Source organism: Kaistia sp. UC242_56 (assembly GCF_044452255.1).
GTDB lineage: Bacteria > Pseudomonadota > Alphaproteobacteria > Rhizobiales > Kaistiaceae > Kaistia > Kaistia defluvii_A.
Genome location: NZ_JBIOAN010000002.1, coordinates 2,444,362 through 3,346,296, shown reverse-complemented (window position 1 = coordinate 3,346,296; position 901,935 = coordinate 2,444,362). Strand labels below are relative to the sequence as shown.

At 64.9% G+C, this 901,935-nt stretch carries 823 protein-coding genes, 10 tRNA genes, 18 pseudogenes, 2 riboswitches and 1 other annotated feature (1 of these 854 only partly in view); of the genes and pseudogenes, 499 read left to right on the top strand and 352 right to left on the bottom strand.

Annotated elements, in window-relative coordinates; translation table 11 throughout:
* Positions 1-55: the 5' end (the start) of a fumarylacetoacetate hydrolase family protein gene (locus tag ACHMWQ_RS18465; RefSeq protein ID WP_396308571.1), read on the bottom strand. It extends 638 nt beyond the left edge of the window; 55 of the gene's 693 nt are visible here — the first part of the coding sequence; the start codon lies at positions 53-55; the stop codon falls past the left edge of the window.
* Between the two features lie 174 nt (positions 56-229).
* Here ACHMWQ_RS18465 and purU point away from each other — a divergent pair, with 174 nt between their 5' ends.
* A complete protein-coding gene (purU, locus tag ACHMWQ_RS18460; RefSeq protein WP_396308570.1) occupies positions 230-1,090 on the top strand; it encodes a formyltetrahydrofolate deformylase in 861 nt (286 codons plus the stop codon).
* Entirely contained in the window at positions 1,062-1,994 is a 933-nt protein-coding gene (folD, locus tag ACHMWQ_RS18455; protein WP_396308569.1) for a bifunctional methylenetetrahydrofolate dehydrogenase/methenyltetrahydrofolate cyclohydrolase FolD, read from the top strand. Before purU ends, folD begins: the two co-directional genes overlap by 29 nt.
* 171 nt (positions 1,995-2,165) lie before the next feature.
* Here folD and ACHMWQ_RS18450 read toward each other — a convergent pair whose 3' ends face one another.
* On the bottom strand, positions 2,166-3,065 hold the full coding sequence (locus ACHMWQ_RS18450) for a DMT family transporter (protein ID WP_354550072.1): 900 nt from the start codon (positions 3,063-3,065) through the stop codon (positions 2,166-2,168).
* Between the two features lie 323 nt (positions 3,066-3,388).
* Between ACHMWQ_RS18450 and ACHMWQ_RS18445 the strand changes: the two genes are divergently transcribed.
* The 7 genes from ACHMWQ_RS18445 (at position 3,389) to ACHMWQ_RS18415 (ending at position 14,400) form a co-directional block, all read left to right on the top strand.
* Positions 3,389-4,345: a UDP-glucuronic acid decarboxylase family protein gene (locus ACHMWQ_RS18445; protein ID WP_266334785.1), complete on the top strand. Its 957-nt coding sequence runs from the start codon at positions 3,389-3,391 to the stop codon at positions 4,343-4,345.
* Entirely contained in the window at positions 4,342-4,761 is a 420-nt protein-coding gene (locus ACHMWQ_RS18440) for an HIT domain-containing protein (RefSeq protein WP_396308568.1), read from the top strand. Before ACHMWQ_RS18445 ends, ACHMWQ_RS18440 begins: the two co-directional genes overlap by 4 nt.
* 334 nt (positions 4,762-5,095) lie before the next feature.
* Positions 5,096-5,980, top strand: a complete 885-nt coding sequence (bcsN, locus tag ACHMWQ_RS18435; protein ID WP_396308567.1) for a cellulose biosynthesis protein BcsN — start codon at positions 5,096-5,098, stop codon at positions 5,978-5,980.
* A 182-nt stretch (positions 5,981-6,162) separates the two neighbouring features.
* Positions 6,163-8,367 carry a UDP-forming cellulose synthase catalytic subunit gene (gene bcsA / locus ACHMWQ_RS18430; RefSeq protein WP_396308566.1) on the top strand — a complete coding sequence of 735 codons (2,205 nt, stop codon included), beginning with the start codon at positions 6,163-6,165 and terminating at the stop codon, positions 8,365-8,367.
* Positions 8,364-11,069 carry a cellulose biosynthesis cyclic di-GMP-binding regulatory protein BcsB gene (locus ACHMWQ_RS18425; protein WP_396308565.1) on the top strand — a complete coding sequence of 902 codons (2,706 nt, stop codon included), beginning with the start codon at positions 8,364-8,366 and terminating at the stop codon, positions 11,067-11,069. The genes bcsA and ACHMWQ_RS18425 overlap by 4 nt, the downstream gene beginning before the upstream one ends.
* Before the next feature lie 59 nt (positions 11,070-11,128).
* Positions 11,129-12,142, top strand: a complete 1,014-nt coding sequence (locus ACHMWQ_RS18420; protein WP_396309480.1) for a glycosyl hydrolase family 8 — start codon at positions 11,129-11,131, stop codon at positions 12,140-12,142.
* Positions 12,133-14,400 carry a tetratricopeptide repeat protein gene (locus tag ACHMWQ_RS18415; RefSeq protein WP_396308564.1) on the top strand — a complete coding sequence of 756 codons (2,268 nt, stop codon included), beginning with the start codon at positions 12,133-12,135 and terminating at the stop codon, positions 14,398-14,400. Before ACHMWQ_RS18420 ends, ACHMWQ_RS18415 begins: the two co-directional genes overlap by 10 nt.
* Before the next feature lie 39 nt (positions 14,401-14,439).
* Here ACHMWQ_RS18415 and ACHMWQ_RS18410 read toward each other — a convergent pair whose 3' ends face one another.
* Complete coding sequence (locus ACHMWQ_RS18410) at positions 14,440-14,739, bottom strand: hypothetical protein (protein ID WP_354550056.1); 300 nt, start codon at positions 14,737-14,739, stop codon at positions 14,440-14,442.
* Positions 14,740-14,885: 146 nt separating this feature from the next.
* Between ACHMWQ_RS18410 and ACHMWQ_RS18405 the strand changes: the two genes are divergently transcribed.
* Both ACHMWQ_RS18405 and ACHMWQ_RS18400 read left to right on the top strand, forming a co-directional pair.
* Positions 14,886-15,542, top strand: a complete 657-nt coding sequence (locus ACHMWQ_RS18405; protein WP_396308563.1) for an alpha/beta family hydrolase — start codon at positions 14,886-14,888, stop codon at positions 15,540-15,542.
* Positions 15,543-15,625: 83 nt separating this feature from the next.
* Positions 15,626-16,606, top strand: a complete 981-nt coding sequence (locus tag ACHMWQ_RS18400) for an SDR family oxidoreductase (RefSeq protein WP_396308562.1) — start codon at positions 15,626-15,628, stop codon at positions 16,604-16,606.
* A gap of 79 nt (positions 16,607-16,685) precedes the next feature.
* Here the strand turns inward: ACHMWQ_RS18400 and ACHMWQ_RS18395 are convergent.
* Together ACHMWQ_RS18395 and ACHMWQ_RS18390 are read right to left on the bottom strand one after the other, a co-directional pair.
* A tRNA-Thr gene (locus ACHMWQ_RS18395) sits at positions 16,686-16,760 on the bottom strand.
* 160 nt (positions 16,761-16,920) lie between these two features.
* Positions 16,921-17,763, bottom strand: coding sequence for a TrmH family RNA methyltransferase (locus ACHMWQ_RS18390; RefSeq protein WP_396308561.1), 843 nt, complete (start codon positions 17,761-17,763; stop codon positions 16,921-16,923).
* Positions 17,764-17,963: 200 nt separating this feature from the next.
* On the opposite strand from ACHMWQ_RS18390, the gene ACHMWQ_RS18385 reads away from it, so the two are divergent.
* The 46 genes and pseudogenes from ACHMWQ_RS18385 to rplQ all read left to right on the top strand — a co-directional run bounded on the left by ACHMWQ_RS18385 (position 17,964) and on the right by rplQ (position 53,912).
* Positions 17,964-18,048: transfer RNA gene (locus tag ACHMWQ_RS18385), tRNA-Tyr, on the top strand.
* 20 nt (positions 18,049-18,068) lie between these two features.
* Positions 18,069-18,142: transfer RNA gene (locus tag ACHMWQ_RS18380), tRNA-Gly, on the top strand.
* Between the two features lie 109 nt (positions 18,143-18,251).
* Positions 18,252-19,442 (top strand): elongation factor Tu, encoded by a 1,191-nt coding sequence (gene tuf, locus ACHMWQ_RS18375; protein ID WP_354550048.1) that lies wholly within the window; start codon positions 18,252-18,254, stop codon positions 19,440-19,442.
* A gap of 84 nt (positions 19,443-19,526) precedes the next feature.
* Positions 19,527-19,602: transfer RNA gene (locus ACHMWQ_RS18370), tRNA-Trp, on the top strand.
* Positions 19,603-19,699: 97 nt separating this feature from the next.
* Positions 19,700-19,900, top strand: coding sequence for a preprotein translocase subunit SecE (secE, locus tag ACHMWQ_RS18365; protein ID WP_266334978.1), 201 nt, complete (start codon positions 19,700-19,702; stop codon positions 19,898-19,900).
* Between the two features lie 15 nt (positions 19,901-19,915).
* Positions 19,916-20,446, top strand: a complete 531-nt coding sequence (gene nusG, locus ACHMWQ_RS18360; protein ID WP_266334976.1) for a transcription termination/antitermination protein NusG — start codon at positions 19,916-19,918, stop codon at positions 20,444-20,446.
* Between the two features lie 141 nt (positions 20,447-20,587).
* The gene (gene rplK, locus ACHMWQ_RS18355) at positions 20,588-21,019 is read left to right on the top strand and encodes a 50S ribosomal protein L11 (protein WP_396308560.1); all 432 of its coding nucleotides are present in this window, start codon (positions 20,588-20,590) and stop codon (positions 21,017-21,019) included.
* Between the two features lie 2 nt (positions 21,020-21,021).
* Positions 21,022-21,720 carry a 50S ribosomal protein L1 gene (gene rplA, locus ACHMWQ_RS18350; RefSeq protein ID WP_354550044.1) on the top strand — a complete coding sequence of 233 codons (699 nt, stop codon included), beginning with the start codon at positions 21,022-21,024 and terminating at the stop codon, positions 21,718-21,720.
* 300 nt (positions 21,721-22,020) lie between these two features.
* The gene (rplJ, locus tag ACHMWQ_RS18345) at positions 22,021-22,539 is read left to right on the top strand and encodes a 50S ribosomal protein L10 (RefSeq protein ID WP_396309479.1); all 519 of its coding nucleotides are present in this window, start codon (positions 22,021-22,023) and stop codon (positions 22,537-22,539) included.
* Between the two features lie 45 nt (positions 22,540-22,584).
* Entirely contained in the window at positions 22,585-22,956 is a 372-nt protein-coding gene (gene rplL, locus ACHMWQ_RS18340) for a 50S ribosomal protein L7/L12 (protein ID WP_354550042.1), read from the top strand.
* A 141-nt stretch (positions 22,957-23,097) separates the two neighbouring features.
* Positions 23,098-27,234 (top strand): DNA-directed RNA polymerase subunit beta, encoded by a 4,137-nt coding sequence (rpoB, locus tag ACHMWQ_RS18335; RefSeq protein ID WP_354550040.1) that lies wholly within the window; start codon positions 23,098-23,100, stop codon positions 27,232-27,234.
* A gap of 95 nt (positions 27,235-27,329) precedes the next feature.
* Positions 27,330-31,566: pseudogene (rpoC, locus tag ACHMWQ_RS18330) on the top strand (DNA-directed RNA polymerase subunit beta').
* A gap of 202 nt (positions 31,567-31,768) precedes the next feature.
* Positions 31,769-33,037: an alpha/beta hydrolase gene (locus ACHMWQ_RS18325; RefSeq protein WP_396309478.1), complete on the top strand. Its 1,269-nt coding sequence runs from the start codon at positions 31,769-31,771 to the stop codon at positions 33,035-33,037.
* Positions 33,038-33,154: 117 nt separating this feature from the next.
* Complete coding sequence (locus tag ACHMWQ_RS18320) at positions 33,155-34,489, top strand: esterase-like activity of phytase family protein (protein WP_396308559.1); 1,335 nt, start codon at positions 33,155-33,157, stop codon at positions 34,487-34,489.
* A 158-nt stretch (positions 34,490-34,647) separates the two neighbouring features.
* The gene (locus ACHMWQ_RS18315; protein ID WP_396308558.1) at positions 34,648-35,082 is read left to right on the top strand and encodes a cupin domain-containing protein; all 435 of its coding nucleotides are present in this window, start codon (positions 34,648-34,650) and stop codon (positions 35,080-35,082) included.
* A gap of 444 nt (positions 35,083-35,526) precedes the next feature.
* Complete coding sequence (gene rpsL, locus ACHMWQ_RS18310; RefSeq protein ID WP_018184664.1) at positions 35,527-35,898, top strand: 30S ribosomal protein S12; 372 nt, start codon at positions 35,527-35,529, stop codon at positions 35,896-35,898.
* Between the two features lie 15 nt (positions 35,899-35,913).
* Complete coding sequence (gene rpsG / locus ACHMWQ_RS18305; RefSeq protein WP_018184665.1) at positions 35,914-36,384, top strand: 30S ribosomal protein S7; 471 nt, start codon at positions 35,914-35,916, stop codon at positions 36,382-36,384.
* Between the two features lie 23 nt (positions 36,385-36,407).
* On the top strand, positions 36,408-38,483 hold the full coding sequence (fusA, locus tag ACHMWQ_RS18300) for an elongation factor G (RefSeq protein WP_354550032.1): 2,076 nt from the start codon (positions 36,408-36,410) through the stop codon (positions 38,481-38,483).
* A gap of 51 nt (positions 38,484-38,534) precedes the next feature.
* Positions 38,535-39,725, top strand: coding sequence for an elongation factor Tu (tuf, locus tag ACHMWQ_RS18295; protein WP_354550030.1), 1,191 nt, complete (start codon positions 38,535-38,537; stop codon positions 39,723-39,725).
* A 61-nt stretch (positions 39,726-39,786) separates the two neighbouring features.
* The gene (gene rpsJ / locus ACHMWQ_RS18290) at positions 39,787-40,095 is read left to right on the top strand and encodes a 30S ribosomal protein S10 (RefSeq protein WP_018184903.1); all 309 of its coding nucleotides are present in this window, start codon (positions 39,787-39,789) and stop codon (positions 40,093-40,095) included.
* 16 nt (positions 40,096-40,111) lie between these two features.
* Positions 40,112-40,831, top strand: coding sequence for a 50S ribosomal protein L3 (gene rplC / locus ACHMWQ_RS18285; protein ID WP_266335009.1), 720 nt, complete (start codon positions 40,112-40,114; stop codon positions 40,829-40,831).
* Positions 40,831-41,451, top strand: a complete 621-nt coding sequence (gene rplD, locus ACHMWQ_RS18280) for a 50S ribosomal protein L4 (protein ID WP_396309477.1) — start codon at positions 40,831-40,833, stop codon at positions 41,449-41,451. The genes rplC and rplD overlap by 1 nt, the downstream gene beginning before the upstream one ends.
* Complete coding sequence (locus ACHMWQ_RS18275) at positions 41,448-41,741, top strand: 50S ribosomal protein L23 (RefSeq protein ID WP_018184906.1); 294 nt, start codon at positions 41,448-41,450, stop codon at positions 41,739-41,741. The genes rplD and ACHMWQ_RS18275 overlap by 4 nt, the downstream gene beginning before the upstream one ends.
* A 23-nt stretch (positions 41,742-41,764) precedes the next feature.
* Positions 41,765-42,601 (top strand): 50S ribosomal protein L2, encoded by an 837-nt coding sequence (gene rplB, locus ACHMWQ_RS18270; RefSeq protein WP_266335012.1) that lies wholly within the window; start codon positions 41,765-41,767, stop codon positions 42,599-42,601.
* Between the two features lie 14 nt (positions 42,602-42,615).
* Complete coding sequence (rpsS, locus tag ACHMWQ_RS18265; protein WP_018184908.1) at positions 42,616-42,894, top strand: 30S ribosomal protein S19; 279 nt, start codon at positions 42,616-42,618, stop codon at positions 42,892-42,894.
* 1 nt (position 42,895) lies between these two features.
* Entirely contained in the window at positions 42,896-43,276 is a 381-nt protein-coding gene (gene rplV, locus ACHMWQ_RS18260; protein WP_266335014.1) for a 50S ribosomal protein L22, read from the top strand.
* Entirely contained in the window at positions 43,276-43,986 is a 711-nt protein-coding gene (rpsC, locus tag ACHMWQ_RS18255) for a 30S ribosomal protein S3 (protein ID WP_354550026.1), read from the top strand. The genes rplV and rpsC overlap by 1 nt, the downstream gene beginning before the upstream one ends.
* 31 nt (positions 43,987-44,017) lie before the next feature.
* The gene (rplP, locus tag ACHMWQ_RS18250) at positions 44,018-44,431 is read left to right on the top strand and encodes a 50S ribosomal protein L16 (RefSeq protein WP_018184911.1); all 414 of its coding nucleotides are present in this window, start codon (positions 44,018-44,020) and stop codon (positions 44,429-44,431) included.
* Positions 44,432-44,456: 25 nt separating this feature from the next.
* The gene (gene rpmC, locus ACHMWQ_RS18245) at positions 44,457-44,657 is read left to right on the top strand and encodes a 50S ribosomal protein L29 (RefSeq protein WP_266335019.1); all 201 of its coding nucleotides are present in this window, start codon (positions 44,457-44,459) and stop codon (positions 44,655-44,657) included.
* Between the two features lie 10 nt (positions 44,658-44,667).
* Positions 44,668-44,913, top strand: coding sequence for a 30S ribosomal protein S17 (gene rpsQ / locus ACHMWQ_RS18240; protein WP_266335021.1), 246 nt, complete (start codon positions 44,668-44,670; stop codon positions 44,911-44,913).
* Positions 44,914-44,983: 70 nt separating this feature from the next.
* Positions 44,984-45,352, top strand: coding sequence for a 50S ribosomal protein L14 (gene rplN, locus ACHMWQ_RS18235; RefSeq protein WP_018184914.1), 369 nt, complete (start codon positions 44,984-44,986; stop codon positions 45,350-45,352).
* Positions 45,352-45,669 (top strand): 50S ribosomal protein L24, encoded by a 318-nt coding sequence (gene rplX, locus ACHMWQ_RS18230; protein ID WP_266335023.1) that lies wholly within the window; start codon positions 45,352-45,354, stop codon positions 45,667-45,669. The genes rplN and rplX overlap by 1 nt, the downstream gene beginning before the upstream one ends.
* Complete coding sequence (gene rplE, locus ACHMWQ_RS18225) at positions 45,662-46,219, top strand: 50S ribosomal protein L5 (protein WP_266335025.1); 558 nt, start codon at positions 45,662-45,664, stop codon at positions 46,217-46,219. The genes rplX and rplE overlap by 8 nt, the downstream gene beginning before the upstream one ends.
* A 30-nt stretch (positions 46,220-46,249) precedes the next feature.
* Positions 46,250-46,555: a 30S ribosomal protein S14 gene (gene rpsN, locus ACHMWQ_RS18220; protein WP_266335027.1), complete on the top strand. Its 306-nt coding sequence runs from the start codon at positions 46,250-46,252 to the stop codon at positions 46,553-46,555.
* A 13-nt stretch (positions 46,556-46,568) separates the two neighbouring features.
* Positions 46,569-46,967 (top strand): 30S ribosomal protein S8, encoded by a 399-nt coding sequence (gene rpsH, locus ACHMWQ_RS18215; RefSeq protein ID WP_266335029.1) that lies wholly within the window; start codon positions 46,569-46,571, stop codon positions 46,965-46,967.
* A gap of 40 nt (positions 46,968-47,007) precedes the next feature.
* Positions 47,008-47,541: a 50S ribosomal protein L6 gene (gene rplF / locus ACHMWQ_RS18210; RefSeq protein ID WP_354550022.1), complete on the top strand. Its 534-nt coding sequence runs from the start codon at positions 47,008-47,010 to the stop codon at positions 47,539-47,541.
* A 12-nt stretch (positions 47,542-47,553) separates the two neighbouring features.
* Positions 47,554-47,910, top strand: coding sequence for a 50S ribosomal protein L18 (rplR, locus tag ACHMWQ_RS18205; protein ID WP_266335033.1), 357 nt, complete (start codon positions 47,554-47,556; stop codon positions 47,908-47,910).
* A 47-nt stretch (positions 47,911-47,957) separates the two neighbouring features.
* Positions 47,958-48,503, top strand: a complete 546-nt coding sequence (rpsE, locus tag ACHMWQ_RS18200) for a 30S ribosomal protein S5 (RefSeq protein ID WP_266335035.1) — start codon at positions 47,958-47,960, stop codon at positions 48,501-48,503.
* Between the two features lie 29 nt (positions 48,504-48,532).
* Complete coding sequence (gene rpmD / locus ACHMWQ_RS18195) at positions 48,533-48,739, top strand: 50S ribosomal protein L30 (protein ID WP_266335037.1); 207 nt, start codon at positions 48,533-48,535, stop codon at positions 48,737-48,739.
* Positions 48,740-48,758: 19 nt separating this feature from the next.
* A complete protein-coding gene (rplO, locus tag ACHMWQ_RS18190) occupies positions 48,759-49,244 on the top strand; it encodes a 50S ribosomal protein L15 (protein WP_354550018.1) in 486 nt (161 codons plus the stop codon).
* 110 nt (positions 49,245-49,354) lie between these two features.
* A complete protein-coding gene (secY, locus tag ACHMWQ_RS18185; RefSeq protein ID WP_354550016.1) occupies positions 49,355-50,689 on the top strand; it encodes a preprotein translocase subunit SecY in 1,335 nt (444 codons plus the stop codon).
* The gene (locus tag ACHMWQ_RS18180) at positions 50,686-51,291 is read left to right on the top strand and encodes an adenylate kinase (protein WP_354550014.1); all 606 of its coding nucleotides are present in this window, start codon (positions 50,686-50,688) and stop codon (positions 51,289-51,291) included. Before secY ends, ACHMWQ_RS18180 begins: the two co-directional genes overlap by 4 nt.
* Positions 51,292-51,451: 160 nt before the next feature.
* Positions 51,452-51,820, top strand: coding sequence for a 30S ribosomal protein S13 (rpsM, locus tag ACHMWQ_RS18175; RefSeq protein ID WP_026304634.1), 369 nt, complete (start codon positions 51,452-51,454; stop codon positions 51,818-51,820).
* Positions 51,821-51,898: 78 nt separating this feature from the next.
* Positions 51,899-52,288 carry a 30S ribosomal protein S11 gene (gene rpsK / locus ACHMWQ_RS18170; protein ID WP_266335047.1) on the top strand — a complete coding sequence of 130 codons (390 nt, stop codon included), beginning with the start codon at positions 51,899-51,901 and terminating at the stop codon, positions 52,286-52,288.
* A 126-nt stretch (positions 52,289-52,414) separates the two neighbouring features.
* The gene (locus ACHMWQ_RS18165) at positions 52,415-53,431 is read left to right on the top strand and encodes a DNA-directed RNA polymerase subunit alpha (RefSeq protein WP_266335049.1); all 1,017 of its coding nucleotides are present in this window, start codon (positions 52,415-52,417) and stop codon (positions 53,429-53,431) included.
* A gap of 49 nt (positions 53,432-53,480) precedes the next feature.
* Positions 53,481-53,912, top strand: a complete 432-nt coding sequence (gene rplQ, locus ACHMWQ_RS18160; protein WP_266335051.1) for a 50S ribosomal protein L17 — start codon at positions 53,481-53,483, stop codon at positions 53,910-53,912.
* A gap of 518 nt (positions 53,913-54,430) precedes the next feature.
* Here rplQ and ACHMWQ_RS18155 read toward each other — a convergent pair.
* A complete protein-coding gene (locus tag ACHMWQ_RS18155) occupies positions 54,431-55,405 on the bottom strand; it encodes a hypothetical protein (RefSeq protein WP_396308557.1) in 975 nt (324 codons plus the stop codon).
* A 257-nt stretch (positions 55,406-55,662) separates the two neighbouring features.
* On the opposite strand from ACHMWQ_RS18155, the gene ACHMWQ_RS18150 reads away from it, so the two are divergent.
* From ACHMWQ_RS18150 to ACHMWQ_RS18140, 3 genes are all read left to right on the top strand, one after another.
* Positions 55,663-57,069 (top strand): DegQ family serine endoprotease, encoded by a 1,407-nt coding sequence (locus ACHMWQ_RS18150; protein ID WP_396308556.1) that lies wholly within the window; start codon positions 55,663-55,665, stop codon positions 57,067-57,069.
* A gap of 19 nt (positions 57,070-57,088) precedes the next feature.
* Positions 57,089-58,399, top strand: a complete 1,311-nt coding sequence (locus tag ACHMWQ_RS18145) for a replication-associated recombination protein A (RefSeq protein ID WP_354550008.1) — start codon at positions 57,089-57,091, stop codon at positions 58,397-58,399.
* A gap of 87 nt (positions 58,400-58,486) precedes the next feature.
* Positions 58,487-59,116: a glutathione S-transferase family protein gene (locus tag ACHMWQ_RS18140; protein ID WP_396308555.1), complete on the top strand. Its 630-nt coding sequence runs from the start codon at positions 58,487-58,489 to the stop codon at positions 59,114-59,116.
* A 23-nt stretch (positions 59,117-59,139) separates the two neighbouring features.
* Here ACHMWQ_RS18140 and ACHMWQ_RS18135 read toward each other — a convergent pair whose 3' ends face one another.
* Both ACHMWQ_RS18135 and ACHMWQ_RS18130 read right to left on the bottom strand, forming a co-directional pair.
* Complete coding sequence (locus ACHMWQ_RS18135; protein WP_396308554.1) at positions 59,140-59,709, bottom strand: nucleoside 2-deoxyribosyltransferase; 570 nt, start codon at positions 59,707-59,709, stop codon at positions 59,140-59,142.
* Positions 59,710-59,785: 76 nt separating this feature from the next.
* Positions 59,786-61,279 carry a DHA2 family efflux MFS transporter permease subunit gene (locus ACHMWQ_RS18130; protein ID WP_396308553.1) on the bottom strand — a complete coding sequence of 498 codons (1,494 nt, stop codon included), beginning with the start codon at positions 61,277-61,279 and terminating at the stop codon, positions 59,786-59,788.
* A 200-nt stretch (positions 61,280-61,479) separates the two neighbouring features.
* On the opposite strand from ACHMWQ_RS18130, the gene ACHMWQ_RS18125 reads away from it, so the two are divergent.
* From ACHMWQ_RS18125 to ACHMWQ_RS18085, 9 genes are all read left to right on the top strand, one after another.
* A complete protein-coding gene (locus ACHMWQ_RS18125) occupies positions 61,480-62,592 on the top strand; it encodes an S-(hydroxymethyl)glutathione dehydrogenase/class III alcohol dehydrogenase (protein WP_396308552.1) in 1,113 nt (370 codons plus the stop codon).
* Between the two features lie 67 nt (positions 62,593-62,659).
* Positions 62,660-63,778, top strand: coding sequence for an AAA family ATPase (locus ACHMWQ_RS18120; protein WP_396308551.1), 1,119 nt, complete (start codon positions 62,660-62,662; stop codon positions 63,776-63,778).
* A gap of 3 nt (positions 63,779-63,781) precedes the next feature.
* The gene (locus ACHMWQ_RS18115) at positions 63,782-64,807 is read left to right on the top strand and encodes a 2-hydroxyacid dehydrogenase (RefSeq protein ID WP_396308550.1); all 1,026 of its coding nucleotides are present in this window, start codon (positions 63,782-63,784) and stop codon (positions 64,805-64,807) included.
* A gap of 58 nt (positions 64,808-64,865) precedes the next feature.
* Positions 64,866-65,933 (top strand): fatty acid desaturase, encoded by a 1,068-nt coding sequence (locus ACHMWQ_RS18110; protein ID WP_354549996.1) that lies wholly within the window; start codon positions 64,866-64,868, stop codon positions 65,931-65,933.
* Between the two features lie 74 nt (positions 65,934-66,007).
* Positions 66,008-66,148, top strand: a complete 141-nt coding sequence (locus ACHMWQ_RS18105) for a hypothetical protein (protein ID WP_354549994.1) — start codon at positions 66,008-66,010, stop codon at positions 66,146-66,148.
* Positions 66,149-66,374: 226 nt separating this feature from the next.
* Positions 66,375-66,449, top strand: a riboswitch (Fluoride riboswitch).
* Positions 66,450-66,545: 96 nt separating this feature from the next.
* Positions 66,546-66,932 carry a fluoride efflux transporter CrcB gene (crcB, locus tag ACHMWQ_RS18100; RefSeq protein ID WP_396308549.1) on the top strand — a complete coding sequence of 129 codons (387 nt, stop codon included), beginning with the start codon at positions 66,546-66,548 and terminating at the stop codon, positions 66,930-66,932.
* 32 nt (positions 66,933-66,964) lie between these two features.
* Positions 66,965-67,969: an RluA family pseudouridine synthase gene (locus tag ACHMWQ_RS18095; RefSeq protein ID WP_354549990.1), complete on the top strand. Its 1,005-nt coding sequence runs from the start codon at positions 66,965-66,967 to the stop codon at positions 67,967-67,969.
* Between the two features lie 74 nt (positions 67,970-68,043).
* Positions 68,044-68,775: an ATP12 family chaperone protein gene (locus tag ACHMWQ_RS18090; protein ID WP_396308548.1), complete on the top strand. Its 732-nt coding sequence runs from the start codon at positions 68,044-68,046 to the stop codon at positions 68,773-68,775.
* Positions 68,776-68,784: 9 nt separating this feature from the next.
* Positions 68,785-70,317: an acyl-CoA carboxylase subunit beta gene (locus ACHMWQ_RS18085; RefSeq protein ID WP_396308547.1), complete on the top strand. Its 1,533-nt coding sequence runs from the start codon at positions 68,785-68,787 to the stop codon at positions 70,315-70,317.
* A gap of 27 nt (positions 70,318-70,344) precedes the next feature.
* Here the strand turns inward: ACHMWQ_RS18085 and folK are convergent, their stop codons facing one another.
* The 3 genes from folK to folP are packed head-to-tail and all read right to left on the bottom strand — an operon-like array spanning position 70,345 to position 72,027.
* The gene (folK, locus tag ACHMWQ_RS18080; protein ID WP_396308546.1) at positions 70,345-70,827 is read right to left on the bottom strand and encodes a 2-amino-4-hydroxy-6-hydroxymethyldihydropteridine diphosphokinase; all 483 of its coding nucleotides are present in this window, start codon (positions 70,825-70,827) and stop codon (positions 70,345-70,347) included.
* Entirely contained in the window at positions 70,820-71,191 is a 372-nt protein-coding gene (gene folB, locus ACHMWQ_RS18075) for a dihydroneopterin aldolase (RefSeq protein WP_396308545.1), read from the bottom strand. The genes folK and folB overlap by 8 nt, the downstream gene beginning before the upstream one ends.
* Positions 71,188-72,027: a dihydropteroate synthase gene (gene folP, locus ACHMWQ_RS18070; RefSeq protein WP_396308544.1), complete on the bottom strand. Its 840-nt coding sequence runs from the start codon at positions 72,025-72,027 to the stop codon at positions 71,188-71,190. Before folP ends, folB begins: the two co-directional genes overlap by 4 nt.
* Positions 72,028-72,286: 259 nt before the next feature.
* Here folP and ACHMWQ_RS18065 point away from each other — a divergent pair, with 259 nt between their 5' ends.
* Complete coding sequence (locus ACHMWQ_RS18065; protein WP_396308543.1) at positions 72,287-74,302, top strand: acetyl-CoA carboxylase biotin carboxylase subunit; 2,016 nt, start codon at positions 72,287-72,289, stop codon at positions 74,300-74,302.
* A 13-nt stretch (positions 74,303-74,315) separates the two neighbouring features.
* Here the strand turns inward: ACHMWQ_RS18065 and ACHMWQ_RS18060 are convergent, their stop codons facing one another.
* A complete protein-coding gene (locus tag ACHMWQ_RS18060) occupies positions 74,316-75,458 on the bottom strand; it encodes a ceramide glucosyltransferase (protein ID WP_396308542.1) in 1,143 nt (380 codons plus the stop codon).
* A 259-nt stretch (positions 75,459-75,717) separates the two neighbouring features.
* Between ACHMWQ_RS18060 and ACHMWQ_RS18055 the strand changes: the two genes are divergently transcribed.
* Both ACHMWQ_RS18055 and ACHMWQ_RS18050 read left to right on the top strand, forming a co-directional pair.
* Complete coding sequence (locus tag ACHMWQ_RS18055) at positions 75,718-76,380, top strand: HAD hydrolase-like protein (protein WP_396308541.1); 663 nt, start codon at positions 75,718-75,720, stop codon at positions 76,378-76,380.
* Positions 76,381-76,391: 11 nt separating this feature from the next.
* Entirely contained in the window at positions 76,392-76,673 is a 282-nt protein-coding gene (locus ACHMWQ_RS18050; RefSeq protein ID WP_396308540.1) for an acylphosphatase, read from the top strand.
* A 31-nt stretch (positions 76,674-76,704) separates the two neighbouring features.
* Here ACHMWQ_RS18050 and lipB read toward each other — a convergent pair whose 3' ends face one another.
* Positions 76,705-77,403: a lipoyl(octanoyl) transferase LipB gene (gene lipB, locus ACHMWQ_RS18045; protein ID WP_396308539.1), complete on the bottom strand. Its 699-nt coding sequence runs from the start codon at positions 77,401-77,403 to the stop codon at positions 76,705-76,707.
* Between the two features lie 224 nt (positions 77,404-77,627).
* On the opposite strand from lipB, the gene ACHMWQ_RS18040 reads away from it, so the two are divergent.
* Both ACHMWQ_RS18040 and mgtE read left to right on the top strand, forming a co-directional pair.
* A tRNA-Leu gene (locus ACHMWQ_RS18040) sits at positions 77,628-77,712 on the top strand.
* A gap of 286 nt (positions 77,713-77,998) precedes the next feature.
* Positions 77,999-79,417, top strand: a complete 1,419-nt coding sequence (gene mgtE / locus ACHMWQ_RS18035) for a magnesium transporter (RefSeq protein WP_396308538.1) — start codon at positions 77,999-78,001, stop codon at positions 79,415-79,417.
* On the opposite strand, the gene ACHMWQ_RS18030 is transcribed toward mgtE, so the two are convergent.
* Complete coding sequence (locus ACHMWQ_RS18030; protein ID WP_396308537.1) at positions 79,376-80,341, bottom strand: alpha/beta hydrolase; 966 nt, start codon at positions 80,339-80,341, stop codon at positions 79,376-79,378. The genes mgtE and ACHMWQ_RS18030 overlap by 42 nt on opposite strands.
* Positions 80,342-80,596: 255 nt before the next feature.
* Between ACHMWQ_RS18030 and ACHMWQ_RS18025 the strand changes: the two genes are divergently transcribed.
* The 5 genes from ACHMWQ_RS18025 (at position 80,597) to ACHMWQ_RS18005 (ending at position 85,662) form a co-directional block, all read left to right on the top strand.
* Positions 80,597-81,559, top strand: coding sequence for a Gfo/Idh/MocA family oxidoreductase (locus ACHMWQ_RS18025; RefSeq protein ID WP_396308536.1), 963 nt, complete (start codon positions 80,597-80,599; stop codon positions 81,557-81,559).
* On the top strand, positions 81,559-82,713 hold the full coding sequence (locus ACHMWQ_RS18020) for a DegT/DnrJ/EryC1/StrS family aminotransferase (protein WP_396308535.1): 1,155 nt from the start codon (positions 81,559-81,561) through the stop codon (positions 82,711-82,713). The genes ACHMWQ_RS18025 and ACHMWQ_RS18020 overlap by 1 nt, the downstream gene beginning before the upstream one ends.
* A gap of 103 nt (positions 82,714-82,816) precedes the next feature.
* On the top strand, positions 82,817-83,968 hold the full coding sequence (locus ACHMWQ_RS18015) for a GGDEF domain-containing protein (protein ID WP_396308534.1): 1,152 nt from the start codon (positions 82,817-82,819) through the stop codon (positions 83,966-83,968).
* A gap of 61 nt (positions 83,969-84,029) precedes the next feature.
* Positions 84,030-84,848, top strand: coding sequence for an aldo/keto reductase (locus ACHMWQ_RS18010; RefSeq protein ID WP_396308533.1), 819 nt, complete (start codon positions 84,030-84,032; stop codon positions 84,846-84,848).
* 22 nt (positions 84,849-84,870) lie between these two features.
* Complete coding sequence (locus ACHMWQ_RS18005) at positions 84,871-85,662, top strand: YdcF family protein (protein WP_396308532.1); 792 nt, start codon at positions 84,871-84,873, stop codon at positions 85,660-85,662.
* On the opposite strand, the gene ACHMWQ_RS18000 is transcribed toward ACHMWQ_RS18005, so the two are convergent.
* The 3 genes from ACHMWQ_RS18000 to ACHMWQ_RS17990 form a co-directional block, all read right to left on the bottom strand.
* A complete protein-coding gene (locus tag ACHMWQ_RS18000; RefSeq protein ID WP_396308531.1) occupies positions 85,659-85,955 on the bottom strand; it encodes a DUF3253 domain-containing protein in 297 nt (98 codons plus the stop codon). The genes ACHMWQ_RS18005 and ACHMWQ_RS18000 overlap by 4 nt on opposite strands.
* Positions 85,952-86,653, bottom strand: a complete 702-nt coding sequence (locus tag ACHMWQ_RS17995; RefSeq protein ID WP_396308530.1) for a DUF599 domain-containing protein — start codon at positions 86,651-86,653, stop codon at positions 85,952-85,954. Before ACHMWQ_RS17995 ends, ACHMWQ_RS18000 begins: the two co-directional genes overlap by 4 nt.
* A 76-nt stretch (positions 86,654-86,729) precedes the next feature.
* A complete protein-coding gene (locus ACHMWQ_RS17990; protein WP_396308529.1) occupies positions 86,730-86,921 on the bottom strand; it encodes a hypothetical protein in 192 nt (63 codons plus the stop codon).
* A gap of 231 nt (positions 86,922-87,152) precedes the next feature.
* On the opposite strand from ACHMWQ_RS17990, the gene ACHMWQ_RS17985 reads away from it, so the two are divergent.
* Positions 87,153-87,590, top strand: coding sequence for a DUF1489 family protein (locus ACHMWQ_RS17985; protein ID WP_396308528.1), 438 nt, complete (start codon positions 87,153-87,155; stop codon positions 87,588-87,590).
* A gap of 3 nt (positions 87,591-87,593) precedes the next feature.
* On the opposite strand, the gene panC is transcribed toward ACHMWQ_RS17985, so the two are convergent.
* Entirely contained in the window at positions 87,594-88,442 is an 849-nt protein-coding gene (gene panC, locus ACHMWQ_RS17980) for a pantoate--beta-alanine ligase (protein WP_396308527.1), read from the bottom strand.
* A 191-nt stretch (positions 88,443-88,633) separates the two neighbouring features.
* Here panC and ACHMWQ_RS17975 point away from each other — a divergent pair, with 191 nt between their 5' ends.
* Positions 88,634-89,266, top strand: a complete 633-nt coding sequence (locus tag ACHMWQ_RS17975) for a DnaJ domain-containing protein (protein ID WP_354549946.1) — start codon at positions 88,634-88,636, stop codon at positions 89,264-89,266.
* 54 nt (positions 89,267-89,320) lie between these two features.
* On the opposite strand, the gene ACHMWQ_RS17970 is transcribed toward ACHMWQ_RS17975, so the two are convergent.
* Positions 89,321-90,901, bottom strand: a complete 1,581-nt coding sequence (locus ACHMWQ_RS17970) for a serine hydrolase (protein ID WP_396308526.1) — start codon at positions 90,899-90,901, stop codon at positions 89,321-89,323.
* A gap of 459 nt (positions 90,902-91,360) precedes the next feature.
* Here ACHMWQ_RS17970 and ACHMWQ_RS17965 point away from each other — a divergent pair, with 459 nt between their 5' ends.
* Positions 91,361-91,672, top strand: a complete 312-nt coding sequence (locus ACHMWQ_RS17965; protein ID WP_396308525.1) for a phasin family protein — start codon at positions 91,361-91,363, stop codon at positions 91,670-91,672.
* 92 nt (positions 91,673-91,764) lie between these two features.
* Here the strand turns inward: ACHMWQ_RS17965 and ACHMWQ_RS17960 are convergent, their stop codons facing one another.
* Positions 91,765-92,004, bottom strand: a complete 240-nt coding sequence (locus ACHMWQ_RS17960; protein WP_354549942.1) for a hypothetical protein — start codon at positions 92,002-92,004, stop codon at positions 91,765-91,767.
* A gap of 239 nt (positions 92,005-92,243) precedes the next feature.
* Here ACHMWQ_RS17960 and clpS point away from each other — a divergent pair, with 239 nt between their 5' ends.
* Both clpS and clpA read left to right on the top strand, forming a co-directional pair.
* A complete protein-coding gene (gene clpS / locus ACHMWQ_RS17955; RefSeq protein ID WP_266332829.1) occupies positions 92,244-92,573 on the top strand; it encodes an ATP-dependent Clp protease adapter ClpS in 330 nt (109 codons plus the stop codon).
* A 9-nt stretch (positions 92,574-92,582) separates the two neighbouring features.
* The gene (clpA, locus tag ACHMWQ_RS17950; protein ID WP_396308524.1) at positions 92,583-95,021 is read left to right on the top strand and encodes an ATP-dependent Clp protease ATP-binding subunit ClpA; all 2,439 of its coding nucleotides are present in this window, start codon (positions 92,583-92,585) and stop codon (positions 95,019-95,021) included.
* A gap of 55 nt (positions 95,022-95,076) precedes the next feature.
* Here the strand turns inward: clpA and ACHMWQ_RS17945 are convergent, their stop codons facing one another.
* From ACHMWQ_RS17945 to ACHMWQ_RS17915, 7 genes are all read right to left on the bottom strand, one after another.
* Positions 95,077-95,979 carry a sigma-70 family RNA polymerase sigma factor gene (locus ACHMWQ_RS17945; RefSeq protein ID WP_396308523.1) on the bottom strand — a complete coding sequence of 301 codons (903 nt, stop codon included), beginning with the start codon at positions 95,977-95,979 and terminating at the stop codon, positions 95,077-95,079.
* A 64-nt stretch (positions 95,980-96,043) separates the two neighbouring features.
* On the bottom strand, positions 96,044-96,514 hold the full coding sequence (locus ACHMWQ_RS17940) for a carboxymuconolactone decarboxylase family protein (RefSeq protein WP_396308522.1): 471 nt from the start codon (positions 96,512-96,514) through the stop codon (positions 96,044-96,046).
* A gap of 68 nt (positions 96,515-96,582) precedes the next feature.
* Positions 96,583-97,011 carry an HIT family protein gene (locus ACHMWQ_RS17935; protein WP_396308521.1) on the bottom strand — a complete coding sequence of 143 codons (429 nt, stop codon included), beginning with the start codon at positions 97,009-97,011 and terminating at the stop codon, positions 96,583-96,585.
* A gap of 31 nt (positions 97,012-97,042) precedes the next feature.
* On the bottom strand, positions 97,043-98,725 hold the full coding sequence (locus ACHMWQ_RS17930) for a sulfatase-like hydrolase/transferase (RefSeq protein ID WP_396308520.1): 1,683 nt from the start codon (positions 98,723-98,725) through the stop codon (positions 97,043-97,045).
* Positions 98,726-98,730: 5 nt separating this feature from the next.
* A complete protein-coding gene (locus ACHMWQ_RS17925) occupies positions 98,731-100,005 on the bottom strand; it encodes a GNAT family N-acetyltransferase (protein WP_396308519.1) in 1,275 nt (424 codons plus the stop codon).
* Positions 100,006-100,155: 150 nt separating this feature from the next.
* Positions 100,156-100,926: a glycerophosphodiester phosphodiesterase family protein gene (locus tag ACHMWQ_RS17920; RefSeq protein ID WP_396308518.1), complete on the bottom strand. Its 771-nt coding sequence runs from the start codon at positions 100,924-100,926 to the stop codon at positions 100,156-100,158.
* A 5-nt stretch (positions 100,927-100,931) separates the two neighbouring features.
* The gene (locus ACHMWQ_RS17915) at positions 100,932-101,396 is read right to left on the bottom strand and encodes a RidA family protein (RefSeq protein WP_354549927.1); all 465 of its coding nucleotides are present in this window, start codon (positions 101,394-101,396) and stop codon (positions 100,932-100,934) included.
* Positions 101,397-101,581: 185 nt separating this feature from the next.
* Here ACHMWQ_RS17915 and ACHMWQ_RS17910 point away from each other — a divergent pair, with 185 nt between their 5' ends.
* The gene (locus ACHMWQ_RS17910; RefSeq protein ID WP_396308517.1) at positions 101,582-102,460 is read left to right on the top strand and encodes a cell envelope integrity EipB family protein; all 879 of its coding nucleotides are present in this window, start codon (positions 101,582-101,584) and stop codon (positions 102,458-102,460) included.
* Positions 102,461-102,483: 23 nt separating this feature from the next.
* On the opposite strand, the gene gph is transcribed toward ACHMWQ_RS17910, so the two are convergent.
* Positions 102,484-103,155, bottom strand: a complete 672-nt coding sequence (gph, locus tag ACHMWQ_RS17905; RefSeq protein ID WP_396308516.1) for a phosphoglycolate phosphatase — start codon at positions 103,153-103,155, stop codon at positions 102,484-102,486.
* A gap of 158 nt (positions 103,156-103,313) precedes the next feature.
* Here gph and rpiA point away from each other — a divergent pair, with 158 nt between their 5' ends.
* The 4 genes from rpiA to ACHMWQ_RS17885 all read left to right on the top strand — a co-directional run bounded on the left by rpiA (position 103,314) and on the right by ACHMWQ_RS17885 (position 107,043).
* A complete protein-coding gene (rpiA, locus tag ACHMWQ_RS17900) occupies positions 103,314-104,009 on the top strand; it encodes a ribose-5-phosphate isomerase RpiA (RefSeq protein ID WP_396309476.1) in 696 nt (231 codons plus the stop codon).
* Positions 104,010-104,037: 28 nt separating this feature from the next.
* Entirely contained in the window at positions 104,038-104,544 is a 507-nt protein-coding gene (locus tag ACHMWQ_RS17895; protein ID WP_354549921.1) for a DUF2059 domain-containing protein, read from the top strand.
* A gap of 116 nt (positions 104,545-104,660) precedes the next feature.
* Positions 104,661-106,040, top strand: a complete 1,380-nt coding sequence (gene gor, locus ACHMWQ_RS17890) for a glutathione-disulfide reductase (RefSeq protein WP_396308515.1) — start codon at positions 104,661-104,663, stop codon at positions 106,038-106,040.
* Positions 106,041-106,155: 115 nt separating this feature from the next.
* Complete coding sequence (locus ACHMWQ_RS17885; RefSeq protein WP_396308514.1) at positions 106,156-107,043, top strand: DNA-3-methyladenine glycosylase 2; 888 nt, start codon at positions 106,156-106,158, stop codon at positions 107,041-107,043.
* Here ACHMWQ_RS17885 and ACHMWQ_RS17880 read toward each other — a convergent pair.
* Positions 107,040-107,402 (bottom strand): nuclear transport factor 2 family protein, encoded by a 363-nt coding sequence (locus ACHMWQ_RS17880; protein ID WP_396308513.1) that lies wholly within the window; start codon positions 107,400-107,402, stop codon positions 107,040-107,042. The genes ACHMWQ_RS17885 and ACHMWQ_RS17880 overlap by 4 nt on opposite strands.
* 116 nt (positions 107,403-107,518) lie before the next feature.
* Between ACHMWQ_RS17880 and ACHMWQ_RS17875 the strand changes: the two genes are divergently transcribed.
* The 3 genes from ACHMWQ_RS17875 to ACHMWQ_RS17865 all read left to right on the top strand — a co-directional run bounded on the left by ACHMWQ_RS17875 (position 107,519) and on the right by ACHMWQ_RS17865 (position 110,681).
* A complete protein-coding gene (locus tag ACHMWQ_RS17875; RefSeq protein ID WP_396308512.1) occupies positions 107,519-108,316 on the top strand; it encodes a helix-turn-helix domain-containing protein in 798 nt (265 codons plus the stop codon).
* Between the two features lie 24 nt (positions 108,317-108,340).
* Entirely contained in the window at positions 108,341-109,156 is an 816-nt protein-coding gene (locus ACHMWQ_RS17870; RefSeq protein ID WP_396308511.1) for an LssY C-terminal domain-containing protein, read from the top strand.
* A 139-nt stretch (positions 109,157-109,295) separates the two neighbouring features.
* Positions 109,296-110,681, top strand: coding sequence for a class II 3-deoxy-7-phosphoheptulonate synthase (locus ACHMWQ_RS17865; RefSeq protein ID WP_396308510.1), 1,386 nt, complete (start codon positions 109,296-109,298; stop codon positions 110,679-110,681).
* 59 nt (positions 110,682-110,740) lie between these two features.
* On the opposite strand, the gene ACHMWQ_RS17860 is transcribed toward ACHMWQ_RS17865, so the two are convergent.
* Both ACHMWQ_RS17860 and ACHMWQ_RS17855 read right to left on the bottom strand, forming a co-directional pair.
* Positions 110,741-111,226: a DUF992 domain-containing protein gene (locus ACHMWQ_RS17860; protein ID WP_396308509.1), complete on the bottom strand. Its 486-nt coding sequence runs from the start codon at positions 111,224-111,226 to the stop codon at positions 110,741-110,743.
* A gap of 124 nt (positions 111,227-111,350) precedes the next feature.
* Positions 111,351-112,625, bottom strand: coding sequence for an MFS transporter (locus tag ACHMWQ_RS17855; protein ID WP_396308508.1), 1,275 nt, complete (start codon positions 112,623-112,625; stop codon positions 111,351-111,353).
* A gap of 79 nt (positions 112,626-112,704) precedes the next feature.
* On the opposite strand from ACHMWQ_RS17855, the gene ACHMWQ_RS17850 reads away from it, so the two are divergent.
* The 3 genes from ACHMWQ_RS17850 to ACHMWQ_RS17840 all read left to right on the top strand — a co-directional run bounded on the left by ACHMWQ_RS17850 (position 112,705) and on the right by ACHMWQ_RS17840 (position 115,995).
* The gene (locus ACHMWQ_RS17850; protein ID WP_396308507.1) at positions 112,705-113,322 is read left to right on the top strand and encodes a TetR/AcrR family transcriptional regulator; all 618 of its coding nucleotides are present in this window, start codon (positions 112,705-112,707) and stop codon (positions 113,320-113,322) included.
* A gap of 111 nt (positions 113,323-113,433) precedes the next feature.
* Complete coding sequence (locus ACHMWQ_RS17845; protein ID WP_396308506.1) at positions 113,434-114,228, top strand: DODA-type extradiol aromatic ring-opening family dioxygenase; 795 nt, start codon at positions 113,434-113,436, stop codon at positions 114,226-114,228.
* 99 nt (positions 114,229-114,327) lie between these two features.
* Positions 114,328-115,995: an NAD+ synthase gene (locus ACHMWQ_RS17840; protein ID WP_396308505.1), complete on the top strand. Its 1,668-nt coding sequence runs from the start codon at positions 114,328-114,330 to the stop codon at positions 115,993-115,995.
* A gap of 118 nt (positions 115,996-116,113) precedes the next feature.
* Here ACHMWQ_RS17840 and ACHMWQ_RS17835 read toward each other — a convergent pair whose 3' ends face one another.
* Positions 116,114-116,926 carry a L,D-transpeptidase gene (locus ACHMWQ_RS17835; protein ID WP_354549899.1) on the bottom strand — a complete coding sequence of 271 codons (813 nt, stop codon included), beginning with the start codon at positions 116,924-116,926 and terminating at the stop codon, positions 116,114-116,116.
* 410 nt (positions 116,927-117,336) lie between these two features.
* On the opposite strand from ACHMWQ_RS17835, the gene ACHMWQ_RS17830 reads away from it, so the two are divergent.
* The 3 genes from ACHMWQ_RS17830 to gltX all read left to right on the top strand — a co-directional run bounded on the left by ACHMWQ_RS17830 (position 117,337) and on the right by gltX (position 121,379).
* Positions 117,337-118,431: an ATP-dependent RecD-like DNA helicase gene (locus ACHMWQ_RS17830; RefSeq protein ID WP_396308504.1), complete on the top strand. Its 1,095-nt coding sequence runs from the start codon at positions 117,337-117,339 to the stop codon at positions 118,429-118,431.
* A gap of 118 nt (positions 118,432-118,549) precedes the next feature.
* Entirely contained in the window at positions 118,550-120,001 is a 1,452-nt protein-coding gene (locus ACHMWQ_RS17825; protein ID WP_396308503.1) for a glycosyltransferase family 4 protein, read from the top strand.
* A 10-nt stretch (positions 120,002-120,011) separates the two neighbouring features.
* Positions 120,012-121,379: a glutamate--tRNA ligase gene (gene gltX, locus ACHMWQ_RS17820; protein ID WP_396308502.1), complete on the top strand. Its 1,368-nt coding sequence runs from the start codon at positions 120,012-120,014 to the stop codon at positions 121,377-121,379.
* A gap of 56 nt (positions 121,380-121,435) precedes the next feature.
* On the opposite strand, the gene ACHMWQ_RS17815 is transcribed toward gltX, so the two are convergent.
* On the bottom strand, positions 121,436-122,674 hold the full coding sequence (locus ACHMWQ_RS17815; RefSeq protein WP_396308501.1) for an AGE family epimerase/isomerase: 1,239 nt from the start codon (positions 122,672-122,674) through the stop codon (positions 121,436-121,438).
* A gap of 196 nt (positions 122,675-122,870) precedes the next feature.
* The gene (locus tag ACHMWQ_RS17810; RefSeq protein WP_396308500.1) at positions 122,871-123,995 is read right to left on the bottom strand and encodes a DUF2865 domain-containing protein; all 1,125 of its coding nucleotides are present in this window, start codon (positions 123,993-123,995) and stop codon (positions 122,871-122,873) included.
* Positions 123,996-124,254: 259 nt separating this feature from the next.
* On the opposite strand from ACHMWQ_RS17810, the gene ACHMWQ_RS17805 reads away from it, so the two are divergent.
* The 11 genes from ACHMWQ_RS17805 to ACHMWQ_RS17755 all read left to right on the top strand — a co-directional run bounded on the left by ACHMWQ_RS17805 (position 124,255) and on the right by ACHMWQ_RS17755 (position 134,205).
* Positions 124,255-125,691 carry an MATE family efflux transporter gene (locus ACHMWQ_RS17805; protein WP_396308499.1) on the top strand — a complete coding sequence of 479 codons (1,437 nt, stop codon included), beginning with the start codon at positions 124,255-124,257 and terminating at the stop codon, positions 125,689-125,691.
* Between the two features lie 80 nt (positions 125,692-125,771).
* Entirely contained in the window at positions 125,772-126,287 is a 516-nt protein-coding gene (locus ACHMWQ_RS17800) for a CreA family protein (RefSeq protein WP_396308498.1), read from the top strand.
* A 109-nt stretch (positions 126,288-126,396) separates the two neighbouring features.
* Complete coding sequence (gene gatB / locus ACHMWQ_RS17795; protein ID WP_354549889.1) at positions 126,397-127,878, top strand: Asp-tRNA(Asn)/Glu-tRNA(Gln) amidotransferase subunit GatB; 1,482 nt, start codon at positions 126,397-126,399, stop codon at positions 127,876-127,878.
* A 79-nt stretch (positions 127,879-127,957) separates the two neighbouring features.
* Positions 127,958-128,164 carry a hypothetical protein gene (locus ACHMWQ_RS17790; protein WP_396308497.1) on the top strand — a complete coding sequence of 69 codons (207 nt, stop codon included), beginning with the start codon at positions 127,958-127,960 and terminating at the stop codon, positions 128,162-128,164.
* Positions 128,165-128,391: 227 nt separating this feature from the next.
* Complete coding sequence (locus ACHMWQ_RS17785; RefSeq protein ID WP_396308496.1) at positions 128,392-129,102, top strand: glutathione S-transferase N-terminal domain-containing protein; 711 nt, start codon at positions 128,392-128,394, stop codon at positions 129,100-129,102.
* Between the two features lie 287 nt (positions 129,103-129,389).
* Complete coding sequence (locus ACHMWQ_RS17780; protein ID WP_266332778.1) at positions 129,390-130,169, top strand: FadR/GntR family transcriptional regulator; 780 nt, start codon at positions 129,390-129,392, stop codon at positions 130,167-130,169.
* Positions 130,170-130,244: 75 nt separating this feature from the next.
* On the top strand, positions 130,245-131,249 hold the full coding sequence (gene araD1, locus ACHMWQ_RS17775) for an AraD1 family protein (protein WP_396308495.1): 1,005 nt from the start codon (positions 130,245-130,247) through the stop codon (positions 131,247-131,249).
* Between the two features lie 118 nt (positions 131,250-131,367).
* Entirely contained in the window at positions 131,368-132,804 is a 1,437-nt protein-coding gene (locus tag ACHMWQ_RS17770) for an aldehyde dehydrogenase family protein (protein ID WP_396308494.1), read from the top strand.
* A gap of 179 nt (positions 132,805-132,983) precedes the next feature.
* Positions 132,984-133,298, top strand: coding sequence for an ArsR/SmtB family transcription factor (locus ACHMWQ_RS17765; protein WP_396308493.1), 315 nt, complete (start codon positions 132,984-132,986; stop codon positions 133,296-133,298).
* Positions 133,299-133,300: 2 nt separating this feature from the next.
* A complete protein-coding gene (locus tag ACHMWQ_RS17760; protein ID WP_396308492.1) occupies positions 133,301-133,765 on the top strand; it encodes an SRPBCC family protein in 465 nt (154 codons plus the stop codon).
* 23 nt (positions 133,766-133,788) lie between these two features.
* Positions 133,789-134,205: a GFA family protein gene (locus ACHMWQ_RS17755; RefSeq protein ID WP_396308491.1), complete on the top strand. Its 417-nt coding sequence runs from the start codon at positions 133,789-133,791 to the stop codon at positions 134,203-134,205.
* A 281-nt stretch (positions 134,206-134,486) separates the two neighbouring features.
* On the opposite strand, the gene ACHMWQ_RS17750 is transcribed toward ACHMWQ_RS17755, so the two are convergent.
* From ACHMWQ_RS17750 to ACHMWQ_RS17730, 5 genes and pseudogenes are all read right to left on the bottom strand, one after another.
* Positions 134,487-135,557 (bottom strand): ABC transporter ATP-binding protein, encoded by a 1,071-nt coding sequence (locus tag ACHMWQ_RS17750; RefSeq protein WP_396308490.1) that lies wholly within the window; start codon positions 135,555-135,557, stop codon positions 134,487-134,489.
* Between the two features lie 22 nt (positions 135,558-135,579).
* A complete protein-coding gene (locus tag ACHMWQ_RS17745) occupies positions 135,580-136,371 on the bottom strand; it encodes an ABC transporter permease (protein WP_396309475.1) in 792 nt (263 codons plus the stop codon).
* Positions 136,366-137,247, bottom strand: a pseudogene (locus ACHMWQ_RS17740) (ABC transporter permease); the annotation flags it as partial. The pseudogene ACHMWQ_RS17740 and the gene ACHMWQ_RS17745, both read right to left, overlap by 6 nt.
* Positions 137,248-137,441: 194 nt before the next feature.
* Positions 137,442-138,467 carry an ABC transporter substrate-binding protein gene (locus ACHMWQ_RS17735; RefSeq protein WP_396309474.1) on the bottom strand — a complete coding sequence of 342 codons (1,026 nt, stop codon included), beginning with the start codon at positions 138,465-138,467 and terminating at the stop codon, positions 137,442-137,444.
* A gap of 393 nt (positions 138,468-138,860) precedes the next feature.
* The gene (locus ACHMWQ_RS17730; RefSeq protein WP_396308489.1) at positions 138,861-139,466 is read right to left on the bottom strand and encodes a methyltransferase family protein; all 606 of its coding nucleotides are present in this window, start codon (positions 139,464-139,466) and stop codon (positions 138,861-138,863) included.
* A 446-nt stretch (positions 139,467-139,912) separates the two neighbouring features.
* On the opposite strand from ACHMWQ_RS17730, the gene ACHMWQ_RS17725 reads away from it, so the two are divergent.
* From ACHMWQ_RS17725 to ACHMWQ_RS17660, 14 genes and pseudogenes are all read left to right on the top strand, one after another.
* Positions 139,913-139,986, top strand: a tRNA-Gln gene (locus tag ACHMWQ_RS17725).
* Between the two features lie 570 nt (positions 139,987-140,556).
* Complete coding sequence (locus ACHMWQ_RS17720) at positions 140,557-141,087, top strand: transcriptional activator RfaH (protein WP_396308488.1); 531 nt, start codon at positions 140,557-140,559, stop codon at positions 141,085-141,087.
* Between the two features lie 299 nt (positions 141,088-141,386).
* A complete protein-coding gene (locus tag ACHMWQ_RS17715; protein WP_396308487.1) occupies positions 141,387-141,512 on the top strand; it encodes a hypothetical protein in 126 nt (41 codons plus the stop codon).
* On the top strand, positions 141,509-143,269 hold the full coding sequence (locus tag ACHMWQ_RS17710) for an ABC transporter ATP-binding protein (protein WP_396308486.1): 1,761 nt from the start codon (positions 141,509-141,511) through the stop codon (positions 143,267-143,269). The genes ACHMWQ_RS17715 and ACHMWQ_RS17710 overlap by 4 nt, the downstream gene beginning before the upstream one ends.
* Positions 143,270-143,280: 11 nt before the next feature.
* Complete coding sequence (locus tag ACHMWQ_RS17705) at positions 143,281-144,348, top strand: glycosyltransferase family 2 protein (protein ID WP_396308485.1); 1,068 nt, start codon at positions 143,281-143,283, stop codon at positions 144,346-144,348.
* Positions 144,349-144,372: 24 nt separating this feature from the next.
* Positions 144,373-145,548: a glycosyltransferase gene (locus ACHMWQ_RS17700; RefSeq protein WP_396308484.1), complete on the top strand. Its 1,176-nt coding sequence runs from the start codon at positions 144,373-144,375 to the stop codon at positions 145,546-145,548.
* A gap of 231 nt (positions 145,549-145,779) precedes the next feature.
* Positions 145,780-146,979: a hypothetical protein gene (locus ACHMWQ_RS17695; RefSeq protein WP_396308483.1), complete on the top strand. Its 1,200-nt coding sequence runs from the start codon at positions 145,780-145,782 to the stop codon at positions 146,977-146,979.
* Positions 146,980-147,513: 534 nt separating this feature from the next.
* Positions 147,514-148,140 (top strand): glycosyltransferase, encoded by a 627-nt coding sequence (locus tag ACHMWQ_RS17690; protein WP_396308482.1) that lies wholly within the window; start codon positions 147,514-147,516, stop codon positions 148,138-148,140.
* Positions 148,141-148,244: 104 nt separating this feature from the next.
* Positions 148,245-149,336, top strand: a complete 1,092-nt coding sequence (locus ACHMWQ_RS17685) for a glycosyltransferase (protein ID WP_396308481.1) — start codon at positions 148,245-148,247, stop codon at positions 149,334-149,336.
* 21 nt (positions 149,337-149,357) lie between these two features.
* The gene (locus ACHMWQ_RS17680) at positions 149,358-150,392 is read left to right on the top strand and encodes a polysaccharide biosynthesis protein (protein ID WP_396308480.1); all 1,035 of its coding nucleotides are present in this window, start codon (positions 149,358-149,360) and stop codon (positions 150,390-150,392) included.
* A 3-nt stretch (positions 150,393-150,395) separates the two neighbouring features.
* Complete coding sequence (locus tag ACHMWQ_RS17675) at positions 150,396-151,499, top strand: NAD-dependent epimerase/dehydratase family protein (protein WP_396308479.1); 1,104 nt, start codon at positions 150,396-150,398, stop codon at positions 151,497-151,499.
* 7 nt (positions 151,500-151,506) lie between these two features.
* Positions 151,507-152,637, top strand: a complete 1,131-nt coding sequence (gene wecB, locus ACHMWQ_RS17670) for a non-hydrolyzing UDP-N-acetylglucosamine 2-epimerase (protein WP_396308478.1) — start codon at positions 151,507-151,509, stop codon at positions 152,635-152,637.
* Between the two features lie 77 nt (positions 152,638-152,714).
* Positions 152,715-153,227, top strand: a pseudogene (locus ACHMWQ_RS17665) (glycosyltransferase); the annotation flags it as partial.
* Positions 153,222-153,875 (top strand): glycosyltransferase family 4 protein, encoded by a 654-nt coding sequence (locus ACHMWQ_RS17660; RefSeq protein ID WP_396309473.1) that lies wholly within the window; start codon positions 153,222-153,224, stop codon positions 153,873-153,875. The pseudogene ACHMWQ_RS17665 and the gene ACHMWQ_RS17660, both read left to right, overlap by 6 nt.
* 5 nt (positions 153,876-153,880) lie before the next feature.
* Here the strand turns inward: ACHMWQ_RS17660 and ACHMWQ_RS17655 are convergent, their stop codons facing one another.
* Positions 153,881-154,777 (bottom strand): NAD-dependent epimerase/dehydratase family protein, encoded by an 897-nt coding sequence (locus ACHMWQ_RS17655; RefSeq protein ID WP_396308477.1) that lies wholly within the window; start codon positions 154,775-154,777, stop codon positions 153,881-153,883.
* A complete protein-coding gene (locus ACHMWQ_RS17650; protein ID WP_396308476.1) occupies positions 154,770-155,363 on the bottom strand; it encodes a sugar transferase in 594 nt (197 codons plus the stop codon). The genes ACHMWQ_RS17655 and ACHMWQ_RS17650 overlap by 8 nt, the downstream gene beginning before the upstream one ends.
* Before the next feature lie 198 nt (positions 155,364-155,561).
* On the opposite strand from ACHMWQ_RS17650, the gene ACHMWQ_RS17645 reads away from it, so the two are divergent.
* The 12 genes from ACHMWQ_RS17645 to ACHMWQ_RS17590 all read left to right on the top strand — a co-directional run bounded on the left by ACHMWQ_RS17645 (position 155,562) and on the right by ACHMWQ_RS17590 (position 169,568).
* The gene (locus tag ACHMWQ_RS17645) at positions 155,562-157,532 is read left to right on the top strand and encodes a polysaccharide biosynthesis protein (RefSeq protein ID WP_396308475.1); all 1,971 of its coding nucleotides are present in this window, start codon (positions 155,562-155,564) and stop codon (positions 157,530-157,532) included.
* A 744-nt stretch (positions 157,533-158,276) separates the two neighbouring features.
* The gene (locus ACHMWQ_RS17640; RefSeq protein ID WP_396308474.1) at positions 158,277-159,104 is read left to right on the top strand and encodes a tyrosine-protein phosphatase; all 828 of its coding nucleotides are present in this window, start codon (positions 158,277-158,279) and stop codon (positions 159,102-159,104) included.
* Positions 159,094-159,861, top strand: coding sequence for a polysaccharide biosynthesis/export family protein (locus ACHMWQ_RS17635; protein WP_396308473.1), 768 nt, complete (start codon positions 159,094-159,096; stop codon positions 159,859-159,861). The genes ACHMWQ_RS17640 and ACHMWQ_RS17635 overlap by 11 nt, the downstream gene beginning before the upstream one ends.
* Before the next feature lie 38 nt (positions 159,862-159,899).
* Positions 159,900-162,272, top strand: a complete 2,373-nt coding sequence (locus ACHMWQ_RS17630; RefSeq protein ID WP_396308472.1) for a GumC family protein — start codon at positions 159,900-159,902, stop codon at positions 162,270-162,272.
* A complete protein-coding gene (locus ACHMWQ_RS17625) occupies positions 162,160-163,419 on the top strand; it encodes a tetratricopeptide repeat protein (RefSeq protein ID WP_396308471.1) in 1,260 nt (419 codons plus the stop codon). Before ACHMWQ_RS17630 ends, ACHMWQ_RS17625 begins: the two co-directional genes overlap by 113 nt.
* Entirely contained in the window at positions 163,400-164,707 is a 1,308-nt protein-coding gene (locus tag ACHMWQ_RS17620; RefSeq protein WP_396308470.1) for an O-antigen ligase family protein, read from the top strand. The genes ACHMWQ_RS17625 and ACHMWQ_RS17620 overlap by 20 nt, the downstream gene beginning before the upstream one ends.
* Before the next feature lie 203 nt (positions 164,708-164,910).
* Positions 164,911-165,525 carry a helix-turn-helix domain-containing protein gene (locus ACHMWQ_RS17615; RefSeq protein WP_396308469.1) on the top strand — a complete coding sequence of 205 codons (615 nt, stop codon included), beginning with the start codon at positions 164,911-164,913 and terminating at the stop codon, positions 165,523-165,525.
* A 32-nt stretch (positions 165,526-165,557) separates the two neighbouring features.
* Positions 165,558-166,331 carry an ABC transporter ATP-binding protein gene (locus tag ACHMWQ_RS17610; protein ID WP_396308468.1) on the top strand — a complete coding sequence of 258 codons (774 nt, stop codon included), beginning with the start codon at positions 165,558-165,560 and terminating at the stop codon, positions 166,329-166,331.
* 96 nt (positions 166,332-166,427) lie between these two features.
* Positions 166,428-167,192 carry a transporter substrate-binding domain-containing protein gene (locus tag ACHMWQ_RS17605; protein ID WP_396308467.1) on the top strand — a complete coding sequence of 255 codons (765 nt, stop codon included), beginning with the start codon at positions 166,428-166,430 and terminating at the stop codon, positions 167,190-167,192.
* 9 nt (positions 167,193-167,201) lie between these two features.
* Entirely contained in the window at positions 167,202-167,891 is a 690-nt protein-coding gene (locus ACHMWQ_RS17600; RefSeq protein ID WP_354549874.1) for an ABC transporter permease subunit, read from the top strand.
* Complete coding sequence (locus tag ACHMWQ_RS17595) at positions 167,888-168,577, top strand: ABC transporter permease (protein WP_266331225.1); 690 nt, start codon at positions 167,888-167,890, stop codon at positions 168,575-168,577. Before ACHMWQ_RS17600 ends, ACHMWQ_RS17595 begins: the two co-directional genes overlap by 4 nt.
* Before the next feature lie 31 nt (positions 168,578-168,608).
* Complete coding sequence (locus tag ACHMWQ_RS17590; protein WP_396308466.1) at positions 168,609-169,568, top strand: arginase family protein; 960 nt, start codon at positions 168,609-168,611, stop codon at positions 169,566-169,568.
* Positions 169,569-169,633: 65 nt separating this feature from the next.
* On the opposite strand, the gene ACHMWQ_RS17585 is transcribed toward ACHMWQ_RS17590, so the two are convergent.
* Positions 169,634-170,059 (bottom strand): Lrp/AsnC family transcriptional regulator, encoded by a 426-nt coding sequence (locus tag ACHMWQ_RS17585; RefSeq protein WP_201402995.1) that lies wholly within the window; start codon positions 170,057-170,059, stop codon positions 169,634-169,636.
* Between the two features lie 135 nt (positions 170,060-170,194).
* On the opposite strand from ACHMWQ_RS17585, the gene ctlX reads away from it, so the two are divergent.
* The 3 genes from ctlX to ACHMWQ_RS17570 all read left to right on the top strand — a co-directional run bounded on the left by ctlX (position 170,195) and on the right by ACHMWQ_RS17570 (position 172,772).
* The gene (gene ctlX, locus ACHMWQ_RS17580; protein WP_396308465.1) at positions 170,195-171,145 is read left to right on the top strand and encodes a citrulline utilization hydrolase CtlX; all 951 of its coding nucleotides are present in this window, start codon (positions 170,195-170,197) and stop codon (positions 171,143-171,145) included.
* A 25-nt stretch (positions 171,146-171,170) separates the two neighbouring features.
* Positions 171,171-172,211, top strand: a complete 1,041-nt coding sequence (locus ACHMWQ_RS17575) for an ornithine cyclodeaminase (RefSeq protein ID WP_396308464.1) — start codon at positions 171,171-171,173, stop codon at positions 172,209-172,211.
* Positions 172,212-172,337: 126 nt separating this feature from the next.
* A complete protein-coding gene (locus ACHMWQ_RS17570) occupies positions 172,338-172,772 on the top strand; it encodes a hypothetical protein (protein WP_396308463.1) in 435 nt (144 codons plus the stop codon).
* Between the two features lie 94 nt (positions 172,773-172,866).
* Here the strand turns inward: ACHMWQ_RS17570 and ACHMWQ_RS17565 are convergent, their stop codons facing one another.
* The 3 genes from ACHMWQ_RS17565 to ACHMWQ_RS17555 all read right to left on the bottom strand — a co-directional run bounded on the left by ACHMWQ_RS17565 (position 172,867) and on the right by ACHMWQ_RS17555 (position 176,396).
* Positions 172,867-174,237: an aspartate aminotransferase family protein gene (locus tag ACHMWQ_RS17565; protein WP_396308462.1), complete on the bottom strand. Its 1,371-nt coding sequence runs from the start codon at positions 174,235-174,237 to the stop codon at positions 172,867-172,869.
* A 44-nt stretch (positions 174,238-174,281) separates the two neighbouring features.
* Complete coding sequence (locus ACHMWQ_RS17560; RefSeq protein ID WP_396309472.1) at positions 174,282-175,778, bottom strand: NAD-dependent succinate-semialdehyde dehydrogenase; 1,497 nt, start codon at positions 175,776-175,778, stop codon at positions 174,282-174,284.
* 132 nt (positions 175,779-175,910) lie between these two features.
* On the bottom strand, positions 175,911-176,396 hold the full coding sequence (locus ACHMWQ_RS17555; RefSeq protein WP_396308461.1) for an Lrp/AsnC family transcriptional regulator: 486 nt from the start codon (positions 176,394-176,396) through the stop codon (positions 175,911-175,913).
* A gap of 86 nt (positions 176,397-176,482) precedes the next feature.
* Between ACHMWQ_RS17555 and ACHMWQ_RS17550 the strand changes: the two genes are divergently transcribed.
* The 11 genes and pseudogenes from ACHMWQ_RS17550 (at position 176,483) to ACHMWQ_RS17500 (ending at position 187,178) form a co-directional block, all read left to right on the top strand.
* On the top strand, positions 176,483-177,868 hold the full coding sequence (locus ACHMWQ_RS17550) for a PLP-dependent aminotransferase family protein (protein ID WP_396308460.1): 1,386 nt from the start codon (positions 176,483-176,485) through the stop codon (positions 177,866-177,868).
* A gap of 120 nt (positions 177,869-177,988) precedes the next feature.
* Entirely contained in the window at positions 177,989-178,774 is a 786-nt protein-coding gene (gene ehuA / locus ACHMWQ_RS17545; RefSeq protein ID WP_396308459.1) for an ectoine/hydroxyectoine ABC transporter ATP-binding protein EhuA, read from the top strand.
* A gap of 68 nt (positions 178,775-178,842) precedes the next feature.
* Positions 178,843-179,700: an ectoine/hydroxyectoine ABC transporter substrate-binding protein EhuB gene (gene ehuB, locus ACHMWQ_RS17540; protein ID WP_396308458.1), complete on the top strand. Its 858-nt coding sequence runs from the start codon at positions 178,843-178,845 to the stop codon at positions 179,698-179,700.
* 118 nt (positions 179,701-179,818) lie between these two features.
* A complete protein-coding gene (ehuC, locus tag ACHMWQ_RS17535) occupies positions 179,819-180,478 on the top strand; it encodes an ectoine/hydroxyectoine ABC transporter permease subunit EhuC (protein ID WP_354549856.1) in 660 nt (219 codons plus the stop codon).
* 34 nt (positions 180,479-180,512) lie between these two features.
* The gene (gene ehuD, locus ACHMWQ_RS17530) at positions 180,513-181,172 is read left to right on the top strand and encodes an ectoine/hydroxyectoine ABC transporter permease subunit EhuD (RefSeq protein ID WP_396308457.1); all 660 of its coding nucleotides are present in this window, start codon (positions 180,513-180,515) and stop codon (positions 181,170-181,172) included.
* Positions 181,169-181,960, top strand: a complete 792-nt coding sequence (gene eutA, locus ACHMWQ_RS17525; RefSeq protein WP_396308456.1) for an ectoine utilization protein EutA — start codon at positions 181,169-181,171, stop codon at positions 181,958-181,960. The genes ehuD and eutA overlap by 4 nt, the downstream gene beginning before the upstream one ends.
* Positions 181,957-182,967 (top strand): hydroxyectoine utilization dehydratase EutB, encoded by a 1,011-nt coding sequence (gene eutB, locus ACHMWQ_RS17520; RefSeq protein WP_396308455.1) that lies wholly within the window; start codon positions 181,957-181,959, stop codon positions 182,965-182,967. The genes eutA and eutB overlap by 4 nt, the downstream gene beginning before the upstream one ends.
* Before the next feature lie 5 nt (positions 182,968-182,972).
* Entirely contained in the window at positions 182,973-183,965 is a 993-nt protein-coding gene (eutC, locus tag ACHMWQ_RS17515) for an ectoine utilization protein EutC (protein ID WP_396309471.1), read from the top strand.
* Positions 183,966-184,011: 46 nt separating this feature from the next.
* Positions 184,012-185,189, top strand: a pseudogene (gene doeA, locus ACHMWQ_RS17510) (ectoine hydrolase DoeA).
* A gap of 2 nt (positions 185,190-185,191) precedes the next feature.
* Positions 185,192-186,193, top strand: a complete 1,002-nt coding sequence (gene doeB, locus ACHMWQ_RS17505; RefSeq protein ID WP_396308454.1) for a N(2)-acetyl-L-2,4-diaminobutanoate deacetylase DoeB — start codon at positions 185,192-185,194, stop codon at positions 186,191-186,193.
* A gap of 100 nt (positions 186,194-186,293) precedes the next feature.
* Positions 186,294-187,178 (top strand): DMT family transporter, encoded by an 885-nt coding sequence (locus ACHMWQ_RS17500; RefSeq protein ID WP_396309470.1) that lies wholly within the window; start codon positions 186,294-186,296, stop codon positions 187,176-187,178.
* Between the two features lie 24 nt (positions 187,179-187,202).
* Here the strand turns inward: ACHMWQ_RS17500 and ACHMWQ_RS17495 are convergent, their stop codons facing one another.
* From ACHMWQ_RS17495 to ACHMWQ_RS17485, 3 genes are all read right to left on the bottom strand, one after another.
* Positions 187,203-188,216, bottom strand: coding sequence for an HAD family hydrolase (locus tag ACHMWQ_RS17495; protein WP_396308453.1), 1,014 nt, complete (start codon positions 188,214-188,216; stop codon positions 187,203-187,205).
* Positions 188,213-189,223, bottom strand: a complete 1,011-nt coding sequence (locus ACHMWQ_RS17490) for a formylglycine-generating enzyme family protein (protein WP_396308452.1) — start codon at positions 189,221-189,223, stop codon at positions 188,213-188,215. Before ACHMWQ_RS17490 ends, ACHMWQ_RS17495 begins: the two co-directional genes overlap by 4 nt.
* A gap of 445 nt (positions 189,224-189,668) precedes the next feature.
* The gene (locus tag ACHMWQ_RS17485; RefSeq protein ID WP_396308451.1) at positions 189,669-190,385 is read right to left on the bottom strand and encodes a LuxR C-terminal-related transcriptional regulator; all 717 of its coding nucleotides are present in this window, start codon (positions 190,383-190,385) and stop codon (positions 189,669-189,671) included.
* 591 nt (positions 190,386-190,976) lie between these two features.
* Here ACHMWQ_RS17485 and ACHMWQ_RS17480 point away from each other — a divergent pair.
* Both ACHMWQ_RS17480 and ACHMWQ_RS17475 read left to right on the top strand, forming a co-directional pair.
* The gene (locus ACHMWQ_RS17480; RefSeq protein ID WP_396308450.1) at positions 190,977-192,095 is read left to right on the top strand and encodes a linear amide C-N hydrolase; all 1,119 of its coding nucleotides are present in this window, start codon (positions 190,977-190,979) and stop codon (positions 192,093-192,095) included.
* A gap of 228 nt (positions 192,096-192,323) precedes the next feature.
* Positions 192,324-192,846: pseudogene (locus ACHMWQ_RS17475) on the top strand (L-2-amino-thiazoline-4-carboxylic acid hydrolase).
* 18 nt (positions 192,847-192,864) lie between these two features.
* Here ACHMWQ_RS17475 and ACHMWQ_RS17470 read toward each other — a convergent pair.
* The 3 genes from ACHMWQ_RS17470 to ACHMWQ_RS17460 form a co-directional block, all read right to left on the bottom strand.
* On the bottom strand, positions 192,865-193,851 hold the full coding sequence (locus tag ACHMWQ_RS17470) for an MDR family oxidoreductase (protein ID WP_396308449.1): 987 nt from the start codon (positions 193,849-193,851) through the stop codon (positions 192,865-192,867).
* Between the two features lie 97 nt (positions 193,852-193,948).
* A complete protein-coding gene (locus ACHMWQ_RS17465; RefSeq protein WP_396308448.1) occupies positions 193,949-194,428 on the bottom strand; it encodes a VOC family protein in 480 nt (159 codons plus the stop codon).
* Between the two features lie 130 nt (positions 194,429-194,558).
* Positions 194,559-195,737, bottom strand: a complete 1,179-nt coding sequence (locus ACHMWQ_RS17460) for a transglycosylase SLT domain-containing protein (protein ID WP_396308447.1) — start codon at positions 195,735-195,737, stop codon at positions 194,559-194,561.
* A gap of 347 nt (positions 195,738-196,084) precedes the next feature.
* Here ACHMWQ_RS17460 and ACHMWQ_RS17455 point away from each other — a divergent pair, with 347 nt between their 5' ends.
* Together ACHMWQ_RS17455 and ACHMWQ_RS17450 are read left to right on the top strand one after the other, a co-directional pair.
* Positions 196,085-197,518: a Ppx/GppA phosphatase family protein gene (locus ACHMWQ_RS17455; RefSeq protein WP_396308446.1), complete on the top strand. Its 1,434-nt coding sequence runs from the start codon at positions 196,085-196,087 to the stop codon at positions 197,516-197,518.
* Positions 197,515-198,279 carry an RlmE family RNA methyltransferase gene (locus tag ACHMWQ_RS17450; RefSeq protein WP_354549826.1) on the top strand — a complete coding sequence of 255 codons (765 nt, stop codon included), beginning with the start codon at positions 197,515-197,517 and terminating at the stop codon, positions 198,277-198,279. The genes ACHMWQ_RS17455 and ACHMWQ_RS17450 overlap by 4 nt, the downstream gene beginning before the upstream one ends.
* A 67-nt stretch (positions 198,280-198,346) precedes the next feature.
* Here the strand turns inward: ACHMWQ_RS17450 and ACHMWQ_RS17445 are convergent, their stop codons facing one another.
* From ACHMWQ_RS17445 to ACHMWQ_RS17435, 3 genes are all read right to left on the bottom strand, one after another.
* Positions 198,347-199,798, bottom strand: a complete 1,452-nt coding sequence (locus tag ACHMWQ_RS17445) for an MFS transporter (RefSeq protein WP_396308445.1) — start codon at positions 199,796-199,798, stop codon at positions 198,347-198,349.
* A gap of 31 nt (positions 199,799-199,829) precedes the next feature.
* The gene (locus ACHMWQ_RS17440) at positions 199,830-201,035 is read right to left on the bottom strand and encodes an ATP-grasp fold amidoligase family protein (RefSeq protein ID WP_396308444.1); all 1,206 of its coding nucleotides are present in this window, start codon (positions 201,033-201,035) and stop codon (positions 199,830-199,832) included.
* Between the two features lie 151 nt (positions 201,036-201,186).
* Positions 201,187-202,215, bottom strand: coding sequence for an ATP-grasp fold amidoligase family protein (locus ACHMWQ_RS17435; RefSeq protein ID WP_396308443.1), 1,029 nt, complete (start codon positions 202,213-202,215; stop codon positions 201,187-201,189).
* Positions 202,216-202,441: 226 nt separating this feature from the next.
* On the opposite strand from ACHMWQ_RS17435, the gene guaB reads away from it, so the two are divergent.
* The 5 genes from guaB (at position 202,442) to guaA (ending at position 208,030) form a co-directional block, all read left to right on the top strand.
* Positions 202,442-203,932, top strand: coding sequence for an IMP dehydrogenase (guaB, locus tag ACHMWQ_RS17430; RefSeq protein WP_354549820.1), 1,491 nt, complete (start codon positions 202,442-202,444; stop codon positions 203,930-203,932).
* Between the two features lie 121 nt (positions 203,933-204,053).
* Entirely contained in the window at positions 204,054-204,461 is a 408-nt protein-coding gene (locus tag ACHMWQ_RS17425) for an MAPEG family protein (protein WP_396308442.1), read from the top strand.
* A gap of 12 nt (positions 204,462-204,473) precedes the next feature.
* Entirely contained in the window at positions 204,474-205,787 is a 1,314-nt protein-coding gene (locus ACHMWQ_RS17420) for an RsmB/NOP family class I SAM-dependent RNA methyltransferase (protein ID WP_396308441.1), read from the top strand.
* A 111-nt stretch (positions 205,788-205,898) separates the two neighbouring features.
* Positions 205,899-206,330, top strand: a complete 432-nt coding sequence (locus ACHMWQ_RS17415; RefSeq protein ID WP_396308440.1) for a hypothetical protein — start codon at positions 205,899-205,901, stop codon at positions 206,328-206,330.
* 137 nt (positions 206,331-206,467) lie between these two features.
* Positions 206,468-208,030 (top strand): glutamine-hydrolyzing GMP synthase, encoded by a 1,563-nt coding sequence (gene guaA / locus ACHMWQ_RS17410; RefSeq protein WP_396308439.1) that lies wholly within the window; start codon positions 206,468-206,470, stop codon positions 208,028-208,030.
* Positions 208,031-208,127: 97 nt separating this feature from the next.
* Here the strand turns inward: guaA and ACHMWQ_RS17405 are convergent, their stop codons facing one another.
* Positions 208,128-209,156 carry a sigma-70 family RNA polymerase sigma factor gene (locus ACHMWQ_RS17405; protein WP_396308438.1) on the bottom strand — a complete coding sequence of 343 codons (1,029 nt, stop codon included), beginning with the start codon at positions 209,154-209,156 and terminating at the stop codon, positions 208,128-208,130.
* Positions 209,157-209,228: 72 nt separating this feature from the next.
* Here ACHMWQ_RS17405 and ACHMWQ_RS17400 point away from each other — a divergent pair, with 72 nt between their 5' ends.
* Positions 209,229-209,684, top strand: a complete 456-nt coding sequence (locus ACHMWQ_RS17400) for a carboxymuconolactone decarboxylase family protein (RefSeq protein ID WP_396308437.1) — start codon at positions 209,229-209,231, stop codon at positions 209,682-209,684.
* Between the two features lie 6 nt (positions 209,685-209,690).
* Here the strand turns inward: ACHMWQ_RS17400 and ACHMWQ_RS17395 are convergent, their stop codons facing one another.
* On the bottom strand, positions 209,691-209,870 hold the full coding sequence (locus ACHMWQ_RS17395; RefSeq protein WP_396308436.1) for a hypothetical protein: 180 nt from the start codon (positions 209,868-209,870) through the stop codon (positions 209,691-209,693).
* Between the two features lie 199 nt (positions 209,871-210,069).
* Here ACHMWQ_RS17395 and ACHMWQ_RS17390 point away from each other — a divergent pair, with 199 nt between their 5' ends.
* The 5 genes from ACHMWQ_RS17390 to xylB all read left to right on the top strand — a co-directional run bounded on the left by ACHMWQ_RS17390 (position 210,070) and on the right by xylB (position 216,145).
* Positions 210,070-212,529: a thiamine pyrophosphate-dependent enzyme gene (locus tag ACHMWQ_RS17390; RefSeq protein WP_396308435.1), complete on the top strand. Its 2,460-nt coding sequence runs from the start codon at positions 210,070-210,072 to the stop codon at positions 212,527-212,529.
* Positions 212,530-212,556: 27 nt separating this feature from the next.
* A complete protein-coding gene (locus tag ACHMWQ_RS17385) occupies positions 212,557-212,796 on the top strand; it encodes a biotin/lipoyl-containing protein (RefSeq protein ID WP_396308434.1) in 240 nt (79 codons plus the stop codon).
* Between the two features lie 20 nt (positions 212,797-212,816).
* Entirely contained in the window at positions 212,817-213,596 is a 780-nt protein-coding gene (locus tag ACHMWQ_RS17380; protein WP_396308433.1) for an alpha/beta fold hydrolase, read from the top strand.
* Between the two features lie 83 nt (positions 213,597-213,679).
* On the top strand, positions 213,680-214,651 hold the full coding sequence (locus ACHMWQ_RS17375; protein ID WP_396308432.1) for a sugar-binding transcriptional regulator: 972 nt from the start codon (positions 213,680-213,682) through the stop codon (positions 214,649-214,651).
* A 24-nt stretch (positions 214,652-214,675) separates the two neighbouring features.
* Positions 214,676-216,145, top strand: coding sequence for a xylulokinase (gene xylB, locus ACHMWQ_RS17370; RefSeq protein ID WP_396308431.1), 1,470 nt, complete (start codon positions 214,676-214,678; stop codon positions 216,143-216,145).
* A 12-nt stretch (positions 216,146-216,157) separates the two neighbouring features.
* On the opposite strand, the gene ACHMWQ_RS17365 is transcribed toward xylB, so the two are convergent.
* From ACHMWQ_RS17365 to ACHMWQ_RS17320, 10 genes are all read right to left on the bottom strand, one after another.
* Positions 216,158-217,102: a sugar-binding transcriptional regulator gene (locus ACHMWQ_RS17365; protein ID WP_396308430.1), complete on the bottom strand. Its 945-nt coding sequence runs from the start codon at positions 217,100-217,102 to the stop codon at positions 216,158-216,160.
* 141 nt (positions 217,103-217,243) lie between these two features.
* Complete coding sequence (locus ACHMWQ_RS17360) at positions 217,244-218,062, bottom strand: carbohydrate ABC transporter permease (protein ID WP_396308429.1); 819 nt, start codon at positions 218,060-218,062, stop codon at positions 217,244-217,246.
* Positions 218,055-218,795, bottom strand: a complete 741-nt coding sequence (locus tag ACHMWQ_RS17355) for a carbohydrate ABC transporter permease (RefSeq protein ID WP_396308428.1) — start codon at positions 218,793-218,795, stop codon at positions 218,055-218,057. The genes ACHMWQ_RS17360 and ACHMWQ_RS17355 overlap by 8 nt, the downstream gene beginning before the upstream one ends.
* A 196-nt stretch (positions 218,796-218,991) precedes the next feature.
* On the bottom strand, positions 218,992-220,215 hold the full coding sequence (locus ACHMWQ_RS17350) for an ABC transporter substrate-binding protein (RefSeq protein ID WP_396308427.1): 1,224 nt from the start codon (positions 220,213-220,215) through the stop codon (positions 218,992-218,994).
* Between the two features lie 264 nt (positions 220,216-220,479).
* Positions 220,480-221,928, bottom strand: a complete 1,449-nt coding sequence (locus ACHMWQ_RS17345; RefSeq protein WP_396308426.1) for a xylulokinase — start codon at positions 221,926-221,928, stop codon at positions 220,480-220,482.
* 29 nt (positions 221,929-221,957) lie between these two features.
* On the bottom strand, positions 221,958-223,961 hold the full coding sequence (tkt, locus tag ACHMWQ_RS17340; protein WP_396308425.1) for a transketolase: 2,004 nt from the start codon (positions 223,959-223,961) through the stop codon (positions 221,958-221,960).
* 236 nt (positions 223,962-224,197) lie between these two features.
* Positions 224,198-225,244, bottom strand: a complete 1,047-nt coding sequence (locus ACHMWQ_RS17335) for an ABC transporter permease (protein WP_396308424.1) — start codon at positions 225,242-225,244, stop codon at positions 224,198-224,200.
* A gap of 11 nt (positions 225,245-225,255) precedes the next feature.
* Positions 225,256-226,767 (bottom strand): sugar ABC transporter ATP-binding protein, encoded by a 1,512-nt coding sequence (locus ACHMWQ_RS17330; RefSeq protein WP_396308423.1) that lies wholly within the window; start codon positions 226,765-226,767, stop codon positions 225,256-225,258.
* Positions 226,768-226,845: 78 nt separating this feature from the next.
* Positions 226,846-228,006 carry a sugar ABC transporter substrate-binding protein gene (locus ACHMWQ_RS17325; protein ID WP_396308422.1) on the bottom strand — a complete coding sequence of 387 codons (1,161 nt, stop codon included), beginning with the start codon at positions 228,004-228,006 and terminating at the stop codon, positions 226,846-226,848.
* A gap of 355 nt (positions 228,007-228,361) precedes the next feature.
* Positions 228,362-229,063, bottom strand: a complete 702-nt coding sequence (locus ACHMWQ_RS17320; RefSeq protein WP_354549780.1) for a GntR family transcriptional regulator — start codon at positions 229,061-229,063, stop codon at positions 228,362-228,364.
* A 421-nt stretch (positions 229,064-229,484) separates the two neighbouring features.
* Between ACHMWQ_RS17320 and ACHMWQ_RS17315 the strand changes: the two genes are divergently transcribed.
* The 7 genes and pseudogenes from ACHMWQ_RS17315 (at position 229,485) to ACHMWQ_RS17285 (ending at position 236,633) form a co-directional block, all read left to right on the top strand.
* On the top strand, positions 229,485-230,255 hold the full coding sequence (locus ACHMWQ_RS17315; RefSeq protein ID WP_354549778.1) for an SDR family oxidoreductase: 771 nt from the start codon (positions 229,485-229,487) through the stop codon (positions 230,253-230,255).
* Between the two features lie 105 nt (positions 230,256-230,360).
* A pseudogene (locus tag ACHMWQ_RS17310) lies at positions 230,361-231,306 on the top strand (substrate-binding domain-containing protein).
* A gap of 67 nt (positions 231,307-231,373) precedes the next feature.
* On the top strand, positions 231,374-232,879 hold the full coding sequence (locus ACHMWQ_RS17305) for a sugar ABC transporter ATP-binding protein (protein ID WP_396308421.1): 1,506 nt from the start codon (positions 231,374-231,376) through the stop codon (positions 232,877-232,879).
* Positions 232,876-233,865 carry an ABC transporter permease gene (locus ACHMWQ_RS17300; RefSeq protein ID WP_396308420.1) on the top strand — a complete coding sequence of 330 codons (990 nt, stop codon included), beginning with the start codon at positions 232,876-232,878 and terminating at the stop codon, positions 233,863-233,865. The genes ACHMWQ_RS17305 and ACHMWQ_RS17300 overlap by 4 nt, the downstream gene beginning before the upstream one ends.
* A 28-nt stretch (positions 233,866-233,893) precedes the next feature.
* On the top strand, positions 233,894-234,664 hold the full coding sequence (locus tag ACHMWQ_RS17295) for an SDR family NAD(P)-dependent oxidoreductase (protein ID WP_396308419.1): 771 nt from the start codon (positions 233,894-233,896) through the stop codon (positions 234,662-234,664).
* Positions 234,665-234,697: 33 nt separating this feature from the next.
* Entirely contained in the window at positions 234,698-235,789 is a 1,092-nt protein-coding gene (locus ACHMWQ_RS17290) for a glycerol dehydrogenase (RefSeq protein WP_396308418.1), read from the top strand.
* A 73-nt stretch (positions 235,790-235,862) separates the two neighbouring features.
* Complete coding sequence (locus ACHMWQ_RS17285; protein ID WP_396308417.1) at positions 235,863-236,633, top strand: L-iditol 2-dehydrogenase; 771 nt, start codon at positions 235,863-235,865, stop codon at positions 236,631-236,633.
* Positions 236,634-236,729: 96 nt separating this feature from the next.
* On the opposite strand, the gene ACHMWQ_RS17280 is transcribed toward ACHMWQ_RS17285, so the two are convergent.
* The 4 genes from ACHMWQ_RS17280 to ACHMWQ_RS17265 all read right to left on the bottom strand — a co-directional run bounded on the left by ACHMWQ_RS17280 (position 236,730) and on the right by ACHMWQ_RS17265 (position 240,246).
* Positions 236,730-236,864 carry a hypothetical protein gene (locus ACHMWQ_RS17280; protein ID WP_396308416.1) on the bottom strand — a complete coding sequence of 45 codons (135 nt, stop codon included), beginning with the start codon at positions 236,862-236,864 and terminating at the stop codon, positions 236,730-236,732.
* 107 nt (positions 236,865-236,971) lie between these two features.
* On the bottom strand, positions 236,972-237,766 hold the full coding sequence (locus ACHMWQ_RS17275; protein WP_396308415.1) for an SDR family NAD(P)-dependent oxidoreductase: 795 nt from the start codon (positions 237,764-237,766) through the stop codon (positions 236,972-236,974).
* Between the two features lie 38 nt (positions 237,767-237,804).
* The gene (locus ACHMWQ_RS17270; RefSeq protein WP_396308414.1) at positions 237,805-239,373 is read right to left on the bottom strand and encodes a GMC family oxidoreductase; all 1,569 of its coding nucleotides are present in this window, start codon (positions 239,371-239,373) and stop codon (positions 237,805-237,807) included.
* A gap of 180 nt (positions 239,374-239,553) precedes the next feature.
* On the bottom strand, positions 239,554-240,246 hold the full coding sequence (locus ACHMWQ_RS17265; RefSeq protein WP_396308413.1) for a GntR family transcriptional regulator: 693 nt from the start codon (positions 240,244-240,246) through the stop codon (positions 239,554-239,556).
* 247 nt (positions 240,247-240,493) lie between these two features.
* Here ACHMWQ_RS17265 and ACHMWQ_RS17260 point away from each other — a divergent pair, with 247 nt between their 5' ends.
* The 6 genes from ACHMWQ_RS17260 (at position 240,494) to ACHMWQ_RS17235 (ending at position 246,395) form a co-directional block, all read left to right on the top strand.
* A complete protein-coding gene (locus tag ACHMWQ_RS17260; RefSeq protein WP_396308412.1) occupies positions 240,494-241,489 on the top strand; it encodes an iron-containing alcohol dehydrogenase in 996 nt (331 codons plus the stop codon).
* Positions 241,455-241,724: an iron-containing alcohol dehydrogenase gene (locus ACHMWQ_RS17255; RefSeq protein WP_396308411.1), complete on the top strand. Its 270-nt coding sequence runs from the start codon at positions 241,455-241,457 to the stop codon at positions 241,722-241,724. Before ACHMWQ_RS17260 ends, ACHMWQ_RS17255 begins: the two co-directional genes overlap by 35 nt.
* A gap of 72 nt (positions 241,725-241,796) precedes the next feature.
* Positions 241,797-242,825 carry a sugar ABC transporter substrate-binding protein gene (locus tag ACHMWQ_RS17250; protein WP_396308410.1) on the top strand — a complete coding sequence of 343 codons (1,029 nt, stop codon included), beginning with the start codon at positions 241,797-241,799 and terminating at the stop codon, positions 242,823-242,825.
* A 74-nt stretch (positions 242,826-242,899) separates the two neighbouring features.
* Positions 242,900-244,393, top strand: a complete 1,494-nt coding sequence (locus ACHMWQ_RS17245; protein WP_396308409.1) for a sugar ABC transporter ATP-binding protein — start codon at positions 242,900-242,902, stop codon at positions 244,391-244,393.
* Positions 244,390-245,403, top strand: coding sequence for an ABC transporter permease (locus tag ACHMWQ_RS17240; protein ID WP_396308408.1), 1,014 nt, complete (start codon positions 244,390-244,392; stop codon positions 245,401-245,403). The genes ACHMWQ_RS17245 and ACHMWQ_RS17240 overlap by 4 nt, the downstream gene beginning before the upstream one ends.
* Positions 245,400-246,395, top strand: coding sequence for an ABC transporter permease (locus ACHMWQ_RS17235; RefSeq protein ID WP_396308407.1), 996 nt, complete (start codon positions 245,400-245,402; stop codon positions 246,393-246,395). Before ACHMWQ_RS17240 ends, ACHMWQ_RS17235 begins: the two co-directional genes overlap by 4 nt.
* Positions 246,396-246,642: 247 nt before the next feature.
* Here ACHMWQ_RS17235 and ACHMWQ_RS17230 read toward each other — a convergent pair whose 3' ends face one another.
* Positions 246,643-247,506, bottom strand: coding sequence for an AraC family transcriptional regulator (locus tag ACHMWQ_RS17230; RefSeq protein WP_396308406.1), 864 nt, complete (start codon positions 247,504-247,506; stop codon positions 246,643-246,645).
* 193 nt (positions 247,507-247,699) lie between these two features.
* On the opposite strand from ACHMWQ_RS17230, the gene ACHMWQ_RS17225 reads away from it, so the two are divergent.
* The 5 genes from ACHMWQ_RS17225 (at position 247,700) to ACHMWQ_RS17205 (ending at position 253,644) form a co-directional block, all read left to right on the top strand.
* On the top strand, positions 247,700-248,926 hold the full coding sequence (locus ACHMWQ_RS17225) for an FAD-dependent oxidoreductase (RefSeq protein WP_396308405.1): 1,227 nt from the start codon (positions 247,700-247,702) through the stop codon (positions 248,924-248,926).
* Positions 248,923-249,387 (top strand): flavodoxin domain-containing protein, encoded by a 465-nt coding sequence (locus tag ACHMWQ_RS17220; protein ID WP_396308404.1) that lies wholly within the window; start codon positions 248,923-248,925, stop codon positions 249,385-249,387. The genes ACHMWQ_RS17225 and ACHMWQ_RS17220 overlap by 4 nt, the downstream gene beginning before the upstream one ends.
* Before the next feature lie 138 nt (positions 249,388-249,525).
* A complete protein-coding gene (locus ACHMWQ_RS17215; protein WP_396308403.1) occupies positions 249,526-250,521 on the top strand; it encodes a pyridoxamine 5'-phosphate oxidase family protein in 996 nt (331 codons plus the stop codon).
* A gap of 232 nt (positions 250,522-250,753) precedes the next feature.
* A complete protein-coding gene (locus ACHMWQ_RS17210; RefSeq protein ID WP_396308402.1) occupies positions 250,754-251,752 on the top strand; it encodes a GlxA family transcriptional regulator in 999 nt (332 codons plus the stop codon).
* A 149-nt stretch (positions 251,753-251,901) separates the two neighbouring features.
* A complete protein-coding gene (locus tag ACHMWQ_RS17205; RefSeq protein ID WP_396308401.1) occupies positions 251,902-253,644 on the top strand; it encodes a putative bifunctional diguanylate cyclase/phosphodiesterase in 1,743 nt (580 codons plus the stop codon).
* On the opposite strand, the gene ACHMWQ_RS17200 is transcribed toward ACHMWQ_RS17205, so the two are convergent.
* The gene (locus tag ACHMWQ_RS17200) at positions 253,641-254,234 is read right to left on the bottom strand and encodes a TetR/AcrR family transcriptional regulator (protein ID WP_396308400.1); all 594 of its coding nucleotides are present in this window, start codon (positions 254,232-254,234) and stop codon (positions 253,641-253,643) included. The two genes, ACHMWQ_RS17205 and ACHMWQ_RS17200, sit on opposite strands and share 4 nt — an antisense overlap.
* 298 nt (positions 254,235-254,532) lie before the next feature.
* Here ACHMWQ_RS17200 and ACHMWQ_RS17195 point away from each other — a divergent pair, with 298 nt between their 5' ends.
* From ACHMWQ_RS17195 to ACHMWQ_RS17160, 8 genes are all read left to right on the top strand, one after another.
* On the top strand, positions 254,533-255,384 hold the full coding sequence (locus tag ACHMWQ_RS17195; RefSeq protein WP_396308399.1) for a uracil-DNA glycosylase: 852 nt from the start codon (positions 254,533-254,535) through the stop codon (positions 255,382-255,384).
* Between the two features lies 1 nt (position 255,385).
* On the top strand, positions 255,386-257,017 hold the full coding sequence (locus ACHMWQ_RS17190; protein ID WP_396308398.1) for a GMC family oxidoreductase: 1,632 nt from the start codon (positions 255,386-255,388) through the stop codon (positions 257,015-257,017).
* Complete coding sequence (locus tag ACHMWQ_RS17185) at positions 257,014-257,334, top strand: NIPSNAP family protein (RefSeq protein ID WP_266332747.1); 321 nt, start codon at positions 257,014-257,016, stop codon at positions 257,332-257,334. The genes ACHMWQ_RS17190 and ACHMWQ_RS17185 overlap by 4 nt, the downstream gene beginning before the upstream one ends.
* Before the next feature lie 147 nt (positions 257,335-257,481).
* Entirely contained in the window at positions 257,482-258,507 is a 1,026-nt protein-coding gene (locus ACHMWQ_RS17180; protein WP_396309469.1) for a BMP family ABC transporter substrate-binding protein, read from the top strand.
* Between the two features lie 21 nt (positions 258,508-258,528).
* A complete protein-coding gene (locus tag ACHMWQ_RS17175) occupies positions 258,529-260,091 on the top strand; it encodes an ABC transporter ATP-binding protein (RefSeq protein ID WP_396308397.1) in 1,563 nt (520 codons plus the stop codon).
* Positions 260,088-261,134 (top strand): ABC transporter permease, encoded by a 1,047-nt coding sequence (locus tag ACHMWQ_RS17170; RefSeq protein WP_396308396.1) that lies wholly within the window; start codon positions 260,088-260,090, stop codon positions 261,132-261,134. The genes ACHMWQ_RS17175 and ACHMWQ_RS17170 overlap by 4 nt, the downstream gene beginning before the upstream one ends.
* Positions 261,119-262,012, top strand: coding sequence for an ABC transporter permease (locus tag ACHMWQ_RS17165; protein ID WP_396308395.1), 894 nt, complete (start codon positions 261,119-261,121; stop codon positions 262,010-262,012). Before ACHMWQ_RS17170 ends, ACHMWQ_RS17165 begins: the two co-directional genes overlap by 16 nt.
* Before the next feature lie 38 nt (positions 262,013-262,050).
* On the top strand, positions 262,051-263,571 hold the full coding sequence (locus ACHMWQ_RS17160; RefSeq protein ID WP_396308394.1) for an amidohydrolase family protein: 1,521 nt from the start codon (positions 262,051-262,053) through the stop codon (positions 263,569-263,571).
* A 52-nt stretch (positions 263,572-263,623) separates the two neighbouring features.
* Here the strand turns inward: ACHMWQ_RS17160 and ACHMWQ_RS17155 are convergent, their stop codons facing one another.
* Positions 263,624-264,457 (bottom strand): aldo/keto reductase, encoded by an 834-nt coding sequence (locus ACHMWQ_RS17155; protein ID WP_396308393.1) that lies wholly within the window; start codon positions 264,455-264,457, stop codon positions 263,624-263,626.
* A 193-nt stretch (positions 264,458-264,650) separates the two neighbouring features.
* Complete coding sequence (locus ACHMWQ_RS17150) at positions 264,651-265,601, bottom strand: LysR family transcriptional regulator (protein ID WP_354549730.1); 951 nt, start codon at positions 265,599-265,601, stop codon at positions 264,651-264,653.
* A 93-nt stretch (positions 265,602-265,694) separates the two neighbouring features.
* On the opposite strand from ACHMWQ_RS17150, the gene ACHMWQ_RS17145 reads away from it, so the two are divergent.
* The 24 genes from ACHMWQ_RS17145 (at position 265,695) to pcaF (ending at position 288,625) form a co-directional block, all read left to right on the top strand.
* The gene (locus ACHMWQ_RS17145; protein WP_396308392.1) at positions 265,695-266,603 is read left to right on the top strand and encodes a dioxygenase; all 909 of its coding nucleotides are present in this window, start codon (positions 265,695-265,697) and stop codon (positions 266,601-266,603) included.
* 4 nt (positions 266,604-266,607) lie between these two features.
* Positions 266,608-267,567 (top strand): VOC family protein, encoded by a 960-nt coding sequence (locus ACHMWQ_RS17140; protein WP_396308391.1) that lies wholly within the window; start codon positions 266,608-266,610, stop codon positions 267,565-267,567.
* Positions 267,564-268,223 (top strand): alpha/beta hydrolase, encoded by a 660-nt coding sequence (locus ACHMWQ_RS17135; RefSeq protein ID WP_396308390.1) that lies wholly within the window; start codon positions 267,564-267,566, stop codon positions 268,221-268,223. Before ACHMWQ_RS17140 ends, ACHMWQ_RS17135 begins: the two co-directional genes overlap by 4 nt.
* The gene (locus ACHMWQ_RS17130; RefSeq protein ID WP_396308389.1) at positions 268,220-269,284 is read left to right on the top strand and encodes a maleylacetate reductase; all 1,065 of its coding nucleotides are present in this window, start codon (positions 268,220-268,222) and stop codon (positions 269,282-269,284) included. The genes ACHMWQ_RS17135 and ACHMWQ_RS17130 overlap by 4 nt, the downstream gene beginning before the upstream one ends.
* 26 nt (positions 269,285-269,310) lie before the next feature.
* Positions 269,311-270,585, top strand: coding sequence for an ABC transporter substrate-binding protein (locus tag ACHMWQ_RS17125; RefSeq protein ID WP_396308388.1), 1,275 nt, complete (start codon positions 269,311-269,313; stop codon positions 270,583-270,585).
* A gap of 73 nt (positions 270,586-270,658) precedes the next feature.
* Positions 270,659-271,375, top strand: coding sequence for an ABC transporter ATP-binding protein (locus ACHMWQ_RS17120; RefSeq protein ID WP_354549719.1), 717 nt, complete (start codon positions 270,659-270,661; stop codon positions 271,373-271,375).
* Positions 271,372-272,079: an ABC transporter ATP-binding protein gene (locus tag ACHMWQ_RS17115; RefSeq protein WP_396309468.1), complete on the top strand. Its 708-nt coding sequence runs from the start codon at positions 271,372-271,374 to the stop codon at positions 272,077-272,079. The genes ACHMWQ_RS17120 and ACHMWQ_RS17115 overlap by 4 nt, the downstream gene beginning before the upstream one ends.
* Positions 272,076-272,939: a branched-chain amino acid ABC transporter permease gene (locus tag ACHMWQ_RS17110; protein ID WP_396308387.1), complete on the top strand. Its 864-nt coding sequence runs from the start codon at positions 272,076-272,078 to the stop codon at positions 272,937-272,939. The genes ACHMWQ_RS17115 and ACHMWQ_RS17110 overlap by 4 nt, the downstream gene beginning before the upstream one ends.
* Before the next feature lie 8 nt (positions 272,940-272,947).
* Entirely contained in the window at positions 272,948-273,997 is a 1,050-nt protein-coding gene (locus ACHMWQ_RS17105) for a branched-chain amino acid ABC transporter permease (RefSeq protein ID WP_396308386.1), read from the top strand.
* Entirely contained in the window at positions 273,997-275,751 is a 1,755-nt protein-coding gene (locus tag ACHMWQ_RS17100) for an FAD-dependent oxidoreductase (protein WP_396308385.1), read from the top strand. The genes ACHMWQ_RS17105 and ACHMWQ_RS17100 overlap by 1 nt, the downstream gene beginning before the upstream one ends.
* A gap of 8 nt (positions 275,752-275,759) precedes the next feature.
* Positions 275,760-276,647, top strand: coding sequence for an intradiol ring-cleavage dioxygenase (locus tag ACHMWQ_RS17095; RefSeq protein WP_396308384.1), 888 nt, complete (start codon positions 275,760-275,762; stop codon positions 276,645-276,647).
* An 80-nt stretch (positions 276,648-276,727) separates the two neighbouring features.
* Entirely contained in the window at positions 276,728-277,528 is an 801-nt protein-coding gene (locus ACHMWQ_RS17090) for an SDR family NAD(P)-dependent oxidoreductase (protein ID WP_396308383.1), read from the top strand.
* 223 nt (positions 277,529-277,751) lie between these two features.
* Positions 277,752-278,909: an ABC transporter substrate-binding protein gene (locus ACHMWQ_RS17085; protein ID WP_396308382.1), complete on the top strand. Its 1,158-nt coding sequence runs from the start codon at positions 277,752-277,754 to the stop codon at positions 278,907-278,909.
* 25 nt (positions 278,910-278,934) lie between these two features.
* Positions 278,935-279,663 (top strand): ABC transporter ATP-binding protein, encoded by a 729-nt coding sequence (locus ACHMWQ_RS17080; RefSeq protein ID WP_354551603.1) that lies wholly within the window; start codon positions 278,935-278,937, stop codon positions 279,661-279,663.
* A complete protein-coding gene (locus ACHMWQ_RS17075; RefSeq protein ID WP_396308381.1) occupies positions 279,660-280,388 on the top strand; it encodes an ABC transporter ATP-binding protein in 729 nt (242 codons plus the stop codon). Before ACHMWQ_RS17080 ends, ACHMWQ_RS17075 begins: the two co-directional genes overlap by 4 nt.
* Positions 280,375-281,238 (top strand): branched-chain amino acid ABC transporter permease, encoded by an 864-nt coding sequence (locus ACHMWQ_RS17070; protein WP_354549702.1) that lies wholly within the window; start codon positions 280,375-280,377, stop codon positions 281,236-281,238. The genes ACHMWQ_RS17075 and ACHMWQ_RS17070 overlap by 14 nt, the downstream gene beginning before the upstream one ends.
* A complete protein-coding gene (locus ACHMWQ_RS17065; protein ID WP_354549700.1) occupies positions 281,235-282,263 on the top strand; it encodes a branched-chain amino acid ABC transporter permease in 1,029 nt (342 codons plus the stop codon). Before ACHMWQ_RS17070 ends, ACHMWQ_RS17065 begins: the two co-directional genes overlap by 4 nt.
* A gap of 9 nt (positions 282,264-282,272) precedes the next feature.
* Positions 282,273-283,289 (top strand): zinc-binding dehydrogenase, encoded by a 1,017-nt coding sequence (locus ACHMWQ_RS17060; RefSeq protein WP_396308380.1) that lies wholly within the window; start codon positions 282,273-282,275, stop codon positions 283,287-283,289.
* Positions 283,290-283,302: 13 nt separating this feature from the next.
* Positions 283,303-284,091: an alpha/beta fold hydrolase gene (locus ACHMWQ_RS17055; RefSeq protein ID WP_396308379.1), complete on the top strand. Its 789-nt coding sequence runs from the start codon at positions 283,303-283,305 to the stop codon at positions 284,089-284,091.
* 27 nt (positions 284,092-284,118) lie between these two features.
* Positions 284,119-285,339 carry an acyl-CoA dehydrogenase gene (locus ACHMWQ_RS17050; protein WP_396308378.1) on the top strand — a complete coding sequence of 407 codons (1,221 nt, stop codon included), beginning with the start codon at positions 284,119-284,121 and terminating at the stop codon, positions 285,337-285,339.
* 63 nt (positions 285,340-285,402) lie between these two features.
* A complete protein-coding gene (locus ACHMWQ_RS17045) occupies positions 285,403-285,951 on the top strand; it encodes a flavin reductase family protein (RefSeq protein WP_396308377.1) in 549 nt (182 codons plus the stop codon).
* 65 nt (positions 285,952-286,016) lie between these two features.
* A complete protein-coding gene (locus ACHMWQ_RS17040; protein ID WP_396308376.1) occupies positions 286,017-286,748 on the top strand; it encodes a 3-oxoacid CoA-transferase subunit A in 732 nt (243 codons plus the stop codon).
* Position 286,749: 1 nt separating this feature from the next.
* Positions 286,750-287,421: a 3-oxoacid CoA-transferase subunit B gene (locus tag ACHMWQ_RS17035; RefSeq protein WP_396308375.1), complete on the top strand. Its 672-nt coding sequence runs from the start codon at positions 286,750-286,752 to the stop codon at positions 287,419-287,421.
* A 1-nt stretch (position 287,422) separates the two neighbouring features.
* The gene (pcaF, locus tag ACHMWQ_RS17030) at positions 287,423-288,625 is read left to right on the top strand and encodes a 3-oxoadipyl-CoA thiolase (protein WP_396308374.1); all 1,203 of its coding nucleotides are present in this window, start codon (positions 287,423-287,425) and stop codon (positions 288,623-288,625) included.
* 45 nt (positions 288,626-288,670) lie between these two features.
* Here pcaF and ACHMWQ_RS17025 read toward each other — a convergent pair whose 3' ends face one another.
* The 10 genes from ACHMWQ_RS17025 to ACHMWQ_RS16980 form a co-directional block, all read right to left on the bottom strand.
* On the bottom strand, positions 288,671-290,290 hold the full coding sequence (locus ACHMWQ_RS17025) for a GMC family oxidoreductase (RefSeq protein ID WP_396308373.1): 1,620 nt from the start codon (positions 290,288-290,290) through the stop codon (positions 288,671-288,673).
* Positions 290,287-291,801 (bottom strand): FGGY-family carbohydrate kinase, encoded by a 1,515-nt coding sequence (locus tag ACHMWQ_RS17020; protein ID WP_396308372.1) that lies wholly within the window; start codon positions 291,799-291,801, stop codon positions 290,287-290,289. Before ACHMWQ_RS17020 ends, ACHMWQ_RS17025 begins: the two co-directional genes overlap by 4 nt.
* A 26-nt stretch (positions 291,802-291,827) precedes the next feature.
* A complete protein-coding gene (locus ACHMWQ_RS17015; protein WP_396309467.1) occupies positions 291,828-292,646 on the bottom strand; it encodes a class I fructose-bisphosphate aldolase in 819 nt (272 codons plus the stop codon).
* A 14-nt stretch (positions 292,647-292,660) separates the two neighbouring features.
* Positions 292,661-294,379 carry a glycerol-3-phosphate dehydrogenase/oxidase gene (locus ACHMWQ_RS17010; RefSeq protein WP_396308371.1) on the bottom strand — a complete coding sequence of 573 codons (1,719 nt, stop codon included), beginning with the start codon at positions 294,377-294,379 and terminating at the stop codon, positions 292,661-292,663.
* Positions 294,380-294,397: 18 nt separating this feature from the next.
* Positions 294,398-295,393 (bottom strand): aldo/keto reductase, encoded by a 996-nt coding sequence (locus ACHMWQ_RS17005; RefSeq protein ID WP_396308370.1) that lies wholly within the window; start codon positions 295,391-295,393, stop codon positions 294,398-294,400.
* The gene (locus ACHMWQ_RS17000; RefSeq protein ID WP_354549674.1) at positions 295,390-296,370 is read right to left on the bottom strand and encodes a sugar-binding transcriptional regulator; all 981 of its coding nucleotides are present in this window, start codon (positions 296,368-296,370) and stop codon (positions 295,390-295,392) included. The genes ACHMWQ_RS17005 and ACHMWQ_RS17000 overlap by 4 nt, the downstream gene beginning before the upstream one ends.
* A gap of 25 nt (positions 296,371-296,395) precedes the next feature.
* On the bottom strand, positions 296,396-297,379 hold the full coding sequence (locus tag ACHMWQ_RS16995) for an ABC transporter permease (RefSeq protein ID WP_396308369.1): 984 nt from the start codon (positions 297,377-297,379) through the stop codon (positions 296,396-296,398).
* A 13-nt stretch (positions 297,380-297,392) separates the two neighbouring features.
* Entirely contained in the window at positions 297,393-298,919 is a 1,527-nt protein-coding gene (locus ACHMWQ_RS16990) for a sugar ABC transporter ATP-binding protein (protein ID WP_396308368.1), read from the bottom strand.
* Between the two features lie 95 nt (positions 298,920-299,014).
* Positions 299,015-300,046, bottom strand: a complete 1,032-nt coding sequence (locus ACHMWQ_RS16985; protein WP_354549668.1) for a substrate-binding domain-containing protein — start codon at positions 300,044-300,046, stop codon at positions 299,015-299,017.
* A 399-nt stretch (positions 300,047-300,445) separates the two neighbouring features.
* On the bottom strand, positions 300,446-301,480 hold the full coding sequence (locus ACHMWQ_RS16980; protein ID WP_396308367.1) for a helix-turn-helix domain-containing protein: 1,035 nt from the start codon (positions 301,478-301,480) through the stop codon (positions 300,446-300,448).
* Positions 301,481-301,638: 158 nt separating this feature from the next.
* Between ACHMWQ_RS16980 and ACHMWQ_RS16975 the strand changes: the two genes are divergently transcribed.
* From ACHMWQ_RS16975 to ACHMWQ_RS16940, 8 genes are all read left to right on the top strand, one after another.
* Entirely contained in the window at positions 301,639-302,517 is an 879-nt protein-coding gene (locus ACHMWQ_RS16975; RefSeq protein ID WP_396308366.1) for a sugar phosphate isomerase/epimerase family protein, read from the top strand.
* Positions 302,514-304,025, top strand: a complete 1,512-nt coding sequence (locus ACHMWQ_RS16970) for a sugar ABC transporter ATP-binding protein (protein ID WP_396308365.1) — start codon at positions 302,514-302,516, stop codon at positions 304,023-304,025. The genes ACHMWQ_RS16975 and ACHMWQ_RS16970 overlap by 4 nt, the downstream gene beginning before the upstream one ends.
* Positions 304,022-305,008 carry an ABC transporter permease gene (locus tag ACHMWQ_RS16965; RefSeq protein WP_396308364.1) on the top strand — a complete coding sequence of 329 codons (987 nt, stop codon included), beginning with the start codon at positions 304,022-304,024 and terminating at the stop codon, positions 305,006-305,008. The genes ACHMWQ_RS16970 and ACHMWQ_RS16965 overlap by 4 nt, the downstream gene beginning before the upstream one ends.
* A complete protein-coding gene (locus ACHMWQ_RS16960; RefSeq protein WP_396308363.1) occupies positions 305,005-305,988 on the top strand; it encodes an ABC transporter permease in 984 nt (327 codons plus the stop codon). Before ACHMWQ_RS16965 ends, ACHMWQ_RS16960 begins: the two co-directional genes overlap by 4 nt.
* A 56-nt stretch (positions 305,989-306,044) precedes the next feature.
* Positions 306,045-307,172 (top strand): substrate-binding domain-containing protein, encoded by a 1,128-nt coding sequence (locus tag ACHMWQ_RS16955; RefSeq protein ID WP_396308362.1) that lies wholly within the window; start codon positions 306,045-306,047, stop codon positions 307,170-307,172.
* 148 nt (positions 307,173-307,320) lie between these two features.
* Positions 307,321-307,818, top strand: a complete 498-nt coding sequence (gene soxR / locus ACHMWQ_RS16950) for a redox-sensitive transcriptional activator SoxR (protein ID WP_396308361.1) — start codon at positions 307,321-307,323, stop codon at positions 307,816-307,818.
* A gap of 54 nt (positions 307,819-307,872) precedes the next feature.
* Complete coding sequence (locus ACHMWQ_RS16945) at positions 307,873-309,354, top strand: MFS transporter (protein ID WP_396308360.1); 1,482 nt, start codon at positions 307,873-307,875, stop codon at positions 309,352-309,354.
* A gap of 137 nt (positions 309,355-309,491) precedes the next feature.
* On the top strand, positions 309,492-311,120 hold the full coding sequence (locus ACHMWQ_RS16940) for an ABC-F family ATP-binding cassette domain-containing protein (protein WP_396308359.1): 1,629 nt from the start codon (positions 309,492-309,494) through the stop codon (positions 311,118-311,120).
* Between the two features lie 21 nt (positions 311,121-311,141).
* On the opposite strand, the gene ACHMWQ_RS16935 is transcribed toward ACHMWQ_RS16940, so the two are convergent.
* The 4 genes and pseudogenes from ACHMWQ_RS16935 to ACHMWQ_RS16920 all read right to left on the bottom strand — a co-directional run bounded on the left by ACHMWQ_RS16935 (position 311,142) and on the right by ACHMWQ_RS16920 (position 317,501).
* Positions 311,142-312,596 carry an NAD(P)-binding domain-containing protein gene (locus ACHMWQ_RS16935; protein ID WP_396308358.1) on the bottom strand — a complete coding sequence of 485 codons (1,455 nt, stop codon included), beginning with the start codon at positions 312,594-312,596 and terminating at the stop codon, positions 311,142-311,144.
* A 109-nt stretch (positions 312,597-312,705) separates the two neighbouring features.
* A complete protein-coding gene (locus ACHMWQ_RS16930; protein WP_396308357.1) occupies positions 312,706-314,682 on the bottom strand; it encodes a MacB family efflux pump subunit in 1,977 nt (658 codons plus the stop codon).
* Between the two features lie 4 nt (positions 314,683-314,686).
* Positions 314,687-315,911 (bottom strand): annotated as a pseudogene (locus ACHMWQ_RS16925) (efflux RND transporter periplasmic adaptor subunit).
* A 111-nt stretch (positions 315,912-316,022) separates the two neighbouring features.
* Positions 316,023-317,501, bottom strand: coding sequence for an efflux transporter outer membrane subunit (locus ACHMWQ_RS16920; RefSeq protein ID WP_396309466.1), 1,479 nt, complete (start codon positions 317,499-317,501; stop codon positions 316,023-316,025).
* A gap of 262 nt (positions 317,502-317,763) precedes the next feature.
* On the opposite strand from ACHMWQ_RS16920, the gene ACHMWQ_RS16915 reads away from it, so the two are divergent.
* Positions 317,764-318,114 carry an ArsC family reductase gene (locus ACHMWQ_RS16915; protein ID WP_396309465.1) on the top strand — a complete coding sequence of 117 codons (351 nt, stop codon included), beginning with the start codon at positions 317,764-317,766 and terminating at the stop codon, positions 318,112-318,114.
* Positions 318,115-318,176: 62 nt separating this feature from the next.
* Positions 318,177-318,394, top strand: a riboswitch (cobalamin riboswitch).
* A gap of 105 nt (positions 318,395-318,499) precedes the next feature.
* Positions 318,500-320,854 (top strand): 5-methyltetrahydropteroyltriglutamate--homocysteine S-methyltransferase, encoded by a 2,355-nt coding sequence (gene metE / locus ACHMWQ_RS16910; RefSeq protein WP_396308356.1) that lies wholly within the window; start codon positions 318,500-318,502, stop codon positions 320,852-320,854.
* Between the two features lie 94 nt (positions 320,855-320,948).
* Here the strand turns inward: metE and ACHMWQ_RS16905 are convergent, their stop codons facing one another.
* Positions 320,949-322,754, bottom strand: a complete 1,806-nt coding sequence (locus tag ACHMWQ_RS16905; RefSeq protein ID WP_396308355.1) for a heavy metal translocating P-type ATPase — start codon at positions 322,752-322,754, stop codon at positions 320,949-320,951.
* Here ACHMWQ_RS16905 and ACHMWQ_RS16900 point away from each other — a divergent pair.
* A complete protein-coding gene (locus ACHMWQ_RS16900; RefSeq protein ID WP_396308354.1) occupies positions 322,754-322,909 on the top strand; it encodes a hypothetical protein in 156 nt (51 codons plus the stop codon). The genes ACHMWQ_RS16905 and ACHMWQ_RS16900 overlap by 1 nt on opposite strands.
* Positions 322,910-322,917: 8 nt before the next feature.
* Here the strand turns inward: ACHMWQ_RS16900 and ACHMWQ_RS16895 are convergent, their stop codons facing one another.
* The gene (locus ACHMWQ_RS16895; RefSeq protein ID WP_396308353.1) at positions 322,918-323,283 is read right to left on the bottom strand and encodes a DUF488 domain-containing protein; all 366 of its coding nucleotides are present in this window, start codon (positions 323,281-323,283) and stop codon (positions 322,918-322,920) included.
* A gap of 57 nt (positions 323,284-323,340) precedes the next feature.
* Positions 323,341-324,219: an EamA family transporter gene (locus ACHMWQ_RS16890; protein WP_396308352.1), complete on the bottom strand. Its 879-nt coding sequence runs from the start codon at positions 324,217-324,219 to the stop codon at positions 323,341-323,343.
* Between the two features lie 85 nt (positions 324,220-324,304).
* Here ACHMWQ_RS16890 and ACHMWQ_RS16885 point away from each other — a divergent pair, with 85 nt between their 5' ends.
* Positions 324,305-324,802, top strand: a complete 498-nt coding sequence (locus tag ACHMWQ_RS16885) for a MarR family winged helix-turn-helix transcriptional regulator (protein WP_396308351.1) — start codon at positions 324,305-324,307, stop codon at positions 324,800-324,802.
* On the opposite strand, the gene ACHMWQ_RS16880 is transcribed toward ACHMWQ_RS16885, so the two are convergent.
* The 3 genes from ACHMWQ_RS16880 to ACHMWQ_RS16870 all read right to left on the bottom strand — a co-directional run bounded on the left by ACHMWQ_RS16880 (position 324,794) and on the right by ACHMWQ_RS16870 (position 327,817).
* Complete coding sequence (locus ACHMWQ_RS16880) at positions 324,794-325,369, bottom strand: methylated-DNA--[protein]-cysteine S-methyltransferase (RefSeq protein WP_396308350.1); 576 nt, start codon at positions 325,367-325,369, stop codon at positions 324,794-324,796. The two genes, ACHMWQ_RS16885 and ACHMWQ_RS16880, sit on opposite strands and share 9 nt — an antisense overlap.
* Positions 325,366-326,481 (bottom strand): bifunctional DNA-binding transcriptional regulator/O6-methylguanine-DNA methyltransferase Ada, encoded by a 1,116-nt coding sequence (gene ada, locus ACHMWQ_RS16875; RefSeq protein WP_396308349.1) that lies wholly within the window; start codon positions 326,479-326,481, stop codon positions 325,366-325,368. Before ada ends, ACHMWQ_RS16880 begins: the two co-directional genes overlap by 4 nt.
* Before the next feature lie 580 nt (positions 326,482-327,061).
* On the bottom strand, positions 327,062-327,817 hold the full coding sequence (locus ACHMWQ_RS16870; protein ID WP_396308348.1) for an SDR family NAD(P)-dependent oxidoreductase: 756 nt from the start codon (positions 327,815-327,817) through the stop codon (positions 327,062-327,064).
* A gap of 114 nt (positions 327,818-327,931) precedes the next feature.
* On the opposite strand from ACHMWQ_RS16870, the gene ACHMWQ_RS16865 reads away from it, so the two are divergent.
* The gene (locus tag ACHMWQ_RS16865) at positions 327,932-328,852 is read left to right on the top strand and encodes a LysR substrate-binding domain-containing protein (RefSeq protein ID WP_396308347.1); all 921 of its coding nucleotides are present in this window, start codon (positions 327,932-327,934) and stop codon (positions 328,850-328,852) included.
* Between the two features lie 390 nt (positions 328,853-329,242).
* Complete coding sequence (locus ACHMWQ_RS16860) at positions 329,243-329,713, top strand: histidine kinase (RefSeq protein ID WP_396308346.1); 471 nt, start codon at positions 329,243-329,245, stop codon at positions 329,711-329,713.
* A gap of 74 nt (positions 329,714-329,787) precedes the next feature.
* Here the strand turns inward: ACHMWQ_RS16860 and ACHMWQ_RS16855 are convergent, their stop codons facing one another.
* From ACHMWQ_RS16855 to ACHMWQ_RS16845, 3 genes are all read right to left on the bottom strand, one after another.
* Positions 329,788-330,339, bottom strand: coding sequence for a hypothetical protein (locus tag ACHMWQ_RS16855; protein WP_396308345.1), 552 nt, complete (start codon positions 330,337-330,339; stop codon positions 329,788-329,790).
* A 381-nt stretch (positions 330,340-330,720) separates the two neighbouring features.
* Positions 330,721-331,572 (bottom strand): polyphosphate kinase 2, encoded by an 852-nt coding sequence (gene ppk2, locus ACHMWQ_RS16850; protein WP_396308344.1) that lies wholly within the window; start codon positions 331,570-331,572, stop codon positions 330,721-330,723.
* Between the two features lie 33 nt (positions 331,573-331,605).
* Positions 331,606-333,300 carry a SulP family inorganic anion transporter gene (locus tag ACHMWQ_RS16845; RefSeq protein WP_396308343.1) on the bottom strand — a complete coding sequence of 565 codons (1,695 nt, stop codon included), beginning with the start codon at positions 333,298-333,300 and terminating at the stop codon, positions 331,606-331,608.
* Positions 333,301-333,570: 270 nt separating this feature from the next.
* Here ACHMWQ_RS16845 and ACHMWQ_RS16840 point away from each other — a divergent pair, with 270 nt between their 5' ends.
* The 3 genes from ACHMWQ_RS16840 (at position 333,571) to ACHMWQ_RS16830 (ending at position 334,791) form a co-directional block, all read left to right on the top strand.
* Positions 333,571-333,897: a hypothetical protein gene (locus ACHMWQ_RS16840; protein WP_396308342.1), complete on the top strand. Its 327-nt coding sequence runs from the start codon at positions 333,571-333,573 to the stop codon at positions 333,895-333,897.
* Between the two features lie 10 nt (positions 333,898-333,907).
* Positions 333,908-334,423 (top strand): hypothetical protein, encoded by a 516-nt coding sequence (locus tag ACHMWQ_RS16835; protein ID WP_396308341.1) that lies wholly within the window; start codon positions 333,908-333,910, stop codon positions 334,421-334,423.
* 113 nt (positions 334,424-334,536) lie between these two features.
* Positions 334,537-334,791: a hypothetical protein gene (locus ACHMWQ_RS16830; protein WP_396308340.1), complete on the top strand. Its 255-nt coding sequence runs from the start codon at positions 334,537-334,539 to the stop codon at positions 334,789-334,791.
* An 89-nt stretch (positions 334,792-334,880) separates the two neighbouring features.
* On the opposite strand, the gene ACHMWQ_RS16825 is transcribed toward ACHMWQ_RS16830, so the two are convergent.
* From ACHMWQ_RS16825 to ACHMWQ_RS16800, 6 genes are all read right to left on the bottom strand, one after another.
* Complete coding sequence (locus tag ACHMWQ_RS16825) at positions 334,881-336,569, bottom strand: hypothetical protein (protein WP_396308339.1); 1,689 nt, start codon at positions 336,567-336,569, stop codon at positions 334,881-334,883.
* Positions 336,508-337,293 carry a DUF4062 domain-containing protein gene (locus tag ACHMWQ_RS16820; RefSeq protein WP_396308338.1) on the bottom strand — a complete coding sequence of 262 codons (786 nt, stop codon included), beginning with the start codon at positions 337,291-337,293 and terminating at the stop codon, positions 336,508-336,510. The genes ACHMWQ_RS16825 and ACHMWQ_RS16820 overlap by 62 nt, the downstream gene beginning before the upstream one ends.
* Before the next feature lie 298 nt (positions 337,294-337,591).
* Positions 337,592-339,247, bottom strand: coding sequence for a phosphoglucomutase (alpha-D-glucose-1,6-bisphosphate-dependent) (pgm, locus tag ACHMWQ_RS16815; protein WP_396308337.1), 1,656 nt, complete (start codon positions 339,245-339,247; stop codon positions 337,592-337,594).
* Positions 339,248-339,363: 116 nt separating this feature from the next.
* Positions 339,364-339,795 (bottom strand): DUF1801 domain-containing protein, encoded by a 432-nt coding sequence (locus ACHMWQ_RS16810; RefSeq protein ID WP_396308336.1) that lies wholly within the window; start codon positions 339,793-339,795, stop codon positions 339,364-339,366.
* A 14-nt stretch (positions 339,796-339,809) separates the two neighbouring features.
* Positions 339,810-340,286 (bottom strand): DUF1801 domain-containing protein, encoded by a 477-nt coding sequence (locus ACHMWQ_RS16805; RefSeq protein ID WP_396308335.1) that lies wholly within the window; start codon positions 340,284-340,286, stop codon positions 339,810-339,812.
* 86 nt (positions 340,287-340,372) lie between these two features.
* Positions 340,373-341,650: a DNA polymerase IV gene (locus tag ACHMWQ_RS16800; protein ID WP_396308334.1), complete on the bottom strand. Its 1,278-nt coding sequence runs from the start codon at positions 341,648-341,650 to the stop codon at positions 340,373-340,375.
* A gap of 233 nt (positions 341,651-341,883) precedes the next feature.
* On the opposite strand from ACHMWQ_RS16800, the gene gatC reads away from it, so the two are divergent.
* The 3 genes from gatC (at position 341,884) to ACHMWQ_RS16785 (ending at position 344,055) form a co-directional block, all read left to right on the top strand.
* Entirely contained in the window at positions 341,884-342,171 is a 288-nt protein-coding gene (gene gatC / locus ACHMWQ_RS16795) for an Asp-tRNA(Asn)/Glu-tRNA(Gln) amidotransferase subunit GatC (RefSeq protein ID WP_354549606.1), read from the top strand.
* A gap of 95 nt (positions 342,172-342,266) precedes the next feature.
* Positions 342,267-343,748 carry an Asp-tRNA(Asn)/Glu-tRNA(Gln) amidotransferase subunit GatA gene (gene gatA, locus ACHMWQ_RS16790; RefSeq protein ID WP_396308333.1) on the top strand — a complete coding sequence of 494 codons (1,482 nt, stop codon included), beginning with the start codon at positions 342,267-342,269 and terminating at the stop codon, positions 343,746-343,748.
* Position 343,749: 1 nt separating this feature from the next.
* Positions 343,750-344,055 carry a chorismate mutase gene (locus tag ACHMWQ_RS16785; protein WP_396308332.1) on the top strand — a complete coding sequence of 102 codons (306 nt, stop codon included), beginning with the start codon at positions 343,750-343,752 and terminating at the stop codon, positions 344,053-344,055.
* Between the two features lie 38 nt (positions 344,056-344,093).
* On the opposite strand, the gene ACHMWQ_RS16780 is transcribed toward ACHMWQ_RS16785, so the two are convergent.
* Positions 344,094-344,351, bottom strand: coding sequence for a YjhX family toxin (locus ACHMWQ_RS16780; protein WP_396308331.1), 258 nt, complete (start codon positions 344,349-344,351; stop codon positions 344,094-344,096).
* A 252-nt stretch (positions 344,352-344,603) separates the two neighbouring features.
* Between ACHMWQ_RS16780 and ACHMWQ_RS16775 the strand changes: the two genes are divergently transcribed.
* On the top strand, positions 344,604-344,912 hold the full coding sequence (locus ACHMWQ_RS16775) for a hypothetical protein (RefSeq protein WP_396308330.1): 309 nt from the start codon (positions 344,604-344,606) through the stop codon (positions 344,910-344,912).
* 73 nt (positions 344,913-344,985) lie between these two features.
* Here the strand turns inward: ACHMWQ_RS16775 and ACHMWQ_RS16770 are convergent, their stop codons facing one another.
* Positions 344,986-345,801, bottom strand: a complete 816-nt coding sequence (locus ACHMWQ_RS16770) for a porin (protein ID WP_396308329.1) — start codon at positions 345,799-345,801, stop codon at positions 344,986-344,988.
* Positions 345,713-346,216: a porin gene (locus ACHMWQ_RS16765; RefSeq protein ID WP_396308328.1), complete on the bottom strand. Its 504-nt coding sequence runs from the start codon at positions 346,214-346,216 to the stop codon at positions 345,713-345,715. The genes ACHMWQ_RS16770 and ACHMWQ_RS16765 overlap by 89 nt, the downstream gene beginning before the upstream one ends.
* Positions 346,217-346,961: 745 nt before the next feature.
* On the opposite strand from ACHMWQ_RS16765, the gene ACHMWQ_RS16760 reads away from it, so the two are divergent.
* Positions 346,962-348,035, top strand: coding sequence for a hypothetical protein (locus ACHMWQ_RS16760; protein WP_396308327.1), 1,074 nt, complete (start codon positions 346,962-346,964; stop codon positions 348,033-348,035).
* A 79-nt stretch (positions 348,036-348,114) separates the two neighbouring features.
* On the opposite strand, the gene ACHMWQ_RS16755 is transcribed toward ACHMWQ_RS16760, so the two are convergent.
* The 4 genes from ACHMWQ_RS16755 to ACHMWQ_RS16740 all read right to left on the bottom strand — a co-directional run bounded on the left by ACHMWQ_RS16755 (position 348,115) and on the right by ACHMWQ_RS16740 (position 352,611).
* Entirely contained in the window at positions 348,115-349,137 is a 1,023-nt protein-coding gene (locus ACHMWQ_RS16755; protein WP_396308326.1) for an ABC transporter permease, read from the bottom strand.
* Complete coding sequence (locus ACHMWQ_RS16750; RefSeq protein WP_396308325.1) at positions 349,134-350,648, bottom strand: sugar ABC transporter ATP-binding protein; 1,515 nt, start codon at positions 350,646-350,648, stop codon at positions 349,134-349,136. The genes ACHMWQ_RS16755 and ACHMWQ_RS16750 overlap by 4 nt, the downstream gene beginning before the upstream one ends.
* Positions 350,649-350,789: 141 nt before the next feature.
* A complete protein-coding gene (locus tag ACHMWQ_RS16745; protein ID WP_354549589.1) occupies positions 350,790-351,806 on the bottom strand; it encodes a sugar ABC transporter substrate-binding protein in 1,017 nt (338 codons plus the stop codon).
* Positions 351,807-351,930: 124 nt separating this feature from the next.
* Entirely contained in the window at positions 351,931-352,611 is a 681-nt protein-coding gene (locus ACHMWQ_RS16740) for a GntR family transcriptional regulator (RefSeq protein WP_354549588.1), read from the bottom strand.
* 120 nt (positions 352,612-352,731) lie between these two features.
* Here ACHMWQ_RS16740 and ACHMWQ_RS16735 point away from each other — a divergent pair, with 120 nt between their 5' ends.
* The 4 genes from ACHMWQ_RS16735 to ACHMWQ_RS16720 are packed head-to-tail and all read left to right on the top strand — an operon-like array spanning position 352,732 to position 355,962.
* A complete protein-coding gene (locus ACHMWQ_RS16735) occupies positions 352,732-353,082 on the top strand; it encodes a UxaA family hydrolase (RefSeq protein WP_396308324.1) in 351 nt (116 codons plus the stop codon).
* On the top strand, positions 353,079-354,332 hold the full coding sequence (locus ACHMWQ_RS16730) for a UxaA family hydrolase (RefSeq protein WP_396308323.1): 1,254 nt from the start codon (positions 353,079-353,081) through the stop codon (positions 354,330-354,332). The genes ACHMWQ_RS16735 and ACHMWQ_RS16730 overlap by 4 nt, the downstream gene beginning before the upstream one ends.
* A gap of 30 nt (positions 354,333-354,362) precedes the next feature.
* Complete coding sequence (locus tag ACHMWQ_RS16725; RefSeq protein WP_396308322.1) at positions 354,363-355,010, top strand: RraA family protein; 648 nt, start codon at positions 354,363-354,365, stop codon at positions 355,008-355,010.
* Complete coding sequence (locus tag ACHMWQ_RS16720; RefSeq protein WP_396308321.1) at positions 354,997-355,962, top strand: alpha/beta hydrolase; 966 nt, start codon at positions 354,997-354,999, stop codon at positions 355,960-355,962. Before ACHMWQ_RS16725 ends, ACHMWQ_RS16720 begins: the two co-directional genes overlap by 14 nt.
* Before the next feature lie 63 nt (positions 355,963-356,025).
* On the opposite strand, the gene ACHMWQ_RS16715 is transcribed toward ACHMWQ_RS16720, so the two are convergent.
* The 10 genes from ACHMWQ_RS16715 to ACHMWQ_RS16670 form a co-directional block, all read right to left on the bottom strand.
* The gene (locus ACHMWQ_RS16715; RefSeq protein WP_396308320.1) at positions 356,026-356,658 is read right to left on the bottom strand and encodes a GNAT family N-acetyltransferase; all 633 of its coding nucleotides are present in this window, start codon (positions 356,656-356,658) and stop codon (positions 356,026-356,028) included.
* Between the two features lie 64 nt (positions 356,659-356,722).
* A complete protein-coding gene (locus tag ACHMWQ_RS16710; RefSeq protein ID WP_354549576.1) occupies positions 356,723-357,466 on the bottom strand; it encodes an SDR family oxidoreductase in 744 nt (247 codons plus the stop codon).
* An 81-nt stretch (positions 357,467-357,547) separates the two neighbouring features.
* Complete coding sequence (locus ACHMWQ_RS16705; RefSeq protein ID WP_396308319.1) at positions 357,548-358,513, bottom strand: diguanylate cyclase; 966 nt, start codon at positions 358,511-358,513, stop codon at positions 357,548-357,550.
* Positions 358,510-361,359, bottom strand: coding sequence for a response regulator (locus ACHMWQ_RS16700; RefSeq protein WP_396308318.1), 2,850 nt, complete (start codon positions 361,357-361,359; stop codon positions 358,510-358,512). Before ACHMWQ_RS16700 ends, ACHMWQ_RS16705 begins: the two co-directional genes overlap by 4 nt.
* A 35-nt stretch (positions 361,360-361,394) precedes the next feature.
* Positions 361,395-361,595, bottom strand: coding sequence for a hypothetical protein (locus tag ACHMWQ_RS16695; RefSeq protein WP_396308317.1), 201 nt, complete (start codon positions 361,593-361,595; stop codon positions 361,395-361,397).
* Between the two features lie 389 nt (positions 361,596-361,984).
* Complete coding sequence (locus ACHMWQ_RS16690; RefSeq protein ID WP_396308316.1) at positions 361,985-362,314, bottom strand: L-rhamnose mutarotase; 330 nt, start codon at positions 362,312-362,314, stop codon at positions 361,985-361,987.
* 164 nt (positions 362,315-362,478) lie between these two features.
* Positions 362,479-363,312 (bottom strand): carbohydrate ABC transporter permease, encoded by an 834-nt coding sequence (locus tag ACHMWQ_RS16685; RefSeq protein ID WP_354549566.1) that lies wholly within the window; start codon positions 363,310-363,312, stop codon positions 362,479-362,481.
* Between the two features lie 10 nt (positions 363,313-363,322).
* On the bottom strand, positions 363,323-364,246 hold the full coding sequence (locus tag ACHMWQ_RS16680) for a sugar ABC transporter permease (RefSeq protein ID WP_354549564.1): 924 nt from the start codon (positions 364,244-364,246) through the stop codon (positions 363,323-363,325).
* 217 nt (positions 364,247-364,463) lie between these two features.
* Positions 364,464-365,741 carry an ABC transporter substrate-binding protein gene (locus ACHMWQ_RS16675; RefSeq protein ID WP_396308315.1) on the bottom strand — a complete coding sequence of 426 codons (1,278 nt, stop codon included), beginning with the start codon at positions 365,739-365,741 and terminating at the stop codon, positions 364,464-364,466.
* Positions 365,742-365,805: 64 nt separating this feature from the next.
* Entirely contained in the window at positions 365,806-366,948 is a 1,143-nt protein-coding gene (locus tag ACHMWQ_RS16670; protein ID WP_396308314.1) for a mandelate racemase/muconate lactonizing enzyme family protein, read from the bottom strand.
* Between the two features lie 136 nt (positions 366,949-367,084).
* On the opposite strand from ACHMWQ_RS16670, the gene ACHMWQ_RS16665 reads away from it, so the two are divergent.
* The gene (locus tag ACHMWQ_RS16665; RefSeq protein WP_354549559.1) at positions 367,085-367,720 is read left to right on the top strand and encodes a GntR family transcriptional regulator; all 636 of its coding nucleotides are present in this window, start codon (positions 367,085-367,087) and stop codon (positions 367,718-367,720) included.
* Positions 367,721-367,975: 255 nt separating this feature from the next.
* Here ACHMWQ_RS16665 and ACHMWQ_RS16660 read toward each other — a convergent pair whose 3' ends face one another.
* The 4 genes from ACHMWQ_RS16660 to mtnB all read right to left on the bottom strand — a co-directional run bounded on the left by ACHMWQ_RS16660 (position 367,976) and on the right by mtnB (position 371,514).
* On the bottom strand, positions 367,976-368,752 hold the full coding sequence (locus ACHMWQ_RS16660; RefSeq protein ID WP_396308313.1) for a glutamine amidotransferase: 777 nt from the start codon (positions 368,750-368,752) through the stop codon (positions 367,976-367,978).
* 23 nt (positions 368,753-368,775) lie between these two features.
* A complete protein-coding gene (locus tag ACHMWQ_RS16655) occupies positions 368,776-369,813 on the bottom strand; it encodes a LacI family DNA-binding transcriptional regulator (protein WP_396308312.1) in 1,038 nt (345 codons plus the stop codon).
* Between the two features lie 496 nt (positions 369,814-370,309).
* Positions 370,310-370,867, bottom strand: coding sequence for a cupin (locus ACHMWQ_RS16650; protein ID WP_354549553.1), 558 nt, complete (start codon positions 370,865-370,867; stop codon positions 370,310-370,312).
* Entirely contained in the window at positions 370,864-371,514 is a 651-nt protein-coding gene (gene mtnB, locus ACHMWQ_RS16645; RefSeq protein ID WP_396308311.1) for a methylthioribulose 1-phosphate dehydratase, read from the bottom strand. Before mtnB ends, ACHMWQ_RS16650 begins: the two co-directional genes overlap by 4 nt.
* Before the next feature lie 268 nt (positions 371,515-371,782).
* Here mtnB and ACHMWQ_RS16640 point away from each other — a divergent pair, with 268 nt between their 5' ends.
* From ACHMWQ_RS16640 to mtnK, 3 genes are all read left to right on the top strand, one after another.
* Positions 371,783-372,832: a substrate-binding domain-containing protein gene (locus ACHMWQ_RS16640; protein WP_354549550.1), complete on the top strand. Its 1,050-nt coding sequence runs from the start codon at positions 371,783-371,785 to the stop codon at positions 372,830-372,832.
* Positions 372,833-372,850: 18 nt separating this feature from the next.
* Positions 372,851-373,693 carry a hypothetical protein gene (locus tag ACHMWQ_RS16635; protein WP_266332634.1) on the top strand — a complete coding sequence of 281 codons (843 nt, stop codon included), beginning with the start codon at positions 372,851-372,853 and terminating at the stop codon, positions 373,691-373,693.
* A 91-nt stretch (positions 373,694-373,784) separates the two neighbouring features.
* Positions 373,785-375,047, top strand: a complete 1,263-nt coding sequence (gene mtnK / locus ACHMWQ_RS16630) for an S-methyl-5-thioribose kinase (protein WP_396308310.1) — start codon at positions 373,785-373,787, stop codon at positions 375,045-375,047.
* Positions 375,048-375,068: 21 nt separating this feature from the next.
* On the opposite strand, the gene ACHMWQ_RS16625 is transcribed toward mtnK, so the two are convergent.
* The 13 genes from ACHMWQ_RS16625 to add all read right to left on the bottom strand — a co-directional run bounded on the left by ACHMWQ_RS16625 (position 375,069) and on the right by add (position 391,483).
* The gene (locus tag ACHMWQ_RS16625) at positions 375,069-376,019 is read right to left on the bottom strand and encodes a glycosyltransferase family 8 protein (protein ID WP_396308309.1); all 951 of its coding nucleotides are present in this window, start codon (positions 376,017-376,019) and stop codon (positions 375,069-375,071) included.
* A gap of 185 nt (positions 376,020-376,204) precedes the next feature.
* On the bottom strand, positions 376,205-377,221 hold the full coding sequence (locus tag ACHMWQ_RS16620) for an ABC transporter permease (protein WP_354549542.1): 1,017 nt from the start codon (positions 377,219-377,221) through the stop codon (positions 376,205-376,207).
* Positions 377,218-378,765: a sugar ABC transporter ATP-binding protein gene (locus ACHMWQ_RS16615; RefSeq protein WP_396308308.1), complete on the bottom strand. Its 1,548-nt coding sequence runs from the start codon at positions 378,763-378,765 to the stop codon at positions 377,218-377,220. Before ACHMWQ_RS16615 ends, ACHMWQ_RS16620 begins: the two co-directional genes overlap by 4 nt.
* 165 nt (positions 378,766-378,930) lie before the next feature.
* Positions 378,931-380,184, bottom strand: a complete 1,254-nt coding sequence (locus ACHMWQ_RS16610; protein WP_396308307.1) for an LVIVD repeat-containing protein — start codon at positions 380,182-380,184, stop codon at positions 378,931-378,933.
* 297 nt (positions 380,185-380,481) lie between these two features.
* Positions 380,482-381,522 carry a substrate-binding domain-containing protein gene (locus tag ACHMWQ_RS16605; RefSeq protein ID WP_354549537.1) on the bottom strand — a complete coding sequence of 347 codons (1,041 nt, stop codon included), beginning with the start codon at positions 381,520-381,522 and terminating at the stop codon, positions 380,482-380,484.
* Between the two features lie 292 nt (positions 381,523-381,814).
* Positions 381,815-383,185 carry a guanine deaminase gene (gene guaD / locus ACHMWQ_RS16600; protein ID WP_396308306.1) on the bottom strand — a complete coding sequence of 457 codons (1,371 nt, stop codon included), beginning with the start codon at positions 383,183-383,185 and terminating at the stop codon, positions 381,815-381,817.
* A gap of 29 nt (positions 383,186-383,214) precedes the next feature.
* Complete coding sequence (locus ACHMWQ_RS16595; RefSeq protein WP_396308305.1) at positions 383,215-384,543, bottom strand: amidohydrolase family protein; 1,329 nt, start codon at positions 384,541-384,543, stop codon at positions 383,215-383,217.
* An 88-nt stretch (positions 384,544-384,631) separates the two neighbouring features.
* Complete coding sequence (locus ACHMWQ_RS16590; protein ID WP_396308304.1) at positions 384,632-385,501, bottom strand: aromatic ring-hydroxylating dioxygenase subunit alpha; 870 nt, start codon at positions 385,499-385,501, stop codon at positions 384,632-384,634.
* Between the two features lie 81 nt (positions 385,502-385,582).
* Complete coding sequence (locus ACHMWQ_RS16585) at positions 385,583-386,518, bottom strand: ABC transporter permease (protein ID WP_354549529.1); 936 nt, start codon at positions 386,516-386,518, stop codon at positions 385,583-385,585.
* A gap of 9 nt (positions 386,519-386,527) precedes the next feature.
* Complete coding sequence (locus tag ACHMWQ_RS16580) at positions 386,528-387,610, bottom strand: ABC transporter permease (RefSeq protein WP_396308303.1); 1,083 nt, start codon at positions 387,608-387,610, stop codon at positions 386,528-386,530.
* Between the two features lies 1 nt (position 387,611).
* The gene (locus ACHMWQ_RS16575; protein ID WP_396308302.1) at positions 387,612-389,189 is read right to left on the bottom strand and encodes an ABC transporter ATP-binding protein; all 1,578 of its coding nucleotides are present in this window, start codon (positions 389,187-389,189) and stop codon (positions 387,612-387,614) included.
* A gap of 75 nt (positions 389,190-389,264) precedes the next feature.
* Complete coding sequence (locus tag ACHMWQ_RS16570) at positions 389,265-390,389, bottom strand: BMP family ABC transporter substrate-binding protein (RefSeq protein ID WP_396308301.1); 1,125 nt, start codon at positions 390,387-390,389, stop codon at positions 389,265-389,267.
* A 29-nt stretch (positions 390,390-390,418) separates the two neighbouring features.
* Positions 390,419-391,483 carry an adenosine deaminase gene (gene add / locus ACHMWQ_RS16565; RefSeq protein WP_396308300.1) on the bottom strand — a complete coding sequence of 355 codons (1,065 nt, stop codon included), beginning with the start codon at positions 391,481-391,483 and terminating at the stop codon, positions 390,419-390,421.
* Positions 391,484-391,761: 278 nt separating this feature from the next.
* On the opposite strand from add, the gene ACHMWQ_RS16560 reads away from it, so the two are divergent.
* The 5 genes from ACHMWQ_RS16560 to ACHMWQ_RS16540 all read left to right on the top strand — a co-directional run bounded on the left by ACHMWQ_RS16560 (position 391,762) and on the right by ACHMWQ_RS16540 (position 396,225).
* Entirely contained in the window at positions 391,762-392,724 is a 963-nt protein-coding gene (locus ACHMWQ_RS16560; protein ID WP_396308299.1) for a helix-turn-helix domain-containing protein, read from the top strand.
* On the top strand, positions 392,721-392,987 hold the full coding sequence (locus ACHMWQ_RS16555; protein ID WP_396308298.1) for a hypothetical protein: 267 nt from the start codon (positions 392,721-392,723) through the stop codon (positions 392,985-392,987). Before ACHMWQ_RS16560 ends, ACHMWQ_RS16555 begins: the two co-directional genes overlap by 4 nt.
* Before the next feature lie 38 nt (positions 392,988-393,025).
* Positions 393,026-393,712 (top strand): Rieske 2Fe-2S domain-containing protein, encoded by a 687-nt coding sequence (locus ACHMWQ_RS16550; RefSeq protein WP_396308297.1) that lies wholly within the window; start codon positions 393,026-393,028, stop codon positions 393,710-393,712.
* Positions 393,709-394,338 carry a glutathione S-transferase family protein gene (locus ACHMWQ_RS16545; protein ID WP_396308296.1) on the top strand — a complete coding sequence of 210 codons (630 nt, stop codon included), beginning with the start codon at positions 393,709-393,711 and terminating at the stop codon, positions 394,336-394,338. The genes ACHMWQ_RS16550 and ACHMWQ_RS16545 overlap by 4 nt, the downstream gene beginning before the upstream one ends.
* A gap of 84 nt (positions 394,339-394,422) precedes the next feature.
* Complete coding sequence (locus tag ACHMWQ_RS16540) at positions 394,423-396,225, top strand: adenine deaminase (protein ID WP_396308295.1); 1,803 nt, start codon at positions 394,423-394,425, stop codon at positions 396,223-396,225.
* A gap of 1,091 nt (positions 396,226-397,316) precedes the next feature.
* Here the strand turns inward: ACHMWQ_RS16540 and ACHMWQ_RS16535 are convergent.
* The 3 genes from ACHMWQ_RS16535 to ACHMWQ_RS16525 all read right to left on the bottom strand — a co-directional run bounded on the left by ACHMWQ_RS16535 (position 397,317) and on the right by ACHMWQ_RS16525 (position 401,479).
* On the bottom strand, positions 397,317-398,951 hold the full coding sequence (locus tag ACHMWQ_RS16535) for an FGGY-family carbohydrate kinase (protein WP_396308294.1): 1,635 nt from the start codon (positions 398,949-398,951) through the stop codon (positions 397,317-397,319).
* A gap of 21 nt (positions 398,952-398,972) precedes the next feature.
* Positions 398,973-400,070, bottom strand: a complete 1,098-nt coding sequence (locus tag ACHMWQ_RS16530; RefSeq protein ID WP_266332612.1) for an alcohol dehydrogenase catalytic domain-containing protein — start codon at positions 400,068-400,070, stop codon at positions 398,973-398,975.
* A 371-nt stretch (positions 400,071-400,441) separates the two neighbouring features.
* Complete coding sequence (locus tag ACHMWQ_RS16525; protein WP_396308293.1) at positions 400,442-401,479, bottom strand: LacI family DNA-binding transcriptional regulator; 1,038 nt, start codon at positions 401,477-401,479, stop codon at positions 400,442-400,444.
* A 411-nt stretch (positions 401,480-401,890) separates the two neighbouring features.
* Between ACHMWQ_RS16525 and ACHMWQ_RS16520 the strand changes: the two genes are divergently transcribed.
* From ACHMWQ_RS16520 to ACHMWQ_RS16445, 16 genes are all read left to right on the top strand, one after another.
* Positions 401,891-403,519: an extracellular solute-binding protein gene (locus ACHMWQ_RS16520; RefSeq protein WP_396308292.1), complete on the top strand. Its 1,629-nt coding sequence runs from the start codon at positions 401,891-401,893 to the stop codon at positions 403,517-403,519.
* Between the two features lie 317 nt (positions 403,520-403,836).
* Positions 403,837-404,697, top strand: coding sequence for a carbohydrate ABC transporter permease (locus tag ACHMWQ_RS16515; protein WP_354549502.1), 861 nt, complete (start codon positions 403,837-403,839; stop codon positions 404,695-404,697).
* Complete coding sequence (locus ACHMWQ_RS16510; protein WP_266332606.1) at positions 404,694-405,653, top strand: carbohydrate ABC transporter permease; 960 nt, start codon at positions 404,694-404,696, stop codon at positions 405,651-405,653. Before ACHMWQ_RS16515 ends, ACHMWQ_RS16510 begins: the two co-directional genes overlap by 4 nt.
* Positions 405,650-406,741 carry an ABC transporter ATP-binding protein gene (locus tag ACHMWQ_RS16505; RefSeq protein ID WP_396308291.1) on the top strand — a complete coding sequence of 364 codons (1,092 nt, stop codon included), beginning with the start codon at positions 405,650-405,652 and terminating at the stop codon, positions 406,739-406,741. The genes ACHMWQ_RS16510 and ACHMWQ_RS16505 overlap by 4 nt, the downstream gene beginning before the upstream one ends.
* Positions 406,742-406,743: 2 nt before the next feature.
* The gene (locus ACHMWQ_RS16500) at positions 406,744-407,817 is read left to right on the top strand and encodes an ABC transporter ATP-binding protein (RefSeq protein ID WP_396308290.1); all 1,074 of its coding nucleotides are present in this window, start codon (positions 406,744-406,746) and stop codon (positions 407,815-407,817) included.
* A 16-nt stretch (positions 407,818-407,833) separates the two neighbouring features.
* Positions 407,834-408,922: a Gfo/Idh/MocA family protein gene (locus ACHMWQ_RS16495; RefSeq protein ID WP_396308289.1), complete on the top strand. Its 1,089-nt coding sequence runs from the start codon at positions 407,834-407,836 to the stop codon at positions 408,920-408,922.
* 20 nt (positions 408,923-408,942) lie between these two features.
* Positions 408,943-409,857 carry a sugar phosphate isomerase/epimerase family protein gene (locus tag ACHMWQ_RS16490; protein WP_396308288.1) on the top strand — a complete coding sequence of 305 codons (915 nt, stop codon included), beginning with the start codon at positions 408,943-408,945 and terminating at the stop codon, positions 409,855-409,857.
* A gap of 164 nt (positions 409,858-410,021) precedes the next feature.
* Positions 410,022-411,200, top strand: a complete 1,179-nt coding sequence (locus tag ACHMWQ_RS16485) for an aldose 1-epimerase family protein (RefSeq protein WP_396308287.1) — start codon at positions 410,022-410,024, stop codon at positions 411,198-411,200.
* Between the two features lie 5 nt (positions 411,201-411,205).
* Positions 411,206-411,958 (top strand): SDR family NAD(P)-dependent oxidoreductase, encoded by a 753-nt coding sequence (locus ACHMWQ_RS16480; protein WP_396308286.1) that lies wholly within the window; start codon positions 411,206-411,208, stop codon positions 411,956-411,958.
* Positions 411,959-412,097: 139 nt separating this feature from the next.
* Positions 412,098-413,291, top strand: a complete 1,194-nt coding sequence (locus ACHMWQ_RS16475) for a CaiB/BaiF CoA transferase family protein (RefSeq protein ID WP_396308285.1) — start codon at positions 412,098-412,100, stop codon at positions 413,289-413,291.
* On the top strand, positions 413,288-414,058 hold the full coding sequence (locus tag ACHMWQ_RS16470) for an enoyl-CoA hydratase/isomerase family protein (RefSeq protein ID WP_354549487.1): 771 nt from the start codon (positions 413,288-413,290) through the stop codon (positions 414,056-414,058). Before ACHMWQ_RS16475 ends, ACHMWQ_RS16470 begins: the two co-directional genes overlap by 4 nt.
* A gap of 3 nt (positions 414,059-414,061) precedes the next feature.
* Positions 414,062-415,015 carry an ABC transporter permease gene (locus tag ACHMWQ_RS16465; RefSeq protein WP_396308284.1) on the top strand — a complete coding sequence of 318 codons (954 nt, stop codon included), beginning with the start codon at positions 414,062-414,064 and terminating at the stop codon, positions 415,013-415,015.
* Positions 415,016-415,064: 49 nt separating this feature from the next.
* The gene (locus tag ACHMWQ_RS16460) at positions 415,065-416,066 is read left to right on the top strand and encodes a substrate-binding domain-containing protein (RefSeq protein WP_354549483.1); all 1,002 of its coding nucleotides are present in this window, start codon (positions 415,065-415,067) and stop codon (positions 416,064-416,066) included.
* 76 nt (positions 416,067-416,142) lie between these two features.
* Complete coding sequence (locus ACHMWQ_RS16455) at positions 416,143-417,633, top strand: sugar ABC transporter ATP-binding protein (RefSeq protein ID WP_396308283.1); 1,491 nt, start codon at positions 416,143-416,145, stop codon at positions 417,631-417,633.
* A 170-nt stretch (positions 417,634-417,803) separates the two neighbouring features.
* Complete coding sequence (locus tag ACHMWQ_RS16450) at positions 417,804-418,739, top strand: diguanylate cyclase (protein ID WP_396308282.1); 936 nt, start codon at positions 417,804-417,806, stop codon at positions 418,737-418,739.
* An 87-nt stretch (positions 418,740-418,826) separates the two neighbouring features.
* Positions 418,827-419,495 carry an HAD family hydrolase gene (locus ACHMWQ_RS16445; RefSeq protein WP_396308281.1) on the top strand — a complete coding sequence of 223 codons (669 nt, stop codon included), beginning with the start codon at positions 418,827-418,829 and terminating at the stop codon, positions 419,493-419,495.
* A 6-nt stretch (positions 419,496-419,501) separates the two neighbouring features.
* Here the strand turns inward: ACHMWQ_RS16445 and ACHMWQ_RS16440 are convergent, their stop codons facing one another.
* On the bottom strand, positions 419,502-420,536 hold the full coding sequence (locus ACHMWQ_RS16440) for a LacI family DNA-binding transcriptional regulator (RefSeq protein ID WP_354549475.1): 1,035 nt from the start codon (positions 420,534-420,536) through the stop codon (positions 419,502-419,504).
* A 360-nt stretch (positions 420,537-420,896) separates the two neighbouring features.
* Between ACHMWQ_RS16440 and ACHMWQ_RS16435 the strand changes: the two genes are divergently transcribed.
* The 4 genes from ACHMWQ_RS16435 (at position 420,897) to ACHMWQ_RS16420 (ending at position 425,021) form a co-directional block, all read left to right on the top strand.
* Complete coding sequence (locus ACHMWQ_RS16435) at positions 420,897-421,628, top strand: SDR family oxidoreductase (protein ID WP_396308280.1); 732 nt, start codon at positions 420,897-420,899, stop codon at positions 421,626-421,628.
* Between the two features lie 536 nt (positions 421,629-422,164).
* A complete protein-coding gene (locus tag ACHMWQ_RS16430) occupies positions 422,165-423,148 on the top strand; it encodes an ABC transporter substrate-binding protein (RefSeq protein WP_266332590.1) in 984 nt (327 codons plus the stop codon).
* Positions 423,149-423,219: 71 nt separating this feature from the next.
* Positions 423,220-424,254 (top strand): ribose ABC transporter, encoded by a 1,035-nt coding sequence (locus tag ACHMWQ_RS16425; RefSeq protein ID WP_354549471.1) that lies wholly within the window; start codon positions 423,220-423,222, stop codon positions 424,252-424,254.
* A gap of 2 nt (positions 424,255-424,256) precedes the next feature.
* Entirely contained in the window at positions 424,257-425,021 is a 765-nt protein-coding gene (locus ACHMWQ_RS16420; protein WP_354549469.1) for an ATP-binding cassette domain-containing protein, read from the top strand.
* Between the two features lie 72 nt (positions 425,022-425,093).
* Here the strand turns inward: ACHMWQ_RS16420 and ACHMWQ_RS16415 are convergent, their stop codons facing one another.
* The gene (locus tag ACHMWQ_RS16415) at positions 425,094-425,993 is read right to left on the bottom strand and encodes a sugar-binding transcriptional regulator (protein ID WP_396308279.1); all 900 of its coding nucleotides are present in this window, start codon (positions 425,991-425,993) and stop codon (positions 425,094-425,096) included.
* Between the two features lie 293 nt (positions 425,994-426,286).
* Between ACHMWQ_RS16415 and ACHMWQ_RS16410 the strand changes: the two genes are divergently transcribed.
* From ACHMWQ_RS16410 to ACHMWQ_RS16400, 3 genes are read left to right on the top strand one after another with little or no spacing between them, the layout of a single operon-like run.
* Positions 426,287-427,201: a tagatose-bisphosphate aldolase gene (locus ACHMWQ_RS16410; RefSeq protein WP_396308278.1), complete on the top strand. Its 915-nt coding sequence runs from the start codon at positions 426,287-426,289 to the stop codon at positions 427,199-427,201.
* A 28-nt stretch (positions 427,202-427,229) separates the two neighbouring features.
* Positions 427,230-428,168, top strand: coding sequence for an ROK family protein (locus ACHMWQ_RS16405; RefSeq protein ID WP_396308277.1), 939 nt, complete (start codon positions 427,230-427,232; stop codon positions 428,166-428,168).
* Between the two features lie 4 nt (positions 428,169-428,172).
* On the top strand, positions 428,173-428,709 hold the full coding sequence (locus ACHMWQ_RS16400; RefSeq protein WP_396308276.1) for an AAA family ATPase: 537 nt from the start codon (positions 428,173-428,175) through the stop codon (positions 428,707-428,709).
* A 4-nt stretch (positions 428,710-428,713) separates the two neighbouring features.
* On the opposite strand, the gene ACHMWQ_RS16395 is transcribed toward ACHMWQ_RS16400, so the two are convergent.
* The 7 genes from ACHMWQ_RS16395 to ACHMWQ_RS16365 form a co-directional block, all read right to left on the bottom strand.
* Positions 428,714-431,941 (bottom strand): GH36-type glycosyl hydrolase domain-containing protein, encoded by a 3,228-nt coding sequence (locus ACHMWQ_RS16395; protein WP_396308275.1) that lies wholly within the window; start codon positions 431,939-431,941, stop codon positions 428,714-428,716.
* Between the two features lie 191 nt (positions 431,942-432,132).
* Positions 432,133-433,014, bottom strand: a complete 882-nt coding sequence (locus ACHMWQ_RS16390; protein ID WP_396308274.1) for an SMP-30/gluconolactonase/LRE family protein — start codon at positions 433,012-433,014, stop codon at positions 432,133-432,135.
* A gap of 9 nt (positions 433,015-433,023) precedes the next feature.
* Positions 433,024-434,004: an ABC transporter permease gene (locus tag ACHMWQ_RS16385; protein WP_396308273.1), complete on the bottom strand. Its 981-nt coding sequence runs from the start codon at positions 434,002-434,004 to the stop codon at positions 433,024-433,026.
* Positions 434,001-435,044 (bottom strand): ABC transporter permease, encoded by a 1,044-nt coding sequence (locus ACHMWQ_RS16380; RefSeq protein ID WP_396308272.1) that lies wholly within the window; start codon positions 435,042-435,044, stop codon positions 434,001-434,003. Before ACHMWQ_RS16380 ends, ACHMWQ_RS16385 begins: the two co-directional genes overlap by 4 nt.
* Positions 435,041-436,546: a sugar ABC transporter ATP-binding protein gene (locus ACHMWQ_RS16375; RefSeq protein WP_396308271.1), complete on the bottom strand. Its 1,506-nt coding sequence runs from the start codon at positions 436,544-436,546 to the stop codon at positions 435,041-435,043. The genes ACHMWQ_RS16380 and ACHMWQ_RS16375 overlap by 4 nt, the downstream gene beginning before the upstream one ends.
* A gap of 194 nt (positions 436,547-436,740) precedes the next feature.
* Positions 436,741-437,805 carry a sugar ABC transporter substrate-binding protein gene (locus tag ACHMWQ_RS16370; protein WP_396308270.1) on the bottom strand — a complete coding sequence of 355 codons (1,065 nt, stop codon included), beginning with the start codon at positions 437,803-437,805 and terminating at the stop codon, positions 436,741-436,743.
* A gap of 196 nt (positions 437,806-438,001) precedes the next feature.
* Positions 438,002-438,817: a GntR family transcriptional regulator gene (locus ACHMWQ_RS16365; protein ID WP_396308269.1), complete on the bottom strand. Its 816-nt coding sequence runs from the start codon at positions 438,815-438,817 to the stop codon at positions 438,002-438,004.
* 188 nt (positions 438,818-439,005) lie between these two features.
* Between ACHMWQ_RS16365 and ACHMWQ_RS16360 the strand changes: the two genes are divergently transcribed.
* On the top strand, positions 439,006-439,785 hold the full coding sequence (locus ACHMWQ_RS16360) for an SDR family NAD(P)-dependent oxidoreductase (RefSeq protein ID WP_396308268.1): 780 nt from the start codon (positions 439,006-439,008) through the stop codon (positions 439,783-439,785).
* An 81-nt stretch (positions 439,786-439,866) separates the two neighbouring features.
* Here the strand turns inward: ACHMWQ_RS16360 and ACHMWQ_RS16355 are convergent, their stop codons facing one another.
* Both ACHMWQ_RS16355 and ACHMWQ_RS16350 read right to left on the bottom strand, forming a co-directional pair.
* Positions 439,867-440,562, bottom strand: a complete 696-nt coding sequence (locus ACHMWQ_RS16355; protein ID WP_396308267.1) for an E3 binding domain-containing protein — start codon at positions 440,560-440,562, stop codon at positions 439,867-439,869.
* Between the two features lie 10 nt (positions 440,563-440,572).
* Entirely contained in the window at positions 440,573-443,017 is a 2,445-nt protein-coding gene (locus ACHMWQ_RS16350) for a thiamine pyrophosphate-dependent enzyme (RefSeq protein ID WP_396308266.1), read from the bottom strand.
* Positions 443,018-443,229: 212 nt separating this feature from the next.
* Between ACHMWQ_RS16350 and ACHMWQ_RS16345 the strand changes: the two genes are divergently transcribed.
* Both ACHMWQ_RS16345 and ACHMWQ_RS16340 read left to right on the top strand, forming a co-directional pair.
* The gene (locus ACHMWQ_RS16345; RefSeq protein ID WP_396308265.1) at positions 443,230-443,799 is read left to right on the top strand and encodes an SDR family NAD(P)-dependent oxidoreductase; all 570 of its coding nucleotides are present in this window, start codon (positions 443,230-443,232) and stop codon (positions 443,797-443,799) included.
* Between the two features lie 434 nt (positions 443,800-444,233).
* A complete protein-coding gene (locus ACHMWQ_RS16340) occupies positions 444,234-445,103 on the top strand; it encodes an aldose 1-epimerase (protein ID WP_396308264.1) in 870 nt (289 codons plus the stop codon).
* A gap of 22 nt (positions 445,104-445,125) precedes the next feature.
* On the opposite strand, the gene ACHMWQ_RS16335 is transcribed toward ACHMWQ_RS16340, so the two are convergent.
* The 6 genes and pseudogenes from ACHMWQ_RS16335 to pgi all read right to left on the bottom strand — a co-directional run bounded on the left by ACHMWQ_RS16335 (position 445,126) and on the right by pgi (position 453,764).
* Positions 445,126-446,070, bottom strand: a complete 945-nt coding sequence (locus tag ACHMWQ_RS16335; RefSeq protein WP_396308263.1) for a 5'-nucleotidase — start codon at positions 446,068-446,070, stop codon at positions 445,126-445,128.
* 461 nt (positions 446,071-446,531) lie between these two features.
* A complete protein-coding gene (locus ACHMWQ_RS16330; RefSeq protein ID WP_396308262.1) occupies positions 446,532-447,308 on the bottom strand; it encodes an SDR family NAD(P)-dependent oxidoreductase in 777 nt (258 codons plus the stop codon).
* The gene (locus ACHMWQ_RS16325; RefSeq protein ID WP_396308261.1) at positions 447,308-448,885 is read right to left on the bottom strand and encodes a sugar ABC transporter ATP-binding protein; all 1,578 of its coding nucleotides are present in this window, start codon (positions 448,883-448,885) and stop codon (positions 447,308-447,310) included. Before ACHMWQ_RS16325 ends, ACHMWQ_RS16330 begins: the two co-directional genes overlap by 1 nt.
* 245 nt (positions 448,886-449,130) lie before the next feature.
* Positions 449,131-449,956: pseudogene (locus ACHMWQ_RS16320) on the bottom strand (sugar ABC transporter substrate-binding protein).
* A 236-nt stretch (positions 449,957-450,192) separates the two neighbouring features.
* On the bottom strand, positions 450,193-451,257 hold the full coding sequence (locus ACHMWQ_RS16315) for an ABC transporter permease (RefSeq protein ID WP_396308260.1): 1,065 nt from the start codon (positions 451,255-451,257) through the stop codon (positions 450,193-450,195).
* Positions 451,258-452,111: 854 nt separating this feature from the next.
* Entirely contained in the window at positions 452,112-453,764 is a 1,653-nt protein-coding gene (gene pgi, locus ACHMWQ_RS16310) for a glucose-6-phosphate isomerase (RefSeq protein ID WP_396308259.1), read from the bottom strand.
* A 213-nt stretch (positions 453,765-453,977) separates the two neighbouring features.
* On the opposite strand from pgi, the gene ACHMWQ_RS16305 reads away from it, so the two are divergent.
* Positions 453,978-455,261 (top strand): ROK family protein, encoded by a 1,284-nt coding sequence (locus ACHMWQ_RS16305; protein WP_354549432.1) that lies wholly within the window; start codon positions 453,978-453,980, stop codon positions 455,259-455,261.
* A 4-nt stretch (positions 455,262-455,265) separates the two neighbouring features.
* Here the strand turns inward: ACHMWQ_RS16305 and ACHMWQ_RS16300 are convergent, their stop codons facing one another.
* Positions 455,266-456,429, bottom strand: coding sequence for a pyridoxal phosphate-dependent aminotransferase (locus ACHMWQ_RS16300; RefSeq protein WP_396308258.1), 1,164 nt, complete (start codon positions 456,427-456,429; stop codon positions 455,266-455,268).
* 147 nt (positions 456,430-456,576) lie between these two features.
* On the opposite strand from ACHMWQ_RS16300, the gene ACHMWQ_RS16295 reads away from it, so the two are divergent.
* From ACHMWQ_RS16295 to aat, 6 genes are all read left to right on the top strand, one after another.
* The gene (locus tag ACHMWQ_RS16295; protein ID WP_396308257.1) at positions 456,577-457,965 is read left to right on the top strand and encodes a M48 family metalloprotease; all 1,389 of its coding nucleotides are present in this window, start codon (positions 456,577-456,579) and stop codon (positions 457,963-457,965) included.
* 62 nt (positions 457,966-458,027) lie between these two features.
* A complete protein-coding gene (locus ACHMWQ_RS16290) occupies positions 458,028-458,786 on the top strand; it encodes a DsbA family protein (protein WP_354549428.1) in 759 nt (252 codons plus the stop codon).
* Between the two features lie 137 nt (positions 458,787-458,923).
* Positions 458,924-459,361: a type II 3-dehydroquinate dehydratase gene (gene aroQ, locus ACHMWQ_RS16285; protein ID WP_354549427.1), complete on the top strand. Its 438-nt coding sequence runs from the start codon at positions 458,924-458,926 to the stop codon at positions 459,359-459,361.
* A gap of 36 nt (positions 459,362-459,397) precedes the next feature.
* Positions 459,398-459,859 carry an acetyl-CoA carboxylase biotin carboxyl carrier protein gene (gene accB, locus ACHMWQ_RS16280; protein ID WP_354549425.1) on the top strand — a complete coding sequence of 154 codons (462 nt, stop codon included), beginning with the start codon at positions 459,398-459,400 and terminating at the stop codon, positions 459,857-459,859.
* A gap of 14 nt (positions 459,860-459,873) precedes the next feature.
* Positions 459,874-461,217 (top strand): acetyl-CoA carboxylase biotin carboxylase subunit, encoded by a 1,344-nt coding sequence (accC, locus tag ACHMWQ_RS16275; protein ID WP_354551598.1) that lies wholly within the window; start codon positions 459,874-459,876, stop codon positions 461,215-461,217.
* Positions 461,218-461,373: 156 nt separating this feature from the next.
* Positions 461,374-462,051 carry a leucyl/phenylalanyl-tRNA--protein transferase gene (aat, locus tag ACHMWQ_RS16270; protein ID WP_396308256.1) on the top strand — a complete coding sequence of 226 codons (678 nt, stop codon included), beginning with the start codon at positions 461,374-461,376 and terminating at the stop codon, positions 462,049-462,051.
* Here aat and ACHMWQ_RS16265 read toward each other — a convergent pair.
* Positions 461,988-462,410 (bottom strand): DUF2155 domain-containing protein, encoded by a 423-nt coding sequence (locus tag ACHMWQ_RS16265; RefSeq protein WP_354549423.1) that lies wholly within the window; start codon positions 462,408-462,410, stop codon positions 461,988-461,990. The genes aat and ACHMWQ_RS16265 overlap by 64 nt on opposite strands.
* A 265-nt stretch (positions 462,411-462,675) precedes the next feature.
* Here ACHMWQ_RS16265 and ACHMWQ_RS16260 point away from each other — a divergent pair, with 265 nt between their 5' ends.
* Positions 462,676-463,617: a DMT family transporter gene (locus tag ACHMWQ_RS16260; protein ID WP_396308255.1), complete on the top strand. Its 942-nt coding sequence runs from the start codon at positions 462,676-462,678 to the stop codon at positions 463,615-463,617.
* A 19-nt stretch (positions 463,618-463,636) separates the two neighbouring features.
* Entirely contained in the window at positions 463,637-464,434 is a 798-nt protein-coding gene (thiD, locus tag ACHMWQ_RS16255) for a bifunctional hydroxymethylpyrimidine kinase/phosphomethylpyrimidine kinase (RefSeq protein WP_396308254.1), read from the top strand.
* Positions 464,435-464,444: 10 nt separating this feature from the next.
* On the opposite strand, the gene ACHMWQ_RS16250 is transcribed toward thiD, so the two are convergent.
* Together ACHMWQ_RS16250 and ACHMWQ_RS16245 are read right to left on the bottom strand one after the other, a co-directional pair.
* A complete protein-coding gene (locus ACHMWQ_RS16250) occupies positions 464,445-465,698 on the bottom strand; it encodes a mechanosensitive ion channel family protein (RefSeq protein WP_396309464.1) in 1,254 nt (417 codons plus the stop codon).
* Positions 465,699-466,073: 375 nt separating this feature from the next.
* On the bottom strand, positions 466,074-466,922 hold the full coding sequence (locus ACHMWQ_RS16245) for a fumarylacetoacetate hydrolase family protein (RefSeq protein ID WP_354549419.1): 849 nt from the start codon (positions 466,920-466,922) through the stop codon (positions 466,074-466,076).
* A 199-nt stretch (positions 466,923-467,121) separates the two neighbouring features.
* On the opposite strand from ACHMWQ_RS16245, the gene ACHMWQ_RS16240 reads away from it, so the two are divergent.
* From ACHMWQ_RS16240 to ACHMWQ_RS16220, 5 genes are all read left to right on the top strand, one after another.
* Positions 467,122-467,715: a LysE family translocator gene (locus tag ACHMWQ_RS16240; RefSeq protein ID WP_354549417.1), complete on the top strand. Its 594-nt coding sequence runs from the start codon at positions 467,122-467,124 to the stop codon at positions 467,713-467,715.
* Positions 467,716-467,791: 76 nt separating this feature from the next.
* The gene (locus tag ACHMWQ_RS16235; protein WP_396308253.1) at positions 467,792-468,601 is read left to right on the top strand and encodes a UDP-2,3-diacylglucosamine diphosphatase; all 810 of its coding nucleotides are present in this window, start codon (positions 467,792-467,794) and stop codon (positions 468,599-468,601) included.
* Positions 468,598-469,629, top strand: coding sequence for a glycosyltransferase family 4 protein (locus ACHMWQ_RS16230; RefSeq protein ID WP_396308252.1), 1,032 nt, complete (start codon positions 468,598-468,600; stop codon positions 469,627-469,629). Before ACHMWQ_RS16235 ends, ACHMWQ_RS16230 begins: the two co-directional genes overlap by 4 nt.
* 35 nt (positions 469,630-469,664) lie before the next feature.
* The gene (locus ACHMWQ_RS16225) at positions 469,665-470,636 is read left to right on the top strand and encodes a threonine/serine dehydratase (protein ID WP_396308251.1); all 972 of its coding nucleotides are present in this window, start codon (positions 469,665-469,667) and stop codon (positions 470,634-470,636) included.
* Positions 470,637-470,747: 111 nt separating this feature from the next.
* On the top strand, positions 470,748-471,935 hold the full coding sequence (locus ACHMWQ_RS16220; protein WP_396308250.1) for an MFS transporter: 1,188 nt from the start codon (positions 470,748-470,750) through the stop codon (positions 471,933-471,935).
* On the opposite strand, the gene dgcA is transcribed toward ACHMWQ_RS16220, so the two are convergent.
* Positions 471,904-472,887: an N-acetyl-D-Glu racemase DgcA gene (dgcA, locus tag ACHMWQ_RS16215; RefSeq protein WP_396308249.1), complete on the bottom strand. Its 984-nt coding sequence runs from the start codon at positions 472,885-472,887 to the stop codon at positions 471,904-471,906. The genes ACHMWQ_RS16220 and dgcA overlap by 32 nt on opposite strands.
* Positions 472,884-473,897: an N-acetyltransferase DgcN gene (gene dgcN, locus ACHMWQ_RS16210; protein WP_396308248.1), complete on the bottom strand. Its 1,014-nt coding sequence runs from the start codon at positions 473,895-473,897 to the stop codon at positions 472,884-472,886. The genes dgcA and dgcN overlap by 4 nt, the downstream gene beginning before the upstream one ends.
* A gap of 147 nt (positions 473,898-474,044) precedes the next feature.
* Here dgcN and ACHMWQ_RS16205 point away from each other — a divergent pair, with 147 nt between their 5' ends.
* From ACHMWQ_RS16205 to ACHMWQ_RS16190, 4 genes are read left to right on the top strand one after another with little or no spacing between them, the layout of a single operon-like run.
* Positions 474,045-475,181: an MlaE family lipid ABC transporter permease subunit gene (locus ACHMWQ_RS16205; protein ID WP_354549408.1), complete on the top strand. Its 1,137-nt coding sequence runs from the start codon at positions 474,045-474,047 to the stop codon at positions 475,179-475,181.
* A gap of 2 nt (positions 475,182-475,183) precedes the next feature.
* On the top strand, positions 475,184-475,978 hold the full coding sequence (locus ACHMWQ_RS16200; RefSeq protein ID WP_354549406.1) for an ABC transporter ATP-binding protein: 795 nt from the start codon (positions 475,184-475,186) through the stop codon (positions 475,976-475,978).
* A complete protein-coding gene (locus tag ACHMWQ_RS16195) occupies positions 475,978-477,348 on the top strand; it encodes an MlaD family protein (protein WP_396308247.1) in 1,371 nt (456 codons plus the stop codon). Before ACHMWQ_RS16200 ends, ACHMWQ_RS16195 begins: the two co-directional genes overlap by 1 nt.
* A gap of 59 nt (positions 477,349-477,407) precedes the next feature.
* Positions 477,408-477,980: an ABC-type transport auxiliary lipoprotein family protein gene (locus tag ACHMWQ_RS16190; RefSeq protein ID WP_396308246.1), complete on the top strand. Its 573-nt coding sequence runs from the start codon at positions 477,408-477,410 to the stop codon at positions 477,978-477,980.
* A gap of 367 nt (positions 477,981-478,347) precedes the next feature.
* Here ACHMWQ_RS16190 and ACHMWQ_RS16185 read toward each other — a convergent pair whose 3' ends face one another.
* The 3 genes from ACHMWQ_RS16185 to parE form a co-directional block, all read right to left on the bottom strand.
* Positions 478,348-479,949, bottom strand: coding sequence for a DEAD/DEAH box helicase (locus ACHMWQ_RS16185; RefSeq protein WP_396308245.1), 1,602 nt, complete (start codon positions 479,947-479,949; stop codon positions 478,348-478,350).
* 147 nt (positions 479,950-480,096) lie between these two features.
* A complete protein-coding gene (locus ACHMWQ_RS16180; protein WP_396308244.1) occupies positions 480,097-480,540 on the bottom strand; it encodes a hypothetical protein in 444 nt (147 codons plus the stop codon).
* Positions 480,541-480,635: 95 nt separating this feature from the next.
* The gene (gene parE, locus ACHMWQ_RS16175; RefSeq protein ID WP_354549400.1) at positions 480,636-482,687 is read right to left on the bottom strand and encodes a DNA topoisomerase IV subunit B; all 2,052 of its coding nucleotides are present in this window, start codon (positions 482,685-482,687) and stop codon (positions 480,636-480,638) included.
* A 551-nt stretch (positions 482,688-483,238) separates the two neighbouring features.
* Here parE and ACHMWQ_RS16170 point away from each other — a divergent pair.
* Both ACHMWQ_RS16170 and ACHMWQ_RS16165 read left to right on the top strand, forming a co-directional pair.
* A complete protein-coding gene (locus ACHMWQ_RS16170; RefSeq protein WP_354549399.1) occupies positions 483,239-484,063 on the top strand; it encodes a tetratricopeptide repeat protein in 825 nt (274 codons plus the stop codon).
* A gap of 280 nt (positions 484,064-484,343) precedes the next feature.
* A complete protein-coding gene (locus ACHMWQ_RS16165; RefSeq protein WP_396308243.1) occupies positions 484,344-487,460 on the top strand; it encodes an OmpA family protein in 3,117 nt (1,038 codons plus the stop codon).
* A 93-nt stretch (positions 487,461-487,553) separates the two neighbouring features.
* On the opposite strand, the gene ACHMWQ_RS16160 is transcribed toward ACHMWQ_RS16165, so the two are convergent.
* Positions 487,554-489,686, bottom strand: coding sequence for a transglycosylase SLT domain-containing protein (locus ACHMWQ_RS16160; protein ID WP_396308242.1), 2,133 nt, complete (start codon positions 489,684-489,686; stop codon positions 487,554-487,556).
* 329 nt (positions 489,687-490,015) lie between these two features.
* Between ACHMWQ_RS16160 and dapA the strand changes: the two genes are divergently transcribed.
* Together dapA and smpB are read left to right on the top strand one after the other, a co-directional pair.
* Positions 490,016-490,891, top strand: coding sequence for a 4-hydroxy-tetrahydrodipicolinate synthase (dapA, locus tag ACHMWQ_RS16155; protein WP_396308241.1), 876 nt, complete (start codon positions 490,016-490,018; stop codon positions 490,889-490,891).
* Between the two features lie 11 nt (positions 490,892-490,902).
* Complete coding sequence (smpB, locus tag ACHMWQ_RS16150; protein ID WP_354549391.1) at positions 490,903-491,379, top strand: SsrA-binding protein SmpB; 477 nt, start codon at positions 490,903-490,905, stop codon at positions 491,377-491,379.
* A gap of 189 nt (positions 491,380-491,568) precedes the next feature.
* Here smpB and ACHMWQ_RS16145 read toward each other — a convergent pair whose 3' ends face one another.
* The 3 genes from ACHMWQ_RS16145 to ACHMWQ_RS16135 form a co-directional block, all read right to left on the bottom strand.
* On the bottom strand, positions 491,569-492,819 hold the full coding sequence (locus ACHMWQ_RS16145; RefSeq protein WP_396308240.1) for a porin: 1,251 nt from the start codon (positions 492,817-492,819) through the stop codon (positions 491,569-491,571).
* A gap of 575 nt (positions 492,820-493,394) precedes the next feature.
* Positions 493,395-494,045, bottom strand: a complete 651-nt coding sequence (locus ACHMWQ_RS16140) for a uracil-DNA glycosylase (protein WP_396308239.1) — start codon at positions 494,043-494,045, stop codon at positions 493,395-493,397.
* Positions 494,046-494,092: 47 nt separating this feature from the next.
* Positions 494,093-494,695 carry an NYN domain-containing protein gene (locus ACHMWQ_RS16135; protein ID WP_354549387.1) on the bottom strand — a complete coding sequence of 201 codons (603 nt, stop codon included), beginning with the start codon at positions 494,693-494,695 and terminating at the stop codon, positions 494,093-494,095.
* A gap of 256 nt (positions 494,696-494,951) precedes the next feature.
* Between ACHMWQ_RS16135 and rpoZ the strand changes: the two genes are divergently transcribed.
* From rpoZ to era, 9 genes are all read left to right on the top strand, one after another.
* Positions 494,952-495,326: a DNA-directed RNA polymerase subunit omega gene (gene rpoZ, locus ACHMWQ_RS16130; protein WP_266332523.1), complete on the top strand. Its 375-nt coding sequence runs from the start codon at positions 494,952-494,954 to the stop codon at positions 495,324-495,326.
* 122 nt (positions 495,327-495,448) lie between these two features.
* Positions 495,449-497,656: a bifunctional (p)ppGpp synthetase/guanosine-3',5'-bis(diphosphate) 3'-pyrophosphohydrolase gene (locus tag ACHMWQ_RS16125; RefSeq protein WP_354549385.1), complete on the top strand. Its 2,208-nt coding sequence runs from the start codon at positions 495,449-495,451 to the stop codon at positions 497,654-497,656.
* A gap of 40 nt (positions 497,657-497,696) precedes the next feature.
* Positions 497,697-498,275, top strand: a complete 579-nt coding sequence (pyrE, locus tag ACHMWQ_RS16120) for an orotate phosphoribosyltransferase (RefSeq protein WP_396308238.1) — start codon at positions 497,697-497,699, stop codon at positions 498,273-498,275.
* Between the two features lie 16 nt (positions 498,276-498,291).
* Positions 498,292-498,858: a DUF2062 domain-containing protein gene (locus tag ACHMWQ_RS16115; protein ID WP_354549383.1), complete on the top strand. Its 567-nt coding sequence runs from the start codon at positions 498,292-498,294 to the stop codon at positions 498,856-498,858.
* Positions 498,859-498,887: 29 nt separating this feature from the next.
* Positions 498,888-499,652, top strand: a complete 765-nt coding sequence (locus ACHMWQ_RS16110; protein ID WP_396308237.1) for a pyridoxine 5'-phosphate synthase — start codon at positions 498,888-498,890, stop codon at positions 499,650-499,652.
* Positions 499,649-500,053: a holo-ACP synthase gene (gene acpS / locus ACHMWQ_RS16105; RefSeq protein ID WP_396308236.1), complete on the top strand. Its 405-nt coding sequence runs from the start codon at positions 499,649-499,651 to the stop codon at positions 500,051-500,053. The genes ACHMWQ_RS16110 and acpS overlap by 4 nt, the downstream gene beginning before the upstream one ends.
* Before the next feature lie 158 nt (positions 500,054-500,211).
* Positions 500,212-500,967: a signal peptidase I gene (lepB, locus tag ACHMWQ_RS16100; protein ID WP_396308235.1), complete on the top strand. Its 756-nt coding sequence runs from the start codon at positions 500,212-500,214 to the stop codon at positions 500,965-500,967.
* Between the two features lie 20 nt (positions 500,968-500,987).
* Positions 500,988-501,686, top strand: a complete 699-nt coding sequence (gene rnc / locus ACHMWQ_RS16095; protein ID WP_354549378.1) for a ribonuclease III — start codon at positions 500,988-500,990, stop codon at positions 501,684-501,686.
* Positions 501,676-502,599, top strand: coding sequence for a GTPase Era (gene era / locus ACHMWQ_RS16090; RefSeq protein WP_354549376.1), 924 nt, complete (start codon positions 501,676-501,678; stop codon positions 502,597-502,599). Before rnc ends, era begins: the two co-directional genes overlap by 11 nt.
* A gap of 58 nt (positions 502,600-502,657) precedes the next feature.
* Here era and ACHMWQ_RS16085 read toward each other — a convergent pair whose 3' ends face one another.
* The 6 genes and pseudogenes from ACHMWQ_RS16085 to xth all read right to left on the bottom strand — a co-directional run bounded on the left by ACHMWQ_RS16085 (position 502,658) and on the right by xth (position 506,031).
* A complete protein-coding gene (locus tag ACHMWQ_RS16085; protein ID WP_354549375.1) occupies positions 502,658-503,371 on the bottom strand; it encodes a YafY family protein in 714 nt (237 codons plus the stop codon).
* Positions 503,372-503,376: 5 nt separating this feature from the next.
* Entirely contained in the window at positions 503,377-503,679 is a 303-nt protein-coding gene (locus ACHMWQ_RS16080; RefSeq protein WP_396308234.1) for a hypothetical protein, read from the bottom strand.
* A gap of 88 nt (positions 503,680-503,767) precedes the next feature.
* A pseudogene (locus ACHMWQ_RS16075) lies at positions 503,768-504,535 on the bottom strand (DUF2332 domain-containing protein); the annotation flags it as partial.
* On the bottom strand, positions 504,522-504,809 hold the full coding sequence (locus tag ACHMWQ_RS16070; protein ID WP_396308233.1) for a DUF2332 family protein: 288 nt from the start codon (positions 504,807-504,809) through the stop codon (positions 504,522-504,524). The gene ACHMWQ_RS16070 and the pseudogene ACHMWQ_RS16075, both read right to left, overlap by 14 nt.
* A gap of 20 nt (positions 504,810-504,829) precedes the next feature.
* Entirely contained in the window at positions 504,830-505,240 is a 411-nt protein-coding gene (locus ACHMWQ_RS16065) for a GFA family protein (RefSeq protein WP_396308232.1), read from the bottom strand.
* An 8-nt stretch (positions 505,241-505,248) separates the two neighbouring features.
* Positions 505,249-506,031 (bottom strand): exodeoxyribonuclease III, encoded by a 783-nt coding sequence (gene xth, locus ACHMWQ_RS16060; protein ID WP_396308231.1) that lies wholly within the window; start codon positions 506,029-506,031, stop codon positions 505,249-505,251.
* 135 nt (positions 506,032-506,166) lie between these two features.
* Between xth and ACHMWQ_RS16055 the strand changes: the two genes are divergently transcribed.
* The 4 genes from ACHMWQ_RS16055 (at position 506,167) to ACHMWQ_RS16040 (ending at position 508,929) form a co-directional block, all read left to right on the top strand.
* A complete protein-coding gene (locus tag ACHMWQ_RS16055; RefSeq protein WP_354549370.1) occupies positions 506,167-506,592 on the top strand; it encodes an OsmC family protein in 426 nt (141 codons plus the stop codon).
* Between the two features lie 90 nt (positions 506,593-506,682).
* On the top strand, positions 506,683-508,170 hold the full coding sequence (locus ACHMWQ_RS16050) for an AMP nucleosidase (protein WP_354549368.1): 1,488 nt from the start codon (positions 506,683-506,685) through the stop codon (positions 508,168-508,170).
* Positions 508,171-508,243: 73 nt separating this feature from the next.
* Positions 508,244-508,501 carry a type II toxin-antitoxin system Phd/YefM family antitoxin gene (locus ACHMWQ_RS16045; RefSeq protein WP_396308230.1) on the top strand — a complete coding sequence of 86 codons (258 nt, stop codon included), beginning with the start codon at positions 508,244-508,246 and terminating at the stop codon, positions 508,499-508,501.
* Positions 508,498-508,929, top strand: a complete 432-nt coding sequence (locus tag ACHMWQ_RS16040) for a type II toxin-antitoxin system VapC family toxin (protein WP_396308229.1) — start codon at positions 508,498-508,500, stop codon at positions 508,927-508,929. Before ACHMWQ_RS16045 ends, ACHMWQ_RS16040 begins: the two co-directional genes overlap by 4 nt.
* On the opposite strand, the gene erpA is transcribed toward ACHMWQ_RS16040, so the two are convergent.
* The gene (gene erpA, locus ACHMWQ_RS16035; protein ID WP_266332505.1) at positions 508,926-509,264 is read right to left on the bottom strand and encodes an iron-sulfur cluster insertion protein ErpA; all 339 of its coding nucleotides are present in this window, start codon (positions 509,262-509,264) and stop codon (positions 508,926-508,928) included. The two genes, ACHMWQ_RS16040 and erpA, sit on opposite strands and share 4 nt — an antisense overlap.
* 110 nt (positions 509,265-509,374) lie before the next feature.
* On the opposite strand from erpA, the gene ACHMWQ_RS16030 reads away from it, so the two are divergent.
* The 15 genes and pseudogenes from ACHMWQ_RS16030 (at position 509,375) to ACHMWQ_RS15960 (ending at position 526,041) form a co-directional block, all read left to right on the top strand.
* Positions 509,375-510,592, top strand: coding sequence for a deoxyguanosinetriphosphate triphosphohydrolase (locus ACHMWQ_RS16030; protein WP_396308228.1), 1,218 nt, complete (start codon positions 509,375-509,377; stop codon positions 510,590-510,592).
* A 46-nt stretch (positions 510,593-510,638) separates the two neighbouring features.
* Positions 510,639-512,393 carry an arginine--tRNA ligase gene (argS, locus tag ACHMWQ_RS16025; RefSeq protein WP_396308227.1) on the top strand — a complete coding sequence of 585 codons (1,755 nt, stop codon included), beginning with the start codon at positions 510,639-510,641 and terminating at the stop codon, positions 512,391-512,393.
* A 170-nt stretch (positions 512,394-512,563) separates the two neighbouring features.
* Positions 512,564-514,198, top strand: coding sequence for an SPOR domain-containing protein (locus ACHMWQ_RS16020; RefSeq protein WP_396308226.1), 1,635 nt, complete (start codon positions 512,564-512,566; stop codon positions 514,196-514,198).
* Positions 514,199-514,263: 65 nt separating this feature from the next.
* A pseudogene (gene nagZ / locus ACHMWQ_RS16015) lies at positions 514,264-515,299 on the top strand (beta-N-acetylhexosaminidase).
* A 15-nt stretch (positions 515,300-515,314) separates the two neighbouring features.
* Complete coding sequence (locus ACHMWQ_RS16010) at positions 515,315-516,145, top strand: segregation and condensation protein A (RefSeq protein WP_396308225.1); 831 nt, start codon at positions 515,315-515,317, stop codon at positions 516,143-516,145.
* Complete coding sequence (gene scpB, locus ACHMWQ_RS16005; protein ID WP_396308224.1) at positions 516,138-516,812, top strand: SMC-Scp complex subunit ScpB; 675 nt, start codon at positions 516,138-516,140, stop codon at positions 516,810-516,812. Before ACHMWQ_RS16010 ends, scpB begins: the two co-directional genes overlap by 8 nt.
* Before the next feature lie 104 nt (positions 516,813-516,916).
* The gene (locus ACHMWQ_RS16000) at positions 516,917-517,891 is read left to right on the top strand and encodes a TAXI family TRAP transporter solute-binding subunit (RefSeq protein WP_396308223.1); all 975 of its coding nucleotides are present in this window, start codon (positions 516,917-516,919) and stop codon (positions 517,889-517,891) included.
* Between the two features lie 74 nt (positions 517,892-517,965).
* On the top strand, positions 517,966-519,081 hold the full coding sequence (locus ACHMWQ_RS15995) for an ABC transporter ATP-binding protein (RefSeq protein WP_396308222.1): 1,116 nt from the start codon (positions 517,966-517,968) through the stop codon (positions 519,079-519,081).
* Positions 519,082-519,179: 98 nt separating this feature from the next.
* Positions 519,180-519,410: a twin-arginine translocase TatA/TatE family subunit gene (locus tag ACHMWQ_RS15990; protein ID WP_396308221.1), complete on the top strand. Its 231-nt coding sequence runs from the start codon at positions 519,180-519,182 to the stop codon at positions 519,408-519,410.
* A gap of 82 nt (positions 519,411-519,492) precedes the next feature.
* Positions 519,493-520,158 (top strand): Sec-independent protein translocase protein TatB, encoded by a 666-nt coding sequence (gene tatB / locus ACHMWQ_RS15985; RefSeq protein ID WP_396308220.1) that lies wholly within the window; start codon positions 519,493-519,495, stop codon positions 520,156-520,158.
* Positions 520,155-520,967, top strand: a complete 813-nt coding sequence (tatC, locus tag ACHMWQ_RS15980; protein WP_396308219.1) for a twin-arginine translocase subunit TatC — start codon at positions 520,155-520,157, stop codon at positions 520,965-520,967. The genes tatB and tatC overlap by 4 nt, the downstream gene beginning before the upstream one ends.
* A gap of 220 nt (positions 520,968-521,187) precedes the next feature.
* A pseudogene (gene serS, locus ACHMWQ_RS15975) lies at positions 521,188-522,498 on the top strand (serine--tRNA ligase); the annotation flags it as partial.
* A gap of 74 nt (positions 522,499-522,572) precedes the next feature.
* Positions 522,573-523,331 (top strand): 5'/3'-nucleotidase SurE, encoded by a 759-nt coding sequence (surE, locus tag ACHMWQ_RS15970; RefSeq protein WP_396308218.1) that lies wholly within the window; start codon positions 522,573-522,575, stop codon positions 523,329-523,331.
* Between the two features lie 154 nt (positions 523,332-523,485).
* A complete protein-coding gene (locus tag ACHMWQ_RS15965; RefSeq protein ID WP_396308217.1) occupies positions 523,486-524,178 on the top strand; it encodes a protein-L-isoaspartate(D-aspartate) O-methyltransferase in 693 nt (230 codons plus the stop codon).
* 498 nt (positions 524,179-524,676) lie between these two features.
* Positions 524,677-526,041: a peptidoglycan DD-metalloendopeptidase family protein gene (locus tag ACHMWQ_RS15960; protein ID WP_396308216.1), complete on the top strand. Its 1,365-nt coding sequence runs from the start codon at positions 524,677-524,679 to the stop codon at positions 526,039-526,041.
* 67 nt (positions 526,042-526,108) lie between these two features.
* Here ACHMWQ_RS15960 and ACHMWQ_RS15955 read toward each other — a convergent pair whose 3' ends face one another.
* Positions 526,109-526,993: an ATP-binding protein gene (locus ACHMWQ_RS15955; RefSeq protein WP_396308215.1), complete on the bottom strand. Its 885-nt coding sequence runs from the start codon at positions 526,991-526,993 to the stop codon at positions 526,109-526,111.
* A gap of 325 nt (positions 526,994-527,318) precedes the next feature.
* On the opposite strand from ACHMWQ_RS15955, the gene yajC reads away from it, so the two are divergent.
* The 5 genes from yajC to ACHMWQ_RS15930 all read left to right on the top strand — a co-directional run bounded on the left by yajC (position 527,319) and on the right by ACHMWQ_RS15930 (position 531,546).
* The gene (yajC, locus tag ACHMWQ_RS15950) at positions 527,319-527,657 is read left to right on the top strand and encodes a preprotein translocase subunit YajC (protein ID WP_266342154.1); all 339 of its coding nucleotides are present in this window, start codon (positions 527,319-527,321) and stop codon (positions 527,655-527,657) included.
* Positions 527,658-527,722: 65 nt separating this feature from the next.
* Complete coding sequence (secD, locus tag ACHMWQ_RS15945; RefSeq protein WP_396308214.1) at positions 527,723-529,324, top strand: protein translocase subunit SecD; 1,602 nt, start codon at positions 527,723-527,725, stop codon at positions 529,322-529,324.
* Positions 529,325-529,346: 22 nt separating this feature from the next.
* Positions 529,347-530,285 carry a protein translocase subunit SecF gene (gene secF / locus ACHMWQ_RS15940; protein WP_354549341.1) on the top strand — a complete coding sequence of 313 codons (939 nt, stop codon included), beginning with the start codon at positions 529,347-529,349 and terminating at the stop codon, positions 530,283-530,285.
* 6 nt (positions 530,286-530,291) lie between these two features.
* The gene (locus ACHMWQ_RS15935) at positions 530,292-530,690 is read left to right on the top strand and encodes an Mth938-like domain-containing protein (RefSeq protein WP_396308213.1); all 399 of its coding nucleotides are present in this window, start codon (positions 530,292-530,294) and stop codon (positions 530,688-530,690) included.
* Between the two features lie 13 nt (positions 530,691-530,703).
* On the top strand, positions 530,704-531,546 hold the full coding sequence (locus tag ACHMWQ_RS15930) for a phytoene/squalene synthase family protein (protein ID WP_396308212.1): 843 nt from the start codon (positions 530,704-530,706) through the stop codon (positions 531,544-531,546).
* Positions 531,547-531,805: 259 nt separating this feature from the next.
* Here ACHMWQ_RS15930 and ACHMWQ_RS15925 read toward each other — a convergent pair whose 3' ends face one another.
* The 3 genes and pseudogenes from ACHMWQ_RS15925 to ACHMWQ_RS15915 all read right to left on the bottom strand — a co-directional run bounded on the left by ACHMWQ_RS15925 (position 531,806) and on the right by ACHMWQ_RS15915 (position 535,488).
* Complete coding sequence (locus tag ACHMWQ_RS15925) at positions 531,806-533,560, bottom strand: B12-binding domain-containing radical SAM protein (protein ID WP_396308211.1); 1,755 nt, start codon at positions 533,558-533,560, stop codon at positions 531,806-531,808.
* 167 nt (positions 533,561-533,727) lie between these two features.
* Positions 533,728-535,138: pseudogene (gene trmFO, locus ACHMWQ_RS15920) on the bottom strand (methylenetetrahydrofolate--tRNA-(uracil(54)-C(5))-methyltransferase (FADH(2)-oxidizing) TrmFO).
* A 197-nt stretch (positions 535,139-535,335) separates the two neighbouring features.
* A complete protein-coding gene (locus ACHMWQ_RS15915) occupies positions 535,336-535,488 on the bottom strand; it encodes a DUF1127 domain-containing protein (RefSeq protein ID WP_266332480.1) in 153 nt (50 codons plus the stop codon).
* Between the two features lie 268 nt (positions 535,489-535,756).
* On the opposite strand from ACHMWQ_RS15915, the gene ACHMWQ_RS15910 reads away from it, so the two are divergent.
* Positions 535,757-536,344, top strand: coding sequence for a hypothetical protein (locus tag ACHMWQ_RS15910; protein ID WP_396308210.1), 588 nt, complete (start codon positions 535,757-535,759; stop codon positions 536,342-536,344).
* 180 nt (positions 536,345-536,524) lie between these two features.
* Here ACHMWQ_RS15910 and ACHMWQ_RS15905 read toward each other — a convergent pair whose 3' ends face one another.
* Positions 536,525-537,271 (bottom strand): DUF2189 domain-containing protein, encoded by a 747-nt coding sequence (locus tag ACHMWQ_RS15905; protein ID WP_396309463.1) that lies wholly within the window; start codon positions 537,269-537,271, stop codon positions 536,525-536,527.
* Positions 537,272-537,605: 334 nt separating this feature from the next.
* Between ACHMWQ_RS15905 and ACHMWQ_RS15900 the strand changes: the two genes are divergently transcribed.
* The gene (locus ACHMWQ_RS15900) at positions 537,606-538,010 is read left to right on the top strand and encodes a VOC family protein (RefSeq protein WP_396308209.1); all 405 of its coding nucleotides are present in this window, start codon (positions 537,606-537,608) and stop codon (positions 538,008-538,010) included.
* Positions 538,011-538,018: 8 nt separating this feature from the next.
* Here ACHMWQ_RS15900 and ACHMWQ_RS15895 read toward each other — a convergent pair whose 3' ends face one another.
* Positions 538,019-538,792 carry a VOC family protein gene (locus ACHMWQ_RS15895; RefSeq protein ID WP_396309462.1) on the bottom strand — a complete coding sequence of 258 codons (774 nt, stop codon included), beginning with the start codon at positions 538,790-538,792 and terminating at the stop codon, positions 538,019-538,021.
* A 181-nt stretch (positions 538,793-538,973) separates the two neighbouring features.
* Positions 538,974-539,029: a sequence feature (sul1 is cis-regulatory element that is thought to sense ions involved in sulfur or methionine metabolism; They are found in Alphaproteobacteria), on the top strand.
* 73 nt (positions 539,030-539,102) lie between these two features.
* Between ACHMWQ_RS15895 and ACHMWQ_RS15890 the strand changes: the two genes are divergently transcribed.
* The gene (locus ACHMWQ_RS15890) at positions 539,103-540,584 is read left to right on the top strand and encodes a SulP family inorganic anion transporter (protein WP_396308208.1); all 1,482 of its coding nucleotides are present in this window, start codon (positions 539,103-539,105) and stop codon (positions 540,582-540,584) included.
* Between the two features lie 135 nt (positions 540,585-540,719).
* Positions 540,720-541,055: a hypothetical protein gene (locus ACHMWQ_RS15885; protein ID WP_354549332.1), complete on the top strand. Its 336-nt coding sequence runs from the start codon at positions 540,720-540,722 to the stop codon at positions 541,053-541,055.
* A gap of 30 nt (positions 541,056-541,085) precedes the next feature.
* On the opposite strand, the gene ACHMWQ_RS15880 is transcribed toward ACHMWQ_RS15885, so the two are convergent.
* The 3 genes from ACHMWQ_RS15880 to ACHMWQ_RS15870 all read right to left on the bottom strand — a co-directional run bounded on the left by ACHMWQ_RS15880 (position 541,086) and on the right by ACHMWQ_RS15870 (position 543,726).
* Positions 541,086-542,204, bottom strand: a complete 1,119-nt coding sequence (locus ACHMWQ_RS15880) for a winged helix DNA-binding domain-containing protein (RefSeq protein ID WP_396308207.1) — start codon at positions 542,202-542,204, stop codon at positions 541,086-541,088.
* A gap of 41 nt (positions 542,205-542,245) precedes the next feature.
* Positions 542,246-542,872, bottom strand: a complete 627-nt coding sequence (locus ACHMWQ_RS15875) for a LysE family translocator (RefSeq protein WP_396308206.1) — start codon at positions 542,870-542,872, stop codon at positions 542,246-542,248.
* 71 nt (positions 542,873-542,943) lie between these two features.
* Positions 542,944-543,726 carry a TIGR00730 family Rossman fold protein gene (locus tag ACHMWQ_RS15870; RefSeq protein ID WP_396308205.1) on the bottom strand — a complete coding sequence of 261 codons (783 nt, stop codon included), beginning with the start codon at positions 543,724-543,726 and terminating at the stop codon, positions 542,944-542,946.
* Between the two features lie 149 nt (positions 543,727-543,875).
* On the opposite strand from ACHMWQ_RS15870, the gene ACHMWQ_RS15865 reads away from it, so the two are divergent.
* From ACHMWQ_RS15865 to ACHMWQ_RS15840, 6 genes are all read left to right on the top strand, one after another.
* A complete protein-coding gene (locus ACHMWQ_RS15865) occupies positions 543,876-544,691 on the top strand; it encodes an aminoglycoside phosphotransferase family protein (RefSeq protein ID WP_396309461.1) in 816 nt (271 codons plus the stop codon).
* Between the two features lie 287 nt (positions 544,692-544,978).
* Positions 544,979-545,938: a substrate-binding domain-containing protein gene (locus tag ACHMWQ_RS15860; RefSeq protein ID WP_354549325.1), complete on the top strand. Its 960-nt coding sequence runs from the start codon at positions 544,979-544,981 to the stop codon at positions 545,936-545,938.
* A 411-nt stretch (positions 545,939-546,349) separates the two neighbouring features.
* On the top strand, positions 546,350-547,888 hold the full coding sequence (locus ACHMWQ_RS15855; RefSeq protein ID WP_396308204.1) for a sugar ABC transporter ATP-binding protein: 1,539 nt from the start codon (positions 546,350-546,352) through the stop codon (positions 547,886-547,888).
* A gap of 19 nt (positions 547,889-547,907) precedes the next feature.
* On the top strand, positions 547,908-548,927 hold the full coding sequence (locus ACHMWQ_RS15850; protein WP_396308203.1) for an ABC transporter permease: 1,020 nt from the start codon (positions 547,908-547,910) through the stop codon (positions 548,925-548,927).
* A 244-nt stretch (positions 548,928-549,171) separates the two neighbouring features.
* The gene (locus tag ACHMWQ_RS15845; protein ID WP_396308202.1) at positions 549,172-549,999 is read left to right on the top strand and encodes a DUF2092 domain-containing protein; all 828 of its coding nucleotides are present in this window, start codon (positions 549,172-549,174) and stop codon (positions 549,997-549,999) included.
* Positions 549,996-550,322, top strand: coding sequence for a hypothetical protein (locus ACHMWQ_RS15840; protein ID WP_396308201.1), 327 nt, complete (start codon positions 549,996-549,998; stop codon positions 550,320-550,322). Before ACHMWQ_RS15845 ends, ACHMWQ_RS15840 begins: the two co-directional genes overlap by 4 nt.
* A gap of 67 nt (positions 550,323-550,389) precedes the next feature.
* Here the strand turns inward: ACHMWQ_RS15840 and uvrA are convergent, their stop codons facing one another.
* Positions 550,390-553,317, bottom strand: a complete 2,928-nt coding sequence (gene uvrA, locus ACHMWQ_RS15835) for an excinuclease ABC subunit UvrA (RefSeq protein WP_396308200.1) — start codon at positions 553,315-553,317, stop codon at positions 550,390-550,392.
* Between the two features lie 286 nt (positions 553,318-553,603).
* On the opposite strand from uvrA, the gene ssb reads away from it, so the two are divergent.
* Positions 553,604-554,107, top strand: a complete 504-nt coding sequence (gene ssb, locus ACHMWQ_RS15830; RefSeq protein ID WP_354549319.1) for a single-stranded DNA-binding protein — start codon at positions 553,604-553,606, stop codon at positions 554,105-554,107.
* A gap of 244 nt (positions 554,108-554,351) precedes the next feature.
* Here the strand turns inward: ssb and ACHMWQ_RS15825 are convergent, their stop codons facing one another.
* Positions 554,352-555,479, bottom strand: a complete 1,128-nt coding sequence (locus tag ACHMWQ_RS15825; RefSeq protein ID WP_396308199.1) for an iron-containing alcohol dehydrogenase — start codon at positions 555,477-555,479, stop codon at positions 554,352-554,354.
* A 136-nt stretch (positions 555,480-555,615) separates the two neighbouring features.
* Between ACHMWQ_RS15825 and ACHMWQ_RS15820 the strand changes: the two genes are divergently transcribed.
* The 3 genes from ACHMWQ_RS15820 to ACHMWQ_RS15810 are packed head-to-tail and all read left to right on the top strand — an operon-like array spanning position 555,616 to position 557,755.
* The gene (locus ACHMWQ_RS15820; protein ID WP_396308198.1) at positions 555,616-556,179 is read left to right on the top strand and encodes a mismatch-specific DNA-glycosylase; all 564 of its coding nucleotides are present in this window, start codon (positions 555,616-555,618) and stop codon (positions 556,177-556,179) included.
* Between the two features lie 15 nt (positions 556,180-556,194).
* Positions 556,195-556,947: an MOSC domain-containing protein gene (locus ACHMWQ_RS15815; RefSeq protein WP_396308197.1), complete on the top strand. Its 753-nt coding sequence runs from the start codon at positions 556,195-556,197 to the stop codon at positions 556,945-556,947.
* A 25-nt stretch (positions 556,948-556,972) separates the two neighbouring features.
* Complete coding sequence (locus tag ACHMWQ_RS15810) at positions 556,973-557,755, top strand: glycosyltransferase family 25 protein (protein WP_396308196.1); 783 nt, start codon at positions 556,973-556,975, stop codon at positions 557,753-557,755.
* A gap of 4 nt (positions 557,756-557,759) precedes the next feature.
* Here ACHMWQ_RS15810 and ACHMWQ_RS15805 read toward each other — a convergent pair whose 3' ends face one another.
* From ACHMWQ_RS15805 to ACHMWQ_RS15795, 3 genes are all read right to left on the bottom strand, one after another.
* A complete protein-coding gene (locus ACHMWQ_RS15805) occupies positions 557,760-558,080 on the bottom strand; it encodes a hypothetical protein (RefSeq protein WP_354549314.1) in 321 nt (106 codons plus the stop codon).
* A 104-nt stretch (positions 558,081-558,184) separates the two neighbouring features.
* A complete protein-coding gene (locus ACHMWQ_RS15800) occupies positions 558,185-559,120 on the bottom strand; it encodes a CHAD domain-containing protein (protein WP_396308195.1) in 936 nt (311 codons plus the stop codon).
* A gap of 82 nt (positions 559,121-559,202) precedes the next feature.
* On the bottom strand, positions 559,203-559,859 hold the full coding sequence (locus tag ACHMWQ_RS15795; RefSeq protein ID WP_396308194.1) for a MarC family protein: 657 nt from the start codon (positions 559,857-559,859) through the stop codon (positions 559,203-559,205).
* Positions 559,860-560,269: 410 nt separating this feature from the next.
* On the opposite strand from ACHMWQ_RS15795, the gene gyrA reads away from it, so the two are divergent.
* A complete protein-coding gene (gene gyrA / locus ACHMWQ_RS15790; RefSeq protein WP_396309460.1) occupies positions 560,270-562,999 on the top strand; it encodes a DNA gyrase subunit A in 2,730 nt (909 codons plus the stop codon).
* Positions 563,000-563,103: 104 nt separating this feature from the next.
* On the opposite strand, the gene ACHMWQ_RS15785 is transcribed toward gyrA, so the two are convergent.
* Positions 563,104-563,331 (bottom strand): hypothetical protein, encoded by a 228-nt coding sequence (locus ACHMWQ_RS15785; protein ID WP_396308193.1) that lies wholly within the window; start codon positions 563,329-563,331, stop codon positions 563,104-563,106.
* A 206-nt stretch (positions 563,332-563,537) separates the two neighbouring features.
* On the opposite strand from ACHMWQ_RS15785, the gene coaD reads away from it, so the two are divergent.
* From coaD to tgt, 5 genes and pseudogenes are all read left to right on the top strand, one after another.
* Positions 563,538-564,029, top strand: a complete 492-nt coding sequence (gene coaD, locus ACHMWQ_RS15780) for a pantetheine-phosphate adenylyltransferase (protein WP_396309459.1) — start codon at positions 563,538-563,540, stop codon at positions 564,027-564,029.
* A 73-nt stretch (positions 564,030-564,102) separates the two neighbouring features.
* Positions 564,103-564,622, top strand: a pseudogene (locus ACHMWQ_RS15775) (peptidylprolyl isomerase).
* Positions 564,623-564,674: 52 nt separating this feature from the next.
* Positions 564,675-565,148, top strand: a complete 474-nt coding sequence (locus tag ACHMWQ_RS15770) for a peptidylprolyl isomerase (RefSeq protein ID WP_354549309.1) — start codon at positions 564,675-564,677, stop codon at positions 565,146-565,148.
* Between the two features lie 115 nt (positions 565,149-565,263).
* Positions 565,264-566,352 (top strand): tRNA preQ1(34) S-adenosylmethionine ribosyltransferase-isomerase QueA, encoded by a 1,089-nt coding sequence (queA, locus tag ACHMWQ_RS15765; RefSeq protein ID WP_396308192.1) that lies wholly within the window; start codon positions 565,264-565,266, stop codon positions 566,350-566,352.
* A 148-nt stretch (positions 566,353-566,500) separates the two neighbouring features.
* Positions 566,501-567,631, top strand: a complete 1,131-nt coding sequence (gene tgt / locus ACHMWQ_RS15760; RefSeq protein WP_396308191.1) for a tRNA guanosine(34) transglycosylase Tgt — start codon at positions 566,501-566,503, stop codon at positions 567,629-567,631.
* 18 nt (positions 567,632-567,649) lie between these two features.
* Here tgt and cobD read toward each other — a convergent pair whose 3' ends face one another.
* Complete coding sequence (gene cobD, locus ACHMWQ_RS15755) at positions 567,650-568,660, bottom strand: threonine-phosphate decarboxylase CobD (protein ID WP_396308190.1); 1,011 nt, start codon at positions 568,658-568,660, stop codon at positions 567,650-567,652.
* A 127-nt stretch (positions 568,661-568,787) separates the two neighbouring features.
* On the opposite strand from cobD, the gene ACHMWQ_RS15750 reads away from it, so the two are divergent.
* A complete protein-coding gene (locus tag ACHMWQ_RS15750) occupies positions 568,788-569,843 on the top strand; it encodes an alpha/beta hydrolase (protein WP_396308189.1) in 1,056 nt (351 codons plus the stop codon).
* 63 nt (positions 569,844-569,906) lie between these two features.
* Here ACHMWQ_RS15750 and ACHMWQ_RS15745 read toward each other — a convergent pair.
* Together ACHMWQ_RS15745 and ACHMWQ_RS15740 are read right to left on the bottom strand one after the other, a co-directional pair.
* Positions 569,907-569,980, bottom strand: a tRNA-Cys gene (locus ACHMWQ_RS15745).
* 276 nt (positions 569,981-570,256) lie between these two features.
* Entirely contained in the window at positions 570,257-571,123 is an 867-nt protein-coding gene (locus tag ACHMWQ_RS15740) for a hypothetical protein (protein WP_396308188.1), read from the bottom strand.
* Between the two features lie 247 nt (positions 571,124-571,370).
* Between ACHMWQ_RS15740 and ACHMWQ_RS15735 the strand changes: the two are divergent.
* The 4 genes and pseudogenes from ACHMWQ_RS15735 (at position 571,371) to ACHMWQ_RS15720 (ending at position 577,331) form a co-directional block, all read left to right on the top strand.
* A pseudogene (locus tag ACHMWQ_RS15735) lies at positions 571,371-572,043 on the top strand (protein-L-isoaspartate O-methyltransferase).
* A 246-nt stretch (positions 572,044-572,289) separates the two neighbouring features.
* Positions 572,290-573,633: a TolC family outer membrane protein gene (locus ACHMWQ_RS15730; protein WP_396308187.1), complete on the top strand. Its 1,344-nt coding sequence runs from the start codon at positions 572,290-572,292 to the stop codon at positions 573,631-573,633.
* Positions 573,634-573,759: 126 nt separating this feature from the next.
* Positions 573,760-574,398: a DUF2497 domain-containing protein gene (locus tag ACHMWQ_RS15725; RefSeq protein WP_396308186.1), complete on the top strand. Its 639-nt coding sequence runs from the start codon at positions 573,760-573,762 to the stop codon at positions 574,396-574,398.
* 182 nt (positions 574,399-574,580) lie between these two features.
* Positions 574,581-577,331 carry a valine--tRNA ligase gene (locus ACHMWQ_RS15720; protein ID WP_396308185.1) on the top strand — a complete coding sequence of 917 codons (2,751 nt, stop codon included), beginning with the start codon at positions 574,581-574,583 and terminating at the stop codon, positions 577,329-577,331.
* 615 nt (positions 577,332-577,946) lie between these two features.
* On the opposite strand, the gene ACHMWQ_RS15715 is transcribed toward ACHMWQ_RS15720, so the two are convergent.
* Positions 577,947-579,827, bottom strand: a complete 1,881-nt coding sequence (locus ACHMWQ_RS15715; RefSeq protein WP_396308184.1) for a DEAD/DEAH box helicase — start codon at positions 579,825-579,827, stop codon at positions 577,947-577,949.
* 355 nt (positions 579,828-580,182) lie between these two features.
* On the opposite strand from ACHMWQ_RS15715, the gene ACHMWQ_RS15710 reads away from it, so the two are divergent.
* From ACHMWQ_RS15710 to ACHMWQ_RS15660, 11 genes are all read left to right on the top strand, one after another.
* Positions 580,183-580,503 (top strand): septum formation initiator family protein, encoded by a 321-nt coding sequence (locus ACHMWQ_RS15710; protein ID WP_354549295.1) that lies wholly within the window; start codon positions 580,183-580,185, stop codon positions 580,501-580,503.
* A gap of 179 nt (positions 580,504-580,682) precedes the next feature.
* The gene (pdhA, locus tag ACHMWQ_RS15705; protein WP_396308183.1) at positions 580,683-581,741 is read left to right on the top strand and encodes a pyruvate dehydrogenase (acetyl-transferring) E1 component subunit alpha; all 1,059 of its coding nucleotides are present in this window, start codon (positions 580,683-580,685) and stop codon (positions 581,739-581,741) included.
* A gap of 15 nt (positions 581,742-581,756) precedes the next feature.
* Positions 581,757-583,160 (top strand): pyruvate dehydrogenase complex E1 component subunit beta, encoded by a 1,404-nt coding sequence (locus tag ACHMWQ_RS15700; protein WP_396308182.1) that lies wholly within the window; start codon positions 581,757-581,759, stop codon positions 583,158-583,160.
* A 4-nt stretch (positions 583,161-583,164) separates the two neighbouring features.
* On the top strand, positions 583,165-583,461 hold the full coding sequence (locus ACHMWQ_RS15695) for a DUF5076 domain-containing protein (protein WP_354549290.1): 297 nt from the start codon (positions 583,165-583,167) through the stop codon (positions 583,459-583,461).
* Positions 583,462-583,468: 7 nt separating this feature from the next.
* Positions 583,469-584,845: a pyruvate dehydrogenase complex dihydrolipoamide acetyltransferase gene (locus tag ACHMWQ_RS15690; RefSeq protein ID WP_396308181.1), complete on the top strand. Its 1,377-nt coding sequence runs from the start codon at positions 583,469-583,471 to the stop codon at positions 584,843-584,845.
* Positions 584,846-584,920: 75 nt separating this feature from the next.
* On the top strand, positions 584,921-586,360 hold the full coding sequence (gene lpdA / locus ACHMWQ_RS15685) for a dihydrolipoyl dehydrogenase (protein ID WP_396308180.1): 1,440 nt from the start codon (positions 584,921-584,923) through the stop codon (positions 586,358-586,360).
* 13 nt (positions 586,361-586,373) lie between these two features.
* Positions 586,374-586,628 (top strand): GlsB/YeaQ/YmgE family stress response membrane protein, encoded by a 255-nt coding sequence (locus tag ACHMWQ_RS15680; protein WP_266332436.1) that lies wholly within the window; start codon positions 586,374-586,376, stop codon positions 586,626-586,628.
* Between the two features lie 49 nt (positions 586,629-586,677).
* Complete coding sequence (locus ACHMWQ_RS15675) at positions 586,678-586,956, top strand: GlsB/YeaQ/YmgE family stress response membrane protein (protein ID WP_396308179.1); 279 nt, start codon at positions 586,678-586,680, stop codon at positions 586,954-586,956.
* A gap of 17 nt (positions 586,957-586,973) precedes the next feature.
* On the top strand, positions 586,974-587,936 hold the full coding sequence (gene lipA, locus ACHMWQ_RS15670) for a lipoyl synthase (protein ID WP_396308178.1): 963 nt from the start codon (positions 586,974-586,976) through the stop codon (positions 587,934-587,936).
* Positions 587,937-587,943: 7 nt separating this feature from the next.
* Complete coding sequence (locus ACHMWQ_RS15665; RefSeq protein ID WP_396308177.1) at positions 587,944-588,411, top strand: type II toxin-antitoxin system RatA family toxin; 468 nt, start codon at positions 587,944-587,946, stop codon at positions 588,409-588,411.
* 122 nt (positions 588,412-588,533) lie between these two features.
* A complete protein-coding gene (locus tag ACHMWQ_RS15660; RefSeq protein WP_396308176.1) occupies positions 588,534-590,723 on the top strand; it encodes a SulP family inorganic anion transporter in 2,190 nt (729 codons plus the stop codon).
* Here the strand turns inward: ACHMWQ_RS15660 and ACHMWQ_RS15655 are convergent.
* Positions 590,720-591,229 (bottom strand): CinA family protein, encoded by a 510-nt coding sequence (locus tag ACHMWQ_RS15655; protein WP_396308175.1) that lies wholly within the window; start codon positions 591,227-591,229, stop codon positions 590,720-590,722. The two genes, ACHMWQ_RS15660 and ACHMWQ_RS15655, sit on opposite strands and share 4 nt — an antisense overlap.
* Positions 591,226-592,437: a bifunctional 2-C-methyl-D-erythritol 4-phosphate cytidylyltransferase/2-C-methyl-D-erythritol 2,4-cyclodiphosphate synthase gene (locus tag ACHMWQ_RS15650; protein WP_396308174.1), complete on the bottom strand. Its 1,212-nt coding sequence runs from the start codon at positions 592,435-592,437 to the stop codon at positions 591,226-591,228. The genes ACHMWQ_RS15655 and ACHMWQ_RS15650 overlap by 4 nt, the downstream gene beginning before the upstream one ends.
* Positions 592,438-592,572: 135 nt before the next feature.
* Between ACHMWQ_RS15650 and dusB the strand changes: the two genes are divergently transcribed.
* The 8 genes from dusB to hflX all read left to right on the top strand — a co-directional run bounded on the left by dusB (position 592,573) and on the right by hflX (position 602,807).
* Positions 592,573-593,625 carry a tRNA dihydrouridine synthase DusB gene (gene dusB / locus ACHMWQ_RS15645; RefSeq protein ID WP_396309458.1) on the top strand — a complete coding sequence of 351 codons (1,053 nt, stop codon included), beginning with the start codon at positions 592,573-592,575 and terminating at the stop codon, positions 593,623-593,625.
* A gap of 8 nt (positions 593,626-593,633) precedes the next feature.
* Positions 593,634-594,758, top strand: coding sequence for a nitrogen regulation protein NR(II) (locus ACHMWQ_RS15640; protein WP_354551579.1), 1,125 nt, complete (start codon positions 593,634-593,636; stop codon positions 594,756-594,758).
* A gap of 1 nt (position 594,759) precedes the next feature.
* On the top strand, positions 594,760-596,202 hold the full coding sequence (gene ntrC / locus ACHMWQ_RS15635) for a nitrogen regulation protein NR(I) (RefSeq protein WP_266332426.1): 1,443 nt from the start codon (positions 594,760-594,762) through the stop codon (positions 596,200-596,202).
* Positions 596,203-596,337: 135 nt separating this feature from the next.
* Complete coding sequence (locus ACHMWQ_RS15630; protein WP_396308173.1) at positions 596,338-598,611, top strand: ATP-binding protein; 2,274 nt, start codon at positions 596,338-596,340, stop codon at positions 598,609-598,611.
* A gap of 14 nt (positions 598,612-598,625) precedes the next feature.
* The gene (locus ACHMWQ_RS15625; RefSeq protein WP_354549273.1) at positions 598,626-599,990 is read left to right on the top strand and encodes a sigma-54 dependent transcriptional regulator; all 1,365 of its coding nucleotides are present in this window, start codon (positions 598,626-598,628) and stop codon (positions 599,988-599,990) included.
* 81 nt (positions 599,991-600,071) lie between these two features.
* Positions 600,072-600,950: a D-amino-acid transaminase gene (locus tag ACHMWQ_RS15620; protein ID WP_396308172.1), complete on the top strand. Its 879-nt coding sequence runs from the start codon at positions 600,072-600,074 to the stop codon at positions 600,948-600,950.
* A gap of 147 nt (positions 600,951-601,097) precedes the next feature.
* Positions 601,098-601,352, top strand: coding sequence for an RNA chaperone Hfq (gene hfq, locus ACHMWQ_RS15615; RefSeq protein WP_018181607.1), 255 nt, complete (start codon positions 601,098-601,100; stop codon positions 601,350-601,352).
* Positions 601,353-602,807, top strand: coding sequence for a GTPase HflX (gene hflX / locus ACHMWQ_RS15610; RefSeq protein WP_396308171.1), 1,455 nt, complete (start codon positions 601,353-601,355; stop codon positions 602,805-602,807).
* A 42-nt stretch (positions 602,808-602,849) separates the two neighbouring features.
* On the opposite strand, the gene mazG is transcribed toward hflX, so the two are convergent.
* A complete protein-coding gene (mazG, locus tag ACHMWQ_RS15605) occupies positions 602,850-603,677 on the bottom strand; it encodes a nucleoside triphosphate pyrophosphohydrolase (RefSeq protein ID WP_396308170.1) in 828 nt (275 codons plus the stop codon).
* 296 nt (positions 603,678-603,973) lie between these two features.
* Between mazG and ACHMWQ_RS15600 the strand changes: the two genes are divergently transcribed.
* From ACHMWQ_RS15600 to ACHMWQ_RS15560, 9 genes are all read left to right on the top strand, one after another.
* Positions 603,974-604,183, top strand: a complete 210-nt coding sequence (locus ACHMWQ_RS15600; protein ID WP_018181610.1) for a cold-shock protein — start codon at positions 603,974-603,976, stop codon at positions 604,181-604,183.
* 115 nt (positions 604,184-604,298) lie between these two features.
* A complete protein-coding gene (locus ACHMWQ_RS15595) occupies positions 604,299-604,520 on the top strand; it encodes a hypothetical protein (protein WP_354549267.1) in 222 nt (73 codons plus the stop codon).
* Between the two features lie 151 nt (positions 604,521-604,671).
* The gene (locus ACHMWQ_RS15590) at positions 604,672-604,917 is read left to right on the top strand and encodes a hypothetical protein (RefSeq protein WP_354549265.1); all 246 of its coding nucleotides are present in this window, start codon (positions 604,672-604,674) and stop codon (positions 604,915-604,917) included.
* 70 nt (positions 604,918-604,987) lie between these two features.
* A complete protein-coding gene (locus ACHMWQ_RS15585; RefSeq protein WP_396308169.1) occupies positions 604,988-605,530 on the top strand; it encodes a thermonuclease family protein in 543 nt (180 codons plus the stop codon).
* Positions 605,531-605,702: 172 nt separating this feature from the next.
* Complete coding sequence (locus ACHMWQ_RS15580; protein ID WP_396308168.1) at positions 605,703-606,530, top strand: response regulator transcription factor; 828 nt, start codon at positions 605,703-605,705, stop codon at positions 606,528-606,530.
* 24 nt (positions 606,531-606,554) lie between these two features.
* Entirely contained in the window at positions 606,555-608,816 is a 2,262-nt protein-coding gene (locus ACHMWQ_RS15575) for a GumC family protein (protein WP_396308167.1), read from the top strand.
* Complete coding sequence (locus tag ACHMWQ_RS15570; RefSeq protein ID WP_396308166.1) at positions 608,817-610,046, top strand: polysaccharide biosynthesis/export family protein; 1,230 nt, start codon at positions 608,817-608,819, stop codon at positions 610,044-610,046. It begins immediately after the preceding gene.
* 32 nt (positions 610,047-610,078) lie between these two features.
* Positions 610,079-611,326: a glycosyltransferase gene (locus ACHMWQ_RS15565; protein ID WP_396308165.1), complete on the top strand. Its 1,248-nt coding sequence runs from the start codon at positions 610,079-610,081 to the stop codon at positions 611,324-611,326.
* Positions 611,323-612,618, top strand: coding sequence for a glycosyltransferase family 4 protein (locus ACHMWQ_RS15560; protein WP_396308164.1), 1,296 nt, complete (start codon positions 611,323-611,325; stop codon positions 612,616-612,618). Before ACHMWQ_RS15565 ends, ACHMWQ_RS15560 begins: the two co-directional genes overlap by 4 nt.
* Before the next feature lie 2 nt (positions 612,619-612,620).
* Here the strand turns inward: ACHMWQ_RS15560 and ACHMWQ_RS15555 are convergent, their stop codons facing one another.
* From ACHMWQ_RS15555 to ACHMWQ_RS15525, 7 genes are all read right to left on the bottom strand, one after another.
* Positions 612,621-613,859 (bottom strand): glycosyltransferase family 4 protein, encoded by a 1,239-nt coding sequence (locus ACHMWQ_RS15555; protein ID WP_396308163.1) that lies wholly within the window; start codon positions 613,857-613,859, stop codon positions 612,621-612,623.
* Complete coding sequence (locus ACHMWQ_RS15550) at positions 613,856-615,109, bottom strand: hypothetical protein (protein WP_396308162.1); 1,254 nt, start codon at positions 615,107-615,109, stop codon at positions 613,856-613,858. The genes ACHMWQ_RS15555 and ACHMWQ_RS15550 overlap by 4 nt, the downstream gene beginning before the upstream one ends.
* A 49-nt stretch (positions 615,110-615,158) precedes the next feature.
* Positions 615,159-616,076, bottom strand: coding sequence for a glycosyltransferase family 2 protein (locus ACHMWQ_RS15545; protein ID WP_396308161.1), 918 nt, complete (start codon positions 616,074-616,076; stop codon positions 615,159-615,161).
* Complete coding sequence (locus ACHMWQ_RS15540) at positions 616,073-617,272, bottom strand: glycosyltransferase family 4 protein (RefSeq protein ID WP_396308160.1); 1,200 nt, start codon at positions 617,270-617,272, stop codon at positions 616,073-616,075. The genes ACHMWQ_RS15545 and ACHMWQ_RS15540 overlap by 4 nt, the downstream gene beginning before the upstream one ends.
* Positions 617,273-617,432: 160 nt before the next feature.
* Positions 617,433-618,086 (bottom strand): PIG-L deacetylase family protein, encoded by a 654-nt coding sequence (locus ACHMWQ_RS15535; protein WP_396308159.1) that lies wholly within the window; start codon positions 618,084-618,086, stop codon positions 617,433-617,435.
* A complete protein-coding gene (locus ACHMWQ_RS15530) occupies positions 618,083-618,895 on the bottom strand; it encodes a sugar phosphate nucleotidyltransferase (protein ID WP_396308158.1) in 813 nt (270 codons plus the stop codon). Before ACHMWQ_RS15530 ends, ACHMWQ_RS15535 begins: the two co-directional genes overlap by 4 nt.
* Positions 618,895-620,181 (bottom strand): methyltransferase domain-containing protein, encoded by a 1,287-nt coding sequence (locus ACHMWQ_RS15525; RefSeq protein WP_396308157.1) that lies wholly within the window; start codon positions 620,179-620,181, stop codon positions 618,895-618,897. The genes ACHMWQ_RS15530 and ACHMWQ_RS15525 overlap by 1 nt, the downstream gene beginning before the upstream one ends.
* 321 nt (positions 620,182-620,502) lie before the next feature.
* On the opposite strand from ACHMWQ_RS15525, the gene ACHMWQ_RS15520 reads away from it, so the two are divergent.
* Positions 620,503-621,501 carry a glycosyltransferase family 2 protein gene (locus ACHMWQ_RS15520; protein WP_396308156.1) on the top strand — a complete coding sequence of 333 codons (999 nt, stop codon included), beginning with the start codon at positions 620,503-620,505 and terminating at the stop codon, positions 621,499-621,501.
* 17 nt (positions 621,502-621,518) lie between these two features.
* Positions 621,519-622,046 carry a dTDP-4-dehydrorhamnose 3,5-epimerase gene (gene rfbC / locus ACHMWQ_RS15515; RefSeq protein ID WP_396308155.1) on the top strand — a complete coding sequence of 176 codons (528 nt, stop codon included), beginning with the start codon at positions 621,519-621,521 and terminating at the stop codon, positions 622,044-622,046.
* A gap of 12 nt (positions 622,047-622,058) precedes the next feature.
* Here rfbC and ACHMWQ_RS15510 read toward each other — a convergent pair whose 3' ends face one another.
* A complete protein-coding gene (locus ACHMWQ_RS15510; RefSeq protein ID WP_396308154.1) occupies positions 622,059-623,387 on the bottom strand; it encodes a DUF4910 domain-containing protein in 1,329 nt (442 codons plus the stop codon).
* Positions 623,384-624,448, bottom strand: coding sequence for an NAD-dependent epimerase/dehydratase family protein (locus ACHMWQ_RS15505; RefSeq protein ID WP_396308153.1), 1,065 nt, complete (start codon positions 624,446-624,448; stop codon positions 623,384-623,386). Before ACHMWQ_RS15505 ends, ACHMWQ_RS15510 begins: the two co-directional genes overlap by 4 nt.
* Before the next feature lie 275 nt (positions 624,449-624,723).
* Between ACHMWQ_RS15505 and ACHMWQ_RS15500 the strand changes: the two genes are divergently transcribed.
* Complete coding sequence (locus ACHMWQ_RS15500; protein ID WP_396308152.1) at positions 624,724-626,181, top strand: lipopolysaccharide biosynthesis protein; 1,458 nt, start codon at positions 624,724-624,726, stop codon at positions 626,179-626,181.
* Positions 626,182-626,381: 200 nt separating this feature from the next.
* Here the strand turns inward: ACHMWQ_RS15500 and ACHMWQ_RS15495 are convergent, their stop codons facing one another.
* Positions 626,382-627,362 (bottom strand): GDP-L-fucose synthase family protein, encoded by a 981-nt coding sequence (locus ACHMWQ_RS15495; RefSeq protein ID WP_396308151.1) that lies wholly within the window; start codon positions 627,360-627,362, stop codon positions 626,382-626,384.
* A complete protein-coding gene (gene gmd, locus ACHMWQ_RS15490) occupies positions 627,337-628,410 on the bottom strand; it encodes a GDP-mannose 4,6-dehydratase (RefSeq protein ID WP_396308150.1) in 1,074 nt (357 codons plus the stop codon). The genes ACHMWQ_RS15495 and gmd overlap by 26 nt, the downstream gene beginning before the upstream one ends.
* Before the next feature lie 252 nt (positions 628,411-628,662).
* Here gmd and ACHMWQ_RS15485 point away from each other — a divergent pair, with 252 nt between their 5' ends.
* Entirely contained in the window at positions 628,663-629,952 is a 1,290-nt protein-coding gene (locus tag ACHMWQ_RS15485; protein ID WP_396308149.1) for a glycosyltransferase family 4 protein, read from the top strand.
* Here the strand turns inward: ACHMWQ_RS15485 and ACHMWQ_RS15480 are convergent.
* Positions 629,916-631,025, bottom strand: a complete 1,110-nt coding sequence (locus ACHMWQ_RS15480) for an MraY family glycosyltransferase (RefSeq protein ID WP_396308148.1) — start codon at positions 631,023-631,025, stop codon at positions 629,916-629,918. The two genes, ACHMWQ_RS15485 and ACHMWQ_RS15480, sit on opposite strands and share 37 nt — an antisense overlap.
* 302 nt (positions 631,026-631,327) lie before the next feature.
* On the opposite strand from ACHMWQ_RS15480, the gene ACHMWQ_RS15475 reads away from it, so the two are divergent.
* Entirely contained in the window at positions 631,328-631,534 is a 207-nt protein-coding gene (locus tag ACHMWQ_RS15475) for a 4-oxalocrotonate tautomerase family protein (RefSeq protein ID WP_354549229.1), read from the top strand.
* Between the two features lie 83 nt (positions 631,535-631,617).
* On the opposite strand, the gene ACHMWQ_RS15470 is transcribed toward ACHMWQ_RS15475, so the two are convergent.
* Entirely contained in the window at positions 631,618-631,815 is a 198-nt protein-coding gene (locus ACHMWQ_RS15470; protein WP_396308147.1) for a hypothetical protein, read from the bottom strand.
* A 394-nt stretch (positions 631,816-632,209) separates the two neighbouring features.
* On the opposite strand from ACHMWQ_RS15470, the gene ACHMWQ_RS15465 reads away from it, so the two are divergent.
* The 4 genes from ACHMWQ_RS15465 (at position 632,210) to ACHMWQ_RS15450 (ending at position 638,223) form a co-directional block, all read left to right on the top strand.
* Positions 632,210-633,151, top strand: a complete 942-nt coding sequence (locus ACHMWQ_RS15465) for a glycosyltransferase family 2 protein (protein WP_396308146.1) — start codon at positions 632,210-632,212, stop codon at positions 633,149-633,151.
* Positions 633,148-634,311 carry a glycosyltransferase family 4 protein gene (locus tag ACHMWQ_RS15460; RefSeq protein WP_396308145.1) on the top strand — a complete coding sequence of 388 codons (1,164 nt, stop codon included), beginning with the start codon at positions 633,148-633,150 and terminating at the stop codon, positions 634,309-634,311. Before ACHMWQ_RS15465 ends, ACHMWQ_RS15460 begins: the two co-directional genes overlap by 4 nt.
* Positions 634,308-635,879, top strand: a complete 1,572-nt coding sequence (locus ACHMWQ_RS15455; protein ID WP_396308144.1) for a glycosyltransferase — start codon at positions 634,308-634,310, stop codon at positions 635,877-635,879. The genes ACHMWQ_RS15460 and ACHMWQ_RS15455 overlap by 4 nt, the downstream gene beginning before the upstream one ends.
* A 208-nt stretch (positions 635,880-636,087) precedes the next feature.
* Entirely contained in the window at positions 636,088-638,223 is a 2,136-nt protein-coding gene (locus ACHMWQ_RS15450; protein WP_396308143.1) for a histidine kinase dimerization/phosphoacceptor domain -containing protein, read from the top strand.
* 121 nt (positions 638,224-638,344) lie between these two features.
* Here ACHMWQ_RS15450 and ACHMWQ_RS15445 read toward each other — a convergent pair whose 3' ends face one another.
* Together ACHMWQ_RS15445 and ACHMWQ_RS15440 are read right to left on the bottom strand one after the other, a co-directional pair.
* Positions 638,345-638,668 carry a hypothetical protein gene (locus ACHMWQ_RS15445; protein WP_354549218.1) on the bottom strand — a complete coding sequence of 108 codons (324 nt, stop codon included), beginning with the start codon at positions 638,666-638,668 and terminating at the stop codon, positions 638,345-638,347.
* 372 nt (positions 638,669-639,040) lie between these two features.
* Entirely contained in the window at positions 639,041-639,304 is a 264-nt protein-coding gene (locus tag ACHMWQ_RS15440) for a BrnA antitoxin family protein (protein WP_396308142.1), read from the bottom strand.
* Between the two features lie 146 nt (positions 639,305-639,450).
* Here ACHMWQ_RS15440 and ACHMWQ_RS15435 point away from each other — a divergent pair, with 146 nt between their 5' ends.
* On the top strand, positions 639,451-640,743 hold the full coding sequence (locus ACHMWQ_RS15435) for an NRAMP family divalent metal transporter (protein ID WP_396308141.1): 1,293 nt from the start codon (positions 639,451-639,453) through the stop codon (positions 640,741-640,743).
* Positions 640,744-640,854: 111 nt separating this feature from the next.
* Here ACHMWQ_RS15435 and arr read toward each other — a convergent pair whose 3' ends face one another.
* Entirely contained in the window at positions 640,855-641,271 is a 417-nt protein-coding gene (arr, locus tag ACHMWQ_RS15430; RefSeq protein ID WP_396308140.1) for an NAD(+)--rifampin ADP-ribosyltransferase, read from the bottom strand.
* Positions 641,272-641,658: 387 nt separating this feature from the next.
* Between arr and ACHMWQ_RS15425 the strand changes: the two genes are divergently transcribed.
* From ACHMWQ_RS15425 to ACHMWQ_RS15400, 6 genes are all read left to right on the top strand, one after another.
* Positions 641,659-642,936 carry a tyrosine-type recombinase/integrase gene (locus tag ACHMWQ_RS15425; protein WP_396308139.1) on the top strand — a complete coding sequence of 426 codons (1,278 nt, stop codon included), beginning with the start codon at positions 641,659-641,661 and terminating at the stop codon, positions 642,934-642,936.
* Positions 642,937-643,246: 310 nt separating this feature from the next.
* Positions 643,247-643,495, top strand: a complete 249-nt coding sequence (locus ACHMWQ_RS15420) for a hypothetical protein (RefSeq protein ID WP_396308138.1) — start codon at positions 643,247-643,249, stop codon at positions 643,493-643,495.
* Positions 643,488-643,979, top strand: coding sequence for a hypothetical protein (locus ACHMWQ_RS15415; protein ID WP_396308137.1), 492 nt, complete (start codon positions 643,488-643,490; stop codon positions 643,977-643,979). The genes ACHMWQ_RS15420 and ACHMWQ_RS15415 overlap by 8 nt, the downstream gene beginning before the upstream one ends.
* A gap of 114 nt (positions 643,980-644,093) precedes the next feature.
* Positions 644,094-644,333, top strand: coding sequence for a DUF3302 domain-containing protein (locus tag ACHMWQ_RS15410; RefSeq protein ID WP_396308136.1), 240 nt, complete (start codon positions 644,094-644,096; stop codon positions 644,331-644,333).
* Complete coding sequence (locus ACHMWQ_RS15405; RefSeq protein ID WP_396308135.1) at positions 644,330-645,265, top strand: HlyD family secretion protein; 936 nt, start codon at positions 644,330-644,332, stop codon at positions 645,263-645,265. The genes ACHMWQ_RS15410 and ACHMWQ_RS15405 overlap by 4 nt, the downstream gene beginning before the upstream one ends.
* A gap of 144 nt (positions 645,266-645,409) precedes the next feature.
* Positions 645,410-646,819, top strand: a complete 1,410-nt coding sequence (locus ACHMWQ_RS15400) for a DUF1254 domain-containing protein (RefSeq protein ID WP_396308134.1) — start codon at positions 645,410-645,412, stop codon at positions 646,817-646,819.
* Positions 646,820-646,881: 62 nt separating this feature from the next.
* Here the strand turns inward: ACHMWQ_RS15400 and ACHMWQ_RS15395 are convergent, their stop codons facing one another.
* Positions 646,882-648,003 (bottom strand): hypothetical protein, encoded by a 1,122-nt coding sequence (locus ACHMWQ_RS15395; RefSeq protein ID WP_396308133.1) that lies wholly within the window; start codon positions 648,001-648,003, stop codon positions 646,882-646,884.
* Positions 648,004-648,059: 56 nt separating this feature from the next.
* Between ACHMWQ_RS15395 and ACHMWQ_RS15390 the strand changes: the two genes are divergently transcribed.
* The gene (locus tag ACHMWQ_RS15390; protein ID WP_396308132.1) at positions 648,060-648,215 is read left to right on the top strand and encodes a response regulator transcription factor; all 156 of its coding nucleotides are present in this window, start codon (positions 648,060-648,062) and stop codon (positions 648,213-648,215) included.
* A gap of 58 nt (positions 648,216-648,273) precedes the next feature.
* Here the strand turns inward: ACHMWQ_RS15390 and ACHMWQ_RS15385 are convergent, their stop codons facing one another.
* The 10 genes from ACHMWQ_RS15385 to ACHMWQ_RS15340 form a co-directional block, all read right to left on the bottom strand.
* On the bottom strand, positions 648,274-649,380 hold the full coding sequence (locus ACHMWQ_RS15385; protein WP_396308131.1) for an amino acid ABC transporter permease: 1,107 nt from the start codon (positions 649,378-649,380) through the stop codon (positions 648,274-648,276).
* Positions 649,377-650,534 (bottom strand): amino acid ABC transporter permease, encoded by a 1,158-nt coding sequence (locus ACHMWQ_RS15380; protein ID WP_396309457.1) that lies wholly within the window; start codon positions 650,532-650,534, stop codon positions 649,377-649,379. Before ACHMWQ_RS15380 ends, ACHMWQ_RS15385 begins: the two co-directional genes overlap by 4 nt.
* A 22-nt stretch (positions 650,535-650,556) precedes the next feature.
* On the bottom strand, positions 650,557-651,528 hold the full coding sequence (locus tag ACHMWQ_RS15375) for an amino acid ABC transporter substrate-binding protein (protein ID WP_396309456.1): 972 nt from the start codon (positions 651,526-651,528) through the stop codon (positions 650,557-650,559).
* A 239-nt stretch (positions 651,529-651,767) separates the two neighbouring features.
* Positions 651,768-652,133 (bottom strand): hypothetical protein, encoded by a 366-nt coding sequence (locus ACHMWQ_RS15370; protein WP_396308130.1) that lies wholly within the window; start codon positions 652,131-652,133, stop codon positions 651,768-651,770.
* Positions 652,130-652,924, bottom strand: a complete 795-nt coding sequence (locus tag ACHMWQ_RS15365; protein ID WP_396308129.1) for an ABC transporter ATP-binding protein — start codon at positions 652,922-652,924, stop codon at positions 652,130-652,132. The genes ACHMWQ_RS15370 and ACHMWQ_RS15365 overlap by 4 nt, the downstream gene beginning before the upstream one ends.
* Positions 652,918-653,916: an ABC transporter permease gene (locus ACHMWQ_RS15360; protein ID WP_396308128.1), complete on the bottom strand. Its 999-nt coding sequence runs from the start codon at positions 653,914-653,916 to the stop codon at positions 652,918-652,920. Before ACHMWQ_RS15360 ends, ACHMWQ_RS15365 begins: the two co-directional genes overlap by 7 nt.
* Positions 653,917-653,923: 7 nt before the next feature.
* The gene (locus ACHMWQ_RS15355; protein ID WP_396308127.1) at positions 653,924-654,958 is read right to left on the bottom strand and encodes an ABC transporter substrate-binding protein; all 1,035 of its coding nucleotides are present in this window, start codon (positions 654,956-654,958) and stop codon (positions 653,924-653,926) included.
* 26 nt (positions 654,959-654,984) lie between these two features.
* Positions 654,985-656,295: an O-acetylhomoserine aminocarboxypropyltransferase/cysteine synthase family protein gene (locus ACHMWQ_RS15350; protein WP_396308126.1), complete on the bottom strand. Its 1,311-nt coding sequence runs from the start codon at positions 656,293-656,295 to the stop codon at positions 654,985-654,987.
* 37 nt (positions 656,296-656,332) lie between these two features.
* A complete protein-coding gene (locus ACHMWQ_RS15345) occupies positions 656,333-657,376 on the bottom strand; it encodes an isopenicillin N synthase family dioxygenase (RefSeq protein WP_396308125.1) in 1,044 nt (347 codons plus the stop codon).
* A gap of 502 nt (positions 657,377-657,878) precedes the next feature.
* Positions 657,879-658,733 carry a sulfurtransferase gene (locus ACHMWQ_RS15340; RefSeq protein WP_396308124.1) on the bottom strand — a complete coding sequence of 285 codons (855 nt, stop codon included), beginning with the start codon at positions 658,731-658,733 and terminating at the stop codon, positions 657,879-657,881.
* A gap of 453 nt (positions 658,734-659,186) precedes the next feature.
* Between ACHMWQ_RS15340 and ACHMWQ_RS15335 the strand changes: the two genes are divergently transcribed.
* The 8 genes from ACHMWQ_RS15335 to ACHMWQ_RS15300 all read left to right on the top strand — a co-directional run bounded on the left by ACHMWQ_RS15335 (position 659,187) and on the right by ACHMWQ_RS15300 (position 668,895).
* A complete protein-coding gene (locus tag ACHMWQ_RS15335; protein ID WP_396308123.1) occupies positions 659,187-660,161 on the top strand; it encodes a substrate-binding domain-containing protein in 975 nt (324 codons plus the stop codon).
* Entirely contained in the window at positions 660,158-661,732 is a 1,575-nt protein-coding gene (locus ACHMWQ_RS15330; RefSeq protein ID WP_396308122.1) for a sugar ABC transporter ATP-binding protein, read from the top strand. Before ACHMWQ_RS15335 ends, ACHMWQ_RS15330 begins: the two co-directional genes overlap by 4 nt.
* Positions 661,733-661,753: 21 nt before the next feature.
* Positions 661,754-662,770 (top strand): ABC transporter permease, encoded by a 1,017-nt coding sequence (locus ACHMWQ_RS15325; protein ID WP_396308121.1) that lies wholly within the window; start codon positions 661,754-661,756, stop codon positions 662,768-662,770.
* Positions 662,771-662,875: 105 nt separating this feature from the next.
* Positions 662,876-664,741 (top strand): hypothetical protein, encoded by a 1,866-nt coding sequence (locus ACHMWQ_RS15320; protein ID WP_396308120.1) that lies wholly within the window; start codon positions 662,876-662,878, stop codon positions 664,739-664,741.
* Entirely contained in the window at positions 664,738-665,784 is a 1,047-nt protein-coding gene (locus tag ACHMWQ_RS15315; protein WP_396308119.1) for a Gfo/Idh/MocA family protein, read from the top strand. The genes ACHMWQ_RS15320 and ACHMWQ_RS15315 overlap by 4 nt, the downstream gene beginning before the upstream one ends.
* Positions 665,781-666,833, top strand: a complete 1,053-nt coding sequence (locus ACHMWQ_RS15310; RefSeq protein ID WP_396308118.1) for an aldo/keto reductase — start codon at positions 665,781-665,783, stop codon at positions 666,831-666,833. The genes ACHMWQ_RS15315 and ACHMWQ_RS15310 overlap by 4 nt, the downstream gene beginning before the upstream one ends.
* A gap of 74 nt (positions 666,834-666,907) precedes the next feature.
* Complete coding sequence (locus ACHMWQ_RS15305) at positions 666,908-667,699, top strand: SDR family NAD(P)-dependent oxidoreductase (protein WP_396308117.1); 792 nt, start codon at positions 666,908-666,910, stop codon at positions 667,697-667,699.
* A 563-nt stretch (positions 667,700-668,262) separates the two neighbouring features.
* Entirely contained in the window at positions 668,263-668,895 is a 633-nt protein-coding gene (locus ACHMWQ_RS15300) for a tyrosine-type recombinase/integrase (RefSeq protein ID WP_396308116.1), read from the top strand.
* 271 nt (positions 668,896-669,166) lie between these two features.
* On the opposite strand, the gene ACHMWQ_RS15295 is transcribed toward ACHMWQ_RS15300, so the two are convergent.
* Positions 669,167-670,135 carry a helix-turn-helix domain-containing protein gene (locus ACHMWQ_RS15295; RefSeq protein ID WP_396308115.1) on the bottom strand — a complete coding sequence of 323 codons (969 nt, stop codon included), beginning with the start codon at positions 670,133-670,135 and terminating at the stop codon, positions 669,167-669,169.
* 161 nt (positions 670,136-670,296) lie between these two features.
* On the opposite strand from ACHMWQ_RS15295, the gene ACHMWQ_RS15290 reads away from it, so the two are divergent.
* The 5 genes from ACHMWQ_RS15290 to ACHMWQ_RS15270 are packed head-to-tail and all read left to right on the top strand — an operon-like array spanning position 670,297 to position 674,771.
* The gene (locus tag ACHMWQ_RS15290; protein WP_396308114.1) at positions 670,297-671,283 is read left to right on the top strand and encodes an HAD family hydrolase; all 987 of its coding nucleotides are present in this window, start codon (positions 670,297-670,299) and stop codon (positions 671,281-671,283) included.
* Between the two features lie 17 nt (positions 671,284-671,300).
* Entirely contained in the window at positions 671,301-672,626 is a 1,326-nt protein-coding gene (locus ACHMWQ_RS15285) for a DUF1254 domain-containing protein (protein ID WP_396308113.1), read from the top strand.
* Complete coding sequence (locus ACHMWQ_RS15280) at positions 672,598-672,711, top strand: hypothetical protein (protein ID WP_396308112.1); 114 nt, start codon at positions 672,598-672,600, stop codon at positions 672,709-672,711. Before ACHMWQ_RS15285 ends, ACHMWQ_RS15280 begins: the two co-directional genes overlap by 29 nt.
* Before the next feature lie 15 nt (positions 672,712-672,726).
* Entirely contained in the window at positions 672,727-673,224 is a 498-nt protein-coding gene (locus ACHMWQ_RS15275; RefSeq protein ID WP_396308111.1) for a hypothetical protein, read from the top strand.
* A 26-nt stretch (positions 673,225-673,250) separates the two neighbouring features.
* Positions 673,251-674,771 carry a DUF1254 domain-containing protein gene (locus ACHMWQ_RS15270; protein WP_396308110.1) on the top strand — a complete coding sequence of 507 codons (1,521 nt, stop codon included), beginning with the start codon at positions 673,251-673,253 and terminating at the stop codon, positions 674,769-674,771.
* An 817-nt stretch (positions 674,772-675,588) separates the two neighbouring features.
* On the opposite strand, the gene argE is transcribed toward ACHMWQ_RS15270, so the two are convergent.
* The 3 genes from argE to ACHMWQ_RS15255 all read right to left on the bottom strand — a co-directional run bounded on the left by argE (position 675,589) and on the right by ACHMWQ_RS15255 (position 678,175).
* Positions 675,589-676,737 carry an acetylornithine deacetylase gene (argE, locus tag ACHMWQ_RS15265; RefSeq protein ID WP_396308109.1) on the bottom strand — a complete coding sequence of 383 codons (1,149 nt, stop codon included), beginning with the start codon at positions 676,735-676,737 and terminating at the stop codon, positions 675,589-675,591.
* 1 nt (position 676,738) lies between these two features.
* Entirely contained in the window at positions 676,739-677,659 is a 921-nt protein-coding gene (locus ACHMWQ_RS15260) for a hypothetical protein (protein WP_396308108.1), read from the bottom strand.
* A 216-nt stretch (positions 677,660-677,875) separates the two neighbouring features.
* On the bottom strand, positions 677,876-678,175 hold the full coding sequence (locus tag ACHMWQ_RS15255; RefSeq protein WP_396308107.1) for a hypothetical protein: 300 nt from the start codon (positions 678,173-678,175) through the stop codon (positions 677,876-677,878).
* A gap of 486 nt (positions 678,176-678,661) precedes the next feature.
* Here ACHMWQ_RS15255 and ACHMWQ_RS15250 point away from each other — a divergent pair, with 486 nt between their 5' ends.
* Genes ACHMWQ_RS15250 through ACHMWQ_RS15240 form a run of 3 tightly spaced genes read left to right on the top strand, consistent with a single transcriptional unit; the run spans position 678,662 to position 680,540 of the window.
* Positions 678,662-679,201 carry a DUF805 domain-containing protein gene (locus ACHMWQ_RS15250; RefSeq protein WP_396308106.1) on the top strand — a complete coding sequence of 180 codons (540 nt, stop codon included), beginning with the start codon at positions 678,662-678,664 and terminating at the stop codon, positions 679,199-679,201.
* 2 nt (positions 679,202-679,203) lie between these two features.
* Positions 679,204-679,725, top strand: coding sequence for a superinfection immunity protein (locus tag ACHMWQ_RS15245; protein WP_396308105.1), 522 nt, complete (start codon positions 679,204-679,206; stop codon positions 679,723-679,725).
* A 56-nt stretch (positions 679,726-679,781) separates the two neighbouring features.
* Positions 679,782-680,540: an SOS response-associated peptidase gene (locus tag ACHMWQ_RS15240; RefSeq protein ID WP_396309455.1), complete on the top strand. Its 759-nt coding sequence runs from the start codon at positions 679,782-679,784 to the stop codon at positions 680,538-680,540.
* Between the two features lie 180 nt (positions 680,541-680,720).
* Here the strand turns inward: ACHMWQ_RS15240 and ACHMWQ_RS15235 are convergent.
* Together ACHMWQ_RS15235 and ACHMWQ_RS15230 are read right to left on the bottom strand one after the other, a co-directional pair.
* A pseudogene (locus ACHMWQ_RS15235) lies at positions 680,721-681,107 on the bottom strand (thermonuclease family protein); the annotation flags it as partial.
* A 671-nt stretch (positions 681,108-681,778) separates the two neighbouring features.
* Positions 681,779-681,868: transfer RNA gene (locus tag ACHMWQ_RS15230), tRNA-Ser, on the bottom strand.
* A gap of 314 nt (positions 681,869-682,182) precedes the next feature.
* Here ACHMWQ_RS15230 and ACHMWQ_RS15225 point away from each other — a divergent pair.
* The 5 genes from ACHMWQ_RS15225 to metG all read left to right on the top strand — a co-directional run bounded on the left by ACHMWQ_RS15225 (position 682,183) and on the right by metG (position 688,192).
* Positions 682,183-683,547 (top strand): septal ring lytic transglycosylase RlpA family protein, encoded by a 1,365-nt coding sequence (locus ACHMWQ_RS15225; protein WP_396308104.1) that lies wholly within the window; start codon positions 682,183-682,185, stop codon positions 683,545-683,547.
* Between the two features lie 97 nt (positions 683,548-683,644).
* A complete protein-coding gene (locus ACHMWQ_RS15220; protein WP_396308103.1) occupies positions 683,645-684,835 on the top strand; it encodes a D-alanyl-D-alanine carboxypeptidase family protein in 1,191 nt (396 codons plus the stop codon).
* On the top strand, positions 684,832-685,485 hold the full coding sequence (gene tmk / locus ACHMWQ_RS15215) for a dTMP kinase (protein WP_396308102.1): 654 nt from the start codon (positions 684,832-684,834) through the stop codon (positions 685,483-685,485). Before ACHMWQ_RS15220 ends, tmk begins: the two co-directional genes overlap by 4 nt.
* Before the next feature lie 3 nt (positions 685,486-685,488).
* Positions 685,489-686,559 (top strand): DNA polymerase III subunit delta', encoded by a 1,071-nt coding sequence (locus ACHMWQ_RS15210; RefSeq protein ID WP_396308101.1) that lies wholly within the window; start codon positions 685,489-685,491, stop codon positions 686,557-686,559.
* A 37-nt stretch (positions 686,560-686,596) separates the two neighbouring features.
* Positions 686,597-688,192: a methionine--tRNA ligase gene (gene metG / locus ACHMWQ_RS15205; RefSeq protein ID WP_396309454.1), complete on the top strand. Its 1,596-nt coding sequence runs from the start codon at positions 686,597-686,599 to the stop codon at positions 688,190-688,192.
* A gap of 247 nt (positions 688,193-688,439) precedes the next feature.
* Here metG and ACHMWQ_RS15200 read toward each other — a convergent pair whose 3' ends face one another.
* Positions 688,440-689,483, bottom strand: a complete 1,044-nt coding sequence (locus tag ACHMWQ_RS15200) for a glycosyl transferase family 90 (protein WP_396308100.1) — start codon at positions 689,481-689,483, stop codon at positions 688,440-688,442.
* A gap of 171 nt (positions 689,484-689,654) precedes the next feature.
* On the opposite strand from ACHMWQ_RS15200, the gene ACHMWQ_RS15195 reads away from it, so the two are divergent.
* The 3 genes from ACHMWQ_RS15195 to ACHMWQ_RS15185 all read left to right on the top strand — a co-directional run bounded on the left by ACHMWQ_RS15195 (position 689,655) and on the right by ACHMWQ_RS15185 (position 692,363).
* Entirely contained in the window at positions 689,655-690,467 is an 813-nt protein-coding gene (locus ACHMWQ_RS15195; RefSeq protein WP_396308099.1) for a TatD family hydrolase, read from the top strand.
* A complete protein-coding gene (locus tag ACHMWQ_RS15190; protein WP_396308098.1) occupies positions 690,460-691,299 on the top strand; it encodes an MBL fold metallo-hydrolase in 840 nt (279 codons plus the stop codon). The genes ACHMWQ_RS15195 and ACHMWQ_RS15190 overlap by 8 nt, the downstream gene beginning before the upstream one ends.
* 131 nt (positions 691,300-691,430) lie before the next feature.
* Complete coding sequence (locus ACHMWQ_RS15185; protein WP_396308097.1) at positions 691,431-692,363, top strand: YbhN family protein; 933 nt, start codon at positions 691,431-691,433, stop codon at positions 692,361-692,363.
* 118 nt (positions 692,364-692,481) lie between these two features.
* Here ACHMWQ_RS15185 and ACHMWQ_RS15180 read toward each other — a convergent pair whose 3' ends face one another.
* Positions 692,482-694,305 carry a glycoside hydrolase family 2 protein gene (locus ACHMWQ_RS15180; RefSeq protein ID WP_396308096.1) on the bottom strand — a complete coding sequence of 608 codons (1,824 nt, stop codon included), beginning with the start codon at positions 694,303-694,305 and terminating at the stop codon, positions 692,482-692,484.
* Between the two features lie 316 nt (positions 694,306-694,621).
* On the opposite strand from ACHMWQ_RS15180, the gene ACHMWQ_RS15175 reads away from it, so the two are divergent.
* The gene (locus ACHMWQ_RS15175) at positions 694,622-695,332 is read left to right on the top strand and encodes a hypothetical protein (protein ID WP_396308095.1); all 711 of its coding nucleotides are present in this window, start codon (positions 694,622-694,624) and stop codon (positions 695,330-695,332) included.
* A 281-nt stretch (positions 695,333-695,613) separates the two neighbouring features.
* Here ACHMWQ_RS15175 and ACHMWQ_RS15170 read toward each other — a convergent pair whose 3' ends face one another.
* Positions 695,614-696,156 (bottom strand): chloramphenicol phosphotransferase CPT family protein, encoded by a 543-nt coding sequence (locus ACHMWQ_RS15170; RefSeq protein WP_396308094.1) that lies wholly within the window; start codon positions 696,154-696,156, stop codon positions 695,614-695,616.
* A 292-nt stretch (positions 696,157-696,448) separates the two neighbouring features.
* On the opposite strand from ACHMWQ_RS15170, the gene ACHMWQ_RS15165 reads away from it, so the two are divergent.
* The gene (locus ACHMWQ_RS15165) at positions 696,449-697,165 is read left to right on the top strand and encodes a DUF1868 domain-containing protein (protein ID WP_396308093.1); all 717 of its coding nucleotides are present in this window, start codon (positions 696,449-696,451) and stop codon (positions 697,163-697,165) included.
* A 71-nt stretch (positions 697,166-697,236) separates the two neighbouring features.
* Here the strand turns inward: ACHMWQ_RS15165 and ACHMWQ_RS15160 are convergent, their stop codons facing one another.
* Entirely contained in the window at positions 697,237-698,298 is a 1,062-nt protein-coding gene (locus ACHMWQ_RS15160) for an alkene reductase (RefSeq protein WP_396308092.1), read from the bottom strand.
* A 114-nt stretch (positions 698,299-698,412) separates the two neighbouring features.
* Positions 698,413-698,850, bottom strand: coding sequence for a group III truncated hemoglobin (locus ACHMWQ_RS15155; RefSeq protein ID WP_354549181.1), 438 nt, complete (start codon positions 698,848-698,850; stop codon positions 698,413-698,415).
* A gap of 238 nt (positions 698,851-699,088) precedes the next feature.
* Between ACHMWQ_RS15155 and rimO the strand changes: the two genes are divergently transcribed.
* Both rimO and ACHMWQ_RS15145 read left to right on the top strand, forming a co-directional pair.
* A complete protein-coding gene (rimO, locus tag ACHMWQ_RS15150; protein WP_396308091.1) occupies positions 699,089-700,402 on the top strand; it encodes a 30S ribosomal protein S12 methylthiotransferase RimO in 1,314 nt (437 codons plus the stop codon).
* Positions 700,403-700,514: 112 nt separating this feature from the next.
* Positions 700,515-701,711, top strand: coding sequence for an acyltransferase family protein (locus tag ACHMWQ_RS15145; RefSeq protein WP_396308090.1), 1,197 nt, complete (start codon positions 700,515-700,517; stop codon positions 701,709-701,711).
* A gap of 52 nt (positions 701,712-701,763) precedes the next feature.
* Here ACHMWQ_RS15145 and ACHMWQ_RS15140 read toward each other — a convergent pair whose 3' ends face one another.
* Positions 701,764-702,582, bottom strand: coding sequence for a hypothetical protein (locus ACHMWQ_RS15140; protein ID WP_396308089.1), 819 nt, complete (start codon positions 702,580-702,582; stop codon positions 701,764-701,766).
* Positions 702,569-703,111: an RNA polymerase sigma factor gene (locus tag ACHMWQ_RS15135; protein ID WP_396308088.1), complete on the bottom strand. Its 543-nt coding sequence runs from the start codon at positions 703,109-703,111 to the stop codon at positions 702,569-702,571. The genes ACHMWQ_RS15140 and ACHMWQ_RS15135 overlap by 14 nt, the downstream gene beginning before the upstream one ends.
* A 93-nt stretch (positions 703,112-703,204) precedes the next feature.
* Between ACHMWQ_RS15135 and ACHMWQ_RS15130 the strand changes: the two genes are divergently transcribed.
* The 3 genes from ACHMWQ_RS15130 (at position 703,205) to ACHMWQ_RS15120 (ending at position 706,073) form a co-directional block, all read left to right on the top strand.
* Positions 703,205-703,834 carry a tetratricopeptide repeat protein gene (locus ACHMWQ_RS15130; RefSeq protein WP_396308087.1) on the top strand — a complete coding sequence of 210 codons (630 nt, stop codon included), beginning with the start codon at positions 703,205-703,207 and terminating at the stop codon, positions 703,832-703,834.
* 578 nt (positions 703,835-704,412) lie between these two features.
* Positions 704,413-705,540: a type III polyketide synthase gene (locus ACHMWQ_RS15125; RefSeq protein ID WP_396308086.1), complete on the top strand. Its 1,128-nt coding sequence runs from the start codon at positions 704,413-704,415 to the stop codon at positions 705,538-705,540.
* A complete protein-coding gene (locus ACHMWQ_RS15120; protein ID WP_396308085.1) occupies positions 705,537-706,073 on the top strand; it encodes an isoprenylcysteine carboxyl methyltransferase family protein in 537 nt (178 codons plus the stop codon). Before ACHMWQ_RS15125 ends, ACHMWQ_RS15120 begins: the two co-directional genes overlap by 4 nt.
* A 261-nt stretch (positions 706,074-706,334) precedes the next feature.
* Here the strand turns inward: ACHMWQ_RS15120 and ACHMWQ_RS15115 are convergent, their stop codons facing one another.
* From ACHMWQ_RS15115 to uraH, 12 genes are all read right to left on the bottom strand, one after another.
* The gene (locus ACHMWQ_RS15115) at positions 706,335-707,552 is read right to left on the bottom strand and encodes an ArgE/DapE family deacylase (RefSeq protein ID WP_396308084.1); all 1,218 of its coding nucleotides are present in this window, start codon (positions 707,550-707,552) and stop codon (positions 706,335-706,337) included.
* On the bottom strand, positions 707,549-708,823 hold the full coding sequence (locus tag ACHMWQ_RS15110) for an allantoate amidohydrolase (RefSeq protein ID WP_396308083.1): 1,275 nt from the start codon (positions 708,821-708,823) through the stop codon (positions 707,549-707,551). Before ACHMWQ_RS15110 ends, ACHMWQ_RS15115 begins: the two co-directional genes overlap by 4 nt.
* Complete coding sequence (gene uraD, locus ACHMWQ_RS15105) at positions 708,820-709,341, bottom strand: 2-oxo-4-hydroxy-4-carboxy-5-ureidoimidazoline decarboxylase (RefSeq protein ID WP_396308082.1); 522 nt, start codon at positions 709,339-709,341, stop codon at positions 708,820-708,822. Before uraD ends, ACHMWQ_RS15110 begins: the two co-directional genes overlap by 4 nt.
* A 34-nt stretch (positions 709,342-709,375) precedes the next feature.
* Entirely contained in the window at positions 709,376-710,557 is a 1,182-nt protein-coding gene (locus tag ACHMWQ_RS15100; RefSeq protein WP_396308081.1) for a urate hydroxylase PuuD, read from the bottom strand.
* A gap of 181 nt (positions 710,558-710,738) precedes the next feature.
* Positions 710,739-711,809 (bottom strand): BMP family ABC transporter substrate-binding protein, encoded by a 1,071-nt coding sequence (locus ACHMWQ_RS15095; RefSeq protein WP_396308080.1) that lies wholly within the window; start codon positions 711,807-711,809, stop codon positions 710,739-710,741.
* A 91-nt stretch (positions 711,810-711,900) separates the two neighbouring features.
* The gene (locus ACHMWQ_RS15090; protein ID WP_396309453.1) at positions 711,901-712,812 is read right to left on the bottom strand and encodes an ABC transporter permease; all 912 of its coding nucleotides are present in this window, start codon (positions 712,810-712,812) and stop codon (positions 711,901-711,903) included.
* An 8-nt stretch (positions 712,813-712,820) separates the two neighbouring features.
* Positions 712,821-713,975 (bottom strand): ABC transporter permease, encoded by a 1,155-nt coding sequence (locus tag ACHMWQ_RS15085; protein ID WP_354549159.1) that lies wholly within the window; start codon positions 713,973-713,975, stop codon positions 712,821-712,823.
* A complete protein-coding gene (locus ACHMWQ_RS15080) occupies positions 713,965-715,473 on the bottom strand; it encodes an ABC transporter ATP-binding protein (RefSeq protein ID WP_396309452.1) in 1,509 nt (502 codons plus the stop codon). Before ACHMWQ_RS15080 ends, ACHMWQ_RS15085 begins: the two co-directional genes overlap by 11 nt.
* A gap of 94 nt (positions 715,474-715,567) precedes the next feature.
* Positions 715,568-716,578 carry a xanthine dehydrogenase accessory protein XdhC gene (gene xdhC, locus ACHMWQ_RS15075; RefSeq protein ID WP_396308079.1) on the bottom strand — a complete coding sequence of 337 codons (1,011 nt, stop codon included), beginning with the start codon at positions 716,576-716,578 and terminating at the stop codon, positions 715,568-715,570.
* Between the two features lie 17 nt (positions 716,579-716,595).
* On the bottom strand, positions 716,596-718,917 hold the full coding sequence (gene xdhB, locus ACHMWQ_RS15070; RefSeq protein ID WP_396308078.1) for a xanthine dehydrogenase molybdopterin binding subunit: 2,322 nt from the start codon (positions 718,915-718,917) through the stop codon (positions 716,596-716,598).
* The gene (xdhA, locus tag ACHMWQ_RS15065) at positions 718,904-720,388 is read right to left on the bottom strand and encodes a xanthine dehydrogenase small subunit (RefSeq protein WP_396308077.1); all 1,485 of its coding nucleotides are present in this window, start codon (positions 720,386-720,388) and stop codon (positions 718,904-718,906) included. Before xdhA ends, xdhB begins: the two co-directional genes overlap by 14 nt.
* 5 nt (positions 720,389-720,393) lie before the next feature.
* The gene (uraH, locus tag ACHMWQ_RS15060; RefSeq protein ID WP_396308076.1) at positions 720,394-720,747 is read right to left on the bottom strand and encodes a hydroxyisourate hydrolase; all 354 of its coding nucleotides are present in this window, start codon (positions 720,745-720,747) and stop codon (positions 720,394-720,396) included.
* Positions 720,748-720,993: 246 nt separating this feature from the next.
* On the opposite strand from uraH, the gene ACHMWQ_RS15055 reads away from it, so the two are divergent.
* Positions 720,994-721,950, top strand: coding sequence for a LysR family transcriptional regulator (locus ACHMWQ_RS15055; RefSeq protein ID WP_396308075.1), 957 nt, complete (start codon positions 720,994-720,996; stop codon positions 721,948-721,950).
* A gap of 498 nt (positions 721,951-722,448) precedes the next feature.
* Here the strand turns inward: ACHMWQ_RS15055 and ACHMWQ_RS15050 are convergent, their stop codons facing one another.
* The 4 genes from ACHMWQ_RS15050 to ACHMWQ_RS15035 form a co-directional block, all read right to left on the bottom strand.
* Positions 722,449-723,441, bottom strand: coding sequence for a quinone oxidoreductase family protein (locus ACHMWQ_RS15050; RefSeq protein ID WP_396308074.1), 993 nt, complete (start codon positions 723,439-723,441; stop codon positions 722,449-722,451).
* Positions 723,442-723,547: 106 nt separating this feature from the next.
* Positions 723,548-724,753 carry an MFS transporter gene (locus tag ACHMWQ_RS15045; protein ID WP_396308073.1) on the bottom strand — a complete coding sequence of 402 codons (1,206 nt, stop codon included), beginning with the start codon at positions 724,751-724,753 and terminating at the stop codon, positions 723,548-723,550.
* Positions 724,754-724,927: 174 nt separating this feature from the next.
* On the bottom strand, positions 724,928-725,650 hold the full coding sequence (locus tag ACHMWQ_RS15040; protein WP_396308072.1) for a TerC family protein: 723 nt from the start codon (positions 725,648-725,650) through the stop codon (positions 724,928-724,930).
* 17 nt (positions 725,651-725,667) lie between these two features.
* Positions 725,668-726,369 (bottom strand): phosphatidylcholine/phosphatidylserine synthase, encoded by a 702-nt coding sequence (locus tag ACHMWQ_RS15035; protein ID WP_354549144.1) that lies wholly within the window; start codon positions 726,367-726,369, stop codon positions 725,668-725,670.
* Positions 726,370-726,557: 188 nt separating this feature from the next.
* On the opposite strand from ACHMWQ_RS15035, the gene ACHMWQ_RS15030 reads away from it, so the two are divergent.
* The 4 genes from ACHMWQ_RS15030 (at position 726,558) to hspQ (ending at position 729,061) form a co-directional block, all read left to right on the top strand.
* Positions 726,558-726,995, top strand: coding sequence for a YeeE/YedE family protein (locus tag ACHMWQ_RS15030; RefSeq protein ID WP_396308071.1), 438 nt, complete (start codon positions 726,558-726,560; stop codon positions 726,993-726,995).
* The gene (locus ACHMWQ_RS15025; protein ID WP_396308070.1) at positions 726,992-727,468 is read left to right on the top strand and encodes a DUF6691 family protein; all 477 of its coding nucleotides are present in this window, start codon (positions 726,992-726,994) and stop codon (positions 727,466-727,468) included. The genes ACHMWQ_RS15030 and ACHMWQ_RS15025 overlap by 4 nt, the downstream gene beginning before the upstream one ends.
* Positions 727,465-728,625, top strand: a complete 1,161-nt coding sequence (locus tag ACHMWQ_RS15020; protein WP_396308069.1) for a UbiH/UbiF family hydroxylase — start codon at positions 727,465-727,467, stop codon at positions 728,623-728,625. Before ACHMWQ_RS15025 ends, ACHMWQ_RS15020 begins: the two co-directional genes overlap by 4 nt.
* A gap of 100 nt (positions 728,626-728,725) precedes the next feature.
* Positions 728,726-729,061: a heat shock protein HspQ gene (gene hspQ, locus ACHMWQ_RS15015; RefSeq protein ID WP_354549137.1), complete on the top strand. Its 336-nt coding sequence runs from the start codon at positions 728,726-728,728 to the stop codon at positions 729,059-729,061.
* 411 nt (positions 729,062-729,472) lie between these two features.
* Here hspQ and ACHMWQ_RS15010 read toward each other — a convergent pair whose 3' ends face one another.
* The 7 genes from ACHMWQ_RS15010 to ACHMWQ_RS14980 are packed head-to-tail and all read right to left on the bottom strand — an operon-like array spanning position 729,473 to position 735,522.
* Positions 729,473-730,297: a DeoR/GlpR family DNA-binding transcription regulator gene (locus ACHMWQ_RS15010; RefSeq protein ID WP_396308068.1), complete on the bottom strand. Its 825-nt coding sequence runs from the start codon at positions 730,295-730,297 to the stop codon at positions 729,473-729,475.
* Positions 730,294-731,244 carry an ROK family protein gene (locus ACHMWQ_RS15005; RefSeq protein WP_396308067.1) on the bottom strand — a complete coding sequence of 317 codons (951 nt, stop codon included), beginning with the start codon at positions 731,242-731,244 and terminating at the stop codon, positions 730,294-730,296. Before ACHMWQ_RS15005 ends, ACHMWQ_RS15010 begins: the two co-directional genes overlap by 4 nt.
* Entirely contained in the window at positions 731,241-731,972 is a 732-nt protein-coding gene (locus tag ACHMWQ_RS15000) for a ribulose-phosphate 3-epimerase (RefSeq protein WP_396308066.1), read from the bottom strand. Before ACHMWQ_RS15000 ends, ACHMWQ_RS15005 begins: the two co-directional genes overlap by 4 nt.
* Positions 731,969-732,796, bottom strand: a complete 828-nt coding sequence (locus tag ACHMWQ_RS14995) for an alpha/beta fold hydrolase (RefSeq protein ID WP_396308065.1) — start codon at positions 732,794-732,796, stop codon at positions 731,969-731,971. The genes ACHMWQ_RS15000 and ACHMWQ_RS14995 overlap by 4 nt, the downstream gene beginning before the upstream one ends.
* A complete protein-coding gene (locus tag ACHMWQ_RS14990) occupies positions 732,793-733,617 on the bottom strand; it encodes a sugar phosphate isomerase/epimerase family protein (protein ID WP_396308064.1) in 825 nt (274 codons plus the stop codon). Before ACHMWQ_RS14990 ends, ACHMWQ_RS14995 begins: the two co-directional genes overlap by 4 nt.
* Complete coding sequence (locus ACHMWQ_RS14985; RefSeq protein WP_396308063.1) at positions 733,617-734,693, bottom strand: Gfo/Idh/MocA family protein; 1,077 nt, start codon at positions 734,691-734,693, stop codon at positions 733,617-733,619. Before ACHMWQ_RS14985 ends, ACHMWQ_RS14990 begins: the two co-directional genes overlap by 1 nt.
* 19 nt (positions 734,694-734,712) lie before the next feature.
* Positions 734,713-735,522, bottom strand: a complete 810-nt coding sequence (locus tag ACHMWQ_RS14980; protein ID WP_396308062.1) for a sugar phosphate isomerase/epimerase family protein — start codon at positions 735,520-735,522, stop codon at positions 734,713-734,715.
* 181 nt (positions 735,523-735,703) lie between these two features.
* On the opposite strand from ACHMWQ_RS14980, the gene ACHMWQ_RS14975 reads away from it, so the two are divergent.
* From ACHMWQ_RS14975 to ACHMWQ_RS14935, 9 genes are all read left to right on the top strand, one after another.
* Positions 735,704-736,840: a Gfo/Idh/MocA family protein gene (locus ACHMWQ_RS14975; protein WP_396308061.1), complete on the top strand. Its 1,137-nt coding sequence runs from the start codon at positions 735,704-735,706 to the stop codon at positions 736,838-736,840.
* Between the two features lie 118 nt (positions 736,841-736,958).
* Positions 736,959-737,306 (top strand): hypothetical protein, encoded by a 348-nt coding sequence (locus tag ACHMWQ_RS14970; RefSeq protein ID WP_396308060.1) that lies wholly within the window; start codon positions 736,959-736,961, stop codon positions 737,304-737,306.
* 117 nt (positions 737,307-737,423) lie between these two features.
* Positions 737,424-738,446: an acyltransferase family protein gene (locus tag ACHMWQ_RS14965; protein WP_396308059.1), complete on the top strand. Its 1,023-nt coding sequence runs from the start codon at positions 737,424-737,426 to the stop codon at positions 738,444-738,446.
* 1 nt (position 738,447) lies between these two features.
* The gene (locus tag ACHMWQ_RS14960) at positions 738,448-739,908 is read left to right on the top strand and encodes a cryptochrome/photolyase family protein (RefSeq protein WP_396308058.1); all 1,461 of its coding nucleotides are present in this window, start codon (positions 738,448-738,450) and stop codon (positions 739,906-739,908) included.
* A gap of 117 nt (positions 739,909-740,025) precedes the next feature.
* A complete protein-coding gene (locus ACHMWQ_RS14955; protein WP_396308057.1) occupies positions 740,026-741,066 on the top strand; it encodes a cysteine synthase A in 1,041 nt (346 codons plus the stop codon).
* The gene (locus ACHMWQ_RS14950) at positions 741,066-741,782 is read left to right on the top strand and encodes an alanyl-tRNA editing protein (protein WP_396308056.1); all 717 of its coding nucleotides are present in this window, start codon (positions 741,066-741,068) and stop codon (positions 741,780-741,782) included. Before ACHMWQ_RS14955 ends, ACHMWQ_RS14950 begins: the two co-directional genes overlap by 1 nt.
* 34 nt (positions 741,783-741,816) lie before the next feature.
* Entirely contained in the window at positions 741,817-742,677 is an 861-nt protein-coding gene (sseA, locus tag ACHMWQ_RS14945; RefSeq protein ID WP_396308055.1) for a 3-mercaptopyruvate sulfurtransferase, read from the top strand.
* Positions 742,678-742,691: 14 nt separating this feature from the next.
* Positions 742,692-743,234, top strand: coding sequence for an MOSC domain-containing protein (locus tag ACHMWQ_RS14940; RefSeq protein WP_396308054.1), 543 nt, complete (start codon positions 742,692-742,694; stop codon positions 743,232-743,234).
* Positions 743,235-743,468: 234 nt separating this feature from the next.
* The gene (locus ACHMWQ_RS14935; protein ID WP_396308053.1) at positions 743,469-744,743 is read left to right on the top strand and encodes an OmpA family protein; all 1,275 of its coding nucleotides are present in this window, start codon (positions 743,469-743,471) and stop codon (positions 744,741-744,743) included.
* A 67-nt stretch (positions 744,744-744,810) separates the two neighbouring features.
* Here ACHMWQ_RS14935 and ACHMWQ_RS14930 read toward each other — a convergent pair whose 3' ends face one another.
* The 4 genes and pseudogenes from ACHMWQ_RS14930 to ACHMWQ_RS14915 form a co-directional block, all read right to left on the bottom strand.
* On the bottom strand, positions 744,811-745,611 hold the full coding sequence (locus ACHMWQ_RS14930; RefSeq protein WP_323181628.1) for an amino acid ABC transporter ATP-binding protein: 801 nt from the start codon (positions 745,609-745,611) through the stop codon (positions 744,811-744,813).
* Between the two features lie 19 nt (positions 745,612-745,630).
* Positions 745,631-746,966 (bottom strand): annotated as a pseudogene (locus ACHMWQ_RS14925) (amino acid ABC transporter permease).
* 10 nt (positions 746,967-746,976) lie between these two features.
* Positions 746,977-748,152 (bottom strand): amino acid ABC transporter permease, encoded by a 1,176-nt coding sequence (locus ACHMWQ_RS14920; RefSeq protein WP_396308052.1) that lies wholly within the window; start codon positions 748,150-748,152, stop codon positions 746,977-746,979.
* A 161-nt stretch (positions 748,153-748,313) separates the two neighbouring features.
* The gene (locus tag ACHMWQ_RS14915) at positions 748,314-749,336 is read right to left on the bottom strand and encodes an amino acid ABC transporter substrate-binding protein (RefSeq protein WP_354549104.1); all 1,023 of its coding nucleotides are present in this window, start codon (positions 749,334-749,336) and stop codon (positions 748,314-748,316) included.
* A 329-nt stretch (positions 749,337-749,665) separates the two neighbouring features.
* Between ACHMWQ_RS14915 and metC the strand changes: the two genes are divergently transcribed.
* Positions 749,666-750,844, top strand: a complete 1,179-nt coding sequence (gene metC / locus ACHMWQ_RS14910) for a cystathionine beta-lyase (RefSeq protein ID WP_396308051.1) — start codon at positions 749,666-749,668, stop codon at positions 750,842-750,844.
* Here the strand turns inward: metC and ACHMWQ_RS14905 are convergent.
* From ACHMWQ_RS14905 to ACHMWQ_RS14890, 4 genes are read right to left on the bottom strand one after another with little or no spacing between them, the layout of a single operon-like run.
* Entirely contained in the window at positions 750,837-751,178 is a 342-nt protein-coding gene (locus ACHMWQ_RS14905) for a lipid-A-disaccharide synthase N-terminal domain-containing protein (RefSeq protein WP_354549101.1), read from the bottom strand. The two genes, metC and ACHMWQ_RS14905, sit on opposite strands and share 8 nt — an antisense overlap.
* Entirely contained in the window at positions 751,168-751,965 is a 798-nt protein-coding gene (locus ACHMWQ_RS14900; RefSeq protein WP_396308050.1) for a glycosyltransferase family 2 protein, read from the bottom strand. The genes ACHMWQ_RS14905 and ACHMWQ_RS14900 overlap by 11 nt, the downstream gene beginning before the upstream one ends.
* Positions 751,922-752,875, bottom strand: a complete 954-nt coding sequence (locus ACHMWQ_RS14895; RefSeq protein ID WP_396308049.1) for a phosphatase PAP2 family protein — start codon at positions 752,873-752,875, stop codon at positions 751,922-751,924. The genes ACHMWQ_RS14900 and ACHMWQ_RS14895 overlap by 44 nt, the downstream gene beginning before the upstream one ends.
* Complete coding sequence (locus ACHMWQ_RS14890; RefSeq protein WP_396308048.1) at positions 752,872-754,512, bottom strand: ArnT family glycosyltransferase; 1,641 nt, start codon at positions 754,510-754,512, stop codon at positions 752,872-752,874. Before ACHMWQ_RS14890 ends, ACHMWQ_RS14895 begins: the two co-directional genes overlap by 4 nt.
* A gap of 246 nt (positions 754,513-754,758) precedes the next feature.
* Here ACHMWQ_RS14890 and ACHMWQ_RS14885 point away from each other — a divergent pair, with 246 nt between their 5' ends.
* The 7 genes from ACHMWQ_RS14885 to ACHMWQ_RS14855 are packed head-to-tail and all read left to right on the top strand — an operon-like array spanning position 754,759 to position 763,164.
* Positions 754,759-757,482, top strand: coding sequence for a DUF2339 domain-containing protein (locus ACHMWQ_RS14885; RefSeq protein WP_396308047.1), 2,724 nt, complete (start codon positions 754,759-754,761; stop codon positions 757,480-757,482).
* Between the two features lie 58 nt (positions 757,483-757,540).
* On the top strand, positions 757,541-757,867 hold the full coding sequence (locus tag ACHMWQ_RS14880; protein ID WP_396308046.1) for a hypothetical protein: 327 nt from the start codon (positions 757,541-757,543) through the stop codon (positions 757,865-757,867).
* 50 nt (positions 757,868-757,917) lie between these two features.
* Positions 757,918-758,976 (top strand): lipopolysaccharide heptosyltransferase II, encoded by a 1,059-nt coding sequence (waaF, locus tag ACHMWQ_RS14875; RefSeq protein ID WP_396308045.1) that lies wholly within the window; start codon positions 757,918-757,920, stop codon positions 758,974-758,976.
* A gap of 56 nt (positions 758,977-759,032) precedes the next feature.
* Complete coding sequence (rfaD, locus tag ACHMWQ_RS14870; protein WP_396308044.1) at positions 759,033-760,043, top strand: ADP-glyceromanno-heptose 6-epimerase; 1,011 nt, start codon at positions 759,033-759,035, stop codon at positions 760,041-760,043.
* A complete protein-coding gene (locus ACHMWQ_RS14865) occupies positions 760,040-760,576 on the top strand; it encodes a D-glycero-alpha-D-manno-heptose-1,7-bisphosphate 7-phosphatase (protein ID WP_396308043.1) in 537 nt (178 codons plus the stop codon). The genes rfaD and ACHMWQ_RS14865 overlap by 4 nt, the downstream gene beginning before the upstream one ends.
* Before the next feature lie 9 nt (positions 760,577-760,585).
* Positions 760,586-762,025, top strand: a complete 1,440-nt coding sequence (gene rfaE1 / locus ACHMWQ_RS14860) for a D-glycero-beta-D-manno-heptose-7-phosphate kinase (protein WP_396308042.1) — start codon at positions 760,586-760,588, stop codon at positions 762,023-762,025.
* On the top strand, positions 762,022-763,164 hold the full coding sequence (locus ACHMWQ_RS14855) for an AGE family epimerase/isomerase (protein ID WP_396308041.1): 1,143 nt from the start codon (positions 762,022-762,024) through the stop codon (positions 763,162-763,164). Before rfaE1 ends, ACHMWQ_RS14855 begins: the two co-directional genes overlap by 4 nt.
* Here ACHMWQ_RS14855 and waaC read toward each other — a convergent pair.
* Positions 763,147-764,190 (bottom strand): lipopolysaccharide heptosyltransferase I, encoded by a 1,044-nt coding sequence (waaC, locus tag ACHMWQ_RS14850; protein WP_396308040.1) that lies wholly within the window; start codon positions 764,188-764,190, stop codon positions 763,147-763,149. The two genes, ACHMWQ_RS14855 and waaC, sit on opposite strands and share 18 nt — an antisense overlap.
* Positions 764,191-764,323: 133 nt before the next feature.
* Here waaC and ACHMWQ_RS14845 point away from each other — a divergent pair, with 133 nt between their 5' ends.
* Positions 764,324-765,415 carry a M24 family metallopeptidase gene (locus tag ACHMWQ_RS14845; RefSeq protein WP_396308039.1) on the top strand — a complete coding sequence of 364 codons (1,092 nt, stop codon included), beginning with the start codon at positions 764,324-764,326 and terminating at the stop codon, positions 765,413-765,415.
* A gap of 84 nt (positions 765,416-765,499) precedes the next feature.
* On the opposite strand, the gene ACHMWQ_RS14840 is transcribed toward ACHMWQ_RS14845, so the two are convergent.
* Positions 765,500-766,591, bottom strand: coding sequence for a COX15/CtaA family protein (locus ACHMWQ_RS14840; protein WP_396308038.1), 1,092 nt, complete (start codon positions 766,589-766,591; stop codon positions 765,500-765,502).
* A 215-nt stretch (positions 766,592-766,806) separates the two neighbouring features.
* Between ACHMWQ_RS14840 and ACHMWQ_RS14835 the strand changes: the two genes are divergently transcribed.
* Entirely contained in the window at positions 766,807-767,022 is a 216-nt protein-coding gene (locus ACHMWQ_RS14835) for a DUF2842 domain-containing protein (RefSeq protein WP_396308037.1), read from the top strand.
* Here the strand turns inward: ACHMWQ_RS14835 and ACHMWQ_RS14830 are convergent.
* Entirely contained in the window at positions 767,003-768,070 is a 1,068-nt protein-coding gene (locus tag ACHMWQ_RS14830) for a polysaccharide deacetylase family protein (protein ID WP_396308036.1), read from the bottom strand. The genes ACHMWQ_RS14835 and ACHMWQ_RS14830 overlap by 20 nt on opposite strands.
* A gap of 115 nt (positions 768,071-768,185) precedes the next feature.
* Here ACHMWQ_RS14830 and ACHMWQ_RS14825 point away from each other — a divergent pair, with 115 nt between their 5' ends.
* Positions 768,186-769,397 (top strand): GNAT family N-acetyltransferase, encoded by a 1,212-nt coding sequence (locus ACHMWQ_RS14825; protein WP_396308035.1) that lies wholly within the window; start codon positions 768,186-768,188, stop codon positions 769,395-769,397.
* On the opposite strand, the gene ACHMWQ_RS14820 is transcribed toward ACHMWQ_RS14825, so the two are convergent.
* Positions 769,398-771,491, bottom strand: a complete 2,094-nt coding sequence (locus tag ACHMWQ_RS14820) for a GumC family protein (protein WP_396308034.1) — start codon at positions 771,489-771,491, stop codon at positions 769,398-769,400. It lies immediately after the preceding gene.
* A 232-nt stretch (positions 771,492-771,723) separates the two neighbouring features.
* Here ACHMWQ_RS14820 and ACHMWQ_RS14815 point away from each other — a divergent pair, with 232 nt between their 5' ends.
* Positions 771,724-772,287, top strand: a complete 564-nt coding sequence (locus tag ACHMWQ_RS14815; protein WP_266333251.1) for a polysaccharide biosynthesis/export family protein — start codon at positions 771,724-771,726, stop codon at positions 772,285-772,287.
* A gap of 5 nt (positions 772,288-772,292) precedes the next feature.
* The gene (locus ACHMWQ_RS14810) at positions 772,293-773,495 is read left to right on the top strand and encodes a glycosyltransferase family 4 protein (protein WP_396308033.1); all 1,203 of its coding nucleotides are present in this window, start codon (positions 772,293-772,295) and stop codon (positions 773,493-773,495) included.
* Positions 773,496-773,558: 63 nt separating this feature from the next.
* On the opposite strand, the gene ACHMWQ_RS14805 is transcribed toward ACHMWQ_RS14810, so the two are convergent.
* Both ACHMWQ_RS14805 and ACHMWQ_RS14800 read right to left on the bottom strand, forming a co-directional pair.
* On the bottom strand, positions 773,559-773,909 hold the full coding sequence (locus tag ACHMWQ_RS14805) for a VOC family protein (protein WP_396308032.1): 351 nt from the start codon (positions 773,907-773,909) through the stop codon (positions 773,559-773,561).
* A gap of 75 nt (positions 773,910-773,984) precedes the next feature.
* The gene (locus ACHMWQ_RS14800) at positions 773,985-774,770 is read right to left on the bottom strand and encodes a DUF6597 domain-containing transcriptional factor (RefSeq protein WP_396308031.1); all 786 of its coding nucleotides are present in this window, start codon (positions 774,768-774,770) and stop codon (positions 773,985-773,987) included.
* A gap of 158 nt (positions 774,771-774,928) precedes the next feature.
* Between ACHMWQ_RS14800 and ACHMWQ_RS14795 the strand changes: the two genes are divergently transcribed.
* Both ACHMWQ_RS14795 and ACHMWQ_RS14790 read left to right on the top strand, forming a co-directional pair.
* The gene (locus ACHMWQ_RS14795) at positions 774,929-776,428 is read left to right on the top strand and encodes an undecaprenyl-phosphate glucose phosphotransferase (RefSeq protein ID WP_396308030.1); all 1,500 of its coding nucleotides are present in this window, start codon (positions 774,929-774,931) and stop codon (positions 776,426-776,428) included.
* Positions 776,428-777,699 carry an O-antigen ligase family protein gene (locus ACHMWQ_RS14790; RefSeq protein WP_396308029.1) on the top strand — a complete coding sequence of 424 codons (1,272 nt, stop codon included), beginning with the start codon at positions 776,428-776,430 and terminating at the stop codon, positions 777,697-777,699. The genes ACHMWQ_RS14795 and ACHMWQ_RS14790 overlap by 1 nt, the downstream gene beginning before the upstream one ends.
* Before the next feature lie 7 nt (positions 777,700-777,706).
* Here the strand turns inward: ACHMWQ_RS14790 and ACHMWQ_RS14785 are convergent, their stop codons facing one another.
* The 8 genes from ACHMWQ_RS14785 to ACHMWQ_RS14750 form a co-directional block, all read right to left on the bottom strand.
* Positions 777,707-778,516, bottom strand: coding sequence for a class I SAM-dependent methyltransferase (locus ACHMWQ_RS14785; protein WP_396308028.1), 810 nt, complete (start codon positions 778,514-778,516; stop codon positions 777,707-777,709).
* Positions 778,517-778,592: 76 nt separating this feature from the next.
* Positions 778,593-779,636 carry a Gfo/Idh/MocA family protein gene (locus ACHMWQ_RS14780; RefSeq protein ID WP_396308027.1) on the bottom strand — a complete coding sequence of 348 codons (1,044 nt, stop codon included), beginning with the start codon at positions 779,634-779,636 and terminating at the stop codon, positions 778,593-778,595.
* A gap of 5 nt (positions 779,637-779,641) precedes the next feature.
* Complete coding sequence (locus ACHMWQ_RS14775; RefSeq protein ID WP_396308026.1) at positions 779,642-780,649, bottom strand: Gfo/Idh/MocA family protein; 1,008 nt, start codon at positions 780,647-780,649, stop codon at positions 779,642-779,644.
* An 11-nt stretch (positions 780,650-780,660) separates the two neighbouring features.
* Positions 780,661-781,440 carry an SDR family oxidoreductase gene (locus ACHMWQ_RS14770; RefSeq protein ID WP_396308025.1) on the bottom strand — a complete coding sequence of 260 codons (780 nt, stop codon included), beginning with the start codon at positions 781,438-781,440 and terminating at the stop codon, positions 780,661-780,663.
* Between the two features lie 40 nt (positions 781,441-781,480).
* On the bottom strand, positions 781,481-781,813 hold the full coding sequence (locus ACHMWQ_RS14765) for a hypothetical protein (RefSeq protein ID WP_354549063.1): 333 nt from the start codon (positions 781,811-781,813) through the stop codon (positions 781,481-781,483).
* Positions 781,814-781,869: 56 nt separating this feature from the next.
* Positions 781,870-782,997, bottom strand: coding sequence for an ABC transporter substrate-binding protein (locus tag ACHMWQ_RS14760; RefSeq protein WP_396308024.1), 1,128 nt, complete (start codon positions 782,995-782,997; stop codon positions 781,870-781,872).
* A 36-nt stretch (positions 782,998-783,033) separates the two neighbouring features.
* On the bottom strand, positions 783,034-783,885 hold the full coding sequence (locus tag ACHMWQ_RS14755) for an ABC transporter permease (protein WP_396308023.1): 852 nt from the start codon (positions 783,883-783,885) through the stop codon (positions 783,034-783,036).
* Positions 783,886-783,916: 31 nt separating this feature from the next.
* A complete protein-coding gene (locus ACHMWQ_RS14750; RefSeq protein WP_354549060.1) occupies positions 783,917-784,720 on the bottom strand; it encodes an ABC transporter ATP-binding protein in 804 nt (267 codons plus the stop codon).
* A 406-nt stretch (positions 784,721-785,126) separates the two neighbouring features.
* Between ACHMWQ_RS14750 and ACHMWQ_RS14745 the strand changes: the two genes are divergently transcribed.
* Positions 785,127-786,062: a MurR/RpiR family transcriptional regulator gene (locus ACHMWQ_RS14745; RefSeq protein ID WP_396308022.1), complete on the top strand. Its 936-nt coding sequence runs from the start codon at positions 785,127-785,129 to the stop codon at positions 786,060-786,062.
* An 11-nt stretch (positions 786,063-786,073) separates the two neighbouring features.
* Here the strand turns inward: ACHMWQ_RS14745 and ACHMWQ_RS14740 are convergent, their stop codons facing one another.
* Positions 786,074-786,580: an NUDIX hydrolase gene (locus ACHMWQ_RS14740; protein ID WP_396308021.1), complete on the bottom strand. Its 507-nt coding sequence runs from the start codon at positions 786,578-786,580 to the stop codon at positions 786,074-786,076.
* Between the two features lie 795 nt (positions 786,581-787,375).
* Between ACHMWQ_RS14740 and ACHMWQ_RS14735 the strand changes: the two genes are divergently transcribed.
* A complete protein-coding gene (locus tag ACHMWQ_RS14735; protein ID WP_396308020.1) occupies positions 787,376-788,074 on the top strand; it encodes an outer membrane protein in 699 nt (232 codons plus the stop codon).
* Positions 788,075-788,601: 527 nt separating this feature from the next.
* Here ACHMWQ_RS14735 and ACHMWQ_RS14730 read toward each other — a convergent pair.
* The 7 genes and pseudogenes from ACHMWQ_RS14730 to ACHMWQ_RS14700 form a co-directional block, all read right to left on the bottom strand.
* Positions 788,602-788,678 (bottom strand) — tRNA-Pro (locus tag ACHMWQ_RS14730).
* Between the two features lie 913 nt (positions 788,679-789,591).
* A pseudogene (locus tag ACHMWQ_RS14725) lies at positions 789,592-789,835 on the bottom strand (MerR family transcriptional regulator); the annotation flags it as partial.
* 41 nt (positions 789,836-789,876) lie between these two features.
* Positions 789,877-790,206, bottom strand: coding sequence for an integration host factor subunit alpha (locus tag ACHMWQ_RS14720; RefSeq protein WP_266342306.1), 330 nt, complete (start codon positions 790,204-790,206; stop codon positions 789,877-789,879).
* Positions 790,207-790,329: 123 nt separating this feature from the next.
* A complete protein-coding gene (locus tag ACHMWQ_RS14715; RefSeq protein WP_354549055.1) occupies positions 790,330-791,307 on the bottom strand; it encodes a beta-ketoacyl-ACP synthase III in 978 nt (325 codons plus the stop codon).
* Positions 791,304-792,374, bottom strand: coding sequence for a phosphate acyltransferase PlsX (gene plsX, locus ACHMWQ_RS14710; protein ID WP_354549054.1), 1,071 nt, complete (start codon positions 792,372-792,374; stop codon positions 791,304-791,306). Before plsX ends, ACHMWQ_RS14715 begins: the two co-directional genes overlap by 4 nt.
* A gap of 127 nt (positions 792,375-792,501) precedes the next feature.
* On the bottom strand, positions 792,502-793,038 hold the full coding sequence (locus ACHMWQ_RS14705) for a YceD family protein (RefSeq protein ID WP_396308019.1): 537 nt from the start codon (positions 793,036-793,038) through the stop codon (positions 792,502-792,504).
* Entirely contained in the window at positions 793,038-793,589 is a 552-nt protein-coding gene (locus tag ACHMWQ_RS14700) for a ubiquinol-cytochrome C chaperone family protein (RefSeq protein ID WP_396308018.1), read from the bottom strand. The genes ACHMWQ_RS14705 and ACHMWQ_RS14700 overlap by 1 nt, the downstream gene beginning before the upstream one ends.
* A gap of 169 nt (positions 793,590-793,758) precedes the next feature.
* Here ACHMWQ_RS14700 and ACHMWQ_RS14695 point away from each other — a divergent pair, with 169 nt between their 5' ends.
* Positions 793,759-794,274, top strand: coding sequence for an outer membrane protein assembly factor BamE (locus ACHMWQ_RS14695; RefSeq protein WP_354549050.1), 516 nt, complete (start codon positions 793,759-793,761; stop codon positions 794,272-794,274).
* A gap of 84 nt (positions 794,275-794,358) precedes the next feature.
* Here ACHMWQ_RS14695 and ACHMWQ_RS14690 read toward each other — a convergent pair whose 3' ends face one another.
* The 13 genes from ACHMWQ_RS14690 to ACHMWQ_RS14630 all read right to left on the bottom strand — a co-directional run bounded on the left by ACHMWQ_RS14690 (position 794,359) and on the right by ACHMWQ_RS14630 (position 807,689).
* Positions 794,359-796,506, bottom strand: a complete 2,148-nt coding sequence (locus ACHMWQ_RS14690; protein ID WP_354549048.1) for a sodium-translocating pyrophosphatase — start codon at positions 796,504-796,506, stop codon at positions 794,359-794,361.
* Between the two features lie 135 nt (positions 796,507-796,641).
* On the bottom strand, positions 796,642-797,874 hold the full coding sequence (locus tag ACHMWQ_RS14685; RefSeq protein ID WP_396308017.1) for an MFS transporter: 1,233 nt from the start codon (positions 797,872-797,874) through the stop codon (positions 796,642-796,644).
* Positions 797,875-797,951: 77 nt separating this feature from the next.
* Complete coding sequence (gene thiL, locus ACHMWQ_RS14680; RefSeq protein WP_396308016.1) at positions 797,952-798,911, bottom strand: thiamine-phosphate kinase; 960 nt, start codon at positions 798,909-798,911, stop codon at positions 797,952-797,954.
* A 38-nt stretch (positions 798,912-798,949) separates the two neighbouring features.
* Positions 798,950-799,471 (bottom strand): transcription antitermination factor NusB, encoded by a 522-nt coding sequence (nusB, locus tag ACHMWQ_RS14675; protein ID WP_396308015.1) that lies wholly within the window; start codon positions 799,469-799,471, stop codon positions 798,950-798,952.
* A 2-nt stretch (positions 799,472-799,473) separates the two neighbouring features.
* Positions 799,474-799,926 (bottom strand): 6,7-dimethyl-8-ribityllumazine synthase, encoded by a 453-nt coding sequence (gene ribH, locus ACHMWQ_RS14670; RefSeq protein WP_354549043.1) that lies wholly within the window; start codon positions 799,924-799,926, stop codon positions 799,474-799,476.
* A gap of 179 nt (positions 799,927-800,105) precedes the next feature.
* Entirely contained in the window at positions 800,106-800,717 is a 612-nt protein-coding gene (locus ACHMWQ_RS14665; protein WP_396308014.1) for a riboflavin synthase, read from the bottom strand.
* Positions 800,718-800,719: 2 nt separating this feature from the next.
* Positions 800,720-801,859 carry a bifunctional diaminohydroxyphosphoribosylaminopyrimidine deaminase/5-amino-6-(5-phosphoribosylamino)uracil reductase RibD gene (gene ribD, locus ACHMWQ_RS14660; RefSeq protein ID WP_396308013.1) on the bottom strand — a complete coding sequence of 380 codons (1,140 nt, stop codon included), beginning with the start codon at positions 801,857-801,859 and terminating at the stop codon, positions 800,720-800,722.
* Between the two features lie 43 nt (positions 801,860-801,902).
* Positions 801,903-802,382, bottom strand: coding sequence for a transcriptional regulator NrdR (gene nrdR / locus ACHMWQ_RS14655; protein WP_266333276.1), 480 nt, complete (start codon positions 802,380-802,382; stop codon positions 801,903-801,905).
* Between the two features lie 12 nt (positions 802,383-802,394).
* Positions 802,395-803,702 carry a serine hydroxymethyltransferase gene (glyA, locus tag ACHMWQ_RS14650; protein ID WP_354549039.1) on the bottom strand — a complete coding sequence of 436 codons (1,308 nt, stop codon included), beginning with the start codon at positions 803,700-803,702 and terminating at the stop codon, positions 802,395-802,397.
* 179 nt (positions 803,703-803,881) lie between these two features.
* Positions 803,882-805,174 (bottom strand): L,D-transpeptidase family protein, encoded by a 1,293-nt coding sequence (locus ACHMWQ_RS14645; RefSeq protein ID WP_354549038.1) that lies wholly within the window; start codon positions 805,172-805,174, stop codon positions 803,882-803,884.
* A 352-nt stretch (positions 805,175-805,526) separates the two neighbouring features.
* Complete coding sequence (gene ldtR, locus ACHMWQ_RS14640) at positions 805,527-806,039, bottom strand: transcriptional regulator LdtR (RefSeq protein ID WP_354549037.1); 513 nt, start codon at positions 806,037-806,039, stop codon at positions 805,527-805,529.
* 190 nt (positions 806,040-806,229) lie between these two features.
* Entirely contained in the window at positions 806,230-806,652 is a 423-nt protein-coding gene (locus tag ACHMWQ_RS14635; protein WP_266333281.1) for a DUF6163 family protein, read from the bottom strand.
* A complete protein-coding gene (locus ACHMWQ_RS14630; protein ID WP_396308012.1) occupies positions 806,649-807,689 on the bottom strand; it encodes an enoyl-CoA hydratase/isomerase family protein in 1,041 nt (346 codons plus the stop codon). Before ACHMWQ_RS14630 ends, ACHMWQ_RS14635 begins: the two co-directional genes overlap by 4 nt.
* Positions 807,690-807,987: 298 nt before the next feature.
* Between ACHMWQ_RS14630 and ACHMWQ_RS14625 the strand changes: the two are divergent.
* From ACHMWQ_RS14625 to ACHMWQ_RS14595, 7 genes and pseudogenes are all read left to right on the top strand, one after another.
* Positions 807,988-808,527: pseudogene (locus ACHMWQ_RS14625) on the top strand (CNNM domain-containing protein); the annotation flags it as partial.
* Positions 808,528-808,660: 133 nt separating this feature from the next.
* Positions 808,661-809,281 carry a hemolysin family protein gene (locus ACHMWQ_RS14620; protein ID WP_396308011.1) on the top strand — a complete coding sequence of 207 codons (621 nt, stop codon included), beginning with the start codon at positions 808,661-808,663 and terminating at the stop codon, positions 809,279-809,281.
* 96 nt (positions 809,282-809,377) lie between these two features.
* Positions 809,378-810,397, top strand: coding sequence for a porphobilinogen synthase (gene hemB / locus ACHMWQ_RS14615; RefSeq protein ID WP_396308010.1), 1,020 nt, complete (start codon positions 809,378-809,380; stop codon positions 810,395-810,397).
* Between the two features lie 43 nt (positions 810,398-810,440).
* Complete coding sequence (locus ACHMWQ_RS14610; RefSeq protein ID WP_396308009.1) at positions 810,441-811,787, top strand: branched-chain amino acid ABC transporter permease; 1,347 nt, start codon at positions 810,441-810,443, stop codon at positions 811,785-811,787.
* A 16-nt stretch (positions 811,788-811,803) separates the two neighbouring features.
* Positions 811,804-813,051: a threonine ammonia-lyase gene (locus ACHMWQ_RS14605; RefSeq protein ID WP_396308008.1), complete on the top strand. Its 1,248-nt coding sequence runs from the start codon at positions 811,804-811,806 to the stop codon at positions 813,049-813,051.
* Between the two features lie 86 nt (positions 813,052-813,137).
* Positions 813,138-813,638, top strand: a complete 501-nt coding sequence (locus tag ACHMWQ_RS14600) for an RDD family protein (RefSeq protein ID WP_396308007.1) — start codon at positions 813,138-813,140, stop codon at positions 813,636-813,638.
* A gap of 86 nt (positions 813,639-813,724) precedes the next feature.
* Positions 813,725-814,483, top strand: coding sequence for an arginyltransferase (locus ACHMWQ_RS14595; RefSeq protein ID WP_354549028.1), 759 nt, complete (start codon positions 813,725-813,727; stop codon positions 814,481-814,483).
* A gap of 338 nt (positions 814,484-814,821) precedes the next feature.
* Here ACHMWQ_RS14595 and parC read toward each other — a convergent pair whose 3' ends face one another.
* Both parC and puuE read right to left on the bottom strand, forming a co-directional pair.
* Positions 814,822-817,080: a DNA topoisomerase IV subunit A gene (gene parC, locus ACHMWQ_RS14590; RefSeq protein ID WP_396308006.1), complete on the bottom strand. Its 2,259-nt coding sequence runs from the start codon at positions 817,078-817,080 to the stop codon at positions 814,822-814,824.
* Positions 817,081-817,141: 61 nt separating this feature from the next.
* Positions 817,142-818,053: an allantoinase PuuE gene (puuE, locus tag ACHMWQ_RS14585; protein ID WP_396308005.1), complete on the bottom strand. Its 912-nt coding sequence runs from the start codon at positions 818,051-818,053 to the stop codon at positions 817,142-817,144.
* A gap of 180 nt (positions 818,054-818,233) precedes the next feature.
* Between puuE and ACHMWQ_RS14580 the strand changes: the two genes are divergently transcribed.
* Entirely contained in the window at positions 818,234-818,425 is a 192-nt protein-coding gene (locus ACHMWQ_RS14580) for a hypothetical protein (protein WP_354549024.1), read from the top strand.
* Positions 818,426-818,692: 267 nt separating this feature from the next.
* Here the strand turns inward: ACHMWQ_RS14580 and pssA are convergent, their stop codons facing one another.
* The 4 genes from pssA to ACHMWQ_RS14560 all read right to left on the bottom strand — a co-directional run bounded on the left by pssA (position 818,693) and on the right by ACHMWQ_RS14560 (position 824,064).
* Positions 818,693-819,517: a CDP-diacylglycerol--serine O-phosphatidyltransferase gene (pssA, locus tag ACHMWQ_RS14575; protein ID WP_396308004.1), complete on the bottom strand. Its 825-nt coding sequence runs from the start codon at positions 819,515-819,517 to the stop codon at positions 818,693-818,695.
* A gap of 1 nt (position 819,518) precedes the next feature.
* Complete coding sequence (locus ACHMWQ_RS14570) at positions 819,519-820,226, bottom strand: phosphatidylserine decarboxylase (RefSeq protein ID WP_396308003.1); 708 nt, start codon at positions 820,224-820,226, stop codon at positions 819,519-819,521.
* A 344-nt stretch (positions 820,227-820,570) separates the two neighbouring features.
* Positions 820,571-822,508, bottom strand: a complete 1,938-nt coding sequence (locus tag ACHMWQ_RS14565) for an ABCB family ABC transporter ATP-binding protein/permease (RefSeq protein WP_396308002.1) — start codon at positions 822,506-822,508, stop codon at positions 820,571-820,573.
* A gap of 134 nt (positions 822,509-822,642) precedes the next feature.
* Positions 822,643-824,064 carry a LysM peptidoglycan-binding domain-containing protein gene (locus tag ACHMWQ_RS14560; RefSeq protein WP_396308001.1) on the bottom strand — a complete coding sequence of 474 codons (1,422 nt, stop codon included), beginning with the start codon at positions 824,062-824,064 and terminating at the stop codon, positions 822,643-822,645.
* A 393-nt stretch (positions 824,065-824,457) separates the two neighbouring features.
* On the opposite strand from ACHMWQ_RS14560, the gene ACHMWQ_RS14555 reads away from it, so the two are divergent.
* The gene (locus ACHMWQ_RS14555) at positions 824,458-825,060 is read left to right on the top strand and encodes a TIGR00730 family Rossman fold protein (RefSeq protein ID WP_396308000.1); all 603 of its coding nucleotides are present in this window, start codon (positions 824,458-824,460) and stop codon (positions 825,058-825,060) included.
* A 166-nt stretch (positions 825,061-825,226) separates the two neighbouring features.
* Here the strand turns inward: ACHMWQ_RS14555 and cimA are convergent, their stop codons facing one another.
* From cimA to cysS, 3 genes are all read right to left on the bottom strand, one after another.
* Positions 825,227-826,831, bottom strand: coding sequence for a citramalate synthase (gene cimA / locus ACHMWQ_RS14550; RefSeq protein WP_396307999.1), 1,605 nt, complete (start codon positions 826,829-826,831; stop codon positions 825,227-825,229).
* Positions 826,828-827,040: a hypothetical protein gene (locus ACHMWQ_RS14545; protein WP_354549014.1), complete on the bottom strand. Its 213-nt coding sequence runs from the start codon at positions 827,038-827,040 to the stop codon at positions 826,828-826,830. Before ACHMWQ_RS14545 ends, cimA begins: the two co-directional genes overlap by 4 nt.
* Positions 827,041-827,314: 274 nt before the next feature.
* Positions 827,315-828,826 (bottom strand): cysteine--tRNA ligase, encoded by a 1,512-nt coding sequence (cysS, locus tag ACHMWQ_RS14540; protein ID WP_396307998.1) that lies wholly within the window; start codon positions 828,824-828,826, stop codon positions 827,315-827,317.
* A 462-nt stretch (positions 828,827-829,288) separates the two neighbouring features.
* On the opposite strand from cysS, the gene ACHMWQ_RS14535 reads away from it, so the two are divergent.
* The 3 genes from ACHMWQ_RS14535 to ACHMWQ_RS14525 all read left to right on the top strand — a co-directional run bounded on the left by ACHMWQ_RS14535 (position 829,289) and on the right by ACHMWQ_RS14525 (position 832,562).
* On the top strand, positions 829,289-829,474 hold the full coding sequence (locus tag ACHMWQ_RS14535) for a hypothetical protein (protein ID WP_354549011.1): 186 nt from the start codon (positions 829,289-829,291) through the stop codon (positions 829,472-829,474).
* 92 nt (positions 829,475-829,566) lie between these two features.
* A complete protein-coding gene (locus tag ACHMWQ_RS14530) occupies positions 829,567-831,852 on the top strand; it encodes an NADP-dependent malic enzyme (RefSeq protein WP_354549010.1) in 2,286 nt (761 codons plus the stop codon).
* A gap of 128 nt (positions 831,853-831,980) precedes the next feature.
* Positions 831,981-832,562, top strand: coding sequence for a hypothetical protein (locus ACHMWQ_RS14525; RefSeq protein WP_396307997.1), 582 nt, complete (start codon positions 831,981-831,983; stop codon positions 832,560-832,562).
* A 205-nt stretch (positions 832,563-832,767) separates the two neighbouring features.
* On the opposite strand, the gene ACHMWQ_RS14520 is transcribed toward ACHMWQ_RS14525, so the two are convergent.
* Positions 832,768-832,974, bottom strand: coding sequence for a cold-shock protein (locus ACHMWQ_RS14520; protein ID WP_018184614.1), 207 nt, complete (start codon positions 832,972-832,974; stop codon positions 832,768-832,770).
* Positions 832,975-832,991: 17 nt separating this feature from the next.
* Entirely contained in the window at positions 832,992-833,174 is a 183-nt protein-coding gene (locus tag ACHMWQ_RS14515; RefSeq protein ID WP_354549007.1) for a hypothetical protein, read from the bottom strand.
* Between the two features lie 260 nt (positions 833,175-833,434).
* Between ACHMWQ_RS14515 and ACHMWQ_RS14510 the strand changes: the two genes are divergently transcribed.
* Positions 833,435-833,599, top strand: coding sequence for a hypothetical protein (locus ACHMWQ_RS14510; RefSeq protein WP_354549005.1), 165 nt, complete (start codon positions 833,435-833,437; stop codon positions 833,597-833,599).
* Between the two features lie 327 nt (positions 833,600-833,926).
* On the opposite strand, the gene ACHMWQ_RS14505 is transcribed toward ACHMWQ_RS14510, so the two are convergent.
* Positions 833,927-834,658 carry an outer membrane protein gene (locus tag ACHMWQ_RS14505; RefSeq protein ID WP_396307996.1) on the bottom strand — a complete coding sequence of 244 codons (732 nt, stop codon included), beginning with the start codon at positions 834,656-834,658 and terminating at the stop codon, positions 833,927-833,929.
* A gap of 521 nt (positions 834,659-835,179) precedes the next feature.
* Positions 835,180-835,254, bottom strand: a tRNA-Val gene (locus ACHMWQ_RS14500).
* Between the two features lie 158 nt (positions 835,255-835,412).
* Here ACHMWQ_RS14500 and ACHMWQ_RS14495 point away from each other — a divergent pair.
* The 5 genes from ACHMWQ_RS14495 to ACHMWQ_RS14475 all read left to right on the top strand — a co-directional run bounded on the left by ACHMWQ_RS14495 (position 835,413) and on the right by ACHMWQ_RS14475 (position 842,629).
* Positions 835,413-836,840: a DHA2 family efflux MFS transporter permease subunit gene (locus ACHMWQ_RS14495; protein ID WP_396307995.1), complete on the top strand. Its 1,428-nt coding sequence runs from the start codon at positions 835,413-835,415 to the stop codon at positions 836,838-836,840.
* Between the two features lie 211 nt (positions 836,841-837,051).
* Entirely contained in the window at positions 837,052-837,840 is a 789-nt protein-coding gene (locus ACHMWQ_RS14490) for a ThuA domain-containing protein (protein ID WP_396307994.1), read from the top strand.
* Between the two features lie 161 nt (positions 837,841-838,001).
* Positions 838,002-839,045, top strand: a complete 1,044-nt coding sequence (locus ACHMWQ_RS14485; protein ID WP_354549000.1) for a Gfo/Idh/MocA family oxidoreductase — start codon at positions 838,002-838,004, stop codon at positions 839,043-839,045.
* 387 nt (positions 839,046-839,432) lie between these two features.
* On the top strand, positions 839,433-840,329 hold the full coding sequence (locus ACHMWQ_RS14480) for a DUF1214 domain-containing protein (protein WP_396307993.1): 897 nt from the start codon (positions 839,433-839,435) through the stop codon (positions 840,327-840,329).
* Positions 840,330-840,808: 479 nt separating this feature from the next.
* Positions 840,809-842,629, top strand: coding sequence for an ABC transporter ATP-binding protein (locus ACHMWQ_RS14475; protein WP_396307992.1), 1,821 nt, complete (start codon positions 840,809-840,811; stop codon positions 842,627-842,629).
* Positions 842,630-842,675: 46 nt separating this feature from the next.
* On the opposite strand, the gene ACHMWQ_RS14470 is transcribed toward ACHMWQ_RS14475, so the two are convergent.
* The 4 genes from ACHMWQ_RS14470 to ACHMWQ_RS14455 form a co-directional block, all read right to left on the bottom strand.
* On the bottom strand, positions 842,676-843,104 hold the full coding sequence (locus ACHMWQ_RS14470; protein WP_396307991.1) for a YbaN family protein: 429 nt from the start codon (positions 843,102-843,104) through the stop codon (positions 842,676-842,678).
* Between the two features lie 158 nt (positions 843,105-843,262).
* Entirely contained in the window at positions 843,263-844,156 is an 894-nt protein-coding gene (locus ACHMWQ_RS14465; RefSeq protein WP_396307990.1) for a ribokinase, read from the bottom strand.
* Positions 844,153-845,028, bottom strand: a complete 876-nt coding sequence (locus ACHMWQ_RS14460) for a MurR/RpiR family transcriptional regulator (RefSeq protein WP_396307989.1) — start codon at positions 845,026-845,028, stop codon at positions 844,153-844,155. Before ACHMWQ_RS14460 ends, ACHMWQ_RS14465 begins: the two co-directional genes overlap by 4 nt.
* Positions 845,029-845,063: 35 nt before the next feature.
* Positions 845,064-846,044 carry a TIM barrel protein gene (locus tag ACHMWQ_RS14455; RefSeq protein WP_396309451.1) on the bottom strand — a complete coding sequence of 327 codons (981 nt, stop codon included), beginning with the start codon at positions 846,042-846,044 and terminating at the stop codon, positions 845,064-845,066.
* A 221-nt stretch (positions 846,045-846,265) separates the two neighbouring features.
* Between ACHMWQ_RS14455 and yghX the strand changes: the two genes are divergently transcribed.
* Entirely contained in the window at positions 846,266-847,153 is an 888-nt protein-coding gene (gene yghX / locus ACHMWQ_RS14450) for a YghX family hydrolase (RefSeq protein ID WP_396307988.1), read from the top strand.
* Between the two features lie 117 nt (positions 847,154-847,270).
* Here the strand turns inward: yghX and ACHMWQ_RS14445 are convergent, their stop codons facing one another.
* From ACHMWQ_RS14445 to ACHMWQ_RS14435, 3 genes are all read right to left on the bottom strand, one after another.
* Positions 847,271-849,724 (bottom strand): arylsulfatase, encoded by a 2,454-nt coding sequence (locus ACHMWQ_RS14445; RefSeq protein WP_396307987.1) that lies wholly within the window; start codon positions 849,722-849,724, stop codon positions 847,271-847,273.
* Positions 849,725-850,381: 657 nt separating this feature from the next.
* Positions 850,382-851,278 (bottom strand): NAD-dependent epimerase/dehydratase family protein, encoded by an 897-nt coding sequence (locus ACHMWQ_RS14440; RefSeq protein ID WP_396307986.1) that lies wholly within the window; start codon positions 851,276-851,278, stop codon positions 850,382-850,384.
* A 28-nt stretch (positions 851,279-851,306) separates the two neighbouring features.
* On the bottom strand, positions 851,307-851,876 hold the full coding sequence (locus tag ACHMWQ_RS14435; protein WP_396307985.1) for a TetR family transcriptional regulator: 570 nt from the start codon (positions 851,874-851,876) through the stop codon (positions 851,307-851,309).
* Between the two features lie 312 nt (positions 851,877-852,188).
* Here ACHMWQ_RS14435 and ACHMWQ_RS14430 point away from each other — a divergent pair, with 312 nt between their 5' ends.
* The 3 genes from ACHMWQ_RS14430 to ACHMWQ_RS14420 all read left to right on the top strand — a co-directional run bounded on the left by ACHMWQ_RS14430 (position 852,189) and on the right by ACHMWQ_RS14420 (position 856,287).
* Complete coding sequence (locus ACHMWQ_RS14430) at positions 852,189-852,662, top strand: VOC family protein (RefSeq protein ID WP_396309450.1); 474 nt, start codon at positions 852,189-852,191, stop codon at positions 852,660-852,662.
* A gap of 413 nt (positions 852,663-853,075) precedes the next feature.
* Positions 853,076-854,602, top strand: coding sequence for an AAA family ATPase (locus tag ACHMWQ_RS14425; protein WP_396307984.1), 1,527 nt, complete (start codon positions 853,076-853,078; stop codon positions 854,600-854,602).
* 482 nt (positions 854,603-855,084) lie between these two features.
* Positions 855,085-856,287 carry a TCR/Tet family MFS transporter gene (locus tag ACHMWQ_RS14420; RefSeq protein ID WP_396307983.1) on the top strand — a complete coding sequence of 401 codons (1,203 nt, stop codon included), beginning with the start codon at positions 855,085-855,087 and terminating at the stop codon, positions 856,285-856,287.
* Positions 856,288-856,299: 12 nt separating this feature from the next.
* Here ACHMWQ_RS14420 and rsgA read toward each other — a convergent pair whose 3' ends face one another.
* Both rsgA and ACHMWQ_RS14410 read right to left on the bottom strand, forming a co-directional pair.
* Positions 856,300-857,268 carry a ribosome small subunit-dependent GTPase A gene (gene rsgA, locus ACHMWQ_RS14415; RefSeq protein WP_396309449.1) on the bottom strand — a complete coding sequence of 323 codons (969 nt, stop codon included), beginning with the start codon at positions 857,266-857,268 and terminating at the stop codon, positions 856,300-856,302.
* Between the two features lie 217 nt (positions 857,269-857,485).
* On the bottom strand, positions 857,486-858,175 hold the full coding sequence (locus ACHMWQ_RS14410) for a GntR family transcriptional regulator (protein WP_396307982.1): 690 nt from the start codon (positions 858,173-858,175) through the stop codon (positions 857,486-857,488).
* A gap of 80 nt (positions 858,176-858,255) precedes the next feature.
* On the opposite strand from ACHMWQ_RS14410, the gene ACHMWQ_RS14405 reads away from it, so the two are divergent.
* The 5 genes from ACHMWQ_RS14405 (at position 858,256) to ACHMWQ_RS14385 (ending at position 862,472) form a co-directional block, all read left to right on the top strand.
* Positions 858,256-859,494 (top strand): benzoate/H(+) symporter BenE family transporter, encoded by a 1,239-nt coding sequence (locus tag ACHMWQ_RS14405; protein WP_396307981.1) that lies wholly within the window; start codon positions 858,256-858,258, stop codon positions 859,492-859,494.
* Positions 859,482-860,105, top strand: coding sequence for a molybdenum cofactor guanylyltransferase MobA (mobA, locus tag ACHMWQ_RS14400; RefSeq protein ID WP_396307980.1), 624 nt, complete (start codon positions 859,482-859,484; stop codon positions 860,103-860,105). Before ACHMWQ_RS14405 ends, mobA begins: the two co-directional genes overlap by 13 nt.
* Before the next feature lie 137 nt (positions 860,106-860,242).
* The gene (locus tag ACHMWQ_RS14395; protein ID WP_396307979.1) at positions 860,243-861,007 is read left to right on the top strand and encodes an ABC transporter substrate-binding protein; all 765 of its coding nucleotides are present in this window, start codon (positions 860,243-860,245) and stop codon (positions 861,005-861,007) included.
* Positions 861,008-861,078: 71 nt separating this feature from the next.
* Positions 861,079-861,789, top strand: a complete 711-nt coding sequence (locus tag ACHMWQ_RS14390; protein WP_396307978.1) for an ABC transporter permease — start codon at positions 861,079-861,081, stop codon at positions 861,787-861,789.
* Complete coding sequence (locus ACHMWQ_RS14385) at positions 861,786-862,472, top strand: ABC transporter permease (protein ID WP_396307977.1); 687 nt, start codon at positions 861,786-861,788, stop codon at positions 862,470-862,472. The genes ACHMWQ_RS14390 and ACHMWQ_RS14385 overlap by 4 nt, the downstream gene beginning before the upstream one ends.
* Positions 862,473-862,525: 53 nt before the next feature.
* Here ACHMWQ_RS14385 and ACHMWQ_RS14380 read toward each other — a convergent pair whose 3' ends face one another.
* Together ACHMWQ_RS14380 and ACHMWQ_RS14375 are read right to left on the bottom strand one after the other, a co-directional pair.
* Complete coding sequence (locus tag ACHMWQ_RS14380; protein ID WP_029073853.1) at positions 862,526-863,014, bottom strand: Lrp/AsnC family transcriptional regulator; 489 nt, start codon at positions 863,012-863,014, stop codon at positions 862,526-862,528.
* A gap of 129 nt (positions 863,015-863,143) precedes the next feature.
* Positions 863,144-863,791 (bottom strand): uracil-DNA glycosylase family protein, encoded by a 648-nt coding sequence (locus ACHMWQ_RS14375; RefSeq protein WP_396307976.1) that lies wholly within the window; start codon positions 863,789-863,791, stop codon positions 863,144-863,146.
* A gap of 78 nt (positions 863,792-863,869) precedes the next feature.
* On the opposite strand from ACHMWQ_RS14375, the gene ACHMWQ_RS14370 reads away from it, so the two are divergent.
* Positions 863,870-865,402, top strand: coding sequence for a sensor histidine kinase (locus ACHMWQ_RS14370; protein WP_396307975.1), 1,533 nt, complete (start codon positions 863,870-863,872; stop codon positions 865,400-865,402).
* Between the two features lies 1 nt (position 865,403).
* Here the strand turns inward: ACHMWQ_RS14370 and cobT are convergent, their stop codons facing one another.
* On the bottom strand, positions 865,404-866,432 hold the full coding sequence (cobT, locus tag ACHMWQ_RS14365; RefSeq protein WP_396307974.1) for a nicotinate-nucleotide--dimethylbenzimidazole phosphoribosyltransferase: 1,029 nt from the start codon (positions 866,430-866,432) through the stop codon (positions 865,404-865,406).
* A gap of 140 nt (positions 866,433-866,572) precedes the next feature.
* Here cobT and cobS point away from each other — a divergent pair, with 140 nt between their 5' ends.
* The 3 genes from cobS to ACHMWQ_RS14350 all read left to right on the top strand — a co-directional run bounded on the left by cobS (position 866,573) and on the right by ACHMWQ_RS14350 (position 868,013).
* A complete protein-coding gene (gene cobS / locus ACHMWQ_RS14360) occupies positions 866,573-867,376 on the top strand; it encodes an adenosylcobinamide-GDP ribazoletransferase (protein ID WP_396307973.1) in 804 nt (267 codons plus the stop codon).
* Positions 867,373-867,549, top strand: coding sequence for a DUF1289 domain-containing protein (locus ACHMWQ_RS14355; protein WP_396307972.1), 177 nt, complete (start codon positions 867,373-867,375; stop codon positions 867,547-867,549). Before cobS ends, ACHMWQ_RS14355 begins: the two co-directional genes overlap by 4 nt.
* Positions 867,550-867,737: 188 nt before the next feature.
* Complete coding sequence (locus ACHMWQ_RS14350) at positions 867,738-868,013, top strand: hypothetical protein (protein ID WP_354548968.1); 276 nt, start codon at positions 867,738-867,740, stop codon at positions 868,011-868,013.
* A 95-nt stretch (positions 868,014-868,108) separates the two neighbouring features.
* Here ACHMWQ_RS14350 and ACHMWQ_RS14345 read toward each other — a convergent pair whose 3' ends face one another.
* The 13 genes from ACHMWQ_RS14345 to ACHMWQ_RS14285 all read right to left on the bottom strand — a co-directional run bounded on the left by ACHMWQ_RS14345 (position 868,109) and on the right by ACHMWQ_RS14285 (position 885,680).
* Positions 868,109-869,104, bottom strand: a complete 996-nt coding sequence (locus tag ACHMWQ_RS14345; protein ID WP_396307971.1) for a bile acid:sodium symporter family protein — start codon at positions 869,102-869,104, stop codon at positions 868,109-868,111.
* Positions 869,105-869,214: 110 nt separating this feature from the next.
* A complete protein-coding gene (dusA, locus tag ACHMWQ_RS14340; protein ID WP_396307970.1) occupies positions 869,215-870,264 on the bottom strand; it encodes a tRNA dihydrouridine(20/20a) synthase DusA in 1,050 nt (349 codons plus the stop codon).
* Between the two features lie 97 nt (positions 870,265-870,361).
* Entirely contained in the window at positions 870,362-871,384 is a 1,023-nt protein-coding gene (galE, locus tag ACHMWQ_RS14335; protein ID WP_396307969.1) for a UDP-glucose 4-epimerase GalE, read from the bottom strand.
* A gap of 86 nt (positions 871,385-871,470) precedes the next feature.
* A complete protein-coding gene (locus ACHMWQ_RS14330; RefSeq protein WP_396307968.1) occupies positions 871,471-872,661 on the bottom strand; it encodes a polysaccharide pyruvyl transferase family protein in 1,191 nt (396 codons plus the stop codon).
* 61 nt (positions 872,662-872,722) lie between these two features.
* Positions 872,723-874,036 carry a glycosyltransferase family 4 protein gene (locus tag ACHMWQ_RS14325; protein ID WP_396307967.1) on the bottom strand — a complete coding sequence of 438 codons (1,314 nt, stop codon included), beginning with the start codon at positions 874,034-874,036 and terminating at the stop codon, positions 872,723-872,725.
* The gene (locus ACHMWQ_RS14320) at positions 874,033-876,306 is read right to left on the bottom strand and encodes a hypothetical protein (protein ID WP_396307966.1); all 2,274 of its coding nucleotides are present in this window, start codon (positions 876,304-876,306) and stop codon (positions 874,033-874,035) included. Before ACHMWQ_RS14320 ends, ACHMWQ_RS14325 begins: the two co-directional genes overlap by 4 nt.
* A gap of 22 nt (positions 876,307-876,328) precedes the next feature.
* Complete coding sequence (locus tag ACHMWQ_RS14315; RefSeq protein ID WP_354548959.1) at positions 876,329-877,060, bottom strand: hypothetical protein; 732 nt, start codon at positions 877,058-877,060, stop codon at positions 876,329-876,331.
* Positions 877,061-877,071: 11 nt separating this feature from the next.
* Positions 877,072-878,331, bottom strand: a complete 1,260-nt coding sequence (locus ACHMWQ_RS14310; RefSeq protein ID WP_396307965.1) for a glycosyltransferase family 4 protein — start codon at positions 878,329-878,331, stop codon at positions 877,072-877,074.
* Between the two features lie 2 nt (positions 878,332-878,333).
* A complete protein-coding gene (locus tag ACHMWQ_RS14305; protein ID WP_396307964.1) occupies positions 878,334-879,164 on the bottom strand; it encodes a class I SAM-dependent methyltransferase in 831 nt (276 codons plus the stop codon).
* On the bottom strand, positions 879,161-881,404 hold the full coding sequence (locus tag ACHMWQ_RS14300; RefSeq protein ID WP_396307963.1) for a glycosyltransferase: 2,244 nt from the start codon (positions 881,402-881,404) through the stop codon (positions 879,161-879,163). The genes ACHMWQ_RS14305 and ACHMWQ_RS14300 overlap by 4 nt, the downstream gene beginning before the upstream one ends.
* Positions 881,405-881,496: 92 nt before the next feature.
* Positions 881,497-882,210, bottom strand: coding sequence for a calcium-binding protein (locus ACHMWQ_RS14295; RefSeq protein WP_396307962.1), 714 nt, complete (start codon positions 882,208-882,210; stop codon positions 881,497-881,499).
* A 297-nt stretch (positions 882,211-882,507) separates the two neighbouring features.
* Positions 882,508-883,902 (bottom strand): HlyD family type I secretion periplasmic adaptor subunit, encoded by a 1,395-nt coding sequence (locus ACHMWQ_RS14290; protein ID WP_396307961.1) that lies wholly within the window; start codon positions 883,900-883,902, stop codon positions 882,508-882,510.
* Positions 883,899-885,680 (bottom strand): type I secretion system permease/ATPase, encoded by a 1,782-nt coding sequence (locus ACHMWQ_RS14285; RefSeq protein ID WP_396307960.1) that lies wholly within the window; start codon positions 885,678-885,680, stop codon positions 883,899-883,901. The genes ACHMWQ_RS14290 and ACHMWQ_RS14285 overlap by 4 nt, the downstream gene beginning before the upstream one ends.
* A gap of 205 nt (positions 885,681-885,885) precedes the next feature.
* Between ACHMWQ_RS14285 and ACHMWQ_RS14280 the strand changes: the two genes are divergently transcribed.
* Both ACHMWQ_RS14280 and ACHMWQ_RS14275 read left to right on the top strand, forming a co-directional pair.
* Positions 885,886-886,449 carry a MarR family transcriptional regulator gene (locus ACHMWQ_RS14280; protein WP_354548951.1) on the top strand — a complete coding sequence of 188 codons (564 nt, stop codon included), beginning with the start codon at positions 885,886-885,888 and terminating at the stop codon, positions 886,447-886,449.
* Between the two features lie 42 nt (positions 886,450-886,491).
* Positions 886,492-887,733 carry a glycosyltransferase family 4 protein gene (locus ACHMWQ_RS14275; protein WP_396307959.1) on the top strand — a complete coding sequence of 414 codons (1,242 nt, stop codon included), beginning with the start codon at positions 886,492-886,494 and terminating at the stop codon, positions 887,731-887,733.
* On the opposite strand, the gene ACHMWQ_RS14270 is transcribed toward ACHMWQ_RS14275, so the two are convergent.
* The 7 genes from ACHMWQ_RS14270 to ACHMWQ_RS14240 all read right to left on the bottom strand — a co-directional run bounded on the left by ACHMWQ_RS14270 (position 887,688) and on the right by ACHMWQ_RS14240 (position 897,653).
* A complete protein-coding gene (locus ACHMWQ_RS14270; RefSeq protein WP_396307958.1) occupies positions 887,688-888,869 on the bottom strand; it encodes an SGNH/GDSL hydrolase family protein in 1,182 nt (393 codons plus the stop codon). The two genes, ACHMWQ_RS14275 and ACHMWQ_RS14270, sit on opposite strands and share 46 nt — an antisense overlap.
* Before the next feature lie 41 nt (positions 888,870-888,910).
* A complete protein-coding gene (locus tag ACHMWQ_RS14265) occupies positions 888,911-890,002 on the bottom strand; it encodes a glycoside hydrolase (protein ID WP_396307957.1) in 1,092 nt (363 codons plus the stop codon).
* Positions 889,989-891,218, bottom strand: coding sequence for a polysaccharide pyruvyl transferase family protein (locus ACHMWQ_RS14260; RefSeq protein ID WP_396307956.1), 1,230 nt, complete (start codon positions 891,216-891,218; stop codon positions 889,989-889,991). Before ACHMWQ_RS14260 ends, ACHMWQ_RS14265 begins: the two co-directional genes overlap by 14 nt.
* A 91-nt stretch (positions 891,219-891,309) precedes the next feature.
* The gene (locus ACHMWQ_RS14255; protein ID WP_396307955.1) at positions 891,310-892,485 is read right to left on the bottom strand and encodes a polysaccharide pyruvyl transferase family protein; all 1,176 of its coding nucleotides are present in this window, start codon (positions 892,483-892,485) and stop codon (positions 891,310-891,312) included.
* Between the two features lie 32 nt (positions 892,486-892,517).
* Complete coding sequence (locus ACHMWQ_RS14250) at positions 892,518-895,202, bottom strand: glycosyltransferase (protein WP_396307954.1); 2,685 nt, start codon at positions 895,200-895,202, stop codon at positions 892,518-892,520.
* Complete coding sequence (locus ACHMWQ_RS14245) at positions 895,192-896,634, bottom strand: DUF6212 domain-containing protein (RefSeq protein WP_396309448.1); 1,443 nt, start codon at positions 896,632-896,634, stop codon at positions 895,192-895,194. The genes ACHMWQ_RS14250 and ACHMWQ_RS14245 overlap by 11 nt, the downstream gene beginning before the upstream one ends.
* 773 nt (positions 896,635-897,407) lie before the next feature.
* Entirely contained in the window at positions 897,408-897,653 is a 246-nt protein-coding gene (locus tag ACHMWQ_RS14240) for a hypothetical protein (RefSeq protein ID WP_354548941.1), read from the bottom strand.
* 149 nt (positions 897,654-897,802) lie between these two features.
* On the opposite strand from ACHMWQ_RS14240, the gene ACHMWQ_RS14235 reads away from it, so the two are divergent.
* The 3 genes from ACHMWQ_RS14235 to ACHMWQ_RS14225 all read left to right on the top strand — a co-directional run bounded on the left by ACHMWQ_RS14235 (position 897,803) and on the right by ACHMWQ_RS14225 (position 899,747).
* The gene (locus tag ACHMWQ_RS14235) at positions 897,803-898,447 is read left to right on the top strand and encodes a DsbA family oxidoreductase (RefSeq protein WP_396307953.1); all 645 of its coding nucleotides are present in this window, start codon (positions 897,803-897,805) and stop codon (positions 898,445-898,447) included.
* A 32-nt stretch (positions 898,448-898,479) separates the two neighbouring features.
* A complete protein-coding gene (locus ACHMWQ_RS14230) occupies positions 898,480-898,899 on the top strand; it encodes a VOC family protein (RefSeq protein ID WP_396307952.1) in 420 nt (139 codons plus the stop codon).
* Positions 898,900-899,018: 119 nt separating this feature from the next.
* Positions 899,019-899,747 carry a YbhB/YbcL family Raf kinase inhibitor-like protein gene (locus tag ACHMWQ_RS14225; RefSeq protein WP_396307951.1) on the top strand — a complete coding sequence of 243 codons (729 nt, stop codon included), beginning with the start codon at positions 899,019-899,021 and terminating at the stop codon, positions 899,745-899,747.
* A 22-nt stretch (positions 899,748-899,769) separates the two neighbouring features.
* On the opposite strand, the gene ACHMWQ_RS14220 is transcribed toward ACHMWQ_RS14225, so the two are convergent.
* Both ACHMWQ_RS14220 and ACHMWQ_RS14215 read right to left on the bottom strand, forming a co-directional pair.
* Positions 899,770-900,315 carry a putative glycolipid-binding domain-containing protein gene (locus tag ACHMWQ_RS14220; protein WP_396307950.1) on the bottom strand — a complete coding sequence of 182 codons (546 nt, stop codon included), beginning with the start codon at positions 900,313-900,315 and terminating at the stop codon, positions 899,770-899,772.
* Between the two features lie 39 nt (positions 900,316-900,354).
* The gene (locus ACHMWQ_RS14215) at positions 900,355-901,827 is read right to left on the bottom strand and encodes an NAD-dependent succinate-semialdehyde dehydrogenase (RefSeq protein WP_396307949.1); all 1,473 of its coding nucleotides are present in this window, start codon (positions 901,825-901,827) and stop codon (positions 900,355-900,357) included.
* Positions 901,828-901,935 lie beyond the last annotated feature (108 nt).

Genomic DNA, 901,935 nt, shown 5'->3' with positions numbered 1-901,935 from the left:
GCACCTCGACGGAGACGCACGGCGGCGGGGGGACGACATAGCTCGGTTCGGTCATAGTGATTTCCTGCGGGCGAGGGGATCACTCTGTCCTGAGCCCGCGGCGGGGTGCAAGCGTTTCGGGGTTTTCCCTCGTGCGACGCAGTTGTCAGTTGCAGCGCGGCGGCTCGGACGCTAGTGCTGCCCGCCTGCGGAGCCCGGCTCCGCCGCATCCAGATGAGGCCAGTGCACCATGTCCGTTGATCCCGCGCGTTTCGTGCTCACCCTGTCGTGCGGCGACCGTCGAGGTATTGTCGCGGCGGTGGCCAACTGCATCGCGTCGCAGGGCTGCAACATCGTCGAGAGCGCCCAGTATGGCGATCCGGACAGCGGCCGCTTCTTCATGCGCGTCTCGTTCTCCGGCCTGGCCGATACCTCGGTCGAAAGCTTTTCGCGCGGTTTCGAGCCGGTGGCGACGGCCTATGATCTGAACTGGAAGCTGCACGACCTCCTGGTCAAGCCGCGCGTCATGATCCTCGTCTCCAAGATGGGGCACTGCCTGAACGATTTGCTCTATCGCAACTCGATCGGCCAGATCCCGATGGATCTCGTCTCCGTGGTGTCGAACCACGAGACGATGCGCCGTCGGGTCGAGGGCGAGGGGCTGCCCTATCACTACATTCCGATGGATGGCCGCACCAAAGCCGAGCAGGAAGGCGAGATCCTCGCCCTGATCGACGAGCAGAAGATCGATCTCGTCGTGCTGGCGCGCTACATGCAGGTTTTGTCCGACGACATGTCGGCCCGTCTCGCCGGCCGCGTCATCAACATCCATCACTCCTTCCTGCCGAGCTTCAAGGGCGCCAAGCCCTATCACCGCGCGCATGAGCGCGGCGTCAAGCTGATCGGCGCGACGGCGCATTACGTCACCGCCGAGCTCGACGAAGGCCCGATCATCGAACAGGATGTCGGCCGCGTCGATCATTCCATGTCGGCGGAGGCGATGGTCGCCATCGGCCGCGATATCGAGAACACAGTGCTGGCCCGTGCGGTCAAGTTCCACATCGAGCATCGGGTCCTTCTCAATGACACACGGACAGTCGTCTTCCGCTGAGGCGAAAGCCGCCGTCATCGACGGCAAGGCGGTCGCCGCCGAGATCACCGCCAAGGTCGCGGTGGAAACCGGTCGCCTGGTTGCGGCCGGTGGACTGGCGCCGGGGCTCGCCGTCGTGCTGGTCGGCGACGATGCCGCCAGCCAGGTCTATGTCGGCGCCAAGGGGCGCAAGGCGACCGAGCTCGGCTTCCATTCGGTCCAGCACACGCTGCCGCTCTCGACCAGCGAGGCCGAGGTGCTGGCGATCGTCGGTGAGCTGAACCGCGATCCGGCCATCCACGGCATCCTCGTCCAGTTGCCGCTTCCCCGGCACATCGACACCACCAAGGTCATCGAGGCGATCGACCCGGCCAAGGATGTCGACGGCTTCCACCCGATCAATGTCGGCCGGCTCGCCATCGGCGAGCGCGATCGCGCGCTGGTCTCCTGCACGCCGGCGGGCTGCCTGCTGCTGATCCGGCGCGTGCTGGGCAACGACCTCGCCGGCAAGGACGCGCTGGTGATCGGCCGCTCCAACATCGTCGGCAAGCCGATGGCGCAATTGCTGCTGCAGGAAAGCTGCACGGTCACGGTCGCGCATTCGCGCAGCCGTGACCTGCCGGCGCTGGCGCGCAAAGCCGATATCATCGTCGCCGCCGTCGGGAGGCCGGAGATGGTGAGGGGCGACTGGATCAAGCCGGGCGCCGTGATCATCGATGTCGGCATGAACCGCATCCCGGCGCCCGAACGCGGCGAGGGCAAGACCCGCCTGGTCGGCGACGTCGCCTATGCCGAGGCCGCGGCTGTCGCATCGGCGATCACGCCCGTGCCCGGCGGCGTCGGCCCGATGACCATCGCGATGCTGATGGCCAACACTCTGACCGCCGCCTGCCGCGCGGCAGGCCAGGGCGAGCCGAAGTTTTAGGGCAGGCAGGGGAACGGGACTGCTTTTCACCTCTCCTGAGGGAGAGGTCGGAGCGAAGCTCTGGGTGAGGGTTTAGGGGACCATCCGGTGAGGCCGTAAACCCTCACCCGCCGCGCTGCGTGCGTCGACCTCTCCCTCAGGGAGAGGTGAGAGGGGAGCTTCGCCCCCGACCTACCGCCCCTGCCGCGCGCGGCGGCGTTCGCGGTGCATGATGTAGACGCCGCTGGCGATCACGATCATCGCGCCGAACACCATGACCGGGTCGACATGCGTGCCGAACAGCAGCGCGCCGTAGATGATCGCCCACAGGATCATCGAATATTGCATCGGCGCGATCACCGAGGCCGGTGCCAGCGACAGGGATTTCGCCACGAAGAACTGCGCGCTGCCCATGAGCAGGCCGGTGCAGGCGAACAGCGCCATGTCCGGCAGGGTCGGCAGGCGGAAGGTCGCGATCATGCCGGGCAGGCCGACCGTGATCAGGCCCGTGACCACCGCGAGCACCATGACGGCGTGCTGCTCCTCGCGCGCGATCCGTCGCATCACCAGCACGGTGAACGAGCCGAGGAATGCGCCGGCCAGCGCGGCCGCATGACCGGCATTCAGCGTCTCGAAGCCCGGGCGCACCATGATCAGGATGCCGAGGAAGCCGACCAGGACCGCGCCCCAGCGATGCAGCCCCACCTTTTCGCCGAGGATCGGGATCGACAGCAGTGTGACGAAGAGCGGCGTGCAGAAGGCGATCGAATAGCTCTCCGCCAAAGGCAGCTGCGAGAAGCTGTAGAAGCCGAACACCGTGGCGCTGCCGGCGAGCAGGGCGCGCAGCAGGACCAGTCGCGGGTGGCGGATGCGCAGCGCGCGAAAGCGGGTTGTGCGCAGGATCATGACGGTGAGCGGGATCAGCGCGAACAGCGCCTGGGTGACGATGATCTGGAACACCGAGTAGCGGGCGGTGAGCAGCTTCACCAGCGCGTCGCTGGTGGCGAACATGATGTTCCCCGACAGCGCCATCAGGATGCCGGCGACGACGCGTTCGGTCTGGTCATTGGAGGCCGGAAGGACGACGGTCATCGGAACGCCCCCCGATGCGACAGCGTAGACGAGCGCACGTCGGGAAAGACGCAGCGCTTCTCGGCAAGGATGGACACGTCGGCCTCGGCGGTGGCGGGGTGACAGACCGGCTGGCGAGACTCACCAGCCATGGTTGCACCCCGATGCAAGACCTGCCGTGTGACGGAATCAAGGTGAATTCGCGCTGAATCGCGGCCAGTATGATGATGTTATGATGTTGTTGGCCGCCTGTGGCGGAAAAGCCCCGGCGAAGCGGTATCCGCCGCATTGGCGGGGGCGTCGCAAGCGGTCAGTATGGCCGCGCACGAATCGAAGGGGCACCCATGCATTCGAACAAGCGAATTCTCGTCACCGGCGGCGCAGGCTTTCTCGGCTCGCATCTTTGCGAGCGGCTGCTGGCCCGCGGCGACGAGGTGCTCTGCGCCGATAATTTCTTCACCGGCTCGCGCCGCAACGTCGAGCACCTGATCGGCCACAAGCGCTTCGAGCTGATGCGCCATGACGTGACCTTTCCGCTCTATGTCGAGGTCGACGAGATCTACAATCTCGCCTGTCCGGCCTCGCCGGTGCACTACCAGCACGATCCCGTGGCGACGACCAAGGTCAGCGTGCATGGCGCGATCAACATGCTGGGCCTCGCCAAGCGCGTGAAGGCGAAGATCCTGCAGGCCTCGACTTCCGAGGTCTATGGCGACCCCTCCGTGCATCCGCAGACCGAGGACTACTGGGGCAACGTTAACCCGATCGGCATCCGCTCCTGCTATGACGAGGGTAAGCGCTGCGCCGAGACGCTGTTCTTCGATTACTGGCGCCAGCATCAGCTGCGCATCAAGGTGATGCGGATCTTCAACACCTACGGTCCCCGCATGCATCCGAATGACGGCCGCGTGGTGTCCAATTTCATCGTCCAGGCGCTGCGGGGGGACGACATCACGATCTATGGCGAGGGCGGGCAGACGCGCTCCTTCTGCTATGTCGACGACCTGATCGACGGCATGATCCGCCTGATGGATACGCCGGACGACGTCACGGGACCGATCAACATCGGCAACCCGAACGAGTTTACGATCCGCCAATTGGCCGAGCGGGTCATCGCCCTGACCGGCTCGACGTCGAAGCTGGTGTTCAAGCCGCTCCCCTCCGATGATCCGCGCCAGCGCAAGCCGGATATCGGCCTGGCGCAGCGCACGCTCGGCTGGCAGCCGACGATCGAGCTGGATGAGGGCCTGCGCCACACGATCGGCTATTTTGACCAGCTGATGAAGGACGACGCGGCATGAGTGCGGCCTTCGAGGTCGCCGAGCGCATCGAAGCCGACAGCGTCTGGATTGCCGAGCTGGCGCTTTGCCAGGTGCGGCTGATGGATGATCGCCGCTTTCCCTGGCTGCTGCTTCTGCCGCGCAAGCCCGGGCTGGAGGAGTGGACCGAGCTCGACGATGCCGAACTGGCCACGCTCTCGGTCGAAATCAAGCAGGCCGGTGCGGCGCTCGGGGCGGTTTCCACCTTCGACAAGCTGAATGTCGGCGCGCTTGGCAACATCGTGCGGCAGATGCATGTGCATGTCATCGGCCGCACGGTCGGCGACGCCGCCTGGCCCGGTCCGGTCTGGGGGCAGGGGACGCGCGAGCCCTATGGCGCGGCGGAGCGCGATGCCCTCGCGTGCAGGTTGCAGGCGCATTTCGCGCCTTCGCGTTAACCGTGATTTCCGGCGCCGGCGTGTGACGGCGCCGGCCGCAAGCGCAGCGTGCGCCTGCGCTTTTCCCTGTTGATCCTATGCCGCAGTGCGAGATTAACGGCCCTTAACGTTCTCCTGGTAACGCGTTGTTAACCATGCTCGACCGAGGTTGGGCATTGAGGCCCAGGGCTGTTCGCAGCCGGGCTGATCGGCTGTCGCAGCCGGCTGGGTTCCGTTCAGGCCGGACATTGCAATTGCTGGCGCACAGGGGACGATCGATGCGGCGAATTCTCAGAAACCGGGTCAACCAGCGGCGCTCCGCGGCGTCCGGTTTCGCTCGGGGATATTTCGCCCGATGACCCTGGCTGTCGCCCGCACCTCCTTCCAGTGGATCGGCTGCGCTCTGGCGCTGGTAAGCCTCGCGGCTTGCGGCAGCATTGGCGGCCGTCCCATCGAATCGGGCTCGATCGCCACCAGCGTGCCGATCGAGAAGGCCTATATCGACATGCCGCCCGGCGGTCCCGGCGTGGTTGGCGTGATCGAGCGCCGCTTCGCCAATTCGACCACCCAGGAAATCATTCTCTCCAACCGCTCGCACACGCCCGGCCAGAATATGGTGACGGCGACGCTGTTCGGGCCGGTGAAGTCGGTGACCGGGCCGGAGAACGTCCAGGCCAATCCGGCCATCAGCCTCAGCGCGATCGGCGCCGAGATGCGCCAGGTGCTTCCCGGCGTGCCGATGCGCGTGTCGCCCTATTTCGCCCAAAGCCGCTACGGCTCTTTCGGCTATGCCATGGGCGGCTCGGCGCAGGGCGATACCTGCATCTATGCCTGGCAGCGCATCCGCACCCCCGATCTCGATTCGAACTTCACGATCGGGCAGGGCACGATCACGCTTCGCCTGCGCCTCTGCGAGCCGAACACCACCGAGGCCAACCTCCTCGCCGTGATGACGGGCATGACGATCAGTTCCTACTTCATGGCCGCCAACTGGAATCCCTATGGCGGCGCGCCGCCGATCCCCGCCGATCTCGGCAAGCTCGGAACCACCGTGCTGCCGACCGCGCAGGTGACACCGCAACTGGCGCCGGAGCCGGCTCCGGTGGCCGCGCCGGCGCGCCGCGTCGTGCGGAAGGCGGCGCCCGTCGAGGCTGCCCCGGTGGCGGCCGACGTGCCGGCGCCGGATGCCGCCGCCGGTCGATTTGAAGACTACGCCGCCGTCCCGCCCCCCCAACTCTGAGCCCATGACATGACGTGCCGCGCCAAGGCGCTTTTCGGTGACAGAGCAGGCCCCCGGGCCCGCGAGACGGCAAGGGCGGTCCGGTCGGCAACGACAGGCCGCCTTTTGCGGTCCCCGTCGCAGCTTGTGCATCGGGTCGAGTTTTCCGGGTCCTGGCCCGAGCATGAAGCAAGGAACGCTTGATGGGACGCATCGGCATCGCGCTGCTCTGGGCCGTCGCGGCGATCGTGATGGCCTTCCTCATCACGCTCCCGATCAGCCTGCAGGCCCACCTGATCGCCGGCACCGCGGTGCTGGGCGCCATGGTCGTTCTGAAGACCTTCACGAGCGGCGGCGTCTGGCGCCAGATCGCGCTCGCGCTCGGTACCTCGATCGTCCTGCGCTATGCCTATTGGCGCACGACCAGCACGCTGCCGCCGATCAACGAGCTGCAGAACTTCATTCCCGGCTTCCTCGTCTACATCTGCGAAATGTACAGCATTTTCATGCTGTTCCTGAGCTTGTTCGTTGTGATGCTTCCGCATCCGTCGCGCAACCTGAAGATCTCGTCCTCCGACCCGGACCTGCCGACGGTCGACGTGTTCGTGCCGACCTATAACGAAGAACCCGAGCTGCTGGCGACGACGCTCGCCGCCGCCAAGGCGATGGACTATCCGGCCGACAAGCTCACGGTCTGGCTGCTCGATGATGGCGGCACGGTGCAGAAGCGCAATGCCGAGAACATGCAGGCGGCCCAGGAGGCCGAGGAGCGCTACATCACGCTGCAGAAGCTGGCCGAGGACATGGGCTGCCGCTACCTGACGCGCGAGCGCAACGTCCACGCCAAGGCCGGCAACATGAACAACGGCCTGCAGGTCGCCACCGGCGAGCTCGTCGTGGTGTTCGACGCCGACCATGCGCCAGCGCGCGACTTCCTGCTCTACACTGTCGGCTACTTCAAGGAAGATCCCAAGCTCTTCCTCGTCCAGTCGCCGCACTTCTTCCTCAACCCCGATCCGGTCGAACGCAACCTGCGCACCTTCGAGACGATGCCGTCCGAGAACGAGATGTTCTACGGCATCATCCAGCGCGGCCTCGACAAGTGGGATGCCTCGTTCTTCTGCGGTTCGGCCGCGGTGCTGCGCCGCGCGGCGCTCGACCAGACCGGCGGTTTCTCCGGCGTCTCGATCACCGAGGACGCCGAGACGGCCCTGGAGCTGCATGCGAGCGGCTGGCATAGCGTCTATGTCGACCGTCCGCTGATCGCCGGCCTGCAGCCCGCGACCTTCGCTTCCTTCATCGGCCAGCGCAGCCGCTGGGGCCAGGGCATGTACCAGATCCTGCGGTTCCGCTTTCCGCCCGGCAAGCGCGGCCTCTCGATCCCGCAGCGCCTTTGCTACATGTCCAGCACGCTGTTCTGGTTCTTCCCGATCACGCGCTGGATCTTCCTGCTCGCGCCTCTCTGCTACCTCTTCTTCAATCTCGAGATCTTCACGGCCTCGGCAGGCGAATTCGTCGCCTACAGCGCGACCTACATGGTCGTGAACCTGATGATGCAGAACTACCTCTATGGCCGCTTCCGCTGGCCGTGGATCTCGGAGCTCTATGAGTATGTGCAGTCGGTCTACCTGCTGCCGGCGCTGGTCTCGGTCATCCTCAATCCCAGCAAGCCGACCTTCAAGGTGACGTCGAAGAGCGAGTCGCTCGACACCGCCCGCGTCTCGGAGCTGTCGCGGCCGTTCTTCATCATCTTCGCCGTGCTGGTGCTCGCCGTGTTCATGACCGCCTGGCGCGTTATCAACGAGCCCTGGAAGGCCGACGTCGCCCTGGTGGTGGGCGGCTGGAACCTGCTCAACCTGGTCATCGCCGGCTGCGCGCTCGGCGTCGTTTCGGAGCGCCGGGAAAACCGGGGCAGCCGCCGCGTCGACGTGAAGCGCCGTTGCGAGATCCTGGTGGGCGACAAGGTCTTCCCGGCGACGATCGAGGATGCCTCGGTCGGCGGCGCGCGGATCAACATGGGCAATGTGAAGGTTCCGGAGATCAGCCGCGACCTCTATTGCGACGTCCGCTTCAAGACCAACGTGCCGATCCCTACCGAGGCCATGCCTATCAGCGTGCGCAGCATGACCCGGACGCCGGACGGCGTGATGCTCGGCGTGCGCTATGAGCCGACCATCGCCGACCACTACAAGCTGATCTCCGACCTGGTGTTCGCGAGCTCGGATCTCTGGACCAAGTTCCAGTGGTCGCGCCGCACCAATATCGGCATCCTGCGCGGCACCATCTGGTTCCTCAGCCTGTCGATCTACCAGACCGGGCGCGGGCTCGGCTACTTCATGAAGTCTTTCCGCCGTTCGACGCCGGAGACGGCCGCTGTCTCCGCGACCGCTGGAAAGCCGAACTCATGAAAGCGCTGATCCGCACCAGCCTCGCCGTCTCCCTGCTTGGCACGAGCGCGCTCTGGGCAATAGCTCAGAGCCCGTCGCCCTTCGACATGTCCGGCGAGCGGGCGGCGGATCCCGCGCCGACCGCGATCCCGTCGGCCCCCGCAACCGGCACCCGGCCGGCAGCGCCCTTCCAGTTCGAGCCCGCGCCGCCCGCCGTTGCTCCGGCACCGGTCGTCGTGCCGACGCAGCCGCCGGTCGTGGCGCCCGTGCAGGCGCCGATCGCCGCTCCGGTTCAGCCGCCCGTAACAGCTCAGCCTCCGGCTCCTGCGCCCGCACCTGCACCTATCCGGCAGATCCCGGTGGCCCCGGCTGTCGAGCCCGAGCCGGTCGAGCCTCTCATCACGGCGCCTGTCGCGCCGCCGGCAACGGCTCCCGAGTCGATGGCAGCCCCGCAGGCCGAGCCGGCGCTGCCGGCCAATCTCGACCGGCGCTATATCGTGCCGTTCCCGACGATGCGTCTCGAAGGCGAAATGGACCAGCGCACCTGGGCCATCTATCTGACCGCCGATCAGGCAAGCCAGGCCGCGCGCCTCGACGTCTCGTTCAAGAGCGCCATCGTCGTGATGCCGGAGGCGTCGCGCCTGCGCGTTTCGATCAACAACGAGCCGGTGCTGGAAACGGCGTTGTCGTCGTCGGAATCCTTCCGCGACGCGCTGGCCATGGTGCCGCCCGGTCTCTTGCAGGCCGGCGCCAATACGATCCGATTGCAGGTCGCGCAGCGCCACCGGACGGATTGCAGCGTGCCGTCGACCTACGAACTCTGGACCGAGATCGATCCTTCCGCCACGACGCTGACCTTCGCGCGCGGCGACGCGCCGCGCAGCCTGCGCGGCATGGACGACCTGCCGGCGGTCGGCTTCAACGGCAAGGGCGTCACCTCGATCCACGTCATCGCCCCGGGCAGCAACCAGGTTACGATCGCGCCGCATCTGCTGAAGCTTGTTCAGACCCTCGCGCTGGCCGGCAACTATCCCAATCCCGTCGTCACCGTGTCCGATGGAATCACCGCGCCCGACGCTGATGGCTCGCTCACCGTCGTCCTGGGCGTCGCCAGCGAGATCAACTCGATCCTGACCAACACCCCGGCAGATGCCAGCACGCGGCCGATCGTCGGCTTCGTCGACGATGCCAGGCTCGGTTCCTCCGTGCTCGTCGTCTCCGGCGGCAACTGGAGCCAGATCGGCTCGGCCATCGACTCGATGGCCTCGAACGTCGATCGTCCGGCGAACGTGGTGCGAACGACGATCAACACCGCGCCCTGGATGGCGCCAGACGTCCGCTTCCTGACGGGCAGCGACAGCTTCCGCATCGCAGATGCCGGCGCGGGCACGCAGGAGTTCGCCGGCCGCCGCTTCCGCACCGAATTCGCGGTCGGCGTGCCCTCCGACTTCTATGCCCAGGCCTATGGCGAAGCGACGATTCTGCTCGACGCCGCCTATACCTCGGCGGTGCGACCGGCGAGCCATATCGACATCTATGTGAACGACCAGATCGCGGCGACGACGCGCATCACCCGCCAGCAGGGCGGCATCTTTCGCCAGTTCCCGATCCAGGTCCCGCTTCGCCACTTCAAGCCGGGCGTCAATCGGATCGCGATCAATGCGATGCTCGACACGGCCGAGGACGCGGCTTGCGCGCCGGGCGGCTCCACCGCCGGCGGACAACGCTTCGTGCTGTTCGACACCACCACATTCGTCATGCCGACCTTTGCCCGCATCGGCAGGCTCCCAAATCTCGCGGCCTTCGCCGGCACGGCGTTCCCGTATAACCGGGCCGCCGAGCCGAGCGCCTTTGTGATGGGCCGCACCGATCCGAGCATCTATTCCGCCGCCGCCAGCCTGGTGGCGCGCATGGCGCTCCAGGCCGGGCGTATCGTTCCGCTGGCGCCGGCCCCGGCGACCGGCGTCGGCGACCGCTCCGCGATCTTCGTGGGCACGGCGGCGCAGATGCCGGCCAATGTCCTGAGCCAGGTCCGCGTGGCGGAAAGCATCCGCACCGGCTGGCGCGACGAGACGGGCGCGGGCAATCGCGTCGTCCCGGCCGCGACCGCTGCCGGATTCGAGGCGCTCGACGGCGCGCTGCGCCGCCCGGGCGCCGAAGTGAGCCAGGCGCCGTTGGCGAAGACCGAAACCGAGAATACCGACGCAACCTTCAATCGCTGGCGCAACGAAGTCGGCGGCGGCGGCATTCAGGGCCAGATGGCCGGGGTCGAAGGCTGGCTGCAGCGCAATTTCGATATCTCGTTCTCGACCTTTCGGCTGCGCAACGCCGAGATGCCGGCCTATGAGCCGCAGCCGAAGACGACGCTGATCGTAGCCCAGCAGGCGAGCCCGAATGGCGGCGGCACCTGGACTGTCGTGACGGCACCGTCGGAAGACACCCTCATCTCGGGCATCCAGGCGATCTCCGGCATCCAGCGCTGGCCGGAACTGAGCGGCCCGCTCACCACCTATTCCGCCACCACCGACAGGATCGAGAGCCGGCCGCTCACCAATTTCGAGTTCGTGCCGACCCAGCCGGTCTCCGTCATCAACCTGCGCCTGATCGCCGCCAACTGGCTCTCCAGCAACATCGTGTTCTACGCGCTCGCCCTGGTCGGTCTCTGCATCATCCTCGGCGTCGTGACAACGGGGCTGCTGCGTCGCCTGGGGAGACGCTCGTGATCCGCGCCTTCCTCCGATCCGCAGCCCTGGCCGGCCTGGTCGCGGCCGGCCTGGCGTCAATGGCGGTCGCCGCCGATGGGGTACAGCTCGCCATGCGGGGAACCGTCTCGGCCACCGACTGGCGCGCCTATAGCGACCGATTCGTCGCCCCCACGGGCCGGGTCATCGACGATGGCAATGGCGGCATCAGCCATAGCGAAGGGCAGGGCTACGGGCTGCTGCTGGCGTTTGCGGCGGACGACCGCGCCAGCTTCGAACGGATCTGGAGCTTCACCCGCACCGAACTGATGCTGCGCGACGACGGCCTCGCCGTATGGAGTTGGCAACCGACCGCGCCGCATGTGCGCGACATCAACAATGCCAGCGATGGCGACCTGCTGATCGCCTATGCGCTCGCCGAGGCCGGCTGGGGCTGGAACGTGCCGGCCTATGTCGAGGCGGCGACGGCGATCGCCACGGTCCTCGGCACCAAGACCGTGGTCGACGATCTCGGCCGCGTGCTGATCCTGCCGGGCGTCGAAGGCTTCAGCCGCGCGGCACGTCCCGACGGGCCGGTGATCAATCTTTCGTACTGGATCTTCGAAGCGCTTCCCGTGATGGCGCAACTGGCGCCGGCAACCGATTGGCAGGGCTTGGCGAAATCGGGGATGACGCTGGCGCAGCAGGCGCAGTTCGGCGTCGAGAAGCTGCCGACCGACTGGATCTCGGTCAAGGACGAGCAGGTTGTGCCGGCCGCCGGTTTCGATCCGGTCTTCGGCTATAACGCCATCCGCATTCCGCTCTACCTGATGCGCGCCGGCATCACCAATCCCGCGCTGCTCGATCCCTACGCGAAGGCATGGCTCGGGACCGGCAAGCTTGGTCCCGCCATCATCAATGTGAAAACCAATGCGATCGAGAGCCCGCTGAACGAGCCCGGCTATCGCATCCTCGGCGCGGCGCTGGCCTGCGTGCGCGACGGGACGCCGGTGCCGGCCGACCTCAAGAGCTTCGCGCCGACGCTCTACTTCCCGTCGACGCTCCATCTTCTCTCTCTGTCCTTTCTGACGGAAAGGCACGCGGAATGCCTGTGAAGCAGCAGCTCCTCATCCTCGGTACGCTCGCCGTCATCGGACTCGAGGGCGCGTATATCCTCGACCAGACCCTTTCGCCGGCAGAAGCCGGGGTCGAGACCCACCAGGCATCGGCCCAGCGTCCGCCCGTCTTCGGTAATTTCCTGACTTCGGGCAGCGCGAACCGCCCCGCTTCGGAACGCCGCTTCGCCCAGGGGGAGGCTGCCCCCGCCGCCGCGCCGGCACCCGCCGTGCCAGCACCAGCTCCGGTAGCGGCACCCGCGGCTCCCGCTCCGGCGGCCAGTGGCCCCGTCGTCGACGAGACCGCCCTGCGCTATTTCGCCCGCCAGGGCGACGACCGCCGGCTGCAGGCGGAGATCGCCCGGCTGCGCGCGCTGTATCCCGATTGGACCCCGCCGGATGATTTCTCCGCGCCGGCGCCGATCGCCGACGCCGTGCTCGACCAGATGTGGAAGCTCTATGGCGACGGCCAGTATGCCGCCGTGCGCGCTGCCATCGCTGCCCGGCTGGTGCGCGAGCCGCAATGGCAGGCGCCGCCCGACCTGCTGGCCCGCCTCGAGATCGGCGAGCAGCGCGAAAGGCTGGTCAACGCTTCGAACGCGCAGCAGTGGAACACCGTCGTCTCGATCGCCGCCGCGACGCCGACGCTGCTCACCTGCGCCGATGTCGACGTGCTCTGGCGCGTCGCCGAGGCGTTCGGCAAATCGTCGCGCACGGGCCGCGCCCGCGATGTTGGCACCTATATCCTGACCAATTGCCAGGATCCGAAGGAACGCCTTGCCACCATCCAGAAGGCCATGGGTTATCTGGACGATGCCGAACTGGCCGATCTGCTGAAGCTGGAGCGCATCGGTGCGGACGGGCAGGGCGAGTTCGCCCCGGTCAAGAACGATCTGGCCCGCCGTCGCCTCGCTGCCGGCGCCAAGGATCCGAGCCTCACCGTCGCGCCGGAGGATATCGCGCTCGTCGAGCGGCTGGTGCGCGAAGGCACCGGTCCGGACGATGCCGTGCTGCTCGGCTCCTACTGGTTCCAGCACAACGATCCGACCCGCGCCGCGCAATGGTTCGAGCTCGCCAAGGGCCGCGCCGACAACGCCGAAATCGCACGCGGCTATGCCTATGTGCTGAACGCGCTGAAGCGTCCGGCCGAGGCGGAAGAAGCCGCCTACAAGTGGCGCGATGCCAGCAAGGAAAACACCGACGCCTATCTCGTCGTCGCGACCGCCATGCTGTCGGTCGACCCGCCGGTGAAGATGGACCGCGAGGTCCTGACCCGCACCGCCAAGGCGATCAGCGACGCGAAATATGCGCCCGGCGCGCAGGAGTTCGGCTGGTACGCCTACAAGATAGGCCAGACCGCCATCGCCGCCCGCTGGTTCGAGACGGCGCTGTCGCTGATGCCGGAGGACGAGCCGTCCGCCTATGGCCTCGCGCTCGCCAACCAGAAGCTCAAGGACAAGGCCGGCTTCGACAAGATCGTTCGCGAATGGAGCGCCCGTTCGCCGCGCATCGCGGCGCTTGCCGATCCGAAGGCGCGTCGCAACCTCGTGCCCGCCGCCGAATCGCTTCCCGGCCCCGATGGCGAGACCGTCGCGCCGGCGCGGGCTGCCCGCGTCGAGGCTGTCGATGACGAAGAAATGGAGCCCGAGCCCGTTGCAAGACCGGTTCGCCGCCAGGCAGCGCCCCGCACCGCCGAGCCTTCCGTCGCCCGTGCGCCGCAGCGCAGCGCCGCCAGGGGCGGTGGCCGCTCCTGCACCGGAGAAGTGCGGCCGGCCCTGCTGTCGTCCATGAGCGCGCTCACCCGGGGTTGGTGTCTGATGGAGCTGAACCGTCCGATCGAGGCGGCCGATGCCTTCGACATGGCGCTTCGCACCAGCTATGGCCAGGTCGCGCAGGACGCCGCCTATGGCAAGACGCTCGCCTATCTGCGCGCCGGCCTCACAGATCAGGCCGCGGCTTCCGCCGCCCAGACCTCGCAGGCCGTGCCGCGGGCGATCGAACTGAAGACGGAGATCCTGACCCAGCGCGCCATCGGTTCCTACAATGACGGCCGCTATGTCGAGACCCTGCTGATGCTCGACGAACGCTCGCGGATCGCGCCGGAACAGAACGACCTGATGATGATGCGGGGCTGGTCCTATTTCCACCTTCGCCGCTGGAACGACGCCAAGACGATCTTCGTCGCCGTCGCCGGCACGGGTTCGCGCGAGGCGCAGCGCGCGCTCGCCACGCTGGCCCAGGAAATGAAGCCGAAGTGAGTTGCACGCGACGCCCGGGCGTCGCGTGAATCACGTTGCTCAGCGCATGACGCAGCCCTTGGGATATCCGACGCGCTTGCAATAGACGACGCGGGGCGCCGGCCGCGCGACGCAGCCCTTCACATACACCCCGTTCTGGCAGTAGACGACGGCCCCTGGGCGGACGACAGGCGCCGGACGCACGACGCAGCCGACCGGATAGCCGACGCGCTTGCAATAGACCACGGCCTCGGCCGGCGTGGGATGCACCAACAGCAGGCCCAATCCGCCGAGGCTCGCGAGCCCGGCGGCCAACAAGGCGAGCTTCCACGGCTTGAAGGTGGATGATTTCGTCTGCATGTTTCCCTCCCTGGTTGACGAGGGAGAACACGCCGCCCTCTCGTCACGGGTTACCATGCGGAAGGCGGGGCCATTTCAAACTTTCTCGTGATCCGGATCGGCGCCAAGGTGTCGTCCGGGCCGCGCCGCAGCATCGGGAGAGACGGATGAGCGAGGCCTTTCTCTTGGACGGGCCGGAAGACGCGCGGGCGACGATCCTGCTGGCGCATGGTGCGGGCGCGCCGATGGATTCGGCGTCGATGACGGCGGCGGCCAGGGCGCTGGCGGCGGCAGGCCTGCGCGTCGCGCGCTTCGAATTCGCCTATATGGCCGAACGACGGGACGGGACCGGGCGGAAGCCGCCGCCGCGCGCCGACAAGCTGATGCCGGAGTACCGCGCGGCGATCGCGTCGCTTGGCGCCACCACGCCGTTGGTGATCGGCGGCAAGTCGATGGGCGGCCGCGTCGCCAGCATGATCGCCGATGAATATTTCGCCAGGGGAGAGATCGCAGGGCTGCTGTGCCTCGGCTACCCCTTTCATCCGCCGGCGAAGCCCGAGCAATTGCGCACGGCGCATCTGCTCGGGCTCCGGACGCCAACCCTGATCTGCCAGGGCACGCGCGACCCGTTCGGGACCAGCGAGGAAGTCGCCGGCTATGCGCTGTCGCCTGCCATCGAGATCCGCTGGCTTGAGGATGGCGACCATGACCTGAAGCCTCGCAAGAGCGTGACGGGTGTTTCGGCCGCCGATGCCTTGAAGGCGATGGCGGAGGACATTGGGCTCTGGATCGACCGGCTGCTGGCGGGCTCGCCGGCGCCCTGAGGGGCCCGCGCCCATTGCCTCGCCATGCCAATGTCTTCCAAGGTGGGCCGGTTGAGTCCCCGCATCCGACAAAGGTTCTTCAGATGGCGCTGAACATTCTCTTCATCGGTGGTACCGGCCAGATATCCTATCCCTGTGTCGAGCGTGCCGTGGCGCAGGGGCACCAGGTCAGCGTCTTCAATCGCGGCAAGCGCGAAAGCGCGCTGCCCCAGGGCGTCCAATCGATCGTCGGCGACCTCGCCGGGCCGGAATACGCCGGGCTCGCCGAAAGGAATTTCGACGTCGTCTGCCAGTTCATCGCGTTCACGCCGGATCAGGTGGAGCGGGATATCGAGATCTTCACCGGCCATTGCGGACAATACGTCTTCATCTCGTCGGCCTCGGTCTATGAAAAGCCGGCCCGGCATTACGTGATCACCGAGGCGACGCCGGCGATCAATCCCTACTGGCCCTATAGCCAGGCCAAGATCGAGTGCGAAAAGCGGCTGCAGAATTCGCAGGGTCTGGCCTGGACCATCGTGCGCCCCAGCCATACGGTTCGCACCGGCCTGCCGATCATGATCGGCGACAGCGATATCATGGCGCGCCGCATGCTAGACGGCGAACCGACCATCGTGGCCGGTGACGGCCATACGCCGTGGACGCTGACCCGCTCGGTCGATTTCGCGGTGCCGTTTGTCGGCCTGTTCGGCAAGGAAGCGTCGCTCAACGACATCTTCCACATTACCAGCGACCGCGCCCATATCTGGGACGACATCCAGAAGACCATCGCCCGCATGCTCGGCGTCGAGGCGAAGATCGTGCATGTCCCGACCGATACGCTGGTCCGCTACAATCCTGAATGGATCGGGCCGCTGACCGGAGACAAGGCCTGGACGGCGATCTTCGACAATTCGAAGGTCAAGCGCGTGGCCGGCGATTTCCAGTGCGCCGAAAGCCTGGAGGAAATCCTAGCCGAGCCGATCCGCCACCTGCAGCAGCGCCTGGCGAAGCAGCGGCCGCCCAAGGGAGACTTCGACGTCCTGGTAGACCGCATCTGCCGCGAGCAGTCGGCGCTGGGCTAGGTCCGGGGCAACATTGGTGCAGTGCCCTGCGGAGCCTCGGAGGAGGGCCGGTGTCGACGGGCGCATATGTCAGGGAAGATGGTGCCGGATGAGGGGATTGAACCCCCGACCTTCGGTTTACAAAACCGCTGCTCTACCGCTGAGCTAATCCGGCACGGAGACGGGTGTAGTGAGGACCGCCCCCGCCGGTCAAGCGCGGATCGTGCAGTTTTCCGCAATCCGCTGCATTTCGCGTTTCGGCTTCGACGGCGGTGCCGCCAGGGCGGGACGGACGAATCACGCGGGACCACGAGGCCCGCGTGATTCGACAGAGCTTAAGCCGTCGCCGTTTCGAGGTGGCGGTGGGCGAGGTAGAGCGACAGCACGGCCGCGTTGGAGACGTTGAGGCTCTTGATCGCGCCGGGCATATCGAGGCGGGCGACGATGTCGCAGCGATCGCGGGTCAGCCGGCGCAGGCCCTTGCCCTCGGCGCCGAGCACCAAGGCGATCTTGTCGCCGCGAATGCCTTCTTCCAGCGGAACCGTGCCCTCGCTGTCGAGGCCGACGCAGGAATAGCCCATGTCGCGCAGGTCGGTGAGGGCGGTGGCGAGATTCGGCACCTCGATCATCGCGATATTTTCGAGCGCGCCCGAGGCGGACTTGGCGAGAACGCCGGTCTCGGCCGGGGCGTGACGGCCGGTGGTGATCAGCGCATCCGCGCCGAACGCGACGGCGGACCGGAGAATGGCGCCGACATTATGGGGATCCGTCACCTGGTCGAGCACGACGACGAGGCGGGCATCGCCCAGCGCATCGAGATCGAGCGGTTCGAGCGGCGCGACTTCCACCGCGGCGCCCTGGTGCACGGCGTCCGAGCCGAGCAGCCGGTCGAGGTCGCGCGGCGAGGTGTCCTTGAGGTCGCCGGGGAGAGTCGCCCCTTCCTCGACAAGCCGGCTGGCTGCGTTCTGCGTCGCCAGCAGCTGCAGCACCTTGCGGCGCGGATTGCCAAGCACGGCCGCGACGGCATGAATGCCATATATCCACAGCTGATCCGGACGGCGTTCGGCTGGGGCGTTGGAGGCGAAGCGGCGGGGTCCATTGTGGCCGGGCTTGCCCTTGCCACCGCGGAAATGCCCGGGTTGCCGCTGCGATTTGCTCTGTTTGTTTTCGTCGGTCATGCCCCGCTTATACGAGGGGCGAGCCAAACCGGCAATCGAACTGCGCGGCCGTTTTCCAGCCATGCACGGAACGCGGGATAGTTGGTTGGTTAGGCGTTGACAGGGCAAGGTCTGCCCGTCATAAGGGCGCTCATCGGCGGGGCAGCAATGGCTGCTTCCGACGGTAAAGCCTGAACGATGACGCTCTGCCGAAGTGATTTGGAGGAGTGCCCGAGTGGTTAAAGGGGACGGACTGTAAATCCGTTGACTTAGTCTACGTTGGTTCGAATCCAACCTCCTCCACCATTTCGACGGAACGTTAGCGTGCGGGTGTAGCTCAATGGTAGAGCAGCAGCCTTCCAAGCTGAATACGAGGGTTCGATTCCCTTCACCCGCTCCATCAACTGAGCCTTGCGCTACTTGCGCGGTTTGAACGCGGTGCGCAGCAGGTTGATGGTGCAGTTCGAGCCGTCCGGCTCGTAGGAACGAGACGACAGGAAGCGACGTCGATGGCAAAAGAGAAATTCCAGCGCAACAAGCCGCATTGCAACATTGGCACGATCGGCCACGTGGATCACGGCAAGACGTCGTTGACCGCGGCCATCACCAAGGTTCTTGCAAAGACCGGTGGCGCTACGTTCAAGGCTTATGATCAGATCGACGCTGCTCCCGAGGAGCGCGCTCGCGGCATCACGATTTCGACGGCACACGTCGAGTACGAGACGCAGAACCGCCACTACGCCCACGTCGATTGCCCCGGCCACGCCGATTATGTGAAGAACATGATCACCGGCGCAGCCCAGATGGATGGCGCGATCCTGGTCGTGTCTGCCGCTGACGGCCCGATGCCCCAGACGCGCGAGCACATCCTGCTCGCTCGTCAGGTCGGCGTTCCCGCCCTCGTCGTGTTCCTGAACAAGTGCGACCTGGTCGACGATCCGGAGCTTCTGGAGCTCGTCGAGCTCGAAGTTCGCGAACTGCTGTCGTCCTACGACTTCCCGGGCGACGACATTCCGATCATCAAGGGTTCGGCCGTTGTTGCGCTCAATGATGGCGACGCCAAGCTGGGCGAAGATGCGATCCTCGAGCTGATGACCGCCGTCGACACCTACATCCCGCAGCCGGAGCGTCCGGTTGACCTGCCGTTCCTGATGCCGATCGAAGACGTGTTCTCGATCTCGGGCCGCGGCACGGTCGTGACCGGCCGCGTCGAGCGCGGTATCGTCAAGGTTGGCGAGGAAGTCGAGATCGTCGGCATCCGTCCGACCGTCAAGTCGACCTGCACCGGCGTCGAGATGTTCCGTAAGCTGCTCGATCAGGGCCAGGCTGGCGACAACATCGGTGCTCTGCTTCGCGGTATCGACCGTGAAGGCGTCGAGCGCGGCCAGATCCTCTGCAAGCCCGGTTCCGTGACGCCGCATACGGTGTTCAAGGCCGAGGCCTACATCCTGACCAAGGAAGAGGGTGGCCGTCACACGCCGTTCTTCACCAACTACCGTCCGCAGTTCTACTTCCGCACGACCGACGTGACGGGCGTGGTGACGCTGCCGGAAGGCGTCGAGATGGTGATGCCGGGCGACAACATCTCGGTGGATGTCGAGCTGATCGTGCCGATCGCCATGGAAGAAAAGCTTCGCTTCGCCATCCGTGAAGGCGGTCGTACCGTCGGCGCAGGCGTCGTCGCCAGCATCATTAAGTGATGCAAGCCCGGCGCGGGTCTGCTAAGTAGCAGGAACGTCGTCGGAAGGTTTTGAGAAGGGCTGGAAACAGGCCTTCTCTCCGGTAGGGGTATAGCTCAGCTGGTAGAGCGACGGTCTCCAAAACCGTAGGTCGTAGGTTCGAATCCTACTGCCCCTGCCAATTTACTACTTGAGGAATCGATTGATCGGTTCTATGTAACGCTTCCCAGCGGGGTGCGCAGACAGACGTCCGCGCGCCCGCAAGCCGTGAGCGGGTAATGGCCACCAAAACTAATCCATTTACGTTCCTCCAGCAGGTTCGCACGGAGGTATCGAAGGTCGTATGGCCGTCTCGTCGCGAAACCGCGATCACGACAGTCATGGTCTTCGTTATGGCCGTGCTTGCGAGCCTGTTCTTCACCATTGCCGATTTCGGTCTGAGCTGGGGCGTCTCGTTCCTGCTCGGTCTCGGCCGATAGGCGGAGGACAGTTCATTGGATAAACGCTGGTATATTGTCCACGCCTATTCGAACTTCGAAAAGAAGGTCGCGGAGTCAATCCGCGAGCAGGCGGGCCAGCGTGGCCTCGCCGATCTTTTCGACGAGATCCTGGTTCCGACCGAGAAGGTCGTCGAGGTTCGCCGCGGTCGCAAGATCGATGCCGAGCGCAAATTTTTCCCGGGTTACGTACTCGTGAAGATGGCGCTGACCGATGACGCCTATCATCTGATCAAGAACACGCCGAAGGTGACGGGCTTCCTTGGCTCCGACAATCGGCCGATGCCGATCTCGGAAGCCGAAGCCAACCGCATCATTCATCAGGTGCAGGAAGGCGTGGAGCGGCCGAAGCCGTCTGTCAGTTTCGAAGTCGGCGAGCAGGTCCGCGTTTCGGACGGCCCGTTTGCTTCGTTCAATGGCCTTGTCGAGGAAGTCGACGAGGTTCGCGCCCGGCTCAAGGTCGCCGTGTCGATTTTCGGGCGCGCCACTCCGGTGGAGCTCGAATACGGTCAGGTCGAAAAGCTCTGATCGTTTGGGCGTGGGAGGATGCGGCGCTCGCCAAGTGTCGCCATCCGCACCACGCCATTCCTGCCATCTGAGGCTGGCAATTGGCCGATGTGATGTCGGCCTACCTCGTCGGCGGGTTGCCGGCATGGGAAAGGAATAAAAATGGCAAAGAAAGTTGCAGGCTACCTGAAGCTTCAGGTCAAGGCCGGCTCGGCGACCCCGTCGCCGCCGATCGGTCCCGCGCTCGGTCAGCGCGGCATCAACATCATGGAATTCTGCAAGTCGTTCAACGCGCAGACCCAGGAAATGGAAAAGGGCTCCCCGGTACCGGTGGTCATCACCTACTACCAGGACAAGTCCTTCACTTTCGTGATGAAGACGCCGCCGGTGAGCTTCCTTCTGAAGAAGGCCGCTGGCCTTGCCAAGGGCGCAACGACGCCGGGCAAGGGCGCCGTCGCCGGTTCGGTCACGCACGCCCAGTGCGTCGAGATCGCGACGAAGAAGCTCAAGGATCTGAACGCCGAGGATATCGAAGCGGCGGCTCGGATGATCGAAGGTTCCGCCCGGTCTATGGGCCTTGAGGTGGTTGCCTGATCATGGCTCAGCACGGTAAGCGCGTTATCAACGCCCGCGAGGGCATCGACCGCAACAAGCTCTATCCGATCAGCGTCGCAGTGGCGCTCATCAAGGATCGCGCCAATGCGAAGTTCGACGAGACGATTGAGGTCGCCCTCAATCTCGGCGTCGATCCCCGCCATGCAGACCAGATGGTCCGCGGCGTCTGCAACCTCCCGAACGGCTCCGGCCGTAAGGTCCGCGTCGCGGTTTTCGCACGCGGCGCCAAGGCTGAAGAAGCCAAGGCAGCGGGTGCGGACATCGTCGGCGCCGAGGATCTGCTCGAGATCGTTCAGGGCGGCACGATCGATTTCGATCGCTGCATCGCGACCCCGGACATGATGCCGCTGGTCGGCCGTCTCGGTAAGGTGCTCGGCCCGCGCGGCCTGATGCCGAACCCGAAGGTCGGTTCGGTCACCATGGACGTCGCAACGGCTGTTGCCGGCGCCAAGGGCGGCTCGGTCGAGTTCCGCGTCGAGAAGGCTGGTATCATCCATGCCGGCATCGGCAAGGCGAGCTTCGACACCGAGAAGCTGGTCCAGAACATCAAGGCTTTCGTGGACGCCGTCCAGAAGGCACGCCCGACGGGCGCGAAGGGCACGTACCTTCAGAAGGTTGCCGTTTCCTCGACCATGGGCCCCGGCGTCCATGTCGATCCGGCCACCGCGCTCGGCGCGTAAGGCTCAAGAATCTCCGCCCGGTCTTCCGGGCGGCAAGATGGCCGGCGGAGGGTTCGCTCTCCGCCCGGTCCAATACCTGTCCGAGACTGCAGGGGCCGGCTTGCCGGCTTAATCTCCTGCATAGACGGGGGGAAGATGGATTTTCGGCGCAAGCCGCTTATCAGTTCGAACCTCTTTGACCCGAAGCTCGCAAGAGTGGCTGGGGGACAGGCACGCAGCGCCGCGATCGGACATCTGGTCGCGGCATACGTAACCGGTGGTAAGGACCGAAAGGTCACCCGCCTATCTGGAGAGAGGCAAGTGGAAAGAGCGGAAAAACGCGAACTTGTCTCGACGATGAACGAGGTCTTCCAGGAGGCCAATGTCGTCGTCGTGGCACACTATGCCGGCCTCACCGTCGCCGAGCTCACCGCCCTTCGTGGCAAGGCTCGCGTGGCAGGGGTCAGCGTAAAGGTCGCTAAGAACCGCCTCGTCAAGCTCGCCCTTCAAGGCACTGAGTCTGCTCACATTGCGGACCTGTTCACAGGTCCGACGATCGTCGCTTATTCGAACGATCCGGTAGCAGCTCCCAAGGTCGTGTCCGATTTCGCCAAGACGAATGACAAGCTCGTCATTCTCGGCGGCGCGATGGGCAAGACCAATCTGGATCCGAACGGCGTCAAGGCTCTTGCCACGCTGCCGTCGCTGGATGAACTGCGCGGTAAGTTGGTCGGCCTGCTTCAGGCACCGGCCACCAGGATCGCGACTGTCGTCAGCGCACCCGCGGCGCAGCTTGCCCGCGTGTTCGGCGCCTATGCCAAGAAGGATGAAGCGGCGTAGGCCGTTCTCTCATTCAAACGAAGTTCGAACTGACAGGAATATAAAATGGCTGATCTTGCAAAGATTGTGGACGATCTGTCCGCCCTGACCGTGCTCGAGGCTGCTGAGCTCTCCAAGCTTCTCGAAGAGAAGTGGGGCGTTTCGGCTGCTGCTCCGGTCGCTGCTGCTGCCGCTGCTGCCGCTCCGGCCGCCGCTGTGGAAGAGAAGACCGAGTTCGACGTCATCCTCGTTGAGGCCGGCGCGAACAAGATCAACGTGATCAAGGAAGTCCGCGCGATCACCGCTCTTGGCCTCAAAGAAGCCAAGGACCTGGTCGAAGCAGCTCCGAAGGCCGTCAAGGAAGGCGTCTCGAAGGACGAGGCTGCCAAGCTCAAGACGCAGCTTGAGGGCGCAGGCGCCAAGGTCGACGTCAAGTAAGTCGATTGAAATAGGCCGGCCCCGGATTGCCGGGGCCGGTTTCCATCATGGTCCATAAGGACCGCTATCCAGAGAGCCGCGCCCGAGCGCGGCTATACGGCTTTCCGGATAGCTGTTCTTGAACGTAAAGAAGGAGCGAACATGGCCCTGGAATTCACCGGTCGTAAGCGCATCCGCAAGGTCTTCGGGTCCATCGGCGACGTGGCCGAGATGCCGAACCTCATCGAGGTTCAGAAGGCGTCCTACGACCAATTCCTCATGGTTGAGGAAGCGAAGGGCGGGCGTCCGGACGAAGGTTTGCAGGCCGTTTTCAAATCCGTATTCCCAATTTCGGACTTCTCGAATACGGCGCTGCTCGAATTCGTCCGCTATGATTTCGACCCGCCGAAGTATGACGTCGACGAGTGCCGCCAGCGTGGCATCACCTTCTCGGCGCCGCTGAAGGTCACGCTGCGCCTGATCGTGTTCGATGTCGACGAGGACACCGGCGCGAAGTCCGTCAAGGACATCAAGGAGCAGGAAGTCTACATGGGCGAAATGCCCCTGATGACGTCCAACGGCACCTTCATCGTCAACGGCACCGAGCGCGTGATCGTCTCGCAGATGCACCGCTCGCCGGGCGTCTTCTTCGATCACGACAAGGGCAAGACCCATTCGTCGGGCAAGCTCCTGTTCGCCGCCCGCATCATTCCGTATCGCGGTTCCTGGCTCGACATCGAGTTCGACGCCAAGGACATCGTGCACGCACGCATCGACCGTCGCCGCAAGATTCCGGTGACGTCGCTGATGTTCGCGCTCGGCATGGACGGCGAAGAGATCCTCGACACCTTCTATTCGAAGATCGTCTACTCCAAGGTCGGCGATGGCTGGCGCATGCCTTATGATCCGGCGCGTATGCGCGGGATGAAGGCCGCCATGGACATGATCGACGCCGACACCGGCGAAGTCGTGGTCGAGGCCGGCAAGAAGCTGACGGCCCGCGCCGCTCGCGGCCTGGCCGAGAAGGGCGTCAAGGCGCTGAAGGTTCTCAACGAGGACCTGCACGGCACCTATATCGCCGAGGACATCGTCAACCCGACCACGGGTGAAGTCTACGCCGAAGCCGGTGACGAGATCAGCGAAAAGCTGCTCGAGATCCTGGACGAGGCCGGCTACGACGAAGTCACGGTTCTCGATATCGACCACATCAATATCGGCGCCTACATCCGCAACACACTGGCCGTGGACAAGAACGAGTCGCGCGAAGACGCGCTGTTCGACATCTACCGCGTCATGCGTCCGGGCGAGCCGCCGACCGTCGATACCGCGACCGCCATGTTCCAGTCGCTGTTCTTCGACAGCGAGCGCTACGATCTGTCGGCCGTCGGCCGCGTCAAGATGAACATGCGCCTCGACCTGACGGCCGAGGACACCGTTCGCGTGCTCCGCAAGGAAGACATCCTGGCGGTTATCAAGACGCTTGTCGAACTGCGCGACGGCCAGGGCGAAATCGACGACATCGACAATCTCGGCAATCGCCGCGTGCGTTCGGTCGGCGAGCTCATGGAGAACCAGTACCGCGTCGGTCTGCTCCGCATGGAGCGCGCGATCAAGGAACGCATGTCGTCGGTCGAGATCGGCAACGTCATGCCGCAGGATCTGATCAACGCCAAGCCGGCGGCTGCCGCCGTGCGCGAGTTCTTCGGCTCTTCGCAGCTGTCGCAGTTCATGGATCAGACCAACCCGCTGTCGGAAATCACCCACAAGCGCCGTCTCTCGGCGCTTGGCCCGGGCGGTCTGACGCGCGAGCGTGCCGGCTTCGAAGTGCGCGACGTGCACCCGACGCATTACGGCCGTATCTGCCCGATCGAGACGCCGGAAGGCCCGAATATCGGCCTGATCAACTCGCTCGCGACGTTTGCCCGCGTCAACAAGTACGGCTTCATCGAGAGCCCGTACCGGCGCGTCAAGGACGGCGTCGCGACGATGGACATCGTCTATCTGTCGGCGATGGAAGAGTCGAAGTACTACGTCGCCCAGGCGAACGTGAAACTCGATGCGAACGGCAAGCTGACCGATGACCTGATCATCAGCCGCCATTCCGGCGAAAACGTCATGGTCACCTCCGACCGCGTCGACTTCATGGACGTGTCGCCGAAGCAGCTCGTTTCGGTCGCGGCCTCGCTGATCCCGTTCCTCGAGAACGATGACGCGAACCGCGCCCTGATGGGTTCGAACATGATGCGTCAGGCGGTGCCGCTCGTTCGCGCCGAGGCGCCTTTCGTCGGTACCGGCATGGAGGCCGTCGTTGCCCGTGATTCCGGCGCTGCCATCGCGGCTCGCCGCGGCGGTATCGTCGACCAGGTCGATGCGACCCGTATCGTTATCCGCGCGACGGAGGAACTTGATCCTTCGAAGTCGGGTGTCGATATCTATCGTCTGATGAAGTTCCAGCGTTCGAACCAGTCGACCTGCATCAACCAGCGGCCGCTTGTCCGCGTGGGGGATCGCGTCGGCAAGGGCGATATCCTGGCGGACGGCCCGTCGACGGATCTCGGTGATCTGGCGCTCGGCCGGAACGTGCTCGTCGCGTTCATGCCGTGGAACGGCTACAACTTCGAGGACTCGATCCTCCTGTCCGAGCGCATCGTGTCGGATGACGTCTTCACCTCGATCCATATCGAGGAGTTCGAGGTCATGGCGCGCGATACCAAGCTCGGTCCGGAAGAAATCACGCGCGATATCCCGAACGTTTCGGAAGAAGCGCTGAAGAACCTCGACGAAGCCGGCATCGTCTATATCGGCGCCGACGTGCAGCCGGGCGACATCCTTTGCGGCAAGATCACGCCGAAGGGCGAAAGCCCGATGACGCCGGAAGAGAAGCTTCTGCGCGCCATCTTCGGTGAAAAGGCTTCCGACGTTCGCGATACCTCGCTCCGCGTGCCGCCGGGCGTGACCGGCACTATCGTGGAAGTGCGCGTCTTCAACCGCCATGGCGTGGAGAAGGACGAGCGCGCGATGGCGATCGAGCGGGAAGAGATCGAGCGTCTCGCCAAGGACCGCGACGACGAGCAGGCCATCCTGGACCGTAACGTCTATGGCCGTCTGGTCGACATGTTCGACGGCAAGACCGCTTCCAGCGGCCCGAAGAACTTCAAGAAGGACACCGTGCTGACGCGCGATGTCATCGAGGAGTATCCGCGGTCGCAGTGGTGGCAGTTCGCTTTCGCCGACGAAAAGGTCATGGGCGAGATCGAGGCTCTGCGCGGGTCGTATGACGAGAGCCGCAAGCGGCTGGAGAAGCGCTTCATCGACAAGGTCGAGAAGCTGCAGCGCGGCGACGAGCTGCCTCCGGGCGTGATGAAGATGGTCAAGGTCTTCGTCGCGGTGAAGCGCAAGATCCAGCCGGGCGACAAGATGGCCGGCCGTCACGGCAACAAGGGCGTCGTGTCGCGGATCACCCCGATCCAGGACATGCCGTTCCTCGAGGACGGTACGCATGTCGATATCGTGCTCAATCCGCTCGGCGTGCCGAGCCGCATGAATGTCGGCCAGATCCTGGAGACGCATCTGGGCTGGGCTTGCGCAGGCATGGGCCTGAAGATCGGCAAGATGCTCGAGGATTATAAGAAGTCGGGCGACGTCAAGCCGCTCCGCCTCACCCTCGACGGCATCTATAACGGTCCGAAGGATCAGCCGGTTGCGGAACTGGACGACGCTTCGGTCATCCGGATGAGCGAACACCTGAAGAAGGGCGTCTCGATTGCGACGCCGGTCTTCGACGGTGCGCGTGAGCCGGACATCGTCGAGATGCTGGAGGAGGCGGGTCTTCACGACTCCGGCCAGTCGGTTCTGTATGACGGACGTACGGGCGAGGCATTCGACCGCAAGGTGACAGTGGGCTACATCTACATGCTCAAGCTGCACCACCTGGTCGATGACAAGATCCACGCCCGCTCGATCGGCCCGTACTCGCTCGTCACGCAGCAGCCGCTGGGTGGTAAGGCGCAGTTCGGTGGCCAGCGCTTCGGCGAGATGGAGGTCTGGGCTCTCGAGGCCTATGGCGCCGCCTACACGCTGCAGGAAATGCTGACCGTGAAGTCCGACGACGTGGCCGGCCGTACCAAGGTGTATGAGGCGATTGTCCGCGGCGATGACACGTTCGAGGCCGGTATTCCGGAATCGTTCAACGTGCTGGTCAAGGAAATGCGGTCCCTCGGGCTCGACGTCGAGCTCAATCAGTCCAAGAAGGCCTTGGACGCCGAGGCGAACGCAAGGCTTCCGGACGCGGCGGAATAATCCGCCGCGGTTTCCGATAGGCCCATTCAGTTTACATGCGGTGTTCCGGTAGAGGGTGATCCTCAACCGGCCACCGGCATCGAAGGAGATCGGCGATGAATCAAGAAGTCGCGAACATCTTCAATCCGCTGGCGCAGCCGGCACAGAATTTCGATCAGATCCGCATCCACATTGCGAGCCCTGAGAAGATTCTGTCCTGGTCGTACGGTGAGATCAAGAAGCCGGAAACGATCAACTACCGTACGTTCAAGCCTGAGCGCGACGGCCTGTTCTGCGCGCGCATTTTCGGACCGATCAAGGATTACGAGTGCCTGTGCGGTAAGTACAAGCGCATGAAGTACAAGGGCATCATCTGCGAGAAGTGCGGCGTGGAAGTCACGCTCGCACGCGTTCGGCGTGACCGCATGGGTCACATCGAGCTGGCAGCGCCCGTCGCTCATATCTGGTTCCTGAAGTCGCTGCCGTCGCGTATCGGCATGCTGATGGACATGACGCTGAAAGATCTCGAGCGGATCCTGTATTTCGAGAACTACGTCGTCATCGAGCCGGGCCTCACCCCTCTGAAGGAGCGTCAGCTTCTTTCCGAGGAAGAGTACCTGCGCGCCCAGGACGAATATGGTGATGACTCGTTCACCGCCCTCATCGGCGCGGAAGCCATCCGCGAGATGATGATGGCGCTCGACCTGCCGAAGCTCGCCGTCGACCTGCGCGAAGAGATCGCCACCTCGACCTCGGAGCTGAAGCCGAAGAAGCTCGGCAAGCGCCTGAAGCTGGTCGAAGCGTTCATCGAATCCGGCAATCGCCCGGAATGGATGATCATGACGGTCATCCCGGTCATCCCGCCGGATCTGCGCCCGCTGGTTCCCCTCGACGGCGGCCGCTTCGCGACCTCCGACCTGAACGACCTGTATCGCCGCGTCATCAACCGCAACAATCGTCTGAAGCGGCTGATCGAACTGCGCGCCCCGGACATCATCATCCGCAACGAGAAGCGCATGCTTCAGGAAGCGGTCGATGCGCTGTTCGACAACGGCCGTCGTGGCCGCGTCATCACCGGCGCCAACAAGCGTCCGCTGAAGTCGCTCTCCGACATGCTGAAGGGCAAGCAGGGCCGCTTCCGCCAGAACCTGCTCGGCAAGCGCGTCGACTACTCCGGCCGTTCCGTGATCGTCGTGGGTCCGGAAATGAAGCTGCACCAGTGCGGCCTGCCGAAGAAGATGGCGCTCGAGCTGTTCAAGCCGTTCATCTACTCGCGCCTTGACGCCAAGGGCTTCTCGTCCACGGTCAAGCAGGCGAAGAAGCTCGTCGAAAAGGAAAAGCCGGAAGTCTGGGATATCCTGGACGAGGTTATCCGCGAGCATCCGATCCTGCTGAACCGCGCCCCGACGCTTCACCGCCTCGGCATCCAGGCTTTCGAGCCCGTGCTGATCGAAGGCAAGGCGATCCAGCTGCATCCGCTCGTCTGCTCGGCCTTCAACGCCGACTTCGACGGCGACCAGATGGCCGTGCACGTTCCGCTGTCGCTCGAAGCGCAGCTGGAAGCGCGCGTCCTGATGATGTCGACCAACAACATCCTGCATCCCGCGAACGGCCAGCCGATCATCGTGCCGTCGCAGGACATCGTCCTCGGTCTCTATTATCTGTCGATCATGGCAGACAAGGAGCCGGGCGAGGGCATGCTGTTCGGTTCGATCGCCGAGATCGAGCACGCGATCGCCGCCAAGGCGATCACGCTGCACACCAAGATCAAGGGTCGCTATCGTGGCGTCGACGCGGACGGCAACGTCACGTCGAAGATCTACGACACCACCCCGGGTCGCCTGCTGATCGGCGAATTGCTGCCGAAGCACCACAACCTGCCCTTCGACGTCGTCAACAAGTTGATGACCAAGAAGGAAGTCTCGAACACGATCGACGCCGTCTACCGCCATTGCGGTCAGAAGGAGACGGTCATTTTCTGCGACCGCATCATGGCGCTGGGCTTCCGCGAAGCCTGCCGTGCTGGCATTTCGTTCGGCAAGGACGACATGGTCATCCCGCCGACCAAGGCCAAGCTGGTCGAGGAAACGCAGGCGCTCGCGAAGGATTACGAGCAGCAGTACAATGACGGCCTGATCACCTTCGGTGAGAAGTACAACAAGGTCGTCGACGCCTGGGCCAAGTGTGGTGACGCCGTCGCCGCCGAGATGATGAAGGGCATTTCCGCCGTTCATCACGACGCGGAAACCGGCCGTCAGAAGCCGATGAACTCGGTCTACATGATGAGCCACTCGGGTGCTCGTGGTTCGCCGACCCAGATGAAGCAGCTTGCCGGCATGCGCGGTCTGATGACCAAGCCGTCGGGCGAGATCATCGAGAACCCGATCATCTCGAACTTCAAGGAAGGCCTGACCGTTCTCGAGTACTTCAACTCGACCCACGGTGCCCGTAAGGGTCTGGCCGACACCGCCTTGAAGACGGCGAACTCGGGCTATCTGACGCGTCGTCTCGTCGACGTGGCGCAGGACTGCATCATCATTGCGCAGGATTGCGGCACGACGAACGGCCTGAAGATGCAGGCAGTGATCGACAGCGGCCAGGTCGTCGCTTCGCTCGGCCTGCGGATTCTCGGTCGTACGGCTGCCGAGGACATCGTTTCGGGCGCGACCGGCGAAGTGCTGGTTCCGGCCGGTCACCTGATCGTCGAGAAGGATGTCGATCGCGTCGAGAAGGCTGGCGTCCAGGCGGTCAAGATCCGCTCGGTGCTGACCTGCGACACGAAGATCGGCGTCTGCGCGGCCTGCTACGGTCGCGATCTGGCGCGCGGCACGACCGTCAACATGGGCGAGGCCGTTGGTGTTATCGCGGCCCAGTCCATCGGCGAGCCCGGCACGCAGCTCACCATGCGCACGTTCCACATCGGTGGCACGGCACAGGTGGTCGACTCTTCCTTCATCGAGTTCGAGCTTCGAAGGCACGGTCACGATGCGTAACCGCAACGTGGTCCGCGACTCCGGCGGCAAGCTGGTGGCCCTCGGCCGCAACATGGCGATCGTCATCGTCGACAAGGACGGCATGGAGCGCGCGGTCAACCGCGTCACCTATGGTTCGCGCGTTCACGTCGACGAGGGTGACCAGGTCAAGCGCGGGCAGCGTCTGGCCGAGTGGGATCCCTACACCCGTCCGGTTCTGACGGAAGTCTCGGGTATCGTCGGCTATGAAGACATGGTCGAAGGCATCTCGGTCGTGGAAACGGCCGACGAGGCGACCGGCATCACCAAGCGCGTCGTCATCGACTGGCGTGCCAATCCGCGCGGCGGCGATCTGAAGCCGGCGATCGTGATCAAGGGCAAGGACGGCAAGATCCTCAAGCTGGCCCGTGGCGGTGAAGCCCGGTACATGCTGTCGGTCGAGACCATTCTGTCGGTCGATCCCGGTTCGACGGTTCACGCTGGCGACGTGCTGGCGCGTATTCCGACGGAAGGCGCCAAGACGCGCGACATCACGGGCGGTCTGCCGCGCGTGGCGGAGCTGTTCGAGGCCCGTCGTCCGAAGGATCACGCCATCATCGCAGAGATGGACGGCACGATCCGCTTCGGCCGCGACTACAAGAACAAGCGTCGCGTCATCGTTGAGCCGGTCGAGGGATCGGTCGGTCTGGATGGCGAGTTGCTGGAGCCGATCGAGTACCTGATCCCGAAGGGCAAGCCGTTCCATCTCCAGGAAGGCGACGCCGTGGAGAAGGGCGACTACATCATGGACGGCAACCCTGCGCCGCATGACATCCTGGCGATCAAGGGCGTGGAGGCACTCGCGGCCTACCTCGTCAACGAGATCCAGGACGTCTATCGCCTGCAGGGCGTGCAGATCAACGACAAGCACATCGAGGTGATCGTTCGCCAGATGCTGCAGAAGGTCGAGGTCTATGATGCCGGCGAGACGGAGTTCTTCAACGGCGAGCAGATCGATCGCCTGGAGTTCGACGTGGTGAACGAGAAGGCCAAGTCCGAGGGCAAGAAGCCTGCCCAGGGCAACCCGGTCCTGCTCGGCATCACCAAGGCCAGCCTGCAGACGCGTTCGTTCTTCTCGGCAGCGTCCTTCCAGGAAACGACCCGCGTCCTCACCGAGGCGGCCGTCAACGGCAAGGTCGATCCGCTCGAGGGTCTCAAGGAGAACATCATCGTCGGCCGCCTCATCCCGGCGGGTACCGGTGGAACGATGGGCCGTATCCGCGAGATCGCGACCAAGCGCGACGAGCTGATCCTCGAGGAGCGTCGCCGTTCCTCGGCAGCGTCGCAGCCGGCGGCAGCGCCTGCTGGCCTGCTCGGTGATCTGACCAACGCGGCCGAGTAATCCACTCGGTCCAGGAATGGAAAAGGCCGCCTTCGGGCGGCCTTTTTCGTGGCGCAGAAGCCGCGCTCCCGAAGTTTGTTGTCGCCAGCGGGCCAGACATGCAACTTGCTTTCAGGATAGGCTACAATGAGCGTTGCGGAGCTTGGCTGGGGAATGGCGAAGGCTTCGTGTTTTTCGGGGGTAGGTCAACTTGCGTAGCCTGATGGTTCTGGTCCGGACTGGTGTCACGAGCCTCGTGCTCGTTGGCTTGCTTGCAGGCTGCGGCGGCCGTCCGAAAGACGTGCTGCTTCCCGTGTCGATCACGGCGCCCGTTCCCGGCAGCACCACGGTCGACATGGCCGTCGCGACCACGCGCCAGCGTTCGACCGTCCCTGGCCAGATGTTCACGGGTGAACGCGGCCGGGCCATCGATTTTGCCAACATCGTTGTCTCGATCCCGCCGGACTCGATCCGGAAAAAGGGCGACGTGCAGTGGCCGAAGAAGCTGCCGGGAAATCCCGCCACGGATTTCGTCACGGTCAAGGCCGAGGATATGAACCTCGCTCAAGCGAGGGCATGGTTCAACAAGCGCATCAAGGCAACACCGAAGCGTCAGGCCTTGGTCTTCATCCATGGCTTCAACAACCGTTTTGAAGACGCCGTCTATCGCTTTGCCCAGATCGTGCATGACTCGGATTCGGACGTCGTGCCGATCCTGTTCACGTGGCCCTCGCGCGGCAGCGTCCTTGCCTATGGCTATGACCGGGAGAGCAACAACTATTCGCGCGATGCGCTCGAGCTTCTGCTGAAGGCGCTTGCGGATGATCCCAATGTCGACGAAGTCTCGATCCTGGCCCACTCCATGGGCAATTGGGTGACGCTGGAGGCGCTGCGCCAGATGGCGATCCGCGACAAGCGCATCGCGCCTAAGATCAAGAACGTCATGCTGGCTGCGCCGGACGTCGATATCGACGTCTTCCGCCGCCAGATGGCCGATATCGGCGTCAACGGGCCGAATGTTACCCTGTTCGTCTCGCAGGATGATCGCGCCTTGAAGGTTTCGCGGCGCGTCTGGGGCAATGTCGAACGTCTGGGGCAGATCAACGTCGCCCAGGAGCCATTTGCGTCCGAGCTGCAGCAGGACAAGATCACCGTCATCGACCTGACCAAGTTGCATACGGATGACCGGCTGAACCATGCGAAGTTCGCCGCGAGCCCCGAAGTTGTGCAGTTGATCGGGGCGCGTCTCGCCGAAGGCCAGACCATGACGGATTCGAAGACGGCGTTCGGTGACAAGCTCGTTGCCGTGACAACGGGCGCTGCCGCCAGCGTTGGCACCGCGGCCGGCCTGATCGTGACCGCGCCGGTCGCCATCATCGATCCGGATACCCGCGATACCTACAACTCCCAGATCAAGGCGCTCGGCAACACGCTATCGGATAATGCCGATACGGCTGGCGCGCTGCTGAAGCCCAGCGGCGTGGCCTATTAGGGGCTACGCCGGGTCGCGACTGTTCGGCGGCCTGTCATGAAGGTGACATTGCGGTGTCGCTCGGCTGAGACATGGGCCACCTAGGAGATCTCCGTTATCCCGAACGGAGATTTGTCCATGTCGCCTCGCCAGTTCTTTCTCGCCGGCCTTTCGCTCGTCGCCATGGCGGCGAGCGCCTCCGCTGCCGAGCCCACGCGGTTCGATGCCGTGCTGAGCCAGCACGCCGTGCTGCCGGCCCAGAGCTTCGCCGTGCCGCCTGCCGATGCGCCCGCTACGCTCAATACCTCCGGCCGCTACACCGGTACGGGCGCCGATTTCGGCCGCCGCTTCGATCGTCTCTATTCGATCTTCGACGAGAAGACCGGCCTGGCCCGTCCGTTCGCCGGCCAGCCCGTGCAGGGCTTCTCCGGTATCCGCCCGCTCGGCGACGGTACTTATGTCGTGCTGACCGACAACGGCTTTGGCGCCAAGGCCAATTCCGCCGACGCGATGATCATGTTCCACATCGTCAAGCCGGACTGGAAGACGGGCCGCATCGAGATCGTCAAGACGGTCTTCGTCAAGGACCCGACCCGTGTCGTCCCGTTCCGGGTGGTCAACGAGAATACGGATGCCCGCTACCTCACCGGCGCCGACTTCGATCCCGAGAGCATCCAGAAGGTCGGCGAGCATTTCTGGATCGGCGATGAGTTCGGCCCCTACCTGGTCGAGGTGGATGCGGATGGCACGGTGCTCAGCCTCAAGGAGACCGTCGTTGCCGGCGTGACCTATCGCAGCCCCGACAATTATGCGGTCGTCATGCCGGCCGGTCCCGACAAGCCGATGCCCGAATTCAACGTGCGCCGCTCCAAGGGTTTTGAAGGCATGGCGCTGTCAGCGGATGGCAAGACCCTGCATCCCATGCTGGAAGGCGCGCCCTGGGACGCCAAGGCCGGCAAGTTCGTCGAGAAGGGCGGCAAGTCGGTGCTGCCGATCTTCGATTTCGACATTGCCTCGAAAGCCTTCGCCGATACGGTCCGCTACTATCCGCTTGAGGACTTCGGCAACGCGATCGGCGACTTCAACATGATCGACGCCAACCGCGCGCTCGTGATCGAGCGCGATGGCGGGCAGGGCGATGCCCGCGAGGGCTGGGCGGAGACGCCGGCCAAGTTCAAGCGCATCTACCTGGTCGATCTCTCCAAGACCGATGCCGACGGCGTCGTGCGCAAGATCGGCTTTATCGACCTGATGAACATCAAGGATCCGAACGCCGTCGCTCGCGTCGGCTCGAAGGACGGCGTCTTCACCTTCCCGTTTGAGACCATCGAGAATGTCGACCGGATCGACGAGACCCACATCATCGTCGCCGACGACAACAACTTCCCGTTCTCGGTCGGTCGCGCGCAGGGTAAGGCCGACAACAACGAGTTCATCGTGCTCGAGGTCGGCGACTTCCTGAAGGCCGAATAGCGGGCGGCGGCTACAAGCGTTCATCATGATGAAGGGTCGCCTCCGGGCGGCCCTTTTCCTTTGGCGTCGAACTCTCTAGCAATGACGCTGAGGAGAGCTGCTCCGGAAAGGGGCAGCTACCGATGCGCTCCATGGAGCGCGCCCGGGGAGGGGCCAGGATGAAACTGCTGACATTGATCGCGCTCGGCGCGACGCTCGCTGTTACCGCCGCGTTTGCCGAGGAGAGCTACAAGCCCTCCGTCAAGGTGAAGCGCATCCTGCAGACGACCACGACGACGAGTGGCGATCCGATCCACTACCCGAGCTTTTCCGATCCCGAAGTGCAGAGCCTGATCGTCGAGATTCCGGCGGGCGGCGAGACCGGCTGGCACACCCATCCGGTGCCGGCCTACGCCTACATCCTGGCCGGGACCATCGAGGTCGACAGCGAGGGCGGGGCGAAGCGAATCTTCAAGGCGGGGGATTCGTTTGCGGAAATGGTCGATCACCGCCATAACGGCCGAGTCGTCGGCGACGAAACCGTGCGAATCCTGATGATCGTAACCGGTCAGAAAGGAATGCCGTTCTCCACGCGGACGGCTGCGCCAGAGTGAGTCGAGGCGATTCCCGCCTCGGCCGGGAGCCGCGCGAGTGGCTGGGCAACAATCTTCCGTGATCTCGTTCCGATCATTGCGAATATTGCTGGCCGGTCCGCCGGTTTGGGGAATCCTTGCGTCGCGGGGCGCTTTGAAAAGAACCCCGCGCAGGGGTTGACTGGAACCATCCGAATAAGTAGGTTCCGCAAGCTTTCAGGCAGGCGGTAAGTTCAGTTTTTCCAGCGGCGCCACGTCGCGGAGTTCAGACTTAAACGCTGTCCGAATCGAAACAAGAGTTAAGAACGACACGCACGATCGCGGCAACCGCCGTGATCCTCTGCTTTTCGTAGCGCCTCCGCGGTAAGCGGTCCGGGCGCTCTTTGTTCATGGTCAATCGGCTGTGGCGAAGGTGCGAAGAGCGGAAGACAGAAACAGAACCGTAGGCTAGCTGAAAGGCGAAGCATGCCGACAATTAACCAGCTCATCCGCAAGCCGCGTCAAGCGCCGGCGAAGCGGAACAAGGTTCCGGCGCTGCAGGAGAACCCGCAGAAGCGCGGCGTTTGCACTCGCGTCTATACGACCACGCCGAAGAAGCCGAACTCGGCCCTTCGTAAGGTCGCGAAGGTTCGCCTGACCAATGGCTTTGAAGTCATTGGCTACATCCCGGGCGAAGGCCACAACCTGCAGGAGCACTCTGTCGTCATGATCCGTGGCGGCCGCGTCAAGGATCTGCCGGGCGTGCGCTACCACATCCTGCGCGGCGTGCTCGATACCCAGGGTGTCAAGGGCCGTAAGCAGCGTCGTTCCAAGTACGGCGCGAAGCGTCCGAAGTAATAGGGAACAGGATCAATGTCCCGTCGCCATAGTGCAGAAAAGCGCGAGATCATCCCGGACCCCAAGTTCGGCGATATCGTCGTCACCAAGTTCATGAATGCCGTCATGTATGACGGCAAGAAGTCGGTTGCCGAGAGCATCGTTTACGGTGCCTTCGACATCATCCAGAACCGGACCAAGCAGGAGCCCGTCGTGGTGTTCCGCCAGGCTCTGGACAACGTCGCCCCGCACATCGAAGTGCGTTCGCGTCGTGTCGGTGGTGCAACCTACCAGGTTCCCGTCGAGGTTCGTACGGACCGTCGCCAGGCTCTCGCCATTCGTTGGCTCCTCACCGCGGCTCGTGGCCGCAACGAGAAGACGATGATCGAGCGTCTGTCCGGCGAGCTGCTGGATGCCTCGAACAGCCGCGGCAATGCCGTGAAGAAGCGCGAAGACACGCACCGGATGGCTGAAGCCAACCGCGCATTCTCGCACTATCGCTGGTAACGATCGGACAAAGGCAGACCATTATGGCCCGCACGCATAAGATCGAAGACTACCGCAACTTCGGAATCATGGCCCACATCGACGCGGGCAAGACGACGACGACCGAGCGGATTCTGTACTATTCGGGCAAGAGCCATAAGATCGGCGAAGTCCACGACGGCGCTGCCACCATGGACTACATGGAGCAGGAGCAGGAGCGTGGCATCACGATTACCTCTGCCGCGACCACGACGTTCTGGAACGGCAAGCGCCTGAACATCATCGACACCCCCGGCCACGTTGACTTCACGATCGAAGTCGAGCGTTCGCTGCGTGTGCTCGACGGCGCCGTTTGCGTTCTCGACTCCAACCAGGGCGTCGAGCCGCAGACGGAAACCGTCTGGCGTCAGGGCGACAAGTACCACGTTCCGCGCATTGTCTTCTGTAACAAGATGGATAAGACCGGTGCCAATTTCGACATGTGCATCGCGGACATCAAGCAGCGCCTCGGCGCTCGCCCCGTTCCGATCCAGCTGCCGATCGGCGCCGAGAACGAGTTCAAGGGCATCATCAACCTCGTGACCATGAAGGCCGCCGTCTGGAATGACGAAAGCCTCGGCGCGATGTATGACGAAGTCGAGATCCCGGCGGATCTGCTCGAGAAGGCCCAGGCCGCTCGCGCCAATCTGATCGAAGCTGCCGTCGAGCTCGACGATGCCGCCATGGAAGCCTACCTCGAAGGCAACGAGCCGGACCTGGCGACTCTCAAGTCGCTGATCCGCAAGGCCGTGCTGCATTCGAACTGGTTCCCGGTTCTTTGTGGTTCGTCCTTCAAGAACAAGGGCGTTCAGACGCTGCTCGACGCGGTTGTCGATTACCTCCCGTCGCCGGTCGATGTGCCGCCGACCAAGGGCATCGACGTCAAGACCGAGCTGGAAGTCGAGCGTCATTCGACCGACGACGAGCCGCTTGCCATGCTGGCCTTCAAGATCATTGAAGACCCGTTCGGCATCCTGACCTTCGCCCGCATCTATTCCGGCGTCCTGAACAAGGGCACCACGCTCCTCAACTCCACCAAGGAGAAGAAAGAGCGTATCGGCCGCATGGTCGCGATGCATGCCAATTCGCGTGAAGATATCGACGTGGCTTATGCCGGCGACATCATCGCTCTCGTTGGTCTGAAGGAAAGCCGCACCGGCGACACGCTCTGCGACCCCGCTTCTCCGATCATCCTGGAGAAGATGGAGTTCCCCGAGCCGGTCATCGAAATGTCGGTGGAAGTGGCTTCGAAGGCCGACCAGGAGAAGCTGGGCACTGCGCTGCAGAAGCTCGCTTCCGAGGATCCGTCCTTCCGCGTCTCGACGGACAGCGAGTCCGGCCAGACGATCATCAAGGGGATGGGCGAGCTTCACCTCGACATCAAGATCGATATCCTTCGTCGTGCGCCGTACAACATCAACGTGAATGTCGGCGCTCCGCAGGTGGCTTATCGCGAGACCATCCGCAAGAAGACGGAAATCGACTACACCCACAAGAAGCAGACCGGCGGTACGGGCCAGTTCGCCCGCGTCAAGTTCGTCATCGAGCCGAGCGAGATCGGTGCCGGTTACAGCTTCGAAAACAAGATCATCGGCGGCGTTGTTCCGAAGGAATACGTCCCCGGCGTCGAAAAGGGCCTGAACTCGGTCATGACCTCCGGCCCGATCGCGGGCTTCCCGGTCGTGGACGTCAAGGTCTCGCTGATCGACGGCGCCTATCACGAAGTCGACTCCTCGGCGATCGCGTTTGAAATCGCGTCCCGTGCGGCTCTTCGCGAAGGTCTCCTGAAGGCCAATCCGGCCCTCCTCGAGCCCGTCATGAAGGTCGAAGTCGTTTCGCCGGAAGAATATGTGGGTTCGGTTATCGGCGATCTGAATTCGCGCCGTGGCCAGATCCAGGGCCAGGACATGCGCGGCAACGCAAATGTCATCACGGCCTTCGTCCCGCTCGCCAACATGTTCTCTTACGTGAACAACCTGCGCTCCATGAGCCAGGGCCGCGCGAGCTACACGATGCAGTTTGATCATTATGAGCAGGTCCCGCAGGCCGTCGCTCAGGAGGTCCAGGCGAAGTACGCCTAGACCTTTACGACGCGAAACTGAACCTGCTGATAGACGAGACGGAGAAGTCCGATGGCAAAAGAAAAATTCCAACGCAATAAGCCGCATTGCAACATTGGCACGATCGGCCATGTTGACCACGGCAAGACCTCGCTGACCGCAGCCATCACCAAGGTGCTGGCGAAGACCGGTGGTGCGACGTTCAAGGCTTATGATCAGATCGACGCGGCTCCCGAAGAGCGCGCTCGCGGCATCACGATCTCGACCGCACACGTCGAGTACGAGACGGCCAACCGTCACTACGCTCACGTCGATTGCCCCGGCCACGCCGATTATGTGAAGAACATGATCACCGGCGCAGCCCAGATGGACGGCGCGATCCTGGTTTGCTCGGCCGCCGACGGCCCGATGCCCCAGACGCGCGAGCACATCCTGCTCGCTCGTCAGGTCGGCGTTCCCGCCCTCGTCGTGTTCCTGAACAAGTGCGATCTGGTCGACGATCCGGAGCTCCTCGAGCTCGTCGAGCTCGAAGTTCGCGAACTGCTGTCGTCCTACGACTTCCCGGGCGACGACATTCCGATCATCAAGGGTTCGGCCGTTGTCGCGCTCAATGATGGCGACGCCAAGCTGGGCGAAGACGCGATCCTCGAGCTGATGACCGCCGTCGACACCTACATCCCGCAGCCGGAGCGTCCGGTTGACCTGCCGTTCCTGATGCCGATCGAAGACGTGTTCTCAATCTCGGGCCGCGGTACGGTCGTGACCGGTCGCGTCGAGCGCGGCATCGTCAAGGTCGGTGAGGAAATCGAGATCGTCGGCATCCGTCCGACCGTCAAGTCGACCTGCACCGGCGTCGAGATGTTCCGCAAGCTGCTCGATCAGGGCCAGGCTGGTGACAACATCGGTGCTCTGCTTCGCGGTATCGACCGTGAGGGCGTCGAGCGCGGTCAGGTTCTCTGCAAGCCCGGTTCCGTGACGCCGCATACGGTGTTCAAGGCCGAGGCCTACATCCTGACCAAGGAAGAGGGTGGCCGTCACACGCCGTTCTTCACCAACTACCGTCCGCAGTTCTACTTCCGCACGACCGACGTGACGGGCGTGGTCACGCTGCCGGAAGGCGTCGAGATGGTGATGCCGGGCGACAACATCTCGGTGGATGTCGAGCTGATCGTGCCGATCGCCATGGAAGAGAAGCTTCGCTTCGCCATCCGTGAAGGCGGTCGTACCGTCGGCGCCGGCGTCGTCGCCAGCATCATTAAGTAAGGTCGGCCGGACCGGGCACACGGCGGTGTCGTGTGCCCATGTCACCTGAGGACAGAAATCGATGAACGGTCAGAATATCCGGATCCGGCTCAAAGCGTTCGATCATCGGATTCTCGATGCATCCACGCGAGAGATCGTGAACACGGCAAAGCGTACTGGTGCCCGCGTAGTAGGCCCGGTGCCACTTCCCACGCAAATTGAGAAGTTCACCGTGAACCGGTCGCCGCATATCGACAAAAAAAGCCGTGAGCAGTTCGAGATGCGGACGCATAAGCGTCTTCTCGACATCGTCGACCCCACACCGCAGACCGTGGACGCGCTTATGAAGCTCGACCTGGCGGCCGGTGTGGACGTCGAAATTAAGCTCTGAGGCGAGCGAGGATAGAATGCGCTCTGGATTGATCGCACAGAAGGTGGGCATGACCCGCATCTATACGGATGCAGGCGAGCAGGTGCCGGTAACGGTGCTGAAGCTGGACAACTGTCAGGTTGTCGCTCATCGGACGGAAGATAAGAACGGTTACACCGCGGTCCAGCTTGGAAGCGGTCTCGCCAAGGTGAAGAACACGCCCAAGGCTGAGCGTGGTCATTTCGCCAAGGCAGAGGTCGAGCCAAAGCGCAAGGTCACGGAGTTCCGTGTGACCCCGGACAACCTCATCGAGGTTGGTGCCGAGCTCACCGCCGAGCATTTCGTCGTCGGACAGTTCGTCGACGTTAGCGGCACCTCGATCGGTAAGGGTTTTGCCGGTGTCATGAAGCGCCACAACTTCAGTGGTGGCCGCGCGACACACGGTAACTCGGTATCGCATCGTGTGCACGGTTCGACTGGCCAGCGCCAGGACCCGGGCAAGGTGTTCAAGAACAAGAAGATGGCTGGTCACATGGGCGATGTCCGCGTGACCACTCAGAACCTCAAGGTCGTTCGCACGGATGTCGAGCGCGGCCTGATCATGGTCGAGGGTGCCGTTCCCGGCGCCAAGGGCGGCTGGATCGAGGTTCGCGATGCGGTCAAGCGCGCACTTCCCAAGGATGCTCCGGTTCCCGGCGCAATCCGGAAGAACGGCGCGGCGGCTGAAGTTGCGGTCGAAGCGAAGGAGGCCGAATGATGGATATTAAGGTCACCAAGCTCGACGGCACGGCAGCGGGCGAAATTTCGCTCTCGGACGAGATCTTTGGTCTCGAGCCGCGCGGCGACATCCTGCACCGCATGGTGCGGTGGCAGCTGGCCAAGCGCCAGGCTGGCACCCACAAGTCGAAGGGTCGCTCGGAAGTCTCCGGCACGACCAAGAAGATGTACAAGCAGAAGGGTACCGGCGGCGCACGCCACGGTGCCGAGACTGCGCCGCAGTTCCGCGGCGGCGGCAAGGCCTTCGGTCCGGTGGTGCGCAGCCATGCGCATGACCTGACCAAGAAGTTCCGCCAGCTTGCTCTGAAGCATGCGCTCTCGGCCAAGGCCCGGGGCGACAACCTGGTCATCGTCTCGGACATCGCCATCGATGCGCCGAAGACGAAGGCGGTTCGCGAGAACCTCGCCAAGCTGGGTTGGGCCAATGCGCTGATCATCGACGGCGCGTCGGTCAATGAGAACTTCGGGCTCGCTACCCGGAACGTGCCGCACATCGACGTTCTGCCGGTGCAGGGCATCAACGTGTACGACATTCTGCGCCGCGAGAAGCTCGTGCTGACCAAGGCTGCGGTCGAAGCGCTGCAGGAGCGGTTCAAATGAGCAATCTGTCGCATTACGACATCATCCGCAGCCCGGTGCTGAGCGAGAAGTCGACCATTGCCACCGAACAGAGCAAGGTCGTCTTCAACGTTCTGAAGACCGCGACGAAGCCCGAAATCAAGGCGGCTGTCGAAGCGCTGTTCAAGGTTAAGGTCACGGGCGTCAACACCCTGGTCCGCAAGGGCAAGGTGAAGCGCTTCCGCGGTATCGTGGGCAAGCAGAGCGACGTCAAGAAGGCGATCGTGACGCTGGCTGAAGGTCAGTCGATCGACGTTTCTACCGGTCTCTGACGCGAAGAAAATAGGCTGAAGCCATGGCTCTCAAGCACTACAAGCCGACAACGCCGGGACAGCGCCAGCTCGTTCTCGTCGATCGCTCGGAGCTCTACGCCGGCAAGCCCGTCAAGGGCCTGACGGTTGGTCTCCGCCAGAGCGGCGGTCGCAACAATCTCGGACGCGTCACGGCCTATGGCCGTGGCGGTGGCCACAAGCGCACCTACCGCCTGATCGATTTCAAGCGGAACAAGCGCGACATTCCGGCCGTCGTCGAGCGGATCGAGTACGATCCGAACCGTACGGCCTTCATCGCCCTCATCAAGTATGAAGACGGTGAGCTTAGCTACATCCTGGCGCCGCAGCGCCTGGCCGTTGGCGACAAGGTCATTGCATCGGCCCAGGCCGACGTGAAGCCCGGCAACGCCATGCCGCTCGGCGCGATGCCGGTCGGCACGATCGTGCACAATGTCGAGATGAAGCCCGGCAAGGGCGGTCAGATCGCACGTTCGGCCGGTGCTTATGCACAGTATGTTGGTCGCGACGCGGGCATGGCCATTCTTCGCCTGAATTCGGGTGAGCAGCGCCTGGTTCACCAGACCTGCATGGCCACGATCGGCGCGGTTTCGAACCCTGACCATTCCAACATCTCGCTCGGCAAGGCCGGTCGTAATCGTTGGCTTGGCAAGCGTCCGAGCGTGCGCGGTGTCGCCATGAACCCGGTCGACCATCCGCACGGCGGTGGTGAAGGCCGCACCTCGGGTGGCCGTCATCCGGTTACGCCCTGGGGCAAGCCGACCAAGGGCAAGAAGACCCGCAATAATAAGTCGACCGACAAGTTCATCGCGCGCAGCCGTCATCTGCGCAAGAGCAAGTAAGAGAGAGGCTGTCCGTGGCTCGTTCTATTTGGAAAGGCCCGTTCGTCGACGGTTATCTCCTGCGCAAGGCAGAGAAGAGCCGCTCTTCGGGTCGTGGCGAGGTTATCAAGATCTGGAGCCGTCGCTCCACGATCCTGCCCCAGTTTGTGGGCTTGACGTTTGGCGTCTATAACGGCCAGAAGCACGTTCCGGTCATCGTCAACGAGGACATGGTTGGCCACAAGTTCGGCGAGTTCTCGCCGAGCCGGACCTACTATGGCCACACGGCCGACAAGAAGGCGAAGAGGAAGTAACATGGGCAAGCCGAAGCGCGAACGCGCGCTGAAAGACACCGAGGCCCGCGCCATCACGCGGATGATCCGTGTCTCTCCGCGCAAGCTCAATCTCGTCGCCCAGCTGATCCGGGGCAAGAAGGCAAGCGCGGCTCTGGCCGATCTGACCTTCTCGAACAAGCGGATCGCACTGGACGTCAAAAAGACGCTGGAATCAGCGATCGCAAACGCCGAGAACAATCACGATCTCGACGTTGATTCGCTGGTCGTTGCCGAAGCGTTTGTCGGCAAGGCCCTGGTCATGAAGCGCTGGACGCCGCGGGCTCGCGGTCGTGTCGGCCGGATCGAGAAGCCGTTTTCGCACCTCACCATTGTGGTGCGTGAAACCGAGGAGGCTGCATAATGGGCCAGAAAGTCAATCCGATTGGCCTCCGCCTCGGTATCAACCGGACGTGGGACAGCCGCTGGTTCGCCAACAAGGGCGAATACGGCAAGCTGCTTCATGAGGACATGCGGATCCGCGAAAAGCTCATGGTCGAGCTGAAGCAGGCCGCGGTCTCCAAGATCGTGATCGAGCGCCCGCACCGTAAGTGCCGCGTGACGATTTACTCGGCTCGTCCGGGTATCGTCATCGGCAAGAAGGGTGCCGATATCGAGAAGCTTCGCAAGCTGGTCGGCAAGCTGACCGACAGCGAAGTGCATCTCAATATCGTCGAAGTGCGCAAGCCGGAAATCGACTCGACCCTGGTGGCTGCCTCGATCGCACAGCAGCTGGAGCGCCGCGTTGCGTTCCGCCGCGCGATGAAGCGTGCCGTGCAGTCGGCGATGCGTCTGGGTGCCCAGGGCATCCGCATCAACGCCGGCGGCCGTCTTGGCGGCGCGGAAATCGCGCGTCTGGAATGGTACCGCGAAGGTCGCGTTCCGCTGCATACGCTGCGCGCAGACATTGACTATGGCACCGCGACGGCGCACACGGCCTATGGCACGTGCGGCATCAAGGTGTGGATCTTCAAGGGTGAGATCCTCGAGCACGATCCGATGGCTTCCGAGCGTCGCCAGACTGAGGGTAACGAGCAGGGCTCGAATACTCGTCGTCGCGACTCCGCGGCCTAATCGGTCGACCTGAGGGCGAGAGAGAACAGAAATGCTGCAACCGAAGCGCACCAAGTTCCGCAAGCAGTTCAAGGGCCGTATCCATGGCGTTGCCAAGGGTGGTACGGATCTGAACTTTGGCGGGTTCGGCCTCAAGGCCCTCGAGCCGGAACGCGTAACAGCGCGACAGATCGAAGCGGCCCGCCGTGCGATTACACGTGCTATGAAGCGTGCCGGTCGAGTGTGGATCCGGATTTTCCCGGATGTGCCCGTCACGTCGAAGCCGACCGAAGTCCGAATGGGTAAGGGCAAGGGAGCGCCGGAATTCTGGGCCTCCCGCGTTAAGCCTGGTCGGATCATGTTTGAGATCGACGGTGTCGACGAGGAGACTGCCCGCGAGGCGCTCCGCCTCGGCGCGGCGAAGCTCCCGATCAAGACGCGCTTCGTACAGCGCATCGCCGATTGATCGGCGAACGGACGAGGATACTGCCATGAAGGCGAAAGACGTTCGGCTGCAGACCGCCGATCAGCTCGATACCGAGCTCGGGAACCTGAAGAAGGAGCAGTTCAACCTGCGCTTTCAGCGGGCTACCGGACAGCTCGAAAACACGGCGCGTGTCCGGCAGGTTCGCCGCGACATCGCCAGGATCAAGACCATCGCTGCGCAGAAGAGCGCGGCGGACAAGCGCTGAGGAGGCGACAATGCCGAAACGCGTTCTGCAGGGCAGCGTCGTCAGCGACAAGACCGACAAGACTGTCGTCGTTCTCGTCGAGCGGCGCTTCACGCACCCGGTCATGAAGAAGACCGTGCGGCGGACGAAGAAGTATCATGCCCATGACGAGGGCAATGTTCACAAGATTGGCGATATCGTCTCGATCCAAGAGACTGCGCCGATCTCGAAGAATAAGCGCTGGGTCGTTATCTCCGAGCAGTCGGGCGATAAGTAAGGCACTGGATAAGGTTCGTTGCTGCTGATCCCTTTGGATCGGTGGCGACCAGAAAAGTAGGCGGCCAGTCATGATTCAGATGCAGACTAACCTCGACGTGGCGGATAATTCCGGCGCTCGTCGTGTGATGTGCATCAAGGTTCTCGGCGGTTCCAAGCGGAAGTACGCCTCGGTCGGCGACATCATCGTCGTGTCGATCAAGGAGGCGATCCCGCGTGGTCGCGTGAAGAAGGGCGACGTCATGAAGGCGGTCGTCGTTCGCACAGCTAAGGATATCCGTCGCGCGGATGGCAGTGTCATCCGTTTCGACAAGAATGCGGCGGTTCTGATCAACAACCAGAAGGAGCCGATCGGGACTCGTATCTTCGGACCGGTTCCGCGTGAGCTTCGCGCGAAGAACCACATGAAGATCATCTCGCTCGCGCCGGAGGTGCTGTGATGGCTGCTAAGATCAAGAAGGGCGACAACGTCGTCGTCCTCACGGGTAAGGACAAGGGCAAGTCGGGCGAAGTGCTCCGCGTGATCCCGACCGAAGACCGCGCCGTCGTGCGTGGTGTGAACGTCGCGCGCAAGCACCAGAAGCAGACGGCGAGCGAGCAGGGCGGCATTGTTGCCAAGGAGCTCACGATCCATCTGTCGAACGTCGCGCTGGCGGACCCCAAGGACGGCAAGCCGACCCGCGTCGGCTTTAAAGTGACCGAAGACGGGCGCAAGCAACGCGTCGCAAAGCGTTCGGGAGATGTGATCGATGGCTGAGGCAGCTTACGAGCCGCGGCTCAAGAAGTTTTATGAAGACGAAGTTCGGGCGAAGCTCGTCGAGGAATTCGGGTACAAGAACCCGATGCAGGTTCCTCGTCTCGAGAAGATCGTCCTGAACATGGGCATCGGCGAAGCCGTCAATGATTCCAAGAAGGTCGGTACGGCCCTTGGCGATCTGGCGCTCATCGCCGGTCAGAAGCCCGCTGTGACCAAGGCCTCGAAGTCCATCGCGACTTTCAAGCTGCGCGAGCATATGCCGATCGGCGGCAAGGTTACGCTGCGCAAGTCGCGCATGTACGAATTCCTGGACCGCCTGGTCACGATCGCGCTGCCGCGCGTTCGCGACTTCCGCGGGCTCAATCCGAAGAGCTTCGACGGTCGTGGCAACTTCGCCATGGGCATCAAGGAACACCTGATTTTCCCGGAGATCAATTACGACAAGATTGATCAGGTCTGGGGAATGGACGTGATCGTCTGCACCACGGCCAAGACTGACGAGGAAGCTCGCGCCCTTCTGAAGGCGATGAACTTCCCGTTCCGCCAGTAACCGGTGCCGGGATAGGACGAGGGATTATCGATGGCTAAGAAAAGCTCGATCGAGAAGAACAACCGGCGCCGCAAGCTTGCGAAGCAGTATGCTCCCAAGCGCGACCGCCTGAAGGCTGTGGCCAATGACGAGAGCCTGTCGCTCGAGGAACGCTTCCAGGCGCGCCTCAAGCTCGCAGAGCTGCCGCGGAACGCGTCCGAGACGCGCATCCGTAATCGTTGCGAAGTGACGGGCCGCCCGCGCGGTGTCTATCGCAAGCTGATGATGTCGCGTATTGCATTGCGCGAACTCGGGTCGCTGGGGTTGATCCCGGGCCTCGTCAAGTCGAGCTGGTAAGGAGCACGGTCCGATGACAATGACCGATCCTCTGGGTGATATGCTCACCCGTATCCGCAATGCTCAGATGCGCCGGATGTCGAAGGTTTCGACTCCCGCTTCCAAGCTGCGCGAGAACGTTCTCGGAGTGCTGCAGTCGGAAGGCTACATTCGTGGCTTTGCGTCGGTGGACAGCGGCGATGGCCGCCCGGTGATCGAGATCGAACTGAAGTATTATGATGGCGAGCCTGTGATCCGCACAATCGAGCGTGTCTCGAAGCCGGGTCGCCGGGTCTATGCCTCGGTCAAGAACATTCCGCAGGTCAAGAATGGTCTCGGCGTGTCCATCCTCTCCACGCCGAAGGGCGTGATGTCGGATACGGACGCCCGCGACCAGAATGTCGGCGGCGAGGTTCTTTGCCAGGTATTCTGATCTGGTTGATGGCGAAACACGAACCGGACGGATTTGTCTGATGTCTCGTATTGGTAAGAAGCCGGTAGCGGTGCCCAAGGGCGTAACGGCTACGATCAACGGCCAGACGGTTTCTGTGAAGGGTCCGAAGGGCGAAATGTCCTTCGACTTCACGGAGCACGTCGAAGTTGAACTGACGGAAGCGGGCGTTCAGGTCGCCCCGCGTGACGACAGCAAGCCGGCTCGCGCCGCTTGGGGTATGTCGCGTACGATGATTTCGAATCTGATGAAGGGCGTGACCGAGGGCTTCACCAAGAAGCTCGAGATCAACGGCGTGGGTTACCGCGCTGCCGTTCAAGGCTCGAACCTGCAGCTCGCTCTTGGCTACAGCCACGACGTGGTCTATGCGATCCCGGAAGGCATCACGATTGTGACGCCGCGCCCGGTCGAGATCATCGTTTCGGGCATGGACAAGCAGCGGGTCGGCCAGGTCGCGGCCGAGATTCGCGAATATCGCAGCCCCGAGCCTTACAAGGGCAAGGGCGTCAAGTACGCCACCGAAACGATCTTCCGCAAGGAAGGCAAGAAGAAGTAAACGGAGCCCGTCATGGCAAATAATCTGCAGGACCGTCGCGCTGCGCGCGTCCGCCGGGCGCTCCGCAAGGTTGCGAACGGACGTCCCCGGCTCAGCGTGTATCGCTCGTCGGAGCATATCTATGCCCAGATCATCGACGATGCCGAGGGGCGTACCCTCGCCGCGGCTTCGTCGCTCGAGAAGGATCTGCGCGGCGCGCTGAAGACGGGTGCCGACAAGGCGGCCGCCGAAGCGGTTGGCAAGCTCGTCGCCGAGCGTGCCAAGGCTGCTGGCGTGAGCCAGGTCGTGTTCGACCGCGGTGCGTATCTCTTTCATGGCCGCGTCAAGGCGCTGGCTGATGGCGCTCGCGAGGGCGGTCTGGACTTCTGATGCGCTGAGGCGCGTCATCACGTAACACAGGACGATTGGATCTTTCGATGGCCAGAGAGCAGCGGGAAGAGCGCGACAGCGAATTCGTCGACAAGCTCGTTCACATCAATCGCGTCGCGAAGGTGGTGAAGGGCGGACGGCGTTTCGGCTTCGCAGCCCTCGTCGTCGTCGGCGACCAGAAGGGCCGGGTCGGTTTCGGCCACGGCAAGGCACGTGAAGTGCCGGAAGCAATCCGCAAGGCGACGGAAGCCGCAAAGCGCAGCCTGGTTCGGGTTCCGCTCCGCGAGGGACGTACGCTTCATCATGACGTGTTCGGTCGCCATGGCGCCGGCAAGGTCTTCCTGCGCGCCGCAGCGCCGGGTACCGGCATCATCGCCGGTGGTCCGATGCGCGCCGTGTTCGAGACCCTCGGTGTCCAGGACGTCGTCGCCAAGTCGATGGGTTCGTCGAACCCGTACAACATGGTGCGTGCTACGTTCGCTGCACTGAGTGCAGAAGACAGCCCGCGTTCGGTCGCGGCTCGTCGCGGCATCAAGGTGTCGGCACTGCAGGCCCGTCGCGGCGGCGAAGCCGAAGCTTCCGCCGAGGCGTGAGCGCCCGATTGAATTCGAGGATTTGACCAATGGCCAAGAAATCTGAAGGCGCCGCCCAGACGGTTACCGTCGAGCAGACCGGCAGCCCGATCCGCCGCCCGGCTGACCAGCGTGCAACGCTGATCGGCCTCGGCCTCAACAGGATCCGTCGCCGTTCGACGCTGCAGGACACTCCTGCGGTTCGCGGCATGATCGCCAAGGTGGCTCACCTCGTCCGCGTTGTGGACGAGGCGTGAGCCCAGAAGGACCAGTTCGATGAAGCTCAACGAGATCAACGACAACCCGGGTTCCAGCAAGGACCGTATGCGCGTTGGACGCGGTATCGGTTCCGGCAAGGGCAAGACCGGTGGTCGCGGCGTCAAGGGCCAGAAGTCGCGCACGGGTGTGGCGATCAAGGGCTTTGAAGGCGGCCAGATGCCGCTGCATCGGCGTCTGCCGAAGCGCGGCTTCACCAACATTTTCGCCAAGGACTACAACGAGGTCTCCCTCGGCCGTGTCCAGACGGCGATCGATGCGGGCAAGCTCGATGCGACGAAGCCGGTGACGGTCGAAGCGCTGAAGGAAGCCGGCGTGCTGCGTCGCGTTCAGGACGGTGTTCGTCTGCTGGGCGTTGGCGAGCTCAAGGTCGCCGTCAACTTCGAGATCGCAGGCGCTTCCAAGCCCGCTATCGAAGCGGTCGAGAAGGCTGGCGGTTCCGTCAAGCTCCTCGCCGTCAAGGCTGAAAAGACGGACGCAGAATAACTGCGTCGTTCGGGGAGGGGCGCCGCCGCTTGTCGTGGCGCCTCCGAGAGACCACTTGATGCCCGGTAGGGGCATTGGGGCCCGGTTTCCGGGCCCGAACGGAGCGGCGAATGGCATCAGCGGCTGAACAACTGGCGGCCAATCTCAATTTTGGCGCCTTCGCCAAAGCCGAGGCTCTGAAGAAGCGCATCTGGTTCACACTGGGTGCGCTGCTCGTCTATCGGCTCGGCACCTATATCCCGCTTCCCGGCATCAATCCGGAAGCGCTGGCAAGCGCCTTCAACAATCAGCAGTCCGGCATCCTGGGCCTGTTCAACATGTTCTCCGGCGGTGCCGTCGGACGCATGGCGATCTTTGCGCTCGGCATCATGCCGTACATCTCCGCGTCGATCATCATCCAGTTGATGACGTCGATCGTACCCTCCCTCGAAGCCTTGAAGAAGGAAGGGGAGGCGGGTCGCAAGGTCATCAACCAGTACACGCGGTACGGGACGGTGGCTCTGGCCATCGTGCAGGCCTACGGCATCGCCGTCGGTCTCGAAGGCGGAACCAACATCGTCATCGATCCCGGCATGTTCTTCCGGATCGCCACGGTCATCACCCTGACCGGCGGCACGATGTTCCTGATGTGGATCGGTGAGCAGATCACGTCGCGCGGTATCGGCAACGGTATTTCGCTGATCATCTTCGCCGGCATCGTCGCCAACCTGCCGCATGCCTTGATCGGCATGCTCGAGCTTGGCCGTCAGGGCGCACTGCCGACCTGGGTCATCCTGGCCGTTGCCGTCGTCGCCGTCGTCGCGATCGCCTTCATCGTGTTCATGGAGCGCGCCCAGCGCCGCCTCATCATCCAGTATCCGAAGCGCCAGGTTGGCAACCGGATGTTCCAGGGTGAGTCGTCGCATCTGCCGCTGAAGCTGAACACGTCGGGCGTGATCCCGCCGATCTTCGCGTCCTCGCTGCTGCTGCTGCCGGCAACCATTGCCAACTTCACCGCCTCCAGCGGTGCGCCTGGCTGGCTGACCTCGACGGTTGCGCTGCTTGGCCACGGCACCGTGCTCTACATGCTGCTGTACGCCGCGATGATCATGTTCTTCGCCTTTTTCTATACGGCGATCGTGTTCAATCCGACGGATACGGCCGACAATCTGAAGAAGCATGGCGGCTTCATTCCGGGCATCCGCCCGGGCCAGAGGACGGCGGAATACATCGACTATGTGTTGACGCGCATCACCCTTCTGGGCGCTGTCTATCTGGTCATCGTCTGTCTGCTGCCTGAGGCCCTGATTTCGGCTACCCACGTACCCTTCTATTTCGGTGGTACGTCGCTGCTGATCGTCGTCAACGTGACGATGGACACGGTGTCGCAGGTCCAGGGCCATCTGTTGGCGCATCAGTATGAGGGCCTGGTCAAGAAGTCCAAGCTCCGGGGGAAGAGGCGATGAGACTGATCCTGCTCGGACCACCAGGAGCGGGTAAGGGCACGCAGTCGGCTCGTCTTGTGAAGCGTTACGGAATTCCGCAGCTGTCCACCGGGGACATGCTGCGGGCCGCCGTCGCTGCCGGAACGCCGATCGGCCTGCAGGCCAAGGCGATCATGGACGCCGGCAATCTCGTTCCCGACGATGTCGTCGTCGGGATCGTGGCGGAGCGGATCGAGGAAGCAGATGCCCGCAAGGGTTTCATCCTCGATGGCTTTCCCCGGACGATTGCCCAGGCGGACGCGCTTGAGAAGATGCTGGCGAGCAAGGGCGTCAAGCTCGATGCCGTCGTCGAACTCAAGGTCGACCAGTCCAAGCTGACGGACCGAATCACCAAGCGCGCCGACGAAACGCGCGCTCGCGGTGAGCCGGTCCGCAAGGACGACGATCCGGATGTCTTCAAGACCCGGCTCGCCGCCTACAACCGGGATACCGCGGTCATCTCGCCCTATTACCGGGCAGGCGGCCGTTTGATCGAGATAGACGGCATGCGTTCCATCGACGAGGTTTCCTCGGAGATCGCAAGCACGCTGGATAGGCTTGACGAACAGGTCGAGAGTCGATAAGGCTCGCGACCTGCTGCAAACGGGTCTTGGCGTTCCCTGATATTTCAGGGGACGACATTGCTTGTTTGCGCAAGAGAATGCCCGCACGAGCCGGCCTCCACCGGACGCGGGATTTTGAGGCGCCGACGGAATGTTCCGTTGGCTGGAGATGGAGACGGCATTGGCCCGTATCGCAGGCGTAAACATCCCGACGAACAAGCGCGTTGTCATCGCGCTTCAGTACATTCACGGGATCGGCGCGAAGAACGCGCTGGACATCATCACGAAGACGAACATCGCTCCCGAGCGTCGCGTCAACGAGCTTTCCGACGCCGAAGTTCTGGCGATCCGCGAAGCGATCGACCGCGACTACGTCGTGGAAGGCGATCTGCGTCGCGAAGTCGCGATGAACATCAAGCGGCTCATGGACCTCGGCTGCTACCGCGGCCTGCGTCACCGCCGTGGTCTTCCGGTTCGCGGCCAGCGCACGCATACCAATGCGCGCACCCGCAAGGGTCCGGCTAAGCCGATCGCCGGCAAGAAGAAGTAATTCAGAATTCGGGGCGCTAGGCCCCCGGTGGAGCCGCCGGTGTTACGGCGGTGTCGAGATCGAACGTAAGGATAGAGAATGGCCAAGGACACAACGCGCGTACGTCGCCGCGAGCGGAAGAACATCTCCTCGGGCGTTGCGCATGTGAGCTCGACGTTCAACAACACGATGATCACCATCACCGATGCACAGGGAAATGCGATTTCCTGGTCGTCGGCTGGCATGATGGGCTTCAAGGGTTCGCGCAAGTCGACCCCGTATGCAGCACAGATGGCTGCTGAAGACGCGAGCCGCAAGGCTGCTGAACACGGCATGAAGACCCTCGAAGTCGAAGTCACCGGTCCGGGTTCGGGTCGTGAGTCGGCTCTCCGGGCCCTCCAGGCTGCTGGCTTCACCATCACCTCGATCCGTGATGTGACGCCGATCGCGCACAATGGCTGCCGGCCGCGCAAGCGTCGCCGCGTCTAAAGCCTCGGACGGCGTCCTCGGTGGGCGCCGTCTTCACTGCGTATCGGCATTCGGCGCTCCGCCCTTAGCCGGAGCGCCACGCTACCCGAACCGTCGGGCGGCGTTCGAGATCGAAAGGATACGGTCGTGATCCATAAGAATTGGCAAGAGCTGATCAAGCCGAACAAGCTCGAGGTGACGCCGGGATCCGATCCCAAGCGTCTTGCTACCGTTGTGGCAGAACCTCTTGAGCGCGGCTTTGGTCTGACGCTCGGCAATGCGCTGCGCCGCGTGCTGCTTTCGTCGCTCCAGGGCGCTGCGGTTACCGCCGTCCAGATCGACGGCGTGCTGCATGAGTTCTCCTCCATTGCCGGCGTGCGGGAAGATGTCACCGACATCATCCTGAACATCAAGGAAATCTCCATCCGCATGCAGGGCGAAGGCCCGAAGCGCATGGTGGTTCGCAAGACCGGACCGGGCGTCGTCACCGCTGGCGACATCCAGACCGTCGGCGACATCGAGGTCCTGAACCCCGAGCTGGTTCTCTGCACGCTGGACGACGGCGCCGAGATCCGCATGGAGTTCACGGTCAATACCGGCAAGGGCTATGTCGCTGCCGACCGCAACCGCGCGGAAGACGCTCCGATCGGGCTGATCCCCGTCGACAGCATCTATTCGCCGGTCAAGAAGGTCTCGTACCGCGTCGAGAACACCCGCGAGGGCCAGGTTCTCGACTATGACAAGCTCACGCTTACGGTCGAGACCGATGGTTCGCTCCGTCCGGACGACGCAGTGGCTTATGCCGCCCGCATCGTTCAGGACCAGCTGTCGATCTTCGTCAACTTTGAAGAGCCGCAGAAGGAAACCGTCTCGGAAGCCATTCCGGAGCTGGCCTTCAATCCGTCGCTTCTGAAGAAGGTGGACGAACTGGAACTTTCCGTCCGTTCGGCCAATTGCCTGAAGAACGACAATATCGTCTATATTGGCGACCTGATTCAGAAGACCGAGGCAGAAATGCTGCGGACGCCGAATTTCGGTCGCAAGTCGCTCAACGAGATCAAGGAAGTTCTCGCCCAGATGGGTCTCCATCTCGGCATGGAGGTCACGAACTGGCCGCCGGAGAACATCGAAGAACTCGCCAAGCGTTACGAAGATCATTACTAAGACAGCACCCACGGCGTGAGCCGCCGGTCGATAAACTGAGGAGAGAGCCATGCGCCACGGTAATTCCGGTCGCAAGTTCAGCCGTACCGCGAGCCACCGCAAGGCGATGTTCGCGAACATGGCTGTAGCGCTGATCACGCACGAGCAGATCGTCACCACCCTGCCGAAGGCGAAGGACCTGCGTCCGATCGTCGAGAAGCTGGTCACGCTCGGCAAGCGCGGCGACCTGCATGCCCGCCGCCAGGCCATCGCGCAGCTGCGCGACGTCGAAGCAGCCAAGAAGCTGTTCGACACGCTCGGCCCGCGCTACCAGGAGCGCCAGGGTGGCTACCTTCGCGTTCTGAAGGCCGGCTTCCGTCATGGCGATAACGCCCCGGTCGCCGTCATCGAGTTCGTCGAGCGCGACGTCGACGCCAAGGGCGCTTCGGACCGCGCCCGTGCAGCGGCTGAAGAAGCGGCTTCGGAAGGCGTCGCAGCGTAAGCTGCTCGCAATTCGGGTTTGGATCAGGGCGGCCTTCGGGTCGCCCTTTTTCGTTTGGGGTTTTCGCTGCCGGGCAGGGCAGGGCCGGCGCTGTGGATATATCTGGGGTGACGTTTCGGCACCTCGGCAGCCCGTGGCGGAACTGTGCCGGGAGCGCTTGGCATCGACTTAGCGACTGCTTTGTCGTGGTGGTCAGGGTTCCTTTCACCGGTGCCCGGTGTGGAATTCCCTCCGCAGAGGAAGCAAGACCCTCACCCAACCCTCTCCCACAAGTGGGCGAGGGCTTTCGGGCGGCGTGTCGGCGGCTTCGCGGCTCCCGCCCCATGGCTGAGGCGCAAGGCTGCGAGGACTCTCGGACCTATGGTTCAGGCGTTCCGGCTGGCACAACGTGCTCCCTCTCCCGCTTGCGGGAGAGGGCTGGGGTGAGGGGCTTTCGGCGATTGGATCACCAAGGCCGCTACCATATGAGACGCCCACATTCCCGGCGAATGGCTGAGCCAAACAGCCGCGGGCCGGCTCTACAGCTTCTCCACCGCCGTGAAGCGGAACAGGAAGCTCGGTTCCATCATGGATTGGCTCAGCGACAGGCGGCTGGAGCGGTAGCAGTCCGGCTCGTCGGCGAAGAACGTGCCGGAGAAGCGCACCGTGTCGCCGGTCTTCAGCTTGCCGAGGCTCTGCGCGACGGCGGATCCGGCGGGAACCAGGGTCTGGTCCTCCATGTCGGACATCGCGTTGTTCCAGGTCTTCACCAGCGTGCCGTCGGGCAGGGCCATGGTGACGGTCATGCGCTTGCCTGAATCCGCTTCCATCGACTGGATCTTGCCGACCCAGCCTTTCACTTCGGGCTTCGGCAGCGCCTTGCAGATCGCGGCGGCGCGTTGGGGCTGGATCGCATCGCGTTGCGCGTCATCGGCCTTGTCGAAGGCCTCGCGCGCTGTTCCAACGGCCTGGGTAAAGGCCGCCTGGTCCTTGGGCTGCTGCGGGGCCAGCAGGCCGAGTACGGCCGCGGCTTCTTCGGCAGGGCTCGCCGCCGGGGTGGTGGCGGCACCAGAAGATGGGGCCTGGCCGGTGATCGGATCCGGCTCGGCGCCCGGAATGACTGTCGTCGTCACGGGAACCGGATCGGGCAGGGGCGTCGGCTCGAGCTGCGATTCATCCTTGTTGGACGGGCCCGGGACCTCGACCGGCTCGACCACGCGTACATTCGGTGGCGGCGTGGCGGGCTCGGATGCGGCGGCCGGGGTTGATTCGGAGGGCGGCACGATCTGCGTTTCCGGCGCGATCTCGGGAGCGGCGGGCTCGAGGATCGCGATATGCGGCATCGTGACCGGCAGGGACGGCTTCATGATCACGCCGGCGCCGCCCGCCACCAGCAGCACCGTGCCGACAGCGATTCCGGCGAAGTTCGTGCGGCTCAACCCATTGAGAAGCAGGGGAACCAGCCCGGCCAGGAGACCAAGCAGGCCTACGATGAACAGTGCGATCCAGAGCATTCTGATCCCTTCGTCCCGGCTGGATTATCCAGATCTCGGGCCCGACGCCAAGAGTTCGCCCGGCCGGCAGGACTCTATATCCGACCGTGAGTGGCATGAAGTCTGGGCGAGCCTGTGGCGGTTGAACAGGTCGTATCGAGTACGGCCTGTGGATTCGTTCGCGGACCCAGAAGGCGAGGCGCCCGGCCAAGGCCACTGCGGTGCCGCATTTCGTGTAGCATTGTTCACGAAGGAATCCTGTCAGAAAGGCTCTCTCCATGCGGTTTGGAATTGCGGTTGCAGTTGGTTTGGCCGGCGCGTTGCTTTGCGGCCCGGCGACGGCGGCAGAACGCACGGTACCCCAGTCGGAGGCTGCGCTCCGCTATTCCTTCTCGCCGATCGTCAAGCGGGTCTCGCCGGCGGTCGTCAACGTCTATGCCTCGCGCGTCATCCAGCAGCGCGCCTCACCCTTCATGGATGATCCGTTCTTCCGCCGGTTCTTTGGCGGCGAGATGAACAATGCGCCGCGCAAGCGCGTCCAGCAGTCGCTGGGCTCCGGCGTGATCGTCGATCCCTCGGGCATCGTCGTGACCAATTATCACGTCATCGCCAATGCCGACGAGGTCAAGGTCGCGCTCTCCGACAAGCGGGAGCTCGAGGCCGAGGTCGTGCTGAAGGACGAGCGGATGGATCTGGCGGTCCTGCGGCTCAAGGGCGGCGACGGCCGATATCCGATCGTTTCCTATGCCGATTCGGACGCGCTGGAGGTCGGCGATCTAGTGCTCGCCATCGGCGACCCCTTCGGCGTCGGCCAGACGGTGACGAGTGGCATCGTCTCGGCGCTGGCGCGTACGCAGATCGGCGCGTCCGACTATCAGTTCTTCGTGCAGACCGATGCGGCCATCAACCCGGGCAATTCCGGCGGCGCGCTCGTCGACATGGACGGCAAGCTGGTTGGCATCAACACGGCGATCTATTCGCGCAGCGGCGGTTCGATCGGCATCGGATTTGCGATTCCTTCCAATATGGTACGCGTGGTTGTTCAGTCCGCACTGAAGGACGGCAAGCTCATGCTGCCCTGGCTCGGCGCCAACCTGCAGCAGGTGACGCCGGAGATTGCCGATGGGCTCGGCATCGGCCGGCCGCGCGGCGCGCTCGTCACCGACGTGGCGGCGAACGGTCCGGCCGCGAAGGCGGGGCTCCGATCGGGCGATCTCGTCATCAGCGTCGATGGCGTCGAAGTGGATGATCCGAACGGGCTCAACTATCGCCTCGCCACCAAGGGCGTCGATGCCACGGTAAAGCTCGTCTATATACGCGGCGGCAAGACCGTTGCCGCGGAGCTGGCGCTCATCGCCGCGCCGGAAACGACGCCGCGCGACCGGCGCACGATCGATGGTGTATCGCCCTTCTCCGGCGCGACGGTCGTCAATCTCTCGCCGGCCGTGATTGAGGAACTCGGCTATGCCGGCAAGCGCGACAATGGCGTTCTGATACAATCGGTCGAGAGCGGATCGCCTGCCGAAGGCGTCGGCTTCCGCGCAGGCGACATCATCGTCGAATCCAACGGCGTAAAGATCGCGTCGACCAAGGATCTCGCCGATGTCGCGGCGCAGAGGGCTTCGCGCTATAGGCTGGTCATCGAGCGCGGCGGTCGTCTGATCCGCACGCAGGTCGGTCGTTGATCGGGTTTGGACATTTGAGATGAGCAATCTGTTCGAGGCAGCCGGGATGGAGAGGGCCGCGCCGCGGCCACTGGCCGATCGGCTTCGCCCCGAACGGCTGGCTGACGTGGTCGGCCAGGATCATCTCGTCGGCGTCGACGGCGCGCTGTCGCGCATGCTGAATTCGGGCTCGCTCGGCTCGATGATCTTCTGGGGCCCGCCCGGCACCGGCAAGACCACGGTGGCGCGGCTGCTCGCCAACGAGACGGAGCTCCATTTCGAGCAGGTCTCGGCCGTCTTCTCCGGCGTGGCGGACCTCAAGAAGGTGTTCGAACAGGCCCGCGCGCGGCGGCAGATCGGCAAGGGCACGCTGCTCTTCGTCGACGAGATCCACCGCTTCAACCGCGCCCAGCAGGACAGCTTCCTGCCGGTGATGGAGGACGGCACCGTCACGCTGGTGGGCGCGACGACCGAAAATCCGTCCTTCGAGCTCAACGCCGCCCTTCTGTCGCGGGCCCGCGTGCTGGTGTTCCACTCGCACGGACCGGAATCGATCGCCAAGCTGCTGGCCCGCGCCGAAGCGGTCGAGGGCAAGCCGCTGCCGCTCGACGAGGAAGCGCGCGAAGTGCTGATCCGCATGGCGGATGGCGATGGCCGCGCCTCGCTGACGCTGTCGGAGGAAGTCTGGCGGGCCGCGAAACCCGGCGAGATCTTCGACGCCAAGGGCCTGCAGGAGATCGTCCAGCGCCGGGCGCCGATCTACGACAAGGGGCAGGACGGCCACTACAATCTGATCTCCGCCCTGCACAAATCGGTGCGCGGCTCCGATCCGGACGCGGCGCTCTATTACCTCGCCCGCATGTTCGATGCCGGCGAGGATCCGCTCTATCTCGGCCGAAGGCTGGTGCGGATGGCGGTCGAGGATATCGGCCTCGCCGACCCGCAGGCACTCGTCGTCGCCAATGCCGCCAAGGACGCCTATGACTATCTCGGCAGCCCGGAAGGCGAACTCGCCTTCGCGCAGGCCGCCGTCTATCTCGCCACGGCGCCCAAATCGAATGCGGTCTACATGGCCTTCAAGGCGGCGACCCAGGCGGCCAAGCAGGGTGGCTCGCTGCTGCCGCCCAAGCACATCCTGAACGCCCCGACCAAGCTGATGAAGGACGAGGGCTACAACGCCGGCTATCGCTACGACCATGACGAGCCGGATGCCTTTTCAGGCCAGGACTATTTCCCGACGGCACTCGGCCGGCAGAATTTCTACGAGCCCGTCGAGCGGGGCTTCGAGCGCGATATCCGCAAGCGCATGGATTATTGGGCAAAGCTCCGCAAGGAGCGCGGCGGCGGCTAGCCGGGGATCGCTTGCGACTGGCGCGGATCCTCTTCCCAATCCCTCCTGCCTCGTTGCATGCTGGGGGCGAACCTCAGGAGCCCCGCCTTGATCCTCATCGGCCAGTATGATTCGCCCTTCGTCCGTCGCGTCGCGATCGCCATGCATCTCTACGGCATCGCCTTCGAGCACCGGCCCTGGTCGGTGTTCGGCGATGCCACAAAGATCGCCCCCTATAACCCGCTGACGCGCGTTCCGACCCTGGTGCTCGACGATGGCGAGGTGGTGATCGAGAGCGCCGCCATTCTCGATTATCTCGATGAACTGGCCGGCGAGGAGAAGGCGATGATCGCGCCGTTCGGACCGGAGCGGCGGCGCGCCCTGAAAATCTGCGCGCTGGCGACCGGACTCGCCGACAAGGCGGTGAGCCTCGTTTACGAGGCTGTGCTGCGCAAGGACCGGTCGGAAGTCTGGGTCGAGCGCTGCAAGACGCAGATCGCCGGCGTGCTCGACGCGCTGGAGGCGGGTCGCGCCGACCGACCGACCGCCTGGTGGTTCGGCGACCGCATCGGCCATGCCGACATCGCCGTCGCCTGCGCGCTGCGCTTCACCAACGAGGCGCATCCGGGCCTGCTGGGCAACAAGCACTGGCCGCGCCTCGAGGCGCTTTCGGCCGAGTGCGAGGCCCTGCCGGTCTTCGCGGAGAATGCCCAGGCGGTATCCCCGCCCAAGGCCTGATCGGCCGTGAGGGGCGGATCGCCTCAGCGGAGCTTTTCGACCGCGATGGCGAGACAGGCCTCGAAGGCGGCGAGATCGGTATAGAGCGCGGCCGGATCGGCATTGCCGACCACGACCGCGCCGCCACGCCGTTCGATGCCGCCATGCAGCATTAAATTGTCGATCATCTCGAAATCCTCGACCGAGAGCCCATCCGGCCCGCGCTTGTGGCCGTCGGCGCCCTCGGCGACTGCGCCCTGGTAGTAGTTGAGCACGCGGGCAAAATGGTTGGCGGCGACGTTGGTGTAGGCGAAGACCGGCTTGCCGAGCCCGCACATGAAGCCGAGTTCGAACGTCGTGCCGGTATCGGCCGCTATGCCGCGAAACGGCGTCAGGTTCGCGATGATGGCGTCCGCTTCCAGCATCATCTGTTCGTCGATCTCGCTGATCGCCAGGCCGAATCCCTTCTTGGTATCCGTCGGCGGGATATCCAGGTCGCCGGGCGAGATCGGCGTGAAGCCGGCGGCCCGGGTGAGGGCCGCCTTCCGATCGAGGATCTCGCGGGCATTGGCGAGAAAGACTTCGGGCCCGGCGAGATAGATCTTTTTCGACACGGATGAAAACCCTTCTGGAGGAAGCTCTGCATCCGTGGATAGCGGGTCCGGCGACGCCCGCGCAACCCGGCGGGCGTCAGGCTTTGTCGCCGGAACGGAGCGGCGCGCTGTCCTCGCTGGATAGCCGCCTGCGTTTCAGCGTGCAGAGGGTCGCGATCAAGGCAAAGGCGAAGAGCAGGACAAAACTCGCTTCGACCGCGCCGAGGATCGGGTGGCCGTAGAAGATAACGTCGTCGGTCCGGGCGTCCTGGATGACGCTCATCCGCCAGGCCAGCATGGAGGCGGCGCTGGCGACGCCGAGGCTGACGCCCAGCATCCTTGCGAGGTTGAGCATGGCGCCGGCCTCGCCGGAAAGCGCCTGTGGCGCGGCGCCCATGGTCGCGCTGTTGTTCGGCGCCACGAACATGCCGAGGCCGGCGCCAAACGCCGCGAGCGCCAGGATGCCGAACAGGCGGGAGGGCGAGGGTTCGAGCGCCACCAGCGACAGCGCCAGCAAGGCAACGCCGCAGATCGCCATGCCGGCGAGGCTGAGCGTGGTTGCGCCGAGCCGGTTGACGAAGGAGCCGGCGATCGGCGCGGCGATGCCAATCGCGATCGGGATGGCCGCGAGGCGCAGACCGGCCACTTCCGGGGCGTCGTGGAAGCCGCGAACCAGCGCGAAGGAGATCAGGTAGAACATGCCGTAGAGCATGGCGTAGCTGAGCAGCACGGCGAGAATGCCGAGCGAGAAGGCTTCCGACTGGAACAGCTTCAGATCGACCAGGGGCGAATCGGTCCGTCGCTCGTACAGGATGAACAGCGCGAGCAGCACGATGCCCGCCACGCTCATGCCGATGAACGCCGCCGAGGCGATGCCCCAGTCGGCGGCCTGGCTGAGCGCCAGGACGATGCAGAGAAGGGCGGGAGGTAGCAGCAGGGCGCCGCGCCAGTCGAAGCGCCCGCTTCCCTTGCCTTCGTCGTGCGGCAGGATGAGCCAGCCGAGCAGGACGCCGATTACCCCGATCGGCGCCGTCACCCAGAAGATCGAGCGCCAGCCGAACGAGCCGATCAGCAGGCCGCCGACGATCGGTCCGAGGCTGACGCCGACCGCCTGCGCCGCCGAGAAGATGCCCATGGCACGGCCGCGTCTTTCCTTGCCGGAGGCGCGGACCAGGATCGAGATCGAATTGGCGCCGAGCAGCGCGCCGCCAAGGCCCTGCAGGACGCGGAAGCCGATCAGTTGCGGCAGGCTGGTCGCAAGGCTGCAGAGCACCGAGGCGACCAGAAACGCCGCCATGCCCAGCAGATAGAGGGGCTTGCGGCCATACTGTTCGCAGAGCCATCCGAAAATCGGCAGCGAGGCCGAGAAGCTGAGCAAATAGGCGAGGGCGACCCAGCTCGTCACCGTCTCGCGCACCTGGAAGATTTCGGCGAGATGCGGCAGCGCCAGTTGCACGACGCTGGCGTCGAACTGACCCATGAAGCTGCCGATGCAGGTGACGCCGACAAATATACCAGGGGTAGCCCGGCCGCTGCGCCAGCCGCTCGCGGAATGAAGCCGCGATGGCCCGCGGCGCCTCCACCGGGACACTCTGTCTGCGCTCCACCGGGTCGTCCATGGTCGCCTCTCATACCTTCCGTTACGCTAGCATGGATCCGCCACGGCGCCTCTTCACCGGGCTCATCGCGGGATGCATGACCAACAGGGTTTTTTATCGCGGCGCGGCTGGCGTATAAGCGGCCGAGCCCATGTGGAAAGGCCGCTTGCGGCCCGAAGAGAGGAACGCCCCAATGCAGACCCGTGCCGCCGTCGCCTGGGAAGCCAACAAGCCGCTGACGATCGAGACGATCAACCTCGACGGCCCGCGCGCCGGCGAAGTGCTGGTCGAGATCATGGCGACCGGCGTTTGCCACACCGACGCCTACACGCTGTCCGGCCTCGATTCGGAGGGCAAGTTCCCGGCGATCCTCGGCCATGAGGGCGCGGGCATCGTCCGCGAGGTCGGCGCCGGCGTCACGTCGGTGCGCCCCGGCGATCACGTCATTCCGCTCTACACGCCGGAATGCCGCCAGTGCAAAACCTGCCTGTCGCAGCGTTCCAACCTCTGCACGGCGATCCGTTCGACGCAGGGCCAGGGCCTGATGCCCGATTCGACCTCGCGCTTCTCCTGCTCGAACGAGACCGTGTTCCACTACATGGGCACGTCGACCTTCTCGAACTTCACCGTGCTGCCGGAGATCGCGGTCGCCAAGGTTCGCGAAGACGCGCCCTTCGACAAGATCTGCTACATCGGCTGCGGCGTGACCACGGGCGTCGGCGCCGTCATCCACACCGCCAAGGTCTGGCCGGGCGCCAATGTCGTCGTGTTCGGGCTCGGCGGCATCGGCCTCAACGTGATCCAGGCGGCCCGCATGGTCGGTGCCGACAAGATCATCGGCGTCGATCTGAACCCGTCCAAGGTCGCGATGGCCAGGAAGTTCGGCATGACGCACTTCGTCAATCCGGACGAGGTCGGCCGCGACAAGGTCGTGCAGGCGCTCGTGGACCTGACCGGCGGCGGCGCCGACTTCTCCTTCGAGTGCATCGGCAACGTCCACACCATGCGCCAGGCGCTGGAATGCTGCCATCGCGGCTGGGGCGAGAGCATCGTCATCGGGGTGGCCCCCTCGGGCGCCGAGATCTCGACCCGTCCGTTCCAGCTCGTCACCGGCCGCGTCTGGAAGGGCTCGGCCTTCGGCGGCGCGCGCGGCCGCACCGACGTGCCGAAAATTGTCGACTGGTACATGGAGGGCAAGATCAACATCGACGACCTGATCACCCACACCATGCCGCTCGAAGAGATCAACACCGCCTTCGACCTGATGCATGAAGGCAAGTCGATCCGCAGCGTCGTCGTATTCTGATCGCGTGAATTGACGGGCAGTCGTTCCGGCTGCCCGTCGTCTCGAACTGCCAATCACGGGGCTGGTCTTGCCGCTACGCCTGACATCCGTCTCGGCCGAGCTCTATCGCTCGATCCGGCGCATCAAGGTTCCGGTCGAGCCGCTGACCGTGCTCGTCGGCCGCAATGGCGTCGGCAAGACCAATCTCTACCGCTCGCTGGAATTGCTGGCCGCCGCAGCGCGCGGCACGATCACCCGGGAGATCGCGGAGGAGGGCGGGTTTGAATCCGTCCTCTGGGCCGGGCCCCGCGCCAAGGGACCGGTGCGGCTGAAGCTCGTCGCCGAGTTCGGTGAATACGCCTATTCGATCGAGATCGGGCTGCCGGCGCCGATCGACCAGGCGGCGCTGACGGGTACTGAGCCGATGGTCAAGGCCGAGGAACTGGTGCACCGCCTCCGCGGCAAGGCCGTGACGATGATGAAGCGGCAGGGACCGAGCGCGTGGCTGCGCGATGAAGACGGCCGGCGACAGACCTATGAGGAAGCCCTCGTGCCGTCCGAGACGGCATTGTCGGGCTTTCGCGACCAGGGCCGCTTCATCGAGCTGGATCTCGTGCGGCGGGCGCTGCTCGACTGGCGCTTCTATCACGACTTTCGCACCGACAAGACCTCGCCGATCCGCCAGCCTGCGCTCGCCATCACAACCCCGACGCTCTCCTCGGACGGCTATGATCTGGCTGCGGCCTTGGCGAGCGTGATCGTGATCCGCGAGGAAGCGCCGGAGATCGAGGCGGCAATCGAGGATGCCTTTCCCGGCGCTTCGCTGGTCACCGAGTTTGGCAAGGGCACCGTTTCGATCGGGCTGAAGTTTCCGGACCTGCCGCGCCCGCTCGGTGCGCATGAGCTTTCCGACGGCACGCTGCACTTCCTCTGCCTTGTCGCAGCCCTTTCGGGCTATCGTCTGCCGGGCTTCATCGCGCTCAACGAGCCGGAGACGAGCCTGCATCCCGACCTGACGCTGCCGCTGGCGCGGCTGATCGCCCGCGCTGCCGAGCGGACGCAGGTGTGGGTGGTCACGCATTCGCAGGCGCTCGCCGATGCGCTGGAGCTAGAAGCGGGCGTTGCACCGCGCGTCGTCGTCAAGGAGGACGGCGCGACATGGATCGAAGGGCTCAAGCTCTTCGGCGAATTTGCCGAGCAGGAGTGAACCATGCGGGTCGCCGTCTTCAGCACCAAGCCGTACGACCGGCAATATCTCTCCGAGGCGAACGCCGCCTTCGGGCATGATCTCGTTTTCCTGGAGCCCAAGCTCGATCTTTCTACCGCGCCGCTGGCGGACGGATTCCCGGCGGTCTGCGTCTTCGTCAACGACAAGCTCGACCGGCCGCTGCTGACGCAGCTTGCCGCCACCGGCACGCGGCTTGTGGCGCTGCGCTGCGCGGGCTTCAACAATGTCGACCTGCATGCGGCAGCCGAGCTCGGCATCGATGTCGTGCGCGTGCCCGCCTATTCGCCGCACGCGGTGGCGGAGTTCACCGTCGCATTGCTGCTGGCGCTCGATCGCCGCATCCCGCGCGCCTGGGCCCGCGTCCGCGACAACAATTTCGCCCTCGACGGCCTGATCGGCAATGACCTGTTCGGCAAGACGGTCGGCGTCGTCGGCACGGGGCGCATTGGGGCGCTGGTCGCGCGATGCCTGAAGCTCGGCTTCGGCTGCCGGGTGTTGGCGCATGACCAGTGGCAGGATCCGGAGCTGGTCGGCATCGGCATCGAATATGTACCGCTCGACGATTTGATGGCGGCGGCCGACATCGTCAGCCTGCATTGTCCCCTGACGCCGCAGACACATCACCTCGTCAACGCCGCCACGATCGAGCGGGCCAAGGCTGGGTTTCTCCTGATCAACACCAGCCGCGGCGCCCTGATCGACGCCGAGGCGCTGGTGGAGGGGTTGAAGAGCGGAAAGGTCGGCGGCGTCGCGCTCGACGTCTACGAGCAGGAGGCAGACCTGTTCTTCGAGGATCTCTCCAACGAGATCATCCAGGACGACGTCTTCCAGCGCCTGCTGACATTCCCCAATGTTCTGGTGACCGGGCATCAAGCCTTCCTCACGGCCGAAGCGCTGGCGGCGATCAGCGAAACAACGCTGCGGAATATTGCCGCAGCGGAAGCCGGCCATGTGCTTGATAACGCTGTCGTGGCGGAAGCCGTCAGCGCACCGCACGCTCGAACATGACCGCTGCACGCCATTTAGCATGAACGTCGGCGGCGGCTTTCGTGTAAGGTGACCGCCCATGACCCACAAAAACGATGTGCATTTATCCGCCCGCGCTTCGGAAGCGCGTGTCTGGCCGAAGATTCTTGGCCGGTTCCGCGAGCCGAATGAAACGCGCAGCGTCGCTGAAATCCTGATCACTGCCTTGCCGCTGGTCGCCCTCTGGGGCGCGATGTGGTTTCTGGTGCAGCAGGGCTTCTGGTGGCTGTCCCTTCTGCTGGCGGTCCCCGCCGCCGGCTTCCTGGTGCGCCTGTTCCTGATCCAGCATGACTGCAGCCATGGCGCGTTTTTCCGCCGCCGTGGCGTCAATGACTGGGTCGGCCGCGTCCTCGGCGTGTTCACGCTCACCCCGCATGACTACTGGCGTCGGTCTCACGCGATCCATCACGCCACCCATGGCAATCTGGACCAGCGCGGCATGGGCGACATCACGACGCTGACGGTCGAGGAATATCGCGCCCGCGGTTTCTGGGGTCGTCTCGGCTACCGGGTCTATCGCAGCCCGGTCGTGCTGTTCCTGATCGGCCCGGCCTACCTGTTCCTGCTCCAGCATCGTCTGCCGGTCGGCATGATGCGTGGCGGCTCGCAGCCCTGGCTCAGCACCATGGGCACGAATCTCGGCATCGCCCTGATCGCCGGTGGCCTGATGTGGCTGGTCGGCGTCGGGCCGTTCCTGATGGTCCACATGCCGATCGCCATCATCGCAGCCTCGATCGGCGTCTGGCTGTTCTATGTGCAGCACCAGTTCGAAGAGACGTTCTGGGCACGGCCGCCCGAGTGGACGCACCAAGAGGCGGCGCTGCATGGTAGTTCCTATTATGACCTGCCGGGCGTGCTGCGCTGGATGTCGGCCAATATCGGCGTCCATCACGTCCACCACCTTTGCAGCCGCATCCCGTTCTATCGCCTGCCCGAAGTGCTGAAGCAGCATCCGGAACTCATGCAGGTCGGACGCATCACGATTGGGGCGAGCCTTCGTACGGTTCCGCTGGTATTGTGGGACGAAGGCCGCCAGCAACTCGTGCCCTTCAAGGCGATGAAGCGCTGGCAGGCGGTATCCTTGCCGCTCGCGGCCGAGCCTGCCTGACCGGCGGGTTCTCCGACGAAGACGGCCACTGCCGGGCGCCGAGGATCTGGCGTGACCTTTTGAGGAGAATGTCGATGGCCAAGGGTCAGATGCGCAGCAATCGCGAAGCCAAGAAGCCGAAAAAGGTGAAGGAAGCTCCGGCGGCTGCCACCACCTTCACGACCCAGGTCACGAAGGCGACCCTGGGCGCGCCCGGCAAGGGCAAGAAGGGCTAGAACCAAGCGCCGGCCCGGCTCTGGTCGGGCCGCACGCTCGATGCATCCGGGTGGCATGGGCGATCGCCCAACTGTCCCGGATGGACGTTATGGCGCCAGCGTTCGGTTCGCCCCGGCACGCTGGCGTTGCCGCCGCCGCATCGACGGGCGAGGCGTGGAGCCACAAAGCGGCAATCGCTTCGGCGTTGGCTGCCTCGGTTTGCATTTCGGCGAATCCCAGCCTAATTCTTCCATCGGGAATGGAGTCTCCCGAGATCCTCCGGATCTGAACCGCCTTATGGCTGATGACCCCTGCCAGATGCTTTCGAGCGCATGGCAGGAGTCTGTCCGGCTTCCTGTCGCAGCGATGTTCGTGCCGGACCACGATCGGCGGGCGGCAGGCCCCCAAGGAGCTTTCATGTATCCGGTTGTTCTCGTGTTCCTCGGCGCGGGTCTGGGCGGCGTATTCCGGCATGGCGTCAATATCGGCATGGCGCGCTGGTTCGGCACCGGATTTCCCTGGGGGACGCTGACCGTCAACGTGGTCGGCTCCTGCGTCATGGGGCTGCTTGCCGGCTATTTCGCGTTTCGCGCCGGCGTCACCTGGACGCCGCAGGCGCGGCTGTTCCTCGCCACGGGCGTGCTCGGCGGCTTCACCACCTTCTCCACATTCTCGCTCGATGTCGTGCTGCTGCTGGAGCGCGGCGAGACCGGCAGCGCCGCCCTTTATGCCTTCGCGTCCCTGATTGTTTCCGTTCTGGCGCTCTTTGCCGGGCTTTTGCTCGTCAGGACGCTCGCTGGATGATATGAGGCGCCTTCAATAGAAGGACTTTTCTCATGGCGACCGTCGTCTCCAAGACTGTAGGGCCCGACGAGGCCGGCATGCGCCTCGATCGCTGGTTCAAGGAACACTTTCCGGGCCTGTCGTTCGGGCATCTGCAGAAGCTGCTGCGTTCGGGCCAGGTGCGCGTCGATGGCGGCCGCGCCAAGACCAACGACCGCGTTAATGCCGGGCAGGTCGTTCGCATTCCGCCGCTCGGCGTGGATGCGGCCGGCGGCAGCCCGCATGTCGCCCGTCCGCTGGGCGCGCGCGGCAGCGCCGCCGACGCGCTGATGGCGATCTGCATCTACGAGGACGATCACGTCTACGTCTTCAACAAGCCGCAGGGCCTGGCGGTACAGGGCGGCTCCGGCCTGACCACCCATGTCGACGGCATGCTGGAAGCGCTGCGCGACACCAAGGACCAGAAGCCGCGCCTCGTCCATCGCCTCGACCGCGAGACGACGGGCGTTCTGGTGGTCGCCAAGACGCGCCTCGCCGCCTCCAAGCTCGCCGCCAGCTTCCGTGCCCGCGCGACCAAGAAGGTATATTGGGCGCTGGTGAAGGGCGTTCCCCGTCCGATGCAGGGTCGTATCTCGACCTGGCTCGCGCGCGATGGCGGCCCCTCGGGCGACAAGATGAAGATCGCCCGCCATGGCGAGAACGATGCCAGCCATGCCGTGACCCTGTTCTCGGTCGTCGACAATGCCGGGCAAAATCTCTCCTGGCTGACCATGCGTCCGGTCACCGGCCGTACGCACCAGCTGCGCGCCCATGCCGCCCATATCGGCCATCCCATCATCGGCGATCCGAAATATTTCGAAGCCGACATCAACTGGGACTTTCCCGGCGGCGTCCAGAACAAGCTGCACCTGCATGCGCGCCGGATCATCATCCCGCATCCGTCCGGCAGCGGCACGCTAGACGTCACCGCGCCTCTGCCGCCGCACATGGTGCAGAGCTGGAACCTGCTTGGCTTCGACAAGGACCTTGGCGATTCCGGCACCGAAGACGACGAGTAGTCGTCGAGGCGCCGCGGCGCCTGGACGGGATTAGGGGAAGGCCCGGCTCTCGCCGGCACGATCAGATGACGGAAATGACGACAGCTCCCGAGAAACTCGACGCCCACAAGTTGCCGAAGCGCTTTTATGAAAAGGTCGCGACCGCGGCGGTCGAGGGCGGCTATGCCGTCCATCTCGACGGCCGCGCGCTGCGCACCCCCGCCAAGGCGCCGCTCATCGTTCCCGACGAGTCGATCGCCGCCGCGATCGCCGCGGAGTGGGCCGGGCAGAGAGAGTTCATCAACCCGGCGACGATGCCGCTGACGCGGCTGGTCAACTCGGCGCTGGACGGTGTTTCCCGCGAGCCGGACGAGACCCGCGCCGAGATCCTGCGCTACGCCGGAGCCGACATGCTCTGCTACCGCTCGGAGGGACCGGACAGGCTGGTGGCCTTGCAGGAAGCGTCCTGGACGCCGCTGCTCGGCTGGATGCAGGAGCGCTTCCATGCGCGCTTCGTGCTGGCCCAGGGGATCGTGCATGTCGAGCAGTTTCCCGAAACGATCGAAGCGGTCGACGCCGCGCTGGGCGATCTCGACATTCTCCGCCTCGCCGCGCTCAATACCATCACGACCCTGACCGGCTCGGCTGTCCTCGCGATCGCCGTCCTGCACCGCCACCTGTCGGCCGAGGAGGCCTGGGCGGCGGCGCATGTCGACGAGGACTACCAGATCAGTCTCTGGGGCGAGGACGAGGAGGCCAGCATCCGCCGCGCCGGGCGCTGGAGTGAAATGCAGGCAGCGGCGCTGGTTGTGGCCGCACGGGGATAGGAGACGCTCTTGAAGCACGTCCTGGCTGAACTGGAAAAGCGCCGCGCCGAAGCCCGGCTCGGCGGTGGCGAGAAGCGCATCGCGGCGCAACACGCCAAGGCCAAGCTGACGGCGCGCGAGCGCCTCGACGTGCTGCTGGACGAGGGATCCTTCGAGGAATTCGACATGTATGTCGAACATCGGGGCACCGATTTCGGCATGGAGAAGACCAAGATCCCCGGCGACGGCGTCGTCACCGGCTGGGGCACGATCAACGGCCGCACCGTCTTCGTCTTCGCCAAGGATTTTACCGTCTTCGGCGGCTCGCTCTCGGAAGCGCATGCCGGCAAGATCATGAAGATCCAGGACATGGCGCTGAAGAACCGCGCGCCGATCATCGGCCTGTTCGATGCCGGCGGCGCCCGTATCCAGGAAGGTGTCGCGGCGCTGGGCGGCTATGGCGAGGTGTTCCAGCGCAACGTGCTGGCCTCGGGCGTCATCCCGCAGATCTCCGTGATCATGGGGCCCTGCGCCGGCGGCGACGTCTATTCGCCGGCCATGACCGACTTCATCTTCATGGTCCGTGATTCCAGCTACATGTTCGTCACCGGACCGGAAGTGGTGAAAACCGTCACCAACGAGACCGTGACATCAGAGGAACTCGGCGGCGCGAGCATTCACACCACGCGCTCGTCGATTGCCGACGGCGCCTATGACAATGATGTCGAGACGCTGCTGGAGATGCGGCGCCTCATCGACCTGCTGCCGCTCAACAACCGGGCCGAGATCCCGGAGATCGACAGCTTCGATACGGCCGACCGGATCGAGATGTCGCTCGATACGCTGGTCCCTGACAACGCCAACAAGCCCTATGACATCAAGGAACTGATCCTCAAGACTGTCGATGAGGGCGATTTCTTCGAGATCCAGGCGGCGTTCGCGAAAAATATCGTCACCGGCTTCGGTCGTATCGAGGGCCGCACGGTCGGCTTCGTCGCCAACCAGCCGATGGTGCTGGCCGGCGTGCTCGACAGCGATGCCTCGCGCAAGGCGGCGCGGTTCGTGCGCTTCTGCGATGCTTTCTCGATTCCGATCGTCACCTTCGTCGACGTGCCTGGCTTCCTGCCGGGGACGGCGCAGGAATATGGCGGCCTGATCAAGCATGGCGCCAAGCTGCTGTTCGCCTATGGCGAGGCGACGGTCCCGAAGATCACCGTGATCACGCGCAAGGCCTATGGCGGCGCCTATGACGTCATGGCGTCCAAGCACCTGCGCGGCGATCTGAACTATGCCTGGCCGTCGGCGCAGATCGCGGTGATGGGCGCCAAGGGCGCGGTCGAGATCATTTTCCGCGCCCAGAACGGCGACGCCGAAGGACTGGCGGCGCGGACCAAGGAATATGAGGACCGCTTCCTTTCGCCCTTCGTCGCGGCCGAGCGCGGCTATATCGACGAAGTGATCATGCCGCACTCGACCCGCCGCCGCATCGCCCGCGGCCTCCGGCTCCTGCGCAACAAGTCGCTGGAGAACCCCTGGAAGAAGCACGACAACATTCCGCTCTAGCGGTAGGGCTTCTGGCAGCCGGCGGCTCTAGAGCGGGCCGATCTTCCGGATGTCGTCCGTCTCGACGCCGCCGAGTATTGCGCGGATCGCGCGTCCGCCGATCCGGAGATCGGGCGCGATTTCGGCCAGCGGCACCAGGACGAAGGCGCGCTCGGTCATGCGCGGGTGAGGGACGATCAGGCCCTCCTCGTCGATGCTGTCGTCGCCATAGAGCAGCACGTCCATGTCGAGCGTGCGGGGTCCCCAGCGGATGGCGCGCTCGCGGCCGTGGTCACGCTCGATCGCAAGGCAAAGGCTCAGCAGTTCGCGCGGCGACAGAGTCGTTTCGAGTGCGACGCAGGCGTTGAGGTAGGGCCCCTGCGGCACCGGCCCCCAGGGCGGGGTTTCATAGAGCGAGGAAATAGACGTCACGCGAACGCCGGGCGTGGCGTCCAGCGCGGCGATGGCAGCGCGCAGCAAAGCCTCGCGGTCGCCCAGATTGCTGCCGAGGCCGAGATAGGCATCAGTCACGGGAACGGCTCCGCTCGATCTCGATCGCAATAATGCCGGTCGAAAGCGGTACGGGCGCCTCCGGCTTGGTGATGCGCACGGTCAAGCGCTCGATTGGCGGATAGGTTTCGAAGATCGCGTTGGCCATCGCCTCGGCCAGGGCCTCGATTAGGTGGAAGCGCTGCGTCCTGCCGATCTCTTCGACCAGCATCGCCATCTCACCGTAATGGACGGTCTTGGCCAGGTTGTCGTCGCGCCCTGCGGCCGAAAGATCGAGTTCGGCGGTGATGTCGACGCGGAAGCGCTGGCCCAGCACAGCCTCTTCCGGCAGCACGCCGTGATAGCCGAAAAAGCGCAGGTCGTTGATGAAGATGCGGTCGGTCATGGGGCTTCGCGGCTGGAGAGGATGGCGTCCGTGACGGCGAGGGCGTCGCGATGGGCGGCGACGTCGTGCACACGGAAGGACGAGACACCCTTCGCGGCAGCCAGGACGTTGGTGGCGATGGTGCCGGCGAGGCGTTCCTTGGGCTCCCTGCCGGTAATCTCGCCGATGAAGCGCTTGCGCGAGACGCCAAGCAGCACGGGGAAGCCGAGCGCGACGATTTCGTCGATGCGATCGAGGATCCGCAGATTGTCGGCCATGGTCTTGCCGAAGCCGATGCCGGGATCGAGCACGATGCGGTGGTCGGGAATGCCGGCCTGACGCGCCAGGGTGACCGAGCGCTCGAAGAAGCGCTTCATCGCGTCCAGGATGGTCGCCGGCGAATAGGTCTGGCGCTCCCAATGGCTGGCGATCACCGCCGCGCCGTGCGCGCCTGCCACGCGGGCGATTTCTGGCTCGCGCTGCAGGCCCCAGACGTCGTTGACGATCTGCGCGCCGGCCTTCAGCGCCTGCTCGGCCACGGAAGCCTTGTAGGTATCGACGGAAATCAGCGCTTGCGTGCGTTGGGCCAGCGCCTGAATGACCGGGACGACGCGCGCCGCTTCCGTCTCGGCGTCGACCTCGGCGGCGCCGGGGCGAGTCGATTCGCCGCCAATGTCGATGATGTCCGCGCCTTCCGAGAGCAGCAGACCGGCATGGGCGACAGCCGCCTCCACCTCATTGTGGTCGCCGCCGTCGGAAAACGAGTCCGGCGTCACGTTGAGGATGCCCATGATCAGGCTGCGACCCGCGGTCCCGCGGTCCAGGTGATCGATGTCGATGCGGGCGGCAGGCGCCATCGGAAGCTCTCGGCGAAAAGGGGTTTGGCGAGTCGTGCGGCGGCCCCGCGGCCGCGATGCTGTTACAGCACCCAAACCGCTTAACCTGTCAACGGATTGTCGGCCTTGCCGGCGATGACCGGCTGGAATGCTTGGGATGGTCGGCTTTGTGCCGGCTTTGTCCGGCGACTTCGGTTTCGGTGGCGCCATGATTGCCGCTTCTTGCCAGACAGCCTAGAAACCTAATGTCCAGGAAGGCCATTTCCGCCGAGGAGCCCGCATGTTCGAGAAGATCCTGATCGCCAATCGCGGCGAGATTGCCTGCCGCATCATCAAGACGGCGCGGCGGATGGGGATCGGGACGGTGGCTGTGTTCTCGGACGCCGACCGTGACGCTCTTCATGTCGAGATGGCGGACGAGGCGATCCATATCGGCCCGGCGCCGGCGGCGCAGTCCTATCTGCTGATCGACAGGATCATCGCGGCGGCCAAGCAATCCGGCGCCGACGCGATCCATCCGGGCTATGGCTTCCTGTCCGAGCGCGCCGCCTTTGCCGAGGCGCTGGTCGCCAACAACCTCGTCTTCATCGGCCCGAACGCCGCGGCGATCGAGGCGATGGGCGACAAGATCCAGTCGAAGAAGGTGGCGGCCGCCGCCCATGTCTCGACGGTTCCCGGCCATCTCGGCGTGATCGAGAGCGAGGACGAGGCGGTCGAGATCGCGCGCCAGATCGGCTATCCGGTCATGATCAAGGCCTCGGCCGGCGGCGGTGGCAAGGGCATGCGCATCGCCCATTCCGATGCCGAGACGCGCGAGGGATTTCGCCTGTCGCGCTCCGAGGCCAAGTCATCCTTCGGCGATGATCGCGTCTTCATCGAGAAGTTCATCGTCAATCCGCGCCATATCGAGATCCAGCTGCTGGGCGACAAGCACGGCAACGTCATCTATCTCGGCGAGCGCGAATGCTCGATCCAGCGCCGCAACCAGAAGGTCATCGAGGAAGCGCCGTCGCCGCTGCTCGACGCGAAAACGCGCAAGGCCATGGGCGAGCAGGCCGTGGCCCTTGCCAAGGCGGTGGGCTACGATTCGGCCGGCACGGTCGAGTTCGTCGCCGGACAGGACAAGAGCTTCTTCTTCCTGGAGATGAACACCCGCCTCCAGGTCGAGCATCCGGTTACGGAGCTCGTGACCGGCATCGACCTCGTCGAGCAGATGATCCGTGTCGCCGCGGGCGAGCCGTTGCCCATCGCGCAGAAGGACGTCAAGCTGACGGGCTGGGCGATCGAGAGCCGCATCTATGCCGAGGATCCCTATCGCAACTTCCTGCCCTCGATCGGCCGTCTGACCCGCTATCGCCCGCCCATCGAGGCGCATCGCGAGGGCATCACGGTCCGCAACGATACCGGCGTCGTCGAGGGATCCGAGATCTCGATGTTCTATGACCCGATGATCGCCAAGCTCTGCACCCATGCTGCCACCCGCGGCGAGGCGATCGAGGCCATGAGCGTGGCGCTGGACGATTTCGTCGTCGAGGGCATCCAGCACAATGTGCCGTTCCTTTCGGCGCTGATGGCGCATCCGCGCTGGCGCGAGGGGCGGCTTTCGACCGGCTTTATAGCCGAGGAGTTCCCTGAAGGGTTTCAGGGCGTTACGGCTTCGAGCTCGACCTTGCATCAGCTGGCCGTGGTCGCGCTGACGATGGAGATCCTGCGCAAGGATCGGCTCGATCGGCTGGCCGGCCGCCTGGCGCCGCATGCCGGAAACTGGCGCGAGAAATGGGTGGTCTCGATCGGCGGCAACACCGTTGAACTGGAAAGCCCGACCGGAATCGCCCTGTTGCCGATGGAGGTGGAGATCGTGCTTCCGGGAGCGGAGGCACCGGTCACCGTGCTGTCGAACTGGATGCCGGGCGATCTCGTCTGGGAGGGCGCCATCGACGACGAGCCGCTCTCGGTGCAGGTGCGCCCCGCGCTCTCCGGATATCGGCTGCTCTATCGCGGCATCGACGTGGTGGCGCGGGTGATGACGCCGCGCATCGCCGCGCTCTACAGCCTGATGCCCGAGAAAAAGCCGGCCGACACGTCGAAATTCTTGCTCTGCCCGATGCCCGGCCTTGTCGTGTCGCTGGCGGTCGAGGAGGGGCAGGAGGTGAAGGCGGGCGAGACGCTGGCGATCGTCGAGGCCATGAAGATGGAAAACGTGCTGCGCGCGGATCGCGATCTCACGGTCGAGCGGATCGCCGTGAAGCAGGGCGAGAGCCTTGCCGTCGACGCGGTGATCATGGAGTTCGCCTAGCGGCGGTAGCGGCTCAGTCGGCCTCGGTGGCGAGCAGGCTGTCTTTCTTGACGTCCATCTGGTTGCCGCGCCATTCGAAGCCGTTCCCGCACACGGCGGCAATCCACAGCACGGGCAGCGACAGATCGCGCGGCACCCAGGCGAGCGGTGAACGGCGCGAATAGTGCCAGTCGAGGTTCTTGGCCAGGAAGGCTTCGGCCCCGTACCAGGCGACGGCCAAAAGCGGCGCGATCCAGCCCGGAATGGCGTCGTTGAAGGCGAGCCAGGTCGCGATCGCGATCGGGAAAAGGCCGCCGGTCAGGAATTCCATGCAGAAGAAGGCCGGGAAGGTGACCCTTCTGAGCCGCGCCCAGCGCAACTGGCGGCTCCAGACGGCGCGCAGCGCGCGGGCGCCGAGCGGCTGGGCGAAGGGCTGGCGGACGAGGCGCACGCGCTGGCCGTTGGCGCGGATCGCCTTGGTGGCGGCGGCGTCTTCGGCCGGATCGGCCGCAAGCGCCGCGATGCCGCCATGCCGATCCAGGTTCTCGCGGCGCAGGAACATCGACTTGCCCTGCGCGAAGCCCTGGCCCAGCGCATCGGCGGCGAGCTGCCAGCGGGCCTGGTAGGTGTTGAGATAGGCGCATTCGAACTCGGCGCCGTAGCCCTGCGGTTCACTGCCCAGTGGCGGTGAGCAGACCAGCCCGGTGGTCGCGTCCCAGCGATCGAGCATGCGATCGATGTAGTCCGGCGGCATCAGCACATTGCTGTCCGTCATGACGATCCACTCATGCTTCGCCGCGTCCCAGCCCTTCACCAGATTGTTGAGCTTCGGGTTGATGCTGATGCGGTCGTCGCCAATCAGCAGGCGGGCGGGAACCGCCGGGTTCGCCGCCATCAGCCGGCGGATGCCGGGGATTGCCGGATCGCTGGCGCTGGCGACGCAGAAGATCAGTTCGTAATCGGGATAATCGAGCCCGAAGCCGGAGCCGAGCGTCCTGTCGATCGCGTGCTCGATGCCGCAGACCGGTCGCAGAATGCTGACGGGGGGCTGTCCGTGGGGATTCGCCGTGTCGAGACGACCGGCGCGGCCGCGCAAGGTTACCAGCGCGATGCTGCCGAAATGGATGAGGGCGGCGAGCAGGCAGAAGATCTGGGCGAGGAGGATGGCGATGCTCATTGCGTCGCCTGCACGGGAAGAGGGGCTGAGGGTCGCGACAAGGCGGTATCGGCTCCTTTGACCCAGAAAGGTCGGACCAGGGCAGGGTAACAGAACGTCGCGGGCTTGGCGACGCGGACGATTGGCGAGAGAGCCTCGGTTGCTCTCGTCGCGCAACTGGGTGACGGTTTGATGAAGGGGCGAGGGGCAGGCTTGACGACCGGGCGGGAAGCGCGCAATCCGGGCGGCATCTCCCGCGCCTTCACGGAACGCATTGCCCATGACCGCTGCCAAGCTTACCGCGCTCGTCGATCTCGACGGGACGCTGACGGATCCCTATCCCGGCATCAGCGCCTCCATCCTCTATGCGCTGGAGAAGCTCGATCGTCCGGCCGCTGACGAGCTGGCGCTGCGCGCGGCGATCGGCCCACCGCTGGAAGGCAGCTTCGCCGCCATGCTGGACGGCGATGCGATCCTGGCGAAGGTGGCGCTCGGCCACTATCGCGAGCGGTTCGGCACGATCGGGCTCTACGAGAACACCGTGTTCGACGGCATTCCCGAGGCGCTTTCCAACTTGCGGGACTCGGGCGTGCAGATGTTCCTCGCCAGTTCCAAGCCGCGCGTGTTCTGCGAGCGGATCCTGGACCATTTCGACCTGACCCGATTCTTTGCCGTCGTGCACGGGTCCGAATTGGATGGCCGGCACAGCGACAAGAGCGAGTTGATCGGCCACATCCTTTCGGTTGAGGCGATCGATCCGGAGCGCTGTGTCATGATCGGGGATCGGCGCTACGATATCGAGGGGGCGCGGTCGAACGGGATCAAGGTAGCGGCAGTCGGCTGGGGCTACGGCACGGGGGAAGAGTTCGACCTGTTCCCGCCGGACGTGATCGTGCCTGAGGTTACCGATCTCGCGCCGGCCGTGCTGCGGCTGCTCGGCTGAGGGGGACGGGAATGACGGTACGCACGGTCCATGTGATGATATCCGGGCTTGTACAGGGCGTCGGCTATCGAGCGTGGACCGAACGGGAGGCAAATGCCCGGCGGCTGTCCGGATGGGTCCGCAATCGGCGCGGAGGGGAGGTGGAGGCGGTCTTCACCGGCGACGAGGCCGATGTCGCCGCGATGCTCTTCGCCTGCCATGCCGGCCCGCGCATGGCCCGCGTCAGCGCGGTCGATGTCGACGAACGAGATTCGGCCGAGCCTGGCCTCTTCCGGGTGCTGCCAGACGCCTGAGCGCGTGCACGTCCGATCGAGGGAGATCGCGCTAGCGAACCGTCTCGCCAAACAGCGCTTCGAACTCCCGGCGCAGGATGGCGTCGACTTCCGGCATGGTCACGATCCGCCCGAGATCCGCCAGGCTGGTAACGCCATGGCCCTTCACGCCGCAGGGCACGATCCCGTCGAAATGGTCTAGCTCCGGCTCGACATTGATCGAGATGCCGTGGAACGTCACCCAGCGCCGCACGCGGATGCCGATCGCCGCGATCTTGTCTTCGGCCTCGAAACCCTTTTCGGGGCGGCGAACCCAGACGCCGACGCGGTCGTCGCGGCGCTCGCCGCGCACGTTGAAGCCGTCCAGCGTGCGGATGATCCATTGCTCGAGCGTCGCCACAAACAGGCGCAGGTCTGGCCGCCGGCGGTTGAGGTCGAGCATCACATAGGCCACCCGCTGGCCGGGGCCGTGATAGGTGTATTGCCCGCCGCGCCCGGTCTGGAACACCGGAAAGCGGTCCGGCGCGATCAGGTCTTCGTCATGCGCGCTGGTGCCGGCCGTATAGAGTGGGGGATGCTCGACCAGCCAGATGCGTTCGCGCGCCGTGCCGGCCGCGATCGCAGCGACCCGCGCCTCCATTTCGGCGACGGCGTCGGGATAATCGACGGGCGCTTCCTCGATCACCCATTCGACGGGCGGGCTGCCGTCGCGGGGCAGGAGGGAAGCGGTGAGATCGTCGCGCAGGGTCATGGAGTCACTCTCGATTGGCGGCTTGGCCAATCTTTCATTGTGCCAGGTCTCATGTCGGTCGATCCGGTCATAGCGCAAGGGCGGGCATTGATCACCTGTCCCGCAAAAATCGATCGGTACCGGACTGCCTGTGGATGAAATGAAACAGTTTTCGAAGTCGCTTGTTTCGTCGGAGGTCATTTGCTACATCCCACCTCGCGCCGGTCAACACCGGCTTGGGTTTCGCGGTCGTGGCGGAATTGGTAGACGCGCAGCGTTGAGGTCGCTGTGCCGAAAGGCGTGGAAGTTCGAGTCTTCTCGACCGCACCAAACCCAAATGCAAAAATCCTCGCAAAGCGGCGGCCCTCGGGCCGCTGTTTTTGTTTCTGGACCCCGGTATCGGCCCAGGCGCTGGACGCCGAGGGCAACCTTTGGCGGGTGCCGGACGTTCGCCATGCACAAGGTTTGGCGCTACCGCCCTGGCCAATGGGTCCCGGTGAAGCGCCGCAATGCCGAGAATGCTCGCAGCGCAGCATTTTCGCTTTGCCACCGCGCGGTTGACGGCTAAAGCTCGCCGGACCTCCCCTGAAATCTCGTGAACGCGTTCTGAGGGTCCATGTCGGAAGAGCTGACGATCGACAGGCGCGAAGATCGCCAGACGCAGGGCTTGCCGCCGCTTCGCGACGAGAACGACAACGTTTCCACGCCGTTCCTGGAAGCCCTCAGCGAGGCGATCGAGACGGGGAACCAGGAACGCGCCCGCGAGCTGACCGAAGATCTCCATGAATCGGATGTGGGCGCGATCCTCGAGGCGCTTGAGCCCGACCAGCGCCCCGCGCTGATCCAGCTGCTGGGCGAATTCTTCGATTTCACCGCGCTCACCGAACTCGACGAGACGGTGCGCGTCGAGATCCTGGAGGAGTTGCCGTCCGAGACCGTCGCCGAAGGCATGCGGGATCTCGATTCCGACGACGCGGTCTACATTCTCGAAGATCTCGACAAGGCCGACCAGGACGAGATTCTCGCCCAGATCCCGTCCGTCGAACGTCTGGCGCTGAAGCGTGGCCTCGACTATCCGGAAGAGAGCGCCGGCCGGCGCATGCAGACCGAGTTCATCGCCGTGCCGCCCTTCTGGACCGTGGGGCAGACGATCGACTACATGCGCGAAGCCGAGGACCTGCCGGAAGAATTCCACGAAGTCTTCGTCATCGATCCCGGCTATCATCTGCTTGGCACCGTATCGCTCAACCGCCTGCTGCGGACCAAGCGGCCCGTCAAGATCGCCGAGCTAGTCAGCGAGGCGCATCACCTGATCCGCGCCACCGAGGACCAGGAAGAAGCAGCGCGGATGTTCCAGCGCTACAACCTGATCTCGGCCGCCGTCGTCGACGAATCGGACCGGCTGGTCGGTCTCTTGACCATCGACGACATCGTCGACGTCATCCAGGAAGAAGCCGACGAGGACATCAAGCGCCTCGGCGGCGTGGGCGACGAAGAAGTCTCCGACAAGGTCTGGTCGATCGCCAAGAGCCGATTCCCGTGGCTTTTCTTCAATCTCATCACGGCCGTGATGGCGTCCTTCGTCATCGGATTGTTCGAGCATCAGCTGCAGAAGATGGTGGCGCTGGCTGTTCTGATGCCGATCGTCGCCAGTCAGGGCGGCAATGCCGGCACGCAGACCATGACGGTGGCGGTTCGCGCCATCGCGATGCGCGAACTCGGGCCGCATAACGTCCTGCGCGTCATCGGCCGTGAACTGTTGGTCGGCATCTTCAACGGCTTCCTGTTCGCCGCCATCGTCGGCACGATTGCGGTCTACCGCTTCGGCATACTGGACCTGGGATTTGTCATCGCGGCGGCGATGGTGATCAACCTGATCGCCGCCGCCCTTGGAGGCATCCTGATTCCGCTGACGCTGAACCGCTTCAAGATCGACCCGGCGATCGCGTCCAGTTCGTTCGTGACGACAATCACCGATATCGTCGGGTTCTTCTCATTCCTGGGCTTCGCCGCGCTCTGGTTCGGGCTCAGCTAGGCCAAGGCCTGCCGTCGACTGCAGGGGCGGGCAGGTATCGCGAAGCTGCGGCGCCAGCCAGTCCAAGGCCGGGACGATTGATTGCGACCAGTTGATCCAGTCATGCTGACCGGCCCCGATGCGCAGCGTCGTCTTGTAGCCCGCGCGGCGCAGGGCGACGTGCAGGTCCGCGGATCCGGTGATGATGCCGAGCCCGTCGCGGTCGCCGGCCGTGATCCAGAAGCTGGGCTTTTCGGCCAGGCCCGCGTCCTTGGTGATGCGCGGAAACACATTGTCCGCGTTGTAGCGGTGGACATCGAACGGCTTGCCGAAGGCGCCGTCATAATATTCGTCGCCCTTCTTGATGCGGACGGCGTCGTTCGGATCGATTGGCTGCGCGATCGCGCCGGACAGGCTGATCGCGGCGACGAAGCGGTCGGGATGGTCGAGCGCGAACAGGGCCGCGCCATATCCACCCATCGAAAGCCCGCCCACGGCGCGTCCCCCCCGGCAGGCGGCCGTCGGCAGCGTCGTGTCGATCGCCTCGACGAGGTCCGTCGTCAGCGCCGTCTCGACCCTTCCGGCTCCGTCGGGGTCGGTATTGTCGACGAACCAGCTTTCGCCGCCGCCATCGGGCATGACCACGACGAGCGGCGGCAGTTTGCCGGCGGCGATCTCGTCGTCCAGCGTGTGCGCGATCTTGCCATAGTCGAGCCAGTCGAGGTCGCCGCCGCCGCCGCCATGCAGCAGGTAGAGCACCGGCCACCGCGTGCCGGCCTTTGGCTCGGTCGCCGGCTTGTAGAGCGAGTAGGGAATGGGGCGGCCCAGCGAAGGGCTGGGCGCCATCAGGTGGCGCTTGACGATTCCCTGCGCCTGGGCAGCGCCGATCATCCCCGCGCCGCACAGAAAGGCGCGGCAGAGGACGGCGGTCATTCGATGGGGCATGGTAAGGTTCCCGTATCGCCGGAGAGGGCCGGCACGGTGGGATGATATAGAGGCGGCGGTCTCGACGGCATCCTCGGAGCCGTGCTGTCACGCGGACGTGATCGTCCGGCCTGCCGCGTCGCGCCATGTTTCCCGGATGGACAAAATGTGACCGCCTTTGTGCGGCCATTGATCGACTTTGAACGAGAATTCGTTAGACCGGTGCGGGCGAAGCGGACTGCTTCGCTCTATTTCGGATTGCAGAAAGTTGCGGGATTGACGACGAGCGAAATCAGGACCGGAGTCATCGGGCTCGGATATTTCGGTTCCTTCCACGCGCGGCAGCATGCCGCCAATCCAAAGGGCCGGCTTGTGGCCGTGGTGGACGCGGATCGCGCCCGCGCCGAAGCCGTCGCCGCCCAATATGGCACGACGCCGCTGTTCGACCCGCGCGACCTGATCGGCAAGGTCGATGCCGTGTCGATCACCGTTCCGACCTCGCTCCATCATGCGGTAGCTGCCGATTTCATCGACGCCGGCGTGCATGTCCTGATCGAGAAGCCGATCTGCGATACGCCCGAGGCGGCGCGCGACTTGATCGCCCGCGCCGAGGCCAAGGGCGTTGTCCTGCAGATCGGCCACATCGAACGCTTTTCGCCCGTCTTCGGCCTGTTGCGCGACAAGGTGAAGGCGCCGATCACCGTCGAATGCACGCGGATCGGACCCTGGAAGGGCAGGGCCATCGATGTCGACGTCGTGCTGGACCTGATGATCCACGACATCGACCTGGTCCTGGCGCTGGTCGGCTCGAAGGTCGTCGCCGTCGAGGCGATGGGATCTCCCGTGCTGGCGCCGACCAATGATTTCGCGCTCGCGCAGCTTCGTTTCGCCAATGGCGCCGTGGCGCATATCACGGCCAGCCGGATCGCCGATCGGTCAGAGCGCACCATCAAGGTCGTCGAGGCCGATCGCTATTGGGTGGCCGATCTCGCCGCCCGCACCGTCACCTCTTTCGAGCGCGGACATGCCGTTCTTTCGCAGGACGAGATCGCCGTGCCGCCGAGCGACAATCTGGCGCTCGAGATCGATTCGTTCCTCGACGCGGCCGCCGGGCTCGGCCGGCCGCTCGTCGATGGCAAGGCGGGGCTCGAGGCCCTGATCGTTGCCGACATGATCATTCAGCGTATCGGACAGACGTCGCGATCTGGCACGACCGTCCCTATTGGAGACCAGCACTGATGGCCGCTTCCTCCCAACCGACCGTCACGGTCGCTTCCGACCGCATCGGCTTCTTCGATCTGCAGCGCCAGCAGCGCCGGATCCATGACGATGTCCGCAAGCGCATGGACGCGGTGCTGACGCATGGCCAGTTCATCCTCGGGCCGGAAGTCTCCGAACTCGAGGCCAAGCTTGCTACCTTCGCCGGCGTTCCGCATGCGATCGCCGTTTCGAGCGGCCGCGACGCGTTGATGATCGGCCTGATGGCGCTTGGCATCGGACCCGGCGACGCCGTGTTCGTGCCGGCCTTCACCTTTGCCGCCACCGCCGGCGCGGTCTGCTCGGTCAATGCGACGCCGATCTTCGTCGATGTCGATCCGTCGACCTGCAACATGGACCCGGCCGATCTCGACCGCGCCATCGACGAAGTCGTGGCCGAGGGCAAGCTCAAGCCGCGCGTCGTCATGCCGGTCGATCTCTACGGTTTGCCGGCAAACTATGAGGCGATCGGTAAGATCGCTGCCAAGCACGACATGACGGTGTTCTCCGACGCGGCGCAGAGCTTCGGCGGCCGCTCCGGCAACAGCCGCGTTGGCGGCATGGCGCCGATCTCGGCGACCAGTTTCTATCCGACCAAGCCGCTCGGCTGCTATGGCGATGGCGGCGCGATCCTGACCGACAATGACGAGATCGCCGATGCCGTGCGCACGCTGCGCTCGCATGGCCGTCAGGGCACGGGCGACGTCGCCGTGCGCAACGGCATCACCGGCCGCCTCGACACGCTCCAGGCGGCTGTCCTGCTCTCCAAGCTCACCATCTTTGAGGATGAGCTGGAGCGCCGCGACCAGGTCGCGAAGCGCTATGACGCCGCGCTGACCGGGAAGGTCGGTGTGCAGAAGCGACCGTCCGGCTATTTCAGCGCCAACGCGATCTACACGATCACCGTGGACGACCGCGACGCGCTGAAGGCGGCGCTGGACGCGCAGAGCATCGGCAATGCCTTCTTCTACCGTCTTGCGCTGCACCAGCACCCGGCCTTCGCCGAGGCGCCGAAGCGGCCGCTGCCGGTGTCCGAGAAGCTCGCTTCGACCGTCATCAGCCTGCCGATGCATCCGGACCTGACCGACGACGAAGTCGATCGCGTCATTGCTGCCGTGTTGGCAACGGTAGGCTAACAAGCAGGTCCGCTGCCCCCAGGAATTGTTCCTTAAGGGGTTTGGTATATGAGCAGTCCCGCAGCCGGGGAACGAGGGGGCTGCGGGGAAACTTGCATCAGCCATGACCCTGGATGTTTCAACGCTGCTGGTCGTGCTGGCGGTCATGAGCCAGATGGCTGCGCTGTCGCTGGTCACCAACTGGTTCCAGCGCTGGCCTGACCGTCATGTGGTGATGTGGGCGCTCGCGCTGCAGGTCGGCGCTGCCAGTTGCGTCCTTTTGCTGCTGCGTGGGCAGATCCCGGACTTCCTGTCCATCGGCATCGCCAACGCCGGTACACTGGCCGCCCTCGGCATCACCTGGAATGGCGCGCGCGCCTTCAATGGGCGGTCGACGCGCTGGTGGCCGGTTGTGGCCTTCCCGGCGATCTGGATGATCGCCATGGAAGTGCCGGCAATCGGCGACTCTCTCGCGCATCGCATTGCGCTCGGCTCGGTACTGAGCTTGATCTTGTCGCTGATGCTCGCTTGGGAAATCTGGGCGAAGGGCAAGGACCATCTGGTCTGGCGGATGCCATTCGCCTGCGTCCCGGCCCTGCACGCCGTCTTCCTTGTATTTCGCTTCATCGCGGCGCTCACCCTCGACCTGCCGCCGGATCTCCTGGATGGCGGGCCGTTCATCGGCCTCGGCATATTGGAGCCGATCCTCGTCATGTTCGCGGCGACAATCATCGGCCTCCGCCTATCCGACGAGCGGCTCAAGAACATCCTCAAGCGGGCGGCGCTGACCGACGGTTTGACCGGGCTGCTGAACCACGGCGCGTTCATGGATCTGGCCCGCGAGCGCGTCGAGCGCGCCCGTGACCAGAACGAGCTGATCACCCTGCTGCTGTTCGACCTCGACCGGTTCAAGCAGCTGAACGACCGCTATGGCCATGCGGCCGGCGACGAAGCGCTGAAGTTCTTCTCGACGATCGTCCAGCGCTGCGTCACCGAGGCGGATTTCGTCGGGCGAGTGGGCGGCGAGGAGTTCGCGGCCCTGCTGATCGGCTGCGGTGCCGAGCGTGGCCGGCAGGTGGCGGAGCGCATTCGCACCGAGTTCGCCGGCGATCCGATCCGCCATGCCGGGCACAGGATCACCGTCACGGTCAGCGTCGGCGTCATGACGGTCTGCGGCCAGAGGGCCGATTTCGAAAGCCTGATGGTCGCCGCCGACGAGGCGCTCTACGCCGCCAAGCGCGGTGGCCGGGATCTGGTGTTTCAGGCGGCAAGCTGAGCTTGACGCTGTCGCGGCAGCACCCGATGGTAGCCGCCTTATCCCCCCGCGGAGAAATCTCATGCAGACGGTTGAGGCGCATGGCGCCATCTTGCCGGTGATCGGCCTTGGAACCTGGAAGCTCTCGGGAGAAACCGCGAGCATGGCCGTCGCTTCGGCGTTGGAGGCGGGATATCGCCATATCGATACCGCCATCGGCTATGGCAACGAAGCCGAGGTGGGTGAGGGGTTGCGCCGTTCCGGTGTCGCTCGCGACGAGGTCTTCATCACCTCGAAGATCCCGCCGGAGCAATTGGGCGCCGACGACATGATGCGGGCGGCCGAGGCTTCGCTGCGCCGGCTGCGCATCGACCAGCTGGATCTTGTGCTGATCCATTGGCCGAGCCGGGCGCTCTCGGCGGCGGAGACGATCCGGTCCCTGAACCGCGTCAAGCAGCGCGGCCTGGCGCGCCATATCGGCGTCTCCAACTACACCATCCGCCTGCTCGACGAGGCCTGGGCCGCGACCGAGGAGCCGATCGTCGTCAACCAGTGCGAACATCACCCCTATCTCGACCAGTCGAAGCTGCGCGCCGCGACGCGGGCGCACGGCACCGCCTTCGTCGCCTATTGCCCGCTCGGCCAGGCCGATGCGCTGGACGAGCCGGTGATCAAGGATATCGCCGGCCGCTTCGGCCGCACCCCGGCGCAGATCGTGCTGCGCTGGCAGATCCAGAAGGGCTGCGTCGCCATCCCGAAAAGCGCGCACCCCGCGCGCATCAAGCAGAACCTCGACATTGAAGGCTTCGAATTGCCGGAGGCCGACATGGCGGCCATAGACGCGCTCGCGACCGAGGATTCCCGTATCTGCAATTCGGCGTTCTCGCCCGATTGGGATTGATCCGTATCAAGAGCGATTGCCGATGTTTTTCTACGCTGCCAAGCTGGTCTGGTTCTTTCTCCAGCCTTCCGCCGCCCTGATCCTTGCCCTCGCTGCCGGCGTCATTGCCATTGGCTTCGGCGCGGTGCGGGTTGGCGCCGGGTTCGTTCTGCTCGCCGCGATCGGGCTTCTGATCGCCGGGTTTTCGCCACTCGGCGCGGCGCTGATGCTGCCGCTGGAGGATCGGTTCACGCGGGTCGAGCCGGATGGGCCTGTGACGGGCATCCTGGTGCTTGGCGGCGGCATCGACCAGCGGATCGGGGAGGAACGTCAGGCGGTGACGCTGACCGAGGCGGGGGACCGCTTGACCGAAGGCGTGGCCCTGGCGCTGCGCTATCCGGAAGCGCGGCTGGTCTTCACCGGTGGCTCGGACCAGTTCGTGCCGGACGGTCCGTCCGAAGGCGAGGCGGCGCAGCGCTTCTTCCGCGCCATGGGCATTCCTGACAGCCGGGTCACGATCGAGGACCAAAGCCGCGACACGGCCGAGAATGCCCGCCTCAGCAAGGCGCTGCTGGACCCGAAGCCCGGCGAGCGATGGCTGCTCGTCACGTCGGCCTTCCATATGCCGCGATCGATGGGATGCTTCCGGGCAGTCGGCTGGGACGTGCTGCCCTGGCCGACGGATTTCCGCACCAGCGGATCCGGCGATCTCACGCGCTTCGTGTCGCAGCCCTCGGTCGGGCTGCAGCGCGTCGATGTCGCCACCAAGGAGTGGATCGGCCTCGTCGCCTACTGGCTCTCGGGCCGGACCAACGCCCTGTTCCCCAAGCCCTAGATGGCTGCGGCCGGTTCGCCGGCGTCAGCGGCGGGGACAGCCGCCCCGATGCGATAGACGCCCTTGAAATCATGCGGGTCGACCGGCTTGCCCTTGCGCAGGATCGAGGCGCGGCCTTCATCGGCGAGACGGATCGCGACGGCGCGGATCGGCACCATCATCAGGCGCCAGACCTTCTCGTCATTGCCGGCCAGCGCACGCGCGACCTCGGTCGGATCGAGGCTCTTGCCGGCGGGCAGGGAGGAGAGCAGGCCGACCAGGACGGTCTCGATCTGCTCGTGGCTAACTTTCATGTGGGTTCCTGACGCGCTGCGGCGATGACGATCTTGGCCGAATCCGAGAAGAACTGCCGGTGCAGCTGGACGAGCGCCACCACCAGTGTGGTGACGATCAGCGTCCAGCCGTTCACGAACCAGCCCAGATAGCCGATGGAAAAGAAGAAGGCACGGAGGCCGTGGTTGAAGTGGCGACCGGCGGTGATGGTGAAGACCGCTGCGCGCTCGGCTGCCGCGACGGTTTCGGGCTCGGCCGCGTGGGCAGCCGTCGGCGTCGCGCCGATCAAGATCGAGGCATAGTTGAACAGCCGGTACGACCAGCCGAACTTGAAGAAGGCATAGCCGAAGATCAGCATCAGGCCCACGACCTTGGCCTCGAACAGCCCCTTGGGGATGGCTTCGACGATGGCCAGGTCTCGCATGACGCCGTAGACGTGATCGGCCGAATTCAGCATGGCAAAGCAGCCGCCGATCGCTAGCAGGGAGGTCGACGCGAAAAAGGCCGTGCCATTCTGCAGGCCGCTCATGATGCCGGTATCGATCATGCGGAGATCGCGATGCATCATGGTGCGCATCCACTGCCGGCGCTGGATATCCATGGCTGAGGACAGGGTGCGGCCGCTGCCGGCCAGGCGCGTCAGGATCACCGAATAGAGGATCCACGATGTCGCGAAGACGATGATCGCGATGATATCGATCGTGGAAATCTCGATCACGATGCGGTGCTCCCTGCCCACGCCATATCGGCGGCTGCGATCGTGCCAAACCGGCGAGGCCGAGGCAACTCGCGGTTCAGCGCGGCGAGAGCAATCGCGCGATCGGCCGGCGCAGCACCACGGCGACGAACAGGATGACAAGGCCCAGCGCGCCTAGGATCGGTTCGCGGGCAAACATGCCGGCCGCCGTCAGCGCCATGCCGGCGATGATGCCGACCATCGCCACGCGGCTTGCCTTGTCGTCGAGAGAGGGCTTCGGATCGGTCATGTTCGCCTCGTGGTCCGGGGGCGGCACAGCGAGGGCCGGCCGTCGAATGTCCAGTCAGCGCCATGTTCGAGCGCCCTTCACGCTTTCGCGGGACAGGCGGAACGCCTATGCTTAGTTTGCGCCGTTTCCAGACAGGCTCATAGGCCAGTCCGAAGCCGAGCGCCAATTCATCCTTGTGGAAAAATTGCCGCGGCTCCCGCCGCGCTCCCGTTTGAGGACACGTGTTCCGGAATGGCCCTGCATCTCATCAAGCTTTGCGTCGGCGTCGAATCGATTGAGCAGCTGACCGACTGGATCGCGCAGGACATCGCCCGCCAGCGCGGCATGGGGCTCGATCCCGAGGACACGCACACCACGCGCATGATGCCGAAGCGCATTCCCGAGCTGCTGGACGGCGGCTCGCTCTACTGGGTGATCAAGGGTCAGGTGCAGGCACGCCAGCGCCTGCTCGACCTGCAGGCCGTCACCGGCGAGGACGGCATCCAGCGCTGCCGCATCGTGTTCGACCCCGAAGTGGTGCCGACCGAGTGGCAGCCCAAGCGGCCCTTCCAGGGCTGGCGCTACCTGCTGGAGAAGGACGCGCCGCGCGACCTGGCATCGATCGGCGGGGGCGGCGATGAACTGCCTTCCGCCCTGAAGGCCGAACTCGCCGAGCTCGGCCTTCTCTGATCCTCAGACCGCGATGTTGTCGATCAGGCGGGTCTTGCCCAGCCAGGCGGCTGCCAGCATCCGGCGCGGTTCCTTCGCGATGTCCACGATCTCTGCCAGCGTGTCGGCATTGCGCAACACCAGATAATCGACCCGGAAGCCCGCCGCCTCCAGCGTCTCGCGGCCTTCGGCAAGCGCCGCCTCGACGTCCCCGCCGGCCCGGATCGTGCCCGCTGCCTGGCGCATGGCGCGCGAGATCGTCGTCGCGGTCTGCCGCTCCTCGGCCGAGAGATAGGCATTGCGAGAGGAGAGGGCGAGGCCGTCGGGCTCGCGGATGGTCGGCAGGCCGACGATCTCCGTCGGCAGGCGGAGGTCGCGCACCATCTGCCGCACCACCATCAGCTGTTGGTAATCCTTCTCCCCGAACAGGGCGACATCCGGAAAACCGGCGATCAGCAGCTTGGAGACGACGGTCGCGACGCCTGCGAAGAAATGCGGACGGAAGTCCGTCTCCAGGCCGATCGCTGGGCCTGCGAGCGATACGGTCGTCGCATAACCGGCCGGGTACATCTCGTTGGCGTTGGGAGCGAACACGCCTTCGACGCCCAGTTCCGCCAGCTTGGCGACGTCGCTCGCCTCGGTGCGCGGGTAGGAACCGAAATCCTCGGTTGGCGCAAACTGGGTCGGATTGACAAAGATCGTCACGATGATGCGGTCGGCCCGCTCCCGCGCGGCGCGCACGAGTTCCAGATGCCCGCTATGCAGCGCGCCCATGGTGGGCACCATGCCAACGCAAAGGCCTTCGTGTCGCCATGCGGCAGCAGCGGAGCGCAGGTCGTCGACGGTACGGTAGATGATCGGGCTGGCAGGCATGGCATGTCCTTGTTGCGCAGCGCGGCGGCCATCATGCCTTGCGATCGCAGAGGCGGCGGTGGCAACCGTGCCGCGACTGTCTAGCAAATCACGCAGCCATCATCCATTGCGGCGCGGGCCCTTGCCGCGCGGGAGACTTGCCCGCAATAGAGAGGAGAGGGCCGGAAGGAATCGGCCGGTTTGGAGTGCCGATGGGCCTGATTATCCCGTTTCTGGGCGTGCTCGCCGTATCGATCGGAATCGCGTTTCTGTTCGGAGGCGAGAAGGGGGCGCATGCCTTGGGCCGTGCCGTGCGTCGCGGCGCGGCGGGCGCGCTGATCTCGACGGGGATCTTTACCGCCGCCACCGGGCGGCTGGGCGCGGGCATCCCGCTGCTGGCGATCGGCCTCTGGCTGCTCAAGCCGAAGATTCTCGAAACGATGAAGCCATGGATCGAGGCGGGCCAAGTCAGGCAAGGCCGCTTTGCCGGTCGGGCGCTTCAGAGCTTGAGCCCCGATGAGCTGGTGGTTCTCTATTCCGAAGTCGCGGGCAGGGCCCGCGACCGCGCCTTACTCGAAGCTTATCTCGACCGCCGCATTCCCGGTTGGCGTGAACACGTCGAGAGTGACCCGGCAGGCAGGTCGCGCCGCACGGCGCGCGCGGGCGCCATGACAGATGAGCAGGCCTACCAGATCCTTGGCCTTTCGGCCGGCGCTTCCGAGGCCGAAATCAGAACGGCCTACCGACGGCTGATGAAACGCGTCCATCCCGACCAGGGAGGATCGACGTTCTTGGCCGCCCAAATCAACGAGGCGAAGGAAAGACTCCTCGGCGGACATCGCTAGCTCCCAGACGCAGGTACAAAAAAGGAGGGCGAAATTCTGGTACGCGGCCGCCCGTTACTGACGGACGGCAAGGCAGGACACATCGCGCTTCGTCAGGTATGCGCAAACGGCGCGGGCCTGATCCTTGTTGTCGAACCCGGCGAAGCGGGCGCGGTAGAGGGTCGAGGCGCCCTTGGCGACGGGTTCGACGCTGGGCGTTGCACTGGCCAGCATCTTGCCTGCCTTGGACTTGGCGCGGTCCAGCATCAGCTTGGCGCCGTCTTCGTCGGGTGCGGCGGCAATCTGGATCTTCCAGCCATCGGCGATTTCAGCGGTCGGCGCAGCGGAAGCGGCGATGCTTCCGGTGAAGCTGTCGCCCGAATCGTCGTCGGCGGTAGGGACGGGCTGGACGATGGCGGCCGTCTTGACGGACGGGCGGCTGATCGGCTTGCCGGCCGGGCCGGTCTGGAAAACCATGCGCGGTCCGCGGGCGGCGGCGGGCTCGATCGGCTCCGGCGCATAGGCCTGAACGGAGACGGGCTCCTCATCCTCGACATCGGCGACCTGGACCGGGGCGGGCGCCGGGATCGGAGCAGCCTTCGCCAGCGGCAGGGGCTTGGCGAGCGGCATGGCCTTGGCAAGCGGGGTGGCGACGGCCGCGACGACGACCGGCTCCGCGCGGGCAGGACGAGCGGCAGGGACCGGTGCGGGGGTAGGTGCCGCGACGACGACTTCGGTCTCGACATCGTCGACATCCGCGGCCGGCGCATTCTGGGCGCGGGCGAACAGCGAGCGCGACTTGGCCGGGCCGGCATAGGCGACGGGCAGGTATTTCTCGAGCATCGTGGCCATCTGCTTGTCGCGGGCCGCGCCGGTGTTGCCGCCCATGACGGTCGCGACCAGAGCGCGGTTGTCGCGCTTCACGGACGAAACGAGATTGTAGCCCGAGGCATTGGTGTAGCCGGTCTTGATGCCGTCGACGCCATTGACGCGACCGAGCAGGCGGTTGTGACCGTTGATGACGCGGCCGTTGTAGACGAAGCTCTTGGTCGCGAAGAACTTGTAATAGCGAGGATAGCGGTCCTGCAGCGCGCGGCCGAGGGTCGCCATGTCGCGCGCCGTCGACCACTGACCGTCATTGGGCAGGCCGGAGGCGTTGCGGAACGTGGTGCGGCTCATGCCGATCGACCGGGCGGTGCGGGTCATGCGCTGGGCAAAGGCGGCTTCAGAGCCTGAAAGATTTTCGGCGATGACCACGGCGGCGTCATTGGCCGAGCGCGTGATCAGGCCGAGCATGGCGTCGCGGACGGCGATCGTCGAACCGGGCTTGAGGCCCAGCTTCGTCGGTCGCTGGCGCGAGGCGAATTCGGAAACGCGAAGTCGGGACGACATGGTGAGCCGGCCGCTCTCCAGCTCGCCGAACAGCAGATAGAGCGTCATCATCTTGGTGAGGGAGGCGGGGCGACGCAGCGCGTCGGGCTCCTTCGAGTACAAGACCTTGCCGGTCTTGGCATCGACGACGATGGATGAGTTGGGCGCTGCGGCGGCTTCCACGGTGACCGCGGTCAACGCCACGCCGGCGACAAGAATGCCCGCCAGAGCGCGCCGAACCGAGCGGACGCAATGCCGGCCGAGGGGGTTCAGGCCCATCAACATGTGAGTGATCTCTCCGCGTCTCGCAGAACCGGAGCGTTAACTCCGGCAGTGCCCAATTACCAACTGACCCCAAGACCGGAACTTTTTTGAGGCAAGAATGGCGGTTCTGGAATTTTGCCGCCGACGGACCGAAATGGCGGCCGCCTGCGCTTTCGTTCCATATTTCCATTCCGGGCCCCAGAAAGCGCGCTCGCGCCAATTCGGCGTGGCTTTCCGGCCTGATGAATGGAAGCTAAGGAAACGCCGTTACGAATCCGTAAAAATCAGGGGGCCGGTTCGGGTCCCGTTTTGGGGCTGGCGCGGCCTGCCGCAGCGTCGCGCTCGCCATGCCGCAATTGTGCGGTGCAACAAAATTTCTTGACTCCGGCCCCGGGCTGCCTGAACGTGCTCCGTATTGAACCCGCTATGGCGCGGGGTTCTTACGCGGAGGGCCTTTCTTTGATCCAGGATTTCGAGGGCATGCAGAAGGCAAGCAAGGAAAGCGTCGATCTCGCGATGAAGAGCTTCGGCTCGATGAGCCAGGGCCTCCAGGCGATCGCGGTCGAAGCGGCGGATTATTCGAAGAAGAGCTTCGAGACCGGCTCCGCGGCGCTCGAAAAGATCCTTTCCTCAAGCAGCGTCGAGAAGGCCGTCGAGGCGCAGAGCGAATACGTCAAGACCGCCTATGAAGGCTATGTCGATCAGATGTCGAAGTTCGGCGCGATGATGACGGAGATGACCCGCGACGCCTACAAGCCGTTCGAAGGGCTGTTCGGAAAATTCCCGAGCTAAGCGTCACCGCTTCTAAGAAATTCGAGCCCGGCCTTCGCGCCGGGCTTTTTGTTGGTGAGGCGGGCGGCGTTCCGCTCGCCGCCGGCGGCCGGCTAGTCCATTTCTTCCGGAAGGCTTCCGAAGCGGGCGAGGGTCACCGGTTCGCCGTAGTCGCCCATCTCCGCGTCGACGGCGATCTGGAAGGCGATCACCCCGGCGCGCGAGTCCGACAATTTTTCTGCGCGCTGCTTGGCATTTTCGGCCGAACTGGCGGCGACCGCCGGTTCTGCTTCCAGCTTCCCGCGCTTGTTCAGGCGGTAGGGCTGCACGATATACTGTGTGGTAACGGCCATTCAGGCTCCGATCCATTCCGCGTCGGGTTCGACCGGCAGGCTGAGATAGGACCGAAACCGATGCGATGTCCATGCGTCGGACCGGCTGCACTTCCATCGGTGAGAAGCCTCCCCATATAAAGCCTCGACACCTCTCCCGCCTGTCTGGCGAGCGGTAGCGCGGATCCTCGAAATGAGCGATTGCGCTGCAGCGTGATTATCGGCAGGATTCCGTTTTAGCGACGTATCGATCGAACCATATGAGCAAAGAACCTCGTCGTTCCGATGATGGCGACAACGACATTGGCGTCGTCACCAAAACACGGCCGAAAATCAAACGGCCGAACCTGTATCGCGTTCTGCTTTTGAACGACGACTACACGCCGATGGAATTCGTCGTGCATGTCGTCGAGCGGTTCTTCAACAAGAACCGGGAAGAGGCGACGCAGATCATGCTGCATGTGCATCAGCATGGTGTGGGGGAGTGTGGTGTCTTCACCTATGAAGTGGCCGAGACCAAGGTCACCCAGGTGATGGATTTCGCGCGCAAACACCAACATCCGCTGCAATGCGTGATGGAAAGGAAGTGAGGTCCTAACGTGCCGTCATTCTCCAGAAGCCTCGAAAAGGCCCTCCACCAGGCGCTCGCCTTCGCGAACGAACGCCATCAAGAGTACGCGACACTCGAACATCTCCTGCTCGCTCTGATCGAAGATCAGGACGCGGCTGCCGTCATGCGTGCCTGCAATGTCGATCTCGACATGCTGAAGCGCAGCCTCATCGATTACATCGATACGGAACTGGCCAATCTGGCGCATGGCCCCGAGGAAGACTCGAAGCCGACCGCCGGGTTCCAGCGCGTCATCCAGCGCGCCGTCATCCATGTTCAGTCGTCCGGCCGTGAGGAAGTCACCGGCGCCAACGTTCTCGTCGCCATCTTCGCCGAGCGCGAAAGCCATGCCGCCTACTTCCTGCAGGAGCAGGACATGACCCGCTACGACGCGGTCAACTACATCTCGCACGGCATCGCCAAGCGCGCCGGCATGAGCGAGAGCCGGCCGGTCCACGGCGTCGACGACGACGCGGCCACGGTCGACAGCCGCGAAGAAAACAAGAAGAAGGCTGACGCGCTGGATGCTTATTGCGTCAACCTCAACGAGAAGGCGAAGAAGGGCAAGATCGACCCGCTGATCGGCCGCGACATCGAAATCGCGCGCACGATCCAGGTCCTCTGCCGCCGTCAGAAGAACAATCCGCTCTTCGTCGGCGACCCGGGCGTGGGCAAGACCGCGATCGCCGAAGGCCTGGCCAAGCGCATCGTCGAGGGCGACGTCCCCGACGTGCTGGCCGGTTCGACCATCTTCTCGCTCGACATGGGCACGCTGCTCGCCGGAACCCGCTATCGCGGCGATTTCGAAGAGCGGCTGAAGCAGGTCGTCAAGGAGATCGAGGAATATCCGGGTTCGATCCTGTTCATCGACGAGATCCATACCGTCATCGGTGCGGGCGCCACGTCGGGCGGGGCGATGGATGCCTCCAACCTGCTGAAGCCGGCCCTGGCCGGCGGCGCGATCCGCTGCATCGGCTCGACCACCTACAAGGAATACCGGCAGTTCTTCGAGAAGGACCGGGCGCTCGTCCGGCGCTTCCAGAAGATCGACGTCAACGAGCCGACGATCCCCGATGCGATCGAGATCCTGAAGGGGCTGAAGCCCTATTTCGAGGACTTCCACCGCGTCCGCTACACCAACGACGCGATCAAGTCGGCGGTCGAACTTTCGGCCCGCTACATCCATGACCGCAAGTTACCGGACAAGGCGATCGACGTGATCGACGAGACCGGCGCCTCGCAGATGCTGATCCCGGAGAACCGCCGGAAGAAGACCATTGGCGTCAAGGAGATCGAGGACACCATCGCCACCATGGCGCGGATCCCGCCCAAGACGGTGTCGAAGGACGACCAGGAAGTGCTGAAGAGCCTGGAGACGACGCTGAAGCGCGTCGTGTACGGGCAGGACAGCGCCATCGCCCAGGTCACCTCGGCGATCAAGCTGGCGCGTGCCGGCCTGCGCGAACCGGAGAAGCCGATCGGCTCCTATTTGTTTGCGGGACCGACCGGCGTCGGCAAGACCGAAGTCGCCAAGCAACTGGCGGCGAGCCTCGGCGTCGAACTGATCCGCTTCGACATGTCCGAATATATGGAGCGCCACACGGTCTCGCGGCTGATTGGTGCGCCTCCCGGCTATGTCGGCTTCGACCAGGGCGGCCTGCTGACCGACGGCGTCGACCAGCATCCGCATTGCGTGCTGCTGCTCGACGAAATCGAGAAGGCGCATCCGGACCTGTTCAACATCCTGTTGCAGGTCATGGATCACGGCAAGCTGACCGACCACAACGGCAAGCAGGTCGATTTCAGGAACGTCATCCTGATCATGACCACCAATGCCGGCGCGGCCGATCTCGCCAAGCCCGCCATCGGCTTCAAGTCGACGACGCGCGACCCCGACGACCAGGAGGCGATCAACCGCCTGTTCGCCCCGGAGTTCCGCAACCGGCTCGACGCGATCGTCCAGTTCGGCAATCTGCCGATCGAGGTCGTGCACAATGTTGTGCAGAAGTTCGTGCTCCAGTTGGAGGCCCAGTTGGCCGACCGCGGCGTCACCTTCGATCTCTCGCCCGAGGCGGTCGATTGGCTCGCGCACAAGGGTTACGATCGGCAGATGGGCGCTCGCCCGCTTGGCCGCGTGATCCAGCAGTACATCAAGCAGCCGCTGGCTGACGAAGTGCTGTTCGGCAAGCTGCGCAAGGGCGGTACGGTCAAGATCACGGTCGAGACCAGGGAGAACGGCGAGACCGGACTGCATCTCGACCCGATCGAGGATGGTCCGGTGACGCCGAAGCCCGAGCCCGAGGAGCCGAAGGCCAAGGCGAAGCCGCGTCGCAAGGCGGCCAGCGCCAAGAAGGCGGCCCCGGAAGCGCCCACGACGCCGCCGAAGCGTGGTGGCCTGGTGCCCAAGGTGCCGCTGAAGACGGAGTGATCCGTCCAGCCTGAACCGAGATGAAAGCGAGGCGCAGAGATGCGCCTCGCTTTTTTTATGCCGTCTGGCTCGCCGGAAGGAAGGCTTCGGCGCCGGTCAGCTTGTCGGGATTGCGCATGCTGTAGATCGCGGCAATGCGGCCGTCCTCGATCTCCAGCGCGATTGCCTGGAGCGTCCCGAACGGATCGAGAGCGACGAAGCCGGGCAGTCCGTTGATGCGCAGCGGGCCGGACCAGATCGAGCTCGCATGGGCCCCCGGCTTCTGGGCGACGCCGGCGAAGAAGCGGCCGATCTTGTCGGCGCCATAGATGATGTTGAGCGTCGCGGGGCGCTTGCCGCCGCCATCGCCATGCAGGCGGGCGGCGTCCGCCAGCAGGTCGCGCAGCGCCGAAGCGTCGCCGCTGCTGGTCGCCAGGAAGAAGGCGGTCGTAAGCCGGTTCGCTTCCTCGGCATCGACCGCATAGCGCTGCCTGGTTTCGCCGACATGGCCCCGGGCGCGAACCAGCAATTGCCGGCATGCCGCCTCCGTCCGGTCCAGCGCATCGGCCAGTTCGTCGAATTCCATCTCGAAGATGTCGTGCAGGATGAACGCGGCGCGCTCGAGCGGCGACAGCCGTTCCAGTGCCAGCATCAGGGCCACGGGCGCGTCGATCTGGTCGTCGATGGAACCGGTGCGGGGCAGGTCGATCGGCTCGATCACGGGCTCCGGCAGCCACTGTCCGACATAGCTCTCGCGCCGGGCCCGCGCGGATTTCATCATGTCGAGGCAGAGCCGGGTGACGATTTTGCCGAGCCAGGCCCGCGGGCTGGCCAAGGCGGTCGGTTCGGCGCCGTGCCAGCGCAGGAAGGCGTCCTGCACGATGTCCTGGGCGTCGGAAAGCGAGCCGAGCATGCGGTAGGCAAGCCCGGTCAGGAAGCGTCTGTGCTGTTCGAACTCGGCGGTGGACGCGTCGACCATCGCTTTCCCTTGATGTCAGTGTCTCCCCGGCCTGCATCCGCTGGCGCAGGCCGGGGAGGGATCGTCACGCCGCCTCTTGCGCGGCAGCCTTGCGGTCGTTCGGGTGAACGGTGCGGAAGCCGACCGCGAAGCGGTTCCAAGTGTTGATGATGCCGATCAGGAGCGTCAGCTCGACCTGTTCCTTCGCCGAGAACGCGGCCTGAACCAGTTCATAGTCGTCATCCGGCGCGCGTGTCTCCGCGACCAGCGTCAGCGCCTCCGTCCAGGCGAGGGCGGCGCGCTCGCGCTTGGTATAGAGCAGCGACTCGCGCCAGGCGCTGAGCAGGTAGATCCGCTCCTCGGTCTCGCCATGCTTGCGCGCGTCGGCCGTGTGCATGTGCAGGCAATTGGCGCAGCCATTGATCTGCGAAGCGCGGATCTTCACCAGTTCCTGCAGGCTGTGCTCCAGGCTGCTCGCGGCGAGCTTGCCGCTCAGTTCGATCATCGCCTTGACGGCTTCCGGGGCGGCGGCGAAGGCGTTCAGTCTCTCGTGCATGATGGGTTCTCCCTGGATACGGAGACAAGACGAGACAGGCCGAACGCCTGTGACATGCCGCCCGCGAATTATTTCGTGTTGAGCGCCGCGCGGACGCGGTCGGCATTCTCGGCCAGGATTTCCGGCTTCTCCATCGCGCCCGTATGCGGGTGCAGCGGCTCGCCCTCGAAGCGCGGGATGATGTGGAAATGCAGGTGGAAGACCGTCTGGCCGGCCGCCGGCTCGTTGAATTGCATGATCGTCACGCCATCCGCCGCGAAGGCGAGCTTGGCGGCGCGGGCGAGCTTCTGCACGATCGCGATCAGGCGCGCCAACACGGCGGGATCCGCGTCGAGCATATTGCGCGAGGGCGTCTTGGGCAGGACGAGCAAGTGGCCGGGGCCCTGCGGCATGACATCCATGAAAGCGATCGTCTCGGCGTCCTCGTAGACGCGCTGCGACGGGATCTCGCCGCGCAGAATCCGGGCGAAGATGTTGGTGTCGTCATACGGGGTCATGCGGATCTCCGGTCGTTGTGGTTCCGTTCGATCAGGCCCGTTCCGGCACGGCCGAGGCCTGCGGTGTCGCCTTGCCGAGCTCGATCAGGCCCTGGTCGATCAGGGTACGGTGAAAACGGTTCTTACGCTCCGATGGCGTTGCGATATAGAGCGCGCCGCACTCGTCGATGAGACTGGCACGCGTCGCCGAGACGGCATCGAGGGGAAGGCCCGAGGCCTGCAGGGCGACAGTGCCCAGCATGGCGATGTCGAGCTGCGCCGGTACGCTGTCGAGCTTTGGCTCGAAGTGGATGCCCTCGATCGCGTAGAAGGTCTCGAACTGGCGCGGATCGTCGGGGGCGATGCCGCGCGCCTCCTCGATGGCGCGCGTCAGCGTCGGCTGGTGGTCGCCATAGCGCACGATCAGCATCGGCCGGCCGGGATAACGCCGCTTCAGCGCCGCCTTGAAGGCCGCGTAGCTCTCTGCCGTCTCCGTCAGGCGCGCGTAATACTCGCCGTAGTTCGCATCGGGCAGGGCGGCAGTCGCGAAACGGCGCTCGTCTTCATATTGGCCTGCGGGCACCAGGCGCGTCTCGTGCGGGCCGTGGTTGAAATTGGTCAGCGCCATCAGGAAACGCGGAGCCGGATCGCGGTCGATTGAACGCTCCAGCGCCCCGCGCGTCGCCGCGAAAAAGGCAGCGTCGGAATTGTTGACTTCGAAGGTGGCGAGGTCGAAAGGCGGCGGAAAATCGTCGGAGAAGACGCGCTCCGCGACGCCGATGCCGGCATAGAAGGCGTTGTAGTTCATGAACTCGCGCCGGCAGCTGGTGGACAGCATTGTGCGGTAGCCGAGCTGGGCGAGTTCGCTCGGCAGCGAGTGGCGGAAGCGGCCCACGCCCTTCTTGAACAGGAAATAGGAATCCGGCCCGAAGCTGGCAGAGGACAGGCCCGTCAGCAGGCTGAATTCTGTCTGCCACGACCCGCCGCCATAGATGTCGACATGCAGCGTGCCGTGGAGCGCATCCTTTGGCGTCAGGAATTCTGCGATCCGATCGTCGACGGGCAGGCCGAAAAGGCGTGGATCGAACACGGATTCGTGCTGGATGACGATGATATCCGGCCGGATATCGCTGCGCGCAGCGATCGGCGCGGCCAGGGGAAGCGGCGTCGCGGCGACGTCCAGCATGCGCAGGCCGCCGGTCGGCCACCAGCTTGCGACATCCACCAGCGAAGCGATGAAGAACGAGAAGAAGCGCTTCTGCTGCGTCACGTCGGTGCGATAGGCCGTGCCGCCATTCGCCCGCCAGAGCGCGTAGAGCGCCGCTGCAGTCCCCCCTAGAAGCAGCAGCCGCGCGGCGAGGGAATAGGGCGCTCCGCGAACCAGAGCCAGCGTCGCCAGCGCGGAGAGACCGAGCAGAATGGCGCCGGCAATGGTGAGCGTGGCCGTGCGCCGGTATTGCCGTAGCATGAAGGGGATGGTGCCGGCGAAGGTCAAGGCGAGGTCGGCGACCGCGAGCTTCATGCCGCTGTGATGATGCTTGACGGCGGATGCCCCGACGATGGTGAGGGCCAGGATCAGGGCAAGCAGCGTGGCCCGCTCCTCGTCCCCGGTGACGAGCAGGAAGCAGGCGGTCACGAAGGCAAAGGCGAGCAGCGCGAAGGCCGGCCGCGTTGCTTGCCGTTCGGTCACGAGCAGGATGGCCGCGGCCCCGACCCAGAGAAGAATCGCTGTCATGAAAATCACGTATCAGCTTTGAAGGGCGTGTGCTCGTCGAGGAATTCGTGATCGGCGGCAACGGCTTCGCGCTCGCGCGACAGGTAGTCGGCGACGGCGCGCCGCAGCCCCCGATCGGCGATCCAGTGCGCCGAGCGGGTGACGATCGGGCGATAGCCGCGCGCCAGCTTGTGGTCGCCCTGCGCGCCGGCTTCGACGCGCGGCAGGCCATGCGCGATCGCCCAGTCGACAGCCTGATGGTAGCAGACCTCGAAATGCAGGAATGGCACGTCCTCGGACGCACCCCAATACCGGCCGTAAAGCGCGTCGGAGCCGATCATGTTGAGGGCACCGGCGATCGGCACGCCGTCGCGCTTCGCGACGATCAGCAACACCCTGTCGGCCATGCGCTCTCCCAGCAGCGAGAAGAAGCGCCGGTTCAGATAGGGCCTGCCCCACTTTCGCGCGCCCGTATCCATGTAGAAGCCAAAGAAGGCATCCCAGTCTCGTTCGGTGATCGCGGGGCCCGTCAGGTGTTCGACCGTGATGCCGTCGGATAGCGCCTCGCGCCTCTCGCGACGGAGCGCCTTGCGCTTGCGCGAGGCCAGCGCCTCGAGGAAATCGTCGAAGTCGCGATAGCCCTCGTTGATGAAATGGAACTGCTGGTCCATGCGGGCGAGAAAGCCGCTGTCGTCGAGCAGGTCAGCGTCCGAATCTTCCAGGAAAGTTGCGTGGATCGAGGAGGTGCCGAGCTGGCGGCACAGCTCGAGCAGTCCGGCCACGAGAAGTTCGCGCGAGGCGGGCGGCGCGTCGGCGCGGGTCAGCAGTCTGCGCCCGGTAGCGGGGGTGAAGGGAACCGACACCTGCAGTTTCGGATAATACCGGCCGCCGGCCCGCTCATAGGCATCGGCCCAGCCCTGGTCGAAGACATATTCGCCCATTGAATGGGTCTTCTGGTAGCAGGGCACGATCCCGACGGGCTTGCCGTTCTCGCCATCGAGCACGAGGTGACGGGCCTGCCAGCCCGTCCGCCCGGTGGCCGAGCCAGACTCTTCCAGCGCATGAAGAAAATCGTAGGAAATGAAGGGGTTATAGGCTGGACGCTGAGAGTTTGATTCAAGCTTGCCGGCCTCAGGCTTTGAATCCGGTCGGCGGTGGTAAGCCTTTAGGAAAGCTGAGGGATCCTCGCCAAACGGGCGGGCCGATGGCCAGCCGGGATTGGCACAGGCGTCCCAGTCCTGCCGCTCGATTTCGGCAAGCGAGGAGAGGACGCTGAGGCGCGCATCGGTGGAAGCGGTCATGAGGGAAGGGCGATCTCGCTGGGGCGCATGGACTATCCCAGCATCTAAGGCGCAAAGCCGCAAGCGCAAGTCGCCATCCAGCAACGGCTCGGGTCGTGAGGGGCCAGGGGGGCCCTTCACGGCTTCCGCATCATTCAGACCGCCTCGACGTCAGATCTTGTCCGGGTCGAAGCCCTCGAAGGTGATCTGGTCGGTATAAAGCTTCGCCTTGGCAGCCTGCCCGGGCGTGCGCACCGTCCAGGTGATCAGCGGCAGCCCGCTGGCCCGGACCTTCGAGGGGGCGAAGGAGGGCAGGCCGTTCAGGTCATAGGAGACGAAGCTGGCGCCGACCCTCGGCACCGCGGAGAGGTTGCGCAGCGCGAAGCGCCGACGGGGCGGCAGGAAGCCCCATTCCTCGAGATCGGTGTAGCGGTCGGCGACGATGCCGCGCGGCATGGCGGGCAGCAGCTTCTGCATCGCCGCCATCGAATCCGGGTCGAACGACATCACCACCGCCGGCCCGTCATAGGCAGCGAGGATCGGCGCGACCGCGGCTTCGAGACGTCGATCGCCGTTCCAGTTGCTCTTGAGCTCGATCACCAGCGGCACCTTGCCGGCGACCGTCTCCAGCAGTTCGGCCAGCGTCGGCACGGTGTCGCTGCCCTGTTTGAAGGCCGTCGCCTTCAGGCTTGCGAGCGTCATGCCATCGACGCGGCCGCTGGCCTGCATCAGGCGGTCGACCGTGTCGTCGTGGAAGACGACGACGGCGCCATCGGCGGTGAGTTGCAGATCGACCTCGATCGCAAAATTGCGTTCGATCGCGGCCCGGACGGCCGAAAGCGTGTTCTCGATCCGGCCGCCGGCCGCGTCATGATAGGCGCGGTGGGCGATCGGGCGCGCGGTAAGCCAGGCGGGGGCTGCGATCGGACGAACTGCGGGCATGGGGATCAGGCGATTTCTAGGATGGCTTCGACTTCGACGCCGACGCCGAAGGGCAGGGCCGCGACGCCGACGGCGGAGCGGGCGTGGCGACCCTTGTCGCCGAGGACCTCGACCATCAGGTCGGAAGCGCCGTTGACCACCTTCGGCTGGTCGACGAACTCCGGATCCGAATTGACGAAGCCGACGAGCTTGACGACACGGCCGATGCGCTCCAGGTCGCCCAGCGCTGCCTTGGCTTGGGCCAGGATATTGATGGCGCAGAGGCGGGCGGCGGCGCGGCCGTCTTCCAGCGTCAGGTCGCGCCCGAGCTTGCCGACATATTCGATGCCATTGGCGCCGACCGGAATCTGGCCCGAGATATAGAGAAAGCCTCGGCTTTCCACGGCCGGTACATAGTTGGCCGCGGGCGCGACCGCCGCGGGCAACACGATTCCGAGAGCTTCGAGGCGGCTTTCGATCAGGCTCGTCATAGGGTTCTCCCAAGGCATGGCATTCATTCGTTTGGGTTTCGCCCGATTCCGGGGCGACCGCAAGCGAGGCACATGTTCCGATGCGGCGACAAGGTATATGCTGGTCCGTAGACGTTTTGGCGTTTTGCTGATTGAAATGCGCTCTATGTCAGCCCTATGTCGGCTTGACGACGATGGGAGCTCGCATGAAGTCCGTATCACTGGGTGCAGGTCGCACGGGGCTGGCGCTGGTTGCCGCCGCCGCATCATTGATGGTCATGGCGGGTTCGGCCGTTGCCATTTCGCCCGCGCCGGCCAAACTTCCCTTTGCGACACATCAGGCCGTCTATGACCTGCGCCTCGATTCCGGCGGCAAGGCGGAGTCCGTCAGCGATGCCGAAGGCCGCATGGTCTATGATTTCGCCGGGTCGCGCTGCGACGGCTACACCACCAAACTGCGCTTCGTGACGCGCATCAGCGATGGCGACGGCAATTCGCGCCTGACCGACGTGGCGACCTCCACCTTCGAGGATGCCGACGGCAAGAGCTTCAGTTTCGCCACCAAGAGCTATGTCGACGGCACGCTGGCCGAGGATTCAACCGGATCGGCCGAGCGCGAGGGCGGCAAGCTGCATGTCACGCTGGCCAAGCCCAAGACCGAGCGCTTCGACATCGCGCCTTCGTTCCAGTTCCCCAACCAGCATCTCTCCACCATCATCGAAGCCGCGATGCGCGGCGAGCGCTTCGTGCAGGTCGGGCTGTTCGATGGGTCGGAAAAGGGCGAGAAGCCCTATGCGACAGCGGCCGTCATCGGCGCTGCGAATTCCGGCGCCGACGATCTCGGCGACGAGGCCGCCGCCAAGCTGGCCGGCATCGCCAACGTTCGCCACTGGCCCGTCACGCTCAGCTATTTCGACCAAAAGGGCTCGGGCGAGCAGTCGCCGGCCTATGAGCTGTCCTTCATCGTCTACGAGAACGGCGTCACGCGGCGGATGCGGCTCGACTATGGCGACTTCGCGCTGACGGGGAAGCTCGTCCGGCTCGACATGAAGCCGGTCAAGATCGCCGCCAAGCGCTGCCGGTAAGGGGTGCGCCGAGCGGCTGATCTCTAGACGCGGACGGTCAGTTCGGCCACGGCCGCGGCCAGCTGGTCGAAGTGACCGATGACGAGGTCCGGGCCGAGTTCGGTGACCGGTACCGACGTATAGCCGAAATCTACCGCCACGACGGGAATGCCGGCCGCCTTGGCCGTGTCGATGTCGGTCTTCGAATCGCCGATCATTACGGCCTGACGGGGATCGCCACCGGCGCGGCGGATCGTTTCGTTGAGCGCCAGCGGATCGGGCTTGCGCGCGGCGAAGGTGTCGGCGCCGCAGATCGCCGCGAACCGGTCCGAAAGGCCCAGCGCGTCGAGCAGCAGCATCGAGAGCCCCTCGAGCTTGTTGGTGCAGACCGCGAGCAGCCAGCCTTCGGCGGCAAATTGGTCCAGCGCCGCGACGACGCCTTCGAAAGGCCGGCTGGTGTCGGCGATATGCGCTGCATAATAGGCGATGTAGGTGTCGAACAGCCGGTCAATAGTCGCCGCGTCGCGGGTGACGTTGTTGGCGGCCAGGCCGCGCTCGATCAGAACGCGCGCCCCATGCCCCACCATCGCGCGCGCATCTTCGTAGCGCAGGGCGGCAAGGCCCTCCTGTTCAAGCACGACATTCAGCGTCGCGACGAGATCGGTGGCCGTATCGACGAGCGTGCCGTCGAGATCGAAGACGAGGATGGGGCGCATCAGGAGGGGAATCCGTCGGTGGAGGAGCCCGAACCTACCAACTCCCGTCGCCCGCTGAAAGGCGGGACGATGTCGCGTGGACGTTGGCGGCGGCCGCGCCCCATGCTAACAAGCCGCGCCGGATCGGCGTCCACTCCACAAATTCGAAGTGCCTGATGATCTCCAGCGACGAACTCAAGAAGCAGGCGGCGCTTGCGGCCCTCGAACAGGTCGAGGACGGCATGAAGCTCGGTCTCGGCTCCGGCTCGACGGCCAATCATTTTATTCGCGGCCTTGGCGTTCTCGTGCGCGGCGGGCTTTCGGTGGTCGGCGTTCCGTCTTCGGAGCGCACGGCGACGCTGGCGCGCGCCGAGGGCATTCCGCTCGCGACGCTGGAAGAGCTGCCCCGGCTGGATCTGACGATCGACGGCGCCGATGAACTCGACAGCCGCCTGCGGCTGATCAAGGGCGGCGGCGGCGCCTTGCTGCGCGAAAAGATCGTTGCCGCGGCGTCGAGCCGGATGATTGTGATCGCCGACGGCTCCAAGCTGGTCGACACGCTCGGCGCCTTTCCGCTGCCGGTCGAGGTCAACCATTTCGGCATCGGCGCCACCACGGCAGCGATCGCCGATGCGGCTGCCGAACTGGCCATGCCGGTCACGTTGACGCGGCGTCTCGCGGCCGATGGTTCACCCTTCGTAACGGATGGTGGTCACGCTATCATCGATGCATCTTTTGGCCTCATTCGCGATCCAGAAGCCTTGAGTCTCGCCCTCGCCGCGATTCCGGGGGTCGTGGAGCACGGTCTCTTCATCGGACTTGCATCTGCTGCCGTCATCGCTCGGCCGGAAGGCATAAGCTGGTTGGTGGCTTAACATTATTTCGCCCATCGGGAGTTTCTCCATGACCTTCATCCGCAAATCCATCGGCGCCGTCGTGCTGGCCGCCGGCCTCGCCATGGGCACGGCCGGTTTGGCGCAGGCGCAGGAAGTGACCGACGCGCATGTCGCCGCGGCGCTCGAAGCCGTTCACGCGGCCAAGACCTCGCGCGGCTTCGACAATCTGCTGCCGCTCCTGTCGCAGCAGACCCAGAACAAGCTGATCCGCGTGCGTCCCGACCAGCACCAGCTGATCGCCGAAGTGGTCGACGCCCAGGCGCTCGAACTCGTCGCTCGCCGCAAGGACCTCGACAACGACGTCGCGCGCATCTGGGCCAAGCACTTCTCTGAAGACGAGCTCAACGCGATCTCGACGTTCTACAAGAGCCCGGCCGGCTCCAAGCTTGCCGAAATCGGCCCGAAGGTCGTCGGCGAGACCCTCCAGTCCGTCAAGGGCTGGTCGGACCGCGTCGGCGAGGAACTGTTCGAGAAGTCCCGCGAGGACCTGAAGAAGAAGGGCGTCGACTTCTAGGCCAGTTTACCGGGCCGCCTGAAGCGGTAACGATGCGCCAACGCTTCGACGGCTCGCGCTCTTCTGGTGCGACCCGCCATCTCTCCGCCTGAAATGCCCTGGAACCGAGCCTGATCATGAACCAGTTCGACGTCGACCTCTTCATCATCGGCGCCGGTTCCGGCGGCGTTCGCGCGGGTCGGATTGCCGCCAGCCATGGCGCCAGCGTCATGGTGGCGGAGGAATACCGCGTCGGCGGCACTTGCGTGATCCGCGGCTGCGTGCCGAAGAAGCTGTTCGTCTATGCTTCGCGCTTCGCCGAGGAATTCGAGGATGCGGTCGGATTTGGCTGGACCCCCGGGGAGGCGACCTTCGACTGGTCGCGCCTCATGGCGGCCAAGGATGCCGAGATCGATCGCCTGAACGGCATCTATATCCGCAACCTGGAGCGCTCCGGCGCCAAGCTGGTCCAGAGCCGCGCGGAGATCATCGATCCCCATACGGTGCGGCTGGTGGCAGAGGATCGTCTCGTCACGGCGAAGTATATCCTCGTTGCGACCGGGGGGGCGCCGTATATCGTGCCGGACCTGCCGGGCCGCGAGTTCGCGATCTCGTCGAACGAGGCGTTCCATCTGGAGCGTTTGCCGGAGCGGATCGTGGTTGTCGGCGGCGGTTACATCGCGGTCGAATTTGCCGGCATCTTCAACGGCCTCGGCGTCGAGACGACGCTTGTCCACCGCGGCGACGCGCTGCTGCGCGGCTTCGACGCCGATCTGCGGCGGACCCTGCGCGAGGAGATCGAGAAGAAGGGCATCCGCGTCCTGACCGGCGATGTCATCACCTCGATCGAGAAGACGGCGGACGGCCTGCTGGCGCATACCCGCAGCGGCGAGGCGCTTTCCGCCGGCGAGGTGATGATCGCGACCGGACGCGCTCCCAACACGCGCGGGCTCGGGCTCGAGAGCGCCGGCGTCCAGCTCGACGGCGCGGGCGCCGTGATCGTCGACGAATTCTCGCAGTCCAACGTGCCGTCGATCTATGCGGTCGGCGACGTCACCAACCGGGTCAACCTGACGCCCGTCGCCATTCGCGAGGGCCATGCCTTCGCCGACACGGTGTTTGGCGGCAAGCGCATCTCCGTCGATCACCTCGGCATTCCGAAGGCCGTGTTCTCGCAGCCGGAAATCGGATCGGTCGGGCTGAGCGAGGAAGAGGCTCTGGCCGAATTCACGGCCGTCGACGTCTACCAGACCAGCTTCCGGCCGATGAAGCACACGCTTTCGGGCCGCAACGAGAAGACGCTGATGAAGCTTCTGGTCGATGCGGACAGCGACCGCGTTGTCGGCTGCCATATCCTCGGCCCCGATGCCGGAGAGATCGTGCAGATCGTCGCCATCACGCTGAAGATGCGCGCGACCAAGGCTGATTTCGACTCCACCATGGCGCTGCATCCGACAGCCGCCGAAGAACTCGTCACCATGCGCGAGCCGAGCGTCCGCCACCGCCGCAACAGCTGACCTAGGCTTCCTCGGTTCCGGAGCAAGAAACGGATGGCTCGGCCGTCGAGGCGGGGCTAGCGCACTGCGGTTGGAGCCGCTCGGCCATCGTGGCGGCACGGAGGAAATGCGCGGAATGAAGCTGACCCTCGCTCTGCCGCCCGCATTCCGGCCCGAATATGCGCTCGCCTACCATGGTCGCGACCGGCTCAGCGTCAGCGAGCGCGTCGAGGGACGCACCCTCGCCAAGACCGTGCTGGTCGACGGAACTGCGCGTCTTTTGCAGATTAACCTCGCGCATTCCGACCACCCGACGGACCCGCACGCTCAGATTTATCTCGACGGCGACGTCCTGCCGCCGGAGGCGGTGGAGCGGATCGTGTCGCGCATGCTCGGCCTCGGCAGCGATCCCGTGGGTTTCGAGGCGCTGGTGGCGGCACGCGAGGATGCCGCGCGCATCCTGGGCTCGCGCAGCGGCCTGCGCATCCCGCTTACCGCCGATATATGGGACGCCGTCTGCTGGGCCGTGATCGGGCAGCAGATCAACCTGACCTTTGCCGCCGCCCTCCGTCGCGCCATGATCGAGCGCGCGGGTGTTCTCCATCCGGCACGCGGGCTTTATGCCCACCCCGACCCGGCGCGCGTCGCTGCGCTGGAGATAGACGATCTGACCTCCTTGCGTTTTTCGCGGTCCAAGGCGAGTTACCTGATCGGCGTCGCGCGGTTGATCGAGGAAGGCGCGCTCTCGCTCGAAGCGCTGGCGCAGCGATCCGCCGGTGAGGCCGAGTCCGCGCTGGTGGCCATACGCGGCATCGGCACCTGGACGGCGCGCTATATCCTACTGCGGGGCTTTGGCTTTCCCGACATGGCGCCGATCGGCGATTCTGGCCTTGCCACCGCGTTGCAGCGGTTGCATGGCCTCGCCGAGCGGCCCGACATCAAGGCGCAGGAGGCTTCGATGCAGGCCTTCGCGCCGCATCGAAGCCTCGCCACCACCCATCTCTGGGCGAGCCTCGGCGACTAGGCGCCTGGCGCAAAGTCCAGGAAGCCGACGACATGGGCCAGTCGGCCGGTATCGACTGTCGCGAAGTCTGTGCCGCCCGCGACCGAGGGGCCGTCCTCCGGGCCGAGCTCCCACGAGAAGCGAACGCGATCTGCATACCCGTCGACCTTGCCGACCTGCTTGAAGCGCAGGCCGGCGAAGCGCTCCTGAACGGCCGCCAGCATCTGGTCAATGCCGACATGGCCGTCGCTCTTCATCATCGGGTCGGCATAGGTGGCCGATTCCGTGAAGGTCGCTGCGATCAGTTCACGCCGCTTGGCGGGGTCGGTTTCGTTCCAGCTGGCGATGTAGCGTTCGACGAGGGCTGCGGTGTTGGTCATGGTCTGTCTCCGTGGTTGTCGTTGCTGACGGGACGGAGATTTGCGGGCAGGGGGCATGAAGTCGATTACCTCGGAGGTAATTGGATCGCCGCCGATGTTCTCGCTATCGTCGGCGCATGGACACGAATCCCCGCCCGATCGGCGAACAGATCCGCGACTGGCGCCAGCGCCGTCGCCGGAGCCAGATGGACCTGGCCGGCGATGCCGAGATGTCGACACGGCATCTGAGCTTCATCGAGACTGGCCGATCGCGACCGAGCCGCGACATGGTGCTGAGGCTCGCGGCCGAGCTGGAGGTTCCCTTGCGCGAGCAGAACCTGATGCTGGTGGCCGCGGGCTTTGCCCCCATTTACCGGGAGAGAAAGCTGGACGATGCCGGCCTTGCGGTCGTCCGCAAGGCCGTCGAGCGCATCATCGCCGGGCACGAGCCTTATCCGGCACTGGCGATCGATCGGCAGTGGAACCTCGTTGCCGCCAACGCCGCCATCATGCGGCTTGTCGCCGGTGTGGATGCCAGCCTGCTGGAGCCGCCGGTCAACGTCCTGCGTCTGGCGCTGCACCCCAAGGGGCTCGCTCCCCGTACGCTCAATTTTCCGGAATGGCGGGCGCACCTGCTCGCGCGCCTGGCGCATGAGATCGACCTGACGGGCGACGCGGGGCTCTCGGACCTGCTGGAAGAGCTGCGCGCCTATCCTTCTGGCGGTGCCGGGCGGCCGGTTGTCCGGGACGATCTAGGCGGCATCGCCGTGCCGTATCGGGTCCGCCTCGGCGACGAGACGCTCTCCTTCATCTCGGCGACGACCCTGTTCGGGACCCCGGTTGACGTCACCCTGTCGGAGCTGGCGATCGAATCCTTCTTTCCTGCCGATGACGATACCGCGGAGGCCTTGCGCCGCCTTGCGGTAGCGTCATGATATCCGCCACAAGGGAGACGTGCGATGGCGGCGGACAATGGGCTTGGCAGGCGGCTGAGGCTGCGCAATCTGGCGACCGGCACGGTTGCCGTGCTGGCCCTCTGGGGGCTCGCCGCCTATGTCGTGCTGCCGATCGCCTGGACGCATTACGAGCGTCAGCCCGGCCTGGCGGACCGGCCGATGGTCACGCATACGGCGCAGGGAATTCCCGGCGATCCGCTCAATGTCGGGCTCGTCGGCGTCAAGGAGGAGGTGCTCCGGGCCATGCATGCGGCAGGCTGGTACCCGGCCGACCCGATCACCTGGCGCTCCAGCATCGAGATCGTCGGCAGCGTCGTGCTCGACCGTCCCTATCACGATGCCCCAGTTAGTCCGCTCTACTATGACGGCCGCCGCGAGGATTTCGCCTTCGAGAAGCCCGTCGGCACCAGCGCCGACAAGCGCGAGCATGTCCGGTTCTGGCAGGTACTCGACAAGGGCGCGGAGAACCGCCCGGTCTGGCTCGGCTCGGCGACCTTCGATCGCGGCGTCGGCCTCAGCCATGACACAGGCCAGGTGACCCACCACATCGGTCCCGACATCGACGCCGTGCGTGACGAACTGACCGACGACCTGCAGAAGGCGGGCATGGTTGAGGCGACCTATCAAATCACCGGCATCGGCCCGACGCTGAACGGACGCAATGGCGAGGGCGATCCCTATTATACGGACGGCGAGATCTGGATGTCGCGGCTCGTGCCGGCGGGCGTCAAAACGGCCAAGCCGCCGGAGATTCTGCCGCCGCCGGCCTTTGTCGGCTTCAAGGATCGTCTCTGGCACTGGGTTGCTTCGCGGCTCTGAACGGGGGGCGTGATGCGCCCTCCCGCGCCGGTAGCCTCCATCCGAGCATGCGTGTATAAGACCGCACCTTTCGAGACCCGATGAGGTTCGTCGTGCGCGGGACCTGCGCGAAGACGGGCAGGGGTGTGGAGTGATCACGATGAAGACGAGTTGGAAGCCGGACAGCTGGCGGTCGATGCCCATCCAGCAGGTGCCGGACTATCAGGATGCAGCGGCGCTCGCCGCGGTCGAGGGACGGCTTTCGAGCTACCCGCCGCTCGTCTTCGCCGGCGAAGCGCGCAAGCTCAAGAAGAGCCTGGCCGCCGTGTCGCGCGGCGAGAGCTTCCTGCTGCAGGGCGGCGATTGTGCCGAGAGCTTCATGGAGCATCACCCCGACAACATCCGCGACTTCTTCCGCGTCTTCCTGCAGATGGCGGTCGTGCTGACCTTCGCCGGCTCCATGCCGGTCGTGAAGGTCGGCCGTATCGCCGGCCAGTTCGCGAAGCCGCGCTCGGCCTCGACCGAGACGATCAATGGCGTCGAGCTGCCGAGCTATCGCGGCGACATCATCAACGGCATCGAATTCACGCCCGAGGCACGCATTCCTGATCCGCGCCGGATCGAGGATTCCTATCGCCAATCGGCGGCGACGCTGAACCTGCTGCGCGCCTTCGCGCAGGGCGGCTACGCCAATCTCGAGCATGTCCACCAGTGGATGCTCGGCTTCGTCAAGGACAGCCCGCAGGGCCATCACTACCAGGAAATCGCCGACCGCATTTCCGAGTCGATGGCGTTCATGCGCGCCTGCGGCGTCGATCCCGAGAGCACGCCGTCGCTGCGCTCGACCGATTTCTTCACCTCGCACGAGGCGCTGCTGCTCGGCTACGAGCAGGCGATGACCCGCGTCGATTCGACGACGGGCGACTGGTACGCCACCTCCGGCCACATGCTGTGGATCGGCGATCGCACGCGCCAGCCGGACCATGCCCATGTCGAATACATGCGCGGCGTGAAGAACCCGATCGGCCTCAAATGCGGCCCGTCGCTTTCCGGCGATGGCCTGCTGCAGCTGATCGACGTGCTCAATCCCGACAATGAGCCCGGACGCCTGACTCTCATCTGCCGCTTCGGCGCCGACAAGGTGTTCGACCACCTGCCGCAGCTGATCCGGGCCGTGGAGAAGGAAGGGCGCTCGGTCGTCTGGTCCTGCGATCCTATGCACGGTAACACGATCAAGGCATCGAGCGGCTACAAGACGCGGCCGTTCGACCTGATCCTGCGCGAAGTGAAGAACTTCTTCGACGTGCATCAGGCCGAAGGCACCTTGCCGGGCGGCATCCATATCGAGATGACTGGCAAGAACGTCACGGAATGCACGGGCGGCGCCCGCGCCATCAGCGACGAGGACCTGTCGGACCGCTATCACACGCATTGTGACCCACGCCTCAACGCCGATCAGGCGCTCGAGCTGGCGTTCCTCGTCGCGGAACTGCTGAAGACCAGCCGTCAGGGCATCGTGCAGCAGCGCGCTGTCGCGAGCCTGTAGAAAACGGCGTTCACGCAGCTGATAAAACGGCGCGTGCCCTGGGCACGCGCCGTTTTCGTTTAGCGGCGCACCGGTGCCTTGACGCGCGTCAGGTGCAGCGAGCTGACGCCGGCGGCGAGGTTGAGGCCCGTCTGCGCCGTCACCGAAAGCGGCTGCAGCGCGACGCTGTTCTGGCCGCCGCCGACGAGCACATTGGCGCCCAGGCCAACGCCGACGGTCGCCTGCGCGGTGGCGCCAGTGTAGCGGCCCGAGAGATCGCCATGGCGGCGCGTCGGCTCGAACACGTTCCAGACGATGACGCTGTTGCGGGTGAAGCCGACGTCGAGACCGACGCGGTCGATCCGGCCGGTGTAGAACTCCGTCCCGCGGTTGGACTTGAACTCGCAGTTGACCGCGCGGCGCGAGCCGAGGATGAGGCCAACGCCCGATGCGACCCGGCAGGTCAGGGCGCCGGTCTTGACGGCGGCCTGAGCGGCGGTGGCCATCGGGAGGGCAGCGGTCACCGCGATGACGGCTGCGAGCAGGGTCTTGTGCAGATTCGACATAGTCGACCTCGTGGAATTTGCTTCGGTTGGGTTCACCGGAACGGCCGTGAACCAAGCTTTCTTCTACACGCGAAACGTGCGGCTGGGCCATGCGCGCGAAGCAATTTTCCTTGAGGCCGTTTCGTCAGGCTGCAGCCGGGACCAGCTCATGCTTCCGGCGGCCGATCATCAGCGAGAGCAGCGCGGCGAGGATGCCGGTAGCGCCGGCGATGATGAAGGCATCGAGATAGTTGCCCTGGGTCGTTCGCATGTATCCCGCGAAATAGGCAGCCGAGGCGGCGCCCAACTGGTGGCCCGCCGCGATCCAGCCGAAGACGATCGGGGCCTTGCGATCGCCGAACGCCTCATTGGCGAGCTTGACGGTCGGCGGCACCGTGGCGATCCAGTCGAGGCCGTAGAAGACGGCGAAGATCGACAGGCTGTAGAAGTTGAAGTCGGTGAAGGGCAGGAACATCAGAGAGATGCCGCGCAGCGCGTAATAGGCGAACAGCAGCTTGCGCGGGTCGAAGCGGTCGGTCAGCCAGCCGGAGGCGGTGGTGCCGACCAGATCGAACAGCCCCATCATCGCGAGCAGGCTGGCGGCCTGGATCTCCGGCATGCCCATGTCGCCGCAGAAGGCGATCATATGCGTGCCGACCAGGCCGTTGGTGGTGAACCCGCAGATGAAGAAGGTGGCGAACAGATACCAGAAGGTCTTGGTGCGGGCCGCCTCGAACAGGGCGTTGAAGGCATTGGCAAGCGCGTTGCCCTGCGGGCCGGTTGGCGCCAGCTCGCCCTCGGGCGCGCCATAGGGGCGGATGCCGATGTCCTGCGGCCGCTCGGGCACGAAGAAATAAGCCAGCGGCACCAGCGCCGCCGAAATCACCGCGACCGAGAGGACAACGGCCTGCCAGCCGCCCCATTGCGCCAGCGCCGCCATGCCGGGCAGAAAGATCAGCGTTCCCGTCGCGGTGCTGGCGGTCAGCAGGCCCATCATCAGGCCGCGATTGGTGACGAACCAGCGGTTGACGACCGTTGCGCCAAGAACCATCGCGACCGAACCGGAGGCGACGCCGGAAAACACGCCCCATGTGGCGACATACTGCCAGGGTGCGCTCATGAAGACGCTGAGGCCCGTGGAGGCCGACATCAGCAGCAGGGCGCCGATCAGCACGCGGCGGATGCCGAAGCTCTGCATCAGCGCCGCGGCGAAGGGCCCGGTGAGGCCATAGAGGAAGATGCCGATGGCGGCGGCGAGCGAGATCGTCTCGCGGCTCCAGCCAAAGGCCAATTCGATCGGCAGCATCATCACGCCCGGGGCGGCACGCAATCCTGCGCCGGCCAGCAGGCAGACGAAGATCACGCCCGCGACCACGAAAGCATAGTTCTGGCCAAAGGGCCGACGGCGGACCATATTCATGTTACTGACCGTTCCGTTTCAATTCGAATTATGATACGTACCGTTCAGTTACATCGTCAAGCGGGTCGGGAGAATAAGTTTGGCAGGCAGCAGCGATCGACAGGCGACGAAGGCAGGGCAGCGGGCGGATGCACCGCCGCGCGCCGCCGACCGGATCCGCGCGACGGTGCGAGAGCTCTTCTATCGCCAGGGTATCCGCGCCGTTGGCATCGAGGAGATCGTGGAGCGGGCCGGGGTTACCAAGCCCAGCCTATACCGTAATTTCGCCTCCAAGGATGAACTCGCCGCCGACTATATGCGGGACTATGACGTCGAGTTCTGGAGGCGGTTCGACGCCATCGTGGCCAAGCATCCCGACGATCCGCGAGCGCAGATCCTCGCCTATCTCTCCGGCGTCGGCGAGCGTGCGCAGAGCGCCGATTATCGTGGTTGCGGCATGACCAACGCGGCCGTCGAGTTTCCGGCCAGGGACAATCCGGCCCGACTCGTCGCCGTCGAAAACAAGCGCGAACTGCGCCGCCGGCTCACCGAGATGGCGAAGGCAATGGGCGCGGCGGAGCCGGAGGTGCTGGGCGACGGGCTCTATCTGCTCGCCGAAGGCGCTTATGCCAGCGGCCAGTTGTTCGGAGAGGGCGGTCCGTCGCGGTCGCTGGCGGCCGCCGCCGATCGAATGATCAAGGCCGGCCTCAACGATTGAACGCCAAGGCGCGCATTGGTCACTAGGATTGAACACTGCGTGCTTGGTTGTGCATCTACTGAGTGAGGGCCGCCGGGACTACCTTTCCTGCAACACGTAAAGGATAGTCCGATGTCGCTTCCCACCTTCTTCCTGTCGCACGGTTCGCCGATGTTGGCGCTGACGGACACGCCGGCGCATCGCTTTCTCGAGCACCTCGCTTCCACCCTCCCGCGCCCTCGCGCCGTGCTGGTTGTCTCTGCCCATTTCGAGACGGATCGGCCGACGGTCGTTTCCGACCCGCATCCGGAAATGATTTATGATTTCCGAGGCTTCCCGAAGCCGCTTTACGAGATCAATTACCCCGCGCCTGGCGATGCCGCCGTGGCCGCCGAGGTCGCGGACGAACTGCGCGCGGCTGGCCTGCCCGTCGACGTGGCGCCCAAACGGGGCTTCGACCATGGCACCTGGATCCCGCTGTCCCTGGTCTGGCCTAGTGCCGAAGTGCCGCTGGTGCAGCTGTCGATCCAGCCGCATCGCGATGCCGCCTATCACTATGCGCTTGGACGGGCGATCGCGGCGCTCCGCGACAAGGATGTGCTGGTGATCGGCACGGGCGCGGCGACGCATAATCTGCGCGTGCTGTTCCGCAATCCCGGCGGCATGCCGGCGGTCGATGCGGCGCCGGTGGACTGGGCGCGCGAATTCGCCGACTGGGTCGCCGACCGGGCGGCGGCCGGCGATGCCGCCAGCCTGATCGACTATCGCGCGAAGGCGCCGCATGCGGTGATGGCCCATCCCGAGGATGACCACTTCCTGCCCTTCTTCGTCGCCCTGGGCGCCGCGGGCGAGGGCGCCAGAGGCGAGCGCATCCACAATTCCTATGAATATCAGGCGCTCTCGATGGACATGTACCGCTTCGGCTGAGAGCCGGAGCGGGCAGGGGCGAGACGGCGGGAGCGAGGTTTTTAAGCCTGCCGACGACTACCCGTTGCCGCCGCTGTGGCGGCGCGGTAAAGGCAGGCTATGACCCGCCCCGACACGCTCCGCATCGCCCTTGCCCAGATCAATCCGGTTGTCGGCGACATCGCCGGCAATCTCGAAAAGGCGCGCGCCGCGCGCGCGACCGCCGCGGCGGGCCGCGCCGACGTCGTCATGTTCAGCGAATTGTTCCTTTCGGCCTACCCGCCGGAAGATCTCGTGCTGAAGCCGGCGTTCCAGGACGCCTGCCGCGCCGCCTGCGAGGCGATCGCCGCCGATACCGCCGATGGCGGTCCGGCCGTGCTGATCGGTTTGCCATGGCGCGAAGACGAGGCGCTCTACAACGCCTATGCGCTCTGCGACAACGGCCGGATCGAGACCGTGCGCTTCAAGGTCGATCTGCCGAATTACGGCGTGTTCGACGAGAAGCGCGTCTTCACCCCCGGTCCGCATCCGGGACCGATCGTGCTGCGCGGCGTGCGCATCGGCGTTCCCATCTGCGAGGACATCTGGGGTCCCGATCCCGTCGAGTGCATCTCGGAGACGGGCGGCGAGATCCTGCTCGTTCCGAACGGCTCGCCGTTCCGCCGCCGCGTCATGGACCAGCGCTTCAACGTCGCGGTCGCGCGCGTCACGGAATCCGGCCTGCCGCTGGTCTATCTCAATCAGGTGGGCGGCCAGGACGAGCTCGTCTTTGACGGCGCCTCCTTCGTGCTCAACGCCGACGGCTCGCTCGCCGTGCAAATGCCCGCTTTCCGCGAGGCGATCGAGATCGTCGAGTTTGCCATGGTCGACGGCGCCTGGCGCTGCGTCGACGGTCCGAAGGCGCGGATCGAAGAGGGCGACGAGGCGGATTATCTCGCCTGCGTGCTGGGCCTGCGCGACTATGTCGGCAAGAACAATTTCCCGGGCGTCGTGCTGGGTCTGTCGGGCGGTATCGACTCGGCGCTGGTCGCGGCCATTGCCGTCGATGCGCTGGGCGCCAATCGCGTTCACTGCGTGATGCTGCCCTATCGCTATACCTCGCAGGACAGCCTCGTCGATGCCAAGGCCTGCGCCGAGAAGCTCGGCGTGCGCTACGACATCGTGCCGATCGCGGAGCCGGTCGAGGGCTTCATGCATGCTCTGGCGCCGATGTTCGCCGGCAAGGCGGCCGACATCACCGAGGAAAACCTGCAATCGCGCGCGCGCGGCACCATCCTGATGGCCATCTCGAACAAGTTCGGCGCCATGGTCGTGACAACAGGCAACAAGTCCGAGATGTCGGTCGGCTACGCCACGCTCTATGGCGACATGAATGGCGGCTTCAACCCGATCAAGGACCTCTACAAGACGCAGGTCTTCCGGATCTCGCATTTCCGAAACACGGTGGTCCCGGAAGGCTGCCTCGGTCCGTCGGGCGAGGTGATCCCCGAGCGGATCATCACCAAGCCGCCGACCGCCGAACTTCGCGAGAACCAGAAGGACCAGGACTCGCTGCCGCCCTACGAGATCCTCGACGATATTCTCGAGAGCCTCGTCGAAGGCGAGATGCGGGTTGGCGACGTCATCGCGCGCGGGCATGAGGCCGCGACGGTGAAGCGGATCGAACATCTGCTGGCGATCGCCGAATACAAGCGCCGCCAGGCCGCGCCGGGCGTCAAGCTCAGCCGCCGCAATTTCGGCCGCGACCGCCGCTATCCGATCACCAACAAGTTCCGCGACAGGGCCTGAGCCCCGTTCCGCTGGAGACCGTTCATCACGGCCTCCAAGCCCCGATTTCCGAACTTCTCATGCAAAAGAAAAGGCCCTCCGATGGAGGACCTTTTCATATTCGCTGCAGCGTGCCGGATCAGCTGTGGACGTTATCCGGCGGGATCGGCACGTAGCCGGCGGTCGAAGCGGGCTCCGGATCGGGGCGTGCGCCGCCCTTGGAGTCGTAGACCGCGACCGGATCCGGCGTCGAATTGCCGAGAACCTTGACCTTCGTGCCGATGGGCGCGCGGCCGTACAGGTCGATAATGTCCTGGTTCATCATGCGGATGCAGCCGGAAGAGAGCGACTTGCCGATCGACCAGGGCTGCGTGGTGCCGTGGATGCGGTACAGCGTGTCGACCTTGCCCTGATAGAGGTAGAGCGCGCGGGCGCCGAGCGGGTTGCCGGGGCCGCCGGGCATGCCATCGGGCCACTTCGCGGCTTCCGGATCGCGCGCCATCATCTCCTTGGGCGGATGCCACTTCGGCCACTGCTGCTTGGCCTGGATGGTCGCGTCGCCGGACCAGGCAAAGCCCTGGCGGCCGACGCCGACGCCGTAGCGCAGCGCGGTTCCGTTCTCGAACACGAGATAGAGGAAATGGTTGTAGGGATCGATGACGATCGTGCCCGGCTCGGCATTGATCTCGGTCGGCAGGTTGACCACCTGGCGATAGAAGCGCGGGTTGATCTTGGTCAGGTCGATCGCGCCGACGGGGAACGGCTCATCCGTGATCGGCCCGTACATCGTCGCAAAACCCTGGTCGATGACCGGGGCGCCCATGCCACCGCCGTCGGCAACCGGTCCGCCCGGCTGCGAGGTCTGGCATGCTGCAAGCACGACCGGGAGACCGATCATGAATGTGCGGCGGCTCAGTTTTCCTGCCGCCTTCAGAGGCTTCGTCTCGTTCAAAGCCTGTTCCTTTTCATCATCATACTGGGAAGAACCCAATTAAAACCGGAACGCTCCGGGGGAAGCATGTCCGAACCCGATCGTCTCGACTGGCTCGATTCCGCCGACGCCCTGGCGGCGCGATCCAATAAGAATGATATGCACCCTTACTGGTTGCTTTCGCATTTTGTCGCAATGACAATTTCGCCACACAGCTTGCCAATCCAAGCGAACCAACGGCCGCGTCTGTTTTCCGTTCAACTCTGTCTGGGGCCGAGATTGGCCCAAACCAAGGCACATTAAGCATGTTTTTGTTCACGGCCTTGAGATGCCGGGGACTGTTGCTTAAATGACGCGGGCTTTCGTCCTCTGCGTTCCTGCACATCGCGCATGAATCGGTTATCAGGGGCGATCATTGTGTCGGAGCCTTCATGCGCTGGTCGCCCCAACAGGAAAATGCGCTCTCCGCCGTATCCGAATGGCTGCGGCGCGGGGACAGTCCCGTCTTCCGCCTGTTCGGCTATGCCGGCACGGGCAAGACGACGCTGGCGCGTCATATCGCCGAGGATATCGATGGCGATGTCGCCTTCGCGGCCTTCACCGGCAAGGCAGCGCACGTGTTGCGCTCGAAAGGCTGCGAAGGCGCTGGCACGATCCACAGCCTGATCTATCGGCCGCGCGCCAATGAAGACGAAGAGCAGCCCGTCTTCGCCCTGAACCATGACAGCGCCGCCTCGAAGGCCGACCTGATCATCATCGACGAGTGCTCGATGGTGGACGAGGATCTCGGCCGGGACCTGCTGTCCTTCGGCACGCCCGTCCTGGTGCTGGGCGATCCGGCGCAGCTACCCCCCGTCAAGGGCGGCGGCTTCTTCACCGAGCAGGAACCCGATTCGATGCTGACGGAAGTGCACCGTCAGGCGCAGGACAATCCGATCATCCGCCTTTCCATGTCGGTCCGGGCCGGCGAGCCGATCGAATATGGCGAGCATGGCGAAAGCCGGGTCATCTCGCGGCGCGAGATCGATGCCGCGCAGATCCTTGCCGCCGACCAGGTTCTTGTCGGCACCAACAAGACGCGCCGGCTCTACAACCAGCGGATCCGTGAGTTGAAGGGCCTGCTGAGCCCCATGCCGGCAGTGGGCGACAAGCTCGTCTGCCTGCGTAACGACAAGCAGAAGGGCCTGCTCAATGGCGGCACCTGGGTCGTCTCGGAACTCGGCGCGCCGCGAAAGAGCTTCCTGCGCCTCAGCCTGAAGCCGGAAGAAGACGCGACGGGCAAGGCCGTGAAGGTCTCTGTCCACCCGAACTTCTTCGAGAATGGCGGCGAGGATCTGCCCTATGCGCAGCGGCGCAATTCCGACGAGTTCGACTATGGCTACGCGCTGACGGTGCACAAGTCGCAGGGCTCGCAATGGGACGATCTGGTCCTATTCGACGAAAGCTACGCCTTTCGCGAGCACCGTGACCGCTGGCTCTACACGGGCCTGACCCGCGCAGCGAAGCGGATTACCATCGTCCGCTAAGTCAGCCCTCTGCAATCTGCGGGGCGTTCTCCATAATTCTGCTGTTTTTGGTTGCGACTTCAGGATGGGCTTGAGGAGCGGTTCGCGCTTGTCTTGCGCCGATCGGGAGGGAACTGCCATGGAATGGCGCAGTCCTTTTGATGAAGCCTCTCAGACGGCCCCCCCGACGGCAGGCTTGGCAACCGTTTCAAGAATAGCGCTGATCATCCGCCATCTGTGGGAGCTGTCCGATTCGATCGGATATGACTGTCTGGGCCAATTTCGGATCTTGTCCGAAGTCGCGGGAACCAACGTCGAGGTGCGCATTTTCTGCGAGCACCGAAACGAGCAGCACTATGAAGATATTCCCGTTGAGCCGATCGAGGCTCTTCAGGCGTGGTTCGCCGAGCGGCCGGGCGCCTTGGGAATCTATCACTATTGTGATGGATGGCCCGAGTTCGATGCCATCATCGCTGACCTGCCGGCTCCCGTCATCATTCGATGGCACAACAACACGCCGCCGTGGTTTTTTGCCAAGTATTCCGCGAAATCGACTTTGAATACCGTTCGCGGCTACAAGGGCGTGATGGCAATCGGTGCCAAGTCAAACGCCGCTTTCTGGGTCAATTCGAACTATTCCGCCCAACAACTCTCCGTTCTCGGTATCGAACCGCATCGGTTGCATGTCGTTTATCCGGTTTCGCCCTTCCTGTTCGAGGGTGAGCTTCAGCTGCCGGATCCGCGAGAGGCCTCGGATGAATGCATCCGAATCCTCTTCGTCGGCAGGGTCGTGCCGCACAAGGGGCTTCTGCATCTCGTGATGACGGCGGCGGTGCTGCAGCAGAGATTCGGCCGTCGGGTTCAATTGACGATGGTCGGCAGGCCCGATCCGGCGATGGCTGCCTATGTGCAGGAGGTGAAAGCGCTCGCAGAGGCGCGCGGCGTCGAGGCGTGCTTTCCCGCCGAAGTATCGTTTGCCGAATTGCGGGAATTCTATCGCGAGAGCGACGTCTTCCTTTGCCTCTCCGAGCACGAGGGATTTGGCCTCCCGATCTTCGAGGCCATACGGAGCGGGCTTCCCGTTGTCGGATTGCGCTCGACCGCGATCGGCGAGTTCCTTGGGCATCACCCACTGGCGATCGGGCGGATGGATTATGACGAAGCAGCCGAACATGTACTGGCTGCAACGGACCCTCTCCTTCGCGAAGCGGTTGTCCGTTGGCAGAACGACAATCTCCTCTCGTTTTACACCATTGAACTCGTTGCCAGGCAATTGGAGGCGGGTTTGATGGGGCGCCCGGGAATGGCGCCGCTGCCGGGCGCTCCGGATTCCGAGAGCGCGAAGGCTCTTGAGCGATTCCGTGCAAGCCTGCCCAAGCCAGGCCCAATGCCGTCTCTTCGAAATGCGGATCGGCCGCCTGCGGATGCGATCGATCACTACGTCACACAGTGCGACGTGGAGGCGTATGGGGCGCTGGTGGAGGTGGTGGCTGACAGGAAACGCGGTCCCCTCAAGCGAATTGGCCGGGAGATCGAGCGATTCCTGAAGCGGACCCGGCGTCTCGTTGCGCGGGCCTCCGGGGCGCGCTAAAGCCTTCGGCATGACCAGCCCCTCCGTTATCGTCCGCTTCGCGCCGTCTCCGACCGGTTTTCTTCACATCGGCAATGCGCGGCCTGCATTGCTCAACTGGCTGTTCGCCCTGAAGGCGGGCGGGCGCTTCATCCTGCGGCTCGACGATACCGATCGCGAGCGCTCGAAGGAGGAATATGCCGAGGCGATCCAGCGCGATCTGAACTGGCTCGGCATCCTGCCGCACCAGTTCGAGCGCCAGTCGCTGCGCACCGATTCCTACGACGCGGTCGTGGCGCGGCTGAAGGCAGCCGGGCGCCTCTATGCCTGTTATGAGACCGCCGATGAACTGAACCGCAAGCGCAAGCGCCAGGCCGCGCGCGGCTTGCCGCCGGTCTATGACCGCGCCGCGCTCAAGTTGACCGAGGACGACCGCGCCAAGCTGGAAGCCGAAGGCCGCAGGCCGCATTGGCGCTTCAAGCTCGACGAGTCGGTCGGGCATGTGACCTGGGACGATCTGGTTCGCGGGCCGCAGACGGTCGATATCGGCTCGTTGTCGGATCCGGTGCTGATCCGCGAAGACGGTACCTATCTCTACACATTGCCGTCCGTCGTCGATGACGCCGACATGGGCGTGACGCACATCATTCGCGGCGACGATCACGTCACCAATACCGGCGTGCAATTGCAGCTGTTCGAGGCACTGGGCGCGCCTTTGCCGATCTTCGGCCATCACAACACGCTGACGACTGCGAGCGGCGAGGGGCTCTCCAAGCGCACCGGCGCGCTCTCGCTGGGGTCGCTGCGCGAGGCGGGCTACGAGCCCATGGCGGTCAACTCGCTCGCCGTGCTGATCGGGACGTCTGTCTCCGTCGAGCCGGTGGTCGATCTGCCGACGCTGGCAGGCCTCGTCGATCTCTCCATGGTCTCGAAGGCACCGGCCAAGTTTGACCCGGCCGATCTCGACGGACTCAACGCCAAGCTCCTGCACGCCAAGCCCTATGCGGATGTCGCCGACCGTCTGAAGGCGCTGGGCGTCGAGGGCGGCGAGGCTTTCTGGAGCGCCGTGCGCGGCAATCTCGTCCTTCTCAAGGACGCGGTCGCCTGGTGGGCGGTCGTGACGGGGCCGATCCCGCCGCATGTGCCGGCCGATGAGGACGAGCGGGCTTTCCTGGCATCCGCGCGCGACCTCCTCCCGGGCGACCCGTTCGACGGCCAGAGCTGGAAGGTCTGGACCGACGCGGTCAAGGCGGCGACCGGCCGCAAGGGCAGGGCGCTGTTCATGCCGCTTCGCCAGGTTCTGACCGGGCTCGATCACGGACCGGAACTGGCGGCGCTGCTGCCGCTGATCGGCCGCGAACAGGCCCTGGCGCGGCTCGAGGCGGCGCTTTCCTCCTGAAACGAACGAGACCGGCAAAGCCGGCCTCGGACTGGATCATAGCTGTTAGTGCGGGCTCAGGCGAGGCCGCGCGCCAAGGCCGTGGCGGCGCCGGGTGCCGCCGGAAGCTGCGGCAGAAGCAGCGCATTCAGCACGTGATAGGTGTCGGGGCGGCCGGGCCAGACGGAACCGGCTTCCGTGAGGTCGCCGGCAAGCTGGTGCTTCCAGGTGCCGCGCTGCGGCTCCACGAAATAGCGGGCGGCATGGTCCCATAGCTTGCGGTACCAGTGCTCGTAGAGCGCGTCGCCCGTCACCGCACCCAGAAGGGCGGCGGCGGCGATGCCTTCGCAAAGCGACCAGTGCATGCGGACCTCGGTCACCACGACACCCTCGAAATCGGTCGTGTAGACGAAGCCGTCATGGCCATCGACGGCCCAGCCAAAGGTGATGGCATGGTTGAACAGAGCCGTGGCCGCTTCGCGGAGCCAGGCGGGCGGTGTCGTCAGCGACGCTTCGATGTGAACCAGCAGGCGCGACCATTCCAGCCAGTGTCCGACCGTCGAGCCAAACGGGCGGAACGGATGGGCTCGATCGTCAGTGTTATAGTCGGGCTGCGGCTTCCAGTCGGAATCGAAGTGTTCCGGCAGGAACCAGTTGTGCTCGCGCGCGGCCCGGTTGATCAGCCGATCGGCCATGGATAGCGCCCGGTCGTACCAAGCGGCGTCGCCCGATGCGTCGCCGGCGGCGAGGCAGGCTTCCACCCAATGCATGTTCGAATTGGCGCCGCGATAGCTGTCCATATCGGTGAAGTCGGCCGCGAAGGATTCGCGCGACATGCCGGCTTCCTCGTCCCAGAAATGCTTCAGGAACACCTCGGCCGCGGCGTCGAACAGTTCGCGCCCGCCGGGGCGGCCGGCTTCGGCGGCCGAGGCGCCGGCCAGCAGCACGAAGGAATGGTCATAGGCCGCCTTGCGGCCCGGGATCGGGCCACCGGCAGGCTCGAGCGCCGAGTACCAGCCGCCATTCACCTTGTCGTGGAAGTCGTTCGTCAGGGCGGCGACGCCATGATCGACCAGGGGGCCCGCGCCCGGAATGCCGCGCATATAGGCAAGGGCGGCGACATGGGTCATCCGGCCGTTCAGGTAGAGCTCGCGCGGACGGGTCGGATCGGACGTGCCGTCCTCGAGCAGATAGCCAAAGCCGCCGGCCTCAAGGCGGGCTCCCTGCAGGAAGTCGATCAGGCGGTTGATCTGATCGTTGAGCCAGTTGCGATGCGTCGGCAGCCCGAGCCAGGGCGGCGTGGTGATAAGGGTCATTGGCGTCTGCTCCCGTCATGTCCTGTCGGACGGCCTGCCTTTGGCGGCGCGATCGTCCTGGTCGCTTCTTGTGTCTTGATCCGCACCGCGACGTTGCTGCGCTGGTCGCGTTCCGACGTGTCAGTTGAGCATTTTGTCGAGCCCATCGTCCATCGCGCGACGCTCTGGTGTCGCGGCCGCGGCCGATCTGGCTGGACTATTGGGCGTAGAAGTAGGAGGGGCCGACGCGCCTTGCGACGCCGGCCTGGCGCGACGGCGACGGCGACAGCGAGGCAACGGGCGTTTCCACGCTCGCCGTGCCCAGCGAGTCGGGGTCGAGCGAGCCGGCGCGGTTGGCAAGTGTTTCCGGGTCTTCGCCGACGAAGGGGGCAGGGCCCGGGACAGGCGGCATGGCTTCTTCCATCGGCGTTTCGGCCAGCGCTGCCGGGGTATAGCCGCCGGTGAACGCTTGGATCGAGGATGGGCTGCCGCATGTGCAGCCGGGGTTGAAGCTGGTGCGGTAGGCAAAGGCGGTCGAGAGCGCGCTATAGGGCGTTTCGTCCGACGTGGCACGCGCGTCGGAGCTGTCCTGGCCCGGATTGCGGTGCGCGTAGAGGGCTACCTGGGTGCCGGGGCACATCTGCTGGCAGACCTGCTCGTCCGTTGCGAAATTGGCCCGGCGCGTCGAGAAGCTGATCGGGAAATAATAGCCGTCGCAGGTGCGGACGCAGAGCGTGCGATAGCTGCCGCGGCCGAAGCCGCGCTCGGTCGTATCGGCCGTGGAGTAGTTGCGGTCGCGCTCGGCAGTGGCCGGGACGCGGGCGATCTGCTGCTGTTCGTAGACGCGGTTTTCCGGGTTGAACAGGCGCTCCAGGAAGTTGCGCGGGCGCTGCTGGGCATAGGCCGCGTATTGCGGGCCGCAATCATTCAGGGCCAGTTGCTGCAGGACCTCCGAACGCTGGCGGGCGCTAGTGTTCGGATCGAAGCTTGAGGCGCTGCGGCGCTGTTCCAGGCGATTGAGATTCGCCTGCATGCCATTGATGCGCTTCAGGATGCCCGCGCATTCTGGCGCGGCGGCATTCGACTTGAACATCAGGAAGCCGCCCTTGCAGCCTGCGCGGCGCGCATCGGCATTGGCGGCATTGAGCGCGGCGCGCTGCTGGTTGATGGCATTGTCCTGGTTCGCGACCTTGCCGGCGCCGGAATTCTGGCTGCGCTGCAGGGAGGCAAGCCGGCCTTCCAGGCGGACACAGACGCTGGATGCTGCCTCGGCCATTTCCGCGCCGGCGGCGAAGATCATGGCGGCCATCAGAATTCGGGAAAACACTCTCTCGACACTCATGGATGTGGCCCTTAATCGCGTGCGCTGCGCCTGCCTGCCAAAGCTGCCCTCAGGGCAAGACGCCAATAGCACGGATGGGCCGGATGGTCATCATGCGGGCCGCGCTTTTGCCACAAAGCGGTGAGGCAAACGCCGTCCCCGACCGCGCTGATGGCAGATATCACGATCTTTGGTTGGTCATTTCGCCTCGGGTGTGACTAGGTGGCGCGCTGGCGTCGCGGGTTTCCCCGCACCCTCCACCAAGAGAGCCGTTTGAATCATGACTGCGCGCGCATGGACCCCCGTGGGGGCCGACAGGGGCTATCCCTGGCTGACCGAAATCCGGGCGACCATCCTGCTGTCGCTGCCGCTGATCCTCACCAATCTGGCGCAGACGGTCATCACCGCGACGGATGTCGTGATTCTGGGCTGGGTGGGCGCGAACCATCTCGCGGCCAGCGCGCTGGCGACGAATCTCTATTTCGCCTTGCTAATTTTCGGCATCGGCCTGGTCTCGGCCGTGTCGCCGATGGTGGCGCGGGAACGCGGCCGCAATCGCCACGCCGTGCGCGAAGTGCGCCGTACCGTCCGCCAGGGTCTTTGGGCCTCGGTTGCCATCACGGTGCCATTCTGGATCGTGCTCTGGAACACCGAGCGGCTGCTGCTGTGGCTCGGGCAGGATCCAGCTCTCGCCCATCTCGCCGCGCTCTACATGCGCGGCATGCAATGGGCGATCCTGCCCTTCCTCTGGTATCTGGTGCTGCGCTCCTTCATCGCCGCGCTGGAGCGGCCGTTCTGGTCGTTGGTGGTCGGCATGGCCGGCGTCGTCTTCAATGCGCTCATCGTCTGGGCGCTGGTGTTCGGCCATTTTGGCCTGCCGGCGCTCGGCATGTTCGGCGCAGGCATCGGCAGCACGCTGTCGGCAACGTTGATGTTCCTCGGCATGGCGCTGGTCTGTGTCCGGGATCGCCAGTTCCGGCGGTATCGCGTCTTTGGCCGCTTCTGGCGCGCCGACTGGCCGCGCTTCCTCGCGCTCTGGCGGCTCGGCCTGCCCATGGCGATCGCGGTGGGTCTGGAAGTCACCATCTTCAACGCCGCGGTCTTCCTGATGGGCCTGATCGGCGCCTCGTCGGTGGCCGCCCACGCCATCGCCATCCAGATCGCGTCGCTCTGCTTCATGGTGCCGCTCGGCTTCTCGCAGGCCGCCACCGTGCGCGTCGGGATCGCCTATGGCTCGGGCGATACGGCCGCCATCCGCCGCGCCGGCTGGACACCCTTCGTGCTGGGCGTGGGCTTCATGGCCTGCACGGCCGTGATGATGTTCCTGGTGCCGGAAACGCTGATCGGCATTTTCCTCGACCGCACCGATCCTTCCAATACCGAGGTCATCGCGCTCGCCGTGTCGTTCCTCGGCATCGCAGCCCTGTTCCAGGTTTTCGACGGCGCGCAGGCGATCGCCGGCGGCATGCTGCGCGGCCTGCATGATGCGCGCGTCCCAATGATCTATGCCGGGCTGGGCTTCTGGGGCGTTGGCCTCAGTCTCAGCGTTCTCCTGGGCTTCTGGGCCGGGCTGGAGGGCATCGGCATCTGGATCGGGCTGGCCACGGGCCTCGCCGTCGTCTCGGCACTCCTGATCGTGCGCTGGCTGCGGCGCGAGCAACTCGGCCTGATGCGCGGCGGCACCGAGCCCATCGTGGCGCCGATCTCGGTTCACTGATCCAGGCGCTTTTGCCAGCGGGACTCGTTGTGGCGCTGCGCCTTCCTATATTGGGCGCACGCTTTGCCTCGGAGAACACCATGCGCCTCGGATCCGCCCTGACCGCCGCCTTTACCACCGTCACCCTGCTGGCCTGCGCCGCACCGGCGCTGGCGGCCGATCCCGACCTGATCTTCAAGGAATCGACCACCTTCAAATGGGTGACGCCGAACGACAAGATCGCGACCTATGCCATCGATGACCCGGAGGTGGAGGGCGTCGCCTGCTACTTTGCAGCCGCGGAGCGCGGCGGCGTTGCCGGCATGTTCGGTGTCGCCGAGGAGACGTCGGACGTTTCTCTCGCCTGCCGCCAGGTCGGTCCGATCCAGTTCAAGAACAAGATCGGGCAGGGCAGCGAGATGTTCAATCAGCGCCGCTCGATCTGGTTCAAGAAGATGCGGATTTCCCGCGGCTGCGACGCGAAGCGCAACGTGCTGGTCTATCTCGTCTATTCCGACAAGCTGGTCGACGGCAGCCCGAAGAATTCGATTTCCAGCGTGCCGATCATGCCATGGGGCGACACGCCCGCCGCCAAATGCGGTGATTTCATCCAGTAGGGCTGGGAGGACGGCGCGCCGCTCGCGCGCCGTTTTGACCGACAAGCCTTGCCGGAACGCGCGCGAGGCTCTAACCGGATGATCAGTATTCTATTCGGAGCTTTTTCGCATGAACGCCATTGTCCGCCAGCCCGATCCCAAGAAGCTGATCAAAGGCGCGACCGGGGACTGGGAGATCGTGATCGGCCTTGAGGTCCATGCCCAGGTCCTGTCGAAGTCGAAGCTGTTCTCCGGGGCTTCGACCGAATTTGGCGGCGCGCCGAACTCCCATGTCAGCCTCGTCGATGCGGCCATGCCCGGCATGCTGCCCGTGATCAACGAGGAATGCGTCGCACAGGCCGTGCGCACCGGGCTCGGCCTCAAGGCGCAGATCAACAACTACAGCGTGTTCGACCGGAAGAACTATTTCTATCCGGACCTGCCGCAGGGCTATCAGATCTCGCAGTTCAAGCAGCCGATCGTCGGCGAGGGCGAGATCGTGATCGATCTCGACGGCGGCGAGAGCGTGACCGTCGGCATCGAGCGCCTGCATCTGGAGCAGGACGCCGGCAAGTCGCTGCATGACCAGCACCCGACCATGAGTTTCGTCGACCTGAACCGCTCGGGCGTCGCGCTGATGGAGATCGTCTCGAAGCCGGATCTGCGTTCGGCCGACGAGGCGAAGGCCTATCTCACCAAGCTTCGCACCATCGTGCGCTATCTCGGCACCTGCGACGGCAACATGGACGAAGGCTCGATGCGCGCCGACGTCAACGTCTCCGTCCGCCGCCCGGGCGAAGCGCTCGGCACGCGCTGCGAGATCAAGAACGTCAACTCGATCCGCTTCGTCGGCCAGGCCGTCGACTATGAGGCGCGCCGCCAGATCGGCATTCTGGAGGATGGCGGCACGATCAACCAGGAAACCCGCCTGTTCGACGCGAACAAGGGCGAAACCCGGTCGATGCGCTCCAAGGAAGAAGCGCATGACTATCGCTACTTCCCCGATCCCGACCTGCTGCCGCTCGAACTGGAGCCGGCCTGGGTCGACGGGCTGCTGGCCGCCTTGCCGGAGCTTCCCGATGCCAAGAAGGCACGCTTTATCGGCGATTTCGGCCTTTCGCCCTATGACGCCAGCGTGCTTGTGCTTGAGCGCGATACCGCCGATTATTTCGAAGCCGTCGCCAAGGGCCGCGACGCCAAGACGGCCGCCAACTGGGTCACCCAGGAACTGGCGGCCCGGTTGAACAAGGACGGCAAGGACATCGCATCGAGCCCGGTCTCGGCCGAACAGCTCGGCGCGATCATCGACCTGATCGGCGATGGCACCATCTCCGGCAAGATCGCCAAGGATCTGTTCGAGATCGTGTGGAACGAGGGCGGCGACCCGAAGGCGCTCGTCGAGGCGCGCGGCCTGAAGCAGGTCACCGACACCGGCGCGATCGAGAAGGTGGTCGACGACATCATCGCCGCCAACCCGGAAAAGGTCGAGCAGGCCAAGGCTAAGCCGACGCTGGCCGGCTGGTTTGTCGGCCAGATCATGAAGGCCTCGGGCGGCAAGGCCAACCCGCAGGTCGTCAACGACATCCTGAAGAAGAAGCTCGGCCTGGAATAGCCCCGGCCGCGCCCGCTCCCGCGGACCGGATTCCGCGCTATGGTTGTCCCTGCAATCAACGAATTGTCGAGGGACAGCCATGACCAGAAGTTTGCAGGTAACCGGTGCTCGGGCAAGCGGCGCCATGGCGCTGGGCGCATTGGCGGTTGGGGCGGCGGCGGTCGGTGCGATCGCCGTCGGCGCACTGGCCATTGGGCGCCTTCGCATCCTCGAGGCCCGCATTGAGCGATTGTCCGTGGGCACGCTCACCGTCGAGAAACTCGACGTGCGCGAGCCCCGGGGGTAACGCCGCTACTCAGACGGCTTGGTAGGCGGTTCGGGCGACGTCCGGCTGCGGATTTGTCGCGCGCCGAGGCCGTAGGCTCGCCTGCGCGCACCCGGCAAGAGGCCGCCGCGACGGCTCATCCACGTTGCATGTCTTGCCTTGCCGTATGTGGCGACGCATGTATGGGTACCGACCTATCGCTGGCCGATTGTCGATGCGCCAGCCGTTGCAACAGCCAAAGGTTCCGTATGACCCATACACAGACCCAACCGATCGAGTTGCATTACTGGCCTACCCCGAACGGCAAGAAGATCGCGATCATGCTGGAGGAACTCGGCGTTCCCTACAGCCTGCATTACGTCAATATCGGCAAGGGCGACCAGTTCAAGCCCGAGTTTCTGGCGATCTCGCCGAACAACAAGATGCCGGCGATCGTCGATCCCGAGGGCCCGGACGGCAAGCCGATCTCGGTGTTCGAGTCGGGCGCGATCCTGCTCTATCTCGCCCGCAAGTTCGGCAAATTCTACCCAACGGCCGATGAGCGCGCCCGCGTCGAGGTCGAGGAATGGCTGATGTGGCAGATGGGCGGTTTTGGTCCGATGCTCGGCCAGCGCAACCATTTCTCGGTCTATGCGCCGGAGCGCATTCCCTACGCCACCAAGCGCTACCAGGATGAAACGCATCGCCTGTACGGCGTGCTCAACCGTCGTCTCGCGGATCGCGATTTCGTCGCCGGCGATTACTCGATCGCCGACATGGCGATTTTCGGCTGGGCGGCCGGCTGGGAAACCCAGCAGTTCGACACCACCGAGTTTCCGCATGTGAAGGCCTGGATCGACCGCATGAATGCGCGTCCCGGCGTCACGCGCGGCATGGCGGTGCAGGCTCCTGTCGCTCCCGTCAGCCTGAAGGATGACGCGGAAGCGCAGAAGATCCTCTTCAATCAGCGCGCCCGCTGATCCTTTCGCGGCCCATCGCGGGCTCGCCGTCCCGGAAGCGGGAGGGCGGGCCCGCACTGCATTTCACTCGGTGGATGCGGGCAGGGTGGCCCGGCAAAGGACCTTTGCTTTCAAGCATATGACGAAAGCGGCTATAAGCGGATACGATCCGTATCGAGCCGCCCGCTTCCCGGTATTCAAGTTGAAAGTTCATCCGATCAAACATACTATGATAATGGAATTCGGCCGGCTTTCCCTCGGGGTGCCGCGTCTTGGATGAAGGCAGGGATCGAGGAAGGGACCCGGCAATGCGTGGTGCCCAGGATAAGACGCGACAGCTTCGCGCGACTGGCAGGGAACGTTCCGGGAGTCTGTCCGACAAGGTCGCAGCCGAGCTTGGCCGCCGGATCGTGTCCGGCGTGTACAATCCGGGCGACACGCTGCCGACGGAGCCGAAGGTGCAGGAAGAGTTCCGCGTGTCACGGACCGCGGTCCGCGAGGCGATCCGGCTGCTCTCGGCCAAGGGCCTGACGGTATCCCGCCCCAAGATCGGTACCAAGGTTCGTCCCCGCGTCGACTGGAACATGCTCGATTCGGACGTTCTGCATTGGCAGATCGACCAGCGCCCCAGCGATGATTTCATTCACTCGCTGTTCGAGATGCGCGAGATCATCGAGCCGGCCGCCGCGTCGCGCGCGGCCGAGCGTGCCACGGCCGAGGAGATCGAACTGCTCGGCAAGGCGCTGGACGGCATCAAGAACCGAGATCGCGGCAGCGTCGAGCAGATCCGCGCCGATCTCGCCTTTCACATGACCGTCCTGGAAGCCTCGCACAATCCAATGCTTCGTTCGGTCGGCGGGCTGATCGAATCCGGCCTTGTCATCAGCTTTTCGCTCGGCTGGCGGACGGTCATGGGAGACGATGCCGTGCTCCAGCACCGGGACGTCTTCGAGGCTATTCGCGACCGCAACCCGGAAGAGGCCTTTCTCGCGATGCGCCGCCTGCTGCGCAACGCGAAGGGCAATGTGTTCGATTCCATCTGGGTCGGCCGCAACGCGGACGCCGACGGCGAGATCAGCGCCGGCTAGTTCATACCTATCGCAATACAGGACAGGCCGCGGGCTCATGCGAAGACGGCCGCTTGGCACAACAGGAGAGAAACGATGAGACTGATGCAGATCAAGACCGAGGCCGGCGCACGTGCCGTCGTCGCTACGGTGCCGAACGGCGCCGGCGAACGGTCCTACATCGTGCCGGGCTATGCCACCGTTTATGCGCTGGCCCAGGCGGCAATTGCTGCCAAGACCGGCATCCAGGCGATTGTCGAGAAGGCTTCGGCCGGCGCGACCGAGGAAGTCGACCGCGCGGCGCTGCTGGCATCCGGCCGCGTGCTGCCCCCGATCGACCACGAGGATCCGGCGCATCTGCTCATCACGGGCACGGGCCTGACCCATCTCGGTTCGGCTTCGGCGCGCGACGCCATGCACAAGACGCCGGACGAGGCGGAAGTGCTGACCGATTCGATGAAGATGTTCCGCATGGGTCTGGAGAACGGCAAGCCGGCCGCCGGCCAGCAGGGCGTCCAGCCGGAGTGGTTCTACAAGGGCGACGGCGCGCTGCTCGTTGGCCCCGGCCAGCCGCTGACCGCACCTTCCTTCGCCCAGGATGGCGGCGAAGAGCCGGAAGTGGCCGGTGTCTACATCGTCGGCGACGACGGCCAGCCCTACCGCATCGGATTCGCGCTCGCCAACGAGTTCTCGGACCACATCATGGAGCGGGTGAACTATCTCTACCTCGCCCATTCGAAGCTGCGTCCCTGCTCGCTCGGTCCGGAGCTGCTGGTCGGCGCGCTGCCGGACGACGTTCGCGGCCGTTCGCGCATCCATCGCGGCGACAAGGTGATCTTCGACGAGCCCTTCCTGTCGGGCGAGGCCAACATGTCGCACACGCTGGCGAACCTCGAATATCACCACTTCAAGTACGACTTCTTCCGCCGTCCGGGCCAGGTGCATGTCCACACCTATGGCACGGCGACACTGAGCGTGGCGTTCGGCGTCAAGACGGAGGCCGGCGACGTTTTCGACATCGAATCCGAGACCTTCGGCCTCGCGCTGAAGAACCCGCTCGCCTTTGCCAAGGAAGAGAAGGTGTCGGTCACCCAGCTTTGAGGGTTGGCCATGGGGGGCTGGAGGGATACAAGAGCGTAACTCCGAGCCTTGCTCCCAACACCCCCTTCGCCCGGCTCCGTCCGGGCGAATCCCGTTCACGACGTTCAAGGATCATCTGATGAGCGAACTTCACAAGAATTACATCGGCGGCGAGTGGGTTGGCGGCGATGCGCGCCCCAACATCAACCCGTCCAACACGAACGAAGTGATCGGCGAATACGCGCAGGGCACGGCGGCAGACGCCAAGGCCGCGATCGACGCAGCCGCCGACGCCTTCAAGACCTGGTCGCTTTCGGGCATCCAGCAGCGCCATGACATTCTGAAGGCGACCGGCGACGAAATCCTTGCCCGCAAGGAAGAAATCGGCCGCCTGCTGTCGCGCGAGGAAGGCAAGACCCTTCCCGAGGGCATTGGCGAGACGATGCGCGCTGCGCAGATCTTCCACTTCTTCGCGGGCGAAACCCTGCGTCTGGCTGGCGAGATCCTGCCGAGCGTGCGTCCGGGCATCGACGTCACGATCACCCGCGAGCCGGTCGGCGTCGTCGGCCTGATCACGCCGTGGAACTTCCCGATCGCCATTCCGGCCTGGAAGCTGGCTCCGGCCATCGCCTATGGCAACACCGTCGTGCTGAAGCCGGCCGATCTCGTTCCGGGCTGCGCCTGGACGATCGTCGACATCCTGGTTCGCAACGGCCTGCCCAAGGGCGTCGTCAACCTGGTCATGGGCCGCGGTTCGGTCGTCGGCCAGGCGATCCTCGAATCGAAGAAGGTCAATGCGCTGAGCTTCACCGGCTCGGTCGGCACCGGCAAGAAGGTCGCCGAGGCCTCGATCGCGGTGATGCGCAAGTTCCAGCTCGAAATGGGCGGCAAGAACCCGACCATCGTGCTCGATGACGCCGACCTGAAGGTTGCCGTCGAGACCACGGCGAACAGCGCCTTCTTCTCGACCGGCCAGCGTTGCACGGCGTCGTCGCGCCTGATCGTCACCGAGAAGATCCACGACCAGTATGTCGAGGCGCTCGCCGCCCGCATCAAGGATCTCGTCGTTGACGACGCGATCAAGCAGGGCACGCATATCGGTCCGGTCGTCGACCAGAGCCAGCTCGATCAGGATCAGAACTACATCCAGATCGCCAAGGACGAAGGCGGCACGCTCGTCGTCGGCGGCCAGCGCATCGAGCGCGAGAACCCCGGCTTCTTCCTGCAGCCGGCGCTGTTCACCGGCACCACGCCGGACATGCGCATCAACAAGGAAGAAGTTTTCGGCCCGGTCGCCAGCGTGATCAAGGTCAAGGACTACGAGGAAGCGCTGGCTGTCGCCAACGACACGCCGTTCGGCCTCGCCTCGGGCATCGTCACGACGAGCCTGAAGCATGCCACGCACTTCAAGCGTAATTCCGAGTCCGGCATGGTGATGGTCAATCTGCCGACGGCAGGCGTCGACTACCATGTGCCGTTCGGCGGCCGGAAGGGTTCGAGCTACGGCCCGCGCGAGCAGGGCAAGTACGCGGCCGAGTTCTTCACGACGGTTAAGACGTCCTACACGCAGCCCTGATCGGCTGTCGCAAGCGAGTTTCGAACGGGCGCCTTCGGGCGCCCGTTTTCGTTTCGGGGAGGGGGTAACACGGTAACGGCCCGTTACCCTCCCGTTAGTCCGGACCGGGGGCGCCTGGTCAATATTTGACATGCAGGCCTTTACCTGCATATTCTGTCTTCCGACGCGAGTGAGGAGCGATGCACGCCGACGATGTTTTCAAGGCCCTGGCCGACCCGACCCGCAGGCGGCTGCTCGACCTTCTCTATGAACAGAATGGACAGACGCTCGGGCAGCTTTGCGAGCATCTCGACATGACGCGTCAATCGGCGACCCAGCATCTCGGGATCCTCGAGGCCGCCAATCTGGTCAGCACGGTCCGGCGGGGACGGGAGAAGCTGCACTTCATCAATCCCGTCCCACTGCATGAAGTCTATGAGCGGTGGGTGCGCAAGTTCGAACAGCAGCGGCTCAGCCTGCTGCACGATCTGAAGAAAGAGCTCGAAGGAGAGTAGCGATGGCCAAAGAGAAGACGCGCTTCGTGTACGTGACCTATGTTCTCTCGACGCCCGAAAAGGTGTTCGAGGCCATCACCAAGCCGGAAATCGCCCGGCGCTACTGGGGCCACGAGAACGTGTCCGACTGGCAGCCCGGCTCGGAGTGGCAGCATGTCCGCGCCGATCCCGAGCGGACCGTCCAGCTGATCGGCAAGGTCGTGGAAGTCACGCCGCCGAGCCGGCTGGTCATCACCTGGGCGAACGCCTCGCAGACCGCCGACCCCGAAAGCCACAGCCGGGTGACGTTCGACATCGCCGAATATGACGACATGGTCCGGCTGACCGTCACGCATGACGAGCTCGAAGCCGGCAGCGGCATGGAGCAGGGCATCACCAAGGGTTGGCCGCTCGTGCTTTCCAGCCTCAAATCCTATCTGGAAACCGGCCGTGCCATCGACGTCTTCGCCAAGCCGAAGGCTGCCTGATCCCCTCACGATGGAGCATGACGATGACGACATCCCATGTCGGCGGATGCGCCTGTGGCGCGATCCGCTATGAGACAAGCCAGGATCCGGTTGCCGAGCTGCATTGCCAGTGCCGCCAATGCCAGCAGCGCAGCGGCACGGGGCACAGTTCCTATCTCGCTTTTGGCAAGCGGTCCGACATGAAGATCTCCGGCGAGGCCAGCGGATGGCAGGTCGCCGGCGACAGCGGCAACCTCAAGGTCCATGCCTTCTGCCCGACCTGCGGGACGCCGGTCTACGTCACCTTCGTCGCCATGCCGGAGATGATCGCGATACACGCGGCCAGCCTCGACGAGCCGGAGCGGTTCCAACCGCAGTTCGTGACCTATGCCAGCGGCGGCTTTGCGTGGGATACGATGGACGCCGCGTTGACGCGGTTCGAACGAATGCCGGAGGGGTAGGGCACCTTCACCTCTCCCTCAGGGAGACCTTCGCGCAACACCATCCTCAACATGCTGAGGAGGCCCAGAGGGCCGTCTCGAAGCACGCAGAGCGGCGGCGGCACAAGGTTTTGCCCTCAGGCGGTGCGTCCTTCGAGACGACTTGCTCCGCAAGTCTCCTCAGGATGTTGGAAATCGAGATCTGCACAACCCCGAACCTCGGTCATGCGAATGCTTCATCAGGGAAAGGTGAAGGGGACTGCCTCCAAGCCGGTAGGGTCGGCTTTGAATCGGCCCGTGCCTCAGATCGCCGGGCGGTCCAGCACTAGGATATCTTCCCGCGTAAAGTTCACCGTCACCGGCTGGCCGCGCTGGGGCGGGGCGCTGTGGGGGCGGTTGAAGGTGTCGAGCGAGACGATGTTGTCCTTGAATCGGACGCGGATGCGGACCACGGAGCCGAGGAAATGCACCTCGTCGATCGTGCCGGTCAGATTGTTGCTGCCGCCATTGGCGTGTCCGATCGAGAGCGCTTCCGGACGCAGCGCGAGGGAGAGGGTGTCGCCGGTGCTCGCGCCGCCGATCTCGCGCGCCGTGATGACTTCCTGGTCGTCGATCGAAAGCCGGCCCGAGGTCGAATCGAGCACGCGGCCGTTCAGGATGTTGAGCGTGCCGACGAAGGAAGCGACGAAGCGGGTCTTTGGATAATTGTAGATCTCGAACGGCGTGCCGAGCTGCTCGATCTTGCCTTCGTTGATGACGCAGATGCGATCCGACATGGAGAGCGCTTCTTCCTGGTCATGCGTGACGAAGATCGTCGTGATCCCAAGCGCGCGCTGCACCGCGCGGATTTCCTCGCGCAGCGAGATGCGGATCTTCGCGTCGAGCGCGGAGAGCGGCTCGTCGAGCAGCAGGATCTGCGGCTTGACGGCGAGCGCGCGGGCCAGCGCCACGCGCTGCTGCTGGCCGCCCGAGAGCTGATAGGGATAGCGATCGCCGAGATCCGGCAGCTTGATGAGCTCCAGCATCTCCTTGACCCGCGCCGCGATCTCGGTCGACGACTTCCGCGCGACCTTGAGGCCGAAGGCGATGTTGTCGGCGACGCTCATATTGGGGAACAGCGCGTAGGCCTGGAACACCATGCCGATATGGCGTTGGTTGGGGCGCAGATTCGTGACGTCCTTGCCGTCGATGCGGATCGTGCCGCTCGTGGCGGTCTCGAAGCCCGCGATCATGCGCAGGATCGTCGTCTTGCCGCAGCCGCTGGGACCGAGCAACGTTACGAACTCGCCCCGCTCAACCGCGAGATCGACGCCCTTGACCGTGGTCTGGGCGCCGAATGTCTTGACCAATTTCTCGATCGTCAGGAATGCCATGTTCGCTTCCTTGGAAACTCGTTCAACGACGTGTGGTCTGTCGACCCATGGCCGCGAATAGATTGATCAGGCCCATGCAGGCCCAGGTGATGGCGAAGGCAATGATGGCAAGCGCCGCCGGCTCATAGGCGCGATTGGCGCCGATCCGCTGCAGATACGGACCGAAGGCCGGGCGGTTCAGCAGGCTTGCCATAGTGAATTCGCCGATGACGATCGCAAAGGTGAGGAACGCGCCCGAAAGAACCGCGACGCGGACATTGGGCAGGATCACCGTCAGCAGGATGCGCGGCCACGAACTGCCGAGGCTCTGCGCGGCTTCCGTCAGGGTCCGCACATCGATCGCGCGAAGCCCGGTATCGACCGAGCGATACATGTAGGGCAGGGCGAGCGTGACATAGCTGAAGGTCAGCAGAAGATCGGTTCCGCGCGCGCTGGAGGTGAGCGGCAGCCAGGACGAGGAATTATACATCCGGAGATAGCCGAACACGATGACGATCGCCGGAATGACCAGCGGCAGCAGCGTGATGAACTCGACGATCGGGCGCAGGCGCGGCAGCTTCAGCTGGACGACATAGGCCGTCGGCACTGAAAGCGCGATGCCGACAAGAATGGTGCAGACCGCGATCACAGCCGAATAGCCGAAGCTCGCCTGGAAATAGGGATCGGCCAGGACGATGCGATAGGCCTCGAACGAATAGCGGCCGCGCTCCATACGCAGCGAGAATTCGAACGTCGCGATCAGCGGCACGAGAAAATAGGTCGCGCCGAAGATAACGCCGAGCCAGGGGAAGAAGCGGGATTCTTTCCATCGGATCCACCGCCCGGTGCGCGAGCTCAGCCAGATATAGATGCCGTTCGAGATGCCGGTGATCAGGATCATGCCCAGCGCCAGCGCATAGCCGAGATTGGGATCATGCAGCACGTCGCCGCGGATCTGCGCGTAGAGCAGAATGGTGATGATGTTGAGCGACGAGCCGGTCAGCGCATAGGCCGTCGCGATCGCGCCGAAGGAATTGGCAAAGAGCAGCATGAAGGCGCCGAGCAGGCTCGGCCACAGAATCGGCAGCGCGATCATGCGCCAATACTGCCAGGTCGAGGCGCCTAGGATCGACGAGGCCTCGCGCCATTCGCGCTTCAGCCCGTCCAGCGCCGGCGTCAGGATCAGCACCATCAGCGGGATCTGGAAATAGAGATAGGTGAGGGTCAGCCCGGAGAAGCTCAGCAGGTTGAAGCCATAGCGATAGATGTTGATGCCGAAGATGTTGAACAACAGCGCGGTGACCAGTCCGGTTCGCCCCAGCGTCGCCAGGAAGGCGAAGGCGAGCGGCACGCCGGCGAATTGCGAGGCGACGCCGGAAAAGGTCATCAGCATCGGCCGCACCCAGCGCGGCAACTTGCCCAGCACGATGGCCAGCGCCAGCGCGAAGCCGAGCAGCGAGCCAAGCAGGGCGGAGGCCGCGCTGATCGCGATGCTCATCCGGTAGGCCTTGATGATCGTCGGCTGGTTCAGATTGGCGATGTTCTGCAGCGTGAAGCTGCCATCGGGCGTCTGAAACGCGCCGATCACCAGATAGCCGGCCGGCAGGATCAGGAACATCAGCGCGAAAATCAGGAAAGGCACGACGCCAAGCCAGCTCAGCGACATCGGGCGCGGCTTCGTGGTGGCGATCTCGACTGTCGATTGAGCCATGGGCACCCTGTGCTGGCCGTCGGTTCTGGAATGCAGGATGCTGGCGCACCCGGGAAGAGGCAAGGGGCAGGGCCGAAATAAACCCGGTTCGCCCCGAGCGCCGGACATAGCCGGCAAAGCGACAAAAAAGAGCCTGGTTGGACCAGGCTCTTTTCTTTCGCGTCAGCCCCGGGGAGCGGGGCCGGGATCGTCGACTACTTGGCGACTTCCGCGCCGACGACCGTATCCCACTGCTTGGAGATCACTTCCTTGGAAGCGTTCTGCTGCTCGACCGTCGGGAAGATGGCCTTGGCATAGGATTCCGCCGGCGGCAGCTTGGCGAGCAGATCGACCGGGATCTTGCCGTTCTTGGCGAGATCGTCGAAGCGGATCGGGTGGCAATAGCCCTTCAGCCAGCCGAGCTGGCCCTCGTCCGAATAGAGATATTCCATCCACAGCTTGGCGGCGTTCGGATGGGGCGCATAGGCGCTGATTGCCTGGACATAGACGCCAGCGACGACGCCCGTCTTCGGCACGACGACCTCTGCGGCCGGGTTGCCCTTGAGAATGTCGCGCCAGCTGAGCGCATTGTAGTCCCAGGCGATGATCACAGGGGTCGAGCCCTGGGCCAGCGATGCCGACTTACCGATGACGGGCACGAAATTGCCCTTCTTGTTCAGCTCGGCGAAGAACTTGAGGCCTTCCTCGCCCGCCTTGGCGACGTCGCCCTTGTCGCCGGAAAGGCCGGCGGCGAACACGCCCTGGATCGCCTGGTTGGCGACGCGCGGGTCACCGGCCAGCGCCACCGAATTGGCGAGGTCGTCGGCGAGCAGGTCCGGCCAGTCCTTCGGCACGGTCTTGACGATGTCGGTGTTCACCAGGAACGACAGCACGCCGTAATAATCGCCGTACCAGTAGCCTTCGGCGTCCTTGGCGGCGTCCGGGATCGTGTCCCAGGTCGAGACCTTGTAGGGCTGCAGGAGGCCTTCGGCCTTGGCCGAGGGGCCGAAGGAGAGGCCGACATCGATGACGTCGGGCGCCTGCGGGCCGGTATTGCCCTTGTTGGCCTTGATCGCCTCGATCTCGTCGCCCGAGCCGGCATCGGGGTTGAGCTCGTTGACGGCGATGCCGTACTTGGCCTTGAAGCCTTCGATGACGCCGCCATAGCCGCACCAGTCATGCGGGAGGGCGATGGTCGTGAGCTGGCCTTCCTTCTTCGCCGCTGCGATCAGCTCGTCCATGTTCTGGCCGAGCGCCACGCCGGATGTCGCGCAGATGGCAAGTGCGGAAACCGAAATCCGCATCCAGTTCGTCTTCATGCTTCTTCTCCCTCGGCGACGTATCGCCCCGTTGCCCCGGCACGGCCCCCTGGCCGGCCTGATGATAAGCCGTCTACTTTCAACGCTAGCACGCATTCTTGAAGCTTGGATGTCGCTCGGAGTCGAGGCGCCTCGCGGCTTTTCGCCGGCTTTGTCAAAGTTTGGCACAACTCCAGCGCTTCCCAATGCCTCCGATTCCCCTCTGCCTGGCGCACGAGACGCGCCCGGCGGCAGGAAGTTTAGCGCAGCCGTCCGAGACTCGTAAGCCGCCTCGTGAAATGGCAGAGGGCCAGAAGGGAAGCCCGCGGGGGCCGGTCAGTAGAGCCACGCCAGCGCGGGCAGGAAGTCGAGATTCTGGACATATTCGAGCGCTTCCATCAGCGGGAAGATCGCCAGGAACAGCAGCCCGTCCAGGAAGGTCCGCTTCAGCGCGTGGGTGGAGAAGGCGACATCGGGACTGTCGCGATAGAGCGCGAAATTCGGCCAGAACAGCGGCGTCCGCGCGGCATAGGCGACGAATTCATCGCCAAACAGCGTCCTCAGGTGATCCGCCTCCTTAGTGGCGGTCATGGTGAAGGCGATGTAGCTGAACACGCCCAGCATCAGCGCGATCAAGACGGATCCGAAGATCAGCCCGACGCCGACCGCGCCGATCGTCGAAAACAGATAGAGCGGGTTTCGCGTCATCGAATAGGGGCCGAGCGTGGTCAGGGCGCGGTTCTTGCGCGAGCCGATATAGAGAATGCTCCACATTCGCCCGGCGACGCAGACGAGCACCAGGCAGAAGCCCGCGGATTCGAGGAACTCATGGACCTGCCCGGTCCAATAGGGCCGCACCAGCAGCAGAAGCAGGGCGAAGACCATCGCCGCGATCTGGACGAGATGGATGCGCAGTCTCTGGTTGAGCGCTACTGTTCGCACATTGTGCCCGCCGCAGGAGGAAGGAGAATTTCGCTTGGGTCCGCATTGTAGCCAATCCGGCCGGGCGAAGGCATTCGAATCGCTGCGGCATCGACGCTCGGCTCGGCGGTGGACGCTCCTCTCTCGCGGCGAGACGGTGCGTGTGGGCAAGGGGGCAGGGCGCGGCGCCGGCGGACCAGGGGGGCGGTGAACGGGGAGGCGGCTTTCGGGGCAAGCGCCAGCGTGGCGGGGATGCGGAGCCAGATCCCGGGGCGGCGCGGGAGGAGGCGCCGAAATTCCCGGAGGCGATATTTTGGGGGCTGTGGATTGCGAAGGGATTGCCGAAACAGTCGCTTGACCGGGCCGCCGAAACCCCCTATCTCCACACCCACGGCGCGGCCAGCGGCAAACGTCTCCCAGCGGATCGATCGATCGGCACATTCGGCGAGACAGCCAAACGGCCTTGTTGGGGAATAGTTTAACGGTAGAACGACGGACTCTGACTCCGTTAGTCTTGGTTCGAATCCAGGTTCCCCAGCCACTTCGCCAAACCCAGTAGATCTAGCGACTAGATGAGATCGATGGCCTTGTATTGGGCCTCATCCTCAACAGTTGGGTGCGTCCCACGACGGGGGCTATCGCCGCTATCGCGGGTCCGGACCGTCGTCGCTCTTACTCCGTCGTTTGCACTACTTAGCTCCCGGGCGGGTTGGCCTCCAGGATATTGTCCCGGAAACAGGCGGCCGTAATCGGAGCAAGGCGATTAAGCCGGTAGCTAGAGAAGGACTCTGGCGTACTCCTCGTTTCGATCTCGCACATTCAGCCCAACGTCCCGCAATTTCGATGCTCAGCGGCTGCGTTCCGCCTGGCGCGCTAACGTTCTTAGGCGAACCCGTTCTTGAAACGTCCTTTTGCGCGTATGCTACGATCCGTGTCTAGCGTGGTGGGGCCGGGGTGATTATGGCAGGTTACCGAGGGTTGCTGCCCTATTTCCCCTTTACCTGACCTTGTAGAGCTCCTGGGACTGTGCCATCTCAGCAGGCCTGTCCTCGGTGGCGAGCGAGAAATTTCGGTTGGTCTACAAATGCCATTGTCAGGCAGGGTGATGGGAGTGTCCGGTGGCGGTGTCTCGCCATTGAAAAATGGCCGCCGATGGTATGTCGCCGCGTCCCAGCCGGGGCGCGAAGACGTTGCACAACTTCATCTGTCGCGGCAGGGCTTTATCTCCTGGTTGCCTCGCCAGCGCCGAATGGTGCGGCACGCGCGAAAAACCGTCGAGAAGTCGGTCGCCTTCTTTCCTGGCTATGTCTTTGTCGCCCTTGACCTCGAGACGGAACGTTGGCGTCCGATCAATGCCACGGTCGGCGTTCGCTCCCTGGTCATGCAGGCCGGTCGGCCGATGGCGTGCCCGGCCGGGTTGGTCGAGAGCATGCAGCTCCTGTCCGACGCCTCGGGGTTGATCAACGAAAACCCGCTGTTGACCGAGGGCGGTGCCGTGCGCGTTCTGGTAGGTCCCTTCGCCGAGATGGTGGGAACGCTGACCCGACTCGAGGGCGCCGGAAGGGTGCGCGTCCTTCTCGATCTGATGCATAGCCGGGTGGCCATTCAGATGGCATCCCGCGATGTGACGCCCATAACATAACGGGCGCCTCGATCGGGCTAAATAGTTCAAAATTCAATGTAATCTTGATATGTATAATCACTTGATTTAGTCGGGTTGATAAGCGATCGGTACAATTCCACTCGCGGGTGATTCACCCGGGAGTGCGGTAGCTATGAGCGACTTTGTGCTCGTAAACGGGTGGGCGTGCTGTGCCGCCGCCGGTCTTCTGAATTTGAGCTCATACAGCTCGGCAACTTGGCCGAGTGCGGGCGTGGCCCTTCTGCTCCCGCAGAGCCACTCCGCTCGGTTTGGCCACGCGAATTTTTCTGGGGGAATTCTTGAATCTGGACCACGCGAAGATCGCGGTGATTGGACTCGGCTATGTCGGCATTCCGCTTGGCTCGCCCGCATGCGTCCTTGCCGTCAAGGCGCTCGACGCTGTTGATGGTGGCCTGAGCCCGTGAAGTCCCGTTCCATGATTGGCGCCCTGCGCGAGATCTTCGCGCATGTCTCGCCGCAACGCCGCCGCCAACTCTTGCCCGTGCTGGCGTTGATGTTGGCCGGCGCCCTTGCCGAGTTGGTGTCGATCGGCGCCATCCTGCCGTTCCTGGCGCTCGTCGCCGATCCGCAGAAGGCGATGGCCGTCGGCCCATTGCGCAGCGTGCTCGAAAGCGTCGGCCTCGACACGCCGATGCGCGTCGTTACGGCTGCGGCCATCCTGTTCGCGCTCTCGGCTGTGGTGGCGGGCGCCGTCCGGCTGCTTCTGGTCTGGGTCAGCCAGCGCTATGTCTTCGGCATCGCGAAGGAACTCGGCGTCGCCGTCTATAGCCGCACGCTGCACCAACCCTATGCCTATCATACCGGCCAGAACAGCAGCGAGACGCTGGCGGCGATCAACAAGGCGCAGCTGGTCAGCACGCAATTGCTCGTGCCGCTGATGCAGGCGGCAAGCGCAACTGTTATCGCGATCTTCATCCTCGCCGGTCTGCTGTTCATCGATCCGGTGGTGGCGCTCGGCTCGGGCCTCGGCTTTGGCGCGATCTACCTGCTGGTCATGGTCACCACTCGGCGTGTGATGCGGCGCAACGGCCGGATCATCGCCAAGGCTCAGGGCGAGCGGCTGCAGGCCGCGGGCGAGGGGCTTGGCGGCATCCGCGATGTGCTGCTCGATCGCTCGCAGGACGTATTCATTGGGCGCTTTGAGGAAGTCGAGGCGCGGCTGCGCGCCGCGCAAGCGACCAACAATTTCATCGCCCAGACGCCGCGCTTCATCGTCGAGGGGCTTGGCGTGGTGCTGATCGTCGGCCTGGCGCTACTGCTCAGTTTTCGCGATGGCGGCCTCATCGCTGCGATCCCCTTGCTCGGGGCTCTGGCGCTTGGCGCGCAGCGGCTGGTGCCGCTGATGCAGCAGGCCTATGCCGGCTGGAGCGCATCGCTCACCAACGGCACGATGCTCCATGACATTCTCGACATCCTGCGCCTGCCGGATGCGCCGCAATTCGCGGGGGCCCGGGCCGGCGACAAGCTGCCCTTCGCCGGCGAGATCGTGTTGGAGAATGTCGGCTTCCGCTATCCCTCCGCCGACCGGCCGGCGCTGGAAAATGTCAGCCTCACCATCCCGAAGGGGTCTCGCGTCGGCATCATCGGCAAGACGGGCAGCGGCAAGTCGACCCTGATGGATCTCGTCCTCGGCCTGTTGTCGCCAAGCCAGGGGCGCATCCTTGTCGATGGCGTCGAAGTTAACGACGCCAATCGCACCGCCTGGCAGGCGCAGATCGCACATGTGCCCCAGGCGATCTACCTTGCCGATGCGACGATCGCGGAAAACATCGCCTTCGGCGTACCGAAGCACGAGATCGACCGCGCCCGTGTCGAGAGCGCCGCCCGCCAGGCCGAGTTGATGGACGTCATCGAGCGCCTGCCGGAGGGCTATGACACCTTCGTTGGCGAACGCGGCATCCGCCTTTCCGGCGGCCAGCGCCAGCGCATCGGCATCGCCCGAGCGCTGTACAAGCAGGCGACGGTCTTGGTGTTCGACGAGGCGACGAGCGCCTTAGATAGCGAAACGGAAGCGGCGGTGATGCGGGCAATAAGGAGCTTGGGAAGCTATCTCACCATCATCATAATCACCCACAGACTTTCTACAGTCAATGGCTGCGATTTTGTGTTGACTGTCTCCTCCACGTGTCATCCGGCCGGCGATACTGCATCAGAATCTTAAGTAAATCTGGCATGATAGAAAATAAAGACATCATCGTTTCAGTAGTTCTGCCCGTATACAACGGAGCAAAATTCCTAGACGAATCTTTGGCCAGTATTTTGGCTCAAACTGAGAGCCGATTCGAGTTGCTGGTCGTTGATGATGGTTCGACGGATCGGTCTCCTGACATTGTAACTCGTTGGATGATGCAAGACGCTAGAATACGTCTTATCCGATCACCCAAAAAGGGTGTAGCGGCCGCTTGCAATGAGGGAATAAGGCTGGCGCAGGGGCGCTATATAGCAAGGATGGATGCGGATGATATTGCGCTGCACGATCGCTTCGCGAAGCAGGTTCGCTATTTAGAGCGACATGAAAACTGCGTCGCTGTCGGCGGTGCGTATGTCGAGTTTTTTAACGACGGTTCCAGAGGGCGCACGCAGACCTGGCCCGCTCGCTGGACGTACAATTTGGATGATCTGTTTGGGCCAATTGGGATGCCTCACCCAACGGCCATGATAAAGATTGAAGCACTTAAGTCTGTCGGGGGGTATCGAGGGGCTTTTGTCAGTGCTCAGGATGTAGATCTATGGCTCCGACTGGCTAGTGAGGGGGATATCGACAATTTGAACGATGTCGTTCTGCTATATCGCCGGCATTCGGAGCAGGTATCGGAGCATCGAGCGATAGAGCAGTCCCTTTGCAGAGGGGTGGCAATGGCGATGTCAATTGCACGCCAAATTGATTCAGAGCCGAAATGGGATGCCGATGAACCGCTCTCCGCTCTTAGTGTGTCGAAAGTCGCGGCAAATAGTTCTCCTGAAATAGCTGCTCTACTTTACGCCGTGCTTGTAGAATACTATTTTAAACTAGGCGATGCTAAATCGTCTAGATACTATGCAAATCTATCATATCTCACTTTTCGCGGCGTAGTTAAATTAAAAATTGCTCAGGTATTGCTTAGACGTTGGTTGGTCCGCTCACTAAGCAACGGGGAAACTGGTCTTCCGACTAAGTTTATCATGGCTGCTCCGGTAGCATGGACCCAATCTCTCGGTGGGTATCTCTTTGAGAAGTTTCGCCGCCGTTGGTCGTCGTAGGTTTAAAGTGGGCGTCGAGATAATATGAATATACTTGTAGTCAGTGGATATTGGCCAACAAGTCGGAATTCGATATCTGGCATCTTTGTTGCCCAGCAAATTGCAGCCCTCGTTCGATGCGGTGTACGCGTGACGCTGTTGGTCCCCACGGCATCTTTTCGTGAGGTCGGGCGGCCATGTTCATTTGAGGAATTGGGCATAGCCGAATCGTCGGCCAATCTGGTTGAAGTACGTACATTTCGTTTTCCAGCAAGAATGGCCCCACTTCCTGGCGTCGTGGCTACTAACGCTCGGATTCTCGGACGCGCGATTAGGCGGGCGCTTGAGGCGCGTTCGCAGAGCGAAAAGTTTGACGCCTGCATAGTTCACGGCCTCCGTGAGCCAATTTCTAGTCTGCCGTATTGGCGTCACTGCGTGCGCGGTAAGGTCGTGTTAATTGTTCACGGGGAGGACCCGTTCTTTGAAGACCGCACTAATATCATGCGAGCAGAGCGCTATATTTCGCAAGCAATGTCGGAGAACGACGAATTCGTTGTGGTAGGAAATCGGCTTGTTCGATACCTTAAGTCGTTCGGCGTAGATTCCGTGAGGGTGAGCGTGATTCCCAACGGCACAGACCTTCCCGCATATTGCGACGTGACCGACTATCAGCGACCTATTACAGATACGCGAAAAATCGTTAGTGTTTCAAATCTAATTGAAATCAAGGGTATCGATGACAATTTACGCGCACTGGCCCGAATTGCTTTGGAAAGTCCTGATATTGATTGGGAATACAGGATCATCGGCGACGGGATTTACCGTTCCTCCCTTCAAGAGCTGAGCCACCAGCTCGGACTTTCTGAGCGTGTCAGATTTCTTGGCCGACTAAGTTATCAGGAGACGATGTCAGAGGTCGAGAAATGCGATGTCTTTTCGCTGCCGAGCTGGGCTGAGGCATTTGGCATTGTCTACTTAGAAGCTATGGCACGGATGCGGCCCACGATTGGATGCACGGGAAATGGCGCCGCTGATATCATTGAAGATTATTTCGATGGTTTTTTGGTGCCGCCACGATCACCAGAGGCGCTTTCTGCGATATTGAAAAAATTGTTGCGAGATCCTGTCCGTTGTGGGGAAATCGGATTCAAAGCTAGGCAGAAAGCAGAGAATTTCTCTTGGGATACGAATGCAGTAAGTGTGCTTGAGATTCTGCAATAATATATCGTACTGTATCGTAATTATATATATTTATAAAAATACTATATACACAGCAATTTAACAAAACTAGATTGTGGGCGCGAAATTATCCCATTCATATTTGTAATAGCATTATTGCTTCGTGTCGGATCTTCCGCAACGGCGGATGTAAGCTATATTCTATTGGTCATATTAGCTTTTCGAGCGCGCGGCGGGGCGCTACTCGCCCTTTTGTTTTGCTGGCTGTTCACTATGATTAGTCCAGGTATTGCTCCGATTTCAGGGTTTTCTTCGGCAGGTCGTTATGCCGTTATATTTGCTGCAGCCTTATCTGTGCTTATGAAAAATCGGTCCACAGTACTGGCATATGACGCCGTCCCAACACTATTTCTTGGAATTTTCATAACTTTCCATTCTATATTATTCAGCCCTATTGTGGATGTCTCGGCGTTGAAGTCCATCTCATGGACTATTTCGATGCTTACGGTCATCACCGCATGGCGGCAATTGTCTCATGACGACTGGGATGCCGTTAGCCTCCAGGTCTTTCGGAGTCTAATCTTGGTGATGGTCGTTAGTCTGCCACTCCTTGTGTTGCCGCTCGGCTATCTCGTGAATGGAACGGGCTTTCAAGGCATTCTCAACCATCCACAAGCGATGGGGCCTACGCTGGCTCTATTGGGTGCCTGGTCTGCTAGTCAAATGTTCGGATCCAAGCGTCCGCCGTGGCATGTTGTGATTCTCGTGATTGTTTGTGTCGTCCTTGTATTGCTATCAGAGGCCCGTACCGCAGGTCTGGCCCTTTTAGGGGGATTTAGCTTTGCTGCCCTATGCGTCTCCCTATTGAGCAAGAGAAGACTAGTTTCTACGCTTCCAGGATTGTTCAGTCCTCGCTTTGGGTTGATTACAGTTGTTGGAGTAGTTTTATTATCGCTATTTGGCTCGAAATTTCTCGGTAATATTGCATCGTATATTTCCAAACGGGGTGAGGCGTCAAATCTGATGGAGGCCTATCAAGGATCTCGGGGGTATCTTATCGACGCTATGCAAGCAAATATTTCCATGTCTCCTTGGCAGGGGATCGGATTTGGTATCGCTTCGATCCCTGAGGCCATGGTGGTGACTCGCGATCCTATGCTCGGCCTGCCAATTGGAGCCGCAATCGAGAAGGGTGTGATGCCTCTTGCGGTTCTAGAAGAGTTAGGAATCCCGGGTTTTATATTCGTCGCAGTTTGGATTGCGTCTGTGTTGAGGAGAAGCGCTCGTGGTGGGGTCGCTTCTCTGAGCGTGGCTCTCACGGTGTTACTCCTCAATCTAGGAGAGAATACGTTGTTTTCGGCCGGTGGTTTTGGGATGCTGCCCATCATACTGCTCGGATGGGCGATCACCAGCGCGGATCATCTATCGCCCGTGCGACACGCGCCGAACCGTCGAATGACTCAGCCAGCATGACGCGTTCGCCGCGAGAGATCTGGTTCTGGCAGCGTATCGTGACTCCGCATATGACGGCCTTGGCGGCCGGTCTTGCGAGAGCGGGGTGCGCGGTCACGTATGTGGCCGAACAGGAGATGTTGCCCGAGCGACAGGCTCAAGGCTGGGCGCGTCAGCCCATGCCGGGCGTCGAGCTAAATTATGCTTCTACTGGCGCGGAGATTGATCGACTGACGGCGGCAGCGCCGCATGACGCGGTTCACATTTGCCAAGGTGTGCGCGGAAATGGGTTGGTAAGCTACGCCCAGAAGGCTCTGGCTCGGCGAGGAGCTCGCCAGTGGGTCGTCATGGAGACTGTCGACGACTCCGGTTGGCGAGGTGTGCTAAAACGGTTCGAATATCGTCGTCTCTTTGCGACGCGGCGCGGACGCATGGAGGGCGTCCTCGCCAATGGTCGTGGTACGGCGGATTGGATCGCCTCTAGAGGGGTGCCGAATGCATTGGTATTCCCATTCGCATACTTTCTGCAGAAGGCTACGGACATAGACGAGTGCGATGAGCATCGCCCGAACTCGAATTCGCGTTGCATTTGTTGGTAGGTTAATCGAACTCAAACGGGTACGTCTGTTGATCGAGGCAATCTCCGGTCTTGCGTCCCAGAACGTCGAGTTGGCCATTATCGGTACCGGTCCGCTTGAGGGTGAATTGCGGACCATGGCAGAAGCGCTTTTGCCGGGCCGTGTCCTCTGGATCGGGGTGTTACCGATCGAGGAGGTACCGAAGCACATGGCTCAAGCCGATTGTCTCGTACTTCCCAGTCGCCATGATGGCTGGGGCGCCGTTGTGTCCGAAGCGCTCATGGTTGGAACGCCGGCAATATGCAGCGACCGATGTGGCGCGGCTGGGGTTGTCCTCGCAAGCCGGCGCGGCGGGGTGTTTCCGTCGGGTGATGTCGGAGCGTTGACGACCCAGCTTCAGCGTATCGTTGATGGCGGGCGGCAATCATGGCAGCAGCGTGCAGAACTGGCTGACTGGGCGAAATGCCTGGGTGCCGAGGCAGGGGCAACCTATCTCACTGAGATCCTGCGATACGTCGAGACTGGAGGGGCTCGGCCGGCTCCGCCCTGGGAGGGCGCTGGGAGCGCGAGGGACCAGACCTCGATCGGATCTCTGCTTTCGTGACTAGGATGGCGGCGCAATTGGCGAGGCGACCTCGGATCCTCGTTTTTGCAGGGCACTATCTTCCGGGCTTTCGTGCCGGAGGGCCTATCAGGACGATCGCCAATATGGTCGATCAACTGGGCTCCGAATTTGACTTCCGCGTTGTGACTGCCGACCGCGATTTGGGTGATTTGAGCGCGTATGTGGGCGTGGAGGTGAATTCATGGAATGTCTGCGGAAGGGCGCAGGTATTCTACCGTTCCCCTGGTCCTCCGGGATGGTCCGCGCTCCTGGAACAGTTGGCGACCATCGACTATGATCTGATCTATCTCAACAGCCTATTCGGCACCGACGCCGCTTTGCGCCCGCTGCTCTACCGGCGCTTGGGAAGACTGTTGCGTCGTCCCGTTCTCCTCGCCCCCCGCGGTGAGCTCAATGTCGGAGCTTTGCAGCTAAAACGGCTTAAGAAGAAGACCTTCTTATCGATTAGCCGTCCGCTGGGGGTCTACAGCGGTCTGTTTTGGCAGGGTTCGAGCGCGGTCGAGGCCGACAGGATCGCGCTTGAAATGACGGCTCCCCACGAGAGGATTTTTGTCGCGCCGGACCTGACCGGTTGTGCGACCGATATCACGAGTGGGTCAGCCGTGAGGTCGAATGGCCACCAGTTACACATTGTATTTCTCTCCCGCGTCAGCCCCATGAAGAACCTTCGCCAAGCCCTCGCCGTTCTTGCCCAGGTGTCGCGACCCGTTTCATTCGATATCTACGGGCCGATCGAAGACCGCACCTATTGGAAGGAATGCGAGGTCGCCATCGCCTCGCTGCCCCCCCATATCGTCGTGCGATACGGCGGGGAAGTCGTGCCGGCCGATGTCGAGAAGACGCTTTCCGCCTATGATCTGTTCTTCCTGCCTACGCTGGGCGAGAACTATGGCCACGTCATCCGCGAGGCGCTGTCGGCGGGCGTGCCGACGCTGATCAGCGATCGTACGCCTTGGCGGGGACTGGCTGAAAAGGGGGCGGGCGCCGACATTCCGCTCGAGCAGCCGGAAGCCTTTGTCGCGTGGATCGAGGCCTTTGCCGATCTTCCCGTGTCCCAACGCGCGGCGATGCGCGTCGCTGCCCGGCAACTTGGCGACGATCCCGTGGTTGCGGCTACCAACCTTGAAGCCAACCGGTCCATGTTTCATCAAATCCTCGGCTCGAGAGCCGGCTGATCCGAACGAGCAATCCAAAACATGTTTGAGAATAAGACGCTTTTGATCACGGGCGGCACGGGGTCATTCGGGAACGCAGTCCTGCGCCGCTTCCTTGATTCCAATATCGGCGAGATCCGGGTGTTTAGCCGCGATGAGAAGAAGCAGGATGACATGCGCAAGCGCTATGGGCATCCGAAGCTCAAGTTTCATCTCGGTGACGTGCGCGATGAACGAAGCGTGGCGGCTGCCATGCATGGCGTCGACTACTGCTTTCACGCCGCAGCGCTGAAGCAGGTACCGTCCTGTGAATTCTATCCGATGCAGGCCGTGCGCACCAACGTGCTGGGAACGGAGAACGTCCTGACCGCTGCCCATGCGGCCGGGGTGAAGCGTGTCATTTGCCTCAGCACTGACAAGGCCGTCTATCCGATCAACGCCATGGGCATCAGCAAGGCGATGATGGAAAAGGTCATGGTTTCCACGTCGCGGAGCTTCAACGGTGGCGAGATGGTCACCTGCGGCACCCGCTATGGAAATGTCATGGCGTCGCGGGGGTCCGTAATCCCTCTCTTCGTACAGCAGGTCCTGGAGGGCCGGCCGATCACGGTCACGGACCCTGCCATGACCCGCTTCATGATGACGCTCGAGGATGCTGTCGAATTGGTTCTGTATGCATTCGCACATGGCAACAATGGCGACATTCTCGTCCAGAAGGCGCCGGCAGCGACCGTCGAGACCCTGGTGCGCGCAATCCTGGATCTGCTCGGAAAGCCGGACCACGAAGTGCGCGTCATAGGCATCCGGCATGGCGAAAAGCGGTTCGAATCCCTCCTCGGCCGCGAGGAAAGGGCCCGCTCAGACGATTTGGACGATTATTTCCGAGTGCCGCCGGACGATCGGGATTTGAACTATGACAAATTCTTCGATCAAGGCGAGGAAGCTCTAGGGCTGGCGAGCGAATACAATTCTGAGAACACAACCCGCCTGGACGTCGAAGGGATGAAGGCCCTGCTGCTGAAGCTGGAGTTCATGCAGCGCATTGTGCGTGGCGAACGCGCTGCTCTGGAGGATTGAGTGATGGCCATTGTTGTGACGGGCGCGCATGGCTTCATCGGCCAAAACCTCGCGATCCGCCTAGCCGAACGGGGTGAGAAAGTCATTGCTATAGGGTCTCGTTCAACCGAGGCGGAGTTGCGATCGGCCTTGGAGCAGGCGGATCTTGTTTTTCATCTTGCCGGGGTCAATCGACCGCAGGACGACAGCGAGTTCCAGTTGGGAAATGTCGGCTCCACAGAGCGGATCTGCGCTGTTCTCACGAGCCTCGGTCGGGCAGTCCCGATCGTGTACGCGTCTTCGATCCAGGCAGAGCGTGACAATGCCTATGGTCGCAGCAAGCGCGCCGCAGAGGGTGTGCTGCAGGACTACGCCAGCACGACGTCAGCGTCGGTCGTCATATTCCGCCTGCCCAACGTCTTCGGCAAATGGGCCCGGCCCAACTACAATTCCGCGGTGGCGACGTTCTGTCACAATACGGCTCGTGGACTGGACATAAAGATCCATGATCCCGCCGCGCCTCTGTCACTGGTTTATATCGACGACGTTTGCCACGCATTCCTGGCTCAAAACGGGGCGCAAGCTGCCGGCGCCGCTTTTGTGGGTGTGACGCCAGTCTACCGAACCACTGTGGGCGAGGTCGCGAACCTCATCGGCGGATTTGCCCGGAGCCGTCATGACCTGACCACGGATCGGGTTGGGAGCGGCTTCATACGGGCTTTGCATTCAACCTATCTCAGCTATCTGGAACCGGCAGCCTTTGCCTATGACGTTCCGCGTCATGCCGATGCCCGAGGCGTGTTCGTCGAGATGCTCAAGACGCCGGACTGTGGCCAGTTCTCCTACTTCACGGCCGGTCCCGGCGTGACGCGCGGCCAGCACTACCATCATACCAAGACCGAAAAGTTTCTGGTTCTGACCGGTGAGGCTCGCTTCAGCTTCCGCCATATTGTCACGGACGAACGACATGACATCGTCACGCGGGGCGGTGAGGGGCGCATTGTCGAGACGATACCCGGCTGGACTCACGACATAACCAATGTCGGGACGACAGAAATGGTCGTCATGCTGTGGGCGAACGAGATTTTCGATCGCGAGCGGCCCGACACGATAAGCCAGAAGGTTTGATGCGCCGATGAAGAAGTTAAAGGTCATGACGGTCGTGGGCACGCGCCCGGAGATTATCCGGCTGTCTCGCGTGATGGCTCGGCTCGACGAGCATATGCATCAGGTCCTGGTGCACACGGGACAGAACTACGACTACGAACTGAACGAGGTCTTCTTCAAGGATCTGGAGCTCCGAAAGCCCGATCATTTCCTCAATGCGGCGGGAGCAACGGCCGCTGAGACGATTGGCCAGATCATAATCGCGGTCGACAGGGTGCTGGAGCTTGAGAAGCCGGACGCGTTGCTGGTGCTGGGCGACACGAACAGTTGTTTGTCCGTCATCCCGGCCAAGCGTCGCAGGATTCCCATTTTCCATATGGAGGCCGGCAATCGCTGCTTCGATCAACGCGTGCCCGAGGAGGTCAATCGGCGGATCGTCGATCATACCGCCGATATGAACCTGACCTATTCCGCCATTGCGCGTGACTATCTGCTTGCTGAGGGGCTGCCGCCCGACCGTGTCATTCGAACCGGCAGTCCGATGAACGAGGTTCTCACTTACTATCGGCCAGGCATAGAGGCCTCGAACATTCTCCAGGAACTTGGGGTCGACCCGAACCGGTATCTGGTTGTCAGTGCCCATCGCGAAGAGAACGTCGATTCGGAACGTCAAATCCGCAGGTTGGCTGATTGTCTGAACGCCGTAGCCTCCCATTACGACGAGCCTGTATTGGTCAGTACGCATCCGCGGACTAGGGCCCGTGTCGAACGCTTTGGGCTGACGTTCGACCCTCGAGTTCGGCTCCTGAAGCCCTTCGGCTTCCTGGACTATGTCGCGCTCCAGATGAATGCGCGAGCGGTGCTCTCTGACAGTGGCACGATCACCGAAGAATCGTCGATCTTGAACTTCCCTGCCTTGAACCTCCGAGAAGCGCACGAGCGCCCTGAGGGCATGGAAGAGGCCGCCGTGATGATGGTCGGGCTAAATCCGGAGCGGGTTTTGCAGGGATTGGAAATTCTCGAGTCTCAGAGAAGAGGGGAGTCGCGAGATCTAGATATTGTAATAGACTACTCATCAAGAAATGTTTCTGGCAAGGTCTTACGGATAATTCTGAGCTACACCGACTACGTTTCCCGTGTGGTTTGGAAGACAGACTGATACTTTAAGATGAGAATACTGATTATCTCTCAATATTTTTGGCCCGAGTCGTTTCGTATAAATGACTTGGCCGATATCTTAGTTCCAAGGGTCATACCGTCACGGTTTTGACGGGAGTTCCAAATTATCCGGAGGGCGCTGCCTTTCCAGAGTATGTTAAGGACAAGAGGAAATTCACGCGTCTAAACGGTGTAGAGATAGTTCGCGTTCCTATGCCGGTTCGGGGAAGGGGCCGATTAAGACTTGCATTGAACTACGCTGTATTTCCTATGAGCGCCTGTACAATTGGTGTTTGGCGGCTACGAAACGCAAGATTTGATTCCATCCTTGTATGTCAGCTTTCCCCAATTACATCTGCAATCCCGGCAATTCTATTCAAGCGGCTTAAAAAGGCTCCCATTCTACTTTGGATACTGGATCTCTGGCCTGATAGCTTGTCTGCTGTTGGCATCGTGCGATCTCAACGAGTGTTAAATTGGATCGGTCTGGTTGTGAAGTTCATATATCGCAACAGCGATCGAATTCTTGTTCAGTCAAAGGGCTTTGCTCGAAGTGTAGAAGAACACGATGGAGATGGGCGATCTATCCGATATTTTCCAAGTTGGGTTGAGTCGGAGTATTACAAGGTAGGGAATGAACGAGCTGTCGAACTAGCATACTATCAAGACACTTTTAATGTCATGTTCGCCGGCAATATCGGCGAGGCGCAGGATTTCCCAGCTATTTTGGGCGCGGCTGAAGCCGCCAGAGATATATCTGATCTGCGTTGGTTTATCATCGGAAGTGGACGGGCCCTTGACTGGGTTCGCCAGGAAATCTCTGTTCGGCGTCTTCAGGATCGGGTCGTTCTATTGGGCCGCCACCCGACCGAGCGCATGCCATCGTTTTTTCGAGCGGCCGACGCGCTCCTGGTAAGCCTCAAGAAAGAGCCTGTCTTTTCCATGACTGTTCCTGGCAAACTGCAAAATTACTTGGCATCGGGAGTGCCAGTTCTCGCCATGCTGGATGGAGAGGGTGCCCGCGTGGTGAACGAGTCTGGCGGTGGCCTGACATCCCCCGCTGGCGATGGCTTCGCACTGGCGCAATCCGTGCGCCAGCTGAAGGCCATGACCGAAGTCGATCGTCGCGCGATGGGAAGAAGGGGACAGGATTACTGTCGACGTGAGTTCGGGCGCGATATTTTGATGTCCCGACTTGAAGGATGGATGGCGGAAGTCTCGCGGTCGACGGCTGGCTGACCCGCTTACCGGATCTCCGACTGAATGCTGTCGACAGTCCGTTGATCCGGTCGCCAGCCCCAGGTTGCCCAATGCGTCCGGTCAATGATCAGCGGCTCGAACAGGCTCTGTCCCATTTCGGCGCGGCCGGTGGCGCGCAGCATTGGAAGCATCGCCCAGGCCGGCACGGGGACGAGGAGCGACTTTGACCCAAGTGAGGTTCGCATTGCCAGGCATAGATCGCGCGTGCTGAGATCCTCGGCGTCGGCGGGAATGAAGACCGCGGGTGGCGTGGGGTGGTCGATCACCGCCTCCGTCGCCAATACGAGATTGCTGATGGAGCAGAAGCTTCGTTTCGCCGTGGCGGCGCCGAACGGCAGGGGAAGGCCGGTCTTGACGAGCTTAAGCAGCGCCTGGAAGCTCCCCTTGCCGCCGCGGCCATAGATCATCGGCGGGCGGACGATGACGAGTTCGATCCTGCCCGCACATTCGTCTTTGAGCTGCCGTTCCGCTTCCGCCTTAGAGCGGGCGTAGGAATTTTGGGGCTCAAATGGGGTTTGAGGGGTGATGGCCGACCCCGCGGCCTTGCCGTGAACGTGGAGGGAGCTGAAGAAGATGAAGCGCCTGACGTTCGCGGCGATCGCGGTGCGCGCGACATCGAGGGCGAGATCAATGTTCGCGCGCCGGATCTCGGATTCGGGGCGGTCGCTGGAAGCAATGCCTGCCAGGTGGACGAGGACATCGATGCCTTCAAGCGATTCCGGCGAGGAATTCAGTGGCTCGATCAACTGCCCGGATGAGGTGGTGGACTGGCGCCTGCCGAACAGGCGCATCGGACGGCATCGTTCAGTCAGTCGCCGGGCAAGGGCCTGGCCGATGAAGCCTGTCGCCCCAGTGATGCCTATGGTCGAGTTTCTATCCACGGACACGGTCCCCTTGGCCTCCGCCCATCACGGTTTGAAAAATGTAGCAGAAGTACTTTCCAATCGACGGCGCGCGAATCCAGGTCTCATCCTCGACCGCCAGCCTTTTGGGCGTGGACATGTCAATGCCCTTGACCTGAGCCGGTCCTGTGATTCCCGGTCGAGCCGAGTAGATGTTGCGGGCTCTTCGCTCCGCAATCAGTTCGAGCTGACTGGGCAGGCTTGGGCGCGGACCGACAAGGCTCATCTCTCCAATGGCGACGTTCCAGAGCTGCGGTAGTTCGTCGAGCTTGAGGCGTCGCAGTCGGGCTCCGAGTCTGGTTACGGCACTAGGTGGCGCGTCATGAGTCCCAACGACGGGCGTGCCTTGCGCCATGGTTCTGAACTTGTAGCAAGTGAAGGTCTTTTCACCGCGTCCAACGCGCGTCTGTCTGAGAAGCGCTGGCCCCGGAGAATCCCGCCGGACCATCACGCTTAAAACAAGCATCACAGGCAATAGCAAAGCGCCTCCGACAATCGCCGCGGAAATATCAATCGAGCGAATAACACTGAGGGTAAGCAAGCTTTGCATGCCATATTTTTTCATGGAGCGATCCGGAACAAGTTCAATATCAGAGGCTGATAGTGTCAAAAACACACTTAGATCATCAATAGAGAATATATAACTAAGTCATGTATAATATGCAACAGGGCCGTGAAATTATTAAGTATTACTTAATTTGAATGACCTAAAGGCACTGTATACTGCGTTAGAGCGGGGCAAGCATTCGTGCGCGAAAAAGTGATGACGCTGACGCGTCCACAAAAGCAGTTGATCATCGGAACGATGGACCTGGTTCTTATCGGCTGCTCGCTATGGGCGGCGGTCGCGGTTCGGCTGGGAGCGTTTTGGCCTGACCAGGTCTGGGAGGACGGCTGGCCACTCCTGCTTGTGCTCCCGCTGATCGGCGGCGCCTTGTTCTATGGGGTTGGTCTTTACAAGTCGGTCTTGCGATCCATGGGGCGTCACGATGTGATTCGGATCGCGCAGGCAAGCTTCCTTCTCTCGCTGGTGCTCGCGGCGGTTGGATTTTTCGATTTCGGGCTGTTTTTGCCGCGATCCACCCCCATCATCTTCGGACTTCTGCTCGCCGTGTCGATGATTGCCGGCCGCGGCGCCGCTCGAAGCTATTATCAGCTGCTTCGCGAGCGTGGTGTTCAGAAGCGTCCGGTCATTGTCTACGGCGCTGGGGAAAGCGGCATTCAACTGGTAGCGGCCCTGAACGCAGGCCGAGAGTTTCGACCGGTTGCGTTTCTGGATGATGACAAGGGTCTTCAGGGGCGCTTTATCTCGGGACGGCGTGTGCATGCGCCCCGCGACGTGGATTACCTATCGAAGAAATTTGCGGCGACTGACGTGTTCCTGGCCTTGCCCTCCGTATCCAGAGCGCGGCGCAAGGAGATTGTCCACTTCCTCTCGCAGCGCCCGGTTCGGGTACAGACCATCCCCTCCATGGTGGAGCTGGCGGCTGGCTTCGAGAACATCGACAGGTTGCGAGAAGTGGGAGTCCAGGAGCTTCTCAATCGGGACGCGGTCGATCCGATGAGTGGGCTATTCTCATCCGTGCGAGGTCGGGCGGTTTTGGTCACCGGCGCCGGTGGTTCCATCGGTTCCGAGCTCTGCCGGCAGATCCTGACGATGGAGCCGTCGCGAATCGTGCTTTTCGAGATTTCGGAGGTCGCGCTCTATGCGATCGAGCTCGAGTTGCGCGAGATGGCATCGGAACTCAGCATCGAGTTGCACGCGGTACTCGGTTCTGTCTGCGATGCGGCGCGGCTGGAGCAGGTCATGAAGACCTATCGTGTCCAGACCGTGTATCACGCCGCAGCCTACAAGCACGTTCCGCTGGTCGAGGCGAATCCACTCGAAGGAATTCGCAACAACATCTTTGGGACCCGCGCCGTCGCGGAGGTGGCTGCGCGTTGCAAAGTCGACAGGGTGATCCTGGTCTCAACGGACAAGGCAGTGCGGCCGACCAGCGTGATGGGCGCGACGAAGCGGATGGCCGAGATGGTGCTGCAGCACGCTCAGGCTCGAACTGCCGAGACGATCTATTGCATGGTGCGCTTTGGAAACGTCATGGGATCCTCCGGCTCGGTGATTCCGCTTTTTCAGAAGCAGATTGCTGCGGGCGGGCCAGTCACCGTCACGCATCCCGAAGTCATCCGCTATTTCATGACCATACCAGAGGCAGCGCAGCTCGTTGTCCAGGCCGGCAGTCTGGGCAGGGGAGGCGACGTGTTTCTCCTGGACATGGGCAGCCCGGTGGCGATCCTCGACCTAGCGAGGCGGATGATTCATCTGTCGGGCCTTGAAGTCAAAGACGCGCAATCTCCCCAGGGTGATATCGAGATCGTCTTCACAGGGTTGCGACCCGGTGAAAAATTGTTCGAGGAGCTGCTGGTTTCCGGGGACGTGCTCTCCACGTCGCATCCCAAAATCATGCGCTCTCTGGATGGCCCTTCGGATCTTTGCGATCTGGACGGGATTTTGGCAGAACTCGAGACCGCTGTTGTAAATCACGACATATCCGGAGCGCTTCGTGTTTTGGTGCGCACTGTCGAGGGATTTGAGCAAGTCTATCCTGATGCGATGATGGTTGACATCCCGGATTCCATCGCGACAGACGCAAGGGCAGAAGCAAAGCCAGGGCGTGCACGGATAGAAAATACTGCGGCTCTGAGCGAGAATGCATCGTTCATTTCCGTAGGGTGACCATGCGTTACGCGGAGATTGATGTGATGCGGCTTGCCGTTACGCTCGCTTCTGTGGCGTTGGCCGCCAAACTGGCGCGAAACACGACCGGCCAGCCTTGATTTGTTCGTGTCGTGTTGGTACTTTGTGTTCGGATGCTCTGGCTTGTAATAAGCTGGGCGTACTGTTGAGAGGATGCCGATGTTAGTGGCAAGGATTTTTGCCTCGGGTATGGTTGCTCTGGCAGCCGTTTCGGGAATTTCGGTGTCTGGCGCCCAGGCGCTTTCGGCCGGTGAGTGTGGCTGTTTCTCGCCTGCCGGCGGTGCGCCGGTGCAGGCGACTTTGACGTCTACGGCGGGTCGCGTCGTGGTGTCTGGAAGCTCGGCGCCTCGGATCGGTGCGGCGGGTCAGAAGCTGGCTGTTGGTGATCGCGTTGCAGTCGGTGCCGGTGGCGCTGCCAACGTATCGCTTGGCGCCTGCGGCCTGTCCGTTCAGCCCGGGCAGCAGCTCCTGCTGCAGCGGGTCGATGGCGGAACTTGCGCATCGGTGCCCTCCGCCGCCGCCAGCGTGACGCCTAAGTCCGGCGCTCCGTCGGTACCGCTGGTTATCGGTGGCACGGCTTTGGTGGCTGGTGGTGTTGCCCTGGCGATCTCGTCGGGCGACGACTCGCCTGCCAGCCCCTGATATTTATCGGCTCCGACGAGTCCTGTTCTATTCAGTTGGCGTGATGGCGGGCTTGTGTCTCGACCGGCCGGGGCTGCGCCTTTGATCGATCTTCATACTCATATCCTTCCGTCCTGCGATGACGGCTCGCCGGATCTGGCGATGTCGCTTGCCATGGCAAGAATGGCTGTGGCCGACGGCATTCATGTGATGGCCTGCACGCCGCATATCATGCCAGGTCTTTATGACAATGATGGCCCGGGCATACAGCGCCGGACAGAGGCGCTGCAGGCGGCACTGGATGACGCTGGCATCGAACTGCGGCTGGTGACGGGCGCCGATGTCCATGTCGCCCCCGATCTCGCGCAGAAGCTCGCCACCGGCGCGGCCCCGACCTTGGCCGGCACGCGCTATTTCTTGCTGGAGCCGCCGCACCACGTTCTGCCGCCGCGTTTTGCCGAGTTCACGCAAAGCCTGATTGCCGCGGGCTTCACACCCATCCTGACGCATCCCGAACGCCTTACCTGGGTGTCCGCGCATTATGATGTCGTCGAGCGCGTCAACGCCATGGGCGTCTTGATTCAACTGACCGCAGGCTCGCTGACCGGCAATTTCGGTGGTTCGGCTCAAAAGCTCTCGGAGCGTATGCTCAGCGAAGGGCGGGTCGATCTCTTCGCCAGCGATGCTCATAATCTGACGGGCCGCCCGCCCATCCTTTCAAAGGCTTATGCGGCCGTCGAGGCCGCCCTGGGGGCGGATGAGGCGCAACGGATGTTCGTCGACACGCCGTACCGCATTCTGGCGGACGACGTTGTCACTCCGGTCGGTGGAAGGCGAGCAGTGCCGGCTCGCAAAAGACCGAGCGGTTTTCGTGATTTCCTGGGCAATTCCATGCGCCGGCTATTTGGAGACGGACGAAATGAGCAATAGGCCCAGACTGCGGCGCTTCGGAGTCATGGCGTCGGTCGCGCTGCTCTCGGCCTGTACCGTTGGCGGTCCGGACCTTCCTGCCAGCGGAGTGGCCACGCCGGTCAAAGCCTCGTCGGCCGCCCCGGCAATGGGGGCAGCCGGTGGGGCTTTGCGTCAGGTGCCCGAACTGCCGGCACCACCCGCGACGGCTGGCGGTACCGAGCAGCCCGTCACCGTGGGCGACACGCTGGATATCTCGGTCTTCCAGGTTCCCGACCTTTCGCGTTCGGCGCAGGTGGACAGCACCGGGCGGATCACCCTGCCGCTTGTCGGCACGCTCTCCGTCGCTGGCAAGCCGCTGCGCGCCGTCGAGGCGGAGATCACCCGCGCCTATGCCGCGAACTATCTTCAGAATCCCCAGATCACCGTATCGGTGAAGGACTCGGTTTCGCGCCGGGTCACGGTGGACGGCGAAGTCGTGCGATCCGGCGTTTATCCGCTGCCGCAGACGGCTTCGCTGCTGGATGCGATCGCGCTGGGCGGCGGGCTCAGCAAGGTCGCGGATGAGAACAAGGTGTATGTCTACCGCGACATCAACGGCCAGAAGCTCGTCGCAAACTACGATGTGGGGCAGATTCGGGCCGGCCAGCGCAGCGATCCGCGTCTTTATGGCGGCGATGTCGTCGTTGTCTTCAGCTCCGGCAGCAAAGTTGCGATGCAGAACCTCAAGGAAGCGCTTGGTGTGGCTGTGCCGGTTGCGCGGCTGGCGATTCCATAGCGCCATGCTTCTCACTTTGACACTACGGGACCTCATCGATGCATGATCGGCGCAGCATGGCGTTGGAGCGCGACGGGGCTGCGAGCCTTCCTGCCGCGGACTATTACAATGGTCCCGGCTACGGTCCGCGTTTCTTCGGCTATCCGGAGACGGAGGAGCCGACCGGCTTCGATCCGCTTCGAGTGCTGTTTTACATCGTCGAGTATCGTTGGCTGATCGCCATCCTGCTTGCGGTGGGTCTGGTTTCCGGTTTCACCATCACCATGATGCAGACGCCCAAGTACCAGGCGACTGCCCGGCTGGAAGTGCAGGTTCCTTCCGCGCGCGTGTTCCAGGACATGGAGCTGGTTTCGGAATCGTCGGACATACGCGCCTTCCTGACCGCGCGCGAACGGTTGAAAAGCCGTGCGTTGGCCCAGCGGGTCGTGCTCGGTCTCGGCTTGTCCGAGCGAGCCTCTTTCCTTTTCCCGGCGCCCGATTTTGCAATCGGCAACATCTTCCGCCGCGCATTTGGGAGCGGCGCCTCGCAGGCGCTGGACGACTACACACCGGAGGAGCGCGAAGAGATCGCGGTCAACCGGATTGTCGACAATCTCGCCGTCGATCTCGTTACCAATACCAGCCTTCTATCGATCAACTATCGGGACCAGGACCGGCGAACGGCGCAGGAAGTCGCCAACCAGATCGCGCAGAGCTACATCGATCAGAAGGTCGACCAGACCGGCGCGACCTCGGAACTGGCGCGGCAGTTCATTCAGGACCAGGTCGGACAGGTCAAAACCAAGCTGCAGGCTTCCGAACAGGAATTGGTCGACTACGCCAAGGAAGCCGGAATCACGGTGACCGGCGCCGAGAGCTCGCTGATCGAAAGCAGCATGCAGGCGATGAACGCGGCGCTTTCGAAGGCCGTCGAGGAGCGTCTCACCCAGGAGCGTCTCGTCCAGCAGATCAATGCCGGTCGTGGTGCCAGCCTCGAACAGGTCCTGGTCAGCGACGGGTTGCAGAAGCTGCGCGGGGAGATCGCCGCCCGAAGCGCCGAGTACCAGCAGAAGCTCGGAACCTTCAAGCCGGGCTTTCCGGAAATGCAGCAGTTGCAGGCGCAGATCCGCGAACTGCGCAAGCAGTATGACGGCGGTGTGGCGATCATCACCGATGGCGTCCGCCTGAAGCTGGACGACGCCATCTCGCGGGAAGCCGACCTGAAGCAGAAGCTGGCGGAAATGCAGGCCGAGCAGGCGGCGTATCAGGACAAGAACATCCGCTACACCATCCTGAAGCGGGAGGTCGATTCCAACCGGGCGCAGTACCAGAGCCTGATCGGAAAGCTCAATGAGGCGGGTATCGCCTCTGAACTTCGCCAGCAGAATGCCGTCATCGTTGATCTGGCACCGCTGCCGCGTTCGCCCGTGTCGCCGCGCCTGCCCATCAACATGGCAATCGCGCTCATGCTGTTCGCGGCCCTGGCTGCGGCGATCATCTATATCCTGGAATTGCTCAACAACACGTTCGTCAATCCCGACCAGGTCGAGAAGGAATTGCAGCTTCCCGTCATGGGAGTCTTGCCCGAGGTCGATGCGGAGCTTCTCGCAGCAAGTATCGCGGATCCCACTTCCGGCCTGTCAGAGGCCTACCGGAGCTTGCGAACCGCCCTTCAGTTCTCTGGCTCTGACGGGGCGCCCAAGACGCTGGTGGTTACGTCATCCGAGCCGGCCGAAGGCAAGTCGACCACCGTCTTCAAGCTGGCCAAGGATTTTGGCGTGCTGGGCCAGAAGGTTCTCGTCATCGATGGCGATCTTCGAAAGCCGAACGTCCATCGTCAGTTCAGCATCGACAACACGCTGGGCCTGAGCAATCTGCTGACCAATACCGTGCGCGCCGAGGATCTGCCGGGCGTGGTGCGTCAGACTAAGGAAGAGAACGTTTGGGCCATCACGTCGGGCACCATTCCGCCCAACCCCGCCGACCTGCTCTCCTCGCAGAGAATGGCCCAGTTGATCGAGAAGATGTCGCAGCGCTTCGACCTGGTGCTGATCGATGCGCCGCCGGTCGTGGGTCTGTCGGATGCGCCGATCCTGTCGCGGTTGGCGCATGGAACCTTGCTGGTCGTCTGCTCCAACAAGGTCACGCGAAAAGCCGCTAAGAATGCCTTGAAGAGGCTTAAGTCCGCCGGGGCGCAGGTCGTCGGTGTCGCGCTTTCCAAGTTCAGCGTCGGCAAGTTCGATTACAGCTACGCCTACCGGTACATGAATTATCACTATTACAACTATGGCGGAGAGACGCCGAAGCTGGAGGCGCAAGGTGGCGACGGCAAGTCTGAAGCGCAACGACCGGCTCGGAAGCATCGCCATCTGGTCGGCCGCGCTCGTGCTCTGCTTGCTCGTCTTGGCCGACGCCTTAAGCCGGTCGGCTGAGACTTCCGCGCCGCCGGCAGCCCTGCGGCTCAATCCCTGGAATGCCGATGCCCGGGTCGCCTCGATTTCCGCGGGGCTGACCGCGCAAGCTTCCGATCCGCCGGACCTCGGGGGGATGGCAGCGGCAGCCGAACGCGGCCTCTGGATTGCCCCCGTCGATGCTCGTTTCCGCTCGTTGCTCGGCGAAGTGCGCCAGCGGCAAGGCGACAGCGCGGCTGCGCAGCAGTTCTTTATCGACGCGCAACGGGTTTCCCCCACCGAACTGCACGCCCTTGGGCAATTGATACTGGCTGCCGGAAGTCGCGGCGACGTGGCGGAGGCGGTGCGGTTGCTCGACGTGATGCTCCGTCGCTGGCCCGATGAGCTCAAGGCCGTGGAGCCCGCTCTGCCGGATCTGTTGGCCAGCGCGGAAGGGCAACAGGCTGTCCTCGACGTCCTTCGGTCCGATCCGCCTTGGCGCAGCCGGTTGCTGTCGGCGCTGGCGCGCAGCGATGCGGGGCTGCCCCCGGCGTCGCAGCTTCTCCTCGATCTTGCCGGCTCCGCAACGCCCCCGACGGCAGGGGAAATCAGCACCGTCGTCAACGGCTTCCTTCGCGCCAAACGGTATGACGACGCCCACAGGCTTTTTCTGCTGACCCTGTCTGAGGCGGATTTTGCCCGCACGGGGCTGATCCACAATGGCCGCTTCGAAGTCGCGGCCAGCCCGTCGCCTTTCAACTGGCAGTTTGCCTCGACCTCGGCCGCCGAAGTTCGCCTCGACGGGGCGCCGCCCTATGCCGGGGCAGGGGTGCGCTTTCTCAACAAGCCGGCGAGAGATATCCGGCTCCGCCAGACCATCCTCCTCGCCCCGGGCCGCTATCGGTTTTCCGTCGATGCCTCCGCCGTCAGTCTTGTCATTCCGCGCGGGATCTACTGGTCGGTGCGGTGCCTGGCGCCAAGCCGGGAAATCGCGCGGGTCAACATCGATCCCGGGACCTATCGCGATCGTTCCCTCGTGACGGAATTCGCGGTGGAGGACTGCGCAGCGCAAAGTGTCGAGCTTCGCTCCGGCCTCGTCGCCGACAGCTGGGTCTACCGATACTCCGGTCGCGTGACCTTCCACAGCCTCGGCATCGAGAGACTTGACAGTGCAACTTCCAGCAACTGATTGGCGCAAGCATGCGCTGGGCGCCGTCATGGTGCTGGCGATGATGCTGGGTGGCGGGGCGGCCTCCGGTCTGTGGACGGATTCCGTCCTCGAGGGGATCATCCTGCTGGTCTCCGCGGCTGTGCTGGCCGATCCGGACGGCGAACCCATCGACAAGCGCGTGCTGTGGCTCGTGGGCGCCATTGCCTGCGCGGTGTTGCTGCAACTCATCCCCTTGCCCGTTCAATTGTCGGAGGCGGTTCGCCCCGACCTGTTGCTTCGTGCCAGAGAAGGTGGATTGGCTTTGTCGCCGATCAGCACGGATCTGGGGCGGACTCTGGGATGCCTGCTCTATGTCGCGGCCCTGGCGGCTCTGTTTCTAGCGATGCTACGGATCCGCGGTGAGGCCCTGCACGGCCTATTGCCGTTCTTTCTCACTGGCGTGGCGCTCAACCTGGCGGTGGCGGCGATCCAGTATGGCGCCTCCTCGCAGGTCGAAATTGCGACGGCTTTGCCTTTCACCGTCACGGCCGGTGTGTTCGCCAATCGCAACCATCTGGCCTCGCTGCTCTACGCTTCCTTGCCGTTTCTGATCTATCTGGCGACCTTTCGCGGCAAGGGGATCCTCGCCGGTCTCGGCATGCTCTGCGTGCTGCTGATCCTGCTGGCGGCCGGATCGCGGGCGGGCGCCCTGATCGGCATCGCGGTCATGGTTCTGTCGACCTTGTTTCTCAGCCTGCGCTCTCGTGTTGGGCTAGGCGCCATCGCGGGGCTTGTCGCGATCCTCGGCATCTATGCCATGGGCTCCTGGACACTGCTCGAAACGCGGGGGATCGAGGATCTCAGCCGCATGCAGATGGCGCGCACCACGATGGAGGGCATCGGCGACAACTGGCTGTTCGGCGTCGGATTCGGGACGTTTGCGCGCGCCTATCCGATCTACCAGGACACATCCGAGATCGTCCGCAACTACGTGAACCACGCGCACAATGACTTTCTGGAGCTGATCTTCGAGGGCGGTATCGTCTCTGTGGTCCTGCTGCTGGCCTATCTCGGCCTCGTCATCTGGCAGGTCGCCTCGGCCCGCTACAATCTGTTCCAGAAGGCGGCTGCGCTCAGCATTCTTTTCATTCTGGTTCATTCGGTCGTCGACTACCCCTTGCGAACCCTGGCCGTCGCCGTCCCCTTCATCTATTTCAACGCGCTGCTCTTCCACCTCGGCATTCGTCCCAAGGACCGCAAAACGGTTCGCCGCATCCTCGTTCGGCACAATGGCCGGGACATCCAGGTTCCGATCGAGGCGCCGTAGGGATCGTCGTAGGGCGCACTCCCTGACTCTTGACGGCATCTAGCCCGCTAAAGTGGCAGAAACCACGAAGAACCTGCAGCGAGTTTAAGCAGGTTGGTTTCTCAATGAGCAACCTGCAACAAATCAATCCCGCCTAGAAATCCAGTATTGCGTTCAAATTCGTTTGATGAAAAGTTGCGTATAGAGCAACCTTCGGAGGGCGGATGGAACGGTCTTCCACCATCTGTGACGACACGACAGAGCCTGCGGTCGAGGACGTGCCTGCGTCTCCGAACGGCTTTAACGTTGGTGCACGGCTGCGCGCATTCCGGCAGCAGAAAAACATCTCGATCGACGTCGTGGCGGCGAAGGCCGGCGTCAGCAAATCGTTCCTCAGCCGCTTCGAGCGCGATCTCGTACAGGCCTCCATAGCATCGCTTCTGCGCATCTGCGACGCGATCGACGTAAAGCCGGGGGCGATCTTCGATCCGCCGGCGACGAGCTTCGTCAAGGCGGGGCAGGGCGCGCCGATCAATCTCGGCGGTGTCGGCATGCGCGAGCGTATCGTCGGCGGCGTCGGCAACGAACACATGATGACGCTCCATTCCGTGATCGACCCGGGTGGTGGATCCGGCCCCGAGGCCTACGCCATCCGCGCCGATCTCGACGTCGTGCACGTCATCAGCGGTGAACTCGACATCTCCGTCGGCGGCGAGGACTACCACATGACCTCCGGCGACACGCTGAGTTTTGACCCGAAGATTCCGCATACCTGGCAAAACCCGTCAACGAGCGAGCCTTGCGTCACGCTCTGGATGATCGTGCCGCCCCCGGCCTGACCGGCCTTCCGAAGCTTTTCCCTGAGGCCGCCATGCAGAAGCTCCACGTCACCGACATTCACAAGCGCTTTGGCGATACCGAAGTCCTGAAGGGCATCGGCCTCGACGCTGCGGCGGGCGACGTCATCTCGATCATCGGCTCTTCCGGATCGGGCAAGAGTACGTTCCTGCGCTGCATCAACATGCTGGAGCGTCCGAACCGGGGCTCGATCCGCGTCAGCGGCGAGGTCCTGGACCTCGTGGCCGACCGCCGCGATGGAACCCTGCGCGCGAAAAGCGCCAGCCAGCTGCAGCGCATTCGCTCGCGCCTCGCCATGGTATTCCAGAACTTCTGCCTCTGGTCGCATATGAGTGTCCTCGACAACGTGACCGAGGCCCCCGTCAGCGTGCTCGGCGTATCCCGCAAGGAAGCGGTGGAGCGCGCCAAGGCCAATCTCGCCAAGGTCGGCATGAAGCCGGAAACCTACGAGCGCTATCCCTCCCAGCTTTCCGGCGGCCAGCAGCAGCGCGTCGCCATCGCCCGCGCGCTGACCATGGATCCCGACGTGATGCTCTTCGACGAGCCGACCTCGGCACTCGATCCCGAACTCGTCGGCGAGGTGCTGCGTGTCATGCAGACACTTGCCGAGGAAGGCAGGACCATGATCGTCGTCACGCACGAAATGGGTTTTGCGCGCCATCTCTCCTCGAAGGTCATGTTCCTGCACGAGGGGCGCGTCGAGGAGGAAGGCTCGCCCGAGGCCGTCTTTGGCAACCCCGAGAGCCCACGCCTACGACAGTTTCTGGCAGGTCGCCTTCAGTCCTGAACCATCGCCGCGCCGATTGCGGCTCACGAGATTTCGGCGCCAGGGCCCGGCGCCGGATGCAATGCCAAATAACCCTTTCAGAGAACGAGACTTCCCATGACGAAACTTTCTACCCTCTTTCTCGGCGGCTTCATCGCTCTGGCTTCGCTCTCGCCGGCGATCGCCGAGCAGGTGACGATCGCGACCGACGCCACCTTCCCGCCCTTCGAGTCCGTCGACGCGAATGGCAAGCTCGTCGGCTATGACATTGATCTGATGAGCGCCGTCTGCAAGGCGGCGGAACTCGACTGCAACATTATTGCCGCCGCCTGGGACGGCATGATCCCCGGGCTTACCGCCGGCAAGTATGACGCGCTGATCTCGCAGCTGACCGTCACCGACGCGCGCCGCAAGATCATGGCCTTCAGCGACATCTATTCGCATCCGACTTTCCGCTTCGTCGCCAAGAAGGGCGCCAATCTCGACATCAGCCCGGACGGTCTCGCCGGCAAGATCATCGCCGTCCAGACCGGCACGCCGATGGACGCCTTCGTCACCAAGACCTTCCCAAAGGCGACGATCAAGCGCTATGACGGCGGCAGCGCCCCCTATCTGGAGCTCACCGCCGGCCGCGCCGATCTGCACATGAGCTACGAGGCGCAGATCACGCACGCCTTCCTCAATGGCGACAACGCCGAGACATTTGAGCTCGTCGGCCCGCAATATACCGGCAAGGACGCGCCGGAATTTGGCGAGGGCGTCGCGATCGCAATCAACCGCCGCAACGCCGACCTCCTCGCGAAGATCAATGCCGGCCTCGCCAAAATCCGCGAGAACGGCGAGCTCGCGGCGATCGACGCCAAGTATTTCGGCAAAAACTAGGGCTGATCGATGCTCGGCGGCTATGTCATATCCGTGCTGGCGGCGGGGTGGATCACCCTGTCGCTGGCCTTCGTATCCCTGATACTGGCCGTCGTGATCGGCATCGCGGCAGCGCTCGCCAGGCTTTCCCGCTCGCGTGCTCTGCGCGTCACCGCCACGCTCTATACCTCCGTGGTCCGGGGCATCCCGGACCTCGTCATGATGCTTCTCGTTTTCTATTCCGTACCCGCGCTGCTCAGCCAGGCGGCGCAGGACTGGGGCTATGACGTCTATATCGAGTTCAGCCCATTCGGGGCGGGGGCTGCGACGCTCGGGCTCATCTTCGGCGCCTATATGGCCGAGACCTTTCGCGGCGCCCTGATGAACATTCCCAAGGGCCAGCTTGAGGCTGCCGAAGCTTACGGACTCGGACGGTTTCGCATCTTCTGGCGCATCCTGCTGCCGCAGATGATGCGTCTCGCGCTGCCCGGCTTCACCAACAACTGGCTGGTGCTCGCCAAGGCGACCGCGCTCGTTTCGCTGCTCGGCCTGCAGGATGTCATGTTCCGGGCCAAGGGCGCGGCGGAGGCGACGGCCAAGCCCTTCACCTTCTACCTGCTCGCCGGCGGGTTCTATCTCGCGATCACCGCCATTTCGCTCTTCCTCCTTTCCCGCGCCGCCAAGCGCTACGAGCTTGGCGTGAAGGAGCTTGCCCGATGAGCTGGGATATCATCGTCGAGAATCTAGGCTTCTATGCCCAGGGCGCGAAGCTGACGGTGCTCCTCACCGTCGCCTCGCTGGCCATCTCTTTCGTTCTGGCGATGCCGCTGGCACTCGGGCGCAATTCGCACAACGCGTTCCTGCGCAATGCGATCGCTCTCTATACGCTGGTCTTTCGCGGCACGCCGCTCCTCGTCCAACTGTTCCTGATCTATTACGGGCTCGCGCAGTTCGATCTCGTGCGGGAGAGCCTCCTTTGGCCGTGGCTGTCGAGCGCGCTCGTTTGCGTCATCCTGACCTTCGTCCTGAACACGACGGCCTATACGACGGAGATCTTCGCGGGCAGTCTTCGACATCTGCCGGTGGGGGAGATCGAGGCGGCGCGCGCCTACGGCATGTCGCCCTTCACGCGGGCGCGGCGCATTCTTCTGCCGGCCATGCTGACGCGCTCGCTGACGCTCTATGGCAACGAAACGGTGATGATGCTCCACGCGACGTCGCTCGCCAGCACCGTGACGCTGCTGGAAGTCACCGGCGTCGCGCGCAACATTGCGCTGAACTACTACATCATGTTCGAGCCCTATGTGACGGCGGCCGCGATCTATCTCGTGCTGACGCTCGTGCTCGTCCTGCTTTTCCAGTTCGCCCAGCACCGCTGGGCCGGCTACCTCCAGGCGCGGCTCTGACCGCGTCCTTTCCAGCAAGGATCATCCTTCCATGAACCAGAAGCCCGATCTCGGCGCCCTGTTCGGCGCGGGCGAAACCTCGACCTTCCTCGGCCTCGCTGCCTGCGACGACCTCGCCACTCTGGACGCGCCGATCGCGATCCTCGGCGTTCCCTGCGCGACGCCCTACCGCTCCGTCGGTGCCTATTGCCGCAACGCGCCGGACGCGCTGCGCCGCGCGACGGCCTCGCTTACGGCCAATCTCGAACGCCACGATTTCGACATTGGCGGCCAGGTCTTCCCCGAGCGGCGCCTTCGCGCGGTGGATTGCGGCGATCTCGCCTTCGATGAAGCGGACGGAGCCGCCAACCGCGACGCGATCCGCGGCGCGGTGCGCACGATCCTGGAGCGGAACGCCGTGCCGGTGCTTCTCGGCGGCGACGATTCCATCCCGATCCCCATGCTTCAGGCGATCGGCGACATGGCCGGCGACCGCAAGTTCACCATTCTCCAGATCGACGCTCATATCGACTGGCGCGAAACGCATATGGACGAGCGGATGGGTCTCTCCTCAACCATGCGCCGCGCGTCCGAGATGGAGCATATCGAGCGCATCGTGCAGGTCGGCGCGCGGGGCATCGGCTCGGCCGCGACGAGCGACTACGAGGATGCCGTGAAATGGGGTGTGTCCTTCGTTCCGGCGCGCGAACTCCACCGTTCCGGCGTCCAGAAGGCGCTGGACCTCATTCCCGAGGGAAGCGACATCATCGTCTGCGTCGATGCCGACGCGATCGACCCGTCCCTGGTTCCGGGCGTCATTGGCCGCTCGCCCGGCGGCCTCTCCTATGACGAAATCACCGACCTCATCCGGGGCGCGGCGGCGCGTGGTCGGATCGCGGCGATCGACTTCGTGGAGTTCATGCCGGAGCGCGACGTCGACGGCATCGGCGCCCTGACCTTCGCGCGCGTCATCACGACGGCGCTCGGCCTGATCGCCCGCCAGAAGGCCTGATCGCCCTTCATCGTCCTCCCGCTTGCACGGCCTCCCGCGTACCCGCGCGGGAGGCCGTTTTGCGTTCAGACCGAGCTGAGGAGAATGCTCGTCTCGCTGTTGAGAATACCGTCGATCTGTCGGACCTCGCGCAAGACGCGGTCGAAATCGTGCAGCGAGGAAGCGCGGATCTCGGCGATCAGATCCCAGCTTCCGTTCGTTGTGTGCAGCGAATGAAGCTCCGGCATGCCGCGCAGGCGCTTGATGATCGCCGTGGTCGACTTGCCCGCCACCTCGATCATCATCACCGCGCGGATCGCGTTGGCGTCATGATCCTGCCGCACGCGTACCGTGAAGCCGAGCAGCGCGCCGCTATCCAGAAGGCGGTCGATGCGCGCCTGCACCGTGCCGCGCGTGACGCCCAGAATGTCGGCGAGCTTGGACACGGGCGCGCGTCCGTCACTGCGCAGGACGTCGATCATCCTTCGATCGAGCTCGTCGAGCTGGTACATACAAAACGTCCGATTTTCATTGGCAAGATGCGTAGCATAGCATGCATTTTTCGCCATTACTGACATTTCGACCGGTATTTTGCTCGCCTATTCTGCGGTCTCTCCAGGCTTCTTCAACCTCCTGAAACGAGTGCCATGAGCGGTTTCGCAGCCCAGGCGCCATCCGGCGTCGTGATGATCCGTCCCCACCATTTCACGCCCAATCCCGAAACGGCGGCGGACAACGTCTTCCAATCGGCGGACGGCTTCCGTACGCGCGGCGAGATCGCCGAAGCGGCCTTCGACGAGGTAACGCGCATGGCCGGACGCCTGCGCGAAGCCGGCGTCACCGTCCATCTCTTCGAGGACGAGACCACCGCGACACCGGACTCGGTCTTTCCCAACAACTGGTTCTCGACCCATGCCGGCGGGCATGTCGCGATCTATCCGATGTTCAATCCGAGCCGGCGCCGCGAGCGCCGCTCCGACGTCATCGAGATGCTGAAGCAGCGCTACCGCGTCCAGGACGTCATCGACTATTCAGGCCTCGAGCCTGACCATGTCTTCCTGGAAGGCACGGGTGCCATGGTGTTCGACCATATCGGCCGCATCGCCTATGCGGCGCGCTCGAACCGCACCAACGAGGTCGCGCTGGAGCGCTTCTGCACGCATTTCAACTTCGAGCCCATGCTGTTCGAAGCCGCCGATGCGAACGGCGCGAAGATCTACCACACCAACGTCATCATGTGCGTCGGCACCGAGATTGCGCTGGTCGGGCTCGACACGATCGTTGGAGAGGCGCGCCGGGCCGAAATCCGCGCGCGGCTGGAGGAGACCGGTCGCATCGTGGTGCCGCTGAGCCACGCGCAGATCGGCGAGTTCGCCGGCAATGCGCTCGAACTTCGAGGCAGCACGGGGCGGTTTCTCGCGATCTCGTCGCGCGCGGCCGCCTCGCTGACGCCGGTGCAGCGCGAAAGCATCGAAGCCGTCACGCCCCTGCTGGCCCTCGACGTCCCGACGGTCGAACTCGCGGGTGGTTCGGTGCGCTGCATGCTTGCCGGTATCCATCTCGCCGCGCGTTCCGGGGCCGCCGCTTCGTTCGCCTGACCGCCTGAAAGTGGAGACGAAAGTCATGACTCCCAAGCTGAACGTCGTTCCCTTCGTGAGCGTCGACCACATGATGAAGCTCGTGCTGTCGATCGGCATCGAGCGCTTTCTTCTCGAGCTCTGCGCCTATGTTGAGGACGACTTCCGGCGCTGGGAGAGCTTCGACAAGGTGGCGCGGGTCGCCGCCCATTCGCCGGACGGGGTCATCGAGTTGATGCCGACGTCCGATGGCGCGGCCTACGGGTTCAAATATGTGAACGGCCACCCGAAGAACACGCGCGATGGTCGCCAGACCGTGACGGCCTTCGGCGTCCTGGCAGATGTCGCGAACGGCTATCCTGTTCTCTTTACCGAAATGACGATCCTGACCGCTCTGCGCACCGCCGCGACCTCCGCCGTCGCCGCCCGGCACCTGGCACCCAAGGGCGCGCGGACCATGGCGATCATCGGCAACGGCGCGCAGTCCGAGTTCCAGGCCCTGGCGATGAAGGCCCTGATCGGCGTCGATCGCCTGCGCCTCTACGACATCGATCGTGCGGCCAGCGAGAAATGCCGACGGAACCTCCAGGGCTTCGGCTTCGACATTGCGATCTGCGACGGGACGGAGGAAGCGGTACAAGGCGCCGAGATCGTCACCACCGTCACGGCCGACAAGCAGAATGCGACGATCCTCACCGACAATCTCGTCGGTGCGGGAATCCATATCAATGCGGTCGGCGGCGACTGCCCCGGCAAGACCGAGCTTCAGGCCGCCATCCTGCGACGCGCCGACATCTTCGTTGAATACCCGCCGCAGACGCGCATCGAGGGCGAGATCCAGCAGCTCTCGCCCGATCACCCGGTCACCGAGCTCTGGCGCGTCATCGTCGGCGACCTGCAAGGCCGAACCGATGGACGGCAGATCACCCTTTTCGACTCCGTCGGCTTCGCCACCGAGGACTTCTCGGCCCTGCGCTATGTCCGCGACAAGCTGGCGGGTACGGCCTTTTACGAAGAGCTCGACCTTCTCGCCGACCCAGACGACCCGCGCGACCTCTTCGGCATGCTGCTGCGTGCTGCTGCGTAAGGCAGCCGCTTTTGGATGCCTGCGCCGCCCGGCCTCTCTCGCTCGCTGTCCACAGCGACGGTGTGCGGGGTGCCCAATTGCCGTTGCCGCCTTGTCCCGACCGCCGTGGAGCCATAGCCTCTGGGATTGCGATCCGGCGATTTGCGGGGCGCGCATGTCTTGGGGGCCATCTTGAGAAGTCTGTTTGTTGTCGCGGCTGTGCTCGTGCTGTCCGGTTGTGTATCCAGCCCGCGGGAGGATGCGTTGGCCAGCCAGCGTCCTCCATCGGCCGAGATCCGACGTGTGATCGTGCATGACGCGAAGGATTACCTGGTCGATCCCTATTCGGTTCGCGATGCCGAGATTTCGAGCGTCATGGACGCGCCCGGAGGCGAGGTGCAGTTTGTCTGCGTGAAGGCGAACGCCAAGGACGCGGCGGGCGGTTACGCCGGGCGCAAGGCCGTTTCCATTCGCCTGGTCGGCAAATATCCCGTCGGCATCAATCCAAACGCCGCCGCCTGCGCGGAGCCGCAATTGCGCTGGTATCCGTTCCCCGAGCTGGAAGCGCTCAGGAGGACCTAATGAAGGCCCGCCAGGATGAGTGGCGGGCCTTTCGCATCGTCTGGGAGGCAGCGCGGCCGGGCTGTGTCCGGGTCGCGCGGAAAGCGTCTCTATGTCAGGCGAAGACGGTCTTGATGGCGCTCGCCGCCGCGGCCACGACGATGTCGGCTTCCTCGCGGGTCATGCAGAGCGGCGGCGCGAAGCCGAGGATATCGCCCTGCGGCATGGCGCGGCCAATGACGCCGCGCTCCAGCAGCGCGGCCGAGACCTGCGGTCCGATCTTTCGCGCGGGATCGAAGAACGTCCGGTCTTCCTTGTCCTCGACGAATTCGACGGCCGCGATCATGCCGTCGCCGCGCACGTCGCCGACATGGGCATGATTGCGCACGGCCTGCGCCAGCTGCTCGCGGAAATAGGCGCCGGTCGAGCCGGCGTTCTCGACCAGGCCGAGCTCGTCGATCAGTTCGAGATTGGCGACGCCGGCCGCTGCGCAGATCGGGTGGGCCGAATAGGTCCAGCCATGGCCGATCGGGCCGAGCTTGTCGGAGCCCTGGAGCAGCACCTGCCACATCGGGTCGGAGACGATGACGCCCGACAGCGGCGCATAGGCCGAGGTCAGGCCCTTGGCGATGGTGATCAGGTCCGGCTTCATGCCGTAATGGTCGGAGCCGAACATGGTGCCGAGACGTCCGAAGCCGGTGACGACCTCGTCGGCGACGAGCAGGATGTCGTATTTCTCCAGCACAGCCTGGATCTTTTCCCAGTAGCCGGCCGGCGGCGGCACGATGCCGCCCGTGCCGAGGATCGGCTCACCGATGAAGGCGGCGATGGTGTCCGGCCCCTCGGCCAGGATCATCTCCTCCAGCTTGTCGGCGCAATGCTGCGAGAACTGTTCCTCGGTCTGCGAGCGATCCTCGCGGCGGAAGTAATAGGGCGCTTCCGTATGCAGGACCGGCGCGCGCGGCAGGTCGAAGGCGTTGTGGAACAGATGCAGGCCGGTGAGCGAGCCCGTCATCACGCCGGAGCCGTGATAGCCGCGCCAGCGGGAGATGATCTTCTTCTTCTCGGGCCGGCCGAGCACGTTGTTGTAGTACCAGATCAGCTTGATGTTGGTCTCGTTGGCGTCGGAGCCGGACAGGCCGAAATAGACCTTCGACATGCCTTCCGGCGCGCGGTCGATGATCATCTTGGAAAGGGTGATCGAGGCTTCCGTGCCGTGGCCGACATAGGCGTGGTAATAGGCCAGGTTCTTCGCCTGCTCGGCGATGGCGTCGGCGATCTTCTGGCGGCCATAGCCGACATTGACGCAATAGAGGCCGGCAAAGGCGTCGAGGCTGGTCTTGCCGTTGGTGTCGGTGATGTAGACGCCTTCGCCGCTGCGGATGACGCGGGTCGGCGTCTCGCCGCGGGCGTGCATGCCCATGTGGGTCGAGGGATGGAAGAAGTGGTCGCGATCCCAGGCGGTGAGTTCGTTGCGTCCGTCCATGGTCTATCCTTCAATGTTGGTGTCGCCGCGATCCGGGCTTCGGATCAGGCGGCGGTGTCGATGCAGAGATATTTGAGCTCGGTGAAAGCCTCGATGCCGTGGCGCGAGCCCTCGCGGCCGAGGCCGGATTGCTTCCAGCCGCCAAAGGGGATGGGGCCACCCGTGATCTTGACCCGGTTGACCGCGACCATGCCGTATTCCAGCGCCCGGCCGAGCCGCATCTGGCGCGCGCCGTTCTGGGTGACGACATAGGCGACGAGGCCGTATTCGGTGTCGTTGGCCCGCGCGATCACCTCCGCCTCGCTGTCGAAGACGGCAATGGCGGCGACCGGGCCGAAGGTTTCCTCGCGCATGATCAGCGCATCGTCGGGGACGTCGGCAAGCACGGTCGGCTCGTAGAAGAGCGGGCCGGCCTTGTGGCGCTTGCCGCCGGCCAGAAGCCGGGCGCCCCGTTTCAGCGCGTCGGCGACCTGCTCCTCGATCTTGGCGATGGCGCGCTCATGCATTAGCGGGCCGATCTCCACGTCCGGCTCCAGCCCGCCGCCAACCTTAAGCGCCTCGACGCGGGCCTTGAACGCCCTGGTGAAGGCCGCGAGCAAGGGGCGCTCGACATAGAGGCGGTTGGCGGCCAAGCAATCCTGGCCGGAGGTCGCGAACTTGGCGTCGATGGCGATGTCGACGGCCCTGTTGAGATCGGCATCGGCGAAGACGATCAGCGGCGCATGGCCGCCCAGTTCCATCACCAGCCGTCTCAGGCTGGGGGCGCAGGCGGCGGCGATGCGCTTGCCGATCTCCGTCGAGCCGGTGAAGCTCATGGCCCGAACGCGGGTATCGTCATTCATGCGGCCGACGATGGTGGCGGCGTCGCCGGTGACGACGTTGAAGACGCCGGCGGGGAGGCCGGCGCGCTCGCCGAGCTCGGCCAGCGCCAGCGCCGAAAGCGGCGTTTCGCCGGAAGGGTGGGCGACGACCGTGCAGCCGGCGGCAAGCGCCGCGGCGGCCTTTCGCGTGATCATGGCGGCGGGAAAATTCCACGGCGTCACGATGCCGACGACACCGAGCGCCTCGCGGCGCACTATCATCTCCGCGTCGGGCAGATGGCTTGTGACGTTCTCCGCGTTGAGGCGCTTTCCTTCCTCGGCATACCACTCGAGGAACGAGGCGGCGTAGTCGATCTCGCCCCGCGATTCCGCCAGCGGCTTGCCCTGCTCGATCGTCATCAGCAGCGCGAGGTCCTCGCGCGCTTCCAGCATCAGCCCGTGCCAGGTGCGCAGGATCGCTGCGCGCTGTTGCGGCAGTTGGTCCCGCCAGGACGGAAAAGCGCTGGCAGCGGCGGAAATGGCCTCGCCCGTCTGCTCGCCGTCGAGCGAGGCGACCCAGGCAAGCGGCACGCCGGAGGCTGGGTCGGTGACCTTGAAGCTGGCGCCGTCGCGGCCGGCTACCCAGCGGCCGCCGACATAGGAGAGATCGCGCAGCAGGTGGGGATCGCGAAGGCGGGCCAGCGCGTCGTGGAATGCGGTGCGGGCGAATACGGCAGCGATGTCGGCCTCCTCTGGCTGATGCGGAAGCCGAGTCTGCCAGAGGCCGGACGACAGATTGTCTATTGCCGGGGGCGGCCGCAGAGACTTTGGCCAAATCCGCCGCAGGCCGTAGTCAATCTCTCTGCGGGCGCATCACTCGGGGGCGGGGAGGAGGGTCTCCAGCGGCAGGACGGTCTCTTCCTTCACCGTCTTGGTGACGATGTAGGTGAAATAGCGGTCGATGCCGAGTTCGCGGTCGAGCAGGCTGTCGACGAGCCTCTGATAGGCATCGATGTCGGCTGCCATGATCTTCAGGATGTAGTCGACGCCGCCGCCGACAGACCAGCAGGCGACGATCTCCGGCGTCGCCGCCACCGCCCGCTCGAATCGGTCGAAGTCCGACTGGCGATGGCTGGCGAGCGTCACCTCCATCATGACGCTGGCGACCGGCGCCACGCGCCGCACGGCGATCCGCGCGTGATAGCCCGAGACGATGCCCGCCTTTTCCAGCTTGCGCAGGCGCATCCAGGCAGGCGTCGCCGACAATCCTACCTTCTCGGCCAGGGCCAGTTTGGTGACGCGCCCGTCGCGCTGGATCGCGTCGAGGATCTTGAGGTCGATGGCATCGAGTTTCGTCATGTCTGCCTGTGCAATCTATGCCTGAGCGACCATGGGAGCGGCATCGGGCCATTGTCAATTGCACTGATTTCCATCTCTAATGCGTCATGACAATCTGGCGACCCGATCCCACCCTCCTGAAGCGCCCGGCCTATCTCTCGCTGGCCGAGCAGTTTGCGCGCGCGATCCATGACGGACAGCTGCCGAACGCCACGCGTCTGCCGACGCACCGCAAGCTGGCTTACGAACTCGGCCTCTCCGTGCAGACCGTCAGCCGCGCCTATGAGGAACTGATCCGGCGGGGCCTGATTTCGGGCGAGATCGGGCGCGGCAGCTTCGTCCAGACCGTGCGCCGCGAGGTCGAGCCGCCCTATCTGCCGGAGCGCCTGGGCGAACTGATCGACCTGTCGATCCTGAAGCCCGTCTGCGAGCCCATGCATCTGGATCGGCTGAAGCAGGCGCTGACCTGGCTTGGCGAGCACCTGCCGTCAAGTTCGGGCCTGTCGTTCCGGCCCAATGTCGTGTTTCCGCGCCATCGCGCCATCGCGGTCGACTGGCTGAAGGTTTGCGGCATCACGGCGTCGCCCCAGAACATCAGCCTGACCAATGGCGCGACGGCGGCGATGACCGTGGCGCTGATGAGCGTCGCGCCGCCGGGATCGAGCGTCGCGACCGAGGCGATCGGCCATCACACGCTGGTGCCCCTGGCCAGCTACCTCGGCTTCAACCTGCATGGCCTGCCGATCGACAGCGACGGGATCATCCCGGATGCGCTGGACGAGGCCTGCCGCGTATCGGATATCCGCGCTGTTTTCATACAGCCGTCGGTGATCAACCCGACGGCGACGCTGATGAGCGAGGCGCGCCGCGCCGCGCTGGTCGAGGTCGCCCGCAAGCACGACATCGCCATCATCGAGAGCGACGTGCTCGGGCCGCTGGTGAGCGACCGGCCGGTGCCAATCGCCTGCATGGCGCCGGAGCGCACGCTCTATCTGACCAGCTTCACCAAGATCACCGTGCCCGGCCTGCGCATCGGCTATCTGCTCGCGCCGGACCGCTATGCGGCCGCCGTCGCCAACCGCCATCTCGTCTCGAACTGGATGGCGACGCCGATCATCGCCGAGATCGCCTCCAAATGGGTGACGGACGGTACGGCGATGGAGCTGGTGAACTGGCAGCGCAATGCGCTGCGGCGCCGCCAGGTCATCGTTGCCGAAATTCTGGGCGGCAGTCGCGTGCGGACCCATCCCAACGCGCTGCATCTGTGGCTGCCGCTTTCGGAAAATCACACCGAGGAAGGCTTCGTCGCGCAGGCGCGCCTGCAGGGGGTGGCGATTGCGCCCGGCGCCTCTTTCCGCACGTCGGACGCACCGTGGCAACCGGCCGTGCGGGTGTCGCTCGGCTCCACCACCGAGGCGGAATTGCGCACCGGCCTGGGCGTGGTGGCAAGGCTCCTGCTCGGCAAGCCTGAGTATCTATTGCTCGCAATCTAGGCTTCGCGGCCAGGAAATAAGCACAATAAGGAATAATTGTACTGATATTATTTTACGAATTGACATGATTTGATAAGTTACCCATCGTTTGGGGCATCTTACCTCGGTACCGGGAAGACAATGCCTCAGCCGATCATCCAGATTGACGCAATCAGCAAGAGCTTCGGCGCCTTCAAGGTGCTGGACCAGCTCTCGATGCAGGTGATGCCCGGCGAGAAACTGGCGCTCATCGGGCCATCGGGCTCCGGCAAGACCACCATCCTGCGCATCCTGATGACGCTTGAGCGCATCGATAGCGGCCACATCACGATCGACGGCGAACAGCTCTACCACATGGAGCGCAATGGCGGCCTTATCGACGCCGACGAGCGCCACCTGACGCGGATGCGGCAGAAGATCGGCATGGTTTTTCAGCTGTTCAACCTGTTTCCGCACATGTCGGTGCTCGACAATGTCGTGCTCGCGCCGATGCTGACCAAGGGCGTTGCCCGGGCCGCCGCCGAGAAGCGCGCCATGGAGCTACTCGACATGGTGGGCATGGCGGAAAAGGCGAAGGCGATGCCGGCGGAACTCTCCGGCGGCCAGAAGCAGCGCGTCGCCATCGCTCGCGCTCTCGCCCTCAGCCCCAAGATCATGCTGTTCGACGAAGTCACCTCGGCGCTCGATCCCGAACTGGTCGAGGAGGTGCTGAACGTCATGCGCAAGCTCGCCGCCGAGACCGACATGACGATGCTGCTCGTGACGCACGAAATGGGCTTCGCGCACGACTTCGCCGACCGCGTCCTGTTCTTTGATCGAGGCCGGATCGTCGAGGAAGGCAAGCCCGACGACATCTTCCGGCATCCCAAGCAGGAACGTACGCAATCCTTCCTGAAAAAGATCATCGCGGCAGGACTGCGGGTCTGACCGCAGCGCTGCCGTGCTGGCAAGAACCTTCCGCCGCAAGAGCCAATCAACCGAAGGAGTGGGGAACAATGAAGAAACTCGCATTCATGACCGGAGCCGGCGCATTCGCGCTCGGAGCCGCACTCGCCTTGTCCCTGCCGGCAGCGGCCCAGGACAATCCCAAGCTGGAACAATTGAAGGCACAGGGCTTTGCCCGCGTCGCCATCGCCAACGAGCCGCCCTATACGGCCGTCGCCGCCGACGGCAAGGTCTCCGGCGCGGCCCCCGAAGTCGCCCGCGAAATCTTCAAGCGGCTGGGCGTCGGCGAGATCGTTGCTTCGATCTCCGAATATGGCGCGATGATCCCCGGCCTGCAGGCCGGCCGCCACGACGTGGTGACCGCCGGCCTGTTCATGAAGCCCGAGCGCTGCGCCGCCGTTGCCTATTCGGAGCCGATCCTGTGCGACGCCGAAGCGCTTCTGGTGAAGAAGGGCAATCCAAAGGGCTTCAAGTCCTATGCCGATTTCGCCAAGGACGCCTCGGCCACGGTCGGCGCCCCGGGCGGCGGCACGGAAGAGAAGCTCGCGCTCGAAGCCGGCGTGCCGCGCGACCGCGTCATCGTCGTGCCCGATGGCCAGAGCGGCCTGAAGATGGTCCAGGACGGCCGCATCGACGCCTATTCTCTGCCGGTTCTCTCCATCAACGATCTGATGAAGAAGGCGGCCGACGAGAACCTCGAGGTCATCGCTCCGGTGGTCGGCGCGCCGGTCTATTGCGACGGCGCCGCCTTCAAGAAGGGCGACGAGGCCCTGCGCGATGCCTTCAACGTCGAGCTCGCCAAGATGAAGGAATCCGGCGAGTTCGCGAAGATCATCGAGCCCTATGGCTTCTCCGCCGCCGCGGCGATGTCGACCACGACGGCCAAGCTCTGCGCTCCCGCCACCTAGGCGGCTCGACCCTTCCTGTCGCGGGAAGGGTTCAATCGCGGATCCGGGGTGGAGGCCAGCATGCCTCCACCGTCCCGGCCCCATGCTCTCCCTGGCTTCTTGCGCAAGGCTCCCTCGATTGACCGATTGGTCCGGATATCTCAGCCTGATCCTGCAAGGCGCGGTCGTGACGGTGCAACTCACCGTAATGGGCTGTGCGCTGGCCCTGGTCATGGCTTTCGTGGCCGGGCTTGGCCGTCTGTCGCGATATGCCGCCCTCCGCTGGCTGGCCTCGATCTACATCGAGTTCTTTCGTGGCACGTCGATCTTCGTGCAGCTGTTCTTTGCCTATTTCGTGCTGCCGCTGGTGGGCCTGACGCTGACGCCGATGCAGGCCGGCGTGCTCGCGCTCGGTCTCAATGTCGGCGCCTATGGCGCGGAGGTCGTGCGCGGCGCCATCCTTGCCGTCGGCACCGAGCAATACGAAGCCTGCACCGCGCTCAACCTCAGCCGCTGGCAGGCCATGCGCAAGGTGATCCTGCCGCAGGCGCTCCTCTTCATGCTGCCGACCTTCTGCAACAACGCGATCGAACTGCTGAAGGCGACATCGGTCGTCTCGCTGATCTCGCTGGCCGACATGACGTTTCAGGCGAACATCGTCCGTTCGCAGACCGGCAACACGCTCATTCCCTTCGCCACGATCCTGATCCTCTACTTCGCCTTCGCCATGATCATCGCCTTCTCCATTCGCGCGCTGGAGCGCCGGATGGCGCGCGGCCTCGACGGAGTGCGTTCGTGATGGCCCCGGCTCCTTTCGCAGGAGAGACCCGCTGATGGATTGGGACTGGAACTTCGTCTGGCAGATCATGCCGACCCTCATCCAGGGCGTGAAGATCACCATCCTCGCCACGCTGCTCGGATCCATGCTGGCGGCCGTGGTCGGGCTTGCGATCGCCCTGGCGCGGCGGTCGGACAACCGGCTCCTGGCGCGCAGCGTCGGCTTCGTCGCCGAGTTCATTCGCGGCACGCCGCTGCTGGTGCAGCTCTATTTCATCTTCTACGTGCTGCCCGATATCGGCATCCTGCTGTCGCCGCTGCTGGCCGGCGTGATCGGGCTGGGCCTGCATTACGGAACCTATACCGCCGAGGTCTATCGCGCCGGCATCGACAACGTGCCGCGCGGCCAGTGGGAGGCCGCCAAGGCCTGCAATCTGAGCCACCGCCAGACCTGGCTGCGGATCATCCTGCCGCAGGCCGTGCCGCCGATGATCCCGGCGCTCGCCAACTATTTTATCGCCATGTTCAAGGAAACGCCTCTGCTCTCGGCCATCACCGTGATGGAGCTGATGAACCAGTCGAAGAGCGTGGCCAACACCTATTACCGCTATCTGGAGCCGATCACGCTGGTCGGCGCCTTCTTCCTGGCCATCAGCCTCGTGGCGGTCGTGCTGCTGCGCGTGATCGAGCATCGATATGGGCGGATTGCGAAATGACCGTTTCCCCGCAACACCCCGTGCAGATCGAGCTTCGTTCCGGGCGCCCGGAACTGGACGCGCGACCGCTGGCGAAGCGCGTCGGCCTGATCATCCTGGCGACCGACCACACGACCGAGCCCGATTTCGCGCGCATGGTGGCGAGCGAGCGGACCGGCGTCTATGTGGCGCGCATTCCCTATGCCAATCCGACAACGCCCGAGAATCTGCGCAAGATGCAGCCGGAACTGACGGCGGGCGCGGGCCTGATCCTGCCCGGCGAGAGCCTGGACGCCATCTGCTATTCCTGCACCTCGGCCTCGGTCGTAATCGGCGATGAAACCATCGAGGCGGCGATCCGCGAGGCCAAGCCCGGCGTTCCCGTGGTGACGCCGCCGCTCGCGGCCGTTGCCGGGCTGAAGGCGCATTCGGCGCGGCGCATCAGCATCCTGACGCCCTATACGATCGAGACCAGCCGGCCGATGGCGGACTATTTCAGCCGGCATGGCTTCGAGATCGACCGCTTCACCTGCTTCGGCTTCGACGACGACCGCGAGATGGCGCGCATTTCCCCCCAGGCGCTGGTGGAGCTTGCGCGTGAGGTCACGGCGCCCCAGTCCGACGCGCTGTTCCTCTCCTGCACGGCGCTGCGCGCGGCGCTGGCCATCGTCGGCATCGAAGCCGCAATCGGGCGCCCCGCCGTCAGCAGCAACCAGGCCTCCGCCTGGCAGTGCCTGCGCCTGACCGGGGACGACACGGCCTATCCGCAATTCGGCCGGCTGATGACCTTGCCGCTGCGTGCCGCATGAGCGTGTCGCTTGCCGATATCCGCGCCGCCGCCCAGCGCATCGCCGGCAGGATCGAGCCGACGCCGACGGTGCTGTCCGCCTCGCTCGGCGCGGTCGCCGGCGTTCCCGTGCATCTCAAGCTCGAGCATCGCCAGAGCACCGGCAGCTTCAAGCTGCGCGGCGCGACCAACGCGATCCTGCAGCTCAGCGACGCGGAGAAGGCGCGCGGTGTCGTCGCAGCCTCTACCGGCAATCACGGCCGCGCGCTCGCCTATGCCGCGAGCCTGGAGGGTATGCGCGCGGTGATCTGCATGTCTCGGCTCGTGCCCGGCAACAAGGTGGCGGAGATCGAGCGTCTCGGCGCGGATGTGCGCATTGTCGGCAACAGCCAGGATGACGCCCAGGTCGAAGTCGAACGGCTGGCGAACGAGGACGGGCTGGTGATGCTGCCGCCCTTCGATCACCCGCACGTCGTCGCGGGGCAGGGGACGCTCGGCATCGAAATGATGCAGGCCGTGCCGGACGCCGCAACCATCCTCGTCCCGCTTTCCGGCGGCGGTCTCGCGGCCGGCATTGCCGCGGCGGTCAAGGCCATGAACCCGGCGACACGGGTGATCGGGATCTCGATGGCGCGCGGCGCGGCGATGAAGGCCAGCCTCGATGCCGGCCGCCCGGTCCTCGTCGAGGAACTGCCGACGCTGGCGGATTCGCTCGGCGGCGGCGTCGGGCTCGACAACCGCGTCACCTTCGCAATGTGCCGCGACCTGCTGGACGACGTCCTGCTGCTCGGCGAGGCCGAGATCGCAGCCAGCATCCGCCATCTCTACGAGCAGGAGCGCGAAGTGGTCGAGGGCGCCGGCGCGGTGGGCGTCGCCGCGATCCTCGCGGGCAAGGTGCCAAGTGACGGGCCTGTTGTGGCTCTCGTCTCCGGCCGCAACATCGACATGACGCTGCATCGCCAGATCGTCAACGGCGAGCCGACCCGCTTCGAGGCCCTGGATTCCGCGAACCCGGAGCGCGTCGCATGACCTCCATGACCTCGATGACCATCCTCACCGAGACGGATCTGCGCGAGATCGTGATGCTCGATCTCGACGCCGTCGCCTGTGTCGAGAACGCCTTCCGGGCGCTGGCGACCTTGCCGGTCGCGATGCCGCCGATCCTGCGCCTCGACATTCCCGAGCATCGCGGCGAGGTCGACGTGAAGACGGCCTATGTGCCGGGCGTCGACGGCTTCGCGATCAAGATCAGCCCCGGCTTCTTCGACAATCCGAAGCTCGGGCTGCCCAGCGTCAACGGCATGATGGTGCTGCTTTCCGCCCGGACCGGCCTGGTCGAAGCGCTGCTGCTCGACAATGGCTACCTGACCGATATCCGCACAGCGGCCGCCGGCGCCGTCGCAGCCAAATACCTGGCGCGGGCCGATGCCTCCGTCGCGACGATCTTCGGGGCCGGGGTGCAGGCGGGATTGCAGCTGGAGGCGCTGGCGCTGGTGCGGCCGATCGCCGAGGCGCGGATCTGGGCGCGCGATGGCGCCAAGGCTGAGGTTCTTGCCGAAAGGCTGAGCGACAAGCTCGGCATTCGCGTGCGCGCCGAAACGAATGTGGCGCGGGCCGTGGCCGGGTCCGACATCCTCGTCACCACGACACCCTCGACCGAGCCGCTGTTCCCGGCCGGCCTCGTCGAGGCGGGCCAGCACATCACGGCGATGGGCTCGGACGCGGAGCAAAAGAACGAGATCGCCCCGGCGCTGATCGCCATGGCCGATCTCTACGTCGCCGACAGCGCCCGGCAGACGCGCATCCTGGGCGAACTGCACCACGCCATCGCGGCGGGGCTGATCGAGGCGACGGCCGAGGTCGCCGAACTCGGCCAGATCATCGCCGGTTCGCGGCCGGGCCGCGGCACGAGCCGCGACATAACCATCGCCGACCTGACCGGGACCGGGGTCCAGGACACGGCGATCGCCACGCTGGCTCGCGACCGCGCCCGCGCGGCGAAGGCCGGCACACCATTCGAAACCTGAAATTCCGGCCCGTTCGAACGGACCCAACAAGCAGGACGTGAGGAAAATGCAGCCCAATCTCAAATTCACGCGCGCCGAATATGCGGAGCGGCTGGCCAAGACCCGCCGCGCCATGGAGGCGAAGGGCGTCGATCTGCTGATCTGCTCCGACCCGTCCAACATGGCCTGGCTGACGGGCTATGACGGCTGGTCGTTCTATGTGCATCAGGCGGTCCTGGTGCCGCCGGATGGCGAGCCGGTCTGGTTCGGGCGCGGGCAGGACGCCAATGGCGCGAAGCGCACGGCCTACCTCGCGCATGACAACATCGTTCCCTATGCCGACCACTACGTCCAGTCGACCGAGCGGCACCCGATGGACTACCTCTCCAAGGTCCTGGCCGACCGGGGATGGGGCAGCCTCACCATCGGCGTCGAGATGGACAATTACTATTTCTCGGCCGCCGCCTTCGCCTCGCTGCAGAAGCATCTGCCCAATGCCCGCTTTGTCGACGCGACCGCGCTGGTCAACTGGCAGCGCGCGGTGAAGAGCGCGACCGAGATCGACTACATGCGCAAGGCCGCTCGCATCGTCGAGGCGATGCATGGGCGCATCGTCGACAAGGTCGAGCCGGGCATGCGCAAGTGCGACCTCGTCGCCGAGATCTATGACGCCGGCATTCGCGGCACGAAGGAATTCGGCGGCGATTATCCCGCCATCGTGCCGCTGCTGCCCTCGGGCGCGGATGCCTCCGCGCCGCACCTGACCTGGGACGACAAGCCGATGCAGCTCGGCGAGGGCACGTTCTTCGAGATCGCCGGCTGCTACAATCGCTATCACGTGCCGCTGTCGCGCACGGTCTTCCTTGGCAAGCCGACCCAGGCCTTCCTCGACGCCGAAAAGGCGACGCTGGAAGGCATGGAGGCGGGGCTCGCCGCTGCCCGGCCCGGCAACACCTGCGAGGACATTGCCAATGCCTTTTTCGCCGTGCTGAAGAGCTACGGCATCGTCAAGGACAACCGCACCGGCTATCCGATCGGCCTGTCCTATCCGCCGGATTGGGCGAGCGCACGATGAGCCTGCGCCCCGGCGACAAGACCGAACTGAAGCCGGGCATGACGTTCCACTTCATGACGGGGCTATGGCTGGAGACGATGGGGCTCGAGATCACGGAATCCATCCTGATCACCGAGACCGGCGTCGAGTGCCTGGCCAATGTGCCGCGCAAGCTGGTTGTGAAAGGCTGATCATGGCCCACGAGACCCGGCCGTCGCCGATTGCGCCCAGCGTCGATTTCGACAGGGACGGCATCCAGCATGGCCACCTTCGCCTGCCGCACAGCCGCGACGACTCGGCCTGGGGCTCCGTCATGATCCCGATCTGCGTGGTGAAGAACGGGGCAGGGCCGACGGCCCTGCTGACCGGGGCGAACCATGGAGACGAATATGAGGGACCGCTGGCGCTGTTCGACCTGGCGCGGCGGCTCGATCCCAAGGACGTTTCCGGCACGGTGATCATCGTGCCGGCGATGAACTATCCGGCTTTCCGCGCCGGCACGCGTACCTCGCCGATCGACAAGGGCAATCTGAACCGCGCCTTCCCCGGCCGGCCGGACGGGACAGTGACGCAGAAGATCGCCGATTATTTCCAGCGCGAGCTGCTGCCCCGCGCGGACCTGGTGCTCGACTTCCACTCCGGCGGCCGGACGCTCGACTTCCTGCCCTGGTGCGCGGCGCACGTCCTGTCCGACAAGACGCAGGAAAAGGCCTCGTTCGACGCGGTCGAGGCCTTCGCCGCGCCCTGGTCGGTCAAGATGCTGGAGATCGATACGGTCGGCATGTACGACACCGCCGCCGAGGAAATGGGCAAGATATTCGTCACCACCGAGCTCGGCGGCGGCGGCACGTCGACGGCCGCCAGCGTGCGCATCGCCCGGCGCGGCGTCGCCAATGTGCTGCGCCATGCGGGCATCCTTGCCGGCGAGATCGAGAAGGCGGAGACCACCTGGCTCGACATGCCGGATGGCTGCTTCTGCTTCGCCGAAGCCGACGGTCTCATCGAGACGATGGTCGATCTCGGCGAGCCGGTCGAGGCGGGCCAAGTGGTGGCGCGGATCCATCCGGTCGGCGGCACGGGTTTCGCGCCGCAGGAGATCCGGTCGGGTCTTTCCGGCCTGCTCGCCGCGCGGCATTTTCCCGGCCTGGTCCAGGCTGGCGACTGCGTCTCCGTCATGGCGGTCCGGCTCGATTGAGTCACCCGGCCGCCGGGCGGCACCCTTGTGAAGCGGCGTCGGCTTTCGGCGGGAGATGGCTGTCCTTGTCGCGGCAATCGCCTCCCGCCTTTGTCCCGTCATGAAAGCACCGGCCTTGCCGTCCTCCGGCCTGTCGCTCGCCGCCCTGGTGGCGGGTGCCGTCATCATCGGCCTCTCGCCGATCTTCGTGCGCCTGTCGGAACTCGGGCCGATGTCGACGGCCTTCTGGCGCGTCGGGCTCGCCCTGCTGCCGCTGCTGGCCTGGCGGGCGTCCGGCCCCGCGGCATCGCAGGCCAATCAGAATCCGCGCTCGCTCCGCGATGTCGCCGCCCTGGCCCTGCCGGGCGTGCTGCTGGCCGGCGATCTCCTGGCCTGGCACATCTCGATCCACATCACCTCGGTGGCCAACGCCACGCTGCTGGCCAATCTGGCGCCGATCTTCGTCGTTCTCGGAAACTGGCTGCTGTTCCGGGCCACCGTGACGCGGATGTTCCTGATCGGCCTGGCGCTCTCCCTCCTCGGCGTCGCCGTGCTCAGTCGCGGCGGGGCGGCGGGCGGCGAAAGCCATGTCGGCGGCGACGCCTTGGCCTTCCTCGCCGCCGCCTTCTATGCCGGCTATTTCCTCGCCCTCTCGCGCCTGCGCAGCCGCTACTCGACGCTGACGACGCTGTTGTGGTCGTCCGGCGCTGCCGCCCTCTGCATCCTGCCGGTGGCGCTTGTCTTCGAGCCGGCTCTCTGGCCGTGGACGATCTATGGCTGGGCGATCGTGCTGGGGCTCGCCTGGGTCTGCCATGTCGGAGGGCAGGGGCTGATCATCTATGCACTGGCCCTGTTGCCGGCGTCGTTCTCATCGCTCACGCTTCTCATCCAACCAGTGGTCGCGGCCTGCGTGGCATGGCTCGTGCTGAACGAACCGCTCGGCGGCCTGCAGGCGCTCGGCGGCGCGATCGTGGTAGCGGGCATCCTCCTGGCCAGGAGAGGCTGACACTTTTGGGGGAGGGCGGATGCCTCACTTCTCGAAGGGATAGATGACCTTCCAGTCGTCCTTCATGTCGACGATGGTCCAGCCGCGCTTCGGCGCTTCGTCGAGCGCCCTATCGAGCTTGCCGATGCGCGAATCCCGGTCATAGGCCCATTCGCGCTTGGCGTCGGTGTGATGGATGATCATGCCGAAGCGCGGGCCGTTGTTGAGCGTCGTCCATTGCAGCATCTCGAGGTCGCCATCGGAATTGCCAGCGGCGAAAACCGGGCGCTTGCCGATGAAGCGGTTGATGCCGACGGGCTTGCCGGGGCCGTCATCGACGAATTCGATCGCCGGCAGCTTCTGGATGGTGGGCGTGTCGCCGTCGAGCTTGAATTGAGTCTTGCCGGAGGAGCCGACGACCTGATTGGGCGGGATGCCGTAGACGCCTTCGGTCCAGGGTCGCATGAACTCGACGCCGCCGCCGGAGACGATGAAGGTCTGGTAGCCATTGGCCCGCAGATAGGCGAGCAGTTCCAGCATCGGCTGAAACACGAGCTCCGTGTAGGGCTTGTCGAAGCGCGGGTGACGCGCCGTCTTTGTCCACTCCATGACGGAAGCGGCGAAATCCTCGACCGACATGCCGGAAGATGTCGCGGCGAGCAGTTCCATGATGCCTTTTTCGCCGCCGGCCAGCAGCGTCTTGCTGTCGCCTTCCAGCACCGCCTGGAAGGGCTGCGTGTTCTTCCATTCCGGATGGTCCCCAGCCATCGCCTTGACCCGGTCCAGCACGAAGGCGAGCTGGAAATAGAGGGGCTGCTCGGACCACAGGGTGCCGTCATTGTCGAAGGTGGCGATGCGGTCCCCCGCCGCGATGAAATCGGGACCGGGCGTCGTCGTGCGCGTCACGAAATCGACGATGGCGGTCTTGGTCGCGCCATCGTTCCAGGAGGGAAGCGGGTCGGCCTGCGCGGTTGCCGGCAGAAGGGCTGCACAGGCGAGCGCCGCCGCGACGCCGAGCTGGATCAGGGCCCGCCGGGTGAGGGCGAGGGCGGGCGTCATAGCCGGTCCTCCTCGCGGCTGGAAGGCGCGGCATCGAACGGCATGCGCCGGACGCAGCGGAAGCCGACATGGCTGGTCGAGGTGTCGATCGCCTCGGCATGACGGGCGGCTGGGCGATAGCGGCGGCAATAGTTCGGCGCGCAGAGATGCGAGCCGCCCTTCAGCACCTTGCGGGGAATGCGGATCGCCGGCATGCGCGGGTCGTAGCTGGCGTCGACCGGACCGCCGCGCGGGTTTTCCGGCACGCAGCAGGCCTTCGGCGCATCGGCGGGATGGCGCGTCGACCACCAGTCGCCCGTCCACTCCCAGACATTGCCGATCATGTCATACAGCCCGTAGCCATTGGGCGGGTAGGCGCCAACGGGCGAGGTGCGCAGATAGCCGTCGGTCATCAGGTTTTCGGAAGGAAACTGGCCCTGCCAGGTGTTGGCCATCTCGCGCCCGTCCGGATTGAACTCGTCGCCCCAGGCATATTCGGCGCCCTCCAGCCCGCCGCGCGCCGCGAATTCCCATTCCGCCTCGGTCGGCAGTTCCTTGCCGGCCCAGCGGGCATAGGCTTCGGCGTCGGAATAGGCGACATGCACGACCGGATGGTCGTCCAGGCCCTTGATCGAACTGCCGGGGCCGGCCGGCCGGCGCCAGTTGGCGCGGAAGCGGAACGCCCACCATTGCGACCAATCGCGGGTGTCTACGGGATGGCTGGGCGGCGTGAACACCAGCGAGCCGGCCTTCAGCATATGCGGCAGGGCGCCGGGATAGTCCTTCGGGTCCGGCGGAATTTCCGCGAAGGTGACATGGCCGGTCGCCTCGACAAAGGCGCGGAACTGCGCGTTGGTCACCGGCGTCGGATCGATGAAGAACCCGTCCACCGTGACGCGGTGGGTCGGCTTCTCCTCCGGATAGTGGTCGTCCGACCCCATGCGGAACGTGCCGCCGGGAATATAGACCATGCCGGAGACGGAAGGTTGTGCCGGCTGGCTGGGCCTCGCCGTCGCAATGGTGCTCATCGGCTTGCCCCGGCGCACAAAATAGGCCCGAGCACGGGCCCGACCCAGGCTATCGGGGATGCTGTGATCCCTCGGGAGATCTTCATGACCCTCTCCTGCGTTTCCAGAATGAGGCGGCGGCGCTTTGCACGGGTGTGTCTCGAAGAAGGAGAACCTGGCTGCGTTTTAGGTCCGTGAATGGGCCATGACGGGTTCCGGGCCGTAGTCGTCTCGCCACCCGAAATGGCGGGCGGCCGGATGTCGGCGAGGCGGTCCATTCATGCTTCCGTATGCCGTCGGGTTCCCGGAGTATTCCAAGTCGCCGTAGAAGGCGCCTCAGCCGTGAACCTGTCTCTCCATCCTGCCACCGTTGCCGGGCCGTTGACAGTGCTGACGTAGGGGATTCCTCGGATTCTGGCGCAATCGGGATTTCCGAGGGCCTGCTGTCTACTTCGGCCTGTGCGTCTTACAGCGCCGCGTAGATCGCGGCCGCCTGGGCGCGCGAGCTTACCTCGAGCTTCTTCAGGATTTCGATCACGTGGTAGTCGATCGAGCGCTTTGACTGCGAGACGATCACCGCGATCTCGACGTTCGATTTGCCGTTCGCCATCCATTTGAGAATTTCGCGCTGCAGCGAGGACAGCGCGCGAAACTTGGCGCTCGCGCCGGATTCCTGGCCGGACGCCAAGCCGACGGCGGCGGCCTTGGCCCTGGCCATCATGGCGACGATCGAGACGGCATGCGTCACGTCCTTGTCGTGCTTGCGGTCGGCCAGGGACAGCAGGGTCAGCGCGCCGAGCTTGTCCGGGCTTCCCGGCAACGGGACCGTCAGGCCGCCGAAAACTCCAACGTGTTTTATGTATTCATAATAGTCGGGGTGGCCGTTCTGATTCCAACTCGGCGTTTGCCAGTAGAGCGGATCGGTGCCCGTCGCGGCATAGTCGAGCAGGGGATCGCGCTCCGCCCAGCCATCGCCAGCATAGGCGACCAGATCGTCGTAGGACCAAATGGTCAAGGTCGGCTCGGTCATGAATTCGCGCTTGGCGCTCTTCTCGAACGCGATATTGAAACTGTCGAATCCCAGCGACTGTACCGCCGCATAGAGAGCTACCTTTAACTCTTCCTTGTCACCTGCGCCGGAAATTCCGGCAACAGCTCTTGAGGTCAAGTGAAGTAAGCTCACGCAGTGCCTCCTTGCTATTTTATTTCAATTTTTGAAGTATTTTTGGTTCCTGCGAAGTGCATAAAGAATACAACCTGGCGCCTATCAGGGCAACCTGGGATTGGCAACTGTTTATCCAGTCGGTTGATCTGATGGGCTTGGTCTGGCTAGGTTTGGCGCCAAGATTAGTAGTGTTACGTAGCGGCATTCTTTCTGCATTTGATGCCGGGCGCGTTGTTTCCCGCTCAAATGCGTCTCGTCGCGTTCCGGGCGGCGCGACCTCGGCTGTGGATATCCTAAGCGCTTGGCGCTGGCTGTGGTGGACTGTACATTGCAACCGCACCGCGACGGGGCGGACGGCATCGGCGCCATCTCGCCGTCGCCGGATAGGGGCATGATGGGATTGCGGAGACGGATCGGCAGCCTTGGCTTGGACGATCGGCCCGTACGGAATGAGTACTGCCTGAGGAGGCCCTGACGTGACTTCCGACCCCGTGGCGGCCGCAGGCCGGCGTCATGCCTCCCGGCCCGGCGGGCAGCCGCTTCCCGCGTCGCATGCCAGGCGGCGCGAACTTCTTTTCAATCTGACTGCATGCGGAGAACAGTGCTGAGATGTGCACGTCCCTCGGTTACAAGGATGCCAGCGGCAAGGTCTATTTCGGCCGGACGCTCGAACTCACGGTCGATCTGCCCTACCAGGTCACCTATTTCCCGCCGGGCTACGAGACCATCTCGGAGGTCGACGGCAAGGCATCGCTTACCTACGCCGCCCGCTTCGGCGTCCTCGCGGTCGCCATGCCCTGTCGCGTGCCGACGCCCGAGGCGCCGATCGGCCTTGCCGATCTCAAGGTGCTTGAGGGCCTCAACGATCAGGGCCTGACCTTCAGTCTGCTGTCCTATCCGACGGCGGCCGGCGCGCAGAAATCGGCGGATATCACCCAATCCGTGCTTTCGGCCTCCGATCTTGGCAGCTGGGCGCTCGGCCAGTTCGCCTCGGTGGCCGAGGTCAAGGCGGCGCTGGAAAAGCAGCCGATCGAGCTGCAGCCGCTCGCCCTGCTCGGCGGCGTCGTCTCGCCCTTCCATTACGTCGTGCATGACGCGACCGGCGCGTCGCTGGTGATCGAGTTCGATCATGGCGTCATGACGGTCTACGACAACCCGGTCGGCGTCATGACCAATGGTCCGAAGTTCAGCTGGCACCTGACCAATCTCGACAATTACACCTTCCTCACCAATGTCGATCAGTCCTCCGCCACCTTCGGAAGCTACCAGGCGCGGCAGCCGGATTCCGGCATCGCCACGGCCGGTTTGCCGGCCTCCAATACCTCGGTTGGCCGCTTCGTCCGCGCCGTCTTCTACGCCCAGTTCGCGGAGAAGGCGGCCACGCCCGACCTCGCGGTCAAGACGCTCGCCCATGTGATGAACAATTTCGATCGGCCGCGGGGCGTTTCCATCGACTATCCCACGCAGGGCGGCGGCCATATGGAGGTCGAGGGCCTGCAGGAGAAGGCCGATGCGCCCTATGCGACGGAGTTCACCTGCTGGACCAGCCTCTCCGACCTGGATCGCAAGATCTTCTTCGTGCGCGACTATCGCAGCCTCAATTTCACGGCCATTGATCTGAAAGCGCTCGCCGACGTGAAGGCGCCGCTCGTGCTGCCGCTCCAGAAGCTGGAAGGCATCGCCTCTGACGCGACGGCGATGCTGATGGCGCCGCCAAAGGCCGCCTGAGCCCGGCTATCCGCCAAACCTAACCACGCCCTGCGACCCTCGCGTCGCGGGGCGTGGCTTCTACCGCCTGGAGCGGGCTGCGGCACCTGTCACGCGATGCCTGCGAGCCGACGGTCCGCTCTGAGGTCGGATGCCGCGGCTCCCCGGGCTGACCGTTTGCCGGTTTCGGGCCTATGATCGCCCTTCCATCCCGGCGATGGGCGGCGGCAGTTCTTTTGGAGGTGGGCCATGGCGGAAACGGAAACCGGAGCGACGGCGACCGAGGGCGAGATCGGCATCCTGCAGCGCCGGCGTATCGAGGCGGCAATCATCGCGCCGATCTATGCCGGCATGGTGCGGGAAATCGGCGAGGCGCGGGCGCAGGCCATTCTCGACACCGCGATCAGCCAGGCGGCGATCGATGCCGGCCGCGCCTTTGCCGAGCGGACCGAGGGCGGCACCAGCCTTCGTACCTTCCAGGACCTGCTGTCGCTCTGGACTCAGGACGATGCCCTGGAGATCGAGGTGTTGCGGGCGACGGATACGCATTTCGACTACAATGTCCGCCGCTGCCGCTACGCCGAGACCTATCGCGAGATGGGCCTGGGGACGATCGGCCATCTGCTGTTCCTGCAATCGCGATGGCGTGTTCTGCCAGGGCTACGACCCTCGCATCGCGTTTCAGCGCACGCAGACGCTCATGGAAGGCGCCGAGCATTGCGACTTCCGCTACACCTTCGATCCGGACGGCCCGGCCGAGCCATCCGGATAACGGGCTATCGCCTCGAGGTCAGCGGTTGACGTCGACCAGCGTGCGGCCGCGAACCTTGCCTTCGAGGATGTCGGCCGCGACTCGCGGCACGTCGGCGAGGCCGATCTCCTGCACGGTCGTTTCAAGCTTGCCGAGGTCGAGATCGGTTGCCAGCCGGCTCCAGGCGATCTGGCGGACAGACTGCGGCGCATTGACGGAATCGATGCCGGCCAGCGTCACGTTTCGCAGGATGAACGGATGCATGGCGGCGGGAAGTTCCATGCTGTCGGCAAGGCCGCAGGCGGTCACCGTGCCGCGATAGTCGGTCTGCGCCAGCACGTTGGCAAGCGTATGTCCGCCGCAGCTGTCGATGGCGCCGGCCCATTTCGGCGCGGCGATCGGCGCGCCGGGGGCCGAAAGCGTGGCCCGGTCGAGGATCTCCGTGGCGCCGAGCCGCTTCAGATAGTCCGCCTCCTGCAGGCGGCCGGTCGAGGCGATGACGCGGTAGCCGAGCTTGGAGAGCAGCGCTACCGAGATCGAGCCGACCCCGCCGGAAGCGCCCGTCACCAGCACCGGACCGCGATCGGGCGTGATGCCGCCATGCTCCAGCGCCAGCACGCTCAGCATCGCCGTGTAGCCCGCCGTGCCGATCGCCATCGCCTCCTTGGCAGAAATGGTATCGGGCAGCTTCACCAGCCATTCGGCAGGCACGCGGGCGCGCTGCGCATAGCCGCCATGATGCGTCATGCTCAGCTCGAAGCCGTTCAGCACGACACGGTCGCCGGGCTTGAAGCCGGGATTGCGCGAGCTCTCGACCGTGCCGGCGAGGTCGATGCCCGGGATCAGCGGGAATTTTCGGATGATCGCGCCGCGGCCCGTGACGGCCAGCCCGTCCTTGTAATTGACGGTGGAATAATCGACGGCGACGGTGACGTCGCCATCCATCAGCTGGTCGTCTTCGAGGCCGACGAGGGCGACGGAAACCGCGTCGCCCGTCTTCGTCGCCCAGAGCCCGTTGAAAGTCATGTGTCGCTCCGATGCATGCAATGGCCACCGACAGGTGGCGGCTGCGGCGCCGGATCGCAAGGGGGCCTTAGTGTCTGGGTGCGCCGACGAGGCGGTATCAGGCCGGGTAGCGGCGCTCGGCCGGGCGAATTCGGCCGGCATTGCCGAGTTCGACGATGTAGCCGAAGTCCTTCTCGGTATCGAGATAGTAGTGCTCGTCCTCGTCGATCCGGCCGCTCTGGATCACCGGATAGCCCTGGCGGGTGAAGGTCTCGACCGCCTTCTGGCAATCCGCATAGAACAGCTTGATGTGGTGCAGGCCTTCGCCGTGCTTTTCGAGATGCTCGTCATAGATGCTGTAGCCGGTCAGCGGCTGCATCAGTTCGAGCTGGGTGTCGCCGCTCCAGGCGACCGCGATCAGGCAGGTGTGCGTCGCCGGCTTGCCGCGATAGAAATAGTTCTGAACCTTGCCGGGTTCGAACTGGTAGATGTCCCAGGGGCCGATCTTGAAGATGTCCCAGTGCCGCTTCATCGCCGCTTCGAGATCGCGGACGACATAGGCGACCTGCATCGTGCCGCCTTCGGTGAAGGTTCTCATGCTCCGTCCCTCCCGTCACGAGCCCCGTCTCTTGCGGATGGGGTCTCGATCGCAACCGGCCCGCGCCGGATGACGTCAGCTAGGCATCGGGACGATGCGGGGTCAAGCTGCCGTCAAGCCTAGCCGCCGGTCAGTTGTTCTTGTGGGCCGGGCGGGCGCGGGGCAGGGGAGCGGCGGCCGCGTCGACCGGCGCATCCATCCGGCAGCAGCCGGGCGCATCGGAGCGGATGCCGTCATCGGTCGAGGCGATGCGAATGGCGGCGGGCAGCTTATGAGCGGCGGAAAGCCGTGCTGGCGAGGGCGTCGCGAAGGCCAAGGCCGTCGCATCCTTGGCGAAGCGCGACGACGACGCGCTGGCCAGCGCCAGTTCCGGCTGTGCGAGGGTCTGCTCGGCATAGTCGGGCCGGATGACCTTCGAGGGCGGCAGGATCGCGGTGGCGTAGAGCAGCCCGCGAACCGGGGCCGCGGCCGATCCCTTGGTTTCCTTGCCGTCGGCATCCTGGCTGGTCGCGACCTGCGCCGAGGTGGCGGGCCGGGGACGCGGCAGGATCGGCGGGACGATGGCCGCCATCTCGACGACGGGGGCGGCGACGACGGGCTTGCGCAGCGGGACGGGCGCCATGGCGGTCGCGACGGCGACCGAGGTTGCGTCCGCCTCGGCGGCGATATCGGGCTTGGCGCCCTCGGCCAGCACCAGCTTTTCGGTCGGCGCCTTCTGCGTTGCCGGCGTTGCGGCGACCGGGGCAGCGAGCGCCAGCATGGACTTGTTCGACGGGCGGGTGACGATCTTGCCGGCGACCAGCACCGGCGTCGTGCCCATCGGCACCTTGATCAGTTTCGACAGCAGGCGCTTGCGCTTCGCCTCGTAGTAATAGCCGCTCTTGTAGAGGCTGTGGGCGCGGGCCGCGTTGCCGCCGGCGACGATATAGGCATTGGCCAGATAGGCGCCGCCATAGATGAGGTTGGTTTCCGCGTCGAGAAGGCCGGTGGGCGCGCCCTGGTAGCCGAGGCCCTGGGCGGTGTTATGCCGGATCTGCATCAGGCCCCAATAGGGACCGTTGCGCGCCGCGGGATTGAAAGTGCTTTCGGTGCGGACCACTTTTCGCAGCAGGTCGACCGGCACGTTGTAGGTCTTGGCGTAATAGGCGATGCGGGCCTCGATGAGCTCGCGCGACGTGCTGTCATCAGCAAGGGCCACGGCCGGGAGCAGCAGTCCCAGCGACAGGCCGATCAGGCCACGCATCCACCCGGAAAGGGCAGGCTGGATGCGGCGGGATCGCGAGCGCATCGGGTTTGATAGTCTGATCAAGGAGGCTCCAAGCCTGGTTAATCGTTCGATAAAACTCTCACGCCAAGGCCGATGAGGCAACCCACCTCCCGAAATGCGTGCGATCGGCTCGCCTGGCGCAGCTGCACTTGCCTTCAAAGAACGGCAATTTGTGGCTTTTCCAAGAAGCCGAAGGAATCCGTTAAGCATGACGAGTCCGCCATCTGGCGCCGGAGCCCGGCGGGCCGGACCGCCTTGCCGGCAAAGCTCATTGCCGGCCTGCGCTTGTGCCGTCGCTGCTTGCTGCTACACTCAGCCCCAACAAGGCACGCGATGAGCTGCGCGCCGGGCTCATTTTGCCCTGTGTCCGCGCAGCCGAAGGATTTGATGTGACAATCTCGGGCGAGGATCCGCTGATCGCGGAGTCCGGTGCGCCCGTCAGTGATTCCGTGGCCACGCCACGGAACCACGTCGGGACCGCCGATGGTTCTGGCCAGGCCCATACGGCCAATGGCCCAGGACGCGTCGGCAAGAAGAAGGGCAGGCGGCGCAAGAAGCGCGGGCCTGTCTATGCATCGGGGCAAAAGCCCGCCGACGCGAAGGCCGGAAACGGCAAGCTCGCCGAAGCGGCGCGTTCCGGTGCGACGGAGCGGGACTCAGGGTCTCGCCCTCCGGTGCATGGCGGAGCGCGACCCGGCCATGCCGGACACGCGCGTCCCGCTGTCAATCCAGCCCGATCGTCGCAAGGTAACGAGGCGCGCTTTTCGACGCGTCCTGAACCGCGGCCGCGCGCCGAGCCGGCGCCGGATGCGCTTTATGCGGCGCTGGATCTGGGAACCAATAATTGCCGCCTGCTGATCGCGCAGCCGCGCGAGCGGGGGTTTCGTGTCGTCGATGCGTTTTCGCGCATCGTCCGGCTCGGCGAGGGTGTTGGTCGGAGCGGCCGTCTGGGCGAAGCGGCGATGGACCGGGCGGTGGACGCCCTTCGCATCTGCCGTTCCAAGCTGGCGGATCGCGGCGTCGTACGCGCCCGGCTGATCGCCACGGAAGCGTGCCGATCGGCCGAGAATGGCGCGATCTTTCTCGAGCGCGTGCGCAGCGAGACCGGCCTGGTGCTGGAGATCGTCTCGCGCGAGACCGAGGCGAGGCTCGCCGTATCCGGCTGCGCCTCGCTGATCGACCCGAATTCGAACGGCGCCCTGCTGTTCGACATTGGTGGTGGGTCGTCCGAACTGGTCTGGATCGACCTGACCCGTCCGGCCGAGGCACGGCGCCGGCGCATGTCAGATCGGATCCGCACCTGGGCCTCGCTGCCGGTTGGCGTGGTGACGCTGAGCGAGCGCCATGGCGGCGAGTTGGTGACGACCGAGGTGTTCGAGGCGATGGTCGCGGAAGTGACCGACATGCTGCGGGATTTCCCGGAGGCGGACGCGCTGGACCAGGCGGTCGCGGCGGGCAATCTGCACATGCTGGGCACCTCCGGCACCGTGACGACGCTCGCCGGCGTGCATCTCGGCCTCGAGCGCTATGACCGGCGCCGGGTTGACGGAACCTGGATGACGGGCGACGAAGTCAACCTGATGATGAACACGCTGACCGGCATGGATTACGCCGCCCGGATCGCCAATCCCTGCATCGGCAAGGAACGCGCGGATCTGGTATTGGCAGGCTGCGCCATCCTCGAGGCGATCCGCCGGCGCTGGCCTTGCCAGCGGCTTCGGGTGGCCGACCGTGGCTTGCGCGAAGGAATACTGGTGGAGATGATGGCGGAAGACGGTGTGTGGCGCCGTTCGCCGCATCGGCAGAATGGAAGGCCGTCATGACCGGCACCAAGAACAATTCGGGACGTGGATCCGGCGGGCGCGAGCTCACTGTGCGCGTCAAGACTTCGCGCGGCCGCACGGCCTCGTCGCAGCGTTGGCTGGAGCGCCAGCTGAACGATCCCTATGTCGCGCGTTCGAAGCGCGAGGGCTATCGCTCGCGCGCCGCCTACAAGCTGATCGAGATCGACGACAAGCACCACATTCTCGGGCCCGGCATGCGGGTGGTCGACCTGGGCGCCGCGCCCGGCGGCTGGTCGCAGGTGGCGGTCGAGCGGGTCGGTTCGACGGATGACGACAAGCGCGTCGTCGCCATCGACTATCTGGAGATGGACGAGCTTCCGGGCGTCATCCTGTTCAAGAAGGACTTCCTCGACGAGGACGCGCCGGCTCTGCTGGAGCAGGCGCTGGGTGCCCGCGCCGATGTCGTGCTGTCCGACATGGCGGCGCCCACGACGGGCCACCAGAAGACCGACCATCTGCGCACGATCTTCCTCTGCGAGGTTGCGGTCGATTTCGCCATCAGCGTGCTGAAGCCGGGCGGCCACTTCCTGACCAAGGTGTTTCGCGGCGGCGCCGAGAATACGGTGCTGACCCAGCTGAAGCAGCACTTTGCCTCGGTGCACCACATCAAGCCGCCGGCCAGCCGCGCCGGCTCGGTCGAGCTGTTCCTGCTCGCCAAGGGCTTTAAGGGGCGCAAGACCGCAGCCGATGAGGCCCAGGCCCGCGACACCGCCGAGGACGACGGCACCTGGCGTCCGTGAGCCGGAGTGTGGGGCTGGCTACTTCACCTCTCCTCGGGAGAGGTGAAGTAAGCTGCGATGTCCCGCCCTAGGCCCGCTCGCGCATGGCGGTGACGGGATCCGGCGCCAGCTCCTTGACCGCGACGCTGCGGCCCGACATTTCCGAGCCGGCATCGCGTGGCATGCCGATGAAGAAGATCACCGAACTCATCGCGATCAGGCCGACCACCAGGAAGGCCGGGTGGAACGCCGCCAGGTCCAGCTCCGAGCCGCCATGGGCGCGCATCGTCAGCTGCAGCGAGATCGCGCCGGTCGAAATGCCGAGCGACAGCGCCAATTGCTGGAACACGCTGGTCATGCTCGTCGCCCGGCTCATCCGCGATACCGGCACGTCGGCGAAGGACAGCGCGTTGGCGCTGGTGAACTGCAGCGAGCGGAAGAAGCCGCCGACGAACAGCAGCCCGGTGATCAGGTGCAGCGGCGTGCCGATCGAGAACGCCGCCGGCACGCCGACAAAGAACGCGGCGATGAACGAGTTCGCGATCAGCACCGTGCGGAAGCCCAGCCGCCGCAGCAGCGGCGGCGCGACGAACTTCATGGCGATCGCGCCGATCGCCGAGACGAAGGTGATGGTGCCCGACTGGAACGGCGTCAGCCCATAGCCGAGCTGCAGCATCAAGGGCAGCAGGAAGGGCAGGGCGCCGATGCCGATACGGAACAGCATGCCGCCGAAGACGCTGGCCGCGAAGCTCGGGATCGTGAACAGCGACAGGTCGAGGATCGGATTGGCCACCCGGCGGCTATAGAAGAAATAGACCGTCAGCAGCGCCGCGCCGCCGATCAGGCAGGTCGCGACATAGGGCCAGGGCATCAGGTTGAGCCCGAGCGAGGTCGAGCCGGTGATGAAGCCGGCGATCCCGAAGGCGGTGAGCAGGAAGCCGATGAAATCGAATCGCACCTGTTCTTCGCCGCGAATGTCGGGAATGAACAGGGTGGCCAGCGTCACGCCGAGCACGCCGATCGGCACGTTGATCCAGAAGATCCAGCGCCAGTCGAAATAGGTCGTGATGAAGCCGCCCACGACGGGGCCCACCACCGGGCCGATCAGCGCCGGCACGGTCAGCCAGGCCAGCGCCCCGACCAGTTCGGATTTTTGCACGGATTTGAGGATCACCAGCCGTCCGACCGGCACCATCATGGCGCCGCCGATCCCCTGCAGCACGCGCGAGCCGACGATCTCCAGGATCGAACTGGATAGGCCGCAGCAGATCGAGCCCAGCGTGAACAGGATGATCGCCAGGCGGAAGACGGAGCGGGCGCCGAAGCGGTCCGCCACCCAGCCGGAAGCGGGGATGAAGATGGCGATGGTGAGCAGGTAGGACGTCAGCGCCAGCTTCAGATCGATCGGGCTGACGCCGAAATCGCGGGCGATGGCGGGAAGCGAGGTCGACAGGACGGTGGAATCGAGGTTCTCCATGAACAGCGCGCAGGCGACGATCAGGGGAAGAAGGATCCGGGCGGGGGGACGATGCGGAGCCATGGGGCCTCTTATAAGGGCGCTTATTCTAAGCCTACCTTAGGAGGATCGCGCTCTCTTTCGAAGTCACGATTTCTTTGGCTCGGCTTTCGACGTTAGCTTGATGCAGTGCGTTGAGGCGGCTGGCGCGAGGCGCATCTGCGATGGGCACCTCTCGCCGGAGAGAGCGAAGGGCTGTCTGGCTGCGCGATGCGGCCGCTTCGGCCGGGTCGCTCCAGCAGCGACCGAGCAACTCGTTGAAGCGCGGCTCGTTCCATTCGACGATCGCGCTGGCATGGTAGGCGGTGAGTTCGCCGATCTTGAACCCTTGATCGGTCAGGTAGAAATCGACGCGCAGATGATCGAAGCCGGACGCCGCGCGGACCGCTATCTCCGCCAGTGCATGCGCCGTCGATCGCGAGAGCGAATAGGCGCCGACCGGGATATTCCGCGACTGCAGGCTCAGTTCGTTGCCATCGATATCGAACCAGTTGCCATGGCGCGTGTCGCGACCCTTCTTGCCGGTCAAAATCCGGATCATCACGGCGCGGCCATGAAAGGTCATGACCTGCGCTTCGACCGGCGGATGGCCATCGGGGCCCAACAGTAGGGGTTCCGCCATCAGGCGCCGCGGCAGCTTTCGATATCCCCATTCATAGGCGATATCGAAATAGTCGAGGCGCAACCATCGCCGCATCTCTGCCTCGATCTCGGCCCGCTGCAGGCGCGCGGCGTCGGAGACGATCGCCACCATGCCGGAGCCGTGGTTCGGCTTCAGGACGAACCTTTCCGGCAAGGTTGCCCAGGGAATGTCGTCCGGATCCTCCCAGCTGCCCAGGAGCGGTACGAGAAAGCTCTCGCCAACGCGATCCCGGATCAACGTCCGAACGGCGAGCTTGTCGGATACGATCTTTAGGCGCGGGTCGCGGTCGTAGATTATGCGATGCAGCAGGTGCTCGGAATAGGTGACCGGCGGCGCCAGCCGGGGCGCCTCGCCCATCGCGGCCGTATAGCGCTGGATGTGCAAGCGGCGAAGCAGCCGGTCGCCCAAGATTGGCATCTGCCGTGCCTTGCGGACCAGCCGCCGCTGGATGCTGCGGCAGGTTCGGAGGAGAGCCGGCGGAACCTTCATGCGCCGGCCCGCTCCGCCCCGGGCTTGATCCATCGGGTGAGGCCCGCCCCGTGATAGGGGATGTGACCGTGAAGGCGCTTGTAAGTTTGGCTCGCTGTCTTGGCGAGCTGTCCCACGCGGGACGAACAAAGATGCATGCGAGGTCCGGCGGACGCGATGAGGGTGATCCGTCGCGGAATATGCGATTCGGCGGCCCGAGGCGATCGAGTCTCCCAGCGTATTGCTGTTGTTCGCCCTCGATCTTGCAGAGTGTTGCCATGCCGACACGGGTGCGGCAGCGCTAAGCCTGTTGTCCGTCGCGCCTCGTCGCGCCGATCTCGGAAATGCGGTGGATCTGGCCGGGATCTCGCCAGGCAGCCGCGAGGACTTCATCTTGTACCGGCCCCCGCCAGACGGTCAGTCCGGCGCCGTGATACGGCGTCAACTCACCGATCTTGAGCCCGTTGTCGGTCAAATACATGTCGACGCGAAGATGATCGAACCCCGCCGACATGCGCTCGGACGCCTTGACGATGGCGTCTATGTCGCGCTGGTCGAGGTTGATTCCGCTTTGCTCCACCTCGCCCGAGAAGTTGTCGAGCCGGGTTCCGTTGCGATCGAACCAGTCGTTGCGTCGTGTCGGCGTCGATTTTATCCCGGTCAGGATGCGGATGAGCGCGACCTGGCCGCCGAAGGTGAGGACGTGCGCTTCAACCGGTGCAAGACCATCCGGGCCGCGCAGCAATGCCTCGGCCATCAGCCGACGCGGCAAATCGCGGTATCCCCATTCGAGGGAACTATCGAAATAGTCATGCCGCAGCCAGTCTCGCGCCATGCCGGCAAGCTTCTCCGGTACGCGTTCAACGAGATACGGAACGATTGCGATCGGCCCGGACGAATGAGTCGGCTTCAATACGAATTGGTCGGGCAGCGATTGCCAGTCAATGTCGCGTGGGTCGTTCCAGGTGCCCAACAGCGGGATCAGGTATGTCGCACCGAGCCGGTCGCGGATCATCTCCCGCACTGCGAGTTTGTCGCAGACGATCTTCAACCTCGGGTCCCGGTCGTAGAGAAGCCTGTGAATGATGAGATCGTTGAAACCGACGGGGGGATCGAGGCGAAGGGTTGCTTTCATCTGGCGCCTATAGCGTCGGGCATGCCAGCCTCTCGCCAGCCGCGTGCCCAGCACGGGAAGACGGCGCAGACGTCGCAGCAGGGCCGATCGGATCCGCTTTCGAGCGGTCGCGGCTCTCTGCCGCCACAAGGTCGGTTTCATCGGATGGATTCGCACTTCCAAGGAGGAGGTCGGTTGATCCGACGTTTCGCGCATCAGACGTGTCGATCGAGGGCTGGATATCAAGTGATCGACGTCACACTCTGGTTATGTCCCGCACGCATACCAGCCTCCTGCGTCCCAGAGCGGATTTGTGCGGTGCGAGACTTTTCACGGGCCGCGACTCCATGATAGAGACCACCGCCAACTCTATTCGCTGAAACCTCGACCCGCCGGTGACCCTCGGTCCCACGGCCGGTCTTTTGCATTCGGAGCGTTGGCCATGGCCCAGATCGTAGAATTGTCGACCGGACGCGAAGCGCTGACCTTCGATGACGTGCTGCTTCAGCCCGGTCATTCGCTGGTCATGCCGGGCGAGGTCGATATCCGCACGCGGCTGACGCGCGAGATCGAGCTCAACATTCCGATCATCTCCTCGGCCATGGATACGGTGACCGAGGCGCGGCTGGCGATCGCCATGGCGCAGGCCGGCGGCCTCGGCGTCATCCACCGCAACCTCTCGCCCGAGCAGCAGGCCGAGGAAGTCCGCCAGGTCAAGAAGTTCGAATCGGGCATGGTCGTGAACCCCGTCACGATCGAGCCGGATGCGACGCTGGCGGATGCGCTGGCGCTGATGAAGGCGCACCGCATCTCCGGCATTCCCGTCGTCGAGGGTGGCGGCAATCCGGGCCGGCTGGTCGGCATCCTGACGAATCGCGACGTCCGCTTTGCCTCGAACCCGGCCCAGAAGGTCTATGAGCTGATGACCCGCGAGGGTCTGATCACTGTCAAGGAAGGCGTCAGCCAGGATGAGGCGCGCCGGCTGCTGCACCAGCACCGGATCGAGAAGCTCGTCGTCGTCGACAAGGCCTATCGCTGCATCGGGCTGATCACCGTCAAGGACATGGAGAAGACGCAGCTCAACCCGAACGCCGCCAAGGACGAGCAGGGCCGGCTGCGCGCCGCCGCCGCCACCACAGTGGGCGACAATGGCATCGAGCGGACCGAACGCCTGATTGACGCGGGCGTCGATCTCATCGTCGTCGACACCGCGCATGGTCATTCGCAGCGCGTGCTCGACGCCGTCACGCTGGTCAAGAAGCTGTCGAACCGCGTGCAGGTCATGGCCGGCAACGTCGCCACCGCCGAAGGCGCCCAGGCGCTGATCGACGCGGGCGCCGACGCCGTCAAGATCGGCATCGGCCCGGGCTCGATCTGCACCACGCGCGTCGTCGCCGGCGTCGGCGTGCCGCAGCTGACCGCGATCATGGAAGCCGTCTCCGCCGCCGACAAGGCGGGCGTGCCGGTGATTGCCGATGGCGGCATCAAGTACTCCGGCGATCTCGCCAAGGCGCTCGCCGCCGGCGCGCGCTGCGCCATGATCGGCTCGTTGCTGGCCGGCACGGAAGAGAGCCCCGGTGAGGTCTATCTGCACCAGGGCCGCTCGTTCAAAGCCTATCGCGGCATGGGCTCGGTCGGCGCGATGGCGCGGGGCTCGGCCGATCGCTATTTCCAGGCGGAAGTGCGCGACACGCTGAAGCTGGTGCCGGAAGGCGTCGAGGGCCAGGTTCCGTTCAAGGGACCGGTCAGCGGCGTGCTGCACCAGCTGGCCGGCGGACTGCGCGCCGCCATGGGCTATGTCGGCGCGGAGAACCTCGAGACGTTCCGCGAGAAGGCGCGCTTCGTGCGCATCTCGACGGCCGGCCTGCGCGAGAGCCACACGCATGACGTGACCATCACCCGTGAGAGCCCGAACTATCCCGGCATCGGCTGATCCGGCTTCGGCCTGGCAGCTTGTGATATGAAAGGGGGCAGGGGTGGGAACCTTCTGCCCCTTTTGCTTGTTTGCGGCCTGATGGCCGGCACTCGCCGGCGATCCACCAATCGGGGGCTCCATGCTGAAGACCGTCATCCTCTGGCCGGCGATCGCGCAACTCGCGCTGATCGCCTTCTGCTACCTCTGGCTCGGCATCACGCGCCGCAACGCCGTCAACAGCGGCGCCGTGTCCTCGACCGAATTCGCGCCCGGCGCCAAGGAGCCGGACGCATCGGCGACGGCGCGCCGCCATCTCGCCAACCAGTTCGAGCTGCCGATCCTGTTTTTCGTGGTCGTCGGCTTCCTATTCGGCATCAACGGCACCTCCATCCTCGAAGTAGCCGTGGCATGGCTCTTCGTCGCCAGCCGGGCCGTCCACACGGTCAGCTCGCTGAGCGGGCCGCTGGTGCTGCGCCATCTGAGCTTTCTGGTCGGATTCCTGCTGGTTTGCTTCCTCTGGCTCGACCTTGCCGTCCGGATACTCTAGAAGCGCGGGACCATGATCCCAGCCGCACGCATCTCCGCCGCCATCGAGGTTCTCGATGATATCGCAACCCGTCGCCGCCCGGCGCCCGACGCCCTGAAGGATTGGGGCCTCGCGCACCGCTTCGCCGGCTCGAAGGATCGCCGCGCCATCGGCGATCTCGTCTTCGACGCGCTCCGGCACCGGAACTCGTCGGCGGCAGTTGGTGGCGGCGACGATGGTCGCTCCGTGATGCTCGGCCTGTTCCGCAGGCATCGCGGGCTCGACATCGCGGCGATCGAAAAGCTGTTCTCGGGCGACCGCTTCGCGCCGGCGCCGCTGACCGATGACGAGCGCGCGGTGCTCTCCCGCGACGCGCTCGCCGATGCGCCGGACTATGTGCGGGGCGACTATCCCGAATGGATCGCGCCGAATTTTGCGCGCATCTTCGGCGACAATGTCGTGGCCGAGCTGCAGGCGCTGGCGACGCCGGCCCCGCTCGATCTTCGCGTCAACACGCTGAAGGCCGAGGCCGATCACGCCGCTTCCGAACTCGCCGCCGCGATCGGCCGGACACCCGAGCGCCCCGCGCTTTCCGCGCTCTGCCTGCGCCTGCCGCTGGAGCCGGGATCGGCCGAGCCGCATATCGCCTCGACCGAGCCGTTCCTGAAGGGGCAGGTCGAGATCCAGGATCTGGGCAGCCAGCTCGCGGCCGAATTCGCCGGCGCGCGTCCGGGCATGCAGGTGCTGGATCTCTGCGCCGGGGGCGGCGGCAAGACGCTCGCTCTGGCGGCTGCCATGCAGAACCATGGCCAGATCTTCGCGCACGATTCCGACCGCCGTCGCCTGGCCCCGATCCATGACCGGCTGACGCGCGCCGGGGTGCGCAACGTCCAGGTTCGCACGCCGCGGCCGAACAGTGACGTGCTCGACGATCTCGAGAATCGCATGGACTTGGTGCTGGTTGATGCGCCCTGCACCGGCACCGGCACCTGGCGCCGCAATCCCGACGCCAAGTGGCGCATCCGGCCTGGCAGCCTCGCCGAGCGCAACAAGGATCAGGCGCTGGTGCTGGAGACCGCCGCCCGCTACGTGAAGCCCGGCGGGCGTCTCGCCTACATCACCTGCTCGGTGCTGGAGGAAGAGAACACCGACCAGATCGACGCCTTCCTCGCGGCCCATCCCGGCTTTTCCGTCGTGCCGCCGCAGGCGGTGGTCGAGGCCTATGAGCAGGAATCGATGAACATCCTCGGCCCGGCCGTGCGGCTGCTGTCGAACGGTCTTCTGATGACCCCGCTCACCAGCGGCACGGATGGTTTCTTCGTTTCCGTGCTGACGCGAGCCGCCTGAGCGCATTCATCTGTGAGCCCTCCCGGTGTTGCCGGGTCTTCGTCTCGACAGCGTGCTGTCGCGCCGATAGAAGGACGGCCCCGGGGTTCTCCCGATTACGGAGGTAGACTTATGCGCCTGCTCAGGCTTATCGCCATCATCCTCGTCCTGTTCGCGGGATACTGGGCCTATTACGTGTTCGCAGCCGCGAACCCGAACGACCAGTTCGGCGTGCAGATCAACAAGGTGTTGCCGACCGCCGCGCGCGAATTCTCCTGCAAGAAGCTGAAGGAACGCTTCGCCGACGCCAAGGCGCCGGAAGGCTGCGCCGACTTCGCCTTCTGGGCGCCGGCTCCCGAGCCCGTCGTCGAGACCCCAGCTGCGCCGCCGGCTCCGGCCGCAGAGCCCGCTCCGGCAGCAACGCCGGCCCCGGCTCCCGCCGCCGAGACGCCCGCTCCGGTCGCGCCGGCTCCGGCGCCCGAAGCTCCGGCTGCGACCGCACCGGCGACCGATACGCCGGCGACCGCACCGGCGACCGATACGCCGGCGACCGCCGCGCCCTAATCGCTCCTTCGGCCCGCACCCCACGGTGCGGGCCGTTTTCTTTGACCTATGCAAGGACGGATGGCAGCTCCGCGATTGCAGTTTTCGGCCCGATCGCTTAACCGAGGGGCCATTCCCCTCAGACGCCGGGCCGTTCCATGACCGACAGCATTCTCATCATCGATTTTGGATCGCAGGTAACGCAGCTCATCGCGCGTCGCCTCCGCGAAGCCGGCGTCTATTGCGAGATCCATCCGTTCCAGAATGCGGAGGGCGCTTTCGCCAGGATGCAGCCGAAGGGCGTGATCCTTTCCGGCAGCCCGGCCAGCACCGGCGACATCGGCTCACCGCGCGCGCCAGACGCCGTGTTCGCGGCGGGAGTCCCGGTCCTGGGCATCTGTTATGGCGAGCAGACGATGATGGCCCAGCTCGGCGGCCGCGTGGAAACCAGCGAGTATCGCGAATTCGGCCGCGCCTTCGTCGATATCCAGGAAGCCTCGCCGCTGTTTGAGGGCGTCTGGGAAAAGGGCACCCGTCATCAGGTCTGGATGAGCCACGGCGACAAGGTCATGGCTCTCCCCGAGGGCTTCAAGGTCATCGCCGTTTCCGACGGCGCGCCCTTCGCCGCCATCGCCGACGAGGCCCGCCGCTTCTACGGCGTGCAGTTCCATCCGGAAGTCGTCCACACGCCGGACGGCGCGAAGCTTCTCTCGAACTTTGCGCACAGGATCGTCGGCCTCAAGTCCGACTGGACCATGTCGGCCTATCGCGAGCAGATGATCGAGAAGATCCGCAAGCAGGTCGGCAAGGGCAGGGTGCTCTGCGCGCTTTCGGGCGGCGTCGATTCCGCGGTCGCGGCCGTGCTGATCCACGAGGCGATCGGCGACCAGCTGACCTGCGTCTTCGTCGACCATGGGCTGATGCGCCAGGACGAGGGCAACCAGGTCGTCTCGCTGTTCCGCGAGCACTTCAACATCCCGCTGGTCAGCGTCGATGCGGCGGATCTGTTCATCGGCAAGCTTGAGGGCGTCTCGGATCCCGAGACCAAGCGCAAGATCATTGGCGGCCTGTTCATCGACGTGTTCGACGCCGAGGCGAAGAAGATCGCCAGCGACGGCAAGGGCGCGCCGGAATTCCTGGCCCAGGGCACGCTTTACCCCGACGTGATCGAGAGCGTCTCCTTCTCGGGCGGCCCGTCGGTGACGATCAAGTCGCACCACAATGTCGGCGGCCTGCCGGCCCGCATGAACATGAAGCTGGTCGAGCCGCTGCGCGAATTGTTCAAGGACGAAGTGCGCGCGCTCGGCCGCGAGCTCGGCCTTCCCGACAGTTTCGTCGGCCGCCACCCCTTCCCGGGCCCCGGCCTCGCCATCCGCCTGCCGGGCGGCGTGACGCGCGAAAAGCTCGACATTCTCCGCAAGGCCGATGCGATCTATCTCGACGAGATCCGCAAGGCAGGTCTCTACGACACGATCTGGCAGGCCTTCGCCGTGCTGCTGCCGGTGCAGACGGTCGGCGTGATGGGCGACGGCCGGACGTATGACTCGGTCCTGGCGCTGCGCGCCGTGACCTCGGTCGACGGCATGACGGCGGATTTCTATCCCTACGACATGAACTTCCTCGGCCGCGCCGCGACCCGCATCATCAACGAGGTCAAGGGCATCAACCGCGTTGTCTACGACGTAACCAGCAAGCCGCCCGGTACGATCGAGTGGGAATGACGGAAACAAACAGCGGCAGTGGCGTAGGTTCGGTGGGGATTCTCGCCTTTAGTTGCCGCTCTTTGGCCTGCAGCCGGGGCTGGGGCTTAGCCGCCAGTCAGTTTTCGGCGTCGTCGGCTACCATAGCGGACGAAAGGTGAGCCAGTTTGTCGGGGTTCTTGACAATATAGATTGCGGCGATCCTGCCATCGCGAATATCGAGCGCGGTAGTCTGCAGGAGGCCGTCACCATCGACGCTGATATAGCCTGGCAAGCCGTCGATCTTCACAGTGCGCAACAAGGTCGGCGCACGCAAATTCTTCCGGTGGGACCCAACGAACAAGCGGAGCGCGCGCTCGAGTCCGCGCACCACATTGCGGAGGGCAAGCACCTTGCCGCCGCCATCGGCATGGATCTCGACATCCTGCGCCAGCAGTTCAGCGAGTTGCGCGGTGTCGCCGTCGCGCGCGGCGGTGAAGAAAGCGCGTGCGATCCGGTCTGCTTCGGCCGGCTCCAGGGCGAATCGGGGCCGCGCCGCCTGGACATGCTTGCGCGCGCGTGATGCGAGCTGGCGAACGGCGGCAGGCTCGCGCCCCAAGGTGACTGCCACCTGAGGCAGGGCCATGTCGAACACGTCATGGAGAAGGAAGGCCGCGCGCTCCAAGGGAGACAGGCGCTCCATCGCCAGCATCAGCGTAACGGTGATATCGTCGGCGATCATTTCGTCGGGCTCGACCGACCCTATCAGCGGATCGGGCAGCCATGGGCCGACGTAGATTTCGCGTTGCGCGCGTGCCGATTTTTGCTCGTCAAGGCACAGGCGGGTGACGATCCGGGTCAGATAGGTGGTAGGGAACTCTATCTCACCCGCGGTCCGCTCCCAGCGCAGCCAAGCATCCTGCACGACATCCTCGGCATCGCTGAGCGAACCAAGCATTCGGTAGGCGAGGCGCAGCAATCGACTGCGTTCCGCCTGAAAATCCGCAGTGCGCTGATCGCTCCGTCCCCTTCGCTGATCCGAGGCGCCGCCGCTAACGTCCGCTGACACTGAGGTCTCCGTGTCTCCCGTGTGGCCACGCGTATAAGACGAGGCAGCGTGGCCAAATGTGACATGGATCCGGCCGCTCGCGAGAAATTTCCTGGGCATGTCACAGTTATCCGGCCTGCCTCGTCAAGTCTGCGAGCGTCGCTGAACGGCGCCCAGACGAAGGAAATGACCATGAGCGATAACACACGGCTGATCTGGCACGCGGTCGCACCGCAGGGCGCCAAGGCGCTGTTCGGCATCCATCACTACATCACCACGGGCACCAACCTGCCGGGGGAACTCATCCATCTCGTCTTCCTGCGGGTCTCGCAGATCAACGGCTGTGCCCATTGCATCGACCTTCATACGCGGGACCTACTCAAGACGATGTCCATCGACAAGGTCGCGCTAGTACCAGTCTGGGCAGAGGTGCCTCATCTTTTCTCAGAGCAGTATCGCGCTGCGCTGGCCTGGGCCGAAGAGGTGACGTTGGTCAGCGAAACACATGCGTCAGACGGAGCCTATGTGGCGGCTGCGGCTGCATTCGAGCCCAAGGATCTTGTCGATCTCACCATCACCATTGCTGCGATGAATGCCTTCAATCGCCTCGGCGCGCCATTCCGCCTGCCCGTAAAGGCGCTGGCCTGACCAACCTTACAAAAGGATCGCTTCAATGACTGCAAAGCCCGAACTCTCGCGCAGGCCGGAGGGGATTGTTCCGTAGCTGCTCCAGCGTTTCAACTCGATGGACGTCGACATCATGGCCGGCTTCTGCGAGCCCGACGCCATCTTGGTCAGCGCGAATGGCGAGCCGCAGCGCGGCCTATCGGCCATTCGCGCGGAACTTCTCAAGTACTGTCCTAGCTGCTGAACGCCCCCTTAGCGATGGCGCACGCCTAGAACTTTTGCGTATTCCAATTGACATATGTTCCAGCCTCGCCATAGTGACGATTGGCCGTGCTGATGGATATCGCCGCTCGGTCTTGCCCGGGCTGCAAACTCCCGGATGGCTGAAGTTGCTGTTGGAGGACGCATGCCCAAGGAAATCACAGTCGACCCGCAGATCGTGCGGCAAAAATCGACGGTTTCTTTCGCCGAGATACCCGTAAACGCCTATGCGACTCCCTTTGCCGAGGAGCGGGCGAAACGAGGCGATGCGGCGCTGAGGGAAGTCCTCCGCCACATGCTGGTCATCCGGGAATTCGAATCCATGCTGGGTTCGTTCAAGGCGACCGGCGCCTATGCGGGCATCCCGTTCAACTACAAGGGGCCGGCACACCTTTCCATCGGCCAGGAAGGCGCGGCGGTCGGCGCGGCGCTGGCGCTGGAACCCGAGGATCACATCTTCGGAAGCCATCGCAGCCATGGGGAGTTCATCGCCAAGGGGCTGTCGGCGATCGCCCGGCTGGATGAGGCTGCGCTGCAGGCCATCATGGCCGGGCATCAGGACGGCGCGCTGTTGCAGTCGGTCCGCACGCATCTGGGCGGGGAAGGCAAGGCGCTGGCCGAGAACTTCCTGCTGTTCGGGCTGCTCTCGGAAATCTTCATGCGCGCCAACGGCTTCAATGGCGGCATGGGGGGCAGCATGCATGCCTTCTTCCCACCTTTCGGCGCCTATCCGAACAACGCGATCGTCGGTGCGTCCGGCGGGATCGCCACCGGCGCGGCGCTGCGGCGGAAGCTGAGCGGCGCCAAGGGCATCACCGTCGCCAACAGTGGTGACGGCTCGACCGGCTGCGGACCCGTCTGGGAGGCGATGAACTTCGCCTCCATGGCGCAGTTCGAAACGCTCTGGGGCGAGAAGCGCGGCGGATTGCCGGTACTTTTCTTCTTCAACAACAATTTCTACGCCATGGGCGGACAGACGATCGGCGAAACGATGGGCTGGGACCGGCTGTCGCGCATCGGTGCGGCGATCAATCCGGCCTCCATGCATGCCGAGACCGTGGACGGCTCCAATCCGCTCGCCGTCGCCGACGCCGTGGCGCGCAAGCGCGCGCTGCTGCTGGAAGGGAAGGGGCCGGCGTTGCTCGATGTCGAGTGCTACCGCATCAGCGGCCACTCGACGACGGACGCCAGCGTCTATCGCTCGCGCGAGGAAATGCAGCTCTGGGAGCCGCATGATCCGATCGTGCTATTCCAGAACCAGCTTCTGGCCGAAGGAATCCTGACCGAGGCGAGCCTGTCGGAGATGCGGGCACAGGTCGTTGCGCAGGTCACTGCCGTCACGGCGGCTGCTGTCAATCCCGAAGCCGCGCCGATCGTCGACGTGCGCGCCGATCCCACCCTGATCGGCAAGCTGATGTTCAGCCACAACGAGATTCCGGTTCCTGCGACCGCTGCGCCGCTGCTGGCCGCGCCGGAGACATCGGCCCGCATTCGCCAGAACGCCAAGAAGGCTCGTTTCGGCCTGTCGGAGACCGGCGAAAAGCTGTCCTCCATGCGCGCCATCACCTTGCGCGACGGCCTATTCGAGTCGGTCCTGCATCACATGACCCAGGATCCGAGCCTGATCGCCTATGGCGAGGAGTGCCGCGAATGGGGCGGCGCCTTCGGCGTCTATCGCGGTCTCTCCGAGATCCTTCCCTATGACCGCCTGTTCAACTCGCCGATCTCCGAGGCTGCCATCGTCGCCACGGCGGTCGGATACGCACTGGAGGGTGGACGGTCCCTTGTCGAGCTGATGTATGGCGATTTCATCGGCCGCGCCGGCGACGAGATCTTCAACCAGATGGCGAAGTGGCATGCCATGTCGGCCGGGGCCCTGAAGGTTCCCGTGGTGCTGCGCTGCTCGGTCGGCAGCAAATATGGAGCGCAGCATTCGCAGGACTGGTCGTCGCTGGTCGCCCATATTCCCGGGCTCAAGGTCATCTACCCGGCGACTCCCTATGATGCGAAGGGACTGCTGGCCTCGGCGCTTTCCAGCGACGATCCGGTCGTCTTCTTCGAGAGCCAGAGGCTTTACGACACCGTCGAGCAGTTCCGTCCCGATGGCGTGCCGACCGACTATTATCGGATCCCGATCGGGGAGCCGGACATCAAGCGGGTGGGGTCGGATCTGACCATTCTGACCATCGGACCGTCGCTCTATTCCGCGATTGCCGCCGCGGATGAATTGCAGGCCAATTACGGCATCTCGGCCGAGATCATCGACGCCCGCACGCTGGTGCCGTTCAACTATGAAAAGGTGCTGGAGTCGGTGAAGAAGACCGGACGGCTCCTCCTGGTTTCCGAAGCGTCCGAACGCGGCAGCTTCGCCATGACGCTGTCGAGCAACATCACCCGATTCGCCTATGGAGACCTGAAGGCTGCGCCGCGCGTCCTCGGCTCCCCGAACTGGATCGTCCCCGGCGCGGAGATGGAATCGACCTATTTCCCTCAGGTCGACGATATTCTCGATGCGGTCACCAGCGATTTCTTCCCGGAGAAGCGCGTCAATCGTCGGGGAGTCCGCGATTGGAATGACCTCGACCTCGCCCGCCTCGCGCTTTAGCCGCCGCCTATGAACCAGGAGAAAACGATGGATATCCCGCTGCTGATGCCGCAACTGGGCAATGAGACGACCGAAGCGGAACTGACGGAGTGGCTGAAAGCCGTGGGCGATCCCGTCCGCGAGGGCGAGCAGATCCTCATCCTCACGACGACCAAGCTCAGCATGGAGATCGAGGCGCCGGCGACTGGCGTCCTCAAGGATATTGTCGTCCCGGAGGGCGATATCGCCGAGATCGGCGCGACCCTTGCCATCATCGCGGTCGATTAGGCGCGATCGGCATGGCTGAGGTGAACAAGCCGGCCGCCGGAGCGGTGCTCCATCGGCTCGGCGGCAGCGACGGTCAGCCGGCCGTCGTTTTCATACACGGCTTCGGGGCGGACCGGCTTTCCTGGCTGGCCAACGCACCTTCCCTGACAGGGTCGTTCCAGGTATGGGGCGTCGACCTTCCCGGGCATGGCGACGCGGAGCCCGCTCTTGGGGTCAGTCTGGACGGGCTCTCCGAGAGTGTGCTCGCTGGCATTACGGCGCGGATATCCGGCAAGGTGCATCTCATCGGCCATTCGCTGGGGGGCGCTGTCGCCCTCCGCCTGGCCGAATGCGCACCGGATCGGGTTCAGTCCATCGTGCTGATAGCGCCGGTTGGACTTGGTAGAGGCATCGCCCGGGATTTCACTAACGGCTTCGCGGAGCTGGATGAGCCGGATGGCGCGCTTGCCCTGCTTCAGAGGCTCGTGGCGAGGCCACGGCTGATCAACAAGCCGATGGCGCTGCATGTGCTGGCGCATCTGGAGCGGCCGGGACGGCGCCAGGCGCTGTCGGATCTGGCCGACGGCATCCCCGTCATCGAGCAGGCCGCGCAGCTCGCCATCGCCGCGATCCGGCAAAGCGATCTGCCGCGGTTGGTCATCTGGGGCGAGGATGACGCGATCAACCCGCTCGATCCGGAGCGCATGGCAAGCTTTGGCGGCGAGCAGCACGTCTTGCCAGGTGCGGGTCATCTGCCGCAGATCGAGGAAATCAAACGGGTCAATGGATGGATCCAGGACTTCCTGACCGGTCATAGCTGAGCAGTTCCATTCTCGACCGTGCTTTGCCGGACCGTCTCCCGCCGCCCTGAAACGGGCTCCATGCTGCAGAATCGAGGTTGGCATTGGCCAAGCTGCTACGCTCCGCACAGCAGGTACTTTCCGATACGTCGTCGCTCCGGTTGCGAGCCGCGTGGCTCTACTACAATCAGGGCCTGACGCAGAAGGACGTGGCCGAGAAGCTGGGCGTCAGCCGGACGACGATCATTCGCATGCTCGACGAGGCCGTAAAACGCGGCGAGGTGCAGATCTGGATCAATGAAGGGATCCAGGAGTGCATCGAACTCGGCCTGCAGCTCGAGGCGGCGTTCGGCCTGGACGAGGCGATCGTCGTGCCGGGCGTGGACGATGTCGAAGGAACCGCCAAGGCGGTCGGTCTCGCCCTGGGTCAATTTCTGTCGGATGCGATCCCGGATGACTGCACCATCGGTGTCGGCTGGGGCCGGACCCTGACGGCTTCGCTTGCCAGCTTTCGACCGGTGCGGCGTGAGCGCGTGCGTGTCGTCTCCCTGCTCGGCGGCGTGCTCGAGGCCCATCAGGTCAATCCGATCGAGTTCTCGTGGCGGTTGGCCAGCCAGATCGGGGCCGAATGCTACCTGTTTCTGTCGCCTCTCCTGGTCGATTCCAAGGAGACGAAGCGCCATCTGATCGAGCGCTGCGGTCTCGATCGCCTGTATCGCCTGGCGGAGGACCTCGACATTGCTGTCATCAGCGTTGGCGATATCAGTCCGAGCGCGACCTCGCTCTCCCAGACGCTGATTTCACCGCAGGAGTTGCAGGAACTGGTCGAGGTCGGCTGCGTCGGCGATGCCATCTGCAATTTCCTGGATGCGGAAGGACGTTCCGTTCCCCATGCGCTGAACGACCGCGTGATGTCGGTCGATCTCGACAAGGTCAGCAAGGCGCGCCACGTCGTGCTGGCGACAGGCGGAGCCAAGCGCGCCGTCGCCATCCACGCGACGATGAAGCGTGTCGGTTGCCATACGCTGATCACCGACGAGGCCGCCGCCAAGGCGCTTCTCGCCATGGCGCGGTGACGCAACGCATTTCTCGGGGGCAGCATGTATCTCGGAATCGATATCGGCACGACGGCGACCAAGGCCATCCTCGTGGACGAGAGCCAACGAACCCTGGCGCGGGCCACGCAGGACTACGTGACATCGCGACCCGGCCCGGGACGGAGCGAGCAGGATCCGGCCCTGTGGATCGAGGCGGTTCAGTCGGTGCTCGCGGTCCTGCGCCGATCTCGCCCCGACGCTTTCGCGGCGGTCCGGGCGCTGGGCCTTTCGGGGCAGATGCACTCGCTGGTGACCCTGGATGCCCATCATGACGTCGTGCGCCCCGCCATCCTCTGGAACGACGGGCGCGGCGTGGAACAATGCGCGGAGATGACCGCCAGCGTGCCGGATCTCGCCGAGATATCCGGTGTTCTCGCCATGACGAGCTTCACTGCTGCGAAGCTGCTATGGGTCCGGCAAAATGAGCCGCAGCTCTATGACCGCGTCACGCATGTGATGCTGGCAAAGGATTATGTGCGGTTCTGGCTCACGGGCGAAATTGCCAGCGACATGTCGGATGCCGGCGGCACGCAATTGTTCGATCAGGCCCAGCGGCAATGGTCGCCGGCCATTCTGGACGGGTTGGGCATCGACCGGGCCCTTATGCCGCCGCTCATGGAAGGCCACCAGATCGCTGGCGGCCTTCGCCCGGCGCTGGCCGCGCAGCTCGGCCTGCGAGCCGGCCTGCCGGTCGCCTGCGGCGGCGCCGATGTCGGCACGGGCGCGATCGGTCTCGGCTGCGCCGCGCCGGGCTCGGGGTTCATTTCCCTTGGCACGGGTGTCGTCTATTTCGTGGCGCAGGACCGCTACGCGCCCAAGCCCGACCTCGTCCTGCACAATTTCGCCCATTGCACGCCCGGCTGGTATCAGATGGCCGCCATGCTGAACGGCGCCAGCGCCCTGAACTGGGCCCGGAAGCTGATGGGCGTGGCCGATATCGGCGCGCTGGTGTCGAAGGTGGAGGCCCGATATGCGGGGCCGTCGTCCCTGATGTTCCTGCCCTATCTGAGCGGCGAGCGCACCCCGCATGGCGACAGCGACATTCGCGGCGCCTTCTTCGGGCTCAGTCCGGCCTCCGACCCGGTCGATATCGCCCAGTCCGTGATGGAGGGCGTCGCCTTTTCGATACGCCAGGCAGACGAGCTGCTGACGCAAGCCGGCAGTCCCTGCGCCGTTCCCGGCCTCATCGGTGGCGGCGCGCAGAGCCTGCTCTGGTGCCGCCTTCTCTCCACCGTGCTGGGCCGCAATCTGGCGCGCTACGACGATGCCGATCTCGGGCCGTCACTTGGCGCGGCCCGCCTGGCCATGATCGGGGAGGGCGGATGTGATGTTTTCGAGATCGCAACGCCTCCCGACCGCGAAGAAGTGATCTCTCCGTTCCAGGACCAGGTCGAGCGCTATGACCGGCGGTTCGAAGCCTTCAAGGCGATGTTCCCGGCGGTGTCAGCCTATTCGTCGCATTCGGATCTCTAGCGGGGACGCCGCTCAGCCTTCGCAAAGCAGGGCGGCGGTTTCCGCATCGGTCCCGAGCGCATTGATCATGCGGCCGCGCATCGCGGCGCGGATGGCGGGGACTTTCTCGGGGCCCATCGCCACGGCGATGCTGTGTGTGACGTTCGGCAGCGCGTCCAGCGGCAGCGAAAGCGTCCGCGCGTCGATGTCGGAGTGCACGACCTGACCCTCGGCATTGTAGAAACGTGCGCAGATGGAGCCGACAGCACCATCCGCTATGATGGCTTGGACGCGCGACGGCGGAAACAGGCCGTTGCGAAACGTCGACGCGCCTTCCGTCATGGCGCCGATGCCGACGATGGCAATCGACACACGATCGATCAGCTGAAAGATGTCACTCACGCCTGACGTGGAGCGCAGGGCTTCGGCGGCTTCCATCGAGTCCACCACGGCCGGGACGGGCAGCACCCAGGCCTGAGCGCCGATCCGGCGCGCCAGCGTGCGGCAGATCTCGCCGGTATGGCTCGCTTCCTCGGCGCGGCCGACCCCTCCGATCAGAGTCACCACGGACAGATTGTCGGCCCGGATCAGCCGGCCGGCGGCGGCGACGCTGGCGACCGTCTCGCCATTGGAAACACCAATCACCGTGTCGTTTGCAACCAGGTCCTCGATGCCGCGAAAGACGGCGTTGCCGAGCAGTTGCAGCCGGTCGACGTCGGTAGAGCGCCGATCGACCACGATCGCGAAGGAGAGGCCGAAGCGCTGCATCAGGCGCGCTTCGAGCGCGGCGTTGCGAAACGCCCTTGTTGCGACGCGGATCTCGACGATGCCGAGTTCCATGGCCAGCTTCAGATATCGGCTGACGGTGGCCTCGGAGATCTGAAGGTTCCGCGCGATCTCGTTCTGGGGAACTCCGTCCTCATAGCGCAGCCGCGCGACATTGATCAGCGCCTGTTCGTCCGGCTTCGGGCGTGCCATGGGGCTCCTTGATCGCTGACCGGCGAGTTGATCGCTGAGTTTCCGGTTTCTGGCGACGCTATATCAGATTTTCCTGCAATCGCTTTCTCTAACGGCTCTTCTTCCTGCACTCTCCTAGGCGAGCCGGGGCAAGCCGCCCGGTTACTTGATGCCAGAGCCAATGGCGCTATCGATGAAATATCGCTGCAGGAAAATGAACAGCAGAGCCATCGGGATCGTGCCGAACGTCGAGACTGCCATGATCTCGCTGTACTTCGTATTCAGCGTCATCTGGAACGCCGCCATGCCAAGGGGCAGGGTCCGCAGCGTGTCGGTGCTGGTGATGATCAGCGGCCAGAGATAATTGTTCCAGCTCAGGCTGAAGGTCAGGACCGCGACCACCACGATGCTGGGCGCCAAAAGCGGAACGATGATCCGGCTTAGAATGGTGAACTCGCTGGCGCCATCGATCCGTCCCGCCTCGAGCAATTCATTGGGAATGCCCTGGATCGCCTGCCTCAGGATGAAGATTCCTGCCGCGTTCAAGGCCGTCGGAAGCACAATGCCGGCGTAGCTGTCGTGCCAGCCGAAAGCGTGCACCTGCAGGAAAAGCGGGATCACGATAGCCTCGATCGGGATCATGATCGAGGCAAGGACGGCGATCCAGATCATCTCCGTGTAGCGGTTCCGCAACTTGGCGAAGCCATAGGCGGCGAGAACGCCAAGAAAGAGCGTGACAAATACGGATACACCCGCCGCCAGCAGCGAATTCACCAGATAGCGGAGAAACGGCCGCGCCTGGAACGCCTTCACATAATTGCTGATGCCGGCGCTGCCGAAATCCCACAGGCTGCCGTCCAGCAACTCCCTATCCGTCTTGAAGGAGGCGGCGAGCATCCAGAGGATGGGAAACAGCGCGACGACCGCGAAGATCGCGATGAACGCCAGGACGGCGATGCGTTCGACGTGGGACCTATGCATCTCTTCGTCCTGAAATCAGCCAGATCTGAATGAGGCTCAGCAGCATGATGCAGCCAAAGAGCACGATCGAGTAGGTACTGGCGCGGCCCATGTCCAGATAGCTAAACGCCGTCTTGTAGATGAGGATCGTCAGGATCTGCGTCGCGTTGGCGGGGCCGCCATCGGTCAGGACCTGCTGGAAGACGAAGGCCTTGAGGCCGTTCACCGTCGCCAGGACGACCACCAGCGCGATGGTCGGCCGCATCAGCGGAATGGTGATGTGCCGGATCATCGGAAACAGCTTGGCGCCGTCGAGCCGAGCAGCCTCGAAGCAGTCGCGCGGCAGGGTCAGAAACCCGGCCAGGAAGATGATGGTGTAGTAGCTCGTCGCGTGCCACCAGCTCATGAAGATCAGCGCCCATGGCGCATAGGCGCTGTTGGTCAGCCAGGGGATCGACGCCATGCCGGCGCTATTGAGCGCGTCGTTGATCGGCCCGCGCTGGTTGAACATCAGTTTCCAGACCAGGGCGACCGACACGAATGGCAAAATCGATGGTAGATAGAGCAGGAACCGCCAGACGCTTCGGCTTCGGCCCAGCGTGCTGAGGAGGCCGCCCAGGATGAAGGACAGGCCGATCACCGGGACGATGGTCCAGAAGACGTAGAATGCTGTTACCCAGAGCGAGCGCAGGAATTGCTCGTCCGACGCCAGGCGGGTGTAGTTGGAAAGCCCGGTGAAGACGGGCGGCGACATCAGATCGTATTTATGGAAGCTGATATAGACTGCGTACAGAACGGGATAGAGCTGAAATATCGCCAGATACAAAAGAGCGGGCGCTATGAATATGAGAGATAAGCGTCTTCTAGACTGAAACACGCGTCAGTACCTTTCGGCCGCGTAGTGCCCACCCGGGTTTCACACCGGATGGGCAATCGACTTCGACGGATAGTTAGTTCTGGCTACGCACGAAATCGATCTGCTTGGCAGCCTGATCAAGCGCTTCCTGCACCGAGGTGCCCTGCATCATCTGCTCGATCGCGTCCTTGATCGCCTTGCCTTCCTCGTTCCAGGTCAGCGAGCGCCAGTAGTAGGTGCCGTACTGAAGCTGATCCGCAAAGATGTCGGCACCGATCGTATCCTTCGCTGCTTCCGACTTCTCCCAGCCCTTCAGGCCGGTCACGTAGCCGGTATGGCGCAGATAGCCATCGCCATCCGAGGTCAGGAAGCGAAGGAAGCGCCAGGCTTCTTCCTGATTCTTGGAAGCCTGGGTGACCGTCATCGAATAGTTGTAGAGCAACGTCTTTGGATTGGCCGGGTCCTTCTGCGGGATCGGCGCCACGACGTAGTTCTTCTTGACGTCCTCGCCGAACAGCGGAGGCGACCAGATGCCGGCCATCATCATCGACTGGCGACCATCGGAGAAGTCCTGCAGGGCGTTGACCGGATTGACGGTGGCGTAGTCGGGGCCGCCGATGCCATCGGTCACCAGGCGCTGCCAGGTGTCGGTGAAGGCCGCAACGCATTGCGGCGAGTTGATCGTCGCCTTCCCGGCACCGTCGAGCACTTCGCAACCATACTGGTTGAGGATCGGCCAGTATTCCATGGCATACCAGAAGCCATCTAGCCCGAAGACCCAATTGAAGCCGAGGCGGGTGAAATTGCCGCTATCGTCCTTCTTCTGAACCTTCTTCGCCATTGCGAAGAGGTCATCCCAGCTCTTCGGCCAATTGGCCTTGTCGGTCACGTCGATGCCGACCTCTGCGAAATGTTCCTTGTTCATGAACAAGGCGAAGGTATTCAGCTCTTCTGGAAGTCCGTAGATCTTGTTGTCGATCATCAGGCCCTTGAGAGCGCCAGGCGAATACAGCGCCTCCAGTTCCTCATTGGTCTTGACGCCCATGGCCGGCAGGTTGGCCTCGGCGAGAATGCCCTTGCTGACGAATTTCGGGTAGAGGTAGTCGAGCACGTTGATCAGATCGGGCGCCTCGCCAGCGGCGATGGCCGCCAGCAGCTTGACCTCATAGTCGCCATGCGGATCGGACTGGAACTGGAACGTCACATCCGGATGGAGCTTGGTGTATTCGGCCGCTTTCTGCTTGATGAATTCTTCTGCTGGCGGGTAGGTGTGGTGCCAAATCTTCAGTTCGGCGGCGTTGGCAAGACCTGTTGCCATTCCAATGGCAGCCATCGAGGCTGCGATCAGAAAATTCCTAGCTTTAAACGAGCGCATTCTTGGTCTCCTCCATAGAAAATATTCTTATTGATTTATTGTTGCTGGGTAGTTCGGGTCTTCATGCTGGCGAAATCGGCGGCACGTCGATAATTCCATAGTCGAGATTATCGCTACACAGGCACTATCGATAAATAGAGACGATCTTGGCGCTTATTGCAATAACTTATTATAAAGAAGGAAATTCAATTAAAATCGGACCTCTGCTTAAATGGTGGGTCGCGAAGACTGCTTTAGCCCGCGATAGATCCCTCGGAAGTGAGCCAAATCTTCGTCGAGCCCATCCACGGGGCGGGGCAGGATCATTGGGTCGGTGGCGGCCGCGAATGGAATATTGGCTGGCTGGGGCCAGTGGCCCGCCGCCATGCCGCCCAGATAGGCGGCGCCGAGCGTCGCGCTGCCAGCATCCAGCGCTGGCTTGAGTGGGACCTGGATCGTGTCGGCCAAGAGCCGGCGCCAGCGCGGGTCCCCGCTGCCACCCCCGGCAAGCAGCATGTGAGGGGCCGTGATGCCTTCCCGCTTCAGCGCGTCCCAGCTGTCCCGGATAGCCATTGCCACGCCATCGAACACCGACCGGATGATCTGGTTGCGGCTGCAGCCAAGGCGCATGTTGGCCCAGACAGCGGTTGCGTCCGGGTCGAGCAGCGGCGCGCGCTCTCCCGCCGCATAGGGGAGGAAGATCACGCCGCCATGGCCTTCGCCAGACTCGAAGGCGCCCTCATACATCTCCGGCCAAGTGGCGCCCAGAACTCCGCGCGCCCATTCGAACACGGTGCCGCCATTCTGCATCGCCGCCATCACATAGAGGCTGCGGCCGATGCCGCGATAGCTGTTGTAGAAGGGTTGCAGCTTCGGCTCGATGCGGTCGGTAACGGCCATGATCTGGATGCCGGAACCGATCTGCAGGATCGTCGAGCCCGGTTCGATCTGACCCATGCCGAACAGGCACGCGGCTGTATCCGATAATCCGGCTGCGACGGGGATACCGGGCCTCAGGCCCAATTCTTCCGCCCGCCCGGTCGTCAGGCGACCGGCGACCGAACTGGATTCGACGATCGGGGACAGGATTTCCGGATCGATGCCAATCGCCTGGATCAACGCCGTCGACCACTGCTCCGCGACAATGTCGTAGAGCAAGGTCATGGAGGCATCGCTGGGCTCGGTCGCGATCTCACCTGTCATCGCGAAGCGCAGCCAGTCCTTTGGCGAGAGGGCCCGGCGGATGGCGGCAAAGGTGGCCGGCTCGTTGTCGCGCAGCCACATCAGGGAAAGGCCCGCCATGCCGGTCACCACGGGATTGGCAAGCGGTAGCCGGATTTCAGCCGGCAGGGCGAGGATCTCGTCCATTTGTGCTGTGGCGCGCTGGTCCGCCCAGAGGATGGCCGGCCGCAGCGGTTGGTCGTTCTTGTCCAGGACCACGACACCATGTGCCTGCCCGGAAAGCCCGATTCCCTGGACGTCGTCGCCGCGGCCGGCGCAGCATTCCCGCACCGCCGCGACTGTTGCCGTCCACCACTCCTCGACCGCGGTTTCGGCATAGCCGGGGACCGGAGAGCGAACCGCATAGGTCCGGCTTGCTTCCGCGACGGCTCGACCGGAGCCGTCGATGAGCAGGGCCTTTACCGAACCGGTGCCTAGATCGATGCCGAGAAACATGGACTGTCTTTCCCGATGCTGGAGGCGGATCAGCCCAACAGGGCGATTGCCTCTGCCACGACGCGCTCGGCGGTGATGTTCAGGAGGCGGTAGAGCTCCGGGCCAGTTGCGGACTCACCAAAGCGATCGACGCCGACGACCGTGCCTGGTCCCTTCAGGAACTGATACCAGTACAGCGGGGAAGCGGCCTCGACGAACACGGCAGGCGTGCCGAAGGAAAGGACCTCGTCCTGGTAGGCCTTGTCCTGCGCGGCGAAAATGTTGCCGTTCGGTATCGATACCAGCCGCACCGATTTGCCCTGCTGCTCAAGCTGGTCGCCGGCGGCGATGATCTGGGCCAGTTCCGATCCCGTGCCGACCAGCACAACGTCTGGCGTCTCCCGCGACGACTGGCGTAGCACATAGCCGCCCCTGCGGATGCCATCCAGGTGTTCGGGCCTGTGTGCGAACACTGCGCCATCCTGCCGGGCCGCGACAATCACCGTCGGCGCCTTCCGCTTGAATGCGGCCTCCCAGGCGGCGAGCGCTTCGAGTTCGCTGCCCGGGCGCCAGAGCGACATGCCGGGGATCGCCCGCAGCGCCAGCATCTGCTCGCAGGGCTGGTGGGTCGGGCCGTCTTCGCCGACGCCAATCGAGTCGTGCGTATAGAGGAAGATGGCGCGCAGTCCCATCAGCGAGGCCAGGCGCACGGCATTGCGGCTGTAGTCGCTGAACACGAGGTAGCACGAGCCGTAGGGCAGCAGGCCGCCATGGGCGGCCATGCCGTTCATCATGGCCGACATGCCGAACTCGCGCACGCCGTAATGGACGAAGTTGCCGGCGAAATCATCCTTCGTGATGGACCGGGAGGCCGACGTCCATGCAAGCGTCGAAACTGAGACATCTGCCGAGCCGCCAATGACTTCCGGCGTATTCTCGATCAGTTTGGTCGCAACCCGGTTCGATCCCTTGCGAAGCGGCTGCTTTGCCGGATCCGAGGCAAGGATCCTCGCGACTTCCGCGGCAACAACGGCGTCGAAGTTCTTCGGCAGCTCGCCCGCATTGCGACGGCTGAATTCGGCGGCCAGCTCCGGGTAGCTCTTCGAGTAGTCAGCGAACAATTCGTTCCAACGACTCTCCGCGGCCTCGCCCTTCGCCAGGGCATTCCAGCCTTGCAGGATCTCGGCGGGCACGAAGAATGCCGGATGATCCCAGCCGAGGCTCTTGCGCGTCAGCGCCACTTCCTCGATGCCCAGCGGCGATCCGTGGACCTCTTCCTTGCCCTGCTTGTTGGGCGAACCGAAGCCGATGATCGTCTTGCAGCAGATCATGGTGGGCTTGTCTTGCGACCGGTGGGCTGCCTCGAAGGCGCTGGCGACGGCGTTGCTGTCGTGGCCATCGACATCGGCCACGACGTTCCAGCCCAGCGAACGGAAGCGGGCGGCCGTGTCGTCGGCAAACCACGCGCCGACTTCGCCGTCGATCGAGATGTTGTTGTCGTCATAGACGGCGATGAGCTTGTTCAGGCCGAGCGAACCCGCCAGCGACGCCGCTTCTTGGGCCACGCCCTCCATGAGGCAGCCATCGCCGACGAACACGTAGGTGAAATGATCGACGATCGGGAAGCCATCGCGGTTGAACTCGGTGGCAAGCTTCTTTTCCGCGAATGCCATGCCGACGGCGTTGGCGAAGCCCTGACCCAATGGACCTGTGGTGGTCTCTACGCCATCCGTGATGCCCAATTCCGGATGTCCCGGGGTCTTGGAGTGCAGTTTGCGATGATCCCTGAGGTCCTGGACCGTCAAATCGTAGCCCGACAGGTGGAGGAGCGAATAGATAAGCATCGAGCCGTGTCCGTTGGATTGGACGAACCGGTCGCGATTGCTCCATTTGGGGTTCGCAGGATTGTGTTTCAGAAAGCCGTTCCAAAGAACCTCGGCGATGTCGGCCATTCCCATGGCGGTGCCGGGGTGGCCGGAGCTTGCCTGCTGAACAACATCGGCGGTCAGAAACCGGATGGCGTTGGCAAGGTCACGGCGGCTGGGGGATGTCATCGTCAGGTCCTATAAAGGGATGGCAGTCATGTAAGGATGTAAGGTTGACCGTACAACTTATTGGGGCCGGTCTGTCAACCCTTTTGACGGTCCCTCGCAATTTCCGGCCGACCAATTTCGGTCGACCCTCGCCTTACTGCCCGGCTAGCTGCTGTCGTCGGCATCCCAGGTCCCGCGCGCGTGAGCGCGGGTCTGGAGGTTCGCCTGTCCTGCATCGCTGCCCTGCGTCGGAGGCGCTACTTCTTGTTGAGGCTGCGCCGGCGCCACTGGTCGAAGATGACGACCAGAACCACCACCACGCCCTGCGCGATGCGCTGGTAGAATGGGCTCACCCCGAGCAGGTTGAGGCCGTTGCCAAGAACGCCGACGAGCATGGCGCCGATGAGCGAGCCGATGACGCCGCCTTCGCCACCGAACAGATTGGTGCCGCCGATCACGACCGAAGCAATGGAGCGAAGCTCCTCGCCTTCGGCCAGCAGGGCATTTGCGGCACTGAGCCGGGCCACCAGCAGAATGCCCGCTATCGAGGCCAGCAGGCCCGAGATGGCGTAGACATAGATCTTCGTTCGGCCGATGGAGATGCCGCAGACGCGCGCCGCCTCCCGGTTGCCGCCGACCGCATAGACCGCTCGGCCCAAGGCCGTGAATTTGAGCACATAGATCGCTATGCCCGCGCAGATCAGCGCGATGAATATGCTGGCCGGAATGCCTGCGACATTCGCTGTCCCAAGCCATGTGAACGACGCCGGCATTTCGCGTGTCGAGGACGGCCCGGGCACGGATTGTCCCTGGGTTGTCAGCAGTGCGACGCCACGGAATACCTGCATCGTTCCGAGCGTTGCAATGAAATCGGGGATCTTGAAGGTCGCGATGATCCATCCGTTCAGCAGTCCGGCGAGCAGTCCGACCATCAGTCCAGCTGCCAGGCAGACCGGGACCGGCAGATAGCCGAAGTCGACGCCGAACAGGACCAGCGGCGATGTCATCAGCACGGCGGTCGTTGCCGAGGCGAAGGCGGCGATGGCCGCCACGGACAGATCGATGCCGCCCGTCAGGATCGCGAAGGTCTGCCCGATCGCCAGGATCGCGAGTGGCGCGGTTTGACGGCCGATATTGGCGAAGTTGGTATGGGTGGCAAACTTTGGCGAGGCGAAGGACAGATAGGCGATCAGCGCAATTAGGGCGATCAGCGGGCCTGCCTTGAAGAGAATGTCCCGCAATGCCAACCGCGACCGATCTGCCTTGGTCGAGGTGGGGCTCGTGGGGGTGATTTCATGTGCCATCGTAACGCCTGTCAGTGTGAATGGAGCAGCAGCGCTTCTTGGGAGAGCTGTTCGCGCGTCAGCTCCACCTTGATGAGGCCGCTGCGCATGACGAGGACCCGGTCCGCCAAGGCGACCAGCTCGTTGATCTCCGACGAAATCATCAGGATCGAGGTTCCAGCCTCGACCAGCCGGCTCATGATGGTGAAGACTTCCGCCTTGGCGCCCACGTCGATGCCGCGGGTTGGTTCGTCGAAGATGAGTATATTCGAACCGCTCGACATCCATCGGGCCAGGATGACCTTCTGCTGGTTGCCGCCGCTATAGTGCAGGAGCTTCTGGGTCATGGATGGCGGTCGGATCCGCATCATCCGGATATAGTCAGCGCTCTCGCGCTTCTCGCGGCCGAGCTCGAGATTGGACAGCATCGGACGATCCGAGAGCCATGCGAGGCTCAGATTGGGCGCGATCGGTTGCATCGGGATCAGGCTTTGCCGGCGATCCCGCGACAGCAGGCCGATCCGTGCGGCAATGGCATCCGCCGGGTTGTGATCCCGAAGCCGCGTCTCGCCCACGCGGATCTCGCCGCTGTCGAAGGGTGCCAGTCCGAAAATGGCGCCGGCCAGTTCCGCCTGGCCCGCGCCCATCAGGCCGTAGACGCCCAGGATTTCGCCTTGCCGCAGCGAGAAGGAGACGCCCTTGAGCGCCGTTCCCGAAACCAGATTCTCGACCCGCAGGACGTCCTTGCCGGTCACGCTGTCGAATTTGGGGAATTGCTGCCCCATCACCTGACCGACCATCAGTGAGACGATCTTCTCCTCACTCGCTTCGGCGACTGGGAGGGACGCTGCGAGGCGGCCGTCTCGCAGCACCGTCACTCGATCGGCGATCGCCATGATCTCTGACAGGTTATGCGAGATGTAGACGACGCCGTGCCCCTCTTCCTTCAGGAGGCGGATGACGTCGAAGAGCCGGGTTCTCTCGCTGTCAGACAGCGCGGATGTCGGCTCATCGAACAGGACAATTTTTGGTGCGCGCTCCAGCACGCGGGCGATCTCGACCAACTGTTGCTCAGCGACTTCCAGCCTGCCGACCGGTGCGCGCGGATCGAGATCGACACCGAGGCGTCGCAGGATTGCCCTTGCGTTCTTCTCGGCCGCCCGCCAGTCGATGGAGCCGAAGCGTCGGGGCAGGCGGCCGAGATAGATGTTCTCGGCAACGGAAAGGGCAGGGACCAGACTCAATTCCTGATGAACCAGGCCGATGCCGAATTTTGCAGCGTCGAAATTCGACGGCACGATCTTGCCGTCGATCATGATGTCGCCGGACGTCGCCGAGTATTCTCCGGCGATGATCTTCATCAGGGTTGACTTGCCCGCCCCATTCTCGCCCATCAAGGCGTGAATTTCTCCGGCGCGGATGTCCAGCGAGACGTCGCAAAGCGCAACGTTGCCAGGGAATACTTTGCCAATGTCACGGAGGTGGAGAAGCGTATTCGCCTCCGGGGCAGAGTCAGGCAGAGTATGGGCGGGCGAGGTAGCCACCTTATGCAACTCCGTCAAGTCTATCGAGCCGAATGCGGATCGGCGATGCGACGCCGATAGCCGACTATTTGGAGATCGCTACTTCTTGCAGTTGGCGCGCATCGTTGCCCAGTCGATCTGCTCAAGCTTCGGATCAGGATAGAAAAGACGCGCGTTGTTGATCTCGACAGTGCGCGGGCGGATGTCGAAGATCTTCTCAACGTCTTGCTTGCAGGCGATCTCGACGGCGATCTTCGTGCCGTACCATCCCCAGTCGGCAAAACCATGCGTGGTCTCCCCGATCAGCTTGCCTTCCGCGATGCGGTCGACCGATTCCGGCGTCACGTCATTGGTGAAGATGGCAACCTTGCCATCGCCGACCTTGACACCGTCGGACGCGGTCTCCAGCCGGCCGGCGTTCTGCGCCGCCAGCATCGCGCCCAGGCCCATCTCGTTCGAGGCGGCCCAGATGAAGTCGATGTCGTCATGGGCCTGCAGGAAATCTTCGGCGCAGTTGGTGCCCTTCTCGCGCTTCCAGTCGCCCGCGCAGGGAGCGCCGACGATTTCGATGCCCGGGAAGTCCTTCAAGACGTTCCGGAATCCGGTCAGGCGGGTGTTCGAGTAGAAATTGCCGGAGACGCCTTCGATGATGACGCCCTTGGCCTTGATCGCTGCCTTCTGCTCGGGCGTGAGCTTGTCGAAATTCTCTTTCCAGAACGCGCGGTCAAGATAGGTTTCCGGCTTCACATCCAGCTTGTCGCCGGCGCCGAGCACGCCCGGCGCGCCAAAATAATCCGCGACTGCCGACGCGCTGACTTCCGCCGCGACCGTGTTGTCGTAGCCGATATAGCTGTCGACCTCGAGGCCTTCGATCGGCTCGAGCAGGTTCACGACAATGACGCCGATGCCCGCTTCCTTGGCGCGCCGCAGGGCTGGCTTGACTGAATTGACGTCGGCCGGAGACACGGCGATGACGTCGACCTGCTGCTGGATGAGATCGTCGATCGCATTGACCTGCTGGGCGATGTCGTGGCCCTGGCCGGTCGAGGTGATGATCTTGACGTCAAAGCCTTTTCCCTTCGCGTCGGCGGCCGACTTCTCGAAGAAGTCGGTGGCGGTCTTGAAGACGCCGGAGACGTCCGGCGGGGCCCATCCGATCGTGACCTCTATCGGGGCGTCCTGCGAATGCGCTCCGGAGACCGAGGCAATAATTGCCAGGGGCGCGATCGCGGCAGCGAGGACTTGCCTCAACCTTTTCATATTTCTCTCCTCCCAAAGACCAAACATGACGGGGGAAGGCTGACAGCGCAAAATACGGATGTCAAGATAGCCGCCTGTAATTACAAGATGTTGGCACGCGAGGTTGAACCGGGTCCGGCGCGGGGGCGCCGGACCGCCCCTGGAGAAGCTGTGGGGGAAGTCTGTTCACGGCAAAGAGGACTGCGCGCCCCGAGGGAAGGGGGCTTGTCAGCCTATCTGCCCGGGGCGGCGACTGGGGAGGCGCGCCGGCTCGATGTCAGCCGATGCGCTGGTAGCGAGGGGTGCGGCAGTCAGACGGCGTTCAGGCCAAAGAGGGAGGTGAGGCCGCTTGAATTCTGCCTGGAGCGCAGTCGCCTTAGAGGCTTCGATACAAGTCGATCGTCAGCCGGGTGCGGTCCGGATGATGCCAGGACTCGTAATATTCTACGGCGACGCCGCCTTCGTCAAAGGTCGTCTCGCGATTGAAGAGCGCCTGCGCACCGGCTTCCAGGCCGAGAAGCGAGGCGACATGGCTATCCACTTTGCCGATCTCTATGAGGCGCTTGCCGGTGGAAACCGTAATGCCAAGTTCGCTGCGCAGATAATTGTAGAGTGATGTTGTCTCCAGTTCCCGGTAATGCAGCAAATCAGGAACCCGGCTATAGGGCAGGTAATTCTGCACCAGAAGCAGAACCTCGCCGTCGGCAAGACGCAGCCGTTCCAGGAAGATCGCCTTGTTGTCCCCGATCTGCTCGGCAACGTGCGCGGGCGCATCGATCAGGCGTTGCTGCAAAACCTTGGTCGTCAGCTTGAACCCGGCCTTCGCCATGCCTTCCTGCAGGGGGTCGAGTTTCTGGATAAGCGTGATGGGCACCTTGCGGTCGCGCACAAACGCCCCGCGACCGCGCTCCGTCTCGATCAACCCATCTTGCGCGAGCGACAGCAAAGCCTGACGGACAACGCTGCGCGACACGTCGTATTCGGCGCACAACTCATGTTCGGAGGGCAATTTGGCCCCAACCGCGAGTTGCCCAGCCCGGATCTGCTCTTTGAGAAGCCCGGCGAGCTGGAAGTACAAGGGTATTGGAGTCGTGCGATCTATCAACGTGTTGACCTAGTCATGCATCATGTACGCCTATCATACTAAGCTCGAAACCGTGCCGGTTCAATGCAGAACTGGTAGGCGATCCCTGGCGAATCCCGTGGAAACACAACAGTTTTACAGTCCGACACCGCTTGGTGTCTGCTTGTGCAATCCTATAAGCGAGAAGGGCGACCAGGGTTGCCCTTGTAGGCTGTACGTACAGGTTAGTTGATGGCATCCCCGGCCTTAGTCGGCAGGTCGGCAGGCTCATTACTCCACGCCACCGATCTCCAAGACGCGAGAATAAGCGCTTGATTTGCCGATAAAGATGTACGTACATACGAACATAATGTTATCCGGGTCTCATGCGATAATCCGACCACGGCGATCTCAAGACAACTGGGGGAGTGGTAGCGTGTATCTCGATCGGTTCCGGGTTGATGGGCAGCTTGCGGTGGTTACGGGTGGTGGACGCGGCATAGGCCTGGCGAGCGCCGAGGCGCTTGGTGAGGCAGGCGCACGCCTGGCCCTGATCGAGCGCGACCCGTTGTTGCTGGAAGAGGCGGCGACGGCGTTGCGAGCCAAGGGCTACGACGTCTCGGTGCATGAAGGCGATGTCACCAATGCCGCTCGCATGCAGGAAATCGCGGACGAACTCGCGGCGCGTGGCGGCGCATCAATCCTGGTGAACAATGCCGGCATTGCTCTGAGCGACATTCCCGCCGAGGACATGGAAGACGAGCGCTGGCTCAAGGTCATCGACGTCAATCTGAACGGCGTCTACTGGTGCAGCCGCGCCTTTGGCCGTCACATGCTGACAGCGCGTCGCGGCTCAATCGTAAATGTCGGCTCGATGTCTGGCTTCATCGTGAACCGCCCGCAGCCGCAGGCTCACTACAACGCTTCCAAGGCTGCCGTGCATCATTTGACGCGTTCCCTCGCGGCTGAGTGGGCGGCGCGCGGCGTGCGGGTCAATGCGGTCGCGCCGACCTATATCGAGACCCCGCTCAACGCACTGGTCGAGAACAACAAGCCGATGCTCGATCGCTGGATCGACTCGACGCCCATGGCGAGGATGGGAAAAGACTTTGAAGTCGCGAGCGTCATTCTTTTTCTGGCTTCCGAAGCTGCCAGTCTGATGACCGGGTCGATCGTCCAAGTAGACGGCGGCTATACGGCCTGGTGATACGGCCTTTTCGGAGGGGATGGGGTGAGGGGTTTCGGGGACGCCTGACGTTTCCGAAAGGCTAAATAACTGGAGGAAACAATGAAGAATACGTTCAGAATTCTCATGTCTGGCGCTGCGCTCTTGCTTTGCCTGACGCCGGCGGCGATGGCGGCCGACTGCAAGGTCGGGCTGACGATGCCGTCGCTCAACGCGCCCTATTTCGCGGCGCAGGTTGCGGCCGTGGAGGCCGCGGCCAAGGAAAAGGGCTGTGAAATCACGACGGCCGATAGCCAGAGCGATTTTTCCAAGCAGATCAGCGACATCGAGGACATGGTCGCGAAGGGCGTCCAGATCCTGATCGTCAATCCTCGTGATCAGGAAGCACTTGTCGCCACCGTCGATGCCGCCTCCAAGGCAGGCGTCAAGGTCGTGGTGATGGACTCGACCCCTGAATCCCAAGGCCAATGTGATCACGCAGGTCCGCTCGTCCAGCGACGAGAACGGTCGTCTTGTCGGTGACTGGATCGCCAAGAAGATGAAGGGCACGCCGATCAAGATGCTTCTGCTTTCAGGCAACCAGGGCAATCCCGGCGGACTTGAGCGTCGCATGGGTGTCGTCAAGGGCATCGTCGAAGGACAGCTCGTGAATGAGGGCGCCGTGAACCTGCAGATTCTAGGGCAGGGCTGGGGCGACTGGGCCACCGATGGCGGCCTGAAGGCTGCCGAGGATCTGCTCCAGGCGCATCCGGACGCCAATCTGATCGTCGGCGAGAACGATTCCATGGTTCTCGGCGCGGCTCAGGCGGTCAAGGCGGCTGGCCTGAAGGACATTCTCCTTACCGCAGCCGCCGACGGCCAGCGCGAAGCCTTGGAAATGATCAAGGACGGCACGTATGGCGCGACAGGCCTGAACGATCCGGATCTGGTTGGCCGCACGGCGTTCGACATCGGCTACAAGGCATTCAAGGGCGAGCTTCCGTCCAATCTTCCGAAGCTTTATCTGACCCCGGCCGATGTGATCTCCAAGGATAACGTCGACAAGTACTACAATCCCAAATCCGTATTCTGATTGGATTTATTGCAATAGAGAGGCACCGAAGGGTAACGCCTTCGGCGCCGCTTCTTTGAGTGGTGACATGTCCGTTCTCGTGAGCCTCAGCGCCATCAAGAAGAATTTCGGCGGCGTTCAGGCGCTGAAAGGGATCGACTTCGACCTCCGGCAGGGCGAGGTTCATGCACTGGTCGGTGAAAACGGCGCCGGCAAGTCGACACTGATGCGCGTGCTGGCCGGCGAGACGACGCCGTCGTCCGGTTCCATCAGCCTGTTCGGCAAGCCGGTGGAGTTCTCCGGGCCGCATGATGCAACGTCACATGGTATTTCGGTCATCCATCAGGAACTGGCGCTGGCGCCGGACCTGACGGTGGCCGAGAACATCTTCCTCGGCCGCCTGCCGAAATTCGTCAATCATCGTGCTCTGCGGCGCGATGCGCATGATCTGATCCACAAGCTTGGCTTCAACATCGATCCCGCCATCCAGGTCGGGAGCTTGACCGTTGCGCACCAGCAGGTCGTCGAGATTGCCAAGGCGCTCTCCAACAATTCGCGCATCATCGTCTTCGACGAGCCGACTGCCGTGCTCGCAGGCAGCGATGCCGAGCGGCTGCTCGATATCATTCGCGAGTTGCGCGCGGCCGGCACGGGTATCGTCTACATCTCGCATCGATTGAACGAGGTCTTTGAACTCTCCGATCGCATCACGGTCATGAAGGACGGCTCGCACGTCGAAACCCTGGACACGGCGGATGCGAGCATCGACCAGATCATCTCTGACATGGTCGGGCGCCGAATGGATGCTCTCTTTCCTTCCAAGCTTGGCCGCGAGGCTGGCGAGCTTGTCCTGGAGGCCAGGAATGTGTCGCTCGGACGAAAAGTGCGCGACGTCAGTTTCTCCATCCGCGCCGGTGAAGTCGTCGGACTAGGCGGCTTGGTCGGGTCCGGCCGCACGGAAGTCGCGCGGGTCCTCTTTGGCGCCGATCGCGCGAAGTCTGGTTCGATCCTGGTTCGTGGGAAGCCGACCCGGTTGCATTCGCCGGGGGATGGGGTGCGCGCCAGCATCGGCCTCGTTCCCGAAGACCGGAAAATGCAGGGTGTCATCCTGGATGCGCCGATCCGGGTCAATTGCACGCTCGCCAAGTTGAGAAGCGTCACGCGCCTGGGCTTTCTGAACGTCCGCAAGGAGCGCCGGATCGCGACGAAGCTGGGCGCTTCGATGCGCCTGAAGGCCGCCAATGTGGATGCACCCGTTTCGAACCTGTCGGGCGGCAACCAGCAGAAGGTTGCGCTCGCGAAGTGGTTCCACGCCGATTGCGAGCTCCTGATCCTCGACGAGCCGACGCGCGGCGTCGATGTCGGCGCCAAGAGCGAGATTTACACGATCATCAATGATCTGGCGAAATCGGGAAAAGCAGTCCTCGTCATCTCCTCCGAGCATCAGGAACTCTTCGGCATCTGCGACCGGATCCTGGTCATGGCGGAAGGTGCGATCGTGGGCGAACTGAATGCGGGTGAATTCACCGAGGAACGTCTTTTGACCTTGGCGATGACGCGAACGGAAAAGAATAACGATGAGGCAATAGCATGAGCGCTTCCGGAACCTTGCCCTCGTCGGCATCGCGCAATTCCCGACTGGTCGAGATCGTTCGCAACTACGGAACCGTCGGAATTTTCCTCGTGCTCATGGTGGTTGCGTCGTTCTGGTCGGACGCCTTCCTGACCGAGCGGAACCTCATGAACGTTGCCCGTCAGGTCGCATCCGGCCATGGCATCATGGCTGTCGGCATGCTGTTCGTCGTGCTGACGCGGGGTATCGACTTGTCCGTCGGCTCCGTGGCGGCGGTGGGCGCGGTACTGAGCGCCTATCTGATTGCGACGATGGGGTTCAGCCTCCCGGTCACGATCCTGCTCGTGCTACTGTCCGGTGTCGTCTCGGGCACGGTGACGGGGTTTTTCGTCGCTTACATGAAGCTTCCTTCCTTTGTTATTTCGCTCGCGATGATGGCCATCGCTCGCGGAGTTTCACTGATCCTGAGCGCCGGTCGTCCGATCACGATTGGCCCAAGCGGTTCGGCGCTGGTCGACTTCGGCAGCGGCTTCTTCCTGGGCGTTCCACAACCCGTCGTGCTGATGCTCATCATCTTTGCCATCGGCGGCGCGGTGCTGACCTTCACCAGCTTCGGACGTATCGTCACCGCCATCGGCTCGAACGAGGAGGCCGTGCGTCTCTCCGGCGTGCCGGTCCGGCGGTACATTCTCGCGGTCTATGTCATCAGCGGTGTGCTGGCATCGGTTGCGGGTATCGTGGCGGCTGCCCGTACTGGGATTGGCACCCCGCAAGTCGGCGTCGGTGCCGAGCTCAACGTTATCGCGGCTGTGGTGATCGGCGGCGCAAGCCTGATGGGCGGGCGCGGCGGCATGTTCAACACGCTGCTCGGCGCGCTCATTCTCGGCATCATCACCAACATCATGAACCTCGCGGGCGTCCCGGGATACCACCAGAACGTCTATCTCGGGCTGATCATCATTCTGGCGATGCTGATCCAGTTTGTTACGGCGCGCGGACGCCAGTGACGGAAACCCATGAGAGGAGGAGGCCAGGATGTCCCTGACGGATCTTGTGACGACTTTTCAACGAGACCTTTTCGCGGGCCGAACGGTTCTGGTCTGCGGCGCGACCAGCGGCATCGGCCTCGCCATTGCACAGGGCTTTGCCGCGCTCGGCGCTGATGTTGTCGCGGCGGGATCCAGCCAGGCGAAGATCGACGCCGAGAAGGCGCGTCCCGACAATGCCAACCTGCGCTTTGCGGTGCTCGACGTGCGGAGCAGCGACGATGTGAAGGCATTTGCGGCGACGTTCGACCGGCTGGATGTTCTGGTCAACGCGCAGGGCATCGGCCGTGGCGAGGCCGAGCATCAGGAAGCCGTGTTCCTGGATGTCATCGACGTCAATCTCAACAGCGTCATGCGCTTGAGTTCGACATTCCGCGATCATCTGAAGGCGACGCGGGGATCGATCGTAAACATCACTTCGATGTTAAGCTATCTGGTCGAGCCGGAAGTGCCCGCCTACACGGCCAGCAAGACTGGTTTGCTTGGCCTGACCCGCGCCCTCGCGCATGCGTACGGCCCCGATGGCGTGCGAGTGAACGCGATCTCGCCCGGCTATCACAAGACGGCCATGACGCGCGGCCTTTGGAGCGTCGAGAAGAGCCACGATCTGATTGCGGATCACTCGGCGCTGAAGCGGTGGGGCACGGTCGATGATCTTGTCGGCGCGGCACTCTTCCTGGCGAGCCCTGCAGCGGGCTTCATCACCGGCGCTGATCTGCCCGTCGATGGCGGATATGTCTGCGGAAACACAATACGCTGATCTGGCCAAGGGCCGCACTGTTGGGAGGTTGTCGTGTCTCGATCCTTTGGTTCACCCAGCCGCTATATTCAGCGCTGCGGCGAGATCGCCCGCCTTGGCGAGCATCTCGCGCTACTCGGCAAGAAGCCACTGTTTCTGATAGACGGATTTCTTTTCGACACCCTGTCGACGAAGATCGCCGCCGGGCTTGGCGAAGATGTTGAGGCGCGCTTCGAAAAATTCGGTGGCGAGTGCAGCAATCAGGAGATCGCTCGCATTACCGGGTTAGTGGCCGAGCATGGGGCCGACGTCGTTGTCGGCGTCGGTGGCGGCAAGACGCTCGACACGGCCAAGATGGCCGCGCACCAGAACCATGCCCGCATGATAGCGGTGCCGACGATTGCCTCCACCGACGCGCCGACAAGCGCTGTCGTCGTGGTTTATTCGCCCGACGGCGTGCTGGAGATGGCGCACAATCTGCCACGTAATCCTGACCTGGTGCTTGTAGATCCTGAATTGATCGTCGCTGCGCCGGTCCGCTTTCTCGTCGCCGGCATAGGCGACGCTCTGTCGACCTGGTTCGAGGCGCGCGCCAATATCGAGGCGGGGACCGACAACTACATTTCCGGGGGCTTCCCGGCCACGCAGGCGGCGCGAGCGATCGCACGCCATTGTCATTGGGTGGTCATGGAGCAGGCGTTGAAGGCGAAGACGGCGGCCGAGGCGGGGGTCGTGACGACGGCCGTCGAAGACATCATCGAGGCCAATACGCTGCTGAGCGGCCTCGGATTCGAGAACTGCGGTGTATCCGCCGCCCATGGTATCCATGATGCCCTGACGGTGGTGCATGACGTGCATGGCATGCTGCATGGCGAGAAGGTCGCGTTCGGCGTTATTTGCCTGCTTGTGCTCGAGAACCGTCCGAAGGCCGAGATCGACGAAGCGATCGCCTTCTGCCAGAGCCTGGGGCTGCCGACGACCTTGGCCGGACTGCAGATCACCGAGGATGTCTCGGCCAAGGTTGACCAGATCGCCGAGGCTGCCGTGAAAGGCAAGATCACGTATGCCACACGCGCGACTGTCGGCGTGCGGGAGATCCGCGCCGCTATTCTCACGGCGGATGCTCTGGGTCGGGCAGCCTCATAGCGGCTCGCATTGTCTTGCCAGGACGGCCGGACAGGTCTCTCCCTGCGACGTATCCAAATGCTTTGGAGGCAGAATGAAGCTCCAGGGAAAAGTGGCGATCGTGACGGGCGGCGCGCGGGGTATCGGCGCCGCGATTGTCAGGGCCTATGTGGCGCAGGGCGCCAAGGTCGTCATCGCGGATATCGAGGCTGAACTGGCCTGTGATCTTGCTAGCGAGCTTGGCGACGCCGCCATGTCGACACCGCTCGATGTTCGCGACACGAACTCCATCCAGTCGGTATTGGCAACGACTGCGACACACTTTGGCGGCGTTGATATTCTGGTCAACAATGCCGGCGTCTTCGACATGGCGCCGCTTGGCGAAATCACGCCGGAGATGTATCGGCGCCAGTTCGACGTCAATGTCGGGGGCCTGATCTTCATGACCCAGGGCGCCGCCCAGATCATGCGGTCTCGGGGGCAGGGAGGCGTCGTGATCAATATCTCGTCCCAGGCCGGGCGGCGCGGCGAGGCAAATGTCATTTTGTATTGCGCGGCCAAGGCCGCCGTTATCAGCATCACCCAATCGATGGCGCTCGAGCTGATCCAGGACGGCATCCGCGTCAACGCGATCGCCCCGGGCGTCGTCGATACGCCGATGTGGGATCGGGTCGACGCGCTGTTTGCGAAGTATGAGGGCCGGCCGATCGGCGAGAAAAAGAGATTGGTGGGAGAGGCGGTCCCGGCTGGGCGGATGGGAGACCCATCCGATTTCGCGGGGCCTGCCGTTTTCCTCGCCTCGGACGACTCCGCCTACATCGTTGCGCAGACGCTGAACGTGGATGGCGGTAACTGGATGAGCTAGATCTAACTGGATTGGGAGGTTACCTAGGGTAACCGTCGACGGCTCGCCGGGTGTGCCGTTGCGTCGGGGGCTCACTGCCCTCCATTAGGGCTCGCTTTAATGGTCGGTCGGCCGCAGGCTGTCCCAGAAGAACCCGTCGAAAATGGCGAGCGCCGAGTCGCCAAGCGGCGCGACGTAGCGACCGATATCGGCGATGACATCAGGGCCCTGGACATAGCGCAGGTCCCCCATAGCCTCGTTGAGACATGGCGAATACTCCAGTGTTGTGGAATTTGGGGATGTTTTGAGGGGGCGGACCGGAAGGGGGAGGAGGCTTCCGGCCCGGCTGGCGGGCTACGCTAGCGGAGCGTCAGGCCGCCATCGACGGTGACGATCTCGCCGGTGGTGAACGATGCGGCGTCACTGGCGAGATAGACGACCGAGCCGGCCAGTTCGTCGACCGTGCCGATCCGATTCATGACCGCGCCCTGGGCCCAATGGTTGGCGACGACGTCGGGATGCTCTCGCAAAACTTCCTCGGTGAGTTCGGTCATGATGTAGCCCGGCGCCAGCGCGTTGACGCGGATGTTGTGCTCGGCCCATTCCGTGGCGAGGCATTTGGTCAGCATGTGCACCGCCGCCTTCGACACATTGTAGGCCGCATGGCGGAACGGCCAGTTGACGATCCGACCCGACATCGAGCCGATATTGATGATCGAGCCGCTTTTCTGCGCGATCATCATCTTGCCGATCGCCTGGCTCACCAGGAAGACGCCGTCGAGATTGACGTTCAGCGTCTGGCGCCACTGCTCCAGCGGATAATCCTCGGCATTGCCCGGCAGTACGATGCCGGCATTGTTGACGAGGATGTCGGCTCGGCCCCAGCGCGCCGCGACCTCGGCTGCGAGTCGCTCGACATCGGCGGGAACCGAAACATCGGCCTGGATGGCGAAGCTGTCGCCGCCTTCAACGTTCAGCTCGTCGGCAAGGCTGCGCGCCAGATCGATCGACGAGCGCACCACGATGGCGACATCGGCGCCCTGCGCAGCCAGTGCCTCGGTCAGGGCGCGGCCGATGCCGCGCGAACCGCCGGTGACGATGGCTTTGCGGCCGGTGAGGTCGAACAAGCGCGTATAGTCCCGCTTTGCGGACATGGTTGTTTCCTCCAGAGACAGTTTTTGACGGGGACGCCCTATGCGGCGGCTCTTCCGTCGGCGGGATGGGGCGTGGCGGCAACCGTCTCGCCGAACTCCTTCAAGAGGTGTTCGCCTGTGCGCAGTGCCTGCGCCACGATCGTCAGCGACGGGTTGAAGCCGGTCGAGGACGGCAGGAACGAAGCATCGACGACATAGAGATTGTCGACGTCCCAGACCTTGCAATTGGTGTCGAGCACGGAGGTGGCGGGGTCCTTGCCAAAGCGGGCCGTGCCGCATTGATGCATCGCCACGGTGATATCCATCTTCTGGGTGATGATGATCGGATAGCCGAGCGAGCGCATGTGGCGGGTCCAGACCTTCACCAGTTCCCCATGCGATTTCAGATTGTTCTCGGTATAGGCGACGCGGATCTTGCCGTCGGGATCGACGCTGACGCGGTTGTTGGGATCGGGCAGGTCTTCCGACATCAGCCACCAGTCGACGCTGCGTTCGGAAAACAGTGCCATGAGTGCCTCGGGTATCCAGCGCAGGTTCGCCGTCAGCATCCCGGCCTGCAGCTTGCCGAGCCCCTGGATGTTGCCGAGCGGGTAGGGGCGCTCCTTGTTGGCGAGATAGTAGTCATTGATCGCCATCGACTTCTGAAATGTGACGCCGTTCTTCTTGAACGGCGAAACGGCCATCATCGCCGTGTTGTTGTGGGCCATGTAGTTGCGGCCGAGCTGGTCGGACGTGTTGTTGCCGAGGCCATTCGGGTGCTTCGCATTGGCCGAGCGCAGGAGCAGCGCCGAGGAGTTGATCGCACCGGCGGACGAGATGAAGATCTTGCCCGCGATGGTGCGGACCTGGCCCTCATGCTCCAACTCGACGGAAACGACCCGCTTGCCGCTGGGATCGGTGATCAGCCGCCGCACATAGGTTTCGGTGACGAGCGTCACGCCGCCCTTGGCGAGCGCCGGATTGACCAGCCGGACTTCGGCGTCGCCCTTCGCGCCAATCTTGCAGGCAAAACCGTCGCACGTCTTGCAGCGGATGCAGGTGCCACCTGGGTGATAGTCGATGGCAATCGGCAGCGGGAACGGATGCAGTCCCTTCTCGCGCAGCTTCTTTTCGAAGAAGGCGATCTCAGGTTCATGGCCGATAGCGGGGAAGGGCATGGGACCGCTGCGGGGTGGCTCGATCGGGTCGATGCCGGCCTCGCCATGCGTGCCCATCAGCTTTTCGGCACGGGCGTAGTACGGCTCGAATTCGGCATAGGAAACCGGCCATGCGGGAGCGATGCCTGCTTCGTGCTGCAGGTCTTCGAAATCCTCCTTGCGGAATCGCACGGTGGCGGCGCCGAAGAACTTCGAGTTGCCGCCGACATAGTAATAGGTGCCGGGGTTGAACAGCGCGCCGTTCTTGTCGCGCCATTGTTCCTTAGCGGCGTATTTGCGCTTGTGGAAGACGGCGTCGACGCTCCAATTGTCCGCCTCGCGAGGAAGCCGGGTGCCGCGCTCGATCATCAGGATGTTACGGCCGGGCGCGGCCAGCGTGTTGGCAAGCGCGCCGCCGCCGACACCGGCACCGATGATGACGATGTCGTAGCTGTCTTTGAGATCGCTCATATCTTTCCTCTGCCTGGATGCCGGCTCTGATTTGCGGGGTGACCGGCTTCCAAGTTCCTCCTCACATCACGGCGCCGACTTGGGGCACGAATTCATTGTCCCCGTCGTCGTGGATATTGCTCAGCGTCTTCTCGCCCGCGGCCGTTGCCAGAAGCCGGCCGCTTCGGGGGCTATCGAGCATCAAAGTTCCTTGGGCTTGAAGAATTTGCCGTCTTCGTACATCGCGCTCATCACGGCGAAGGACGCATCGAGATGGATCTTCATCGCGAGCTCGGCCTGGTCGGCGTTTCGCCGCTCCAGCGCGCGGACGATGGCAGCGTGCTGTTCCGTTACCTCGGCCAGATGGCCCGGCACCGGCGCGCTCAGTTGGCGCATCCGGTCGAGATGCGCCTTGACCAGATTGATGAACTTCCACATCCGCGGATAGCGGCTGATTTCCGCGATGGTCGAGTGGAAGGCGTCGTCGACGACGATGTAATCGCTGAGCGCGTCGCGCCGCAGAATGTCGCGCATCTCCGCGATCAGCGCATCCAGTCGGGCGATCTGCGGATCGGTGACGAATTGCGTCGCCCGGCGAATGCTCTCGATTTCCAGCGCTCGGCGGATGACGAAGCCTTCCTCCGCCACCTCGTAGGAGATCTTGCTGACATAGGTTCCGGAATGCGGAAACACGTCGACGAGATCTTCATCGACGAGCCGCTTCAGCGCTTCGCGCACAGGCGTCCGCGATACGCCGAACTGCGCGCACAGCTCCTTTTCGGAGATCGCGGCGCCGGGAACCATGGCAAGGCGAACGATCGCTTCGCGTAGCAACCCATATATCTGCTCGGCCTTTTGGATCGGCCGATCATTGATGATTTTTGGCGAATTCAAGGGAATTTTCCCGATATTCATTGGGTTTCCCCTAACTTTGGAGGGGTGTTGACATCGTGGAATTAGTCTGGCTTCAATAACTCATATATCGGTTGGCGAAGCAAGCGCGTTTTCGCGACGGGCACGACAAGACGGGGGAGCAAGCCGGTCGTTGTCGTCGCCCGTTGAGCCGCATGGTTCGACGGAGGCCGAGAAGCGGAGGAAAGAGTGAGATCGGCCGGCATCCCGCCGGCCCCGAAGATGCGTCATGCCCGAACGGGTGGCGCCCCGAGAATCCGAACATGAAGCGGTACCGAACGTGGCCCGTATGGGCTGCGAGCGGGTCTGCTTATCCAGAATTCCAGCACCCGAGAGCATGTCCGCGATGGCCCTGATTACCTATCTGACCCGTATCGAGTTCGACGAAGGCGCGGTGGCGAAGCTTCCGTCGATTCTGGAAGGGCTCAAGGTCGCGCGTCCGCTGATCGTCACCGATCGCGGGCTGGTCGCTACCGGGCTTGTCGACCGGGTTTTGGCGCTGTTTCCGACCCGTCCGACGGTCTTTCAGGACACTCCGGCGAACCCCACCGAAACGGCGGTACTTGCCGCTGCCGATCTCTATCGCGAAGCGGGTTGCGACGGCATTGTCGGCCTCGGCGGCGGATCGTCGATCGATCTCGCCAAGGCGGTGCGGCTGCTTTCCGGTCACGAGGGTCCGCTTGCGCAATATACCGCCGTCGAGGGCGGTGCTGCGAAGATCCACGGCAATATCTGTCCGATGGTGGCCGTGCCCACCACGTCGGGCACCGGCTCCGAGGTTGGCCGTGCCGCGGTCATTATCACCGCCGAGGGCCGCAAGCTCGGCATCGTCAGCCCGCACATGCTGCCTTCGGTTGCGCTCTGCGATCCGGAGCTGACCTATGGCCTCCCGCCTTATCTGACGGCGGCGACCGGCATGGATGCTCTGTCGCACTGTCTCGAAACCTACATGGCCCCCTCGATCAATCCGCCGGCTGACGCCATCGCGATCGATGGTCTCAAGCGCGGCATGGGATCGATCCGCCAAGCCGTGGCTGACGGTTCCGACCGCCGCGCGCGCTGGGAAATGATGATGTGCGCGCTGGAAGGGGCGATGGCGTTCCAGAAGGGCCTCGGTGCGGTCCATGCGCTGACCCCATCCGCTTGGCGCGGTGCGCGAGCTGAACCTGCATCACGGTACGCTCAACGCCGTGCTGACCCCCGCCGTACTGCGCTTCAACCGTGACGTGATCGGCGCGAAGTGGGGCGTGCTGGCGGAAATCCTCGGCGGCGAACCGGATGTCGTGATGGCGGAGCTCTCGGCCTCGATCGGCCTGCCGTCCGGCCTCGATGCCATGGGCGTTACCGAAGCGATGATGGAGCGCGTCGCGGGCGAGGCCCTCAAGGATCATTGCCACGGCACCAATCCGCGGCTCGCCAGCCGCGAAGAATATCTCGATCTGCTGCACCAGTCGCGCTGAACGGCGGGTGATCTGAACTGCGGCATCGGCCCGAAGAGGCTGATTTCGATCTCAATCTGGGAGGAAGAGACCATGACGACATTCGAAGAAGACAGCAGCCCGCAAGCCGCCCGCCTGCGCCTGTCCCGCCGCGGCTTCCTGAGCGGAGCCGCCGCCCTGACCGTCGCCGCGGCGCTGGCTCGTCCAGGCCGTGCCTATGCGCAGGATGCGCAGTTCTGCGCCTCGCTCGGCTGGACCGTCTGGGAATCCGGCCGCCATATCGTCAGCGGATATCAGGACGCGATCAGCCGCCTTGGCGGGACGCTGACCATCGCCGACGCCAATTACGACGTGAAGAAGCAGGCCGACCAGATTGCTGCCTTCGTGGCGTCGAAGCCGGCTGCGATCTTCATCACCCCGGCCGACGCGGCCGCGATTGCTCCGGCCGTGCAGGCTGCGGTTGCTTCCGGCGTGCCGATCTTCTGCGGCGACAGCTATGTGCCGAACACCACGGTCACTTCGACGGCGATGTCGAACAATTTCGGTCTCGGTGCTTATGGCGCGCAGTACATCGTCGATCGACTGAAGGGCAAGGGCAAGGTCGCCCTCGTCAGTCTGCCGTCGAATGAATCGTGGGACCAGCGCACGCTGGGTGCCAAATCTGTCTTCGTCCGCTACCCGGACATCCAGGTCGTCTATGAGATCGCCTTCGCCCTCGGCGGTACGACGACGCCACGCCAGGTCGTTGACAACATCCTGACTGCCAACGCGGAACTGGACGCGATCTGGTGTGCCTGGGACGGCGCGGCCTCGGAGGGCACGCTCGCTATCAAGGCGGCTGGCCGCGACACCTTCATCACGGGCATCGACGGCGGCCAGCAGTCGTTCGAATACATCCAGGCGGGCTCGCCATTCGCGCTGACCATGGCGCAGAGCTTCTACGAGATGGCCTTCATGAACGCGTTCTACGCCCATGAGGTCATCGCCGGACGCAAGGCGCCGCGCTTCGTCATTACGCCGTCCTACGCCGTCACGCAGGAGAGCCTCGCCGACATCGAGATCCCGGACAACTACGACCAGCCCGGCGAAGCCGCCAAGCTCGGCTGGCAGCGCGCTCTCTGATCTATCGGCGCGGCGGCTGGCAGTCGCCGCGCCCCTATTCTCGAAGAGGGCGATATATGGCGAGAGTTTTGAGGATGCTGGGCATCCATAAACGCTTCGGGCCGGTGAAGGCACTGAACGGAGTGGATTTCGAACTGGAGGCCGGGGAGATCCACGCGCTTCTCGGCGTCAACGGAGCCGGCAAATCGACTCTGATCAAGATCCTGTCGGGCGTTTACACGCATGACGAAGGCACGATCGAGATCGATGGCCAGCAGGTCGACATCGGATCGCCGCGCGCCGCGATCGAAGCGGGCGTCGCTACCGTCCAGCAGCATCCGGAGCTGGTCCCCGACTGCACCGGTGTCGAGAACATTTTTCTCGGGCATGAGGGTCGCAAGCCCGGTCTTTTCGCCCGCATCGATCGCACTACCATGCGCGCTAAGGCGCGGGATCTGCTCCAGCGCTTCCCGATCGAGATCGACCTTGAAGCGCGCATCGGCGAGATGCCGGCGGTGGATCGCGAAATCGTCGCGATCCTGCACGCGCTGCGCAACGAGAAGGCCCGCATCCTCATTCTCGACGAACCGACCTCGACGCTGACCGAGCGCGAGAAGGCGTCGCTATTTCAACTGATGCGCTCCCTGCGCACCGCCGGCATCGCCATCATCTACATCACCCATCGGCTGGAGGAGGTTTTCGAGATCGCCGACCGCTTCACTGTTTTTCGAGGCGGGCGCAACGTTGCGACCTTCACCTCGCAGGAAGCGACCAAACGCGGCGTCTCGATTCCTGAACTGCTGCTGGACGAAAAGGCCGGCGACCTGTTCCCGGAGCGCGATGGCAAAGCGGAGGGCGAGGTGCTTCTGGAGGCCCGTGGACTCGGTCGCAGCGGACTGTTCACCGGCGTCGATTTCGAGCTGCGGCGCGGCGAGATCCTCGGCATCTTTGGTCTCGTCGGCTCGGGCGTCGATGAGCTCTCCAAGACTCTCTTCGGTGCGATCCGTCCTGATGAAGGGACGATGCGGGTCAAGGGCAGGGCGGTTCGCTTTCGCGGTCCCCATGAGGCCTTGAAGGCCGGCATCTTCCTGGTGCCGGGCGACCGCCGCACCGAGGGGCTGGCGATGACGCAGGACGTGGTTTTCAACACGACCGTCGCCCATCTCGGCCGCGCCTCTCGTCTGGGTGGTCTGCTGAAATTCGGCCGCAACCGCCGTGATACGGAAGCGCTGGCGCGCGATGTGGACCTGCAGCCCTTCGAGCTCGACCGGCCGGTCAGCGCCTTTTCCGGCGGCAACCAGCAGAAGATCGTCATCGCCAAGGGTCTGTTCCGCGCTTCTGACATCTACATCTTTGTCGAGCCGACGGTCGGCGTCGACATCGGCGCGCGGGCCAAGCTCTATGCGCTCATGCGCGAGCTTTCGCGCCGGGCCGGCGTCATCGTCATGTCGTCCGATTGCGACGAGGTGCATGGCCTCGCTGACCGCGCGATGGCGCTCTACAAGGGCCGCCCCGTCGACGCCGGCGGCTGGAATGTCAGTCGCGATCAACTCCTCTCCGCCGGTATTATGGGAGCGCGCGCTGCATGAAAACGCTCGCAAAAAATCCGATCTTCCTTCGCATCCTCGCCTTCGTCGTCCTGCTGGCCGTGGTGGCGGCGGTCTTTCAGAGCCTGACGCCGGCCTATCTCTCCGGCAACAACATCCACGCTTTGCTGCGCCATATGGCGGTGCAGGGACTAGCTGCGCTCGGGCTGACCTTCGTGATCGTCGTGCGCCAGTTCGACTTGTCCTTTCCTGGCGTCGCCTCGCTCGGAGCCATGACACTGGGATGGCTGATCGCCAGCAAGTTCGGCGTCGGCCTCGGCATTGGCGGAGCGGTCGCGGTCGGTCTTTTCTGCGGCCTCGTGAACGGAATCGCGGTCGCATATCTGCGCCTGCCCGACATCGTCGCCACCATCGCCACCGGCGGCGTCGCGGTCGGCCTGTCCTATTTCTATTCGAATGGCGCCTCGATCTCGAAAAACTTCTTCATGTCGGGAATTCTCGACCTGAACGATGCCAAGTATTTCGGCCTCGACGCGCCAGTGGCGATCCTGGCGCTGACGGCCGCCATCGCGGCGCTGGTGCTGCATGGTTCGCGCTTCGGCCGCGCCTTTTACGCGACGGGCGAGAACCGGGTTTCAGCCGTCTATTCCGGTATCCGGGTGAAGGCTTATGTGCTGGCCGCCTTTGCGATCTGCGGCGCGCTGTCCTGCCTTGCCATCACGCTGCTGGTCGCTTCGTCGGGGGCGGCCAATGTCACCGCCGGCAGCCAGTTGCTGATGCCGGCCTATGCCGCCGTCTATCTGGGCGCTGCGCTCTTTGGCGCAGCCTCGGTGCCGGCTACCATAGCCGGCACGCTGCTGATGTCGGCGATGCTGAACGGCTTCACCTTGATGGCTGTGCCGTACTTCTACTCAGACGCGATCGTTTCGACCGTGTTGATCGTGGCCATCGCTGCCTTTGATCCCAAGCTGAGCGCGGCTCTGAAGCGCGTGCGCACGAGCCGCTCGCGGAAAGCCCCGACATCCACATCCTTGCTTGAGGTGCGGTCATGAGCGCCGTTCTGTCCTCGACCGCGTCCCGGTCGTCGCGAGGCGGATTTGATGCGCGTCGCTTCCTGGTTCGCTACGGTCTGTTCTTCCTGCTGATCGCGCTGGTCGCGGCCTTTTCCTGGATGCGTCCGAGCTTTGCCAGCGCCGCCAACATCAACGACATCCTGCGAACGGCCTCGATCTCGGCGATCATGTTCCTGGGCCTCACCTGGATCATCGCCGCCGGCGAGATCGACGTCTCGTTCATGTCGGTGGCGGCGCTCGGCACGATGATCGTCGCGGGGCTAATCCAGATGGGAGCCGGTTGGCCACTTGCATCGGCGGTGGCGGTGTTCTTCGGTCTCGTCTTCGGTTGCCTGAACGGCTTGCTGGTAGCGGTCATGCGGCTTCCGGCTTTGGTGATCACCATCGCTACCGGTGGGCTCGCTGGCTCGATCGCCGCAGCGATCGGCAAGGGAACGTCGATTCCGTTCAACTCGGTCGGCTTCGTGGGCCTTGTCCTGAATGCCAATGTCGGCATCGTGCCGGTGCTGGCAATCCTCGTCATCGCTCTCTACGGGATCGCCCTGGTGCTTCAGGACCGCACGACCTTCGGCCATTACATCTATGCGATGGAGCAGAACCGCAACGCGGTGGTCGAGGCGGGTGTTCCGGCCGGTCGCCTGCTGTTTCTTCTCTATGGGCTCTCCGGCGTTCTGTCCGCGGTCGCCGGCGTTCTTCTCGCCGCCGATCTATCCTCCGGCCAGCCCTATATCGGCGCGTCCTATTTCATAGACGGGCTGACGGCCGTGCTTCTGGGCGGCATGGCGCTCAAGATGGGCAAGCCCAACGTCACGGGTACCCTCGTCAGCGTGTTGCTGCTGGCGTCGCTTCTCAGCGGCGCAGCGCTGCTCGGCTGGACGGATTCGCAGCGTCAGATCGTGCGGGCAGCCCTCCTGATCACGGGCGTCGCACTTGTCGTCTGGACCCGCCGCGAGAGCCGCGCCCACATCTGACCTCGGACGGACGATCCAGAGAGCTCCATCGGGCGTGCCAGCCCGCTGACAGACATCCGACCCCAGTCTGGTTCCGGTGCAGTTCGAGACGCCGGGCCGAGCCTTAGGAGGGCAGGGCCGTGGATGGCGGGATCGCGATATAGGTTGTCCGTCCTCGCGCAGCGGGGGGACCCGGCCATGTTGCGGCGAACCATGACTGTGATTGTCTGCGAGGCGGGCCATTCCCCCATGGGAACTGGCTGGCAGTTCAGCCAAGTCCTGTGCCTATCTGGCGGGCGCGCATGGCATCTTTCTCGGGGTAGCGTTCCGCCATGTAGCGGCCGGGGGAGATTCCGAGCGCCTTACGAAACATGGTCACGAATGTGGGCACGTTCTGATAGCCAAGGTCCGATGAGACCTGTTGGATCGAGGCGCCGCCGGCAAGCCATCGGACTGCAAGGACCACGGCCAACTGCTGGCGCCATCGCCCGAAACTCATATCCACCTCGCGACGGAACTGCCGCTCGAAAGTCCTGGTGCTCATCCCGGCGCGATCCGCCCATGTCTCCAGCGTGCCGCGCTCGGCCGGCATTGCCATCATGCGGTCGATAGCCCGCCGAAGGCGGGGATTGGCCGGCATCGGCAGGTGCAGGTCTTCGACCTGGGCTTCGGCCAGTTCGTCGAGAAGCACGGCGACGAGCCGAGATCCGGCGCCGCCTTCCTCGTAGAGCAGCGGCAGATGGGCGGCGCGGATCAGGAGTTCACGCAACAGCGGTGTGACGGCAACCGTACAGCAGACCGTCGGCAGCGGCGCATCCGCTTCAGGCGCGACGAACGCGCCGTAGCCTTCCAACGCACCGGTCACCTTGACGGTGTGGATCGTGCCGCCTGGAATCCAAATCGCGCTGCGGGGCGGAACGATCCACAAACCGCTCTCCGTCTCGCAACTCAATGCGCCGCTTTGGACCAGGATGAGCTGGCTCTTGGCGTGGGAATGCGGGGCCAACTCGAAGTCGCCGAACGCCTCGGAGGCGATACCATAGGTGACCAACCGACGCGGAACATCGTCTGGTTCGGTCCAATCCGGATTCCGCGAAGGGCTGCTCAAGAAAGGCATGATCGACACCGTCATTCTGGCGATAAGTCGAAATGGATTGTCCAACCTTCGTAATGACGCCAAGAGGCGCTGTCCATATGTTCCAACGAGCATTGAGGGCATCCCGCCCTCGACGACAAAATCAGCAGGGTGACGTCGCCATGCCGTTGGGAAGGTTGAGGCCGGTCGGCACGGGTAAGACGCGCGAGCAGCACAAGGCCCACGCGTCGTGAGCCCGCTCTCTATCGCCATCGTCGGCGCCGGCCCGGCCGGCTGCTTCGCCGCGCAGGCCCTGAGCAAGGACTTCCTGGACGCGGAGATAACCATTCTTGACCGCCTGCCCGTTCCCTTCGGGTTGCTGCGTTATGGGGTCGCCGCCGATCATCAGGGCACCAAGGCCGTGCAGCATCAATTCGAGCGGCTTTTTTCCCGACCCAATGTCGAGTTCGTTGGAGGGTTGGAATATGGACGCGATGTGGATCTCAATCGGCTCCAGTCGATCTTCGATGTCGTTGTTCTCGCGACTGGCGCACCCGACGATCGCCGGCTTGGCGTGGAAGGCGAAACGCTCGAGGGCGTGATCGGCGCTGGTCGCCTGACCCGCGCCTTGAACTCCCATCCGGAAGCCGGGGCGGAACTGCCGGTGGTTCTGCCGCGCGTCGCCATCGTCGGATCGGGCAACGTGGCCGCCGATCTGCTGCGGCTTCTGTCCAAGACGTCAGTCGAATGGGACGGGTCCGACATGGACGACGCGCTCTTGCACCAAATCCTTCCACGCCCCGTCATGGAGATTCATCTGATCTCCCGTTCCGACGCAGCCAAGGCGCGCTGGGACGCCGTGATGCTGCGGGAACTCGGCAGCTTGCAACGGCCTCGCCTTCGGGTGCTGACCGGATCGATTGGGTCTCGGCGATCGCCAGAAGCGGATGCGCTGCACGAGCTTGTCGCTGCCCGGTCCGAGCCAACGGACCTCGGCATCAACCTCCATTTCGCCTGTGTCGTCGAACAGGTCCTCGGGCGAGACAGGGTCGAAGGAATTCGCATCCGCAGCCACACGGGCCTGCGCAAGGATCTTTCCGTCGATACGGTGTTGACCGCGATCGGCTTCGAGCCTCGGCCTGTCGAGACGGTTCCGCCGCGCGTGTATCGGACGGGCTGGTTGAGGACGGGGCCGCAAGGGACGATCCCGGCGCAGAGAACCTTGTCGAAACAACTGGCCCTGGAAATCGCCAGGGATCTGCGTTCCGGGCTGATCCAGCCTGGTCGCCCGGGACGCGCGGCCTTGCCGGCGGGACGCACGACCAACTTCGCCGGTTGGCGCCGGATCGACGCGTACGAACGCGCTCAGGCTGTCGAGCAGCGCGTCCGGCTGAAGATCTCCGATATCGAGACACTCTACGCGGTTGGCCAGGACGCCAACTTGGCCGTCGCGCCTGCCAGGGGAACGTCCAAATGAAGATCATCATCCTTTTCGGTACGGAGAGCGGCAATGCCGAACTCCTTGCCGATGAAGTCGCAGAGGCAATCGGCAACCGCTTTTGGGTCGCTACACGCGATATGAGCGAAGCGGACCCGATGGAGCTATCGTCGGGCGATTTACATCTCGTCATCTGCTCGACGCATGGGGAGGGCGAACTCCCCTGCGGTGCCGTCCCGTTCGCCGCAGCGCTCGATCGCGATCCGCCGGATCTACGCGGCCTTCGGTACGCGATGTTCGGCCTTGGCGACCGCAGCTATGACCATTACGCGCGCGGTAGCGAAATCATCGATAAGCATCTTCGCGCTGCAGGCGCAGAGCGGGTTGGTCCCTACGGGCGGTATGACGCTTCCAGCCAGGACGATCCGGTTCAACTCGCCTGCGAATGGGCGTTTGCCGTGCTGAACGAAGCCGGCCACCTGATTGGCGAGAACGCATAACATGCTGGCGTATCTCGGGAATCGCGCTGCTGCCCGTCCGAATTGTGGTCGAGGCGAAGCATTCGAAGCGATCGCGCTCGCCTTTGATCCGACCCAACCCGTGCCGTATTTGAAACGGTCGCAGGAAGGTTTCCAAGCATGGCCGGCCTGACGACCCGCAAGCAGTTGCAGGAGCAATTCGGAAGCCCGCCGGGGATGGTGCTGGCGAAAACCATTGATCATCTCGATGCGGGGGCGATGGCGTGGCTCGGCGCGTCCACACTCATGATCGCGTCGATCGCGGAAGGGGAGAGTCTCGATATCGTGCTGGGCGGCGGCAGCCCGGGCTGGGCTCGGGGAGAAAGGGCCACGCTCTGCCTGCCTTCCCATGCGCTGGACGGGCCGGAGCGCTTCTCGCCTGGCGCCGGGTTCGGATCGGTCTTTCTGGTGCCGTCGCTCAACGAGGTGATGCGCGTCAACGGGCGCGTGGCGTCGAACGATGGCAACGAAGTCCATGTCGCCGTCGAGGAATGCTACATCCATTGCGGCAAGGCGCTGATCCGCTCGGACTTCTGGTCGGCTTCGCCTGCGGAGGCCGCGTTTTCTTCAGCCGAGGATCTCGCCGCGCATTGCCGCTTCATGGGGCTGGCGACCTGCGACCCGCAATCCCGGGCCGACCTGAGTCCCAAAGGCGATCCGGCCGGCTTGATGGTGCGTATAGAGGGCGAAACACTCCGTTTCGCCGATCGTCCCGGAAACCGAAGGATCGACAGCTTCCGAAACATCATCGATCAGCCGAACGTAGCGCTTGCCCTGTTGGTTCCCGGCGCGCACTGGGTCGCGGTCGTCAAAGGCGAGGCGCGGATCACGGACGATCTCGCCGAGCGGGAACGCTTCGCGGTCGACGAAAAGGTGCCGGATTTGGTGACGGTGGTCGACAAGATCCTCGTCGATCAGCAGGAGAGCCGGGCGCTGGTGCGCGCTTCGCCCTGGCCGGCGCCAGCCGCGCCCGTCGGCCTCAATGCCGGCAAGATCGCGGCAGGCCACCTGAAGCTGGGGAAGGGGCTTGGCGCGAAACTGGCGGGCGCTATCATGTCCGTGCCCGGCCTCGTGGAGCGCGAGATGGCCAAGGACTACAAGAAAAACCTCTACTGAGATCGCTGTCGCATCCGTTCCGGGACATCGAGGCGGCGGCAGATGTGCTGCTCCTCATGAGTTTCCTCTGGCGCCGACGCGGAAGCGCAAGCCCACCGCATGATGAATCTCGCGTTGGACGGCCTCGCGCGCCAGCCGCTAGGCACAGGAAGATCGTCCTAGGTGATCCGTCGAAAGCGCCGTACCTTCTCTCCCGTCGGGGCGCAGCGTGCCGCCGAGCGGAGTTGCGGCCTTGCTCATAACCATCTTCGCTCCCGGTAACGTTCACCTGCTTGAGCTGGCGGGCTTGCGCGATGCGCTTTTCGAGGCGAACTGCAAGATCGGGGCGGAGCCTTACTATCGTGTCCGGCTGGTGACCGAACGGGGGCTGCCAGAGGCGAGTGCCTCGGGCATGAAATTCCTCCCCGACGCAGGCATCCGCGACGCCCACCAACCCTGCGACACCTTCATCGTCACCGGCCCCTATGGCGTGCCCGCTTCCCCCAGCGAGGAGGTCACGCAGTGGATTCGCGAGCAGGCGCTACAGGCGCGGCGCTATGGCTCGACCTGCACGGGGGCCTTCCTTCTGGCGCAGACCGGACTGCTGGCGGGCCGCCGCGCGACAACGCATTGGGAATATGCCGCGCGCCTTGCCGCGGACTATCCCGATATCCGGGTGGAGCCGGATAGCATCTTTGTGCGGGACGGGCCGGTGTTCAGCTCCGCGGGAGTGAGTGCGGCAATTGACCTTGCCTTTTCGCTGATCGAGGAGGATCACGGACGCGCCCTCGCTCTTTGGGTCGCACGTCGGCTGGTCGTTTTCCTGAAGCGACCCGGTGGCCAGTCCCAGTTCAGCGCCGCCCTGGCGGCGCAAACCGCGGCTGCCAGTCCGATCGATCGGATCAGGCTGCACATCCTGGAAAACCCGCGCGCGAATCTGGGGCTCGCGCCGCTGGCAGACATCGCCGGTGTCAGTCCGCGCCACCTTTCCCGGCTGTTCCGTGCCGAACTCGGCATGAACCCGGTCGCCTATGTCGAATTGACCCGGCTCGACGTTGCGCGACGCCTGCTGGAAGACAGTGCCTCGCCGCTCAAGGCAATCGCGCATGCCTCGGGCTTCGGATCGCCGACCACGCTCCGACGCGCATTTCTGCGCAGGATCGGCGTCACACCGCTCCAGTATCGCCGGCGCTTCCAGACCACGGAGCCCGAAAGCGACACCGAAGACGAAAGTGCTGTTGATTTGTCCTGAAACGTCTCCTCGCTGCCGTTGCAGTGTCGCCGCCGGGGCTCCATCGTCGCGGGCGGAGGCCATCAGATGCAGGTTGACGCCGCCGCGCGTAGCGCGGCGAAAAATGGGGAATGCGCTGACGCTGCGGCAGCGCGCGGCGCGGTTGCGCGATGAAACGCGATCCGGACGGATTCGACGGCGCGGCGGCAGACAACACCTTCGTACCCAGGCAAGCGGATGCACTGGCTCCGCAGCCGAGCGAACCGCCGGTTCCCATAGCTGCCTCCTTGCTGGCGCTCGAGCATATCAGCGACGGTGTGCTGGTCGCCGACATGCGTCAGCGAGGGCAGCCGATCGTCCAGGTGAACCCCGCCTTCGAAGCGATCACCGGCTATGCCGCAGACGAGGCGATCGGCAAGAATTGCCGCTATCTTCAGGGCAGCGACCGGTTGCAGCCCGAAATCGCCGAGATCCGCGCCGCGTTGAGGAAAGGACGGAGCTGTTCGGTGACGCTGCGCAATTATCGGCGCGACGGGACGATGTTTCGCAACGCCCTGCGCCTCGTGCCGTTGCACGACGACGCGGGAGAGTTGGCCTATTTCATTGGCCTGATACGCGATGTGACCCATGCGGCGGGCATCGATCGTCTGACGGGCCTGCTTGACCGCTACGGCCTTCTCGACCGGCTGGCGGCGATGGATGCCGCGGGCGGCAACGTCTTGCTTCTCAAGCTCGACATTCTCGGGTTTCACGACGTCAACCATGGCTTCGGCTACGATGTCGGCGACGCGCTGCTCCGTTCGGCTGCCGCGCGCCTGTCGACGTTGCCGGCGGCGGCGCTCGCTCGTGTCGGCACCAACAGCTTTGCGCTCGCCTTCGAACTGGACGATGAGGGTTCCGCCGCAGGCCTGGTGGGCGACGTGCTCCACCTGATGAAGCCGCCTTTCGTGCTGCCCGGCGCGTCGCTGGCGGTGCAGTTTGGCGCCGGCTTCGCGACCGGTGCCACTCCGGTCGATCCCCTGCAACTGATCCGGCAGGCCGGCGCGGCCTTGCAGCGATCGAAGGCGGCGCCGAGCCACGCGCCGCACGCCTTCGCAGCCGCGGATGAGCGGAAGGCGCGCAACCGAATCCGGCTCGCGAACGAATTGCAGACCGCGATTGCCAACCAGGAGCTTCTGTTTCACTACCAGCCTCAGGTCGATCTCGAGTCCGGCGACCTCGTTGGGGCGGAAGCGTTGGTGCGCTGGAACCATGGCGCGTTCGGCCTCCAGCCGCCCGCCCGGTTCATTGGTATTGCCGAGGAAACCGGCGCGATACTGGATATCGGGGCCTGGGGCCTGCGCACGGTCGCGGCGCATGCGGCGCAGGTCAATCGAGGGCGTCGCACGCCGCTCCGCTTCGCCTTCAATGCATCGGTCGTCGAATTCATGCGGCGCGACATGGCGGCCTTTGTCGCACAGGTCCTCGAGGAGACGGGCTGCCGGGCCGAATGGCTCACCCTGGAACTGACCGAAGACCTGATGATCACCGAACCGGACGAAATCCACCGGGTGTTTGGCGACTTGCGGCGCCTCGGTGTCGCGATCTCGATCGACGACTTCGGCACGGGATATTCCAATCTTCAGTACCTGGAACGCCTTTCCCTCAGCGAGATCAAGATCGATCGCAGCTTCGTGCAGGATGCGGCCCGCAGCGTGGCGAAGCGCATCATCGTCGAAAGTGTCGTCAAGCTCGGCGCAGCGCTGGATATTCGCATCGTCGCGGAAGGAATCGAGACGGAGGAAGAGCGTCTGCTGATGCAGGCCTTGGGCTGTTCGGTGGGGCAGGGCTATCTGTTCGCTGCGCCGATGGACCCGGTCCAGTTCGAAAAGCTGCTCGGAAAGTCCGCTCGTTTCGGCTCTCTTGTGCCCTAAGCTTCGGGGCGGTTGGCCAGGAGGCCGCGTAGGATGGTCTCGGTGATCGTCTTGGCGGCTTTCGCACGGTCGGCTTCCGAGAGTTCGCTGACATCCAGCGCATCGCAGGCCAGGGCCTCGAACTCGACATAGAATTGCGTCGCTGACCACAGCAGGATGAACAGATGCCGCGCATCGACCGGCACGATCTTGCCGGCCGCGGCCCACGCATCGATCACCCCCGCCTTTTCCGCCGTGACCCGCCGCATATGTTCGCGTGCGTCCAGGGATAGATGCTCCGCGCCTTGCAGGATCTCATTGGCAAATAGGCGCGTCTCGGCCGCATTTTGCCAGGCGTGATCCAGCTTGGCGCGAACATAGGCTTCGATCGCCTCCGCCGGATCGCGATCCGCCGAGATGTGTCGGAATGCATCGTCCCAGCTATGGATCAGCTGGTCGATCGCCGCATTGTAGATCTCTTCCTTGGACGAGAAATAATAATAGACATTGCCCTTTGGCAGGCCGGAAGCCTTCGCGATTTCCACGATCCTCGCGCCATCGAGGCCCTTGCGGGAGAAAATCTCCACCGCGGCCGTGAGGATCTTCAGCACGTTTCGCGCTCGGATCGGCTCGTCCGAAGCCTCCGGGACCGCAGCCTCCACTTCAATCGATCTGCTGGGCTCAGCCATTGGGTATCCCGTTGTCGCTAAACATCTTTTTCCGGATCGAGCGCCCGGACCTTCGCGCATAACCATCCCCGGTCCAACCCTGCAACCGTAGGGGACCTTTGGAATCGAAGCACCAATAAAAAAGAAGTTGACAATATGGTCAACTTCTTTTCATAAAAAGCTGACAAAACGGTCAGGTTCCTGAAAGCGACCTGCGACCGCCGCCTTGGGGAGGGTGCGAATGGCAATGCCGTTACGGGCTGCGATGCAGGAGTTTCTGGCGGATTGGCGCGTCGATCTGGATGCGCCATGGCGTGCTTTGCTCGGACATGTCGCGCTCGATTTCGAGGGAATGGCGCCCGAACTGGAGCTTGAAGTCTGGGAGCCGATCTTCCCCGTCCGCCGTGGAAAGCACTTCCCGGGAATGCCGGCCGGCACCCATTGCCTGCGCGCGTTCGACGGGATTTCTCCGGACGACGTGACGTGTGTCGTGCTCGGCCAGGATCCCTATCCGGAGCCGGGCTTTGCGACCGGACGGGCCTTCGAGGCGGGAAACCTCGCGGGTTGGAACGAACTCGACAAGATGTTCTCCAAGAGCATTCGGGCCTACACGCAGTTGATCGTGGCCGCGCGCACGGGGGATCCGTCCTATGCGCGGGATTTCGGCGACTGGCCGAAGACGCTGGCGGCCATAGAGAGCGGGATGGTCCCGCTCGAAGCTCCGTCCGATATTGCCGATCGCTGGGTTTCCGAAGGCGCCTTGCTGCTCAATGCGTCGCTGACGCTGACGCGCTTCAAGGTCGATATCGACGCCCATCAATCGCAGGGTCACATCGTTCTCTGGCGGCCCTTGATCGTCGAAACCCTGCGCGTCCTCGCCGCGCGTCAAAAGCCGCTGGTGTTTTTGGGGTTTGGCGACGCGGCCGCGCAGGCGCTGGCGCTAGCGGGCATCGACGAAACCGCTGGCGGCCATGTGCGCTGCATCCTTCGCGACCATCCGGCGCGCGCCGACGACGTGCTCCGCCGCCCCAATCCGCTGGTTCTCTGCAACGACTTTCTGGAGGAGATGGGTGCTCGACCCATCGCTTGGTAACATGGCCGCAACGAAGACATTCGATTACATCATCATCGGTGCCGGTTCGGCGGGCTGTGTTCTTGCCAACCGACTTTCGGCGGATCCGGCCAACAAGGTGCTGTTGCTGGAAGCTGGCGGGCGGGATCTCAATCCTCTGTTTCGGCTGCCCATGCTGATGGGGAAGCTGTTTCATTCCGGCATCTACAACTGGCACTATCACACCGAGCCCGAACCGCATCTCAACGATCGCTCGCTGTACTGGCCGCGGGGAAAGGTGCTGGGCGGCACCTCGACCATCAACGGCATGATCTATGTGCGCGGCAACCGTCACGACTATGATCGCTGGGCGCAAATGGGCGCGAAGGGATGGTCGTATAACGAGGTGCTTCCGGCCTTCCTGCGCTCCGAAACCCATGTGCAGCGCAAGGATGCGTATCACAACACCGAAGGCGAACTGACCGTCTGCCGCGCCCGCGGCTGGAACGGGCTGCTCGACGTCTTCAACGAGGCCGGTGGGCAGGCCGGCTATCCGCTGAACGACGATTTCAACGGCGAAGACCAGGAAGGTTTCGGCCGCTACGACTTCACCATCACCAAGGGCAAGCGCTGTTCGGCAGCCTATGCCTTCCTGCGTCCGGCCAAGAAGCGCCCGAACCTGACGATCATCACCCGCGCCCACACCCAGCGCATCCTGATCGAAAATGGCCGCGCCATCGGCGTCGAGTTCAGCCGGAAGGGCAATATCACCAGGGTGCACGCGGATCGGGAGGTCATTCTTTCCGCCGGTGTCGTCAACTCGCCGCAGATCCTCATGCTGTCGGGCATCGGACCGGCCGAGGAACTGGCCGAGCATAACATCAAGGTCGTGAAGGACCTGCCGGGTGTCGGCAAGAACCTTCAGGACCATGTCGATTGCGTCATGGCCTATGAGTGCCGCGAGCCGGTGACGCTCTATTCCGATCTGCGCGCCGACAAGCTGACCTGGTCCGTCATCCAGGGCATGCTGTTCGGCGAAGGCATCACCACGACCTTCCCCTATGAGGCCGGCGCCTTCGTCAAGTCGCGCGGCGATCTCGCGGCGCCGGACATCCAGCTTCATTTCATGCCGGCGCTGGAAAAGACCGCCAACCTCCACTTCCCGAACCCATTCAAGAAAGAACGCGTCGAGGCCAATCATGGCTTCTCCTTGCGGGTGGGGCCGGTCAATCCGGAAAGCCGTGGCGAGATCCGTTTGCGCTCGGCCGATCCGATGGATCGCCCGCGTATCAACGCCAACTACCTGCAGACCGAGTTCGACATCCGCACGATGATCAACGCCATCCGCATGACGCGGGAGGTGATCCAGCAGAAGGCGTTCGACAAGTATCGCGGCAAGGAACTCGCTCCCGGCCCGGCTGTCGAGACGGATGCCGAACTGACCCAATGGCTGCGCGCCAATGCCATGACAACGTTCCATCCCGTCGGCACCTGCAAGATGGGCACCGATCCGATGGCCGTCGTCGATGCGCAGCTGAAAGTTCACGGCGTGGAAGGCCTGCGCGTGGCAGACGCTTCCATCATGCCCATCATCTCCAGCGGTAACACCAATGCTCCGGCGATCATGATCGGGGAGCGCGCCGCTGAATTCATTCTCAAGGAGGCCCACCAGTGATCGTCGAACACCGCACCTATACCTTCAAGCCCGGCACGGTCGACGGCTGGCTCAAGAAGTATGAAGCGGAGGGTCTGCCCATCCAGAAGCGGCACCTCAACACGTTTCTCGGCCTCTTCGTCAGCGAGATCGGGCATTTGCACACCACGGTCCTGATGTGGCGCTACGACAGTCTCGCCGACCGCGAAGCGCGGCGCGCCGCCATGTATGCCGACCCCGAATGGCAGGCATTCATCGCGGGCGTCTGGGCGCTCGACGCCATCCAGACGCAGGATGTGATGATCATGAACCCGGCACCGTTTTCGCCCGGCGCATAAGGCATGCGGGTGCCCACAGGCACCCGCAAAGCAGAAGGGCGGCGCACGAACCGCTCCAACAAAAAATCGCATACCGAACTTCCAGAGCCAGGAAATGGGAACATGACGAACAAAGATTCCAGTGAAATCAATCTGCTGCGCCACTCCATGGGCCGCAGGACCTTTCTGAAGACGACGGCAGGCTTGGCAGCCTTCGGCATGACCAACGGCCTGCTCACGGCCGCGTCCTATGCCGCTGGCGGCCTGGTCGCGCTCGTGCATACGCAGGCGGCGGGCGACGCCAGCGCCGTGGACTCGATGATCGCCAAACTCAAGCAGCTTGCCGACGAGCAGGGCTTCCAGTCCCGCGCCGTCTATGCGCAGGACCCGGCGACCTACGAAACCATCTTCCGTACCTTGGGCGATGCCGGCGCGTCCGTGATCGTCTCGACGTTCAACGAAGTCGCGGAGCCCTTCAAGGCGCTGGCGCCTGAGTATCCCAATACCAAGTGGATCCAGCTCTTCGCCGATCCATTCGAGCCGGCGATCCCGAATGTCGTGACCGTTTCCTACGACTATTATCTCGGCTGTTATCTGTCCGGCATCTTCGCCGCGCGCCTGAGCAAGTCCGGCAAGCTTGGCTTCATCGGCGGCGTGTCCATTCCCCCGATCAACGCCGACTTCAATGCCTTCAAGGCAGGCGCCTTGTCGGTCCGCCCGGATGCATCGGTATCCGTGGCCTTCGCAGGCTCCTTCCAGGATCCAGCCAAGGGCCAGGAAATCGCGACGCAGATGTATTCAGGCGGCATCGATTTCATCCAGACGGACGCAGCGGCGACCGATTTCGGCATCATTGCCGCAGCCAAGGAAGGCGAGGGGCGCATGGTCAGCGTGCTCGATCCCGCCCAGTTCCCGCAGGGCCCGAAGAACGTGATTTCGATCGTCGGCCTCGACTTCGGCAACTCGCTCTACAACGAAGTCGCCAAGGCGGTCGGCAACAATTTCGCCGGCGGCACGCATGAGCATACGGGCCTCGGCACCGGTGTGATCGACTTCATCCCCTCGCCGCTGTTCGCGGAACAGGGGCCGGCCGATCTGGTCGCCAAGGCGAAGGAAGTCCTGCCGGAAATCGCTGCGGCGCGCGCAGCGATTCTCGATGGATCCCTGAAGGTTCCGTTCAACACAACGCTCTGACTCCGACTGGATTCCGCTGTTATGAACGAGGCCAGCCCCTCCATATTTGAATGCCGCGATGTGACCGTTCGCTACGGTTCCATCGTGGCGCTCTCCGAAGTCGGAGCCGTCTTCGAGCGTGGCAAGATCCACGCGGTCGTCGGCCAGAATGGCGCTGGCAAGACGACCTTTGCCAGGGTTCTGGCTGGCCTCGTTCGACCGGCATCCGGCGAGCTCAAAATCGACGGTCGCCCCTTGCTGGGCGGCAACGTCAAGGACGCCCGCCGGGCGGGCGTCGAACTCGTGCATCAGAGCTTTGCGCTCCCCCCTTCCTTCACCGTCGCCGAGGCCATGCAATTCGGCGCGGAAGGGGGAGGGCTCTTCTCGAAGGGTAGCCTGGAAAAGCGCTGGCAACCGCATCTCGACGCGCTGGATGTGAAAGTCAAAGCCCGGCAGCGGATCCGCGATCTGCCGGTGGAAACCCAGCAGGGCGTGGAGATCGCGCGCGCCCTCGTCTCCGACGCCAAGCTCCTCATCCTGGATGAACCCACCGCCGTGCTGTCGCCGGAAGGCGCGGACAAGCTTTTCGAGCGCGTGCGACGCCTGAAGGCGCGCGGCGTCACCGTCATTCTCATCCTGCACAAGATCCGGGAAGTTCTGGCGATCGCCGATACGGTCACGGTTCTCCGGGGCGGCAAGCTTGTGGATGGGCCGCTCCCCTGCGAAGGGATCGATGCCAGCAGGCTGGCCGAGCTGATCATCGGCTCCGCAGCCGCCAAGAACCTCAACGCGGACGACAAGGCCGCGCTGACCGGCGCGGCGATCGTCACGCATGCGCAGGAGGATGCAGCCGTTCAGGAACGTGCCCCGATCCTGCGCATGAGCCAGGTTTCCACCCGGCCTGACCCGGAAGGTCCGGCGCTCGATCGCATCGATCTCGACATCCGCCCCGGTGAAATCATCGGTGTGGCGGGTGTGGAGGGCAATGGGCAGCGGACGCTGGTTCGCGCCATCGCCGCGATGGCCGAGGTGGTCGACGGCACCCTTGCCATCGACGACACGGATCTGACCCGTGCCCCGCTTGCGACAAGGCGAGCGGCGGGCCTGCGCATCATTCCTTTCGAGCGCAATGTCGAAGGGCTGAGCCTGACCAGTTCGCTTTGGGAAAACTGGGCCGCACGCGGTCTCCTGCAGACGTCCCTGCTGTCGACGATCAGCCCGGCAGCCATCCGGAAGCAATGCGACGCGGCCCTCAAGGAATGGGACGTGCGCTATTCGGAAGTGGGGCAGCGCGCAGGCTCGCTGTCCGGCGGCAACGCGCAGAAGGTGATCCTGTCTCGCGAAATGGACCCGGACGCGCGCCTTATTCTCGCGGCGCAACCGACCCGCGGCCTCGACATCGGAGCGACCTCCTTCGTCTGGGATGCCATGCGCAAGGCACGGGCGCGCGGCTGCGGCCTGATGTTCATCTCGTCGGATCTCGATGAGATCTTCGATATTTCCGACCGTGTGATCGTCATGCTTTCCGGGCGCATCGTCGCCGAATTCCGGCCGCCCTACGATCTCGCGGCGGTCGGGGCTGCCATGACAGGAGTCCATCGATGATTGACCGGCTCGTTTCCGTCTTTCGCGCGCTGATCTTCATTCTGATCGGGCTCGCGCTCTGCGGCGTCATCTTTCAGGCGGCCGGCTATTCGACCGGGCTGATGTTCCATTCGATCGCCGAAGGGGCCTTCCTGAGGCCCGGCGCGCTGCAGCAGGCGCTGCGTTGGGGCTTGCCGCTCTTCATCACGGCGGTTGGCGTCGCCGTGTCGTTTCGCGCAGGCTACTTCAATATCGGCGCGCAAGGGCAATTCTACATGGGCGCCATTGCCGCCGCTTTCATGGCTGAATGGTTGAACGGCGCCCCGGCTGCGATCCTCATCCCCGCCTGCTTCCTTGCCGGAATGACGGGCGGTGCGCTCTGGGCACTCTGGCCGGGCCTGCTCCGGCTGAAATCCGGCGCGGACGAAGTCATCACCACCCTGATGGGCAATTTCATCGCCGGGCTGTTTTTGCTCTACGTCACCGCCGGCCCGCTCAAGGACCCCTCGGGAACCGGACAGCAGGCATCGAGCCGACCCCTGGCAAGCGCCTACCGGATCAGCAATTCGCTGGGACTGTCGCCGACCATCATCGCGATCGCGGTCATCGTTGGCATTGCAATGTGGTTTCTGGTCAACCGAACCGCGTTCGGCGTGCTCTCGGGCCTCGCCGGGCGCAACCCGACCATGGTGCAGTGGCAGGGTGCCCGGACCTGGCGCATCGGACTTGCGAGCTTCCTCCTAAGTGGCGCCTTGGCCGGTCTTGCCGGCACGATCGAGTTCATGGGCCCCAATGGTCGCATAACCGGTGGCTTCCTGCCGGGGCATGGGTTCACCGCAATCCTGATCGCGCTCGTGGCCAATTTCTCCGTCGTCGGAACGGCTTTCGTCGCTCTGTTCTTCGGCGGCCTCGCCTCGGCAGCTCTCTATCTTCCGATCATGGCGGGCCTGCCTTCCTCGGCCATCGACATCATCAATGCGGCTATCGCCCTTTTCATCACCGCAAAATCCAAGGTCGTCGACCGGATAGCGAAACTCGGAGGACGGGTATGGAAGACTTCGTAATCGCGATCCTGCGTTCCGGCACGCCGCTAATCTATGTCACCCTTGCTGGGGTCATCGCGCAGCGAACCGGCATCTGGCATCTCGGGCTTGAGGGGCTGATGATCACCGGCGCCTGCGCCACCATCCTTGGCATCGTGCTGACGCAATCGATCTGGCTCGCGCTGCTGATTGCCATGGCGGTTTGCATTGTGGGATCAGTGCTCTTCTGGTTCGTGGTCGAGAAGCTCAAGGCCAACCAGATCATCGCAGGTCTGGGGCTGACGGGATTGGGCCTTGGCGGAACGGCTCTCGCCGTGCAGTCGATCTTTGGGACGCAGGCCGCCGTCAGCGCCCCGTTCGGCCTGCCGCGCCTTGGCCCGGCGTTTGGCGCTTATGGCTCGCTTTCGATCCTGGTCTTGCTGATGCCGTTTGTCGTGCTCGCCATGTGGGTCGTCCTGCGGCGGACCCGCTTCGGCCTCCGTCTGGCGGCGGCTGGCGAGCATCCCTTCGCGGCGCGCAGCGTCGGCGTCAATCCGGCCGCCATGCGCCTGGTCGCCCTGATGATCGGTGGCGTCCTGTGTGCGCTCGCCGGGGCCGAACTGGCAGCCGGCAGTCTCCAGATCTTCGCGCAGAACATGACGGCCGGTCGCGGCTTCATGGGGTTCGCCGCCGTCATCTTCGGTGCCGGACATCCCATCGGCTCCAGCCTGGCGGCCCTGTTCTTTGCTATCGTCGGCGCGCTCGGCATCCGGGCCCAGCTCGCCTTCGGCGATCGTGTCCCGCATGATCTCCTGCTCGCACTTCCCTATATCGCCACGGTGATCGGCATCTGGCTCAGCACGCAGCTGCGGGGTGGCACGAAGGCTGCCAGCGGCTTCGGCGAGTTGCGCGACCAGTAAGAGCCACACAGCATAACCGGCAGGACGGATCGATCATCTTGAAGCAGACGATAATCAGAAACGCGACTGTCCTGACCATGTGCCCGCAGCACGGAAGCCGCCCGATACAGGGCGACCTCCGGATCGAGGATGGGCGGATCGCAGAAATCGGCCCAGGCCTCGCGGCCGCTGCCGATGCGAACGTCCTCGATGGCACGAACCGGCTCGTCATGCCGGGCCTCGTCAACGCGCACACCCATTCCAGCGAGACCTTCTTCCGCGGGCGCTATGAAGGCATGCCGCTGGAGATATGGCTGCTCTATGCCTATCCGCTGCTGATGGGGCCGGTCATCGACGAGCGGCTGCTCTATCTGCGCAGCCTGCTCCTGGCGATGGAGTCGCTGCGCAATGGTGTCACAACCCTTTGCGACGACTTCTTCGACCCGCCGGCGCATGATCTGTCCCGGCTTTCAGCCGTCTTCAAAGCCTATGAAGACGCCGGCATCCGGGCCAATGTGTCGAGCGCGGCAATGAATATCCATACGCTCGACGCCCTCCCTTATGCCCGCGAGGTCATGCCGCCCGAATTGCAGGCGCAGCTCGATTTCGGGCCGCCCATGTCGGCCGACGCCTATATGGACTATTGCCGCTCTGCTTTCTCCACGCTGCATGGCAGGGCCGGGCGCATCCAGTTCATGCTGGCGCCCTCTGCGCCGCAGCGCTGCACGGCGGACCTGCTCCAGGCCTGTCACGCGCTTGCCGTGGAAATGGGCGTGCCGCTGCATACCCATATTCTGGAGACCAAAACCCAGGCCGTTACCGGCCACGAGCTCTATGGCAAAAGCCTGATCGCTTATATGGACGAGCTGGGCGTGCTCTCGCGCAACACGACGATCGCGCACTCCGTCTGGGTCAGCGACCGGGACATCGAGCGGATGGGCGCCGCCCGCTGTTCAGTGGCCCATAATGCCATCTCCAATCAGAAGCTTGGCGCGGGGATAGCGCCCATCCGCCAGCTGATGGATGCGGGCGTGACCATCGGTCTTGGCACCGACGGCGTTTCGTCCAACGACACCGCCCGCATTTTTGACGTCATGCGCGTGGCGGGGCTGATCCACAGCGTCTCCGGCCCGGATTACACCCAATGGATCGAGGCAGACGCGATTCTCAAAATGGCGACGCTCGGCGGCGCCCGCAGCGCGATGCTGGAAGATGTCACGGGTTCGCTCGAAGTCGGCAAGGCGGCCGACCTGCTGATCCTCGACCTGACGACGCTCAGCTTTACCCCGCTCAACGACGTGGCGCGGCAGCTGGTCTATGCGGAGAATGGTTCGTCCATCGAGACGGTCATGGTGGCCGGCGAGATCGTCGTTCATCAGGGTCGCATGCGCTCGATTGACGAGGCAGCCATCCTGGCCGAGATCCGCGAGCTTGTGCCGGCGCACCTGGCTGAGCACGCCAAGCTTGAGCAACGCAACGCGGCGTTTCATTCGACCATGGCCGAGATCCATCGCCGCGCAACCTCGAGAGACATTGCGATGAACCGCTATGTCAGAGGCCCGGGCGAAGGTCGGCACTAGGCTCGGCCGAACGTCCGTCGAACGACGGCTACCTCCGCCACCAGGGCGAGGGTCAGAGCATCGGCAGGCTGGAGGGCTTCCGGCCCCGTGGAAAGGCCTGGTCGATCCGGCGCGCCTGATCCTGGGTGAGCTCGATGTCGCCGGCGCGTGCGTTGTCTTCCGCGTGCCGCGCGGTCGAAGCTTTGGGTATGACGAAGCTCCGTTGCGCCAGCCAGGCGAGCGCTATCTGTCGGGCGGTGGCATTGTGGGCCGCGGCGATCTCGGCCAGGACCCGGCCGCCGGCCGAGCTTTCGCTGGGAAAGTTGTCATGACCGAACGGGCTATAGGCGACGACGGCAACCCCATTCTCTTCGCACCAGGGCAAGACGGCGTGCTCGATCGCGCGTTCGCCCAGATGGTACAGGACCTGGTTGCAGGCGATCCGTCCCGGGCCGGACGCCGCCAGCGCGTCTTCGAGATCCGATACGTCGAAATTGCTGACGCCCCAGCTTGCGATCTTGCCGGCGCGGACCAGTTCCTCGAAGGCTTCGAACGTCGCTTCCAGCGGATAGCGGCCGCGCCAGTGGAGGAGGTAGCAGTCGAGCTGCTCGACGCCCAGGCGCTTGAGCGACTGTTCGCAGGCGGCGATGACGCCGGAGCGCGAGGCGTTCTGTGGAAGGACCTTCGAAACCAGGAACAGCCCGTCGCGCCGGCCCCGGATCGCGTCGCCGATGACGAGCTCCGCGTCGCCATACATTTCGGCCGTGTCGATATGCGTCATGCCGGCATCGATGCCCCGCTGCAGGGCCGTGACGGCCGAGGCCCGGTCCCCCGTGTCGAGATACCAGCTTCCCTGGCCGATGATCGCTACCTCGGACGGGGTGCTGCCAAACGATCGTAAGCGCATCAGAACACCCGTGTCTTGGCAGCGTGCCGGAGACGATCCGGCCCGGTTTCGATGGTCATGGGACCTCTCCCTGGCTTCGCCCCGGATCGGACGGCCGGGGCAGATGGCGCCACGCATGGGCGAAGCTGGGGATCATCGCAGCGTTCGACCGTCACCGCAAAGCCTGGTTATCCGGCCGAGTGGACGTGGCCGGCTAACGGCCCCAGACGACGGCGTTTTCGTGGCGCTTGATGATGTGCTTGAGGTTTTCAAACGCGGTCGTGACATGGCCGGCAAAGCGCTCCGCCGCCGGCGAGCGCGGGCCGCCGACCCGGCGCAGGATGCCGAGCGAGCGGTTGGGCTGCGGGATCTCATAGGGCAGCACGGTGACGCGGTTCTCCTTGCGCTGCGCGAACACCACCGAGAAGGGCAGCACGGCGAGCGCGTCGGTCTCGGCCAGGAAGTTGATCACGCTCATCAGCGAACCGCCGGAATAGCGCACGTTGAGGTCGGACATCCCGATGCTCATCAGGATCATCTGCAGGTCGGACATCAGCGGCGAGCCGGGCAGAGGCGCCACCCAGGGAAAACTGGTCAGGTCATGCGCGCGCAGGCGGCGATTGCGCAGCAGCGGATGGTCGGGCCGGCAGGCGACGATGTTGCGTCCCGGCAGGATCTCGGTGAACTCGAAACCGGGGCCGAGGTCGAGCACGCCGATCGGCACGATGCCGAGATCGATCTGATGCCCCTCTAGCGCGGCGACCATCTCGGGCAGGTTGAGATAGCTCTGCTGCACGGTGACCTCGGGTTCCAGGTTCTGGAACTCGCCGATCATCCGGCTGATCATCGCATCCATGAAGAACGGCACGCCGCCGACCCGGACGACGCCCTTGGTGCCCTTCAGGAAGCCCTGCACGGCGTCCGACGCCTTGCGCGAGGCGGCGATGATCGTGCGCCCCTGGGCGGCCAGTTGCGCGCCGAGCGGCGTCGCCTGGAGGGGGCGCCGTCCCTTGAGGAAAAGCGGCTCGCCGACGCGCGCCTCCAACATGGCCAGCGAGCGGCTGACCGCCGGCTGGGTCAGGCCCAGCGTGGCGGCACCTTCCGACACGCCGCCGGCATCGAGCACGGCGGCGAGCTGCATGAGGTGGCGTTCGTTCAGTCTCATAGCAAAGTGCTATACCGGGGCGCGTAGAACTCATCAAGAGTGGGGCAGGGCCGTGCTATCCCGATTGGCAAGGGGAAGGGAGGCCCCGGCGGAATGCACGGCCAGCACGACGGTCCGCACGAGGATGATTCTGCCGACGCTGTTTCGGCGCAGGCGAAGGAATTTTCGCGGCGTCTGACGGCCATGGGCCAGTCCCGTTTGGCGGCGGCTGCGCAGGCGACGGTGGGCGGATTGCATGCCCTGATCGCCGAACTCCGCCCTTCCGGCGACGAATTCCGGCTTGCGATCGACTTCCTGACCGAGGTTGGCCACTACGCCGATGCGCGGCGGCAGGAATGGGTGCTGTTCGCCGACGTTCTGGGCGTGTCGTCGCTGATCGAGGACCAGAACAATCCGCGTCCCGCCGGTGCGACACCAAACACCGTGGCGGGACCCTTCTACCGGTCCGACGTCCCGGAAACGCCGCTCGGCGCCAACATCTCGCGTGATGGCAAGGGCGAGGCGCTGGACGTGGCCGGCAGGGTGCTCGACCTTGATGGCCATGGCCTGGGCGGCGCCACGGTCGAGGTCTGGCAGGCCAATTCCGAGGGGCGCTACGAGAACCAGGAACCGGACCGGCAGCCGGAATTCAACCTTCGCGGCCGGTTCCGCGCCGATGCCCAGGGGCGGTTCCATTTCCGCACGGTGAAGCCGAAGGGCTACACGCTGCCGGCGGATGGTCCGGTCGGCCAGTTGATGTCGGCGCTTGGCCTCGGCCTGGAAAGACCGGCTCACATTCATTTCCGCGTGGCGGCCGAAGGCTTCGAGACGCTGACGACCCACATTTTCGACCAATCCGATCCGGCCATTGGCCGGGACGCGATTTTCGGGGTCAAACCCGAACTCATGGCCGAGTTCCGCGCGCTGCCACCCGACGGAGGAAAGCGGAAGTGCGCTCTCGACCTCAATCTTGTGCTCTGCCCGCAGCGGCAGGGCAAAACCGGAACCTCTGGGAGGAGATGAACCGATGGCCCGTATAAGCGGCTACCACCACCTGACCATGTCGACCGACAGCGCTCAGGAAGACTTCGACTTCTACACCAAGGCGCTGGGCCTTCATTCGGTGAAGCGGACCGTCCTCTTCGACGGCGTGATCCCGGTCTACCACCTCTATTACGGCTCGCCGAATGGCGATGCCTCGACGATCATCACCACCTTCCCGTTCCGCAAGCCGGCCGTCTATGGCCGTCGCGGCACCAACCAGTCGCGCGCCATCCTGCAGTCGATCCCCGTCGGCGCCGCCGATTTCTGGGTCGACCGGCTGAACGCCCGCGGCATTGAGGCGGCCAAGATCACCCGCTTCGGCGCTACCCGCGTCGTCTTCGCGCATCCCTGCGGCATCCCGCATGAGCTGGTGGAAAGCGAAAGCGACCCACGCGAGCCGATCACCAACGCCGCACAGGGCATCGGCAAAGATCACGGCATCAAGGGCATCTATGGCAGCGTTGTCGCCGTGATGGACCGGACCGCCATGGATGACTTCCTGACCATCGCGCTGCCGCTGGAAAAGGAGGCCGATACTCATGAAGGCCTCGTCTACCGCGTGCCAGACGAGTCCGGCGTCATCCAGCGCGTCGAGGTCATCGTCGACCGGGACAGCGCGCAGGGCACCTGGACGCTGGCCGGCGGCACGATCCATCACCTCGCGCTCAACACCGGCAATGAAGAAAACCAGCTGAAGCTGCGCGCTCATATCGAGGGTCTCGGCTTCACCGATATCTCCGAGCAGAAGGACCGCAACTACTTCAAGTCCTGCTACGTCCGCTCGCCCGGCGGCGCGCTGTTCGAGCTGGCCTGGACCACGCCGGAAGGCTGGGCAAAGGACGAGCCTCCGGGCGCGATCGGCAAGACGCTCGTCTTCCCGCCCTGGTTCAAGGATCGTGAAGCCGAACTGCGCGAAGGCCTGGAGCAGGCGGAATTCGCATGATCCAGGACGGCGGTCCGCTCAGGCTTGGCTCTCGGGCCCCGGAGGCGAAGGCAATCTGCGTCTTCGTCCACGGCCGCGGCCAATCGCCGGAAGAGATGCAGTCCCATGTGCTGGCGCGGCTTTCCGCGCCGGCCGTGGCCTTCGTCCTGCCGCGCGCCCCGATGGGCGCGTGGTGGGATGCGCGGGCCGTCGATCCGCTGACGCCAGTCGCTCGCGCGCAGCTTGCGACCGCTTTGGACCACCTCGCGGCGGCGGTCGCGGCCGCCCGCGGTGAACTGCCGGGGTTGCCGCTGCTTCTGGCGGGCTTTTCGCAAGGCGCCTGCCTCGCGATCGAATATCTCTGCGCCGGATTGCCGCCGCCGCAGGCGCTGGCCGCTTTGACCGGATCGCGCGTCGGCGTGCCGTCGGATGCGCGTGCCGAGGCGGTTCCGGCCGACGTTCCGGTCTATCTGACGGGCGGCGATGCCGATCCCTGGATCCCCGTCTCGGCCTTTGCCGACGCCGCCCAGACCCTTGGCAGCAAGGGCGCGAGCCTGCGCGCCGACCTGTTCCCGCGCCGCGGCCATGAGGTCTCGGATGCCGAGATCGCCATGCTGGGATCGATCCTCGCGGATCTGGTCGCCGGCCGGAACCCAAGCATGGAGGCGGCGCGATGATGGACCAATTTATCTTTCCGGGACTGACGACACGGGTCGTCTTCGGCGCGGGTACGCTGTCCCGCGTGGCGGAGGAAGTGCGTCGGCTCGGCCATGACAAGGTGATGGTGCTTTCGACGCCGCACCAGAGGGCCGATGCCGAGAAGCTGGCGGAAAGCCTGGGCGACCTCGCCGGCGGCATCTTTGCCGGCGCCGTCATGCACACCCCCGTCGAGGTGACCGAGACGGCGCTGGAAGCATTCCGCGCCAGCGACGCCACAGCCGTCGTCAGCCTGGGCGGCGGATCGACCACCGGTCTCGGCAAGGCGATCGCCGTGCGCACCGGCGTCGATCAGGTCGTGATCCCGACCACCTATGCCGGCTCGGAAATGACCGACATCCTGGGCGAAACGGCTTCGGGCGAGAAGACCACGCGCCGCTCGCCGGATATCCGCCCCGAGACGGTGATCTACGATGTCGACCTGACGCTGAGCCTGCCCGTCGGACTCACCGTCACCTCGGCCATGAACGCCATCGCGCATGCGATGGAGGCGTTCTACGCGCCGGACCGCAATCCGGTGATCGAGCTGATGTGCCGGGATGCCATGGTCGCGTTTCGCGACGGTATTCCGCGCCTGATCGAAGACCCTCAGGACAAGGCCGCGCGGGCCCAGGCGCTCTATGCGGCTTGGTGCTGCTCGACCGCGCTTGGCACGGTCTCCATGGCGCTGCACCACAAGCTCGCGCATGTCTTCGGCGGCTCGTTCGACACGCCGCATGCCGAAACCCACGCCATCCTGCTGCCCTACACCACCGCCTTCAACGAACAGGCGGTGCCCGAATTGCTGCGCCCGATCGCCGACGCCTTCGGCGGCGGCTCGGCCGGCGGTGGGCTCTGGGATTTCGCGCAGTCGGTCGGCTCGCCGCTCAGCCTCCAGGCGATCGGCATCCAGGAGGCCGATCTCGACCGCGCCACGGCGATCGCCGTCAAGAATGCCTACGCGAACCCGAGGCCAATAGACCCGGGATCGATACGGGAACTGCTCCAGGCGGCGTTTGAGGGACGCCGTCCGGGGGACTGAGAAGAAGCTAGAGGGAGGAGAAACACATGATTTCGAGACGGAGCTTACTGAAAGCCTCGGCGGCGACGGGTTTCACCCTTGCCACTTCGGGCCTTGCCACGCCTGCCATCGCGCAGGGCGCCAAGATCCGCTTGGGCTATGTTTCGCCGCAGACCGGTCCGCTGGCCGGTTTCGCCGAGAGCGACGCGTATAACATAAAGGCATTTCTCGACTCCGACGCTGGCAAGAATTTCGAGGTCATCGTCAAGGACAGCCAGTCGAACCCGAACCGGGCTGCGGAGGTGGCGAAGAGCCTGATAGTCGACGACGAGATCAACCTGATGCTCGTCGGTTCGACGCCGGAAAACACCAACCCGGTCGCCACCACCTGCGAAGCGGAAGGGATGCCCGTCATCTCGACCACGGCGCCGTGGCAGCCCTGGTTCATCGGCCAGCAGGGCAATCCCGGCGACCCGTCCTCGTGGAAGCCGTTCGATTTCGCCTTCCATTATTTCTGGGGTCTGGAAGACATCATCGCCGTCTATACCGGCATGTGGAAGCAGCTCGACACCAATGGCAAGGTCGGCGGCCTGTTCCCGAACGATGCCGACGGCAATGCCTGGGGCGACCCGAAGAACGGCCTGAAGCCCGGCCTGGAAGCCGCCGGTTTCAGTCTGACCGATCCCGGCCGCTACCAGAACCTCTCGGACGACTTCACTGCGCAGGTCAACGCGTTCAAGGCTGCGAATGCCGAGATCGTCACCGGCGTCGTGATCCCGCCCGACTTCACCACCTTCTGGAACCAGGCCCGCCAGCAGGGTTTCAAGCCCAAAGCCGTGACGGTCGCCAAGGCGATCCTGTTCCCGCAATCCGTCGAGACGCTGGGCGACGCGGGCCACAACCTTTCCTCGGAAGTCTGGTGGTCGGCCTCGCATCCGTTCAAGTCGTCGATCACCGGCCAGAGTTCGGCGGAACTCGCGGCGGATTTCACCGCCAAGACCAAGCGTCCGTGGACACAGCCGATCGGCTTCTCTCATTCGCTGTTCGAAGTGGCGGCGAATGTCATGGGCCGGGTTTCGGATCCGACCGATGCTGAGGCGATCGCGGCCGCCATCGCCGCCACCGACATGTCGACGGTTGTCGGCAAGGTGGCGTGGAACGGCGTCGGCGTGCCGCCCTTCGCGGCCAAGAACGTCTGCAAGACGCCGCTCGTCGGTGGCCAGTGGCGGAAGAAGGACGGGGGCGGCTTCGATCTGGTGATCGTCGAAAACGCCAACGCGCCCGAGATCCCCACCGCCGGCAAGATGGAAGCCCTGGCCTGATCCGGAAACGGGGCGGCGCCTGCCGCCGCCCCCGATCCATCCGGCTCCCAAGGTGCCCCCAAGGATGGCAGCAATGATACTCAGGCTTGAAAATGTCTCGAAGTCGTTCGGGGCGCTGAAGGTCACGGATGCCGTGACCGTTTCGGTGCCGCGCGGCGAAGCTTTGGGCATTATCGGCCCGAACGGGGCCGGCAAGTCGACGCTGTTCAACCTGATCACCGGCAATGTGTTGGCGAATGAGGGGCGCATCGAATTCCTTGGCCGTGACGTCACCCGCGCTCCCGCGATGGAGCGGGTTCGCATGGGAGTCGGCCGCAGCTTTCAGATCCCGCAGCCTTTCGAGGGCCTGACGGTATTCGAGAACCTTTTGACCGCCGCCGCCTTCGGACGGGGCGGGCGCGAGGCCGACATGGTCGATGCCTGCGCGCGCATCCTCGAGGACACAGAGCTTCTGAAGAAGGCGAATGTCGTCGCCGGCTCGCTGAGCCTGCTCGACCGCAAGCGCCTGGAACTGGCCCGCGCGCTCGCGACGGGGCCGGAGCTTTTGCTGCTCGACGAGATCGCCGGCGGCCTGACTGAGGGGGAATGCAGGGCGCTGGTCGAGACGATCCGCGACATCCATGCCCGCGGCACCACGATCATCTGGATCGAGCACGTGCTGCATGCGCTGACCTCCGTGGTCGAGCGGCTGCTGGTGCTCGATTTCGGCCGGGTGATCGGCGTCGGCGCGCCGGATGAGATCATGGCGTCGAAGGAAGTGCGCGAGATCTATCTGGGGCTCGAGGTCTGATGCTGCTCGAAACCCACGGCCTCACCGCGAATTACGGCCAGTTCCGCGCCCTGTTCGGCGTGGATATTGCCGTCGCCGCCGGTGAATGCGTGGCGATCATCGGCGCCAATGGCGCGGGGAAGTCGACGCTGATGCGCTCGATCACCGGCGTGCTCCGCAACGAGCCCGGCATGGTACGGCATCGGGGCGAGCCGATCGGTGCGCTGTCCTCGGCTGAGGTAATGCAGCGCGGCATCGCCATGGTGCCCGAAGGCCGCCGGCTGTTTCCTTCGCTGACCGTCGAGGAAAATCTCCTGATCGGCGGCCAGGTCCGCAAGGCGCCGGGGCCTTGGAACCTGGAGGCGATCTACGATCTCTTCCCGATCCTGCGCGAGCGGCGCCGCAATCCGGGCACGGCGCTTTCCGGCGGCCAGCAGCAGATGGTGGCGATTGGCCGGGCGCTGATGTCGAACCCGGAACTGCTGCTCTGCGACGAGATCAGCCTCGGCCTCGCCCCCGTCGTCATCCGCGACATTTACGCGGCCCTGCCGAAGATCCGCGCCGGCGGCGCCGCGATCGTCGTGGTCGAGCAGGATATCGGTAAGGCGCTCGCCGTCGCCGACCGCGTCTATTGCATGATGGAAGGCCGCGTCACGCTGACGGCAAAGGCCGCCGACGTCACCCGCCAGCAGATCCACACCGCCTATTTCGGGGAGGCGGCATGATCTGGCTCGATACCCTCGTGCAGGGCATTCTGCTGGGCGGCCTCTATGCGCTGTTCGCGGCAGGGCTGAGCCTCGTCTTTGGCATCATGCGGCTGGTCAATCTCGCCCATGGCGACCTGATCGTGTTCGCCGCCTATCTGGTGCTGCTGGGCGTCACCATGCTCGGCCTGTCGCCCTGGATCGCGGCACTGGTTGTGATGCCGCTGATGTTCGGCCTCGGTTGGCTGCTGCAGACCGTCGTGCTGAACCGCGTGCTCGGCAAGGATATCCTGCCGCCGCTGCTCGTTACCTTCGGTCTCTCGGTCGCGCTGCAGAATGGTTTGCTCGAAGCCTTTTCCGCCGACAGCCGCCGCATTCCGGCAGGCGCGTTTGAAGGCGCCTCGCTCGATCTCGGACTGGTCACCGTCGGCGTCATGCCGCTGCTGACCTTCGTGTCGGCCATCGTGGTGATCGTCGCGCTGAACGGCCTTTTCTATCACACCGCCCTCGGCCGGGCGTTTCGCGCCACCTCGGACGATGCCGTCACGGCGGGACTGATGGGGATCGAGCCGAAGCGGATCTTCGCGATCGCCACCGGCATCGCCATGGTCGTGGTGACGATCGCAGCCCTCTATCTCGGCATGCGCTCCAATTTCGACCCGTCGATCGGGCCGGCGCGGCTGATTTACGCCTTCGAGGCGGTGATCATCGGCGGCTTGGGCAGCCTGTGGGGCACGCTGGCAGGCGGCGTCATCATCGGCGTCGCGCAGACCTTCGGCGCGGCCGTGAACCCGGAATGGCAGATCCTTGCCGGCCACATCGCTTTCCTGATCGTGATGCTGCTCAAGCCGCGCGGCCTGTTCCCGCGCGCCGTGGATTGAGGGGCAGCATGTACAGGTTGACCACACGTACCCGCGCCGGAACCGTCACAGCGATCGTTGCGCTCGGGCTCGTCATCGCTGGACTCGCGCTGCCGGCTTTCGCCTCGCGCGGCGTTATCCAGGATCTTTTCTTCATCCTGACCATGCTGACGCTGGCGCAGATCTGGAATCTGCTTGCCGGCTATGGCGGTCTCGTCTCGGTTGGACAGCAGGCCTTCGTCGGCATCGGCGCCTATGCGATGTTCGCCGGCGTCATCCTGCTCGGCTGGAATCCGGTCTGGGCCATTCCGCTGGGCGGTCTCGCCGCGCTGGTGCTGGCGGTCCCGACCGCGTTCTTCGCCTTCCGCCTGCAGGGCGCCTATTTCGCCATCGGCACCTGGGTGATCGCCGAGGTGACCCGCCTGCTGGTCGCGCAGTGGAAGACGCTCGGCGGCGGCACCGGCACCTCGCTGCCCCGCGAGGCGACCAGCAACATCCTCGGCACGGACATGATCCGCGCGCTATTCAGCGTCCGCGAGGCGGCGGCGCGCGACATCCTCGCTTATTGGCTGGCGCTGGTGCTCGTCGTCGTCGTGACTGGCGGGATCTACTGGCTTTTGCGCAGCCGGCTCGGCCTGGCGCTTTCCGCCGTGCGCGACAATGTCGAGGCGGCGCGCTCCGTCGGCGTCGATGCCGGCCGGATCAAATGGGCGGTCTTCCTGATCGCCGCCGCCGCCACGGGCCTTACCGGTGCGCTCATCTTCCTGCAGACGGCGCGGATCTCGCCGGATGCGGCCTTCGCGGTCACCGACTGGACCGCCTACGTCATTTTCATCGTCGTCATCGGCGGCATCGGCACGATCGAGGGTCCGATCCTCGGCGTGATCGTCTTCTTCGTCCTGCGCTCGGCGCTGGCTGATTACGGCAGTTGGTACCTGATGACGCTCGGCCTGATCGCCATCGCCGTGATGCTGTTCGCGCCGAAGGGCCTGTGGGGGCTGATCTCCGCCCGCAGCGGCCTGCACCTGTTTCCCGTCCGCCGCAAGCTGGTCGGGTTGAAGATCGAGGGAGGGAATTGATGGTCGATATCGAAACCGACGTACTGATCGTGGGGACGGGCCCGGCGGGCTCGGCCACGGCGGCGTTGCTGTCCAGCTATGGCATCGCCAACATGGTGGTGAACCGCTACCGCTGGCTGTCCAACACGCCGCGCGCCCACATCACCAACCAGCGCACGATGGAAGTGCTGCGCGACCTTGGCCCCGACGTCGAGGCCGAGGCCGTGATGCACGCCTCGCCGCAGGAACTGATGGGCGAGAACGTCTTCTGCGAAAGCCTGGCCGGGGAGGAGATCGGCCGTATGAAGAGCTGGGGCATGCACCCGCTCTCCAAGGCCGAGCATCTGCTGTCGTCGCCATCGCTGATGAACGACCTGCCGCAGACCTTCATGGAGCCGATCCTGTTCAAGACGGCGTGCTCGCGCGGCACGCAGGCGCGTATGAGCACGGAATATGTGAGCCACGTCCAGGACGCGGACGGCGTCACCACAACCTGTCGCGACCGGCTGACGGGCAAGGACTTCACTGTCCGCTCGAAGTTCCTGGTCGGCGCCGATGGCGGCAATTCGCTGGTCGCCGAGCATCTCGGCCTGCCGTTCGAAGGCAAGATGGGCGTCGGCGGCTCGATGAACATCCTGTTCCGCGCCGATCTCTCAAAGTATGTCGCCCACCGGCCGAGCGTCCTCTACTGGGTCATGCAGCCCGGCGCCGATGTCGGCGGCATCGGCATGGGTCTCGTGCGCATGGTGCGGCCGTGGAACGAGTGGCTGATCGTCTGGGGCTACGACATCAACCAGCCGCCGCCGGTCGTGACGCCGGAGCTCGCGACCGACGTCGCGCGCCAGCTGGTCGGCGATCCCGAGCTTGAGATCGAGCTGCTCGGCGCCAACACCTGGACCGTGAATAACTGCTTCGCGACCGAGATGCAGAAGGGTCGCGTCTTCATCATGGGCGATGCCGCGCACCGGCATCCGCCATCGAACGGGCTCGGCTCCAACACGTCGATCCAGGACGGCTTCAACCTCGCCTGGAAGCTCGCCAAGGTCGTCAAGGGGCAGGCGGGTCTCGGCCTTCTCGACAGCTATACGGTCGAACGGGCGCCGATTGCGCGCCAGATCGTGACCCGCGCCAACCAGTCGATCGGCGAATTCGGGCCGATCTTCGCGGCGCTCGGAATGGATGGCGGCGTCGACCACGTCAAGATTCAGAAGAACATGGAGGCGCGGTGCGACGCGACCGCCGCCGCGGAAGCACAGCGCGAAGCGCTTCGTCAGGCGATCGCCTTCAAGAAATACGAGTTCGATGCGCATGGCGTCGAGATGAACCAGCGCTATGCCTCGGATGCCGTGGTGACGGACGGTCAGCCGCAACCGGCCTTCGAGAAGGACCGCGAACTTCACTATGCGCCGACGACCTGGCCCGGCGCGCGGTTGCCGCATGTCTGGGTGTTCGAGCGCTCCGGCCGGAAGGTCTCGACGCTCGATCTCTGCGGCCATGGCGAGTTCACGATCCTGACCGGCATTGGCGGCGAGGCCTGGGTGAAGGCTGCTGAAGATGTCGGCGCGGAACTCGGCCTGCCGATCCGTACCCATGTGATCGGCCCGCGCCGCGCGGTCGAGGACCACACCGGTGACTGGGCCCGCGCCAGCGAAATCCGCGATGCCGGATGCCTGCTGGTCCGGCCCGACCACCACGTCGCCTGGCGCTCGGAAATGCTCGCCGCCGATCCGGCGGCCGAGTTGCGCCGCGTTCTCACATCCGTTCTCGCGCGCTGAGGGACCCCATGATCGACGAACACGAATATGGCTACTTCACCGAAGCCGACTCCGCCGACGTCGTCGTCGCGCGCAACCGCAACGCCAAGGACGCGCGCCTGCAGCAGGTGATGGAAGTCATCACCCGCAAGCTGCATGAGGCGGTCAAGGAGATCGAGCCGACCCAGGAAGAGTGGTTCGCCGCCATAATGTTCCTCACGCAGACGGGCCAGATCTGCAATGACTGGCGGCAGGAATACATCCTGCTGTCGGACGTGCTCGGCGTCTCGATGCTGGTCGACGCGATCAACAACCGCAAGCCGTCCGGTGCCTCGGAATCGACGGTGCTCGGGCCGTTCCATGTCGCCGACGCGCCGGAATTGCCGATGGGCTCCAACATCTGCCTCGACCAGAAGGGCGAGCCGATGTTCGTGCATGGCCGCATCCTCGATACCGAGGGCAAGCCGATCGCCGGTGCCAAGATCGACGTCTGGCAGGCGAATGACGAGGGCTTCTACGACGTGCAGCAGCAGGGCATCCAGCCTGAGTTCAACCTGCGCGGCGTGTTCCGCACCGATGCCGACGGGCGCTACTGGTTCCGGGGCGTGAAGCCGAAATACTACCCGATCCCCGATGACGGCCCGGTCGGCAAGCTGCTCGGCGCGCTCGGCCGCCACCCGTACCGGCCGGCGCATCTGCACTACATCGTCGAAGCCGAGGGTTTCGACGCACTCACCACGCACATCTTCGATCCCGACGATCCGTACATCAATTCCGACGCCGTCTTCGGCGTGAAGGAAAGCCTGCTGGCCGAATTCCGCAAGGTGGAAGACGTGGAGGCTGCGGCCAAGGTCGGCATCGAGGCGCCGTTCTACGACGTGGAATTCGACTTCGTGCTGTCGCGCAAGAAGGGCTGATCGCAGCGGACGCCGGGCGGCGTCTGCGCTCAGGTCTCTATGGAACAAACGGGAGTAAACTGATGGCCGCGTTGGAGAAAATGTTCGATGTCAGGGGCAAGTCGGTGATCGTCACCGGCGGCGCCAGCGGCATCGGCCGGGCCTATGCCGAGATCATGGCCGAGCATGGCGCCAAGGTCTGCATCTTTGATATCGACGCGGAAGGTGCGGCTCGGCTCGTCTCGGACATGATGGCCAAGGGTTGGGACGTCTGGTCCCAGATGGTAGATGTAAGCGATCGTCCGGCCATGGCTGCGGCCTTCGACGCCGTCGTCGCCAAGCATGGCCGCATCGATACGGTGTTCGCCAATGCGGGCATCGATCCCGGTCCCGGCTTCAATACGGTGACGGGCGAGCGCTTTCCCGGCGGGGCGATCGAGAACATTCCCGACGAGCAGTGGGATCGGGGCATCGAGCTCAATCTGAACTCGGTCTACACGACGGTGAAGAACGCCGTCCGCCATATGAAGCCGAATGGCGGCGGCGAGATCATCGTCACGTCGTCGATCGCCTCGATGATCAACGAGAGCATTGTCGGCACGTCCTACATGCCGGCCAAGGCGGCGGTGAACCATTTTGTGCGCCACATGGCCATGGAGCTTGGCGCCTATGGCATCCGCGTCAACGCGATTTTGCCAGGCCCGTTCATCACCAACATCGCCGGAGGAAGACTGCGCAACAAGGCTGACCGCGCGGCCTTCGAGAGCCAGTCGCTGATCGGGCGTATCGGCGATATCGACGACATCAAGGGCCTGGCGCTGCTGCTGGCGTCCCCGGCCGGCTCGCTCTTCACCGGCTCGCTGATCGTCATCGATGGCGGGGCCCTGACGCGCATGACCTGACGCTTCGACCTGAGGCCGGCTTCGTCGAGGAGGGCGGGGCCGGAGACACCTTATCAACGGGAGGGAACGACAATGACCTACTACAACAAGCTGGTGAAATCCGGCATTCGCCCCAGCCGGCGAGCCGTGCTCAAGGGGCTGGGCGCCAGCGTCGCGGCCAGCACGCTGGCTCTGCCGGGCTATGCCCGCGCCGCCAATGCCGGCACGATCAAGGTCGGCTATCTTGAGCCCGACGACCGGGCCGCTCGCTCTGTTCGGCGAGACGGATGGCTACACGCTGCAGAAGATCCGCGCGCTGCTCGGCGGCCAGTTGCAGGCGGCCAATGGCGATACCTACGCCATCGAGATCCTCGACCGCGACAGCCAATCCAATCCGAACAAGGCGGCCGAGATCGCCGGCAATCTGATCCTGAATGACGAGATTCACCTGCTCGTCCCGGCCTCGACCACCGACACCATCCTGCCGGCAGCGGAGCAGGCCGAACTCTACGAGACGCCCTGCATCTCCTCCGGCGCGCCTTGGCAGGCGGTGGTGTTCCCACGCGGTGGCGGCAAGCAGACCTTCGAGTGGACCAACCATTTCTTCTGGGGCCTCGACGAGGCGCTCAACACCTTCGTCGGTCTCTGGAACCAGCTCGAGACCAACAAGAAGGTCGGCATGCTGTTCCCGCAGAACATCGATGGCGAGACCTGGGGCAACGAGGAATACGGCCTGCCGGTGCCGACCCGCAAGGCCGGCTACGAAGTCGTCGTTCCCGGCTATTTCCAGCCGCGCACCAATGATTTCTCGGCCCAGATCGCCGAGTTCAAGAAGAACAACTGCGAGATCATCGGCGGCATCACCTATCCGGACGATCTGAAGACCTTCGTCACCCAGTGCAACCAGCAGGGCTTCAAGCCGAAGGCGGTCACGGTTGCCGCGGCACTGTTGTTCCCGGGCGGCGTCGAGGCGATGGGACCGCTCGGCAATGGCATGTCCTCGGAAGTCTGGTGGACGCCGGCCTTCCCGTTCAAGTCGTCGCTGACCGGCCAGGTCAGCCAGGACATCGCCACCCAGTGGGAGGCCGATACCAAGCGCCAGTGGACCCAGCCGCTCGGCTACTCGCATGCGCTGCTCGAGGTCGCGATCGACATCCTCAAGCGCTCCTCAAACCCGCTCGACCGCGAAGCCAACCGCGACGCGATGGCATCGACCGACCTGCAGACGCTGGTCGGCCACATCAAGTTCGACGGCTCGCCGCACAAGAACATCTGCAAGACGCCGATCTTCGGCGGCCAGTGGGTGAAGGGCGACAAGTGGCCCTACGACCTGAAGATCGTCGACAACACGGTCAATCAGCTCTTCGCGCCTGAGCAGAAGATCCAGCCGATCGCCTGGTGAGATGAGACAGGACGCGGGGACAATGATGGACAGGGAAATCCTGCTGAAAGCGCGCGGTGTGTCGAAGTCCTTCGGCGCCGCCCGCGTCCTGCATGAAGTGAGTTTCGATGTGCGTCGGGGCGAGGTGCTTGGCATCCTCGGCCCGAACGGCGCCGGCAAGACGACGCTGTTCAACATGATCAGCGGCGATCTGAAGGTGTCGGGCGGCGAAATCCAGCTCGGCGAAACGGCTCTGCGCGGCGAGCCGCCCTTCAAGCGCTGCCAGATGGGGATAGGGAGGACCTACCAGATCCCGCGTCCCTATTCCGGCATGACGACCTTCGAGAACCTGCTGGTCGCCGCCGCTTTCGGCGGCGGCCGGTCGGAGAAGCAGAGCTACGCCTTCTGCGCCGACGTGCTGCGCGAATGCGAGCTCTACGACAAGGCCAACGTTTCGGCCGGCGCGCTGACGCTGCTCGATCGCAAGCGTCTGGAGCTGGCGCGGGCGCTCGCCTCGGACCCGAAGCTTCTGCTCCTGGACGAGATCGCCGGGGGGCTCACCGACGATGAATCCAAGGCACTGGTGGCGCTGGTCCGCCGCATCCGTGACCGCGGCATCACCATCGTGTGGATCGAGCATGTGCTGCACGCGCTGATGGCGGTGGCCGACCGGCTGCTGGTTCTGAACTTCGGCGAGAAGATCGCGGAAGGTCTGCCGGCCGAGGTTATCGCGCTGCCCGAGGTCCAGCGCGTCTATATGGGGATCGAGGCATGACCGCCGTTCTTTCCACCCATGGGCTGATCGCCCGCTATGGGGATTTCCAGGCGCTGTATGGCGTCGATACGGAACTGCATCCCGGCGAGGCCGTGGCGCTGATCGGCGCCAATGGTGCCGGCAAGTCCACGTTCCTGCGCTCGATCATGGGCCTTTTGCCGGTCGCGAAGGAGATGGTGCGGCTTGACGGCGAACCCGTTGGCGGTACCACGACCGACCGCATGGTGCAGAAGGGGATTGCCATCGTGCCGGAGGGCCGGCGGCTCTTCACCGGCATGTCGGTCGAGGACAATCTGCGCGTCGCCATCGACCAGGCCGCGCGCATCGGCGCCAAGGGCGGCTGGACATTGTCGCGCCTGCACAGGCTGTTTCCGATCCTCGCCGAGAAGGCACGGTCGCAGGTCCAGAGCCTGTCGGGCGGCCAGCAGCAGATGGTCGCCATCGGTCGCGCGCTGCTCTGCCAGCCGCGCGTGCTGCTCTGCGATGAGATCAGCCTCGGCCTCGCGCCGAAGGTGATCCGCGAGATCTACGCCGCGCTGCCCGAGATCCGCGCCGCCGGGACGGCGATGATCGTGGTCGAGCAGGATGTGGGCCTCGCCCAGTCCGCCTCGGACCGCCTCTACTGCATGCTGGAGGGCCGCGTGACCCTGACCGGCAAATCCGGCGACGTCACGCGCGAACAGATCGGCAAAGCCTATTTTGGAGCGGGCCATGGAGTGGTTTGACGCATTGGTGCAGGGGATCCTGCTGGGCGGCATGTACGCCCAATATGCGCTCGGCATGGCGCTGATGTTCGGCGTGATGCGGATCGTCAACATCAGCCATGGCGACCTCGTCATCCTGCTGTCGCTGATCGGCATCTCGATGGCGACGGCCTGGGGGCTGGCGCCTGTCTCGGTGCTGATCATCCTGGTGCCGCTCGCCGTGCTGATGGGCTGGCTGTTGCAGAAGGCGGTGCTGAACCGCGTAGTGGGCAGCGATCCGCTGCCCTCGCTGATCGCGACCTTCGGCCTTTCGATCGCGCTCCAGAACCTGATGCTGCAGATCTGGTCGGCCAACAGCCGGTCGCTGCCCGGCCATGGCATCGAGAGCCAGTCGATCGAGATTGCGGGCGTCTATGTCGGCGTGCTGCCGCTGATCGTGCTGGCGGTCGCAACCGGACTGACCTGGGGGCTCGACATCGTGCTGAAGCACACGCGCTTCGGCCGGGCGCTTCGCGCGGCTTCTGCCGATGTCGAGGCGGCCTCGATGACCGGCATCAATCCGCGCGCCGTCTATGCCCTGGCGACGGCGGTGGCGGTCGGCATTCTGGGCTTTGCCGCCGTGTTCCAGTCGCTCCGTTCGACCGTGGCGCCGGCCGATGGCCCCGCCCAGCTGATCTACGCCTTCGAGGCGGTGATCATCGGCGGCATGGGCGCCGTCTGGGGCGCCTTCCTGGGCTCGATGGTGCTGGGCATCGCGCAGGCCATCGGCTTCCGCATCGATCCTGGCTTCGGCGTGCTCGCCGGGCATCTGGTTTTCCTGTTCGTGCTGGCGACGCGCCCGCAGGGCCTGTTCGGAAAGGCAACGACATGAGCGCAGTTTCCTACGCCGCAACTGCCGTGCCTGAGGTGCAGGTCCAGCGCCAGACCCCATCCGGCCGGATCGCCATGACGCTGGCGCTGGCTGGCATCGTTGCCGTCGCCGTGATGCCCTGGTGGGCATCGACCGGCACGATCCGCTCGATACTCGTGCTCTGCTGCTACATCGCCGTCGCGCAGATGTGGAACCTGCTTGCAGGCTATGCCGGCCTGGTCTCGGTCGGCCAGCAGGCCTTCATGGGAGCGGCTGGCTACGCGCTGTTCGTGTTGGCGCAGACCTTCGGGATCAACCCCTTCCTGGCGGTCTTCCTGTCACTGCTGGTGCCGGCGGTGCTCGCCGTGCCGCTCTATTTGCTGCTGCACCGGCTCGACGGGCCGTATTTCTCGATCGGCACCTGGGTCGTGGCGGAGGTGTTCCGCCTCGTCTGCTCCAACCTGCCGATCGTCAATGCCGGCGCCGGCATGTCGCTTCGGGTGATGAAGGACTATTCCGCTTTCGAGAGGAATGTCGCCATGTCGCTGCTCTGCGCCGGCATGCTGCTGCTCACGGTCGGCGGCAGCTACTGGCTGCTGCGCTCGCGCTACGGCCTCGCGCTGATCGCCATGCGCGACAACCCGGTCGCCGCCGCCAGCCAGGGCGTCAACGTCGCCAAGCTGCGTTTCCTGATCTATGTGGCCTCAGCGGTCGGCTGCGGCCTCGCCGGCGCGATCTACTTCATGGCGCAGCTGCGCATCACGCCCGGCTCGGCCTTCGACCCGATGTGGGCGAACGTCGCGATCTTCATCGTCATGGTCGGCGGCATCGGCTCGATAGAGGGCGTGCTGATCGGCGCGCTGATCTTCTTCATCGCCGACCGCTGGTTCGGCGCGTATGGCGCCACCTACTTCGTCGTCCTCGGCCTGATGACGCTGCTGGTCGCGCTTTATGCCCGCACCGGCATCTGGGGCCTGATCTCGAAACGATGGGATGCGCCGTGGTTCCCGATCCGGCGCAAGCTCGTCGATCCGAACCGGCCATAGGGGAATTCCATGAAAGCAGCCATCTTCGATACGGTCGGCGCGCCGCTGCGCATCGGCGCGGTGCCCGATCCGACCCCGGGCCCGGATGAGGTCGTCCTGCGCATCGCCGCCTGCGGCATCTGCGGCAGCGATCTGCACATTACCGAGGATCCGGTTCCCTTCGGCATCGGCGCGGGCTTCGTGCTCGGCCATGAATTCGCCGGCGATATCGTCGCCCTGGGATCGGAGGTCACCAATCTCCGCATCGGTGACCGTGTCGCCGTCGTGCCGATGCGCGGCTGCGGCCATTGCGAGTCCTGCCGGCGCGGCGACTCCGCCCGTTGCGCGGAGATGGTGCTGATCGGCGGCGGCTATGCCGAATATGCGACCGTCGCGGCGCGACAGTGCCACATCCTGCCGGATGACGTGCCGCTCGAGGACGGCGCGCTGGCCGAGCCCTTGTCGGTCGCGCTGCATTGCATCGTGCGTTCCGGCATGAAGCCCGGGGATCGAGTAGCCATTCTGGGTGCCGGCCCGATCGGGCTGCTCGTCGCATTCTGGGCGCGGCGGATGGGAGCGTCGCGCGTCGTCGTGGCCGACATCCACGACCATCAACGCGAGCGGGCACTGGCGCTGGGCGCGACGGACTTCGTCCTCTCTGGCGAGCGCCTGTCTGAAAACCTGGCCGATGCCTGCTGCGGCGCGCCGGACATCGTCTTCGAATGCGTCGGCAAGCGCGGCCTGCTCGGGGCCGCCGTCGCGGCCGTTCGCCTGCAGGGCACGGTGGTCGGCGTCGGCCTCTGCATCGGCGGCGACGAATGGGATCCGTTCGTCGGGCTGAGCAAAGAAGTGAACCTGCTTTTCTCGGTGTTCTTTCACCAGAGCAACGAATTCGGCGTCGCGCTCGATGCGCTACGGGGCGGACCGTTCGCGCCGCAGGCGCTGATCACCGATCGGATCGATCTGTCACCGGTTCCGCAGATCTTCGAGAGCCTTCGCCGCCGCACCACGCAATGCAAGGTGCTGATCCAGCCGGAACTTGTTTAGGGGAGGAGTATCCATGGCCGTAGAATTTGAAACGCTCGAATATGATGTCGGCGGCACGAAGACGGTGGTGAAGGCCATCGGCCAGGGCAAGCCGGTGCTGTTCCTGCACGGCGCCTCGACGCTGGAAGGCTTCGATTTCGCGGAAGGCCTTGCCGACCGCTTCCGCGTGCTGTGCGCCAGCCATCCGGGCTTTGGCTATTCGGGCGCGGCGCCGCATGTGAGCGGCATGTCCGACATGGTCGTGCATTATCTCGACCTGCTCGATGCGATGGAACTCGAGGAAAAGCCGCATCTCGTCGGCTTCTCCATGGGCGGCTGGATGGCGACGGAGCTTGCCGGCGTGGCGCGCGAGCGCTTCGACAGGGTCGTGCTGGTCGCGCCCGCCGGTCTCAACGATCCCGCGCATCCCGCCACCAATCTCGGCGCGCTCGCGCCGCAGGACCTGCCTGGCTATCTGGCGCACGACGTCTCGGTGGCGCTGCGCTACTTCCCGGACGGCTCGGACGCCGCTTTCGCCGAAGCCTTCGGCGCCGACCGCGCTCGCGAGGGCGAGACGCTGGGCCGGCTGCTCGCGCCGTTCGGCATGGGGCACCCGAACCTTCGCCGCTTCCTGGGGCGGATCAACAATCCGGCGCTGGTCGTCTGGGGCAAGCAGGATCGCCTGCTGCCGGCAAGCCAGGCTCCGATCTTCGTCGAGGCTCTGCCCGACGCGCGCCTGATCCTGGTGGAGGACGCCGGTCACTTCGTCATGCAGGAGAAGCCCGGGACCGTGACCCAGATCGGCGACTTCCTCGCCGGCTAAACCGAATTCAAAGTGGAGGAGAAATTCATGAACAAGCCCATCAAGCACAGCTCCTGGGGCACGACGGTCGACTACCGCGACCTCTTGAAGAAGATCGCGGAAATCGGCCCGATCCTGGAAGCCAATGCCGACGCCGACGAGAAGAACGGCGAACTGACCCAGGAGACCTTCGAGGCGCTGAAGCCGCTGCGCATGTCGCATATCTTCGCCGCCGAAGGCCTGGGAGGCGCGCAATTGCCGCCGACGCAGGGCCTCGAACTGCTGGAGGCGATCACCTGGCATTCCGGTTCCGCCGGCTGGGTCTCGATGGTGCATTGCTGCATCGGCGCCATGTCGGCGGCCTTCCTGCCGGACAGCGCGGTTGAGCGACTGTTCGCGCCTGGCTCCGACAACCGATTCTCGGGGCAGGGCGCACCGCTCGGCATGCTGAAGAAGGTCGAAGGTGGCTATCGGCTGACCGGCAAGTGGAGCTATGGCAGCGGCTTCAGCCATGCCACCTATTCGCACAGCGCCTGCTTCGTCGATGACGGGACCGGCAAGCCCGCCAAGGACGAGAACGGCAACGTGATCGTCATGTGCGCCCATGCGCCGATTTCCGAGCACAAGCAACTCGGCAACTGGGACGTGCTGGGCCTGGGCGGCACGGGCAGCATCGATTACGCGGCCGAGGACGTCTTCATCGCCGACGATCTGCTGTTCCCGATCCTGACCGCGCCGCCGCTGCGCCAGAAGGAGTTCTTCAGCCTGGGCGTCGTCGGCCTCGCGGCGATCGGCCATACCGGCTGGGCGCTCGGCACCGGACGGCGGATGCTGGACGAGATCGCCAAGTTCGCCCGCGCCAAGTCGGGCCGGGCAGGGCTGATCGGCGAGAGCGAGAAGTTCTGGTACGACTACGGCCGTGCCGAAGCCCGCTATCGGGCGGCCCGCGCCTTCGTCTTCGAGGTCTGGCGCGACATCGAGGCGACGGTCGAGGCCGGCGAGAGCGTCTCGACCCGGCAGATCAGCCTGGTCCATCTGGCCAAGTCAGAGATCCACGAAGTCGGCGTCGATGTCTGCAATTTCGCCTACCGCGCCGGCGGTGGCGCATCGCTGCGCGCGGGCGTCATCCAGCGGACTTTCCGCGAGATGATGGTGGCGGCCAACCACTTCACCATCGCGCCGTCGGTCGTCACCTCGGCCGGCCGCAACATCGGCGGCAGCTGGACCGACCGGGTCTGGCAGTTCTACGACCTGATCGAGAAGAAGTAGTCCTCAGGGCCGGGCGGTTCGACCGCCCGGCTCCCTATCCCATGCCGCGAGAAAGAGCCGTCGATGAGCCTGCACCCGATGACCCAAGCGTTCCGCGAGGCCTTTCGCCGACATCCGGCGGGCGTCGCCGTGATCACGGCCGATCCCGGCGATCGGCCCGTCGCCATGACCGTGTCGTCGCTGATCTCGGTCAGCGCCGCGCCGCCGGTCGTCGCCTTCTCGCTGTCGATGAAATCCGGGTCGTCGGAACCGCTGCTGCGTGCGGAGACGATGGTGATCCATCTGCTGCGCTACACCGATATCGATCTGGCGCAGCTCTGCGCCTCAAGCGGAGCGGAGCGGTTTCCAGCCGGTGGACCCTGGGAGCGGCTTCCGACCGGCGAGCCACGCTATACCGGCGTCTCGACCTGGTTCCGCGCCCGCCGCCTCGGCGTCCTGCCGATCGAGGGCGCCACGCTGGTAGCCGCCGAATTGCTGGAAGGCGAGGCGCACCCGGAAGACACCGCACCGGAGGACCATTCGCTGGTCTATCTCGATCGCCGCTGGCACCGCCTGCACAAGGAGCTCGGCGACAGCATGTTCGACCTCGTGGATTCCTCCCGCTTCATGTAGGCGGCCGAACTCATGATCCCTTTGTTTGCGCCGGCGGTTGCCGTTCCGGCGCATGAGGACTTCTGATGGACAAGACAGTCGCAGACCTCGCCACCGCCGTGGCGGGTATCGAGGATGATATGACCGTGATGATCGGCGGCTTCGGCGGGGCCGGCTCGCCGATCGAACTGATCCACGCGCTGATCGATCGCTTCCTTGCGACGGGGCACCCGACGGACCTGACGATCATCAACAACAATGCCGGCAATGGGCATGTCGGCCTCGCCGCCTTGATCGAGGCGGGAATGGTGAAGAAGCTCATCTGCTCCTTCCCGCGTTCGGCCGATCCTGTCGTGTTCACCGACCTCTATCTGGCCGGCAAGATCGAACTGGAACTGGTGCCGCAGGGCACGCTGGCCGAGCGCATCCGCGCCGGCGGCGCCGGCATTCCCGCCTTCTACACGCCCACCTCCTATGGCACCGATCTCGCCAAGGGCAAGCCGGTCGCGGAGTTCGACGGGCGGCCCTATGTGCAGGAGCGCTGGCTGAAGGCCGACGTTGCCTTGGTGAAGGCCGAGACTGCCGACACCCAGGGCAATCTCACCTATCGTGCCGCCGCGCGGAACTTCAATCCGCTGATGTGCATGGCCGCCGCCGAAACCGTCGTGCAGGCAAGGCGCGTCGTGCCGGCGGGTGGCATCGACCCCGAGGTCGTCATCACGCCCGGCATCTTCGTGCAGAAGGTGGTCGAGGTCGCGGATGCGCAGCAGGAAGAAGACCTGAACCGCGCCAATGCCGTCTATCCGGGAGTTGCCTGACATGGCCGCGAAGCTCACCAACAACCAGATTGCCTGGCGCGCCGCGCAGGACATTCACGACGGCGCCTATGTCAATCTCGGCATCGGGTTTCCGGAGAAGGTGGCGCAGTACCAGCCGCCCGGCCGCGAGGCGATCTTCCATACCGAGAACGGCATCCTCAACTTCGGCGAGGCGCCGCCCAGCGGCCAAGAAGACTGGGATCTCATCAATGCCGGTAAGCGGGCGGTCACGCTCAAGCCGGGCTCGGCGTTCTTTCACCATGCCGACAGCTTCGCCATGGTGCGCGGCGGTCATCTCGATGTGGCGATCCTCGGCGCCTATGAAGTGGCGGAGAACGGCGATCTCGCCAACTGGTCGACGGGGCCGAAGGGCGTGCCGGCGGTGGGCGGGGCGATGGATCTTGTGCATGGCGCCAAGCGCGTCGCGGTGATCACCGACCACGTCACCAAGGACGGCAAGCCGAAGCTGCTGAAGCGCTGCTCGCTCCCCCTGACCGGCGTCGGCTGCGTCACCCGCGTCTATACCTCGCTGGCGGTGATCGACATTGAGGGAGGGCACTTCGTCCTGCGCGAGAAGCTGCCCACGCTGTCGCACGACGAATTGCAGGCCGTGACCGGCGCCGAACTCCACGTAAGCGGCCCTGTCGTCGATCTGATTGTTCCGGAGCTTTGAGATGACCGACGTCTTCATCTGCGACTATATCCGCACGCCGATCGGCCGTTTTGGCGGCGCGCTATCCTCGGTCCGCGCCGACGATCTCGGCGCCATTCCGCTCCGGGCGCTGATGGCGCGGAACGGAGGCGTGGACTGGGAGGCAGTCGACGACGTGATCTTCGGCTGCGCCAACCAGGCCGGCGAGGACAATCGTAACGTCGCGCGCATGTCGTTACTGCTGGCGGGGCTGCCAGTCAGTGTTTCGGGCACGACGATCAACCGGCTCTGCGGCTCCGGCATGGATGCGGTCATCACGGCTGCCCGCGCCATTAAGGCGGGCGAAGCGGAGCTGATGATCGCGGGCGGCGTCGAAAGCATGTCGCGCGCGCCCTTCGTCCTGCCCAAGGCCGAGACTGCCTTTTCGCGCCATGCCGAGATCCACGACACGACCATTGGCTGGCGCTTCATCAACCCGCTGATGAAGGCGCAATATGGCGTCGATTCCATGCCGGAGACGGGCGAGAACGTCGCCGAGGACTTTTCCGTCTCGCGCGAGGACCAGGACCGGTTCGCGCTGGCCAGCCAGGCCAAGGCGGCCGCGGCGCAGGCGAATGGCCGATTGGCGCGCGAGATCACGCCCGTCACCATCCCGCAGCGCAAGGGCGATCCGGTGATCGTCGACAGGGACGAGCACCCGCGCGCCACGACCCTGGAAGCGCTGGCCAAGCTGCCGACGCCGTTCCGCAAGGGTGGTACGGTGACGGCCGGCAACGCCTCCGGCGTCAATGACGGCGCTGCTGCGCTGATCCTCGCTTCGGCGGCGGCGGCGAAGAAATACGGCCTGATCCCGATCGCTCGCGTGCTTGGCGGCGCGGCCGCTGGCGTGCCGCCCCGGATCATGGGCATCGGCCCGGCGCCGGCATCGAAGAAGCTGATGGCGCGGCTCGGGCTGAAAGCGTCCGATTTCGACGTGATCGAACTGAACGAGGCGTTCGCCTCGCAGGGCCTCGCCACCTTGCGCGATCTCGGCATCGCCGATGACGATGAGCGCGTGAACATCCATGGCGGCGCCATCGCGCTTGGCCATCCGCTCGGCATGTCGGGTGCCCGGATCACCGGCACGGCCGCGCTGGAATTGAGCCTGAATGGCGGCCGCCGCTCGCTCTCGACCATGTGCATCGGCGTCGGCCAGGGCATCGCCGTCGCCCTCGAGCGGGTCTAGGCAGCCAGCGCGTCCCGATTGACGAGCTCGGGCCGCGCTGTCGCCTTAACGCAGGGAATCCTGCCGGATCATCTCCGCGGCCTTTTCCGCGATCATGATCACCGGCGAATTGGTGTTGCCGGAGACGATGCTTGGCATGATCGAGGCATCGACGACGCGCAGGCCGTCGAGGCCATGCACCCTAAGCCGATCGTCGACCACGGCCATCTCGTCCCGGCCCATCTTGCAGGTGCCGACCGGATGGAAGATCGTCGTCGCGATGTCGCCGACCTTGCGCACCAGATCGCTCTGATTGACAATTTCAGGTCCGGGCAGCATTTCCTGCGGCGCGAAGCGCGCGATGGCGCTGGTTTTCATCAGGCGCCGAGCATGCTCGATCGAGGCCACGGCGACCTGGCGATCCCGTTCCGTCGAGAGATAGTTCGGCCGGATCTTCGCCGCCTCGCGCGGGTCGGCAGATGCCATATGCACGGTGCCGCAGCTTTCGGGGCGCAGATTGCAGACGGAGACCGTCACGGCCGGGAACTTGTGCAGCGGCTCGCCGAGCCGGTCCGTGCTCAGCGGTTGGACATGGTATTCGAGATCCGGCGTCTCCAGGCGTGGGTCGCTCTTGGCGAAGATGCCAAGCTGGCTCGGCGCCATCGACAGCGGTCCGCTGCGTCTCAGTGCGTATTCGACGCCCATGGCGGCGCGGGTGGCGAGGTTGTGGTAGCGCTGGTTGAGCGTCGCCGCGCCGCTCACCTTGAACACGGTGCGGATCTGCAGATGATCCTGAAGGTTCTCGCCGACGCCGTTGAGCGCGTGCCGGACCGGGATGCCGAGGTCGGAGAGCAGATCCGGGCGGCCGACGCCCGACAGCTCCAAAATCTTCGGCGAGTTGATCGCGCCGGCGGAGAGGATCGTCTGGCCTGCCTTCACCTGATGTAGCCGCCCGTCCTTGCGGAAGAGGAGCCCGGTGACGCGACCGCCGTCAAAGGTCAGCCGCTCGGTCTCGGCTCCGGTGACGACGCGCAGGTTCTGTCGGCTCTCGATACCGCGAAGGAAGGCCTTCGACGTGTTCCAGCGCACGCCGTTCTTCTGGTTGACCTCGAAATAGCCGGAGCCTTCATTGGTGCCGGTGTTGAAATCGTCGGTGCGCGGAATGCCGAGTTCCTCGGCGGCATCGCGAAACGCGTCGAGGATCGGCCAGGACAGGCGCTGCTTTTCCACCCGCCATTCGCCGCTTCCGCCGTGCAGCGCATTCTCGCCGCCATGATGGGCTTCCGACTTCAGGAAGTAGGGCAGCACGTCGTCCCAGCCCCAGCCGGCATTGCCCGCCTGCCGCCAAACGTCATAATCGGCCGCCTGACCGCGCATGTAGATCATGCCGTTGATCGAGGAACAGCCGCCGAGAACTTTTCCGCGGGGATAGTTCAGGCTGCGGCCGTTCAGGCCCGGCTCCGGCTCGGTCTTCATCATCCAGTCTGTGCGCGGATTGCCCATGCAGAACAGGTAGCCGATGGGGATGTTGACCCAGTGGTAGCGGTCGCTGCCGCCGGCTTCCAGCAGGAGCACCCGGCTGCGCGGATCGGCGGACAGCCGGTTGGCCAGCACGCAGCCCGCCGAACCCGCGCCGACGATGACATAATCGTAATCGCCAAAGGAAGAAGAAGCAGGTTCGGTCAATTCTGCGCCTGTCCAGCGGCGATGCGCTGCCAAATCGGGGTCATCGCCTGGTTGATCTCACCATAGACGCTATAGCGCCGTTCGTAAGCCGGCGAAATCGCGTTGTCGGGCAGATAGTTGCGGGCGGCGGCTGTCATGGCGGCAGCGCCCTCGCCAAAGCCGGCAAAGGCACCGACGCCGACGGCGGCGGCGATCGCCGCACCCAGCGCGCCGGTCTCCCGGCTGCGCGCCACAGTGACCGGGACGCCAAGCACATCGGCGAAGATCTGCGGCCAGACCTGGCTGCGCGAGCCGCCGCCGGAGAGGACAATCTCGTCGATCCCCGCGCCGGCCCCGCGCAATCTTTCCACATGGCGCTTGTGCTCGAAGGCGACGCCTTCGAACAGGGCGCGCAGCAGGTGGGCGCGCGTGTGCCAGCCGGCAATGCCATAGAAGCCGGCGCGAGCGTTGCCGCTCTGCTGCGAGCCATAGAGGAACGGGTGATAGATCGGCATATCGCCGTTTGGATCGATGGAGGCGACCATTTCGCTGCAAAGCTCGAAGGGCGACTTGTTGCCATCGGGTGCTTGTTCAAGGAATTCGCGCACGATCCATTCGAGGTTGGCGGCTGAGGTGGCGCTTGCCTCGATCGCCAGATAGCGGGCGGGATCGAAGGTCGAGACCATGAAGATGGACGGGTCGCGGATCGGCTCGTCGGTGATCACCTGGTTGATGCTCCAGGTCCCGGCGATGACGGAGGCGGCGCCGGTGCGGGTGACGCCCGAACCGACCGCGCTCGCCACCACGTCGAATAGACCCGCGACGACGGGCGTGCCGGCGCGGAGGCCGGTGAGGGCGGCAACGTCATCCGTGATCCGGCCGGCGATCTCGGCCGATTCCAGCACGGGCGGCAGCAGCCCCATGCAGTCTTCCAGCTCATAGGCGGCCATCAGTTCCGCCTCGTAGCGCCGGTCCGGCATTCGCAGCAGGCCGCAGCCCGACATATCGGATGTATCGGTCGAGCGTGCGCCGGTCAGGCGGTTGACGACGAAATCCTTGCACAGGAACACCGTGCCGACCCTGGCGAACAGGTCCGGCGCATAGCGCTTCAGCCAGGCGAGCAGGGTGGGGGTCTGCGCCGCCCAGGGCATTTGCAGGCAGTGCGCATAAGCGCGGGCGCCGACATCCTGCTTCGCCCAATCCGCCACGATGCCGACGGCGCGTGTGTCGAGCGACTGGATGCCGATCAGCGGGGCGCCGTCGCGGTCCAGCGCATAGAGGCCGTTGCCATGGCCGGCACAGCCAATGGCGAGGATCTCGCCGGCGTCGATGCCGGCTTGCTCGATACATTGGCGGATGACCGCGACGGCGTTGCGCCAAAGCTCGTTCAGGTCGCGCTCGACATGGCCGGGCTTCGGCATGGAGGAGTGGCCGTCGCGGGCCGCGAGCGCCAGTTCGCGGCCGGTCTTGTCGAAGATGATCGCCTTGATGACGGTATTGCCGGCATCAAGTCCGAGAATGTATTCGCCCATGGGTTCCCCTCCCGAAGCCGAAGTCTCTATGCGTTCTGATAGAGTTCCCAGGCCGTCGTGCCGTCCGCGTCGTCGTGGATGATCGCCATCAGGCCGCGCACCACGGCTCTCGGATTGGCATGCTGGTAGATGTTGCGGCCGTAGACCATGCCGAGCGCGCCTTGGGCCATCAGGGCTGCCGACTTGTCGAACACAGCGCGAAGGTCCTCTTTGCCGCCGCCGCGCACCAGTACCGGGCAACGCGCCGCCTCGACGACGCGGTGGAAGTCCTCGGGATTGGTGGTCGGGTCCGCCTTGACGATGTCGGCGCCCATCTCGCGGGCCAGCCGGGTCAGCGTCACGATCTTGTCGGCATCGCCATCCACCATGTATCCGCCATTCTGGTCGACCGGCAGCATGGCCAGCGGCTCGATCATCAGCGGCATGCCGTATTTGTCGCAATCGGCGCGGACGCGGGCGATGTTCTGGACGCATTGCCGGAACAGGTCCGGCTCGTCCGGCAGCATGAACAGATTGACCACGGCGCAGGCCGCGTCCATCTCGATGGCGCCGATCAGCGGCTCGGCTTCGTTCTGCAGCACCGCCCACATCGCCCGGTGGCGGATGCGGTTGTAGGGATTGCCCATGTCGATGCGCATGACGAGCGCGGGCTTGTCCTTGCCGGGAACGGATTGCAGCAGCTCGGCCTGGCCGTAGTTCATCTGGATCGCGTCGGGCCCGGCCGCGACAAGCTGGGCGACGACGCCTTCCATGTGCTCGAGACCGGAAAGGAAACTCGGCTCGTTGCAGACGCCGTGATCGATGGCGACGTCGAGACAACGTCCGCCGCCGAAGAGCCGGTTCATGCGGGCTTTCTGGTTCAGGCGCATAGAGCGCTCCTTTTGTCGTTCGTGTGGGCGCGATCGGAAAAATGGACGCCGTGCTGGCTGGCGAGCAGGCCGAGAAAGTCGGAGCGCTCGCTAGCGGAGCGTTCCGCATCCCAGCCCTTTTGCTCGGCGAGGATGGCGAGCCCAGCGTCGATGAGATCGGGTGTGAGGCCGCCTGAAATGGCGATGGTCGTGCGGCGCAGGAACAGATCGGCGAGGGTTTCGACCTGCTCGCGCTCGACAATCGCGGCGATCTCGCCCGCCGAATAGTCCGAGCCTGGCAGCATCTCGACGGGGCCCTTGGCGATCTCGGCAGCAAGCGCTTCGGCAGACGTGCCATAGCGCTCGAAGAGGTGTTGCGCGTAACCGGCGCTGAGCCCGTGTTTCTGTGCCAACCCGGCAATCCACGCGGCCGAGTCCGCCGGAAAGGCACGGCCGCCGCCGATGGCGAGGGTCTCGGTTCCGATCTTGCGGGAAAGACCGAGCCGCTCGAGCGCCATGTCGGCTGCCAGCGCGCCGAACGAGCGAAAAGTCGTCCACTTGCCGCCGATCATGCAGAGCGTCGCCGGCAGTTGATCGGTCGCCTCGACGAACTCGCAGAAATGGTCGCGCGGGATGCGACCGGTGAAGCTGTCCTTGCTGGCGGGCAGGGGGCGGACGCCGGAGAACTGGAAGACGATTTCGTTGTCGGCAATCGCGATAGAGGGGAAGACGAAGGAAAGCGACTGCAGGATGTAGCGCCGCTCGTCGTCCTCGCAGCGCACGCTGTCGGGATCGTCGACGCGGATGTCGGTCGAACCGATCAGCACCTTGCCGAGATAGGGGAACAGGATGCAGATGCGCCCGTCCTCATTCTCGTAATAGACCATGTGGCCGTCAAGCGCCTGGTAGAGCGCCGGGTTGTCGACGATCAGGTGCGAGCCCTTGGTGCCGCCCATCATGTGCGGCGCGGGGGCTCCGATCGCCTGATTGGTCAGGTCGATCCAGCCGCCCGTGGCGTTGATGACCAGCTGTGGCCGGATCGGCAGACTCTCGCCGGTGAGCGTATTGGTCAGCACGAGGCCGGAGGCGTCGGACGCCACCGTCGCATAGTTGAGCGCGCGCGCGGAGGGGTGAACCGTGAGCGTGTCGAGCAGCATTTCCAGCCCCAGCCGCTCCGGCCGACTGACCCAGGCGTCGTAATAGGTGGCGGAGCTGCGGATCGCCGGGTTAATCGCCGGCCATGTCCTTAGTGTTTCCGTGCGGCCGCGAAACCGGTGCGCCGGCATCAACCGACGCGAGGCGGTGAAGCGGTCATAGAGCGTCAGCCCGGCCTTGATGACGAAGGCACCCCGGCGACTGGGCCGGCGCGTCAGGCCGAGGAAGCGGACCGCACCATTGGCGATTCCGGAGAAGATGTCGAAGATCGGCACCGTGGTCGGCAGCGGCGCCACGTAGTGCGGTGCGTTCTTCAGCAGCCGGTCGCGCTCGACGAGCGACTCGCGCACCAGCTTGAACTCGCCATTTTCCAGATAGCGCAGGCCGCCATGCACCATGCGCGAGAGGGCGGCGCTGGCGCCGCTGCAATAGTCGCCCTTTTCCGCCAGCACGACATCGACGCCCTGCAGCGCGAGTTCGCGGAAGACGCTGATGCCGTTGATGCCGCCGCCGATGACGAGCACGGCAACATCCGGCCGACCGCGCAGGGCGGCAAGGGTTTCGGTGCGGTTCATTGGGTTCTGCTTTCTCGCTCACGCATCCATGGCCACAAGATGCGTCGCAAGCGCCGCATCGAGTGTGGCGAGATCGTCGGCATCCAGGCGGATTTCCCCGGCCCGCGCATTTTCGATCGCCTGCTCGGGATTGCGCGCGCCGCAAAGCGCGAAGGTGATGCCGGGCTGGGCCAGCGTCCAGGCGATCATGATTTGCGCCATGGAGGCGCCGTGCTTCGCGATGATCGGGGCGATGGCCGTCTTCAGCCGCGCGATCTTCTCGCGGTTGGCCGGAGAGAAGCGCGGATTGCCGAGCCGCTGGTCGTCGCCGGTGAATTCGCGCGAGGGATCGATCGATCCGGTCAGCAGGCCGAGTGCCAGCGATGAATAGCTCAGCGTCGCGATGTCGTTGCGCATGGCGATCGGCAGGAGAGTGCTCTCGATCTCGCGGTCCAGCGCCGAATAGCGCTCCTGGATCGCGTCGAGCCCGCCGGCGGCGACGTATTGGTGCAGGTCGTCGAGGCTCAGATTGGATGCGCCGATCGCGCGGATCTTGCCCTGCGCTTTCAGCTTCTCGAGCGCGGCCATCGTCTCGGCGATCGGCGTGGTCGGGTCCTGCCAGTGCGTGATGTAGAGGTCGATATGGTCGGTGCCGAGCCGCTTCAGGCTCTGCTCCACCTCATAGGCGATGCCATCAGCGCCGAGATAGCGGTGGACTGGGATTCCGTCCTGGTCGAAGAAAGGGTTGCCCTTGCCGGAGTGCCAGTTGAGGCCGCATTTGGTGGCGATTACGACCTTGTCGCGCTTGCCGCGGATCGCCTTGCCGACGATCTCCTCGCTGCGGCCGAGGCCGTAGGCCGGTGCCGTATCGATCAGGCTGATCCCGGCCTCGATCGAGGCTTCGATGGCGCGGATCGAGGCGGCTTCATCCGTGCCGCCCCACATCCAGCCACCGATGGCCCATGTGCCGAGGCCGACGGCGGAGGCGGAGATGCCGGACTTGCCGATGGGGCGCTGGATTGGCTGCGGGCTCATGCTGCTTCCTTCTGGGCGAGGTCCAGGATCTGGAGCCCGGTGGTCTCGTCCGTGACGATGATGTCGAGGTGATTGCCGCGCATGGCGCTCAGCACCGGCGCGATCTTGCTGGCGCCGCTGGCGATACCGATCGAGCGGGGAATGGTGGCGAATTCATCGAGCGTCAGCGACACCAGCGAGCGGTTCGGGGTGTAGTCGCAAAGCTGGCCGTCGCGGCCGATGAGATGGGCCAGCAACTCGCCCGTCGCGCCCGACTCTTCGATGGCGCGGCGATCGGCGACGGAGAAGGGATGCAGGTCGTAATAGCTGGAGTCATCGCTGAGGATCGAGCCGATGCCGATCACCGCCACATCCGCCTCGCGGGCCCGCCGGAACACGTCGCCGACGGAGCGCACGCTCATCAGCATCTCGCGCTGTTCCGGCGAGTCCGCGAAGAGCGGCGCATGGATCTGGTAGGCCCGGCCGCCGAGCTTGTCGGCCATCAGCGAGGCGACATGGTTGACGTCGGTATAGTGCTTGCCCTGGACGAGCCCGGTCGCCGGGATGACCTCGACATCATATCGTCGGCCCGGCTGCAGCCCCGCCACCAGGGCGCTGACGCCCTTGCCGCCGGAGATCGAGATGGTGTCGCCATCCTTGATCGTGTCGAGCAGCAGTCGCGCCGCCGCTTCTCCGACCCGCTGCAGGGCCGTGCGCGGATTGTCGGAAACGGAGGGTACCACCACAGCGCGCTCGATGCCGCCAAGCTCGACCAGCCGCGCCTCGATCTCGACGAGATGGTCGATCGGCGATTTGATCTTGATCTCGACGAGGCCGAGCTGGTGGCCGCGCTTGATCAGCCGGTTGACCGTCGCGTGCGACAGGCCGAGTTCCCGGGCGATCTCCGCCTGGGTCTTGCCCTCGATGTAATGCAGGACGAGGGCCTGGTGCATCTGCCGGGCAGCCTGGAGGTCGTCGCGTGGAGTGATGGGGGCCATGATCTTGCTTCGGTGCGCTGGAGACTCAGGACTTCTTGCGATGCAGGAAGTGGTCGATGGAGACGGCAGCGAGCAGAATGCAGCCCTTGATCATCTCCTGCCAATAGACGGAGACGTCGAGCAGGATGAGCGAGCTGGTGACGACCGAAAGCAGGGCCATGCCGAGGATCGCCCCGAAGATGGTGCCGGAGCCGCCATTGAGCGAAGCGCCGCCGATCACCGCCGCGGCGATGATGTTGAGTTCCATGCCTGCGCCGAAGGTCGGCGTGGCGGCGCCGAAACGGGCCATGTAGATAACTCCAGCGAAGCCGGCGAGGGCGGAGCACAGCACCGTCACCCAGAACTTCACCTGGTTGGTCTTGATGCCGGAGAACTGCGCCGCCTTCTGGTTGGAGCCGGTATAGAAAACCTTGCGGAAGGCGGTGGCGCGACGCAGCAGGAAGTCGAAGACGGCGACGACGACCAGGAAGATCAGGATCACATAGGGGATGTTGTGGAAGCTGCCCTGGCCGATCGCCTTGAAGGAGGGCGGCAGCGAAAACAGCGACAGCGGCGTTCCCTTGGTGATGATCAGGCAGAGGCCGCGCACGATCACCATCGCCGCGAGCGAGGTGATGAAGTGGTTGAGCCCGACCACGGTGACGAAGAAGCCCATGATGGCGCCGATCAGCGCGCTGGCGGCGATGCCGACCAGGCTTGCCGTCCACGGATCGAGCCCGGCCAGGAACAGCGCGCCGGAAATCACCATCGAGAAGCAGACCACCGAGCCGACGGAGAGGTCGATGCCGCCGACGATCAGAAGGATTGTCATGCCGACGACGACGATGCCCTCGATCGAGAAGCTCATCATCATGGCGCGAAGGTTGCCCCAGGTGAGGAAGTGGGGCGAGGCGAAGCTCATGGCGACGCAGAGCAGGAGAATGATGACGATCAGTCCCGCTTCGCGCATCGAGGCGAGGCGGGCGAAGTCGATGCGCCGGGCGCCGCCGGCGTTGAGTTCGGCTTGCATGGGGGTGTGTTCCCTAGGCGACATGGGCGGCCTGCTGTGTTGAAGAATTCTTGACGCCGGAGGCGAGGCGCATGATCGCTTCCTCGCCGAGGGCATCGGCGCCGAGTTCACCGGCGATGCGGCCCTCGTGCACGACGACCACACGGTCGCAGAGGCCGATCAGTTCCGGCAGCTCCGAGGAGATGACGACGATACCGACGCCCCGGGCGGCGAGGTGGCGCAGCAGGCGGTGGATCTCGACCTTGGCGCCAACATCGATGCCGCGCGTCGGCTCGTCCATGATGATGACCCGCGGGTCGACCGAGAGCTGCTTGGCGATCGCGACCTTTTGCTGGTTGCCGCCGCTCAGCGTCGAGACGGCGGCGCTTATGCCGGACATGCGCACACCGAGGCGCTTCGTCAGCTCGCTCGCCTGGCGGTCCTCTGCCTTGCGGTTGAGCAGGCCGAGCGATGTCACCTTGTTCAGGTCGAGCGCCGAGATATTGGCCGCGATCGGCATGTCGAGGAACACGCCGGAGCCCTTTCTGTCCTCGGACAGGTAAACCAGGCCGGTCTTGACCGCGTCGCTATAGTTACGGATGCGCTGCGGCTTGCCGTCGATCTCGACCTTACCGGCCGTTGCGGGTCGCAATCCGCAAATGGTCTGGGCGATCTCGCTGCGGCCGGCGCCGATCAGGCCGCCAATGCCGAGGATTTCGCCGGCGCGAAGCTCCAGGTCGACATGCTGGAAGCAGACGCTGTCGGCAAGTCCCTTGACGGAGAGCAGAACGCGTCCCGGCGCTTCCGCGAGTTTGTCGGGATAGAGCTGGGTGATCTCGCGGCCGACCATCTTGCGCACGACGTCATCCGGGGAGACGTCGGCGATGCGGTCGGTCGCGACATACTGGCCGTCGCGAAACACCGTGACCCGGTCGCAGAGCGAGAAGATCTCGGCCATGCGATGGCTGATATAGACCACCGAAATGCCGCGCTGCTGCAGCCCGCGCACGATCGAAAACAGGCGCTGCGCCTCGCTTTCGGTGAGGGCGGCGGTCGGCTCGTCGAGCATCAGCACCTTGCAGTCGAGCGTCAGCGCCTTGGCGATCTCGACGAGCTGCTGGTTGGAAATGGAGAGGTCGGCCACCTTGGTGCGGACCGGGATCGGGGCGAGCCGGTCCATGACCTTCTGCGCCTCGACATAGAGCTTTTGAAAATTCATCAGTGGCGAACGGCGGGCGTTGATCGCCGCCATGTAGATGTTTTCCGCCACGGTCGCGTCGGGGCAGAGCGCGATCTCTTGATGCACCAGGCCGATGCCGAGGCGCTGGGCCGCGGCGGGCGAGGGGATGGCGACGCGCTGGCCGTCGAGCCAGATCTCGCCATCGCTGGGCTGCAAGACGCCGGCGAGGATGTTCATCAGCGTCGACTTGCCGGCGCCGTTCTCGCCGCAAAGCGCATGGATCTCGCCGCGCCGAAGCTCGAAGCGGACGTCGCTCAGCGCCTTGACCGGGCCGAAGGCCTTGGACACGCCGCGAATTTCAAGAATGGGCGCCTGGGTCACGCCATGCTCCTGCGGTAGACGGGAAGGGGAAGGGGGCAGCGCCCCCTTCCGGCAGCTTCGCCTCGGCGGATCGCCGGGCGGCTGGGGCGTCGAGGCTATTCCTCGATCCCCTTGGTGCCGCGGCGCTGCAGGTACTTGTCCCAGTAGAAGTCGTCGGCATTCTCTGCGGTGACGATGGAGAAGCCGTTGTCGACGAAGGGCACGGCCATGCCGTTGGCGCCCGAACGCTTGGTGTCGTTCATCGGGTCGATCAGTTCGGGATGTTTGGCCATCCAGAGCAGCATGAAGCCCATATAGCCCTGCATGCCCTGGTTGGGATTGACCGATCCGTAGATCTCGCCGGCCTTGATCATGTCGAGGATCTTGGCGTTGACGTCGGCCAGCATGACCTTGATCTTGCCGCCGCCTTCCTTGGCCGCCTGGGCGGCGCCGATGGCCGAATTGGCCTCGGGCATGAACACCGCGCCGAGGTCGGGATGTGCCTGCGCCAGGCTCAGGACTGCCTGATAGGCCTTGGTCGGATCCTGGTTCGAGGCGGCGCGGCCGACCAGTTTCATGTCCGGCCACTTGGCTTCCATGCGGGCGATGAAGGCGCTGATGCGCTTGTCGTGATTGTCCTGGCCGGGATTTTCCAGCACCGCGTATTCGCCCTTGCCGTCCATCGCCTTGGCGACGGCGTCGGCGGCATAGGTGCCTTCCGCCAGATTGTCCGAGGTGATGAACGAGACGCGCTTCGAATTCGGCGAATCCGCCGCGAAGGTGACGACGGCGGTGCCCTGCTCGATCGCACGGTTGATCGGCTCGATGAACGGATCGGAGTTCATCGGATGGACCAGAATTCCGGCCGGCTTCTGGGCCAGCGCCTGGTCGAAGGTGGCGATCTGCTTGTTGACGTCATAGTCCGGCGTGCCGGTGTAGCGCGTCTTGCAGCCGAACTGCTGGCCGGCCTGCTTGAACATCTCATAGACCGGGAACCAGTATTCGACGCCCGAGACCATGACGTTCATGACGTATTCTTCGCCCGGTTCGCACTTGAACGGGTTGGTTGTTTCGGCAAACGCCTGGCTCGATGCCAGACAGGTCGAAGCAGTCGCCGCAAAAGCGAGCGTTTTCAGAAATTTGCGCAAGTTCCCTCCCTTGGCCGAAGCCATCCACAAAGATTATGGCGAACGCCAAGGCGCTCGATTTCTTGATTGGACTGTCGGAACTTCCTCCCGAAGCCGACGCCGGGATCATAACAGCAAGTCGAATGTCGTCAATATCGTTCACGCAATGAAATATATTTCATGCGGGAGCATGCTGGAATCCAGGGCGGGCTGTGGGCGGGCCGATAGAAGCTGGATCGAGAAGGGGAGTGTTACGCGCTGCGGGGACAGCGCGGATCCGGTCAAGCCGACATGTCGTCGGCGGGCCGAGCGCGGCACCGATCGCGCACAGCCATTGGCCTCGTCGAGACGACGAGGCGTGGCGCTGGGCACTTGCTCTTCGCTACGCCAACCGGAGGCGGCTGGACGTCGAAAACGCAGCTAGACCGACGGCTGGGCCGCGATCGCACGCGGGGCATAGCCATATCGCTTGCGGAAAGCGTAGGAGAAATACTGGCTGGAATTGAAGCCGCAGGCCATGGCGATGTCGGTGATGCTCGGCCTCTTGGCGTCCTGCAGCATGACGGTTGCCCGCTCCAGGCGCAGATGCTGGAGATATTGCAGCGGGCTCATATTGGTGAGCAGCTTGCAATAATCGGCAAAGCGCGTCCGCGACAGGCCGCATTCCTCGGCCATCAGTTCGAGCGTCCAGCTTTCCTCCGCCCGGCCGGGCAGGCGGCGCAGGAAGATGGCGACGGTGTTCTGGGCGGTCGAGAGGTTTGGATCCAGGGCCGGAACCTGCTCCATCATGCGGTCGATCAGGGCCAGCATGACGGTATTGATCGCCACCTTGAGCCGCGTCTCGCCCGTCTCCGGCGTCCGGTTGGCGAGAATCGGCGCGATCGCCTCGAAGGCGTTGGCAAGTTCGCTGTTGCCGTCCCAGACGGGCTGGTTGTTCTGCGTCAGGATCCGGCCCAGCGTGTGCGCCTCCTCCTCGGAAAACACCATCCACTCCGGCCAGCTCCAGCTTTCGTTGGGCCGCCGCAGGCCGCCATCGAGAATGAGCCAGAGCAGCCGGCTGGGGCCGACGACCGGGTCGCCGATCGAATGCAGCTGCCACGGACGGATGACGATGAACTGCCCCTGCCGGAGCAGATGCTCGGTGTCGTCTACCACCAGCCGCAGGCTGCCGCGCGACAGGAACGCGATCTTGAAGCCCTCGTTGCAATGCCGCTTCAGGCCCCAGGTCTGCTGGAATTTCGCATCCCAGAAGCCGGTGGTGCAGATTCCCGGCAGCCGCTCGCCGAGCGAGGTGCCTGGATAGCTGCCGCGCGTCCAGGCGCGCAGTTCGACTTCGCCCCGACCGGCGGCAATCTGTAGATCCCGGCAATTGTCGGCATACATCAGCGAGCCTGGCTGGCGGAACACGGTCGGCCTGGGCTTCGGGTCGATTCCCGCATTGACGTGCTTGTTCATGGTCCCCTCCCGGTTGCCCGGGTCCCCTCCCGGACCCAGAGCCGTTTTAAGCTATTTACCAATGTGGATTGTTGCAAGCCACGATCCCGGCGATGTGGCACGGTCGTCTTAGGGACTGGGAGGTCGGTCCAAATGCATGCGTCCGGGAGGGGCCGTTCTTGAAGGCTGCGTTCAATCTGCTTGTCGTGGGCGCCGAGATCACGGCCGAGCACGCGCCCTTGCTCGAGCGCCTCAAGACGCTCGGCTATGACGGCGTCGAAGTGCCGGTCTTCACCGGCGACGTCAAACGCTATGCCGAGTTGGGCGCGCTGCTGCGCGACATCGGCCTTGCCGCGGCGACGGCGGGCACGGTCCCGGTCGAGGCCAATCCGATCAGCGCCGACCCGTCTGTGCGCGCCCGGGCCACGGAGCATCACAAATGGCTGGTCGATTGCACCCATGCCATGGGCGGCGAGATCATCGCCGGACCGGTGCATTCGCCCGTCGGGCATTTCACCGGCCTTGGCCCGAGCGCGAATGAACTCTCCTGGTGCGTCGAGGCGATGCGGTCCCTGGCGGAATATGCCGCGCCCGCCGGTGTCCTGATCTCCGCCGAGGCAGTCAATCGCTTCGAGTGCTACGTCATGTCGACGATGGCGGCGGCGTCGGCCATCCATAGGCGGGTGGATCACCCGAACTATGGCTACATGTTCGACACCTTCCACGCCAATATCGAAGAGAAGCATCCGGTCGAGACTTACGAAGTTTACCACCGGGAGATCAATCACTACCACATCTCGGAAAGCGACCGCGGTGTCCCCGGGACCGGCCATGTGCCGTTCCCGGCGCATTTCGATGCGCTCCGTCGCTGCGGCTATGATGGCTGGCTGACGGTCGAGGCGTTCGGCCGCTCGGTTCCCGAGCTTGCCGGCGCCACGCGGGTCTGGCGCGATCTGTTCGAGGATAGGGACCAGTTGTTCGCCGACAGCATCGCGCTGATCCAGCGCGAATGGCAGGCGGCCGGCGAGCGGGTCGCGGTGGAAAGCGTGGTCGCATGACCGCCGTTCTTGAAATGCGCGGCATTGGCAAGGCCTTCCACGCCGTCCAGGCGCTGGACGCGGTCGACTTCGACTGCCGCGCCGGCGAGGTGCATGTGATCTGCGGCGAGAACGGCGCCGGCAAGTCGACGCTGATGAAGGTATTGGGCGGCAGCTATCGCCCCGACAGCGGCGACGTGCTGCTCGAAGGCCAGCCTGTCCGCTTCCAACATCCCCGGGAGGCGAGGGCGGCCGGCATCTCGATCGTGCATCAGGAACTCAGTCTGCTGCCGTTCCGCACCGTGGCCGAGAACATCTTCACCGGCATGGAGCCAACGCGCTGGGGTTTGCTCGACCGACGGCAGATGCAGGACCGGTCACGCGCCCTGCTGCAGCGCCTCGGCGCTTCGATCCCGACGACCGCGCTGGTGGCCGATCTGTCGATCGCCGAGCAGCAACTGGTCGAGATCGCCAAGGCCATGCTGGTCAACGCCAAGGTCCTGGTGATGGACGAGCCGACGGCGGCCCTCGACGATCGCGATGCCCGCGCCTTGCTCGATCTGGTTGGCCGGATGAAGGCCGAAGGCGTGGCCATTATCTATATCTCGCACCGCATGCCGGAAGTGATGGCGATCGCCGACCGGGTGACCGTCCTCAAGGATGGTCGCCATATCTGGACGCGCGACCGGCAGGACGTGACCGTGCACGACATCGTCACCGCCATGGTCGGGCGCGAGTTGCAGGACTTCTACCCGCCACGCGGCGTTGCGAAGCCCGGCCTGCCGGTGCTGCAGATCGCCGGTGGCCAGAACCGTCATCTCCGCGATATCGACATGGTGGCGCGGGCGGGCGAAATTGTCGGCATCGCGGGGCTCGAGGATTCCGGCAAGAACGCGCTCGCGCAGGCCCTGTTCGGCGACGCGCCGTTTGACCGCGGCGAATTCCGCATTTCCGGCAAGGTCGTCACCATCCATTCGGCGCGGCAGGCGACCGCGGCGGGGATCGGCTATCTGCCGGGAGATCGCAAGCGGGAAGGCATCGCGCCGCGCCAGTCGGTACGGGACAACGCACTGCTGACGCTGCAGGCGAGGACGCCGGCCCTGTCCTCGCCGCATGGCGGAGGGCGGTCGCGATCAAAGGTCGATGAGAGCCTTCGGGCCATGGATGTACGGGCGGGCGATTTCGGGCAGGAGATCTCGACGCTCTCGGGCGGCAACCAGCAGAAGGCGATCATCGCCCGCTGGCTCCTGCAGGATCCGCGCGTCTTCGTATTCGTGGAGCCGACGCGCGGCATCGACGTGGCCGCCAAGGCCGCGATCTACGAGACCATGCGGACGCTTGCGAATGAAGGCCGCGCCATCGTGATGGTGTCGTCGGACCTCCCGGAAATCGTCGGCGTCAGCGACCGCATCCTCGTCATGCACCAGGGTCGCATCGCCGGCGAACTGCCGGGCGGCGCCGGGGAAGGGGCCGTCATGGAACTGGCGCTTGGGGTCGCGGCTGCGGTTGCCGCGGGGAGGCCGTCATGAGCGTCGATACCATTGCCGCCCCCCGGACGAGTCGTGGCTTCCGCGATCTGCCGGTGCCGCTCGTCGTCATCGCGCTCGCTGCCGTCATCTATGTGACCGCCGCAGTCGTGACGGGCCAGACCAACCAGATCTCCCTCGCCGGCCTCGCAGGGCTGCTGCAGCGGACCGTGGCGCTCGGACTCGTCGGCCTGGGCCAGACCTTCGCCATCCTCGTCGGCTCGATCGATCTTTCCGTCGCGGCGCTGATCAGCGCCGTCGCCGTGCTCGCCTCCTATCTGATGCAGGGCGATCCCGGCATGATCGTGCCGGCGGTCGCAGCCTGCCTGGCGCTTTCGCTCGTCATCGGCGCGATCAATGGCGGACTGGTCGCCTATTGGGGCATCAATCCGCTGATCGCCACCCTGGCGACCGGGCTCATCCTGCAAGGCTTGCTGTCGGCCGGCTTCACCTATCTCGGCGGCCGCGTCGCGCCGGAGTTCCAGGTGCTGGCCTATCAGGGGCTCTTCGGCGTGCCGCTGCCGGTGCTGCTGCTGGCTGCTTTTGCGCTGCTGGCCTGGTTCGTGCTGGCCAAGACGCGCTTCGGCGCGCATCTCTATGCCGTCGGCGGCAATCCGGATGGCGCCAAGCTCGCGGGCCTCCGGGTCGAGCGTTTCGTGCTGACGGCGCACATCCTCGCCAGCCTGGGCGCCTGCATCGCCGGCCTCTATCTCGCCGCGCGCCTGCAATCCGGCACGCCGTGGATCGGCCGCGACGGCATCTACGATCTCGAATCCATCGCCATCGTCGTCATCGGCGGGACGGCGCTTTCGGGCGGCAAGGGCGGCGTGCTCGGCACCATTGCCGGCGTCCTGCTGTTTGCAAGCCTCGATGCCAGCTTCAACATGTTCGGCGTCGATGCCTTCCTGAAGCAGGTTCTGCGCGGCGCCATCGTCATCGCGGCGGTCGCGGTCTATGCGGTCCGCAACAAGGGGCACGTCGCATGACCGCCATTCCCGACACCGCCCGTCCGGCAAGGCGCATCTCGCTGCGGGACCTCAATTTCGCGCTTCTGATCTTCGTCGTCCTCTATGCGGGGATCGCGATCCTGCAGCCCAACTATCTCGACGCCGCGCTGTTCATGAACTTCCTGCGCCGCGCCGCCCCTCTGATCATTCTCGCCTGCGGCCAGCTCTACGTCATCCTGTCCGGCGGCTTCGACCTGTCGATGGGCGCCGTCGTGACCCTGGTCGTGCTGGCGGCGTCGATGCTGATCGGTGGTGATCCCACCATGACCTGGCCGGTGATCGCCGGGCTCTATGCGATGGGGCTGGTGGTCGGTCTCGCCAATGGACTGATCGTGTCGTTCCTGAAGGTGCCCTCGATCATCGCCACCCTGGGCATGATGCTGCTCGTCAACGGGTTGGCGCTTGCCTGGTCCGGGGGAGCGCCGCGCGGAGACCTGCCGGACAACTTCCGCGATCTTGGCCGACTGGTGCTGCGCGACGTGCCGCTGCTCGGAGTCCTGCCCATCGCGGTCATCATCCTGGTCGTTGTCACGGTTCTCGCCTGGTGGGGATTGCATGCGACGGCCTATGGCAAGCGGCTGCTCGCCGTCGGCGACAATCCGCGCGCAGCGGAACTCGCCGGTGTCCCGGTCAAGCCGACGCGCATCGCCGCCTTCGTCATTTCCGCGCTGTCGGCCGTCACGGCCGGCATTCTGATCGGCGGCTTCTCGGGCGTCTCGGTCAATGCGGGACGGGGACTGGAATTGCAGGCGATCGCCGCCTGCGTCATCGGCGGGGCGCAGTTGCTCGGCGGGCGCGGCTCCGTCGTCGGCGCCCTGTTCGGCGCGCTCAGCCTGTTCGCGCTGTTCACCCTGCTCAACCTGCTCGGCCTGCCGCAGGCGCTGCGCGACAGCCTGCAGGGCGTCATCCTGATTGCGGCCGTAGGGGCGAGCGTCCTGCGCCACCGCCGCTCAAGCTGATTGTCCGCTCCGGCGGCAATTCAAGAATAAGTTCGTCAATGGAGAGGAGACGAGGGATGCAATTCAGATCGATTTTGGCGGCAACGCTGACGGTTGTGTTTTCAACCGCTGCCTATGCCCAGGAATTCAACGATCCCGTCGAGTTCAAGAAGCAGCGCGACCTGCTCTCGACCAAGGCCGAGGGCCCGGATGGCAAGCCCTGGGAGCAGCATCTCGGCGGCGCGATGATCGATACCGCCAAGTTCAAGAAGGACGGTCCGCATACGATCTGCTTCTCGAACGCCGGCGTCTTCAATCCCTGGCGTGTGGTCGGCCTCAACAATCTGAAGGGCGAGGCCGCGCTTCAGAAGGACCGGATCAAGGAACTCGTCATCCTCGACGCCGAAGGCAAGGACGACAAGCAGATCTCCGACATCCAGTCGCTGCTCGATGGCGGCAAGTGCGACGTGCTGATCGTCTCGCCCACCACCACCGCCGCGCTGACGCCCGCGGTCGAGGCCGCCTGTGAAAAGCTGCCGGTCATCGTCTTCGATCGTGGCGTGAACACCAAGTGCCCCGTCACCTACATCCACCCCGTTGGCGGCTATGGCTTCGGCATCACCTCGGGCGAATTCATCGCCAGCAAGCTGCCGAAGGGCTCCAACGTGTTGGCGCTCCGGATCGTCGCCGGGGTTGACGTGCTCGAGACGCGCTATTCGGCCGCCAAGTCGATCTTCGACGAGGCCGGCATCAATGTGATCGGTTCGGAATTCACCGGCAGCGATCGCGCCAAGACCAAGTCGGTGGTCGAGGACTACATCAACCGTGGCCAGAAGATCGACGCGGTGTGGATGGACGCCGGTGATACGGCGACCGCCGCGCTCGAAGCCTTCGAGGATGCCGGTCTGCCCTATCCCGTGATCAGCGGCGAGGACCAGCAGGACTTCCTGCGCAAGTGGCAGAAGGAAAATCTGGTCGCCATTGCTCCGTCCTATCCGACCTATCAGTGGCGCACGCCTGTTATCGCGGCGCTCGATATCCTCGACGGCAAGTCGATCCCGGGTCCGGAATGGAACCTGCCGCAGCCGGCCATCACGCAGGAGACGCTGGCGAGCTATATCGACGAGCGCATGCCGGCGCTGCATTACAGCCTCTGCGGCTGCCAGGACCTGCCGGGTTACCCCGAGCAGTGGGGCGGCAAATAGGCTTGGCTCCGATGCAATCGGTTCCGTCCTGCAAGGGGCGGGGCCGGTTCCTCTCGCCAGCCCAGGACAAGAAGCGTCGCGAGCCCTCGCGACGCTTCTTTCGTTTCCGTTACCGCGCGCTATAACCTCATGCAAACACGAGGTTTCAATGTCGGATCCAGAACGCAGGGCCATGCTGGCAGTGGGCGAGGTTGCCCGTCGCAGTGGGATTGCCGTCTCGACGGTGCATTTCTACGAGGCGAAGGGGCTGATCGCCGGCGAGCGCACGCAGGGAAACCAGCGGCGTTACCCCCGCTCGGTGCTGCGCCGGATCGCCATCATCCGCATCGCCCAGCGCGCGGGCATACCGCTTGCCACGGTGAGCGAGGCGTTGCGCGACCTGCCGCACGATCACACGCCAAATGCGCGCGACTGGCGTCATTTCACCGAGACCTGGAAGGACATGCTGGAGGCGCGGATCGAGAGCCTGGTGCAGTTACGCGACCAGCTCACCAGCTGCATCGGTTGCGGTTGCCTGTCGCTGGAAGATTGCCCGCTGCGCAATCCCGACGATGAACTGGGTCAGCGTGGTTCCGGCCCGCGCCGCCTGTTGTCCACCGAGCCGACAAGCGATGCGGATCCGACCCTTGACCTCAACATTGGTTGAGGTTCTATAAGCCGTGTCGGTTGGCGACGACTCGTCGCCCAATGGAGTGCCGACATGAATTTTGATCTCGATGTGCCAGCGCCGATCGCTGGCCAGCTGGTGGCGAGTGCGCCGCCGACTTCCCCCGCGGGTTGGGGCGAACTGCTGACCGGCAAGAACGCCATCTATGCGATCGCGCTTTCGGGCGGCGTCACGCTGCATGCGGTGAACATGTATATCGCGACGACCGTGATGCCCTCGGTGATCGTCGATATTGGCGGCCTCGACTTCTATGCCTGGACAACGACGCTTTTCGTCGTGGCGTCGATCCTCGGCGCGGCGCTGACCGCCAAGCTGCTGCGAAGCGCCGGCCCGCGCGCCGCCTATGTCGTGGCGTCGATGCTCTTCGCCGGCGGGACGCTCATCTGCTCGCTCTCGCCCAACATGCCGGTCATGCTGGTCGGCCGGAGCGTGCAGGGGCTGGGTGGCGGATTCCTCTATGCGCTGGCCTATGGTCTGACGCGCCTCGTTCTTCCAGAGCGGCTCTGGGGCAGGGCGATCGGGCTGGTGTCGGCGATGTTCGGCGTCGCCACGCTGGTCGGACCGGCCGTGGGCGGCGTGTTCGCTGAATATGGCGCCTGGCGGGCCGCGTTCTGGTCCCTGATCCCGTTGACGGTCGCTTTCGCGCTGCTCGCCTTTGCCACGCTGCCAAGAGCCAGCCGGGATGGGCAGGAACAACAGTCCGTGCCGCTGCTGCAACTCGTTCTTCTGACAGGGGCGGTGCTGGCGGTGTCGGCCGGCAGCCTTTCGGCGGAATTGTCGTGGAATCTGGCGGGATTGCTGGCCGGCCTCGCCATGATCGCCCTGATCGCGGCAACGGATGGCAGGGGCGGCACGCGGCTGCTTCCCAAGCGGGCCTTCAGCATCGCGACCCCGCTCGGCGCCTTGTACCTCACCATCGCGTTGCTGATGATCGGTATGCAGCCCGAGGTCTTCGTGCCCTATCTGCTGCGCCAGTTGCATGGCCAGTCGCCGATCTGGGCCGGCTATCTCGCCGCCCTGATGGCGCTCGGCTGGACCGCGGCGTCGCTGCTGAGTTCGCGCTGGCAGGAAAGCCATGGCGACAGGCTGGTCGTCGCCGGGCCGGTTCTCGTCGCGACGGGCCTGGCGCTGTTCGCCTTCTTCATGCCGGTGCATGGCGCGGGCGCCCCCGCCTATCTGCTGCCGATATGCGTCGGCCTCGTGCTGATCGGGTTCGGCATCGGCCTCGCCTGGCCCAGCCTGGTGACGCGGGTCTATGGCAGCGTCACCGATGGCGATCAGGATCTGGCCGCCGGCGGCGTGACGACCGTGCAGCTCTTTGCCATCGCGTTCGGCACGGCCTGCGCCGGCATGGTGGCCAATTTCGCGGGAATCGCCGAGCCGGGCGGCATCGCCGGAGCGTCGAAGGCGGCGCTTTGGCTGGGGGCGGTGTTCGCACTGGCCCCGCTGCTCTGCATCGTCGTCGCCGTTCGGGCCGTCCGCCTGACATCGAAGGCAAGGCGTCGACCCGCCTGACCGGGACGCGAATGGAAGAGGCCGGCATCGCCAAGGCGGCGCCGGTCTTCGCTCCGCTTCAGGCACCGCAAGGGTTTGGCGCGTCCCCGCGAATGGCTATAAGGCCGCTTCAGATCCTCCCGGACGCCGCGGACCCCATGATTCGTCTCGATAACATCTCCAAGCAGAACGGCCACCAGATCCTGTTCATCGACGCGTCGATGGGACTGCAGAAGGGCGAAAAGGTCGGCCTCGTCGGACCCAACGGCGCCGGCAAGACCACGCTGTTCCGGATGATCACCGGCGAGGAGAAGCCGGACGACGGGCAGGTCTCGATCGATCCGGGCGTGACGATCGGCTATTTCAGCCAGGATGTCGGCGAGATGTCGGGCCGCAGCGCGGTGTCGGCGGTGATGGACGGCGCGGGACCGGTGAGCGAACTCGCCGCCGAGATGGCCGAACTCGAATCGGCCATGGCCGATCCCGACCGGATGGACGAGATGGATGCCATCGTCGCGCGCTATGGCGATATCCAGGGCCGCTTCGAGGAGCTGGACGGCTATGCGCTAGAGGGCAGGGCGCGCGAGGTGCTCGCGGGGCTGAGCTTCAGCGAGGAGCGCATGGATGGCGATGTCAGCGGGCTCTCGGGCGGCTGGAAGATGCGTGTTGCCCTCGCCCGGATCCTGCTGATGCGGCCGGATGGCATGCTGCTCGACGAACCGAGCAACCATCTCGATCTCGAAAGCCTGATCTGGCTGGAGGCCTTCCTCAAGGGCTATGACGGCGTGCTGCTGATGACCTCGCATGACCGCGAGTTCATGAACCGCATCGTCAACAAGGTGGTCGAGATCGACGGCGGTTCGCTCACCACCTATTCTGGCAACTACGATTTCTACGAGCAGCAGCGCGCGCTGGGCGAAAAGCAGCGTCAGGCGCAGTTCGAGCGTCAGCAGGCGATGCTCCAGAAGGAAATCAAGTTCATCGAGCGCTTCAAGGCGCGCGCGTCGCATGCCGCCCAGGTTCAGAGCCGGGTGAAGAAACTTGAAAAGATCGACCGGATCGAGCCGCCGCGGCGCCGCCAGTCGGTGCAGTTCGAGTTCCGCCCCGCGCCGCGTTCGGGCGACGACGTCGTCAGCCTCAAGAACGTGCACAAGGGCTATGGCAGCCAGTCGATCTATGCCGGCCTGGATTTCCAGGTCCAGCGCAAGGAGCGCTGGTGCATCCTGGGGGTCAATGGCGCGGGCAAGTCGACGCTGCTGAAGCTCGTCACCGGCACGTCCGATCCGGACCAGGGCACGGTGACCCTCGGCGGCAGCGTCAAGATGGGCTATTTCGCCCAGCATTCGATGGAACTGCTCGACGGCGACGAGACGGTGTTCGAGTCGCTGGAAGGCTCGTTCCCACAGGCGGGGCAGGGCGCGCTGCGGGCGCTGGCCGGCTGCTTCGGCTTCTCCGGCGACGATATCGACAAGCGTTGCCGCGTGCTGTCGGGTGGCGAGAAGGCGCGTCTGGTCATGGCCAAGATGCTGTTCGATCCGCCGAACTTCCTGGTGCTCGACGAGCCGACCAACCATCTCGACATGGCGACCAAGGAAATGCTGATCGCGGCGCTCTCGGAATTCGAGGGCACCATGATCTTCGTCTCGCACGATCGCCACTTCCTGGCCGCGCTTTCCAATCGCGTGCTCGAACTGACGCCGGACGGCATCCACCAGTATGGCGGCGGCTACAGCGAATATGTCGCCAGCACCGGCAGCGAGGCGCCGGGACTGCATCCCGGCGGCTAGTCCTCACGGTTCGGCTGCGCTTCAGGCGACCTTGGCCTGGCGCGCGGCGCGGGCGGCCTCGAAGGCCGAGGTGTCGAGCTCGACGACGTCATAGGCCTGCAGGCTTGGCAGGTAGGTCTCGGCATCGTCGAGAAAGAGCTGGCGCGTGATGCCGAGCGCGATCCGGTCGGTGCTGAACTTCAGCTGCGAGATGCCGGCCGCGCCGCCAAGGCTCGCCATGGCGCCGAAAGTGTGGCTGTAGACATGCTTAAGCCATGGCGCGCCGCCGGGCTCCTTCTCGGTGAACTGGAAGCTGCCGGAGAGATAGGGATAGCCGGCGAGCGTCTTGTCTTCCTGGCCGGACGCCGGCTGGAATCGATCGGACCAGAGCGCGATCTTGTCGGCGAAGCCGGCGGTTTCCGGCCGCTTGGCGAGGTCGATGACGAAGCCTGTCCCCACGATCAGGAAGTCGCAATCGAACGTGCCGCGCGGCGTCTTCAACCGGATCGCGTGGCCGTCGAAATCGACGCTATCGAACGGGCTGCCGAGGTGCAGATCGAACTGATCGAAGCGGGCGCAGCGTTCGAAGGTGTCCTGCGGCGGCGGCTGGTTCATGCCGAGGAAGTGCCGCATGAACGACCATTTCTGCGCATCGTCCAGATCCCCGAAATGGCGCATGAAACCCGCAAATTCGATCCAGCGGTTCGGATTGATCCGGGGCAGGACGCGGCGACGCGCGAAGAGGTCGACGGAGGCCGCGCCATGCTCCAGCGCGGTTGCGGCATTGTCGAAGGCCGAGGCGCCGGCGCCCAGCACGGCGACGCGCTTGCCCTGGAGATCCGCGAAGTCGATGGCCTCGGAGGTGTGCGCATAGCGCTCGCGCGGCAGAGCCTTCTCGATGAGCGCGGGGACGGCCCAGTGCCCGGCGCCTTCGATGCCGGTTGCCAGGACGACATTGCGCGCCAGGATCGTCTCGACCACACCGCCGATCCGGGTTGCGACCGCGAGATAGCCGTCCTCGCGGGGCGCGATGTCGACGACTTCGGCGTCGTGGGTCGTGGGGATGCCGACGGTTTGCCGCATCCATTCGAGATAATCGTGCCAGTCGCCGCGCGGGATCTTGCCGAGCCGGGCCCAGGCTTCCTTGCCGTATTTCGCTTCATACCAGGCCCGGACGGAGAGGGCGGCCGTGCCGAGTTCGGGGCCGGAGACCGTCTTGGGCGTGCGCAGGGTGTGCATGCGGGCATAGGTCTTCCACGGCCCGGCGCGGCCGGCCGGGTTGCGATCGAGCACGCGTATATTGGTGACCCGCTCCTTCATGAGGCGAAACGCGAGGGCGAGGCCGTTCTGGCCGCCGCCGACGATGACGACGTCATGCACGGGCTGGCCGTCCACGAAGCGCGGCGTCACCCATTCGCGCGCCGGATAGTTGACGCAATCGAGCTCGAAGCGGGCGCGCTGCGCCAGTTCGTCGAGTTCCCGGGTGTCCTGTGTCATGCCTGCTGCTCCGTGATCGCGCGCGCCGGCCGCCCGGTGGTCCGGGCGGCGCGGTCACGTTCGATCGAAGCAAGTGTCGTACCAGCGCAGGAAGGCGCCGTTGCGCGCGCTATCCCTTGGCGAGCGCCACGACCGGATCAAGCCGGGAAGCGTTGCGGGCCGGCAGGTAGCCGAAGACCACGCCGATCAGGCTGGAGCAGAAGAAGGCGACGACGATCGAGGTGGTCGAGTAGATCAGGCTGAAATTGGAGCTGAAGGCGCTGAAAACGGCGCCGAAGCCGAGCGCCGTGCCGATACCGATCAGGCCGCCGATCAGGCAGACGAGGATCGCCTCGATCAGGAACTGCTGCAGGATGTCGCCCTGCCGCGCGCCGACGGCCATGCGCACGCCGATTTCCGAGACGCGTTCCGATACCGAGACCAACATGATGTTCATGACGCCGATCCCGCCGACGATCAGCGAGATGACCGCGATCGAGGCGACCAGCAGCGTCAGCGTCGCCGTCGTGGCGGTGATCGTCTGGCGGATGTCGTCGGTGTTGAGGATGAAGAAGTCCTTGGTGCCGTGTCGCTGGGTCAGGAACGTCGTGACGGCGGCCTCGGCAAGGTCGGTCGGGACGTCGTCGCTAACGCGGACCGTGATGCTGCGCAGCGAGGGGCTGCCGAGGAAGCGGGCCTGCACCGTGGTGTAGGGCAGGAACAGCGACAGATTCTGGCTTGAGCCGAAGCCGCCCTGCTGCGGCTTGGCGACGCCGACGATGCGGGCCGGCACCTGGCCGATCAGGATGACCTGGCCGACCGGGCTGCCGTTGAAGTCGGAAAACAGCGCCTTGCGGGTGTTCTCATCGATGACGACGTCCTGCGCCATCGTCCGCACGCTTCCCGCGTCGAAGAACTGGCCGGCCGCGAGCGTCGTGCCCTTCGCGGCGAAATACTGTTCGCTGACGCCATTGACGAGCGCGCTAGCCTCTTTGGAGCCGAAGCGCACCGAGCTGCTGGTGGAGACGGTGGGCGTCACCGCCGCGACATAGGGCTGCTTCGCCAGTTCGTTGGCGTCGGCCACGACCAGCGTCGTGATCTTGCCGGAGCGTATGTCGCCGAAATCCTTGCCCGCGAAGATCTCCAGCGTGTTGGTGCCGAGGCCTGAGATATTGGCGAGCACCTTCTGGCGCGAGCCTTCGCCGAGCGCGACCACGCTCACCACCGAGGCGATGCCGATGATGATGCCGAGCATGGTCAGGAAAGTGCGCAGCTTGTGGGCGCGCATTGACAAGAGCGCCATGCGCAGCGCCTCGCCGGCGCGGTCGAGGATGGAGGTCCAGCGGCGACCCTTGGACCTTGCGGGCGATGTGCCGCGATCGGAGGCCGGGGCAGGGATTTCCTTGGCCTTGCGCGTATCCGAGATGATGACGCCGTCGCTGATCTCGATGATGCGCTCGGCGCGGGCCGCGACCGCCATGTCGTGGGTGACGATGATGACCGTCTTGCCCTCGGCATGCAGTTCTTCGAGGATCTTCAGCACTTCCTCGCCGCTATGTCGGTCGAGCGCGCCGGTCGGCTCGTCGGCGAGGATCACGTTGGCGCCGTTCATCAGCGCGCGGGCGATCGAGACGCGCTGCTGCTGGCCGCCGGAAAGCTGGCCCGGGCGATGGTCGGTGCGGTCGGCCATGCCGAGCCGGCCGAGCAGGGCGGCGGCGCGAACCTGCCGGTCGTGCGGGGATTGGCCGGCATAGACGGCGGGGATCTCGACATTGCCGAGCGCCGTCAGTTCGGCCAGCAGGTGATAGCGCTGGAAGATGAAGCCGAAATGTTCGCGCCGCAGCGCCGCCAGTTCGTCCGGCTCCAGCAAGGAAGTCTCCCGGCCGGAGATGCGATAGCTGCCCGTCGTCGGCCGGTCGAGGCAGCCGAGAATGTTCATCAGCGTCGACTTGCCAGAGCCGGAGGCGCCGACGATGGCCACCATTTCGCCGGCGGCGATCGAGAGATCGACATCGCGCAGGACGGCGATCGTTTCCTCGCCGGAGGGAAACTCCCGCCGGAGACCGGTCAGCTTGATCAGTGGCTCCGTGGCCGAAGGGGCGTGCATCGGCTCAGAACCCCATGGGCGGGCCGCCCATCCGGCGTCCGCCCGGGGCGCGCGCCGCTGCCGATCCCTCACCCGTCACGACCTTGTCGCCCTTCTGCAGGCCGGAGCGGACCTCGGCGATCACCTTGTCGTTCAGGCCGATTTCGACCTTGCGGGGCGAAATCTTGTCGCCCTCGACCACCCGCACCGTGTAGCTGCCATCGGCATTCCGGGGTCCGAGCGCCACGGCCGGAACGATCAGGGCGTCGTCGGCACGGCCGAGCACGATGTGCACCTCCGCCGTCATGTAGGTGCGGAGCCGGCCATCCTCGTTCGGGACGTTGAAGATGCCATTGTAATAGATCGCGGACGACGTCGTGGAGGACGAACTCGTGGTGGCAGACGTGCTGAAGCTGCTGTCGTTGCGGATCGATTCCGGCGCCGGCTCGATCGAGGCGAGGGTCGCCTCGTAGCGCCGCTCGGGATCGCTCAGGATGGTGAAGTAGATCGGCTGGCCCGCCTTCACGCGGACGATGTCGGCCTCGGAGATTTCGGCACGAACCGTCATGACGTCGAGCTGGCCCATGATGACGATGGTCGGCGCCGACTGCGCGGCGTTGACCGTCTGGCCTTCCTGCGTGACGATGGAAAGTACGGTGCCGTCGATCGGCGCGGTGATCTGCGTGTAGCCGAGATTGGCCTCGGCGGTCGAAACTGCGACTTCCGACTCGATGATGCTGGCGTCGAGCGCTTCGATCTGGGCGCCTGTCGTCTTGACGTTGGCCTCGGCGGTCTCGAAATCGGCCTGCGAGACGGCCTTCTGCGCCAGCATGGACTTCTGCCGCGCCAGCGTCTGCTCGGCCAGCCGCAGCGAGGCTTCCTTCTCGACACGTTGGGCGCGGATGTTGGCAAGCGCGGCTTTGGCGGTGCGGAGTGCGTTTTCCTGCGTTACCGAGTTCGATCTCGGCGATCAGGTCGCCCTTCTTGACCTGCTGGCCCAACTCGACCTTGAGCGACGTGACCCGGCCGGATACCTGCGCGCCGACGGCGACCAGCTTCGACGGCTTCAGCGTGCCGGTCGCCAGAACCGTCTCCTCGACGGCGCCGGTCGAGACAAGCGCGGTCATCATCGGCGGTGCCTCGGGGCCCGTGAAACTGGACCGGAAGAAATAGCCGACGCCCGCCAGCACGATCAGCGCGACGATCATGAGGGGGATGCGGGACTTACGGCGCGGGGATTTCGGGCTCATGCGGACGGCTTTCGAACAGGCTGTGGGAGACCCCGGAACCGGGTGCGCGATCGATCGGCGCACGACGTCGGTTGGGCGGTGTCGTCGGAAAGGGACGTAGGGCGGCGTCTATCAGGGCCGGGCAAGGTGGGGTCCCGTCCGCTTGTCGACAATGACCGGCCGCGAACTGTCGATCGCGCCGTCCCAGCCGCCGCCCAGCGCCTTGTTGAGCGCGATATAGTCCGTAGCGATGGCGACCTGGCTCTCGATCCGCGCGTCCGACGCCGAATAGAGCGAGCGCTCGGCGGTCAGCACGTCGAGGAAACTCGACGAGCCCGCCTGGAACAGCGTGCTGGCGAGGCGGTTGGCCTCGGCATAGGAGCGCGCCGCAGAGGCGAGCTTGCCGGAACGGATGCGCTCCTGCGCCAGCGCGACGATGGCGTTTTCCACGTCTTCCAGCGCGGAGAGCACGGCCGCCTGATAGGCGATGAAGCTCTGGTCGCGCTGCGCCTGGGTCACCTCGACGGCGGCCTTCAACTGTCCGGCATTGAAGATCGGCACGGTCAGGCTCGGGCCGAAGGACCAACTGATCGACGAGCCCTTGCCGAGGTCGCCGAGTTTGGCGCCGCTGGTGCCGATGTTTCCGGTGAGGCTGGCGCTGGGATAGCGCGCCGCTTCCGCCTGGCCGATCTTCGCCGTGGCGCTGGCATATTGCGCTTCGGCAAGGCGGACGTCCGGCCGGGCCGTCAGCACATCGGCCGGGATGCCGGTCGGGATCGGCAGGCGAGGGGCGGGAACCGGCTTCGGCCCCTTCATGCGGTCGACGAGCGTGCTCGGCGCGCGACCGGTGAGGACGGAGAGCCGATGCACGGTTTCGGCATAGGCGGCTTCGAGCGACGGAATGCCGGCCTCGGTGCTGCTGGCCTGGCCCTCGGCGGTCGCGACATCGGCGGCCGTGGCGCCGCCGGCCTCGAACTTGTTGCGGGTGATTGCTGCCGTCTCCCGCTGCGAGGCGGCAGTGCGCTTGGCGAGCGCGATGCGTGCCTGGTAGCCACGCGCCGAGACATAGTTGGTCGCGACATCGCCGATCAGCGTCAGCAGCGTGGCGCGCAGCTCTTCCTCGGCCGCGTCCATGCCGTAGCGGGCCGCCTCGACCGCGCGCTTGTTGCCGCCGAACAGGTCGAGCTCCCAGCTGGCGTCGAGCCCGGCCTGGAACTGGTTCGAGACATAGCCGCCGCTCTTGCCGCGATCGGCGCCGGCCGAGCCGTTGGCGGAAGGAAACAGGGCGCCGACCGTCTGGCGGTAGCTGGCGCGCGCTTCGCGGATGCTCGCCTTGGCGCTGGCGACGTCGAGATTGCCGGCGACGGCTTCGTTGACCAGTTCGTCGAGCATGGGATCGCCCAGACGCCGCCACCATTGCGAGAGTTCCGGCGGCTTGGACGGCTTGGAGGCGGTGCCGCTGCCCCATTTCGTCGGCAGCGAAAGGTTGGGCTTCTGGTAGTCCGGTCCGACGACGACACAGCCACCCAGCGCCGTCGTCAGCGCGAGCAACAGCGCCAATCGGGGCAGGGACGTGCGACGGCGGAGCCCCCGGCCCTGTCCATCGGGCATCGAGCGCGGAGCGGCGGTCAGGCCGGCGGCCGGAAGCCTTTGAACAGTCAAGGGTGAATCCAGGTTAATGATAATGCAACCGAAGCTATATTCGGCGTGCCATCTGCAGGTCAATCGCACCGGACAGGGCGCATGGCCGCATGCCCTGGGTGACGGGGCTTTCTGGCACGCGGATGTGCCCGCGCCGCGCGCAGCCCGCTATGATCGGCGGAGGGAATCGGCGGCCTTTTGCGTCGCCGCTGAAATCGGCAGGAGAGACGGCGTGACGGTTACCATCTACGGCATCAAGAACTGCGACACGATGAAGAAAGCCCGGCAGTGGCTTGATACGAAAGGCGTTTCCTACGCGTTCCACGACTACAAGGCGACCGGCATCGACCGGGCCCACCTAGACTTCTGGGTCGGCGAGCTCGGCTGGGAAACCGTGCTGAATCGGGCCGGTACCACCTTCCGCAAGCTTGATGATGCGGAGAAGCAGGATCTCGACGCGGACAAGGCGATCGGCCTGATGCAGGCGCAGCCCTCGATGATCAAGCGCCCGATCCTCGATCTCGGCGACGGTCGCCTGCTGGCCGGCTTTAAGCCGGAAGCCTATGAGGCGGCCTTCCAATAGCCGTATCTCATGCGGATATAAGGATATCTTTATATCATACTTGACGAGCCACGGCGCTGCGCCTAGGAGTGTCGTGTCGTGGTTCCCTGGGCCGTTTGCGCGGCGCCAGGGCTAAGAGGGAATCCGGTGCGTCTCGTCCGAGGCAAGACCGGAGCTGCCCCCGCAACTGTGAGCGGCGAGCCCGGGTCCAATTCGTGTCACTGAAGCGATCGCTTCGGGAAGGCCGGACCGGGGCGGCGACCCGCGAGCCAGGAGACCTGCCGCGACATCATAACGTCCCTGGGCGGGGTGTCCCGGTGGTGCGCTTGCGCCCGCCGTTGTCCGACGCCGGGACCTCACGCATGCGTCCGCTCGGCCTTTGCCCCCAAACATTTGGGGTAAGCCGATGTCTTTCTCTTCTCTTCCCGTTGCCACGCTCGGTACGCCGCGGATCGGTCCGCGCCGCGAGCTCAAGACTTCGCTGGAAAGCTACTGGTCCGGCCAGTCGAACGCCGACGACCTGCTCGCCAGCGCCGCCGCGCTGCGTGCCGCCAATTGGGCGCGCCAGCATGCGCACGGCGTCACCATAATCCCCTCGAACGATTTCTCGCTCTACGACCATGTGCTCGATACCAGCGTCATGGTCGGCGCGATCCCGGAGATCTATGGCTGGACCGGCGGACCCGTACCGCTCGACACCTATTTCGCCATGGCGCGCGGCAGCCAGGGCGATGCCGGACATGCGGATTGCGGCCATTCTCACCGTGGCGCGGCCCTGGGCGTGCCGGCACTGGAAATGACGAAGTGGTTCGACACCAACTATCACTACATGGTGCCGGAATTCACGGCCGGTCAGCGCTTCAGCCTCGTTTCGACCAAGCCACTCGACGAATATCTGGAGGCGAAGGCGCTCGGCTATGAGACCCGACCGGTGCTGCTCGGACCGGTGAGCTATCTCAAGCTCGGCAAGAGCAAGGACGCCTCGCTCGATCCGCTGTCGTTGCTGCCCGGCCTGCTGCCGGTCTATGTCGAGATGCTGCGCCGGCTGGCGGCAAACGGCGCCGACTGGGTGCAGATCGACGAGCCCTGCCTGGTGCTCGATCTCGACGACAAGACGCGGCAGGCGCTTCGCGTCGCCTATGGCATGTTCGCCTATGCGCTGCCGAAGCTGAAACTGATGCTGACGCCCTATTTCGGTGCGCTCGGCGACAATCTCGATACGGCGCTCGAGCTGCCGGTGGCGGGCCTGCATCTGGATCTCGTCCGCGCCCCGGAGCAACTGGATTCCGTGCTGGCCAAGGCGCCGCGCGGGCTGGTGCTGTCGCTCGGCGTCATCGATGGCCGCAACATCTGGCGCGCCAATCTTGCCACCCTGCTCGACCGGCTAGAGCCGGTAGTCGCGCGCCGCGGCTTGGACCATATCCAGATCGCGTCTTCCTGCTCGCTGCTGCATGTGCCGATCGATCTGGAGCTCGAAGCGGAACTCGACGCCGAACTGAAGAGCTGGCTGGCCTTCTCGGTCCAGAAGATGGACGAGTTGGCGACGCTCGGACGCGCGCTTGCCGGAGGCCGGGAAAGCGTGACGCCGGAGATCGCCGCCTCGGTGCTGGCAGCCAGCACGCGCGCGTCGTCGCCCCGCGTGCATGATGCGGCGGTGGCTGCTCGTTCCGCCGCCGTCACGGCCGAGCACGCCCGCCGTACCAGCCCGTTTGCCGGGCGGCGCAAGCTGCAGCAGGCGGTGCTGGACCTGCCTTCCTTCCCGACGACGACGATCGGTTCGTTCCCGCAGACCTCAGAGGTGCGCAAGGCGCGCGCCGCGCATGCCAAGGGCGCACTGGACGAGGCTGCCTATGAGGCGTTCCTGCGGCAGGAGACGGAAGCCGCGATCCGCTGGCAGGAAGAGATCGGGCTCGACGTGCTGGTGCATGGCGAATTCGAACGCAACGACATGGTGCAGTATTTCGGCGAGCAGCTCTCCGGCTTCGCCTTCACCAAAGCGGGCTGGGTGCAGAGCTATGGCTCGCGCTATGTCCGTCCGCCGATCCTGTTCGGCGACGTCTCGCGGCCAAAGCCGATGACCGTCGCCTGGTGGGCCTATGCCCAGTCGGTCACGGACAAGCCGATGAAGGGCATGCTCACGGGGCCGGTGACGATCCTCAACTGGTCATTCGTGCGCGACGATGTTCCGCGCAGTGTCGCCTGCCGGCAGATCGCGCTCGCCATCCGCGACGAGGTGCTGGATCTCGAAAAAGCCGGCGCGCGGATGATCCAGATCGACGAGGCGGCGCTGCGCGAGGGGTTGCCGCTGCGGCGTGGCGAGTGGGGCTCCTATCTCGATTGGGCCGTGGAGAGCTTCCGGCTCTGCGCTTCCGGCGTCGCCGACCGGACGCAGATCCACACCCACATGTGCTACTCCGAGTTCAACGACATTCTCGATGCCATCGCGGCGATGGATGCCGACGTGATCTCGATCGAGACCTCGCGCTCGAAGATGGAACTGCTCGAAGCCTTTGTCGGCGACAATTACCCGAACGACATCGGCCCGGGCGTCTATGACATCCATTCGCCGCGCGTCCCGGCCGTGGCCGAAATGACCGACCTGCTCGGCAAGGCGGCCGAACGGCTCCGGGCCGGGCAGATCTGGGTCAATCCGGATTGCGGCCTGAAGACCCGCAAGTGGGAGGAGGTCCGTCCGGCGTTGATCAACATGGTCGCCGCCGCCCGGCAGCTACGCGCACGCTTCGCCGAAGCCGCCGAATAGCGTCTCCTTTCCAATCAGCCATGCCGGGGAGAGATCTCCGGCATGGCGAGGCCCTGGCGCCGACAAAAGCGAATCCGGTCAGAGCTTTGCGCGGTTATCCTCGCAGCGCTCGCAAGGCGTTCAGGATCACGGCGACGTCGATCGCCTCCTGCAGCAGCGCGCCCTGCAGCGGCGGCAGGTAGCCGAGCGCGGCGGCGATCATGGCAAGGATTGAGAGGCCCAGGCCGACGACCACGCTCTGCAGCGCAATCTTCGCCGAACGATGCGATATGCCGATCGCATCGGCCAGGCGGTCGAGCCGATCGACCAGCAGCACGACATCGGCGGATTCCGACGAAGCCGCCGCGCCGCGTGCGCCCATGGCGACGCCGACATCGGCGACGGCAAGAGCGGGCGCATCGTTGACGCCATCGCCGACCATCATGACGGGGCCGGCCGCGCGGGCGGCCAGCACGACATCGACCTTCGCCTGCGGTGACAGATCGGAGCGCAGTTCGTCGAGACGCAACTGGTCCACGATCGGTCGGGCGACCGCGGCGCGGTCGCCGGTGGCGAGCACGATGCGGTCGATGCCGGCCTTGCGTAGTCGATCGATGACCGATGCCGCATCGGTGCGGAGCGGGTCGGAAAGCACGAGAATGCCCGCCAGCGTGCCATCGACGACGACGTCGATCGTCGCCGTGCTGCTCGGGAAGCGCGGCGTCACCCGGTTAGGCGGGAGGGTGATGTGAGACTTGGCGAAGGCGCTGCCACCGACCGCGACCCGGCGGCCGTCCACGACGCCGGAAAGCCCCGCGCCGGCCATCTCGTCGACCTCGGTCGGCGTCGAAAGCTGAAGCGAGCGGGCGTGCGCCGCCTGGATCAGCGCCTGCGCCATGACATGGGTTGACGCCTGGTCGAGCGAGGCCGCCAGCCGCAGTACCTCATTGGCGTCGAAGGTCGGCGCGACCCAGGTGTCGGTCAGTTCCGCGTGGCCATGGGTCAGCGTTCCCGTCTTGTCGAGCACCGCGACGCGGGCGCGGCCCAGCGCTTCCAGAGCATCCCCGCCCTTGACCAGCACGCCCAGCTTGGCGGCGCGCGAAATGCCGGCGATGATCGCGACCGGAACGGCGAGGATCAGCGGGCAGGGTGTCGCCACCACCAGCACGGCGAGCGCCCGGATCGGATCGCCGCTCCAGATCCATGCGCCACCCGCCAGCAGCAGCGTCAGGGCGAGGAACCAGAGCGCATAGCGATCGGCCATCCGCACGGCCGGCGCCTTGGATTGCTGCGCCGCCTCGACGAGGCGGACGATGCCGGCATAGGCGCTTTCCGCCGCCGGTCGGGTCGCGATCAGATCGAAGGAAGAGCCGATCCCCATCATGCCGCTCAGCGCTTCGTCATCGGCCGAAAGCCGGACCGGCATGGATTCGCCCGTCAGGGCCGACGTGTCGATCTGGGCGCTTGTCGAGGCGATGCGGCCATCGACGGGCAGGACCTCGCCCTTGCGGATCAGCAGCCGGTCGCCCGGCTTGATCGAGTCGATGTCGACTTCGCGCAATCCGTCTTCCGTGTGCAGCATCGCGGTTCGCGCGACCCGGCCAAGCAGGGCCGTCATCTCCAATCGCGCGCGTCGCTCGGCGTAGTTCTCGAGAAACTGCCCGCCCGCATACATCAGCGCCACGACATTGGCGGCGAGCGGCTCGCGGAAGATCAGGGCCGCCGACATCGAAATCGCCGCGATGATGTCCAGCCCCGCATCACCCCGGCGGAGCGAGGTGACGATCTGGACCAGCAGGCTGAGAAGGACGGGGAGGGTGGCGAAGCCCCAGACAAACGATGCCGAACCCCGGCCGCCGATGAAATAGAGCATCAGTCCGGCCGCGAGTCCCGCCAAGCGCGGCCGCCAGGAGCGCGACATTGCTGGACCAGATCGGCCTGCGCTTTTGCGGCATGGGTAGCGAGATCCCCCAGAGGGTGTGCGTGGGCGGCGATGGCAAAGACGAAGGGCGCGGTTCCGATAATGCCGCGCCGCGTGCGACACCAGCGCATTTTGTCATGGCTGTCGATGGGTGACGGTGGAACTAGCTTGCGCCAGGCGCCGAATTCCCGGATTGCAGCACTTCCCTCAGCACGACCGCCTGATTCTGCGCCTCATCCTTGGCCCCGTAGAGCAGCGTGGTGACCCGGCCGGCGCATTTTTCCCGCAGCGCGGACACAGCCGCGGGATTGGCGGCTAGTTCCTGGCGGTAGCGGACGATGAATTCGTCCCAATTGGCCGCCTCGTGATGAAACCACTGGCGCAGTTCGGTCGAGGGCGCGACATCGCGCGCCCAGAGATCGACGGCGGCGCGTTCCTTGGAGACGCCGCGCGGCCAGAGCCGGTCGACGAGCACCCGGAAGCCATCTTCCGGACTGGCGGGCTCGTAGATGCGCTTCAGCTGAATCATGCCGCGATCATCCGACGAAGCCGGTTTCTCGTCCAGACCCGAGCCTCGCGCCCGATTTCAACCCTTGGCCGGGGCGAGCGTCTTGGGCGGTGCCTGCTGCGCCCGCTGGCCAAACCAGATGCTGCCGAGCACGGCGACCATGCCGAGCCACTGCGCGGCGCTCAGCGTCTGGTCAAGCCACCACCAGCCGAGGATGACGGCCGTCAGCGGGCTCAGGAAGCCGAGCGGCGATACCGTCGCGGGACCGAGCCTCTCAATGCCGCGGAACCACAGCGTATAGGTCATCGCCGCGCCGATGAGGCCGAGATAGACGAAGCCGACAATGTTGGCGCCTGTGAGCGGGGGGAGCGCTGGCTCCAGCCAATAGGCGAGCGGCAGCAGCAGGATGCCGCCGGCGGTCAGCTGCCAGGCGGTGAAGGTGAGGGGCGATACCGGCGGTTGCCAGCGCCGCGTCAGCACGGTGCCGCAGGCCATGGAGAGCGCCCCGGCGAGGCCCGCCGCGACACCCACGGGATCGAGGCTCGCCTGCGGCGTCAGGATCAGCAGCGCGACGCCGCCAATGCCCACGATCGCCGCCAGGATGGCCGCGACGCGCACCGCCGTGCCGAGGAGAGCCCGCGCCAGCAGAATCACCACCAGCGGTTGGATCGCGCCGACCGTCGCCGCGACGCCGCCCGGCAGTCGGTAGGCCGAGACGAACAGCATCGCCCAGAAGATCGAGAAATTGAGCGCCCCCAGCACCAGCACCCGTCCCCACCAGACGCCATGCGGCAGCTTGCGGACCGCCAGCAAGAGCAGGATTCCCGCCGGCAGGGCGCGCAGCACGGACACCGTCAGCGGGTAGCCGGCGGGCAGCAGCTCCGTCGTCACCAGATAGGTGCTGCCCCAAATCGCCGGGGCGATCGCCGTCAGCAGGAGGTCGAGATTGCGGTGCATGGCGCGCGCCTCGGTGATTTATCTTGACATCAAGATACCGGGATATGTCTTGACGTCAAGATATCTTCGATGGGACGATGCGGGCATGGACGCTGTCGACGAAATCCTGGCGCAATGGAACCGCGAGCGGCCCGATCTCGATGTCGGGTCGATGGGGCTGATCGGCCGTCTTGGCCGGATCGCGCACTTCCTGACGCGGGAGATGGACAAGACCTTCGCCGAATATGGCCTGACCGGCGCGAGTTTCGACGTGCTGGCGACGCTGCGCCGCTCCGGCGCGCCCTTCAGCCTTTCGCCGGGCGACCTGCTTTCGACGATGATGATCACCTCGGGCACGCTGACCAACCGGATCGACCAGCTCGAAAAAGCCGGCTTGGTGGCGCGTTCGCACAACCCCGATGACCGCCGAAGTGTTAGCGTCCTGTTAACCCCGAAAGGCCTCGCGACGATCGAAGCGGCGGTGACGGCGCATGTCGCGACGCAGAAGCGGCTGATCGCGCTGCTGTCGCCCGACGAGCAGGCGGCGCTCGACCCCTTGCTGAGAAGTTTCCTCGTGGGCATCGCCGGACGCGCGTCAGGCTGAAGCCGTGTGCCGGGCCTCGTGGTCGAGCAGCCACCGCTTGCGCGCCGTCCCACCGCTATAGCCGGTCAGGGCGCCATCGGCCCCGACCAGCCGGTGGCAGGGGATGACGACGCAGAACGGATTGGCGCCATTGGCGTGGCCGACCGCCCGCGCCGATTGCGGCCGCCCCAGCCGTTCCGCCAGTAGGCCATAGTTGAGCGGGGCGCCGGGCGGGATGGTGCGTAGCGCCTGCCAGACCGTTTGCTGGAACGAGGTGCCGCCGGATCGGACCGCGATCGCATCCAGGGCGGCGAGGGCGCCGGCGAAATAATCCCGCAGGCTCGCGGCGATGGGAGCCGGGACCGCTTCCCGAGTCAGCGCGTAGCCGCCCCGACCCAGCCGGCGATCGAGCAGCCGCGCCAGCCGATCTTCGCAATCGGCGAAATCCGCCGCGCGCAGAAAACCCTCTCTGTCGGCGACCAGCAGCATGTCGCCGATCGGCGTCGGGATGACCTCGAGCGACAGGCGGATCGCGCCGCCGCTTGCAGCAATCGTCCCGAAGCCGGCCGGGCGCGGGTCGGCGTTCATCCGCGCGCTTCCTTGTCCAGCAGCGCCCGCTTGCGCTCGACGCCCCAGCGATAGCCCGACAGCGCGCCGTCATTCCGCACGACACGGTGGCAGGGGATCGCCACTGCGATGGCGTTGGCGGCGCAGGCGCCGGCCACCGCCCGCACCGCCTTGGGCGCGCCGATGCGGCGGGCAATGTCGGCATAGCTCGCGGTCTCGCCGGGCGGGATCTCCCGCAGCGCCTGCCAGACCCGCTGCTGGAAGGCAGTGCCGCGCACGTCGAGGGGCAGGTCGAGCCCGAGTTTCGGCGCCTCGACGAAGCCGACCACCTGCGCCACCAGCCTTTCGAATTCGGCGTCGCCGCCGATCAGCTCGGCCTTCGGAAACCGGTCCTGCAGCTCGCGCGCCAGCGCCTCGGGGTCGTCGCCCAGCGTGATGGCGCAGATACCCCTGGAACTGCGGGCGACCAGGATGGCGCCGAGCGAAGATTGCCCAATCGCGAAGTGGATTCGCGTGTCGGCGCCGCCGGCCCGGAACGCCGTCGGCGTCATGCCGAGCACGGCGTTCGAGGTCGCATAGAAGCGGCCGCTCGACTGGAAGCCGGCATCATAAATCGCCTCGGTGACGCTGCCGGCGCCGCCCGCCAGCTGGTTTCGCGCCCGCGAGGCGCGGTGTGCCGCCGCATAGGCCTTAGGCGTCACCCCGGTCACCGCCTTGAAGATGCGGTGAAAATGGAAAGGGCTAAGGGCGACCGCGCCGGCGAGCTTGGCGAGCGACGGCTCCGTCTCGGCCTCCTCGAGGATCCGGCAGGCGCTGGCCACGATTTCGGCATGCTGCTCGGCCAGCGAGGCGGCGTTGGGCGTGCAGCGCCGGCAGGCGCGGAAGCCTGCCGCCTCCGCGTCCTCGCAGGCGTCGAAGAAGCGGACATTCTCCGGCCTGGCGTGGCGGGAAGGGCAGGAGGGCCGGCAATAGATTCCGGTGGTGCGGACCGCGAAAACGAACGCGCCATCGAAGGCGCGATCGCGCGCCACCACCGCCTGCCAGCGCGGATCGCGCTCGACCGGCGCAAGCGCATCAGCGGGCGCGAGGGTGCTGGCGGGGGCAGGGGCGTCTGGGTGCAGGGCGTGGGCCATGGGCATCATCCTTCGCATGGATCATGCCCCCTAGGTAGGCCCCGGAGCTCCCGCGCGCACTCCGGCCCTTGCTTTTGAATTCTTTGGGGGAAGCGAGGAGCTTGGGCCCTGTCCCCTGGCTTCGCGCTCCCTTTCCGGCAGTCTTCGCCAATTGCACTTTTCCTCAACGGTTGCCGTTGGCGCTCTGAGCCAGAATGGCCGAGTAGGGGTGGTTTGCGGACCGTCAGCTGTCGGACACGTGAGCGTCAAAGCCGACGTCCTCCACACCGGAGCCGCCGCGTGCCGTGCGCCGCAGTGCCTGCGGCGGCTGCCCGAATGCGCGGAGGAACGCGCGCCGCATCCGGTTGCGGTCCGCCATTTCCGGGTCGATGACGACCCCGCGGGGGCGTTGCGAGGGAGGCTCGGCCGGGACGTCAGCGACCCGCTATGGCCAGCCAAGTTCGGCAGCGCGAAGCCTACAGTGGATCGACGCTCATGATCCTCGTCGGGCCCCGCTTCTCTCTGTGTCATTGCCGGGCTTGACCCGGCAATGAGGGCAAAACGTCGCTCCGGACCTGACAAGGGCACTTGGCCCGTTCTGTCAGACTTGCGCCTGACCACCGTCGACGAAGAACTCGACGCCGTTCACGAAGCTCGCCTCATTCGAAGCGAGGAAAAGAACGGCCCTTGCAATCTCCTCGGGATCACCGACACGCCCGAGCGGGATCCGCGAGCCCAGGAAATTGAGAAGCTCCGTTTGCTTTTCAGCATCTTCACCGGCGAGACTGACGAGACCCGGCGTGCGCGTCGCGCCGGGGCTGACGACGTTGACGCGAATGCGGCGCTCCTTGAGGTCGAGGATCCAGTTGCGGGCGAAGTTGCGCACCGCCGCCTTGCTTGCGGAGTAAACACTGAAGGCTGGCGTTCCTTCGCTGCCGGCAGTCGAACCTGTCAGCACGATGGCGCCGCCGTCCTTCAACAGTGGCAAGGCCTTCTGGACAGTAAAGAGCGTGCCCTTCACGTTGGTGTCGAAGGTGGAGTCAAAATGCTCTTCGGTAATCGCGCCCAGCGGGGCAAACTCGCCGCCACCTGCATTCGCGAAGACGACATCGATCTGCGCGTGGTGCTGCTGCACGGTGTCATAGAGTCGATCGATGTCCGCAAAGTTTGCCATATCGCCCCGTACACCTGTCACCCGACCGCCGATCGCCTTGACCGCCGCGTCCAGCACATCCTGGCGGCGCCCGGTGATGAAGACCGATGCACCCTCTTGCGAGAAGGCCTTGGCAGCCGCGAGACCGATGCCGCTCGTCGCGCCCGTTACCACTACGACTTTGTTCTGGAACCTGTTCGCCATCTTCGTTCTCCATCTCTCGGCGACCTGCTCGCCGTTGCCACGAGAGATGAGCCATCAACGATGATGCTTATAGACGGCAGATGTGGCACATAGCGTTCCATTGGAGGAACGATCATGCGCCACGACCTCAACGACTATGTCTACTTCGCTGAAGTGGTTGCCCATGGCGGGTTTGCAGCTGCTGGCCGGGCGTTACGGGAGCCTAAGTCGAAACTCAGCCGGCGGATCTCAGGGTTGGAGGTCCGCCTCGGCGTGCGCCTGATCGAGCGGTCCAGCCGACGCTTCCGGGTCACCGAAGTGGGACAGACCTTCTACGAGCGCTGCCGAGCCATGATGCTGGAGGCGGAGCGGGCAGAAGCGCTCGTCGCGGAGGCACAAGCCGAGCCGCATGGGCGCATCCGCATGAGCTGTCCGCTGAATCTGGCAAAGAGAGTATCCGCTATCGCCGGCGACTTCCTTGCACAATTCCCGAAGGTCCAACTACAACTGGTCGTAACAGACAGAGCCATCGATCTTATCGAAGAGCGTATCGACTTGGCGTTGCGCGTCCGTCGCGAACTGACAAGCGACGCTTCCCTCACCATGCGCTCACTTGGCCGCTCACGCTGGATCCTCGTCGCCAGCCCGCAGGTGGCAAGCCAGTTGGGTGCTGACATCGCCGCTCTCGCCTCTATGGCAACGCTCAGCACGAGCGATGCTGAAGGGGAGATCACATGGACGCTGGAGCGTGACGACGGGGCAACTCATGTGCTGCGCCACGAGCCACGCATGACCTGCGCCGACTACGCAGTCCTCTGCGACGCAGCCGCGAGTGGACTGGGAGTCGCTTTCCTGCCTGACCACGCCTGCGCGGCGCAGGTGGCCGCCGGCAAGCTGGTTCGCGTCTTTCGGGATTGGCGAAGCGAGGACGGTATTGTCCATCTCGTCTTCACAACACGCCGCGGCCTGCCTCCAGCCGTTCGCGCTCTCATAGACCATATGGCGAGAAAGTTCCCCGACCTGCAAGCTCGGGAGGTACCGCAGGCGCTGGGGTGATGGATGAACGTCTGCTTTCGGGATCAGTCGTTAAGAGCGCGAACGGCCAAGATGGCGTCGGTGTCTGCCGCTCCACTGCAAAGCAATGTGGCTGCCTCGCTTTCCTCGTCCGAGACGCACTTTACTAAAATCGCCTCCAAAGCCGGTCTTCGGTCCCAATGCGTTGTGAAATCGGGCATCCGTCGAGCGCCGCTCTCTCCCGCTGAAACCTTCCCATGCGGAAGGTGGCGTCGTATAATGGGGACGTAGGACAGGAACCATGCCGCAGCGCGCTTTCCAGCGGCATTTCCGTTGCCGTTACGATGCCTGCGACGGCCTGCCAGAGGGGACAAGGGCTAGCCAAACGCACCCGCGCACTTCTTTCGCCGGCAAATTTTTCAGGAGGAAGACATGGCCGAAATCAAGGACGTCGATGTCAATGCGCCGCCGCCGAGTGCCGAGTCGTTGCGGAAGGCCATTCTCGAAGAGCGGATGAAGGAGGTCGCCAAGGAGCAGGCGCATCGGTCGTCGCAGAACGAGGCGCTCAACCAGTTCACCGAAAGCTTCCTGCGCGACCAGGTCAGCGACGAGGAGATCGCCAGCGTGCGCCGAGTGGCGATGAACGCGGTCAAGAACGGCAAGTACGAGGCGATGGTCTACACCTTCCCCTCCGTGCTCTGCACCGATAGCGGGCGGGCGATCAACAGCGCCGACCCGGACTGGCCCGAGACGCTACAGGGCAAGGCCCGGCAGTTCTATGAACGCTATCTCCAATACGCCAAGCCGCAGGGTTTCCGGCTCAGCGCCATGATCATCAATTTTCCAAACGGCATGCCCGGGGATGTCGGCTTCTTCCTGAGCTGGAAGAGCGAGGTCCAGTAGGGCGACCCGCCGGGAGCGGGCCATGGAGAGGCGGAGGACAACCGCCTCCCCGAATGGACCCAGGGCGGGCGGCCTTACTTGGAAGCGGCCTTGGCGCGCGAGGTGCGGGCGATGCTTTCCGCGAAAAGAGGCGTCTCGCGGCTGTTGTGGTCGCCGCCCGCGGCCTGGCGCGCGGCTGCGGCCTGCTCGAAGGTCTGGCCGTGTTCCGCGATGAAGGTCATGAACACGTCCGTCGGGTGGCAGGTGACCTTGTTGGTGTAGCGGGTGCGGTTACCCTCGATCGGCTCGGCGATCAGTTCCCAGATGACATTGACCTGCGTCCGTCCGCCGGTGGGAGGGAAGACGTCGGAGATCGAGTTCATGCGGCAATAGGACGGCGTCGCCTCGTCGGCGACATAGTGCTGGACGACCAGGCTGGTGCCGATCATCTCGACATTGATCGACATCTTGCGGCCATCGTCGGTGGAGGTGGTGCCGGCGGCGATATGATCCGGCGGGCAGCAACGCTGATACTCGGCCTCGGGCAGATTGAAGAGCCAGTCGGCAATGTCGATCTGGTCGAAGGGAATGTCGAGTTCGTGGCTGAAGGCGGACTGCGAGAGCATCTTGTCGGTCAGAATTTGCATGGTCTATTCCCTTCCTGCTGTTCGATATCGCGGCCGGGACCGGCGGGAAATTCCGACGGCGCCTCGTTGGCGATGGCTGCCGAGCCCGGTGCGTTGGCTCGAGGGGAAATCTGACAGCCGGCGGGCTTCGCGGAAATTATACACGCAGGGCCAGGCACTTATCCTTTGGTATAGACGCCCCTGGTGAGCCCGGGAGCCGGGCCTGAGGTCGGCCTTTGGAGAGCCGGTGGCTCGCGTGCAACGAGGCGGCGCAGGCGCATTCCCGCCGCCGAGGCCGGGCCGTCGGCGCGCATGCCTTTGGGCCGGATGCACGCGTCCCGCCCGGACGCGGGCACGCTCCGGCGTGCTCGAACCGGCATCCCGCTGACGTGAAAAAGAAGTTCAGCCGAGAATGTCCGGGACGATGTTGCGCGGGGCAGGGTCCTCGGTGAAATCGGACGGGCGCTTCTGCCGCTTGCCGAATTTCGGGATGTCGAAGGGCACGTGCTCGTAGGGAATCTGGCTCAATATGTGGGCGATGCAGTTGATCCGCGCGCGCTTCTTGTCGTTGGACGGCACGATCCACCAGGGCGCGTGGCGCGTATCGGTGGCGCTGATCATCTCGTCATAGGCGCGGCTATATTCCCACCAGCGATTGTAGGATTCGATATCCATCGGGCTCAGTTTCCATTGCCGCAGCGGGTCCTTGACGCGCTGGCGGAAGCGGCGCTCCTGCTCTTCCTCGGAGACATCAAGGAAATATTTGAGCAGGGTGATGCCGCTCTCGATCATGGCGGCCTCGAAGCGCGGCGTCAGTTCGAGGAAGCGGCGGGCCTTCTCCTCGCTGCAGAAGCCCATGACGCGCTCGACGCCGGGGCGGTTGTACCAGGAGCGGTCGAAGATCACGACCTCGCCGCCGGCCGGCAGATGCTGGACATAGCGCTGCATGTAGATCTGGGTCTTCTCGCGGTCGTTCGGCGCGGGCAGAGCGACGACGCGGAAGACCCTGGGGCTCACCCGCTCGGTGAGGCGCTTGATCACGCCGCCCTTGCCGGCCGCGTCGCGCCCCTCGAAGATGATGACGATGCGGGCGCCGGACTTTTTCACCCAGGACTGGAGATGGGCGAGTTCCACCTGCAGCCGCGCCAGCTCGCTGGCATAGCTCCTGCCCTGGCCGTCCGGCGCTGCCTCGGCGACGACCGATCCCGAGCCATGCGGGGCTGATGCCTGCTTGGCCTTCTTGTCCTTGCTCATTCCCACCTCCTGCTGCGCACAGTCATGGAGCGATCAGTGCCTCGCCTCGAACGCCTGATACGCGTCTTCGAGGATGTCGAAGATCATGTCGGCGCCGACGATGTCGATGATGCCGGCGCGCTCGAGCATATCGCGCGCCTCGGCGTGCAAATCGGCGATGCCGAGGCGGATGTCGCGCTGGCGAAGTTCCTCGCAGACCTCGCCGAGCATCTCCGCCGCCGAGCTGTCGATCTGCGCGATGGCGCTGGCGTCGAGCACCAGCCAGCGCGTGCCCTCCGGCAGTCCCTCGGCGATGGCGCGCAGGCGCGTCGCGATATAATCGGTGTTGAAGAACAGCAGGCTGCCCTGGATCAGGCACACCGCGAAACCGGGCACGGCGCGCGCCTCCGGGCTCCGGTGCAGCTTGTAGAAACCCTCGTGATCGGCGATCCGGCCGAGCATGGCGTCGCGCGGGAACATCAGCTTGCGCAGCACATAGGCGAGCGTCGCGCCGATGGCGATGACCACGCCGTTGAGCACGCCGAGGCCGATTGGCCCCCACATCGCGATCAGCGCGAACGCGAACTCCATCGGGCTGATGCGCCAGATCTGCCGCATGGCGCCGATGTCGATCATGTTGAGCGCCGTGGCGGCAAGGATGGCGCCCAGCGCCGGGATCGGGATGATGCGCAGCGCCGGGCCCAGGAACAGCAGCGTCGCCACCAGCGTCAGCGCGGCGACCAGGCTGGTCAGCTGCGAGCGGCCGCCGACCGCGAGGTTGACGGCGGTGCGCGAATCCGACGCCGAGACGGGGAAGGCGCCGAACAGGCCGGCGGCGAGGTTGGCGGCGCCGAAGCCGATCAGCTCGCGGTTCGGATCGACCGTCTCGCCGGAGCGGGCGCCGAAGCTGCGCGCGGTGATGATGCCGGCGCCGTAGCTCACCAGGAAGATCGCCGCCGAGCCCAGCGCCAGCGTCTGCAGCGGCAGGCCGGCGAGGCGGGGCAGGGCGAGGTGCGGCAGGCCGGCGGGAATGTCACCGACGATGGCGATGCCGCGCGCCTCGAAGCCGAACACCGCCGAAAGCAGCACCGACAGCACCACCACCAGCACCGGCCCCGGCACGGGAAACTTGGTGATCCGCACGATCTGCAGCAGCGCGAACATGGCCAGCGCCAGGATCAGCGACGGCCAATGGATCAGATTGGCCTTGCGCAGCAGGTCGATCAACGGCCGCAGCAGGCCCTCGGAATCGACCTTGACCCCGGTGACGCGGCTGATCTGGCCGATCAGGATCGAGAACGAGATGCCGATGAAGAAGCCGGTCAGGATCGGCCGCGACAGGAAACTCGCCAGCACGCCGAGCCGGAACAGCCGGGCGAGCAGGCAGAGCAGCCCGACGCCGAGCGCCAGCATCGCCGCGATCGCCACCCGCTCGCCCCCGCCGACATCCGGCACGCTGGCGGTGACGGCAGCGAGCGTCGCCGCCAGCACGGTCATGGTCGCGGCGTCAGGCCCGACGATCAGGTTTCTGGACGGGCCGAACAGCGCATAGGCGGCGAGCGGCGCGATGCTCGCATAAAGCCCGGTCTGCGGCGGCAGGCCGGCAATGGCGGGATAGGCGATGGCGCTGGGCAGGCCGACGGCCGCGACCGCGAGCCCGGCCGAGAGGTCACGCGTCAGCCAGGCCGGCTGGTAGCCGGCAAGGCCCGCGGGCATGCGAAGCGGAAAGGTCCACCGGCCGGAGTGCATGTTGACCACCTGCGCCGGCCTTCGCCTGAAAACCGGCCTCCCTCGCCATGCGATGCAGTCCATCCACCACGGCGCCGAGCATACACCGGATGACCCAAGGGAAACAGGTGGCGCGGCGGGTGCCTCCCGCGCCGGTTGAAGGCGGACGCGCCGTGCCGCATCCCCCGCGGAGCGGCCGCCTCCCATCTCCGGTTGCGAATGCGCGGCGCGTCAATTGACCGGCGCGGGGCGGGCCTGTTCAATGCAACCGGGAGTGCACAGGGGACTGCCATGCAAAGATTGATTCGAAGACTGGCCGCCGTCGCGGTGCTGGCGCCGGCCTTGCTGGTCTCGGCCGGCCAACCCGGCCAGGCGCGGGATGGCCGCAACACCGCCGCCATCCTGGGCGGCATCGCCGGCGTCGCCGTGGGCGCGGCGATCGCCGACAGCGCCAACCGCAACCGTGAGATCTATGGTGCGCCGCCGCCGCCCGCCTATCGCCCGCCGGCGCCGTTCTCGCCCGCCGGCGGCATCATCTGCTATCCCGAACAGCGCGCCTGCTACAACAACGGCGGCGCCTATAGTGGCAACTGGACCTGGCGCGTTTATGGCCGCTGAGGGGAACACCATGCTCGCACATAGCTTCCGGCCCGCCCGCGCGATCCGCGCAGCCCTCGCCGCTACCGCGATCGCCGCCCTTTTCGCCGCCGCCCCCGCCTGGGCGCAGACGGCGAACATCGCCCCGGAACCGCCGGCCGGCGCCACCGCGCCCGCGCCCGACGCCGACAATGACCGCGCCGACGCGGCCTGGGCCGATTTCCTGGAGACGGAAGGCGCCATCCTCGCCGATGCCCAGTTCGCGGCGCTGAACAACCTCGCCTTCCAGGCAGCCGCCGTCCGCGTTTGCGACGGCCACGGCCTCGCCAAGGAAACGTTCGGCAAGGCGATCGGCGACGTGATTGCCAGCGGCGACAAGGAACTGACCGACGAGCAGGCCGAGGAACGCAAGACCGCCATCCTCGTCGCCTTCGGCGCCCGATACGGCCTGTTCATCGCCGAAGCCCATGGCGACAAAACAGACTTCTGCGCCGCCGCCGCCAAGCTGAAGGCCGAGCCGGACGGCACGCCGGTGTTTCTGGAGTAGGCTTTTGTCCCGGGGCGGCACTTCGGTGCCGCTTCGTTTCAACGATCGGGTTTAGGTAACGGAGAATTCCGATCTGGCCCGCAGCGTCGAACAGCCTCGCCGTCCAGGCGGCGGTGCGCATCTGCGAAGGCGGCGGCCTCGTCAGGAGAGCGTTCGGCAAGGCGATCGGCGACTTGATTGCCAGCGGTGACAAAGAGCTTTCGGACGAGGACGCCGAGGCGCGCAAGACGGCGATCTTCGGCGCCCGCTACCGCCTGTTCTATCACTGCGGCCCGTGGCGACAAGGCCAACTTTTGCGCCGCCGCCTTCTTCTGTTGCCAAATTCTGTTACTGCACAAAGAGCGATAGCTCTCTGCGTCCCTAACTAAACTGCTTGGCGCTGACAGCCAATTAGCCTGACAGGGCGCCATGTAGTTGTACGGTTTAGCAAAGCCGAGGATAGGGTCTTTGAGGGTGGCTATGATAACGCAAGCTCTCTCTGTGCCGCGTGATAGGATGTTACTTTGTCACTGTTGGCGCCAAGATCAAGCCAGAATACGGCATTGTAGAAATATCTCTCACCTCTGTTTGTATACTCATCCATGATGATTTCTATGCGTTTCTTTGTGAGGCATGATACGGCTTTGAGGGCGATGCATTTCCTCACGCCATCGGATGAAGATCGTAACCATGTCACGATCTGGTTGTTATCAAGGGAACGAAAAGTCTTTTGAGGCAGCTCGCGGATTACAGCGCTTCTCAACCCTTCTGGCATCTCCATTGCGAGCAGATCACCTACTCGCTCGCGCCCCAATGCGACGACGGCTTTGGCAGAAGCTTCATACTCCTCCCTTTGGGCGAAATAGGTCAGTATCGACAGCCCTCTCTTGTTAACGTTTTGAACAAGGACAACTACACGGCTGACATCATCCCAGTTTCCAAATTTCTTTAGATAATTAAGCAATTCTTCTGAATAGTATAAAGAGTTCTCGTCGATTTTTTTTCTGATAAGGGTGAGGTGCTTTTTGACATTTTTCGAACATAGGAGTGAGATAGCCTTCTGAAGCATTCTTCCGCGAACAAATTCATCCAGTCTTGCCTCAGAGGTCGATACCTCGGTTATTTGTGTCTTTAGTCTTTTGTTTTTGATAAAACTGACGAAGTTGTCTTCAATATTGTCGATAAATTCCTTTTCCATTTGCTTGAAATACTTGTCGTAGAGGGCGAACGATATATCGTGACTATACAGACCTTCGCCGTCAACTCGCCCTCTTAATTCGGAGAGGCTCCGCTGACAGAGTATCTCGTGCTTATAATTCTCAAATTCGTCCTCACCGGGAAAGTCTCTACTTTCTGAAAAGGCGAGACCAGCCTGTTTCTGGGGCTTCACGACTATCGCGCGTGCATCGGAGAGTGAGAACTCCAATAGCTTTCGCGATAGTGCCCTAGCCGCTAGCCCTCTAGTCTCTGGGTCAATGCTTTGAGCAAGAGCTTTGGCATCATCAACATCGATCGCGTTCCGACGGAGTAACTCTATTGCTACCATCCGGCGAAAGACAGTTGACCTATTTGTCAGGCACTTTCTGAGGAGGTTTGTCTCCAGGACTGGCGGAGCGGCGAGAAGTTTCACCGCGAGGCTAGCAGGGACCTCAGCGTCCTCGCGGCTTGAGATAAACGTGAGTGCATCATAAATGCTGTTTCGTGCGAGGATAGTTGCCTTTGCAAATACAGCTGCGCGGGAAACGTCCGTAGCCGATGCATCAAGAAGCTTGTCAATTTGACCTATGTCCGCGGACGAGCCACAGGAAGAAAGGTAACTGAGAGCTGCTACGACTAGATCGTTTTCTGCTTGAAGCCATACATTGATAAATCTCTTGCTTCCTCTTGGAGGTATGCGCTCCGAAGGGGGCCCGTCGATAAGGGTAAGTGCCAAAAACGCGTTCTTGCGTTGGCTTGAGCTGCCAACCAGCGTCCGAAACTCCAACTCATCCTGAGGGTCGTTTGTCTTTTTGAATAGCCAATGCCACAGGGGAGCATTCTGCGAACTGAAGTGTTCAAGTCCTGCGTTCATCAGTCCGATGACCTCCCTCTTTGTGAGGGCAGTGCTATTCCTCAAATTGAGGTACATAAGATTCGAAGTCGTGTGGTCCAAGTGTTTGGTTGTCATTCTGGGACTGCTGTAGAGTGGTTGCTAGAAGGCGGAATCTGGCAGCCTCCGTTGGACTAAACTCGAATTCGGTCTCCTTTGACGGCCTTGCCATCAGCTCAATAACAAAGTCCTGCGCAGCGGGAGAGAATAGTAGTCCGCTTGCCGTGGGTGGCTCGACCGGCTTCTTGAAATCTAAGGATACAACTTTAGATTTTTCTTCACGTTGTGTGTCAATATCTTCGGATATTTGATTTTGAAGAAATAGAGAAATTATTGATCGGAAGTGATGCTCGAACTCGCGGATATCTTCGAAGGTTTGGTAAACGCCATCATAACCTTCTGTGAAACGTTTTTTAAATGCGAGCACGCTTTCAAGCTGAGGACCTGCATCTCGGGAGTCTTCGTCGCTGATTGTCTTGAAGAGCAGCGAGATATTCGGCTTTCCCGTTTCTTTGAATCGGGCAACGGAGCGTTCGTACTCTTCCTCAAATCCTGAAGAATAGGCTCCTCCTTGCGGCCCTGGAGGGCTTCCCCATCTTTTCCATACTGCACCGACGAAAAAGTTGCACTGATCGAGGTCGCGGTTGATTATTTCCTGCGCCCTACCATGCTGTGCAATTGTGCTTTCCCAGCCAACTAGTTCGAACTGATAGCCTTGAATGTTTGCGTGATTCTCGTTTTCTTCTTCAACAATTCTCTTGGCGGATTTTCTTTCCTCGGTCAGATCGCCAGGCGATGCCAAGAATACTTTTATTATTGATCGGTTTATTGACATTCTTTCGGCACATGTTGTTGAATTGATGTCGTACTGTATTGCGATCTGGATTTGTCTGCTACTATGGTTGGATTAAGTAGGATCTAAAATATGTAAAGTTCGCGGCGGCTTTGTACTCGCAATGCTCCGGCAACAATCTCTGCGAGGTTCCTTACCGATATTGAGACAATGTATCGCAAAAAGTTCGGGTGACCCTAGAACTAGGCGTTCGAGGCATTGATATCCAAGCGTATTCGAAGCCAGCTTCTCATCTGACGCCCACTACTCACCCCGCCGCAAACACCTTCGCCACCACGGCCCTTGCGTCCGTCTGGATCTGGGCCAGGTGGTCGGCGCTTAAAAAGCTTTCGGCGTAGATCTTGTAGACTTCTTCCGTGCCGGAGGGGCGGGCGGCGAACCAGCCGTTTTCGGTCACCACCTTGATGCCGCCGATCGAGGCGTCGTTGCCCGGTGCGCGGGTGAGGCGGGCCGTCACCGGCTCGCCGGCAAGCTCCGCCGCGTCGATCTTGGACGGGTCGAGCTTTCCAAGGATCGCCTTCTGCTCCACCGTCGCCGGGGCGTCGATGCGCGCGTAATAGGATTTGCCGAGATCCGACGTGACCGACTGGTAGAGCTGGTTGGGGTCCTGGCCGGTGGTGGCGGTGATCTCGGCCGCCAGCAGGCCCATGATCAGGCCGTCCTTGTCGGTGGTCCAGACCGAGCCGTCGCGGCGCAGGAACGAGGCGCCGGCGCTTTCCTCGCCGCCAAAGGCGAGCGAGCCGTCGATCATCCCGGCGCTGAACCATTTGAAGCCGACCGGCACCTCGACCAGCTTGCGGCCCATCTTGGCGACGACGCGATCGATCATGCCGCTGGAGACGGCCGTCTTGCCAAAGGCGCTCGCTTCGTTCCATTCCGGCCGGTGGCGGCAGAGATAGGCGATCGAGGCGGCGAGGAACTGGTTGGGGTTCATCAGCCCGCCCGAGGGCGTGACGATGCCGTGGCGGTCGGCGTCGGTGTCGTTGGCGAAGGCGATGTCGAATTTTTCGGCGAGCGCGATCAGCGGCGCCATGGCGTAGGGCGAGGAGCAGTCCATGCGGATCTTGCCGTCCCAGTCCGCCGTCATGAAGGCGAAGGTCGGGTCGACGATGTCGTTGACGACGGTGGCGTCGAGCTTGAAGCGCTCGATCATCGGCTCCCAGTAGCGCACCGCCGCGCCGCCGAGCGGATCGATGCCTATCTTCACGCCGGCCGCGCGAATGGCTTCCATGTCGATGACGGAGGCGAGATCGGCGACATAGGGGGTGATGTAATCGTACGGGCGGATGCAGGCTTCCTTGCGGGCGCGGGCGAAGGGCATGCGCTTCACGCCCGCGAGTTTTGTCGCCAGGAACTCGTTGGCCGCCTTGCCGATCCAACCGGTGACGTCGACATCGGCCGGGCCGCCATTGGTCGGGTTGTACTTGAAGCCGCCATCATCGGGCGGATTGTGCGACGGGCTGATCACGATGCCGTCGGCGAGGCCTTCGGTGCGGCCTTTGTTGTAGGTGAGGATGGCATGCGAGATGACGGGCGTGGGCGTATAGCCGAGATGCTCGTCGACCATGGTCTCGACGCCATTGGCGGCCAGCACCTCGATCGCCGAGGTGAGGGCGGCTTCGGAGAGGGCGTGGGTGTCCATGCCGATGAAGAGCGGGCCGGTGATGCCGGCTTGGCTCCGATAGAGGCAGACGGCCTGGGTGATCGCCAGGATGTGCCATTCGTTGAAAGCGCTAGCGAAGGCCGAGCCGCGATGGCCGGACGTGCCGAACGCCACCTTCTGGGTCGCGATCGCCGGGTCCGGCGTCAGCGCGAAATAGGCGGTCATCAACCGCGGAATGTTGGTGAGGGCCGAACGGGGAACCGGCTTGCCGGCGAGAGGATGGAGCGTTGCTTCCGACATATTGTTTTCTCTGCGATTCCACACGATCGGGAGAGGATCATGATCGGCGGCGCGGGCGCGGGCAACCACCGTTTTCGGGTTCGTTCGCGAGGCGGGGATAGCGGGCAGGGGCCGGGTCAGCCCGCGCTGGGTTTCCGGGGCTTTTTGGCCTTGGCCTGGTTCCGCGCGATCGCCGCGCGGATCAGCGCCTGGAACGCCGCCTCGTCGATCGCCTCGCCCTCGTGGAGGTCGATGGCGCGGCGGGTGTTTCCCTCGAGGCTCGCATTGAACAGGCCCGAAGGGTCGTCGAGCGCGGCGCCGTTGGCGAAGGTCAGCTTGACGGCGGATTTGTAGGTCTCGCCGGTGCAGATGATGCCGTCCTGCGACCAGACGGGCACGCCGCGCCATTTCACCTCTTCCACGACATCCGGGTCGGCGTCGCGGATCAGCCGGCGGACATGGGCCAGCGTCTCGCCGCGCCAGTCGGCCAGTTCGCGGATCTTCGCGTCGATCATGTCGGAGGCGGGGACGCCTTCCGCCGGCTCTGCGTCGTGCATGGGCTTGGTCATGGCATGTCCTCCCTTCACATCTTTTCGCCGGGCAGGCGGCTCGCCTGCTTCACCCAGGCCTCGAACTGCGCCTCGTCGAACGGGCGATCCTCATGGATATGGAAGTAGCGCACATGGGCCTGCTTCGAGGATTCCGGCGGCGGCGGATCGAGGGCTGCGCCGCGGAAGAAGGCGACCTTGACGTATTTGGTCATGCAGTGAAGGCCGAGGAACCAGCCATCCTCGTCGGCGCCATAGAGGGGCGAGTTCCATTTGACCGCCTTGCGCACCCCCGGCACCGCGCGGGTGATGATGGCGTCGAGGCGCTTGCCGACCGCGTGCTTCCATTCCGGCATGGCGGCGATATAGGCCTGCACGGGTTCATCGCCAAAGCCCTTGCGAATCTGCGGATTGCCGCCGGCGAGGAGTAGGGCTCTTGCCGTATCGTTGTCGGCCGCGGGCTTCGCGGCGGATCTGGCCGTGGCGGGCTGTCTCGCCGGCTTTTCGGTCATGGCTTCGCTCCCGATCTTGTTGTTCAACGCAGCGTTTGCCGAAAAGCATAGCGGCGGGGCGTAACATGACCAAGGCGGACTCGGCGCTATTCCGGCTTCCGAAACGTCAGGCCGTGCTCGACGGCCGCCTTGCCGAACTTGCCGCGCACCTTGTCGATCGCTGCCTCGGCCTTGGCGCGCTTGGCGGCGGCGGGGTCGACGAGATCGTCCGGATCGGCCCGCTGCGGATCGGAGAAATCCGATACCGACACGCCGATCAGGCGATAGGTGGTGCCGTCGGTCTCATGCGCCAGAAGCTGCTCGGCCGTGCGAAAAATGCGGTCGGCGAGGCGGGTCGGGTCGGCGAGCTGGCGCGAGCGGGTGCGCAGCTTGAAGTCGGAGGATTTGAGCTTCAGCGTGACGTTGCAGGCGGCGAGCTCGGCGCGCTTCAGGCGGGCGGATACCTTTTCCGACAGGCGGCGCAGGATCGGCCGGAGCGTTGCGAGGTCGGCATGGTCGTGGTCGAAGGTGGTCTCGGCGCCGATCGATTTGGCCTCGTGGCGCGGCTCGACGGTGCGGCGGTCGTCGGCGCGGGCGAGGCGGGCGAGCCGCAGGCCCATGACGCCATAGCGCTTGGCGAGGTCGCTCTCCTCCATGCGCTGCAGTTGGCCGATCGTCTTGATGCCCTGTTCGGCGAGCTTCGCCTCCAGCGCCTTGCCGACGCCCCAGATCATGCCGACCGGCTTTTCGGCCAGGAAGGTCAGCGCTTCTGCGCGGCCGATGACGGAGAAGCCGCGCGGCTTGTCGAGGTCGGAGGCGAGCTTGGCCAGGAACTTGTTGAAGGAGAGCCCGACCGAGATGGTGATGCCGATCTCCTGTTCGACGCGGCGGGCGAAGCGGGCAATGGTCAGCGCCGGCGCGGCGCCATGCAGCCGCTCGGTGCCGGAGAGATCGAGGAAGGCTTCGTCGATCGAGATCGGCTCGACAAGCGGCGTCAGCTCCTGCATCAACGTGCGGATCTGCTGGCCGACGGCGACGTATTTCTCCATGTTCGGCCGAATCACAACCGCGTCCGGGCAGAGGTCGAGCGCCTTGTACATCGGCATGGCCGAGCGGACGCCGTGGATGCGGGCGATGTAGCAGCAGGTCGAGACGACGCCGCGCTTGCCCCCACCGATGATGACGGCCTGGTCGGCAAGGCTCGGGTCGTCGCGCTTCTCGATCGAGGCATAGAAGGCGTCGCAATCGACATGGGTGATGGAGAGCGTGCCGAGTTCCGGGTGCGCGGCGATGCGCGGGCTGCCGCAGGCGCGGCAACGCGGCCCGGAAGCGGGCGTCAGGCAGTCGCGGCAGAAGCCGGCAATGGCATTGGCAGGGATCGACATGACGGCCCGGTGGCGGCGCGATGCCGCGTGAGGGGAAACTATCCGTCCGGCAGCCTGGCTGCAATTGATGCGGCGGGGCGGCGGCGCAAGGTCGCTGCGGGCCGCAATCCTCCATGCTTTCCGCCTGTTCAGTTGCGATGCGGCAGAGGCGGGTGATATAGCGAGCGGATCATTTCCGCCGTGGCCGGCGCGCTCAACCGGCTCTCAACGGCTCTTGCCAAAGGGTTCTCGCCATGTCCGTCGACATCGCCACCGTCAAGCGGGTCGCTCATCTCGCCCGGATCGCTGTCACCGAGGAGGAAGCCCAATCCTTCCAGGGCGAGATCAACGCGATTCTCGGCTTTGCCGAGCAATTGAACGAGGTCGATGTCGAGGGCGTCGAGCCGCTGACCTCGGTCGTCGCGCAGACGATGAAGAAGCGCGCTGATATCGTCACCGACGGCTTCTATGCCGATCGCGTCGTCGCCAATGCGCCGATCTCGGACGATGATTTCTTCGTCGTGCCCAAGGTCGTCGAGTGACCGCCGGGCGCTAGACGCCGACTTTTCCGAAGAGGGCGCCGCGCGTCCTCAAGCCCGGTGACGCCGCGCACCGCCTCCTGACATTCGAGATGCCGATGTCTTCGACCGACCTGACCAGCCTGACCATTGCCGAAATCCGCGACGGCCTCACCGCCAAGGCCTTCTCTGCCACGGAACTGACCAAGGCCTATCTCGCCTCGATGGAGGCGGCGCGCGCGCTCAACGCCTATATCGTCGAGACGCCGGAGCAGGCGCTCAGCATGGCGGCGGCTTCCGACGAGAAGCTGGCCAAGGGCGAGGCGCGTGCGCTGGAAGGCGTGCCGATCGGCGTCAAGGACCTGTTCGCGACCGAGGGCGTGCATACCCAGGCCGCGTCGCACATCCTCGACAGGTTCAAGCCCAACTATGAATCGACCGTCACGGCCAATCTCTGGAACGACGGCGCGGTCATGCTCGGCAAGCTGAACATGGACGAGTTCGCCATGGGCTCGTCGAACGAGACGTCGTTCTACGGCCCGGTCGTCAATCCCTGGCGCAAGGAGGGCTCCAACGCGCCGCTAGTGCCGGGCGGCTCGTCGGGCGGTTCGGCCGCCGCCGTGGCCGCGCGCCTTTGCGCGGGTGCTACCGCGACCGATACCGGCGGCTCGATCCGCCAGCCGGCCGCCTTCACCGGCACGGTCGGCATCAAGCCGACCTATGGCCGCTGCTCGCGCTGGGGCACGGTCGCCTTCGCCTCGTCGCTGGACCAGGCCGGCCCGATCGCCCGCACGGTCCGGGACGCCGCGATCCTGCTGAAGTCGATGGCTTCGGTCGACGCCAAGGACACCACGTCCGTCGACGTGCCGGTGGGCGATTACGAGGGCGCCGTCGGCCAGTCGGTGAAGGGCCTGCGGATCGGCATCCCGCGCGAATACCGGCTCGACGGCATGTCGGCCGAGATCGAGGCGCTCTGGCAGCAGGGCATCGCCTGGCTGAAGGAAGCCGGCGCCGAGATCGTCGACATCTCGCTGCCGCACACGAAATATGCCCTGCCGGCCTATTACATCGTCGCGCCCGCCGAGGCTTCGTCGAACCTCGCCCGCTATGACGGCGTACGCTACGGCCTGCGCGTGTCGGGCGAAGACATCGCCTCGATGTATGAGAACACCCGCTCGGCCGGCTTCGGTCATGAAGTGAAGCGCCGCATCCTGATCGGCACCTATGTGCTGTCGGCCGGCTATTACGACGCCTATTACGTCCGCGCGCAGAAGATCCGCACGCTGATCAAGCGCGATTTCGATCTGGCTTTCGAAGCGGGCGTCGATGCCGTGCTGACGCCGGCGACTCCTTCGGCCGCCTTCGGCCTCGCGGAAATGACGACGGCCTCGCCGGTGGAGATGTACCTGAACGACATTTTCACCGTGACGGTCAACATGGCGGGCCTGCCGGGCCTCGCCGTTCCGGCCGGCCTCGACAAGTCGAAGCTGCCGCTCGGCCTGCAGCTGATCGGCCGCCCGTTCGAGGAAGAGACGCTGTTCCGCCTCGGCCAGGTGATCGAGGATGCCGCCGGCACCTTCACGCCGTCCAAGTGGTGGTGACATGATCCGCAAGCCGGCCGATTGCACCACCAAGGCGCATATCCGCACCGAGATCGATCGGCTGGATGCCGATCTCGTCGCCTTGCTGGCGGAGCGCTTCGGCTATGTCCAGCGGATGGCCGAGATCAAGTCTTCGCCGGACGAAGCGCTGGTGCCCGAACGGGTTGACGAGGTGCTCGACCGCGTCGCCGTGGCGGCGGGGGAAGCTGGCCTCGACGAACAGCTGGCGCGCGATCTCTGGCGCCGGCTGATCGAGTGGAACATCGAGTTCGAGCGGCGCACCATCGCCGCGCGCCTCGCGCAATAGGAAATGAATCGGCGGGCCCTCGAGCCCGCCGATTTGCTTTAGCGGTTGTCCAACTGGGCCCGCACCGCGTCCAGGCCTGTCCGCGTGATGCGGTAGGGCGCGCCGTTCTGCGACGCGATCAGCCGCCGCCGCTTCAGGCGCTGGAACAGGTCGAGCGAACAATCCGTCAGGATCCAGCCGTCCCGGGTGGTGCAGTCTACCGCGATGATGCGGCCGGATTCATTCTTGCAATGGCGGATAACGCCGCCCTGAGCGAGCGCGTGCAAGACACGCTGCTCGACTTTCGAGACATTCATGATGGGATTTCGTTCAGGAATCAGGTGATCGTAGCCGCGATTCCGCGGGCCGCGCGCCGAGGGCGCGAGGACTTCAATCCCTGCCGCTTACGGGCAGGGGATCACCGGGACTGCGAAGTAGTCGACATCCAAACTCCTGAGACAGTAGAGCTTGTAATGCTGTCCATTGGCGCGGGCAAGCCAGTTTGGCATGGTAAGGGCCGCGCGTTGGCCTCCGTTGCTTCGCGGCAACGTTCGTTTGGGAGGAAGAGGATGGATCGGACACCTACCGCATCGCCGGAAAGCTTCCGCGCGACGCTTGCCGATGCCGAGCCGCCCCCGGGGCTCTCGACGCCGCTGCGGGCGCTCTGGCATCTGGAAAAGGGCGAGTGGGAGGCGGCGCACGCCCTGGTCCAGGATGACGCCAGCCGCGCCGGCGCCTGGGTGCACGCCCATGTCCACCGGATCGAGGGCGATCTCTGGAACGCGCGCTATTGGTATGGTCAGGCCGGACAGAAGGCGGGCGAGGGCGACCTCGCCGCCGAGCGCTCGACGATCCTGGCCGCGCTGCTACGGGACTGACGGGCAAATGGAAACCCGGCGGATCGCTCCGCCGGGTCCAGGATCCATGCCTCGCGGCGTGGAACCGTATCGCCTACCAGGAGCGCTTCAGCCAGACCGTGGTCGACCAGGCGTCGCCGTCGATGGCAGCCGTATCGGAATCGATCTTGTTGTAGGCAGCATCGACCATCAGGTCGAGGCCCTTGACCGGGGTGAAGTTGACGGCGCCGCCAACGCGGAAGGCGTCGAATTCGCGGTCAGCCCAATTGGTATAGTCGGCGGTGCCGTCAAACTTGGCGTAACCGACCGTGAGCGCCGACCAGACGCGATCGGTCCAGACATGCTTGTAGGACGCGAAGGTGCTCCAGCTGTCGCCGGGAACCTGATCGAGACCCTTGCCGCCCGTCATCGCGCCGTAACCGGTGTAGCCGGCAACCGACGAACCGCCCGTGATGCCGGTAAACGAGTTGCCGTTCTGGGCATAAGCCGCGTAGAGCTGGAACTTGTCGCCCTTCGTGATGCTGTCGAGCGCCAGTTCGACGATACCACCTACGGCGAAGCCATCCTGCGGGTCGCGGCGGTTGTTGACGATATCGACGGCGTGCTTGAAGTAGGCACCGGCAATCTTGGTCTTGAAGATGCCGCTGCTATAGGTCACGGCGCCGATGACGTCCGGCATGTTGTCGTTGCCGCCATACGTCTCAGAATAGCCGACAGCGTTACGATCGCGCGGATCTTCGAGCGAGACGGCGAGACCGAAGCCGTTCACCGTATAGGAAAGCTCGATGTGGTCGGTCTTGGTGTCCGACGAATAGCTGCCCTTATCCGTGAAGCCCTGGCCGAAATCGAACAGCGAGTTCGAAGTAACCGGCCTTGACCGGCCCGAACTGCAGCCAGGCGGTGTCGACATAAGCCGAATTGGTCGAGGCGTTGACGTAGTCCGCGAGCGTCTCGCCGCCGTCGGCGGTGTTGCCGGTCTTGGCGCGGTAATCGATCCAGCCGGTCAGATTGCCGTATTCGGTGATCGACGAAGCCGTGACCTGAATGGAGGCCTCGGTGACGAAGTTACCCCAGTTGCTGGTCGGGTATGCCTTGTTATAGGCGGGGAAGTTTGAAGAGTTGTCACCGAACGAGGTGATGAACTTCACATAGCCGCCGACCTTGATGCAGGTGTCGGTGCCGGGCGAATAGAAGAAGCCCTTGCCGAAGGCGTCGCAGACCTTCACGTAGTCGACCGGTTCGGCGACGGTGAGATCGGCGGCATTGGCTGCGCCAGCGACCATGATCGCGGCCGCGGAGCCGAGAATTACAGACTTAAACGTCATTTCTGACCTTCCAAAATTGGGAGGGTACAAATGCGCAGCCGCTCCGGCCCCGTGCTGACCCGCAGATCAGACCGGTGCGACAGCAAAGCGCCCCAGACCCCCATTCCTGTTGGCCGTCGCGCATCCGTGTTTCGGACACTGCGTACGGTGCCGGCTGCGACCCCTCGCGGCTGGCACCGGCAACCTAGCCACCGCACACTATGGTGCAACGCAAAAGCAGCGACATTTGAAGTATAACGGTTTTATGAATTTCACTAGTGGCTTAATTATCCCGACTTATGCATCATTTTGCCGGCTCTTCATAATTATGATGAAAATCTATATTTTAGAATCTATGTATATATCTAATTGACCCGATCTGCTTCACAAAAATGGACAAGCCGCAACAGTCCTTGCGAGGTATGCGCGGCAGAATCAACATGATTCCCAATGTTGCCATGTTTGATTCAAGCTTTCGCCACGATCCCTTTCGCGCTCTCGTGCCGCAGAGTTAACCACGATATTGCGCGTGACGATCATAGCAAGTAATGCGGTTTACCACGCCGTCTCACTGTATTGCGATGCGATAAATAATTCAAAATTTGAAATGAATGGCAGTTAGATCGGGGAGAATCCATGCTTGATTCGGCCTCTGCTGTAAGATTGTCGCGTTATTATTTTAGTTTCCTTGAAACCTTCCCGGGATAGTTAGCGTTACATCGTCCTAAGGGTGGGCTTTGTGTAACGTGCAGCAATGGAGGGCTTCATGATCGGACTTCGAATCGCGGCCACATCGGCAGCGTTGCTGATGGGAACCATGCTGGCGCCGGCTTACGCCGACGGCGGTCTAGGCGGTGTCGTCAGCGGCGTTACAGGAGCCGTCGGGGGAACCGTGTCCGGTGTGACCGGAGCGGTGGGCGGAGCCGTCGGTGGCGGTCTCGGCTCCACGGTCTCCAATACAGGCAATGCCGTGGGTGGAACGGTTGCCGGTGTGGGCAATGCCGTCGGCGGCACCGTCAATGGCGTCACCGGCGCCGTGGGCAACACCGTCGGGAGCGTCACGGGCGGGCTGACCGGCAATACGTCCGGCACCTCGTCCATGAGAAACACCTCGCGGTCGACGCTGCTCTCCGGAATCGACGCCCGCGTCGATGTTCTGTCCAAGCGCGAACTGGTCCGGCTGTGCCTCAGTGTCGGCGGGCAGGCGGGCTGCGGCGGAAGCCGTGAACAGGTCGTCCAGCTTGTCGATGCCAGGCTCAAGCTCCTCTCCAAGGACCAGTTGGCCAATGTCTGTGTCAATGTCGGCGCAAGCTGCGGCGGCAAGGACGCCCGAGGCGGCACTAGGATCACCGCCAATGTGCTCGGCAAGAACGGCGTTGCCAATGCCCGCGTTCGGTCCAGGCTGATCGGCGGCATCAACGCCAAGGCGGCGGTGCTGTCCAAGAAGGAACTGGCGAAGGTCTGCCTCAATGCCGGCGGCGGCTCCGCCTGCGGCAGCGGCGATCGCAGCCAGATCCTGGGCGTGCTGGATACGCGGCTGGCCGTGCTTCAGCCCGGCCGTCTGCTCAATCTCTGCCTGAGCGTCGGTGGCTCGTGTGGCTCCGGCACAGGTGGTCCGGGAGGCCCTGGTGGCCCCGGAGGTCCCGGAGGCCCTGGCGGACCGGGAGGCCCTGGCGGTCCCGGTGCCGGCAATCCCGACGGCCCGACCTCTGTTTCCGACAGCGGCCTGAGCGGGGCGGACAAGCAGGCCCTTCGCAACAAGTGCCCGACCATCCTGCGCAACCCGTTCACCTTCGACGCAGACCTGGTCAAGCTCTGCAAGATGGCGCGCAAGATCTAACCGGTAGCTTGTGAAAACAAGAGAGCCGCCGCATCCCTCGATGCGGCGGCTTTTGTTTGGGAGGGACGTTTGGGGCCGGTCAGGTCTGCGCCTTGCCGGACGCCATGCGGGCGATCATCAGCGCGCCGAGGATGATGGCGCCGTAGATTGCCTGGATCCAGAACGAAGGCACCTGCGCCAGCGTCAGCAGGTTCTGCACGACGCCGAGCAGCAGCACGCCGGTGAGCGCGCCGAACATGGTGCCGCGCCCGCCATCGAGCGAGATGCCGCCGATCACAGCCGCGGCGAAGACCGTGAAGATCATGCCATTGCCCTGGTTGGCGCTGATGGCGCCGACATAGCCGGTGATCACCAGCCCGCCGACCGCCGCCAGCATGCCGGCCAGGATGTAGACGCCGATGGTGATGCGCTCGACCCGGATGCCGGCGGCGCGCGCCGCCTCCGGATTGCCGCCGATCGCGTAGAGCGCGCGGCCCAGCCGGTGATAGCGCAGCACGATGCCTGCGACGAGGAAGGCGAGCGCCGCCAGCCAGACCGCCAGCGGCAGGCCGAGGATGGTGATGATCATCAGCGCGTAGAAGGCATCCGGCAGGTCGAACAGGGTTCGCCCGCTGGTGGCCCCGACCAGCATGCCGCGCAGGATGATCAGCATGGCGAGCGTCACGATGAAGGCGTTCAGCGTGAAGCGGACGACGAGGATGCCGTTGATCAGGCCGATCAGCGCGCCGACGCCGATGACGATCAGGATGCCGACGAAGGTCGGCAGCTCGACCCCGAAGCCGTTATTGGCGACGGGAAGGACGAGCAGGGCGCCGATGGCCGGGGCGAAACCGGCTGTCGATTCCAGCGACAGATCGAACTTGCCGGTGATGATGATCAGCGATTCCGCCAGCACCACCAGCGCCAGCGCGGCAGAGGAGGTGAGGATGGTGTTGATGTTGCCCTGGGTCAGGAAGGCCGGGCTGATGAAGGCGCCGATGATGATCAGGATCACCAGCGCCGGCAGCAGCGCCAGGTCATGCAGGCGGATCATCGAGCGGCGCGGCGCGGGCTTGCCGCTAGCACCGAGCGTCGCCGCCGTGGCTGTAGGTTGCGTGTTCATGCGAGCTCGATCCCTTCGATGGAGGCGACGAGCGCATTGTCGCTCCAGCCTGCCTTGTGTTCCGCGACGACCGATCCGTGCTGCATCACCAGCACCCGGTCACAGGTTCTCAGATCCTCGATCTCGCTACTGACGACGAGGATGGCCTTGCCCTCCTGCCGCATCCGCTCGATGACGGTCAGCAGCGCTTCCTTCGACTTGACGTCGACGCCGGCGGTCGGGTCCATCAGGACGAGGACGGACGGGTCGTTGGCGAGCGCGCGGCCCATCACGACCTTCTGCTGGTTGCCGCCGGAGAGGCCGGAGACCAGCTGGTCGGGCCCCTGGGTGACGATTCCGAGCGAGGATATCGTCCGGTTGGTCAGTTCCGACCGACGCTTCGGCGCGATGAAGCCGAAGGGGCCGAGATGGCGGTTCACCGTCATGATCGCGTTGTCGGCAACGGATTGCGACAGCACCAGGCCCTGGTCGTGCCGGCTCTTCGGCACGCAGCCGACGCCAAGCTCCAGCGCCGCGGCGACATCGCCGGAGGGCAGGGTCTTCTGGTCGATGCGGATGGTCCCGCCGCTATAGGGCGACAGGCCCGCAACGGCTTCGGCGAGGCCGATGCGCCCGCCGCCGGTCGGTCCCGAAAGGCCGACGACTTCGCCGCGGCGGATGTTGAAGCTGACGTCCTGGAAGTCGTCGCCGGATACGCGGTCGATCTCGAGCGCCACGGCGGCGCTTTCCGGCACGGTGCGGCCGGCGGCGTCGGAGACGCCGAGATGGACATGCTCGCCCGTCATCGCCTCGATCAGCCGATCCTTCGGCAGGTCGGCGACCGGCGCGGTGATGATGTGGCGCGCGTCGCGCAGCACGGTCACCGCCTGACAGATTTCGTAAACTTCCTGCAGATGGTGCGAGATGAATAGGAAGGTGACGCCGGCCGCCTGAAGCTCGCGGATGCGGGTGAACAGGCGCTTGATCTCGTCGCCGTCCAGCTGTGCCGTCGGCTCGTCGAGAATGATGAAGCGGGCGCCATAGGAGAGGGCGCGGGCGATCTCGACCAGCTGCCGCGCCTCGATGCGAAGGTCACCGGCGCGGGCATCTTCCGAGACATTGACGCCCCACTGATCCAGCACCTCGCGGGCGCGACGGCGCAGCGTCGACCAGCTGATGAAGCCGCGCTCGGTCGGATGGCGGTTGATGAACAGGTTTTCCGCGACCGTCAGGTCGGGAATGATCGTCGAGTGCTGGTAGACGCAGGCGACATGCTTGCGCCAGCCTTCGCGGTCGGAGATGGCCGGGGCCGGCACGCCGGAGAACAGCACCTGGCCGGAATCCGGCGCGCGCAGGCCGGTCAGGATGCCGACCAGGGTCGACTTGCCGGCGCCGTTGCGGCCGACCAAGGCGTGCGACTCGCCGGCGAAGACCTTGATATGCGCCTCGTGCAGCGCGGTCGTCGGACCATAGCGTTTGGAGACGCCACGAGCCTCGACGATCGGAATGGTGGTGGCGTCAGGCGGCTGCATGGTGCCCCCGTCCGGCGTCGAGAAGGAAGAGAAACTGCATCGGGGTCTCCGGAGTCCGGGAGGCCTGACCCATGCCGAAGGCATGGATCAGGCTTATGAAAACCTCACGCCAAGTGCATGATTTCGTTCGAAATCACACCCTTAGAGCTGGTTGCCCCAGAAGCTCTTGTCGTCGACGTTTTCCTTGGTGACGAGCGGCGCCGAGAGCTGGTCCTCCAGCACACCGGGGCGCACTTCGAGGATGGTGCTGTCGTGGTCGGTCGGGCCGGCGGCAAACGTCTTTCCGGCCATCGCTTCCTTGAGATACTGGATGCCGTACTTGGCATAGAGATCGGCAGGCTGCGAAACCGTGGCGTCGATCTCACCCTTGCGGATGGCATCGAATTCCTGCGGGATGCCGTCATTCGAGACGATGACGATGTGGCCGGCTTCGCCGGCGGGCTTCAGCAGGTTCTTGCGCTTGAGGGTCTGCAGGGTCGGCGCCAGGAACACGCCGCCGGCATGCATGTAGATCGCCTTCAGGTCGGGCTGCGCGTTGAGCAGCGCATCGAGACCGGCGGCGGCGTCCTCACCCGACCAGGCCTTGGTCGGGATCTCGAGCAGCTTCAGGTTCGGATAGTTCTTGGTGATGCACTCGCGGAAACCGTTGCCGCGATCGCGTCCGTTGATCGAGGCCTGATCGCCCATGATCTGGACGACGGGGCCTTCCTTGACGTTGTCGCCGATATATTTGCAGGCCTTCTCGCCATAGGCGAGGTTGTTGGCGCGCACGACGATCGCCACCGGGCCGGCATCCGGCGCGACGTCGACGGCCACGACCTTGGCGCCGGCCTTCTCGGCCGCCTTCAGCACGGAGCCGGCGGCGGCGGATTCGAACGGCGAGAAGATGATGCCCTTGGCGCCGAGCGACAGCGCGTTCTGGACGCCGGTGATCTGCTTGGCGGTGTCGAACTCGGAATTGAAGGGCTCGAGCAGGTCGACGCCCTGCTTCTTCGCTTCCTCGACGATGTACTTGTTGTACGAGGTCCAGAACGGCGAGGTCAGCGTCGTCAGATCGACGGCCACCTTCTCACCTTCGGCCTTGGCCGCACCGGCGCCAAGCAGGGTGGCCAGCATTGCCGCGCCCAGAATAGGGGCGGTCTTCTTCAGCATCTTCATGTGGTTTCCTCCCACGGGTTCATTCACGCAGTCCCGTGCCGCGGAGCGTCCGGTTGATCCGGTTTGTCGTTTCCGCGGCGACGTCCTCCTCCGACATCGCGCTTCACCTCGGCTGTCGTCCGCCTCAGGCGCGGACCGGAAAATCCTCCGGTGCGCGCGACATCATGGCGTCCCGGCTCGCGGCCAGATGGGCCTTGAGCGCCGAGACCGCCTGTTCGGCATCGCCGTCCGCCACCGCCTCGACGATCGCGGAATGCTCCTGCCGCGTCCGTTCCAGCGTGTAGCTCTTCAGCGTGAAGTTGCGGATCGTCTGGGTCTGGCGCTGGATGACGCGATGCCAGCTGGCGATCGTGTCATTGGCGCCGAGCTGGACGATCAGCTCGTGAAACTCGCGGTCGAGGCGGATGGCATCGACCAGCGCCTCGTCATTCTGCTTGGCGACCTCGGTCATGTGCGCATCGAAGATGGCGCGGAGCCGGGCGACGAATTCCGGCGTGGCGCGGCCGGCGGCGATGCCCTTGGCGATGGCGTCCAGCTCGACCAGCATCCGCGCCTCGAAGATTTCCTCGATCGCGGCCGGGGTGAAGCGTCGCACGATGGAGGAGCGCCGCGCCGTGCCCTCGACGAGCCCGTCGCGCTCCAGCATCGCGATCGCTTCCTTGACCGGCGTCTGGCTGATCAGGAGCTCTCCCGCCAGCTGTTCGGCCAGCAGGCGTTGGCCCGCCGGCAGGCGTCCGGAGACGATCTGGCTCCGCAGCTCCTCATAGGCCTGTTCTGCGAGTGTGGCGCGCTTCAGCTTCGGCATGCCGCAACGATAGGCTTGGATTTACTCGCCACGCAATAAAAAATTTTATGTTTCATTTAGACAGGCGATGGGCTAGCAGCGTTAAGGAGAAACGGGATTTTTGAGCAGAGCCCCCTCGCCATGCCGAACCCTTTGCCTGATCTTGCAACCGCTGCGAGCGCGACGGACAGCCGACTGCTTTTGCTGTTCGAGGACGACAATGTGCTGGTCGCGCGGATGCGGATCCGGGCTGGCGAGTGCCTCCTCGTCGCGGGAACCGAGGTGATGCTCGCCGCCGACCTGCCGCTCGGCCACAAGCTGGCGCGGCGCCCGATCGCGGCCGGCGAGAAGATCGTCAAATATGGCGCGCCGATCGGCACGGCGACGGAAGCGATCGCCATCGGCACGCCGGTCCACGTGCACAACGTCAAGAGCGACTACACGCCGACCTATCATCTGATGGACGCGGACAAGCCGGGAGCGGGCGCATGAGCATGGCTGTCGCCACAGGGACCGCGGCGTCCGTCCCATCCAGGGTCGCCCAGACGGAAACCATGCGCGGCTGGCTGCGCAGCGATGGCCGCAAGGGCATCCGCAACACGGTCGTTGTCGCCTATCTCGTCGAATGCGCCCATCACGTTGCCCGCGAGATTGCGATCCCGTTCCGCGAGCACGACGTGCATGTGATCGGCTTTCCCGGCTGCTATCCCAACCCTTATGCCGAGCGGATGATGGAGCGCCTCTGCACCCATCCCAATGTCGGCGCGGTGCTGCTGATCTCGCTCGGCTGCGAGAGCTTCAACAAATACGCGCTGGAAAAGAAGGTGCGCGACAGCGGCCGGCCGGTGAAGACCATCGTCATCCAGGCCGCCGGCGGCACGCGCAAATCCATGGCCGAGGGCAGGGCCTTCGTCGCCGAGCAGCGCGCGGCACTGGACGATGCGCCGACGGTTGAAATGGATCCGAGCGAACTGATCATCGGCACGGTCTGCGGCGGTTCGGACGGCACGTCCGGCATCTCCGGCAACCCGGCCGCCGGCCGCGCCTTCGACCAGTTCGTCGAGGAGGGTGCTGCCTGCATCTTCGAGGAAACAGGCGAACTGATCGGCTGCGAGCACATCATGGCGGCCCGTGCCGTGACGCCGGAACTGGGCGCCATCCTGGAAGCCTCGGTCGCCAAGGCGGCGCGCTATTACGCGACGCTCGGCTATGGATCGTTCGCCGCCGGCAATGCCGAGGGCGGGCTCACCACCATCGAGGAAAAGTCGATGGGCGCCTATGCGAAGTCAGGCGCCTCGCCGATCTCCGGCCTGATCAAGCCGGGCGACGTGCCGCCGCATGGCGGGCTCTATCTGCTCGACGTGGTGCCGGATGGCGAAGTGCGCTTCGGCTTCCCCAACATCAACGACAATGCCGAAATCGCCGAACTGATCGCCTGCGGCAGCCATGCCGTGCTGTTCGTGACCGGGCGCGGCTCGGTCGTCGGCTCGGCGATCTCGCCGGTGGTGAAGATCTGCGCCAACCCCGAGACCTATCGCCGGATGGAGGACGACATGGATGTCGACGCCGGCCGGATCATCGAGGGCCGCGCCAGCCTCGACGAGGTCGGCCGCGAGATCCATGACCTGGTCGTCGACCTGGCGCGCGGCAAGCGCACCAAGTCGGAGGAACTGGCGCATCAGGAATTCGTGCTCGGCTACAAGAGCTTCGAGCCGATCGGCCCGGCCTGCCTGCCGGTCTGACATGGAAGAAAAGACATCGGGGAGGATGTTTTGACCGATCTGACCGCCCGTCTGGAGGCCTGCTACACCGGCGTCGTGCATGACGTGATGCGCGCCATGGGATTGCGCGATTTCACGCTGCCGGCCGAGATGCGCCCGATCATGCCCGAGCGGACGCTGGCCGGCCCCGCCTTCACCATTGAGGGCCGTGCCGATCCGGACGCGGACGGACACGAGACGCTTCTGGCCTGGACCGGCCTGCTTTCCAAGGCGCCTTCCGGCTCGATCTGGGTGTCGCAGCCCAACGACCGCATCGTCGCGCATATGGGCGAGCTTTCGGCCGAGACGCTGAAGAACAAGGGCGTGCGCGGGGCGATCGTCGATGGCTTCATCCGCGATACCAATTTTCTGCTCGAAATGGGCTTCCAGACCTGGTGCCGCGGTTTCACGCCGCGCGATATCGTCGGGCACTGGTTGCCGGTGGCGACCGACGTGCCGATCGTGATTGGCGGCATCGACATCCGCCCGGGTGATTATTTCCTCGGCGATCGCGATGGACTGGTCCGTATTCCGGCCGAGCATCTTGCCGAAGTCGTCGAGCGGGCCGAGACTGCGATCTCGACGGAAAACCTCGTCCGCAAGGCGATCCTCGCCGGCACCGATCCGCAACAGGCATATCTGAAGCATGGCAAATTCTGATCTCGCGACGGTCGAGCCGTTGCACCCGCTGCTCGCCGAAGGGGTGCAGGCGCGCCAGACTCGGCCGGCTTTCCCCGATATCGGGCCCGAGGCGGCGAAGGCGCTGTTCGAGGCAATGCAGGCGAACACCAGCGGGCAGCCGGAAGTCGCCGCCACCGAGGAAACGACGGTCGCCGGCGCCGAAGGCCCGCTTTCGGCCAGGATCTACCGCCCCGAAGCCAGCGCGGAAAAGCCGCCCCTCATCGTCTATCTGCATGGCGGCGGCTTCGTGCTCGGCAGCTACGACACGCATGACCGCAACGCCCGCCGCCTGGTCAACGCGACCGGCGCGCTGGTGGTGTCGGTCAACTACCGGCTGGCGCCGGAAGCGCCGTTTCCAGCCGGCGCGAATGACGCCTTCGCGGCCGTGGTCGATCTCGTCGGGCGGGCCGCCGAACTGGGCGTCGATCCCGAGCGCATCTTCCTCGCCGGCGACAGCGCCGGGGCAACGCTGGCGATCGCCGCCATCCTTGCCGGCCGCGATGGCCGCGGTCCCGATCTCGCCGGGCTGGTCGCCTTCTATCCCGTCACCGACATGACGGCGATCGGGGCGGGCGTTTCCTACGAGGCGTTCGGCGACGGCTCGGTCGGCCTTTCCGAGTCGGACATGATCTGGTTCCGCAACCTCTATGCGCCCGATCCGGCCGACTGGAACGACCCGCGCTGCTCACCGCTCACCGCCGAGCTTGCCGACCTTTCCGGCTTCCCGCCGACGCTCGTCATTACGGCTGCCTATGACGTGCTGGCGGAGGATGGCGCGCTGTTCGCCGCGCGGCTGAAATCGGCCGGCGTGGCGACGACCTATCTGCATGTCGAGGGCGTCAACCACGGCTTCATCGGCGCCCCCAACCCGCCGCCGCCGACGCTGGCGACCTATGAGGCGGTGGCGGACTGGATGAAGTCGCTGGGGTGATCTGATCTAAAGAAGACCCTCGCCCGCTTGCGGGAGAGGGTAGGGTGAGGGTCTTGCTTGATCCTAAAACCGCCGCGCCATGGTCAGTCCGCCGGAGGGAAGTTCGTCGGAGATGACCGGGGCGAAGCCGAGCTTGCGGTAGAAGGCGATCGCCGAATGGTTGTGCGGGCTGACGTCGAGATGCATGCCGGGCGAGCCGGCATCCTTGAGCGCCGTCATCAGATGCTCGAAGCCCAGCCTGCCCCAGCCGAGACCGCGCGCCTCGGGCAGGAAGTCGACATGGCCATGCGACGGGTAGGGGTGCAGCGCCGGCGGATAGAGATAGGGCGGCCGGTGGATCAGCCGGCGCACCCAGTCGCTGCCGGACCAGCGGTTTTCGTCATCGCCCGGATCCATGACGCGGGCGCGGATGCGCGACAGCCAGTCGCGCTCCATGCGCAGGTAGAAGTCCGGCGTGTCGAGCGCGCCCATGACATAGCCGGCGACGCCGTTCGGCCCGTCGAGCACGAAGGCGAAATCCGGCTGCAGCACCAGATAGGGGCCGATGAACATGTGGCCGAGCGCGTCGGGATCGTCCTCGCGATCCGTCGCGTCCCGTCCGGCATTGCCGGTCTTCAGGCAGACCCGGTAGACGGCCGGCATGTCGGCCAGATCGGCCGGGCGCAGGCGGAAATCGTCGCGGGTCAGGGTGGTCATTTCGGTTCCGTCGGCGGAGGAGAAACGGCCGGGAAAAGCTCCCGGCCGCGATGGTCGAGGGCGATCAGGCCAGCGTGCGCCCGCCATTCACCGCAAGCGTCTGGCCGGTGATGAAATCGGCGGCGGGCGACGCCAGGAAGGTGACGATCCCCGCGATGTCGTCCGGCACGCCCTGGTGGCCAAGCGGCACCAGGCGGCGATAGTCCTCGAGTTCGTCGGCCGTGGTGTCGGAATGGCGCTCGACCGGAATGAAGCCCGGCGCCACGAGATTGACGGTGATGCCCTCGGGCCCCAGTTCGCGCGCCCAGGAGCGCGTCAGCCCGACCATCGCCGCCTTGGCGGCGACGTAGTGGCCGAATTGCGGATTGCCCATGTCGACCACTTCCGAGCCGATATGGATGACGCGGCCGGCATGGCGCACGCGCCAGTCGGGAAGCACCGCCTGCAGCAGGAGGAGCGGCGCCTTGACGAAGAAGCGCAGTTGGTCGAGGTGGTCGTCCCAGGTCTGCTCCTCGATCGGGATCAGCGGTTGCGGGCCGGTGGCGTTGTTAACGATCACGTCGACCGGGCCGATCTGGCGGTCGATCTCGGCGATGCCGTGGCGAACGCTGGCCTTGTCGGTGACGTCGAACTTGAAGGCGGCGGCCTTGCCGCCCGCGCTGGTGATGGCGTCGACGACGCTGCCGGCGCCCCGGTCGTCATGTGCGAAGTTGACGGCAACCGTCCAGCCGGCGGCGCCCAGTCCCTTTGCGATCGCTGCACCAAGTCCGCGCGACGCGCCCGTGACAAGTACTACTCCCACAATCATCCTCCCGAAATGACGCCCGTCTCTGGGATTCGATGCGGGCTGAATCGATCGAAGCACAGCCCGTGGGGATTGTCTCCCGACTTATGATCCGCCGGCTTCGATCGTCCGCCCGGCGGGGGAGGCCGGCAGCGTTTCCTTGGCGTCGAAGATGATGCCTTCGACCAGATTGCGGCCGGCGGCCTTGGCGACATAGAGCTGCTTGTCGGCCGCCTTGATCCAGGCCTCCGGCTGGCTGCCGGGCAGGCAGGGCGCGGTGGCGACGCCAAGGCTGACCGAGACATAGGGCGAGGCGTCGGAGCCGGAATGCGGGATGCCGAGCGCCTGCACGCGGTCGCGGATGCCGAGCGCGATCTCCATCGCCTCGAGATGCTCGATCTCCGGCAGCACGCAGGCGAATTCCTCGCCGCCATAGCGGATGGTCACGTCACTGGCGTGGTGGACGGCACGGTTAAGCGCCGCCGCCACCATCATGAGGCAGCGGTCGCCGGCAGTGTGGCCGTAGAGATCGTTGAATTTCTTGAAGAAATCGATGTCGAGGATGATGACGGAAAGCTGGCCGCCGGTGCGCGACAAGCGCGCCGTCTCCTGGTTCAGCGCCTTCTCCAGCCGGCGCCGGTTGCCGAGGCCGGTCAGCGCGTCGGTGACCGCCATCTCGGCCAGCTCGTCGCGCATCCGTTTCATGTCGAGATGGTTGCGCACGCGGGCCTTCACCACGATCGGCAGGATCGGCTTGGTGATGTAGTCGATGGCGCCGAGCATCAGCCCCTTCACCTCGGCCTCCTGGTCGCCCAGCGCTGTGGTGAAGATGACGGGAACGTCGGCGATCAGCGGATCGGCCTTGATCGCCGCGCAGACCTCGTAGCCGTCCATGCCCGGCATCAGCACGTCGAGGAGAATCAAATCGGGCAAAGTGGTGCGCGCGATCTCCAGCGCCTCGGCCCCGGATGTTGCGAAATAGATATCGTGATCCTCCTCGAGCACGGCGCTCAGGATCTCGATATTGCTGACCTCGTCATCGACGATGAGGATCGACGGCCGCTCGCTCAATTCTGCACTTCCCTGATATCGAAATGACGCTCGACGGCGTCCAGACCCGCAAGCGCATGGCTGAAATCAAGCCGGCTGATCGGGTCGCGGATCTGGCTGAGATGGGCGGCCTCCGCCGTGCCCTGCAGCGCTGTTTCCAGCGCCTCGAAGGTCTTGCGCGCGCGCATGCTGCGTTTGACGAGTTGCTGGCGCAACTCGCCGAGCAGTCGCGTCGCCTCGGCCCGCGCCGCCGGGTCCAGGCTCGCGTCCGCGGCAGTCGCAATCGATGCATCGGCGGAGGTCAGCGAACCGGCTGCGGCGAGCGCCGGTTGCAAGGCCAGGTCCAGGCGCTCGATGAGATCCTCGATATTCATCAGTTCCCGATGCGCGATCGCATCCTCCAGCTGACGAGATGCTTCGGATACCTTACGCAATTCCAGGGATCCGGAAACCCCCTTGAGCGAATGCGCCAGGCGCCGCGCATCGTCGAGCTTGTCGGCCTCGATCTCGGTCCGCAGCGTGGCGATGACGTCGCCGTAATTGGCTGCGAAGCTCAAGATCAGCTTGCGCAGCAGCGCCTTCTTGCCGTTGACGCGGACGAGGGCGGTGTCGAGATCGAAGGGCGGCAGTGCCGCGGGCAGCTCCGCCGTCGGCTCTGCCGGGGCAGGGGCGGCCGTGGCCATGGTGGGAGCAGCGTCGGCCTTGTGCGGCTTCAGCCAGCGCTCCAGCGCGCGCATCAGCGTCGCCGGGTCGACCGGCTTGGCGACATGGTCGTTCATGCCGGCGTTGAAGCAGTTCTGCCGCTCCTGCTCATAGGCATGCGCCGTCATGGCAAGGATCGGCAGCCGGTCGGCCGGGATCGTCTGGCGGATGCGCTTGGTCGCCTCGATGCCGTCCATCTCGGGCATCTGCACGTCCATCAGCACTAAGTCGTAGTGCCTGCCGGAATCGAGCGCCATTTCGCAGGCGATGCGGCCATTGGTGGCCAGCTCAACCACGAGCCCGCCATCGGTGAGGATCTCCATCGCCACCTCGCTGTTGATCTCGTTGTCCTCGACCAGGAGAATTCGCGAGCCGCGCAGTTCCGGCGCGACCATGGGAATGGAATGGACGGCGGGCGCTGCGACGCGTTCCTGGCTGGACGAGGCGCCGATCAGCCGGGTGATTTCGGCCAGCAGCAGCGCCGTGTCGATCGGCTTGACGAGGAAGGCGGAAATGCCGGCTTCGCTGGCGCTCTCCATCGCCTCCTCGCGCGCATAGGCGCTGACCATCATGATGGTCGGCAGGCGGGTCAGCGTCTCGCTGCTGCGCATCGCCTCGACGGATTCGATGCCGTCCAGCCCCGGCATCTTCCAGTCGATCAGCATCAGATCGTAGGAAACGCCGCGCGCCTGCGCCTCTTCGAGCAGCGCGATCGCCTCGGTACCGGAGGCGACGAGATCGGCCTGCACCGACCAGCCCTCGAAGACCGAATGCAGGATTTCGCGGGAGGCCGGGTTGTCGTCGGCGATCAGAACGCGGAGCCCGCGCAGCGTCTCGACATCGGCCGCCTCGGCGAGAAGCTGCGCGTCGCCTTCCTCCATCTGCACGGTGAAGGTGAAGGTGCTGCCGGCGCCGGCCGCGCTTTCGACGCGGATCGAGCCGCCCATCAGCTCGACCAGCTGCTTGCTGATCGCGAGCCCGAGGCCCGTGCCGCCGAACTTGCGCGTCATGGAACTGTCGGCTTGGCTGAACGAGCGGAAAAGCACCTGCTGCTGTTCCGGCGTCATGCCGATCCCGGTATCGCGGATGGCGACTTCGAGGACGAGCTTGCGCTCCCGCTTCTCCAGCGTGCGGATCGACAGGATGACGCCGCCGCGCTCGGTGAACTTCACCGCGTTGGAGACGAGGTTGAGGATGATCTGGTTCAGCCGCAGCGCATCGCCGAGCAGGGTGGTCGGCACGTTGTCGTCGATGTTGATGCGGATATCGACGCCCTTCTCGGCCGCCTTGACGGCGGAGATGGCGGTGGCATTCTCGATCGTCTCGCGGATCTTGAAATGCGTGTTCTCCAGCGAGAGCATGCCCGCCTCGATCTTGGAGAAGTCGAGGATGTCGTTGATCAGCGCCAGCAAGGCCGTGCTCGCCGCCTTGATCTTGCTGACATAATCCGCCTGCTTCGGCGTCATCTCGGTGCGCAGCGCCAGATGGCTGAAGCCGAGGATGGCGTTCATCGGCGTGCGGATCTCGTGGCTCATATTGGCCAGGAACAGGCTCTTGGCGATGTTCGCCGCATTGGCCTCGCGCGTGCGCTCGGCCACCTTCTGCTCCAGCGTTTCATTGGCCAGAACGATCTCGTCGCTCATCGTCTTGATGCGGCGGAAGCTCGCGACCAGGCGCATGCTGAGCCAGACCAGCACGACGGTCTGGAACGCCACGATCGCGGCGTGCAGATAGACGCGGGGCAGGTCGGCGCCGAGTGGGAACACCGCATAGGGGAAGACGAAATTGAGCATCAGGTGATGTACGGCGACCGCGACGGCGGCGACGACGACCGGGCGCCAGTCGCACCAGCCGATCACCAGCGCCAGCGTGGCGAAGAAGTACATGTGCATGTCCATCTGCCACGGATGGCCCGAGAACATGAACACCAGCAGCGCCGGCTGCCCCATCAGGGCGACGGCGGAGATATAGCGCGTCACCGGCGCCGGGCCGCGCAGCGTCCACGACACCTGCAGCGCCACGGCCAGCAGGATGGCCACCAGCGTCGGCGCGACGATGCCGCGATCGATCCACCACGCCACGAACGCGATGAACGGGACATGCGCCCAGATCAGGAAGACCAGGAACAAGCCGAACCTGTGTCGCAAACTGTCGAGTTCGGCCATGCTGGAAATCCTTGAAAACGATCTGTGTGTGTCGCCTAGACGGAGAAGCAGCCGCGCAGCTTCACGGCATCGAGGACGAGCCATGCGCCGGAGCGATAGAGCGACGCGATGAAGTCTGGATTGTCCGACTGGGCGATGATCACATTGGAGAGCCCGGCGGTGGCGACGATGCTGCCGCCGGAGCGCGCCACGATCCCCGCGGCTTCGGCGGCGTTGGCCCAAAGGGGCGCGACCACGGCCACCTCCCGGCTGCCACCGTCTGCCGTGAGCGTACCGACAAAGATCGCGATGGCGCTTACGACCAAAAGCAGGCCGGCCGGAATCAGATCCAGCCAGCTACCGCGTTCGATAGACTGTGCGCTAGGCCGACCAGAAATCTCAGGCTCCCGTCGGTAAGAATGCGGCTGCATAGAACCCGGTTAACCCTAAGAGATCAATAGGGATAACTCAGCAGCCACCGGCGACGGGGGCTGACGCAGCGTCCCGTGGGGGCTTCCGGTTGCAATCGATCGGGATGCGAAGATAGGCTTCAGCAAGGGTTGTAGAGAGGACCGCTGGGTCTGCGATCCCAGGTTGTCGCGGCGGTGCGATTCGCGTCAGGCCGCTGGCCGGCGAGAGGCGAGTCTCAATCGAGGTGGAAGACTTCTTCCATCGGAGACCACCATTCGCCGGGCGCTGCCGAGGCGATGGGCTGCTGGCAGGGATCCGTCTGGCCGAGCCAGGCCCGGATCGCCGGTTCCTTGTCGAGGCGGGCGGCATCGGCCGGCCAGTCGGCACCGTGATATTCCCAATAGCCGAACAGCAGGTTTTCCGGCTCGCGCAGATAGATGGAATAGTTCCTGACGCCACAGGCCGAAAGCAACGCGTTGACCTCGGCCGAGCCGGTCGCGTGCAGGCGCTTATATTCCGCAATCGCCTCCGGCTTCACGCCGATCACCATCCCCATGCGCTGCATTTCTGGATCCTGCTCCTTTGAGGTTTCAACTCGGCGTCATCCCCGCGAAGGCGGGGATCCATACAGCCTGAGGCCTGAGCTTCAAGCCCCGAAAACCCGGCTGCATGTGTCCGGGATCTCCGCTGTGCTCCGCCCGGGATGACGGCGAGCACGGGATGAAGGGGCTACCCCTTCACCGCACCCACGGCGATGCCGTTGACGATCTGGCGCTGGAAGATGACGTAGATCAGGACGATCGGCGCCGCGGCCAGGCAGATGCCGGCGGCGAGCAACGGCACGTTGGTGGTGTACTCGCCCCGGAGCGCGGCGATGCCGACCATCAGGGTCCGCTGGTCCTGCAGCACCAGCAGCGAGATCAGCACGTCGTTCCAGCAATAGAGCGTGTTGAGGATGCCCAGCGTCACCAGCGCCGGCTTCCCCATCGGCAGCATGATGTGCCACCAGACCTGGAGCAGGTTGGCGCCGTCGATCTGCGCTGCTTCAAACAGTTCGCGCGGCAGGCGGGCATAGAAGGCGGTCATCAGATAGACGCTGAACGGCAGGAAGAACGCCGTATAGGCGATGATCAGGCCCGGCCGGCTGTCGATCAGGTTGAGGCCGATCATGGTGCGGTAAAACGGCACCAGCACGACCTGCACCGGGATCATGAGGGACACCAGGATGGTGATGAAGATGATCTTGCGGCCGCGGAAGCGCAGGATGGCGAGCGCGAAGCCGGCCATGGAAGCGACGACCAGCAGAACGATCACCGCGCCGACCGTGACGACGACGGAATTGGTGAAATATTCCGACAGGCGCGACTGGTTCCAAGCCTGGGAGAAGTTGACGAAGGTCGGGTCGGTCGTCAGGCCGAAGCGGTCGAGCACATAACCCTTGCGGGTCTTCAGCGCGGCGTTGATCGTGAAATAGACGGGATAGACGGCGGAGAGGGCGAGCAGCGCCATCGGGATCGAGAGGATCCAGAGAATGCGCTTCTCGCGGGTCTGAACGGCTGCCATGGCGCGGGCCCTAGATGTCGGCGTTGCGGGACATGATGCGGATCTGGATGGCGGCGAGGCCGGCCATCATCAGGAACAGCACCATCGAGATCGCGCTCGCATAGCCGGGGCGGTTCATCTTGCCCTGCTCGAGCCAGATCAGGAATTCCGGCAGGATGGTCGAGGTGCCGGGGCCACCGGCGGTGAGCACGTAGATCAGCCCGAACATCGAGGTCAGCATGCCGATCGTCGTCACTACGGCGGCAAATTCGATGATCGGCCGGATCGACGGGATGACGATGTACCACCAGGTCTGCAACAGCTTGGCGCCATCGAGCTTGGCGGCTTCGAGCATTTCGGCCGAGACGGTGGAAAGGCCGGCGATGAAGATCAGCAGGCTCATGCCGAAGGTCGCCCAGAGCTGCACCGCGATCAGACTGAACAGGGCCGTTGACGAATTGCCGAGCCAGTCGACGGCGGAAAAGCCCATCGCCTTCAGGAACAGGTTGAACGAGCCGTCATAGCGCAGCAGCACGTTGAAGATCGCGCCGACGATGACCGAGGAGAGCACGGCCGGGAAGAAATAGACGGCGCGGAACAGCTTGCCGCCCGGCACGCCCTGATGGATCAGGATGGCCAGCACCAGCGGCAGGCCGATCCAGATCGGCAGCGTCGCCAGCAGGATCAGCATGTTGACCAGGCTGTCGAGGAAGACCGGGTCATGCGCGATGCCGATGTAGTTGTCGAGCCCGACGAAGCGCGGCGCCGACATGCCGTCATAATCGGTGAAGGAATAGCCGAGGCCCCAGATCAGCGGGATGATGCGAAACACCACGACCAGCGCCAGGGCCGGCAGGACGAACAGATAGGCGAGGCGCTCGGCATTGTGGCCGCCGGAACGCCGGCGCGGCGCGGCGGCGCTCTTGCTGTCCTTGGCGGTCAGGGTCTGGGTCATTCGAGGGCCTCTGGTCATCAAAATGGGAGAGGTTCCGGGCAAGGCTTGTTTCGTCCGGAACATCGTTTCGCTCGGCGGCTGGCCCCAGCCTCCGTCATCCCCGCGCAGGCGGGGATCCATACAGCCGTAACCCCAGGGGACTGTGGCTGCATGGATCCCGGGTCAAGCCCGGGATGACGTCGGAGTGGTTGGCACGCGGAGCAATTTCGAAGAAGAACTACTTCTTCTTCGCCTGGGCCTGGACTTCGTCGAGGCGGGCGACGGCCTTGTCGACCGTGGTCTCGCCGGTGAGCAGCATCTGGCTCTGGCGATGCCATTCCTCGGTCTCGGCCGTGGACGTGTTGTTGTGCAGCAGCGGCGCACCGTCCGAGAGCGAACCCAGCACGATCTTGGCCGAGGGGCTATCGACCTTCGACGTATCGACGGCCGTATCGGAGGGAACCGCGCCGGCCGCCTCGAAGAACACCTGCATGGCCGGGGTCGCGGCGAAGCTCTTGGCGAGTTCGACGGCGAGGTCCTGGTTCGGCGAGAACTTGGTCACGGCATAGCCGATGCCGCCGGCAAGCGGCATGCGCAGCTTGTCGTTCACGCTGGCGGTGACCGGCGGCATGACGAAGACGCCGACATTCTGCGGCTCGAGGAATTCATCGAATTCCTTCCAGTGCGCGACGTCCGACAGCAGGCCGATGGTGTTGGCGTTCTCGCCGCGCTCGAAGCTCTGGTATTCGTCCATGAACTTGGCGGTCGAATTGGCACCTTCCGCGTACCAGCCGTCCTTCTGGGTATCGACCCACTTCTGGACGATCGCCTTGATTTCCGGGCTCGACCACTTGAGGTCGCCGGTGGTCCAGGCGGCCTGCTGCTCGGCGGTCAGCGCGTTGGCGGCGGCGGCGGAATAGAAGAAGTCGGCGCCGAAGCCTTCCTTGTTGCCGAGCGCGAAGCAGGTCGTGCCGGCGGCCTTCAGCTTGGCGCAGATCGCCTCCAGCTCGGCCCAGCTCTTGGGCGTCGCTTCGGGATCGAGGCCGGCCTTCTTGTAGAGTTCCTTGTTGTAGTAAACCGCCAGGCCCTGGATCGAGATCGGCACGGCATAGGCGCTGCCATCGGGGCCGGCGAACTCGTCCCAGCCGGCGACGCGCGTCTTGATGTCGGCGATCTTGTCGTCGAGCTTCGAGAAGGCGGCAATGCGCTCCTTGGCCTGCGAACCGCCATGCACGAGCACGACGTCCGGGCCCTGGCTGGCGGCGATCGCCGTGCCGAGCAGCGTGTAATACTGGTCATGCGGCTGCATGACGAACTTCACGGTCACGCCGGGATGGGCGGCCTCGAAATCGGTCTTCACCTTCTCGAAATAGGGAGCCGTCGTCGGATCGCCCGACTTCCAGTCCCAGACGGTAAGGGTCGTATCGGCCTTGGCGGATGTCGCCACGCCCAGCGTCATGACAAGCGCGGTGGCGAGCATCGTGCCGGCGCGCAGGATCCGGTTCGTCGTCTTCATGTCTGTGTCTCCTCCCTCGCAGATCTCTCCCCACCCAAAGCCGGCGAGCGCGGCTTTGGGCTCCTCAAAACTCAGTCGGCAGGCGCGTGTTGACGGGGCCGGCCGGCAGGTCGTCATTGGCCATCACGTCGGGAACCGCCCAGTCGCTGCGCGCGGATTCCGCCAGCACCAGGCCGTGGCCGGGGCGGTCATGCGCATGGATCCAGCCGTCGCTGATCTCGAAGGGCTGCTCGACCAGATGGTCGAAGTTCTGGAACGAATATTCGAGCCATTCGACCTCGGGCAGGGCGATCGCCATGTTGACGCCGATCTCGAGGAACGAATTGCCGAGGCTGACCGGGATGCCGTGCTCGGCGGCCAGCCAGCCAATGCGCATCACCTCCGACACGAAGCCGTGCACGTTGATCATGTCGGTGCCGCGTGCTTCGATCAACTGGCGCTTGCCGTGAGCGTCGAAATACTCGCCAGAATTGACGAGCGTGAACGGGCAGCCCTGGCGGATCATCTTCAGGCCTTCGAAATCGTAGCGAAGGCAGGGATCCTCGATCCACAGGATGTCGAAGCCGGCATCCTTGATCTTGTTCATGTTGCGGACGGTCTGCTGGGGCGACCAACCTTCATTGGCGTCGATCATGATCGCCTCTGGCTTGCCGACGGTCTTCACCAGCAATTCGAGGCGGTGCAGGTCGCGCTCGATGTCCGGGTGGCCGACCTTGATCTTGAAGGATTTGTAGCCGACCGACGCCGCATGCTCGAAAAGGGCGCAAAAATCTTCGTCCGAGAGGTGATAGTCGAGGCCGCTGGCATAGGCCTTCACGCGCGACTTGGTGCCGCCGAGAAGCTTCCACAGCGGCATCTTCTGTTCCTTGGCGGTCAGGTCCCACAGCGCCTGGTCGACGCCTTCGCCGAAGGGCAGCGATGCGCCGCGGATGTTGCCGCCGCGCGGGCGGCGAACACGGTGGACGAGGCCCGCCGGTTCCTGGCCTTCAAGGCCAGGCCAGATCTCGGCGCGGAAAATCCGCTCGATCTCGGCCTGCGACGGCAGCGGATTGAACAGCGAGGCGCAGAAGCCGAGCCCAACCAGGCCGGTGTCGGTGATCAGTTCCAGCGTTGCGACATGGGCATGCGCGATGCGGACCTGACTGTCGCCGATGACACGGTCGCGGGCGAACTGGAAACGGACAATTCGAAAATCCACGATGCGCATGCTATGCTCGCCTAATCGATCAAATGAGAGTGTTGATATGTCACGTAGCCGATCTGATAGATCAGATCCGATTGTATCGCAAGACGTCGGCGCCCCCGAGCCGGCCGAGCGGGTCGCCGACAGTGTCACCGTTTCGTTGAGCGAACTCGCCTATGAGCGCATCCTCGCCATGTTGTTCGGGCGGGAATTGCCGGCCGGCGCCTTCGTCTCGCAGAACGATCTGGTCAAGCTGGTCGGCGTGCCGGTGGCGCCGCTGCGCGATGCGCTGCGCGTGCTGCAGACGGAAGGATTGCTGACGATCCATCCGCGCTCGGGCATCCGCTTCATGAAGGCCGACTTCGAATTTGCGCGGAATACCTATCAGTTCCGCTCGATCCTGGAGCGCCCGGCGGTTCGGGTCTTCGCCGAGACGGCGACGCATGAATTGCTCGATGCGATGATCGAGCGACATCAGCGCAGCATCGCCGAACTGGAAAGCACGGGCTTCACGCCGGCGATCGCGCCGGAGATCGGGGCAATCGACGCGGCGCTGCATTTCGAGATCATCGGCTCGCTGGGCAATGTCCTGGTCGGATCGACCTATCGCCGCGTCCACAATTATCTGCAGCTGATTCGTCTCGATCGCACGCTCACCACGCCGATTGTGCTGCGCACGCTGCGCGAGCATCTGGTGCTGCTGGAAGCCTGCAAGGCGCGCGACGCCGACGCCGCCGAAGCGGCCCTGCAGACGCATTTTTCCAACGCGCTGCAGCGGACGTTGGGGATTTTCTAGCTCTCTTTGGGCTTGGGTGCGTGCTTAAGGCGCCGGCCTTGCGGGCGCCTTAGCCTGTTTGGGGCCTGAGGGTAGCAAGACCCTCACCCCAACCCTCTCCCGCGCGCGGGAGAGGGGGCTGACCGCGGCCAGCCTCGCTGTCGACATTACCCAGACGGAAAGCCCTCGCCCGCTTGCGGGAGAGGGTGGGGTGAGGGGCTTGCTTGCCTTCGGCTGGATCGCATTTCGCGTGCCAGGATCGCGAAAAGGCTATTCTCAGCTCGCCTTGGTCACCCAGCCGAGCACGTTCTTCCACAGACGCGCATAGCCCGGCCATTCGACGAAGCTGTTGGGCAGCCAGTGCGGGCCGATGTCGGAGGTCCAGGCGACGCTGCGGCCTTCGCCGAACTCGCCCGCCACCAGCAGCGGATGGCCGCCTTCGGATTCAGGCAGGCGGGCCAGAAGCTCTACATCCGGCCGGTCGCGCAGCTTGACCTCGTTGGCGCCGAGCAGCAGCGGCCATTCGCCGTCGAGGCCGGCCAGCAGCGGATGCGCGCGATTGCCCACGATCTCGGCGCGGAATCCTTCCGGCACCTCGATGCGGTCGTCATGCGGCAGGCAGGTTACCGGCAGCGCGTCCTCGACCGCCGTGCGCGCCCAGCGGCCACGGCCATCAATGCCCTGGAAGGTCAGGTAGCCACCGATCATGATCAGCCCGCCGCCCTGGCGCGTCCATTCGCGCAGCAGCTTGACCCGGTTCGGCATCGGCTTGCCATGCAGCCAGACGTCGGGATGCAGCAGGATCGAGTTGGATCCGATATCGGACAGGATGATCGCGTCATAGGCGTTGAGCCCCTCCAGCGTGAGGGGCAGTTCGGTCGGCACCTGATGCGCCTGCAAGTAGGTGAGTTCAAACTCGCTGCCGGCCAGCGCCTTCACCAGCGGCTCGGCGCCGAGATGGAAAGTTACGCTGCCGAACTGGTCGAAGCCCTTGTAGTGCGTGGCGCTCGACATCCAGCTTTCGCCGACAAGCAACACCTTCTTGGCGGTCATTCTCTTCCCCTTTGATGCCGCCCTCAACGGTGGAGCGGCTTGACGGAACTGCGGATGATCAGTTCGACGGGAAGCAGTTCGGTGACCGGCGCCAGGCTATCGCCCTTGATCAGGGCGAACACCCGTTCGACGGCGCGCCGGCCCAGCGCGGCGACGGGCTGGCGGATGGCCGTCAGCGGCGGATCGAAAAGTTCCAGCGGACCGACATCGTCGAAGGCGACGACGGAGATATCCGCGCCCACCTTCACACCCTGCTGTTTAAACACCGTGAGCAGGCCGAGGACAATCTCGTCGCTGGCAACGAAGATGGCGGTGGGGCGAGGCTCGAGCGCGAGAAGCTGGTTCGCCGCGTTCCGGCCATGCTCCGAGGAATAGGGGCCCTGCAACTCCGCCACGACCGTGACCGAGCCATTCGCCTTGGCGATGGCGCGGCGGAAGCCGCCGAGACGGCCCCGGCTGCTGGAAAGCCCGGCCGGCCCGCCGACATAGGCGATCCGGCGATGGCCATTCTCGATCAGGTGCGAGCCCGCGAGAAAGCCGCCCTGGTCGCTGTCGGCCATGATCGTCGGCGCGGTCGCCCCATCGATGTCGTCGTCGACGAGCACGACGGTATCGGAACCCTTCAGCGCGAGGGCGAGGGCGGGGTCGTCGCCATTGTTGGTGACGAAGAGCAGCCCGTCGACATGGCGCCCGGACAGGCGACCGAGATAGTCGATCTCGCGATCGGTGCGGCTGAGGGTAGGGCAGAGCAGAAGGCCGAGCCCGAATTCGGCAGCCGCGCGTTCGACCCCCGCCGCCAGATGAGCGAAATACGGGTTGGCAATATCGGGAATCACAAGCCCGATCGTCTCCGAACGACCGAGGCTCAGGCTGCGGGCATGCGGGTTGGGCTGATAGCGCAGCTCCCGGATCGCGGCGTCGATGCGGTCGGTCGTCGCCCTCGGCAGCTTGATGGAGTGGTTGAGATAGCGCGAGACCGCCGCCACGGAGAGGCCGCAGGCTGCCGCGACATCCTTGAGCGTCGCGTTCCTTCGCGCAGGTTCGTCCTGCTTCCCGGTCATCTTGCCCCCTGGCGGCTACCGAACGGCCCAGCATGTCTCGCCAGATTGTCATGCCGCCTGACGGGAGCATGAATTGTGACGGTATCTGTCAGTTAATGACTGTAACGCTTCCAAGTTGCATTGGCCAATCGGTCGAAATGGCTGTGTTGCTGTCGCGCAAGACAAGCTTGGCCAGGCGCGCCGAAGCGACCGTCCAGGCGCCGCTGCAACGCGCGGTAGTCGTTGCAAGTCCCTCCGCCACGTCGCTGCGTGACGCTGGATCTCATTGCGGTTTCGGAATTTTTACGAAGGTGACCGTTCCATCTGGGGCGATGGGGTTGGTCGAGCCCGTGGAGCGCGCCAGCCTGCTGGTGGCAGGCCTGCGGAACGAGATGGCCGAGATGGCGGAGTTCCGAAGTGACTTCGGCCCTTGGAGTGGCCGGAGCGGGCGTGGCAGTCGATTCGCCATGGGCGAGAAAACCCTCTCCCGGTGGCCGGGAGAGGGTTGAAGTTATTGTCAGGCCGCGACGGATTCGCCGAAAGCGGGGATCGTCGAAGCGATCTTGTCGCCCGTGAAGTTGGCGACCCAGCCATCCGGCGAGATGAACAGGCGGATGCAGGTGAAATTCGGCTCCGGGCCCATGTCGAACCAGTGCAGTGTGCCGGCCGGGACCGACAGAAGGTCGTCACGGGTGCAGACGACGCGATAAACCTTGTCGCCCAGATGCAGGTAGAACGCGCCCGAACCTTCGACGAAGAAGCGGACCTCGTCCTCGTCATGCGTGTGCTCGTCGAGGAACTTGGTGCGGATCGCCTGCTTGTTGGGATTGTCCGGCGTGATGCGCATCACGTCGATGGTCTGGTAACCCTCGGCGGCGGAAAGCCGGTCGACCTCGGCCTTGTAGGCGGCGAGGATGTCTTCATGGCTGGCGTTGGCGGCAAGCTCGGCGCCGGCCTTCCAGCGCTCGAACAGCACGCCGACCTTGTTCAGCGCAGCCGCGATCTCGGCCGGGTCGGACGTGACGAGGTCGGGATTGGCCGGATCCTTGTCCGGGTAGATCGTCAGTGTGGTCATGGCGTGAACCTCCTGTAGGAAAGCTCGAATTCGAACAGCGTTTCGAGCGCTTCGAGATGGCGGGCGGCCTCCGCTTCGGTGGCGCCCCATGCATAGAGTCCGTGTCCGGCGAGAAGATAGCCGGGCGCGACGATGGCGTCACCGCCGGGCTCGGCCAGGCGGGCGTCGACCCGGCCCGACAGGGCGGAAATGTCCTGGTCGTTGGCGAAGACGGGAATTTCGACGATCGCCTCATGCGTGCGCACGCCGGAAAGCGCCTTCTGCAGCTCCCAGCCGGTCAGCCGCAGCCTTCCTTTGGGCGCCGCAAGACGCGAGAGCACCGTCGCGGCGGGGCTGTGGACATGAAAGATCGCGCCGAGTTCCGGACGCTGGCGGTAGAGGGCGGTGTGCAGCTCCGCTTCGGCGGAGGATCCCGGCAGCAGCGGCACGGCCAGCGGCTGGATCAGGATATCGGCCGGCTGGAGATTGCCCTTGTCGACGCCGGAACGCGTGATCGCGATCGTGTCGGCATCAATGCGGACGGAGAAATTGCCGGAGGTCGCCGGCACCCAATGGCGAAGCGCCGCGGCGCGGCCGGCGGCGATGACGCCCGCCACAGCTTTGGCCAGGGCGCTTTCGTCGCTGGCGGACCCGGATTCGGTCTTCAAGGAAATCGTCTGCGCCAACCACGCTACTCCGTCAGAAAAAGGCGATGCCGGCATGGGTCTTCACCCGGCCGGCCGCCACCATACTAACTAAAACGCGCGCGCAAGGATGGGGTAGATCAAATTTCCCATTCCGGCTCGAATAAAGAGAAAATCCTTCGTTCCTCGCCCGTCAGCGGTCGCGCTATCAGAATTATATTGCAACATCGCCAGCGGATGGCGCGCGTTGCCGGGTCAAAGCCGTCCGGATGGACGCGAGGGAGATACAAGTATGAAGCGTTTCGCAATCGGCCTCGCCGGAGCGGCCCTCATGGCCACCAGCCTGCTGGGCGCGCCGGCCTATGGCCAGGGCATCGCCGGGGCCCCCGCGCCCTTCGACAAGGGTGGCGTCAAGGTGGCGCTGGTGACCTTCATCTCGGCCGGCGACTTCTTCCAGGCCTACCAGGCCGGTGCGCAGAAGCAGGCCAAGGCGCTCGGCATCGACCTGCAGATCTTCTCCGGTCGTCAGGACGCCGCCGCCCAGCGCGAGCAGGTCGAACAGGCGATCAATCTCGGCGTCCAGGGCATCATCATCGACCATGGCCAGCCTGAAGCGCTGAAGGACGTCGCGCAGAAGGCCCTCGACGCCGGCATCAAGGTCGTCGCCTTCGACGTCGATCTCGGCAATCCGGCCATCCCGCAGGTCGAGCAGTCCGACCATGAGCTGGCCAAGGCCGCGCTCGGCCAGGCGATCGCCGACAACGGCACCGCCTTCAACGCCGGCTATGTCTATGTCGCCGGCTTCGCGCCGCTCGATCGCCGCAACGAGATCTGGGAAGAAACCAAGAAGGCCAATGCCGGCATCGTCGAGAAGGCGCGCTGGGGCGCGGTGAACGACACCACCGCCTCGTCGACCGCCGACCAGACAAAGGCCGCCTTCCAGGCCAATCCCGACATCACCGTCGTCTTCGCGCCCTATGACGAATTCGCCCGCGGCGTGAAGCTCGCCACCGACGAACTCGGCATCTCCGACAAGGTGAAGATCTATTCGGCCGATGTCTCGACCGCCGACATCACCGAGATCGCCGCCGAGGGTAGCCCGTGGGTCGCCACCGCCGCTACCAACCCGGCCGTTGTCGGCGAAGTTTCGGTGCGTGCCGTCGCCAAGTTGATCGCGGGTGAAGATCCTGGCCACAACATCATTGTGAAGCCGGTCCTGATCACGCAAAAGGATCTGCGCGACAATGCCATCAAGACGGTCGAGGATCTCGACGCCAAGCTGCCGGCTTTCGGCAAGAGCGACGCGGCGAGCGCCAGCTGGATCCCCGTCGCGACACAGTAGACGAATGGAAACAGACCTATGAACCTGCCCATGCGCAGCAAGTTCGGCAAGGCGGCCCTCGGGGCCGCTTTTGTCGTGATGGCGGCCACGGCCGCTCAGGCGGCCGAGCCCGTCCTGATCTCCTATGAGGCGGCGCCGTCCTCCGGCTTCGAATTGCCGAAGCTGGACCAGGCGACCTACGCGGTGCGCGCGGCCTTCGCGCTCCAGGCGCTGACCGACATCGTCCCGAAGATCGCCGCCGCGGCCGGCGTGCCCGACTCGAAGATGGTGAGCGAGGTGACGCCCGGCGGCTACCTGCTCAAGACCAACGCCTCGCTGCAGACCATGGCCGACCTCGACGACGAGGCCGCCGATCGCTTCGCCGCCAGTCTCGGCTATGTCTTCCGCCAGTACAGCGTTCTGATTTCGCGGCTCGACGACCCGAGCGGCCAGACCGATTTCGTCAAGGTCACCTTCCCGCGTGACAAGCTCGACTCGGCCGTGGCGCAGGCTTTCTTCGAGAAGGCCGCGTCGGTCGACAAGGGTCTCGGCGGCGGCTACACGGCCTTTGGCGACGACCAGATCTTCCTGAACGTCACGGATTCCGCCGGCAAGCCCTATAGCGGCCTCGACCATGCGGCGTTCCTCGCGGGCCTCGAAAAGGCCGCGGCCGAGTTCGAGCCGGTGAAGCCCACCGTCTCGAACAATGGCAAGGCGGTTGCCCGCTTCGTCGAGAATGACTGGGCTGCCAAGCCGGCCGGCGAGGACTATATCGCCCGTCTCGGCGGCGCCGGATCCGATCTGGTCAAGAAGCTCGACGCGATCGAGGCGGACTATGCCGCCCTGGTCGGCGCGGCTGCCACCCGCTACGGCTGGAAATAGCCTTTCCGCCAACGCTTTCCCGGGAGGGCGGGCCATGCTCGCTCTCCCGGTTCCGTCTCATGCTTCACGTCGCGCTTTCTGAGCAGGTTCCATGTCGCTTCCCACGCCCGCCGGCTACTACGCCCTTGACAATCACTCGGTCCGCACGTTCCTGAACGATCTGCCGGAGATGCGCGCCAAGCTCGGCGGCGCACCGGAGAGCTGGGCGGTCGAGGAAGTCGGCGACGGCAATCTGAACCTCGTCTTCCTGGTCGACGGGCCGGACGGCTCCGTCTGCGTGAAGCAGTCGCTTCCCTATGTGCGCGCGGCGGGCGAAAGCTGGCCGCTGCCGCTCGACCGGGCGTTTTTCGAGCAGTCCTATTACCGGGCGGTCGGGGCGCATGTCGAAGGCCTGGCGCCGCGCTTCTATCACTACCAGCCCGAGCTCTACGCCTTCGTGATGGAGCGTCTGTCGCCGCATATCATCCTGCGGCGCGGCCTGATCGAAGGGCGTCGCTATCCCCATGTCGCCCAGCATGTCGGCGAGTTCGCCGCGCGTTCGACCTTCGCCACCTCCGATATCGGCGCCACGATCGAGGAGAAGGCGGAATGGACGGCGAGCTTCGCCAAAAACACGTCGCTGATCCGCATCACCGCCGAGGTCGTGTTCTCCGACCCGCTCAGCGAATCCCCGCGCAATCGCTGGACCCGCCCGGAACTGGACGGCCTGGCGCTCGCGTTCCGCTCCGATTCCGCGCTGAAGGGTGCCGTCGCCGATTTCGGCTGGCGCTTCCTCACCAGCGGCCAGGCGCTGATCCATGGCGATCTGCACACCGGCTCGGTGATGGTGACCGAGACCGACACCAAGGTCATGGACCCGGAATTCTCCTTCGTCGGGCCGATCGGCTATGACGTCGGCGCCTTCCTGGCCAATCTGGTGATGAACTACCTGGCGCAGCCCGGCCACGCGACCGCTGCCGATGACCGCCGCGAACAGGCCGACTGGGTGCTGGATCAGGTGCCGGTGTTCTGGAACACGTTCAAGACGCGCTTCCTGGCGCTCTGGGAAACCAGCGCCCGCGGCGACGCCTATCCCGCGACGATGTTCGCCCATCCGGCCGATCAGGCCGTGCTGGCGGCCCGGCGCGAGGCCTTCCTCGATGGGGTGTTCGCCGACGCCGTCGGCTATGCCGCGGTCAAGACGATCCGCCGGATCCTCGGCTTCGCGCACAATATCGATTTCGAATGGATCGCCGACCCGGCCCGCCGCGCGCCGCTGGAAAACAAGGCGGCGCAGCTCGCCCGCAAGTTCCTGCTGGAGCCCCACAGCTTCCGCACGCCGGAGGATATCGTCGCGGGCGCGAAGGCGATCTGAGGCGGACCGCGTTTCGCCGCTTCAGTCCGAGGCGGTGCGGGGCTCGCGGGGGGATTCGTTTCCTTGCGAGGCCCTTGCCATGATCTCGCGGACATGCGGCGTCGTGAACTGGGACCGGGCGCGGGCGGTGTAATAGACGATCTTCCAGTGCTTCGGGCGCAGCGAGAGCAGGCCGACGACCGTGCGGCGCGCCTTGGTGAATTCGGGAAGGTCGCGCGGGCGCGGAAAGTCGGAGCCGGAGAGCTTGCGATAGGCCTCGTAGATCGCCGCCAGCGGCGCGCGCCGCTTCTGCCAGGGCTTGTTGTTTCCCGTGTAGTGGACGATCGCCGGAATGATGCCGGGGATGGCCTTGTAGTCCCACGAAAAGAAGTTCCAGCGGCGGTCCAGGAACTTGACCCTTCCCTGAACCACGGCGTTGATCGCCGACTGGTCCGGGAAGATCAGCTCGGTGTTGGCGAGGAGGTACTCGACAACCTTCTGGGCGGTGTTTTCCTTGCGCCACTGGGCAAGGTCGAACACCAGAACGCCCGAGTTGATGTACCGGTCATTGCCGATCTTTACATGATCGAGCTCGCTCTGGTGCACGCTGCCGTCCAGCACCCCGGCCAGCAGATTGCCGTCCAGCGGCATCGACCAGAGCTCGGACAGATCCGAGATGACGGTCGCATCCGCGTCGACATAGATGGCCCGGTCATGCTGGGGCAGCAATTGCGGGATCAGGAGCCGGGCATACATGGCCGACGTCCAGTATGGGTTCTTCGGCAGGCTGGCGAGATGCGATTTGTCGGCCAGCAGGATCTGCGAGCGGATGTTGTTCCGGCTGGAGAAGCGCGCGATCAGGTCGATGCTGGCTGCGCTCAGGCCGGCATCGATGATGTAGAATTCGGCGTCCTTGTTATGAAAGAGCGTCGAATAGAGCAAATTGAGCAGTCCGGGGACGAAATTGTCGTCACTCGCGCTGACGATGATCATCGACTCAGACCCTATCCCTGACCGCACCTGCCCGGCGCCTAAGTAAGGCGGCGCGGTCACACGGACGGCATCCAATCCGCAACCGGCAGGCTGCGCTCCCGCTCGCCCGCCATTTGGATTTTTGCATAGCGGAACGAGGCGGCCGGGGCCAGCGGGCTTCGTCCCGCCGGCGCGCGTCGCGACCTCTAGCGCTTCTTCTTCCCCAGTCCAAATGTCAGCGCCAGCGCGCCGACCAGCACCACGCCCTTGACGAAGTCCTGCGTGTAATATGGGGCGTTGAGCATCGTCAGGCCGTTGAGCAGCACGCCGACGAAGATCGCGCCGAGCACGGTTCCGAGCACATGCGGGCGGCGCTTGTCGAGGACGGCGAAGCCGATCAGCGAAGCGGCGACCGCATCCAGCAACAGCGAATTGCCGGCCGAGACGTCGCCGCGGCCGACGCGGGAGGCGACGATCAGGCCGCCCAGCGAGGCGAGCGTGCCGGAAAGCACATAGGCCCAGAGGCGATAGGCCTTGGTCGGCGCTCCGGCGAGATGCGCCGCCGTCTCATTGCCGCCGATCGCATAGAACACCCGGCCCCAGCGCGTCCGCTCCATCAGGAACCAGGCGAGGATGGCGACGATGCCCATGACGATCACCGGATAGGGCACGGTATCGAACAGCCGCCCGCGCCCGAGGACCAGGAAGGCCGGGTCATAGGCGCCGGCCGCCGTGGTGCCGTTGGGCAGCATCATGCCGGCGGTGATCGAGCGGCCGCCGGTCGGGATCAGCTGCAGGCCGGCAAGCAGGAACATGGTGGAGAGCGTCGCCAGCAGGTCCGGCACGCCGACGCGCACGATCAGCAGGCCATTCACGAGGCCGATGAAGGCGCCCATCAGCAGCACGAGGCCGAGCGTCTCGAAGGCGTTCATCTGCAGTACGACCATGGCGTAGCTCGCCGCCATCACCGATGAAGCGGCGACACTGCCGACGGAGAGATCGAAGCCGCCGGCCGACATGGTGATCGAGACGCCGACGCCGAGAATGGCGACGACGGAGACCGCCTGCAGGATGGAGAACAGATTGGCCGAGTTGATGAAGGCGGGCTGGGCCGACCAGAATCCGACCAGCATCACCGCCAGCAGCACGAACAACGCATATTTGCGGGCGGTTTCGGCGAAGGTCGAAGCCGGCTTCGACGATGCGGTGGCGTGATCCGTCATGGTGTTTGTCCTGTGCCGGCAGCTCGGGTCTCGATGCTCTCGACGCTGCCGATCACGGCGGCGAGCGATTCATGACTACCGTCGGCCTCGTAGAGGGAATGGTCGCGCATGACGAGGATGCGGTCGGCAACCTCCAGCGCTTCTTCAGTGTCGCTGGTGGCGATCAGCGTCGCCGAGCCGGATTGGCTGTTGCGGATCGCGGCGATCAGGTCGGCACGGGCGCCGACATCGACGCCCTGGAAGGGTTCGTCGAGCAGGAGCAGCCGGCAGGGCGCCGCCTGCCAGCGCGCCAGCACGACCTTCTGCTGGTTGCCGCCCGAAAGCTGGTCGAGCGTATCGTCGGGGCGGCGCGCCTTGATGCCAAGGCGGCCAATGGCGTCGCTCGCGACCAGGCGCTCGCGCGTCTCGCGCAGCAGGCCTAGGGGGAACCAGCGCGGCAGATGCGGCAGGGCGATGGTGCCGGCAATCGACGCGCCGGGAATTTCGGGCGGCAGTAGCGACGACGCCCAGCGGTCCTCGGCCACCATGAACACGCCATTCTCGATCGAGCGGGCAGGGCCGTTCGAGAGCCATCGTTTGCCGTCCAGCGTGAATTCGCCCTCGGCCAGCGTCTCCAGACCGAACAATGCGCGCAGTAGCCGGCTCTTGCCCGAGCCGAGCGTGCCGGTGATGGCGACGACTTCGCCGGAGCGGAGGTCGAGATCGAACGGCCTTGCGCCGGGGATGAGGCGCGCCCGCTTGACGGAGGCGAGGATCGGCGCGCTCGAGACGGTGCCGTCATGCAGGGCGGCGTCGAGCGTGCGGCCGATCATGGCGGCGACGGCGGCGGAAAAATCGATCGGCTTGGCGAAGGAGGCCACCACCTTGCCGCCGCGCAGCACGACGGCGCGATCGGCGATCGCGGCGAGGTCGCCGGTGCGATGCGAAATATAGAGGATGGCGATGCCGCTCGCCTTCAGCCGCCGCAGCACGGAGAACAACCGCTCGGCCTCGGTCGAGGACAGGCTGGAGGTCGGCTCGTCGAGGATCAGCACGGATGCCTTGGCCGCGACGGCGCGGGCAATGGCGATCAGCTGCCGCTCCGCCGGGCGCAGGTCGGCAAAGTCGCGGTCGAGCGGCAGGTCGAGATCGATCAGCGCGGCGATTTCGGCGGCCCGCTTGCGGGTCGAGCGCGGCGAGACGAAGAAGCTGCCGGTGCCGCAAAGCTCGTTCAGCGTCAGGTTCTCGGCAACCGTCAGTCCCGCAGCGCCCGCTTGGTCGGTTGCCTGGTGCACGGTGGCGATGCCGGCTGCCTGCGCTTCGCCGGGCGAGGCGAAGGAGACTTGATTGCCGTTCAGCAGGATCGTGCCGCCATCGGCGGAGATCGAGCCGGAGAGGATCTTGACCAGCGTCGACTTGCCGGCGCCGTTGGCCCCCATCAGCGCAACGATCTCGCCGGCCTCGACGATGAGATCGGCGCCGGCGAGCGCCCGCGTCGGGCCGAACGACTTTTCCAGTCCCGTGACGGAGACGGCGATTTTCTTGGGCGGAGAAGAGGTGGACAAGGTGTCAGAGGCCTCCGGGCAGGGCCCGCTTCTTTACCTCTCCCTGGGGGAGAGGTCGGCCCGCAGGGCCGGGGTGAGGGTTTACGGTGTTTCCGGTGAGGCCGTAAACCCTCACCCGCCGGCTTCGTCGTCGACCTCTCCCTCAGGGAGAGGTGAAAGCTCGCTTCAGCCCTCATACTCCATGATCGCCAGGCCGGCATTGTAATCGGTCGAATAGATGATGCCGTTGGCGTCGACGAAGAGGTCGGCCGACTGGATCACGCGCGGACGATTGCCGCGCTTGTCGACCATGCGTTCTGGCGCGGCCGGCACCAGCGCGCCGGTCTCCTTCGGCTCGAACGGGTTCGAAATATCGAACACGCGCACACCGGCATTCTGGTAGGTGGCAAAGATCAGTGTGTCGGAGACGAAGCTTCCGGGCCGGTTCTCGTGCACATTGTGCGGGCCGAAATGGCCGCCCTTGGCGGTGTAGTCGGCCTCGGCGGGGGTCGGCAGCGTGGAAATCGAGATCGGGTTCGCCTTGTCCTGTATGTCGAAGATCCAGGTCCGCTTGCGGCCGTCTTCCTCATGGTCGAGCACAGCTTCGTCGGCGACAACAAGCAGGTCGCGCTTCGGCAGGGGCAGGGGCGAATGGGTCCCGCCGCCGAAGGGGGGCGACCAGTTCTTGTGCGTGATCAGCTTCGGCGACGACTTGTCGGCAATGTCGAGGATGGTGAGGCCGCCATCGCGCCAGCAGGCATAGGCGGTGTCGCCCTCGACCAGGCTGTGATGCAGCGCATAGCGCCGGCCTTCGCCCCAGCTTGGGCTTTCGCCACCGGCCAGATGCATGCCGGGGATCCACCAGCGGCCGGCTTCGACCGGCCGGGTTGGGTCCTGAAGGTCGACGATCATGAAGATGTAGTCGCTATAGCCGTCGACCAGCGCCGAGACATAGGCGTAGCGGCCGCCGACATACCAGATGCGATGGATGCCCACGCCCTCGACCGGAAAGAAGCCGATCTGGCGCGGTTCTGTCGGCTTCGAGATGTCGTAGATCGCCATGCCGGCCGACCAGTTGCGGGACACCTTCGCGCCGCCGGCTGTGCCGACGGTCTCGCCGACCGACCTGGTGTAATAGACTTTCTCGTCGACCGCGAAGGCGGCGTCGGCGAACAGGTCGCGCGCGTGGATGACCAGCAGCAGATCGTCATGCGTCTGCAGGTGGATCGTCCAGGTGTTGGGCGGCGCGGGAACGAAGGTGGTCTCGCCGGGGTTCTTCGGGTCGCGCACGTCGATGATGGAAAAACCCTGCGACCAGGGATGCGCCACATAGGCGAAACCGCGATGCACCATGACCTGCAACGCATCCGGCCGCCCGCCCTGCTCGGAATGGCCGATCAGGCGAATGTTCTTGGCATAGTCGGGGATCGGAAGGGTCATGGTGTCGTCGGCTTTTCGGTTTGTCGATCATGGCGTTGCCGGGCAGGGAACCCGTTACGCGTTCTTCACCTCTCCCTCAGGGAGAGGTGAAGGGAAGGCTTTGCTGGGCCCGCTTCTTCTCCCTCGCCCGCTTGCGGGAGAGGGTGGGGTGAGGGACTTTCTGCAACGACCGCAGTAGCCTGCATTCATATCCCTCGCCGTCATCCCCGCGAAAGCGGGGATCCATTCAGCCGGGAACGTCCACGGCTGAATGGATCCCGGGTCAAGCCCGGGATGACGCCAGAGTGTGGTCCGAGGCTACTTCGACGCCGGGATCCAGTCCTTCTTGGCCGCGTCGCTGTCCTTGAAGGCCGGGAACTTTTCCTGCAGCTCCTCGATCGTCTTGATGTCGTTGTCTACCAGCGTCTGCTTGGTGACGAGGGTCGGCTGGATCAGCACCGAGTGGCCGGGGTCCTGGCCGGCGATCAGCTGTGCCAGGGCGCGGACCGAAACCTCGCCCACGACAGCCGGGTTGGTGGCGGCGGTGGCGACCCAGGGGCTGTTCGGCTCGCGCATGGCCTGGATGTCCGAGGTCGAGATGTCGACGCCGTAGATCTTGACCTTGTCGGCGACGCCGGCCTCGTCGATCGCGAGCTTCACGCCACGGGCGAACTCGTCCCAGGGGGTGAAGACGACGGAGAGCGTCGGGTTGGCGGCGAGCACGGCCTTGGTCTGGTCGGCGACGGAAGCCGGAACGCTGTCGTTTACAACGCCCCAGGTGGCGACTTCCTTGATGCCCGGATACTTCTTGCCGAAGTCCTTCCAGACGGCATAACGGCGGTCGAGCGGCGCGAAGCCGGAGACGTAGACGGCGCCGCCGTCAAAGGTCTCGCCCTGCTCCTTGACGGCCTGCTCCAGCACGAGGCGCGCCATGTCGGCGTCGGACTGCTCGATCTGCGGGATCTTGGCGTTGTCGAGGTTGACGTCATAGGCGACGACCGGGATGCCAGCGTCGAGCGCCGCCTGGGCGACGTCCTTCAGCGCTTCGGGCTGGCCGTTGTTGATGACAATGCCCTTCACGCCGAGATTGATTGCCTGCTGGATCAGCTCGCGCTGGGCGTTGATGTCGTTGCGGGCCTGGGAGAGGTTAGCCTCGACGCCGAGCGCATCGGCCTGGCGCTTCACGCCGGCTTCGAAAGCCTGCAGCCAGTCGCCCGAGCCGAGGAAGCTGATGACGGCGATCTTGACGCCACCTTTGTCGAACGGCGCCGGTGCGCCGGCGATGCCTTCGGCGAAGGCGCCCGAGGAGAGCGCGGTGAGGCTCGCAGCGAGTGCGAACGAGAGAAGCTTCTTGCCCATATCCATACCCCGTCAGTTTCTGAACGTCGCTCGCGGCGGCCGAGGCGACCGCGAACGGTCCGCCTGCCAGGTCGCCGCAATTCGATGCCAAGCTAGCGTTCCGCCGATGGGCATAAAGAAAAGCGATTTCAATTCAAGCGGGAATCTGGGTCGTTTGTTGCGTCGCCTGGTTTCGGCCGACGCGCCCTGGGAAACGGCGGCTGGAGCAACATCGATATTGGTGGAATCGGTCTCTCACCTCCCTCAGGGAGAGGTGAAGGAAGCGCCGGCATCAAGGCTGACGTGTCCTGCCCTAGAGGGCCTCTCCCGAGACCCCGCGGCCGCCGATCCAGACAGCGGCGAGATTGGCCTTCGCGGCCGTGTAGACGATCTTCTGCAGGGCGTCCTCGTCGCTGTCGATATCGTCCCAGACGCGCATCGTGCCGCCCGGTGCGTCGGGGTCGACGAGGATGGCGTCGAAGTGGAAGCCGGGGGCGAACTGGCCGACGGGCAGGTCGAGCGCGTCGCCGCCGCCCGCCGTGGCGAGGTGGAAGGCGATGTCGAAATCGATGCGCGAGCCGGGGCGGCCGCGTTCGCCTTGCGGCAGCGCGGGGTCGACGCCGGTTTCCAGCATGCGCGAGGCAGCGATGGCCATGCGCTGCGCCTCGATCATCGAGGCGGTGGGGCCGCCGGAAATGTCGGTGCCGAGACCGACGCGCACGCCCTTCGCCAGGGCAGCGCGAAGCGGGAGCACCGAATTGGCGAAATAGGCGTTGGAGAGCGGGCAATGCGCGACTCCCGCGCCGCGCGCCTGGATCAGGTCCATGTCGCCGTCGGTCAGAAAATTCGAATGCGCCAGCACGGTCCGGCGCGTCATCAGCCCGAAGCGGTCGAGCGTCTCTGCGTCGGTGCGGCCGAAGCGGTCGAGCACATAGCCATGCGCCCAGTCGCTCTCCGAGCAATGCGTCTGGACGTGGCAGCCGCATTCGCGCGCCAGTTCGCCGAGCCCTTCCAGCAGCGGATCGGTGCAGGAGGGCACAAAGCGGGGCGTGATCACGGGATGGACGAGGCCGTAGTTTTCCGGGTGCGCGGCCACATAGTCGATCAGCGCTCTCGTGCCGGCGATGCCTGCTTCAGCCGAGCTATCGCGGTAATAGTCGGGGCATTCGGCCGGATTATCCATCGCCACCTTGCCGACTAAAGCGCGCTGGCCCTTTTCCAGGCAGATGTCGACCAGCGCCTTCGAGGCTTCGACATGCTGGGTGGCGAAATAGAGCGCCGTCGTCGTGCCGTTGGCGATCAGGTCCTCGACCAGCGCGGAGTAGTGTCGCCGGGCGAAGGCGAGGTCGGCATAGCGCGCCTCGAGCGGGAAGGTGTGCTGCTGCAGCCAGACCTCCAGCGGCACGTCGAGCGCCTTGCCAAGCTGCGGGTATTGCGGCGCGTGGATGTGCAGGTCGACGAAGCCGGGCAGGATGTAGCTGCGCGGCGGCGCGACGACGAGCGTTCCCGCCGCCTCCGCCGCCACGCGCGTCTCGGCATGGGCCGCGCTGCCGGCCGAAACCACCTTGGCGATGTTGCCCTTGCCGTCGATCTCGACCAGCGCGTCCCTCAGGATCTCGATCTCGCCCAGTATCGGCGCATGGCAGAAGGTGCCGGCGATCGTCTTGTGGCGGAGATCGGTCAAGGGTCGGGTCCTGTCGTATGTCGCGGGGCTCAGCCGAGGCTGCGCTGGCGCAGCGCATGGGCGCGGGTGCGGAACTCGCGGCGGATTTCCGCCTCGTCTATACCCGCGACGATGCGGTTTTCCATCAGCATTCGCCCATTCACGATGGTGTGCGTGACGTCGTCGGCGCGGCTCGAATAGACCAACGCGGCGGCGGTGTCATAGACGGGCAGGCTGTGCGCCTTGTCGAGATCGACGACGATGACGTCGGCCGCCATGCCCGGCACGAGCTGGCCGGTCTCCGGCCGGTTCATCGCCTTGGCGCCCTGTGCTGTCGCAAGTTCCAGGATCTCGTGCGTCTTCAGGAACTCGACATCGTTGGTCTTGTCCTTGTGGATCAGGCCGGCGAACTTCATCTCCTGGAACATGTCGAGCGTGTTGTGGCTGGCCGGTCCGTCGGTGGCGAGGCCGACCGTGATGCCATGCTCCAGCACGCATTTGAGCGGCATGGTGCCGGAATTGAGCTTGGCGTTGCAGCAGGGGCAATGGCCGATCTTGACGTCATGCGCCGCCAGGATCCGCATGTCTTCCTGGTCGAGCTGCGTGCAATGCGCGGCCGTGATGTCTCCCTTGAGAAAGCCGAGCGATTCCAGCCAGCGCACCGGGGAGGTGCCGTAATTCTCTGCCATGTAGGCCATTTCCTGCGTGCCCTCGGCGAGGTGGGTATGGATCGGCAAGCTGTAGGCGTCGGCCACTTCGCGCGTCAGCCGGTACATTTCCTCGCCGCAGGAATAGGGCGCGTGCGGCGACAGGCCGATCTGCAGCAGGCCGTCGCGGGTCTTGTGATGCTTCGCGACGAGATCTCCGAAATTGTTCAGCGTCTTCCAGGACCAGTCGGTGATCGGCGCATAGAGGCCGCGATCGGCGAAGCCGTAGCCGAGTGTTGCCCTGAGCGGGATCTTCTTCAGCGCCTCGATCTCGGGCTCGACGGCATAGGCGTCGAAGTGCTCGTTGAAGGTGGTGATGCCGGATTTCACCATTTCGACGAGGCCGGCCAGGCTCGCCCAATAGAGCGTCTCCGGATCGAAATTGCGCTTCAGCTGCCACATGGTCGAGAGCCATTCGAACAGCTTCACGTCCTCCAGCAGCCCGCGCAGCAGCATATTGGAGGCGATATGCGTGTGGCTGTCGCAGAAACCCGGCATGACGGCCGAAAGCGAGGCGTCGACGACTTTTCGCGCACCCCGGATATCGACCGCGTCGGCCGGGCCGACGGCGGTGATCGCGCCGCCGGTGATGGTGACGACGCCGTTCTCGATCGGCTTGGCGCCGCCCATCGGGAGCACGGTGCCGTTGATGATGGCGATATCGATGGTCATGGAGCGTTCGGCCTCGGGATCATGCGGGGTTGGGCAGGCAGCCGCCATCGTCCGGCGGACCGGCGCGAGGGCGGAACGACAGGGTGGCTCAGGCGGCGCGTTCGGCGGTGCCGAAGGTGACGCCCTTCTCCTTCAGCCAGCGCCGGTAGGCGACGGAGGAGATGTCGGCGCGTGTCGGGATCTCCGCGCGCGGTTCCAGCGGCAGAAGACGCGGGCGCTGGTTCTCCAGGATGATGCGGTCCTGCAGGAAGATCAGCTGCTGGAAATGCACCATGCTGGTCAGCGTGCTCTCGTCGTCGATAATGAACATCACCGGATGGGCGCGGCAGCGGTCATGGTCGAGCGGCTGCACGAACAGGCAGATCACGTCCCAGCGGTTCGCCGCCGCGGGGCAGGTCTTGTAGAGCAGCGTCTGGAACGGGGCGGCGACGCGGTACATGTATTGCGTCATGATCCCGCCCGAGGCGGAAAGCGCCGCCTGCGGCTGGAAGAACTCGCAATTCGTGGCCCAGACCTCGTCGACGTCGCGGCGGATCTCGGTGGTGTAATGGCGCACTTCCGTGTGCGGCTCGGCGCCGAGGATATCGGTGTGGACGAAGGGGAAATGCGCCATGTCGAGGAAGTTCTCGACGATGCGCAGCCCTGACGCGCGGACGGCGACGGCGCCGCAGACGACATGCCGGCGGTCGGGCTCGTCAGCCTCGGGGATGTCGAACAGTTCGCGCTCCGGCGTGCCCAGAGTCGTCCAGATGAAGCCGTAACGATCACGGGTCGGCAGCGGTTCGCCGAGGGCGCCGCCCTCCAGCTTTTCCCGCACGATGACGGTGCCCGCCGGATCGCGGGAGACGACGAGGTCGCGGCCGAGCAGCCGGTTCGGCTTCGCCTCCGCCGGAATCTCGGCCGCGATGTCGATCACGTACCATTGGTCGAGGGATGCTTTTTCAGCCGGTCTTGCCATGGCCAGTCTCCTCAAGGGGCAGAGGCGGCGGGTTGCGCCGTGGAAGTGTTGCAGAAGCCTGGCCTCGCGGCCAGGCGGGGCTCATCGTTCGTCGCGGAAGAACGGCACGCCGAGGCCGGCCGGCGCAGTGAAGCCGAGCCGGAGGCGACGCCAGAGGAACACCGGCAGGATCATCGCCAGCATGGTGCCGAGATAGGGCAGCATCGACAGGAAGGTGGGCGAGATCGGCCAGTTGCGCGCCTGACCGACATAGCCGATCGCCGTGATGACGCCGAAGAGCAGCGCGCCGAATACCGCGCCGAACGGCCGGTAGCCCGCGAAGATCACGAGCGCCACGGCGATCCAGCCGCGCCCCGCGACGACGCCGTCCGACCAGGACGGCACGAAGGCGAGGGTCAGATAGGCGCCGGCCCCGGCGCCGAGCGCCGCGCCGATCGTGACATAGCAGAAGCGGATCAGCGTCACCGGGATGCCGGCGGAATCGGCCGCTGCCGGGTTTTCGCCGACGGCGCGGACATTCATGCCGTGGCGGGTGCGGAACAGCACGAAGGAGATCACGGCCGGGATGATCAGGTAGATCAGATAGACCAGGATGTTCTGCGAGAAGAAGGCGCGGCCGAGGATCGGCAGGTCGCTCAAATAGGGGACGATGATCTTCTCGAAGGTCGCCTTGGCCGGCATGCCGGAATAGCCCTTGCCGATGGTGACGGCGAGGCCGGAGCCGAGCATGGTCAGCGCCAGGCCGCACAGCACCTGGTTGGCGCGGAAGACGACGGTTGCGAGCGCGAACAGCGCGCCGAAGCCGAGGCCTACCAGCAGCGCCATGGCGAAGCCGAAGAACGGATTGGGGTAGAGCGTCACGGCGATGATGCCGGTGACGCCGCCCAGTGCCATCAGTCCCTCGACGCCGAGGTTAAAGACGCCGACGCGTTCGGCCAGCACTTCGCCAAGCGCCGCGAGCGCCAGAACGCCGCCCGCCAGGACCGCCGTCGTCAGGATGCCTGTGATGAGTTCCATGGGATTTCCTCAGCCCGCCGCCGCCGCCGCTGCCGGGACGGGCAGGGCGCGGACGAGGCGGTAATGGGCGAACTGGTCGGCGATGGCGGTGAACATCATGATCAGGCCGGTGAGCGCCAGCACGGCGGCCGTGGTCAGGCCCTGCGTCTGCAGGATGATGCCGGCATTCAGGATGATCGCCATCAACAGGGCGCCGGCGATGACGCCGACCGGCGAACCGCGCGCCAGCACCGCGACCATGACGCCGAGATAGCCGTAATTGTTTGAAATGCCGCCCTGAAGCCGATGCACCGTGCCGGTCACTTCCAGCATGCCGGCGAGGCCGGCGATGGCGCCGGAGAGCAGCATGATGGTGATCATGCGGCGGCGGACGGGGATGCCGGCATAGTGCGCGGCTTCCGGATTGGCGCCGGTCAGGCGGATCTCGTAGCCCCATTTGGTGTAGCGCAGCAGCAGCCCGAACAGGACGGGTGCGATCAGCGCGATGACGAAGCCCCAATGCAGCGAGCCGAAGAAATCCGGCATCTCGTAGGGCACGCGGCCGGTCGAGGCGACGGTGCCGGTGGTGCGGTCGCGCCAGGGGCCGGTGGCGACGTAATAGACCAGCAGCAAGGCGACGAAGTTCAGCAGCAGGGTGGTGATGATCTCGTCGACCTTGCCATAGGCGCGGGCGAGCGTCGGCACCAGGATCCAGAGCGCGCCTCCCGCCGCTCCCGCGATGAAGCAGAGCACCAGCATGGCCGGCTCCGGGCCTTTGACGAACAGGCCGATGGCGGTTGCCGCGAAGGCGCCGATATAGAACTGGCCGTCGGCGCCGATGTTCCAGAGGCCGATCTTCATCATCACGGTGACGGCGAGGCCGGTCAGGATCAGCGGCGTCAGCAGCAGGCCGAGATCTTCCAGCCCGAAGCGCGAGCCGAGGCTCTTCTTGAGGATCTGGGTGCCAAGATGCAGCGGGTCGAAGCCGCAGGCGGCGAGAACGATCGCGCCCACTGCCAGCGCCGCGATGAAGCTGATGACGCGGGCGGCGAGGATGCGGCGACCGGACACGGCCGAGACGCGCACGAGGCGCAGGGATGGCAGGCCGCTCATGTCAGGCCGCCTCGACGGTTGGCGCGGTGGCCTGCTTCGTCTGGCCGCCCATCAGCAGGCCGACCGTCTCGAGATCGGCGTCCTTTGTCTCGAACAGGCCCATCACCCGCCCCTTGAACATGACGGCGATGCGGTCGGTGACGTCGAACAATTCGGATAGCTCCTCGGAGATCAGCACGACCGCTACGCCGGCATTGCGCAGGTCGATCAAATAGCGAAGCAGCGTCGAGATCGCCCCGACATCGAGGCCGCGGCTCGGATAGGCGGCGACAATAGCGAGCCGGGCGATGCGCATCTCGCGGCGGGCGACGAGGCGCTGCTGGTTGCCGCCGGAAAGGTTGCGGATCGGCGTGCGCAGCGACGGCAGGGTCACCTCAGCATCGGCCGCAATCTCTCTGGCGAGCGTGTCGGCGGCGCCCGGCCTGAACAGGATTCCCTGCGCGATCGGCGGCTCGGTGTAGGCACGCAGCACGGCGTTGTCGCTGACCGAGAGGCTGGGCGCGACGCCGCTGCGAAGCCGGTCTTCCGGGATATGGCCGACGCCGATATCGAGGAAGAGGGCGGGCGAGGGATCCTCGACCGCGACACCCTCGATGAGGATCTGGCCGCTGGTCGGCTTGCGCACCCCGGTCAGGACTTCAGAGAGTTCGCGCTGGCCGTTGCCGGCGACCCCGGCGATGCCGAGGATCTCGCCGGCACGGACCGGCAGGCTGGCCTCGATCAGCCCGGCGCGGCCGCGATCGTCGGCGGCGGAGACGTTCTCGAGCGAGATCACGATGCGGCCGGGTTCGCTGCGCGGCGCCATCGCCTCGCGCAGGCCGCCCAGCACCATTTCGCGCCCGACCATCAGCTGCGCCAGCCTGGTCGTGGTGCAGTTGGCCGTCGCTTCGGTGATGACCTTGCGGCCGCCGCGCAGGACGGTGACGCGGTCGGAGATTTCCAGAACTTCGTCCAGCTTGTGGCTGATGAAGATCACCGAATTGCCGGCCGCCTTGAAGGCTCGCAGCGCCTTGAACAAAGTGCGCGCCTCGCTCGGCGTCAGCACGGCGGTCGGTTCGTCGAGGATCAGCACGCGCGCCTGCCGCGCCAGCACGCGCAGGATCTCGACGCGCTGCTGTTCGCCGGCCGAAAGCTCGTCGATGCGCGCATCGGCGCGGACTGCGAGACCGTAGCGCTCCGACAGGTCCCGCGTCCGCGCTTCCAGCGCCTGGGCGGAAGCGAAGCGCGGCGTCTCCTTCCAGCCGAGATGCACGTTCTCGGCGACGGTGAAGGCGCGCACCAGCTTGAAGTGCTGATGCACCATGCCGATGCCGGCAGCGATTGCCTCGACTGGCGAATTGAAGCTCTGGGCCACGCCATCGAGCAGGATACGGCCGGAATCCGGCCGGTAGATGCCGGTCAGGATGTTCATCAGCGTCGATTTGCCGGCGCCGTTCTCGCCGAGCAGCGCGTGGATCTCGCCGGGCCGGAGGTCGAAATCGACATCGGCATTGGCGATGACGCCGGGAAATACCTTGCCGATTCCCTCCAGCGTGATGACAGGCTGTTCGAGGGTGGCCAGGGCGGGAATGTCGTTCATCGGAGGGTTCGTTCCTCGGCGCCGGGATGCGTATGTCGGCCCCTCCCATGCCAGGGAGGGGCCTATTGCGTGGCGTCAGACCTTGAGGCCGGACACGCCTTCGATCGACCAGTCCCAGGTGTAGAGGGCTTCCGGGCTCATGGTTTCGCCGGCCTTGACGCGGACATTGCCGTCGACGTCCTTGATCTCGCCGACGAAGGGGTTGAAGCCGTCATTCAGGATGCGGTCGCGCACGGCGTCGGCCTTGGCTGCGACGTCGGCCGGAACCTTGGCGCCCCAGGCGTCGCGGTCGATGCCGTTGCCCATCGGCAGCAGCGTGCCTTCGCCGCCGGTCCATTCGCCGGCCAGGCGCTTGCGGACCTGATCGATGTAGTACTGGTTCCAGTCGAGCACGATCGAGGTGACATAGGCATCCGGGCCATAGCGGCGGATGTCGGTGTTCCACATGGCGGCCCAGACGCCGCGCTCCTGCGCGACCTGGAGATAGGCGGCCTCGTCCATGATGCCGAACAGGAAATCGCAGCCATTGTCGATCAGCGCGGTGCCGGCCTGCTTGGCGCCCTGCGGGTCGAACCAGGAATTGATCACCACGGTCTGCAGCGTCGCTTCCGGATTGACCGTGCGCGCGCCCATCAGGAACGCGTTGGTGCCGCAGAACACGGCCGGGACCGGGAAGGAGGCGACATAGCCGAGCTTGCCGCTCTTCGATAGCAGGCCGGCCGCGACGCCCGCCACATAGGTCGGGAACCAATGCTGGATGTAATAATAGGAGAGATTGTCGGCCTTGCGGTGGCCGTCGCACTCCATGAAGGCGACGTCGGTGGCGCGGTCGGAAACCTCGTAGATCAGGTCGCCATAGTTGGAGGTCGAGATGATCATGTTCGCGCCGTCCGACACCATCTGACGGTAAATGCGCGTGCAATCGGCCGAGAAGGGGATGTTCTCGACTTCGAGATATTTCGCCTTCGGGAAGGCGGCCTTGACCGCTTCCAGGCCCTGGTGGTGGCTCCAGGTCCAACCTTCATCCGAGATCGGGCCGACATGGCCGAAGCCGATCACGGCGTCCTCTTCCTTCACGGCGGCGAGCGGCGTGGCGCCGAAGGCCGGCCGGGCGAACTGCGGCAGCATCAGCGACGAGGCCGCCGTCATGCCGGCAAGGCCCATGAAGCGGCGGCGGTCCATATTCTTGAAGTCGATCATTCTGTCCCCTCGGTTGCGGATGGTGTTGTTCAGGAAGTGACGCGTGGTCGGGATTGGGCGGTCGCGGCGTCGAGCTCGGCCATCAGCCCGTCGATCTCGGTCGTCCAGGCGGCGAGCCAGTCGCGCTTGGTGCCTTCGTCGAGCCAGGATGCGCGGATGCTGTCGAGTGCACATTTCTTGAGCATTGGCGCGTCCATGCGCAGCTTGGAGGCGGCCAGGACATATTCATTGGCAAGATCCGTAGCGAACATCGGCGGATCGTCGGAATGGATGGTCACGTTGAGGCCGGCATCGAGCATCTGGCGGATGGCGTGATCTGGCGCCGCCAGGTCGCGCCACTTCGTCGTCGCCTCGGTCGTGCTGGGGCAGCAGGTGAAAAAGGTGCCGGCCTCGCGGCATTGCTCGACCAGCGCCGGGTCGTCGACGATGTGATAGCCGTGGTCGATCCGCTCGACGCCGAGGATCTCCAGGGAATCCCGGACATTCGCGGCCGGGCCGCCTTCGCCGGCATGGGCGGTGACATGCAGTCCCGCCTGCTTCGCGCGCTCGAACAGCGGCTGGAACGGCGCGGGCGGGAAGGGCGCCTCGTTGTAATCGAGGCCGATGCCGATGATCGCGTCGCTGCGATGCGCCAGCACCATGTCGAGGAATTCGAGGCCGCGCTCGAGGCCGAGTTCGCGGCTATGGGCGGGGATCAGCCGCGAGGTCAGGCCGGTGTCGGTCTCGATGTCGGCCATCGCGGCCAGGATGCCGGAAAGCATGGTCTCGTAGGCGACGCCATGCGCCTGATGAGCGTGCGCCGAGACGAAGAACTCGACGTGGCGGGCGTTGCTGGCGGCGCAGCTTTTCAGCATTTCGTAGGTGATGCGGTGAAAGTCGTCGGCGTCGCGGATCGAGCGGCTGACGAGGTCGTAGATTTTCAGGAAGTCCGGGAGATTGTCATAGCGATAGAGTTCGCCGATCTCGCCAAAGGCCGGCAACGGCACGGCATTCTTCCGCGCCAGCTCGACGAAGGTCGACGGCCGAACCGCGCCCTCGAGATGAAGGTGCAGTTCGATCTTGGGGATGCGGCGCGCGAAACTGGCAAGGTCCATCGGTTCACTCCTGGGGTCCTGTAAAGCAATGTTCAGGCCAGCCGGCTGTCCGGCTCCGGCGGCCGCGGGGCGGGCTGGCCGGCCGATCCAAGGCGTTGGGAGGCTTCCGCGTCCAATGCTGCGGGCCGCGTTGCGCTCTCGCGCCGGTCGTGTTGCGCTCGGCGGAGGGTGACTGCGCGGTTGCCCGTGCGAAGGCGCATTGATGTCGCATTGCCTACAGGTTCGACATGCCTGAATGTTAGGCGATGGGCGTCCGTCGCCCGCCACGAGGGAAATTCATGCTTCCGTCCGGTGCCCGCACCCTGCTCGATCATCCCGAATGGGAAGCCCGGATGTGGCAGAGCTGCAGCCCGATGACCGTGGCGCCCGGCGACCGCGCCGGCTTCCGCGCCAGCCTCAATCTCTGGGATCTCGGCACGCTCGGCCTGCGCCTGTTCAAGGCGCCGCGCTACGTCGCAGTCCAGACCCCGCACGAGATCTACCGCGCGCACCGCCAGCGGCTGGTGCTGACCATCCCGCTCGACACCCGCTGCAGCTTTTCGCAGTTCGGCCGCACCGTGCAGCTGGAAGCCGGCCAGGCGGCCTTTCACCTGACCACCAGCCCGCTCGAATATGTCCAGGTTGAGGAGGGTGCCGTAGTCATCCTGCAGGTGCCGTCGAGCCGCATCGGGCTCTATGCCTCCTGCCTGGAGGACATCTGCGCCGTGCGCATCGAGGCGAGCGACCGCATCCTGGCCACCGTGCTCGGCAGCGCCCGCGCCATTCCCGATATCCACGCGATCCCTTCGGCCCGGGCCAAGGATGCCTTCGCCGAAGGCGTCGTCGCCAGCCTCGGCGCCCTGGCGGCGCTGCTGTCGGAAGCGCAGGAAAACCAGAGTTCGGTGATCAAGCGCCGCCGCCTCAACGCGGTCAAATCCTTCATCGACGCGCAGCTTGCCGATAGCGGCCTCAATCCCGACCGCATCGCCAGCGCCAACGGCATTTCGGTGCGCTACCTGCACCACCTGTTCCAGGGCGACGGCCAGTCCGTCACCGAATGGATCCGCGAGCGCCGGCTCGACCAGAGCCGCAAGGGACTGGAGAGCGCCGATCTCCGCGCGCTGACCGTCAACGAGATCGGCCTGCGTTCGGGCTTCAACAACGACGCGCATTTCCGCCGCGCCTTCAAGTCGCGCTACGGCGTCGCGCCGCGCGACTACCGCCGCCAGCAATGGCCTGAAATCGAGGATGTGCGCGCGTGACGGGACATTTTGGGCAGGCCCTGCCGCAGCCGGTGACGATGGTGTTCCTCGGCCGGTTCGAGCCCGAGAGCTTTGCCGAGTTCGTGCGCCATCGCGCCGCCCGCCTGTCGCTCGGCCTGCGCCTCGGCGCGGTCGGCGGCGAGCGGGTCGAGGTTGCGGTCCAAGGCGCTGCCGATCTCGTCGACATGTTCGAGATGGCCTGCAGCCTCGGGCCGATCGATTGCCTGGTGCTCGACATCCATCGCCATGCGGAGCGGCAATGACCGCTCCGGAATATCCAGAAAACAGGGGAACGGCAGTCATGAGGTTTGCAGCCGGCTGGTACGCGCTAGCGCTGGGCGACGGCTTGGAGCCGGGCACGTCGGCGGGAACGCAATTGTTCGACAAGGAGCTGGTGGTCTGGCGCGATGCCTCGGGCGCCAGCCATGTCTGGGAGGATCGCTGCCCGCATCGCGGCATGCGGCTTTCCTTCGGCTTCGTGCGCGGCAATCACATCGCCTGCCTCTATCACGGCTGGCAATATGACGAGGCCGGCCAATGCCGCCACATCCCGGCCCATCCGACCCTCGAGGTGCCGGAGACGATCAAGGTGCCGGCCTATGCCTCGGTCGAGGCCGCCGGCATGATCTGGGTACGGTGGGACGGGGAGGCCGGGCAGCCGCCGGAAGACATCGCCGTCGTGCCCGTACGCAGCCTCTATCTCGACCGCGCGCCGGAGACGGTCGCGCAGCTGCTGGAGGCGGGCCTGGCCGGAGCGTTCGAAAGCCTCTCGCCCGGCACTTTCGCGACGACGCTGGAGGGTGCCGATCTGTTCCTGGCGCTGCAGCCCTATGGCGCCGAACGCACGGCCCTGCATATCGCCCGCACCGGCGGAGACCTGCCGCTGAAGGATATCGCCGTCTGGGCCGAGGAACTCCGCGCCAGCCTCGAAGCGTTGCCGACAAGCGGCCTCGCGCCGGCGACCCAGCAGGCGGGAGTCGCAGCATGAGCCTCGTCCTGCACGATTACGAGCTGGATTCCGACAGCTACAAGGTGCGGCTGCTGCTTTCGGCGCTGGGCGTCGAATACAGCAAGGTGGCGGTCAATGTTCACCCCGGCCATGAGCAGCGCTCGCCCGCCCATCTGCGCCTGAACCCGCTCGGCAACCTGCCGATCCTCGTCGATGGCGAGACAACCTTGCGCGATTCCGGCGCGATCCTCTGCTATCTCGCCCGCCTGCATGACAAGGAAGGCCAGTGGCTGCCGGCCGATCCCGTGCGCTTCGGCGAGGTGATGATGTGGCTGTTCTTTGCGAGCGCCGATCTGGCGCCCGCCACGCTGGCGCGGCTGCACCACATGCTGGAGGTCCCGGCCGATGCGGCAGCCGTCGGCGCCGCCTCGCGCCGCGCCTTCCGCATCATGGACGACCACATGACGAAGCGGGAGCTCGAAGGTTTCTCCTGGTTTGTCGGCGAGCAGGCGACGCTGGCCGACATTGCACTTTTCCCGGCGATCGCGCTGTCGCGTGACTTTGGCATCGATCACGACGAATATCCCGCTCTCCGGCGCTGGATGCGGCGGGTTCGGACGATTCCGGGTTTCATCACCATGCCGGGAATCCCCGACTATCATTGACGAAATCCGTTTTCGTCACCTCTCCCTCGGGGAGAGTCGACTATGCGTTCTCGGCAGATTCTGCCGCCATCGATCGAGGTTGAAATGACCAGGCTCACCCGCTTTTCCGTCGCGCCACTGGCCACCCAGACAAGGCGTCTTGCCGACGTCGCCTCCGGCCGCGCCGCGCCGGATCTCGTCATCCGGGGCGCCCGCGTGCTCTCGACCTATTCGGAGCGCATCCTGCCCGAGCGCGAGGTCTGGATTTCCGGCGGGCGCATCGCCGCCGTAAAACCTTCCGGCACGCACAAGGGCGGCGCCAAGGCGATCTACGACGCCCGGGGCGGCATCATCGCGCCCGGCCTGGTCGACCCGCACATCCACATCGAATCGTCGATGGTCACGGCCTGCGCCTATGCCGAGGCCGCGTTGCTGAACGGCACGACCACGATCTTCTGCGACAGCCACGAGATCGGCAACGTCATGGACGTCGCCGGCGTCGAAGCCATGCTGGAAGATGCGCGCGTCGCGCCGCTGTCGATCTTCCTGACCGTGCCCTCGACCGTGCCCGCGACCTCGCCGGAGCTGGAGACAGCTGGCGGCGACCTGACGCCGGACAAGATCGCGGCGCTGTTCGACAAGTGGCCGGAGGCCGTCGCGCTCGGCGAGAAGATGGATTTCGTGCCTGTCGCCATGGGCGACGAGCGCAGCCATGCGATCATCGCGGCGGCGCTTTCGCGCGGGCGTCCGGTGTCGGGCCACGTCTATGGCCGCGAATTCGTCGCCGCCTATGCCGCCAGCGGCGTCACCGACACGCATGAGGCGATCGATCGCGAGATCGCCGACGACATGCTGGAAGCCGGCATCTGGCTGTTCCTGCGCGGCGGCCCGCCGACGACGCCGTGGCACTCGCTGCCGCAGGCGATCAAGACGATCACCGAACTGGGCGCCTCGCACAAGCGCGTCGCCGTCTGCACCGACGACCGCGACGCCGACGATTTGATGCAGTTCGGGCTCGATTGGGTGGTGCGCGAAGCCCTCAAGGCCGGCATGTCGCCGGAGCAGGCCTGGTCGATGGGTTCGCTGCATGGCGCGACCCGCTTCGGCCAGGATGGCGAGATCGGCGGCATGGGCGGCGGACGCCGCGCGGATCTGGTGCTGATGAGCGACGATCTCGATCCGCAATCGACCTGGTATGGCGGCGAACTGGTCGTGGACGGCGCCAAGATCACGCCGCTGCTCGATGCCGCGCTTTCCGATCGCTATCAGTATCCGAAGGCGGCCTATCAGACGGTCAAGCTGCCCGCCGGCCTGAAGCTGACCCCGGACCTGCCGGCGGGTCCCGGCACGCTGCACGCGATCCGCACGGAACTTCCCGGCATCACGCTTGGCCATGATCGGATCGAGATCGAGGCGGCGAATGATTGGGAGACCCTGTTCGAGCGGCACGGCCTCTGCTTCGTCACCGTCGTCGAGCGGCACGGCAAGTCGGCCGGCAATGTCGCCTATGGAGTACTGTCAAACTTCACGCTAGAGCGCGGCGCGGTCGCCTCGTCTGTCGGCCATGACAGCCACAACATCATCATCGCCGGCACCAACGAGCCGGACATGAAGCTGGCGCTCGAAACGGTCGCCGCGACCCAGGGCGGCGTCTGCGTCGTGGCGGATGGCAAGGTGCTGGCCAAGATCGACCTGCCGATCGCGGGCCTGCTCTCCGACAAGCGCGTCACGGAAGTGGCCGAGGAGACGAAGGCGCTGAAGATCGAGTGGGAGAAGGCGGGTTGCTCGATCCCCTATATGGGCTTCAACCTGATCCCGCTCTCCGTCATTCCGGAAATCCGCATCACCGACAAGGGTCTGGTGCTGGTGCCGGAAATGGAAATCCAGGCCATGTTCGAACCGGCCTGAGGCGAAAACAAAATACCCCGGCATCGTGGGATGCCGGGGTATTTTGTTCGCCGGGCAGAAGCCCGAACTATGCGCCGAGTGCCGTGAGGCTCTCGCGACTAGCCGATATTGCAATCCGAGCCGATGCATTCAGCCGCAATTCGGTCGAGCTTTTCACGCTTGGTCAGAACCGGCGTTTCATAGGTGCGTTTGGTCATTCATAGTCCCCCTGTCGCATTGAATGATGCAAATTGATGGCGGCAGCAGGCTGTCCCTCAATGGGAACAAGCGGCGTACCGCGCGCGAATTATTGCGGGCCGCAGGGACCCGAAACCGGGCAAGGGGCTGCCGTGATGCGGTCCAGCTTCTCGCGCTTGGTCAGAACCGGCGTCTCATAGGTGCGCTTGGTCATTCTGTCGTCCTTGGTGATGTGTCGTAGATTTGAGTGAATTGCGATCGCCGCCCGTCTCCCCTGCCGAGAAGCGAGGGCGATGAATCCTCAGACCTGGCAGTTCGAAACTGGGCAATCCGCCGCGATGCGGTCGAGCTTTTCGCGCTTGATCAGAACCGGAGTCTCGTAGCTACGCTTGGTCATGTAGGCCCCCTTGGTAATAATGACGGCTGAATATTTCTCGATTTCCCCGATGTCACGCAAGCATTTAGTTGGCGCAGCAAAGGTCATGAAATATCATTTCAGCCGTGGCGTTGCCGTAATGTAACGCTGCCGTTCCGGCGGGCCGCGAAAGTGCAAAAAACCGGCTTGGCCGACCGGGTTTCCTGGTCGAACTGGAAGGCAGTTGGCGGGACAGGCCGCTAGCGGCGCACGTCGCCCGCCTCAACTTACTTGCAGTCCGAGCCGACGCAGCCAGCCGCGATTCGGTCGAGCTTTCGCGCTTGACCAGTGCCGGAGTCTCGTAGGTACGCTTGGCCAGCGTGCCCCCTTATGGCGTTGAACAAAGCCCGAGACGCATCTTCCTTTTGGCGATTCCTGGCAATCGGATTCCTTAGGGAATGCACGGTTCAGGCGCCGCTCCTCAGCGAGTTCGGGGCGATGTGACGGAACGGCAACAGGAGAGGTCAGCGACCGCGATCCCTGAGGGCTCGCGCCCCGGCTAAAGCGCCGAGGCGACCAGTTCGCGGGCTTGGCGATCGGCGTCCTGCAGCGCGAGGAAAACGCGATATTTCGCGTCGTGGATACCCGCCGTCGTGCCGCCCGCCGGGCGATAGACGGAGCCCAGCCGGGACATCTCGTCGATGGCCGCGACCGTGCCTTCAAAGGCGCCGGCTGCGAACGCGCCCAGGATGGCGGCGCCGAGCAGCACGGGCTCGGCCGATTCCGGCACGGCGATGGCGAGCCCGGTCGCGTCGGCCATGACCTGGCGGACCAGCGGGCTCTGTCCGGCGCCGCCGGAGACCACGATGGTGTCGAGTTCCGCGCCCTGCTTCGCGAGCGCGTCGACGATCTGCCGCGCGCCATAGCCGAGGCCGCAAATGCCGGCGAGATAGAGTCGCGCCAGGCTGTCGAGATCCTCGTCCATGTCCAGCCCGGCGATCACCGCGCGGGCTTCGGGATCGGCGTTGGGCGAGCGGTTGCCGAGGAATTCCGGCACGACCTGGATGGTCGCGGCCAGACGGGCGATCGCTTCCGGCGTCGATGCCAGTTCGGCGACGCGTGTTTCCAGGAAGCCGAGCAGCGATTTGCCAGCGGCCTTGGCGCTGGCGACTGCCTGCGGATAGGCCGGGTGCAGCTTGACCAGATGGTCGATCGCGGCGCCCGCTGCCGATTGGCCGCCCTCGTTCAGCCAAAGGCCGGGCAGCATGGCGGAGAAATAAGGACCCCAGACCCCGGGCACGAAGCGCGGCTCAACGGTGGTCGTCATGGCGCAGGCCGAGGTGCCGAAGATGTAGGCCATCTGGCGTTTGGCGTCGGTGGGCTGGTTCGACGTATCGCGCGCGCCGACCGAGCCGACGCCGCCGGCATGCGCGTCGATCATCGCCGCGCCGACCGGCGTGCCGGGCTGGAGCCCGAGTTCTTCCGCGGCGCGTGCCGTCAGGCCGTTGCCCAGCGGCGTGCCGGGATCGACGACCTCCGTGCCGATGCGGGCGAAGTCCTCGTCGGCGAGCTGGCTGAGGCCGATCTGCCGGAAATAGCTCTCGTCCCAGCGCTTCTCATGCGCGAGGTAGGTCCATTTGCAGGTGACGGTGCAGACGGAGCGGGCGAGACTGCCGGTGGCGCGATAGGTCAGCCAGTCGGAGAGATCGAAGAAGTGCTTGGCTGCCGCGAAGCTGTCGGGCTTGTTCTCCGACAGCCACAGCAGCTTCGGCGTTTCCATCTCCGGCGAGATGACGCCGCCGACATAGGCGAGCACCGGATGGTGGGTCGCGTTGATGCGGCGGGTCTGGTCGGTGGCGCGGTGGTCCATCCAGACGATGATGTTGCGATCGGGATCGCCGGAGTGGCTGACGGTGACGGGCTGGTCGTCGGCGCCGATCAGCACCAGCGAGCAGGTGGCGTCGACGCCGATGCCGGCGACCTGGTCGGCGGGAATGGCGGCGGTCGCCATCGCTTCGCGCACCGAGGCGACAATCGCCTGCCAGATGTTTTCCGACGACTGCTCGACGACGTCGCCCGGCTCGTGCCAGAGCGTGATCTCGCGCTTGGCCGAGGCCTTCAGCACGCCGGTCGCGTCGAAGATGCCGGCGCGGGCGCTGCCCGTGCCGACATCGATGCCGATGAAATAGCTCATGCAAACGTCCCTGTTCGCGTCTCAGCCGGCGGCATCCGCTCCATAGCCGGGCCGCAGCAGCACCTTGATTGAATCCAGTCCATAAGCCTTTTCGATGGCGACGTCCCAGTCCTTCAGGCCGTAATGGTGGGTGACGATGCCCTTGGAGGTGACGAGGCCGCGCTGCAGCAGGTCGATGGCGACGGGATAGCAATAGGGCGCCAGATGCGCGCCGCGAATGTCGAGTTCCTTGCGGTCGCCGATGATCGACCAGTCGGCCGTGGTCTCGGCGCCGAACACCGAGAACTCGACGAAGCGGCCGAGCTTGCGGATGATCTCCAGCCCTTGCGTGACGCCGGCCGGCACGCCCGTCGTCTCGATATAGACGTCGCAGCCATAGCCTTCGGTCAGGCCGCGCACGATCTCGATCGGATCCTCTTCGCGCGGGTTGATCACCACGTCGGCGCCAAACGATTTGGCCAGCGCCAGGCGCTCCGGGACCAGGTCGATGACAACAAGCTTCTTCGGCGTCTTCAGATGCGCGATCTGCGTCATGAACAGGCCGAGCGGGCCAGCGCCGGCGATGACCACGACATCATCCAGCTGGATGTCGCCGCGATTGACGGTGTGGATGGCGCAGGCGAGCGGCTCGATGATCGCGGCGTCCTCGAGCGAGATCTCCTCCGGGATCTTGTGGACGCGGGCGGTCTCGGGGATGCGCATATATTCGCACATGCCGCCATCGGCGACCTGCTTCTGGAAGCCGAAGATGTTGTGGACTTCGCACATCCAGTAGCTGCCTGAGCGGCAGTAGCGGCACTTGTCGCAGGGCACGATCTGCTCGGCGATGACGCGGTCGCCGACGGCGACGCCAAAGTGCTCGGCCGCTTCCTCGCCGATCTGGTCGACCCGGCCGAAGAATTCATGGCCCGGGATCACCGGCGGCTTCACATAGGGATTCTGCCCGCCCCAGAACATGTTGGCGCCGGACCAGCACTTGCAGTCGCTGGCGCAGATACCGCAGGCGTCGATCTTCAGCACCAGCTCGCGCCGCTTGGGCTCGGGCCTGCCCACCGCCTCGACGCGATAGTCCTTCGGTCCATGGCAGACGATCGCCGTCATGGTGCGCGATTGAAACATGGGAGGCCTCCCCAGGCATGTGGCCCTTTTGGCGGGCGCATCGGTTGGATGGATCAGGGCCGCGAGAATAGGATCTGCACGCCCGCCGCGCCAATGCCGAAACGCACGCCGACTGATACGGATTTGACAGGCGGGCGAGGGAGGCGAGGGGATGGGGAGGTCGTTGCGGCCGATCTCCCCAAGGCTCGCCGTCATCCCCGGCTTGACCGGGGATCACCGGGGATCCATGCAGCCGAAGCGCGAGCCGTGCGAGACTCCCCTACAACTCGGCTGAATGGGTCCCGGGTCTCCGCTACGCTGCGCCCGGGATGACGGCGAGCGCGGGGAAAGGCGAGAGGCGAAGAGGCCGGGGCGCAGCGACGCCCAAACCCTCACACCTCCGGGATATTTTCCTTGAAGATCGCCTGCAGGCGGGTCGCCGGGCCGGTCGGGTTTTCCTCGCCGCGGGCGGCGCGGGCGAGGCGGTCGACGGCTTCGCGCGCTTCGACGCGCGGGTTCTGGTCGATTGCGGCGTCCATCGTGCCGGAGATGAGGAAGCGGCGCGTGTGCTCGGTCAGTTCGTGGCCGATGAAGACGACGGATTTTTCGCGCCCCGCCTCCTGCAGCGCGCGCGAAATGCCGCGATTGCCGGCGCCGATATTGTAGATGCCGGCAAGATCGGGATAGCGGGCCAGCAGCGCCACCGCCTCGCTATAGGCGCGCTCGGTATCGTCGCGGATCTCGCGCAATTCGACGATCGAGAGCCCCGGATATTCCTCGCGCAGCATGTGGCGAAAGCCCATCTCGCGCTCTTCATGGCCGCGATAGGAGAGCGAACCGGCGAACAGCGCGACCTTGCCGGTCTCCGCCTTCATGAAGCGGCCGAGCAGATAGCCGGCGAGCCTTCCGGCGGCGCGGTTGTCGATGCCGACATAGCCGACGCGCGGCACGTGGCTGATGTCGGAGATCAGCGTCATGACCGGCACGCCGGAGCCGGCGAGCGAGCGGATCGCCTCGCGCACGACGGGATGGTCCAGCCCGATCAGGCCGACGCCCTGGCTCTTGCCGCGCAGCGCTTCCAGCTTTTCGGCCAGCAGGACCGGCTCGAAGCCTTCGATCGAGTGGATGCGCAGATTGACGTCCGGGCGGACCGCGGCGGTGTCGGCGAAGCGCGCGGCGAGGTTGTTGATGAAGGTGTTGGTGCCGCCGGGCAGCACGATGTCGAGGTCGACGATGCCGCCGGGCAGGCTGGCGAGCGAGGCCGGCAGGACGGGGCGGGCGCCTTCCTCGACATAGCCGAGCTTGCCCGCGACCGTCAGCACGCGGTCGCGGGTGCGATCCTTGACGCCATCGCGATTGTTGAGGACGCGGTCGACCGTCGCGGTCGAAACCCCTGCCTCCCGTGCGATGTCCGCCAGCGTCGTCCGCATTCCGTGTGTCCGAGTCGTTTCAGGGCCGATGACCTCGCAAGGTACGCCGTTTGCCCGGAAGACCGGAAGCGGCGGCAGCATCGCGATGCCAAATGATGTCTTTGATGCAAAATGATGTCAATGAGGTATTTGATGGATTTTGCATGCCGGGCGGGCGTGTGGCCGAAGCATGCGCTAAGCGAACGTTCCATCGCGATTTCACGCGGAATCACGCCATTTCACGGGCGTCTCTGCATCTATTGTCCCGTTCTCCAAGAGACTTGGCCGACTTGTGATGCTGCGACGCATCAAAAATGCCCAGCGAATATGATGCATTGCATCGCCTGTTGACATAGAAACAAATCAATATCAATCATCTCCGCCGATGTGACGGATCAGCGAATGATCCGCTTGTCCTTGGGAGGGGAAATCATGTCCACGCGCGGTTCGTCCGCCGGCTCGTCCGGCTTCACCCGTCGCCGTCTGCTGAAGACGGGCGGCTCGGCCTTTGCGCTCACGGCGGCGATCGGCATCGCGCCGAAGTTCCTGCGGCCGGCTTTCGCGGATACGGCGCTGTCGCCGGGCATGATCGGCGGCCCCACGGGCTTTCCCGGCGCCGAGCGCTACCAGTATGGCGCCGATACGCCGGAAGGCCGCGCCGTCGAGGGCATCAAGGCGCTCAAGGCCGCCGGCAAGGCGCCGAGCAAGATCGTGCTCGGCCTGTCGGATGGCTCGATCGGTCAGCTGACCAAGCCGTTCCCGGAAGGCGCGCCGTCGATCAAGGACCTTTGGGAGAAGGAAACCGGCGTCACGCTGGAGATCGTCGGCCAGCCCAACGGCCAGGAATTCACCAAGGCGATGCAGGACATCTCCACCCAGGGCGGCGCGTTCGACATCTACGCCGTCGAATGGAACCGGCTGGGCGACCTCGCCGAGACCAATGGTCTCGTCAAGATGGACGATTTCGTCGCCCAGTATAAGCCGGAATGGGACAATCCCGAGCGCGGCTATCCCGGCGGCGATGCCGGCGTCAGCCTGTTCAACCGCTATCGCGGCTCCGTCTACGGCGTCTCGCTCGATGGCGACTACCAGTGCTGGGTCTATCGCACCGATCTGTTCGGCGACGCGGCCGAGCAGTCGGCCTTCAAGGACAAGTTCGGCTACGATCTGGCGCCGCCCACCACCTGGAAGCAGCACAGCGACATCGCCTCGCATTTCCACCGCCCGGACAAGGGCCTGTTCGGCTCGACCGATCTGCGCAACCAGGGCTGGGGCTATACCAACTGGTACCAGCGCTTCGTCTCGACCGCCTCGCCGAACCAGTTCCTGTTCGACGATAATGGCGCGCCGCTGATCAACTCGGCCAATGGCATCCTGGCGACGACGGAATATGTCGACAGCCTTGCCCATCATTCGCCGGACGCGATCTCCTTGGGTTGGCCGGAGCAGTATGGCAATTTCGGCAATGGCGGCGCGGCGATGACCTGCGCCTTCTCCAACCTGCCAAAATTCCTCGACAACAAGGCGAATGAGGGCTCGAAGGTCACCGGCAAGATCGGCTCGATGCTGCCGCCCGGCCGCGTCATTGACGACAAGCTGGTCCGTCGCTCGGTGCTCTGGCTCAATCTCTCGGCCTCGATCTCGGCCCAGAGCCAGCATCCCGAAGCCTGCTACCTGCTGCTGCAGTGGCTCGGCTCCAGCCGGATCTATTCCTGGATGACGGCCAATCCGGGCGGCTATTTCGACCCGTTCCAGCTGGCGAACTTCGCCGATCCGCTCGTCCGCGAGACGTACCACGCCTACCACATGGACAATCTGCGCGAGGTCGTCGCCCGCACGGTCCCGACCATCAACTATCCGGGCGCAACCGCCTTCCACAACGCGCTCGACGAAAACCTCGTCGCCGCCTGCACCAAGTCGAAGACGCCGGAACAGGCGATGGCCGACACGGAGCGCGAATGGAAGCGGATTGCTCGCCGTATTGGCGAGGACAAGCTCCTCGACGCCATCCGCAGCAACAAGGCCTCGTGGCCGACGGTGCTCGATCCGGTCGTGACGTAGCCGAAAGAGGCGAAGACCCTCACCCCGACCCTCTCCCGCCAGCGGGAGAGGGGGCGCTGATCACAGGCCTCGAGGTCGATGAAAAGCGCTGGCGAAAAGCCCTCTCCCTCTGGGCGAGGGGTGGGTGAGGGCCTTCGGTCACAGGCTGAGAATTTGGAACCCCTTCACCTCTCCCATGGGGAGAGGTCGACGGCGAAGCCGGCGGGTGAGGGGGTAGGGAATTTTCCGGAGAGGAACTCAACCCCTCACCCGGACCTGCGGTCCGACCTCTTCCCCTGGGAGAGGTGAGGGCAGCAGCCGAGGAAACGAGTAGGCCGATGCGGCGTTCACCCGCCTTTGAAATCTTCCGTTATGCGGCGATCGCGCTTGCGCTCGCGCTGACGCTCTTGCCCATCCTCTGGATGGTGTCGATGGCTTTCAAGCCGATCCCGGAATGGTCGGCGACGGGCGCCGACCTGACCTGGATTCCGCGCGCGCCGACGCTGGATAATTTCCGCTTCGTCTTCGGCCAGAGCACCTCCGACCTGATCGTCGCGCTGGAGCGCACCGCCTGGCGGCCGATCCTGTCGTCGCTGCTCTCGGCCGTGTTCGGCACTGTTATCGCCATGGTCTGCGGCACCGCCGCCGCCTATGGCCTGTCGCGCTTCGGCTCGGGCAAGAACCTGCCACTGGCGCTGATCCAGCTGCGCCTGTTCCCGCCCATGGCGGTGATGATTCCGGTCATGATCATGTGGGCGTTTCTCGGCCTGATCGATACCTGGTGGGGCCTGGCGCTGATCTACGGCATCGTCACGCTGCCCTTCGCCTTCTGGCTGATGAAGACCTTCTTTGATGAAATGCCGCGCGAGATCGAGGAAGCAGCCCTCGTCGAAGGCTGCTCGCGCTTCCGCGTCTTCATGAAGATCACGTTGCCGGTGATGCGCGCGCCGCTCGCCTCCTCGGCGCTGCTCGTCTTCATCCTGAACTGGTCGGACTATCTGATCGCGCTGCTGCTCACGACCAAGAACTGGGTGACGATCCCGGTCTACATGGCCTCGCTCTCGTCCTCGATGACCGGCCAGCTCTATGGCGCCAAGGCAGCGCTGGGCCTGCTTGCGGCGATCCCGCCCGTCATCCTCGGCATCGCCATCCAGAAGCATCTGGTCCGCGGCCTGACCTTCGGAGCGCTGAAGCAATGAGCGCGACCGAAATCCTGCCGGGCGCCGCCGAAGCCGCGCCGCGCACCATCCCGCCGGTGGACCGGGAATCGCGTCGGCTCGGCTTCCGCCTGACCCTGCCGACCCAGCTGCTCGTGCTGTTCATCGCCGGCTTCCCGCTGCTGATGCAGCTCTATATCAGCCTCACCGACTGGTCGCCGCTCGATGGCGTCGGCTGGTGGAAGGCGTGGCAGTCCTGGAACAGCTTCGCCAACTACACCGACCTGCTCGAGGACCGGCGCTGGTGGGGCGCACTCTGGCGCACCTTCATCATCATGCTCGTCTGCGTGCCGGCCGAGTTCCTGCTGGCGCTGGGCCTCGCCACGCTGTTCATGGACGACTTTCCCGGCAAGCGGGTCTTCTATTCGATCCTCTTGATGCCGATGATGGTCGTGCCCGCGGTCGCCGGCTACATGTTCTTCATGCTGTTCCAGTCGGGTGGGCCGTTCAACGGCATCCTCTCGGCGCTGTCCGGCATGGACATCAAGATCGCCTGGCTGTCCGATCCGACGCTGGCGCTGGTTGCCGTGATGATCGCCGACATCTGGCAGTGGACGCCGCTGATGTTCCTGATCCTGCTTGCCGGCCTGGTCGGCGTGCCGGAGGACCAGCTGAAGGCGGCGACCCTGCTCGGCGCCAACTGGCGGCAGCGCTTCTTCACGATCATGCTGCCGCGCATCAAGACGATCATGGTGATCGCGCTGGCGATCCGCGTCATCGAGATCTTCAAGATCTTCGACACGCTCTACATCATGACGGGCGGCGGCCCCGGCGTCGCGACCGAGACGATCTCCGTCTACATCTACAAGGTCACGACCCAGGACCTGATCTGGGGGTATGTCGCGGCCATCGCGCTCGTCATCCTGATCGCCCTTTCCGTCCTCGCCGTCTTCGCCATGAAGCGGATGGAAGCTGCCAAAAACGGGGGACGGGCATGACGACCATCCGTCTGGAAAACCTGGTAAAGTGCTTCGGCGATTTCACCGCGCTGAAGACCATGGATCTCGAGATCCGCGACGGCGAGTTCATGGCGCTGCTGGGCCCGTCCGGCTGCGGCAAGTCGACGACCATGAACATGATCGCCGGCATGGAGGACCCGTCCGGCGGCCGCATCCTGTTCGACGGCCGCGACATGAACGGCGTGCCGATGGGCAAGCGCGGCGTCGGCTTCGTGTTCCAGAACTACGCCATCTTCACCCATATGACGGTTCGCCAGAACCTCGCCTATGGCCCGAAAATGCGCGGCATGAGCCGGGCCGAGATCGACCGGCGGGTGAAGAACATCGCCGATTTCCTGCAATTGACGCCGCTGCTCGACCAGAAGAGCGCCAAGCTCTCGGTCAACATCCTGCAGCGCCTCGCCATCGGCCGCTCGGCCATTGTCGAGCCGGCGATCTTCCTGCTCGACGAGCCGCTGTCGAATGTCGACGCCGCCTTCCGCGCCGTGATGCGGACGGAGCTGAAGCATCTGCAGAAGCAGTTCAGGCAGACCATGGTCTATGTCACCCACGACCAGCTCGAAGCCATGACCATGGCCGACCGGATTGCGGTGATGGACCATGGCGTGCTGCAGCAGGTCGGCACACCGCTCGAGGTCTACAACAACCCGGCCAACATCTTCGTGGCCAAGTTCATCGGCGCGCCCGGCATGAATTTGATCGCCGGCGAACTGGCCGAGACGGATCGCGGCCTTGCCGTTGATCTCGGCCCCTGGGGGGTCTCGCCGCCTCTGCCGGATGAACTCGCCGCGGCGGCGCGTGCTTTCGGCAGCCGGGCCGTGCAATACGGCTTTCGGCCGGAGGAGGCGACGTTTGCTTCCGAGGGGCTGGGGCTTCGGGCCCGTGTCACCTTCGTCGAGCGCATCGGCGCCCGCACGATCGTCCATGTCGAGAGCGGCCAGCCGGTTAAGATCGTGACCGAGAACAATGTCGGCTTTTCGATCGGCGACGTCGTCTCGATCGTTCCGGCGCCGGCAGCGGTCCGCCTGTTTGATGCCGCTTCCACCGCCGCGATCCGGGGAGGCTGAGCATGGCCGAGATCACCTTCGACAACGTCTCGAAGCGCTATGGCGACACGCTGGCGCTCGACCGTGCCTCGTTCACCATTCGCGACAACGAGTTCTTCTGCTTCTTCGGCCCGCCATCCTCCGGCAAGACGACGATTTTGCGCCTGATCCTGGGGCTGGAGACGCCGGACGAGGGCGATATTTTGATCGGTGGCAAGCGCGTCAACGCCGTGTCGCCGGCCGAGCGCAACGTCGCCATGGTATTCCAGAACCTGGCGCTGTTTCCGCACATGACCGCGCGCGAAAACATCCGCTTTCCGCTGGTTGAGCGGAAGGTGCCCGAGGCGCAGATATCTGCCAAGCTCGCCGCCGTCGCCGAGAAGCTCCATATCGGCCACATCCTGCACAAGCCGCCGGCACAACTGTCGGGTGGCGAGCGCCAGCGCGTGGCGATCGCACGCGCCCTGGTCCGCGACCCAGCCGCTTATCTGATGGACGACCCGATCTCGGCGCTCGATGCCCGATTGCGCGAGGAAACCCGCGTCGAGCTGAAGCGCCTGCAGCAGGAGCTCGGCCACACGCTGGTCTATGTCACCCACGACCAGGAAGAGGCGATGTCGGTCGCCGACCGGATGGCGATCCTGGACGCCGGCGTCATCCGCCAGGTCGATACGCCGCGCGCGATCTATGATCGTCCGGCCAGCCGCTATGTCGCCAGCCTCGTCGGCGCGCCGACCATCAATCTGCTCGCTGGAACGGCCGATACGGTTAACGGAAGGCTAACAGCGGCGGAGGGTGTTATCCGCCTTTCGCTCGCCGCCGTGCCGGATCGCACGGCCGCCTTCGGCATCCGCCCCGAGAGCCTGAGGCTCGCGCCCTGGCGCGAAGGCGACGGCGCCGCGGCGACGATCTTCGAGGTCGAGCCGCTCGGCGGCTTCACCGTGGTGACGCTGACCGCCGGGGAGGAGCGCCTGCGGGCGTTGCTGCGTGGCCAGCCGAAATACGCGGTGGACGAGAAGATCACTCTCTCGGTCGATCCGGCCGACATCCACTTTTTCGCCGCGGACGGGACTGCCGTTCCTCGCGTGAACCCCTAAGCAGACGGAGGAAATGATGGCTGATTCCAAGGGCTTCTCGCCGGATCCGGAGATCCGGGTCAACGATCTCCGGATCGGCGCCATCGGCGCCGGCATGATCATGGCCGAATGCCATCTGGCCGCCTATCAGGAGGCCGGCTTCCCGGTCGTGGCGATCGCGTCGCGCACCAAGGCCAACGCCGCCAAGGTGGCGACACGCTGGTCGATCCCGACCGTGCATGAGACGCCGGAAGCGCTGATCGAGGATGAAAACGTCGAGATCCTCGACCTCGCCTTTCCGCCGGATCAGCAGCCGGCCCTGATCCGCCACGCGCTGAAGCAGAAGCATATCAAGGGGATCCTGGCGCAGAAGCCGCTGGCGCTGACGCTGGAAGACGCCATCGCGCTGCGCGACGAGGCCAAGGCCGCCGGCAAGATCCTCTCCGTCAACCAGAACATGCGCTACGACCAGTCGATGCGCGTGCTGAAGCAGATCCTCGACAAGGGCGAGCTTGGCACGCCGGTGATCGCCACGATCGAGATGCGCGCCATCCCTCACTGGCAGACCTTCCTGGAGGAATATGACCGGCTGACGCTCTCTAACATGAGCGTGCATCACCTTGATGTGCTTCGCTTTTTGTTCGGCGAGGTCGACGAGATCTACACCGCCGCCCGGACCGATCCGCGCACGAAATTCGAGCACACGGACGGCATCACCGCCTCGACGATCAAGTTCGAGTCCGGCGTGATGGCCGTGTCGCTGGAGGACGTTTGGTCCGGCCCGCGCGGAGAGGGCTTCGACTCCGACATCTACATCAAGTGGCGGGTCGAGGGCACCGATGGCGTCGCCCAGGGCACGATCGGCTGGCCGACCGGCGCCGCTTCGACACTCACCTATGCCTCGAAGACCACGACCGGCGGCAAGTGGGTCACGCCGGAATGGGACACGATGTGGTTCCCGCACGCCTTCAAGGGCGTGATGGAGCAGCTGCAATATGCGGTGAAGACGGGCGATGCGCCCGCGCTCACCGTCGCCGACAACGTCAAGACCGTGGCGCTGATTGAGGCGGGCTACCGCTCGATCGCCGAGGGTCGCGCCGTCAAGCTTTCCGAAATCGCTATCTGAATTCCAGGGAGGAACTCATCATGATGCAGTCTGGCATTTTCACCGGCTATTTCCCCTATGGCCTTGAAGAGACGGCCAAAAAGATCCGCGCGCACGGCTTCAACACCGTGCAGCTCGATCTCCATTTCAAGGATATCGACCTCGGCGCCGGCCAGATCACCAAGGAGAAGGCCAAGAAGGTCCGCGATACGTTTCGCGACAACGACCTGCCGATTTCGTGCATCTCCGGCTACACCAACATCATCCATCCGGACCTCGCCCACCGCGAGGCCAATGTCGAGCGGCTGAAGGAAATCATCCGCAACGCGCGCGACCTCGGCTCGCCCTACGTCATCTCGGAAACCGGTACCTACAATACCGAGAGCGAGTGGATGAGCGATCCGAAGAACAAGTCGGAAGAAGGCTTCGAGATGTGCCGCGCGGTGATCGCGGAACTGGCGCAGGAAGCCTATGACCACGGCTCGATGTTCCTGCTCGAAACCTATGTGAACAACGTCGTCGGCTCGGTCGAGGAAACGGTCCGCATGTTCGCGCAGGTCGATCATCCGGGCCTCGGCCTGCTGATGGATCCGACGAATTACTTCGAGGATCACAACATCGACAACATGGACAAGGTGCTGAACCAGGTATTCGACACGCTTGCCGACAAGATCAAGATCGCCCACGCCAAGGACGTTGCCCGCGCCGGCGACGACAAGAGCGAGAAGCACGCCGATATCGGTGATGACGACGCGCTCGCCTCGCACACCTTCCGCGGCGTCGGCGAAATGGTCCTGAACGCACCCGGCACCGGCTCGCTCAATTACGACCTCTATCTCCAGCGCCTGTCGGAAAAGCACCCGAACATCCCGGTCATAATCGAGCATCTGTCGGAAGACGATGTTCCGCGCGCTAAGAGGTTCCTCGACGACAAGTTCCGCGCGAACGGACTGTAAGACCCTCACCCCAACCCTCTCCCGCCAGCGGGAGAGGGGGCGCTCACCCGAGGCCGCGAGGTCGATCAAAGAGCGCTGGCAGAATGGCCCTCTCCCGCTGGCGGGAGAGGGTTGGGTGAGGGACTTGCTAGCTCTCAACGAAACAGGACAATCAGGACACGACCATGGTGCAACTTTTCGGGCGGACTTTTTCGCGGCGCGAACTGGCGGAGCATTCCGGCATGCTGTCGCAATTCGCGGGCGTCCGGCTGACGACGCTGGGCGACGGCGTCGAACGCGGCATCCGCATGCTCGAATTCCGCACCGGGTCCGGCCTGCGCTTCACCGTGCTGGTCGATCGCGCGATGGATATCGCCGATCTCGATTATCAGGGAACCTCGATCGGCTGGCATTCGCCGGCCGGATTCCGCAATGCGTTCCTCCATGAATATGAGGGCGAGGGCGGCCTTGGCTGGATGCGCTCCTTCTCCGGCCTGCTGGTGACCTGCGGTCTCGACCACATCCTGTTCATGCATGAGGCGCCGGCGGACAGCTATGTCTACGGCCCGCGCAAGACCGTGAAGCACTCGCTGCATGGCCGCGTCGGCACCATCCCGGCCCGGCTCACCGGCTATGGCGAGGCCTGGGACGGCGACGAATGCACGCTCTGGGCGGAAGGCGTCGTGCAGCAATCGACCGTTTTCGGCGAGGATCTGCACCTGATCCGCCGCATCGAGGCGAAGGTCGGCTCCAACGAGATCAAGCTCACCGACCGCGTCGTCAATCACGGCTTCTACAAGACGCCGCACATGTATTGCTACCACATCAATCCGGCAGCGCCGCTGCTCGAGGAGGGCGCCCGCTATGTTGCGCCGATCGAGGAGGTGGTCTGGGCCGCCCATGCCGGCGCGGACTACCGCAAGCAGGGCGTGGGCTATCGCACCCTGCCGGCGCCTCAGAAGAATTTCCATGAGCAGGTCTGGCAGCACGAGATGAAGGCCGACGCCAACGGCCTCGTGCCGGTGGCGCTCGTCAACGATCGCCTCGGCCTGGCCTTCGAGGTCGAAACCCGCAAGGACCAGTTCCCCTGCCAGTTTGAATGGCAGAACCTGCAGGCCGGCCAGTACGCCATCGGTCTGGAGCCCTCGACCAACCATGTGCTGGGTCAGACCTATGCCCGCGAACACAACGAGCTGATCTGGCTCGAGCATGGCGATGAGCGCCGCTACGACACGACGTTCCGCATTCATGCCGGCAAGGACGCGACGGCCGCGCTCGAGCAGCGCATCGCCGGGCTCGCCGTGCAGCCGACGGACGAATATCCGACGCCTACGGGCCATCATCGACCGATCCGGGGGCGGTGAGCGCCATGACCATTCAGAACAAAACCATCCTTTATACGGGCGCCGCGGGCGGTCTCGGCCTGCCGGCGACGCTGGCATTCCTGGAAGCCGGCGCCACTGTCGTCGCCATCGACAATGATCCGGCCAAGGGCGAGGCCCTGAAGGCAACCGCCGGCGAGCGCGGCCTCGATAGGCTGGTTTTCAAGGCGCTCGATCTTTCCGATCTCGCTGGGCTGCGGACGGCGCTCGAAGCGCTCTCGGCCGAGGTCGGCGGCTTCGACATCGTCATCAACAATGCCGCGATCTATCCGTCGAAGCCGTTCGAGGAATATTCGATCGAGGAGCATCAGGCGGTCCAGCGCATCAATGTCGATGCCGGCATCGTCTGCGTGCAGGTTGCGCTGCCCTCGATGCGGGCGAAGGGTTTTGGCCGCATCATCAACATCGCCAGCGTCACGCTTTCGGGCGGCTGGGCCAACCTGTCGCCCTACATCCAGTCGAAGGGCGCTCTGGTCGGCCTGACGCGGGCATGGGCGCGCGAGTTCGGCCCCTATGGCGTCACGGTCAATGCGATCTCGCCCGGCGCCTTCCCGACCGACGCGGAAAAGATCCATCCCGATCCCGAGGGCTACAACCGCCATGTGCTGGACCGGCAGGCGGTCAAGCGCCGGGGGGAGCCGGCCGATATCGCCAACGCGCTGATCTTCTTCGCCTCCGAAAGCTCCGGCTTCGTCACCGGCCAGACGCTCAACGTCGATGGCGGCTGGTGGATGACGTGATCCATTCGCATGCGCGCCGCCGTCATCCCGGGCGGAGCGCAGCGGAGACCCGGGATCCATGCAGCCTCCTCCAATGGGCTGAATGGATCCCTGCTTTCGCAGGGATGACGGATTGTTCGGATCTTTGAGGTTTTAGAAAATGGGCATTCTCTCCGGGTACCGCGTACTCGATTGCTCGATCGCCATGGCCGGGCCGTTCGCGGCGCAGCGTCTGGGTGATCTCGGCGCCGATGTCGTCAAGGTCGAGCCGATCAATGGCGAGTGGCAGCGCCATGTCGCGGCCGGCGGCGCGCGTGGCAACAAGGTCAACGTCTCGTTCCTGTCGCTCAACCGCAACAAGCGCTCGCTCGCCATCGACCTGAAGAACCCCGACGGCAAGGCGATGCTGCTCGAACTGGTGAAGACGGCCGACGTCTTCCTGCAGAACTATCGCCCCGGCGTCGCCAAGCGGCTGGGCGTCGACTACGAGAGCCTGTCCAAGATCAACCCGAAGCTGATCTATGTCTCGATCTCCGGCTATGGCGAGGACGGCCCCTATCTGAACCGCCCGGGCCAGGATCTGGTGCTGCAGGGCATGTCCGGCGCCATGCTTTCCGCCGGCCGCGAGGGCGAGCCGCCGACCCCCGCCGGCCAGTATCTGGTCGATGCGATCACTGCCTACACCGCCTTCGAGGGCGCGCTGGCAGCACTTCTGCATCGCGAGCGGACGGGCGAGGGCCAACTGGTCCAGGTCAACATGCTGGATGCCATCACCACGATCCAGATGCAGGAGCTTTCGGTCTTCACCGTCGCCGGCAAGCCGCAGACCCGGTCGGCCGAGCCGCATGCGCATGTCTATATCCGCGCACCCTACGGGGCGTTCGCGACCACGGACGGCTTCATCATCGTCTCGTTCCCGAAGCTCGCGACGCTCGGCGCGGTGATCGGCGAGGACAGCTTCCTCGCCATGGACGACGAGGTCGACACCTGGGAGAAGCGCGACGAGATCTTCGCCAAGACGCGCGAGAAGCTGAAGACGAAGTCCTCGGCCGAATGGCTGGAACTGCTGCGCGCAGCGGATATCTGGTGCGGCCCGGTCTATGGCTATGCCGACCTCGTCGAGGACGAGCAGATCAAGCACAACGGCACCTTCGTCGAATATGACCATCCCACCGAAGGCCATGTGAAGACGCCGGGCTTCGCGATCAAGTTCTCCAAGACGCCCTCGACCGTCGAGCGCGGCGCGCCGCTGACCGGCGAGCATACGCGCGCCGTTCTCGCGGAAGCCGGCCTGGACGAGGCTGCGATCAACGATCTGCTCGCCAAGGGCGCCGTCAGTGAGGGCTCGGCATGACCGACGACATCCTCTTCACCGTCGACGGCCATGTCGCGACCATCACCCTGAACCGGCCGGCCAAGCTCAATGCGGTCACGCCGGAAATGTCCAAGGCGATCGTCGCCGCCGTGCAGGAATGCAATGACAGCGACACGATCCGCGTCGTCATCGTCACCGGCGCGGGGGAGCGGGCATTCTGCGCCGGCTCCGACATCAAGGAACTCGATACCTATGCCTCGCCCTGGCAGTTCCGCAATCGCGCCGATTACTGCGACGCCATCCGCAAGCTGCTGAAGCCGACGATCGCGGCAGTCAACGGCTATGCCTTTGGCGGCGGGCTGGAAACGTCGCTCTCCTGCGACATCCGCATTGCTTCCGACAACGCGCAGTTCGCCGCCCCGGAAATAAAACTCGGCTGGATCGGCGGTGGCGGCATGGCTACCTTCCTCGCGCATTCGGTCGGCCCATCCAATGCGGCGCTGATGATCATGACCGGCGATCCGATCCCGGCCGAAAAGGCGCTGGCCTGGGGGCTGGTGTCGGAAGTCGTGCCGCAGGCCGATCTTCTCGCCCGGGCACGCGCCATCGCCGATGTGATCGCCAGCCGGGCGCCGATCGCGGCCGAGACGGCGAAGCTCAACCTGCAGGCGGCGTTCACCATGCCGCAGGAGCAGGCGATCCACTACGAGCGCGACCTGCAGACCATCTGCTTCGCCACGGAAGACGCCGCCGAAGGCCGTGCGGCCTTCAAGGAAAAGCGCCAGCCCACCTTCAAGAGACGCTGATCCATGACCGCTGCCAACGTTATCCGCTTCGTGCGGACGCGCCGCGAGGCGACCGTTCTCGCGATGCTCATCCTCGTCTTTCTCGGGCTGACCTTCGCGAGCGAGTTCTTCCTGACCGGGCGCAACCTCTCCAATGTGGCGCGCCAGATCTCCGTGGTCGGCATCGTCGCGCTGGGCCAGGCGCTGGTGATCATCGCCGGCGGCATCGATTTGTCCGTCGGTTCGGTGATCGGCCTGTCGGCCGTCACCGGCGCGATCGTCTCGGCGACCACCGGAATGCCGTCGCTGGGCATTGTCGGCGCGATCGGCATCGGCATGGCAATCGGCTTCACCAATGGCGTGCTGATCACCAAGCTCCGGATCAACCCGTTCATCACAACGCTCGGCACGCTGTCGATCGCGCGCGGCGCGGCGCTCTTGATCACCAACGGTAATCCGCAGCGCTTCGACAATTGGGCGGCGTTTCTGGGCTACGGCAAGATCGGCGGGCTACCGGTGCAGTTCATCCTGCTGGTGGCGCTGACGATCCTCGTCTGGCTGTTCGCGACGCGAACGCGTTGGGGTCGCAATGTCTATGCGGTCGGCGACAACGCCCGCGCCGCGCGGCTTGCCGGCATCGACGTGGCGAAGACGCGAATCCTGGTCTTCACCGTCTCGGGCAGCCTCGCCGGTCTGGGAGGCCTGCTCCTCGGCGGCATGTTGACCAACGCCAACCCCAATCTCGGCCTCGGCTACGAACTCGACGTCATCGCCGCGGTCATCCTCGGCGGCGTCGCGCTGGCCGGAGGGCGCGGCTCGATCGGCGGCGTCGTCATCGGCGCGGCGCTGATCGGCCTGCTGCGCAACGCGTTCGTCCTGCTCAACGTCTCGGGCTACTGGCAGACCATTACCATCGGTCTGGTCGTCATCCTCGCCGTCGGCGCGGACAGCCTGAACCGCCGCAGCGAAGAAGACTGAGGCGGTCCGAGCGGCCGCCCCACTACCAAGCTCAACTCTGGAGGAAACCATGACCACATTCGATCGCCGCCGCTTCCTGATGCTCTCGGCCGCCGGCCTGGCGCTGCCGCTCGTGCCGGGCTTCGCCCTGGCCGAGGCTGCGCTTTCCGAAGGCGCCAAGGCCGTTGGTGGCACCGTCGCCGCACAGGGCCCGGCGCCCAAGCCGCTTCGCCTCGCCGTGCTCTCGTTCCAGGGCTCGTCCTTTTGGGAAGCGGCCGACAAGGGCATCGCCGCCGCCACCGAATATCTGAAGCCGCTCAACACCACGGTCGACTACATCCAGCTCGGCACCGGTCTTACGGCCGAGGTGATGGTCGCCGGCATCGATGGCGCGCTGACCAAGCAGTATGACGGCATCGCTGCCGTGCCGATCTTTGACGGCACCGTCGCCAAGGTGAACGAAGTCGTTGCCGAGGGCGTGCCGTTCATCTCCTTTATCGCCGACTCAGCCGAAAAGTCGAACCGCAACGTCTCGATCGGCATGCTGGCCTATGACGCCGGCGCCAAGGCCGGCGAATTCATCGCCAAGCAGACCGGCGGCAAGGGCAAGATCGCCGTCATCACCGGCTATCTCGGCGCCGCCCAGCACGACGCCCGCATGAACGGCGCGCTCGACCTGCTCAAGAAGAGCTACCCCGACATCACCATTGTCGGCCCGTTCGAGTGCAAGGACGACGACGCCACCGCCTACTCGCAGGCGACCGACGTCATGACCTCCAACCCCGACCTGTCGATCCTCTATGTTACGGCCGGCGGTTCGGAAGCGGCGGCCAAGGCCGTGCGCGACGCCAAGGCGACCGGCAAGGTCGGCGTCGTCGGCTATGACGACCTGCCGGAGAAGCAGCAGTACAAGGACGGCGGCGAGATCCTCGCTCTGATCGACCAGGCGCCGGCGCGCCAAGCCTTCGACAGCCTCGTCATGCTGCACAACATGATCGCCTTCGGCGCGACCTATCCGGCCGATATCGCCGTCGACGCGCCGGTGGCGCTCGGCAAGGGCGCCAAGCCGTAAGTTCCGCGCGTCCCGCGACCCTGAAAATACCTCTCCCGCAAGCGGGGGAGGCCCCGTCTCCGGATTCGAGAACCCCATGACCGATTGTCTTCTTTCCGCCCGCGGCATCGCCAAGTCCTTCGACCAGAACCGCGTCCTGCATGGGGTCGATTTTGATATCTCGGCCGGGCAGGTGGTCGCGCTTCTGGGCGAGAACGGCGCCGGCAAGTCGACCTTCGTCAACATCCTGTCGGGCGCGCTGCCGCGTGATGCCGGCACGATCGTGTGGAACGGCGTGGAGACGGTGTTCCGCGATACGCGCTCGGCGCTCGACGCCGGCATCATCCATATCCATCAGGAACTGTCGCTGATCTCCTCGCTTTCGGTGATGGAGAACCTGTTCATCGGCGACTACAGGACCGGCAGGTCGGGCGTTATCGATCGCAAGGCACTGGCCGCCAAGGCGCGCGAACTGCTGGCCCGGGTCGGCGCCGCGCATATCGATCCCCGTGTCGAGGCCGGCTCGCTGTCGACAGCCGAGCAGCAGATCGTCGAGATCGCCAAGGCGCTGGCGCGCAATGCCCGGCTGCTGATCCTGGACGAGCCGACCGCCTCGCTGACGCCGCACGAGGCCGAGGCGCTGTTCGCCATCGTGCGCGACCTGCGCGCCCATGGCGTCGCCATCATCTTCATCAGCCACCGCTTCGACGAGGTGTTCGCCATCTCCGACCGGGTCGTCGTGCTGCGCGACGGCCGGGTGGTTGGCGACCGACCGGTGGGCGAGACGACGCGGGCCGGCATCATTGCCGACATGACCGGCCGCGCCTTCACCTTCGATGCGCTGGACAAGCCGGCTATTGCGCCCGGGGCGCCGGTGCGCCTGAAGGCCGAGGCAATCGCGGACAAGGGGCGCGTGGGGCCGATCTCCTTCGCGCTGCGCAAGGGCGAGATCCTTGGCATCTTCGGACTGGTTGGCGCCGGCCGGACCGAACTGCTCGAACTTCTCTGCGGCATTCGGCCGCTCGCCGCCGGCACGATCACCCGGCCGGACGGGATCGTGCCCGTCAATTCGACGCAAGCCTGGCAGAGCGGACTGGCGCTGCTGCCGGAGGGACGCAAGACCAACGGCATCCTGCCGAGCCTCTCGCTGGCGGAGAATGTCGCCGTCGCCCGGCGCCAGAAGCAGGGCGCCATCCTCGATATCGCCGACGAGAAATCCCTGTTCTCCCGGTTCCGCGATGCGCTGGGCATCGTCAGCGAAGGGCCGCAGCAGCCGGTTCGCCGCCTGTCGGGCGGCAATCAGCAGAAGGTCATCTTCGCCCGCTGCCTCGCCTCCGAGCCGGAGATCCTGTTCCTGGACGAGCCCACGCATGGCGTCGACGTCCGCACCAAGGCCGACATCTACAAGCAGATCCAGGATCTGGCCAAGAAGGGGATGAGCGTCATCTTCGTCTCGTCCGAATTGCCGGAAGTCCTTGCGCTTGCCTCGACCGTGATGGTGCTGTCGCGCGGGCGGCAGACCCTGCTCGCGACCAATGACGGCCTCACCGAGAACGACGTGCTCACCGCCGCGTTCGCCCAGGCCTGAGCTGAGGAGATCGGGCAGCGTTCTTCGCCATCGCCACTGTCCAATACCCCGCACCGCCGAAGTGGCGCTGGAACCGCATTGCCACTTCCGCTATTTTCGGGCGATAGGTTTGCGGGTTAAGAGCCGACGTCCTCAAGAGCGGCCGGTGGCGGAGCGGTGGAGACGTTGGCTTGGACGTGAGTTTCGGTTCGCGGATTGCGCAGCTCTATGACGCGTCGGACGTGCTGGTCGCGGTCTATGACGGATTCGATCGCATCCGCTATGCCAATCGGGCCTTTCGCTCCGCCTATTTCATCGAGCCTGAGGAATCTCCGACCTGGGCCGAGGTCATGCGCCGCAACCATGCGCTCGGTCGTGGCACGGTGCTGTGTGTTCCCGATTTCGATGTCTGGCTGAGCTCGACGATTTCGCGGCGTGGCAAGACCGGTTTCCGGGCTTTCGAGACCGACCTGCATGACGGGCGCTGGCTCTGGATGACGGAGACAGTCGAAAGCGAAGGCTGGATGCTTTGCATCGCCAGCGACATTACCGGTCTCCGCGTGGAAGAGCGCGAGATCCGCCTAGACCGGGATCTGGCGATCAAGGCGTCCTATACCGACGACCTGACGGGCGTTGCCAACCGGCGCTTCCTGACGGCCCGGATCGAGCAGGTTCTCGTCGATCACCGGACCATCGGGCGCATGGGCTGTCTCGCCGTCATCGACCTCGACAATTTCAAGCTGGTGAATGACCGCTTCGGCCATCAGATGGGCGATCTGGTGCTGCAGGATTTCGCCAAGCTGATCCAGGGCCAGTTGCGTCGTTCGGATTCGTTCGGCCGGATGGGCGGCGAGGAGTTTGCTCTCACCTTCCCGGACACCTCGCTCGACCATGCGCATCTGATCCTGGAACGCATGCTGGCCGTGGTCCGTCTCTCGCGGCCGTTGGTCCAGGATCCCGATTTCTCCTACACCTTCTCGGCCGGCATCACCGCCAGCCGGCCCGGCGAGGCGCTCAGCGATTTCTACCGCCGCGCCGACGAGGCGCTCTACCGGGCCAAGGTCTCGGGCCGCAATCACGTGCAGGCCTTTGCCGATCCGGTCGGCATGGCCGCCGACGTGGGATGACAGCGCGACGCCCGGCACTCCGTCCATCTTCCCGCCGAAGTAATTTGGCCAAAGGCCATCCCCCGATGCGATCTGGAGCGCGTTCTCATGTCCGGTGTTCTTCTGTTCGACCTTGATGGCACGCTGCTCGACATCGATCATCTGCACTACGAAGCCTGGCGGCAGCAGGTGGCGATCCACGGGGTGGAGCTCGATCAGCATCGCTACCGGACGCAGGTGATGGGGTTTCCGAACCACACCATCCTGGCCGATCTCGTGCCGGGACTCTCCTCCGAACAGGGCGCGGCGCTGGTGGAGGCGAAGGAAGTGCTGTTCCGCTCCCTGGCCACCGATCTCGTGCCGGCTGCGGGGCTGGTCGACTTTCTTGACTGGGCCGACGGGTTGGGCACGCGCTACGGCGTGGTCACCAATGCGCCGCGTCCCAATGCCGAGCAGGAACTCGCCGGGATCGGCATGGCCAAGCGCTTCGAGACTGTCGTCATCGGCGACGAACTTGCCCATGCCAAGCCGCACCCGCTGCCTTATCTGACCGGGCTGGACCGTCTGGGCGGTTCCGCGGCGAACAGCGTCGCCTTCGAGGATTCGATTTCCGGCATTCGCGCCGCGCTGGCGGCCGGGCTCGCGGTGGTCGGCCTGACGACCGGCCTTTCCGCCGAGCGGCTGATCGAGGAGGGCGCCGGGCTCGCCGTGCCGCATTTCGACGACCCGCGTCTCAAACCCTTCGTCGCCGCCTGCCTGGAGAATGTTCCGGCCTGACCGAGGTCAGGCGGAAGCGCGCATGACCAGCTTGCCCTCCAGCCGCACCTGCTGCGGTTCGGGATTGCCGCCGCCATCCTCGCTCTCGACCCGGTCGAGCAGGATCGCGACGGCGGATTGCGCCAGCCGGTCGAAATCCTGCGCCACGGTGGTCAGGGGCGGGCAGCCATAGCGGCTGTGCGGCTGGTCGTCATGGCCGGCAATGCGGATATCGCAGCCGGGCTCGCGACCGATGCGCAGGCCATGCTGGAACACAGCCGCCATGACGCCGACGGCGCAGCGGTCATTGGCGCAGAGCACCGTCCGGGTCGGAAAGCCGTTCCCCTCCAGCACACGCCGCGTCTGCTCGAAGGCGATGTCTTCGAAGCGCCAGTCGTTTTTCTGCGACACGGCAACGATCTCGGGCCTCAGGCCCAGGCGTTCCATCGTCGCGACATAGGCCTGCTTGCGCTCCGGGCCGTTCTGGTTGACGGCCGGCATGTCGAAATAGGTGGGGGGCTCGCCACTGCGGCAGAGATATTCCGTGATCAAGGGCACGCTCTGGAAATTGTCGGTGCCCACGAACGGGGTTTCCTCGTCGAGGCTCGAATCCAGAAACACCATCGGGATGCGCGCGCGCAGGCTGCGCATTAGCTGCCGGTCGGAATGAACGCCGAGCGGGGCGACGATGGCGCCAGCGATCTTGAGCGAAAGCAGCGTCTCGATCGAGCGCGCTTCCAGCTGCGAGTCGCCGCGCGAGGAAAGCACGATCGCGAGATAGCCGCGCTCGACGCAGCGCATCTCGATCCGCCGCACCAGTTCGGAAAAGAAGGTGTCGGCCGTATCCGGCACGATCAGCCCCACGATCTTCGGGCGCTTCTTGTTCAGGTTTACCGCGAATAGGTTGGGCCGGTATTCGTACTGGGCCAGCGCCTTCTCGATCTTGGCGCGGGTCGATTTGCGGACGCTGTCAGGGTCGTTGAAATATTTGGATACCGTCGGTCGCGAGATGCCGCTCAGCTCCGAGAACTCCGCCATGTTCTTGATCGTGCGATCGGTCATTCCTGCTCTTTCAAACCCGGGCCTCGGCTGGCGATGGAGCCAATACGCGGTCCCAGGAGCCGAAGCTACGGTTCCCTAGCGGTATGCGCCGTGCTTTTCCGGCCGTTTGGGTCATTTCGGCAGCGGATCGCGACGGTAAAGCTAACACAATGTTTTACGCGTGCAAATTTCCACGTTGACGTGGTCGGGCGGAATGCTAGCCTTCGTGCAGGAGGCAGTTGGAGTCCGGGAGGACGCCGGCGACGACGGAGGTCGTTCTCGGCGCGGGCCACCAACAGGAAACTATTCAGCGACGAAGCGCCAGCCGGCCCGGAACGTATTCCGGCCGGTGACGATGTCGCATGGCCGGGGAGGGTCTGCATGAGCCGTGATCTCAAGGGAAAAGTCGCGCTGGTGACGGGAGCAAGCTCCGGCATCGGGCGTGCCATGGCGCGCATGCTGGCCGGGCAGGGCGTGCGGCTGGCGCTGGTCGGGCGGTCGAAGGAACGGCTGCAGGCGGTTCGCGACGAATTTCCCGATGTTGAAGCGCTGGTCATCGCCGCCGACCTGACCAAGCCGGCCGAGGTCGAGCGCACTATCGCGGAGACGGTGGCCGGGCTCGGACCTATCGATATCCTGCTCGCCAATGCCGGCCTCTATCTGACCGGAGATCTGGTGGACGGAGACCCGGACGATTTCGACGAGGTGATCGGCGTCAACATCAACGCCGTGTTCCGCGCCGTGCGCGCGGTGCTTCCCTCCATGATCGAGCGGCGGGCGGGCGACATCATCGTCACCAGTTCGGTCGCCGGCCATCAGGCCATTCCGTGGGAGCCGGTCTACAGCGCCACCAAGCACGCGGTGCAGGCTTTCGTGCATGGCGTCCGGCGACAGGTCGCGCCGCATGGGGTTCGCGTCGGCGCGGTGGCGCCCGGTGTCGTGCTCAACGAATTGTGGGGCTATTCTGACCCGGCCGTGATCGCCGCCAAGGCGGCGGCCCGCGAGGGGCTTCTGTCCGAGGACATCGCCGACGCGGTGCTGTTCATGCTGACGCGCCCGGCCAACGTGACCATCCGCGATCTGGTGATCCTGCCGCAGAACCAGGATATCTGAGCCGGCCTGTTCGGATCCGGGTGATGCGTCGCCGTGCTGGCTCGGCAACGCGGAAGGACCGGATCCTGCATCCGGACCGCTCGGTGGGCGCCGTCAAAACGAGAATAAGCGCCGCTTCTTCTTGATTGTGCCCCAGCGGCATTCGAGCAAACTTGGCTTACGTAAAATATCGGATTGACGTTGCCGAAGGCCGCCTCTAGGCTCCGGTCAACAAGAAGAAGTGGGAGGGCTTGGCTCGGCAGGGCCACTAGCCGGATTTGTCAGGATAGACTTGGCGCGCTCGTGCATCGAGCGTGATCGGTGTGCCTATGTCTTATCAAATCCGAATCTGGTGATACTTTATCTTGCCGATTTCACCAATCCTTTTGAATTCGACTTCGGGCGCCGGAACCGGCGCCATGTCCCATCAAGGCCGGACGGCGCCAGGCGGCGCCGCTGCGCGCCGCGACCATCCGTTCGAACAGCCTCACAGAAGGGCCTCGTCGGGTGAACCACCGTTGCTCGGCAACAGATTCAAATCAAAACGAGGGAACGCCATGAAGAAGATTGTTACTGCTCTCGCGGCTCTGGCAGTCGGGGCCACCGTCCTGACCAGCTCGATCGCGGCCCAGGCCCAGGACAAGAAGTTCACCGTCGCCCTGATCCCGGGCATCACGACGGACGGCTTCTATATCACCATGCGCAAGGGCGCCGAGGCAGCCGCCAAGGCCGTCGGTGTCGACCTGGTCTTCCAGGGCGCCCCCGAATTCAACCCGGTGCTGCAGGTTCCGGTGCTGGATGCCATCATCGCCCGCAAGCCGGACGCGATCCTGATCGCCCCGACCGACAAGGTCCAGCTGGTCGAGCCGCTCAAGAAGGCGCATGCCGCCGGCATTCCGGTCATCACCGTCGACACCTTCATCGGAACCGGCAACTACCAGACCGGCGCCGGCGAGGCGGATTTCCCGCTGTCCTACATTGCTTCCGACAACGTGCTGGGCGGCCGCATCGCGGCGCGCGCGCTCGCCAAGTCGATCGGCGAGAAGGGCAAGGTCTATGTCTCGAACGTCAAGCCGGGCGTCTCGACGACCGACCAGCGTGAAGAAGGCTTCAAGGACGAGCTGAAGAACTTCCCGAACATCGAAGTTCTTGAGACCCAGTTCAACGACAACGATTCCAACAAGGCCGCCTCGCAGCTGCAGGCCGTCTTCGCCCGTAATCCGGATCTCGCCGGCATCTTCGGCGCCAACCTGTTCTCGGCCATCGGCGCTGCCAATGGCGTTCAGCAGGCCGGCCAGTCCGGCAAGGTCAAGGTCGTCGCCTTCGACGCACCGCCTTCGATCGTCGACAACATCAAGACCGGCCTGATCGATATCGCCATCGCCCAGCATCCGGCTGAAATCGGCTATTACGGCCTGATCTCCGCCTTCGCCCATCTCACCGGTCAGTCGATCCCCGTTTCCATCGGCACCGGCTTCACCGTGATGGACAAGGACAACGTCGACAAGCCCGAGATCGCGCAGTTCATCTACAAGGATTGAGCCGCCGGCGCCGCCGGGCCAGCGGTCCGGCGGCGCTCCCTCTGTCTTCGATACCTGTTACGGAGTGGCGCATGTCCGCCCAAACGTCTACGGAATCGCGCGCGGACCCTGCCAAGTCCCGTTCCCGCCAGCTGATCCTGCGGATCGCGGCGATGCGCGCCTGGCTGTTCCTGGCCATTCTTCTGATCTTCTTCGAAACCTGGTCCCGTATCAGCTACGGCCAGACGTTCCTGTTCTCGAGCTATAACGCCCAGTCGATCGCGATCTTCGCGGTGGCGCCGCTGCTTCTGGCGCTCGGCTCGACCTTCGTCATCATTTCCGGCGGCATCGATCTTTCGATCGGCTTCATCATGGGCCTCGCCGCCGTCATCGCGGCGCACGCCACCAACCTGGCCGGCCAGTCGCTGCCGCCCTTTGCCGCCATGCTCGTCGGCATCACCGCCGGCCTCGTGGTCGCGCTGGGACCGGGCCTGGTCAACGGCGTACTGATTTCCAAGCTGAAGGTCCCCCCCTTTATCGGAACGCTCGGCATGTTCGGCGTGGCGCGCGGCGTCGCGTTCCTTTTGGCCGGTGGCACCACGGTGCCGGTCTCGAACAGCTGGTTCGCCTCGCTCGGCAATGGCCGCGTGCTGGGCTTCCCGGTTGTCGTGATCATCACCATCCTGTTCGTGCTGCTGATGCACTATCTGCTGTCGCAGACCCGCTTCGGCCAGCACACCTACGCCATTGGCGCCAATGAGCAGGCGGCGATCCGTTCCGGCATCAACGTGCCGCGCCATATCCGCAAGCTCTACCTGCTCTCCGCCTTCTGCGCGGGCATTGGCGGCGTGCTCTATGCGGCGCGTTTCACGGCCGGCGCGGCCCAGGCCGGCGAACCGCTGCTGCTCGACTCGATCGCCGCAGTGGTGATCGGCGGCGCCAGCCTGTTCGGCGGCTCCGGCACCATTCTCGGCACGGTGGCGGGCGCGCTCGTGATCGCGGTGATCCAGTATGGCCTCGTCTTCATCAATGTCGAACCGTTCTGGCAGTTCGTCGCCGTCGGCGTCGTCATCATCATCTCGGTGCTCGTCGACCAGACGCAGCGCAAGCTCGGTGGGGATCGTTAGTGATGTCGGTGCAATCCCAACTGCAGACCCAGGAACCCATCCTGGACGTGCGTTCCGTCTCCAAGCGGTTCGGCGGCGTCGAGGCCCTCAAGGGCGTTTCGATGGCGCTCTATCCCGGCGAGGTCGTGGCGCTTGCCGGTGACAATGGCGCGGGCAAGTCGACCCTGATCAAGACGATCTCCGGCGTCTATGGCGCCGATGGCGGCGAGATCCGGTTCGCCGGCGAGGCGGTTCGCTTCGCCACGCCGGAGGCGGCGCGCGCCCATGGCATCGAGACGATTTACCAGGACCTGGCGCTGGCCGACAATCTCACGATCGGCGCCAACATCTTCCTCGGCCGCGAGCCGATGCGGCGCCTGTTCGGCTTCCTGCCCGTGCTCGACCGCCCGGCCATGGCCAAGGCGGCGAAGGAGACCATGGCGCGGCTCGACTTCCATGTGAACCGGCTCGACGCTCCCGTCGGTCGCTTCTCGGGCGGCCAGCGCCAGGCGGTGGCGATCGGCCGGGCGATCTACTGGAATGCCCGCGTCCTGATCATGGACGAGCCGACGGCGGCGCTCGGCGTGCCGGAGCAGCGCAAGGTCGTATCGCTCATCCAGAACCTGAAGGCGCAGGGGCGTGCGATCATCTTCATCTCGCACAATCTGCAGGACATCTTTGCGGTCGCCGATCGCATCGTCGTGCTCCGGCGCGGCACGCTGGCCGGCGAACGCAAGATCGCCGACACCAACCCGGACGAGATCGTCAAGCTGATGGTCGGCGGCTGAGGTCGCATTAAAAGAAAAGGGCGGTCGCATCCGTGCGGACGCCCTTTTCCTTTTGGCCATCGAGATAGACAGTCAGAGACTGTCCAGCACCGCCTGCGCGGTGCGGACGTCGGTCACCAAAGCATTGACGAGACCGGCGCGGATGGCGCCCAGGATCGCCGGCACCTTGTTGGCCGAGACCGCGACGCCGATCACCAGAGGCGTGGCGCGCAATTGTTCCGGCGACACGGCGATCAGCCTGTCTTCGCCATCCCAGGGCACGGTATGGCCGGACACATCGAAATAGTGCCGCACGACGTCGCCGGCGGCATGCGCCAGCGCCAATTCATTCGGCGTCGCCGAAGATGCGCCAAGGGCCGGATCGACCGCGTGCGTCAGGCCGATGCCGACCAGCGCCGCGTCGAGCCTTCCCCAGAGCGCGACATTCTCCTGAATGATGGGGTCGCTCAAAAACGCCTCGCGGGATTCCGGGGACGGCAGGTAGGGCGCGTGGATGAAATGCGGCGTTCCCGACATCTGCTCGGCGGCGAGGCGGACGAATTCGTTGATCTGGAAATGCGGCGCGGATTGCTGCATGCCGCCGGTCGCCGGCACGGTGATGACGCCCGGCAGGCTCGGCAGGCCCGCCTGGATCACTTCGCGCACGGCGCGGCCCCAGCCGATCGCCAACACCGAATCCTGCTTGAGGCCCGCGTCGCGCAGAAGCGCACCGACCGGCGAGGCGAGGGCTGCCATGACGCCCGTCTCCGGGGCGTCGACCACAGCCGCCTGCTTGAGCCCGAGCGCTTCGACCAGCTTCTGGTTGAGCTCTTCCGGCGTGGCGATGTCGGGGATCTCGATGCGCACGATTCCTTCCTCGCGCGCCCGCCTCAGCAGCCGCGAGATCGTCGCCGCCGAGACGTTCAGCCGGCGCGCGATCTCGACCTGCGAGAGGTCGGCTTCGTAGTGAAGCTTGGCGACGGTGTGCAGCATCGTGCGGGTCGCAGCCGTGTCCTGGGATGACGAAGAGGACAGCTTGAAATTCCTTTCTGAAAGATGATACACATACACACATCAGCTTGAGGGAGCCACCGCAGAGACGCCGCGTGCTCGAACCGCCAGCCTTCCGTGCATAATCCATTCGGGCAGGGGCGGTCCATAAAAGCGACAGGTGTCGACGATGGATCGGGAATTCGCCGCCAGTTGCGGTAGAATGGGCCGGTTCGGTGGCTTGAGAAACTTCGCCAACGCCCGGCAAGGCCGGCGCCAAAATCGGACCGTGCAGCATGACCCGAATGTCGACATCGGAATTCCGTGGCTACCAGCAGATCTGCGGGCGCGATGGCGCCATGATGGTGATCGCCTGCGACCAGCGCGGCGGCATGCGCACCATCCTCGCTTCCGACCCGGAAGAGCAGGCCAAGATCAGCAACGACATGCTGGGCGAGACCAAGTCGGACATCACCCGCTACCTCGCCAATGAAGCTTCCTGCGTCCTGCTCGATCCGCTTTGCGCCGTGCCGCATGTGATCGAGAATGGCTCGCTGGCGCGCGATACGGCGCTGCTGATCGGCCTCGACGCATCGGGCTGGGACGTTTCGCCGGAAGGCTATCGCCTGTCGAAGCTGGTGCCTGGTATCAACGCCCGCCGCGTCCGCGAGCTGGGCGGCACCGGCGGCAAGATCATGGTCTATCTCCGCGCCGACAAGCCGGAGGCGAACACCGCCAATATCGAGATCCTGCGCCAGTCGATCGAGGATTTCGCGCGGGAGGACCTGCTGCTGGTGGTCGAGTTCCTGACCTACCAGCTCGAGGGCGAGAGCAAGGAAGACTACAAGGCCAAGACGCCCTGGCTGATCGAGGAGGGTACGCGGATCTCGCTCGAGCTCGGCGCGAAGGTGCTGAAGATTCCCTATCCCGGCACGGCCGAATCCTGCGCCAAGATCACGGCGATGTCCGGCGAGGTGCCTTGGGCGGTGCTTTCGGCGGGTGTCGATCACGAGACCTTCATCGGTCAGGTCGAGATCGCGATGCAAAACGGCGCCTCGGGCGTCATCGCTGGTCGCGCGCTCTGGAAGGATTGCATCCATCTCGACCGCGAGATCCAGCGCGAGCGGCTGACCACCATCGCGGTCCCGCGCCTGCGCCAGATCCAGGACGTTCTGGCGCGCTATTCGGCCCAGGCTCGCAAGGCGGCCTGATCCCATTCCTTCGGCGACCGGGTGCAACATGCCTGACACGTCAACAGCCATCGGCGTCGATATCGGCGGCACGAATCTCCGGGCCGCCCGCGTCTCCGGCGCGGGCGATATCCTGGAGCGGGTGTCCGAGCGGATCGACCGGGACGCGAACAACGCCATCGGCCGCATCATCGAGCTGGTCCGCCAACTCGACCGGCCGGATGTCACGGCGATCGGCATTGGCGTGCCCGGCCGGGTCGACGCCCGCCGCCGCACGGTGCTTTCCGGCGGCTATCTGAACCTCGCCGGCGCCGCCCTGGCCGAGCGGGTCGAGGCTGCGACCGGTAAGCCGGTCATCATCGATAATGACTGCAACATGGCGCTCGTGGCCGAGATCGCGGCGGGCGCCGGCCGAGGCAGGGAAAACGTCGTGATGTTCACGATCGGCACCGGCATTGGCGGGGCCATCGTCCAGGAAGGGCAGATCCTGCGCGGTCGCGGAACGGCCGGTCAGCTCGGCCACATCACCGTCGACGTCAAGGGCGTGGCCTGCGTCTGCGGCCGTCGCGGCTGTGTCGAGACGACCAGCTCCGGCACGGCGCTGGCGCGGCATATCCAGGAAGCCGGCATGCCGGCGGACACCTCGATCGACGATATCCTTCGCAGGGCCGCCAAGGGCAATGCCGTGGCCCGGCAGGTTCTGGACGCATGGGCCGGCCCGTTGCGGGCGGCGATCGACAGCGCCTCGGCCGCCTTCGACCCGGATCTCGTCCTGCTCGGCGGCGGATTGGGCAAGGCCGCGTTTAAGGCGCTGCAGAAGGTGCCGGCGCTCGCGCCCTGGTATCAGTATCCCGTGCTGTCGGCGGCACTCGGCGACGATGCCGGCGTCATCGGCGCCGCGGTCTGCGCCCTGATCGAGCATCGATCCCCGCTGCCACCATCGGCCCTCGTCGCGGCGGAACTCACCGTGCTCGAAAGGCCTGCCTGATTTCATGAAACGAGCCGTCCTCGTCAATGGCATTCCCGCCACGGGAAAGAGCACGATTGCCCGCGCGGTCTCGCAGCGCATGGGCTGGATCATCCTGACGCTCGATACGGTCAAGGAACCCTTCTTCGACCAGCTTGGCATCGGCGACCGCGAGTTCAATCGTGCGCTTGGGCGGGCGAGCTATCACGCCATCTGGTCGATCATCCGCGACGCGCCCGACGACACCACCTTCATTATCGATGCCTGGTTCGGCTTCCAGCCGCGCGAGGTGCTGGAGGCGCATATCGAGCGTGCCGGTGTCGGAGCGACCGCCGAGATCTGGTGCCACGCGCCGCCCGAGGCCCTGGCGAAGCGCTATGGCGACCGCCTGGATCAACGCCATGCCGGCCATCCAGGCGCCGCCTTCATCCCCGAGCTGATCGAACTCGCCAAGCGCGCCGCTCCCGTCGATCGCGGTCCGCGTTTCGACGTCGACACGACGCAGGCGACCGACATCGAAGCGGTCCTGGCTTGGCTCAGGCCAGCGCTTCAACTGGCCTGAAGACCTACCCCGTGGTCGTGGGCTGACGCTCGACTTCGACGCCAAACTGGCGACGCATGCCGAGAATGTGCCGGATGAAGATCTGGGTATAGAGGCCTGGTCCGCTTGAATAAACTCGCCAACCGCCATCGGCGGCGATGCTGCCGTCGCGCACGCGGTTCCATTCGGCGCTTGCCTTGTAGCGGTCCGGGAACGCCGCATCGCTGGAGCTGAAATAGGTGTTGCGCTGGCGCAGCGACGCCTGCGACAGGCGCTCGGTGACGGCGATCGGATTGACCAACGCGATCGCCTCGCGAGCGCCTTCCGCGTCGCCGCTGACGGCTAGCGCCTCGCAATATCGCAGATGTGCATGCACATACATCAGGCCGATCTCGCGGCCGAAGAAGGCGGCGGATTCGGCGCGCCGGAACAGCGTCTCGACGCCGCCCCGATAGACCACCGGCTTGTCCATCAGCCGCGCGCCGTCCGGGTCGAGCAGGTTCTGCCGGATGATATCGAGATGGGCGCGCGTCTGAGCCGGCGTGAACAGGCCGCCCAGGATCGACTGCGTCATCGGGATCAGCGAGTAGGAGAGCCCCGTTCGCTGGTCGCTCGGATGCAGCAGCAGTTCCACTTGGTCGTGGCCGGGATCGAACAATCCATACCCGGCAATGACGCCGTCGCGGATCAGGAAGCGGTTGACGTCGCCGCGCATGACACCGGCGAGCGAGCTTAGCGCCGTCGCCTCCGCCGCGTCGCCCGTGCGTTCCAGGATGGCGGCAAAACGCTGGATCTGCTCGTAGAGCAGGGCGACGGTCCAGGTCGAGACCATCCAGTCGCGCAGGTGCGGATCGGCCGGCTGCAGCGAGTCGTTCCAGTCGCCCTCGCCATAGCGGATCAGATGCGTGCCCGGGATGAAACGTTCCCTGACGGTCGAAAGCAGCAGCTCCACATGCGCGCGGATCGTGCCGGTCTCGGCCGTCGGCTTCAAATCGTCGTCGCGCCGCCAGGGCAGGCTTATGTCGAGGATGCCGAGATCCCCGGTCGCCTCGATATAGTCGCAGAGCGCCTTCAGCGGCCAGACGACGATATCGCCATGCGCCTCGCCGGCGCGGATGTTGGAATAGGGCGGCAGCATGAACCATTGCGGCCAGTCGCCCCGCATCCGGTATTGCTCGGCGAACAACGTCGTCAGGATGTCGCGCGCCGTCTCGTCGTGGCGCAGCGCCAGCATGAATTCGAGCGGACCCTGGCAGACGTCGCGCGTGCCCCAGGCCGCGCCGGTGTATTGCTCCAGACCGTGCGGCACGGTCAGGTGGATCATGGCGTCATGCGCCAGCCAGGGCAGGATCGCCTGTTCGGCCGAGAGCGCGTCGCCTTTGCCTGGAATCGTGACATCGCGGGTCACGCGGCGCCAGTAGTCCGTGGCCGGCGCAAGCAGCGCTTCGTCCAGCTCGCCCTTGGCGTAAAGGTCCGCGAGGCGGCGCGCCTCTGCCGGATCCGTCATCGAGCCGACGACGGCGAAGGTCAGTTGACGGGTCTCGCGGGTGCGCAGCGCCACATAGGCGCCGCCACGCGGCGCGCCGTCCTCGTAGAGCAACTCATCGCCGCCGATCGCCTCGACAGCCTCCGGCGTGCTGGTGACGAGGTGATAGGCGGCATTCGGGAAGTTCTGGCCCCAGAGCCAGTCCTTGCCGGGCTGGAAGGTGAAGCGCTTGGCGGGCTCGTCGATGGTGATCCGGCCGCTCTGCTCATAGTCGCGCTCGCCGAGCACGATATGGCCAAGCACGAGGAAGCGCGCAGGCGGTCCATCGACTTCGACGCGCCATTGCATCGCGGCATCGACGCCGGAGGCGATGGCGTGGACCGTGACGGTGCGGTCCGCGAGCCGGTAGATCCAGCGGCAATCACTGAGACCCATATCGAAGGCGGATGGCACCGAGAGCAGGCGCCAGCCTTCGCCGGTGTCGATCAACATGCGCAGGCCGCTGGCGCGGGTGATGTTGTAGGGATCGCGCGAGACCGAAAACAGCTTGTGGAACGAGGTGTTGCCGATGGTGAGCTGCGCGGCGAAAACGCCATGCATCCAGCAGGTCGCGGCGAGTGTCGCCTCATCCGGCATCATGCCCTGGCCGCTGCGGACGATCGCGCCATGGCGGCGGGCGACGATATCCTCCTTGGCCGCCAGCACGACATGCCGGTTCAGGGCCCCCTCGGTCACGAAGAAGGAGAGCAGGCTGCCATCCTGCCGCTCTTCCAGTTCCCGCGCCGGATAGAGCCTTGCGAGGTCAGCTCCGTCGAGCGGCAGAACCGGGAGCGGCGCGGCGTCCTGCAACAGGCTGCGCACGGTCGGCGAGGGGGCGATCGCTTCGAAGGCAGGGCGCTTCGCCGCTTCGACGATGCCGTCGAGGTGGTTGAGATCGCTGTCGCTGGAAGCCTCGGGGTGGTTGGAGACGAACTGGCTGAAGAAGGTCCAGCTTGCCGTGGCCGCCGGAGCGAGCGTCGCCGGCTTCGATTGAAGGGCCGGGCAGGCGAGCTCGTGCTGCCAGACGGTGCCGGGCAGGTCTGTGCCGAAGCCGAGCTCGATCTCGTCGCGGGCGCGGAAATCGGGCCCGAAGATCTGGATCGCGTCGGTAGCATAGGAGACGGCGCCCTCGATGCAGCCGAGCGCATGCCAGGGAAAGCGCCCGCCCTGCGACAGGTTCTGCCGGCTCATGACGACCGGGCCGAAGGTCGGATGCTGGGCCGCGCGGTGGTCGATATACTGCGAGGCATAGGCCTCGCTCCCCATCAGGAAGCCGCGCCCGCCGAGGCCGAGATCCTGCGCCAGCATGATGTCGCAGGGGATCTCGATATCGCCCCGGTTCTCGACGTCGATATGCCAGAACCAGCGCGTCGCGTCGGGATCCAGCCGCAGCGTCACCTGATGCGCGATGCCGTTCGTCTCGCCGCGCCAAACGAAGCGGGAGTTGTCCGCGGCGCGCGAAACCTTGGCCCGTGGGCCCACTAGCTGTGCGAGGAACGGGGTCTTGCCGCCAACGCGCAGCCAGATCCGGCCGATGCCGCCATCGATGGGCGAGCCCAGCACCTGGTTGATCATCACCGGCGCACCGCCTTCGGCACGGTGCGTGATCGAGAAGATGGCGCCATTCGGCAGCGCGGAGATCGAAAGCCCCGCGGGATTGGCGAGGTGTTGCAGACCAAGGTCTCCGTCGCGCGGCGTCATGAACTCGCGGCTGGATCTATCCGACATCGTCGCCTCACCTGAATCGCCTGTCATACGGCGATTCATCTTAGCGGTCGGGCGGAGCCTTGCCGAATGTCTTCTGAGGGGGTAGCGGAGGAGGGACTTGACGCTCCGACACGCGGATTGTGATTCCTCTGCTCTGCTCTGCTCTGCTCTGCAATGCGGTCCGGCTCAGCCACATCTGCTTTGGCGGACGCTTACCCCTGGAATGGCACCAACGGCAGGCCCTTGACGCCCACATCCAGCGCGAACAGGCCGCCGGGGTTCCGCTGCCCAGCCAACTGCTCCGGCGTGCGATTGTAGATCGCCGTCGTTACGTAGAGCGTGTTGAGATCCCGCCCGCCGAATTCGCAGCAGGTCGGCAGGTCCGTCGGCAGTTCGATGGTGCGCATCAGCTTGCCGGCGGGATCGAAGCGCAGCACCTTGCCCTGGAACGGGATCGTCGCCCAGTAGCAGCCCTCGGCGTCGACCGTGGAGCCATCGACGATCCCCTTCGTCTCAGAGAGATCGAAGAAGGTCCGCCGGTTTTCGACCTCGCCGGTCGCCGGGTCAAAGTCCCAGGCCCAGACGACCGGGCCATGGCTGTCGGTGTAATACATCGTCCGGCTGTCCGGGCTCCAGGCCAGCCCGTTGGAGCAGCCGATGCCGTCGACGATTCTGTGAACCGAAAGGTCGGCGTCCATCCGGTAGAGCGAGGCGTTCTTTACCACCGGCTTGCCGGGCGCCTCGAACATCGAACCGGACCAGAAGCGCCCCTGCCGGTCCGTCTTGCCGTCATTGAAGCGGTTGTCGGGGAGGTCGGCTTCCGGATCAGTGATCTTGTCGAAGCGGCCGGTCGTCGGATCGAAGAAATAGAACCCGCTCGCCATCGTCAGGATCAGCCCGCCGCTCGCCCGAACTGCGAGGCAACCGAGCAGTTCCGGCGCGATATGCGTTTCCGTCTTTCGCGTCAGAGGATCGAAGCGATGGATCGCCTTCTGGTAGATGTCGATCCACCAGAGCGCCTCCGTGGCCGGGTCCCAATAGGTTCCTTCGCCCAGCTGCGCCCTGGCGTCGGAGACGCATTCGATGTCGGTCATGACAATTCCTCAGGCGGATGGGCCACGCGACCGGCCGAAGCGCGGCAGGAAGGCGGAGAGGCCGGAAAGGGCTTCGCTGGCGAGCGAGACGGTGACGAGGATGACGACGCCATAGACGATCAGCAGCGCGCCGCTGGAGAGGTTCAACGCCGGCAGCAGCCCGGTCAGGATCGTCAGGACCAAGGCGCCGGCAATGGTGCCGATATAGTGGCCGCTGCCGCCGAGGATCGAGGCGCCGCCGATCGCCACCGCCGCGATTGACGTGAAGAGATAGGGATCGCCCATGCCGAGATAGGCCTGCGCGGTGTAGCCGGTCAGCAGCATGCCGGCGAGCGCCGCCGTGAAGCCGGACAGCGTATAGGCCAGCACGGTGGTGCGCAGCGTCGGCACGCCGGAGAATTCCGCCACCGTGGCGCTGGTGCCGACGGCATAGAGATGCCGGCCGAAAGCGGTCTTCGACAGCAGGATGGTGGCGATCGCCGCTAGCGCTATCCATAGGATCAGCACGACAGGAAAGCCCGCGATCCGGCCGACGGCCAGGAACTGGATCGCCTTCGGCGCGGTCGAGGTTGGCGCGCCGCCGGTATAGACGAGAATGCCGCCCTGCAGGATGACGTTGACGGCGAGCGTCATGATGATCGGCGGTACCCCGAAGATCGCGACGCCGAGGCCGTTGACCATCCCGACCATAGCGCCGCCGGCGAGCAGCATTGGCACGATCCCGAGCAGCGGCGCGTCCTGGCTCGCGGCCAGCAGCGTCATCAGAACAGCGGCCGAATTCAGTACCCATGGCACGGAGAGGTCGATGCCGCCGCCAATGATCACGAAGGTCTGGCCGAGCGCGACGATGCCGATGAAGGCGGCGAGCACGACCGTGCTCCTGAGATGCGTCGCCGACAGGAAGCCCGGCGCGACGACGCTGGTCAGAAGCAGCAGGACGATCATGCCGAGATAGGCGAGCAGGATGGCGCGATGCCGGCGGATGTTCATGAGAGGCTCCGTCGCGCGGATTTCTCGGCAATCGAACTCGCCAGAACGGCAATGAGCAAGATGATGCCGGAGACGATGGGCTGCCAGTAGCTGGAGACCTCCAGCACGAAGACCAGATTGCCGATGATGGTCAGGATGAAAGCGCCGATCATCGTGCCGACGAGCCCGCCGCGGCCGCCGAACAGGCTGATACCGCCGATCACCGCCGCCGCGACCGAGGGCAGGATGTAGTCCTTGCCAATGGTGGGGGAGCCGGCGCCGGTCTGGGTCGTCAGATAGAGCGCCGCCAGCGCTGCGAAGATGCCGGAAAGGCCGTAGGTCGCAATGTTGATGCCGATCGGCGAGACGCCCGAGAGGAACGCCGAGCGTTCGTTCGAACCCGTGGCGCGGATGGCGATGCCGAGGCGGGTGCGCTTGAACCAGAACCAGAAGACCAGCAACAGCGCCAGCAGCCAGACCGAACTGGACAGGCCCAGCCAGGTCGAGACGCCGAACATGGTCCAACCGGAGGGCAGGGCGCCGCCATCGGTCGGCAGGATGATCATCGCCGCGCCGGAAAGGATCGACCAAGTGGCGAGGGTGACGAGGAAAGGCTGCAGCCGCAGCACCGTGATCAGGATGCCGTTCAGCGCGCCGACCAGCCCGCCGATTGCGACGATACCGAAAGCCCAGACGGCGGCCTGCCCGGGATCCGTGCCGAACCGCGTTGCTGCGAGCACCGTGCCAAGGCTGATCATGCCGCCGATCGAGAGGTCGATGCCGCCGCGCAGCAGCACGATGGTCTGCCCGGTCGCGGCCAGCAGCAGCGTCATCGCCGCCGCCGTATCGAGGTTCAGTTCGTCGATCGTGAAGACGCCGTCGCGCAGCGATGCGTAGACCAGCAGCAGCGCGACCAGCATGACGCAGGGGATGATCAGCGAGGCGCGGTCGAGCAGGGCCGACTTCCAGGTCGCGGCGCGCGAGCGGCGGTGCGCCGTCCCGGTGGGCCCGGCGTCGGCGATCGTTGTCCTGGCCGGGTTGGTCGGGTCCGCGACGCTCATGCTGCCCTCGTTTCGATCATGGCGGCTCGCAGGATCTGGCGCTCGGAATTGTCCTCGCCTTCCAGTATGGCGGCGAGCCGGCCGTTGCGCAGGACCGCTACCCGGTCGGCCACATGAACCAGTTCGGCGAGGTCGCTCGAATAGAACAGGATGGCGTAGCCTTTGGCGGCGAGGTCGCGCATCAGCTGGAAGATTTCGCCCTTGGTGCCGACATCGATGCCGCGCGTCGGGTCGTAGAGCAGCAGGATGCGCGCCTCGGTCAGCAGCATCTTGCCGAAGATCACCTTCTGCTGGTTGCCGCCGGAAAGCGTGCCGGCAAGCTGTTCCGGCGTACCGGCCTTGATCTTCAGCGTCGCGATCATTTCGTCGACCAGCGCGCTCTCGCGCTTGGGGTTCGTGATGCCGAAGCGGGTGAAGCGCTGGATGACGGAGAGCGTCAGGTTCTCGCGCACGCTCTTCGACAGAAGCAGGCCGTGATTGCGCCGGTCTTCCGGCACAAGCGCCAGGCCGTCGCGGCCGGTCAGCGCCTGGCGCGGGCCACGGATCGTCTTGGGCCTGCCCCAGACCTCGACCTGGCCACGCGAGCCGCCTATGCCAAACAGCGCCTGGAACAGTTCGCGCTGGCCGTGGCCCTGCATGCCGGCGACGCCCAGCACTTCGCCCTCGCGCAGGTCGAGGTCTATATCGGCCAGGCGATGATCGACGCCGAAGCCGCGCAGACCAAGCGCGACGGTTGGGGTCGCCGTGCTTCTGCGCTCCGGATAGAGCCGATCCATGCGCCGTCCCAGCATGTCGGTGATGATCGTCTCGTCGTCAACGGCGTGGGTGTCATAGGCGGCGACCGTCGCGCCGTTGCGGAATACCGTGATGCGGTCGGCAATCTGGCGCACCTCGCCGAGCCGGTGCGAAATGTAGATCACCAGCCTGCCGGCCTTGGCGAGACCCTTGGCCAGGCCGAGCAGCCATTCCGTCTCCTGCGGCCCGAGCGCGGACGTTGCTTCATCAAGGATCAACACCTGCGGGTCGCGCGACAGCGCCTTGGCGATCTCGACCACCTGCCGTTCGGCCAGCGTCAGCCGGCGCAGTTCCTGATCGGGCCGGATCGACGGAAATTTGTGGCGCGCGAACAGTTCGAGCGTTGCCTCGCGCATGGCGCGGCCACGCACCGTGCGGATGGCCGAGAGCGGCTCCCGGCGAAACCAGATGTTCTCCTCCACCGTCAGGTCTGGAACGAGCGACAGCTCCTGGAAAACGGGCGAAATGCCGGACTGCTGCGCTTCCTGCGGATTGCGCGGACGATATGGCGAGCCGGCAAGTGTCACTGTGCCGCCATCGGGGCGAACGGCGCCGGCGAGAATCTGGATGAACGTGCTCTTGCCCGCTCCGTTCTCGCCGAGCAGCGCATGCACTTCGCCGGCGCGGGCGGCAAAATCGGCGCGGCTGAGCGCGGTGATGCCGCCATACCGCTTGGTGATCGCGATCGCGTTCAGAAGTTCGGTCATGCAGGCCGGACCTTCAGTCAGGAATTTCAGGACTCGTCGCGCGTTGGTTCAGGCGCGGGAAGCAGGACCCTCACCCGACCCCCTCCCGCAAGCGGGCGAGGGCCAAGCAAGGAGAGGCTCGGTCTGCTCCCTCTCCCGCGGGCGGGGGAGGGTGGGGTGAGGGCTTCCTCACCTTGCTTGAAGACTCTCCAGCCTTACGAGCCGGCGGCTTCCTGCGGCGTGATCTCGACCCAGTCGGGTGAAATCGGCAGCGACAGGCCAGGCGCGAGATCCGGGAACGCGGTCTTGCCGATCTCGATCTTCTGCATCTTCACGTCCGGATAGAGCTTGGACGGCTGCGGGTCGGTCGACTGGAACGGGCCGTAGACGAAAATGTGCTTATCCTTGACCTCCTTGCCGTCGAGAATGTCGACGGCAAGCTTGATCGCCTCGGCCGAGAGATAGGCCGGATTGGTCTCGAGGATGCACTGCGCGCCTTCCGTCTGGGCGCAGACGAGCGAGGCCGAATTGTAGCCGCCGCCGGCGACGGGAACAAGCGGACGGCCGGCGTCCTGCAACGCCTTGATGGCGCCCGAGCCATAACCCTGGGTCAGGATCGCATCGACCTGCGGATGGGCGGCGAGCAGCGACGCGACGCCTTCCTGCTCTGGTCCCAGCGCATAATTGCCGTTGAAATAGCCGACGATCTCGATGCCGGGATAGTTCTTCAGCACCTTTTCAAAGCCGTTTTGCAGCTGCTCGGAAATCGGCGCGCCGGCAAGGCCGCGATCGACGAACACCTTGCCCTTGCCGCCGATCTTCTCGGCGATCCACTCGGCCTGGACCGCCGGAAGCATGTTCCAGTCGGACTCGACCTTGTAGGCGCAATCGGCGGTGACGACCTGGTCGAAGGAGATGACCAGGATGCCGGCGGCGCAGGCTTTCTCGATGGTCGGATTGAGCGCGGTCGGCGAGCCGGCATCGATCAGGATGGCGTCCGGTTTGGTGCGGATGATGTTGTTGAGCGAGTTGATCTGCGCCTGGGTCGTCGTCTCGACATTCTCGACCTTGAGGTCGACGCGGCCGGCGAGCGGCGGCTTCTTCACGACGGCATCGGCGATGCGCAGCATCTGCTGGCGCCAGTCATTGCCGACGAAATTGTTGGAGAGATAGATCTTGTAGGTCTTGCCTTCGGCCATGGCCGGCGCGGTCATGGCTCCGGACAGAGCCACGGACAGGCTGATTGCCGACAAGGCGGCGAGTGCGGCTGTGCGCTTCACGGACTTTCCTCCCTCAAGGAACGTTTCCCAATTGATGCGTGCGGATGCTTCTTGCCGGTGGCGGCATCCGTCATGGCGACGCGTCATTCCCTTCGCCCGGGCTCCTGTCCCGCGCGGCCTCGCAGTTGATCCTCATCCCTGCGATGAAATATATGCTATTATAATCTCTTGACGGTGTCTAGACGTGCCGGCGGTGTCAGCCGAGGTCGTTGGGCGCGTCGTAGGAGAGGCTGAACAGGTCGGCGCGGTTTTTGTTGATCGTCAGTTCGACCGGTTCGCCGGCGGCCGAGAAATACAGCATCTCCATGACCAGGATGGGCCCGCCAACCTTGTAGTCGAGCGCCTCGGCCAGGGCCTCGTCGGCGATATCGGCACGCACGGTGATGCGCGCGCTGGAAAGTTGGATGCCCAGATGGCGCTGGACGGCGCGGAAGACGACGACATCGTCAAAGTCCGGGCGCTTCAGGCGGGATCCGATGGCCGGCGGGAAATAGAAGGTCGTCTGGCAGGCCGGACCGTCTTTCTGGTGGAGGGTGGCGCGCAGGCAGTGGCAGCTTTCCTCGGGCTTCAGGCCGAAGGCCGCGCTCGCCGCCGCGGAGCGTTCCTTGCGGTAGGAATGGATCTCCAGGGCGCGGCCCTTGGTCGATTCGGCGATCTGCGCGAAGCTGCGGAAGTCGAAGCTCGGCTGCGCCGGCAATTCCGGCACCGCGACGATGGCGGGCTTCGCGGCGCGCTTTTTGATCAGCCCGTCATTCTCGAGATCGCGCAGGGCCTGGCGGACGGTGATCAGGCTGACGCCGAAGCGTTCGGCGATATCGGCCTCGCGTGGGAGCGAGGTGCCGGGCACCAGCGTGCCGTTGGCGATCGGTTCACGCAATATGGTCACGAGCTGCCGATAGAGCGGACCGTCGTCGCGCGAAAGGGCACGCGGCTGGAAGCTTTCGAGCGAGGCGGCGGCGCCCGAAGCGTCCGGCGAGCTGTCGGCAACGGGGTCCGTCTTGCTTGCTTTCACCTGGCTCGTTCCTCAGAATCGCTTTTGTTCGACCGTCAAATTAGCGAGTTTTTCCAGCTCGCACCAATCGTTGCCTGCAACTCGGTCCTCGGTCGGCAAACGGTTGCCGCTCGCCACGATAGATTATAGTATCATAATAGATAGTTGAAGTCCGGCGGGATCGGACGAAGGCCGGGGAGGGCAGGCGGATGCGCAGCGATCTATCGGGCCAGGTGGCCTTCGTCACCGGCGCCGCGGGCGGCATCGGGCGCGGCATCGTCAGCCGCCTGGCCGCCAACGGCGCCTCCATCGTCGTGGCCGACATCAACGAGCAAGGCGCCCGCGACGTCGCGGCGAGCCTGCCAGATGCCCTGGCCATGGCGGTCGATATCCGCGACCCCAACTCGATTGACCGGGCCGTCTCGGAAACGATCGCAGCCTATGGCCGGCTCGACATTCTCGTCAACAATGCCGGCGTCAACACGCTGGCGCACCGGGTCGATGTCGACGCGTTCCCGATCGAGGAATGGCACCGCATCGTCGGCATCGACCTCGACGGGCTGTTCTTCATGACCCGGCGGGCGCTGGAGCCGATGCTGGCCGCCGGCCGGGGCGGGCGCGTCATCAACATTGCCTCCGTGGTCGGCCTCACCGCCATGCGGCTGCAGAGCCCGTTCGTCGCCGCCAAGGCCGGCATGGTGCACCTGACCCGGTCGATGGCCCTGGAACTGGGGCCGAAGGGGATTTTGGCCAATGCCATTGCCCCGGGCTCGATCATGACCGAGGCGACGAAGGCGCTGTTCTACGGCGCGGACGGGATGTTCCAGGCCAAGACGCAGGCCTTCATGGAGCACATCCCGCTCGGCCGGCCCGGCACGCCGGAAGAGATCGGCGAGGCGGTGCTTTTCCTCTCGGCGCCGGAATCTTCCTACATCAATGGCCAGATCCTGGCGGTCGATGGCGGCTGGACCGCCGGCTACATGATGTGAAACGTGAGGGGTTAACACGGCCCACGTGTTAACCCCTCTGTTAGCCTCTCGTCAGCCGTCCGTTAAGCGCGCCTGCGTCGCTCAGACCAGCAGCCGCAACGGGGCTTCGAGCAGGTCGCGGAAGCAGGTCAGAATGTCGCCCGCCTCGGTCTCGGCGATCGCGTCGGCGCCATGCACGACCAGCGCCTCGGCAGTCTCGGAGCCGTCGGCGGCGACCACCAGGATGCGCAGGTCGATCCCGGTCGGCAGGCTGCCGGCGACCGGCCGCACGCCCCTGGCGGCAAGGCGCGACACCACCATCACCTTGCCCTCGGCGGAGGCTGCGTCGGCATCGCTCCCGATCTGCCGCGCGATCTCGGTCGGCGCCAGCGTCAGCGGTCGCGCGATCGTCACCGCGCCGCCCTCCGGCTTGATCCAGCGGATCGCTTCGGCCTCGGCGCCGGCGGCTCGCGCCGCCGCCTTGACCAGGAAGGCATCGATCGAAAGCGCCGAGCCGGAGGCGACCAGGAAGGAGGAAAGCGGCGCGAGGTCGATGGTCGCCGCGAAGGCGGAGATCGACCGGGCCGCCACCACAACCGGGGCCACCGCCGCCGGAGCCGGAACCGGTTCGACAACCGGCGCAGCGACTTCGGGCGCTGCGGCCGGCGCGGCCCTCAGGTCTTCGGCGACGATGCGGCCGTTCGGGCCGGAGCCGGTGACGAGCGCCAGCGGGATGCCGCGCTCGCGGGCGAGCTTTCGCGCATAGGGCGAGGCGAGGGTGCGGACGGGGGCGTTCATGCGATCCCCCTCAGGCCCGGACGCTGCCGATGCGGCCGCCCATCGGCACGACTGTGCCCTTGGGCTGCTCGATCGGGCCGAGAATGCCGTCGATCGGCGCCTCGATCTCGACCACGGCCTTGTCGGTTTCGATCTCGGCGACGATCTCGCCGGCCTTGACCGCATCGCCTTCCTTCTTCAGCCAGCCGACGATGGTGCCCTCGCTGATGGTGAGGTCGCCGAATGGCATGGTGATTGGCTCGCCGTCGCCAGCGGGTGCGGCAGAGGCAGACGCCGGAGGGGCTACCGCGACGGGGGCAACGGGAGCGGCCGTCGGGGCGACGGGAGCCGGCGCCGCCTGGCCGCCGAGATAGCGCCAGTGCTTCGGCACCGGCGGCTTACCGGCAAGAACGCCCTTGGCGGCGGCGACGATCTTGTCGGCGTCGACCAGCATGGCGCGCTCCAGCGCCGGGGCCAGCGGATGCGGCTGCGCGTCGGTATGCAGCCGGCCGACCGGTGCGTCGAGATCGTCGAAAGCGAGCTCGTTCATCGCCTGCGCCACCTCGGCGCCGACGCCGAAGGCGCCCCAGCCCTCATCGACCACCAGCAGCCGGTGCGTCTTCGCGACCGATTTCGCCACCGTGCCGACATCGAGCGGCATGATGGTGCGAAGGTCGATGACTTCGGCCGAAATCCCTTCGGCCGCCAGCTTCTCCGCCGCCTCCAGCGCGCGGTGCACCAGTTGGCCGGCCGAGACGATGGTGATATCGGCGCCGTCGCGGGCGATGCGCGCGAGGCCGAACGGCACCAGATGCTCGCCGGTCGGCACCTCGCCCTTCGAGGCGAACAGCGCCTTGGGCTCCAGCATCATGACGGGGTCACCGGCCCTAAGCGCGGTCTTCATCAGGCCCTTGGCGTCGGCCGGCGTCGCCGGCATGCAGACGATCAGGCCCGGAATGTTGGCCCAGCTCGGATGATAGGTGCCGCTGTGATGGGGCCCGGCCGAGCGGACCGCGCCCGAACCCACCCGCACCACCATCGGCGCGTTCATCTGCCCGTTCGACATGTAGCGCAGCTTGGCCGCCTGCAGCACGATCTGCCCCGCCGCCTCGAACACGAAATCGGCGAACATCAGATCGGCGATCGTCCGCGTGCCCGTCGCCGAGGCGCCGATCGCAGCGCCCGTAAAACCCTGCTCGGAGATCGGTGTATCGACCATTCGGTTGGGGCCGAATTCGGTCCAGAGGTTCTTGGTGTGGGCAAAGGTGCCGCCGCGCTCGCCGGTGCCTTCGCCGAAATAGAGCAGATGCGGATTGCGGCGCATCTCCTCGGCGATGCCGTCGCGCACCGCATCGAGCCAGCTCTGCGTCACCGTCGCGGTCGGCGCCGCCTGGACGAGCGCATCGGCCGGGTTGATCGGTTCGGCATAGACATGCAGCGCCGTGGTGGCCGGGTCCGGCTCCGGCGAATTGCGCGCGAATTCGAGCGACTGCGCAACGACCTTGTCGATCTTCGCGTCGATCGCGCCCAGCTCATCGGCCGAGGCGGTGCCGAAATCCTCCAGCAGCCGGGTGCGCAGCATCTGGATCGGGTCGCGCTTCGCCCATTCGTCGACTTCGGCCTGGGTGCGATAGGTGCCCGTCACCGGGTCGCCCTCGTGATGGCCGACGGTGCGATAGGTCTTGGCCTCGATCAGCGTCGGGCCATTGCCCGAGCGGGCGCGCGCCGTCGCCTCGGCCATCACCTGCCAGACGGCGATGACGTCGTTGCCGTCGACGGCGACGCCCGGGATACCGTAAGCGGCCGCCCGCGTTGCGATCTCCGGGTTCAGCGTCGCGGAGGCCAGTGGCGTCGCGGTCGCGTACAGGTTGTTTTCGCAGACCAGGACGGCCGGCGCCTTCTGGATGCCGGCGAAATTCAGCGATTCGTGAAAACCGCCATGGTTGGTCGCGCCATCGCCGAAGAAGGCGACGCCGACGCCGTCCTTGCCCTGGGTGCGGGCGGAAATGCCGGCGCCCACGGCATGGCTAATGCCGGCGGCGACGATGCCATTGGTGCCGAAAAGCCCGGTCTTGCGGTCATAGAGATGCATGGTGCCGCCGCGCCCGCCGCAGCAGCCGTCGCGCTTGCCGAACAGCTCGGCCATCAGGATGTTGGGGTCCATGCCCTTGGCGAGCGCATGGCCATGGCCGCGATGGGTCGAGGTGATCCAGTCGGTGGGGCGCAGATGCGCGCAGACGCCGACGGCGGTCGCTTCCTCGCCGATATATAGATGGAGGAAGCCGGGCGTCTCGCCCTTGCGGCAGGCGGTCTGCGCCACGCTCTCGAAGCGGCGCAGCAGCACCATGCGTTCGTAGAGCTCCAGCAGCGCCGCCGCGCTCAGCCCGGCCGGCAAGGTCTTGCCCGGCGCGCTGCGAAAGATCGGATTGTGGATTTCCGGGGCGCGGATCGCCGGATTCATCACTTGAGCGCTCATCATCCCTCCCTGACCCCGCGCTTTTCGCGCGGGTGATGCGTCCTCGAGCCCGGTGATGGACATCGCATCAAAAATTATAATAGCATGATGTTATGTTATCGAGCCGCGGCTTGCCAAGGTCTAATCGTCGGGCCGGCGCAAATCGGCGGCGGCAAGCCGGGCGTTGCCAGAATCCGGCCGATGCCGCATAGGTCCGTTCGGGGGAGACCAGCATGGAAATCGAGATTTCAGGCCAGTCGGCGCGGGTCGCCGGCGCGGAAAACGCCATTCTCGCCGCAGTCGTCGCGGCGCTGGAGGCGAATGGCGCGACCGTCTCGCGAAGCCCGGGCGAGGGCGCGCCGGACATCTTGGTCCTGTCGCATCCGCTGTCGCCCGATGCCGCCTATCGGCCCGAGGCGCTGGCGCTGGAGGCCGAGACCGTGGCGCGCGCCATGGCAGCGCAGGGCGGCGGCCGCATCGTCCATCTCGTCTCGGCCGCCGGCCTCGTGCCGATGCGCCGCCATCCGGCCTGGTCGGCGGCGATGGCGTCGGCGATCGCCGGCGTCCGTGCACTCGCCATGGTTTCGGGCCCGGCCGTGCGGGTCAATGCGGTGGCGGTCGGCCGCGTCGGCGAGGCGGGCGACGAGGCGATGCTCTCCCACGTGCCGCTCGGCCAGGCCGGCAAGCCGGGCGACGTCGCCAACGCCGTGCTTTTCCTGGTCGACCCGCTCAACAGCTACACGACCGGCCAGACGCTTGCCGTCGACGGCGGCTGGACGACGGGCTATGGCCGGAATTTTTGAGACTTCGGGCGGGGCGCCTGGGGAACCGCGATAGTGCCTTGGCAGAACGCCAGGCGACTCGCCAAGGTAGCTCGGCAGCCGGGGCGGGGGGGCTTCACCTCTCCCTGGGGGAGAGGTCGGCGCGCAGCGCCGGGTGAGGGGCTGAGGCCTCTCCCGAGAGATCGCAACCCCTCACCCGCCGGCCTTTGGCCGTCGACCTCTCCCCATGGGAGAGGTGAAGGGAAGCGCTTTCCCGCCGCCGGCCCAGCCCTCGCCCGATACGCTCGGGCCGCCACCCCACGCTTCCCGTCATCCCTGCGCAAGCAGGGATCCACCCTTCCGCAACCCAAGACCTCGCGAAAACCTCGGGACCGAGCCGCGCGGGAGACGGCCATACCTTCCGCCGGCGCCCGCGCCGGGCAACAATGCGGCGAGCCAACAGGAAACGCGCCAGAATGATCGAACTTGCCGCCGGTGACCTCACCCTGACGCTGGCCCCGAAAATCGGCGGCAGCATCGCCGCGTTCCGAAAGGCCGGCATCGACATCTTTCGCCCGCTCTCGGCCGAGCGCGCGGATGCCGGCGACGTGCTCGGCGTCGGCTCGTTCCCGATGCTGCCCTATGCCAACCGCATCGACGGCAACGCGTTCACCTTCGATGGCGTCACCTATCGCTTCGCACCCAACAACGGCGCCGAGCGCTTCAACGTGCATGGCACCGGCTGGCAGTCCGAATGGCAGGTCGAGGAAGCGTCCGGCACCTCGGCGCTGCTGACGCTGGAGCGCCGCGTCGCCGGGGAGCCGTTCCTCTACCGCGCGACCCAGCGCTTTGCGCTCTCGCCCGAGGGGCTGACGCTGACGACGAGCCTTGAAAACCTTGGCCCCGTCCGCATGCCGTTCGGCTTCGGCCATCACCCCTGGTTCGAGCGCGACGCCGATACGGAGCTTCGCTTCAAGGCGAGCCATTTCTGGCTCGAAGCCCCGGACGGCGTCGCCGGCTCGCGCATCTCGCTACCGCCCGAGCTCGATTTCTCGGAAGGTGCGCCGCTGCCAAGCCATTGGCGTAACAACAATTATTCCGGCTGGGACGGCATCGCCGAACTGCGCTTTCCCACCCGCGGTCTGGCGCTGACGATCGAGGCCGACCCGATCTTCGAAAACCTGATGCTCTACGCCGACCCGAAGCAGAGCTTCTTCTGCCTGGAACCCCAGACGAACGTCCCGTGTGGCGTGAACAAGCTGGAGGCCGATGAAGAAGGGCTTGGGCTGGTGGTGCTCAAGCCGGGCGAGGGGATAGCGGGGGTGGTACGGTTTGGGGTGCGGTGAAGGGTTAGCGGCGGTAGGAGCCCTATCCGGCCGGAATTATGGGGAGATCGGGATCATGTGGTCCTGGGACATGGCCAGACGGAACTAGCTGAGAAGCACCGACAACATGCTTTTCTTGGTCGTCAAAGAAGATGTGAGCTCCAAACGCTGCCAGGATTGTCGATTTTTCTCGTCTTCCCACGAAGTGTGCCTCGTCTGCGGGAGTCCCCCATGCGCGTAGTGTATTGATGACACGGGCATGCGCGGGGGCATTTCTCGCCGTAACGATAGCAATTCTGACGCGGCTCACGCCATCGTCGCGCAGGTAGATATTCCTGAGTATTGATAGCTTCTTCATAAAGTTACCGAATGGTCCGACGTCCATCGGCTTGGTAGCGTTCTCTACTTCATGTTTTAGGAATCCGGGGAGGCCCTGCTCTTTGAAGATCTCGTCGGATTCGGGGCTGAATACGACCGCGTCGCCATCAAAGGCAATTCTGACTTCGTCTTCGTGACGTCCCTCTCGTGCCCGCGGAGGAGGTCCAAGTCGAGCCGCCGCTGTTCCTGCGGCGATTGCGGCTTTGACATCATCTGCTTCATTCGAGAGAAAGAGGTCGATTTCCCAAGCCGGGATGAACGGAGCTAGTGATCTGCCGCTGGTGAAACTGCCAGTCTTAACCGCAAGTCCATAGTAATCTATCGAATGGAATGCGCGAAGAGAGAGATCGGGAGAATTCCGTGAAAGAAGTATCACTTCTACATAAGGCGGGTAGTCGGGCTCATTCAATTTTAGCAGTCGGTCGACAACATCGAATCCGGTACCTTTTTTGATGACCGTGCTTTCGCGATCTCGCTGCAGAGACGCATATGCCTGAACACCTTGTTCAGAAAGCACGCGATGCTCTTCTTCTAAATCAAAGAGTGCCCGCGTTGATATGCCTATTCTGAGCGGCTTCTCTGAAAGAAGCTCTCTATCGCTACCTGTCACACTAGGCTCCCGTTGACGCTAGTATCGCAGCTCTTGATATACGTTAAGGTGAATTGTCGTCCAGAAATTGTGTGCTCTTTGGTTTACTCATGGCCGTCTACCATTCGAATGGTGAGTCGGACGCTTTGCGAAGAGCTGAAACCCGCGCGAGGTGCATCCTTCCATTGTCGCCGTCATAGGTTTCGACGCCGCAGGGGACTGGGCTCGACCCTTTCACCTCTCCCGGCGGGAGAGGTCGGAGCGAGGCTCCGGGTGAGGGGTTAGGGAACCCTCCGGATTTGGCGCGTTACTGCAAGGCGGCCTGCCGGTGAGGCCGTAAACCCTCACCCGCCGGCCTGCGGCCGTCGACCTCTCCCGTGAGGCGAGAGGTGAAGAGGCGCGCGATCCGGCGCGTGCGCCAAGGGCCTGGATCGATTTGTTCGTGCGAACAAGCGCTTGCCGCCGTCGACCCTTGCGAATCCCTACAACAGCAGCGCCGTAAGGCCGCCATCGACCACAAAGCCGCTCCCCGTCACGAACGACGCGTCGTCGGAGAGGAGAAAGCCGATCGCCCTGGCGAGTTCGAGGGGGTCGGCGACGCGTGGCACCTTTCGCTCGTCGAAATAGAGGCCCGCCGCCTCGACCTTTTCCCGCGCATCGGGGCCGTCGCCGAGCGTCATGCGGGTGGCGACCGAGCCGACGATGACGGCGTTGACGCGGATGCGGTCGATCGCATAGTCGAGCGCCATCTGCTTCGACAGGCCGACGACGGCCGCCTTGGTCGCGGCATAGGCGGGTACGCCGGGGACGGTGGCGATCGCGTGCACCGAGGCGAGGTTGACCACCGAGCCGCCGCCCGAGGCGCGGATCAGCGGCAGAACGGCGCGGCAGACGCGAAAAATCGCGGTCAGGTTAACGGCGACGGTCAAATCCCATTCGGCGTCGGTGACGTCCTCCAGCCGCTTGCCGGTGGCATAGATCCCGGCGCAGTTGACGACGGCATCGAGCCGGCCATGCTCGCGCTGGCAGGCGGCGATGGCGGTGCGCACCGCCGCGTCGTCCGTCAGGTCGACCTCGCGGAACGACAGCGGCAGGTTCTTCGCCGCATAGGTTTCGTCGAGCGCGTGGCCGGCCTCGCCATCGAGGCCGATGCCGAAGACGCTGGCGCCTTCGGCCACCAGATATTCCGCCGTGGCGCGGCCGATGCCGGTCGCGGCGCCCGTGACGAGGATGACCTTGCCTGCGAAGCGCCCGGCCATCAGGCGCGTCCCGCGCCGGCGGCGAGCGCCTGTTGCTGCAGGGCTGCCTGCGCCGCCGTGATCGAGCGCAGCACCTTGTCCTCGCTGCCCTCGCCGCGCTGGAACTCGTCGACGATCCGCCCGTCCGCCACCACCAGGCAGCGGTCCGCGAGGCCGATCACTTCCTCCAACTCCGAGGCGACGACGATGAGCGCCACGCCCTTGTCGGCGAGGTCGACGATCAGCCGGTAGATCTCGTGCCGCGTTCCGGCGTCGACGCCCTTGGTCGGCTCGTCGAGAAGGAGCACGCGCGGCGCGCTCATCAGCACGCGGGCGAAGAGCAGCTTCTGCTGGTTGCCGCCGGAGAGATGGGCGACGGAGGCCTGCGGCGAGCGCGCCTTGACGTTGAGCGCCCGCATGGCGGCGAGCACGGCGCTCTTCTCGCGGCCCTCGCGCACCATGCCGTGGCTCGACAGCGGCGCCAGATTGCCGATCGTGATGTTGGCGCCGACGGGCAGGTTGAACAGCAGGCCGTCGCGCTTGCGGTCCTCGGTCAAGAGCGCCACGCCGGCGGCGCGCGCATCGCTGGAGCGCGCGATCGCGACCGGCTGGCCGTCGATCGCGATGGAGCCGGAGAAAGGGATGCGGCCATAGAGGGCGTGCAGGATCTCGGTGCGGCCGGAGCCGAGCAGGCCGGCGAGGCCGAGGATCTCGCCGGGGCGGACATCGAACGAGACGCCGCTGACGCCGCGATTGACGCCGAAGCGGCCGGCGATCTGGAGGTCGCGCACCGAGAGCAAGGGCGGCGTTTCGGCCGGTGGCGCGACATGGTCGGGATAGAGGCGCTGCAGCTTCTGGCCCGACATGGCGAAGATGAAATGCTCTTCGTCGAAATGGGCGCGGTCGATCTCGGCGGCGACGCGGCCATCGCGCAGCACGGTGGCGCGGTCGCAGATGGCCAAGATTTCCGGCAGGCGGTGGGTGATGAAGATCATCGTCTTGCCCTGCGCCTTCAGGCGGCGGAGCACCTGGAACAGCCGCTCGACCTCGACGCCGGAGAGCGAGGCGGTCGGCTCGTCCAGCATCAGCACGCGCGGCTTGAAGGAGAGGGCGCGGGCGATCATCACGAGATGGCGCTGCGCCGAGGTGAGGCTGGCGACCAGCATGCGTGGGTCGATGGCAAGGCCCAGTTCCTCGAACAGGGCGCGGGCTTCCGCCTCCATGCGGCGGCGGCTGATGATCGGGCCGCGGCCAAGGCCGGTATGGCCGGCAAAGACGTTCTCGGCGACCGAGAGCTGCTCCAGCACCTCGATTTCCTGCGGCACATAGCCGACGCCTTCGGCACGCGCCGCCGACGTCGAGGCGAAGGCGACCGGCTTGCCGTCGACGAGGATCTCGCCGGAATAGGAGCCTGCCTTGTGGACGCCGTTCAGGATCTTGACCAGGGTCGACTTGCCGGCGCCGTTCTGGCCCAGCAGCGCGTGGATCTCGCCCGGATGTACGGCGAAATCGACGCCGCGCAACGCCTGCACGCCGGCAAAGCTCTTGACGATGGCGCGGGTCTGGATGACGGGCGGGGCGGTGGCCGGGTCGGTCATGATCGGTGTTCCCGAATGCTTTCTTTTACCTCTCCCTGAGGGAGAGGTCGACGCACGCAGTGCGGCGGGTGGGGGTACGGCCTCACCGGATAGGTCCCTAAACCCTCACCCGGAGCTTCGCTCCGACCTCTCCCTCAGGGAGAGGTGAGGGGAAGAAAGTCCCTCACCCAACCCTCTCCCGCACGCGGGAGAGGGCTAGGGGAAGTGCCTCTCCCGTGCACGGGAGAGGGGCAAGCAGGCGTTCTCTACTGGCCGGCGCTGTCGAGCATCTTGTAGTAGGGCTCGAGGTCGGCGGCGGTGATGACCGAGGCCGGCAGCGGGTTCAGATACGGCACCGTCTTGCCTTCGGCGAGGTCGTTGGCGAGCTGGGCGGTGAGCGCGCTCTCCTCGTAGAGCGGCTGCGCGACCACGCCATAGGCCGCGCCCGACTTCACGATGTCGAGGTTCTGGCGGATGTAGTCCATGCCGATGATGACGAGCGGGCGGTCGGCCTTGCGTGCGGCGCCCGACCAGGTCTGCGCGCCATTGCCCGTCGTCGAGAAGGCGGCGGTGACATCGGGATTACCCTGCAGCAGGGCGACGGCCTTGCCCTCGGCGGCGGAGGGCTCGAAGCCTTCCATCTGGGTGTCGAGGATTTTTATGTCCGGATACTTCTCGGCCATCGTCTTGCGGAACGAGTCCCGCCATGACGTTCTCCGTGTCGTTGGACGAGCCCTGCGTCAGGGCGATCACGCCCTTGCCGCCCATCTTCTCGCCCATCGACAGCGCCGCCGCCTTGCCGGCCGAGGGAATGTCCTCGCCGGTTGCGGCCTTCAGCCCGGGGACCGAGCCCTCGGGCGGCAGCACGTGCCAGGTGACGACGGGAAAGCCTTCCTTGCCAAGCTTGCCGATGAACGGGAAGATTTCAGGGCCGGGGCCATAGACGGCGATGGCGTCGAACTTGGTGCGCGCCATGGCCGCCTCGGCGAGCGGGATCGAGCCGGGTACGTCATAATTGGTGGCGCTCGGATTGCCGACGACTTCGCAGGTGTTGCCGAGTTCCTTGCACTTGTTGAGGAAGCCGGCCTGCATCAGTCGATGCACCGGATGGTCGCGCATCGGCTGCACCCAGAGGATGTTCTTGCCGGCGGCGAGGCCGGCATGGGGCAGGGCGGTGAGGCCGCCGGTCAGGGCGACGGTGGCGAGCAGCGCCGCCCTGGTCAGGCTGGAAAGGCGTGTCTTCATGGTAGTCCTCCCTCTGGATGGCCTGCCTTGTGGCGGGCCTTTTCGATCGATCGCGTCCCGTCCGGTCTTCTGGGGCCGGTTGATCAGGATGGTTTTGTGCTCGTGGTGGTCGCCGGCGGCTCGGCCGGCGCGGCGCTGGAGCCGGCGATGAAATAGCGGCGGCGCAGGATGTCGAGGCCGACGGCGAGCACCATGATCACGCCCACCGCGATCTGCTGCCAGTTGGCGTTGACGCCGACCACGACGAGACCGCTGGTGACGACCTGCAGCAGCAGCACGCCGATCAGGCCGCCGGCCATGGTGCCGGCGCCGCCGAACAGGCTGACGCCGCCGACGACGACGCCGGCAATGACGTTGAGCTCCCAGCCGCTGCCGATCGAGGTGGTGCCGGAGGCAAGATCCGCCATGACGAACATGCCGGCGACGGCGGCGAGCGCGCCCACCGTCATGAAGGCGCCGATCTTGTAGCGGGCGGTATCGATGCCGACGAGGCGCGCGACTTCGGGATTGCCGCCGGTCGCATACATGTTGCGCCCGAGCACGGTGCGGCGGAGCACGAAATCGGCGATCAGTGCGGCGAGGATGAAGAAGACAAAGCTCCAGCCCAGCCCGAACAGGAAATCGGCATAACCGATATCGGTGATCACAGGCGGCAGCGGATAGACCGGATAACCGTTGGTGACGACCTGGATCAGGCCTTGGCCGATGAACAGCATGCCCAATGTCTGGATGAAGGCGGGGATCTTCAGCTTGACCACGACCAGGCCGTTGACCAGCCCGATGCCGGCGCCGACGAGCACGCCGCCGATCAGCGCCAGCGGCACGGGCAGGGCAAGCGCCGTCATCAGCTTGGCGCTGCAGACCGCCGAGAGGCCGGCGACCGCGCCGACGGAAAGATCGAACTCGCCATTCACCAGCAGGATCGTCTGGCCGATGGCGATGATGCCGATGAACGAGACGACGCGCAGGATGGCGCGGATGTTGCGCTCCGACAGGAAGGCCGGCTCGATGATGTAGAAGAAGGCGACCAGCACGATCAACGCGAGCAGCACGCCCACTTCGCCGACCGCGACAAACCGCGTCAGCCGATCGCGCAGGGCGCGGCCCGATCCCTCGAAGCCGGAATCCCGCTCAACGGTACGTTCCATGTTTTCCTCCCTTGCCGCCAGGTGCGCCCTCCTCGACGCGGTTCCCAGCGGGGTCCCCTCAGAACGGTGGAGGGGCCGGCTCACATAACATCATGCTATTATAATTTTATCAATGTGGGGATCGGGGTGTGGGGAAATATTCGGTGTGGGTTTTGGGCGAGGCGGAAAAGTGGATGGAGGCGGGGCGGGAAACGCGGGGCGCTTCGGCGTCTCGTGGGACGCTGGGCGGAGCGTCAGGGTGAGGACGAGCCGCGGATAGGAAGGGCGATAGCTGGGCAAATTGCGGCCGCATCGGTCGCCGGACCGTAAAAGCCCCAGAACAAGCAAGACCCTCACCCCACCCTCTCCCGCAAGCGGGCGAGGGCTTTTCGGCCGGCGGCGGGGGCGCGCGGGAGTCTTCCTGGTCTTCAAGGAGTTGGATTTTCAAACGCGGGGATCTTCAAACCTTCTGTCTCCAGAAGGATGCCGGCGGGGCGACGGGTTGCGATCGGCTCCCTCGCCCGCTTGCGGGGGCTTTGCGCAACATCGTTGAAACGCAAGCGCCCTGTCTCCCTCCGCCGTCATCCCGGCGACGGCCGGGATCCATACACTCAGGCCTGCCGGAAAGAGACTAGCCAGGCTTTGCTTGGCCAGTGTTTATGGGCCCCGGCCTTCGCCGGGGCGACGAACATAGCCATGTACCGAATCGAGACGGTTGTAACCGATGTTGCGCAAAGGTCTCGCTTGCGGGAGAGGGGTGGGGTGAGGGGCCTTCATGTCTTTCCGCGCCGACTCGCACAGCCGGCCTCGCTGGAATCAAAAAGTCCGGCGGAAGGCTTCCCGCCGGACTTTTGTCTTCAACGATCTTCGCGCAGTCAGCGCAGGCTGGCGGCTGCCTTTATCAGGCCGGCCGTGGAGGAATCGCGCGACCCGGCGTCGGCGGTGCCGTCGACCATCGGCAGCAGCTGCATGGCGAGTTGCTTGCCGAGTTCGACGCCCCACTGGTCATAGGAATCGATGCCCCAGATCGCGCCCTGCACGAAGACCTGATGCTCGTAGAGCGCGATCAGGCGGCCGAGCGTGAAGGGATCGAGCGACTTGTAGAGGATCGTGTTGGACGGGCGGTTGCCCGGGAACGTCTTGTGCGGGGCGAGGCGCTCGACCTCGGTCGGCACCTTGCCCTCGGCGGCCAGTTCGGCGCGGGCCTCGTCCGTGGTGCGGCCGCGCATCAGCGCTTCCGTCTGGGCGAAGCAGTTGGCGAGCAGCAGGGCGTGATGGACCTTGTCGGTCTCATGCGCCGTCGCCGCGATCAGGAAATCGCAGGGGATGACGTCGGTGCCCTGGTGGATCAGCTGGTAGAAGGCGTGCTGGCCGTTGGTGCCGGGCTCGCCCCAGACGAGCGGGCCGGTGGCGAGCGTCACCGGGGCGCCTTCCAGCGTCACGCGCTTGCCGTTCGATTCCATGTCGAGCTGCTGCAGATAGGCCGCGAAGCGCTCCAGCCGCTGGTCGTAGGGAAGCACCGCCTTGGCCGGGAAACCGAGGATGTTGCGGTTCCAGATGCCGATCAGCGCCAGCAGAACCGGCAGGTTCTTGTCGAGCGGGGCGGTGCGGAAATGCTGGTCCATCGCATGCGCGCCGGCCAGGAACTGGCGGAAATCGTCGGCGCCGATGGCGATCATCACCGGCAGGCCGATCGCCGACCAGACGGAGTAGCGGCCGCCGACCCAATCCCAGAAGCCGAAGGTGCGGCTGTCGTCGATGCCGAAGGCATTGACCTTGTCGAGCGCCGTCGACATGGCGGCGAAATGCGCGCCGACCGCCTCTTCGCCCAGCGCAGCGACGATCCAGGCCCGCGCCGTGGCGGCATTGGTCATCGTCTCGATGGTGGTGAAGGTCTTCGAGGCGACCAGGAACAGCGTCGTCGCCGGGTCGAGGCCTTCCAGCGTGTCGTGGATATGCGCGCCGTCGACATTGGAGACGAAGTGCAGGCGCGGGCCGTCGTGATAGGGGCTGAGCGCGCGCGTCACCATGGCCGGGCCAAGGTCGGAGCCGCCAATGCCGATATTGACGACGTCGGTGAAGCGGCCGCCGGTGCCGGCGATCGAGCCGTCGCGAATCCCTTCGGCGAAGGCCGACATGGCCGCGAGCACGGATTGCACGTCATCCACGACATTCTTGCCGTCGACGATGTAGCTTTCGTCCGGCGTGGCGCGCAGCGCCACATGCAGGACGGCGCGGTTTTCGGTGACGTTGATCTTCTCGCCCGCGAACATCGCATCGCGACGCTCCTCGACGCCGGCGATACGGGCAAGGTCAAGCAGCGCGACGACCGCGGCCGTGTCGATGCGGTTCTTCGAATAATCGAGCAGCATGCCGTCCACACTGGCCGAAAGACGGCTGAAACGCGCGGGATCGGCGGCGAACATCTCGCGCATGCTCTGCGCTTCGACGCGGTCGCGCTGCTCGCGGAGAGCGGCAAAGGCATTGCTGATAGCGGCCGCCGTAGCGGCGGTTCGGGCGACGGTCATGCGTGGACGTCCTTCGAAGCGATGGGCCTACGGGGCTGACGACGACATACGACGGGAGCCCCGCTGCGGCAAGTGTGGCCTCCCCGACGCGGGTGAAGACATCACAGCGCCATTCTCACATGCAAAATTTGGTATTCATAGCTGACGTAGCGCCATCAATTACGCTTGGAAATCAATAATCGATACACCATGCTGCGGGCGCGGAGGAGAATCGTGCAGAGCAAAGCCGACACTGAACTAGTGCGTCGCCAGAACCGTGGTCTCGTTCTCGGGGCGCTTCGTCGTGCCGGGCCGTTGGCGCGTGTCGAGCTTGGCCGCGAGACGGGGCTGAGCCCCGCGACGATTTCCGCCATTACCGGGGATCTCCTGGCCGAACACATACTGGTGACCGCCGATATCGACGAGCGGGCCGAGCGGCCGCTGGGCCGGGGTCGGCCGCGTGTGGCGCTGACGCTGAATGACGAGGCCGCCTATGTGCTGGGCGTCAAGATCTCGCTCCATTCGGTGACCCTGCTGCTCAGCGACTATTCCGGCCATCTGCGCGACAGCCGGCACTACGCCATTTCGACGATGGGCGCTGATTCGCGCAGCTTCGTGCCGCGGCTGATCGATTGCATTCGCGGCTATCTCGCCGACCGGGACATTCCGCCTTCGCGCGTGTCCGAGATTTCGATCGCCATTCCCGGCACCACCGACGAGACGACCGGCACGCTGCTGTGGAGCCCGACCGTCGACGTGGATGTCGGGCCGATCCCGGGGCCGGTGAGCGAGGCGCTCGGCATCCGCGCCTCGATGACCAACGACGTCAACATGATGGCGCAGGCGCTGCATTCGCGCGATCCCATCCGTTTCGGCGGCACCTTCGCCACCATCTTCATCGCCTATGGCGTCGGCATGGGTCTCTATATCAACGGCCGGCTGTTCACCGGCGCCTATGGCTCCGGCGCCGAGTTCGGCCATGCCAACCACATGCCGGGCGGGGCGCTCTGCCGCTGCGGGCGCCGTGGCTGCGTCGAGGCCTATGTCGCCGATTATGCGATCTACCGGGCGGTCGAAAACCTGGCCCCCGACGTGTCGCCGACCGATATCGATCCCGACGCCGAGACGATGCACCGGCTCGAGGAGCGGGCGCGCGCCGGCGAGGATCGCGTGCGCATGGCCTATCACCAGGCCGGCCTGGCGCTCGGCTACGGCCTGTCGCGGCTGATCGCCCTGCTCAATCCGCAGCGCGTCGCTTTCACCGGGCGCGGGGTGGCCGCCTTCGACCTCATGGAAGCCGGATTCCGCGCCGGACTCGACGAGGGACTGGTCGGCGAACTCGCCCGCATGACCGAGATCGAGGTGTTCTCGGCCGAGGACGACCTGGTCGATGTCGGCATTCTCGCCGGCGCGATGCAGCGGCTCGACCGCGAGGTCTTTGCCAGTTCGGATCACGATCCGGTGGTGCTGCCGAAGCCGGCGGCGCCCGTGCGCGAGCCCGCCGACCTCAAGGTCTGATCGCTCAGGCGAGCCAGTTTTCCAGACGCTCCGCTGCCTCGGCGATTTCCGCCGTGGCGCCGGCGAAGGAAAAGCGGATATGCGCGTGGCCGTGCACGCGGTCGAAATCCGCGCCCGGCGTCGCCGAGATCCCGGCCTCGGCCAGCATCTTCTGCGCGAAATCGGCGGAATCGTTCGAGAAGCGCCGCACCGAGGCGTAGATGTAGAAGGCGCCATCGACAGGGAAATAATCGTCGAAGCCGATCTTCGGCAGCTTTTCCAGCAGCAGCTTGCGATTGGCGGCATAGCCGGCCTTGATCGCCTCGAGTTCGTCGATCGCATCGAAGGCGGCGATCGCGGCGCGCTGCGACAGGTCCGGCGCGGAGATGTAGAGGCTCTGGCCGATCCGCTCGACCGGGCGCACCAGGATTTCCGGCAGCACCATCCAACCGATCCGCCAGCCGGTCATGCAGTAATATTTCGAGAAGGAGTTGATGACGATGGCGCGGTCGCTGGTGGCGAGCGCCGTCTCGGCGACACCGTCATAGACGAGGCCGTGATAGATCTCGTCCGAGATGAAGCGGATGCCGAGTTCGTCGGCGGCGCGGATGAGGGCCGCGAGGGCGTCGGGCGTCATCATCGTGCCGGTCGGGTTGCCGGGGCTGGCGACCAGGATGCCGGCCAGCGGCTTTTCCGCATGCACGCGCTCCAGCATTTCCGGCGTGATCGCGTGGCGGGTCTCTGCTGTCGTCTCGATCTCCACGACCTCCAGGCCGAGCGCGGCGAGGATGTTGCGATAGGCCGGATAGCCTGGCGAGGCGATGGCGACCCGGTCGCCAGCATCGAAGGCGGCCAGGAAGGCGAGGTTGAAGCCGGCCGAAGAGCCCGTGGTGATCGCGATCCGCGAGGCGGATACCTCAATGCCGTGCGTATCGGCATAATATTGTGCGATGCGCTCGCGCAGCGGCCGCCAGCCAAGCGCTTCCGTGTAACCGATGCGGCCGCTGTCCAGCGCCGCGCGGGCGGCGTCGAGCACAGGCTTCGGGGCCGAGGCGCCGGGTTCGCCGATCTCCATGCGGACGATGCGCTCGCCCTTGGCGATTCGCGCAAACGCCGCCGACATCACATCCATCGCGATGAAGGGAGCGACGGCGCTGCGGCGCGATGGCGGGCGATCGGAAGGCGTCATGGCGGGCTGTTCCATCCGGGGGATTAAAAGTCTTGCTATCGCCCCATTTTCTGCGCATCCGTCCAAGGGGGATGCTGCTGGCGCGAGCGCGAGGCGGCTTCATACAATTCGCCAGCCGTGAGGGAAAGGCTGGAGGAGGGGCGATCCGTGACGAATTCGATCCAGCGCGTGGTGCGGGGCCTTGTGGGCGGGATGATCGGCATCGCCATGCTGGCGCCGCTTGCCGCCGGCCCGGCCGAGGCTCAGTCCAGGCCGGCCCTGGTACGCGACGCGGAAACCGAGGCGCTGATCCAGGACTACCTGCGGCCGATCTACAAGGCCGCCGGCCTTCGCGCGACGTCGGTCGAGCTCTACCTGGTCAACAATCCGTCCTTCAACGCCTTCGTCGCCTCCGGCGACAAGATCTTCGTCAACACGGGCGCGATCATCGATTCGAAGACGCCGAACGAACTGATCGGCGTGCTGGCGCATGAAACCGGGCATCTCGCCGGCAACCACCAGATCCAGCTTCGCCAGCAGCTCGAGACCGCCAAGACGATGGCCCTGATCGGCAGCGTGGTCGGCATGGGTGCCGCTATCGCGGGCGCGGCCTCCGGCTCCGGCGATGCGGCGCGCGCCGGCGGCGGCATCGCGATGGGCTCGAACGAGATGGTCCGGCGCGGCCTGCTCGCCTATCAGCGCTCGGAGGAGATGGCGGCCGACCGTTCCGCGCTCACCTATCTCGACAAGAGCGGCCAGTCCGCCAAGGGCATGATCACGACGTTCCAGCGCTTCGCCGACAACACGCTGTTCTCCAGCCAGGGCGCCAATCCCTATCTGCAGAGCCATCCGATGCCGAACGAGCGCATCGACCTGATCGAGAGCGCGGCGAGGAAGAGCAAGTTCTACAACACCAAGGATTCGCCGGAGCTGCAGGCGCGGCACGACATGGTGAGGGCCAAGCTCTCGGCCTTCTCCGAGGATTCGATGCTGGTGATGCGGCGCTATCCGCCGTCAGACACCTCCATGCCGGCGCGCTATGCCCGCGCCATCCTGGCCTATCGAACCGGCAATTCCCGCAACGCCATCGACCAGATCGGGGCGCTGATCAAGTCGCGGCCCAACTTCCCCTATTTCTACGAGCTGCAGGGCCAGGTGCTCCTCGAAGCGGGTCGCGCCAAAGAGGCCGTCGCGCCTTTGCGCAAGGCCGTGGCGGCGGCGCCGAAATCGGGACTGCTGCGGATCATGCTTGGCCAGGCGCTCGTCGAGGTCGGCGATCCCAAATCGGTCGACGAGGCGGTGAAGAACCTCACCATCGGCCTGCAGACCGATCCGGACATGCCGATCGGCCATCGCAGCCTGGCGCGCGCCTATGCGCTGCGGGGCGACATCGCCATGGCCGATCTCGCCACCGCCCAGGGCGAATTCGCCGAGGGCAAGTTCCGCGAAGCCAAGTCCCGCGCCAAGCGCGTGCAGAGCCAATTCAAGACCGGTTCGCCGGCCTGGCTTCGTGCCGACGACATTCTGTCCTATACACCGCCTTCGAAGACGAAATGATCCGTTCCGCCTGCCGATCGCCCCGCGCGATCTCTAAGGCCCGACGCAAACAGGTGATTGCCATGTCGAGACCCTTCTTCGCAGCGGCCTTCGCCGCGATCGCGCTGACTGCCGCCGTTCCGGTTCAGGCAGCCAGCTTTTCCGAGAGCCAGCAGGCCGAGATCGGCGATCTGGTGAAGGACTATCTGATGAAGAACCCGGAAGTGATCCGGGACGCGATGGAAGAACTCCAGCGCAAGGAACAGGCCGCGGAAGCCGAGGCCCGCAAGAGCGGCGTCGCCAAATATGCCGACCAGCTGTTCAATTCGCCGCGCCATGTCGTGCTGGGCAATCCCAAGGGCGACGTCACGCTCGTCGAGTTCTTCGATTACAATTGCGGCTACTGCAAGCGCGCCCATGCCGACATGCAGAAGCTGCTCGACGAGGACAAGGGCCTCCGCGTCATCTTGAAGGAGTTCCCGGTGCTGGGGCAGGGGTCGGAAGAAGCCGCCCAGGTTGCGATCAGCGTCAACAAGGTCGCGCCCGAGAAGTACAAGGCCTTTTACGACGAACTGCTGATGAGCCGGGGCGCCGTCGACGGCGCGCGGGCGCTGGCGGTTGCGGCCGATATCGGTCTCGACAAGGCCGCAATCCAGGCGCACCTCAAGGATCCGGAAGTCGCGGCTACCATCAATGAATCCTATGGTCTGGCCCAGGCTCTCGGCATCAACGGCACGCCGTCCTACGTCCTGCAGAACGACGTGGTGGTCGGCGCGGTCGGGTATGACGCGCTGAAGGAGAAGATCAAATCCGTGCGCGCCTGCGGTTCGGTGACGTGCTGACCGGTGGGTCAAGATTCATGGGACAGGATTCCGGAGGCGAGAGTTTCGGGGCTTTTCCTTTATTCCTCGACCCCCTATAACCTGCCAACCTCGCCGCAAGGGCCCGTCCTTGCAGGGCCCTCGGTAGAAAATCATCGATGACAGCAGCAATTCTCGTTCTCAATGGTCCCAACCTCAACATGCTCGGCAAGCGGGAGCCTGGTGTCTATGGCTCCAAGACGCTTGGTGAGATCGAGGCGGATACCAAGGCCGCCGGCGAGCGGCTGGGCATGGCGGTCGATTTTCGCCAATCCAACCATGAGGGAATGCTGATCGATTGGATTCACGAGGCACTCGGACGGTTCCGGGGCATCGTGATCAATCCGGGCGCCTATACGCATACGTCGATCGCCCTGCACGACGCGATTCGCGCCGTCGGGCTCCCCACGATCGAACTGCATCTTTCCAATGTCTTCGCGCGCGAAGACTTCCGGCATCATTCCTATGTTTCCCCTGTCGCCGCCGGCGTGATCTGCGGTTTTGGAGCCGCGGGCTACGGGTTGGCGCTTCAAGCGCTGCAACCGCTCGTCGAGTGAGTGAGGGGGAACGGTCTCAATGAAAGAACAAAGGGCATGACGAGCAAAAATTCGACGATCGATCAGGACCTGATCCGGCAGCTTGCGCTGCTGCTGACGGAGACGGATCTCACCGAGATCGAAGTCGAGCACGAGGATCTGCGGATCCGCGTCGCGCGCAACATTACCGTCGCTCCCGCCGCCTACCAGGTTGCTGCTCCGATGGCCGCCGCGGCAGCCCCGGCTGCGGCCGCTGCGCCGGTCGAAGTCAGCCTGGCCGGCCACCCCGGCATCGTTCCCTCGCCGATGGTCGGCACCGCCTACCGCTCGCCCGAGCCCGGCGCCAAGACCTTCATCGAGATCGGGGACACGGTCCGCGAGGGCCAGACGCTCCTCATCGTCGAAGCGATGAAGACGATGAACCAGATTCCGTCGCCGCGTTCCGGCGTCGTGAAGGCCATCATGGTCGAGGACGGCCAGCCGGTTGAGTATGGCGAACCGCTCCTGATCATCGAATGAGCGCCGTGGTGCCGATGTTCAACAAGATCCTGATTGCCAATCGCGGTGAAATTGCCCTTCGCATCCTGCGCGCCTGCAAGGAGCTCGGGATTCAGACCGTCGCCGCGCATTCGACGGCTGACGCGGACGCCATGCATGTCCGCCTCGCGGACGAGAGCGTCTGCATCGGCCCGCCGCCCGCGCGCGACAGCTATCTGAACATTCCCTCGCTGCTCGCAGCCTGCGAGATCACGGGCGCCGACGCCATTCATCCCGGCTACGGCTTCCTGTCCGAAAATGCGCGTTTCGCCGAGATCCTCGAAGCGCACAACCTGACCTTCATCGGACCGAAGTCCGAGCACATCCGCATCATGGGCGACAAGATCGAGGCGAAGCGCACTGCGCAGCGCCTGGGCATTCCCGTCGTTCCCGGCTCGGATGGCGCGCTCAAGGACGAGGCCGACGCGATCCGCAACGGCGCCAAGATCGGCTATCCCGTGCTGATCAAGGCATCGTCCGGCGGCGGTGGCCGCGGCATGAAGGTGGCGCGTTCGGAGGCCGATGTCGTCATCGCCTTCCAGACCGCGCGTTCCGAGGCGAAGGCGGCCTTCGGCGACGACGCCGTCTACATGGAAAAGTACCTCGAAAAGCCCCGCCACATCGAGATCCAGATTCTCGGTGACGGCAAGGGCTATGCCGTGCATCTGGGCGAGCGCGACTGCTCGCTGCAGCGCCGGCACCAGAAGGTCTGGGAAGAGGCGGGTTCGCCGGCCCTCAACGCCGAGGAGCGCGACAAGATCGGCGCCGTCTGCGCCAAGGCCGTCGCCGATCTCGGCTATTCCGGCGCGGGCACGATCGAATTCCTCTACGAGGATGGCGAGTTCTATTTCATCGAGATGAACACGCGCCTGCAGGTGGAGCATCCGGTCACGGAAGCTGTCACCGGCATCGATCTGGTCAACGAGCAGATCCGCATCGCCGCCGGCAGCGGGCTGTCCTTCCGGCAGGAAGACGTGACGTTCGAGGGCCATGCCATCGAATGCCGCATCAATGCCGAGGACCCGCGCACCTTCGCGCCGTCGCCGGGCAAGATCACCTACTACCATCCGCCGGGCGGCCTCGGCGTTCGCGTCGATTCCGGCGTCTATCAGGGCTACAAGATCCCGCCCTATTACGACAGCCTGATCGGCAAGCTGATCGTGCATGGACGCAACCGCGTCGAGTGCATGATGCGGCTGCGCCGCGCGCTCGACGAATTCGTCGTCGACGGCATCCACACGACGATCCCGCTCTTCCGCCAACTGGTGGACGACCAGGACATCGCCGATGGCCGTTACGACATCCATTGGCTCGAGAAGAAGCTGGCTGTGGACCAATAGGTCCAGGGTGACATCCCCCTTTGAGGCGGCACGGGAACATGACAATGTTCCCGTGCTCTTCCAAGGAGGGGGCACGATGCGCTGGATTCGGTCAGCCAATACGGAGAGAGCCGCGATTGACCCGGCCTGTCTCGAGCGCGATCCGAGGATCGCGTGATGGCCCGCAAGTCGGACCGTTTCCCCGAAATTACGCCTGAAATCCTGCTGAAGGCCTATGCGTCCGGCATCTTCCCGATGTCCGACTCGGCCGATGATCCCGGCCTCTACTGGATCGAACCCGAAAGCCGCGGCATCTTCCCGCTCGAGACGTTCCACGTCCCGCGCCGGCTCGCGCGCACCATGCGCCACCAGCCCTACGAGATCCGCATTGATTCGGACTTTGACGGCGTGATTGCGGGCTGCGCTGGCAATGCCGATACGCCCTATCGCGACAAGACCTGGATCAACCAGCGCATCCGCACGCTCTATCACGAGCTGTTCATGCTCGGATATTGCCACACGGTCGAGGCCTGGCAGGACGGCAAGCTGGTGGGCGGGCTCTATGGCGTGCGGCTACGCGGCGCCTTCTTCGGCGAGAGCATGTTCAGCCACGCGCGCGACGCGTCGAAGATCGCGCTCGTCTATCTCGTCGCGCGGCTGAAGGCGGGCGGTTTCACCCTGCTCGACGCCCAGTTCACCACCGAGCATCTCTCGCAATTCGGCGCGGTCGAGGTCGACCGGACGGAATATCACCGCCGCCTCGACCAGGCGCTGGAGGGGGACGGCGAGTTCTACGGCTTGGACGGGCGCGCGACGGTCGACGAAGTCTTGCAGTTGGCGAGCCAGACGTCATAGACGGCGTGGTCGACTGCGTGCAGGCCGGGGCTGTCGGCGAACATCCAGCCCGTGAAGATCCGGCGCACCTTGCGGTTCAGCGTGATCTCGTCGACCTCGACGAAAGAGTCGGTCTGTGGCGGCTCGGTCGGCGGGCGCGAATAGCAGACCCGCGGCGTGACCTGGAGCGCGCCGAACTGCACCGTCTCGTCCATGTAGACGTCGAAGGTGATGATCCGGCCGGTGATCTTGTCGAGGCCCGCGAATTCGGCGATCGGATTGGTGATCCGCTCCGCGTGGGCAGGCGAGCCGACGAAGAGAGAGGCCAGGGCCGCCACGGCAAGAGCCGGGCCGCTGCGTCGTGAAATGAAACGTGTCATGGGATTCCGATGATGACCTCTGCACCGCCGGTAGGGTGCTTAACACGCGATTCCGGCGGGGAAAAGGCGTTGTGCGCATACCAGTCCACCGACACGCCCCGGCCGTCAACCGAATAAGGCCGCCCGGCCGCGCCGAATGCCGTCCCAGGCCTTTAAGCGGTTGCGCCTTCCGTCAGCCGGGTCCTATGATCGAGGGCAGAAGCCGGTCGCGTCCTCCGCGGCCCATCAATCAAGAAACGGGCCGCCCCCCGGTCCGATCGGTCTCATGGAAACGCCAGAACGGGGCCAGCCGCTATTCGGCGTGCTGCTCAAGATCATTTCGACCATCGCCTTCACGGCGATGGCGACGCTGATCAAGTACATCTCGGACAGCTATCCGCCGGGAGAGGTCGCCTTCTTCCGCTCGGCCTTCGCCCTGATCCCGGTGCTGATCTGGGTGGCGTGGCTGGGCAATTTCCCGTCCGTATTCATCACGCCGCGCATCGGCGGCCACGTGCTGCGCTCGATCGCCGGCGCGACTTCCATGTTCTTCGGCTTTTCCGCACTTGCCCGCCTGCCGCTCTCGGACGCGACCGCCATCGGCTACGCCTCGCCGTTGCTGACCGTCGTGCTTGCCGCCGTGCTGCTCAAGGAGGCGATCCGCGTCTATCGCTGGACGGCGGTGGTGATCGGGCTGATCGGCGTGCTGGTCATCCTGTCGGATTATGTCGGGCCGGAGAGCGGACCGGACCGCAGCACGCTCGGCGCGGTGTTCTCGATCCTGGCCGCCTTCTTCGGCGCGCTGGCCGCGACGCAGACGCGCCGGCTGACCTGGGTCGAATCGCCCGGCACGATCGTCGTCTATTTCTCGATCTTCACCGCCATCTTCATGCTGATGACGGCGCCCTTCGGCTGGGTGGTGCCGGACTGGGAACACGTGCCGTTCCTGGTCGGCGCCGGCATATTTGGCGGCATCGGCCAGGTACTGCTGACGCAGAGCTACCGCTATGGCGAGGCGTCGCTGATCGCGCCGTTCGAATACATCTCGATGCTGTGGGCGATCATCGTCGGCTACCTGCTGTTCCATTCCACGCCGAGCGTCACCATGCTGGTGGGTTCGGGGATCGTGATTGCATCCGGCATGTTCGTGATCTATCGCGAGCATCGGCTTGGCCTGAAGCGCAACCGCGAGCGCGCGGCCAAGACGCCAGCCGGCCCGGGCACCTGAGAGACAAGGACAAGCCGATATGACAGCCATCGCCGTTACCATCGCCGGCTCGGATTCGGGCGGCGGCGCCGGCATCCAGGCCGATCTCAAGACCTTCTCGGCGCTTGGCGTCTATGGCGCCTCGGTGATCGCGGCGCTGACGGCGCAGAACACGCTGGGCGTCACGGACATCCACGACGTGCCGGCGGAATTCGTCACCCAGCAGATCGACGCGGTGTTTTCCGATCTCGCCGTCGATGCGGTGAAGATCGGCATGCTGTCGCAGCCTGGTGTGATCCGCGCCGTTGCCGAGGGGCTCGACCGCTACGCCCAGCGCAATGTCGTGCTCGACCCGGTGATGGTGGCGACCAGCGGTGACATGCTGATGCGCGAGGAATCGGTCGCCGTGCTGATCTCCGACCTGCTGCCGCGCGCGGCGCTCGTCACGCCGAACCTGCGCGAGGCGGCGCGGCTGCTCCAGGCCGATGTGGCGGAGGACGAGGTCGGCATGGAGCGCCAGGCGGAGGCGATCCTGCGCCTCGGCGCGCACGCCGTGCTGATAAAGGGCGGCCATGGCACCGGCCCCGAAAGCGCCGACCTGCTGGTGTCGGCGCATGGCAAGCGATGGTTCCACGCGCCGCGCATTGACACGCTGAACACGCACGGCACCGGCTGCACGCTCTCCTCGGCGATCGCCGCCGGCCTCGCGCGGGGGCTGGCGCTGGAACCGGCGGTCGACGAAGCGAAGCGCTATATCACCGAGGCGATCGCGGCCGCCGACCGCCTGCAGATCGGCCGCGGCCACGGACCGGTGCATCATTTCCACAAATGGTGGTGAGCAATCCGGATCACGCCGGCTCGGCAATGGACGCCCGCGCCGTCCGGCGCAGACTCGGGGCCAGGGTCTTGAGATCGTGGCCGCTCGGGTTCTGGAAGATGCGCAGGTCGAATTCCGGCAGGATGGCATAGAGATGATCGAAGATGTCCGACTGGATGCCTTCGTATTCCGCCCAGGCGATGGTGTTGGCGAAGGCGTAGATCTCGATCGGTAGTCCATCGGCGGCCGGCACCATCTGGCGCACAAGGATCGTCATATCCTGGCGGATGCCGGGATGATGGCGCAGATAGGTCTCCACATAGGCCCGGAAGATGCCGACATTGGTCGATCGCCGGCGGTTCGCGGCGAAATTGGCGCGCTCGCCGAGCTTGCTGTTCCAGGCTTCCAGTTCCGCCTGCTTGTTCTGGAGATAGGTCTCCAGCATGCCGAACTGGGCAAGCTTGCCATATTCGGACGGATCCACGAACCGGATGCTGGTCTGGTCCAGGTGCAGTGAGCGCTTGATGCGGCGGCCGCCTGATTCCTGCATGCCCCGCCAGTTCTTGAACGGGTCGGTCACCAGCGTGCGGATCGGCAGCGTCGTGATCGTCTTGTCCCAGTTCTGCACCTTGACCGTGTGAAGCGCGATTTCGATCACGTCGCCATCGGCGTTCTGGTCCGGCATCTCGATCCAGTCGCCGACGCGGACCATGTCCGTCGAGGATATCTGGATGCCGGCCACCAGCGACAGCAGCGTGTCCTGGAACACGAGGATGAGGACGGCGGCCATGGCGCCAAGACCGGACAGCAGGATGATCGGCGACTTGTCGATCAGGGTGGCGATGATGAGCAGCGTCGCGATCACATAGACGGCGATCTTCACGACCTGGATGTAGCCCTTGATCGGCTTCAGCCGGGCGGAGGGGCGGCGGTGATAGAGCGTGTCGACGATATTCAGCGTCGCGCTGACGGATAGCGCCAGCGACAGGATGATGAAGGCATTGGCGACGTTCTGGACGATCGTGACGACACCGGGCGGCAGATCGGGAATGAGCCCGATGCCCGTCGAGACGACGAAGGCCGGCATGATGTTGGCGAAGCGTTCGATCGCGCCATGGCGACGGATCTGCTCGTCGCGGCCATAGGCCGTCAGGCCGATGAAATGATTGAAGAGGCGCAGCAGCAGCGCCTTGACGACAAAGTTGGCGAAGAGAGCGGCCAGGATGAGCGCGAACAGGGCCAGCAGCGGACTGAGCCATAGGTGTTGCGCGAAAATTGGATCGATGCTGTTCACCGTTACTCCTCTGGAGGCGTGAACGGCGCCTGGCCCCGGGCGAGCGTCCTATGCCGGGGCGGCTGTGCGCCGGATGGAGGCATCGGCGCCCGAGGGACATGGCCCGCGCGCCAAGGCGGGGCCGGCCGATACCGGAAGGGGCGGCGGGCTGCCTGGAAAGGCCGGCCGCAACCGCGCGATGGAGGCTCGGCCAGCGAGCTTGGCTGGACTTTGCGCAACCAGGAGGTGCGCCGAGCAAGGGGCAGGGTGCCTGCCCGAGCCGGCTGCGTCAATGCTGGGGGCGCATCGAGGCTCCATGCAAACAAAAACGGCCGACGCGCGGGGCGTCGGCCGTTCCTAAATTCGTCAGGCTTTGTCGCCGGGCAATCAGCCCTTGTAGGCGACGAATTCCTGCTCCTGGTCGCCCAGGCCCTGGATGCCGAGGCGGACCTTGTCGCCGGGCTTCAGGAAGCGCGGCGGCTTCATGCCCATGCCGACGCCCGGAGGGGTGCCGGTGGTGATGACGTCGCCCGGATCGAGTTGCAGGAACTGGCTGATGTAGCTGACCACATGGGCAACGCCGAAGATCATCGTCTTGGTGTTGCCGGTCTGGACGCGCTCGCCGTTCAGATCCAGATACATGTCGAGGTTCTGGATATCGGCGATCTCGTCGGGCGTGACGAGCCAGGGGCCGAGCGGACCGAAGGTCGGCGAACCCTTGCCCTTCATCCACTGGCCGCCGCGCTCCGTCTGGTAGGCGCGCTCGGACACGTCGTTGCAGACCGCATAGCCGGCGACGTAGTTGATCGCGTCCGCTTCCGAAACGTAGCTTGCGGTCTTGCCGATGACGATCGCCAGCTCGACTTCCCAGTCGGTCTTTTCCGAACCCTTGGGGATCGTGACGTTGTCGTTCGGGCCGACGATGCAGTTCGGGGCCTTGTTGAACAGGATCGGCTCGGCCGGGATCGGCATGTTGGTTTCATGCGCGTGGTCGACATAGTTCAGGCCGACGGCGATGAAGTTGCGCGTGCCGTTGACGACCGGGCCAAGGCGCGTGCCGGCGGGCACGACCGGCAGGGAAGCCGGGTCAACCTTGGCGATCGTGTCGATCGCGCCGTTCTTGAGCGTCTCGGGGGTGATGTCGGAAACGACGCCCGAAAGATCGCGAATGGTGCCGTCCTTGGCGACAAGGCCCGGCTTCTCCGAGCCAGCGGCCCCGAAACGTACGAGTTTCATTGATAGTTCTCCGTGTTGGCGGGCGGATATTGGTCGAGGGGGCGCTGGCTTGCAAGAGCAGATGTCTGACGACTGGAGCAATGCAGCTTGGCCCACAGGGAACAACTGCGCGCCGACCTTCGCCTGGAGACGAAATGTCAGCATTATTGACCTATCGCAACGGCCATGGCATGGATGAAGCCGGTCTCGGGAGGACCTCATGGAACATGTGCTGGCCGTTCTCGGCTTCACGGCGGTGATGGCTTTCACCCCGGGGCCGAACAACACGATGCTGATGATCTCCGGCGCGAATTGGGGCGTCGTGCCGACCGTGCCGCATATTCTCGGCATCACGGTCGGCTTCCCGCTGATGGTGTTCGCCGTCGGCATGGGGCTCGGCGGCGTGTTCGAGACCTACCCCTTGCTGCACGAAATCCTGAAATACGTCTCCTTCGCCTATCTGCTTTATCTTGCCTGGAAACTGGCGCGGGCCGGGCGGCATGATTCCGACGGCACGAAGCAGGGCAAGCCGATGAGCTTCCTCTCCGCCGCCCTGTTCCAGTGGGTCAATCCCAAGGCGTGGATCATGGCCGTCAGTGCCATGGCGCTGTTCGTGCCGGCCGGAAGCCCGATGCTGTCGGGCGTCCTGCTGCTGGTGGGCGCTTCCGCGCTGATGTCGCTGCCCTCTGCGGCGGCCTGGTGCCTGTTCGGCACGGCGATCTCGCGCTTCCTCGACAGTGATCGCCGCATCGCCATCTTCAACGCGCTGATGGCGCTGCTTCTCGTCCTTTCGACGCTGCCGACCCTCTTCTGAAAGACTGTCACAAATCTGTGGCGTGTGTCGGCTAAGCAATCGACACCGGTCTCTTGGATGAGGACGAATCAAGATCATGTCGAGCGGTGTCGCTCCCCGTCATCTCCGCACGCTGTTCCTGTCGGATATTCATCTCGGCACGCGCGGAAGTCAGGCTGAACTTCTGCTCGACTTCCTGAAATGGCACGATGCCGAGACGATCTATCTGGTCGGCGATATCATCGACGGCTGGCGCCTGAAGAAGAGCTGGTATTGGCCGCAGGCGCATAACGACGTCGTGCAGAAACTACTGCGCAAGGGCCGCAAGGGCGCGCGGCTCGTCTATATCCCCGGCAATCACGACGAATTCCTGCGCGATTATCTGGGCCTGCAGATGGGCGGCGTCGAACTTGCCGACCGCATCATTCACGAGACGGCGGACGGCAAGCGGCTGCTCGTCATGCATGGCGACCAGTTTGACGTGGTCGTGCGCCATGCCAAGTGGCTCGCCTTCCTCGGCGACCATGCCTACAACCTCGCGCTGGCGCTCAATACCGTCGTCGGCAAGGTGCGCCGCAAGCTCGGCTTCGAATACTGGTCGCTGTCGGCCTGGGCCAAGCTCAAGGTCAAGAACGCCGTCTCCTTCATCGGCGCCTTCGAGCAGGCGCTGCTGACCGAGGCGAAGCGGGTCGGCGCCGATGGCGTCGTCTGCGGCCACATTCATCACGCGACCATCCGCGAAGACCTCGGCATCCGCTACATCAACACCGGCGACTGGGTCGAAAGCTGCACGGCGATCGTCGAGCATCATGACGGGCGGATCGAAATGATCCGCTGGGGCGAAGTCGCCAGCCAGTACGCGGTCGAATTCGACGATGAGCCGGAGATCGACAAGGTCGCCGCATGAGCCGGATCCTGATCGCGAGCGACGCCTGGCATCCGCAGATCAACGGGGTCGTGCGCACGCTGGAGCGGTTGTCGCGCCATCTGCCGGAGTTCGGCGCCGAAGCGACGATGCTGACGCCCGAAGGCTATCGCACGGTTCCGTGCCCAACCTATCCCGAGATCCGGCTGACCATCGCCGCGCCGGGAGCGATCGGGCATCGGCTCGACGAGGCAGCGCCCGACCATGTCCACATCGCCACCGAAGGTCCGATCGGCTACGCCGTGCGCCGTTGGTGCCGCAAGCGCGGCCGCATCTTCACGACCAGCTACCACACCCGCTTTCCAGAATATCTCGCCGCGCGGCTGCCGGTGCCGGTCGACTGGACCTATGCTGCCCTGCGCGCCTTCCACAATTCCGGCGCCGGCTGCATGGTTGCGACTGCCTCGCTGCAGGATGAACTGGCTGGGCGGGGATTCACCCATCTGATGCGATGGTCGCGCGGCGTCGATGCCGACCTGTTCGATCCGGCGCGGCGAAGCGAGATCCTGGATCTGCCGCGGCCGATCTTCCTTTATGTGGGACGCGTCGCGGTCGAGAAGAACATCGGCGCCTTTCTCGATCTCGACCTGCCGGGCAGCAAGGTGGTGGTCGGCGACGGACCGGCGCTCGAGACGCTGAAGCGCGCCCATCCCAAGGTCTCGTTTCTGGGCGCCAAGGTCGGCGAGGCGCTGGCCAATGTGTATGCGGCCTCGGATTGCTTCGTCTTCCCGAGCCGCACCGACACGTTTGGCGTCGTCATGCTCGAGGCGATGGCCTCGGGCCTGCCGGTGGCGGCATTCCCGGTGGCCGGGCCGCGCGATGTCGTCGGCGGCACGGGGGCAGGGGTGCTGGACGAGGACCTGCGCAAGGCGGCCCTGGCGGCGCTCGATATCCCGCGCGCGCATTGCCGAACGGTGGCGCTGCGCCATTCCTGGCAGGCGGCGACGCGGCAGTTTCTGGATAATGTGATCGCCGCGCAAAAAAGCTGCGCCGCAAGCGCTTTCGTGTAACCTCTGCCTGTCCCCCCGTGGCCGTTGGCAGAGTCATGACACCCACCATCGACGATATCCGCATGGCAGCGAAGCGCATCGCCGCCGAAGCCGTCCGCACGCCGCTGCTCGCGAGCACCGCGCTCGACGAGATCACCGGCGGTCGCGTCTATCTCAAATGCGAGAATTTGCAGCGCACCGGCTCGTTCAAGTTTCGCGGCGCCTACAACGCCGTTGCCTCGCTGAGCGAGACGGAGCGGGCGCATGGCGTCGTGGCTTCGTCCTCCGGCAACCACGCGCAGGGCATCGCCGAGGCGGCCCGGCTGTTCGGCGTGCCGGCCACCATCGTCATGCCGCACGATGCGCCGTCCTCGAAGCGCGACGGCACCCGCCGGCGCGGCGCGTCGATCGTCGACTACAATCGCGCCACGGACGATCGCGATGCGCTGACGGCCTCGATCGTCGCCGATACCGGCGCCGAACTGATCCATCCCTATAATGACGGCCGCGTCATTGCGGGGCAGGGCACGATCGGCCTGGAAATCGCCGAGGATCTCGCCCGGCGCGGCGAACAGGCCGATTTCGTCATGGTTCCCTGCGGCGGCGGCGGCATGTCGGCTGGCATCAGCCTCGCCATCGCGGCCGAGAGCCCGAGCACGCAGGTCTATCTCGCCGAGCCCGAGGGCTTCGACGACTATGCGCGTTCGCTCGCCTCGGGCTCCGTTCAGCGCAATGCGCGCACCAATGGCTCGATCTGCGATGCGCTGATGGCGCCGCAGCCCGGCGCGATCGGCTTCGCGATCAACCGGGCGACCGGCGCGCATGCCGTGTCCGTTTCCGATGCCGAGGCGCTGGCTGCCGTAGCCTTCGCCTTTCGCACGCTGAAGCTGGTGGTCGAACCCGGCGGCGCCGCCGCCCTGGCCGGCCTGCTCTCCGGCCGGATCGATGCGCGCGGCAAGACGGTGGCGATCCTGCTCTCCGGCGGCAATATCGATCTGGACGTTCTGGAGCGCGCGCTCGCCGCATGATACCGGGAGGCGCCCGGCATACCGGGCGTCCCGACTCAACGGGCGCATTCCGGTGCGCTCTTTCCAATTCTGCCGCGAGACCCTCGCCGGCTTTCAGGTCCACAGGCACTCATGGTTGCTGCGCCGCTCTATTTTGGCCCTCGCATCTCGCTTTTCTATGCCGGCTATTTCTTCATCGGCGGCCTGATGACGCCGTTCTTTCCGGTCTGGCTGCATCTGCGCGGGCTGACGCCGGAGCAGATCGGCGTGTGCCTGGCGCTGCCGCTGGCGGCGCGCCTGCTGTTCATGCCGCTTGGCAGCGCCTTCGCCGACCGTGCGCCGAACCGCCGCTTCGCGGTCATCATCTTCGCGCTGCTCGGGCTGCTCTTCTTTATTCCGGCCACGATGGTCGGCGGCTACTGGCCGATCCTGATCCTGACCGGCATCGCGACGGCGACCGTCGGCCTGACCATGCCGGCGATCGACGCGCTGGCGCTGACGGGCGTGCGCCGCTTCGGGCTCGACTATGGCAAGATGCGCGTCTGGGGCTCGATCAGCTTCATCGTGGTGAGCCTCGCCGGTGGCGTGGTGTTCGGGCATTTTGGCCCCGGCGTGCTCTCCCCCATGCTGATCGGCGGCTATGTCGTCGCGGCGCTGTCCGCCTTCCTCCTACCGGTCACGCCGCCCGACATCCGCGCCGCCGATGACGCGGCCAAGCCGGAGGCGGTTTCGGCGCGCTCGATCCTGACCAGCCGAAGCTTCCTCGTCGTGATCGCCTCGTCCGCGATTATCACGGCGACCCATGCCGTCTTCTACAGTTTCGGCACCATCCAGTGGGAGAAGCTCGGTTTCAGTGGCGCCGAGATCGGCGTGCTGTGGTCCTCGGGCGTCGTCGCCGAAATCGGCATGTTCGCCCTTTCGGGCAGGGCGCTGCGCAAGATCGCGCCCGAGCGGCTGATCCTGCTCGGCGCCATCGCGGCGATCGTCCGGTGGTCGCTGTTTCCGCTGGCGACCGGGATCTGGTTCTCGCTGGCGCTGCAGATGCTGCACGCCCTGACCTTCGCGGCCGTCTATGCCGGCATGCAGCTGGCGATCGCCCGCGACGTGCCGGAAGAGATGACGGCCTCGGCGCAGGGGATCTGGCAGACGACGTCGGGCCTGGCGCTGGCGCTGGCAACCCTGCTGGCAGGGCCGCTCTACGGCCATCTCGGCGCGGCTGCGTTCCCGGTGATGACGATTGGTGGCGTCATCGCCGTGATCGTGCTGATGCTGCCCAAGGCGCGGCGGGTCAGCCCCACAACGCCGGGGACGGCGGGCTGACCAGGCTTCCCTCGTAGACGAGACCCGGCGACCGGTCGCGGGCCAGCAGCAGCGGTCCGTCGAGATCGACGAAGGCCGCGTCCTGCGCCAGAAGCACCGCCGGCGCCATGGCGAGCGAGGTGCCGACCATGCAGCCCACCATCAGCGCAAAGCCATGCGACTCTGCGGCGGCGTGAAGCAGCAGCGCCTCGGTCAGGCCGCCGGTCTTGTCGAGCTTGATGTTGATCGCGTCATAGCGCCCGGCAAGATGGCCGAGATCGTCGGCGACATGCAGGCTCTCATCGGCGCAGACCGCGACGGGGCGGTCGGCATGTTCGAGCCAATCGTCCTGGCCGGCCGGCAGCGGCTGTTCGATCAACTCGACGCCGGCCTCGACGCAGGCGCGCATGTTGGCGTCGAAATTGTCGCGCGACCACGCCTCGTTGGCGTCGACGATGATCCGGCTCGTGGGCGCGCCGCGCCGCACCGCGACGATTCGTTCGCGGTCGCCGTCGCCGCCGAGCTTCACCTTGAGGAGAGGGCGGTGCGCGGCGACCCGCGCCGCCTGCTCCATGCTTTCGGGCGTACCGAGGCTCAGCGTGTACGCCGTGACAAGTGCCTTCGGCGTGGAAAGCCCCAGCCGTTCCGCGACGGGCACGCCGCTTTGCTTGGCTTCGAGATCCCAGAGCGCGCAATCGATCGCATTGCGGGCCGCGCCCGGCGGCATGGTCCCGCGCAATGTTTCGCGGTCCGGCTGGGCGGCGTAGGTCGACAGGGCTTCACGCAGGGTTGCCACCACGCCCTCGACCGTCTCGCCATAGCGGGCATAGGGCACGCATTCGCCGCGTCCGGTCGCGCTGCCCTCGGAAAGCGTGACGACCACGACATGCGCTTCGGTGCGCGCGCCGCGGGAGATGACGAAGCTGCCGGCGATCGGCCAGCTTTCGACCTCGACGGAAAAGGAAAACGTCATGGGCGCGGAAAGTCCTGCTGGATGCGGTCGACGATGGGCTGGACGCCGGTGCGGATCGGGTCGACGGCGGGAATGCCATGCTGCGTCGCCACCGCGTCGAGCGTGGCGCGCGCCGCTTCGTCGTCGAGCGCCTGGGTATTGATGGCGATGCCGACGCAACGGATCGCCGGGTTGGTCAGCCGGCCGCAGGCGACCGTGAGGTCGATGACCTCCTGGATCGAGGGCAGAGGATGCGCCACGCCGCGCATGGCGGTGCGCATCGGCTCGTGGCAGACGACGAAAGCGTCCGGCTGCGCCCCATGCAGCAGGCCGAGCGTCACGCCCGCGAAGGAGGGGTGGAACAGCGAGCCCTGCCCCTCGATCAGGTCCCAATGATCGGCATCCGCCTCCGGCGAGAGCCACTCGGCCGCGCCGGAGATGAAATCGGCGACGACGGCATCGATCGCGACGCCGCGGCCGGAGATGAACACGCCGGTCTGGCCCGTCGCGCGGAAGTCGGCATCCATGCCGGCCGCGCGCATGCCGCGTTCGAGCGCGAGCGCCGTGTATTTCTTGCCGACCGAGCAATCGGTGCCGACGGTCAGCAGGCGCAGGCCGCTCCGCTTCGTGCCCTTGCCGGTGGCGAAGGTCTGCGTCGTATGGCGCACATCATGCAACTGGCGGCCCGACCTCTCGGCAGCGGCGCGGATCGCCTCGACGTCGCGGAGGCGGGAGTGCAGTCCGGTCGCAACATCCAGGCCCGCCTCGAGCGCCTCGACGATCGAGGCAACCCAGTGATCGGGCAAGACACCGCCGGCATTGACCGCGCCGACGATCATTGTCCGCACCCCGGCATCGCGCGCCTCGGCGATCGTCATGTCGGGAATCTCGGCATCAGCCCGGCAGCCGGCGAGTCGCAATTGCCCCTTGCACCATTCCGGCCGCCAATCGACGATGCCGAGCGCTGTTTTGGCCGCCAGAGCGTCAGGAACGTCACCCAAAAACAACAGGTAGGGTGTTGCGATCTCCATCCTGACATCCTTTCCGGCCAAGGGCTTGCCCCGGCTTCCTTGCTTGTGCGATCACCATCCCGTGACGGGAGCTTAGGAGGCGCCCGGCGGCGCCACAAGGCCGCCTGCGATCTCCATCCCGAATGCGGCTTCGAACGCGGAGCGGTCGTGGCAACGGCAACAGCGGCGCAACTGGATTTCTCGGATGCCGATGGGCAGGCTCGGTTACGGGCGGTGGGCTCGTGGACCGTGCGCACCGTTGGCGGCCTCGAGGAATCCATCGACAAAGCGATCACCGATGTTTCCGGCGCGACGGTCATCGATCTCTCCGGCATCGACCATATCGACACGGCCGGCGCCTGGCTGCTCACGCGCCTCCAGCGCGGCCTGAGCGCCAAGGAGAGCGCCGTCTCCATGGAGGGCGCTTCCGAAAACGCCCAGCGGCTGCTGGACGCACTCAGTCCGACGGAGCGCGAGCTTCCGCCATCGCCGCCGCAGATCGGCGTCGCGCATGAAATGGTCGAGGCCGTCGGCCGGACCATGTATCTTTCCTGGCAGGACTTCCTCGCCGGCCTCAACATTCTCGGCGGCGTCACCCGCGGCTTCGTCAAGGCTGTGCGCCATCCCGCGCGGTTCCGCATCACGTCGATCGTCTTCCATATCGATCGCACCGGGCTGCGCGCCGTTCCGATCATCACGCTGATGTCGCTTCTGATCGGCGCGATCATCGCGCAGCAGAGCGCCTTCCAGCTGCGGGCGTTCGGCGCGGAGATCTTCTCCGTCGACCTGGTCGCCATCCTGGTGTTGCGCGAAATCGGCGTTCTGCTGACGGCGATCATGATCGCCGGCCGTTCCGGCAGCGCCATCACGGCCGAAATCGGCTCGATGAAGATGCGTGAAGAGATCGACGCGCTCAGCGTCATCGGCGTCGATCCGGTCGAAGTGCTGATCATGCCGCGCATCTTCGCGCTGATCCTCGCTCTGCCGATGCTCGTCTTCCTGGCCGATATCGCGGCGCTTGTCGGTGGTGGCCTCGTTAGCTGGGTCTATATCGGCATCACGCCCGGCGCCTTCATCGATCGCGTGCGGGACGCCGTGGCGCTCAACACCCTGTTCGTCGGTTTGATCAAGGCGCCGTTCATGGCGCTGATCATCGGCATCATCGCGGCCTCAGAGGGACTGAGCGTGCGCGGCAGCGCGGCCTCTCTCGGCCAGCACACGACCGCTTCTGTCGTGAAGGCGATCTTCATGGTGATCGTCGTCGACGGTCTCTTCGCGCTCTACTTCGCTGCGGTGAATTACTGATCATGGCTGAAGCGTTGACCGGCCATGGCAGGGAGAAGGAAGTCGTCATCCGGGGGCGGGGCATCACCGTCGGATTCGGCGACCGGCTGATCCTGGAAAATCTCGACATCGACGTCTATCGCGGCGAAATCCTGGGAGTCGTCGGCGCATCCGGCACCGGCAAGTCGGTTCTGCTGCGCACGATCCTCGGGCTGCAGTCGAAGCGCGCGGGCTCGGTCGAGATCCTCGGTACGCCCTATGACGATGCCGATCCCGAAACGCGCGCCTCGATCGACCGGCGTCTCGGCGTGCTGTTCCAGCAGGGGGCGCTGTTCTCGTCGCTGACCGTGCTTCAGAACGTCGAATTCCCGATGCGCGAGCACCTTCATCTTTCGCAGCGCCTGATGGACGAACTGGCCCGCGTGAAGATCGACCTGGTCGGCCTTGCGCCGGAAGCGGCGGACCGCCTGCCGGCAGAGCTTTCCGGCGGCATGATCAAGCGCGCCAGCCTGGCGCGGGCGCTGGCGATGGATCCGGCCATCGTGTTCCTCGACGAGCCGACCTCGGGCCTCGATCCGATCGGCGCCGCCGAGTTCGACGAACTGATCGCCACCCTGCGCGATACTTTGGGGCTGACGGTGTTCATGGTAACCCATGACCTCGACAGCCTGCACACCGTCTGCGACAGAATCGCGGTATTGGGCGAACGTCATGTGCTGATCGAGGGAACCATGCAGGATATGCTGGATTTCGATGATCCCTGGGTACAGAAATATTTCCGCGGCGTGCGTGCACGTCGCGTGGAGAACGAAGCTTAATGGAAACGCGCGCCAACTATGCAACGATCGGACTGTTCACGCTGGGCGTGATCGTTGCTTGTTTCGTCTTCATCTACTGGCTTGCGCGTTATGACGAGAGCGGCATCCGCAAGCCGTTGCGCATCCTCATTCCCGGATCCGTGGCTGGCCTGGCTCCCGGCAGCCAGGTTCTCTTCAACGGCATCAAGGTCGGCGAAGTGAACACGCTCCGGATCAATCCGGAAGATCCGAACCAGGTCGAGGCGATGGTCGCCGTCGACCCGAACCAGCCGATCAAGGCCGACACCAAGGCTTCGTTGGGCATCCAGGGCCTGACGGGCATCGCTTATATCGAGCTCAAGGGCGGCTCGGGAACGCTTCCCAACCTGCTGGACCAGCAGGGGATTCCGACCTTGAACGCCCAGGGTTCGGGCCTGCAGGACCTGATCGCCAGCGCCCAGGAACTGGTCGCCAAGGTCAATACGGCCGTCGACCGGGTGAACGGCTTCATCGATACGTCGGAGCCGGCGCTGACCAGCTCGGTCAAGAACATCCAGACCTTTACCGACGCGCTCGCCGCGAACTCGGAAGGCGTCAAGGAATTCATGAGCAATTTCGGCGACCTGTCCAAGCGGATCGGCTCGCTGTCGGAAAGCCTGAGCGGCGTCGTCGGCAAGGCCGACAAGATCATCTCGGCGATCGACCCGACCAAGGTCGCCGATACGCTTGGCAACATCGACAAGGTGACCGCAAGGCTCTCCGCCTCAGCGGACAACATCCCTCAGATCGTTGATAACGTGAAGCAGATCTCCGAGCAGCTTGAAAAGGCGCTGGACGGGGCGCAGCAGATCATCGCGGCGATCCAGGTCGAGGCCGTCAAGAGCACGATCAACGACATCGCCACGGTCGCACGGCGCGTCCAGACCGCCACGGTCGACGTGAACAAGATCGTCGCGGATGCCGGCCAGACGGTCGCGGACGCCAAGTCCTTTGTCGCCAACATCAAGACCAAGCAGCCCGACATCGACGTGATCGTCGACAATACGCGCGACATGGTCCAGAAGCTGAACGCCGCCTCGACCCGGATCGACGGCATCCTCGGAAAGGTCCAGGATCTCGTCACCGACCCGAACGGCAAGAATTTCTTCGCCGAGGCCACGGCCGCCGCCGCCGCGATCCGCAAGGTCGCGGAAGCCTTCTCCGGCAAGGCGGGCCAGATCGCCGACAACCTCGCAAGCTTCTCCGGTCAGGGCCTTCGCAATGTCGATGGGCTGGTCGATCAGCTCCGCCGCACGACGACCCGCTTCGACTCGACGCTGAACTCGATCCAGAGCAATCCGCAGCGACTGATTTTCGGCAACCCGGGCGTACAGGACTACAATCGCAAATGACTGGGATACGACAAGCCATGCGTTCTGTGCGTCTATCCCTGCCTGCGGGGACCGTTTCGATGCTCCTCGCCGCCACGCTGCTCTCGGGCTGCGTCGGCAAGCTGCTGACCGCGCCGCCGCCGGCCACCTATGACCTGGCCGGCGTCGAATCGGCGCCCTCCGTCAAGCGGCGGACCTCGGCGCAGGTTCTGGTGCCGGAGCCCTTCGCGCTGCAGACGCTGGCGAGCCAGCGCATCGTCGTCACGCGCGGTCCGCTCGTCGCCTATTATCCCAACGCCCAGTATCCGGACACGCTGCCGCGCCTGGTACAGAGCCGGGTGATTCAGGCGTTCGAGAAGTCGAAGGGCGTCCGCGCCATCGGCCGGCCGGGCGAGGGGCTGTCGATCGACTACCAGCTGCTCACCAACATCCGCACCTTCGCCTTCGACGTGACGCCGTCGGGCCGATTCGCCGAGATCGAGATCTTCACGCAGATCATGAACGATCGCACCGGCAAGGTCGTCGAGGCCAAGCTGTTCAAGGCCTCGGTGCCGGTCGCCGAAGATACGGCGCCGGCCGCCGTGACCGGCCTCAACGCGGCGCTGGACCAGGTGCTGGTCGAGATGGTCGCCTGGGCCGTTCCGCGCCTCTAAGGCTGCTGAGCTTCACAGCCCCAACGCCACCCCTTTGCCATAAGCGGGCGAGGGGGGCGTCTGATCGCGGCCTGTCGGCGATAGTTATGCAGCCGGCCGGGAGATGGTCTCACACCGGCACTGTATAGGCCTGCCACTGACGACACGATCGCGAGCGCGCCACAGGCTGCGCCATTAAGCGCTGTGCCGTAACCCGGCACCTCGGAACCAACTTCGAAATATCTGGATACAAAAAAGCCGCCGCGCGGCTGGCGCGGGCGGCAGGCTGTTTGTCGGCCGGGTGACGGGCGTCCTGCGCTGATCGTACCACCATGCCGCCGTAAGCCCGGCGGCATGGATGGATGCCGCCTGGCGGCATCCGGATGGATCAGGAAGAGGACGAGGTCGGCAGGCGGACCGGGCGCAGCAGGAACTGCGGCACGTGATCGCCCAGACCGATCACCTTGTCGTCCGGCTCGTTCCGGTCGCGGCGATCATGACGGGGACGGTCGCGTTGATCCCGCTGATCGCGGTCGCGGCGCGGCGATTCCGGCTGCTGGCGAACCGCTTCCTGCTGGCGCGGTGCCTCCGGCTGGCGGGGCGCTGCGTCGGGCTGGCGCGGTGCGGGCTGCTGCTGGCGGCGCGGTGCCTCCGGCTCTGCCTTCTGCGGCGCGGCCTCGGGGGCTGCGGCCTCAGCGGCGACCGGCTGGGCCTCCGTCGCTTCTTCAGCCGATTTCTCGACCTGGCGGGCGACGCTCGAACGCGATGCGCGCGGCTTGCGCTCGCGCTCGCCGCTGCGCGGCTCGTCGCTCTTGCTGCGGCCACGGCCGCGGCCAGCGGCGGGTGCCGCCGCTTCGTCCGCCGCCACAGGCTCGCCGATCCACTCGACGCCATCGCCGGTCAGCTTGTCGATCGCGGAAAGATATTTCTGGTCCGACGGAGCGACGAGGGTGATGGCGGTGCCCGAACGTCCGGCGCGGCCGGTACGGCCGATGCGGTGGACATAGTCGTCCGCATGGGTCGGGATGTCGAAATTGAAAACGTGGCTGACATCGGGGATGTCGAGGCCGCGCGCCGCGACGTCGCTGGCGACCAGCAGCGTCAGGCGGTTGTTCTTGAATGCGTCCAGCGTCGCCATGCGGGCGCGCTGATCCATGTCGCCATGCAGCGCGCCGACCGAGAAGCCATGCTTCTCCAGCGAGCGGGCGAGGACGGCGACGTCGCGCTTGCGATTGCAGAAGATGATTGCGTTCTTCAGGTCGACCGCGTTGCGGATCAGCTCGCGCAGCGTCTCACGCTTGTCGAAGGCCTCGCGGCCCGTATGCACGAAGAGCTGCTTCACGGTCTTCGCCGTGGTCGCGGGCTTGGCGACCTCGATGCGGATCGGGTTGGACAGGAACGTGTCAGCGAGGCGCTGGATTTCCGACGGCATGGTTGCCGAGAAGAACAGCGTCTGACGCGTGAAGGGGATCAGCTTGGCGATGCGCTCGATATCGGGAATGAAGCCCATGTCGAGCATGCGATCGGCCTCGTCGATGACGAGGATCTCGACGCCGGTCATCAGAAGCTTGCCGCGCTCGCAATGGTCGAGCAGGCGGCCCGGCGTGGCGATCAGAACGTCGACGCCGCGATCGAGCTTCTTTTCCTGGTCGTTGAACGAGACGCCGCCAATCAGGAGGGCGACGTTCAGCTTGTGGTTTTGGCCGTAGTTGTTGAAGTTTTCCTCAACCTGCGCTGCCAGTTCGCGGGTCGGTTCGAGGATCAGCGTGCGGGGCATGCGCGCACGAGCGCGGCCCTGCTCCAGCAGCGTGATCATCGGAAGCGTGAAAGATGCTGTCTTGCCGGTGCCGGTCTGGGCGATTCCCAGGACGTCACGCCGTGCGAGCACATGCGGGATGGCCTCTGCCTGGATCGGCGTCGGCGTGGTGTATCCGCTTGCCTCAACGGCAGCCAACACTTTCGGGCTCAGTCCGAGCGTAGAGAAGGTCATGTTTTGAAAAGGGGCCCAAAGCCCGATGGGACGGCAAACAGGCGCATCGCCATCGATGAAAGATGCACGCAAATACGAGATTTTGCGTGGTCTTGTCAATTGTTTCGCGAAGAGTGGCTGAATCCTGCCGCTTCTGGCGGCCGGATTTTAGTTGCTGGCCGGTCCGAAACGATAGTTCTCATCGTCGCCGATGAAGAGTTCATAGCTCTCCTTGGCGTCGCCGGCAGCCGGATCGACCAGCTCCAGGAAAACGCTGAGACCGTCTGCATCCGTCTCGACGACGAAATCGCCGATGTTGCGCTTGAGGTCGACCATCTCCTTGATGTCGACATTGCGGGACACCGTTATCGCGCCGTCGGCGCCGCGCTCCAGCCACTGGACGAAGAGGCGCGCCGTCGGTCCCGCGCCGCTGCGGTCGATGACGATGCGATAGGTGCCCTTGTGGCCGTCCTTCTCCCAGGCGCCGACGGTGCGGACGTCCTGGATCGAGGGCGGCAGGGCGGCGATGCCGTCCGCGATCGGGTCGGCGCGGAGCGGAGCGGCGGCGGCCGCGGTGAGGATGCAGGCGGCGAGAAGCGTGCGAACGATCATCGGTGAACCTCCGTGGAGCGCGGCGCCGCTAGGGGCGAAGCCGCGTGGCGTCGACCGCTTCTATGGGCCGACTGGAATTCTGGGCGGTCGTCCGCTCAGATATCAAGTTCCTTCACGAACACGGCCCGCTCCTGGATGAAGCGGAAGCGTTCTTCCGGCCGGTTGCCCATCAATTGCTCGACGACATCCTGGGTAACGGAAATGTCGCCGTCCGTGATGCCGACCCGAAGCAGGGTGCGCTTAGAGGGCTCCATGGTCGTCTCCTTGAGCTGGCCCGGCAGCATCTCGCCAAGGCCCTTGAACCGGCCGATTTCGACCTTGCCCTTGCCCTTGAACTCGGTGCCGAGCAGCTCTTCCTTGTGCTTGTCGTCGCGCGCGTAGAGCGTCTTGCCGCCCTGGCTGATGCGGTAGAGCGGCGGCACGGCGAGGTAGAGATGGCCCTTGTCGATCATCTCCGGCATCTCGCGATAGAAGAAGGTGATCAGCAGCGAGGCGATATGGGCGCCGTCGACGTCGGCGTCGGTCATGATGATGACCTTGTCGTAGCGAAGGTCATCGTCGCGATAATGGTTCCGCGCGCCGACGCCCAGCGCCTGCATCAGGTCGGTGAGCTGCTGGTTCTGCGCCAGCTTCTCGCGGCCGGCATTGGCGACGTTGAGGATCTTGCCGCGCAGCGGCAGGACCGCCTGGCTGGCGCGGTTGCGCGCCTGCTTGGCGGAGCCGCCTGCCGAGTCGCCCTCGACGATGAAGATCTCGCTGCCCTGGGCGGCCGTCTGGCTGCAATCGGCCAGCTTGCCCGGCAGACGAAGCTTGCGCACTGCCGACTTGCGGTTGACTTCCTTTTCCTGGCGGCGGCGCAGGCGCTCCTCGGCGCGCTCGATCACCCAGTCGAGCAGGCGCGAGGCTTCCTGTGGGGCTGCGGTCAGCCAATGGTCGAACGGGTCGCCGATCGCCTTCTCGACGATGCGGGTCGCCTCGGCGGTCGAAAGCTTGTCCTTGGTCTGGCCGACGAATTCCGGCTCGCGCACGAAGACCGACAGCATCGCCGCGCAGGACGTCATCACGTCCTCGGCGGTGATGGCGGAGGCGCGCTTGTTGCCGGATAGCTCAGCATAGGATTTGAGGCCGCGGAGCAGGGCCATGCGCAGGCCCTGTTCATGCGTGCCGCCCTCGGCCGTCGGAATGGTGTTGCAGTAGGAGCGGACGAAGCCATCGCCCGGATACCAGGCGATCGCCCATTCCGCCGCGCCATGGCCGCTGGCCTTGTCGGTGCGGCCGGCGAAAATCTGGCTGGTGACCATCTTCTCATTGCCGAGCTCGGCCGCCAGGAAGTCCTTGAGACCGGCCGGAAAATGGAACACCGCAGTCGTGGGCGTCGCGGCGTCGGGCTTGATCAGCTCCGGCGCGCAGGTCCAGCGGATCTCGACGCCGCCGAACAGATAGGCCTTGGACCGCGTCATGGCGAACAGGCGCTCGGGGCGGAAGTGCGCGCCGACGCCGAAGATCTGCTCGTCCGGCTTGAAGCGGGTCTTGGTGCCGCGACGGTTGTGAACCTCGCCGACCGCCTCGAGCTTCGAGGTCGCGTGGCCGCGCGAGAAGGTCTGGCGATACAGGCGCTTGCCGCGCGCGACCTCGACCTCGAGGATTTCGGAGAGCGCGTTCACGACGGAGATGCCGACGCCATGCAGGCCGCCGGAGGTCTCGTAGACCTTCGAATCGAACTTTCCGCCCGAATGCAGCGTCGTCATGATGACTTCGAGCGCGGACTTGTCCTTGAACTTCGGATGCGGGTCGACCGGAATGCCGCGCCCATTGTCGGTGACGGTGACGCTGCCATCGGCGGAGAGCTCGACATCGATGAAGGTCGCATGGCCGGCGACGGCCTCGTCCATCGAGTTGTCGATCACCTCGGCGAAGAGATGGTGCAGGGCCTTTTCGTCGGTGCCGCCAATATACATGCCGGGCCGGCGCCGCACCGGCTCCAGCCCTTCGAGGACTTCGATGTCGGCTGCCGAATAGCTCGCCTCCGCGCTAGGCGTCGGCGATGCCGACCGCCGCGGGGCGGCGGGTGCCTCGCGCAGGGCGGTTTCGGGCTTGATCACGCGTGCGGTCGCACCGGATCCGAAAAGGTCGTCGGTCTCTGCCATGGTCATCCGTAACTGTGTGGCCGTTGCAATGGCTTGGTCGAGGCGGCGAATCAAGACGGAATTTTGCCACGCCCGGCGGTAGGACGCGAGTGTGTTCCTTGTTTGTTCGATTCAGCGCCCTTTGTGCCCCAGCGTCGGCGCGGCGAGCGTCCCGACACCCGTTTAGCGAGTCCGGTGGCCGGGCCACGATTCCATGTTGCGGGCGAGCAACAGTGCATTCGCAACTCGCCGCGTGTAGGTGCTGGTCGCCCCAATTGCCGCCTTTCAGCCATAAAGTGGAACGACCGTCCTCCTCATCCGGGGGCGGATAGGACAAACCTTGCGTATTGTCGGTACAAATTCTCATTGGTCTTCAGGGGTACACGTAGCTGTGATGGCGCGAACAGTAGAACGCAGCTGCAACGGCCTCGGAATCGCCCGAAACCAGTCCCATATTTGGGAAAATCCAACTCGCCGCGTCTTCGCGGCACAAATCGGTAACTTCGCTCCGGCGACCCTGGCGGCCATTCGGTCGGCGGCGGGCGCGAGCGTCAGGAATGGTGTGGCGTGCAATGCGAATTTGTAACGCGTTCGGCGGCGTCGCCCTCTTTGGGATCAGTGTGCTTGCCGGTCTTGGCGCGTGGTCGGGTCAGGCCTGGGCGCTGGATGCTCGGACCCTGGACCGCAATGCGACTCCGGTCGAGGCGTTCCGTTTCGGTTTCAACGCCTACAAGCAGGGTGACAAGACCACCGCGGTCGAAGCGCTGACCTTCGCAGCCGACAAGGGTCATGCCGTCGCCCAGTGGAAGCTGGGCCGCATGTATGCCGAGGGCGACGGCCTCACCAAGGACGACATGAAGGCGTTCGAGCTGTTCAGCGAGATCGCCGACGCCCATGCCGACGACAACCCGGATGCGCCTTCCGCGCGCTTCGTCTCCAATGCCTTCGTCGCGCTCGGCTCCTATTATCGCGACGGCATCCCCAACAGCACCGTGCAGCCCGATTTCAGCCGCGCCCGCCAGATGTTCTCCTATGCGGCATCCTATTTTGGCGACTCGGACGCGCAGCTCAATCTGGCGCGGATGTATTACGAGGGCGAGGGCGGCGAGCGCGACCCGCGCCAGGCCGCTCGCTGGGCCAAGTTGGCGGCCGACAAGGGCAATGTCGGCGCCCAGGCGCTGCTTGGTCACATGCTGTTCGAAGGCGATGGCGTGAAGCGCCAGCCGGTCGTCGGGCTGATGTTCCTGACCATCGCGCGGGATCGGTCCGGTCCCAGCGATCCCTGGATCCTGAAACTGCAGGAACAGGCCTTCTCGGTCGCGACCGAGACGGAGCGCCGTACGGCCCTTGCGATGGCCGACGACTGGATCGGCAAGAATCCGCAAACGGTCCAGTAGCGGGCCTCCGCGCTGACATTCGCGCAACACACGCTATCTCCCTGATCGCCCCGGCAAGCTTGCCGGGGATGAAGACGCCGGATTGCTTGCGAGATGACCGCGAATGCGGTCAGGATTGCCTCCTGCAATCGTCTGTCGACCGGTTCGTCCCCAAGACGGGCCACCTGGACGGCGGGGAGGGAGAAGACATGAAAAGCAGCTCGGTTCAACGGGCCTGGTCGGGCTGGTTGTCTGGGTTGCGCCTTGGAAACGGGCGCCGGTTTCCGGCCGCGGGGGTGCCATGAGCGCCCTGCGCCTTTCCCTCCTTCCCGGCCTCGTGCTGGTCACCATCCTCACCGCCTGGGCCCTGATCAGCCAGGCGGGAGAGGTTCAATCCGACATCGGCACCCGCGTCGACAATCAACTCGCGCTCGACGGTCAGCCCTGGGCCTCGGCCAAGATCAGCGGCCGTACCGTCACCGTGATGGGGACGTCGCCGACCTTGCTGGCGCAGCGCCTCGCGGTCGAATCCGCCGAGCGCGTCTGGGGCGTCGGCCGCGTCATCGATGGAAGCGGCGTCATCCCGCTCCAGCCGTCCTATACTTGGTCGGCATCGCGCGACGGCGATCAGGTCCGGATCCTGGGCTTTGTCCCTTCCGAAGAGGCAAAGCTGGCGGTTCTGGCCGCCGCGAGCCGCGAAATGCCCGATCTCAAGATCGAGGACAATCTGGTGCTCTCGCGCGGCCAGCCCGTGGGCTTCCTGGTCCTGACCGACTTTGCTCTGAAGCGCCTCGCGGAACTGGCGAAGGGTCATGTCGCGCTGACCGGTTCCAGCCTGACCATCGACGGAACAGCCATCGACGAATCGCGCTTCGCCTCCGCGGCGCGCGCGATCTCGTCGACCGTTCCGGGCGGCGGCCAGTTGCGAAACGTCCGCGTCCTGCCGCCGCTCAGCAAGGCCTTCACCTGGACCGTCACCTATGACGGCAAGTCGATCGAGCAGACCGGTTATGTGCCCTCGGTGGCGGTGCGGCGCGCGATCGCGGATGCGCTCGCCGTGGCGCTGCCTGGCGTTCCCATGGTCGACGCGACCCAGCTTGCCTCGGGCGGGCCGGAAGGCTTCTCCTTCGCCGCCGTCTTCGCGGCCTATCAGCTGGCACGTTTCAGCTCCGGCACGCTATCGATCGATGGATCGCTGCTCTCGGTCGAGGGCAAGGCCAAGACCGTCGCCGATTATGAAATGGCGCTGGCCGAAATCGAGGCGCGCCGCAGCCGGCGTGCGATCGGGGTCGGCATTGGCTCGATCGACCTGCTGCCGGCGCGCGTGGATCCCTATGTCTGGCGCGCCGACAGGACCGGCGACAGCATCGTCCTGACGGGCTACGTGCCGTCCGTGGAGGCCCATGACGAGATCCTTGGCGCGGCGGCGCGGCTGTTCCCGGACCTGGCTGTCACCGATCATGTGCGCGTGGCCGATGGCGACCCGAAGATGGACTGGATCGGCGCCCTCAAATATGCGCTGGAACAGCTCGCCTCGCTGAGCAAGGGCTCCGTTTCCCTGACCGGCCGGCAATACGACATTGTCGGCGAGGCGGTCTCCACGACGGCCTATTCGAGCCTGACCGAAGCGCTGAAGAAGACGCTGCCGGCGAGCATGGAGCTTCGCCGGTCGGCGGTCTCGCCGGGCGCCGTCTCGCCCTTCGTCTTCGCGGCTGCCCGCGCGCCGGAGGCATTGCTGCTGAGCGGCTATGTGCCGACCGACGAGGTGGTGCAGAAGATCATCGCCTCGGCACGCCCGAAATTCGGGCCGGACCGGATCGAGCTGCGCCTGCTGCTGGCCGGCGGCGCGCCGGACGGCTTCGTCGAGGTCGTCGATGCCGGTTTGCAGGCGATCAGCCGGCTGCAGGGCGGCCGCTTCGATCTCGTCGACAACAAGCTCTCGCTATCCGGCATCGCCGTGTCCGAGGGCGCGCGCGGCGATATCGAGGCGACCGTCAAGGCCACGCTGCCGGAAGGCTTCGATCTCGCGCCCTCGCTGATGGTGGCGGTCGGCGGCGACCCGCTGTCCGGGCCGGAGTGCCAGGCGGCGTTGCGCGCGGAGAGCGACCGCGAGAAGGTCCAGTTCGATGGCGCAACCGCGCGCATCCTGCCCAGCAGCTTTGGGCTGCTCGACCGGATCGCCGCCGTCGTGCAGCGCTGCCCGGTCGCGACGGTCGAGATCGGCGCGCACACCGATTCCGCCGGCGGCACGCGCAAGAACCAGGCGCTCAGCGTCGAGCGGGCCAATGCCGTCGTCAACCATCTGGTGGCGGACGGCGTTCGGCGCGAGCGGCTCAATCCGGTCGGTTATGGCGGCAGCCGGCCGATCGCTTCGAACTCGAAGGCGGCTGGCCGCGCGCAGAACCGCCGGGATCGAATTTGGCATTGTCGGGCAATAGGGAGCGGATATGGCTTACGTGATCGTGCACTATCTGCCCTTCATGATTGCCGCCGGGGCGCTCGGTTTCCTGGTCGGCTGGTGGGCGACGGGATCGCGCCGGCGCCAGATCGTCGACCATTCCGGGGATGGGGGCGCCGCGTGATCCTTCATGCCGCCGAAGTCTGGGTGTCGCTTGCTGTGTGCTTCGCGCTGGGCGGGCTGCTCGGCTCCATCCTGCAGCGGGCGATCGCGCTGACGGCGCTCGGCAAGCCGCAGGCAACGCTCATTCGCGGGATCGATCGGGTGGTCCGCTGGCTGGATCGGCGCCTTCTGCCCTGGCGCGGCACCGTGCCGGCCGTGCTGCCGCAGACGGTGCCCGTGCCGCCGCCGGATTTCGGTCATGGGCTGGATGCCTCGATCGAGCCGGACGCGGGCGAGGCGGCCTCGCCGCGCTTCACGCACGCTCCGCCGCTCCAGCATGATGAGTTCGGATCTCTGGAGATGGCGCCGGCCGCGTCGCAGAAGCAGAACGAGGCCATCGCGCGCGGCGACGGCGCCGGCTTCCGGCCCCTGCCGCTGAGCGCGCCGCGGCACGGCCAGGCCGATCCGCTCTATCTCATCCAGGGAATCACCAAGCGCCATGCCAGCCGCCTGGCGCAGGTCGGCATCTTCCACTTCAGCCAGATCGCCTCGTGGACGCCGCAGGAGGTGGCCTGGATCGCCGCCTATCTCGGCGCCGGCGACGGGCCGGTCGAGAAGGACTGGGTCGGGCAGGCTGTCCATTTTGCCGGTGCCGATGAGCCGCTCGAGGTCCTGGCAAGGAAGGCGGCGGTCAAGCGCAAGACGGCGAAGAAGATGCCGGTTGGCGACCAGCCGCTCCGGCGGAAGGCGGGCGTCGAGCCGAAGCCGCGATCGCCAAAGCCCAAGCGCCGGAGCAAGCCGAAGAAGCCGGCGGAATCGGTCGCGGCAGCGGGCAAGGCGGAAGAGGGCGGCGAATAGCCGTCCCGTCACGGCTATTCGCGAGGGCGTCCGACATTCCGGTGCTGTGACGGTTCAGACGGCGGAGTGTGCCCCGCCGTCCTTCGATCAAGGCTAGCCGCGGCCACCGCGATTGAGGTCGCGGTTGATGACGAGGGCCGGCTCGCCCAGCCGGGCGCGGTAGACCTGCAGGTTTTCCATGCAACGCATCACGTAATTGCGCGTCTCGCTGAACGGGATCCGCTCGATCCAGTCGACCGCATCGACATTGGGATCGCGCGGGTCGCCATATTGCTGCACCCATTTCGAGACGCGGCTGCGGCCGGCGTTATAGGCCGCGAACGACATGATGTAGGAGCCGTTGAAGCCGCCGACGAGTTCGGCCAGATGCGCCGCGCCGATGGTGGCGTTGTAGCCGGCATCGGTCGTGAGGCGATCGAGCGAATAGGGCATGCCAGCCGCCTTGGCGACGACCTTGGCCGTGGCCGGCATCAGCTGCAGCAGGCCGCGAGCGCCGGCATGGCTGACGGCGCTCGGATTGAACGCGCTTTCCTGCCGGGCGATGGCATAGACGATCGACTTCTCGATGCTGGTGGTCTTGACCGAGCGCGGGATCGCGGCGGTCGGGAAGGCCAGGGTCTCGACCGGCAGGCCGCGCACATAGGCCTTCTTGCCGACCTGGAGCGCGAGCTGATGGTCGCCGCGCTTCTCGGCCATCTGGGCGAGCAGGGCGACTTCGGTCGGGTTGGTCAGCGTGTCGGCCAGCCGGACATAGAACTGCCGGGCGCGGTCCGCATAGCCGGCGGCGGCGAGGCGTTGGGCGGCCTGCACCATCGGGCGGGAGTTGAAGCGCTGCCGCGTGGCGCTGTCGGACGCCCGCGGCGACGACAGGGTGAGCTGCTTCATGCCGAGCTTCGCCGAGGCGAGCTGGCCGTAGAAGGTGGTGGGATAGGCGGCGGCGAGGCGGTACTGCGCCTGAGCCTCGCCCCGTTCGCCCATCGCCTCGGCGGTCCGGCCAAGCCAATATTCGGCGCGCGACTGGCTGAGCGGCATGGTCGAGGCGGCCTGGATCGCCTGGAAATGGCGTCGGGCAACGGCCGGGTTATTCAGGAAGCGCAGCGCATACCAGCCGGCATGGAACTCGGCGTCGGCCTGGTTGGTGCTCGATTCCGCGGCGTGCTCTGCCACCAGCTTGTAGGCAAGCTTCGGGTTGCCGAGGTCCAGCAGCTCGCGCGACAGCACGCGCCGCTCGATCCACCACGCATCCGGGTCGACCAGCGAGGCGCCGTCACGAGGCGCGGTCAGCATCAGGGCCGCAGCCTCCTGGTACTTCTCGCTGCGACGCAGATACTGCACCTTCGAATAGATGTAGCCCGGATCCTTCTTGAGGCGGGCAGGGACCTTCGCCAGGAGGTCGGCCGTGTTCTTGGACTTGCGGATGACGGCGGCGCGGGCGGCAGCCAGCTGGCGCTGATCAGCGCTGAGTAGCTTGGAAACGGCGAGCCCTTCATCGGCATCATTGTCGTAGAAGAACTTGTCCATCCGCGCCTTGTGGTCGGCGGCGGTCAGGAGCGAGCCGAACTCCGAGAGAAGCGTGGCCTCGGTGCTCTGCGAGAAGGAATCCTTGCGCCATTTCGGGCGGATCAGCGCGGCGGCGTCGCTCGTGCGGCCGGCGCTCACATAGGCGCGCGCCAGCAGCAACATGCCCTCGTCCGAGCCGGGCTTGGTGCCGCCGAAGGCGGAGATGACGGTGGCGGGGTCTGCCTTCATGCGCAGGAGCGCCTGCTCGGCACGGCGGCGCAGCAGCGCCTGTCCCGGCCAGTCGGGCAAGTCGAGCGTCACCTGGGTGATCTGAGAGACCGAGACATCGGGGCTGCCGCTCTGCGCCACCAGCCAGGCGACGATGCTCTGGTTGGTGCGGTCGGGCATCATCCGGGCCAGCGCTTGAGCCTTGCCGATCTGTCCGCTGTCGATAAGCTTCAGCGCGGCCTCGAGGCCCAGCTGATTGGGCGAGAAACTCTCGACCAGGTCATTGGCCTGCGAGGCGACCCCTGCCTTGGCGGGACGCGCGGGCCGGGCGACGGGGGTGATGCCAGCCGTGGTGAGATCGTCCGACGCGACGGTCGAACCGCGGCTCGGATTGGTCCGCGGGACGGGCGTCGATTGGGCCAGGGCGTCGCCAACGATCCCGAGGCTGATCAGCGCGCAAGCGGCGACCTGCGTCAGCATTCCGATGCGACGTTGCAAGCTGCGGTCCGCTTTCACGATCATGTCGTCCTCACTCGTTGTCTCACCGCGCCCATGCGCAGCACACTCATGTACAGGTAGGCTGTCGTCGCGATGACTTGCGTCATCAGCGTGGCGCCTGATCCATCTGCTCCGACCTTACGGTCGTCATGGTGAACAAAGGCTTGACGCAGGCTTTGACCGATGCGCGGGTTCTTGCTCTGCCCAAGGGCAACGACTATGTTCGCCGCCCAAGATAGAGCAAAAAACAGAACATGTTGGACCAAACCGCGGCCGATCATAGTCGGCGCGGAATTCGGCCAATTGACGGCAAAAGGTGGAAGAGCGCGATGTTCAAGGGTTCGATCACGGCCATGGTCACCCCGATGCGGGAGAACGCGGTCGACGAAGACGCGCTGCGTTCCTTCATCGATTGGCAGATCGGCGAGGGCACGCATGGTCTCGTGCCGGTTGGCACGACGGGCGAGAGCCCGACCCTTTCGCATGCCGAACACAAGCGGGTCGTCGAGGTCACCATCGAGGTGGCCGCCGGCCGCGTGCCGGTGATTGCCGGCGCCGGTTCGAACAACACGGCCGAAGCGATCGACCTTGCCCGCCACGCTGAGCAGGCGGGCGCGGACGCGGTGCTGGTCGTCACTCCCTATTACAACAAGCCCAACCAGGAGGGCTTGTATCAGCACTACAAGGCGATCAATGACGTCGTCGGCATCCCGATCATCATCTACAACATTCCGCCGCGCTCGATCATCGACATGTCGGTGGAGACGATGGCGCGTCTGTTCGAGCTGAAGAACATCGTCGGCGTCAAGGACGCGACGGCCAAGCTCGACCGTGTCAGCCTGCAGAGGCATGCCATGGGGCCCGACTTCCTGCAGCTTTCGGGCGAGGACGGCACCGCTTTGGCGTTCATGGCGCATGGCGGCCATGGCTGCATCTCGGTCGCGTCGAATGTCGCGCCGCGGCTCTGCGCCGAATTCCAGGAGGCCTGCATGGCCGGCGATTTCGCCAAGGCTCTGGCCTATCAGGATCGCCTGATGCCGCTGCACAGCGCCATCTTCGTCGAACCGAACCCGACGGGCGTCAAGTATGCGCTGTCGTTGCTCGGCAAGATGGAGGATCGCGTCCGTCTGCCGCTCGTCGGCATCACCGAATCCACCAAGACCATCATCCGCAGCGCCATGGCGCATGCCGGCCTGGTCAACTGAGGCATTGAATCATGAGTAGCGGCACGGGCGATCCGCGCTATCGGCTTGCCGCCGACAATCGACGCGCACGCTTCGACTACGAGATCGGCGACGTCTTCGAGGCCGGCATCATGCTGACCGGCACGGAGATCAAGTCGCTGCGCGGCGGCCGCAGCACGATCGGTGATTCCTACGCCGCCGAAAAAGGCGGCGAGGTCTGGCTGTACAACGCCTATATCCCGGAATATCTGCAGGCCAACCAGTTCAACCACGAGACCCGCCGGCCGCGAAAGCTGCTCCTGCACAAGAAGGAGATCGCCAAACTCTCGCAGGCCGTGCAGCGCCAGGGCATGACGATCGTCGCGTTGAAGATATACTTTAACGAGAAGGGCCGGGCCAAGGTCGAGATCGCTCTGGCGCGCGGCAAGAAAGAACACGACAAGCGCCAGACCGAGAAGGCGCGCGACTGGAACCGTGAGAAGGGTCGCCTGATGCGCGACAAGGGCTGACTAGCCCGCTCCGGTAGCTGGATGAAATGCAAAAGCCCGGCCGCGATGCGGTCGGGCTTTTTTGTTGCGCGTCGGCGAACCAAGGCCTGACCACATAAAAAAAGCCCCGCCGAAACTCGGCGGAGCTTTCTAACCTGTACGTCCGGTGGGGAGGGCCACCGGACGCGAGATCGCTGATGCGACCTGGAATTACCAGGAGCGCTTCAGGAACAGGTTGGCTGTCCAGGAGTCGCCCGAGAAGTCGGACCGGACGTTGGTGTTGTCGACGCGGGACGGAACGCCCTTGGCGTCGACATCCGTGTAGAAGACGTCGGCGACGAGCTCGAGGCCCTTGACCGGCGCATAGGCGGTGTTGAAGCCAACGCGCCAGGCGTCGATGCTCATGTCGTCGAGGTAGTCCGAACCGTCGAAGTTGGCATAGCCAGCCGAGAGCGAGGACCAGAGCTGCGGCGTCCAGACGTGCTTGTAAGAAGCCAACGCGCTCCAGCTGGTGCCGGTGCCGGCAGCGAACTGGTCGTCGAACAGGCCGAGAGCGCCGGCAACCGAGGTGCCGCCGGAGATGCCGGTGAACGAGTTGGCGTTGTCGCCGTAGGAAGCCGACACGAAGAAGCGATCGCCAGCCGAAACGTTGTCGAGAGCGACCTCAAGACCGCCACCGATGGCCCAGCCTGCCTGGCCGTCACCAAGGGCGTTGTTGTAGAAGTCGTAATCGGCAGCCGAATTCGTATAAACACCGGCGATCTTCGCGGCGAAGATACCCGACGAATAGGTGACTGCAGCGACGATGTCCGGAATGTTGTTGTTGCCGTACTCGTTGCCAAGCAGGTCTTCGTAGTAGCCGATCGAGCCGCGATCGCGCTGGTCTTCGATCGAGAGCGACAGACCGAAGCCGTTGACGGCATAGGTCAGCTGGATGTGGTCGACGGTCGAATCCGAACCGAACATGCCGGTGTCGTCATAGCCGCGGCCGAAGTCGAACAGCGACGTGAAGTAACCAGCCTTCAGCGGGCCCAGCTCGAGGTAGGCGCTGTCGACGTAAGCCGAATTGGTCGACTGGTTGACGTAGTCGGCCAGGCTGTCGCCCTGCGCATTGTCATTGCCGGTCTTGGCGCGCATGTCGATGAAGCCGGTCAGGTTACCGTATTCGGTGACCGACGAGGCCGTCAGCTGGATCGAGACTTCCGTGTAGAAGTTGCCCCAGTTGTTGTTCGAGCTGTTCAGGCCACCGAAGTCGCCGCCGCCGAAGTTCGTGCCGAACTCGACGTAGCCGCCGACCTTGATGCAGGTGTCGGTGCCGGGGGAGTAGAAGAAGCCCGCGCCGAACGCGTCGCAGACCTTCACGTAGTCAACCGGCTCGGCGACGGTGAGATCGGCCGCCTGGGCGCCGCCAGCGAGCACGATTGCTGCGGCGGAGCCGAGCAGAAGGGACTTAAAGTTCATTACCTGACCTCTGGTTGTCAGGGGATCGGAAGGCGGTCTGCTTGCCTTCGGTCCGCACTGTGTCCAGCGCGCCGAAAGGGGCGTCCCCGTGCCTCATTCCCCCAGCCAATGAGCTGTCCGCGACCCCCCATGGGAAACGGACAGGACTTTCTCCAAATCATTCGTAGAAAGTGAAATGAACTTACCCATCCAGATGATTCACGTAACTCAAAAACAGCCGCATCTCCGATATGGAGCCATGATTGTAAGCTTAAGTTGCTATTTTGCGACAAGGTGCGTTTTGCCTTTTATGGAGGGGCTGGAAGTCCCTGCGGAAAGCCGCTTGCGGGCTTGTGAAAGAACGCCTTTGACAAGGCGTTTCGCGAAGGCGGCGCAGAATGCGGCGCGTCGGGCAGGGCGGGCGAACCCTATGGGGGCGGCATGGTTCCGCTTGCGGTCAGGCCGGTGTCCGGGGAGATAAGGGCGGCAAGGATGGGTTCTTAGGGGGGGGCTCGGGAGGCGCTTACGGCTCCTGGCGGAACCTCACCCTTTGAAGGAAGCGACCGACTGCACCCTCACCCTCGGATTCAGCGGCCTCAGCTTCCGTCGGAATCCAGAAACGCGCGGACGTCGGAAAAGACGGCGCGGAACATTTCCGGCGTGAGGACGCCGGTGTTCGTATTGTAGCGCGAGCAGTGGTAGCTGTCGAAAACGCTAAGTGAACCGATGTTATGCCGTGCGCGATGTCCGAACTTATGTCGCGACATGCGTTCGCCGAGCGCCACGACGACGCTGTCATGCGCGATCTTGCCGAGGGCAATGATGGCGCGCAGGCGGGGCATGGTCGCCACCGTGCCGGACAGGAACGTGCGGCAGGTCCGGATCTCGTCGGTCGTCGGCTTGTTCTCCGGCGGGACGCAGCGGACGGCATTGGTGATGGCCGTGTCGATCGGCGTCAGGCTGTCGTCCGGCCGCGCCTCGAAGACGCCGCGGGCAAAGCCGAAGTCGAGCATGGTCTGGTAGAGCAGGTCGCCCGCATAGTCGCCGGTGAACGGCCGACCGGTCCGGTTGGCGCCCCGCAGGCCTGGCGCCAACCCGACGATAAGCAGCCGGCCGTCCTCGACGCCAAAGGACGGAACCGGCGCATTGTTCCACTCGGGCTGCTTTGCCCGCCACTCTTCGCGAAACGCCACGAGGCGCGGGCAGAGCGGGCAATTGCGCCCGGGATCGGAAGCGGTAAGCGGCACGGGTGTGGAGTCTCGCTGCGAACGATCGGGATCGAGATGAATCGGGCTCAGATCTCGTCCTCGAAGCCGTCCTCGAAGCCGCTGGTTGCCTGCTGGCGCTCCGAGCTGCGGTGTGTGCGCTCGGACGGGTCGCGGCCGATTCGGCTCTGCAGCGTAACGAGGTCGATGAAATGGTCCGCCTGGCGGCGAAGCTCATCGGCGATCATCGGCGGCTGCGTGGCGAGCGTCGAGATCACGGAGACCTTGCGGCCCTTGCGTTGCACGGCTTCGACCAGTGAACGGAAATCGCCGTCGCCGGAGAACAGCACGACATGGTCGACGAATTCCGCCACCTCCATCACATGCACGGCGAGCTCGATATCCATGTTGCCCTTGACCTTGCGGCGACCCGCAGCGTCGAAGAACTCCTTGGTCGGCTTGGTCACGACCGTGTAGCCATTATAGTCGAGCCAGTCGATCAACGGGCGGATCGAGGAGTACTCCTGATCTTCCGACAGCGCCGTATAATAGTAGGCGCGCATCAGGTAGCCCTTGCTCTGGAACTCGCCGAGCAGCTTCTTGTAGTCGATGTCGAAGGCCAGGGACTTGGCGGTGGCGTAGAGATTCGCGCCATCGATGAACAGGGCGATTTTTTCGCGAGCGTCAAACATGTTCAATATCCATAATGAAAAAGGGATAGCGGCATTAGCGGCCCCAACGGGCCGACTCGAAGCAGGCAATCCCGCATCAATATAGCCTCGCTGCCTTGCCAGCAAACAATTCGCCGTGTTCGATTGCGGGCGCCCGGCCATGACATCCGGCGCGTGCACGGGGGCAGGGCAGGCTGTATAATCTCTTGCATTCGGAAGTCCGCGCACTTATTCATGCGCGCTTGAACCCCAGACTTTTCCGAACAGGAGACCTGACATGGCGCGCGTCACCGTGGAAGATTGCGTCGACAAGGTCGAGAACCGCTTCGAACTGGTGCTCCTTGCCGGCCATCGCGCTCGCATGATCGCCAGCGGCTCGCCGCTGACCATCGCCCGCGACAACGACAAGAACCCGGTCGTCGCTCTGCGCGAGATCGCTGACGAGACCGTCCATCCCGACGATCTCAAGGAAGACCTGATCCATTCCCTGCAGAAGTACGTCGAGGTCGACGAGCCCGAGCAGGATATGCAGCTTCTCGCCGAGGATTCCTCGGATGAGGACAATGGCGTCGCCTTTGACCGCATGTCGGAAGAAGAGCTGCTGCGCGGCCTCGAGAACATGGTCCCGCCGGATAAGCAGGACGACTTCTAAGGCACAACGTCGCGCCGCGGCCAAACCGCTTGTCGTTTGGCCGCGCTCGCTATCCTATATGAACGGGTAGCCATCCGGCCGGGTCATTCCCGGCCTATTCGCGTGCCTTCGGATATAGCGCCATGATGCGCCAGTATGAACTCCTCGAGCGTGTCCAGCGGTACAACCCGCAGGCCGACGAGGGGCTTTTGAACAAGGCCTATGTCTATGCCATGCAGAAGCATGGCTCGCAGCGGCGCGCCAATGGCGACCCCTACTTCTCTCATCCGCTCGAAGTCGCCGGCATCCTCACCGATCTGAAGCTCGACGACGCCACCATCGCGGTGGCGCTGCTGCATGACACTATCGAGGACACGGACGCGACGCGTTCGGAAATCGACGGCATGTTTGGCGAGGATATAGGCCGGCTGGTCGAGGGCCTCACCAAGATCAAGCGCCTCGATCTGGTGACCAAGAAGGCCGCGCAGGCCGAAAATTTCCGCAAGCTCCTGCTCGCCATCTCGGAAGACGTGCGCGTGCTGCTGGTGAAGCTGGCCGACCGGCTCCACAACATGCGCACGCTGCACTTCATGCCGGAGGAGAAGCGCGGCCGGATCGCCGAGGAAACGCTGGAGATCTATGCGCCGCTGGCCGGCCGCATGGGCATGCACGACATGCGCGAGGAACTGGAAGAGCTTGCCTTCGCGGTCGTCAATCCTGAAGCGCATCTCGCCGTCACCAGCCGGCTCGCCGAGGTGCGAACCCGCAACGAGAGCCTGATCGAGGCGATCGAGAAGGACCTGCGCGAGAAGCTCGAGAAGCACGGCATGAAGGCCAAGGTCTTCGGCCGCACCAAGCGCCCCTATTCCATTTTCCGGAAGATGGAACGCAAGGCGATCTCGTTCGAGCAGCTTTCCGACATCATCGGCTTCCGCGTCATTCTCGAGACGACGGCGGAGTGCTATGCGGCGCTCGGCATCGTCCACACGACCTGGCCGACCGTGCCCGGCCGGTTCAAGGACTACATTTCGACGCCGAAGCAGAACGACTACCGCTCGATCCACACTACCGTTGTCGGCCCCGGCCGCCAGCGCGTCGAGCTGCAGATCCGCACGCGCGAGATGGATGACGTCGCCGAATACGGCATCGCGGCGCATGCGCTCTACAAGGACAAGGGCAACGGCAATCTCTCCGACGAGAGCCGCGCCTATACCTGGCTGCGCCGCACCGTCGAGATGCTGGCCGAGGGCGATACGCCGGAAGAGTTCCTGGAGAACACCAAGCTCGAGCTGTTCCACGACCAGGTGTTCTGCTTCACGCCGAAGGGGCGGCTGATCGCGCTGCCGCGAGGCGCGACGCCGATCGACTTCGCCTATGCGGTACACACCGACATTGGCGACACCTGCGTCGGCTGCAAGATCAACGGCCGGATGATGCCGCTGACCACCGAGCTGCATAATGGCGACGAGGTCGAGATCATCTGCTCCAAGGCGCAGGTGCCGCCGCCGGCCTGGGAATCGATCGCCATTACCGGCAAGGCGCGCGCCTCGATCCGCCGCGCCGCCCGCACCGCGATCCGCAAGCAATATGCCGGCCTCGGCCGCAAGATCGTCGAGCGGGCCTTCGAGCGGGCAGGGCGCGATTTCTCCGAAGATCGCCTGAAGGCCGCGCTGCCACGCCTGGCGCAGCAGAACATCGAGGACATGCTGGCCTCCGTCGGTCGCGGCGAAATTCCCTCCGTCAATGTCCTGAAGGCCGTCTATCCCGACCACAAGGAAGAGCGCGCCGCCGTGCCCAAGGGCGGTAACGGCATGGGCGGCGAACCGGGCTGGTTCGGCCTCAAGAAGGGCTCCGGCATGATGTTCCGCGTGCCGAACGGGGAAAGCCAGGCCGAACTACCGGCCATCCCGATTCGCGGCCTGCATGGCGACATGCCCGTTCGCTTCGCGCCGGAAGCCGGCGCCGTGCCCGGCGACCGGATCGTCGGCATCATGACGCCGGGCGAGGGGATCACGATCTATCCGATCCAGTCGCCGGCCCTGAAGGATTTCGACGACGAGCCGGATCGCTGGCTGGACGTGCGCTGGGATATCGATGCGGCCAATCGCGAGCGTTTCCCGGCCCGCATCGAGGTGACGGCGATCAACGAACCCGGCACGCTGGCGCAGATCGCCCAGATCATCGCCGACAATGACGGAAACATCTCGAACCTGCGGATCGTGAAGAGCGCGCCGGACTTCTCGGAACTGGCCATCGATCTGGAAGTATGGGATCTCAAGCACCTCAACCGCCTCTTGAGCGATCTTCGCGAGCGTCACGTCGTCAGCGCGGCAAGCCGCGTGAATGCCTGATGCCGATGATCGCAGCGACTAGACCTGGACTGGACACAGAATGAACCAAGCCGAAATCCTCGACGTCTTCCGCGAATCCGGCGCTCTACTCGAGGGGCATTTCATCCTGAGTTCCGGCCTGCGCAGCCCGATCTTCCTGCAGAAGGCGCGCGTCTTCATGTATCCGGACCGGACCGAGCGGCTGTGCAAGGCGCTGGCCGAGAAGATCCGGGAGTCGGGCGTCGCGTTCGATCTCGTCGTGTCGCCGGCTTTGGGCGGCCTGATCCCCGGCTATGAGACCGCGCGCCATCTCGGCGTGCCCGCCATGTGGGTGGAGCGCGAGCAGGACGAATTCCGGCTGCGCCGCTTCGAGCTGCCCGCCAATGCCAAGATTCTCGTCGTCGAGGATATCGTCAGCACCGGACTTTCGATCCGCGAGACGATCACCGCGATCCGCGCCATTTGCGGCGATGTCGTCGCTGCGGCCTGCCTGATCGACCGCTCGGACGGCGAGGCCGAGGTGGGCGTGCCGCTGATTTCGCTGACGCGCTACAAGGTGCCGGCCTATCCGGTCGATCAACTGCCGCCGGAGCTCGCTGCCATCCCGCCCGTCAAGCCCGGCAGCCGCAGCCTGGCCTGAGGCCGAAGTCCCCATCATGCTCTTCCGTCGCCGCCGCCCGCTCAAGTTTCATCAGAAGCTGAACCACTTCATGTGGCCGAAGGGCGGGTGGTCGCGAGCGCTGCGGTACTATGGCAAGCGACTGCTGCGCCTGTCCGGTTCGCCCCATTCCATCGCGGCCGGCTTTGCCTCTGGCGTGGCGCTGGCGATGACCCCGTTCATCGGCTTCCACTACCTGCTCTGCTTCGTCGTCGCCTTTCTCGTCCGCGGCAATGTGCTCGCAGCCGTGCTCGGCACGACGATCGGCAATCCGCTGACCTTCCCGCTGATCTGGGTCGGTACCTATGAGACGGGAAGCCTGATTCTCGGCTGGTTCGGCATGGCGCCGGAGAAGCTCGACTTTCACGATCTCCGCCACAAGCTGCTGACCGAATCATGGCGCGAGATCTGGCCGATCATCGAGCCGATGCTGGTCGGCGCGGTCCCGCTCGCTTTGGTATTTGGCGGGCTTTCCTATGTCCTGGTCTATATCGCGGCGCAGAGTTTCCAGTCGTCGCGCCGCCAGCGCTTTGCGGTTCGGCGCGGCGCACTGCATGGTAAGTGACGACCGCATCGAGTGAGGGGAAATACGCCGTGACTGTCCGCAATGAGCTGCGACTCGGGATCAACGTCGACCACGTCGCCACCATCCGCAATGCGCGGGGCGGGGTGCATCCCGACCCGGTGCGCGCGGCAGTCCTCGCGGCGGCGGCCGGCGCCGATGGAATCACCGCGCATCTGCGCGAGGATCGGCGCCATATCATCGACAGCGACATCGATCGTCTGCGCGCCGAGATCGCCCTGCCGCTCAATTTTGAGATGGCCGCGACCCGCGAAATGGTCGACATCGCCCTGCGCGTCCAGCCGCATGCCGTCTGCCTGGTGCCGGAGCGGCGCGAGGAGCGGACGACCGAAGGCGGGCTGGATGCCGCCGGCCAGCTCGCGCATCTCGTGCCCTTGGTTCGGGAACTCAACGCGGCCAAGATCCGCGTGTCGCTCTTCATCGCCGCCGATCGGCAGCAGATCGACGCCGCGCTGGCGCTGGGAGCGCCGGTGGTGGAACTGCATACAGGCACCTATTGCGAGGCCTTCCTGGAAGGCCCCGAGGCGTTCGAGCGCGAGCGGGCCCGGATCGAGGACGCGGCGCACTATGGCGCCAAGTTCGGGATCGAGATCCATGCGGGACATGGCCTCAACTACGATACGGTGAAGCCGATCGCCGCCATTCCGGTCATCCGCGAACTGAATATCGGCCACTTCCTGATCGGCGAATCGGTGTTCGTCGGGCTCGAGCAGTCGATCCGCACCATGCGAAAGCTGATGGACGAGGGGCGGGAAGCGGCGGAGGCTCAGTCGTGATTCTGGGCCTTGGCAGTGACCTGATCGATATCCGCCGCGTGGAGAAGACGCTGGAGCGGTTTGGCACTCGCTTCACCGAGCGCGTGTTCACGGAAATCGAGCAGAAGAAGTCCGACCGCCGGGCCGAGCGCGCCGCCTCCTATGCCAAGCGATTTGCCGCCAAGGAGGCATGCTCCAAGGCGTTGGGCACCGGTCTCAACCATGGCGTCTTCTGGCGCGACATGGGCGTCGTCAACCTGCCCAGCGGCAAGCCGACCATGGCGCTGACGGGCGGCGCGGCCGCGCAACTGGAGAGGATGATGCCGGCAAATCATCACGCCGCGATTCACCTGACGATCACGGATGATTATCCGCTGGCGCAGGCCTTCGTGATCATCGAGGCTTTGCCCGATCCGGTGTGATTCCGGAGGCGGTTCCGGCGCTCCGAAGGGTGCCGGGCCATACTGCCCATGCAATTTGGAAGCGGGGCGGGAGCACGCGTTGCGCTGATGCCACCGACTCGGTATGAACCAACCTCCGCCAGACGGCGAACTGCAAACGAGACGGATCGGAAGGACGCATGAGCGTGGCGGGCGAAAAATACAAGGCCGAGCGCGGCGGCACGGGCGAAACTGTCAAGATCGTCATCAATGCGCTCATCCTGGCGCTCATCGTTCGAACCTTCCTGTTCCAGCCGTTCAATATCCCCTCGGGATCGATGAAGTCGACCTTGCTTGTCGGCGACTATCTGTTCGTCTCGAAATACGCCTATGGCTACAGCAAATACTCCATCCCCTTCGCACCGGACCTGTTCTCCGGGCGCATCTGGGCCACCCCGCCCGAGCGCGGCGATGTCGCCGTCTTCAAGTTGCCGCGCGACCCCTCTGTCGACTACATCAAGCGGGTGATCGGCCTGCCGGGCGACAAGATCCAGATGATCGACGGCGTCCTGCAGATCAACGGCACGCCGGTGCCGAAGGAAAAGATCGACGATTACGTCACCAAGGACGAGTTCGGAACCGAGACCCACGTCCCGCGTTACAAGGAAACGCTCCCCAATGGCGTGAGCTATACCGTGCTCGATCTCGATCCGCGTAGTTTCTCAGACGATACGCCGGTCTATGAAGTGCCTCCCGACCACTACTTCATGATGGGCGACAACCGCGACAACTCGACAGATAGTCGAGTGCTCGGCGCGGTGGGCTACGTCCCCTTCGAGAACTTCGTCGGCCGCGCCGGCATGGTGTTCTTCTCCGTCGACGAGGGCGCCCAGGCCTGGCAATTCTGGAAGTGGCCCTGGACCGTGCGTTTTGACCGTCTATTTAAGGTGATCTGAGCTTGGCTTCCGAAGAACCCTTGCAACGTCTCGAGGAGACGATCGGCCACCGGTTTTCCGACCGCAGCCATCTCGTTCGGGCCTTGACGCATGCGAGTGCCGTCGCGGAGAGCCATCTGGCGCATGGCGAAAGCTATCAGCGCCTGGAGTTTCTCGGCGATCGCGTGCTGGCGCTCGTCATCGCCGACATGCTGCTGGCAGCGTTCCCCGAGGCGGACGAAGGCGAACTGGCCCGTCGGCTGACCGGTCTGGTGCGCAATGAAAGCTGCGCCGAGGTGGCGATCGACATCGATCTCGGCCGCTGGATCCACCTTGGCGGCGGCGAAGTGCAGTCGGGAGGGCGGCGCAAGGCGGCGATCCTCGGCGATGTCTGCGAGGCGCTGATCGGCGCGATCTTCGTCGATGGCGGATTGCCGGCGGCGCAGGCCTTCATCGACAGCCACTGGCGCAAGCGGATGCTGAACTGGACGGGCCCGCTGCGGGACGCCAAGACGACATTGCAGGAATGGGTGCAGGGCCGCGGCCTGGCGGCGCCCAAATATGAAATCGCAGAGCGGAGCGGACCGGATCACGCCCCGCATTTTACCGTTGAAGTGAAGATCGAGGGCATGCCGGTTGTCCTCGGTTCGGGTCGTTCAAGACGCGAGGCGGAGCAGAAAGCGGCGACGTCCGTGCTGCTGGCCCAAGGCGTATGGAGAGAAGAAACGCATGGCGTCTGATCTGGTCAATTCCGAGGAGACACCGACCCGCTGCGGGTTTGTCGCGCTGATCGGCGCGCCGAACGCCGGCAAGTCGACGCTCCTCAACCAGCTTGTGGGCACGAAGATCTCGATCGTCACCCACAAGGTGCAGACGACGCGCGCGATCATGCGCGGCATCGCGCTGGAAGGCGCCTCGCAGATCATTTTCGTCGACACGCCCGGCATCTTCCAGCCGAAGCGCCGGCTGGACCGCGCCATGGTGGAGACGGCCTGGGGCGGCGCCAAGGATGCCGACCTGATCGCCGTCCTCATCGACGCCGAGCGCAGCAACAAGGGCGAGACCGCCCAGATCCTCGACAAGGTCGCGGCCATCAAGGGCCCCAAGATCCTCGTCATCAACAAGATCGACACGGTTCCGCACACGTCGCTGCTGGAAATGTCGGCCAAGGCCAACGCGACCGTGAAGTTCGAGCAGACCTTCATGATCTCGGCCCTGAAGGGCCATGGCTGCAAGGACCTGATGACCTATCTCGCCGGTCGCGTGCCGTTGGGTCCCTGGCTTTATCCGGAAGACCAGATCTCCGACCTGCCGATGCGGGCGCTGGCGGCCGAGATCACGCGCGAAAAGATGTTCCTGCGCCTGCATGACGAACTGCCCTACCAGTCGACCGTGGAAACGGAGCTCTGGAAAGACCAGGCGGACGGTTCGACCCGCATCGAGCAGACCATCTATGTCGAGCGCGAGAGTCAGAAGAAGATCGTGATCGGCCACAAGGGCGAGACGATCAAGGGCATCTCCATGGCGGCGCGCACCGAGATCCAGGAAATGGCCGAGCGGCCGGTTCACCTGTTCCTGTTCGTCAAGGTTCGCGAGAACTGGGGCGACGATCCCGAGCGCTATCGCGAGATGGGAATCGAATTCCCGCGCTAGACTTCCTTCGACATCGGAGCGGACCTCGGTTCGCTCCGATTGCTGTTCGGATCAGCTTTCAGGCGCATGACGCGCTCTTGGTCTTGGCCGATTGCTCCTCGCTGAGCCGCTTCATGTAGTCCGCCAGCGTCCGGCCCTTCTCGGGCTTGAAGGCCTCCTCGAGCAGGTTCGCTTCGACGATCCGGTCGAGCCGGAACATGCGGAAATCCTCGCGCAATTCGCACCACGCCGTCGCCGTCCAGGCATGGCCCCAGGCCTCGATTGCCAGCGGGCGGATCGTGCGCCCGGTCAGCGCCTCGCTGGCGCTGCGATAGCTCAGATGCATCTTGCGCTTTTGCCGGATCGCCTTGCGGAACAGCGCAAGCTGCGCATTGGCGGCGCCGATCAGGGCCGGCGAATTGACCAGCACCGCGTCGCGCCAGATTTCGCCACGGCGGGATTCCGGCAGCACCGCGTCGATCTTGACCAGTGCTTCGCGGGCCGCGGCAGCGAGCTCCGGATCGGCCCAGGCCTCGACGAAGCGGGCGCCCAGCGCCAGCCCCTCCAGCTCTGCCTGCGAGAAGGCGAGGGGCGGCAGCAGCAAGGTGCCGCGCAGGACGTAGCCAACGCCGCGCTCGCCCTCGATCGGCACGCCGGTCGCGACCAGCGCATCGATATCGCGATAGACGGTGCGCACCGACACTTCGAGCTTGTCCGCGATTTCCTGCGCCGTGCGCAGGCGGGCGCCGCGCAGTACCTGGACGATCTCGAACAGGCGATCGGCGCGCCGCATGCCCGTCAGCCGGAATAGGCGACGGGGTAATAGCCGCTCTGGAAGGAGGGACGGTCGATCAGCGCGGAGAAGGCAGCGGCATCCGGATTGCCCGCCAGCCGCTGGCTGGCGGCGCTGGCCGAGGCACGATCGAGCCAATGGACGATCTCCGTCCAACTGCCATCCTCCGCCTGGGCGATGCTGCGGGCGAGGAAGCCACGCTGGCGGCGCAGGACGGTCATCGCGTCGTCGGCGGCGCGGACGAACTGGCGCTCGTCGACGCCCGCCAGCAGCGAATAGGAACTGATTTCGAGAACGTTGCGGTTCATGGCGATATCCTCGCGGGACAGTGTCTATCCTGCCAGAATAAAGATACCCAACTGACAGCGTTATGTCAGTTGGGTTCAGCGCCTCACACTAACGTGTCTGCCACTCGACAAAGCGGCCATGGAAGTCGGCACGGGCGATCTCGCGGTCGGTTCCGCCAGGCCAGACCCTGAGCCGGACGCCGGCAGTGTCGCGGCCGTCCGCCTCCATGCGCAGCCAGGCGACCGGGGCCTCGGGCGTCGCTCGCTCTCCGGCATCCTGCATCGTCTGCGTGACGGCCTGGCGCGTCGTTTCCGGCAGATATTGCCAGACGATGGTGTGGGCGAGGACCCGAACAGCGCCCGGGCGGGGCGGCGCGGAAAAGTGCCGGGCGACCCAGGCGGCCGCGTCGGCTTTCTCGACCCGCCACGGCGCCGCAGCCGCCACGTCCAGCGCTGCAATGGCGCGAGCGAGCCGCTCGGTCTGGTCGGCCCAGACATAGGCAAGCAGGCGCTCTCGATTGGCCGGAAGGCCTGGATCTAGCGGGTTGAGGTCGCAGCCGGCCCGGCTTCGCAGTTCGATAGCTGCAGACGTGTCGGGTTTCGCACCGCGCCATTCCGAATGGATGAGCACGGGCGAGTCGGCCGCGCCCCAGCGGTCACTGCCGAATTCGTAGCGGTATCGGTCGAAGCCGAGATTGAGCCCCATGCTGGCGCCGATCTCGTGCCAGTCCAGCGGCAGGCCAAGCTCGCGGGCAAGGAGCAGGGCGCTGCCGATCAGCACGGACGAGCGGGCGACCTCGTTGGTCTGCGGCGGGCTGTCGAGCCAGTCATGCAGGAAATCGTCGTCCGACCCGATCGCGTCGCTAACCGCCTCCGTGAGCGCCGCCCGATCGACCGGATTGGGGGGATAGGCGGCGGCGAGTTCTCGTCGATTTCCTGGCGCGCTTCAGGGCGTGGAATCCGGCCGCCGCGCGGAGCGCGAGTGCGTCGGCGAAGGGATCTCGCGGCCAACCCAGAATGCGGCGGCCGAAGCCGCTGGAATCATCGAGATGCTCGGCAAGGAGCTCGCATATCTCGGCGGTGAAGGGCGAGCCCAGCTTGCGGCAGGAGCCTGCCTGGGATTGAAACGCCTTCAGCAGATCGCCAGCCATCCTTGCCATGATCGTCCTCGTCAGCCGGCGGGTTCGTCCAGATGCGACGGCAGGTCGAGGTCGAAGCCCTTGCTGGCCTCGCGCCGGCTGCCGACCCAGATGTTGTGCTGAACCGGAAACCGGTCCGGCTCGTCGAGAGAGGCGAGCGTCACGTCGACCTTCAACGGGTCGTCCGTGGACGTCATCATCAGCGGCGTGCCGCAATCGGCGCAGAAATGCCGGCGGCCGGTGGCGGACGATTCGTTCACCGCAGGGTGCCCGGCGGTCAGCTGGAAGGCGCTGGCGTCGAAGGTCGCCCAGGTCAGGAACAGCGCGCCGCCGGCCAGTTGGCACATGCGGCAATGGCAGTGGCAAACGAGGCGCGGGGCGCGGTCGATCGTGTAGTGGATGCGGCCGCACAGGCAACCGCCCGTGATCGGTGCCGCGCTCATCACCTGGCTCAAATGCGAAGCTCCACATGGACGGGGACGTGGTCGGACGGTTTGTCCCAGCCGCGGACATGCTTGTCGATGCCCACCGAGACGAGACGGTCCGCCGCCTGCGGCGAGAGCAGCAGATGGTCGATGCGGATGCCGTTGTTCTTCTGGAAGGCGCCGGCCTGATAGTCCCAGAAGGTGTAGAGGCCGCCCTCGTCCGTCGTGGCGCGGAGCGCGTCGGTCAGGCCCAGTGTCTCGATGGCGCGGAATGCCTTGCGGGTTTCCGGCTGGTAGAGCGCGTCATTGACCCAGAGCGATGGATTCATGGCGTCGCGCGGCTCGGCGATGACGTTGTAATCGCCGGCGAGCACCAGCGGCTCCTCATAGGTCAGCCGCTCGGTCGCCCAGTTCCGCAGGCGCTCCATCCAGGCGAGCTTGTAGGAAAATTTCGGCGTGTCGATCGGATTGCCGTTCGGCAGATAGAGCGAGACGACGCGCAGCGCGCCGCTTTCGACGGAGAAAACGCCCTCGATGAAGCGGGCGTGATCGTCGCCGTCATCGCCTGGCAGGCCGCGATTGACCTCGTCGAAGGGCAGCTTGGACAGCAGGGCGACGCCGTTGAAGCCCTTCTGGCCATGCGTCGCGACATTGTAGCCGAGATCCTCGAAAGCCGAGGTCGGGAAGCCCTCATCGACCGACTTGATCTCCTGCAGACAGGCAATGTCGGGCGAGGCCTCCTTGAGCCAGGCAAGGGCGGTATCGATTCGGGCTTTGACGCCGTTGATATTCCAGGTCGCGATCTTCATGCGTGCAGACTAGCCGATCCGCCGCGAGATGCCACCGGGCGGTGCCGATCGCGTTGCATCTTGCACACCTGCCGTCACTGCCTAACTCTAAGGGCTCCGGCAACGGCCGGAGAGGAACGCGCAAAGGAGGCTTGAATGCCGGTCAGGACATCGGACGCAAAGTGGCAGGGTGATCTCAAGAGCGGCAAGGGCACCGTTCACCTTGGCAGCGGCGCCTGGGAAGGACAGTTCAATTTCTCGTCGCGATTCGAGGAAGGCAAAGGCACGAATCCGGAAGAACTGATCGCCGCCGCGCATGCCGGATGCTTCTCGATGGCGCTTTCCGCCGGGCTTTCCGGAGCCGGATTCACGGTCGAATCCATCGCCACCACGGCGAAGGTTAAGGTCGATCCCGTTTCGGGCGGCTTCGAGATCACCCACATCGATCTGGTGACCGAGGCTAAGGTGCCTGGGATCGACAAGGCGACGTTCGACAAGATCGCCGCCGCGACCAAGGAAGGCTGCCCGGTTTCCAAGGCGCTCAAGGCCGTTCCCATCGACCTGGACGCCAAGCTCGTCTGATTCCCAGCCATACACCCGATCAATCAGCCGGCGCGCGGCTTGACCGCCTGCGCCGGCTGGCCGACAGTCGCGCCCGAAAGTGGGGGTGACATGAGTACCGATCCCGTGCAGTTCGATACGCCGACGCCGATTGCCAGCGAGACATTCACCGACCCGGACCTGGCGATCGCCAGGCTGGAGGAGATCTACGACCGCCACACGGCGCATCTGCGCGATCGCTTCGACGCGCTGCTGAAGGGGCATCCCCCGATAGGCCGGGTGCGGGCCACCTATCCCGAAATCCGCTTCACGACCACCAGCTATGCCAAGATCGACTCCCGCCTGGCTTATGGCCATGTCTCGGGGCCGGGCAGCTATGCCACGACGGTGACGCAGCCGAGCCTGTTCCGGAACTACCTGAAGGAGCAGATCAAGCTGCTCGTCCGCAATCACGGGCTTCCTGTAACGGTCGGGCCGTCCAACCTGCCGATCCCGCTGCATTTCGCCTTCCCGAACGGCGTCCATGTCGAGGGGCAGCTGGCGGAGAAGATCGAGCGGCCGCTTCGCGACATGTTCGACGTTCCGGACCTTGCCGTGACGGATGACGCCATCGTCAATGGCACCTTCGAGCCGACGCCGGGCGAACCCTTGCCGCTGGCGCCCTTCACGGCGCCGCGCATCGACTATTCGCTGTTCCGCCTGGCGCACTACACGGCGACCAGCGCCGAGCATTTCCAGAACTTCGTGCTCTTCACCAACTACCAGTTCTACATCGACGAGTTCTGCGTGCGCGCCCGCAAGCTGATGGCGGAAGGTGGCGGCGGCTATGAGTGCTTTGTCGAGCCCGGCAATGTGATCACCCCCGCCGGTTCGACGGAACCTGTTTCCGGCATGGCGCCGCCGCGCCTGCCGCAAATGCCGGCCTATCACCTGAAATTCGCCGGCAATGCCGGGCTGACGATGATCAATATCGGCGTCGGACCTTCCAACGCCAAGACGATCACCGACCACGTCGCCGTGCTGCGTCCGCATGCCTGGCTGATGCTGGGGCACTGCGCGGGCCTTCGCAACACGCAGGCCCTTGGCGACTATGTGCTGGCGCATGGCTATGTGCGCGAGGACCACGTTCTCGACGCCGACCTGCCGAGCTGGATCCCGATCCCGCCGCTCGCCGAGGTGCAGGTGGCGCTGGAGGAAGCGGTCGAGGCCGTGACGGGGCTTGAGGGCTACGACCTCAAGCGGATCATGCGCACGGGAACGGTCGCCACCATCGACAACCGCAACTGGGAACTGCGTGATCACCGTGAGCCGGTGCAGCGCTTCTCGCAGTCGCGCGCCATCGCTCTCGATATGGAATCGGCGACGATCGCGGCCAATGGCTTCCGTTTCCGCGTGCCCTACGGAACGCTGCTCTGCGTCTCGGACAAGCCGTTGCATGGCGAATTGAAGCTGCCGGGCATGGCCTCGGACTTCTATCGCCGCCAGGTCGGCCAGCATCTCGAGATCGGCATCCGAGCCATGGAAAAGCTGCGCGAAATGGCGCCCGAACGGCTCCATTCCCGCAAGCTCCGCAGCTTTACGGAGACCGCGTTCCAGTAGGGGCAGCTGTTGGCGTGGATCGTCGCAGGTTCTATATTGGGACCTGCGTAACTCCAGCCACAGGGGCGTCGTCGTGACCACCACCACCCTGACCAGTCGCGAGTTCAATCAGGACACGAGCCGCGCCAGGAAGGCGGCAAACGAGGGACCCGTCATCATCACCGATCGCGGGCGACCGGCGCATGTCCTGCTTTCGATCGAGGAATATCGCCGCCTCACGGGCAAGGGCATGTCGCTGCTGGAGGCGCTCACGCCGGCCGAGCCCCAGGATGTCGATTTCGACCCGCCGAAGCTTGGAAACATGGGCTTCAAGCCGGTTGATTTCGATTGAGGATTCTTCTCGACACGAATGTCATTTCCGAGTTCAGAAAATCTGCGAAAGCAGATCACAACGTGATGCGTTGGGCTGCGGATCTTCGCGACGAAGAAGTCTTCCTATCGGTTATCAGTGTGTTTGAACTTGAACTGGGCGCGTTGCGGATAGCTCGACGCGACAAGCGACAGGGAGCGATGCTTCGCGATTGGATCGACGATCGGATCCTGGCCCGCTTCGTCGGACGCATCTTGCCGGTCGACGTTCCTATAGCGCTGCGAGCCGCGGAACTACACGTTCCCAACCCACGTCCCGAGCGAGACGCGTTGATCGCGGCAACCGCGCTTGTACACGGGATGGCCTTGGCAACGCGCAACGCAGCGGATTTCCGGGGAACGGATCTTCAGATCATCAACCCGTGGCAACCGTGGCCCTACTCGCCCTAAAGCGCGAAGCTGGTACCGCAGCCGCAGGAGGCTGTCGCGTGGGGATTGCGGATCTGGAAGGATTGGCCGATCACGTCATCGACGAAGTCGATCTCGGAGCCGTCCATGTAGGGGAGCGAGATCTGGTCGATCAGCACCGTGGCGCCGTTCTTCTCGATCACCAGATCGTCCTCGGCCCGTTCGGCATCGAGGTCGAAGCCATACTGGAAGCCGGAGCAGCCGCCGCCGGAGACGGTCACTCGCAAGGCCGTGCCGCTCGGTTCCTTCGAAAGGATGCGGGCGATGCGCTTGGCAGCGCGGTCGGACAAGGTGACGTCGAGCGTTTCAGTGGTCATGGCTGCTTCCGAAAATAGGGGTACCCTGCAGGCGCCCGAACCCGATAGTTAGGAATGCGATTGGCGGAGTCAATCGCTGCAGTGCAATGCACGCTGGAAGAGGAGCGTCTATGGAAGGCCAGATCGGCTTCGGCATCGGTCCGCATGCCGCCTTCGCGGTCGATCCCTCGGCAAGCCGCGGTCGCTTGTATCGCGAACTGGAAAGCCCGACGCGTACGCCCTATCAGCGCGACCGCGACCGCATCGTCCATTCCACCGCCTTCCGTCGGCTAAAGGACAAGACGCAGGTTTTCCTGTTCGACGAGGGCGACCATTACCGTACCCGGCTGACCCATACCATCGAGGTGGCGCAGATCGCCCGGGCTCTGGCGCGCGCGCTGCGCCTCGACGAGGACCTCGCCGAGGCCATCGCGCTGTCGCACGATCTTGGCCATACGCCGTTCGGCCATGCCGGCGAGCGGGCGCTGGACCGGATGATGGCAGGGCATGGCGGTTTCGATCACAACGCCCAGAGCCTTCGCGTCGTCACCAAGCTGGAGCGGCGCTATCCGCATTTCGACGGTCTGAACCTGTCCTGGGAGGCGCTGGAAGGACTGGTCAAGCATAACGGCCCCCTCGTTGATGCCGAGGGCAGGGGCGTCGGCAGCTATGAGGGCAAGGTTCTGCCGGCTGCCATTCTGGCCTACACCGCCGAGCAGGATCTCCAGCTTGCGACCTATGCCTCGGCGGAAGCGCAGGCGGCGGCCATCGCCGACGATATCGCCTATGACGCCCACGATATCGACGACGGATTGCGGGCAGGGCTGCTGACCGTCGACGGGCTGCGAGAGGTCGATTTCCTGCGCGAGATCCTGGATGCGATCGAGGCCGAGCATCCGGGGCTGGAAAAGCCGCGCCTTGTAAACGAGGTGGTTCGCCGCGTCATTACCCGCATGATCGAGGACGTGATCGCGGAAGCATTGCGGCGGCTTGCCGAAACCAAGCCCGCCTCCGCCGACGCGCTGCGCCATGCCGGGCGGCCGATGATCGCCTTTTCCGCTGGGCTCGTGGCGGCCGACAAGGCGATCAAGACGCATCTGTGGCACAACGTCTATCGCCATCCGCGCGTGATGCATGTGATGACGGCGGCGGAGGGCGTGGTGGAGCGGCTGTTCGAGCGCTATTGGCGCGATCCCGACGCGCTGCCGCCGGAGTGGCAGATCGGCCTGGATCCGGTGGATACCGAGCGTCGCGCCCGACGCATTTCCGATTTTCTCGCCGGCATGACCGACCGTTATGCGTTGCGCGAGCATCACCGTCTGTTTGACGCTTCGCCCGATTTGGGTTAGGCGCGCTGCAAGAATTTTCCTTCCGCCCGAAGGGCTGTATCCCGCTATGAACATTTTCCGCGACTTCACCGCACGCGTGACCTCGGCCGTCGAGGTCATCCTGGCCGCGCGCGACAGCGCCCCCGTCGATCTATCGCGCATCGTCGTCGAGCCGCCGCGCGATGCCGCGCATGGCGACCTCGCGACCAATGCCGCCATGGTGTTGGCCAAGCCGCTCGGCCTCAAGCCCCGCGATCTGGCCGAAGCGATCGCCGGGCGGCTGCGCGACGACGAGGACGTGGCCTCGGTCGAGGTCGCCGGTCCCGGCTTCATCAATCTGACGCTGGCTGCTCCCTATCGGGCCCATGCCCTGAAGTCGCTGATCCAGGCCGGCAGTGACTATGGCCGCAGCCGCATCGGCGGCGCCCTCAAGGTCAATGTCGAATATGTCTCGGCCAATCCGACGGGCCCGATGCATGTCGGCCATTGCCGTGGCGCCGTCGTCGGCGACGCGCTGGCTAATCTGCTCGATTGGGGCGGCTACGACGTCACCAAGGAATATTACATCAACGATGCCGGGGGGCAGGTCGACGTGCTCGCCCGCTCCGCCTTCCTGCGCTACCGCGAAGCGCTGGGCGAAGAGATCACCATTCCGGAAGGCCTGTATCCGGGCGACTATCTGAAGCCGGTCGGCGCCGCGCTGGCCGACGTGCATGGCCGCAAGCTGCTCGACATGCCGGAAGCCGAATGGCTGCCGCTCGTCCGCGAGGCGGCGATCAGCGCCATGATGCTGATGATCCGCGACGATCTCGCGCTGCTCAACGTCCATCATGACGTCTTCTTCTCCGAGAAGACGCTGAGCGGCGAGAATGGCGGCAAGATCGGGGCGACGATCGCCGACATGGAGAAGAAGGGCTTCGTTTATAGCGGCACGCTGCCGCCACCGAAGGGACAGCTTCCAGACGACTGGGAAGACCGCGAGCAGCTTCTGTTCCGCGCCACCGATGTCGGCGACGACATCGACCGGCCCCTGGTGAAGTCGGACGGCAGCTACACCTATTTCGCCGGCGACGTGGCCTACTTCAAGGACAAGTTCGACCGCGGCTTCCGGCAGATGATCTATGTGCTGGGCGCCGATCACGGCGGCTATGTGAAGCGCCTGCAGGCGGTTGGCCGCGCCATCTCGGGCGGCACGGCATCGGTCGACGTGCTGCTTTGCCAGCTCGTGAAGCTCTACCGCGCCGGCGAGCCGGTCCGCATGTCGAAGCGCTCCGGAGATTTCGTCACGCTGCGCGACGTGGTCGAGGAAGTCGGCCGTGACGCGGTGCGCTTCATGATGCTCTACCGCAAGAGCGACGCGCCGCTCGATTTCGACTTCCAGAAGGTGACGGAGCAGTCGAAGGACAATCCTGTCTTCTACGTCCAGTATGGCCATGCCCGCGCGGCGTCGATCCTGCGCAACGCGGCGCAGGACCTGCCGGCACTCGACCTCTCCGGCGCGGCCCTTGCCGGCGCGGACCTATCGCTGCTCGACGACGCGGGCGAGATCAGCCTGCAGCGGCGGTTGGCGGAGTTCCCCCGAATCATCGAATCCGCCGCCGAAGCGCATGAGCCGCACCGCGTAGCGTTTTACCTCTACGAACTTGCAGCAGAGTTTCATCAACAGTGGAATCGCGGCAAGGATCTGCCGCAATTACGGTTTATTAACCCTGAACAATCACAGTTGACCGCGGCCCGGCTCGCCCTTGTTCATGCCACAAAGCTGGTGCTGTCATCCGGTTTGCTGGTGCTCGGAGTCGATGCGCCCGAAGAGATGCGGTGAAGTCTCTGCCAGGAGCCTGGCGTCGAATTCTGACGAACAGCACCGGATGAGGCGGAAAGTGGAGCGCGATGCCAGATCGCTACGATAATTCGTTCTCGCGGCGGCCTGCGCCGCTGGACGGGAACACCGGGCGGCGCAACGAGCCGCCCGCGCAGGCTGAAGATGATCCGTTGGTTGAACTGGCTCGCATTGTTTCCGGCAATTCCAGCTTTGACGACATCGTGGGCGGACGGCAGCCTGTCGCCGCGCCCGTGGTGCGATCGACGCAGCAGCCGAACGTGCGGGATACGTCATTCGATCTCGAATCCGAATTGATGAACGATCTGCAGACGTCCTTCGACCCGGCGGTTCGCTCGGCGTCGGGTCGTCCGCTTCAGGTCGAGCCGCAGCCCCCGCGTGCGGCGCAGCCGCGCGACGAAGGCTTCGATCACATGCGTCTGCGCCCCGGCGCGCCGGCGGCGCCGCCGCAGTGGCAGGCCGCCCAGCCGCCGCGCCAGGCCGAGCCGCGCCATCCGCAGCCCGAGCCGCGCTACGCGCAGGACCCCTACGTCCAGCCAGCCCTCGAGGAAGAAGATCCCTATGCCGGCACCGCCTATGCCGGTGCTACGGATTATGGCCGCGAACGCACACAACCGGGGCTTCATGCCGGCGGCTATGCTCAGGGCGAGTATCATCCGGGCCAGGAAAACGGCGCCGATGATTATTCGGCCGGCTATGACAACGAATATGGCGACGATCCCAACGCCGCTTATGAGGACGAGAGCTACGACGAGCGCCACGCCCGCGCGGAGCGCTTTGCCGAGCCGCGCCGCTCGCGCAAGGGTCTGGTGATCGCCGCCGTCGCGCTTGGCGTCGTGCTCGCTGGCGGCCTCGGCGCGCTGGCGCTGAAGGGTGGCAGCAGCTCGTCCAGCGATGGCGCGCCGCGCGTCATCGCCGCCGACGAGGGCCCGACCAAGGTGCAGCCCGCCGCGACCCCGGGGGACACCGAAGTCGCGCAGAACAAGCTGATCTACGATCGGGCCAGCCCGGAATTGGCGGGGGACGAGCAACTCGTTCTTCCCGACGATGGGCCGATCGACGAAGCGCCGGCCTCGAACGAATCCCCGGCCAGCCGCGAGATCTCACGCATCATCCTTCCCGGCGCCCCTGGCGATGCCTCCAATCCGTCGTCGATCGACGATCTGGCCGGCGGCGCAGCGGCCACGCCGGCCGCGCCGAGCGACGCGGATGCCGGCCCGCGCAAGGTTCGCACCGTCGTGGTGAAGCCGGACGGCACGATCATTTCGAGCGAGGCGCAGCCCCGCACCGCCGGTGCGCCGACGGATACGTCGGCGCCTGCGCGGTCGGCCACGCCGGTTGCGACCCCCCCGGAAGCCGCCGCGCCCGTGGACGAGCCCGTCCAGACGGCCGATGCGGAGCCTGAGGCTCCCGCCGCCGACACGCCGCCCGAGGACGTGTCGCAGCTGGCGGCTCCGGCCGCCGCACCGGCAAAGCCGCGCGTCCAGCCGGCCCCGGCCGCTGCCGCGCCGGCTGCCGCAACCCGCGCGCCCACTTCGGGCGGGTTCGTTGTCCAGGTGGCGTCGCAGCGTACCGAGGAGGCGGCGATCGCTTCCTACAAGGCGATGCAGCGCAAGTTCTCGAGCGTGTTCGGGTCGCAGGAGCCGAATGTCGTCCGCGCCGATCTCGGGGCCAAGGGTGTGTATTACCGCGCCCGCGTCGGTCCGATGGCAACCCGCGACCAGGCCGTCTCGTTCTGCGAGAGCCTGCGGGCCGCCGGCGGCGATTGCATCGTCCAGAAGAACTGACCCTGACAAGCGGCGGATTCCATCCGCCGCTTGCGGTCCGTCCAGCAAGCAGCTAAGGCCGAAGCATGACCGCCAAAGCATTTATTTCGGGCTGCGCGGGTCGCAGCCTTACGGCCGATGAAATCGCGTTCTTCCGCGACGAGCGGCCATGGGGCCTTATCCTTTTCAAGCGCAATATCGGAACGCCGGAAGAGGTCTGCGATCTCGTCGCAACCTTCCGCGACATCCTCGATGATCCGGACCGGCCGGTCCTGATCGATCAGGAGGGCGGCCGCGTCCAGCGGATCGCGCCGCCGCATTGGCGCAACCGCCCGGCGGCTCGTTTCGCCGGCGACCTCTATGCCGCCGACCAGGCTGCCGGAACGCCGCATGGCCTGGCTGCACGGCCGGCTGATCGCCTCTGACCTGATCGATCTCGGCATCACGGTCGATTGCGTTCCCGTGCTCGATGTCGGGACGGCGCACACCCATGCCGCCATCGGCAACCGCGCCTATGCCGAGGAGGCCGAGATCGTTTCGATCCTCGGGCGCGCCACCGCCGACGGCCTTGCCGCCGGTGGCGTACTGCCGGTGGTCAAGCACATGCCCGGCCACGGCCGCGCGACGGTCGACAGCCATTTGAGCCTGCCGGTGGTCGAAGCCAGCCTCGCTACCCTTGAACGATCGGACTTCGTGCCCTTCAAGGCGCTGAACGACCTGCCGATGGCGATGACGGCTCATATCGTCTTCACCGCCGTCGATCCGGAGCGCCCGGCTACGACGTCGCCCATCGTCGTCGAGCAGATCATTCGCGGCCGGATTGGCTTCGACGGGCTGCTTATGAGCGACGATCTCTCGATGAAGGCGCTGGGCGGCGATTATGCCAGCCGCGCGGCGGCGGTCCTTTCCGCCGGCTGCGATATGGTCCTGCACTGCAACGGCGTCATGGAAGAGATGACGGACGTGGCGCGCTCGGTTCCCGAACTGACGGGCAGGGCGGCGGAACGCGCCGCCGCGGCCCGTGCCGCGCGCAAGCCGCCGCATCCGCTGGACCGCGAGGCGGCAGAGGCGGAGTATGCCACCCTCGCCGAGCGAGCCGGCTGGCCGCCGGCGGTCGCCTGAGGCAGGATCGATCCGATGGCCGCGACCCGCGACAAGGACGGCCAGAGCGAACTCTGGGAGATGCAGGAAGCGCCGGACCGCAAGGAAGGCGATTCCGCCCTAGTCGTTGATGTCGATGGCTTTGAAGGTCCGCTCGATCTTCTCCTGGCACTCGCGCGCACCCAGAAAGTCGATCTCGCCAAGATCTCGATCCTGGCGCTGGCGGAACAATATCTCGCCTATATCGAACAATTGCGTCAGCTCCGCCTCGAACTCGCGGCCGATTATCTGGTCATGGCCGCCTGGCTGGCCTATCTGAAATCCCGGTTGCTGCTGCCGGCGCCTTCGCCGGATGAGGAGCCAAGCGGCGAAGAGATGGCGGCTGCGCTGGCATTCCGTCTTCGCCGGCTGGAAGCGATGCGCGATGCCGCCGCGAAGCTGGTCAACCGCGACCGGCTTGGCCGCGAAGTGTTTTCGCGCGGCATGCCCGAGCCGGTCGAAGTGATCCAGCACAGCGACTATGCCGCCACGCTCTACGACCTGTTGACTGCCTATGCCTCGCAGCGCCAGCGCCAGATGGTGTCGGTGGTGCATGTGCGGCGGCGACAGGTCTGGTCGCTGGCCGAGGCGCGCGAAGTGCTGACGCGGATGATCGGCAGCATCGCCGACTGGACCCCGGTCGACGTGTTCCTGTCGCCCTGGATCCAGACGCCTGAAATGCGGGCTACCGTGCTCGCCAGTTCCTTCAGCGCGAGCCTGGAGCTGGTTCGGGAGGGCAGGGTGGAATTGCGCCAGACAGCGCCCTTCGCGTCGCTCTACATGCGCGACCGGGACCGCGACGGCGCGGAGGTGAAGAACGATGCCTGAATTCGGAAATCTCACATCGCTTGCCCCGGAAGAACGCCGGATGGCGCTGCGCATGGTCGAGGCGATGCTGTTTGCCAGCGCGCAGCCCCTGGGCGCCCGAGAGATCGCCGCTCGCCTGCCGGAGGGCAGCGACGTCGAGGCGCTGATCCGCGAGTTGGAGCACGTCTATTCGGGGCGCGGCGTCAATCTGGTCCAGGTGGCGGGCAAGTACATGTTCCGCACGGCCAGCGATCTGGCCTTCCTGCTGCAGCGGGATGTCGGCGACCAGAAGAAGCTCTCGCGCGCGGCGCTGGAGACGCTGGCCATCATCGCCTACCACCAGCCCGTGACGCGCGCCGAGATCGAAGAGATCCGCGGCGTCTCGATCTCCAAGGGCACGCTCGACGTGCTGATGGAAGCCGGCTGGATCAAGATGCGCGGGCGCCGCCGGACGCCGGGCCGTCCCGTGACCTATGGCACCACGGAGACCTTCCTGGTGCATTTCGGGCTGGAGGCGATCGGCGACCTGCCGGGCCTCGATGAGCTCAAGGGCGCCGGCCTGCTCGACGGGCGGATCCCGCCCGGCTTCTCCGTGCCGGAGCCGCGCGATGGCGACGCGCTGCGCGACGACGAGGACCCGCTCGATCCCGACGATCTGCTGGCCGCAGGCCTCAGCGAACACGATTAAGCCTGTCCGGCGCTTCCGCTTGCGTCAGCCGGGCTCGCGCCTATGCTGCCGCTACGAAAGGTCTGCCGGGGGAGGTGGCCTGCGATCTGCCTGGGGAGGCCGCCTTGTCCAACATATCCATCAGCCGTCGTCGATTGTTCGCCATCAGTGCCGGCGCTGCCGCGGTGGCTGGTCTGCCGGCCGCTGTCCGGGCCGCGTCGCCGATGCGCGCGTGGATCGTCACCGGCGGCAAGGGTGGCGTGTTCTATCCCTATGGCCATGGGCTCGCCGAGGTCCTGTCCTCAGCCCATTTCGACTCCAAAGCCGAGGCGACCGGCGGCTCGGTCGATAATGCCCGGCTGGTCCACGCCGGCAAGGCCGACATCGGCTTCTCGACGGTCGATTCGGCCTATGACGCCCTTCACGGCGCCGGCGCCTACGCCAAGGACGGCAAGCTCGACCTGCGCGTTCTGGCCGTGCTGTACGATTCGTACCTGCACGTCGTCGCCAGCCAGCAATCCGGCATCGCGAGCATCGGCGACCTCAAGGGCAAGCGCGTATCGATCGGCTCGGCAGGATCGTCGACCGAGGCGATCGCCGACCGGGTGCTGGAGGCGGCCGGCATCGATCCGGCAAGCGGCGTGACGCGCGCCAATCTCGGCGTCGCTGAATCCGCCGCCGCGCTGAAGGACGGAAAGATCGACGCGTTCTTCTGGATCGGCGGCGTGCCGACCGCCGCCGTGGCGGAACTGGCCTCGGCCGGCAAGTCCGCGATCACCTTCGTGCCCACCGGCGTGGAACACGCGGCGATCGACAGGAAGTATCCGGGCCTCTACCGCGAACTCACTCTGCCCAAGTCGGTCTATGCCGGGATGACGGCCGACGTGCCGAGCCTCGGCGTCGCCAATGTGCTGATCCTATCCGCGAGCGCGAAGGATGATTTCGTCACCGCCGTGCTGACCGGGATTTTCGATAATCTCGACGCCGTGCACAAGGTGCACCCCGAGGCCGCACGGCTGGCGCTCGACCGCGCGGCGTCCACCACCGCCGTGCCGTTCCATCCCGCGGCCACAGCCTTCTACAAGGCCAGGGGTGCCTGAGCGGCGCGGCCTCGTCGGGCGCCATCTGTAAGGTCGAACTCGACGGCGGCGGCATCAGACGCTAAACCGCTCGCATGAGCGCAAGCACGCAATGGATCGAACGGACCGCCTGGGGGCGTCGCGGCACGGCAGGTGTCACGATCGCCGCCCGGCTCGGTTTCGAAGGGGTCACGCATCACTACGGCGACGCGCCGTCGCTGCGGGGCATCAATCTGCACGTGGAGCCGGGGGAGGTCGTCTGCCTCCTGGGCCGATCGGGCTGCGGCAAGACGACGCTTCTGCGCGTCACGGCCGGGCTTGAGCGCCCCTCCGGCGGCCGCATCACGGTCAATGGCCGGGAGATGGCGAGCGCGTCGGTATTCGTGCCGCCCGAGAAGCGCGGCGTCGGCCTGATGTTCCAGGATTATGCGCTATTTCCGCACATGACGATCCTGAAGAACGTCATTTACGGCCTCAACGACCTTCCCCGCGCCGAAGCCGAGCGCCAGGGCCGGCACGCTCTGGCCCGCGTCGGCCTGGACGGCTACGCCTCCGCCCATCCGCATGCTCTTTCCGGCGGCGAGCAGCAGCGCGTGGCGCTGGCGCGCGCGATCGCGCCGCGCCCGTCCATGCTGCTGATGGACGAGCCTTTCTCTGGCCTCGACAAGCGGCTGCGCGACCATGTCCGCGAGGAGACGATGGCGATCATCCGCGAGACGCGGGCGACTTGCATCATCGTCACGCACGACCCGGAAGAGGCGATGCGCATGGGTGACCGTATCGCGCTGATGCGCGGTGGCCAATTGCTGCAGGTTGGCACGCCGCGCCACCTTTATGAGCATCCGGTCGATCTCTACGCGGCCCGTTTCTTCTCGGAATTGAACGAGTTCGAGGCGAGCGCCAAGGGCGGTCTCGTCGAGACGCCGATCGGCAGTTTCAGCGCGCGCGGCCATGCGGACGGCACCACCATGTCGATCGGCGTGCGGCCGCAGGGCGTCGGATTTGCCATTGCCGGTGACGGGGTGCCGGGACGGATCGTCGGGCACCAGTTTCTGGGCGAAGTCGACCTGCTCAGCGTGGCGGTCGACGGCATCGACGTACCGATCCGGATGCGCACCCGCGACAACACCACGCCCTATGTCGTCGGCAGCACGGTGTGGCTCAGCATAGACCGACGCGACGTCCTCGTGTTTGCGAAACCGGCCGAATAACCCTACATGCGGGTAAGATGGTTGGTTGCGGGCGAAAGATCCGTCTGCGATAGTCCCCCACCAAACGCATAGCGCGTGATTTTTGTGGAGATGAGTTGATGGGTTCTTTCAGCATCTGGCACTGGCTTATCGTGCTGGTGATCGTCCTCCTGCTCTTCGGCAAGGGGAAGATTTCGGATGTGATGGGTGACATGGCGAAGGGCGTCAAGAGCTTCAAGAAGGGGCTTGCCGACGACGACGAACCCACCACCACCGCGAAGCCTGTAATCGACAACAAGCCTTCCGATGTCGTTTCGTCGAATACCGACGAGAAGACCCGCGCCAGCTAAGTCCTGAACAAGGGCCGGGAAGCTGCTCCGCCGCCGCGCTCCTTGAGCGCGGATCGCAGGGCAGACCAATCGGTGTGAGAGTATGCTGGATATCGGTTGGAGCGAAATTCTCGTCATCGCAGTCGTGGCGATCGTCGTGGTGGGTCCGAAGGACCTGCCGCCGATGCTGCGAGCCCTTGGACGTACTATTTCCAAGATGCGCAGGATGGCGGGCGAATTTCAGGGTCAGTTCAACGAGGCGCTCAAGGAAGCCGAGCTCGACGACGTCAAGAAGTCGTTTGACGAGCTTCGCGGCCTGAACCCGATGAACGACATCAAGAACAGCCTGAACCCGCTTTCGGGTCCGATGGCCAAGCCGTCGCCATCGCCGGTCCCGCCGGCGGCCGACCAGCCGGCGCAGCTCTTGACGGCGACGGATATCGAGCCGGCCGCGCCGCTCGAGACCCCGCCATCCGTCGCTACGGCCGAACCGGTCGTCGCGCCGAAGCCCAAGCGCGCCGTCGCGCGCAAGCCAGAAGTTGCGACGGGCGAAGGCGACGCGCCGAAGCCCCGTGCTTCGCGAGCCAAGCCCAAGTCGGTCAATGGCGAGGATGCGGATGCTCCCAAGCCGGCGCCGCGCGTCCGCAAGCCGAAGCCCGTGGTGGTAGAAAGCCCGGCTGCCATTGAAGCACCGGTCTCCAGCGCCAGCGTTCCCGCTGCCATCGAGCCGCCGGCCGTCGCCAGCGTGACTGAAGAGCCCAAGACATGAGCGACAAGCCTTCGGCCGAAGACGACATCGAAGCCAGCCGCATGCCGCTCATGGAGCATTTGATCGAGTTGCGCTCGCGACTGATCAAGACGCTCGCCGCGGTGCTCGTCGCCTTCCTGCTCTGCTTCTATTTCGCCGGCACGATCTACAACATCCTGGTCATCCCCTATGAGTGGGCGGTCGGCCCGGCGCAGGACGTCAAGCTCATCTACACCGCGCCGCAGGAGTTCTTCCTGACGCAGATGAAGCTGGCGCTTTATGGTGCGGTGTTCATTGCGTTCCCCGTGATCGCGATGCAGATCTACAAGTTCGCGGCGCCGGGCCTCTACAAGCATGAGAAGCGGGCCTTCGTGCCCTATCTCATTGCCACCCCGATCCTGTTCGTGACCGGTGCGGCGCTCGTCTATTTCCTAATCCTGCCGATGGCGCTGCACTTCTTCCTGTCGTTCCAGCAGACGAGCGGGGACGGCAAGGCGCAGATCGAGGCACTGTTCAAGGTCAACGAGTATCTCGGTCTGATCATGACCCTGACGCTCGCCTTCGGCATCGTGTTCCAGCTTCCGGTGGTCCTCACGCTGCTGGGCCGCGCCGGAATCGTATCGAGCCAGATGCTGCGGGCCAAGCGGCGCTATGCGATCGTGCTCGCCTTCGTCGTGGCCGCCGTGCTGACGCCGCCGGACATGATCAGCCAGATCTCGCTCGCCATCCCGGCCATGCTGCTCTACGAATTGTCGATCCTTTCGGTCCGCATGGTCGAGCGCAAACGCGCCGAAGCCGCGGCGGACGAGGCAGAGGACGAGACGGAGTAGCGTCACGCCTCTGCAAGTGTCTTGGAGCCACGCCTTCCCCTTGGGATCACGTGGCTCTTTTCGTTTCCGGCGTCGCTGGGGCGATGGTTTGTGTCCAATCTCCGCCTGCGTGCAACGCTGCCGGGTTGATCCTTCGCCAGTCTCCTACTATCCGTCATCCGGCGAATGCTTTGCTCCTTCGCGGCCGGGACAACGGCCGCCTTCTCTTCGAGGCACGATCATGCTCGACATCAAATGGATCCGTGACAACCCTGACGCGCTCGACCGCGCGCTCGCCAGTCGTGGAGCCGAGCCGATCTCGTCGAAGCTGATCGCGCTGGACGAGGCGCGCCGCGCCCATATCGTCCAGGTCCAGGCCGCCCAGGAACGCCGCAACGCCGCCTCCAAGGAGATCGGCAAGGCCAAGGCCGCCAAGGACGAGGAAACTGCCCAGCGGTTGATGGCCGAAGTCTCCACCATCAAGGAGTTCCTCGCCCACGCCGAGGAGACGGAGCGCCGCCTCAACAAGGAACTCGACGACGCGCTGGCGGTGATCCCGAACACGCCGCTCGAGGACGTGCCGGTCGGCGCCGACGAGCACGACAATGTTCCGTATTTCGGTCGCAACCAGACGGAAGCGCAGGCTGCCGAGGCGCGTCCGAAGAAGCGTGTCCTTCCCTTTGCCGCGAAAGAGCATTTCGAGATCGGCGAAGCGCTCGGGTTGATGGATTTCGAAACCGCTGCCAAGCTTTCCGGCAGCCGTTTCGTCGTGCTCAAGGGGCAGCTTGCCCGGATGGAGCGCGCGATCGGCCAGTTCATGCTCGACGTGCACACCGGCGAGCATGGCTACACCGAGGTGCAGCCGCCGCTGCTGGTCAAGGACGACGCGCTCTACGGAACGGCGCAGCTGCCGAAATTCGCCGAGGACCTGTTCAAGGCCGGCGAGCAGCATTGGCTGATCCCGACCGCCGAGGTGCCGCTGACCAATCTGGTGCGCGAATCCATCCTCGACGAAAAGGAGCTGCCGCTGCGCTTCACGGCGCTGACGCCCTGCTTCCGGTCGGAAGCGGGATCGGCCGGCCGCGACACGCGCGGCATGCTGCGCCAGCACCAGTTCAACAAGGTCGAGCTGGTCTCGATCACCACGCCGGAAACCTCGATCGACGAGCATGAGCGCATGCTCTCCTGCGCCGAGGCTGTGCTGAAGAAGCTCGACCTGCATTACCGCGTCATGACGCTTTGTACGGGCGACATGGGCTTCGGCTCGCGCAAGACCTATGACATCGAGGTCTGGCTACCGGGGCAGGACGCCTATCGCGAGATTTCCTCCGTCTCTGTCTGCGACGATTTCCAGGCCCGGCGCATGAATGCGCGCTATCGCCTCGGCGGCGCCGAAAAGGGCAACCGCTTCGTCCACACGCTGAATGGCTCGGGCACCGCGGTCGGTCGCGCGCTGATCGCCGTCATCGAGAACTATCAAAACGAGGACGGCACCATCACCGTTCCGGCGGTGCTGAAGCCCTATATGGGCGGCCTGGACAAGGTCGGCTGAGGGCCTCCCGGCCCCATGGCGGTCCGATCCCGGGTGTGAGCAACGATCCCTGAACAGCGAAGGCTGACCCAGACATGCGTATCCTGATCACCAATGATGACGGCATCCACGCACCCGGACTTGCCGTGCTGGAGCGCATCGCGCGGACCCTGTCCGACGATGTCTGGGTCGTCGCCCCGGAAACCGACCAATCGGGCCTCGCGCACTCGCTGACGCTGAACGATCCGCTGCGGCTGCGCGAGGTTTCCGAGCAGACCTTTGCCGTGCGCGGCACGCCGACCGATTGCGTCATCATGGCCGTCCGCAAGGTGCTGGATCGGGCGCCGGACCTGGTGCTCTCCGGCGTCAATGCCGGCCAGAACGCCGCCGACGACGTGACCTATTCGGGCACGGTCGCCGGCGCGATCGAAGGGACGCTGCTCGGCATTCCGTCGATTGCTCTGAGCCAGGCCTATGAAGCCGTAGACGGCAAGCGTGTCATCCCGTGGGAGACCGTCGAGGCGCATGCCCCGCGCATCCTGCAGAAGCTGGTGGCGCATGGCTGCCCGCGCGGCGTGCTCTACAATCTCAATTTCCCGAACACGGCGCCCGGCCTCGTCGCTGGTGTTGAAGTGACGTCGCAGGGCGTCGTCACGCACGGCCTCAGCGTCGATGAGCGTCACGATGGCCGGGGCAATCCCTATTTCTGGCTCAAGCATCAGCGCATCGCCGAGGAACATGCGGCGGGAACGGACGTCAACGCCATCCGGCGCGGCGTCATCTCGGTCACGCCGCTGCGCATCGACATGACCGCCTACGACCAGGCGCATGAGCTGAATGCGCTGTTCGACTAGGCGCTTTTTGGGGCTCTCTGGCCGAACTGGCGGCCGGGGCGGCCTTGATCTGCCCCGAAATGACGCAAAATCGTCGCCAGCGCTGCGCGCAATAAGACGCCGTTTACCACCTTGCCTGCATGAGTAGGGCTCAGAAGGCGAGGGCGCGTAGCGTATGGCACTCGAGGCAGTCCAGTTTCATCCGACCGAGTTCGAGGCGTTCGACGACAATCTCGTTCCGATCGCCCAGTTCCTGCTGCGGCTCCGCCAGTTCGGCATCATGGATCGCCGCATGGTGGATGCCTTTGAATCCATTCCCCGACCGCTCTTTCAGCCGACCGACGCCAAGCGCGGTCCGCTCTTTGGCGAGCGGCCCCAGCCGATCGATTGCGGGCAGCTCGACACGCCGCCGATTCTCGCGGCGCGCATGATCGAGGCGCTGGCGCCGACGACGCGCTGCCGAGTCCTGGAAGTCGGCACCGGCACGGGCTATCTCGCCGCCGTCCTGTCGCGGCTTTCCCGGCGCGTCTATACCGTCGACCGCTTCCGCACTCTCGCCGCGGCGGCGCAGGCTCGGTTCGAGATGCTTCGCATCGCCAACATCACCTCGGTGTTCGGCGATGGCCTCGACGGCTGGCCGGAGAAGGGGCCTTTCGATCGAATCATTTCCTCGGCCTCGGCCGCGTCGGTTCCGCCCGCTTTCGTCGAGGCGCTGAGCACGAGCGGTACGCTGGTGATGCCGATCGGTCCGGATGACGGCATCCAGACGATCACCCGCTTCATTCGGGTCGACCGCCAGCTGGTCGCAACCCCGATCTGCCCGGTTCGCATGGTGCCGCTGATCCGGGGCAAGGCCGCCCGGCTTTAGAAACGCGCCTGCTGTCGCGACTCGTTTCCATGGTCCTTGCGAGACTTTGCGCCGCTCGTCCCGCGTGCGTCGGATCCGTCTCGGTGGCGTCTCCACCGCATGGCGCGGAATCGCCTCTCGCTTCGAATTCGGCGTGCCATGCCGGGCGTGTATATCTTAACCGCCCCGCTGGACGGCTGCCGCGCGGAATGCGGCGGAAGCGCGGGATTCTGTGGGCGGCGTCTTCGTTTTCACAGGATGCCGACGAAGTTTCCCGTCGTGCTTAAGCCTTTATCAACGTTACCAGCGTTTATTGGCGTCATGTGTGGTGTGGCGTTGCGAGTAGGCTCGATGTGCAGAAATGCTTCCTCTTTTCGGTCTCGGACTCTCTCTCAGGTTGCGGTCATTGCGCTCCTTTCGGGGCTGACCGCGGCCTGCAGCGCTGACGGTTCGCGCTACGGTTCGATCTTTACCGGCAGCACCGCAAACCAGAAGCAGATCATCGGCGGTTCGCAGCCGATGCCGGCTCCGGTCGATTACAGCAGCAACAACAGCGATGTCGTCGCGACGCCGCCGCCTTCGCGCGGCGTGAGCCGTTCCGACCTGCCGCCGATGTTGCCGGGTGTCCAGCAGGGCTCGCAGCAGCCCATGGCCGCCGCGCCTTCCTACGGATCTTCCGCGACCTACCAGCAGCCGCGTTCCTATACGCCGCCCTCCGATACGGTTGGCTCGATCCAGTCCTCCGCTCCGGCGCAGGTTGCCTCTGCCGTCCAGCCGCCGCGCCGCGGCGGTGCCTGGTCGACCGAAGGCGGCACGGTCGTGACGCTCGGGCCGGGCGAGACGCTTTCGTCGGTGTCGCGTCGCTATGGCGTTCCGATCAAGGAACTGGCCCGCGTCAACAATATCGGCAATCCGTCGCAGGTCGGCGCCGGCACACGCCTGACGATCCCGACCTATGGCCAGGGCAATGCCGCCGTCGCCGAGGCGCCTGCCGCTTCGTCGCCGCAGGGTCGTGACAACACGCAGCTGGTCGCCGGTCCGGCACCGGCCGGCGAGCGCAAGCCCATGGCTTCGGCCGAAGGCGCGCCGCTGAATGGTCTGCATGTGGTTTCGCCTGGCCAGACGCTTTCCTCGATCGCCCGCCTCTATGGCGTCAGCGCCAAGGATCTGGCTGCTGCCAACAGCCTGACCTCGACCAACCAGTTGAAGTCCGGCCAGAAGCTCCGCATCCCGGGCAATAACGGCAACCCGCAGGCTGTCGCGCTGCGCAACGATCCGACCCGTCGCGAGGAAAAGCCGCAGGGCGAGGATCCGAACGCCAAGCCGAACGCCGCCAATGCGCCGCAGAAGTCGCTTGGCGACGACGCGGCTGCCGCGGCAAAGCCGACCGAGACCGCCTCGATCGCTAAGCCGGCAACGCCGAACCAGCCGGTGGCCTATGCGCCGCCGTCCGAGCCGGCCACGCCTGCCGCAACGAACGCCAGCGCCGATCCCGGCTCCGCCAACGGCACCACGTTCCGCTGGCCGGTGCGCGGACGCATCATCACCGGCTTCGGCGCTTCGGCGACGGGCGAGAAGAATGACGGCATCAACCTCGCCGTTCCGGAAGGCACCTCGATCAAGGCGGCCGAGGCCGGCACCGTGATCTATGCCGGCAACGAGCTGGAAGGCTACGGCAACCTGGTGCTCGTCCGTCACGCCGACGGCTGGGTCTCCGCCTACGCCCACAACAGCAAGATCCTGGTCAAGCGCGGCGACGCCGTGCGTCGCGGCCAGATCATCTCGCAGGCCGGCGCGTCCGGTTCCGTCAACGCACCGCAGCTTCACTTCGAGCTCCGCAGGGGCTCGAAGCCGGTCAACCCGCTGGATTACCTGCAGAGCTGACCGACTTTCTGACCGGCCCAATCTCATCTCGTGAGGGATTTTCCGGTCTACTACTGGCGGGGCGGCTTCAGCCCGTAAGAGCGACCCCAAGTCGCCCCGCCAGATCCTGCACGTACTGCCAGGCGACGCGACCCGATCGCGCGCCACGCGTCGTCGACCACTCCAGTGCCTCGGCGCGCAGGACCTCCGGCGCCACCTTCAGCCCGAAATGCTCGGCATAGCCGTTGACCATGGCGAGATAGTCGTCCTGGCTGCACTTGTGGAAGCCGAGCCAGAGGCCGAAGCGGTCCGACAGCGACACCTTCTCCTCGACCGCCTCGCCGGGATTGATCGCCGTCGAGCGCTCGTTCTCCATCATGTCGCGCGGCAGCAGATGGCGCCGGTTCGACGTGGCGTAGAACACGACATTCTCTGGCCGTCCCTCGACACCGCCATCCAGCGCCGCCTTCAGCGACTTGTACGACGTGTCGTCATTGTCGAAGGAGAGATCGTCGCAGAACAGGATGAACCGGCGGTCGAGACCGCGAACCAGCGTCATCAGCTCCGGCAGGCTGTCGATATCCTCGCGGTGGATCTCGATCAGCTTCATCGCATGGCCGCCGGGCAGCTTCGACGGATCGCTGTTAATCGTCGCATGCGCCGCTTTGACCAGCGAGCTCTTGCCCATGCCGCGCGCGCCCCACAGCAGCACGTTGTTGGCAGGCAGGCCGCGCGCGAAACGGTCGGTATTTTCGACCAGGATGTCGCGCACCCGGTCGACGCCCTTGAGCAGCACCATCTCGACGCGATTGACCTTCGGCACGGGCTGCAGCGTGCCGGTGGAAGCCTGCCAGACGAAGGCATCCGCGGCGTCAGGGTTGAATTCCGGCCGTGCCGGCGGGACCGCGCGCTCGATCAGGGCGATCAGCCGGTCAAGACGATCGGCGACGGATTTCAGCGTATCTTCTGTCACAGTCATTTCCTCGGGCCGATCCCCACCTCCCGCGTATCGGGAGGGCTGAGGGCGCGCCGGCGGCTGGGGTGAAGTCGTGCGGAGGGAGGGGCAAACCCCTCATCCGGCCCTCCGGGCGATCTCTTCCCGCGTGCAAGCGAGGGCTCCGGACGACATTCGCCACTATCATGCCGGTGCGGCCATTTGCAAAGGCCTGCCGCGTGGTTATATTCCGCGCCGTTTCGCGTACCGCTGTCTCTCCCTATGTGAAGGTCGGCGCAAACCACGCGTCTTGATCGGACGGGCCACCAGCGGACCCGCCAACGCTACAGGGAGCAATTACTCAATGTTCATTACCCCCGCCTTCGCACAGGCCGCCGGCGCTTCCGCTGGTGGTGCCGACCTGCTGATCCAGTTCGTGCCGTTCATCTTCGTCTTCGCGATCATGTGGTTCCTGATGATTCGGCCGCAGCGGCAGAAGCAGAAGGCGCACCAGGAAATGATCAAGGGCGCGCGCCGCGGTGACACGGTCGTGCTGTCGGGCGGCCTGATCGGCAAGATCAACAAGGTCGTGGACGATTCCGAGCTGCTGCTGGAAGTCGCCGAAGGCGTCCGCGTTCGTGTTTCGCGTGCCTCCATTGCCGACGTGCGCGCCAAGGGCGAGCCGGCCAAGGACGGCGAGTAAGCCAGCCTCTAGCTCCCCTGATGAAACGGCCCGCCTGAGGGCCGAGATCGACTGGAACGGTTTCCATGCTGCACTTCACACGCTGGAAGATGATTGCGATCCTGACCGTCGTTGTGGTCGGGCTCCTCGCGGCGCTTCCCAATCTCTTCTCGAAGGAAACCGTCGATTCCTGGCCGAGCTGGGTGCCGAAACGGCAAATGGTTCTCGGCCTGGATCTCCAGGGGGGTGCCTATCTTCTCTATGAGGTGGATCGGCAGGACTATGTGCAGAAGCGCCTGCGCTCGCTTGTGGGCGACATCCGCAAGGCGATGTTGCAGGAGCCGCGCATCGGCTATTCGGGTCTGGGCGTGCAAGGGCAGGGCGTGCAGCTCCGCATCCGCGACCTCTCCCAGCTCGACGAGGTCAAGAAGCGCCTCGAGCCGCTGCGCAACCAGCTCGCGACCTCCGCGCTCGGCGGCACCGCCGTCAACGAATTCGACCTGACGGTCGGTAATGACGGCCTCGTCCAGATGGCCTATTCGACCGCCGGTCTCGATCAGCGCATCCGCCAGATCGTCGATCAGTCGATCGAGGTCATCGGTCGCCGTATCGACCAGCTCGGCACCGTCGAACCCTCGATCCAGCGCCAGGGCTCGGACCGCATCCTGGTCGAGGCTCCCGGCCTCGACGATCCCGAGCGCCTGAAGACGCTTGTCGGCCAGACCGCGCAGTTGACCTTCCATCTTGTCGACACCGGCGTTTCGCCGACCGCCGACACGCGCAAGCCCGGCACGATCGTCCTCAATTCGACCGATACGCCGCCAGTGCCCTACGTGCTCGAGGAGGCCCCGCTTCTGACGGGCGAGGATCTGACGGACGCCCAGGCGACCTTCGATTCCCGCACCAACGAACCGGTCGTGTCGTTCCGCCTTTCGAGCGCGGGCGCCCGTGTCTTCGGCGACGTGACGCAGAAGAATGTCAACCGGCCCTTCGCCATCGTTCTCGACGACAAGGTGATTTCGGCCCCGGTCATCCGCGAGCCGATCCTGGGCGGCTCCGGCCAGATCTCCGGCAATTTCTCGATCCAGTCCGCCAACGACCTGGCCATCCTGCTGCGCGCCGGCTCGCTGCCGGCCAAGCTGACGATCGTCGAGGAGCGCAACATCGGTCCGGGCCTCGGCGCCGACTCGATCCGCTCGGGCAAGATCGCCGCCATCATCGGCACCGCCGCCGTCTGCGCCTTCATGGTCATGACCTATGGCGTGCTGGGCTGGATCGCCAACATCGCGGTGATCGTCAACGTCATCCTGATTTTCTCTATCGTCACCATCTTGGGGGCGACTTTATCGCTACCGGGCATCGCCGGCGTGATCATCACGGTTGGAACGGCGGTGGACTCCAACGTTCTGATCTATGAGCGCATACGAGAAGAGTTCCGAGCCGGGCGATCCGCGATCGCCTCGATCGATGCCGGCTTCCACAAGGCGCTCGGCACCATCCTCGACGCGAACGTGACCACGCTGATCGCCGCGCTCGTGCTGTTCTACATGGGTTCCGGCCCGATCCGCGGCTTCGCCGTCACGCACGCCATCGGCGTCGCGACGACGATGTTCACGGCGTTCACCTTCACCCGCCTCCTGGTTGCGATGTGGGTGCGCTGGCGCCGTCCGACCAAGATTTCGCTCTGAATCGAAGCGAGGACAGAAACCCATGGCTCATCTTCGCATCGTACCCGACAACACCAAGATCCCGTTCATGCGGATGCGGAAGTGGACGTTTCCGCTTGCCGCTTTCCTTTCGATCATGTCGGTGATCCTGTTCTTCACCGTCGGTCCCAACTACGGCATCGACTTCCTCGGCGGCACCGTCATCGAGATTCAGACCAAGGACGCCAAGCCGGATCTCGGCAAGCTGCGTTCGACGTTGAACGGCCTCGGCCTCGGCGACGTCCAGGTTCAGACCATTGGCGCTGACAATTCGATCCTTATCCGCATGGGCCAGCAGGACGGCGGCGAGGAGGCCCAGCAGGCGGCAATCGGCAAGATCCGCACGGCGCTCGTCGATCAGGCGGAGTTCCGCCGCACCGAGATCGTGGGACCGCGCGTGTCTGGCGAACTGGCGTCCAAGGGCGCGCTCGCCATGCTCGTCACCTTCGCGGCGATCGCCATCTACGTCTGGTTCCGGTTCGAATGGCAGTTCGCTGCCGGCTCGATCATCTCGGCCGCCAACGTCGTGGTCATGACCTTCGGCTTCTATGTCGTCACGCAGCACGAGTTCAATCTGACCTCACTTGCCGCGATCCTGACGACGATCGGCTATTCGCTCAACGATACGGTCGTGGTCTATGACCGAATTCGAGAGACGCTGCGCAAGTACAAGAAGATTCCGCTCGGCGATCTGATCGACCGCGCCATCAACGACATGCTCGGTCGTACCGTCATCACGACGGTGACCACGCTGATCGCACTGTTCTCGCTCTATATCTTCGGCGGCGAGGTCATCCAGGCGTTCACGCTGGCCATGATCTTCGGCGTGCTGGCGGCCATCTTCTCGTCGGTCTGCGTGGCTGCGCCGATCCTGATCTATTTCGGCCTGCGCTCGGACCAGATGTCGAAGAAGGAAGACGTGGAGGCGGCCGGAAAGGCCTGAGCCTCGATGGCGCTCTTCACGCGACCGTCCGTCTCGCTGCGTGACCAGCACTTTCCTGGTCAGGCCCCGATCGATGTCTACGGCGAAGGGGTATTCCGCTTCGCCGAGATGTCGCATCCGGGCTCGCTTCTCTGCCTGCCGAGCGGTATCTATGGATGGCCGGTCGGCAGCGTGGCGGAGATCACGGCCGAGACGCTGGCGGATGTGTTCGCCGAAGCGGCGGATGTCGCCCTGCTGGTGATCGGTTGCGGCCGTGACATCGGGGCGGTGCCGAAAGAACTGCGGCAGCAGCTCCGCGATAGCGGGATCGGCCTCGAGGTGATGGCGACCGGCCCGGCCGTCCGCACCTACAACATCCTGCTCGCCGAGGGCCGCCCTGTCGCGGCGGCGCTCGTCGCCATCTGATTGGTTTCGTTCCATGGACGTCTTCGCTCTTTGCGCCGATGAAGTGCGTGCGCATGACCGTGATCGGTTCCTCGCCGATCTGTTCGCGCCCGAGGCGAAGCGGCGCTATCTCTTCGCGCTTCATGCCTTCAATCTCGAGATCGTGCGGGTGCGAGAGCTGGTGAGCGATCCCATGCCCGGCGAGATCCGCCTTCAATGGTGGCGCGACGTGCTGTCGGGCGAGGCTAGGGGCGAGGTCGCCGGCCACCCTGTCGCGGCCGCGCTGCTCGAGACGATCGGCCTGCACCACCTGCCGCGCGCGGCCTTCGACAATCTGATCGAGGCGCATATCTTCGATCTCTACAATGATCCGATGCCGACGCTGGGCGATCTCGAAGGCTATGCCGGCGAGACGGCTTCCGTACTGATCCAGCTGGCAGCGCTTATTCTCGCGGGCGGCGAGGATCCGCATACGGCGGATGCGGCTGGCCATGCCGGCGTGGCGCAGGCGCTCACCGGGCTGATGCGCGCGCTGCCGTTCCACGCCCGCCGCCAGCAACTCTTCCTCCCCGCCGATCTCATGGAGCAGCACGGGGTCAGGGCGGAAGATATCTTCGCAGGACGCACGACGCCGGAACTGCTTGCCCTGCTCGCCGACCTGCGCGAGACCGCGCGGCGGCATCTCGATGCCGGTCGGGCCGCACTTGCGCATGCCGATCGCATCGCGCTGCCCGCCTTCCAGCCGGTCGCGCTCGTCGAGCCGATGCTCCGGCTGATGGACCGGCCCGGCTACGATCCCTTCCAGACGACGATCGATCCGCCGCAATGGAAGCGGCAATGGTGGCTCTGGCGCGCCGCGCGCCGGGGCGGGTTTTAGGGGGCGGGCGACCTCAGCCTCCCTCAGGGACCTTCGTATTGGCACCATCCTCAACATGCTGAGGAGGCCCGGAGGGCCGTCTCGAAGCACGCAGAGCTGCGCGGGTATCGAGATTGGCCGCAAAGCCGTGCGTCCTTCGACGCTTCGCTTCGCGAAGCACCTCAGGATGATGGAGATGGGAGACGGGCAGACCGTCCGTCTCGGGTTCTGCGAAGGTCACGTCGGGGAGAGATGAGCCTCTGCCGACCGATCGCGCCCCTCAAGCCGCGCCGTGCGTCAGCACGTCGATGTTGTGGGCGTGGCGGACGGCGCCGCGGGCGGCTTCGTTCTGGTTGAAGATTTCCAGGGTCTCGGTCTCGTCATCGACGACCGGCATGAGGGCCGGATCCATGTAGCTGGCCTTGTCCGGGTCGGCTTCGATGCGCCGGCGCTGCCATTCGAGCTTGCCGAGCAGCCAGAGCAGTCGGCCGCTCTTGCGCACCGTCTCGATCGCGTGGCGCGGATAGAAACGCCAGACCGGTTCGACGGGCAGGCCGGGGCGGCGGTCGAGCCGATCCTTGAAGCGGATGACGCCGCCCTGCAATGGGTGGACATGCTCGACGTCGACGGAGGTCGAGAACCACATCAGCAGCTTCATGATGCTGGTTGTGCGGACGCCGGTCGCGGCGGCGCGGCGCAGGATCGTCAGCATGTGCTCGGGCGAATAGAACAGCCGCCAGGCATCGCGGTAGATGCCTTCCCATTCCTGCTGCGACATGCGCTCATGGCCGGTGACGGCATGTTCGAGGTCGTATTTGTTCAGGTCCGCATCCATCGCCACGCCCTTGCGGTGCAGGGTCTGGTGGTCCTCGGAGCCGGGCAGCGGCGTCAGGAAGAAGAACTCCAGGATATCGAGCGGCAGTTCGCGCTGGATGATGCCGATGTCGCGGCGGATGCTCTCGGGCGTATCGTTGGGAAAGCCGAGGATGTAGCCGGCATAGGTGATGATGCCCTGGTGCTTCCACTCGAGCAGCATGCGGCGATATTCGGTGATCTTGTTCTGGCGCTTCTTGGCGGCCATCAGGCTGTCGGGGTTGATGTTTTCGAGCCCGATGAAGACGCGGCTGACGCCGGCCCGTTTGCACTTCTCGATGAAGTTCGGGATCTTGTGGCAGAGCGTATCGACCTGGACCATCAAGCCGATCCGCATGCCTTCCTTCTCACGCAACGCAATGATGCGGTCGAGTATGATCTCCCAATCCCGGTTGCGGGCGAAATTGTCGTCGGTGATGAAGTAGTTGTGGATGCCCTGGGCGAGGTTCTCGCGGATCAGCTTCTCCACGTCGTCCGGCGACCGGCGGCGTGATTTGCGACCCTGCACGTTGATGATGGTGCAGAACGAACACTGGAACGGGCAGCCGCGCCCGGCATCGAAGCTGGTGTTGCCGCCCAGCGTCCGCGCGACGTAGCCGGCCGGCAGGAAGGGCGGCGGCGTGCCTTCGACGCTCGGCAGGTCCTTCATGTAGTTGTAGAGCGGCTGCAGGGTTCCAGCCGCCGCGTCCAACAGGACACGGTCGAGACGGTCCTCCGCCTCGCCGGCGAACAGGCTGACTCCGATGTCCAGCGCCTGCTGAAGGTCGACATGCAGATCCGGCAGCATGGCGAGGCAGCCGGAAACATGAAACCCGCCCATGGCGACCGGAATGCCCGCCGCACGCAAGGGACGGGCGAGGTCGAGGGCGCGCGGATATTGGTTCGACTGGACGCCGACCAGGCCGACCAGCCCGAAATTGCCGTGGCGCCGGAAGTCCTCGATCACCTGGTCGATGCGTACCCGCGTGTTGGTCTCGTCGATGGCGCGGATGTCGATGGTCACGTCCTCGCCGAACACCTGGCGAGCCTCGCAATCCGCGGCAAGGCCGTAGAGGCTCGCCAGCGAGTTGGAGGGGATCGATGACCGGTACCAGCGGATCACATAGCCATCGTCGTCATAATGCGACGGCTTGATCAGCAGCAGAAGAAAGGGCCGCTTCATGGGCGGGCCCTGCAATGCACATCGGACTGCATGTCTGGCTTTCCCCCTTGCGGCGGTTCTAGCGCATGCGAATTCTCAGACTGGGCATTTCAACAGGCTTCGACGATTACTGTACGGAAGGCCGGCGCGTTCGGCAATGCCAAGCGCGCCGGCCGGAGTCTTGCCGGCTATTCAGCGGCGGCGACCGAGGTCTGGCCGCCCAGCCAGGCGGAGGCGTCGGCGCGGGCACGGGCCGTCAGCGCCTTCTTCTTGGCGACGGTCTTGTCGGTGCCGCGCAGCTTCACGCCCGGCTCCTTCGGGATCTCGATCGGCGGGAACAGGCCGAAATTGACGTTCATCGGCTGGAAGGAGCGGCTGCCGGCTGCATCGTCGACGAGATGGCCGCCGGTGATGTGGCCGAGCAGGGCGCCGAAGGCCGTGGTGACCGGTGGCGTGACCGGCGCTTCGCCGAGACGCTCGGCGGCGGCGAAGCGTCCGGCCAGCAGGCCGATCGATGCCGATTCGACATAGCCCTCGCAGCCGGTGATCTGGCCGGCGAAGCGCAGGCGCGGTTGAGCCTTCAGGCGGAGCAGCGGATCGAGCAGCTTGGGCGAATTCAGGAATGTGTTGCGATGCAAGCCGCCGAGGCGCGCGAACTGCGCGTTCTCGAGGCCTGGGATCATCCGCAGCACGTCGGTCTGCGCGCCATATTTCAGCTTCGTCTGGAAGCCGACCATGTTGTAGAGCGTGCCGAGTGCATTGTCCTGGCGCAGCTGGACGATGGCGTGCGCCTTGACGGTGGGGTTGCGCGGGTTGGTGAGGCCGACCGGCTTCATCGGGCCGAAGCGCAGCGTCTCGCGGCCGCGTTCGGCCATGATCTCGATCGGCAGGCAGCCGTCGAAATAGGGCGTCGAGGCTTCCCAGTCCTTGAAGTCGGCCTTGTCGCCAGCGATCAGCGCATCGAGGAAGGCGTTGTACTGCGCCTCGTCCATCGGGCAGTTGATGTAGTCGGCGCCATTGCCGCCCGGCCCGACCTTGTCGTAGCGGGACTGGAACCAGGCGATGTCCATGTTGATCGAGTCGAAATAGACGATCGGCGCGATGGCATCGAAGAAGGCGAGTTCATCGGCGCCGGTGAGGCCCCGGATCGCTTCCGACAGGTCCGGCGAGGTGAGGGGGGCCGGTGGCGACAATGACGCTATCCCACTCGGCCGGCGGCAAGCCGGCGATCTCGTTGCGGTCGATGGTGACGAGGGGATGGTCTTCCAGCGCCTTGGTGACGGCCTGGGAGAAGCCTTCGCGGTCGACGGCGAGCGCGCCGCCGGCGGGAACCTGGTTGGCATCGCCCATGCGCATGATGAGCGAATTTGCCATCCGCATTTCCGCATGCAGCAGGCCGACCGCATTGGTCTCGGCGTCGTCGGAGCGGAAGGAGTTGGAGCAGACGAGCTCGGCCAAGCCGTCCGTCTTGTGGGCGTCCGTCTCGCGGACCGGGCGCATCTCGTGCAGGACGACGGGAATGCCGCGATTGACGATCTGCCAGGCGGCTTCGGAGCCGGCCAAACCGCCGCCGATGATGTGAATGGGATCTGTTTTCATGGCGCGGAGATTATTGCGCCGGAGCCGTTCGGACAACCGCGCAGTTCGCAGTTCGGTCCGGACAAAAGAAAACGCCCGTCGGGGAGGAGGTCGACGGGCGTTTCTTTGAAAGGCGCATCGCGAGGGAGGAGGTTCGCTAGCGCCGCATCGCAGGGAACAAGGGAGGAGGTTTGTTCCCGCGCGAATTCTGTATCGGTTTAGTAACCGGCCGACTGCTTGGCAATCTGCGTGATGTCGCCGCGATTGATTCCAAGGTCATTGAGCTCGCGGGACGTCAGGCGCATCAACTCGCTGTAGGTCTCGCGGTACTTGCGCCAGTTCTTGTAGGAAGCGAGGATGTTCGTAGCCACGGTCTTTTTCCTTCGGACGATCGGACAATTGAAGAAGCGGAGGATGTCGTCTGCGTCGCCGCCGCTCTTGTTAATCCGAATATAGGGGAGGGCTTTCGAAACGAGCACTGCGAAAATGCGCATGGCTGCGCTGCGGATGATGCAGAGCAACAGGCAAGAGTGACTAAATGTTGCGCTGCAATATTGCCTAAAGAGGCAGCGCCGGACACGATGAAGCCCGATCTCGGGAATCGCTGACGCCGCGAGGCCAGCCGCGTGGGGAAATCGCATGCCACTGAAACGAGTGCCCGGGACCCTGGCGGCCCTGCTGGTCCTGGCGTGGGCCGGGCACGCGGCGGCGGAGTCGCTTGCGCCGGTCAAGATCCGCTACTGCCATGGCTATGGCTGCAAGATGCGTTCGCCGGTGATCTTCTCGAGCGGCGATCTCCTGGCCCTGAAGCGCATTCTGGATGGCGGCAAGGCTAGTCCCGCCGCCGAGCGGGCCGCGATCTCGCGCGCTGACCAGTGGTATGAGCGCAAGGCGGGAGCGGCGACCGGCACGTCGAAGGATGGCGCCAAGGATACGTATGAGCTGTTCACGCCGCTGTCCGAGATCGACTGTGTCGACGAGACGGTGAACACCACGACGCTTCTGGAATTGCTCGACCGCCATGGCTGGCTTCGCCATCACAAGGCGGGCCGGCCGGCCAATCGGGGCTTCCTGATCGACGGTCGCTATCCGCACAATACGGCGACCATCATCGAGAAGGCGAGCGGCCGGCGTTGGGTGGTGGATAGCTGGGTGCGGGCCAATGCCGAGCCGCCGGATATCAAGCCGCTGGACGTCTGGAAGCGCGAAGGCGGGCGGCGCGGCTGAGGGAGCGTCAGCCGGGTGCCCATCCGCCGCGTCCGATGCGGCGTTCCGCAGCGCCGCATCGGTTGGTCATGGCCGTCCGGGACCCGGATGGCCTATTCGCTCAAACGGGCCGGTCAGCTCGCGCTGCCTTGAAGGGAATGATTCCTTCCGCGCGAGTCACGCTTTTCCATCTCAGTCGCTTTAGACGACGACCTTGCGATAGAGATGCCAGGTCGCGTGACCCAGCACCGGCATGACGACGGCTAGTCCGAAGAACAACGGGATCGAGCCCATTGCCAGCGAGATGGCGACGATCAGGCCCCAGAGCGCCATGACACCCGGATTGGCCAGAACGGCGCGGATCGAGGTCAGGATCGCCGGGGCGAGGCCGACATCGCGATCGAGCAGCAAGGGGAACGAGACGACGCTGACGGTGAGCACCATCAGGGCGAACAGGAAGCCGACGCCATTGCCGACGAGGATCAGCGTCCAGCCGGCCCGGGTCGTCAGCACGCGGTGCAGGAAATCCGGCATCGAGGCTGCCGGCGTGTAGCCGAAATTCGCGATGTAGATCGCGTTGGCGACAGCGATCCAGACGAAGAACACCACTCCAAGCCCGATGCCGAGCATCAGGATCGCGCCGATCGACGGCGAATGGCGCGCCTCCAGGATCTTGGGCAGCGACACATCCAGGCCCTGTTCGCGGCGGCGGGACAATTCGTAGAGGCCGAGCGCCGCGAAAGGTCCGAGCAGGGCGAAGCCGGCCATGAGGGGAAACAGCAAGGGCAGAATATCGGCGCCAAAGACGGCGCGACCGATCAGCAGGCCAACGATGGGGTAGATCACGACCAGGAAGATGGCGTGGGTCGGCATGGCGGAAAAGTCTTCCCAGCCGAGCCGCAGGGCGTCCCAGAGGTCGTCTACCGTAATCCTGCGGACGACAGGCATCGCGGTTTCGGGCGAGGTAGAGCCGGTGATCAGATGCCACCGGGTGGAATAGTCACTCATTTGCGCGGCCATGAGCGTGTTCTCCTGCTCTGCCCCCCAAAATCGAGCAACCGGCACGCCGCCAAAGACCAAGGTCGATCGCAGGCTCCGCAGCGCCTCGATACGCTCTGCGGCAGAATAGCGCAGAAGCCAGGTCGGGGCGATCACGATTTCGGGTGCCATGCTGCGTGGCCGGTCGCGCTCGCCGCGCTGGAGAGCGACGGGGAGAGACGTAGTCTCTGGCGCGTCTGCGCCGCGCTCGGCCAAGATCCGGAAAGATTGGGAGACACGCAGCATGATCACGATCGAACGCCTGGATCACCTCGTCCTGACCGTGGCCAGCATCGAGCGAAGCTGCGCGTTCTATGAGACCGTGCTCGGCATGACACGCGAGGTGTTTGGCGCCGACCGCGTGGCGCTTCGCTTCGGCCAGCAGAAGATCAACCTGCATGAGGTCGGCCACGAATTTGAGCCGAAGGCAAGGCTTGCGACGGCCGGCTCCGCCGACCTCTGTTTCCTGACCGGCACGTCGCTGGCGGAGGTCGAGGCGCATTTCAGCCGGCTTGGCGTTGCCATCGAACTTGGTCCGGTCCTGCGCGCCGGCGCCGTCGGCAGCATCCTTTCGCTCTACATCCGCGACCCCGACGGCAATCTGATCGAGATCTCCAATCCAAGCCGCGAATCCGGCGCCACGGGCTGACCCTTCCCTCAGGCGCGCTTGCCCAGCAGCGCGAACATCGCGCCTTGCGGATCCAGGCATTGAACGATCCAGTCGCCGCCCGGCACCTGCATGGGCCCATTGAGCAGCTTGCCGCCGCCGCTTTGGACCCGGGTGAGCGCGGCGTCGATGTCGTCGACGTTGAAGTAGAACAGCCAGAACGGCATGGGCATGGAGGGCGGCTTGTTGAACATGCCGCCGATCGGCATCGATCCTCCGGCGGTGGTGAAGAGCTGGTAGATTCCCATCTCGCCCATGTCCACTGGCTCGCCCTTCTGCCAGCCGAACATGGCCGCATAGAACTCGAACGCCTTTTGCCAGTCCGTGGCGCAGAGTTCGTGCCAGCCGACATAGCCCGGCGTTCCCGGCGCAGGATCCTGCGGCGGCGACGGCATCGGCAGCGGACTGAACAGGGTAATGACGCATTTCTGCGGATCGGAGACGACGGCGAAACGCCCGACTTGCGGAATATCCGCCGGCTGCACATGCACGGCGCCACCGAGGCGGGCGGTTTTAGCGGCGGCGGCATCCACGTCGGCGACCGAGATATAGCCGAGCCAGCTCGGCGGCGAGCCCATCTGCCGGGCTTGTTCCGGCAGGTCCATCAGCCCGGCCACAGGGCTCTCGCCCACGGTGAAGAGCGTGTAGGTCATGCCGGGCTGCGAGGCATCGCGCGTGCCCCAGCCGACGACCGAGCCATAGAACAGCCGGGCACTTGCGGTGTCGGTCGTCATGAGCTCGTACCAGACGAAACGGCTAGCCAGATCGGTCATTCCCGTCTCCTTCCGTTGGGAGCCCTAGCCTACACGAGGAGGTGCCGCAACGGAACTCGGCGGCTTGGCGTCAGCAATCGTGCCTTCCAGGCAACAGCAATCCGCTCGTCGGCGGGGGACGGTGGATGTTGTTGCGTCCGCTTGCCGTCTGGGGATAAGAGGAAAGTATTCGACTGGACCCGGTGAAATCCCGGGTGGCTCTTCCGGCCGCCGATCCGCCGGACAACGCAGATTGCTATACGGACGGCTTCCGCAGCGTGTGCGCTGCGCCCCTCCGCGTCTGCCGCGAAGCACCCATCCCATGATCAACATGACCTCCATCCGTCGCGATTGGTTTTCGAACCTGCGCGGCGACATCCTGTCCGGCATGGTCGTTGCGCTGGCGCTGATCCCCGAGGCGATCGGCTTTTCGGTCATCGCCGGCGTCGATCCCAAGATCGGGCTCTACGCCTCGGTGGTGATTGCCTGCGTCATCGCCTTTACCGGCGGCCGCACCGCGATGATTTCGGCCGCGACGGCGGCGACCGCCGTGCTGATGGGCGGCCTCGTCCGCGATCACGGCATCCAGTATCTGTTCGCGGCCACCATCCTGATGGGCGTGTTCCAGGTCCTGGCCGCCGTGCTCCGGCTTGGCCGGCTGATGCGCTTCGTATCGCAATCTGTGATGACCGGGTTCGTCAACGCGCTGGCGGTCTTGATCTTCATGGCGCAGCTGCCGGAACTCGTGAACGTTCCGACCGCTACCTACGGTCTGATCGCGCTCGGCCTCGCCATCATCTATCTGCTGCCGCGGGTGACCCGGGCCGTGCCGTCGCCGCTGGTGGCGATTGTCGTCGTCACTGCCGTCGCCGTGATCTTCAAGATCGATGTGCGCACCGTCGCCCATCTCGGCGAACTGCCATCCGCGCTGCCCACCTTCGGCGTGCCGGACGTGCCCTTCACGCTGGAGACACTGCGCATCCTGCTGCCCGTGTCGCTGACGCTGGCGGCGGTAGGCCTGCTGGAATCGCTGCTGACAGCGCAGTTGCTCGACGACATGACCGATACGCGCAGCAACAAGAACCGCGAATGCGCCGGGCAGGGCATCGCCAACATGGCCTCGGCGCTGTTCGGCGGCATGGGCGGCTGCGCGATGATCGGCCAGTCGGTGATCAACGTTTCGTCGGGGGCGAGGGGGCGTCTCTCCACGCTGGTCGCGGGCTCGTTCCTGCTTGTGCTGCTGGTCGCGCTGCAGGACCTGCTGGCGATCGTCCCGGTCGCCGCGCTCACCGCCGTCATGATCATGGTGTCGATCAACACGTTCAACTGGCGCTCGGTCATCGAGCTGCGGAGCAATCCGTGGCAATCCTCGGTGGTGATGCTGGCGACGGTCGCCACTGTGTTCGCGACGCATGATCTCGCCAAGGGCGTTCTGGTCGGCGTGCTGCTTTCCGGTGTCTTCTTCGCCGGCAAGGTGGCGCGCCTCAGCCGCGTCACCTCGACGCTCTCCGACGACGGACGGACCCGGACCTACCGTGTCGAAGGCCAGGTATTCTTCGCTTCCGCCGGCACGTTCGGGGAATCGATCGACCTGCAGGAAGATGTCGAACGCATCGTCATCGACGTCCATTCGGCCCATTTCTGGGACATTTCCGCCGTGTCGGCGCTCGACAAGGTCGTGCTGAAGGCGCGGTCGCGCGGGCGCATCGTCGAGGTGATCGGCCTCAACGAGGCGAGCGCCACCATGGTCGAACGCTTTGGCCAGCACGATAAGGACGGAACTGTTTCGGCTCCGATCCATTGACGCTAGAACACCACTCTACGCTGCATGGGTTGCTCGGTCGCATCTCCGTCACAATCCTGCTAAACTCCCCCGTCCATGCAACGTCGCGTCCGGCGTCGGCAACCGAACGAAACGCTTTGAACAGAGAAATCTCCCATGAATCATAGAATTCCCGCACTGATCGCAGTGCTGGCCGCTGTTGGTCTGGCTGGCTGCATGTCGCGGCCCGTTCAGGTCTCCGCGCCTCCCGGCCTTTCCGCGCCCTCCAACGAACCCCTGACCTGGGTCCGCAAGGACGGCCAGAGCGGCCGTGCCAATCCGGCGCTCGCGGATCAGTTTGCGGCCGACCGCGCCGACTGCGTGCGCGCCCCGGGCGACAATGCGGCGCTGCGCGAAGCCGAAGCCTGCATGGCCAATCGCGGCTACGCACTGGTGCCGGCTTCGCAGGCCGCCGCCCGCGCTGCCCAATACCGCCGCATGGCCGGCTACTAAGATCTACAAGCTTGTCTTCGCCGGCGCCGCTCAGGGCGCGTCGGCGAAGACAATTTCGCGCGTCTTGGCGTCCGGTTCCTGGAACGCCAGCAGGGCTTCGGCCTCGCGCTCCAAGGCCTTGCGATCCCGATTTTTGGGCGGGATGAGCGGCGTGATCCGCAGGGTCGCACGGCCGCGCTCGCGGTCGATCCGCCAGCTTCCTCCGGCGAAACCGTCGACAAGAAACGCCGGTATCAGCCCGTTTTCCTTGGTAAAATGACTGCGATGGTCGTCATGGACGATCCGGCGTCGCTCGGCGTGACCCAGCATGACATTGTCATAGTCCGGCAGGAAACGCGGCGGCACGGCGGTGTCTTCGGACGGTCTCGGCGCGTCGGGAAGGTCGTACAGAACCTGTCCGGCTTCGTCGCGGAATTCAGACAGTTCGTCTCTCAGGGACGCCACCGCGCCGGCCAGTTTCGTCAGCCCTGACCAGGCCTGCAGATCCTGGACCGAGGCCGGGCCGAAGACGGCCAGATAGCGCCGGATCATGGCTTCCGGCCGGTCGTCCGTGGTGGTCGCCTGCCCCGTCCAGCTCTCGATCGTCGTCGAGAGCGCCAGGCCGCTCTGCCGCCAGAGGCCGCGGGGCGTCACCTGCACCAGCGGCAGCATCGCCCGCACCGCATGCGACAGCGCATGGCCATTGACGCCTGGAAACTTCGGAGCAAGTTCGGCCTCCAACTCCTTGTTGGAGCGTGGCTTTTTCTCGAGAAGCCGTTCGCCGGCCGCCACCAGTTCCGCCATGTCGACACCGGCCAGAGCGCGGCCATAGGCGCTGCCTGGGGTCATCGTGCGTTCGAAAACCTTCTGCACGATGGGGCGCAGGGCGACCGCATCGGCGACGGTCACGAGATGCAGCGTGCCCCGCATCAGGGCGATCCGCACCAGCTTTCGCGCGGCGGTGAGATCCGAGACCTCTTCGGGGCGGAACCCTTCCAGGCGGGACCAGAGCGCGGTGTAGGGATTGCCCGGGATCTGCGATTGCAGGCCGATCAGCGTTTCGATCGCCGCCTCGGCCGGCATCGCCACGCGTTCCAGCAGCATCTGGCGGGCGAGCAGGGCGCGGTTCAGCGCCCTTGTCGTGAGGATGGGAGCGGCGTCGGCGGCCATGCTTTGGTGCGAACTCCTGTTAACTCTCCGTCAGCCGTCCGTTAACGCGCGTCGAGGATCAGGCGTATGCCGATCGCGCCGATGACGGCCCCGGCGAAACGATCGATCCAGAGCTTGGCGCCGAGATAGAGGGCGCGCGGCCGCGACGAGGAGAAGGCGAGGGCGACGAGGGCATACCAGCCCGTCTCCTGCACAAAGATCAGCGCCGGCAGAGCGAGGTCGAGCCAGAGCGGGCGCTCGGCCGGGAGGAGGGCTGCGAAAACGGCGCCGAAGACGGCGACGATCTTCGGATTGCTCATCTGGGTCGCCAGCGCCAGGCCGAAGGATCGGCCGAGATTGGAACGGCTCCCGGTTCCGTTGCGGACGACCCCGACCGGCTCCCGGGCGCCGCGCCAGATCCGGTAGGCAAGATAGAGCAGGTAGATGCCGCCGGCGATCTCTAGCGCGGTGTAGAGACCGGCGGCTTCGGTCATCAGCGTGCGGAGGCCGAGCAGGGCGAGCGCGCCGAACAGGGCCGCGCCGACACCCATGCCGACCGCTGCCGCCAGCCCGTCGGCGCGCGACTGGGCGACCGCGGTGCGCACCACGAAGACGAAGCTCGGCCCCGGGCTGATCGCCCCGACCAGAAGGGCGCCGAGGATGGCGAAGAGCGCGGCGAGCGGCGTCATGGATGATTCCCCCGGATGACGAGGCGTGGTTCCGCCTCGCCGCCCAGATTATGCCGTGAACGGACGAGCGCCTAGGGACCGTCGCTCGCCTGTTCGCCCGCATGCAGTCCGACGCCGGCGTCGGTCAGCTTCTGCCAGACGTCTTCCGCCGTCTCGGCATAGACGAACAGGTCGAGGTCCTTGCGCGCGATCATGCCTTCTTCGATCAGCGCCTCGAAATTGATCACCCGCTTCCAGTAGGCGCTGTCGAACAGCACGATCGGGATCGGCGGCGCCTTGCCGGTCTGGCGCAGCGTCAGCAGTTCGAACATCTCGTCGAAGGTGCCGAAGCCGCCCGGAAAGACGATCAGCGCGTTGGCGCGCATGGCGAGATGCATCTTGCGCATCGCGAAATAGTGGAAGCGGAAGGTCAGTTCCGGCGTCGAATAGGCGTTGGGCTCCTGCTCGTGCGGCAGGGTAATGTTGAAGCCGATCGAGGGCGCGCCGACATCGGCCGCGCCGCGATTGGCCGCCGCCATGATGCCCGGGCCGCCGCCGGTCGCGATGACATTGTCGCGGAACGTGCCGTTGGTGACCAGGGCGCCACCGCGCTCGGATACGATGCGGCCGACGGCGCGCGCCTGATCATACCAGTTCGCATGATGGCCCTCGCCGCCTTCGCCGATGCGGGCGCTGCCGAAGACGACGATGGTGGAGCGAACGCCCCATTGGCGCAGCGCCATCTCGGCCTTGGCATATTCGAGCAGGAACCGCACGCCGCGCATGGAATCACTGAGCAGGAAATCCTGGTCGAGCGCGGGAAGGCGGTAGGAGGGTGATTCCATCTGCGGGGAATTGGGCTTGGTATCGGTCATGGCACCATCATTTACTGAATCGAGGCCGGATTATGCAGGGCCACGCCGGCATCCGGTAGGTCGCGGGGTGCGTGGGGTCGTCGCGGCTGCCGCGCGGAGGCAGAAGCGGAACGACGAGAACGGGCAGGCGCATGAATCGGATTGAGGGAATGCAGGCACAGAGGCGGGACTTCGAGAGTTATCTGCGGCTTTGGTCGCTCGCCCCTGATGGTGACGTGATCGTGACCCATACCAGCCGTCTTCTTCCCGTCCGTCGCGACGGCGCACCGCTGATGCTGAAACTCTCGCATGCCTCGGAAGAACGCTATGGCGGACAACTGATGCTGTGGTGGGACGGGGAAGGCGCGGTGCGCATCCTCGAACACGATGACGATGCCCTGCTGATGGAGCGCGCCACCGGATCGCGTTCGGTTTCCGACATGGCGCGGTCGGGCGAGGATGATGCAGCGAGCCTCATCATTTGCGAGGTTGCCCGGCGGTTGCATGCGCCGCTACCGGGCAGCGCGCCGGCGGCAACATCGCTCGATCTCTGGTTCCGGGATCTCTTTCCGGCAGCCGATCGGCATGGCGGTGTCCTGGTCGCGGCCGCCGAAACGGCACGAGCGCTGCTGGGGGAGCCGCGCGATATCCGCGTTCTGCATGGCGACCTGCATCACGGCAATGTCCTGGATGGCGGGGCGCGCGGCTTTCTCGCCATTGACCCGAAGCGCCTGCTTGGCGAGCGCAGCTTCGATTTCGCCAACCTCTTCTGCAATCCGGACGCGGCGGTAGCCACCCGGCCCGGCAGACTCACCCGTCAGGCGGGGATCGTGGCGGAGGCGGCCGGTCTTGACCGTGAGCGGCTGATGCAGTGGATCCTTGCCTATGCCGGGCTTTCGGCTGCCTGGCATCTGGACGATGGCACCGACCCGGCTTTGGCGCTCGCCGTCGCCGGAATTGCCAAGCGGGAGATTGGGGGCGGGTAGGGTGACCGACGACGGTTTATCGGCTCTCCTGTCGCGATCCGGGGCCCAATTCAGCCCAGTTTGCGTGCTCGCCGTATCGTTGCGTTCGACGGGATGGAACGGCCGCCGATCAAGCACTGGCCCGGTTGATGCAGATATTTATTATAAGGCATCCTGTTGGTGACGTAGCTGTCGATCCGGGATTTATGCACCACGCGTGCAAAGTTCATAATTTCATTTGTGACTCGCACCAACCTGCGGCATGTTCTGCTTCAGCCCCGTTTCGAAGAGGGCATGGGAGGAACTAAATGTCGAATTTCACACGGTCCTTGCTCGCCGCCGGCGCGATTTCGCTCGCTGCGATGTCCACTGCACCGGCACCCGCCGTTGCCCAGGAAAAGGTCGAGATCCTGACCTCGGTCCCGGGCCTGACGTTCCCGTTCTTCGTTCACATGATGAACGCCTTCAAGGCTGAGGCCGAGAAGCAGGGCGTCACCGCGATCGAGAGCGACGGCCAGGTTTCCTCGCCCAAGCAGACCGCTGACGTCGAGGCCGCCATCGCGCGCGGCGTGAAGGGCATCGTCATCAGCCCGAACGAAGTCGACGCCATGGCGCCGGCTCTGCAGCAGGCCGTCGAGGCAGGCATCCCGGTCGTCACCGTGGATCGTCGCGTCGCGCAAGTCGAGGGCATCCTCGCCCATATCGGTGCCGACAACGTCAAGGGCGGCGAGGCCCAGGCCGAGCTGATCATGAAGCTCTACCCGAATGGCGCGAACATCGTGAACTTGCAGGGCCAGTCGGGCGCCTCGCCGGCCATCGACCGCAACAAGGGTCTGCACAACGTTCTCGATAAGGCTGCCGACAAGTACAAGATCGTGTTCGAGCAGACCGCCGGCTTCGACCGCGCCAAGGGCCTTTCGGTGACGGAAGCCGCCCTTTCGGCGCTGAAGGAAGCCCCGCAGGTGATCGTTGCTGCCAATGACGACATGGCACTGGGCGCCATGGAAGCGGTCAAGGGCCGCAACATGTCGGGTATCGCGATCATCGGTTTCGACGCGCTTCCCGAAGCGCTCGGCCAGGTGCGCGACGGTGGCCTGACGGCCACCATCGAGCAGTTCCCGGGCAAGCAGAGCGCCATGGGCGTCGACACGCTCGTCGCCTTCATCAAGGACGGCAAGAAGCCGGCCGAGGCCGTGACCCTGCTGACGCCGGTGGCGATCACCAAGGACAACCTCAACATCGCCGAGCGTCTCGGCGAACTGAAGTAGTTTGAAATCCGGCAAGGCGCTCCGTGCTTCGGCATGGAGCGCCTTCGCCGACTTCGGCCAACGCCGCGGCTATTTTTACCTCTCCGTCGGGGAGAGGTGCGCAAATGGCGAAACCGATATGCAGACTGCGGGCACGCCAAGTTCGTCGCCCCGGCGAAGGCCGGGGACCATGAACACCGGCGGGGCCAGTCGAGGCCAAGTCGCCCTCCGTAAGGCTCTGTGTGCCTGGACCATGGATCCCGGCTTTCGCCGGGATGACGACCGGGCGGCCCGGGCAGAGCGTTTCAAGAACGTACCTCTAAACTCGCCCGAAGCGGCCGTGGCTCAGGCCGGACTGATCTTTCGTTTTCGTCTCGCCCCAGCATTGGCCAGGGGCCAGCCATTCCCTTTCTCCATCGCAAGCGATTACCGATGACCGATCCGCAACCCCTCCTGAAGATGACCGGCATCGCCAAGAGCTTTCCGGGCGTCAAGGCGCTCGACGGCGTCGATCTCGAGGTCGCGCCCGCCGAGATCCACGCGCTGCTGGGTGAGAACGGCGCCGGCAAGTCGACGCTGCTGAAGATCCTCGCCGGCGCCCAGTCGCCCGATCGGGGCACGATCCAGTTCGCCGGTCAGGACGTCACGCTCGGCACGCCGCAGGACGCCCAGAAGCTCGGCATCGTCACGATCTATCAGGAGTTCACGCTCGCACCCGACATGACGATCGCGGAGAATGTCTTCATCGGCCGCGAGCCGGGCCCGCGTTTCTTCATCAACTGGCCGAAGATGGAAGCGGAGACGCTGAAGCTGATCCGCCGCATCGGCCTTGAGCGCAGCCCGATGACCCTGGTGCGCGACCTCTCGGTCGCCGAGCAGCAGATGGTCGAGATCGCCCGTGCGCTCTCGATGCAGTCGCGCGTCATCATCATGGACGAGCCGACTTCGGCGCTCAGCTCGGCCGAGGTCGAGAAGCTGTTCCGCATCGTGCGCCAGCTCAAGTCGGAGGGCATTTCGATCATCTTCGTGACCCATCGCCTGGAGGAGGTGATCGAGATCTGCGATCGCCTGACCGTGCTGCGCGACGGCCGCAATGTGGGCGCCGGCAAGGTCAGCGAGACGACGATCGACGGCATCATCCGCCTGATGGTCGGCCGCGAGGTCAATGCGCTCTATGCCCACCGCGAGGCAGGCGAGGTGGGCCCCATCGCGCTCGCCGTCGAAGGGCTGACCCGGCTGCGCACGGCGCATGACCCGCACGCGACGGAACTGAAGGATGTTTCGCTGCATGTCCGGCGCGGCGAGATCCTCGGTATTGCAGGCCTCGTTGGCGCCGGGCGAACCGAGATGGCCCGCGCCATCTTCGGCGCCGACCCGTTCGATTCCGGCCGCGTGCTGATCGACGGCGAGCCGGTCGAGATCCGCTCGCCGCGCGACGCGATCCGCCGCGGCATCGGCCTGGTGCCGGAAGATCGCAAGCAGCAGGCGCTGTTCCTGGCGCAGGCGATCCGCACCAATCTCTCCATTGCCGCCCTCGACCGCATCGGCCGCTTCGGCCTGTTCGTCGACGAGCGCAAGGAGCGCGACATGGTCGAGGAATATCGCAAGCTGCTGAACATCCGCATGGCAAGCGGCGACCAAGCCGTCGGCAATCTCTCGGGCGGTAACCAGCAGAAGGTGGTTCTCGCCCGCTGGCTGGCGCTCCGGCCGAAGGTTCTGATCGTCGACGAGCCGACGCGCGGCATCGACATCGGCGCCAAGGTCGAGGTGCACAATCTGCTTTTCGAAATGGCGAAATCCGGCATCGCCGTCATCGCCATTTCCTCCGAACTTCCCGAGGTTCTCGCGGTCGCAGACCGGATCGTCACGATGCGCGAAGGGCGCGTCACCGGCGAGACGATGCGCGCCGATGCGACCCAGGAAAAACTCATGACCATGATGACGCTCAGCGCCGCCAGCCGAGCAGCGTGACAAGACAAGGGACACCCTAATGACGGACGCACAGAGAGTGACGGCGGAAACCGCGCGCGTCGACTGGTTCGGTATGCTGGCGCGCTTTGCGCCGCTGATCTTCCTGATCGCGCTGATGATCATCTTCGCGGTGCTGGAACCGCGCTTCATGTCGTCGATCAACCTGTTCAACGTGATGCGCCAGGTGTCGATCACCGGCCTGCTCGCCATCGGCATGACCTTCGTCATCCTGACGGCCGGCATCGACCTTTCGGTCGGTTCGCTGCTGGCTTTTGCCGGGCTGGTTGCCGCCGCCGTCGCCAAGGGCGGCATGCAGGATCGCTTCACGATCGGCGAGGGCGCGATCGGCTGGGGCTGGGAGCTCGCCGCGCTGGCGGCGATCGCCGTCGGCGTTTGCGGCGGCCTGCTGCAGGGCCTGGCCATCACCAAGCTCAAGGTGCCGCCCTTCGTGGTGACGCTGGGCGGCATGTCGGTGTTCCGCGGCGCGGCGCTGCTGTTCGCGGCCGGCGGCCCGATCTCCGGCTTCCAGCCGGATTTCACCTGGTGGGGCCAGGGCAAGATCGGTCCCGTTCCGGTTCCGGTCATCATCTTCCTGGTCGCCGCGCTCCTGGCGCATATCGCCCTGCGCTACATGCGCTATGGCCGGCAAGTCTATGCGGTCGGCGGAAATCCGGAAGCCGCGCGGCTATCCGGCCTCAACGTCAACTGGGTGATCTGCAGCGTCTATGTGATCATGGGCTTCTTCGCCGGCCTCGGCGCCTTCGTTCTGTCGGCGCGGTTGAACTCGGCCGAGGCTGTCGCCGGCACCGGCTATGAGCTCACCGTCATCGCCTCGGTCGTCATCGGCGGCACGTCGCTGTTCGGCGGCGCCGGCACGATCTTCGGCACGGTGATCGGCTCAATCCTGATCGGCGTCCTGCTCAACGGCCTCGTGCTGATGAACGTCTCGTCCTACATCCAGCAGATCATCATCGGCGTGATCATCGTGCTGGCCGTGGCGTTCGACACCTTTGCCAAATCGCGCCGCCGCAAGGCTTGATCCACCCAGCCTTCGACCGGGAAATGGCCGCGCCTTGCGCGGCCATTTTCGTTTGCGCCGCTCTTGGCGATGCCGTGTCAATCACGGGAAGTCGAACAAGGGCGCGCCGCCACCCGTGGTAGCATCCTGCCAGCCGGGCGGCCTCGGGGATGCGGGATCCCTGCAGGACCGCCTCGTCCTGGAGGAAGAAGCAATGCTCGAGCATGCATCTACGCCACCAAAGGGGTGGGGCCGGGGCCGCGGGATGGCGATCGCGGCCGGGGTCGCGATGACCCTGGCCTGCTTCGCGCCCGCCTGGGCGCAGGACGCCCCGCAGGCCGCCGACCAGAACCGGCAGGAGGCGATCGGGATCGTCAAGCGCATGGCGCAGTATGTCGGCAGCGAGACCGACATCACGCTCTCCTTTGACAGCGAGCTGGAAGTCGTCACGCCGCAAATGGAGAAGCTGCAGTTCAACAGCTCTGGCAAGGCGCAGATCCACCGTCCCGATGCGTTCCGTCTCAGCCGCACCGGCGGCTATGCGGATGTCGAGCTTGTCTTCGACGGCAAGAGCGTCACGGTTTTCGACAAGAATACCAACACCTACGCCACCGAGCCGCTGAAGGGGTCGACCGACGAGGTCATCGACAAGCTGCGCGGCGACCTGATGCTGGACCTGCCGGCGGCGGACCTGATGATCGCCGACTCCTTCAACGCGCTGATGGCCGACGTGGTCGAAGCCAAGCATATCGGCCGGGGCGTCATCGACGGCGTTGCCTGCGAGCATGTAGCCTTCCGCAACCACGACACCGACTGGCAGCTCTGGGTCGAGGTCGGCGAACGGCCGGTGCCGTGCAAGATGGTGATCACCAGCAAGACGGTCGGGGGCGCGCCGCAATATACGATCCGCATCACCGACTGGCACAGCGGCTCGCAATTCCCGGCCGGCACCTTCACCTTCGCGCCGCCGGCGGGCGCCAAGAAGGTCGATTTCAAGCAGTTGGCGGACGTGGACGAGATTCCGTCGAGCGGCGCGACGCCGACCGACATGACACCCGCCAACGGCGCCGCGACCTCGGGAGAAAGCAAATGACAGAGATCCGTCAAAGTCGGGCTATGCGCCCGGCCATCCGCTTGGCGGCGCTGGCCCTCGGCCTCGCCGCACTTTTCATCTCCGAAGCGCCGGCGCCGCACATGCCGGGCTTCGGTCTCGTCAGCCGGGCCGAGGCGATCATCGGCCGTCCGCTGACCCCGCTCAGCTATGCCGGCGTCGCGCGCCGGACCACGCGCCGGGCGGTCGTCGGCGGCGCCTATGTCGGTGGGGCCTATGTGGCGGCGCCCTATGCCGTGGCGCCGCGCGCCGGCTGCGCGCGGGTGGTCGATGCCTATGGCCGGGTCTACTGGCGCTGCGTGTAGCCGGTCTTGCCAAGGATAAGCCAGGCGGCCGCGCGCCGCCTGGCGACAGGGCAGGCGAGGGCCGCGCCTATTCGGCGGCGACGGCCTTGCGCTTGCGGTTGGCGGCGCGCGCCTTGTCCAACACCGGCTTGAGGAAGTGGCCGGTATAGCTGCGCGGCTCCTTGACGATCTGCTCCGGCGTGCCGGTCGCGACGATCTCGCCGCCGCCATCGCCCCCCTCCGGGCCGATGTCGATGATCCAGTCCGCCGTCTTGATCACTTCGAGATTGTGCTCGATGACCACGACCGTGTTGCCCTGGTCGACCAGCGAATGCAGCACTTCCATCAGCTTGGCGACGTCGTGGAAATGCAGTCCCGTCGTCGGCTCGTCGAGGATGTACAGCGTCTTGCCGGTGGCACGGCGCGACAGTTCCTTGGCGAGCTTGACGCGCTGCGCCTCGCCGCCGGACAGGGTCGTAGCCTGCTGGCCGACCTTGACGTAGCCGAGGCCGACTTCCTGCAGCGTCGCCATCTTGTCGCGAATGCCGGGCACGGCCTGGAAGAACTCGTGCGCCTCCTCGACCGTCATGTCGAGCACGTCGGCGATCGACTTGCCCTTGAACTTCACGTCCAGCGTTTCGCGGCTGTAGCGCTTGCCCTTGCAGACTTCGCAGGTGACGTAGACATCCGGCAGGAAGTGCATCTCGATCTTGATGACGCCGTCGCCCTGGCACGCCTCGCAGCGGCCGCCCTTGACGTTGAACGAGAAGCGGCCCGGGCCATAGCCGCGCACCTTGGCTTCCGGCAGGCCGGAGAACCATTCGCGGATCGGCGTGAAGGCGCCGGTATAGGTGGCCGGGTTGGAGCGCGGCGTGCGGCCGATCGGCGACTGGTCGATGTCGATGATCTTGTCGATGAACTCCAGCCCCTCGATGCGGTCATGCGGCGCCGGATGGATATGCGCGCCGTTCAACCGCCGCGCCACGGCGGCGTAGAGCGTATCGATCAGGAAGGTCGACTTGCCGCCGCCGGAGACGCCCGTAACGCAGGTGAAGGTGCCGAGCGGGATGTCGGCCGTGACGTTCTTCAGATTGTTGCCGCGAGCGCCGATGACGCTGATTTTTCGCGATTTGGAGATCGCGCGGCGCTTTTCCGGCACCTCGACCGAGAGCTCGCCGGTCAGATACTTGCCGGTCAGCGAGTTGGGATTGGCCATCACCTCGGCCGGCGTTCCCTTGGCGATGATCTGGCCGCCATGCACGCCCGCTTCCGGGCCGACATCGACGACATAATCGGCGGTCATGATCGCGTCTTCGTCATGCTCGACGACGAGCACCGTATTGCCGATGTCGCGCAGGTGGCGCAACGTCTCGAGCAGCCGCTCATTGTCGCGCTGATGCAGGCCGATCGACGGCTCGTCCAGCACGTAGAGCACGCCGGTGAGGCCCGAACCGATCTGCGAGGCGAGGCGGATGCGCTGGCTCTCGCCGCCCGACAGCGTGCCCGAATTGCGCGACAGCATCAGATAGTCGAGGCCGACATCGACCAGGAAGGAAAGCCGCTCGCGGATTTCCTTCAGGATGCGGACGGCGATCTCGTTCTGCTTGTCGTTCAGCTCGGCCGGCAGCGTCTCGAACCACTTGTAGGCGTTGCGGATCGACATCTGCGAGATCTGCGCGATGTGGTTGCCGGCGATCTTGACCGCCAGAGCCTCGGGCTTCAGCCGCGCGCCGCCGCAGGCCTTGCACGGCGTCGAGCCTTGGTAGCGCTCGATCTCCTCGCGCGCCCAGTTCGATTCCGTCTCGCGCCAGCGGCGCTCCAGATTGGTGACCACGCCCTCGAACGATTTCTGCGTCTTGTAGGAGCGGGTGCCGTCATTATAGACGAACTCGATCTCGCCCTTGCCGGTGCCGAACAGAATGGCGTTGCGCGCGGCTTCCGGGATCTCGTCCCAGGGCGTCGTCATCTTGAAATTGTAGTGCCGGGCGATCGCCTCCAGCGTCTGCGCGTAATAGGGCGAGGACGACTTGGCCCAGGGCGCGACGGCGCCCTGCTTCAGCGAGACGGAGCCATCCGGGACGACGAGATCGGGGTCGATCTTCTTCTCGGAACCGAGCCCGTCGCATTCCGGGCAGGCGCCGAACGGGTTGTTGAACGAGAACAGCCGCGGCTCGATCTCGGTGATGGTGAAGCCAGAAACGGGGCAGGCGAACTTTTCCGAGAAGATGACGCGGCGCTCATTGCCCTTCTCGTCCTTCTCGTCGGCATATTCGGCGATCGCAATGCCGTCGGCCAGTTCGAGCGCGGTCTGGAAACTGTCGGCGAGGCGCGCGGCAATATCGCCGCGCACGACGATACGGTCGATGACCACGTCGATGTCGTGCTTCAGCTTCTTGTCGAGGACCGGCGCCTCGTCGATCTCGAAGAAGACACCATCCAGCTTGATGCGCTGGAAGCCCTTCTTCTGCAGCTCGGCCAGTTCCTTCTTGTACTCGCCCTTGCGGCCGCGGATCATCGGCGCCAGCAGATAGAGCCGCGTGCCCTCCGGCAGCGCCAGGACGCGATCGACCATCTGGCTGACGGTCTGGCTCTCGATCGGCAGGCCGGTGGCCGGCGAATAGGGAATGCCGACACGCGCGAACAGCAGGCGCATGTAGTCGTAGATCTCGGTGACAGTGCCGACGGTCGAACGCGGGTTCTTCGAGGTCGTCTTCTGCTCGATCGAGATGGCGGGCGACAGGCCGTCGATCTGGTCGACGTCCGGCTTCTGCATCATCTCGAGGAATTGGCGCGCATAGGCCGAGAGGCTCTCGACATAGCGGCGCTGGCCTTCGGCATAGATGGTGTCGAAGGCCAGCGACGACTTGCCCGAGCCGGACAGCCCGGTCAGCACCACCAGCTTGTCGCGCGGAATATCGATATCCACATTCTTCAGATTGTGCTCGCGCGCGCCCCGGACGGAAATAAACTTGCCAGAGGTCGCGCCGGAAAGCCGCGCGTCATCATGCTGAGCCATGTGTCGTCTGTCCAAATGGAAGGGGTTGGCGTGGAAACACCAAGGCCCAAATTTAGGCTATCGGCCTCTCCATACAAGGAGCAGGCCGTGATTGTCGCGGCATTCGGGTGATTCACCTGACGGGATCTTGCCAGTTCGGCATGAATTGTCTAGAACAAAAAGGGAACGAGGGGCTCCGCGCGCCTCCGGGCAGCGATTGTCTGGTGGACAAGGCCCGATTGTCGCGGGCGGGCCGTGTCATTTCGGGATAGTTTGGAGCCAGCAAAGAGGCAAGAAGGAACAGACCATGGCCGGAAGCGTCAACAAGGTCATTCTCGTCGGCAATCTCGGGCGCGACCCCGAAGTGCGGCGCATGAATTCGGGCGAGTCGGTCGTCAATCTGAACATCGCGACGTCGGAAAGCTGGCGCGACAAGCAGAGCGGCGAGCGCAAGGAAAAGACCGAGTGGCATCGCGTGGTGATCTTCAACGAGAACCTCGCCAAGATCGCCGAGCAGTATCTGAAGAAGGGTTCGAAGGTTTACGTCGAGGGCCAGCTGCAGACGCGCAAATGGCAGGACCAGACCGGCGCCGAGAAGTTCACGACGGAGATCGTGCTGCAGCGTTTCCGCGGCGAGCTGACCCTGCTGGACGGCCGGGCCGGCGGCGGCGAGCAGTCGGAATATCAGGGCGGCGGCAGCGATTTCGGTCGTTCCAGCCCGCTCGAGGCCCCGCGCGGCGGCGGCCAGGCGCGCCAGCCGGCAGCCACCTCGTCCTACGCGGCGGACCTCGACGACGACATCCCGTTCTAGGATTTTTGGGACGCCCTGCGCATTTCACCTCTCCCGTGGGGAGAGGTGAACGGCCGTAGGCCGGCGGGTGAGGGCGTAGGAAACCATCCGGTGAGGTCGTAAACCCTCACCCGGCTCTTCGAGCCGACCTCTCCCTCAGGGAGAGGTGAGAGGGTTCGGCGAGATTCGCTGGATTGATGACAGAAAAGCCCGGGAAGCAGCTGCTTCCCGGGCTTTTTCTTTTGGTCAACGCGGCTCGGACCGGTCAGACCATCACGCCGTCGAGAATGGCGCGGAATTCTTCCGCCGTCGCGGCGCGCGGGTTGGTGGCGTAGGAGTGATCGGCCAGAGCCCGCTCGACCACCCAGGGCAGCACCTCTTCGGAGACGCCTAGTGTCTTCAGGCCAAGCGGAATGCCGAGGCGCCGGTTCAGCGCGTCCAGTTCGTCGGCCAGATCGGCCGAGGCGGGCAGGCCCATGGCGGCGGTCAGCCGGTCGATCTTGGCCGGCACCGTCTCGCGGTTGAAGCGCACGATCGCCGGCATCAGGATGGCGTTCAGCGTGCCGTGATGCAGGCTCGGGCTCTTCAGGCCGCCCAGCGCGTGGCTGAGCGCATGCACCGCGCCGAGACCCTTCTGGAAGGCGAGCCCGCCCTGCAGCGCGCCCATCATCATCTCGGTGCGGGCTTCGAGATCGCCGCCATTGTTGCAGGCGCGCTCGATATGGTCCCAGATCCGGCGCGCGCCATCGAGGCCGATCGCGTCGGCCGGCGGATTGATCCGCGGCGAAAGGAACGTCTCGATGCAGTGAGAAAGACCGTCGAGGCCGGTCGCGGCGGTCAGGCCCTTGGGCAGGCCAAGCGTCAGCTCCGGATCGCAGATGGCGCGCTTGGGGATCAGATGCGGGCTGATGAAGCCCAGCTTGCGGCCGTCATTCAGCGTCAGCAGGGCGGCGCGGCCGACCTCGGCGCCCGTACCGGCCGTGGTCGGAATGGCGATGATCGGCGCGACCTTGGCACTGATGCGGGCGACGCCGCCGAGGATGGCGGCATAGGGCTCCAGCGGGCCTTCATGCGTGGCGAGCAGGGCGACGCCCTTGGCGAGATCGATCGGCGAGCCGCCGCCGACCGCGACCACGCCGTCGCAGCCGCCGGCGCGATAGGCTTCGAGCGCCGCCAGCACGGCCGCCTCGGTCGGATTGGGCGGAACGTCGAGGAAGATCGCCGAGCCAGACGGCAGAAGGGCCGTGACACGGTCGAGGAGGCCGGATGCCTGCAGGCCCTTGTCGCTGACGACCAGCGGCCGGGTCACGCCGAGCGCCGTGAGGGCATCGGGCAGGACCGAAACCACGCCGGCTCCGAACTCAATCTGCGTCAGGTAGTTAATCGTGCTCATAAGCGTTCTCTTCCCGGTACGGTATTCAAGGCACGCGGCCGGCGCGGAGATTGGCAGCAATGAACGCGCAGTGACAGATGGTTTTTGCGTTTGCCGTCGGAGCGGGCGCTGTTTTCAGGGAAAGGACTTCGGTTCGATGCCGATATTGCCGGATGTTCTGGCGCCAGGGCTGGATATTGTCTTCTGCGGGACGGGCGCGGGCGCGTGGTCGGCGCGAGTCGGCGCCTATTACGCCAATCCCGGCAACAAGTTCTGGCCGACGCTTCACGCGATCGGGCTGACGCCGCGGCGGATGTCGCCGGGAGAGTTCCCGCAGGTGCTGCAGTTCGGCATCGGGCTGACGGATGTCGCCAAGGAGCATGTCGGCCAGGACACGGCGATCGACCTGGCCCTGGTCGACGCGGCGGCGCTGCGAGACAAGATCGAGCGATATGCTCCGGGCTTCCTGGCCTTCACCAGCAAGCGGGCGGCGAGCCTGTTCCTCGATCTGCCGACGGGCGCGATCCCTTATGGCGAACAGGAAAGGCGGATCGGCGCGACGCGGGTGCATGTCCTGACCTCGCCCTCGGGCCAGGCGGGGCCGCACTGGTCGATCGAGCCGTGGCGCGCTCTGGCGCAGGCGGTTGCGGCCGAGGCTGGACAAGCGGCCGGACTCGCCCCCCAATGCGGCGACAAGACACCTGCCGGAACGGGCGGTTAGGCCACAGGGAAACCCATGACGACGATCGCCTCTCTCTACCGCTATCCGGTCAAGGGATTCTCGGCCGAAGCGCTGGACCAAGCGGAGCTCCGGCCGCGCCATCGCTTCGACCATGACCGCGTCTATGCGATCGAGAACGGCCCCTCCGGTTTCGATCCGGCGGCGCCGGCCTACAAGCCGAAGGCGAAATTCCTCTGCCTGATGAAAAACGCGCGGTTGGCCGAACTGGAGACGCGCTTCGATCCCGCGACACAGGTCTGGTCGATCGAGGGCCACGGTGCGCCGTTCGCCGCTGACCTTTCCGATCCGGCCGGCCGGGCGGCGACGGAGGCCTTCCTGACCGAGTTCATGGGCGAGGAGAGACGCGGACCGCTCAAGGTGCTGTCTGCGCCGGGCCATGCCTTCACCGATGTCGGCAAGCCCTACATTTCCTTCATCAACCTGGCCTCGGTGGCGGCGGTGGCCGAACTGGTCGGTGCGCCGGTCGATCCGCTGCGCTTCCGCGCCAACATCAATCTCGACGGCCTCGCCCCCTGGCAGGAACTGGAACTGGTCGGACGGGAGGCGACGATCGGCGCCGCGCGCATTCGGTTCGCCAAGCGCACCCAGCGCTGCGCGGCGACCAACGTCAATCCCGATACGGCCGCCCGCGACCTCGAAATCCCCGCCACCCTGCTGCGAGCCCTCGACCACATGGACTGCGGCGTCTATGCCGATGTCATCGAGGGTGGTCAAATCGGCGTCGGCGACGAACTCCAGCTAGATTAGGCCGGACTTGGGAGAGGCGGGCTCCATGCGGGTCGTCGTCATCAATCTGGATCGCTCGCCGGAGCGGCTGGCTTCGTTCCGCGCCCAGGCGGAAGGGATGGGCCTCGCCTTCGAGCGCATGGCGGCGATTGACGCGAGGACCGTCGTGGAACCACGCGGGCGGCTGACCGCCGGCGAGATTGCCTGCTTCGAAAGCCATCGTCGCGCCTGGAAGGAACTGGTCGAAAGTGGGGATGGCTGGCTGGCGGTGTTCGAGGACGACGTCGTGCTCGCGCCGGCGCTGGCCGGGCTGCTCGCGGCGCCGGAGCAGCTGCCCGCCCGCGCCGATCTGATCAAGCTGGAGGCGTTCACCGATGAGGTCGCCCTGGCGCGGCGACATCTGGCCTTCGATGGCTTCGCGCTGCACCGCATGCTGTCCCGCCACAGGGGATCCGCCGGCTACCTGATCTCCCGTCGTGCCGCGGCGCGGCTCCTGCAGCAAACCGACGGGTTCCTCCGGCCGATCGACGTCCTGATCTTCGACCCGGACAATCCGGTGACGCGCGGCCTTCGCCTCCTGCAGGCGGTGCCCGCTCTGTGCATCCAGGAACATTTCCTCGCCAAGAAGGCGTTTCGTCCGCCGCGGCATGAGAGCCTCATCCGGCACTCCGGGCCGACGACCGTGCCGCGTCCATCCCAGCTGACCCCGCTAGGTCGGCTGGGGCGCGAAATTCGGCGTCTTGGCACGCAGGTCGTCCGTCTTGCGGCGAGGATTCGCAAGGGGTTTGTCCCGTCGCAGCGGATGGTGGTTCCGTTCGCGGAGTCCTGAACGCTCAGTTCATCGGCACGACGCGCAGGATGCTCCAGCGGGAGGTGCCGGAGACGACGTGCGGCTCCAGCTTCTTGCCCCATTCGACATGGGCCGGGATCGCGGCGATTCCCTCGAACAGGCGTTCGAGCTCGGCCAGGTTCTCGACCATCAGATTGTTCTCAATCGTCGCTTCCAGCGCGCCGATCGAGCCGGTCACCACCGAGGAGCGCTCCGGGTCGACGCCGGCCTTGGCGCCGATCTCGCGCTCCCATTCCCGCATCAGCTCAAGGGCTTCCTTCTTGTGCCCGAAACGGGCGTCGATCTGCCAGCGCGCGATGAACATGATCGGTCCTCCGAAGCCGTGTGGCCGTTCTGTGTGACGGCCCGGTCTTCAGATTAACACGCAGCCCAGCAGGCCGATCTTCACGTCTCCCGGCGCGGCGCGCGTTACCAGAATCGCTTGGCGGCCCTGTATTCGCGCCAGAGCTTGTCGAGCTTCGATAGCCGGTTCGTCCGGTCACGGACCGACCAGCCGCCGATCGCGCCGACGGCGCGCTGCACGACGGGGGACGGTTCCTCTTCGGCGATGCGGTCCAGGCCGTACTGCGTCATCCGCGCCTCGTGCAGCCCGTCCAGCGTCGAATGCAGCGCGTGCAGGTGCTGCCGGTAACGCCGGAACCGGGGCGGGCGCGGCCAGAGCGGGCCGACGAGGTCCATCACCGCCGCGAGATGCCGCACGTCGCCATGCATCTCCTGTTGCGCTTCCTCCGCGAGGCGGCGAATGGCCTTGCCGCGGTCCTGAAGGCGCTTGTCCAACCGCGCGATCTCGCGCCTGGTCCGCACGCGGAATTTCGCGCCGAGGCGCTTGGAGATCGCGCCCTCATCGCCGCGCCAGCGGGGCTGCGAGACGAGGAAGGCGAGCCCGAGCAGCAGCCGCTGCGGCAGCGGTCCGTCGAGCAGGGGGCGCACGCGGCGGTGGCTTTCCAGCCGGGCCGCGGCCGCCGGGTCGCCGAGCGCCGCCACGTCGGCGACGCCGGCAAGCGCGTCGATATGGCTGGCCAGCGTCTCGGCCACCAGCCTGTCCCAGCGGCGGGCGTCGTCGACGGCTTCAATGAGGGTCTGCACGTCGCGCAGCAGATCGTCGAACGCTCCGGCGCCGGAGAGGCGCGTGCAGAGCGCCAGCGTGGTGCTCAGGGCCTGTAGCGCCGCATGCAGGGGTTGGATCGTTTCCGGCATCGGCCGGTCGAGCGCGGCGCGCAGGGCGGCCACTATCTCGGCCTGGCGTTGGGCGAGCAGGATCGCGATCGCTTCATCGACCGTCAGGTGCGAGGTCAGCGGAGAGGCGAGGGCCGCCGCGTGACGGGCATTCTTTCGGTCGGACATAGTCGCCTTTCCTGGGCCACCGGCGAGCGTGCCGGCCGCGGCGCGCATCTCTAGACGGTTCGCCTTCCGCCCGAAAGAGGCGTCAGCCGGCGCGCATCGCCGCCCGGGCGATCTCCGTCACGCCGTCGGCGACGAACTGCACGGCGAGCGCCGAGAGCAGCACGCCCAGCAGCCGCGTCAGCACGATGCGGCCCGTCGTGCCCAGCATGCGGTCGAGCGGGCCGGCGAGCAGGAATACCGCCAGGCAGGCGCCGACCAGCGCGCCGATGATCACCAGCAGGCCGATCAGGCCGAGCGTGCTCGGGGCCGAGGCCGCGATCAGGATGGTGGCCGAAATCGCGCCGGGTCCGGCGATCAGCGGGATGGCGAGCGGGAAGACGGCGAGGTGGTGGATATCCGCCAGCTCATGCACGCGCTCCTCCTCGATCGCCTTCTGCGCATTGGCCAGCTTGCGCTGGTCGCGGCGCTCGAACACCATTTCGAAGGCGATCCAGAACAGCAGCAGGCCGCCGGAGATGCGGAACGCCGCCAGCGAGATGCCCAGGAAGGTCAGCAGGCCCTCGCCGATCAGGGCGAAGGTGTAGAGGATGATCGTGGCGGTCACGGTGGCGCGGATCGCCGTCTGGCGGCGTTGGCCGCGGCTCATGCCGCGCGTCAGCCCGACGAAGATCGGCGCCAGACCGATCGGGTCGATGGTGACGAACAGGGTGATCAGGGCATTCAGAAGGTAATCGAGCACGCCTCGTCCTTTGCACGCTCCGCCGGACCTGGCGTCTCGCAGCATCGCTTGCGGAAAGAACGCCATGGTGACAGGCCGGAGGCGGCTTCGCCAGCCTGATCCGCCACGATCGGGCAGGGTGCGCCGGGCGCAAATCCGCCTGCTACCGCTCCGGCGGCGAGGGGGCGTGGCGGGAAAGGCTGAGCGCGGTGCGACAGGGTCGCGGCAAATCGGCGGGATATGGCGAAAAGCACCCCGAATTCTGCGGTTTTGGCGGGATTCCTTGAGTCCGCCACATGGGGTCTCTATGATGTCTGCAATCGAAACTGATTCCGGAAAATAACTTGTCCGATACCCCCGAGCCGCCACGCCCCGATGAGCCGGGCGATGGCCGCCCATCCGACAACGAAACGATCTCCATCACCGATGAGATGAAGCGGAGCTATCTCGATTACGCGATGAGCGTGATCGTGAGCCGCGCGCTTCCCGATGCGCGCGACGGCCTGAAGCCGGTGCACCGCCGTATCCTCTATTCGATGCATGAGAACGGCTACGACTGGAACAAGTCGTTCCGTAAGTCGGCCCGCGTCGTTGGTGATGTGATCGGTAAGTACCATCCGCACGGCGATGCTTCGATCTACTTCGCCCTCGTCCGCATGGCGCAAGAGTTCTCCATGCGCGTGATGCTGGCCGATGGTCAGGGCAATTTCGGCTCGGTCGACGGCGATAGCCCGGCCGCCATGCGTTACACGGAAGTGCGCCTTGCGAAGCCGGCGCATGCGCTGCTGGACGATATCGACAAGGACACGGTCGACTACCAGGACAACTATGACGGTTCGGAGCGCGAGCCCGTCGTCCTGCCGGCCCGTTTCCCGAACCTGCTGGTCAACGGCGCCGGCGGCATCGCCGTCGGCATGGCGACCAACATTCCCTCGCACAATCTGGGCGAGGTGATCGACGGCTGCATCGCCTATCTGGAAAATCCCGGCATCAGCATCGAAGAGCTGATGGAGATCATTCCGGGTCCGGACTTCCCGACCGCCGGTCTGATCATCGGCCGCGCCGGCATCCGGTCTGCCTATCACGAGGGCCGTGGTTCGGTCCTGATGCGCGGCCGCGTGACAATCGAGACGGTTCGCAAGGAGCGCGAGGCTCTCATCATTCATGAGATCCCGTACCAGGTGAACAAGGCGACGATGATCGAGAAGATCGCCGAGCTCGTCCGCGACAAGCGGATCGAGGGCATCTCCGACATCCGCGACGAGTCCGATCGCCTCGGCATGCGCGTCGTCATCGAGCTGAAGCGCGATGCCGTGGCCGATGTCGTGCTGAACCAGGTCTATCGCTATTCGCCGCTGCAGACGTCGTTCGGCGTCAACATGGTGGCGCTGACCGGCGGCAAGCCGCAGCTGATGAACCTCAAGGACCTGATCCAGGCCTTTGTCGTTTTCCGCGAAGAAGTCGTCGCGCGGCGTACCCGCTTCCTGCTCAACAAGGCGCGCGACCGCGCCCATGTCTTGGTCGGCCTCGGCATCGCCGTCGCCAATATCGACGAAGTCATCCATCTGATCCGCACCGCGCCCGATCCTTCGACGGCGCGCGAGCGGTTGATGGAGCGGCATTGGCCGGCCGTCGACATCGCCCCGCTGGTCGCCCTGATCGCCGATCCGCGCCACAAGCTGGCGGCCGACAACACCTACCAGCTGTCGGAAGTCCAGGCGCGCGCGATCCTCGATCTCCGCCTGCAGCGCCTGACGGCTCTGGGACGCGACGAAATCGCCGACGAGTTGAACAAGCTCGGCACCGAGATCGCCGACTACCTCGAGATCCTGCGTTCGCGCGCCCGCATCGTCGCGATCATCCGCGAAGAGCTGGTCGCGGTGCGCGACGAGTTCGCCACCCCGCGCAAGACCGAGATCCTCGACGGCGGCATCGACTTCGAGGATGAAGACCTCATCCAGCGCGAAGACATGGTCGTCACCGTCAGCCATGAGGGCTACATCAAGCGCGTGCCGCTGGTCACCTACCGGGCCCAGCATCGCGGCGGCAAGGGCCGCTCCGGCATGGCGACGAAGGACGAGGATTTCGTAACCCGTCTGTTCGTCACCAACACGCATACGCCGGTCGTGTTCTTCTCGTCGCGCGGCATCGCCTACAAGATGAAGGTCTGGCGGCTGCCGCTGGCCGCTCCGCAGGCGCGCGGAAAGTTCCTGAACAACCTGCTGCCGCTCCAGGAAGGCGAACGGATCACCTCGATCCTGCTGCTGCCCGAGGATGAGGATCAGTGGGCAACGCTCGACGTGATGTTCGCGACGACGCGCGGCACGGTTCGCCGTAACAAGCTTTCCGACTTCGTCCAGGTGAACCGCAATGGCAAGATCGCCATGAAGTTCGACGAGGAAGGCGACGCGATCGTCGACGTCCAGCTCTGCTCCGAGCATGACGACGTTCTGCTGACCACCGCTAAGGGACAGTGCATCCGCTTTGCCGTCACCGACGTACGCGTCTTCAAGGGACGCGACTCGACCGGCGTGCGCGGCATCTCGCTCGCCGAGGGCGACCGCATCATCTCGATGGCGATCCTGCATCACTTCGATGCCAATGGCGACGAACGCTCGGCCTATCTGAAGATGAGCCGCGCGGTGCGTGGCGAGGTCGAGGATGCGACGGTCATCGAGCACGATGCCGACGAGGCACCGGGCAATGCAACGCTGCCGCAGACGCGCTATGCCGAGATGAGCGCCGCCGAGCAGTTCGTGCTGACGATCTCCGAGAATGGCTACGGCAAGCGGACGTCGTCCTTCGAGTATCGGATCACCGGTCGCGGCGGCAAGGGCATCGTCGCCATGGCGGTGAATGACCGAAACGGCGAGCTGATCGCGTCCTTCCCGGTGGAAGATTCGGACCAGATCATGCTGGTGACCGATGCCGGGCAGATGATCCGCATGCCGGTTGGCGGCGACAAGCCGATCCGGATCGTCGGCCGCGGCTCGCAGGGCGTCATCGTCTTCAATACGAGCGACAAGGAAAAGGTCGTTTCGGTCGACCGCCTGACGGATGTCGAGGAAGACGAGCCGGACGCAGAAGCGCCTGCACCGGCCTCCGATGGCCCGCCCTCGCCGGATGCGCCGCCGGCCCCCGAGACGCCGGCCGAAGGCTGAACGCTCCCTACAAAACGATGACGCCGGCCTCAGGGGAAAGGCCGGCGTCGTCACAAATGATCTTGGGGTCTTCTTGGAGGTCTTTCAGGGTTGAGGGGAAACCCTCAGTTCGCGTCCGAGATGGGGACGCGGGTAATGACCGAATAGCCCTTCTGGCTATCCACGATGGTCGTCATCCGAGCTTCGGAGAGCTCTACGGCAGCAGAAAGGCGATCGCCCTTCTTGGCTGCCGGAACATCCCGGTCGGAATAGGCGGCTGCGCTGGCGAAACCAACCGCGATGGTCGCTGCGGCGCAAGTTGCGAGAATGATGCTGTGGAACCACGTCGTCATGGCTTGCCCTCCGTGTCCTGTTGCGCCGGAACGTGGACGCAACCTGCTCCTTTGCCTATGAACCGCATCACAACTCGCCGTTCATTTGCTATTCATCTGGGGAAGCAATGTCCGTTTGGGAAGTTGGTTCCTTAAGGAAGTCTTCTTCTCCTTCGTAAACCTTGCGTGAGAATCCGGCATCGATCCGGGAGCGAGATGTGATCATGGTGTGTACAGGACTCTATCCGGGCTCGTTCGATCCGCCGACCAACGGCCATGTCGAGATGCTGCGCGCCGCGCTGGCGGTGGTGGACAGGCTCGTCGTCGCCATCGGCGTCCACCCCGGCAAGACGCCGCTCTTCTCCTTTGACGAGCGCGTGGCGCTGATCCGCGAGCTCGCGGATGAGATCGAGGGCGGGGCAGGCCGAATCGAGGTGATGTCCTTTGACGGGCTGACGATCGACGCCGCGCGCGATTGCGGCGCATCGGTGATGATCCGCGGGCTTCGCGACGGCACCGATCTGGACTATGAGATGCAGCTCGCGGGGATGAACGGCGCCATGGCGCCGGCGATTCAAACCGTGTTTCTGCCGGCTACGCCCGCGACGCGTCACATAACCGCGACGCTGGTACGCCAGATTGCGAAGATGGGCGGCGACGCTTCAGCCTTCGTCCCGACGGGTGTCGCCCGAAAGCTGACACAAAAATTCAGTTCCTGACGTCACCGCAAAAGGCGGTACCGTCCACCGACCGGAGGTCTCAGTGACCCGTTTCCTTGGCCTGTTCGCGGCGATCGCCGCTGCGTTCCTCTTCATTGCTGCGCCTGCCCAGGCTGCGAGCGAGAAGCTCGACCCGCAAAATACGATCTATCTCGACCTGAAGGATGGTCGCGTCGTGATCAAGCTTCGCCCGGACCTGGCGCCGAAGCATGTCGCGCAGATCAAGAAGCTGACCCGCGAGGGCTTCTATGACGGCGTCGTCTTCCACCGCGTGATCGACGGCTTCATGGCTCAGACGGGCGACCCGACCGGCACCGGCATGGGCGGCTCGAAGGAGCCCGACATCAAGGCCGAATTCTCCAAGGCGCACTTTGCGCGCGGCACGCTCGGCATGGCGCGCTCGCAGAATCCGGAACTCGGCCAATTCCCAGTTCTTCATCATGTTCGCCGATGGCGGCTTCCTCGACGGCCAGTACACCGTCTGGGGCGAAGTCGTCGACGGCATGCAGTTCGTCGACAAGATCGCAAAGGGCGAGCCCCCGGCAAACCCCGACAAGATCATCAAGATGCAGATCGCCGCCGACGCGAAGTAAGTCGGCTCTCGCTGCGCCGCCTTCCGGCGCGGCCCCTCAGAAGGAGATAACCGTGGCCGAAATCAAGGACCCGGAGAACACCCTCATCCTCGAGACCACCCAGGGCTCGGCGACCATCGCCCTGCGCCCGGACCTCGCGCCGCAGCACGTTGCGCGGATCAAGGAACTGGCTCGCGAAGGCTTTTATGACGGCATCGTGTTCCATCGCGTGATCGACGGCTTCATGGCCCAGACGGGCGACCCGACCGGCACCGGCATGGGCGGTTCGGGCAAGAAGCTCAAGGCCGAATTCTCGCGCGAGCCGCATGTCCGCGGCACCGCGTCGATGGCCCGCTCGCAGGATCCGAACTCCGGCGACAGCCAGTTCTTCCTCTGCTTCGGCGACGCACGCTTCCTTGACGGCCAGTACACCGTCTGGGGCCAGGTCATCGAAGGCATGGACAACATCGACAAGATCAAGCGCGGCGAGCCGGTCCAGAACCCGGACAAGATCGTCTCGATGAAGGTCGCCGCCGACGTGGCGTGATCCCGCTTGGCCTGCGGCCGATCGCCGGCATGACGCCGGTCGATTTGCAATAGCGGGCCTGGCTGATTAGGAGAGGGGCGCCGTGCGAACGGCGCCCCTCTTTGTTTGAGCCCCCATGCGCGTCGACCTTTTCGATTTTGATCTCCCCGAGGAGAATATCGCCCTCCGTCCTGCCCGGCCGCGCGATTCCGCGCGCCTGCTGGTCGTCAAGCAGGGCGCGGCCCTGGAAGACCGCATCGTGCGCGAGCTGCCCGACATGCTGCGCCCGGGCGATGCGCTCGTCTTCAACGACACCAAGGTGATCCCGGCCCAGTTGTTCGGCGAGCGTGTGCGCGATGGCGTTTCGGCGCGGATCGGTGTGACGCTGCATATGCGCGAGGCGGCCGATCGCTGGCGCGCCTTTGTCCGACCGGCCAAGAAGCTGCAGCTCGGCGACCGTATCCAGTTTGGCGAAAGCGCCGATCGCGCCTGCCTGGTCTCCGGCCTTGCCGCGACCGTTGCCGAAAAGGGCGATGCGGGCGAGGTGGTGCTGGCCTTCGATCTCACGGGACCCGCGCTCGACGAGGCGATCGCTTCGGTCGGGCATATCCCGCTGCCGCCCTATATCGCCTCGAAGCGTGTCGAGGATGGCGAAGACAAGCTCGACTACCAGACGATCTATGCGCGCGAGGAGGGCGCCGTGGCGGCGCCGACCGCCGGCCTGCATTTCACGCCCGACCTTTTTGCGCGCCTCGATGCGCTGGGCGTCGAGCGGCATTTCGTGACGCTGCATGTCGGCGCCGGCACCTTCCTGCCGGTCAAGGCTGACGATACGGCCGAGCACAAGATGCATGCCGAGCGCGGCGAGGTCTCGCAGGCGACGGCGGATGCGCTCAACGCCGTTCGCGCGCGGGGCGGCCGCGTCGTTGCGGTGGGCACGACGTCGCTGCGGCTGCTCGAAAGCGCCGCCGGCGAGGACAAGATCATCCGGCCGTTCAACGGCCCGACCAGCATCTTCATCACGCCGGGCTATCGCTTCCGCGCGATCGACCTGCTGATGACTAACTTCCATCTGCCGCGCTCGACGCTGTTCATGCTGGTTTCCGCCTTTGCCGGGCTGGACACAATGCGGGCGGCCTATGCGCATGCGGTCGCCAGCGGCTATCGCTTCTATTCCTATGGCGACGCGTCGCTGCTTTTCCCGGCGGAGCCGGATGGCGGATAAGACCTCTTTCACCTCTCCCTGAGGGAGAGGTCGACGGCGAAGCCGGCGGGTGAGGGTTTAGGAAACTCTCCGGATGCGCCGTAAACCCTCACCCGGCCCTGGCGGGCCGACCTCTCCCTCAGGGAGAGGTGAAGAGATGCGAGACAGAATGACCGAGACCTTCCAGTTCAAGCTACTCGCCAAGGATGGCATGGCGCGACGCGGTGAAGTTTCCATGCCGCGCGGCACCATCCGCACGCCGGCCTTCATGCCGGTCGGCACGGCCGGCACCGTCAAGGCGATGTATCCGGGCCAGGTGCGCGAGCTCGGCGCCGACGTCATCCTCGGCAACACCTATCACCTGATGCTGCGCCCCGGTGCGGAGCGGGTGGCGAAGCTCGGCGGCCTGCATACCTTCGCGCAGTGGCCGCACCCGATCCTGACCGATTCCGGCGGTTTCCAGGTCATGTCGCTCTCCAAGCTGCGCAAGCTGAACGAGAAGGGCGTCACCTTCCAGAGCCACATTGACGGCCGCCGGTACGAGCTGACGCCGGAGCGTTCCGTCGAGATCCAGGGCCTGCTCGGCAGCGACATCCAGATGCAGCTCGACGAATGCGTCGGCCTGCCGACGACCGAGAAGGAAATCGAGCGCGCGATGAACCTGTCGCTGCGCTGGGCCGAGCGCTCCAAGGCGGCGTTCGGCGACCAGCCCGGCAAGGCGATCTTCGGCATCGTGCAGGGCGGCGACAATCCGCGCCTGCGCATCGAGAGCGCCACAGCGCTCGCCGCCATGGACTTCAAGGGCTATTCGGTCGGCGGCCTCGCCGTCGGCGAGCCGCAGGAGGTCATGCTCGAAATGCTCTCCATCACCACGCCAGTGATGCCGGAGCACAAACCCCGCTATCTGATGGGCGTCGGCACGCCGGACGACATCCTCGAATCGGTGGCGCGCGGCATCGACATGTTCGATTGCGTGATGCCGACCCGCGCCGGCCGGCATGGGCTGGCCTTCACCCGTTTCGGCAAGGTCAATCTGAAGAATGCGCGCCACGCCGACGATCATCGTCCGCTGGACGAGGAATCGGCTTGCCCGGCCAGCCGCGATTACTCGCGCGCCTATCTGCATCATCTGTTCAAGTCCGGCGAGACGCTGGCCGCGATGCTGCTGACCTGGAACAACCTCGCCTATTACCAGAGCCTGATGGCCGGCATCCGCGCCGCGATCGACGAAGGCCGCTTCGAGGATTTCCGCCTGGCCACCAAGGAAGGCTGGGCGCGAGGCGATATCGCCGCGCTCTAAGGGGAGCGGCGAGGGCGCCTAGCGCTCGACCCGACCCAGCGCGGCTTCCAGCCGCGCAAAGCCGGATTCGGGCGGCAGGCCGATCCGGATGCGGTCCGGCTGGTCGGCGAAGACTCGGGTCCAGATGCCGGCGCGCGCCAGCGATCCGTGGATAGCGACGGCCTGCGGGGTGCGCACCAGAACGAAGAGGTCGGTGCCGCCTTCGATCGCCAGCCCTACGCCGCTGACGAGGCTCTCCAGCCGGCTCCGGGCGGCGGCAAGCCTTTGCCGGGTGGCCGACTGCCAGGCCGAATCGGCCAGCGCCTTCCGGCCCAGCGACAAAGCCGGGCCCGAGACCGGCCAATCGCCGACCCGTTCGCGCAGGTGCTCGACGCGCGCGTCCTGCCCCAGCACGAAGCCGAGCCGCAGGCCAGCCAGCCCATAGAACTTGCCGAACGAGCGCAGCACCACGATCGGCAAGGCGCCCAGGTGTGGAATCACGCTCAGCCCCGGCGCCACCTCGCCAAACGCCTCATCGACCACCAGCAGTCCGTCGCGCCGCGCCAGCCGCTCGGCGACGCCCAAAAGCTCGGCGGGGGTGACGGCGCGGCCATCGGGATTGTTGGGATTTACGATCGCGACGATGGCAGCCCGCTCGGCCGCCTCGTCGAGCGATGCCGCCGCATGGACCCCGCGCCCGGCGCGTCCCCACGCCTCGGCATGGCCGGAATAGGTCGGGCCGACAATGGCGACATCGCCGGCCGGCGCGACGAGCGGCAACAGGCGCAGCGCCAGATCCGAACCCGGCATGGCCGCGATGGCCGCCTTGGCCGGCACGCCATAGGCCTTGCGCGCTACCGCCAGCAGGTCGGCGAGGGCGGCGGGATCGGGCAGGCGATGAAAATCGGAAGCCGGCAGATCCGCCAGCGGGTAGGGGTGCGGGTTGATCCCGGTCGAGAGATCCAGCCAGTCCTCCAGCGCCACGCCATAGCGCGCGGATGCGTCGCGAAGGGCGCCGCCGTGGCGAGGGGCGAGGGGATGATCCAGCATGGCGGTCTTATCGCCCCGAACGACCCGGCTGGCAATCCGGCGGGCGAGGGCTCTCGATCATCCGACAGGTTCGAAGCGATTGTTTTTCGGCGCGGAACTTTTCGGGACGGCGGTCCGTATAGCCATCATGGTCTCGATCCCCCGCCTCGCCCGGCGCTTTCTCGCGCCGACCCGTTTCTCCGCCTCGCACGTCTCGACCGGCAATCTCGGCGGGGGCGCCGCGCTGTCTGCCACGGCCTCGCGAACGAGGCCGTGGCTGCGCTGGAGCGTCCTGGGCCTCGCCATCTCCGCGATCGTCTACCTGGGAAATGTCATGTGGTTCTCTCCGGTCGATTTTCTGAACGGCCTCGCCGCCTTCGCCAACAATCGCGTTGCGACCGACGTCCCCTATGGAACGGGACCGCGCAATCAGCTGGATATCTATCGGCCGCGCGGCGGGGCCGAGAGGCTCCCGGTCGCCGTGATGTTCTATGGCGGGACGTGGGAGGAGGGCGATCGGGCGACCTATCGCTTCGTCGGCGCCGCGCTCGCCAAACGCGGGATCGTCACGATCATCCCCGATTACCGGGTCTATCCGGAGGTCCGCTTTCCGGACTTTCTGCGCGACGCGGCGGAGGCTGTCCGCTGGACGCGCGACCACGTCGCCGACTATGGCGGCGATCCCGCGAAGATCGTGCTGATCGGGCACTCTGCCGGCGCCCATATCTCCGCCATGCTGGCGCTGGACCCTCAATGGCTGGCGAATGTCGGCCTCGATAGTCGCCGGGATATTGAGGGCATGGTCGGTCTGGCCGGACCCTATGATTTCCTGCCTCTGACCGATCCGAAGCTCAAGGATATCTTCGGGCCTGTCGATCAGCGCGCTCGCACCCAGCCGATCAACTTCGTCGACGGCAAAGCGGCGCCGATCTTCGTCGCAGCCGGCACAGACGACACGACGGTCGATCCCGGCAACACGACGCGCCTTGCCCGCAAGATCGAATCGCGCGGCGGGCAGGTCGCGGCGGTGCTCTATCCCGGCGTCGATCACCGCACGCTGATCGGCACCTTTTCGCCCCTGCTTCGCAGTCGTGCGCCCACACTGGACGACACGGTGCGCTTCATTCAGGACGTGACGCAGGCCGTGCCGCCGTCGTCCGGGAAGGGCCTCAAACGAGCGCCGGCGACGACAAACGCCGAATGAGCCCGGCGGGTTCGCCGTGGTCGGGCTCCCCGGAGGGGTCGATATCACTGGAAGAAGAAGGGGTGGAGGCCTCGCCCGGAATCGAACCGGGATGCAAGGATTTGCAGTCCTCTGCGTAACCATTCCGCCACGAGGCCATCTCGTTGATATGCCGCTCGAAATCATATTTCGGCGGGACATCCGGCAGGCGCATTTCAGGGCAATCGCAAAAGACCCGAACCGCGCAACGGGCGAGGGAGCTGATGCTTCCGCGACCGTCTGGCGGCTTCTACAAGCTCGCAGCGGCGACGTCTAGTCCGATCGTCAACAATGCCGACGCAAGGCTGTGGAGGACTTCGGCCGAACGGCGCACCGGGGCCGGGCAGGGAAGGCGGGACGGTCCGGAAGACCGCCCCACCTTCCTGGAAGAGGCGTCAGCGGGTGACGGTCTTGCCGGTCGCGACGTCGAGGACGGCGCCGGTCTCGAGATCGACGCGGTAGATCTCGCGGGTGACATTGCCCGAGAAGGCCAGCTCGACGATCGAGACCGTCTTGAACGTCGCCGGAATGCCCTCCGGCAGGATCTGGTTGAACTGGTCGGCGAGCGCGCCCATCGACTGCTGGATTTCCGGCGAGAAGGTCTTGGTGCTGTAGACGAGCGTGTTGTGCGGATTGTGCGAGCGCAGTTCCTCGCCGTTCTTCACGACGTTGACGCCGCTGACGCCGACGGTCTTGACCAGCTCCTTGCCGGCATCGGCCATCTTGGCGAAGACCGGGCCGGTAACGCGCGGCAGCGGCCCGTCGCGCAGCGGCGTCAGGGCGGCGGTGGCAGCGGTGTTGTAGGCCATCATCCGCTCGAAGCCGTCGCCTTCCTTGACCACGCCGAGGTCAAGCCACCAGGGCTGGCCGGCGCCCTTGGCGGCCTCGGTGGTATAAAACTTCTTCAGCGTGACGTTGAGCGGCTTCGGCGGCGTCGGCAGCGCTTCGAGCATCTTCGCCGGCGTGGTCGGGTCGGCGTTGTGGATGTGCACGACCGTGACATGCGGGATGTTGGTGCGGATGGCCTCGGTCTCGAGGGCGAGCGTCAAAAGGCGCTCCGTCAGCATGCCGCCCAGCGAGCGATGCAGGGTCTCGTTGACCTCGGCCGGCATCGTATAGACGAGGCCGAACGTCCGGTCGTGCGGGCGGAACGCAGTGGATTCAAGTGCACTGTTGTCGATCTTCGTGTCCGCGACAGCAGCCTGGATGGTGGAAAGGCCCAGAAGGGCAATTGCGGCGCCATAGAGTGTCTTGCGTACCATCGACTGTATCCTCTTTCAGAGTGAGCTGATCGAACGACAACCGCGCATCCGGTGGATCTCGACGCGTCGTTTCACGGCGTCGTATGGACAGCCCATGTAACAGGAGGATGATGGCGCTTGGCTATCCCCCGCGGCGTCGACGATCGGCGGGGGCCTGCGGCGCCGCGCCCCTCCGGAATGGCTTGTCACCTTGCCGAACGCCCGGTATTGGAACGTCTATTGCCACAATGACGATAAAGGGTCCCTGATCATGGTCGATTTCGCCAAGGCGCGAACCACGATGGTGGACTGCCAGATTCGCACTGTCGACGTGACCGAGTACGACGTGCTCGACGCCTTCGCCGCGGTGCCGCGCGAGATCTTCGCGCCCGATCATCTGAAGCCGCTCGCCTATATCGACGAGGATCTGCTCGTGTCGGCTCCCGGCAGCGCGCCGCGCTATGTCATGGAGCCGGGGCCCCTGGCGAAGCTGGTCCAGCTTGCCGCGATCCTGCCGACCGATCGCGTGCTCGATGTCGGCACCACCACCGGCTATTCCGCGGCCATCCTCAGCCATCTGGCGGCCTCGGTGGTCGCGCTCGAATCGGACGAGGCCCTGGCCGCGACCGCGCGCGACAATCTCGCGACGCTTGGCGTTTCCAATGTCGAAGTCGTCGTCGGGCCGCTTCAGGACGGCCATGCCGCCAAGGCGCCCTATGACGTGATCCTGCTCGAAGGCGCCGTCGAACTCATTCCGCCGGCGCTGGTCGACCAGCTCGGCGAGGGGGGGACGAATCATCGCCGTGGTCGGTGCGAACGGCCTGGCTGCAAAAGCGATGATCTACACGCGCTCCGGTGGGTCGGTCAGCGGCCGTCCGGCGTTCAACACCTCGGTCCGCACCTTGCCCGGCTTTGCCAAGCCCAAGTCGTTCGTGTTCTGATTTCCCATTGGAATGAACGGGTTAGCCGCTGATTCCGCGACGGTTCGTCGAGCGGTATCTGTGGCTTTCCCGTCGCACGGAGCGCTTTATCCAACTTTTCGCACCCCATGCCATTTGACCGTCACGGGGGCTCGCGTACATTAACGATGTATTGTCCGACGGTGGACGTCCGGTAGGGGGGCGTCGCCTCGCAACGCCGAGGTTTCGAACGTGGTTTTTTCCCGGGTCTATCTGGCAACCGTAGCTATGGCTGCGGTTATCGTAGCTGCCCCCTCGGTATATGCCGAAACGCTGACTTCCGCCCTTTCGCAGACGTATAACTCCAACCCCACGCTGAATGCGATGCGCGCTCAACTACGCGCGACCGACGAAAACGTTCCCCAGGCTCTGTCGGGATATCGTCCCGTGCTGACGGGCAACGCCTTCATCGGACCGTCCTATTCGCGGGGTCGTACGTCGCCGCAGCTTCCCGTCGGGTCGTCGACGACCTGGCCGCGCGGCTACGGGCTCACCATCGAACAGCCGATCTTTCGCGGATTTCGCACGCAGAACTCCGTGAAGCAGGCCGAATCCGCGGTTCTCGCCGGTCGCGAGATCCTGCGTTCGACCGAGCAGGACGTGCTGCTGGATGCCGTGACGGCCTATACCAACGTCATCTACCAGAAGGGCATTGTCAGCCTGCGCGAGCAGAACATCGCCTTCCTGCGCGAACAGCAGCGCGCCGCCGCCGACCGCCTGAAGGTGGGCGAGGGCACGCGTACCGACCTGGCTCAGACCGATGCGGCGCTCAGCCAGGGCCAGACGGCCTATGACGTCGCCATTGCGGACCTGAACTCCGCCAATGCGACCTACATCCAGATCATCGGCACCGCGCCGAAGAGCCTGCAGACGCCGGTGGTGAACACCCGCCTGCTCGCCAAGTCGGCCGAGTCGGCCGTTTCCGCCGGCCAGTCGCGCCATCCGGCCATTCGCGCCGCCAGCTATAACGTCGACACGGCCGCCTTCAACGTGAAGGTGATCGAGGGCCAGCTCTTGCCGACCGTGTCGGTGCAGGGCCAGCTCGCGCACAATGATGATTCGTCGAACACGGGTTCGTGGGGCAATTCCGCGACCATCACGGCCAATCTGAGCGTGCCGATCTATGAAGGCGGCGTTGTCTACTCGCAGACCCGCCAGGCCAAGGAAACGCTCGGCCAGTACCGCATCCAGCTGGATTCGGCGCGCGACCAGGTCCGCGCGGCGGCGGTTTCGGCCTTCGGCCAGCTCCAGGCTGCCCGTGCGTCGATCACCTCAGCCCAGGACCAGATCCGCGCTTCGCAGCTCGCCCTCGAAGGCGTCATCGAAGAACAGAAGGTCGGCCAGCGCACGACCCTCGACGTGCTGAACCAGCAGCAGTCGCTGCTGCAGGCCCGCGAGACGCTGATCCTGGCACAGCGTGCCCAGGTCGTGGCCTCCTATACGCTGCTGTCGTCGACCGGCTCGCTTTCGGCAGAGAACCTCAGCCTCAAGGTCCAGCGCTACGAGCCGAAGCAGCATTACCAGGCGGTTCGCGACAAGTGGATCGGCCTCAGGACGCCGGACGGCCGGTAGTCGAGCCTCCAGTCGGGGAAAAGCGACCGGTCGTGTTCCGGCCGGTCGTGCTTTTCGCTACTCTGGCCCTTGGAATCGCTGGATTCTCAAAGCGATTCGACTGAGTTCTGTGGGTGTGGGGTAGCGATGGCCAAAGTCAGTGCGGCACAAGAGCCTTCGATGGAGGAAATCCTCGCCTCGATCCGCCGGATCATCTCCGAGGATGAACATGGCCTGGCTGCGCCCAAGGCTTCCGAGCTGACGGCGCTGCCGCCCAAGCTTCCGAGCGTCCCCGTCTCCGCCGCCGATATCGATGCGCTGTTCAGCGCCCGCGTGGCCGAGTTTGCCGCGCCGCCAGCCGCCCCGGCCCGCACCGACATTGTCGCGCCGGAACCGACGCCCGCCGCTTCGGCGCCCATGGCCGAGCCGCGCATGCTGCGCCCGGCGGTGCACACGCCCGAGCCGACGCGCGTCGCCGAACCCGTCCGCGCCCCTTCGCCCATTCGCGCCGAAACGCCTGCGCCGGGTCCCGCTGCGCCCTCCAGGCCTGTCCGGGACGAACTGCCAGCCGGCGAGCCGCTGCTGTCGCCGGCTGCCGACGCCATCGTGCAATCCGCCTTCGGCAATCTCGCCAATACGGTGCTGGCCGGCAATTCGCGGACGCTCGAGGATCTGGTCAAGGACATGCTCCGGCCGATGCTGAAGACCTGGCTCGATACCAACCTGCCGCCGCTCGTCGAGCGGCTGGTGCGCGACGAGATCGAGCGCGTTTCGCGCGGTCGCTGACCTCCCGGCGACCTCGCACGGACGGCGCGTGGCGCCGTTCTTACGGAACGCCTCCCGGCTTCCCATATAAGGCGTTCGACGCAGGCGGGGGATGGGCCTTGGGGCTGCCTTGGGGCTGCGCGGTTGACTCGCCCGCGACCATCCGATTTACACCAGTTCAAATTCCTCATCCGGAAACGGTCATGCTCGATAAGAATTATGACGCGGCCGCGGTCGAGCCGCGCATCTATGAAACTTGGGAAGGCCAAGGCGCCTTCAAGGCAGGCGCTGGCGCGAAGCCCGGCGCGGAGCCTTTCTCCATCGTCATCCCGCCGCCGAACGTCACCGGCTCGCTGCATATGGGCCATGCGCTCAACAACACGCTGCAGGACGTTCTCGTCCGCTTCGAGCGTATGCGCGGCAAGGATGTTCTCTGGCAGGTCGGCCTCGACCATGCCGGCATCGCCACGCAGATGGTGGTCGAGAGGCAGATGGCCGAGCGCCAGGAGCCCGGCCGCCGCGAGATCGGCCGCGAGGCCTTCGTCGAGAAGATCTGGAAGTGGAAGGCCGAATCCGGCGGCACGATCATCGGCCAGTTGAAACGCCTTGGCGCCTCGGCCGACTGGTCGCGCGAGCGCTTCACCATGGATGAGGGCCTGTCCAAGGCCGTGCTCAAGGTGTTCGTCGAGCTCTATCGCGGCGGGCTGATCTACAAGGACAAGCGCCTGGTCAACTGGGACCCGAAGCTGGAGACGGCGATCTCGGATCTCGAGGTCATCCAGGTCGAGACCAAGGGCAAGCTCTACCATTTCCGCTATCCGATCGAGGGCAAGACCTTCGATCCCGACGATGCGACGACCTTCATCACGGTGGCGACGACCCGGCCGGAAACGATGCTGGGCGACACCGCCGTCGCCGTGCATCCGGATGACGAGCGCTACCAGGCCTTCGTCGCCGCCGGCGCGCACGCCATCCTGCCGCTCGTCGGCCGCCGCATTCCGATCGTCGCCGATGAATATTCCGATCCCGAGAAGGGTTCGGGCGCGGTGAAGATCACGCCGGCGCATGACTTCAACGATTTCGAGGTCGGCCGCCGCCACAACCTGCCGATGATCTCGGTGCTCGATCGCCAGGCCAATGTGGCGATCGCCGGCAATGCCGAGTTCCTCGCGGGGCTGGACAAGACGGCGGCACTTGCCGACACGATCGCCGCCTTCGAGGGCCTGGACCGCTTCACGGTGCGCAATTCCATCGTCGCGATGATGGAAGAGCAGGGCTATCTGGCCGAGATCGAGGATCATGCGCACACCGTGCCGCATGGCGATCGCGGCAATGTGCCGATCGAGCCGTTCCTGACCGAGCAGTGGTATGTCGATGCGCACACGCTGGCGCAGCCGGCGATCGCCTCGGTGCGCGAAGGGCGGACCAACTTCGTCCCGAAGACCTGGGAAAAGACCTATTACGAGTGGATGGACAACATCCAGCCCTGGTGCATTTCGCGCCAGCTCTGGTGGGGACACCAGATCCCGGCCTGGTATGGCCCGGACGGCAAGGTGTTCGTCGCCTATGACGAGGCCGAGGCTTCGGCGCTGGCCACGGCGCATTACGGCGCGCCAGCCGCGCTGACGCGCGACGAGGACGTGCTCGACACCTGGTTCTCTTCGGCGCTCTGGCCGTTCTCCACGATGGGTTGGCCGGACGAGACGAACGAGCTTGCCCGCTACTTCCCGACCAGCGTCCTGATCACCGGCTTCGACATCATCTTCTTCTGGGTCGCCCGGATGATGATGATGAGCCTGCACTTCATGAAGGACGAGAACGGCACGCCGGTCGAGCCCTTCAAGGACATCTACATGCACGCGCTCGTCCGGGACGAGAAGGGCGCCAAGATGTCGAAGTCGAAGGGCAACGTCATCGATCCGATCACGCTGATCGACGAGTATGGCGCCGACGCGCTGCGCTTCACGCTGACCGCCATGGCGGCGCAGGGCCGCGACATCAAGCTCGCGACCTCGCGCGTCGAGGGCTACCGCAACTTCGCGACCAAGCTCTGGAACGCCTCGCGCTTCGCCGAGATGAACGGCGCGACGCGGGTTGCCGGCTTCGATCCCTCGACGGCCAAGGAGCGGCTGAACCGCTGGATCGCGACCGAGACGACGCGCACCGCGCGGGCCGTGACGGAGGCGCTGGAAGCCTATCGCTTCAACGACGCCGCCAACGCGCTCTATCGCTTCGTCTGGAACTCGTTCTGCGATTGGTATCTGGAACTGGTCAAGCCGGTGCTGAATGGCGAGGACGAGGCCGCCAAGGCCGAGACCCGCGCCACGATCGGCTGGACGCTGGACCGGATCGTCACGCTGCTGCACCCCTTCATGCCCTTCATCACCGAGGAGCTCTGGGACCGCACGGCCGACGAGGGCAGCCGCCGCGAGGGCCTGCTCGCGCTCAACGCGTGGCCGACGCTCGACTTCGAGGACGAGGCGGCTGCGGCCGAGATCAACTGGCTGGTGGATCTCATTTCGGCGGTCCGCTCGGTTCGCTCCGAGATCAACGTGCCGCCGGGCGCCATGGTGCCGCTGATCATCGTCGGCGCTTCGGCGGAGACGACGGCGCGGCTGGCGACGCATGATGCGCTGATCAAGCGCCTGGCGCGGGCGTCCGAGATCTCGGCCGCCGACACGCCGCCCAAGGGTTCCGTGCAGACCGTGCTCGGCGAGGCGACGATCGCCCTGCCGCTGGCCGGCGTCATCGACCTCGTCGCCGAACGCGCGCGTCTCGGCAAGGAGCTCGACAAGGCCGCCAAGGAGATCGCGAAGATCGAAGCCAAGCTCGGCAACGAGAACTTCGTATCGCGCGCCCCGGAAGAGGTGATCGACGAACAGCGCGAGCGCCTGGCCGAAGCCCAGGAGCTGACCGCCAAGATCCACGCCGCGCTCGAGCGTCTCAAGGACTGATCTGGCAGGGTTTTTCTGACGGATTGCAGAGGGCTCGCGACATCGTCGCGGGCCCTTTTTGTTTGGGTGCTGCGACTGGAAAGATGGGTACTTGAACTCTTCGAGGCCTTTGCGTGACGTATTTGAACCCGAGTCCAGCGTCATCCCGGCGTAGGCCGGGATCCAGACACACAGGCATGCGAAGACAAGAGGCTGGTCACTGCTTGCTTGGCCTGTGGTTATGGGCCCCGGCCTTCGCCGGGGCGCCGGGGTTGTCATGCTTTGAACCGGAGGGCCTGTCCCCGATCTCGTGCGTGCCTCGCTTTGCCGAGACTTTGCGTAACCCAAGAAGGACGCTCTGCAGATCCCCGACGTCCAACATCCTGAGGCGCTTCGCGCAGCGAAGCCTCGAAGGACGCACCGGCTCTGGGCAAATCTTGATGGCGGCGCCGCTCTGCGCGCTTCGAGACGGCCCTCCGGGCCTCCTCAGCATGTTGAGGACGGGTCTTGCGGGAGGGTTCTCAGGGAGAGGTGAAAACGGCTCGGATAGAGGCCTGTCGCCCCCCGAAAGAAGCCCAACGAAAAAGGCCCGCGACGATGTCGCGGGCCCCGATGATTCCATAGCGAAAGAAGCGCTTAGCCGTCGTTGCGTTCGCGCTTCTTGAAGCCGGGCTTGCCGCCCGGCTTGAAACCAGGCTTGCCGCCGGCACCGCCGGGCTTGAAGCCGGCGCGGCGGGTCGGCTTCTTGCCGGGGCCACGGGCTCCGGCGCCGCCGACGGGCGCGCCGTCAGCCGGCTCGATGCGGATCTCTTCCTCGCCACCGCGACGCAGCGCGACGGTGAAGCGCTCGGCCGCCTCGGCGACGATCTCGAAGCGCGTGTCGCGCTCGAAGATCTTGATCGCGCCGATCTCGTTCTTGGTGACGTGGCCACGACGGCAGATCAGCGGCAGCAGCCACTTCGGATCCGCGTTCTTCTGGTGGCCGATGCTCATGCGGAACCAGACCATGTCCTGCTGCGGGCGCTCGACGCGGCCGTTCTCGCTGCCGGGACCACTGGTCGGCCACTGGCCGTCACTGGCGTCGCGCGGGGCGCGGGGCGGGCGCTCGCCACGGGGCGCATCGCGGTCGGAACGATCGCTGCGCTCGCCGCGCGGGCTGTCCTGGCGGCGGGGCTTGGCGTCGCGTGCGCCGCGATCCTGCTGCTGGCCGGGATCGAACAGATCCTCGGGCGAGGGCAGGCGCGAACGGTGCAGGCGGATCAGCGCGGCGGCGATTTCTTCCGGCGTGCGCTTGGTGAGCAGCTCGGTCGCGAGCGCCATGTCTTCCTCGGAAGCCGGCTCGGAGACCATGGCCTTCTCGAGCAGGCGCTCCTGATCCTTGGCGCGAACCTCGTCGGCGGACGGAGCGGCCGTCCAATAGGCGTCGACGCCGGCGGCGCTGATCAGGCGCAGCGCCTTGGAGCGGTTGGTGTAGGGAACGAGCAGGGCAGAAATGCCCTTGCGGCCGGCGCGGCCGGTACGGCCTGAACGGTGCAGCAGGATGGCGGGGCCGGTCGGCAGGTCGGCATGGACGACAAGGCCGAGATCCGGAAGATCCAGACCGCGCGCGGCGACGTCAGTGGCGACGCAGACGCGGGCGCGGCCGTCGCGCAGAGCCTGCAGCGCATGCATGCGCTCGCCCTGGCTGAGCTCGCCCGACAGTGCCACGACTTCGAAGCCGCGCTCCTGAAGGCTCGCATGCAGGCGGCGAACCGATTCACGCGTCGAGCAGAAGACGAGCGTTGCCGGCTGGTCGAAATAGCGCAGCACGTTGACGACGGCGTGGTCGATCTCGTTCGGCGCAACGCGCAGCGCACGATATTCGATGTCGCCATGCGGTTGGCTCTGGTCGATCGTGTCGATGCGGATGGCGTCCCGCTGATACTGCTTGGCCAGGCGCACGATTTCGCGCGGCAGCGTGGCCGAGAACAGCATCGTGCGGCGCTCTTTCGGCGACGCGTCGAGGATCAGCTCCAGATCTTCCTTGAAGCCCAGGTCGAGCATCTCGTCGGCCTCGTCGAGCACGACGACCTTGAGCTTGGATATGTCGAGGCGTCCGCGCTCCAGATGGTCGCGCAGGCGGCCCGGCGTGCCGACGACGATATGCGCGCCCATTTCCAGCGCGCGGGCTTCGCGGCGGACGTCCATGCCGCCGACGCAGGAGGCGATTCGCGCACCCGCCGGGCCATAGAGCCAGATCAGCTCGCGCTGGACCTGCAGAGCCAGTTCGCGCGTCGGGGCGATGATGAGGGCCAGCGGCTCAGTGGCCGGGCCGAAGCGCTCTTCATTGCCCAGAAGCGTCGAGGCAAAGGCGAGGCCGTAGGCCACCGTCTTGCCGGAGCCGGTCTGCGCGGAGACGAGGAGATCGTTTTCGCCGACGCTATCCTGGAGGACAGCGGTCTGGACGGGGGTAAGCGTTTCATAGCCCTTTTCCGCGAGGGCGCGTGCGAGGGCTGGATTCTGGACGAGCGATACCATGGTGGGCGAAGGCCTGAAATTGGAGAAGCATTCCGGGTCGCGCGCAAACGGTTCGCGAGCGGTGAAGGATCATGCGGAATGCGAGTTGGCCCTCCCATACCGCGAGTGGGCCCAATAGCCAAGGATTCTCTATTTTGAAGACCGTCATGCGCGCGGTCACGCCGTCGCATGCAACCTGGGGCAGTTTGTCGGCAAGACGGAGGAGGGCGGTCCAGCGAGCTGGGGAAAAGCCCGATGCAACAGGCCGCAGCGCTTTTTAACGGCTTTCTCAGCGCCGCGAGCGAGCCGGAAACTCCGCGTTAATCGTCTTGGCCTATCCTTTATCAATCATGTTGCACCGCGTTCAGATTCCCTCATGACCACTCGACAGCGCAAGCATTCCAAGCTTCGGCGGCTCATCCTTCCACTCGGCTCGCTCGCCGTGATGGGCTACTTCGCCTACCATTCCTTCAATGGCGACTACGGTATCTGGTCGCGCGAGCGAATGGAGCGGGAAGCCATTGTCCTGGAAAAGGAATTGGCGGAACTGAAGGCGAACCGCCTCTCTCTGGTGGCTCGCGCGCAGCTGCTCCGGCCTGAGAGTCTCGATCCCGACATGATCGACGAGAGGGCCCGCGCCAAGCTCAATGTCGTCCAGGCAGACGAGTTGGTGATCAGCATTGCTGCATCGCAATAGACCCCGCAGCATTGCGATCGCGGCTGGAATTGCGATGAACCGAATTTCAGTTCATTACAATTTTTGTAATCAAGTCATGTAGTTGACGCATGGCTCCGATGCTTGCGCTGCATCTTGGAATGACGGTTGGCTTCGGATAACGTCCCGCTCAGTTTGGGACACGCCCCGGAGAACAAGGCATGGCCGTAGCCAAAGCGAAAGTCGGCAGCAAATCTGCGCCGGCCGCCGGACGGAAGACTGCAACGGTAAAATCGGCAAGGCCGACCGCTGTTGAAAATTTCTCCAAGGAGCAGGAACTCTTCGCCTATCGCGAGATGCTCCTCATCCGCCGTTTCGAAGAAAAGGCCGGCCAGATGTATGGCATGGGCCTCATCGGCGGCTTCTGTCACCTCTATATCGGCCAGGAAGCTGTCGTTGTCGGCATGCAGATGGCGATTCGGACCGGTGAAGACCAGACGATCACCGGGTATCGCGATCACGGCCACATGCTCGTTGCGGGCATGGATTCGAATGGCGTGATGGCAGAGCTCACCGGCCGGCGCGGCGGTTATTCGCACGGCAAGGGTGGCTCGATGCACATGTTCTCCATCGAGAAGCAGTTCTTCGGCGGCAACGGCATCGTCGGCGCCCAGGTGTCGCTCGGCACCGGCCTCGCCTTCGCCAACCGCTATCGCAAGAACGACAAGGTCTGCCTGACCTATTTCGGCGACGGCGCGGCCAACCAGGGCCAGGTCTACGAGAGCTTCAACATGGCGCAGCTCTGGAAGCTGCCCGTGGTCTACATCATCGAGAACAACCGCTACGCCATGGGCACGTCCGTGTCGCGCTCCTCCGCGCAGACCGACTTCTCCCGTCGCGGCGTCTCGTTCGACATTCCCGGCGAGAAGGTGGACGGCATGGACGTCCGCGCCGTGAAGGCAGCCGGCGACAAGGCCGTTGCCTGGTGCCGCTCCGGCAAGGGTCCGTACATCCTCGAGATGGAAACCTACCGCTATCGTGGACACTCCATGTCCGACCCGGCCAAGTACCGGTCGAAGGACGAAGTCCAGAAGATGCGCAACGAGCACGATCCGATCGAGCAGGTTCGCACCCGTCTCCTGCAGCAGGAATGGGCCACCGAGGACGATCTGAAGAAGATCGACGCCGAGGTGCGTGATATCGTGAACAACGCGGCGGAATTCGCCCAGAACGATCCGGAGCCGGATGCATCCGAGCTCTGGACGGACATTTTGAAGTAAGGCCGGGAGACAGCCATGCCCATCGATATTCTGATGCCGGCCCTCTCGCCGACCATGGAGGAGGGTACGCTCTCCAAGTGGCTCAAGAAGGAAGGCGATACCGTCAAGTCCGGCGACGTGATCGCCGAGATCGAGACCGACAAGGCGACGATGGAAGTCGAAGCCGTCGACGAGGGAACGATCGCCAAGCTTCTCGTGGCCGAAGGCACCGAGAACGTGAAGGTCAACACCCCGATCGCCGTGATCGCCGCTGACGGCGAGGACGTCTCCGCCGCCGCGAGCGCGCAGGCCGCGCCGAAGGCAGAAGCGGCTCCGGCCGCTGCGGAGGCGCCCGCCGCCGAGGCAAAGCCGGCTGCGGCTCCCGCCGCTGCCCCGGTTGCCGCCGCCCCGATCGCGATCCAGGTCGCGGCCGATCCGGCGATTCCGGAAGGCACCACCTTCGTCTCGACCACCGTCCGCGAAGCACTTCGCGATGCGATGGCGGAGGAGATGCGCCGGGATCCCGACGTCTTCGTCATCGGCGAGGAAGTCGCCGAGTACCAGGGCGCCTACAAGATCACGCAGGGTCTGCTGCAGGAATTCAGCGCCGACCGCGTCATCGATACGCCGATCACCGAGCACGGCTTTGCCGGTCTCGCGACCGGCGCGGCGCTGGCCGGCCTGCGTCCGATCGTCGAGTTCATGACCTTCAACTTCGCCATGCAGGCGATCGACCAGATCATCAACTCGGCCGCCAAGACGCTCTACATGTCGGGCGGACAGCTCGGCGCGCCGATCGTCTTCCGCGGTCCGAACGGCGCGGCAGCGCGCGTGGGCGCCCAGCACAGCCAGGATTACTCGTCCTGGTACAGCCATATCCCGGGCCTCAAGGTCGTCGTGCCCTACACGGCCGCCGACGCCAAGGGCCTGCTCAAGGCGGCGATCCGCGATCCCAATCCGGTGATCTTCCTCGAGAACGAGATCCTCTACGGCCATTCCTTCGACGTGCCGCAGATCGAGGACTTCGTCCTGCCGATCGGCAAGGCGCGCATCCACAAGGTCGGCAAGGACGTCACCATCGTCTCGTTCGGCATCGGCATGACCTATGCGACCAAGGCCGTAGCGGAACTGGCCGAGCAGGGCATCGACGCCGAGCTGATCGACCTGCGCACGCTGCGGCCGCTCGACATCGACACGGTCATCGAGTCGGTCAAGAAGACCGGCCGCTGCGTGACGGTGGAGGAGGGCTGGCCGCAGAACTCGATCGGCTCGCACATCGCGTCCGAGCTGATGGAAAAGGCGTTCGATTTCCTCGACGCGCCGGTCCTGAAGGTCACGGGCAAGGACGTTCCGATGCCCTACGCCGCCAATCTCGAGAAGCTTGCGCTGCCGAATGTCGGCGAAGTCGTCGCGGCCGTCAAAGCCGTAACGTATCGGTAGCGCCATGGCCGGACACAAACGCGAGCTTGAAATTCCGCCCGGCGCCCTGGAATCGGAAGATGCAGCGGAAGTGTTCCGCGCCTGGATCGTCGACAAAGGTCTGGACGTCAGCTTCCGGACAGCGTTCGATGACCCGGCCACGTGGGGTATCCTGCTGGTCGACATCGCACGTCAGGTAGCGCGTGGATTCGAAACTGACGGCGTCTGCTCGGAAGGGCAGGCGCTTGACGCGATCAAGTCCAGTTTCGATTCCGAATGGGACCGTCCGTTAGACCTGGGCACGCCAGAATCACGCCAATAGGTGCTTTATGCCGATCAATATCCTGATGCCCGCGCTTTCGCCGACCATGGAAGAGGGAAACCTCGCCAAGTGGAACGTGAAGGTTGGCGACAAGGTCAAGTCGGGCGATGTCATCGCCGAGATCGAGACCGACAAGGCGACGATGGAAGTCGAATCCATCGATGAAGGCACGGTTGGCCAGCTGCTGGTGCCGGAAGGCGCGCAGGGCGTGAAGGTCAATGCGCTGATCGCCGTTCTTCTGGCGGATGGCGAGGATGCGAGCGCCATCGGCGCCGCGCCGGCCGAGGCCGCTCCTGCGCCGGAAGCGGCTCCGACCGCCGCAGCGGCACCCGCCGCTTCGGCTCCGGCGGCTGCACCCGCACCGGCTGCCGTCGCACCCGTGGCTGCGCCCGCACCGGCGGCTCCGGCAGCGGCTCCTGCCGCTGCGTCGGGCGAGCGCGTGTTCGCCTCGCCGCTGGCGCGCCGTATCGCTAAGGAAGCCGGCATCGATATCGCCAAGGTGGCCGGTTCCGGCCCGCATGGCCGTATCGTGCAGGCCGATGTCGAAGCTGCGAAGATGGGTGGCGTCGCCAAGGCTGCACCGGCTGCTGCCGCTGCCGCGCCGGCGCCCGCCGCCGCAACCCCGGCTCCGGCGCATTCCGGCCCGACCGACGCGCAGACGCTCAAGCTGTTCGCCGAAGGCTCCTACGAGCTCGTGCCGCATGACAACATGCGCAAGACGATCGCGCGCCGCCTGACGGAATCGAAGCAGAACGTTCCGCACTTCTACGTCACCGTCGATACGGATCTCGATGCGCTGCTGGCGCTTCGCGAGCAGATCAATGGCTCGGCGCCGAAGGATGCGGACGGCAAGCCCGTCTACAAGATCTCGGTCAACGACATGGTCATCAAGGCCATGGCTCTGGCGCTGAAGAAGGTTCCGGGCGCCAACGCTTCCTGGACCGATGGCGGCATGCTGGTGCACAAGGTCGTTGATGTCGGCGTCGCCGTCTCGATCCCCGGCGGGCTGATCACGCCGGTCGTGCGCAACGCCGATGCCAAGTCGCTGTCCACCATCTCCAACGAGATGAAGGACCTGGCCAAGCGGGCGCGCGATCGCAAGCTGAAGCCGGAAGAATACCAGGGCGGCACGACCTCGGTCTCCAACCTCGGCATGTTCGGCGTCAAGGACTTCGCGGCGATCATCAACCCGCCGCATGCGACGATCCTCGCCGTTGGCGCAGGCATCCAGCAGCCGGTCGTGCGCGGCGGCGAAATCAAGATCGCGACCATCATGTCGGTCACGCTCTCGACCGATCACCGCGTGGTCGATGGCGCGCTGGGCGCCGAGCTTCTCCAGGCCTTCAAGGGCTATATCGAGAAGCCGATGGCGATGCTGGTGTAGCCAACACCGTCGTTCCGGCTCCCTTCTCCCCGTGAGGAGGGGGCCGCCAGACCTTCAACGCGCAGCGAGACGAACATGGCCGCACCCTACGACGTCATCATCATCGGCTCCGGCCCGGGCGGCTATGTCGCCGCCATCCGCGCCGCCCAGCTCGGCCTCAAGGTCGCCGTGGTCGAGAAGACCCATCTCGGCGGCATCTGCCTGAACTGGGGCTGCATCCCGACCAAGGCGCTGCTGCGCTCGGCCGAGGTCTACCACTACATGGACCACGCCAAGGATTACGGCCTGTCGGTGGAGAAATTCAGCGCCGACATGTCGGCGATCACCAAGCGTTCGCGTGGCGTCGCCGCCCAGCTGAACCAGGGCGTCACCGGCCTTTTGAAGAAGAACAAGGTCGACGTGATCTGGGGCGTCGCCGAGATCGCGTCGCCTGGCAAGGTCGTCGTCAAGCCGGCGCCGGAAGAGGCCTATGGCAAGCCCAATCCCGCGCCGAAGAATGCGCTGGGTGCCGGCGAATATGAAGCGAAGAACATCATCATCGCGACCGGCGCCCGCCCGCGCGCGCTGCCCGGCATCGAGCCGGACAAGAAGCTGATCCTGACCTATTTCGAGGCCATGATCCCCGAGACGCTGCCGAAGACCCTGCTCGTCATGGGCTCTGGCGCGATCGGCATCGAGTTCGCCTCGTTCTATCGTACGATGGGCTCCGAGGTCACGGTCGTCGAGGTTCTGCCGCAGATCCTCCCCGTCGAGGACGAAGAGATCGCCGCGCATGCTCGCAAGCGCTTCGAGAAGCAGGGCATCAAGATCCTGACCGGCGCCAAGGTGACCAAGGTCGTCAAGGCGGACTATTCGGTCACGGCGACGATCGAGACCGCGGACGGCAAGTCGCAGGAAATCTCGGCCGAGAAGCTGATCTCGGCGGTTGGCGTCGTCGGCAACATCGAGGGCCTCGGTCTGGAGAAGCTCGGCGTCAAGACGGATCGCGGCTGCGTCGTCATCGACGGCGTCGGCAAGACCAATGTTCCCGGCATCTGGGCGATCGGCGACGTCGCCGGCCCGCCGATGCTGGCGCACAAGGCCGAGCATGAGGGTGTCATCGCCGTCGAGGCCATCGCCGGCCTGCACCCGCATTTCATGGACAAGGCCAAGATCCCGGGCTGCACCTACTGCAACCCGCAGATCGCGTCTGTCGGCTTGACCGAGAAGAAGGCGAAGGAAGCCGGCTACGATGTGCGCGTCGGCAAGTTCCCCTTCATCGGCAACGGCAAGGCGATCGCGCTCGGCGAGCCCGAGGGCTTGGTCAAGACGGTGTTCGACAAGAAGACCGGCCAGCTGCTCGGCGCCCATCTCGTCGGCGCGGAAGTGACCGAACTGATCCAGGGCTTCGTCATCTCCATGAACCTGGAGACAACAGAACAAGAGCTGATCAACACCGTCTTCCCGCATCCGACCCTGTCCGAGACGATGCATGAGAGCGTGCTCTCGGCCTACGGCCGAGCGATCCACATCTAGGGCGCGCGTCGCGATGGACCCACAACTCAAGGCGATCCTGATCTGGGTGGCCATCGGCCTGATCGCGGGCTGGCTGGCCAGCATCGTGGTCGGCGGCGGCGGATTGTTCCGCAACATCATCACGGGGCTGATCGGCGCCGTGGTGGGCGGGTTCCTGGTCCGCTACTTCAACGTGCCGATCGATTTCGGCTATGACTTCGTCAACCAGGTCGTCATCGCGGCGATCGGCGCCGTCATCGTCGTGTCGCTGGCGCGGGTAATCGCATAACGGCCATGCGCAACACAAAGCTGGTGTTGCGCAGGCTCTTCCACCATATGTGCTGGAACACGAACGGGCAGGGCTCAACATGAACGGTGTCGGCATTTTCGCGACGATCCTCATCGGCATCCTTGCCGGCTGGATTGCTTCCCGCGTCATGGAGCGCCGTCACGGCCTGCTCATCAACCTGATTGTCGGCCTGATCGGCGCCTGGATCGGCGCGGCGCTTGCCGCCGCCTTCAACATCCATTTCGCCGGGTTCGTCGGCAGCCTGGTAGTGTCGACCGTCGGCGCGATCGTTCTGCTGTTCCTGCTCAGCCTCCTGCGCCGCGCGTAAGGAAGATCGGAGTTTCCATGGTCGTCGTTCTCGATACGCGCCCCGGCAGGGACCTTCGGCCCCGGCACCCGGAAAAGGTGAACCGTCCGGAGACGCCGCTGCTGCGCAAGCCGGACTGGATCCGCGTGCGCGCGCCGGGTTCGCCTGTCTATCGCGAGACGCAGGAGATCGTGAAGAAGAACGGCCTCGTCACCGTTTGCGAGGAGGCCGGCTGCCCGAATATCGGCGAGTGCTGGTCGAAGAAGCACGCCACCTTCATGATCATGGGCGACACCTGCACCCGCGCCTGTGCCTTTTGCAACGTCCGCACCGGCATGCCGGAAGCGCTGGATCTGGCGGAGCCGGAGAAGGTCGCGGAAGCCGTCGCCAAGCTCGGTTTGCAGCATGTGGTGATCACCTCGGTCGATCGCGACGATCTCGCCGATGGCGGCGCCAGGCACTTTGCCGACGTGATCTATGCGATCCGTCGCGCCGCGCCCGGAACGACCATCGAGATTCTGACGCCGGATTTCCTGCGCAAGCCCGGCGCGCTCGAAGTCGTTGTCGAGGCTCGGCCCGACGTCTTCAACCACAATCTCGAGACGGTTCCGTCCAAGTACCTGAAGGTGCGCCCCGGCGCCCGCTACTTCCATTCGCTGCGCCTGCTGCAGCGGGTGAAGGAACTGGATCCCAACATGTTCACCAAGTCCGGCATCATGGTCGGCCTTGGCGAAGAGCGTAATGAAATCCTGCAGCTGATGGACGACCTGCGCGTCGCCGAGGTCGATTTCATGACCATCGGCCAGTACCTGCAACCGAGCCGCAAGCACCATCCGGTTCTGCGCTTCGTCACGCCGGAAGAGTTCAAGTCGTTTGAGACGATCGCCTATGCCAAGGGCTTCCTGATGGTTTCCTCCAGCCCGCTGACGCGCTCGTCGCATCACGCCGGCGAGGATTTCGATCGCCTGCGTTCGGCCCGCCACGCCCAGCACCAGGGCTGATCCGGACATGCCCAGCTTCACGACCGAGCGTCGCGTCGGCCACACGGCCGAGGAGATGTTCGCCCTGGTATCGGACGTCGAGAAATATCCGCTCTTCGTGCCGCTCTGCGAGCGGCTGGTCATTCGCGGCCGCAAGCCGGATGGCGAGCGCGAAGTGCTGGTCGCCGACATGACCGTCGCCTACAAGTTCATCCGCGAGACCTTCACCACCAAGGTCGTGCTGGACCGCAAGGCCGGCACCATTCGCGCCGAATATCTCGACGGCCCGTTCAAGCATCTCGACAATGTCTGGACGTTCAAGGCCGTCGATGGCGGCCACAGCACCGTGCATTTTGCGATCGACTACGAATTCCGCTCGCGCACGCTGTCGGCGCTGATGGGCACGGTCTTCGACAAGGCGTTCCGAAAATTCGCCGACGCCTTCGAGAAGCGCGCCGATGCTGTCTATGGCGTGGCGGTGCTTCCGCCTGCTTAGCGCGGCTGCTTTGCCCCGCGCTATGGCTCACAACTTGTGCGTGGGGTGACGCGCACGTCATTGACTTGGGCGGGGTTGTGCCGGAGAAATTCTCCCGCCTGTCTCCTAATGCCTGAAATCAAATGCATCAGACATCCTCCGGCCGTTTCATCTCGGTGCTTGTCGCCGGAATCGTCTGCGGTTTTCTGTCGGTCGTGGTCACGATCGGTCATGGCAGCCTGCTTTTTTCCGGTGACCTGCAGGGCCTGATGCCGGCGGCGCTCGGTCTGGCGCTCTTCTCGACGACCGTGATGACGATCTTTGCCGTGCTCGGTGGATCGAAGAGCGACATCATCCCGATCGCCCAGGAAATCCCGATCGTCGCCATGGTTTCCATCGTTTCGGCCGTCGCCGGCGCGATCGATCCCTCCGTTCCGAGCGAGGCGCGCGCGGCGACAATTTTCGCCGCCGTTGCGGTGACGACGATGGCCACCGCGCTCGCGACGCTCATTCTCGGCTATTGCCGCCTAGGCGGCCTGATCCGCTTCACGCCGTACCCTGTCATCGCCGGGTTCCTAACCGGTACCGGATGGCTGATTCTGCTGGGCGGCATCAGCGTCACCACCAACCAGACACCGTCCTTCGCGTTGTTGCCGCAGCTGCTGCATGCGCCCTTGATGCTGCAGGTCGGACTGATGGTCGCGCTCGTCGCCGTGCTGTTCGCGACCGAGCGGATGTTCAAGACGCCCTTCGCCGTGCCCGCCGTCCTGCTCGCGGTTCTCGTCGCGTTCAATCTGGCTGTCTGGATCCAGGGGGAGGGCTATGAGCCGTTTCGCGCGGGCGGCTGGCTGATCCGAATGCCGGAAGCCGGGAGCTTCTGGCCCCCCGTCGAGCTGTCAGCCCTGGCATCGGTCGATTGGAGCGCGGTTGCCAATGGTATGCTGACACTGCCGATCGTGATCGTCATCACCATCGTTGCGCTGCTGATGAACACGACCGGCATCGAATTGCATGCCGATCGCGACCTGGACCTCAATCAGGAGATGCGGTCCAACGGCTGGATGAACCTGCTCGTCGGCGCGGGTGGCGGCCTGCCTGGCTATTCCGCCGTATCGCTGACCCTGATCATCCACCAGTTGCACGCGAACAGTCGCTGGGTCGGTGTCATCGTCGTGGCGATGACGATCTCCGCCCTGTTCCTGGGGAGCCTGTTGCTCGATGCGGTGCCCGCGATCCTGCTCGGCGCCGTCCTGGTCTGGGTCGGCGGGTCGCTGATGTATGACTGGCTGGTCCGCGCGCGCCGCCGGCTCGATCCGTTCGAATATGCCGTGATCCTGCTGATCGCGCTCGTCATCGTGCTGGTCAGTTTTCCAATCGGCATCCTGGTCGGGCTGATCGCGGCGATCTTCCTGTTCGCCTTCCAGTATGGCCGGGTCGACATCGTCCGCCACGAGCTGACGGGCGCCGACTGGCACACGAGTGGCGACGTTTCCGGCCAGCGACACGAACTGCTGCGCCAGCACGGGGCGGGCATCGTGATCGTCCGCCTGCAGGGCTTCCTGTTCTTCGGCACGGCCGACCGGATGCGCAAGCGCGTCCAGGATCGGATGGAAGGTGGCGGCCGCTTTCTGCTGATTGATTTCCAGCGCGTCTCCGGGATGGATTCCTCGGCGGTCCAGAGTTTCATCCGTCTCAGCCAGGTTGCGGCGAAGCGCGAATTCACCGTCATCCTGACGGGCCTCTCGGAGCGTCCGCGGCAGGCCCTGATCCGCAATGGCCTCAGGATCGGGGAGGGGTATCCTGTCCGGATCGAGCCGGACCTGGAACGCGGCTTGCGCTGGTGCGAGGATTCGCTTCTGTCGCAACTCGACGTGGGGCTCGCCCCGGCGGATGGCTGGACGCTTCACAGCCTGCTGCGGGGCTTCCTCAAGCAGGAGACGCTCGCCACGACGATCGCTGCCTACTGTCACAGGATCGATATCGCTCCGGCAACCCCGCTGATTACACAGGGCGGTGCGTCGAGCGACATCTTCTTCATCGAGTCCGGAACGGCAACGGTGGCGATAGCCGGTGAGGGGGGCATGGCTGTTGCCCTGGCAACGGTCGGGCCGGGTGACGCCGTTGGCGAGATTTCGTTCTATCTGCGCGAGCCACGCTCGGCTTCGATCGTCGCGCGGGAATCGCTCGTCGCGTGGTGCTTCTCTCGCGATGATCTCGAGCGACTGGCAGCCGACCTCCCGGAGGCCGCCGTCGGCTTCCATACGGCGATGGCGGCGCTGTTATCCCGGCGACTGGCGGTGACCAACCGGCTGGTCGGCTTCCTCGCCAATTAGGAAGCCGTCGAGGTTTCTGCTTCTTCCCGCAGCAGCTTCAGTGCCTCGGCGACGGTGGCGAAACGGACGCCTGACCGGTCGAGCCCGGTAAAGACATGCACCGCATGGCGCGCGGGCGAGCCGCGCCGCATCACGCCGAAATGGACCATGCCGACCGGCTTTTCCGCCGAGCCCCCCGTCGGGCCGGCGACGCCGGTGACCGCGACGACCAGGTCGGCTTTGGACTTCGCCAGCGCGCCGGCCGCCATGGCGAGCGCCACTTCCTGGCTGACGGCGCCGACGCGCTCGATCAGCTCTTTCGGGACGCCGAGCATGTCGGTCTTGGCGGCATTCGAATAGGTGACGAAGCCGCGATCGACGACCGCGGACGAGCCGGAAATCTCGGTGAGCACACCGGCGATCAGTCCGCCGGTGCAGGATTCGGCGGTGGCGATCTTCAGGCCGCGCGCGTTGCAGAGTTCGATCAGCGCCTGGGCTTGGCTTTGCAGGGGCGTGAGGTCGGTCATGCGTCTTCCTCCGTGAAGGGCAGGCGGATCGTGGCCGTCGCGATCGCCGCGATGCCTTCGCCCCGCCCGACAAATCCCATCTTCTCGTTCGTCGTCGCCTTGACGCCGACCCGGCCGGGACCGATGCCGGCAATCTCGGCGATCCGGGCGCGCATGGCGTCGCGATGCGGGCCGATCCTTGGCTCCTCGGCGATGATGGCGAGGTCCAGATTGACGATGGCGCCGCCGCGGGCGCGGACGCGCTCCACCGCAAAAGCGAGGAACCGGTCCGATGACGCGCCGCGCCATTGCGGATCCGAGGGCGGGAAGTGATCGCCGATATCGCCGTCCGCGATCGCGCCAAGCACCGCATCGGTCAGCGCATGCAGCGCGACGTCGGCGTCGGAGTGGCCCGATAGCTTGCGGTCATGCGGTATCTCGATGCCGCCAAGCCAGACGCCGGAGCCCTCGGTGAAGGAATGCACATCGTAGCCGGTGCCGACGCGGGTTTCGTCAACCCTCAGGCTCTCTTCCATGCGCAGGCGCGTATCGGCCATCTCGATGTCCTCCGGCAGGGTCAGCTTGATGTTGGAGCGCTCGCCCAGCACGATCTGGACCGGAATGCCGGCCCATTCGGCGATGCCGGCGTCGTCCGTGAAGGGTTCCGGCGCATCGGCGGCGCGCCGATGCGCCTCGAGGATGGTGGTGAGGCGGAAGGCCTGCGGCGTCTCGGCGGCATAGAGGTCCTCGCGCGACACGGTATCGCCAACGATGCCCGCCGCATCGGCGCGCTTCAGCGTGTCGGTGACCGGCGAAGCGGCGAGCACAGCGTCCGCCCCGCCAAGCGCGTCGATGACACGGTCGATCAGGGCAGGGGACGCAAAGGGCCGGACCGCGTCATGGATCAGCACATGGGTGGCGCCGCGTTCGGCCAGCGCCTCGAGCCCGCGCCGTACCGATTCCTGCCGCGTCGCGCCGCCCGTGACGAAGGGGAGCAGGCCGTCCTGGCCTTCCACTGCCGCTTGGTAAAGCGCCACATCGTCGGCGTGAATGACGACGAGAACGTCATCGACGCGCGCATGTGACAAAAAGCGCGCCGCCGTGCGCTGCAGGATCGCTTGGCCGGCCAGTTTGCGATATTGCTTGGGCACCTCGCCGCCGGCGCGAATGCCGCGCCCGGCCGCCACGATCAGGGCTGCGACGCGGGGAAGAGGCACGTTTTCGCTCATGCGGGAGGGATCCTGGCTGTTTTCGGGATCGGTCGGATCCCGGCACGACTTGGTTCGCATGGATCGGAGATTCCACTTCGCAACGCAACAAGTCTCTTGCCGTCAGCCGATCCCTGACTAATATGTGGGCAACTGATCCTATGCCTATTCGGTAATCAATTGCCTGACGTGCCCAACCCAACTGCCCGCCTTGCCGAGCCTCTCCGCATTGGAAGCGTGACGATCGCCAACCGCGTTCTGCTCGCGCCCATGTCCGGTGTGTCCGATCGGCCGTTCCGGCGGGTCGCGGCGTCGTTCGGGGCCGGGCTGGTGATTTCCGAGATGGTCGCCAGCGAAGAGCTGGCCAATGGCAATGCCGAGACCGCGATGCGCGCCGAGGCGACGGGCGACGGTCTGCATGTGGTGCAGCTTGCCGGGCGCGAGGCGCACTGGATGGCAGAGGGCGCGCGCGCCGCGGCCGACGCCGGCGCCGACATCATCGACATCAACATGGGCTGTCCGGCCAAGCGCGTGACGACAGGCTATTCCGGCTCGGCGCTGATGCGCGATCTGGATCACGCGCTGACGCTCGTCGAGGCGACGGTCGGCGCCAGTCCGGTGCCGGTGACTCTGAAGATGCGGCTGGGCTGGGACGACAAGACGATCAACGCGCCGGAGCTCGCGCGCCGCGCGGAAAATGCCGGCGTATCGATGATCACCGTGCATGGCCGCACGCGCTGCCAGTTCTACAAGGGCACCGCCGACTGGGCGGCGATCGCCGCCGTGAAGGCCGAGATCTCGATCCCGCTCATCGCCAATGGCGATTGCCTGAGCCCCGAAAGCCTGGCGCCGATGCTGAACCAGTCGGGCGCGGATGGCGTCATGGTCGGGCGCGGCGCTTACGGCCGGCCCTGGATGCCGGGCCATCTCGCGCGCTTCGCGGCGACCGGTATCATGCCCGAGCCGCCGCGCGGCGACGCGCTGATCGATCTGGTCGTCGGTCATTTCGAGGAGATGATCCAGCTCTATGGCCCGATTCTCGGCGTGCGCAATGCGCGCAAGCATCTGAGCTGGACGCTGGAAGCGCTCGGCACGGATGTCATCGAGCCGTCGGCTCGCCTCGCCATCATGACGGAACATCAGCCGGAACGCGTGGTCTCGCTTCTGCGCAAGCATCTCGGCGAAGCCGAACTGAGGAGAGCCGCGTGAACAAGAACTTGGCGCCCATCGACGCCGGCATCGCGAACGCCAATGGATCGGCGTCGATCCTGCTCGACGCGCTCCCGCATCCGATCATCATGATCGATGGCGCGGGCCATGTCGCCGAGGCCAACAGCGCGGCGCAGGACTTCTTCCAGGCGTCGATCGCCGTGCTCCGCCGGCAGCCGATCGAGCATTTCGTGCCGTTTGGCAGCCCGCTGCTGGCGCTGATCGAGCAGGTGCGCTCGCGTGGCGCCGCCGTCAACGAATATCGCGTCGATGTCGGGACGCCGCGCAATGGCAGCGACCGGATCGTCGACATCTATGCCTCGCCGGTGCCCGAGCGGCCCAACTCCGTCGTCGTCCTGCTGCAGGAAAAGACGATGGCCGAGAAGATCGACCGCCAGCTGACGCATCGCGGCGCGGCGCGCTCGGTCACGGGCCTCGCCGCCATGCTGGCGCATGAGATCAAGAACCCGCTTTCCGGCATTCGCGGCGCGGCGCAGCTGCTCGAAACCTCGGTCGATGACGACGACCGGGCGCTGACGCGGCTGATCTGCGACGAGACGGACCGGATCGTGAAGCTGGTCGACCGCATGGAGGTATTCTCCGACGAGCGCCCCGTCGAGCGCGCGCCGGTCAACATCCATGTCGTGCTGGAGCATGTGAAGCGGCTGGCGCAGTCCGGCTTCGCGCGCAACATCCGCATCGTCGAGGAATATGACCCGTCGCTGCCGCCGGTCTACGCCAATCGCGATCAGCTGGTGCAGGTGTTCCTGAACCTCGTCAAGAACGCGGCCGAGGCGATCGGCAATGACGATGACGGCGAGATCCTGCTTTCTACCGCTTTCAAGCCGGGCATCCGCCTTTCGGTGCCGGGCTCGACCAATCGCGTCACCCTGCCGCTGGAATTCTCGGTGCGCGACAACGGGCCGGGCGTGCCGGCCGACATGCTTCCGCATCTCTTCGATCCGTTCGTCACCACGAAGACCAATGGCACCGGCCTCGGGCTCGCGCTCGTGGCCAAGATCATCGGCGATCATGGCGGCGTGATCGAATGCGACTCCCAGCAGAACCGCACCACCTTCCGGGTGCTGATGCCGGCTTTCCCGGGCGCTATGCCCGCAGACAAGGATGATTGATATGGCGAGCGGCACCATCCTCGTGGCCGATGACGATGCGGCGATCCGCACGGTTCTCAATCAGGCCCTGTCGCGCGCCGGCTATGAAGTCCGGCTGACCTCCAACGCCGCGACCCTCTGGCGCTGGGTCAGCCAGGGCGAGGGCGACCTGGTCATCACCGACGTGGTGATGCCGGACGAGAACGCCTTCGACCTGCTGCCGCGCGTGAAGCGGGCGCGGCCGGAACTGCCCGTCATCGTCATGAGCGCGCAGAATACCTTCATGACCGCGATCCGCGCCTCCGAGCGCGGCGCCTATGAGTATCTGCCGAAGCCGTTCGACCTCAAGGAACTGATTTCGATCGTCGGCCGCGCGCTCGCCGAGCCGAAGCTGCGCAGCAAAGATGCGCGCATCGACGACGGCAGCGAGAACATTCCGCTGGTCGGCCGGTCGCCCGCCATGCAGGACATCTATCGCGTGCTCGCGCGGCTGATGCAGACTGACCTGACGGTGATGATCGCCGGCGAGTCGGGCACAGGCAAGGAACTGGTCGCCCGCGCGCTGCATGATTACGGCAAGCGCCGCACCGGTCCGTTCGTGGCCATCAACATGGCCGCCATCCCCCGCGACCTGATCGAGAGCGAACTGTTCGGCCACGAGAAGGGCGCCTTCACCGGTGCACAGGCCCGTTCGGCCGGCCGCTTCGAACAGGCCGAGGGCGGCACGCTGTTCCTCGACGAAATCGGCGACATGCCCATGGAGGCGCAGACCCGGCTTCTCCGCGTGCTGCAGCAGGGCGAATACACCACGGTCGGCGGGCGCACGCCGATCAAGACGGATGTTCGCATCGTCGCGGCCACCAACAAGGACCTGCGGATACTGATCAATCAGGGCCTGTTCCGCGAGGACCTGTTCTTCCGCCTGAATGTCGTACCGATCCGCCTGCCGGCGCTGCGCGAACGGTCCGAGGATATTCCCGACCTGGTCCGGCACTTCTTCGCGCTCGTCGAGAAGGAAGGCCTGCCGCACAAGCAGATTGAGACGGCGGCGGTCGAGCGGCTGAAGCGCTATCGCTGGCCGGGAAATGTCCGCGAACTGGAGAACCTGATCCGCCGCCTGGCGGCGCTCTATCCCCAGGACACCATCACTGAAAACATCATCGACGCGGAACTGGACCAGCCGGCGGCGGCGCTCGCGACCAATGGGTCGGAAATGGAAGACACGCTGATGAGCTCGGTCGAGCGGCATCTGTCGACCTATTTCCACGGTTTTGGCGATGGCCTTCCGCCGCCGGGACTCTATCACCGCATTTTGCGCGACGTCGAATATCCGCTGATCAGCACCGCCCTTGCGGCGACGCGGGGCAACCAAATCAAGGCGGCTGAGCTTCTCGGCGTCAATCGCAACACGTTGCGCAAGAAGATCCGCGATCTCGACGTTCAGGTGATCCGGAACTCGCGCTGAAAACGCGTGTGGCGGGCACCCCTGTTGCCCGCTCGCCACATTGCTGTTGCAATTCGGTCCCACGGTCCGGCCCATGAAGGGCTCAGACTGCTGCACTAGAATCGGACAGGCTTCTCGACTCGAAGGAAACGCGACGTGATCGCGACCCTCGAACAGGCCGCGCCCATTTCCCAGGATTACGATCGCCGCCGGCGGCGATTCACCGTGCGCGCCGCGGGCTACATCACCGTCATCCTGGCGCTGACCTGCGCGTGCTTCAGCTTCTTCCTGCTGATGGGCCTGACGCCGATCCAGCCGACCGAGCAGGTCGTGTTCTGGGCGCTCGCCGTCAATGGCGTGCTGACCGGCCTTCTGGTCATAGAGCTATGCCTTGAGGTCGCGCTCCTGATCCGCGCCCGGCGGCGGGGGCGCGCCGCGGCGCGGCTGCATATCCGCATCGTCGGCCTGTTCAGCATCGTGGCGGTCGTGCCGGCGATCCTGATCGCCGTGGTCGCCTCGATCACGCTGAATCGCGGTCTGGATCACTGGTTCTCCGAGCGCACGCGCGCCATTGTCGAGACCTCGCTGTCGATTGCCCAGGCCTATGCGGAAGAGCATGCCCGCACGCTCAAGGTCGACATTCTCGGGCTGAAGTCGGATTTCGAGCGAGCCCAGACGCTGCTGGAACAGAACCCGGACCGCTTCCAGGCCTTCATGAATTCCATGGCGGCGCTTCGCGGCATTCCCGGGGTCTTCCTGGTCAAGCCGGACGGCTCGCTGATCGCCCAGGCCAATTTCCAATTCTCGACGGGCTACCTGCCGCCGCCGGCCGATGCGCTGGCTCGTGCCGCCAAGTCCGGCAACGAACCCATTCTGATCGCGCCGGGCGCCACCAACGTCGTCGGCGCCATTGCCCGGCTGACGAACTACACCGACGTCTTCCTCTACATCACGCGCGAGATCGACCCGAAGGTCATCCGTTACATCTCCGAGACCACGGCGAGCGTGAACGAATACAAGAACCTGGAGGCGACCCGCTGGGGCGTTCAGGTGGCTTTCGGCCTGCTCTATCTCGGCCTGGCGCTCGTGGTCCTGCTTTCGGCGGTCTGGCTCGGCATCGGCTTTGCCAACCGGCTGGTTTCGCCGATCCGCCGCCTGATCGACGCCGCCGACGAGATCGGCCGTGGCAATCTCGAAGTGCATGTGCCGTTCCGCAGCGCCGATGGCGATCTTGGCGCGCTCGGTCAGACGTTCAACACGATGACGACCGAGCTGCGCAACCAACGGCATGAACTGGTCGCCGCCAGCGAGCAGATCGACAGCCGCCGCCGCTTCACCGAGGCCGTGCTGGCGGGCGTCAGCGCCGGCGTGGTCGGAACCGACGCGCAGGGCCTCGTCACCATCGCCAATCGCGGCGCGATGCGTCTCCTTGGCCTGAACGACAGCGTCCCGATCGGCCAGTCGGTAATCGACGTCGTGCCGGAATTGAAGAATGTCGTCGAGGCATCGCTGAACGAGCCGCACCGCGCGGAGCACCGCGACCAGGTTTCGGTGGTTCGCGACGGCCGCGAGCGCACCATCAATGTCCGCGTGACGACCGAGGAATCCGATACGGCCGAGCATGGCTATGTCATCACGCTGGATGACATCACCGATCTCGTCTCGGCGCAGCGCAGCGCCGCCTGGGCCGACATCGCCCGCCGCATCGCGCATGAGATCAAGAATCCGCTTACCCCGATCCAGCTTTCGGCCGAGCGCCTCAAGCGCCGCTTCGGCAAGCACATCGTCGAAGGCCGCGAGATCTTCGACCAGTGCACCGACACGATCATCCGCCAGGTCGGCGACATCGGCCGCATGGTGGATGAGTTCTCGTCCTTTGCGCGGATGCCGAAGCCGACCTTCGAGGAGCGCAATCTCGGCGAGGCGGCGCGCGAGGCCGTGTTCCTGATGGAAGTCAGCAATCCCGACATTACCTTCGAGATGCAGCTTCCCGAGGAGCCGCTGATCGGCCGCTTCGACCCGCGCCTGATCTCGCAGGCCTTCACCAATCTGGTGAAGAACGCCACCGAGGCGATCGAGGCGCTGCCGCCGGAAGAGGCGGCGGGCGCGAAGATCACGGTGCGCGGCCGCGTCGAGGGCGATTTCAACGTCGTCGAATTCATCGATACCGGCATCGGCCTGCCGCATGAAAACCGGCATCGCCTGCTGGAGCCGTACATGACGACGCGCGAGAAGGGCACCGGCCTCGGCCTCGCCATCGTCAGCAAGATTATCGAGGAACATGGCGGGCAGCTCGATCTGCTCGATTCGCCCGCCGTCGCCACAGGGGGGCGCGGGGCCATGGTGCGTATCACGCTGCCAAGGCCCCAACACGACGACAGCGATGGCAGCGCTGCCGTAGACCGCACGACCAATCCCGTAGACGCCTGACGAAGATAGAGATCATGCCGTCCGATATTCTGATCATCGATGATGAAGCTGACATCCGCGGGCTCGTTGCCGGAATCCTCGAAGACGAGGGCCATGGCACCCGTACCGCAGGCGATACCGACACCGCCCTGGCCGAGATCGAGAAGCGGCGTCCAACGCTGATCTTCCTCGACATCTGGCTGACCGGCAGCCGGATCGACGGCCTGACGCTGCTCGACATCATCAAGGGGCAGCATCCCGACCTGCCGGTGGTGATGATCTCCGGCCATGGCAATATCGAAACTGCCGTGTCCGCCATCCGCCGCGGCGCCTACGACTATATCGAGAAGCCGTTCAAGGCCGATCGCCTGCTGATGATCGCCGAGCGCGCGCTGGAGGCTTCCAAGCTTCGCCGCGAAGTGCGCGATCTGCGCGAGCGGGCAGGCGACACCGGCCGTCTCGTCGGCTCCTCGATCGCCATGAGCCATCTCAAGCAGACGATCGAGCGCGTCGCGCCGACCAACAGCCGGATCATGATCTCGGGCCCGTCCGGCTCGGGCAAGGAACTGGTCGCCCGCGCGATCCATGAATCATCGCTGCGGATGGACGGCCCCTTCGTCGTCCTCAATGCCGCCGCGATCACGCCCGACCGCATGGAGCACGAGCTGTTCGGCACGGAGAACGGCACCGGCTCGGCGCGCAATGTCGGCGCGCTGGAAGAGGCGCATGGCGGCACGCTCTATCTCGACGAGATCGCCGACATGCCGCGCGAAACCCAGGGCAAGATCCTGCGCGTGCTGATCGACCAGAGCTTCCAGCGAGTAAATGGGACGACCAAGGTCAATGTCGACGTGCGCATCATCTCGTCGACCGCGCGCGATCTCGAGCATGAGATTGCGGAGGGGAGCTTTCGCGAGGATCTGTTCCACCGTCTTTCGGTGGTGCCGCTGCGCGTGCCGGCTTTGGCGGAGCGCCGCGACGACGTGCCGGAATTAGTCAATCACTTCATCGATCAGATTTCGCGTTCGACGGGTCTCCCGGTCCGTACCGTTGGCTCCGACGCGCTGGCCGTGCTTCAGGCGCATGATTGGCCCGGAAACATCCGCCAGCTGCGCAACAACGTCGAGCGTCTGCTGATCCTGGCGCGTGGCGACGAGAGCCAGGCGATTTCGGCCGACATGCTGCCGCCGGAGATCGGCGAGATGTTGCCGACGACGCCCAATCGCGGCGGCGAGCATCTTATGTCGCTGCCGCTGCGCGACGCGCGCGAGATCTTCGAGCGCGAATATCTGACGGCGCAGGTCAATCGCTTCGGCGGCAACATCTCCCGCACCGCCGAGTTCGTCGGCATGGAGCGGTCGGCGCTGCATCGGAAGTTGAAATCGCTCGGCGTCGGTTGACGCTGCGGGCGTCGCATTGTCCCATGCGGCGTCTTTCCAGCCCCTGACCGACGTCTGATTCTAAAGCCTTGCAGGAATGCCATGTCGCGCTTCGCCTATGTGAACGGTCTCTATCTCCGCCATCCGGAGGCGGTCGTTCACGTCGAGGATCGCGGCTATCAGTTTGCCGATGGCGTCTATGAGGTCTGCGAGATCCGCGGCGGGCGGCTGATCGACGAAGCCCTTCATATGGCGCGCCTCGAACGCTCGCTGAAGGAGCTGCGCATCGCGCAGCCGATGAGCCTGGGCGCGCTCGGCGTCGTGCTGCGCGAGGTCGTGCGGCGCAACCGCGTGCACGACGGGCTCGTCTATCTGCAGATCACGCGTGGCGTCGCGCCGCGCAACCACGCTTTCCCCGCTGAGGGGACGCCGCCTTCGATCGTTGTTACGGCGAAGTCGAGCCCGCGCAGCGCCGGCGACCTCCGTGCGGAAAAGGGCGTCAGCGTCATTACCGTGCCGGAGAACCGCTGGGACCGGGTCGACATCAAGACGACCTCGCTGTTGCCCAATGTGCTGGCCAAGCAGGCGGCAAAGGAAGCCGGTGCCTACGAGGCCTGGTTTGTGGATGGCGACGGCAAGGTGACCGAAGGATCCTCGACCAATGCCTGGATCGTGACGATGGATGGTGGGATCGTCACCCGACCGGCCGAAAGCGGCATCCTGCGCGGAATCACGCGGACGGTGCTGTTCGAGGTCGCCAAGGCGGCGGGCCTGCGGATCGAGGAGCGCGCCTTCAGCCTCGACGAGGCGAAGGCGGCGCGCGAGGCCTTCATCAGCGCCGCGACGGCCATCGTCACGCCGGTCGTTGAGATCGACGGCCACCCGGTCGGCAACGGCGCGCCGGGCACGGTGGCGACGGAATTGCGCCGTCGTTTCCACGAGTTCGCGGCCGAGGCGCCCGCGCGTTCGCGCGGTGGATAGCGGACTGGCGATCCGCACAGGTTTGAAGAGGGACGGAATTTCTTGGGTGACGCGAAGCGATTATCCGGGCAAAGTGACGGCAAGGCTGGGAGGACATCCGGCCATCGGGACCACGGTCCCCAACAAGGTCAAGCGTGAGAGATAAGAATGGCAGAACGCGCACAAAATCTTCAGGACACGTTTCTCAACCATGTCCGGAAGAGCAAGATCCCCCTTACGATTTTTCTGGTGAATGGCGTCAAGTTGCAGGGCATCGTCACCTGGTTTGATAATTTCTGCGTGCTGTTGCGCCGGGATGGCCATTCCCAGCTCGTCTACAAGCATGCCATCTCCACCATCATGCCGGGCGCACCCGTCCAGCTCTTCGAGCCGGGCGAAGAGGGCGAACGGCCGGGAGCCTGATTGACCGAAAATTCTGATCTGCCGGAAGGCGCCGAAGGGCCCGAGGCAACCGATTCTCACATCGAAACAAAGCGCGTGCCGGAACGCGCCCTCGTGCTCGTGCCGGTTCGTCCGGCGCGGACACGGCGGCGCGTCGAAGGCGACCCTCGCGGCGCAGTCCGCAGCACGGCAGCCCGCGTCGAGGAGGCCATCGGCCTGGCGCGCGCCATCGACCTCGATGTGGTCGAAGGTATTCCCGTGCCTTTGCCGATGTTCAAGCCGGCGACGTTGTTCGGCTCCGGCAAAGTCCTGGAGATCGCGGAGCGCGTGAAGGCCGATCATGTCGGCCTCGTCATCGTCGATCACGCGCTGACCCCCGTGCAGCAGCAGAATCTCGAGGAGGCCTGGGGCACCAAGGTCATCGACCGCACCGGCTTGATCCTCGAGATCTTCGGCGAGCGGGCGCAGACCAAGGAAGGCACGCTGCAGGTCGAACTGGCGCATCTGAATTATCAGAAGAGCCGGCTGGTCCGCAGCTGGACCCACCTTGAACGCCAGCGCGGCGGCTTCGGCTTCCTCGGCGGCCCCGGCGAAACCCAGATCGAGGCGGACAAGCGCGCGCTGCAGGAGCGCATCTCGCGCATCGAGCACGAGCTGGAAACCGTCGTGCGGACGCGGCGCCTGCAGCGGGAGAACCGCCGCAAGATCCCGCATCCGATCGTGGCACTCGTCGGCTACACCAATGCCGGCAAATCGACGCTGTTCAATACGCTGACCCAGTCCGACATCTTCGCCAAGGACCTGTTGTTCGCGACGCTCGATCCGACCTTGCGCCGGCTCAAGCTGCCGCACGGCACCGAGGCGATCCTGTCGGATACGGTCGGCTTCATCTCCGACCTGCCGACCCATCTGGTCGCCGCTTTCCGGGCGACGCTGGAAGAGGTGATCGAGGCGACGCTCATCCTGCATGTACGCGACATCGCGCATGAGGACAGCGAGGCGCAGGCGCATGACGTCATGACCGTGCTGGAGCAATTGGGCGTCGAGGTTGGCAAGACGGATCGCCTGATCGAGGTTTGGAACAAGATCGACTTGATGCCGGCTGACGCGCGTCCGGCGGGCCGTATTCACAGCGAAAAGGGCAAGCCGGCGATCGTACCGATCTCGGCCTTGACCGGGGAGGGCGTCGACACGCTGCTCGATCTCGTCGAACAGCGGTTGAACGAGGACCGGCCGGTCTTCACACTGTCGCTGCATGGCGACGCGCTGGCCAAGCTGCACCGGCTGTATGATCTCGGCGAAGTGCTTTCGCGGGAGGATCAGGAGGACGGCACCACGGTCGCGCGGATCCGTGTGCCCGAGAAGAACGAGCCGATCTTCCACCGGGAGTTTCCCGGCGCGCGCCTGCTGGTCGCGACCGAAAAGGCCAAGCCGGAGACCGACGCCCAGCCCTGGGATCCCATCAAGAAGGCTTGATGTTTCGCGCCTGGACGGGCGCGAAACATCCATCCGTCCGCTTTAGAGACGGGACTTCGCCTCGACCCAGAGTTCTTCCATTTCGTCGAGGCTGGCCTCGGCAGGGCTTCGGCCCTTCGCCGCCAGGCTGGTTTCGATGTGGCGGAAGCGGTTCCGGAACTTCTCGCTGGTGCCGCGCAAGGCGGCATCCGGGTCTATCTCGACATGGCGCGCCAGGTTCGCGACTGCAAACAGCAGGTCGCCGATCTCATCTTGCACCCGCTCTTTCGAAATCGCCGGCTGGTCGAGTTCGTGTTCGATCTCGGCGATCTCTTCCTTGAGCTTGGCGAGCACGGCGCGCGGATCGTTCCAGTCGAAGCCGACCGTGCCGGCCTTCTGCTGCAGCTTGACCGCGCGGGCGAGCGTCGTCATGCCGGCCGGAACATCGTCGAGAAGGCTTTTGGCCTCGGGATCGGATTGTCCCGCCTGGAGGCGCTTCTCGGCGCGGATGCGCTTTTCCTCCGCCTTCACCGCCTCCCAGAAGCCCTTGGCCGCCCCGGCGCTGCGCGCCTCCTCGCTGCCGAAGACATGGGGATGACGTCGGATCATTTTCGACGAGATCGCCATCACGACGTCGCCGAAGGCGAAGGCGCCGATCTCCTCGGCCATGCGGGCGTGGTAGACCACCTGCAGCAGCAGGTCGCCCAGCTCTTCCTCGAGGTCGACGAGGTCGCCGCGCTCTATGGCGTCGGCCACCTCATAGGCTTCCTCGATCGTGTAGGGCGCGATCGAGTTGAAGTCCTGAACCTTGTCCCATGAACAGCCGGTCACCGGATCGCGCAGCGCGACCATGATCTCGATCAGGCGCTCAATATTTCGGGACGGCTGCATGGGATGATCCTTGTATGGGTCAGAAATACCGCCGGCGGCGAGCGGAACCACCGCGCTTCTGCCGGCAGAGAAGGGGACCGCCAGAACGCCGGATCCGCTGGTCCACGACGTTTTGGCGGGCGATCAAATCATAGGTTTGTTGTTTTGGCCTTTTGGACTTATATAGACTGAATTCGATATTTAGCTCTGCCTTGATATATGCCCGCGCGGCGCGTCCCAAGACATCGCTGGAACTCGGATTGGCCGACGCGGGAGTCGCGCGGCCATAGCCAAGCAATGCACAAAGGACACGAGACATGGCTACCGGCACCGTTAAGTTTTTCAATGGCCAAAAGGGCTTCGGTTTCATTCAGCAGGACGGCGGCGGACCGGACGTGTTTGTTCACATCAGCGCTGTTGAGCGTGCTGGCATGCGCGGCCTGGTCGAAGGCCAGAAGCTGAGCTTCGACATCGAAGCCGACCGTCGCAGCGGCAAGTCGGCTGCAGCGAACCTTCAGAACGCTTGAACTCATCAGTTCGCGTTACGGGGTCCGGCGTTTCGACGCCGGACCCTTTTTGTTTTCAAGCCGGTCCCGGGGATTGCGGTCCCTGAAGCCGGCCACGCTTGTATGGAGTTGTCCCATGGCCAAGAAACCAGCCGCCCGCAGCGAGGTTGTCCTGTTCGACGTGTTCTATGAAGACGGCACCCAGCGCTCCAATCGCCGCGTTCCGGGCGAAATCCTCGGCGGACTCGATGGCGACGAGCCCGCGCGGACCGAGATCGAGGCACAGGACCGCCTGATCGCCGAGAAGTCCGGCATCCCGGCGCCCGCGATCGACTCGCTCCGCCGCTCGAAGAAGTAACCTTTTCGCTGCGTAAGGCACACCATCCGACCAAAGCTGATAGAGTGGCGTGCCCGACGAATCCGTCGATGTCGCCGGTCAGCCTGTTCGTCTCGTTCCCGGATTGACGATCCAGTTGTCGAGAGCCGCCCTGCGGCAGGAAAGGATGGCAATGTCTCCAAGCGATACGAAGGATGCCGCGAAGGCGCGCGCCGAAGAGCGCTTCAAGAAGGCCGAGAGACTGCGTAGCGGCGAAGCCGCCGTGATGGCCGGCGAGCGCGACCGCGTCGCCGCCCAGGGCGCGAAGACGGCCAAGTTGCGCCAGCTGCGCCTCGCCAAGGAAGCCGCGGAAGACGCCGAGCCCAAGGCGCCCGTGGTCAAGAAGAAGGCCGCGGCCAAGCCGAAGCCCCGCGCCTAAGCGTCGGCCTGCCGACGCTTCCGCTCCCCGACACGACCGTCATGGTTGGAAGACCATCCGGCTGCCTGCCATGATTCGTGCCCCGAGACGCCGCCGCAAGTCGCCGCCCCTGATCTTTCTGGTCCTGCTCGTCCTCGGCCTGCTGCTCATCGGCTATGTCGATCAGCAGCGCCGGGAAATCCGGGCGGCCGACGGCGCGATCGTGACCGTCCGCGATGGCGATTCGCTCGCGATCGACGAGACCGAATTCCGGATTTTCGGCATCGACGCGCCCGAGCTTCGCCAGACCTGCGCGGACGCGCAGGGCAAGTCCTGGCATTGCGGCGAAGCGGCCAAATCCGCTCTGCGAAACCTGGTCGCCGAGGGAGACCTGCGGTGTCTGCCGCAGGCGCGCGACCGCTTCGGCCGCACGGTCGCGACCTGCCGGGTCAAGGGCGACCGGGATGTCGGCGAGGCGTTGGTTCGGCAGGGCCTGGCGATCGATTTCGTAGACCGGGGAGGGGCCAATTACGCTGCGGTGGAAAGCGCTGCCCGCCGCGACAGGCGCGGAATCTGGCAGGGGCGCTTCACCCCGCCGGCCGACTGGCGCAGGGATCACCCAAGGGGCGAATGACGCCTGGGTACGCGAAAGAACTTAGACGGCGTATCTTACAACCTGGCCTTCAGGATAATCACGATTTGTTCCTGACCACAGGTTGCAATTGCGTGTATCTGGTTGTATATCTCCCTCCATACCGTAGTGCCGAAAGCAAACCTTTCCTCTGGTAATCCGAATGGAGCCGGGCATGTGGAATTGCGAATCCGTACAGGTGGCAGGGAACGACTCCCCAGGCGCGGTGGCGCAGAGCTCGAGGGTCAAGATCGCGCTCATCGATCGCCGCGCCCTAGACCGGGAGTGTCTGGCGCAGGCCTTGCTCGCCAGCCAGCCCAATCTGGAAATCCGCGCGTTTGGCTCCGTCGAGGAGTGGGAGGCAGCCGGTGCGATGCTTCATGACGCCTGCGCCGTCCTTCTGAGCATCGGTGGGCAGAACCCCGGCGATGCCGTGGTGGCCGCGGCGCTGAGCAATCTGGAGCGCGGATTTCCCGGAATCCCGACCATCGTCCTCGCCGATAGCGAGGCGGCAAGCGATGTCCTGATGGCGCTGGATCGCGGCGCCCGGGGATACATCGCATCGAGCAGCGGCCTGCGCGTCGTCGTCGAGGTCGTCAATCTGGTCCGGGCGGGGGGCACCTATGTTCCGGCCAGCAGCCTGACCGCCTGCCGCAATGAAATCCTGGCGCCTGGGATCGAGGAGGAAGTCGATCCTCTCGACGCGCTGCTGACGCCGCGCCAAGCCGCCGTGGCTGAAGCACTTCGCCAGGGCAAGGCGAACAAGATCATCGCCTATGAGCTCGACCTGAGCGAAAGCACGGTCAAGGTTCATATCCGCGCCATCATGCGCAAGCTGCACGCGCATAACCGCACTGAGGTCGCCTTCAAGCTCAGCGCCTTGGTGCCGGCGCGACGGACCACGGCACGCCTGCTCAGCCTGCCGGCCTATCGTGAACGGCCGCCCGGCGTTCGCCTCGCGCCGGCGCAACCGCCGCAGCCGCAATCGGCGGCCTACCGCTAATCTCAAATCGGTCCTGAGGGCCTCATGGTCATCCAATCCTCGCCTTCGGCGCGCGAGCCCGTCGTGCTGCGCGACGTCGTTGCCATCCTGCGTCGGCGATCCGGCCTGCTGGCGCTGTTCGCGGTCGCCGGGCTTGGCGCGGGCGCTGCCTACCACGCCCACCAGCCGCGTCTCTATCGCGCCGAGGCGGTGATGGCGCTGGACGTCCGCCGGATCCAGGGCATGCCGATCGATCAGGTTGTGACGCCGCTGCCGCAGGAAAACCCGGTTCTCCGCACCGAACTCGACCGGATCGGATCGCGCGTGATGGCGCAGCGCGTTCTCGCCAAGCTGGCGGCCGAGGGCATCGATCCGTTCGGCGGGGACGCCGTTCCAGGCGAGGTTCGCCGGGTGGATTCACCTTTACCGACGCCCGGCGAAGCCGCCGGCAATCCGGACGTGACCCACTCCGGGGCCACTCCGGCACCTCAGGTTCGGGCGGAGGATGCGGCCGCCCTTCGTGAGGATCGTTTGCGCGCAGGGCTGAAGGTCGTGAATGACGGCCGCTCCTATACGATCTACATCGCCTATACCGCCGGAGATCCCGACATCGCCGCGCGGGTCGCCAATGCCTATGCGCGGGCCTATCTCGCCTATCAGGACGATGTGCAGATCGACGCCACCCGCCGGGTCAGCGACTGGCTGTCCAACCGCCTCAAGGTCATGGCGGCCCGGCTGGAGCAGGCGGAGCAGGAGGCCGAACGCTTCCGGGCCTCGTCCGGGCTGTTGGAGATCGCCGGCGTCACGCTGGCGGCCCAACGCCTCGCCGCGCTCAACACCGAACTGATGGCGGCCCGGGCCGCCCATGCAACCGCCGAGGCGCGGGAGAAGACCGCCGCCCGGCTTGCCGCCGACCAGGACGGCCTCGACAGCTTCACCGAGGTGCTGGGCTCGCCGATCATCCAGCAATTGCGCGCCAGCCAGGCGCAGATGGAACGAAGGCTGCGCGTTCTCAAGGATACCGGCGCGGCCCAGAGTGCCGAAATTCCGTCGCTGACGTCGGAGCTCGACGCCGTCCGCCAGCAGATTACCCAAGAGGTCGGGCATATCCTCGTCAGCCTGCGCAACGAGATCGACTCCGCGGCCCGACGCGTCACCTCGCTGGAAGAGGAACTGCACGCGGCGCAGGCCAATTATGGCGCGTCGGACATGGCGCGGGTGAAGCTCGATGCCCTGATTCGCGAGGCCAATGCCGACCGCGCGGTCTATGAGAGCCTTTTGGCGCGCTCGAAGCAGATCGTCGATCAGAACGGGCTGGTGGATCCGGGCATTCGCCTGATCTCGGAGGCGACAGCGCCAAGCCATCGTTTCGGCCTGCGCCTTCTGCCCGCCTTGCTGATGGGCCTGATCGCCGGTGGCCTTACGGGCCTCGGGCTCGTCCTGATCCTCGAGCGCCTGGACGATCGCGTGCGCTCGCGCCGCGCCATCGAGGCCGCCACCGGACTGCCGGTCCTGGCGACGATCCCCAATGTGCCGTGGCGCCGCCGCCGGCCGGGCTGGGAGAAGGGGCGGGCCGCGGGTGCGCCTTTCGCCGAAGCACTGGCGAGCCTGCAATGGATGCTGCGCCTGTCGCCCGCGACACGGCCGGCCGCCAGCTTCCTGGTAACCTCCGCCCTGCCCAGGGAAGGCAAGACCACCGTCGCGCTCGCGCTGGCGCGGTCGATGGCGATGGCCGGGCGATCCGTGGTGCTGGTCGACGCCGATCTGCATCGCCAGAGCCTGGGGCGGATGGCCCGATCGGGACAAATGGAAGATCCGCCGCGGCCCGGGCTGGGCGCGTTCCTGAGCGGCGCAGCAACCCTCGACGACATCCTGTCTCCGGATTCGGCTTCGCCACTGCGGATCATCGCTTCCCCCGAGCCGGGCGACGACGCCCAGGAACGGCTCGGCAGTGCGCGGATGAAGCTGCTGATGGACGGATTGCGCGAGCGTTTCGACGTCGTGATCCTCGACGCGCCGCCCGTCCTCACGACATCGGATGCGGCCCAGATCGCCAGCCATGTCGACTCCATCCTGTTTGTCACGCGCTGGGGCTACGCCACGCATGAGGCGGTTCTTTCGGCGCTGCAGAAGCTGGCGCTTTGCGGGCTGGCTGCGCCGGTGTTGGTGCTGAACCGCGTCGAGCGGCGGGCGCATCAGAGCTACGAAGGCCCCCGGACAATACGCCATCTCGCCGTGGCGCGATCCACCATCGCCCGGTTCGATGAGGCGGCGGAGCCTTCGCTCGCCCAGAGAGGGGAGCGGTAAATGCGCCTCGCATGTCAGAAGCTGTGTCGTGGCGTCAGCCGATTCCTCCTGGCGGTCGTCCTGCTTTGCGCTCTCAGCGGCGTTGCCCTCGCCCAGGAAGCCTACCGCTTTGGTGTCGGCGACGTGCTGCAGGTCTCGGTTTTCGGCCAGCCGGACCTGAGCGGCCGTTTCGCGATCGGCTCGGACGGCGCCATCCGCTATCCGCGGCTGGGCCGGGTCATGATGCTGGGTCTGATGCCGGAGGAAGCTTCGCAGCGCATCGCCGAGGGCCTGGCTGGGCGCATTCCCGCCGACCACACCGTGACCATCGACGTGCTCAGCCACGCGCCGGTCTTCGTCACCGGCGATGTGCAGACGCCGGGACGCTATGAATATCGGCCAGGAATGATCGTGCTGGAACTGGTCGCGCTCGGTGGCGGATTGCGGCGGCCAGCCTCTCCGGTGACGGGCGCCGCCCTCCAGCTTCTGACGCTCCGCCAGGACTATGCCGACCAGAAGCTGATCCGCTGGTCGCAGCGCATCGAGCGCGCCCGGCTGGAAGCCGAGGTTGCGGGTGGAGTGTTTGACGGCAAGGACCTGCTGGCCGGCGGCGCGCCAACCGACATGGTCGCGGCGGAGACCGCGCTGTTCAAGGTCCGGACAGATGCGCTGGCGGCGCAGGCCGAGGCGGCGGATGCGCAGCGCCGCACGCTGGACCAGGAGATCGAAGCGCTTCAGGAAAGCCTGCGTCTGCACGACCGCGACCTCGTGCTGATCGAGCAGGATGTCAGCGCTACCCAGCAGCTGGCCGATCAGGGACTGACGGCCCATTCGCGGCTGCGCGACAACCAGCGCCAGCAATCGGCCCTGAAGCGCGACCGGCTCGAGGTTATCGGTTTCCTCGCCCGGGCGCGCCAGAACCGTCTGGATGTAGACCAGCGCGCGGCGGCGTTTCTCGAGGCCAGGGCGGCGGAGAATGCGGCGGCGCTGCGGGCCGTCGAACTGGCGATCACGCGCACGGAGCAGCGGATTGCATCGCTTGCCGCCAGCATGGAAGCGGCCAGTGACGATCTGGAGACAGGAAGCCTGCGGCAAATTCCGGATGCCACCTATGCCGTCGTGCGCAGCACCAGCTCCGGCACGACGCAGATTGCCGTCGGCGAGCATGACCGGCTCCGGCCGGGCGACATCCTCGAAGTCGACCGCCATCTGGCCGAGATGGAAATGCCCGCCAGGGCGGCCATCCGCTGAACCCGCCACACAAGACGAACAGGAGCGTTTCGATGACGGCAGCCGATCTCGTGGCGGCGCACCCACGCAACGGCTCGGATCACCCCGCCGAAGCGATCCGCGTGGCGATGGTCATGGCGCATCTGTCGCAACGGTCGGGCGGCGTGTTTGAGGCGGTTCATGGTCTCGCGCCGGCGCTGGAGGCGCGCGCCGGCATGGAGGTCAGCGTCTACGGGCTGGAGCATCCGGCGCCGGCGCATCAGATGCTGCGGCAGCGCGGCGTGGCGACGGAGGCGTTTCCGGTGCGGGGGCCCGTCTCGTTCGGCTATGCGCCAGGCCTCGGCCAGGCGTTGCGGCGGGGGGCGGCCGATGTCCTGCACGTTCATGGTCTCTGGATGTATCCCTCGGTCGCTGCCATGGGCTGGACGGGGCGGGCAATGCCCTATGTCGTGACCCCACACGGCATGCTGGACCGCTGGGCGCTGGCCAACCGGCGCTGGAAGAAGCGCCTGGCCGGCCTGGTTTTCGAGACGCGGCATCTGCGGGGCGCCGCTTGCCTGCATGCGCTTTGCGCCTCCGAACTGCAGTCGATCCGCGACGCGGGATTGCGCAATCCCGTTTGCATTATTCCGAACGGCGTCGAGATCCCGCCGGCATCACCCGTCGCGACGCCGCCACTCTGGCGCGGGCGAATCCCGGGGCGCGCGGCCATCCTGCTTTTCCTCGGCAGGATCGCGCCGCAAAAGGGCATTCCCGATCTCCTGCGCGGCTTTGCCCGCTATCGTCAGGAGGCAGCCGGCGCGTCGATGCAGCCAAAGTGGCATCTGGTGATCGCCGGCTGGGGCGAGGATGCCTATCGGACGAGCCTGCAGCAACTGGCGACCGAACTGGGACTGGATCCCGTCGTGCATTTCGTCGGACCGCAATTCGGCGAGGAGAAGGCGCGAAGCTTCGCGGCGGCCGATGCATTCGTGCTGCCCTCGATCAGCGAGGGCCTGCCGATCGCGGTTCTGGAGGCCTGGGCGGCGCATCTGCCAGTTTTGATGACGCCGCGATGCAATCTCGCCATCGGGTTCGCGCAGGGCGCGGCACTCCCAATCGAGCCGGAGCCCGCGAGTATCGCGGAGGGAGTTCGCACGCTGGTTTCGCTGACGCCCGCCCAACGACGGCAGATCGGCGAGCAGGGGGCCAAACTGGTTGCGGAGAGCTTCTCCTGGCCGAAGGCGGCGGAGAGCATGGAGGCCGTCTATCGCTGGGTGCTCGGCCGCGGCGACCGGCCGGACACGGTTGATCTGGCATGAGCGCCGCCGTCGATTATCACCGTGCCGAGGCGACCTCATCCGTTCGGCCCAGGGTGACAGTCGTGCAGGATGGATCGCGTCTGCATTACGGCTTGCCGCTCGGCCTAAAGCTGGCGGGAATCCTGGATACGGTCCACATGGATTGGTTCGTGCGCCCCGGATCGCTGGAGGCGGCCGCCGCCCAGATGATGGCCCGGCTCGGCGGCGCGAACGGCCGCCGGCTGGCCTCCCGGCGATGCGCCGACCTCGATGGCAGTCGCGTGGTCGCTGCCGGGTGGTCGACGCTGCTGGCCAGGCTCCGGGAGGACCGCAACGCTCTGCCGGAGCAGAATTTCGTCCGCCGCTCGCAGGCCATGGCGCGGCAGGTTCTGGCAGACGGCTGGCGCGGTGCCAACAGCCTGGTCGGCTTCGTCCGCAATATCGACCCGTCCCTTTGCCAAGCCGCGCGCCGGGACGGGCTTTCCGTCGTCCTCGACCAGATGATCGCGCCGATCGCGGTTCAGAGGCGCGAGGAGGCGCGCCAGGCGGAACTCTGGCCGGAGTGGCAGACGCCACAGGATACGGGCTCTGCCATCATGCAAGACGTCGAGCAACGGAGTTGGGACGCGGCCAGCCACATCACCTGTGCCTCCCCTTATGTCCGAGATAGCTTGCTGGCGGTGGGACGGCGCTCCGAGCAGATGTCGGTCATTCCCTATCCGGTGGATGCCTCGGCCTATGCGTTTTGTGACCGGCGGAAACGAACGGGCCCGGTTGTCGTCGGCTTCGTCGGTGCGGTTTCGTTGCGCAAGGGCGCACCCGCCTTCTTCGAGATCGCCGGGGCGTTCGACCCGGCGAAAGTGCGCTTTGTCATGGTTGGCCCGATGGCCGCCGAGCCAGCGCTGGTCGAGCGCCGGCGAGGGAAGGCTGCGGTGATCGGCGCCGTCCCTCGTGGCGAGGTGCGCGCCTGGCTCGAGCAGTTCGATCTGTTCCTCTTCCCCTCGGCCTGCGAGGGCTCGGCCGGCGCGGTGATGGAGGCCATGGCAACCGGCCTTCCCATCGTCACCACGCCGAACAGCGGCACCCCGGTTCGCGACGGCGAGGATGGGTTCGTCATTCCTTGCGAGGACCTAACCGGCATGTCGCGGGCGATCGATCGGCTGGTACAAGACCAGGATCTCCGCCTGCGCATGGGGATCTCCGCCCGCCGGCGTGTCGAGGATCTGACGGTCCGTCGCTACGGGGAGGCTTGGCGGGATCTGCTGGAGCGGGTGATGTCAGCCGGTGACGGGATGCGTCCATTGCTGGAATAGCGTCAGCCGTCGGTGCGCTCGCGGCGGCAGAGCAGGGCGGCGGCGAGCCAGCGGCCGATCGGGTCCGGGGCAAGCGGCGACGCGTTGCGTGCCAACTCCACCGCCTGCCGCAACGCGCGGCCGAAGCGATCGGGCGACCATTCGGCGATGATCGCCTGTCCCGCTTGCGCCATCGCCATCCGGTCGCAATCCTTGGCGATGGTCAGCATCTGGCCCATGAGTTCGCGGGGAGCGAAAGGGTTGAAGCGAAATCCATTCACCCCGGGACGGACCAGATCCTCGCTGCAACCGCAACGCTCCGACACCAGGACGGGCAGGCCCGCGGCCATCGCCTCGTTGACGACCAGACCCCATTGCTCCGTGGTGCTCGGCAGAATGAAGGCCTCCGCCAGCCCATAATAGGCCGGGAGCTCTGGATACTGTCGAAAACCCGGCAGATGGACAGAGTCGACGAGGCCGCGCGCCGCAATCGCGGCCCGCAGTCCGGGTTCCAGCGGGCCGCCGCCAAGCAGGACCAGGTCCCATGCCGCCCCGCCGGCCACGCCACGATATCCTTGATAGGCCTCCAGCAAGACAAACAGGTTCTTCTTGGCGACGAATCGACAGGATGCGAGGAAATAGCGCGGCGGCAATGCGAGTTGCCTGCGGAGTGCCTCGGCGTCTCTTCGGGCGGTGGCCGCGCCGCTGGCGAAATGCTCATTATCGACGACGTCAAAGCCGTCACGGATCAGCCTTTCGGCCATGCCGAGCGCCGCCAGATAGCGTCGCTGCGGCCCTCCAGCGACTAATCCGGCGCTGAAGAGAGACACGACCCGTCGCTTGACTGCCTCCCGCCAGGGCTTGCGGATTTCGTCGATCTCCGTGCTATCCGACATCACGATGGCCGGAACCCGCCGGCGTGTGCACCACAGCAGGGCTGCCAGCGCGGCTGGGTTCGACCAGCCGGCGATCGCCACCGCCTCCGGCGCTGCCCGGTCGAGCGCCGCGGTCATCTTGCGGATCAGCGCTGGGACGCGCTCCGCGTCACTGTCGGGAGAGACGACGATGCGAGAGAACGGGAAGGTCTCGGACGCGCTCCATGCATAGGTCCGGTCCGTGCCGCTGAACTCGATCCCGGTCACCGCCATGTGCCGGGCCGCAGCCTGCAACCGGCTGACATGATACGGGCCGAACCTATGGAACAGGACAGCGACACGCGGATGGGCAGGGCTGGAGCCCAACGTCCCGGAAGCCCGGGTCATGACGGAGATCCTGCGGTGCCCGCCACCCAGGACCGCGAGGGTTGCCGGATCCGCGCCAGAAGCAGGGCCGGCAGCAGGAACAGCGCCATGTGTACCAGCGCGGAGAGCGGCCACTGCGTGTGATGCGTGATCGCCAGCATCGCGGGCGCCAGGATCAGCGGGTAGGCGATCTGCCACCCCGTGCTGCCGGACTCCGCCGCGTCGTAGATCCGCCGCATCCCGAAGCCGATCAGAAAGAACTTGAGCGCGCCGAGATAGCCGAACGACGCGAACGCGTCGGCCAGTCCGGTTTCTGTGGAGCCGATCGGCGGCGCGTAGTCGCGCGCGATCTGATCGTCGAACGACAGGGTCAGGCTCTCCTTGAGAGCCGGACCGACCAGTTGCGCCGGGACATAGTTGAAAACCAGCGTGTTCCAGTGGAACAGCCCAAAGTCGAAGGATCGCGTGTCGCTGGCCGATTCCAGGCGCAGGACGGCATTTCGCACCTCCGGCCCGCCATGCGCGACCACCTCGGCGAAATTGGCGAGCACATCGATCTTGAGAAGATCGGACCAGCCGGAATCCTGGCTCTCGGTGGTGATCGCGCGATAGTCGCCCGCGCTGTTCATCGCGATAGCGCCGAACAGGACGAGGCCCGCCGTCAGGAGACGGGGGGCGGCGCGCCTCCGCTGGAACCACCAGGCCAGCCCGATCAGAAAGACGAACTCGGCTGTCTCGCTGCGGCGGCCGAGCAGCAGGATCCGTTCGGCATAGAAGAGCGTGTCGAAGGCGATGATGAATAGCGCCGCGATGCTCATGCGCCGCGCGCCGCAGATAAGCGCGATGGCCAAGCCATAATTCAGCAGCTTGGCGAAAAACAGATAGACCACGGGCATGCCCGTATAGATCGAATATTTGATCTCGGGCGGCAGGTGCGAGACCTTGAAATAGAAGTACGCTCCCGCGAGCGACAGGACCCCGGATACGATCAGCAGCTTCTTTTCGTCGAAGCGCCACGGTTTTCCCGCGACGCGCGGTAGCGTCAGCTGCCAACCCAGGCCACAGGCCATGATGCAGAGGATCGCGAAGAAGGCGGCCCGTGTCACCGCGCCGCCTAGCAGAAACGGGTCGTCCGCCATTGCTGGAAACTGCGGCGCGATAAAGCCGAGAAAGGTCGCCCCCGCGAGGAAAGGGTATTGATAGACTCCCTCGGGTCGGCGCAGCCCAAAGATCACCCAGAACGCGGAACTAGCGATCAGCGCGCCGATCAAGGGCATGTCCATAGGCTGCCCTCCCTTGCCCGGCGCGTCGGCTTGCAGCTCACAGCGGCAGCCCTTTTTCCCGCCTCTGGATCTCGATCATCTTGGCGACGATCATCGTTTCGTAGGTCATCAGCAGCCTGCAATAAACGAAGCCGGCCCGGCCATCGAGGAAGCCGCCGCGCAGCAGATACATGTAGAGGAAGCGTAGGAGCGGCCGGCAGGGCAGCCGAAAGGACAGGGTCTTTAGGGCACGCCGCCGTACCGCCCCGGATGCGAAGAGCAGCGCACGCCAATCGACTCGCTCGGCGGCCAGGCTTTTGAGCGACTCCCGCGCCTCGTGCCACGAATAGCGATTGTGCTTTTCAAACCAGGCGTTGAGGCCCTTGTTGAAGGTGTAATGCAGCAGATGGCCGTCGAGCCTGCCTTCCGGCCCCTCGGCGACCGTTCGCAGATTGATCTCTCGCTCGAAGCGCACGCGCCCCGGCTCGACCAGACGGACGAACCAGGTGGGATACAATCCGCTCCGTCGCAGCCACTGTCCCATGAACATGGTGCGGGACCGAACGTGAAAAGCGACCTCCGGACGGCCCGGTTCCGCGGCGATCGTCAGGATCTCGTCCCGTAGCGCGGGGGTTGTCACCTCGTCCGCGTCGGGGAGATACACGAAGCGGTTCTTGTAAGCGATCTCACTGAGCCCGAAGCTCCGCTGAGCGGGTTCGCTATCGAAGCGGCGCTGATAGACGCGGGCGCCAAAGTTGCGCGCGATCTCGACCGTGCGGTCCTGGCTGAAGGAATCGAGCACGACGATATCGTCGCTCCAACTGACAGAGGCGAGGCACGCCGGCAGGTTGAGTTCCTCGTCGAGGGTGAGTATGAGCACCGAGACGTTGGCGCTCTGGGTGCTCGGCCGCGCCACAGCGGCCGCGGAGCTTTCGGCTCCTGCGTCCCTGCGCAGAATCATCGATTCCAGGCTCATGCCGCGCGCTCCCGGATGGTTCGCAGCAGGTTCTTGAGCGGCGTTGGCAAGTGGGATCGCAGCCCGACCCGCAGTCCCCGGGGGAGGTGCCAGTGCTCGATGGGAAGCGGCGGCGCGATCAGGGGTGGCCGCTCGTGCAGCCCGGCGAGCAGCGCGCCATAGCGTTCCGCCATGCGGGAGACGCTGAAGCGCTCGCGCATCGCGATCGGCCCATGGCAGGCCATGGCGTGCCAATGGGCAGGATCCCGCCGAAGATGGCGGATGGTCTCCGCCGCCGCCGCGACATCGCCGACGGGAAACAGAAGGCCAGTCGCCCCGTCGTCGACCACCGTGTCGGTGACGCCGCGGATCCGGGATGCGACCGGCACGCATCCCGTGGCCATCGCCTCGACCAGCGTGATCATGAAGCCTTCAAAACGGGACGGCGCGACTAAGATGTCGTGTTCGGCCATCAGTGCCGGGATTGCGGCGGGCGAGACCCGCCCGAGAAGCTGCGCACGGCCGGCAAGCGGCGCCATGGCGCGCCGGAGGCGAGCAAGATCCGGGCCGTCGCCGGCGATGGTCAGCGTGACGTCGTCCGGCAGTTGGGCCAGGATTTGCGGCAGCCAGAGCACGCCCTTGGCCTGATCCTCGATCCGCCCGAGCGACAGCAGCCTGAGCGGTTGACCGATCGTACGGAGAACTCGGGGCGGCGGGGTAGGGAAGTCGACCGCGTTGTGGATCTCGTGGGTAGAGTTTGGGTCGAAACGATAGTGCGTCAGCAGGTCATCGCGAATGCGGCGCGAGACGCAGGCGGTGGCATGGACATGATCGCGGATCGCCCGCGCGGCGGCGTAGGTCGCGGGCGTTATGTTGTGAACGATCATTACGCGGAGCATGCTGGATGGGAGATAGCGCGCGAGGTTGGTCTGCACCCGGTCGGCGTGGACGCTGACGAAAACGCCATCGAAATTCTGCTCCGCGAGATGGGAAAGCATCGCCTGCGCCTGCGTAGGCTCGCTGTCCGCCGCCGCGCCACAGGCGTGGCCGGTCGACCATTCCGAGCGCCACGCCGGGTCTCGGGCCGCGGCATGCGCCCCCGGGCCTATGCCAAGCCACTCGACGTCTATCCCCAAAGGCGCCAGGCCGGCGCGCAGATGGCGGAACACCGTGAAGGTGCCGCCGAGGTGCGGATATCCGAAGAAGGCGAATTTCATCTCGTCCTCCTGAACCCGGTACAACAGCCGGGCGCTTCCAGCCTAGGGCTTGTCTTGCGACGGTCCTGCCTGGCCTCTTGGGCAAAGGGCATCATCCCTCCGGTCAGGAAGGGGCTGGTGCCGCCGTACTTCAGCTCCGACCAAGGCCATCCGAAGACGCTCAGCCGATCCAGGCCTTGCGCAAGGTGAACGCCTCGGCGTAGCGCCCGGGCGAACGGCACTCCATTCCGCGGAGCCGGGCCAGACCGCGGAACGTCTCGGCGTCGAACCAGTCCTTCGCGCGCTGGCTGGTGAAATGAGTCAGCAGCAGGTCGATCTTGCGCGCGAGGATCTCCTCGCCGAACGCCGCATAGCTGTTGGGGCGGCCAAGGTCGCCGTCCCATTTCGGGATCTCGTATTCGAGGATCATGTGGTCGCGGAACGTGTTCCAGGTCAGGCGCGACACGGCGCGGTGATCCTGATGCGCGTCGTCGCGCCGATGCGTCAGGATCACGTCAGGCACCGGGCCGTCCTTCAGCTCTTCCATCCACCGCTTCAAGGTGGCTTCCTGCTGTGGAAACAGGCCGTCCTCGAAACGGGCCAGCCTGAGATCGGCGAGTACCGCGCCGCTCAGAAAGGCATGCGCGGATTGTTCGGCTTCCGTCGAGCGGATGCCTGCGGCGCTGAGGACGCACCAGCGCACGTCGAGCCGGATGCCGTTGGCGAGCCAGTTGAGCAGCAGTCCGCCGGCGCCGATCTCGATATCATCGGCATGGGCGCCGAGGCACAGGACCGAGAGCGCTTCTCCCGGACGAGCGAGTGGCAAAGCCTTCATGATCCGGCGACCGCGCGCGTGGGGTGGCCGCTTCCTGCGTCCGTGAGCCGCCAGGGCATGGCGCCCTGTTCGACCATATCCTCCAGGATCTGGCGGTCTTTCAACGTGTCCATGGCGCGCCAGAACCCCTCATATTTATAGGCCATGAGGGCATCGGCTTCGATCAGACGGGTGAAGGGCTCTTGCACCAGTTCCTCGCCGGGGCGGATGAAATCGAAGATGCCTGGCCGGAACAGGAAGAAGCCGCCATTGATCCAGAGATCGGAACGGTCGGCGGTGCGGAACCCACGCATTGAGCCGTTCGGTTGGATATCGGCGAAATGGAAGCTCAGATGCGGCCGGACCGCGAGAAAGCAGGCGAGCTTGTCGCTGCTTCGGAAGCGCTCGATCATGTCGTTGAGATCGACGTCGCTGAGGCCGTCGCTGTAATTGGCGAGGAAGATCTCCTCGTTGCATACATGTTCGCGAACCGCGAGCAGTCGTTCGCCGATATTGCGCCAGATGCCGGTGTCGATCAGGGCAATGCGCCAGTCCTGTTCGGGCTTGCCGAGCAGTTCGATCTTGGTGCCGAAGCCGGACACGATGCAGTCGGCATAGGCCTGCGGCCGGTAGTTCAGGAAGAAGTCCTTGATCACATTGGCCTTATAACCGGTGCAGAGGATGAATTCGTTGTGACCCCGCTGGCTGTAGTAATTCATCAGGTGCCAGAGGATGGGCTGGTGGCCGATCGGAATCATCGGCTTCGGAATGCTCTCCGGATATTCGCGGATGCGCGTGCCCAAACCGCCGCAGAATAGGATGACCTTCATCACCGTATATCCTTGGGTTCGACGATGCGTGGGGTGGGAATCGGCACGATGAAGCGGCCGCCCCAGTCGGCGATGTGCCTCATTTGCCGCGTGATCTCGGTCTGGAGGTTCCACGGCAGGATCAACACGAAATCGGGCCGGGCCGCGTCGATCGCGGCGACGGGCAGGATCGGGATGTGCATGCCGGGGGTGAAGCGGCCGTGCTTGTGCGGGTTGCGATCCACCGTAAAGTCGAGAAAGTCCGGGCCGATACCGCAATAGTTGAGCAGCGTGTTGCCCTTGCCCGGAGCTCCATAGCCGCAGATGGACTTGCCGGAATTGCGCAGCGCGATCAGCAGCGTGAGGAGGTCGCGTTTGGTGCGGCGGACCTTCTCCGCGAAGGCGGAATAGGTCTCGATCCGCGCCAGGCCGAAGCGCCGCTCTTCGTGCAGCAATCTAGAGACGGCAGCTTGCTGCGGCCGAACGGAATTGGCGCGCGCCAGGTGGACCCGCAGCGATCCCCCGTGCGTTGGCAATTCCTCGACATCGATAATCTTCAGATCATGTCGCGCCGCGAGCCGTTCGACCGTCAGCAGCGAGAAATAGGAGAAGTGCTCGTGATAGATCGTGTCGAACTGGGCTTCCGACATAAGCCGTTGGAGATGCGGGAACTCCAGCGTCACAATGCCTTCCGGCTTCAGCAGAAGGGCGAGACCCGCGGTGAAGTCGTTGAGGTCGGGGACCTGGGCCAGGACATTGTTGCCAATGATCAGGTCGGCCTGTCGGCCCTCTGCGACGAGGGCGCGGGCCAGACGGGTTCCGAAGAACTCGATGCGCGTGTCGATGCCTCTCCGGATGGCGACGGCGGCGACATTGGCGGCCGGCTCAATGCCGAGCGCAGGAATGCCCAGAGGTGAGAAATGCTGGAGCAGATACCCGTCATTGCTGGCGATCTCGATGACCGTGCTGGCCGGTCCCAGGACGAGCCGTTTCGTGATCGCCTCGCAATAGGCTTTGGCATGCGCCACCCAGCTTGGCGAATAGGATGAGAAATAGGCGTAGTCGCTGAAGATCTCCGACGGCCCGACATATTCCCCGAGCTGTACCAGAAAGCACTGTTCGCAGACCATCGCCCGGAGCGGAAAATACGGCTCCATGCGGTCGCACTGATCCGCCGTCAGAAAGCTTTCGCAAAGAGGAGACATGCCCAGATCCGCGAACAGCCGATGCAGCGCGGTCCCACATAACCGGCAGGAATGGGCGACGGAGCCCTCCATCGACAAGGAAGCATGGATCGAAACGGTCATCCTCAGGATCCCCTTTGCTCAGCGCTGCGACAGGTCGCCGCCGCGCCCGGCAATCTCTTCAACTTCCGCTAGCGTACGGGGGATTTTTTAGAACAGAAGATGAACTCTCCGCGTCGCTTCTCAGCATTTCGGATAGGGGATGCTTAGGTCCGTGCTAGCCGCCTCGTCCCTTTGGATGATGGTCAAAGGGCGAACTGGCCGGAAATCTGCTGCCCCCATCCCTTTGTGGCCATCGCGGGTCGAGGGCTGGTCGCGTTGAATGGCCCGATAGCTCTGCTTCGAACGGGATGACCCATCGCAAGGCACGGATGACCGCGAGACATGGCCAGCATCGACGTCGCCATTCCGAACTATCAGTACGGCCGCTACTTGCGGGATTGCGTGCAGAGTGTCCTGAGCCAGGGTGTGGCCGATCTGCGGATCCTCATCATCGATAACGCCTCGACCGACAACAGCGCCGAAGTCGCGCAACAGCTGGCGGCGCAGGACAAGCGCATCTGCTTCGTGCGCCATCGCGCCAATCTCGGGCACCACGCCTCCTTCAACGAGGCCATCGACTGGGCAGAGGCGGACTATTTCCTGCTGCTTTGCGCCGACGACATGCTCACCACCAGAGCCTTGTCGCGCGCCCTCGCGGTTATGGATCGGGACGAGACGATCAATCTCGCTTTTGCCAATCGCGCGGCGCTGACACAGCCACATCTGGCCTCGCGAAGCAGCGATATCGGCGCGAGATGGGACGTCATGCCCGGCCGCGCCCTTCTGGAGCGATTCTGCCGGACCGCCCTATGCAGCGTTGTCGGCTGCTCGGCGGTGGTTCGAACGGCGGCGCAAAAGCGCGTTGGCTATTACAGGATGTCCCTTGACCACACGGACGACTTTGAATTGTTCATGCGACTGGCTGTGCTCGACGGCAACATCGCCGAGACGCGGACCCCGCAGGTGTTTCTCCGCTCGCATGATGAGGCGCGCTCAGCCGTCGTGCGGCGCAACCGCAGCCTCCAGATCCGCAAGTACGAAGCTGCCTTCACGTCTTTCTTCGCGCATGAGGGCCGGCAGCTTCCGGACGCGGAAGCGTTGCAGCGGCTGGCACGACGCAGCCTGGCAAGCCGCGCCTACTGGTCGGGCGTCAGCCATCTGTGCCGCGGCGATTTCGCCAACGCCGCTGGCCTGCTGCGCTACGCGGTCCAGCGATCCCGGTCGACAGCGTTTGTCCCGCCGATCGACTATCTGTTTCGACAGGAACGGGTCCTTGAGCGCGCCGCGGGTGCGCTCGAGGATGGGCTGCAGCGGCTCCATCTTGCCCGGCGCGCCGGCTGACCGCAGGGAGCACCGCCATGCAGTTCCTCGCGACCAGGCTCGAAGGGGCGTATCGGATTGAACCGAACCCCGTCTCCGACGAGCGGGGCCGGTTTGAACGCAGTTTCTGCACCCGCGAATTCAAGGCTGCGGGGCTGCATACCGGGTTCGTTCAGCACAGCCAGTCCTGGTCGTCGGTCAAGGGGACGCTGCGGGGCATGCATTTCCAACGGGGACCGCATGGCGAGATCAAGCTGGTGCGATGCCTGCGGGGGCGGATCTGGGACGTCATCCTCGACCTGCGCAGGGCATCGCCGACCTTCGGAGTCTGGCAGGGCTTTGAATTGTCGGAGGACAATCGCAACCAGCTCTATGTGCCCGAAGGCTTTGCGCATGGGTTCCAGACGCTCACCGACGATGTCGAGGTGGGCTACATGATTTCAACGCACTACGCGGCCGATTACGCCAGCGGGGTGCGCCATGACGACCCCGCATTTGGAATCGACTGGCCGCTGCCCGTTACTGCGATCTCGGAAAGGGATCGCAACTGGCCGGACTATGGCTGACGCAAGATGGCGTCAGGCCTGCAGCAGGCCGTGGGATTGCAATCGCCGCGCAACAGCGAGTACCTGGGCGAAAGGCACGTCGGCCCGCTCGGCGATGTCGAGCAGCGTGTGGTGTCCGTCGGCAAGATTGAGAACCCAGAGCATGGCGAGATTGGCGGCCTGCGTCGCCGGGGAACCGTCGCCGCCGGCGTAGAGGCCATGGCGGCCAAGCTGTCGCTCGCCCTTCAAGAGCGTGCCAAGCGGCGTGAAGTCTTGCTCAATGACGTCCAGGATCGACTCGATCATCGCATAGGACGCAGCGAGGCGGCTGGGCCGGACGAAATCCAGATTGTCGGCCGAGGTGTGATATTCCGGGAAACTGCCATAGAGGCTGCGCTGGAACAGTCCCACCGGCAGGTTGAAGCCGGGCGAACAGAATTGTCGCTCGTCATAGCCATAAGGGCTGAAGTCGAGAAGGACAGGCATGGGCGCCGCGTGGCGCAGCACGTGGCTGGCGGCACGGTCGATCAAGGCGTCGCCGCGGCGGGAGCGCTTGTAGGTCGGGCCTCCGCCGTCCCCGACGCAGGAAACCACGAGTCCGTGCCGGATTCGCGCCGTCTGCTCTTCGTTGCGGGCGAGCCATGCAATGGCCCCGATCGTGCCGGGCGCGAACAGAAACCGGTAGCTGTAGCGCGTCTTTCGCCGAGAAATCGCCTTTGCCAGCAAGGTCAGCAACGCAAGGCCAGAGCAGTTGTCGTTGGCGAGCGAGGGATGGCAAATATGCGCCGACAGCAGCACCTCATCTTCGCTGGCGCCGGCATGATAATATTCGCCGTAGGATAGGCTCCCTACCGTCAGGCTCGAGTCGATCACCGCTTCATAGAGCCCATCCGGCAGGGCGATCAGTCGGTCGTGCGCCATGCAGAAGCCCCAGGCCTCGTCATAGGCGGACTTGCGATAGGGAATCCGATCGGGCTGATCGGGCAGGGTGAAGATGTGCTGCTTCAGTTCGGAAAGCGGCAGGACCGTCCGGATTGGCGCGCTGTGGTTCAGCACATGCAGGTTGCAGTCCCGAAAATCGACCACGCGCTCACCGGCCTCGTTACGGATATAGGCATCGCGGATCGTCCACTCGGGCGGGATGGTCCAGTCGAACACCTGTGTTCCGCTTGGCACTTCATGAATTGTCAGGTCGATTTCGCGCTGCAACCGTCGGAGCGTTTCGCGCACGCCTTCGCCGGCGACGGAACGACAGATCGGGAAAATTTCGGCCAGTAGGCGATAGATCTCCTCGCCGATGCCGGGCGCTTCCCGGCCCGACGCCGGAACGGCGCTGTCTCGCAGATCTGGCGGAAATCTCATGTCGCAGCGATCGGTTCGCGTGACCAGACCGGGTTCAACGGCCTCAGGTTCTCATCGAGCGTGCCTGCCGCCATCAGGTGCCGTATCTGTCCGATCCGCTGATAGCGGGAGCCTTCGGCGGTCTCGGCAGTCAGAGCCGCGGCGCGATACGCGGCATAGAGCTGCTGGGCGCCGCTCCGGGCATCCCAACGCGGCCTGAAGCCTGGCAACATTCGGCCAATTTTCTCGAACGAGACGCGATAGGAGCGGCTGTCCGGCGCGGCGTCGGGCGCGACGGTGAGCTGGCAGCCCGGGACGACATCGGACACGATCCGCGCCAGATCGCGGATGCGGTAATTATGTTCGGTCTGACCGACGTTGAAGGCCTGGTTCCTGACGAGACCCTCCGGCGCCGTCAGCCCGGCCCGGAAGGCGCGCGCAATGTCCTCGACGTGAACGATGGGTCGCCAGGGCGTCCCGTCCGAGAGCATATGGATGACGCCTCTCGTAGCGGCGCCGGCAACCAGATCGTTGAGCACGATGTCCAGCCGCAGGCGCGGCGACACGCCATAGGCGGTCGCCGGGCGGAAATAGACGGGGCAGAAGCTCTCGTCGGCCAGACGCGCGATGTCGCGCTCCGCCAACACCTTCGACTTGCCATAGGCCGTGACGGGCCGCAGTTCCGAGGCCTCGTCGACCATGGCGTCGCCGGCGCGGCCGTAATTGCTGCAGGAGGATGCAAACAGGAAGCGGCGCACGCCGGCGGCTTTGGCAAGCTCCGCAAGACGCACGCTGGCCCGATGGTTGACGGCGTAGGTGACGTCCGCGTTCAGCGCGCCAAGCGGATCGTTCGATAGCGCCGCGAGGTGGATCACGGCGTCGAATCCGACCAGCGCGGATTGCGGGATATCCCGGACATCCATCTGCATCGCCACAATGTCGGCAATCGGACCACCGGCCGCGAAGGTGCTGCCGGCGTAGAGGTCGCTGTCGCAACCGACGACCGTGTGGCCGGCGCGCAGCAGCATCGGCGTCATGACGGTGCCGATATAACCGCGATGACCGGTGACGAGAACCTTCATGCGCCATCCTCCCTGACAGGCCGTTCCCGTTCGCTCGAGAGCCAGCAGAAGGCGGCCTGCAACGCGGGATTCGTCTCAGGCTAGGGCGAGCGCAACGGCCTTTCGCCCTGCCCTTGGGGGCAGGGACCTAAGCCTTTTGAGGGATGTCGGCTTGCTCGCTCCATGCCGCTCTCGGCGCAAGGCTTAGCAATCTCGCCCGATGGACAGGAGGAGCGCGGAATGCCGCTCCGATAGGCTGGGAGTGGAGCGGGGCGCGCACCGGGAGACGCACGGGTATGCAGGATCTGCGGCAGAAGACCATCCGCAGCGGTCTGGCCAAGCTCATGGGGCAGGGCATCGGTGCGCTGATGCGCCTTGCCTTCATGGTGGTGCTGGCGCGCCTGCTCGATCCGCGCGAATTCGGCCTCGTGGCCATGGCCACGGCGATCACCGGACTGCTCGCCATGTTTGCGTCGGCGGGCCTGTCGTCGGCGGCGGTGCAGGCGCGGTCGATCAGCGGGCAGCAGATCTCGACCCTGTTCTGGGTCAACATGCTGATCGGCGTCGTGTTCGCCATTCTATGCTGCGCGCTCGCGCCGGTGCTCGTCCGCTTCTATGACGAGCCGAGGTTGTTTTGGCTCACCATCCTGCTGGCGCCTGGCTTTCTGCTCAGCGCTGCCAGCGTCCAGCATCTGGCGATCCTGCAGCGCGATATGCGCTATGCGACGTTGACCGTGGTCGAGTCCGCCGGCCAATTGCTTGGCCTGGTTACCGGGGTAACGCTGGCGCTGGCCGGCTACCGCTATTGGGCGCTGGTCGGCGCCACGTTTGCAAGCCAGCTCGGAGTCACGTCAGGGCTTTGGGCGACCGCGCGCTGGCTGCCGGGGCGACCCGGGCGCATCGGCAGCATCGTGCCGCTGCTGCGCGTGGGCGGGACGATCACGCTCCACACGCTCGTCACCTATGTCGGCTACAATCTGGAAAAGATCCTGCTCGGCCGCTTCTGGGGGGCAGAGGCGCTCGGCAATTACGGCCGCGCCTATCAACTGATCTCCGTGCCGATCGACAATCTGAACAGTGCGTTTGGCGGGGTAGCCTTCTCGGCGCTCGCGAGACTGCAGGACGATCCCGTCCGGCTGCGGCACTATTTCATCCATGGCTATTCGCTCGTCATTTCGATCACGGTGCCATTAACGCTGTTTCTCGGTTTCTTCGCCGACCAGATCTTCCTGGTTCTGTTCGGACCGAAATGGCTGGAGGCGGCCGCGATCTTCCGCCTGATGACGCCGACCGTCCTGATCTTCAGCCTGATCAATCCCTTTGGCTGGCTGTTGTTCGCCACGGGGCGCCAGAGGCGCAGCCTGCACACGGCGCTGGTGATCGCGCCGTTGGTCATCCTCGCCTGCGTCCTCGGCCTGCCCTATGGCCCCCGGGGCGTGGCGGCCGCCTATTCGATGGCGATGGCGTTGTGGTTCGTGCCGCACATGGTCTGGTGCGTGCAGGGGACGCCGGTCAGCGTGCGCGACCTGTTGCCGTCGATCGGCCGGCCGGTGCTGGCCAGCCTCGTCGCCGGCACGTTGGGGATCATCGTTGACCGCTACACGATGGCTGACAAGTCGCCGCTGGTTGAACTGGTGTTCGGCGGCGGCTTCATGCTCGCCGTCTACGGCGTCATGATCCTCCTGGTGCTGGGGCAGGGAGGGTTTTACCGCGACTTGTTTCGCGACCTGCGCAAGGTGTCCGTTCCGTCGTGATCCGAGCTCCGCTCGTCAATCCGACGGAGCGTCGGCGTCGGCGGCTTGCCGAAGAGGCGATGCGGACCGGAAGCGTCTGACCTTGCTGTCGGACACACGGAAAACCTCTTGGTGCCCGATCTCGCAACCCGAGGTGGTGGCAGAGGGCGACAGCTTCCTGCGGGGCAGGGCTGGACCATCCAGGCGGCGAAAAAATCGCTCTAGAGGGCCCGCATCGCGGCGGATCCGTCGAGCCAGGCGCGGTAGCTGGATTCGATGCCCTCCAGCAGTCCGATAGACGGGCGCCAGCCGAGCGAGGCGAGACGGCTGCTGTCCATCAGCTTGCGCGGCGCGCCATCGGGCTTGTCGAGATCGGTCAGGATCGTGCCGGAGTAGCCGGTGATGTCGGCGATCACAGCCCCCAGGTCGTAGATCGATACTTCCTGCCCCGAGCCGACATTGATGAGTTCCGGCGCCTCATATCGCCGGAGCAACAGGACGCAGGCGTCCGCGAGATCGTCGACGTGCAGGAACTCGCGCATCGGCAGCCCCGTGCCCCAGATGGTCACGCTGGGCGATCCATCCAGCTTGGCCAGATGGAACCGGCGGATCAGGGCAGCCAGAACATGCGAGCTGTCCGGGTCGTAATTGTCGTTCGGGCCATAGAGATTGGGCGGCACGGCCGTGATGAACCGGCACCCATACTCGCGGTGATAACTCTCGGCGAGTTTCAGCCCGGCGATCTTGGCAACGGCATAGGGCTCGTTGGTGGGCTCGAGCGGCCCGGAGAGCAGCGCCGTTTCGCGCATGGGCTGGATGGCCTCGCGCGGATACATGCAGCTGGAGCCAAGATTGAGCAGCTTTTCGACGCCCGCCCGTCGCGCCCCTTCGATGATGTGGGTGGCGATGGTGAGGTTGTCATAGATGAACGGCGCCGGATGGGTCGCATTGGCGACGATGCCGCCGACCCGCGCCGCGGCGATGACGATTGCGTCTGGCTCGTTGGCGTCGATCCAGGCCTCGGTTGCGGATTGGCGGCGGAGATCAAGCTCGGCGCTGGTGACGGTCAGGATCTCGCAGGGTTCGCGCCGCAACCGGCGAACCAGCGCCGACCCGACCATGCCGCGATGGCCCGCCACCCAGATCCGTTTGCCGGCGAGCTCGAAAGGGTCTGCTTCATGCGTAGCGGTCATTGCGGCCAACCTCGCGCAGAACAGCCTGCAGGTCCGATTGTACCATGTCGGCGATCAGGTCCTGGAACGACGCCGTGTGGGTCCAGCCAAGCTGCTGCCGCGCCTTGGCGGGGTCGCCAAGGAGCAGGTCGACCTCTGTCGGACGGAAATAGCGCGGATCGATCTCGATCAGCGTCGCGCCATTGCTGGCGTCACGGCCTTTCTCCGCCACACCTTCGCCGCTCCAATCGATGGAACGGCCGATCTCTCCGAAGGCGCGCTCGACGAATTCGCGCACGGTGTGCATTTCGCCCGTCGCCAGCACGAAATCGTCAGCCTTGGGCTGCTGCACGATGCGCCACATGCCATCGACATAGTCGCGGGCATGGCCCCAGTCGCGCCGGGCATCCAGATTGCCGAGATGGATGGTCTTCTGGAGGCCATGCGCTATGGCGGCGACGCCGCGCGTGATCTTGCGGGTGACGAAGGTTTCGCCGCGCAGCGGGCTCTCGTGATTGAACAGGATGCCGTTCGACGCGTGAATGCCATAAGCCTCGCGGTAGTTCACCGTGATCCAGTAGGCGTAAAGCTTGGCCGCGGCGTAGGGGCTGCGCGGCGCGAAGGGGGTCGTCTCGCGCTGAGGCGCCGTCTGGCTGCCGCCGAACAGTTCCGATGTGGAGGCCTGATAGAAACGGCAGCATTCCGTGATCCCGGCGATCCGCATGGCCTCCAGAAGACGGAGCGTGCCGAGCGCATCGGCATTGGCGGTATATTCCGGGGTTTCGAACGAGACCTGGACGTGGCTCTGCGCGCCGAGATTATAGATCTCGTCTGGCTCCACCTCATGGATGATCCGGCAGAGGTTCGTCGCGTCGGTCAATTCGCCGAAATGCAGATGAAGCCGGACAGGCTCCGGCCCATGCGGGTCCTGGTAGAGGTGATCGATCCGCTGGGTGTTGAAGGACGAGGATCGGCGCTTGATGCCATGCACCTCGTAACCCTTGTCGAGAAGTAGTTCAGCCAGATAGGCCCCGTCCTGGCCGGTCACCCCGACGATCAGAGCTTTCTTCGCGCCCATGTTCTTGCCCCGTCCGTTTCATGACGGAACTATACGAGACACGAAAACTGTCGCCGCCTAGCCATGGGGACAGGACATAGGCTCGATCCCTGGCCAATCGAGGCGGAGCGGCCGATGCGCATAGGCGGCACTACGCCATAGGGATAGGGAGGCTCGCCCGGACGAACTCGGCCTCGACGCCTTCTCGCGCCTTGCCGCCGGGCTGGCCACGAGGAACGCTATCGGACCCTGGCTCCGGAGGTATTGGGTCCGATGCGCATCGTGCTGGTCAACCGCTATTTCCACCCCGACGAATCGGCAACCAGCCGGATGGTTTCCAGCCTGGCCTTCGGCCTGGCCTCAGCCGGCGTTGCGGTCGAGATCCTGACCAGCCGACATCGCCACGATGATGCCGATGCCGCCCTGCCCACTGCCGAGACGATCTACGGCGTCAAGGTGAACCGGATCGGCACGTCGCGCTTTGGCCGTGCGCGGCTAACCGGGCGGGCAGCGGACTATGCGAGCTTTCACGCCAGCGCCGCGCTCTGGTGCCTCAAGCACGTCCGACGTGGCGACATCGTCATTGCCTGCACCGATCCGCCCTTGCTTTCCGTGTCCGTCGCCGCGGCGACGGCGTTGCGACGCGGACGGCTGGTGAACTGGCTGCACGATGTGTTTCCAGAGGTCGCGATCGAGCTCGGCCTGGTCGCGCGGCAGGGGCGGCTCGCCCGTCTGAGCCTGGCCGTACGGGACTGGTCCCTCCATCGCGCCATCCGCAACGTCGTGCCGACGGCGGCGATGGCGCGAGTCCTGAACGGGCGCGGGGTTGCCGAGGACGCCGTGGCGCTCATTCCCTACTGGTCGGAGGAAGACGAGATCCGGCCGATCGCGCCGGTCGAGAATCGCCTGCGCAACGAATGGGGCTTTGGCGATGAGGCCGCTTTTGTCGTTGGCTATTCCGGCAATTTCGGCCGCGCCCATGAGTTCGACACCGTGCTGGATGCGGCCGAATATCTGCGGGACGATCCGCATATCCATTTCCTGCTCGTCGGCGGCGGCCATGGTCGCCTGGCAGTAGAGGGGGAAATTGCGCGGCGCGGTCTCGCCAATGTCCAACTGCAGCCCTTGCAGCCGCGGGAGCGGCTGGCGGAGAGCCTTTCGGTCGCCGATGTCCACCTGATCTCGCTGCGGCCATCGCTCGAGCCCTACGTCGTGCCGAGCAAGCTCTACGGCATCATGGCCGTGGCGCGGCCCGTGCTCTTCGTCGGGGCTGGGGACGGGGGGGTCGCGACCGTGCTGCGGTCGCATGGCATCGGCCATAGCGTCGCGATCGGAGCGGGCAGGGCGTTGGCGTCACGGATCGTCGACATGCAGCGGGACCGCCCTGCGCGCGAGGGAATGGGGCGTCGTGCGCGGGAAGCCTTTGAGAGGGATCATCTGCGGTCGCGGGCCGTGTCGGCTTGGCTTTCCCTGTTGCAGGCGATCGCGGCTGAGGAAACCAAGGCCAGCGTAGAGGCTCGCCTCCGCTATTCCGCGGGCTCGGACGACAGGACCAGCGCCTGAGCCGTCTCCCGGCGCCGGTGCGCGCAGTACCAGACCAGCGCGCAGTGCGCCAACGCGGGAAGGGCCAGGCCGGCGGCCATCACGGCGGGGGGCACCCGAAGCATCAATCCCGCGACGCCGATTGTCGCGAGAAGTGCAGCAATCACTGCCAGAACCATGGTGGTTTGGGCCGGAGACAGGCCGGTATCAAGAAGCAGATGATGCATGTGCTCGCGGTCGGCCGCCATCGGGCTGCGACCGGCAAGCGGCCGGCGGATCATGAGGCTGGCGGTATCGATCACCGGGATGGCGACCAGCCAGAGCAGGGAGGGGAACCTCTCAAACCCGCCCTCCGTCATCGGGGAATGCGACGCGAGCTCGACAATGAGAGCGGCAATGGCACATCCCAGCATCATGCTGCCGGCGTCCCCCATGAAGGCGAGCGCCCGCCGCAGGCCGGGCCGGCGCATGTTGAAGACCAGGAACCCCAGCACCACGGCAAGAAGGAGCAGGCTGTCATCGACAAGGCTCGCATGCCCCGCCAGCCTTCCCGCGACCGCCAGCCCGATCAGCGTGACCGCAGCCAGCCCGCCCGCGAGACCATCCAGCCCGTCGATCATGTTGTAGGCATTGATCAGACCGACGATGAACAGCAGCGTGATGGCGGTTGCAATCCAGTCGCGGCCCGGCATGGCGGCGGGAAGGTGGAGGAGGCCATTGCCATAGGTATCTCCCCCAGCGCCGAGAAGAAGGCTGACCGCGATGACCTGAAGCGATAGCTTCGTCACCGCCCCCATCCCCCAGCGGTCGTCGACGAACCCGATGGCGACCAGCATTCCAAGCGTGCCGGCCAGCGGAAGCATGCTGTGTCCCAGGCTGCCGCCGGGCGGCTGCAGTCCTTGGCGGATGGCCAGGGCGGCGAGCAGGGCGCCAAACATGGCGAGGCCGCCGCAGACGGGTACGTGGCCGTGATGAACCTTTCGCGCGGTGGGCGCGTCGAGCAGCCCCAGTCGCGGCGCGATCGAGCACAACGTGGCGACCAGGGTGACACAGAACAGAAATGCGGACGCGAGCGGAATGCCGCCGATCGACATGAGCCGGCTCCTTCATCGGGCTGCTGCGCGGAATGAGGCAGGCCGGGAGAAGAAGTCGGAGGACGATCCCTCCACGGCAGGAGCACGATAGGCGCGTGACAATCGACGGCCGATTCAGCCCTCCTGTCGAGGGCTGCAACCATGGGATGTACTCGCGGGGATAGTCTACGCCCTTCGCATAGGGTTGCTGCAAGGAAGGACTGGCGAAGATCGGGCAGGGATTGCAGATTGGCGTCACGCGGACGGGGCGCGATCAAGGATGCCTTGCCGCCTGGGCAATATTGCCGCCATGGGAGAGAAGCATGCCGTTCGTCAACATCCGCCTCGTCAAGGAAGTCATCGCCAGCGACCCCGAGGGCAAGAAGGCCGCGATCGCAGCCAAGGTGACCGAAGCGATCCGGGAAGCAACCGGCCTGAGCGACAACGACGTCTGGGTCGTGTTCGAGGAGGTGCATGCGCGGGACTGGTATATCGGCCCGACCGATGTCGCGACGCTGCGGAAACTCTGACTCAAAACGAGACGTTGCGACGGGGGCGGCGCATATATAGCCGCATAAGGGCGCGCATCCTGCCCTCCTGCAAAGGCTTACGGTTAGACCTTCGAGCCGTCGGCGTTGCGCGTCCCCTCAGCCTTCTCGCGCGCGATGCGCTCGCGCCGCTCGGCCCGACGGGCGGCGATTTCTTCCGGCGTGCTGATCTTCAGTGGCGGCAGTTCCGCCGCCGCCTCGGCGATGGCCGGATCGATGCCTTCGGCGAGGAGAGCAGCCTTGAATTCGTCGGCGCGTGGCAAGGCAGGCTCCTCATGCTGCGCGTCGGGTTCGTCAACGCGACGACTTGACGGCGTCATTCCGGCGGTGCGCACTCCGGCAGACGGAGCCGCCATCCGCATCGCACGTTTAGGCGCGCCCCAAAATAGGGTCAAGGGCAGGTCAACCGATAGCCTTGGACGAAAGCTCGATCGCGTCGGTCGCTGCCAGCCAGAGGCACGACGTCCATCGACAGCTCCAGCGGACCGGAAGGCGCTACCCTGCCGAGTTCCCTTGCTCCAGGGCAACGTTGGGTGGGGCAGCACGACGAAAAAGTGACCGAATACTTGCCGGAGGGGCAGCTGCCTTGTTTCCCTAGCGGGATCGACTTGGTATGAGGCGCAGTCCGTTTGAGTTTTGGTGCACTGCAAGAATCGTATGTTGGTCAATCCTTTATCGGCATTTACGCATGGTTGCGTGAGTGTCGTCATACCCGCTCATAATGCGGCGAAGACCATCCGGAGAACGCTCGCTTCCCTCGTCAGCGAACGGTCGGCCATTCTCGAGTGCATCGTCGTCAATGACGGATCGCTCGATGAAACGGTGTCCGTGGTCCAGGCCTGTGCCGTCGAGCTCGATCTCCCCATCGTCGTGCGCTCCATTCGATGCCTCGATGCCGGGGCTGCCCGCAACCACGGCCTTTCGCAGGCTTTGGGGAAGTGGGTGTATTTCCTGGACGCGGACGACGTCCATGAGGCGGGCGGTCTGCGCGCCCTGGTGGAGGCGGGCGATGGGCCCTCGGCGCCAGAACTCGTGCTCGGTTCCTATTTCATCCAGCGGGAGGGCCGCGCCCGAGACCGCTTCGTCCACCGGGACGAAAAGCTCTCGCCGGAGCAGTATCTGGCGGATCGAGCCGTCGTCATTGTCATGGGCTGCAGCCTTATCCGGCGAGACGCGCTGGAGAATTTGCGCTTTCCGGACTCGCTTGCCTATGACGAAGACACGCTGTTTTGGGCGGCGTTGCTGGCGAGCTGCCGAACCGCCATCATTGACGTCGCGGTAATGACCTATAACGTGAGCCTGCAACGGTCCGATGATCGGCTCGTGCATGAATCGCGCAGCAGCTTCGGCCGATGGCGCGAGAGTCTGCTGGCGCTTGAGAGTCGCGGGATTTCTCGTACGGCCTTGCGGCAGCGAGAGGCCTTCATGGCGATCCGGGTGGCGCGGATCCACATGCGGCGTGGCGAAATGGTTGAGGCGGGGCACTTTTTGACCGTTGCACGAAAAGCCCCGAAGACGCGGGCCGATGCCTATCGCTGGCTGCGGTTTCGGCTGAAGCTGGCGCTGCGCCGTCGCTTTAGCAGCAATGTCCCAAGATGATGCGGTGCCTGTTTCTCACGGCTCATCCGGCCTTCCCCCCGGTGACAGGCGCTGACCTGCGCAACTGGCAGAATGCCTCCGCGGCAGCCCAGCTCGGCGAAGTGCGACTCGTCTCAGTGATCGCCGGCAGCGAGGGCGTTACCGACCTTGCGAGGCTGACCACCAACCATCTCGGGAGCGAAGCGGAGGCGTTGTATCGCCTGCCGCCGGGAAGCGCGTCCATCGATCTCTCCATCGATCCCGGCAGGATCGAAGCTCTGGAGCGTGTCGTCCAAGAGTTCCGGCCCGACCTGATCGTGATCGAGCATCTGGGCCTGCATCCGTTCCTGCCGATGCTGCGGCAATGCGGGGCGCGGCTGGTTCTCGACCTGCACAATGTGGAGTCCGATCTCGCCGGCCAGATCCGCCAGAAGCGCGATTGGTTCGGCGCGAAGCGCCGGCGCGAACAGCGGACGATCGCAGCGCTTGAGGCGCAGGTCGTGGCCGGCGTCGATGCGGTCTGGGTCTGCTCCGGGGAGGATGCGGCGCGCCTCGGGAAACGGGGCCTCGGTCCGGTCTCCATCGTTCCGAACGGGCTGCCGCGCGCCGGCGCCGCGCCGCGACGGTTGCCGTCCGAGCCGGATTGCGCTGGGCCGGAACTCCTCTTTATCGGTCATCTCGGCTACACGCCAAACGTCGTGGCCTGCCGCTCCCTCGCCCGCCGGATCTTGCCGAGAGTGAGGCGCAGCCTGGCCCAGGCGCGCGTCACGCTGGCTGGACGAAACCCGGCTCGCAAGGTCCGGCGCCTGGCATCGGGCAGTGTGCAGATCGTTGCCAATCCCGACGATCTGGCCCCGTTGCTGCGCGGCGCGCATATGACGGTCGTGCCGTTGCGCAGTGGCGGCGGCACCCGTTTCAAGATCATCGAGGCGATGGCCTGGGGCGTTCCCGTTGTCGCGACCCCCTTGGCGGCCGAGGGCCTCGGCCTCCGCCACGGCCATGACATTCTGCTTGCCGAGAGCGACAGCGGACTGGCCGACCTCATCACCGCCCTCTGGCTGGATCCGGCTCGCCGCTCGGCCCTTCGCACCCAGGCTCACGCCACCGCATGGGACCGCTTCGGACCGGAGCGTATCGACCAGGCCGTCCTAGCCGCTACCGAAGCCGTGCCCACGCGATGATACCCAGGATCATTCACCAGACCTGGCGCGATCGGGACATCCCGCCATCCCTGCAAGCCTATGTCGCCAGTTGGCCGCGATTGCATGCGGGCTGGGAGATCAGGCTTTGGACGGATGAGGACCTGGCCGCGCTGGTGCGGCAGGAATATCCGCATCTGGCCGAGCAGTATTTCGGCTATCCACGCGCTATCCAGCGCGCCGATCTCGGTCGCTATTTGGTCCTGCGCAGTCATGGCGGCGTCTATGCCGATCTCGATGCGGAGGCGCTTCGATCCTTCGACGTCCTGCTGCAGCAGGACCGCCCGCTCTTCGCCGAGGAGCCCCGCAGCCATCTGGCAGAAAAGCCGGCGGTCGTGCGGGGCCTGACGACACGAATCGTTTCGAATGCCGTCATGGTTTCGCCAGCGCGACACCCTTTCTGGGATGTCGTGATCGATCTGGCGGTTCAGTGCCGGCACGCGCTCGATCCGCTCGACGCGACCGGACCGTTCCTGCTGACCGGGGCGGTCGACGCGGCCAGCGTGCGCATCCGGCCGGACGTCATCCCGGGCTACATGTTCTCGCCGCATGACAAGTATGGCCGGCTCTGCGACGATCGGAATGATGCGGTTCCCGCGCTGGCGCAGCATCACTGGTGCCACACCTGGATCCCTGACGAAAAGCCCCTGTCGCGAAGTGTTCGGATCAAGACCGCGCTGCGCAAGGCGCGCCTGCGATGGCGGGAGCGCCGCGCACAGAGCCCCGCCCTGCGCGAGGATGCCGTCGATCGCGGCACTCTGGCCCGGAATGCGCCTGCCAATGGCTCCGTCCTGATCGCCATCCCCGTGCGAAACGCCGCGCAGACGCTCGATGCGCTGTTCGCGCGGATCCTTGCGCTGGATTTTCCGCCGGAACGCCTCTCCATCGCTTTTCTGCTCGGCAATTCGACCGATGATAGCCTCGCCCGGATCAAGGCCTTCCTGGAGAACAGCGGCGGACGGTTTCGCCGTTCGGCGCTGCTGGAGCAGGATTTCGCCATCCGCGGGCAGGGGCCGCGCTGGAGCGTCGCGCTTCAGCGAGAGCGGCGCAGCCGTATCGCCAGGGCACGGAACCTGCTGCTGCGGGATGGGCTGCAGGCGGAAGACTGGGTGCTGTGGATCGACGCGGACATCATCGATTTCCCAACGGATACGCTGAAGCGACTGCTGGCCGAACGGGCTCGCGTCGTGCATCCGGATTGCGTGCGGAAGGCAGGTGGCCCGAGCTTCGATCAGAATGCGTGGATCTCGGTCGGCGAGCCGGAAGACCACCAGTGGATCAAGCATGTCCATGATGGCCTCTACCAACCGCCAGCGCATCATCTGCGGCTCTACATACACGACCTTCGCTATCTGCGTCGCGTACCCCTGGAGTCGGTCGGTGGAACAATGCTTCTGGTCGATGCCAACGTCCATCGCGCCGGCATCGTCTTTCCCGAAACTCCCTATCGCCGTCTGATCGAAACGGAAGCCTTCGCCGCGCTTGCCCGCCGCCTTGGCGTCGAACTGGTCGGCCTGCCGCAATTGCAGACCCTTCACGCCGATTTCTGAGTTATCAGAACGCGTTATTCGGTCGATCTCGAGTCATGAGAACGCGTCAGGCGGGAGTTTGGCTGAATGTCATCATCCAGGATTGTGACCATCTGCCTACGATTGCGAATAGAGCACTGCAGTCAATTTCGTCTCATTTGAACTTCTCTTCGCCATTTTCGTTGGTGAATAGAGTTTCAAAATCTGCAAGCACAGGACCCTACGGGATTTGACTATCGAAATCGTCAGTTGCGACGCGGAACCGATTCATATTCCGGGTTCAATTCAGCCTCAGGGCTTCATGCTTATCGCGGATGTTTCCTCGAAATTGATCGTGGGCTACGCAGGGCGAAAGGACTACCGCATCGACAGCAGCGTCGTCGGCCTTTCCCTGGACGCCGTCATCGATTTCGGCGCCAACGTCTCGCCCGACATGTTTCCATCCACCGGCGCCAAGGTCATCGGCGACGTTTCCTTCGCGGGAACGACGATGGATGCCGTTGCCTTTCGCACCGGCGAGCATCTCGTCGTCGAAGTGACCGACAAGGGTTCCCGTCCCAGCCTGGACGCGTCGTTCCTCGCGGAGCTGCAAGTTGTGGGCGGCACGTTCGAGCGGTCGTCGTCGCTCAACGAGTTGTGCCAGCAGGCAGCCAAGGCATTTCAGGGCCTCACCGGCTACAGTCGCGTGATGGTGTACCGCTTCATTGATGACGAGGCGGGGGTCGTGGTCGGCGAGAGCCTCTCCGGTGACGTCTCGAGCTTCATGAATCACCACTTTCCCGCCTCGGACATACCGCGCCAGGCGAGGGCCCTTTACGTTCGCAATCCGGTGCGCGTCATTGCCGATGTGAATTACACCCCCGTCCCGATCGTCGGGATCGACCCGGGGCTCGCCACGATCGACCTCAGCGACTCCACGCTGCGCAGCGTCTCGCCGATCCATATCCATTACCTCAAGAACATGGGGGTCGCGGCCTCTGCCTCGATGTCCATCGTCATGGACGGCGTGCTGTGGGGGCTGGTCGCCTGTCACCACAACGAGCCCCGGTCGTTGACCCTCACGACCCGGCTGGCCTGCCAGGCGCTGGCGGCGAGCCTTTCGCGACAGATCAAGGCTCGCGAGGAGAATGAGCTGTATCGAGAGCGTATCCGTCTGCGCTCGCAGGAAGATGTCATTCTCGCTGAGCTTGGAAGCGACGATGCCCTGTCGGACTTCCTCGATCGATCCGGCGGACAGCTGGCGAAGCTGCTGCAGGCTGATGGCTTTGCCGCGCTTTGCGGCACCAGCCTTTTCGTGCATGGCGAATGCCCAGCTGCGATCGACGTGGAAGGCGTGGCCAAGGTAGCGCTCAGCCGGGGTGTTCCTGGTCCATGGGTCACCAATGAACTGAGCCGGGAACTCCCCGCCGCCAGCAATCATCGTGACATGGCGAGCGGACTTCTGGCCTCTGTGGTGTCCGCGGAGGAACCCATCGTGTTGATGTGGTTCCGCGCCGAGCAGCTTCAGACCGTGAAATGGGCCGGCAATCCGCATGAGAATGTAAAGCTGGCGCCCGGGGCCACTTTGATGCCCCGCGCCTCGTTCGAGGCTTGGGCGGAAAGCGTGCACGGGCGCTCGCGCGAATGGAGTCTTGCGGAGGTGGAGTCCTGCACCCGCCTGGTCCGCCACTTGCTCGACAACCGCAACAACCAGCGCCTTCGACGCCTGAACCGCGAACTGACGGTGACGCTACGCGAGAATGAAACCCTGCTGTCGCAGAAGGACTTTCTGCTGCAGGAGGTCAATCATAGGGTGCAGAACAGCCTGTCCCTGGTGTCGAGCTTTCTTCGAATGCAGCGTCGTGGCGCCAGCGCGGACGTGAAGACGCAACTCGAGGAGGCGGAGCGCCGGCTCACCGCGGTAAGCCTCGTCTATCGACGGCTATACCAGGCCGACAGCATCTCGATCATCGATCTTTCGCGCTATCTGGGCGAGCTCTGCACCGAGATCCTGACGGCGATGGACAAGAATTGGGCCAGCCACATCACTCTCGACTTCGCGCCGGTGCTCGTCACCACCGATCGGGCCATCAGCATCGGCCTGATCGTCAATGAGCTTATGACCAATGCCACCAAATATGCCTATGGCGGGGCGCCGGGGCCGCTGACGGTCGCCATCGAACAACACCGCGACACCCTGCGCATCGTCGTTTCTGACCATGGTGAGGGCAAGAGCGAGGTTACGAAAGGCACGGGCTTCGGATCGCGTATGTTGGGGGCTCTCATCGACCAGTTGCGCGGCCAAATCAGCTATGTGGACAATGCGCCCGGTCTCCGCGCGATTGTATCGATGCCGATCCACGCGCCCGCCAAAAACAAACCTTGAATCGAAAGGCTTAGACCTTCGATCTGAGTGTAAGCCGTTCGGCGCGCTCGTTTCGGTCAAATACAAAACGACGAAGCCCCGCCAGAGGCAGGGCTTCGCAACTAACTTTGTCGAACGCGAATTACTGGATCGACGTGCAGAACGTCTTCACTGCAGCCGAGTAACGCAGCGGCTCTGCCGTCACGTTCTGATTGCAGGTGTTCTTGGCAGCCTGCAGCTGTTCCGGGGTCAGATTGGCGGCGCCCATCGTGATGTCATAGCCGAAGACATCCTCGTCCTTGATCTGGACCTGGGAATCGGTGCCGCTCGTCGTGCCGCCCGGATTGGAACTGGCGGCGGGCGCCGTCGGGGTGGTCGGCGCGCTCGGTGCATCCTGAGCGAATGCCGGCGACGCAAAGAGAATAGCTACCGCGCTGGCGGCGAGAATATGCTTGAAGCTGTTCATTTTTTCCTCCGGTTCAATATCGGCGCAGAATATCGTGTGGATAATCCTGCCGGGTTGAGCTGCCTATCAGCGGGATTGCTCTGTTAGACATATCGAATGAACAACTTCACTCTGGGAATTTGGTTCCAGACGTTGTCGCCGCATTTGTCTGTAGATTTTCCTCGGCGTCAGATCGGCGGGGGAGGAGGTGCCCAGCCCTGGGGTGTCCTGCGCGCAAGCTGGGTGGCGCGTTCGCGTCGGCGGTCGAGCGGGCGCGCAAGATAAATGCTCGCGGAGCAAGCGGCACAATGCACAGCCGGGGACAGTCGGGGGGCGCGTGCAATCGCTAACCGCGTCCCGGCTCCAGGTGTGCGCTTCTCAAAGGGGTGGAGATCAGGACTCGCCGTCGTTCGCTTCGGCGCCCAACCCATCGGCCACGGCAGCCGCGCGCAGAGCGTCGTTCATTCGATCCTGCCAGCCGGGACCTTCAGCCTGGAAATGCTCGAGCACGTCGCGATCGATCCTGAGCGAGACCTGTTCCCGCACATTCGGGAGCGCGTTCGTCTTGATCTCCGGTGCGCTCGGCTTCTTCTTGGCGAACACCGCCTCCGCGGCGGCGAAGGGGTCCTGGGGGCGGCGGGGCCGGTCTTGGGACATCGTCTTGTTCCTCGGTTTCATTCCGCCGTCGGCAAGGCGCGAGATGCGATGCGACGGCGCGAATACGGCTATGTCGGACGTCCGCGCGACAGTCTATGAAGAGGGCGGCGCAGCCACAAGGCCAAAGGCCAGCCCGGAGGAGTCGGATGACGCAGGCCAGGCACCCCGATGAGCCGCTCGCTGGCCAAGCCGGCAACGGCCCGGGACGCGTCTTGCGCTCGCTGGGGCCCGGATTGGTCACGGGAGCGGCCGACGACGACCCGAGCGGGATCGCCACCTACAGCCAGGTCGGCGCGCAATTCGGCTTCGGCCTTGCCTGGACGATGCTGTTCAGCTTCCCGCTCATGGCCGTCATCCAGGCGATCAGCGCCAGGATTGGCTGCGTGACGGGTGTCGGCATTGCCCAGAATCTGCGTCGCCACTATTCGCCCTGGCTGCTGCGCGGCGTGGTTCTGCTTCTCGTCATCGCCAATGTCATCAATCTCGGCGCCGATATCGGCGCCATGGCCGCGGCGTTGGGTTTGCTGATCGGCGGCCCGGAGCGGCTTTACGCGGTGCTGTTCGGCGTGGCGTGCATCCTGCTCGAAACCTTCCTCAGCTACGCCCGCTATGCCGCAATCCTGAAATGGGCGACGCTGTCGCTGTTCACCTATGTCGCCGTGGTCTTCGCAGTGCATGTCCCGTGGGACCAGGCGCTCTACGGCACGCTGGTTCCGCATCTGACCTTCAAGGCCGATCAGGCCATGGCCGTGGTCGCCGTGCTGGGCACGACGATCAGCCCCTATCTCTTCTTCTGGCAGGCGGGGCAGGAGGTCGAGGAGTTGCATCGGCGCCACGTCAAGCCGCTCTGCATTGCGCCACGCGAAGCCGGGCCGGAGCTTGCCCGCATTCGCACCGATACGCTGGTCGGCATGGGCATCTCCAACGCCATCGCGCTGTGCATCATATTCGCCACGGCGGCAACGCTGCACGCCAACGGCGTGACCGAGATCCAGACTTCGTCGCAAGCGGCCGAGGCGCTGCGCCCCATTGCCGGCGTATTCACCTTCGCTATCTTCGCTCTCGGCATCGTGGCGACGGGCATGCTGGCCGTGCCGGTGCTGGCGGGATCCGCGGCCTATGGCGTCTCCGAGCTTTTCGGCTGGCGCGAGGGGCTGGACCGGCGCGTCCGGGAGGCAAAGGCCTTCTACGCGACCATCGCCGTGGCGACGCTGGGCGGCGTCGCGCTGAACTTCACTTCGATCGATCCGGTCAAGGCGCTTTACTGGAGCGCGGTGGTGAACGGCCTGCTGGCGGCGCCCTTGATGGCCGTGATGATGATCATCGCGATGAACCCGCGCATCATGGGAAGGCTCACCTTGCCGAGACCAATGTTCCTCGTCGGCTGGCTCGCCACCTTCGTCATGGCCCTCGCGTCGATCGCGTTCCTCATCCTGTAAGGTTTCATGGCGGGCTATCCCTGCATCTCCCCGGCGCCCGAGATCCAAGACGTGCCGAACGAAAGCAGTCTAGGAGGACAGCGCTTACTTGGCAGGCAGGGACAACCCTGTTCAGTCGATGATCTCGCCGGATCCTTCAGCCTTCAGGCGGGCGAGGCTGTCTTTCATCTGCTGCAACCGCTCGGCCGAATGGCCCTGCCACTTGGTCACTTCGCCAATCACCCGCAGCGGATCGCGGGACCGATAAGAGAGGGTGGGATTGCCGGGAAACTTCTTATCGGTGAGGTTGGGGTCATCCATGACCGGCCCGGTCGGCTCGACGACGTAGATGCGTTCCGCCCCGTCGCCGACAGCGAGTTCGGCGCCCCAGATCGCCGCGTCCAGCGTCCCGGCGAAGTACACCCAGGACAGACGCTCGCCGTCTGCGAAGTTGGACTGGTACCCGACGACAATATGGTCGCCCGGGCTCAGGTCGGCCCGGGTGCCGTGGAAGAACGACTGGGCGAACATGCTGGCAGAAGCAGGCATGGCTCTGACGGCTCCATTCCGCGTGAAAGGACAAGCCCTCCAGTTGGCAACAGAACGCCTGACGGATGCAACCCCGGGATCTGGCTGGGACGATAGTTTACGGAGTGGGAGTGGGAGTGAAAGCGGCACCCGGGGCCGAATCCTCGCCAATTCGCCGGGAGGATCCATGCGCTCATCAGCGGGGCATGGATAGCTATTTACTGGGAAAGCTAACTGGGCGGGAATTGCAAATGGCGGACGGGGTGGCCGCCATTTTCTCCTCTCATTGAGGCGCAAACAGTCTCAATCAGCTTCGAGAGGCCGCCGTAATTATAGTTTTCGTGAATTCTAATGTCTTGCTCAATCGCATGCTGTGATGATTAATCTTATACCGAGTTGGCGGGTAGGATGGCGGGAACAGTGCCGAAGAAATCGAAAGACCTGACCGCGTTGGAAGTTGGCAGACTCCGACATCCCGGACGGGGGCGAAATGTGACATTCGCAGTGGGAAACGTTGCCGGCCTGCTACTTCAATGCACACCTGCGGGGGCGCGAACCTGGCTGCTACGCACGATGGTTGGGGTGAAGCGGAAGGAGATCGGCCTGGGAGGTTTTCCGGACGTACCGTTGTCAGAGGCAGTCCGGCGTGCGCGTGAAGCTAAGGATCGGATCCGTCAGGGCATTGACCCGGTAGAGGAGCGTAGGGCTGCTAGGATTGCGCTTGAGGTTCGCCAGCGCCGGTCTCTGACCTTCTCCGATGCAGTGGACCAGTATCTCGCCGCCAAACTGGATGAGTTTAAGAACGAGAAGCACAGTGCCCAGTGGAAGACGACGCTTGCAACCTATGCGGTCCCTGAGCTCGGCCAGATGCCTGTAGGGGATATCGCGGTGCAGGATGTTGTGCGGGTGCTTCAACCAATTTGGCGTACCAAGACTGAGACTGCCTCGCGCGTTCGGGGCCGTATAGAAGCCGTACTGTCCTGGGCTACCGTTAGTGGATACCGCTACGGCGACAATCCGGCTCGTTGGGCAGGCAATCTCAAAGAGATGCTTCCCGCACCAGCCAAATTGAAGGGTACTGAGAATCAGACTGCAATTCAGCTTAACGATGCAGCGCGGTGGTTCGCGTCGCTTCGCGGACGCGATGGAATTGGCGGCAGAGCGTTGGAGTTCCTGGCTCTCACGGCATGTCGATCAGGCGAAGTGCGCGGGGCACTGTGGGACGAAATCGACCTGGACAAGCAGCTTTGGATCGTCCCAGCAGCGCGAATGAAGATGGAACGGGAGCACCGCGTCCCGCTATCTGACGAAGCCGTGATATTGCTCCGAGCACTTCCTCGATTTGATGGAATTTCCCTGGTTTTTCCGGCGCCACGCGGTGGCAAACTGTCCGATATGACCCTGTCATCAATGATGAGGCGTATACACAAAACAGAGACCAAGCTTGGCCGAACTGGTTTCGTCGACCGGGTTTCGAAGCGCCCGGCAGTGCCCCATGGTCTCAGGTCGACATTTCGAGATTGGGTTGGCGAGATGACGCAATTCCCTGCTGAGATGGCTGAGGCGGCTCTCGCCCATAGGGTCAGCAGCGCGGTGGAGGCAGCCTACCGGCGAGGCGACATGATGGAGAAGCGTCGACAGATGATGGCGGAATGGGCCGACTTTCTGTTGGCCGTTCGGTCGTGAGCGTTTAGTCACGGCGTCCCAATATCCTGAGATGTGGCGACTCCTAATCGAGCGGCATGGCCGCTGGCCTCGTCATCAAAGTCAGGATCGCTACGCCACTGGGAGCATACCCAGGGATTGCCGATGCTCTACCTGCTGAAGTCGCTGAAGTGCTTCTCAGCTAGGAAAGCGTTCTGCCGTACCTCCATCCAGGGCCTGTTGCAACTCCTGGGAAGCTTAGGAATTGGCCGCGTTGTAGCTGTTCGACCATGGATCGCAAGGGCTCTGGGGCGGTGCTGCTTTCGTCATCGCCGCCCTGCGCCTGATGGCCTTGGTCATCAATGGGACCTTTGCCGACACGGCCTGGTCCCGCCGATCGCCGCATGTTCGGGCGGCGATGGCGTTCCTGTCCTGCTTCTTCTGGCTCAGCCAGTCGCTATCTGTCTGGGTGACCGAGACGACAGCAACCGGTCTATCGGCCTCGGCCGTCTTCTTCGCGCTCGACATCTACAACATCGTCCGGACCTCGACGGACGCCCGGCATGCAGACGAGGCCTGGAAACATGGACGCAATGCCTGACGTGTCGTCGCTGCCCGACTGGCTTCGCGCGATCCTCTATGTGGGCGGACTGCTCGGCGCCGCCTTTGCCTGCTTCGTGGGATATTTCATCAAGGGGAGGGCGCAGCCGACCGACGACCTGGTGATCACGGCCGCCTCAATCGCCGACACCAAGCCAATCAAGGAACTAGTCGAAGAAGTGCGTGGGCTGGGCGCAGCATTTCGGGCATGCACCGCGGCGATCGAGGATATCCGCGACCTTATGCGCGACGCCGCCGATGAGGCGGAAATTGAGCGGCGCGCGGAAAAGCTGGGATGCCAAGAGGCTGTTCACACGCTCGTCCAGTGCCTGTTGCACCAGGTCGACATTCTCGGCCGGGTCGCCCATCGCTCTTCTCTGTGCGTTGATGTTCTTATTTTGTTCTCATCGCGGGCAGAGTCAATGAGACTAGGAGTTGAATCCTATGACTATCCAGAGCTGACGACTTTCCAGCAAGGGGCCTAGTTCCGGCAGCCAGAGCATGGTTATCGTGCAAGACGGTTTCCGGTTTCTGAGTATTGACGCCGAAGTGTGGAGAGTGGGACAACAATAGGACGGAACAGCGCTTGGAGCGGCCACATGTCTTTTCTGGACATTTTCGCCTGGATCGTTCTGCTCGTCGTTATCGCTTCTCTCGTGGCCGTTGTGGTTGCCCTCGGTGTCATGCCGGGCCGCATAGCGCGAAAACGTGGTCACCCGTGGGCACAAGCTGTAGCGGTCGGCAGCTGGGCGAGCTTGGTTTTTGGCTTCGTTTTTTGGCCCCTGGTTCTGATCTGGGCTTATGTTGATTTGCCGGAAAAGAAGGGGGAGGCAAAATGATTGTCGTCCTCCTGAACGGCTACATCGCGCTTCTCGTTCTGTTCGTCTGGCTTAAATTCATTCCATTCAACCTGTTCTGGAAGATTTCGCCGGTCATCGTAATGCTGGTTCTTCTGGTCGGCTTGTTCATTCCCATGGGATGGGGTGCACCTTCGGGGCCGGCTGCCGTGATACGTAATTCGGTCCAGATCATACCTTCGGTGGCAGGCGAGGTGGTGGAGGTGCCGGTAACGGCCAATACGCCTCTCAAGGCTGGCGATGTGCTTTTCCGAATTGATCCGACCGTCTACGAGGCCCAAGTGCGCGGCATCGAAGCCCAGCTCAAGCTGGCTGAGATGCGTTTTGCCCAGTACTCTGAGCTGCAGAGCAAGGACGTCGGTCGCGCTTTCGATGTCCAGCAGCATGAGGCGCAGCGAGATCAACTGCGAGCCGACCTCGACGCCGCAAAGTGGAGCTTGGACAAGACCGTCGTACGCGCGCCGGCCGATGGGTACGTGACGAATTTGGCGCTTCGCGTGGGTGCGCGGGTGAGCGGGCAATCACCAGTCATGGCATTTATCGATACGGGCGAGCCCATTTTCGGCGCGGAGATCAGCCAGAACAACGCGCGCTACATCAAGCCCGGCCAGCCGGTTGAGGTCACGTTCAAGATGTTCCCCGGCAAGATCTATAGCGGCAAAGTCGAAACGGTCGTTCAGGCGATTGCGACAGGCCAATCTCAGCCGGGAGGACTGGCTGTGACCCCATCAGAGGTACAGGCCGCGCCATTCGTGGTCCGCTTCAAGCTCGATGATGCTTCGGTCGAGTCACGGCTGCCGGCCGGGAGCACGGGAACGGCCGCGATTTTTACCGAGCACGTCAAGGTAGCGCACGTGATCCGAAAGGTCGTTCTTCGACAGAGCGCGATTCTCAACTACATCAACCCATTGTAATCGCTTCGGATAGCTCTAAACGGGGTGTCGTCTGCCTTCAGGAACAGGCGTTGCCCGGTGAACGGCAGAACACTACGGAACTCGATCACGCCCCGGTCTCTGCCAACGCAAGTCTATGATTAGCGCAGGAGCACTGTTTGCATCATGTCTCGCCTCCTCGTCCGTGCTTTCTGCGTGGTAAGCATCGGCCTGCAGGTACTCCCTGCCAGTGCCGCGAATGAACCTCCGCAGCAGAATACGAGGGAACGACGGGCCGTCGAGGCCGTGATCTGGGGCATGCCCGCCGTCAATTTCGATTTGATGTACCAGGCAATGCTCAAGGCCGGGGGTGAGGCCAATCAGGTCGTCTATTGGTCCAAGCTGCCTGACTGGAAGAACCAAACCCTTACGCCCAATCCCAGCACGATTTACCTGATGCCATTCATCGATATGAAGAATGGCCCCGTCGTCCTGGAAATTCCGCCAGCCACCGGCGGCGAGATCACCGGCACCGTCATGGATGCCTGGCAGACTGCTCTGGACGACGTGGGACCGGCAGGGGCCGACAAGGGGAAGGGCGGCCGATATCTGATCCTGCCGCCTGGAAGTGAAGAGGTCGCCCCCGCCGGCCATATTCCGCTACGATCAAGCACCATTATGGCTTATGCGCTGCTGCGTTCAAACGTGGGGAGCGGCAGCGCTGCAGACGTGACGCGTGCCGTCGACTATGCGAAAGGCATCAAACTCTATCCCCTATCCGATGCCGGCAAGCCCGCGGCGACCCCGTTCATCGACGCTTCCGACGCCGTTTTCGACAGCACCATCCCTTACGACATGCGCTTCTTCTCCGCCTTGAATAGCTTCGTCCAGCGAGAGCCTTGGCTTGAGCGCGATAAGGTGATGATCGACCAACTCCGGTCGGTCGGTATCGAAAAGGGCAAGTCCTTTGAACCGGCCCCAGAAGAACGGAGCGGTCTGGAGCGGGCTGCGACCGAAGCGCAGGCATTGATCGAGGCGCGCTACCAGGCCCTCTTCAAACCGTCGTTCTATAGTTCTGGCCAGTGGGCTCTGCCAGTGCCGCACGACCTCAGCGAGGGCCTCTCGAACCAGTTTTCGGAGCCTGGCGTCTACCCGATTGACAGCCGGGGGACGTTCTTCTCGTTCGCGTTTTCCAGTGTTAAGCATCTGGGATCCGGCCAATTCTATCTGGTGGCTATCCGTGACAAGGATGGCGCTCCTCTTGATGGTGGAAAGCAATACCGACTGACGGTCCCCGCCAACCCGCCCGTCTCGCTCTATTGGTCAGCCACCGTCTACGATGGAAAATCCCATGCCCTGATCCGGGATATGGATTGGTCAAGCCGGGGCTCGAACACTCAAGGCCTCAAGGCGAGTGCAGATGGCTCGGTAGACATCTTCTTCGGACCAGAGCCTCCTTCTGGGAAGGAATCGAACTGGATTCCGACCAAGGCCGGAGGCCAATGGGAGACCATCTTCCGATTTTACGGACCGCAGAAACCTCTGTTCGACAAAACGTGGAAGCTACCAGACATTGAGCGACTGCCGACAAATTGAGTAGGCCGGCGAGGGACGATCGGGAGCGGCCGCTCCTGGCAAGCACTTCAGCCTCTTGGGCGCTAATCGAGCCATCCATGCTGCGGATTGAGTGGCGGCAGCGAGGATCGCGCGGCGCGGGGGGATTGGCTCAAGCATTCGTGCCGGAAACGGCGCAACCCGGCCAGGAGTTCATGCGCCAAGGCCCTCGACCATGTTGGCTGGTGGTCGCCATCGACGGAAAACAGCGCCGCCTCGAGCGGGCCGGCGTCAGGCGGTTTTGGCCAGCTGGATGGCAGGCGCGATCGCCAGTCTGTTAGCGCCATGTAAATAGTCGCGGCATCGCCATTGCCGCAGGCGCGAGCCAGCGCGTCGAACGCGACCGGCTCCGAGAGAGCGCGTGCGGCACGACGGCTGGCGACGGGGGCGCGCGCCTTTCGCCAGAAAGTTGCCAGCAGCAGGATCGCCAGGATGATGGCCGCGGCGATCGTCGACCAGACCGCGGGTCGGACGCGGGTGGAGGCTGGTGCACCATCGGCTGGGGCAGTCGCGGGCGCTGGGCCGGCCTTGACCGTCACGGTTGTCGCCATGCCGGTGGCGGTCTCCGCCTGCTTTTCGGCAAGGTTCCACCAAGGTTGACCCACGGCCGGCATGTCGAACGTTCCCGCCTTTTCGAAGACATAGGTAGCCCGGTCGATGCGCTTGCCGGTGATCGTGCCGCGATTGCTCTGGTCCTGGCTCACCGGCGCATCGACATAGACGCGAACGCCGGCTGGCGCGGTAAAGGCGAGGTCGCGCATCGCCAGCGCCGGGATATCGGCCGCCGTGCGGGTGATGGTGCGGACCAGTGCATCGCCGGGATGAAAAGGGCCAGCCGGGTCGGGCTTCCAGCTTTGCTCCAAGGTCAGCTTGTCGGTCGCGACCACGACGGCGTTGGCATCGATCCCCTCGGGTGCGACGATCGTCTCCTGAACAGGCTGGCCGGTCGCTTGACCTGTCACGTCGCCGGCGCGGTCGAACAGAGTCACGGCGGCGGGCGGGATGGCGAGCCGGCCGCTGCGGCACGGAAACACCGCGAATTCGAAGCGCTGGCCGACATAGGCGGTGCCAGCGATCGTGTCGCGGACCGTGGTCGCCTGCGACTCGAACCGCATCACCTGCGCGCCAGGCATATCGGGAATGGCGACGCGCGGCGGGCGCGGCATGTCGCCGGGAAAGAGCACGTCGACATAGAGCGCGATGTGCTGGCCGACGACGGCCTTTGCTGGCGCGAGGCCTAACGGTTGCCGAGGCCGCCGCGCGGATGGGGCTGAGGCCGCAAACGGTGGCGAGCTACGTCAAGCTGATCTACCAGAAGCTCCGCATCTCCACGCGGGCGGAAGCAGCCCGAGAAGCGGTTCGACGCGGACTCTGCTGATCCTCGTCATAGGCGTCCGCAGCCATCCGCGCTGCTCGGCGCAGCCCCTTCGACAAGTCTATCGATCCAGCGGACCGCCGACGCGGAGCCTTTTCTCCAGCCATAGGCTGTACCGCGAGGCGGCATAGCTCAGGCTGAAATAGACCAGCGCCGCGAAGGTGTAGGCCTCGTTGTAGAAGCCGTTCCAGTTTACGTCGGTCGCCGCTACCCGCGCCGTATTCAGGAAATCGAACAGGCCGATGACAATCACCAGCGTCGTGTCGAGAAACAGCCCGATGCCGAGATTGACGAAGGCGGGGATCACCGCCTTCAGCGCCTGCGGCAGGATCACTAGCCGCATCATCGCGCCCCAGGACAGGCCGAGCGAGCGCGCCGCCTCATACTGGCCGGCCGGCAGCGATTGCAGCCCAGCCCGGACGATCTCGGCCATGTAGGCAGCGACGAACAGGATGATGGCGATCTGCGCCCGGGCGAGCTTGTCGATCGCCGCGCCTGCCGGCAGCATCAGGGGGAAGATCAGCGTCGAGACATAGAGCACGGCGATCAGCGGCACGCCGCGCATCACCTCGATCAAAGCGATCGCCATCCAGCGCAGCAGGCGCATCTCCGATCGCCGCGCCAGTGCCAGTCCGATGCCGAGCGGAAATGCGCCGGCAAAGCCGATCACCGAGAGCAGCACCGTCAACGGAAAGCCGCCCCATTTGTCGGTCGGCACCAGCTGACCGGTAAGCGCGCCGGACATCACGGCCAACGCCGCGCCGAGCGTCGCGAGCCACACCAGGAGTAGGCGGCGGTTCCAGAAGTGCGGCATGCTGGTCACGACGACCAGCGTTCCCACCAGCGCCACCGACAACGCCGCCTGCCAGTCCCGGTCATTCGGATAGAGGCCGAACAGGATGAACCTGCCCTTCTCGGTGATGAAGGCCCAGCAGGCGCCGGATCGCTCGGCGCAATCCTTCGCCGTGCCGAACCAAGTGGCATCGACCAGCGCCCAGCGCAGGAAGGGCGCGACCACGAACCACACGAAGACCAGAAATGCCGCCGTGATGGCGAGGTTGACCGGCGATCCGAACAGGCCGCGCCGCCAGAGCGACCACCGCTCGGCCCAGGTGAGAGGCTTGCGGCCTGCGGCGCGGCCGATCGGTTCCGACAGCGCCATCGTCATCGTCCGAGCCCCTTGAGGGCGTAGCGTTTGTTGTAGCGGTTTATGGCGAACGAGACGGCGAAGCTGATGGTGAGATAGACCGACGCCATGATCAGGATCGTCTCCAGCGCCTGCCCGGTCTGGTTCGCGGCAGTGTTGAGGATCGAGACGAGATCGGGATAGCCGATGGCGACCGCTAGGCTCGAATTCTTGGTCAGGCTCAGATAGCTCGACGTCATCAGCGGCGTGATCACCCGCAACGCCTGCGGCAGCACGATCTTGGCGAAGATCAGCCCGCGATGCAGGCCGAGCGCGCGACCCGCCTCCCATTGTCCCCGGGGCACCGACTGGATGCCGCTGCGGACGATCTCGGAGATCAGGGCGGCCGCATTGGCGACGAGGCCGACGAGCAAGGCGGCAAATTCCGGCGTCAGCGACAGGCCGCCCGTGATGTTGAAGCCTTTCAGCGCCGGAATTTCTACGCGCATGCCGCCGGTGGCGGCGAGCGCGGAGATCACCACCACGAGGCCGATCACCGAGACCGCGGATGCGGTCGGTGCGGCAAGCCCGATGCGCTTGCGCCGCCAGAGCAATAGCAAGGCGATGGCAAGGCTGGCGAGAGCCACTGCCGCGGCGAGCCCGCTCTCGAAACGCAGCGCCGGGATGTAAATGCCGCGATTGCTGAGATAGACGCCGGCGACCGGCTCGAACGCCTTCCGCGCGGCCGGCAGAGCGTGAAACGTGGCGCTCCAGAAGAAGAGCTGCAGCAGCAGCGGTGTGTTGCGGATCAGCTCGACATAGGCGCGGACCGAGCCGGAGAGCAGCGGATTGTCGGACAGGCGGGCAAGCCCGAGGGCGACGCCCAGCACCGTCGCCAATATGCAGCCGATCGCCGAGACCAGCAGCGTGTTGAGCAGGCCGACGAGGATGGCCCGGGCAAAGCTGCTTTGCGACGAATAGGCGATCAGCGTTCCGCCGATCTCGAAATTGGTCGGCCGGGCGAGAAAGGCAAAGCCCGGCGTGATGCCGACGCGGCCCATATTGGTCGCCATCGTCTGGCCCAGGAAGCCGAAGGCGGCGAGCACCCCGACAAACAGAAAAATCTGGGTGAGCGGACGCTCACCCAGAAGGTTCTTCAGGAGAGGAGAGCCGGGCGCCGGAGCGTCCGGACCGATCGCGGTCATGGACCCTTGGCGCCTAGCGGAACGGCGGTGAATAGAGCAGGCCACCCTGGGTCCAGGGCTGGTTGTAGCCGCGCTCGAAGCCGACCGGCGTGGACTTGCCGATGTTGCGTTCGAAGATCTCGCCGTAATTGCCGAGCGTCTTGATGATGTTGTAGGCGAACTTCGGATCGAGGCCGATCGCCTCGCCGAGCGACGGATCGACGCCGAGGAAGCGCTTGATCGCCGGGTCTTCGCTGGTCAGGAAGCTGTCGACATTTTCCTTGGTGATGCCGAACTCTTCCGCCTGGATCGTCGCATAGACGGTCCAGTTGACGATCTCGAGCCACTGGTCGTCGCCGGCGCGGATGGCGGGCGCCAGCGGCTCCTTTGACAGGCGCTCCGGCAGCAGCAGGAAATCGTCCGGCTTGGCGAACTGCGCCCGCTTCAGTGCGAGATCCGAGGCGTCCTGCGTGAGCGCGTCGACGCGCCCCGTCTCCAGCGCCGAGACGAATTCCTTGGTGTCCTCGATAACGACAGGGGTGAACTTCTTGCCGTTTTTGCGGAAGAAATCGGCAATGTTCAGTTCGCCCGTCGTGCCGCTCTGCACGCCGATGGTAGCGCCGTCGAGCTCCGAACCCTTGCTCACGCCGAGCGACTTGGCGACCAGCAGGCCTTGGCCGTCATAGAAGATAATCGGGCCGAAATGGAAGCCGAGCTTGAATGAGCGGGTGATGGTCTGCGTCACGCCCGAGAGCAGCACGTCGAACTCGCCTGCCTGCAGCGCTGGAAGACGTTGCTGCGGCGACGATGACGTGAATTCCACCTTGTCCGGGTCGTTGAAGACGGTGATCGCCAGCGCGCGCCCGAAATCGATGAAGAAGCCCTGCCACTTGCCATTGCTGTCGGGCGAGAAGAAGCCGGGCAGTGTGCCGACGCCAACTTTGATCTGGCCGCGTGACTTAATTTTGTCGAGCGTCTCGCCCGCCTGCGCCGCGCCGGCCAGCATCGAGGCCGAGACCAGCAATGCGCCAAGCGCCGCGACAGTCTTCTTCAAAATAGTTTTATTAGAAATCGCCATGATTCATCATTCCTCGAACGGGTCCTGCCCGTCTTGGTTCAATTCATTGTCGTTATTCTGCAATCGTGCGGTTCAGCCCCGCGAGACTTCGATGATCATTCCATCAACATCGACGAATGGCGAAGCATGGGTGCTTACGAAACAGGCAGAATGCGGAAAAATCCATTTCAATTCTTCCCGCCCAACTGTGTTCCCGTTTCCGTTGATCCAGCCGTCGCCACCACCAGCTGGAAGGCGCCGGCGGCCAGCGTCAGCGCCGCACCGACCCAGAACAACCCCTCCCAATAGCGGGGTATGCCCAGCCAGTGGCCGGAGCCGCAGAGCGACATCGCCAGCGAGCAGAGGTCAGAGGTGTTGATGAGGCAGGGCACCGCTGCCGGGATGGTCAGGCTGGTGTTTTCAGCCACATTGACGAAGACCAGCGCCCACCAGGCGAGCGCTGCGAGGAGCGCCAGGATGCCGGCGGCAAGCAGCCCCGTGCCCAGCACGTCGCGGGAAAGCAGCCTGTCGCGGGAAGTCCATTGCCGGCTCATATCGCCTCGCTGACGCCAAGAAGCTGCAGGATTTCGCGCCGCAGCGCGATCAGTTCTGTGCCCGCACGATTGCGGGGGTGGGGAAGGTCGACCCGTCGCTCGCCGACGATGCGCGCCGGGCGGTCGCTGAAGATGATGACGCGATCGGCCAGCAGCAGCGCTTCCTCGACATCGTGGGTGACGAGCAGCGCGGTGAAGCCTGACTGCTGCCAGAGCGACAGCAGTTCGCCCTGCATGGTGAGGCGGGTCAGCTGGTCGAGCTTGCCAAGCGGCTCGTCTAGCAGCAGCAGGCGCGGATCGTTGACGAGGGCGCGCGCTAGAGCCGCGCGTTGCGCCATGCCGCCGGAGAGCTGATGGGGAAAGGCGTCGGCGAATTCGGCGAGTCGCACGCGGGAAATGGCCTCGTCGATGCGATGGCCCTCGGTCTTGAGCCGGCCCTGCGCCTCGAGCCCGAGCGCGACATTGCGGCGGACGGTGCGCCAGGGAAACAGGGTGGGATCCTGAAACACCAGCACGCGGGACGGATCGGGGTTCTCCACCGGCACGCCGTCGGCGAGCACGCTACCCGTCTCCGGCCGTTCGAGCCCGGCGACGAGGCGCAGCAGCGTAGACTTGCCGGAGCCGGAGGGCCCGAGCAGGGCCACGCAGGCGCCGGGCGCGATCGAGAGGTCGATGTTCTCCAGCACCGCCAGCCGGCCGGATGGCAGGTCATAAGCATGCGAGACGTTGCGCAATTCGATGGCGAGGCCGGTTCCAGCCGGTTCCGGCGCCGAGGCGACAGCCGCTACCATTGCACGATCCCCTTCTGCCAGCCGAGCAGGCGATCGCGCCCGACGAAGAGCAGCTTCACCAGCCCTGAGCAGAGCAGCGCCATCAGGATCAGCGCGGCATAGACATTGGCATAGGCGGAATAGGCGGTCTGGAATTGCAGATACCAGCCGAGCCCGTATTTGGCGCCAAGCATCTCGGCGATGACGAGAACGGCGAAGGAGGAATAGAGGCCCATGAACAGGCCGACGAAGACGTTGGGCAGCGCGGCGGGGATCGCCACCTTCAACACGAGGAAACGGCGATCGGCGCCGAGCGTGCGGGCGACGTCGTAAAGCGAGCGGTTGACCGAGGCGACGCCCGAGGCGGTCAGGATGATGACGGGGATACCGGAAGCCAGCGCCACCAGGAAGATCGAGGCGCCGAAAGTGGTCGGGAAGACGAAGAAGGCGCTCGGAATCCAGGCGCTGGCCGGTACCGGCCCGATCAGCTTCAAGAGCGGCATGCCCCAATAGCTGAAGCGCTTCGACCAGCCGAGCGCAACGCCGACGACGAAGCCGATCGCGATGCCGGAGAAGAAGCCGAGCCCCCAGAGACGCAGCGAATAGAGCATGCAGACGAGCAGCCGGTCCCAATCCGTCAGATAGACATGCAGCAGCCCCTGCGGCGGCGAGAAGAACGGCTTTGGCAGCCAGCCGAGCTTTGCCGTCGACACCTCCCAGGCGGCCAGCCAGAGACCGAGCGCGATCCACCACGCACCATAGTGAACCAGCTTGCGGCCGATGGCGCCGAGGCGATGGACGGTGAAGGCGAGCAAGACGAACCCGCCGGCGCCGATCGCCAGCAGCAGCGCGAACAGCTGCGTCTGGCCCCAGGGCACGACGTCGGTGAAGCCGACCGTCACGGCGGCCGCCAGCAGCCAGCTCGCCGCGGCCAGCAGGCCGTTGCGCCAGATCTCGCCGGAGAGTGCCGAAGACGCGAGCGCGCCTCCGGCCGTTTGCGTGGTGTCGGCCATGGATCGCTCAGGCGAGCAGGTTAGCGGTGACGCGCTGTGCCAGTTCGGCCGGGTCGGTCGAGGCGTCGATCACCTTGATCAGCTGCAGGTCCTCGGCCGCCCATTTCACCTGCTCGACCAGTTCCGGGCCGATCGGGTGGATGTGATAAACGAAGGAGCCGAGATCGTCGGAGAGATCGGCCAGTGCCAGGTCCGGCTTGAGGTTGTCGAGATACCACTTCGCCACTTCGTCCGGATGCTTGCCGGTATATTCGTGGATCTCGATATTGGCCTCGGCCAGGCGGCGGATTGCGTCGCGGTTGGCCTCCAGGAACGGACCGTTGACGCCCAGCACGCAGCATACCTTGTCGGCGAAGATGCCGGTCTGGGTGTTGGCGATCTCGACCAGGTCGTATTTCTTTTTCAGCGAATAGGCCCAGGGATCGAGATGGGCGAGCGCATCTGCCTCGCCGCGGTCGACCGTCGCGCCGACGAGATCGAACGGCACCGCCTTCCAGTTGACGTCCTGTTCGGGATCGATGCCGGCACGGGCCAGCGCGATCTGGAACGAGTGCTTGGGCGGGCTGGCCGGGTCGTAGCTGACGATGGTCTTGCTCTTTAGCCCTTCCAGCGTGGTGATGCCGGAGGCTTTGGAAGCGAGCAGCCGGGTGCAGCCGCCATGCGAACCGACGAACAGCTTGACGTCGAGGCCCTGTTCCAGCGGCTTGACCCAGTCGAGCAGCAAGCCGGCGCCGGCATCGGCCTTGCCGGTAGCGAGCGACTGCACCAGCGTCTGGCCGCTGGCGCCCTGGTAGAACAGCTCGATGTCGAGGTCGTGCTTGTCATAGATGCCCTTGGCGACGCCGAAGGCGATCGGCGAATGGCAGGCGGCGAATTCGGTCCAGGCGAGCCGGATCTTGGTGCGGTTGCCTGCGCGGGCCGAGAAGGTCGGCGCGACGCCCAGGAAGGCGGCGCCGGCCAACACGCCGCCCCCGGTCAGGGCCGTGCGCCGCGAGATGCGGCGACCGAACAGCGAAGGCTTCTTACCGTCGAGAATGCTCATGGCGATTTCCTGAAAGGGGTGGCGGGTCAGGCGCGGTCGAGCGCCTGGGCGAGGTCGGCGATGATGTCGTCGGGATGCTCGATGCCGATCGAGAGGCGCACATAGCCGGGCGTCACGCCGGTCGCGAGTTGCTCCTCGACGGAAAGCTGCGAATGGGTGGTCGTCGAGGGATGGATGGCCAGCGAGCGCGCATCGCCGATATTGGCGACGTGGTAGAACAGCTTGAGCGCGTTGATGAAGGCACGGCCGGCGTCGCGGCCGCCCTTGACCTCGAAGCCGACCAGCGCGCCCTTTCCGCCATTCAGATAGCGGTCGCCCCGTTCCTTGGCGATGCCACTCTGCAGGCCCGGGAAGATCACCTTCTCGACCTTGGGATGCGCGTTCAGGAAGCTCGCCACGTTGATGGCGTTCTCATTGTGCTGGCGGATGCGCAGCGGCAGTGTCTCCAGCCCCTGGATGAACTGGAAGGCGGCGAAGGGCGAGATCGCGGCGCCGATATCGCGCAGCAGCACGGCGCGGGTGCGCAACACATAGGCGATCGGACCCAGCGGCTTCGCCTTCTCCAACCAGGTCGCGCCGTGATGGCTCGGGTCCGGCTCGTGCAGATTGGGGAAGCGCTCGGGATGGTCCGCCCAAGGAAAGTTGCCGCCATCGACGATCAGTCCCCCGATGGTCGTGCCATGGCCGCCGATATATTTCGTCGCCGAATAGACGACGATTGCCGCGCCATGGTCGAGAGGACGGATGGTGAGGGGGGCGGCTGTATTGTCGACGATCAGCGGCACGCCAAGCGAGCGCCCTATCGCAGCAACTTCCGCAATCGGAAACACTTCGAGGCGCGGATTGGGCAGCGATTCCGCGTAATAGGCGCGGGTGCGGCTGTCGGTGGCGCGGCGAAAATTCTCCGGGTCGTACGGATCGACGAAGCGCGTCTCGACGCCGAGGTTCTTCAGCGTCGCGTTGAACAGCGCGTAGGTGCCGCCATAGAGCCCGGTCGAGGAGACGATGTTGTCGCCCGGCCGCGTCAGGTTGAGGATGGAATAGGCCGAGGCCGCCTGTCCGGAGGCGAGCGCCAGCGCGGCGACGCCGCCCTCGATCGCCGCGATCCGCTGCTCCAGCGCATCCTGCGTCGGGTTGCCGACGCGGGAATAGATGTAGCCGAGCTCGTCGAGCGCGAAGAGCCTGTCGGCGTGGTCAGTATCCTGGAACTGGAAAGAGGTCGACTGGTAGATCGGCACGGCGACGGCGCCGGTGGCCGGATCGGCGCGATAGGTCCCGCCATGTACGGCGAGGGTCTCGAAGCGCTTGGTCTCGAATTGGGTCGGCTGGAAGGTCATGCTGCGTCTCCGGATGCCGATGAATTTTCGTCAGGGATCAGTAGGCCGAGGCGGGCTCGCGCTTAGCGGCCGGGTCGAGAAGGTCGGCGTAGTGGCGCTGCGCCACGTCGGGATGCGAGCGCAACCGACCTTTCAGGTAGTTCTGGCCGATCTCGCGGAAGAGCGGGTTGAGCGGGTCGGCGGTGGGGCCGAGCGCCTGCGCCGCGAGATCCGCGTCGAGATCGAGCAGCGGGATATGCGCGTCGAGGGCAGCCCCCAGGAAGAAGGCGACCGAGAGCCGGTCCTTGCCGGCCGGCGGCGTGACGACCCGGTGCACGGTGGCGCGGAGATAGCCGTTCGAGGCCATTTCCAGCACTTCGCCGATATTGACGATGAACGTGCCGGGGATGGGCGGCGCGTCGATCCAGCTGCCGTCATCGGCCTCGACCTGCAACCCGCCCTGCTCATCCTGCAGCAAGAGCGTCAGGAAGCCGCCATCCTTGTGCGCGCCGACGCCCTGGTCGCCGCCGGTCGCGTCGCGGCCGGGATAGCGGATCAGCTTGATGTGCTGGATCGCGCCCGTCTCGTAGATCGGGGCGAACACGTCCTTGTCCTGGCGCAGCGCCAGCGCGAAGGCTTCCAGCAGTCGGATGCCGAGATCGGTCAGCTGGCGCTGCCATTCCAGCACGGTAAGCTTCAGCTCCGGCAACGCCGCCGGCCACTGATTGGGACCCTGCAGGCGCGCCCAATCCGGCGTTCCCGGCGTGCGCGGCAGCACCTCGCGCTCGGAGGAGAAGTCGATCTGCTCGCGCCAGTCGGCCTGGCCGCGCGTCACCTCGAGCCCGGCGCGGGTATAGCCGCGGAAATGCGGCGAGTTCACCATCTCGATGGCGAGCTTCTCGGCATCCGGTAGCGCAAAGAACTGGCGCGACGCCGCGACGATGTCTCGGATCAGCGCATCGGGGACGCCATGGCCGGTCAGGTAGAAAAAGCCCACGTCGCGGGCGGCAGCGCCTAGTTCGGCAAGAAAGGCGGCCCGCTCTTCCGGGCTGCCGTCGAACTTCGAGATATCGAGGATCGGAAGCGTCTTGGGTGTCGGCATGGTCGTCCTTCCCTAAATCCAGGCACCGGGCGGTGGTCCGCCGGTGCGACGGGCACGGTGTTCCGTGGCCCGGTTGCTGCCTAGGATTTTAAGACGACTGATTTGGTAGAGAAGAAACGGCGTTCTTTTGTGCAGGCTCGCAGGAGTTGGTTTCCACACAGGACAAGAGAACGACGCGACGGCCATGCTTGGCACCCGGACGGACAGCCACCGCCGCGTGCAGCACGCGGACCTGCGGGGCCGCCCCCGACTCGGCCCATAGCGACCTCGCCTCGCGCAACACAGGGTTGTTGCGAGGACGCTAGGCGTGCGTGGAATGGGGTCGGGGCGCTGCAGCCCTCGTTATCGTGCCCCAGCCGGCTTCGGTCTGTCTTAACGAAGTCGTCGTCAGCCCCATGCTGAACGACGTCTAGAAGCGATACCGCTCCGCGCGGCGCCGCAAAAGGCCGGTGTCCCGACGGAATGAAGTCAGGACACTGGCGATCTGGTTGGCGAGCGCCGGTCAGGCCTTGGGTGCGGCTGCGCTGTGCTTCGGTGTATCCTCGCGCTGGCCCCATTCATGCCAGGAGCCGTCATAGAGCTTCCAGTCCGGATTGCCCGCGCGCTCGATCATGAAGCCCAGGATCGCGGCCGTGACCCCGGAACCGCAGGTGGTGATCACCGGGCCGCTCACATCGACCTTCGCATCGGCAAAGACCTTGGCGGCGGTCTCCGCGTCGACAAAGGCGAAGTTGTTGGTGGGATCGAAGAATTTGGCCCAGGGCGTATTGACCGCATTGGGCATGTGGCCGCTTGCCACGCCCGGATAGCCGGAGCCTTCCGTTCCCTCGAAGCGCGCGGCGGTGCGGGCATCGACGACTGTCACGCCACTGCCGAGCGCTGCGCGAACCGCCTCGACGTCGACGGCCCGGCCGGGCTGAAGCACGGCTTCGAAAGCCGCGGGCGTGGCCTCCTGGGGATCGCCGGCCTCGACCGGGCGCCCTTCGGCGACCCATTTGCGCAAGCCGCCGTCCAGAATGCGGACCTTGTCGTGCCCGAAGACGCGGAACATCCACCAGAGGCGGGCGGATACATAGCCGGCGTCATAAACGATCACGGTCGTCTCGTTGTCGATGCCGAGACGGCCGATCTGGCGCGCCCAAAGCTCGGCGGACGGCAGCATGTTGACATAGGGTGAGTCCGGGTCCGACACGGCGCTCAGATCGATGAAGCGCGCGGTCGGAATATGGCCGCGCCGGAAATCGTCGATCGCCTGCTTGCCCGAATCGGGCAGGTACCAGGAGCAGTCGAGCACGGCCAGCTTGGCATCGCCCAAATGCGATGCGAGCCAATCCGTGGTTACAAGCCATTCGCTCATCGTCATTCTCCAACAGGAGCGGAACTACGGTCCGCCCGGATGAGTATCGTTCGCGGTGACAGAAGACATCCCGTTCGGACGGGATGCCATAAGAGGTGTCTGCCGGTCGCCCCTGCGGGGGTGGCTCGCAGCCTGCCAGGCCGGCCGAAATCGAACTCCGCCCGATGGAGGCATGGAAACGCCGCCTCCGCCGCTCGCGCTTCCAGCCATTCGGCCCGATCAGAGGATCGTTAGCCTTGGGGCCGCCTGGCGGGGGAGGGGACTATACGGCTCCCCGGCTCGCCCTTTCAAAGGACACAGCCGGGCGAGGCCTCCCCGTTTTGGAATTGTGTTTCCTCGGCTCGCCTTTCCGCAGAACATCCTACCTTCATCAATACACGACAAAATCAATATAGATACTGAAGTATCAACCGCCCAAGACGCTTGGGCACTGAAGTCCCAAGGGAATTTCCGATGTCGATCAAGACAACGATCTCCGCGATAGCGCTCGCGGCGCTGGCAACGGCGCCTGCCTTCCACGCTTCGGCCGAGCCGAAGGGCAAGGATGCCGAGGTGACCATCCTCGTCTCCTCGCTGACCTACTCGTTCCCGCACTTCGTGTTCCTGCAGGAGCAGCTCGAAGATGAAGCCGCCAAGATCGGCAAGGTTAAGGTGCTGCGCGCCGATGGCCAGCTGAGTGCGCCGAAGCAGATCGCCGATATCGAGGCCGCCATCGTGCAGGGTGTCGACGGCATCATCATCGCTCCGGCCGATGCGGACGCGCTCGCGCCCGCCGTGAAGGCCGCGATCGACGCCGGCGTGCCGGTCGTGACGATCGACCGCCCGGTCAATGGCGTCCCAGAAGTGCTCGCCAATGTCGCGGCCGACAACGTCAAGGGCGCCGAGCGGCAGGGCGAGGCGATCGCCGCCCAGTTCCCCAAGGGCGCGACGATCATCAACCTGCAGGGCATCCCCGGTGACAAGACCGCCAACGATCGCAATCAGGGCGTCCACACCACCCTCGACAAGCAGCCCGATCTCTACAAGTTCGTGTCCGAGCAGACCGCGCGTTTCAGCCGCGACCAAGGGCTCGCCGTCACCGAGAACATCCTGACCGGTCTCGCCGAGGTTCCGCAGGTTATCGTCGCCGCCAATGACGACATGGCGCTCGGCGCCGCCCAGGCCGTCGAAGCCCGCAAGCTCAACGGCAAGGTCGCCATCTATGGCTATGACGGCTCGACCGACGCCCTGAAGGCCATCAGCGACGGCTCGCTCGCCGCGACGGTCGATCAGTTCCCCGGCAAGCAGGGCCGCGTCGCCGTCAAGACGCTGGTCGACTTCATCCGCGAAGGCGTGAAGCCTGCCAACGCCAACATCCTCGTCGAGCCGGTTGCCATCACCAAGGCCAATCTCGCAGACGCGGAGCGCATCGGCACGATCACGCAATGATCGCCATCGGCAGCGATGCCGGGACGATTGCCTCGGGAGGCGTCACGCCACCCGAGGCTTCGTTTCTGAGCCTCGAAAGTCTATCCAAGAGCTTCTTTGGCGTGACCGTGCTCGACCGCGTTTCGCTCGCGCTCAGCCCCGGCAAGGTGCATGCGCTCTTGGGCGAAAACGGCGCCGGCAAGTCGACCCTGATCAACCTCCTGAGCGGCATCCACAAGCCGGATGGCGGCGCGCTGCGGCTGGACGGCGAGACAGTGGATCTGACCGGGCCGCATGACGCGCAGAAGCGCGGCATCTCGACGATCCACCAGGAATTCAGCCTGTTTCCCGACCTGACCGTGGCCGAGACGATCTTTGCCGGCCGACTGCCGCTCAACCGCTTCGGACTGGTCCACTGGCGCCACATGGCGCAGCAGACGGCCGAGGTGATGCAGCGGCTCGGGGCCGAGATCGCACCCTGGCGCCCGGTCGCGGATCTGAGCATTGCCGAGCAGCAACTGGTCGAGATCGGCCGCGCGCTGACATTGAAATCGCGTTTGATCATCATGGATGAACCCACGGCCTCGCTGACGCCGCGCGAAGTGGATCGCCTGAAGGCAGTCGTCCGCGCACTCACCGCCGAGGGCGTCTCGATCCTGTTCGTCAGTCACCGGCTGGAAGAGGTCAAGGAACTCGCTGACAGCTTCACCGTGTTGCGCGACGGTGTCGTGGTCGCACGCGGCGCCATCGCCGACGCGACGATCGACGACCTGGTTCGCTGGATGGTGGGCCGCGAACTGCTTGAGGAAGACCGCAGTCATGCGCCGTCCAAGCCCGGCGCCGTTGTGCTCGAGGTGGAGGCGCTGAAAAGCCGGCCGCGCTCCGCCCGCTCGGCTTCCGTCGAAGGCGTCAGCTTCACCGTCCGCGCCGGTGAGATTGTCGGCCTCGCGGGTTTGGTCGGCGCCGGCCGCACCGAGATTGCCCGTCTCATCTTCGGGGCCGACCCGATCGGTGGCGGCGCCATCCGTTTGAACGGCCAGGCTTTTCGCCCCAAGGGACCGGGCGACGCGATCGCCGCTGGCGTCGCGCTGGTGCCCGAGGACCGCAAGCAGCAGTCGCTGTTTCCAACGCTTGCCATCAGCGAGAATTTCGCCGCGGCCGGCGGCGTGCCCACCGGTCCGTTCGGCATTCTTCGCCGCAAGGCGGAAAAGGGCGCGTTCCAGCACTTCCGCGACCGGCTGAAGCTGCGTTCCACCGGTGCCGATGCGGCGATCGCCACGCTTTCCGGTGGCAATCAGCAGAAGGTAGTGCTCGCCCGCTGGCTGGAGCTGAAGCCGCGCCTGCTGATCGTCGACGAGCCGACCCGCGGCGTCGATATCGGTGCGAAGGCGGACCTGCACCGCCTGCTGCGCGAACTGGCCGCCGACGGCGTCGCCATCCTGCTGATTTCCTCCGACCTGCCGGAAGTGCTGGCGCTCAGCCATCGCATCCTGACGCTGCGCGCCGGCCGCCTGACCGGCGAACTCGTCGGCAGCGATGCCGACGAAGAAAGCCTGATGCGGCTGATGACGCTTCCCAAGGCGGCAGCCTGATCCCCAACCCCGGTTCAAACCATGTCCCTTGCTTCCTCGCCTCCCTTGGCCCGTCAGCGGCCGGCGAACCTGATCCCGCTGCTCGCCCGCTTCGCACCGCTGATCTTCCTGCTGCTGTTGATGGCGCTGTTCACCTTTCTGGCCCCGCGCTTCCTGTCATCGCTGAACCTGTTCAACATCCTGCGCCAGGTCTCGATCTTCGGCATCGTCGCCGTCGGCATGACCTTCGTCATCCTGACGCGCGGCATCGACCTTTCGATCGGCGCGCTGATCGCGCTGGCCGGCCTGGTCGCGGCCGTCGTTACCAAGGGCGGCATTCCCGGCCGGCTTGAACTGACGGCCGGCGGCGCGCCCTTCGCCTGGTATTGGTCAGCGCTGGCCGCGATTGTCGTGGGCGGCGTCGCCGGCGCGTTGCAGGGCGTCTTCGTCGCCAGGCTGAGCGTGCCCGCCTTTGTGGTGACTCTGGGCGGCATGACGATCTTCCGCGGACTGGCCCTGATCATCGGCAATGGCGGCCCGATCAGCGGCTTCGACGAAAGCTTCGGTTGGTGGGGACGCGGCATGGTCGGCGCCGTACCGGTGCCGGTGATCGTCTTCCTGGTCGTCGTGGTGATCGCCGGCTTCGTGCTGCATTCGACCCGCTATGGCCGCTCGGTCTATGCCATTGGCTCCAACCCGGAAGCGGCGCGACTTTGCGGACTGAACGTCAACCGCACGCTGATCAGCGTCTATGCGCTGACAGGCCTTTGCGCCGGGCTTGGCGGGTTCCTGCTCGCCTCGCGGCTCAATTCCGCCGAGGCGGTCGCCGGCAATCAGTATGAACTGAACGTCATCGCGGCCGTCGTGATCGGCGGCACCAGCCTCTATGGCGGCACTGGCAGCATCGCCGGAACGGTGATCGGAACGTTGCTGATCGGCGTGCTGCTGAACGGTCTCGTGATCCTCAACGTCTCGCCCTACGTCCAGCAATTGCTGATCGGCGCGATCATCGTCGGCGCCGTCACGTTCGACATCTTCATCAAGAAGTACAAGCGATGAAGTCGCCCTCTTTTTCTCACGGGAACGGCGAGCCTCGAGCCGCCGGTTCGCAGTCTCGTCGCCGGCGCGCTGTCGGCGACCTATGATCGCGGCGCGCTGCGCTGGGTGCGCTGGCATGGAAGAGAGATCCTGCGCGGCCTCTCCTTTCTCGTCCGCACGCCGGGCTGGGGAACGCCGGACGCCGAAATTTCCGATCTCGATATCGCAGAGAGCGCCGACCGGTTCTCGGTCGGTTATTCCGCGCGCTATCGCAACGGCGCTTCCATCATTTCGGCCCGGATCCGTTTCACCGGCAACGCCGACGGTACCCTCGACGCGACCGCGACGATCCTGCCGGAGACGGATTTCGAGACCAACCGCACCGGCTTCGTCGTGCTGCACCCGCTCGACGGCGTCGTCGGCCAGCATTTGTCGGTCGAGCATGCGTCGGGCGGCACAGAAGCCTTCGTCATGCCGGAGGCGATCAGCCCGGGCCAGCCGCTGTTCGACATCCGCGCCATCACCCATTCGCCGGAGCCGGGCCTTTCGGTCACGGTCCGCTTCGAGGGCGACGTCTTCGAGATGGAGGACCACCGCAACTGGTCCGACGCCTCGTTCAAGACCTATAGCCGGCCGATCGGCCTGCCTTACCCCTACCGGCTCGAAGCCGGGACGCCGACGCAGCAATCCGTGACCGTCACGGTCCGCGACACGGTCGAGCGGGCTCAGCCGGCTGGTGCTGGCTACAGCGCGCCGAAAGCCACGCTGGTCACGATCGGCGAAGCGACGGACGTTCGTCTGCCCCGGATCGGCATCGGCCTGCCGGCCGGTGTCGCGGGCGCCGCGCTTGCGGTCGGGCCGCAACTGGCAAGGCTTGCCGGTGCGCACTGGCTGCTCCGCTATGATCCGGCAGCCGGCGACAAGCCCGGGGACATCCTCGTTGTCGGCGAACTCGCCCGCCGCACGCGTCTTCCAGTTGCCTTCGAGCTTCTCCTGACGGCCGAGTCGGATCCGCGTCCGGAAATCGCCGAGGCGGCCCGTTGGCTCACTGAAGCCGGAATCGCGCCACTTTCGGTCGCCGCCTTCCCGAAGGTGGACGAGGCGTCGTTCCAGCCCGGCGAAGAGCGTCCGCCCGCGCCCGGCGAGGCGGCCATTTATGAAGCAATCCGAGAGAGCTTCCCCGGCATTCCGGCCGGCAGCGGCTCGCCCGCCTTCTTCACCGAGTTGAATCGCAAGCGGCCGCCGGCCGGCACCTTTGATTTCATCACCCACGCCACCGCGCCGACGGTGCACGCAGCCGACGATCTCTCCGTGATCGAGACGCTGCAGTCGCTGCCGCATATCCTGCGCTCGGCGCGGGCGATCGCCGGCGAGGCGCCGCACTATATCGGCCCGATCGGCATCGGCGCGCGGCTCAATCCCTATGGACCCGGTCCGACGCCCAATCCGGACAATGGCCGCGTCGGGCTCGCCGCCGCCGATCCGCGCCAGCGCGCGCTGCTCGGAGCCGCCTGGCATGTCGGCTATGCGGCTGCCGTGGCCCCATTCGGCATCGACACGCTTGTCCTCGGAGCACCTGTCGGCCCGTTCGGGCTGGTCTCGACGCGCCAGGCCTATGCGCGACCCTGGTGGGACGACGTCGCCGAGGGCAGCGTCTATCCGCTGTTTCATGTCGTTGCCGATCTCGCCGAAGCGTCCGGCAAGCCTCGGCTCGCGATCGACTTGCCAAACGCCGACATTGCGGCGCTCGGCTGGACCGCGAACGGACGGCGGCAGGCCATACTGGCCAACCTCTCGGACCGGCCCGTGGCGCTCCGCCTCGCCGGCCTCGGCGACGCGACGCTCCGCCTGCTCAATGCCGAGAGCTTCACCGCCGCCGCGCTCACGCCAGCCGCCTTCCGCGACACGACTGTGAGCCTGCCAGCGGATGGCCAGCTGACGCTTGATGCCTACGCGGTCGCGACGGTTTCCGAGACAGGAGCGGCAGCATGACCGTACGCTTGAAGGGCGCCGTCATCGGCTGCGGGTTCTTCGCCCAGAACCATCTGCATGGCTGGGCCGACCTCGACGATGTCGAGATCGTCGCTGTCTGCGACGTCGATGAAGCCAAGGCGAGAGCAGCGGCCGAAAAATTCGGTATCGCTCGCATCTACACCAGCGCCGAAACCATGTTCGCTAGCGAGGCGCTCGATTTCGTCGACATCCCGACGACGATGGAGACGCATGAGGCGCTGGCGGGGCTCGCCTTCGCCCATGGCGTGCCGGTGATCCTGCAGAAGCCGTTCGCACCCGATCTTGACGCTTGCCGGCGGATCGTCGCTGCCGCGGCAGCCGCCAACGTGCCGCTGATGATCCACGAGGATTTCCGCTTCCAGAACCTGTTCCGGACGGTGCGGCAGATCCTCGACAGCGGCGAACTCGGGCGGCTGACCTTCGGCCGCCTCTCCTGGCGCACCGGCATCGACGTCTATTCGAACCAGCCCTATCTCGCGAACGTCAAGCGCTTCATGATCATGGATGTCGGCATCCATCTGCTCGACCTCGCCCGATTCCTATTCGGCGAGGCGAACGGCGTCTTCTGCCGCACGCAACAGATCCAGGAAGGCATTGCCGGCGAGGATGCCGCGACCATCCTGCTCAGCCACGAGCAGGGCGCTACGTCGATCCTCGACTTCAGCTACGCTACCAAGCGCGATCCCGACCCGTTCCCGCAGACGCTGGGCGAGATCGAGGGCACCGAGGGCACGCTGGTGATCGGCGCCGACCAGGTGCTGACCGTGTATGGCAAGGGCGGAACGCGGCGGATCGCCGTTCCACAGGACGGCCGCGCATGGACGAGCGAACCCTGGACACAGATCCAGGACAGCGTCGTCCACACCCAGCGCCACTTCATCGACAGCCTGCGCAGCGGTGTCGAGCCGGAGACCTCCGGCCGCGACAGCCTTGCCACCTATGCGCTGCTCGAAGCCGCCTATCTCTCCGCCGCCAGCGGAAGGCTCATCCATCCCGAACGCCTTGTGGGAGACCCCGCATGACCCTCTTTTCGACGCGCCGGCTCGGCAATACCGAGCTCCGCCTTCCCGTCTTCGGCGTTGGCACCTGCCCGCTCGGCGATCTCTTCGAGGCGATCCCGGAAGCCGAGGCCAGCGCCACGCTGGAAGCCGCCTGGAATGGCGGCGTTCGCCTCTATGACACCGCGCCCTGGTATGGGCTCGGCCAGGGCGAGCACCGCACCGGTCGTGCGCTCTATCGCCGTCCGCGCGAGGATTTCGTGCTCTCGACCAAGGTCGGGCGCCGGCTGTTGCGGCCGCGCGACCGCGCCCAATTCGACGGTTCGAAATGGAAGGGCGGCCTCGCCTTCGAGCATGTGCACGACTATTCCTATGACGGTATCCTGCGCTCCTATGAGGACAGCCTTCAGCGGCTCGGCATCAACAAAGTCGATGTCCTTTATATCCACGATCTCGACAGCGGCTATTTCCCGGACGAGGCCGACCTGCTGGCCCGATTGCGCGAACTGGAAACCGGCGGATTTCGCGCATTGGAAGAGCTGAAAAGCTCCGGTGAGATCTCCGCCATCGGCGCCGGCATTAACGAGCGCGGCATGATCAACCGCTTCCTCGACCGCTATCCGCTCGACGCCTTCCTCGTCGCCTCGCGCTACACGCTGCTGGAGCAGACAATCTACGCCGACGAACTTTTGCGAGCGCAGCGCAAGGGAGCTGGCGTTGTCATCGGCGGGGTCTTCAATTCCGGCATCCTGGCGACCGGCGTCTCGGGCGCCGGCCGCTACGAATACGGCGCCGTACCAGTGTCTATCCTCGATCGCGTCCGCCGGATCGAGGCGGTGGCGGCGCGCCATGGCGTCCCGCTCGCCGCCGCCGCGCTGCAGTTCCCGCTCGGCTTCCAGGCAGTCGCGAGCGTGCTGAACGGCCCGTCGCGGGTTGGCGAGATCGAGCAGAACCTCCGGCATTTCCGCCATCCGATCCCGAGCGATTTCTGGCTGGAACTCCGCGCCGAGAAACTGCTCGGCGACGAGATCCCGATCCCGGCGGCCGCCGCCCACGCGCCCGCGGCGACCTAGCCCTTTCCCCCACACGGGGCTCGGCCTGTTCGCCCGGTCCCCGATCGTTTCCATCATCACCTGGAGCAAGCTCAATGGCTCGAATCCTCGATACGCTCTTCTCGCTGGAAGGTAAGACGGCGCTGGTCACCGGCGCCGGTGGCGCCATCGGCCGGGTGCTCGCCAAGGCCCTGGCCGAAAGTGGCGCCAAAGTCGCCATTCACGATTTCGATGACGAACGCCTCGCCTCGGCCAAGGCATTCATCGAGGAGACCGGCGCGGCCGTCCCGACCTTCAAGGCCGATCTGACCGACGCCAAGGCCTGCCGCGCGCTGGTCGACGAGGCGCACGCCGCGCTTGGCCGGCTCGACATCCTGCTCAACAGCGCCGGCACCAACCGTCGCAAGCCGATCGTCGAGGTCACGCCGGAGGATTTCGACGCGATCATCGACGTCAATCTGCGCAGCATCTATTTCCTCTCCCAAGCCGCGCAGCCGCACATGGCGGCGCAGGGCGGCGGCAAGATCGTCAACATCTCGTCGCTCAGCGCCAAGCACGCCTTCAACACGATCTCGGTCTACGCCGCCTCCAAGGCCGGCGTCAGCCAATTGACCAAGGCGATGGCGCGCGAATGGGTCGGCGACAACATCCAGGTCAACGCCATCGAGCCGGGCTTCGTGAAGACCGAATTCACCCGCCCGCTCTGGGACGATGAATACCGTGCCGACTGGTTCGCCCGCTTCATTCCGACCGGCCGCCTTGCCAATCCGGACGAACTGATTGGCGCGACGCTGCTGCTGGCCTCGCCGGCCTCCTCCTACATCACCGGCCAGGCGATCGTTGTCGACGGTGGTGTCTTGTCGGGCGCGACCTGGGTCAAGCCCTAGCCGCACTCGATGGCGGAAGGCGCGCTCACGCCAGGACGCAACGAGCCGTCCATGACGGTCCTGGCTGCGCGGGTCTCATCGCGCAGCCCTGAGGAAACCCATCTCAACCCAGCGGAATCCATTCGAGGCCCACCTTCGGCCTATCCATGAAGCCATCTCGTGACTCGGCGACGCGACCGCGAATGAACTGTTTAGAACTGGGCTGTCTGGTGCTCGACCGCAGACTACGAACGGATACGGACCACCAAGGTTTCGCGGAGCAGACTCATTAGCTGTCGAATTTGGTCGATCTACGAGAGCGTTGAGCTCTCTGAGTTTACGACGCGGGTCTGGGCTTTGGGTATCGCTATAATGGAGCACGCCCTCGACCGCGAGGCTTGGGCAGACCAATGTAGCCCTTGGAATCAGAAGTCCGCAAAGGGTCATATGAGACCTTTGCGCCAGCGGTTTGAGCGTCCGCTGTTAGTTTGCGGTCGCCAGAAGCGGTCAGTCTGCCTCCGGCCCCCGAACGGTTGTGGCACGCGCGTTTTATACTCGGCCAATTAAGGCCGAGGAGAACTCACATGGGCCATTCGCAATATGATGATGCCAGCCGCGAGCGTGTAGCTTGGAACGCTGGCAAGAAAGTGGGCACGAAGCGTCCGCTCACGCAGAAGCAGATCTGGGCCGTTCGCTTCTTTCTCGATCGTGAGCGCCGCATTCGTGACCGCGCTCTGTTCGATCTTGCAATAGACAGCAAGCCTCGTGGCTGCGACCTAGTCAAGATCAGGATCCGTGATGTCGTCGCCGGACCGGAAATCAGAACTCGGGCGATCGTCATTCAGCAGAAGACCGGTCGCCCCGTCCAATTCGAGATCACCAGCGACGTGAGAGCCAGCCTCCTGGCCTGGCTGAAACGGCGAGGCGGCTCGGTCGAGGACTATGTATTCCCGAGCAGAGTCGATCACGAAAAACACATGAGTACTAGGCAGTATGCACGCCTCGTTGACGAGTGGGTGACTGCGATCGGTTTGCACCCTGAGGAATACGGAACTCACTCGCTTCGCCGCACGAAGGCATCGATGATCTACAGGGCGACAGGTAATATCCGTGCGATCCAGATATTGCTTGGTCATTCCAAGATCGAGAACACTGTCCGATATCTTGGTGTCGACGTCGAGGATGCGCTGCTCCTGGCGGAGCGAACCGAAATCTGAATTTCGAGCGGCTATCCGTCTCATCGCGGATAGCCGCTCGGGGGGCGGTTTCCTGTCCGACCGCTTCCGGAAGCTGAGCCGGGGAGGCGGCCATTCAATAGGCGCATTTCGACAGCAGTGCGCCGTCGATCTGCTCGTCGTGGGTCTCTTGGTGGCAGTCGAAAAGCGGATACTTCGACATTCTGGCGTCTTCAGAGCCGTGCAGAGATTGGCACGGCATCTCTCGAAGTCAGCGGTTCGTCCATTGTTCAAATAGAGCAACGATTGCTGACTAAGACGGTTCAGGATGGTGCAACAGGCCTCTTGCCCGGAACTCTCCTGGGGTCAAACCATATTTTCTCTTGAACGCACGCCAGAATGTTTCTCGCCCGGAGAAGCCATAAAGTTCACCCAATTCGGAGATGGACCGAGTCTCGCCCGAAGTGGTCATTCTAGACGCCACCGCTGCAAGCCGCCGCTCCAGGATATAATCGTGCACTCCACCACGCTCTTCGAAAGCCCGATAGAGGGTTCGACGAGATACGCCGAGTTGCTGGCAGAGAAATTCAGGGGAAAGTTGAGGCTCTTGAAGGTGTCGCTCTACCATCGCCTCAGCACGAGCGACAAAGACGCTTTGCACATGTGCTGCGACCGGCATCATACGCTCCTGCGTTGGCCGCACGCATGCCGCGATGACATTTATCGTCGCCTCCGCGGTCGCCGCAGCTTCTTGTTCCGACATAGTCGGCAGACGTCTTAACAAAAGTTGGAAATAATCGCTCAGGAACGCTCCAGTGGTCTTACGCAGATCGAGACCATGCAGCTTGTCCAAGCTACCGAGCTTTTCTCGCAAAATATCATGTGAGATAGCGATGCCTGTCATTACCGACGAGGCTTCGATGGTGTTCATGGTCTGGGAGAGGTCCAGCACCTGAATGTCGCCGGCTTCTCCCTCTATCTCATGCGCCCCAGCGTATCCTCGATACCCCCCACTCTCATAGCACGTGAATAGGAAGAGATTTCGGCCTCTTTTGCGCGCTCGTTCGGGACTGATCGCATATCGCTGTGCGCCTTGGCGAGCGCGCAAAATCAAAGCGGGACCAAAGCCGTACACATCCACTTCAGCTGCAAACGACTTTGGCCACTCGCCATCTGCCGGGCTGACTTCAAACGCATAGGGCTGCTCTCGCCAGGCTTCGAATTGCAAGTTCGCGGGCAATTCTTTGGTCGAAAACCGAACGTGGGGCAGAATTGTTGACACACTAACCTCCGCAACGGTGCCAAGCCCTCTCATTCAAGCACTCGTTGGCACAAAACGTCAATACGTTGGCACGGTATGCCGATTACCTGCGAAAGGAGATGCTCTAACCTGCGAAGTAGATGTGTCACTTGCCATGAGCGGCACTCAGGAGAATAGCACTTATGTTGCTCAGCATTGGTCCCTGTCACAAGCTGTGCTCCTTGCTTGTTTTCGCTTTGATTGCGACTGTCGCGGTTGCGCGCGCAGACCCGTTGCCATCGTGGAACGACGCAGCCACAAAAAGGGCGATCATCGATTTCGTGACGACAGTGACCCGACATGGCGGTCCTGCGTTCGTGCCGGACGATGAACGCATAGCCGTTTTCGACATGGACGGGACCCTTATTCCAGAGAGGCCGATACCGGCCGCGGTCATCCCCCTCGGTGCTGATCTTAAGCATGCGGTCGAAAAGAAGCCGATCCTGGCCGACAAGCCGGCGATCAGAGCCTTCTTGAAGGGCGATGCGGCGGCATTTCGCAATTCAGGCGAGCAAGGTTTGAATGATCTGATCGCAGCTGTCACCGATGGTCGAACGACAGAGGAGTTTTCTGCGAGCATTCTTCCGCCCCTGGAAGCAACCACTCATGACAAGTTCCGTGTTCCCTACACGCGAGCCGTTTACGAGCCGATGGCGGAGCTCCTGTCTTATCTGAAGGCAAACGGCTTTAAAAACTGGATCTGCAGCGGCAGCCCGATCCTGTTCACACGCGCCGTCTCGATGGAGATGCTTGGAATACCTCCGCAGAGGGTTATGGGTACCACCGCCGGCATGCAGTTCGACGAGCGCGATGGCAAGACAGTATTGGTGTTTGACGGTACCATCGACCACCTGAACGACCAGGAGGGCAAGCCCCCAACGATCAATCTTGCTCTGGGGGCGCGCCCAATCTTCGTTGGCGGCAACGTGGGTGGCAGGGGCGACATCGCCATGATGCGCTGGTCAAAGGACCGCGCAGGGCCGAGCTTTCAACTCCTAATCAATCACGACGATGCCGAGCGCGAGTTCGAGTATTCCGAGCCCGACAACTACTCGCTCGAAGCAGCGAGAAGATACAGATTCCATGTGGTCAGCATCAGGGACGACTGGAAGACGGTTGTCGCTCCGTGAACGAAGGAATCAAGGTTATGCTGAAGACAATCCTTACCGTGCTTTCGCTCCTTGCCGCCATTTGCACGGCAACGGCGCAGGGCATTGCACCCGGAGAGTCGCAACGGAGAGCCATCGAGCGCCGCGCCGTCGAAGCAGTCATCTGGGGCATGCCGGCGGTCAACTACGATCTCATGTTGCAGGAGATGCTGTCCAAGACTGCGGGCAAGGTGAACCAGGTCACCTATTGGTCCCGCCCGGTGAATTGGCACAACCAGACGCTCACGCCCAATCCCGATGCGATCTATTTCATGGTCTTCTTCGACACAAAGGAAGCGGGGCCGATCGTGATCAACGTTCCGCCGGCCGAGGGAGGCTCGTTTGCCGCCAATATCGACACTGTCTGGCAGATGCCGCTTGAGGATGCGGGACCCTATGGCGCGGATAAGGGAGCCGGCGGCAAATATCTGATTCTACCGCCCGGCTACCAGGGGGAGGCACCCGACGGCTACATAGCCGTCCAATCCGAGACATTCGGCGGCTATGCGCTGTTGCGCTCGAACCTTGCCAGTCATCGCGATGCGGACATCGAGAAGGCAGTGGCCTACGGCAAGCGGCTCAAGGTCTATCCGCTCTCACAGGAGGCAAGCCCGCCGGAGACGATATACACGGACGCCAACAACGTGCTCTACGATTCGACCATTGCTTACGACGTCCGCTTCTTCGAATCGCTGGATCGCATCGTACAAAGCGAGCCGTGGCTGACCCGTGACAAGGCGATGATCGATCAGCTCAAGTCCCTTGGGATCGAGAAGGGCAAGCCTTTCGCTCCCGATGCCGAGACGACTGCGGTCCTGAACAACGCGGCGACCGAGGCAAGGGCCTTCCTCGATCACATGTATGAGGTTGGCTACCCACCATTTTTCCCGACGGCGCATTGGGCCGTTCCGGCCTTTCCCGATCTCGTCAAGGCGGGATCATCCGGATACGCCGAGCCGGACATTTACCCTGTAGACTACCGCGCGCTCACCTACAGCATGGGCTATATCGGCATAAAGCGCCTTGGCACAGCGCAGACCTACCTTATCGCGAACAAGGATAGGGATGGCGAAGCGTTTGCCGGCAGCCGGAGCTACCGCCTGCACGTGCCGGCAAATGTTCCTGTGGAACTGTACTGGTCCGTGACGGTCTACGACCGGCAGACACATGCACTGGTCAAAAACACGGACCGTGCCAGCCGCGCATCGAATGCAGCGGAAGTGCAGATGAACCCAGATGGGTCGACGGACATTTTCTTCGGTCCCAAGCCGCCAGAAGGTAAGGAGTTCGAACTGGGTGCCCACCGACCCGCAGCACGGCTTTGAACTGCTGTTCCGGCTTTATTCTCCGACCCCAGCACTTTTTGAGAAGAAGGTTTGGACTCTTCCTGATGTCGAGAAGGTCGACTAAGGAAAGGAGCGTGTTATGCAAATCGGCGCGCGCTTCGCGAAATGGGGCCTCGGTCTCTTCATCTTCGGCGTTCTGCTGACATTCAGCATCGTCGCGCACTACTGCGTCGGGGCGCGCTGGCCGGCCGGCGAGTTGTTCATGCAGAACATCACTCTAGGGTGGGCATGCCTTTGGACACTGTCGGTCGCCGCCATTCAGGCCGGAGGGTTGGGCATGGTGGGGCTGGGGCTGACATCAATGGTCGCGAACCGCTCAGGATCTGCGGATGAGGCCAAAGGTTCCGGCGCCTTCTGGCTCTGCGTGATTGGGCTGACTGGCGTCTTCGCAGTCGGCTATCCAGGCAATTTCGTCTTCGATGCGATCTGGCCGGGCTATTATTACTCTCCTGTCGCGATCGGAGAAAACGCCTGGATGCTCGGTCAAGCGCTATTCATTGCAATCTTCTTCGCGGGCGCGGTCTTGATGTTTGCCATGGTGTGGCGCGCCCTCTCGACAGTCGCCGAAGCCGCCTAGCCCAACACCCAGACAGTGAGAATGCCATGACCAAGAATGCCATACTTAATCGTCGAGACATGTTACTCGGCACCGCAACCTTTGCTGCCGCTTTAACAGCCGACGGAAGCAGCGCAGCAGTGAGCAAGGCCGAGGCCTCGGAACTGAACCTGCCACCATTGCCCCAGTCGCCTGACTGGGCACGGGTGCTCCCCTCCGGTCCAGATTCGCGCGTAAAGATAACCGAAGCCTACGCCGCCCACATTGCACGCGATGCATTCTTCTGGGCATGGCCGCTAGTCAATATGTACAATCGACGGCTCGCGTTTTCGAAGATGAAGGAGAATCAATACGTCGGCCCTTTGCTTGAGGCGCCGCTCAACTCGCTCACCATGCTCACGGACTACGTCAATCCAGAAGAGCGCAACATAGCCTGCCCCAACCAGGACGTGGTTTACGGTCTCGGTCTGGTCGCGCTGGATGTTTCACCCGTCGTGGTTCAGGTGCCGGATTTCGGTGACCGCTTCTGGGTCTATCAGATTGTCGATCTTCGTACCGATAGCTTTGCCAAGCTCGGGAAGATGCACGGCACCACGCCTGGGTTCTACATGCTGGTCGGCCCTGACTGGAATGGTGAAATACCGAAGGGCATCACAAGTGTATTTCGCGCCTCTAGCAGTACGGCTCTGGTCGCGCCACGTATTTTTCAGGACGAAACGCCGGAGGATAAGCGCGCCATCCAGAGTGCTCTGACGGGCATCGTGATGTATCCGCTTGCGGATTATGACGGGCACATGAAGAGCATTGACTGGAGCAGTCTCCCAAAAGTTCCGGGCGGCCCTCACGGCGAAGAGGAAACACGCTGGGTATTTCCTGAGAAGTTCTTTGACGAGCTGCCGTCGGTCCTCGCTGATGCGCCGCCCCTGCCCGGAGAAGAGGCGCGCTACGCTCAGGTGCTTGCCGTACTCGAAGCAGTGAAAAACAATCCCGAATTGAAGCAGTTGATGGCTAAGGCCGCGCAGGATGCCGAAGACAAGTTGGTGAACCCGCTGTTTCAGTTTCGCAATTACGGCCAGCAACTTCCGCATCACTGGAGCACGATATCCAACGAATCCGCGTTCGGGACGGACTATTTCACGCGCACGGCGGTTGCGAAGTCCAACATCATGGTTAACTCTCCGGACGAAACGAAGTATTTCTACCAGGACTTGGATGCGTCGGGAGCACGGCTCAATAGCGCCAACCGCTACACTGTCACTTTCGCGAGAGATCAAACGCCGCCGGTGAACGGCTTTTGGTCGCTCTCGATCTACAACGCGAACCATTTCTTCGTAAAAAACCAGATCAACCGGTTTTCGGTCGGGACGAAGAATAAGGACTTGAAGCTCGGCGATGATGGTTCGCTCACCATCACCGTGCAGGCAGAGGAGCCTACCGATCCGGTCGCGATCGCAAATTGGCTCCCCGCTCCTGAGGGCGATTTCTCACTCTATATACGCGCCTACTGGCCGAAGCCTGCCGTTAGAGACGGCTCTTGGACGCCACCTGCTGTTGAGAAAGCTGGATGATTGCCCAATCGACAGCAAAGATACTTTAATGCGCCTGTGGAGGTTCGAGCCCCTTAATACGCCGGTTCACCTAGTAAGATTTCCCGGATTTTTAGCGAGTTTCTGCAGCGCCCGACCGGGTAGCAAGGGCAACTTTCAGGGGTCTTTTGCGACCGCCTGAAAGGCCGAACTGGGGTCGTTAGCGGAAGAGCCAAATTTCGCCCGATGAGCATGAATCAGAACGACAGCTTAACGCCGAGTGTTTTCCAAAACCGAACCGTACGCTGCCGGCTCCGATGATGGCAGTCAGCTAAGCGCCCTCATGTCGGACGTAGAGATCCGCTTTGGGTTTCCTGAAAGCAGACATCCTAGGCGAGGGTGCCGGAGGTCACTATGCGCCGCCCAATAGTCATTGCACGTGCTTGTTGTCGCCCCCGAAAGCCGCCCTTCGTTCATCCCGAACAAGCGAGGCGCCGGGGGTGGTTAGCTTCTGAAATTCTAGCGTTGCTCGCCTAATTCATAGAACGTAGCCCGTGCGCGTTGGTCTTGGCCTAGAGCCTGCCCCTCCAAGGTCGGTGCTTCGCGAGCCGATTCAAATTAAGCCGGTTCTGAGTGGTCTTAGATTGTTACCGCCGCCTGGCGACGTGGGGTATTCTGTTAGCTCGCCAGCAGAGCTTTTGAAGCTGAGACTGAGCGCCGCTATAGCAGTTGAACCCTTCGTGCAGGGCGAAAGATCTCGATGTTCCACCGCCCGCAATCCGCCCAATGTCCCGACCAACTTGGGCCGCGATAGACGCAGTCCGCCAGGATATGAGCGAGGGGCGCGCCGCCCCTGCCGTCACAGCAGCAGCCTGTGTAGCGCTGCGTCACAGCGGTCCAACTGCTCGATCGAGACATATTCGTCCGGCTTGTGCGCCATGTCGATCGAACCGGGGCCGCAGACGACGGTCGGCACGCCGAGGTCCCGCTGGAACAGCCCGGCCTCCGTGCCATAGGCTACCTTGCTGTGGCCGTTGTGGCCGACGACGTTCTTCAGCCGCGTGACGAGCGGGTGCGATGGGTCGATCGCCAGGGCGGGATAATCGTAGATCTGCTCGAAGGTGATGTCCGCCTGCGGGGCGCGGCCGCGCATTTCCGGCAGCAGCTTCGTCTCCGCGAAATCCCGGATGCGGGCGATGATCGTCTCGGGATCGACCTCGATCAGGTTGCGATATTCGAAGGTGAACGAGCAGGCGTTCGGCACGATGTTGACGGCCGTGCCGCCGAATATCAGGCCCGTCGAGATCGTGGTGTGGACGACGTCATATTCCTCGTCGCGCGGCCCGATGGCGAGTTCGCCGGCGAGATCGCGCAGGAAGACGATCAGTTCGGCCGCATATTCGATCGCGTTGACGGCGCGCGGCGCCAGGCTCGAATGCGCCTCCTGGCCGGTGACGTGACAGCGATAGCCGCGCCCGCCCTTGTGGCCGACGACGACCTTCATGCTGGTCGGCTCGCCGACCAGGCAGGCGGCGGGCGCCTCGCCGCGCTCCTGCAGGATGGCGATCATTTCGCGCACGCCGGTACAGCCGACTTCCTCGTCATAGGAAAGCGCGATGTGGACGGGGCGCTGCAGTTTTGCGGCGACCAGTTCCGGCACGATCGCCAGCGCGGCGGCGTCGAAGCCCTTCATGTCGCAGGCGCCGCGGCCGTAGAGGCGGCCGTCGCGCTCGGTCAGCGTGAAGGGATCGCTCGACCAGGCCTGCCCCTCAACCGGAACGCAGTCGGTATGGCCGGAAAGGATGATGCCGCCCGGGCCGGCCGGGCCGATGGTCGCCCACAGGCTGGCCTTGGTGCCATCCGTCGACGGGAAGACCTCGGCGGTCACGCCATGTCCGGCTAGATAGGCGCGGATATGCTCGATCAAGGCGAGGTTGGAGCGGGCGCTGGTCGTGTCGAAGCCGACGAGATCGGCGAGGATCTCGCGGGTGGTCTGGGTCTTGGTCATGCTAATCACTGTTTCGGGCTGCGTCTCTCGCCGTCACGCGCCGCCGCTGCCGCCGGGCCGGTAGGGCGGCGGCGTCATCAGCATGGCGGTGACGGGGGCGGGAATGCCGCCGATCGGGTCCTCGCGCGACGGGGCTGCCTTTCAGCTGTGTGCCGTAGTTTTCTGACAGGGCTGAAGCGTCAATCGCCCAGGCCTGGAAATTCTCGCAGGCAAGTTGCACGCCCTGCAGCCCGACAATACCTCTCTCCGCGATCCCCTCCAGGCCAATGCCCCATCTGGCGGCCTTGTCGAGGCTGTCGACCATCTCGAACTCGTTCGGGGTCGCTGACAGCATGGCCGTGATCAGCGAAACCGGGAACATCGGACGGTACTGGAAACCGCTGGTGGTCGAACCAAAGGCGATGAAGTCGGCCAGCAGCAGGTTGTTGAGGATGACGGTCTCGTTGACCTTGTCGCCCGAGAACGTCTCACTCGCGGAATAGTTGAAATAGGGGGCGTGGAAGCCGAGCTTGGCCGTGATGTGCATGGTCCGGGATGGATAATCCTCTTCACCTCCCACCAGACGCCCGGCCATGAAGACGACGGCGCAGGCGGAATAGCACTCCGCCCCGGGCAGAAGCCGCGTCGCGATGCCGTTTTCATGAACGAAATGAGCGAGCGCTCTGCCTTCCACATATTGGCCGCCCGGACTGTCGAGGCAGAGGGCCTCTTCGTCCCTGTTACTGGCTTCGCCAGAGTCGCTGAGGCCCGTCAGATCGAAGATTTTGGCGAGCGCCTGCAACTGGGTCAGATCGCCGGCTTCAATCTTTCCCGAAAGTTCCAGCCGGCAACCATCTGTTTCGGACGCGCGAATAACCGCTGCGCTAGCCATTGAAGGCATGGCGATCATCGCCGCCAGCATTGCGACCAGTACTTTGCCCATTGGCTTCCGCTCCCCATCCGAGTGGCAGTCCTGCAGCTGTGGCAGATTCTCAATGTGTATTGTGCAAAAGTGTCACCGAAATCCGCCCAGCCTCGTGAGGGAGCATGTGGCCCAGAGCTTTCGTTTATGCCGCGATCATCGCAGCCTCAATTATGCTCTGGTGGGCGATCCTTGATCTCGTCACGCGGCCGATCCGATTTTAGACCGCGTTGAATCTTATCTGTCGTCGTCACTGTCGCCGAAGGGGTTGACCTCGCCCCGGAACAGGCACTTCAGTTCCCAAGCGGTTTCGCGGCATCGCCGGCAAAGCTGGGGACATGGCGCGCGCTTGACGTGCTGGCGCATGCAGATGATCGCTGCAATCTTGTCGCGTCGAGGATTGGCCAGATAGGCCCGCAATGCCTCGAGCAGGACGAAGGCTGTCTCCCAGGTCAGTCGGACCTCTTTTCTTGCCCGGATCCTCTTCTCCAGGCGGTCCTGAATTGCCCAGGGGGTGAGGGGCTGGCGGTCCGTCATAGGAGATCCGGTAGCCTGCCCCGAACGAAGCCGTATGAAATGCGGGCGGAACGGATGTCGACCTCGAGTAACAGTGTCCCCAAAGCGACGCGAGCATCCCAATTGTGAGCGGCGAGCAACCGCTCGACGCGTTCGTCGAGCGGGAGGGGCGCCTCATCAGACATAGGTACGGCTGGTTCGCCCATGATTTTTCTCCGTCAACAATGTTCCTATTTTGTTCTCATGCCGGTCAGAGTCAAGAAGCCTAGGAGTTGAATCCTATCAGCCGCGTGCGTGATGATTCCTTCTGCACTGGCTTTCGAAGTTCGCTTATTCGGCAATGGTCTCGATGAACAAGGAAAACCGCCTCCTCCGCGATGCCCGCGTTTCGGTCCATGCACAGCCGCTAGAGACGATATTCATGCCGTTCTGCAGCCTCTGTTGACGCAACCCTAGGTCACATGTAGCTCTGTTTTGCCACATTCCTAAAGGGCATCGCGGGGCATCATGAGTCATTTTACGACTGCAATTTCCAAGTATTTCGATTTTTCGGGTCGAGCATCGAGAGCTGAATTCTGGTGGTTCACTCTTATTATGGCTCTAATTAATATAACTGCCTCCATCCTCGATGAAGTCTTTAGTCCCGGTGGAGTAGGGGTGCTATATCTGATAACTGCCGTGTTCTTCTTTTTCCCAAGCTTGGCAGTCACTGTAAGGCGCCTTCACGATACAGATCGCGGAGCCGTTTGGATCTTAATCGCGCTCATCCCTATCATCGGAACCCTAGTGTTTCTCTACTTCATGTTGAGCGGCACGATGCCGGAAACAAATCGCTTTGGACCCTCTCCATATGCGGATGGCGACGATTATCGAATCAGTCCAGTGGGCCAAGCTCCCAGAGAGCCGGGATTCAGCGCACGCCCTCTAGCGCCGGTTCGCGACGGCGTACCTATCGATCAGCTCGAGAAGATCAACGCCTTGAGGCAAGCCGGGGCAATAACCGAAGAGGAGTTCGCCAGTATGAAGCGGCGGATTCTGCAGGTTTGACTATGTCCCCGCCCAAGCTTGCAATTTTGCTAGCCGCAACTATCTGGCTGGTCCCCACCCTGTCTTGGGCGCAGACGACCAGCTCTCCTTCAGACGACGCTGTCGTGCTATTCTTTCTGGCAATCTTGGTTGTCGTCGCCCTGGTCTACGCAATTCCGTCAATCATTGCGTTCTCACGTGGTCATCCGAATCGTTGGGCTATTCTGGTCGTCAATCTGTGCTTCGGAGCCACACTGATCGGATGGCTGATCTGCTTGGTTTGGGCGATGAATGCCGTTCATCGCTCGAAGGCGGGTTCGCATGGTGGCGAGAGCGGCTTGAATGTGTTCGTAAACGATGAGCGCCTCGTTCGATTTGCGGAACCTGCCCCGGTCCAGGTGACGGCACAGGGAGGAGGCGAAGGGCAGTCCGCCAGTGACCTTGTGGAGCAGCTAACCAAGCTCGCGGCACTCCGCAGTAGCGGTGCGATCACGGAGGGTGAATTCGGCAACTTGCGAAAGCGAATTCTGGATGGCTTAGCTTGATCATTGGGTTGAGGTGAGAGAGCTTCGTGCTGAACCGGCGCAGGTGGCATTCAGAGATGTGCAACCTCTACTCGATGACTCGAACCCAGGATGCCATCCGCGCCTTTGCCAACGCGATGCGTGACCACGCCGGCAATTTGCCGCCGCTGCCGGGCATTTTTCCTGACTACTCAGCGCCGATCGTCCGAAACACAGCGGACGGCGTGCGCGAGTTGTCCATGGCTCGATGGGGGATGCCGTCGTCGCAGTTCGCCCTGATGGAGGCGACGAAGAAGCGCGCGGCCAGGCTGGAGGCCAAGGGCCAGGCTGTCGACTTCAAGGCTCTGCTGCGCATGGAGCCGGATACCGGCACGACCAACGTCCGCAACGTCGCGAGCAAGCATTGGCAGCGCTGGCTCGGCGTCGCGAACCGCTGCGTCGTTCCCTTCACCAGCTTTTCCGAGTTCAACAAGGCCGAGGGCGGCGATGTCTGGTTCGCGCTGTCGGAGGATCGACCGCTCGCATTCTTCGCCGGGATCTGGACGAACTGGACCAGTGTCCGGAAGGTGAGGGAGGGCGAGACGACGAACGACCTATTCGCCTTCCTCACGACCGAGGCGAACGACGTTGTCGCGCCGGTCCATCCCAAGGCCATGCCCGTCATCCTGACGACTCAGGAAGAGATTGACGTCTGGATGGCCGGCCCGGCGAATGAAGCGCTGGCCTTGCAACGTCCGTTGCCGGACGGAGCGCTGCGTATCGTCGCGCGCGGCCAAAAGGAAGATGGCCGTCCGCCCGCCGCGATCAAGCCGCCGGCTGAACCGCTCCTGCTGTGACCTCGGATTGCAGGGTTGTACCTTGGCGGCCGAGAACTCGGACGACGCCCGGCTGGCGCTACCATTCCCCTCGACCCGGCGCATCCGCGATCGATAGGACCAAGGCGTCTCGGTTCGGGCTTGCCAGACACCGCGCCGCGCGTCGCGCGCCTCGTCTTCGGCCGCGATATAGAGGCTGGAGTAGCGCCTGAACGACCAGGCGAAGCCCTCGCGCACCAACCAGTCGTTGATGTCGAGGCCGTTGATCCTGCAGACGGCCAGACGGCGATGATAGATGTCACGGCCGCGATGGTCGCAGTCGGGCCGGCCATCCGCCAGCGCCAGGCGGAGCGAGGCGGTTGCCGCAGCGCCGCAGTCCCAATCATCGCCATCGGCGCCGCGACAGGTCTGCTTTCCTTCTGGGGCATCAATGCCAAACAGCCGGATCACGTCGCCGTCCAGCCGGATTGTGTCGCCGTCAAAGACGAAGTCCGTCTTGTCTCGGGGCTGTGCGGACGCAAGACTGATCGTAAACGCGAGGGGCAATGCTGCCAGGGCGGCGATACGGGGAAGGGAGCGGATGGCCATCAATAGCGGAAGCGCCGTCCGCTATTTCGAGTCGCCGCCTTCGACTCCATTTCCAGGCACGAGTTCAGCACGCTGTAGGACTGACTTACCTTGAGGCCGGCGACCCTATGGCACGACGTTCGGAGCCCAGCCGGGATGGTCGGCCATGTCGTGCGGAGTTCCACATAGGCTCCTGTTCCATGTCCAGACAGCTTCCTCACACAGCCTCGGAATAGACCCCGCCAGCCCGCGCGATCCGGTCGCACGACGTCTCGACATCGTAGCGAGGCAGGGCATCGGAGGCTGCGGCGTGTGTGCCAGCGATCAAGACTACGGCCAGCCCAGTCAAGAGATGAGTGCGCTTCGGCTGCATGACTGTTCCCCCCAACCCAGCACGCTCCACATCGTTCGTCGGGTAGGGAGCAACCGTCGCCGGGTGCAGATACGTCATACCGCTGCAGGGCCGGCGTCAAGCTGGCGAGATTCGCCTAGTGGAGATCCACCGGGGTCGGTCGCCGGTGCTACCGATGGGAACGGAGCCGGAACTCTGTTCGGGACTTTGTTCGGGACTTTTGTCCCGTTTCTGCCATTTGGTGCCCGAATGCTCCCGAACGAACCCGTTTCGTTCTTATCAAACGGGCATTTCAGGGGCACCTCTTCAGTGCAATTTAACTAATGAATTCAATTAGTTATGGCGGACGGGGTGGGATTCGAACCCACGGAGGGCTTGCACCCTCGGCGGTTTTCAAGACCGCTGCCTTAAACCACTCGGCCACCCGTCCGGGTCCATCCGGGATCAATGCTGAACCCGGCTTGCGAATGCAAGCGCAACCTTCGATCCAGATGTGGATGACCCGTCCCGCGTCCGAAATTGGGAACGATTGATTAACGCTCCCGCCAAGTCCTTGGAGTTCCGCGCAATTGACGCAATTCGGCCACGTTTGATTAACCAGCCGGAAAGGCCAAACCGGCTGAATGCGATCTCATGTCAGGACCGGGGCGCGCGTGGCGGCATTCCCCCTTCCTGGCCCGAAAGGCGTCGGCACCGGTCGATCCAATCGACAAATGCAACGGTTGCTGCTATCGGATAGGCGAGATGGGGATTTCAAAAAAACGAGTTCTGGGCCTGTTCGGCTCGGAAGCGCCGCAGGGCAGGGTGATGCTGAAAGCCGCGACCGCCGTCGCCGCTGCCGCGCTCCTCGCTTCCTGCGCCACGGCCCCGTCCAAGCCGGCCAAGCGCAGCAAGGAATATTTCTCCGAAAAGGAATATGGCGTCAAAGCCAGCCCGCGCGTGGTCCAGTACGGCCAGCCGGTGCCGCAGGGCGGCGGACGCTACATGGTCGGCAAGCCCTATACGGTGAAGGGCCGCGTCTACAAGCCGTTCGAGCACAAGCGCTATACAGCGGTCGGCTACGCTTCCTGGTATGGCTCGGCCTTCCATGGCCGCTACACCGCGAATGGCGAAGTCTATGACATGGACGGCTTTTCGGCGGCGCATCCGACCATGCCGCTGCCCAGCTATGCCCGCGTCACCAACCTGCGCAACGGCCGCTCGATCATGGTCCGCGTCAACGATCGCGGCCCCTATGCCAGCGACCGCGTGATGGATCTTTCCTCGCGCACGGCCGAAGTGCTCGACATGAAGCATCACGGCACGGCCAAGGTGAAGGTCGAATATATCGGCCCGGCCCGGATGGAAGGCCACGACCAGCGCATGCTGCTGGCTTCCTACAAGGGTCCGGGCAGCAGCGTTTCCGGCGATACCATGCTGGCCATGGCGCCGACCCCGGCGCTTCGTGCGCCGAGCGCCAATCCGGCTGTCGTCATGGCGGCCCTGGTCCCCGTGCCGCGGGCGCGTCCCGATTTCTACGAGGGCGGCGCCGCCTTCGATCCGGCCATTGCCTATAATGAGGGGCAGCCGGCGCCCCGGGTCGTCGCGGAAGCGGCGCCCGACGCCAATGCCGGAACGAATTACGGCGAGCGTTCGCTGGGCTCGTATACGGTCAACAGCCCCGTCGGATTTTCGGACGCGGAAGCGATCCCGGCGTCGATCTCGTCGGACGAGTATGCTCCGCCGGTGCGGCGCTCGGCGCGCTCTTCCTATGCAGCCGATATGCCGGTCTCGCCGGCGCAGCGCGCCGTCTCCGACTTGGCCGCCGGCGCAGCCGGAAAGGACAAGCTGCAGTCGGCGCTCGACGCCGCCGTGGAGCGGGTTGCTTCCGAACGCAGCGCCGATGTGCCAGTGATCCAACTCGGCGTGTTCTCGAACCTCGCCAATGCGCAGGCCGTGGCCGGTCGGTTTACCGAACTCGGCCGCGTGACGGCAACGCCGATCACGGTCGGCGGCAAGAGCCTGCAATCGGTGCGCCTGGTTCTCGCCGATCGCTCGGTGAGCGGCGAGGATGCCGTTCGCTCGGTGCAGGCCGCCGGATTGCCGGGTGCCTATCTGGTCACCCGCTGACCACGATCTTCATTGATCGGGGCGCATCGAGCCTGTTAACCAGAAGAGGGCGGCCGCTGGCCGCTCCCGCTCTGGTTCTCGCGCCCGGTATTGTGTGATGTTTTCCGACCGGATCCCGCTCCGCCTTCTTGTCCTCTGCGCCGTGCTGATGATCGTCGGCGCGGCAATGCTGCCACGGGCGAGCCTCGCCGCTCCCTATGAGAGCAAGGCCGCGAATGCGATGCTGGTCGACCTCGACTCCGGCACGCTGCTCTACAGCAAGGCCGAGGACGCTCCGTTCCAGCCGGCCGCCATGGCGAAGATGATGACGATGGCCGTCGTGTTCGACGCCATCCACGCCGGCAAGATCCATCTTGAGGACAGTTTTCCCGTCAGCGAATATGCCTGGCGCACGGGCGGCGCGCCGTCCGGCAGCGCGACGATGTTCGCCAAGCTGAAATCCTCGATCGCGGTCTCGGACCTGCTGCGCGGCGCCATCGTGCAGGCGGGCAATGATGCCTGCATCATCCTGGCGGAAGGAATCGCGGGTTCCGAAGGCGCCTTCGTCGAGATGATGAACCGCAAGGCCAAGGAACTCGGCCTCACCGGCTCGCGGTTCACCAACGTTTCCGGCCTGCCGGACCCGGCGCAGAAAGTGACGGCGGAGGACCTCTACAAGATCGCCGCCTACCTGATCCGCACCTATCCCGACCTCTACAAGATCTATTCCGAGCCGGACTTCACCTGGAACAACATCTACCAGCGCAATCGCAATCCGCTGCTCGCCGCCGGCATTGGCGCGGATGGCCTGTCGACGGGTTTCACCAAGGAATCGGGCTATGGCCTCACCGCCTCGGCGGTCCGGGACGGCCATCGCATGATCGTCGTTATCAGCGGCCTGGAGACCGACAAGGAGCGGGCCGAGGAGGCGCGCAAGCTGCTCGACTGGGGCAATACGGCGTTCGAGCGGCTGCGCTTCTTCGATCGCGGCGAGGTCGTGGGCGAGGCGCGTGTCTATGGCGGCGCGTCGAGTTCGGTGGGGCTCGCGACGCAGGATCCGCTCGACATCCTGTTGATGCGAGGCAATCGCGACCGGATTCGCGCTCGGATCACCTATACCGGCCCCTTGCTTGCGCCGGTGGAGCAGGGCAGACAGGTCGGCGTCGTTCGCGTCTGGGTTGGCGATGCCCAGATTCTGGAAAAGCCCGTCTTCACCACCGCCGCCATCGCCAAGGGTTCAATGGATCAGCGCGCCCTCGACGCCGTCCAGCAATTGCTGATCGGCTGGCTGCCACAATGGAAGTTATGACGCGCTTGCCGGGTCGGTTCATCACATTCGAAGGCGGGGAGGGGTCGGGCAAGTCCACCCAGATCCGCCGCCTCGCCGAGCGCCTGCGCGAGAGCGGCCAGACGGTCGTCCTGACGCGAGAGCCCGGGGGAACGGAGATGGCGGAGCAGATCCGCGCGTTCATCCTTTCCGGCGCGGCGGAACATCTGGGCCCGGAAGCGGAGACGATGCTGTTCGCGGCGGCCCGCGCCGACCATGTCGATCGCCTGATCCGGCCGGCGCTGGAGCGCGGCGACTGGGTGCTGTGCGACCGGTTCATCGATTCCACCCGCGCCTATCAGGGATCGGACGGGGTCGATTCCGTCTTGCTCGACAGCCTCGAGAAGATTGCCATCGGCAGCGTGCGGCCGGACCTGACCCTGATGCTCGACCTGCCGGTCGAGATCGGCCTGGCGCGCGCCGCGCGGCGGCGTAGCGGGGAGGCGGGGCCCGCCGACCGGTTCGAGCGCGAGACGGTTGAACGGCACGAGCGGCGACGCCAATTGTTCCTGGCGATCGCGGCGGCCGAACCCGACCGCTGCCTCGTCATCGATGCCAACCAGACGCAGGACATTGTCGCCGATGCTATCTGGCAGGGCGTTCGCCAGCGCATGATCGAGAGTGTGAACTAGACCATGGCAGCGTCCGAGATCACCCGCCCCGACGCCATCGAGGGCTGGCCGCTGCCGGAGGAGCAGACCGAGTGGCATGGCGACCCCGCGGTCGAGCGGCTGATGGTCGAGGCCTATCGCGGTGGCCGCATGCACCACGCCTGGATGATCGGCGGACCGCGCGGCATCGGCAAGGCGACTCTGGCCTATCGCTTCGCCCGCTTCGCACTGACCTATCCCGATCCTGCCCGGGCTCCTGACGCCGAAACGTTGGCGGTGCCGTCGGATTCGCCGGCTGCCGGCAAGATCGCGGCCCGCTCACATCCCAACATCCTAACGCTGTCGCGCCCCTGGGACGAGCAGGGCAAGCGCTTCAAGGCGAGCCTGACGATCGACGAGATCCGCCGGACGATTCCCTTCTTTGGTTCCACGGCGGGCGAGGCCGGGTGGCGCATCGCCATCGTCGATTCGGCCGATGACATGAATCCCAATGCGGCCAATGCCTTGCTGAAGATTCTGGAAGAACCGCCGAAGCGCTCGCTGTTCCTGGTGGTATCGCATGCCCCGGGCCGGCTGCTGCCGACCATCCGTTCGCGGTGCCGCCGGCTCGATCTGCCGTCGCTGGCGGTGCCTGCGATCGAGGAGGCGCTCAGGCGACATTCGGATGCCGATGCGGACATCCGGCGCTTCGCCGCCGAGGCCGGGCAGGGCAGCCTGCGCCGCGCCATCGGCTTCCTCGATGAAGACGCCGCCGCGATGGGACGTGCTTTTTCCCGCGTCGTGGCACGGTTTCCGCAGTTCGACGGCCCGCTGGCGCACGGCCTCGGCGACCTGGTTGCGCAGCGCGGGGCGGACGAAGCCTTTGCCAATTTCGTCGATCTCGTCTTCGCCTGGCTGAACCGCCGCGCGCGCGGGCTGCCCGAGCCGGATGGCTCGCCGATCCCCGAAAGCGTGGCGGCGACGCCGCTTGCGACTTGGGCGGAGGTATGGGAAAAGCTGCGACAGTCTTCGGCTGAGGTCGAGGCGCTCAATCTCGACCGCAAACAGTTTGTGCTGACGACCATGAACATCCTCGCTCGCGCGACCCGAATGTGAAGCTGTCGAACGGCCGGCCCGAGCTGGCGCACAGACTATTGGTTGCGTTTACAAAAGAAGCGAGACAGCGGTGACAGCGCCGAAATTCTACATCACGACGGCTATTTCCTATCCGAATGGCGTTCCGCATATCGGCCATGCCTATGAAATGCTGGCAACCGATACGCTGGCGCGCTTCAAGCGGTTGGATGGCTATGACGTCTTCTTCCTGACCGGAACGGACGAGCACGGCATCAAGATGGTGCAGACGGCGGCGCGCGACGGCATCACCGCGCGCGAGCTGGCCGATCGCAACGTGCCGCGCTTCCAGGCGATGGCCGAGGCGCTCAACTGCTCCAATGACGACTTCATCCGGACCACCGAGCCGCGCCACTACCGCGCCTCGGAAGAGATCTGGCGTCGCATGGAAGCCAATGGCGACATCTACAAGGATGCCTATGCCGGTTGGTATTCGGTTCGCGACGAGGCCTATTACGCCGAGTCGGAGACCGAGGTCCGCGCCGATGGCCTCCGCTATGGCCCGCAGGGTACGGTCGTCGACTGGGTCGAGGAGGAGAGCTACTTCTTCCGCCTCTCCGCCTATGAGGATCGCCTGCTCGCGCATTACGAAGCCAATCGCGACTTCATCGGCCCGGACGAGCGCCGCAACGAGGTCGTCAGCTTCGTCAAGGGCGGGCTGAAGGACCTGTCGATCTCGCGCACGACCTTCGATTGGGGCATCCCAGTTCCGAGCGATCCGAAGCACGTGATGTATGTCTGGGTCGACGCCCTGACCAATTACATCACGGCGGTCGGCTTCCCGGACGACAAGAGCGAGAGCTTCCAGCGCTACTGGCCGGCCGACGTCCATGTCATCGGCAAGGACATCGTGCGCTTCCATTCGGTCTACTGGCCGGCATTCCTGTTCTCGGCCGGCCTGCAGCCGCCCAAGCGCGTCTTCGCGCATGGCTTCCTGTTCAACCGCGGCGAGAAGATGTCGAAGTCGCTCGGCAACGTCATCGATCCGTTCTCACTGATCGAGCATTATGGCGTCGATCCGGTCCGCTTTTTCTTCCTGCGCGAAGTTCCCTTCGGCCAGGACGGCAATTACAGCCACGAGGCGATCATCAACCGGATCAATGCGGATCTGGCCAACGATCTCGGCAATCTCGCGCAGCGATCGCTGTCGATGATCGGCAAGAACCTCGACGGCATCGTGCCGCAGCCGGGTGCGTTGCAGCCGGCCGACGAGGAAATCCTCGCCGCCGCGGATGGATTGCTGCCGACCTGCCGGACGGCCATGGATTCGCAGCAGATCCATCACGCGCTGAATGCGATCTGGGGCGTCGTCGCCGAGGCGAACCGCTATTTCGCCAACCAGGCGCCGTGGCAATTGCGCAAGACCGATCCGGAGCGCGCCGCGACCGTGCTGTATGTCACGGCCGAGGTGATCCGCCAGATCGCCATCCTGTCGCAGCCGGTGATGCCCGGTTCGGCCTCGAAGCTGCTCGATCTGCTGGCGGTTCCTGAGGCGGGTCGCAGCTTCGCCTCGCTCGGCGCTGCCGGCCGCCTGGCGCCCGGATCGACGCTCCCGGCCCCAGCCGGCGTCTTCCCGCGCTATGTCGAGGCGGAAGAGGCCGAAAAGTCCGCGTGAGGGACAACCGGGCTGCGCTCATGCGCCAGCCCGCATCGTTATTCCTCGCGCGACGTCGGGACGTTGCAAGCAAGACCCTCACCCAACCCTCTCCCGCACGCGGGCGAGGGCTTTTAGGCCTGCGTGGCTGCGACCTTGGAACTGGGTGCGATGCGCCCCCTCTACCGCTCGCGGGAGAGGGTAGGGGTGAGGGGCTTTCTGACTTGAGGACCCTCCGTCGAAACCGGCTGAACTAGCCTAGCCTCGACTACCCCGGCCCGAGCCGGTCGTTGATCCGCTGCACCGTGCCGATCGTTTCGGATTCCCGCGTCCGGCGCAGGGCGAAATCCTGTCCCGCCGCCGCGATCTCGCGGCAGGCCTGGTCATGGGTCCGGCACCATTCGACCTTCTCGACAATATCCGACAGATCCGCCGCCACCGGGATGAAGTGCGTCCACGGCACGAACTCGTCATAGAACCACTGCCGGAAGCCGGCGGGCGAGCCGACCTTCAGCACGCAGCAGCCCAGCAGCATGCGCGTATAGAGATTGCCCCAGCTATTGGTCGGGCCGTCGATGTCGATGGCGAACTTGACGTCGATCCAGCGCGCCGGCGGCACGAAGCTGCCGAGAATGCCATGCGCTTCCATCGCCTGCCGCGCCGGATGCGCCGCGCGGTCGCGCTCGGGTACGATCAGGCGGACGTCGACATCATCCAACCCGCGCAGCGCCAGGCACAGGCGCACCCGCTGCTTCAGGTTGGGATCGTCGATGTCCATCGCGTCGGTCGTGGTGTCGCCATGGCCGGAAATAGCGCCGCGCCAGAGCAGCATGTCGCTGCGCGCGGCCCATTGCCCGGGCCGGTTCTCGGCCAGGCGTCGGAAGGACTGGTAGATCTCGGGCTTCATGAAGCCCGGATCCGGCACCAGGATCGCCTGCGGCTCGTCGGCGCAATAGGCGAGCTCGTTTGGGACGTTGCCGCCGCCATCGGAAATGCTCGCCGTGGCCGAGGTCACGCCCGGCGCGGTGCGCGCCATGATGTGGATCAGCGCCGGCAAGCGGCGCCAGATCATCTCGAACTGGTAGGGATCGCGCGCCATCAGGTCGAGGTCGAGCTTGACGTGCAACTGCGTGCCGATGCGCTCGAAATCGATCTGGAAGCGGTGCCGGGCGGCTTCGGTCAACTGGTTCAGCACCAGCGAGGCGGGGGCGCCCTGCATGGCGGGGAGCCGGGCCGCCAGCTTGCGCACCAGGGCCTCTTCCTTGAGGCGTCTCGGAAGGATCGCATAAAAAGTGCGTTGGCTGAGTTGCAAGTGCGAATCCCCGGCCGCCTGCGGTCACATAGGGCACTGTAGAGGCGGGATCTCGCCACTGTCCAGAATGGTCGACAGCGTGGCCGTTAGCCGCTACTGACAGCGCACTCAACACCCCATATTCGCGCCATGACACCCTCGATGACGCAATCAGCCGAGCCCCTGAACAGAATGCTGGTCGATAGCCACTGCCATCTCGATTTCGCCGATTTCGATGCCGACCGCGAGGCGCTGATGCAGCGTGCGCGCGACGCTGGCGTCGGCCTCATGGTCACCATCTCCACCCGCGTCCGCCAGTTCGACAAGATCCGCGCGCTGGCCGAGGCGCATGACGAGGTCTATTGCTCGATCGGCACGCACCCGAACAGCGCGCATGAAGAGCCCGACATCACCACCGAGGAACTGGTCGCGCTGTCGGCGCATCCCAAGGTGGTCGCGATCGGCGAGGCGGGTCTCGATTACTTCTACGGCGCCGAACACAAGGTACTGCAGGCGCAGGGCCTGCGCCGCCACATCGCCGCCGCCCGCATCACGCAGTTGCCGCTGGTCATCCATGCGCGCGACGCCGACGAGGACATGATCGCCATCCTGCGCGACGAGATGGGGAAGGGGGCCTTCCCGGCGATCCTGCACTGCTTCTCCTCCAGCGCGGCGCTGGCGAAGGTCGGTCTGGAACTCGGCCTCTACGTTTCCTTCTCCGGCATCCTGACCTTCAAGAGCGCGCAGGCGATCCGCGACGTGGCCGAATTCGTGCCCATGGATCGGCTGCTGGTCGAGACCGACGCGCCCTATCTGGCGCCGGTGCCGCATCGCGGCCAGCGCAACGAGCCGGCCTATGTGCGCGACACCGCCGCCGTGCTGGCCGAGGTCAAGGGTGTGAGCCCTGAGGAGATCGCGCGGGCGACGACGGAGAATTTCATGCGCCTCTTCACCAAGGTGCCGCGCGACGCACTGGCGGGCCAGGCGGCGGCCCATCATGGCTGATGGCGGAGCAGGGGCGCCGCGCGCCGATCGGCTGCGCATCACCGTGCTGGGCTGTGGCGCGTCGCCCGGCGTGCCGCGCATCGGCAATGACTGGGGCGCCTGCGACCCGTCCGAGCCGAAGAACCGGCGCACGCGCTCGTCCATCCTGATCGACGGCTTTCGCGGTGACCACCCCTATCCGACCCGCATCCTCGTCGATGCCGGCCCGGATGTCCGCAACCAGTTGCTCGATGCGCGGGTCGACAGACTTGATGCGGTGCTGTTCACGCATCCGCATGCCGACCACACGCATGGCATCGACGATCTGCGGTCTTTCTGGCTGGATACGCACCGGCTGGTGCCTGTCTATTCGGACGATTTCACCCAGGAGCGACTGGAAGAAGCGTTCGGCTATTGCTTCCGCACGCCTGCCGGCGGCAGCTATCCGCCGATCCTTGGCCGGACGCGGATAGAAGGCGGGGAGGGCTTCACGATCGACGGCCCGGGCGGCAAGCTCGACATCCTGCCGATCCGCCAGATCCATGGCGACATCGACAGCCTCGGCTTCCGCATTGGCGATTTCGTCTATTCCAGCGATATCAGCGCGATCCCTGACGAGAGCCTGCCGCATTTCGCCAACATGCAGCTCTGGATGGTCGACGCGCTGCGCTGGCGGCCGCATCCGAGCCACTTCAGCGTCGATGACACGCTGGCCTGGCACGAGCGACTGAGGCCGCGCAGGACCATCCTGACCCACATGCATGGCGACCTCGACTATACGGCGCTTGCGGCCTATGTGCCGGGCGATGTCGAGCCCGCTTATGACGGGATGGTCATTCCTTTTCAGCTCTAGTTCCGGATGCGGCAATTCAGTTCTGGATGCGACCGGCGTTGCACTGGTCCATTCCGAAGGGACATGCCACTCTTGGAATCAGAACGCGGCGGACCCTCGGGAACCGGCGCCCGAGAGGGAGATTCTACTTAATGAAAATCCGAAACGCGGCTTGGTCCGTCTTCGGGATCGGCGCGGTCGCCGTCTCTGTGTACATTCTCTATCGCGAGTTTCGGCGCATTTCGTTTGCCGAAGTGGCGGACAGTCTCGCCGCGATAACCGCCGGAAACTGGGCGCTCGCCATATGCGCCACCCTCGTCGCCTATGGGGCGCTCGCCTGGTATGACCGGATCGCCATCCTGCATCTCGGCAAGAAGGTGTCCTGGCTCTTCATATCGCTCTGCTCGTTCACGACCTACGCGCTTTCGCACAATATCGGCGCCTCGGTGATATCGGGCGCCGTGGTGCGCTATCGGGCCTATTCGACCCGCGGGCTCACGGGCCAGGAAATCGGCGTCCTCATCGTATTCTGCTCGTTCACCTTCGCCCTCGGCACCGTGCTGATGGGGGGGCTGGCGCTGACAATCGAGCCGCATATCGTGCGCCGGCTGATCGACGTGCCGGACTGGATCTCCTTCAGCATCGGCGTGGTCCTGCTGGCTTTGGTGGGGCTCTACGCGCTGGGCTCGTGGCGGCATTTCCCGCCATGGCAGTTCAAGCGCTTCACGCTGCAATATCCGCGCCTGCCGATCGTTGCGCGCCAGATGCTGGCCGGCCCGCTCGAACTGGCCGCTGCCGCCGCCATCATCTATTTCGCTCTCCCGGCGGCCGGAAACCCGGGCTATCTCGTCATCCTCGGCATCTTCCTCGCCTCGTTCACCCTGGCGCTGCTCTCGCATGCTCCGGGCGGCCTCGGCGTGCTGGAAGTGACCTTCCTCGCAGCGCTTCCCGAGCTCAATCCGAACGATGTGCTGGCGGCGCTGATCGTCTTCCGGCTGCTTTACCTGCTCATTCCGTTCGCCTTCGCGCTCGTCGTCGTCCTGCTGTTCGAAAAGACGCAGCTCGGCCGCAAGGATCTGGAGTGAAGCGGATAGAGTCATTTTAAAACAATGGCTTGCTGCGATGTCATGATGCATCTGATCAACAAAAAAGCCGCGGGATTGCCGCGGCTTTCTGTTGTCGACTTTGTAAAGGGCAGGGGGCCTAGGCCTTCCGCCCTGCCCCCTTGCGGGCAAGCCAGCGGGCATTATAGCCAAACGGGTCGGCCGGCAGGCGCTCTACCGGCACGCCCAGATTGGCCGCGCGGAGGCTGGCGATGTCGGCCTTGGGCTTGCGATCCATGGTCAGGACGCCATTCTGCTCCTGATAGGTATCGGTCAGCTGCGTGTAGCAATAGCCGGCCAGCAGGCTCGATTCCGTCGTCGGGCGCAGCACGTCGGCATAGCGCTCGACGAAGTCGTCGGCGTCCTTGGCCTGGCTGTAGCCCCATCCCTTTTCCTGGCCCATGAAGAAGGCGATGCCGCCGAATTCCGTCAGCATGACCGGCTGGCTGGCCCAAGGGTGACCGTCGAGGGCGAGGGCGCGTCCCGCCGAGCGGAAGGTCGTCAGCGTGTTGCGGAACGCCGCTTCGGAACGGTAGCGGCCATCCAGCACGTCGCCATCATGATGATAATCGTGCACGGCGAAGATGTCGGTCGCCATCTGCTCCCAGCCATCATTGCCGCTCACCGGGCGTGACGGATCGAGCGACTTGGTCAGGTGGTAAAGCGCCTGCTGGTAGCTGCGCTGGCGCGCATCATGCGGCAGCTCCGGAATGCCCCAGGATTCGTTGAAGGGCACCCAGGTGACGATGCAGGGATGCGAATAGTCGCGCTCGATCGCTTCCTGCCATTCCGCCGTGACGCGGGTGACCGCCTCGGTAGAGAAGGAATAAGCGCTCGGCATCTCTTCCCAGACCAGCAGGCCGAGCACGTCGGCCCAGTAGAGGAAGCGCGGGTTCTCGATCTTCTGGTGCTTGCGGACGCCGTTGAAACCAAGCTGCTTCGTCAGTTCGACATCGCGGCGCAGTTCGTCGTCGCTGGCGGTCATAATGCCCTCGCGCCAATAGCCCTGGTCGAGCACGAGGCGAAGGAAATAGGACCGGCCGTTCATGACGAAGCGGCCATTGGCGGTCGAGACGCCGCGCATGGCGGTGTAGCTCTTGACCGTGTCCACGACACTGCCGGCCGCGTCGACGAGCGTCACCTCAGCCTCGATCAGCTGCGGATGTTCCGGCGACCAGACATATTGTGCGCGACCGTCGTCGATGCCGGGATCGGGGAGGGCGATCACCCTGCCCGTATCCTTGCCGGTGACGGCATAGTCGTCCTCGACGAGCACCCGCCCCTCGAGCGACAGCTTGACCCGAAGGCGGCACCCCTTCGGCTGCGCGACGCGCGCATCCAGCCGGATCTCAAAGCGGGCGAAATCGGCCGTCCAGTGCAGGCGATCGACATGGCTCTTGCCGACCGGCTCGATCCAGACGCTTTGCCAGATGCCCGTCGTGCGCGGATACCAGATGCCATGCGGCTCGGGCAGCCAGTCCTGCTTGCCGCGCGGCTTGTGCATGTCGGCCGGATCATCCTCGGCGCGGACGACGATCTCGAACGAGCGGCCCTGGATCAGCGCGCCGAGCGCCACGCGCACCGGCGTGTGGCCGCCAACATGCGAGGCGGCGTGCTGGCCGTTGATCCAGACGTCGCTCGCGTAGTCGATCGCGCCGAAATGCAGGATCAGGTCCTCGGCCGCACCCAGTTCCTCGGTCAGTTCGACCGTGCGGCGATACCAGACGACCGGATGAAAGCCTTCGTCATGAATGCCGCTGCGCGGCGATTCCGGCACATAGGGCACGTTGATGCTGCGCGTGAAATCCGGCTGATCCGGGCGCTGCCATTCAGCCGCGTCGTCATAAGCGAACTGCCAGGCGCCATCGAGCGACTGCCATCGGGCGCGCTCCATCTGCGGGCGCGGATGGGTACTGTAGACCAAGGAACTTCCTCCGATTCCAACCACGATAGGACGCAGTCGGGCTCCGGCGGCGCGTCAGAAGCACCTCCGGATGGCCCAAGGGCAGGGGACTGCCCTCCTCCATTCTGCGATGATCGCCATGACCAATGGTATTATGATAAGATTACCCTAGAAAGCTGTCAAATGACGGTTCGAGTGGCAAAAATACCGTCCAGAATGGCCGAATGCCGCCAAATCAGCGCCCTGCGGTCGCCGCATCGCCCGAAAGCCGCCCCATTGAGGCCGGGAATCAGGCGCCTAATAGCACCATCGCATTCACCTCAGCAGAGGGATGGTCATGGACGATTTCAATGATGAGTTTTCGCTAAGGAAGCTGAAGCAGATTCCGCGCCTGGCGCTGCTGGGATCGGCGTCTCTTGCCGCCATCCTGTGTGCCGGCTTCGTCGCCAACGCCATGCTGACCCGGTCCCAGCTTCCCAACCTGCCGCCACCGGCTACCGCGCAGATGTATGTCCTGCCGGAAGAAAACGCCGCCGCACCGATCCTGCCGGCTGATCCGCTGCCGGACGCAGAGGCGTCCGCTGGTAGCGTTGCCGAGCCCAAGCCGGAGAAGGTAGCGGCGATCCCGCCAAAGCCGCTGGCGAAGCCCGTAGAGGCCAAGCCGCGCTGCGAGGCGGATGAATGCGTGTCCTGGGAAACAACGGTCAACAAGGCGCTGGCCGCCAGCTCCGCCCAGCCGGCGCCCGCACGGATCGGAACCGCGGCGCCGCGCGACATGACGCGGCCAGCCAGCTTCGATAGGCCCACCGATCCGGTTCAGTCCAACAACTTCGCTGAGCCCATACCGCCGGCTGACGTGCCGATGGACGGTCCGGTCCTGATGCGCCATGAGCCGACCACGGTCGGCGGCATGGCCAAGTCGGCAGCGTCGACGGTCGTCACGCAGAGCGGCAAGCTCGTCGATGACCTGATGCGCTGGAGCGACAAGACGGTCTCCAAGCTGGTGACGCCGCCACGCTGGGCATCGGCCGACGACGCAAACCCTTGAGGCCAATGGGCTGGGCAGGCGACAAACGCCGCCCAGCCCAAAGCCGTCAAAAGCCCGCCGGTCCGCCATTCCCGCCCATATCGAATAGTTCCATAATATATCTTATGCGAATAGCGTATGTGGCCGTCCCAACGTCTTCCCGCTCTATGGCGGATCTGGCTGGGACGCCGTCGCCCTCGCCGTCCATGCCGTTGAACCGATCCTGAGGGTTGGGTCGCTCGCTCGGCATGAGCTTTCCTCGCCGCTGCGCCGTGCTGGCTGACAGCCGTCTCGGATACGGCTCAGCTTCGATCCCGACGAAGACTCGAACAGCGGCCGCCGCTGCGCCAGGCTGCGAGCAACGCCTCGACATTGCCATCGAGGTCCTCTGTCGTGTTCAGCTCGATGTCGTAGGCCTTGCCGATATGGATGGTCTCGTAGTCCTGCCTGGCGCTACCGATCGGCCGGTCGCCCCGCTTGGCCTCTCGCTCGACCAGCAACTCCAGCGGACAATGGATGCCGACGAAGAAGACGTCATGCTGCGCGAAGAGCGCGGCCAACTCTGCGAGCCATCCTTCCGTGTCCAGGATGTGTTCGAGGATCAGATCGTTGCCTGCGTCGGCATAGGCCTTCAGCGAGCGATGAAAGCCATCGAAGAACGAGCCCCGGCAATCGGCCCAGTGGAACTCGCCTGTCTGGAAACGTCGCGTCGGCAGCACGCCGGCATCGCGCAGATGATCGATCGAAATGTGCCAGAACGGGCCCTCGATACGGTCCTGAAGCGCCCTGGCAAGGGTCGACTTCCCGGAACTCGAAGCGCCGTGCAGAAAGATGATCCGTGCCATGCTGGCCTCCGTCGCTTCGGGAGCGGCGGGATACAGCCGCTGCGTGACAGCAGCATGACCGGTCGGTCCGCTTCAGCTTTAAGCCGGAAAACCGCTCTTTATCAATGACTTATCCTATGCTTTGGGGCAGGGCCTGTCTACGCCCTGCCCGGCATCGGCGCCCTGCTCCGTTTCAAGGCGGACGCGTCGTCTTCGCTCTGTCACGCCGGCTTCATCGGCGCGCGCTACTGGCAGTCGCTCGTACGGTCGGTTCAGACCGCAAGCCTTCTCGCCAGACTCGACGGTTGCCGCCATGTCCTCGACTTCATCCATATCCCCGCTTGCCTGCTATGCCGCCGGCGACGCCAACCCGCTGCCGCCCCGGCATCTCGGCCAGCGCTATGACCAGGCCGGCACGTTTCTGCCGGAGCCCGGCAACACCGTCGTCTGCCATCTGGTCGAAGGTTCGCCGTCCCAGGCCGCCGTACTGGAGGTTCGGCGACGGATGCAGGCCATGCCGGACGCGAACCGCCTCGCCTTCATGCCGGCATCCAGCCTGCACATGACGCTGTTCCAGGGGATTATCGAATATCGCCGGAGCCTGCCCTATTGGCCCGCCGATGTTCCTCTCGATACCGAGATCAGTGCGATGACGAGCCTCTATCTGCAGCGGCTGGAGGGTTTTGCCGGTGCCGGGCCGTTCCGGATCCGGGTTGTCGACGTCGTGCCGACTGGGCTGACCGTGGTCGGCGCGACCGATGACGACGTGCGCCGCATGCGGGCATGGCGCGAGGCCTTTGCCGAGGTGTTTGGCTACCGCCATCCCGACCATGACGACTACGTGTTCCACGTCACGCTCGCCTACATGATCGACTGGCTCGACCCAGACCGCCTGCCGGAATGGGAGGCTCTGTTTGACGATTGCCGCGCCTTGCTCGCCCGGGAAGCGCCGGTTTTCGAGCTTGAGCCGCCTGCCTTCTGCAGCTTCGAAGACATGAACCATTTCGAGCCGCTTCGCGTGTTCGGCTGAACCGGCCCTAGGATCCCTGCCCCGCCGCCAGCGCTATTTGATGCGGCCGGCGGCGGGGCAAGGAAAGCGTGTCAGCCGACGGTTTCGAGCGCCGGATAGTCGGTGTAGCCCTTGGGGCCGGGCGTGTAGAAGGTCGAGGGATCGGGCTCGTTCAGCGGCGCATCGATGGCGAAGCGCTTCGCCAGGTCCGGCGAGGCGATATATTTGCGGCCGAAGGCAACGGCGTCGGCCGTGCCATTGCCGATCAGGCGCTCGGCATCCGCCTTGCTCATCCGCTCATTGGCGATGACCACGCCGCCAAAGGCACGCTTGATCTCGGCCAGCAGGCTATCCGGCTCCTCGCGCTCGATGACGAAGAGGAACGCGATGCCGCGCTTCTTCAATTCGCCCGCGAGATAGGTGAACAGCGCGCGCGGATTGCTGTCGCCCATGGCGTGATCGTCGCCGCGCGGCCGGATATGCGCTGCCACCCGGTCCGCGCCCCAGACCGAGATCGCCGCATCGACGACTTCCAGCATCAGGCGGGCGCGGTTTTCGATCGAGCCACCATACTGGTCGGTGCGGTGGTTGCTGCCGTCCTGGAGGAACTGGTCGAGCAGGTAGCCATTGGCGCCGTGCACGTCGACGCCATCGAAGCCGGCCCGCTTGGCGTTCTCGGCCCCGCGCCGGTAATCCTCGACGATCCCGGGGATCTCGTGGGTCTCCAGCGCGCGCGGCACGACATAGGCCCGGACCGGACGCAGCAGGCTCACATTGCCGGGAATGCGGATGGCCGAAGGCGCCACCGGCAGTTCCCCGCCGAGCAGCTCGGGGTCCGAGATGCGCCCCACATGCCAGAGCTGCGATACCATGCGCCCGCCGGCGTCATGCACGGCCTTTGTGACGAGCTTCCATCCCTCCACCTGGGCGTCCGACCAGATGCCCGGCGTGCCGAGATAGCCGACGCCCTGCGCGCTGACGCTGGTCGCTTCGCTGATTATCAGGCCTGCATTGGCGCGCTGGGCGTAATACTCGGCCATCAGCGCGTTCGGGACCCGCTCCGCCCCTGCCCGGCTCCGCGTCAGCGGCGCCATCACGATACGATTCGGCAGGCGGATGGCGCCCGCCTGGAGCGGCTCGAAAAGCAGGGACATGCGTCGGGAATTCCTTGGCTGTGTAACTTGTCAGTTTTCCTGACCACTATAGGACGAACCGCGTCAGCTGCAATCGTCGATCTGCGGCGTAAAACGACGAAACCCCTGCGTCGCTCAGCCGGGCGTCGACATCTTGAAGGCGTGCCGGGGCGAGCGGATTTCGCCGCGCACGCTGCCGATGCCGAGCTCGAAGCTGTCGGCGATGCGGTTGGCGCGGTCGATGAAGATCGCGGCACTCTGGGGCGGCATGATCTCGCTGGCGGTCGTCCGGAAAAGCTGGAGCCAGCGGTCGAAATGCGCGGCCTCGATCGGCAGGCGCAGATGCTTCTGCATCGGCCGGCCCTGATAGCGTCCGGTGCGCAGCACGACATTGGACCAGAAGGCGCAGAGCTTCTCGAGATGCTCGGGCCAATCGTCGACCTGGGCCTCGAATACCGGACCGATCAGCGGATCTTGCCGGACCCGGTCGTAAAAGGTGTGAACCAGTCGCTGGATCGAGGCTTCATCCACGCCGGCGGGAGGCTCGATCAGGGCGCTCGTCTGAAGGGTCATGCAGTCTCCGCTGACGGTCGTTTGCCCTCACCTATGCCTGCTGCGTCCTCGTCACAAGGGCGCGATGATGCCTTCCGCAAGGTTTGCATTGACAGATACCGGCCAGTTCGACAGAAAACGCGCCAGAATAGAACAATGAAAAGGTGCCGTCCCGTCGACCCGCCCGCGCGAACAGCGCCGGCGCTTCTGAAGCCCGTCGAACCGGACCTGCTACCGCTTACGCATACCGAGAACTCTCATGAACAGCGAAGCCCCGCGCATCTCTTTCGTCAGCCTTGGCTGCCCGAAGGCCCTGGTCGACTCCGAGCGCATCCTCACCCATTTGCGGGCCGAGGGTTACGAGCTTTCGCGCCATCATGACGGTGCCGACGTGGTCATCGTCAACACCTGCGGCTTCCTCGACAGCGCCAAGGCGGAGTCGCTCGAGGCGATCGGCACGGCGATGAAGGAAAACGGCAAGGTGATCGTCACCGGCTGCATGGGCGCCGAGCCCGAGCAGATCCGCCAGGCTTTCCCCAACGTGCTGGCGATCACCGGCCCGCAGCAATATGAGAGTGTGCTGGGTGCGGTCCACACGGCCGTGCCGCCGGCGCACGATCCCTTTGTCGATCTGGTGCCGCCGCAGGGCATCAAGCTGACGCCGCGCCACTACGCCTATCTGAAGATTTCGGAAGGCTGCAACAACCGCTGCTCGTTCTGCATCATCCCGAAGCTGCGCGGCGACCTCGTGAGCCGCCCGGCCGGCGACGTGCTGCGCGAGGCGGAACGCTTGGTGAAGGCCGGCGTCAAGGAACTGCTGGTGATCTCGCAGGACACCAGCGCCTATGGCGTCGACCTGAAATACGCGACCAGCCTGTGGCGCGACCTCGAGGTGCGGGCCAAGTTCCTTGACCTCTCCTCGGCGCTGGGCGAACTCGGCGCCTGGGTGCGCATGCACTATGTCTACCCCTACCCGCATGTCGATGCGGTGGTCGAGCTGATGGCCGAGGGCAAGATCCTCCCCTACATCGACATCCCGTTCCAGCATGCGAGCCCGAGCGTGCTGAAGTCGATGCGCCGCCCCGGCAACCAGGAAAAGACGGCCGATCGCATCCACAAATGGCGCGAGATCTGCCCGGATCTCGCGGTGCGCTCGACCTTCATCGTCGGCTTCCCCGGCGAGACCGACGAGGACTTTGAATATCTGCTCGAATGGCTCGACGATGTGAAGCTCGACCGGGTCGGCTGCTTCAAGTTCGAGCCGGTCGAGGGCGCGCCGGCCAACGAGCTGGCCAATCCAGTTCCGGAAGAGGTCAAGGAGATCCGCTGGCACCGCTTCATGAAGCGCCAGCAGGAAATCAGCGCCAAGCGTCTCGCCAAGAAGGTCGGCCGCCGCGTCTCGGTCATCATCGACGAGAGCAACGGCCTCACCGCCAAGGGCCGCACGGTCTGGGACGCCCCGGAGATCGATGGCGCGATCCACCTGACCTCGCGCCGCCCGATGCGCGTCGGCGAGATCTATACCGCCAAGATCGACCGCGCCGACGCTTATGACCTGTATGGCGCCGTGTGACGCTTGTCGTAGCCACGACGTCGGCATCCCTGGGTGGCGCGCGCATAAGCGCTCGTTAAAGGGTTGTGCCTAGCCTAAGCTTCTCTGCGGAACGGATCTGTAGGCAGGCATCGTGGACGATTCACGGCTGGGTTCACCCCACTTTCGGGTGCTGGACGGATGGCGAGGCATCTGCGCATGCCTCGTCGCGGCGTTCCATTGCATGGCCTACAGCCACATCCATGCCCTGCCCTTCCTCCGCAACGCCTTCCTCTTCGTCGATTTCTTCTTCGCGCTCAGCGGCTTCGTGATCGCGGCCAACTACCGCGCGAAGCTTCGGCAGGGGTTTGGCGTGGGCCGCTTCATGTTCCTGCGCTGGGGGCGGCTCTATCCGCTGCATTTCGCGACCTTGATGTTCCTGGTCGGCATGGAGTGCCTGGCGCTGGCGATGCCGGAGGTCTTCGGCAGGTCCGCCTTTGCCGGATCCGACCGCGACATCGGCTCGCTCGTCTCCAATCTGCTGCTTCTGCAAGGCATTGGCCTCGACAGCTCGCTCAGCTGGAACTTCCCCAGCTGGACGATCAGCGCGGAGTTCTGGACCTATCTGCTGTTCGCGCTTGTCGCGGTCGCCCTGCCCGTCGCTTGGCTCCGCCTCGTCCTGCTGGTGGTGGCCCTGGCCGCGCCGATTGGACTCGGCCTTCTCAGCAGCCAGAACATGGCCGCGACCTATGACTACGGCATCCTGCGGGCCCTTGGCGGCTTTGCGGCGGGCGCGATCTGCTTCGACATTTACACGGTGCTGCGCCGGCTGGCCCTGCCAAGGCCTGCCGCCTGGCTATTCTCCGCGGCGGAGGGCGTCCTGATCCTTGGTGTCGTCCTGTTCGTCTCGGCGGCGGGGCAGACCTCGCTGTCGCTCTTCGCTCCCCTCGTCTTCTCGCTGACCATTCTGCTCTTCAGCGTGGAGGGAGGGCTGTTCAGCCGGCTGCTGCGATCAGGTCCGGCCATCCTGCTCGGGACGCTGTCCTATTCGATCTACATGGTGCATGTGCCGCTGCAGATGGTCACGAAGATGCTGGCTCGCGCCGTCGAACGCGAAGCCGGCGTCCCCGTGTTTACGCCCGTGATCCTGGGGGAGGACCGGGTGATGATGCTGGGGCGGACACTCTGGCAGGGCGATGTCGCCCTGGTTGCCATCCTGGCCGCGATCCTGGCCGTGGCGGCGCTCACCTATTTCTGGATCGAGGCGCCTTGCCGTCGCTTCACGCGCCGTCTGGTCGATCGCCGTTCCAGGGGTAAGTCGCGTGCCGAACCGAACCTCGCTTTGCATTGAGCGCGCCGCGTAGAGGATCCGATCCAACAGCGGGCTCGCGTCGTGCGTTCGTTCAGCCGGTGACCTTCTGCGCCAGCGCTTGCAGCCGCTCGGCCGGTGCGCGGCCGATCAGCAGGCGCCCCTGCCCGCCCGAGGCCCAATGGACGATGGTGAAGCCGTCGAGCTCCTCGGTCGTCGGGGCGACATCCGCCTGGTCCGGCCGGGCGATGACGCAATAGGCGATCGGCCCGTGCTGCGGATCGAGATAGGCGATCTGCACCAGCGGTCGTCCCTGGAAGTCGAACAGCTGCGCGCCCCGGAAGGAGAGGCCCGGGAACGCATCCGGCGCGCCCGTGAGGTCGACGCCGAGCTTGGCGGAGGCGGCGCTGAGTTCGGCCGCCGCGCGCTTCGGCGTCGGTGCGAGCGCAAGCGTCTCCGGCGTCGTCAGCGACCAGTATTCGGCCACCGCCTGTCGCCAGCTCTCGGTCGTGCGCATCTCGCGGCCGTCACCCTCGCGACCGATCCAGCCGTTGAGCGAGGCCCCCAGCACGCCACCCAGCACGAACAGCGCCAGCGCCGCTGCGACCAGCCGCGGCTGCCAGCGAGGGAAGCGCAAGGCCCGCGTCTGCGGCCGCTCCAGAACGCGCCGGGTCTCGTCGGTGACGATCGCCGAGGCGAGCAGATCCTTGAGCTTGGCGCGCGGCGCCTCGGCCTGCAGTGCTTCGAAGGCGGGCACGATGAGCCGACCGCCGCGCTCGATCCGGTCGAGACGCGCCTGAAGCGCCGCGTCGGTATCGATGCGCGCGAGCAGCGCGGCCCGCTCCTCGTCGGCTAGCGTGCCGTCGAGCAAGGCGATCAGCCGCGCGTCTTCCGGATGACTAAGGTCCGCCATCGCCGCCTCGCTCGCTTGCCTCGCGCTGTTGTGGCGCGTCTGCCATTCCACCCAACTTTTCGCGAACGGTCGCGAGCCGGCTCATGATCGTGCCGATCGGCACACCGAGGAATTCCGCCGCCTCGCGATAGGAGAAACCTTCCGCATAAACGAGAAGGACGGTTTCACGCTGCGCTTCGGCGAGCCTTCCGATCTCCCTTAACACCTGGGACGCCAGAATATTCGTTTCGATCTCGCGCCCGCCATCGACGACAAGCGCGATTTCGGCATCGACCACGCCGGCGCCCTGGCGGACGCGCCTCGCCCGCAACTCGTTGATCCAGATCGAGCGCTCGATGGCGAAGAGCCATCGATCCAGCCGCGTGCCCGGCAGGAACTGCTGCGATCGCTCCAGCGCGCGCACGCAGGTCGCCTGAACGAGGTCTTCGGCCGTATCGCGATTGCGCGACAGCACCAGGCCATAGCGCCATAGCGCCGCCAGATGCTGCGACAGCCCGGTCCTCACCTCTTCGTGATCGGTTCTCGACATGGGCGATCGAATAGGGCTCCCCGCCCTGGTGTTCTTGCCGCGACTCTCGTCTCCGGGGCGAGAGAAAATCAGTCGGAGGATCCGATGACAACCATGTTCGATAAGACAAGCCGTTCCGTGGTCACCCTTGCCTTCATTGGCTTGCTAGCGTCGACCGGTGCCGCCCTCGCCTCCAGCGGTGGCGGCGGTGGTGGCGGCGGCGGAAGCAGCGGCGGCGGTGGCATGGGAGGCAGCAGCGGTACCAGCAGTGGAAGCAGCGGCAGCGGCTCCGGCCACTTCATGCCGTCGAACCAGGTCTGCAAGCGCGGCATGGTCTACAGCACGAAGACGCAGCGTTGCGTCAAGGCCCAGCACAGCGGACTGGATGACAAGGAGTTGCTGCAGCAGGGCCGCCAGCTGGCGCTGGCCGGCTATTACGACAATGCGCTCGACGTGCTCAACGCCGTGCAGAACAAGCAGGATTCCATGGTCCTGACCTATATCGGCTACAGCCACCGCAAGAAGGGCGACACCGATGTCGGCATCGGCTTCTACAAGCAGGCGCTGGCGATCGACCCCAACAATCTGAACACGCATGAATATCTCGGCGAAGGCTATGCCAGCGCCGGACGGATCGAGCTCGCCAAGGCGGAACTCGCCATCGTCCAGAAGCTCTGTGGCAACACGGAATGCGAGCAATATGAGGATCTGTCGGCGGCCGTCGCCGGCAAGCCCGTCGAATAGCGCTCGTATCCTCGAACCAAAACGAGCCGGCGACGTTGGGTCAAACGCCGCCGGCCGGGGTCACCACTTCGTGACTGCCTTACCCGTTCTGGACGTCGAATAGTCCGCCCGCAAGGAATAGCCTTTCCTCGGCACGACGCCGACGGAGATATACCGATGATCTCGGTAACAGCCCGTTCCTCGCTAGCGATCACGTCCATCGTTCTGGTCGGCTTGGCCGCCGCGGCCCCCGCTTGGGGAGCGTGCGGCCACAGAAGGGTTCACCGTGCGCAATTCCCACCATGCAGCAACCAGCAGGTATGGGACACCCAGTATCAGCGCTGCCTGTCGTTCAGCGCCAAGGGACCGCCCGACCAGAAACCATGGCAGCTCGGGCCTCGATGGGATCCGGGCAATCGCGACTACGACTCGGCCATGTCCATGTGGAACTAGCGCCGCGTCCAGAGTTCCGATCCAGCGAGGAAGACGAGCCCTATGACGATTTCGCCTTTGCCCTTCCCGGCAAACCAGTCGAGGGAGGCGGGCGGCAGCCCGCATTCCCGCCTTCGCAGCCTTGTTTCGTGCCGGAGTTGCCGAGCATGAATCTCCTTCGCTTTCCCGACGCCGTCGCCAACGCCCAGCGCCTGACGCGATCGGATGTCACCGCGACCCTGAGCTCGCTGGTGACGGTCGTGCCGCCGCACCGGATTCCCCAATCGGTCGCCAAGGAGCGGGCGCGCGAGGTCTTTGCCTCCCGCATGCCGTTCTTCGATCAGCTGGAGCAGGTGTTCGACAATGCCGCGATCGATGCGCGGCACAGCTGCCTGCCGGTCGAATGGTTCCTGGGCCCCGCCGATTTCGAGGAGAAGACGCGGCTCTACCAGGAGCACGCCACCGCCCTCGCCTTTGACGCGGCCAACCGCGCCCTCGACCAGGCCGGCCTGGGGCCGGAGGAGATCGACGTTCTCGTCTTCGTCTCGTCCACCGGCATCTCGACGCCCACGATCGAAGCGCGGCTGATGAACAAGATCGCCTTCCGGCGCGACGTGATGCGGCTGCCGATCTTCGGTTTCGGCTGTGCCGGCGGCGTCCTCGGTCTCACTCGCACCGTGCAGATGGCGCGGTCGCAGCCCGGCCTTCGCTGCCTGATGATTGTCGTCGAACTGAGCAGTCTTGCCTTTCGCTATGACCGGCTCACCAAGAGCAATCTGGTCGCCAGCGCGCTGTTCGGGGATGGCGCTGCGGCCGCGGTGATCAGCAGCGACCCGCGCGACGCGAGCCTTGCGACACTGGGCGTCGGCGGCGAGCATTGCTGGCCCGACACGCTCGACGTCATGGGCTGGAACATCGATGCCAATGGCCTCGACGTCATCTTCCAGCAGAGCATCCCGCAGATCATCGCCGACCAGTATCCGGCCGTGCTCGATGCCTTTCTCGCCAATCATGGGCTGACCCGCTCGGACATCGACCGGCCGTGCTGCCACCCGGGCGGCGCCAAGGTCGTGGACGAACTGGAGAAGGTCTTCGACTATCCGAAGCTCGGCCTCGACGCGGAACGCCGGGTTTTGGCCGCCTACGGAAACATGTCCGCGCCGACCGTGCTGTTCGTGCTGGAAGACCTGCTCAGGACGGGCCAGCAGGGCGACATGCTGACCTCGTCGCTGGGCCCCGGTTTCACCGCGGCCTTCCAGATGGTGTCGGTCGGCGAAGGGGGCAGCGCGGCATGACGGCGGCCGGCTTCGTCTTCGGCTGGGCGTACTGGCTGCTGCTGGCGGTGGCCCTGCAGCGGCTGGTCGAGCTCTGGCGCGCCCAGCGCAACACGCGCCGCCTGCTGGCGCGCGGCGGCCGCGAGGTAGGGCGGGAGCACTATCCGCTCATCGTCGCCCTGCACGCGGCATGGTTGCTCACTCTGGCGCTGATGACCGCGCCGGACCCTCCGGTCCATTGGGGTCTGATCGGCCTGTTCGCGCTTCTGCAGGTCCTGCGGATCTGGGTGCTGACGACGCTGGGAGACTACTGGACGACGCGCATCATCACCATCGACGATGCGCCTCTCCGGCGGCAGGGCCCCTACCGCTTTCTGCGCCATCCCAATTATGTCGTGGTGGCGCTGGAAATTCCCCTGCTCGCGCTGATCCTCGACCTGCCGGTCGTCGCCCTGGTCTTCGGGCTGCTCAACCTGCTCGTCCTCTGGATGCGGATCCGGATCGAGAACCAGGCGCTGGCGGCGAGACGGGTGGCGAATGGAATGATTGGGTAAGGGCGCAGGGCTACTTCACCGTTCCCAAAAGGACGCCATAGCTGCATTGCTGAAACGCGAGGGGACCAGGTCCTCATTCGTCATTCCGGCGTAGGCCGGAATCCATACCCACCGCCCTCGTCGAACGGGCGAAGTCTTGCTGGGCCGGTGTTCATGGGCCCCGACCTTCGCCGGGGCGACGAGCGCATCCGCGCGGGCGTTCGTATCGTCATCGCCGAGCAATGCGAAAGCCTCCCAATGGGAGAGGTGGCTGAACGCCGCTCACGCGGACAGCAGGTGTTCCAGCGCCAGGGCGACGATCTCGGTGGCGGCGCGCAGGTCCGACAGCTGAATGTGCTCGTCGGTCGAATGCGCTCGTGCCTCCAGGATCGATCGCGGACCGGCGCCGTAGAGGATGGTCGGAATGCCGGCCGCCGCATAATGGCGGGCGTCGGTATAGAGCGGCACCCCGGTCGCCTCGATCGAGAGACCCAATACGGCCTTCGCTGGCCCCTGCACGGCCTGGACGAGCCGTTCGACGCCCGGCAGAGGCCGCAGCGGCTCCGCCAGCATGATCCGGCGGCATTCGACCTCGACGCCGGCCATATCCGGCGTTGCGGCCTCGATCAGTTGGATCAGTTCCGCCTCGACGGCCTCGCCCTGCTCTTCCGGGATCAGGCGACGATCGATGCGGAAGGCGATCCGGTCCGGTACGACATTGGTGTTGATGCCGCCCGAAATCAGGCCAACCGTGATCTGCGGCGAACCGATGCCGCGTTCGGTCGAAACCCGCTCTAGTAGGCGCCGGCGCTCGGCATAGATGGCGGCGAGGATCGGCGTTGCCGCCTCCAGCGCATCGACGCCGGACGATGGCATCGCGGCATGCGCCTGGCGGCCGCGCACCACGACTTCGAGATGCAGCGCGCCATTATGGGCTGTGGTTATCGCATAGGAGAATCCGGCCGAAATGGCGTGGGTCGCCTTCGAGAGATCGTGCGCCAGCAGCCATTGCGGCCCGACGAAGCCGCCCGTCTCTTCGTCATAGGTCAGATGCAGTTCGACGCCGCCATCGAGCGGTTTCGCCGATTGTTCCAGCGCCAGCAGCGCGAAGGCATAGGTCGCGAAATCGGATTTCGATACTGCCGCGCCCCGGCCGTAGATCGCGCCGTTGCGCTCTTCGGCCCCATAGGGATCGCTGGTCCAGCCGCCGCCCGGCGGCACGACATCGCCATGGGCGTTGAGGGCGATGACGGGCCCCTGCCCGCTGCCGAAGGTCTTGCGGACGATCAGGTTGGTGACGCTCTTCATGCCGTGCTGGCGCACATAGGGCTCCGGCACGGGGTGCTGCTCGACGGTGAAGCCGAGCGCCTCCAGTTCGGCCGCCGCCGCTTCGGCATGGGGTGCGCAGTTTCCCGGCGGATTGTCGCTCGGCACCTGGATCATCGCCTTCAGGAACGCGACCTCGCGCTCCCAGTTGGCGGCGACGGCGTCCCGGATCATGGCTGTTCTTCCTGTCGTGCCAGTTCGAGGATGGTCTCGACCAGGGCCTCCACTGCGAGGCCCATGTCGTCGATGGTGACGAACTCGGCCGGGTTGTGGCTGATGCCGGCGCGGCAGCGCACGAAGATCATGCCGAATTCGCCGAGATGCGCCATGGACTGGCCGTCATGCCCGGCGCCGGACATCAGGCTCCGCGCCGGTTCGCCCTGCACCGTCGTGACGGCCTTGCCGATCGCCTTCTGGAGCCGCACGCCGCAGGTCGCGACCGGCTTTTCCAGCATGGTCTCGACGCCAACCACGACATGGCGGGTCCTGTCGACCTTTCGCGCGACCAGCGTGATCGCTTCGACCGCTTCCTGCCGCGCGCGATCGTTGGCGGCGCGGACATCGAGCGAGAAGCGGACATCGGCGGGAATGACGTTGGACGCGCCCGGCGTCACCTCGACATGGCCGACGGTCGCGACCAGCGAATTCTTCTTGTCCTTTTTGGCGATTGCTTCGATCGCCAGGATGATCTCCGCCGCCGCGGCCAGCGCGTCGTGGCGCATGTTCATCGGCACGGTGCCGGCATGGCCGGCCTCGCCCTTGATGCGGATGCGATGGCGGCTCTGGCTGGCGATGGCGGTGACGACGCCGAGCGGTTCCTGCGCCCGTTCCAGCACCGGTCCCTGCTCGATATGCACTTCCAGATAGCCGAGCACGGAGGGGCGCTGATAGGCCTCGTCCTTCAGCCGAGCCGGGTCGCCGCCAAAGGCGATCAGCGCATCGCGCAGGGTGATATCGGCATCGTCGGTGATGTCGAGCGCCTTGGGATCGAACACGCCGGCCGTCACGGCGGAGGTGGTCAGCGTCACGGGGAAGCGGACGCCCTCCTCGTCGCCAAACGCCAGGATGTCGATGCCGAACGGCAAGGCGACGCCCCGCGCCTTCAGCGTCTCCACCGCCAATATGCCGACGACGACGCCGAGATTGCCGTCATAGCGGCCGGCATTGATGACGGTGTCGATATGCGAGCCGATCAGCAGCGCCTTGTTGCCGCTGCGCCCCGCCCGCCCCGGCGGCATCGATCCGCGCATGGTGCCGGCGGCGTCGAGCCGCGTCGAAAGGCCGGCCTCGCGCATCCACTCGCCGACCAATTCGGCGGCGCGCTTGTGCTCCGGCGTCAGATAGAGACGGGTCAGATGGTCGGGGCTGGCGGAGATTGCGGTCAGCGCATCGATCATGCGCTGCGCCTTCTCGCCCAGCGCTCGGGCGGTCGCAACCGGGGTCATGACGCGACGCGGTCCTCGAGGCGGAAGCGGATGATCCGCTGGACCTGGGCCAGGGCGGTGGCGCGCTCGGCCTCGACCGGGTTGTCGAGGCGCGCCTCGAAGGCTTCGAGCACCTGGTCCTTGGTCGCGCCCTTGACGGCGAGGATGAAGGGGATGCCGTGCCGCTCGCGATAGGCGCCGTTAAGACGGGAGAAGCGCGCATATTCGTCGGCGCTCATCCGGTCGAGTCCGGCGCCGGCCTGCTCGTTGCGGGATTCGGGCGCCAGTTCGCCCGCGATCGCGGCGCGACCGGCGAGGTCCGGATGCTCGCGCAGAAGCGCCAGCTGCGCATCGGGCTCCGCTGCGGCGACTGCCTCGGCAAAGGCGGCCACCATCGCCGCCCGGTCGGTATAGGGCCTTGCCCTCTCCGCCACCGTCGCCACCCAAGGCGAGTGTTCGGCGATATCGCCAAAGCCCGCCACGAAGGCATCTGCATCCATGCGGTTGACCGCGGCGAGCGTCAGCGTTTGGGTCGACATTTCATCCCGGTTTCAGGAAAGGAGTTGGGCTTGTCTAATGGCTTTGCAGCCACGCGCCAAGCCTCTTGCGGTCTTCCATCGTCATGCCGTGTTCATTGCCGAGCGGCATGGCGGTGCCGTTCACGGCCTGGGCCATGACCTGTTCCTTGTGCGCGGCAAGCTGATCCGTCGAGGTCAGGATTACGCCCTTGGGCGGCGCCTCGAAGCCGTCATGCGTCGGCTTGGCGGCATGGCACATGGCGCAATGCTTGGCCGTCAGGGTCAGCACGTCGGCATCCGACACGGTCAGGCTCGGGTCGATCTCGACCGGGCGCGGCGCCGTCATCACAAGGAGCACGCCGAAGGCGACTGCCGCGGCGGGAATCGTCCAGGCGAACTTGCGGAACGGATCATGCGCCTCGTGCCGGTTGAGGAAATGGCGGATCGATCCGCCGAGTAGCAGCACGAAGGCGACGAGGATCCAGCTCTGCGGATGGCTGGAGAGCATCGGATAATGGTTGGAGACCATCATCAGCAGCACGGGCAGTGTCAGGTAGTTGTTGTGCACCGAGCGTTGCTTGCCGATGGCGCCGAGGCGCGGGTCCGGCTTCTCGTGCTTCAGCAGCGAGGCGACGATCTTCTTCTGGTTCGGGATGATCACGCCGAACACGTTGACCGCCATGATCGTGCCGATGAAGGCGCCGACATGGATCAGCGCGCCACGACCGGAATAGACATGGGTGAACATGTAGGCCGCGCCGACGATCAGCACGAACAGGCAGACCGCGAGCAGCGGGGTGTAGCGCCCGATGATCGACTTGCAGAGCTGGTCGTAGATGACCCAGCCGCCGACGAGCGAGAGGATCGAAATCACGATCGCCTGCGAGGGCAGCATCGGCAGGATCGACTTGTCGATCAGGAAGGTATTGGCGTTCCAGTAATACTGGACCGTCAGCAGCAGGAAGCCGGTCACCCAGGTGAGATAGGCTTCCCACTTGAACCAGATCAGGTCGGAAGGCAGCGCCGGCGGCGCGACCAGGTATTTCTCGACGTGATAGAAGCCGCCGCCATGCACTTCCCAGGCCGTGCCATACACACCCTCCTTCATCTGCTCGCGCTTCTTCAGCGAGAGATCGAGCCCGATGAAATAGAAGGACGTGCCGATCCAGCCGATGCCCACGATCATATGGGCCCAGCGGATCAGGAGGTTCAGCCAATCGACGACGAATGCGGACATTGGGCGGGGTTCGGTCTCGTTGAGGTGCCGGTTGCGTGTGGGCGCGCAGGTGCCGGTTCCGAGAAGGCGCTTTCCGGAGGCCCAGCCCGGAACGGATCCGGCTGGTGTGGAAGGCGCTCGCTGCTGGCTGGGTATTCCCGGACGCGGCCGGCTGGCTGCGTCCGGGAGATGTCGTGGCCGCTTACTGCGGCAGCTTGTCGTCGATGCCCTTGACGTACCAGTTCATGCTGAGCAGCGTGCCGTCGTCGAGGGTCTTGCCCTCGCCGATCACTTCGGTGCCGTCCTGCTTGAAGATCGGGCCCTTGAAGGGATGCAGCGTGCCGGCTTCGATCTTGGCCTGAGTGTCCTTGGCCGAGGCGACGACATCATCCGGCAGGTTGGTGTAATCGGCCATGTGCAGGATGCCATCCTTCAGGCCGTCCCAGATCTGCTCGGCCTTCCAGCTGCCGTCGAGAACCGCGTTGACGCGCTTCACGTAATACGGACCCCAGGTGTCGATGATGGCCGTGTACTGCGCCTTGGGCGCGAAGTCGTACATGTTGTGGGCCTGGCCGAAGCCATGCAGGCCGCGCTCCTGGGCGATCTGCAGCGGCGCCGGCGAGTCGGTGTGCTGGGTGATGATGTCGGCGCCCTGGTCGAACAGCGCCTTGGCGGCGTCGGCTTCCTTGGCGGGGTCGAACCACGAATTGACCCAGACGATCTTCAGCTTGAAGTCGGGGTTGATCGACTGCGCGCCGAGCATGAAGGAGTTGATGCCCATCACGACTTCGGGGATCGGGAAGGAGACGATGTAGCCGGCGACGCCGGACTTCGACTGCTTGGCCGCGATCTGGCCGGCGATGTAGCGGCCTTCATAGAAGCGCGCATTGTAGGTGCCGACATTCGGCGCGGTCTTGAAGCCGGTGGCGTGCTCGAACTTCACCTTCGGGAACTTGGCGGCGACCTTGATGGTCGGGTCCATGAAGCCGAACGAGGTCGAGAAGATGATCTCGCAGCCGGAGCGGGCGAGGCGCTCGAGCGCGCGCTCGGCGTCCGGACCTTCGGCGATGCTTTCGACATAGGAGGTCTCGACCTTGTCGCCGAGTTCCTTCTGGACCATCTGGCGGCCGACATCGTGGCCTTCGCTGTAGCCGCCGTCATTGTGCGGGCCGACATACATCCAGCAAGCCTTCAGCTTGTCGGCCGCATTGGCGGAGCCGATGCCGACGGCGAGTGCGACGATTGCCGTCGCGGTGGCGAGAATTTTCTTCATTGCCTGCTTCCCTCTGGCCTTCACCATTTGCGATCCACTCCATTCAGGATTTCACCGCGGATCGCTGCGGCATGTCCCGGACAAGCGTTCCCTAGCGGTCGGGAACGAAAGATTGACCGAGCGCCGCCGGCGTATTGGCCCGGACGAGCGCGCGGTTGCGCGAAATGATCACCAGCACGATGACGGTGGTGAGATAGGGCAGCGCCGACAGGAACTGCGACGGCACGCCGACGCCGAGCGCCTGGGCATGCAGCTGCAGGATGCTGACGCCACCGAACAGCAGGGCACCGATCGCGACGCGTCCCGGCAGCCAGGTGCCGAACACGACAAGCGCCAGCGCGATCCAGCCGCGCCCCGCCGTCATCGCCTGCGTCCATTGCGGCGTGTAGACGAGCGAGAGATAGGCCCCCGCGAGGCCCGAGCAGGCGCCGCCGAACAGCACCGCCATGAAGCGCACGCGGATGACGCTGTAGCCCAGCGCGTGCGCCGAGACATGGCTATCGCCGACGGCTCGCAGGATCAGCCCGCCGCGCATGCGGAACAGGAACCACGATACGGCGATGGTGATCGCGACGGCGAGATAGGTGAGCGGATCGAGCCGGAACAGCAGGCCGACGACCGGCAGGTCGCTCAGGCCCGGGATCGAGACACGGGCAAGGCCGGCGCCGGGCACGCCGACAAAGGCGTCGCCGATCAGCCCGGAAAGGCCGAGGCCGAACAGGGTCAGAGCCAGTCCCGATGCCACCTGGTTGGCTACGAAGATCAGCGTCACCACGCCGAACAAAGCCGCCATCGCCATGCCGGCGAGGATCGCGCCGACAACGCCGAGCGCGATATTGCCGGTCGAATGCGCCACGGCGAAGCCGATGACGGCGCCCATCGCCATCATGCCTTCGACGCCGAGATTGAGCACGCCCGAGCGCTCGGTCACCAGTTCGCCGATCGAGGCAAACAGCAGCGGCGTCGCGGCGGTGATGATGGTGAGCAGGATGCCTTCCAGCATGAGCGCGGTCATGACGTCACCGTGCCGGTCTGGAGGGTCGGGGTTCGAACGATCTGCAGCCGGTAGAAAATGAAGCTGTCGCAGGCTAGCACGAAGAACAGCAGCATGCCCTGGAACACCCGCGTCGTCTGGTCGGACATGCCGAGCGCGATCTGTGCGCCCTCGCCGCCGAGATAGGAGAGCGCCAGCAGGAAGCCGGCAAAGATCGCGCCGATCGGGTTCAACCGCCCGAGGAATGCGACGATGATGGCCGTGAAGCCATAGCCGGGCGAAACCGAGGTGCGGAGCTGGCCGACCGGCCCGGCGACCTCGCAGATGCCGGCAAGGCCCGCCAGGGCGCCCGAGATCAGGAAGGTCATCAGCACCATGCGGTTCTGGCTGAAGCCGGCAAAGGCCCCTGCCCGCGGCGCCTGGCCCAGCACCTTGATCTGGAAGCCCATCTTGGTCCAGCGCATCAGGAACCAGGCGGCGAAGGCCGCGATGAAGACGAAGATCAGGCTGATGCGGATGTTGGTGTCGAACAGGGTCGGCAGGACCTGGCCGCCATCGAAGGCGCGGCTATCCGGGAAGTTGTGGCCTTCCGGGTTACGCCAGGGTCCGCGCGCCAGATAGTCGAGGAAGAGCTGCGCGACATAGACCAGCATGAGGCTGGTCAGGATCTCGTTGGTGCCGAAGCGGATCTTGAGCAGCGCGGGAATCGCGGCATAGGCCATGCCGCCCAGCATGCCGAGGATGAGCATGGCCGGCAGCATGAAGGGGCCGTGCCAGTCGGGAAAGAAGATCGGCAGGAACGAGCCGGTGATCGCGCCCACGGCGATCTGGCCTTCGGCGCCGATGTTCCAAGTGTTGGAGAGGTAGCAGAGCGACAGGCCGATCGCGACGAGGATGATCGGCGTGGCCTTGGCGACCAGTTCCTCCAGCGACCAGAGCTCAGTCAGCGGCTCGATGAAGAAGACATAGAGGAAGCGGCCGTAATCGACAAAGCCCTGTTGCAGCGCGCCGAAGAAGCCGCCCGATGCCGGGTTCGACAGGTCGACCGTCGACAGCCGCCAGACGATCACGATCAGTGCCCCGCCGATCAACGTCAGCAGCAGCGCCAGCAATGGCGACAGATAGGCCATGGCGGCGGAACGCTCGCCACGCCGGACCAGTTCAACCCGCATGTAGTGCCCCCCGGTCGGCCGCCAGCGGCTCGCCCATGCCGCCCATCAGCAGGCCGATTTCCTCGCGCGTCAACCCGGAGGTCGGCCGCGAGGGCGAAAGATGGCCCTTGGAGATCACCGCGACGTGGTCGGCGATTTCCAGAACCTCGTCGAGATCCTGGCTGATGACCAGAATGGCCGAGCCGGAACGGGCAAGGTCGATCAGCGCCTGGCGGATGATCGCGGCGGCGCCGGCATCGACGCCCCAGGTCGGCTGGCTGACAACGAGCACGCCGGGCTGGCGATCGATCTCACGGCCGACGACGAATTTCTGCAGATTGCCGCCGGAAAGCGAGCCCGCTTCCGGGTCCGGCGTTCCCTTGCGGACATCGAAGGAGCGGCTGACGCGGTCGGCCAGTTGCCGCGCCGCATCTGGATCCAGAACGCCTGCGCGCAGCAGGTGATCGCCGGTCGAATGGCGGGTCAAAAGCACATTGTCAGAAAGCCGCATGCGCGGCACCGCGCCATGGCCCAGGCGCTCTTCCGGCACGAAGGCGGCGCCAAGCCGGCGGCGCGCGGTCACGCCGATATCGCCGCAGGGCTTGCCGTCGATCGAAACCGAAGTGGCGCGGTCGCAGGTTCGCTCGCCGGAAAGCGCGTCGAACAGTTCGCCCTGTCCGTTGCCGGCGATGCCGGCGATGCCCATCACCTCGCCGGCCTTGACCTCAAGCGAAATATTGCTGAGCGCGACGGCGAAGGGATGCGGCTGCGGCAGTGAAAGGTCCGTGACGGAAAGGCGGGTGCGGGTGTTCTGCGGCGGCGGCAAGTCGGACGAAAGCTTGCGCACCTCGACGCCGACCATCATCGTCGCCAGCTTCGCCGCCGTCTCCTTCTGCGGGTCGCATTCGGAAACGACCTTGCCGTGACGCAGGATCGTCGCGTGGTGGCAGATGCGCTTCACCTCTTCCAGCCGATGGCTGATGTAGAGCACGGCGCAGCCGCGCGCCGTCAAGCGGTCGAGCGTGACGAACAGATCATCGGCTTCCTGCGGCGTCAGCACCGAGGTCGGCTCGTCCATGATGATCAGTTCGGGATTCTGCAGCAGGCAGCGCACGATCTCGACCCGCTGCCGCTCGCCGACCGAAAGATCGGCCACGACCGAGGACGGGTTCAGCGGCAGGCCGTATTCGACCGAGATCTGCTCGATTTCGCGCGCCAGGGCCGAGCGGCTTTTCCGGTCGGAAAGCGCCAGCGCGATGTTCTCGACGACGGTCAGCGCCTCGAACAGCGAGAAATGCTGGAACACCATGCCGATGCCGAGCTTTCGCGCGGCGGAGGGGCTCGGAATGCCGACCGGCTGCCCCTTCCAGAGGATGCGGCCCTCGGTCGGCTGCAGCACGCCATAGAGGATCTTGACCAGCGTCGACTTGCCGGCGCCGTTCTCGCCGAGCAGCGCATGGATCTCGCCGGGTCGGATGGCCAGGTCGATGCCGTCATTGGCCTTGAAGGCGCCGAACATCTTGGTGATGGCCGTTGCGTGCAGCAAGGGCGGGCTATCCGGGCGCTGCCGGCTCTGCGCTGGCGTCTCGGCGCCTGCCAGAATGACATCCACGTCAGCGTCCCCCCACTGCCAGCGCCGATGGTTCGGCGGGCCCCGTCTTTCCCCGCGCATGCACATGCCGCAAGGCTTCGTCGCGTACAAGTAGATCGGCAGCGACGGATGCCGCAATAGCCGCGGGGAGCTTCGATTTGATGCCGGGGACGCCGATCGGCGAAACCAGCCGTTCGATGGCCTCCTTGGCCAGCCCGGCGCGATCGAGCTGGTGCGAGAAGCGGGCCCGCTTGGTCTCGCTGCCGATCAGCCCGACATAGCCAAAACGCTGGTCCTTCAAGGCCCGGGCGACGATGGCGAGGTCGAGCGCGTGGCTGTGCGACATCACCAGCACGAAGCTGTCATGCGGCGCGCCATCGAGCGCCGCCGGCGTATCCTGCGCCGGTTCGCAGCGCACATTGGCCGGAACATATTGTGGAAAGGCATCCGGCCGGGGGTCTACCCAGACGATCCGGAACGGCAGCGGCGCCAGCGCCATCACCAAAGCGCGGCCGACATGCCCTGCCCCGAAGAGATAGAGGACGCGGCTGTCGTCGCCAAAGCCCTCTTCCACCACCCCGTGATCGACGCGCGCCGAGCCGATGGCAAGCCGGCTGCCAGGATCGATCGAGCGATGCAGCTTGCCGTCCGATTGCTGCGTGGCGCGGGTACGGAACACGCCCGCCGCCTCCGCCTCGGCCAATGCCTCGATCTCGGCCCGGCGCGAGCGGTCGAACACTTCGAGCGCCAGGTCGACGCGCCCGCCGCAACATTGGCCGAGTTCCGGCCCCAGCGCGACGCGCTGGCTGGTGTAGAAATGCGGGGTCGGTCGGGCGAGGGCTGCCTGCAGGTCGGCAATGACGCGCCATTCCAGCGTGCCACCGCCGATCGTGCCGAAAAAGCTGGCGTCCGGCAGCACGACGATGCGCGCGCCCGCCTCGCGCGGCGCCGATCCGCGCGTCTCCACGATCGTCGCCATGGCAGCCTTGCCGTGACGATCGATCGCTTGGAGGAGACGCTGCCAGACCAACATGATCTATCCTGCCATCATCAAGCAGCCGTCATGCCGCGCACCGCCCGCATGATCGCTTCCGGCGTCGCCGGGGCGTCGAGGGCGGGCATGACGCCCGGTTTCAGGCTGGCGATCGCGTTGTTGATCGCGCAGAACACCGAAATGCCGAGCATGAGCGGCGGTTCGCCGACGGCCTTCGACTTGAATATGGTGTCTTCGCGCGGTCCTTCCGACTGGAAAAGTTCGACCCGGAAATGCTCGGGAATATCCGAGGCCGCAGGGATCTTGTAGGTCGAGGGCGCGTGCGTGCGCAGGCGACCCTGCTTGTCCCAGACCAGTTCCTCCGTGGTCAGCCAGCCCATGCCCTGGACGAAGCCGCCCTCGATCTGGCCGATGTCGATCGCCGGATTGAGCGACTTGCCGACATCGTGCAGCACGTCGACCCGGTCCACCTTCATCTCGCCGGTCATGGTGTCGATGGTGACTTCCGAGCAGGATGCGCCATAGGCGAAATAGAAGAACGGCCGTCCCTCGGCCTTGTCGCGGTTCCAGGCGATCTTCGGCGTCTTGTAGAAGCCCGAGGCCGAAAGCTGGACGCGCTCGACATAGGCGGCGTTGGCAAGCTCCGCCAGGCTCATGACGTGGTTGCCGATGATCACCTGGTTGTCGCGGAACGACACCTGGTTGCGGCGGACCTGCCACTTTTCCTCGATGAAGGCGTAGAGCCGGTCCTTGATGATGTTGCAGGCATTAAGCGCCGCCATGGCGTTGAGGTCGGTGCCGGACGAGGCGGCTGTCGGCGAGGTGTTGGGCACCTTGTCGGTCCGCGTCGCTGTTATCGCGACCTTGCCCATGTCGACGCCGAATTCCTCGGCCACGACCTGCGCCACCTTGAGGAACAGCCCCTGCCCCATCTCGGTGCCGCCATGGTTCAGGTTGAGCGACCCGTCGCGATAGAGATGCAGCAGCGCTCCGGCCTGGTTCAGCATCATCAGCGTGAAGGAGATGCCGAACTTCACCGGTGTCAGCGCCAGGCCCTTCTTCAGGATGCGGCTTTCGGCGTTGAAGGCGGTGATTTCCTCCCGCCGCGCCCAATAGTCGGAGCTCGCCTCCAGCTGTGCCACCAGCGGCTGCAGCAGGTTGTCCTCGACCTTCATGCCGTAGGGGGTGTGGTCGCGGTCGCCCTGGTAGAAGTTCAGCTTGCGGATCTCGAGCGGATCCTTGCCGAGCGTATAGGCGACATGATCCATCATCCGCTCGGCAAAGGTCATGCCCTGCGGCCCACCAAAACCGCGGAAAGCGGTGTTGGAGACGGTATTGGTCCGCATTCTGCGGGTGAGGACCCGGCAGGTCGGATAGAAATACGAATTGTCCGAGTGGAACATCGTCCGGTCGACGACGCCCATGGAGAGATCTTCGGAATGGCCGCAGCGCGCATTGAGCGCGACGTCGACCGTCTCCAGCAGGCCCTCGGCGCTGGCGCCGACGCGGTAATCGACGCGGAAATCATGCCGCTTGCCGGTCATGATCATGTCGTCGTCGCGGTCGAGCCGCATCTTGCACGGCCGCCCGGTCTTGAACGCGGCGAGCGCCGCCAGCACGGCCCATTGCGAGGCCTGGCTCTCCTTGCCGCCGAACCCGCCGCCCATGCGGCGGATCTCGACCGTCACGGCGCTCGAGGGCACGTGCAGCGCATGCGCGACGAGGTGCTGGACCTCGCTTGGGTGTTGGGTCGAGGAATAGACGAACATCTCGCCTGCCTCGCCTGGCACGGCCATCGCGATCTGGCCTTCGAGATAGAAATGCTCTTGCCCGCCGATGCGGAAGCTTGCTTCCAGCTTGAGCGGCGACGCGGCAAGGCCCGCCTCAACATCGCCGCGGCCAAAGGAATATTCCGGCAGAACGGTGTCGGTCGTGTCGGCGAGATCGATCGCCGGCGGCTCGGCCACGGTGGTGAACTTCGCCTTCTTGGCAGCGCGGCGTGCGATGTCGCGCGTCTTCGCCACCACGACGAACACGACCTGCCCGTAGAAGCGGATCTCGTCGACGGCAAGCGTCGGATCGTCGCCGATCAGCTTGGGGCTGACGTCGTTGACGCCGGGAATGTCGGCGGCCGTCAGCACCGCGACGACGCCCGGAAAGGCGCGCACGGCGTCGAGGTCGAGGCCGGTGATGCGGCCCTTCGCGATCGGCGCATAGCCGGGCGCAATATGCAGCGTGCCGGCCGGCTCGCGGATATCGTCGATATAGGCGGCGACGCCGGTCACATGGCGCGGCGCGCTGTCGTGCGGCAGCGGCTTGCGGATGACGGCCAGTTCGGCATCGGTGGTCACGGGCGAAACCCTGTTATTCAGCGGCATGGACAAAGCCCTCCCGCCGTCCGACCAGACGGGTGCGCGAGGTCGGCGTCCCGGCAGCCTCGATCAACGCCTTGCCGAGCAGCGCATGCGCCGTCTCGGCCCGGTAGCTCGCGCTGGCGCGATGATCGTCGAGCGGCGTGAAATCCGAGCGCAACGCCTCGAACGCCCGGGCCCAGGCGGCGGTGTCGCGAATGCCGGCGCCGTGCAGCGCCGATTCCGCGCCCTTGGCCCGCTTCGGCGTTCCGGCCATGCCACCATAGGCGATGCGCGCCTCGGTGATCATCCCTTCCGGATTGATGGTGAAGCGGAAGGCGCCCATGACCGAGGAAATGTCCTGGTCGAAGCGCTTGGTCACCTTGTAGCAGCGGAAGATCTGGTCCGGCCGCAGCTTCGGCACCAGCAGCCCCGTGACGAACTCGCCCGAGGCCCGGTTCTGCTTGCCATATTCGATGTAGAAATCCTCGACGGGCAGGATGCGCGAGCGGTCGCGGCGGCGCAGTTCCATCGTCGCGCCGAGCACGATCAGCGCCGGCGGCGTGTCGCCGATCGGCGAGCCGTTGGCGACATTGCCGCCCACCGTTCCCCGCGCGCGCACCTGCTTCGAGCCGATGCGGCGGAAGAGTTCGCCGAGGTCGGGGTCGATCGCCTGCATATAGGGTTCGACGCTGGCATAGGTCGCGGCCGCGCCGATCAGGACCTCGCGGCCGGTATCCTCGACACCGTCCAGCCCCCTGACCCGGCCGAGATGGATGATCTTGGGCAGGTCGCGCAGCTGCTTGGTGATCCAGAGACCGACATCGGTGGCTCCGGCGACAATCGTCGCATCGGGATGCTGCGCGTAGAGCGCGGCCAGTCCATCCACCGAGGCGGGAGCGGCGAAGAAGCGCTCGTCATTGCCGATGAAGATGTCGCTGTCGTCCGCGATGAAGTTCAGGATCCCGGCCGTATCCTCGGCCGCCTTGCGGAACTTGTCGTCGCGCGGGGTGGCGCAGGCCGCAAGCGCCGCCTCGACGATCGGCCGGTAACCGGTGCAGCGGCAGAGATTGCCGGCGATGGTGTCGTTGATCTGGTCGCGGCCGACCGCGCCGTCCGTGCCCTGGTAGAGCGAGAAGATGCTCATCACGAAGCCCGGCGTGCAGAAGCCGCATTGCGAGCCGTGCTTGTCGACCATCGCGGCCTGGACGGGATGGAGCTGCTCCCCTTCCGCCAGATCCTCGACAGCCACGATCTCTGTGCCGTCGACCATGCCCAGCAGCTGGATGCAGGCATTGACCGGCTCGTAGACGACCTTGCCGTTGCGGGGGCGGCCGATCGCGACGGTACAGGCGCCGCAGTCGCCCTCGCCGCAGCCTTCCTTGGTTCCCGTCGCCCCTTCGGTAAGGCGCAGGTGATCGAGCAGCGTCATCATCGGATCGACATTGGCGACCTCGACGATCTTGCCGCGGCGGAGAAAACGGACGGTCTCGCGCATGCTGCTCAGCTGCCCCGGTAGGTCGAATAGCCGTAAGGCGAGATCAGCAGCGGCACATGATAGTGCTCGGCTGCCGAGGCGATGCCGAAGCGGATCGGGATCACGTCGAGAAAGAGCGTCGCCGGCAGGGCCTCGTTCACGCCCCGGAGATAGTCACCGGCATGGAAGACCAGCTCGTAGCTGCCCTCCTCCAGCGCCGCGCCCTCCAAAAGGGGGCCGCCGTCCACCCGGCCGTCGGCATTGGTCGTGACCGTTTTCAGCAGGACCGGATCCGGTCCGAGCCTGAAAAGGTCGATCTTCAGCCCCGCTGCGGGCCGGCCAGCGGCGGTATCGAGAACATGTGTGGTGAGGCGACCCATTTCGGTCCGTATCCAATGCTTCTCGCGCGTCCGGTTCGGACGAAGATAGAGAGATGCCTAAGGTTTGATCAAATGGAATTTTTGATCATTTGGTGCATCTTAATGCGGCAGGCGGTGACTGCAACGCAATCCTGCTGCCATCCCCCATCATCATGCTAGAACGCCTCCAATGTCCATGATACTGCCAGTTGAAGCGCAAGGTGCTGCCGAAAAGGCAACAGCGGTACGGATGGCAAGGCGGCCCGCATGGTTCAGGAGAGCAAGAACACCCTCTCGCCGGCAAGCCTGGCGCGGCTGTTCCATACGCCGTCGCTGATCTATTTCACGATGGTCGCCGAGACCCTGTCGATGCGCGAGACCGCGCGCCGGCTCAATGTGGCCTCCTCGGCCGTGGCACGGCAGATCGGCCATCTCGAACAGACGCTGGAAATGCCCCTGTTTGTCCGCGAGTCGCGCCGGCTGCGCCTGACGCCGGCGGGCGAGATCCTCTACCGCCACTCGCGGCAATTGGCGGCGCCGCTCGAGGCGGCAGTGTCGCAGCTGAGCCTGCTGGCTGGATTGAAGACCGGCACCGTCCGCATCGCCACGGTGGAGAGCGTCGGCTTGACCATCCTGCCCGGCATCGTCGCGGATTTCAGCGCGCAATATCCGAGCCTGCATGTCGATATCCGCATGGCCTCGGCGCAGGAAGCCATCGCAATGGTGGTCGATTCCGAGGTGGATATCGGTTTCACCTTCCTGGCGGCGCAGCATCGCGGCATCGAGATTGCCATCCGGCGCGACCTGCCGATCGGGGCCGTAATGCGGGCCGATCACCCGCTAGCGGGGGAGATGCGGCCCAGCTTCGCCACCTGCTTTTCGCACGCCTTCGCGGTGCCGCGACATGGACTGTCGATCCGCGAGGTGATCGAGCCGTTCCTGACCCAGGACGCGTCGCGTGGGCGCTCCTTCGTCGAGGTGAACTCGATCCGCATGTTGTTCGAACTGGCCAAGACCGGCCGCTATCTATCTTTCATGACGCCGCTCGGCATCGAGCGGGAACTGGCCAGCGGCGAGGTCGTGTTCCGGCCGATCGCCGACAAGGGCCTGCCGCTCAACCGGTTCGGCATGGTGATCCGGAAAGGCGGCGACCTGCGCTACGCCCCCGCCGCCTTCTTCAACCTCGCCAGCAGCCACTTTGCGGCGCGTGACGGGCTGTATTGAGGGGTTTGGGTGTCCTTCCAGATCGGGGCAGGCCTCGCCCCTGCAGGACCGGCCCTCACCTCTCCCTGAGGGAGAGGTCGGAGCGAAGCTCCGGGTGAGGGTTTAGGGAACGTTCCGGATAGAGCGTCAGCCCGAAGAGCCAGTCGCGGCGAGGCCGTAAACCCTCACCCGCCGGCCTGCGGCCGTTGACCTCTCCCTCAGGGAGAGGTGAAGAGCAGCCCGGATCGAGGGGCAAATAGGGCTTGTCGAATTTGCCTTCCCCACGCTGAGGCGCCACGCGCAAAGTGACGCCCAGAGAGAGGCGCCGCCCAGTCATCAGAACCGGAGCCGTCGCCCCGGCGAAGGCCGGGGCCCATAGCCACGGGCCAAGGCAATTGGGACCCGGCCTTCTGGTGATAGGCCGGTGCGTCTGGATCCCGGCCTCCGCCGGGATGACGGCGGAGGAGGCACGAACATATGCGTTTAGGCATCGGCGACGCCGGATGCGAAAATCCCGCCCTACGGGATCAGCACCACCGAGCCTGTCGTCTGCCGGCCTTCCAGCGCGCGCTGGGCTTCTGCCGCGTCGGCGAGCTTGTAGGTCTGCGGCTCCGCCACGACGACCTTTCCCGACAGGATGACGTCGAACAAATCCTTCGCCGTCTCGACCAGTTCGCTTCGCTCGGCGACATATCCACCCAGCGACGGGCGGGTCGCGAACAGCGAGCCCTTCTGGTTCAGGATGCCGATCGAGAAGGGCGGCACCGCGCCGGAGGCGTTGCCGAACGAGACCCACATCCCGCGGCGCTTCAGGCAGTCGAGCGAGGCCGGGAACGTGTCCTTGCCGACCGAATCGTAGACGACGTCGACCTTGGCGCCGCCGGTGATCTCCGCGACGCGCTCGACGAAATTCTCGGTCCTGTAATTGATGACATGGTCGCAGCCGAGCTTGCGGGCGATTGCCGCCTTTTCCTCCGAGCCGACCGTGCCGATCACGGTGGCGCCGAGCGCCTTGGCCCACTGCGTGGCGATCTGGCCGACGCCACCGGCGGCTGCGTGGTAGAGGATGGTGTGCGCCGGGCCGACCTTGAACGTCTCGCGCAGCAGGTAGCGCGCGGTCATGCCCTTCAGCATGGACGAAGCCGCGATCTGGTCGCTGATGCCATCGGGAATGTGGATCAGCCGGGCCGCCGGCGACAGGCGTGCCTCGGCATAGGAGCCCATCGGGTCGGCATAGCCGACACGGTCGCCGACCTTGAACTCGGTGACGCCCTCGCCGACCGCCTCGACGACACCGACGCCCTCGCTGCCCAGCACGAAGGGGAACGGGCCGGGCGCCGGATAGAGACCGGTGCGGAAATAGGTATCGACGAAATTGAGGCCGATGGCCGTGTGGCGAAGGCGGACCTGGCCGGGCCCGGGAGCGCCGACCTCGATCTTGTCGAAGGAAAGCACCTCGGGTCCGCCATGCGAATGAACCCGGATGGCGTGAACCTCGATCGCCGCGACCATCACCGTCTCCTGCTCTCTGCTATACGCCGCGCGGACGTCCAACAGGCGGGGCGCACGGGCGTGGAATGAAGGAGGCCGGCGCTGCGGCCGGCCTCTTCCGTCTAGGCTATACCGACTCGGCGGCGGTGTCGCGGGCGCCGTCTTCGGCCGGGATCCGCTTGCTGGCGGGCTTGCGCGGCCGCACCTCGCCGGAAAGCACCAGGCTCATGAGGGTCGCGAGCAGCAGGGTCGCCATGCCCATGCGGTAGCCGCCGAACTGGGCGACGAAGCCGACCATGGGCGGCCCGAGCAGGAAGCCCGAGAAGGAAAGCAACGACAGCGCCGCGACGTTGACGGCGGGCGGACCTTCGCGCGAGGCAGCCGCCGTGACGGCGAGCGGGAAGACGATCGAGACGCCGAAGCCGGTAGCCGCCGCGCCGGCGATGACCATGAACGGGTTGACGGCGAAGACCATGACCAGCAATCCGGCCAGGGCCACCGTGCAGCAGACGCGTCCCATCTGCACCGCGCCATAGCGCATGGAGAGCCAGTCGCCGGCCAGGCGGCCAAACGCCATGACCAGGCTGAAGGCGGTCAGCGCATAGCCGGTCGTCGGCGGCGTGGCGCCGAAGACGTCGCGCAGATAGATGGCGCTCCAGTCGATGATGCCGCCCTCGACGAGCAGCATGCCGAACGCGAACAGGCAGAGCAGCACGATCTTCGGCGACGGCAGGACGAAGGAGGATGTCTTGACCTTCGGCGCGTCGTCTTCGGCCGTCTCGATATGCGGCAGGCGCGACGCCAGCGCCTCGCCGATCACGAATACGCAGACCACGACCACGATCATGTGGATCTCGGGCGGCAGGTTGTAGGTGGCGGCGAGCGATCCGGTGATGCTGCCGCCCATCAGGCCGAAGCTCCAGAAGGCATGGCAGCGCGACATGACCGTGCGGCCGATGGCGCGGCCGATCCGGTCGGCCGTGACGTTGAGGGCGACCTCGAGCGGGCCCATGCCGAGGCCGACCAGCACGAGCGCGAAGAACAGCAGCGTCGGCGTGGGCGCGAAGCCCGGCAGCAGCAACGGCACGAGCAGCAGCGGGAAGCCGATCTTGATGGCGCGGCGCGGGCCGAGCCATTCGACGACGGCGCCCGAGAACGCCATCGAGGTGACGAGGCCGATCGGCACGCCGAGCAGGCAGATCGCCAGCGTCGCCGGATCCATTCCGAGCTTGTGCTGGACGTCCGGAATGCGGATCAGCCAGTTCGCCATGGAGCTGGAATAGAAGAAGAACAGCGCCATGATGGGGCGCGCGGACGCGAAGGAAAGGCCCATTTCGGACTCTGTCGTTGCTGGGTGGTGGACGCAGCCGGGACCGCGTGGATGGATGCGCCATCCGGGCGAAAACGCCCGCCAAAAAGGGGAAAATCCCTTGTACAGGCCCCTCCGACCCCATGCAACCGATTCTAGAACCGATTCAATCGCGCCGATCCCGGCGAAAACGCCCCGTCAGGACGCCTTCTTGCGGTTTCGCTGCGCAACCACGTTGAGCACCTCCACGACGGTCGAGAACGCCATCGCCGCATAGAGGTAGCTGCGCGGGATGTGGAAGCCGATGCCGTCGGCGATCAGCGCCGCGCCGATCATCAGCAGAAAGGCCAGGGCCAGCATCTTGGTGGTCGGGTGATGCTCGATGAAGTGCGAGATCGGGCCGGAGGCAATGTACATGACGATCATCGCGACGATGACGGCGGCGATCATGATCTCGAGATGCTCGGCCATGCCGATCGCGGTGATGATCGAATCGACCGAGAAGACAATGTCGATGACGATGATCTGCGAGACCACGGCGGCGAAGCCGGCCGTGATCGGACCGGACGAGCCGTCCCCCTCGCCCTCGACGCCCTTATGGATCTCGTGCGTCGCCTTGTAGACAAGGAACAGGCCACCGGCGAGCAGGATGAGGTCGCGCCACGAGAACGGGTGGTCGAACAGGGTGAAGACAGGCTGGGTCAGGCCGACGAGATAAGCCAGCACCATCAGCAGGATGATGCGGAACACCAGCGCCAGCCCGAGGCCGATCTGGCGGGCGCGCTTGGCCTGCTCCGCCGGCAACCGTGCGACGAGAACCGAGATGAAGACGATGTTGTCGATGCCGAGCACGATCTCCATGACGGAAAGCGTCAGGAAACTGGCCCATGCGGCGGGCTGGAAGAAAAGATCGACGTTCATCTGGCGCGGCGCCTCGGTTAGGTTTTCTGGGGCAGGCGGAAGCGCGTGGCCTGCAGCACCGCGCCGATAAAGGTCAGATAGATGGTCGTGAGCCCCAGGCCGGCCAGCACGAGCTGATTCGGCCGCAGCTGGGCAAAGACCGCGAGCAGCGAAAAGATCGACCAGGCCAGCGTCACCGCCAGCGTCAGCGGCCGCAGCCGCTTGACCCGGACCGGGTGGACGAACTCGACCGGCGAGAAGGTCAGCGCCGCCAGCGCCACGATGACGACAACGGAAAAGATCGGCGACGGCGCAAACACCATCAGCACGAACACCACCATGTTCCAGACAGCGGGAAAGCCGCGGAAGCCATATTCGCGCGTCTTCATCCGCGTATCCGCGAAATACAACGCGCCGATGACGGCGACGAGAATGCCGGCGGGCGCCGCCAGCGAAGGCGGCATCAGGTCCGAACGGGCCAGGATCAGGGCGGGAATGAAGACATAGGTCGTGTAGTCGATGACCATGTCGAGGATCGCGCCATCGAACCACGGCACGCGCTCGCCGACACGGAAGCCGCGCGCCAGCGGGCCGTCGACGGCATCGACGAACAGCGCTGCTCCGAGCCAGATGAAGGCCTCGACCCATGCGCCGCGCATGACGGCAAGCGCTGCCAGCATCGCGAATCCGGCACCGCTCGCCGTAAGGAGATGAACGGCCCAAGTCTTCGTCGTCGGCATGAGGCTCCCCTGCTGCACCGGCCGCCAGGAGGTGGGAGCCGCATCCAGCGCCTTTGGCTGCATGAACTGTCGATACGTGCAGAACGGCTCACTGGCAATAGCCTCTGCGGCGTCGTGACCTGCGACATCTGACAGGATTGCCCCTCCCGGACGCCTCGACCACCATGCCGGCAACTCGGGAGATCCGTATGATCGGCTTTTCGCCCATATCCGCGACGATCGGAGGCGCCTTGATTGGCGCCGCCGCCGGCTTGCTGTGGATTGTCAACGGCCGCATCGCCGGCATCTCGTCGATCTTCGGCTCGGCGCTGTCTGGGCGCCTCGACGACATTCGGTGGCGGCTGCTGTTCCTGGTCGGGCTCCCGCTCGGCGCGGCCCTCGGCATTGCTTTCGCGCCCCGGCTGATTTCCGACGCTTCCGCGGCCATGCCTACCCTCGGCATCGGCCGGTACGAACTGGCCGCCTCCGGGCTTCTCGTCGGCGTCGGCACGGCGCTCGCGCGGGGGTGCACGTCTGGCCATGGCGTCTGCGGACTGGCGCGCCTCTCGGCTCGCTCGATCGTCGCCGTGCTCGTCTTCATGCTCTCGGCCATCGCCACGGTCTATCTCGTGAGGCACGGGCTTTGATCGCACGACCGACCGCGTTTTATCTGGGCGCCCTCGCGTCGGGGCTGCTGTTCGGCCTCGGCCTCGCGATTTCCGGCATGATTTATCCTGCCAAGGTGAAGGCCTTCCTCGACATCGGGGCCATCCCCACGGGCGGCTGGGACCCGAGCCTCGCCTTTGTTCTGGCCTCGGCCGTGCTGGTCAGCATGGCGGCCATCCGCATCGCACACCGCCACCGCCATCCGATCGCCGCCTCGACTTTCTCTGGCCCGGCAGCCCGGCGTGTCGATGCCCCGCTCGTGCTGGGCTCGGTCCTGTTCGGGGTCGGCTGGGGCCTCTCCGGCTTGTGTCCGGGCCCGGCGATCGCCAATATCGCCTTCGCGCTGCCCGACATACTGATCTTCCTCGTCGCAATGGCGATCGGCGCCCTGGCCGTCCGGCTGGTCCGCAGCCGCTCGAACCCAGGCGATCCAAGAACGCAGGCCCCGTCATGAGTGATGATCTTCGCGATGTAGCCGTCGTCGGTGGTGGCCCGGCGGGGCTGGTGGCCGCCCTGTTGGCGCGTCGCCACGGCGCCTCGGTCACACTGATCGCCCCCAACGCGCCGCCGCGCGACGAGCGGACGGTCGCCATGCTCGGCGCCTCGGTTGAGATCCTGCAGGAAACCGGCGTCTGGGCGTCGGTGGAGGCGAAATCCGCGCCACTTCGCACCATGCGAATCGTCGATGCGACGCGCCGCCTGATCCGGGCGCCGCTGGTCGAATTCCATGCGCATGAGGTCGGGCGCGAGGCATTCGGCTACAACATCCCCAATGCCGTGCTCATCGCCGCGCTGGATGAAGCGATCGAACAGGCCGGCATCGAGCGCGTCACGGGCTTCGCATCGGAAATCCTGCCATCGGAGGATTCGGTCCGCGTCGTGACCACGGATGGAGCCGAGGTGCGGGCGAAGCTTCTCGGCGCGGCGGATGGGCGGCGTTCCAAGGCCCGCGACGCGGCCGGCCTCGCGGTGCGCAGCTGGTCCTATCCGCAGGCAGCCTTGGTGGCGAACATCGCGCACAGCCGGCCGCATGACGACGTCTCGACCGAGTTCCACACCGAAACCGGCCCGTTCACCATCGTGCCGATGCCGGGCCTGCGCTCGGCGATCGTCTGCGTCGAAAGCCCCGCCGAAGCGGAGCGTCTTTCCAAGCTGGATGACGAGGCGCTGGCGGCCGAATTCGAGCAGCGCTCCCGCTCGATCGTCGGCAAGATCACCATCGCCGGCAACCGGCAGGTCTTCCCGCTTTCCGGTCAGACGGCGCGTCATTTCGCGGCCCGGCGCATCGCGCTGATCGGCGAAGCCGCGCATGTGTTTCCGCCGATCGGCGCGCAGGGGCTCAATCTGGGCCTGCGCGATGCCGCGGCCTTCGCAGGCGTTGTTCGCGACCATCGCGCCGATCCCGGCAGCGCCGAGGCGATATCCGCCTATGATCGCGCCCGGATTGGCGACGTGCTCTCAAGGACGACGGCGGTCGACGCGTTGAACCGCACGCTGCTGACCGATTTCCTGCCGGTCCAGGCCCTGCGCGGCGTCGGCCTCTACGCCATCGACCGGCTACCGAAGCTGAAGCGCCTGGTGATGCGCCAGGGGCTTACGCCGCATCTTTGAACTCAGGCGGCAAAGTCCCTCAGGCGGCTAAATGGTTCGCGGAGGTTGACGTGGCGCGGACATCGTGGCTTTTGGCCAGCCCGTGACAAGTGGACAGGCCATGGTTCAGCCGCGTACAGCCAAATTCCAGATCGGACAGATCGTCCGCCACCGGAGCTTCCCGTTCCGCGGCGTGATCTTCGACGTCGATCCTGTCTTTTCCAACACCGAGGAATGGTGGGACGCGATCCCCGCCGATGCGCGGCCGTCGCGGGACCAGCCCTTCTATCACTTGCTCGCCGAGAACGCCGACACGGAATATGTCGCCTATGTCTCGGAGCAGAATCTGCTGGCCGACGATTCCGACGAGCCCCTGCGCCACCCGCAGATCCGCGAATATTTCTCCGAGCGCCGCGGCGACGTCTATGTGGCCCGCAAGGTCGGCGCGCTGAACTAGCTCGTGCCGTTGAGATGGTGAGGTTTTTTTCCCTTCACCTCTGCCTGGGGGAAAGGTCGGAGCGCAGCTCCGGGCGAGGGTTTAGGGAACCATCCGGATGGAACAACATGCTGTCGGGAGACTTACCGGTGAGGCCGTAACCCCTCACCCGCCGGCCTTACGGCCGTCGACCTCTCCCTCAGGAAGAGGTGAAGGGGGTCCGGTCGTGGTACGCCGCTCGCATCTGCCCTTTGCCCCGTCATCTGCCCTCTGCTCCGCCGTCATCCCGGTGAAGGCCGGGATCCATACCCACCGCCCCTGACCAGAAATTGTGCTGAGCCTTGAAAGGCCTGTGCCTATGGGCCCCGGCCTTCGCCGGGGCGACGAGCCCGCTCGGGCTGCGGATCAAATCTTTACAACCAGGCCGCGCCCTCACTCCCCGCAGACGATCACCTGCACCCCTGCCCGCTCCAGCGCGGCGGCGAGTTCCGGCGGTGGCTCGGCATCCGTGACGAGGCACTGGAGATCATCGAGCGGCGCGATGTTGGCGAAGGCCGTGATGCCGAACTTGCTCTGATCGGCCACGACGATGGTGCGCGACGCGACGCCGATCATGCCGGCGGTATGCGCCGCCTCGTCCAGCTTGGTCATCGAGATGCCCGAAGCCGAGACGCCGGAACAGCCGATGACCGCCGTATCGGCATGGATGCCGGCGACCGCCGCGAAGCCGATGGCGCCGATCGTCACCTGGTAGTTGGGCCAATACGACCCGCCGAGGATGTGGATCGACTGGATGCTGCCTTCCGGGACCACGGCCGGCAGACGCAAATTGTTGGTCACGATGGTGAGGCTGCGCCGCCCGCCCAGCGCGGCCGCGAAGAAGCAGATCGTCGAGCCGCCATTCAGGATCAGCGTTTCGTCGTCGCGGATGAGGTCGGACGCCGCCTGCCCGATCCGCCGCTTGGCCTCGACATGTTCGTCCATGCGCAGGCCCATGGTCGTGTCGACCCGGACGAGGCGATCCTTGGTGACCGCGCCGCCATGGGTCCGGACCAGCAGCCCGCGTCGTTCCAGCAGGTCGAGATCGCGGCGCACCGTATCGCGCGAGACGTCCAGCAGCGTGACGAGTTCGGCGACGGTCGCCTGCCCGCGGTCCTGCAGGTATTGCAGCAGCCGGCTGTGGCGCAGCGCCGGCAGCGCACCGCCCGCTGCGTCCGGTTCGGTGGGACCCGTCGCGTGGCCGTCGTCCTGGCTCATGATGCCTCCGGAAGCATGAGGCTGGCGGCGCCGACAAGGCCGGCATTGCGCCCGAGCGCGGCCTGGAACACCGGCACGTCGCGAAACGCCGCCATCGCCCGTTCCCCGATCGTGCGCCGGATGCGCTCCTGCATCATCGGCAGCAGGCTGCCGACGCCGCCGCCCAGTATCAGCCGTTCCGGCGAATAGAGATGCAGCAGATTGGTCAGGCCGACGCCGAGCCAGCGGGCTTCCTCATCCAGCAGCTGCAGCGCGGGTCCGTCGCCCTGCTGGGCCGCCTCGGCGACATGCCGGCCGGTGACCGGATCGCTTCCGGCGAGACGGCCGATCTCGGGCGCGCCGCCGGACGCCACCAACTGGCTAGCCTCGCGCGCCAGCGCCGTGCCCGAGGCAAAGGCCTCCCAGCAGCCGAGACCGCCACAGGCGCAGCGCACCGGCCGCTCGGAAACCGCCATATGACCGATCTCTCCGGCAAGACCGCGACGTCCATGCAGCAAGTGCCCGTCGACGATCACGCCGCCGCCGATGCCGGTCGAGACGGTCACGAAAACGAGGGATTGCGTCCCCTGCCCGGCGCCAAAGCGCCACTCGCCGAGGGCGGCCGCGTTGGCGTCGTTTTCCAGTCGGACGGCGACGCCGAGGCGCTCGGACAGGATGGCGGCGAGCGGCACGTTCTGCCAGCCGACGAGCGTCGGCGCATCGACGACGATGCCCGCATCGGGATCGAGAGGACCGGGCGCTCCAACGCCGAGGCCGACGATGTCCGCTTCCGGCGTCTCGGCGCGCACCTGACCGAGCAGCGCCACCATCTGGTCGATGACGGCGTCAGGCCCCCCTTGCGCGTCGGTCGGCGTCGATGCGAAGGCGGCGACGCGGCCGGTCGCCTCGACGACGGCGGCGCGCAGGTCCGTGCCACCGAGATCGATGGCAAGCGCCGCGCGCGTCATGCCGCCTCGCACGGGCCGGGAAGCGCGTGCAGCCACGCCATGCGGGCGGCGAGATCGGGATCGCCGAAGGCGAGCGAGCCCAGCACGACGGTCTCGGCGCCGGCGGCGCGCAGGCGCGGCACCGTATCGTGCCGGTTGCCGCCATCGGAGGCGAGGCGGACGGAGTCCTCAAGGCCCGCTTCCTTCAGCATGGCGCGGACGGCCTGAAGCCGCGGACAGGCTTCCTCCGCGAGCCCCACGCCCTTCACGCCGATCGCCGTGCCGAGCAGCGTCACAAAGGCGAGTTTTGAAAGCCACGGCTTCACGGTCTCGAGCGGGGTTTCCAGCCGCACCACCATGCCGGCCTCGACGCCGAGTTCTGCGATCCGCGCCAGCGCCTCTTCGGCCACGGCGGCGTTTTCGACGTGGATGGAGATGAGGTCGGCGCCCGCTTCCGCGAACTGCTCGATCTGCGACAGCAGGATGCTGTCCTGGACCATCAGGTGCACGTGCAGCGGCTTGCGCGTCAGGCCGCGGATGCGGGCGACGAGATCGGGAAAGAACAGCAGGGCCGGCGCGAAATGGCCGTCGGCGACGTCGATATGGCAGATATCGACATGCGGCTCGATGCGGGCGAGATCGCGCTCCATGTTGCAGAGATCGGCCGACCATAGCGAGAATTCGCCGAGCATTCGGTCGCGCGGCAGGGCCTGGAGCCAGCCGGCGGCGGGCTTGTTGGTAGCGGTCATGGGTTCGTCTCCCGGGACGGATCGAGGGTGCGCAGGAAGCTGTCCAGTTCGCTGCGGAATTCATGGATATGACGCGGCTTGTCGGTCGCCTTGGGAGTAATCTCCGCCAGGCGGGCGCCAGGGATGGTCTCGGCAAGGCGCTGCGCATAGCCGAGCGGATGGACGGAATCGACGCCATGTCCGATCACCAGCGTCGGCACGTCGAGCGCCCTCGCCTCCGCCTCGGTGACGCCGGGTCCATCCAGCGCGATGCCGCCCAGCAGATCCGCGGTAACGGCAGGCTCCGGGCGATCGAAGAACTTCAGCAGCGAGGCGAGATTGTCGGGCGCATGCATGGCGAGATCCAATGCCAGCGGCGAGGCAGCGAATGCTGCCTTGGCTTGTTCCGGCGGATGACGTCGCAGGTGCACCGCGACCAGCGCATAGGGCCGCATGTTTTCCGGTGCCGCATCGAACAGCCAGGCCGGACGCGCAAGTACGAGACCGGCGACGCGGTCGGGATGGCGATGGGCGATATGCAGCGCGATCGCGGCACCCATCGAAATGCCGCCCATGACGAAGCGATCGATGCCGCGCGCGTCGCAGACGGCGAGGATGTCGGAAGCGAACATGGAGATCGAGAACGGCCGCGTGGTGCCGGATTGCGACTGGCCCTGCGCCCGGCATTCGACGGTCAGCCGGCGATAGGCGGGACCATCCGGGAAATTCTCCACCACCTGGGCATTGTCGCCGCCGAGCCCGTGCTGGAACACGACCGGCAGGCCTGTCCCGCTGTCGAAGACACTGAGGTCTGCATCGTCGCGCTGGAAGGTCGAATGGGTCATGGCCGCAACAGGCTCGACAGATAGCGGGCGACGCCGGGCGCCTCCTCGGCCGAGAGGCCATGGGTCACGACGGGACCGTCGAAGCCGACCGCCCGAAGCCGCGCGAAAAAGTCCGGGAAGTCCACGACGCCGGTTCCAGCCGTGGCAAAGCTGCCATCGGGATTGCGGTCCTTGGCATGCGCCATGGCAACCCGGCCCGCCAGTTGCTCGACCGCGTCGGCGACGATCGTCCGCGCCGCGTCGCGGTCGGCGATCTCGAACAGATTGGCCGGATCGAGCACGAAGCGGATTCGCTCCGAGCCGATCGCTTCGACCAGCCTGATGCCGTCCTCGGCCGAGGTGACGACATTCGCCTGCTCCGGCTCGATGCCGAGATCGACACCCGCAGCCTCTGCCAGCGCCACCGCCTTGGTCATCTCGGCCAGGAGGTCGGCCCAGGCCTCCGGTTTCGCATTGTCGGGATGGTGCGCCCACTGGTCCAATGGATCGCGCGTACCGGTGCAGAGCGTCACCAGCGGAACGCCGAGTTCTCGCGCGGCGTCGAGCAGCAAGCCGAGCCGGCGCATTCCCTCTTCGCGCACCGCGACGTCGGGATGGATCATGTTGTAGGTGCCGGAAAGCGCCACCAGCTCGACGCCCGTCTCGGCGACCGCCTGGCGGATCGCCGCGATCGCCTCCGCCGGGATTTCATCCGGCATCGCCGGCAATCCGGCGCAGGCCATGTTGAACTGCGCGGTCTCGTAGCCGGCCGCCTTGACTGCAGCCAGTACGGTTAACGGATGGCTACCAGAAAACGTCTTCGCGAAGATGCCGAGGCGCATCAGACCGCCCCCTGCATGTCCGCGACGCGGACCGCCTTGCCGCTGCGTGCCGACTCGGCAATCGCCGCCATGGCGCGAACGGAAGCGAGCCCGTCATCGATATTGGCGCCGCGCTGCGGCACGCCGTTCAGGACAGTGTCGGCAAAGCCTTCGAGCTGGCGGCGGAAGAAGTGGCCATCGGCACCGAGCGGACGATGATAGGTCGCGTCCTTCTCGGAGAAGATCTCGACATCACTCGATTTGAAATACCAGGGATTGTAGGTCTTTGCGATGATGCTGCCGTTCTCGCCATAGAGCTGGAAGCCCTCGAACCAGTCCATGCGGACGGCGACCGTCAGGTCGAGATGGCCGAGCACGCCATTGGCGAAGCTGGTCTCGACGAACCAGCTATAGGCGCCGAAGCGCTCCAGCAGCCGCGCCCGGACCTCGGTGATCTCGCCGCAGAGAAAGCGGGCGGTATCAACCAGATGGCTGCCATGCGCGAGCATGAAATAGCGCCTGAGGTCCGCCTTGGGATTCTCGCTCGGCTTTTTCGCCTGCTTGCTAGTGATCGGCAGCGGCTGGACGGCGTCGGTCATCGTGTAGCGGTGGGTGCTGTCGCAATACCAGGCCTTGAGCGAGAGCATCTGGCCCATCTCGGTCTGGATGAACTTTTCCGCGGCCTCCAGCCCCGGATCGAAGCGCTTCATGTGGCCGACCTGCAGGATCAGGCCCGTCCGCTCGACGACCTTCTTCAGCGCCTCCACCTCCTCGACATTGACGCCGAGCGGCTTCTCGCAGAGCACAGGCTTGCCGGCTTCCAGCGCCCGGATCGCCATCGGCACGTGAAAGCTGTCGGAGATCGCGACGACGACCGCCTCGACCTCGGGATCGGCCAGCATAGCGTCATAATCGGCATAGGCCTTGGTCGGCTCATAGGTCGCCCCCATGCGCGCCAGCAGGTCGGGCGCCGCGTCGCAGATCGCGTAGAGGTCGGCGTTGCGGGCCTTCACCGCGGATTCGAGATGGGCGAACTGGGCGATCGGGCCGCAGCCGAGCACGCCAACCCGCAGCCTGCGCGCGTCCTTCGTGAGCATAAAATATCCTTCTTGGCGTTCAGGCGAGCAGGGCTCGCATCGTCTCGCGATTGGTCCGGACGGCCTTGGCCGGGTCAGCGGCGGCGACGTCCGATTCTTCTTCGAGCACGAGCCAGCCGTTGAAGTTCGGGCTCGCGGTGACGATCTCGACCACCGCTCGCGTGTCGCAGATGCCGGAACCCAGCATCCGCCAGTTGCCGGCCGCGTCGACATCCTTCAGATGCAGGTAGCGGATGCGGTCGCGATAGGTGATCAAGGTGTCGAGAATATCCATGCCGCCGCGCAGGATATGGCCGGTATCCGGCACCCAGCCGAGCCGGATCGGGTCGGTCAGGGCAAATAGCCGGTCATAATCGGCACGGCTGAACAGCAGCGTGTTGTGGTGCGAACTGGGGTGCACGGCGACCGGCACGCCCGCCTTCTCGCCCAGCTCGGCCGCCGCGTTGTAGAGCTCCGCCGCCGCCGCGAACTTTCCCTCGCGATCGCCCGGCGACATCACGGTGGCGCTCCCCAGCGACAGCACCGCGCCTGGAAACGCCGCCACGAAATCGAGCGTGCGATCGATCATGGCAAGGTCGCTGGCGAGCCGGTCGGGCTCGGTGTAGCCGCTGTCGCTGGCGCAGGCGAAGGCAGCCAGTTCCAGTCCCCGCGCCGAGAGCGCGCGGCCAAAGGCCTCCGGCTGGCCGGCATAGGAGCCGATCATGGTGTCGGTGATCTCGATGCCGGAATAGCCGGCGCTGGCGATTGCGTCGAGCAGATCGTCCGGCCCGCCGCTCCAGCGGTCGCCGAGCATTTCCCAGGTATAGGTCTGGCAGCCGATCTGCAGCATGATGCGCGGATTCCACGTTTGCGGACGCCGCGCCCGGCGCGCGTCGACTACGGTTCGTTGAAATCATGCTTGCTGTTTTATGCGTAACGGTCAAGCATGATGATGCACGAATGCGCATCGAGGCGCAGAGTGCGAGTTCGGGGGAGGACTCGCACCGCGGCATAAGTCGGGGGAGACAGACATGAAGCGATTGGGAATTGGCGTCATCGGCTGCGGCAACATCGCCAGCACCTATCTGCGCAATGCCACCCTGTTTCCAGGCGTGGAACTGCGCGCCTGTGCCGACATGCAGCCGGAAGCGGCTCAGAGGCGAGCCGGCGAGTATGGTCTCCGCGCGCTGACCGTGGACGCGCTGCTGGCGTCTGAGGATGTCGATCTCGTCTTGAACCTGACGGTCCCGAACGCGCATTTCGAAATCTCGATGGCAGCGCTCTCGGCCGGCAAGCATGTCTTCACGGAAAAGCCCCTCGCCGCCACGGCCGCGGAGGGTCGCACCCTGGTTGCGGAGGCCAAGCGGCGGAACCTCGCCATCGGTTCGGCGCCCGACACGTTCCTGGGCGCGGCTGGCCGGCTAGCGCGGCGCTTGATGGATGAGGGCGCCATCGGCCGGGTCGTCGCCGGAACGGCCTTCATGATGGGGCGCGGCATGGAGCACTGGCATCCGGCGCCGCAATTCTACTACCAGCCGGGCGGCGGCCCGGTCCTCGACATGGGCCCCTACTACGTCACCATGCTGGTCAATCTGCTCGGTCCCGCGAAGCGGGTCATGGCGCTGAGCACGATCGGTGAGGTGGAGCGCAGGATCACGGCGCCCGGACCGAACCACGGCACCACCTTTCCCGTCGGCACGCCGACCACCATCATGGCGCTGATCGAGTTCGTCTCCGGCGCCAGCGTCACCCTCGGCATGAGTTGGGATGTCTTCCGGCATAGCAATCATCCGATCGAGCTGCATGGCACCGAGGGATCGATGCGCCTGCCGGATCCCGATACGTTTGGCGGCACGGTCGGTCTCAGCGCCCGGGGCGAGCCATGGCAGGAACTCTCCACCGCCGACACGCTGCACGGCCGCATCAACTGGCCCTATGACGCGCCCGATCGCGCCAACTACCGTATGCTCGGCGTCGCGGACCTCGCGCGGTCCCTTAGCGATGGCTCGCCGCCGCGCGCATCCGGCGAACTGGCGCTGCATGTTCTGGAGATCCTGGAGGGCATTCTCCAGGCCGGCGCTTCGGGATCGGCCGTCACCCTGCCAGAAAGCTCGGTCCGCCCCGCCAGCCTCTCCGAGGAAGAGGCCGCGCTGCTGCAGAACGATTGAGTTTCGCGCTTCCCGTGCAGGCGGCGTTAGCCATGCCAGCAAAGCGCGATGCAAAGCGGCGCCCGTCGTTCTATATTGCGCCGAACCCTATTTTCGGCTTCGGCGACAGGAGACCATGATGAGACGCTTTTCGTTGATCGCACTGGCAGCGTTGGGATTTGTTGCCGGCGCGACCGCCGCCAGCGCGCAGACCGAGGCTATCCAGCCGGTCGATTCGAGCCAGTTCCGCAATCTCTCCTGCGATGAGATCGCCAGCCGGATCCAGGCGCTGAACGTGCCGATCTCCAGCAACAACAACAGCTGGGACGAGCTTCGCCGCAACCCGACGCTGCAGTTTATCCTGCTCGGTATCCGGACGCCGAATCCGACTTATGAAGAGTTCATGGCGCATGTGCGCGGCGAACGGATCGCCCTGATCGAAGTCGCCGTCGCCAAGAACTGCGCCGCCCAGCGCGGCATCCAGTAAGCGCACGCGACGATCCTGACTCCACGAGGCGGCGGGTTTCCCTGCCGCCTTGTCCGTTCACGGGATCGACGCTTCCCGCTCTTCGTCTTGCTCGCAGTCCAAACGGGGTTAGCATCAATGTCGGGACGCGCCCGGATTGACTGGGTCGATTACGCCAAGGGGTTCTGCATCATCATGGTGGTGATGATGCATTCGACGCTCGGCGTCGAGAAGGCCGCTGGCGCGGAGAGCTGGCTCGGCCATGTCGTCGCCTTCGCCCGCCCCTTCCGGATGCCGGATTTCTTCCTGATCTCGGGATTGTTCCTCGCCAAGGTCATCGATCGCGACTGGCGCACCTATGCCGACCGTAAGATCGTTCACTTCGCCTATTTCTACGTTTTGTGGCTGGTCATCCAGTTCGCCTTCAAGGCGCCAGGCATGGCGGCTGAAGAGGGTGTCGGTGGAGCACTGGGACAGTTCCTGCTTGCTTTCATCGAGCCGTTCGGCACGCTCTGGTTCATCTACCTGCTGCCGATCTTCTTCGCCGTGACCAAGCTGCTGCGCGGCGTCCCGTCCTGGATCGTGCTGCTCGCTGCGGCCGTTCTGGAAATCGCGCCGATCCATACAGGCTGGACGATTCCTGACGAGTTCGCCTCGCGCTTCGTCTATTTCTATGCCGGCTATCTGTTCGCGCCGCAGGTATTCCGTCTTGCCGCGGCGGTCATCGCCCAACCGGCCCTGGCGGTGCTCGGGCTGGTCGCCTGGGGCCTCATCAACGGCTTCGCGGTGTTTGGCGGCGTCTCCGAAATGCCCTTTATTGGGCTTGGATTTGGCATCCTTGGGTCCTGCGCCGTCGTCGCCTTCTCGGCCCTGCTTTCCAAGGCCGATCTCATGGTGCCGCTGCGCTATTGCGGCGAGCATTCGATCGTCATCTATCTCGCCTTCTTCCTGCCGATGGCGGCGACCCGCGTTCTTCTGCTGCGCACCGGCGTCATTCCCGATCTCGGCACCGTATCGCTGATCGTGACGGCAATGGGCGTGCTCGTGCCGCTGCTGCTCTATTGGGCGGTGCGCGGCACGCGGCTGCGCTTCCTGTTTGAACGGCCGGGCTGGGCGCGCATTGACCGGATGAAGACGCAAGAATTCGCACCGGCGGAGTGACATGGCCGATAACCTGAAGCCCACGCTGGCCTGGCTGCGTGATGATTTGCGCCTTGCCGACAACCCCGCCCTGACGGCGGGTGCGAAGATCGCAGCCCCGCTCGTCGTCCTCTACATTCTCGACGAGATGAGCGAGGGCATCCGCCCGCTCGGCGGCGCGTCCAAATGGTGGCTGCACGGATCGCTGGCTGCGCTCGGGAAGGCGTTGGCCGAACAGGGGCAGACGCTCGTGCTGCGGCATGGCCCGGCGCAGGAAGTGCTGCTGGAGCTGGCGGCCGAAATCGATGCCGGCCACGTCTTCTGGAACCGCCGCTATGGCGGCGGCGAGCGCGCCGTCGATGCCGCCATCAAGGCGGCATTGAAGGAAAAGGGCGCCGAGGTCGAGAGCTTCCAAGCCAACCTGCTTTTCGAGCCCTGGACGGTGCGAACCAAGGCCGACCAGCCCTTTCGCGTCTTCACGCCGTTCTGGAACGCCTGCCGGGCGCAAACGCCGCGCGCGCCGCTTCCGGCCCCGAAGACCCTTCCCGCGCCGATCGCGAACCTCCGATCCGACGACCTCGAAAGCTGGAAGCTTCTGCCGACCCGGCCGGATTGGGCTGGCGGTTTGCGGGCCAGCTGGTCGCCCGGCGAAGCCGGCGCGCAGTCACGGTTCCGGGCCTTTCGCGCGGAGCGGCTGAAGGACTATGCGGCCCATCGCGACGAGCCGGCCGCCGACGCGTCATCGCGCCTGTCGCCGCATCTGCGCTTCGGCGAGATCAGCCCGTTCCAGCTCTGGCATGGCGTATCGCCCGAGGCGCTCGGTGATACGGCAAAGATCGGGCAGGCCAATATAGACAAGTTCCTGTCCGAGATCGGCTGGCGCGAATTCTCCTGGCACCTGCTGTTCCACCAGCCCGATCTCGCCACGCGCAACTTCCAGCCGCGGTTCGACGCCTTTCCGTGGCCTGCCGTCAACGAGACCGCGCTGGTCGCCTGGCAGCAGGGCCGGACCGGCATTCCGATCGTCGACGCCGGCATGCGCGAACTCTGGCGGATCGGCTTCATGCACAATCGCGTCCGTATGATCACGGCTTCGTTTCTGATCAAGAACCTGATGGTCGACTGGCGCACCGGCGAGGCCTGGTTCTGGGACACGCTGGTCGATGCCGACGCCGCGAACAACCCGGCCAGCTGGCAATGGGTCGCGGGTTCCGGCGCCGATGCCGCGCCCTATTTTCGCGTCTTCAATCCCGTCCTGCAGGGCGAAAAATTCGATGCCATGGGCAACTATGTGAGAGCCCATGTCCACGAGCTGGCGGATGTGCCCGCCAAGCAGATTCATGCCCCGTGGAAATCTGGCGGCGTCGCCGAATACCCCGAGCCGATTGTAGATCTCGGTGCTACACGCGAGCGGGCTTTGCGCGCCTTTGCCCAGATGCGCGAGGATGATGTGGATTCGTCTTCCGGAATTGCGGAGGAATGAAGCATGATATTTCGCACGCGTCGAAGCTGCCGGGGAATGGTGCTTTGCCGGGCGGGTCCGGTTAAAGCCAGTCTGTGGGCCCGCTAGCCTCCCTGCCTCCAGTTCAAGAAAGCGATCATGGCCGTTCTCCCCTCCGTCATCGAAGCCATCGGCAACACACCCCTGATCCGCCTGCGCCGGGCGTCCGAGGAGACGGGCTGCGAGATCCTGGGCAAGGCCGAATTCATGAATCCGGGCCAGTCGGTCAAGGATCGCGCGGCGCTGTTCATCATCCGCGATGCGATCGCCAAGGGGCAACTCCGCCGGGGCGGCACGATCGTCGAGGGAACCGCCGGCAATACCGGCATCGGTCTGGCGTTGGTCGCGAGCGCGCTGGGTTTCAAGACGGTCATCGTCATTCCCGAGACCCAGTCGCAGGAAAAGAAGGACGCGCTCCGGCTTGCCGGCGCCGAGCTTATCGAGGTGCCGGCGGTCCCCTACAAGAACCCGAACAACTACGTGAAGCTCTCCGGCCGCCTCGCCGAGCAACTGGCGAAGACGGAGCCGAATGGCGCCATCTGGGCCAACCAGTTCGACAATGTCGCGAACCGGCAGGCGCATATCGAAACGACCGGCCCTGAGATCTGGGCGCAGACGGACGGCAAGGTCGACGGCTTCGTGTCGGCAGTCGGCTCGGGCGGGACGCTCGCCGGCATCGGCATCGCGCTGAAAGAACGCAACCCCAGCATCCAGATTGCCCTGGCCGATCCGCTCGGCGCGGCGCTGTTCAGCTACTACACCACCGGCGTGCTGAAGGCCGAGGGATCGTCGATCACCGAGGGTATCGGCCAGGGCCGCATCACCGCCAACCTGGAAGGCGCCCCCGTCGACGCCGCGTACCAGATCACCGACACCGAGGCGCTGGAAGTCGTCTTCGACCTCGCCGAGCATGAGGGACTGGTTCTTGGCGGTTCGTCGGGCATCAACATTGCCGGCGCGATCCGCCTCGCCAAGGCGCTCGGACCCGGGCACACCATCGTTACCATCCTGTGCGACTATGGCACCCGCTATCAATCGAAGCTGTTCAATCCGGCGTTCCTGCGCGAAAAAGGATTGCCGGTCCCCGCTTGGCTGGAACGGCACACGGACATATCCGTCCCCTACGAAAAGGCGCTGTAATGACCGAAACGACCCTGCTCTTCCGCGACGATGCCTATCTTTCGACCGCTGAGGCCAGGGTTGTCGGCATCAACGAGCGGGGCGGCATCCTGCTGGACCGCTCGATCTTCTACGCCACCGGCGGCGGCCAGCCGGGCGATACCGGCACGCTGGAGCGGGCCGACGGCTCGATGATCAAGATCGCGACCACGGTCTATGGCGACAGCAAGAGCCAAATCGTGCACGTGCCGGAGGAGGGCTCCACCCTGCCCTCGCCCGGCGAAACGCTCGTCCAGCACCTGGACTGGGCAACACGCCATCGCCACATGCGCATCCACACCGGCCTGCATCTCCTGACGGTTGCGCTCCCCTTCCCGGTCTCGGGCGGCCGGATCGGCGCGGAGGAAGGGCATCTCGATTTCGACATTGAAGGCGCGGTGCCGGCCAAGGAGGCGATCGAGGAAAAGCTCAACGCGCTCATGGCCGCGGACCACGCCGTCTCGACCGAGTGGATTACCGACGAGGAACTCCTCGCCAATCCCGATCTGGTCAAGACGATGAGCGTGATGCCGCCCATGGGCAGCGGTCGCGTCCGTCTCGTGCGGATCGGCGATATTGATCTGCAGCCCTGCGGCGGCACGCATGTGCAGACGACGAGCGAGATCGGCGCCCTGGTCGTGGCCAAGATCGAGAACAAGGGCAAGCAGAACCGGCGCGTGCGCATCCGCTTCGCCTGACGCCGCCAACGCATTCCAGTTTCGGGAGACGGACATGATCGACCGCGCCACCACCTTCGTTTCGACCGAATGGCTTGCCGACCGCCTGGGCGACCCGTCGATCTCCGTCGTCGACGCATCCTGGTACCTGCCGAATGCCAACCGGGACGCCGCCGCCGAGTTCCTGACGTCGCATATTCCAGGCGCCGTCTATTTCGATCTCGACAAGGTAGCGGACACCAGCTCCGGCCTGCCGCACATGCTGCCTTCGGCCGAGCAATTCGCGGCGACGGTCGGTAAGCTCGGCATTTCCGATACGCAGACGATCGTCGTCTATGACGGCGCCGGCCTGTTCTCGGCGCCGCGCGTCTGGTGGACGTTTCGCGTCATGGGCGCGAAGGATGTGCGGATCCTTGAGGGCGGCTTCCCGAAATGGGTCGCCGAAGGCCGACCGGTCGAGACCGGAGAAGCCAAACCGGCCGCCAAGACCTTCCATGCCGAGCTTGACGCGGCGCAGGTGCGTTCGATCGCCGACATGCGGGACCTGGTGGCGGACCGCAGCGCGACGATCGTCGATGCCCGGCCGGGCGAACGCTTTCGCGCCGAGCAGCCAGAGCCCCGCGCCGGCCTGCGTTCCGGGCACATGCCCGGCAGCCGCAATGTGCCGGCCGGGTCTCTCATTGCCGATGGCAAGCTGAAGAGCGCAGCCGAGATCGAGGCGGCGTTTGCCGCGGCCGGCGTGGATGTTTCGAAGCCGATCGTCACAAGTTGCGGATCGGGCGTCACCGCCGCGATCCTCACCCTCGCCCTCGGTACGATCGGGGCCAAGGATGTCGCGCTCTATGACGGCTCCTGGGCCGAATGGGGTTCGGCCTCCGATACTCCGGTCGTCACCGGACCGGCCGACGCGACATAGATCGGGCCGCTTCCATGAACGCCGGCGTCGTTGCCGTTTCCAAAAGCGCGGTGCATGGCTTCAGCAAGGAGCCGCAGCCGAGCATTCGGCTCATCGCGGGGCTGGGCGTCGAGGGAGACGCCCATTTGGGCGAGACGGTCAAGCATCGCTCGCGCGTGGCCCAGGATCCGACGCAGCCCAATCTGCGCCAGGTTCATCTCGTCCATCAGGAACTTCTCGACGAACTGCAGGCGCAAGGCTTTGCCGTCTCGCCCGGCACGATCGGCGAGAATATCACGACCCGGGGTATCGACCTGCTCGGCCTTCCGACCGGCGCGCGGTTGCGGATCGGACCCGAAGCGGTCGTTGAGGTCACCGGCTTGCGCAATCCCTGCGTTCAGCTCGACCGCTACCAGAAGGGCCTCATGGCCGCCACGCTGGACCACGACAGCGAGGGCAATCTGGTGCGCAAGGCCGGCATCATGAGCATCGTGCTTACCGGTGGCGTGATCGCCCCGGGCGACCCCATCCGGATCGAACTGCCCCCACCGCCGCATGTCCGGCTGGTGCGCGTCTAGGTACCTGCGCATGGGCTGAACAGCCCATTCAGGCGCCGTTCAGGGGCCTTCCGGCTATATCCCTCTCATGGTCGCCGCATTTTGGCGGCAAGCAGACGCGGGATTGGAACGCAATTCCGTTCCGCGTGTTGCGTGATCGGCCGGCTGAGGCCTAGCTGTAGGAAGCCCATGAAACCCTCTCATTTTCTTTTGCTTTCATCGGTAGCGATCCCGGTTCTGCTGGCGGGTCCATCGATGGCATTCGCCGAGCAGGTTCGCTCCATCAACGCACCGATTGTCGTCGCGCAGGCGGAGGACCGAGTCTCCCGGGCCCGCGAACTGCTCGAGCAGGCCCAGAACTCGCTGAAGCAGGCCGAAGAGACGGGCGGAGATGTCCGCGCTGCGCGTCGGGGTGTCTCCGAAGCCATGAAGGACCTTCGTTCGGCGGAAACGGCGGGTGGCGGCGGCGCGCCTGCGCCGGATGCCCGTGCGCCTGCGGAGACCGAGCCTTCCCGCCCCGCCCCCCGGCAGGCGCAGCCCAATCCGCCCGCCGACAAGGGCGCGCAGCCCAAGCCCTACCAGCCGCCGGCGCCTCCCGCCGATACCAAGAAGCCGGATGCCCCCGCGCCGAAGCCGGCACCGCCGGCCAAGCCCGACGCCAAGCCTGCGCCGGACAGCCGCGCGGCTCCCGACCGCAGGCCGACGCCCCCGGGTTCGGGTGAGACGCGGCCCCGGCCCCAGCCCGAGCCGGATTCCACCCGCCCGGCCCCCGGCCGCCGTCCTGACGATGCGACGGGTCGGCCGCCGCGCGGCGAACAGGCGCGTCCCGATGCGCCACGCCCCGGCAATGACCGCCCTCGGCCCGACGCACGTCCGCCGCGCCCGGGTGATGACGGACCGTATCGCGACGACTACCGCGATGGCCCGCCGCCCCGCGATATCTTCATCGAGGGACGCCGCCCCGGCGATCGGGAAGTGCCCCCGCCTCCGGGCGCCTATCGCGACGATCCGCGTCCGTACCGTCCCAATGGCCGGTTCATCGATGGCGGGCGCGCCACCGAACGGCAGATCGAGGATACGTTCCGCTCGGCCCCGGTGCAACGGATCGACCGTGGCTATTCGATCAATGAAATCCGTAGGGATCCCAGGGTTCGCGACATGGTGCGGCGTGTCGATCTCGACTCGATCACCTTCGAGTTCGGTTCGGCGCGGGTTCCGGATGATCAGGTGCGAAAGCTGCGGTCCATCGGTCGCGCCATCAGTCGCGTCGTCGATCGCAATCCGAATGCCGTGTTCCTGATCGAAGGGCACACCGATGCCGTGGGCACCGACCTCGCCAATCTCGAACTTTCGGATCGGCGTGCGGCGTCGGTGGCGGGTATCCTGGCCGAGTATTTCGACATTCCCCGCGATGCTCTCATCAGCCAGGGCTATGGCGAGCGCTATCTGAAGATCCCGACGGATGGGCCGGAGCGTCAGAACCGCCGCGTGACCATCCGCAACATCACGCCCCTGCTGCAGGGTCGGTAGTCACCGCAAAGCAAAAAAAGCCCGGCAGTTCCGCTGCCGGGCTTTTTCGTGTCTGGACGCCACACGGTCAGTGCAGGATCTGGCTCAGGAACAGCTTGGTCCGCTCGTGCTGCGGATTGGTGAAGAAGCTGACCGGATCGTTCTGCTCGATGATCTGGCCGCCATCCATGAAGATGACGCGATTGGCCACTTGGCGGGCAAAGCCCATCTCGTGCGTGACGCAAATCATCGTCATGCCTTCCAGAGCCAGCCCGACCATCACGTCGAGCACTTCCTTGATCATTTCCGGATCGAGCGCCGAGGTGGGCTCGTCGAACAGCATTACGCGCGGGTTCATGCAGAGCGAGCGGGCGATCGCCACGCGCTGCTGCTGGCCGCCAGAAAGCTGGCCCGGATATTTGTTGGCCTGCTCCGGGATCTTGACCCGGTTCAGATAGTGCATCGCGATGTCCTCGGCCTCGCGCTTCGGCATCTTGCGGACGTTGATCGGCGCCAGCGTGCAGTTCTCGAGGATCGTTAGATGCGGGAACAGGTTGAAGTGCTGGAACACCATGCCGACCTCGCGGCGCACCTCGTCGATCTTCCGGAGATCGTTGGTGAGTTCCTTGCCGTCGACGACGATCTTGCCCTTCTGGTGTTCTTCCAGCCGGTTGATGCAGCGGATCAGCGTGGACTTGCCGGAGCCCGAGGGTCCGCAGATCACGATACGTTCGCCGCGCATGACCTTGAGGTTGATGTCGCGCAGGACGTGGAACTCGCCATACCACTTGTTGACGTCGACCATCTCGACCGCGACGTCGGTGGAGGAGACCTTCAGGGCGGGCGCAACCGGCGGAAGTTCCTCGGTGGCGACGGAAAGATCCGACATCTTCAGTTCCCCTTGCAATTCATCTGCGGCCCCTGTCGAGCCGTCTTTCTGTAAAGGCAGCATAGCGCGACATCGAGAAACAGAATGCCCAAAACACCATGGCGGCGAAAATATAGCCCGTCAGTCCCGTCACCGGAGAGGCCCATTTGGCGTCGTTCGCCGAGGCCTGGATCTGTCCCAGGAAGTCGTACAGCCCGATGATGATGACCAGCGTCGTATCCTTGAACAGGGAGATGAACGAGCCGACGATGCCGGGAATGACGATCTTGAGCGATTGCGGCAGGATGATCATCCGCATCATCTGCCAATAGCCGAGGCCCAGCGCCTTGGCGCCTTCATACTGGCCGCGCGGAATCGCCTGCAAGCCGCCGCGAATGGTCTCGGCCATGTAGGCGGCGTTGAACAGCGCCACGCCGATCAGGGCGCGCAGGAGCTTGTCGAACGTCACGCCGTCGGGAAGGAACAGCGGCAGCATCACCGAGGCCATGAACAGCACGGTGATGAGCGGCACGCCGCGCCAGACCTCGATGAAGATGGTCGAGGCGAGCTTGACCACGGGCATCTCCGAACGCCTTCCGAGCGCCAGCAGAATGCCCAGCGGCAGGGACGCGATCATGCCGGTGATGGCGACGACCAGCGTCACCAGGAGACCGCCCCAATTGGCGGTCTCGACGGGGGACCAGTCCGAAATCGATGCCGCAGAGCGCGAGCACCGCGGCGACGCAGCCCAGGATGATCCCAACGACATTGCCGGAACCGGCGACAGGCTTGCCGGACAGCCAGGCGAACAGCCCGACGAAGAACAGGATCACCGCCGAAACGATGCCGAATTCGATGGCGAAGCGCAGCGGCGACGGCGGCATCACGCTGTTCGGGATGAGCCGGCCGGAGAACTGATAGTGGCCGCCCGTCAGCAGGATGAAGGCTGCGACCGGAAAGATGCCGAGCAGGAAGATGGCGTTGAGCCGCTTGAAGGGCGCGCGCGGGATCAGCATGGGGATCATGCCGATCACCAGCATCCAGAAGACGAGATCGACGCGCCAGCGCTCGCCGATCGGATAGCGGCCGTAGATGAACTGCGGAAGATAGGCCTTCACATAGGCCCAGCATGCGCCGGTCGATTGCAGGCAGGCCTGCCGGTCCGTTCCCGTCCAGGTCGCGTCAATCAGCGTGAAGCGGATGAACGGCGTCACGGCCCAGACGATGAAGGCCAGCAGAACGACCGTCATGACGCTGTTCAGCGGCGTCGAGAACAGGTTCTTCCGCATCCAGCCATTGATGCCGACGGAATTGGCCGGCGGCGCCTGGGCCGGGATGAGGGCGTTGCTGACGAAGGTTTGGCTTGGAGCATTCATGGCGCTGCCCTCACCGTTCGACCAGCGCGGCGCGCTTGTTGAAATAGCCCATGACCGCGGAAGTGAGGAAGCTGAGGCCGAGATAGAACAGCATCCATATGCTGACGACTTCGACCGCCTGCCCCGTCTGGTTCAGCACGGTGCCGCCGACGGCGACCAGATCCGGATAAGCCACGGCCACGGCCAGCGACGAGTTCTTGGTGAGATTGAGATATTGGTTGGTGAGCGGGGGAATGATGACCCGCATCGCCTGCGGAACCACCACCAGACGCAAGGTCTGACCCGAGCGAAGCCCCAGCGAGGCGGCGGCCTCGGTCTGGCCCCGGCTGACGGCCTGGATGCCCGATCGCACCACCTCAGCGATATAGGCGGCGGTGTAGAGCGACAGCGAAAGCAGCAGGCCGACGAATTCGGGGATGATCGTCATGCCGGAATCCGGCTGGAAGCCCCGCCGCAGCAAGGGTCCGGTTTCGTTGAATACCGGCACGTTGAAGTGCAGCGGCTGGCCGGCGAAGAAGAAGGCCGCCACGGGAAGGCCGATCAGGATGGCGAGGTTGATCCATCCAACCGGCGGCCGATAGCCCGTGGCGCTCTGCCGGGCCGCGCCCCATTTGGCGACGAAGATCATCAACGCGATGGCGATCAGGATGGCGGCACCGACCATCCAGGCGGTATCGCCCAGCACCAGCTTGGGCACATGCAGGCCGCCAATGTTGATGTGGAAGACACCAAACAGGGACCATTTCTCGCGCATGCCAGGAACGGCGCGCAAGACCATGAAATACCAGAAGAAAAGCTGCAGCAGCAGCGGGATGTTGCGCAGGAGCTCGACATAGGCGGTGGCGACGCGCGACACCAGCCAGTTGGAAGAGAGCCGCGCGACGCCGACGATGAAACCAATGACGGTCGCCAGGATGATGCCGAGGCCCGAGACGAGGAGCGTGTTCAGCAGGCCGATGAGCAGTGCCCGGCCGTAGGAGGACGATTCGGCGTAGGCGATCAGCTTCTGGACGATGCCGAACCCGGCCGTCCGGTCCAGAAAGCCGTAGCCGGCGGCGATATTCGCCTTCTGCAGGTTGCGCGCCGTGTTGTCGATGATGTCCCAGACCAGCCAGCCCAGGACAAGCACGAAGACGATCTGGAACGCGTAACCTCGGATCGTCGGATTGTTCAGAAGGGTAGCCATGCGTCCCCCTGCGGACGCCGCGCCTCTATCTGCCAAAACTGTATCCCCTCATCGACCGGAGGAACCGGTCTTTTGTCGGTCCATGCGCACGGTTCGGGTCTTGGCGCCCGTCACCGCTGCGAACCACGGACGGCGAACCGTCCGTGGTCGACTCGATCAAGTCAGCGGATCGGGGGCGCGTACTGGATGCCGCCCTTCGACCAGAGGTTATTCAGGCCGCGCGCGATACCGAGCGGCGTGGAGGGGCCGATATTGGCGTCGAAAATCTCGCCGTAATTGCCGACGCCCTTGATGACATTGTAGGCCCAGTCCGCGGGAAGGCCGATCGGCTCGCCGAAATTGCCCTCGATGCCGAGGAAGCGCTTGATCTCCGGATTGTCGGAGGTCTTCTTCTCGTCGATGTTGGCCTTGGTCAGGCCCAGCTCTTCGGCGTTCAGCAGCGCGAACAGCGTCCATTTCGCCAAGGTGAACCACTTGTCGTCGCCCTGGCGGACGGCCGGTCCGAGCGGCTCCTTGGAGATGATCTCCGGCAGGATCATGTGCTCGTCGGGATTGGTCAGCTTGAGGCGCTCGGCATAGAGGCCGGAGGCGTCGGTGGTATAGGCGTCGCAGCGGCCGGCCTCATAGGCCTGCAGCACTTCCTCGTTCTTCTCGAACGCCACGACCTCGTAGGGCATGTTGTGCGAGCGGAAATAGTCGGCGAGGTTGAGCTCGGTCGTGGTGCCGGTCTGCGTGCAGACCTTGGCGCCGGAGAGCTCCAGCGCTGACGAGACGCCGAGCGCCTTGCGGACCATGAAGCCCTGGCCGTCATAATAGGTGACGCCGACGAACTGCAGGCCGAGCGAGCTGTCGCGCGACATCGTCCAGGTCGTGTTGCGGGAAAGCACGTCCACTTCGCCGGACTGCAGCGCGGTGAAGCGCTCCTTGGCGTTGAGCGGCGTGAACTTCACCTTGGTCGGGTCGTTGAAGATGGCGGCGGCCATTGCGCGGCAGAAATCGACGTCGATGCCGCTCCACTCGCCCTTTTCGTCCGTGGCGCCGAAACCGATCAAATTGCCGCCATTGGCGCCGCATTGAAGAAAGCCCTTGGCCTTCACGTCTTCAAGCGTGCCTGCCCCGGCACCCGTTGCGCCTGTCAGCGCCATCGCGGCGCCAATCAGAATAGAAGCAATCTTCCTGTTCATCGTGCAGCCTTCTGTTCCCCTGGAATACCCGTCGTTTCAGGCCGATGCAGTATCGTCTCGTTACCGAGATCTTCGATCCAGCCATTCGACATGGATGGATCCTGCAATCTTCCCGATCCATCTGTACCGGGCACAATCCGCTTATGAATTGATCCTCGTCCCGCGTGTCGGAACTTGAATTGACCCGTGCATCACATGGCATTATGCCAAGCCGGTCAAGGGGGCGCGGTTCTGCCGACAGACCATTGTTTCAGCAAAGGTTTTAGAAAGAGGCACCAGCGTGGGAACGAAGTTCCCGCCCCCGCCCGCCATTTTCTTCGGAGTCCTGCATGTCCCGCAATGACAAGAATACGTCGATGGAAAAGCCGCTGACGCGCCTGGTGCGCAGCGGGCGGGATCACGACCTGACCGGTCCGTTCGTCAATCCGCCGGTCGTGCATGCCTCGACCGTCCTGTTCGAGACCTCCGACGATATGCTCGGCGGCCAGCAGCGCTACACCTATGGCCGTCGCGGCACGCCGACGATCGAGGCGCTCGAAATGGCGATGACGGAAATGGAGGGCGCCGAAGGGACCGTGCTCTGCCCGTCCGGCCTCTCCGCCGTGTCAACCGCCCTGCTCTCCGTGCTTCGGTCCGGCGATCATCTGCTGATGGCCGACAATGCCTACGACCCCGCCCGGAACTTCGCGCGCAACATGCTGCAGCGCCTGGGCATCGAGACAACCTTCTTCGATCCCAGGATCGGCGCCGCGATCGCCACGCTCTTCAAGCCCAACACCCGCGCGGTCTACCTAGAGAGCCCGGGTTCGCTGACCTTCGAGATTTCCGACATCCCGGCGATCGCGGCCGTGGCACATGCCCGCGGCGCCTTCGTGCTGGCGGACAACACCTGGGCTACGCCCTATTTCTTCAAGCCGCTCGAACATGGCGTCGATCTCGCGATCCTGGCCGGCACAAAGTATCTCTGCGGCCATTCCGACGTGATGATCGGCACCGTCGCCGCCAATGCCCGCACTCACAGGATGCTCCGGGACACGCATGGCGACATGGGCCTCTGCGTCGGGCCGGACGATATCTACCTGACGCTGCGCGGCATCCGGACCATGGGTGTCCGCCTCGACCGCCAGATGCAATCCGGGCTCACAATCGCCGGCTGGCTCGAAGGCCGGGCCGAGGTCGGCCGGGTGCTGCATCCGGGGCTGCCGTCCGATCCCGGCCACGCGATCTGGAAGCGCGACATGACGGGCTCCAGCGGCCTGTTCGGCATCGTCATGAACGATTGGAGCCTCGATAAGATCAAGGCGTTCCTGGACGGCCTGCGGCTGTTCGGACTCGGCTATTCCTGGGGCGGTTTCGAAAGCCTGGCGATCATCGGCCGCCCGAACCGCGCGGCCAGGCCCTGGCCGGTCGAGGACCGGATCATCCGGCTCCAGATTGGACTGGAAGACACGTCCGACCTGATCGCCGATCTGGAAGCGAGCTTCGCGCGCGTCAGCAATCTCAGCTGACGGCGCCGCTCTCGCGCGCCAGCTTCCGCTCGTGCAGAATGAACCAGACGTTGCGGAAATAGATGAACAGGCCGGCCGCCTGTCCGGCGATGAATACCGGATCCTTGCGGTAGATCGCATAGACGAGCAGAAGCGCGCCGCCGAGGATCGAGAAGGTCCAGAAGGCGGCGGGCACGACGCTCTTCTTGGCCCGCTCGCTCGCGATCCACTGCACGACGAAGCGCATCGTGAACAGCGCCTGCGCGACGAAGCCGAGCAGGATCCACACATCGAACTGCTCCACGAAGACGTGGTGCAGCCAGTTTCCAATTGCGCCGAAAAGATTACCGGCCATCGATCGTCACCTCTGTCGGCGCGGGAATATTCTTCCGCCGCCGGATCAACCACCACACACCGAATAGATCGAGAGCGCCGACGAGGCCGCGATCCAGGATGCCATATTTGGACGTGCCGTGACGACGGTTGCGGTCGACAACGTCGACATGCGCGACCTTGTAGCCTTCACGGATCGTCAGGGCCGGCAGGTAGCGGTGCCAGCCGTCGAAATAGGGAAACAGCAGGAAAACCTCGCGCCGGACCGCCTTGAGGCCGCAGCCGGAATCGCGCGTGCCATCCTTGAGGATCGCGCCGCGCAGCCGGTTGGCAAAGCGCGAAGCCATCCGCTTGGCGCCGGAATCGGTGCGCTTCAGGCGCTGGCCGGCGACAAGCGCCGTCTGCGGGCCGCCCTGCTCCAGCGCGTCCAGCATCGCCGGCATGAAGTCGGGATTGTTCTGGCCGTCGCCGTCAATCGTCAGCACCACGTCACCACGCGCGGCGAGCAGGCCGGTGCGGACGGCGGCGCTCTGCCCGCTCGACCGGGTATCTCGCATCGAGCGCAGCCAGGGCCGGTCGCGCATCAGTTCGCGGATCACGGCTGGCGTCGCATCAGTCGAACCGTCGTCGACGACGATGATCTCGAAACGGCGCCCTGCAAGAGCGGCGGCGATCTCACCGATCAGCTCCGGCAGGTTTTCCGCTTCGTTCTTGCACGGGATGACCACGGAAACGTCCGGCCGCGTCGTCAACCGGGCGTCCGCGTCATGGTGGGTCAAGACGGTTTCGCCGGGAGCGGGCATCGTCATAGGAACCGTCTCCGATGGATTTGAGCGCCGCGATCCAGATCCGCCGTCCCAGGAGCGCATCCAGAAGCCCGGCAAACAGGATCGCGACACGCGCGGGACTTCCGAAACTGATCCGGATCGCCGCAGTGCGCGCGGTTATAGAGCCGGTCGATCCGCGTGCAAAGCCCCAGCCTGCGGCGGCAAAACGTCCGGCCAGCCAAAGGCTGAACGCATAGCCGAAAATCAGCCCGGCCAGGATGTCGCTTGGATAGTGGGCGGCAACGACCACCCGGCTTGCTGCAATGGAAAGCCCTAGGATCAGAAGGCCCAGGCGCCAGCGCGGAATGACCAGGAAACCGATGGCGATGAGCGCCCCTGCTGTGGTCGCATGGCCGGAGGGGAAGCTCTGGAAGCGATAGGCGAATTCCAGCGGATGCAACGCCAGGGCGCCGTATTCGTCAAAGGTCGGCGGGCGTCCGCGTCCGATCAACTGCTTGGCAATGTTGACGAGAATTCCGGAGCCGGCAATCGCCAGGAAGATGTAGGCGGCAAGCGCACCGATCTCCGCCCAGGCAGCGCGGACCAGCGGCGGCACGATCTTCCAGCGGCCAGACAACAGCACCAGGACCACAATCCCGGCCGGCACCAGTTCCCATTGCGACTTGCCGAAATAGGAAAGCCAATCGCCGATGAAATAGACGACGCGGGGCAAGGCGCGGGCTCGCTCCACCGACAGGCCATCGAAGGCGAGCCCGACGATGGCAATCAGCGCCACGCTGATCACGACCAGCGCGAGGATGTCGGAAGTCTGGAAGACCGGCGCGTGGGTGGTCGGGCGCTGCTGCACCCGGCGTGCCCGCTCGGCAATCGCCGCGCAGTTCTCGCGCGGCCAAGACAGCCGCTTCTTCAGGCGGAAAAGCGCTACCTTCACGGCGTAGCGCTCCGGGGGACGAAGACATGCAGGTCGAGCATGCGGCCGCCGTTCAGCGCATAGCCGCGCACGACGCTCGCCTCGTCCACGATCATGCCGAGATCCTCGGCGCGTTCGTTGAAGCTCTGCAATTGACGCTTTTCGACAAAGGCGGCGCGGCAATCGCCGGCCGCGAGGAAGTTGGCGGCGCCGCTGCCTTCCGTCAACAACGTGTTCGTGCCGGCGAGAAGGACTAGGCTCGGCTCGGCGAAGCCTGCGCTGGCGAAGCGAGGGCTCGGGCACGTCAGGGCGGCATGGCCGGCGCGGGCCAGATTCTCGCTGATACGGGTCTGCTGATAGCCTGGCAGCACCATGCCGAAAATGCCGAGATAGGTGACGATCGCAGCTAGGACCGCGACGATACTGCTGGCAATCGGCGACAGGGCGAACAACCGGGCTGAGACGAGCCCGACCAAGGTGGCGGCCAGCAGGACGACGATACCGAGGACCGGCACCGCCTCGCCGAGCAGGAACGCGATCACGGCAGCGGCGATGGCGAGGGCGAAGGGAAACAGCGCGGCGCCGGACGCGGCGAAGCGGGCGAACCAGCCTCGCGTCCGAATGCCGCCGCCGTCGAGCGCGGCGGCCGTGGCAATCGCCATCAGCGGATAGAGCGGCAGGACATAGTGCGGCAGCTTGGTCGGCGTCGCCTCGACGGCGAGCCAGAAGGGGATCACCGACGCGACGGCATAGAGGATCACGGGTTGCCGGAAGCGGTCCATGATCCAGGATATTCCGGCGCTGAAATAGGCGGCGACCGGCCAGAAGGTGAAGAACATCAGCAGCAGATAGGCGCCGGGTGGGGCGCCGTGCGATTCCTGGACGCTGACGACCTTGCCGATCAGGTCCTTGCCGACCGCCTCTTGGAAGAAGGCGCCCTTGCTGGCGATGCCGATGGCGACGAACCAGGGCGCCACGACGACGAGCATCCAGACCAGGCCCGGCAACGGCGCCAGTTGCTTGAACCAGCGGAAAGAGCCGCCGACGACGGAGAGCAGGATCAGCGGACAGGCGATCGCCGCCAGCCCCACAGGCCCCTTGATCAGGATCGACGCGCCGAGCGCGGTCCAGAAGATCGCGGCGAGCTTGAGATTGCGCTCCGTCGACGTGGAGAGCCATGCCCGCGCCAGCGCGCCATGCGCCACAAGAATGGTGGCCAGCAGCACCGCGTCGGTCTTGGCGAGGCGCGCCTCGACGCCGAGCAGCACGGTGGAGGCCATGAGCAGCCCGGCCAGCAGGGCGACGCGCGGACGCCCGAAGGCCATGGCCAGCCACCAGGTCAGGCAGGCCGCCAGGATCGCGCCGATCATCGACGGCAGGCGATAGACGCCGATCGGCGCGTCCGGCCCCGTTCCCGTCACCCAGACCGCGATCGACTGCAGCCAGTAGATGCCAATCGGCTTTTTGTAGCGGGTCTGCTCCTGCAGCCGGATATCGAGGTAATTGCCGGTCTCGACCATCTGGTGCGTCGCCTGCGCGAAGCGCGGCTCGTCACGGTCGACCGGGGGGAGCGTCGCAAGGCCAGGCAGGAAGGAAAGCAGCGCCACGAGGGCGATCAGAATGAGGCTCGCGGAGGATGAACAAGCGATCCGGTCCACGGCGCTTTCGATTCTCGTGGCGAGGCGCGACCAGATCGCCCCTGTCCCGCCTGCGGTCGCCTCGGCTCTGCTCACGCGCCTACCGTCCCATTCCTGTCCGTGCCCGAAGCGAGCGGGATATAGCGAAGTCCGCGCCGCAGCAACAGCGGCACGCTGCGCCGCGCGGATCCAGCGCATGCGGGCGCGCGGATCCGCCTTGAGAAATCGATCACAGCCCAAACCGATTTGTCGTGCTAACAGACGGACATGGATGAATGGATCGCCCTTGGAATCATCGCCCTGATCGCACTGCCGATCATGGCCATTTCAGCCTTTGTCATGTCGCTCGGCGCACGCCGGCGCATCCGGGCGCTCGAATCACGCCTGCTCCTGCTTGAGCAGCACCCTCCCGCTGCATTGGCGGCAGCGCCCGCCGAGAGCCCGCCCCTTCCGACCGTTGACATTCTTGAGCCGACGCCTGAGGCGGACGTGGCAGCCCTCCCGCAGGAGGCTGACGAGCCGTCTCCTCTGGAGTTGGTGCAGACGCCCGCGGACGCTGCACCCAAGCCACCACAGCGGCCGAAGGAAAGCTTCGAGCAGAAGCTTGGCGCTCGGTGGGCCGTCTGGGTCGGCGGTCTGGCGCTGGCGCTCGGTGCGATCTTCCTCGTCCGCTTCTCGATCGAGGCCGGCCTGCTCGGGCCGGGTGTGCGCATCGCCTTCGGCGCGCTGTTCTCGCTCGTCCTGCTGGGCCTTGGCGAATGGCTGCGCCGTTCCGACCGGATCACGGCGATTTCGCGCATCCCGGCAGCCAATGTCCCGGGCATTCTCACGGCCGCCGGCACGGTCGGCCTGTTCGCCACGGTCTATGCCGCCTATGCGCTCTATGGCCTGATCGGACCCACGGCCGCCTTCATCCTGCTGGCGCTGATCGGCATGGCGACCATGGCCGCTGCCGGCCTGCATGGCGCCTGGCTTTCCGGCCTCGGCCTCGTCGGCTCCTATGTCACGCCGCTGCTGATCTCCAGCGACGCGCCCAACATCCTGGCGCTGATGATCTATCTGGTCGTCGTGACGACGTTCGCCTTCGCGCTGGCCCGGCTGCGCCTCTGGCGCTGGCTGGCGATCGCGGCCAGCATTGCCGCCATCCTCTGGGGCTTCGTCATGTTCGGCGCGGGCGCCGGCGCGATCGAAAGCGGCATCTATGCCATCCTCCTGCTCGCCCTCGCCTCGATCTTCCTGGTCGTCGATGTGCAGCGCGACACGACCACCGATAGGCCGGACTGGTTCGCCGTCGGCGTGCTGGCCGGTATTGCCGCCCTCCTCGTCGTCGGCGCGATCGCTCGCGATTATGCCTCGGCGAGCATTGCCGCCAGCCTGATCGGCGGCGCCATGTTGCTGTTGCTGGCACGGCGCTACGACGCGGTCGCCTTCGTTTCGCCGGTCGTCGCCATCGAACTGGTCGCGCTTCTGTTCTTCTGGCCGGCCGCGGCCCAGGCAACGCTCGAGCCGGTCACCTATATCGTCGATGCGCTCTCGACCTACTTCCCCCTCCCCGACGCGATCCGCATGTTCGGCATCGTCGGCTTGCTGGGATCGGCGGCGCTGATCGCGAGCGCCTTGACGCGGTTGCAGGCGCGACCCGAAGCCGGACCTTTCGCCACCACGGCGCACGCCGCGGCGGCCAGCGCGGGGCCGGTGGTGGTCGCCATCGTCGCCTATCTTCGCATTACCGGCTTTGTCTCCAGCATCGCCTTCGCCGCCGTGGCGCTGGCTCTGGCTGCCCTCTATGCCGTTCTGACCGAGCGCTTTGCCCGCCGCGAGCGTGACGGATCGGCGCTGGATCAGGTCCCGACCGGCCTGTTCGCCGCCGGCGCCATCGCGGCCATCGCCGCGGCGCTGACCATGGCACTGGAAGGCGGCATGCTGACGACGGCGCTGGCCCTCGCAGCTTTGGGCGCCGCCTGGGTGCAGTTGCGCCGCCCGATCGGCGTGCTGCGCTATGCGGTCGCCGTCCTGGCGCTGCTGGTGCTCGGCCGCATCGCCTGGGACCCCTACATCTTCGGTGTCCGCGCCGGGAGCGGCATCTATCTCTCGATCCTGATCGGCTACGGCATCCCTGCCGCCGCCTTCGCCACCGCCTCGGTTCTGCTGCGGCGGGTCCGCGTCGATCGCGCCGTGTTCGCGGCGGAAGCGCTGGCGGTGATCATGTCGGCGCTGCTCGTGGTGTTCGAAATCCGCGCCATCGTCTTCGGCGGCGATCTGCTGACGCCGGCAACCGCACTCAGCGAACAGGGCCTGACGACCGCCGCGGCCTTTGCCTTTGCGCTCGGTCTCTCGCGTCTCGCGCAGAGCCGACCAAGCCCGGTGTTCCGAATCGGTGGAGCGCTGGCCCGCATCTTCGGCTTGCTGAACGCGGTGATCGGGCTCGGCCTCGTGGTCAATCCGCTGTTCACCGGCGATCCCGTCGGTGGCGGCCCGGTGTTCAACGAAATCCTGCTCGCCTATGGCCTGCCGGCCGTTCTCGCCGGCCTGGTAGCCTTCCGCACGCCGCCGGCCAGTCTGCGCTGGCTGCAAGGCGCGACCGGCGCCGTGGCGCTGATCCTCGCCTTCGCTGCCGTCACGCTGGAAATCCGTTTCCTGTTCTCCGCCTCGCCGGACCTCTCACGCGATCCGATCGGTTCTGCCGAGTCCTATGCCTATTCCGCGGCCTGGCTGGCGCTCGGCATCCTGCTGCTGGCCTTTGGCCTCGTCTTCCGGCAAAGGGCGGCCCGATTGGCCTCCGCGCTGCTGATCGTGGTCACCGTGCTGAAGGTCTTCCTGATCGACATGTCGAACCTGGAAGGCGTCTGGCGCGCCCTCTCCTTCATGGGGCTTGGCGCGGTGCTGATCGGCATCGGACTCGTCTATCAGCGGCTGCTCTTCGGCGGGTCCCGCGCTTCCAGCGAGCCCGACGAGTTGCCGCCGGAAACAGGAACGCCGGCCGACACATAGGGCATTTGCCAGGAACTCCCTTCGCCCCCATCCGTTGGGCTAACGAAGGGAGAATTTCATGTCCGATCTGAACCGCCCCGTCCTCGCCACGCCGGGACCCGACGTGCCCGATCCGGGTCAGCCCCAGCCGGCGCCCCCGGTGCATGACCCGAGCCCGCAGCCCGACCAGCCGCAGCCCGGACCGGATATCCCTCCGATCCCGCCGCAGGAACTTCCGGGCAATCCTGATGTGCCCAATCCGGCGCCGCCGCAGCCCATGCCGCCGATGCATGATCCGCAGCCCCAGCCCCCGCCGAGCCCGACCCCACCCGACATCCAGCCGGTGCCGCAGGAATTACCCGGCAATTCGCCGCAGGAGATTCCTATGAACGCTCCGCGTGGCTGATCTGCCTTGACGCCCGCACGGCTCGGGGCCATGAAGTCCCCGAGCCACACATGCGCGCCACAGACACCCAATCCCCCATATTGCTTGTCGGCCCTTCGTGGGTCGGCGACATGGTCATGGCCGCGAGCCTCGTCGCGGCCATCCGCGCGCGATTTCCGGGTCGTGCGGTCGATGTCCTCGCCCCACCGGCGGCCCTCCCCATTGCCACTCTGATCGAAGGCGTCCGCAACGCGATCCCGCTTGGCTTCGGGCACGGTCAGTTCGGGCTGGCCGGCCGCTGGAAGATCGGTCGATCCCTGAAATCGGCAGGCTATGGCACCGCCATCGTGCTGCCCCGCGCCTTCAAGGCGGCCATTCCGCCTTTCGCCGCGCGAATTCCGGAGCGGATCGGCTATGCCGCGGAAGGGCGCAGCATCCTTCTGACCGATGCGCGCAACGACGCAGACCGCAGGACGGCCCGCACCATCGACCGCTTCGTCGCGCTCGCGGGCCCGGCCGGCCAATCGCCGGCGTCTCCGCGTCCCCGCCTCCTGCAGCCGGATGTCGACCTCACTGCCCTCGCAGACCGCTTTGGCTTGGGCAATGACCGGCCCGTTCTCGGCCTCTGTCCAGGTGCGGAATACGGGCCGGCGAAGCAGTGGCCGGCGGCGAAATTCGCTGCCCTCGCCCAACTCGCCGAGGAGGCGGGATATCTGGTGCGTCTGTTCGGCGGCCCCAAGGACAAGACGATCTCCGCCGAAATCGCGCGGCTGGCCGGCGTGCCGGTGGATGATCTCTCCGGCAAGACATCGCTGATCGAAGCGGCTGCGTTGCTCGGCCGCTGCGACGCCGTCGTCTCCAACGATTCGGGCCTGATGCATGTCGCCGGCGCTCTCGACCGGCCGCTTGTCGTCGTCTACGGCTCCAGTTCCGAGGCGATGACACCGCCGACCGCGCCGAATGCCGAGGTCGTCTCGATCGAGCTGTCCTGCCGGCCCTGCTTCAAGCGCGAATGTCCGCTCGGCACGCTGGCGTGCCTGGAGGGCATTGACGCACAGCGAGTCTTTGCGGCCGTGCAACGTGTGATTGCAGTCGCGCAAGCCGAAGCCGCCGGTTCCATCCACCGCTGACTTGCGCTATCCAACCGCCGACGCGCCGATCCGACGCGGGCTTGAGGGAAATGCCGATGAGCGTGAATTCGAGAAACGGCCGCGACACGATCCTGGTCACTGGCGGCGCGGGCTTCATCGGATCCAACATGGCGCGCGCGCTCGCGGCCGACGGCTGGCGGATCGTCGTATCGGACTGGTTCGGCACCGGCCGCAAATGGCTGAACGTCGCCGATATCCTGCTCGATGACGTCATCCGGCCCGAGGCCACCCTGGCCTGGCTGGAAGACAATCACCGTCGCGTCGAGGCAATCGTGCATATGGGGGCCATTTCGGCGACCACGGAGGCCGATGTCGACCTGATCGTCGAACGCAACATCCGCGCGACGCTCGACCTCTGGGCGCTCTCCACGCGACACGAAATACGCCTGATCTATGCCTCGTCGGCCGCTACCTATGGCGACGGCAAGGACGGCTTCGTCGATGACGAGACCCCGGAGCATCTGGCCAGGCTCCGTCCGCTCAACGCCTATGGATGGAGCAAGCTCGCCGTCGACCGCCGCATCATGGACGATGTCCGCGCCGGTCGCGCCACGCCGCCGCAATGGGCGGGGCTGAAGTTCTTCAACGTCTATGGCCCGTTCGAGGCGCACAAGGACGACATGCGTTCGGTGATCCACAAGATCTACCCGACCGCCTCCGCCGGCGAGGCGGTGACGCTGTTCCGCTCGCACGACCCCAACTATGTCGATGGCGGCCAGCTGCGCGATTTCGTCCATGTCGCGGATTGCGTCGATGTCGCCCGTTGGCTGATCGGCAGCCCCGGCGTCAGCGGCATCTTCAATGTCGGCACCGGCAAGGCCCGCAGCTTCGCGGATCTCGCTCGCGCCGTGTTCAGGGCCGCCGGCCGCGAACCGGTGATCGACTATGTCGACATGCCCGAGCGCATCCGCAACGCCTACCAGTATTTCACGGAAGCCGACATGACCAAGCTGCGCCGCGCCGGTTACAATGCCGACTTCCGTTCGCTGGAAGACGGCATTCAGAGCTATGTCGGTGACTATCTCGCCAAGGGCATCGCACTTTGAGCGAGGCCCTCCGTCCGGCGGCGTTTCTCGACCGCGACGGCGTCATCAATGTCGATCACGGCTACACCTACAAGCCGGAGGATCTCGTCTTCATCGACGGGGCGCCGGACGCCATCCGACGGCTGAACGAGGCCGGCTATCTGGTCGTCGTCGTCACCAACCAGTCGGGCGTCGCGCGCGGCTATTATTCCGAAGCGGATGTTGCGCGTTTCCACGAGCATATGCTGGCGGAACTGGCCGAGGCCGGGGCGCGGATCGACGCTGTCTACAGCTGCCCCTACCACCCCAAGGGCGTCGTCGCGGAATACCGGGTCGATCATCCCGATCGCAAGCCGAAGCCCGGCATGATCCTGCGCGCGGCGCGGGAGTTGCCGATCGATATCGTCCGCTCGTTCCTGATCGGCGACAAGTCGAGCGACATCGCGGCGGCCATGGCGGCCAATATTTCAGGACATCGCTTCTCCGGCGGAGATCTTGACGATTTCGTCGCCGGGGTGCTCCTACAGGCGGATGCGCCCATTCGGGCCAAATAGGATCTTTCGATGCTGGACGAACTGCATTCCGGACGCGTGGTCGTCATCGGCGATGTCATGGTGGACCGCTATATCACCGGCTCCGTCAGCCGGATCTCGCCGGAAGCGCCCGTGCCGGTGCTGCTGCATGGCAATATCCGCATCGTCGCCGGCGGCGCGGCCAATGTCGCCGCCAACGTCGCGGGGCTCGGTGCGGCGGTGACGCTGGTCGGCTATGTCGGCGCGGACGTCGAAGCCGATGAGCTTCGGACCGTGCTCGCCGAATACCCCGCCATCCACCTGAACCACCTTGTTGTCGACAAGACCCGCCCGACCGTGACCAAGACCCGGGTCATGAGCGGCCGCCAGCAGATCGTCCGCATCGACGCCGAGAGCCCCGGCTCGCCAGGCCCCGAGGCAGAGGCCAACCTGATCGCGGCCGGCAAGGCGGCCATCGCCGAAGCCGATATCGTCGTCCTCTCGGACTATGCCAAGGGCGTGCTCTCCGACTGGGTCATCACGTCGCTGATCGCCGAAGCGCGGGCACGCAAGGTGCCGGTGATCGTCGATCCGAAGCGCAGGACCTTTGACATCTATCGCGGCGCGACGCTGGTCACGCCCAACCGCAAGGAACTGTTCGAGGCGACCGGCCTCAACGACGATACCGACGAGGAAGCGGTGCGCGCCGCCGCCGCCGCCGGCCAGCAATTCGACGGCGACGTTCTGGTGACCCGCGCCGAGAAGGGCATGACGCTCTGGCGCCAGACTGGCGCGGTGACGCATGTTCCGACCGAGGCACGCGAGGTGTTCGACGTCTCCGGCGCCGGCGATACGGTGGTCGCCGCGCTCGCCGTGGCGCTGGCCTCCGGGCTGCCGCTCGAAACCAGCGTCGTCACGGCCAATGCCGCCGCGGCGATCGCCGTCAGCAAGCTCGGCACGGCCGTCGTGACGCGCGCCGAGCTGGTCGCTGCCCTCGATCGCACCAGCCATGCCGAGGACCGTGCCGGCGCGCTTGTCTCACGCGCTGATGCTGCCAAGATCGTCGCCCGCTGGCAGGCCCGAGGCTCGCGGGTCGTGTTCACCAATGGCTGCTTCGACCTGCTGCATCCCGGTCACATCGCGCTGATCGAGGCGGCGGCGAAGGAAGGCGACCGACTGGTCGTCGCCCTCAATACCGATGCCTCGGTCAAGCGCCTCAAGGGTCCGTCGCGGCCGCTGCAGGACGAGCAGGCCCGCGCCCGCGTCATGGGCGCGCTGCGGGCGGTGGACCTCGTGGTCCTGTTCGACGAGGACACGCCGCTCGAGGCCATCCAGGCGATCCGGCCTGACGTGCTGGTGAAGGGGGCGGACTATCGCGAGGACCAGGTCGTTGGCGCTGACTTCGTCAAGGCGCGCGGCGGCAAGGTCGTGCTGGCCAATCTGATCGCCGGCCGCTCCACGAGCGCGCTCGTCGCGGCGGCCAAGTCGTGAAGAGCCTCGCCTACGCCAAGGCCTGGGCGACCGAAGCAGCCCTTCCGCTCTGGGCCGAGACCGGCTTCGACCGGCAGCGCGGCCTCTTTCACGAGCGGCTGGATTTTGACCGCCAGCCGATCGCCCTCCCGGCAACCCGGCTGATGGTGCAGGCCCGCCAGATCGCCACCTTTTCGCGCGCCAGCCTCAGGGGTTGGCACAAGGGCGCGGACGAGGCCGTGGTCACGTGTCTCGCCAATGTCGAGCGGCTCTATCACCGCGGCGACGGCCATCCCGGCTGGATCTTTTCGATCGACGCGGACGGGAAGCCTGCGAGCCGGGTTCGCGATCTCTACGCCCACGCTTTCATCGTCTATGCACTCGCCTGGAGCCATCGCCTGACCGGCGACCCGCATGCGGTCCGCCTGGCGGACGAAACGCTCGCCGAGATCGACGTCGTGCTTGCCGCGCCGCATGGCGGATTTCTCGATGCCGCGCCCTCGGCCGACCCGACGCGCCGCCAGAACCCGCACATGCACCTGCTGGAAGCTGTGCTGGCGCTCTACGAGACGACCGGACGGGCGCGCGACTTCGCCCGTGCCGATGCGTTGGTAAAACTGGCCCTGGAGCGGATGATCGATCCCGAGAGCGGCGCCCTGCTCGAGGACTTCTCGCCCGACTGGAAGCCGCTGCTGCCGCGCGGCGAAAACCGCGTCGAACCGGGCCACCAGTTCGAATGGTACTGGCTGCTCGGCGAATATCGCCGCCTTGGCGGCATCGTGCCGGAATCGGTGACGGACCGGCTACTGATGTTCGGCCTCGATCATGGCCTGGACCAGTCGACCGGCCTGATCGTCGATGCCGTGACCGATAGCGGCAGCGTGATGATCCCGAGCTTCCGGTCCTGGCCGCATGCAGAGGGTGTCAAGGCCCTGGTGACGGCCACGCGCGAAGGCCAGCCCGGCGCGGCGGAGATGGCCGATCATCTGATGGCGAGCCTGTTGACCTTTGCGCCGGATTCACTCGAAGGCGGCTGGATGGACCGGATCGAAGCTGACGGTACGCCGCTCGTCGACCACATGCCGGCCTCGACGCTCTATCATGTGATGGGCGCGCTGTTCGAAGCCGAGGATGCGGCTACCTCAAAGGCCGCCGGCTGAGGCGAGGCGCAGCCGCCGCGCCAGGGCCTGCCAGACCCGATCGGCGGTCTGGTCGGCCATGCAGGGCGGTCCCTCGCCAAAGTCCGGCTTGATCCGGCATTGTGTCTGTTCGCAGGGCGCGCAATCGCGCGTCGACACGAACTCCTCGACGTCGGGACCGACCAACCCGGTAAGGCCGGGATTGGTCGGGCCATAGAGGCCGATCGTCGGGATGCCGAAGGCAGCGGCGAGATGGCCCAGGCCCGTATCGACCGTGACGACGCCGGCTGCGTTGGCGATCACCGGAATGAGGCTCTCCAGCCCGCCCGCCGGCACCTGTTCGACATTTGGCAGGCCGGCCGCGATCCTGGCCGCCCGCTCGGTCTCGGTCGCACCATGCGCGAACAGCTTCACGCCGAGGCCGGCCGCGCCACAATGCTTGGCAACGCCGCGCCAGCCTTCGACCGTCCAGGTCTTGGTGGCCCAGCTGGTGCCGTGGATCAGCACGACGCCGTCGCCGCTGCGCGTCCGGATACCGGTATTGGCGAAATCCGGCACCAGCCCCGCATCCGCCGGGCCTGTCGGCATCGGATAGCCGAGCGACTGCGCGAACAGCTTGCGGATGCGCGTGACCATATGCTCGGTTTCGGGGATGTCGTGGCCGACCTGGTAGAGCCAGGTCGCCATGCTCTCCCGCGCGCTGCCCTTGGCGAAGCCGTGGCGCGGCGTAACGCCGGAGAACATCCCGACGAGCGAACTCTTCATTAGCCCCTGGGCGTCGATCAGCAGGTCGTAGCCGCCGCCCCGGAGCATGCCGACGGCGTCCTTCATTTCGGCGAAGGTCTCGCGCGGCTTCTTCTTCATCCGGCGGATCGGCAGGGCGATGACGTTGCGCACGGCCGGATGCAGCCTTGCGAGCGGCGCGAACGCCTCGTCGACGACCCAGTCCAGCTCAAGGCCGGGAATGGCGCGCATGGCGTCCGTCACCGCAGGATAGGTGTGGACGACGTCGCCAAGCGACGAGAGTTTGACGAGAAGGACGCGCATCATCACCTTGCGGCCGGATCGGCCTTTCCTAGGCAATGCCGCAATCGCGCCGGCTTCGCAAGCGCGGCGATCGTCGGTTGACCGAGCGCCGCATAATTTTTACCAATAGTGAAACTTCACGCGGGAGACGACGATGACAAGGCTTGCCACCCTTCAATCCATGCTTCGCCAGAATGGCGTCGACGCGGTGGCGCTCGGGCCGGGCCCGCACATGGCCTATATCGCCGACGTGCATCCGCATGCCGACGAGCGCCCCTGCCTGCTGATCGCGACGCCCACCGGCGCGGCCATCCTGATGCCGGAGCTCAACGCCGACGAAATGCGGCGGCAGACCGACCTGCCCTTCCTCACCTGGTCCGACGCGACCGGGCCGCAGGCCGCCCTTGCCGCGCTGATCCAGTCGCTCGGCATCGAGAAGGGAACCAAGCTGGTGCAGGTGGACGAGACGATGCGCGCCGATTTCGCGCTGCTCGTCCTCGAAGCGCTCGGCCAGCCCAAGGCCGCCTTCGCCGCCGAGAGCGTCGGGCGCATGCGCCTTTCCAAGGATGAGGCCGAAAAGGCCGCGATCCTTCGCAATGCCGAGATCGACGATCGCGCCATGGAGGCGGCTTTCGCCGCGATCCGTCCCGGCATCACCGAGCGCGAGATCGCCGACGCTGCCCGCGCCGTGTTCGAGGAAGCCGGCGCGACGCCGCTCTTCACCATCATCGGTGCCGGCGGCAACGGGGCCTTCCCGCATTACGCGACCGGCGACCAGCCGGTGGCGGTCGGCGATGCCATCGTCATGGACATTGGCGCACGCTCCGGCTCGTTTTCCAGCGACCTCACCCGCATGGCCTTCGTAGGCCAGCCGAGCGAGGAATATCTCAGGGTTCACGCCGTCGTCGAAGCCGCAGTGAAGGCCGCCTGCGAAGCCGCACGCCCCGGCGTAGCCGCACGCGAGGTTGATGCGGCAGCGCGCGGCGTGATCACCGCGGCGGGCTATGGCCCCTATTTCACCCATCGCACGGGCCATGGCCTTGGCCTTGAGGGCCACGAGCCGCCTTATTTGACCTCGACCAGCGATACGATCCTCGAAGAGGGCATGGTGTTCTCGATCGAGCCCGGCATCTATCTGCAGGGCAAGTTCGGCATCCGCTTGGAGGAGATCGTGATCCTCGAAGCCGACGGTCCGCGGATCGTCAGTCGCCTGCCGCGCGAGGTCTTCGTGGCTCCCGCTGAATGAACCGGAGCGTCCGAAATCGGGCCTGACGAATAGCGGCCAGCGTCGTGAAAGGCGCTGGCCGCTTTTGGGTTCGATTGGGGAAGATTACGCCGTGATCGGCGTCGGCTGATTGAGCGCGCGGCGGTGGGCCACGGCAGCCCACAGCACGACGGCGGCGCCGAACTGGTGCAGCAGCGCCAGGTCCAGCGGCACGACGGCGACCAGGGTCGCGATGCCGATACCGGCCTGTGCGGTCACCAGCAGGGCCAGATGCCGTGCCCGGCGCGCGGCGGGCGTACGCGGCACCAGCTTCCAGGCCTGGAAGGCATGGATCATGGCGGCGATGAACAGCAGATAGGCGACAACGCGGTGGTCGAACTGCACCGTCATCACGTCCTCGAAGACGCTCCGCCAGGCGGGATCATAGTCAAACACGCCGCTCGGGATGATGTTGCCGGCCATCAGCGGCCAGGTGTTGTAGGTCAGGCCGGCCTTCAGGCCCGCGACGAGACCGCCCAGAAAGATCTGGAGGAAGACCACCACGACAAGAAACGTCGCCATGCCCTTGAGCGGCGCGGAGTTCTTGCGATTCTCGCCCCGATCCGGCACCAGCCCACGGCTGATCCAGACGGCGGCGCCGAGGATGAAGCAGGCGATGATGAGATGGATCGCGAGCCGATACTGGCTGACACTGATGCGGTTCACGAGACCGCTGGTGACCATCCACCAGCCGATCGCGCCCTGAAGCCCGCCCAGCGCGAACAGGCCGAGCAGGCGGGGAACCAGGCGACGCTCGATCCGGCCGGTCATCCAGAGCAGCACGAACGGGACGAAGAAGACCACGCCGATCAGGCGGCCGAGCAGGCGGTGGCCCCACTCCCACCAGAAGATCTGCTCGAACTCGTCGACCGTCATGCCCTTGTTGACGATCTCGTATTGGGGAATCTGCTGGTACTTGGCGAACTCTTCCTGCCACTCGACATCGCCGATCGGCGGAATCACGCCGTGAATTGGCTTCCATTCGGTGATGGACAGGCCGGAGCCGGTCAGGCGGGTCGCGCCGCCGACGACGATCATGGCGATGACCATCAGGATCACGGCGCCGAGCCAGAGGCGGATCAGGGCGCGATCCCGCTGCCTGTCCCGCACGGGTGCCTGCCCCGCCGTCGTCTTCGTCGCCAAACCGTCCATAGCCATCGCGCACCTCAAGAGCTCTCGACGGCTGGGCTTAGCGGCTCGGCGAGCCGGGGACAACAGAAGCCCTCGTCGCCGTACCAATCGGCCGCGCGACATCCGGTCGCGCAACGTCAGGTCGGGCGATCCGCCATCACGGCCTTTGCGGTTCACCGGCGAACGCGCTATTGCCACGACCACTGCTTCCGAACCCGCACGTCCTGCACGAAAGGCCCGACATGCCTATCCGGCTCCGCAAATTCATCGGTATGATCGCGCTGGTCGTCCTGGTGATCGTCTACGCCTTCGTCGCCATGGTCATTGCACAGCTCAAGCTGCCGGAAGCACCGCGCTGGGCCCAGATGCTCTACTATGTCGTCGTCGGTCTTGCCTGGATCTTCCCGGCCGGTGCCATCATCGCCTGGATGCAGAAGCCTATCGCGCCGAAGGACTAGCCGGCCTTCCGACCCAGCCGCGGATCCGGCGTTCGAGCGCGATCGGCACGCCGGAGAGCAGCAGGTCCAGATAGCGCGTGGACTGGTAGTGCCCGTTCATCGAGATGCGCGGCAAGGCGGTCAGCCGGCTTTCGGGCCCCAGCACGCCGCGCCGGGTCGTCACGGCGGTGGTAAAGCCCAGGTCCGACGCCAAATCGAATTCCCGTTCTCCGACCGTGCGGTGCGAGCCATAGGGATAGGCGAAATGACGAGGCCGGCGGCCGGTCATCGCCTCGATCCGATCGCGGCTTTCGTCCATTTCCCGCATTGCGCGCCCGCGCTCCAGCCGGGCGAGCGCATAGTGGCCGACCGTATGTGCGCCGATCGTGACCAGCGTGTCGGCGGTCAGCGCCCTCACCTCGTCCCAGGACATCATCTCGCGGGCCAGCATCTGCTGGGTATCGACGCCATAGACGGCAGCGGCGCGATCGATGGCGTCGCGCTGGGCGTCTTCCGCAACGCTGCAAAGTTGCAGCGCCAGTGTTCGCGCAGCGCCCCTCTTCTCCGAAAGCGTCGCGGTCGGCAGATCGAAAACCCGATCGCCGATGCGCATTTTGAGCCGCGGCGTCTGCTCGACCAGCGAGACCATGACCTCCCACCAGGGCACGGCGGTGCGATCGATCAGGCCCGTCGCCACATAGAGGGTGAAAGGCGCCCGGAGCGCCTTCAGGACAGGATAGGCCTCGGTGAAATTGTTGCGATAGCCGTCGTCGAAGGTGAGGACCACGAAGCGCCTGGCGCCCGGATCTGCCAGTCGTCGGCTCGCCTCGTCGAGATCGACGATGTCCAGCCCGCGCGCCGTGATGCGCTCCACTACCTGCCCAAGAAAGCCAGGCGTCACTTCGAGATGGGCGTTGGGCCGGAAGCCTGAGCGGCCGGCTGCTCGCACATGATGAAACATCAGGATGGCGCCGGCCCCACGAACATGGGGCGCAAAAAGCCGATGCGCGCCGCTCCAGTAGAGTGCGTTCAGGCCCGCTTTGTAGCCGGTAGTCTTCAGACCATGCATCAGAGATCCCAGCCGTCCGGGCCACATGCAACCATCCCATGCCTCATACGAACCCGATCTTTACGATAGGTTGATACCGTCGCAAGAACTTATGGGAAGCATTGGAATTCTAGGCATGGACGGATCAGACGCGCAGGCGCCGGCGGGCGGTATCGCGGTTGCGGATCTCAAGATCGCCGTCCACGCCTCGCCGCGCGAAATCACCGAGGACTGGCGCGCGCTGGAACACGCCCTGCCCGTCTCAGTCTACCAGAGCTTCGAATGGATCGACTGCTGGACCGAGACGGCCACGGCGCCGCAAGGCATCCGGCCTACCATCGTCTCGATCCGCCATGGCGCGCGCCTCGTTGCGGTCCTGCCGCTCGGCATCGAGCGTGTCGGCCCGCTGCGGGTCGCGCGGTTCCTGGGCGGTGACCATGCGAACATCCGCATGGGCCTGTTCGATCCGGTTTTCGCCGCTGCGCTCGACGCTCGATCGACGGGCGATCTGTTGCGCACGGTCGCGGGCCGGATCCGCGGCGTCGACCTTTTCGATCTGGACGCCCAGCCGATCGCATGGGCTGATATTCCGAACCCGCTTGCGGTGCACACGGATGCGACCCCGGCCCGGTGCGACGTCGGCATGATGCGGCTGGAAACGGATTTCGCGTCTGTGCTCAAGGCACACAGGGGCGCCAAGAAGGCCAAGAAGCGCCGGTGGCAGGCCAACACGCTGGAGCCTGTGGGAGGATTCACGCTGCGCCGCGCCGGATCGCAGGAAGAAGCGCTGGCGATCCTCGACACCTATTTCGCCCAGAAGGCGGCCTGGTTCCGCAGCCAGGGGATCGCCGACAGCTTTGCCGAGCCCGGCGTTGCGGACTTCTTCCGCGCGCTTGTCAGGCGACGCTGGAGCGGTGACGAAAGCGCGCTGATCGAGCTCGACGCGCTGGAATTCGATGGCGGCATCCGCGCGATCCTTGGCAGCGGGACGCAGTCCGGACGCCTGAGCGGCTATTTCATGTCGGTCTCGGACGATGATTGGCGTCGTGTCAGCCCCGGCGAATTGATGCTCTATGAAGTCATCGCCGCCAGTTGCGCACGCGGCCTCCGGGCGCTGGACCTCGGCCGCGGCGACGAGCGCTACAAGGCCTCCTGGCTGGACGTCAACGAGCCGCATGTCCGCGCCATCGTTCCCGTGACGCCGGCCGGTCGTGCCGCCGCAGCCTTGCTGCGCCTCGCCGACAGGACCGAGCGCGCGGTTCGCGGCAATCCGAGACTGTGGAAGCTGGCCAAGACGATCCGGCGCTGGCGCGGACGAGACGAGAAGACGCCCGCCGACGCCGACTGATCAGGCGACGGCAGCCTCGGGTGTCGCATCCTCGTCGTCGGCGGAGGGCGCCGTGGCGATCAGCACCATCACCTCGGCGGAGGTTGCGGCCTTCATCGCCTCCACGGCGCTTGTCGTGCCTGCATCGTCGGCGTTGCCTTCGGTGACGAGGATCACTGCGCCCGCCTGGGGCGCCATCTGCAACGCCAGTGCGGCGTCTGCGTCCAGCAGGATCTGGTCATAGGTCTGATCGAGCGCTTCGAGGATGCTGACGAAACGCTCGCCCTTGGCCGCCTCGGGCCCGAACTCCAGCAATCCGTGCGGAATGAGATGGGCGCGGGAACGGCGGTCGCGGAAGATGACCTGCGCGAACGAGGCGATTCCAGCGAAGAGGTCGGTGAGGCCCGGCAGACCCTCGCCGGCCGCCATAGCCTTGCTGTCCGCGCCATCGGCATGGAGATCGATCAGCAGCACGCGGTTGCCCCGGCGCGACAAAGCGCGGGCAAGGGCCACGGCGGCCAGAGGCCGCCCCGCCTCATCCGGCCCTGCCATCGAGATCAGCACCCGGCGGGCTTTCGAGTCGACGATGTGGTCGACGATCGAATTCAGAGAATCCTGCGCCTCCGCGCTCAAGCCGCGTCCAAGAGCCGGTCCGGCCGCGACCAGGGTCGGCACGACCTCGGGGGCAGCGTCGTTCCAGCGCTTCCGGTCCTCGACCGGTACGGCGGTGGGCGCGAGCGGTGGCGGCTCCACCGAAATCCGGCGCAGCGCCCTGCCCGAGGTCAGTTCGCGGATCAGGATGATGGCGATGGCAAGCAGCAGCAGTGCGATGGTCGCCGCCGCCGTGATCGGCAGCTTCTTCGGGAAGGTCGGCTCCAGCGGCACGGCGGCGCGCGAGATGATGCGGGCATCGGCCGGCAGGTAGTTGCCGTCCTGGCGGGACGACGCTTCGCGGTAGCGCTTAAGGTAGCTTTCCAGCAGATCGCGCTGCGCCGTGGCTTCCCGCTCCAGCGCCCGAAGTTCCACTTCATCATTGTTGGTCTGGCCCGTCGCCGCCTTGGCGCGCGTCAGATCCTGGCCGATATCCGCCTCACGGGCCCGCGCTGTCGCCGCCTCGCCTTCAAGGCTCTGCAGGATCCGCGTCACCTCGCGACGCACCTGCGCGTCGAGGTCGGCAAGCTGGGCGTTCAATTCCCGGAGGCGGGGATGCGCCGGCAGCAGCGTCGCCGACATCTGCGCGATCTGCGCCCGGAGCGCTACCTGCTGTTCGCGCAGGCGCTGGATCAGCTGGGAGTCACGGACATCGGGCACGTCGGGCGTGGTGCCGCTGCTCAGGCTCTTACGGACCGTCGCCGCCTTCGCTTCGGCGGCGGAACGGGCCGCGACCAAGCGGGCCAACTCGGTGTTGAGGTCGTTCAGCTTCTGTTGCGCCAGCGAGGTGTTGTTCTGCCCGCCGGAAAACAGACCGTGCTCGGTGCGGAACGCCTCAACCTTGCCCTCGGCCGTCGTGACCTTGCCGCGCAGATCGGCGATCTGCGATTCGAGCCAGCGAGTGGCGTCGGCATTGGTCGACCGGCGCGCCTCGCGTTCCAGCGCCAGATATTCGTCCGCGACCGCGTTGGCGACCTGGGCCGCGAGCTGCGGATTGGTCGACGAGAACCCGACCGTGATGACGCGGGTCTTGTCGATCGAGAACACGTCCAGCTTGTCCGCGAAGCGCTGCAAGACGCGCTCTTCGAGCGGCCCCTCCGCGACGGGCCGCCCCAGCCCCATCCGGACCAGCATCTGGTCGAAGGAGGGCAGGAAGCGCGGCTTGTTGAATTCCTTGAGCGAGGCAAGGCCGAGCGAATCGACCACCGTTGTCGCGAGGTCGCGCGAGCCGATGAGCTGGACCTGGCTGGCGACGCCCTCCGAATCGAGCAGCGCCCTTACCTCGTCCGCGCCGGCACCGGCACGCGTGATCTCCGATTCACCGCTTTCGATCAGGATCTTCGTTTCGGCCGTATAGCGCGGCGTCACGAAGTTCAGGCCGATATAGAGCGCGCCGGCAAACAGGATGGAAAAGAGCAGCAGCCAAGGCAGAGCGCGCAGCAGCGCGCCAAACAGCGCGCGCATGTCGAGCTCGACATCATCGATTTGCCCTGGGCGGCCATCCGTCATAATCGCGTCTATTCCCGTGCCGATGCAGCATCATCGAAAATCAGGGTAACCACCGCGTTAACTTCGGCCGCGATGCGGTTAAGACGCCGTGGGAAGACAACCGCCAACCCGCCGAACTTTACGCGCCATTAACCATGACAGACGACAGTCCGGTTACAGATTCTCTCGCGAGCCGGACGCCATGCAGATGCGATTCTTTCTTTTCGTCGCGACCCTTATCGGCGCTGCCTTGCTCGGCGGCTGCGCCAGCCCCTACCCGCCCCAGGACCCTGCGACCTACAAGGCGCTGATCGCCCCCTATCGCCTCGATAGCGGCGATCGTCTGCGCGTCGTCGTCTTCGGTCAGGCCGATCTCACCAACAGCTACACCATCGATCAGGCCGGCTATATCTCGATGCCGTTGATCGGCGCGGTGGCGGCGCGCGGGCGCAGCACGCAGGAAATGGAAGGCGACATCGCCGCCAAGCTGCGCAAGGGCTTCGTCCGCAATCCGGACGTATCCGTCGAAGTCGATCGCTATCGGCCGTTCTTCATCATGGGCGAGGTCACGAGCGCCGGCCAGTATCCCTATGTGAACGGCATGACGGCCCAGACGGCGGTCGCGATCGCCGGCGGCTTCACGCCGCGCGCCCAGCGCGCCGATGTCGATGTCACGCGTCAGGTGAACGGAAAAGTCACCACTATCCGGCTATTGCCGACGCAGCCGATCTTCCCCGGCGACACCGTCAACGTGCGCGAGCGCTTCTTCTGAGCCATATGACCGAGCAGCCGGACGATTCTCATGCGCGCGAGGGCGCCAAGCTAAGGATCGTCCACTGCTTCCGGTCGCCGGTCGGCGGCATCTTCCGGCACGTCCGCGACCTCGCCGAGGCACAGGCCGCCGAAGGGCACAGCGTCGGCATCGTCTGCGACTCCTCGACGGGTGGCGCGCGCGAGGAAGAGCTGATCGAGGCCCTGCTGCCGCATCTCGAACTCGGGCTGCACCGGACGCCGATGAAGCGTCAGGTGTCGCCATCCGATCTCCTCGCCTTCCTGCGGCTGTTCCGCCGCATCAAGGCGCTCAATCCCGATATCCTGCATACGCATGGCGCCAAGGGCGGTGTGTATGGACGCGGTATCGGCACGCTCTTGCGGGTCTTTGGTTCCAGCGTGGCTCGCATCTACTGTCCGCATGGCGGCAGCCTGCACTATGACGCCGCGACGCGCTCAGGCCGGCTGTTCTTCCGCATCGAGCACTGGCTCGAGAAGATGACCGACGCGCTCGTCTTCGTCAGCGAGTACGAGGCGCGCACCTACAGCCAGAAGGTCGGCCCTCCTCGCAAGCCCTGGCGGATCGTGCCCAACGGCATCCGGGAAGAAGAGTTCGAACCCGTCGCCACTCGGCCGGATGCCGCCGATTTCCTCTATATCGGCATGATGCGCGACCTGAAGGGCACGGACGTGTTCATCGACGCCCTGGCGCGGCTGCGCGACCGGCGCGGCATCGCCCCGACGGCGGAGATCGTCGGCGACGGCCCCGATAAGGTGCGCTATGAGGCGCAGGTCCGGCGTCTCGGCCTTGAGCCGACCACCCGCTTCCACCCCGCTATGGGGACCCGCACCGCCTTCGGCATGGCGCGGATCGTCGTCGTGCCGTCGCGGGCGGAATCAATGCCTTATGTCGTGCTGGAAGCCGCCGCCGCGGCCCGGCCCATTGTCGCGACGCGGGTGGGCGGCATTCCGGAAATCTTCGCGGCGGAACAGCAGCGCCTGGTGGCGCCCGGCGACGTTGCCGCGCTTGCGGAGGCGATGGACCGGCTGCTCGACCAACCATCCCGCGCGGCGGCCGAGGCGCAAAGGCTGCGCGAGATCGTCCATCCGCGGTTTTCGATCCAGCACATGACCGATGTCGTGAGCGCGCTCTATGGCGATTGCCGCCGGCAGTCCGAAACATCCGGCAGCCGGCGGCCTCTGTTTTAGCCCGCGAGGGCAATGCGCGAAGTCTTAGCGCCCCACATATCGTCTAGGGGGAAGGTACGCGCCTCAGCGCTCGGTCCACACCGCGAGCTCGTAGCCATCCAGATCGGTGAAATGGAATCGGCTTCCGCCTGGAAAATCGAAAGTCGGCGTGGTGATCCGGGCACCGGCCGCTTCGAGACGCTTCTGCGTCTCCGCCAGATCCTCGGCGTAGAGGATGATCAGGGCTCCACCCGGCCGGGGCGTTCCGGGTGTGAAGCCGCCCGCCAGCCGGCCATCCGTGAATTCGCAATAAGCCGGACCGAATTCGGTGAAGGTCCAGCCGAAGACCTCGCCATAGAAGGCTTTCGAGCGAGCGATATCGCCCACGGCGAACTCGATATTGTCGATCTGGCTATCCTTGCCGCGCATGCCCATGACTCATTCTCCGTTGTTGGAACGTGAAGCCATTTGGGCGAAGGGGCAGCGCCACGTCTTGGACAAAACCGCCAGTCACCGGGAAAGTTGACGCAGGAATGCCCCGGCCGACATGACGCAAAGCGACTGGACCTCGCGGTTGAGGTGGGCCTGATCGGCAAATCCCGCCTCGGTCGCCAGCGCGGCCAGACTCATGGGCGGCGACCGGCGCGCCATCGCCTGGAAGCGCTGGAACCGAAGAATTCGGTCCAGCATCTTCGGGCCATAGCCGAAATGTTCGCGGCTGCGTCGCAGGAGAGTGCGCTCGCTGATGTCGAGGCGCTCGCGCAGCACCGAGACCGGCTCTGCCGCGCCGAGGCCCTCGCCCAGCCACGCGAACATCCGTTCCGCGACAGGATCCGGGCTCCCGTCCGGAGGGGACAAGGCACGAATTCCATCCAGCAGCGACCGAGCCCTCTGGCCGGTCGATACCGTATCGGCGATCGGCTCGACGACATCACGCAATCGGCGTGCGCTCCAGATATCGGCCAGATCAACCGAGCGCCCGACCAGCTCCGACATGGGCAGGCCGAGCCAGCGTGCCGCCGCGCCGGCGCGAAACCGCGCTCCCAACACGATCGAACCGGCCGCCAGCACGGGCCTCGCGACGGTGATATCGGGACCGGCCACGAGCACTCGCTCATCCCGCCAGACGAGATCCACGCAGCCATCCGGAACCACATCGACGGGACCACCCGAAGTGGCGGCGGCGCGATTGATCCAGACGCATTGGAAATGACCCCGCAGGGCTATCGGCGGCGCGAATTCGCGATAGAAGCCTGCCTGGTCGGCAAGGGGATTCGTGACGGGCTTGTCTTTCATCGCGGAATCCCGCTTCGCTGACGCTGTCGAACAGCGCGTCTCCCGCGGGTCTTAGCTCCAACCACAATTCTCGTCGACTGCGTCGCCGCGATTCGCGGCAAAGGTTTGTTAGCGCTCAACCGCTACTCTGTTAGCAACATGTACAGTTTGGCCAGGCCATGACGTTCGAACCCCAGCAGCGCCTCGAAACGAACGCGATGCGCGGCTCGCTGAATGACCACGCACGCGCGGTCGCCGCCAGCCTCTCGACAGAGGCGATATCGCCACGCCTTCTCGCCGGCGCGATCCAGGTGATCGAGGCCGTTGCGCTGCTCCTCATCGGCGGGCTGTCCTGGCTCGTCTCGTCGCAGGGCATGGCTACGCTCGGCTGGGGTGAGGCCATGCTGGTGATCGCCGCGCCGGCGATCGCCATTCTCGGCATCCGCTGGATCGGCGGCTATGCGGTGGCGGCGCTTCGCAACTACCTGCCGATTCTCTCGCGCATCCTGATCGGCTGGGGTCTCACCATCGCCATCGTCGCGGCGGGCAGCTTCTTCTTCGAGCTGGAGACGGATGGCCGGCGAGCCTGGCTCGGCATCATGTTCCTGCTCGGCGCAGCGTTCTTCATCCTGGAGCGGGTGACGGTTTCCGCCCTTGTCGAGCGCTGGACCAAGGCAGGGCGGCTGGAACGCAGGGCCGTCATCGTCGGTGGCGGCGAACTTGCCGCGGAACTGCTGACGGCGCTCGGCGACCCCACCTCCACGGATGTCCGCATCTGCGGCCTGTTCGATGACCGGAGCGGCGACCGGTCGCCGGAAGAGGTCGCGGGCGTGCCCAAGCTTGGCACGGTGTCGGAACTGGTGGAATTCGCCCGCCTCGCGCGGATCGACCTGCTGATCGTGACGCTTCCGATGAGCGCGGAGAGCCGCGTTCTGCAGCTTCTCAAGCAGCTCTGGGTCCTGCCGGTCGATATCCGTATCTCGGCGCTCGGCAACAAGCTGCGCTTCACGCCGCGCTCCTATTCCTATCTCGGCCCCGTCCCGTTGATCGATCTGTTCGATCGGCCGATCGCCGGCTGGAACTCGCTGCTGAAGCGTGCCTTCGACATCGTCTTTGCGACCCTCGCGCTGATCCTGCTGTCACCGGTCATGTTGATCACGGCCATCCTGATCCGCCTGGGCAGCCCCGGACCGGTGCTGTTCCGCCAGAAGCGCTACGGCTTCAACAACGAGGTCATCGACGTGCTCAAGTTCCGCTCGATGTACCATCACATGCGCGACCCCTCGGCCAAGATCGCCGTCACCAAGGGCGACCCGCGCGTGACGCCGATCGGACGCTTCATCCGCCGCACCTCGATCGACGAGCTGCCGCAGCTGGTGAACGTGCTTCGCGGCGACCTTTCGCTGGTCGGCCCCCGGCCGCATGCGGTCAATGCGCATACCGAGAACCGGCTCTGGGACCAGGTGGTCGATGGCTATTTCGCCCGCCACAAGGTCAAGCCCGGCGTCACCGGCTGGGCGCAGATCAATGGCTGGCGCGGCGAAGTCGATACGCCGGAGAAGATCCGCCGCCGCGTCGAGTTCGACCTGCAATATATCGAACGCTGGTCGGTGCCGTTCGATCTCTACATCCTGATGATGACGCCCTTCTCGTTGATCAACGCCGAGAACGCCTATTGATGCGTGTCGTGACGAGGCCGAGCGCGATACCGGCGGGCATGGTCGCCAACGCGACCATCGGCACCCTCGTCTTCCTGAGCGGCTTCGTCCTCTATGAGCCGGCCCCGTCCGACCTGCTGCTTTGCATCGTCGTCGCGATCTGGGCTTTTCTCGGGCTGAAGCTCAGCCGGCCGATGCTGCCGATGATCGCGTTGATGCTTGCCTATCAGGCCGGCGGCCTGCTCTCCTTCACCCAGCTCAAGGTGTTCATGAACCCGTCGATCTACATGGCGACGACGGCGTTCCTGATCATCTCGTCGATCTTCTTCGCCGCCGTCATCCAGGTCGATACCGAACGGCGATTGCGCACGATCGAGAAGAGCTACATCGCGGCCGCGATCCTCTGCTCACTGATCGGCATCCTCGCCTATTTCGGCTTGATCCCCTATGCGCAGCTCTTCACGCTCTATGATCGCGCCAAGGGCGTGTTCAAGGATCCGAACGTTTTCGGGCCCTATCTCGTCCTGCCGCTGGTGGTGCTGACCCGGGCGGTCCTGACCGACAAGCTGAAGAACTCCTTCTGGCGCATGGCCGGGATCCTGATCCTGCTGGCCGGCATCTTCCTGTCCTTCTCCCGCGCCGCCTGGGGCCTCGCGATCTTTGCGCTGCTGCTGGTGACGCTGCTCGCCTTCCTGACCGAGCCGCGCCAGAGCCGTCGCCTGCGCATGCTCGCTTATATCGCCGGCGGCATCCTGGTCGTGGCGCTGCTGCTGGCGCTGCTCCTGTCCATCCCGGTGGTGCAGGACCTTTTCAGCCAGCGGTTCAAGCTGGTGCAGGAATATGATGGCGGCCGGCTCGGCCGCTTCGAGCGGCACATCATCGGTTTCTTCATGATCCAGGAGCAGCCGCTCGGCCTCGGCCCGTTCGAGTTTGGCAAGATGATGGGCGAGGACGAGCACAATATGTGGCTGAAGGGCTTCACCGCCTATGGCTGGCTCGGCGGCTTCTCCTACATCGCGCTGGTGATCTGGACGCTGGTGATCGCGACTCCGCTGGTGTTCCGGAACCGGCCCTGGACCGCTTTCATCCAGAGCGTCTACGCCGTCTATCTCGGCCATCTGATGATCCATAACGTCATCGACAACGACCACTGGCGGCATGTCTTCCTGATCTACGGACTGCTCTGGGGCATCTATGCGTTGGAATGGAAGACGCAGCGCGTGGCGCGGCTGGAACGATCCAGGCCGCCGCCGCTCGTGTTCGGCCCGGTGCCTCTACCGCGCGCAAGCTGAGCCGGGCTCACTGGAACGAATAGAGCCGGATGAGATCGCTCGGCGCGACAAACAGCTCCCGCGTGCGGTCAAAGCCCGCCTCGCGGCCGAGCCTCGCCCATGTCGACGGGGTCTCGGGATAGTCAGCCTGCGAGATATGTCCCCACACGACCTCCCACTCGGCGTCGTCATAGGCGCTCCAGTGTGGACGCTGGGCCTCAAGGCGTCGCATCCAACCCTCCCGGCTTTCGCCGTCCGGGCGGGAGTTCTCGTAGACCAGAAAACGCCCGCCTTCGCCAAGGAACACTCGGATGGCCCGCATGAGGCGCAACTTCTCCTCGGTCTGAAAGTGATGCAGCGACAGCCCTATCCAGACCACATCCACTGAATCCCGGCGCGCCGGCAGCAATTCGGCGAAATCCCCATCATGGAGGGTATAGGGACAACCGAGCGCGGGCAGCCGTTGATCGGCCATATCGAGAGCCGCGCGCGACAGATCTATCCCTTCATAGTGTGACACGGCCGTTCCCTGGAGCGCTGGAAGGCTCGCGCTTGCATCGCCGCAGGCGATGTCGAGAAAGGAGAACGGACGGACGATTTCAGACACGAGGATATGATGCAGGCACGCATAGGCCTCGCGGTGGAAGAGATAGTTGTTATCGATCATCTTCCGATAGATCTGCCAGTCGCGCTGGAAGATCTGCTGGGTAGGCAGGTCGGCACGGGCCGGCCGCGCTTCCGACTGGGCAAGTGGCTCCATCATCGCCTCCGGTGCGCGCTGCCGGCGCCGAGCAGAGCCGGGATCGGACTGGGGCTGCGGCAAACCGACAGCAGCCACCAGTCTATCATGTCCGCACCGCAGTTCTTCCCGGCGAGCCTCGCCTTTCGATAAGGCAGAGGCTCCGATTGTCTCGCTAGAGCGTGACCACCTGCTGCGTGTGGATCGACTCGTCGGCGGCGAGCACGATCTTCAGGCTTTTCACGCCATCGTTCATGTGATCCGTCAGATCGAGATCCTCTTCGATCGCCTTCAGCAGGTAGAGTTGCTCACGCTCGCACAAGGCATTGTGATCCGGCTCGTCGGAGACGTCGATGCGCTCGTCCGGCCTGCTCATGTCGGCATAGTGGCGAAGGATCTGGCTGGTCTTGGTGTGGGCGTTGATGTCATCCGACTTCACGCCCGCATTGTTCTCGGCCATGACGATCGAGGCCGAGCCCTTCGGCCCGAACACGTCCTTCACGAAGAAGGCCTGCTCCGAAACCATCGGCCCCCAGCCTGCCTCGTACCAACCGACCGAGCCGTCCTCGAACATCACCTGCAACTGGCCGTAATTGTTGATCGGCACTTCGTCCGTCAGTCGTGCGCCGATGGCATGCACGCGCACCGGCTTGGCCGAGGTCATCTGGCACATCACGTCGACATAGTGCACGCCGCAATCGACGATCGGCGGGAAGCTCTGCATCAGCCGCTTGTGCCACTCCCACGTCTCGCCATTCGACTGCTGGTTCAGATTCATGCGGAAGACCAGCGGCGTGCCGAGCTCGCGCGCGATCTCGATGAACTTGATCCAGCTCGGGTGCTGGCGAAGGATATAGCCGATGACGAGCTTGCGGTTCGTCCGCTTGGCGACTTCGACGACGCGTTCGGCATCGGCGGCCGAGATCGCCATCGGCTTCTCGACGAAGACATGCGCGCCCGCTTCCATCGCCTTGATGGCGAAGTCGGCATGCGTGTCCGGCATGGTGTTGACCGAGACGACGTCGGGCTTCAACTCCGCGAGCGCCGTCTCGAAATCGTTGAACTTCGCGATGCCCTGCAGCTGCGGCGGCAGCTCGACCTTGTCGATGTTGCGCGTGCAGAGACCCACCAGCTCGTATCCGTCGATCTTGGCATAGGCGAGAGCGTGGCTCATGCCCATATTGCCGAGACCGACGACGAGAACCCGTTGCTTGGCCATATCGCTCACCCCTGTCCGATCCTGATGACATTGCCCGTTCGGGCTGATTCCTCCGCCGCAAGCGTCGCTTCCAGCGCCGCCGCCGCATCCGTCGGCACGCCCATCACCGGCGTCTCGCCGGCCAGCGCGCAATTCGCGAAATAGGAGAACTCGTCCCTCAGCGCGCCGCCGCGCACGCCGTTGAACTCCGGCCAATAGGTCGTGTCTGGGCTGTGCAGCTTGTCGCTGGAGACAATGCCGAGATTGGGGAAGGTATCCTGAACGTGGATGATGCCTTCCGTGCCGATGATCGACATGCGCTCGTCAATGTCGAACGGCGTCTTCTCCGGCATGCACCAGACCGTCTCCAGCGTCGCGGTCGCGCCGCTCTCGAAGCGGTACATGGTCTGGCCGATATCGGGATGCTTCAAGTTGCGGACCGAGATCGTCTGCGCATAGGCCGAGACGATTTTCTCCCCGGTGAACCAGAGCATGATGTCGGTGTCGTGGATGGCGTCGCCGACGATCGGTCCGATCTTGTTGAGGATGGTCGGCGTCCAGGCGGCGGGAATGTTCCGCCGCGACGACAGCGCTACGATCTTGCCGATCTTGCCGGCGTCGATCGCCTGCTTGGCCATGCGGTAGCGCGGATTGAAGCGGACGATATGGCCGACGAACAGGATGCCCTTGGCGCCCTTCGACGCTTCGATGATGGTGCGAGCATCCTCAACGGTCGAGGCGATCGGCTTTTCCAGAAAGACGTGCTTGCCCGCCTTCAGCGCCGCGACGGCGGGGCCGACATGCTGGTCCCACATCGTGCAGATCGACACCGCGTCGATCTCGGGATCGGCCAGCATGTCGTTGTAATCGGCATAGGTCTTGGCGACGCCGAACTTGGCGCCCATCGCGGCGAGGCGATCCGGCTGGCGCGTGCAGAGTGCCGCAAGCTCGAGATTAGGAACGCCGATGATCGTCTCGCAGTGGATCTCGCCGAACCAGCCGAGGCCGATGACGCCGATGCGCAGCCTGTCCATGTCTCTCCCCCTCAGAAATCTTCGAGCGTCAGTTCGCGCGACATGACGATGTTGCCCGCCGTCAGTCCGCAATCGACCGGGATCGCCGCGCCCGTCACCGCGCTGGCAGCGTCCGACGCCAGGAAGGCGACGACGCGGGCCACCTCGATCGGGTCGACGATGCGACCCAGCGGATACCAGCGCTGCAGCGTCTCCAGCACCTTCGGGTCCTTCTTCGCCCGCTCGTCCCAAAGCGGCGAGCGCACCGTGCCTGGCAGCACGATGTTGGCGCGGATGCCATAGCGGCCATATTCCATGGCGAGCGCCTTGGTGAGCGCGATCATGCCGGCCTTGGCGGCGCTATAGGCGGGGTCGCCCAGCGCATGCAGCGCGTTGACCGAGCCGACATTGACGATCGACCCGGAACGCCGCGCCACCATACCGGGAAGCACCGCATGGGCGCAGGCATGCGCACCGCCGAGATTGCCGTTCATCTCGGATTGCCAGGCGGCCGGGTCGGTCTGGGCCAGCGTCGGATGATGCGAATAGCCGGCATTGTTGACGAGGATGTCGATGTCATCGGCCGAGGCGAACGCAGTCGTGACGGCCTCCGCCGATCCGATATCAACGACCGCCACCTTGGCAGCGATGCCCTCGGCCGCGAGGCTTTCGGCCAGGCCCAGAACCTTGTCGCTCTTGTCGAGCGCGAAGATGGAAGCGCCCTCGCCGCCGAACAGCCGGCAAAGCGTCTGCCCGATGCCGCCCGCGGCGCCGGTGATGGCAACGCGCTTGCCCGCAAATGTCGCGCTCATGGTGAATTCCTCATTCCCGTTTCCGTCCGACGCGCCGCCCTCACTCGAACCAGCCGTCTTTGAGGTAGCGCATGTATTCGAACACCACGCCGTGCTTCAGCACGAACACGACCTCGAGAAACTCGCCGACAATGAAGGGCGGGATCAGGATCTCGACATCCCTGAGATGCGGTTCCAGTTCCTTCACCCGGTAGGCGACGTGCGGCGTGTTCTTGATGATCTCAGGCACCGGGCTATCCGGCGCGTAGCGCAGGAACTCGATGTGCTCGGGGTGGTTTCGCGGATTGGTGACCCAGATCCGGCTCTGCTCGACCCAGTTTTCATCCGGCTGCGGCTCGGTCGTGGTGATGCCGACATGGTCGAATTCAAACATCCTACCCCCCCGCAAAGATGAAGGGCGGCGGCACGCTGGCGCCGCCGCCCTATCTATCAGAGCGCCGCTTGGATCGCGGCGACGTCGACGGCCTTGTAGGCATCCGAAAGCTGGAAGGCGTCCGCGTCGGCCTTCACCTTGGCGTGGTCGAAATCATTCGCCGCCGCGATGAACTGGTTGGTGGTGACGTCGGCAGCCTTGAACACCTTGGAGACCTGGCCGATTTCGGCGATCGCATCGAAATAGCCCTGCCAGCTGTCCTCGATGTGGAAGCCCCATGCCTTGCGCTCATCCCAGCGCGCATGCATCAGCGCCGTCTGCTGCATGAGCGACTCGGTCGCGACGGTGGGATCCATCTGGCTGGCGAGACCCGGGAACTGCTCCATGGTGATCTGGGTCGCGGCGCGCGGATTGATCCAGCCGAACTCCATGCCCATCGCCCAGCCGCGCAGATACTTCTCATAGGCCGCGACCTTGGCCGGATCGGAGAGATCCGACTTGCGGATCACATAGGAGTTGGCTGGGAACTTGGAGACGTTCTTGCCGAGCAGGTAATCGAAATCGAGCCCCTGCCCGCGCCACTGCGCGCGCAGACCTTCCCACGACAGCGCCGCGTCGGCCTGGCCCTGCGCCAGCGCCTGGCCCCAGGCGCTGACCTCGACATACTTGACCTTGCTGGTATCGACGCCGGCCGCCGCCAGCATGGGATTGGTGATCGCCTGCCAGCCGGAGGAGCCGAGCGCGATGGTCTTGCCTTCGAGACCCTTGAGGTCGGCCGGGGCCTTGCCTTTCGGGAAGGCCAAGTTGAACACGTCGCCGGCCATCACGTGATAGGCGGAGACGAGGTCCATGCCCTGCTCCAGGCCGAGCGACAACACGCCGGGCGACGGATAGCCGAAATCGGACTGGTTCTGGTCGACCAGCTTGACCGTCGCGGTACCGTCCTGCGGACCAGCCTCGATGACGGTCTTCAGGTCGCCGAAATACCCGTATTTCTGGCCGACCCAATAGGCGAAGTCGTCCAGCACCTCGAGCGTGCCGCGCGGCGACACCCAGCGGACGGTGATCTCTTCGGCTTCCGCCATGCCCGTGCCGCCCAGGCCGATGGCCGAGATGGTCACGCCCGCCGCTGTCACCTGCAGAAGCCGGCGACGATTGATCATCAGGTTCGATAGGTCAGTCATTGCAGTTCCCTCGTTTCTGTCAGGCAACGATCGGCGTCAGGCTTCCCAATTGGCCCATTTCTTACCGACCCAGAAGAAGAACACGTAGATCGAGATGCCGATGATCGCGAGCAGCGTGATGACCGCGAAGAATTGCGGCATCCGGATCATCGACGAATAGTAGTTGAGACGGTTTCCGAGCCCCTCCGCGCCGCCGACCATCTCGGCGCCGACCGTGGTCAGTAGGCCGAAGATCGAGCCGACCATCAGGCCGACGATGATCATCGGCATGGCCATGGGAATGCGGATCTTGGTGAAGATCTGGAAGGTCGAGGCGCCGAACGAACGGGCGAGCGCGATCTTGGCGAGATCGACGCGGCGGAAACCGGTGGCCGAGTTGATCATCACCATCGGCCCGGAGGCGAGGGCCACCGCGATGATGCGCGGCTCCCAGCCGAAGCCGAAACGCAGCACCAGCAAGGGCACGAGCGCCAGCATCGGCGTCGTCACCAGCAGCAGGATGTAGGGCGTGACGATCTTCTCGGCGAAGGGAAACTGCGTGATCACCGCCGCCAGCACGAAGCCGATCGAGGCGCCGATGGCGAAGCCGATCAGCAGCTCGCAGATCGTCACGACCAGGTGTGGCCAGATGAACTTCCATTCGGTGATCAGCGCCATGCCGATCTGGCTCGGCTTCGGCATGATGTATTGCGGCACCTGGAAGATGCCAAGCAGAAGCTCCAGGCCGCCGATGATGACCACCGCGACCAGGATGATGATGAAGGTCTCGAAGGCGCTGCGGCCGCCGCCCGAGGTGAGCGAGGCCAGGCCGCCGGAAAGGCTGGCGCCGCCGGCGGTGTCGGGCTTGGCGCCGAAAGTCGGGATCTGGTCGCGAAGTTGGCTGTCCACGTGCACTATCCTTGAACTTTGACTGCGACCGTCAGGCTTTGCGGTGGTCGATCATCGCCTTGATGGCATTGACCCGCTCGATGAAGGCCGGCGTCGACTGCACGTCGACGCCGCGCGGGCGCGGCAGGTCGACATCTACGATCTCCTGAATCCGACCGGGACGCGCCGACATCACGACGATGCGGTCGGCGAGAAACAGCGCCTCGACGATCGAATGAGTGATGAAGATGATGGTCTTCTGCGTCTCCATCCAGATTTCCTGGATCAGCAGGTTCATCTCGTCGCGCGTGAAGGCATCGAGCGCGCCGAACGGCTCGTCCATCAGCAGCACGGACGGATTGACCGCAAGGCTGCGGACGATCGAAGCGCGCTGCTGCATGCCGCCGGAAAGCTCGCGCGGCATCTTGGTCTCGAAGCCCTTGAGGCCGACGCGCTGGAGCAGCGCCTGGATCCGCGCTGTATCCGGCGGAATGCGCTTCAGTTCGAACGGCAGCTCGATGTTCTTCTCGAGATTGCGCCAGGGCAGCAGGTTCGCTTCCTGGAAGATCATCGCGATCTCCGGGTGCGGCTTCAGGATCGGCTCCTGGCCCAGCCGGATCTTGCCGGCGCTGAGGCCATGCAGCCCCGCCATCGACCAGAGCAGCGTGGACTTGCCGCAGCCGGACGGCCCGAGGATGCAGAGGAACTCGCCCTCCTTGACCTCCAGCGAGACATTGTCGAGCGCATGCACGACCCCGCTTCGCGCCTGGTAGAACTTGCTGGCTCCCTCGACGACCATTTTGGCCGGTGCGGCCGCGCCTGCGCGCGACAAGCCAAGAGCATCGATAGCGTTCACGCTAGCGCCCCCACATTCCCTGAAAGCTGCCGGCGGCCTTTGCGGCTCGTCCCGTCAGCTCTGTTCCCCGTCCGCCCTTATTGGCGGTTCATTCCTGAAATGATGTTACAATAATTCGATCTCCGCAAGGCCGAATGCCGGCGCGGGCGAAAACATCCGCCTGCCCTCGAAGCCAAGCCTTTCTGCGGAATATGTTCGATCGCAATACAAAATAGTCCGTGCCGCCATGTGGAACGCACGTGCCGCGCCCCGCGGTAGCGTCCTTGTCGAAGCCGTGAAAACATGTAATTCAATTTCTTGCGTCCATGGTCGCGGCGGTCGCCTGCCATCGGACTCGGCTCGCGGGACGCGAAGACAGGCGGCGGGTCGGAGCTGCCGTCGCATCAAGCCTTGAAGAGACTGCCGGATGCCCTCGCGAAAGCCCCCCGTCTCCACCGCTGCCATCGACATCGTCTCGCGGATCGAGCGGGTGGAAACCGACCTTTCGCCGGCCGAGCGGCGCGTCGCGGAAGTGGTGCGGCAGGATTTCGAGGCGGCAACGCGGCTCACCATCGCCGACCTCGCCAGCAAGGCAGGCGTCAGCCAGCCGACGGTGACGCGCTTCTGCCGTTCCGTGGGCTGCCGCTCGTTCAACGAGTTTAAGATCGGCCTGGCGACGACCCTGACCGTCGCCGCGGTCTATCTGCGCTCCGACCGCGTCTTCAGCGACGATGTCGGCCAGCTGGCGCAAACGATCATGATGCGGGCCGCCACGACGGTGCGCGAGACGCTGGACCAGTTGGATACTGCGGCCGTGGGCGCCGCCATCGACGCCTTCGCCAAGGCGCGGCGCATCGATCTCTATGGGCAGGGCGGCGGCTCGGCCGCGATGATCGAGGATGCGAAGCTGCGCCTGTTCCGGCTCGGCATTCCCGTCTCGGTCTACACCGACGGCCACCAGATGCGCATGTCGGCGGCGACGCTGCAGCCGGGCGATGCCGTGTTCGCGATCTCCAACAGCGGCAATTCTCGGGCCGTGATCCAGGCGGTCGAGATCGCCGGCTCGTTCGGCGCGACGACCGTGGTGATGACCCGGCCCGGCACGCCGCTTGCCAAGGCGGCCGGAACCGTCATCCCGATCGTCATCGAGGAGGATGGCAACATCCTGCTGCCAACCCCGTCACGTTACGCGCATATGGCGGTGATCGACACCATCGCGGCCGGCGTGGCGGTCAAGCTAGGCGGCAAGGGTCGCGAAGCACTCCGCCGCGTCCGTTATACGGTGGCCAGCATCGGGATCGCGATCCCGACGCCATCGACGGATCCCGGCCCCTTGAACCAGGCCGTCCGGCCCGACGAATAGAAGTCGCCGTATCAGCGCTTGGGGAGCACATCCGCCTGGGCGAGCAACCGGCCATCCGCCTGCACCTCGCGCAGCAATCGGCTGAGTCCCTCGTCCGAAACCAGGTCGATGGCCTCGCTGAGATTGCACCAACGGCGCTTGCGTTCGCCGCGCTCGCGCCACTGCAGCAGGGTTCCACGGACGCGCAGGGCGAACACCGTGACGATGCAGTCGACGGTCGACTGGTCGCGCAGAATCTTCTCGTAATTGTAGGAGCCCAGCGCGCGGTCATCGACGTCGCCGATCACGCCGGCTTCCTCGAAGGCCTCCGTAGCCGCACTCTCATGCGCCGAGCGCCCCTCGGCGAGCCAGCCCTTCGGGAACAGCCAGCGGCCCCGCTCGCGCGAGGTGACGAGCAGCACGCGAATATCGCCATGCTTGTTGCGCCGCCAGGGCAGCGCGCCGAACTGCTGGAAGGAATCTCCGTCCTCGATCGGGGTCCGGCGGCGCGATGGCCGCTCCAGGATCAACTCGTCCATCAGATCAAGCCTCCGACATCCCAACGCACAGGGGCGGCGAGGAAACACTCAAGCCGGCGCGCATGGCAAAGCACCGCGAGCAGGTCGCGGTCGCAGGGGAAGTCAGGAAGAACGAAAGCGTAAACATGGATAGCTCCGGCTAGGTGCACCCGGCACAGCAAATTGGCCGCAAATCGACGATCTGAGGTCCCCGGAGTGGAAGAACTGCGCGGTAATCAGCTCGACAAAATGCCACTCCGGGAGAAATCGCGCGTTTTCCCGGGCAGCCTGGCAACAAAAAATCGGATCATCATAGACATGATGAAATCCATAATCCGCGAATCTGACTAAACTATGATGCACCCTAGGAAAATGTGACCCCGATCACAAGCAATATGTCCCCCTCACTGTCCAAAGCGCCCCTCGAGAATGGCCCGAAGGTTGAGCCGATGTAGAAGAGATGCCGGCTTAAGACGCAGTTGAGTAAAATACGGGCCCAATGGTTGCCCATCTCGCCATGGTTCCTCCTTCACCTTGAACGTCGCGGCGGCGGACATGCCTGGGGACAGACAAGACCGCCTTTGTCCGGTGGCCCGTCCTGCCGAAGCCATCGACTCATCGACGGAGTTGCCGGCTTCCGCTGCGTCTGGCATCCCGCGGCGCCAATCCTTCTAGCGATCAGCGCTGACGAAGAACGCCGCACGGGGTTAATAGGATCATAATCTCCTTTCCCTGTTGCGGGGCCGCTACAGCGCCAAATCCCCTACGTAAGCTAAGGGAAGGATGAACTTTCGCGTGGAGGGGGGGGGGGATTTCATGCGCGCTCTTTATTTGGCGGCCATCGCTGCCGTGGTCACGTCTTCTGCCTGTGCGGCTGACCTCGCACCCGAGCCGGCTCCGGTCGCGCTTCCGGAGGCGTTCAACTGGACGGGCTTCTACGCCGGTGTTCATGGCGGCTATGGTTGGGCGAAGACGGACGGTGACTATTTCGCCCCCGTCGAAACACCGCAGCCGGATGGTTTCTTCGGTGGTGGACAAGTCGGATACAATTTCGAGTTCTCGAACAAGGTAGTTCTCGGCGTGGAGGCTGATGCCGCCTGGGCCGACCTCTCCGACGACACCGTCTACAACAACACCTTCATCTTCCCCTACTCGCTGGGATACCAGGCCAAGGTGGAATCCTTCGGCACCGTGCGCGGCCGCGCCGGCTATGCCATCGACCGCTTCCTGCCCTATGTCACAGGTGGCTTCGCCTGGGCCAACACCGAACTCGACAGCCAATTCACCCAGTCATTCCCGGTGCCGTTTGATAGCCACGGCTCCGATACGCAGACCTTCACCGGATGGACGGTCGGCGCCGGCTTCGAATACGCTTTCGCAGGCAATGTCACGGCCAAGGTCGAATATCTCTATGCCGATCTGGGCTCGAAGGACTTTCACCTTGGCGACGCCGGCCCGTTCCCGGTCGATCTGAAGATGCAGACGGCAAAGCTCGGACTGAACTACAAGTTCTGAGCCCGAGCCTTTGGTCCCGCCCGGTCGAAAGCGGTGGCTACCGCCACCGCCGAACCCGGAAATGGATGAGCCGCGGCGCGCCGTCCGCCGACAGGCGGATCATGGACCGTTTCCGGGGATGGCTGCCTTGGAATTCTGCTGTGCTAGAATGCGCCGCCGGGGAAGCCTTTGAACCCTGGCCACGCCCCGAACTTGACCGCCCGCTGGCCTTCGCATCGCCGCGGGCTTTCTTTTGCAGCCGGGCGAGCCTCTGCCATGCCACAGCTAAGGCGGAACTAAATTCCGGCTGCCTTCATTGTCGATGGCGGACGTGGCGTCGCGTTACTTGGCGTCATGCGGAGATCGGTGCCCACCCTTCCCGCAGTCCGGGGCGTTCGCGCTTCGGGCCGTCCGCACCGGGCTGGGATCGGTCGACGGGAAGTGGCCATTGCAGATGGAGGATCCGCCAAGTGGGCGCTGACCCGCAGACAGCCGCACACTGCCAAAACCACTTTGTCGATACGATTGGAAGCAATGAGGTAAGTGGTTGGTCGGAACGGCAGGATTTGAACCTGCGACCCCTTGTCCCCCAGACAAGTGCGCTACCAGGCTGCGCTACGCTCCGTAACCATCGGATCCGAAAATCCGCTTATCCATCAAGGGCCTTGGCCCTCAAGCGGTGTGAACCGCGCCGGTCAGTCTCTGGTCGACTGCCGATGCGCCGCTGTTAGCATGGTTCGCGCGCGCTTGTCACCGGCTATTCGACCCCGGCGCTCCATGCCATGCGCATTTCCAGTGGATGGATTGCGCGATGCCGGAAAAAGGGCCGGCCACCTTGCCCGCCCTGGCCTAGCGCACGTTATCGAGGATGCGCTTGCACTCCAGCAACTCCATCAGCGTCGCCTGCAGCCGCTCACGATCGCCATGGCCCAGACCGGAAGATGCGGGCTGCTGCGCAACGGCATGGCGTTCGGCAGCGCGCGCGGGCGATGCCGGCGGCGCTGAATGCCTCTCCGGCGGCGGCTCCAAATAGTCGTCGTCCCCGCCATGCGGGCGATGCTGCGAAAGCTGCGGCTCGCGGCGGCTGGAAGCCTGCGGAGGCGCATAGGGCGATTCGCCCCGCGCGGAGCCGGCGCCGCGCTCGGGCGGCGACGGCAGATCGGCTACCAGGGGCGGAAGATAGTCATCGGCCGAGGACGGCAGATCCGGCGGCGCGGCCGGAATGCGGGAATGCTGAGGCGGTGCGGGCTCTGCCTGCGACCTGCTGTGGAAGGATGACTCCTGGGGCAGCGGCCTTTCGCCGGCGACGCGGATGGAGGGCGCGGCGTGGTGGCGTTCGGGCGCCGAATCGGCCCGCGCGCCAAACATCGGCTCGCGACGGCCATGGTCAGCCGGCTCTGGCGCGTCGTCGAAATCGTCGAGATCGGAAGCGGGCTCGAAATCGATGTCCTGGGCGCTGTCGGCGCCGTAATCATCGGGCTCGTCGCCCTCGGGCGCTGGATCGAGACCCATGCCCTGCCCGGCCGCGATCACATGGCGCGGCCCCTGTTCCTTCAGGATCCGCTGCACGCCCTTGATGGTATAGCCTTCGCCATAGAGCAGCCGCCGGATGCCGCGCAGCAGGTCGATGTCGTCGGGGCGATAGTAGCGACGGCCACCGCCGCGCTTCATCGGTTTGATCTGGGTAAACCGGGTCTCCCAAAACCGCAGGACGTGCTGCGGCAGGTCGAGTTCCTCGGCCACCTCACTGATCGTCCGGAACGCGTCAGGACCCTTGGACATCAACTCTCACGCTTCGGCGCCCGCTTCGTCCGACTGCGGGATCACTCATCCTCGGATGTGTCATGCCCGTTCGGGACAAGTGAGCCGTTGATCCTCTGCTTGAGGACATTGCTGGGCTTGAAGACCATCACGCGGCGCGGTGCGATCGGAACTTCTTCGCCCGTCTTCGGATTTCGCCCGACCCGCTCGCCCTTGGAGCGGACCAGGAAGGACCCGAATGACGACAGTTTGACAGATTCGCCCCGGACAATACACGCGCTGATCTCGTCAAGAACCGACTCGACCAGGTCGGCGGATTCCGTTCGCGACAATCCCACCTTCTGATACACCGCCTCACAAAGGTCGGCGCGCGTGACAGTCTTGCCTGACATGGTCTCGTTTCCCGATGTTATGCTTGGCGACCCAACGTCACTTCCCCATTGGCAAGCCTATTGCCAGAGCAAGGACCGGTCAACGTCCTTGATCCTAAGGTGCGGGCATCTATGGCAGATTTCCTACCAACGAAGCAGGACGGAGCCCCAGGTGAAGCCGCCACCCATGGCTTCGAGCAGGATCAGGTCGCCGCGCTTGATGCGGCCATCGTCGCGCGCGACCGAGAGAGCGAGCGGGATGGAGGCGGCGGAGGTGTTGCCGTGCAGTGAAACCGTGCGCACGACCTTTTCGCTCTCGATGCCGAGCTTCTTGGCGCTGCCGTCGATGATGCGAAGATTGGCCTGGTGCGGCACGAACCAGTCGACATCGTCGGCGCCGTAGCCGGTGGCCCGGAAGGCGTCCTCGATCACGTCGGTGATCATGCCGACCGCATGCTTGAAGACCTCGCGGCCCTCCATGCGCAGATGGCCGACCGTGCCCGTCGAGGACGGGCCGCCGTCGACATAGAGCTTTTCGCGGTGACGGCCGTCCGAGCGCAGATGTGTCGTCAGCACGCCGCGGTCCTCGCGCGTGCCATCCTGGACGGAGGCCCCGAGGATGACCGCGCCGGCGCCGTCGCCGAACAGCACGCAGGTGGTGCGGTCGGTCCAGTCGAGGATGCGCGAGAAGGTTTCCGCGCCGATGACGAGGATCCGCTTCGCCTGGCTGGCGCGGATGAACGCGTCGGCCGTCGAAAGCGCGAAGACGAAACCGGAGCAGACCGCCTGCATGTCGAAGGCGGCGCCATGCTCCATGCCGAGCTTACGCTGGACGGTGACGGCGGTCGCGGGAAAGGTATCGTCCGGGGTGGCAGTGGCGACGATGATCATGTCGATCTCGCCGATGGTGAGGCCCGCATCGGACAGCGCCAGCTTCGCAGCGGCCGTCGCCAGATCCGACGTCAGCTCGCCTTCGGCGGCGATGTGGCGTTCGCGGATGCCGGTGCGCTGGACGATCCAGTCATCCGACGTTTCCACCATTTCCGACAGCTGGGCGTTGGTCAGGGTCTTCTCGGGCAGGTAGCTGCCGCAGCCGAGAACGACCGAACGGATGAAACTCACATCGCACCTTCATCGACGATCGCTGCCACACCCCGCGCGAAGCCCGCGCGATGGTAGTCGGAGAGATCCTGATTGATCTTGGACAGGAAGTCGTTCTTGGCCATGCTGTAGCCGACTTCGATGGCATTGGCGAAACCGACGCCGTCGGTGCCGCCATGGCTCTTGATGACGATTCCGTTCAGGCCGAGCAGCACGGCGCCGTTGGAAGCGCGCGGATCCAGCTTCTGGCGAAGCTGCTGGAACGCGCCCTTGGCAAACAGGTAGCCGATCTTGCCCATGAGGGTGCGGCTCATCGCGTCGCGCAGATGGGTAGAGATCTGGCGAGCGGTGCCTTCGGCCGTCTTCAGCGCGATGTTGCCGGCGAATGCCTCGGTGACGACGACGTCGACCGTACCCTTGCCGATATCATCGCCCTCGACGAAGCCCATATAGCGCAGGTGCTTGAGGTCGGCCTCGCGCAGGAGCTGCCCGGCGACGCGGACCTCCTCGAGGCCCTTCATCTCCTCGACGCCGATATTGAGCAGGCCGACGGTCGGCTTCTCGACATCGAGAAGCGCGCGGGCCATCGCGCCGCCCATCATGGCGAAATCGATCAGCTGCTGCGCATCGGCGTTGATGGTCGCGCCCACGTCGAGCACGACGCTCTCGCCGCGCAGGGTCGGCCAGATGGCGGCAAGCGCGGGGCGCTCGATTCCGGCCATGGTGCGCAGGCAGAACTTCGACATCGCCATCAGCGCGCCGGTATTGCCGGCGGAGAGCGCGGCATCGGCCTCGCCCTTCTTCACGGCTTCCAGCGCCCGCCACATGGACGATTTCCAGCGGCCCTTGCGCAGGGCCTGGCTGGGCTTGTCATCCATCTGAACGGTGACGTCGCAATGCGTGAAGGTGGAGGCCGCCTTCACGCGTGGGTAGGATTCGAGAAGCGGAAGAACCGCCTTCTCCTCGCCGAAGAGCTGATAGCGCAGCTCGGGACGACGCACGAGGGCTATGTCGGCGCCCGCGAGCACTGTCGCGGGGCCGTTATCGCCGCCCATCGCGTCGATCGCTATTCTAATCGCTTGAACCATTCCGCCCCTGTTCGACGCGGCCGCTCTGAGCGAAGGCCCGGCGACGACGGCGCTGGAAAATAACTGTTTCGGCCGGTGAGACAACAGTCTTTCAATCACCGTGTGGCCGATTCATGGCCCTTTGCTATCATTTGTCGCGCAGCTTCGACAGGGCGGCAAAGGGCGACGCAGCGTTTTCCGCGCCCTCTTCCACCGGATCCTGCAGGCTCGCGCCGGGCGCCCGCGGATAGGGATCGAGCGCCAGCGCCAGCTGCTCGGCCAGGATCGGTCCGAAATCGATCGAATGGCCTTCCAGCGGCTCCGGCGGGTCTTCCTCATCGTAGATGACGATGACTTCGGCCTCGGCGACCGTCTTCGGATCCTCGGCAATGGCGTCGGGCGGCAGGAAGCTCAGCGAGAATCGGTGATCGATATGCGCCGGCACCGGCTGCAGCGTCACGACGCAGGCCTGGACGACTTCGGCGCGCAGGCGGCCATCCACCTTGACGCCCTTCGGGCCCCAGGGCTTCAGTTCGACATCGGCCTCCAGCGATACCAGTCCGAGCAGGTCGAACGCCGTCTGCAGGTTCTGCCGCTCGGCCGCGTTCGCCACGATGTGCTGCTTCACGCCGGCATTGCCGAGATGCGAGACGTCGATATTTCGGGTCAGGGAAAGCTCAGTCATCATGCCGCCGCGGAGGGTGTGGGAAGGGAGGAATAGTCGAGTTTGCCGGAGAGAATCACCGGCAGCGGCTGCGCCGCAAGCGCCACGACGGCCGCCTCGACATAGTCCGCGATGCGCTCGCCCACGCCTGCCGGGGCGCCGTCCGGGAACACGTTGCGCTCGATTGCATCGACGAGCTTGGCCCGCTCGCCGGACAGCAACGCCTCGTCATAGGCGCGAATGCGGCCGAAGAAGGCTTCGGCCATCTTCTTCAGCTTCTTGGGCACGGAAATATCGCCGACACCCATTTCACGCAGCGTGCCGTCCATGTCCTTGAGGAAGATGTCGAACACATCCTGGCCGACCTGCCGGTCTTCGGAGGTCTCGTCCTTGAGTCGGTGGAACAGCAGGAACCCATGCAGGACGATCATGTCGAAACGGCCATCCAGCGTATCCGGCACGGCGAATTCGGTATAGAGCGCAGGTTGCCGTGCCTGCGCCACGATGGCGCCGTAAAGCGAATATGCTATGGCCTCGTTCCTGCGATTGCGAGTGAACAGGCGGCGGAACATTCGACCGATCTCCAAATCTGGTTGGTCAGCTTGGGCATGGGGGCGGCGCTCTCCTGCCAGAGATGGTGCTGCCCGTTGCCCTTGCAAGGATGATTGCCACGAGCCCTAGCGCACGCTAGGGAGAATGCCAACCCAGTGACTGGGCGAGGAGAATGGAATGGAGTTCAGCATGAGAGATCGGCGCTTGGCAGTCAGCCCCATCGTGCGGCGCGCCAGCGTTGGCATGCTGGCGGCGGTTGCGATCGTTTCGCTCGGCGCGTGCACGAAGATTGCAAGCGGCGCCGGCGGGCTTGGCGGCCTGAACGAGACGTATCAGTCCGGCTATGTTCCCCCGCGCAACGCGGTCGAGCAGGTACCGGTCGGCGCCAGCCGCGAGCAGGTCCAGATCGTGCTCGGGTCGCCGTCGACTTCGGCGGAATATGACGGCGAGGTCTATTATTACATCAGCCAGACCCGCAAGCGTCCGGTCGCCTTCATGAACCGCAAGGTCGTCGACCAGAAGATCCTGGCCGTCTATTTCAACAAGAAGAACGAAGTCGAAAAGGTCGCCAATTACGGCATCCAGGACGGCAAGATCTTCGACTACGTCAGCCAGACGACGCCGACCGGCGGCAAGGACCAGGGCTTCCTCGAGCAGGTCCTCACCGGAACCGTCGGCATGGGCGCCAATCCGTTCGGCGGCTAACACCGAGCCGCTCCGGCGAAACGAATCAAAAGGCCCTCCCCGCGTCGCGGAGAGGGCCTTTTTCTTTGCGTAGGCGAGCCTGCCCTACTGCGCGAGGACGGCCAGCAGCAGCAAGGCCACGATGTTCGTGATCTTGATCGCCGGATTGACGGCCGGACCGGCCGTGTCCTTGTAGGGGTCGCCGACGGTATCACCCGTCACCGAGGCCTTGTGCGCGTCCGACCCCTTGTAGTGGGTCTGCCCGTTGGCATCGACGAAGCCATCCTCGAACGACTTCTTGGCATTGTCCCAGGCGCCGCCGCCCGAAGTCATCGAGATGGCGACGAACAGGCCCGTCACGATCACGCCGAGCAGCATCGCGCCGACGGTCGAGAAGGCCTCGCTCTTTCCGGCGATCCAATAGATCAGGAAATAGACGACGATCGGCGCCAGCACCGGCAGCAGCGAGGGAACGACCATTTCCTTGATCGCTGCCTTGGTCAGGATATCGACGGCGCGGCCGTAATCCGGCTTCTCCGTGCCGGCCATGATGCCCGGCTTGTCGCGGAACTGGCGGCGCACTTCCTCGACGATCGCGCCGGCGGCGCGACCGACGGCGGTCATGGTGATGCCGCCAAAGATATAGGGAATCAGGCCGCCCAGCAGCAATCCGACCACGACATAGGGATTGGAGAGGGTGAAGTCCGGAATGACGCCCTTGAAGTACTGGAAGGCCGTCGAGCCCTCCTTGTTCGCCTCGGTGATGAAGTAGGTCAGGTCGTAATTATAGGCGGCGAACAGGACGAGCGCGCCGAGGCCGGCCGAACCGATGGCATAGCCCTTGGTGACCGCCTTGGTGGTGTTGCCGACCGCGTCGAGCGCATCGGTGGACTTACGCACTTCCTTGGGCAGGCCGGCCATTTCGGCGATGCCGCCGGCATTGTCGGTGACGGGACCGAAGGCATCGAGCGCCACCACCATGCCGGCCAGCCCCAGCATCGTCGAGACCGCGACGGCGGTGCCGAACAGGCCCGCCAGCGAATAGGTCGAGATGATGCCGGCAACGATGACCAGAGTCGGAAGCGCCGTCGATTCGAGCGAGACGGCCAGGCCTTGGATCACGTTGGTGCCGTGGCCGGTTACCGAGGCCTGGGAAATCGACCGGACCGGACGATAGCCGATGCCGGTATAGTATTCGGTGATCCAGACGATCAGCCCGGTGACCGCGAGGCCGACGAGGCCGCACAGGAACAGGCGGGTGCCGGTGATGGTGAAGCCGGCAGCGGTGCCGATCTCGCCCCATCCGATCAGCAACTGGGTCGCGATCGCCAGGCCGATGATCGACAACAGCGCCGAGGCAATGAAGCCTTTGTAGAGCGCGCCCATGATCGACTGGTTGGCGCCGAGCTTGACGAAGAAGGTGCCGGCGATCGAGGTCAGGATGCATACGGCGCCGATGCCGAGCGGATAGAGCATGATGTTGCCGAAGATCGGCGAAGCAGCGAAGAAGATCGCCGCCAGCACCATCGTCGCCACTACGGTCACGACGTAGGTTTCGAACAGGTCGGCCGCCATGCCGGCGCAATCGCCGACATTGTCGCCGACATTGTCGGCGATGGTGGCCGGGTTGCGCGGATCGTCCTCCGGAATGCCGGCCTCGACCTTGCCGACGAGGTCGCCGCCGACGTCCGCACCCTTGGTGAAGATGCCGCCGCCGAGGCGGGCGAAGATCGAGATCAGCGAGGCGCCAAAGCCGAGCGAGACGAGCGCATTGATGACGATGCGATCATCCGGCGAATGGCCGATGATGCGGGTCAGGATGAAGTAGTAGCCTGCGACCCCAAGCAGCGCGAGGCCCGCCACCAGCATGCCGGTGATGGCGCCGGACTTGAAGGCGATCTCGAGGCCCTCGGCGAGGCTCTTGGTCGCCGCCTGCGCGGTGCGGACATTGGCGCGAACGGACACGTTCATGCCGATGAAGCCGGCGAGGCCGGAAAGAATGGCGCCGATCGCGAAACCGATCGCAACGGTCAGCGACAGCAGCCAGGCGACGATGACGAAGATCACCACGCCGACGATGGCGATGGTCATGTATTGCCGCCGCAGATAGGCGCTGGCGCCTTCCCGCACCGCAGCGGCGATTTCCTGCATTCTGGCAGAGCCGGCGTCGGCCGCGAGGACCGAACGGGTCGCCCACACGCCATAGGCGAGCGCAAGCAACGCACATAGAATTATGAGATAGATCACGTCCACATTCCTCCTCTGGCCGGCCCGTTTCTGACGGCCGTCCGAGGACGCCGCGCCGGCTGAACCGTGCGGCGGGAAAGAGCAGCGTTCCTCCCAGCTTTTCCCCCCGTAAAGCGAGTTGAGAACGGCTTTACGACGCGGTCAAGCTTTCTCCCTGCCGGCCGTTCTTTGCAGCCAGAACGACCAGGCCAGTGCCGCGAGGCTCAACATCACAACCGGGAATACGATCATGTTGATGAAGGCCCAGCCCGGTCCGCCGATCAGCTTGCCGGAGAGTAAGGATGCTGTAGCTGCTGACCCTAAGACAAGGAAATCATTCAGACCCTGTACTTTGCCGCGTTCTTCGGGGCGATAGGTTTCCGCCAGCATCGCCGTGGCGCCGATGAAGCCGAAGTTCCAGCCGAAGCCGAGCAGGATCAGCGTGATCCAGAAGTGCGCCAGCGTAATTCCGGTGATGCCGACAAGCGCGCAGGCGACCAGCAACGCCATGCCGGCGATGACGATTCGGTCCTTGCCGAATCGAACGATCAGCTTGCCGGTGAAAAAGCTCGGTCCGTACATGGCCAGAACATGCCACTGGATGCCCAATGCGGCGTCGCTCTGGGTCAGGCCGCAGCCGATCATGGCAAGCGGCGCCGCCGTCATGACGAGGCTCATCAGCGCGTAGGACGAGATCGCGCAAAGGACTGCCGCGATGAAGCGAGGCTGGCGCGCAATCACGGCAAGCGGCCGTCCTCCCGATGCATTCAGCAGCCTTGCCGCATGCGTAGGCGGCGGCGCGACATCCCGCAACAGGCTCGCGATCAGCAGACCGATACAGCCCAGGATCGCCGCCGCGAGGAAGCTGCCGGCAAACATAATCGGGCTCAACCAGTCATTGGTGAAGATCACCGTCTGCGGGCCGATGATGCCGGAGAACATGCCGCCGGCCATCACCAGCGACATCGCCTTGGTGCGCACCGCCGGGCTGCCGGCGTCGATCGCCGCGAAGCGATATTGCTGGTTGAAGGCGCCCGACATGCCGACCAGGAAGAGCGAGGCGACGAACAGCCAGAACGAGCCCTGCAGCAACGCGAACACCGCCAGCAGGCCGCCTAGGATGGCGGGGGCAGCTCCCAGCACAAATCCCTTGCGGCGGCCGATCCGGCTCATCAGCATGGCGGCGGGAATGGTGGTCAGCGCCGCGCCCACGGTGGAGGCGGTGATGGGCAGCGTCGCCAGCGACTTGTCGGCCCCGAGCAGGTAGAAGCCGGCAAGGCCGCCCAGCGTCACCGCAATGGGCAGGATGGAGGCGTTGACCGCATTGGCCGCCATCAGCACGACGGCATTGCGGCGGACCTGACGATCCAGTTCGACGGAATTCTGGGTATCCACGAGCGCTCTCCTGCGCCCGCCCGGAATCGGCAGCGCTACGTCGAGGCAAAATCGTCTAGCAGAAAAGCGTGGGGCGATCAGAAATGATCGTGCGAAGACCGTCCGAGCGAAATGGCGTTCCCCTGCGCGTCGGTCACGACCGGCGGCCCCTGCCCCTCGACGATGCGACCGATCACCGCGACGCGTATGCCGGCGCGATCGGCGGCCGCCCGATAGGCGGCAAACCGGGCTTCCGGCATGGTGGTCAGGATCTCGTAGTCGTCGCCACCAGTCACGATGCTCGCAAACGCGGTCGGGTCGGCGGCGATTAACGCCCGGGCGGCATCGGAGAGCGGCACGCGCGCCGCCTCGACGACGGCCGAGACGCCCGAGGTGCGGGTGATATGGCCGAGGTCGCCGATCAGCCCGTCCGAAATGTCCAGCGAGGCGGAGGCGAAGCTGCGGACGGCTTCCGCTAGCCCCAGGCGAGGCTGGGGATGCAGGTAGCGGTCGAGCAGGTGGGAAGCGCCCTCGCCCGCCGCGCTGCCGTCTATCGTGCCCAGACGCAGCCGCAGGCCCAGCGCCGCGTCGCCGATCGTGCCGGACACGACGATGACGTCGCCAAGCGCCGCGCCGGCGCGGCGGACGATGCTGCCCGCCGGCACCTGGCCAAGCGCCGTGACGGAGAGCATCAGCCCGTCCGGGGATTTGACCGTGTCACCGCCGAGAAGCGGAATGCCGTAGCGCCGCTGGTCTTCGGCAAGACCCGCCGAAAAACCGGCCATCCAGTCTTCCGTCCAGTCGGCCGGCAGCGCCAGGCCGAGCAGATAGCCGATCGGCGTCGCGCCCTTGGCGGCGAGGTCAGAAAGATTGACCCGAAGCGCCTTGCGGGCAATCGATTCCGGCGGATCGTCGGGAAAGAAATGAACCCCGGCCGCGACCATGTCCTTGGTCAGGACCAGGTCGAAACCGGGCTCCGGACGCAGCAGCGCCGCGTCGTCGGTCAGGCCGAAGGCGCCGGGATCATCCGCCAGCGGGCGGAGATAGCGGGCGATCATTCCGAACTCGCCGGGACGTTCCCCCCGCTCCGGCATGCTCAGCCCTTGTCGACTTGCGGCTCGTCGGTGAACTCGTCGGCCCGCAGCCGGCGGGCCACGGTGTCGAGGACGCCATTGACCATGCGCGGCTCATCGCCGACGCCGAAGAAGGCGCGGGCGATGTCGACATATTCGGTGATGACGACGCGCGCCGGGACGTCCTTGCGGCCCATCAGTTCGTACGCGCCGCAGCGCAGGATGGCGCGGAGCGTCACGTCTATGCGCTTCAGCGGCCAGTCCGAGGTCAGCGAGACATGGATCGCCGGGTCGAGGTTGCGCTGCTCGCGCACGACGCCGGCGATGATGTCGCGGAAGAAGGCGGCGTCCGCATCGCGATACTGGTCGCCATCGACTTCCTTGCCGAGGCGATAGTTCTCGAATTCGGCGACGACCTCCGTCAGCGCGGCCCCGCCGACATCAAGCTGGTAGAGCGCCTGAACGGCCGCAAGCCGGGCCGCGCCCCGCTGGTTTGCCGGACGGAACATCCGCGGCGATGGCGGGGCGTTGTCAGCGGTGGTCATGATCAGAGGCCGAATTTGGTGCGAAGGGCGACCATGGCGAGCGCGGCCTCGGCGGCGGCGCCGCCCTTGTTCTTCTCGCTGACGCGGGCGCGGGCATAGGCCTGCGCGTCGTTCTCGACGGTCAGGATGCCATTGCCGATCGCCAGCGATTCGATCACGGCCATGTCCATGATGGCGCGGGCCGACTCGTTCGCGACGATGTCGTAATGCGAGGTCTCGCCGCGGATCACGCAGCCGAGCACCACGAAGCCGTCATAGCTGACTTCGTCTTCGTCCATCGCGGCCAGCGCCATGGAAAGGGCAGCCGGGATCTCGAGCACGCCGGGAACCGACACGCGATCGAACGTCGCGCCGGCAGCCTCGATGGCGAGCTTGGCGCCATTGAACAGTTCGTCCGAAATCTCGTCGTAGAAACGGGCGTCGATGACGAGGAGATGGGGGGCCGATTCGCTCATGTTGAGGCTCTCACTTTGACCGGTCACCCGGATAGGAACGGGCGGCAGGTGAACCACGCGGGTCCATGCTGTGTAAAGGGAAAAGACGCCGCAGCCGCCGCCCTCGCCGCCTTGGTGAGGACTTGAGGCGCCGCTTTGGCGTGGCATGGCCGCGTGACCCTGCCGTTCGAACTTCCAGCTTACGCGGCTTCCGTCAGCCGTGCCACATAGCGCGCCATCTGATCGACTTCGAGATGCACCCGGTCGCCGATCTTGCGCGCGCCCCAAGTCGTGACATCCGGGCTCAGCGTGTGGGGGATCAGCAGAACCGAGAACTGGTTGCCCTCGACCCAGTTGACCGTCAGCGAGGTGCCGTCGAGCGCGACCGAACCCTTGGTGGCGATGAAGCGGGCCAGGCTCGCCGGCGCCTCGAAGACGAAGCGGGTCGTTTCACCCAGATCCTCGCGGTTGACGATGGTCGCGAGCCCGTCGACATGGCCGGAAACCATATGGCCGCCGAGTTCGTCGCCAAGCTTCAGCGCGCGCTCCAGGTTGATCGCCTCGCCCGCTTCCCAGTTGCCGACTTCGGTCAGCGCCAGCGTTTCCGGCGCCGCCTCGACGTCGAAGAAGGTGCGGCCATTCGGCTGCGGATCGATCGAGATCACCGTCAGGCAGACGCCGGCGCAGGCGATCGAAGCGCCGATGGCGATCGAGGCCGCGTCATAGCGGCTGTCGATGGTGATCTTGTTGACGTCATTGCGCCGCTCGACCGCCGCGACCTTGCCGACGTCGGTGATGATGCCCGTGAACATGCTCAGACTGCCCTTTCGTAGCGAACCATTCGGTCTTCGCCGAGGCGCGCTTCCTCGACGCGGCGGAAGCGCGGACTGCGCTCGATCGCCGAGAGCGCGCCGCCAGCCAGCGCCCGGACGCCATCCGGCCCGACCACGACCGGCGCGTGAAACAGGACCACCTCGTCTAGCAGGCCGCGCCCCAGCAGCGAGGCCGCGACCTTCGCGCCGCCCTCGGCGAGCAGACGCGTGACGCCGCGCTCGGCCAGCAGGCGCATGGCCGCCTCGATATCGACGCCGCCCGAGCCCGTACCGACCGGCAGAACCTCGACTCCGGCGTCCATCAAGGCCTGGCGTTGGACAAGCGGCGCCTCGGCGCTGCAGATGACCCAGAGCGCCGTCTCGGCCGCGCTCTTCACCAGCGACGATTTCGGCGACAGCCGCGCTTGGGTGTCGAGGACGACGCGGATCGGCGAGTGCGCCCGCAATCCGGGGACGCGCACCGTCAGGCTCGGATCGTCGACCATGGCGGTACCGATGCCGATCAGCGTCGCATCCGCCTCGATGCGCATCGTTTGCAGCCGCGCAAAGGCCTCGCGGCCCGATACCAGCATCCGCTCGCCCGCCAGGCGGCCGATCATGCCATCGGCGGAAACCGCCAGCTTGAGCGTGATGTGCGGCCGGCCCTGGTTGAGGACGGAAATCGGCCCTGCCACCAGTCGCCGCGCCTCGTCGCCGAGCACGCCCGTGGTGACGGCGATGCCGGCATCGCGCAATTGTGCGTGGCCACGGCCCGCCATGCGTGGATCGGGGCTTTCGAGAGCGCTGACGACCCGCGTCACGCCCGCCTCGATCAGGGCGGCGACGTCGGAGGGACCGTTGTTGGGATCCGGCGAGGGCTCGAGAGTGGTGTAGACCGTCGCGCCGCGTGCGAATTCGCCCGCCATGGCGAGTGCGTCGATCTCGGCGTGGGTCGTGCCCCCGGCAGAGGTCGTGCCGCGGCCAAGGATGACGGGCTCGTCGCCTTCCTGGCCGACGACGAGCGCGCCGACCGGCGGCGCGGGCGCCGTCGAGCCGAGATTGCGCCGGCCGAAACGGAGCGCCACGGCCATCAGCCGGCGGTCCATCTCGGCATCCACATTGCCCGCTCGCTCTGTCGCCATACCATACCCCGCAGATCGTTCGAGCGACGCCGCGCGCGGCGTCCTAGTCCCGTTCGTCGTCTTCCGGCAGGTCCTGGGACGAAAGCTCGTCCAGCACGGCGGAGAAGTCCTTGGCCTCGCGGAAATTGCGATAGACCGAGGCGAACCGCACATAGGCGACGTCGTCGAGGCCCTTCAGCGCCTCCATGACATAGACGCCGATCTGCTCGGCATTGATCTCGCTCTCGCCGCTGCTTTCCAGCTGGCGGACGACGCCGTTGATCATCCGCTCGACGCGATCGGGATCCACCGGCCGCTTGCGCAACGCGACCTGGACCGAACGCATCAGCTTATCGCGATCGAACGGAACGCGCCGGCCGCTCTTCTTCAGAACGATCAGCTCGCGCAGCTGAATCCGCTCGAAGGTCGTGAAACGACCGCCGCAATCCGCGCAGACCCGCCGCCGCCGGATGGACGTATTGTCCTCCGACGGGCGGGAGTCCTTCACCTGCGTGTCGTCGCTACCGCAATAGGGACAACGCATGGATTTCCCCGATCAGGAATAGATCGGGAAGCGAGCGGTCAGAGCATGGACACGCTCCTTGACCGACGCTTCCACGAGCGGAGCGGAGCCGTCTTCCGACTGCGACACGGCGCCGAGAACCTCGGCGATCAGGCGACCAACTTCCTGGAACTCGGCCACGCCGAAGCCACGCGTCGTCGCGGCCGGCGTTCCCAGACGGATGCCGGAGGTGACGAAGGGCTTCTCCGGATCGTAGGGAATGCCGTTCTTGTTGCAGGTCAGGCCGGCACGGACGAGCGCCTTCTCGGACACGTTGCCCTTGACCTGCTTCGGCCGCAGGTCGACCAGCATCAGGTGGTTGTCGGTGCCGCCCGAGACGATGTCGAAGCCAGAGCCCTTGAGCGTTTCTGCAAGCGCACGAGCATTTTCGACGACGCTGTTCGCGTAGTCCTTGAAGTCCGGACGCAGCGCTTCGGCGAAGGCCACGGCCTTGGCGGCGATGACGTGCATGAGCGGGCCGCCCTGCAGTCCCGGGAAAACGGCCGAGTTGATCTTCTTGGCGATCGCCTCGTCATTGGTCAGGATCATGCCGCCGCGCGGGCCGCGCAGCGACTTGTGCGTCGTCGTGGTGACGACATGCGCATGCGGCAGCGGCGACGGATGCGCGCCACCGGCGACGAGGCCGGCGAAATGCGCCATGTCGACCATCAGGTAGGCGCCGACCGAATCGGCGATTTCGCGGAAGCGCTGGAAGTCCCAGATGCGCGAATAGGCCGTGCCGCCGGCGATGATCAGCTTCGGCTTGGTCTCTTCGGCGATGCGCTGGATCTCTGCATAGTCGAGCAGCTGGTCCTCGCGGCGCACGCCATAGGGCGCCACCTTGAACCACTTGCCGGACATATTGACCTGCGAGCCGTGCGTCAGATGTCCGCCGGCGGCGAGGTCCAGGCCCATGAAGGTGTCGCCCGGCTGCAGCAGCGCCAGGAACACGGCCTGGTTCATCTGGCTGCCGGAATTCGGCTGCACGTTGACGAACTGGCAATCGAACAGCTTCTTGGCGCGCTCGATGGCGAGCGTCTCGACGATGTCGACGAATTCGCAACCGCCATAGTAGCGCTTGCCCGGATAGCCCTCGGCATACTTGTTGGTCAGCACCGAACCCTGCGCTTCCAGAACGGCGCGCGAGACGATGTTTTCCGAAGCAATCAGCTCGATTTCATGCTGCTGGCGACCGAGTTCCTTGCCGATCGCATCGGCAATTTCCGGATCGGCCTGGGCAAGCGTCCGGTTGAAGAAAGCGGCGGTCGAGGAAAGGCTGTCAGCGCGATCCGTCAGAGACATGGGCGGTCCATCCTGTTGGCGGTACCGGATATGTGCCAATGACGGCACGGCCGGAACCCGGGCGGCGTACCATATGTAGGGGTAGACGCCAAGAAAAAGGGCCTCATCGGCCCTTCAATTCACGAGGGTCGTTTCGCCCTTACGGCGCGAAACGACTGATTTTCCGGTGTGCCAGCGACCTATTGTAGCGCCAGCTGGCCGATACCGTCGCGATTGTAGATGTCATCGCGGAAGTGGGTGACGCCGTCGGCCATCGCCCAGGCGCTGATATATTGCAGGTAAAGCGGCATTTCCGGCTTCGGATTGACGTTCACCTGCTCGCCCGACTTGAAGATCGCGTCGATTCGCTCGCGCGGGAATTCCGGCGTGTCGCGCAGCAGCCAGCCGATGACCTGGCGGATGTTCTGCACGCGGATGCAGCCCGACGAATCGAAGCGCTGCTCGCGACCGAAGATGTCCTTCTGCGGCGTGTCGTGCATGTACACCTGCTCGTCATTGTGGAACGAGATGCGCACGCTGCCGAGCGAGTTGAAGTCGCCCGGATCCTGCCGGAACATGTAGCCCTTGGTGGCCTGGTCGGTGTTCCAGTCGATCGACTCGGGCGGCACTTCGACGCCGGCCGAGTCGAAGATGCGGATATGCTTCTTCGTCAGGTAATCCGGCGACTTCTGCATCAGCGGGATCAGGTCCTTGCGGATGATCGACGCCGGCACGGTCCAGTTCGGATTGAAGCTGATGCGGTAAATCTTGGTGGCGAGCACCGGCGTGGGCCGATCGACCTTGCCGACGACGGCGGTGTGACGCGAGATGACGCGGCCGTTCTCGACCACCTCGATCGCGGCGGCCGGGATGTTGATCATCACATAGCGTTCGCCGAGGAAGCCCGACATGGAGCGCAGCCGGACCAGATTGGTCTGCAGCTGACCGAGGCGGACATCGGCCGGAACGTTCATCATGTTGATGGTCGACTGGCCCGCGACGCCGTCGGCCGGCAGGCCGTGACGGGCCTGGAATCGGCGGAGACCCGCGTCGACATAGGAATCGAAGGTCTGTGAATTGCCGGCGCCGGCGGCGAGGTCGCCGGAAACGGTCAGGCGCTGCCGGAGGATGACGACGTTCGGGTCGCGCAGGCCGAGGCTGAGCTTCTTGTCGGCCGGAACCATCGGCCAACCGCCGCGGGCGACGATGTCGGTGTAATTCTGGATCGCGTATTCGACGGCCTGGGCCGTGTCGGGCGACAGGATCGGCGCCGAAGTGCGGACCGAGGCTGCCCCGTTCGAGGCGGCGTCAAAGCCGTCCGACCAGTCGCCGCTGCCGCTCTGCAGCACCTGGTTGATCGGATCGACATCCTGGGCAAACGCGGCGAGCGGCATCGCGACCGATGCGGCAAGCGCGCCGGCGATCGAGCGCAACGCGCCACGGCGCGTCATGGCGGTGGCAGGAAGGAGAGTGGTGTTCTTTGATCCGGTCATGTCGATACTTCTGGAAGCTCGCTGGTACAGGGAGCCCGCGACCTCGTCGCCAGCCCCCGATCTTCGACTGCGGCTAGTACGCGCCGCGAACCCTGAAAACACATCTGCTACAACCGGCCCGATGAGCACGCCGCAAGCGGTCTCCATACAGCCGATCACGGCACAGGACACGGCTTGATCCGTATGTCTTTGGGTTTCATGGCAGTATGGCGCTTTCATGTCACAGCGCTGCATTGCAGCACCGCCCCACCATGTTGCATCGCGATGGTTACCGCCGCGTTCACAAGAGCCCGAACGTGCAAAAGCCCCGGCAGGGGCGGCCGGGGCTTTTGGAAGGTCAGGCGGTCCGTTCTCAGAGGCGATAGAGGATCTGGTCGGTCCAGAAGCGCTCGAGGCGCTGCAGCGAGCGGTTGAGCTGCTGGAAGTCATCGACCGCGATGCCGCCGACCTGCTCGATCGACTTCATATGGCGCTCATAGACGCCGCCGACGATCGCGGCGACTTCCTGGCCCTTCTCGGTCAGGCTGACGCGGACCGAACGGCGATCCATCCGCGAACGCTGATGATGGATGTAGCCCATCTCGACCAGCTTCTTGAGATTGTAGGAAACGTTGGAGCCGAGATAGTAGCCGCGGGTGCGCAGTTCGCCGGCGGTCAGTTCGGCATCGCCGATGTTGAACAGCAGCAGCGCCTGGACGCTATTGATGTCGGAGCGACCTTCGCGGTCGAACTCGTCCTTGACGACATCGAGAAGGCGGCGGTGCAGGCGCTCGACGAGCGTTACAGCCTCCATGTAAAGCGGCTTGAGTTCCGAAGTAGACTGGGGCTTGGCGACCGTTTCGACTGCCCGCATTGCGCTGATCATCTTCTCTGCCTCTTGGTTCCGCGGCAAGTATTGTTCTCACCTCATGACCACGGAACTTATAGGCGGCATTTGAAAATCATCTTAAGGATCAGGCTTAACGTCTGCTTACCTCGCAAGTTGGCATTCGAAACGGTTCTTATCGTTAAAAACTTACTATCCGGCCCGCGCGAAGCTAGGCGACGCCTGACTTTCAGCCAGCCGCCGCCTCGTGCCGCCGGCTCATGACCAGCAGTCCAACGAACACCAGCAGCGACACGACATGGAAGGAAACGATCAGCCAGTCGAAACCGAACGTGTCGGCGAACACCGTGTGCATCGCCACTTCGAACATCGCGATATAGACCCAGATCACATTGCCCCAGGCGACCCGCATCCACAGGCCGACGGCCGCGACGAGGTCGACGACGGCTAGGTTGATGGTGACGAACCGCCACTGGTTCGACATCGTCTCCAGGCTCCAGCCATCGTCCTGGAACACGCCGGCGATATAGAGCCAGTGACGCAGGCCGAGCAGCAGCAGGATGGCCGCCACGCCGCGCAGATAGACGTTCAGCGCCAGATCATAGGGATTGTCCGGCTCGCTGGGGAGCTGGGTGACTTCATTGTCCATCATGGCAGCGGAATGTCTCCGTCGAGGGGAGCCACGAAGTGCCCTTCGATCACGCCCGGGTCAACTGCGTCGAGCGTAGCAGGGTTCCAGCGCGGCGACTGATCCTTGTCGACCAGAGCCGCCCGCACGCCTTCATAGAAGTCATGTCCGTCGAGGATCGCGTTGGCGATGCGCCAATCGAGGCGAATGCAGTCTTCGAATGCGAGTTCACCCGCGGCGCGGATCTGCCGCAGCGCGATCCGCAGGCTGGTCGGCGATTTGCCCCGGATAGCGGCGGCCGTGACGCCGCCCCAATCCGCGAGCGGCCCCTGCAGGGCGTCCAGCCTTGCCAGGATCGATTCGACCGAGCCCGTGGCAAAGACCGCCTCGATGGCGGGAGCGAGCGAACCGAGCGATTCCGGCGCCGCCGGCTCGGCAAACTCGGAGATCACAGCGTCGACATCCTCCGCCTCCGCGAGGCGTGCGACGATGGCGTCAAAAGTGGTGGCGGGCGCGGCATGGGTCGCGATACCAGCATAGAGCGCATCGCCGCGCGCCAGACGGATGGCACCGAGCGCGCAATAGAGTCCGATCTGGCTCGGCATGCGCGACAGGAAGAAGCTGGAGCCGACATCCGGGAAAAAGCCGATGCCGGTTTCCGGCATCGCGAACACGGCCTTCTCGGCGAAGACCCGGTGCGAGCCGTGTACCGAAATGCCGGCGCCACCGCCCATCACATAGCCGTCGATCAGCGCGACATAGGGTTTTGGGAACGCCCTAATCGCTGAATTCAGGCGATATTCCGCCTCGAAGAAAGCCTTCTGCGCGGGGGATCCCTGCCCTGCCTCGTAGACGGCCCGGATGTCGCCGCCGGCGCAGAAGGCGCGGCCGACCGCCCGCACGATGACGAGGCGGATCTCGGGATCGTCCCGCCAACCTTCGAGCGCCTGGGCGAGCGCGGTCACCATGCCATGCGACAGGGCGTTGAGCGCGCCCGGGCGGTTCAGCGTGACAAGGCCGGCATGTCCCCGGCGTTCGAAAAGGATCTCTGGCTCGGCCATCTTGCCTCCGGCGCGCGAAGCGGGGATCGTAAGCCGGGCATAGGGAGGGGCAAGGGCGCTTGGCCCGCCGTCCCCACCTCATTCAGCCGGGCGCGGGATTTCCGCAATGCAGCGATTGAAGCATCTCTCCGCTGGCGAGAACTCGCAGCGTTCGTTATGATCACCATCATGTCGAGATAGCGTATGCGAAGCTTTGCTCTGGAGCGGGACCTTTAGGTTCGGCTCGCCAGTCCTTTTTTCCATGTCCAAACGGATAAGATGGTGCCCTTTTCAATGATTGCCGCGCGCTAAACGACACATGCCCTGGCAAGACATTCTGATCATCGCTGTGTTGATCGCTTTCAACGGCTTCTTTGCGCTATCCGAGATCGCCGTCGTTTCATCCCGCCCTGCCCGTCTGCAGTTCATGGCCAGCGAAGGGGTCGGCGGCGCCACCGCCGCGCTCAAGCTGGCGGAGGACCCCACCGGCTTCCTGTCGGCGGTGCAGATCGGCATCACCCTGGTTGCGATCCTGTCCGGCGCCTTCGGCGAGGCTGCACTCGCAACGCCGCTGAACGACTTCCTGCTCTATGAATTCCCGAGTCTCGGCGACCGCGCCTCGACCATCTCGACGGTCATCGTCGTCGTGGGCCTCGCCTATTTCTCGCTGATTGCGGGCGAGCTGGTGCCCAAGCGCCTGGCGCTGACCAATCCCGAGCGGCTTGCATGCTTCGTGGCGCGGCCGGTCGGGCTGCTGGCCCGCGTCGCTCTGCCGATCGTCTGGTTCCTGCGCCTCTCGACCAACACCGTGCTGCGCATTCTCGGCAAACAGGAGAATGACGAGCGCGGCGTGACCGAGGAAGAGGTCAAGACGATGATCGCGGAAGGCACCGAGGCCGGCGTCTTCCATCAGGCCGAGCGCGAGATGATCGAGGCGGTGATCCGCGTCGCCGACCGCTCGGTCCGCACGATCATGGTCGCCCGGCCGGAACGTGGTCTGGCTCGATATCGAGGATTCGCCGACCGACATCCGCGACGCCGTGATCGAATCTGGTCATTCGCGCTTTCCCGTCAGTCGCGGCGAGATCGACGCGGTGATCGGCATCGTCCACGCCAAGGACCTGCTGGAGCAGATCTACAAGGGCCAGACCGTCGACCTGACGCCGGTCATCCGCGAGCCGCTCTATGTCGACGAGCGCATGCCGATCCTGAAGGTGCTCGACCGCTTCAAGACGTCGAACGTCCACATGGCCGTCGTGCTCGACGAATATGGCAGCTTCCAGGGCGTCGTGACGCCGATGGACATCCTGACCGCGATCGCCGGCGACATGCCCGAACATGAGGGCGACGATGTTCCTGACGCCACCCAGCGCGCCGACGGCTCCTGGCTGATCGACGGCAGCGCCCAGATCGACAGCGTCGAGCGCACGCTGGCGCTGAAGCTGGTCGACAGCGACGAGGATTTCGCCACCATGGCGGGCTTCATGCTGAACCATTTCGGCCACATCCCGGTACCGGGCGAGTTCTTCAGCTATGAGGGCTGGATCTTCGAGGTGGTTGACCTCGACGGCCGGCGGATCGACAAGGTTCTCGTCCGAAAGAGCGACAGCTAGGCCGCTCCGTCTCATCCGGAGGCGCGACAGTGCGGCGCTTGCAGCGGGTTTTCCCGGTGCTAACGTCCCGCCGCCGCGCCTTCCAAGGAAATCAGCATGACCCGTCACTCCTTCACCCCGCCCGACATGAACGCGATTCTGGGCGGCCGCCGCCTGCGACGCAATCGCAAGGCGGAATGGTCGCGCCGGCTGTTACGCGAGACGGTACTGACGGTGAACGACCTGATCTGGCCGATCTTCCTCGTCGAGGGAACGAATGTCCGCCAGGACGTCGCCTCGATGCCGGGCGTTCAGCGCCTCTCCGTCGACCAGGCCGTGGTCGAGGCCGAGAAGGCGGCGGCGTTGGGCATTCCTGCCATCGCGCTTTTCCCCTTCACCGAGCCGTCGCTGCGCGATCCGACCGGGTCCGAATCGCTGAACCCGAACAATCTCGTCTGCCGGGCCTGCCGCGCTATCAAGGCGGCGGTGCCGGAGATCGGCCTGATCACCGACGTGGCGCTCGATCCCTATACCAGCCACGGCCATGACGGCGTGATGGAAGGCGACCGGATCGTCAACGATGCCAGCGTGGCCCTGCTCGTCCAGCAGGCGCTGGCCCAGGCCGAAGCGGGCGCTGATGTCATCGCCCCGTCCGACATGATGGACGGCCGTGTCGCGGCGATCCGCGAGGTGCTCGACGATGCCGAATTCCTCGACGTGCAGATCATGGCCTATTCGGCCAAGTATGCCTCCGCCTTCTACGGACCGTTCCGCGACGCGATCGGTACGTCGAAGACGCTGATCGGCGACAAGCGCACCTACCAGATGGATTTCGGCAATACGGACGAGGCTTTGCGCGAGGTAGAACTCGACATTCAGGAAGGGGCTGACATGATCATGGTCAAGCCCGGCATGCCCTATCTGGATGTAGTGCAGCGGGTGAAGGAGACCTTCGCCATGCCGACCTTTGCCTACCAGGTATCCGGGGAATACGCGATGCTTCAGGCGGCGGCCCGGAACGGCTGGATCGACGGCGACCGCGCCTTCATCGAGAGCCTCGCAGCCTTCAAGCGGGCGGGGGCGGACGGCATCCTGACCTACTTCGCCCCGCTCGTCGCTCCTTTCCTCCCTCGCTGAACGGGGCGCGCCGATGCGGGGGGCGGCAAGATCGGCCGCGATCATGGCGCTCCTCTTCTGCGCGGCCGCGCTGCTTTCCGCCTGCTCCGAGGTCGACCGCCAACAGGCCCGGATCTGCGTCGCGGTCGCGACCGCCGTGGCGCCGGAAAACCAGAAGGTCACGATCCAGTCGGTGATTCCGCTGACCGGCGTCAGCCATGCGGTCCGGGTCAATTACACCGTCCCCAGCATGCCGCTGCCCCTCTATGTCGACTGCGCCTTCGGCGGAGGTACTCTGGAGATGGGCCGACGCGACGTCATCGGCGTGCGCGGCTATGACGGTGCTCTCTCCGAGCGGCAATTGCTGACGCTCTATCGCTGGTTCCTGTCCAGCGATACTGCCATTTCGCGGGCCGTGGCCGAGACCAACTGGCAGCCGCCCAGCATCCAGCTCCTCTCCTGGGAGCCGCCCAAGGCGGTCGGCTTCGCGCTCCAGCAGATTATCAACATCCTGGCGCTTAGCGCCCTCTATTCGCCGCTGGCGCTGGCCTACGCGCTGATCTACGGCCTGATCCGCCGCATCAACATGGCCTTCGGCCAGATCGCCGTGATCGGCGGCTATGGCGCGCTGTTCGGCATCGTGGCGGCCGGCGGGATTCCGTCCTTCGGGCTGCTCGCCACCGTGGCGCTGGCCATCGCAACCGCGGTCGCCCTGGCGGCGCTCTGGGGCTGGCTGGTCGGTCGCTCGGTCGTCCTGCCGCTGGAGGGGCGCCCGGACCGCGCCTTCATCATCGCCACGATCGGGCTCGGCATCGCGCTTTCGGAAATGCTGCGCCTGACGCAGGGCGCGCGCGACATCTGGGTCGAGCCGATGCTGGAAACGCCGGTCACCCTCACCGGTGGCGACTTCCCCGTCATCATTCCGGAAATGCGCCTGCTGATCATCGCCTCGGCCCTGGTCATCCTGCCGGCCGTGCTCGCCTTCATGCGGTTCTCGCGCTTCGGCCGCGCCTGGCGCGCCGTGTCGGATGACCGCGTCATGGCACGTCTCGCCGGCATTCATACCTCGGCCGTCACCGCGACGACGATGATCTTGGCATCGGCCCTGACGGCCGGCGGCGGACTCGTCATCGCCTTCAGCTATGGCACCATCAGTTTCTCGATGGGGCTGATGGTCGGCCTGAAGGCGCTGCTCGCCAGCCTGGTGGGCGGCGCGGGTTCGCTCGTCGGCGCCGTGCTGGGCGGATTGCTGATCGCAACCCTCGAGACGCTCTGGTCCGCCTATTTCGATTCGACCTCGCGCGACATCGTCGTGCTCTCCGTCCTCACCCTGCTCTTCCTGCTGCGTCCCAACGGCCTGCTTGGCCTCGGCCAGGCGCTGGAAGAGGGGCGCGGGACACGCCTGTCCTGATCTTCCCGGAGGCTCCATGCCCGACGCATCCCAGACCCCCTCGCCGTCCCGCGCGATCCCCACGCTGGAGGACATTCGCGATGCGGCGCGGCTGATCGACGGGGTCCTGATCCGGACGCCGTTCCTGCCCGCCCCGCGCCTGTCGCGCCTGACCGGCGCCGAGGTCTACGTCAAATACGAGAACCTGCAGGTTACCTCCGCCTTCAAGGAGCGCGGCGCGCTGGTCAAGCTGCTTTCGCTGACGATCGAGGAACGCGCCAACGGCGTCGTCGCCATGTCGGCCGGCAACCATGCCCAGGCCGTCGCCTATCACGCCCAGCGGCTCGGCATGCCCGCGACCATCGTCATGCCGAAGACGACGCCCTTCGTGAAGATCGAGGCGACGCAGGCTTTCGGCGCCAAGGTCGTCGTCGAGGGCGAGACGCTGGCGGCCTGCCAGCAGATCGCCGCCAGCATCGCCGACGAAACCGGCGCCGTCTGGGTCCATCCCTATGACGATCCGCATGTCATTCGCGGCCAGGGCACGATCGCGCTCGAAATGATTGAGGACGGGCCGAAGCTGGATTGCATCCTGGTGCCGGTCGGCGGCGGCGGCCTGATCGGCGGCATCGCCATCGCCACCAAGGCGCTTTCGCCCGACACGGAGATCATCGGCGTCGAGACCGAACTCTATCCCTCGATGCGGGCGGCCCTCGACGGCGTGGAAGGCGAATGCGGCGGCAACACGCTGGCCGAGGGCATCGCCGTCAAGAATGTCGGCGTGCTGACGCTGGAGATCGCCCGGCGCTTCGTCGACGACGTCGTACTGGTGTCGGAAACCGCGATCGAGCGCGCCGTGAACGCCTATCTGACGCTGCAGAAGACCATGGCGGAAGGCGCGGGTGCTGCCGGCCTCGCCGCGATGCTGGCCGATCCCGACCGCTTCCGCGGCCAGCGCGTGGGACTGGTGCTGTGCGGCGGTAACATCGACCCGCGCCTCGCCGCCTCGATCATGGTGCGCGAACTGGCGCGGTCGGAGCGCATCGTCGCCGTCCGCATGACCATCCCCGACAGGCCGGGCGTGCTTGCCGACATTGCCCAGACGATCGGCAATTGCGGTGGCAACATTCTCGAGGTCTCGCATCACCGCCATCTGCTGACGGTGCCGGCCAAGGGTGCCAGCCTCGACGTCACGATCGAAACGCACGGCCCCGAGCATGCGCGCGAGATCGTCGCCGCCCTGGAGGCGCGCCAGTATTCGGTGGAGCGCATGGATCCTCCCTGATCGCGGGAAGCATCGCGGGGCCACTTCTTGTATGAAGAACCGGCATTGCCCATTTATCGATCATGGGACAGTACCAGGAAATCGACATGACGCACTATGACGACGCCTATCGCTATAACGGCATGGTCTTCGACCCGGTGCGCGAACCGGAACTCTTTGACGGCGTTCTGTCGAAGCGCTTTTTCGCGTTCATCATGGATGCCATTCTGATCGGCGTCTTCCTGCTGGTAGCGTCGCTGGTGATCATCGCGATGGGCGTCTTCACGCTTGGCATCGCCTGGCTGCTGTTCGGCCTGCCGCTGTTTGCCATCGTCGCCCTGCTCTATGTCGGACTGACACTGGGCGGCCCCAAGGCGGCCACGCCCGGCATGCGCATGGCAGGCGTCACCATCCGCAGCACGGACGGCCAGCGCATCGGCCCGATCATCGCGGCCGCGCATTCGTTGATCTTCTGGTTCTCGGTCTCTGTGCTGACGCCGCTGGTCCTGCTGGTTGGGCTCTTCTCCAACCGCAAGCGCTTGCTGCAGGACATGCTGCTGGGCACCGTGATCCTCAACGCCGGCCCGCTGACGCGCACCCGGCGCTGATTGTCTTCCACCAGAATTCACTTTGGGCACCGGGCGCAGGCGTATTATCGTTGCTGCATGCCTGAATCGTCCGGGCCCGTTGTGCGATGACCCAGCATTCGACCGACACGCCGCAGTTCTTCCTGACCGCGCCATCGCCCTGCCCGTATCTTCCGGGGCAGATGGAGCGTAAGGTTTTCACGCATCTCGTCGGCGAGAAGGCCTCCGCCCTCAATGAAATCCTGACTCAGGGCGGCTTCCGGCGTAGCCAGAACATCGCCTATCGCCCGGCCTGCGAGGCCTGCAAGGCCTGTATCTCGATCCGCGTTCCCGTCGATCAGTTCATCACCACGCGCAGCTTTCGTCGCGTGCTGGAGAAGAACAGCGACCTGATCGGCACGCGCGTCGACGCCGCGCCGACCTCAGAGCAATATTCCCTGTTCCGCGCCTATCTCGATGCCCGCCATTCCCAGGGCGGCATGGCCGACATGACCGTGCTCGACTACGCCATGATGGTCGAGGACACCCATGTCGATACGATGCTGGTCGAATACCGGTTCCGTGGTCCCGACAGCGGCATCACCGGCCAGGGCGAGGGCCCGCTGATCGCCACCGCGCTCACCGACCTGCTCTCGGACGGCCTGTCGATGGTCTATTCGTTCTATGAGCCGGACCTGATCGACCGGTCGCTCGGCACGCTGATGATCCTCGACCACATCCGCCGCGCCCGGCGCATGGGCCTGCCCTATGTCTATCTGGGCTATTGGGTCGATGGCTCGAAGAAGATGGCCTACAAGGCCCGCTTCAAGCCGCAGCAACATCTCGGCCCCCGCGGCTGGGAGCTGGCAGGCCAGAGCAGCGAGTGATCGCTCATTTTTGCCAACACGCGCGGTGCGACACCCACCTCAACATGCTGAGGAGGCCCGGAGGGCCGTCTCGAAGCACGCAGAGCGGTGGTGTTGGCTGCCCTCAGGCCGCGCGTCCCTTCGAGACGGCTCGCTGCGCAAGCCTCCTCAGGATGTTGGGCGTTTATCCTCGCCCAACCGCTATTTGGCCTTTGTCACCTCTCCCTGAGGGAGAGGTCGACCCATGCAGTGCGGCGGGTGAGGGTTTACGGCCTCACCGGATAGTTCCCTAAACCCTCACCCGGCTCTCCGAGCCGACCTCTCCCTCAGGGAGAGGTGAAGAACGGCAAGTACGCCACCTACTTCAGCGGCGGCGTTCCAAAACTGTTGGTCTTGGGGAACTTGTCCGGGGGCAGACGGCCGGCCTGGCCGCGTTCGGCGATCCAGTCGCGCAGTTCCTCGGCCGACCGGGTGAAGCTGCGGCCGGATGAATCCATCCAGGTCAGCCCCTCGGCCTTGGAGAACATGCGGATGTCGGACGGGCCGCCATCCTTGTAGCGCTGCAGCCGGACGCCCTTGCCGCGCGTCATCTCGGGGATCTGCTCGGCCGGGAAGATCAGGAACTTGCGGTTCTGGCCGATGATGGCGACGAGGTCGCCCGCCGCCTCGACGCAGATCCGCGCTTCCTCGGTGCCGTCGACATTCAACACCTGCTTGCCCTTACGGGTATTGGCGATGACCTCGGTCTCCGGCACGACGAAGCCGCGACCATCGGTCGAGGCCAGCAGCAGCTTGCGGCCGGGCTTGTGGACGAACACCGTGACGATGTCCTGCGCATTGTCCATATCGACCATGAGGCGGATCGGCTCGCCATGGCCGCGCCCGCCAGGCAGCTTGTCGGCGCCGAGCGTGTAGAACTTGCCGCCGGTGGAGAACACCAGCAGCTTGTCCGTCGTCTCGGCGTGGAACGCCATCTTCAGCCCGTCATCGGTCTTGAAGGTCAGCGTCGTGAAATCGCTGACATGGCCCTTGAGCGCGCGGATCCAGCCCTTTTCGGAAACCACGACGGTGATCGGCTCGCGCTCGATCATCGACTGCTGGATATCCTCGACGTCATGCGACGGCGCATCGGCGAAGCCGGTGCGGCGCTTGCCGAGCGGCGTTTCCGGGCCGAAGGTCTTGCGGACCTCCTTGATCTGCCAGGCTACCGTCTTCCACTGCTTGTCCTCGGAGCCGAGCAGCGACTCGATCTCCGCCATCTCGGCCGAGAGCTTCTCGTGCTCGCTGCGGATCTCGAATTCCTCGAGCTTGCGCAGGGAGCGCAGGCGCATGTTGAGGATAGACTCGGCCTGCAGGTCGGTCAGCGAGAAGGTCTTCATCAACTCCTGTTTCGGCTCATCCTCATAGCGGATGATCCGGATCACCTCGTCGAGGTTCAGGTAGGCGACGAGATAGCCTTCCAGAACTTCGAGGCGATGCTTGATCTGCGCCAGGCGGAACGCTGAGCGGCGCACCAGCACCTCGCGGCGGTGGTCCAGCCACTCGCGCAGCACCTCCGAAAGCGTCATCACCTTTGGCACAATGCCCTTCGAGAGGACATTCATGTTGAGCGAGATACGGCTTTCGAGCTCGGTGAGCTTGAACAGCGATTCCATCAGCAGCGCGGCATCGACCGTGCGGGCGCGCGGCTCCAGCACGACGCGGATGTCCTCGGCCGACTCGTCGCGCACGTCCGCCAGCAGCGGCACCTTCCGCGTCTGGATCAGCTCGGCGATCTTCTCGATCAGGCGCGACTTCTGCACCTGGTAGGGAATCTCGGTGACGACGATCAGATAGGTGCCGCGGCCCTGGTCCTCGACATGCCAGCGGGCGCGAACGCGGAACCCGCCCTTGCCGGTGCGATAGGCCTCGGTGATCTGCGCGCGGTTGTCGACGATGATGCCGCCGGTCGGCAGGTCCGGGCCCTGGACGTGCTGGACCAGTTCCTCGGCCGTCGCGTCGGGGTTCTTGATCAGCAACAGCGAGGCGTCGCAAAGCTCGGCGATGTTGTGCGGCGGCACGGAGGTCGCCATGCCGACCGCGATACCCGACGTGCCGTTGGCGAGCAGGTTCGGAATGCTCGCCGGGAGAACGATCGGCTCCTTCAGGTCGCCGGAATAGTTCTCGCGGAAATCGATCGAGTCCTCGTCGATGCCCTCAAGCAGCATCTGCGCGACTTCGGTCATGCGCGCTTCGGTGTAGCGGTACGCTGCCGCGCCGTCGCCGTCGATGTTGCCGAAATTGCCCTGACCGTCGACCAGCGGATAGCGCGAGGAGAAATCCTGGGCCAGGCGCACGAGCGCGTCATAGATCGACTGGTCGCCATGCGGATGGAACGAGCCCATCACGTCACCGACGATCTTGGCCGACTTCTTGAAGGCCGAATCCGGGCTGAGGCGCAGCAGGTGCATACCGTACAGGATGCGGCGATGGACGGGCTTCAGCCCGTCGCGCGCATCCGGCAACGCCCGACCCATGATGGTCGAAAGGGCGTAGGCGAGGTAGCGCTCTTCAAGCGCCTCGCGGAGATTGATCGTTTCGACATGGCCGCCGTCTGGCGGAATCAGCGCTTTTCCCATGCCTGATGGGAGTAACCGCAGTATTCAGCCATTTCAAGGGAAAGCGGCCGGCCGCCGCCGTTTATGCCGGCCTGTGGTGTGCGTGCCAGTGCCAGGCGATGTCGATGCGGCGCGGGATCCAGACCTTCTCCTTCGACGCCACATAATCGATGAAGCGGGCCAGCGCCGCGGCGCGTCCCGGCCGGCCGACGAGCCGGCAGTGCAGACCGACGCTCATCATCTTCGGCGCGCCCTGCTCGCCCTCCTCATAGAGCACGTCGAAGGCGTCCTTGAGGTAGGTGAAGAACTGGTCGCCCGAGTTGAAACCCTGCGGCGTGGCGAAGCGCATGTCGTTGGTTTCGAGGGTGTAGGGAATGATCAGATGCGGCCCGTTCGGCCCCGTCACCCAATAGGGCAAATCATCGGCATAGCTGTCCGAGGAATAGAGGAAGCCGCCCTCCTCCATCAGGATCTTCAGCGTGTGATCGGAGGGCTTGCCCTGATAGAAGCCGAGCGGACGCGAGCCGGCGACTTCCGTGTGCAGGCGGATCGCCTCGTGGATGTGCCGGCGCTCCTCTTCCTCGGAAAAATCCTTGTATTCGAGCCAGCGCAGGCCGTGGCTGGCGAGTTCCCAGTCCGCTTCCTTCATCGCGGCGACCGCTTCCGGATTGCGCGCCATCGCCTGCGTCACGCCATAGCAGGTGACCGGCACCTGGCGGCTGGAGAACATCCGCCACAGGCGCCAGAAGCCGGCGCGCGAGCCATATTCGTAGATCGATTCCATGTTCAGGTTGCGCTGGCCGACCCAGGGCTGGGCGCCGACGATTTCCGACAGCAGCGATTCCGAGGCCTTGTCGCCGTCCAGGATGCTGCTTTCGCCGCCCTCCTCGTAATTGACGACGAACTGCACGGCGACATTCGCCCCACCCGGCCATTTGGGATCGGGCGTGTTGCGGCCATAACCGATCAGGTCACGCGGATAGGAAGTCGTCATGCTGGCCTCGGATTATCGAAATGGTTATCGCGGCCACGCGGTCGGCGGCGCGTCGTGGCTGCATCTCACTGATATCAGCGTTAACGCGCCCCGCCGATTCACGAGGCATTAACCTACATGGCTCAAAATCTAAACAATTGGTAGCGACCGCCTGCTGCCACCGTCCCCAAGGAGGGCAGAATGCAGTCCGCGCACACGCAGTTCCAGGCAACGAGCCTTCCGGCCGATGATCCCCGCTTCATGGCGGCGCTCGACCTGCAGATCGCCCAGATGCGGCGCGTCCTCGAGTTGATGGCGCCGAGCACGGTCGACGCAGCCTTCACCCATGTGCCGTTCGACGAGCGCATGCAGGCCGTCGCCAGCCACGGCTGATCTTGGCGCGGAGGCTTCGCGCCCTTCAAGTCTCTCACCCTGCGCTCTCCCGCAAGCGGGCGAGGGTTTTCGGCCGGCGATCGTCCTCGGCATCGATGCTTGAACTTCAGGTATCGGATCGCCCTGCAATTGCCCGGTCGGGCGTCTCCATCGCCCGCTTGCGGGAGAGCGTCGGGACGAGGATTGCCTCTACTTGCTCATGCATCAGACTGCCGAACCGACAATAAAAAAGACCCCGGAAAGTCGTCAGCTTTCCGGGGCTTTTTCTTAGATCGGGTCCTTGGCGACAGCCACCTGCGACGCATCCTCGCGCATATGCCTGCGCCAGGCGCGCCAGCCGAGCGGCAAGATGATCAGGTAGGCGATCGCGCCAACCGCCAGCACGTGCCACGGATAGCTGAACAGCATCGCCGCCAGCACGACGACGAAGACGAACAGCGGCAGCACGACTTCTCGCGATACTCCGCCGAACTTCTTGCCCGACCAGGTCGGCAAGCGGCTCACCATCAGCAGGCCCACGGCGATGGTGTAGACCAGCACGACCGGCGCGGTGAAGCGCCCGTGCGGCAGGTCGAGATATTCGAGATAGACCGGCAGAAGCACGATCAGCGCGCCGGCCGGCGCCGGCACGCCGACGAAGAAATTCGCCTGCCAGTCCGGCTTGTGGGGATTGTCGATCGCGACATTGAAGCGGGCGAGCCGCAGCGCGGCGCAGATCGCGAAGACGAGCGCGGCGATCCAGCCCAGCGAGCGGACCTCGTCCAGCGCCCATGCATAGAGCAGGATCGCGGGAGCGACGCCGAAATTCACGAAATCGGTCAGGGAATCCAGTTCCGCACCAAAGCGCGAGGTCGAGCGCAGCATGCGAGCGACGCGGCCATCGATGCCGTCGAGCACGGCCGCCACGACGATCATGGCGATCGCCTCGCCATAGCGCGCCTCGATCGCCATGCGGATCGCCGTCAGGCCGGCGCAGAGCGCCAGCAGCGTCACCAGATTGGGCAGGATCATCCGGAACGGGATCTGACGGCGGGGACGCGGGCGCTCGCCCTCCTCGTCGTCGGGATCGAACGGCGGAAAAATCGTTTCCATGTCAGTCGATCCGGACGCCGGAGGCTGCGCCGCTACTGGCCGTGCCGAAGCGTGCCAGAACGGTCTCGCCGGCGATCGCCGTCTGGCCCTCGGCGACGAGCGGAACGGCGCCCTCGGGCAGATAGACGTCGAGGCGCGAGCCGAAGCGGATCAGGCCGAAACGCTCGCCGGCCGCAAGCGGCTGGCCTTCGCGGGTGAAGCACACGATGCGCCGCGCCACGAGGCCGGCGATCTGCACGACGCCGAGCTGGCCGTGGGCGCTGTCGATGACCAGGCCGTTGCGCTCATTATCCTCGCTCGCCTTGTCCAGCTCGGCATTCAGGAACTTGCCGGGCTTGTAGGCGATGCGTTGGACGCGACCGGCGACGGGAGCGCGATTCACATGGCAGTTGAACACGTTCATGAAGACGGAAATCCGCACGCGCGGCGCGGTTCCAAGCTCCAGCTCCGGCGGCGGCACGACGGGGCCGACGGCCGAAACGCGACCATCGGCCGGGCTGATGACCAAATCCGGATCGATCGGCGTCACGCGCGGCGGGTCGCGGAAGAAATAGACGCACCAGGCGGTCAGGATCAGGCCGAGCCAGAACAGCGGCCCCCATAGCCAGCCCAGGAACAGGGTGACGAAGGCGAGGATGGCGATGAAGGGGTAGCCTTCGCGGTGGATCGGAACGAAATTCGCCCGGATCGATTTCAGCACAGAATCCATGCCTTGCCCTGTCTCCTAATAAAGTCGCGTCCGGTAAACCATGGATCGGCCGAGGTGTGAAGCCGCCCTGCCCGTTTCCCGCCGTCGCAGACGAGGCAAGTGGCGCTCCATATTTCCAATCTCAAGCCTTCAACGGTCGAGAAAGTCGAAGCGCCGCTTCCCCATCATCCTGAGGCGCCCGGCGCAGCCGGGCCTCGAAGGAGGGTCCAGGGATTCCCCCAGCACACGAGGCGCCCACTGGATCGTCCTTCGAGGCTTCGCTGCGCGAAGCGCCTCAGGATGATGGCGGAGCCAGAAGGCTACCGCCTCCGGACCTCTTCTCTGTGTGGCCTCGAGTCGAAGAGCTAGCTCACGGTCTCCAGACCGGCCTTCGGTCCGCGCGCGACGATTCCCAGCGTGTCCGTCTCCTGAACCCGGCGCAGCCGCTCGGCTGCCTCGTCGGCCTCGCGCTGGCGATCCCACATCGAGGCGTACAATCCGCCCTGCAGCATCAGTTCGCTATGGCGGCCACGCTCGATGATCTTGCCCGCCTCCAGCACGATGATTTCATCGGCCGTCACGACAGTGGACAGGCGATGCGCGATCACCAGCGTGGTGCGGCCGGCTGAAACCCGGTCGAGCGCACCCTGGATCTCGCGCTCGGTGTGGGTGTCGAGCGCCGACGTCGCCTCGTCGAGCACGAGGATCGGCGGCGCCTTCAGGATCGTGCGGGCAATCGCCACGCGCTGCTTCTCGCCGCCGGAGAGCTTCAGACCGCGCTCGCCGACTTCCGAATCGAATCCATCCGGCAAGGTCTCTATGAAGCCCGCGATCTGCGCCATCTGCGCCGCCTCGCGCACCTCGTCCATTGAGGCGCTCGGGCGGCCATAGGCGATGTTGTAGGCGATGGTGTCGTTGAACAGCACCGTATCCTGCGGGACCATGCCGATGGCGGCGCGAACACTTGCCTGCTGGACGTCGCGGATATCGACGCCATCGATGGTTATGCGCCCCGCCGTGACGTCGTAGAAGCGGAACATCAGACGCGAGATGGTGGACTTGCCCGCGCCGGAGGGACCGACGATGGCGACCGTCTTGCCGGCCGGAACCTCGAAATCGACGCCCTTCAGGATCTCGCGCGCGGGATCATAGTGGAAGGAGACGTTCTCGAACCGCACCGAGCCCTGCCGGACCACGAGCGCCGGCGCGCCCGGCTTGTCCTGGACCTCTTCCGGCATGTCGAGCAGGCGGAACATCGCCTCGACATCGGCCAGGCCCTGCTTCAGCTCGCGATAGACCGTGCCGATGAAATTCAGCGGGAAGGAAAGCTGGACCAGCAGCGCGTTGATCATGACAAAATCGCCGATGGTCTGCTCGCCGCGCATGATCGCCGCGCCGGAAAGCGCCATGCAGATGGTCATGCCGGTCGTGAAGATCACGGTCTGGCCGAAGTTCAGCCAGGCGAGCGACGTCCACGTCTTGATAGAGGCCGCCTCGTAGCGCTCGAGCGAGCGGTCGTAGCGGTCGGCCTCCATCGTCTCGTTGCCGAAATACTTGACCGTCTCGTAGTTGAGCAACGAGTCGACGGCCTTGGCATTGGCGTCGGTATCGGACGCGTTCATCTCGCGGCGGATCGCGATGCGCCAGTTCGAGGCGACGATGGTGAACCAGACATAGGCGACGATGGTGACGGCGATGACCGCGACATAGGTCAGGTTGAACTGCCAGGCGATCACCACGGCGGCGAGCAGGAACTCCAGCAGCGTCGGGAAGGTGTTGAGGATGATGTGGTCGACGATCGAGTCGATGCCCTTCATGCCGTGGTCCATCGTCCGCGACAGGCCGCCGGTGCGCCGCTGCAGGTGGAAGCGCAGCGACAGGCGGTGCATGTGGACGAAGGCGCGGCGGCCGAGCTTGCGGATCGCGTTCTCGCTGACGCGCGCGAACAGCGCATCGCGCATCTGGTTGAAGGCGTTGAGCAGGATGCGCCCGACGCCATAGGCGACCACCAGCATGATCGGTACGGTGACGATGAGGGCAAGGCCGGCCTTGTCGCCGGCGGCATTGGCCGGCGAGACGAGCGCATCGGTCGCCCATTTGTACAGGAACGGGATGCAGACCGTCAGGACCTTGGCCAGCACCAGGATGACGAGCGCGCCGGCGACGCGCAGCTTCAAATCGTTACGGTCCTTCGGCCAGATATAGGGCCAGAGGCTGACAATCGTGGAGAACGCGGTCGCGTCCTTCTCTTCATCCGGCACGCCCTTGGCAGGCTGCGAGGTGGCGCTGTTGTTCGCGCTCATTGGCAATTCTCCAGATTATCGCGGTCGGCCATCGCGCCATGCGCAACGGCAAAACCGCGCCTCGGAGCGGATCCGGGCGCGGCGGAAGATGGGAGCGCGCGGTCCGCGCGCCCCGCTCACATGGTGCTTGCGGCTCAGTTCGTCCAGTTGGCGTCGCCGGTCGGCAACACGAAGGTCTGGCCGGGATAGATCAGGTCCGGATTGCGGATCTGATCGTTGTTCGCCTCATAGATGGTCGAGAAGCGGATGCCGCGACCGTAGAGGCGCCGCGAAATGCTCCAGAGATTGTCGCCCCGGCGGATGATGACGTTCTGCGGCGCGGGCACGTTGCCATCGGCATTGGCGCCGCCGGCGCCAACACCGGCCGCGACCGGCACCAGCACGGCTTCATCCGGGCTGCGCTCGAACGGCACTTCGGCACGCGCCACGACCTTGCCGGTATCACCTTCGAGTTGGTCAGCGCGCACGACGCGGCGGCCGGGCTCGACCGTCTGCGGGGCCTCAAGCAGCCAGCGGCCGCCCTCGCCCGGCTTCGCGACGCCCACCGGCTTCTCGTCGACATAGACGCGCACCGGCGCCTTGGTCTTGGCCGAGCCGGCAACGAACAGCTTGCCGTCCTCGACCTCGACCGCATCGACCGTGACATTGGGCGCAGCCGCGTCGGCGGTCTTGGCATCGGCCGGCGCAACCGGCTTGGCGGCCGTCGCCGCATCGGCGGGCGCGGGTGCGGCAGCCGTGGCGTTGGCGGTTGTATCCGGCTTGGCGGCCTTGTCCGACTCGGCCAGCGTATCCGTGCCAGCGGGCACATCCGTCTTGGTAGCATCCGTCTTAGGTGCTGCATTCGCAGTGGCGGCAGAATCCGGCTTCGCGGGGGTATCGGCGGTGGCCGCAGCGGTGGCTTCGCCGGGCGCATTCGACGTGGCGGGTGCTCCGGCAGCCGCTTCCGGCGTTGCGGCAGCGGGCGGTGCCGGCTCGCTCACCTTCGGCGCAACCGATTCCGGCTGCGCGGCGGCAAGCTTGGTTTCGGCCGTGGCGGCATCCGGCTTCTGCAGCACCTTGCTGGCGGCATCGGGCGTGTTCAGCACGACGAGCGCTTCGCCCTTGCCGGGCTCCTGCACCTGCACGGCCACGCTCTGCTCGGAAAGGGTCTCGGTCTTCTTGTCGGGCGAGGTGGTGCGGATCGAGAGATCATGCGTGCCGGCGGCCAGCGGCTTCTCCACCGCCATCGCCCATTCGCCGCGCTCATTCGCTTCGGCGGTGGCGATCGGCGCGGAACCGTCGAGCAGTTCCACCTTGGCTTTCGGCGCGGCGAGACCGGCCACGACGGTTTCGCCCGTCGGTTCGACGCGGACGATATCGAAGCTGGGCGCAGCGGTCTCGGCCGGCTTGGCGGCCTCGGTCAACGCGGCCTTCGGATCGGTAGCGGGGGCGGAAATCGCAGCGGTCTGCGTGGCCTTGTCGCCGCTTCCGTCCGCAGCCTTGGCAGGCGCGTCCGGGGCCGGCGCGTTTTCCGCAGGCTTGGCGCTCGCATCGGCAGCCGGGGCTGGCTCGGCCACCTTGCCGCCCGGCGTCGCCTGTGCGGCATCGGACGTCGTCGCGGTCGTCGAAGCGGGCTTCGCAACCAGGCCGTAATCAGCCCCCGACCAGGATGGCAGCGATCGCCACTACGCCGGCAACGCGGCCGGAAGTCGTCGGTCCGGGAGGTGTCTTTTCAGCCATCGATGCTCAAACCTGTCGCTCAAAACGGAACAGCTGCCGGGTTGCACGCCCTGCGGCCCCAACTTCCCCGCCGGATCGCGCCGATTCTTCGGCTGTTTCTCCAGCATTTCACCGAACTGTTATACCCGCTTTCCGCATCGCGACAAGGCAGCGAAACCGCAGTTTCCGAGGCTCTGTGGCGCATTTGCCTTCCGCTTGACGGTCGCCGTTGCGGATGCGAGGAAGGCCTCATGACACAGCTCTCCTCGATTTGCGTCTACTGCGGTTCGTCCGCAGGCGACGACCCGATCTATGCCGAATCCGCCGAACGGCTTGGCAGCGCGATGGGCGAAGCCGGCCTCGGCCTCGTCTATGGCGGCGGCGCCATCGGCCTGATGGGCATCACCGCGCGCTCCGTGATGGCGGCCGGCGGCCATGTGATCGGCATCATCCCGCAGTTCCTGCGGGAGCGCGAAGTGATGCTGGAGACCGCGCACGAACTCGTCGTCACCGAGGACATGCATGAGCGCAAGCGCATCATGTTCGAGCGCGCCGACGCCTTCGTGGCGCTGCCGGGCGGCATCGGCACGCTGGAGGAACTGGTCGAGATGATGACCTGGGCCCAGTTGGGCCAGCACAAGAAGCCGGTCCTGATCGCCAATATCAACGGCTTCTGGGACCCGCTGATCGCGCTGCTGCGCCACATGGCGGATGCCGGCTTCATCCGCAACGGCTTCGAAGTGAGCTACCTCGTCGCCAACACGGCCGAAGATATCGTGCCGAAGCTGTTGGCCGCGACGCCGGCAGCGCCCGCGCCCCGCGCCGCCGAACCGATCCCGATCGCTGATCTCTAGGGCAGTTCCACTGCAGGAAGAGATCCTCGCCCCCACCCTCTCCCGCACGCGGTAGAGGGACCGGGTCGAACCCCGTCCTTCCCAGAAAGGTTCTACCCTCGCCACAGCGCCGGCGAAGAAGCCCTCGCCAGCTTACTGGAGAGGGTGGGGTGAGGGCCTTGCCTGCCTAAGCCTTTGCCGGCTTCGCGCCCGCGCGGACCAGCTTGTAGATGATCGCGTCCAGCAGCGCCTCGAACGAGGCGTCGACGACGTTTTCCGAGACGCCGATGGTCAGCCAGCTTTCGCTGGTCTCGTCGCGGGTCTCGATCAGCACGCGCGTCACGGCTTCGGTGCCACCGTTAAGGATGCGCACCTTGTAGTCGATCAGCTCCAGGCCGGAGATGATGTCCTGGTAAACGCCGAGATCCTTGCGCAGTGCACGGTCCAGTGCGTTGACCGGGCCATTGCCCTCCTCGACCGTCAAGAGCCGCTCGCCGCCGACGATCAACTTGACCACGGCCTCCGAGACCGAGATCTGCTTGCCGACCGCGTTGAAGCGGCGCTCGACGGTGACGTGGAAGCTCTCGACCGTGAAGAAATCGGGCACGTTGCCGAGCGTGCGGCGCGCCAGCAGCTCGAACGACGCATCGGCGCCTTCATAGGAATAGCCGACCGCCTCGCGCTCCTTGACCTCGGAAAGCAGCGCGTCGAGACGACGATCCGCCTTGTCGACGGTGATGCCCAGCCGCGACAGTTCCGCGAGCAGGTTGGACCGACCCGCTTGGTCGGAAACCAGGACGCGGCGATGGTTGCCGACCGATTCGGGCTTCACATGCTCGTAGGTGCTCGGGTCCTTGACGATGGCCGAGGCATGGATGCCGGCCTTGGTCGCGAAAGCCGAGGCGCCGACATAGGGCGCCTGCCGGTTGGGCGCGCGGTTGACGATCTCGTCGAAGCGGTGCGACAGCGCGGTGAGCCCCTGCAAGGCTTCCGTCGTCACGCCGATCTCGAACTGGTCCGCATAGAACGGCTTCAGCATCAGGGTCGGGATGATCGAGGTCAGGTTGGCGTTGCCGCAGCGCTCGCCAATGCCGTTCAGCGTGCCCTGGATCTGGCGCGCGCCGCCCCGGACGGCGGCCAGCGAATTGGCAACGGCCTGCTCGGTGTCGTTATGCGCGTGAACGCCGAGATGGTCGCCCGGGATGACCTTGGCCACCTCGCGCACGATCCGCTCGACCTCTTCCGGCAGCGAGCCGCCATTGGTCTCGCAAAGCACGATCCAGCGCGCGCCGGCCTCATAGGCCGTCCTGGCGCAGGCGAGCGCATAGGTCGGGTTGGCTTTGTAACCGTCGAAGAAATGCTCGCAATCGACGAGCGCTTCCTTGCCGCTAGATACCGCCGCCTCGACCGACTGGCGGATGCCTTCGAGATTCTCTGCCTCCGTGGCGCCGAGCGCGACCTTGACCTGATAGTCCCAGGTCTTGGCGACGAAGCAGATGGCGTCCGAGGCTGCCGCGAGCAGCGTGTTGAGGCCGGGATCGTTGGAGACGCTGACACCTGCCCGCTTGGTCATGCCGAAGGCGGTGAACTTCGCCCGCTGCGTCCGCTTCTCGGTGAAGAAGCGCGTATCGGTCGGGTTGGCGCCGGGATAGCCGCCCTCGACATAGTCGACGCCGAGCGCGTCGAGCATACCGGCGATCAGGACCTTGTCCTCGACCGAGAAGTCGACGCCATTGGTCTGCGCCCCGTCGCGCAGCGTCGTATCGAACAGATAAAGGCGCTCTTTCGTCATTCCGATTCTTCTTCCGGCGCAGCCTTGGGATCCCATGTCGTCCAGAACTCGCCGGTCGCCTCATCCTTGCCGTCGATGATAACGAGGCCCATGGCGTCGAGCTGCTTGCGGATGGTGTCGGCCTTGGCGAAATCCTTGGCCTCGCGCGCAGCGATGCGGTCGGCAATGAGCTGTTCGATCAGGGCTTCGTCGAGCGGAATCTTGGTCATGGCGGTATCTTTCTGGTTGGCGACGCGGTTCAGCGCGCGCGTGAATTTTGTGGAGCGATGGGGCCGCGAACGGACAAGGCTGCGTCGGCCACGACACCCTCCGCCGTCATCCCTGCGAAAGCAGGGATCCATACGGCTGAGGAATTGGGCGTCACGGCAGCCTGTCCGCACCCGTCGACATGGATCCCTGCTTTCGCAGGGATGACCGCGAGTGTGGGGCGGGTGCCGGGGCCAGCGACGCCGGAGCGGGTGGCGAGAGCGGAGCAAACAGCCATCATCGCTTCACCTCCCAGCTTGTGACGATCTCGCCCGTCGCCGGGTCCTTGGCGTCCTTGAGCGTGATGCCCATGCCGTCAAGTTCGGCGCGAATGCGATCGGCCTCGGCGAAGTTTTTCGCACGGCGCGCGTCGAGGCGGGCGGCAATGAAGGCCTCGACCTCGGCAGCGTTGGGACCATCGGAAACGCTGTGGCCATAGGAATAGATATCGGCCGAAACCTCGCCCTTCCACAGGCCGAGGAAACGCATGGAGCGCGACAGCTTGGTCGCGGCCTCGACGTCGCCCTTCTGCCGGGCCCAGGACGCCATCAGCGCCTTGGCCTCGGAAAAGTTGAGATCGTCGGCGAGCTTCTCGACCAGTTCCGCCGGCGGCTCGTCGCTCTCGCTCTCATCGGCGCCGCTGACGAAATCGATCCAGTCGGCAAGCTGCCTGCGCGCCTCGACCAGGCGCTCGGCGGTGAAATCGATCGGCTGGCGGTAATGCGTCGTCAGCATGGCGAAGCGCAGCACATAACCGTGCCAGACATTGTCGCCAAAACTTCCCGTTTCCAGCAGCTCGCGGATCGTGACGAAGTTGCCGAGGCTCTTCGACATCTTCTCGCCTTCGACCTGCAGGAAGCCGTTATGCATCCAGATATTGGCCATGCGCGGCGCACCGAAGGCGCAGCAGGACTGCGCGATCTCGTTCTCGTGGTGCGGGAAGACGAGGTCGATGCCGCCCCCATGAATGTCGAACGTGTTCTTCAGCGGGTCGTCGCAGTTGAGTCCACCGCCGAACGGCTCCAGCAGCTTCGCCATCGACATGGCCGAGCACTCGATGTGCCAGCCCGGACGGCCCCGCCCCTCTATGCCGGCCGGCGACGGCCAGCCCGGCTCGTTCTCGGCCGAAGGCTTCCAGAGCACGAAATCCATCGGCTCCTTCTTGTACGGTGCAACATCTACCCGTGCGCCGGCCAGCATCTCGTCGAGCGAGCGCCGGGCGAGCGCGCCATAGCGCGGCAGCGTACCGTTCAGCCGGTCCATCGCCGAGGGCGAGAACAGGACATGGCCTTCCGCGACATAGGCGACGCCGCGCTCGACGAGCCGCTCGATCATCGCCTTCATGCCGTCGATATGCTCGGTCGCGCGCGGCTGCTCCGTCGGCGGCAGGCAGCCGAGCGCCGCCACATCCGTCTGGAACTGCGCGTCGGTCTTCTCCGTCACCAGACGGATCGCCTCGTTCAGCGGCAGGTCGGGATAGTCGATCGCGGCGCGCGCGTTGATCTTGTCGTCGACGTCCGTGATGTTGCGGACATAGGTGACATGGTCCGGGCCGTAGACATGGCGCAGCAGCCGGAACAGCACGTCGAAGACGATGACCGGGCGCGCATTGCCGATATGGGCGAAGTCGTACACCGTCGGCCCGCACACATACATGCGGACGCGGTCCTTGCCCGTCACGGGATCGCGCAGGAGCGGCGCAAGCGCGTCCTTTTCCTTCGTCAGCGTATTGTAGAGGCGCAGAGTCATTGAACGATCCCGAATGAACACAAGCCCGCCGGGCCTTGGGCGTTCGTCTCTATCGGAATGGAACAGAGGAACGGCCTCAGCCAGCGTGCGCTAGCCGGTAATAATCCCGCAGCAGATAATGCCGTTGAAACGCGGAAAAGCCGTCATGTCAGCGTGATGACCGAAATCCGCCGGAGCGTCAAGCAGCCCGGAGCGAACTCGGCCGGAAATAGGCAGCGCCGCCTCCCGCACGGCTCAACCGGCAGCCCGATGTCGCGATCGCCTGGACAACGATTACGCGGCGCCACGTTTCCGCTCGGATTTCCACAGTCCCGCCATCAGCGTCACCAAAACCCTAAGATCGGGACAATTTTAATCAAATCGCAAGAATTCCGAACGCTATCTAAACGCAGGTTTCAGGTCGGGTTCAGCTGCGGGGGAGCAGGATCCGATGATCGACCAGGGCTTCTGGAGTATTGCGTCATGGCCACCCGTTCCTTCTTCGCCGTCACCCTCTTCGCCACGCTGATCGGAATCGGCCTCGCCGAGCTGGTGCAGCGGCCGGCCCATTCCGACATCCGCGATCCCCGCACCTCGGCCATCAGCATGTGCATGAGCAAGGGCGTCGCCTGTGGTGCTGCGACTCGTTCGAACTTCGCGGCGTTCTGACCACCATTCGCTCGCCTCGCTGGCCCCGATCGGCTACGACGGATCCCTAGCAGGCAACTGCTATCCATCCGTATCGTTCGCAGGCAGGACTAATGACCGACAAAAGCCCGGCGGGCGCTGATCTCGACGAGAGCGCGCTCTTCTATCACCGCTTCCCGCAGCCGGGAAAACTCGAGATCCGGGCGACCAAGCCCCTCGGCAATCAGCGCGATCTGGCGCTGGCCTATTCGCCCGGCGTCGCCGCGCCCTGCCTCGCCATCGAGGCCGATCCCGCCAAGGCCTTCGACTACACCGCTCGCGGTAACCTCGTCGCCGTGATCTCGAACGGCACCGCCGTGCTCGGCCTGGGCGCGATCGGCGCGCTGGCCTCGAAGCCGGTGATGGAAGGCAAGGCCGTCCTCTTCAAGAAATTCGCCGGCATCGACGTGTTCGACATCGAGGTCGACGAACGCGACATCGACCGGTTCGTCGACGTGGTGGCCGCGCTCGAGCCGACCTTCGGCGGCATCAATCTCGAGGATATCAAGGCGCCGGAATGCTTCGAGATCGAGCGCAAGCTGCGCGCCCGGATGCAGATCCCCGTCTTCCATGACGACCAGCATGGCACGGCGATCATCGTCGGCGCGGCCGTCATCAACGGGCTGAAGCTGAAGGACAAGCCGATCACCGAGGCGAAGATCGTCTGTTCCGGCGCGGGCGCCGCGGCGCTCGCCTGCCTCAACCAGATGGTCGCGCTGGGCGCGAAGCTCGAAAACATCTGGGTCGCCGACATCGAAGGCGTGGTGTATGAGGGCCGCGAGGCGCTGATGGACCCGTGGAAGTCCGTCTTCGCGCAGAAGACCGACAAGCGGAAGCTGGCCGAAATCATCGACGGCGCCGACGTGTTCCTCGGCCTCTCGGCGGCCGGCGTGCTGAAGCCCGACATGGTCGCCCGCATGGCCGAGCGCCCGCTGATCCTGGCGCTCGCCAACCCGAAGCCGGAAATCATGCCGGACGACGCGCGCGCGGTGCGACCCGACGTCATGATCTGCACCGGCCGGTCGGATTTCCCCAATCAGGTCAATAACGTACTCTGCTTTCCTCACATCTTCCGCGGCGCGCTCGATGTCGGCGCCACGACAATCAACGAGGAAATGAAGCAGGCCGCGGTGCATGCGATTGCCGCGCTTGCGCAGGAAGAGCCGTCCGACGTCGTGGCGCAGGCTTATGGCGGCGTGCAGCTTTCCTTCGGCCCCGACTACCTGATCCCCTCGCCCTTCGATCAGCGCCTGATCCTGCGGATTGCGCCGGCCGTCGCGCGGGCGGCGATGGATTCGGGCGTGGCGACGCGGCCGATCACCGATTTCGACGCCTATATGGACCGGCTGACGCGCTTCGTCTTCAAGTCCGGCCTGCTGATGAAGCCGATGGTCGCGGCCGCCAAGCAGGACGTGAAGCGCGTCATCTATGCCGATGGCGAGGACGAGCGCGTGCTGCGCGCCGCCCAGGTCGCGCTGGAAGACGGCCTAGCGCAGCCGATCCTGATCGGCCGCCCTTCGGTCATTGAAACGCGCGTGAAGCGCTTCGGTCTGCGCTTCAAGCCGGGCATCGATTGCGAGATCATCAATCCCGAGGACGACAAGCGCTATCGCGACTATGTCGATCTCTATCTCGACAAGATGGGCCGGCACGGCATCACGCCGGAAGCGGCGCGCACCATCGTCCGCACCAATGCCACCGCCATCGGCGCGCTGGCGCTGATCCGCAATGACGCCGACGCGCTGCTGTGCGGCCTGGAAGGCCAGTTCCGCACCAATTTCCGCGTCATCCGCGACATCATCGGCCTGAGGCCCGGCAGCCATTCCTATTCGGCGATGAGCCTGCTGATCTCCTCCGGCGCGACGACGTTCCTGACCGACACCTATGTCAACGAGAACCCGACGGCGGAAGAGATCGCGGAAGTAACGAGGCTCGCGGCAGACCACATCCGCCGTTTCGGCATCACGCCCAAGGCGGCGCTGCTATCGCATTCCAATTTCGGCTCCCGCGACAACGTCTCGAGCGCCAAGATGCGGCGGGCGACCGAGCTGCTCTGGGAAACCGCGCCGGATCTCGAAGTCGACGGCGAAATGCATGGCGACTCCGCGCTGTCCGAAACGCTGCGCGCCCGCGTCATGCCGAAATCGAAGCTGACCGGCGAAGCCAATTTGCTGGTGTTCCCGAACCTCGACGCCGCCAACATCACGATGAACGTCGTGAAGGTGATGACCGACGCGCTGCATGTCGGCCCGATCCTGCTGGGCGCGGCCAAGCCGGCGCATATCCTGACGCCGTCCGTCACCTCGCGCGGCATCGTCAACATGACGGCGCTGGCGGCGGTCGAAGCGCAAAGCGTCTGATTGCAACCGCCGGCATCCCCTTTGGGGTAGGCCGGCGCGCATCGACGTGCTCTAAATCATGGCCGGTCCCGATGGGGCCGGCCATTGTTGTTTGCAGGCGCTTCCCTTTCAAAACGAGCCACGTCGCGATGACCAGCCCGTCTGACGAGACCGTCGATCTCTATCTGAGCGACATCCATAATTTCTTCCAGACGCCGGAAGTGGACCCATTCCTCGGCGAGAACATCGAGGCCTCGGGAATCGATCAACTGATCGACACGATGAACGCGCGCCCGAGCAGTCAGAAGGGCATTGGCAGCATCGTCATCCACCTGCCGGAGGCGATGATCACGCCCGACCTGCCCGCCCGGGTCCGCACCGCCATCACCAATTACTGCAACGCGCAGATCCGCCTCGCCGTGCAGAAGAAGCGCGAGACCTGGCTGGAGGGCCGCAAGGCGCTGCGCATCGGCCTGGTGTTCTGGGCCATCTGCCTGGCGCTGTCGCTGCTGTTCGAGGAAGTGATTTTCACCCGCCACGCCGTCGGCCGCTTGTTCGGCGAAGGCTTCATCATCGCCGGCTGGGTCGGTCTGTGGCGCCCGGCGGAGCTTCTGCTCTACGACTGGCGCCCCTATGCGCGCGAAATGAAGCGCTACGAGGAAATCAAGGCGATGGACGTCCGCATCGTGCCGCGCAAGGCGGGCGAGGAACAATTGACCATCCCACTCTAGGGGCTCATGAAATGGGCTGCCTACCGCCGGCAGAAAGCCATTGCCGCGCACAACCGCCAGCAGCGGACCAGGGCTGCGAGCCAGCGCGTCGGGATACTGGAGTAGTTGGGTCCAGCCTTCCTGCGAAGCGACGCACGCAGGAATCCAGACGCAAAAAAGCCCGGCGCGAAGCCGGGCTCTTCGATTTCAGGTCTGTGCGCGAGGCTCAGACAGCAGCGAGATTCGAAGCCTTGGTCTTGCCGCGATCGCTGATGACGTCGAAGGAAACCTTCTGGCCTTCATTGAGCGAGCGCATGCCGGCCGCTTCGAGAGCAGTCACATGCACGAAGACGTCCGGACCACCGGCGTCAGGCGCAATGAAGCCGAAGCCGCGCGTGGAATCGAAGAACTTAACGGTGCCAATATCGGCCATTTAGAAAACTACCTTAGTCATTCACGCCAGCACCATGCCAGCGCGCCTTCGAAGCGAACAAGATCGGGAACACACCGGCAGCCCTTGAGGCGCTCGACGACATTCACCGATCCGGTTCGCAAACCCAACCAGAGCATCTGATCAATCGTCAGGAGATCAGGGAAAAAATGAAACGGAGTACATCCGTCCGCTTCGTTCATGGACGACCGCTGCATTGACGAATGCGCCTGTCGAACTCCCGCTCTGTTCGGCTGGGATAAGTCACCCTAGTCGAAGGAAACGGTGAATGCAAATTATTCCTCAAGTCTTTTTCAAATGAGCCAGATCGGCCTATCGATCTTCCCCAGGCGGCAAATTGATCAGCTGTAAAAATAGCCTCATAAAAGACCGACTCTTGACAGCGAATTTCTGCTACAATTTCCGGATGGCACATTCATATAAAGTTGGACAGCGGGTAACGATGGACCGGAGCAAGATTTTCAGCTCGGCTCCCGGCATCTATGTCATCGTCGCCGCCCTCCCCGAATCCGGCGGACGGCTGCAGTACCGGATCAAGAGCGAACTCGAGAAGCATGAGCGCGTGGCTGAACAAAGCCAGCTCCATCTGATGCTTGAGGAAGTCTAGCCCGCCACCTCTCCCACGGCGCGAACGCACCGCCAAAGGCCGGACTCAGCTCCGGCCGATCACGCCCCATTTGCCCCGCGATAGAGGCACAGCCACCATGCTATGGCCCGGCGGGTAGCAAGACGGGCGGACTAACCGCCTCGGACCCAGGCCCAAGACCAGCCCTGCCGATACCCAGAGGATGCGCGTAGCACCGCGTCGCGGCTGGATTCGCCTAGCCCGCCTCCCTGCCTGACCTGCCTGACCTTCCAGACCCTGGACATCCCATGAAAAAGGCCCCGCCACAGGTGACGGGGCCTTCCTCCGGCTCGTTCAGAGATCCGTGGATCAGAACTTGTAGTTCAGACCCAGCTTGACCGAATTGTACGAGGTGTCGAATTCGCGGTTGTTGACCGGGTTGGTCGGATAGTTCACGTCGACCAGGGTGACGTCGTTCTTGCCGAGGTCCGTGTAGAGGTACTCGGCCTTGACGGTCACGTTGTTGGTGACAGCGTATTCGACGCCGGCGCCGACCGTCCAGCCCCAGGCCGTGTCGGACTTCGAGGTCTCGAAGGGAGCCTTGCAGCCGCCAATGGTCACAGCAACGCGATTGGCGTCACAACCGAGCTTGTGGTCGACATTCGCCCAAGCCAGACCACCGGTGATGTAGGGCAGGAAGCGATCGGCCGAATAGCCGACGCGCGCCCGAATCGTGCCGGACCAGTCGATCTTGTCCTCGCCGTAATAGGGGTCGAACTGGTTCGAACCACCCCAGTCCTTGCCGACGCCGCTATAGGCGACATCCGCCTCGGCACCCAGCACGATGTTGTTCTGGAGCTGGTAGTTGTAGCCAATCTGGGCGCCACCGAAGCCGCCGGTCAGCGTCTGGCCGAATGCGTTCGGGTTATGCGTGTCCTGGGTATGGCCCCAGCCATAGCCGCCATGAACACCCACATAGAAGCCAGTCCAGTTGAACGCCTCGATCGCCGGTGCAACCGGAGCGGGTTCATAGGTCAGGTCGGCCGCGCCAGCGGTCGACAAACCCATGGCAAACAAGGCAGCAGCGAGCCGGAATTTCATGCAAATCACTCCAAATCGGTAGGTAGTGATTTGGTTGGTAGCACAGCCCCAACGTGCGGGTCCATGGCATAAAGCAACAACGATGCTTTGTTATGGAATCTTATTTGTCATTAACTTTTAACTTTTAGTGAAAATCCAGATATGAAAAGCATAGATATCGGCTAAAATACAGATTACTGCGCATTTGCTTGCAGTCCAAAAGGTTAGAAATGTACCTAACGTACATTTCTAAAAGGAATGTCTTACTTCAACTCACTTAGAAACTTAGATACTTTCTTGTACAACAAACAATAGGAGCCGTCTTGACCCAACCCCTCCAGCGACCTCTCGGGAAGGCTGCGCCAAGAGCGAACAAAATCTGCAACCCTGTCGTGCATTACCAAGAGGAGCAGGGCGCGCGGGGACCAGCGCCGCCGGGCTCGAGAACCGGGCGGCCTTTCCATTGGGGCGCGAGTTGAACTGCGGGGTGCCAGGGGAGCCTGGGCACGGTCCATGTCGCGAGTATCGAGTCGAGTGGAAAATGGTGGGCGGTACTGGGATTGAACCAGTGACCCTTCGCGTGTGAAGCGAATGCTCTCCCGCTGAGCTAACCGCCCTGCCGCCGGGCAGCAAACTGCTCCGGTGAAGGTGGCCGGATATAGATTGCCGCGGCGGATGAAGTCAAGCCGCGCCGGCGGGATATACCACGGGATTGTGAATTGCGCTTTCCGGCTTCCTCGGCCAAATAGAAAGCCCACCTTACGAAATGTATCTCATGCCAAGCGACTCCGTCCTCGGCGCCGGCGCGTCCCCCGCCGCCCCCGCCTATCGAATCACCGCCCTCATCGTCGCCAGCGCGCTGTTCATGGAGCAGCTCGACGCCACCGTTCTGGCCACCGCCCTGCCCACCATGTCAAAGAGTTTCGGCGTGTCGCCGCTCGACATGAGCGTGGCGCTGACCGGCTATCTGCTCAGCCTTGCCGTGTTCATCCCGGCGAGCGGCTGGATCGCCGACCGGTTTGGCGCGCGCAACGTCTTCTGTGCGGCGATCGCCATCTTCATGGCGGGATCGCTGCTCTGCGCCCAGGCGCACAACCTGCCCTTCCTGGTGTTTGCCCGCGTGCTGCAGGGGCTGGGCGGCGCGATGATGGTGCCCGTCGGGCGGCTGGTGATTCTGAAAAGCGTGCCGCGCGCCGATTTCGTCTCCGCCATGGCCTGGGTGATGGTGCCGGCGCTGATCGGCCCGGTGATCGGGCCGATGGTTGGCGGCTTCATCGTCACCTATCTCGACTGGCGCTGGATCTTCTATGTGAACCTGCCGCTCGGTGTGATCGGCATCGCGCTCGCCAGCCACTATATCGACGACATCCGCGAAGAGATCCGCCGGCCGTTCGATGGGCTGGGGCTGCTGCTGTCCGGCACCGCGCTCGCCTCGCTGCTTTTTGCCTTCGAGACGGGCGGCCGCGGCGCGGCTTCACCGCGCACGGCGCTGGTCCTGCTCGCGGTCGGCCTCGTCACCGGCGCGCTTTATATCGCGCATGCCCGACGGCATGCGGCGCCGATCCTCGACCTGTCGCTGATGCGGCTGAAGACGTTCCGCCTGTCGGTCGTTGCCGGCGGCCTGGCGCGGATCACCGCCGGCGCCATGCCCTTCCTGCTGCCGATGATGATGCAGCTGGGCTTCGGCATGTCCGCCGCCCATAGCGGGCTGGTAACCTTCGTCTCGGCGGCCGGCGCCATGGCGATGAAGGCTTCCGCGGCCCCGATCCTGCGCCGCTTCGGCTTCCGCAACACGCTGATATGGAACAGCGTCATCGCCAGCGCCTTCCTGGCGATCTACGCGACCTTCCGACCCGACTGGCCGACCGCGGCCGTCTATCTCGTGCTGCTGATCGGCGGCTTTTCGCAATCGCTGCAGTTCACCGCCTACAACACGATCGCCTATGCCGAGGTCGAGCGCGACCGCATGAGCGCTGCGACCAGCTTCTATACGACCATGCAGCAGATGATGCTGTCCCTGGGGATCTGCGTCTCGGCAAGCGTGCTGCATGTCGCCGTCGCGCTCTCCGGACGGGACACGCCGGTAATGGCCGATTTCTCCGCCGCCTTCCTCACGGTGACCAGCGTGTCGCTGCTCGCCGCCTTCGTCTGCGCCCGCCTGCCGCGCGACGCCGGCGACGATCTCACCGGCCGTACCCAGTGATTCCAGCTCCGCTGCCTGCGACACATCTGCCACGGCCGGTGGATATTGCGTCGCCGGGGATGCACGATAAGGTGGGCTGGTTTACGATCCAAAGCGCTTTGGGTGGATCCGACTCCCCGGCTTTCACACCCGGGTCACCCGAAGCGAGCATTACCGATCTGGCGGGGCCGGCAAGGTCGCGCGACAGGAACCGTCTAGGGAGACCAAGGTCATGACGATCCGCGTTGTTGTCTGGGGCGAAAACGTCCACGAGCAAGAGAATGAAGTCGTCCGGAAGATCTATCCGGAAGGCATGCACACCACGATCGCCAAGGGCCTGGACGAGGATCCCGTCATCGAGGTTTCGACCGCGATGCTGCAGGAGCCGGAACACGGCCTGACCGAGCAGCGCCTGGCCGAGACGGACGTGCTGATCTGGTGGGGCCACAAGGCGCATGGCGAGGTCTCCGACGCCGTCGTCGAGCGGGTCGCCCAGCGCGTCTGGGAAGGCATGGGCCTCATCGTCCTGCATTCCGGCCACTTCTCGAAGATCTTCAAGCGCCTGATGGGCACCCCCTGCTCGCTCAAGTGGCGCGAGGCCGGCGAGCTCGAGCGCGTCTGGGTCATCAACCGCAACCACCAGATCGCCCAGGGCCTGTCCGATTATTTCGAGATCGAGCAGACCGAGATGTATGGCGAGCCCTTCACGGTTCCCGAGCCGCAGGAGACGGTGTTCGTCACCTGGTATGAAGGCGGCGAAGTCTTCCGCTCGGGCCTGACCTGGCAGCGCGGCGGCGGCAAGGTGTTCTATTTCTCGCCCGGCCACGAGACCTACCCGATCTATTACAATCCCGACGTCAAGCAGGTGCTGAAGAACGCCGCCAAGTGGGCCTACAACCCCGCTCCGGCCTGGGCCGGCATCGAGAAGGCGCCGAATACGCCGGCCGACAAGGCCCCGAACGGCCCGCTCACCATCAAGGGCGAGACGCTGCACAAGCATGGCGAGGAAGGCTTCCACTAAGCCTCGCCAAACGCGAAGCGGCGGGCTGGGGCGCATTCCACCGCGCCCCGCCCTCACCCACCGGCTTCGCGACCAGCCTCTCCCCCCGGAGAGGTGAAAGACAGTCCACCCTTTCGGGACATGCTCCCGTCACCCAAGCCCGCCACCCAAGAGTGAAACGCATGGTCAAGATCCTTATCCTGGGAACCGGCAGCATGGCCGAAAGCCATGCCATCGCCTTCAAGGCGGCCCCAGGCGCCACCGTCGTCGCCGCCGTCGAGACCGACGCCACGCGCCGCACCGCCTTCGGCAAGAAGCACGGCATCACCAACTTGTTCGCCGATCTCGATGCGGCGATTGAATGGGGCCAGTTCGACGCCGCCGCCAATGTGACGCCGGACGCCGTCCACTACGACACGACGATGAAGCTGCTCGCCGCCGGCAAGCATGTCTTCTGCGAGAAGCCGCTCGCGACCGACTACCCGCACGCGCTGGTCATGGCCGAGGAGGCCGAGGCGAAGGGCGTCATCAACATGGTGAACCTCACCTACCGCAACTCGCCCGCGCTGCAGAAGGCGCGCGAGCTGGTCGCGGCCGGCCGGATCGGCTCGATCCGCCATGTCGAGGCGTCCTATCTGCAGAGCTGGCTGGTCGGCAAGCAGTGGGGCGACTGGCGCACGGAATCGCGCTGGCTTTGGCGCCTGTCGGAAGAGCACGGCTCCAAGGGCGTGCTGGGCGATATCGGCGTGCATATCGTCGACTTCGCCTCGTTCGGCGCCGATAGCGACATCACCACGGTCGACAGCCGCCTGAAGACCTTCCACAAGGCGGAAGGCGACCAGATCGGCGAATACAAGCTCGACGCCAACGACTCGGCGATCATGATGGCCGAATTCGCCAATGGCGCGATCGGCACCATCACCGCGACGCGCTTCGCCACCGGCCATGCCAACGACCTGACGCTGCAGCTGTTCGGCACCGAAGGCGCGCTGAAGGTGATGACCGACGGCCGCACGTCGTCGCTGGAAATCTGCGTCGGCCCCGATATCGAGACGCAGACCTGGAAGCCGGTCGAGTGCCCGCCTGTTGTCACGACCTATGAGCGCTTCGTGCAGGCCTGTAACACGGGCATCAATGGCGACCCGAGCTTCCGCCGCGCCGCCGAGATCCAGCGCATCCTGGACATGTGCTTCGACCAGGACGTCGTGCGCAAGAAGATCGGCTGATCCCGCCTTCGCTGCCCAACAGTACCTCGGCCCGGCATGTCCGGGCCGAGTGCGTTCTGGAACATGTTTGCCCCATAGAATTTCTCCCGGCGCGTACGAATTGTACCTAGCGTATTATCTCAGTCATTCGGCGGGCTTACTCTTGGTGGACGGTTCGGGCTGGCGTGCCATTTGGGTTGAACGCCACCGAAGCCTGTGAAATCGTCCTCCGCGACTGCGCAGCGCAGTCTGGAATCAAGGGGTATGTCTATGTTTCGCTCGGTTGGATTGGGTCTTTTGCTTGCGTCCGTTGCCCTGACGGGCAGCGCATTCGCTGAGGGATCCAACAGCAAGGCTCCCGTCACAACGGAAAACTTCGTCCGGGCAGAGACCGACAATTACCTCGCGATGAACGCGAAGGTCGTCGGCGGGTTGGGCAAGTTCCAGCACTCCCGCGCGCCCGCTTCGATCGACAACCAGACCGTCATCCGCATGAACCGCGACACGCTCTATTCGTTCGCGGTGTTTGATCTCGCCGGCGGCCCGGTCTCCATTTCGCTGCCGGATTCCGGCAAGCGCTACATGTCGATGATGGTCGTCGACCAGGACCACTACGTCCCGATCGTCGCCCACGGCAACGAGTCGGTCACGCTGAGCCAGGAAAAGCTTGGCACCCGCTATGCCTTCGTGGCGATCCGGACGCTGGTCGATCCCAACGATCCCGCGGATCTCGAGCAGGTCCACAAGCTGCAGGACTCCATCGCGGTCAGCCAGAAGGACGCCGGGAAGCTCGAGCTTCCGGACTGGGATCAGGACAGCCTCACCGATATCCGCAACGGTCTGCTCGTGCTGGCACGGCACCAGCCCTCGTTCCACGGCGCCTTCGGCACGCGGGATCAGGTCGATCCCGTCCAGCACCTGATCGGCACGGCCGCCGGTTGGGGCGGGCTTCCCGACAGCGAAGCCAACTACCAGAGCTTCACGCCGGAGAAGAACGACGGCAAGACGGTCTACACCATCCAGGTGCCGAAGGACGTGCCGGTGAAGGATTTCTGGTCCATCTCGGTCTACAACAAGCAGGGCTTCTTCGAAAAGAACGAGCACAACGCCTACTCGATCAACAACATCACAGCGAAGAAGAACGACGACGGCTCGGTGACGATCCAGCTCGGCGACTGCGACGGCAAGATCGCCAACTGCCTGCCGATCGTCGACGGCTGGAACTATACGGCGCGGCTCTATCGTCCGGAGCAGCCGATCCTTTCCGGCGAGTGGACCTTCCCGGCCGCGATCCCCCGGAACTGATCTTCCGCCGCCAGCACGCGACGCTCGGCCAATCCGCCGAAAATCGACGAAAATGTTAGAAATCGGCCCGGCTTTGCCCGGGCCGATCGCATTTTGGGCTTCCTTTTCGCGCGAAACCCGCCCGGTTGTGTGTTGCGGCGACGACACGCGGCCCGCAAACCGAGCGCCCCGGGCTTGCAATCCCAAATGTCGCAGCTATAAAAAACGCTTCCTTCAACTCCGAACACGGGGGGATTTGCATGGCATCGCTGCATATGGTCGTCGCCCCGGTTAAGCCGGCTTCGGGTTTTCCCCGCCGCTAGTTCGGACGTTCAGCGGACATCGCCTCGGTCTCATTCCGTGGCTTCTTGAGATCCCGCTTCTCGATACTCAAACTGTTTCACCGTGAGCCGTCCGCGCATCGATTGCGCGTCGCTCGCAGTCCTCTTTCTCACTTTTCGGGACCGGATCGGCGTCATCGACGCGTCCGGATTGTCATCATGACTCGATACAGATTCCCCCGCTTTCGCATCCGATGGCGGGCCGATGCCTTCTCCAACGTGCTTGGCTTCACCTTCGCCCATTGGCGCAAGCAGCCTTTGCTGATCGTCGGCATCGGGCTCACCATCCTCGTCTCCACCATGGCCGATGTGCTGCTGCCGCTTTATGCCGGCCGTCTCGTCGATGCGATCGCCGGTGGCATCCAGGACCGTGACGAAGCCCTTTCGGCGGCGTTGCATGCGTTTGGCGCGCTGATGGCGCTCGGCGTCGGGATGATGGCGCTTCGCCATTGCGCCTTCCTCGCCATCATCCGGCTGACGCTGAACATGATGACGGACATTGCGGGCGATGCGTTCCACCGCGTCCAGCGCTTCTCCACCAACTGGCATGCCAATGCGTTTGCCGGCTCGACCGTGCGCAAGATCACTCGCGGCATGTGGGCGCTCGACCTGCTGAACGACACGCTGCTGCTGGCCCTGCTGCCCTCGATCGCCATGCTCGTCGGCACCACCATCCTGCTCGGCTCCTACTGGCCGGTCATGGGCCTGATCATCGCGATCGGCTCGGTGCTCTACATCGCCATGACGGTCTCGCTGTCGCTGTTCTATGTCGCGCCGGCGGCGAGCCTCGCCAACCAGTGGGATACCAAGCTAGGCGGCGCACTCGCCGACGCGGTATCCTGCAACGCGGTGGTGAAGGCGTTCGGCGCCGAGGACCGGGAGGACACGCGGCTGTCGCGTGTCGTCGCCAAATGGCGTTCGCGCACGTCGCGCACCTGGATCCGCGGCACCAATAACGGCACGGCACAGGGCATTCTGCTGGTGTTGTTGCGCGGCGCTATCATCGGCACCGTCCTGCTGCTCTGGTGGCATGGCCAGGCGACGCCGGGCGACGTCACCTTCGTGCTGACGGCGTTCTTCCTGCTGCAGGGCTACCTGCGCGATGTCGGGGTGCATATCCGCAACCTGCAGCGCTCGGTCAACGACATGGAAGAACTGGTGGCCCTGCACGCGCAGCCGCTTGGCATCGAGGACAAGGCCGACGCCGTGCCGATGGTTGTCGGCGCGGGCGAGATCCGCTTCGAGGGCGTCACGTTCCACTATGCCGGCCATAACACGCCGCTTTACAAGGACTTTGACGTCACGATCCGAGCGGGCGAGAAGATCGGCCTGGTCGGCCATTCCGGCTCCGGCAAGACGACCTTCGTCAAGCTGATCCAGCGTCTCTACGACGTCACGGATGGCCGCATCGTGATCGACGGGCAGGATATCGCCCATGTCACGCAGTCGTCGCTGCGGGGCGAGATCGCGATCGTGCAGCAGGAGCCGATCCTGTTCCACCGCTCGCTGGCCGAGAACATCGCCTATGCGCGCCCCGGCGCGTCGATGGCCGAGATCATCGCGGCGGCGAAGCTCGCCAATGCGCATGATTTCATCGAGAGGCTGCCGCAGGCTTATTCGACGCTGGTCGGCGAACGCGGCGTCAAGCTCTCGGGCGGCGAGCGCCAGCGCGTGGCGTTGGCCCGCGCCTTCCTGGCCGATGCGCCGATCCTGATCCTGGACGAGGCAACCTCGAGCCTCGATTCGGAATCGGAGGCGCTGATCCAGGAGGCGATGGAGCGGCTGATGGAAGGCCGCACCGCGATCGTCATCGCCCACCGCCTGTCGACGGTGCGCGCGCTCGACCGCCTGCTGGTCTTCGACCGTGGCCAGATCGCGGAAGAGGGCACGCATGAGGCGCTGGTCCGCATCGAGGACGGCATCTATCGCAAGCTGTTCGAACGGCAGGCGATGGACCTGACCCGAGGCCTCGCGGCCTGACGAGAACGCTTTGGGCCGGCTTGCGGTCGGCCCAAAGCCCCCTTCTCTACGGGAGCACCTTCTGCCGGGGCTCCGGCCGCGTGACGATCCACAGCGCGCAGGCGAGCATTCCGACCGCAACGAGCGCGGCGAGCCACCAGGCCGGCTGCGCCGTCCACCAGAACACCGCATAGCCGATTGCCATGCCGCCGCAGGCCAACCATTTCGCCCTGCGCGGGATGGCGCCCTGCTCCCGCCAGGCGCGCAATACCGGGCCGAAGCGCGGATGATTGAGCATCCATGCTTCCAGCCGCGGCGACGACCGGCCGAAACTCCACGCGGCGAGGATCAGGAAGACAGTCGTCGGCATGATGGGCAGAAGCGCACCGATGATGGCGAGCGCCAGAAAGACGAAACCCAGCACGACATAGCCCGCGCGCCGGCCGACATTCAGGGCCGAACGGGTTCTCGTTCCGGCGCGTTGCTCCGGCTCCACTTTGGAATTGCCTCCGGTTCATCGGGTTCGCAAGGTCGACTTCCACCGCCGGCCCTGCCCGGCGAATGGCACGCGTTGCGCAGCCAGGCAAGAGCCCCCTCCCGTTGAACGCCGCAAGCGCCATCCTTGCAACGGTGGGCGAAGCGAAAGTGAGGCCTCTAGACAGTCGGTTCCGGAGCCGGGCGGCTGACCAGTTCGGCCGCGGCGCGATTGGCGTTGGCGAGCGCCTCCGCCAGGGCGCTGCCCCTGGCGAGGCTGGCGGCCAGCATGCCGATGAAGGCGTCTCCCGCACCATGCGTACTGACCAGCTTGACCGGGATCGCCGGAATCGCGATTTCCTCGCCCGCCGCCGTCACGCAGGCAACGCCCTCCCCGCCGGCCGTGACGACCGCCGTCGGATAGCGCCGCGACAGGATGCGGGCGGCCGCCAGCGCACCCTCCAGGCTCTCCACCACCGGCACGCCGGCCAGCAGTTCCGCCTCAATCGCGTTGACGACGATGATGTCGACCTTCGCGGCCAGCGCTTCGGAAGGCATGCGCGCCGGCGCCGCGTTCAGGATCACCAGCCCGCCGGAATGCTTCGCCGCGTTTGCCGCCGCGACATTGGCGCTGTCCGGCACCTCGTTTTGCAGCACCAGGATCGGCGCAGACGCAAACAGCTCGGCCGCCGCCTGCACGTCCTTCTCGGAAAGCGTGAGATTTGCGCCGGAGACGATTACCGCGCCATAATCGCCCTCGCCGTCGAAGATCGCGACGCTCATGCCGGTGGAGCCGCCGGGCAGGACGCGGACGAATCGGCGGTCGACACCCTGCTGGTCGAGGTTGTGCAGCAGCGTCCGGCCGAAATCGTCCTCCGCCACCGCGCCGACCATCGCGCTGTGCGCGCCGGCATGGGAGACAGCCACCGCCTGGTTGCCACCCTTGCCGCCGCATTTCGGCTGCCAGGATTGGCCTGTGATTGTCTCGCCCTTGCGCGGGCGGGCGGGTCCGCGAACGATCACGTCGTAATGCAGGCTGCCAAAGACGATGACGGTGCGGGCGCTCTCGCTCATAAAGTCTTGTCTCTTCGGTTGGCGGCAACGGCCGACATGGTCTTGTCGAGATTGCGCTCCGCCCGCGCGTAGTCGCGCTGTGCGACCGCCACGAACACGGCGTCGAGAATGTTGAGCTGGGCGATACGCGCCGCCGCGTTCTCGCCCATCAGCGGCGATCCCTGCGCCGTCGAGCAGAGCACGATTTCCGCCTGCTGGGCCAGCGGCGAGCGATCGTAGTTCGTGATCGCCAGCGTCCGCGCGCCATTGCGCCGCGCCAGCTGGATCGCCTCGATCACCGCGCTGGTATTGCCGGAATGCGAGAAGCCGATTGCGATATCGCCGGGTCCAAGCAGCGAGGCCGACATCGCCATCATGTGCGCGTCGTCCTGCACGCTGGCGCGCAGGCCGATGCGGAGGAATTTGTGGCCGACATCGCGCGCGATCTGCGCCGATCCGCCGACGCCGTAGAGATCCCGCTGCTGCGCCCCATGGATCGCATCCACCGCGCGGTCGAAGGCCTCGACGTCGAGGATCGCCAGTGTCTCCTCGAGCGCGTGGATCGAGGTGCGGAACACCTTCTGGATGATTTCGCGCGACGTATCCTCCGGCGAGAGGTCCTGATGCATGCCGGCGGCCGGCAGCCGATTATATTGCGCCAGCGCCGCGCGGAAGCCGCGATAGCCGTCGAACCCCAGCTTCTTGGTGATCTTGACCACCATCGCCTCCGAGACCCCCGTCCCGGCCGCGATCCGCTTCAGCGGCGTCTCCACGCCGAAATCGCGCATCGCCAGCACCGCCTCCACGACATGCGACTCGCGCGGTGTCAGCGACGGCAGCATCATGCGGATGCGCGGGCCGATGGAACTGGGATTGGCGTCTTCGGGGACCATGCGGGACCTCTCAAGCGGCCGGAAGTCTGTCGCCGTCAGTTCGACGGCGCCAGCATGGCTTCCTGCACGATGGCGTTGGACGCAACCGCGTCCTGCCGGTCGATCGCCTCGCCGAGGCGATTGTCGCGCTCCAGCCGGTCGACCACCGTCAGCATGCGCCGGACCGTGGCGATATTGACCTCGCATTCGCGCACGGGGTCCAGCCCGGTCATATCCGGGAAGGTGTCGAAATAGATCGCGCCGGCATAGCCATCGCGCCGGATCTGGCGCAGCAGTTCGATCGTCTGCACCGAATGCACGGCGCCGACCATCAGCCCGTCGTCGCGCTTGGCGTAGCCGTCATTGAGATGAACGCCGAGCAGGCGGCTGTGGCGCGCGATCAGCGCGGCCGCGAAGGCGGGCTGCTCATCGGCATAGAGCACATGGGCGAAATCCAGCGTCACGCCGAGATTGGGCGCGCCAGCCTCCTGGATCGCCAGCAGCGTGGTTGCGCAATCCGGCATCAGGCTGTAGGCGCGCGGCTCATTGGGCTTGTATTCGATGCTGATCAGGCAATCCGGATCATGCGCGCAAACTTCACGAATTCCCGAAATCTCGTGATCCCACATCCGGTCATAGTCGCCCTGGAAGGCATAGTCGAAGCCGTCCTGCCCGAGCCAGATCGTCATCAGGTTGGAGCCGGCGGCGCGCGCCGCATCGATACCGCGCTTGGTGAGGTCGATCGCCTCCTGCCGGACGGCCGCATCCGGATGGGTGAAGGCGCCGAGCTTGAAGGCCGGATTGGTGTAGTAGCGCATGGCGAAGCCATTGATCTGAAGCCCGAGATCGCCGAGCTTTCCTGCCAGGGCGCGTGGATCCTCGCCGACATGGTCCGGATAGTTCAGATCCAAATCCGTCAGCCCCTCCACCTTGGCCGCCCGCGCCGCCATCTGCAGGACGCTCGGCTTGCCCTTCTGGTCCGGCCATTCGGCCTCGGCGCGCGAGGCAAAAGAATTCAGGCGGGTGGCAAAGCGCAAGCTGTTCACGGCATCAGACCTGTTCTGCGGAAGGGCTCCATTCACTTCACACACTTTTAGAAATCTGTAAAGTTTCGGTCGAGCCCGCCCTGCATTTGGAGAATGCTCGCGACAGGTGCCGGCGCCTTTGCTGGCCATCAGGGCTGGTCACACCCCTCTCAGCCGCTATCATCCCCCTCCCTGCGACGGCGCACCCCTGCCCCTTACCCCACGAGGCACCGATGACCCGACTGACCGCCAAGGACTTCCATCCCGAACTGCTCGAGCTCTACGATTTCTACGCGCATGGCCGGATCACCAAGCGCGAATTCCTCGACCGGGCGGCCAAATTCGCCATTGGCGGCGCCACCGCCGCGTCCATCCTGGCGACGATGAGCCCGAACTACGCGCTCGCCGAACAGGTTTCCTTCACCGATCCCGACATCGTCGCGGAATACATCACCTACCCCTCGCCGAACGGCCATGGCGAGGTGCGCGGCTATCTCGTCCGCCCCGCCAAGGCCGAGGGCAAGCTGCCGGCGGTCGTCGTCGTGCACGAGAACCGCGGTCTCAATCCCTATATCGAGGATGTCGCCCGCCGCGTCGCGAAGGCCGGATTCATCGCCCTCGCCCCGGATGGCCTGACCTCGAAGGGCGGCTATCCCGGCAATGACGAGAAGGGCCGCGAACTGCAGCAGCAGGTCGACCCGGAAAAGCTGATGAACGACTTCTTCGCGGCGATCGAATTCCTGATGAAGGACGAGCGCACCACCGGCAAGGTCGGCATCACCGGCTTCTGCTATGGCGGCGGCGTCGCCAACGCCGCGGCCGTCGCCTATCCCGAGCTCGGCGCCGCCGTGCCCTTCTATGGCCGCCAGGCCAAGGCCGAGGACGTGCCGCGCATCAAGGCGCCGATCCTGCTGCACTATGGCGAGCTGGACACGCGCGTGAACGAGGGCTGGCCGGCCTATGAGGCGGCGCTGAAGGCCAATGGCAAGACCTACGAGGCCTATATCTATCCCGGCGCCAACCACGGCTTCCACAACGACTCGACGCCGCGCTACGACAAGGAAGCCGCCGATCTCGCCTGGCAGCGCACGATCGACTGGTTCAAGAAATATCTGGCGTAGCCAGCGCCATCACGCCCTGTGAAATGAAACGGCGCGGCACCCACGCAGGCGTCGCGCCGTCGTCAACGGCCTTTCCAGGCACCGGGCGGTGTGTCCGCCCCGGCCCGCTCCCGGACGCTAGTCCCTCGCCCGCGCGAGCTTGGTCCGCACCGCCGCCTGGTCGTTGGCGGTCAGTTGGGTCGGGCCGAGCTTAAAGGTGATGTTGTCGAGCTTGCCGGTGAAGGCGAAGGGAACCTGGTAGTCCGCGTCGTTCACAGAGGAGCGCGTATCGACGCCGACATCGAAGGTTTCGTCGATCGTCATCAGGAACGGCGTGGAGTGCGGGATCGGCTGGCGATCGACCTCCGCGTCGTCGACCTTGAGCACGCCCGTGCCGCCCTTGCCCGGGCCGGGGCCGTTATAGGTGAATTCGAACGCGATGGTGTGCTTGCCCGGCGTCAGCGCGTCCTTGCCTGCCCAGCGGAAATGCTCGAGAGCGAGCAGGTTGTAGGCGAAGACCGGCTTGCCCTTGAGCAGATAGAAGCCATAGCCGCCGAAGCGACCGCCCAGCGTGGCGAGCATGCCTTCCGCGCCGCCGTCGGGGATCTCGACCTCGGCGGTGATGGTGTAGGACCGCGCCAGGAGATCGGGCGAGGCGCTGGCCGGCACGCCGGAGACCTGGCCCGAATAGCTGAAGCTGTTCCGCCCCGCGGTGGGAGACGGACGCGGCGCCAGCAGGCGCTGGACGATCGAATTGTCGAGCGGGAAGACGTTGTATTTCGCCGCCTCGACGAGGAACAGATCCTTGAGTTCCTGCAGCTTGGCCGGGTTGGCGGCGGCGAGGTCGTTGTTCTGCGAATAGTCTTCGGCGAGGTTGTATAGTTCCCAGTCATAGCCGCCGATGACATCCGGCATCTTTGCAAGCCCCATCAGCCAGGGCGGCTGCGGCGGCGTGGTCGAGGCGATCCAGCCATCGTGATAGATGGCCCGGTCGCCGAACATCTCGAAATACTGCGTCGTCCGCGCCGATGGCGCATCGGCATTCGCCTTGTCCCAGCTATAGGCCATGCTCACGCCCTCAATCGGGCGCTGTGCGATGCCGTTGACCGAGAGCGGCGCCTGGACGCCGGTCGCTTCCAGCATCGTCGGCACGATATCGATCATGTGGTGGAACTGGTGGCGGACGCCGCCGGCATCCTTGATGCGCGCCGGCCAGGCCATCGCCATGCCCTGCCGCGTGCCGCCGAAATGCGAGGCGATCTGCTTGGTCCATTTAAACGGCGTGTCGAAGGCCCAGGCCCAGGGCGTCGCCATGTGCGGCGAGGTCACGTCCGAGCCCCACGCATCGTAGAATTGGAGCTGCTTCTCGACCGGGACATCAATGCCCTGCAGCGCCGCGAGATCGAAGGGCGTGCCGCTCATCGAGCCTTCGGAGCTCGTGCCATTGTCGCCCTCGATATAGATGATCAGCGTGTTGTCGAGCTTACCCTGGTCCTCCACCTCCTGGATGACGCGGCCGATCTCGTGGTCGGTATAGGCGACATAGGCGGCGTAGACCTCGGCCTGGCGGGCGAACAGCTTCTTGTCATCGGCCGAAAGCGTATCCCATTTCGGCAAGCTGTCCGGCCAGGGCGTCAGCGCGGTGTTGGCGGGAATGACGCCGAGGCGCTTCTGGTTGGCGTAGATCTGGTCGCGCATGGCGTTCCAGCCCATGTCGAACTTGCCCTTGAACTTGGCGATCCATTCCGGCGTCGGCTGATGCGGCGCATGCGTGCCGCCCGGCACGAAATAGAGAAAGAACGGCTTGTCCGGCGCGGCGGCCTCGGTCTGCCGGAGATAGTCGATGGCGTTGTCGGCAAGGTCGGTGGTCAGGTTGTAGCCGGGCTTGCCGACCCATGGGAAAACCTGGGTAGTGTTCTTGAAGAGATAGGGCGTCCACTGGTTGGTCTCGCCGCCCATGAAGCCGTAGAAATAGTCGAAGCCCATGCCCACCGGCCATTGGTTGAACGGTCCGGCCTGGCTGTACTGGAAGCTCGGCGTGTTGTGGTTCTTGCCGAACCAGGATGTCGTGAAGCCATTCTCCTTCAGGATCTCGCCGACCGTCGCATTCTCCGGCCCGATGACGGAATCATAGCCGGGGAAGCCGGTCGACTGCTCCGTAACGACGCCGAAGCCGACCGAATGGTGGTTGCGTCCGGTGATCAGGGCCGCCCGCGTCGGCGAGCAGAGCGCGGTTGAATGAAACTGCGTATAGCGTAGGCCGGCATTGGCGACGCGGTCGAGCGCCGGGGTCGGGATGACACCGCCAAACGTGCTGGAGACGCCATAGCCGGCATCGTCCGTCATGATCAGCAGGATGTTCGGCGCGCCGGCGGGCGGCACCACCGTCGGCGGCCAGAACGGCTTCGAGCTCGGCGCGTCCAGATTGATCGTGCCGCCAAAGGGTAGCGGCGGCGCCGGGATCTGCCGGCCGTCGATCGTCTGCGTCGCGCTGGGCGACCCGGGCGTTCCGGTAATCGTCTGCGCATGGGCGGCCGCGATGCACAGGCTGGAAGAAAGCATGAAGAAGGAGAAAAATCGCTTCGAAATCATGGCAGACCTCTCGCAAGCAGCGTGAATTGCCGGCATGAAATATACTATGGAATACGAACCGAATGACTTACGCGCAGGGTGAGGACTTCCTCGCCCGCCGTCGCCACGATACCGAAACGCGACGGAGCCTCAAATATCGTTTCCCTCGCAGGAAAGCACGATGTTGTTACAATCGGCGCGTGAACCTGCCGGCAACCGCCCGGATGCGATGAGTCGGCCGCGGGCATCCCAGCGCGTAAGCGGCGAGGGACGCGAACCTTCACCCCTCCTCGCGCGCCGCCGAGGCTGCCGCCTGGCGCGCCATATTGGCGAGATGGAGTGCTTGCCGGCCAGCGAGTCAACGCCTGGAGCCGATGGCAATACTCACGATAGCGAACCTAACCCTCCGTCAATCATCAAGACTTCCACGACGGCTCGACCCGGCTCTTCCGCTTGGTCAGGATAGGCATGGCGCAATAGGCGGCGGCGCGGAACTTGCCGGTCCTGTATCGGGCAGTCCAGCCGACGCCCCTCGCCTGGACGACTACTCGTGCTGAGCGGACCGCATCTCCGCCAGCCCCTCTTCGCGGGCCATGACCGGCACGTAGCCAAGTTCCCGGCGCGCCTTGCCGATATCGAGCGTGATCTCCACCGCCGAGGTGGCGTAGGCCTGCAGCGTCAGCGGCGGTTTGACCCGGCCTCCAGATAATGCCGCGATAAAATCTCCAACCGAGGCAACGACGCGGAGCAGACGGCGTGGGACTGTCTTGTCAGTTGGCTCGATATCTTGCGTTTCCAGGAGTTGCGAGACGAACTCGCGAAACGCAACCGGCTCGCCATCGGAAACGAAATATACCTCGCCAGCCCGACCCTCAAGCAAAGCGAGTTCGACCGCCGCGCAGAGATTGGCACGTGGGTGGTCGAGGTCAGATAAGTGCCGCCATCAATCCAGGCGAACTTGCCCGAACGGGCTGCGGCGCAGAGCTGCGGCAGCGCTGTGGTGTCATCGCGTCCCCAGACCAGACGCGGACGCAGCGCGACGACTGCGAAGCCCGGGCGATTGCTCGCCAGCGCGATGCGTTCCGCTGCCGCCTTGCTGCGCGAATAATTGCCGGCGGGCTTGCGCGGCAGTTTCGCCGACTCGTCGACATGCACTAGCGGTCTTCCATCGGCGAGGACGGATTCGCTGCTGATATGGATTGCCCTTCGAATGCCGGCCTTGCACGCCGCCTCAAACACGATCCGCGTGCCGTCCTCGTTGACGCGAGTCTGCACCCGAGTGCCGGGGCCATGGTTGGTATCAGCAGCCGCGTGAATCAGTGCATCGCAGCCAGCCATTCCTTCGCCAATGTCGGAGCTCAGCATGTCCCCGTGATAGGGCGTCGCGCCGAGATCCTGCACCGTCTCGGCCGAGGCGGCGCTGCGGACCAGCGCTACCACTTCCATGTTCCGATCGCGGAAATGGCGGATGAGGTTACGGCCCACATAGCCGCTGCCGCCTGTCAGGAAGATGCGCCGAAAAGGGACGAGCGTCTTCGTTGCCCCGATGCACGGGACCTCGGTCGTTACAGTCATGAGTGTCTGCCTTGAGTTGGATCGGGGCTCAGTCGGTCGCCAAGTCCGACAATGCTGCCTCGCCGGGCACCGCCGTCACGAGCCATTGGATCTCGCGGATAATCCGGTCGCGCTCGTCGCGGGCGAAGTGGTGAAAGTCGAGATATTCGAGGAACTTCAGGCCTTCCAGCGCCAGATAGGCGAGCAACGCTCCCCGATCGGAAGCCGAGGTCTCAAGGATCCGCCCGATCGTCTCGGCCTGGTTGGCACGCATCTTCCGGCGCAGGCCATCGTCCAGCGTCAGTGCCGCGCTGAGGTTCAGGGCGACGGCCCGGAACGCCTCCGGTGGCGGCTCGGCCGCCGCCAGGATGCGCCCGCGGATTGCGGAGCTCGGACCTGCCGGCAGGACTTCCTCGACGCGCGCATGATGCTCTCTGTCGCGCTGGAAGGCACGGTCGACGACGGCCTCGATCAGCGCCTGCTTGGTCTTGTAGTCGTAGATCACACTGGCCTTGCTGATCCCCGCCTCGAGCGCGACCGCATCCAGTGTGACGTTGGCGGCGCCGCTGCGCCCGACCACCCGCTCCGCGGCATCGAGAATAGCCTGCTGGTCGATCACGCGTTTCCGAGCCACTTCATTTTATCCAATTAATTACCAACTGGATGGTTATTAATTAAGCCGAACGCTTGTGTCAATTCGGGATGAGGAGCCGGTGGATGCAAAAGACCGCCATCACCACGTTTTTTGACTCCGCTCTGGAAAGGTGGCCGGATCACGAACATCGAGGTTCATTCGGCAAACAAACCGGGTCGCCATCGCCCGAAAAATTTCGCTCGCCCCGAGCGCTTCGTGTCGAAATGGAGCCTCGGCATTCGTCGTCTGGTTAGCCCGGCCGCGATCGGGTCGAAATCGAAAGGAAAAGCGATGGCCATTGCCAAGAACACGATCTGCGTCTGGTACGACAAGGACGCCGAGGAAGCCGCCCGCTTCTACGCCAAGACGTTTCCCGACAGCGCCGTGCATGCCGTCCACAAGGCGCCCAGCGATTATCCTTCCGGCAAGGCCGGCGATGTGCTGACGGTCGATTTCACCGTCGCCGGCATCCCCTGCATGGGCCTCAATGGCGGCACCGCGTTCAAGCACAGCGAAGCCTTCTCGTTCCAGATCGCAACCGACAGCCAGGAAGAGACCGACCGCTACTGGAACGCCATCGTCGGCAATGGCGGCCAGGAAAGCATGTGCGGCTGGTGCAAGGACAAATGGGGCATCTCCTGGCAGATCACGCCGCGCGTGCTGACGGACGCGATGGCGGCCGGCGGCGACGAAGCCAAGCGCGCCTTCGAGGCGATGATGGAGATGAAGAAGATCGACGTCGCCAAGATCGAGGCGGCAAGACAGGGGTGACGCGGCATGTCGGAGTGGCCGCCGTAGGATCCTCTCCGATCGTCGTTGGCCAAAAGCGACGGCATGGAGAGCGCCGAGCTTGAGATGTGACACTGATAGGCTGGCCGCAATTACGGCCACCTAAATGAACGGTCGACGCTACACGTCCCCAGAACGAGCTTTGCTTCCGATCATTGGACACAAGCGAGGCCTCGCTAGATCGACCGGACACACGGCGGAGCACTCGGGCGCCCGAGTGCCGCGGCACCTCGACTCCGGCGGACTAACTAGGTGTGCAACGAGAATCTCAGTAGATATCAGGGAGCAACCGAGGTGATCACCGATGTCTTTCACCCTTAAGCTCCCAGATATTTCGAGAGAAGCCGTTGAGATCGAACTCACACCAGGCTCTTCAACGTTCTTCGTCGGAGCCAATGGCAGCGGAAAAAAACCGTCTAGCAGCGCAAGCTGAGATCCAGTGGGGCGAGAGCGCCCATCGTATCTCAGCCCATCGCTATTTGGGACTCAATCCGACGATTGCAAAGATTAGCGAGAAAAAGGCGCGCACCGGACTGCGCTTTGGCTACGCTGACGCCCCAGGCGGGGCAGGACTAGCTCATCGTAACGGTACCAGGTGGGGCAGCAAGTCCGAGACCTACCTTCTCAACGATTTCGACTTTCTCATTCAGGCTCTGTTCGCAGAGCAATCCAACGTTGCCCTACAAACCCACAATGCCGTTCATGCTGGCACTCTCGAACAACCGGTACCGACACGCTTTCAGAGACTGACTGCCATCTGGGACAGAATTCTTCCCCATCGCAGACTTCTCATTACGGGAGATGACATCAACATATCGGCGGATGGGCAGCCATCTTACAGCGCGGCCGACATGAGCGATGGAGAGCGAGCCATCTTTTACATGATTGGGCAAGTGCTAGTAGCTGAGGCAGATTCGGTCTTGATCTTTGACGAGCCGGAACTTCATGTGCACCGCGCAATTCTCAGTAGACTTTGGGACGAGGCGGAAGCAGCAAGACCCGATTGCGCCTTTCTCGTAATCACACACGACTTGGAGTTTGCTGCGTCGCGACCGGGCCAGAAGTTTGTAATCCGCAAATATCAGGCGCCGGGGCAATGGGAGATTGAGCCGGTGCCTGAAGGTACCGGCTTTAGCGAGGAGCTAGCGACCCTAATTCTCGGTAGCCGCAAGCCGATCCTGTTCGTGGAAGGTACAGGAACTAGTCTCGATCTCGCAATCTATCGGGCCTGCTATCCTGAATGGACTGTGCTGCCGAGAGGCGCGTGCGAGAATGTCATCCACGCTGTGGCGACGATGCGTCGGAACGCGAGCCTTACTCGCATAACATGTGCTGGTCTTGTCGACGCCGATGACTACAGCGAAGAGGATAAGAAGCTGCTTGCCGAATTCGGGGTTGGCACACTCCCCGTCTCAGAGATCGAAAACCTACTTCTGCATCCAGACGTCGCTATCGCCATCTTGGAAGAGGAAAAGTTTCAAGGCGCTGAACTGGAGGCCAAGCTAGAAGCGCTGATGGACGAAGTAATAATAGAGGTCTCAAGGCCCGGCGCAATTGACGAAGTTGTCCTGCGATACTGCAGGAGACGGATCGATCGCACGCTTAAGAAGATCGACTTTAAGGATGTGAAATCGCCTGTTGATCTTGCAGAGACTTATACTGAACGGACGGCGGCGCTGGATGTCGCAGCTGTCGCCAAGGAGGCGCGCGATCGGATCGATAGTGCCATTGAAAGGCGAGACATGCCGGCTTTGCTGGCCAACTTCGACAACAAAGCTCTTCTTGCGCTGGCGGCGAAGCACCTCAAGGGCAATTCTAAAATCGCGTTCGAAAGTTGGGTGATACGAACAATGCGCGACCCCAAGTTGGACAGGCTGAGGTCTGCGCTGAGCAAAATCCTCCCTACTATAACGGCTCACTAAGCCGGCGCCGCTCTCACCTTTTATTCGCCCTCGGTCCCTTCAGAACCGGGGTCTTGGCGCGGTTTTCGTCCTGGAGTTTTCGCCTGCGGCTGAGGCGGTCGGGGTCGAGCGTGCCGGACTCTACCGCCTAAACGGCGCGTCCGGGCTACTGCTCATGCGTGCAATCCCAAGATGGCCGCAGGCAACGGCCAATGCGTGCGATGGCGTTGCTGAGATCCATCGTTGAAAAACTACTTGTGACGCGGCGCCAAGCGGCGTACATGCCTTCCGTCGCGAAAAGCGACCGCTTCCCTTGATCCGCTGCGTGGCGGAGTAAACAGGTGGACGAATTATCGTCCAGGCGGTCAAGCACAAGCCGACCCTGCGATTGCACGCACGGTCCGGCAAGCGTCTCCCGGAACGACACCGCCTGATTTACAGGCCTCCCCGCAAGCCCCTGACGCCGAACGGCGCCGGCATGCTTGCACCTATCGGAACGCGCCATGAGCAAACCCCTCACCGTCATCTTCACCGCCATCATCCTCGATGCCGTCGGCATCGGCCTCATCTTCCCGATCCTGCCGTCGCTGCTGCGCGACGTCACCCAATCCGAAAACGTCGCCGCTTACATCGGCATCCTGACCGCGCTCTATGCCGTCATGCAGTTCATCTTCGCGCCGGTGCTGGGCTCGCTCAGCGACCGGCTGGGCCGCCGCCCCGTGCTGCTGATCTCGCTCGCCGGCGCGTCGGTCAACTATCTGTTCCTCGCCTTTGCGCCCAGCCTCTGGATGCTGCTGCTCGGGCGCGCCGTCGCCGGGCTGACAAGCGCCAATATCGCGGTCGCCACGGCCTACATCACCGACATCTCGCCGGAAGATCAGCGCGCACGCCGTTTCGGCCTGTTCAACGCCATGTTCGGCATCGGCTTCATCATAGGGCCGGTGCTGGGCGGCGTGCTGGGCGACGCCTGGCTGCGTCTGCCCTTCATCGCCGCGGCGCTGCTGAACGGCTGTAACCTGCTGCTGGCCTTCTTCGTCCTGCCGGAGTCGCGCACGCCCAGCCGCGAGCCGATCAAACTGACGGCCCTCAATCCAATCCGGCCGCTGCGCTGGGTCTTCTCGATGAAGAGCCTGTTACCGATCATCCTGATCTTCTTCGTCTTCAGCGCCACCGGCGAGGCCTATGGCACCTGCTGGGCGCTGTGGGGCCATGATGCCCTCCAGTGGAACGGACTGTGGATCGGGCTCTCGCTCGGCGCCTTCGGCATCTGCCAGGCCCTTGCGCAGGCGTTCCTGCCCGGCCCGGCGGTAAAATGGCTCGGCGAACGCGGCGCCATCCTGACGGGCGTCGCCGGCGCGTCGATCGCGCTGCTCGTCATCGCGTTCGCCAGCGAAGGCTGGATCGTCTTCGCGATCATGCCGATCTTCGCGCTGGGCGGCATCGGCGTGCCGGCGCTGCAATCGCTGGCGACCCGACAGGTCGACGAAAGCCAGCTGGGCCAGTTCCAGGGCGTGCTGGCGTCGACGGTCAGCCTCGCGACGATCGTCGGGCCGCTCACCTTCTCAAGCCTCTATTTCCTGTTCCAGGATCAGTGGCCCGGTGCGATCTGGCTGACGGTCGTCGTGGTCTACGCGATCAGCGTGCCGCTGGTGCTCGGGTTGAGGTTCAAGCCGCCGGCGGCCGATCCCGTCCCGGCCGAAGGCTGAGCCGGAAACGGCTCAGCGCTTGTTGCCCCTCGGCCCCTTCAGAACCGGCGTCTTGGCGCGGTTTTCGTCCTGGAGTTTGCGCCAGCGGCTGAGGCGGTCGGGGTCGAGCGTGCCGGCCTTGACCGCCGCCTGCACCGCGCAGCCGGGTTCGTGCTCATGCGTGCAATCGCGGAACCGGCAATTCGGCGCGAGTTCCGTGATCTCGGCGAACAGCTGCTCGATGCCTTCGGCTGCGTCGCTGACATGCAGCGTCCGCATGCCCGGTGTGTCGATCACCCAGCCGCCGCCGGCAATCCGGTGCAGCGAGCGCGAGGTCGTGGTGTGGCGGCCCTTGGCGTCGCTCTCGCGGATGCCGCCGGTCTGTTGCGGCGCGTCCTGATCGGGGCCTGCCAGCGTGTTCAACAGGGTCGACTTGCCGACGCCGGAGGAGCCGATCAGCGCCACCGTCTGCCCCTCCCCGCACCAGGGCGCGAGCGCTGCCGCCGCCGCGCCGCTGCGGCCATCCAGCGTGACGCATTCGAGCCCGCGCTGCAGCGCCGTCACCTGCGCCGCATAGGCATCGGCGTCCTCGACGGTGTCGGCCTTGGTGAGCAGGATCACCGGCCGGGTGCCTGCCTGGTTGGCGAGCGCCAGATAACGCTCCAGCCGGGCGACGTTGAAATCGGCGTTGCAGGAGGTGACGATGAACAGCGTGTCGACATTGGCGGCGGTCAGCTGCGGCTGGGTGCCGCCCTCGATCCGGCGCTGCAGGAGCGTCTTGCGTTCGAGCCGGCGGCGCAGCCAGTTGGTGCCCGGCTCCACCAGCACCCAGTCGCCCACCGCATAGTCGCCGGTGTTGGTATGGGGCTGCAGCATCATCCGGTGCGGACCATCGACCGAGACGGCGCTCATCCGCGCCCGGTGCACGGTCGCGATCCGCATCGGCACCAGGCCGGCATCGTCGGGTCCGATTTGGTCGGCGAAGAAATCTGACCACCCCATCCCCGCCAGCGTCGAGGGTTCGGCGGCCGGGTCGATCCGCAGCTCGCTCAAGATCGGGCCAGGCGTTGGGGCGTCATCGTCATGGACAGTTTCCCGGGTAACAGGGGGCTAACGCCAAGCTAACGGAAAATCCGCCCGCGGCACGGTTTGTCGGCGTCACCGGCGACCGTCCGACGTCGGGTTCTATAGGCCCCCGCCGCCGCCCGGCGCAAGCGCGTCAACCCCTGGGAGCCTCGCGGGCCTCGAAGAAGGCGCGCATCGCCGCGCTGGCGCGGCCGTGGTGGCGGGCGAGCGCGTCGATCGCCCTCGCCTCGTCACCCGCCCGGCAGGCGGCCAGCATGTCGCGATGTTCGTCCTGGCCCATGTCGCCGATCGCCGCCAGATGGAAGCGCAGATACCGGTCGGCCGATGCAAGATGTTGTTCCGTCAGCGCAATCAGGCGCGGCAGGCCGGCTTGCGCATAGAGCGTCATGTGGAAGCGGCGGTTCAGCTCGCCCATCCGTCCGGGGTCCGTCTCCTGGTCGATCTCGGCCAGGATCTCCTCGGCGATGGTGAAATCCTCCTCGGTCAGATGCGGGATCGAGAGACGCAGCGCCTGCGGTTCGAGCGCCGCGCGGATGGCGTAATTGTCCATCGCGTCCAGCAGCGTGATCTGGACCACGACGGCGCCGCGATGCGGCTCGAAATCGACCAGGGCCTGCGCCTCAAGTTGCCGTAAAGCCTCACGAATCGGCATCCGGCTGACCTTGAAGGTGGTGGCCAGTTCCTCCTGGCGAAGGGGGGTTCCCGGCGCAATTGCCCCCGATAGGATCGCCTCGCGCAACGTCGCCTCGACATATTCGGTGGCCGTGCGATAGCGCGGCGGCGCGGCTTCGAGCAGTTGCGACAGCGCGCTGGTCATCCCCATGGCCTCCCTCGATCCACCCTTGCCTGTCGATTGGATCCAATCTAACAATTCGTTGACCGAATGCAATGTGGATAGCGACGATGGATATGCGAACCGAGGCCCGCACCACCGATCTCGAGAGGGTGAACCAAGCCGAAGGCGGCCCTGGCTCCCCGCGCCGATCGGCCGGGCTGACCCAGCCGATCCTCGCGGGAATCATCGCCGCCTTTGTCGGCTTCGCGAGTACGTTCACCGTTGTTTTGCAAGGGTTTACAGCCGTTGGCGCAACGCAGGCGCAAGCCGCCTCCGGGCTGCTGGCGATCTGCATCGCGCAAGGCGTTCTGGGGATTGTCCTAAGCCAACGCTACCGCATTCCGATCACCATCGCCTGGTCGACGCCGGGTTCGGTGCTGCTCGCCGCGACGGGCCTGATCCAAGGCGGCTTTCCGGCCGCTGTCGGCGCTTTCATCCTTGCCGGCGTGCTGATCATCGCGGCCGGTCTGATCAAGCCGTTCGGTCGGATCGTCTCGGCGATCCCGCCCGTGCTGGCGAGCGCCATGCTGGCGGGCATCCTCCTCAGCCTCTGCCTCGCTCCTGCCAAGGCGGTTGGTCTGCAGCCCGGCCTCGCCCTCCCCGTCGTTCTGGTTTGGGCGATTGTCGGCCGAATCCGGCGGATCTGGGCCGTTCCGGCGGCGGTCGCGACCGCCGTCGCGCTGATTGTCTGGACCCTTCCGCCCGGCGGACTGGCGATCGATCACGCCATCCCCGACGTCGTCTTCATCGTGCCGAGCTTCACCTTCCAGGGGCTGATTTCCCTCGCCATCCCGCTCTTCATCGTCACCATGGCCTCGCAGAACCTGCCGGGAATCGCGGTGATGCGGGCCAATGGCTACGAGCCGCCGGTGGGGCCGGTGTTTCTCGGCACCGGCATCGCCAGCGTCCTGGTGGCGCCACTCGGCGGTCATACGCTGAATTTCGCGGCGATCACGGCGGCGATGTGCGCGGGACCCGATTCGCATCCCGATCCTGCGCGGCGCTGGGTCGCCTCGTTCGCGGGCGGCGTCGCCTATCTGTTCCTGGGGCTTGGCGCCACGCTGGCCGCCGCCCTTGTCACGGCAGCGCCGCAGGTCCTGATCCAGGCCGCGACCGGCCTCGCCCTTCTCGGCGCATTTGGCGGCGCACTGGCAGGCGCGATCGGCGTCGCGGCGCACAGAGATGCGGCAATCGTGACGTTTGTAACAGCAGCGTCGGGCCTTTCCTTTTTCGGTGTTGGAGCGGCATTCTGGGGAATAGTCGCGGGCGGAGCTTTCATGCTCCTCAACCGAAAATGGAGCCGATGACGATAGCAGGACTGATCCTCGCCGGAGGCAATTCGCGCCGCATGGGCCGCGAAAAGGCTTTCGTGCAGCTTGGCGGGCAGCCATTGATCGAACGCGCGATTGCCCGGCTCGGCCCCCAGGTCGAGACACTTGCGATCAACGCCAATGGCGATCCGGCCAGGTTCTCCTCCTGTGGCCTGCCCGTCCTTGCGGATGATCGGCCCGATACGGGGCCGCTTGGCGGCGTGCTCGCCGGCCTGCGTTGGGCCGAGACACTGCCGGAGCGACCGGAATTCCTCGCCACCGTCCCGATCGACACCCCGTTCTTCCCCGTCGATCTGGTGGCGCAACTGGCCGCACGCCAGAGCGATGCCCGCCGGATCACCATTGCCGCATCGGGCGACCGCGACCACCCCGTCGTCGCCCTCTGGCCCGTGGCTCTGGCCGATGTCCTGGAGGAATGGCGCCTGACCGCCCGGAGCCAGGGCGTGCGGGCTTTCCTGGCCTCCTGCGGCTTTGCGGTCGTCAATTTCGAACTGCCTCTGCACGGACCCGATCCGTTCCTCAATCTCAACACGCCTGAGGAACGTGACGAGGCGGACGCATGGCTCGGGGTTCCTCGTCCGGCCTGAAACTGCTTTGAATTCCAGGACAGTTGCGGCCCGCCCGCAAAAGGTGGGAAGATGACACAAGAGGGTGCCGGCCAGGGAAGCGGCGCAAGGACCGGCGCTCCAATTCCGGTAGAAACGCGCGTCAGAGGGAATTCAATATGCGTATCGTGAAGCGGGTCGCCATTGCGGCTTTGGCCCTGATGGCTGTCTCCGGCGCCGTTCAGGCGAAGGAATGGAAGAACATCCGGGTCGCCGTCGAAGGCGCGTTCCCGCCGTTCAATTCCGTCAGCGCGGACGGCCAGGTCGGTGGCTTCGACGTCGATATCGCCAAGGCGATCTGCGCGAACCTGAAGGCCGAGTGCACCTTCACCGTCCAGGATTGGGATGGCCTGATCCCGGCGCTGCAGGCCGGCAAGTTCGATACCATCATCTCGTCCATGTCGATCACCGACGAGCGCAAGAAGGTCATCGACTTCTCCCGCCCCTACTACCAGTCGCCCTCCTCCTTCGTGGCGCCCAAGAGCGCCGGCATCAAGGACACGTCGCCGGAAGGCCTGAAGGGCAAGACGATCGGCGCGCAGTCCTCGACCGTGCAGGCGACCGAACTCGAAGAGAAGTACAAGGGCTCCGACATCAAGCTCTATCCGACCCAGGATGAGGTCAATCTCGACCTGGTGGCAGGCCGCATCGACCTGCTCTTCGTCGACAAGCTGCCCGGCCTCGACTGGCTGAAGACGGCAGATGGCGCCAATTACGAGTTCGTCGGCACCGACCTGCCGACCGATGGCGTCGGCGCCGCCGTTCGCAAGGAAGACAGCGACCTGCGCGACCAGATCTCCGCGGCCATCCTCGCTATCAAGGCAGACGGCACCTACGACAAGATCAACGCCAAGTACTTCCCCTTCTCGATCTGGAAGGAATAGGGATCTCGCGAGGCAGGGCACGCACCCTGCCTCGCGGTTCCGCATGAAAGGACCGTGGGGGGACGGGCGGCGTGGATCTACTGAGACTGCTGAGTTTCGGGCCGGATGGCTGGGGCGACGAACTGCTCCAAGGCACCTGGCTCACGATCCGGCTCGCTTTGGCTACCGTTCCCTTTGGCCTGGCGCTGGGCTTCCTGGTCGCCCTGGCCAAGCGCAGCCCCAACCGCTATCTGCGCGCCTTCGGCAATGCCTATACGACCGTGTTTCGCGGGCTGCCGGAGCTGCTGACGATTTTCATTGTCTATTTCGGCGGCCAGATCGCGCTGCAACGCATCGTCGGGCTGTTCAGCGGCGCGACGGTCGAGGTCAATGGCTTCATCGCCGGCATGATCGCGCTCGGCGTGGTCTTCTCGGCCTATGCGTCGGAAGTGTTCCTTGGCGCCTTCAACAACATCACCCGCGGCCAGTATGAAGCCGCCTATGCGCTCGGGCTTCGGCCGGCCACAACGCTTCGACTGGTCATCATCCCGCAGCTCGTGCGTCTCGCGCTTCCAGGCCTCGCCAATCTCTGGCTGATCCTGCTCAAGGACACCTCGCTCGTCTCGGTGATCGCGCTGGATGATCTGCTGCGCAAGACGGGCCTCGCCGTTCGGGTGACCAAGGAGCCCTTCCTGTTCTTCGGCGTCGCCTGCCTGATCTACCTGGCGCTGTCGATGATCTCGTCCATCGGCATCGTCGCGATCGAACGCTGGGCCAATCGCGGCCTTAGGAGAGCGTCATGAATTGGGACGCTCTCGCCACCTATGGCCCGCGCATGCTGCAGGGCCTGGTGGTCACGCTGCAACTAGTCGTCATCTCGATCACGCTTGGCGCGCTGCTCTCCATCCCCGTCGCGCTGGCGCGAATGAGCCGGAGCCGCATCTTGCGGGCGATATCGTTCGGCTACATGTATTTCTTCCGCGGCACGCCGCTGCTGGCGCAGGTTTTCCTCGTCTATTACGGCGCCGGCCAGTTCCGGACACAGCTCGAAGCCATCGGCCTCTGGTGGCTGTTTCGGGACGCCTTCTTCTGCTGCGTGCTCACCTTCACGCTGAACACCGGCGCCTATCAGGCGGAAATCCTGCGGGGCGCGATCCGCGCCGTGCCAGCAGGCCAGCGCGAGGCCGCCATGTCGCTCGGCCTCCGACCGCGGCAGATCTTCCGCAAGATCGTGATGCCGCAGGCGATCCTGATCGCGCTACGTCCGCTCGGCAATGAAGTGATCCTGATGGTGAAAGGGTCTTCGGTGGCGGCGATCGTGACCGTGTTCGACCTGATGGGCGTCACCCGCCTCGCCTATTCCCGCACGTTCGATTTCCAGGTCTATCTCTGGGCGGCCGTGCTCTATCTGGTGGTGGTCGAGATCATCCGCCGTGTCTGGGACAAGCTTGAACACCGCCTGACGCGACACATGCGATCCGCCTGAACGCGCGCGGCAGGGTCGCCCGCCGCGGCGCTAGATGGCAGAGAGCGAAGCCCCTATGCCATGCCCTTGTCTTTTTCGAGCGGGATGTAGTTCAGCGGCAGCGCCGTTGCGTATTTGATCTGCTCCATCGCAAAGGCCGAGGAGACGTCGGCAATGTCGATGCGCGAGATCAGCCGCTTGTAGAACAGGTCATAGGCCTCGATGTCCGGCACGACGACGCGCAGCAGATAATCGACCTGCCCGCTCATGCGGTAGAATTCGACTACCTCGGGAACGTCGCGGATGACTTCCGCGAAGCGCTTCAGCCATTCTTCATTGTGCTGGCTGGTCGTGATCGAGACGAACACGGTGACCTTGGCATTCACCTTCTTCGGGTCGAGGACGGCAACGCGCTTGGTGATAACGCCGTCTTCTTCCAGCTTCTGGATGCGCCGCCAGCAGGGCGTGGTCGAAAGGCCGACTCGCCGACCGATTTCCGCGACGGGGATGGTGGCGTCTTCCTGCAGGATTTGCAGGATTTTTCGGTCGAGGCGGTCAATCATTCAGGAACCCTCTGCCTTGGGGCTGGACGACAGTAGTATCATTTTCCAATGACCACTTTCTTCGTCTGGCAATTGAGAATATTATTCCGTGATGAATGCTTATTTCGGCGGATGTTGTCAACTCGGCGCTTAGAGCCGCGCAGCAACAAGGCCTCGTAAGACGGGCAGCAACTCGGCTTCGAACCACGGATTCCGCTTGATCCAGCCGGAGTTTCGCCACGAGGGATGCGGCAGCGGCAGGATCCTCGGCGCATGGGTCTCGTCCAGGATAGCCCGCCAGTCGGCGACCGTCTCCGTCAGGCTGCCGCGCACGCGCTTGCCCAGATGGAATTGCTGCGCGTAGAGCCCCACGGCGAGGACCAGGTCGACGGCCGGCATCCGGTCCAGCAGCGCGTTGCGCCAGGCGGGTGCGCATTCGCGCCTCGGCGGCAGATCGCCGCCCTTGGCATCGAGCCCCGGAAAGCAGAAGCCCATGGGGACGATGGCGATCCGCGCCTCGTCATAGAATTCCGCTTCGCCAATTGCCGTCCAGTCGCGCAGCCGATCTCCCGAGGGGTCGGTGAACGGCTTGCCGGATGCGTGCACACGCGTGCCCGGCGCCTGGCCCGCGATCAAGATGCGGGCGGTGGCGGAGGCGCGGACGACCGGGCGCGGTTCATGCGGCAGGGGCCGGCCGCTCGGCTGGTCGACGCAGATCCGACATTGGCGGATCTCCTCAACCAGTTGGTCCAGGTCGTCAGGGGCCGATGGGGCGGGATTTAGCAATGACTTAACCATGCTCATCAAGTTGGCATTAAGCGTTCGAAACGCAAATTCAGCAACCAGCTAGAGTGCTTCCTTCAAGGAAGTCGTGGGATGCAAGGCCTGACGGCGGCAACGGTCGACACCGAAACAACTCCCCTGCCCAGCGGCCGCGTTGAACGGCGCCGCGGGGTCGTCGACGACATCGCCGATCCGGATACCATCGCCCCCAGTTTCGACCCTACCAAGTTGCACCTGCGGAAGTCCCTTCTTGCCAGCTACGCGCGAAGCCGGCTTGCCGGCAGCCCGGCCATGGCGGCGCTCATTCTGCTGGCGGCCGGGCTGGCTTCTGCCTGGCTGCCGTCGGCCTCGGTCGTCGTGTGGAGCCTCGTCGCCCTCTGCAGTCACGCGCTGCTCGGCGTTCTGTGCCTCAGCTATCGCAAGCGGGAGGCGATGGACACGCGGCTCTGGAGCGGGCTGTTCCTGGTCGCGGAATGTCTCTGCGGCCTGAGCTGGGTCGGGATTCTCGTCCTGCTCTCGGCGGAGCATGGACCCGAGGCGGCGGTTTTCCAGTTCGCCATCCTGCTGGCCGTTGCCTGTGCCGCCACGGCCCTCGCGGCGGCCCTGCCCGAGGCCGTGATAGCCGCGACGGCGCCCGCCGCATTGACCCTCGTCGCCCTTTTCGCGTTTCGCGAGGAGCCTCTGCTGGTCGCGCTCGCCTGGCTATCCGGTGCGACCGCGATCTTCTTCGTCTGTCTCTCGGTGCGCGAGCGTCGCTCAATCCGCGACGGAATCCTCGCTCGTGCCGAGCATGCGCGTCTTTACCAGGAACTGCTGGTCGCGCGCGAGCAGGCGGAACACGCGCTTCAACTCGCCGACCAAGCCAGACTGGCGCGCTCGCGCTTCCTGGCGACGATGAACCACGAATTGCGCACGCCGCTCAACGCGATCCTCGGCTTCTCCGAGGTGATGAAGAACGAAGTGCTCGGGCCAATGCAGAACGGCACTTACCGCGAATATGCCGGCGACATTCATGCGAGCGGCGGCCACCTGCTGTCGCTGATCAACGAGATCCTGGACCTCTCCCGGCTCGAAACGGGGCGCTATGAGCTGCACGAGGTACCCGTCGCGCTGGAAGCGATCGTGCGTGCCTGCGAAAGCATGGTCGCGGGCGAAGCACGCAGCCGCGAGCTCCGTCTCGTGCTGGAGATCGAACCCGATCTGCCGCTGGTGCGGGCCGACCCCGCCGGCCTCCGGCGCGCCGTGCTCAACCTGCTCTCGAACGCGGTCAAGTTCACGCCGGCCGGCGGCACGGTCACGCTTCAGGCGGGCTGGACGGCGGGCGGCGGGCAATACGTTTCCGTGCGCGACACAGGCCCGGGCATTCCGGCCCGGGAGGTTGCCCTAGTTCTCTCGCCCTTCCAGCAGGGCGAGAGCGCCATTCACATGGCCAAGCCGGGCGCCGGAATGGGGCTGCCGATGGTCGAGGCGCTGATCCGTCTCCATGGCGGCACCTTCGAGCTGCGCTCGACAATGGGGGCCGGCACGGTTGCGACCCTGTGCCTGCCGCGCGCCCGCGTGCTGGAGACCCAGAGCGAGGACGTTCCCGCCCGCGAGAACGTCATTCTCTGGCGCTCGGCCGGCTAGCTCAGTTCGCCTTGCCCGAGACACCGGCCTGCGCGAAGGTCGCCATGCCGGTGTGGATCTCCGCCGCCGCCTTGACGAGGCCCGCGGCCATGGCCGCGCCCGTGCCTTCGCCGAGACGCATGCCGAGATCGAGCAGCGCCGTCTTGCCCATCGCCGCCAGCAGCCTGGCATGCGGCGGCTCGGCCGAGACATGGCCGAACTGGCAATGGTCGAGCGAGGACGGGTTGATCTTGTAGAGCACCGCGGCGGCGGCGGTGGCGACATAGCCGTCGATGATGACCGGGATGCGACTCATCCGGGCGGCCAGGATCGCGCCCGCCATGGCCGCAAGCTCGCGCCCGCCGAGGCGGCGCAGCACTTCCAGCGGATCGCGCAGATGCGCGGAATGCAGCTCAAGCGCCGTGTCGATGACGGCAGCCTTGCGGGCCACGCCTTCGGCGTCGACTCCGGTGCCGGGTCCGACCCAATCGCTGCCTGTGCCGCCGAACAGGCCGGCCGCGACGGCGCCGGCGATCGTCGTATTGCCGATGCCCATTTCGCCGATCGCCAGCAGGTCGATGCCGCCCGCCGTCGCCTCCATGCCGAACGCCATGGTGGCGGCGCAGCCGGCTTCGTCCAGCGCCGGCTCCGCCGTGATGTCGCCGGTCGGGATGTCGAGCGCGAGGTCGAACACCTTCAGCCCGAGATCATAGACGATGCAGATCTGGTTGATCGCCGCGCCGCCGGCGGCAAAGTTCTCGACCATCTGCTGGGTGACGCTGGACGGGTAGGCGGAGACGCCCTGCGCCGCGACGCCGTGATTGCCGGCGAAGATCGCGACCAGCGGACGGGTGACGGCGGGGCGCGCCCTGCCCTGCCAGCCGCCCAGCCATTCGGCGAGATCCTCCAGCCGGCCGAGCGAACCGGCCGGCTTGGTCAGTTGCGCATCGCGCGCCCGGATGGCAAGCACGGCCGCTTCGTCGCGCCCCGGCATCTCGTCGAAGAGCGCGCGAATGTCGTCGAAGGGAAGTCCGGAAGCGGAGCGGGCCATGCATATCTCGGCTAGGTGCGGGGTGGATGGATCGGCATACTTTGCGGCCGGCGGCGGGCGATCTATAACCCTCCTCCAGCGTACCGCAAGCGTCGATGACGCCGAGTCGGTGCGACGATCCGCCGACGGGGGCAATTGCCATGACCGATGACCAGTTCCGGACCGTCTTTCGCAACTCCCTGTCGGAACTCGCGGCGGCGACAGCCTTCCTAACGCGGCTGCCGGCGGCCTGGATGGGCGTGGCCGCGGATCGGCGGCCCGATTTCACGATCGCGGCCCGCGCTTTCCCGGGCGTCGGGCTGCTGGTCGGCCTTGTCGGCGCCATCGCCCTGCTGCTCGCCCACGCGCTCGGCCTGCCCCTGCTGGCCTCCGCCGCCCTATCGCTCGCGGCGACGATCGCGCTGACCGGTGCCCTGCATGAGGATGGCCTTGCCGATACCGCCGATGGTTTCGGCGGCGGCACGACCGCGACGCGCAAGCTGGAGATCATGCGCGACAGCCGGATCGGCACGTTTGGCGCGGTAGCGCTGATCCTGTCGCTGCTGCTCCGCACGACCCTGATCGCCAACCTGCTGCCCTACGGCGCCTGGCCAGTCGCCACCGCGCTCATCGGCGCGGAAATCGTCAGCCGCGCGGCGATCGTCCAGCTCTGGGCGGCCCTGCCCCCCGCGCGCTTCGAAGGCCTCGCCAGCGCGACCGGACGGCCCTCCCGCGACACTAGCCTGACGGCCATCGGCATCGGCGTGGTGGCGGCGCTGATCTGCGGCGCGATCGGAACCGGAATCCTCCCGGCCGTCGTCGCGCTCCTCGTCGCAGCAGCGGCGACCTATGCCTTCCAGCTTCTCTGCGCCTCGCAGATTGCCGGGCAAACCGGCGACACGCTGGGCGCTGCCCAGCAGATCGCGCTCGTCACCTATCTGATGGCGATCGTCGCGGCGACATGATCTCGCCCTGCATCAGCCTCTGCGTGCTCGATCCCGAGTCGGAGCTCTGCGAGGGCTGTGGCCGCAGCCTAGACGAGATCAGCCAATGGTCGGGCATGACGGAAGACCAGCGCCGCGCGGTGATCAAGCGCCTGCCCGAGCGGCTGGAGAGCCTGGCGAAGGTGAACGTCTGACAGGCCCGGTCGATGTCGCAGTTGCGCGCTGAAGTTCTCAGGAATTCCCCGCGAAATCGAAGGCCAAGGCGCCGTCCGAACCCAGTCGCCGCAGCGTGTGATCGCCATCATACGGAGCCGTACAGATCTGCCCTACGGATGGGGCGCCGGGGGGCAATATCGCAGCCTTGGCCTCGCAGAGGGCTATCATGAAACGCTTGACCTCGATCTCAGCCGCGCTTCTCACCGTTGCCATGATGTCCGCCGCGGCTCAGGCGGCGACGGTGGTCACCGGCGGTCGCTGCACGCAGAAGCAGCTGAGCAACAAGCTGACGAGTTGCGAAACCAGCGAGTTCACCAACAAGGCGGGACAGACAGGCTACAAATGCACCTGTTCCGACCGCAAGGTGACGCTTAATCCGGGCGTCGATCCCGGCCTCCAGCAGGCAGTGCCCGCGACGAAGCAACTGCTGCAGCAGAACTAGCCGCGAGACGAAGCAGCGGCCCTCTACCAAAACGAAAAAGCGGCCGCCAAGGCGACCGCTTTGTTATCCGGGAGAATGCCCTTCGGGCGGCAGCTTCACGCCGCGGCGTGAGCCTCGGCAATCGCTCGGCGCCCCTCGCGATTGGCCATGACGCTGACGATCAGCAACTGGAAGAAGTGATAGAGCATGATCGGCGCGATGATCAGGCCCAGCGCCGGCGAGCTCGCAAACATGATCTTCGCGAGCGGCACGCCCGTCGCCAGCGACTTCTTCGAAGCGCAATAGAGGCAGGCGATCGTGTCGGGCCGGTTCAGCCCCATCAGGCGGCATGGGATCAGCATCAGGCCGTAGATGATGAAGAACAGCGCGATCACGCCGACGATGATCGCCGCGATCAGGCTGACGTCATGGCCCGCCCAGACGCCCTCTGCGATCGAGTCGGCGAAGGAGTTGTAGACGATCGCCAGGATGATCGCGCGATCGGCGAGGCGGATCGCCTTGATGTTGCGCGTGGCCCAGGCATACAGCCAATGGCGGGCGATCTGGCCGATGATGATCGGCAGCAGCACCAGCAGCACGATCTTGCCGATCACCGGCAGAAGCGGCATGCCGACGCCGGTCGACGACAGGAACCACGCCATCAGCAACGGCGTCGCGAAGACGCCGATCAGGCTGGAGAGCGTAGCATTGAAGATCGCGACCGGCACGTTGCCCCGGGCCAGCGACGTCATCGCGACGGAGGACGAAACCGTCGAGGGCAATGCCGCCAGATAGAAGAAGCCGATCCAGACCTCCTCCGGGATGAAGCCTTTGAGCGGCGTGCCCAGCGTCAGCACTACGATCGGGAACAGCACGAAGGTGCAAAGCTGCACTGCGATATGAACGCGCCAGTGCCGGATGCCGGCATGCATGCGCTCGGGCGCTAGGGTCAGGCCGTAGAGAAAGAAGATCACCGCGACGCCATAGGTCGCGATGGCGTCCATGTGCAGGACACCGCCGGATTCGCCGGGGCCGGGAAAGGCAATCGCTGCGATGACCACGAGGACCAGCGCAATCAGGAAGCCGTCGATTGTGAAACCGCGGATCGTCATGTCGGGAGCGCTTTCATTGCAGAAAGGAATCCGCCGGGGCGGATGGATCCCCCATCCATAGCGAGACAGAGGCTGGCGAGAAAGCGACTTACGGACACAGCACCTTTGACCTAGACGGCGGCCACCGTCTCGTTCGCGGCGGCATAGGCGGCGCTTTCGGCGGCGCTGGCCGCGACCGTTGCCGTGATTTCGTCGACCGCATCCATGGCGCGATGGAACACGTCGATGCCGGCGCTGCGTCCAGCGCCCTCGATCGTCAGGATCTGGCGGAAGCGGCGCGCACCGGGACGTCCGTGATAGAGGCCGAGCATATGGCGGGCCACGTGGCTCAGCGGCGTGCCGGCGGCGAGCTTCGCCTCGATATAGGGCAGCATCGCCTCGATGATCGCGCGCGGCTCCGCGTCCGGCCGGTCCTTGCCATAGATCCGGCGGTCGGCTGCAGCCAGCAGTTCGGGCTCCTGATAGGCGGCGCGACCGATCATGACGCCGTCGACATGCGCGAGATGAGCCTCAGCCTCGTCGAGCGACTTGATGCCGCCATTGATGCCGATGAAGAGATCCGGCAGGCGCGCCTTCAGGCGGTAGACGCGGTCATAGTCGAGCGGCGGGATATCGCGGTTTTCCTTCGGCGACAGCCCCTGCAGCCAGGCCTTGCGCGCATGCACCCAGAGCGCATCGACGCCTGCGGCTACCAGCAGGTCGGCGAGCGTGTCGAGCGCCTCCTCCGGGTCCTGATCGTCGACGCCGATGCGGCACTTCACGGTCACCGGGATCGACACGGTAGCCTTCATGGCGGCGACGCAATCGGCGACGCGCTGCGGCTCGCGCATCAGGCAAGCGCCGAACGTACCGGACTGCACGCGGTCCGAGGGGCAGCCGACATTGAGATTGATCTCGCCATAGCCCATCTCGGCGCCGATGCGCGCCGCCTCGCCGACCTTGACCGGGTCCGATCCGCCGATCTGCAGCGCGACGGGCTGTTCCGAGGGATCGAAGCCGAGCAGTTTCTGCCGGTCGCCATGCAGGATCGCTTCGGCGACGACCATCTCGGTATAGAGCAGCGTTTCGCTCGACAGCAGCCGATGGAAATAGCGGCAATGCCGGTCGGTCCAATCCAGCATTGGAGCGACGGACAGCTTATGTCTTTGATACTGCTGCATAGTTACAAGTCTTGCCGGAGATTAGGTGCCATTCGCCCCTTCTATAGGCGATCTCCGGCCCTTTTGGCCAATCCTGCGATCCCGCCATTGCCCGGCGTCAACCTGCCAGTGCCGGCTCCCGCTTGCTGACGGCGGCCTGGGCGTTCTGCTGCAGCGCCAGTTCCCAGCGCAAGGCGTCGGCCACGATCAGGTCGAGGTCGTCGCGTGCCGGCTTGAAGCCGAGGCGCGAGCGGATGAGGTCCGTCGCGGCGACCAGCGAGGGGGGATCGCCGGCGCGGCGGGGGGCCAGGCGTACTTGGAAATCGACGCCGGAGACGCGCTTCACCGCTTCGATAACTTCGAGAACCGAGAAGCCTCGGCCATAGCCGCAGTTCATCGTCAGGCTCTCTCCGCCATCCTCCAGATGATCGAGCGCCAGCACATGCGCGCGGGCAAGATCGCTGACATGGATATAGTCGCGGACGCAGGTGCCGTCCGGCGTAGCGTAGTCCTGGCCGAACACGTCGAGATGCGAACGCTGGCCGAGCGCCGCCTGGCAGGCGAGCTTGATCAGATGTGTGGCGCGCGGGAAGGACTGGCCCGAACGCCCCTGCGGATCGGCGCCGGCAACGTTGAAATAGCGCAGGACGACCGAGCGGATGTCATGCGCCGCCACGGTATCCCGCAGCATCCATTCCGTCATCAGCTTCGACGCGCCATAGGGCGAGATCGGCTGCATGGCCGAGCTCTCGGCGATCGGGCTCACTTCCGGCTCGCCATAGACAGCGGCGGTCGAGGAAAAGATGAAGTTGCGCACCCCGCCCTCGACGGCGGCGGCGATCAAGGCGCGCGACCGGACCGTGTTGTTGAGATAGTAGCCGAGCGGATTGGTGACCGAGTCCGGTACGACGATCGATCCCGCGAAATGCACGATCGCCGTGACGCCGAATTCGCGGATCAGCCGCTTCAACAGGGCCTCGTCGCCGCAGTCCCCCCGCACCAGCGGAACGCCGTCCGGCACCTGGGCGACGAAGCCGGTCGACAGGTCGTCGAGAACCATCGTCTCGCGTCCCGCATCGGCAAGCGCCAGCACCATGTGGCTGCCGATATAGCCTGCGCCACCTGTGACGAGGACCGTCATGTCGAACTCCTGTTTTGGCTCGTCTCTTCAGAAGAAGGCAATGTCATCGGCGCCGATCGGATCCAAGCTCTCGGTAGCTCACCCATTCAGGCCACTTTCAGCATGCCAGCACCACTCGTCCGCGTGGCGCGATCGATCAGCTTATTGTCGATCTTGTTCTCGATCAGGAACTTGCGGGTTTCGTCATAGACGTTGCGCCAGGCAGCGTTGAACGCGTCGTAGCGCCACTGTTCCCAATAGTCCTCGAGCACGAAGCCGCCATCCCGGAACACGTCGAAGCTCGGGATCCGGTAGGTCTCGGCGAACTCTGCCGTCCGGCTGTCATAGGTGAAATAGACCGAGGGCACGCCGTTCGCGAGCGCCATCAGATTGCCATGCAGCCGGTAGCCCAGCACGAGATGCTGCTGGCGGACGAGGGTCTCGTAGTCGGCCACGACATCGGAATAGAACAGCCGCTCGCGATAGAGCCGCTCGATCTCGGGATCGAGATACCATTTCGAGGCCCAGCCATTGGCGCGCAGCGACGCGATCGCCTCTTCCTTCTGCGCGTCGGTGCCGAAGACGAGCTTCTTCTCCTCCACCTCGCCCTGGGCCATCAGCACAGTGTCGAAACGGCGCGCCAACGACTTCACCAGGTCGCGGTGAAAGGTGAGATAGCGCTCGATGTTCTGGGCGTAGGTCGGCGAGACCTCGCGGCGAAGGGTGACGCCTACCTTCTCGATGTCGGCCAGCGGACCCAACTTGATATTCATGTCGGGATCGAGCCGACGGAACGCCGTGGGGCAGCCGACAATGCGGACATTGTGGATGCCGAGATCGGCCAGAACCTCGGCCGAGAAAGCGCCGCGCACGCCGATCGACGTGCTGAGGTCAGCGATGACGCGGAGGACCTCCTGCGTCGCTTCCGACAGCTCCATGCGCCCCTTGACGGGAGCCTGCGCGCCGATGCCGAAGGCGAGCACCGGCAGGCCGAGCTTCTTCAGGACCGCGGCGGTGTCATGCCACTCCATCTCGCCATGGATGTAGTTGGACCCACGCAGCAGGACGTAGTCATATTCCTCGCGCAGCCGGTCCAGGCTGGGCCAGTCCGGCTTGTTGATCTCGAGGACGCCGATCTTGTCGAAGTTCAGCAGCTTCAGCGAGGAATCGAAGACGAACGCATCGCCAATGTTGTGATAGCGATCGATTGAGCGCTGGACGTCCTGGTACTGATACCACCGGACCGAGTCGTGATCGTAGATTTCGCCTGACGGCATTATCACCAGCAAACGTGCCATTCCGGCCTCCTCCTTATCCCCCCAGGGATCCGCTCTTGACGAACGGTTTGCGCGCAGTTGCCTACGCGCGTTCGAGTTGGCCGACCTCGCCGCCATCCGCATGCGAATGGCGGTCGAGAACGGCGCGATAGAGCGCAAGATGCTGCTCGGCGCAGTCGACATGGCCCAGCGGACGGCGCATCGAACCGCGCAGGCCTTCCCAGATCTGGCCGTTCGACAGCACCTCGACGAAACGATCGGCGAGGTCCTCGGGCGAGCCGACGCGGAAATGCAGCCCGTCCTGGCCGTTCCGGACCTTTTCGGCCATGCCGCCGATATTGCTGCAGAGCAGCGGGCGGCCGTGGAACAGCGCCTCCTGGATCACCACAGGCGAGTTCTCCCACCAGATCGACGGCACGACGACCCAGTCGACCGTCTGCATCAGTTCGGGCATCTCGCTGTTCTGATAGGAGCCGTAGAAGCGGACGCGGCTGCCCGCGTCGTCGATCAGCTTCTTCATCCGCGCCTGGAATTCGGGCGGCTGATATTCGAGATTGGCGCCAAAGATCATCAGGCGCGAATCCTCGCCCCAGATGCGCTCCGGCACGCGCGCGACCGCATCGATCAGGACGTCGACGCCCTTGAACGGCGTCATCTGGCCGAAGAAGGCAAAGCGGCTGCGCCGCTGCTCCGCGCCGGGCAGAACGCGGGGCGGCGCGGGTTCGCTGATCGCCAGGCCGTTTTCGATGACGAAGAGCTTGTCCGGCGACAGGCCCCAGGCAGCATAACGCTCGGCCAGAAAGCGGCTCGGCGAGACATAGACGTCGGCGAGTTCCAGCATCGAACGGACGAAGCGCTCGCGCTTCAGGAAGCTGGCCGGCGCGATATCCGGGAAACAGCTGTGGCAGTCCGTCGGCGACGCGCGGCGGCAGAGCTGGCCGCTCTTGGTCTTCACCATCTGGCCGTGGTGATGACAGATCGACAGGAACTCGTGGAAGGTGACGACGATGGCCGCGTCGGGCAGCGCCTCGCGAATGGCGTAGAGCGCCTCTAGGCCGAGACCGAGAATATGGTGGAAGTGCACGACATGCGGATTGATGTCGCGGACGAAGCGCACGAGATCGCGGCGGATATCGTCGGTGTTCCGGTTCGACAGGTAGAAATGGTCGAAGTCGTCGCTGTGAAACAGAATGTCCGATGCGCTCTGGCGAAGGCTCATCAACGCGGTGCCGGCATGGCGCGGGGTCGGCGAGCCGACGCGGGCGAGATAGACCGACTTGATCCCCGCCAGCGAATTCAGGCCCTTGTGCAGGTTATGCGAGGCGATTTCGCCGCCGCCAAGCGACAGGCTCGGATGGCCGTGGCTGATGACGAGGACGCGCAATTCTTCGGTCATGCCGCCTCCGAATGGACCATGGCGTGGATGGTCTCCGCCCAGCGCGCGGTGAAGACGGCGCGATCGACGCTGCGGGCGTGAACCTCCCAGGCATTGACGCCGTCCTGGGGCGCTTCGGCGCCCAGCACCCGGACACCGGGTAGCCACCAGGCCTTGAGGCCGGCCTTCGCCAGACGCAGCGCCAGGTCGAGCCCCTTTTCGCGATTGCCGAGATAGCCATGGCCATCCTGGCCCAGCGCGGCGATGGCTGCTTTCGACAGGATGCAGCATTCGAGATTGGCAGCCGGCGTGGCGGAAGGCCCGATGGAATCCAGCGTCGCGGCGGGATAGCCGACATAGTTCTCGGCCAGACCGCTCTCCTCGTCGGAGAGCCGGTATCCGGCCCAGCGGATCGAATCGTCCTCATAGATCAGCGCCGGCGAGATGATCACCGATGCGTCATGCTCCTGATGGGCCGACCGCAGGCGGCCGAGCCAGCCGCATTCAGCCGGGACCAGGGCGGCCGAGAACAGCACGACGCGGTCCGTCTTCGCAACATCGGCTCCGACGATCAGGGCATCGAAGACATCGGAAAAGGCGCTGACGGCGACCAGATCGATCGAAAGGCCGTAGAATTCCGCCAGTCGGCGGATCTCGCCACGCAATTCGCCGATCGCCTGTTCGGGGCCGGCGAGAATGATCGGCGCCACGCGGATCTGCGGATCCAGCGCCATCAGGGCCACCAGCGTGGTGACGTCCGTCGTCTGGTCGTCGAGTCCGATCACGAGCGTGGTGTCAGCACCGCCTGAAACAAGCGTGCCGACATGCTCGACGCCTTCGACGCCCGCCGGCTTCGTCGCAGCGGAGGCTACCAGAGGGATGAGGTGGCGCTCGACCAGTTCGGAGACGGAGGTGGCGCGGGCGCTGATCGACTTCAGCTGTCGGGTGACGGCCTCGCGATAGGAAACCCGCTTCGGCACCACGGGAAGATAGGCCGGCGGTGCATGGGGGATGGCGAACTCGATATAGATGGGCGCGCTGCCATCAGGGTCGAAATCCGGGATGAAGGCCACGAAGCCATGGCTGTGGCGATCGGGATCGAGCTGCGAAAGGAACGGCGCCTTGCCATCGAAGGCGCGGGTGACGTCGGGCCGATCGATGCGGCTCCAGATCGGTTTCAGGTCGACGGATGCCTGGCGGCGGCGCAGCTTGATCGCCTCGACGCGGTGGTCCGGATCGAGCAGCCAGCCGCTGATCAGCAGGCCGCCCTGCTCGATGCGGAGCGCGTGGTCGATCGCCATCCGCACCGGAAGCGCCAGGGCCGAAACCGTGTCCAGCCCCTCATAGCGGTAGGCCGCTTCGCGGAGCCGTCCGATGACCTCGGCCGAGCCCCGCAACTTCGGCAGGATGGCGCGGGCATAGCCGGGCGTATCCCGGGGCGAGGCAAGCAGGCGCTGCTCGTAAACGTCGGCATAGCGCCAGCCGTCGCGGCTGCGCACATAGACGCGCTGCATGCCGAACGGATCGATCGGCTCGGGCGCTACCAACAGGGCAGCAAAGCCCTTGCCGTTGTTGTTCAGGTCCTGGCGGTCGAAGGCGGCCGCCGTGCATTCGGCGATCTGCGGTGTCCCGCCGGCGATCAGCACACGACTCACGCCCGCGCTCATCTCCTGCGACCAGCCCTGCAGATAGACGTCGCCGTCCTCGAAAGCACCGATGATCTCGATGAAGCCGTCGGCCTTGGCCCCGGCCTCGACAAAAGCGGTCATGGCGGCCAGCTTGCGGCGGCTCATCGGACCCGCGCTCAGCATGCCGATGATGGCGTCCACGACGGCCGGCATTCCGGGCCCCGCCAGATCGCCAAGCGCGCCCGCCAAGGCGGCTGGCCGCATGAGATCCGGCAGCAGCCGATAGGTGACCGACCGCCCCTGCCCGCGGAACGTCACCGCGTTCAGCCGTTCGCCCTTGAGCGGACCGGTAAACACAAGCGCGACGAACCCATGCGACGCGCGGCCTTTGGCGTCGACCAGGGGCCAACTCACGATCGGCGCCTTGCCGGGCAAGGCGGGGTCACCATTGAGCAGCAGCGGCTGGGGGCCGTTCATCGGCGCGCCGGAGCCAAGGACCAGGATGAGCGTCTCGTTGATCGGACAGGCGATCGCGGTCTCGACGACGGGCTGGGTCGCGCCTTCGCGTCGGGACGCCGGCCCCGGCGAGCCCTTGGCCGTGACGCCCGTTTCCTTGGGAAGGGTTTCCCTGGTTCCGGGTTCCTCGTCGCCGCGATACATCATTCGATTCCGGTCTCGATCCAGATCAGTTGAGGAAGGCAATGAGCGAGGCACCGGCGCCGACGGCGGCGCCGATCAAGCCGGCGAGCAGGAGCAGCAGCGGCTTGGCCTCGCCGCGTCCGCGCTTCGCGAGCATGTCGATCCGCCCTTCAAGCCCGGCGACGATGCCGTCGAAGCGCATCAGGAAGACCTCCAGCTCGGACAGCCGGCTGACAATCTCCGTCTGAGTCAGCTCGATGTTCTCGAACTGGGCCGGAGGGACCTCGCCGCCGGACGTTTCGCTGCTGCGCTGGATACCGCGCTGGTTGAGCTGAAGCTGGCGCTGCGCCGCCATCAGCACTTCGAGCTTCTCCAGCACACGGGTCAGCGGCGCCGCAATGAGCGCCTCGGCCGCCTGCTCGTCCAGCGTCGGCGCATAGAGGATGCGCTCCTCGCCGCTGGGCGAGATCGCCACGATCGAGAGATCGCGCTGGCGGGCCGTCACGCTCTCCGGCAGCGGGATGTCGAAGGCGTGCTGCCCGTCGCCGACGCCGTTGCGACGAAGGTCGGAGCGCAGCTTGTCGGCCGTGGCTTCGGCGATCTTCTGCGCGCCGAGCGAGACGACGATCTGCATTCGCGCACTCGGCTGGCTGCGATCGAACGCCCAGCCATAGAGACGGCCATTGTCGATCGCGTCGACGCGACCGGCGACGCCGGGAGGCGCCTCAGTGGCCTTGGGTTTCTGCTGCAGGGGAATGGCTTCCGCGGCGGATGGCATTGCGTGCTCCTTCAAGCCGGGATGTGGACGCGAGCGAGCGCGTCGAAGAGTTTGAGATAGTCCTGCGCGACCGCATCGATGGTCGGCGGTGTAACGGCGTTCGCGGAAAGGCGGCGCCAGAGATCCGGGTCGCCGGCGGCCAACCGTATCGTACGGGCAAGGTCGATCGGGTCATCGGGCGCGACGGTGAGCCCGTTCAAGCCGTTCTTGATCATCTCGGCCATGCCGCCAATGCCGCTGACGATTACCGGCCGCCCCTGCTGCTGGGCTTCCTGGATGACGAGTGGGGCGTTTTCCCACCAGATCGATGGAATGACGACCCAATCGACGGCGGCCATCAGGGCCGGCACGTCTTCCCGACGGTACGACCCGCGCCGCACCACATGCGACGCCGTGCGGGCGAAGCGCTCGTCCAGTTCCGTCTTGAACGCGTCGGCCTGGAAAGGCGTGCCGCCATGGACGCGGAGTTCGAAGTCGGTCCCGGACTGGATCAGCCGTTCGGCCGCGTCGAGCAGGACCGTACCGCCCTTCCACGGGTTGAGATTGCCGAAATAGCCAAAAATATTGCGCGGCGCGCCATCCTCGCGAAGCGACGGCACCCTGCCCTCGCCCGGCTGGCCATTGGAGATGACGTCGATCCTGTCGGCGGCCAGTCCCCAGGCGATGAACCTGTCCTTCAGGAAGGCGCTCGGCGAGACGAAGCGGTCGATCGTGGTCAACAGCGTCTTCAGATAGCGCTCGCGCAGCAGGAACTGGTCGGCGGCGATTTCCGGGAAGCAGCCATGGCAGCGATCCGGCGAAGCGCCATGGCAGCGCTCGCGCCCCGTCGTGCGCATCATCAGGCCATCATGGGCGCAGATCAGATAATAGTCGTGAAGCGTCATGACGATGCGCGCCTGTGGCAGCACGCGACGCACGAGCGCGGGAAACTCCGCGCCGATCAGCAGCAGATGATGGATGTGGACGACGTCCGGCCGGAACTCGAGCAGCAGTTCTTCCAGATCGGGGATGACGCCGTAGAGATCGACCTGGCTCATGAAGAACCGGTCGAAATGGCCAGCCCAGAGCAGGATCTCGTCGACGCCGTTGCCAATACCCTGGAAGCTGGTGCCCGGCTTCTCGTCGCGGTGGATACGGTTGGTGGCACCCAGGAAGAGCGTCTCGCTGCCGGCCCGCTGATAGGCGCGGAACAGGTCATGCGCGAAGATCTCGGTGCCGCCGGGATGCAGGTCGGGGTGGTTGTGGGCGACGACCAGAATGCGTTCGGCCATGCTCACCCCGTCTTCTCGACAACGAAGATGTCCTGGTAGTGCGCCGCCTTTTGGCCGCGCCAGTGACCCAGGCTCTTCAGGGAGATCGAGAGGCCCAGCCGCTGGATGATCCGCTCGAAGAAGCCGTCATCGAAGCCGACCGCTGAGAGCGGCGCCGTGCGGTCGACGAGCCAGGCGGGCCCGTCCTTTTCGCGCTTGAAGGCAAGGCGCGGATCGCGCTGCGGCAGGGCTCCTTGCGCCGTCTCGTCCAGCACGAAGGCGGTGATGAACAGCCGCCCGCCGGGCGCGAGCAGGCGCTTCGCCTCGCGGATATAGGAAGCGATTTCGAGCGGAGGCAGGTGCGTCGCCACCGAGATCATGAAGATGAAATCGAAGCTGTCCGGCTCAAATGGCAGCCGCAGCGCCTCGCCCTTGATCGCGCCTTTCGGATTGTAGATGTGATGCGCGACGTCGATGTGGTCGAAGCGGAAATTGTCATAGACCGGCGTGATATGCTGCTTGCACCAGGCGATGCCCTCGGCGACGGGATCGACGCCCCAATAGGCCGCGCCCGGGGTCAGATACTGCGTCAGCGGCACGGCGATGCGGCCGATGCCGCTGCCGATATCGAGAACGCGATCATCCGGCAGGATGCCGCCGAGCCTCACCAGATGGCCGAGAAACTCGGCGCCGATCGCACGGTAGTCGCCATCGCCGACAAAGATGCTGTCGATCGTGGGCTCCGGCAGGAAGCGGTTGGCGAGGACGCTCTGCGTCAGCCAGGCGAGACGCTGTTCGTCGAAGTCCGGGCGGGTCGGAATATCGGAAACGGGCTCGAGCGCGGTGACGGTCATGCGGCGCTCCTGCGATCGCCGATGGTCTCGTCCACCCGCTCGGCAGGCGCCGGTTCCCCCATCAGCTTGCCAATCACCGGGTCCCAGCGCTGGGTATGCAGCCAGGAATTGTAGCGAGACGCGATGCCCCGCATGTAGTCGCCATTTCGGCGCATGGAGCGGCGCTCGAGATGGTAGAGGGCGACGTCCGGCTCATAGGAGACGTTCATGCCGGCCGCCCGGATCTTCAGGCAGATGTCGCTATCCTCGTAATCGCCGATCACATAATCCTCCGAGAAGCCGCCGACATCGGCGAAGGTCTCGCGCAGCATCACCAGGCAGGCGCCCGTCACGGCCGGGACCAGACGCGGCTTGTTCGCCGCCAAATGGCCGCCTGGCATGCCCTTGAAGAAATGGTGGTTGAGCCAGGTGCCCCGCGCATCGCGCTGGAAATAGAGGCCAGCATGCTGGAGCGATCCATCCTCGAACAGCAGCTTCGGCCCCACCGCGCCGATCCGCGCCGACCCGCCCAGCTTGTCCGCTAGGCGGGACAGCCAGTTCGCGTCGGTCGGGATCACGTCCGAATTCAGCAGGTTCACGACGAGGCCGCGCGCCAGCCCGACGCCGGCATTGTTGGCCCGGGCATAGCCGCCATTGGCGCTCATCACCGCCAGCGTCATCGGCATCTTGTAGAGGCGGTGCAGTCCGCCGAGCATATGGCTGACATCGTCGGCCTGCTCGGGGGAATCGAGCACGAAGATGATTTCGGTCTGGTCGCGCAATCCCGGATCGGTGGCAAAGGCCGCAATCTGGAAGCGCAGATAGTCGAGCACGCGATAAAGCGGAATGACGATCGAGAAGACCGGCTCGGCCAGTTCCGCACCGAAGCGTTCGACCTTGGCGATGCCGACTGACTTGACGACGCGGCGCTGGATTTCGGCCAGTGCAGGGCCCAGCGTCGTCGACAGCAGGGCGCCGGTCGCGTGCTGGAGCGGCACCGAACGCAGTGCGCCCGCCCGCATCGTCGCGGCGTCGATCGGCTGGGGCTTGGGAATGAGATTGACCTCGGCGCCGGATTTCAGCCGCATCCGAAAGCGCGGCTGCAGGATCGGCCCGGCCGGCTTGTCATGCGGAAGATAGGCGATGAAGCCGGTCGCGTCGTCGCGCCCGCTGCCCTCCGCCGTGCCGACGCGGCCGGGAAACAGATGCCAGACCGTATCGAGGGAACGCGTGGCCTCTGCAGTAACGTGATCGATCCCGGCGATGAGATCCTGGGGATCGCGAAACCAGCCGCCGACCAGCAGGCCGCCATCGAGCGAGAGAGCCAGATCAACTTCTGCTCCCGGCTGGAATGCCGCGAGTTCGACGGATTTGGGCGGCAGGGCGGCTCGGGCCTGCATGTCGATGACGGCGAGGCGCGCTTCCTCCGACTTCACGGAAAGCGTGCGCACGAGGAATTCGGTCAGGGCGCCATCGTTGCGGCGCGTGCCCCACCAGCGGAGAAAGCTCGCGGTCCGCGCCCCGATCTTGCCGAGCGCGCGGATCGCCGTGCCATTCTCGCCGATCAGCACCAGGGTTCCGGCCGCCAGCGTCGTAGCGTTGCCATCGACCAGCAGTGTCATGCCGCGCCTGCCGCTGCGATCAGGCTTGCGGGCGTAGATTTCGCAGGTCAGCCGCCGCACGCCCTGCGCCGTGACCAGATGGGCCGACGAGATGGAGCCGAGATCCGCGCTGGTCGCGAACTCGATGAGGGCCGTATCGCGGGTCGGAAAGCAGGCGAGCGTCGCCGGTGCGTTGCCCGGCTGCAGTTCCTGCGCCAGCAACTGAACGGCCTCGGCAAAGGCGGAGGAGCGCGACAGCCGGAAGGCGCCGCACCAGGAGGTGAGAAAGGCCGTCAGCAGCGAGACGCGAGCGCGGCCATCCAGATCCTCGACCAGGGCGGCGATATCGGACCCGATGAAGGGATCGGCAGGATCGACCTCGACGGTGTCAGAGGGACCGAGCGTGCCGGCGGAAACGATGAGCTGAAGCGGGCTGCGGGCGCGCAGCGCCCAGAGGATTCGCGTGCCGCCATCTACGCGGCCGAGGCGCAGGCTTGCGAGCGGCGCGATGATCTCGCCGTCCTGCCGGGCGCAGCGCGGGGGAACCGAGCAATGGCCGGGAATATCCCAAACGACCAGCGATACATCCGAAGCGAGCTTGATGCTGCGAACGGACTCAGCTTGGTCGTTTCGGGGCGATAACGGGACGATTTCCAGCATGCCGGGCACCTCGGTATCGCAAACTCACGTGAAAACTACTACGGCGCCCGGCGGGAGGGATCCGGACGCCGTAGGGATCAGCCGACTAGTGGTCAGCCAATGACGAAGTAGCTGCTCGGATGGCTGTGAACGTCGTCTGCGTTGACGTTCGCGAGCGTGATGGAATCGCCATTTCCAAGGTCAATGACCGTATTGGCGCCGACCTGGGTCGCACGCGCAGCAAGATCATCTGCCGAGGTGATGTCAGTGCCGTTGATGTTCTGCGAGATCTGCAGAAGATCTTCGCCGGCATGGAAGTCGAGAACGACGTCGTTGCCGCCGCCGCCCGTGAACACGAACACGTCCTGGCCGTTACCGCCGGTCAGGATGTCATTGCCGGCACCGCCGATGAGGACGTCGTTGCCGTTGCCGCCGTTCAGGATATCGGCGCCATCGCCGCCCGAGAGAACGTCGTCTCCGTTGCCGCCGAGCAGGATGTCATTGCCCGCCCCGCCGTCCAGGATGTCGTTGCCATTGCCGCCGTCGAGGATGTCATTGCCCTCGCCGCCGAACAGCTGGTCGTTGCCGTTGCCGCCGAACAGCTGATCATGGCCTTCGCCACCGAACAGCGCGTCGTCGCCATTGCCACCGAACAACAGATCGTTGCCGGCATCGCCGTAGAGGGTGTCGTTGCCCGCTTCGCCGAAGATCGTGTCGTCACCCTCGCCGCCGAAGACGAAATCATCGCCAGCGTGGGCGAAGATTATGTCGCTGAAGCGCGAGCCGAATAGGACGTCGTCATACGCCCCGCCTTCTAATGTGGCCATTGAGGTCTCCTATGTCAGTCGCATCTCACCGCCCAGATCAAACTGTCTCAGCGGCCGCCCATCTCTCGCGACCGCTTTGGATCCCGGAAGATATGACGCACTGCACTATAAGCGAACAGCAGATACAATCAATGCCCAAGACGCCAAATATACTCTTTAGATCAGAAATAGACTAATGCAATTAGAGACTTATAGCAGTTTATTTGCACGGTTACTTGTCTATCTATCGAACTATATTGTTTCGAAATTTGAATCATATTCGACTGCACCATGCTGCAGTGCAGCAAGATCAACCACTTACTCTTCGTGGAAGGCGCTGTTCAGGCTGTCCGTGATCGGAGACAGCAGGTAGTCGATGGCGCGACGCGGCTTGTTGATGATCAGCACGTCGGCGGGCATGCCCGGGTAGAGCTTGACGTCGGGCGCTGACGCCAGCGATTCCGGCAGCACCTCGGCGCGCGCCACGAAATAAGCGGAGTTGGTCCGCTCATCCACCTCGTGGTCCGCGCTGACATAGGTCAGGCGCCCTTCCAGCGGAGCATGGCTGCGCTGGTTATAGGCGGTCAGACGTACCCGCACGGGGGCGCCGACCCGGACGCTGTCGATATCGGTCGGACTGAGTCGGGCCTCGATGATCAGGGGCTCGTTTTCCGGCACGATGTCCATCAAAGGCGCGCCCGCGCTGATGGCGGATCCGACGGTGCGGACCTGCATGTTGACGATGACGCCGGCCTGGGGCGAGCGGACCTCCAGACGCTGCAGCACGTCGCGCGAGGCGATGATCTTCTCGTCGACATCGGCCAGTTCGCCGCGAGCCGTGGCGATCTCGCCCGCAACCTGCTGCAGCCAGTCTGATGACAGCGCCAGCAGCTCGAGGTTGGCGCCGGCCTTGGCCTGCTCGATCTTCGCCTTGTTGGCGACCATCTCGCCGGCGTTGCCCACCAGCTGGCTCGCGCGGGAATCGAGCTCCAGCAATTGCGACCGCTTCGACAGCCCCTTGGCCACCAGCCCCGCAATGGTATCACGCTGCTCCTGCAGCAACTCGGTCTGGCGCTTCGTCGACTCGATCTGTGCCCTCAGCGCAGCGGCTTCCGCGTCGTGCTGCTCCACGGCCTTGCGCTGGACATCCAGCCGGCCGGCCTTGGCGGCGACACGGGTCGAGAAGAACTTGCGCTCCGCCTCGACCGCGTCGAGCGCTGCCGGGTCTTGGGATTGCAGCAGTTCCGGGGGAAAGTCGACGCTCTCGGCATCCGCCTGCTCGCTGCGAAGGCGGGCGAGCTTGGCCGTCAGTGCGAAGCGCCGGGCCGTCAATTGCTGCAGCTCCGAGCGAGCGCGCGTGTCATCCAGCAGGATCAGAGGCTGGCCGACCTTGACGGTATCGCCTTCCTTGACCAGCAGGCGCTTCAGGATGCCGCCTTCGTAATGGCTGACGGTCTTGCGCTTGGAATCGACGATGACGGATCCGGTCGCGACCGAGGCGCTGTCGAGATTTGCCGAATAGGCCCAGCCGGCAAAACCGCCGAAGCCGATCAGGACAGCCAGGACGCCGGCCAGCACAGGCGTCCGAAGGCTGGGTTCCCGTTCGAGAAATTCCCGCCTGGCCTGGCGGATCGTCGAGGGATAGACGATCGCGGGCACGGCTTCGCGCCGGGCCCTTTCGAGCTCGGTTCGCGTCTGCTTGGGCAATGTCATCGACGATCTCCGCCTTGCGCTATGGCCGGGCCGGGTTTCGGCGCCGACCGCTCGCCGGTCATCGGGGAAACGATGTCCGTGCGCGGGCCATATTGGGAAACGCGGCCATTCTCGAGCACCAGAAGCTTGTCGGCGACTTCCATGATCGCCGGACGATGCGCGATCATGATGACGATCGCCCCATCCGCCTTGGCCGACCGGATAGCCCGGATCAGCGCCTGCTCGCCGGTTGCGTCGAGATTGGCATTGGGCTCATCGAGCACGATCAGCCGCGGGTGGCCGTAAAGGCAGCGCGCCAGCGCCACGCGCTGGCGTTGCCCCCCGGAGAGGGTCAGGCGCGCATCGCCGACGGGCGTGTCGTAGCCGAGCGGTAGCCGGCCGATCATCTCGTGTACATCGGCGGTTCGAGCGGCCTCGATCACCGCCCGCGGATCGCCATCATCCATGCGGGCGATGTTCTCGCGGATCGTGCCATCGAGCAGCGATACGGATTGCGGCAGATAGCCGACCAGCTGGCCAAACGAGGTTCGCTCCCAGAGGTAGACGCTGTTGCCGTCGAGATAGACGCCGCCGGCTGTGGGCTTGATGATGCCCACGAGCAGGCGCGCGAGCGTCGACTTGCCGGCCGCGGACGGGCCGATGATGCCCAGAACTTCGCCGGGGGACAGGCTGAACGAAATGCCCTTGATGATCGGAACGTCCTGGCCCTGCGCCGCATAAATGAGCCGGTCGACGACGAGGTCGCCCTCGGCGACCGTGGTCGGCATCGTCTGGCGCTCGGTTCCCTCGCCGTCGAGCAGCTCGCGAACCCGCTTCCAGGCGCCACTCGCCATGATCCATTGGCGGCTGTTCTCGACCACGCTGTCGAAGGGCAGCAGCAGACGACCCATGACGATGGTGGCCGCGATCATCGCGCCGCTGGAAATCTCCTGCCGGATCGCCAGAATGCAACCCAATGCCAGCACGAACAGTTGCATTCCGTAGCGGACGGTTCGAGTCACCGTCGAAATCACGCGTCCGCGACGGTTGCCGGTTTCCAGCAGATGGAGGGCACTGAATTGGGCTACGCGCCAGCGAGCCGCAAGAGCGGCCATCATTCCCATGCTCTCGATGGCTTCGGCGTGGCGTATCTGCCCGGCGATGCTGCTGATCGCCTCGACATTTGCCTTGTTAGCTTCGCTCAAAAGTCCGCGCGTGAATATATCCATAGCCACGCTGGATATGATCAATATGAGCACAGAGACGATGCCGGCGATTCCGAACCCTGGATGCAGCATGAAGAGCACGGTGAGAAAGATCGGACTCCAGGCCGCCTCCAGCGGAGCGCTGACGGCATGACTGGTCAGGAAGTTGCGGATGTCCGAGAGATCGCGAAGCGCCTGGGCCGCCTTGCCGGCGCCTTCCCGCGCCGACGCGCGGATGGAGGCCGACAGAACCGGCTCGTTCAGGCGCCGCACCAGACGACCGCCCATGACCAGGAAGACCTGCGAGCGGATGAAGTCGAGAATGCCATAAAGGATCAGCGCGCCGGCCGCCAAGACCGACAGCATCGCCAACGTGTCCATGCTCCGGCTGTTCAGCACACGATCGTGCACCTGAAGCATGTAAAGCGGAACCGTGAGTTGCAGAACATTGATGAAAGCACTCAGAATTGCAGCATAACCCAATCCCGTCATAAAAGACCGGCGGGCTTCTATTGCGACGGCTTGTGGATAGGTAGCATTCCCCTGCGTCTTCGAAGCTGCAACATTCATCGACGTTGCTTCAATTTTCGGCATAATATTGGATTGCCTTGAAATTGTCATTTCTGAACTTTATCGTTCAGCTTCAAGGGTGTCCAGAACATACATTTAGTCGAAATTTCGGACAATCTTACGGAGTTCTTGATTCGGTATCGTCTATAGCGTGGGGGATTCCAATCAGTTGACAGTGAATTCTAGAATACTTGGAAATTTGAACTAAATTCAGCAATGCGGGGTCATAATGTCGCGAGAGCTTCTGCAAGCGGCGGTAGAAGTCGAAGAGTCGGAAAACATCTACTCATCGAACAATTCCTCTTCCAGCGTAATCACGGTCGTCACCGAGCATGATCGGGGGCACGTCACGCATTTCGAGCTGGCAAGGACGATAGAGCGGGTCAACCGGCGCTTTACCGATCTGCTGCGGATCGAGATGGGCAAGCTCGGCGTCGGCGATATCGGACCCGCCCAGGTCATGGTGCTGTTCACCATCGGCAATGGCGAACTCTCGGTCCGCGACCTCCTCGACAAGGGCCACTATCTCGGCTCGAACGTCTCCTACTATCTCAAGCAGCTTGTCGATCTCGGTTATATCGACCGCGTCGCCTCGCAGCGCGATCGCCGTTCGGCGCGCATCAGCCTGTCGCAGAAGGGGCACGACCTGTGCAACGCCCTGCGAACGGCCGACGACACCTATCATCGCCTGCTGGTGCGGGACGAAGATGAATCGCGCGAGCTCGACAACGCCTATCGACTTCTCCAGAAGCTGGAGCTCGTCTGGACCAATGCGACCCGCTACGGCGCCTAGGCATCCGGGCGTGGCGTTCGCCCCGGTGCAAGGCGCGATAGCGTGAAGGTGCTGTTCATCCACCGACGCGGGATAGGCCAGTTCGAACATCTGGCCTTGAACCTCGCCGCCGGGGGCAGCGACGTCACGCTGATCACCGAGACCGTGGATCAGCGTCTGCCAGGCGTCCGTATCGTCCGGCACCGGGCCGAACCGCCGCCGAGGCCCGGGGTCGTCCAGAGCAGCCCGCTCGCGACCACCGAGCACCATGTGCGCATCGGCTTGCGGGTGGCGGAGACGCTCGAGGCCCTGGTCCGCGCCGAGGGCCCGCCGGATATCATTTTCGGCCATATGGGCTGGGGCAGCATGATGTTCGTCAAGGACGTCGTGCCGCGCACGCCAGCGCTTGGATATTGCGAGTTCTTCTATAGCGCCGAAGGCGCGGATGTCGGCTTCGATCCAGCCGACGTCATCGATCTCGACGTGCGCCAGCGGCTCCGGCTGCGCAATGCGGCCCAGCTTGTCACCCTCGACGCGATCGAGGCGGGGATCAGCCCCACCGGATGGCAGCGCAGCCGCTATCCTGCAAGCGCCCAGCGCCGGATCGCCGTCTGCCATGACGGCATCGACGTGCGGCGCTTCCGGCCCGACGCCGGGCGCGGCCTGACCCTTCCCGGCGGGCGGGTCATCAAGGCCGGCGATCCCGTGGTCACCTTTGCGGCGCGTGATCTCGAGCCCTATCGCGGATTCCCGCAGGCCGTGAAGGCTGCCGCGCGGGTGCTGGAACGCAACAAGGATGCGATCTTCGTGTTCGCCGGCGGCGATTCCAACAGCTATGGCGCCTCGCGCCGCGACGGAAAATCCTGGAAAGAAGCGATCCTGCAGCAAACGCCGCTGGACCCGAACCGGGTGTTTTTCCCCGGCCACATTCCGCATCAGACGCTGACGCGGCTGTTCCAGATTTCCGCCGCGCACATCTATCTCACCTACCCGTTCGTGCTGTCATGGTCCGTGCTGGAAGCCATGTCCTGCGGGGCCCTGGTGATCGGGTCGGCAACGCCGCCCGTGCAGGAAGTGATCCAACACGGACGCAATGGCCTTCTCGTGCCGTTCTTCGAGCCGGACGCGCTGGCCGAGACGATTCTGGACGTGCTGGCGCGTCCGCAGGCCTTCGCGGACATGCGCCGCGGCGCGCGCCAGACAATCGTCGAGCGCTATGCCCTCGACAAATGCCTGACGCGACAGCGCTCGCTGATGGCTCAGTTGCTGGGGGCTTCGATGCGTTCGGTCGCCGCCGCCGGTTGAGGACGGGCGTCGGCTACCGGCTCGACGGCGCAGGCTTTCAGCGTTCCCGTATAGAGCATCCCAAGCAGCGGCATCACACGGTCGGCCGTGGGGTCGAACTCGCCATGCGCGACATTGTCCTTGGGGACGTGTCGGCTCGTGGCGGGAACCCCTTGAGCCACCTGGAAAGAGCAGGAAAAGGCGGCAGGCTCCTGCAGCAGCGCCGGGCCGGGATAGAGAAAATCGCAGCTGAGCATCGACAGCAGGAACTTGAAGAAGCCGTCGCGCACGCCGCCCTTCAGCATGGCGGCTTCGACGGTGCCCCCCGGCGTGGTGATCTCCAGCGCCGAAATATCCGAGGCGCAGACATAGGCAAGGGCGAGCGGCCTGCCCTTCTCGAATTTGAGGTTCAGGCTGTAGCCGCCGAGATCCGCCGTGGTGGCGGAGAAACGCCGGTTGCTGTAGTTGCACGCCGGCACGCCGTGCGCCTCGATCAGCGTCTTCGCGTCCAGCACCTTGGCATCGGCGAAATGCTGCACGTCGATCGGCAGTGGTAGCGCTCTCGGACGTGCGGGCGCCGCGAGGATGCGCTCCAGATCGTCGGCGACAATGTCGGCGACGATCGTTGTGGCGACCGGACGGGCATAGTGACCGAGGTCGGAATAGAAGGACGGATCCGAGACGACCTCACGGCCAAAGCGGCGCATCAGGTGGCGAGAGACGTTCACGACAGACGTCTCGTACCACTCCGAAATGTAGTGCATGCCCGCATCGATCGCCGGCACGGCGCTGACATAGGAAGCGCCCCGCGCTCCGAATATCAGCGTCACGATGCGCAGGGCCGGGTTCTGCGCCAGCGCATAGCGGATGATGCCCTCGTAGAAGCGGGCCCAATGGCGGAACGGGCGTCTTTCGTCGCCATAGACGAAGGCGTCGTTCAGCGCATATTCGATGATCAGGACGTCTGCCTCGGCGAGATGATGCGCATTGGCCTTGAGCTGGAACAGGCCAAAGCCCGAGGTGGTGCCGCCCACCGAGAGATCCGCAACCACCTCAAGCGGCAGGCCGCGCTGTGCCATTCGCGTCAGCAGGCTGGGCCAGTAGCCTGGCTGCATGACCGTATTGGAACCGCCGATGACGATTGTACGAAGCGCCATGCGCGCTGCCCTCCTTGCGTGTTAAGTGGAGAACCGGGGCATCAATCGGCCATCGGCCGGATGGCGGCGCGGCCGGCCGGAGACAGGCCGCCGCAACGCCAGACGCTGTAGGGCGTCGGGCTGTCCCAGTCGAAATAATAGGCTGCGGTGACCCGCCCAGCCTGGATGTCGCGATCGATGACGGCGCGAACCTGGTCTATGAGGGCCGCTCGCTTGTCATCCTCGATCGGACAGGTTGGCGAGGTGTTGGCAACGCCCCATTCGGTAATCCAGCAGGGCTTGCCGGCCTTGTCCGTGCCGCAGAAGGAAAGGACATCGCGCACCAGACCGTCCCGGCTGGCCCGCGTATGGTTTCCGCCCGGATAGAGATGAATGCCATAGGCATCAACGTACTGGTCGAGCCCGCGGCGCTGCATCTGCGCCGTCCATTCGGGCGCCGGTATGATCGCGAGCCCGATCCGGCGGGAAAAAGGGATGGGCATGTCGGCAAGGCCGGCCGAGATGAGCTTCGCATCGCGGTTCAACCGCGATGCCTGCAACTCCTCATGCGTCACGCGGACGATGTCGACATAGCGATCGAGGCCCTGAGCGATTTTGGCCGGATCGCCGGTCTCGGTTGAGTCCTTGCGCTGGCTCACCGCCAGATCGCCATTATAGCCGGCCCAGTTGATCTCGTTGCCGGGTTCTACGGCGACAAGCTCGATGCCCTGGCTGTCGAGCTTCGCCAAGGCGTCGCGGATGACGACGCGATAGCGTTCGGGGTCGAGATCCGAGAGACGGAACGCGTCAAAGCTCTTGCCCTTGGCGGAGCGTCGCTTCGTTCCCTCCGGATAGAAGGCGCGATTGTTGAGCGATATCTCCAGCAGGATCCGCAAGCCGGCTTCATGCGCGATGCGCACCGCATCGAGGCTCGGCTCGACCGGGGCGCTCAGGGAGAGGCGGACCGAGGCGACGCCGCTCTTCTTCATCGCGTCGATGATGGCCTGGCGCTCCGCCGGCTTCTGCCAGCCGAGATTAACCCGGTTCAGGCCAATCTCGGCGGCATCGGCGGCTGGGCTAACCCAGGCGCCGAATGCCAGCATCATCCCGGCGAAGACCGGAAGGATGCGCTTTGCGATATCAGGCCGCTTCATGGGCTCGGGCTACCGGCTGCGGCGCGAGGGCCGCGGCTGGCTGCTTGATGCCGATGTCATTCAGCGCGGTGCGGAAGTTGGTCTCGCAGGCGTTGTAGCGATCGATCGTGGCCTGGGCGTCGATGGTCGACAGGAATTCCTTGAGATAGGCCTTCTTCTGCCCCTCACGGTTCCAGATATTGGCTTCCAGATGCGGGAAGCCGATGAATTCCAGCATCTCACGCATGCGATCATCGACGGCGATCATCAGCGAAGGTACGCCGGCCTGCATCGTGATGATGCAGCCATGGAAGCGGCGGCCGAAGGAGAGGTCGAGCTGCGAGGCCCAGGTGCGCCAGCGATTGGTGTCGAAGAAGACATGCAGGTCGTTCTTCCGCTGCCACTTTTCCTGGTGCTTGTACTCAAGCGGCGCGACGATCCGGCCGGAAGGCGCGTCATAGGCGGGCGTGGCATCGTCGCCGACGATGCTCATGTTGTAAACGACCACTTCGTCCTGGATGACATAGTGGGCGGTGCTGTCGGGCTTGAGCAGCACATGCGCGTCGACGATCGTATCCGCGACGCTGCCGAGATAACCGCCAAAGGCGATGTTCTGGGACTCGACCAGTTCCGGGTTGGCGATCTTCGTCAGCGCCTGGCGCATGCCGTCGGGGTTGAAATAGAGCGACGGGCAGCCGGTCGGCCGCACGAACTTCATCCCTTGTTCCTTCAGGAACTCGGAGGTGAAATAGCCGCGCGTCAGGAAATAGCTTTCCTTGTTGCGCAGCACGTCGAGGAACTTCTGCGTCCCGGCCGGCAAGTCGTCGCGCAGGTTGGCCTTGCGCTGGATGCCGATGCCCATGACGACGACCGGCATCTTCAGCTTCTCGAAAACCGAGGCTTCCAGATCGGCCGAATAGCCCGGCCGCAGCAGATTGGCGGAGGCGAACACGCAGATATCGAACGCCTGGCTCAGTTCATCATAGGCGCCGGGCTGCGACAGGCTGTTAGCCAGGTGCCAGAACGGGACATAGGTGACGTCATGATCCTTCAGCGCATGCGCAGCGCCCTCACCGATCAGATAATTGCCGGTGTTGGCGATCTTCTTGACCTGCTCGATGACGTCCTTCTTGGAGCGGATGTCGTCGAAATAGGGCTTGTGCCGCACGGTCGCGCCAGACGCGCTGGCGACGGTACGTTGAAGATAGGAAGGGATGCCGGTCAGCAAGATGCGCATGGCGCTCGTCCTCTGAAGGTTTGCATATCCGAAACAGGGAGCCGCCCTGCCCGCTTTCGGACGGGACCGGGCAAGGCGGCGAACTCGCGAACTAGTTCAGGCCGATATCGCGAAGCGCGGTCCGGAAGTTGGTCTCGCGGTCGTTATACTTCTCCACGACCTGCGGCACGTTCAGATCTGCCAGATGATCGGAAACGAACTCGGCGCGGTCGTTGGCGGCCTCCAGTGCCGAAGCTTCGATCGCGGGCAGGCCCGTGAAATTCAGCATCTCGCGCATGCGGTCATCGACCGCCACCATCAGGCCGGGCACACCGGATTGCAGGGCGATGATGTTGCCGTGGAATCGGCGGCCGATGGAGAAGTCCATAGACGAGGTCCAGGCGCGCCACTGGTTGGTATCGAAGAAGGTATGCAGCTTGAGCTTGCGCTGCAGCTGGTCCGAATGCTTGTAGGCCATGTCGCCGATCATCTCGCCGGACGTCGAGTTATAGACCCGGCCATCCTTGTTCGGCTCGACCTTCATGTCGAAATGCAGGAACTCGTCCTGGACGACATAGAAGGATTCGCTCTCCGGCTTGCTCAGCATGTTCACGTCGCGAACCGCCTCCTCGGTCGCGCCGAGATAGCCGGAGAACACGGTCCGGCCGCTGCCGACCTTCACGTCCGGCAGCCGCTTCAGCGCCGCACGCATGTTGTCGGGAAGGAAATAGACCGACGGGCAGCCCGTGGGCCGCACGAAGGAGAAGCCGCGCGACTTGAGGAACTCGGCCGTCTCGTGACCGCGGGTCAGGAAGTAGTGCTCCTTGCCCTTGAGGACATCGAGCAGTTCCTGCGTGCCTTCCGGCAGGCCGGATTCGAGATCGGCGCGGTTCTGGATGCCGATGCCGAGCATGACGATCGGCATGTTGAGGTTCTTCAGCACAAGCGCCTCGGCATCGGCCGAAAGCCCCTTGCGCAACAGGTTGGCGCAGGTGAACACGCAGATGTCGAAATTGGCGTTGATCTCGTCGAGACCCGTGCCGTTGGTGCACGAATTGTGCAGATGCCAGAACGGAATCTGGGTCGCGCCGGCCGGCATGGCGCGGAGCGCGCCCTCGCCGATCAGGTAGTTGCCGGTATTGCTGATATTGCTGAGCTCACGAAGGAAGGCTTCCTTGCTCTCGGGCTGGAGCTGTTGCTCGCCATAGTTCACGGTCGCGCCCTTGGCGCTCCGGACGAGCCTTGTGTAGTGGCTAGGAATACCCGTGATCAGGATCCTCGAACGCATGCAAACGCACCTTTCCTCTTGTCACGACGTCGTCAGGCGACGGCCGCGACTTCAATCTCAGTGATGGGTTGTGAATCGGCCGGACGGTTGGGTGTCCGCGCGACGATCCGCGGTGTGGTCGAAACAGACTGGTCACACCATTCGACGAAGGGACCGAACGAAGCGGCCCAGGAGCGGCCGGAAGCGGTGAACAGGCCGCCGTCGCGAAGCCGGCCGAGCCGATTGCGGTCGCGGGCGAGCGATTCCACGGCATTGGCGAGGTCGGCGACGATCTTCAGATCGGACTCGCCCTCGATCAGGATGCCGTCTCGGCCATCGGTAACGAGCTCGTCGACCGCGCCGACGGCGGTCGCGACCGGGACGCAGCCGACGAGTTGCGCCTCGGCGATCATCAGCGGCGCGCCTTCCCAGCGGGACGGCATGATCAGGATGTCGCCCCAGGCCAGGATCGCCGCGATCTCGCGGCCGCCGAAGATCGGCGGACGAACGGTGACGCCCAGTTCGCGCAGCTTGCCGGTCCAGGAACTCGGCTGTTCGGCGAGGATCTCGCCTCCCACGGCCAGCGCCTCATAGGGAATGTTGCGAGCCCGCAGCTCCTGCAGCGCCGCGTGGATGCGGTCGATGCCCTTCTGCGGCTCGAAGCGGCCCATGTAGAGGATGCGCAGCGGCGCATCGGCAGCGCGGGCCTGCCGGTTCTGCACGATTTCCGTCAGCATCTTCGGTTTGACCGAAATGCTCGGCGCGTTGGCGACCGCGTAGATCTTCTCCAGCGGCACGCCATAGCTGTGCAGATAGACCTTGAGCTGCTCGGAGCAGGTCAGGAACGCATCGTAGCAATGCTCATGCGCGATGGCCGCGAAGGGCTGGCCCGCCGGGCGGCGCAGCGGGGTCTCGTCCACCACATGCAGGTAGCAGGCGGTTCGCGTGCCCTCGGAGCGCAATCGCGCCATCAGCGGATGCACCGCCATGACGTGGTTGTTGATGATCAGGTCGAAGCCAGAGAGCTGACCCTTCAGCGCGTTCCAGTCGACGTCGTGATATTCGGCGATGAAGTCCTGACCCAGGAAGCGATTGGATCCGCCCCAGGCCGGGATGCCCGCCTTCCAGAAATGGATGAAATCGAACGAGGCGTCGAACTCGTCGAGCACGTCCATACGGGCATTTCCGAGCACGAACAGATGCGTCTCGAAGCCTTCGGCCTTCAACTCGCGCGCCGCCGCGAAGGCAACCTTCTCGGCGCCGCCGAAAGACGCGTTGGGCACGAGGAGCGCAAGCGTCCGCTTGCCGCTCTTGGCGTGGCCGAGCGGCAGGACCGGCGAGCCGCCCACCTCCGTGCGCAGCTGCTTGTAGAGCTCCGACAGGGCCGGCAGGCGGGACTCGCGCCAGGTCCAGCGCTTGGCTGCCACGGCCTGCAGCGGGCTGGTGGCGATGGTGTGCACCAGGTTGATGAGCGACTGCTCAGGCGTCGCGGAGGAGCGCTTCGGCGCCTCGGCCGGGAAGGGAAAACGCACCTTGACCACGGCGACGGTCGGCCAGACCTGGTCGGCGGCGATCGAGCCCAGCCAGTCGAGCGCATTGTTGCGGATCGCGTCGCGGACGATGGTCGACGACATGAAGATCAGATCGGCGCGTCCCTTGCGGACATGGCCGGAGGGCATGACTTCGATATCGATGCCGCGCTCGGCCGGGACATTGCGGATCTGCACGAAGACGACATTGGCCGATTCGGTCGCCCGCTCCAGATGCACGAGCAGGTTGGGCCAGAGGCGCGACTGCTTGAGCAGCTTCAGTGTCTCGCGGCTGCCAGCCGCCAGGAAGGGCGGGAAGTGGAAATTGTCCGGCTCGGCAGCGCTGCCCCAGAAGGCGCGGATCGCCTCGTCGAAGTCGAGGATCGATGGCTCCATCGTCGGATCGGTGAAGCAGGCGATGGTGCCGTCGCCGGTGCGCAGCATGGCGTAGCGCGGCGATTCCTCATGCTCGAAATCGACCAAGGTCGAACGGCGGAACAGCGCCTTGTGGCGTCGCCGCAGGAAGCTGAGCGAAGCGGCGCGGTCGCGGTTCGCTTCCTTGAAGCGGCTTTCCGCGCGCAGGCGATATTCGAAGGCCGTGTCGTGACAAGGCACGCCGACGAAGCCGGCCTCGATGCAGGACAGCCAGAACTCCCAATCCTCGAAGCCGTTCTGCCGGTCGGCGTCGAAGCGCACGCCAGCCTCGAAGACGTCGATCGAGATCATCGAGCCGGTGTCGCAGATGTTGTCGGACACGCAATGCGTCAGCCGCGAATAGCCGTCGCCATAATGCGCGCCCCAACGCACGGAGAAGGTGTCGATATTGGTATAGACCCAGCCGCACTGCTCCGCCTTCAGGCGCGCATACAGCGTGTCGATCGTGGTGGGGAGGACGCGGTTGTCAGCGTCGAGAAAATAGACCGCCTTCGCATCGGGCAGGTTTTCGACGATGAAGTCGATCGCCCGATTGCGCGCGCCGCCCGGGCCCGCATTGGGACCAAAGATGACATGCAGTTCCGGCCGCGTCGCCGCATAGAGCGTCAGCGCATCGAACACCTCGCGGCGCGGATCGCCATCGACGGAAACGACGACCTCGATGCGGCAATCGGTGACGGATGCGCAGGCCGTCTCCAGTGCCTCGACCGCCAGGGCAGCATGGCCATAGAGCGGCATCGCGATGACGACGAGATCCCGGTCCTCACTGAGCATGGAGGGCCTCCCCGCGCGGCTCGACGTCGAAATGCCGGACCATGCGGAAATCGAACACCTTGAGCCAGGAGAAGTCGACCGAGTCGCCCTTGGCCCGGCTCAGGATGACGAGGTTCATGGTGCGCTGCGTCGGGCTGTCGAGCATGATGTTGATGCTCACCGGCTCGCCGGCCGCGACATCGCGCCAGCCGCTGAAATAGGCCGAGCGACGCGCGGTGCCCTCGCGTTCGAGGATGGCGATTTCGGAGCGCAGATTGGCAGCGCTGGGCGCCAGCAGGAAGCCGACAAGCGCCGGCTTGCCCTCGGCGTGGTCGATGACGGCGCGGGCCGAGAAGCGGACCGTGCCCGGCGCCACGACATTCGCCACCGCGCCAGCGGAGATGCCGGACGGAAGCGGATGGCAGACGATCGCATCTTCATGCTCGAGGAAGCGGATGGTCTGGAAGTCCGGCACGATCGGGCTGACGGACACGTCGGCGACGGCGCGCAGTGCCTCGAGCGGCAGGCGATAATCCTCGATGCGGCGTCCGCTGATCAGCGAACTCGGCGCGATCGAGTTCGGCAACGCGGTCGGGCGCACGCCCGGGATACCGGAATAGATCTTGATGGCGAGTGGCCGGTGATCGAGATCGCCATGCGGCGAGCGCGCCCGGGCGGCGTAGCGGCGGCTGGCGATAGGATGTCCCAGCGACGGCGCCGGCGGCTCCGAGCCATTGGCGGAAATGCGAAGGCGAAGCGTGCGCGGGCTGCCGTCGCAGGCCTTCGGCAGCGAGAAGAAGTTCCAGTCCGCGGCGAGATCGGAGAAGGGCACGACCCATTCCGCAACGCCTTCGCCATTCTCGACATAATCGAGCGTGACGACCACTTCCCCGCCACCCTTTGTCAGGTTGCGGAAGTGCAGCGCGAAGCCGCTCACGCCGAAGCTCGACACTGGAAGAAGCTGCTCGACCCAGCCATCGGTCATCAACCGGCCGATGCCTTCGTCCTTCGGATCCACGAAGACGTCATGCGCGAAAATCTCGCTGGCCGGCTCCCAGTTTCGAGCGCGGAAGGCGTCTTCGAGCACGCGGAAATTTTCAAACAGCGTTTCCCGCTCGCGCCGGAGCATGACGAGCTCCGTCGCCATGGTGCGGGCGTAGTTGGAAATGCGCCCGAGGCCGGATTCCAGCACAGTCTGGATCAAGGCGGCGACCCCGTCGACATCGCGATCGATGCGCAGGATCGGCGGCGCGGGGATGGTGGCCAGCCGGGCCAGAGCCTTGATGGCGGCCTCGACCTCCACGGCCGCGGCCGGCGAGGCGACGACGGCGAGCACGGGATAGACGTCGCGCATCGTGCCGTCGCTGCGGAAAAGCTCGTCCGTGAAGGTGACGATATGCGCCAGCGGACCCGAGGCCAGTTCGGTGCGGTCGCTGGCGCCAGCCAACACCATCCGAAGCGCAGCCTTGGTTTGCGTGGGGAGAACCGGCTCGAACTGGCTCTTGATAGGTTTGTTCACGTCGTAGCGTCCGTTCATGCAGAGCAATCCAGTCAAAACCGCGACCAATACGATTAGACAATCTTGCTTGTTCTTCAGCTACGTCAACTAATATCGCCTCGTTTTGCACTGCACAACAATGAACTCAATAAATATTCAATCCTATTCTCGATAGTCATTGTTTCAAAATTAGAAATGAAATGCGCGCTGCCCGAACCCGGGATACTTTGGCGATAGAACAATACCCACGCGCAGCAAACTTCCTCATGATCCCATGGCTATAGGTCACCGGACGACCGAAACGCCTCAGCACCAATCTTTCCGCCGCGCGCGGAGGGGAACGGGCCAGCGAGGGTTTCCGGCTGCCGGGCATGGGAGCGCAGTTGCGCACCTGGCCTCCGCGCGGCGATCAACGGGCGGAGCCAAGGCAGTTTTCTGGGAAAGTTCGGGCGGTCCGATTGCCGGCGAGGCAGCCTGGGGGCATGGGTGCGCCGGGCTGGGATCAAAGCCGGAGCCGAGCGCCTGGCACCCGGAGCTGCCCGCAGCAGGCAACGCGGCGAGCGGCAATCTACCGATGGTGCGGATTGTGTGCCGAGGCCGTCAGGACGCCGGTCGGCACACCGGCAAATATCGCCGGCGGGTGCGGGGGCCTAGGCAGGGACGCGGCATGACGAACAGCGAAGTCCGGCCTAGCCGGGCCTCGCTGCGATCGGCGCGCGTGCCGAAGACTACTGGGGGCGCGGCAGGCTGGCGCGGACGTCTTCGCGGGTGAGCACACCGGCGAGGATCGCGCCGAGCAGCGCGCAGACCACGAGGCCGAGACCAGCCCAGAACATGACGAAATAGGCACATCCGCCGCCGCTGCAGCCGACATTGATGATCCGCTGCAACAGCATGCCGATGCCCACACCGGTCCCCACTCCGACGATGCCGCCGAAGATCAGACCAAAAAAGGCCGCGAAAGCGATACGCATGGTTTTGTCCTGAAACTGGAATCAATTCGCCGGTGAGGATTAGCATCGATCCGCGACCGTGCCTGTGTCCTCCGTCACGCAGTCTTGTTATAGCTGACGTTCATTTCCGATTGGTTGACGCGACCTTTCCGCGCGACGGGAGACTGTCCATGTCCGAGATCCAGATCGACGTCGTCACCGACATCGTCTGCCCCTGGTGCTTCATCGGCGTCGTGCGCCTGCACAAGGTTCTGGCCGACACCGGAATCGAAGCCCGCATCCTGCATCATCCGTTCTTCCTGGACCCCGACGTGCCGCCGGAAGGCATCGACGTTGCCGAGAAGCTGCGCAAGCGGTTCGGCGGAGACCCGGCCGCGATGTTTGCGCGGGTCGAAGCCGAAGCCCGCAAGAGCGGCATCCCGCTCGATCTTTCGAAGCAGCCGCGCCAGCGCCCGACTGCGGCGGCCCACACGCTGATCCGCCACGCGCTGGCCAAGGGTACGCAGGACGCGCTGGCGACCGCGCTGTTCGAGACCCACTTCCTCCAGGCGCTCAACATCGCCGACCCCGACGTGCTGGCCGGCATTGCAGCGCGATACGGCTTCGCCGCCGACGAGGCGCGCCGATTGGCCACCGACGCGGCGGAACTGGAGATCACGCGCCAGGAAGCGGCGGCCGCAGCCCAGGGCGGCATCAGCGGCGTGCCCTTCTCCGTTTTCAACCGCCGGCTTGCCCTATCCGGTTGCCAGCCCGAAGATGTCTTCCACCAGGCGCTGGCGCAGGCCGCTTCCACGACTGTCGAGGCCGGTGCCTGAGACCCCTGTCTGCCAGCAAGGAGGGCACCTGCATGGTTCGCACGTCTCACATCTTTCCCGTGCTGCGGTATCGAAATCCACGAGCGGCGATCGAATTCCTGGTCACGGGTTTTGGCTTCGAGGTTCACGCCCTGCATGAAGGGCCGGACGGCGAAGTCGTGCATGCTGAACTGCGGCTCGGCCAGAACATGATCATGCTGGGCGGCTTCAGCACCGAACTGGTCGCCAGCGGCCGGACGGCGAGCGGCGGGACCGGCGGCGTCTATGTCTCGGTGCGCTTCGTCGATGGCCATTACGACAAGGCCGTCGCCGCCGGCGCCAAGATCACGCGCCCGCCCGAAGACATGGAATACGGATCGCGGGAATATTCCTGCCGCGACATCGAAGGTTACGAATGGTCGTTCGGCACCTACGATCCCCTGGGCGAGGAGGGAAAGGTCGCGGACGCGTAACCGCCGAGGGCAATACATCCTCTGATCGCAGCGACAGGACTGGCTGATCCGCCTGTCGGCTCCTATTTCGAAGCAGGGACTTTCGTGCGCTCCGGCCCATGTGGCGAAAGGAGATCAGCATGACTTCGAACAGGATACTCCCCCCGGCCCTCGTGGCGGCCCTCCTGCAAGTCGCCGGCCTGCCCGTGGCGCTGGCTGCCAGTCCGGCACCGCTGGACGTGATCATCCCCGATCTCGACCCGCAGGGGGCACTGCTCGATGAGGCGGCGCTCTGCGGGCCTGCGGGCGGCGGCCCCCTTCTGCGCGGCCGAAACAGGAGCCCCGCTGTCGCATGGTCGAACGCGCCGGCCGGGACCAAATCCTTCGCGCTGCTCATGACGGATCCGGATGTACCCTTTGATCCCTCGGTGCTGCTGAGCCCGCGACCGATCCCGATCGAGGCGCCGCGGGTGACGCGCTACCACTGGGTGCTCTACGACATGCCGGCGACGCTCAAGGCCCTGCCGGCGGGCGCGGACGGCGACGGCTTCGTGCCGCATGGCAAGCCGCCAATCAGGACGGAGTGGGGCCAGCGCGGGGTCAACGCCAATACCTGGATGCTGGCCGGCAATCCCGGCTTGCGGGGCACCTATGCCGGCTATGACGGCCCCTGCCCGGCGGTCAACGACCTGAAGCCGCACAGCTACACGATCACCGTCTATGCGCTAGACGTCGAGCATCTTCCGGCCAAGCCGCTCATGACTGGAGCCCAGCTCGTGCAGGCGATGGAAGGGCACGTGCTGGCCAGGGGGCAGGCCGTGGGGCTCTACTCGCGCAACCCCGCGCTGCGCAAGACCGAGTCCGAATAGCCGGGAATTGAAACGTCGAGGGCTAGGATACGCGGCGAAACAGGCCCGGGTAGAGCGTGATCAGGCCATTTTCCTCGGTCTCGATCTCGGCTTTGAACGTGCCATCTACGGCTTCGTACAGGTAGCGACGCCCTGCCTCGAGACAGGTGTAGCGTTGACGGTCGAGCGTGATCTCGAGATCGGGCAAGCGGACATAGACCGCCGTGATCTCCTGCGACTCTCCTTCGGCGAGACCGAGCCGGCGGATCGTCAGCATGTTGGTTACGGGGCTTGCCGAGAGATCGACATCGCTGGCGCCGACCAGGGCCGGAACGCGCTTGCCGTCGCTGTTGCGCCAGAGACCGTCGCCATCCGACTGCAGGGAGATCTGGGGGCCGCCGACCACGGCAACGCGCGCCTCGGCGACACGGCCGTCGGGATGGCAGCTCAGCTCATAGCGGGCGGCGAAGCGCGCTTCGCCTCCGGAAAGCAGGGCGCCCTCGGCCACAGCCCCCTTCGGCCGATCGCTGAAGACCATATGCTCCAGCCCCTCGCCGTCCCAGCTCTGCCAGCGCACCGCCTTCGACATATTGGCCCCTATCGCGTTGTTCTGCCCAGTATGATCCGCCTAACGGTCGAGGCCAGCAACGAGAAGGTACTTCTTCTCGACGAACTCATCGATGCCGTGATGCGAGCCCTCGCGCCCATTGCCACTCTCCTTGACGCCGCCAAACGGCGCCAATTCGGTCGAGATCAGGCCTGAATTAATGCCGACCATACCGTATTCCAGCCCCTCGCCGACCCGGAAGATGCGGCCGATGTCGCGGGAATAGAAATAGGCCGCCAGGCCGAACTCGGTGTCGTTCGCGGCCTGGATCACCTCCTCCTCGGTCTCGAACTTGAACACGGCCGCGATGGGGCCGAACGTCTCTTCGCGGGCGAGCTGCATGTCGCGTGTCGCACCGGTCAACACGGTCGGCTCGAAGAACGAGCCGCCGAGCGAATGGCGATGGCCGCCCAGCACCACTTGGGCGCCCTTGGCCGTGGCGTCCTTCAAATGTTCTTCGACCTTGTCGATCGCCTTGTCGTTGATCAGCGGCCCCTGCGTGACGCCGTCTTCCGCGCCATTGCCAACCCGAAGCTTCTCGACAGCCGCCGTCAGCTTTTCGACGAAGGCGTCGTGGATGCCGGCCTGCGCATAGATTCGGTTGGCGCAGACGCAGGTCTGTCCCATGTTGCGGAACTTCGACACCATCGCGCCTTCGACCGCCGCGTCGAGATCGGCATCGTCGAAGACGATGAAGGGCGCGTTGCCACCCAGCTCCAGCGCCATCTTCTTCACGGTCGTGGAAGCCTGGCGCATCAGCAGCTTGCCGATTTCGGTCGAGCCGGTGAAGTTCACCAGCCGGATCGCCGGGTGCGAGGTCAGCACACCGCCGATCTCGGACGAGCTGCCCGTCACGACGTTGAACACGCCCTTCGGAATGCCGGCGCGATCGGCCAGTTCGGCCAGCGCCAGTGCCGTCAGCGGCGTCTCGCCGGCGGGCTTCAGCACCACCGTGCAGCCGGCGGCGAGCGCCGGCGCGACCTTGCGGGTGATCATTGCGGCCGGGAAATTCCACGGCGTGATAGCGGCGACCACGCCGGTTGGCTGCCGCAGCACCAGGATGCGCGCATCGGCGCGATGGCTGGGCAGCGTCTCGCCGGCGATCCGCTTCGCCTCTTCGGCGTAGAACTCGATGTAGGAATTGGCATATTCGATCTCACCCTTGGCCTCGGCCAGCGGCTTGCCCTGCTCCGAGGTCAGGATCAGCGCCAGATCATCCTGATGCGCGCGGATGCGCTCAAACCACTGGCGGATCAGCTTCGAGCGTTCCTTGGCGGTCTTGGCCGCCCAGAGCTTGAAAGCGGCGGCGGCGGCATCGACAGCCTGGGTCGTCTCATCCGCGCCGAAGCGGGGCACGCGGCCGATGACGGCGCCGGTCGCCGGGTTCGTGACATCGATCGAGGGCTCGCCGATCCAAGCGCCATCGACATAGCACTGGTCCTTGACGAGCGTCGGATCGATCAGCTTCAAGGTCTTGACGGTCGACTTGTCCATAGTGCTACTCCGTTACTTCGAATGGCCAATGGCCGCGGCCTGGAACCGTTCCATTCGCGCTCCGACGATAGCGCGGCGGCGGCGGGTCCGCCATCCAGCGTATAGCCC

What these genes read in the sequence shown, in the direction of transcription:
- ACHMWQ_RS15085 (WP_354549159.1), bottom strand. Translation starts at nt 713,975, where the DNA reads ATGCGGGTTGAACTGGTCCGGCGTGGCGAGCGTTCCGCCGCCATGGCC.
- ACHMWQ_RS14995 (WP_396308065.1), bottom strand. Translation starts at nt 732,796, where the DNA reads ATGACCCATTCGACCTTCCAGCGCGACGATGCAGACCTCAGTGTCTTC.
- ACHMWQ_RS16315 (WP_396308260.1), bottom strand. Translation starts at nt 451,257, where the DNA reads ATGGAACGTACCGTTGAGCGGGATTCCGGCTTCGAGGGATCGGGCCGC.
- ACHMWQ_RS15555 (WP_396308163.1), bottom strand. Translation starts at nt 613,859, where the DNA reads ATGACCCGGGCTTCCGGGACGTTGGGCTCCAGCCCTGCCCATCCGCGT.
- ACHMWQ_RS17325 (WP_396308422.1), bottom strand. Translation starts at nt 228,006, where the DNA reads ATGAAAAGGTTGAGGCAAGTCCTCGCTGCCGCGATCGCGCCCCTGGCA.
- xdhA (WP_396308077.1), bottom strand. Translation starts at nt 720,388, where the DNA reads ATGCGCGAGACCGTCCGTTTTCTCCGCCGCGGCAAGATCGTCGAGGTC.
- ACHMWQ_RS17895 (WP_354549921.1), top strand. Translation starts at nt 104,038, where the DNA reads ATGACCTTCATCCGCAAATCCATCGGCGCCGTCGTGCTGGCCGCCGGC.
- doeB (WP_396308454.1), top strand. Translation starts at nt 185,192, where the DNA reads ATGGCCCACGAGACCCGGCCGTCGCCGATTGCGCCCAGCGTCGATTTC.
- ACHMWQ_RS14780 (WP_396308027.1), bottom strand. Translation starts at nt 779,636, where the DNA reads ATGGCCAAGCAACGGGTTCTCGTCGTCGGTCTCGGCAATATGGGCATG.
- ACHMWQ_RS16560 (WP_396308299.1), top strand. Translation starts at nt 391,762, where the DNA reads ATGCTTCCGTCCGGTGCCCGCACCCTGCTCGATCATCCCGAATGGGAA.
- ACHMWQ_RS17930 (WP_396308520.1), bottom strand. Translation starts at nt 98,725, where the DNA reads ATGACAGCGATTCTTCTCTGGGTCGGGGCCGCGGCCATCCTGCTCGTG.
- ACHMWQ_RS18150 (WP_396308556.1), top strand. Translation starts at nt 55,663, where the DNA reads ATGCGGTTTGGAATTGCGGTTGCAGTTGGTTTGGCCGGCGCGTTGCTT.
- ACHMWQ_RS18125 (WP_396308552.1), top strand. Translation starts at nt 61,480, where the DNA reads ATGCAGACCCGTGCCGCCGTCGCCTGGGAAGCCAACAAGCCGCTGACG.
- ACHMWQ_RS16145 (WP_396308240.1), bottom strand. Translation starts at nt 492,819, where the DNA reads ATGAACTTTAAGTCCCTTCTGCTCGGCTCCGCCGCAGCAATCGTGCTC.
- ACHMWQ_RS18410 (WP_354550056.1), bottom strand. Translation starts at nt 14,739, where the DNA reads ATGCAGACGAAATCATCCACCTTCAAGCCGTGGAAGCTCGCCTTGTTG.
- wecB (WP_396308478.1), top strand. Translation starts at nt 151,507, where the DNA reads ATGAAGAAGTTAAAGGTCATGACGGTCGTGGGCACGCGCCCGGAGATT.
- ACHMWQ_RS16735 (WP_396308324.1), top strand. Translation starts at nt 352,732, where the DNA reads ATGCCGAACCCTTTGCCTGATCTTGCAACCGCTGCGAGCGCGACGGAC.
- accB (WP_354549425.1), top strand. Translation starts at nt 459,398, where the DNA reads ATGACGAGCAAAAATTCGACGATCGATCAGGACCTGATCCGGCAGCTT.
- ACHMWQ_RS14605 (WP_396308008.1), top strand. Translation starts at nt 811,804, where the DNA reads ATGCCCGACGCATCCCAGACCCCCTCGCCGTCCCGCGCGATCCCCACG.
- ACHMWQ_RS15575 (WP_396308167.1), top strand. Translation starts at nt 606,555, where the DNA reads ATGGTCATCCAATCCTCGCCTTCGGCGCGCGAGCCCGTCGTGCTGCGC.
- uraH (WP_396308076.1), bottom strand. Translation starts at nt 720,747, where the DNA reads ATGGGTCGCCTCACCACACATGTTCTCGATACCGCCGCTGGCCGGCCC.
- ACHMWQ_RS17865 (WP_396308510.1), top strand. Translation starts at nt 109,296, where the DNA reads ATGAAGACGAGTTGGAAGCCGGACAGCTGGCGGTCGATGCCCATCCAG.
- ACHMWQ_RS16485 (WP_396308287.1), top strand. Translation starts at nt 410,022, where the DNA reads ATGGTGCAACTTTTCGGGCGGACTTTTTCGCGGCGCGAACTGGCGGAG.
- ACHMWQ_RS15885 (WP_354549332.1), top strand. Translation starts at nt 540,720, where the DNA reads ATGAATCATAGAATTCCCGCACTGATCGCAGTGCTGGCCGCTGTTGGT.
- ACHMWQ_RS14350 (WP_354548968.1), top strand. Translation starts at nt 867,738, where the DNA reads ATGAAACGCTTGACCTCGATCTCAGCCGCGCTTCTCACCGTTGCCATG.
- ppk2 (WP_396308344.1), bottom strand. Translation starts at nt 331,572, where the DNA reads ATGAGCAAGGACAAGAAGGCCAAGCAGGCATCAGCCCCGCATGGCTCG.
- dgcN (WP_396308248.1), bottom strand. Translation starts at nt 473,897, where the DNA reads ATGGAGATCGCAACACCCTACCTGTTGTTTTTGGGTGACGTTCCTGAC.
- ACHMWQ_RS14595 (WP_354549028.1), top strand. Translation starts at nt 813,725, where the DNA reads ATGACCCAGCATTCGACCGACACGCCGCAGTTCTTCCTGACCGCGCCA.
- ACHMWQ_RS15710 (WP_354549295.1), top strand. Translation starts at nt 580,183, where the DNA reads ATGACCACTCGACAGCGCAAGCATTCCAAGCTTCGGCGGCTCATCCTT.
- ACHMWQ_RS14815 (WP_266333251.1), top strand. Translation starts at nt 771,724, where the DNA reads ATGCGATTCTTTCTTTTCGTCGCGACCCTTATCGGCGCTGCCTTGCTC.
- ACHMWQ_RS14515 (WP_354549007.1), bottom strand. Translation starts at nt 833,174, where the DNA reads ATGAACGAAGCGGACGGATGTACTCCGTTTCATTTTTTCCCTGATCTC.
- ACHMWQ_RS17765 (WP_396308493.1), top strand. Translation starts at nt 132,984, where the DNA reads ATGCACGCCGACGATGTTTTCAAGGCCCTGGCCGACCCGACCCGCAGG.
- ACHMWQ_RS15310 (WP_396308118.1), top strand. Translation starts at nt 665,781, where the DNA reads ATGACCCTCTTTTCGACGCGCCGGCTCGGCAATACCGAGCTCCGCCTT.
- ACHMWQ_RS17020 (WP_396308372.1), bottom strand. Translation starts at nt 291,801, where the DNA reads ATGGGCGAATACATTCTCGGACTTGATGCCGGCAATACCGTCATCAAG.
- ACHMWQ_RS15585 (WP_396308169.1), top strand. Translation starts at nt 604,988, where the DNA reads ATGATTCGTGCCCCGAGACGCCGCCGCAAGTCGCCGCCCCTGATCTTT.
- ACHMWQ_RS14985 (WP_396308063.1), bottom strand. Translation starts at nt 734,693, where the DNA reads ATGCTCACGAAGGACGCGCGCAGGCTGCGGGTTGGCGTGCTCGGCTGC.
- ACHMWQ_RS16635 (WP_266332634.1), top strand. Translation starts at nt 372,851, where the DNA reads ATGAACCTGCCCATGCGCAGCAAGTTCGGCAAGGCGGCCCTCGGGGCC.
- ACHMWQ_RS17490 (WP_396308452.1), bottom strand. Translation starts at nt 189,223, where the DNA reads ATGAGCACCATTGCGACGGCGAGGCCCAGCCAGCCGGCACAACCTTCC.
- ACHMWQ_RS16805 (WP_396308335.1), bottom strand. Translation starts at nt 340,286, where the DNA reads ATGACCGAAAAGCCGGCGAGACAGCCCGCCACGGCCAGATCCGCCGCG.
- ACHMWQ_RS15455 (WP_396308144.1), top strand. Translation starts at nt 634,308, where the DNA reads ATGATACCCAGGATCATTCACCAGACCTGGCGCGATCGGGACATCCCG.
- ACHMWQ_RS16710 (WP_354549576.1), bottom strand. Translation starts at nt 357,466, where the DNA reads ATGATTGTGGGAGTAGTACTTGTCACGGGCGCGTCGCGCGGACTTGGT.
- ACHMWQ_RS14220 (WP_396307950.1), bottom strand. Translation starts at nt 900,315, where the DNA reads ATGTCGAAGGCGGTGCGCTGGCAGAGCTGGGACGGCGAGGGGCTGGAG.
- ACHMWQ_RS17840 (WP_396308505.1), top strand. Translation starts at nt 114,328, where the DNA reads ATGACCCGCCCCGACACGCTCCGCATCGCCCTTGCCCAGATCAATCCG.
- ACHMWQ_RS17770 (WP_396308494.1), top strand. Translation starts at nt 131,368, where the DNA reads ATGAGCGAACTTCACAAGAATTACATCGGCGGCGAGTGGGTTGGCGGC.
- ACHMWQ_RS17180 (WP_396309469.1), top strand. Translation starts at nt 257,482, where the DNA reads ATGGGCCGCAGGACCTTTCTGAAGACGACGGCAGGCTTGGCAGCCTTC.
- ACHMWQ_RS14480 (WP_396307993.1), top strand. Translation starts at nt 839,433, where the DNA reads ATGAACGCGAAGGTCGTCGGCGGGTTGGGCAAGTTCCAGCACTCCCGC.
- ACHMWQ_RS18320 (WP_396308559.1), top strand. Translation starts at nt 33,155, where the DNA reads ATGTCGCCTCGCCAGTTCTTTCTCGCCGGCCTTTCGCTCGTCGCCATG.
- ACHMWQ_RS17605 (WP_396308467.1), top strand. Translation starts at nt 166,428, where the DNA reads ATGACGAAACTTTCTACCCTCTTTCTCGGCGGCTTCATCGCTCTGGCT.
- ACHMWQ_RS15080 (WP_396309452.1), bottom strand. Translation starts at nt 715,473, where the DNA reads ATGTTCGGCGCCTTCAAGGCCAATGACGGCATCGACCTGGCCATCCGA.
- ACHMWQ_RS15715 (WP_396308184.1), bottom strand. Translation starts at nt 579,827, where the DNA reads ATGGTATCGCTCGTCCAGAATCCAGCCCTCGCACGCGCCCTCGCGGAA.
- ACHMWQ_RS15000 (WP_396308066.1), bottom strand. Translation starts at nt 731,972, where the DNA reads ATGACCGCTACCAACAAGCCCGCCGCCGGCTGGCTCCAGGCCCTGCCG.
- mtnK (WP_396308310.1), top strand. Translation starts at nt 373,785, where the DNA reads ATGTCGCTTCCCACGCCCGCCGGCTACTACGCCCTTGACAATCACTCG.
- waaF (WP_396308045.1), top strand. Translation starts at nt 757,918, where the DNA reads ATGCGCGCCACAGACACCCAATCCCCCATATTGCTTGTCGGCCCTTCG.
- ehuD (WP_396308457.1), top strand. Translation starts at nt 180,513, where the DNA reads ATGGATTGGGACTGGAACTTCGTCTGGCAGATCATGCCGACCCTCATC.
- ACHMWQ_RS14770 (WP_396308025.1), bottom strand. Translation starts at nt 781,440, where the DNA reads ATGAGCGCGACATTTGCGGGCAAGCGCGTTGCCATCACCGGCGCCGCG.
- ACHMWQ_RS16655 (WP_396308312.1), bottom strand. Translation starts at nt 369,813, where the DNA reads ATGACCGGGAAGCAGGACGAACCTGCGCGAAGGAACGCGACGCTCAAG.
- ACHMWQ_RS16965 (WP_396308364.1), top strand. Translation starts at nt 304,022, where the DNA reads ATGAGCGTCGATACCATTGCCGCCCCCCGGACGAGTCGTGGCTTCCGC.
- ACHMWQ_RS15995 (WP_396308222.1), top strand. Translation starts at nt 517,966, where the DNA reads ATGAGCGCAAGCACGCAATGGATCGAACGGACCGCCTGGGGGCGTCGC.
- ACHMWQ_RS16375 (WP_396308271.1), bottom strand. Translation starts at nt 436,546, where the DNA reads ATGACCGAACTTCTGAACGCGATCGCGATCACCAAGCGGTATGGCGGC.
- ACHMWQ_RS15845 (WP_396308202.1), top strand. Translation starts at nt 549,172, where the DNA reads ATGGCGATCGCGGCCGGGGTCGCGATGACCCTGGCCTGCTTCGCGCCC.
- ACHMWQ_RS17060 (WP_396308380.1), top strand. Translation starts at nt 282,273, where the DNA reads ATGAAAGCAGCCATCTTCGATACGGTCGGCGCGCCGCTGCGCATCGGC.
- ACHMWQ_RS14800 (WP_396308031.1), bottom strand. Translation starts at nt 774,770, where the DNA reads ATGAAAGACAAGCCCGTCACGAATCCCCTTGCCGACCAGGCAGGCTTC.
- ACHMWQ_RS15725 (WP_396308186.1), top strand. Translation starts at nt 573,760, where the DNA reads ATGGCCAAAGTCAGTGCGGCACAAGAGCCTTCGATGGAGGAAATCCTC.
- fusA (WP_354550032.1), top strand. Translation starts at nt 36,408, where the DNA reads ATGGCCCGCACGCATAAGATCGAAGACTACCGCAACTTCGGAATCATG.
- ACHMWQ_RS18010 (WP_396308533.1), top strand. Translation starts at nt 84,030, where the DNA reads ATGCAGACGGTTGAGGCGCATGGCGCCATCTTGCCGGTGATCGGCCTT.
- ACHMWQ_RS17010 (WP_396308371.1), bottom strand. Translation starts at nt 294,379, where the DNA reads ATGAACCGCACCGAAACCCTTGCCGCCCTGCGCGGTCGGCCGGATGTT.
- ACHMWQ_RS14935 (WP_396308053.1), top strand. Translation starts at nt 743,469, where the DNA reads ATGGCATTCGCCGAGCAGGTTCGCTCCATCAACGCACCGATTGTCGTC.
- ACHMWQ_RS14915 (WP_354549104.1), bottom strand. Translation starts at nt 749,336, where the DNA reads ATGAACAGGAAGATTGCTTCTATTCTGATTGGCGCCGCGATGGCGCTG.
- rplP (WP_018184911.1), top strand. Translation starts at nt 44,018, where the DNA reads ATGCTGCAACCGAAGCGCACCAAGTTCCGCAAGCAGTTCAAGGGCCGT.
- ACHMWQ_RS17390 (WP_396308435.1), top strand. Translation starts at nt 210,070, where the DNA reads ATGCCCAAGGAAATCACAGTCGACCCGCAGATCGTGCGGCAAAAATCG.
- queA (WP_396308192.1), top strand. Translation starts at nt 565,264, where the DNA reads ATGCGCGTCGACCTTTTCGATTTTGATCTCCCCGAGGAGAATATCGCC.
- ACHMWQ_RS17145 (WP_396308392.1), top strand. Translation starts at nt 265,695, where the DNA reads ATGCACGGCCAGCACGACGGTCCGCACGAGGATGATTCTGCCGACGCT.
- cobS (WP_396307973.1), top strand. Translation starts at nt 866,573, where the DNA reads ATGACCGATGACCAGTTCCGGACCGTCTTTCGCAACTCCCTGTCGGAA.
- ACHMWQ_RS16520 (WP_396308292.1), top strand. Translation starts at nt 401,891, where the DNA reads ATGTCCACGCGCGGTTCGTCCGCCGGCTCGTCCGGCTTCACCCGTCGC.
- ACHMWQ_RS16220 (WP_396308250.1), top strand. Translation starts at nt 470,748, where the DNA reads ATGGTTGCTGCGCCGCTCTATTTTGGCCCTCGCATCTCGCTTTTCTAT.
- ACHMWQ_RS17645 (WP_396308475.1), top strand. Translation starts at nt 155,562, where the DNA reads ATGACGCTGACGCGTCCACAAAAGCAGTTGATCATCGGAACGATGGAC.
- ACHMWQ_RS14490 (WP_396307994.1), top strand. Translation starts at nt 837,052, where the DNA reads ATGACGATCCGCGTTGTTGTCTGGGGCGAAAACGTCCACGAGCAAGAG.
- ACHMWQ_RS18020 (WP_396308535.1), top strand. Translation starts at nt 81,559, where the DNA reads ATGGCCGCTTCCTCCCAACCGACCGTCACGGTCGCTTCCGACCGCATC.
- ACHMWQ_RS17165 (WP_396308395.1), top strand. Translation starts at nt 261,119, where the DNA reads ATGGAAGACTTCGTAATCGCGATCCTGCGTTCCGGCACGCCGCTAATC.
- ACHMWQ_RS14980 (WP_396308062.1), bottom strand. Translation starts at nt 735,522, where the DNA reads ATGCTGCAGATCGGCTGCCAGACCTATACCTGGGAAATGCTCGGCGAC.
- ACHMWQ_RS16895 (WP_396308353.1), bottom strand. Translation starts at nt 323,283, where the DNA reads ATGATTCAGCTGAAGCGCATCTACGAGCCCGCCAGTCCGGAAGATGGC.
- ACHMWQ_RS16765 (WP_396308328.1), bottom strand. Translation starts at nt 346,216, where the DNA reads ATGACGTTTAAGTCTGTAATTCTCGGCTCCGCGGCCGCGATCATGGTC.
- ACHMWQ_RS17680 (WP_396308480.1), top strand. Translation starts at nt 149,358, where the DNA reads ATGTTTGAGAATAAGACGCTTTTGATCACGGGCGGCACGGGGTCATTC.
- tgt (WP_396308191.1), top strand. Translation starts at nt 566,501, where the DNA reads ATGACCGAGACCTTCCAGTTCAAGCTACTCGCCAAGGATGGCATGGCG.
- ssb (WP_354549319.1), top strand. Translation starts at nt 553,604, where the DNA reads ATGGCCGGAAGCGTCAACAAGGTCATTCTCGTCGGCAATCTCGGGCGC.
- ACHMWQ_RS15175 (WP_396308095.1), top strand. Translation starts at nt 694,622, where the DNA reads ATGGACGATTTCAATGATGAGTTTTCGCTAAGGAAGCTGAAGCAGATT.
- ada (WP_396308349.1), bottom strand. Translation starts at nt 326,481, where the DNA reads ATGGCCCACGCCCTGCACCCAGACGCCCCTGCCCCCGCCAGCACCCTC.
- ACHMWQ_RS16545 (WP_396308296.1), top strand. Translation starts at nt 393,709, where the DNA reads ATGAGCCTCGTCCTGCACGATTACGAGCTGGATTCCGACAGCTACAAG.
- ACHMWQ_RS14535 (WP_354549011.1), top strand. Translation starts at nt 829,289, where the DNA reads ATGGCCACCCGTTCCTTCTTCGCCGTCACCCTCTTCGCCACGCTGATC.
- add (WP_396308300.1), bottom strand. Translation starts at nt 391,483, where the DNA reads ATGGACCTTGCCAGTTTCGCGCGCCGCATCCCCAAGATCGAACTGCAC.
- ACHMWQ_RS15480 (WP_396308148.1), bottom strand. Translation starts at nt 631,025, where the DNA reads ATGTCGATCGGCGGCATTCCGCTCGCGTCCGCATTTCTGTTCTGTGTC.
- ACHMWQ_RS14355 (WP_396307972.1), top strand. Translation starts at nt 867,373, where the DNA reads ATGATCTCGCCCTGCATCAGCCTCTGCGTGCTCGATCCCGAGTCGGAG.
- ACHMWQ_RS17300 (WP_396308420.1), top strand. Translation starts at nt 232,876, where the DNA reads ATGAGCGCTTCCGGAACCTTGCCCTCGTCGGCATCGCGCAATTCCCGA.
- ACHMWQ_RS15545 (WP_396308161.1), bottom strand. Translation starts at nt 616,076, where the DNA reads ATGAGCCTGGAATCGATGATTCTGCGCAGGGACGCAGGAGCCGAAAGC.
- ACHMWQ_RS15100 (WP_396308081.1), bottom strand. Translation starts at nt 710,557, where the DNA reads ATGTCCGCATTCGTCGTCGATTGGCTGAACCTCCTGATCCGCTGGGCC.
- ACHMWQ_RS15220 (WP_396308103.1), top strand. Translation starts at nt 683,645, where the DNA reads ATGTTTTCCGACCGGATCCCGCTCCGCCTTCTTGTCCTCTGCGCCGTG.
- ACHMWQ_RS17140 (WP_396308391.1), top strand. Translation starts at nt 266,608, where the DNA reads ATGGCCCGTATAAGCGGCTACCACCACCTGACCATGTCGACCGACAGC.
- ACHMWQ_RS16740 (WP_354549588.1), bottom strand. Translation starts at nt 352,611, where the DNA reads ATGCCGAAGCTGAAGCGCGCCACACTCGCAGAACAGGCCTATGAGGAG.
- ACHMWQ_RS14880 (WP_396308046.1), top strand. Translation starts at nt 757,541, where the DNA reads ATGTCCGATCTGAACCGCCCCGTCCTCGCCACGCCGGGACCCGACGTG.
- ACHMWQ_RS16605 (WP_354549537.1), bottom strand. Translation starts at nt 381,522, where the DNA reads ATGGGCAAGAAGCTTCTCTCGTTCGCACTCGCTGCGAGCCTCACCGCG.
- metE (WP_396308356.1), top strand. Translation starts at nt 318,500, where the DNA reads ATGTCTTTCTCTTCTCTTCCCGTTGCCACGCTCGGTACGCCGCGGATC.
- ACHMWQ_RS16870 (WP_396308348.1), bottom strand. Translation starts at nt 327,817, where the DNA reads ATGGCGAACAGGTTCCAGAACAAAGTCGTAGTGGTAACGGGCGCGACG.
- ACHMWQ_RS17925 (WP_396308519.1), bottom strand. Translation starts at nt 100,005, where the DNA reads ATGACCGCTTCCACCGATGCGCGCCTCAGCGTCCTCTCCTCGCTTGCC.
- ACHMWQ_RS15660 (WP_396308176.1), top strand. Translation starts at nt 588,534, where the DNA reads ATGCATCAGACATCCTCCGGCCGTTTCATCTCGGTGCTTGTCGCCGGA.
- ACHMWQ_RS18390 (WP_396308561.1), bottom strand. Translation starts at nt 17,763, where the DNA reads ATGACCGACGAAAACAAACAGAGCAAATCGCAGCGGCAACCCGGGCAT.
- tatB (WP_396308220.1), top strand. Translation starts at nt 519,493, where the DNA reads ATGCTGGATATCGGTTGGAGCGAAATTCTCGTCATCGCAGTCGTGGCG.
- ACHMWQ_RS14305 (WP_396307964.1), bottom strand. Translation starts at nt 879,164, where the DNA reads ATGACCGTCACCGCGCTCGAGCCCGTTTCCGATATTCCGACCCGCCCG.
- ACHMWQ_RS17615 (WP_396308469.1), top strand. Translation starts at nt 164,911, where the DNA reads ATGGAACGGTCTTCCACCATCTGTGACGACACGACAGAGCCTGCGGTC.
- panC (WP_396308527.1), bottom strand. Translation starts at nt 88,442, where the DNA reads ATGCCTGCCAGCCCGATCATCTACCGTACCGTCGACGACCTGCGCTCC.
- ACHMWQ_RS15815 (WP_396308197.1), top strand. Translation starts at nt 556,195, where the DNA reads ATGACGACGATCGCCTCTCTCTACCGCTATCCGGTCAAGGGATTCTCG.
- purU (WP_396308570.1), top strand. Translation starts at nt 230, where the DNA reads ATGTCCGTTGATCCCGCGCGTTTCGTGCTCACCCTGTCGTGCGGCGAC.
- ACHMWQ_RS16535 (WP_396308294.1), bottom strand. Translation starts at nt 398,951, where the DNA reads ATGAGCTATTTCATCGGCATCGATGTCGGCACGGGCAGCGCCCGCGCC.
- ACHMWQ_RS18400 (WP_396308562.1), top strand. Translation starts at nt 15,626, where the DNA reads ATGGCGCTGAACATTCTCTTCATCGGTGGTACCGGCCAGATATCCTAT.
- ACHMWQ_RS17760 (WP_396308492.1), top strand. Translation starts at nt 133,301, where the DNA reads ATGGCCAAAGAGAAGACGCGCTTCGTGTACGTGACCTATGTTCTCTCG.
- ACHMWQ_RS16860 (WP_396308346.1), top strand. Translation starts at nt 329,243, where the DNA reads ATGGCCGAAATCAAGGACGTCGATGTCAATGCGCCGCCGCCGAGTGCC.
- ACHMWQ_RS17155 (WP_396308393.1), bottom strand. Translation starts at nt 264,457, where the DNA reads ATGCGCTTACGATCGTTTGGCAGCACCCCGTCCGAGGTAGCGATCATC.
- ACHMWQ_RS14965 (WP_396308059.1), top strand. Translation starts at nt 737,424, where the DNA reads ATGTCGGGACGCGCCCGGATTGACTGGGTCGATTACGCCAAGGGGTTC.
- ACHMWQ_RS15010 (WP_396308068.1), bottom strand. Translation starts at nt 730,297, where the DNA reads ATGAGCCAGGACGACGGCCACGCGACGGGTCCCACCGAACCGGACGCA.
- ACHMWQ_RS17195 (WP_396308399.1), top strand. Translation starts at nt 254,533, where the DNA reads ATGGCAATGCCGTTACGGGCTGCGATGCAGGAGTTTCTGGCGGATTGG.
- hemB (WP_396308010.1), top strand. Translation starts at nt 809,378, where the DNA reads ATGACCCGTCACTCCTTCACCCCGCCCGACATGAACGCGATTCTGGGC.
- rpsH (WP_266335029.1), top strand. Translation starts at nt 46,569, where the DNA reads ATGACAATGACCGATCCTCTGGGTGATATGCTCACCCGTATCCGCAAT.
- rplO (WP_354550018.1), top strand. Translation starts at nt 48,759, where the DNA reads ATGAAGCTCAACGAGATCAACGACAACCCGGGTTCCAGCAAGGACCGT.
- ACHMWQ_RS15365 (WP_396308129.1), bottom strand. Translation starts at nt 652,924, where the DNA reads ATGGTAGCGGCTGTCGCCTCGGCGCCGGAACCGGCTGGAACCGGCCTC.
- ACHMWQ_RS15960 (WP_396308216.1), top strand. Translation starts at nt 524,677, where the DNA reads ATGCCGGCTCCGGTCGATTACAGCAGCAACAACAGCGATGTCGTCGCG.
- ACHMWQ_RS14645 (WP_354549038.1), bottom strand. Translation starts at nt 805,174, where the DNA reads ATGACCGGATCAAAGAACACCACTCTCCTTCCTGCCACCGCCATGACG.
- pdhA (WP_396308183.1), top strand. Translation starts at nt 580,683, where the DNA reads ATGGCCGTAGCCAAAGCGAAAGTCGGCAGCAAATCTGCGCCGGCCGCC.
- ACHMWQ_RS15625 (WP_354549273.1), top strand. Translation starts at nt 598,626, where the DNA reads ATGCCGTCCGATATTCTGATCATCGATGATGAAGCTGACATCCGCGGG.
- ACHMWQ_RS14310 (WP_396307965.1), bottom strand. Translation starts at nt 878,331, where the DNA reads ATGGCCGAACGCATTCTGGTCGTCGCCCACAACCACCCCGACCTGCAT.
- ACHMWQ_RS16700 (WP_396308318.1), bottom strand. Translation starts at nt 361,359, where the DNA reads ATGGCCGAACTCGACAGTTTGCGACACAGGTTCGGCTTGTTCCTGGTC.
- gatB (WP_354549889.1), top strand. Translation starts at nt 126,397, where the DNA reads ATGAACGCCATTGTCCGCCAGCCCGATCCCAAGAAGCTGATCAAAGGC.
- ACHMWQ_RS15050 (WP_396308074.1), bottom strand. Translation starts at nt 723,441, where the DNA reads ATGGTCGCGGCGATCGAGGTTCACGCCATCCGGGTTCATTCGCATGGC.
- ACHMWQ_RS17595 (WP_266331225.1), top strand. Translation starts at nt 167,888, where the DNA reads ATGAGCTGGGATATCATCGTCGAGAATCTAGGCTTCTATGCCCAGGGC.
- ACHMWQ_RS14330 (WP_396307968.1), bottom strand. Translation starts at nt 872,661, where the DNA reads ATGGCACGTTTGCTGGTGATAATGCCGTCAGGCGAAATCTACGATCAC.
- folP (WP_396308544.1), bottom strand. Translation starts at nt 72,027, where the DNA reads ATGGCGCCTGCCGCCCGCATCGACATCGATCACCTGGACCGCGGGACC.
- ACHMWQ_RS17755 (WP_396308491.1), top strand. Translation starts at nt 133,789, where the DNA reads ATGACGACATCCCATGTCGGCGGATGCGCCTGTGGCGCGATCCGCTAT.
- ACHMWQ_RS17295 (WP_396308419.1), top strand. Translation starts at nt 233,894, where the DNA reads ATGTCCCTGACGGATCTTGTGACGACTTTTCAACGAGACCTTTTCGCG.
- lipA (WP_396308178.1), top strand. Translation starts at nt 586,974, where the DNA reads ATGGTCGTCGTTCTCGATACGCGCCCCGGCAGGGACCTTCGGCCCCGG.
- ACHMWQ_RS18005 (WP_396308532.1), top strand. Translation starts at nt 84,871, where the DNA reads ATGTTTTTCTACGCTGCCAAGCTGGTCTGGTTCTTTCTCCAGCCTTCC.
- secE (WP_266334978.1), top strand. Translation starts at nt 19,700, where the DNA reads ATGGCCACCAAAACTAATCCATTTACGTTCCTCCAGCAGGTTCGCACG.
- ACHMWQ_RS18015 (WP_396308534.1), top strand. Translation starts at nt 82,817, where the DNA reads ATGACCCTGGATGTTTCAACGCTGCTGGTCGTGCTGGCGGTCATGAGC.
- ACHMWQ_RS15020 (WP_396308069.1), top strand. Translation starts at nt 727,465, where the DNA reads ATGAGTGATGATCTTCGCGATGTAGCCGTCGTCGGTGGTGGCCCGGCG.
- ACHMWQ_RS15910 (WP_396308210.1), top strand. Translation starts at nt 535,757, where the DNA reads ATGCCACTGAAACGAGTGCCCGGGACCCTGGCGGCCCTGCTGGTCCTG.
- ACHMWQ_RS17675 (WP_396308479.1), top strand. Translation starts at nt 150,396, where the DNA reads ATGGCCATTGTTGTGACGGGCGCGCATGGCTTCATCGGCCAAAACCTC.
- ACHMWQ_RS16170 (WP_354549399.1), top strand. Translation starts at nt 483,239, where the DNA reads ATGCGAATTTGTAACGCGTTCGGCGGCGTCGCCCTCTTTGGGATCAGT.
- ACHMWQ_RS17470 (WP_396308449.1), bottom strand. Translation starts at nt 193,851, where the DNA reads ATGACTTTCAACGGGCTCTGGGCGACGAAGACGGGCGACGCGGTTTCC.
- ACHMWQ_RS16165 (WP_396308243.1), top strand. Translation starts at nt 484,344, where the DNA reads ATGAGCGCCCTGCGCCTTTCCCTCCTTCCCGGCCTCGTGCTGGTCACC.
- gatC (WP_354549606.1), top strand. Translation starts at nt 341,884, where the DNA reads ATGTCCGTCGACATCGCCACCGTCAAGCGGGTCGCTCATCTCGCCCGG.
- folB (WP_396308545.1), bottom strand. Translation starts at nt 71,191, where the DNA reads ATGACCGACCGCATCTTCATCAACGACCTGCGCTTTTTCGGCTATCAC.
- ACHMWQ_RS17090 (WP_396308383.1), top strand. Translation starts at nt 276,728, where the DNA reads ATGTTCGATGTCAGGGGCAAGTCGGTGATCGTCACCGGCGGCGCCAGC.
- ACHMWQ_RS14370 (WP_396307975.1), top strand. Translation starts at nt 863,870, where the DNA reads ATGCAAGGCCTGACGGCGGCAACGGTCGACACCGAAACAACTCCCCTG.
- secD (WP_396308214.1), top strand. Translation starts at nt 527,723, where the DNA reads ATGCTGCACTTCACACGCTGGAAGATGATTGCGATCCTGACCGTCGTT.
- yghX (WP_396307988.1), top strand. Translation starts at nt 846,266, where the DNA reads ATGACCCGACTGACCGCCAAGGACTTCCATCCCGAACTGCTCGAGCTC.
- ACHMWQ_RS17275 (WP_396308415.1), bottom strand. Translation starts at nt 237,766, where the DNA reads ATGTCCGCAAAGCGGGACTATACGCGCTTGTTCGACCTCACCGGCCGC.
- ACHMWQ_RS17260 (WP_396308412.1), top strand. Translation starts at nt 240,494, where the DNA reads ATGCCCGAACGGGTGGCGCCCCGAGAATCCGAACATGAAGCGGTACCG.
- ACHMWQ_RS15720 (WP_396308185.1), top strand. Translation starts at nt 574,581, where the DNA reads ATGCTCGATAAGAATTATGACGCGGCCGCGGTCGAGCCGCGCATCTAT.
- ACHMWQ_RS14570 (WP_396308003.1), bottom strand. Translation starts at nt 820,226, where the DNA reads ATGGATTCTGTGCTGAAATCGATCCGGGCGAATTTCGTTCCGATCCAC.
- lpdA (WP_396308180.1), top strand. Translation starts at nt 584,921, where the DNA reads ATGGCCGCACCCTACGACGTCATCATCATCGGCTCCGGCCCGGGCGGC.
- ACHMWQ_RS15560 (WP_396308164.1), top strand. Translation starts at nt 611,323, where the DNA reads ATGAGCGCCGCCGTCGATTATCACCGTGCCGAGGCGACCTCATCCGTT.
- ACHMWQ_RS18440 (WP_396308568.1), top strand. Translation starts at nt 4,342, where the DNA reads ATGAGTGCGGCCTTCGAGGTCGCCGAGCGCATCGAAGCCGACAGCGTC.
- ACHMWQ_RS16530 (WP_266332612.1), bottom strand. Translation starts at nt 400,070, where the DNA reads ATGTTTCAATCGCGCACCATGACGGCGATCGTCTGCCATGGACCGAAG.
- ACHMWQ_RS15165 (WP_396308093.1), top strand. Translation starts at nt 696,449, where the DNA reads ATGTCCTCGACTTCATCCATATCCCCGCTTGCCTGCTATGCCGCCGGC.
- ACHMWQ_RS15110 (WP_396308083.1), bottom strand. Translation starts at nt 708,823, where the DNA reads ATGACCCCGGTTGCGACCGCCCGAGCGCTGGGCGAGAAGGCGCAGCGC.
- ACHMWQ_RS16840 (WP_396308342.1), top strand. Translation starts at nt 333,571, where the DNA reads ATGCAAAGATTGATTCGAAGACTGGCCGCCGTCGCGGTGCTGGCGCCG.
- ACHMWQ_RS15570 (WP_396308166.1), top strand. Translation starts at nt 608,817, where the DNA reads ATGCGCCTCGCATGTCAGAAGCTGTGTCGTGGCGTCAGCCGATTCCTC.
- ACHMWQ_RS18065 (WP_396308543.1), top strand. Translation starts at nt 72,287, where the DNA reads ATGTTCGAGAAGATCCTGATCGCCAATCGCGGCGAGATTGCCTGCCGC.
- ACHMWQ_RS15510 (WP_396308154.1), bottom strand. Translation starts at nt 623,387, where the DNA reads ATGAGATTTCCGCCAGATCTGCGAGACAGCGCCGTTCCGGCGTCGGGC.
- ribH (WP_354549043.1), bottom strand. Translation starts at nt 799,926, where the DNA reads ATGAGCGAATCGGCCCCCCATCTCCTCGTCATCGACGCCCGTTTCTAC.
- rplB (WP_266335012.1), top strand. Translation starts at nt 41,765, where the DNA reads ATGGCTCTCAAGCACTACAAGCCGACAACGCCGGGACAGCGCCAGCTC.
- ACHMWQ_RS14260 (WP_396307956.1), bottom strand. Translation starts at nt 891,218, where the DNA reads ATGCGCATCTTGCTGACCGGCATCCCTTCCTATCTTCAACGTACCGTC.
- pcaF (WP_396308374.1), top strand. Translation starts at nt 287,423, where the DNA reads ATGACCGACGTCTTCATCTGCGACTATATCCGCACGCCGATCGGCCGT.
- ACHMWQ_RS14485 (WP_354549000.1), top strand. Translation starts at nt 838,002, where the DNA reads ATGGTCAAGATCCTTATCCTGGGAACCGGCAGCATGGCCGAAAGCCAT.
- ACHMWQ_RS14440 (WP_396307986.1), bottom strand. Translation starts at nt 851,278, where the DNA reads ATGACTGTAACGACCGAGGTCCCGTGCATCGGGGCAACGAAGACGCTC.
- ACHMWQ_RS16345 (WP_396308265.1), top strand. Translation starts at nt 443,230, where the DNA reads ATGGAAATCGAGATTTCAGGCCAGTCGGCGCGGGTCGCCGGCGCGGAA.
- ACHMWQ_RS14525 (WP_396307997.1), top strand. Translation starts at nt 831,981, where the DNA reads ATGACCAGCCCGTCTGACGAGACCGTCGATCTCTATCTGAGCGACATC.
- ACHMWQ_RS17550 (WP_396308460.1), top strand. Translation starts at nt 176,483, where the DNA reads ATGACAATCTGGCGACCCGATCCCACCCTCCTGAAGCGCCCGGCCTAT.
- ACHMWQ_RS15825 (WP_396308199.1), bottom strand. Translation starts at nt 555,479, where the DNA reads ATGAGCACGATTAACTACCTGACGCAGATTGAGTTCGGAGCCGGCGTG.
- ACHMWQ_RS16525 (WP_396308293.1), bottom strand. Translation starts at nt 401,479, where the DNA reads ATGCGGACGACGCTGGCGGACATCGCACGGGAGGCAGGGGTTTCGACC.
- ACHMWQ_RS16845 (WP_396308343.1), bottom strand. Translation starts at nt 333,300, where the DNA reads ATGCACTCCGGCCGGTGGACCTTTCCGCTTCGCATGCCCGCGGGCCTT.
- ACHMWQ_RS17885 (WP_396308514.1), top strand. Translation starts at nt 106,156, where the DNA reads ATGAAGCTGACCCTCGCTCTGCCGCCCGCATTCCGGCCCGAATATGCG.
- ACHMWQ_RS15445 (WP_354549218.1), bottom strand. Translation starts at nt 638,668, where the DNA reads ATGAACAGCTTCAAGCATATTCTCGCCGCCAGCGCGGTAGCTATTCTC.
- ACHMWQ_RS17860 (WP_396308509.1), bottom strand. Translation starts at nt 111,226, where the DNA reads ATGTCGAATCTGCACAAGACCCTGCTCGCAGCCGTCATCGCGGTGACC.
- ACHMWQ_RS17045 (WP_396308377.1), top strand. Translation starts at nt 285,403, where the DNA reads ATGAGCCTGCACCCGATGACCCAAGCGTTCCGCGAGGCCTTTCGCCGA.
- ACHMWQ_RS15240 (WP_396309455.1), top strand. Translation starts at nt 679,782, where the DNA reads ATGTGCAACCTCTACTCGATGACTCGAACCCAGGATGCCATCCGCGCC.
- ACHMWQ_RS17350 (WP_396308427.1), bottom strand. Translation starts at nt 220,215, where the DNA reads ATGGCAACAGGTCTTGCCAACGCCGCCGAACTGAAGATTTGGCACCAC.
- ACHMWQ_RS17695 (WP_396308483.1), top strand. Translation starts at nt 145,780, where the DNA reads ATGATTAGTCCAGGTATTGCTCCGATTTCAGGGTTTTCTTCGGCAGGT.
- ACHMWQ_RS17405 (WP_396308438.1), bottom strand. Translation starts at nt 209,156, where the DNA reads ATGCCCAGGAAATTTCTCGCGAGCGGCCGGATCCATGTCACATTTGGC.
- ACHMWQ_RS15125 (WP_396308086.1), top strand. Translation starts at nt 704,413, where the DNA reads ATGAATCTCCTTCGCTTTCCCGACGCCGTCGCCAACGCCCAGCGCCTG.
- eutA (WP_396308456.1), top strand. Translation starts at nt 181,169, where the DNA reads ATGACCGTTTCCCCGCAACACCCCGTGCAGATCGAGCTTCGTTCCGGG.
- ACHMWQ_RS14230 (WP_396307952.1), top strand. Translation starts at nt 898,480, where the DNA reads ATGGTTCGCACGTCTCACATCTTTCCCGTGCTGCGGTATCGAAATCCA.
- ACHMWQ_RS16770 (WP_396308329.1), bottom strand. Translation starts at nt 345,801, where the DNA reads ATGTCGACACCGCCTGGCTGCAGTTCGGGCCGGTCAAGGCCGGTTACT.
- ACHMWQ_RS17945 (WP_396308523.1), bottom strand. Translation starts at nt 95,979, where the DNA reads ATGGTCGACGCGTCCACCGCCGAGTTCGAACAGCACAGACGCTTCCTG.
- ACHMWQ_RS14465 (WP_396307990.1), bottom strand. Translation starts at nt 844,156, where the DNA reads ATGAGCGAGAGCGCCCGCACCGTCATCGTCTTTGGCAGCCTGCATTAC.
- ACHMWQ_RS17705 (WP_396308485.1), top strand. Translation starts at nt 143,281, where the DNA reads ATGATAGAAAATAAAGACATCATCGTTTCAGTAGTTCTGCCCGTATAC.
- ACHMWQ_RS17305 (WP_396308421.1), top strand. Translation starts at nt 231,374, where the DNA reads ATGTCCGTTCTCGTGAGCCTCAGCGCCATCAAGAAGAATTTCGGCGGC.
- rplL (WP_354550042.1), top strand. Translation starts at nt 22,585, where the DNA reads ATGGCTGATCTTGCAAAGATTGTGGACGATCTGTCCGCCCTGACCGTG.
- ACHMWQ_RS18405 (WP_396308563.1), top strand. Translation starts at nt 14,886, where the DNA reads ATGAGCGAGGCCTTTCTCTTGGACGGGCCGGAAGACGCGCGGGCGACG.
- eutC (WP_396309471.1), top strand. Translation starts at nt 182,973, where the DNA reads ATGACCTCGATGACCATCCTCACCGAGACGGATCTGCGCGAGATCGTG.
- ACHMWQ_RS14810 (WP_396308033.1), top strand. Translation starts at nt 772,293, where the DNA reads ATGACCGAGCAGCCGGACGATTCTCATGCGCGCGAGGGCGCCAAGCTA.
- ACHMWQ_RS14385 (WP_396307977.1), top strand. Translation starts at nt 861,786, where the DNA reads ATGAATTGGGACGCTCTCGCCACCTATGGCCCGCGCATGCTGCAGGGC.
- ACHMWQ_RS15785 (WP_396308193.1), bottom strand. Translation starts at nt 563,331, where the DNA reads ATGACGACGTGGTTCCACAGCATCATTCTCGCAACTTGCGCCGCAGCG.
- ACHMWQ_RS14975 (WP_396308061.1), top strand. Translation starts at nt 735,704, where the DNA reads ATGAAGCGATTGGGAATTGGCGTCATCGGCTGCGGCAACATCGCCAGC.
- uraD (WP_396308082.1), bottom strand. Translation starts at nt 709,341, where the DNA reads ATGTCGACCCAAACGCTGACGCTCGCCGCGGTCAACCGCATGGATGCA.
- ACHMWQ_RS16490 (WP_396308288.1), top strand. Translation starts at nt 408,943, where the DNA reads ATGATGCAGTCTGGCATTTTCACCGGCTATTTCCCCTATGGCCTTGAA.
- ACHMWQ_RS15095 (WP_396308080.1), bottom strand. Translation starts at nt 711,809, where the DNA reads ATGAAGAAAATTCTCGCCACCGCGACGGCAATCGTCGCACTCGCCGTC.
- ACHMWQ_RS15855 (WP_396308204.1), top strand. Translation starts at nt 546,350, where the DNA reads ATGACCGATCCGCAACCCCTCCTGAAGATGACCGGCATCGCCAAGAGC.
- ACHMWQ_RS14900 (WP_396308050.1), bottom strand. Translation starts at nt 751,965, where the DNA reads ATGACGATGCCCGCTCCCGGCGAAACCGTCTTGACCCACCATGACGCG.
- ACHMWQ_RS16420 (WP_354549469.1), top strand. Translation starts at nt 424,257, where the DNA reads ATGTCGGTGCAATCCCAACTGCAGACCCAGGAACCCATCCTGGACGTG.
- pgi (WP_396308259.1), bottom strand. Translation starts at nt 453,764, where the DNA reads ATGACCGTCGCCCGAACCGCCGCTACGGCGGCCGCTATCAGCAATGCC.
- ACHMWQ_RS17805 (WP_396308499.1), top strand. Translation starts at nt 124,255, where the DNA reads ATGACTGCGCGCGCATGGACCCCCGTGGGGGCCGACAGGGGCTATCCC.
- ACHMWQ_RS16410 (WP_396308278.1), top strand. Translation starts at nt 426,287, where the DNA reads ATGACCCGAATGTCGACATCGGAATTCCGTGGCTACCAGCAGATCTGC.
- ACHMWQ_RS17690 (WP_396308482.1), top strand. Translation starts at nt 147,514, where the DNA reads ATGAGCATCGCCCGAACTCGAATTCGCGTTGCATTTGTTGGTAGGTTA.
- ACHMWQ_RS17065 (WP_354549700.1), top strand. Translation starts at nt 281,235, where the DNA reads ATGAGCGCAGTTTCCTACGCCGCAACTGCCGTGCCTGAGGTGCAGGTC.
- ACHMWQ_RS14820 (WP_396308034.1), bottom strand. Translation starts at nt 771,491, where the DNA reads ATGCGCGCGCTGTTTGGCGCGCTGCTGCGCGCTCTGCCTTGGCTGCTG.
- clpS (WP_266332829.1), top strand. Translation starts at nt 92,244, where the DNA reads ATGAGCAAAGAACCTCGTCGTTCCGATGATGGCGACAACGACATTGGC.
- ACHMWQ_RS17345 (WP_396308426.1), bottom strand. Translation starts at nt 221,928, where the DNA reads ATGTTTCTCGGCATCGATCTAGGCACCGGTTCGGTAAAGGCCCTGCTC.
- ACHMWQ_RS14300 (WP_396307963.1), bottom strand. Translation starts at nt 881,404, where the DNA reads ATGCTGGAAATCGTCCCGTTATCGCCCCGAAACGACCAAGCTGAGTCC.
- ACHMWQ_RS16055 (WP_354549370.1), top strand. Translation starts at nt 506,167, where the DNA reads ATGCCGGTCAGGACATCGGACGCAAAGTGGCAGGGTGATCTCAAGAGC.
- uvrA (WP_396308200.1), bottom strand. Translation starts at nt 553,317, where the DNA reads ATGGCTCAGCATGATGACGCGCGGCTTTCCGGCGCGACCTCTGGCAAG.
- ACHMWQ_RS15315 (WP_396308119.1), top strand. Translation starts at nt 664,738, where the DNA reads ATGACCGTACGCTTGAAGGGCGCCGTCATCGGCTGCGGGTTCTTCGCC.
- ACHMWQ_RS15005 (WP_396308067.1), bottom strand. Translation starts at nt 731,244, where the DNA reads ATGACGCGCGCGGCGCTTGCCATCGATCTCGGTGGCACGGACCTGCGC.
- surE (WP_396308218.1), top strand. Translation starts at nt 522,573, where the DNA reads ATGCGTATCCTGATCACCAATGATGACGGCATCCACGCACCCGGACTT.
- ACHMWQ_RS16940 (WP_396308359.1), top strand. Translation starts at nt 309,492, where the DNA reads ATGATTCGTCTCGATAACATCTCCAAGCAGAACGGCCACCAGATCCTG.
- gatA (WP_396308333.1), top strand. Translation starts at nt 342,267, where the DNA reads ATGTCTTCGACCGACCTGACCAGCCTGACCATTGCCGAAATCCGCGAC.
- ACHMWQ_RS17875 (WP_396308512.1), top strand. Translation starts at nt 107,519, where the DNA reads ATGGACACGAATCCCCGCCCGATCGGCGAACAGATCCGCGACTGGCGC.
- ACHMWQ_RS15850 (WP_396308203.1), top strand. Translation starts at nt 547,908, where the DNA reads ATGACGGACGCACAGAGAGTGACGGCGGAAACCGCGCGCGTCGACTGG.
- ACHMWQ_RS18325 (WP_396309478.1), top strand. Translation starts at nt 31,769, where the DNA reads ATGGTTCTGGTCCGGACTGGTGTCACGAGCCTCGTGCTCGTTGGCTTG.
- ACHMWQ_RS17100 (WP_396308385.1), top strand. Translation starts at nt 273,997, where the DNA reads ATGGTCGATATCGAAACCGACGTACTGATCGTGGGGACGGGCCCGGCG.
- ACHMWQ_RS16760 (WP_396308327.1), top strand. Translation starts at nt 346,962, where the DNA reads ATGATCGGACTTCGAATCGCGGCCACATCGGCAGCGTTGCTGATGGGA.
- ACHMWQ_RS18450 (WP_354550072.1), bottom strand. Translation starts at nt 3,065, where the DNA reads ATGACCGTCGTCCTTCCGGCCTCCAATGACCAGACCGAACGCGTCGTC.
- ACHMWQ_RS14225 (WP_396307951.1), top strand. Translation starts at nt 899,019, where the DNA reads ATGACTTCGAACAGGATACTCCCCCCGGCCCTCGTGGCGGCCCTCCTG.
- ACHMWQ_RS14380 (WP_029073853.1), bottom strand. Translation starts at nt 863,014, where the DNA reads ATGATTGACCGCCTCGACCGAAAAATCCTGCAAATCCTGCAGGAAGAC.
- ACHMWQ_RS18105 (WP_354549994.1), top strand. Translation starts at nt 66,008, where the DNA reads ATGGCCAAGGGTCAGATGCGCAGCAATCGCGAAGCCAAGAAGCCGAAA.
- ACHMWQ_RS16785 (WP_396308332.1), top strand. Translation starts at nt 343,750, where the DNA reads ATGATCCGCAAGCCGGCCGATTGCACCACCAAGGCGCATATCCGCACC.
- ACHMWQ_RS14495 (WP_396307995.1), top strand. Translation starts at nt 835,413, where the DNA reads ATGCCAAGCGACTCCGTCCTCGGCGCCGGCGCGTCCCCCGCCGCCCCC.
- ACHMWQ_RS16050 (WP_354549368.1), top strand. Translation starts at nt 506,683, where the DNA reads ATGAGTACCGATCCCGTGCAGTTCGATACGCCGACGCCGATTGCCAGC.
- ACHMWQ_RS16480 (WP_396308286.1), top strand. Translation starts at nt 411,206, where the DNA reads ATGACCATTCAGAACAAAACCATCCTTTATACGGGCGCCGCGGGCGGT.
- ACHMWQ_RS14920 (WP_396308052.1), bottom strand. Translation starts at nt 748,152, where the DNA reads ATGGCTACCCTTCTGAACAATCCGACGATCCGAGGTTACGCGTTCCAG.
- ACHMWQ_RS15045 (WP_396308073.1), bottom strand. Translation starts at nt 724,753, where the DNA reads ATGGGCCTTTCCTTCGCGTCCGCGCGCCCCATCATGGCGCTGTTCTTC.
- rpsJ (WP_018184903.1), top strand. Translation starts at nt 39,787, where the DNA reads ATGAACGGTCAGAATATCCGGATCCGGCTCAAAGCGTTCGATCATCGG.
- ACHMWQ_RS15255 (WP_396308107.1), bottom strand. Translation starts at nt 678,175, where the DNA reads ATGACGGACCGCCAGCCCCTCACCCCCTGGGCAATTCAGGACCGCCTG.
- ACHMWQ_RS18090 (WP_396308548.1), top strand. Translation starts at nt 68,044, where the DNA reads ATGACGACAGCTCCCGAGAAACTCGACGCCCACAAGTTGCCGAAGCGC.
- hfq (WP_018181607.1), top strand. Translation starts at nt 601,098, where the DNA reads ATGGCAGAACGCGCACAAAATCTTCAGGACACGTTTCTCAACCATGTC.
- xdhC (WP_396308079.1), bottom strand. Translation starts at nt 716,578, where the DNA reads ATGTTGGTCTGGCAGCGTCTCCTCCAAGCGATCGATCGTCACGGCAAG.
- ACHMWQ_RS15375 (WP_396309456.1), bottom strand. Translation starts at nt 651,528, where the DNA reads ATGCTGGCCGGCGCGGCGCAGGCGGGCGAGACGCTCGACAAAATTAAG.
- ACHMWQ_RS15505 (WP_396308153.1), bottom strand. Translation starts at nt 624,448, where the DNA reads ATGAAGGTTCTCGTCACCGGTCATCGCGGTTATATCGGCACCGTCATG.
- ACHMWQ_RS15160 (WP_396308092.1), bottom strand. Translation starts at nt 698,298, where the DNA reads ATGTCCCTGCTTTTCGAGCCGCTCCAGGCGGGCGCCATCCGCCTGCCG.
- ACHMWQ_RS14990 (WP_396308064.1), bottom strand. Translation starts at nt 733,617, where the DNA reads ATGCGCCTCGGCATCTTCGCGAAGACGTTTTCTGGTAGCCATCCGTTA.
- ACHMWQ_RS15565 (WP_396308165.1), top strand. Translation starts at nt 610,079, where the DNA reads ATGACGGCAGCCGATCTCGTGGCGGCGCACCCACGCAACGGCTCGGAT.
- ACHMWQ_RS18445 (WP_266334785.1), top strand. Translation starts at nt 3,389, where the DNA reads ATGCATTCGAACAAGCGAATTCTCGTCACCGGCGGCGCAGGCTTTCTC.
- ACHMWQ_RS17585 (WP_201402995.1), bottom strand. Translation starts at nt 170,059, where the DNA reads ATGTACCAGCTCGACGAGCTCGATCGAAGGATGATCGACGTCCTGCGC.
- ACHMWQ_RS14265 (WP_396307957.1), bottom strand. Translation starts at nt 890,002, where the DNA reads ATGAAGCGGCCTGATATCGCAAAGCGCATCCTTCCGGTCTTCGCCGGG.
- ACHMWQ_RS16625 (WP_396308309.1), bottom strand. Translation starts at nt 376,019, where the DNA reads ATGATCATCGTCAGCGCGAGTGACGACAATTTCGTCCCCGGACTGCTC.
- ACHMWQ_RS15840 (WP_396308201.1), top strand. Translation starts at nt 549,996, where the DNA reads ATGACAGAGATCCGTCAAAGTCGGGCTATGCGCCCGGCCATCCGCTTG.
- ACHMWQ_RS17940 (WP_396308522.1), bottom strand. Translation starts at nt 96,514, where the DNA reads ATGCACGAGAGACTGAACGCCTTCGCCGCCGCCCCGGAAGCCGTCAAG.
- ACHMWQ_RS15690 (WP_396308181.1), top strand. Translation starts at nt 583,469, where the DNA reads ATGCCGATCAATATCCTGATGCCCGCGCTTTCGCCGACCATGGAAGAG.
- gph (WP_396308516.1), bottom strand. Translation starts at nt 103,155, where the DNA reads ATGCGCCCCATCCTCGTCTTCGATCTCGACGGCACGCTCGTCGATACG.
- ACHMWQ_RS15695 (WP_354549290.1), top strand. Translation starts at nt 583,165, where the DNA reads ATGGCCGGACACAAACGCGAGCTTGAAATTCCGCCCGGCGCCCTGGAA.
- ACHMWQ_RS17435 (WP_396308443.1), bottom strand. Translation starts at nt 202,215, where the DNA reads ATGCGCGAAACGTCGGATCAACCGACCTCCTCCTTGGAAGTGCGAATC.
- rpsL (WP_018184664.1), top strand. Translation starts at nt 35,527, where the DNA reads ATGCCGACAATTAACCAGCTCATCCGCAAGCCGCGTCAAGCGCCGGCG.
- dusA (WP_396307970.1), bottom strand. Translation starts at nt 870,264, where the DNA reads ATGCAGCAGTATCAAAGACATAAGCTGTCCGTCGCTCCAATGCTGGAT.
- ACHMWQ_RS16935 (WP_396308358.1), bottom strand. Translation starts at nt 312,596, where the DNA reads ATGACACAGGACACCCGGGAACTCGACGAACTGGCGCAGCGCGCCCGC.
- ACHMWQ_RS17970 (WP_396308526.1), bottom strand. Translation starts at nt 90,901, where the DNA reads ATGTTGATGGGCCTGAACCCCCTCGGCCGGCATTGCGTCCGCTCGGTT.
- rpmD (WP_266335037.1), top strand. Translation starts at nt 48,533, where the DNA reads ATGGCCAAGAAATCTGAAGGCGCCGCCCAGACGGTTACCGTCGAGCAG.
- ACHMWQ_RS15930 (WP_396308212.1), top strand. Translation starts at nt 530,704, where the DNA reads ATGGACGTCTTCGCTCTTTGCGCCGATGAAGTGCGTGCGCATGACCGT.
- ACHMWQ_RS17055 (WP_396308379.1), top strand. Translation starts at nt 283,303, where the DNA reads ATGGCCGTAGAATTTGAAACGCTCGAATATGATGTCGGCGGCACGAAG.
- ACHMWQ_RS18155 (WP_396308557.1), bottom strand. Translation starts at nt 55,405, where the DNA reads ATGCTCTGGATCGCACTGTTCATCGTAGGCCTGCTTGGTCTCCTGGCC.
- ACHMWQ_RS17205 (WP_396308401.1), top strand. Translation starts at nt 251,902, where the DNA reads ATGAAACGCGATCCGGACGGATTCGACGGCGCGGCGGCAGACAACACC.
- ACHMWQ_RS17335 (WP_396308424.1), bottom strand. Translation starts at nt 225,244, where the DNA reads ATGGCACATGAAATCACCCCCACGAGCCCCACCTCGACCAAGGCAGAT.
- ACHMWQ_RS14410 (WP_396307982.1), bottom strand. Translation starts at nt 858,175, where the DNA reads ATGGGGATGACCAGCGCGCTGTCGCAACTGCTCGAAGCCGCGCCGCCG.
- ACHMWQ_RS16440 (WP_354549475.1), bottom strand. Translation starts at nt 420,536, where the DNA reads ATGACCGATCGCACGATCAAGAACATGGCGGAGTTCTCGGAGCTGAGC.
- ACHMWQ_RS15485 (WP_396308149.1), top strand. Translation starts at nt 628,663, where the DNA reads ATGCGCATCGTGCTGGTCAACCGCTATTTCCACCCCGACGAATCGGCA.
- ACHMWQ_RS15900 (WP_396308209.1), top strand. Translation starts at nt 537,606, where the DNA reads ATGATCACGATCGAACGCCTGGATCACCTCGTCCTGACCGTGGCCAGC.
- ACHMWQ_RS17990 (WP_396308529.1), bottom strand. Translation starts at nt 86,921, where the DNA reads ATGACCGATCCGAAGCCCTCTCTCGACGACAAGGCAAGCCGCGTGGCG.
- gltX (WP_396308502.1), top strand. Translation starts at nt 120,012, where the DNA reads ATGACCAGCCCCTCCGTTATCGTCCGCTTCGCGCCGTCTCCGACCGGT.
- rsgA (WP_396309449.1), bottom strand. Translation starts at nt 857,268, where the DNA reads ATGGGGTGGTCAGATTTCTTCGCCGACCAAATCGGACCCGACGATGCC.
- mazG (WP_396308170.1), bottom strand. Translation starts at nt 603,677, where the DNA reads ATGCAGCCGTCCCGAAATATTGAGCGCCTGATCGAGATCATGGTCGCG.
- rpmC (WP_266335019.1), top strand. Translation starts at nt 44,457, where the DNA reads ATGAAGGCGAAAGACGTTCGGCTGCAGACCGCCGATCAGCTCGATACC.
- ACHMWQ_RS16400 (WP_396308276.1), top strand. Translation starts at nt 428,173, where the DNA reads ATGAAACGAGCCGTCCTCGTCAATGGCATTCCCGCCACGGGAAAGAGC.
- ACHMWQ_RS14700 (WP_396308018.1), bottom strand. Translation starts at nt 793,589, where the DNA reads ATGTTCCGCCGCCTGTTCACTCGCAATCGCAGGAACGAGGCCATAGCA.
- thiD (WP_396308254.1), top strand. Translation starts at nt 463,637, where the DNA reads ATGACAGCCATCGCCGTTACCATCGCCGGCTCGGATTCGGGCGGCGGC.
- ACHMWQ_RS15410 (WP_396308136.1), top strand. Translation starts at nt 644,094, where the DNA reads ATGTCTTTTCTGGACATTTTCGCCTGGATCGTTCTGCTCGTCGTTATC.
- ACHMWQ_RS16755 (WP_396308326.1), bottom strand. Translation starts at nt 349,137, where the DNA reads ATGAACACGCAACCTACAGCCACGGCGGCGACGCTCGGTGCTAGCGGC.
- ACHMWQ_RS16955 (WP_396308362.1), top strand. Translation starts at nt 306,045, where the DNA reads ATGCAATTCAGATCGATTTTGGCGGCAACGCTGACGGTTGTGTTTTCA.
- ACHMWQ_RS18415 (WP_396308564.1), top strand. Translation starts at nt 12,133, where the DNA reads ATGCCTGTGAAGCAGCAGCTCCTCATCCTCGGTACGCTCGCCGTCATC.
- ACHMWQ_RS14760 (WP_396308024.1), bottom strand. Translation starts at nt 782,997, where the DNA reads ATGACTGACCTATCGAACCTGATGATCAATCGTCGCCGGCTTCTGCAG.
- rimO (WP_396308091.1), top strand. Translation starts at nt 699,089, where the DNA reads ATGAACAGCGAAGCCCCGCGCATCTCTTTCGTCAGCCTTGGCTGCCCG.
- ACHMWQ_RS16425 (WP_354549471.1), top strand. Translation starts at nt 423,220, where the DNA reads ATGTCCGCCCAAACGTCTACGGAATCGCGCGCGGACCCTGCCAAGTCC.
- ACHMWQ_RS15820 (WP_396308198.1), top strand. Translation starts at nt 555,616, where the DNA reads ATGCCGATATTGCCGGATGTTCTGGCGCCAGGGCTGGATATTGTCTTC.
- ACHMWQ_RS15225 (WP_396308104.1), top strand. Translation starts at nt 682,183, where the DNA reads ATGGGGATTTCAAAAAAACGAGTTCTGGGCCTGTTCGGCTCGGAAGCG.
- ACHMWQ_RS17790 (WP_396308497.1), top strand. Translation starts at nt 127,958, where the DNA reads ATGACCAGAAGTTTGCAGGTAACCGGTGCTCGGGCAAGCGGCGCCATG.
- ACHMWQ_RS17120 (WP_354549719.1), top strand. Translation starts at nt 270,659, where the DNA reads ATGATACTCAGGCTTGAAAATGTCTCGAAGTCGTTCGGGGCGCTGAAG.
- ldtR (WP_354549037.1), bottom strand. Translation starts at nt 806,039, where the DNA reads ATGATCAGCGCAATGCGGGCAGTCGAAACGGTCGCCAAGCCCCAGTCT.
- ACHMWQ_RS14405 (WP_396307981.1), top strand. Translation starts at nt 858,256, where the DNA reads ATGGATATGCGAACCGAGGCCCGCACCACCGATCTCGAGAGGGTGAAC.
- dapA (WP_396308241.1), top strand. Translation starts at nt 490,016, where the DNA reads ATGTTCAAGGGTTCGATCACGGCCATGGTCACCCCGATGCGGGAGAAC.
- ACHMWQ_RS17035 (WP_396308375.1), top strand. Translation starts at nt 286,750, where the DNA reads ATGGCCGCGAAGCTCACCAACAACCAGATTGCCTGGCGCGCCGCGCAG.
- ACHMWQ_RS17050 (WP_396308378.1), top strand. Translation starts at nt 284,119, where the DNA reads ATGAACAAGCCCATCAAGCACAGCTCCTGGGGCACGACGGTCGACTAC.
- plsX (WP_354549054.1), bottom strand. Translation starts at nt 792,374, where the DNA reads ATGGTTCAAGCGATTAGAATAGCGATCGACGCGATGGGCGGCGATAAC.
- ACHMWQ_RS17810 (WP_396308500.1), bottom strand. Translation starts at nt 123,995, where the DNA reads ATGAGTGTCGAGAGAGTGTTTTCCCGAATTCTGATGGCCGCCATGATC.
- ACHMWQ_RS16415 (WP_396308279.1), bottom strand. Translation starts at nt 425,993, where the DNA reads ATGCTGCACACCGTCGCCAAGCTTCACTACGAAGCCGACCTCTCGCAG.
- ACHMWQ_RS14830 (WP_396308036.1), bottom strand. Translation starts at nt 768,070, where the DNA reads ATGCATGGTCTGAAGACTACCGGCTACAAAGCGGGCCTGAACGCACTC.
- ACHMWQ_RS14315 (WP_354548959.1), bottom strand. Translation starts at nt 877,060, where the DNA reads ATGCCATCCGCCGCGGAAGCCATTCCCCTGCAGCAGAAACCCAAGGCC.
- ACHMWQ_RS18050 (WP_396308540.1), top strand. Translation starts at nt 76,392, where the DNA reads ATGACGGTACGCACGGTCCATGTGATGATATCCGGGCTTGTACAGGGC.
- ACHMWQ_RS16180 (WP_396308244.1), bottom strand. Translation starts at nt 480,540, where the DNA reads ATGATCGTTCGCACGCTTCTCGCCGCCTGCATCCTCACCGCGGCCGCC.
- rplX (WP_266335023.1), top strand. Translation starts at nt 45,352, where the DNA reads ATGGCTGCTAAGATCAAGAAGGGCGACAACGTCGTCGTCCTCACGGGT.
- ACHMWQ_RS17480 (WP_396308450.1), top strand. Translation starts at nt 190,977, where the DNA reads ATGTGCACGTCCCTCGGTTACAAGGATGCCAGCGGCAAGGTCTATTTC.
- ACHMWQ_RS16195 (WP_396308247.1), top strand. Translation starts at nt 475,978, where the DNA reads ATGGAAACGCGCGCCAACTATGCAACGATCGGACTGTTCACGCTGGGC.
- ACHMWQ_RS16030 (WP_396308228.1), top strand. Translation starts at nt 509,375, where the DNA reads ATGGAAGGCCAGATCGGCTTCGGCATCGGTCCGCATGCCGCCTTCGCG.
- ACHMWQ_RS16385 (WP_396308273.1), bottom strand. Translation starts at nt 434,004, where the DNA reads ATGAACATCCGCCGGCATCGCGCCATCCTGCTCGCCTATCTCGGCATG.
- ACHMWQ_RS15590 (WP_354549265.1), top strand. Translation starts at nt 604,672, where the DNA reads ATGTCTCCAAGCGATACGAAGGATGCCGCGAAGGCGCGCGCCGAAGAG.
- ACHMWQ_RS16780 (WP_396308331.1), bottom strand. Translation starts at nt 344,351, where the DNA reads ATGAATGTCTCGAAAGTCGAGCAGCGTGTCTTGCACGCGCTCGCTCAG.
- ACHMWQ_RS18110 (WP_354549996.1), top strand. Translation starts at nt 64,866, where the DNA reads ATGACCCACAAAAACGATGTGCATTTATCCGCCCGCGCTTCGGAAGCG.
- tuf (WP_354550048.1), top strand. Translation starts at nt 18,252, where the DNA reads ATGGCAAAAGAGAAATTCCAGCGCAACAAGCCGCATTGCAACATTGGC.
- ACHMWQ_RS15990 (WP_396308221.1), top strand. Translation starts at nt 519,180, where the DNA reads ATGGGTTCTTTCAGCATCTGGCACTGGCTTATCGTGCTGGTGATCGTC.
- ACHMWQ_RS17125 (WP_396308388.1), top strand. Translation starts at nt 269,311, where the DNA reads ATGATTTCGAGACGGAGCTTACTGAAAGCCTCGGCGGCGACGGGTTTC.
- ACHMWQ_RS16290 (WP_354549428.1), top strand. Translation starts at nt 458,028, where the DNA reads ATGTCGAGACCCTTCTTCGCAGCGGCCTTCGCCGCGATCGCGCTGACT.
- ACHMWQ_RS16330 (WP_396308262.1), bottom strand. Translation starts at nt 447,308, where the DNA reads ATGGCCGGGCGCTTCGCAGGCAAGGTCATCCTCGTCACGGGCGCCGCG.
- ACHMWQ_RS17095 (WP_396308384.1), top strand. Translation starts at nt 275,760, where the DNA reads ATGATCGACGAACACGAATATGGCTACTTCACCGAAGCCGACTCCGCC.
- ACHMWQ_RS17555 (WP_396308461.1), bottom strand. Translation starts at nt 176,396, where the DNA reads ATGACGAAACTCGATGCCATCGACCTCAAGATCCTCGACGCGATCCAG.
- ACHMWQ_RS16800 (WP_396308334.1), bottom strand. Translation starts at nt 341,650, where the DNA reads ATGTCGATCCCTGCCAATGCCATTGCCGGCTTCTGCCGCGACTGCCTG.
- erpA (WP_266332505.1), bottom strand. Translation starts at nt 509,264, where the DNA reads ATGACCACTGAAACGCTCGACGTCACCTTGTCCGACCGCGCTGCCAAG.
- guaA (WP_396308439.1), top strand. Translation starts at nt 206,468, where the DNA reads ATGACCGACAGCATTCTCATCATCGATTTTGGATCGCAGGTAACGCAG.
- ACHMWQ_RS14740 (WP_396308021.1), bottom strand. Translation starts at nt 786,580, where the DNA reads ATGGACGAGTTGATCCTGGAGCGGCCATCGCGCCGCCGGACCCCGATC.
- ACHMWQ_RS17245 (WP_396308409.1), top strand. Translation starts at nt 242,900, where the DNA reads ATGCTGGGCATCCATAAACGCTTCGGGCCGGTGAAGGCACTGAACGGA.
- ACHMWQ_RS16885 (WP_396308351.1), top strand. Translation starts at nt 324,305, where the DNA reads ATGGACGCTGTCGACGAAATCCTGGCGCAATGGAACCGCGAGCGGCCC.
- ACHMWQ_RS14695 (WP_354549050.1), top strand. Translation starts at nt 793,759, where the DNA reads ATGAGAGATCGGCGCTTGGCAGTCAGCCCCATCGTGCGGCGCGCCAGC.
- ctlX (WP_396308465.1), top strand. Translation starts at nt 170,195, where the DNA reads ATGAGCGGTTTCGCAGCCCAGGCGCCATCCGGCGTCGTGATGATCCGT.
- ACHMWQ_RS16690 (WP_396308316.1), bottom strand. Translation starts at nt 362,314, where the DNA reads ATGCAGCGCATGGGGATGGTGATCGGCGTGAAGCCGGAGGCGATTGCG.
- ACHMWQ_RS17855 (WP_396308508.1), bottom strand. Translation starts at nt 112,625, where the DNA reads ATGAATATGGTCCGCCGTCGGCCCTTTGGCCAGAACTATGCTTTCGTG.
- ACHMWQ_RS15540 (WP_396308160.1), bottom strand. Translation starts at nt 617,272, where the DNA reads ATGAAATTCGCCTTCTTCGGATATCCGCACCTCGGCGGCACCTTCACG.
- rplF (WP_354550022.1), top strand. Translation starts at nt 47,008, where the DNA reads ATGTCTCGTATTGGTAAGAAGCCGGTAGCGGTGCCCAAGGGCGTAACG.
- ACHMWQ_RS17400 (WP_396308437.1), top strand. Translation starts at nt 209,229, where the DNA reads ATGAGCGATAACACACGGCTGATCTGGCACGCGGTCGCACCGCAGGGC.
- ntrC (WP_266332426.1), top strand. Translation starts at nt 594,760, where the DNA reads ATGGCGAGCGGCACCATCCTCGTGGCCGATGACGATGCGGCGATCCGC.
- ACHMWQ_RS15620 (WP_396308172.1), top strand. Translation starts at nt 600,072, where the DNA reads ATGTCGCGCTTCGCCTATGTGAACGGTCTCTATCTCCGCCATCCGGAG.
- ACHMWQ_RS16580 (WP_396308303.1), bottom strand. Translation starts at nt 387,610, where the DNA reads ATGAGCGGCCTGCCATCCCTGCGCCTCGTGCGCGTCTCGGCCGTGTCC.
- ACHMWQ_RS15530 (WP_396308158.1), bottom strand. Translation starts at nt 618,895, where the DNA reads ATGAAGGTCATCCTATTCTGCGGCGGTTTGGGCACGCGCATCCGCGAA.
- guaB (WP_354549820.1), top strand. Translation starts at nt 202,442, where the DNA reads ATGGCCCAGATCGTAGAATTGTCGACCGGACGCGAAGCGCTGACCTTC.
- ACHMWQ_RS16585 (WP_354549529.1), bottom strand. Translation starts at nt 386,518, where the DNA reads ATGGAACTCATCACAGGCATCCTGACGACGGCGGTCCTGGCGGGCGGC.
- ACHMWQ_RS15120 (WP_396308085.1), top strand. Translation starts at nt 705,537, where the DNA reads ATGACGGCGGCCGGCTTCGTCTTCGGCTGGGCGTACTGGCTGCTGCTG.
- ACHMWQ_RS18275 (WP_018184906.1), top strand. Translation starts at nt 41,448, where the DNA reads ATGAGCAATCTGTCGCATTACGACATCATCCGCAGCCCGGTGCTGAGC.
- dgcA (WP_396308249.1), bottom strand. Translation starts at nt 472,887, where the DNA reads ATGACGTTTTCCTTTTCCGTCGAGGTCGAAAGCTGGCCGATCGCCGGC.
- ribD (WP_396308013.1), bottom strand. Translation starts at nt 801,859, where the DNA reads ATGGCGACAGAGCGAGCGGGCAATGTGGATGCCGAGATGGACCGCCGG.
- soxR (WP_396308361.1), top strand. Translation starts at nt 307,321, where the DNA reads ATGTCGGATCCAGAACGCAGGGCCATGCTGGCAGTGGGCGAGGTTGCC.
- ACHMWQ_RS15580 (WP_396308168.1), top strand. Translation starts at nt 605,703, where the DNA reads ATGTGGAATTGCGAATCCGTACAGGTGGCAGGGAACGACTCCCCAGGC.
- ACHMWQ_RS15395 (WP_396308133.1), bottom strand. Translation starts at nt 648,003, where the DNA reads ATGCCGCGCCCGCCGCGCGTCGCCATTCCCGATATGCCTGGCGCGCAG.
- ACHMWQ_RS16495 (WP_396308289.1), top strand. Translation starts at nt 407,834, where the DNA reads ATGGCTGATTCCAAGGGCTTCTCGCCGGATCCGGAGATCCGGGTCAAC.
- ACHMWQ_RS18315 (WP_396308558.1), top strand. Translation starts at nt 34,648, where the DNA reads ATGAAACTGCTGACATTGATCGCGCTCGGCGCGACGCTCGCTGTTACC.
- ACHMWQ_RS17135 (WP_396308390.1), top strand. Translation starts at nt 267,564, where the DNA reads ATGATCCAGGACGGCGGTCCGCTCAGGCTTGGCTCTCGGGCCCCGGAG.
- ACHMWQ_RS18145 (WP_354550008.1), top strand. Translation starts at nt 57,089, where the DNA reads ATGAGCAATCTGTTCGAGGCAGCCGGGATGGAGAGGGCCGCGCCGCGG.
- ACHMWQ_RS16810 (WP_396308336.1), bottom strand. Translation starts at nt 339,795, where the DNA reads ATGACCAAGCCCATGCACGACGCAGAGCCGGCGGAAGGCGTCCCCGCC.
- ACHMWQ_RS15440 (WP_396308142.1), bottom strand. Translation starts at nt 639,304, where the DNA reads ATGTCCCAAGACCGGCCCCGCCGCCCCCAGGACCCCTTCGCCGCCGCG.
- ACHMWQ_RS14580 (WP_354549024.1), top strand. Translation starts at nt 818,234, where the DNA reads ATGCAGTCCGCGCACACGCAGTTCCAGGCAACGAGCCTTCCGGCCGAT.
- ACHMWQ_RS17040 (WP_396308376.1), top strand. Translation starts at nt 286,017, where the DNA reads ATGGACAAGACAGTCGCAGACCTCGCCACCGCCGTGGCGGGTATCGAG.
- ACHMWQ_RS16960 (WP_396308363.1), top strand. Translation starts at nt 305,005, where the DNA reads ATGACCGCCATTCCCGACACCGCCCGTCCGGCAAGGCGCATCTCGCTG.
- ACHMWQ_RS14735 (WP_396308020.1), top strand. Translation starts at nt 787,376, where the DNA reads ATGCGCGCTCTTTATTTGGCGGCCATCGCTGCCGTGGTCACGTCTTCT.
- ACHMWQ_RS15665 (WP_396308177.1), top strand. Translation starts at nt 587,944, where the DNA reads ATGCCCAGCTTCACGACCGAGCGTCGCGTCGGCCACACGGCCGAGGAG.
- ACHMWQ_RS16905 (WP_396308355.1), bottom strand. Translation starts at nt 322,754, where the DNA reads ATGTCGCGCTCCTGGCGGCCGCGCTTGGCGGGACTCGCGGCCGGACTG.
- ACHMWQ_RS17920 (WP_396308518.1), bottom strand. Translation starts at nt 100,926, where the DNA reads ATGCCCGCAGTTCGTCCGATCGCAGCCCCCGCCTGGCTTACCGCGCGC.
- thiL (WP_396308016.1), bottom strand. Translation starts at nt 798,911, where the DNA reads ATGATCGCCCGCTATCTCCGCCCGCTGGCGGATGATCCCGGCGCCTTC.
- ACHMWQ_RS17220 (WP_396308404.1), top strand. Translation starts at nt 248,923, where the DNA reads ATGAAGATCATCATCCTTTTCGGTACGGAGAGCGGCAATGCCGAACTC.
- argS (WP_396308227.1), top strand. Translation starts at nt 510,639, where the DNA reads ATGAACATTTTCCGCGACTTCACCGCACGCGTGACCTCGGCCGTCGAG.
- hspQ (WP_354549137.1), top strand. Translation starts at nt 728,726, where the DNA reads ATGGTTCAGCCGCGTACAGCCAAATTCCAGATCGGACAGATCGTCCGC.
- ACHMWQ_RS16475 (WP_396308285.1), top strand. Translation starts at nt 412,098, where the DNA reads ATGGGCATTCTCTCCGGGTACCGCGTACTCGATTGCTCGATCGCCATG.
- ACHMWQ_RS16750 (WP_396308325.1), bottom strand. Translation starts at nt 350,648, where the DNA reads ATGCAGCCGCCTGACGCCACCACCATTCCGATCGTCGAGGCTCGTGGC.
- ACHMWQ_RS15750 (WP_396308189.1), top strand. Translation starts at nt 568,788, where the DNA reads ATGGTCTCGATCCCCCGCCTCGCCCGGCGCTTTCTCGCGCCGACCCGT.
- ACHMWQ_RS14960 (WP_396308058.1), top strand. Translation starts at nt 738,448, where the DNA reads ATGGCCGATAACCTGAAGCCCACGCTGGCCTGGCTGCGTGATGATTTG.
- ACHMWQ_RS16405 (WP_396308277.1), top strand. Translation starts at nt 427,230, where the DNA reads ATGCCTGACACGTCAACAGCCATCGGCGTCGATATCGGCGGCACGAAT.
- puuE (WP_396308005.1), bottom strand. Translation starts at nt 818,053, where the DNA reads ATGACGACTTCCTATCCGCGTGACCTGATCGGTTATGGCCGCAACACG.
- tkt (WP_396308425.1), bottom strand. Translation starts at nt 223,961, where the DNA reads ATGACATCCCCCAGCCGCCGTGACCTTGCCAACGCCATCCGGTTTCTG.
- ACHMWQ_RS17240 (WP_396308408.1), top strand. Translation starts at nt 244,390, where the DNA reads ATGAAAACGCTCGCAAAAAATCCGATCTTCCTTCGCATCCTCGCCTTC.
- ACHMWQ_RS15435 (WP_396308141.1), top strand. Translation starts at nt 639,451, where the DNA reads ATGACGCAGGCCAGGCACCCCGATGAGCCGCTCGCTGGCCAAGCCGGC.
- ACHMWQ_RS15650 (WP_396308174.1), bottom strand. Translation starts at nt 592,437, where the DNA reads ATGAGCGAAAACGTGCCTCTTCCCCGCGTCGCAGCCCTGATCGTGGCG.
- ACHMWQ_RS17965 (WP_396308525.1), top strand. Translation starts at nt 91,361, where the DNA reads ATGCAGAAGGCAAGCAAGGAAAGCGTCGATCTCGCGATGAAGAGCTTC.
- ACHMWQ_RS14510 (WP_354549005.1), top strand. Translation starts at nt 833,435, where the DNA reads ATGGACCGGAGCAAGATTTTCAGCTCGGCTCCCGGCATCTATGTCATC.
- ACHMWQ_RS15250 (WP_396308106.1), top strand. Translation starts at nt 678,662, where the DNA reads ATGAGTCATTTTACGACTGCAATTTCCAAGTATTTCGATTTTTCGGGT.
- ACHMWQ_RS16620 (WP_354549542.1), bottom strand. Translation starts at nt 377,221, where the DNA reads ATGACGGATCACGCCACCGCATCGTCGAAGCCGGCTTCGACCTTCGCC.
- ACHMWQ_RS14825 (WP_396308035.1), top strand. Translation starts at nt 768,186, where the DNA reads ATGGACGGATCAGACGCGCAGGCGCCGGCGGGCGGTATCGCGGTTGCG.
- metC (WP_396308051.1), top strand. Translation starts at nt 749,666, where the DNA reads ATGTCCCGCAATGACAAGAATACGTCGATGGAAAAGCCGCTGACGCGC.
- ACHMWQ_RS14245 (WP_396309448.1), bottom strand. Translation starts at nt 896,634, where the DNA reads ATGGTGTTGGCTGGCGCCAGCGACCGCACCGAACTGGCCTCGGGTCCG.
- ACHMWQ_RS14845 (WP_396308039.1), top strand. Translation starts at nt 764,324, where the DNA reads ATGACAAGGCTTGCCACCCTTCAATCCATGCTTCGCCAGAATGGCGTC.
- ACHMWQ_RS17450 (WP_354549826.1), top strand. Translation starts at nt 197,515, where the DNA reads ATGACCGGCACCAAGAACAATTCGGGACGTGGATCCGGCGGGCGCGAG.
- parC (WP_396308006.1), bottom strand. Translation starts at nt 817,080, where the DNA reads ATGGGAAAAGCGCTGATTCCGCCAGACGGCGGCCATGTCGAAACGATC.
- ACHMWQ_RS15600 (WP_018181610.1), top strand. Translation starts at nt 603,974, where the DNA reads ATGGCTACCGGCACCGTTAAGTTTTTCAATGGCCAAAAGGGCTTCGGT.
- ACHMWQ_RS17800 (WP_396308498.1), top strand. Translation starts at nt 125,772, where the DNA reads ATGCGCCTCGGATCCGCCCTGACCGCCGCCTTTACCACCGTCACCCTG.
- ACHMWQ_RS14320 (WP_396307966.1), bottom strand. Translation starts at nt 876,306, where the DNA reads ATGATGTATCGCGGCGACGAGGAACCCGGAACCAGGGAAACCCTTCCC.
- ACHMWQ_RS18180 (WP_354550014.1), top strand. Translation starts at nt 50,686, where the DNA reads ATGAGACTGATCCTGCTCGGACCACCAGGAGCGGGTAAGGGCACGCAG.
- ACHMWQ_RS14395 (WP_396307979.1), top strand. Translation starts at nt 860,243, where the DNA reads ATGCGTATCGTGAAGCGGGTCGCCATTGCGGCTTTGGCCCTGATGGCT.
- gor (WP_396308515.1), top strand. Translation starts at nt 104,661, where the DNA reads ATGAACCAGTTCGACGTCGACCTCTTCATCATCGGCGCCGGTTCCGGC.
- ACHMWQ_RS16920 (WP_396309466.1), bottom strand. Translation starts at nt 317,501, where the DNA reads ATGCCCGATGGACAGGGCCGGGGGCTCCGCCGTCGCACGTCCCTGCCC.
- ACHMWQ_RS14955 (WP_396308057.1), top strand. Translation starts at nt 740,026, where the DNA reads ATGGCCGTTCTCCCCTCCGTCATCGAAGCCATCGGCAACACACCCCTG.
- ACHMWQ_RS17110 (WP_396308387.1), top strand. Translation starts at nt 272,076, where the DNA reads ATGATCTGGCTCGATACCCTCGTGCAGGGCATTCTGCTGGGCGGCCTC.
- ACHMWQ_RS15335 (WP_396308123.1), top strand. Translation starts at nt 659,187, where the DNA reads ATGTCGATCAAGACAACGATCTCCGCGATAGCGCTCGCGGCGCTGGCA.
- tmk (WP_396308102.1), top strand. Translation starts at nt 684,832, where the DNA reads ATGACGCGCTTGCCGGGTCGGTTCATCACATTCGAAGGCGGGGAGGGG.
- ACHMWQ_RS14885 (WP_396308047.1), top strand. Translation starts at nt 754,759, where the DNA reads ATGGATGAATGGATCGCCCTTGGAATCATCGCCCTGATCGCACTGCCG.
- ACHMWQ_RS17630 (WP_396308472.1), top strand. Translation starts at nt 159,900, where the DNA reads ATGCATGATCGGCGCAGCATGGCGTTGGAGCGCGACGGGGCTGCGAGC.
- ACHMWQ_RS15810 (WP_396308196.1), top strand. Translation starts at nt 556,973, where the DNA reads ATGCGGGTCGTCGTCATCAATCTGGATCGCTCGCCGGAGCGGCTGGCT.
- ACHMWQ_RS17575 (WP_396308464.1), top strand. Translation starts at nt 171,171, where the DNA reads ATGACTCCCAAGCTGAACGTCGTTCCCTTCGTGAGCGTCGACCACATG.
- ACHMWQ_RS16230 (WP_396308252.1), top strand. Translation starts at nt 468,598, where the DNA reads ATGAGCCGGATCCTGATCGCGAGCGACGCCTGGCATCCGCAGATCAAC.
- ACHMWQ_RS16460 (WP_354549483.1), top strand. Translation starts at nt 415,065, where the DNA reads ATGACCACATTCGATCGCCGCCGCTTCCTGATGCTCTCGGCCGCCGGC.
- ACHMWQ_RS15035 (WP_354549144.1), bottom strand. Translation starts at nt 726,369, where the DNA reads ATGCCGACGACGAAGACTTGGGCCGTTCATCTCCTTACGGCGAGCGGT.
- ACHMWQ_RS17985 (WP_396308528.1), top strand. Translation starts at nt 87,153, where the DNA reads ATGGCCCTGCATCTCATCAAGCTTTGCGTCGGCGTCGAATCGATTGAG.
- ACHMWQ_RS16550 (WP_396308297.1), top strand. Translation starts at nt 393,026, where the DNA reads ATGAGGTTTGCAGCCGGCTGGTACGCGCTAGCGCTGGGCGACGGCTTG.
- ACHMWQ_RS14325 (WP_396307967.1), bottom strand. Translation starts at nt 874,036, where the DNA reads ATGACCGAAGAATTGCGCGTCCTCGTCATCAGCCACGGCCATCCGAGC.
- ACHMWQ_RS15135 (WP_396308088.1), bottom strand. Translation starts at nt 703,111, where the DNA reads ATGTCGAGAACCGATCACGAAGAGGTGAGGACCGGGCTGTCGCAGCAT.
- ACHMWQ_RS16010 (WP_396308225.1), top strand. Translation starts at nt 515,315, where the DNA reads ATGGCCGCGACCCGCGACAAGGACGGCCAGAGCGAACTCTGGGAGATG.
- ACHMWQ_RS17750 (WP_396308490.1), bottom strand. Translation starts at nt 135,557, where the DNA reads ATGGCATTCCTGACGATCGAGAAATTGGTCAAGACATTCGGCGCCCAG.
- ACHMWQ_RS17385 (WP_396308434.1), top strand. Translation starts at nt 212,557, where the DNA reads ATGGATATCCCGCTGCTGATGCCGCAACTGGGCAATGAGACGACCGAA.
- ACHMWQ_RS16265 (WP_354549423.1), bottom strand. Translation starts at nt 462,410, where the DNA reads ATGACACGTTTCATTTCACGACGCAGCGGCCCGGCTCTTGCCGTGGCG.
- cobT (WP_396307974.1), bottom strand. Translation starts at nt 866,432, where the DNA reads ATGGCCCGCTCCGCTTCCGGACTTCCCTTCGACGACATTCGCGCGCTC.
- pssA (WP_396308004.1), bottom strand. Translation starts at nt 819,517, where the DNA reads ATGGAAACGATTTTTCCGCCGTTCGATCCCGACGACGAGGAGGGCGAG.
- ACHMWQ_RS16505 (WP_396308291.1), top strand. Translation starts at nt 405,650, where the DNA reads ATGACGACCATCCGTCTGGAAAACCTGGTAAAGTGCTTCGGCGATTTC.
- ACHMWQ_RS17825 (WP_396308503.1), top strand. Translation starts at nt 118,550, where the DNA reads ATGGAATGGCGCAGTCCTTTTGATGAAGCCTCTCAGACGGCCCCCCCG.
- ACHMWQ_RS14295 (WP_396307962.1), bottom strand. Translation starts at nt 882,210, where the DNA reads ATGGCCACATTAGAAGGCGGGGCGTATGACGACGTCCTATTCGGCTCG.
- ACHMWQ_RS14775 (WP_396308026.1), bottom strand. Translation starts at nt 780,649, where the DNA reads ATGGACAGGCTGCGCATCGGCGTCATCGGCCTCGGCTGGTTCGGCGAG.
- ACHMWQ_RS15260 (WP_396308108.1), bottom strand. Translation starts at nt 677,659, where the DNA reads ATGGGCAAAGTACTGGTCGCAATGCTGGCGGCGATGATCGCCATGCCT.
- ACHMWQ_RS16465 (WP_396308284.1), top strand. Translation starts at nt 414,062, where the DNA reads ATGACCGCTGCCAACGTTATCCGCTTCGTGCGGACGCGCCGCGAGGCG.
- ACHMWQ_RS14795 (WP_396308030.1), top strand. Translation starts at nt 774,929, where the DNA reads ATGACGTTCGAACCCCAGCAGCGCCTCGAAACGAACGCGATGCGCGGC.
- waaC (WP_396308040.1), bottom strand. Translation starts at nt 764,190, where the DNA reads ATGCGCGTCCTTCTCGTCAAACTCTCGTCGCTTGGCGACGTCGTCCAC.
- ACHMWQ_RS15870 (WP_396308205.1), bottom strand. Translation starts at nt 543,726, where the DNA reads ATGACCGATACCAAGCCCAATTCCCCGCAGATGGAATCACCCTCCTAC.
- ACHMWQ_RS16890 (WP_396308352.1), bottom strand. Translation starts at nt 324,219, where the DNA reads ATGCACCGCAATCTCGACCTCCTGCTGACGGCGATCGCCCCGGCGATT.
- ACHMWQ_RS17005 (WP_396308370.1), bottom strand. Translation starts at nt 295,393, where the DNA reads ATGAGCCCGCAGCCAATCCAGCGCCCCATCGGCAAGTCCGGCATCTCC.
- ACHMWQ_RS17635 (WP_396308473.1), top strand. Translation starts at nt 159,094, where the DNA reads ATGAGCAATAGGCCCAGACTGCGGCGCTTCGGAGTCATGGCGTCGGTC.
- gyrA (WP_396309460.1), top strand. Translation starts at nt 560,270, where the DNA reads ATGAAGCGGAGCTATCTCGATTACGCGATGAGCGTGATCGTGAGCCGC.
- ACHMWQ_RS15460 (WP_396308145.1), top strand. Translation starts at nt 633,148, where the DNA reads ATGATGCGGTGCCTGTTTCTCACGGCTCATCCGGCCTTCCCCCCGGTG.
- ACHMWQ_RS15210 (WP_396308101.1), top strand. Translation starts at nt 685,489, where the DNA reads ATGGCAGCGTCCGAGATCACCCGCCCCGACGCCATCGAGGGCTGGCCG.
- ACHMWQ_RS17960 (WP_354549942.1), bottom strand. Translation starts at nt 92,004, where the DNA reads ATGGCCGTTACCACACAGTATATCGTGCAGCCCTACCGCCTGAACAAG.
- bcsA (WP_396308566.1), top strand. Translation starts at nt 6,163, where the DNA reads ATGGGACGCATCGGCATCGCGCTGCTCTGGGCCGTCGCGGCGATCGTG.
- ACHMWQ_RS16115 (WP_354549383.1), top strand. Translation starts at nt 498,292, where the DNA reads ATGCTCTTCCGTCGCCGCCGCCCGCTCAAGTTTCATCAGAAGCTGAAC.
- rfaE1 (WP_396308042.1), top strand. Translation starts at nt 760,586, where the DNA reads ATGCTGGACGAACTGCATTCCGGACGCGTGGTCGTCATCGGCGATGTC.
- ACHMWQ_RS17495 (WP_396308453.1), bottom strand. Translation starts at nt 188,216, where the DNA reads ATGACGCCCGCCCTCGCCCTCACCCGGCGGGCCCTGATCCAGCTCGGC.
- ACHMWQ_RS14420 (WP_396307983.1), top strand. Translation starts at nt 855,085, where the DNA reads ATGAGCAAACCCCTCACCGTCATCTTCACCGCCATCATCCTCGATGCC.
- ACHMWQ_RS16610 (WP_396308307.1), bottom strand. Translation starts at nt 380,184, where the DNA reads ATGACCCTTCCGATCCCCGACTATGCCAAGAACATTCGCCTGATCGGC.
- ACHMWQ_RS16640 (WP_354549550.1), top strand. Translation starts at nt 371,783, where the DNA reads ATGAAGCGTTTCGCAATCGGCCTCGCCGGAGCGGCCCTCATGGCCACC.
- ACHMWQ_RS16745 (WP_354549589.1), bottom strand. Translation starts at nt 351,806, where the DNA reads ATGAAGATGCTGAAGAAGACCGCCCCTATTCTGGGCGCGGCAATGCTG.
- ACHMWQ_RS16515 (WP_354549502.1), top strand. Translation starts at nt 403,837, where the DNA reads ATGCGGCGTTCACCCGCCTTTGAAATCTTCCGTTATGCGGCGATCGCG.
- ACHMWQ_RS14610 (WP_396308009.1), top strand. Translation starts at nt 810,441, where the DNA reads ATGGCGCTCCTCTTCTGCGCGGCCGCGCTGCTTTCCGCCTGCTCCGAG.
- rplE (WP_266335025.1), top strand. Translation starts at nt 45,662, where the DNA reads ATGGCTGAGGCAGCTTACGAGCCGCGGCTCAAGAAGTTTTATGAAGAC.
- ACHMWQ_RS17015 (WP_396309467.1), bottom strand. Translation starts at nt 292,646, where the DNA reads ATGAACCGGCTCTTCGGCGGCGGACGTTGTCTCGACGTCGCCATCGAT.
- ACHMWQ_RS14240 (WP_354548941.1), bottom strand. Translation starts at nt 897,653, where the DNA reads ATGCGTATCGCTTTCGCGGCCTTTTTTGGTCTGATCTTCGGCGGCATC.
- ACHMWQ_RS15285 (WP_396308113.1), top strand. Translation starts at nt 671,301, where the DNA reads ATGCTGAAGACAATCCTTACCGTGCTTTCGCTCCTTGCCGCCATTTGC.
- ACHMWQ_RS14520 (WP_018184614.1), bottom strand. Translation starts at nt 832,974, where the DNA reads ATGGCCGATATTGGCACCGTTAAGTTCTTCGATTCCACGCGCGGCTTC.
- ACHMWQ_RS14475 (WP_396307992.1), top strand. Translation starts at nt 840,809, where the DNA reads ATGACTCGATACAGATTCCCCCGCTTTCGCATCCGATGGCGGGCCGAT.
- ACHMWQ_RS15130 (WP_396308087.1), top strand. Translation starts at nt 703,205, where the DNA reads ATGTTCGATAAGACAAGCCGTTCCGTGGTCACCCTTGCCTTCATTGGC.
- ACHMWQ_RS16855 (WP_396308345.1), bottom strand. Translation starts at nt 330,339, where the DNA reads ATGCAAATTCTGACCGACAAGATGCTCTCGCAGTCCGCCTTCAGCCAC.
- ACHMWQ_RS16685 (WP_354549566.1), bottom strand. Translation starts at nt 363,312, where the DNA reads ATGGCAGCCGTTCAGACCCGCGAGAAGCGCATTCTCTGGATCCTCTCG.
- ACHMWQ_RS16970 (WP_396308365.1), top strand. Translation starts at nt 302,514, where the DNA reads ATGACCGCCGTTCTTGAAATGCGCGGCATTGGCAAGGCCTTCCACGCC.
- ACHMWQ_RS16190 (WP_396308246.1), top strand. Translation starts at nt 477,408, where the DNA reads ATGCTCCTCGCCGCCACGCTGCTCTCGGGCTGCGTCGGCAAGCTGCTG.
- ACHMWQ_RS17365 (WP_396308430.1), bottom strand. Translation starts at nt 217,102, where the DNA reads ATGGCACGCCCGAAGCCGGACGAACAGGCGCTGATCAATGTCGCGCGG.
- ACHMWQ_RS15655 (WP_396308175.1), bottom strand. Translation starts at nt 591,229, where the DNA reads ATGACCGACCTCACGCCCCTGCAAAGCCAAGCCCAGGCGCTGATCGAA.
- nrdR (WP_266333276.1), bottom strand. Translation starts at nt 802,382, where the DNA reads ATGCGTTGTCCCTATTGCGGTAGCGACGACACGCAGGTGAAGGACTCC.
- ACHMWQ_RS15865 (WP_396309461.1), top strand. Translation starts at nt 543,876, where the DNA reads ATGCAGGCACAGAGGCGGGACTTCGAGAGTTATCTGCGGCTTTGGTCG.
- ACHMWQ_RS15520 (WP_396308156.1), top strand. Translation starts at nt 620,503, where the DNA reads ATGGCCAGCATCGACGTCGCCATTCCGAACTATCAGTACGGCCGCTAC.
- ACHMWQ_RS15405 (WP_396308135.1), top strand. Translation starts at nt 644,330, where the DNA reads ATGATTGTCGTCCTCCTGAACGGCTACATCGCGCTTCTCGTTCTGTTC.
- ACHMWQ_RS14445 (WP_396307987.1), bottom strand. Translation starts at nt 849,724, where the DNA reads ATGATTTCGAAGCGATTTTTCTCCTTCTTCATGCTTTCTTCCAGCCTG.
- ACHMWQ_RS17215 (WP_396308403.1), top strand. Translation starts at nt 249,526, where the DNA reads ATGGCCGGCCTGACGACCCGCAAGCAGTTGCAGGAGCAATTCGGAAGC.
- ACHMWQ_RS16930 (WP_396308357.1), bottom strand. Translation starts at nt 314,682, where the DNA reads ATGCACGCCCCTTCGGCCACGGAGCCACTGATCAAGCTGACCGGTCTC.
- ACHMWQ_RS14505 (WP_396307996.1), bottom strand. Translation starts at nt 834,658, where the DNA reads ATGAAATTCCGGCTCGCTGCTGCCTTGTTTGCCATGGGTTTGTCGACC.
- ACHMWQ_RS16540 (WP_396308295.1), top strand. Translation starts at nt 394,423, where the DNA reads ATGACCAGGCTCACCCGCTTTTCCGTCGCGCCACTGGCCACCCAGACA.
- ACHMWQ_RS18095 (WP_354549990.1), top strand. Translation starts at nt 66,965, where the DNA reads ATGGCGACCGTCGTCTCCAAGACTGTAGGGCCCGACGAGGCCGGCATG.
- ACHMWQ_RS17650 (WP_396308476.1), bottom strand. Translation starts at nt 155,363, where the DNA reads ATGAAAAAATATGGCATGCAAAGCTTGCTTACCCTCAGTGTTATTCGC.
- ACHMWQ_RS17420 (WP_396308441.1), top strand. Translation starts at nt 204,474, where the DNA reads ATGATCCCAGCCGCACGCATCTCCGCCGCCATCGAGGTTCTCGATGAT.
- ACHMWQ_RS17425 (WP_396308442.1), top strand. Translation starts at nt 204,054, where the DNA reads ATGCTGAAGACCGTCATCCTCTGGCCGGCGATCGCGCAACTCGCGCTG.
- ACHMWQ_RS15055 (WP_396308075.1), top strand. Translation starts at nt 720,994, where the DNA reads ATGGTTCAGGAGAGCAAGAACACCCTCTCGCCGGCAAGCCTGGCGCGG.
- ACHMWQ_RS18420 (WP_396309480.1), top strand. Translation starts at nt 11,129, where the DNA reads ATGGCGGTCGCCGCCGATGGGGTACAGCTCGCCATGCGGGGAACCGTC.
- ACHMWQ_RS17830 (WP_396308504.1), top strand. Translation starts at nt 117,337, where the DNA reads ATGCGCTGGTCGCCCCAACAGGAAAATGCGCTCTCCGCCGTATCCGAA.
- ACHMWQ_RS17500 (WP_396309470.1), top strand. Translation starts at nt 186,294, where the DNA reads ATGAAAGCACCGGCCTTGCCGTCCTCCGGCCTGTCGCTCGCCGCCCTG.
- ACHMWQ_RS17280 (WP_396308416.1), bottom strand. Translation starts at nt 236,864, where the DNA reads ATGGGGGACCTGCGCTATGTCCAGGGCCCTGATGTCATCGCCGATATC.
- ACHMWQ_RS17975 (WP_354549946.1), top strand. Translation starts at nt 88,634, where the DNA reads ATGGGCCTGATTATCCCGTTTCTGGGCGTGCTCGCCGTATCGATCGGA.
- ACHMWQ_RS14555 (WP_396308000.1), top strand. Translation starts at nt 824,458, where the DNA reads ATGACACAGCTCTCCTCGATTTGCGTCTACTGCGGTTCGTCCGCAGGC.
- ACHMWQ_RS16350 (WP_396308266.1), bottom strand. Translation starts at nt 443,017, where the DNA reads ATGAGCGCTCAAGTGATGAATCCGGCGATCCGCGCCCCGGAAATCCAC.
- ACHMWQ_RS16200 (WP_354549406.1), top strand. Translation starts at nt 475,184, where the DNA reads ATGGCTGAAGCGTTGACCGGCCATGGCAGGGAGAAGGAAGTCGTCATC.
- ACHMWQ_RS17845 (WP_396308506.1), top strand. Translation starts at nt 113,434, where the DNA reads ATGTCGCTTCCCACCTTCTTCCTGTCGCACGGTTCGCCGATGTTGGCG.
- aat (WP_396308256.1), top strand. Translation starts at nt 461,374, where the DNA reads ATGGCCCGCAAGTCGGACCGTTTCCCCGAAATTACGCCTGAAATCCTG.
- era (WP_354549376.1), top strand. Translation starts at nt 501,676, where the DNA reads ATGGCGTCTGATCTGGTCAATTCCGAGGAGACACCGACCCGCTGCGGG.
- ACHMWQ_RS15115 (WP_396308084.1), bottom strand. Translation starts at nt 707,552, where the DNA reads ATGATCCGGGACGCCGTCGCCGCCAACTGGGAGCGCGAGGTCGCGTTC.
- xylB (WP_396308431.1), top strand. Translation starts at nt 214,676, where the DNA reads ATGTATCTCGGAATCGATATCGGCACGACGGCGACCAAGGCCATCCTC.
- ACHMWQ_RS15370 (WP_396308130.1), bottom strand. Translation starts at nt 652,133, where the DNA reads ATGAGCCGGCAATGGACTTCCCGCGACAGGCTGCTTTCCCGCGACGTG.
- ACHMWQ_RS17235 (WP_396308407.1), top strand. Translation starts at nt 245,400, where the DNA reads ATGAGCGCCGTTCTGTCCTCGACCGCGTCCCGGTCGTCGCGAGGCGGA.
- ACHMWQ_RS17105 (WP_396308386.1), top strand. Translation starts at nt 272,948, where the DNA reads ATGTACAGGTTGACCACACGTACCCGCGCCGGAACCGTCACAGCGATC.
- arr (WP_396308140.1), bottom strand. Translation starts at nt 641,271, where the DNA reads ATGCCTGCTTCTGCCAGCATGTTCGCCCAGTCGTTCTTCCACGGCACC.
- ACHMWQ_RS16355 (WP_396308267.1), bottom strand. Translation starts at nt 440,562, where the DNA reads ATGAACGCCCCCGTCCGCACCCTCGCCTCGCCCTATGCGCGAAAGCTC.
- ACHMWQ_RS15190 (WP_396308098.1), top strand. Translation starts at nt 690,460, where the DNA reads ATGGCTGATGGCGGAGCAGGGGCGCCGCGCGCCGATCGGCTGCGCATC.
- lepB (WP_396308235.1), top strand. Translation starts at nt 500,212, where the DNA reads ATGAGCGTGGCGGGCGAAAAATACAAGGCCGAGCGCGGCGGCACGGGC.
- ACHMWQ_RS16395 (WP_396308275.1), bottom strand. Translation starts at nt 431,941, where the DNA reads ATGTCGGATAGATCCAGCCGCGAGTTCATGACGCCGCGCGACGGAGAC.
- ACHMWQ_RS17285 (WP_396308417.1), top strand. Translation starts at nt 235,863, where the DNA reads ATGAAGCTCCAGGGAAAAGTGGCGATCGTGACGGGCGGCGCGCGGGGT.
- ACHMWQ_RS17735 (WP_396309474.1), bottom strand. Translation starts at nt 138,467, where the DNA reads ATGGACGAGCTGATCGCAGCGGCGAAGAAGGAAGGCCAGCTCACGACC.
- mgtE (WP_396308538.1), top strand. Translation starts at nt 77,999, where the DNA reads ATGTCGGAAGAGCTGACGATCGACAGGCGCGAAGATCGCCAGACGCAG.
- ACHMWQ_RS17700 (WP_396308484.1), top strand. Translation starts at nt 144,373, where the DNA reads ATGAATATACTTGTAGTCAGTGGATATTGGCCAACAAGTCGGAATTCG.
- ehuB (WP_396308458.1), top strand. Translation starts at nt 178,843, where the DNA reads ATGAAGAAACTCGCATTCATGACCGGAGCCGGCGCATTCGCGCTCGGA.
- ACHMWQ_RS17000 (WP_354549674.1), bottom strand. Translation starts at nt 296,370, where the DNA reads ATGGCCCCCATCACTCCACGCGACGACCTCCAGGCTGCCCGGCAGATG.
- ACHMWQ_RS14745 (WP_396308022.1), top strand. Translation starts at nt 785,127, where the DNA reads ATGCCCTCGCGAAAGCCCCCCGTCTCCACCGCTGCCATCGACATCGTC.
- rpsQ (WP_266335021.1), top strand. Translation starts at nt 44,668, where the DNA reads ATGCCGAAACGCGTTCTGCAGGGCAGCGTCGTCAGCGACAAGACCGAC.
- ACHMWQ_RS18030 (WP_396308537.1), bottom strand. Translation starts at nt 80,341, where the DNA reads ATGCCCCATCGAATGACCGCCGTCCTCTGCCGCGCCTTTCTGTGCGGC.
- ACHMWQ_RS18115 (WP_396308550.1), top strand. Translation starts at nt 63,782, where the DNA reads ATGCGGGTCGCCGTCTTCAGCACCAAGCCGTACGACCGGCAATATCTC.
- ACHMWQ_RS15880 (WP_396308207.1), bottom strand. Translation starts at nt 542,204, where the DNA reads ATGGCCGCCGACGCCGCTCCCATCCTCACGACAAGGGCGCTGAACCGC.
- ACHMWQ_RS15140 (WP_396308089.1), bottom strand. Translation starts at nt 702,582, where the DNA reads ATGGCGGACCTTAGTCATCCGGAAGACGCGCGGCTGATCGCCTTGCTC.
- ACHMWQ_RS15475 (WP_354549229.1), top strand. Translation starts at nt 631,328, where the DNA reads ATGCCGTTCGTCAACATCCGCCTCGTCAAGGAAGTCATCGCCAGCGAC.
- ACHMWQ_RS14545 (WP_354549014.1), bottom strand. Translation starts at nt 827,040, where the DNA reads ATGACCAAGATTCCGCTCGACGAAGCCCTGATCGAACAGCTCATTGCC.
- rplR (WP_266335033.1), top strand. Translation starts at nt 47,554, where the DNA reads ATGGCAAATAATCTGCAGGACCGTCGCGCTGCGCGCGTCCGCCGGGCG.
- ACHMWQ_RS15170 (WP_396308094.1), bottom strand. Translation starts at nt 696,156, where the DNA reads ATGGCACGGATCATCTTTCTGCACGGCGCTTCGAGTTCCGGGAAGTCG.
- ACHMWQ_RS17445 (WP_396308445.1), bottom strand. Translation starts at nt 199,798, where the DNA reads ATGGCTCCGCATCGTCCCCCCGCCCGGATCCTTCTTCCCCTGATCGTC.
- ACHMWQ_RS16125 (WP_354549385.1), top strand. Translation starts at nt 495,449, where the DNA reads ATGATGCGCCAGTATGAACTCCTCGAGCGTGTCCAGCGGTACAACCCG.
- galE (WP_396307969.1), bottom strand. Translation starts at nt 871,384, where the DNA reads ATGACGGTCCTCGTCACAGGTGGCGCAGGCTATATCGGCAGCCACATG.
- rplC (WP_266335009.1), top strand. Translation starts at nt 40,112, where the DNA reads ATGCGCTCTGGATTGATCGCACAGAAGGTGGGCATGACCCGCATCTAT.
- ACHMWQ_RS15875 (WP_396308206.1), bottom strand. Translation starts at nt 542,872, where the DNA reads ATGACGCCGCTCGCCGCGCTCTTCGCCATCCTCGGCGCCCTTCTGGTC.
- ACHMWQ_RS14635 (WP_266333281.1), bottom strand. Translation starts at nt 806,652, where the DNA reads ATGATGGACAATGAAGTCACCCAGCTCCCCAGCGAGCCGGACAATCCC.
- ACHMWQ_RS16135 (WP_354549387.1), bottom strand. Translation starts at nt 494,695, where the DNA reads ATGTTTGACGCTCGCGAAAAAATCGCCCTGTTCATCGATGGCGCGAAT.
- ACHMWQ_RS17815 (WP_396308501.1), bottom strand. Translation starts at nt 122,674, where the DNA reads ATGACCCTTATCACCACGCCGCCCTGGCTCGGGCTGCCGACGCATCGC.
- ACHMWQ_RS16660 (WP_396308313.1), bottom strand. Translation starts at nt 368,752, where the DNA reads ATGACCGCCAAGAAGGTGTTGCTTGTCGGCGAAAGCTGGATGTCGAGC.
- ACHMWQ_RS15325 (WP_396308121.1), top strand. Translation starts at nt 661,754, where the DNA reads ATGTCCCTTGCTTCCTCGCCTCCCTTGGCCCGTCAGCGGCCGGCGAAC.
- ACHMWQ_RS17355 (WP_396308428.1), bottom strand. Translation starts at nt 218,795, where the DNA reads ATGTCGCCGCCCGTCTTCACCGGGCTTTCCAACTACACCCGCCTGGCG.
- ACHMWQ_RS17785 (WP_396308496.1), top strand. Translation starts at nt 128,392, where the DNA reads ATGACCCATACACAGACCCAACCGATCGAGTTGCATTACTGGCCTACC.
- ACHMWQ_RS15525 (WP_396308157.1), bottom strand. Translation starts at nt 620,181, where the DNA reads ATGACCGTTTCGATCCATGCTTCCTTGTCGATGGAGGGCTCCGTCGCC.
- rplV (WP_266335014.1), top strand. Translation starts at nt 42,896, where the DNA reads ATGGGCAAGCCGAAGCGCGAACGCGCGCTGAAAGACACCGAGGCCCGC.
- smpB (WP_354549391.1), top strand. Translation starts at nt 490,903, where the DNA reads ATGAGTAGCGGCACGGGCGATCCGCGCTATCGGCTTGCCGCCGACAAT.
- ACHMWQ_RS17080 (WP_354551603.1), top strand. Translation starts at nt 278,935, where the DNA reads ATGGACAGGGAAATCCTGCTGAAAGCGCGCGGTGTGTCGAAGTCCTTC.
- ACHMWQ_RS14375 (WP_396307976.1), bottom strand. Translation starts at nt 863,791, where the DNA reads ATGGTTAAGTCATTGCTAAATCCCGCCCCATCGGCCCCTGACGACCTG.
- ACHMWQ_RS16730 (WP_396308323.1), top strand. Translation starts at nt 353,079, where the DNA reads ATGAGCATGGCTGTCGCCACAGGGACCGCGGCGTCCGTCCCATCCAGG.
- ACHMWQ_RS15360 (WP_396308128.1), bottom strand. Translation starts at nt 653,916, where the DNA reads ATGGCCGACACCACGCAAACGGCCGGAGGCGCGCTCGCGTCTTCGGCA.
- ACHMWQ_RS15040 (WP_396308072.1), bottom strand. Translation starts at nt 725,650, where the DNA reads ATGAACGTCGATCTTTTCTTCCAGCCCGCCGCATGGGCCAGTTTCCTG.
- bcsN (WP_396308567.1), top strand. Translation starts at nt 5,096, where the DNA reads ATGACCCTGGCTGTCGCCCGCACCTCCTTCCAGTGGATCGGCTGCGCT.
- ACHMWQ_RS15030 (WP_396308071.1), top strand. Translation starts at nt 726,558, where the DNA reads ATGATCGGCTTTTCGCCCATATCCGCGACGATCGGAGGCGCCTTGATT.
- aroQ (WP_354549427.1), top strand. Translation starts at nt 458,924, where the DNA reads ATGACAGCAGCAATTCTCGTTCTCAATGGTCCCAACCTCAACATGCTC.
- pyrE (WP_396308238.1), top strand. Translation starts at nt 497,697, where the DNA reads ATGAACCAAGCCGAAATCCTCGACGTCTTCCGCGAATCCGGCGCTCTA.
- ACHMWQ_RS14530 (WP_354549010.1), top strand. Translation starts at nt 829,567, where the DNA reads ATGACCGACAAAAGCCCGGCGGGCGCTGATCTCGACGAGAGCGCGCTC.
- ACHMWQ_RS14790 (WP_396308029.1), top strand. Translation starts at nt 776,428, where the DNA reads ATGCGTGTCGTGACGAGGCCGAGCGCGATACCGGCGGGCATGGTCGCC.
- ACHMWQ_RS15400 (WP_396308134.1), top strand. Translation starts at nt 645,410, where the DNA reads ATGTCTCGCCTCCTCGTCCGTGCTTTCTGCGTGGTAAGCATCGGCCTG.
- ACHMWQ_RS17685 (WP_396308481.1), top strand. Translation starts at nt 148,245, where the DNA reads ATGGTCGATCAACTGGGCTCCGAATTTGACTTCCGCGTTGTGACTGCC.
- rplQ (WP_266335051.1), top strand. Translation starts at nt 53,481, where the DNA reads ATGCGCCACGGTAATTCCGGTCGCAAGTTCAGCCGTACCGCGAGCCAC.
- ACHMWQ_RS16080 (WP_396308234.1), bottom strand. Translation starts at nt 503,679, where the DNA reads ATGAACCGCAACGTTCTCGAAATCAGTTCCTATTCGCTGCTGGCGGGC.
- nusB (WP_396308015.1), bottom strand. Translation starts at nt 799,471, where the DNA reads ATGACCACCGCTGACAACGCCCCGCCATCGCCGCGGATGTTCCGTCCG.
- ACHMWQ_RS17070 (WP_354549702.1), top strand. Translation starts at nt 280,375, where the DNA reads ATGGAGTGGTTTGACGCATTGGTGCAGGGGATCCTGCTGGGCGGCATG.
- ACHMWQ_RS16835 (WP_396308341.1), top strand. Translation starts at nt 333,908, where the DNA reads ATGCTCGCACATAGCTTCCGGCCCGCCCGCGCGATCCGCGCAGCCCTC.
- ACHMWQ_RS16435 (WP_396308280.1), top strand. Translation starts at nt 420,897, where the DNA reads ATGAGCCGTGATCTCAAGGGAAAAGTCGCGCTGGTGACGGGAGCAAGC.
- ACHMWQ_RS17910 (WP_396308517.1), top strand. Translation starts at nt 101,582, where the DNA reads ATGAAGTCCGTATCACTGGGTGCAGGTCGCACGGGGCTGGCGCTGGTT.
- ACHMWQ_RS16590 (WP_396308304.1), bottom strand. Translation starts at nt 385,501, where the DNA reads ATGGCAAGACCGGCTGAAAAAGCATCCCTCGACCAATGGTACGTGATC.
- ACHMWQ_RS15535 (WP_396308159.1), bottom strand. Translation starts at nt 618,086, where the DNA reads ATGAAGGCTTTGCCACTCGCTCGTCCGGGAGAAGCGCTCTCGGTCCTG.
- ACHMWQ_RS17870 (WP_396308511.1), top strand. Translation starts at nt 108,341, where the DNA reads ATGGCGGCGGACAATGGGCTTGGCAGGCGGCTGAGGCTGCGCAATCTG.
- ACHMWQ_RS16455 (WP_396308283.1), top strand. Translation starts at nt 416,143, where the DNA reads ATGACCGATTGTCTTCTTTCCGCCCGCGGCATCGCCAAGTCCTTCGAC.
- ACHMWQ_RS14215 (WP_396307949.1), bottom strand. Translation starts at nt 901,827, where the DNA reads ATGGACAAGTCGACCGTCAAGACCTTGAAGCTGATCGATCCGACGCTC.
- rplK (WP_396308560.1), top strand. Translation starts at nt 20,588, where the DNA reads ATGGCAAAGAAAGTTGCAGGCTACCTGAAGCTTCAGGTCAAGGCCGGC.
- ACHMWQ_RS16445 (WP_396308281.1), top strand. Translation starts at nt 418,827, where the DNA reads ATGTCCGGTGTTCTTCTGTTCGACCTTGATGGCACGCTGCTCGACATC.
- ACHMWQ_RS14940 (WP_396308054.1), top strand. Translation starts at nt 742,692, where the DNA reads ATGAACGCCGGCGTCGTTGCCGTTTCCAAAAGCGCGGTGCATGGCTTC.
- ACHMWQ_RS14270 (WP_396307958.1), bottom strand. Translation starts at nt 888,869, where the DNA reads ATGGCGCTTCGTACAATCGTCATCGGCGGTTCCAATACGGTCATGCAG.
- ACHMWQ_RS17075 (WP_396308381.1), top strand. Translation starts at nt 279,660, where the DNA reads ATGACCGCCGTTCTTTCCACCCATGGGCTGATCGCCCGCTATGGGGAT.
- ACHMWQ_RS16185 (WP_396308245.1), bottom strand. Translation starts at nt 479,949, where the DNA reads ATGACCTTCTCTACGCTCGGACTGAGCCCGAAAGTGTTGGCTGCCGTT.
- ACHMWQ_RS18425 (WP_396308565.1), top strand. Translation starts at nt 8,364, where the DNA reads ATGAAAGCGCTGATCCGCACCAGCCTCGCCGTCTCCCTGCTTGGCACG.
- ACHMWQ_RS17600 (WP_354549874.1), top strand. Translation starts at nt 167,202, where the DNA reads ATGCTCGGCGGCTATGTCATATCCGTGCTGGCGGCGGGGTGGATCACC.
- rpsE (WP_266335035.1), top strand. Translation starts at nt 47,958, where the DNA reads ATGGCCAGAGAGCAGCGGGAAGAGCGCGACAGCGAATTCGTCGACAAG.
- ACHMWQ_RS16570 (WP_396308301.1), bottom strand. Translation starts at nt 390,389, where the DNA reads ATGATCGACTTCAAGAATATGGACCGCCGCCGCTTCATGGGCCTTGCC.
- ACHMWQ_RS15385 (WP_396308131.1), bottom strand. Translation starts at nt 649,380, where the DNA reads ATGACGATGGCGCTGTCGGAACCGATCGGCCGCGCCGCAGGCCGCAAG.
- ACHMWQ_RS15800 (WP_396308195.1), bottom strand. Translation starts at nt 559,120, where the DNA reads ATGTCCGACCGAAAGAATGCCCGTCACGCGGCGGCCCTCGCCTCTCCG.
- ACHMWQ_RS18060 (WP_396308542.1), bottom strand. Translation starts at nt 75,458, where the DNA reads ATGAGCATCGCCATCCTCCTCGCCCAGATCTTCTGCCTGCTCGCCGCC.
- xth (WP_396308231.1), bottom strand. Translation starts at nt 506,031, where the DNA reads ATGAAGATCGCGACCTGGAATATCAACGGCGTCAAAGCCCGAATCGAT.
- ACHMWQ_RS15185 (WP_396308097.1), top strand. Translation starts at nt 691,431, where the DNA reads ATGAAAATCCGAAACGCGGCTTGGTCCGTCTTCGGGATCGGCGCGGTC.
- ACHMWQ_RS15680 (WP_266332436.1), top strand. Translation starts at nt 586,374, where the DNA reads ATGGACCCACAACTCAAGGCGATCCTGATCTGGGTGGCCATCGGCCTG.
- ACHMWQ_RS16065 (WP_396308232.1), bottom strand. Translation starts at nt 505,240, where the DNA reads ATGAGCGCGGCACCGATCACGGGCGGTTGCCTGTGCGGCCGCATCCAC.
- ACHMWQ_RS16675 (WP_396308315.1), bottom strand. Translation starts at nt 365,741, where the DNA reads ATGAAGACGACGAACCGGATCCTGCGCGCCGGCACGATGCTCGCCACC.
- gmd (WP_396308150.1), bottom strand. Translation starts at nt 628,410, where the DNA reads ATGGGCGCGAAGAAAGCTCTGATCGTCGGGGTGACCGGCCAGGACGGG.
- parE (WP_354549400.1), bottom strand. Translation starts at nt 482,687, where the DNA reads ATGGCAGAGACCGACGACCTTTTCGGATCCGGTGCGACCGCACGCGTG.
- ACHMWQ_RS16650 (WP_354549553.1), bottom strand. Translation starts at nt 370,867, where the DNA reads ATGACCACACTGACGATCTACCCGGACAAGGATCCGGCCAATCCCGAC.
- ACHMWQ_RS15355 (WP_396308127.1), bottom strand. Translation starts at nt 654,958, where the DNA reads ATGAGCATTCTCGACGGTAAGAAGCCTTCGCTGTTCGGTCGCCGCATC.
- ACHMWQ_RS17915 (WP_354549927.1), bottom strand. Translation starts at nt 101,396, where the DNA reads ATGACGAGCCTGATCGAAAGCCGCCTCGAAGCTCTCGGAATCGTGTTG.
- ACHMWQ_RS17270 (WP_396308414.1), bottom strand. Translation starts at nt 239,373, where the DNA reads ATGAGCGATCTCAAAGACAGCTACGACATCGTCATCATCGGTGCCGGT.
- yajC (WP_266342154.1), top strand. Translation starts at nt 527,319, where the DNA reads ATGTTCATTACCCCCGCCTTCGCACAGGCCGCCGGCGCTTCCGCTGGT.
- ACHMWQ_RS17360 (WP_396308429.1), bottom strand. Translation starts at nt 218,062, where the DNA reads ATGCATAGGTCCCACGTCGAACGCATCGCCGTCCTGGCGTTCATCGCG.
- secY (WP_354550016.1), top strand. Translation starts at nt 49,355, where the DNA reads ATGGCATCAGCGGCTGAACAACTGGCGGCCAATCTCAATTTTGGCGCC.
- ACHMWQ_RS16510 (WP_266332606.1), top strand. Translation starts at nt 404,694, where the DNA reads ATGAGCGCGACCGAAATCCTGCCGGGCGCCGCCGAAGCCGCGCCGCGC.
- ACHMWQ_RS16245 (WP_354549419.1), bottom strand. Translation starts at nt 466,922, where the DNA reads ATGAAACTCGTACGTTTCGGGGCCGCTGGCTCGGAGAAGCCGGGCCTT.
- cobD (WP_396308190.1), bottom strand. Translation starts at nt 568,660, where the DNA reads ATGCTGGATCATCCCCTCGCCCCTCGCCACGGCGGCGCCCTTCGCGAC.
- ACHMWQ_RS15465 (WP_396308146.1), top strand. Translation starts at nt 632,210, where the DNA reads ATGTTGGTCAATCCTTTATCGGCATTTACGCATGGTTGCGTGAGTGTC.
- lipB (WP_396308539.1), bottom strand. Translation starts at nt 77,403, where the DNA reads ATGACCCTGCGCGACGATCTCACCGCTTCCCTCCTGCCCCGCGACGGC.
- ACHMWQ_RS14705 (WP_396308019.1), bottom strand. Translation starts at nt 793,038, where the DNA reads ATGACTGAGCTTTCCCTGACCCGAAATATCGACGTCTCGCATCTCGGC.
- ACHMWQ_RS16715 (WP_396308320.1), bottom strand. Translation starts at nt 356,658, where the DNA reads ATGACCACCCTGACCCGCGACGATTTCCGCCTGCGCCCGGCCGATCTG.
- ACHMWQ_RS15245 (WP_396308105.1), top strand. Translation starts at nt 679,204, where the DNA reads ATGTCCCCGCCCAAGCTTGCAATTTTGCTAGCCGCAACTATCTGGCTG.
- ACHMWQ_RS18000 (WP_396308531.1), bottom strand. Translation starts at nt 85,955, where the DNA reads ATGAAAGTTAGCCACGAGCAGATCGAGACCGTCCTGGTCGGCCTGCTC.
- araD1 (WP_396308495.1), top strand. Translation starts at nt 130,245, where the DNA reads ATGAGACTGATGCAGATCAAGACCGAGGCCGGCGCACGTGCCGTCGTC.
- ACHMWQ_RS15350 (WP_396308126.1), bottom strand. Translation starts at nt 656,295, where the DNA reads ATGACCTTCCAGCCGACCCAATTCGAGACCAAGCGCTTCGAGACCCTC.
- rplA (WP_354550044.1), top strand. Translation starts at nt 21,022, where the DNA reads ATGGCTCAGCACGGTAAGCGCGTTATCAACGCCCGCGAGGGCATCGAC.
- ACHMWQ_RS15700 (WP_396308182.1), top strand. Translation starts at nt 581,757, where the DNA reads ATGCCCATCGATATTCTGATGCCGGCCCTCTCGCCGACCATGGAGGAG.
- rplN (WP_018184914.1), top strand. Translation starts at nt 44,984, where the DNA reads ATGATTCAGATGCAGACTAACCTCGACGTGGCGGATAATTCCGGCGCT.
- ACHMWQ_RS15595 (WP_354549267.1), top strand. Translation starts at nt 604,299, where the DNA reads ATGGCCAAGAAACCAGCCGCCCGCAGCGAGGTTGTCCTGTTCGACGTG.
- ACHMWQ_RS17130 (WP_396308389.1), top strand. Translation starts at nt 268,220, where the DNA reads ATGATGGACCAATTTATCTTTCCGGGACTGACGACACGGGTCGTCTTC.
- ACHMWQ_RS15155 (WP_354549181.1), bottom strand. Translation starts at nt 698,850, where the DNA reads ATGACCCTTCAGACGAGCGCCCTGATCGAGCCTCCCGCCGGCGTGGAT.
- ACHMWQ_RS16260 (WP_396308255.1), top strand. Translation starts at nt 462,676, where the DNA reads ATGGAAACGCCAGAACGGGGCCAGCCGCTATTCGGCGTGCTGCTCAAG.
- ACHMWQ_RS17415 (WP_396308440.1), top strand. Translation starts at nt 205,899, where the DNA reads ATGCGCCTGCTCAGGCTTATCGCCATCATCCTCGTCCTGTTCGCGGGA.
- ACHMWQ_RS14905 (WP_354549101.1), bottom strand. Translation starts at nt 751,178, where the DNA reads ATGGCCGGTAATCTTTTCGGCGCAATTGGAAACTGGCTGCACCACGTC.
- ACHMWQ_RS14235 (WP_396307953.1), top strand. Translation starts at nt 897,803, where the DNA reads ATGTCCGAGATCCAGATCGACGTCGTCACCGACATCGTCTGCCCCTGG.
- ACHMWQ_RS16325 (WP_396308261.1), bottom strand. Translation starts at nt 448,885, where the DNA reads ATGACCGACCCGGCCACCGCCCCGCCCGTCATCCAGACCCGCGCCATC.
- tatC (WP_396308219.1), top strand. Translation starts at nt 520,155, where the DNA reads ATGAGCGACAAGCCTTCGGCCGAAGACGACATCGAAGCCAGCCGCATG.
- mobA (WP_396307980.1), top strand. Translation starts at nt 859,482, where the DNA reads ATGGAGCCGATGACGATAGCAGGACTGATCCTCGCCGGAGGCAATTCG.
- ACHMWQ_RS14285 (WP_396307960.1), bottom strand. Translation starts at nt 885,680, where the DNA reads ATGCCGAAAATTGAAGCAACGTCGATGAATGTTGCAGCTTCGAAGACG.
- ACHMWQ_RS17465 (WP_396308448.1), bottom strand. Translation starts at nt 194,428, where the DNA reads ATGAGAACCTTCACCGAAGGCGGCACGATGCAGGTCGCCTATGTCGTC.
- secF (WP_354549341.1), top strand. Translation starts at nt 529,347, where the DNA reads ATGGCTCATCTTCGCATCGTACCCGACAACACCAAGATCCCGTTCATG.
- ACHMWQ_RS14720 (WP_266342306.1), bottom strand. Translation starts at nt 790,206, where the DNA reads ATGTCAGGCAAGACTGTCACGCGCGCCGACCTTTGTGAGGCGGTGTAT.
- cimA (WP_396307999.1), bottom strand. Translation starts at nt 826,831, where the DNA reads ATGACGAAAGAGCGCCTTTATCTGTTCGATACGACGCTGCGCGACGGG.
- ACHMWQ_RS14835 (WP_396308037.1), top strand. Translation starts at nt 766,807, where the DNA reads ATGCCTATCCGGCTCCGCAAATTCATCGGTATGATCGCGCTGGTCGTC.
- ACHMWQ_RS15330 (WP_396308122.1), top strand. Translation starts at nt 660,158, where the DNA reads ATGATCGCCATCGGCAGCGATGCCGGGACGATTGCCTCGGGAGGCGTC.
- xdhB (WP_396308078.1), bottom strand. Translation starts at nt 718,917, where the DNA reads ATGCCGCTGAATAACAGGGTTTCGCCCGTGACCACCGATGCCGAACTG.
- eutB (WP_396308455.1), top strand. Translation starts at nt 181,957, where the DNA reads ATGAGCGTGTCGCTTGCCGATATCCGCGCCGCCGCCCAGCGCATCGCC.
- ACHMWQ_RS14950 (WP_396308056.1), top strand. Translation starts at nt 741,066, where the DNA reads ATGACCGAAACGACCCTGCTCTTCCGCGACGATGCCTATCTTTCGACC.
- ACHMWQ_RS17880 (WP_396308513.1), bottom strand. Translation starts at nt 107,402, where the DNA reads ATGACCAACACCGCAGCCCTCGTCGAACGCTACATCGCCAGCTGGAAC.
- ACHMWQ_RS15340 (WP_396308124.1), bottom strand. Translation starts at nt 658,733, where the DNA reads ATGAGCGAATGGCTTGTAACCACGGATTGGCTCGCATCGCATTTGGGC.
- ACHMWQ_RS15860 (WP_354549325.1), top strand. Translation starts at nt 544,979, where the DNA reads ATGTCGAATTTCACACGGTCCTTGCTCGCCGCCGGCGCGATTTCGCTC.
- ACHMWQ_RS15195 (WP_396308099.1), top strand. Translation starts at nt 689,655, where the DNA reads ATGCTGGTCGATAGCCACTGCCATCTCGATTTCGCCGATTTCGATGCC.
- ACHMWQ_RS17395 (WP_396308436.1), bottom strand. Translation starts at nt 209,870, where the DNA reads ATGGCCGATAGGCCGCGCTGCGGCTCGCCATTCGCGCTGACCAAGATG.
- cysS (WP_396307998.1), bottom strand. Translation starts at nt 828,826, where the DNA reads ATGACTCTGCGCCTCTACAATACGCTGACGAAGGAAAAGGACGCGCTT.
- ACHMWQ_RS16470 (WP_354549487.1), top strand. Translation starts at nt 413,288, where the DNA reads ATGACCGACGACATCCTCTTCACCGTCGACGGCCATGTCGCGACCATC.
- ACHMWQ_RS14345 (WP_396307971.1), bottom strand. Translation starts at nt 869,104, where the DNA reads ATGACGATCCGCGGTTTCACAATCGACGGCTTCCTGATTGCGCTGGTC.
- ACHMWQ_RS16240 (WP_354549417.1), top strand. Translation starts at nt 467,122, where the DNA reads ATGGAACATGTGCTGGCCGTTCTCGGCTTCACGGCGGTGATGGCTTTC.
- rpsG (WP_018184665.1), top strand. Translation starts at nt 35,914, where the DNA reads ATGTCCCGTCGCCATAGTGCAGAAAAGCGCGAGATCATCCCGGACCCC.
- rfbC (WP_396308155.1), top strand. Translation starts at nt 621,519, where the DNA reads ATGCAGTTCCTCGCGACCAGGCTCGAAGGGGCGTATCGGATTGAACCG.
- ACHMWQ_RS17230 (WP_396308406.1), bottom strand. Translation starts at nt 247,506, where the DNA reads ATGACGGTGTCGATCATGCCTTTCTTGAGCAGCCCTTCGCGGAATCCG.
- ACHMWQ_RS15270 (WP_396308110.1), top strand. Translation starts at nt 673,251, where the DNA reads ATGACCAAGAATGCCATACTTAATCGTCGAGACATGTTACTCGGCACC.
- ACHMWQ_RS15275 (WP_396308111.1), top strand. Translation starts at nt 672,727, where the DNA reads ATGCAAATCGGCGCGCGCTTCGCGAAATGGGGCCTCGGTCTCTTCATC.
- ACHMWQ_RS14425 (WP_396307984.1), top strand. Translation starts at nt 853,076, where the DNA reads ATGGCAGCGGAAAAAAACCGTCTAGCAGCGCAAGCTGAGATCCAGTGG.
- ACHMWQ_RS17610 (WP_396308468.1), top strand. Translation starts at nt 165,558, where the DNA reads ATGCAGAAGCTCCACGTCACCGACATTCACAAGCGCTTTGGCGATACC.
- ACHMWQ_RS16390 (WP_396308274.1), bottom strand. Translation starts at nt 433,014, where the DNA reads ATGACCGACATCGAATGCGTCTCCGACGCCAGGGCGCAGCTGGGCGAA.
- ACHMWQ_RS14630 (WP_396308012.1), bottom strand. Translation starts at nt 807,689, where the DNA reads ATGGCCGAGCCAGAGATCCTTTTCGAACGCCGGGGACATGCCGGCCTT.
- ACHMWQ_RS16775 (WP_396308330.1), top strand. Translation starts at nt 344,604, where the DNA reads ATGGATCGGACACCTACCGCATCGCCGGAAAGCTTCCGCGCGACGCTT.
- rpoZ (WP_266332523.1), top strand. Translation starts at nt 494,952, where the DNA reads ATGGCGCGCGTCACCGTGGAAGATTGCGTCGACAAGGTCGAGAACCGC.
- ACHMWQ_RS15090 (WP_396309453.1), bottom strand. Translation starts at nt 712,812, where the DNA reads ATGCTGGAAGGCATCCTGCTCACCATCATCACCGCCGCGACGCCGCTG.
- ACHMWQ_RS15425 (WP_396308139.1), top strand. Translation starts at nt 641,659, where the DNA reads ATGGCGGGAACAGTGCCGAAGAAATCGAAAGACCTGACCGCGTTGGAA.
- ACHMWQ_RS15305 (WP_396308117.1), top strand. Translation starts at nt 666,908, where the DNA reads ATGGCTCGAATCCTCGATACGCTCTTCTCGCTGGAAGGTAAGACGGCG.
- ACHMWQ_RS15730 (WP_396308187.1), top strand. Translation starts at nt 572,290, where the DNA reads ATGGCTGCGGTTATCGTAGCTGCCCCCTCGGTATATGCCGAAACGCTG.
- ACHMWQ_RS14250 (WP_396307954.1), bottom strand. Translation starts at nt 895,202, where the DNA reads ATGCTCAGTGAGGACCGGGATCTCGTCGTCATCGCGATGCCGCTCTAT.
- ACHMWQ_RS14255 (WP_396307955.1), bottom strand. Translation starts at nt 892,485, where the DNA reads ATGCGTTCGAGGATCCTGATCACGGGTATTCCTAGCCACTACACAAGG.
- ACHMWQ_RS15415 (WP_396308137.1), top strand. Translation starts at nt 643,488, where the DNA reads ATGCCTGACGTGTCGTCGCTGCCCGACTGGCTTCGCGCGATCCTCTAT.
- ACHMWQ_RS16945 (WP_396308360.1), top strand. Translation starts at nt 307,873, where the DNA reads ATGAATTTTGATCTCGATGTGCCAGCGCCGATCGCTGGCCAGCTGGTG.
- ACHMWQ_RS14460 (WP_396307989.1), bottom strand. Translation starts at nt 845,028, where the DNA reads ATGGTCCCCGAAGACGCCAATCCCAGTTCCATCGGCCCGCGCATCCGC.
- ACHMWQ_RS14765 (WP_354549063.1), bottom strand. Translation starts at nt 781,813, where the DNA reads ATGTTTGAATTCGACCATGTCGGCATCACCACGACCGAGCCGCAGCCG.
- ACHMWQ_RS15500 (WP_396308152.1), top strand. Translation starts at nt 624,724, where the DNA reads ATGCAGGATCTGCGGCAGAAGACCATCCGCAGCGGTCTGGCCAAGCTC.
- ACHMWQ_RS16360 (WP_396308268.1), top strand. Translation starts at nt 439,006, where the DNA reads ATGCGCAGCGATCTATCGGGCCAGGTGGCCTTCGTCACCGGCGCCGCG.
- ACHMWQ_RS14805 (WP_396308032.1), bottom strand. Translation starts at nt 773,909, where the DNA reads ATGGGCATGCGCGGCAAGGATAGCCAGATCGACAATATCGAGTTCGCC.
- scpB (WP_396308224.1), top strand. Translation starts at nt 516,138, where the DNA reads ATGCCTGAATTCGGAAATCTCACATCGCTTGCCCCGGAAGAACGCCGG.
- ACHMWQ_RS16380 (WP_396308272.1), bottom strand. Translation starts at nt 435,044, where the DNA reads ATGAGCGTCGCGGACCCGACCAACCCGGCCAGGACAACGATCGCCGAC.
- ACHMWQ_RS15890 (WP_396308208.1), top strand. Translation starts at nt 539,103, where the DNA reads ATGATCAACATGACCTCCATCCGTCGCGATTGGTTTTCGAACCTGCGC.
- ACHMWQ_RS17780 (WP_266332778.1), top strand. Translation starts at nt 129,390, where the DNA reads ATGCGTGGTGCCCAGGATAAGACGCGACAGCTTCGCGCGACTGGCAGG.
- ACHMWQ_RS15925 (WP_396308211.1), bottom strand. Translation starts at nt 533,560, where the DNA reads ATGAAGCGGCCCTTTCTTCTGCTGCTGATCAAGCCGTCGCATTATGAC.
- glyA (WP_354549039.1), bottom strand. Translation starts at nt 803,702, where the DNA reads ATGTCTCTGACGGATCGCGCTGACAGCCTTTCCTCGACCGCCGCTTTC.
- ACHMWQ_RS14565 (WP_396308002.1), bottom strand. Translation starts at nt 822,508, where the DNA reads ATGAGCGCGAACAACAGCGCCACCTCGCAGCCTGCCAAGGGCGTGCCG.
- ACHMWQ_RS16070 (WP_396308233.1), bottom strand. Translation starts at nt 504,809, where the DNA reads ATGGCTGGCGATCTGCTGAAGGCGTTTCAATCCCAGGCAGGCTCCTGC.
- ACHMWQ_RS16670 (WP_396308314.1), bottom strand. Translation starts at nt 366,948, where the DNA reads ATGCGCATCGTGGATTTTCGAATTGTCCGTTTCCAGTTCGCCCGCGAC.
- tuf (WP_354550030.1), top strand. Translation starts at nt 38,535, where the DNA reads ATGGCAAAAGAAAAATTCCAACGCAATAAGCCGCATTGCAACATTGGC.
- ACHMWQ_RS16085 (WP_354549375.1), bottom strand. Translation starts at nt 503,371, where the DNA reads ATGCGGCGCGCCGATCGCCTGTTCGAGATCGTCCAGGTACTGCGCGGC.
- ACHMWQ_RS17565 (WP_396308462.1), bottom strand. Translation starts at nt 174,237, where the DNA reads ATGGACGGACGCAACGAACTCACCGCCTGGGATCGCGACCACTTCTTC.
- ACHMWQ_RS17250 (WP_396308410.1), top strand. Translation starts at nt 241,797, where the DNA reads ATGACGACATTCGAAGAAGACAGCAGCCCGCAAGCCGCCCGCCTGCGC.
- ACHMWQ_RS14280 (WP_354548951.1), top strand. Translation starts at nt 885,886, where the DNA reads ATGTCGCGAGAGCTTCTGCAAGCGGCGGTAGAAGTCGAAGAGTCGGAA.
- ehuA (WP_396308459.1), top strand. Translation starts at nt 177,989, where the DNA reads ATGCCTCAGCCGATCATCCAGATTGACGCAATCAGCAAGAGCTTCGGC.
- ACHMWQ_RS15345 (WP_396308125.1), bottom strand. Translation starts at nt 657,376, where the DNA reads ATGCCGACACCCAAGACGCTTCCGATCCTCGATATCTCGAAGTTCGAC.
- ACHMWQ_RS16500 (WP_396308290.1), top strand. Translation starts at nt 406,744, where the DNA reads ATGGCCGAGATCACCTTCGACAACGTCTCGAAGCGCTATGGCGACACG.
- ACHMWQ_RS14970 (WP_396308060.1), top strand. Translation starts at nt 736,959, where the DNA reads ATGAGACGCTTTTCGTTGATCGCACTGGCAGCGTTGGGATTTGTTGCC.
- pgm (WP_396308337.1), bottom strand. Translation starts at nt 339,247, where the DNA reads ATGTCGGAAGCAACGCTCCATCCTCTCGCCGGCAAGCCGGTTCCCCGT.
- argE (WP_396308109.1), bottom strand. Translation starts at nt 676,737, where the DNA reads ATGACCAAGACCCAGACCACCCGCGAGATCCTCGCCGATCTCGTCGGC.
- ACHMWQ_RS14600 (WP_396308007.1), top strand. Translation starts at nt 813,138, where the DNA reads ATGACGCACTATGACGACGCCTATCGCTATAACGGCATGGTCTTCGAC.
- ACHMWQ_RS15965 (WP_396308217.1), top strand. Translation starts at nt 523,486, where the DNA reads ATGGCACTCGAGGCAGTCCAGTTTCATCCGACCGAGTTCGAGGCGTTC.
- accC (WP_354551598.1), top strand. Translation starts at nt 459,874, where the DNA reads ATGTTCAACAAGATCCTGATTGCCAATCGCGGTGAAATTGCCCTTCGC.
- ACHMWQ_RS15300 (WP_396308116.1), top strand. Translation starts at nt 668,263, where the DNA reads ATGGGCCATTCGCAATATGATGATGCCAGCCGCGAGCGTGTAGCTTGG.
- ACHMWQ_RS14930 (WP_323181628.1), bottom strand. Translation starts at nt 745,611, where the DNA reads ATGTCGGATCTTTCCGTCGCCACCGAGGAACTTCCGCCGGTTGCGCCC.
- ACHMWQ_RS17170 (WP_396308396.1), top strand. Translation starts at nt 260,088, where the DNA reads ATGATTGACCGGCTCGTTTCCGTCTTTCGCGCGCTGATCTTCATTCTG.
- rpoB (WP_354550040.1), top strand. Translation starts at nt 23,098, where the DNA reads ATGGCCCTGGAATTCACCGGTCGTAAGCGCATCCGCAAGGTCTTCGGG.
- ACHMWQ_RS16995 (WP_396308369.1), bottom strand. Translation starts at nt 297,379, where the DNA reads ATGCAAGCCGAACTCAACGCCGGCGGCGCCCGGCGCATCGACTTCGCC.
- sseA (WP_396308055.1), top strand. Translation starts at nt 741,817, where the DNA reads ATGATCGACCGCGCCACCACCTTCGTTTCGACCGAATGGCTTGCCGAC.
- ACHMWQ_RS15905 (WP_396309463.1), bottom strand. Translation starts at nt 537,271, where the DNA reads ATGCCTGTCGTCCGCAGGATTACGGTAGACGACCTCTGGGACGCCCTG.
- ACHMWQ_RS16825 (WP_396308339.1), bottom strand. Translation starts at nt 336,569, where the DNA reads ATGACAACCAAACACTTGGACCACACGACTTCGAATCTTATGTACCTC.
- ACHMWQ_RS15805 (WP_354549314.1), bottom strand. Translation starts at nt 558,080, where the DNA reads ATGTTCATCGCGCGCTGGCAGATCGACGCCCGTTTCGGGCACAAGAAG.
- ACHMWQ_RS15935 (WP_396308213.1), top strand. Translation starts at nt 530,292, where the DNA reads ATGGCGCTCTTCACGCGACCGTCCGTCTCGCTGCGTGACCAGCACTTT.
- rpsC (WP_354550026.1), top strand. Translation starts at nt 43,276, where the DNA reads ATGGGCCAGAAAGTCAATCCGATTGGCCTCCGCCTCGGTATCAACCGG.
- rpsK (WP_266335047.1), top strand. Translation starts at nt 51,899, where the DNA reads ATGGCCAAGGACACAACGCGCGTACGTCGCCGCGAGCGGAAGAACATC.
- ACHMWQ_RS17590 (WP_396308466.1), top strand. Translation starts at nt 168,609, where the DNA reads ATGAACCAGAAGCCCGATCTCGGCGCCCTGTTCGGCGCGGGCGAAACC.
- ACHMWQ_RS17190 (WP_396308398.1), top strand. Translation starts at nt 255,386, where the DNA reads ATGGCCGCAACGAAGACATTCGATTACATCATCATCGGTGCCGGTTCG.
- ACHMWQ_RS14290 (WP_396307961.1), bottom strand. Translation starts at nt 883,902, where the DNA reads ATGACATTGCCCAAGCAGACGCGAACCGAGCTCGAAAGGGCCCGGCGC.
- ACHMWQ_RS14840 (WP_396308038.1), bottom strand. Translation starts at nt 766,591, where the DNA reads ATGGCTATGGACGGTTTGGCGACGAAGACGACGGCGGGGCAGGCACCC.
- rpsN (WP_266335027.1), top strand. Translation starts at nt 46,250, where the DNA reads ATGGCTAAGAAAAGCTCGATCGAGAAGAACAACCGGCGCCGCAAGCTT.
- rplD (WP_396309477.1), top strand. Translation starts at nt 40,831, where the DNA reads ATGGATATTAAGGTCACCAAGCTCGACGGCACGGCAGCGGGCGAAATT.
- ACHMWQ_RS16865 (WP_396308347.1), top strand. Translation starts at nt 327,932, where the DNA reads ATGCGCCACGACCTCAACGACTATGTCTACTTCGCTGAAGTGGTTGCC.
- ACHMWQ_RS16430 (WP_266332590.1), top strand. Translation starts at nt 422,165, where the DNA reads ATGAAGAAGATTGTTACTGCTCTCGCGGCTCTGGCAGTCGGGGCCACC.
- ACHMWQ_RS17150 (WP_354549730.1), bottom strand. Translation starts at nt 265,601, where the DNA reads ATGAGACTGAACGAACGCCACCTCATGCAGCTCGCCGCCGTGCTCGAT.
- ACHMWQ_RS16340 (WP_396308264.1), top strand. Translation starts at nt 444,234, where the DNA reads ATGATCGAACTTGCCGCCGGTGACCTCACCCTGACGCTGGCCCCGAAA.
- ACHMWQ_RS15290 (WP_396308114.1), top strand. Translation starts at nt 670,297, where the DNA reads ATGTTGCTCAGCATTGGTCCCTGTCACAAGCTGTGCTCCTTGCTTGTT.
- rfaD (WP_396308044.1), top strand. Translation starts at nt 759,033, where the DNA reads ATGAGCGTGAATTCGAGAAACGGCCGCGACACGATCCTGGTCACTGGC.
- ACHMWQ_RS16980 (WP_396308367.1), bottom strand. Translation starts at nt 301,480, where the DNA reads ATGAACAAGCACGTCAATGCGGGAATCGACCCGAAGCCCAGGCCGACC.
- ACHMWQ_RS16235 (WP_396308253.1), top strand. Translation starts at nt 467,792, where the DNA reads ATGTCGAGCGGTGTCGCTCCCCGTCATCTCCGCACGCTGTTCCTGTCG.
- ACHMWQ_RS16880 (WP_396308350.1), bottom strand. Translation starts at nt 325,369, where the DNA reads ATGAACGCCGACCCGCGCCCGGCCGGCTTCGGGACGATTGCTGCAAGC.
- ACHMWQ_RS17935 (WP_396308521.1), bottom strand. Translation starts at nt 97,011, where the DNA reads ATGACCCCGTATGACGACACCAACATCTTCGCCCGGATTCTGCGCGGC.
- ACHMWQ_RS14665 (WP_396308014.1), bottom strand. Translation starts at nt 800,717, where the DNA reads ATGTTCACGGGCATCATCACCGACGTCGGCAAGGTCGCGGCGGTCGAG.
- crcB (WP_396308549.1), top strand. Translation starts at nt 66,546, where the DNA reads ATGTATCCGGTTGTTCTCGTGTTCCTCGGCGCGGGTCTGGGCGGCGTA.
- ACHMWQ_RS16300 (WP_396308258.1), bottom strand. Translation starts at nt 456,429, where the DNA reads ATGACGCCTTCCGATCGCCCGCCATCGCGCCGCAGCGCCGTCGCTCCC.
- ACHMWQ_RS18055 (WP_396308541.1), top strand. Translation starts at nt 75,718, where the DNA reads ATGACCGCTGCCAAGCTTACCGCGCTCGTCGATCTCGACGGGACGCTG.
- ACHMWQ_RS16575 (WP_396308302.1), bottom strand. Translation starts at nt 389,189, where the DNA reads ATGAACGACATTCCCGCCCTGGCCACCCTCGAACAGCCTGTCATCACG.
- ACHMWQ_RS16595 (WP_396308305.1), bottom strand. Translation starts at nt 384,543, where the DNA reads ATGACCATCGATATCGCCATCATCAACGGCACCGTGCTCCCGATGGGC.
- ACHMWQ_RS16720 (WP_396308321.1), top strand. Translation starts at nt 354,997, where the DNA reads ATGGCAAATTCTGATCTCGCGACGGTCGAGCCGTTGCACCCGCTGCTC.
- folD (WP_396308569.1), top strand. Translation starts at nt 1,062, where the DNA reads ATGACACACGGACAGTCGTCTTCCGCTGAGGCGAAAGCCGCCGTCATC.
- ACHMWQ_RS16680 (WP_354549564.1), bottom strand. Translation starts at nt 364,246, where the DNA reads ATGACCCAGACCCTGACCGCCAAGGACAGCAAGAGCGCCGCCGCGCCG.
- ACHMWQ_RS17175 (WP_396308397.1), top strand. Translation starts at nt 258,529, where the DNA reads ATGAACGAGGCCAGCCCCTCCATATTTGAATGCCGCGATGTGACCGTT.
- ACHMWQ_RS16225 (WP_396308251.1), top strand. Translation starts at nt 469,665, where the DNA reads ATGACACCCACCATCGACGATATCCGCATGGCAGCGAAGCGCATCGCC.
- ACHMWQ_RS15740 (WP_396308188.1), bottom strand. Translation starts at nt 571,123, where the DNA reads ATGGTACGCAAGACACTCTATGGCGCCGCAATTGCCCTTCTGGGCCTT.